This is a genomic window from Caldicellulosiruptor morganii, from assembly GCF_026810225.1.
Lineage (GTDB): Bacteria > Bacillota > Thermoanaerobacteria > Caldicellulosiruptorales > Caldicellulosiruptoraceae > Caldicellulosiruptor > Caldicellulosiruptor morganii.
On record NZ_CP113865.1, the window covers coordinates 1,180,686 to 2,103,431 of the forward strand.

Consider the following 922,746-nt stretch of genomic DNA (forward strand, 5'->3'; position numbering starts at 1 on the left):
AGTCTTGGACTATTAAAAATCACAGATAATGGCACAATTTTAACAAACGAAGGAGAAGAACTCCTTGAAAAACTTTCTAACATGGTATATGATATAAAAGGATTGGAGTCTTTGAGGCAAACAGTAAAAGATATATTGGGTGCCAGAGATGTCTTCATTGTTCCAGGAGATGCTGACACAAACCCGTATGTTCTTAAAGAATTGGGAAATGTGGCGAGCAAGGTTATACTTCCACTACTGCAGAATGTCAGGATAATTGCTGTAACAGGAGGACAAACAGTTAAAGAAGTTGTCGATAATTTTCCAGTATGTTCTTTTAAGGATATTTTGGTTGTACCTGCAAGGGGCGGTATTGGGCAAGAGGTTGAAAAGCAGGCAAATACTCTTGCAGCAAATTTGGCAAAAAAACTGGGTGGAAGGTACAAACTTCTTCATCTCCCGGATACTATGGATGAGGAAATATATAATCTGATTGCTAAAAAAGAAGAGGTACAGGATGTTTTAAATGACATTAACAATGCTGACATGCTAATATTCGGAATAGGAAATGCAATTGAAATGGCTAAGAGGAGAAAATTCAGTCAGGAGATGATAAACAAACTCTGTCAGGTTGGTGCGATTGGTGAAATCTTTGGTTACTATTTTGACAGAGAGGGCAATATTGTCTACAGTACAACCACAGTGGGTATAAAACTTGAAAAAATTAAAAACATTAAATATATGATAGGAGTTGCGGGTGGTGCACATAAGGCTGAAGCGGTACTTTCATTAAATGGGATAAAGCACAGTTCGATATTTGTGATTGATGAGGGAATCGCACGAAGAATTGTGGATATTAAAAGGTAAAGACACTGTGGCAACTTTTAGCTGTTGCTACAGTGTTTAAAATAAAAAAAGGAAAGGATGGTAGAGGAAATGGCAGTTAAGATTGGTATTAATGGTTTTGGAAGAATTGGTAGAAATGCTTTTAAGGCAATTTTGGCAAAATATCCAAACGAGTTTGAGGTAGTTGCTGTAAATGATTTGACTGACCCCAAAACTCTGGCACATCTTTTAAAGTATGACTCATGTTATGGTATATTCAATGGAACTGTTGATTATACAGACAACTCAATCATTGTAAACGGCAAAGAAATAAAAGTTTTGGCTGAAAAAGACCCGGCAAACCTGCCATGGAAGGATTTGGGTGTTGAAGTTGTAATTGAATCAACAGGTAGATTTACAAAGAAGCAGGATGCAGAAAAACACATCCAGGCTGGTGCAAAGAAGGTTATAATAACAGCTCCAGCAACAGATGAGGATATCACAATTGTTATGGGTGTTAATGAACAGATGTATGATCCGAGCAAACATCATGTTATTTCCAATGCATCATGTACAACAAACTGCTTGGCACCAGTTACAAAGGTTATTGACAATCATTTCAAGGTAAAAAGAGGTCTTATGACAACTGTTCACTCCTACACAAATGACCAGCAAATTCTTGATCTTCCACACAAAGATTTGAGAAGAGCAAGAGCAGCAGCTCTATCTATTATTCCAACAACAACAGGTGCTGCAAAGGCAGTAGCACTCGTTCTTCCACATTTGAAAGGTAAGCTCAATGGTTTTGCACTCAGAGTTCCAACACCTACTGTTTCTGTTACCGATGTTGTATTTGAAGTTGAAAAACCAACAACAAAAGAGGAAGTAAACAGCGTATTGAAAGCTGCTGCAGAAGGCGAATTGAAAGGTATTCTGGGATATAGTGAGGAGCCACTTGTTTCTGTTGACTATAAAGGAGATCCAAGATCTTCAATCGTTGATGCTCTCTCAACAATGGTTATTGAAGACACACTTGTTAAGGTTGTTGCATGGTATGACAATGAATGGGGATATTCCAACAGAGTTGCTGACCTTCTGAACTACCTTGTAAATAAAGGCTTATAATAGCAAAAAGTGACTGGTCCGGAAAATGAGTTGAGCAGGTGTTTTGTCCGGACCAGTCTTGATTTGAAAAAGTAAATTTTAAATTTTAGAGGTGAGAGGTTTCATGCCAAGATTGAACAAAAAGACAATTCGCGATATAGATGTAAGTGGCAAAAGGGTGCTGGTAAGAGTTGATTTTAACGTTCCGCAAGATGAAAACGGTAATATAACAGATGACAGGAGAATCAGAGAAGCTCTTCCAACCATTAAATATCTTATCGACCATAATGCAAAAGTCATACTTGTTTCACACTTGGGAAGACCAAAAGGAAAATTTGATCCAAAATATTCAATGGCACCTGTTGCAAAAAGACTTTCTGAACTTCTTGGCAAGGAAGTTGTTCTTGCAAAAGATGTTATAGGTGATGATGCAAAAAAGTGTGTTGAGCAGATGAAAGAAGGAGATGTGGTTCTTCTTGAAAATGTGAGATTCCATAAAGAGGAAGAAGAAAATGATAGAGAATTTGCAAAGGCACTGGCATCTCTTGCTGATATATATGTGAACGACGCATTCGGAACAGCTCACAGAGCCCATGCTTCAACTGCAGGCGTTGCGGAGTTCTTACCGGCGGTTGCGGGATTTTTAATGGAAAAAGAGATAGAGATGCTTGGCAATGCACTCGCAAATCCACAAAGACCGTTTGTTGCAATCCTGGGTGGCGCAAAGGTATCTGATAAGATAGGTGTAATTATGAACCTGCTGGAAAAAGTAGATAGCCTTTTAATTGGCGGTGCAATGGCATATACTTTCTTGAAGGCAAAGGGATATAAGATTGGAAAATCAAAGTGCGAAGATGACAAGCTTGATGTTGCAAGAGAAATAATGAAAAAAGCAGAAGAAAAAGGTGTAAATCTGCTTTTGCCTGTCGGAAGTATTGTTGCAAAAGAGTTCAAAAATGATACAGAGTATATGTATGTGCCATCCGACGCAATGCCAGATGACATGATGGGTATGGATATTGGAAATACTACGATTGAGCTGTTCTCAAAAGAAATTAAAAAGGCAAAAACCATTGTTTGGAACGGTCCGATGGGCGTGTTTGAATTTCCAAACTTTGCAAAAGGGACAGAAGCCATTGCAAGAGCTGTTGCTGAAGCTGTTGAAGAAAATGGTGCAATTGCTATCATTGGCGGTGGAGACTCAGCTGCAGCTGTTGAAAAGCTTGGCTTTGCAGATAAGATGACACATATCTCAACAGGCGGTGGAGCATCATTAGAGTTCCTGGAAGGAAAGATATTACCCGGTATTGCATGCTTGCTTGACAAAAATCCAAGAAAAAAAATAATAGCTGCTAACTGGAAGATGAATAAGACCCCGCAGGAGGCAAAGGAGTTTGTTGAAGAGCTAAAAAAACACTTAGATGATGTGCAGGCAGAAGTTGTAATCTGTGCACCTTCGATCCTTGTACCATATGTCAAAGAGGCAATAGAGGGGACCAGTATCAAACTTGGAACACAAAACATGTTCTATGAAGAAAAAGGCGCATATACAGGTGAGATCTCAGGTCCAATGTTAAAGGAAGTTGGAGTTGAGTATGTGGTAATTGGTCACTCTGAAAGAAGGCAGTACTTTGGTGAAACTGATGAGATTGTGAACAAGAAAGTGTTAGCAGCGCTCAAGTTCGGTCTGAAGCCTATTGTATGTGTTGGTGAGACTTTAAAACAAAGAGAATATGGTATTACTGATGAGCTTGTAAGACTTCAGGTCAAGATTGCACTAAATGGTGTTTCAAAAGAAGATGTTGAAAAGGTTGTCATTGCATATGAGCCTATCTGGGCAATAGGTACAGGCAAGAATGCAACGCCTGAAGAGGCAAACAGAGTAATTGGGGTTATCAGAAAAGTTATTGCTGAAATGTATGATGAAGACACAGCACAGAAAGTTAGAATTCAATATGGTGGTAGCGTAAACTCTGCAAATTCAGCAGACATTTTCAATATGCCAGAGATTGATGGTGGCTTGGTTGGTGGAGCAAGTTTGAATGCTGAGGAATTTGCAAAGATATTGCACTTTTAATCATAGCAAGTAAAGGGGAAAAGAGTAATGAAAAAACCTGTTGTGCTTATTATTATGGATGGTTGGGGTTATAACCCAAAGCAAGAAGGAAACTCTGTTGCTTTGGGTAAGACCCCCAACCTTGACTATTACGAAAAGAATTATCCATATACGTTGATTGGTAGCAGCGGAATGGACGTTGGCCTTCCTGAAGGTCAGATGGGAAATTCTGAGGTAGGTCATCTTAATTTGGGTGCTGGAAGAATTGTGTATCAGGAGTTTACAAGGATAACAAAGTCAATTAAAGACGGTGACTTTTTTGAAAAAGAAGAGTTTTTGATGGCAATAGAAAATTGCAAAAAATATAACTCTTCTCTTCATCTGATGGGGCTTTTATCAGATGGTGGTGTGCATAGTCACAACACTCACCTTTATGCTCTTTTGGAGCTTGCAAAGAAGCACAATCTTGAAAAAGTATATGTTCATTGCTTTTTAGATGGGCGAGATGTTCCACCTTCGAGTGCAAAAATCTACATTGAAGAGCTTGAACAGAAGATGAAAGAAATTGGTTGTGGCAAGATTGCAACAGTGATGGGCAGATACTATGCAATGGACAGAGATAAAAGATGGGAAAGAGTTGAAAAGGCATATAATGCAATGGTCTTTGGTGAAGGTGAGTATGCAAGCTCAGGATTAGAGGCTGTTGAAAAGTCGTATGAAAAAGGTAACACTGATGAGTTTGTAATTCCGACTGTTGTGCTTGAAAATGGAAAACCTGTCGCAACAATAAATGAACATGACAGTATTATTTTCTTCAACTTCAGACCAGATAGAGCAAGGCAAATCACAAGAGCATTCTGTGATGTCGAGTTTGACGGTTTTGAAAGAAAAAAAGGCTATTTTGAAGTATTCTTTGTATGCATGACCCAGTATGATGTGACAATAAAAAATTGCCATGTTGCATTCAAACCAGAGAACCTGACAAACACTTTGGGAGAGTATCTTAGCAAGTTAGGGTTAAAACAACTTCGAATTGCTGAGACAGAAAAGTACGCTCATGTCACCTTTTTCTTCAATGGCGGTGTGGAAGTACCAAATGTCGGAGAAGACAGGGTTTTGGTGCCATCCCCAAAAGTTGCAACGTATGACTTAAAACCAGAGATGAGTGCTTATGAGGTAACCGAAGCTCTTTTTGAGAGAATTGAAAGTAATCAATATGATGTTATAATTTGCAACTATGCAAATGGTGACATGGTTGGGCACACAGGAGTGCTTGAGGCTGCAATAAAAGCAGTTGAGGCTGTGGATGAATGTATTGGAAAGGTTGTCGACAAAGTTTTAGAAAAGGGCGGAGTGGCTATTATTACTGCTGACCATGGCAACTGTGAACAGATGATTGACTATGAAACAGGCGAACCTCATACAGCTCATACAACAAATAAGGTGCCTTTATATCTTGTTGGATATGGCAATGTGAAATTGAGAGATGATGGAATCCTGGCAGATATTGCTCCAACCATCCTAGACATCTTAGGATTGGAAAAGCCTTCAGAGATGAAAGGAAGTTCGCTTATTATTAAATAAATTCACATAAAAGATACTCTCAAAATTATTTAGAAGGAGGAATATGTAAATGAAGGTTGACCTTTCGATTACAGCTGTAAGAGCAAGAGAGATACTTGATTCAAGAGGAAATCCGACTGTTGAAGTAGAAGTTGTTGTAAATGATGAATTTATTGGTAGAGCTGCTGTACCATCCGGTGCATCAACTGGTATATTTGAAGCTGTTGAGCTCAGAGATGGTGACAAGAAAAGGTATATGGGCAAAGGTGTTCTAAAAGCAGTTGAAAATGTCAATGAGGTGATTGCTCCAGAGATTATCGGTATGAACGCACTGAACCAGGTTGAGATTGATAAACTCATGATAGAGCTTGACGGAACAGAAAACAAGAGCAAGCTTGGTGCAAACGCAATTCTGGGTGTATCCCTGGCAGTTGCCAAAGCTGCCGCAAATGCATTGGGACTTCCACTTTACCAGTATATAGGCGGTGTCAATGCTAAATATTTACCAGTTCCTATGATGAATATCCTAAACGGCGGTAAACATGCTGACAATTCAGTTGACCTGCAGGAATTCATGATAATGCCGGTTGGTGCAAAGTCTTTCAGCGAAGCACTTAGAATGTGTGCCGAGACATTCCATCACTTGAGAAATGTGCTCAAAGCAAGAGGTTATAATACAACAGTTGGTGATGAGGGAGGTTTTGCACCCAACCTGAAATCTAACGAAGAACCATTGGAAGTAATTGTGGAAGCAATTGAAAAAGCTGGTTATACTCCTGGCAAAGATATTGCAATTGCGCTTGATCCTGCAACATCTGAGCTCTACAATGAAGAAGATGGAAAGTATCATTTTGAAAGAGAAGGTAAAGTTAGAACAAAAGAAGAGATGGTAGAGTTCTGGGTAAAACTTGTTGAAAAGTACCCGATTGTATCAATTGAAGATGGCGTTGCGGAAGAGGACTGGGAAGGCTGGAAGATGCTCACTGAAGCTCTTGGCAACAAGATTCAGCTTGTTGGTGATGATTTATTTGTTACAAACACAAAGAGGCTTGCAAAGGGAATTGAGCTTGGCGTTGCAAACTCAATATTAATTAAACTTAACCAGATAGGAACACTCACAGAAACTTTGGAAGCAATTGAGATGGCAAACAGAGCAGGTTACACCGCTGTTGTATCCCACAGATCAGGCGAGACAGAAGATACAACGATTGCTGACCTTGTTGTTGCAGTAAATGCAGGGCAGATTAAGACAGGTGCACCGTCAAGAACAGATAGAGTAGCAAAATACAATCAGCTCCTGAGAATAGAAGAAGAGCTTGGCAGCATTGCAGTATATCCAGGCATGAATGCATTCTTTAACTTGAAGAAAAAATAACTCCACAAAAGTCCAAAGGAAAGTTTTTGAATTTGCAATAGAATAAAGAAAGAGGGAAAGTGTTGAACTTTCCCTCTTTTCATTTTATAATATATTCAAACAGGATATGTTAAGAATTTTGTTGAATCTTTTGGAAATTATGTTGAAACAAGTTTCAAGGAGGTTTGGAAAGATGAAAAGATTTATTGATGAGGATTTCCTCTTGAGTAACCAGACCGCCAAAGTGCTGTACGAAAAATATGCAAAGGATATGCCAATCATTGATTTTCACTGTCATTTAAATCCAAAGGAAATTTATGAAAACAAGAGGTTTAAAAACATAACAGAGCTTTGGCTTGGAGGGGACCATTACAAGTGGAGGCTTATGAGAGCAAATGGCATTGAAGAAAAGTATATAACAGGTAGCGCAGATGACTATGAAAAGTTCTTGGCATGGGCAAAGACCATTCCAATGGCAATAGGAAACCCAATTTATCATTGGACACATTTAGAACTCAAAAGATACTTTGGAATAGATGATATATTAAATGAAAAATCTGCACCTATCATTTGGGAAAAGGCAAACAAAGTTCTCAAAGAGCTTGGTGCAAGAGATATAATTTTGAAGTCCAATGTGGAAGTGATCTGCACAACAGACGACCCTGTTGATACACTTGAGTATCATTTAAAACTGAAAAATGAAAAAGATTTCAATGTAAAAGTTTATCCTACTTTCAGACCTGACAAGGGTGTAAATATAGAAAGAGAAACCTTCATCCCGTGGGTAGAAAAGCTTGGAGAAGTTTATGGTAAGAAGATAGAAAGCTATGATGAGTTTTTAGATGCCTTAAAGTCAAGAGCAGAGTTTTTCCATTCTGTGGGATGTCGTGCTTCTGACCATGCTATGGATGATATGGTTTTTGCCGATGCGTCTTTTGATGAAGCAGCTGATATTTTCAAAAAAGCTTTAAAAGGTGAGAAACTTACAGAAATTGAAGTTGCAAAATATAAAACGTATACATTGAGATTCTTAGGGAAAGTTTATTCAAGTCTTGGCTGGGCAATGCAGCTTCATATAAATGCCCTGAGAAACAACAATACAAGAATGTTCAATATTCTGGGACCTGACACAGGGTATGATTCAATAAACGACGGTCATATAGCCTTTGCACTTGTCAAATTCTTAGATTCATTGGAGAAAGAAGATTCCCTGCCCAAGACAATTCTGTATTCTTTAAATCCAAAAGACAACTATGTTCTTGCAACAATTATGGGATCTTTCCAGGATGGTAGCATTCCTGGCAAAATGCAGCTTGGTGCAGCTTGGTGGTTCAATGATAGCAAAGATGGCAACCTTCAGCAGATGAAAGACCTTGCAAATCTTGGGCTCTTGAGTCGATTTGTCGGAATGGTAACAGACTCTCGAAGCTTTTTGTCATATGCAAGACACGAATATTTTAGAAGACTTCTTTGCAATTTGATTGGCGAGTGGGTAGAAAACGGTGAATATCCATATGATTTGGAGACACTTGGTAGAATAGTTCAAAGCGTGTGTTATTATAATGCAAAAGAATATTTTGGGTTTTAAAAGATAGATGAGGAAGACAAAAGGGTGGAAATTGTATATTCCACCCTATTTTTATACTTCCCTATTACATAAGTTGATTAGTGAATAATACATCACCAATTAGATTTCTTAAATAATACTATCTCCTGTTTCCAATATCGTTAAACTTAATGTTGAATCTCACGTAAACATGTGATACACTATTTTACGTGGAGGTGAATAGTATGTGTAAATATCAGAATATTACTTTGTCTCTTCCTAAGGAACTTATTCAAAAGGTAAAACATATTGCTGTTGAAAGAAACACATCCATTTCTGCGCTGCTTACAAGCTTGTTAGAGGAACTTGTAGATAGAGAAGAATCATATCAAAAAGTCTATTTACAACATCTTAAACTTTTAGAAGAAGGATTTGACCTTGGAACAGGTGGAACAATCACGTGGAGGAGAGAAGATTTATATGAAAGAAAGTAACTATCAATTTGTTGACACAAATATTTTGGTGTATGCTTATGATAAATCTGCAGGGGACAAACACCCAGTAGCTAAACAAATTGTGGAGAAACTTTGGAAAGAAAGAAATGGTGCGCTGAGCACTCAAGTTCTTCAAGAATTTCTTGTTGTTGTTACAAAAAAGGTTAAAAATCCTTTAAGTTTTGATAGCGCTTTTCAAATCATATCAGACTTAAGTTTATGGAAGGTAGTTACAATTGAAGTAAAAGATATTTTAGAAGCTATCAAGCTTTCACAAAGATATAAGATATCTTTTTGGGATGCTTTGATACTTTGCAGCGCTATAAATTTGAGATGTTCGGTAGTATGGAGTGAAGATTTAAATTCTGGTCAGTATTTTGGGAAAATAAAAGTAGTAAATCCTTTTTTGTCTTTAAACACATGGTGAGAAGACATATTTACAATCTATGAATTTTTCAACTGGTGTCTTTTCATTCATTCCTTCCTTTACCATTATGAGGTCTAAAAAATTCCATTTATCTTACCATCTATGAGGGGTGTAAGGATAATTTTGTACATTTAAGATAAACTGTTCTTCCTGATATACCCTTTTTAACTCTATAAACTAAACGAGTTATTCTCTGAAACAGATTATATTTCCTTAGTCGTTCCATTCTTTATTTTTTATCTTCCCTTATATTTTGTCGTAGGTTTTCTCTAAATTAAAATTATAACACAATGGGGCTTTTTTCTTTTGTTGCTATATTTACTCTATATGGTTATTTCTTTTATTAAACAAACTATATATTTTAACTATTTGCAGATTTAGCCTTGTTATAAACTCAAGAAAATTGAAGAAATTTTAAGCTATTTAAAGAAAAGAGTATTCTGAGCTCAAAATTTAGCTGAAAATGGACAAAAAAAAAAAAAAAAAAACGGGATTGACAGTGTGAAAATGTATAAGATAAAATTTGCATAGAAATTCCAAGAAGAAGTTTACAGAAAAAATAGTTTGAGAATAAAATGCTCTAAATAAGAGAATAAAGAAACTAAGAGACTAAAGAATCAAGTGGGATGAAGAAATGAGAAGGAGATACTATTGTGTAAAGCAGCATGATATAACAGATTGTGCGGCAGCGACTTTAGCAACAATTTGCCTGCAGTATGGAAAAGAAGTATCAATAGCCAGAATAAGAGAGATGGCAGGGACAGACAGGTTTGGCACCACAGCATATGGAGTTGTAAAAGCAGCAGAAAAGCTTGGATTTGAAGCAAAAGCAGTCAGAGCAGAAACTAAGGAGGCAATATTTGAGAAAATACCACTTCCGTGTATAGCACATGTACTGATAGATGGCAAGCTATTTCATTATGTTGTAATACATGAGCATTCTTGTAATGAACGAAAATGAGTGAAAATGAAGTAAAATGAGATTTGCAAGAAGGAGGTACCTCCTGGTAAAATACGGCAGGTAAGTTGTACAACTTACAACAAAACACAACAAAAAAGGTATCCTCAGAGAACTTTCAGAGGAACCGTTGACGACTAAAGACATAAGTAGGTCGGTGTGTGAACTATCAACTCTTTTATAATAACGGTCAGGTAGGATGGAAGGTCAAAAGTTACTAGAGCGTGTACGAAGGATAGAGATTTCCAGACTGCCAATAGGTGTTGCAAGTTTTCTGTCGTAAAAACCATTACATTTGTCGTTTTCGTTTTTAGCAAGGTAAACAGCCTTTTCTGAGAGCATAAAGCAATCAAGCAAGTTTTCTGAGAGTTGTTTTAGAGCTGGATGGTTAGGATCATCTTTAGAGCAATATATATTTAGTACTTGCTCTACAGGAAAAGGTAATATACCAATCTAAAATAATCCAAGAAAAATTTAACAGAAGTTTAACGTTTATTTAATTCTAATTTAACACTGAAGAGGTATACTATTACTACAGGTGATAAAAATGAAAATAATTTCAGATATAAAACCAAAAAGAGGTTCATTGGTTGACTGTAGAATTCAAAGCTTTTGTGATATGGTAGGATACTACAAAAAGAGTTTTATATTACCATATTATTGTTTTGGAATTGGGGAAGGTTTGGCATTTTGCTACTGGCAGGAAAGAAGAACAAAGATACCTTTAATTGTTATGATAGGGAGAAAAATTGATGTAGAAAGGATTTTCACAAGAAAAATCGGATTAAAGTTAAGCGTATTTTACCCTAATAAATATAATGCAGCCGATAACAATCAAGATTTGATTAATCTGATTGACAACGATATTCCAGTAATAGCAGATGTTGATAGATTTTATTTGGATTATATCAATGAACTATATGGAAAAAAACATTTTGGATTACATTCAGTATTGGTAGTGGGATATCGCATAAAAGATGAGGTAGAGTTTGCGTTGTATGATTTTGTTTCTGAAAATTTAATTTGGTATCCGTCGAACAAACTGTATTTGGCACGAATATCTAATTGGCAACCATTTGCACCAAAGGGGAGAATTTATACCATGAGTATTAGTAATGAAGTTACACGCTTATATGATGAAAAGCTCATTAGAGATGCTATAGTTTCAAACTGTAAAAGTTTGTTAACTCCAAATGCCACTTCGGGTGTCTTGGCAATGAAACTTTTAGGTGAAGAGATAAAAAAGCTAAGAACATATGCAAACATACAAAAAAATAATCATTTAATCAATTTACAACTAAGGATGATAAACTTATATTTAAGGGAGTATGAACCTACGCAAACTTTTTACAGAATGATATATGCCTACTTTTTGAAAGAAGCAAGCCAAGTTGGAAACTTAAGTATTCTTGAAGAATTTGCTTGCGAGTTTGAAGAAATTGCAAGTAAATGGAAAAAACTTTCTGAAAATTTAGAAATCAAGACAAGATTAGAAGAAAAATTATATATTTGCGGCGAAGAGTTAATAAAGTTATCTGTCTTAGAAGAAAGTGTTTTAAAAAGATTGCAAAATGCATTAATAAATTAAAAGTTGTTTGCAAGCAGGGAGATCATATCCCTAGAGATTCAAAAGAAGAAAGGAGGAGCCCAAAATGATAGAGAAGAACTTTTTAGAGGAATTGAAAGAAGTATTAGAAACTCAGGATTTGGATTTAAGCGAGATAGAGACACTAGAAGAAATTGTGACCCCTGCTTCAGGTTGTGGCTGTGGCGGACTTTGTAGATAATTAACACAGGCTAAAAAAGGGATATGGTCCCCCCTGCTTTAAATATTTAATAAAGTATTTATAACTTCAGAAAGAGGCATATAAAATCTTTTTGAAGTGCAATTTTGATAAAAGGAGGACAAAATTTTTATGCAAAAAAGTATAATTTTATTATCAAACATTTCTAAAAGCTATAAAGATGGTGATAAACAAAATATAATACTTTCAAAAACAAGTTTTGCTATTTCCAAAGGTGAATTTGTTGCCATGGTAGGGAGGTCTGGATTAGGAAAGTCAACATTTTTGAGAATAATAGGAACTATAGAGAAGCCAGATGAAGGACAGGTTATAATAGATGGAACTGATATATCGAATTTAAATGATAAGGAACTTACAACAATAAGAAGAAAAAAAATAGGTTTTGTATTTCAACAATTTTATCTGATTAACAGATTTTCGGTTAAAGAAAATTTAGAACTCCCATTGTTTTTTTCTGGAGTATCTAAAAAGGAAAGATTAGCAAGAGTGAAAAGAATATTAGAAATAGTTGGGTTAGCTTATAAAGAATTAGACTCAAAAGTATTTTTCTTAAGTGGTGGTGAAAAGCAACGTCTAGCAATTGGTAGGGCTTTGATAAATGAGCCATTGATTTTGCTTGCTGATGAACCGACAGGAAATTTAGATGAAGCTAATGAAGAGCAGATATTATCTATCTTTGAGAATATCAATAAAGAACTTCAAACCACAATAGTTGTGGTTACACATAATGAAAAGGTGGCAAAGAGAGCACAGAAAGTAATTACTATATCAAACAAAAAAATAGTTCAGGTGAGATAAGGAGGAAAGCAACAATCTATGAGTTCAATAGTTGAGTACATAAAGTTTTCTCTGTCGAGCATAAAGAACAACAAAATAAGATTTGTACTGAGCATGTTTAACATAACCTTGGGAGTATTTTTGGTCACGGTTATAATTATTATGGCAGGAAGTTTCAAGGATAAAATGTATACAGAAATGAAGGTTTCTGATGAAAAAGTCATAAGCATAGTGCAAGGCAGGCCTGAAAGCCGAGCAAGTTATTATTATAGTTATCCTATTTTTGATGATTCTCATATAGACATGATAAAAAAAATCTCAAGTTTGAAAAATGTTGTCGGGGTAAAAGTGTGGTCGCCTGATAGCATTACGGCTGTAAATAGTAAAGGTCAGAGAAAAAGCGTCTTTACTCGTATTATAGGAACGAAAAAACTCTTTTTAGACAATTTAGGTGCAATTATAGAGCATGGACGAATTTTTAAAAAAGGCAACGAAGTGGTTATAGGTGCAAAGATAGCAGAAATAGGGAGTATTCAAGTTGGCGATAAGATTGAAATTGAAGACAGCAACAGAAAGTATATATTTACAGTATGTGGTATTCTCAAACTGCAAAAGCCACAGATGTTTTCAGATACCCCTGATTTGATCAATTTTATGATAGCAGCACCTGTTGATATAGATGCATTTAGCAATAAAAAGTATGGGATGATAAGTGCAAAAGTCAATAGTATCAATTTTCTAGAAAGTACATGTAAAGAAATAGAAAGAATACTGAATAGCGACAATTTAATAAAGAGTGAGTTAAAAGGATGGGGTTTGAGTGTTATTGCAGTGTCAAGAATGGACGTTCTCAAAGCAATTAATAACTGGTTTAGGTATATATATTTCTTTATACTAGTTGTAATTATAATGGTATCTTTAATTTCTGTAGCTAACATTACAAACACAATGATTACAACAGTATATGAAAGGTATCAAGAAATAGGAATTATGAAAGTTGTCGGTGCATCAAATTTACAAATAGCTGCATTTTATATTTTTGAATGTGCCATTATTGGAATTTTAGGAACATTTATAGGGTTAATTCCAGGAATCTTGCTGTCAAGATTACTAGTTTATATAATTAAGTGGAATTATATTACTGACAATACGCTGCTATTTATAACCTGTACTGTGATGGGACTAATTTCCCCACTGTTAGCAGGCTATTTAGCTTCGCGAAAAGCAGTGAAATTGCAGCTAATAAATGCTTTGTACAAAGAATAAGCACAGGGAGGACAGAAGTTTATGAGTGTTCATATTTATAACCTAGACGATAAGTATATTTTGTTTAATCATGAACAGTTAAAATACTTTTTGCTTCCACCAAAGCTTGGAGAGCAGTTGTTAAAGCTTGACGAGAATGAGAAAGAGAGATTGATAAGCAGTTTAAAAGAAAATTTTTACTTCAATGGGAGTAATGAAATTACTCAGGAAGAAAAAGAAGATGATGTTTGTTCTAGGTTAATATTAGTGATATCGCAAGCATGTAATCTTAGTTGTTCTTATTGTTACGCTCACGGAGGTTCATACGGCAAACAGAGTGGAAACTTTTTTATGGATTTTGAAACAGCAAAAAATTCAGTTGTTTTCTTTACAAAAACTTTTGCCAAGGGTATAAAGTCAATTCAGTTTTTTGGTGGAGAGCCACTACTTAATTTAGATTTAATTGAAAGATTGTGTTATTGGGTCAACGAATACTATTCATCTATTGGATTAAATACACCAAAATTTTCTATTTCGACAAATGGAACATTAATAAATGAAAAAGCAATAGAACTTTTTAACAGTTATAATATAGGGGTAACAGTAAGTCTTGATGGAGATAAAGGTATCAATGATGAGCATAGAAAATACAAAAATGTTAAAAGAAGTGTTCATGAAGACGTTGTAAAAATAATTAACCTTATGAACAAGATAAGAAATTTTAAATTAGGCATAGAAATGACAGTTACAAATAAGCATATAGAAAACTTTAAAGATAATCCAGATTTTGCATTGGGGTTGGTAAAACATTTTCACAATTTAAAAATGATTCTAGTGTAAAAACTCAATTTTAGAATCTGCCTTTCTGTACTTTGAAAATTTATTCAGGTAAATTGTGGTAATTTATGCCTGTGATAACAAAAATCCAGTCTAAAATCTGCCGAGAAAAACTTATGTATTACCTTTATAATACGTTATTACCATTTATTGCACCAATACGGGCGCACTTCCCCCCTGCCTCTCTCCAATAGCTTTTTTAGCTCGTTCCAACATGTATCTTGCAAAACGCTTAAAATTCTGGGCCAATACCTTTAAACCTACGTTTACTCTACATTTTACAAGTCCCCTTACTCGAAGTTTCGAAAGACCATGACCCCTCTTCAAGGCTGAATTAGTACCTTCTATTGCTGCTCTTTTGCTCTTGTTTCCCTCACACCTGCATTCTATCTTTTCCCGTTGTTTGGCTGCTTCTATCGATTTTAGATTTACCCTCACCACATAATCTTTTTTTTGCTCTTTGCAATAACATTGATTTTTTAATTCACACTTTGCACAGGCTTCTTTTGGAAAATGGGCTACCGTCTGCCCTTTCTTAACACTTGCATGAATGGGTATTATTCCCCTTGGGCATTTTTTTATCACTTTCGTCTCTTCATCTATTTCATATTCGCTCACTGACATCCTAACAGGCTTCCTACCGTTTAAATCAGTAAAATGAACTTCTACACAGTTCTCTTTTGCAATTTGTACTACTTCTTTGGAGTAATAACCACCGTCTACATAGACTTCTTGACATTTTGTATTCTGTTTTATAATAGGTAGTCTCTCTTTTAAAAGCTCTACATCACTCTTTATATTCTTTTCTACCGTATAGTCTGTTATGAGCTGAAAAGAATTTTCTTTTGCACAGGTTTCGCTAAGGTTTAAAACATATCCGCTTTCAGCTTTGTTCCCCTTCTTGCGATAAGTAGCATCCTCATCATATGCTGACTGAAGAGAATCGCTGGGTATACTTTTGCTATCTTTGGCCTTGAGCTTCTTGGTTTGTTCGTCGTAGTACGCCTGTTCCGACAAAAATCTTTCAAGGATCCTATACGCATCGGAGTTTTTTAGTTCAGAAATGTTTTCAATTGTTTCTTTTGTTTCTTGGCAAAGATTCAAGAGCATTTCCAGCCTGCTTTCGCCTTCTGAAGGCTTGGTTTTGTGTATCACTTCTGTCCTAAATTCAGGGTTGAGAACTTTTTTAGGTTCTCTGAAAGTCTGTCTTCAGGAATGGATTTTACTGCCCTGTAAAGTACATCAAAGGCAAGGGCAACTCTTCCTGCTTTTTTGATGTTTGACATGAACATGGTGGAGTCTATCCGCTGTTCTTTCATGCATATACCTGCTTCTTTGGCAAAAATCATGGTAAGATTTAAAAACTGCCCGAATATTAAGTCCTCTTGTTCAGGATGTTTTATGAGGTATTTGTATATCCTTGTTCTAAAGTCATACAAGGTTTTCTCTGAAAGGTTCATACCTCCTAATGTTCTTATTCCTACAGCATAATTTATCAGGTAATTGAAGTTGAAATTTTCGATAAGTTCATCATCAGAGTAGTTTTTAAGGTGTTTTATGTATTCCAAAGAAAGAAGTATGTTAACCGGGAAGTTAGCCCTTCCTGTATCACTGTATAAAACTGAAAAGGGTTTTTCATCGATGTTGCAGAACACGTATTTATAAAATATGGGAGCCCATGATTTTTCAAGTTTAGCCTTTATCCTTGAATCCATGAAGTTAACACTTTCAAATAATGATTGTTGGAGATGGTTGTTATTTTCTCTAAACAAGTACAACACCCCATTTGTCGTAATTTTTGCTCCTTTGATTCTAACATAATTCTATAAAAATTTGTACTACATATATTTTTATGTTTATTTATTCAATTCTAATTTTATATTTATACTTCTTCATAAAGAAAAAAGGCTTTTTACACCAGAATCAAAATTTATATGATATTAATTGCAAACACATACTAGCTGTCCTTTAGTAAAAATAAAAAAGTGTTTCAGTTTTATCGAAAGGATTTCTAAAAATTAACTCTTTGTATAACATGTGAATGCCATCTAAGGAATAAATAAGTTGTTTGTCAGGGAAACTATAGCATTTATAAGCTAAATGAAGATTGTCGGTATTTGTGTATATATCTTTTTCATCAAAACACATTTTGCAAGTAATCATATAGTTTTCAAAAATATTTATTTTAATAACGTTTTCTTTTTCTTTAAATTCAAAATAATAATCTTTTTTGTCAATGCATTTTCCAATATATAAGATTGAAATTTTAGAACAATATGGACTTATTCTGCTAACTATTACAACATAAAATAAATTTTCATCAATTAATTTTCCATAATCTAATATTCTTTCTTTTACAAAAATTGAGTCACTTATAATTCTTTCATTAAGTCTGCAGATAATTTCTTTTTTTTCGACACCCTTGTTTGAAACCTTTACTTTTATAAGTTCTGACTTATTTTCTGTAGTAAAAGTTTTTATATAAAAATACTCATCATTTTCAAACCACCGACAGTCGGTTAGAATAACAGCTTGAAAATCAGTTTTTTCAAAACAATATTTTTCAAAACTTAAATTACAGTTTGAAATATCTTCTAAAAATTTTTCAAGAGGATAGATTATCATAGTTTGTTTAACAGAAAAATCTGTATGGTCAAAATTTTTGCCTTTCTCTTGTATAGCTTCAAAGATAATATCAAATTTTTCAGAATCACCAATTCTGCCAGTTTCAAATAAAATATATTTTCCACGTAGCAGTGTAGTTTTACTCAAATTAAGCTTTCTTATAATCTTTTCAGAAATATATGAAAGATCATAAATTTTTTCTAATAAAAAATCAAAGAAAAAAAGAAATGATTTTGACTTTCTATAATTAATTGATTTTGTTTGTACTTCTAATGTAAAAATAGAATATCTATCATCTAAAATTTTTGTTTGACAAAAAAATTCATTTTGCCCTGAAAACTTATCAAGTTCAACTAATGAGTTATAAGGTAATTTTATTTCATACAAATTTTCCTCAATGTGATTTAGAACATCTATCTTTAATATAGAAAAAGTGGATAAACTATAATTTATAGATAATCCATAAACAACTTTCTTTAACCTATCAATTCCAATAATATCATCTAATGATGTTTTTAATTTATAATCACTTAACAAATGAAGATATTTATCTTTCTCAAGGGAATATAAAAGTAAGTTTGTAATTTTTGAGTTAGAATTTTCCTCTCTTGTTGCTATAAACAAAGTTTCTTTGTGATATAAGAGCCTTAAGTTGTAATGTTTTTTTAGTGGATTTTCTGATAGTACAATTTGGGGCTCAAACAAGTGTCCCATAAAAGTTATTTTATGCACTTATTGACACCTCACAAAAATAGGTAATATTTTTAATAAAACATTTGATACTCGTGATATTTCGTAATATAGAAAAGGTTAAAATAAGGGGTTACCTACTTTCATTTTAAGATAACCCCTTAGTTTTTATCAAGTTATTTCATTAATTTTATAAGTTTGCAATAAACTAGTTAATTTGGATAAAACATATGCGCAGGGGCATGTTTTGTAGCAGTAAGCATGCCATGATAATGAGGAAAATAAAAAGGACTATTTTGATGTGGAGGATCTTTTTGATATTTACCATGTGTCGATATAGCTAATGTTCGAGCGAGATCCTCTGTTCTGCAAAAAACATTATAATCATATTTTGCTTTTTCTTCATCTCCTTGAAGTTGCAAGACTAGGTCTGCCATTCTCACTCGAATTATTGCTTCTTCTTTACTAATGGCAGGTCCTACAAAGACTTTTCCGAATCTTATAACAGACATATAATAATCATATGTTTGTTTTGTTTTTATTTTGTCTAAAACTTTATTAACTACAACGTAAGTATAACCACCAATCACAATTGCAGATAGTGAAGCTAACAAAATTGCAATTAGAACTTCACTTAATTCTAAAGCAATAGGCAAGGCAATTACAAACTGTGCCGAAACAGTATCAGAATCACCAATATTATACTCCTCTTTTGTTTTTTCATCAATTAGCTTTGCCTTTAAATTTTCACCATCAAAGTATTCTACTTTTACAGAAAAGTTTCTTTCTTCATTTAGACTTGAATTGTCCAAACTTTTATCAAACTTTTTAGTGTTAAGTGGCTTGACTTTTAATTTTATCTCATTTGTATCTTTGTCAAACGTAGCAATATACTTATATCCTTCGTACTCTGCTTCTGCTCTCTTGATTTTTTTATCGGCATCGTAGATTTTTATTTTATCTTTCCAAACATCATATTTTGGTTTTGCAAAGCTGACAGAATTGATAGGCAAAAAGGTTAATATAAAGCTAATACAAACAATGATAGCTAATATTCTCTTCATTTTGTTTTTCATTTTTAACACCCCTCGTATAATATGATTATCAAATCAATCAAAGATTCATATCTCAATTGGTACATTAAATTATTAGTACCAATTGATTACTGGAAATTCATTAAATTAAATTCTCTTCCCTAAACACTCACTTCTTAAAAATTGAATATTAAAATTGACTGCTACAGCTTAAATTTGCCCTTTATCTTTGGTAAACTAAAATCAGAAAAAAGTTAAGCCTGATTTTAGTTTGTTGGATATTTTTGGCTCACCCCTGCTGGACGTGCTTTGATAACTGCACGCCACAGCTTGTGAGAGACTGAACCCCAAAGGATTACATGAGTAATGTTTACTCGTTTGCTGTGCACGGTCAGTTTACCACATCTGATTTGAGCATATCAGATGTGTGCACCCTGTAAACTGCTCCGTAGCTCTAATATCGGCGAGGCTGCTATTGTCATGTAATCCCCAGGGATAAAGGGCTTAACTCTTTTTCTTACCACTACTTGCAAAAAGGAGGTCTTTCAATTGCCAAACACTTTAATTGTGGGCATTGATATAAGTAGTCAGTCAAATTCCATCTTCTTCGTCGATGATGCCGGAAACCACTTAATCAAAAAACCTTTTTCTTTGCCAAACGATCAACAAGGGGCTAACGAATTAATCCAAAGAGTTATCAATTGCCTCAATCAGTACAATCTATCCTTTGTCAAGTTTGGCATGGAAGCTACTTCACATTACACATGGCACCTTCACCTTCATCTTGCTTCTTCTTCTGAACTACTACCTTACAAACCAACCTTCTACGTACTTAACCCAAGCATCGTCAAAGGATTTAAGAAAATCTACACTTTCTTGCCTAAAACAGATAATATCGATGCCATCATTATTGCTGAATGTGTCAGGTTCAGTAAACTAAATCCAACACCTTTACCTGACTTCAAATATGCTGCGCTGCAACGTCTTACCAGAATGCGCTACCACCTTGTTCATAATCTAACTCGCGAAAAAAACAGAGCTCTCAATCTCATATACCTTAAATTCTCTACTTACTCTCAAGACTGTCCATTTTCAGATATCTTTGGTAAAGCATCTGTTGCTATCATCGAAAACTTTACCCCAGATGACATTGCCTCCATGCCATTAGAAGACTTAATCAAATTTGTATCTCACAACGGCAATAACAGATTGTCAGATGTCAATAAAATCGCTGAAATACTTAAAACCGCTGCAAATCGTGCTTTCCGTTTACATCCCTTGTTGGCTGAAGCTAACGACTTAGCTCTTTCTATGACACTTGAAAACATTAGATTTATGCAAGAACAACTTAAAAAGCTCGACAAAGAAATCTCTAAACTTCTTAAAGCTTTCTCCCAAACCTTGACCACTATCCCTGGCATAGGAGATGTCCTTGCAGCCGGCATCATCGCTGAAATCGGTGATATCAAGCGCTTCAAAAATGAAGCTGCTTTAGCTAAATACTCTGGCCTGGTTTGGACCCAATATCAGTCAGGCAATTTCAATGCCCAAGATGTCTCATTAGTTAAGTGTGGTAACCAATACCTGAGATACTATCTTGTTGAAGCTGCTAACTGTGTAAGGGTGCACACAGTACGCTACAAAGCTTTCTACAACAAGAAGTTCTCAGAGGTTACCAAGCATCAGCATAAACGTGCCCTCGTCCTCACTGCAAGACGTTTGATTCCTTTGATCTTTGCCATGCTCAGCAAAGGTCAAATATATGAAGAAAGAGGTGATGTTTACAATACTTAGTTAATCTCAAATTTTTAGTTTAATAATCTTCTCTAAACAAGCTGCCAGTTAAATTTTTCCATGCTGAGCGGCTCGGTATTTTATTGTCTTTTTTCGCCTAATAATCTAAAAAATTTTTCTTAAAAACCCTCTTGACATTTTACCGTTTGTCTCCGAATTCTTTTTCATTTGAATCTCAAAAGACCATAACCAAATATATTATCTTTACCTTTTTCACCCAGATCCTTGGATAATTTTATTAGCACGTTATAAATTTTGTCTTTATTAATGCCATATTTAGGATTTAATCCCCACTTTTCTGGTTTGCTTAAAATAAGAGCAATCATTCCTGTTAAGTGGGCAGCAGCAACTGAGTTTCCACTTGAGAGTTTGTAAGTTTTATTTACGCTGGTTGACAAAATATTTTCGCCGTAAGAGCAAAAATCAATTTTTCCCTGGGCAGAAAACTGCGATATTTGATTTTTATAGTTGACAGAAGCAACAGAGATAACTTCGGGATAAGAAGCAGGGAAGCCTGCTTTTCTGCCAAATGAATTTCTCGCCGAAGCAACAATGATTATTCCGTGTTTTGTTGCTTGTTTAGTAATTTTTCGTAGTCTTGAGTTATCAGATGATGTAGAAAAACTCATGTTTACAATGTTAATTTTGTTTTTTATACACCAGTCAAGAGCACGTATTACCGAATCAACTTTTCCTTCAAGTTTTTTATTTAAGATTTTTAAGATGTAGATTTCAGCTTCAGGTGCGATGCCGACAATACCAAAGTTATTATTTTGAGCTGCGATTATACCAGTGATAAAAGTTCCGTGTCCTGTTTCATCCAAGGCAGGTTTATTTGGTTCTATAAAGTTAATAGTTTTGATAATATTTGCATGTTTTAAATCAGGATGATTAAGGTCGATGCCGGAATCCAAAATAGCAATTTTTACGTGTTTGCCTTTGGTAAATTTCCATGTTTTTGTGATACCAAGTTTTTTATAGCTCCAGGGAACAATTTGCTTTTTGGAAGCTTGCAGATGGTTTTGGGAGAAGATTTTCTTATGGATGTAGTTGTTAGCAACAAGTGTTGATATTAATATTACAAAGATAACACCTATTAGTACTAAAAGTTTTTTATGTTTGTGCGACAACTTAGAACCTCCCAGCAAAATAAATAGGATTAAAGTATTTAAGAGGTGTTAAGTATAGCGATAGTCATCAACCCCTTTCAATGGATAAAATAACTATAAATACTTATAACAAAAAAAAAAAAAACGCAATAGGCAAATTAAATAAATTTTTACATCTTCATATAGAAAGTTTAAACAATATAATTGTATTTTTATACTTGGCGTAAAGTTTTTATAGAATTTGAGATGAGAAAAAACTATTCCTCTTAGCAAAGAAGATAGAATAGTATAAAATAATCAAGAAGACAAATGGTAAAATGTAAAGGAGTGGAAATATGAAAATAAAAATATTTTTAATGATTTTGTTTTTTATTCTTTTTGGAGTAATACTTTTCTTTGGTAATGGAGAACCAAAATACTTTATAGTTTTTCTTCTTGCTTTTTTTCCAATTGGTACTTTTTTAATTTTGGCAGGTGCGTATAAATTTCTTATCTTGTTTTTTCAAAAGAAAGGCGATACTCAAAATATTAGTAGAATTAAAAAGTGGGTTGATAAAAATCTAAATTTTATATTAATAATGATTATTTATCATTTTGTTTGTATTTTGATATTCATAATTTATACCTCAGCCGCATGGGATGGTTTATTAAATTCATCTTCCATTGATTCTTTTGTTATATACACACCAATACTAATTTATGAAATTAGAAACAATAGTTTTGTTTTAGTCCTTATATTGTTTTACATTTTTGCTCTTCCGTTTTGGACATCAATCGATATTTACATTTACAGTGTAGGATTTTTGATAACTTTTATTCAATACAAAATAAACATACTTAAGTTTAATACCAAAATGGTAGGGCCATCATCTCCATGGGAATATTGTATAGCAAGTTTTTTGCAATTCGAGTCACCATTAACCATTATAAACACTATTTTGCTCTATCTTTTTACACTAATTTTAACGATGACTATTATTAAATTATCTTTAGCTTGTTGAATAAAACAGATTAACAGAAAAGACAATAAATAGATATATATAAAAAGCCATCCTCCTTAAGGTAAAATTATAGCAAGAGAAGACTAAAAACACGTAACTAAGGAGGATGGCAATGACTAATTTTATTAAAATGTAAATGTCAATATCAAAATGAACAAAAAATCGAAAATAAAAATGTACAAAAAATAAACTTAGTTTTGCTGGTTTGTGTTGCTAAAATATACTGTTTTTGACTGCAATCTGTATGAAGGACCTTTTATGAAAATCACGTAAGAATGATGGAGTAGCCTATCCAAAATTGCATTTGCTATCGTCGCTCCACCAAATATCTCTCCCCATTCAGAGAATACAACATTAGTTGTTATTATTGTACTGCTCTTCTCATATCTGCTCGATATCAGCTGGAAAAATAAATTTGCTCCATCATTGTCTATTGGCAAATAACCTATCTCATCTATTATTAAAACTTTATATTTTGAAAAATGTTTAAGCCTGTATTCTAATCTGTTCTCTAACAGTGCTTTTTTTAGCTGAGCTATTAACTCTTGAAAATGTATAAAATATGTTGAATACCTTCGTTTTGCACACTCTATACCTATTGCTGTGGCTAGATGCGTTTTCCCTACCCCTGGTGTTCCGACAAATAGTATATTTTCATTACCCTCTAAAAATCTTAAACCTATTGAGTCCATTATCTGTTGCTTGTTTATACTTGGCTGAAATGAAAAATCAAAATCTTCTATACCTTTTATAAATGGGAAATTTGCCACCCTCACACATCCTAATATCGCCCTTTCTTCTTTGGCTTTTATCTCTAAATTACTAAGTTCATATAATGCATCTGTCATACTCTTTTCTCCGCTTGCCACTAAATCTAAGTATTTGTCAAGGTTATTTTTTATGTTGTGAAGACCTAACTCTTCTAAGTTGTTAAGTAGTTTCACATAGTTGCTCATTTTTAGATTTTCTCCTTTCTTTAGGTTTTCAACAGATTATCAAATTTCTTTAGGTTCTCCTCACATATCTTGTTAAGCTCTTCTTTTTGACCAACTCTCATTAGCATGAGCTGTTTGTAATCTTCATCGTGATAATTGATACTTTTTTCATCAATAACATGTATCCTTAACAGGTTTGTGTTATAATAAATATAAATTTTGTTTTCCACCTCCTTTACTTGGACTGTCTTTCCTATATATTCGGGTGGAACAGAGTATTTACTTCCCTTGTAGTAAATCAGAGAGTCCTTTTGGACTTTAACTGACTTGTAGGAATTTAGGTAACTCTCTATTAGCCTTTTGTCTGGCAAGGGTTGTAAATACTCTTTTTCTTTTTGAAACAGAAGAGCAGGTGGGACTTGAGTTGTTTGATTTGGCTGCATATTGACCTTTGCGTTTATCTCTTTTATTATCCTTACTAAGTCCTCTTCTGTTTCAAATTCACCCTGATATGGCAGTATCCAATCTATAAACTTGTTTGCTGCTTCAACTTTTCCTTTTGTGTACGAATGTCTTGGTTTGCACAGTTTCACTTCAAACCCAAAGTCTTTTGCAAAACTTTTAAATCTTGAATTTACTTTAATTTTCTCACCTGTTATATCAACAACTGCTGCTGCATTGTCAAATAAAATCTCTTTCGGTACTCCGCCTATATCTTTGAATATTCTTATTAGACTTTCTATTAATTCTTCTTGAGTTTTTGTCCTGTTTATCTCAAAGCAGCAATATCTTGAATAACCTAATTTAAAATCAAGAACATTAATGACAAACTCCTCTCCATTTCTTGAGACAAGCTTCATATTCTCTTTCCAATCAACTTGCGCTTGCTCACCTGGATCTGTCTCAAATCTTGGGTGACCTTTTATTTTCTTCTCTGGCTTTAATCCTTTTTTCTTAACATACTTATTGAAATTTGAGTATGTTCCTATTGTCTCATCTTTTGATTTTAAATACTCATAAACACCCTTGACTGTAACTCCTTTGATAGCAAGCTTTGATTTTATCTCATCATAGTATTTGTCCAATTTACTTGGTTTATTTCTATTCTTAGGTTTTCCTTCATAACCCTCATAATACTTTTTTACTGTTCTTCTGTCTATCCCATATATTCTTGCAAGTTCTGAAAAGTTAGGTTTCATTTTCATCGCCCTTATCATGTTTAAATGTGCTGTTAAGTTCTGCATTTGATATCCCTCCTCACTATGAGAAAGGATATCATATCAATGTATAATTTTGTACATCCTTATATTCCACTTTCAGTACATTTTTATTTTATCATTAACATTATATCAAAACTTCCTTTGAGATATAATACGATGATAGAAGAGAATGGAGCAAATTTGTCAGGTGGGCAGAAGCAGCTTATAGCGATAACCAGGGCACTTTTAAAAAATCCTGAGATAATAATAATGGATGAAGCGACCAGTAACCTTGACACTGTAACCGAGCAGGCGATAGGAAAGGTAATAGAGAAGGTATGTGAGGGGATAACCACTATAATAATAGCGCACAGGCTATCCACTATTTTGAAATGCGACAGGGTTGTGGTAATGCATGAAGGCAGGATAGTAGAAGTGGGGACGCATGAGGAACTCATGGCAAAGAAAGGATATTATTATAACCTGTGGAGAGAGCAACTGATGGGACTTGAGCAAAAAGGACTTTTGGGTTTGGTTGGGAGTGCAGCTGGAGGATGAGAGAGGTAATATATGATTTTGGAGAGCTCAAGGAAAGCAAGCTTTTGTATGAATCAGAGATTCCAAGGTATGGACTTTTTATTACATATATTTTGCTTGCCTTAGTGATAGGACTTGTTTTGTGGAGTGTGGTAGGAAAAATTGATATAAATCTGAAGATTCAAGGGATAATAAGACCTTGGGAAGATGAAGCAAAGGTGATAAGTTATGTTGGAGGGAAGGTAAAAGAGGTTTTTGTAAAAGAAGGTGAATATGTAAAGAAAGGTGAGATTTTATTCAAAATTGATGATTGGGAGTATGTAAAAAAGAAGAATTTTTTGAAACAGCAACTTGGCGAATATGAAAAAAAGATTAATGATTTAAAAGAATTGAGAAATTGTATAGAAAAAGGAGAAAGTCTCAGAAACAAAGATAATGCATACTATTTGAGATATCTGAGCTATATTTATGAGGTAAACAAATTAAGAAAAGCAGCAGATGAAGCAAAAGTGCAAAGAGAGTACAGTTTAAAAGAGTTTAAAAGTCAAATAGAAAGTTTAGATGAAAAAATTAAAAGTATTAATAATTTCGAAAGTGCGTTGAGGAAGATAAAGGGAGTTATCAGCAAAGGGAAGCAAGTTGAGATAGAAAAATACAACATAGAGTATTTAGGATTTATATTGAGTGAGATAGAAGCTTACAATCAACAGGTGAAGACAAAATCGGATGGTAGAAATATACAGAGTAAGATTTTAATATCGAAAATAGATTCAAAGCTTGATGAGCTGAGGCAGTCAAAAAGTGAGTTGATTTTGCAAAAACAGAAAATAGAAGGGCAGCTTGGTGTGCTAAATATTTCAGGTGATGATATAAAAGGAGATATTGAGAAATATAAGCTTGATATGCTGATGCAGATTGATAATGAAATTAGTAATTTAAATAGTGAGATAAAGAACCTGAAGATCAACCTTAATGGGACTGAAAAGTTGATAGAAAACTGTATAGTAAGAGCAGAAAAAGATGGTTATGTGGAATTTAGTAACGAATTGGTCAGAGGATCGGTGGTAAACAGCGGAGAAGAGATTAGCAGAATAGTTGGCAGTCAAGCAAGAGGATTTAAGGTTATTGGGTACATACCAAATACAAAAGGTAGTAGTGTAGAAATAGGCAAGAAGGCAAAAATAAAGATAGCAGGAGCAGATGGGTTAAAAGTATTGGAAGGAAAGGTTAGGAGGGTATCGCAAGATATAAAAATAGCAAGCCAGAGTGGGCAGGGGTTTTATGAGGTTGAGGTAGAGATAAAGGATGTTCCAAAGGACATTAGGCTAAGTGCAGGGCAGGCGTGTGAAATAAGCATAGTGATTGAGCAAAAACAGTTGATTAAGTGGATATTAGAGAAGTTGGGATTGAGGTTATGAGGTGAGGCAACAACCCTTCTATCAGCCGGCTGTGGGGGTTGGGGTATACCAAAAAACTAATATAAAAAGAAAGAGGAGGTTTGAGGTAATATGTATGAGATAGTTAATGAGTTGGAATTTATTGATGCAGGCGGTTTTTGGGGGAATGTACTTATTGGTGCTTGCACAGTTGTAGGAGGTGTTGCAGGGTTCTTTGCTGGAGGTATTGCAGGTGCGGCTGTAGGCACTATAACACTTCCGATAGTTGGAACTGTTTCTGGGGCAAGTGTAGGTGCATGGGTAGGTGCAGGCGCAGGGGCTTTAGCAGGAGCAAGTGCAGGGGCATCGTTAGCGGCATATTGGGGTATTTAATTAATAAATGAAATTTCATACACCGCTAATGCTAAGTCTTGACTGGTACAGGTAGTATGTTATGATTGGAGGTTTAAGATAATTAAATGAATAATAAAGAAGGATTTTTTGTAAAAGTATTTAATATTCAAAACAAAAAACTCCCAAAGATTTCTTTGTATTTTATTATTGCTGTAATTTTTGAATTTGGAGTAGCTCTACCTGTGTATTCATATTTGTCGAAAAAAATAGGAACAATATTACTTATTTTAGTATTGTTAGTATTTGTAGCAATATCAATTTATGGTATTATAAAAATTTTAAAATACCTCTTAAGCAAGAAAAAGTAATTGAGTAGTCATGAAAAAAGCACACATATTTATTGGCTCTTTATCAAGAAAAGGTTTGAGGTATTATGAATGAGGTTATACCATATACAGCCTAAACAATATATAGAAATTATGAACTATGATGTAGATCGGGAAGCTGTAGTAGTTGGTGCAGCTCCTGTTCTTACTACAGGTAGGTTGGACTGGACAGCAGGTTTAGCTTCAATTCCTGTTATGTATATTTTAGGAGCAGGGAGGGCAAGCGAAATTTTAACTGCTGGATTATGTTGTGTAGGGGCAGCAATAGGTGGTGCTGCTATGGGCTCTGGTTTTACTAAGAAATAACTTTAAAGGAATCAGGGGCAGTAGCAAGATTTGGGATGCTGCTGCCCATACAATCAGTATATTTTTTAGGGGTGTGGAAGGGAAATGTATTTCAAAAATATTATAAAAAAGATAAGGATGGCGACGTTTTTGATTTCTTTCATTACAATTTCAGTTTCTATTATGTTTGCAGGAAATTTGCTGTTAACAAAAAAAGGTCTATAATATATCTTTTATTATAAGATTAGCTATTATTTTGTTCCGTTAGTACTAAGAACTATAAGTATTCACTTTCAAAGCAACCTGATGAGGTCAAAGAAAGAATAGTAAAAGGCTTTGTTTGGACACAATCGATTCTGCTTTTATTAGCAATATTGTTAACAAAAATGGGTTTTTTGAAATAATAGTAATACCTATTGCAATTAGAAATGACTATAGAAGGAAAATGTATTGTCCATATATTGATTATTTCAATATTAGCTATATGGTAAATACAACTTTATTTTAACTCTGTTATCTTATGGCGTACGTAGTTTAAAAAACAGTTTATCATATATAATGAATATTTGTTGTGTTAATGGCTTATGGCAACAACCTCTGTTCGCGGCCGCAGGGGGTTGGCATAAAAACAAGTAATAAGAATATAGGAGGGTGGATAATAATGGTTGAAACTTACAAGAAGAATTTGTATGGTATTACCTTTGAAGAATTGGAAGAAGGAGAAATGCAAGAGTTGGTAGGTGGTGGACCGGAAATAACTACAGTGATAGAATCAATTAAAGCAGCAACAGCATTTTCTACGTTAACTTGTGTTGGGTCTGCAGCTGCTAGTTTAATAATTGCTACGGTTATAACTTATATTGTAACAAAATAATAACCACTGAGGAGGAGGATTTTATATGAATTCAACTATAGAAAGTAGAATTGGTATTTGTTTTGAACAGTTAAATGAGGAAGAAATGCTTGAAGCAATGGGTGGGAATCCATGGCTTGGTACTCCTACTACAGCAGCACTTTCAACAACTGTTGCGTGCGGAGTGGTAACTGGTCTTGTCTCGGCTGCTGTGAGTGTAACGGTTGTAATTACTAAAAAATTATAATATAGTTATGTATGGGATGTGCTATACTTTTTGTTGGGAGAGTTATCTTTCGTAAACGGATAACTCTCCCGATTATTTTGGTAATAGAACCAAAAAAGAGAAAAATTAAATGAAGTAAAAGATATTATATACTAAGAGGAGGAGCAAAATTGAAAGAAATAAAAAAATGTTTAGAGTCTTCATATATTGATGAAATGCTCAAAAAATTGATACCTGAAATACTTTTCATAGATGAAAGGATAAGGCTATACAAAGAATTAGGGTTTTGCAATTATAATATTGAACAATTAGAAGAGTGGGTAAACACTAGAGGGCTTTTCTATAGGGAACACTTTTATGAATACCTTGATTTAAAAGGTCTTACAGTAGAAGATATGGCTTTAGCATTTAAAAAGTTAACAGAAGAAGAAAAGAATAAACTTTTGGAAAAAGCAAAACAGTTAGATTGCATAAATTTAATTACGGAGTTGATAATTAATTATTTAGAGGAATTTGAAAGTATTGATGTTGATTTATTAAGGAAAGATTTTGGAGTATCATTGGATCTACTTATGTTGCCGTTTATATATTATTTATCAAAAAAATTAAGAGATATTAGAGAAAACATAATAAACTTTCAAATAGACAGTCGAGCGATAGAAAGTATAGTAAGACAGTTATCCGAGTATTTGATACAAATATCAATCAAAGCTATTATATGTGAACTGCACGATTATAAAGAGAAAGGGCTACTTAAAGGGGAGACTGGTGAAGAAAGATTCCAATTTTTCATAGAAGATAGATTTAAAGAACCAAAAAAATTAATTGATTTTTATCTGAAATATCCGGTTTTATTAAGAAGATTGGCTAAAAAGACAAAAGATTTTACTGAATTTATAGAGAAAATGCTGACTGATATTGATAAAAGTTTTGTAAAGATATGTGCCAAAATAGATATAAAAAATGACGTATCGTATCGAATAACCAATATTGAGTGTGGAAAAGGAGATGTTCATGAAAGATGCAGGTTTACTGCAATAATAGAGATAGAAGGTGAAAAGAAATTAGTTTATAAACCGCGCTGTTTAAAAGTAAAAGAAAAATTTGAGGAATTTATAGGTTGGATCAACGGAAATGCAAATGCAGTTGTTCCTGATTTTCTTAATTTAATAGTAAATAAAGGGGTATACGAAGAAGATTTTACAATTGAAGAATTTGTTACATATGATTCTTGTGAAACAGAAGAAGAAGTAAAAAGATATTATATCAGGTTAGGTGAAATTGGGGCATTAATTTATTTACTTGGAGGAAATGATATTCATTATGAGAATGTAATAGCACACAGAGAATATCCTGTTGTTGTAGATTTGGAATCGTTATTTCAGGGAGATACAGCTGTGTTTACAGGTGAAAGTGATGCCTATATTATTGCATTTAATAAAATAATTAAATCAATAGCAAGAACAGGTGTATTGCCATTTGCCTTTGGGGGTAACAATTTAGATTTAAGCGCAGTGGGTGGCGATAAGCAAAAAGTACCATATAAAGTTTTGAAATTAGTCGAAGCAGGGACAGATAACATGCATCTTGAATACGATGAAGCGGAGTTAGGACCTGCTCAGAATATACCTTTATTAAATGGGGAAAAGGTCGACTACAAGGATTATGGTAATGACATAATATATGGAATAAAGATGATATTTGATTTTGTTACGAAAAAGAAAGAAGAGTTTTTAAGCAAATTAGAGATATTTCGAGGAGAAAAAGTTAGGAAAATAATAAGATCTACACAATATTATGCAAGAATGATGGATTTTTCTACACATCCTGCTTATTTATCTGATGCTGTTAAATTTGAAAGACTATATTTGAATATGTGGGCTTCTCCATATAAAAACAAAAGAATAGTTTTATCTGAAATTAATGATATGTTAAATGATGACATTCCTATCTTTTATGGATTGACTGATTCTAAAATATTGATAGATTCATTTGGAAAGCAAATAGAAGATTGCTATGACAAAAGCAGTATAGAGGAAGTAAAGGAACTTATAGGTAATATTGATAATAATTTTATAGAAGAACAAGTAACCCATGCAACAGTAGCCTTAGGTCTTTTTGAGAAGTTGGTTAATAAGAAATTTGAGTGTATTGAAAAATTAAATTTTGAAGAAAATGATATAACATTAGAGAAACAGCAAGAATTACTTTTAAATGGCATAAAATTCTTATATAATGAAATAGTAAAGGAAGTTATATGGGATAATAATAAGAAGACATGTTCATGGATTAGTCCAATATACGATAATAAAAATAATTTATGGAAACTGAGTCCACTAAGTATTGATTTTTTCAGGGGAGTTGGAGGAATATATTTATTTTTGAATTATTATTCAGAACTTTTGTTAGATAAAAATGAGGAGTTAAAAGAACTTTTGAACGCATTACAGTATACTTTATATAAAGGGATTAAAGATGGTGTCATTGAAGCTGGCAAGAGGAAAAATAATGAGTTTATTATGAATTCAATAAATTCAATTATTCAAGCTATTTATGTATTGCTTGTAAGTCAGCCAAAAAACAAAGATCGAACGTTATTTGAAGTAATAGAGCTTTTATTAGAATTATTAGAAAACAAGGCTAATTTAATTTTAGATGATAAGGTTATGTTTGAGATTGACTTTAATATTATTATTAAAATACTTATTGAGTTATATAAATACACAGGATTAGATAAATGCTTAAAACTAGTGGAAATTTTTTTAAATCAATTTTATAAATCAACATGTACAATTAAGAGGGCAGATAATATATATAGTGGATACGGCATGTTAAGTGTTAATTTATGTGAATTGAGCCACCTAATAAACGATGTATCCTTTTTGGAGCAAGCGAAGGAGTTATTAGACAGAAATTTTAAAGATTATATTAATACACAAGATTGTTCTTTTTATTCGGGCTTAGGAGGCTTTTTAATGTGCCTATCTCAAGTTTATAATAAAGCAAACGAAATTTCAAATTTTCTTCCAGTTATAAAAAAACACATAGTAAAAATGGGGAATAAAATAAATATAGATGATTCTGTTTTTTATGGAGCAGCAGGGGAAATCGAAGCAATTTACAGTATTTACAATCTTACAAAAGATGATGAAATAAAGAGTATATTAAACAAAAGAGTTCAATATATGCTATCGAGATATAATAAATTAGGGAGTTTTAACATTAAATCATTAGAAAAATTCAAAACAGTCTACTTTTCACAAGGATTGAGCGGCATAGGATATACCTTATTAAGAATTTATAATTTATCAAAACTACCTAATGTGTTGATTTTTGACACCTAAAAAGGAGTGAAAACAAAATGAATAAAAAAATATTTTGTTATGTGGGTAGTCCTAGAGGCGAAAAATCAATAACAATCAATTTAGCCAGAAAACTATTAACATATTTAAGTCATCGTAGTGAATGTATTTATAAAATATATTCACCGTCTGAGCTGAAATTAGAAAAATGCCTGGGTTGTGAATGTTGTTTCAAAAATGGTAATTGTGAATTAGATAAGGTTGATAATTTTGATAAAATAAAAAATGAGATGATTTCCTCGGATGTAATAATACTTGGGACACCTGTTTACGCTGGAACAATTTCTTCTTATTTAAAAGAATTTATTGAAAGGCTATCTTTGTGGTTGCATATATTTAAACTTGCCGGCAAATGTGGCGTAATTATTGCAACTTCTACTGGAAATTCTTTGAATGAGACTGCTTATTACCTGAGAAGAATAATGCATGGATGGGGAATTAGTGATATATATACCATGTTAATTCCTGTTCAAACAAATGATGATTTAGAAAAGGCAGAAATAAATGAAGAAATAAATAGGTGCGTAGAGTATCTCTGTAGTTTTCTTTCTGGTTTAAAGAAACCAGCAAGTAATAATTATTTGGAACAATACTTCCAGACATTAAAAAAGTTATATTTACCTGTTAGAAACTTCGAACATTATGAAGCTAAATATTGGAATGAGAATGGTTTCTTTGAATTAAACAGTTATAAGGAATTATTAGAAATTCTATATAAAGGAAAGTGATTCGAAAGATTATCAAAACTATAGGGGTGAATTTTTTGCTGAGCGTAATATTAGCAATATTAAATGGTATTTTAGCAGGACTCTTTGTATATTGGACAACAATTATTATTCATGAATTAGGGCATGCTTTTGCAGGATGGTTGGTCAGAGCAGAAATAAAAGCAGTGGCATTTGCCCCTTTTTTATACAAAGAAGGTAAGTTTTTGGTTATGAATATAAAGAAGCTCAAATCGATGTTATTTAGTTTTAGGGCACCTTTTGGTTGGGTGGATTTTCAATTTCCTTTGCCTGATAAAGATAACAAAAGAGAAATTTTTTTAGCTAAGATCAAAACGATATTTATTATAATGAATGGTCCAATATGGCAAATAATTTATTTGCTTGTGATTTCAAAATTGTGCTTGAACTGTTTTGATTCTAATGGAATATATTCACAAATAGAAATTTTTGCAACAGCGATATTAGGCTTTGTTGTTTCTAACTTCGTGATGTCTTTTATTTACAATGGCTACAAAGAACTTATTATTTTTCCTATTCTTTTTTTGAAAGAAAAAGATCCCGATATTATTATAAATATCTTGGAAATAATATTGTATGATGAAAGGTTAACTGCTAAGTTTTATCCTGAAAAGAGTAATGAAAACAAAATAGTTAATTATTAGAAAAAGAAAGGAGAAACAAAACATGCCTGAATATAATAAAAAAGATGGTGTTGGAAAGTCATTTGAAGAACTTGATGAGGAAGAAATGAAAGAAATAATTGGGAGTGAAGAAAAAAACAAGAAGTCAATTTTAGTTTGTATGTTAATAAGTGGAGGAGTTTCAGCAGTTGTTTCTTTAATTACATTTGAAGTAACAAAAAAGCTTATTTAGAATGTATTGAGACTTTATTTTATTTTGTTTATTGCAACAGCGAATAAGAAATTAACTTGCAATAATTACCACAACAAATTTATATAAGGACGGTTCAAAAAATAGTTGAGTCTACATAATTGTGTAAAAAGGGATTGAGTCACCCCTCACACTCTATCCCGAAAATAAAAAACTGCCGAAAGAGACAAAAAACAATAACTATATAAACCTATAGCATTCCACTTTAAAAAAATTACTCTATAGGTCTTACAAGGCATTGTATTAAATTGTGTACACAAACCTTATACTGCATTCTCCACAGTGACTTTTAATCCTAATGATTCTAACTTCTTGATGGACTGTTTCACAATTACTTCTTTCTTGCGTTCTTCATAATAGTTTACTCCTAAGTCATTATTTGTATCTTTTCACTTTAATAAATAATACACTTTTAGGCATTTGCAAAATGGGTGGTGATTGTAGGTGGTAAATAGTCTGCTCCACGGTAACACGTTTGTGGTAGAGGTCTAAAAACTCTTGAGAATTTCTGTTTATACCTGGGAAAGACCGAAAATCGTCAGGGTAAGTGTAGAATGTTCTACCTGATTTAGAGGTAGTACATGGGTGAGGGCAAGAACAGGTACGTTTGCCATCTTTGTAAGAAGACATAGGGCAAGTCCATTTAAAACGCACAGAACGATTTTTACCCTGACATTTGCCTTCAGGTTTAAAAGGTTGATTGAACTTTTTGCAGATAGGGACACCATCTTCAGATATAACGATATTAGGGCTTGATGTAGGTGTAGTATTTTTAGAGGTTTTTGTAGGCAGAATAATAACGATTTTGGAGAAGTTGAAGGTGTTTTTTAAAGTGGAGTAGATGTTATGTGAATCCAAGGCGCTGTCAGCAATGAAAGTGGAGAAATTTTTGGGGATATAAGAGAATAAAGTTTTTAGCGAAGGAATTAAAGCTTTAGAGTCGCAGATACTTTTATGCTCTATAGGGTCAGAAGAAGTAGAATCAGAGTTAAACAGAGGTACTAAAGCTAAAGGGATACCGAGAGCGTTGGTTATGACAGCAAATTTTAAAGCCCAGCAGAAATGGCCATTTACAAACATAAGGCGGATATTAGAATTAGCATTAGCAGTTTTAGGCAAAGAGGAACATTGCCATTTAGGTTACAGAAAGAACGAAGTTCATAGGAGTTAAGAAGAACAGCCCGAAGCTGAGTAAGGGTATTGAGTTTGAGTAATTTTTGGACAAAGAAGCAGAGAAGCATAGATTCTAAGGAGAAACATCTATGCTTGCCAAAGTGTTTATAGTAAGCATTGTAGAAAGAAGAAGGTATGTAGTTTGATAAGTCGATGAATTTATTAAATAAGCCCAAAAGGCTTTCAGGCTTGTAGAGAGCCGAAGCCTTTTTTACTACAACTATGAGGAGGGTGACCAGACTTTTTGAATCTTTATAAAGCTTGATAACGCTCATATTGAGCGTTTCTGCAAAAGGCTAAATATTTAAATTTAGAGTTGGGGGATATTCTTATGCTGATAGTTTTTTTTATATTATATTCTATTTTAGCCTTTTTATTTGTATTAGGAATGGTTAAGAGTAAAAAGAAATGGAGTAAAATTGCAATTATAATACCAATTTATTTGGAGTGTGTATCTTTATTTGCGGTTTACAAACAAAGTGTTGGCTTATATGGCTTAGGAGGTTTAGTAATATTTATAGTATTTTTGTTAAAAATACTAAGGATAATTTAAGATATTACAATTATACGTCAAACAGAATAATTCAAGGCTGCCAGTTGAGAAAGATCATTTCATATGTTCTGGAGCGAACTGGCAGCCTTGAAATTTTGTTATAATTGGAATTTTAAATATTTGACTTAAAGTAACTACTTTTCTAATATTAGAAAAGAAAGATTTATTAATATTTATTAGATTAAAGAAGAGATTAGAGTAAATAGATGGAGCAGAATTTATATTGGATAATTTTTATTTAGCAAGTGATATAACGAAAATAGCAGTGTGTGCAGAAATCCTTTTCTGATTTATACCTGCCATTTTCACATACTTTTCAACAATGTATTGAACAGCTCTTCTGCTAAATTTTTTATCTTCCCTTATGCTTTGTTGCAGCTTTTCTCTAAAGATCAAAATTATAATACGATGGGGCTTTTTTCTTTTGTTACTACATTTACTCTATATGGTTATTTCTTTTATTCAACAAACTATATAATTTTAACTATTTGCAAATTTGGCCTTGATATAAACTCAAGAAAATCGAAGAAATTTTAAGCTATTTAAAGAAAAGTGTATTCTGAGCTCAAAATTTAGTTGAAAATTGGCTAAAAAAAAAAAAAAACGGGATTGACAGAGTGAAAATGTATAAGATAAAATTTGCATAGAAATTCCAAGAAGATGTTTACAGAAAAAATAGTTCAAGTACAAAACAGCCTAAATAAGAAAATAAAGAAGCAAATATATCAAAAATCAAGTGGGATGAAGAGATGAGGAAAAGATACTATTGTGTAAAGCAGCATGATATAACCGATTGTGCAGCAGCGTGTTTGGCAACAATTTGCTTGCAATATGGAAAAGAAGTATCGATAGCCAGAATAAGGCAGATAGCAGGGACAGACAGGTTTGGCACAACAGCATATGGAGTTGTAAAAGCTGCTGAAAAGCTTGGATTTGAAGCAAAAGCAGTCAGGGCAGAAACTAAGGAGGCAATATTTGAGAAAATACCACTTCCGTGTATAGCACATGTACTGATAGATGGCAAGCTATTTCATTATGTTGTAATACATGAGATAAGAAAAGAAAGGATAGTGATAGCAGACCCGGCCAAAGGAATAGTTAAGCTAAAGCCAGAAGAGTTTTTTAAAATATGGACAGGCATTTTGATACTTCTTGTACCAAATGAGAGGTTCAAGAAAGGAAAACAAGAGACAAACGGTAAAATGTCAAGAGGGTTTTTAAGAAAAATTTTTTAGATTATTAGGCGAAAAAAGGCAATAAAATACCTGGCCGCACAGCATGGTAAAATTTAACTGGCAGCTTGTTCAGAGAAAATTATTAAACTAAAAATTTGAGATTAACTAAGTATTGTAAACATCACCTCTTTCTTGATATATTTGACCTTTGCTGAGCATTGCAAAGATCAGAGGAATTAAGCGTCTTGCGGTGAGGACGAGGGCACGTTTATGCTGGTGTTTGGTAACCTCTGAGAACTTCTTGTTGTAGAAAGCTTTGTAGCGTACTGTGTGCACCCTTACACAGTTAGCAGCTTCAACAAGATAGTATCTCAGGTATTGGTTACCACACTTAGCTAATGAGACATCTTGGGCATTGAAATTGCCTGACTGATATTGAGTCCAAACCAGGCCAGAGTATTTAGCTAAAGCAGCTTCATTTTTGAAGCGCTTGATATCACCGATTTCAGCGATGATGCCGGCTGCGAGAACGTCACCTATGCCAGGAACGGTTGTTAATGTTTGAGAGAAAGCTTTAAGAAGTTTTGAGATTTCTTTGTCAAGTTTTTTGAGTTGTTCTTGCATAAATCTAATGTTTTCAAGTGTCATAGACAAAGCTAAATCATTTGCCTCAGCCAACAGAGGATGTAATCTAAAGGAGCGATTAGCAGCAGTTTTAAGTATTTCAGCAATTTTATTAACATCTGAGAGTCTATTGTTGCCGTTATCGGATACGAATTTAATTAAGTCTTCTAAAGGCATAGAAGCGATATCATCAGGTGTAAAGTTTTCGATGATAGCGCAAGATGCCTTACCGAAGATATCTGAAAATGGGCACTCTTGAGAATAAGTAGAGAATTTAAGGTATATGAGATTGAGAGCTCTGTTTTTTTCGCGAGTTAGATTATGAACAAGGTGGTAGCGCATTCTGGTAAGGCGTTGCAGTGCAGCAAATTTAAAATCTGGCAAAGGTGTTGGATTTAGTTTACTGAACCTGACACATTCAGCAATAACGATAGCGTCAATATTATCTGTCTTAGGCAAGAAAGTGTAGATTTTTTTAAATCCTTTGACGATGCTTGGGTTAAGTACGTAGAAGGTTGGTTTGTAAGGTAGTAGTTCAGAAGAAGAAGCAAGATGAAGGTGAAGATGCCATGTGTAATGTGAAGTTGCTTCCATGCCAAACTTAATACAGGATAGATTATACTGGCTGAGACAATCAATAACTCTTTTGATTAATTCGTTAGCGCCTTCTTGATTGTTAGGCAAGGAAAAAGGTTTTTTAATCAAGTGATTACCGGCATCATCGATGAAGAAGATAGAATTTGACTGACTACTGATATCAATGCCCACGATTAATGTATTAGGCAATTTAAAAGCCTCCTTTCTAAAGTGTGGTGTTAGGAAAAGAGTTAAGCCCTTTATCCCTGGGGATTACATGTAATGCAGCCTCGCCGATATTAGAGCTACGGAGCAGTTTACAGGGTGCACACATCTGATATGCTCAAATCAGATGTGGTAAACTGACCATGCACAGCAAACGAGTAAACATTACTCATGTAATCCTTTGGGGTTCAGTCTCTCACAAGCTGTGGCGTGCAGTTATCAAAGCACGTCCAGCAGGGGGTGACAAAAAATATCCAACAAACTAAAATCAGGCTTAACTTTTTTCTGATTTTAGTTTACCAAAGATAAAGGGCAAATTTAAGCTGTAGCAGTCAATTTTAATATTCAATTTTTAAGAAGTGAGTGTTTTAAGAATGGGAATTTATTTTAATGAATTTCCAGTAATCAATTGGTACTAATAATTTAATGTACCAATTGAGATATGAATTTTTTATTGATTTGATAATCATATTATACGAGGGGGTTTTGAAAAAGTTTTTTAAGTTATTGAGACCACAGAAGAATTTGATATTGAATATTTTTGCAGTGTCAGTTGTATATACCTTGCTTGGTATAGTGGCAGCGTTTTATTACAAGTTTTTGATGGATGATGTAATACCAAATCTTTTGAAGAATACACTTCACGTTATAGCAGCAGGTGCGATACTGATTACAATATTCAAGGTGATATTAGGAGCATTCAGGGTAAGGCTTTTGATACATTTAAGTCAGAGATTGGATATTAAACTGATGCTGGGTTATTATGAACATGTATTAGAGCTTCCGATGAGTTTTTTTGGTAGCAGGAAAATAGGAGAGATAATTTCGAGGTTTATGGACGCGTCAAAGATAAGGGATGCAGTATCAGGTGCGACGCTGACGCTAATGATAGACAGCATAATGGCAGTGGTAGGCGCAATTATTTTATACCTGCAAAATCCCACGTTGTTTTTTATAGCCATTGTGATGGTTTTACTGTATGCAGCAGTTGTGTTTGGATTTAACAGGGTATTGAGGGAAGCGAACAGGCAGGAGATGGAAGACAATGCAATTTTGACATCATATTTGGTAGAGTCACTAAATGGAATAGAGGTAGTAAAGGCATTTAATATAGAAGAAGATGTGAATTTTAAGACAGAGAGTAAGTTTGTGAAGCTATTAAAAGATGTTTTCAAGGTGGCGAATTTAAACAATTTGCAAAGTAATATAAGCAGCGCAATAGCAGCGGTAGGAGTTATGGTAATACTATGGGTAGGAGCAGACAAGGTAATAAATGGGCAGATGAGCATAGGAGAGTTGTTTACGTTCAATGCACTGCTTGCATACTTTGTAGACCCGATAAAAAACCTGATAGGATTGCAGCCGATGTTGCAGACGGCGATAGTTGCAGCCGAAAGGCTTAGTGAGATTTTGGAACTCGAGAGTGAGTTTCAAGAAGACGAAGATAGGAAATTATCACCCAGTTTGAAGGGTGATATAGAGATAGAGGGTTTGAACTTCAGATACGGTACAAGACAGCTTGTGCTAAAAGATATAAATCTTAAGATAAAGAATGGTGAGAAGATAGCGATAGTAGGTGAGAGTGGTTCAGGTAAGACCACGTTAGCAAAATTGCTTTTAGGATTTTATGATTATGAAAGCGGAGAGATAAGAATAAATGGCTATAACTTAAAAGATATAAACAAGAAGCATTTGAGGGAGAAAATAGCGTATATATCACAAGACATCTTTTTGTTCAGTAGCACAATATTTGAGAATCTGGTACTTGGAAACAGAGATTTAAAAATGGAAGAAGTAATTGAAGTGAGCAGATTAACAACTCTGGACGAGTTTGTATCAAAACTTCCTTTGAGATACAATACCATGATAGAAGAAAATGGGACAAATTTGTCTGGCGGGCAGAAGCAGCTAATAGCAATAACCAGGGCACTTTTAAAAAGGCCCGAGATAATAATAATGGATGAGGCGACCAGTAACCTTGACTCTGTAACCGAGCAGGCGATAGGAAAGGTTATAGATAAGGTGTGTGATGGGATAACCACTATAATAATAGCGCACAGACTGTCCACTATTTTGAAATGTGACAGGGTTGTTGTAATGCATGAAGGCAGGATAGTAGAGGTAGGAACGCATGATGAGCTGATGAGAAAGAAAGGATATTATTATAACCTGTGGAGAGAGCAGCTGATGGGACTTGAGCAAAAAGGGCTATGGGATTTGGTTGGGAGTGCAGCAAAGTCATGAGAGAGGTAATATATGATTTTGGTGAACTTAAGGAAAGTAAGCTCTTGTATGAATCAGAGATTCCAAAGTATGGACTTTATATTACATACATTTTGCTTGCCTTAATAATAGGGCTTGTTTTGTGGAGTATTGCAGGAGAAATTGATATAAATGTAAAGGTACAGGGGATAATAAGACCCTGGGAAGATGAAGCAAGGATCATAAGTTATGTTGGTGGGAAGATAAAAGAGGTTTTTGTAAAAGAAGGTGAGTATGTAAAGAAAGGTGAGATTTTATTCAAAATTGATGATTGGGAGTATGTAAAAAAGAAGAATTTTTTGAAACAGCAACTTAACGAATATGAGAAAAAGATTAAAGATTTAAAAGAATTGAGAAATTGTATAGAAAAAGGAGAGAGTCTCAGAAACAAAGATAACGCATACCATTTGAGATATCTGAGTTATAGTTATGAGATAAACAAATTGAGAAAAGCAGCAGAAGAAGCAAGAGTACAAAGAGAATACAGTATAATGGATTTTAAAAAGCAGATTGAGAGTTTGGATGAGAAAATCAAAAATATTGATAAATTTGAAAGCACGTTGAAAGAAATAAAAGAGATTGTCGACAAAGGTGAACAAATTAAGCTTGCCAAATATGATATAGGGTATATGGGATTTATATTGAGTGAAATAGAAGTTTACAATCAGCAGGTGAAGGCAAAATTGGATGGTAGTGATATACAGAAGAAGATTTTAGTATCGAAGATAGATTTGAAACTTGATGAGCTGAAGCAGTCAAAAAGTGAGTTGGTTTTACAAAAACAAAAAATAGAAAGGCAGCTGAAGCTGCTAAACATTTCAGGTGATGATACAAAAGGAGATATTGAGAAGTATCAGCTGGACATGCTGCAGCAGATTGATAATGAGATTAGTAATTTGAGTAATGAAATAAAGAACCTGAAAATCAACTTGGATGAAACTGAGAAGTTGATAGAAAGCTGTAGTGTAAGAGCGGAAAAAGATGGTTATGTGGAATACAGTAGCGAAATGGTCAGTGGTGTGGTAGTAAGGAGCGGAACTGAGATTGGCAGAATAGTTAACAGTCAGGCAAAAGGTTTTAAGATAATTGGATACATACCAAACACAAAAAGCAGTGGTATAGAAAAAGAGCAAAGAGTAAAGGTGAAATTGACAGGAGCAGGTGGCTTGAATGTAGTAGAAGGAAAGGTTACCAGGGTATCACGGGATATAAAGGTAGCAAGTCAAAGTGGGCAAGGATTTTATGAAGTTGAAGTAGAAGTGAAGAATGTTTCAAAAGGTATTAATTTGAGGGCAGGGCAAGCCTGTGAGATGAGCATAGTGGTTGAGCAAAAGCGAGTGATTGAATGGGTTTTAGAAAAGATGGGATTGAGGTTATGAGGTGAGGCAACAACCCTTTCATCAGCCGGCTGTGAGGGTTGGGATATAGTAAATAATACTCAAACGAAGGAGGGTTAGAAAAATGGGCGGAGTGGTATTACAAAATAACTTTTGTTATGAATTAACAAATGAAGAACTTGTGTATATTGATGGTGGCGAATGGTCATGGAAGGAATTTGGTAAATCAGTTGGTGCAGGAGCAGTTGGAGGAGGAATCTCTGGTGCAGTAGCTGGGAATATGGTTCTACCAGTTGTTGGCACAGTGCCGGGATGGTTAGGTGGAGCAATTGTAGGTGCAGTTGGTGGAGCTGTAACGTACGCATTATTTGGATGGTGGTAAAATTAGGACAAGACATAGGGGGCATAAACCTCCTATGTCTTGTGTTTTTGTAAATAATTGAATGGAGGTGATATTCGAGTGACTTTGTATATTCTGATTTTTTGTTTTGTAGTAGCAGTTAATATTTTATCATCTGTTTTGATTAATAAGAGTATACTTAGGTCATTGTATAATGGGTTAAAAACTCGTGAAGATGTTCTTTATAAATTTAATTTGTTACATAATTATCTCCAAGGATTGATTATAATAGTTTCAATTTTTATATCAGGATATGCCATGGCTAATATTCTAAAATATATGAGAATAACTAGAAATAAATTATTAGCGATAATTATTGCTGTAGTGTTAATATTTTTTTTCACTTTGTTAGATCAAATTTTATCGTATGAAACATATAAGAAACTGAGAAATGTTGATTTAAATTTATCAGATATATTGAAAATAACATTGAGACAATTATTAATAATTGTTTTTCCAACATTGCTTGTTTTAACAGGAAGAAATATAATACGAGAAATAATAAGAACAAATGAAGTTATGGACTATATTATATGGGTTTTGTTAACTCTAATATCAATTTTAATATATCCATACACATTAAAACTTTTATTAAGAGCAAAACCATGCAAATCTCATGATTTAATTATTGAATTATCCAGCTTTTTAAAAAATCATAATATACAAAAGGCAAATATTTACATTTGGCCTTCTAAAAACGAGAAAATAGCAAATGCTTATATATGTGGTCTAATAGCAAAATATATTTTTATTTCAGATTATTTGGTTTATAATCTTGACATGGATGAAATCAAAGCAGTACTTGCTCACGAAATAGGACATTGGAAAAAACATCATATAGAAATAAGAATACTTTTGATGTTATTCACATATCCTTTATTTCTAATTGTAAGTTCTTTCTTAGATTATTTAGCAACATTTAAAAATATAAATATACCTATTCCAATAGGTATATTTATTACATTTTTAGTTTTCTTCATATATATAAGCATGATTTTAGGTATTTTTCGAAAACAAGAATATGCTGCAGATAAATATGCAATTATGACTGGAGTAAAGTATGAGGTTTACCGTTCTGCATTATCAAAGCTTGCGTTGTTGAATGATTTATCTAAGCATACAAACATAATTTGTGAAAAGTTACAAACACACCCCCACATTGAAAGACGAATTTATTACATTACAAATATTTACAAACAACTAAAAAGAGAGATTTGAAAATAATTTAATAAAATATAATCATGATAAAATGTAAATGAAAGGTGGTATTGTTGCATGATAAAGATTATTTTGTCATTTATAGGTGGCGCTATAGCTGCTGGTATATATATCATTCTAAGTAAACTGAAAAAGAAAAAATAGGCTTGTGCAAATGATTATAATGAATTTTTGTTGTTAAAAAAACGTAGCTGTTTTTAAATTCAGCAATATATGTAAAAATGATAACACAATATTGTGTGTAATGAAGATACAAAAGAGAAAGTAAAGCTATAATCAAATAATTAATTGAAAGAAATTTTGCATTGCCTTTTTACAACAGGCCCAAAAGATGAAAAATTAGCTAAGTTGTTGAAATCAATACTTAATCAAATTTTAGCGTATCTTGCTCCTGAACAAATTAGGGCTTAAGCCTACCGAGAGAACAAAGGAAAGACAAGATTATCGCAATGAATATTATTCCAGGAATTTAATTACCAGAGTAGGGACTTTAACTTTGAAAGTACCAAGACTTCGTAATGGTAAATTCACTACAGATCTTTTTGAACGTTATCAGCGAAGTGAACAAGCACTTTTATTGGCTATTTAGTGAGATGGTGGTAAATGGAGTATCCACACGAAATATTGAAGAAATTACTTATGAGTTATGTTGGACTGAGTTTTCAAAGGCTACTGTTTCAGAGCTTTGCAAAAATCTTGACCCCTGTAATTAGCCAGTGGAATTCGAGGTCTTTAGGAGAAAAGAAGTTTCCTTTTGTGTAACCTATGCAATGGTTGTAAAGATAAGAAAAGAAAGTGGTGTTCGACAGAGAAGTTTATTGATTGGTGTAGGTGTAAACGAAGAAGGTTATAGAGAAGTACTTGGAGTTATGATAGGTAGAAAGCAGAATCAGTAGAAAGCTGGGGAGAATTTTTCTCATGGTTGAAGGAAAGAGGGCTCAATAGAGTTGATTTAGGTGTTTCAGATCATCACAAAGGGCTTGTACAGGCGATTTATCGACATTTCCAGGGAGCTACATGGCAGAGGTGTCAAACTCATTTTGTGAGAGCTATATTTGAAGCTCCGGATGCAAAGACAGCAAAGGTACTTTTGAATCAAGTGTTGGAAGAGTCCAAAGATAAAGCCCCAGAAGCAATGGAAGTTTTAGAAAAAGGATTTGAAGATGCGATAGGAGTTTTAGAGCCTCCAGAGCAATATCGAAGGAGGCTTTGCACAGGCTAATATGTTGGAGCGACTGAATGGAGAAATTCTGCGCCGAGAAAGGGTTATAAGATATTTGTTAGCCGAGAGTCGAGTATTCGCTTAATATAGGTGCTTTTATTGATGGAACAGGTTGGAAAATAGCCATCTACGAGGAAGTAAGAAGAAGATGAAAGAATTATTGAAAGAATATTTTGAGTGGCAAGAGAAGATAAAGGAAGGGGTTAGGAAAGAAGTTGTTTTGGTGAAATGAGCAATGTTGAGGCCGTTAGTTTGGAAGTGAGCGTAGAAAATGTTTTTAAGGCTTTAATGTAGTAACTGGTAAATTATAACTTCTTATATTATAACCAGAGGGGAATTTTACACAAAAATTTGGGCTTGACCCTACTTGTACCATCGCCTTTGTACCTTTCCATTATGGTGGATATATCAATGATTTTATCAATTACTCTGACCAGATGATTTTGAGGAAAAGCTTCTGGGTCGATAGGCGTCAAATTATGAGCTGTAATTTTTAAAGACAACTTTATCATGTTTAAGAGCCATGGATTATCATCTCATGTTATCATTTTTGATATATTATATCGTAATGTCAAAATATCAAAATTAAAAAGGACTGCCCAATTATCAATTTGGACAGCCCCTTATTTTTTTAAATCTGGTTCATATAGAGTTAAGTTTGGACTTAAATCCTACGATAGTAGCAACTTTGTTTTATTCTAAACTCAAGAAAATCAAAGCAATTTCAAGCTATTTTAAGAAAAACGTAATTTTAGCTCAAAAATTGGCGAAATATCGTCAAAAAAAAGAAAAAACGTAATTGGCAGTGTGAAAAAGTATAAGATAAAATTTGCATAGAAATTCCAAGAAGAAGTTTACAGAAAATATAGTTTGCGCATAAGACACCCTAAATAAGATAATAAAGAAACGATCACACTAAAAAATTAAGTGGGATGAAGAGCTGAGAAGCAGCTACTATTGTGTAAAGCAGGATGATATAACGGACTGTGCGGCAGCAAGTCTTGCGACAATTTGTTTGCAATATGGAAAGGAAGTATCAATAGCCAGAATAAGAGAGATAGCAGGGACAGACAGGTTTGGCACAACGGCATATGGTGTTGTAAAGGCGGCAAAGGAGCTTGGTTTTGAAGCAAAAGCAGTAAGAAGCACAACCAAGGAGGCAATATTTGAGAAAATACCACTTCCGTGCATAGCGCATGTGCTGGTAGATGGCAAGCTATTTCATTATGTTGTAATACATGAGATTAGTAAAGAAAAGATTGTGATAGCAGACCCGGGGAAAGGGATTGTGGAGCAAAAGCCTGAAGAATTTTTTAAAATATGGACAGGCATTTTGATACTGCTTGTGCCAAATGAGAGGTTCAAGAAGGGAAAACAAGAGGGAGTTTTGAAAAAGTTTTTTAAGCTCTTAAGTCCGCAGAAGAGCTTGATATTAAATATTTTTGCAGTATCCATTGTTTATACCTTGCTAGGGATAGTGGCAGCGTTTTATTACAAGTTTTTGATGGATGATGTAATACCAAATCTTTTGAAGAATACACTACATGTTATAGCAGCAGGTACAATACTGATTACGGTATTTAAGGTGATATTAGGAGCCTTCAGGGTAAGGCTTTTGATACATTTGAGTCAGAGATTGGACATTAAACTGATGCTGGGGTATTATGAACATGTGATTGAGCTTCCGATGAGTTTTTTTGGTAGCAGGAAGATAGGAGAGATAATTTCGAGGTTTATGGACGCGTCAAAGATAAGGGATGCAGTATCAGGTGCAACTTTGACGCTAATGATAGACAGCATAATGGCAGTGGCAGGCGCAAGTGTTTTATATTTGCAAAATTCAACGCTGTTTTTTATAGCACTTGTGATGGTTTTGCTGTATGCAGCGGTGGTGTTTGGATTTAACAGGGCATTGAGGGAAGCGAACAGACAGGAGATGGAAGACAATGCAATTTTGACATCATATTTGGTAGAGTCACTAAGTGGAATAGAAGTAGTAAAAGCATTCAATATAGAAGAAGATGTAAATTTTAAGACAGAAAGTAAGTTTGTAAAGCTTTTAAAAGATGTGTTCAAGGTAGCGAATCTAAACAATTTGCAGAGTAATATAAGTACTGGTATAGCAGCGGTAGGAGTTATGGTAATACTATGGGTAGGAGCAGACAAGGTAATAAATGGGCAGATGAGCATAGGAGAGTTGTTTACGTTCAATGCACTGCTTGCATACTTTGTAGACCCGATAAAAAATCTGATAGGATTGCAGCCGATGTTGCAGACAGCAATAGTTGCAGCCGAGAGGCTTAGTGAGATTTTGGAACTCGAGAGTGAGTTTCAAGAGGACGAAGACAAGAAATTATCACCCAGTTTGAAGGGTGATATAGAGATAGAGGGTTTGAACTTCAGATACGGTACAAGACAGCTTGTGCTGAGGGATGTAAATCTTAAGATAAGAAGAGGAGAAAAGATAGCGATAGTAGGAGAGAGTGGTTCAGGGAAGACCACGCTAGCAAAACTGCTTTTAGGATTTTACGATTATGAGAGTGGAGAGATAAGGATAAATGGCTATAACTTAAAAGATATAAGCAAGAAGTATTTGAGGGAAAAGATAGCATATATATCTCAAGAGATCTTTTTGTTCAGTGGTACGATATTTAAGAATTTGGTATTGGGTAACAGGAATATAAAAATGGAAGAAGTGATTGAAATAAGCAGATTAACCACACTGGATGAGTTTATATCAAAACTTCCTTTGAGATATAATACGATGATAGAAGAGAATGGAGCAAATTTGTCAGGTGGGCAGAAGCAGCTTATAGCGATAACCAGGGCACTTTTAAAGAAGCCTGAGATAATAATAATGGATGAAGCGACCAGCAACCTTGATTCTGTAACCGAGCAGGCGATAGGAAAGGTTATAGAGAAAATATGTGAGGGGATAACAACCATAATAATAGCGCACAGGCTATCGACCATATTAAAGTGCGATAAGGTTGTGGTAATGCATGAAGGTAGGATAGTAGAGGTAGGAACGCATGAGGAGCTGATGAGAAAGAAAGGGTATTATTATAACCTGTGGAGAGAGCAGCTGATGGGACTTGAGCAAAAAGGGCTATGGGATTTGGTTGGGAGTGCAGCAAAGTCATGAGAGAGGTAATATATGATTTTAGCGAACTTAGGGAAAGCAAGCTTTTGTATGAATCAGAGATTCCAAGGTATGGACTTTTTATTACATATATTCTGCTTGCCTTAATAATAGGACTTGTTTTGTGGAGTATGGTAGGAAAGATTGATATAAATGTAAAGGTTCAAGGGATAATAAGACCTTGGGAAGATGAAGCAAAGGTGATAAGTTATGTTGGAGGGAAGGTAAAAGAGGTTTTTGTAAAAGAAGGTGAATATGTAAAGAAAGGTGAGGTTCTGTTTAAGATTGATGATGAGGAGTATATAAAGAAGAGGGATTTGTTAAAGCAGCAATTGAGCGAATATGAGAAAAAGATTGATGATTTAAAAGAATTGAGAAATAGCATAGAAAAAGGAGAAAGTCTCAAGAATAAAAATAATGCGTACTATTTGAGGTACTTGAGTTATAGTTATGAGATAAACAAATTGAGAAAAGCAGCAGAAGAAGCAAGAGTACAAAGAGAATACAGTATAATGGATTTTAAAAAGCAGATTGAGAGTTTGGATGAGAAAATCAAAAATATTGATAAATTTGAAAGCACGTTGAAAGAAATAAAAGAGATTGTCGACAAAGGTGAACAAATTAAGCTTGCCAAATATGATATAGGGTATTTGGGATTTATGTTAAATGAAATAGAAGTTTACAATCAGCAGGTGAAGGCAAAATTGGATGGTAGTGATATACAGAAGAAGATTTTAGTATCGAAAATAGATTCAAAGCTTGATGAGCTAAAGCAGACAAAAAATGAGTTGATTTTACAAAAACAGAAAGTAGAAGGGCAGCTGAAGCTGCTAAACATTTCAGGTGATGATACAAAAGGAGATATTGAGAAGTATAAGCTGGATGTGCTACAGCAGATTGATAATGAGATTAATAATCTAAGTAATGAAATAAAGAATTTAAAAATCAGTTTAGATGAAACAGAGAAGTTGATAGAAAGCTGTAATATAAGAGCGGAAAAAGATGGTTATGTTGAATACAGTGCTGAATTGGTCAGTGGAGCGGTGATAAATGGTGGAGCTGAGATTGGCAGAATAGTTGGTAGCCAAGCGAAAGGATTTAAGGTTATAGGATACATACCAAATACAAGAAGCAGTGGTATAGAAATAGGGCAGAGTGCGAAGGTGAAGATAGCAGTGGCAGATGGGTTGAAGGTAGTAGAAGGGAAGGTTGCAAGGGTGTCACAGGATATAAAGGTAGCAGAACAGAGCGGGCAAGGGTTTTATGAGGTTGAAGTAGAAGTGAAGAATGTTCCAACGGGTATTAATTTGAAAGCAGGGCAAGCCTGTGAAATGAGCATAGAGCTTGAGCAAAAGCGAGTGATTGAATGGATTTTAGAGAAGATGGGATTGAGGTTATGAGGTGAGGCAGCAACCCTTCTATCAGCCGGCTGTGAGGGGTTGGGGTATATCAAAAAACTGAGATAACAGGAAGAGGAGGTTTGAGGTAATATGCATGAGATAGTTAATGAGTTGGAATTTATCGATGCAGGTGGTTTTTGGGGGAATGTACTTATTGGTGCTTGCACAGTTGTAGGTGGTGTTACAGGGTTCTTTGCTGGAGGTATTGCAGGTGCAGCTGTAGGCACTGTAACGCTTCCGATAGTTGGAACTGTTTCTGGGGCAACTGTAGGTGCATGGGCAGGTGCAGGCGCAGGGGCTTTAGCAGGAGCAAGTGCAGGGGCATCGTTAGCGGCATATTGGGGTATTTAATTAATAAATGAAATTTCATACACCGCTAATGCTAAGTCTTGACTGGTACAGGTAGTATGTTATGATTGGAGGTTTAAGATAATTAAATGAATAATAAAGAAGGATTTTTTGTAAAAGTATTTAATATTCAAAACAAAAAACTCCCGAAGATTTCTTTGTATTTTATTATTGCTGTAATTTTTGAATTTGGAGTAGCTCTACCTGTGTATTCATATTTGTCGAAAAAAATAGGAACAATATTACTTATTTTAGTATTGTTAGTATTTGTAGCAATATCAATTTATGGTATTATAAAAACTTTAAAATACCTCTTAAACAAGAAAAAGTAATTGAGTAGTCATGAAAAAAGCACACATATTTGTTGGCTCTTTATCAAGAAAAGCTTTGAGGTATTATGAATGAGGTTATACCATATACAGCCTAAACAATATATAGAAATTATGAACTATGATGTAGATCGGGAAGCTGTAGTAGTTGGTGCAGCTCCTGTTCTTACTACAGGTAGGTTGGACTGGACAGCAGGTTTAGCTTCAATTCCTGTTATGTATATTTTAGGAGCAGGGAGGGCAAGCGAAATTTTAACTGCTGGATTATGTTGTGTAGGGGCAGCAATAGGTGGTGCTGCTATGGGCTCTGGTTTTACTAAGAAATAACTTTAAAGGAATCAGGGGCAGTAGCAAGATTTGGGATGCTGCTGCCCATACAATCAGTATATTTTTTAGGGGTGCGGAAGGGAAATGTATTTCAAAAATATTATAAAAAAGATAAGGATGGCGACGTTTTTGATTTCTTTCATTACAATTTCAGTTTCTATTATGTTTGCAGGAAATTTGCTGTTAACAAAAAAAGGTCTATAATATATCTTTTATTATAAGATTAGCTATTATTTTGTTCCGTTAGTACTAAGAACTATAAGTATTCACTTTCAAAGCAACCTGATGAGGTCAAAGAAAGAATAATAAAAGGCTTTGTTTGGACACAATCGATTCTGCTTTTATTAGCAATATTGTTAACAAAAATGGGTTTTTTGAAATAATAGTAATACCTATTGCAATTAGAAATGACTATAGAATGAAAATGTATTGTCCATATATTGATTATTTCAATATTAGCTATATGGTAAATACAACTTTATTTTAACTCTGTTATCTTATGGCGTACGTAGTTTAAAAAACAGTTTATCATATATAATGAATATTTGTTGTGTTAATGGCTAATGGCAACAACCTCTGTTTGCGGCCGCAGGGGGTTGGATAAATAAAAAACAAAAAGAGAGGGGGGATATTAAAAATGGTAAATGAAAGTCTTCTTAAAAAAGGGTACTTTGTTGAATTAAATAGTTACGAAATGGAATTTGTTAATGGTGGTTTAGATAAAGCCGTTAGGGGTTTTACATTGGTAAAAGAATTATATGAGTTTGCCAAAGAGCTTTATGATTTTGGAAGAGGATTTATTAAAGGTTGGCAGGATGCAACTCGTTAAAGTTGGTTTTAATCTTAAAATGAAGGAGGGATGAAGTTATGAATAAATTTATGCAAATAGATAAGAATGAATTGATAAAAATTAATGGTGGAGGAAAAGATGATTATGATTATGGTTATTCGGTAGGATATAATTTGGGCAAAGTTTATCGATGCATAACCAACATTATAAATAATATTTTCTATACACCCAATGGAATTCCTTGCCCAGATGTATACCGCGGATAGAGCTTAAAAAATATTTAGGTTAGTACAGGCTAATATAAGTTTAAATAAAAGAGTATGTGCTAAAGAAATTGTATCCAGTCTTTTAAAAAAAAGAAAAGGATACAATTGCTTTAGCATTTATAATGTATTTAAAAAAATGGGGGTTTATTAATGGAACAAGCTAATGAAAAGAAGAGGAATGCTTTAAAGTATATAAGTCTTTTATTTGTATCAAGTGTTGTATTACCATTAATATTTGAAGCAGTAATTTATAACATAAAAGTAATATATAATATATTATTGTTTGATATGTTCACATATACATGCACCTTTTTGTTTTTTGCTATTTTTTGTAGAAATGAAATAATAGATTTGATTAAATGCTCGTATATGATAATCAAAAATAAAATAAAAATTAGGAATATACTGTTATTATTTTTATTTGGTTCATTATCGTCAATTATAATACAAATCATTATATATTTACTTAATGTGCATTTGCTACATATCCGCGATGTAGATAGCATAAGTAATTATGAAAAAGAAATAAAAAATATAATTGGATTAAATAATATGCATAGTATAATAATCCTATTGACAATAGTATTTTTTTCAGGGATAGTCGCTCCTGTTATAGAGGAAATTATATTTAGAGGATTAATATTTCAAAGTTTAAGACAAAAGATGGATCTCAAAATGGCTATCATACTTGGAGCATTAATTTTCGGTTTATGGCATATAAATTTATATACTGCTTTATGTGCATTTTTATTTGGAATTATCTTATCAATTTTTTATATACGTTTTAATTCGATATTTGTGCCTATAGTTGTTCATATAGGTGCTAATATTATTGGTCTAATTAACATGATAATATCGTTAATTATTAGATGATTTAATTGTGAGTTAAATTAGTAAAGTGTAATATATAATTAAAATGGGCTTATAGAAGTTTTTTAAAATTAAATTTCATGATCAGAGATTAGGTAAATTTTAGGGTTGCTTTTTTAACTTTAGATTCGAAAACGTAAATATTGAAGAATAGTAGGAAAGTAACTTCAAATTTGTTTTTATAATAAAGTTTGTAAGAATAACCAGTTAATTAACAAAATCACTTATTTTTATCTGTACAAAAAATTAACCAACACTGTAGCAAAGGAGGCAGAACAATTGTTATTGTATACAGAAATCCAAAAAATTCTCAAAAGCAAAAAATTTTTTATTGCCTTAATAATCACAATTGGTCTCAATCTTTTTTATTGCTGGTTTGTGTATAATGAAGAGAATAAAAGTATTGAGTCTACAAAGCAATATATTGCATATACAGAAAAACAGATAAAGGAATTGCAGCAGAAATTAAAAAAAGAAAAAGACGACATGAAGAAAAGATTGTATCTGGAACAAATTAATGAATTGAATAGAATTATTCAAAAGGAAAAATTAAAAATGCAGTATGCTTCTAATCCTAAGAAGGAAATAGAAGAAAGAGCCCGATATTACAAGATGAGGTATGAAATTTCTCAGAAAGCTGGTGACTATAAAGAGCTTGAAATTAATAAGGTAAATTATCAGATTTTAAATGAAAATATAAAGAGGAAAAAGTATTACAGTGTTGGTAGACAATTTGATGGATGGACTTATTTACTTAGTCAATCGTACGGAATAGCATTTTTTATAATTATTGTTTTAGCTTTACTTATTGGAAGTGGTATAGTTTCAGATGAATATAGGGAAGGGACAGCGAAGATTTTAAAAACTATGCCTGTAAAAAGAAGTAATATTATTTTAAGCAAATTTATTGCAACTGTTTTGACTGTGTCCGCATTGGTCATTGGTATACAAATTGTATTTTTCATAGTTTTAAATCTTATAACAGATTCTTTTAAATACTACGATGTGTATTGTAACTGGATTTCTAAATATAAGGTGATAGGTTTTAAGATATTTCCTGTTTCAGATGGTGTAAAATTGTTGAACTTACTTGAATGTAGTTTATTACAATTATTAACCGAAATTATTCTTATATTGGCTATATCGGGAGCTATCATGTTTTTCTCCACGATATTTGAAAACGGTGCATTTGCAAGTATTAGCTTTTTTGCAATAATAATAGCTATAAGTATTTTTCGTCAAAAGATACTTATTCTTAAAAGACCTATATTAAAGTTGTTGTCGTTAATATTCCCTTGGGAACTATCGATGGTATATACAAATTCATTACCAGGAGAAATAGAATGGATTTATGCTTCATTCTATATTGTAATAGGGTTAAATTTATTGATGACAGTTATTTTTGTATTAGCTTCAATGAAAATATTTGAACATAGGGAAAAGGTATTATAAAGCTTGAGAGAGACTAAAGGGGGTAAAATAGCTTGGCTGAAAATCAAGTGGAAATGATAATAAAAGTAACTGATGTAGACAAGAAAATTCGAAACTTCCAAATTCTAAAAGAAATAAATTTTTCAATAGAAAAAGGAGAAATTGTTGGTCTTGTAGGACCAAATGGTGCTGGCAAAAGCACATTAATGAAAATACTGGCAGGTTTGTGGGCACCAAAACCAAAAGGGGAATGTTATATTTTGGGATGTGATGTAACTAAGGAAAAGGAAAGAATTGAGGTATTAAGAAGAGCATCATTTTTTATTGAAACACCAGCACTGTACAGTAAACTCAGCGGTTATGATAATATAGAATTATACTCTAAACTAAAATATGGGAGTACCTTTAACGTTAAAGATGAGATTAACAGGTTAGCACCATTTTTTGAATTGGAAAATAATATGTTAAAAAGAAAGGCAAAAGCTTATTCGCTGGGAACAAAACAAAAGGTTGGTTTGCTTCAAATGTTCATTGGCAACCCTGAAGTGTTGATATTGGACGAACCTTTTAATGGATTGGATCCAACTGTTACAATTAAAGTTAAAGAGCTTTTGAAAACGCGATGGAGAGAAAATAACATAACTGTTTTAATCTCATCACATATATTGAGTGATATAGAAGAATTGTGTTCAAGAATTATTTTTATAAAAAATGGTTCTATAATATTGGATAAAAATAAGGAAGAACTGTTAAAAAGCAATACAGTGGTAATTTTTCATTTTACCGAAAAGGAGCATGTTGATTTAGCGTGTAGGTTAATAAAGGAAAAATTACCGCATGTATCTGTGGAAACTCAGTTTAATAACTCGATAAAAATTCATAATATCAGTTCTTATGAAGATATTTTTAATTTATTACAGAATGAGGGTATAAAAGTTAGAGATATAGAAGAACAAAGGATGAGTTTAGTAGATTTTTACAAACAACTTTATTTACAATAATCAAAGATTATAACTATTTATTGCAAGTAAAAAATGATAAAATAAAAATAAGTAGCGTGTTATAATGGGTGGTTTAAAATTATTTGATGAACAATAAAGAGGGATTTTTTGTAAAAGTATTTAATATTCAAAACAAAAGATTTCCAAAGATTTCTCTGTATTTTATTATTGCTGTAATTTTTGAATTTGTAGTAGCTTTGCCTGTGTATTTATTTTTGTCAAAAAGAATAGGAGTAACATTATTTATTTTAGTTCTGTTAGTATTTGTAGCAATATTAATTTATTGTATTATAATGATTTTAAAATATTTCTTAAGCAAGAAAAAGTAATATTGTAGTAGAAATTAATAAAGTAAAAATTGAATACTATGTTGATGTAGCAAATGCAAAGACCACGAGATAAAAAAAATAATAGAAAAAATAAAGGGTTGGTTGGCATTTTGCCCCAGCCCTCTATTTGTTTAATCCTCCTATGTTATAGTTAAAGTTGCAGTCAACAAAAATCAAGATTTTGGTAGCAGGAAGAAGATTGGATACAAATGTTTTTGCACATACCTGAAATAAACCTGCAGTAAAAACATATAGTTGCAAAACAAATTATATTTATCACTTGACATATAAACATTTGTTTGATATTCTATATACAGAACATTTTATCGGAGAGAATGAATATTTTATGAGAACAAGAGTTGTTATAAAAAATAAATTTCGCTTTGGTATTGCGTTGATTCTTTTTATGTAAATGAAGGTTGACCTTTCGATTACAGCTGTAAGAGCAAGAGAGATACTTGATTCAAGAGGAAATCCAACCGTTGAAGTAGAAGTTGTTGTAAATGATGAATTTGTAGGTAGAGCTGCTGTTCCATCAGGTGCGTCCACAGGTATGTTTGAGGCTGTTGAGCTCAGAGATGGTGATAAAAAAAGATATATGGGTAAAGGGGTTCTCAAGGCAGTTGAAAATGTAAATGAGGTTATTGCACCAGAGATTATTGGAATGAATGCACTGAACCAGGTTGAGATTGATAAACTCATGATAGAGCTTGATGGAACAGAGAATAAGAGCAAGCTTGGTGCAAACGCAATTCTGGGTGTATCCCTGGCAGTTGCCAAAGCTGCCGCAAATGCATTGGGACTTCCACTTTACCAGTATATAGGCGGTGTCAATGCAAAATATTTACCAGTTCCTATGATGAATATCCTAAACGGCGGTAAACATGCTGACAATTCAGTTGACCTGCAGGAATTCATGATAATGCCGGTTGGTGCAAAGTCTTTCAGCGAAGCACTTAGAATGTGTGCCGAAACATTCCATCACTTGAGAAATGTGCTCAAAGCAAGAGGTTATAATACAACAGTTGGTGATGAGGGAGGTTTTGCACCCAACCTGAAATCTAACGAAGAACCATTGGAAGTAATTGTGGAAGCAATTGAAAAAGCTGGTTATACTCCTGGCAAAGATATTGCAATTGCGCTTGATCCTGCAACATCTGAGCTCTACAATGAAGAAGATGGAAAGTATCATTTTGAAAGAGAAGGTAAAGTTAGAACAAAAGAAGAGATGGTAGAGTTCTGGGTAAAACTTGTTGAAAAGTACCCGATTGTATCAATTGAAGATGGCGTTGCGGAAGAGGACTGGGAAGGCTGGAAGATGCTCACTGAAGCTCTTGGCAACAAGATTCAGCTTGTTGGTGATGATTTATTTGTTACAAACACAAAGAGGCTTGCAAAGGGAATTGAGCTTGGCGTTGCAAACTCAATATTAATTAAACTTAACCAGATAGGAACACTCACAGAAACTTTGGAAGCAATTGAGATGGCAAACAGAGCAGGTTACACCGCTGTTGTATCCCACAGATCAGGCGAGACAGAAGATACAACGATTGCTGACCTTGTTGTTGCAGTAAATGCAGGGCAGATTAAGACAGGTGCACCGTCAAGAACAGATAGAGTAGCAAAATACAATCAGCTCCTGAGAATAGAAGAAGAGCTTGGCAGCATTGCAGTATATCCAGGCATGAATGCATTCTTTAACTTGAAGAAAAAATAATTCCACAAAAGTCCAAAGGAAAGTTTTTGAATTTGCAATAGAATAAAGAAAGAGGGAAAGTGTTGAACTTTCCCTCTTTTCATTTTATAATATATTCAAACAGGATATGTTAAGAATTTTGTTGAATCTTTTGGAAATTATGTTGAAACAAGTTTCAAGGAGGTTTGGAAAGATGAAAAGATTTATTGATGAGGATTTCCTCTTGAGTAACCAGACCGCCAAAGTGCTGTACGAAAAATATGCAAAGGATATGCCAATCATTGATTTTCACTGTCATTTAAATCCAAAGGAAATTTATGAAAACAAGAGGTTTAAAAACATAACAGAGCTTTGGCTTGGAGGGGACCATTACAAGTGGAGGCTTATGAGAGCAAATGGCATTGAAGAAAAGTATATAACAGGTAGCGCAGATGACTATGAAAAGTTCTTGGCATGGGCAAAGACCATTCCAATGGCAATAGGAAACCCAATTTATCATTGGACACATTTAGAACTCAAAAGATACTTTGGAATAGATGATATATTAAATGAAAAATCTGCACCTATCATTTGGGAAAAGGCAAACAAAGTTCTCAAAGAGCTTGGTGCAAGAGATATAATTTTGAAGTCCAATGTGGAAGTGATCTGCACAACAGACGACCCTGTTGATACACTTGAGTATCATTTAAAACTGAAAAATGAAAAAGATTTCAATGTAAAAGTTTATCCTACTTTCAGACCTGACAAGGGTGTAAATATAGAAAGAGAAACCTTCATCCCGTGGGTAGAAAAGCTTGGAGAAGTTTATGGTAAGAAGATAGAAAGCTATGATGAGTTTTTAGATGCCTTAAAGTCAAGAGCAGAGTTTTTCCATTCTGTGGGATGTCGTGCTTCTGACCATGCTATGGATGATATGGTTTTTGCCGATGCGTCTTTTGATGAAGCAGCTGATATTTTCAAAAAAGCTTTAAAAGGTGAGAAACTTACAGAAATTGAAGTTGCAAAATATAAAACGTATACATTGAGATTCTTAGGGAAAGTTTATTCAAGTCTTGGCTGGGCAATGCAGCTTCATATAAATGCCCTGAGAAACAACAATACAAGAATGTTCAATATTCTGGGACCTGACACAGGGTATGATTCAATAAACGACGGTCATATAGCCTTTGCACTTGTCAAATTCTTAGATTCATTGGAGAAAGAAGATTCCCTGCCCAAGACAATTCTGTATTCTTTAAATCCAAAAGACAACTATGTTCTTGCAACAATTATGGGATCTTTCCAGGATGGTAGCATTCCTGGCAAAATGCAGCTTGGTGCAGCTTGGTGGTTCAATGATAGCAAAGATGGCAACCTTCAGCAGATGAAAGACCTTGCAAATCTTGGGCTCTTGAGTCGATTTGTCGGAATGGTAACAGACTCTCGAAGCTTTTTGTCATATGCAAGACACGAATATTTTAGAAGACTTCTTTGCAATTTGATTGGCGAGTGGGTAGAAAACGGTGAATATCCATATGATTTGGAGACACTTGGTAGAATAGTTCAGGGCATTTGTTATTATAATGCAAAAGAGTATTTTGGGTTTTAAAAGATAGAGGAGAAAGACAATGGGGTGGAATTGTATATTCCGCCCTATTTTTATACTTTCATTTTCTATTAACATATTTGGTTGGTGATGAATAATTACATCAAATTAATATTGAATATTACGTAAATATGTAATACACTGTTTCATGTGGAAGGTGAATAATATGCGTGAATATCAGAACATTACTTTATCTCTTTCCAAGGAACTTATTCAAAAGGTAAAGCATATTGCTGTTGAAAGGAATACATCCATTTCTGCGCTGCTTACAAGCTTATTGGAAGAGCTTGTAAATAGGGAAGAGTCATATCAAAAGGTTTATCTGCAGAATCTTAATCTTTTAGAAGAAGGATTTAACCTTGGAACAGGTGGAGCAATCACTTGGAGGAGAGAAGATTTATATGAAAGAAAATAACTATCAATTCCCTGGTCATTTCATTATTTATTTTTTATCTTTCTTTTCACTATTTGCAGATTTTGCTTTACTATGAGTTCAAATATATCTAATAAATTGAAGAAATTTTGAGCTATTTAAAGGAAAGTTATATTTGAGCTTTAAATTTATTTGAAAACGGGCTAAAAAAAAAGAAAAAACGGAATTGACAGAATGAAAATGTGTAAGATAGAATTTACATAAAAATTCCATGAAGAAATTTAACAGAAAAAGTAGATTAAATAAAACAAAAAAGGCAGTAAAACAAAACCATTCTTTACGCGCAAAGAGGTTGCATTTTATAAAATCTAAATAATTTCCATAAAAGAATAAGAAACTATCAAATATAAGCCTGAATATCCAAAAGCCCAGTTTAGACATATTCACATCACATATTAAGTTTAATAAAGATTAGGAATGGTGAATACAATGAAAAAAACACTTTTAATTTTGATTATAATATTGTTTATTTTTGCAGGAGTTGGGGCTTGCTACTATGTAACAAAATATGTTTTATATGATCCAGTGAAAACTTTGAAAATAATCGACCCTACAATAAAGATTTACTTTTCATCTGACGAGACAAAACCACTTGGTGATAATAGCTACAATGGCAAAAAGCCTGATTACAAAAAACATAGAATAATTGAGTATCGTGTTGTTGCAGCAAATACAGGACCGCGATATAAAAATTGTGTTTTGTTGATTCCATTAGTCCCTGAAGAATTTGAAAAGAAGTATGTTTTAAAGGGCGGCAGAGATTTAATAATTAATTTACATCCACCAATAAAAGAGAAAATATTTAAGGAACACGTATATTATTTTTATACGACTGAAGGAGATCCACAAAAAGTAAAAGAGATAATTTCAAAATATAATAAAGCAAAGATAATATGGGAAGAAGGCGGAAAGAAGTATGAAAAGATTATTGATATGAAGGTTAAGATTTTGGACTGATATAAATGATTATTGTTAAGAGGGTTGGCTGGCAATTTTGCCCCAGCCCTCTATTATTACCTTATTTATTCACTTTATTTTCCTTTGCATTTTGTGAAGAGTTTTTCAAAATTAAAACTGCAATACAAAAAGGCTTTTTCCGTTACTGTATTTATTACTGTATATGTTTATTTCTCTTATTAGACAGACTATATTTTAACTATTTGCAAATTTGACCTTGTTATAAGCTCAAGAAAATTGAAGAAATTTTAAGATATTTAAAGAAAAGTATATTCTCAGCTTAAAATTTAGCTGAAAATTAACTAAAAAAAAAAAAAAAACGGGATTGACAGAGTGAAAATGTATAAGATAAAATTTGCATAGAAATTCCAAGAAGATGTTTACAGAAAAAATAGTTCAAGTACAAAACAGCCTAAATAAGAAAATAAAGAAGCAAATATATCAAAATAAGTTGTTGAATAAATAATTCTACTATTAATGTAACTATATGGGACTATAAATTATTCCATGCATATTTAAAAGAAAATTTACAGTTTTCAATTTTTTGAATATAAAGCTCTATCAAATAAGTAACCATTATCCAGTCAACATGTCTCTTATATGTTCTAAAACCTCTTAGCCGTACTTGTTCTAAATTATATTCTCCTTTCAGCTTCCCAAATAATCTTTCAATTTTTATCCTTTGCTTATATACTCTTTGTCCTTCTTTACTTCTTAAAAATTCTATGTTTTGTGCTCTCAGAATATTTTTGACATTGTTAAAATCCTTAGTATTTCTCTTATTTATACCCGCTACAAACTTTATTCCAAGTCTATCAGCCACATCAAACCACTTTGTACAATCATAACCTGCATCTGCTAATATTACATCAGGTCCAAATATCTTAGCTTCATACAAAAGTTCTACCGCTTTACTATCATGAATATTTGCACATGTCAACCACCATACTATCGGTATGACCTCATCTTCAACTGTTGCTAGCACATGTAATTTATACCCATTGTAAAAACCTAAACTAACACATCTTCCTACTCCTGCTTCTCTATCACCCCTCGAGCTTCTCAAAGGTGTAGAATCTATAGCACAAACTCTTGTCTTGGGATCTATTTCTCTTACTAAAATTCTTGCTATTGCTTCTATATATTCTTCTTCAATCATTTTAGCCCATTTTGAAAAATATGAATGATCGGGGCTCTTTTCTATTCCTATGACCTTTCTAAATTCTTCATCTTCATTTATCTTGTACTCTAATTCCCTAAAGCTGTTTATCCTATTTTTGACTTTATAAACAAAACAAGCTATTATATGGCTCAGCTTAAATTTCTTCGGTCTTCCTCTTTTGTTGTTTTTTATCTTCAATCCTAAATCTTTTATTACTTTTTCAATTGTCATAAATATCTTTAAAAATTTTTGTTTTTGTGCTTTAATAAAATTAGTCATTGCCATCCTCCTTGCTTGGGTTTTTTAGTATTCTCTTCTTAAAATTTTATCTCAAGGAGGATGGTTTTTTCCATTTATAAATTTATTACTTTTATGTCAATATGTTTTATTCAACAAGCTAATATCAAAAATCAAGTGGGATGAAGAGATGAGGAAAAGATACTATTGTGTAAAGCAGCATGATATAACAGATTGTGCAGCAGCGAGCTTAGCAACAATTTGCTTGCAATATGGAAAAGAAGTATCGATAGCCAGAATAAGGCAGATAGCAGGGACAGACAGGTTTGGCACCACAGCATATGGAGTTGTAAAGGCGGCAAAGGAGCTTGGATTTGAAGCAAAAGCAGTCAGAGCAGAAACAAAAGAGGCAATATTTGAGAAAATACCACTTCCGTGTATAGCACATGTACTGATAGATGGCAAGCTATTTCATTATGTTGTAATACATGAGATAAGAAAAGAAAGGATAGTGATAGCAGACCCGGCCAAAGGAATAGTTAAGCTAAAGCCAGAAGAGTTTTTTAAAATATGGACAGGCATTTTGATATTTCTTGTACCAAATGTGAGGTTTAAGAAAGAGAAACAAGAGGGAGTTTTGAAAAAGTTTTTTAAGTTATTAAGTCCACAGAAGGGCTTGATATTGAATATTTTTTCAGTGTCAGTTGTATATACCTTGCTTGGGATAGCGGCAGCATTTTATTACAAGTTTTTGATGGATGATGTAATACCGAATCTCTTGAAGAATACACTTCATGTTATAGCAGCAGGTGCAATACTGATTACGATATTTAAGGTGATATTAGGAGCATTCAGGGTAAGACTTTTGATACATTTGAGTCAGAGATTGGATATTAAATTGATGCTGGGGTATTATGAACATGTGATTAAGCTTCCGATGAGTTTTTTGGTAGCAGAAAGATAGGAGAGATAATTTCAAGGTTTATGGATGCGTCAAAGATGAGGGATGCGGTATCAGGCGCAACGCTCTAACACTTATGATAGACAGCATAATGGCTGTGGCAGGCGGAGTAATTTTGTACTAACAAGATATTAAAACTTACCATAAGCAAAAATTGTTTTTAAAGGGGCTTGCAATTTGTAATATGATGTCACAGATGACTTGTACAAGAACGAAAGGAGGGAATGAAGTATGATGGAGGAGAAGGAAAAAATAACAAAAGAAAAAGATATGTATGAAACTCTTACAGAAGTAACATTTGATGAACTTGAGACAATAGAAGAGATCATTACAGGTGCAGCATCAGGTTTAGTAGGTTGTTGTATTGCTAATTGATTATTATTGAGAGGTTGTACTATCTTTTTAATCATATTGCAAGCCCCCTTTTCTTCACTTTAATTATTAGTCTTTGATACACTTAGGATTATCATCCTAAATAGAAAGGTGTACCATTAGAGCCTACAGAAAAATGTTGAAGATAGTTTAAAATACCAATATATATTAATCAAAGTATCTATTTATACCGTTATAGCGCAAATAGAAATGAAAGTCTTCTAGTGCACGTTCTGAGCGGTTTCGAATGATTTTGACAAAAATCATACGAAAACTGGTCAGAAGTAATAATTAACCAGAAATAGAAATGAATATACAAAATGAAGGTAAAACGACGAATAATTGGTATTTTTAGTAATAATTTAAGTTTTTACAAAATACCCTAAATATCCATAAATATAGCCGTTTGCAAAATGGTTGGTGATTGAAGGTAACAGATGCCAATACTAACATGAAATACTATCAAGATACAAAAAGAAAAGCAAAATGACAACCAAATATTATCAATGCAAACAAAAATAATCAGCAACAAACATATGACAAAAATTAACAATATCAAAAAAGACAATAGTATCCTAAGCCTTCTAGCTTCTTGGCTTTAGAAGGTTAAGTAAAAAACAAAGTCACAAATTTTTGGTAGATTAATGATTTAAGAAAAATTGTAGTTTTAAGCGATAAGTTTTTTGAGTTTGTTAAGCTTTTTGATAGTTAATTTAGAACAATAGAGTTTGATATTGTGAGCAAGGATAAACAAAAGTGAGTAAGTAATTGCAGAGAGTAAAAAATCAGAGAAGATAGAAATATGGTCATAAGTACAGATGACATCGGAGCCCATATAGGATTTTAGGTGATAAATAGTCTGCTCTACAGCGACACGTTTATTGTAGAGGTCTAAAAACTCTTGAGAATTTCTGTTGATACCTGGGGAAGAGCGAAAATCGTCAGGGTAAGTGTAGAACATTCTGCCAGATTTAGAGTTAGTACAAGGTTGAGGGCAAGAGCAAATGCGTTTGCCGTCTTTATAACAAGACATGGGGCAGACCCATTTAAGACGCACAGAACGATTTTTACCCTGACATTTGCCTTCAGGTTTAAAAGGTTGATTGAACTTTTTGCAGATAGGGACACCATCTTCAGATATAACGATATTAGGGTCTGAAGTAGGTGTAGTATTTTTAGAGGCTCTTGGATTTAGAGGGATAATGATTTTGGAGAAGTTGAAAGTGTTTTTTAAAGTTGAGTAGATGTTATGTGCATCCAAGGCACTGTCAGCGATGAAAGTGGAGAAATTTTTGGGAATGTAAGAGAATAGAGTTTCGAGCGAAGGAAATAAAGCTTTAGAGTCAGAGATAGCCTTTGCTTCTTGAGGGTCAGAAGAAGGAGAGTCAGAGTTAAACAGAGGTACTAAAGCCAAAGGAATACCGAGAGCATTGGTAATGACAGCGAATTTTAAAGCCCAGCAGAAATGGCCATTTACGAACATAAGACGGATATTAGAATTAGCATTAGCAGTTTTAGGCAAGGAAGAATAAACAAGAGAGTAGATTTTATCAGAGGACAGCTCAGGGTTAGCTTTTGAGGTATTTTTCAAGAGAGATTGAATGAATTTAGGGTTATTTTCACGGACCTTTGGGACAATACCGGTTGTATCGAAGATTAAGATTGAAGCAAGTTCAGGGGATTGCCTAAGAGAAATATTGTGTGCATGGATAGAGATATTTTGAAAAAGTTTATGGATTTCGTTGTTGAAGATTTTTCTGAAGCGAGAGAAGGTTGAAATAGAGGGAACATTACCATTTAAGTTACAGAATGAACGAAGTTCATAGGAGTTAAGAAGCACAGCGCGGAGCTGAGTAAGAGTATTGAGTTTGAGTAATTTTTGGACAAAAAAGCAAAGGAGCATAGATTCTAAGGAGAAGCATCTATGCTTACCAAAGTATTTGTAGTAGGCATTGTAGAAAGAAGAAGGTATGTAGTCTGATAAGTTGATGAATTTATTGAACAAGCCCAAGAGGCTTTCAGGCTTGTAGAGAGCCGAAGCCTTTAGGTGGGAGAATAGATCGAGGAAAGAAAGTTGTTTAGGTTTGTTGTTGAACATTTTGGACCCCCTCCTCATAGTAGAAAATTTGTTTTATATAATCATATTTTACTACAACTATGAGGAGGGTGACCAGACTTTTTCGAATCTTTATAAAGCTTGATAACGCTCATATTGAGCGTTTCTGCAAAAGGCTAATCCATAAATAATATAGGAGGGGCTTAAATGAAAAGTTTAATTATTGATAATTGTTTACTACTATTAGATAATAAAGATGCCGTGATATTTGATATAATTACAGGGAAAATATATAAATGTCGTGATAGTTTAGATAGAATTAAACAAAAGATAAAAAGTAAGAGTTACTTGAATATAGAACATCGCTATATCAGATCTCAAAAAATAGAATGGGATGATGGTTTTTTATTATCGGTAACGATGTGTTCAGCAGAAACTTGTAATTTAAAATGTAAATATTGCTACGCAAATTTAGGAACATACAATAATATCGACAGAACTAGTAAAGCTATAATGACATTTGAAGATTACAAGTTATTTTTTGAAAAAATACTAAAAATTTTTCCGCGGGGGGTTGTTAATTATACATTTTTTGGTGGCGAACCTATGCTTGGATTTGAGGAAATTGTTAAGTTTGTTGAATATATAACAGATGTATGTGAAAAGAATAATTTAATTAAACCGCACTTTGCAATAGTAACAAACGGTACTCTTATCGATGAATATGCATGGGAGATATTTGAGAAATATCATTTTGCTGTTACTATCAGTTTAGATGGTCCTAAAGAGGTTAATGATAGAATGCGAATTTTTCGTGATGAACATCAAAGTGTTTTTGATACTGTTAAGCATAATCTTGAGAAATGCTCAGGTAGAACTCATGTGTTAGTCGCGGAAGCAACATTAGGTGAGTTTTTTTTCAGAAATTATAGAAAGAATTATGCAAGAGAGTATTTTGATACATTTATAAATCTGGGATTTGATTCGGTTTCACCATATTTTGCAGAAATGAGTAATACCAATTATATGGTAACAAATGACGCTAATTTGAGAGATGGAATAAAACAGTTTTATTATGATCTTGTTGATTATTCATTTGAACTTCTACTAGATGATAATAAATGTATGTCAATTCCAAATTTTATAGCCTCAACAATCATTAATATTGTGACACGCAAGGAAAAAAATGTGTGTGCTGCAGGAAAGAAAAGTATATTCTACACTGCTTCAGGTGATGTTTATCCTTGTCAAATGTATTACTTGTCAAAATATAAAAAATTGGGGAATATAGCTGATGAGAATGAACTGAAGAAAAATATCAAATCTTATAAGCTAATTTCCAGAAATGAAATAAGCGAGTGTAAAAGCTGCTTTGCTGTTTCTTTTTGTAATTTTTGGTGTCCTGGAGCCTCCTATCAATTTGCTAATAATGAGTATGCTGTAAATAAAGTTCGTTGTATAATTCAAAAATCTATTGGTGAAAGAGTCATTTACAATCTTGCGTTAATGTTTGAAAATGAAGAAAAGAAGGCTATTTTTATACGCAATCTAAGAAAATTGTCACATTTGTATTCATGGAAAAAATTCGGAGGTAATCTATAATATGGAATTATGTAAGAGAGGACGTTATAAAATTGTAGATGATATTTCTCTTACAAGGCAAGAAAGCTTATTTAATGAGTTTTTTTATTTACTTGGGAGCAAAAGCAAAAATTCCTATATAAAGATTCCAATAAACTTGGTAAAATATTGTGAAGACATAATTGACAAACTCGATGGTAATCATTCGATCGAAGAGATAGAAGATATATTGTCCAGAAAGTATGGTGAAAATATTGATGTTTTTATGTTTGTCAAAAAAATATCTCAAGCTGGGTTGATAGAAGGATTTGAGAAGGAAATTGACGATGAAATGAGTATATTCGGATTGACGTTGATAAAAAAAGATATTAATTTAATCAACAACGTTTTTTATGTTATATCAAATTATGTTTATTCTGTTTTTAGGCACTACAAAATAGTATTATGTATAATATTTTTCGAGATCATATATGCTTTTATTTACATGATATTGAATAAATATACTTTAATAGAAATTTTAACTAATACTGATGTTATCACTTTAAGTGTTGGAGTTACCTGGTTATTAACAGGATTGTGTTTTTTGTTACATGAGATAGGTCATGCGATAGCTGCAATAGCTAATGGTATTAAAATTAAAACATTTTCATTTGGTTTGTATCTAGGCTTAATACCAATGTTTTATTTTACATACGATGATTTAAAACCTGCGTCACCTAAAATTAAATTTAGAGTAACGGTTGCCGGTATATATACTAACCTTATATGTGCAGGGTTGTGTTTATTATTATTAGAACTTCCTTTTGTGTCGGAAAATGCTTATAAAGTTCTCAGTTTATTTCTGATATTGAATGTATATATGATAGTAGGCAATTTGCTTCCATTTAAGTTATGTGACGGCTACTATATTTTGTCAATATTGCTCAATAAATATGACTTGAGAATAACTTTAATAAAACTTTTAATATCTTTTAAGGGTATTAATGATGTAAGCAGAAGAGCGAGAAAATTAGTAATATCCTATGCGATTTTCTCTTTTGTAACATTTGCATTATCTATTTATTCTTTTTACATTCATATATATAACTGCTTTTATTTAGGCAATTACATGTATGGACTGTTTATATTGACAATATTTGCTATTACTATTATTGTAACAGTTGTAAATATTGTGTTGAAATCTAAAGGAGGGAAAATCCGTTGATTTTTATACTTGTAGCTGGCAGAATTAAAAATAAACTTGAGCGGAATAGAAATATACCTATCACTATTGCGGTTATGCTTGTATGTATTATAATATTGTCGACGGGAGTGGTATATAGCAATGCGCGCCGTACTATGCTCGAACAATATTGGGCGAAAAATGGCAGTGCCGACCTTATAGTTTTAGGGAAAAAAGACAAATTATCGTCAGTAAATATGATGGATTGCAACTATACAGCCATCGGAATAAATACTTCAGGTACGCTAATTGAGCACAATAAAATAGGCCGATATGGTATTATTGCCTATGCAGATATAAACAAAGTAAATGAGCATTATTCATTAAAACTTACAAATGCAGTTTTTTCAAATGAAGCTATTATTACATCACATTTAGCAAAAGAATTGAACGTTCAAAAAAATGCAATTATTTCAATCAATAATACTAAATATAAGATAGTCCAGATACTTGAATCAACAGATATATTCAACATCAATAATGACATAGTTCTTATTAATGGTGATCCAGACAATTATGATGTTGATACCGTTTGTTTACTTATTGATTGTGCACACAATGTAGAAAAAATAAATAACTTAATAGATTACTTTAAAGCGCAGGATATAAGTTATATCAACAGGTATGAAAATATCAAGCCCCTAACAGATGAATTTGATAATTTATTAAGTAATATTTATATTCTGTTTGCTGCAATTGCTATTATTGGCGGTGTTCTGATCTATAATACATACTCAATCAACGTTAGAAAGAGATTAGAATATTGGGGGACATTAAGGACACTAGGTTTAAAGAAAAGCAAAGTAATTGTAACAATGCTTATGGAGATATGCTTCTATTCCATTTTAGGAATAATGTTTGGTGTAGTATTCGGCATAGGTATGGGGATCCTTATATGCATTTTGACTGATACAAATATTTATTCATATATTCCGGAAAATTACTTTACAATTATAGCAATTGCAATCAGTTTAATTGTACCTATTATGTCAGTACTGTTATCGACTAGAAAGCTGCTGAAAAAGTCGCCTATTGAAATGCTTTTTGGGACAAGATCAACTGCTGATAAAAACAGACCTAGGAGTGCAATAACAATTGAAATAGGTATAGGCATATTACTTATTGTACTGTCGGTCGTAGATATATTAATGTTTGGAAAATTTGACGATAAGACACTTGTATTGGTATATTCATTGCAAATCATCTTATGTCTAATAGGTGTAATATTCATTTTAAAGCCGTTCATAGAAGTGAGTGCGAAGTTTTTGATGAATATAAAAAATCCCTTTTTGAGGCTTGCCTGCTTCAATATAAAAACTAACCTTGTAAGTCTTAAAGGTATTGTTATGTCGGTGGTATTAACGGTCATAATACTTTATACAATAATTGGTTTTTCAACGAACTTCAAGGATTGGGCAGTTAATATGGCTGACAGACAGCTTAACTTTGATTTTCAAATCGTATATGCTAATAACCACTTAAACACAAGCAATGCTAACGCCTTTATTGATGATGAAAAGATAGAAGTGGTGGGGCGAAACTATGTCGACGTTGCAACCATTAAAGGAATAAATGTATATATTTGTGCAACAACTGCTGATGATTTTAATGCAATGTATAACGTTAAGATCAATGAAAAAAGTATTTCGGGTAACAATGTAGTTTTGTCATCAAAAGTAATGAAAGATCTAAACATCAAACCTGGTGATAAAGTAAATCTATCATTAAATGGCATTGAAAAAATCGTTACAGTCAGCGATAAAACTGACTTACTAGATAATTCAGCATTTGCCGTATATGTTTCAAAAGATTTGTTCGACATTTCAAATTATAAAAAGGCTAGAATTTGTGGAAAGATTTCTAAGCAAAATTCAATTACCGAATTAAAGTCCAAGGCTTCTCAACGCAACTTGGATTTTTATTCTATGACAGATATTAAAACTCAGTGGAAAGAAAACATTGTTAGAGGAATAGAACCCCTTGAATACATTATTGCGGCTATTATTATCGCATTAATGCTACTGCTTGGAAATACAATACTGACAAATGCAGAAGAAAAGAAACATAACTTTCTAATTTTAAGAAGTATTGGCCTTAAAAGGAAAAATGTAAAGACAATCTTGATGTTTGAATACTTAATTACCGAAATGGTAACAATACTCGTATCAATTGGAATGGGAATAGTAGTAAGTAAGAAATTCTTTGCGATTAACTGTATTATGAGCGGATTCTCTGTTGATTATAAAGCACCCATTATTCAATTTGCTTTAATAGGAATTGCAATATTGATATTATCATGTGTTTATTCCTTAAAAATTTTTACAAAAATTTCAGTTGATGATATTATTAGCGAGATTAGATATTATTAGGAGGTGTTATGTTACATGATTAAACTAGTTAATGTAGTTAAAAGTTATGATGGTTACATAGCTGTAAATAATGTAAGTCTTCAAATAGAAGCAGGAAGTTTTACTGGCATAATTGGGGAATCAGGCGCGGGAAAAAGCACATTGCTCTATATGATAGGTGGTTTGCTTAGGCCGAGTAGTGGTGATATCTTTATCGAGAATGTAAATATCGTTGGATTAAATGATAATGAATTAAGTGAGTTTAGATGTAATAAAATTGGATTTATTTTTCAATTTTATAATTTAGTTCCAGGAATGACTGTTAGGGAAAATGTAGAATTACCAATTATTATTAGTAATAGAAATCGTAAAGAAATGAAAAAGGCAGTGGAAGAGTTAGTTGATGCTGTTGGATTGTCCGAATATATTGACAGAGATGTAACAACATTGTCTGGTGGACAACAGCAAAGAGTGGCAATTGCACGCGCACTAATAAACGATCCTGTGGTTATTCTTGCCGATGAACCGACAGGTAATCTTGATTCCAAGAACTCCAATAAAATACTTGAATTGCTTCATGAGATAAATGTAACTAAAAAAAAGACAATTATTATGGTTACACATAGTGAAAAAATGCTTAAATATTGTGATAATGTTATTACTTTATCTGACGGGAGAGTTGTAAAATGATTTTAAAGAGTGCAGATAAACTACAACGAAGTTTTAAACATGCAAATTGCCGTATTCAATCTTTGTGTGATTTATTAAGTTTACATAATATTTTTATTAATCCTAATTTACTGTACATTCATTGCTTCAATATCTTAGCTGCTTTGTGTTATATACCATATAAGAATTTGGAGTATTTATTCCTGGTAGGGTTCAATGAGTATTTTGAAGAAACATTTTTTGATGAAAACAATATAAAATACCATGTAACAGATAAAATTAATTCAATAAATGACATAGTTACTTTTATAAAAGAGGGTGTTCCAATATATACATTATGCGATGCTAATACAATTTCAACTCTAAATATACCAAAAAACGATGTTCAAATTGGCGTTTGTAGTGGTGTGGTGGTTGTGGGCGTAGATTTTCCCACGAAGGTGATTTGCAATCAGATATTGCCTCAGGGAAAGTGTGAGCTTTTACCAATTGATTACTCAATTTTTTCTCGTGCGCGAACGCTGAGAGTATATCCTTCTTCACCTCAGAACAGATGTATTTATCTTGAGTTGGATGAGAATCAGACTACTGCTATATCGAAACGAATTAATGACGTTGATATAATGATGGGAAAATTGTCAAAATGTTTTCGGAATATACTCAATGATAGTAATTTGCTAATAATCTCAAATGTTGGAGTTAAAGGAATTTGCAATTTCGGTGCTTTTTATGCTCTAAAAAGTGAATTAAAGGTATTAAGTGAGATTGACAACATTGCTAGGGTATCGTCAGAAATAATTGATAAGGTTTTCACTTTAAAAATACTTCTTTTAAGGAAATCTATAGTTTCTGGATCTTCAAGTTTTAATAGGCATGAATTGGCAGATGCTTTATTTGCGCTATATGAAATAACAAGAGATTCAAGATTAAAAAAAGCAAGCGTATTGTTTCGTGAGAGCGGAAATAAACTGAGACAAATATCGAGGTTTTTATACTCAGTGGGTAATTATACCCGCTGTAAAAAAGAATTTATTGGGAAAATAATTGATATGTTTGATGAAGTGTTGAATATTGAAAGGCGAGCATCAGAAATACTTGCCAATTTAACTTATTATAACACTTAGAAGACAGTTGTAATAAACAAGTGTATGGTTTTTTGGCTTAATTGATATACTTTTATGCGAGGTCTGAGATTAGTGAAAATGGATGAAGCAACCAGCAACCTTGACTCTGTAACCGAGCAAGCGATAGGGAAGGTTATAGAGAAGGTATGTGAGGGGATAACAACCATAATAATAGCGCACAGGCTATCGACCATATTAAAGTGCGATAAGGTTGTGGTAATGCATGAAGGTAGGATAGTAGAGGTAGGAACGCATGAGGAGCTGATGAGAAAGAAAGGGTATTATTATAACCTGTGGAGAGAGCAGCTGATAGGGCTTGAGCAAAAAGGGCTATGGGATTTGGTTGGGAGTGCAGCTGGAGGATGAGAGAGGTAATATATGATTTTGGAGAGCTCAAGGAAAGCAAGCTTTTGTATGAATCAGAGATTCCAAGGTATGGACTTTTTATTACATATATTTTGCTTGCCTTAGTGATAGGACTTGTTTTGTGGAGTGTGGTAGGAAAAATTGATATAAATGTGAAGGTTCAAGGGATAATAAGACCCTGGGAAGATGAAGCAAAGGTGATAAGTTATGTTGGAGGGAAGGTAAAAGAGGTTTTTGTAAAAGAAGGAGAATATATAAAGAAAGGTGAGGTTCTATTTAAGATTGATGATGAAGAATATGTAAATAAGAGAGATTTTTTGAAACAGCAACTTAGCGAATATGAGAAAAGGATTGATAATTTGAAAGAATTGAGAAATAGCATAGAAAAAGGAGAAAGTCTCAGGAATAAAAATAATGCGTACTATTTGAGATACTTGAGCTATAGTTATGAGATAAACAAATTGAGAAAAGCAGCAGAAGAAGCAAGAGTACAAAGAGAATACAGTATAATGGATTTTAAAAAGCAGATTGAGAGTTTGGATGAGAAGATTAAAAGTATTGATAAGTTTGAGAACATGTTAAGAGAAATAAAGGGAGTTGTAAACAAGGGTGAGCATATTAAGATAGAAAAATACGACATAGGGTATTTGGAATTTATATTGAGTGAAATAGAGGCTTACAATCAGCAGGTGAAGACAAAATCGGATGGTAGTAATATACAGAAGAAGATTTTAATATCGAAAATAGATTCAAAACTTGATGAGCTGAGGCAGTCAAAAAGTGAGATGATTTTGCAGAAACAGAAAATAGAAGGGCAGCTTGATTTGCTAAACATTTCAGGTGATGATATAAAAGGAGATATTGAGAAATATAAGCTGGACATGCTGATGCAGATTGATAATGAAATTAGTAATTTAAGTAATGAAATGAAGAACCTGAAAATCAACTTGGATGAAACTGAGAAATTGATAGAAAGCTGTAGAGTAAGAGCAGAAAAAGATGGTTATTTGGAATACAGCGCTGAACTAGTCAGTGGTGCGGTAGTAAGTAGCGGAGCTGAGATTGGCAGAATAGTTGGCAGTGGGTCAAGAGGATTTAGGGTTGTTGGATACATACCAAACACAAAAGGTGGTAGCATAGAAATAGGGCAAAGAGCAAAGGTAAAGATAGCAGGAGCAGATGGATTAAAAGTATTGGAAGGAAAGGTTGTAAGGGTATTGCAGGATATAAAGATAGCAAGCCAGAGTGGGCAAGGGTTTTATGAGGTTGAGGTAGAAGTAAAGAAAGTTCCAAAAGGTATTAATTTGAGGGCAGGGCAGGCATGTGAGATGAGCATAGTGGTTGAGCAGGAGCGGTTGATTGAATGGGTATTAGAAAAGTTGGGATTGAGGTTATGAGGTGAGGCAACAACCCTTTCATCAGCCGGCTGTGAGGGTTGGGATATATAATTAAATCAAAAAAAATGAGGAGGTGTGAAAAGAATGAAAGAAAATTTGTCTTCATTAGTTGGACCAACTTTTGAAGAAATTGAGCAAATTGAGAAGTATTCTATAGCAGGAGGCTTTATATTTCTTGATGTAAATATAAATATAGATTTGAGCCAAATCATCAGCGCTATAAAAAGCAATTTACCAAAAATTACTGCAGCTTCTGCAGGAGCATCGGCAGCTGGTGCTATCAGTTATTATTATAGTTTCAAAAAAGGATGGGAACTGTAAAATGAATAGGAATAATTTAATACTTCATTATTAAATATGGAATGAAGGGGTGGCTTAAATGAGTTTTCAAATTTGTGAAGAAAGAGCAAAAGTATTGCTGGGAGAAAATTTTGAGAGTATGACTAAACAAGAGCAGGAAAATGTATGTGGTGGTATTGCATTTTTGCCAATTGTAACATGGTTTCTTGCAAGTGCGGCGGTAAGCGGTGGTTTTAGTGCTTTTATAGGATTGAGAGATGCTGTTCATTTGAAACATGGGAAAGAAGATTAACAAAAATTAATCTATCCTTCTTTCTAAATGGCATATTAAATTGAATTGAATTGTAATAAAGGAAGAGGTTGTCTTTATAAAATTATTGAATTTTTACATGAAAAAATTAGAATAAAGACAGCCTCTTCCGTGATTTTTAAAAAGGAGATATAGAGAATATGTTAACTATTATAAAAGCATTTGTTCTATTTATAGTTTTAAATATTACAACAATAGTATTTCATGAAATAGGTCATTATATAGGAGCAAAAATTTTGTGGGGAAACAAAGTTTTTGTAAACGAAATGGGAATACTTAATTTTGTAATTAAATTTAGAAATTCAAATTTGAACTCAACAAAAATAAGTATTGAAAAGAAAAAAGGTTTTTATGTGGGAGGATATTGTCAGTGTTCTTTTGCAAATATCGAAAAAGAAGAAGTTACAGATTTTTATAAAATACAAATTAAATTTATTTTACTTTTGTTAAATGGTATTATTGTCTCAATTGTTGTGGACTTTTTACTTTTGTATTTTATTTTGGGATATAGTGTTTTTAAGTCTTTATTAATAGCATTAGTTTATCCCATAGCATTAATGATAGTGGAAGTAATTGTATATATTGATAGAGGCTATAATTTTTATAATACATATCCGGATATAGTAGCTGTTTTTTATATATTAAAGAAAAATGAATTATTTCTTGAATGGGAACTTTATAGAGAAATTTTAATTACAGAGCATGAAAGGAAGTATGAAGAGGATAAAAAAGAGATAAAAAAGTATTTAATAGAAAGGATAATGTGTAAATTAAGAGAAAAACAAAAAGTTGAAAATATTAATTCACTGATTATGACAAAGATTATTGAAGAAATTTTACTTCTTTACGGGTTAGGATTATTAGAAGACTTTGTTTATAATATAAGTTTAGAAATAATTACGAATTTTATAAAGTTATCTAATAAAATGCTTACACAAAAAAAGAATCTAAAATCTTATATACAGATTTGTAATTTAATTGGAGCTTATTTGACAAGTTTAACATTACAAGGTAAGCACGATGATAATTTTGATAAATTTTTAAAAAGATATATTCTGTTAAGAAAGTATTTAAAGGAACAAAGAATTGAGACTAATATTTTATATGATAAAGTAGTTTATATGATATGTAAAGATGAAGAAATAAAAATCCAAAACAATGTAAGTCACAAATATATAGCTAATAAAATTGTTAAAATGGTCGAGGAAAAGCTAAAACTACAAGCAATGTAATGGGAAGGTGAAAATATGAAAGATAAAAATCAATTTGAAGATATTTTAGGGAAAACCTTTGAAGAATTAGAAGAAAAAGAAATGTATAAAGTAGTTGAAAACAGCAAGAAAGGTTATATTTTTGAATGTGCAAAGTGGTTTTTAATTAGTGGAACTATTAGCGGCGTGGCAAGCGTAGTAATAGGATTGTTAGCCAAAAAATAAGTTAAGGTTATTTATCAAGAGACAAACGGTATAATGTCAAGGGGGTTTTTTAAAAAAATTTTTTAGATAATTAGGGCAAAAAAGGCAATAGAATACCGAGCCGCTCAGCCTGGAAAAATTTAACTGGCAGCTTGTTTTGAGAAGATTATTAAATTAAGAAATGGGATTAACTAAGTATTGTAAACATCACCTCTTTCTTGATATATTTGACCTTTGCTGAGCATTGCAAAGATCAGAGGAATTAATCGTCTTGCGGTGAGGACGAGGGCACGTTTATGCTGATGTTTGGTAACCTCTGAGAACTTCTTGTTGTAGAAGGCTTTATAACGGACTGTGTGCACCCTAACACAGTTAGCAGCCTCAACAAGATAGTATCTCAGGTATTGGTTACCACACTTAGCCAATGAGGTTTCCTGGGCATTGAAATTGCCTGATTGGTATTGAGTCCAAACAAGGCCGGAGTATTTAGCTAAAGCAGCTTCATTTTTGAAGCGCTTGATATCACCGATTTCAGCGATGATGCCGGCTGCAAGAACATCTCCTATGCCAGGGATGGTGGTCAAGGTTTGGGAGAAAGCTTTAAGAAGTTTTGAGATTTCTTTGTCGAGTTTTTTAAGTTGTTCTTGCATAAATCTAATGTTTTCAAGAGTCATAGACAAAGCTAAGTCATTTGCCTCAGCCAACAGAGGATGTAATCTGTATGAACGATTAGCAGCGGTTTTAAGTATTTCAGCGATTTTATTGACATCTGATAATCTGTTGTTGCCGTTGTCAGATACAAATTTAATTAAATCTTCTAAAGGCATGGAAGCAATATCATCTGGGGTGAAGTTTTCGATGATAGCGCAAGATGCCTTACCGAAGATATCAGAAAATGGGCAGTCTTGAGAATAAGTGGAGAATTTAAGGTATATGAGATTGAGAGCTCTGTTTTTTTCGCGAGTTAGATTATGAACAAGGTGATAGCGCATTCTGGTAAGGCGTTGTAGTGCAGCATATTTGAAGTCAGGCAAAGGTGTTGGATTTAGCTTACTGAACCTGACGCATTCAGCAATAACGACAGCGTCGATGTTATCTGTTTTAGGCAAGAAAGTGTAGATCTTTTTAAATCCTTTGACGATGCTTGGGTTGAGCACGTAAAAGGTTGGTTTGTAAGGTAGTAATTCAGAAGAGGAAGCAAGATACAAATGCAGATGCCAACCGTAATGTGAAGTTGCTTCCATGCCGAATTTAACGTAGGACAGATTATACTGGCTGAGGCAGTCAATGACTCTTTTGATTAATTCATTAGCACCTTCTTGATCGTTAGGCAAGGAAAAGGGTTTTTTAATCAAGTGATTTCCGGCATCATCGATGAAGAAGATAGAATTTGACTGACTACTGATATCAATGCCCACGATTAAAGTATTTGGCAATTTAAAGGCCTCCTTTCTAAAGTGTGTGGTGTTAGAAAAAAGTTTTGCCCTTTATCCCTGGGGATTACATGTAATGCAGCCTCGCCGATATTAGAGCTACGGAGCAGTTTACAGGGTGCACACATCTGACATGCTCAAATCAGATGTGGTAAACTGACCGTGCACAGCAAACGAGTAAACATTACTCATGTAATCCTTTGGGGTTCAGTCTTTCTCAAGCTGTGGCGTGCAGATATCAAAGCACGTCCAGCAGGAGGTGGTCAAAAAATATCCAAATAAACTAAATCAGGCTTAAACTTTTTCTGATATTAGTTTACCAGAGATAAAGGGCAAATTTAAACTGTAGCAGTCAATTTTAATATTCAATTTTTTAAGAAGTGAATGTGTTAAGAAAAGCTTTGTTATCAAGGTCAGTTTCCAGTAATCAATTGGTACTAATAATTTAATGTACCAATTGAGATATGAAGTTTTAAGTGATTTGATAATCATATTATACGAAAGGGTGTAGAAAATGCAGGATTTCTATTTTACAGATGATTTTTTTGTAAAATCATTAAACATTTTAGAGAGAGTAAAATTATTTAAAGAAATTGGAGTTAAAAATTTTGAAATAGGAAATTTTGAAAATTGGCTTTTTAAAAGAGGGACCTTAACAATAGAAGATTTTTTTCATATGATTGATGTATATGGAATCAGTTTAGAAGATTTTAATTTAGCATTTGCTGTTCTTTCTGAAAAGCAAAAGAAAGTTGTTAGAGAAAAGGTGGAAAAAGCAAAATGGTTTTTGTGTTTGAAAGAAGTATTGGATAGTCTTAATAGTTTAAAAAATACGGATTATGGTTATCTAACAATTTCAAAACTCTTTTCAAGATGGTTTTGCGAAAAATTTTTAAGTGTAAACATTAATCTTGAAAATATTATCATAAATGAAGAGGTTATGAACAAAGTTGCTTATAGTTTAGATAATTTCTTGCTGAATATATATATATAAAGACATTAATTTATGAGTATTACTTATGGCGTGAGAATAATAGTGAAAATATAAAAAATAAAAAAAATGTATTTCAGTTATTCATTCATTATTTACTCAATAATAAAGGAATATACAAGTTTATGAACGATTACCCTGTAATAGGTCGAACTATGGCACAAAAAACACTTAACTGGTTGGTATATTTCAGCAAAGTTATACATGATTTAGATAAACATTTTACAGAAATTAGTAAACGATTTGAAATAAAAAGCAATAGAATAACTAGTATAGAGATATTGGGAGATTTTCATCAAGAAAGCAGTGCGGTTTTGATAGTTATATTCGAAAAATCCAAACCGATATTATACAAGCCTCGAAATTCGTCTCTACAAAAAACAGTAGTTGAGTTTATTAAGTGGTGTGAAACGAAAGAAAAAAAATTGTTGGATTTAATATTTCCTTCCCTATATGATGGCGAAACTTTCACAATAGAAGAATACATACCTTATGTTGAATGTAACAATGAAGAAGAGTTAGAGAGATATTATCGAAGATTTGGACAATTATGTGGATTTGTTTATTTACTTAAAGGTAGTGATATACATTTTGAAAATTTAATAGCCCATGCTGAGTATCCTGTAATAGTTGATATGGAAACAATTGTGGCTCAGGAAAATAGTCAAAAAGAGTTATTTAGAGATGCGCGGTACTTTGCATTAAAAGAAATAAATGAATCAATCTTATCTTCGGGTTTAATTCCGTGTATGAGTTTTGTTGATTTCAAAACAGGAAAAGGAGTGGACGTTAGTGCATTTAGTGGAGGAGGCCAAAAATTACCATATAAAACATTAGTACTTAATGAAAAAGACATTGATAACATCAAATTTGATTATTCAGAAATAGAAATTTCAGAAGCACAGAATATTCCAAAACTGAGAGGTGAAAAAGTAGATTTTAGGAAATATGTACCGGAAGTTTTAAAAGGATTTATGACAGTATTAGAATTTGCAAGAATACACAAAGGTGAAATTATATATAAAATAGAAGAGAGTTTCAAAGGCAATATAAGGAGTAGAACATTATTGAAAAATACAGATAATTATTATAAGATGTTAAGTTTCTATTCGCATCCTAGTTATACTCAAGATTTTTTAGATTTAGAAAGATTGTTTGCTAATTTATGGGTTGCAAATTACAAAAACAAAATTGTAATTAGAAGTGAGATAGAAGATTTGATGAATTTTGATATTCCTGTTTTTTATCGAAAATTAAATGATAATGTATTAGAAGACAGTCATAATAGAAAGGTAGAGGGATTTTTTATTAATTCAGGATTTAACTTAATAAAGGAAAGGATAAAAAGTATAGACGATGAGACAGTAAGCAAACAAATATCAATTTTGCAAGCGTCATTGAATTATTTTGATGAAAAAATTGAGAAAATTAAGGGGAATAACCTATGTGAAAATGCGGGTGTTATTATAGAAGAGAACATAACTTTACAGAAAGAAATTCTCACAGAAGAAATAATGGAAATAGGAAACATTTTAGTAGAAAATGCCATTTGGGGAGCAAAAGAAAAATCAGTCATATGGAATGGTTTAATTTTTGACAGAATCAACAACACTAATGTTATATTACCTTTAGAAAGCAGTTTATTTTATGGGTTAAGTGGTATTATGCTGTTTCTTAGTTATGCTTTTTTACTTGTTCCAGATGAGAATTATATGAAGATTACAAAGACATTGTTTTATCAACTCTTTAAAGATGTAAAAAAAAGAATATATATAGTAAATCAGGAAGAAGAAATTAAGAGCATAGAAAATGTAGCTTCAATTTTATTATCTTTATTAGAGGTTTCAAATATTTATAAAGGCATATTTAGCAATATTAAAGAAGAATTACTACACTTAGTAGAATTGTTTTTTAAGAAGTTGTTAAAAAATGAAAAAACAATCCAAAGCAGTTTTATACTGAATTTTTTAAAATACTGTATAAATAAGTATAATATTGAACCTTTAATGAAATGTAAAGATATATACAGCACATTTGTATACGACAAATCCACATTGTCTACAATGGTCAAACAAGAGAAATACTCTAATAAGAAATACATACATTATGTTAACTTCTTATTAGACGCTGCAAATATATGCCAAAATAAATTTGCTTTTAATTATATTGTGAATAACTTTATAGAGTTTTTGGAACAGGTAGATAAACTTGTTATTTCTCAAAACTTTTTCGAATTATTATTAGTAATTTTGAAGATTTGCTCGAACGAGTTCAATAAGGAATATTTTAAGGTGTATGTGAAAAGATTAATATATGAGTACATTAAACCCTTCAAAGAAACAGATGAGCTTTTGAAAGGAAATAGTGGAGATATTGAACTTTTATTAAAATATTCTGAGATTTTTGATGTAGATTCAATTATGGAAATTATCAAAGAAAAAGTTAAATATATAGTTTTTAGAAAAAAACGAAAGGGGAAATTTAGTCTAAGATCAACTCCACAATATTTGCCATTAGGTTTGTTAGATGGAATTAGTGGAATTGGTTACACATTTATTCGACTTTGTTATAAAGATGCTCTTCCAATTATGGAGTTTGTATTTCCCATATCTTTTACTGAGGAGGAAGAAGTATGAAAGTGTTTATTTTTAATGGTAGTCCAAACGGAAATGATTCATTTTCTCTTTATGTTGCTGAGAAACTACTCACAAATATGGAAGCAATTTTAAACATGAAGTTTGAAATTAATGTGTTTGATACTAACAGATTTAGAATTAATCTATGTAAAGGATGTCTTACTTGTTTTAAACAAGGGAAATGCATATTAGATGAGAAAGACGACATGTTATTAATTAAAAATGCAATGGAAATATCTGATATTATTGTTATAGCAACTCCTGTGTATGCCGCAAATGTATCTGCTCAAACAAAAGTTTTTATTGATCGTATATCATATTGGTTACATTTATTCAAGTTATTAGGCAAGATAGGTATTCCAGTAGTAACAGCAAGTAGTAATTCGTTAATTGAGGTTACATTTTATTTGAAAAGAATAATGCTTGCACTAGGTTTAAATGTTTTTGAAACAATAGCTTATACAAAAGACTACCCCAATGTTGTCGATGATGAAACAAATTTTGAAGAAGAGCTTTTTCAAAAAGCCCAAAAATTGTGTGAATATTTAGAAAATCCCATGAAGATAAAGGTTCATCCCTTCCAGGAAGACTATTTCAAAACATTGAAAGATAATTTGATGTTGAGAGAAGATGAAGATGCTGAAGTAAACTACTGGCAAGAGAATGGCTATTTTGAATTTGACAATTATGAAAGTTTACTTTTGCACTTTTTAAAAAATAAAAACTCTTTAGTAATAAAAAAAGAGAATCTAAATAATTTTGTATAAAGTATTGACTTCTTTTTTGGTAAAAATTAAAATGAAAAATTAGGTAAATTTTTTGTGTTTTTTTAACTTCAGATTCTAAGACGTAAATATTGAAGAATAGTAGGAAACCAGCTTCAAATTTGTTTTTATAATATAGTATGTAAAAATCACCAGTAAATTGGCAAAAACACTTATTTTTTATCGAAACAGATAATAAATAAAACTGTATAAAAGGGGGCTACACAATTGTTATTGTATACTGAAATCCAAAAAATTCTCAAAAGCAAAAAATTTTTTATTGCCTTAATAATCACAATTGGTCTCAATCTTTTTTATTGCTGGTTTGTGTATAATGAAGAGAATAAAAGTATTGAGTCTACAAAGCAATATATTGCATATACAGAAAAACAGATAAAGGAATTGCAGCAGAAATTAAAAAAAGAAAAAGACGACATGAAGAAAAGATTGTATCTGGAACAAATTAATGAATTGAATAGAATTATTCAAAAGGAAAAATTAAAAATGCAGTATGCTTCTAATCCTAAGAAGGAAATAGAAGAAAGAGCCCGATATTACAAGATGAGGTATGAAATTTCTCAGAAAGCTGGTGACTATAAAGAGCTTGAAATTAATAAGGTAAATTATCAGATTTTAAATGAAAATATAAAGAGGAAAAAGTATTACAGTGTTGGTAGACAATTTGATGGATGGACTTATTTACTTAGTCAATCGTACGGAATAGCATTTTTTATAATTATTGTTTTAGCTTTACTTATTGGAAGTGGTATAGTTTCAGATGAATATAGGGAAGGGACAGCGAAGATTTTAAAAACTATGCCTGTGAAAAGAAGTAATATTATTTTAAGCAAATTTATTGCAACTGTTTTGACTGTGTCCGCATTGGTCATTGGTATACAAATTGTATTTTTCATAGTTTTAAATCTTATAACAGATTCTTTTAAATACTACGATGTGTATTGTAACTGGATTTCTAAATATAAGGTGATAGGTTTTAAGATATATCCTGTTTCAGATGGTGTAAAATTGTTGAACTTACTTGAATGTAGTTTATTACAATTATTAACCGAAATTATTCTTATATTGGCTATATCGGGAGCTATCATGTTTTTCTCCACGATATTTGAAAACGGTGCATTTGCAAGTATTAGCTTTTTTGCAATAATAATAGCTATAAGTATTTTTCGTCAAAAGATACTTATTCTTAAAAGACCTATATTAAAGTTGTTGTCGTTAATATTCCCTTGGGAACTATCGATGGTATATACAAATTCATTACCAGGAGAAATAGAATGGATTTATGCTTCATTCTATATTGTAATAGGGTTAAATTTATTGATGACAGTTATTTTTGTAATAGCTTCAATGAAAATATTTGAACATAGGGAAAAGGTATTATAAAGCTTGAGAGAGACTAAAGGGGGTAAAATAGCTTGGCTGAAAATCAAGTGGAAATGATAATAAAAGTAACTGATGTGTACAAGAAAATTGGAAACTCTCAAATTCTAAAAGAAATAAACTTTTCAATAGGAAAAGGAGAAATTGTTGGTCTTGTAGGACCAAATGGTGCTGGCAAAAGCACATTAATGAAAATACTGGCAGGTTTGTGGGCACCAAAACCAAAAGGGGAATGTTATATTTTGGGATGTGATGTAACTAAGGAAAAGGAAAGAATTGAGGTATTAAGAAGAGCATCATTTTTTATTGAAACACCAGCACTGTACAGTAAACTCAGCGGTTATGATAATATAGAATTATACTCTAAACTAAAATATGGGAGTACCTTTAACGTTAAAGATGAGATTAACAGGTTAGCACCATTTTTTGAATTGGAAAATAATATGTTAAAAAGAAAGGCAAAAGCTTATTCGCTGGGAACAAAACAAAAGGTTGGTTTGCTTCAAATGTTCATTGGCAACCCTGAAGTGTTGATATTGGACGAACCTTTTAATGGATTGGATCCAACTGTTACAATTAAAGTTAAAGAGCTTTTGAAAACGCGATGGAGAGAAAATAACATAACTGTTTTAATCTCATCACATATATTGAGTGATATAGAAGAATTGTGTTCAAGAATTATTTTTATAAAAAATGGTTCTATAATATTGGATAAAAATAAGGAAGAACTGTTAAAAAGCAATACAGTGGTAATTTTTCATTTTACCGAAAAGGAGCATGTTGATTTAGCGTGTAGGTTAATAAAGGAAAAATTACCGCATGTATCTGTGGAAACTCAGTTTAATAACTCGATAAAAATTCATAATATCAGTTCTTATGAAGATATTTTTAATTTATTACAGAATGAGGGTATAAAAGTTAGAGATATAGAAGAACAAAGGATGAGTTTAGTAGATTTTTACAAACAACTTTATTTACAATAATCAAAGATTATAACTATTTATTGCAAGTAAAAAATGATAAAATAAAAATAAGTAGCGTGTTATAATGGGTGGTTTAAAATTATTTGATGAACAATAAAGAGGGATTTTTTGTAAAAGTATTTAATATTCAAAACAAAAGATTTCCAAAGATTTCTCTGTATTTTATTATTGCTGTAATTTTTGAATTTGTAGTAGCTTTGCCTGTGTATTTATTTTTGTCAAAAAGAATAGGAGTAACATTATTTATTTTAGTTCTGTTAGTATTTGTAGCAATATTAATTTATTGTATTATAATGATTTTAAAATATTTCTTAAGCAAGAAAAAGTAATATTGTAGTAGAAATTAATAAAGTAAAAATTGAATACTATGTTGATGTAGCAAATGCAAAGACCACGAGATAAAAAAAATAATAGAAAAAATAAAGGGTTGGTTGGCATTTTGCCCCAGCCCTCTATTTGTTTAATCCTCCTATGTTATAGTTAAAGTTGCAGTCAACAAAAATCAAGATTTTGGTAGCAGGAAGAAGATTGGATACAAATGTTTTTGCACATACCTGAAATAAACCTGCAGTAAAAACATATAGTTGCAAAACAAATTATATTTATCACTTGACATATAAACATTTGTTTGATATTCTATATACAGAACATTTTATCGGAGAGAATGAATATTTTATGAGAACAAGAGTTGTTATAAAAAATAAATTTCGCTTTGGTATTGCGTTGATTCTTTTTATGTAAATGAAGGTTGACCTTTCGATTACAGCTGTAAGAGCAAGAGAGATACTTGATTCAAGAGGAAATCCAACCGTTGAAGTAGAAGTTGTTGTAAATGATGAATTTGTAGGTAGAGCTGCTGTTCCATCAGGTGCGTCCACAGGTATGTTTGAGGCTGTTGAGCTCAGAGATGGTGATAAAAAAAGATATATGGGTAAAGGGGTTCTCAAGGCAGTTGAAAATGTAAATGAGGTTATTGCACCAGAGATTATTGGAATGAATGCTCTAAACCAGGTTGAGATTGACAGGCTTATGATTGAGCTTGATGGAACAGAGAATAAGAGCAAGCTTGGTGCAAACGCAATTCTGGGTGTATCCCTGGCAGTTGCCAAAGCTGCCGCAAATGCATTGGGACTTCCACTTTACCAGTATATAGGCGGTGTCAATGCAAAATATTTACCAGTTCCTATGATGAATATCCTAAACGGCGGTAAACATGCTGACAATTCAGTTGACCTGCAGGAATTCATGATAATGCCGGTTGGTGCAAAGTCTTTCAGCGAAGCACTTAGAATGTGTGCCGAAACATTCCATCACTTGAGAAATGTGCTCAAAGCAAGAGGTTATAATACAACAGTTGGTGATGAGGGAGGTTTTGCACCCAACCTGAAATCTAACGAAGAACCATTGGAAGTAATTGTGGAAGCAATTGAAAAAGCTGGTTATACTCCTGGCAAAGATATTGCAATTGCGCTTGATCCTGCAACATCTGAGCTCTACAATGAAGAAGATGGAAAGTATCATTTTGAAAGAGAAGGTAAAGTTAGAACAAAAGAAGAGATGGTAGAGTTCTGGGTAAAACTTGTTGAAAAGTACCCGATTGTATCAATTGAAGATGGCGTTGCGGAAGAGGACTGGGAAGGCTGGAAGATGCTCACTGAAGCTCTTGGCAACAAGATTCAGCTTGTTGGTGATGATTTATTTGTTACAAACACAAAGAGGCTTGCAAAGGGAATTGAGCTTGGCGTTGCAAACTCAATATTAATTAAACTTAACCAGATAGGAACACTCACAGAAACTTTGGAAGCAATTGAGATGGCAAACAGAGCAGGTTACACCGCTGTTGTATCCCACAGATCAGGCGAGACAGAAGATACAACGATTGCTGACCTTGTTGTTGCAGTAAATGCAGGGCAGATTAAGACAGGTGCACCGTCAAGAACAGATAGAGTAGCAAAATACAATCAGCTCCTGAGAATAGAAGAAGAGCTTGGCAGCATTGCAGTATATCCAGGCATGAATGCATTCTTTAACTTGAAGAAAAAATAATTCCACAAAAGTCCAAAGGAAAGTTTTTTAATTTGCAATGGAATAAAGAAAGAGGGAAAGTGTTGAACTTTCCCTCTTTTCATTTTATAATATATTCAAACAGGATATGTTAAGAATTTTGTTGAATCTTTTGGAAATTATGTTGAAACAAGTTTCAAGGAGGTTTGGAAAGATGAAAAAATTTATGGATGAGGATTTTCTATTGAATAACCAAACTGCTAAATTCCTTTACGAAAAGTATGCAAAGGATATGCCTATTATTGACTTTCATTGTCATTTAAGTCCCAAAGAAATTTATGAAAACAAGAGATTTAAAAACATAACTGAGGTCTGGCTTGGAGGAGACCATTACAAATGGAGGCTTATGAGGGCAAATGGCATTAATGAGAGGTATATAACAGGAGATGCAGATGATTATGAAAAATTCCTTGCGTGGGCAAAGACCATCCCAATGGCAATAGGAAACCCAATTTATCATTGGACACATTTAGAACTTAGAAGATATTTTGGAACAGATGAGATATTGAATGAAAAATCTGCACCTATCATTTGGGAAAAGACAAACAAAGTTCTAAAAGAGCTCGGTGCAAGGGATATAATTTTGAGGTCAAATGTAGAAATAATCTGCACAACAGATGACCCTGTTGATACACTTGAGTATCATTTAAAACTGAAAGAAGATAAAGATTTTAATGTAAAGGTTTATCCTACTTTCAGACCTGACAAAGGCTTGAACATCGAAAGAGAAACCTTTATCCCGTGGGTAGAAAAGCTTGGAGAAACTTGCGGGAATAAGATAGAAACCTATGATGAGTTTTTAAATGCCTTAAAATCAAGAGCAGAGTTTTTCCACTCTGTGGGGTGTCGTGCTTCTGATCATGCTATTGATGATATGGTTTTTGCCGATGCGTCTTTTGATGAAGCAGCTGATATTTTCAAAAAAGCTTTAAAAGGTGAGAAACTTACAGAAATTGAAGTTGCAAAATATAAAACGTATACATTGAGATTCTTAGGGAAAATTTATTCAAGTCTTGGCTGGGCAATGCAGCTTCATATAAATGCCCTGAGAAACAACAATACAAGAATGTTCAATATTCTGGGACCTGACACAGGGTATGATTCAATAAACGACGGTCATATAGCCTTTGCACTTGTCAAATTCTTAGATTCATTGGAGAAAGAAGATTCCCTGCCCAAGACAATTCTGTATTCTTTAAATCCAAAAGACAACTATGTTCTTGCAACAATTATGGGATCTTTCCAGGATGGTAGCATTCCTGGCAAAATGCAGCTTGGTGCAGCTTGGTGGTTCAATGATAGCAAAGATGGCAACCTTCAGCAGATGAAAGACCTTGCAAATCTTGGGCTCTTGAGTCGATTTGTCGGAATGGTAACAGACTCTCGAAGCTTTTTGTCATATGCAAGACACGAATATTTTAGAAGACTTCTTTGCAATTTGATTGGCGAGTGGGTAGAAAACGGTGAATATCCATATGATTTGGAGACACTTGGTAGAATAGTTCAGGGCATTTGTTATTATAATGCAAAAGAGTATTTTGGGTTTTAAAAGATAGAGGAGAAAGACAATGGGGTGGAATTGTATATTCCGCCCTATTTTTATACTTTCATTTTCTATTAACATATTTGGTTGGTGATGAATAATTACATCAAATTAATATTGAATATTACGTAAATATGTAATACACTGTTTCATGTGGAAGGTGAATAATATGCGTGAATATCAGAACATTACTTTATCTCTTTCCAAGGAACTTATTCAAAAGGTAAAGCATATTGCTGTTGAAAGGAATACATCCATTTCTGCGCTGCTTACAAGCTTATTGGAAGAGCTTGTAAATAGGGAAGAGTCATATCAAAAGGTTTATCTGCAGAATCTTAATCTTTTAGAAGAAGGATTTAACCTTGGAACAGGTGGAGCAATCACTTGGAGGAGAGAAGATTTATATGAAAGAAAATAACTATCAATTCCCTGGTCATTTCATTATTTATTTTTTATCTTTCTTTTCACTATTTGCAGATTTTGCTTTACTATGAGTTCAAATATATCTAATAAATTGAAGAAATTTTGAGCTATTTAAAGGAAAGTTATATTTGAGCTTTAAATTTATTTGAAAACGGGCTAAAAAAAAAGAAAAAACGGAATTGACAGAATGAAAATGTGTAAGATAGAATTTACATAAAAATTCCATGAAGAAATTTAACAGAAAAAGTAGATTAAATAAAACAAAAAAGGCAGTAAAACAAAACCATTCTTTACGCGCAAAGAGGTTGCATTTTATAAAATCTAAATAATTTCCATAAAAGAATAAGAAACTATCAAATATAAGCCTGAATATCCAAAAGCCCAGTTTAGACATATTCACATCACATATTAAGTTTAATAAAGATTAGGAATGGTGAATACAATGAAAAAAACACTTTTAATTTTGATTATAATATTGTTTATTTTTGCAGGAGTTGGGGCTTGCTACTATGTAACAAAATATGTTTTATATGATCCAGTGAAAACTTTGAAAATAATCGACCCTACAATAAAGATTTACTTTTCATCTGACGAGACAAAACCACTTGGTGATAATAGCTACAATGGCAAAAAGCCTGATTACAAAAAACATAGAATAATTGAGTATCGTGTTGTTGCAGCAAATACAGGACCGCGATATAAAAATTGTGTTTTGTTGATTCCATTAGTCCCTGAAGAATTTGAAAAGAAGTATGTTTTAAAGGGCGGCAGAGATTTAATAATTAATTTACATCCACCAATAAAAGAGAAAATATTTAAGGAACACGTATATTATTTTTATACGACTGAAGGAGATCCACAAAAAGTAAAAGAGATAATTTCAAAATATAATAAAGCAAAGATAATATGGGAAGAAGGCGGAAAGAAGTATGAAAAGATTATTGATATGAAGGTTAAGATTTTGGACTGATATAAATGATTATTGTTAAGAGGGTTGGCTGGCAATTTTGCCCCAGCCCTCTATTATTACCTTATTTATTCACTTTATTTTCCTTTGCATTTTGTGAAGAGTTTTTCAAAATTAAAACTGCAATACAAAAAGGCTTTTTCCGTTACTGTATTTATTACTGTATATGTTTATTTCTCTTATTAGACAGACTATATTTTAACTATTTGCAAATTTGACCTTGTTATAAGCTCAAGAAAATTGAAGAAATTTTAAGATATTTAAAGAAAAGTATATTCTCAGCTTAAAATTTAGCTGAAAATTAACTAAAAAAAAAAAAAAAACGGGATTGACAGAGTGAAAATGTATAAGATAAAATTTGCATAGAAATTCCAAGAAGATGTTTACAGAAAAAATAGTTCAAGTACAAAACAGCCTAAATAAGAAAATAAAGAAGCAAATATATCAAAAATCAAGTGGGATGAAGAGATGAGGAAAAGATACTATTGTGTAAAGCAGCATGATATAACAGATTGTGCAGCAGCGAGCTTAGCAACAATTTGCTTGCAATATGGAAAAGAAGTATCGATAGCCAGAATAAGGCAGATAGCAGGGACAGACAGGTTTGGCACCACAGCATATGGAGTTGTAAAGGCGGCAAAGGAGCTTGGATTTGAAGCAAAAGCAGTCAGAGCAGAAACAAAAGAGGCAATATTTGAGAAAATACCACTTCCGTGTATAGCACATGTACTGATAGATGGCAAGCTATTTCATTATGTTGTAATACATGAGATAAGAAAAGAAAGGATAGTGATAGCAGACCCGGCCAAAGGAATAGTTAAGCTAAAGCCAGAAGAGTTTTTTAAAATATGGACAGGCATTTTGATATTTCTTGTACCAAATGTGAGGTTTAAGAAAGAGAAACAAGAGGGAGTTTTGAAAAAGTTTTTTAAGTTATTAAGTCCACAGAAGGGCTTGATATTGAATATTTTTTCAGTGTCAGTTGTATATACCTTGCTTGGGATAGCGGCAGCATTTTATTACAAGTTTTTGATGGATGATGTAATACCGAATCTATTGAAAAATACACTTCACGTTATAGCAGCAGGTGCGATACTGATTACAATATTCAAGGTGATATTAGGAGCATTCAGGGTAAGGCTTTTAATACATTTAAGTCAAAGATTGGATATTAAGCTGATGCTGGGGTACTATGAACATGTGATTAAGCTTCCGATGAGTTTTTTTGGTAGCAGGAAGATAGGGGAGATAATTTCGAGGTTTATGGATGCGTCAAAGATAAGGGATGCAGTATCAGGTGCAACGCTGACGCTAATGATAGACAGCATAATGGCAGTGGTAGGCGCAATTATTTTATACCTGCAAAATTCCACGCTGTTTTTTATAGCCCTTGTGATGGTCTTGCTATATGCAGCAGTAGTGTTTGGATTTAACAGGGCATTGAGGGAAGCGAACAGGCAGGAGATGGAAGACAATGCAATTTTGACGTCATATTTGGTAGAGTCACTAAATGGGATAGAGGTAGTAAAGGCATTTAATATAGAAGAGGATGTAAATTTTAAGACAGAGAGCAAGTTTGTAAAGCTTTTGAAAGATGTTTTCAAGGTAGCGAATTTAAACAATTTGCAAAGTAATATAAGCAGCGCAATAGCAGCGGTAGGAGTTATGGTAATACTATGGGTAGGAGCAGACAAGGTAATAAATGGGCAGATGAGCATAGGAGAGTTGTTTACGTTCAATGCACTGCTTGCATACTTTGTAGACCCGATAAAAAATCTGATAGGATTGCAGCCGATGTTGCAGACGGCGATAGTTGCAGCCGAAAGGCTTAGTGAGATTTTGGAACTCGAGAGTGAGTTTCAAGAGGACGAAGACAAGAAATTATCACCCAGTTTGAAGGGTGATATAGAGATAGAGGGTTTGAACTTCAGATACGGTACAAGACAGCTTGTGCTGAGGGATATAAATCTTAAGATAAGAAGAGGAGAGAAGGTAGCGATAGTAGGTGAGAGTGGTTCAGGTAAGACCACGTTAGCAAAATTGCTTTTAGGATTTTATGATTATGAAAGCGGAGAGATAAGAATAAATGGCTATAACTTAAAGGATATAAACAAGAAGTATTTGAGGGAGAAGATAGCATATATATCACAAGACATCTTTTTGTTCAGTGGGACGATATTTGAGAATCTGGTGCTTGGCAACAGGGATTTAAAAATGGAAGAAGTAATTGAAGTGAGCAAATTAACAACGCTGGACGAGTTTGTAGCAAAACTTCCTTTGAGATACAATACCATGATAGAAGAGAATGGAGCTAATTTGTCAGGCGGGCAGAAACAGCTGATAGCGATAACCAGGGCACTTTTAAAAAATCCTGAGATAATAATAATGGATGAAGCGACCAGTAACCTTGACTCTGTAACCGAGCAGGCGATAGGAAAGGTTATAGAGAAGGTATGTGAGGGGTTAACCACTATAATAATAGCGCACAGGCTATCCACTATTTTGAAATGCGACAGGGTTGTGGTAATGCATGAAGGCAGGATAGTAGAGGTAGGAACGCATGATGAGCTGATGAGAAAGAAAGGATATTATTATAACCTGTGGAGAGAGCAGCTGATGGGACTTGAGCAAAAAGGGCTATGGGATTTGGTTGGGAGTGCAGCAAAGTCATGAGAGAGGTAATATATGATTTTGGTGAACTTAAGGAAAGTAAGCTCTTGTATGAATCAGAGATTCCAAAGTATGGACTTTATATTACATACATTTTGCTTGCCTTAATAATAGGGCTTGTTTTGTGGAGTATTGCAGGAGAAATTGATATAAATGTAAAGGTACAGGGGATAATAAGACCCTGGGAAGATGAAGCAAGGATCATAAGTTATGTTGGTGGGAAGATAAAAGAGGTTTTTGTAAAAGAAGGTGAGTATGTAAAGAAAGGTGAGATTTTATTCAAAATTGATGATTGGGAGTATGTAAAAAAGAAGAATTTTTTGAAACAGCAACTTAACGAATATGAGAAAAAGATTAAAGATTTAAAAGAATTGAGAAATTGTATAGAAAAAGGAGAGAGTCTCAGAAACAAAGATAACGCATACCATTTGAGATATCTGAGTTATATTTATGAGGTAAACAAATTAAGAAAAGCAGCAGAAGAAGAAAAAGTGCAAAGAGAATACAGTTTAAAAGAGTTTAAAAGCCAAATAGAAAGTTTAGATGAAAAAATTAAAAGTATTAATAATTTCGAAAGTGCGTTGAAAAAGATAAAGGGAGTTATCAGCAAAGGGGAGCAAGTTGAGATAGAAAAATACAACATAGAGTATTTAGGATTTATATTGAGTGAGATAGAAGCTTACAATCAACAGGTGAAGACAAAATCGGATGGCGGTAATATACAGAGTAAGATTTTAATATCGAAAATAGATTCAAAGCTTGATGAGCTGAGGCAGTCAAAAAGTGAGTTGATTTTGCAAAAACAGAAAATAGAAGGGCAGCTTGATGTGCTAAATATTTCAGGTGATGATATAAAAGTAGAAATTGATAAATATAAGCTTGATATGCTGATGCAAATTGATAATGAAATTAGTAATTTAAGTAATGAAATGAAAAACCTAAAAATCAACCTGGATGAAACTGAAAAGTTGATGGAAAACTGTTTAGTAAAAGCAGAAAAAGATGGTTATGTGGAATTTAGCAACCAATTGGGCAGAGGATCGGTGGTAAACAGTGGAGAAGAGATTGGCAGAATAATTGGCAGTCAAGCAAAAGGATTTAAGGTTATCGGGTACATAGCAAACACAAAAGGTAGCAGTGTAGAAATAGGTGAAAAGGCAAAAGTAAAGATAGCAGGAAAAGATGGCTTAAAAGTATTGGAAGGAAAGGTTGCGAGGGTATCGAGAGATATAAAAATAGCAAACCAGAGTGGGCAGGGGTTTTATGAGGTTGAGGTAGAAATAAAGGATGTTTCCAAGGACATTAGGCTAAGTGCAGGACAGGCGTGCGAAATAAGCATAGTGATTGAACAGAAACAGTTGATTAAGTGGGTATTAGAGAAGATGGGATTGAGGTTATGATGTGAGGCAACAACCCTTCTATCAGCCGGCTGTGGGGGTTGGGATAAATAAAAAAACAAAAAAGGGGGAAACTCAGAAATGGTAAATGAATGTCTTCTTAAAAAAGGGTACTTTGTTGAATTAGATAATAACGAAATGGAATGTGTCAATGGTGGTTGGCTTAACGTAGCTGTTAGAGTCGTCACTAAAGTCACTACAGTTATTACATTAATCGAAGGAATTTATGAAAATGCAAAAAAACTTTATGATTTTGGAAGAGGGTTTGTAGATGGTTTTCGAGATGCAATGCGTTAATTTGATTTTTATCTTGAAATGAGGGAGGGATAAAGTTATGAATAAATTTATACAAATAAACGAGAATGAATTGTTGAAAATCAATGGTGGAGCCAAAGAGGATTATGACTTTGGGTATGGTGTAGGATATGGTTTGGGCAAAGCTTTCAAAACAATAATCAAAATAATAGAAAGCATTAGACTTCCAACTGGAATTCCAGTCACAGATTTACACTATCGTGCATAAAGCAATTAGGCTGATATTAATTTTAAAAAGAGTATTTGCTAAAGCAATTGTATCCAATTTCTTGGATAGAAAGGGTACAATTGCTTTAGCGTTTATAACACATTTTAAGAAATGAGGGTTTATAAATGGAACAAGCTATAGGAAAGAAGATGAGTACTTTAAAGTATGTTAGTCTTTTATTTATTTCAAGTTTCATATTTACAGTGGTATTTCACGCAGTAACCTGTAAAATGAAATTAGAATTAGTATATCACGTTTTATTGTTTCAAATATCCATTTATACATTTACCTTTTTGCTTTTTGCTATTTTTTGTCATGATGAAATAACAAATTTAGTTAAAAACTCATATATGTTAATCAAGAATAAATTAAGCATAAGGAATATGATATTATTTCTTTTATTTGGTTCATTCTCAGCAATTATACTTCAAAGCATTGTCTATTTATTTAATATGTATTTGCTTCATATACGCAATGTGAATAATGATGTGAATAATATAGATAGTTTTGATAAAGTAATAAAAAATTTAATCGAATCAAATAATGTGCACAGCATAGTAATCCTATTAACAATGGTATTTTTTTCAGGTATAATTACACCTATTATAGAAGAAATTATATTTAGAGGCTTAATACTTCAAAGTTTAATACAAAAGATGGATATTAGAATTGCTATTTTAATTGGAGCACTAATTTTCGGTTTATGGCATATAGATTTATATACCGCTTTAAATGCATTTTTGTTTGGAATTATCTTATCAATTTTTTATGTTCGTTATAATTCAATATTTGTGCCTATAGCAATGCATATGGGGGCTAATATTTTTGTTCAAATTAATATAATCTTGTCATTTATTATAAAAGGAAGGTTATATTGAATGAAGTTTAGAATAGGTAAACCGCCTATAAATGAGAATGTTAATGTAACAGAGTGGATACCTGTAAAAGAGCCAAAAAATATATGGGTGACACAAATTCTTTCTATGCCAATAGGATTAATTACTGCGGGATTGATATTTTTTATCTCGTATTATTTTAAAGGTATAAAATTACCTAAACCTATCTTAATATACCCTTTTGCAATTTTTTTAGTAATACTTCTTCATGAGTTGATACATGCTATGTGTTTTCCAGGTTCAATATTTTCAGAGAACACAGTAATTGGTTATTGGCCTGAAGCAGGTGTTTATTACGTACATAGTAATGAAGCATTAAAAAGAAATAGATATTTATTAGTTTATGTAGCTCCGTTTTTCATTCTTTCAGTTATTCCCACTATAATTATGTTGTTTTTAAACTTTATTAGAAATGATTTGATATTACTAATTGCGCTTTTGAATGCTATAGGTTCATGTGTGGATATATTTTTTACTATTTTAGTATTATTACAAGTGCCTAAAGAGGCGATTTTAGTTAACAGTGAAGAAAAAACTTATTGGAAGCCAATAAATTGTTAAAGTATTTAGATAATTAGGTGAAAAAAATTTTATTTAAGTTTATTCCCGTAATATAACAGTAATTGTAGAAATATGAAAAATATAGATGCCAATTTATAGAAGCTTTTATTTTTATATATAAGAATAAAGAAAATATGCACAAAGGAGGCTACTGAATTGTTACTCTATGCAGAAATTCAAAAAATTTTAAAAAGTAAAAAATTTTTGACTGCTTTAGTTATAACTATTGTGCTAAATCTTCTTTTTTGCTTGTTGCTGTATAATATGACTAATCAGAATATTGGATCTACAAAAGAATATATTGCAGATACAGAAAAGCGGATAAAAGAATTGCAGCAGAAATTAAGCAAAGAAAAAGACGAAAAAAATAAAAAATTGTATCAGGAACAAATTAATGACCTAAGTAGAATTGTTCAAGAAGAAAAGTTAAAAATACAATATATTTCAAACCCAAAAAAAGAAGTAGAAGAGAGAGCTCAATATTACAGAATAATGTATGAAAATTCTAAGAAAACAGGTGACCTTAGAGAACTTGAATTTAACAAGGTGAATTATCAAATTTTAAGTAAAAATATAAGTAAAGGTAAATATTACATTTACGGTCGTAAGTTTGACGGATGGTATTATTTACTTAGTCAATCATATGCAATTGCATTTTTAATGATAATTATTTTAGCTTTACTTATTGGAAGTAATATTGTTTCAGATGAATATAAAGAAGGGACAGTTAAGATTTTAAAAACTTTGCCTGTGAAAAGAAGCAAAATTATTTTAAACAAATATATAGCCACTGTATTGACTGTATTTGCATTGTTTATTGGTATGCAATTAGTATTTTTCACAGTTTTAAACCTTAAAGCAGGTACTTTTAAATACTTTGACGTATATTATGATTGGATTTCCAAATACAAGATGATAGGTTTTGAAATATATCCTGTACTGGATGATGTAAAATTATTAAATTTGCTTGAATGTAGTTTTCTACAGTTACTAACCGAAATTATTCTTATAATAGCTGTAGTGGGAGCTGTTATATTTTTCTCGACCATATTTGAAAATGGAATGTTTGCAAGCATTAGCTTTTTTGCCATAATAGTAGCTATTAGTATTTTCCGTCAGAGGTTACTTGTTATAAAAAAACCTTTACTGAAGTTGTTAACCTTAATATTTCCTTGGAATTTAGCAGAAGTATATACCAACTCACTACAACAGCGCATACAGTGGCTTTGGGCTTCATTTTATGTTGTAATAGGCTTAAATTTACTGTTGACAGTCATTTTTGTACTGGCTGCAATAAAAATATTTGAAAATAGAGAAAAATTGTCATAAAAAATGAATAAAAAAATAAAACCTGGGACTTGACTGAAGGAGGTAAATTGGTTTGAATAAAAATCAAGAAGAAAAAGCAATAGAACTAATTGAGGTGGACAAGAAAATTAGAAACTTTCAAATTTTGAATAATATAAATATTTCAATAAAAAAAGGAGAAATTGTTGGTCTTGTTGGACCAAACGGCGCTGGCAAAAGCACATTAATGAAAATACTGGCAGGTTTGTGGGCACCAAAACCAAAAGGGGAATGTTATATTTTGGGATGTGATGTAACTAAGGAAAAGGAAAGAATTGAGGTATTAAGAAGAGCATCATTTTTTATTGAAACACCAGCACTGTACAGTAAACTCAGCGGTTATGATAATATAGAATTATACTCTAAACTAAAATATGGGAGTACCTTTAACGTTAAAGATGAGATTAACAGGTTAGCACCATTTTTTGAATTGGAAAATAATATGTTAAAAAGAAAGGCAAAAGCTTATTCGCTGGGAACAAAACAAAAGGTTGGTTTGCTTCAAATGTTCATTGGCAACCCTGAAGTGTTGATATTGGACGAACCTTTTAATGGATTGGATCCAACTGTTACAATTAAAGTTAAAGAGCTTTTGAAAACGCGATGGAGAGAAAATAACATAACTGTTTTAATCTCATCACATATATTGAGTGATATAGAAGAATTGTGTTCAAGAATTATTTTTATAAAAAATGGTTCTATAATATTGGATAAAAATAAGGAAGAACTGTTAAAAAGCAATACAGTGGTAATTTTTCATTTTACCGAAAAGGAGCATGTTGATTTAGCGTGTAGGTTAATAAAGGAAAAATTACCGCATGTATCTGTGGAAACTCAGTTTAATAACTCGATAAAAATTCATAATATCAGTTCTTATGAAGATATTTTTAATTTATTACAGAATGAGGGTATAAAAGTTAGAGATATAGAAGAACAAAGGATGAGTTTAGTAGATTTTTACAAACAACTTTATTTACAATAATCAAAGATTATAACTATTTATTGCAAGTAAAAAATGATAAAATAAAAATAAGTAGCGTGTTATAATGGGAGGTTTAAAATTATTTGATGAACAATAAAGAGGGATTTTTTGTAAAAGTATTTAATATTCAAAACAAAAGATTTCCAATATTTAAACTTGCTGGTAAATGTGGTGTAATTGTGGTAACATCAAGTGGCAATTCGTTATGCGAGACCGTACATTACTTGAAGAGGATAATGCAAGGGTGGGGAATAGTCTGTATACATACTTTAGCGATTCCGGTGACTAACTACGTGGATATAGAGAATACTGAAACAAATGCAGAGATAATGAAGTGTGCAGAGTATATCAGAAATTTCCTTTACGGATCCGAGAAACCAAAAAGTAATTATTATTTGGAGCAGTACTACCAAACATTAAAAAAGATGTATTTGCCGATCAGGGGTTCGGAGCATTATGAAGTAAAGTATTGGAATGATAATGGTTTTTTTGAATTCAATAGTTTCCAGGAATTGTTGGAAAGTCGATACATGGAAAAATGATATAAAGGAATACTCGAAAATAAGGAGGGATTTTATGTTGACTGATATAGTATGGATATTATGTGGTACTTTAATAGGATTTTTTATAGCATGGACAATATATATTGTTCATGAATTAGGACATGCTTTAGCAGGATGGATAGTTAGAGCGAAGATAAGAGCAGTAGCAGCCATACCTTTTTTGTATAAAGATAATAAACTATCAATTGTAAATATAAAACCATTCAAAAAAACATTATTAGGTAATTTAGGTCTTATGGGTTGGGTAGATCTTAGATTTCCTATACCTGATAATGATAACAAAAAAGAAATATTTTTGGCCAAGCTTAAAATAATCTTTATTATTATATGCGGCCCTTTATTTCAGATAATTTATTCGCTAATAATTGTGAAGTTATGTTTGGGTTATTTTGTTCAAGATGGAATGTATACAGGGTCAGAGAAGGTTATATTAATTATATTGATTATGGTTATTGGTGAAAATATTTTAATATTTATTGCAAATGGTTATATAGAACTTTTTTTAGCTCCGTTCATGTTTTTGAAAGAAAAAAGACATGACATTATTATAAAAGCTATGGAACAAATTTTTTCAAGATTAGAGAAATATACCAATGTAGCTATTTCTAAGCATAGGAAATGAAAGGTTAAAAATTACTGTTAAAGAAATATTTAAAGAAAGATAAGGGAGGAATCAAATGTGTCAAATATCGAGGAAAAAAGCTATGTTGGAAAGTCGTTTGAAGAGCTTGACAAAGAAGAAATGGAAGATGTAATAGTTAATGAGCTGAAAATTAAAGAGTCAAAATTGGTCTGCGCGTTGATAAGTGGAGGAATCTCTGCGCTTGTTTCTATAGTTGTCACAAATATAACAAAAAAACTTATGTAATGCCAATCTAATTTTATAGGCAGAGTTTAAACAAAAAGATACAAGTTATTATCCAGATTTTAGGGTGTGCAGATTGTTTTGTATATTTTATGAAACTATCTTTTACTTGGCAAGAAGATTAAACCAAAATTCTTTTCTTTTTTATTAAATTTAATGGAGTGAAGATTTAAATTCTGGCCAGTATTTTGGGAATATAAAAGTAGTAAATCCTTTTTTGTCTTCACCTCTTGACATCTAAACATTTGTTTGATATCCTTTATATAGAACATTTTATCGGAGAGAATGAATATTTTATGAGAACAAAAGTTGTTATAAGAAATAAGTTTCGTTTTGGCATTGCATTGCTTCTTTTAATGATATTTATTGTAACGGCTTTGATGATTTCGATTGGAGAAGGGAAGGGCATTGATAAAGGAAAGGATATAAACTGGATATTTGTAAAGGTGAAAGAAGGAGATTCGTTGTGGACAATTTCAAAAAATTTTGTTGATGAAAGCGTAGACATTCGCGATTACATCTCTTTCATACGCAAAGTAAATAGATTGGAAAATGCAGTATTATATCCCGGGCAGGTATTGAAATTTGTGGATGTGAAGACATACAAACTTTTGTGCAGTAAATAAAAAAACCCCCTTGTCAGGAGCTTTTAGCATCCTGATTTTCTCCTGAGAGGGGGTTTTTTTCAAAGGCTTTTTTGATGTCTTCATCATTTACATGGGTATAAATCTCTGTTGTGGAGATACTTTGATGACCCAAAATAGTCTGAAGAGACCTTATATCAACTTTGCCATGCCTGTACATAAGTGTTGCTGCCGTGTGACGAAGCTTGTGGGCAGAGATCTTTTTCTGATTTATACCTGCCATCTTCACATACTTTTCAACAATGTATTGAACAGTTCTTCTGCTAATTCTTTTCTTTCTCTCACTCAAGAAAAGAGCGTCTTTGTCCTTTACACCTTCTGTGGGGCGAACTTTTAAATAATTTTCGATGGCTTCTTTACATGCTTTATTTAAATATATTATTCTTTCTTTATTTCCTTTACCAACAATTCTCAGCATATCATCTTTTATATCTGAAAGATTTATATTTACAAGCTCTGAGAGTCTGAGTCCGCAGTTCAGGAAAAGAGTAATTATTGCAAAGTCCCTTTCTTTATTTTCGCCATCAATTGCAGAAAGTAGCTTTTTGCTTTCCTCAAGTGTAAGATACCTTGGATTTCTTTTTCCAAGTTTTGGTGACTCCAAATCTTTTGCAGGATTATCGGGGATTAATTTAGCTTTGCCATAGAGGTATTTGAAAAAGCTTCGTATTGAAGCAACTTTTCGGGCTCTTGCATAGGGACCGTTGTTAAAGCGTGTTGCAAGGAAAGAAAAATATTCATAAAGATTGCTGAGAGTTAATGTTTTGAGTTTTTCAATTTCAAAGCTGCTCACATCGATATTATCAAGATCCTCAATCTTTTCAATCTGGCTTAAAATATTCAAATCCTTTGCTTTTAAATATCTTAAAAAAGTTCTAAGGTCATAGTAATATTCTTTAATTGTATTTGGCGATTTATTCTTGATTGTAATCATGTAATTCAAAAAATCGACCACAAAAGGTGGAACATCAGAAAAATTCATTTTCTCATTCCCTTCATTGCACAAAATTTTTATTTTGTGCAATTATATTTTCTAAAAATTATTATACTCTTCCTTACTTTATCTTGTCAATCTATTTCTCTTTTAATGACTGAAGACACTAAGTTACTCCTTAAAATTCATAGGGTTTGCAAATTATCTCTTTAATCTTTGTCTCAAATATAGAAGCTGCATGTGAAGGTCTTATAATAACTGCAGTGTCTGCACCTTCAGATGTTCCACCAATTGCAATGACATCTTCACCATATGGTATAAGCCCTGCATCCAAAGCCATTACTGATATCTCAACAGCCACCTTTACCCCTTGCCCAAGCATTCTCAGTGAATGCGCTATTATCTCAACTGGATATACTCCTCCAAACTTTCGTGATATTCCTCTTTCAGCACCAGATAAAACATGCGTCCCTGTATAAACCTTAAATCCTTTCGCTTTCAGTTCTTCAATTGTCTTTTCATCTATCTCCATCTTTCCAGGTTCTGCAAAACCATTGACATGAGTTACCACAATCACATTCTTTCCACAATTTTCTAAGAGTTTTGCAGTTTTCCCCGAACAGGATGCAACAACAATATGGTTTATTCCTCTCTCATGCGCAGTTTTTACAGCAAGCTCAATTGTTTTCTGAGTATTTTGTGGTCCGGCAGATGAAAAGTAGATCGACAAGGCTACAATTCCCTCCCTTTTTAAGCTTTTATATTTCTTAGCATTTAATAATTTTATCATAAAACCATTAGTCAGTAACTATTTTTCTTAAAACCCTGCAAAACGTACAATAAAAATACAATGTGAATACTTGTATTCAACAGAAAAATGTTTTATGCTATAATTTATAAAAACAAAATTTACACAAAGGAGTGTGGAATTTTTATGGTAAAAAGGTTAATTGCAGTGCTAACTTTCTCTGTATTTATACTGTCCATCTTCACAATGTCTTTTGCTGCGTCAAGTTCAAAGACAATTAAGATAGGTGTAGATTTAGAACTTTCTCAGGCAGTTGCCCAGTATGGTCAAAAAGAGCTTGAAGGTTTAAAGCTTGCAATTGATGAGATAAATCAAAAAGGTGGAATTGGTGGCAAAAAGATTGATCTTGTTATTGTTGACAACAAGTCAGACAAGACAGAAGCACTAAACGTTGCAACAAAGCTTGCTGTAAGAGAAAAGGTTCTTGCAATTTTGGGACCTGCTACATCAGGTGCAACAAAGTCAGCAGCATCTGCAGCAATGAAGTATAAAGTTCCCATTATCTCCCCTTCTGCAACAGATGATGCTGTTACAGTTGATGAAAGGACTGGAAAGACAAAAGCCTATGTTTTTAGAACCTGCTTTAACGATTCATTTCAGGGTAATGTGATGGCAAACTTTGCCCTAAAAACATTGAAAGCTAAAAATGCTGCTGTTGTATATGAGGCTTCATCTGACTATAGCAAAGGACTTTATAAGAACTTTAAGTCTACATTTACAAAAGGTGGCGGTAAAATAATAGCAGAAGAAGCATTTAGCAAAGGTGAACAGGATTTTAGCAGTATCCTTACAAAGATAAGAGACAAGAAACCTGATGTAATATTTGCACCTGTTTACTATGATGAAGCTGGACTTATCATAAAACAAGCCCGTGAGCTTGGTATGAACATGCCAATACTGGGTGGAGATGGTTTTGATGATCCAAAGGTTGTTGAAAAGGCTGGTAAAAAATTTGCTAACAATGTATTCTTCTCTGCCCACTACTCATCCCAGGATACAGATGTGAAAGTTCAGGAATTTATAAAGAAATTCAAAGCAAAATACAAAACAGAACCAAATGCTTTTGCTGCACTTGGGTATGATCTGGGATACTTTATCGCAGATGCACTCAAGAGAGCTAATTTGAAGTTTGACAGCATTGAAAAAGATAGAGATAGATTGAGATCAGCTTTGGAAAATACCAGGAACTTTGTTGGTGTAACGGGAATTGTAAACATCAACAAATATCACAATGCAGAAAAATCTGCTGTAATAATTGAATTGAAAGATGGTATCCAGAAATTCAAACAAAAGTTAAACCCATAATATTGAGAACAATAATCTTTAGACTACCTGCTTTTTAGAAATATGGAAGGGGCAAATTTTCGCCCCTTCCGTCATGTTTATTATTTATTTTATTGTCAATCCAATAAAGAGGTGATATAAAGTTGACAACTCTCCTTCAGCAATTAATAAATGGTATTACACTTGGGAGTGTCTACGCACTGATCGCTCTTGGATATACAATGGTATATGGAATAATTAAACTTATAAACTTTGCTCATGGCGATGTTTTTATGGTAGGGGCTTACATTGCTTTTTTATGTGTTACATATTTAAAATTAGGACTTTTACCATCTCTTATAATCTCGATGATTTTCTGTGCCTTTTTGGGAGTGCTAATTGAAAAATTTGCTTATAAGCCTTTACGAAACTCTCCAAGGATCTCTGCACTGATTACTGCAATTGGCGTATCGCTCTTTTTGGAAAATCTGATGCAACTTTTAATGGGAGCTGATTCAAGAGTTTTCCAAGACTTGTTAATGAGAAAAATTATCATATTATTCATGATAAAATAGTTATTAATAGCAAACAAATATATCTTCTGGTTATTACCATACTGCTTATGTTTTTACTTAATTTTATTGTTAAAAATACAAAGATAGGTAAAGCAATGAGGGCTGTATCACAGGATATGGATGCTGCAAAGCTGATGGGTATAAACGTCGATACAACAATTTCATATACCTTTGCAATAGGTTCTGCTCTGGCTGCGGCCGGTGGCGTGCTGGTTGGTCTTTATTATAACACCATAAATCCTCTTATGGGGGTTCTGCCCGGTCTTAAAGCTTTCATTGCGGCAGTTTTTGGTGGGATAGGTATAATTCCGGGAGCTATGCTTGGTGGCTTTTCACTTGGTGTTATTGAAACGCTTGTAAGTGGATATGGTAGCTCTATGTACAAGGATGCTGTTGCCTTTGCTCTTTTGATTTTAATTTTGATTTTAAAACCATCCGGACTTCTTGGTAAAAATATAAAAGAGAAGGTGTAGAAAAGGATGAGAAAGAGGCTTTTTATGTACAGTGTGTTTGTTTTAGCTATTTATACAATTATAACAGTATTAATAAAAACTGGCTTGATTGATGATTATATAAAACTTAACTTGTTTTTGATAATGCTCAATATAATTCTTGCTGTAAGCTTAAATTTGATAAATGGTATAACCGGTCAGTTTTCACTTGGTCATGCAGGTTTTATGGCAATTGGTGCATACACAACAGCAGTATTGACAACACTTGAAAGACCTCTTCCCTTTTATCTAACAGTTTTGATTGGCGGACTTTTGGCAATGCTTTTTGGTCTTTTAATTGGTCTTCCTGTTTTAAGACTGAAAGGTGACTATCTGGCAATAGCAACCCTGGGCTTTGGTGAAATCATAAGAGTTATTATCCAGAATATTGACTATTTAGGTGGGGCAAGTGGTATCAGCGATATACCACAGGGAATTGATTGGACAGGATATTTTGTCATAACAGTAATTACTGTTGTTGTAATTTTAAATATAATAAACTCTTCATTTGGAAGAGCTATGATTGCTATAAGAGAGGATGAGATTGCAGCAGAAGCTATGGGAATAAACACAACCCTTTACAAGGTTTTGGCTTTCATGATAGGTGCATTTTTTGCAGGCGTTGCTGGCTCTGTTTATTCTGGCTCATTTGGTTTTATTCAGCCGGATATGTTCAACTTTTTCAAATCTATAGATATATTAGTTATTGTTGTGCTTGGTGGTCTTGGCAGTATTTCAGGTTCAATAATATCTGCTATTGTGCTTACTGTAATTTCAGCGCTGTTGCAGAATTATCCTGAGGTCAGAATGATTTTATATTCGCTTATTCTAATTGTTATTATGCTATTTAGACCTCAGGGATTAATGGGCAAGAAGGAAATAAAACTTTCCAAACTTATTCCAATGTTTGGTGGTGAGAAGTAAATATGCTTAAGATACAAAATGTAACAGTCAATTTTGGTGGAATTGTAGCACTTAACAATGTCAATATTGATGTAGAAAAAGGTTCAATAATTGGACTTATTGGCCCAAATGGTGCTGGTAAAACAACTGTGTTCAATGTAATCTCCGGTATTTATAATCCAAACACAGGTAAGGTTGAGTTCTCTAACTACGATATAACCTATAAGAAAACCTATCAGGTATCTGCTTTGGGTATTTCAAGAACTTTTCAGAATATAAGGCTTTTTAAGGAGCTCAGTGTTCTTGACAATGTGAAAATCTCTTTCCACAAAAATATAGGTTATAATCTTTTTGATGCAATTTTCAGGACCAAAAGATTTTTAAAGGAAGAGGAGCAGAATCAGAAAAAAGCCGAAGAACTTTTGAAGATATTCAATTTATATGAGAAAAGATATGAATTTGCCAAAAATTTACCCTATGGTGAGCAGCGAAAACTTGAAATTGTTCGTGCACTTGCAACATCGCCAAAGCTTCTTTTACTGGATGAGCCAGCAGCAGGTATGAATCCTCAGGAAACAGAAGAGCTGAAAAAGCTGATCAGGTTCATAAAAGACAAATTTGACCTAACAATTTTATTGATAGAACATGATATGTCTGTTGTAATGGATATATGTGAAAAGATATACGTGCTTGACTATGGTGAAGTGATTGCTGTTGGCGCACCTGAAGATGTCAAAAACAACCCTCGCGTAATTGAAGCATACCTTGGAGAGGGGGACTTAGAGTTTGCTTAAGATAAATGGAATAGATGTGTATTATGGGTCTATACAGGCATTGTTTTCAGTATCACTGGAAGTTCAAAAAGGTGAGATTGTCACATTAATTGGTGCAAACGGTGCAGGAAAATCCACCTTGCTTAAGACAATTTCCGGTCTTATAAGACCGCGTACCGGTTCAATCTATTTTGAGGATATAGATATAACGAAAAAATCATCAATGGATATTGTTAAACTTGGAATCTCACATGTCCCTGAAGGAAGACGCGTCTTTCCGGAGATGACTGTCCTTGAGAATTTGGAGCTTGGTGCATATTTGAGAAGGGACAGGCAAGGGATAAAAGAGGATTTGAAAAGGGTGTTTGAGAGATTCCCAAGGTTATATGAGAGAAAAAACCAGCTTGCTGGTACTCTTTCTGGTGGAGAGCAGCAGATGCTTGCAATTGGAAGAGCACTGATGTCAAGGCCAAAGTTACTTTTGCTTGATGAGCCTTCAATGGGCTTGGCTCCTATACTTGTGACAGAGATTTTTAAGATAATAAAAGAAATAAACTCACAGGGTACAACCATACTTTTGATTGAACAAAATGCCCACATGGCACTTTCAATCGCGGACAGAGCATATGTAATTGAGACAGGCAAAATTGTATTATCTGGAGAAGCTAAGGAGATTGCAGCAAATCCTGAGGTCAAAAAAGCGTATCTTGGAGGGTAATTTTTTTTAATTTCTAAAACGAAAGATAAAGAAAGAAACAGGGTTTTTACAGAAAACAGAACCTGAGCCCTGTTTCTTTCTTGCAATAAATATTTTTATTTCAACTTCTTACTTCCCGGCTTTACAATAGGAATTCCTTCTCTGCAAAGAGGACATTCTTCCGGCTCATAAGTTTCAATGTTAAGAGTCAAAAGTGTCTTTAAAGGATATCCCAAATCCACCTTACCGCCACTTCTGTCAACAATTCCTGCAACTGCTACAATTTCTCCTCCGCTTGCCTCAACAATGTCTATTATCTCTTTCACAGAGCCACCTGTTGTGATGACATCTTCTACAACCAATACCTTTTCACCTTCTTCTATCTTAAAACCACGGCGAAGCTTCATAATTCCGTCTTCTCTTTCTGCAAAGATGGATCGGCATTTGAGCTGTCTTGCAAGCTCATATGAAAGTGTTACTGCACCCAGCGCAGGTCCTATAACAACATCAATCTGCTGATCTTTAAAATACTGTGCAAGGTCTTTGCAAATCATTTCTGCCAGGTTTGGATACTGAAGTACTTTTGCACATTGTAAGTACTTTGGACTGTGTTTCCCGGAGGACAAAAGAAAATGTCCTTCCAAAAGTGCCTCTGTGTCTTTGAACATTTGAATGTAAGCTTCTTTATTCATAATTTTCTCTCCTTTCGATTATATTAATGTTTTGTTCTCTAATTCCTCTTTCCTTCAGAAACTGCTGCCACCAATCCTGATATGCAATTGTAGAAAGCTCTTCACCTAAATGTGACCAGTCACCTTCTACAAGCAGCTTGTATCTGCTGTCTTTGTATTCAATTATGTTTATTGCAGTGTTATCCTGCCATAAGATTTCATTCAGTCTTTCAAACTCATATCCCTTTATGTATGTCAAAAGTGCTCTAATCAATGTTCCATGGGTTACTATACAAACACATTTTCCGGTATTTGTCTTTACAATATCCTCAAAAGCAGAAACAGCACGAAGATAAAGTTCATACATGCTTTCACCGTTTGGCATGCAGTGCTCGTGTGGTCTTTTTTCCCAGAGTTCATACTCTTTTGGATACAGGATGGGAAGTTCATCCCAGCACCTGTCTTCCCAATCTCCTCCGTTTATCTCAACCAAATCCGATCTTATTAATATCTCGATGTTTCTATCATTTGCTATCTGCTGGGCAGTATAAAGTGCCCTTTTTAAAGGGCTTGAATATATAACATCAAAATGGACATTTTTCAGACGCTCAGCAAGCCTTTGAGCCTGAAGCTTTCCCTTTTCAGTCACATCTGAATCTGTTATGCCATGAAACCTTCTAATGAAATTCCCTTCAGCCTCTGCATGACGGATAAGGTAAATAATAGTCCTTGACATTTTTATGTCACCTCAGATTATAATATTGCCAATAAGGTCCTTGACCGATTCAAAACCATGATTTTTCAAATAATTTTCAATTCCCTTTTGTATTTCAGAAACAGCATTGGGGTTTACAAAATTTACTGTGCCAATCTGAATGGCAGTAGCACCAGCCAAAAAGAACTCTATTGCATCCTTATAGCTCATAATTCCGCCCATTCCAATGATGGGTATTTTTACTTTTTGGAAACACTCATACACCATCCGTATAGCAATTGGTTTTATTGCAGGACCGGAAAGCCCGCCTGTCACCATCTTAATAAGAGGTCTTCTTGTTTCAATATCAATTGCCATAGCAGATATGGTATTAATAAGCGAAATTGCATCTGCTCCTGCTTTTTCTGCTGCTTTAGCAAGCTCTGTGATATCTGTAACATTTGGCGTAAGTTTTACTATTACAGGACATGCAGATACTTTCTTTACTTCTTTTGTTATTTCATAAACTTTATCTGGGTCCTTACCAAATACCATACCACCTTCTTTTACGTTGGGGCAGGACAGGTTTACTTCCAACATGTCTACAAGTGGACTTACTATCTTTGCAAGTTCTACAAATTCTTCTTTGCTAAAGCCATTAATATTAGCAATTATCTTCGTATCAAATCTTCTTAAAAAAGGAAGCTCTTCATTTAAAAATGCCTCAACCCCGGGATTTTCAAGCCCAACTGAATTTATTATCCCACCATACACCTCACACAGCCTTGGCTGAGGATTTCCGGTACGCTTTTTGAGAGTTATCCCTTTTGTTGAGATTCCACCAAATAGATTTAAGTCAATCAGTTTTGAGAACTCTCGACCAAACCCAAATGTTCCTGAGGCAGCAATTATAGGGTTTTTAAACTTTACACCACTTATTTCGACTTCTAACATTTATATATCTACCTCCATTATATCAAAAACAGGACCATCTGAACACACGTGCAGCATGTTGTCCTCTTTCCCTTTAATACTACAGCAAAGACACGCGCCAATTCCGCAAGCCATTTTCTCTTCAAGCGACACATAACATTTAAAAGGCAAGTTTAGAGATTTAATGGCAGATAGCATTGGTTTTGGACCACATGAAAATGCTACTCTGTAGTTTTCTTCTCCAACCTTTGTTTTAAAAAACTCAACCGTGTTTCCTTTAAAACCTATACTGCCGTCATCTGTTGATATAAAAAGATTATCTGCAACTTTTTCAAACTCATCAACAAAAAACAAATCACTTTTGCTTCTAAATCCAAGAAAGACATCAACTTCATTCCCAACCTTTTTTAGCTCATGGCACAGGGAAAGAAGAGGGAAAATTCCCACTCCTCCCCCCACCACTGCTACTTTGCCATCAAACCTTTCAACCAAAAAGGAATTTCCAAGAGGCCCCAGGACATTTAAAGTATCACCCTTTTTCTTCTGGGAAAGAATCTGTGTTCCAATTCCAACTACCTTGTATCCAATAAACACTTTATTTTCTTTTACAAATGAAATGCTAAAAGGGCGTCTTAAAAGCGGATATATTGAATTTTTTTCAATAAGAATGTTTACAAAATTCCCCGGTTTAAAAGCCTTTGCTAAATATTCTGACTCAAAAGAAAGAAGATATATACCATTTGCAATCATTTTATTTTCAACTATCTCAACGTCCAATAGCTTCATTATCAATCTCTCCTATATTGAAAATGTCAAGTTCTTTCTTTTGTTTTATAAACTCAATTATTTCAACAACAGCCTTTGCCGTATCAATAGATGTGAAAATTGGAACCTTATTTTCAACAGCAGATCTTCTTATTAAAAATCCATCTCTTTGAGGCTGTCTTCCTTTTGTTGGGGTATTTATAACAATGTTTATTCTACCGCTTCTTATCAAATCTATTATATTGGGGCTTCCCTCAGACACCTTCCGAACATGATTTGCAGCAACCTGATAATAGTTTAGATGCTTTGCTGTTTTGGATGTTGCATATATTTTAAAACCAAGCTTTTCAAATTTCTCAGCAATAGGAATTATTTCATTCTTGTCAGGGTCAGCAACTGTGAAAAGAACCCCGCCTGTAAGAGGAAGTCTTATCCCAGCTGCAATTAGTCCCTTGTACAGGGCTATGTGATAGTCTTTTGATATCCCCATAACCTCACCGGTTGACTTCATCTCCGGTCCCAACGATACCTCAACATCAGGCAGTTTTTCAAACGAAAACACAGGCACCTTGAAGGCGTAGAAGTCTTTTTTTGGTAAAAGTCCCACTGTCTTTACTAAATCTTTCAATTTATAACCCAGACTTACCTTTGTTGCAAGCTCGACCATTGGCACACCTGTAACTTTGCTCAAAAATGGCACAGTTCTGCTTCCCCGTGGATTTACCTCTATTACATAAAGTTCCTCATTCTGGACAATGAACTGGACATTTATAAGGCCTTTGCAGTTTAGCTCTCTTGCTATATCCTGAGTATACTTAACAATCATGTTTTCTATACGCTTTGAGATATTTCTTGCAGGATACAGGGATATACTGTCACCTGAATGAACACCTGCTCTTTCAATGTGCTCCATTATTCCCGGAATTAAAATGTCCTCGCCATCAGATATTGCATCAACCTCTATCTCTTTTCCAACAATATATTTGTCAATTAGAATAGGATGCTGGTTGAGATTTTTTGCATAGCTCAGCATCTCAATTATGTCTTCATCATCAAATGCAATTTTCATACCCTGCCCGCCAAGGACATATGAGGGTCGAACTAAAACAGGATATTTTAGCTTATTTGCTATCTCAAGTGCCTCGTCCACGTTGTAGCATGTAAAACCGGGCGGACGCTTTATATTTAACTTATTTAAAATTTTATCAAACCTTTCTCTGTCTTCTGCAATATCTATCCCTTCTGCACTTGTTCCAAATATTCTAACTCCCTCTTTTGAAAGATCCTGTGAGAGCTTTATTGCAGTTTGACCACCAAATTGGACTATTACACCATCAGCAGATAGCTCCTCAACTACATTCAAAACATCCTCTTTTGTCAAAGGTTCAAAAAACAACATATCAGATGTGTCAAAGTCGGTACTTACAGTCTCTGGATTGTTGTTTATTATCACAGATTTTATCCCAAGTTTTGAAAGAGTATATACACTGTGGACAGAGGTATAATCAAATTCAATTCCCTGACCAATTCTAATTGGCCCTGAACCCAGCACAACTATCTTTTTAGAAGATTCAAGATTCTGGTCGTGAATAACATCATTTTCTCTTTCGTAAGTTGAGTAATAGTAAGGAGTTTTTGCTTCAAATTCAGCAGCACAGGTATCTACCATCTTGTAAACAGGCTTTATGTTAAGTTGCTTTCTGAGATTTCTTACCTCATTCTCTGTGCTGCCTCTCAATCTTGCAATTGTTTTGTCACTAAAACCCATCTTTTTTGCAAAGAACAAAAGTTCACTATCAAGATTTTCTTCATTTTTAATCCTGTTTTCCATATCAATTATGTTTTTAATCTTACATAAAAAGAACTTATCAACTTTGCAAAGATCATAAATCTCATCAACAGTAAACCCTCTTCTCAAAGCCTCAGCCAGGGCAAAGATTCTCCTGTCATCTGCCTCTTTTATTAACTCTTTCAGCTCGTCATTGCTGAAATTCTTTAGCTCAGGCAAATCCAGGCTATCAACACCAATATCAAGCGACCTTATACCTTTGAGAAGACTTTCTTCAAAAGTCCTTCCAATTGACATTACTTCGCCTGTTGCTTTCATCTGTGTTCCAAGTTTGCGGTTTGCATATGTGAATTTGTCAAAAGGCCAGCGAGGAATCTTTAAAACAACATAGTCAAGGGCTGGTTCAAAGCTTGCATATGTCATCTTTGTAATAGCATTTTCTATCTCATCAAGCGTAAAACCAAGCGCAATCTTTGCTGCAATTCTTGCAATGGGGTACCCTGTTGCTTTGGAAGCAAGAGCAGAGGACCTGCTCACCCTCGGATTTACTTCAATCACTGCATATTCAAAACTGTCAGGATTGAGGGCAAACTGGACGTTACACCCGCCTTCAATCTTGAGTGCATCAATAATCTTCAGGGCAGATGACCTTAGCATTTGATACTCTTTATCAGAAAGTGTTTGAGATGGCGCGACAACAATGCTGTCACCTGTGTGAATACCAACAGGGTCAATATTTTCCATGTTGCACACAGTTATTAAACAGCCATTTGAGTCACGCATAACTTCATACTCTATTTCTTTCCAGCCCTTAATACTCTTTTCAACCAGTATTTGTGATACTGGACTGTAGGTAAGACCTCTTCTTGCAATCTCAACAAACTCTTCTTTGTTGTTTGCAATGCCACCACCTGTCCCACCAAGTGTATATGCAGGTCTTATAATAACCGGAAAACCTATCTTTTCAACAAATTTGAGCCCATCTTCCACAGAATTGACAACTTCACTTGGAACAACAGGTTCACCAATCTTTATCATAAGTTCTTTAAAAAGCTGCCTATCTTCGGCAAATTCTATTGCCTCAATGTTTGTACCAATCACTTTCACATTGTACTTATCCAGAATTCCGCTTTTGTAAAGCTCAACCGCAATGTTAAGACCTGTCTGCCCTCCCAAGGTTGGCAGAATAGAGTCAACCCTTTCTTTTTGAATTATCTTTTCGATTATTTCGCAGTTAATTGGTTCGATATAGATACTGTCTGCCATAGTTTTATCAGTCATAATTGTTGCCGGGTTTGAATTAATCAGCACAACCTCTATGCCTTCCTCTTTTAAAGCCTTGCACGCCTGGCTTCCTGAATAGTCAAACTCTGCAGCCTGACCAATGACTATCGGACCTGACCCAATTACAAGTACTTTTTTAATATCCTTTCTGAGCGGCACCTTGAATTCTCACCTCTTCAATTAAAATTTTCTTTTAGGCAATTGCGTTATTTATACTTTCTTTAAGATTTTTTGAGGCAATAAAACTGCTTTTTTCAAAGTCTGAATGAATATGATTCTTATATGCATATATTATGTCACGTGAAGAGTTCACTATAATTCCCAGTTTGTTTTTATCAAGAAAATATTTCAGATCTTCAACTTTACCACCCTGCACACCAACTCCTGGTATGAGCAAGAAAGAATCCGGAAGAATAGACCTTACCAGCTTTGCCGCGTCAGGCTGGGTTGCCCCAACAACTGCACCAATGTCTGAGTAGCCGTACTTGCCTTTGCAGCCTGCTCCCCACTCATGTACCTTTTCAGCCACTTTCTCAAAGAGATATTTGCTATCAATAGATAAATCCTGAAAGTCCTTTGATGAAGGATTCGAAGTTTTGACAAGCACAAAGAGACCTTTTTTGTACCTTTCACAATCTTCCACAAATGGTTTTATACCATCTTCACCAATATAGGGATTTACTGTAATTGCGTCACAGTCAAAAAACTTTATCTTCTTATCAAACACCACTGTTTCGCCAATGTATGCATTGGAATAGCCTTTTGCAGAACTTGAAATATCATTTCTCTTGCCATCAAAGATTACAATTAATTTCTTGTTCTTTGCATACAGGATGAGTTTATGAAGAACCTCTACGCCGTGATAGGAATATTGTTCAAAAAATGCTGCTTGAAATTTAACACCAACTATATTTTCTTCAATGGCATCTATTATTCTTCTGTTGTATTCAAAGAGTATATATTTTAGATTTTCTGTTTCATTTTTATCTTTGTCATAGTATTTTTTTATAAAATAATCTGGAATATTTTCTATTGAAGTGTCAATTCCAGCAACAAGAACACTGTTTTTCTTTTTTATTGTATCAAATAATCTGTCCGAAAAGTTTAGCACTCCATTTCACCATCCTTTTTTAATATCTTTCCTTCGTATATAACTGTTTCTACAAAGGAAAAGAGTTTTTTACCCAGAAATATACTATTTTTTGACTTTGAAACAATATCTTCTTCTTTGACCTCCCATTCTCTATTCGGGTCAACTATAACAAGGTTTGCTTTTTGATTTTCCTCTATCATATTTGGTTTTAAGTTTAATATCCTTCTTGGGTTTATGTTAAGCAGTTCAACCAATTTTGAAACATCAAGTCCTTTCTTTTTAACAAGGAAAGTGTACAGCACTGCAAATGCTGTTTCAAAGCCGACAGTTCCGCTTGGTGCAAGGTTAAACTCTACATTCTTTTCGTCCTTGTGATGTGGTGCATGATCGGTTGCAATACAATCAATAACACCATCTTTTATTGCCTCAATCAATGCCTCAACGTCTTCTTCTGTTCTAAGAGGCGGATTTACCTTGGCATTTGTATTAAAACCCATAACCTCTTCTTCGGTAAGACTAATATAATGAGGGCATGTATCACAGGTTACGTTTACACCCCATTCCTTTGCCATTCTTATAAGCTCTATCGACTCTTTGGTGGAAACATGAGTTATATGCAAATGTGCTTTTGTCTCCTTTGCAAGAAGGATGTCTCTTGCAACAATAACAGATTCAGCTTCTCGTGGAATTCCTCTAAGCCCAAGTACAGTTGAAACAAGTCCAAGATTTATCTGCCCACCTTCAGACAGGTTTGTATCCTCGCAATGTGAGATCACAGGAATTGAAAAATCTTTTGCGTACAAAAGAGCATTTCTCATAAGATTTGCGTTCATAACACACTTTCCATCATCTGAGATTGCAACTATCCCTTCCTGTTTCATAAAGCCAATTTCAGAAAGTTCTTCTCCATTTAACCCTTTTGTGATTGCGCCAACTGGTAAAACCTCAATGGGTGATACTTCCTTTGCACGATATTTAACATACGCGACTATTGCTCTGTTGTCAATTGGTGGATTTGTATTCGGCATACAGCAGATTGTGGTAAAACCACCGGCTGCAGCACTTAAACTTCCACTTTTAATATCTTCCTTATATTCAAAACCTGGTTCTCTCAGGTGACAGTGAATATCAGTAAAGCTTGGAAAAACATATTTGCCAGTTGCATCAATAATTTTAAGACCCGGATTTTCAATTTCAATATCAGGTGCAATTTTTTCAATTTTATCATCAACAATCAGGATATCAGCTTTTTGGGTATCTTTTGTAGATCCATTTATTATATTTGCATTTTTGATTAATATCACTTTCTAATTTACCTCCTTTCGAGTGCAAAGATATAAAACTGCCATCCTAACAGCAATTCCGTTTGTTACTTGCTCCTCAATTGTGCAGTTTGGAAGATTCATAATTTCAGAAGATATTTCAACTCCCCTGTTTACAGGACCGGGGTGCATAATAAGAGTATCTTTAGAAATAAATTTTGAAATATCCTCATTAAGACCAAAGAACTCGTAGTATTCATATTTTGAAGAAATCAATCCTCTTTTTTGCCTCTCAAGTTGAATTCTAAGGTCAATTACAACATCCTTGTTACAAACTGCTTCTTCTAAGGAAGAAGCTACATTTACGAATTTGTCTATAAATGGTGGCAAAAGTGTCCGCGGACCATATACTGTTACTTCATTTTCAAATTTTTTAAGTCCCCAGATGTTGCTCCTCGCAACCCGGCTGTGGAGAATATCTCCAATTATAGCGATTTTAAGTTTTTCAAGCTTGCCAAGCCTTTCTCTTATTGTAAACATATCAAGTAGAGCCTGAGTTGGATGTTCATTCATTCCATCCCCTGCATTTATAACTGAAAATGAGCAGTTTTTTGCTATAAAATGAGCAGCACCCGACACAGAGTGGCGCACAATTAAAACATCAGTCTTTAGAGCTTCCAGGGTTCTGACTGTATCCAAAAGTGACTCGCCCTTTTGCACACTGCTTGTTGCAACAGAAATGGATGTTGTATTCGCGCTCATAAACTTTGCCGCAAGTTCAAAAGATGTTCTTGTACGTGTACTGTTTTCATAAAAAAGCGTTACAACAGAATATCCCTGTAAGTGAGGAGTCTTTTTTGTCTCACTTTTTAAAATCAGTTTCATATCCTTAGCAAGATTTAAAATCTTAAGTATTTCCTCTTTTGAAAGATCTCTCAATCCAAGTAGATGTTTCAAATTATTCACCTCCAGATGTTTATAAAAAAGGTAGGGATAAATACCCTACCTTGTATTATATCTCCGCATTATTTTTAGCACCCGATTCTGAAATAATATCATCTTTTGACACTGCCTTTGCTTCCGGCAGCAGAAGATTCAATATAATTCCCACAAATGTAGCCAAAGCCATTCCTTCAAATTCTATATTGAAAAAGCTGAGTCTTGTACCACCCACACCTATTATAAGAATTACCGATACTATGACCAGGTTCCTTGTTTGTGACAGGTCAACTTTATTCTCAATCATCATTCTCAAGCCAGATGAAGCAATAACCCCAAAAAGAAGAATGCTAATTCCGCCAATTACCGGTGCAGGGATTACCTGAATTAAAGCACCAAGCTTTTGTACAAACGAAAGAAGAATAGCAATTATGGCTGCCCATAGAATTACCCATGTGCTGTAAACCTTTGTTATTGCCATAACACCAATATTCTCTCCATAAGTTGTGTTGGGCGGACCACCGAAAAACCCCGCTGCTATTGTTGCAAGCCCATCGCCTGCCAAAGACCTGTGAAGACCTGGATATTTTGTAAAATCCCTTCCCACAACATTGTTTGTAACAAGAAGATGACCTATGTGTTCTGTTATTGTAACAATTGCGATTGGCGCTATTGCTAAGATAGCAGGTAGTGAAAATTTTGGGAAAGTGAACTGAGGAATACCTATCCATTTTGCATTTCTGAACACTTCATAATTCAAAAATGGTATATATTTGCCATTTGGGTAGAAAGAATCCAGAAGACCTGTATTCATACCTATCAAATCAAGTATATATGCAAAAAGATACCCACTTACAAGTCCGATCAATACAGGGATAACTTTAAAAAAACCTCTGAAATAAACCGAACCAAAAACTGCAACAAGCAATGTAAAAATCGAAACCCAGCAAACAGGGCTTTTAATGACGTTTACAGCAACCTCTAAAATCTGCCCATCCTTGATGATTTCTTTGAAAAGCCCTGCGGATTTGACTGCTGCAGCCCTTGCCAGCGAAAGACCTATTATCATAACTACCGGACCCACAACAACAGGCGGCAAAATTTTGTCAATCCATTTTGTACCAAATAGATATATCAGAAAAGCTACAATTAAGTATATAACACCTGAAGCAATACAACCGGCAAGTGCATATTCCTTTCCGCCAAGTGAAGCTGAAACTGTTATAATTGGATTTATATATGCAAAAGATGAACCAAGATAAGCAGGAACCTTGTTTTTAGTCACAAGTATATAGATGATTGTGCCAACACCACTTGTAAACAGCGCAACTGATGGGCTCAAACCAACCAATATTGGTACAAGTATTGTTGCACCAACCATTGCAAAAAGATGCTGAAGACTAAGCGGTAGTGTTTTTGAAAATGGGAGTTTCTCCTCCACCTGAACAATTCTGTGCATTTTTATTTCTCCTCTCTGTTAAAAAGTTTTCATATTTCTTTATCCAACTGTTCAATTATCACTCTGTTATCGTTGTCAAATTCATCAACTAAAACATGGACTATTTCACGCCTTGATGTAGGCACGTTTTTCCCTACGTAGTCAGCTCTGATTGGAAGTTCTCTGTGCCCCCTGTCAATCAAAACTGCAAGCTGGATCATTTTGGGTCTTCCCATGTCCATTAACGCCTCTATTGCCGCTCTTACAGTTCTGCCAGTAAATAGCACATCATCAACCAGCACAATCTTTTTGTTATTGATATCAAAGTCAATCTGAGTAGAGTTAACAGTTGGATGATCATTTAAAAGACTCAAATCATCTCTGTAAAAAGTTATGTCAAGGACACCTAACGGTAACCTGATACCTTCTATTTTCTCGATGTTTTCTCTTATCCTCTTTGCAAGGGTTACACCTCTTCTTTGAATACCAACTAAGCACAAATTTTCGACACCTTTATTTTTCTCAAGAATCTCATGAGAAATTCTTACCAGAGCTCTATTCATCTGAGCAGAGTCCATAATTTCTTTAAATTTATCCATATATTTCACCTCCTTATTTACAAAAAAAGCTTCCTGCCTGTGAATTGGCAAGAAGCTTTTTTTATACACACGTATCCCTTTTTCGTTTACAACCTTGCCGCCTCACAGGGCCAGCTTAAAGGTCTTATTTATTTTAAGTTCGTTATTCAATTTTTACTTCATTTTTCATCTCATTATAACACCCGGATGTACTGTTTGTCCATGTTTTAATGTTGTATTTTATCCTGTTTCTGGCTTCGCTTTCTCAATGCTTCAAGAATCTCTTTAAAATAGTCGGGCAGTTCAACTTTAAAACTCATTGGTTTATTTTCAACTGGATGAACGAATTCTATTTCGCCTGCATGAAGAAGCTGACCTTCTACTCCAAATTCATTTTTTGGTCTACCATAAAGAACATCACCAAGCAGAGGATGGCCAATGTAGGACATATGAACTCTTATTTGATGTGTCCTTCCGGTTTTTAAACGAAGCTTTACAAAAGTGTATTTGTCAAATCTCTCAAGTACTTCAAAATATGTTGTCGCTTCCTTTCCATTCGGCACAACTGCCATCTTGAGCCTGTTTACTGGATGTCTTCCAATCGGTGCGTTTATTATCCCGCTGTCTTCTTCCAATACACCTTCACAGATTGCAAAGTAAACCCTTTTAATCCGGTGATTTTTAAGTGCTTCAGAAAGCTTTATATGTGCCTCGTTTGTCTTTGCAACAATCAAAAGGCCTGAGGTATCCTTGTCAAGCCTGTGAACAATACCCGGTCTTATAACACCATTTATACTGCTCAGTTTTCCTTCAAACCTGTACAAAAGCGCATTGACAAGTGTGCTATCATAGTTTCCAGCTCCAGGGTGAACAACCATCCCTCGAGGCTTGTTTATAACTGCTAAGTGTTCATCCTCGTATACTATTTCAATATCAATATCCTGAGGAGTCAAATTTAAGGAAACTGGTTCTGGTATTACAACCCTTATTAAGTCACCACTTTTGACCTTATGAGAAGTCTTTACAATCTGTTTTTGATTCACCCATACATTACCGTTTTCTATTAACTTTTGCACAAAACTTCTTGTTCTGTCAAGTGCTTTTGTTAAAAATATATCCACTCTTCCTTCAAACTCATCAACAGTTACATATCTTTCTTCTGCAATAATTCTCCTCTCCTTTCATTTGTTAGTAATTCAAAAGCTAAGATACAAACACCTATTGTTATACATGTGTCAGCTATATTGAACACAGGTATTATCCTTATATCTATAAAATCAACAACATAACCTCTGAAAATTCTATCAAAAAGATTGCCCAGAGCACCCCCCAGGATAAATGCTATTGCAAATCTGCTTTTATTTGACAATTTCCTGGATTTTAACAGCAAAATCAAAAAAGAAATCAAAACCACAGAAACAAAAATGAATATAAATTGCTTTCCCTCGAGTATTGAAAAAGCACCGCCAGTATTTTGAACATGGGTCAGGTATATCAGATGGTTTAATATTTCTCGTGAGTATCCCAGTGGGAAAATTTTTTCAACAAAAGATTTTGAAATCTGGTCTATCAGTAAAGTTAACATAATAATAATCCAGTAAACCAAGGAAAAATCTCTCCTGCAATATTGAAATTAAATCAACATCTTTCTTTAGTATAACAAAATGTGAACTTTAAAAGAAGACAAAATTTGGTTTACTTTTATAGCATCTTTTTACCATCTTTATTTGAAAGTCTGTTAATATCTTCTAATGGATTTATCAATTACAGGAAAATTTTATTTTGTTGATTTTACGCTGTTTTATTTATATAATTTTTTTGAAATGCAAATCACAGGTGGAGGGAAGAAAATGGAATACAAAGCTGATATAGGTGTATTTGGCGGATCAGGTTTTTACTCGCTTGAAGATGGTGTACAGGAGATAGAACTTGAAACCCCTTATGGAAAGCCGAGTGATAAGATTTCACTGATAGAAGTTGCAGGTAAAAAGGTAGCTTTTTTGCCACGGCATGGCAAAAATCATCAGTATCCTCCTCATCTGATTCCCTACAGAGCAAACTTATATGCAATGAAAATGCTTGGGGTTAAAAAAATAATTGGTCCCACAGCCTCTGGAAGCTTGAAACCTGAGATAAAGCCCGGTGATTTTGTTGTGTGTGACCAGTTTGTGGACAGGACATGGGGACGAAAAGACACCTTTTTTGAAGGACCTGAAGTAAAACATATATCTGCCGCAAAGCCTTACTGTGAGTATTTGAGAAAGATTGCCATTGAGTCTGCAAAAGAACTTGGAATTACTGTTCATGAAAAGGGAACAGTTGTTGTAATACAGGGTCCGAGATTTTCGACAACTGCTGAGAGCAGATGGTTTTCGAGCATGGGCTGGGATGTCATCAACATGACACAGTACCCTGAAGTAATTCTTGCAAAAGAGCTTGGAATCTGCTATGTTAACATTTCTTTAATTACAGATTATGATGCAGGACTTGAAGGAAGAGATGATATAAAGCCTGTAACAGAGGAAGAAGTTTATAGAGTCTTCAGAGAAAATAACGACAAGGTCAAAAAGCTTATATACAGGATGATTGAAAAGATTGATGTAAACTATGTCTGTGAGGAGTAAGAAGGAAGATGAAGCACTTTGAATTTGAAAATGATAAACTAATTGTTCTTGACCAGAGAAAGCTGCCTTTTGAAAAAGAATATTTTGTTTGCAGTACGTATCAGGATGTATATATAGCAATAAAAGATATGATTATAAGAGGAGCACCGCTTATTGGAATTGTTGCTGCATACGGAGTTGTGCTGGGCTTTAAAGAGATAATTGAAAAAAACAATGACCTGTCTAAAATTTATGAGATTATAAACTATCTTGCAAGCTCAAGACCCACTGCTGTAAATCTTTTCTGGGCTCTTGAGAGGATGAAAAAGGTTTTTGAAGAAGTAAGAAATCTTTCTAAAAGCCAGATTTACAGTTTGCTGCTGCAAGAGGCAAAGAAAATAGAGGATGAAGACAAAAATATAAATAAAAAGATTGGTGAACATGGAAATAATCTTATAAAAGAAGGTGCAAATATTCTTACTCACTGCAATGCAGGAGCTTTGGCAACAGGTGGGTATGGAACAGCACTTGGCATTATTCGTGAAGCTCATTTTTCTGGCAAAAACATTCATGTTTACGTGGATGAAACAAGACCCTATCTTCAGGGGGCAAGGCTCACAGCCTTTGAGCTTTCTGAAGATGGTATTCCCAACACAGTTATCTGTGATAACATGGCAGGCTATCTTATGAAACTTGGAAAGATTGATTGTGTTATTGTGGGTGCAGACAGAATTGCTTTAAATGGAGATACGGCAAACAAGATTGGAACTTATTCTCTTTCTGTTCTGGCAAAGCATCATGGCATTCCTTTTTACATTGCAGCCCCAGTATCAACCATTGATTTTAACATAAAATCAGGCTCAGAAATTCCTATTGAAGAGAGAAGTGAAGATGAAATAAGATTTTTCAATGGGAAAAAGATTGTCCCGGATGAATCAAAGGTTTTCAACCCGGCATTTGATATAACACCAGCTGAGAACATTACTGCTATAATTACAGAAAGAGGAGTTATTTTTCCACCATTTGAGGAAGGTATTTTAAAACTCAATGAAAAATAGTCTTTAAAAAACGGGGTATTGCAAATTTGCGTACCCCGTTTATATTTTGCTTTTCATGATTTATAGTGAACATTTATATTTTTTGTAAAGAAAATAATTTTACCTTCTGAAAAAATAAACAGGTGGATTACATAGTCCTGTATTTTTTGCAAACTCTGTTACATTCCCTGTTAACACATCAGCAACTGAAACCCAAATATATGCCGGATCAGAGGAGTTGAAGTACTGATAGCAACATATCTACTATCCCTGCTCCATGCAACAGAGTAAATAATTCTGTATTATAATCTGTATTATAATTGGTTGTAAAAGAAGGTTATTTAGCTAATGTTATAATTGTTTTCACCCAAGTTAGAAACCTTTTAATTCTTTCATAAACTCATCAGCAGGCTGCCAAGTAGCCACTTTAAGAACATAGACATTTTTCTGAGATGGAACCAAAACATAAACATCATTACCTTCTATTAGAAAGCCTTTTTCAGGAATAACACTGTAAACATTTAAGGGTATTTTAACAACTCTATCTATCTCCCCAGTTTTTTTATCATACCCTGCAATAGTATAGCTCTTGCCATCTTCTAATTTCCAGTATATCGTCTTGTCAATACATCCTATATAACCATTTGTCCCCAATTGATACTGCAAAGGAAAAGCAACTTTTACAATATCTCCATCTGGTGTTATGACCTGACCACTTAACCGTTTCATATTTTGAATATTGAGTTTCCATGTAGCTTTATCACGTGCTAAACAGCCTTTTTTCTCCTCAATAACTGTAGCACTATCTGGTTTATCTGCATCAGGACTACCTGTCCTCCCTGTGGTATTTCCAAATCTTAGTGTCCTTATTTCTTTCAAATCTGCATATACAACATATGGTCCATTTTCATCAGAACCAAAACCTGAGATTGTTATACAATTACCTTTTTGCTGCCTATCTGGCAAGCTATTAATTCTGATTTTGTTATTTGTTATTGTTACAAGACAGTCTCCATGATAATTTCCACCCAATAAATATAAGTTTCCTTTTCCATCGGCAGATATATCCGACACCCATACTATATTTTCAGGAAATTTAACTTCTTCAATAAGTTGGCCAGAAGTTTTGTTATAGACTAAAATTCTGTGATGTGCATTATCGACAATATACACTTTATCACCTTTAATATCGAAAGCCTCTGGTCCTCCTGTTCCGGTCATGTCCGAAACATATTCAATCCCTTTTTCAGATACAGGAATAGTTACAACTTCTTCAAAATGCAAAAGCCAAACTTTCTCTTCATCTGGTATAGTTGATTTGATTGCTTCTGTCTCACTTCTATCAAAACCCAAAATATCCTTTGCCCAAATTTGAACAAATGCACTCAAAAATATTGTTGTTGATACCAACACCACAAGAAATACCTTGGTAATTTTGCTCATCTTCTTTACTTCCAAATTCATAATAAACCTGAATCTATCAACAATGCTTTCTTTTCTACCTACCAGACCAAATGCCGCACCTGCTCCACTGCTTATACTTACCAAAAGTGTATTATAAAGTGCCTCAGCATACCTTCTTTTGCCATTCTCCTTGAGCTTTCTTATCACCTCTTCGTCACATGAATATTCACATTCCCTACTTAGCTTTAAAACCGCAAAGTATACCAGGGGGTTAAACCAATGAAGTGCATTTATCAGTTTGCTAAACCACTTAATTAATACATCTTTTCTCCTGAAGTGAACAAGCTCATGTCTTATGATCAGTCTTAAGTCTTCCCTTGCTATGTCCTTTGCAGGCATTAACAAGATGGGCTTAACTGTTCCTATAAGCATTGGAGTTTGTATAATGTCACTTTCTAATACCTTTATCTTCCCTGAAATTCTTTTTAACCTGCAATATCTCCCAATTATCCTTCTGCAGTATTTATCAGAACATTCTCTTGAATTTCTTGTTACTATAACCTTAAACCAAATATACCTTATCAAAAACCTTACAAAAAACACAACAGCACCTATGAGCCAGACATAAGCTATAACTTCATGTAAAACTCCAGGATTAAAATAGCCAACATTTCCAGAAGGCAGGGCTTCTAAAGCCCCACCTTGCAATGAATTCTTTACTGATTGCAAGTTCAATACACTGCTTTGACTGAAGCTTGAAACTGTATAACCTCTACCGTCTAATATAACACTCTGATTTAGTACTTTAAGTGATGATTTTCTGTTAAATAGAACATTCCATGGAATCATGAAACAAAAAAGCACTATCAGCCAAATATAATATCTTGCCCTTGCACTCAAGTGCTCTTTGAAGATTTTACTTAAAACAGCAAATACCAAAACAGCTGCGCTACCACTTATTGTCATTGCCAAAATCCATTTGAATAAAACTTCTATATTCATCTCATCTCTACTCCTCTTTCGTATAATATGATTATCAAATCACTTAAAACTTCATATCTCAATTGGTACATTAAATTATTAGTACCAATTGATTACTGGAAACTGACCTTGATAACAAAGCTTTTCTTAACACATTCACTTCTTAAAAAATTGAATATTAAAATTGACTGCTACAGTTTAAATTTGCCCTTTATCTCTGGTAAACTAATATCAGAAAAAGTTTAAGCCTGATTTAGTTTATTTGGATATTTTTTGACCACCTCCTGCTGGACGTGCTTTGATATCTGCACGCCACAGCTTGAGAAAGACTGAACCCCAAAGGATTACATGAGTAATGTTTACTCGTTTGCTGTGCACGGTCAGTTTACCACATCTGATTTGAGCATGTCAGATGTGTGCACCCTGTAAACTGCTCCGTAGCTCTAATATCGGCGAGGCTGCATTACATGTAATCCCCAGGGATAAAGGGCAAAACTTTTTTCTAACACCACACACTTTAGAAAGGAGGCCTTTAAATTGCCAAATACTTTAATCGTGGGCATTGATATCAGTAGTCAGTCAAATTCTATCTTCTTCATCGATGATGCCGGAAATCACTTGATTAAAAAACCCTTTTCCTTGCCTAACGATCAAGAAGGTGCTAATGAATTAATCAAAAGAGTCATTGACTGCCTCAGCCAGTATAATCTGTCCTACGTTAAATTCGGCATGGAAGCAACTTCACATTACGGTTGGCATCTGCATTTGTATCTTGCTTCCTCTTCTGAATTACTACCTTACAAACCAACCTTTTACGTGCTCAACCCAAGCATCGTCAAAGGATTTAAAAAGATCTACACTTTCTTGCCTAAAACAGATAACATCGACGCTGTCGTTATTGCTGAATGCGTCAGGTTCAGTAAGCTAAATCCAACACCTTTGCCTGACTTCAAATATGCTGCACTACAACGCCTTACCAGAATGCGCTATCACCTTGTTCATAATCTAACTCGCGAAAAAAACAGAGCTCTCAATCTCATATACCTTAAATTCTCCACTTATTCTCAAGACTGCCCATTTTCTGATATCTTCGGTAAGGCATCTTGCGCTATCATCGAAAACTTCACCCCAGATGATATTGCTTCCATGCCTTTAGAAGATTTAATTAAATTTGTATCTGACAACGGCAACAACAGATTATCAGATGTCAATAAAATCGCTGAAATACTTAAAACCGCTGCTAATCGTTCATACAGATTACATCCTCTGTTGGCTGAGGCAAATGACTTAGCTTTGTCTATGACTCTTGAAAACATTAGATTTATGCAAGAACAACTTAAAAAACTCGACAAAGAAATCTCAAAACTTCTTAAAGCTTTCTCCCAAACCTTGACCACCATCCCTGGCATAGGAGATGTTCTTGCAGCCGGCATCATCGCTGAAATCGGTGATATCAAGCGCTTCAAAAATGAAGCTGCTTTAGCTAAATACTCCGGCCTTGTTTGGACTCAATACCAATCAGGCAATTTCAATGCCCAGGAAACCTCATTGGCTAAGTGTGGTAACCAATACCTGAGATACTATCTTGTTGAGGCTGCTAACTGTGTTAGGGTGCACACAGTCCGTTATAAAGCCTTCTACAACAAGAAGTTCTCAGAGGTTACCAAACATCAGCATAAACGTGCCCTCGTCCTCACCGCAAGACGATTAATTCCTCTGATCTTTGCAATGCTCAGCAAAGGTCAAATATATCAAGAAAGAGGTGATGTTTACAATACTTAGTTAATCCCATTTCTTAATTTAATAATCTTCTCAAAACAAGCTGCCAGTTAAATTTTTCCAGGCTGAGCGGCTCGGTATTCTATTGCCTTTTTTGCCCTAATTATCTAAAAAATTTTTTTAAAAAACCCCCTTGACATTATACCGTTTGTCTTTCTAATAGCTTTTTAATCTCCTCAAGCTCTTCTCCTTTTATGTTCCCACATTCAATTAAAGCTGCTATTAAGCTTTTTACAGAGCCATTGAATAGCTTATTCAATATCCTTGCTGTTTCTATCTTTGCATATTCTTCTTTGCTAATTGATGGGCTGTAGTAGTAAAGCTTATCTTTTCTCTCCTGCTTTATTGCCTTTTTCTTTGCAAGTCTATCAATCAAGGTGTATATGGTTGATTTTTCCCATTTGATGTTTCTCTCTTTTAATCTCTGTACTATCTCGGGTGCACTCAGGGGATTTCCTTCTTCCCACAAAACCTTCATAACCTCCAACTCTGCTTCTGATGGCTTCAATAAATCCTTGTTCATTTTTATACCACTCTCCTTTTACAATTGTAATTATATATATTTTACAACAGTAAAAAATACTTTGTAAAGAGGATTTTGAAATACTTTTTCAAATTCGCTTTTACCTTATCTGTTCAAAATATTGGGGCAAAATAAGCCAAAACACGATAAAATCAATTTCTCAGAAGAAATGCTGTTACCTGTAAAAAAACAAGTGAAAAAAAAAGAATGACTTATTAGCCATCTCTAATATATTTTGAGGATATCATAGCTTACCAAGCTCCCCTTAACTTTGAGTAACAGAATCACTTTTTTATTTTTTATCTTGTAGATTGAACATCCTTCCTCACCCGAAAAGTACCCACTTTTATCAGTAAAATATATTCCATCTGAGCTAATTACAGGCCAGTAGACATTTATATCTTCTGGATTCTGGTTTATATATTCTAAACCTTTACTTTTGATATTTAATAGCACCAATTTTGTTCTAAAAGGGTCCTTAATATTTGAATAGTCACCAAATTGCTTGTATTCCGGATTCCCCTGTGAGAAAATAAATTTATCTTCTGAAAAAGAGCAAACAGGCGGATTACATAGCCCTGTATTTTTCGTAAACTCTGTTACATTCCCTGTTAACACATCAGCAACTGAAACCCAAATATATGCTGGATCAGCAGGAGTTGAAGTACTGATAGCAACATATCTGCTATCCCTGCTCCATGCAACAGAGTAAATAATTCTGTAAACATTGTCAACTGGCATATCCCCAAATCTTTCAGAAAGTAGCTTCTTTTTACTGTTTTTGTTTAGGTCAATCACAACTAGAGATGTGGCAGCATCATTTTCTTTGTTATCCATCTCACCACAGGCAATATACTTTCCGTTCGGTGAAAGAACTGGCCAGCAAAATAAGCCTCTTGCAATTTGTTTCAGTGAAAAAGTATGTATTTTGTTTTTTGAAATATACTCTGATTTTAAAAGATATAATTTTTTTTCAGTGGCAATAACAAATTCATTTGTCTTTTTATTAGCACTGATATATCTTATCATCTCTGGCATTCGTTTTCTATAAACTTCTCTTTTTGTTTTATAATCAACTAAAATTAACTCTTTTAAGTCATTGCCACAGTAAGCTACCTGATTTTTTCCCCATGCAAATAAGCGTACTGAAAAATAATCTAAACCCTTTATTCTATTACGGCTTATTTTGACCTTGAAAAGCAAATCTTCTTTGCCACTGTTATGCCATAATTTCCCATAAAATAACGCAAAATAATCTCCATTTTCAGTCTTATCAAACCTTTCGATATAACCTATCTGTTCTGAAGTATTTTTTATTAGAGTATTTATAACAAAACAAATTATACCTATAATTATTAAGCATATAGAAACATATATAAAAGCATTTAACTTTCCTCTTTTTTTAACCCACATACTTAATTTTAACTTCATATATATTCCTCCAACGATAGTCTTATCAACTCGATTATAAATTAATAGGGCGAATACGGTTGATAACCATTATTAACTAACTCATTAAATTGATATACCATAGATAAGATATTTATCAATCTTATTTTACATTTGTAATCACATCTATATTATACATATGTAAAATTTGTTTGTCAATAAGTTTTAAAAGAGTTTCAGATTATGTTTGTTAATTTTGTTTGTTAATTTTATAATTGTATTGCTCATATTTTATAAAAAAACAAAAAAACTGAAGCTGTTTCTTTTTACAGCTTCAGTTATCTCAATCAAATAACACTGTTGATTTACAATTGCTGGTTATTTACTTCAAAATTAAATACTCACTATATTTTTCATTAGTATTGTTTTTAAAATAACTTCTTATGAATAAATTGGTAGAAGGATTTTCAGAGTAAAGCATGATATAATTAGAATATCCTTTTTGCGGTTTTAAATAAGGAATCCTGTAATATTTTAAATCATTTAATGAAAATATATAAATACCATCTTTCAAGTAGTTACCATACCAAGACAAATATCCTCCTGAAATATATGGATCTGCAAATGTAATCATATTTGAATTTTTCACCGAATACAACTCAGGGTAAACTATTATTTTCCATCTAATTGGTGTTTTTGATATATCACATAAAACTATTTGATCTTGAGAACTTATGCCATTTATATGGCGAAGAGCAATAATATAATTTTTATAAATTCTTGGCATTACAAGTTCGTTATTAGGAGAGATTTTTGTTTTTATCTTCTTCTTGATATTATATAAATATATTTCTCCACTTTCTGTCCTCATTGTATGAGTTTCGGTAATATTGGATATACACCAAACTATATTATCGCCATAAATAGATGGAGGATATATTAACCAATTTTCTTTTTCAGGTATTTTTTCAATTATAGAATATTTTTTTGTTTTCAAATCAAATAACTTTACAACTAAATAGATAATTCCTTTCTTATCCTTTTCATAGTTTAAGTAAACAACTTTGCCATTGTGGGCAAATATATCTCTCCACATAACATTTGCCTTGGCTTTCATATCGTCATTGGCCGAAATACTTGTTTCGCTACATTTATCAATAAAGTAGATAGTATTTGTACTAATATCATATGCATATAACCTCCAGTTACAACTTTGATATAAATACCCTTTTCTTCTTTCTCCTTCTATCCAATAAAAATATCTTCCATCAAAATTTTCAGCAATGCTCAGAAAGTTTTTTTCAGTAATTTTGTATATCAACTTTTTATAGTTTCTCTTGAAGTCTTTAATAAAATATGCATCTTCGTTGTTAGAAAGTCCAATAAATCTATCTGGGTCAATAGTAAAAATCAAATTTTCATCTGTATTCTTTTTAAATGTTTTCAAAAGAATATTATTAAAGTTTCCTTCGTTTTTAGGTAAATATTCAAAAAAGTCTTTAGCATAAACTATTTGCAAAAGCAGCTGACAAAGTAAAAAAGATATGACAAAAACAAAAGTAATGAGGTGTGTCTTTTCTGCCGATTTCGGTAATTTTAGTAAATCATGCATTTTCCCTTTTACTTTAATTTTATTTCTGTTGGCTTTAACAAATCTTTTTTTCATTTTCAAATGACTCTCCTTCTACAAATGTAATTACATAATATATTTTACAATAGTAATAATTGGCTTGTAAAGATTGTTTTAAGAATTTTTTTGAGAATCTCTATATAAAAAGATTCAAGTTTAAACATGTTTCTTTTATTCACCTATGCAGCAAATTAGCAGAAATTAGTTAATATCAATACATAAAAAGCTCCCTTTCTTGGCATTTATTTTTCAAAATTTTTTAAGCTATATAGCCAAGACAAGGGAGCTTCTTCTTGACTTTGTCAGACTGAGACAATTTTAAGAAAAAACAATTTTTTCAAACCTTCCAAGTGCTTCATATAAAATGTCTTCATTAACTTCACAACCCAAAATATAATCGCACACATCTTTTAATAAAACCATCCTTATAGAAGCATTTATGTTCTTCTTATCATGTTTCATAATAGAGATAATCTGGTTCTTATCAAACTTTTGAGGAAGTTTTATGTTATTTTTTTTCAAAATTGTTACTAAAAAATCTGCGTTTGACAAATCAAAATCAAATATCATATTTGAAAGTATCATCTCAGCAATCATTCCCAAAATAACAAATATCCCATGAGAAAAATGGTAATTGTAATAGGTCTCCAATGCATGACCCACTGTGTGTCCAAAATTCAAAACCTCTCGCAAGAGTGATTCTTTTTCATCCTTTTCAACAATTTTAACTTTACAGTTAATGGATTTTTTTATCAATTGCATGGCAAGCACTCTATCTTGAAATATCTCAAAAGCATCTTTTTCAAATCTTTCTTTCATATCCAATATGCTTCTGTCCAGAATAAATCCATATTTTATTATCTCGCCTAAACCAGATAAAATCTCGCTTTTCGGTAATGTTTTTAAAAATTCAGGACAAATTATTATCATTTCAGGCTGGTAAAACGTCCCGATTTGGTTCTTATAGGATTTATAATTAATCCCTGTTTTTCCGCCAATGCTGCTGTCAACCATTGAAAGAAGAGTTGTTGGAATGTGTATTAGCCTTACACCCCTCTTGTATGTAGAGGCAACAAATCCAACTACATCACCAACAACACCACCACCAATTGCAACAAACAATGCTCTTCTATCTATATTTTTTTCTAAAAGATCATCAACGGCTTTTAGATAGGATTCTGCCGATTTTGATTCCTCACCTTCGTCAAAAAGGTAAATATGATCGTGTTTTATGTTTGCAATAAAATCTTTATAAAGTGAATAGACAACCTTATCCGAAAATATTACAAGATTTGTATAGCTAAAAGAGGCAATAAACTCTGCAATTTCTTCTGCCTTTTCAGCAAATATAATCGGAATATTCTTTTCTTCCCTTTTTAAATTTAAATAAATCCTATCTTCCATCCTACCCATCCTTTTTGGCTGATTTTTAAAATAAAAGACAAGCCGGCATTTTGAATTACCGGCTCATCTTTTTTAACTTTATTTACCTTTTACAACTTCGTAACACCTTGGACATACATTTAAACCTCCTGCATTCTTTCCAACCATTGTATCAAATTTCCAACATCTTTCACATTTTGCACCTTCGGCCTTGTACACTTCTACTTTAATCTCTTCGCTATCACTTTCTGCTATTTCCATCTGAGATATAATTAAAACCTCTTCTAAAATATTTTTGTTTTCCTCCAAGAACTTTTTCTGTTCGCCTTGCGCAAGAATTTTCACTTTTGCATCCAGCGAACTTCCAATGAGCTTTTCATTCCTTGCAATTTCCAACTGCTTTGCAACAATATCTTTGATATCAATAATCTTTTCCCATTTTTCTTTAAGTTTTTCATCATTAAGAACTTGCTCATCTACCTTCGGCCAGTCTGTTAAGAAAACTGACTCGGCATTGTTTTCTTTATACTTCATAAACTGCCATATCTCTTCTGCTGTAAAGGACAAAATTGGTGCAATTAATTTTGTCAAAGCAACAAGAATTTCATACATAACAGTCTGAGCAGCTCTTCTGTCAGCTGAAGCACTGTTTGATGCATAAAGCCTATCCTTATTTATGTCAAGATATAGATTGCTCATATCAACAACACAGAAATTATGAATCAAATGATATACCTGATTGTAGTCATATTCCTCGTATGCTTTGGTGACCTTTTCAATTAAGATATTGAGTCTTTGCAATGCCCATCTGTCAATCTCTTTTAAATTATCATACGAAACTCTATCAGTAGCCGGATTGAAATCATACAAGTTCCCCAGTAAAAACCTTGCCGTATTTCTAATTTTTCTATAGATTTCTGTCAGCTGCTTTATAATCTCCCTTGAAATTCTCATATCCGTGGTATAGTCAGCAGATACACACCACAGTCTTAATATGTCCGCTCCAAATTCATTTATTATATCAAGCGGTGAAATTACATTTCCTTCAGACTTTGACATTTTCCTGCCTTCGCCATCAACTACAAAACCATGCGTCAAGACAATCTTATATGGAGCTCTTCCTTTAGTCGCAACAGCTGTTAAAAGTGAAGATTGGAACCATCCTCTGTACTGATCATTCCCTTCCAGGTACATGTCACATGGCCACTCTAAATCTTCCCTGCTCTCAAGAACATATGCATGTGAAGATCCAGAGTCAAACCAAACGTCCATAATGTCAGTCTCTTTTTCAAATTCCTCACAGCCACAGCCTGGACACCTAATACCTGCTGGCAGAAGTTCCTTTACATCTTTTGAAAACCATGCATCAGAACCTTCTCTTTCAAATATCTTTGCAATATGGTCAATCGTCTCGTCTGTGATAAGCTCTTTTCTGCAATTTTTGCAGTAAAATATTGGAATTGGCACGCCCCAGATTCTCTGCCTTGAAATACACCAATCCTGCCTGTCTGCAATCATGTTATATATTCTGTCTCGTCCCCACTCGGGCACCCACTTAACATCATCTACAGCCTTCAGTGCTTCTTCTCTAAATCCTTTTACAGACGCAAACCATTGTTCGGTTGCTCTGAATATAATAGGATTTTTACATCTCCAGCAGTGAGGATATTGGTGGGTTATCTTCTCAACACCCAGGAGATGTCCCGAAGCTTCCAGTTCTCTGGCAATTTCTTTATTTGAATCTTCATAAAAAAGTCCCGCAAATTTTCCGGCTTCTTGAGTCAAATATCCTTTATTATCAACTGGTACAATCACAGGAATATTATACCTCTGACACACTTCAAAGTCCTCTTCACCATGTCCCGGTGCTGTGTGAACACAACCAGTTCCTGCTTCAAGTGTAACATGCTCGCCCAGAATTACCAGTGAGGTTCTATTCAAAAACGGATGTTTGCATTTCATATATTCTAACTCTTTACCTTTAAACCTTGCAATCTCATTATAATGCTCAATTTTATTTGTTTTCATTACTCTTTCTACAAGCTCGGAAGCCATAATTAATATCTCATTACCAGTATCAACCAAGCTGTAATCAAAATCAGCATTTAAAGCAATTGCAAGATTACCCGGGAGTGTCCAGGTGGTAGTTGTCCAGATTACAATATAAACCTTTTTGCCTTTTAAATCTAACTTCGCAAACAATCCCCTGTCATCTATTACCTCAAATTTAACATAGATTGAATATGTCCTGTCTTCCTGATACTCTATCTCTGCTTCTGCAAGCGCAGTTTCACACGATGGACACCAGTAAACAGGTTTTAATCCCTTATAAATATAACCTTTTTTTGCCATTTTACCAAAAACACGAATTTGTCTTGCCTCAAACTTGGGGTCCAGTGTCATGTAAGGATTTTCCCATTCACCAAAAACACCCAATCGCTTGAACTGCTGTCTTTGAATATCAATATAGTTAAGAGCAAACTCTTTACATTTTCTTCTAAATTCTATGGCATCTATTTCATGTCTGTTGACACCAAGCTGCTTTATAACCTGCTGCTCAATTGGAAGCCCGTGAGTGTCCCATCCGGGAATATAAGGTGTATAGTAACCTTGCAGAGCTTTGTACTTATTCACAATATCCTTTAAAACCTTGTTAAGAGCATGTCCCAAATGAATATCTCCATTTGCATAAGGTGGTCCATCATGCAATATAAATTTCTTAGCATCTTTATTTTTCTTTAGCATTTTCTTAAAAATTTGCTTCTCTTCCCAAAACTTTAAAAACTCCGGTTCGCGCTGTGCAAGATTTGCTCTCATTGGAAAATCAGTTTTTGGTAAGTTTAATGTTTGACTCCAATCCATCTTTTGTTTCATCCCCCTGCAAAATAATTAGTCATTCTGTAGTTCTTTATCTACCATTTCAAGTGCACTGAGTTCAGTTTGTAGCAAGTTCCTAAATTTATTTAAAAAAAGCTGATACCTTTTTTTGAGTTCGCCATACTCATATGTGATTTGCAACACCTTACTGTTTGCCTCTTCAATCATTTTTGAAGCCTTCATTTCAGCTTCTTTTATTAAAGCTTCTGCCTTTTGGTAAGCCACTTTCTTTATCTCCTCAGCTGTCGACTGAGCGACAATTAAGGTGTTCTGCAATGTTTCCTCAATTGTCTTGTAATTCTGAATATTTTCATTAAGCAGTGCTATTTTGTCTTTAAGCTCCAAATTTTCTTTGTACAGAGCTTCATAATCCTTCAATACCTGTTCGAGAAACTCTTCTACCTCTTCAACACTGTAACCGCCAATATATACCCTTTTAAAGGTCTTAGACTCAATATCTTGGGGAGTTAGCATAAAAGTTTTACCTCCAGAATACAGAATTATGAAAATCTCAAAACTTCAATAGAAATTCTTCCCTTTTTTGTAGTTGTCAATACCTTTTCTATTTTTAATCTACCATGATGTCTTACAGAAATTAAATCACCTTCTTTAACTTCATATGAAGGCTTATCAATATACATCCAGTTTACAGCAACTTTAAACTGCCTAACAAGAGCATTTGCCTCTTCTCTTGAAATACCAAAAGCATGGCTGACAATAGCGTCAACTCTCATGGAAGGAACACTGCATACAATTTTTTTGCCACTATTCTGTATAAATTGTGAGATATCCAATTCATCCTTGTTGACAGTTTCTATTTTTACTCTATCTTTCCCTATCCTGTTTATGTGTGTAGCAATAAAAAAACTTACTTCCTCTTTAACAAAAACTAAAGCCCTGTGTTCTTTTACCAGTATATCACCAATCTTGTCACGTTTGAGTCCCTGACCTATAAATGTTCCCAAAATTTGTCTGTGAGAAAGCATTGTATCTGATTCAACTAAAATTATTTCGATCGGAAAATGAGAAGAATCTACTTTATCTGAGTAAATTGCGTCAAAAATTGCCAAAACTTTTCTCTCAGCCTCTTCATACCCGCCCCATGCCTGATAGAATACATGCTGGCTTTCATCCTTTAAAATCACATCAGTGATGTATCTTTGCGCAAAAGGAGAAAGAAAATCTGAGTATTCAATATTCCCGTAACATCTTTCCAATAGATTCTTAACTTTCAGGATTTCAAACTTGTTCTCCTCAGGAATGTAGTACATCTTCTTTATACAACTCCATTTAAATGCTATGTTATATCAGTATTGCATAAACTACCCATAACAGTTTTCTTGCAATCTCAAGTAAAATTATTGCAATCAGGGGTGAAAAATCAATAAACCCTGTTCTGATGTATCTAAACAAAATCGATCTTATAGGTTCAAGTATAGGATTTACAATCATACCAAGTACTCTTCTGTATTTGTTGTAGGGGTCATGAATTACCCATGATAAAATTGCATCCACAAAAATACAGAATTCAACAAACGCAAAAGCTTTATCAGCAAGACCAAATATTAATCTTAACATTCATATCCTCCAACAAGCAGGTAATTTATTTCTATTTCAGCCAGGCAAATACTCCCTTTGCCCTAAATTCTTCTTTTAACTGCTCATCCACCTCTAAATCAATGCTCCTTGGAACAACCACAAATATCTTCTTGCTCACTTTATGAATCTTTGCATCAAGAACATAAACAGCCCCGCTAACAAAGTCAATGATTCTTTGAATATGTTCCTCAGCCACCTGCTCTAAATTGAATACCACTATCTTGTTCTCTCTCAGTGCATCACAAACCTTTACAACCTCATCAAAAAGTTTAAGGTTATAAACTGTAACTTCTGTCTGGCTCGCCTTCCCTATTGTTACAACCTTGGGTGTTTCATGTTTTGGCTTTACATTTTCTTCTTTTGGTTTTGTACCTTCTTGCGGTCTGTCCTCATCCTCAATTTCAATTCCAATCAGATTTAAAATCTTTCTTTGAAGGTTATCAAACATAACCAAAACCTCCTTAAATTTTTGGTCTTTCACCAAATAGTTTTGTTCCTATCCTAACCAAAGTGGCACCTTCCTCGATTGCCACTTCAAAGTCATTGCTCATGCCCATTGATAATTCTTCAATTTTAACATTATTATAATTTAATTTTTTATAATTTTCAAAGATTTCTTTCATCTTTCGAAAATACTGCCTTAGCTTTTTTTCATCTTCCTCAATGGGCGGAATGGTCATAAAACCTTTTAGAATAACATGCTTACATTCACAAATCCTCTCTATCAGTACTTCTATATTATCCGGTAAAACTCCTCCTTTAGAAATTTCACCACCTATGTTTACTTCTATCAAAACATCTATCTTCCTGTCTTCTTTTGAACATCTTTTTTCCAATTCCTGAATTTGCTCTACTTTTTCTATTGAATGAATTAGCAACACCTTGTCGTAGATATACTTAATTTTGTTTGTCTGAAGTCTTCCAATAAAATGCCATTCCAGATGCGGAAGTTCATTATACTTTGGTAAAAATTCCTGAACGCGGTTTTCGCCAAAAATCTTTACACCAAATTCATTCGCAAGTTTGATTGTCCTGACATCTACACCTTTTGTTGCACCAAGTAACTTTACTTCGCTTGTTTTCCTTCCACTTCTCAAACAAGCTTTTTCAATTCGTTCTTGAATTTCCTCAATATTTTTCTTTAATTTTTCAGCATCTATCATAAACTCTCACCCATTTTCATTCAAATCTAATTTTTCCAAAATAACCACCCGCACCAAATTCTATACTGTATTGTCCTCTGAGGTACTTGTCCAATTTTCTCCAAATTCCCTCACCAACAAGAGATTTGAGATTTTCATAATCCTGACCTTTATTTAAAGCTTTTACAAAGTTCACTTCTGTTTTAAAAGACTCTATTATCTTTTCTCGTGTCCTTTTCCCAAATCCTTCAACCAGCTCAAAAGGAAATGTATAAAAATATGGCGGTTTTTTGCTTCTAATATCTGTCTTTTTAAGCATGTGGATTCTATCTTCAACTCCCGGCACTACAGTGGTCTTTCCACAAAGAGGACAAACAAACCGCTCCTGTTCAAGATTAAATGAATGATTACAACTTTTACAGTATGATTTGTGATATTTACCAAGTTTAGGATTCACACCATAATTTGCAACCAGCCCGTTTTCTTTTATACTCTCCAATACTTTATCCGTAGTTAGATGCGGAATTTCAATTTCATTAAATTCTCTTGCAATATTTCTCAGAGAATGTGCATCAGAGTTTGACAATAGAGTTCTTGTTTGTACATCAAAAACGTCTTGAACCATATAAGAATCAGCCGAGAGTCCAAGCTCAATTGTATAAATTTCAAGTGTTTTAAAGACCTCGTCGATTCCAGAAGCTGCAGAATAAAAACCTTTATAGGGCGTAAACGAATGGGCTGGTACCACAAAAAGATCAAAGTCCTTTGCAATTTTTTCAAAATCTTCAATATTCCCTTTAAAAACAGGACAACTAAAATTAAGCTGATTGAAATACTTTTTATTTTGTATTTTGAATTCTTTCAGCTTATCAATGCTTTCAAAATAAATAAGACAGTGAAAATCTTTTTGATTATATCTCAGTTCAATTTCAGCAGCAGGAATAATTAAAAGATCTTCGAAATATAAGTTGTTATCCTTGAATAATATTTTACCACAGTCAATAAGAGATTCTATTTCAAAAAGTACATCATCACACAAAAAATCGACAATTCCAACTACATGCAAACCCTTTTCATTTTTTGACACCCTTAAAATATTTTCTATTGTAAGATCCTTAGAAGAGGGTATTTTTATGTACCTTTGGTTTGAAAAGCCTATATGCACATGAAGGTCAGCATAAACTCTCATTTTTTATATCCATTCTCCTCTAAGATACATCTTTGCAAGAAGTAGCCCAATGATTGTCTTTGCATCTTTAATCTCACCATTTTTAACCATTTTAATGGCATCATCCAGGCCAACTTTAAAAACTTCAACAAATTCATCAATGTCTGTGTGTGAACTGCCCTGTTCAAGTCCTCTTGCTAAATACACATGTATAACCTCATTTGAAAATCCGGGAGTTGTATATATTTCTGTAAGTTTTACAAACTCTTTAGCACTATAACCTGTTTCTTCTTCAAGTTCTCTTTTTGCACACTCAAGTGGTTCTTCATCTTTGTCCAGCTTGCCTGCCGGAAGTTCTACTATAACCTTCTCAATTGGTTTTCTAAACTGCCTTATCAAAATTACATTCTCTTCATCATCGACCGGAACAACAACCGCTGCGCCTGAATGAACAACAATCGCTCTGTGCGAAGTTTTGCCATCTGGAAGTAAGACCTTATCTACTTTTAAACTAATAAAAGAACCATCATAAATAATTTGAGACTCCAAAGTTTTTTCATAAAGCTCCATCTTTTTATTTCATCTCCCTGTGTAACTTTTTTAAAATGTACTCTGCTGTTGCAAAAAGCTGCAAAAAGTATTCACTGTCTTCTTCAAATCCTCTTTCCATTGTTTTTAGCAAGAGTTTGTATTTTTCGATTATATTATCGTCTATTCTTTCTATAGGCGTTAATATATGCTTTGTTCTATAGTTATTCAAAATCTTAAAAACCTGAGTGTAAAAAATCCTGTCTTCAAACTGATAAATTGGAATCTCCACAGACGAATTCACATAACTTAGTATTGTAAGAGAATGATGACTCACCATTTTGTGTCTTTCTCTTTTTTCACTTTTAGAAACTCTTACAGGAAAAATAATTCTTCCTCCAAACCTTGATATGTCTTCTATAACACTGACAGCTTTATATGCACTAAATCCAAATTTGGTTCCTGTCCCGACAACTCCAGGAAGTGGAGATATTATTGCTACCTGAGTATCTAAACTTTTGGAAAATATAAGAGAGTTTATCTCGTTTATACACTCAAAATCACCGTTAAATGCTTCTTGACATGTTATTACATAGTCAATAAAATGGTTTTCTTTTAAAAAGAATAAATTATGTGAAAGTTTCGCGTTCAGCATCCCCCAGTCATTTATTATTACAGAAACTTTTATGTCTCTGTCACGCTCTTTAAGATACAAACAGATTGGCATCAACATACTGTGAAGTTCACATACCACAATAATCAAATCGTTAAAATCAGGTATCCTGTTGAAAAGCTCCGGGTTTTTTTCCTCCTCTGTTAGTACCGAAAATTGCAAAGGAGTGTATCTGAGTTTCATAATATGCCCCTTTGTGTGATTGGAAAATGGGGTAGTCGGAAGTATATAATCATAACCACCTGTTCCAAGTTTTAATTTTCTTGCTGTTACATTGACCAGCACATCCTGTCCAACAACCACCTTTTTGTTTATATCCAAAAGATTAATTGCCTTAGATACATCTTTATCATCAAATTCAACTTCAACAACCTGGTAGTCTTTTGTAACCTCGCATTCTCTTTTTACAATTCCCCTTTTTAACTCAAACACCCTTTGTATCTTCCCCTTTTTTTTATAAAATCATTTCCTCTCCTTAATCATGTCTCTTGCAATCTTATCACAAAGGTTATTTAACTCGTCAAAACTGTGTCCCTTTACCTTTTCAAATTTCACTTTGTGTATTTTGATAAGATCAATCAATTCCTTCCACAAATCAATATTTTTTACCTCTTCTTTTTCTGATGTTTTCCAGTTGTTCTTCTGCCACTTTTCAATCCGATTTTGATTGATAGCATTTACAACATATGCAGAGTCAGTATAAACTGTTACTTTACAGGGTTCCTTCAGAGCTTTTAACCCTTCAATTATGGCTTTAAGTTCCATCCTGTTATTTGTAGTATTTTCCTCAAAACCTTTTAACACCTTCTTGATACCTTTGTAAATTAATATAGCACACCATCCACCCGGGCCCGGGTTTTTACTGCAAGCCCCGTCTGTATATATAGAAACCTCTTTCATGTTTCTTTACCACACCTATAAAATACTTTTAGACCTTTCATATGCTTTAACAATTCCATCAATAATAGCACCCTTCAAAGCTCTCCTCTCAAATTCCACAAGTCCTTCAATTGTAGTACCACCCGGTGATGTAACCATATCCTTTATTTGGTGCGTAGTTAACATATTATTTTTCATGTTAACTATCGTGCCATAAAAAAGTTTTAAAACAAGGTCATAGCTTTCCTGTTTAGAAAAACCAAGTTTTACTGCTGCATCTATATAGCTTTCTATAAAATGCGCAACAAAAGCCGGACCACTTCCAAAAAGGGCTGTTATTGCATCTATGGATTTTTCTTCTACTACTATAACCTTGCCCATACTCTCAAAGAGTTCTTTTATTTTTTCTTTTTCTGAATCCACAATGCTTTCTGAAAAACACATTCCTAAAATACCCTCTTCAACGCTTATATTTACATTTGGCATGACCCTCACAATCTTTTTTTCTCCAATCATATCCTTTATTCTGTCAATGGAAATACCTGCTGCAATGGATACAATAATCTTATTATCCACAAGACCTTTTATCTTTTTCAATACGTTGAATATATCCTTGGGTTTTACTGCAATTATTATTATATCACAGCTTAAAACAACTTCACTTTCACTCATCAATATGGTTGCTCCATAAAGATTATTAAACTTCTCTGCCTTCAGGATATCCACATCGTAACAGAAGATCTGATGTTTTTGTCTTTTTGTTATCGAATATACAATTGAATTTGCCATATTGCCACAGCCAATTACTCCTATATTCATTATTCAAATCACCTCATAATAAGTTGTTTTATATTAGAAAGTTTGATCACACCAAAGATAAAAAGAAAGATTGTGTAAACTACAATACAGCAAATTATAAGAAGACTTCCCTGCAATACAAAAGAGCATTTAATGAAAATCCTGAGTATTACTTTTCCTACAGTAACCATTATAACACTTGAAGCTCCAATGTAAAACAATTTATTGATATTTAAAACATTTATATTCTGGTTTTTTAGCTCCAAGAAATTAATAATAAAGGCTATTGTATAGCTAAAGAAAAACCTGTCATGCTAAATGTCAGAATAGTAGTGTAAATGGGATAGGGTAGCTGATATAACCCTATCCCATAATCTCCAACGAGATTTATTAGCGGTACTTTTAAGAAAACACCTACAAACTTTGCAAAAATTGAGCCTATTGCCAGGATAGCAGCAGAATATACTAATCCTTTCTTCATGCAATTCCCAAAAAATTTGAGATTCTATTAATAAGTTTATGTATAATCTTTACCTTTAAAAACCTTCTTTAGTTTGGCTGAGAAAGTTTTTTAAGTTTGAGTCGCAGTTTATCACTTATCATAGCAATAAACTCGGCATTGGTGGGTTTTCCTCTGTCCTGCGAGGTTGAATAACCAAAGTATTTGTAAAGAGTATCTACCTTTCCTCTTGTAGACGAAATCTCAATAGCATGCCTTATAGCTCTTTCAACCCTTGTTGGGGTTGTATTATATTTTTCAGCAATTAGTGGATACAGTGCTTTTGTAATAGCATTTATCAAATCAGCATCCAAGGTTGCCGCAATAATCGCATCTCTTAAAAACTGATAGCCTCTTACATGTGCAGGAATACCAACCTCTTTTAAAATTTCTGACACCTCGGTCTCTAAATCAATCTCATTGATACTCTTTTTTGCAGGAACCTTGGTGACAGCACTGTCTTGCAAATCCTTTTTAGTAGGAAGATTCAATACAAGCTGTCTTACCCTTTCTATCATTACATTCAAGTCAAAAGGCTTAACAAAGTAATACAACGCACCCAGGTTAACAGCCTTTTGAGATATATTTTCCTGCCCAACTGCAGAAATTACAATTATATTTGGCTTAATCTCCTTTACTGATAAATTCTCAATCACCCCAATCCCGTCTAAGTATGGCATAATAATATCAAGCATTAAAAGGTCAGGTTTTAACTCCTCAACTACTTTTAAAGTTTCAATACCATCATAAGAGTTTCCCACAACCATAAAGTCTGGTTGAGAATTGAAAACCTCTGTAAGAAGCATATTGAATTGTCTGTTATCATCGGCAATAACAACTCTGAGTTTATCCATATTTCTCCCTCATTATTTTTTTTGATTATATTACTAATTTTATTTTGATTATATTACTAAAAATTCAACAGCTGAGTAAAACATCCTTCTGGCAATATTCAACAAATTTATTTTATCATATTTGTCATATTTATCATGTTTTCGATAAAAACTCCATAACCTTTCTCCGGTTCTTTTAAAAATACATGCGTAACTGCACCAACCAGTTTGTTGTCTTGAATAATAGGAGACCCACTCATACCTTGCACAATACCGCCCGTGACTTCCAAAAGTCTTTTTTATCAGTAATTTTAATTACAAATGCCTTTGTAGAATTCTTGTAGAGCGGCAGTATTTTCTCTATTTTCACTTTAAATCTTTTCTGGTTATCTAAAACATCTGTTATAATATAGGCATCACCCACATGCACATCCTGTATTCTTGCAATTTTACAGTCAATTGCGAACTTTAGCAGATCTTTATTTTCCAGTTTTCCATATACACCGAACTGGCTATTGATTACTATATTACCAATTACTGAATTTTCATCAATCTTTCCTATAACTTCACTAATTTCATGGCATTCATTCTTTTTTATATCGATTATATGCGCCCTATAAATCTGACCTTCTTTCAAATCAAGAAGTATGTTTGTATCAATGTCTGAAATTCCATGACCAAGAGCTGTGAATATCTTTTTTGTTTTGTCGACAAATGTAATGTACCTATGCCACTTGTTCCATCTCTAACCCATAACCCTATTTTATATACCCCTTCACTACTTAATAAAGGTTTTACCTTAACTTTCTTTTTGCACTCCTTTCTTTTTACCAAAAGCTCAACAGGTTTGCCATGAGATGAATTTATGATTTCAGATAGTTGTTCGCAGCTCCTCAATTCCTGCCCATTTGCACAGATTATCTCATCGCCAACTTGAATTCCAGCCTCCCTTGCTGGAATTTTGGGTTTTGAATTTTCTAAATAAACCTGTGAGTAACCTATCACCAGTATTCCATTAGTCATCAGTTTAATACCAATAAACTTACCAACAACACTTAAATTTCCCGGTTCTATTATGGATATCTTTACTGTTTTGAGGGGAATACCTCCTATTTTTAGCTGGAATGAAAAGGAATTTGATTTGTTTTTTAGATATATGGTGTTTGTCTTGAATAATAAATGATTTTTTGTCTTCTTTGATATATCACCATTTTTAAAAGTAATATCTACAAATACAGGAGTTTTTAATGTTATACACCTGTCTGATTTGTAATATGTTAAATAATCAGGAGTAACAATCAAATAAAAGAAAATAAGGATGTAATAAGCAAATAACAAAGAAATGCAAACCCAGCTATTCTTTTCACTTCAAGTCACCGCTTAAAATCAAAATCCTATTAAAATATCCTCTCCATTCTTCTTTGATATATTCTGAATATTTTTATACAAACTGATCTTTCAACTGTTTTGCATGAAGAATTGAGCTTTCTGTAATGTTCTCACCAGAAAACATTCGGGCAATTTCTTTGAAAGATTCATTTTCATCCAATTTTTTTACATTTGAAACTGTCATGTTATCTTTGACCTCTTTGAAAACATAAAAATGGTTATTCGCCGCTGCTGCAACCTGAGGCAAGTGTGTTATACAAATAACCTGATGTTTTTTAGAAAGATCCTTTAAAAGTCTTGCAAGCTTGCTTGCCGCAACTCCGCTAAGTCCGCTGTCTATCTCGTCAAAAATCATCAGCAAAATGTCATCCTTTTCAGCCATAATAGACTTTATGGCAAGCATTATCCTTGAAAGTTCTCCACCTGAAGCGATATTACTCAAACTTTTTAAATCTTGCCCGATATTTGTTGAAATTAAAAACTCTATCTCATCAATCCCGTCTTCATATAAATCCCTTTGTATAAATGCAACTCTGAAATTCACGTTTTTCATTTCAAGCTGTTCTAACACTTTTAATACCTTTTTTTCAAACTCTACTGCAGCGTTTTTTCTCAGGTTTGAAACTTCAGTTGCCAAAATTAAAAGTCTTTCTTCTATCTTTGATAGATTAATTTTTAATTCTTCTATCAATTCACTATTTCTTTCAATTTCTAACTTTTGCCTTAGCAACTCTTCTTTAAACTTTAATATCTGTTCAATACTGCCTCCATATTTTTTTTTCAACCTGTTTATTTTGTCAAGTCTGTCAATTATCCTGGTTACTTTATATTCATCTACCACATAAGAATCAAGCTTTTTTGAGGTTACAAAAGATATGTCTTCAATTTCATAATAAATATTATTTAATCTCTCGGCAAGTTGATTAAAATCTTTATCAAATCTTGCATTTTCATTTACATGTTTTATGCATACTTCCAGATATTCCATAATACTTTTGCTGAGATGCACTATCTTTTCAGCGTTGTATTTTAATTTAGAAAAGTTTTGAATAATTTCTCTTTCCTTCTCAAGTTCAATGTCTTCTCCAATGTGTGGAGAAATGCTTTCAATTTCGTTTATCTGATAGTTTAAAATATCCAATTTTCTTTCTTTCTCTTCCTCATTTTTGATAAGATCACTAAGTATCTTTTTTTTCTCCTGATACTCCTTAAAAAGCTCTCTGTACTCATTTTTGAGATCCTCAATACCTCTTCCACAAAACCTATCTATGTACATGAGCTGAACCTTTTTATCATTCAACAGATGTGTTTCATTCTGTCCATGGATTTCAAAAATATGTGTGGTTATCTCTCTCAAAGTAGACAGGGTCACAAAGTGCCCATTTATTTTGCACAAACTTTTCCCATTCGAATATATTTCTCGTGATACAATTAACTGCCCTTCTTCAAGTTCAATACCTTTTGAATTTATAAAATTTATAACATTCTCCTTCTCAATATCAAAAACTGCCGAAACTAATGCTTTTGTGCAATTTGATCTTATAATATCTTTTTTGGCTTTCGTTCCCAATAACAGAGAAAGAGAATCTATTATTATTGATTTACCAGCGCCAGTTTCACCTGTCAGTATGCTTAAACCTCTTTCAAATTCTATTTCCAGTCTATCAATTATAGCAATATTCTCAATGTATAGTCTTTTTAACATGATAATCAATCACCTTGATTCAAAATAGCTTTAATCCTCTCAACAATCTTTTCAGCAGCACTGCTTCCCTTCGTAGCAATGAATATGGTATCATCACCAGCTATAGTCCCTACTACCTCCGGCCAGTTCAATAAATCAATTGCAGCGGCAGCACCCTGGGCAGCACCAGTTATTGTCTTTATTATAACAAGATTGTCAGCCGTGTCGTACTTTACAATGGATTCAGAAAAAACTTTGATTAACTTTTCGGTGATGTTCGCCTCAGGTCCGGACAAAACTGCATATTTATATTTGCCTGTTTCTGTTAATACTTTTGTAAGCCTTAATTCCTTTATATCTCTTGAAACCGTCGCCTGTGTAACGTCATAACCCAATTCTCTCAGCCTTTCCACAAGTTCTTCCTGAGTTTCTATATCTTCATTTTGAATTATTTCCAAAATTTTTTGTTGCCTTTCAGACTTCATTTTTCAAATCAGCACCTCACTTTTTTAATTACTCTTTAATCTTCTCTCTTAGTACCTCATAGAAATTCTTCTTCTTGAGCCTTACAAGCTTAAGCTTTTTTGAAGAAATCCTGCACTCGATACATTCATCTTTGTTTAATGTAGCCACAGTCCTTCCGTCATTTACAATTAAAATCTCATCAGATTGACTTTTCACCCTGACAACTCTTGTATCACCTAACACCAAACTTCTGGAACTCAATGAATGAGGACAAATAGGGGTGACAACCATCACCCCTAACTGTGGTTCCACTATTGGTCCACCTGCAGAAAGAGAATATGCGGTGGAGCCAGTTGCAGTTGAGATAATAATCCCATCACTTCTGTACTCCTGTGCAAATACATCGTCTATAAAAAGACTTAAATCTACAATGTTGAATGTACTTCTTACCAGGCACACATCATTTAAGGCATAGAAAACTTGCCCTTTGAAATGGGCTTCAATAAGATGTCTCTCTTCAATAAAATAGTCACTGTCAATTATCTTTTTAATGGCAATATTAAAATTGGTAGCCAGCTCTTCGGTTAAATATCCAACCCGACCACAATTTATTCCAAGTACAGGAAGATTTTCTTTAGCTGCCTTCTCAACAACATTAAGAAGAGTGCCATCCCCACCAATTGTTACCAGGAAATTGACTTTTATGCTGTTTTTATTTTCTTCATTCACAAGTACCCATTCAATCTTTTCAATTTCAAGTATATTTATAATCTGGTCCAAAATCTGCCTGGTATGTTCTTTTTGAAAATTTGCAAATATTCCTAAGACCATTGTTTATATTTTTACTCCTTATTTATAAAAGATTTAGAAATTAACCAGCTGGCCAGGAGAATTTACGACCACCAAGTAAATGGAAATGCAGATGGTTTACTGTCTGGCCACCATCCTGCCCGCAGTTGACAACTATTCTGAATCCTTTTTCTTTTATTTCAAATTTGTCAGCCAGCAATTTGGCAACTATAAATACATGACCTATAAGCTGTTTGTGGTTATCTTCAATCTCATTTAAGCTTTCAATATGCTGCTTTGGTACAACAAGAATATGAACAGGAGCAGTTGGATTGATATCCTTGAAAGCACAGACCAATTCATCCTCATACACAAGCTCAGAAGGAATTTGTTTCTCAACAATCTTGCAAAAAATACAGTTATTCATTTCACGCTCCTCCTTCAACAGCACTTTTTACAAATTCAATTGCTTTTTGAACTGCCAATTCTAAATTTTCTGCGTTGTTTGAACCACCCTGTGCAAAATCAGGTCTACCACCACCTTTGCCACCAAGCACACCGCAAACCTGCCCCACTATCTTACCGCAGTCAATCCCTTTTTTTACTGCCTCCTTAGAACATGCCATCAGTACTATAACCTTATTTTTATCCTGTTTTATAATATTCAAAATTATTGCTTTTGAATCTCTTTCTCTAATTCTATCTGTCAAAAGTTTTACATAATTTGTATCCTGAGTATCCTTCTTATTTATAATAAATTTAAATTCTCCAAGTTGCAAGGCACTGCTGTAAAGATTTTTTAATTCATTATCAATCAGCAACAGTTTGTATCTTTCTAATTCATTTTCAAGACTGTCTATTCTATCCTCTAACTGGTCAAGTTTGGTAATAATCTCGGATTCATTGACAACCCTGAGCTTATTTTTTATTTCTTTCAGTATCTTTTGATTGTTTATCATAAATTCATATACTTTGTTACCTGTTATAGCTTCAATTCTTCTAACGCCTGCCGCAACACTTGATTCTGAGATTATCTTAAACATTCCTATCTGCCCGGTGTTGTCAACGTGCGTACCTCCACAAAGTTCCATGCTAAAGTCACCTATTTTTATAACCCTGACTATATTGGAATACTTTTCATCAAACAGAGCTGTTGCACCCATCTTTATTGCCGAATCCAAATCAGTTTCAATCTTTTCTACAGGGATAGCTTGTTGAATTACACTGTTTACCATTTTCTCTATCTGGACTATTTGTTCTTCACTGAGTGCTTCATAATGAGCAAAGTCAAATCTTAGCCTTTCTGGCTCAACAAGTGAACCACTTTGCGTTGCGTGCTCACCGAGTATCTTACGAAGGCTGCTGTGCAGAAGATGGGTTGCCGTATGGTTTTTCATTGTGGCAAGTCTTAAATCCTTGTCCACCCGGGCAGTAACAATTTCATCTACCGCTATCTCTCCCTTTGTTATCCTTACCTTGTGAAGAATTGTACCCTTTGGTCCTTTTCTGACATCCAAAACTTCAGCAACAGCTCTTTCAGTTTCCAATGAACCTTTGTCTGCTACCTGACCCCCACTTTCTGCGTAAAATGGAGTCTTATCTAAAATAATGTAACAGACATCTCCCTCTTTTGCATACGAAATTTCCTCATCTTCAGAAAACATTTTCAATATCCTGCTCTGTGTTTCAAAAGCTTCATATCCCACAAATACAGTCTCAATTTCATCTTCAATTGTTATGTTGATATCTTTCCAACCAATATTTTCAAGTTCTTTTTGCGCCATACGCGCCCTCTCTTTTTGTTGCTGCATCAGTCTGTCAAAGCCTTCCTGGTCAACCACTACTCCCTTTTCGGCAGCTATCTCTTTTGTTAAATCAAGTGGAAAGCCATACGTATCGTACAGTTTAAAAGCAACTTCACCTTTTAAAACATTTTCTTTGTTCTTTTTAATGCCATCAATCTCGTTTTCAAGAATTTCAAGTCCAACATCAATTGTTTGATTGAATCTGCTTTCTTCATTATATAGTACCTTTTTGATATACTCTCCTTTTTGGATAAGTTCAGGATATGGATTCTTATAGGAGTCTACAACTGTATCAACTATCAAGTGCAAAAAAGCTTCCCTTTTACCAAGCATCCTTCCATGTCGTGCTGCTCTTCTTATAATCCTTCTTAAAACATAACCCCTTCCTTCATTTGAAGGTAAAATACCATCACCTATCATAAAGACAGCACTGCGAATGTGGTCAGTTATAACTCTAATCGAAACATCTTTTTCATTGTCCTTACCATACTCATAACCGGTTATTTCACATATCTTTTCACGGATAGGCTTTACTATATCAATATCAAACAGAGAATCTACACCTTGCATAATTGCAGCAATTCTCTCAAGACCCATTCCTGTATCAATATTTGGATTTTTCAGTTTGTGATATACTCCATTTTCGTCCTTATCAAACTGAGTAAACACAAGATTCCAAAATTCAACATATCTGTCACAACTGCACCCAACGCCACATGTGGGCTTTCCACAGCCTTTGTCCTCGCCCCTGTCAAAATATATCTCCGAACAAGGACCACATGGCCCTGTCCCTATCTCCCAGAAATTATCTTCCTTGCCCATTCTTTTGATTCTGTACTCTTCAAGACCAACTTCTTTGTTCCATATTTCAAATGCCTCATCGTCCTCTTCGTATATTGTCACCCAAAGTCTTTCTCTTGGAAGTTTTAGTACCTCTGTTACAAATTCCCACGCCCATGTAATTGCCTCTTTCTTAAAATAATCTCCAAAAGAAAAGTTGCCAAGCATCTCAAAAAAAGTGGCATGCCTTGCTGTCTTGCCTACTCTATTAATATCAGGAGTTCTTATGCATTTTTGACATGTAGTTATTCTTCTTCTCGGTGGTTCTTCGATACCAAGAAAATAGGGTTTCAGTGGTGCCATCCCGGCGTTTATCAAAAGAAGACTTTTGTCATTTTTAGGAATCAAAGAAAAACTCGGTAATCTCAAATGTCCTTTGGACTCAAAAAATTGAAGGAATTTCTCTCTTATCTCATCTGTGCTCATGTACATCTTCAATCAGCCTTTCCACTTAGAATTTTAAAATTGTCTTTGATCTTTATAATTTTTCAATACAATCAAAATTTTATTAAAGCCAGAGAGCAAAGTCAACAAAATTTATTTCCTATCTTCCGGATATATCCTCTTGAGAATATTTATAAAAATTATCTTTATCACAGCAATTAAAGGTATTGCAAAAAACAGGGAAATAAAACCGAATAGTTTATTTGATACTATTAACACAACTATAATTGTCAGGGGATGAAGTCCCAATCTTGAACCAATTATTCTCGGTGAGATGAGAAAGCTATCTATTTGCTGAAGCAAAACTAAAAATACTACTACAAGTATAGCTTTTATGTAAGAGTCAGATAGTGCTATTACAACAGCTGGGATGCTCGCAAATATTGGACCAAAATAAGGTATAAGATTTCCCACTCCTGTGATTATACCTAAAAGTGCAGCATATTTAACCGAAAAGATTGAAAATCCCAAAAAACTCAGAATTCCAATTATAATAGCATCCAAAAGCTGGGCTCTTATATATTGATGAAGAACTTTGTTAATATCATTGAAGATAGAAATACCATCTTTTCTGTATTTCTCAGGTAATATCCATTTAATCCATTTTGCAATTTTTGTCCAGTCCTTTAGAATGTAAAACGAAATAATTGGTATTAAAAGATAATAAAGAATATTGGAATAGATGCTTTTGAGAATATTTAAAAAAGCAGTAAGCATTTGTTTTGATATTGCCTGAACATCTATTGAATTTGATTTTAAAATCTCCTGTAAGTCAATGTTTAACTTGCTGGAAAGCTTTGCATCCATCTCTTTGAACCATTTGTTAAATATATTAACGTATTCTGGAATATTTTGCGTAAGCTGCTTCATTTCTGTAATGAATAGTGGAATAAAATATACAAAAATTAAAATAGCAATGCTAAAGGCAAATATAAACGAAAGCAAAATTGAAATATCACGTGACTTGATTTTTGTCTCTAAAAAGTCAACCATCGGTTTTAAAAGGTAAGATAAAAAAAGAGCTATTATGAATGGAAGTAAAATAGTCCAAAATGTTTTGATATTAACAAAAAAATAAATGACAAGTCCAATAAAAGCAAGAAATACAATATCTAAAAAGTATTTTTTTAGAAATTTTCCTATTATCAATTGCAACACCTCAAATCAAAAAAATTCCAATATTTTATAAAAAGGAGGGTTTTCCCCTCCTTTTTATAAAAGCCTGTTAATCATTGATACAATCTTTTTTGCAATTACCTTTTTTAAGAACCTATTTTTCATGTTTTTTGAAGAAGACCTACTCAGTAACACACCAATCAACGCACCAATTATACTACCTGTAACCACATGTTTTGCAGAAACTACTTTCAATTATAACACCTCAGCTTAATATTTTGTTCTCTCTTAATATTATTTCCTCCGGGTTTAATATTATTTTTTTATTTTTAATATAGCTCCATATACTCGGTGATATCTCATAACCGAGAATTTCAAAATTTACAGAATCAAACAATATATCATTTACTATTCCCATAAGAAAACCATCTTCTGTAATAACCTCTTTGAAAAGAATTTCTTGTGCTTTTACAAAAGAAGCCATGTTAATATGAGAAACTATCTTTGTAGCAATTAAAAGTTCCTGGTTTATAGACTCAATATCCTTCGCAAAGACAAAAATATTAGTACAAATCCCAAATACTACGTTCTTCTGTATCTGAAACCCTTCAACTTTCAAATCTGAAAAAAACATATCACAAATAGTGCCCAGATTTTTACCATTAACTAAAATGGCAACCCTGTCTTTTATATTCCTAAATGAGATTTGCATGTTCTTTTAATTTTTCTTTTTATAAAAATTTCAATCTTCTAATTTAATATTTTTCGCTATATCAGCAATTGTTATAACAAAATCTTCTGTATATTGAGGTACCTGCTCTTCCTCTTCATAGAGATCTTTTAGGGAAAGACCAATCCTATGCCTTTGCTCATCAATTTCAATTATCTTCGCCTTTATTTTGTCGCCAACTTTGTATAAATTATGCAGCCGCTGGTTATAACCAAGCGGAATATTCGATATATGAATAAAACCATCAACATCATATTCTAAAATCCATACAACAAGACCAAAGGGAAGTATTTTTGTTACTTCTGCATCAACAAGCATACCTAAATACAAACCCTTTGCTTTTTTTATCCATTCATCTTCTTGAGACCTTTTTATACTCAAATAAATCTGCTTTTTTTGCTTGTCTACATCAATTACTCTAACCTTTACCTGCTCTCCTATCCTAAATAACCTTTTGATATCTTCTATTTTTTTCGAATAACTTATCTCACTTGCCGGCACAAAACCACGTAAACCTTCAAAATTAATGATAATTCCTTTTTCCTTTATTTCGGCAACTGTTCCTTCATAGTCTTTGGCAAAATCAAGGTTCTCCATAGCCTCCAAAAGTCTTTGTTCTTGAATCTGGCGCAGCAGTGCCTTTCTGCTGCCAAAAGCTATCTTTTTCTCGCTATCAACATCTACAATCTCAACTTCAAAAATCTTACCAATGATAGAAGAAGAAACCTCTTCTGCCCACTGCGAAATTGGAACAAATACATTAATTCCTCTAAATTCACCCACAATACTCTTTTCTCTGATCTGCTTTATTAAAATTTTAACGGGCATTTTACTCTTAAATTTTGACAGCAGCTCTTCAAAACCGTGGATATTATCAGCTTTTAGCTTGGATAAAACAACATTCCCTTCTTCGTCAGACTCTCTTACAACTACTGCTTCAATTATATCATTTTCTTTGAATATCTCTCTTAAGTTTACATTTGCATTCCTGAAAACCTCATTTTTGTACACTATACCTTCTGCTTTGTATCCAATATCCACAAGAATATAATCATCTTCAACCTTTACTATTTTACCTTTTACTACCTCACCTTTTTTAATATCTTTTAAACTTCTATTAAGTAGCTTTTCAAAATCAGAAGGATCTACCTCATTAAACTCTCTCTCAAGCATCTGTATTACTTCATTTATCTGCTCCTGTGAGGTAGAAGCACCAGCTGTTATTCCAATTACTTTTGCTCTGCTAAAGTCAATCTTCTTCAGATCTTCAAGAGTTTCTATAAAGTAGGTGGGCTTTATCCCTTTTACAGCTTCATAGAGTTTATTGGTATTAGAACTTTTTCTGTCCCCTATTACAAGCATAATGTCTACTTCCTGAGCAAGAATTTTTGCTTCCTGTTGTCTGTTTATGGTAGCTTTGCAGATTGTATCAAATACTTTGTAATCTGTATTATTTTCAATGTATTCTTTTATCTGTTGCCACTTTGCATTATCAAAAGTTGTCTGGCATACAACAATTGTTTTTGACCCCAGCTGAGCTATAGCATCCCTTGCTTTTTCTATGCTATCTATAACAATGCATTTTCTACCTTTATCAACATGCCCGATTATACCTTTCACTTCTGGATGGTTAATGTCTCCAACAACTACTATGTCGTTCCCATTTGCTGAGGCTTCTCTCACAATCTCATGAATTTTTTTTACATATGGACAAGTAAAATCATAAACTCTGGCTGCTCTCTTTTCAATTTCTAAAAATTCATCCATCGAAACTCCATGTGAACGAATAAACACAACATCATCTTTTTCTATTTGGTTTACATCTTCAATTACTTTAATATTCAACTCTTTCAGTCTTTCTATAACATAACTATTGTGTATAAGCATTCCATAAACTTTTACGCTCCTGTCTTTGTTCGCTTTGGCCCATGCAATAACCCCATCAACAGCTCTTTCTACACCAAAACAAAACCCTGAATTTTTGGCAACCTTGATAATCATTTCTGTCCTTCTTCCCCTTTTTATTTGTTTGTATTCATTATAAGATTTTTAACATTTTGCATTATTACATCAACCATCTCCTGATTATCATCATCCTTATCTGTAAATTCAATTATCCTGCCAATTCTCACTGTTATCTTAGAAAAAGGTCTAATTTTGCCACAAATTGCAACAGGCAAAACCTTTGCACCTGTTGCTTTTATAACTGTAGCAACTCCCTTTTCACCTTTTAGAACTATCTCATTTGTTCTATTTCTCTTCCCCTCAGGAAATATCCCTAAGATACCATTATTTCTTATAATTTCTATTGCCTTTTTGATTGCGCCAATATCGCTCTTGCCTCTTTTTACAGGAAAAGCACCAAATGCCCTTATGATTGGAGAAAGCCACCATATTTTAAAAAGTTCACTTTTCGCCATGAAATAAACAGGTTCATCAAATATCAAAATAATTAATACCGGGTCAAGATAACTTCTGTGATTTGCACAGATGATGTACGGTGCTTCTGGAATATTCTCTTTACCTTCCACTCTTATAGAGAAAATACATTTTAAGACAAAATATGCTAATCTTCGTACAACATTAGCAAAGAAATTATATTGCATTTCTTACCACCTTGTTAAAAAGCTCTAACACTTTCTCTAAAACTTCTTCTATTGTAAGATTGGTGGAATCTATCACAACCGCATCTTCAGCAACTCTCAAAGGCGCAAACTCTCTGGTCATATCATTGAGGTCTCTTTGCTTTATCTCATCAAGAAGTTCATAATAGTCAACATCATATCCCTTTTCTTTAAGTTCCAAAAATCTTCTCTTTGCTCTTTCTTCCGGGGTTGCTGTTAAAAATATTTTTAGTTCGGCATCAGGCAAAACATGAGTACCAATGTCTCTGCCGTCCATAATCACACCTTTTTGTTTTGCCAGCTCCTGCTGGATTTTAACAAGCCGCTGCCTCACTTCTTTTATTTTTGAGACATCTGATGCATACATAGATACATTCGGTTGTCTAATTTTTTCTGTAACGTCTTCCCCATCTAAAAATACAAGCTGATTACCATCAACAAGTTTGACTTCAATTTCTATGTGGTTTAAAATCTCAAGTATCCTGTCAACATCGTCGGATTTTATATCCTGGCTCAAAACCTTAAGCCCAATTGCCCTGTACATTGCACCTGTGTCGATATGGATATAACCCAGCCTTTTGGCCAAAAGCTTTGAAATTGTGCTTTTTCCTGCTCCAGCAGGTCCATCAATTGCAATATTTATTTTTCTCATCTATTTCCCCCTCGTATAATATGATTATCAAATCAATAAAAAATTCATATCTCAATTGGTACATTAAATTATTAGTACCAATTGATTACTGGAAATTCATTAAAATAAATTCCCATTCTTAAAACACTCACTTCTTAAAAATTGAATATTAAAATTGACTGCTACAGCTTAAATTTGCCCTTTATCTTTGGTAAACTAAAATCAGAAAAAAGTTAAGCCTGATTTTAGTTTGTTGGATATTTTTTGTCACCCCCTGCTGGACGTGCTTTGATAACTGCACGCCACAGCTTGTGAGAGACTGAACCCCAAAGGATTACATGAGTAATGTTTACTCGTTTGCTGTGCATGGTCAGTTTACCACATCTGATTTGAGCATATCAGATGTGTGCACCCTGTAAACTGCTCCGTAGCTCTAATATCGGCGAGGCTGCATTACATGTAATCCCCAGGGATAAAGGGCTTAACTCTTTTCCTAACACCACACTTTAGAAAGGAGGCTTTTAAATTGCCTAATACATTAATCGTGGGCATTGATATCAGTAGTCAGTCAAATTCTATCTTCTTCATCGATGATGCCGGTAATCACTTGATTAAAAAACCTTTTTCCTTGCCTAACAATCAAGAAGGCGCTAACGAATTAATCAAAAGAGTTATTGATTGTCTCAGCCAGTATAATCTATCCTGTATTAAGTTTGGCATGGAAGCAACTTCACATTACACATGGCATCTTCACCTTCATCTTGCTTCTTCTTCTGAACTACTACCTTACAAACCAACCTTCTACGTACTTAACCCAAGCATCGTCAAAGGATTTAAAAAAATCTACACTTTCTTGCCTAAGACAGATAATATTGACGCTATCGTTATTGCTGAATGTGTCAGGTTCAGTAAACTAAATCCAACACCTTTGCCAGATTTTAAATTTGCTGCACTGCAACGCCTTACCAGAATGCGCTACCACCTTGTTCATAATCTAACTCGCGAAAAAAACAGAGCTCTCAATCTCATATACCTTAAATTCTCTACTTATTCTCAAGAGTGCCCATTTTCAGATATCTTCGGTAAGGCATCTTGCGCTATCATCGAAAACTTTACACCTGATGATATCGCTTCTATGCCTTTAGAAGACTTAATTAAATTCGTATCCGATAACGGCAACAATAGACTCTCAGATGTTAATAAAATTGCTGAAATACTTAAAACTGCTGCTAATCGCTCCTTTAGATTACATCCTCTGTTGGCTGAGGCAAATGATTTAGCTTTGTCTATGACACTTGAAAACATTAGATTTATGCAAGAACAACTCAAAAAACTTGACAAAGAAATCTCAAAACTTCTTAAAGCTTTCTCTCAAACATTAACAACCGTTCCTGGCATAGGTGACGTTCTCGCAGCCGGCATCATCGCTGAAATCGGTGATATCAAGCGCTTCAAAAATGAAGCTGCTTTAGCTAAATACTCTGGCCTGGTTTGGACTCAATATCAGTCAGGCAATTTCAATGCCCAAGATGTCTCATTAGCTAAGTGTGGTAACCAATACCTGAGATACTATCTTGTTGAAGCTGCTAACTGTGTAAGGGTGCACACAGTACGCTACAAAGCTTTCTACAACAAGAAGTTCTCAGAGGTTACCAAACACCAGCATAAACGTGCCCTCGTCCTCACCGCAAGACGCTTAATTCCTCTGATCTTTGCAATGCTCAGCAAAGGTCAAATATATCAAGAAAGAGGTGATGTTTACAATACTTAGTTAATCTCAAATTTTTAGTTTAATAATTTTCTCTGAACAAGCTGCCAGTTAAATTTTACCATGCTGTGCGGCCAGGTATTTTATTGCCTTTTTTCGCCTAATAATCTAAAAAATTTTTCTTAAAAACCCTCTTGACATTTTACCGTTTGTCTCTGTTAGGTTAAGTCTTCTCTTAAAAACCTGGCATCTTTTAAATAAACATGCCGCGGAACAAAACCCGACTCCTTTTGAACAAGTACAAGTACTCTTATACATCTCTCAAGTGCACCTTCAATGTCAAGTTCCTGGGCACATATCAAAGGCACATCTGTAAAACCCATTAGTCTTGCTGCGTATGCCGGAAATGCTGACTTCAAATCTTTTGTCATCGTAAACAAAATAAATACAATTTCCTCTTTTTTAAGCTGGTTTTTTGTCAAAATTTCACTTAAGAGCTCCTGCGTAGATGTGATTATTTCATCTTTTGTATCAATTCCAACTGTAGTTGCACCTCTTACAGCATAAACCAAATTACTTTCCCCCTACTAAAAACCTTTTATATGACCCTGTGACCAAGTCCAATTGCTACCTCATTGAGATGTAAAAGACCTATTCCAAAAAAGATGGCAACCGCAACATGTTCATTATACCTCGCAATACCAATTTTGCCACCTACATTCAATCCTATTGCTTTTTGCATAATCTGGGAAATTGCTTCTCTTGTGGCGCCAGCCACCGCTCCTTCTTCCTGATGTACCTCATTTATTACTCCTTCCCTCTTTGCTGCAACAACTGCTCTTTCAATTATCTTCATCACCGATGTGATGAACTCTCCTCCAAAATCAACAGCTGCACAGCTTATCCCAATCTTGCTAAAATCATCTTGAATCCTTTTCTCTTCCTGTCTGCTCTGACTCAATGCCATTAAGATTGCAGCTCTTGAAACATCTTTGCTACCAAATTCTTTTTTGTCCATATTTTTTACCTCGCTTATAAAATAAAAATTTATTAGCCTTTTGCATAAACGCTCAAGATGAGCGTTATCAAGCTTTTCAAAACTTTTAAAAAAGTCTTCCTTCCTCCTCATAGATAGTAAAAAATCTATCTATATAAAACATACTTTCTATGAGGAGGAAGATAAAATGTTCAAAAACCAAAACAAACAACTATCTTTTTTAGATCTCTATGAGCACGTTAAAAACGTTGCTTCTTAGTAACCCACACACTTTGCTCGGCTTTTTCAGCAATTTCATTGATTTAAACCAGTTCATACCTACATCCTTCTTCAAAACTTACTACAAACACTTCGGAAGACAAAGAGATTTCTCTTTGCAATCTATGCTCTGTGCTTTCTTTGTACAAAAAATACTCAAACTCCCTACATTAACTCAGCTGCGCGCTATCCTACTCAACTCTTATGAACTCAGAATCTTTTGCAACTTCAATAAAATTCCTTCTATCTCTACCTTCTCAAGATTCAGAAAAATCTTCTGCCATGAGATTGAAAAACTCTTCTACAATATCGCAAACTATGCCCATAATATCGCCCTTAAAATAAACCCTGACCTTGCTTCTACTATCATCTTCGATACTACCGCTTTAGAACCCAGGGTCAGAGAAAATAACCCTAAATTCATTCAATCACAACTTAAAAAAACTAAGTCACAAAACCCTGACCTACAATCTCATCTTGTCTATTCCCTCACATATTCTAACCTCCCTCAAACTGCTTCTGCTTCACCATATATCACTCGTATGTTCGCTAACGGTCATTTCTGCTATGCTTACAAATTCTCTATACTAACTAATGGCTTTGGTATCCCTCTTGTAATCTCACCTGCTTTTACTTTCCCTCAAGCTGATACATCTGATCCATCCTTTGCTAAAGCTATCTCCGATTCAAAAGCTCTTATCCCTGCTCTGATTACTTTGAATAAAAACTTTCAATACTCTTTCTCAACCTTCATTGCTGATAGTGCTCTTGACTCATATGCAATTTACTCTACTTTAATCAATAACTTTAAATTCTCTAAAGCTATTATCCCTATAAACCCAAGGGGCTCAAAATCAAATTCAACCTCACCCACTTCCGACCCAAATATCTCTATTTCTCCAGAAGGTGTGCCCTTTTGTAATAAGCTTAACAAACCTTTTATCCGTGAAGGCTTTTGTAATGGCAAAAATCGCTCACCACGTATCAAGTGGCGTTGTCCTTGCTCTCAAATTAAAGATGGTAAACGCTTTTGCAACTGCCCTCATCCCTGTACTTCTTCTAAGTCTGGTAGAATGTTTTATACCTACCCGGACTCTGACCTGCGCAACTTCCCTGGCATAGACAGAAATTCTAATAAATTTGAAAAACTCTACAAATCACGAGTTACTATAGAACAAACTATCTTCCAGTTAAAGTCTTTCCTCGGTCATGATACATTATTTTCCCATGACCATACTTCACTTTTTTCTGACCTCTTGCTCTCCGCCATCTGTATGCTTTTGATTTTTATTCTCTCTTACTTTATCTTAGAATCTCATAAAAACATTACTTACAAAAAACTTCAAAAACTTAAAAAACTTATAGCATAAGCCTATCTTCAGCTTCTAACACAAATTCCTTTTTGCTTATTCTGCATAAACTTTCCTCTTCATCTAAAAGCCCTTTAGCAATCACTTTCAAAAGGGTTTAGGATTACTTTGTCTTCTTTTAGTTTGGTATCACTTACCATTTGTCTGGTATATGCTTTTATTGTTTGCAATGCTATATATTGGCATCTGTAAATACTCTTATCTATCATCTGCCTTGTTACTTATTACTTCATTTCCATTTTATTGCTCACATTTTCATCTATTTTGCAAACGCCTAAATAAAAATTTATATTATTGGACGCTTTTGAATTGATTGCAAATGTGACATATCATTCAAAAGGCTGAGCATTCGTCTATTTTCTTTTATATCTACAATACTGAGACTCGCATTACCAATCCAGCATTTTTTATAAAAGTCAAACGGTAGTTCTAAAAGATATATAATGGAAAGTTTGATTATACCGCCATGTGTAACAACCACAATGTTGCTATATGATTCATTCAAAACCTCTTCAAAAAAACTCTTCACCCTTTCCATTACATTGTATAAGCTACCTTCACCTGGAAAAGTAGCTCTGTCAGGATTTTCCTTCCATAATCTATAAGTTTCTGAATACTTTTTCTCAAGTTCATCGAAACTCAAGCCTTCCCATTCGCCAAAATTCATCTCATTAAGCCTTTCTGTTAATCTCAAGGGTATTTCTGGATGAAAAGCTTTAATTTCATTTGCTGTTAAATAAGCTCTCTTTAATGTACTTGAAAATACAATATCAATCTTTTCGTTCTTTAACCGCTCAGCAAGTTTTTTTGCTTGCTGAATACCCGTCTCATTTAAATCTGTGTCAATAGAACCCTGGACTTTATTGTATCTATTCCAATCAGTTTCGCCATGTCTTATTAGATAAATTCTCTTCAAGCTACATCACCTATTCTCTTTTTCATAAACCTGAAACTCATCCCAAATCTCTTCCAATTTTTCAAGTGTTCTTGCAACATCATCCTTTTTACGAAGTCCTGTTGCCACAATCAACGCATTGATCACACTGAGTGGCGCAACCAATGAATCAGCAAAAGAGACCATGTCACTTCTGCATATCAAAACATAGTCACTGTATTTACAAAGCGGAGAGATTTTACTGTCGGTAAGTGATACAATTTTTGCATTCTGCTTTTTGGCATACTGCAATACCTTCAAAGTGCGTTTGGAATACCTCGGGAAGCTAATTCCTACTATCAAATCTTCAGATGTAATCCTGAAAACCTGTTCAAATATATCACTTATCCCACTTGTGGTTATCACCTTAACATTGTCCAAAATCATATTCAAATAAAAACCCAAAAAATCCGCAAGAGCAGCTGAACTTCTAATTCCAATGATGTATATTCTCTTTGCACTAACTATCTCATCAACCACCTTATTGAAGGTTTGCTCATCAATCTGCTCGAGTGTCTGTTTAATCTTGTCCATATCAGAAAGAAGCACACTTTTTAAAACCTCATTCTCATTAATCCTGCTTGCAGAAAGTTCTATCCTCTGAACCGATGTGAGTTTACTTTTCATAAGTTCCTGTAAAGCCTTCTGGAATTCAGGGTATCCATCAAAACCAAGTCTCTCGGCAAATCTAACAACAGTAGACTCACTAACACCAACCGAGTTGCCAAGAGCAAGTGCTGTCATGTACGCAGCCTTTTCACCATGTTCCAAAATAAACTGGGCGATCTTTTTTTGCCCTTTGCTGAGCTCTGGCATAAGCTCGATAATCCTTGCTTCTAAGTCATTACTCATCTTTTCATTTCTCCTTATGTTTGGTAAATACTAATTACAATTTTATTGTGATTTTTTGAAAGACCCACAATAATGTTTTTGTCTTTAAGACTCTTGTTCATAAAATCTACTATTTTATAAAGCGGAGCATCTTCTTCAAATTCCATTGATGATATCAATTCGAGTTTTTCATTCTCCATCTTATATTTTAGCCCTTCTTTCTTAAATTTGTTTTTATTCTATGTTATTAATTATATCACAACAATACGTTTGATTAATAAGAAATTTTATCAAAAAAGAAGAGGAAAGCACACCATAAGATGTATCTTTCCTCTACACTGGATATACTTTGTTTTCTTTTACAAGACCAACGTCAATTTTATACTTTTTTGCTGCTCTTAACTTAAAATAGTTTTCAGCAAGCTGCGGAAACAGGCAATATGTCACAACATCTGTGTCGGTTTCAATAAATTCTTTTATTTTCTCTTTGCTGCTTTCAAGCTCAGGTGAAAGTAAATCGGCCGGCCTTGTTTCAATTTCTCTCTCATCACCGAGAATCTTTAATTTTACCTGCTGATTTACTTTTGCAGGAGGTCGCCCATATTCACCTTTAAAATACGCTTTTGTCTCCTTTGTAACAAGCTTATATCTTTCGCCAGCTATGACATTTAAAACTGCCTGGGTTCCAACAATCTGGCTTGTGGGTGTAACAAGTGGAGGAAAACCAAAATCTTCTCTTACACGCGGAACTTCTCTCAAAACCTCATCAAGCTTATCTTTCTGCCCCTGTTCTTTTAGTTGAGATATGAGATTGGAAAGCATTCCACCCGGAATCTGATAATGTAAAGCATTTATATCCACAATCAGTACTTTTGGGTCAAGAAGTCCTTTTTTCAAATACTCTTCACGAAGTACTTTAAAATATTCACTTGCCTCATTTATCTTTTCCAGGTCAAGCCCAGGATCATAAATTGTTCCAGAAAGAGCATATACAATTGATTCAGTTGGTGGCTGAGATGTTCCAAGTGCAAGGGGTGAAAGTGCTGTGTCAATACCATCAACACCTGCTTCAATTGCTTTTAAGTAAGTCATAGAGCCAAATCCGGTTGTGTAATGAGTGTGAAGATGCACAGGGATAGAGATCTTCTCTTTTAGGGCTTTAACAAGATCATAAGCTTCAAATGGTGAAAGAAGACCAGCCATATCTTTAATACAAAGTGAATCTGCGCCCAGATCTTCTATCTCTCTTGCAAGCTTTACGTAATTTTCTATTGTATGATAGGGAGATATTGTGTATGAGATTGCAACCTGAGCATGAGCACCTTCAGTTTTTGTGGTTTTCAAAGCTACTTCTATATTTCTGAGGTCGTTAAGAGCATCAAAAATTCTAATGATATCAATCCCGTAGTAAATGGCTTTTTTAACAAATTCAATTACAACATCATCCGGATAGTGTCTGTAGCCTACAAGATTCTGACCACGCAAAAGCATCTGCAACTTTGTCTTTTTAAAAACCTGTTTTAATTTTTTCAATCTTTCCCATGGATCTTCATTGAAAAATCTCAGGCATGCATCAAATGTAGCTCCACCCCAACACTCAATTGAATAATATCCAACTTCATCAAGTACAGGGGCAATTTCTAACATTTGCTCTGTTGTCATCCTGGTTGCAATTAGCGACTGATGAGCATCCCTTAAAATTGTTTCTGTTATCTTTATTCCCATGATATTGCAAGCCCTCCAAAAATTTTATTCAACTTCAAATAGCAAATCACCTTTTGAAACCTTCTGCCCTTCTCTGACGTATATCTTCTTTATTTTTCCCTCCATTTGAGGAAAAACCTCATTCTCCATTTTCATGGCTTCAAGCACTAAAACAGGATCTTTGAGCGACACCATTTCACCTTCATTTTTAAGAATTTTCACTATTGTACCGGGAAGCTGAGCACATACAACATTTTTGTCAGACAGAGAAACAGATTCCTGTAAAGGTTCTCTTTTTGGCTGTGTAACAGGTCTTTCTATTTCAAATTTTGTTTTTGGAGGAGTAAATGTATTTTTTGTAGATGTTCCGATTTCTTCTACTTCAACTAAAAACTCCTGGTCATTTATTTTAACCTTGAATTTTCTCATTTGCAATTTTACCTGGTCAACCAAACTGTGCAAAATTGCACAGTATTGGCAGCTGGGGTATTTGTTATCCGCCATTTCAAGACTTTCCCAGCCCCAGCAGGCGGTATTTGGGAAAGCCATAGCCCCTACCCCAAGAAGCAGGAACTTGCGCCGATTTTCGGTCCCCCCACTTGCCCTGAAACCAATACCCATTTCAGGACAGACATGTCTCGCAACACCCTGTCAGGGGAGAGTGGTGTTACCACCGCTACCCTGAGAACTCGCCAGAGATTGTAGCCTTCACTACAGCTAATCGCACTTGTTCCATCCAGAGGTGCAAATAGCCTCCCTGGCTCACTCCCAGGGCTTTGTATCTTACGCATTACATATTCAATCTCTTTTATCTGTTTCCTTCTCAAGTGTATATTCTTAACTTCTTTGCTTACATACCCTTTTAGCTCTTCTAAACTACTTACATCAAGACTATTTAAAAGCTTCATGTAGTTTGCAGGTATCCTCTCTTCTTTCCCAAGTCCTCTTCTTGCTATCACATATGCGCTTGCAACATCTTTGCTTACCATAAACTGCGGTGCGAACTTCAGCATCCCTATCACTGATGTATATGCAGGATTTACTTCTATAACCTCTATCCCTTCTCGTTTTGCTAAAATCTTGATTTTGTCAAGAAGCGACCTGTAGCTGAAAAAGTGCCTTATCCGTCTTGATTTTCTGAAAGAAAAATCTCCTCTTTGCCCTTTGTCTTTTATATCAAGCCTCTCTATCACAATAGCTTTTCTTTTCTCTTTTGCAATCTTCACAATCTCATGCGCATACTGCCATCTGTAATACTCTCTTTTGTCAGAGTTTCCACTGTCAAGCTCCGGCATTGGAATCTTGCCATGGCTTATAAACTGTCCGCTTCTGTCCACCTCTACCCATGCCATGTGATTTGGATATGCATTTGTATCTATCCCTATACCACCATTTTCCTTGGTGATTTCTGTCGCTGGAAAGAGTTCTTCTACTGAAAAGTAAGCATACACATTCCCTTTCTTGAGTTTTAGCTCTACTGAATAAGGCACTTCAAGAATAGCAATCTCCTGTAAAATTTCTTCTTTGTTTTTGTCTTTTTTAAAACCGGCTGACAATCTGGCAAATACATACTTTCTATCTCCTATATTTATCCTCAAAAATGTGCCTCTTTCATTTGCCACAATCCTTGTGTTTAAGTTCCCTTTCTTACTCCTGTCTCCTCTTGAATATAAATTCCCTTTCCTCTTTTCCTGCCACTCAGTCTTGAGCTTTTTATAAGGCTTGCCGTTTATATGTCGCTTTTTGAGCTTTTCAAAAAGCTGTCTGCCACCAAAGATAGCTTTCCTTGGGTCTTCCCCTCTTTGCTTGCAGGATTCTAAAACAGCCTTTGCTTTCATTATTGCATCATCTACATACCTTGAGTTCAAATTGAAAATCCCCTGCAAATCTTTTTTGAGGCTATTTCTATCATAGCCTTCTAAAAGTCTTTTGTATGCAAATCTCATGCAGGATGACCATCTTCTCATAAGCTCCAATGTCTTTTGCCTGTCTTCATAACTTTCAAAAATCAGCTTAGCCTGAACTGTTATCAAGTTTTTTACACCTCTTATTAAAGCTCTTCTGCTGGTAGCACATATATTACCAACCTTTTGCACACAGAATAACTTTTAATGCTACCCAGTCAAAATTATACCTTTTTTGCATTGTAATTCTCAACTGTTGCTCACCTCCACCTAAAAAATAATTGTCTTTGTTCAATTGCCATCTGTCTTGCAGCTTTTTTCCATTTGTTTTGCTGTTTTGTCACATGTGTAATTTTGAAATTGCTTTCCTCCAATATTATAGCAAGGCATGCACATATACTTGCGAGTTCTTCTTTTGTAATGGTTGTTGTACTATTTGTAGAAATGTACATTTTAAGCAACCCTCCTTTTTTAACAGGATATCAAAGCGGTATATTTCCATGTTTTTTAGGTGGCCTTGACTCTCTCTTTGTGGATGATACATTCAAAGCTTCAATAATCTTATCTCTTGTAAACCTGGGTTCGATTACATCATCCACATATCCTCTTGCAGCAGCAATATAAGGATTTGCAAATTTCTGGGTATATTCTAAAATTCGCTTTCGTCTCTCCTCCTCAGGGTTAGGAGAAGCTTGAATCTCTTTTCTGAAGATAATATTTGCAGCACCATCCGGACCCATAACCGCTATCTCTGCAGTTGGCCATGCAAATACAAAATCTGCACCGATATGTTTACTACTCATTGCTATATAAGCTCCACCATAAGCCTTTCGCAAAATAACATTAATTTTAGGAACAGTTGCTTCTGAGTAAGCGTATAAAATCTTTGCTCCATGGCGAATTATTCCATTATGTTCCTGGTTAACACCCGGCAAAAAACCTGGCACATCTGTAAATGTAACAATCGGAATGTTGAACGCATCACAGAATCTAACAAACCTTGCTATTTTGTCTGATGAGTCATAGTCTAAAACACCAGCATTCACCTTGGGCTGGTTTGCAACAATCCCAACACTAAAACCGCCTATTCGCCCAAATCCCACCACTGCATTTTGAGCAAAATAAGGCTGAACTTCTAAAAATTCTTCATTATCTACAACTCTGTATATAATATCCTTTACGTCATATGCCTTGTTTGGCTCGTCAGGAATAATTTTTTCAAGTTCTGGCACAGCTCTTTTCCCTGAATCCGAAGATACAACATAGGGTGGATCATCCATATTATTTGAGGGCAAGAATGACAACAGATACTTTATCATATCAAGCAAGGTGTGTTCATCTTCTGCTATAAAATGTGCAACACCACTTTTGGTATTGTGAGTCAAAGCACCACCAAGTTCTTCTAAGGATATTTCTTCACCCGTCACCGCCTTTATTACCTGAGGTCCTGTGACAAACATCTGACTTGTCTTATCAACCATAAAAATAAAGTCCATTATTGCCGGAGAATATACAGCACCACCTGCACAGGGTCCCATTATAGCTACTATTTGAGGAATTACACCAGATGCCATGGTGTTTCTAAAAAATATTTCACCATAACCAGCCAGGGCATCCACTCCTTCCTGAATTCTTGCACCACCGGAGTCATTGATGCCAATTACAGGACAACCGTACTTCATAGCTAAATCCAACACTTTGCATATCTTTTTGGCATGCATCTCACCAAGCGATCCACCTATGGATGTAAAGTCCTGAGCATATATAAAGACCTTTCGACCGTTTATTGTACCATATCCTGTTACAACTCCATCTGACGGTATATATGTGTCTTTCATATCAAACTCCTGGCATCTATGTTCAACAAACATGTCAATCTCATTAAAACTGCCTTCGTCAAGCAGATATTCAATTCGCTCCCTGCATGTAAGTTTTCTGCTCTCATGTTGTTTTTTTACTCTATCTTCTCCTCCAAGCTTCAATATCCTCTCGCGTCTTTGTCTGAGATCTTTCAACTTGTCAATCATTAAAAATCCTCCTCGAAAATAGTTTATTATGTAGTATTAATAGCTGGTATTAATATATTATGCTAATTTCTATTTTATAACACAAAAAGGTTTTTAGCAAGAAATTTCTATACAAAAAAAGGTGCGGTTAAGCCTGTGTTTGTTTTTGAAATAGAGTGCTTAACCACACCTTTTTTATTATCTCTTTCAGTCAACCAAAAGTACAAGTTCCCTTATAATCTTTGCAGCAAGAAGAGTTGTCCTGTCTGAAATATCATAATAGGGAGAAACCTCTACAATATCAGCACCTATAATATTGAGCTTTTCCATTTTTAAGATTATATCTATCAATTGCATAGATGTAAGTCCCCCTGGTTCAGGTGTTCCGGTGCCAGGGGCAAATGCTGGATCGACAACATCAATGTCAATTGATAAATATACACTTTTATTTTGAAGCTCCGAAAGTACTTCAAAAAACCTCTCTATTTCGTAAATAAAAAATACATGACCGTTCTCTTTTGCAAAAGAGATCTCCTCTTCTGAGCCAGACCTTATACCAAATTGATACAAGTTTTTAAAACCTATTTCTTCGCCAACCCTTCTCATAACTGTTGCATGCGAAAGTTTCTCACCCATATAGTCATCTCTCATGTCTGCATGTGCGTCAAAATGTAAAACAACAAGGTCATCATAAGTTTCTTTTGCCGCCTTTATAAGAGGAAAACTTATAAGATGTTCTCCTCCCAAGAAAATAGGAATCTTATCATCTTTAAATACCTTTTTTCCAAACTCGAATATCATGTTAATACATCTATCTACATTTCCAAATGGGAGTTCTAAATCCCCCATATCATAAAAAACTTTATTGAATAGATTTTTGTTCTGATATACTGAATATTCTTCAAGTCCAACTGATACTTCTCTTATTTTGCTTGGCCCAAAACGCGAACCGGGTTTGAAACTTACCGTAAAATCCATAGGCACTCCAGCAAGTACAACTTTGCTGTTTATATAATCCTCAGTTGCACACAGGAAAGAACTTTTATATAGCTTAAAGTTCATTCATTTCCCCTCTATTCAATGATTTTTTTAACAAAAGTGGGTAAAGCAAAAAGCGCTTTATGAAGCTCTGGATTGTAATATCTTGTGTCAATTCTTTTAATCTTTGAAATATCAACCTCAAGCGGATCATATTTTTTAGAACCCATTGTAAAGCTCCAGAGTCCGCTCGGATATGTTGGAATAAAACCAAGGTAAAGTCTTGTTATTGGGAAGATAGACTTTATTGAATGAAATACATTTCTTATTAATTCCTGGTCATAAAAAGGTGACTCTGTTTGGGCAACAAATAGTCCATCTTCCTTGAGACACTCATACACTGCCTGATAAAAGTTAGTTTCAAATAATCCAACCGCTGGTCCAACAGGATCGGTTGAGTCAACTATTATAACATCGAACATATTTTTGTTTTCTGATACAAACTTTATCCCATCTGTGATTATAACTTCTGCTCTTTTATCATCAAGTGCACAGCTTATTTCAGGAAGATACTTTTTACTTGCTTCTATTACCTCTTGGTCAATTTCTATTAAATATGCTTTTTCTACCTCTTCATGCTTTAGAATCTCTCTAATGACCCCACCATCTCCACCGCCAATAACTGCAACCTTTTTGGGATTAGGATGAGTAAATAAAGGCACATGTGCTATAAGTTCATGATAACAGAATTCGTCGGCAATTGTTGTCTGCACAGCTCCGTCCAAAACAAGCATCCTACCAAACTGTTTTGTTTCAAGTATTGCCAAATCTTGATACTTTGTCTTAGCTGTATAAATAGTCTTTGTTATCTTGCATGTAAACCCTAAATCTGGAGTTTGTTGCTCGGTAAACCATAATTCCATCTCAGCCAATTTTTTTAACCTCCTCACTTTAAACTTTAAACAACAGTGAATATATTACAATATCCCTCCGGAGAATTCAAGTTATTATTTTTTTCTTCCAAGTTCATCAATAAATTTTAATACTTTACTTCCTTCAATAACCTGGGAAAATGATATATACTCAGAAGCTAAGTTCAAAAGTAGCGCACTAAATAATGTAATCCATAGCAACATATTGTCAGTACGGATAGTGTAAATCTGGCTTATGATTAAAAAGAATACATAACCTATCAGATTTGAGCCCGCATCACCCAACATATATATTTCCTTAATGTCACCAATGAAAATGGGCATTAACAAAATCAGAAGCGAAATGTAAAAGGGAATCCAATTTATAAAAGATCCAATCAGAACTATAAAAATAAATAGAATTTTTATGCACCTGCCAGGTCGCAAATCAAAAAGGTTAAACAAATTAATACAGAGTGCACCCAAAATGGTGTATATGAAAGATTTATAGATATCCTGGGTTATATGGGCACTTCCAAGAAAAAGTACAATAGGAATTAATATCATCTTTACAAGTCCGGTTGAAATCTCCTTATCCTTCCATAGCCTTTTAATATGTCCTTTAAATCCCTTGCTTTTATCATCACCGAATACATCGTCGATTAAACCTATCACTGAGATTGCTAAAAAACTAAAACAAGTGATTAAAAAATTGGTTTTTCGAACATTTAAGTACTCCAGAAAGGCATAAAGGGCTAAAACAAGCCCCAATATTATTCCCATACAACAAGGAATTTTTTTACCTTTATAATTTTGCTTGAGTAGCCTGTTTTTATTAAACAAATATCCTGTCAAAACAAATAGCAACAAAATCTCGATTAAAATTGACAAAAAAAGATTAAATATATAAATCTTTCTACAACCTCCATCTCTTGTATATGTAGACTTCAAATATATCCTTTAGCTGACGCAATTTATGTAAAAGATCCTTTGCACTCTTTCCTTTTTCATCATGTGTGAAATCAAAAGGAACTTCTATAATTTCATAACCCTCTTTCAGAAAATCAATCAAAGTTGAAACTTCTACCCCATATCCTTTGGGAATAGTTTTAATCTTCTCAATTGCAAAAAACGGTATTATTCTCTGGCCGCTCAGAGGATGTTCTACTGTTTTGCCGGTATAAGATTTTACAACATGCCTGGCAAAAGCCTTAACAATACCAAAACCTCTTTTTCTAACGTTTACGGGATACCCTATAATAACAGCATTATAGCTCAAAAATATATTATCCAGGAATTTCTCAATGTTCCTCTTTTCAACCTTTAAATCACTGTCCAATAGCACTACTCTGTCATACCTTTTGCTTTTCAAATATTCAAATGCAGTTTCCAGAGCTGCACCCTTTCCTTTGTTCTCAGAATGTCTTAACAGTATACATTTATTATTCGAAAGTTTTATTTTACTGTCGGAACCATCATCAACTATTACTATCTCTTCTACAAAAGAAAAACCGGATAAAACTTCTATTAATTTATAAAAAGATTCAGGAGGATTATAAGCAGGAATTACAACAACTACTTTCAAAACTTCATCCTCTCTTTTCTCTTAAACTCCAAAATAAATACTATGGTACTGCTAAAGAAGCATTTTGATATTTCTCAAATTCAACAAGTAAGCTTGTCCTTCTATTTTCTAAAGCTTTTTTAGCATCCTCAATGCCAACAAAATTAGATGGAATTATAGAAGTTGCTTCTTTTTTGGTGCCGTAGTTTCCATTGTTACCTCTGATTAACTCAATCAAGGATATTCTGCCGCTTGTTTCATCAACATTGTCAACCGTATTTAAACCCATGTTTTTATAATATTCACAGTAATTCACTTCACTGTACGATTGCTGAACTCCTATTACATTCAAATTGTTTATGTCAACAAAAAATTCGACCATTTTTCTATCAATTTTATTAAAGTTATTGTTCTGAAGAGTATTGCCACCAGCTAAAACAACAGTATCCGATATCCCCGACGAAAGTTTATTTACTTCTATATATCTTTTTTCGATAAGCATTTTTATCAACTCGCTTTTTATGTCAAAGACAGAGTACACAGTAATGTCTTTTATAGCATCATCAGGGAGTTTATAACTGCCAAATTCATTAGAATTTTCGTTGACTATGTTTAGAAAAGAACTTTTTATTTTTATAATTCTATTAATCTTGATCCCAATTTTTCTTAAAAAATCTATCAAATCATTGTATGAATAATCTGTAGAGGTAATTACAATAGTCACAGCTGAATCAATTTTCCCCAATTTAAGATAAGCATTTACAAGTGAATTATTTATCTTGCCCTGCTGAGCAACTTGATTTTTATACTCATCAATTTCCTTTAAAAGTCTGTCATTTTCCTTCTTTAAGTTTATCAAATTTTTGTCAATCACATTCAATTGCTGTTGAAACTGTTTCTGAACAAACTTCTCGCTATTTAGCGAAAATCCTATTATGATTCCCACACCCAAGGCTATAAAGATAGAGGCAATGGTTATTATAAAATATTTTATCCCTATTCCATTCATCTCATTCTACCTCAAGATTACCCTTAATTTTAACTGGATCAAATAGAAAAAGTACTGAAAAGGAGGAGTAATCATCAAGACTGCCAGTATAGGAATTAAAGCAGAAATTATCAAAATACCTATATATTTAAGACTTACCCTTTCTGTGTAAAGCTTTGATACACCCCTTGCATCAACAAGTTTTGGACCAATTTTTAACCTGACCAAAAATGTGCTGGACATACCTTTGCGACCCTTTTCCAGAAAGTCAAGCATACTGCTATGTGAACCCACTGAGACTATAAGCTCAGCACCTTTTTCATAGGCCAGAAGTAAAGCTACATCTTCACTTGTTCCCGGACATGCAATAACTTTAGCATCAAGTCCCAAAGTTTTAATGCGTTCCAAACCTGGTGCATATCCGTTCGGATACGAATGTACAATAATCTCATCGCATTTAAACAGGCTTTCCTCTGAGACACTGTCCATATCGCCAATTATTATATGAGGTTTAATCTTCTCCTCAATAAGTGCGTCAGCAGCTCCATCAACTGCTATTATCACAGGTTTTACTTCCGTAATATAGCTTTTTATAGCTTTTATGTCTTTTTTAAAACTACTACCTCTTGTTACAACAAGAACATGCTTCCCAGCTATCTTTGTTTGTATTTCAGGCATTTCAAATTGCCCCAGTATAAAACCTTTTTCTTTTTTAGCATATTCCAGGGTATTTTCTATAAAATTCTCCAATAGCTTTTCCATTTCTTTAAAGCTTTTTTGGTAAAAATACTCAAATTCCTCTTTTGTTAAATATTTTGCTTCACACAAATATTTACCATTGAGATATATCTCATTTTCTTTAACTTCTAAAAAATCTCCTTCCTTGATCTGGTTGAAAATATCTTCACCCAAATCATCAATAATTGTAATATTATGAGAAAGAAGGATCTTTACCCCCTGGGCAGGAAATCGCCCTGTAAAAGATTTAGCACAATTTATAATAACTTTTACTTTTTTTTCTAACAGTGAATAAGCAGCAACTTCATCAATATCCTCATGCAATATCACCGGTATATCATCAGATTTAAGGCGTTTGACCAAATTTTTTGTTTTCCTATCAATTTTGACCTTTCCTTTTATCATTATTTATCACTCTTGTTTTTCTGGAGTTTTGGATTAACAATCTCACGCCATGACAAATCTCCTCTATCCAGCGCCTTTATTAAAAGCTCTGCTGTAGCTATATTTGTTGCAAGTGGGATATTATGGACATCGCAAAGCCTCAAAAGAGCATTCACATCCGGCTCATGTGGTTGTGCTGTCAGAGGGTCTCTTAGAAATATAACCATGTCTATTTGGTTATAAGCAATCAAAGATCCAATTTGCTGGTCACCACCGAGCGGTCCTGGTAAAAATCTGTGAACTTCAAGCCCAGTTGCTTCCTGGATTAGTCTTCCTGTTGTACCTGTCGCATATAGGGTGTGTTTGGATAATATAAACTTGTACGCTATTGCAAACTGAACCATAAGTTCTTTCTTTTTGTCGTGCGCAATAAGTGCTATATTCATCTTCTTCACCTCAAAACATAGTTTTTATATTTTCTCTATAGATGTTCTGAACTATTCCAAGTGATGCCATGGAGGTCAGCATTGAGCTTCCACCATAGCTAATAAAAGGCAATGGAATTCCTGTTACAGGCATAATAGCAAGAGTTATCGCAATATTTACAAACATCTGGAAACCAAACATACCCGCAATTCCTGCCACAATATATGAAGCTATTTTGTCTTTGCAATCAGAGGCTATCTTGATCAGATTTACAATTAGTAAGGTATAAAGTATTATTATTATCACACAGCCAACAAAGCCTATCTCTTCGCCTGCCACACCAAATATAAAGTCTGATTCTTTAACTGGTAGATAATCTAATCTATTTATCGTACCCATAAAAAGTCCTTTCCCAAGCAGTCTACCCGACCCTATTGCAATCTTTGAATACATAACTTGCCAGCCCTTACCCAGTGGGTCCAGTTCAGGGTTAAACAGAATTCTTATTCTATCCTTCTGATAATCAAGGAGTATAAATTCCCATGCAATAGGGATGAATGTAGCAAAAGCTCCAATTGCAATATAGAAATACTTGAGATTTAAACCTGCCACAAACAGGATTGTGACAATTATTGCAATAAAAACCGAAGCTGTTCCCAGGTCAGGTTGCTTAATAACAAATATTATCGGTATTAGGGCAAAAGATAATACCTTTATAAGATTTTTGAATACACTTATATTTTCCTGCATTGAAACAGCTTTTGCAAAAAAAATAACCATTAGAAGCTTGGAGATTTCAGACGGCTGAAACGAAAAAGGTCCAATTTTAATCCATCTTTGTCCACCCAATATACTTATTCCTTTTATATCAACATAAAGAAGAAGCCCCACCATTACCAAATAAATAATAACATAAAAGTTTGTCAAAATTCTATAGTCAATCCTTGAGAATATGAAAAATAGAATAAGTCCTAAACAGAACCAAATAAACTGGGATACCACCAGTTTATACTCACCTGTATCAAGTACATGGGTTGCACTTGCAATCAAAACAAAACCTATTGTGCAGAGAAGAATCATCAATACAATGAGAAAAATATTGTACCCTTTCTTTATTGGTTCTTCATTATTAATAATCATCTATTCTTCAGCCTCGTTATTGGTTATTTCTGACTTTTTAATTGATTTAATGGGAATATTGGCGATTAAAGCAGGTACAAACTCGCCTTTCTGTTCAGAAGGAGTTCTTGTTATCTGAATTTCAAGTAACTTATCATCAATTACTATATATTTTTGTATTGCTTTCAAGATTTCGTTTTTGATAAGCTCTAACAGTTCTGGTGAAACATTTGCTCTGTCATGAATCAAAACAAGCTTTAGTCTCTCTTTTGCAATATCCTTTGAAGACTGCTTGTTAAAAAATCTATTAAAAAACTCAAACATTCACAATTCCTCCTAAGAGTTATTTAAGCCAAAAAATCTTTTTAACCTTTCAAGCCATCCTAAATTCTCTTCATTGCTAACAATAGGAATATTTTCACCAAGTATCCTTCGTGCTATATTCCTATACTCTTGCCCTGCCCTTGATTTTTCATCTGTTACAATTGGCTCGCCTTTGTTGGTAGAAATGATAATTTTTTCATCATCCGGAATAATTCCTAAAAGATCAATTGACAGTATCTCCAGTATATCGTCTATGTCCATCATGTCGCCGCGTTTTACCATGTCAAACCTGATACGGTTAATTATAAGCTTTGGATTATGTAACTCATAAGCCTCCAACAGCCCAATTATTCTATCAGCATCCCTGACAGCTGAAACCTCGGGTGTTGTCACAACAATTGCTTTATCAGCACCGGCAATGGCATTTTTAAAACCCTGTTCAATCCCGGCTGGACAATCTATTAGAATAAAATCAAAATCTTTTTTTAGCTCATCACAAAGACTTTTCATCTGCTCGGGTTTTACAGCAGTCTTGTCCTTGGATTGAGCAGCTGGTAAAAGATAGAGTCCTTCAAACCTCTTGTCTTTCACCAATGCTTGCTTAGGTTTACATCTTCCTTCAACAACATCGACTATGTCAAATACTATTCGATTTTCCAATCCCATCACAACATCAAGATTCCTAAGACCAATGTCTGCATCAATCAAAAGGACTTTTTTTCCCAGGATACTCAAATATGTACCCACATTGGCAGTAGTTGTTGTCTTGCCCACTCCACCTTTACCAGATGTTATGACGTATACCTCTCCCATTCCCCAAAACTCTCCTTTTCGAATAATTATTATTAAAACTCACTTACAGGCTTTATTACGATCACATCATTCTCAATGTATGCAACCTCAGGTACCTTCTCCTGATCCTGATTTTCTTCGTCAGGTGCCCGGGCTATTATGCTGGCAATTCTGATCTGGACAGGATTCATTTCAAGCGCAAACACAACTGCATTCTTGTTGCCTGACGCTCCCGCATGTGCTATCCCTCTTAAAGCTCCCAATATTATAATATTGTTTGCTGAGACAACCTCTGCACCCGGATTGACATCTCCAATTACAATCAAATCTGTGTCAGATTTTACGACCTGCCCTGAACGCAAAGTTCCCTTAAATATTTTAGCATCTTTGGGTGCTTCTGTTATTGTTATTTTATTTTCATCCTGTTCATTTGCCGAAGGTAAAAGATGATTAAAACTGATTTGGTCCCATGGAAATATTATATCATGTACACCTCCAAATGTCTTCATGATATCTATCAATTTTTGCAATTCATAACTGTTTAACTTTCTTCCTATAAATTGGATGGGAATCTCATACCCCGAAAAAAAATTTTTCCCATTGATAACCTTTTGCTTAAAATGATCACAAATAATTTCAAAATCACAGCTACTGTCTAAAATTACAGCTATTCCTTTCCCAAATCCTTTTAATACAACAGGCTCACTCAAAGCTACTTCCTCCTTTTTTAATTGGAGCTACCATTTTGCGTATTTTGCAAGTTAAAATAACTATCTATTATATCTCTTGCAACGTACGCAGGGTACAAGCCATGCCCACCATTTTCCAACACAATAGCAAACGCAATCTGCGGGTCATCATAAGGAGCAAAGCCAACAAACCAGCTATGTGCATCTGAAGAGTAGGAGTATTGCGAAGTACCTGTCTTTCCTGCTACAATAAAAGGCAAACCTTTAAATGCCTGTGTTGCTGTACCTCCTTCTTCACTCGTAACACTCTTCATCCCTTCAAATACTGCTTGCTTTGTAGCGGGCAACATATTGACCCTGCTTAAAACTTTTGGCTTTGATTTATAAACAACCTTGCCATTTGCATCAACAATTCTATCTATTAGGTTTACCTGATACCTTGTCCCGCCGTTTGCAACAGTTGCAATAAAGCTGGCCATTTGAACAGGAGTAAAAGCGTTAATTGATTGTCCAATTGCTGCTAAAACTGTATCACCAGGGTACCATGGCTGATTGAATATCTTCTTCTTATTCTCCTCATTTGCAAGAATGCCATTTGATTCCCCGTCAAGTTGAATATTTGTTTTACTACCAAGTCCAAACAAATTAGCATATTTATCGATTCTATCAATACCGAGCCTTCTACCTGTTTCATAGAAGAAAACGTTGCATGATACTTTTAAAGCATTCACCACATCTACCCATCCATGCGTTCTGTGATACCTGTTCCATATCCAACATGCCGGCATAAATCCAGACTTTGCATAGTACATATATCGACCTGTATCAAGTATCTTCTCAGTTGGTTTTATAACACCTTCTTGCAGACCAGCTATTGCAGTTAAAATCTTAAAAGTTGAACCCGGTGGATATACCCCTGCAATAGCCCTGTTAAACATTGGTCTGTTGGGATCGTTTATCAGTTTATTCCACTCACTCATTGTGATTCCTTTTATAAATACATTCGGATCATAAGAAGGATAACTTGTGAGTGCAAGAACATTTCCTGTTTTTACATCAATTACAACAGCCGCCCCTGCTGTTGCTTTCGGAAATCTTTCACCAAATTCTCCATTTCTTATTTTTTCCAGTACTTTTTTAAGGGAATTATAAGCAACCTGCTGCAGTTTACTATCAATAGTAAGATATACATTTGACCCTTTTACAGGTTCTTTTTCAATTCTTATATCATTAATCCTTCCAAACTTATCAACCTCTATAAGCTGTATACCATCCCTGCCACGTAGATATTCTTCGTATTTTTTTTCTATTCCTTCAACTCCTATTATACTATCCACTGAATACCCTTTATCTTTTAATTCTTCATACTGTTGCTGTGTTATTTTACCAACCCTTCCTACAACAAATGCATTGTATATGGCATCCTTGTAGTTCCTGACTGCTTTAGCTTCTATGTTTACAAAAGAAAATTCCTTCCTTCTTTCTTCTATTTGGGCAATTGTTTTCATTGAAATATCTACAGCTATCGTAACAGGTTGATACATCTGGTAGTAATTATAAAAAAGCATATCCTCAACTGCCATTACCTGAAGAGTTAAATTTAAATCAAGGTTGTCAGGAATATAGAATCTTTTTTTAAGTAAATTAAATGCTTGTTCAGCAGAATAATTTAATGGAATATTTCTGTCCTTTTTCCATTGTTGTTCGACTTTTTTAGAAAGTTTTTCGTCTTTTATACCAAAGTCAAATCTTATAGGATTTATATCTATCTTGAACTGGTTTAATATCTTATCGTTGTTTTTATTTAAAATCCTGACAATTTCAATTATCTTCTTTGTAAATTCTTTTTTATCTTCCTCTGTCCTGAGTTGCTGGGTTTTTAATATCTGTAAGACATAAGCAGGTCTGTTGTCAGCAAGAGGTCTTCCTTCTTTATCAAAGATTATTCCTCGTGGAGCCTCTAAATTTGCTTTTTGCATAATTCTTTTTTCTGAAATTTCATAGTAATAGTCACCTTTTAGTATTTGAAGATATGCAAGGCGAATTATAAGAATACTACTCAAAGCTATAAAAAATATGTATAAAAAAGTCCATCTATTAAATACATTTTTCTCTCTCAACTTCTGAATAAATAATATCTTCATTCTTCTTTCAAACTTCTCCCCTTTTTAAGTCTCAGAAGATATTTACTTTCTCTTTCAATAATAAAGTAAATAAATATTCCAAATATGGAATCTAAAATAAACTGAATCACCGCGGTAGTCAAAATCAACGACATATTAAGCAAAGTATTATTTAAATAGCTCTCTATCAGATAGTACAAGAAATTTAAAGATATTAAAAAACCAAAAAGATATGATAAAAATACCTCTATTCTTTCCACATAAATTTTTTCTTTAAGTCTTCTGTTTATAAATAAGAGCAAAATCATCAAAAATATATTTATAAAAAAGCCATTTGTAAATAGTGTACAAAACACAAAAATTAGAATCAAATTGGCAAACAGGGCATCCACAAATTCAAAGAAAATTACATTGCAAATAAGAAGAGGAATGTAGAGCAACACAGAGTTTCCTTTTATATATACAAAATCTTGTGATAACATCTGGAAAAAAACTGCCCCGATTATATTTGCACAGTGTAACATAAACTTATTTTTAAACAACTCATCTAACACCTACCGAAAAATTAATACCTTTTACTTTTTTTAAAACCATAACATATTCTATATTCTCTATATCTACTGCAGGTTTTATCAGTATATTTTTTGTAAGTTCAAATTTATCATTTTTTATCTGGATAATCTTCCCAATAACAATACCCTTGGGAAATATTTCCCCCATTCCGGAGGTAATAACAACATCATTTTGTCTCACCTTTGAATCCTTTGAAATATATCTGAGTTCACAAAGTCTCTTGCCCATAAGGTTAAGATTGCCTCTCACAACTCCAATATCCCTTGTTCTTACAACCATTGCCGATGCCGAAAAATCTGGATCCAGCAATGTTTCTACTTTCGCCCAATTTGCACCACAATCAACAACATTGCCCACAAGCCCTTGATTGTTCACAACTACCATATTTTTTCTTATACCATCTTTCAAGCCCTTATCTATGATAAAGTAACTGAGCCATGCTTCAGATGATCTTAAAACAACTCGAGCAACTTCATAATCAGAAAACTCCCCAATCTGATTCTTAAGCCCCAGAAGTTCTTTTAGTTTTTGATTCTCGCTTTTTATCTCTTCAATTGTAACTCTATCTGTTTTTAGCTTTTCCAGTTGCTCTTTTAACCTTTTATTCTCATTGATGATTTGATTTAAATGGACTATTCCATTCACATATTCTTTTGCATTCCTGATTATTTTTGTAAACTTAGAACTAACAGGAATATAGCCATCCTTCATCTTTTTTGAAATTATATTGGAGTCATAATTCTGGAGAGATATTATGGTCGCAATAATACTGAATAAAAAAGAGACTACAATAATTGTTATAACAAGAATATTCTTCTTCAAAACATTTCATCCTCCACTACCTTGAGCTCCTATTGATCATAACCTTTTGCAATGTTTCTAACTCCTCCAGCGCTTTTCCTGCTCCAAGTGCCACACAGTCAAGAGGTCTTTCTGCTATATGAACAGGCAAGCCTGTCTCCTGTTTAATCAGTTTATCCAGTCCTTTCAAAAGCGCTCCCCCGCCAGTCAACATTATTCCTCTTTCCATAATATCTGCTGCAAGCTCAGGTGGGGTTCTTTCAAGCGTTTGTTTTATAGCATCAACAATTGCCATTACAGGCTCTTTTAAAGCATCCCTTATTTCAGATGATGAGACCTTGATGGTTTTGGGAAGTCCGGTTATCAAATCTCTTCCCTTTATCTCATACCATTCTTCCTTTTCCAGTGGATACGCTGAGCCAATGTTTATTTTTATCTCTTCTGCCGTTCTGTCACCTATCATAAGATTGTATTCTTTCTTGATATAATTTGATATAGCTTCATCAAATTCATCCCCGGCTATCCTCAAAGATTTGCTGGTTACAATACCACCAAGTGAAATAACTGCAACTTCAGATGTCCCACCACCTATGTCAACCACCATGCTGCCTGCTGGCTCATCAATAGGAAGCCCAGCACCAATTGCAGCTGCCATCGGCTCTTCCATTATATAAACCTCTTTCGCACCTGCTTTGTATGCTGACTCCTCCACTGCTCTTCTTTCAACCTCAGTAACACCCGATGGAACACAAATAACCACTCTGGGTTTAAGACCAAACAAGGATTTTTTGTATGCTTTTTCCATAAAGTATTTTAGCATAACCTGGGTTGTATAAAAATCTGCAATTACTCCATCTTTTAGTGGCCTTATAGCTACAATATTCCCGGGCGTTCTTCCAATCATTTCTTTTGCCTCGTTACCAACCGCTAAAATCTTGCCTGTATCCTTTTGAACAGCAACAACAGAAGGCTCGTTTACAACGATACCTTTCCCACGTAGATGCACCAATGTATTTGCTGTACCCAGATCAATTCCTAAATCTCTATAAAATGACTTTATTAGCCCCATCATAATTCTCCTTTCATTAAGTCATATCCTAATTTTTGTAGCATAGTGTTTAGTTTGTATAAAGGAAGACCAACAACATTATAAAAACATCCTTCTATTTTTTCAACTATTAAACTTCCAAATCCCTGGATTGCATAAGCTCCTGCCTTATCAAAAGGCTCTCCTGTTTGTATATACCTTAGTATTTCTTCATCGGTCATATTTTTTATATAAACATAGCTCTTTTCAAAATCAGACAAAATATGATTTTTAGAAGTATCGATTACACAAACACCTGTATAAACTATATGGGATTTACCACTTATTTTCTTTAACATGTAAAAAGCCTGCTTTTCATCCGATGGCTTACCAAGAATATCGCCTTCTACAAAAACAATTGTATCTGCTGAGATTATCAAAGAGTCTTTTGCATCTTCACCCAGCCTATTTAAAACCTCTTCACCTTTTTTCTTAGCTAGAATAGTCACATTTTCTTCAGGTGGCAAGTCATTGGAAATTACTTCATCTATGTTTGAGGGAAGTACTTCAAATTTTATTCCAAACTGCTTTAAAAGCTCAATTCGGCGTGGTGAAGAAGAAGCAAGTATTATTCTCTTCACTGTATTCTGAATAACCCCTTTCCAGTATGTTATTTTAATGTTCAAAATTATTTAAAACAAAAGCCTCTGATATTTTATTATATCATTTAAACATAGCAAAAAAAATAACTTTTGATAAAAAAAGAAGCTGGCAAATTAGTATACCAGCCCCTTGTAAATAAAATCTAATATTTTTTTGAATGTATTTCAATACAACGGTCTTCTCCTGTAGTGAGTATGAAGCAGATGGTGTGCTTTTTCACTATTTGGATGTCCCAAGAATTCATCATAAAGTCTCTTTATGGTTGGATTCTCATGAGACTTTCTTATGGGCAGTGATCTATCTTCGTCATAAATAGCACTTGCTCTGAGCTTTGCAACATCCACCTTTTCTTTTACCTTAGCTGGAACAATTGGCTGACCTCCACCCATTATACAACCACCAGGGCATGCCATTATCTCTATAAAGTGATATTCTTTTTCACCGTTTTTGACCATTTCAAGCAGTTTCTTTGCATTGGCAAGCCCGTGTGCAACTGCAGCCTTTATTTTCATTGTGCCAATGTCAATTTCTGCCTCTCTTATTCCTTCTAAACCACGAACCTGTGTAATTTCTATGTTTTCAAGTGGCTTTCCTGTCAAAATTTCACACACCGTTCTGAGTGCTGCTTCCATAACACCACCTGTTGTTCCAAAGATTACACCGGCACCTGTTGCATCACCCATTGGGTCGTCAAAATGGCTATCCGGCAGGTTAACAAAATCTATTCCTGCTTCCTTTATCATTCGTGCTAGTTCTCTTGTTGTGAGTACCGCATCAACATCCGGATAACCACTTGCTGCAAGTTCTTCTCTTTGTGCTTCAAACTTCTTTGCTGTACATGGCATTATAGAAACTACAAACATGTTGGCAGGATCAATTCCCATTTTTTGTGCATAATATGTTTTTAAGATTGCTCCAAACATCTCATGTGGTGATTTACAAGTTGATAGATTGTCTAAAAATTCTGGAAAGTAGTGTTCACAGAATTTAATCCATCCGGGTGAGCACGATGTAATAAGTGGAAGCTTTCCGCCATTTTTAATCCTATTGATAAGCTCTGTACCTTCTTCCATAATTGTAAGGTCTGCAGCTGTGTCAGTGTCAAATACCTTGTCAAACCCAAGCATTTTTAGAGCAGTTACCATCTTGCCAGTCACACGTGTTCCAATAGGAAGACCGAACTCCTCACCAAGTGCAACTCTCACAGCAGGTGCAGTTTGAACAACAACGTACTTGTTCTTATCAGCCAAAGCTTTCCATACAATATCAGTAGAATCCTTTTCACGAAGTGCCCCAACAGGGCAAGCCTGGATACACTGGCCACACATTGTACATGCAACCTCGTTCAAACTTCTGTCAAAGGCAGTAGAAACAACTGTTCGAAATCCCCTGTAGTTTGCATTTATGACACCAACTTCTTGAACATTTCTACATACATTGATACATCTTTTGCAGAGTATGCATTTGTTTGGATCTCTAACAACCGAAGGTGAAAAGTCGTCAAGAGGTCGTCTTATATTTTCACCTTCATATCTTATTTGCTTTACATTCAAATCCTCAGCAAGTTTTTGAAGTTCACAGTTACCACTTCTTACACATGTCAAACAGCTTCTGTCATGGTTGGACAAAATCAGCTCAAGATTGACTTTTCTTGCTCTTCTTACCCTTTCACTGTTAGTGATAACTTCCATACCTTCTGATACAGGATAAACACAGGCTGCCTGCAAGCTCCTCGCACCTTTTACTTCCACTACACACATTCTGCAAGCACCAATTTCGTTTATACCTTTCAAATAACAAAGAGTCGGGATTTCAACTCCTGCTTCACGAGCTGCCTGCAGAACAGTATAATCTTTTGGTACTTGAAATTTCTTGCCATCTATTATTATATTTACTTTCTCCATCTATTGTACCCTCCTTTTTAAGCCTTCTTGGAGATTGCCTTGAATGGACATTTTTCTATACATACTCCGCACTTAATACACTTTTCTTGGTCAATCTCAAACGGCTTTTTGATCTGTCCGGTTATAGCATTTGCAGGGCAGTTCTTAGCACAGATACCACAGCCTTTGCAAAGATCCCTGTCTATTACAATTCTCAAAAGTGCCTTGCATGCACCGGCAGGGCATCTCTTTTCTTTGACATGTGCTTCATATTCATCTCTGAAGTATCTTAATGTACTCAAAACTGGATTTGGTGCAGTTTGACCAAGTCCACAAAGTGCACTATCTTTAATAGAATATGCAAGCTCCTCTAACTTTTCAATATCTTCCATAGTGCCATTGCCACTTGTAATCTTTTGTAAAATCTCAAGCATTCTTCTTGTTCCTATTCTACATGGCGGACATTTCCCACATGACTCATCAACCGTAAATTCTAAGAAAAATTTTGCTATATCAACCATACAGGTATCTTCATCCATTACAATCATTCCACCCGAGCCCATCATTGTCCCAAGAGCTGTTAGTGAGTCAAAGTCAATGGGTGTATCCATCAAAGATGCAGGAATGCATCCACCAGATGGTCCACCTGTCTGAACAGCTTTAAACTTTTTGCCACCAGGTATTCCACCACCAATGTCTTCAACTATTTCCCTTACAGTTGTTCCCATCGGAACCTCAATAAGCCCTGTATTGTTTACCTTTCCAACAAGTGCAAACACCTTCGTACCTTTGCTCTTTTCTGTTCCGATTGAAGCAAACCACTCTGGTCCTTTGAGAATTATAACCGGAATGTTTGCATATGTCTCAACATTGTTCAAAAGTGTTGGCTTTCCCCAGAGTCCCTTTACTGCAGGGAATGGTGGTCTTGGTCTTGGCTCTCCACGATGACCTTCAATTGATGTCATCAAAGCTGTCTCCTCACCGCAAACAAACGCACCGGCACCAAGTCTTATTTCAATATCAAATTCAAAATCTGTCCCCAGGATATTCTTGCCCAAAAGCCCATATTCTCTTGCCTGGTTTATTGCAATCTCAAGTCTCTTGACAGCCAATGGGTACTCAGCTCTGACATAAACATAACCCTGTTTTGAACCAATTGCATAACCAGCAATTGCCATAGCTTCAATAACAGAATGTGGATCTCCCTCCAAGATACTTCTGTCCATATACGCACCGGGGTCACCCTCGTCAGCGTTGCAGACAACATACTTTACATTACCTGGCGCTTTTGCTGCAAACTCCCACTTGAGACCTGTTGGGAATCCGCCACCACCTCTTCCTCTCAAACCAGATCTTTTTACCCAGTCAATCACCTGCTCCGGAGTCATCTCTGTCAGAACCTTTGCTAAAGCTTTGTATCCGTCGTATGCTATATACTCTTCAATGTTTTCTGGATTTATAACACCACAGTTTCTAAGGGCAATTCGCATCTGTTTTTTGTAAAACTTGACTTCATTTAAAGACTTTATCTGACCCTCTTCAAGTGACTCTTTATATAAAAGCCTCTTTACAATCCTTCCTTTAAGAAGATGCTCTTCTACAATCTCTTTTACATCAGAATCTGCAACCCTGCTGTAAAATGCTCCTTCTGGATAAACAATAACAATTGGACCTTCTGCACAAAGCCCAAAGCATCCTGTACATATTACCTGAACTTCATCTTTCAAGTTGAAACTTTCTATTTCTTTCAAAAATGCATCATAAATCTTATCTGACCCGCCTGAGGTACAACCTGTCCCACCACATACAAGAACATGTGATCTGTATAATGGCATAATATACATACCTCCTTTTTATTTGTTTGCCTCTTTAGCTTCTTCATATCCAATTGTATATTCATATACTGGTTTTCCGTTCACAATATGTTCAGCAACAACTCTTGAAACCTTTTCAGGAGTCATTTTCACATATGTTACCTTCTCTTTGTTTGGTTCATAAACCTCTACAATTGGTTCATATTTGCAAAGACCTATGCATCCTGTTTGAACAACCGTTACATTTTGAAGGTTCCTCTTTTGAATTTCCTCTACAAACTTTAACATCACAGGTCTTGCACCTGCTGCTATTCCACATGTTGCCATACCAACAACTACTCTTATCCCTTCTCCTTGTTGTTTTCTGAACTCAAGCTCTTCTAAAGCCTTTTTTCTTATCTGTTCAAGTTCCTGAATAGATTTAATCATTTATATTTGCACCTCCAAATAAATTTGATAACCCATCCGAAAGCTCCCTTTTAATAAACTCCAAAACACTTGGCAAATTGAGAGGTACATCTTCCCCAAGAATATCTTTTAATTTTTTTGTATCAAAAGCAAACACTCCTTTGTCAGTTTTGTGTATATAAACAAAATCTACCTGGGGCGCAGTTGCTATCAGAGTCAAGAGGGTATCAATAATATTCCCAAGTGGTGGTCTGTCAATATGAGAATTTTGCAGCTCAATTTTTACCTCTGTCCCTTTTCCTGATGAGTCAACAGAAAACTTTCCATTGCAATCTTTTGCAAGCTGTGAGGCAAGTGCTAAACCAAGTCCCACTTTTCTTGTCTTCCTTGTGGTATAAAAAGGATCAGTTACCTTAGTTATTACATCCTTTGGTATACCTTTGCCATTGTCCTTAACTGAAATTGAAAATTTATCATTGACCAAATCTTCAATAATCTCAATCTTTACAATTGTCGCTCCTGCCTCGATTGAATTTTGCACAAGGTCAAGTATATAAAGTGAAAGTTCATTCAACAAAAACCACCCTGCCTGTAATTACCAAAACCACAGTTTGTTAAGTTAATATCTTGACAAGATATTTTCAATATCTTCGGGCGCCAATTTCCCATAAACAGTATTGTCAATTACGACAACCGGTGCAAGCCCACATGCCCCCAAACACCTTGTTGCTTCTATTGAAAATTTACCATCTTCAGTTGTGCCACCAACGTCTATCTTTAGAAGTTCTTTTAGCTTATCTAAAATTTTGTCTGCACCTTTAACATAGCATGCAGTTCCCATGCATACACTAATCTTGTGGTCACCGGTTGGTTTTAATGTAAATCTGGTATAAAATGTTGCAACACCATAAACCTCTGCCATTGGAATGTTCAAACCTTCTGCAATTCTCTTTTGCACTTCATATGGTAAATATCCAAACAGCTCCTGTGCTTCGTGTAAAACTGGAATCAAAGCACCTTTTCTTGATTTGTTTCTTTCAATAATCTCATCAAGTTTTTTAAAATTTTCCTCAGTAAGGTTTTTGCCCTGGCAACAAGACATTAATTTGCATCCCCCTTCTATTGTTAGAAGTTTAACATATTCAATTATACTTTACTTTCAATATTGTAACACACAGTGGAGGATAATTGAAGTAGAAATTTCGAAAAAATTATTTGAAGAATATTGTATACAGTATATCACTTTCAATAAAAAACTCTCTTTCGTTAATTTCCCACAAATGATGTGCATCTGAAGAATGCAAAAAGATGCAGTTATTACATTTGGGTAAAAACTTCAAAAATTCGAATTCGTTGATTTTGGAAACTTCAAAAACAAAAACATCTTTCAGTTCTTCCGGCAATAGCCCCAGTCTCCCAATTATTCCGTAGGACTGTCTGTTGATATGGGCCGGCACAAAAACGGTGTTGTAAAACTGTGAAATCTCATAAACTTGAGATATGCTCAAATTTAAGGGCTGAAGCAACAGTTTTTTGTAATTTCCAACAACATTATCCTCACTGTCAACCAGCAATTGATTTCCATATATATCCTCTCTGAGAGCCATATCTGACAGGTTTTCTTCTATAATCTTCTGAAACTCTTCTACTACTGAGAAGTCTTTGAAATACAAAAGAACATGAATCTCTTCACATGTTTCTATCTCAACACCTGGAATAAATAAAATATCAAGACGTTTTGCAACCTTCAAGAACTCCTTCAAATTTAATGTAGAATTGTGATCTGTTACAGAAATCACATCCAGTTTCTTTATCTTTGCCATATTTATTATATTGTTCGGTGTCATGTCGTTGTCAGCACACGGCGAAAGAGCAGAGTGAATGTGCAGGTCATAGTAGAGTTTCATTTCGACCTTCCTTTTCTTGAAGAATGAGTAGTTTTGCTGTCTCAAAATGAGACAGCTCGGTTGTAAAAACAGGAATGCTTTCCTGTTTGGATTTATTAAGCATACTGGTATCCGGCTTTACACCTTCTGTCAATATAATAGCCTTCACGTCCCTCAAAGTGGCAATTGCAATTACATTTACATTGTTTTGAATGGTAATCCAGATACTATTGTCCTTGATATGCGAGATTGCAAAACTCAAAATATCTCCAATGTATACATTTTCATATATATCATCCTTGACAACATCATTGACAAGATTGAAATATTTTTTAAGGTGTGAAACTCTTGGCATTTAACCTTCATCCCTTTCAAGTGATGGTGGCAGTTTATTAGAAAGCTCTACCATTTTATTTGCAAGCTCTTTGATATTTTCACGCAAAATAAATATACAATCTGTATCGTTTGCCAGACCTCTGACTATGTCCTCCGCCAGGGTTTTACATGTTGGAGAACCACATGCACCACAGTCCAGTCCAGGTAAAATCTTTAGTATTTCATTTACCCTCTCATACTTTTTCATGGCCTCTTCAATATCAGAGTCAAGCTCCAATACTGGATTTGCTTCCAGCTCTCTTGTGAATAGCAGGTCTTCAATAGTTACATCAAGGCTATTTATAAGTTGATGAGTACTCTCTTCAAATGTTCCTGCACTGTCGGCAAGTTTGGAAGACCACTTTTTAATTCTATTCTTGGCAACATACGGATTTTCTACGGTAAGCGGACCACCCACACAACCGCCGCTGCATGCAAGCCCTTCAAAATAAACAATATTGCTCAGCCTTCCATTTTCAATCTCTTCTAAAACCTTTATCACATTATGAATTCCATCTACATTTACATATTCATCTATTCCAAGGGCTAAGCTCTCTCCTCCAGAGGCTGCCCAGCCAATACCTTTTCCAGATGCAATAGAAAGAGGCTTTACATCTTTTATACTTTTCAATTTACTTCTAACAAGCCCGTAAATGTCTTTGATAGCTATTACTCCATCCACGTATGACCTCTCAAACCCAAGAGGCAGTTTCACGTAAGTCATCTTTGCCGCACACGGTGAAATAAAAAATGCACCTATTTTATTTATATCAATGCCTTTTTGCTTATTTATCTTCTTTTTTGCAAGATATGCAGCCATTTCCATTGGAGAAGCAAGAGGAAGTATATTGTCAATCAAATCAGGAAACTTTGTCTGAATAAGCCTCACTACTGCAGGGCATGCAGAGGAAATTACAGGTTTTTTATCTTTATGGTGTAGAATAAAATGCTTTGTAAACTCTGTGACAATCTCGGCTGCTTTTGCAACCTCAAATATATCGTCAAATCCTATTTCTAATAAAGCTTGTAAAAGTTTATTAATGTCGTCTGTCTCAAACTGGGCATAAAACGAAGGAGCTGGCAATGCAACTTTGTATTCATATTTTTTTATATCATCCAGACTATTTGTAACAGCATATTTTGCATGATACGGACATGTCCGTATACACTCACCACAGTCAATACATCTCCTGTCAATAATTCTTGCCTTTGAATTTCTTACCCTTATCGCTTCTGTGGGACATTTTTTAATACAATTTGTGCACCCTCTGCACTTTTCTCTGTCAAGCATTATTGAATGAAGATTAAAAGGCATCTCTTTTTTCACTTCCTCAAAATAAATGAATACTTATTTGTTATACACCACCATATAAACCCGTGTACCGCTTCCCTTTTGTGATTCTATTTCAAAATGGTCAGAATACTTTTTCATGTTAGGAAGTCCCATTCCTGCACCAAATCCCAAGTTTCTTATTTCTTCAGGTGCAGTAGAATATCCTTCCATCATCGCAAGTTCAATATCTTCAATTCCTGGTCCTCTGTCTTCGGCGATTATTTCAATTTTGTCCTTTGAGATTATCGCTTTTAAAACTCCACCAACAGAATGTATTACAATATTCATTTCTGCCTCGTATGAAACAATAGCAACCTTCTTCAAAATCTCAGGTTTTACACCAAGTTTTTTTAAAGTCTCCTTAATCTTACTTGAAGTTTCACCTGCTAATACAAAATCTCCGGCTTTGATGTCAAATTCCATAGTAAGCAGCATACCTTAGCACCCTTCTTTACCAAGTCCATTTTCATACAATATTCCGCATGCTTGAAACATCGGATAATCAGTCGAATAGAGGGCAATACATTTCTCTTTTGCCAGCCTCAACATTTCATCCGATGGCTGTTTCCCGCGAACAATTATGATTGCCTTTATATCCATCATTTCTGCTGTACGAATAACCTGAGGATTGACAAGACCAGTAAGGAGTATCACCTTTTCCTTTACAAATGCCAGGACATCGCTCATCAGGTCCGAGCCACAGGCATTCAAAAACTCCTCTTCTGAAAGCCCCTGAGGTTCAAAAAAAATTTTGCATTTGAGCAGTTCTTTTATTGTAGATAATTTCATATACCAAAAACCTCCATCTCGGTTTATATGTCTTCAGTTTGCTAACTCTTCAAACGCTCTGTTGACAATCTCCTGAATATCATTATTTTTCAAAACGTTCTGGGGTAATTCTTCATATCCAATGTAAAGTAAATACTCAATGTTACCTTCTGGTCCTTTTATAGGAGAGTGCGTCAAACCTTTTATACCAAGACCCAAAGAAAAATAACAATTAACCACTTTTCTAATTACATTTACATGGGTCTGTTTTGATCTCACAACCCCTTTTTTACCAACCTCCTCTCTTCCAGCTTCAAACTGGGGCTTTATCAATAAAATTCCTTCGGTACCTTCTGTCATGAATTCTTTTATTTTATTCGCTATAAGCGTCAGTGAAATAAATGAAACATCACACACAACAATGTCAATTTCATCCGGTATTTTCTCCCTCTCAAAATACCTGAAGTTTGTCCTTTCAAAATTTATAACTCTGGGGTCTTCTCTTAATTTCCATGCAAGTTGACCATAACCAACATCAACACAGTATACTTTTTTTGCACCATGCTGCAAAAGACAATCTGTAAATCCACCGGTCGAGGCACCTATATCTAATGCAATCTTATTAGTAACGTCTATCTTAAAAAAATTTATTGCTTTCTCAAGTTTTAAACCCCCCCTGCTCACATACCTCAGAGGTTCTTTCACCTCAATTTGAGCATCACAATCAATCAACTCTCCTGCCTTCTCAACTTTTTGGTTATTTACATACACATTCCCACTCAAGATAAGTGCTTTTGCTTTTTCACGAGACTGTGCAAGCCCTTTTTCGACAAGCAAAATATCCACCCTTTTTTTCAATTTTTTATCAACTCCATAATTACATTTTTCAAACTTTTTCTATCCAATCCTAATAAAGAATAGAGCTCTCCAACAGTCCCATGCTGAACAAACCTATCAGGAAGACCAATATGTTTTATCAGATTTGAACTATTTTTTTCAGCAACAATACTTTTTATCTTTTCTCCAAGACCACCAACAATAGTATTGTCCTCAACAATCAGAATTTTTTTGTGCGTTTTTACTATTGCTTCTATAAGTTCAATATCCAGAGGTTTTAAGAATCTTACATTTATCAATGTTATATCTAAATTGTTTTCACGAATAATATCATATAATATTGAAACATGTCTTCCAACAGCAAAAACAGCCAAATCTTTGCCCTGTGTTAAAATTTCAGCTTTTCCAAACATAATTGGATTATAAATACCAACAACCTTTGCTGTCCCTCTTGGATATCTTATTGCAACAGGTCCTCTGTCATACACTGCTGCAAATTCCAGCATCATCTCAAACTCTTTTATATCTTTTGGAGCAATCACAGTTAGATTGGGTATCAGTGTAAGATAAGATATATCAAAGCTGCCATGATGAGTTTCCCCATCTTCACCAACAAGCCCTGCCCTGTCTACACAGAATACCACGTTCAAATTTTGTATACACACATCATGAATTATCTGATCAAATGCACGTTGCAGAAAGGTAGAATATATTGCAACAAACGGCTTTAAACCCTCTTTGGCAAGTGCTGCAGCAAATGTCACGGCATGCTCTTCTGCAATCCCAACATCAAAAAACCTTTCAGGATATATCTGCGCAAATCGACTCAAACCAGTTCCATCAGGCATGGCAGCTGTTATTGCAACAATTTTTCTGTTATTCTTTGCAAGTTTGCAAAGCTTATCTCCTAACACCTCGGAAAAACTTTTTGAATTTATGTCTATTAAATGATTACCGGTCTCTATGTCAAATGGCGGAACACCATGATACTTTTCAGGAAATTTTTCTGCATGTTCATAACCTCTACCTTTTTGAGTCACAACATGCACCAATACAGGCTTTGTTATATTTTTAACATTCTCAAATACCTCACACATTTTCTTTATATCATGTCCATCAATAGGTCCATAGTATTCAAAGCCAAGTGCTTCGAAAAGTGTACCAGGAAAAAGTATATATTTAAGACCACCCTTTAGCTTTCTTATTAAATCATAAAGCCTTTCTCCTATCAATGGTATATTGGTAACAAATCTATCAGCCATCTTTTTCAATTTAAAATATTTGGGGCGGGTTCTAACCTGCGACAAATACTTAGCAATTGCACCAACATTCTTTGAAATCGACATCTCATTGTCATTCAATATTACAAGAAGTTTTCCATTATATCTTCCCGCATTGTTCAGCCCCTCATAGGCAAGTCCACCTGTTAAAGCACCGTCTCCTATTACAGCAATTACATTGTAATCTTTATTATTCAAATCACGTGCAATGGCAAACCCAAGCGCCACCGAAATAGAAGTAGAACTGTGTCCTGTGTCAAACGAGTCATAGTCACTTTCTTTCGACTTTGGAAAGCCGCTCAAACCGCCAAACTTTCGCAAAGTAGAAAACTTTTCTTTTCTTCCAGTTAGAATCTTATACACATAACACTGGTGACCCACATCCCACACAATCTTGTCGTGCGGGGGATTGAACGTATAAAGCAGTGCCAATGTCAACTCTACAACTCCTAAATTTGCTGCCAAGTGTCCACCGGTGTTAGCTATATTATACAATAAAAACTCTCTGATTTCTTCAGATAAAACGTATAACTCTGAGAGACTGAGCTTTTTTATGTCTTCAGGGTAGTTTACCTTCTCTAATATACCCAAACCCTCTCACTTCCCTATATCTTCATAAATAAACTGAGAATTTTTCCGGTTACTTTAACTATATCATGGCTTTTTTTAATTGCAAAATATTTTCCTATTGCTTTACCTGAAATGGTCATCGCAGCAACAGTTGCTGTTAAAAATAAAGATAAAAATACAATATCCACATGAATATTTCTCTTTGATATATAGAAAACTATACTCGCTGAGAGTGAACCACTCAGTATTCCACATATGTCCCCTATTACATCGTTACAGATTGAAGAAACTCTACTTGCATTTTTAATAAGCCATATACTGCTTTTTGCCCCTCTTACCTTTTTAGCTGCCATCGCATGAAAAGGAACCTCATCTGCTGCAGCAGTTGCTATTCCTATTATATCAAATAAAATTCCTATTAGCATTATCAGCAGCAAAAGTATAAATGATATTGTAAGTGGTAGTTTTGCCGACACAATACTCGAAATGTAATTTAAAGAGGCTGATAACAAATAAGATAATATAAACAAAAAAACAACCCATTTGAAATAGTTTGATTTCCTGTTTTGTGATTTTTTATTCCCCATTTTCCCTCTCCAGGTATCTTACAATAATTTTCATTTCATCTCTTTCAAACCATACAAATTTATGGGATAGGGTGATTTTACGAAGGGTAAATTTTGCGGCTTAAGGTCTGGTAGGATTTCCCCCAAACTTACCTCCCGTCGCCAGGAGGCGGTTTCCCTTTAAAAGTTTGGGTGTGCGGTTGCCCAGCACACAACCAGATCGCCACTTAGTCCGCACTTTAATCCCCTTCGTAAAGCCGAAGAATCGGCACAGCCTAGGAGCTTTCCTCGACAGAGGGCCTGCTTTCTAGCCTCTTTTGCGAAATAGATTTCAGGCCTCAAGACTCTTCTAAAAACGGGCCCTATTTTTAGAAGAGCCAGAAATTCAGCCATCCGTCTATTTCGCTCAAGGCAGGCTACACTACCCCAAGCACATCTGCTCATCATAGATGTACCTGGCGGTAGGTTTTACTAACGCACAAAAAGCAATTAAAAAAGCTTCCTGTGCGTTAGCCTCCGCGGGAAAAGGGTTCCATCCTGCATGCCATTGCAGGACTCCCTTATCCCTTACTCCCAGCTTCAACCCCTGACTGGGCGTCAGAAGCCGAAACCAGGAACTTCATCGGTGTGCCCTTTGGCGGATTTTTAGGCCCGCCTTCGAAAGCAGCCACTCTGACTAGGATACTGCATCACCCTATCCCATTTTACTTCTTTATTCAATTTACAAATTAATATTATATCATAGCTTATTTTCAGTTTCAAACCAGCAATGTGGCAAGTACAATCCCAAGGAGTGCTCCAACAAATACCTCCGTTGGTTTGTGCCCTATCAATTCTTTCAATTTATACTGTGGCTTGTAGTGTGGAAAAAAATATATCTCAATCAACTCATTCAACGTCTGTGCCTGTTTACCCGCCTCTCTTCTCACACCTGCCGCATCGTACATAACAATTAATGTAAATGTCAGTGAAATGGCAAAATTTGTTGAGTTAAACCCATCAATGAGCCCTACAGCTGTTGAAAGTCCGCATGCAAATGCTGAATGTGAGCTTGGCATTCCACCCGAGCTAATAAATTTTTTAAAATCAAGCTTTTTTGTTATGCCAAAAGTTATTATTATTTTTAAAAACTGAGCTACAAACCAACTAATTACACTCACTTGCAAAGCCTTGTTTGTGATTATCTCATATATAACCTGTTTCATCTTCCCTCAACCAATCTTTCTGAGATTTGCATATGACAAAAGCAATCTCTTTTGACCATAATTTTCAAACTCTATTAATACCTCATTTAAGTCCTCTGACAAAGATAATACCTTCCCAATACCAAATCTGTTGTGCTGAATTATATCGCCAACAGCCAAAGAATCTTTTGTAACACTTTGCTGATTTTCATTAAAACTCATATCAGAAAAATTTATTTTCCTCAGCGGTGTATAAACCTGCTGAATATAATTTGCAGGAATTTCATCAAGAAAACACGACCTCTGTCTTGATGAAAATCTACCAAAAACTCTTCTGTTGTTTGCATAAGTCAACACCAAAAACTTCTTTGCCCTTGTTATTGCAACATAACAAAGTCTTCTTTCTTCTTCAAGTTCTTCCTTCATCCCATTTATGTCCTCTGCTCTCAAAAGAGGAAACAGTCCTTCTTCAAGTCCGGTTAAGAATACAACATCAAACTCAAGCCCCTTTGCTGCATGAATGGTCATCAACAAAACCCTGTCTTCTTTTTGAGCTTCATCTTCTTCAAAGCTCAGAGTAATAGAATTTAAAAAGTTCTGCAGGCTTTTGTCTTCATTTTCTTCTTCGAATACAGCGGCCGCACTGATTAGCTGTTCCAGATTCTTTACCCTCTGGAAATCCTCTTCGTTCTTGCTTGAAAGTAGAGTTTCCATATATTTTGTTTTATCCAGAACAAGCTTTATTACCTCAACCACAGATTTTGAATCAGCTTCAGCCCTGATATCTTCTAAAAGAAAAATAAATTCATTTAACTTGAGATATGTTCGTCTGTCAAACTCCATAGCTCCTCTTTCTTTTAATAAGCTGTAAGCAGATATTCCATACTCATCACTTAAAACCTTTATTTTCTCAACTGTGCCTGGACCTATTCCTCTTTTGGGAACATTTATTATTCTGAACAAACTCAAATTGTCATGCGGATTGGTCACAAGCCTCAAATATGCAATTATATCCTTTATCTCTTTCCTTTCAAAAAACCTTAAACTTCCCACAACCTTATAAGGTATAGCGTGAGACGAAAGAGCATTCTCAAAGTTTAACGATTGAGCGTTTGTTCTATAAAGAATCCCTATTTCAGATGGTTTAACTCCACTTTGAATAAGATTTTTTATCGACATTGATACAAAATTTGCCTCATCAATTTCATCAAATGCTGTATAAAGATAAATTTTTTCACCTTCGTTATTTTCTGTCCAGAGTTTTTTTTCTTTTCGGGAAGTATTATTTTTAATAACTTCATTGGCGACAGACAAGATTGTCTTGGTAGAACGGTAATTTCTTTCAAGCTTTATCACTTTTGCATCACTGAACACATTTTCAAACTCTAAAATATTTCTTACATTTGCTCCTCTGAAGCTATAAATACTCTGATCATCATCTCCCACAACACAGATATTTCTATGTTTTTGTGCAAGCAAATAAATTAACTTAAATTGTGCATCATTTGTATCTTGATATTCATCAACCAAGATATATTTAAACTTTTGCTGGTATCTTTCCAAGATATCCGGGTTTGTTCTAAAAAGAGTTATTGTATGGTAAATAAGATCGTCAAAGTCAAGCGCGTTATATTCTTTTAAAAGTTTGTTATAGAGCCTGTAAATTTCAACAATCCGTGGATCTACATCTCCCATCTTATGGGTATCTGATGGAGATATTAGCATGTTCTTGAAATTACTGATCTGTCTTGACACATACCTGAGTTCAAGTCTGTCCTGGTCTATATTTAGCTTTTCAAAACACTCTTTTAATAACTGATGTCTATCCTGCATATCAAATATTACAAAATTGTTTGAAAATCCTATGCTATGTGCTTCCATTCTAAGTATCCTTGCGCACGCAGAGTGAAAAGTGGATATCCACATCTCTGAGAAAGACTCTATGCCTACAAGTTTTTTTATACGTTCTTTCATTTCATCTGCTGCTTTGTTAGTAAATGTTATAGCCAGTATATTACCTGGTTTTGCCAATCCCATATTCAATATATATGCAATTCTGTATGTTATTACTCTTGTCTTCCCTGAACCTGCTCCTGCCAATACTAAAAGCGGTCCTTCTGTAGAAAGAACCGCCTCTAACTGTTGCTGGTTTAATTCCTTCAGCCATTCCATTTTATCTACTGCTCCCTCAGAACAATATTGTATTTTTTCAAATCATCCAGGATTCTCTCTTGAATGATCAGAATATCATCATCCGACAAAGTCTTTTCCTTTGACCTGAACACTGCTTTGTATGCATAGCTTTTAAACCCTTCTTTGATTTGTTGACCTTTATACACATCAAACAGATAAAACTCTTCCAAAATTTCTGATGCATACTTTTTGAATATTTCTTCAATTACCCTGCTCTCAATTTCATCGGGTACCAAAAATGCATAGTCTCTTTCAACCGCAGGATACTTGGGAAGAGGCGTATATTTCTTATCCTTCTTTTCAACTTCTAAAAGCGCGTCAATATACACCTCAGCAAATATTGCTCTTGTTTGAATATCAAACTTTTCCAGAATATCAGGATGTACCTCACCAATATATCCTATTAATATATCTTTTGATACAATTTTAGCTGATCTTGTTGGATGCAAATTCAAATTCGCATGATCAGAGGAAAATTCTATATCTTTAATCCTTAGCATATCAAAAAGGTTCTCCAGGATTCCTTTTACAAAATAAAAATCCTGCCCTGCGTTGCCCAAAGCTAATACAAGTTTCTCTTCTGGAAGTTTGTCAGCAGATTTTTTGAAAACAGGTGCAATTTCAAATATCTTAATATCCTTTATATTCCGTGAAAGATTTAAATAAAGAGTTTTAAGAATAGAACTCAAAAGCTGCATTCTCATGATGGAAAAATCCTCGCCAAGAGGATTTAAAATTTTAACTGCATCATCCAATTTGTATCCTTTCAAGATTTCATATATTTTGGGTGATTCAAATGAATAAGAATAAACCTCATAATAACCACTGTTTGCAAGAAAACTTCTGATATCACTTACCATCTTCTGCTTTTGAGTAAGACCTGAAGAAATTGCATTTCCCATATAAACCCTTGAAGGAATTTTATCATAACCATAGATTCTTATTACCTCTTCAGATATATCAGCCATATCTGCTATATCAACTCTAAAGGGCGGAACCACAAAAACTCCCTTTTCCTTATCGTAAGAAATTTCCAGTCTATTTAGAATATCTATAATTTCATCCTGTGGAATACTCACTCCAAGCAACCTTTCTGTATAGGAAAAGTCAGCTTTTACTGTTACTTGCTGCTGAATATCCAAATAAGTGTCTATAGCTCCTTTTACAACCTCGCCTGCACCTATTTGTTCAATTAGAGCACATGCTCGTTGGATTGCAACCTCTGCAAAATAAGGACTCAGGCCTTTTTCAAACCTATTTGAAGCTTCTGTTCTGAGCCCCAAATATCTCGAGGTTCTTCGTACCATTGCAGGATTGAATGTGGCAGCTTCAAGGAGTACTGTAGTGGTATTTTGGTCAACCTCTGTGTCCAAGCCACCCATTACACCAGCTACTGCAATTGCCCTGTCTTCATCTGCAATAACTATATCCACTGTCCTCAGTGTCCTTTTTACACCGTCAAGAGTGGTAATCTCTTCACCATCTTTTGCAAGCCTTACAAATACACTTCTTCCATGAATTTTACTTAGATCAAATGCATGAAGAGGCTGCCCTATCTCAAGCATAACATAGTTTGTAACATCGACAATATTATTTATTGGTCGAATACCACAGGCAACAAGCCTCTTTCTAAGCCACTGTGGAGATGGTCCAATTTTGACATTCTTTATAACTTTACCTATATATCTTTTGCAGATATTTCTGTTTTGAATTTCAATTTTATCAAGATAATTCTCAATTTTATCTTCAGTCTCATTATAGGTTATGCTTGGAAATTTCAAATCTGTCTTCAAAACTGCTGCAATCTCCCTTGCCAAACCCACAATGCTCAAGCAATCAGGTCTATTGGAGGTTATTTCAAAGTCTATGATAATATCATCTATCCCCAAGGCTTTTTTGATGTCAGTACCAAGTTTTTCATCATCCATACCCTCAAGAATAAAAATACCACTTTCATCTGCATAAGGAAACTCAGCACTTGTTAGCCCCAGTTCATATAAGGAGCAAAGCATACCTTCTGAAACAACACCCTTGAATTCCATTTTGTTAATCTCTTTGCCATTTGCAATGGTTGCGCCAATTTTTGCAACAGGAACAAAAGCACCCCTGTAAACATTTTTAGCCGCCGTGATAATTGTCAAAACTTCATCTTTTATATCAACCCTGCAAACAGACAGGTTAGGGTTTTCTGGGTGCGAAGATATTTCTATTATTTTCCCTACAACTACATTCCTAACAGAATCAAGTCTTTTCTCATAACCTTCAACTTTTGTTCCGGTCATTGTGAGATTTTCAACAAGTTTATCTACTTCGCAGTTTATATCCACAAGACTTTTCAGCCACTCAAGAGATACCTTCAAAACTCTTCACTCCTTTTGTAAACTTTTTATGCTTTTATCTAAATTGTCTCAAAAACCTAAGGTCATTCTCATAAAAGAGTCTAATATCTTCAATTTCATATTTCAAAAGAGCTATTCTTTCAACACCCATACCAAATGCAAACCCGGTGTATTCATCCGGGTCAATCCCACAGTTTGCTAAAACCTTCCTGTGCACCATCCCTGCCCCCAATATCTCAATCCATCCTTCTCCTTTGCATGTCCTGCAACCCTTTCCACCACAGAAGATACATGATATATCAACCTCAGCAGAAGGCTCTGTAAATGGAAAATGATGTGGTCTAAATCTTATTCGTGTTTGTTCACCAAAAAATCTCTTTGCAAAGACTTCAAGTGTCCCTTTCAAGTCAGCCATTGTAACCCCTTTATCAACAAAAAGCCCCTCTATTTGATGAAATATAGGTGAGTGTGTTGCATCAACCTCATCGGACCTGTAAACCCTTCCAGGAGAAATTATTTTGATCGGAGGCTTCTTGCTTTTCATAACTCGAATTTGAACAGGTGAGGTATGTGTCCTTAGCAAAACATCATCTGAAATATAAAAAGTATCCTGAGTATCACGGGCTGGATGGTCAGCAGGGATATTCAAAGCTTCAAAATTGTAATAATCAAGCTCTACTTCAGGTCCTTCGGCAATCTCATATCCCATATTCAAAAATATTTCACTTATATCTTTCTGCACCTGAGATAGTATGTGAATTGATCCTATTTCCACTCTTTTCCCGGGAATTGTAACATCAATTCTCTCTCTCTGTATTCTCCTTTGTTTTTCTTCTTCTTCGAATTTTACTCTCAAATGTTCTATTTGTTCTTCAATAAAGTCTTTCAATTCATTCAATTCTTTTCCAGCCTGTGCTCTCTTGTCGGGTGGAAGGCTGGAAAGCTCCTTTAACATATTCTTGACAATACCTTTTTTCCCTAAATATCTAACCTGAAATTCTTCAAGCTCTTTTAAATTCTTAACGTTTTCCATCTCATTCATACACTGAGCCTTTAAATTGGAAAGATCAAAGTTCAAATCAAACACCACCTTTTTCAAATTATTATCTTACCTATAACATACTCATCAAAAACCTGCGTTACCTTAACTTTGTAGATTTCATTTAGCTTAATCGAGTCCTTTTTAGGAACAAGCGTGCGAATATAGTTGCCTGAGTATCCTTCAATATACCCTTCAATGCTTGAACTTTCTTCTACTAATACATCCAGTATTTTCCCCTCAAACCTTTTGTGAAAATTCAACGAAAGTTGCTTGGCTATGCTTTTTAAAATCTCACTTCTCTTATCTTTTTCTTGACTGCTCACTTGATCTGGCATATCATATGCCTTTGTACCTTTCTTCGGAGAAAATCTAAAAACATGAATTCTTGAAAATCCTATCTCCTGCACAAATTTTACTGTAATGTCAAAATCCTCATCACTCTCTCCTGGAAAGCCAACAATAATATCTGTTGTAAAACCAACATCTTCCCAATAATTTCTCACTGTATTTACAATTTTTCTGTACTCCTCAGTTGTATAATGCCTGTTCATCAGTCTCAAAATTTTATCGCTCCCGCTCTGAAGAGACAGATGCAGATGATGGCATAGCTTCTCTATATTTACCAGTCTTCTTATAAAATCCTCTTTCATAACAATTGGCTCAAGTGAGCTCAGTCGAATTCTTTTTACTTTTTCGATCTTACTAATTTCTTCCACTACGTCAAGAAGTGTAATCTTATAATCCAAATCCTTACCGTATGCAGATATATTGATACCTGTGATTACAAATTCTTTATAGCCATTTGATGCAAGCCTTTCTACTTCTTCTAAAATGGAATCCAGACTCCTGCTGACAACAGAACCTCTTGCATATGGAATTATACAGTAAGAACAAAACTGTTCGCAACCCTCTTCTATTTTTATAAACGCTCTTGTTCTTTCACTAAATCCAGATACTTTTAACTCTTCAAAAATATCTCTTTTGTATTCATTGTTCACATCCACAATCTTCTTCTTTTTCCTTAAATATTCAGTTACATATTCTAAAATTTTTTCCCTGTTTCTTGTACCAACAACTATATCAACTCCATCAATCTTTTGAACTTCCTGCGGATAGACCTGCGGATAACAACCCATAACCACTACTATACTGTCTGGGGAGATTTTTTTGGCTCGTTTTATTGCCTGCCTGGATTTTCTATCACTAATATTTGTGACTGTGCACGTGTTTATAACGTAGATATCTGCCTGTTTATCAAAGTCTACTATCTCATAGCCAGCTTTTTTAAACCCTTCAGCAATTGCCTGTGTTTCGTATTGGTTTACCTTGCACCCAAGTGTATAAAAAGCTACTTTCAATGTATAGCTTTCACCTCCATATTTAACTTATATTATAATATTTAACTCACAACAAATAAAGAGTCTCTGTTATCTTTCAGTATTTTTCACGAAAGTCGAAATAGATTGTTAGTTTTTAATGAAAAATGGGTATAGAAAATGTGTAAGAGGATTATTGATTTGCGCTTCAAAAATATGTATGATAATAAATGTGAGTCTTATTTTAGCTTTGAAGGGAGGAATTTAAAATGAAAACAGTAACAGTAAGACTAAACACAATCGATGCTGTTAAGAATTTTGTGAACATTGTAAGCAAATATCCATTTGACATTGACTTAACATCCGGCAGGTATGTGGTTGATGCAAAGTCAATTATGGGTATTTTCAGCCTTGACCTCAGCAAACCCATTAAGGTAGAAATCCATTCGGACAATTGCGAGGACCTTCTGAAAGAACTTGAACCGTTTATGGAAAAGTAAAAATAAATTTAGCGTGGACTTGTTGCCACGCTAAATTTATTTCTTTATTATTTTCTTTTTTTAAAGAATTTTTTGAGTATATCAAAGAATGTATTTTTATGAAATTCTTGCAGAATGGCAATGGGAGAATATTAAAATTAATAAATATTAAAATTAATATCTGTCTTAATAACTTCAGCCTCTTAAATATAAGCTAAGCACCTTATTTTGTTCTTCAAAATTTTGCTATATTATTAGGTAGACCAACTTATTTATTTTTATTTTTTGTAATAAATAGCTTGACCAACCTGAACATTTATAAAATTACTCCCCCCAACAATTCTACTCTGAATCTTAAGTAGATATGAGTAAGCTTTCATTGTTTTCATTCTTTATACAATCTTTTGTAATTATCTACCATAACATCCAACGAATCGCCTGACAGGCGCTCAATCAAACTGTTTGCCAATACATAGGCAACAGCTGCTCTCATCACAACACTTCCGGCCGGCACAGCACAGGTATCAGACCTTTCAACTGCTGCTTCTTTTTCTTTTAAATCTTGTAAATCCACACTTCTAAGGGGCTTATACAATGTTGGAATTGGTTTGAAGGCTGCTCTTATTACAATATCCATACCATTCGAAATTCCACCTTCAATACCACCTGCATTGTTTGTCTTCCTATAAAAGCCTTTTTGTTCATCGAAAAAGATTTCATCATGTACTTCACTGCCAAATCTTCTTGCTGCTTCAAAACCCATTCCAATCTCAACACCCTTTACAGACTGGATGCTCATGACAGCCTGAGCAATAAGTCCATCAAGTTTCCTATCCCAGTGTACATGACTTCCAAGCCCAAAAGGTACATTTTTGCAAATTACTTCAGCAACACCTCCAACACTGTCCCCCGCTTTCTTTGCTGTTTCTATTACTTTTTTCATATCATTTTCAACCTCTCTGTCAATACAAAAAAGTTCTGAATCCTGTGCTTTTTCAAATAAACCTATATCATCAAAACTGTACTCTTTTCTTATTCTAACCCCACCTATCTCAATAACATGATTGTAAAGCTTTATTTCAAACACTCTTAAAAGCTCTTCACATAAAGCTCCTATCGCAACTCTCATAGCAGTCTCACGTGCACTTGCCCTCTCTAAAACCGGCCTTGCATCATCAAACCCGTATTTAAGACACCCCGGCAAGTCAGCATGACCAGGTCGAGGTATTGTGACTTTTTTGACCTCTGTGTCACACGAAATTGGATCCATGTATTGTTGCCAATTTACATAGTCTTTGTTTTCTATCATTATTGTAATAGGTGCACCTGTTGTGTACGAGTTTCTCACACCTGACAGAATTATGGCCCTGTCTTTTTCAATCTCCATCCTTTTACCTCTACCATACCCTCGCTGGCGAAGTTCTAACAGCCTATTAATATTCTCAATATTTATTTTCACATTTGCAGGGAATCCTTCGAGAATTCCTATTAGACACTTTCCGTGTGTTTCGCCTGCATCCAAAAATCTCATTTTTTTCACCTCGAGAAAAAATAATTTTACTTTTCTGCAAAAAAAGAATTTGCAATAAATATAATATTAAATGAACACAGTTTTTCAGAAAAAGCAATCTTTACAATGAGAAGAAAATTATTAAGCTCAATTTTTGTTATATCAGTTATTTACATTATTCTCACTATCTTTGTTATGAAAAGCTCAAATCAGCATATATATGTCTATCATGAACCTTCACTGTTGAAAACAAATTTTGGACAATCCAAATATTTTTCAATCGTCGGACATCTCAAGGTAAGCCTTGAAAAGGTAACAAAAGAAAAATACTTTATAACCTATTCCCAGGTTGCAGGAAATCAAAGCTATTTTGGTTTAACACTTATCATTGAAGACTTAGCAAAAAAATATTGATAAATCGGAATTTGAATATATCTACATTCAAGATGCAAACACACTAAAAAAGTTTTACCCTATTCCGTACTATGAAATTGAAAATTCCCTTGTTGATAGTTCTATTGGATACAAAGCAAAATTCTATGCCAAATTTCTACCTCTAACCTACCAAACATCATCTATCAACATTTATTTTAAATTTTCTGGCAAACTCTTTTTATTAAACAATGTGAATATAAGATGAAAACTTAATAATCATTCAGTGCTAAATTAATAAGATATCTCAGTTCTTCAAGATTGTTGTTCAGAAGATTTAGTCTCTCCGGTGATATAGAGGCACTTTTTATATGTTCTTTTAGCCTGTACAATTCATCTTCAATGTCTTCAATCTGAGCCAAAATGGAAAGATTGATAAACGAAGGTGATGGAGAAAATAGTCTATCCTTTGTCACAATCTGATCTGGACCTATTTGGTAAAATTCGCCTCGTGCTGGAATATGAACATCAACACCAAAGAGTCTTTCAAGTTCCCTGGCAAACTCAATCTGTGATTCTTTTTCACCATGCACAACAAAGATTTGTTTTGGTTTTTCTTTCATCTTATCAATCCAGGTAATAAGTCCGTTTTTATCTGCATGTCCGGAATATGCTTCAATATACTCTATTTTTGCCCTGACCTCAATTTCTTCGCCAAATATCTTCACTCTTTTTTGACCATCCAAAAGTCTTCTCCCAAGAGTGTTTGGCGCCTGATAACCAACAAATAGTATTGTGTTATTTTCTTTCCAGAGATTATGTTTTAGATGATGCTTTATCCGTCCCGCCTCGCACATTCCACTTGACGAGATTATTATACAGCTTTTTTCATAGTCATTTAGCATCTTAGATTCATCAGATGTGCAAACAAATTTCAGATTTTCAGGTTCAAGCGGATAAATTCCTTTTTTTATAAACTCTACAGCCTCTTCATCAAAGTAATCTATATGTCTTTTGTACACACTACTTGCAGAAGTAGCTAATGGACTGTCAACAAAGATTTCAACATTTTGAATCATTCTTGCTTTATCAGAACCACTACTTATCTCTTTTGCTATCTCATATAAAATCTCCTGAGTCCTTCCAACAGTAAATGAAGGAATTATAACCTTACCGCCTTTTGAAATAGTATCACAAATTATACTTATCAGCCTTTTTGATTTGGTTTCCACATTTTCATGGAGTCTGTTGCCATAGGTACTTTAAATAAAAAGATAGTCACATCCATCTATTGTCGATGGATCTTTTAAGATAGGGACATTTCTGTTTCCCAAATCGCCAGAAAATACTAACTTATATTCTTTTCCATCTTCATTTAAATAAAGTTCAACTATTGCCGAACCCAGCATATGACCTGCATCTTTTAATACAAAGCGAAGATTATTATTTATTTCAACTACCTGATCATATTTTACACCTTTGAATAGTTCTAAGCATGAATAGGCATCTTCAATGGTATAAAGGGGTTTTAATTCCTCTTTCCCTTCTCTTTTCCTTTTTTTATTCTTCCACTCTATTTCACTTTCTTGAATATGAGCACTATCCGGAAGCATAATACCGCACAAATCCGCAGTTGCATCAGTTGCATAGATTGTCCCTCTAAAACCATCTTTATAGAGCTTGGGAATTCTTCCACTGTGGTCAATATGAGCGTGAGATAGAATCATAAAGTCAATATCCGAAGGATTAAAAGGAAATGTCTCAAAGTTAAGTTCATCTTCAGTACGTCCACCCTGAAACATACCACAATCAATCAAAAAATTCTTCCCTTCAAACTCAAAATAGTAACATGAGCCTGTCACACTCTGAGCAGCACCTAAAAAGGTTACTTTCAAAGTATTCTCTCCTCCTCATTTAATTTCAATTTTACCATATTGAGGTACTATTTCAAACCATGTATTACCTTTCAAAAGTTTAACTTCTTTGTTATCACTATCTTTTATTGTAAATGAGTTTTTCAGATCGAATGTATAAATAACTGGAATAGTTTTCCCTTCCTGAAGCAAGTATCCCTTTCCTTTTGAGAAGTCCACTTCCTGTCTTCCTTTATCATCATTTTTTATTGTGGCGTATTTGGCAACTAATATTATTAAATTTTTTGCAAAAAGCTGCAAGCCTTTTTCTTTGTCAGTATGAGGTTTGTCTTTTACAAATCTCATATATACTTTTTTAACAGGGTCATACTCATACCTGACATAATACCAGCCTGAAAATTGTATTTTAACTTCTGAATTTTCTGAGGTATATTTATTTGTTACCTCTTCAGCCAAAGAATAGTACTTATAACTTTGCTGCTTTTTGTAACCTTTCTTTTCAAAATATTTAACAAGATTTTCCATAGTTGAGTACAGATTATGTGGAGCTTTCCTGTCAGATGTCCTGTAAAAAATTCCTCCACCTGTATAAATAGCATCAATGTGTGGAATATAATTTTGTTTAAAAAGTCTATAAGCCTGAGGGCTCCCCCCGCAGTGAACATAATATGCATTAAGTGACTTTGCTATCTGCATAAAATAAGGTCTGGCACTTCTGATTGGTCCCACTTTTTTTGGATATGTATGATGGTAGATTGCCATTATACGTGTTGCTCCACCTTCTATTAGCGCTTCATATAAATACTCAGCCTGGCTTAACGACGATTGAGGAATTGCACCAGGCTCATTGTTTATCATTACTGCAATAATCTGATGTTCATCTCCTTGATATACCGCCTCTCCAGTGAGTTTGCATGTGTGAGTATTAAGCTCGCTGACACTTGAAATCCCCTGTTCTTGTTTTTTAGGTTGTGTAGCCTGTGATATATCAGGGCTTGTAGAAATAGAAGCTTTTTTCTTGCCACAGCCTGTTAACAAAACTAAAAGCAAAATTACCATGATTACAGTTGTAAAGACTTTATACAAAAAAACTTTTGAGCAACTACATTTCATGCTTTCCCTCTTTTCTTTTTATTTTATCTTAAATATCAAAAGTGTAACCAGAATACCAATAATCGCTCCTACAACTGTCTCCCAAATGCTATGAATCTTTGCCTCAACCCTGCTTTCCAGAACTAAAAATGCTATAAAAAGAGCCAGGGTCACTACAATTAAATTGTTTGTAAGCATAATTATGGCAGTCGCTGCCGCAAAAGCTAAGGCTGTATGTCCACTGGGCATGCCACCCTGCATAAATTGTGTTCTATTGTTAATAGCTTTTACAACAATTATTACCATTGCTACTATAATAAGTGATAAAAATACTATGTGAAAAGAAATTCCTCTTATATGTTTTAATGTTATTTCCAAAGGCAACCTCATCTTGTCATAAAACAGAAAATACCCAACAGTCAAAGCCAAAAGGGCGGTTACCAGAACAGCTCCAGCTGCTACATCCTTTGCAATCTTTGCCTTTGGCTCAAAGTCTTTTGCTATAAGGTCAATGGTGGCTTCTATGGCAGTGTTTATAAGCTCTGCTGTAATAACAAGTCCAATACAAAATAGAACTATTATTGTCTCAATTTTGTTTAATTTGAATACAATAGTAAACAGCAGAATTAAAAAAGCTATAAGAAAATGTATTTTCATATTTCTCTGTGTCTTGAATGCAATAATTATTCCATTTATTGCATTATCGAAACTCTCAAGAAGTGTTCTTTTTGTCCTCATCTTGTCAATCCCATACCTTCTAAAACCATCTCTTCATATTTTCTCATAAGTTTTCTATCATTTTCTTCTAAATGATCAAAACCTAACAAGTGTAAAACCGAATGAACAGTCAAATATGCTATTTCTCTTTCCACCGAATGTCCAAATTCCTCTGCCTGCTCATAGGCTTTTTCAATCGAAATAACAATATCTCCAAGTGGAATTTCTTCCTCTACAATTGTTATGTCTTCTTGTAGAATACCATTTTTAAACTCAAAAATAGGAAAAGACAGAACATCGGTTTCTCTGTCTATATTTCTGTAGTTTTTGTTTAACTCTTTTATGAATTGATTGTCCACAATCATTACGCTAATTTCATAATTGTCATCATCCATAAAAATTTTTAACGTGTTTAGGATTGAATCTTCTATTATCTTTGAAATACTTTCATCTATTAGATACTTATCCTGCTGATTTTGAATGTAAATTTTCACTTCTCTCTATCACCTCTTCTTTATTTATACCATCATCAATTAAATTGTAATTCACTCTTTTATGGAAAACACCTGTAAGAACTTTAATAAAACTCTCACAAATAGTCTCCAACTCCTTAAAGGTCAAATTGCTATTGTTGAGTTGCCCATCCATAAGTTTTTCGTAAATTATGTTCCTTATTGTACTTTCTATAAGCTGTGGAGTTGGCGACGAAAGTGCCCTTACCGCAGCCTCGACAGAATCTGCAAGCATTACTATCGCTGCCTCTTTGCTTTGAGGAATTGGACCTTCATACCTGAACTTTTGTTCGTTTACCTGCTGATTTTGTGACAAAGCCTTGCCATAAAAGAAAGCCACTTTTGTTGTACCATGATGCTGCTTTATAATGTCAAGCACTTGTTTAGGAAGCCTGTATTCTTTGCCTATCTCCACACCATCTTTGGTATGCGAGGTTATAATCAGTGCAGAAAGTGTTGGAGTGATTTTATTGTGTGGGTCTTCTTCTATAATCTGATTTTCTTTAAAATAAAACGGTCTTTTCAATTTACCAATATCGTGATAATAAGCCCCTACTCGCGCCAGCAGGTAATTTCCGCCAACAGCTTCACAGGCTACTTCAGCTAAATTGCCCACAATCAGACTGTGATGGTAGGTGCCAGGTGCCTCCATCAGCAGTCTTTTCAGGAGTGGATGGTTAGGGTTCGAAAGTTCCATTAATCTTATTGGTGTTGCATAATCAAAGATATACTCCCAGATTGGGAGTGTACCATATGCAAGTACAAACGAAAGTGCTGTTCCAGCAAAGGAGTTTACTGCACTGTACAAAACCATGTCACCCTGAGTCTGGTAAACAAGTTCTATTGATAGAACAAATAGGGATGAAATCATACTTGCTAAAAAGCCATGGCTTATAAATTGCATCCTGTGTTGAATTTTGTGTGAAACAATTGAACTTAAACTTCCACCCATAAAAAGATATAAGACAAAATTAAGATTTTCCTCACCCACCAGTAACAATATAATAATTGACATAAAAATGTTAAAAATAATTGCAATTCTTACATCAATTAAAAGTGAAATCAATACAATTCCCATAAAAACAGGTAATGCAAACACAGGTATGGGAAGAAGAAATTTTATTAAAAGTAAATTCAAAATTAAAATCGAAGTTACAGTAGCCATACTCTGGCAGCTGTTTATGAATTCTCTTTCAACAAGATAGAAATATATGCTCATAAACAGAAGCAATATTAGCAGGAGCAACAGTATTCCTATAAAATCTCGAGAAGTTTGCATACTGGCATAATAATTTGCATTGATGTTTAAAAGTGCCAGAATCTTTCTAATAAAAAGATTGCGCTGTTTCCCGTTTGAGCTCAATATTAAACCAATTGAGATAACAAAAAAAGCAAAGAGTGACACTGTGCGACAAAAATACATCTTTTTCTTATCATGCCATTTTTGATAGTTTTGTAACATTTTAGATTTTTTGTTTCTCCTTTCGTCTTTCTTCATATCTATTGTATGCATCTATAATTTTTTGGACAAGTTGATGCCTTACAATATCTTGATATGTCAAAAACACAAACTCAATTCCTTCAATGTCTCTGAGTATCTTTGTCACCTGAACAAGTCCTGATTCAACACCACTTGGAAGGTCAATCTGAGTTATATCCCCTGTTACTACTGCCTTTGAACCAAATCCCAGTCGAGTCAAAAACATTTTCATCTGCTCAGATGTTGTATTTTGAGCCTCATCCAAGATAATAAAAGCATCATCCAGGGTTCTTCCACGCATATAAGCAAGCGGAGCAACTTCTATAATTCCTCTCTCCATATATCTCTGATAGGCTTCTGTGCCAATCAAATCATGCAATGCATCATAAATTGGTCTTAAATAGGGGTCCACCTTTGTCTGAAGGTCACCCGGTAAAAATCCTAATTTTTCCCCTGCTTCCACAGCTGGTCTTGTCAGTATAATCTTGCTTATCTCTTTCTTTTTGAGATAATAGATAGCCATTGCCATCGCTAAATATGTCTTTCCTGTGCCCGCCGGACCAATCCCGAACACAATTGTGTTGTTCATTATAGCTTCAATATACCTCTTCTGCCCAAGTGTCTTGGGTTTTACCTGTTTACCCCTGTGAGTTATAAATATAACTTCATCCTCTAACTTTCTCACCTCTTCGTCCTCCAGTGTCTCAATAACATACCTTATTGTGTGCTCATCAATGTCCAATTTTTTCTTCTCCATATCATGTAATATTTTTATTGTTTTTTCTGCCCTTCTGATGCTGTCTAAGCTACTTCCAATAATTTTAATTGCATTATCCCGGAAAACTATATTCACATTCAATAATTCTTCGAGCGTTTTTACCTTAGAATCAAATTCCCCAAAGATGTTCCAGAATTCTCTTGTATCTTCAATACTCACTGTTGATATTAATCTTTCTTCCAACAAATATACCCTCCTGAGTTGTATTTTATTTTTTCAGGGTTATGTCTTCTAAACATTCATAATCTCTCATACATACTATACTTTTTATTTCGCTTTTCACTTTTTTAATCCTAAAATGCGTCCTTACTTTCGAAATAGCAAGGATTTTCTTATCTTTTGTTTTTCTTTTAAAATCTTCATCACAACTTCTTACTAATTCTTTCTTTACCTTTTCTAAATCAAGTATATATCTTTTAAATTCAGACTTTTTTATCTCACATATACCTATCCTGAATAAAAAAAGTTTATATTCTTTTATTTTAATTTTATCACAATTCTCATCATTAGTAACCATAATTTTAGGTATAAACTCTCTTTGTCCAATTACAACAAACGGTACCTTTTTTTGGAGATGTAGACCTTCTGATATGCTGGCAAAGAAAAGCTTTTAGAAACTGAATAAAATGTATTCGCAATTACCTCTGCTATGGCATCTTCATAATACTCATTTCCATCTTTTGTAACAACCCTGTTATCAACAAGCAGCTGTCCTTCAACAACAGTATCCCCTTCTTTTACAAGTGCATTTCCTGATTTTAGAGTAAGTTTTTGTATAACTCCACTGCTTTTTGCAAAAATTTTTTCCTGTTTGTTTTGCAGATTGTCTTTTTCTCTTTTTACATACTCTACTACTAAAAGCCCTCCTTCCTGCTTTACTTTCACCCACATCAAATCTTCCAACTCAGAAAGAAGCAGCTTTGATACTTTTTCCCGGTCAATATTACTCTTTAACGTAAATGGTTTTATTTTGTAGTTTCTCAACTTCTCTTCTATCATCCGTGGATACTTAATGTATTAATTTTAACTATATTTTCTTCATACATAATGAGTCCTTTATGATTCTCTACTACTGCCTCATCTTCTTCAATCACTGTAATTTTTGGTTCATTTGTGATTGCTTCTACTGGAAGCTGTGAAACCTGTATCATCTCTTTTAAAACCTTGTGCTTTTTCATTTATTAAGAATTCACACCATAAAACAAACACTTCCACCTTTATTCTATTTATACTTGCATAATTTTATAACAAAAAAGTGGTCCCCCTTTTTGGAGAACCACATGTGCATTCTTTATTTACAATCTTGAAAGGTGCTTTTTCACAAATTCACTCACAACCTTACCTTCTGCCCTGCCACTTACCCTTTGCATTACCTCCTGCATAACCTTGCCCATATCTTTCATACCAGAAGGCTTTATTTTTTCTATTACCTCAAGAACTATCTTCTCTATTTCTTCATCTGTCAGCATAGGCGGAAGGTATGATTGCAATATCTCAATTTCTCTATTTAATTCTTCAATCAACTCCTGCCTTCCACTTTTTATATACTCTGGCAGGCTGTCTTTCCTCTTTTTTATTTCCTTTGCAATTACATTTAAAACTCCACTGTCATCAAGTACAGTCCTGTTGTCCTTTTCAAACTGCAATATTGCAGCCCTTACCATACCAACAACATTTTTTCTCACAACATCCTTTTCTTTCATAGCAGATTTGTAATCTTCCAATAACTTTTCTTTAAGATTCAAATTCTCACGCCCCTACAGCCTATCTTCTCTTTCTCCTGCGTGCTGCTTCAGATTTCTTTTTCCTTCTCACGCTTGGGCTTTCATAGTGCTCTCTTTTTCTAAGCTCTGCTAAAACTCCTGCCTCTGCCAATTTCTTTTTAAATCTCCTGAGGGCACTATCAAGTGACTCGTTCTCGCCCACTCTTACTTCCGACATCAAATTCCCTCCCCTCAAACCAGGCTCAAAAACACCCGCACGGAGTTTATGGTATTATTATAACTCACCTATTTCAAAGATGTCAAACTATTTTGAGTATTACTAATATCTTCTTCAAATAGCTTCTGAAATAAAACAAAAAGCTCTTTGTTTTTTTTCTCTAAATTTACTGGCTTGAAGTTCTTATCAACAAATGCATGTTCGGTATATCCGGTTGCACACACAATATCATTCTTTAAGACTTCATAATAAAATCTTATTCTACTTGGCTTCAAACTATGAATCTTTGTCCTAATTTTTAATCTATCTTCATAAAAACAGGGCTTTTTGAAATCACAACCACAGCTTATCAAAGGCAGGTACACACCCTCACTTTTTTCTATCTCAGAATACGAAATTCCCGTTTTTCTAATAAGTTCGGTCCTTCCAGCTTCAAACCATATAAAATAGTTTGAGTGGTGAACAATTCCCATTTTATCTGTCTCTGCATACCTTACAACAATTTCTGTTTCTACCATTTTTTGATTACCCCAATAAATATTCTTATCCTTTAAGCTTTCCACTGAAGACAAGTCCTTTTTGTGCATCCATTGTGACAACAATACCATTTTTGAGTATCTCCACAGCATTTTTAGCATCGGTGATAACAGGAATATCCAATGCAGCACCGACAATTACTGCGTGTGAGTTTTGACCACCTTCTTCTGTTATAATACCCGATGCTCGTTTAATATATGGAATAAAATCATTGTTTGTCTGGACTGTTACAATAATATCTCCATCTTCAAAATTTTGCTTTATTTCATTTAGATTTTTCCCAACACATACCCTGGCTGTAACCTTTCCAGTACCCCAGCCTCTTCCTTCAACCAGCACATGACCAACAACATGAACTTTTAGAATATTTGTTGTCCCGCTTATACCAACCGGCACACCAGCAGTGATCACCACTAAATCGCCATCTTTAACAATTTTTGACTTTACAGCAATCTCCACCGAGTGGTCAAATATATCATCAGTAGAATCTTTATACTCAGCCAAAAATGGATAAACACCCCATGAAAGATTGAGCTGCCTTCTTACTTTCTCACATGGTGTTGTTGCAATAATTGGGCAAGCAGGTCTAAATTTTGACACCATTCTTGCTGTGTTTCCGGATTTTGTGACAGTGATAATTGCCTTTGCTCCAAGGTCATGCGCAGTGGTACATGTAGCGTGAGATATAGCATTTGTAACATTAACCGGCATATCAAATACCTGAGATTGGAACCTTTTAATATAATCTATCTGGCTTTCTACCCTTTCAGCAATCTTTGCCATTGTGGCAACACTTTCAACCGGATACTTTCCCATAGCTGTCTCGCCTGATAACATTATAGCAGATGTTCCGTCAAAAATGGCATTTGCTACATCGCTTACTTCCGCTCTTGTTGGTCGTGGATTTCTTATCATTGATTCTAACATCTGCGTTGCTGTAATTACTGGCTTACCAGCTTTATAACATTTCTCAATGAGCATCTTTTGCACAAGTGGTACTTCTTCAAATGGAAGCTCAACACCCAGGTCCCCCCTGGCAACCATAATTCCATCAGCAACTCTTATAATTTCATCACAGTTTGCAACGCCTTCTTGTGTTTCTATTTTTGCTATTATTAGAATATCTCTGCCACCGTGTTTATTTAAAAATTCTCTAATCTCCAGAACATCGCTTGCCTTTCTTATAAAAGAAGCTGCTATAAAGTCAACATCGTTTTCAATTCCAAAGAGAATATCTTCCTTGTCTTTCTGGGTCAATGCTGGAAGTTTTATTGGTATGCCTGGAACATTTACCCCTTTTTGATTTGTCAAAACTCCTCCATTTTTTACCTTGCAAATTATATTCTTGTCGGTCTTTTCTTCGACAATTAGCTCAATCAGACCATCATCAATTAATATCTTATCACCAGGTTTGACATCATTAACAAGTTCTTTATAGGTTATACTTACGATTTCTTCGTTTCCCAGTATCTCCTCTGTTGTGAGTATAAATCTCTGTCCTTCTTTTAATTCGATCCTCCCATCCTTGAAAAAACCAATCCTTATTTCTGGTCCTTTTGTATCAAGCAAAATAGGAATGGGCCTGTCAAGCTCTTCACGAATATTCTTTATCATATCAATTTTTCTTTTATGCTCTTCATGTGTCCCATGGGAAAAATTAAGTCTTGCAACATCCATCCCATTTTCAATGAGTTTTTTTATAATCTCTTCGGAGTCAGTCGCTGGCCCCAGTGTACAGACTATCTTTGTTTTTCTCAATTTTAAAACCTCCAAAACTTCTTATAAAGACAGGATTGTAGCCAGGTTATACATATACTCATCAATGCTCTTTTGCATAGACAAAGCCTCATCAATGTCATAGTCAACAATCTTACCATCTTTTAGAGCAATTATTCTATTCTTCTTTCCTTCTCTGATTACTTCAACTGCTTTTGCCCCCATAAGACTTGCCATTACTCTATCATATGCGGTTGGTGATCCACCTCTCTGGATATATCCCAGAATGGTTGCTCTGGTTTCAATACCTGTTGCCTCTTCTATCTCTTTAGCAAGCTCTGTTGCTCCACCGATTCCTTCTGCCAAGATGATTAAATTGTGAAGTTTCCCCTTGTTTTTGCCATCTATAATTCTCCTTATTATCTCATCCTTATCAAGACCCTTTTCAGGTATTACAATTGACTCAGCCCCACCAGCTATACCACTGTAAAGGGCTATATAACCTGCATGTCTTCCCATTACCTCTAAAATGCTAACTCTTTCATGGGAGGTTGCTGTATCTCTAATTTTATTGATTGCATCCTGGACAGTGTTTAAAGCAGTGTCAAATCCAATTGTATAATCTGTGCATGCAATGTCATTGTCAATTGTACCAGGAATACCTACTACATTTATTCCAAATTTGCTCAAATCTCTGGCCCCTCTAAAAGACCCATCTCCTCCAATTACAACAATGGCATCAATTTTGAATATCTTACACATTGACGCTGCTTTTTTGAGTCCATTTTCTGTCATAAATTCAGGAGAACGGGCAGTAAGGAGAATTGTTCCTCCGCGCTGAATTATATCAGACACCGACCTTAAATTCATCTCAAATATATCGCCTTCTATCAAGCCGTTATATCCTCGTCTTATACCCATTACTCTAAAACCATAATAAATTCCTGTTCTTACAACAGCTCTTATCGCTGCATTCATTCCCGGTGCATCTCCGCCGCTTGTGAGAACTCCTATAGTCTTCACTTCTGGCATATACAATACCCCTTTCCGTAAATTTTAGAATCCTTTTTCAATAATTATATTGTGTGCTTCATTGACATCAGTTTCTGGCACAATAATTTCAAAATAGCCTTCCTGTCCTTCTTGAGAAATTGCCTTTACTTTTGCGAGAATTCCTACTTTTTCTAACTCTTCTTTTATTTTGTTGGCTATCTCACTATTAGATGTAATATACACAACTTCCCACATAAAAACACCTTCTAAATTCATTTATTTTGGGATTCCGAAATTATAACCCCAAACTTTGTATAAATCTCTGCCTTGCCTCTTACCTTTATTGCAGACGTCACCTCGGTAAACTGGGCAAGCAACACCTCACCGCTGTCTAATTTCTCGGTGTGATGAAGCTTTGTATCCTTACCTCTTGTAAGCCCTATTACATTTACTCCATTTTCCAAAGCCTTTACTACTACATAGTCACCATTTTTGTACTCGTATGCATTTTCACTCATTATCTTTCCTCACCTCTTTTCAAATATTATAACAAAAATGCCTAAAAATCAAGAATCTAAATCTTCAAGCCATACATTTTCCTCGCCAAACCACTCTTTTAATTGCTCAAGTACAGTGTCATTTATATTTATGCACATATTTGATTTAGAAACAAGCCTTTTTTGCCTGTAATAAAGAATAATTTTGGAATTACCTGTAAAGAATTTGATAAAAGATACAAACTTTTTGGATTTTAAAATAGAATGGTCATCTGTTTTTATTGCTATTGCTTTATTGGACTGTTTTGTAGAAGATAATCCAGCTTCTTTTTCACCAAGTCTATCTATTTTCTGTGCAATAATCTTTACTCCCTCATCTTCTCTGTATGTAGCTTTTGCCTCTATCAATAAAATTGAATCTTCTTTTATCAAGTGCGAATACCTTTCATAAACACTTGGAAAGAAAAGAACCTCCAAAGAATCAGTTAAATCCTCCAGTTTTGCAAATGCCATTGTTTGGTTGTTCTTGGTCAGTTTTATTTTTACCTCTTTAAGCACTCCACATACAATTATCTGCTGGTACTTGTACTCTTCCTCCTCTGTCATATTAGAAAGTTCAGCCAGATTCACAATGTTGTACTTAGAAATCAAATCTGCATATTTTTCCAGTGGATGACCACTTATATAAATCCCTATTGCATCTTTTTCCATCTGCAAAAGTTCCTCGGGACTGGGCTGGGGAAGGTTTTTGTATGAAAAAAGCTCTATTTCATTGTTAGCTATTTCAAAAAACGTAACTTGATTTGCATTTTTCTTTTGTGATTGTTTGATTGTGAGAATATCTTCCACAGAAGCTAAAAGTGAATTCCTGTTTATTTTTGTAAAATCAAAAGCTCCACTTTTTATCAAGTTCTCAATAATTCTTTTGTTCACTGTATTAGTATCCACTCTCATTATAAAGTCATACAAATCTTTAAACTCTCCATTTTGTTCACGCTCTTTTAAAATATGAGAAATCACATTTTCACCCAGGCTCTTTATTGCTCTTAAACCAAACCTGATACTATTCCCCTCGATTGTGAAGTCATAGCTACTTCTGTTTATATCGGGTGGAAGAACCGAAATTCCAAATCTTCTACACTCTTCTATGTACATTCCAACTTTCTCATTCGAATTCATTACGCTTGTAATTAAGCTGGTCATAAACTCAATGGTAAAATACCTCTTCAAATAAGCTGTTTGATACGCCAAAATAGCATAGGCTGCTGCATGAGACTTGTTAAACGCATAGCTTCCAAAGTCCTCAATTATTGCAAATATCTTTTCTGCTATGTGTCTGTCAACCCCACCTGCTACAGCTCCTTCAATGAATCTATCTCTCTCTTCCATCAAAATATCTGCCTTTTTCTTTGCCATTGCGCGCCTGACAAGGTCTGCTCTGCCAAGTGAATAACCTGCAAGCTCTCTAAAGATCTGCATAACCTGTTCCTGGTAAACTATACATCCATACGTAACATTCAAAATTGGTTCAAGCTTTGGATGCAGATACTCTATCCTTTCCTTATTATTTTTGTTCTGGATATACACCGGAATCTGATCCATTGGACCTGGTCTGAAAAGAGAAATTCCGGCTATCACATCCTCCAAATTCTCTGGTTTTAATTCTCTCATGAACTGTTTCATGCCACTGCTTTCAAGCTGGAATACTCCATTTGTGTTTCCTTCAGAAATAAATTGATAAACATTTTTATCATTGTAGTCAATTCTGTCAAGATCAATCTCTATGTTCCGATGTTTTTTTATAAGCTCTAAAGTGTTTTGAATAACTGTAAGAGTCCTCAAACCCAGAAAATCCATTTTCAAAAGTCCCAGCTCTTCCAATGTAGTCATCGGAAACTGAGTAACTATAGCATCCTCTGTTCTTGCCAGAGGAACCAGTTCGGTAATTGGACAGTTTGATATAACAACTCCTGCTGCATGAACCGAAGTGTGCCGTGGCATTCCTTCAAGATTTCTTGCAGTGTCAATTATTTTTCTGACAGTATCATTTTGATCATATAATTTCTTAAGGTCATAATTTATCTCAAGTGCTTTGTCAATTGTCATACCAGGTGAAAATGGTATCATCTTTGCAATTTCATCAACCTGGGCATATGGTATGCCAAGAGCCCTTCCCACATCTCTTATAGAGGCCCTTGCTGCCATTGTACCAAATGTTATTATTTGGCTAACCCTGTCTTTACCATATTTGTTGGTAACATAATCAATTACTTCCTGCCTTCGCTGATAGCAAAAATCAATGTCAATATCAGGCATGGAAATCCTTTCAGGATTTAAAAACCTTTCAAAAAGAAGATTATATTTAATTGGATCAACATTTGTAATTCCAAGACAATACGCAACTATGCTTCCTGCCGCAGAACCTCTACCGGGTCCTACCATTATATTATTTTTCTTTGCAAAGTTTATAAAATCCTGAACAATCAAAAAGTATTCTGTAAAGCCCATATCCTTTATTACACCAAGTTCCATTAAAAGCCTGTCATATGCCATTTTGTTATCTTTTGAATATCTTTTTTCAAAACCGGACAGTGCCAACTCTTTGAGATATTCAAACGCATCAGATTCTCCTTCTGGTAGTTGAAATTTGGGAAGGTTAATTTTCCCAAATTCAAATTCAACATTACACCTTTCAGCAATCTCCAGAGTGTTTTTGAGTGCCTCCGGAACATAACCAAATATTCTTTCCATCTCCTCGGGAGATTTGAGATAAAACTCGTCTGTAGGAAACTCCATTTTATTGCTATCATGTATTGTTTTTCCTGTCTGAATACAAAGCAGAATGTCATGAAGTTCCCTATGTTCCTTTTTCAGATAATGCACATCATTTGTTGCTACAAGAGGAATTTGGTATTTTTTAGAAAGTCTGATAAGTTCACTATTTACAAACCTTTGTTCATCAATTCCATGGTATTGAAGTTCAAAATAAAAGTTGCTCCCGAAAGTATCTTTGTAAAAACTGATCGCATCAATCAATTTTTCTTTTTGGTCTCTCAAAATCAATTTGGGTATCTCTCCAGCAAGACAGCTTGTCAGTGCAATTAAACCTTTTGAATATTTTGAAAGGATTTCCCTGTCCACCCTTGGTTTATAATAGAATCCTTCAATAAACCCCAGTGAAACAATCTTTGAAAGGTTTTTATATCCCTCATTATCCATTGCAAGAAGTATTAAATGATGAATATCATTATCAATATTTGGTTCTTTATCAAAACGCGAACGAGGAGAAATATATACTTCACATCCGATTATTGGCTTTATCCCATGTTCTTTTGCTACCTTGTAAAATTCAACAACCCCATACATCGCTCCATGGTCAGTTATTGCAATACTTTGCATATTGAGCTGTTTTACCCTCTCAAATAAACTCTCTATCCGAACAGCTCCGTCAAGCAAGCTATACTCTGTGTGTACATGAAGATGTACAAAACTCATCTTTTTATAACACCTTTCTTGTTTTTCAGAGTTCTATGTCTTCCAAAACATCAACTATATAATAATGAAAATTCAATGCCAGATCTATATCCCTTTTGTATGGAAGTTTCCTGCCTTCGCTATCATAAAGAATTCTTACAATAGGTCGAGATGGAAATCTCGGATTATTATGTACAACAATTCCCTTTTCTCTTGTATTCAACAGCACCGGTGTCCCTACCTGAAACAGCGAGATAAATGTAACAAATTTGGATACTATATAACTGTCAAAATGAGTGGAACACGAATTTAAAAGGTATTCTATTGCCATATGTGGTTTTAAACGCTTTCTAAATTCCCTGTCACTTACAAGCGCATCAAATACATCTGCCACTGCAACTATCTTAGCTGTCTGCGGTATTTCATCTCTCGTTTTACCAAATGGATATCCGCTCCCATCCAGCCTTTCATGATGATAAAGAGCAATTTCAGCAACCTGCTGTTCAAATCTGTATTCAGAGTTTAAAATATCATATCCAATAATTGTATGCATTTTTATCATTTCATATTCTTTTTCCTGCAACGGGCCCTTTTTGGTCAAAATAGTTTTAGGAACCTTTACCTTGCCTACATCATGAAGCAATGTACCCATTCCAAGATCCAGCAGTTTGTCATAGTCGTAATTTAGCTTTATTCCAACCAGAAGTGCAAAAATAGTAGTATTAAGTGAGTGAAATAGAGTATAGTTCCCAACCGTTCTAATATCGCAAAGGTTCAGAATAATCTCTTTTTGTTCAAGAAGCTGGGAGATAGTTTTGCTAACAAGAGTTTTTATCTCGGGAGTAATCTCCTGTGAATTGATATAATCTACATTGAATGCAGTGTTTACAACTTTGAATGCTTCCTCCTTGAGTTCCCTGGTGATAACATCTTCTATTTCAACTATGTCTGTGTTATCGTCTATGATATAGATGTCATAGACACCAAAATCCTTTAGTCTTTTAATTATATTCCCTGTGAGTTTTTGCCCAGAAGCGATTAAAATTTTACCATCTTCGCTATAAATGTCCTTGGCAAGAATCATATTTTCTTTAGCATTTTTAAGTAAAATCCTTCTCATTGTATTCTCCCCTATACTTTTTTCTTCTATTTAAGATGATTTTATCAGTCACAATAATATCAAGCTCAACATCATGCATCTCGGCAAAAATTTTTGGTACTCTCTGGAAGTAATATGCAATACCTGCTTTCAAACAAGAAGGACTTACCTCTTTTAAAAACCTGTCATAATATCCCTTGCCAAAACCTATTCTATTTAAACTTCTATCAAAAGCCAATAGTGGAACTATACAAATGTCTATATCAGATGGCTCTACCTCTAATGTTTCCTCAGGCTCGACTATCCCAAACCTGTTTCTTTTTAATTTACTGTCTTTTCTGTATTCTGCAGCAATCATTTTTTCTCTGTCAACAACCTTGGGAACACAAATCCTCTTACCCTTTGCTATGAGGTAGTTTATGATTCTACTTGTATCAACCTCATCCGGTAAACTCATATATATAAATACAGTAGAAAAATCTAATTCTGATAGTAAATTTTTCAATTTGTTATACACCATTATATCAAGTTTCAATTTCCGCTTACTTTTTACAAGTTTTCGTTTTACACCAATTATTTTCCTTATCTTTTTCTTTTGCAACTGAAATTTCACCCTTTTCAATTTAATTTATCACATTTTTGAGAAGAATTAAAATACTTTTAATAAGTAAAAATAGCCCTGAAATTTTTATCAGGGCTATTTTTCTTATATTAGTCTTCATTTACTACTTTTCTATTTTTATAGTATCCGCAGTTTGGACATACTCTGTGTAAAAGCTTCATCTCATGGCATTGAGGACATTCAACAAGGTTTGGAGCTTCAATTTTCCAATTTGCTCTGTGTTTATGAGTTCTCTGCTTTGACCATCTTCTTTTTGGTTGAGCCAACTTTCACACCTCCTTTTCTTCATCTGTACCAAGCATATTTTTTAGCGTTTTTAAAATACTGAGCCTTGGATCAATCTCATCTCTTTCACACGAACACGAACCAAAATTGAGATTAGTACCGCAAATAGGACATAGACCTTTACAATCTTCTCTGCACAAATATTTCATCGGAAGATACAATACAATAGTTGCAATAACATTTTCATCAAACTCTATTATATCGTCCTCAAATTGAATTACTTCATCATCTTTAATCTCAGCATTGTTTGAATACTCTTCATAAAATGGAACATCAACATCAACAAAAGCATCCTCTGTACATCTGTAACAACTTGTCTTGAGCTTTGTTCTGATATTGCCACTTACTTCAATAACGTTGCCTTTCTTTGTAGCAACACCGTAAAAACTAACAGGTTCAACAAAAAATAAATTATCACCTCTAAATTCTATACTTTCCCAATTTTCACAAAACTCAAATTCTTCTGAATCGCCATTTGATTTTAGTTTGGATACATCTAATCTCATCTTTTTGTCACCTCATATCATAACGGTTGTATTATAAACCTTTATTTGAGTTTTGTCAATTCATTATTGAACTGTGATAGAATCCTTAATAGCTTCAAATATCTTATCTCCTATACCATTTACATTTTTTATCTCTTCTATACTTTTAAAAGGGCCATGTTTTTGCCTGTACTCTATTATCCTTTCTGCAAGTTTGTCACCTATTCTATCAAGAGTTTTTAGCTCTTCCTTGGATGCAGTATTAATATTTATCTTACCACTTTTGACAGATAGATTGCCAGAAATTTGTTCAGTCTGAGATGCCAGCATTGTTTGATTTTGCATCTCACCAATTTTAGGAATATAAATTTTCTGACCATCCTGCAGCTTCTCGGCAAGATTTATAACATTCAGGTCGCTGTTTGGTAAAACACCTCCTGCTTTCTCTATTGCATCGTTTACCCGACTGTTGCTCGGAAGCTCATAAACTCCCGGATTTTTTACATTGCCACAAACGTATACCACGTAGTTTTGTGGCCCGGCAATTTGATCTTGTTGCGTATTTTCATTTTCCTGAAGTTGCACCTGTTCATTCTGCGTCTCAAGTATTAACTGGTGACCATCATCTTTACTACCTGAGTTTTTAAAGTACTGCAAAATATTCAGGACAACAAGCAGGGCAATTATGACAATCATTATTTTTTCTCTTTTTGAAAACGAAAACATAATTTTTTCACCCTTTCTTTCTAAAAACTGAGACACCGGCAGGATTTATAATTGACTTAATTTAACTGTATAATATATACTTATTTTATCATAGACATCAAAAGTTTTTGAAGGAGGCAAAATATTTTAATGACAAAAAAGTTAAAACAACTCTTTTTCGGTTATTTAAAAATCATATTGCTGCTAACTTTTTTAATTCTAAACACTCCAGTACCAATTTATGCAACACAGGAAAATAATAATCTATTACCCGATATAAGTGCTAAGTCAGCAATTCTTATTGATGCATATACAGGACAAATCCTTTATCAGAAAAATCCGGATTTGAAATGTTTTCCTGCAAGTACAACAAAGCTCCTGACAGCTCTTGTTGCAATTTCTAAAGAAAAGGATCTTAACAAAATTTTTAAAGTCTCTAAAACTGCCATAATGATAGAACCTGGTGGCAGCAGTTACTACCTTAACGAAGGTGAAACAATATCTTTCCAGGATGCTCTTTATGCAATGCTTTTAATCTCAGCAAACGATGCCGCCAATGTAATCGCTGAAAATGTCTCTGGCAGTATACAAGAGTTTGTTAAAGAGATGAATTCATTTGCTCAAAGCATAGGTGCAAAAGATTCTCATTTTGTAAATCCAAATGGTCTTCACAATCCCCAGCATTACACAACAGCTCATGACCTGGGTTTAGTTGCTCGGGAAGCTTATAAAAATGAAATACTGCGAAAGATTATGTCAACTACTGAATATAAAATTACAACAGCTTCAATGCATAAAAAACCTGATTGGCAAATTATATACAATATTAACAAACTTTTGAGAAAAAATTCAAAGTATTATTACCCTTATGCAAATGGTATGAAGACAGGCTATACTGCTCAGGCAAAAAGATGCTTGATTGCTTCTGCTAAAAAGGATGATATAGACCTAATTGCAGTGATCTTGGCATCTGATGATGCTTTTGCCGATGCAATTAAACTTTTCAATTATGGTTTTAATAATTTTAAAAAAGAAGAATTGTTTAAACAAAATCAGATTGTCGGAAAGATGATGGTAGACAAAACTAACAATAAATGGATTGAAGGATACATTAAATCTTCGTTTTTTATTCTAAAAAGTCAAAGCTCTAACTCGCAGAAACAGGATATTACTTATCAAGTGGACTTTCTCAAAGATATAAAACCACCAGTACACAAAGATACTGTAATTGGAAATGTATACATTTATAGTAGTGGGAATTTGCTAACTTCCATTCCTGTGCTCTCATATGAAAGCTATATTCCTCAACCAGAGGTTTCAACACTTATAAATAGTGCAAAAAAAGGATTTGTCAAAGGATTCAAATTCTTGCTTTATTTTCTTATCATTGTTGTGATGATGACGGTTATTTTTATAATAGCAACTATAATAAGGCTGAAGAGAAGAAAAGTAAAACTCAGACTGAGATCAACCAAGACAATAGACTTTTCATCATTTATAAGCAAAAAACTAAAGTAAAAAAAGAGGGTCGGTTGACCCTCTTTTTTTACAGTTACTTCACCACTATATTAACAAGTCTATTTTTAACATATATAAACTTCACAATCTCTTTTCCACCTAAAAGATCTTTTATCTTGTCATCATTCAAAATCTTTTCTTTTAGCTCATCTTCAGAAATATCAGTAGGAATCTCAAATCTTGCTCTTATCTTGCCATTTATCTGAACAGCTATTTCTACACTTTTTCTGACAAGTGCATTTTCGTCATACTCTGGCCATGAAACATCTTCAATATCTCCCTCAAACCCCATAATCTCCCATAACTCACATGCAATATGCGGAGTAAATGGGTATATCAAAATTAGAAGATTCCTGAGTGTTTTTAAAACCAATTCTTCATTTAAAACTCCTTTTTCTTTGTAATCGTACAAGAAATTTAAAAGCTCCATAATACTACTAATTGCGGTGTTGAAGCTAAACCTTTCTCCAATATCCTCTGTAACCTTTTTGATTGTGTAATTTAGCCTGTAATTCAGTTCATCATCAAGTTCGGACTGACCTGTTAAATCTTTATTAGAAAGTTTATCTTTCAGCTCAATATAAAGTCTCCAAAGCCTGTTTAAAAATCTAAAGCAGCCTTCTACACCTTGATCTGACCATTCTAAATCTCTTTCAGGCGGTGCCGCAAAAAGAATAAATAACCTTGCTGTATCAGCACCATACTTTTCCACTATATCTTCAGGACTTACAATATTCCCCAGAGATTTTGACATTTTCGCTCCATCTTTTAACACCATACCCTGCGTCAGAAGATTCTTAAACGGCTCTTCAAATGGCACATATCCCAGGTCATAAAGTACCTTGGTAAAGAAGCGTGAATATAAAAGATGCAGTATTGCATGCTCCACTCCACCAATATACTGGTCAACAGGAAGCCAGTAATCCACAAGTGACTTTTCAAAAGGTTTTTCAGTATTCTTAGGGTCTGCATACCTGAAATAGTACCACGATGAACATATAAAGGTGTCCATTGTATCAGTTTCTCTTTTGGCTGGTTTTCCACATTTTGGACAGGTTGTATTTACAAACTCCTCACAGTAAGCAAGCGGTGATTGCCCAGTGGGTTTGAACTCAACATTGTATGGTAAAAGTACTGGTAATTGTTCCTCTGGCACAGGTACAATCCCACATTCATCACAGTACACAATAGGAATTGGCGCTCCCCAGTAACGCTGACGAGAGATTAACCAGTCTCTTAGTTTATAAGTAACACAAGCTCTGCCACAACCCTTTTCTTCAAGATATTCAGTAATCTTTTTCATAGCCTCTTTGTTGTTCAGCCCATCAAATTTACCCGAATTAATTAATACACCTTCTCCTTCATAAGCACTTTGAAGATTTTCTGTATCAACTTGATCTCCTTTTATTACAACCTTTATGGGCAAGTTATATTTTTTGGCAAAGTCATAGTCTCTCTGGTCATGAGCTGGAACGCCCATTACTGCACCTGTTCCATAGTCTACAAGTACATAGTTTGCAATCCAAATAGGCACCTTTTCTCCTGTCAGCGGATGGATAGCATAACCACCTGTGAATCTACCTTCTTTTTCTGTTTCCGTCGAAGTCCTTTCTATTTCGTTTAAATATTGCATCTTTTCAATAAACTCAAGACATTCCTTTTCCTGTGGTTTTCCTGCAATTATCTCTCTGGTAAGTGGATGTTCAGGAGCTAAAACCAAATATGTCACACCAAAAAGAGTATCAGGTCTTGTGGTGAACACTTTGACCTTTTTATTCAGTCCTTCTACTTCAAATTCTATTTCTGCACCTTCGCTTTTTCCAATCCAGTTTCTCTGCATAACCTTGACTTTTTCTGGCCACCCTTCAAGCTTTTCTATATCACGAAGGAGTCTTTCTGCATAATTGGTTATTCTGAAAAACCACTGCTCCAAATCTTTTTTGCCTACAAGAGATTTGCATCTTTCACATCTTCCATTTACAACCTGCTCATTTGCCAAAACTGTTTCACAGGATGGGCACCAATTGACATAAGATCTTTTTCTGTATGCAAGTCCGGCTTTGTAAAATTGCAAAAACATCCATTGTGTCCATTTATAGTAGTCCGGGTGACATGTGGCAATTTCCCTGTCCCAATCGTAACTAATACCAAGTTCTTTTAGCTGTCTTTTCATATTTTCAATGTTTGACCATGTCCAATCAGAAGGATGAATTCCGTGTTTGATAGCAGCATTTTCTGCGGGAAGTCCAAAGGCATCCCAGCCCATTGGATGAAGCACATTATATCCTTTGAGTCTCATAAAACGTGCAAACACATCACCAATTGAATAGTTTCTCACATGTCCCATGTGAAGTTTTCCAGAAGGATATGGAAACATTTCCAGCACATAATACTTGGGTTTTGGACTATCTTCTGTAACCTTGTACTTATTTTGCGAAAACCATTTTTGCTGCCACTTCTTTTCGATTTCTCTAAAATTGTATTCCATAAACCATACCCCCATCAAATTTATCTTTTGAGTACCCCAAAATATTACATTGCTATCTCAACCTTTTGTGCATCTATCCATAACCTTTCTAAATTGTAAAATTCTCTTTCTTTTTCATGAAATATATGCACAATTATATCACCATAGTCAACAACAACCCATCTATAGCTCTCTTTCCCTTCAATTCTGAGTATCTGAGCAGGAGATTTCTCTTCAATTTCATCAACAAGTGCTTTTACATGCTGAATATTCGAAGCGCTGCATATTATAAAATAATCAGCTATTATCGTAAGTTTTGATATATCCAGTACCACAATATCCTGCGCTTTTTTCTCACTGAGAAGTCTAACGATCTGAAGTATCTTTTCCAATTTAATTATGTCACCCCTTTTTACTTTACTTTAATATAAACATCAAACCTATCATTATAATCAGGTGAATACACAATCTCGTAAGTAGAAAGATCAAGGTCATTTTTTAGCAGCTGTAAATACTTTCTATTCACTCTCTTAAGTTCAACCTGATTATTTTCAATCTTATTTGTCCTCCCAAGCTCAACACTCACATACCCTTTATTCTTAAGGTCATTTTTAAACTGGATTATCCTTTCGTCAGTTGAAGTTGATAAGATTTTAATCTTCAGCTCATCTTTTGATACATCGGGTTCATTTAGATGGTCCACCAAAGCTTTACATTTTTCTTCATCCAGAATATAATAGGAAATTTTGTCTATATACTTGGGATAACCAGGTAGAATTGTCATCATGATACTTTGCATATTGAATTTACCTATGTTTTGGATAAACCACATAATTTCATTTTTTGTAAAATTATGATCTGTATATTTAGAAACTGTTTGTACTATTACCGGGAGTCTTACTATATTTTGTGGCTTTAATACTTTTTCAATTAAAGCATACACAAACTTTCTTTGCATTTCAATACGACCTAAATCTCCACCTTTTCCATATTCTTTACCATTGGAATTATGCCTCCATCGCAAAAATTCAACAGCTTTCTCACCGTTCAGGTGCTGAAGACCTGCGGGAATGTCGATATAAAGCTCTTTTCCGGGCGTGGTGTCAACATAGTAAAGATGAAACGGTACTTCAACATCAACTCCACCCACCAAATCCACTATTCTCTTAACAGCTTCATAATTTACAGCAACGTATTTGTCTATCTTTATACCAAGAACATCTTCCACTGTTTTTACAGCAAGCTTTGATTTGCCATAGGCATACGCAGCATTTATTTTTGAGTACCCTTTTATGCCCTCAATTTTAACTCTTGTATCTCTTGGTATTGAAACTACTACTATCTGAAAGTCTTTTTGTATACGAACAAGCATTATGGTATCTGATCTTCCACCCTGTTTTTCATCACTTCCCAGCACAAGAATATTTATAGGAAGCTTGTTTTCCATATTGGCACTTTCAGTATTTGTAACCTTTTCAATAATTTCACCCAAAAAAGGTGGTATGGTTTTTGTTTGTTTTATATACAACCCAGTTGCCAAAATTCCAACAAGAATAACAGCTATTGTAACTAAAAAAGAAATCAAAAATACTTTTGCTTCTTTTCGAAGTTGGATTTTTTTCAATTGCCCTCCCCGCTTTCTTTGAGAATTAATTGATTCCTTGCAAAAATAGTAGAAGGATGAATAAGACCACCTTTTTCAATTACATATTTTATTGTATTGTCCATTGCCATAACCACTGCCCTATCAAGATTTTCAAAAGACTTTTCGCGCAAAATTTCCACTGATTTGAATTTTCTTGATGGCTCAATTAAATCAGCAACATAAATAATCTTTTCCAGCTTTGTCATGTTCTCTCTTCCAGTTGTGTGATAAGCTATGGCATTCAATATTTCAACATCGTAAATCTTGAAAAGCTGTTTAGCAAGATAGCTTCCTGCCGGACCATGTAAAAGCTCTGGCTGATTTATCATTATGTTATCTATAACTATACCAGATTTGAAAGCACAATTCAACAACTCTTCTCTATCAAGACACTTTGCACAGTCATGAACAAGCCCTGCAACCATAGCTTTTTGGATATCCTCTCCAAACCTTTGAGCAAGTAAAATTGCATATTCCATCGTTCCCAGTGAATGGAGAAACCTTTGCTCATCCAAAAGGTCTTTTAGTTTTGCTTTGATTGCATCAATATTCACTCTTTATAAAGCCCCTTTCTTATTATATATTCTTCCACCTTTGGATGCACCATATATCTTATACTCCTGTTCTCTTTTATCAATCTTCTGATCTCGGTTGAAGAAATATCGATAATTGGCATATCTATCAGAATTATTTCTGCATTGTATATACAAAAAAATTTTTCTATTTGTTTTCTTATCAAATCCCTTTCCCTTTCTCTTGGCAGAACAATGATGGGGAATTTTTTAAGTATCTGCTCTGCTTTGTACCACTTTTTTATCTCAAAAAGGTTATCACTTCCTATAATAAAGTATACCTTTTCATAAAGGATTGAAAAATATTCCAGTGTGTTTATAGTAAAACTCGGTCCTTCTTTTTTAATCTCAAAATCACTCACTTCAAAGTCCGGGTTATCTTCAATTGAAAGTCTTACCATTTCAAATCTGTGCTGTGGCAATGCAATCTCAGAGTTTTTATGGGGTGGTGTACCATTGGGTACAAATATAATCCTGTCAACATCCGTAAAATTTTTAACATACTGTGCCATAATCAAATGTCCTATATGAATTGGATTAAATGTTCCACCAAATATAGCTACTTTCATCAAACAACTCCTTGAATTTATCACCATATCTAAGATATTATAATAAAATAAATCCTCTTAAATCTCAAGAAAATTTAAAGAATCACCATTGCATATTTATTCATTTGGGTGTATAATTTTATAAAAAACTATAAAGTGAGGGGAAATGCAAATGCAATTTGATAAGGTAGTACTTGCGTATTCTGGGGGCTTAGATACCTCGGTAATAATACCCTGGCTAAAGGAAAATTTTGGATGTGAAGTGATTGCAGTAGTAGTAGATGTTGGTCAGGAAGATGATTTTGAGGCTATAAAAGAAAGAGCCTACAAAACCGGTGCAGCAAAAGTTTATATAGAAGATGCTAAAGAAGAATTTGTAAAAGAGTATATATTCCCCACTTTGAAAGCAGGCGCAGTGTATGAAGGAAAGTATCTTCTTGGCACATCAATGGCAAGACCGCTTATTGCAAAAAAGCTGGTTGAAATTGCTAAAAAAGAAAATGCTGATGCTATTGCTCACGGTGCAACGGGTAAAGGAAATGATCAGGTAAGATTTGAAGTAACAATAAAAGCTCTTTTGCCAGATATAAAAATAATTGCACCGTGGCGAATTTGGAATTTAAAATCACGCGAGGACGAATTGAATTACCTTGCCCAAAAGGGTATAGACATTCCTTTTAAAAAGGAAGAAAGCTATAGCATGGATGAGAACATATGGCATCTTTCACATGAAGGTCTTGACTTAGAAGATCCATGGAACATGCCAAACTTTGATAAGGTGTTAAAGATTACAAAGAATCCTATTTCATTGGATGACCAGCCAGAGATTATTGAAATAGAGTTTGAAAAAGGTATTCCGGTAAAGGTAAACGGCCAAAAAATGAACTGCGTTGAGCTTTTGAAGTATCTGAATAAAGCCGGTGCTGAACATGGTATAGGAATTGCTGATATAGTAGAGAACAGACTTGTGGGAATGAAATCACGCGGTGTGTATGAAACACCTGGTGGCACAATTCTTTACTATGCTCATAGAGAATTAGAATACCTCTGCCTTGACAGAAACACATTACATTTCAAAGAATTTGTTGCAATAAGATTTGCCGAACTTGTGTATGATGGACTCTGGTTTTCACCTTTAAGAGAAGCACTTTCTGCATTTGTTGACAAAACTCAAGAAGTTGTTAATGGTACCGTGAAACTTTTACTGTACAGGGGAAATATTTATTCTGCTGGTTCAAAGTCTCCAAATTCTCTCTATATTAAAGACCTTGCAACATTTGAGGAAGATCAGATGTACAATCAAAAAGATGCAGAAGGGTTTATAAACTTATTCGGTCTTCCATTGAAGGTATTTGGAATGGTAAACAAGAGAGAAGGTGATTTAGATTAAGCTCTGGGAAGGCAGGTTTTCAAAAGATACAGCAAGGATATTTGATGAATTCAATGCCTCTATTAAGGTTGATATCAATCTTTTTGAATATGATATTATGGGCTCTGTTGCACATGCGAAGATGCTTTCAAAATGTGGTATTATATCCGAAGAGGAAGGTAAACTAATTATAACTGCACTTAACGATATTCTGAATGATTACAGAGATGGTAAAATTGAGTTTGATGTTTCTGATGAAGATGTCCATATGCTAATCGAAAAAGAGCTTATAAAAAGAATTGGACAGGTAGGAAAAAAGGTCCATACGGCACGAAGTAGAAATGACCAGGTTGTACTTGACGAAAGACTTTTTTGCCGTGAGAAAAATATTTATTTGCAAGAGTTGATAAAAAATCTGATAAACACCATTATAAAATTGGCAGAGGAAAACACAGACGCAATTATGCCAGGGTTTACTCACCTTCAAAAAGCTCAACCGGTTTTGTTTTCACATTATATATTAGCATATGCTCAAATGTTAAAAAGGGACCTTATCAGATTTAAGCAAAATTTTAATTCAATTAATATAAATCCTCTTGGCAGTGCTGCACTTGCTGGAACCTCCTTTGACATAGATAGATTCTTTGTTGCAAACCAACTTGGATTTGAAGGAGTTACAGAAAACAGCATTGATACAGTTTCTGATAGAGATTTTATTCTGGAAATGCTATTTAATATTGCAATACTTCAAATACACCTTTCACGCCTTGCAGAAGATTTTATTATATTTAACACTGACGAGTTCAAATTTATTGAACTTGATGATGCATATTGTTCGGGTAGCAGTATAATGCCACAAAAGAAAAATCCTGATGCACTTGAGCTGATACGGGGCAAGACAGGGAGAACAATCGGCAACCTTGTTGGACTATTGACAGTTTTAAAAGCCCTTCCACTTTCTTATAATAAAGACTTACAGGAGGACAAAGAATTTTTGTTTGATTCTATTGACACTGCTGAAAAGAGCTTAATTATTATAAACGAAATATTAAAAACTTTGAGAGTGAACAAAGAAAATATGCTCATGTCCTGTAAATCTGGATTTATCAATGCAACAGACCTTGCCGATTATTTAGTTTCAAAAGGAATTGCGTTTAGAGATGCACATTTTATTGTAGGGAATATTGTTAAGTTCTGTATAGAAAGCAAAAAAACATTGGAAGATGTTTCTTTGAAGGAGTACAGACAATTCTGTGATAAAATTGAAGAAGATGTTTATGATTTTATAGATATTAGAAACTGTGTACAAAGGCGCAAAAGCTATGGTGGTACTTCCCAAAAAGCTTTAATGGCTCAAATTGATAATTTAAAAGAATTTTTAAAAAGTTTTGAATAGAAGATTGATATTCAAACAAAAGGGGGCTGCACAGTATTATGTGCAGCCCCCGACTTTTTAGCCATTTGATGAAGAGCCTTCTTCTTTCTTCTCTTCTTCTGGCTCTTCTTCAATCTCACTTACATCAATTACAGCAACAACCTCATCCAGATCCTCTGTAATTTTAATACCAGCAGGAAGTTTTATATCCTTCAATTTAATAGCTGCTGGTTTTTCGTATTCCATAAGATCAATTACCAAATGCTCAGGAATATCTTTCGGCAAGCCTTCTACCTCTACAGTATCCATTTGCCTTTGCAATACAAGTCCTCTTGACTTTAATATCTCTGCATTTTCGAATATAATTGGCACCTCAACATATATAGGCTTGTTTTCAGAAAGTATCTGAAAATCCACATGAATAATGTTCCCTTTTACATAATGAGTTTGTACCTCTTTTATAAGCGCAGTCCTCTCTTTCCCATCAATGAAGATTTTTATTTTTCCAGCTAATCCTTTTTGTTGATATAATTTTTCAAATTCTTTCTTAGAAACATAACCTGGAAGGCTCTTTATGTCATCACCATATGCAACAGCGGGAATATATCCTTCACTTCTGAGCCTATTTAAAGTGCTCTTTTTAAATGTATCCCGTCTGTTATAAACAAGTACCGGTTCCATAAAGATATACCTCCCTTCTTTGAATTATGCGTGACATATTTAATTATAACTGATCATCCCCGGTTATGTCACCATCTTTACCTTCTGCTTGATCTTCTTGCTTCTGAGGATTCAAATATTGTGCAAATACATAATTTGTATAAAAGTTCTGCATAAGCCCCAAAATGCTTACCCAGATAATAGGATAAAGCAACAACACAAGAAGAAAGCCGGTTGTAAGCAACAGTAAAAATGGAATTAACCAAACACTGAGCATTAACAGGAACATTCCTATGGTGTGTGGAAGTTTTATAACTGTAAAAATAAAAGCATTTTTATATATATGTCTTACCTTTAAGTTATAGGTTACCATCATGGGATAGATATAAATATGCATCATAACATATACAATAAAGGTAAATATCAAAAAATATTTTATAATACCCACACTCGGGTATTTAATACTCTGGTATGAATAAAATCTTATAGCAATAGAAAAGACAAATATGATTAACAAGTCTGCAATAAATGCTATAAAGCCCTCTTTTATATTCTTCTTCAGATGTTCAAAAAAATCACTTGTCACCCACGCGTGCTCTTCTCTTGCAAAGTTTCTGACAACATAAGTGAAACCTGCAGTGGTCGGCCCTATCCCAAAAACCATAAAACCACTTAAAAGAAGCAAACTTATTGCATTGATTAAAAATGATTGTACTGTCTGTATATCTTTTAAGTTTTGTACTCCCTTTGTTGCAGACTCCATTACTGGAATCAAGTAACTCCCAATTAAAAGATACAACACAACCAGCACAGGCAATGATACAAGAAAATAGAGAATATTCAACCAGCAGAGTTTCCAAAACTTTCTTGCCAGTACCTCAAAGAAAACTATAAATTTTGACTTTGGCGGGAGATCTTCAGGTACACCTGGTCCTGGTTTTGTATAGTCGAAAAATCCAAAAAAGCCAGCCACAAACAATAGCCCCCTTATTCTGCTATTTCAAGTTCAAAAAGAATACTATCAACCATCTTTTCTACCTCTTCTATGTCAAGACCTTTTGCAAGTCCAAGTTCGCTTACCAAAATTTGTTTTGCATTGTTGAACATTATCTTCTCGTTGGTTGACAATCCCTTTATCTTCTCTCTTGCTGCAAGCATCTTTAAAACCTCAACAACGCAGTAAATATTGCCACTCTTCAGTTTTTGCTGATTTTCCCTGATTCGTTTATTGTAATTCCCACAGTTATTTATGTCAATTTTGAAATTATTATCTTTTAAAAGTTCAAACACTTTGTTTGCTTCTTCTTCAGAAATGACATTGCGAATGCCAATCTCCTCGGCACTATTAATGGGCACCAAGACTTTCATACCGTTGTACAGAATTTTTACCACATAATATTTCTGAGTACAGTCAAATACCTTTTCCTCTACTATCTCAACTATCTCTCCTGCTCCATGCAAAGGGTGTATTATGGTATCTCCCACCTTATACATCTTTGCCACCCCATGACATCTCAATAACTTTACATAATAAAGTATATCTAATTGAAAAGTTTTTGTCAAAAATATCTTTTTCTATTCTCCCTGTTTGTAAACATCTGAATTCACATCCGGTAAAGCAAATGGTATATTTTCTTGACTCTGTGCATTGGTATCCATTTGCTGTTGCTGTAAAGGATTTTGAAGAGTTTGACCAGAATTTGTGGGTGGCAATGTCCTATCATTAATACTTTCTGAATTCTGCTGATAACTTGTCTGAGTCTTATAATTTTCATTTAATGTGCCCGGTAAAGCTTGAGAGATTTCATTGCCATTATTTTGACTTTTATAAGTAATACTTTGATTTACCTCGGGGTTTGTATTATTATTCTCTTTTTTGGCTCTTACAACAATTTTTCGTGCATATTTATACTTTTCCGGCAGTTTCAGGTCAATTTCTACATCATACCCGAGCAAATCCTTGATAAGCTTTTTTATCCCTTCATAATCAGGTTTCCAGTAACTTATACCCATGTAATTAAAATAATCACCTGGCAGGCTCTCAAATATCATATCTTCCTTTCTCATATGCTGAGCAAAATAAGCCAACGACGTTATCTGCTGAAGAGTGAGGTTTGTATAAAAATGTCTTCTTATCTTCCAATATATCTCCGGCAAAACAATTATTTTGTTGCTTGCTTTTAACTGTTCAAAAACAGAAAGTATGAGCTCTTTATCCCTCTTAATGCGGTCAATGTCTCCACCCGGTGTTTTTCTCCAAAGAGCATAGTACAGCGTTTCAATGCCGTTTAATTTTTGATATCCTGGCTTTAAATCTATGTCAACCCATTTTGTTTTTACCCTGACAGGTGTCTCAACATTAACATATACTCCACCTAAAATATTCACAACCTTTCTTACTGCATCAAGGTCAAACCCCACATAGTACTCAATTGGTATTCCACCTAATAGTCTACTCACGGTTTCCATAGTATAAAAAAAACCCTCCTGTTGCTCTCCTCCACCATAGCCAAAAGCACTATTTATTTTGTCCAATTTTCCAATTTTATATATTTCAGTTAATGTATCCCGGGGAATAGATATGCCCTTTACTTTCCTGTCCTTAAAATTAATATTTAAAAACAAAATAGTATCTGTCCTGTGAAGATCGTAAGAAGTACGATTGCTTGCTTTATCAAGTCCAATAACCAGTATATTTACACTATTTTCATCAAATGGATATTTAACCTGTTCCAGCTTGCCATGTGATGATTTCTTTTTTTCAAAGACTTTCTCTATATACTTTGTGTCAATTAAAAATATTTTATACAAATACCCCAGAACACCTGCAAGGACTATAATTATAGTCAAGACAATAACTAAAACTTTGCTTTTGATTATCTTTCCCATATTTTTAGTCTATCTCCTTCCCCGCCATTTTAAGAAATTTTGCTACTGTCCCATAATATCTCTGTAGAAATCAAAAAGTTTTTTCTCCTCTTTTGACCAGTTATAGATTTCAGAAAATGCTTTATAACCATTTTGTCCTTTCTTTATAATTTCATCTCGATTCTCGTAAAAATATAAAATTGCTTCTTTAATTTGCATAACATCAGTTGGGTCAATGGTAATTCCACAGTCACTACCTTCAATTATCTCTTTCCAGAGCTCAAAATTTGAAGCAATCACAGGCATCCCTGCTGCCATATATTCAAATAGTTTCAGAGGAAGTGATGTCTTATACCTTCTCAGTGGCAACAGAGTAACAAAACCCACATGCGCATTTTTCAGAATCTCCGGTATGTAGCCTTTGGGAACTCTTCCCCATATCTTTATTTTTTCATTCTCAAACTTTTTTATCTCTTCAAAATACTCAGCACTTTCGGCAGGTCCTATAATATCCAACTTTATGTTAAGCTGTAGCAGCTGATTTACTGCCAAAATTAAATGTGTAATCCCCCTGTGATAAGACACATTTCCAATATACACAAGATTTATTGTATCATCAACATTGTAAATCTCTCTTGCCTGCCACTGCTCAATGGTGGGAAAATTCCTTAATATTACCCTGTTTTTGCAGTTAAATTTTTTAAAAATATCTTCGGTTACAACAGTCACGCCATCCAACAGCTTACTTACGCCCTTTTCAAAAAAATTAAATGCAAAAGAAAAAGGAATTTTCACAATTTTGGGCCAATACTCCCTGTCCCGGAATGCCAAAAAATAATCCTCATGCACATCATATATCACTTTTTTTCTGAGTATAAGCTTAAAATACAAAGCCAGAGGCAGTAGGTCAGGGTCATGAAAATGAATCAAATCAGGTTTTTCTTTCTTTACTATTTTTATAATCTTTATATAGTTCTTATACCTCTTTGTTCTTGATAATTTTTTTAGACCATAAATTTTAATATTATCTACAATCCGAAAATCATCATCTGCAACAGCACACAAAACTGTCTCATATCTTTTGCTAAGACTTTTTGTAATTTTGTTAAATACCCTTTCATCATCCCATGGATGCGCAGATGACAATACCAATACCTTTTTCAACTTTTTTGCTCTCCCTTGCTTTTTTGAATATTTGATATTATAAACACTGCAAGTGCGAACAGAAACCACATAATTCTCATTTCTATCATCTTTGATGAACTAATGCTCGAAAAACCAAATGCAGCAATTGAAGAAATTATTGAAATAGCGGGTAATCTAAACTTATTTTCTGTACACTTTATTTGTAATAGCTTGTATACTATATACAAAATCCAAACTATGTAAAAAACAAAGACAATAATACCATAACAAACAAGCACATCCAAAAACCAATTATGAAGCTCTACATTTATAGTATATTGTTTTACCTTTTCCATCAAGGCTCTACTATTGCCCGAACCAACCCCAAAGAAAAGGTAATCATATAAAAATGAAAGTCCATACACAATCAAAAGTTCTCTTCTTACATTTGATGAAAGAGTACTGTCTGAAAAATCAAAAAGTGACAATAGCTGCGTAGAAATTATTTGTCCTGCTTTGCTAAAAAGTCCAAAGTCCAATCTAAATCCTATGAGAATTATTAAGAATAAGAAAACAGCAAATGAATATTTTAAATATTCTCGTTTTTCAGATTTTTCAATCAATAAAAAGTATACTGTCAAAACTAACACAAAACCTATATAGTTTGCCCTGCTTGTAGTAAGTATTAAAAGAGGTACTGATAATATAATATCAATCAAAGCTGTAACCTTTTTTGCTAATATTCCCTTGTTTATAACAAAATTTAAGATAAATGGTAAATATAACACCAAAAAAGTGGCAAAATCGTTCGGGTTTGAAAAGAAAGTTGATGGTGTCCTGTGCAAATTATATAGAGAAACTTTGGATGTCCAAAGATGCTTATCAGTTATAACCTCCCAGTAACCCACCAAGACGTTTATGGTATAAGAAAACAAAATAATGTTCTCCAGTATATTCCATTTGATATAGTTTGAATAGTACATAAAAATCAAAATAACCAGAATATTCCCGGTCAAAAACACCTGGTCGCGAAGAGCACTTTTTATATCCTGAGCCCATAAAAAACTGAGCAGCGAATATGCAATCCAGCCAGCTAAAAAATACGATGAAAAATTTAAAAATTTTTTAATTTCAACGCCATTTAAAATCATATCTATAAAAATTAGCATAAACAACAAACCCAAAAATATCCTGTATAAAAAAAGATAACTCAAACGAGGATATGCAAGTGTACTGCCAAAAAAACCAGTTAAAAATGCAAGGTATATGATAAATGGAAGATATCTTTCTTTTATTTTAAGATTAAATGGCTTTTCCATTCTTTTGTCTCCACCTTTTAAATTTTCGTAAAACCAAAGCCATATAATAAACATAAATTAAATTTACAACCACCATTCTTACATTTGTTATCTCTGCCATATCGAACATTTGAAATACTGTGATACAAATCAATCCAACAAACACTGCCCAATCAGAATCCTTTTTTGAGATAAGCATATTAAACGTAGCAAAAAAGACAAGAAAATATACCAAAAACACAATCATCCCATATCCTATTATACCATACTCTATAAGAACATTTAAAAACAAATTATGTGCTGAGTGAAGAGCTACAATACCCGGAGCTTTTAAGCTTTTGAAAAAACTTTCAAACTGAGCAGGACCAATGCCATCAAATAAGCTCCTGTGTTTAAAATAGTTTAAAACAAACTCTATAGCAAAGATTCTCTGCCCCACGGCATTTTTTACACTGTATATATCAGAAAATTTCGGTATTCTATAGGCAATTTTGGGGAAAAATAGCGCAGATATAACACTCAAACCTATCAGAATCTTAACTATGTTCTGTCTAACAAACCTTATATTAATCAGCAATGACTCAATGAGATATATCAAAAATCCTGTCCTTGAACCAGTTAGCAAAATCTCTAAAAATATTATAAGTGTGGCTGACATCTTTTGCCTTTCGTTTTTCAAAAGGTCCAACACGAAAGGATAAACCATTACTAAAAAAAATGCAAATGTATTTGGATTAAAAAATATTGATATTGTTCTTTCTTTGTATGATCTGAACAGTAAATAGTATGAATACTCAACAGTACAAACCAAAAGCGCAATAACAAATACAAAAACCCATATTTTTTTCAACTTACAAAATAACCTGCTGTCATACAGGACAAATACAATATAGAACAAAGCCGGGATGAGAAAAGCATTCACCATCCCTAAAATAGCTTTATTTTTGTCTATGACATTTTTAAAAAAAAGCATACTTAAAGTAATCATTACAATGTAATAAAAAAGTGGTACTAAATCAACTGGTTCAAGCTTCAATTCTGGTTTGTAATAATAAAATATCAAAATCAAAGCACCAAACAAAAAAAGATAAAAAGGTACACTGGAAAACCTGACAAACTGAAATAAAACTACTCCAACTATACTTAAAACTATTTCAAATTTATTGATTTTCAAGAAGCTGTTCAACCGGTACATCTTTAAGCTCCTTTGCTGGATTCCCCACCACTATCTTGCGAGCCGCAACATCCTTTGTTACCACACTACCAGCTCCTACAAACCCTTCTTCACCAATTACTTTTCCAGGCAAAATGGTAGCATTTGCACCAATCCTGCCACCACGTTTTATGGTTACACCCTTAAAATACTTTGCCCTGTCCTTTCCCCTTCCCGCAAAGTTGTCATTTGAGGTAACAACACCCGGTGCAATAAAAGCCCAGTCTTCAATTTCTGAAATTGCCGTAATGTATGCGTTTGTCTCTATCTTGCAATTACTTCCAATATTGGTCTTATTCTCAATGCTGACTCCTCTTCCAATAATTGTGTTGCTTCCTATTTTAACATTTTCCCTAACTGTTACCAGGTCAGCGATAAATACGTTCTTGCAAATATGCGCGCCTCTGTAAATAATAGAATTTGCACCAATTTTTACACCATCTTCTATCAAAGCAGGCGGCAAATTAGTCTCCTCTGTTGTCTTGCTCATAAAAGCTTTTTGAGGAAACTTACCTATAATTGTCCCATCTGATATCTCCACATTATTGCCTATCACACTTCCTCTTTTTATAACAACATTATGTCCAATCCTGCAGTTATCTCCAATAATAACATCATCCTCTATCACCACAAAATAGCCAAATTCAACATTATTCCCTATCCTGGCACTTTCACTTATATACCTCATTTTTCATCCATCTGCCTTTTATATTTTATTTTCATATCAAGTGTTGAAAAATTTTTAAGTGGAAGTTTAACAGGCTTTTCTTCCACTGAAGATTTATATATTCCCAGGATTATCTCAAGTGATTTTCTTCCTTCTTCGCCCGTTACAAGCGGGTCACCATCATTTTTTATTGCTTCAATTACATTCCTAAAAAGAGGTATATGCCCAAATCCATAAACATCATCAGGATTTTCCACAAATTTTTCTATTACCTCTTTTTCATCTTCTTCTGGCACACGCCAAACTACAATCTTATTAACTGACTTACCACCAAGCACAGCTGTACCTGTTTCACCAAAAATGCTGAGAGTCTCCTCCAAATTAGACGGCCAAACACATGTTGTGCCTTCTATAATGCCCCGTGCTCCATTTCTGAATCTCAACAATGCAAAGCCCGTGTCTTCTGCTTCAATTGGTCGTAAAAATGTTTCAATATCTCCATAAATCTCGTCAACATCTGAATTTATAACCCATTGCAAAAGATCTATATTATGTGAACACTGGTTCATAAGCGCACCGCCATCCTGTTCCCATGTTCCTCGCCATGCGTCCTGTCTGTAGTAATCGTCATTTCTGTTCCATCTTATGTTTGCAACACCATAAAGGATTTTCCCAAACTTACCGCTTTCTATTGTTGCCTTTAATTTCTGGACACTTTTGTTGAACCTATTTTGCAAACAAACTGCCAAAACCTTTCTTTTTTCTCTCGCCTTTTGAATCATCCTGTCCGCATCCTCAATAGAGAGCGCCATGGGCTTTTCAACAATCACATGCCTGTCAAAATCCAGGGCTACAAGCACCTGTTCAGCATGAGATCCACTGAATGTAGCAATATCAACTATATCAGTGTTTTGCTCTTTTAGCATCTTGATATAGTCAGTGTATATTGGAATTTCTCTCTTTACCTCAATTCCTTTGGCCTTTAAAAGATCATAGTATTTTTGCCGGGTCCTCAATGCTCTTTCTTCAATAAGGTCACAAAAACCCACAACCTCCAGGCTATCAAAGTTGTTTGCATAAGCCTCTGCATGTTTGAACGATATTCGTCCACATCCAACCAAGCAAACCTTTAGCTTGTCCATATTCTGCCCTCCAAAAATCACAATTTATACACCTTTTCAGATTTTATTCCTTTTGTTGCATTCCTTGTATCAAATATGAGTTTTGCATGCTCCACTATAAACTGATAGTCATATTTGGAATGATCGGTTGTTATTACAACTATGTCGTATTGTCTCAAACTCTCGGCTGAAAGGTCAACAGAAACATATTGTTTTCCCCTATAGATGAAACTTGGCACATACGGGTCATTGTATTCTACAATAGCATTCTCTTTCTCAAAATTTTCAATCACTTTTAAGGCAGGTGATTCTCTGATATCATCTATGTCTTTTTTATATGCAACGCCTAACAGCAGGACCTTTGAACCATTTAGTGGTTTTTTGAATTTGTTCAGTATCTTCATAACCCTTTCAACAACATACTCTGGCATATAGTTATTTATCTCACCGGCAATCTCAATAAGCCTGGTATGATAGTCATATTCTCGTGCCTTCCAGGTAAGATAAAATGGATCAATGGGTATACAATGTCCACCAAGACCAGGTCCTGGATAAAACGCCATAAAGCCATAAGGCTTTGTCTTTGCTGCCTCAATCACTTCCCAGATATCAATATTCATTCTTTCACACAAAATAGCCATCTCATTTACAAGCGCAATATTTATGTTCCTGAATGTATTCTCTAAAATCTTTTCCATCTCTGCAACCTTTGGCGAACTTACTTTAAAAACCTCACTCTCTAAAACATTTTCATACAATCTTGCAGCAATCTGAGTACAAACTGGCGTAACTCCCCCCACAACCTTGGGTGTATTTTTTGTCTTGTACATCTTATTTCCCGGGTCAACACGCTCGGGTGAAAATGCAAGGAAAAAATCCTGCCCGCATATAAGCCCGCTTTGCTCAAGGATCGGTTTTACAACCTCTTCTGTTGTCCCTGGATATGTTGTACTTTCCAGAACCACAAGCATACCTTTGTGAAGGTACTTTGCAATCTCCTTTGTTGAATTGACAACATATGAGATATCTGGCTGTTTATATTTGTCAAGGGGAGTTGGAACACAGATAGCCACAGCATCAACCTCTGCAATCTTGCTGTAATCGGTTGTGGCAAAGATTCTACCTTTTCTGACAAGTTGTTCAAGTTCCCCGTCAACAACATCTCCAATGTAATTCTGCCCCTTATTTACCATATCAACTCTTTTTTGCTGTATATCAAAGCCAATTACCTTATAGCCCGCCTTGGCCTTCTCAACCGCCAGGGGCAGTCCAACATATCCAAGCCCAACTACACCAATTATTGCTGTCTTATCCTCAATCTTTTTTAATAACTCTTTCGCAACATCATTCATTATAGCTTACCTCCCAGTTCATTTATCGACGATATTATATACTCAATCTCTTGATCTGTAAGCTCTGGAAACATAGGAATAGCAAAAGCCTTTTTAGAAACTTCTTCTGATACTTTAAAATCACCTTCTTTATATCCCAAAAACTGCAATGCTTTTGTCAAATGTAACGGCACCGGATAATATATACCTGTTGAAATTCCTTTTTGGGATAAATATGAAATTATCAAGTCACGTTTTTCATGCTGTAAAACGTATAAATGGTATATATGTCCTCTTTCATAATCATTTGCTTTGGCGGGCAGAGTTATTCCCTCAAGTTTCAAACCTTGATTATACTTTTGAGCAATCTCAGTTCTTTTTTTGTTCCAATGGTCTATGTATTTGAGTTTTACAAGCAACATTGCCGCCTGAATTTCATCAAGCCTACTGTTAAAACCAATAATTTCATTGTAGTATTTTTTCTTTGAACCGTGCTGGCGAAGCATTCTTGCTCTTTCAGCAACCTCATCATTGTTTGTTACAATCAAACCCCCATCTCCAAAACCACTCAGGTTTTTTGTTGGAAAGAAGGAAAAACATCCCACATCACCAATTGTCCCTGCTTTTTTACCCTCGTATTCTGCTCCAAATGCCTGACATGCATCTTCTATTATATATAAATTGTAATTTTTAGCTATCTCAACTATTCTACCCATGTCACATACCTGACCAAATATATGCACAGGAATAATAGCTTTTGTTTTGGAAGTAATTTTCTTCTCTATCTCCTCAGCATTTATATTATAAGAAAGCGGATCTATATCAACAAAAACAGGTTTAGCACCAACTCTCACAATAGCTTCTGCTGTTGCAAAAAAGGTAAACGGCGTTGTTATTACTTCATCACCATTTCCTATTCCCAGACTCTCAAGTGCTATCACAAGGGCATCCGTTCCGTTACCAACACCTATACAGTGCTTGACATTTAAGTATTCACTGCATTCTTTTTCAAACTCCAAAACTTTCGGACCAAGTATATACTGCCCACTTTGTAACACCTCATCCAAAGCATGCATAATTTCATGTGAAAGCATTGTGTACTGGCGTTTTAAATCAATTAGAGGTATCATCTTTTTTTCATCTCCATTCTTTTATTGTATTTTTTTATCAAAGCTTGGAAAGTATATATCTTCTTTCTCTCAGGATTACATACAAAATTGCTACTATAACTCCTGCAAAGGTTCCGGCAACAACTCTTACAGCCTTTTCAAATTTGCTGCCTGCTGACTCGTATATCTTGATTTTGCCATATTCAGCTATAGCACTTTTTAGATCAATTACCTTGTTATAATTTTCATTAAACCACTTGATAAGATTTATGGCTGAAAGAATCTGACTGTACTGTTCCTGTTCGGCTGCTGTCAATTTTTGCATATCATACTTCTGCTTCTCCTTTAAAAGCTCATCAAGAAGCTTCTGAGCAGCTTCAGATCTATTTTTCAGATCCAGCAAAACCCTGCTATTTAAATCTTTCATATACTCGTCAAGCATCTTCTGTGCCTCATCAGAAGAGTTTGCAACAGCTTTTACAACCACATAGTTAACGCCACCTTTAGAAGCCCTGGACTCAATAAATGCACCAAACCTCTCATCTTCTCCATACCTACTTGTGACATAGTCCAAAAAAGGAGGGTTCAGTGCAACCATTTCCAAATATTCTTTGTTCAGATCAATAGAGGACATATTTGAATAAAGCCCCTGGATAATATTTGAAACAGAATAAGAAGTCATATTAAAACTCAGAGGGTTTAAAAGATTGTTGTCAAGCCTCAGGTTTATCTCCGCTGTCCAAAGAGTCTTTGTAAAAAACTGAACAACAGCAACTGATAGTATTACAAAGACAAATATGATTAACAGCATTTCTTTTATTCTTTTTTTCAAAATCTCAACCATTTGGTCTATTTCTCCTTTCTACTTTTCTGTTAAGACTTTTACATTTCCATCAGGTGAGATTATAACTGCAATATTACCATTGTCCATGGTTGTCAAAACCTTTATGTGATGGTCATACAACCTATTTAGTGTAGATTTATGTGGATGTCCGTATGGATTGTCTTTGCCAACACTTATTATGGCAAGCTGGGGATGCACTTTCTCAAGAAACTCATTACTTGTTGCAGCATAGCTCCCATGATGAGAAACTTTCAGTATATCAGCGCTAACATCCTCATTTGCACTTAGCATATCATATTCTACATTCTTCGAAATATCAGCTGTCAGAAGTACTTTTTTGTTTGCAAACTCTAATTTTAAAACCGCACTCGAATCATTCAAATTTTCATACTCTTTCAGTGGAGACAGAAAAGTAAACAATACATTATTTATTGAAATTCTGTCATAAGCTCTTACAATACTTATCTTTAAATTTTTTTTATCCAAAGCTTTGAGCATATTTTCAAATGCCTGAGTATTTGCTGTCTTTTCTACAGTATAAAACTTTTTAACATTAAATTCTGAGATAATTTTGTCCATGTTGCCAATATGGTCTTCATGAGGGTGTGTGGCAACTACAAGGTCAAAAGTTTTTATATCCAAGATATTAAATACTTTCAATATCGTACTTTCAGCAGTGTTTGGTCCTGAATCTACCAATACAAATCTATTTTCGGGAGTTTTTATTAATATGCAATCCCCCTGACCAACGTCTAAAAATAACAATGTACATACATCTCTTGCTAAAAACTCTTTTAAATGATCCTGCCAGAATTTATCTTGCGTATCCAAAAAAGAACAAGAAGTTAAAAACAACAAAACAAAAACTAACAATAAAGAAAGCAATACTTTTTTCTTCATCGGCTGCCTCCACTATACAACCTTAACAGTTTTCTAACCTTTGTTTAAATATCCTTATAAAAGATTTTATGGTCTGAGTGGCATCTGCTACAATCCCATAGTTTGCAATTTTAAATATCTCCGCATCTTTATTCTTATTGACTGCAATCAAAAGCTTTGGCTTACCAATTCCACATACGTGATGAGCCGCACCTGATATACCAAATGCAAAATAAATATCTGGGGAAATAATCTTGCCACTCTGTCCAATCTGAAAATCTTTAGAAGCCCATCCCAAATCAACAAGAGGACGTGTAACACCCACAGCACCACCTAAAATGCTTGCCAGCTCATATGCATATTTGAGATTCTCTTTATCTTTTATTCCCCGTCCAACACCAATAACTATTTTAGCACTTTCAAGTCTGTTATCAATATCTTCTTGTATAGTTTTTTCTATAAAATTCACATGACTGCTTTTTTCCTGAATTTTTATTGTCTTTTTCGAAATTTCAAACTCTTTTTTGATTTGATACAGACATTCAATACCAGCTTTCGGCTTGACTGTAACAAATGTAATTGGAGAGTCCTTTACAGAAATTTTTGCATTTATATTTGCACCGTATGCTGGTTTTATAAAAATAAGCTTTCCAGAGGACTCATCAAATTTTATATCAGTGCAATCAACAACAAAACCCGAAGAAAATTTAGCCGCTACACTTGCCAAGATCGACTTTGTAAATTCATTTGAAAAAGCTAAAACTATCTGGGGTTGTATCTCTTCTACACTTTTTGTAACTGCTTCAATATATGGTCCCTCATAAAAAGAAAAACTGTCATCTGTATAAACCACAACTTCACAGCCACCAAAAAGCTTTAACTTGCCAAAAAAACTTTCATCAGGAAATTTCTTTGAGTATATCCCTATCACTACCTTCTTGGGTTCTGCAATTTGGCTTTCAATAAGGGCCAAAAGTGGGTTAATATTTTGATATTCATCTTCCACAGGAATGACAGGTACAAATATTGTATATCCCATTTATTTCTTATAACCTCCCCTGATAAACTAAACTTTAGAATATATTATATTAATTTCAAAATTATATCTGCTAAACATTCAATCTCGCTTGCACTTGCCTGCTCATAAATCTTGCAGCTGGTGCTTTCCATCATTTCCTCTTCAAAGCCATCCACAGCCGTTTTTGAGCCTTCAAGCCCTACTTTTTTGACATCTATGTCTTTCAAGTCATCCAGAGTCAAAACCTTGGGCTCATACGAATGTGCCCTTATCATGAAACTCAGTTTTGGAAATCTCACTAAGTTACTATCTTTTTTAACCGATAGCAATACTGGTAGTTTGACTTCAAATTTTGCCATTACATTTTCAATCTTCTTTACAACCTCAAGAGTACCTTCATCCTTGGGATTTATATCAACCACCGAAGCGATGTGACAAATTCCCAAATACTGAGCAATCTGTGGGGGAACAATAGATGTCTCTCCATCAAGCGAATGCTCACCGCAAAGGATTAAATCAAACCTCCCCAGAGTTTTAATGGCAAAAGAAAGTGCATATGCTGTAGATGAGGCATCAGACCCTGCAAGTCTTTTATCGCTCAATAAAATTGCATCATCCACGCCCAGTTCAACAAGCTCTTTTATTTTTTCCCTGCACTCCAAAGAACCCATGCTAAGTGTATATATTTGGGAGTCAGGGTATATATCTTTTAACTTCAAGGCAAACTCAAGCGCATTCAAATCGGCAGGGTTGTTCATCAAATGCTGCAAACTTCTCTTTATTGTTTTTGTAGTTGAGTCATATTCAATTTTATCTGGATTTACTATCTGTTTTACACAAACCAGAATATTCATACCACTTGCCACCTCTTTTTTACAAATCTTTTACAATCTCAGATGCAATAATATTTCTCTGGATCTGATTGGCACCTTCAAAAATCTGGGTTACTTTTGCATCTCTCATCATCTTCTCAACCGGATAATCTTTTACATATCCATTTCCACCCATAATCTGAACGGCATCAACAGTCACTTTCATAGCAACATCTGATGCAAATACCTTGCAAGCTGAAGACTCTTTTGTATAGTTTTTTGCACCATTGTCAATCATCCTGCATGTGGAATACAAAAGGGATCTTGCAGCCTCGATATTTATGTACATATCAGCAAGCATATGCTGAATAGCCTGAAAAGATGTAAGAGGCTGACCAAACTGTATTCTTTCTCTTGCATACTTAAGAGCGTGCTCATAAGCACCCTGAGCAATCCCAACCGCCATTGCTGCAACACCCGGTCTTGTCCTGTCAAATGTCTTCATTGCAACAATAAATCCTGTGCCTTCTCTGCCCAGTAGATTCTCCTTTGGGACTTTGCAATTTTCAAATATGAGCTCTGTAGTGGAAGATGCTCTGATTCCCATCTTATCTTCTTTTTTACCAAAGTAAAAACCTTCATAGCCTTTTTCAACAATGAAAGCAGAAATACCTCGCGGACCCTTTGATTTATCTGTAACTGCAAATACAACATATATATCCGCTTCCGCACCATTTGTTATCCAGTGTTTGTTCCCATTTAAGATATAAAAATCTCCCTGCTTCTCGGCTACTGTCTTTATATTGCTTACATCACTTCCTGCATCAGCCTCTGTTAACGCAAATGCAGCAATTGCTTCACCTTTAGCAATTCTTGTTAGATACTTTTTTTTCTGATTTTCTGTTCCATACAGCATTATTGGATATGCACCCAGGGCAGTAGCTGCATATGACACAGCTATCCCCGCACAGTTCCTTGAAAGTTCTTCAACAACGAGACACATCTCCAACACACCGCCGCCAAAGCCGCCATATTCCTTGGGAATATAAACACCGGTAAGTTCAGTATATGCCAATAAATCCAGTATATCTTTTGGAAAAATCCCTTCCCAGTCATATTTGCTGGCAACTTTTGATATGACCTCATCTGAAATCTTTTTTGCCAATCTTTTTATGATTTTCTGGTTATCTGTCAAAAAGTAATCCACCTAAAATTTCGCCCCCTGTTTTTCAAAATAGCTTTTTTTGATAGTTTATCAGATGAAAATCTTTATTGTCAAACCAGAGCCTTTTTATAAAACTAAAATGCATACATCAAAATTATACTCTTAAAAGCTTTCTTGTTTGAAAAAATTTTTTCTGGTATCATTTTCTTAAGAATTTCTTCTCAAAATAAAAAAAAGGAGTGCTGAAATTAAAATTGAAGGTTGCCGGAATAATTGTTGAATACAACCCGTTTCACAATGGACACCTGTATCATTTACAAAAAACAAAAGAAATAACAGGTGCAGACATTATTGTTGCTGTAATGAGTGGCAATTTCATCCAGAGAGGAGAGCCTGCAATTGTAAACAAATGGGCACGGACCAAAATGGCACTCTTAAATGGCGTGGATGTTGTGTTTGAGCTTCCATTCGCATATGCATGCAACAGTGCTGAAATCTTTGCATATGGTAGCATTTGCATTCTGGACACACTGGGTGTGAATTGGCTGGTATTTGGTTCTGAAGCTGGAGATATAAATCTTTTGAAAAAGATAGCTATGCATCTGGCTTTTGAAGAAGAGAGTTTCAGGAAATATCTTAAAGAATATTTAAAGAAAGGAATTTCATTTCCAAAAGCGCGTGAGCTTGCATTAAAAAAGATGAACAATGATAATGTGAAATTTTTGCCAAACAATATACTCGGGATAGAATATATAAAGTGGATTTTGAGGATGAATTCAAAAATACAACCAATCACAATAAAGAGGATAGGAAGTTCTTATAATGACCCAGCCTTAGAAAGTAATTTCTGTTCGGCAACCGCAATCAGAAAAAATATAAATAATATGGAAGCTATAAAAGAAAAAATGCCTGAAGCTTCTTTTAAAGTTCTGGTTGAAGAAATTGAAAGTGGAAGAGGACCTGTCACCATTGAAGATTTTTATAAAATATTTGTTTACAGGTGGGTGATAGATAAAGATTTCCTGACCGATCAGCTTGATGTAAAAGAAGGAATTGAAAATAGGTTTTATAAATTCCTCCCTGCTTCAAAAGGTGCTCAGGACCTTCTTTCAAAAGTTAAAACAAAAAGATACACTCTAACACGACTTCAACGAATATTTATCCATTCTGTTGTGGACAGTAAAATAAATCAAAAAGAGCTTCTTTCTGAAAAACCATATATAAGAGTACTTGGTTTTAATAATAAAGGGAAAACTTTTCTCAACACCATCAAAGAAAAAATTGAGTATATTACAAAGCTTGACAGTTATGTTGTAAAAAATACTTTACACAGTCATTTGCTTGAATTAGAAATCAGAGCTTCGCAAATTCATGCACTAATGTACAAAGATTATTACAATTATTTACAGCTCGAGTATAAACAAAAGCCAATCTATATTTCCTCTTAATTAATCAATCTCTTTATTCTGGGCACTTCCTCTTTTGCTTTCTCTTTTCCTCGTTGATATGCTATTTCTATATCAGCAAGCGTATAAGGATTTATATCTTCAAGGTCAATCTTTATAAGATAATCAATATAGTTTTGTTTCAACCTGAAAATCTCCTCTCCCATGATATCTATTGTAGTCAATATCATCTCTAATATATTTTTTGGCTCTTTGGTTGTACTTTTTCCAGAAACGTCAACACCTATTATAAACTCGTACCCGTTTTCCTTTAAAACCTTTGCAGGGACCTTATCAACAACCGCCCCATCCACCAAAATTGTATTATCCAATTTTACAGGCGGGAGAATACCTGGAATGGATATACTTGCTCTGACTGCTTCATATAAATTTCCTTCACTGAAAAAAACTTGCTCGCCTTTTAAAAGGTCTGTTGCTACAACATAAAAAGGATACTTTAAATCACTAAATTTTTTATCTCTCAAAAATAGCTTTAATATCTCCTCTATATTCTTGCCAGATATAAGAGCATTCTTTTTTATCTTGAAGTCTATTAATACGTCATTCCTCATTTCCCTGGCTATTTTATAAATCAACTTCAAGTCATATCCTAAGCAATAGAAAGCACCTATGACAGCCCCCATACTACAACCTGAAAAAGCCTCAAATTCAAATTCTTTCTCCAAAACTTCTAATACCCCTATATGTGCAAAGCCTCTCATTGCTCCAGAACCAAGAGCAACCGATACTTTTTTCATAACTACCTCCGGAAACTAACAAAATTTTAAATAGCAGTATTTAGGTTTTAAAGAAATAATTTTTTAATAACGATATATAATTTTACCATAATAATTTTATGTCTACTTAACTTTATATGTGTATTGTAATTTCTCGCTCAATCATAAAAACAACCAAAATGGTAAATCATTGATGGGCATAAAAAGTTGATACATCGCTTTTAGTCGTTCTCTAAAATTATAAATTCATTTCATCTTAAAATTAGAAAATTTAAGTGCTGTCAGGCCTATAGGTTATGTATTCTTCTGCCTTATTTGATCAATATTATCATTCAGCTCTTTTACTATATTCTCAATTGTCTTTTTAGTTTGCTCCAAAAGGTCTATTGTATATGTCTGTGCCATAATTCTGTACTCCTTTGCGTGCTCTTTTGCCTTCTGGATAATCTCCTCAGCTCTTTTCTCTGCCATTTTGACAATCTCTGTCTCATCAATCAATCCTTTAACCTTGCTCTCAGCATCACTTATAATAGCCTCTGCCTCTTTTTGTGCTCTTTCCAGAATTTTCTTCCTCTCCTCTTTTGCCCATTTTACCTGAGAAAGCTCCTGTGGAAGAAGAAGCCTTATCTCTTTAATAATATCAAGAAGCTCATCTTTTTCAACCATAACCTTTGATGTAAATGGAATCGACTTGCTATTTTCTATTATTTCTTCCATCCTCTCCAAAAGTTCTAAAATGCTGAGCTCACCCATTATTTATTTTCCTCCGTTTCAGCATATTTCATATTCAATTTCCTCATAACTTTCCTGGCAATTTTTTCAGGTACCAGATCTTCTATACATCCACCAAACCTTGCAACTTCCTTGACCATACTTGAGCTTAAATATGAGTATTTACTGTTGGTCATCATAAAGATTGTCTCAATTGAGGGCTCTAATTTTTTGTTCAAAAGAGCCATTTGAAACTCATATTCAAAATCAGAAACCGCTCTGAGCCCCTTGACTATTACCCTTGCATTCTCCTGTTTCATAAAATCAATTAAAAGCCCTTTAAAAGCTTTGACTTCAACATTGGGCAAATGCTCGGTGGTCTCTTTTAAAAGCTCAACACGTTCATCTATGTCAAAAACTGGTGTCTTGTTGGGATTAACAAGTACCGCAACAATCAATTTATCAAAAATTTTAGAAGCTCTTTCAATTATATCAAGATGACCGTTTGTGACCGGGTCAAAACTCCCCGGGTATACCCCTATCTTCAATCTGACTACCCCCAAAAGTGAAAATTGTAATCTTTGTGTCTCCATATTTTCTTTCTCTAAAAACAGAAAGCCTTACATCTTCAAAGTGAAAGTTTACATTTGACTCAACTATTATAAGTCCACTTTGCAATATTTTATTGTATTTCAATATCTGCTCTATACATTCTGTTGCATAACCAGATTTATAAGGTGGATCTAAAAAAATAATATCAAAAACGGGACAATATTTTGAACTTAAAAACCTCAAAACATCCATTTTGTATACCTTGGCTCTTTTCAGCAAATCTAAATTCTTCAAATTATCTTTTATAAGCTGTACACATCTTTCGTCCCTGTCAACAAATATAACCTCTTTAACCCCGCGGGACAAAAACTCAATTCCCACATTTCCGGTACCTGCAAAAAGGTCAGCAACCTTTGCTTCTTCATTCAAAAAAGGAGATATCATATTGAAAAGAGCCTCTTTTACCCTATCAGAAGTTGGCCTCAGACCTTGAATGTTTAAACTTTTTAACTTTCTACCTTTGCTCTGTCCACTGATAACTCTCATCTTTCAAATTCCACAATTTATTTATATATTGATTATTATATAAAAATCACTCTAAAAAAACAACAACGAAGAGACTCAAAAAGTCTCTTCGTTGTTGTATATCTTTGTAAACGTATCTGGTCCTTATTGCTTTCCTGCAGCTCTGTTTTCATAATCCTGAATCATTCTCTTTACCATATACCCACCAATCGACCCAGCCTGTCTTGCTGTAAGGTCTCCATTATAACCAGGTTTGAGCTGAACACCAATTGAGCTTGCAACCTCTGTTTTTAACTGATCCAACGCCTTTGTTGCCTCTGGAACTAATTTTCTGTTTCTTGCCATGGTCTTTAACCTCTTTTTTTTTCAACAGATTGATTTTCTCTTTGCACTATTTAATATGCACAGTTTTAAAACTAATATAACAAGAAATTTTTGTGAAGGGCTAAAGACCTATGTTTTCTATATTATTGTAAAAATGTTTGTTAATTTTTTCAAGCAAAGATTTATCAATAAGATTAAGTCTTATGGTTTCTTCAGCAGCTCTTCGCGCTTCTTTTAAAATTTCCATATCATTCACTATATCCGCAATTTTAAAATTCATAAGCCCATGTTGCCTTGTCCCGAACAAATCACCGGGTCCTCTCAGTTTTAAATCCATCTCTGCTATCTCGAAACCATTCTGGCTTCTGGTTATTGCAAGCATTCTTTTTTTTGCTATCTCAGAATCACTCTGACTAAACAATATACAGTATGACTGATGCTCTCCTCTGCCAACTCTACCACGAAGCTGATGAAGCTGCGCAAGACCAAACCTTTCTGCATTTTCTATCACCATAACAGTTGCGTTTGGAACATTTATCCCAACCTCAACCACTGTTGTTGACACCAATATATGGATCAAGCCCTCTTTAAATTCTTTAAGGACTCTATCTCTCTCTTTTGAAGAAAGTTTGCCATGCAGGCAGCCTATGTTATAATCTTTAAAAAATCCCTCTTTCAATAGTTTTGCAAATTCAACAGCAGATTTTGCATTCAAAGTTTCTGATTCCTCAATCAAAGGACAAATCCAGTAAACCTGTCTTCCTTCGTCAAGCTGCTTTTTGATAAATCTGTAAACACGCTCCCGAAAACTCTCATCAACCGCATATGTCAAAATCTTTTTTCTACCAGGTGGCATCTCATCTATTATTGATATATCAAGGTCGCCATACAGCACAAGACTCAATGTCCTCGGAATTGGAGTTGCCGTCATAACAAGTATGTTAGGAGAATCACCCTTTTTGGTAAGTTCCACCCTTTGTATTACCCCAAACCTGTGCTGCTCGTCAGTAATTGCCAGGCCTAAATTTTTGAATTTAACCTCTTCCTGAATCAGTGCATGAGTTCCAATCACCATGGGGCAAAGCCCATATTCCATTTCTTTTAAAATTATCTCTTTTTCCTTTTTTGGTGTAGAACCAATAAGAAGTCGCACATTTATTCTCTCTTTGAAATATTTTTTGCACTCATTATAGTGCTGAATGGCTAAAACTTCAGTCGGCGCCATGAGTGCAACCTGATACCCACCTTTAATTGTAGCATATGCAGCGGCTAAAGCCACAACCGTTTTTCCACAGCCCACATCCCCCTGTATGAGTCTATTCATTTGTTTTGAACTTTCCAAATCATCCGCTATATCATTCAAAACCCTTTTTTGGGCGTTTGTCAGGTCAAATGGCAAAAATCTTTTAAACTCCTCTATGTTTTCTTTTGCTTTTTCTATCTTCACACCCTCATTTTTTTCTATGTTTTTTTTAAGAAGTAAAAGTGAAAGCTGTAAAAGATAAAATTCTTCAAACACAAGTCTTCTTCTTGCAAGGCTAAGGCTTAACATGTTATCTGGAAAATGAATATTCTTCATTGCAAAGTTTATTTCGCTCAAATGATACTTTTGTCTTATGTATGGCGGAATGGCATCTTCAAGCTGTCCTTCAACCTGACATAGCAGGTTATTTACAATATTTCTTATTACCTTTTGAGACAAACCTTCTGTGGAGTTATAAACAGGAACAATCCTTCCTGTGTGAAGAAGATTTTGGTCATACTTTTCAAACTCGGGATTTTTAACTTCAATGTAAAAACCCTTTCTCTCTATTTTGCCCGAAAAACAAAATACCTCTCCTTCTTTTAAAACATTCTTTATATAGTCCTGATTGAACCAGATGGTTGTGACAACACCGGTTCCATCCTCAACAGGTATTTTTATTATCTTGACACTCCTTGTTTCTACTTCTACTGGCTTTCCACAAACAGTTCCTACGAATGACTCTATTTCACCATCTGATAGGTCTTTTATCTTTTTTAGTTTACTGTAATCAAGATATTTTCTCGGAATATGCCAGAGCAAATCTTCAACCTTTTTGATACCAAGCTTTTTAAAAAGCTTTTCTCTATTTTCGCCAACCCCTTTTAGGTATCTTATCTCTTTTTCAAGCAGCTTCATTTCTTCATCACATCTCAGCAACAATTATAAAATGATAAAGTTCATTTCCACTCTCATAGGTTTCTATATCAATTTCCGGGTATTCAGCTCTTAATTTATTTACAAGCTTCTGCAAAACCTCATCGGTTACATTTCTGCCATAGTAGATACTCAAAATTTGAGTACTCTGGTCGACAATCTTTTTGGCACACAGGAAAGCCACTTCCATCAGGTCTTTGCCAGATTGTATTATCTCTTTTTTTGATATTCCTATAAAATCACCTTCTTCTATCTCAAAACCATTTATCTTTGTGCTCCTTACAGCTTGAGTTATTTCAACAACTTTTATAGAATCTATTGCTTCCTGCATAAGCTGCAGATTTTTTTCAACATCCGAGTTTATATCAAAACGTATAAGTGCTGCAATACATTCTGGAATGTTATTAGTCTTTATCACTTTTACGTTTTTCTTTGTATTTATTAGCTGAAGAGCAAGTTCAGCTGACATTATCACATTTTTATTATTGGGAAATACAAATATATTCTTTGCCGGAACACTTTTTATAGCACTTATAAACTCTTCGCTGCTCGGGTTCATTGTCTGTCCGCCTTCTATAATAAAGTCAACTCCCAAACCTTTTAAAATTTCATTAAATCCCTCGCCCTGCGAGACAGCCACAAACCCATATTCTTTTGTAATTATTTCATCCTCAATGTTATTATCTTTCATTTTGTTGACTTCAGCCTTCACAAACTCCTGGTGCTGGTATTTCATATTGTCAATCTTAATATTTATTAGTTCACCATATTTCAAAGCCTTTTCTATTACCCTGCCGGGTGAATTTGTATGAACATGTGTTTTTAAAATTTCTCCATCCTGAATTACTATGATTGAATCACCAATTGACTGAAGGTATTCTTTGAACTCATCCTCTATATTCTTTTTCAAACCTGTTATAAAAAACTCTGTGCAATAAGTAAATTTTATCTCCTGAGCACTAATAGCAGAAGTTTTATCATAAACATCCTCTTGCTGCAAATCTTCAAAAGTCATTCCTTCCTTTAAAAACTTATACATTCCTTCAAATATTACAACAAGTCCCATACCGCCACTGTCCACAACATTTGCTTCTTTAAGGATAGGTAGCATCTCCGGAGTTTTATTGAGCCACTTTTTACCACTCAAAACACAAAGCTCAAGAAGATCTTCTATTTCGCTCACTATATTTTCTGAAACTTCCCTCTCAACATCTTCAGCTATCCCTCTGGCAACAGTCAGCATTGTACCCTCTGTCGGTTTCATTACAGCTCTGTAAGCACTGGCAGCTGCCGATTTAAGACAGGCAACAAATGTTGGAATGTCCAATACATCCTGCCCCTTTAGCTGCTTTGCAAAGCCCCTTAAAAGCTGCGAGAGTATAACCCCGGAGTTCCCTCTTGCACCTTTAAGGCTACCAAAAGCCACTGCGTTCATAAGTTCGTCAACACTCTTAAAAACCTTGCCATTAATCTCTTTAATAGAACTTGCAAGTGTGGCGGACATGTTTGTACCTGTATCTCCATCCGGTACAGGAAAAACATTTAAAGCATTTATCTTCTTTATGTTCAGCTTCAAATAGTTATTGGCTGCTTTTAGCATATCTTTTAATACATCCGCTGTTAAAAATTTCATACTGCATCCTCCTTAAGCTTCCTACAAGCGAATACCATCTACAAAAATATTGATGTTGCCCGGTTTTAACCCGGTGTACTTTTCAATTGCATATGAAACCCTTTCCTTTATATTTTCAGCAACTACAGGTATTCGTGTTCCATACTCAACAACTATATGGATATCAGCATTTACAATGCCATTTTTTGCTGTAACCTTTATTCCCTTATGCAAATTTTCCCTGCCAAGCAGGTTTACAATTCCATCTGTTATATTTTTCGATGCCATTCCAACAACACCATAGCTCTCCATACTGCTAAGCCCTATTATGGTAGCGATACAATCATTTGTTATCTCTATCTTGCCAAACTCATTTTCAAAATACACACCCATATCTCTCCATCTCCTATCTTTTTACAATCTTTGAAAGCCTTTTATAAAGGGCAAATGTAACAATAGAAATTACTGCTCCCTTTACAAGATTAAATGGAATAATTGAAAATAATATCAAGGTAAATTTATCAGTAATAAGTCTGTTGAACTTTGCTGCAAGTTTTACTACTTCTGTTACAGGGAATTTCAGCACCTTTTCGTATAAAGGAAGAAAAACAAAATAGTTTAAAATACCTGCCCATATAGAAAAAGCAATAGTAGAAACTATTAAAGATAAAATTGCTCCTTTTCTGGTTTTATTATAACTGTATATGTACCCTGCTATAAATACAAAACAACCGCCCACCATAAAGTTAGCAAATTCACCTATTCCAGCTGTTTTTGTAACAAAAAGGTGAAGCAGATTTTTTAAAAGTTCAACTGCAACCCCAGATAAAGGTCCCAGAGCAAACGAGATAATTAGAGCTATTGAATCACTGAAATCAAGTTTCAAAAAGTCTGGAAATATCCCAAGCGGAAATTCAATCAGCATTATAACAAAAGCAAGTGCACCAAATATAGAAATCTTAATAAGGTTTTTTGTTCCTGTTTGGCTCATTTCTTTTTAATCTCCTCCTTTTTAATGAATACCTGTCACTCAAACACTAAAAAAGCCTCAAGCTCATCTAACACTTTGTATTTGCCGGGCTTTAAATTTTCATCCAATCTTAGCTTACCTATTCTAATACGTTTTAAATACACAACTTTATTTCCAATTGACTCAAACATTCTTTTTATTTGATGATATTTCCCTTCATGAATAGTGAGACTAACTGTAAAATCATCTATTATAGTATATTTTGCCGGCAAGGTTTTATAACCATCATCCAGAACAATACCATCTTCAAACACCTTTATCTTTTCTTCGCAAAGCTCTCTTTCAAGCCTGACAATGTATTCCTTTTCTATGTGCTTTCTCGGTGATATAACCCTGTGTGTATATTCACCATTGTTTGTAATTATCAAAAGCCCTTCAGCATCCTTATCAAGTCTACCAACTGTGTGTAAATTTCTATATTTCAGAGTCTCAGGAATAAGTGAAAAAACAGTAGGTGAAAACGGGTCATTATTTGAACAAACATACCCTCGCGGCTTATTCATCATGATGTAAACCCATTTCTGAAGTCTTACTATTTCCTCGCCCACCTGTACAATATCCCTGCTCTCATCAATTTTCAGATTCGGACTTTTAGCTTCTTCCCCATTTACCTTTACAAAACCTTCTTTTATCAACCTTTTTACCTCGCTTCTTGTTCCAAAACCGCTGTGTGCCAAAAACCTGTCAAGCCTCATATTACTCCAATCTCCATCCTCTTGGAAAGTAGTTTTTTATTATATTCCCTTCTGCTTTTCCCCAGCCAAGTGTAAAACCATCCACACACATAGCAACAAATCCTTTTAAATTCTCTATATTTTCAATAGTTTCACCCTTCAGATACCTGATTAACCTCTCATCATCCACTGAAAAGTTGATTACTTTTTTTAAATTCACAAACTCAAGACTTGAGACAAGGTGGGCTGATGGATAAAATCTTCCTTTGTAAATCTCTCCAAGCAAAAGCCCGTTTCTTATTGGCGTAATCCTGTCAAATGGTCCTTCATATCCCAAATAAAGTTTGTCAGCCTTTTTATAAAATACCCTGTTTTCAAATTTCTTTAAATCCATGTCAAAATGATTCTGGGAAAATCTCTCAAAAATCTCCAAATCACTTCTGTCAACCTGGCATTTTTGCGGTTTAAAAACCCACTTATTGCCACTTTCTTTAACTTTCCTTAGCTTACATACAAAATGTCCTTCACCTTTAACTTTGTGAGGATAAATTCTAACAGCTTTTTTAAGTTCCACATTACCATTTATTGTGATACCTTCAGAAAATCCCGGATATTTCTTTATCTCAACTACTTCATAATTTTTATGCTTCCTCAAAAACCAGTCAATTATCCCTTCATTTTCTTCTATTTCAAATGTACAGGTAGAGTAGACTATCTCCCCTCCTACTTTTAAAAGCTCATCTACTTCTGTCATAATACTCCTTTGCAAGTTGACATATTTCTGCGGATGATTGGAGGTCCATTTCCTGGCAGAAGCAGGGTCTTTTCTAAACATCCCTTCACCAGAACAAGGCGCATCAACCAGGATTTTGTCAAAGTATGCACCATAGCTTTCAGCTATTTCTTTTGGCTTATTATTCAAAATCACAACATTTGTAAGTCCAAGATTCTCTACATTTTTAACAAGCGCCTTTATTCTTGCAGGTTTTATATCATTCGAAACAAGCATACCTTTTGGTCCAATCTTTGCTGCAATCTGGATTGTCTTGCCGCCAGGCGCTGCGCATAAATCCAGAACCTTTTCGCCTTCCTTCACATCCAAAGCCTCAACAGGAAACATTGCCGACGGTTCCTGGATATAGATAAGTCCTGCAAAATAGTAAGGATGTTTGCTCAGTCTTATTTCATCCTTTATATAAAACCCATCCTCACACCATGGAACTTTCTCAAATTCTATACCAATACGTTTTATGAATTCATCAACCGAAATCTTTGCAGTATTTACCCTGAACCCTTTGTAACTATCAGAATCATACACTTTTATAAAATCCTCAAATTCATCTTTCAGAATCTCTTTCATTTTTGACAAAAATTCTTCTGGCAAGTTCAATTTATGCATACGCCTCCTCTTGATGCTCTATAAAACCTGGAATATAAAGCACTTTAGATATAACGATTCCTCATAATTTATGAGATACGGATGGTCCTTTGCCTGCGTTCTGTATTCAATCATTCTCAGAGTCTTTCTGGCATCCTTTGCTGCATCCTTTATAACCTCAAAGAACAAATCCGGCTTCATATAATGTGAGCATGAACATGTGATGAGAATTCCACCTTTTTTGAGTATCTTCATTGCTCTCAAGTTTATCTCCTTATATCCCCTCTTTGCATTTTCAATTGTATGAATACTCTTTGCAAAAGCCGGCGGGTCCAATATCACAACATCATACTTTTCCTTTTTGTCATCAAGATCATTCAAATAGTCAAATACATTTGCAACCACAAACTCACATTTATCTTCAACACCGTTTAATTTTGCATTTTTCATTGCCTGTTCAATTGCTGTCTCTGAAATGTCAACTCCAATCACTTCTTTAGCCCCAAATTTGGCAGCATTCATTGTAAAACCGCCTGTATGACAAAAACAATCAAGAACAGTCTTGTCCTTTACAAAATTTCTGATTGCAACTCTGTTTTCTTTCTGGTCCAAAAAATACCCTGTTTTTTGCCCATTCTCTATATCAACAATCATTCTTATACCATTTTCTTCTATTTCTACCTCTGTTGAAGACTTCCCATACAAGAAACCTTTCTTGAGCTCAAGTCCTTCAATTTCCCGTACTTTTGCGTCATTTCTCTCATATATTGCTTTTGGATTTATCACATCAACCAATATATCTACCAGCTTATCCTTGTACCTGTCAACTCCTTTTGAAAGTGTTTGCATAACCAGAACATCGCCAAATTTGTCCACAATAAGTCCAGGCAAAAAATCAGCCTCTGCAAATATGAGTCTGCAATTATTAATATACCCTATATTTTTTCTATATTCCCACGCATCCTGGACTTTTTTTCTAAAAAAATCTATATTAATTTCCTCATTTTTTCTTGTGAGAATTCTGACCAGAATCTGTGACTTAGAGTTTATAAAACCTTTCCCAATAAACTTATTTTTGAAATTATATACATCCACAATATCACCATCTTCAAACTCTCCGTCTATTCTTTCCACTTCATGCCTGAATACCCATGGATGTCCATTTTCAACTCTCAAACCCTTTCCTTTTGCTAAGAATACCTTTGCCATCTTGATAAAAACACCTCTTTATTTTATTCTCTTTTGTGTCAGGTATTCGTATACAAGATAAGTAGAAGGGTACCGTAAATTCCCCCAATCCTTCCAAAAACCGCTCTGCTGCTTGATAATATCACAATAGTATTTTATTTCTGGTATCTCAACAGCCAGAACTTCAGAAATCTCTCCATCAGTGTCCACACAGTCATTTTTTCTATAATCATCTATCAAAAAGACAAAAGAAAAAAATTTATATGATTTTAGCTTATAAGATAAATTGTACTCAATGATACCTATCATAGAAAATTTCTCAACATCAATTGCAAGTTCCTCTTTTACTTCTCTTTTTAAAGCATTAACAACCCTTTCACCAATTCCAATTCCACCCGATGGTATTCTATATAAACCGTGCGGGTACTCACTCTGTCTTACAAGCAATACTGAATCACCTGTTTTAACAGCAAATACAACTTCACCAATTCTGTCAATATTTATCTTGGAACTTACATATTCAAAAAATTCCTGAGTTTCAATCTCTATATCAACCTTTTTTTCTATCAAATTTTCGGATACATCTATCCCATTTAAATCAAATATGTCTGGTAATGATGTTTTTAAATATTTCATTGGTCTCCTCCAGATCTTGCACAGTATTTATATTTTTAAAACTTATCAACATGTTGTCAAATTGCAATATTTCATCTAAAGATATCTTTTTTATGTTTGAGTTTTTCAAAGCAAAGCTAAGAGATAATATTCCTCTGTTAAGACACTCAATCGCATTTTTTAAAAATGTTTTGCTGTATACACAGCACAAAGGTTCAAAATAGCCATTGTAAAAGGGCACAACAGCATCATACCCTTCAAACGAGAGCATATATTCTACCAGATCTCTACTTATAAACGGCATGTCACACGCACAAATAAAATTTTTACTACTTTGTGAATGCATTAAACCTGTGATAACACCTGCTAAAGGCGCATCAACTGAAATTACATCTTTTATTACCTCATAATCCTTTAACTTCAAGTCTTTCTCTTCTTTCACTACAATAAATTTTTGATCAAACAAATCCCCTATGTTGTTGTCTAATATTCTTAAAATGTTCTTCCCGCAAATGGTTATGTTGAGCTTATCAAAACCCAGCCTGCTTGACTTTCCACCTGCAAGTATAAACAAATTTTTCATGTTGCCACCTTTCTGACAAATACAAAATTCGAATTAAAAGCAGCCTGTGAGCCTTTTTCAGCTGTAAAAGCAAAAAGACAAGAATTTATTGTTTCAATATTTTCATTTTGAAATCCCTCTTCAACAACTATAAATCCTCTACCCACATTATCACTTATACAAGCCTCTAAAATAAACCCTCCACATCCATTGTATATCAAAATCTTATCCCTGTTTGAGATATTCAATCTCTTTGCATCAAGAGGATTAATATAAGCAAGCTTTTCCCTTTTGAAAAACTCCTGAGAGTGCAGGGTCTTGTCAGAATGAATTGTAACAACTCTCAGCTGATCTTTCAAAGGCTTTTGATCATGGTCCAAAGCCGGTACAGCTACTCCCAATTCCTCACTTTTAAACTCAAATTTCCTGCTCTTTGTTGAAAACACCCTGTCTTCCCATGGTACATCAATCGCACAGCCCCTTGCAAAATGCCCATCAAGCCTTATATTCAGGTTTTTTTCAAGGTGCTGTTTTACAATATCTATCCACTCGCTCTCAGATTTTACAGGAAAATCAAGACCTAACCTTTTGGCAAGTTCATTTATTATCTCAACCTCTGACTTAGCTTCACCTATCTTTTCAATAGCCTTTTCTGAAATACCTATATAATCATGCCACATATTCGGGATGAATACATCTTCCTTCTCCAAAAAACTCGCTGCTGGTAAAATTAAGGTAGAAGCATAAGATATTGCTGTTAAAAACATATCCACATTGACTACAAACCTTTTCTGCAGTTCTCTAAATATCAGGTCAGAATCAGGACATTGTGAAACAGGATTTCCTGCCGAGATATAAACAAATTCAATTGGCGGTTCTGATAAACTCTTGAGATGCTCTCCAAGTTTTGCTCTGTTATAAAAACGTTTATTCACAGCTCTGCTATCATCTTTAAACAAAGGTTCAAGATTTTGTGTAAACCTGTGAGCAAAATTTGCACCGCCACCTTTTATTCCTACATTCCCAGAGATTGCAACCAAATAGTCAATTGCCCTGATTGTATTAACACCATTTGTATATCTCTGCGGTCCATAGCCAATAAATGTTGAGACAGGTCTTTGCAAAAAAATTTCTGCAACCTGTTCAATTACCTCTTTCGATACTCCGCAGTTTTCTGCAATCTCATCATAAGAAAGACCTCTGGCAATTTTCTCTACCTCTTCAAAGCCAACAGAATAATTATCAATAAAACTCCTATCCTCTTTACCGCTTTCTATTATATACTTAATCGCTCCATAAGCAAGATAAGAATCAGAAGATGGTCTTATTAAAATTCCTGCATCAGCTATCCTGAAAGTGGGCGATTTATAAACATCAATTACCATTACTTTTTTGCCCTTATTTTTAGCCTTCAAAACAAGATAATAAAGGTGCAGGTTTGTCCAGAGTGCATTTCGCCCCCATAGCACTATCCAGTTGGAATTGAATAAATCAAAAGGTGAATGGCAGAGCGAATTTCCAAAATCTGCTTTCTGAGCAAGAAGACCTGCACCCCAGCACAGGCTACCTTCAGAGTATGTGGCCCCGCCCAGATAGTCAAAAAATAGCCTTTCTATATTCTTTAAATATCCTTCATAGCCATCGCCACTGTAATACAAAATAGCACTTGAGCTGTATCTTTTCAAAACCTCATCAAGTTTTTCTGCTATCAGATCAAGTGCAGTATTCCAGTCTATCTCATGAAAATGGTTTTTAACTCTCAAAAGAGGTTTTTTTATTCTATTTTCAGAATAGACCTTATCAAGCAGCCTATATCCTTTTTTGCACAAAAAGCCCTGAGTAACAGGATGGTCTCTGCTACCAGAAAGTTTTAAAACTTTACCATCGCGTACTTCTGCCAAAATTGCGCAGCTGTCAAAACAGTCAAGCGGGCAAAAAACTTTTTTAATCATTGTATAGCCCCCAAATATTTTTCACATTTGTGTAAAATCAAGACTAATATCAAGACTTTTTACAGAATGTGTAATGCTACCAACCGAGATAATGTCAACCCCTGTTTTTGCGATCTCCACAATATTTTCAGGTGTTATATTCCCAGAAGCCTCAAGCAAAACCTTACCTGAAGCTCTTTCTACAGCCTTTTTCATATCATCTATTCCAAAATGGTCAAGCATGATAATATCAGCACCTGCTTCAAGTGCTTCTTCAAATTCACTCATTGTTCTCACTTCAACCTCTATCTTCATTGTATGAGGTATGCTTTCTCTTGCCCTTTTTATCGCTTCTCTTATACTCCCCACAGCTTTTATATGATTGTCCTTTATCAAAACTGCATCAGATAAAGAATACCTGTGATTTTTACCACCACCAACAAAAACCGCATACTTATCAAGCATTCGCAAAAGAGGGACTGTCTTTCTTGTGTCTGTTACAACTGCCCTGTAACCTTTCACAAGCTGTGAAAGTCTGTTTGTTGCAGTTGCAATTCCACTCATTCGCTGAAGGAGGTTCAATGCCAATCTTTCACCTTTTAAAATAGCACGTGTATTCCCTTTAATCTCTGCTAAAATATCGCCTTTCTTTATAATCTGTCCATCCGATTTTGTCTTTCTAAATTCTGTCCTCTCATCCAGTATCTCAAAAACCCTTCTGGCAACATCAATACCGCATAAGATTCCATCTTCCTTTGCAAGAATAATCGCTGATGATACACTGTCTTGAGGTATCAACAGATCTGTTGTTATATCTCCATATGGCATGTCTTCTATCAATGCTTCCTTAATAAGCTTATCAAGCGCCAAGAAATTGAGCATTTACTCCATTACCTGGTCAACCAAACTGTGCAAAATTGCACAGTTTGGCGGCTGGGGTATTTGTAATCCGCCATCTCAAGACTTTCCCAGCCCCAGCAGGCGGTATTTGGGAAAGCCATAGCCCCTACCCCAAGAAGTAGGAACTTGCGCCGATTTCCGGTCTCCCCACTTGCCCTGAAACCAATACCGATTTCAGGACAGACATGTCTCGCAACACCCTGTCAGGGGAGAGTGGCGTCACCACCGCTACCCTGAGAACTCGCCAGAGATTGTAGCCTGCGCTACAGCTAATCGCACTTGTTCCATCCAGAGGTGCAAATAGCCTCCCTGACTCACTCCCAGAGCTTTGTATCTTACGCATTACATATTCAATTTCTTTTATCTGTTTCCTTCTCAAGTGTATATTCTTAACTTCTTTGCTTACATACTCTTTTAGCTCTTCTAAACTACTTACATCAAGACTATTTAAAAGCTTCATGTAGTTTGCAGGTATCCTCTCTTTTTTCCCAAGTCCTCTTCTTGCTATCACATATGCGCTTGCAACATCTTTGCTTACCATAAACTGCGGTGCGAACTTCAGCATCCCTATCACTGATGTATATGCAGGATTTACTTCTATAACCTCTATCCCTTCTCGTTTTGCTAAAATCTTGATTTTGTCAAGAAGCGACCTGTAGCTGAAAAAGTGCCTTATCCGTCTTGATTTTCTGAAAGAAAAATCTCCTCTTTGCCCTTTGTCTTTTATATCAAGCCTCTCTATCACAATAGCTTTTCTTTTCTCTTTTGCAATCTTCACAATCTCATGCGCATACTGCCATCTGTAATACTCTCTTTTGTCAGAGTTTCCACTGTCAAGCTCCGGCATTGGAATCTTGCCATGGCTTATAAACTGTCCGCTTCTGTCCACCTCTACCCATGCCATGTGATTTGGATATGCGTTTGTATCTATCCCTATAGCACCGTTTTCTCTGGTGATTTCTGTCGCCGGAAAGAGTTTTTCTGCTGAAAAGTAAGCATACACATTCCCATTTTTGAGTTTTAGCTCTACAGAATAAGGCACTCCAAGAATAGCAATCTCCTGTAAAATTTCTTCTTTGTTTTTGTCTTTTTTAAAACCGGCTGACAATCTGGCAAATACATACTTTCTATCTCCTATATTTATCCTCAAAAATGTGCCTCTTTCATTTGTCACAATCCTTGTGTTTAAGTTCCCTTTCTTGCTCCTGTCTCCTCTTGAATATAAATTCCCTCTCCTCTTTTCCTGCCACTCAATCTTGAGCTTTTTATAAGGCTTTCCATTCATATGCCGCTTTTTGAGCTTTTCAAAAAGCTGCCTGCCACCAAAGATAGCTTTCCTTGGGTCTTCCCCTCTTTGCTTGCAGGACTCTAAAACACCCTTTGCTTTCATTATTGCATCATCTACATATCTTGAGTTCAAATTGAAAATCCCCTGCAAATCTTTTTTGAGATTATTTCTATCAAAGCCTTCTAAAAGCCTTTTATATGCAAATCTCATGCACGAAGACCATCTTCTCATAAGCTCCAGTACCTTTTGCCTGTCTTCATAACTTTCAAAAATAAGCTTGGCCTGAACTGTTACCACGTTTTTTTACACCTCTTATTAAGGCTCTTCTGCTGGTAGCATACATATTACCAACCTTTTGCACACAGAATAACTTTCAATGCTACCCAGTCAAAATTATACATTTTTGCATTGTAATTCTCAACTGTTGCACTCCTCCCATCCATTCAAAGAAAACACAAGATGCTTTTTCCAATTAACATCGTCCTGATAGGGAAAATCTTCTCTGTAATGAGAGCCTCTGCTTTCTTTTCTCATCAGTGCACCAGATGCAATTACGTATCCAATCATAAGCATGTTGTAGTATTCTATTTGCTTTGCTGTTTGAAGTTTTACTTCATTCAGAACAGATAATTTATTTAAAATATATTTAATTAAGCTTTCAAGTCCTTCTTCATTCCTAACAATTCCAGCAAACTCGCTCATCTTTGACCTTAAAATTTCCACCTCAGAAATTACATCTTCTTTAAACTCTTTAAAATTTTTGCCGAAGTAACTGAAATCATTTTCTTTTAACTCTCCAATATTGCTGTTATTGATATAGTTTGCTATCCTCCTTCCAAAAACCAGGCCTTCTAAAAGTGAGTTTGAAGCAAGCCTGTTTGCACCATGTACGCGCGTTCCTGCAGCTTCACCACATACAAACAAGTTCTCAATTGTAGTCCTTCCAAATTCATCTGATAAAACCCCACCCATACTGTAATGCTGAGCAGGTGCAACAGGAATCCTCTCTTTTGTTATATCCAAACCAAGACTCAGGCATGTTTTATATATGTTTGGAAATCTCTCTTTAATAAACTGACTGTCAAGATGGGTTATGTCCAGAAAAACATTCTGCGAGTTTGTTTTTTTCATCTCAAAATATATGGACCTTGAAACAATATCGCGCGGTGCAAGCTCTGCCTGTGGATGATATCTGGGCATAAATCTTTCGTTATTGATATTATAAAGAATCCCGCCCTCGCCTCTCACAGCCTCTGAAATCAAAAAACTTTTGTTCTTTTCATGGTATAACACTGTTGGATGAAATTGCACAAATTCCATATCAATCAGCTTTGCACCGCACCTCAAAGCTGCTGCACAACCATCCCCAGTTGTCACTTCAGGGTTGGTAGTGTATTTATATAAATATCCATAACCGCCAGATGCAAGCACAATGTATTTCGCAAGTATTATGAGATTTTTCCCATTCTTCTTAAGCAAAACTCCAAGTGCTTTTCGTTCGCCAGTTGTCAGAATGTCAACAAGAAAGGCATTTTCAAAAACGGTTACATTATCATATGACCTCAGTTTTAATCCAAGGTGTTCAGAAATTATTCTCCCGGTTGCATCACCGCTTGCATGGACAATTCTTCTTCTGCTGTGTGCACCCTCCTGACCCAGCACAATTTCTCCTTCATCATCTAAATCAAATGGTATGTTCATGTTGAGTAAAATATTTATGTTTTCAATCGCCTCATCAACCAGGATTCTTACCATGTAACCATCGCAAAGCCCTGCTCCTGCCTTTATAGTGTCCATATAATGAATGTCAGGGCTGTCATCCTGACTGAGTGGCGCTGCAATTCCGCCCTGAGCCAGGGTTGTGTTACTTATCTGAATACTTTCCTTTGTCACAAGAGCTATATTTAAAGACCTGTCAAGGTTAATAGCCGTATAAAGTCCTGCAACCCCCGTCCCTACAATAACAACATCAAATTTTAGAACTTCATCACTTTTTGTATCAAAATCAACACAATATCTTTTAAATTCAATCAAACCAACCATCCCCAATTTTTTGACTTAGCTGAGCTCAAGCATTTTCAAAAGCGCTTTTCTTGCTCCTTCCATAATATCTTTCTCCACATCAATCACATATTTCTCTTCTAAAAGTGCATTCCTTACAGATTCCAGAGTATTCTTCTTCATATTAGGACATATCATCCCTGGATGAAGAATATAGAACTTCTTATCAGGATTTTTCTTTTTTAAAGTGTATAATACTCCCATTTCAGTTCCGATTATAAATTCTTTTTTCTCTGAAGATGTTGCAAAATCAATAATCTGCTTGGTACTCCCGACAAAATCAGCAAGTTCAACAACTTCAGGTCTGCACTCAGGATGAACCAAAAGCAATGCCTCTGGATGAGCATTTTTTGCCTTTAATACATCTTCTTTTTTTATCCTGTAATGTGTAATACAAAAGCCTTCCCAGAGGACTATATCTTTTTCAGGTACCTGTTTTTTCACAAAGCTGCCCAAATTTTTGTCCGGCAAAAATATAATTTTATCATTCGGAAAGTTTTTTACAATCTTCACCGCATTTGACGAAGTACAGACCACATCAGACTTTGCCTTGACAGCTGCCGGAGAATTTATATAGCACACAATTGAATAGTCAGGGTACTTTTCTCTCAGGCTATCAACGTCCTCTTCGGTTATCATATCAGCAAGGGGGCATCCAGCATCTATTTCCGGCAAAAGAACATTTTTTTGTGGTGATAGAATTTTTGCACTCTCTGCCATAAAATGCACTCCACAAAATACTATCACATCCTCCGGTCGATCTGCGCACACCTTGCTCAGATAAAATGAATCGCCTACAAAATCGGCAATTTCCTGAATTTCGTCAATCTGATAGTTATGAGCAACAATTACTGCGTTTTTTTGCTTTTTCAAATCTTCTATCTCTTTTTTAATTTTCTCAATATCCAAGAAAATCACTCGCTTTTCCACTTAGATTTATTACTAATATAGCATTTAAAACTTAGAAAATCAACTTCTCAAGGGTATTCTAGGAATTCATAAAGTCAAGATATCCTTGCAAGATGTACACAGCAGAGAGTTTGTCAATCACATTCTTTTTCTTTTTCCATGATCTATTTTCTTCTGCTAATACTCTTTCAACAGCTTTTGTGGAAAACCTCTCATCCCATTTAATAACTTCTACCTTATATCTTTTTTCAAGCTCATTACATATTCCATCAATCTTTTTGAGATTCTCGGTTTTCTCATCCGGGTGAAATTTACTCAGAGGATACCCCACAACTATTTTAGCTATTTGATATTTTTCAAACAGCTTATCCAGGGCTGAATATAAATCTTCACTTTTAAGGTCAACAGTACAAAGAGGCTGAGCGGTTATCATAAGAGGATCAGAAATAGCAATCCCAACCCTTCTTGTTCCTACGTCAAGACACAAAATCCTCAAACTCAAATCACCTGCACAATTTTTCTAAATTATCTTGAGCGCAAACACGTTGCAGTACCTGCTACAGTATCCACAGCATAAGCATTTTGTATAATCAACAGTAACTTTGCCATCCTTCAGTTTCAGTGCTTTTTGATGGCAATACTTTACACATCTGCCGCACCCTTCACACCAGCTTTCTACATGAAGCCTTTTTGTTTTTATATTTTCAAGCAGCTTTTCATCTAAATACACTTTCCTTTCTTCAAAACATTTTATGTTGTAATCAATTTCAAATCTGCTTTGCATCCCAACAGCAACAGAGTGAAGATATGGAAAGTCAAATACAAACTCAAGAGCATTTTTGAAATCCGAAAGAAGATTTCCACCACCAAATATTTTCATTGCAAAAATTCCTTTACCTAACCTATATGCTTCTTTTACAGCCTCAATCATCTGGTAAATTGTGCCATCCACAATCCCAATTCCTTTGAAATTGAATATTGGATGTATTACTTCAATCTCAGAATACTTGAGTGAATCTTTTACTGCTTTGATATAATGTGTGGATATACCAAAATGCCTAACATATCCTTTTTCTTTTGCCTTCAAAAAGTATTCTATCGCCTCATAGTGCCCTTTAAAGGTGTGATCACCTTCCTGTTCATGCAACATAAATAAATCGATGTAATCAACATTCAACTCTGATAGTGCTTTTTTCAAAGATGCTTCTGCAGACTTTTTATCATAAGCATATGACTTTGTTGATATCACCGGTCTTTTCCCACCTATCTCAATAGACCTTCTTATATATTTGTATGTATCATAGAGTTCAGCCGTATCAACAAAGTTAATCCCTCTTTGATAAGCATATGCTAATAGCTCTGCTCCTTCGTCAACAGGAAGATTTTTCTGAAGAGGTCCTATGGTCAGTGTCCCAAAACAGAGCTTACTTACAACAAGAGATGTGTTTCCCAATTTAACGTACTCCATACCCATCCACCATCTTTGTATAATATATACCAAGAACAAAAAAACCCATAAGCAAGGCTATAATTATTGTGCCAGAATCGTTGACCAAAAACGAAAACAGTCCGATTATAAAAAATAACACAAATTTGTCTTTATGCGCTTTTACCGATGGCAGTATATCAAATCTATTTTGAATAACAATCCACAATAAAATCACAAAACTCAAAAGCACCGGTATTGTTAAAGGATAGCGGAAAAGATATGATAAATTCATTAACATCTTTCTTTTTAAAATAGAAACAAAAGTGCTATAATTTGCAAACGCATTGTATATGTAGCTATTTTTAAGAATCAAAACCATTGCAAGTGGAATAAAGGCAAATATAACTGCCAGTGTTTTAATTTTATGTTTTTCTTTGATAAATGCAAATACTGCAATGCCAGCTACAACAGAAAAAAATGCTCCAAAATTTACACCATAGTATGGAATTACTAAAACAAGAGCAACCAGGAATAAAGTTGCAAAAAGATTTCTAAAAGACATATTGCTGACAACTGATAATACAAATACAAACCCCATCAAATAGGCAAAAAATTCATTTCCAATCCCATAGAACCTGTTAGCAAGTGAAGGATGATATCCGGCTGTTGACAAAAGCTGGAGAATATTATCCATTAAAAATGCTTGCCCTAAGATTGAAAATATACCAAAAAGAGCACAAACAAGCTGTGAAATTTTCAAATCGAAACAAGAAGTGATGATTACTGTTAAAAAGAATATCAATAAAAATAAAAAAATATTGTTTACTTTCAGGATGAGCAAAGGAGAATAAATCACAAATATATACCCCAAAATTATGCTGGCTGGTATAAACCTCAAAAAGAACCTATTATATTTTCTATCAGGTTTCGAAAGAAAAACTACAGCACCTATCGCTGAAAAGATAACTATAATAACATACATTAATATTAAAAAACGATTTAAATACATAAGCTGATAATTTAAAATCCAAAAAAAATCCCATAACTTTACAATAAAATCTTTTGAAATAGCAAGGTTACCAATTTTCTCATGGTTTTTTATCAATTTTAAAAACTCTTTATCCAGTAAAAGTCCTTTTCTTTTTGTTTCAACTGATTTTTCTGTCCAAAAGCCATCTTTTAAATTGCTGCCAAAAACAAATGCAAGTTTGTTATCACCGCTGTACAAAAAAAATAAGCCTTCTTGTTCAGTATTAATAGCCACCCTGTTTTTTTCTAAATCCATACCATTTTTCTCAAGATAATGTTTAACACTCAAAGAATCCTTTGAATCTTTAAGCACAACAATTGTTGCAAATCCATTTTTCTTGTTCTTCAGTGCCCCTTTTACATATTCATAAAACTTGGAATTGCTGAAAACCCTGTTTTCAAATTTATAAAAATTCATCGAAAGACAATTAGCAAAAAAAACACTACTCAATATTATTGTCAATATAAAACTTAACAATCTCCTCCAGTATTTCATCTTTTTCAATTCTCCTTATAATTGAACGAGCGTTTTTATGGTTGGTAATATAGGTGGGGTCACCGGATATCAAATACCCAACAAGCTGAGCTATTGGATTGTAGCCCTTTTCTTTTAAAGCACTGTAAACCTCACTTAAAATCTCTTTGACTTTTCTTTCCATGCCATCGTCAAATGAAAAGTATTGTGTCTTATCATTCATTTCAAAATCCCACCTTAAATTAATTTTTAAGCCCTCATCCACCTAAAAAATCCGGATGAAGGCTTTAAAGATTTATTTTTTTCTGAGCTCATACAGCACAATTGCAGCTGCTATTGCAGCATTTAAAGATTCTGCTTTGCCAATCATAGGAATTTTAACCTTCCTGGTTGCATTTTCTAAAAAAAGTTTATCAGCACCTTTCGATTCGTTGCCAATCACCACTGCAAACCTGTCATCAACACAAAACTCAGAAATATCCAAATCTGCATACGGTGTTGTAACATACAAATAAAAACCTTTCTTTTTAAAAGCATCCAGAAGCTCTTCTTTTTTTACTTCTCTTATTATATCTAAATGAAACATAGACCCCATGGCTGAGCGAACTACCTTGGGATTGTACACATCTGCTGTGCCATCTACGGTAACAATACAATCAAATCCAAATGCATCGGCACACCTTATGATTGTTCCCAAATTGCCAGGGTCCTGTACAGCATCAACCACAACCACTCTTTTATACCCATCCAGGCTATCCAATTGTCTGTCAAAAAATGAACACTCTGCCAGAACCCCCTGCGGTGTTGTGGTGGTGCTTATGTGTTCAAAAACCCTCTCCGGCACCTGGACAATTCTTGGTATTTTCCCCGAATTAAAAAGATTCACACACCTGTTAAAAAATTCATTGTACTTTTTAACTGCTTCTTGCGAAAATACCAGAAGATTAATTTTCTCAAGGTTATATTCTATAGCTTCACTAACTACTTTTACACCCTCAACCAGAAAAGCTTTAAGCTCTTCTCTGTGTTTCTTTTCATGAAGTTTTCTCAATCTTTTTACATTCTCATTCTCTTTACTTGTTATAACCTCAATCCTTCTATTTTCGGACATCTTTAAATTCTTACCCTTTTGCACAGGTTATCATCATCAGCCGTTTATTTGCTTTTTAGCTATTTCAACAAGCTCTGCAAAAGCCTTTTGATCGTTTACTGCCATGTCAGCTAATACTTTTCTGTTAAGGCTAATTCCTGCTTTTTTGAGACCATTTATAAATTTGCTATATGAAAGACCATTCTGTCTTGCAGCTGCATTGATTCTTGTTATCCAGAGTCTTCTGAAATCTCTCTTTTTAAGTCTTCTGCCAACATATGCATATCTCAGTGATCTCATAACAGCAATATGAGCCTGTTTGAATATCTTACTCTTTGCACCCCAGTAACCCTTTGCAAGCTTCAACCACTTTTTATGTCTTTTACGTGCCCAAACACCGTTTTTGATTCTCATATGTCAGTTACCTCCCATTTGATATTTTATTTGGTTTTTCTTATAGATAAGGTAAAAGCTTCTTCACTGCTCTTACATTTGTAGAGTCAACAACAACCGTCTTTTTTAAGTTTCTCTTTCTTTTTCTCGATTTACCACTCAAAAGATGGCTTTTGCCAGCTTTCTTTCTAAGATATTTCCTGCTTCCACTAACTTTAATCCTTTTTGCAAGGCCTCTGTGTGTTTTTAGTTTTGGCATTCTGTTTACTCCTCCTCATCTAAAATTTTTATTGCTGTTTTGGAGCTATAACAGCTGTAATATTTTTGCCATCAAGTTTTGGCTTTTTTTCAACAATTCCATAATCTTTGACCATTTCAATAAACCTGTTTATTATCTCCTCACCAATTTCAGGATGTAAAACCTCTCTACCTCTGAAACGAATGGAAACCTTTACCTTGTCGCCATCCTGCAAAAACCTGATAGCATTCTTAACCTTTACATTAAAGTCATGGTCCTCTATTGTGGTTGTAAGTCTTACTTCTTTTACATTGATAACCTTCTGATTTTTCTTCGCCTCTTTTTCTTTCTTGGCAAGTTCAAATTTGTACTTTCCATAGTCCATTATTTTGCACACAGGCGGGTTTGCATGAGGAGCAATCTTAACAAGGTCAAGTTTTTTCTCCTCAGCAATCCTCAGTGCTTCCCTGATGCTCATAATACCAAGCTGAACTCCGTTCTCATCAATCACCCTTACTTCTTTGTCTCTTATCTGCTCATTAATTGGCAAATTTTTATTATTTATATCAAAACACCTCCTGAAAAATAAATAACATATACTAATTTAAACAAAAAGTGGATAGAAGCATAGTCTATCCACTCAATAGGCGTACTTTGAGCCCACCTCTGGCTCAAACTCCTATTGACCTTCCGACATCACAAGCGTCGGATAGGTGAGAAGCGATAGACTTCTACTTCTTTTTTACCTCTATAAGAATATCACAAGTAGCAGGATAATGTCAATACATTCACTTTTACTAAATGTTCTCTACTTAAAGCAGGAAAGATATGTATACAAAACTGCTATCCCTTCCCGTAAATAACCACGAATCTCCTCATGAAGATACTGACCCACATAAACTCCGGACAGGCTTGCCTGTATTCCAACCCTTCTTGCAATAATACTTGCCCTTTTCAAGTGAAACTTATTTGACACAATCACTGCACTTTTCAAAGCGTATCTATCCATAAGCTTTTTGGAAAATAACAAATTTTCATAAGTTGAAAAAGATTTATTTTCGATAAGAATAACCTCAGATGGCACCCCTCTTGTCACAAGGTATTCTTTGCCAGCCTCTGCTTCAGAAATATATTCCCCCTCTCCTTTTCCGCCTGAGACTATTATATATCTGCCAAAACCTTTATTATAAAGCTTCAGTGCTTCATCAAGACGGCTTTTAAAAAACGGACTTGGAAAGTTTCCATACACAGCACACCCCAGTACAATGATAGCATCAGATTTTTTTGGTTTGCTAATCATACCAAAGTAAATTATCATAAGCTCCACCAAAACAAATATTAGAATTATACTGCTAACTGAAATTCCCAAAAATTTTACAACCCGTTTCATTATCTGCCTCCCCATACTGTATTACTACCAATATATAAAATTTTTCCATTAAATATTTTCTCTGCTCTCAAAGTTAAAATCAAGCGCTTGTAGTTATTCAATTCTATTTGCAAATTTTAAAAATCTGTGCTATAATAAGTACTGCTAAAAGTAAATAATAACCGGTGGGGATATAGCTCAGTTGGTTAGAGCGCTTGCTTGACATGCAAGAGGTCATAGGTTCGAGTCCTATTATCCCCACCATTTTATTTTCCCAAATAAGAACTACATGCGTTCAGTAAATGACATCTACAAGATAAAGCCCCCATGGTGGAAGAGTTTTACCGGCTCTTGTTCTATCTTTGCTCTCTATTATAAGTGGAATGTCAGTGGGTTTTATCCTGCCAGCACCCACATCCAAAATTGTCCCAGCAATTATTCTTGCCATATTGTAAAGAAACCCATTTGCTGTAATGTATATGGCAATACATTCATTCTCAAATGTCAGATAACAATCAAAAATTTTACGCACCTTTGAGCTTGTTTCACTGCCACTTGAGCAGAAGCTACTGAAGTCATACTCACCTATAAAATACTCACAGGACCTTTGCATTGAGACTATATCAAGATCATATGGAAAGTAATAAGCATAATTTCGTAAAATGGCAGGTCTTGTTCTGTGATTATAAATGAGATACTTGTAAGTCTTTTGCTTTGCACTGTAGCGTGCTGAAAACTCAAGCGAAACCTCAATTGCATCCTTGATTGAAATATCATTTGGAAGAACTGAATTGAGCGCAAAAGGAAATTTCTCTACTGGGATTTTGCTTGCTGTTTTAAAATTTGCCTTTTGAGCAAGAGCATGTACTCCTGCATCTGTACGACCTGACCCCACAAGGTTTACCTTTTCTCCAGTTATATTTTTTATCGCCTCTTCAATAACACCCTGTATTGTTTTCTTATTGGGCTGTCTCTGCCATCCAAAATAGTTTGTTCCATCATATTCAATTGTTAGAAGAATATTTCTCAAAAAGTTCTCACCTCACTATTATGGCTAAAGCTATTAAAATTGCTGATATCAAAAACGAAATATAGTCGTCCTTAGAATACTGGAGCTTTTTGAGTTTTGTTCTGCCCTCTGAACCCCTGTAGCATCTTGCCTCCATAGCAATTGCCAGCTCATCTGCTCTTTTAAATGCCGATATAAAAAGCGGAATCAAAAGCGGCAAAAGAGACTTTGCTCTTTTTACAAGTCCTCCACTTTCAAAATCAGCACCTCTTGACATTTGAGCCTTCATAATCTTGTCTGTCTCTTCATAGATTGTAGGAATAAATCTAAAGGCAATTGACATCATCATTGAAATCTCATGAACAGGAAATCTGAGCTTCTTTAAAGGTCTCAGTAACTCTTCCAAAGCATCTGTTATCTCTATTGGAGAGGTTGAAAGTGTAAGCAGGCTTGTAGAAAACACAAGCAGTAATAGCCTTATTATTAAAAAAAGTGAAAGAATTATTCCTTTATCGGTAATGGTCAAAGCCCAAAATTTTACTACAGGTTTCCCTTGAGTCAAAAAAAGATTAAAAATAACAGTTATCAAAATTAAAACAAACACTGGTTTGGTACCGCGCAAAAGTAACATTGGGTTTGTCTTGGAAAAGATGGTCCATAATACTATCAAAGCAAACAAAAATACATATCCATAAAAATCACTAACTGCAAATATCGAAATACAGAAAAAAATCAAAATTATTATCTTTGTACGCGGATCAAGCCTGTGCACAAAAGAATCCCTTTTGATATACTGACCAATTACAAAGTCCACCATTATCTCCTGTCACCTTCTTTTGTAATGTTTCCCGCCAAATTTTTTACGATTATGTCTGCAACCTTTTCCACCTTGTACTCAAATCTTTCTATCTTAAAGCCTCTCATCTTCAGTCTGTGCTGAAGATACAATACATCCGGAGCAATTAAACCACTTTTCTCTAAAAGCTTGATGTTTTCAAACACCTCATGTTTTGGTCCATCAAAACTGATCTTTCCATTATTTAATACAATCACTCTCTCGCACAAATTAGCAACATCTTCTAAATTGTGTGAAATAAGGATTACAGTTTTACCCTTTTCTCGATGAAGTCTTTCTATAATATTGAATATCCTCTTTCTTCCCTTCATATCAAGCCCAGCAGTGGGTTCATCCAGAATTAAAACTTCGGGGTCCATTGCCAAAATTCCGGCAATTGCAACTCTGCGCTTCTGCCCACCAGAAAGCTCAAACGGTGATTTTTCCAGGATAGACTCGGGTATCTCTAAAAGCTCACAAACCTCTTTGACTTTTCTTTCGATTTCCTTATCAGAAAACCCCAAATTTCGGGGTCCAAATGCAATGTCTCTATACACTGTCTCTTCAAAGAGTTGATATTCAGGGTATTGAAAAACAAGTCCCACCCTTTTTCTAATCTCTTTTATCCTCTTTTTATCCTTGGTATTTATTCCATCAACAATTACATCCCCCTGCTGAGGCAAAAGAAGCCCGTTCATAAGCTGAACAAGAGTTGATTTCCCCGAACCAGTTTTTCCTATTATACCGATAAACTCACCTTTAGAAATTGTGAGGTTTACCCCAGATAATGCTTTTTTTTCAAATGGTGTTTTATCTCCATATATAAATTCAACATTTCTCATCTCAATGAACATAAAAATCTCTCCATTTCATCAACTGTCCAGATTTCTTTTTCTATATTGATTCCCCTGTTTTTAAGCTCATAAGAAAGCTTCAGGATCTGAGGCATGTCAAATCCCATTTCATAAAACCAGTCAAACTTCAAAATCTCTTCTGGAGTCCCCACATATTTTATTCTTCCATTCTCCAAAACAACCACCCTGTTACCATATACCATCTCATCAATATTATGAGTAACCATGACTATAGTCTTTTTCTCTTCTCTGTTAAGTCTTAAAATAGTCGAAATGACCTCTTTTCTACCTTTCGGGTCAAGCATAGAAGTTGGCTCATCCAAAATTATGCATTCCGGTTTCATTGCCAGAACTCCGGCAATTGCAACCCTTTGTTTTTGTCCACCGGAAAGCTTGTAAGTTGCATGGTTTCTGTACTCTGTCATTTCAACAGCTTCAAGTGCTTCACTTACATTTCTTATTATCTCTTCACGTGCAAGCCCCAGATTCTCTGGACCAAAGGCAACATCTTCTTCAACTATTGAAGCAACCAACTGGTTGTCCGGATTTTGAAATATATAACCGCACTTTCTTCGTATATCCCAAATTCTATTTATATCCTTAGTACTAATACCGTCCACCAGAACGTCACCTTTTTCAGGTATCAAAAGCCCGTTTATAAGTTTTGCAAAAGTCGACTTCCCTGAACCGTTGAGTCCCAATATTACAACAAACTCTCCCTTTTCAATTTCAAGGTTTATATCTGTCAATGCAGGGCTTTTATTACCATCCGAACCTGTATATGAAAAATAAACATTCTTAAATTCTATGAAGCTTCCCATATTTTTTATCTCCTCAAAATTTTTAGAATATTAGCATTAAAAATTTTTCCACAGGCCAAGCTACTCTTTATTATAGCAAAGATTTTGAAGTTTAAATATACCTGTATTTTTAAAGTATTCGTGCATACATCGAACATATTGATAAGAAAAGGGGTATAATATATAGTAGAAGGGGGGATGAAAAATGTTTGCTCCCAGATGCGATATATTTTTTGATACAAACCTGGTAAATTTAAAAGAGTTTTCTCTTCCAATCGAAACAAAAAATGCGCTGTTAGAAGAGTTCTCGAAAATTGAAGATGTTTCAAAAGCAAAAAGTCACCTAATAGATGAATTAAAAGAACTTGATGAAAAGATAAAGGAAATTCAGTAAAGCATAGAGTAACAAGCAAATAGAATATTAGAAATAAGGGGATGCAGGCTGCGCATCCCCTAAAATACTTTATACTATTTTGGTACGCTACTTCTTTTTTTGTATGTGTCCTTGAATATTTCATAGTTTCCGAATGATGCCATGCAAATTAAAACTGAATTAATCAAAAGCAGCAGTATATCTTTTACTGTATTTTTATGAGGTATAAATACAAAAGACAGTATAAACGCCACGAAAAATGTGTAAATTCTGATTACATAGTCTTTACATCGTTTTTTGAATATATCTTTTGTAAACTGAACAATAACATTTGTAGCAACTGTAATTCCCGCAAATGTGCCAAGCTCCTGAGCTGAGAAGTAGCTATCCAAAGTTTTCTCACCCTATAAAATTTTATGTCCACTTTCATGTTATTCATATGGACCCAAATTTGTGAAAAACCTTACTTCAGCTTTTCAGGGTTTAAATCTTCAAGTTCAGGTATTACAAACCTTCCATCTTTTCTTATAAGTTTTCCATCAAAATAAATCTCCCCACCACCATATTCAGGAGTTTGAATAAGTACTATATCCCAGTGCACGGCTGACCTGTTTCCATTGTCAGCATCTTCATAAGCACTGCCCGGTGTAAAATGTATGCTCCCGGCTATTTTTTCATCAAACAGCGTATCTTCCATGGGCTTTGTAATGTATGGATTAAGACCAATTGAAAACTCTCCAATATACCTCGCACCTTCGTCCGTGTCCAATATCTTATTTAGCTTTTCTGTATCATTTGCAGTAGCTTTTACAATTCTCCCATCTTTAAACTCAAATCTGATATTTTCAAACCTAAAACCTGCATAGTTTGAAGGTGTATTATAGGTTATATAGCCATTGACAGAGTTCTTAACCGGCGCAGTGTATACTTCACCGTCAGGTATATTCATATGCCCATCACACTTGATAGCCTTCATACCTTTTATGGAAAATCTGAGGTCGGTATCCTTTCCTACTATTCTTACTTCATCTGTTTTTTCCATAAGCTCAACAAGCCTGTCCATCGCCTTTGACATTTTTCTATAGTCAAGATTGCAAACATTGAAATAAAAATCCTCAAATGCCTCCTTGCTCATCCTCGCTTGCTGTGCCATGGAATAATTGGGGTATCTTAAAATACACCATTTTGTCTTTGGCACTCTTACCTCTCCATGCACTCTGTGAAGCCAGATTTTTTGGTACAAAGCCATCTTCTCATCCGGCACATCACTGAGTTCAAACGGATTCTGACTTGATCTAATACCTATATATGCATCCATCTGTTCCATAAGTTGTTTCTCGTTTTCAGCAATAACCTCTATTTGTTTTTCATTTGCGTTCAAAAGAAGCTTTCTCAGAAGACTTTGATTTTTAATCCACAAAAACGGAGTTGCACCTTTTTGATACGAAACCTTTATAAGTTCCTTAGCCAAATCAATTTCCTCACCGATTAGCTCTATTAAAATCTTCTCGCCAATTTTCAAATCAACAGAATACTCAATGAGATTTTTAGCAAGGGTTTTTACTCTTTCATCAACCAATCTCACCGTCTCCTTTCCAAAATCTTCACTTTTCAAACACCTTGTTTGCCATATTTTCATCCAAAAAAACAAATTCTCCTTCTTTTAGCCTACCAAGCTTAAGCTTACCTATTGCAACTCTTTTAAGGCTCAACACCCTGTGCCCAATTGCATCGCACATCTTCCTTACCTGCCTGTTTCTACCTTCATGAATTTTTATCTCAACAAGTGAGCTCTGTTTGAAAACCTTCAAAACTTTAAGCTTTGCTGGTGACGTCAGCTTTCCATCAATCACAAGACCCTTTTCAAACCGCTCAATTTCATCTCTGGTTGGCACACCAGAAATTAAAGCAATATACGTCTTTTCAATATCATGCTTTGGATGTGTAACCTTATATGCAAACTCCCCATCATTTGTGAGAAGTATAAGCCCTGTTGTATCAAAATCAAGTCTTCCAACCGGAAACACTCTAACATCCACTTTGTCTTTTACAAGGTCTATAACTGTTTTTCTGCCTTTCTCATCCTTTGCAGAAGATATAACACCAAATGGTTTGTTTAGCATTATATATATCTTTTTCTGTACCGGGACAAGTTTTTTACCATCGACAAAGACCTCATCCTTTTGAGGGTCAACTTTAAATCCAAGCTCTGTAACCGTTCTTCCGTTTACCTTTACTCTTCCCTGGAGAATAATCTCTTCACATTTTCTACGTGATGCAACGCCACAATCAGCCATAAACTTCTGAAGACGAATCAAATCACCTATCTTCTATCACCATCCATTCAGTATTTGAGATGGCATTTTCTATTAACAGTTGAATATCCAATTTTTCCTCTTCTTTTATAACTTCCTCAAGCCTTGGTTTTGTCTTCGGATGTTTTGGAACAAATACTGTGCAGCAATCTTCATATGGCAGGATTGAAATATCATATGTGCCAATATTTTTTGCAATCCTTATTATTTCCTTTTTGTCCATACCAACAAGAGGTCTTAAAACCGGCACTGATACAGCGGCATTTGTGCATATAATGCTTTCCATTGTCTGGCTCGCAACCTGTCCAATGCTCTCACCGGTAACAAGTGCCATACCACCGTTTAATTTGGCAATCCTTTCTGCAATCCTCATCATAAACCTTCTCATAATAATTGTGAGGTATTTTTCATCACATTTCTCATAAATAGTGGTTTGTATTTCAATAAAGGGCACAATATAAAGTTTTAGTTTATCTGTGAACTGTGCCAAAACTTTGCAAAGGTCAATCACCTTTTCTTTTGCCTTTTCACCTGTATATGGAAAGCTGTAAAAATGCACCGCCTCTATTTCAACACCTCTTTTTGCTATCATAAACCCTGCAACAGGGCTGTCTATCCCGCCAGAGAGCAAAAGATGCGCCTTTCCACCTGTGCCAAGCGGCATACCACCAATACCCTTCTCTTCCGATGAGTATACATATGCCTTATCTCTTATCTCTATCTTTACTTCAAAATCCGGATTATGAACATCTACCACAAGCCCATACATGTCAGCAAGATTTTTAAGAAGATGTGCTCCGACAAGCCTTGAAATCTCAAGTGATGTAAGCTTGAATGTCTTGTCAGCCCGCTTTGTTTCAACCTTGAAGGTCCTCTTACCTTTTTTAATCTCATTAAGAGCTGCATTTAAATCTGCAGATTTTATAGCCTCTATCTCCTTTTCTGCAACCTCACAGATGGTAAAACCCACAAGACCGAAAACCTTCTTTAACCTTTCAATTGCAAAATTGAAATGGTCTTCAGAAAGATTTTCAATAAATATTCTTCCCTGTTCTTTTTTAATTGAGATATTTTCAATATTTTTCAGTTTTTTTCTTATGTTTTTTATAAGCCTTTTCTCAAAAAAAGGACGATTTAATCCTTTCAGAGCAAGCTCTCCATATCTTATTAAAATAGCCTTCATTGCGTTCATCCTTTGCGTTTTATTTCTTGCAAAAACTTGAGTGATTTTTTCAATACTTCAAGGACATAGTCAACCTCTTCAGGAGTATTTAAATAAGAAAAACTAAAGCGTATGCTGCTCTGTGCAATTTCCATTGATTTTTTCATGCTGTAAAGAACCCTGTTGTATGTTCTACCTCTCGATGAACAGGCAGAACCAGAGGATGCAAAAACACCATAGCCTTCAAGAGTATGAAGCAAAACCTCGGATTTAATTCCCAAAAACGATACATTCAAGATTGCATCCGATGTCACATCAAGTGGGGAGTTTATAAAAACATCATCAAAATCCTGCAGTCCATCAATAAATCTTTGTTTTATCATCCTCAGTTTATCTGGCTGCTCATTTTGCAGTTTTTCATACACTTCCATTGCCTTGTAAATTGAAAAAATACCCGGCATATTTTCTGTCCCAGGTCTTATTTTATTCTGCTGCTCCCCACCAAAGATTATAGGCTGAATATTAACTCCTTTTTTGATATACAGCGCTCCAATTCCCTTCAGTGCGTGAATTTTATGTCCGCTCAGCGACATCAAATCAACATTCAAATCTCTTACATCTATCTTTTCCTTCATAAATGCCTGAACTGCATCTGTGTGAACAAGCACATTGGGATTTTTTCTTTTTACAACTTGAGCTATCTTTTTTACATCAAAAATATGCCCTGTTTCATTATTTACAAGCATCACACTTACCAGAATGGTCCCTGTGTCCACTTCATTCTCAAGTTCTTCAAAATCAATATTCCCATTCTGGTCAACCTTCAAAAAGCCAATCTCAAACCCACAACTTTTCAGGTAATCAAGCGTACTTGACACCGATGGATGTTCAACAGGGCTTGAGATAATCTTATTGCCTCTTTTCTTATTGGCAAAGGCAACACCAATCAGCGCCAGGTTATTTGCCTCTGTGCCACCCGATGTAAAATAAATCTCATCAGGAGTAGCACCTACTTTCTGGGCTATTCTGTGTCTTGCTTCCTTCAATACTTTTTCTGCACTTACACCAAGCCTGTGCAAAGATGAGGGATTCCCGTAATTCTGAAGCAAAAACTCCTTTAAACTTTCCACAACCTCATCAAATGGTCGCGTTGTCGCCGCATTGTCAAAATACACAACCACCTTCTATCCTTCCTTTCATATCTCACCAAGAAGATGCATAACAATAGAAATCGTAGAAATAGCAGCAGTTTCACTTCTTAAAATGCGCTTTCCAAGCGAGACAATCTTTACCTTTTGCAGTTTTTTAAAAATCTCTATTTCCTCCTCTTCAAAACCACCCTCCGGACCAATCAATATACCCACTTTGCTTGTATCAGAATTAACAGCCAAAAAGTTTTTTCTTTCCTTTTCATATGGAATTATAAGAAGGTCAAGATCATCAAGAAAGTCTTTGACTCTATCAATTTCAACAGGTTTTTGTATCAGTGGAGGGTATGGTCTTAGACACTGCTTTTGCGCTTCTTTCGCGATTTTCTGCCAGCGTTCTAACTTTTTCTCTTCCTTTTCACCGATATCAATGACAACTCTTTTTGATATAACAGGGATTATGCTCTTTACCCCAAGTTCTGTTGCTTTTTGAATTATAATATCCATTTTTTGATTCTTTATAATACACTGAAATAAAAAAATGTCTTTTTTCGGCTCGCGCTGATTTTGCACTTTTTCTTCAATTGCTACTTTAATACCATCCTTTGAAATTTCTAATATCCTGGTTCTGTAATCATATACACCATCGCAAAGATTTAAAACCTCTCCTTCTCTCTTTCGCAAAACCTTCACTATGTGGTTTATATCTTCTTTATCTCTTATATATGCAACGTCATTGACAATGTCCCTGCTATCAATAAAAAAAATAGGCAATGTCTATCACCCTGTTTTTTATTTTCTCTTCGCCACAACAAGGCACCAGCTGTTAAGTTTTTTGATCTCAATTACATCTAAAAAACTTTCTTTTAAGCTTTTCAACACATCATCAAGTCTATCTTCAATAATACCAGAGGAAATGAAAAGTCCACCTTCCTTTAAAACATTTTTAACCTCTCCTGCCAATTTCATTATTATATCAGCTATAATGTTTGCAATTGCTATATCAAACTTTTCTTCAATTCCAAAAACCAGATCATTTTGTTTAACTTCAATATCAACATTGTTCATGGCAGCATTTTCTCTTGCAACCTTTACAGCAACATCATCTATATCCACTGCCACAACCCTATTTGCACCAAGTTTTTTGGCTGCAATTGCTAAAATCCCTGAACCTGTGCCAATATCAATTACATCAACTCCAGGTTTTATATACCTTTGAACTGCTTCCAAACAGAGTGCTGTGGACTCATGCGTACCCGTACCAAATGCCATGCCAGGGTCAAGCTTTACAACAATCTTTTCACCGGTAGCCTGGTAACTTTCCCAAGATGGTACAATTATAATGCTCCCTATTTCAACCGGCCTGTAATACTTTTTCCACTCCTCCGCCCAGTCTTTTTCATCAACCTCAGAAATTTCAATCCTTCCTTCGCCAATATCAAGGTACTGTGAAACATCTTTTAACCTTTCTTCAATGTTGAAAATAAGCTCAGAGATATTTACACTTTCAGGAAAATATGCACGGACAATTGCAAAGTTTTGTTTGACAAATTGATTTTCGTCTATATAGTCCCACGAGTTTGGATATTTTACAATCTCATCATCTTCTATCACAACACCATTTGCTCCAAGATCATATAAAACATTTGAAATGGCATCTTCTGCCTCTTGAACCGTCTTAATTGAAATCTCAAACCATTTCATATTCCTGCATTTCTCCTTTTTGCAAGTTTACGAAAAAGCCTCTCTTATCCTATCCCAAAAATGTTTTTTCCTTTCATATCCTTCTTCAGATGAAAGCTCTTCAAACTTCCTCAAAAGCTCCTTTTGCTTTTCAGACAGCTTCTTTGGCACTTCAACAATGAATTTCACAACCAAATCGCCTCTGCCTCTGCCCCTAAGATACGGCACACCTTTGCCCTTAATTCTTACTTCATCACCATTTTGTGTCCCCGGTTCAATTTTAACTTTTGTTCTGCCATCCAGTGTAGGTATTTCTATCTCACCACCCAGTGCTGCATTGACAAATGTAATTGGTACTTCCACATAAAGGTCCTGCCCGACCCGTTTAAAAACAGGATGAGGTGCTATTTTGATTCTAATGTGCAAATCACCATTTGGTCCACCTTTGATGCCACTTTCTCCTTCGCCCCTTAAAGTTATTACCTGTCTATCGTCAATTCCAGCAGGGATGTTTATCTTAACCCTTCTCTGGCGTCTGACATTCCCTGTACCACCACATTCCCTGCATGGATCGGCAATTATTGTTCCAGTACCACCGCAGGCATCGCATGTTTTTATTGTAGTAAACTCACCAAAGAATGTTGACTGCCTTGATCTTATCTGCCCGGTACCCCCACATTTTTGACATCTAACAGGTGCTGATCCTGGTTTTACACCACTTCCACCACAGACAGAACATTTCTCTGTTCTGTAAATAGGAATCTCTTTTTCACAACCAAATACTGACTCTTTTAATGTCAGTTCTAAATCAACATATATATCAGCACCTTTCCTCGGTGTTTCTTTCCTTCTTCTTGATGACCCAAAGATATCAAACCCTTCAAAAAGGTCTTCGAATATGTCTCCAAAACTTCCAAAGTCAAAGTCGGCAAAACCACCAGAAAAACCACCAGAAAATCCTCCACCCTGAGCACCATATGTTGGGTCGAATGCTGCATGACCAAACTGGTCATACTTTCTTCTCTTTTCAGGGTCGCTTAAAACTTCATATGCCTCATTTATCTCTTTAAATTTTTCTTCAGCTTCTTTGTTGCCCGGGTTTGCATCAGGGTGATATTGCTTTGCAAGTCTTCTATATGCTCTTTTTATTTCCTCCTGTGTTGCATTTTTAGAAACACCCAATATTTCATAGTAATCCCTTTTCTGTGTCATTTTTAATCACCCACTTCGCTTACTGAATATTATTATATACACTTTTAACAAACTATTAAAAAGGACCAAAGCCACCTTTCAAATGAATGACTTTGGTCCCTCTTTTCAAAGAGAGTAAACTTATTAATATACCTTATAATCTGTATTATCATTGCCATCAGTTCCAGCCTGCCCTCCAGGGTTTGCATTGCCCTGAGGTCCAGCCTGTGTATAGCCCTGCTGATACAGCCTTGTTGAAACATCATAGAATAATTTGGTTAATTCGTCAATTGCCCTTTCAATTCGATCTTTGTCCTCACCATTCATAACATCTTTGAGTTCTTTGAGTTTTGTTTCAATTTGCTCTTTTTCGGTTGCTGTCATCTTATCGCCAAGGTCACGCAATAGCTTTTCTGTCTGGTATATGATGGAATCTGCTTTGTTCCTTGCTTCGATGAGCTCTTTTCTCTTTCTATCCTGTTCTGCATACATCTCTGCCTCTTTGATTGCTCTTTGAATCTCCTCCTCGCTAAGGTGTGTCTGGGAGGTTATTGTTATCTTCTGTTCCCTACCTGTGCCAAGATCCTTTGCAGAAACGTGTACTATTCCGTTTGCGTCAATGTCAAATGTGACCTCGATCTGCGGAACACCGCGTGGAGCAGGTGGAATTCCGTCTAAGATGAACCTGCCAAGTGTCTTGTTGTCCTTTGCAAGCGGTCTTTCACCCTGCAAAACGTGAATCTCTACCTGAGTCTGTCCGTCTGCTGCGGTTGTAAATATCTGGCTCTTTCTTGTCGGGATTGTTGTATTTCTCTCAATTATCTTTGTGAATACACCACCCAGGGTTTCAATACCAAGTGAAAGTGGTGTCACGTCCAGCAGCAATATATCTTTTACCTGCCCTGCCAGCACACCTGCCTGGATTGCTGCACCAATGGCAACACATTCATCAGGGTTTATACCCTTGAATGGTTCTTTGCCGGTGAGTTTCTTTACAAATTCCTGAACATAAGGTATTCTTGTTGAACCACCAACCAGAATTACCTTGTCAATCTGTTCGGGTGTGAGCTTTGCATCGGAAAGTGCTGTCTCAACAGGTTCTCTTGTCTTTTCAACAAGGTCTTTTATAAGCTCCTCAAATTTAGCTCTTGTCAATACCATGTCAATGTGCTTTGGACCGTTTGCATCAGCGGCAATGAATGGAAGATTTATTGTTGTCTGAAGCGCAGACGAGAGTTCAATTTTTGCTCTTTCTGCTGCATCTTTTAGCCTCTGGAGTGCAACCTTGTCTTTTCTCAGGTCAATTCCGTGCTCTTTCATAAACTCGTCTGCTATATAGTCAATAATCCTCTGATCAAAGTCATCGCCACCAAGCCTGTTGTTACCAGATGTTGCCAGCACCTCAATGACACCATCGCCAATTTCCAGGATTGAAACGTCAAACGTTCCACCACCAAGGTCATATACCATTATCTTCTGATGTCCCTCTTTATCAAGCCCATATGCCAGAGCAGCCGCTGTTGGCTCGTTGATAATCCTCAAAACCTCAAGTCCCGCAATTCTACCTGCGTTTTTTGTTGCCTGTCTCTGGGAGTCAGTAAAGTATGCAGGAACAGTAATAACAGCCTGTGTGATCTTTTCACCAAGGTATGCCTCAGCATCAGCTTTCAGTTTCATCAAAATCATAGCAGAGATCTCTTCCGGTGAATATTCTTTGTCATCTATCCTGATTCTTCTATTTGTACCCATATCTCTTTTGATTGAGATAATTGTCCTCTCAGGATTTGTAATTGCCTGCCTTTTTGCTGCATGACCAACAAGTCTCTCACCAGTCTTTGTAAAAGCAACAACAGACGGTGTTGTTCTGAAACCTTCTGCGTTTGGAATAACAACAGGCTGACCGCCTTCAATTACCGCCATACAAGAGTTTGTTGTACCAAGGTCTATACCTAAAATATGAGCCATTGTTATCAACCTCCTTTTTTATTTTTAGTTTGCATTTGCGACCTTAACAAGGCTGTATCTTATAACCCTGTCTTTTATCTTATAACCCTTCTGGAATTCTTCAATTACAATATTTTTACCGTACCTTTCATCCTCCACATGCATAATAGCATTGTGAAGGTACGGGTCAAACTCCTTATTTAAAGCCTCAATGGGCTCAACCCCGAGCTTTGAGAAGATATCATCAATTTGCTTTTTTATCATCTCAAGCCCTTTTATGAACTCTTCGTTTGTATTTTCTGATTCCCTGGCAGAGCTAATGGCTCTTTCAAAATTGTCAACAATGGGAAGAAGTTTTCCCACAACGTCGGCAACAACCTCATAGTACATATTTTCCCTGTCCTTTGCAATTCGTTTTTTGTAGTTGTCAAAGTCAGCGGCAATTCGCTGACACAAGCTTTTGTATTCTTCAACTTCCTTTTCCTTCTCTTCAAGCTGCTTCTTTAACACTTCAACCGGGTCTTCCTGGTCCTGAGTGCTGGTATCCTGCCCGGCATTTTCAGCCTGATCATTTTCACTCTGTCTACTTACATCCTGCTTCTGTAAAGCTTCCTTTTCTGTGTTTTCAGCATTCGGAGGACTTTCAGAAATGTTTGTCTCTTCATTTTTCAACTCTTTGTTTTCCATTTCACACATCCCAAAAAATCACCTCTTTATTTATTCTGTGAAAAGTCTTGTCAAAATATCAGATAGCTCATCGCAGATATAATCAATCAAAGAAACTGTTTGTGAATACTTCAGCCTCTTTGGTCCGATAATACCAATCGAACCTGCAATATTCTCTCCTATTCGATAAGTGGAAAGAACAATACTGCATTCTTTCAGGTCTTCAATTGGATTTTCTGTGCCTATGCGTATGGTTATATGTTCGTGCATTGAAGAGTTTATAATTTTTCTCAGCATGTCCTTTTGCTCGAATATGTGTAAAAATATCTTGGCTTTTAAAACATCACTGAACTCCGGAAAGTCAAACATGTTTTTTATGCCACTTAGCACAACCTCTGTACTGTCTGCTGCACTGATTGTCCTAAGAACACTGTCAATAATTGGAGAGAGTATTGCCTTGTTCTTCCCCAAACTATTTTCAATGTCCAAAACAATGTTTTCATCAATATCTTCAAGCTTAAGTCCGCTTAGCTTCTCGTTGAGGACATTAGAGATATATACAAACTCCCTGGTTTCAATGTTCTCCGGTTTGTCCAAAAGTATATCCTTCACAAGCCCGGTATTTGTCACTAAAATCAGTATATACTTCTTGCTATCCACCGGCAGAAGCTGCAGATGTTTAATATAGCTTTTCTTCACATTCGGCGTTGAAATCACAGCTGTGTAGTTTGTAAGATTCGAAATAATCTTGGCTATATTTTCCATGTACTCATTTATCTCGTTAAATTTTATATCCAGCTGGGACCTTATAAACGCAATCTCCTGAGGCGAAAGCCTTGTTACTCTCATAAGTTCATCAACATAATATCTATAGCCTTTATCAGATGGAATTCTCCCAGCCGAGGTATGTGGCTGTTCCAGATACCCCATCTCTTCCAGGTCAGACATCTCATTTCTGATTGTGGCAGAAGAAATACCAAAGATGTACTTTTTGGCAATTGTACGTGAGCCAACCGGCTCACCCGTGTTTATATAATCATCTATAACTGCCTGAAGTATCTTTTTCTTTCTTTCATCCAGCATTTTCCTCACCTTACTGTTAGCACTCTCATTTGATGAGTGCTAATTCTAAGATATAGGATATCACCTCAGTAGAAAATTGTCAAGTAGATTTTTTGACTTTCTTTGACCTTTTTAGATAAACTCCTGCCATACTATATTTGCAAGATCTATACCTTTTTTTGTAAGTTTAAAATGCGAGTTTATTTCTACAAGCCCATATCTTTTTAGCTTTTCTATTTGAGTTTTATATTTCTCAGTGAAAACTACATTGAACCTTCTTTCAAACTCTGAAAGTTCAAAACCTTCAATCTTCCTTAGACCCAGAATGATATATTCTTTTTCCTTCTCAAAGTCATCTATAAGTTGCCTATCCTCCCATGCAAACTCTCCATTTTTTATTCTACTTATATAATCTTCAAGGGAAGCTGTATTGAAATATCTGTATCCATCAAAAAAAGAATGAGCAGCACAACCAATCCCAATGTACTCTTCATAGTCCCAGTATTTAAGATTGTGCTTGCATTTAAAATTCTCCTTTGCAAAGTTTGATATTTCGTAGTGATGTATACCGCTGCTGTAAAGTGTCTGAACTGCAAACCAGTACATGTTTCTTTCTTCTTCCTCAGAAGGTAAATGACTTTTTATAGATTCATATCTATTATAAAAATGTGTGCCCTCTTCAATCTTCAGAGAATATACAGAGACATGAGGAGGATTAACTTTCAGTACCTTTCCCAGAGTATCCGAAAAACTTTCTATACTCTGGTGCACAATCCCAATCATTAAATCAACACTGAAGTTTTCAAAGTATTTTGTAACAAGCTCTAACATTTCCAGTGCTCGCTTTGATGTGTGGATTCTCCCAAGTGCTTTTAACTCAACATCATTTAAGGATTGAATACCAACACTCAGCCTGTTTATACCTGAAGAGCAGTAAAATTTGATCTTCTCCTCATCAAGGCTCTCCGGATTTGCTTCAATTGTAGTTTCGCAATAGTTTTCAACCTTGAAATTACAATATACAAATTCAAGCAAACTTCCTATATGCGAGATAGCTACTACAGACGGAGTACCACCCCCAATGTAAATTGTATCTATCTTAATATCATAGTTTTCTTTGTAAAAAATAAGTTCTCTTTTCAGAGAACTAAAATATTCAGCAATAATATCATCTTCAACATCACTAAAAGAAACAAAATCACAATAAAAACACTTTTTCATGCAAAAAGGAATGTGAATATAAAGCCCTACATTTCTGCTCAACTTTTACACTTCCTTTTATTCTTCCAGTTTCAACACAGCCATAAACGCCTCCTGTGGAATCTCCACCTCTCCTATCTGCTTCATCCTCTTTTTGCCCTCTTTCTGTTTTTCCAAAAGTTTCTTCTTCCTTGTCACATCACCACCGTAGCACTTAGCAAGGACATCCTTTCTTAGCGCTTTGACAGTTTCCCTTGCAATCACTTTGCTTCCTATACATGCCTGAATAGGTATTTCAAATAAATGTCTCGGAATCTCCTCTTTGAGTTTTTCAACAATCTTTCTTGCTCTCTGATAAGCCTTGTCTCTGTGTACAATGAATGAGAGGGCATCAACCACTTCACCTTTAATCATTATATCAAGCTTTACCAGCTTGGACTCTGCATACCCGATGAATTCATAGTCAAATGATGCATAACCTTTTGATCGTGATTTCAGAGCATCAAAAAAGTCATAGACAATCTCCATAAGTGGCATTTCATAGGTGAGAATAACACGTGTTGTCTCTATATATGACATATCTTTAAATATTCCTCTTCTTTCCTGACAGAGTTCCATTACTGCCCCAACATGCTCGTTTGGCACCATTATGGTTGCTTTTACCATTGGTTCTTCTATCTTGTCTATTTCATTTGGCGGCGGAAGTTTTGTCGGATTGTCTATATATAAAACCTCTCCATCTGTTTTTGTAACTCTAAAAACAACAGACGGTGCTGTGGTGATGATATTTAAATTATACTCCCTTTCAAGCCTTTCCTGGACAATTTCCATGTGCAAAAGACCCAGAAAACCACATCTAAATCCAAAGCCCAGGGCAGCAGAACTTTCCGGCTCAAAAAAGAGTGCTGCGTCATTCAGCTGAAGCTTTTCAAGCGCTTCTTTGAGTTCTTCATATTTTGTATCTCCGGTTGGATAAATGCCACAGAAAACCATTGGATTTAGCTTTCTAAAACCAGGCAAAGGCTGATCAGCAGGATTGTTTGCATCAGTGATAGTATCACCAACTCTTGTGTCTCTAACAGTTTTTATTGATGCTGCAATGTATCCAACATCGCCCGCTCTTAACTCTTCACAGGGTATGAGCATCCCTGGCTTGAAATATCCAACTTCTGTAACTGTAAACTGAGCACCTGTTGACATCATCTTTATGGTCATGTTAGGCTTTACTACCCCATCAAACACCCTGACATATGCCAGAACACCCTTGTAGTTGTCATAAAGAGAGTCAAATATCAGGGCTTTGAGCGGTTTTGTATCATCGCCTTTGGGAGGCGGGATGTCCCTTACAATTCTTTCTAAAACTTCTTCAATGTTGATTCCCTGCTTTGCAGAAATTAAAGGTGCATCGGATGCGTCAAGTCCAATTACATCTTCTATTTCCTTTTTAACCTCTTCGGGTCTTGCGCTTGGAAGATCAATCTTATTTATTACTGGTATTATTTCCAGGTTATGTTCAAGGGCAAGATAGACATTTGCAAGAGTTTGAGCTTCAATCCCCTGGGTTGCATCCACCACAAGGATTGCTCCCTCACAAGCTGCAAGGCTTCTTGAAACCTCATAAGTAAAGTCTACATGCCCCGGTGTATCAATCAGGTGAAAGATATAGTCTTTACCATCTTTTGCCCTGTAATTTAGCCTTACTGCCTGTGCTTTTATTGTAATGCCCCTTTCTCTTTCTATCTCCATTGTATCAAGAACCTGGTCCTGCATTTCACGCTCACTTAAAGCACCTGTCAGTTCTATTATCCTATCAGCAAGAGTTGATTTTCCATGGTCAATATGTGCTATTATGCAAAAGTTTCTGATTCTGTCCTGTCTTCTCTCCACCTCACGTAATCCCCCTACAAAATCAAATTATTGCAATTTCTGAAGCTGATCTTTTACATTTTCCAATAGCTTTCCTGCATATTGGATATAAGACTTTTTTACATCAGTTCTATTTAAAATATCTTTTGCTTTCAGAAGAATAAAATCATAGTAATTCCCATTTGTTCTTGTCTTCCTGAAAATATATATGGGTTCTACCAAAATTCTTTTTGTAAGCCTGTTATCTTTTTTGGTAAGCTCAAGTCTTACTGTCAAACCAAATCTATTGTATGGGAAAATAACTGTCTGATCACAAAGGAAATTCCCCAGGGAATAAAACACTACTCCCTCTCTTTTACCATAGTTTTCATCATCAATCTGTATCTTTTCAAAAGGCTGAATTGTATGCGTATGTGTTCCAATTACAATATCAGCACCGTATCTTACCAGCTCTTTCGCAAATTCTCTTTGTTCTGATGTTGTGCTTGTTGAATTCTCATATCCCCAGTTTGTATATGCTATTATAATGTCACAGCTTTTACCTTTCAAATACTCAAGCTCATTTTTTATAGTATCCCTGTCTAAAGTACTTACATACTCTTTGTATGATGAGCCGTCTTCAAGATAGATTCCTGAAAGTTCTTTTGTAAACGCAGCAATGCCAATCCTAATATTGTTTATATCAAATACATTTGATGCATGTTCAGCTGAAGATAGCTTAACACCCACTGGACTTATCCCCGCATCCTTTAAATTTCTGATTGTATCTTCCAACCCCTGCTTTTTTGCATCAAAAATATGCGAAGAAGAAAGTACTGCCACATTTAAACCGGCTGATTTGAGCAAATTTAAAACCTCTCCGGGTGCATTGTATTTACCAGATGTTGAAACCGGTGTATTCTCAGACAAACTACTATCAAATTTGAAAACACTCAAATCTGCATATGTTATATCCCTAACATTTTCCATAATATTACCAAAAGAATATGACTGTGTTTGCCTGTCGTAATATGACTTCAAAAGGTATCCGCTAAAGAATACATCGCCAACAAGCGCAATTGTTGCTCTGTACTCTTCTGACCTGTTTTGTAACTGAACAGGAGATTTTTTCTGTGGCTGGGGTTTTTCTTTTGAAGATACAGCCGTTTTCTGACTTTTTGGAGTATTATAAACCTCTTCGGACACCGGGATGTAGTTTTTGATATACATGTTCTCATAATAAAATATTGCATTTATTCCAATCAAAAGTATTATAATGAATGACCCCAGTACATACAAAACCTTTTTCATAGCTCAAGCCCTCTTTCTTTATAAACATTTATTGTTCCAAAGTTTTCAATTTGAACAGGAAATTCAACAATATCTTTGACAATTTTCTTACCATCCAAATATCGCAAAATACCTTTTTTACCTATATCAAACCTGAGATAATACGCGCAAAGACACTGGATATTCGCATTGTATTTCCTGTTCAGTTCCCAGTCACCGTATTTGTTATCACCCAATATGCAAAGCCCAACATGAGCAAGCTGCGCCCTTATCTGATGCGTTTTGCCCGTTTCCAATTCCACATCAACAAGCAGCAACTGGTCTGTGCCCCGTATTATCCTGTATCTGGTCACAATCTCTGAATACCCATCACCGGGTGAATCTGAAATGTAAACCTTACTCTTCCTTGAATCCTTTTTGAGATAGTGAACAAGCACTCCACTTTTCGGCAAATTCACCCTCTTTGTTATGCACAAGTACTTCTTTTTGATTGCTCTTCTACTCATATATTTTAACATCTCATTTAAAACTTGTCTATTTTTTGCAATAACCATAAGTCCGGAAGTATTTCTGTCAAGCCTGTGGCAGAGTGCTGGCAGTTCATTACCAGAATAATTGTCTTCAATCCAGTTCACAACCGAGTATTCATTGTTTGAATCAGGATGAGAAGGAATACCATAGGGTTTGTCAATGATAATTATATTGTCATCTTCATACACTTTTGTTATTTCAACCTTTTCTTGCTCCAAGAATTTTTCTTCTACATCAAAGCTAATCAAATCTCCAAATTGAAGAACCTGCCCTTTTTGCGCAGGCTCCGAGTTAACTTTTATCATTCCTTTTCTCAGAAGTTTAAATATAACGCTCATCGGAATTGTAGAATATTTCTTTTTTATAGCTTTTTCAATTTTCGTACCAGCAAAATCTTTCTCAACAAGCATTTCTATTATCATCTCTACATACCCCGCTTTTTAACATGTTGAATAACATAATCATATAGTGAACTACCATCCACCTAAAGAGGTGAAGGCTTCATGAGAAGTTTGGTAGCATTTTATGCTACCCTTATTCTCACAGGGTGGTTCACACACCTGCTACTGGCTATCTGCTCTTTCACAGACTCACCAGCTACCTTTAAAAGTATGTTTATCGCCCCATTTATATCCGCATTCAATACATTCCCACATTTTTTGCATACATACAAGCCCCTGTGCTTTCTGTTACTTTTGTCAACCACTCCACATCTGCTGCACCTCTGTGAGGTGTAGCTTTTTTCTATCTCCACATACTCTATTCCATATAATCTGCACTTTGCTTCTAATTTTCTCTTAAACTTCTTGTACGGTATCCCAACAAAGTTCTGATTGTTCACCTTCCCCAGATCTATACCCTTCTTTATCTCTTTCATCCTGCCCACAACAACTACTCCTATTTTATTTTACAGACAGTGTTTAACTACAACGTTTACAGCCTGATTTAAAAAGTTATCAACTATATGCTGTCTTTTAAGAGAAATTTGAGCAAGTTTTGAACCATATTTGATTCCCTGTTTGGAGTATACACTTTGCAGTCTTGCTTTTTCCTTGTTGTACCATCGGTTGACTGATTTTAAAAACCTGCCCTCTATCAAAAAGGCAGTCCCAATGGTATCCGTAAGCGCTGCAAAGTTGTTTAATCCCAAGTCTATTGCCAAAATCTTGCTTCTGTCAAGCTTACAATCCTGCTCCTTTTCCTCATACACATACTCAATCTCAAACCACTTCCCATGGTATCTTGGTATTATCCTGACTTCCTTTATCTTTTTTCCTGCAATGTTTTTTGGCAAATCAAAATATAAGTATCTTACCCCAAACTCCTTTGAAAAACTTCTGCCAAGACTAAGTCTCACTTTTCTGTCTTCTATCTTGAACTGGTCTTTTGGGAAAACTATCTGATACATCCCATCCTTGGGTAAGTATCTTGGCATTAAAACTTTCTCTTTTACCTTTCCTTCCTTTTTGGCTTTCAAAAGGTTCAGAAAAGATTTAAAAGATTCATCCACCGAAATAAGTGTCTGCTGTGCAACCTGTGATGGCAAAAGCATATAGTTTTCGTTGTCTTTTGCAATGTGATACACACTTTCATATCGCAGGTGTCCATAGGTTTGAAAGTAGTGCTGTCTTACGTGATACAGAGCAAAGTTATACAGGTTTTTTGAAAAGTGACAGAGCTTTCGCAAAAGTTTGTATGTTTTCTTATCACATCTTATATGATTTTTTTGTGTTTTGTACACTTGACATCACCCAGAAATATTTTATCACATTTTTAGCAATTCATCTCCATCTTACAGAAGATGGAGTCTTCTTGCTATGCTTCTGATAAACAAAACGAATACCTTATAATATGGCCCGACAAGTCTGAAATAGAATTTGTCTCAGCAGAAAATATTAACATAAATCTTCTCCCTCAACAACTGGACAAATTCTGGGAGGAAATAATGATAAAGGAGATAATAATTCAAAATGACATTGATATTTACCATGTGCCCCAAAACGGTATAGGTATTCCTCTCTCAAAGAAGTGCAGCTATATTATAACTCTTCATGATATAATTCCATTTAGATTGCCTGAAACAGTAGGTCCAGGATATTTGAAAATATTTACCAAATATGTTCCAAAAATATTAAAAATTGTTGACAGTGTAATAACTGTTTCTGAGTTTTCTAAAAAAGATATATGTGAGTTTTTTGACTACAACCCATCAAAGGTATTTGTAACACATTCAGCACCAGAAGACATTTACAAACCACTTGATAAACAGGAAGTCGAAAGTACACTTAAACAAAGATTCGGTATTGACTTTCCTTACATCTTATATGTAGGAGGCTTTTCTCCTCGGAAAAATCTTACAAGACTGATCAAAGCTTATAATATGATAAAAGACAAAATTGACAGTATTCATCTTGTTATACCAGGAAAACTTAGCAGAAGTTTTGATGAAGTGAGGAACTTAGTAATTGAACTTGGTCTATCCGAGTATGTTCACTTTTTATCATACGTTGAGGTGGAATTTATGCCATATCTATACAATGGCGCTACCTTATTTGTATATCCATCCTTATATAAGGGATTTGGGCTTCCACCACTTGAAGCCATGGCATGTAAAGTTCCTACAATCGCCAGCAACACAACTTCTATGCCAGAAGTGTTAAAAGATGCAGCATTGTTGGTGGATCCTTATTCTACTCTGGATATTGCAGAAAAGATTTTATTTGTACTTCAAAATGATAATTTTAGAAAGGATCTTTCAGAAAAAGGCTATAAACTGGCAAAGAACTATAGCTGGGAAAAGACTATAAGCTTAACTTTAACTATTTATCAGCAAATTTTTGCCTTGAAATCTTAAAGAAGATAGAATATAATGTATGTGTAACAGATAAAATAACACAGAAGAGGTCGGGGCGTAGCTCAGTTTGGTTAGAGCGCTAGCTTGGGGTGCTAGAGGTTCGCTGGTTCAAGTCCAGTCGCCCCGACCATTTTATTTTTGCAGATTTTAAAGTTTTAATTTCAAGCACATATTAAAAATATCGAATATATTTTTTGCTAATGGAAAGAATTAACTAATATAAAATGAAAATTCATCAATATATGGTGGTAATACCACTGCTGACAAATGGGTTTTTGTATTTGGCATTTAAAGATAGCTTTAAAAACACAGATGATAACAATGGCAGTTTCTATAAGGTGTTTATAAAATCAAAGGAATGAGAGAAAGCTTTCTCATTCCTTTTTGCATTCTTTACAAATCCCATAGAATTTTACCATATGATTTATCACTTTGAACCCTTTTTTATTTTCTATCTGTTCCTCCAAAGCTTCTAAAAGGTCGTCTTCTGCCTCTTCAACTTTACCACATTTGATGCAAATCAGATGATGATGGTTGTGTGACTCTTCACTATTTGAAAGTTCAAACCTTGAACACCCATCGTCAAGGTCAATCTTATTGAGCACCTTCAAATCACTCAAAAGCATTATTGTTCTGTAAACTGTCGCAAGTCCTATTTCTGGCATCTTTTCTTTTACTATTTTATAAATATCTTCTATGCTAAGATGTTTGTCCTGATTATCCAAAATAGAATCAAGGATTATTCTTCTCTGTGTAGTCAATTTATATCCTTTTTGTTTCAACTGCTCTTTTATCTCCTCTAATTGATTTTTGCTCATAGATTTTCTCCAACTCCGTTCAAAGTTGTGGATTTGTCTATTTTATGATATACATTTTATTCTTAAAGCAACCATCATGTCAATATTTTATATGGCAGCTTTTTTTACAGGTTTTACAATTACCCGTGCACTTTAAAAAATCCACAACAGGGGTGTTGCAGCGAGGACATTTTTTATTGGAAGCAACATCAACTTCATAACCACATACAGGACACTTTACTTTCATTTTAAAACTACCCTTCCTTCAGGAAATTTTTTAGACAATTATAATATGAGCCAAAATCCCACCTACAAGTAAAGCTATTGCCGCCGAAGAAATCCAGACAAAAAGTGAATATTTCAGCCCGTTTTCTTTTGTTATCAGAGCGAAAGAAGTTACACAGGGAACAAACAAAGTAGTAGTTACAAGTGTTACAAACATCTGGTTTTTTGTTGTGGGAATTGTCACAAGCCCTGCTGCACCATAATCCCGTCTTATAATACTCAGAATAAATACCTCTGTCATCTGTTTTGGAAGTTTTAAAAAACCTGTTACAACAGGCTGTGTAAAATCTTCTATAATTTTGAGCAAACTTGTTGCATCCAAAAACCCAAGCAATAGTGTAGCAACTATAAAAATGGGGAAAGCTTCAACCAAAAATCCCTTAGATTTGTAATATGTCTTTTTCAAAATGTTAGAAAGCTGTGGAATTCTCAAAGCAGGAAGATCTATGAAAAGTGAGGTTGATTCGCCTTTTAAAATTTTGCTCAGCACCTTGCCCACTGTACCAAATATAAATCCAATTATCAAAACATAAGCAACAAGATACCAGAATCCAAGCTTGGAAATCAATCCACTAATTATACCAAGTTGGGCAGAACATGGTATTGTAAGCCCCAACAAAAATATTGTAATAAGCCTCTCTCTTTTTGAGTTAAGTATTCTTGTTGTCATTGTTGCCATTGTAACACAACCAAAACCCAAAATTATGGGAATGATAGACCTGCCATTCAAACCTATTTTATTCAAACTTCTGTCCACAAGTGTTGCAATTCTCGGAAGATATCCACTATCTTCTAAAATGCTCATGAAAAAGTGAAAAGCAACGACAAGAGGTAAGAGCAATCCAAAAAATATTATTGGAAACATTGACAGTATTCCATAACTACCCACCAGTAATTTTTGCAAAAACACAGAAGATACAGCACCTTTTATGACTTTTTCCACAAACCCGAAGTAGTACTCACCCATAACTTTATTCATAGTAAAGTCAACAAGCTTCTGGGCAACAAGCACTCCCAAGAAATAATACATAATATAAAGCATGGCAGCCAAAAAAGGAACTCCCGTCAGGGGATTTATAAGGATCTGACTCAATTTATTCTGAAAAGCAAGATGTTTAGAGTCATATTTTTCAACCTTGCTATATATCTCATCAATATATTTTCGTCTCAGAGCATAAATTTTTTCCTGCAGATCTGAAATGGATGTATCAAAAATGTTTTCTGCCTCTGCAAGATCTTCACAACAAGTCTTTTTACCCTCAGACTCCAAAAGTTTGTCAAGATTCGGAGTTGAGTTACCTTTTTTGAACAGATTCTTATCTATTGCCTCTTTTAATTTATCCATACCAATTCCTCTGCTTGCCGAAGTAGTTATTATTTCAACCCCAAGGTATTGTTTTAGTTTTTCAACATCAATTTTAATGCTATTTTTCTCAACTTCGTCAACCATATTTAGCACCACAATAATTTCTTTTTGATAGTCTATAAGCTGTTGAGTCAAAAACAAATCTCTGTCCAAATGTACACTATCAACAACATTTATAATCCTGTCAGTGCTCATAACTATGTCACGTGTTACAATTTCATCTTCACTGAAAGAAGATATTCCATAAACTCCGGGAGTATCAACAATGATGTAATCTTTATAATAACCATAGTTAACATCTACTGTTGTACCAGGGAAATTTGAAACATCTACATATTTCCCAGTAAGTTTATTGAAGATAACAGACTTTCCCACGTTAGGATTCCCAACAAGAGCTATTATTTCTTTGTCTTCCTGAATTTTTAATAGTTGATGTACAGTATCACAGTTCAACCACCTCAGCTCCTTTCCATTTTCTATTTGTGAATCTCTACTTCAATTTCCTTGGCAAAACCCTGACCTATGGCTATTTCCTGATGATTTTTTCGCAGAATAACCGGACCATTTTTTATTTTACCTATGCATTTAACTTTGCTTCCCTCACTTATTCCAAATCTTAAAGCATATATTTTTGCATTTTTATTTTTTATACTCTTTATTACCACTTCCTGCCCCTTTGGTACCATGTCAAGTGTCATATATACTCACCCCACCTTTTATAATCACAAAAACCTTGAAAATATTTTTGAAAATAAGCTGCAATTGAGATTTTATTTTAGTTGATAATAATTTTCAATTACATGATAACAGATCTTCTCTGCCAAGTCAAGTATAGTTTTTAAAATTTCTAAATCCAAAAGCAAAATCACAGCCGGATAAGAAAAGATATTATTTTTTCAAATTTTTCAGATATTTTAGACTAAAATTAATAAATTTTGACCTTTTTTGACCTTGACAGAATTTATATTTGTAATTATTTTTATAATTGGAAGAGTGTATAATCCTCCTTTAACAGGGGAGGTGAAAAAATGAACAGGGCAAACAGCGAAGTTCAGGTAACCCTGGATGCTGTTAAACTCAAAGACCTTTCAAAATCTGCACCAGAGCTTTTTGGAGTCAAAACGGGAGTTGACGGCGTAGATAAGCTTTTTTACAAAGTTGAGTTTTCCAGAGAACTTGGAAAACCCATCATAAAGCCACTCGGTGGAATTCCAGCATACTCTGTCATGAACCTTAGCGGCGTTGCTGATACAGGTAAAAGCCTGTTTGCCGAACAGTTTGCTGTAGCTCAAGCAAATGAAGGAAATAGTGTTTTGTATATAACTGTTGAAACACCCGCAGAGTTTCTGTACCCTTCACTTCTTTCACGTGCTGCTGCTATGAGTATTGATAAGTCAAAGGTTGAAGAAAATGTATATATGCTCGATATTACCAGAGACTTTAATATACGTGGTAATATAAACAACTTTATTAAAACAATCGAAAATGCCATAACAAGATTTGACATCAAAAATGTTGTTATTGACTCTGTGACCGGATTATTTGAATCAAAAGAAATCTATGCAAGAGAAATTGTGAGGACTATTTATAACTTTTTAAAATCGAAAAGGCTCACAACTTTGATGATTTCACAAAAGCGAAGTGGTCAGGAACACCTTTCGGCCGAAGCTGCAGGCGGATATGCAGTAAGTCATATTGTTGATGGAACAATTGTTTTTTCGAAACAGGTCATAATGAACAGGTTTGACAGTAGCACATTCAAAAGACCTATTGGCGATGTAATTAGACTTTTGAGGGTAGATGGTTGCAGAATGTGTGGCCATGACTCCAAGACATATGTATTTGAAATTGATCAAAACGGACTTATAAAGGTTCTGTACCCGCTTGGCTATATTGCAGGGCAGCAAAAAGAAGACAAACAAGAGTAACAAAAAAACTAAAAAAATAAGGGGGTCAGGACCATGAAAAAAATTGAATTGATTCAGCAAAATGTTGATGAGGTTATAAAACAAATTTTCTCAATTGCAATTGACATATTAGGTGGTCCAAGAAAACTTGTTGAGTACAGAAGACTTACGTGGCTTGCATCATTAATGGAAGCTATTTTTGTCATTTACCTTCACAATGAAGAAAATAAATCAGCAGATGAGATTGCAGAATTTCTGGGAATCAGCACTCAAACAGCCAAAGCAATCCTGCAGAGCAAGCCCGAGTATGCAAAGATCAAACTTGAAAGTGGTGAAAGTTGCGAAAAAACGCATATTGCAGGCGGTATTGCAAAGCTTGCATACAAAACGTGGAAGGAAACACAAAATGGTAAATAAAGATGGGCTCTATGCACACAATCTGCATAGAGCCGCAATTTTATTTTATATATTAACGTTAAATAAATCTGTTGATAAGTATCTCTCTCCTGTATCAGGAAGAAGAACAATAATCATCTTCTTTTTATTCTCACTTTTTTTGGCAACCTCGACTGCTGCATACAGTGCTGCACCTGATGAGATTCCAACCAGAATACCTTCTTCTCTTGCTAAGTACCTTGACATTTCAAATGCATCCTCAGATTTTACCTTTATTATCTGGTCGTAAATCTTTGTGTTCAAAACCTTTGGTACAAACCCAGCACCAATACCCTGTATTTTGTGGGGTCTTGGCATCTCACCTGACAGCACTGCAGAGTCAAAAGGTTCAACTGCAACAATCTTCACATCGGGCTTTTTTTCTTTCAACACTTCTCCAACACCTGTAATTGTCCCACCCGTACCAACCCCTGCAACAAATATGTCAACCTGACCATTTGTGTCGTTCCAGATCTCAAGTGCTGTTGTTCTTCTGTGAATTTCCGGATTTGCCAGGTTTTCAAACTGCTGAGGCATAAAAGCGTTGGGAGTCGAATTGTAAATCTCAAACGCTTTTTCAATTGCTCCTTTCATTCCTTTTTCGCCAGGTGTCAGAACAATCTCTGCACCGTATGCCCTGAGAAGCTTTCTTCTTTCGATACTCATTGTCTCAGGCATGGTTAAAATTAACTTATAACCTTTTACAGCGCACACCATTGCAAGTGCAATACCCGTATTGCCACTTGTTGGCTCCACTATTACTGTGTCTTTGTTTATCAGTCCCTTTTTCTCAGCATCTTCAATCATTGCAAGACCAATCCTGTCTTTTACACTTCCACCAGGATTGAAATATTCTATTTTTGCAACAATTTCGCAATTAAGATCTTTTGAAAGTTTGTTCAGTCTCACAAGTGGCGTCTTTCCTATAAGTTCGGTAATACTATTGTAAATCATCTATATACCCCCAATTTCAATCGAAATAGTAGACTTTTATTTTATTATACAACTTCTTTATTGTTATGTCAAAAAAAATTAAAAAGGTGGTTTTAATTCCCCTGAGATTTTGAAATCTCTTCTCTTACAATTTCTCTTATTCTTTCTTCTGTTAAAATTTCCGATTTTGTAGCAAGGTTCATCTTGCTTAGAATACTCTCAACCTGCTTTGATATATATTCGTTTAGCTCTTTTTTCTGCTCTTCCCCTTTTTCCATTATCTTTTGAATTACTTCGTGCACTTCATTCTTGCTAATCTCACCTTTCTCAGCAAGATCGTTTACAATCTTTTCTACCTTTTCTTTGGAAAGAGCAAATACACCAAGACCAATGTTGATAAGCTTTTCCAAAAGATCTCTCATCTTTTTACACACCTCCAGAATTTTATTTTTCCTTTCTTATAATCATAAGAAGCATCACAATGATAAGAACAATCAATATTAATATACCCAATCTCAAAGCCCACAAATACCAGGCTGATAAAATTGTTTTATACAAAGCTGGTGACAATAGCCCACCGATGGTCATTCCTGCAATTATAATACTCACAGAAAGAAGTATTATCGAAAGTGAAAATTTATTTGCAAGTCTTTCCATTCTCTGCAGAAGTTTGTCTAAGCTTTTAAGTTCTATATTTATTGTGAGCTCCTCATCTTCTACTTTATCCAGGATTGTTTCTACTCTTTTGGGTAGAAGTTCGAATAGATTAAAATATGAAAATAGTATATTCAGGATGTTTGCAGCTTTCAGTTTTGACAATCTGTTTTTTAAAATTAGCCTGTTCACATAAGGTAGGATAGCTTCCAAGACATTCAAGTCAACCTTCAAAATTGCTATGTCGTTTTCAAGAAGACTCAAAGTCCTTCCCAGCAAAACAAGCTGCTCTGGAATCTTCAGCTTATATTTAAATGTGAGTTTGAATACATCATTGAATATATCCGCAATTTTAATCGAGGCAACTGGCTGGTTGATATAGTGATTAAATATATTCTCAACTTCCCTGTAAAAATTGTCGGTATCAATACCCCTTCCAATTATTCCGAGCTCTTTAAATGCCCTTATCGCCATCTTTTTGTCGTTTAGAACTATCCCAAGCAATAAATTTGAAAGGTTTTCTTTTTCTTTGCTGGTAAGTTTTCCTATCATGCCGAAATCTACAAAAGCTATTTCATGGTCATTTGTAATTAGAATATTCCCGGGGTGAGGGTCGGCGTGGAATATCCCAATTTCAAATATCTGAGACAGATAAAGATTTATAAGCTTTTTGCCAAGTCTTAATCTGTCACTTTGCAAAATAGAGTCAACATCAAGAGTATTCAAAGTTTTTGCTTCAATAAAGGTTGTAACCAGAACTCTGTCTGACGAGAATTCTTCATAGACATCCGGTATAATAACTTCTTTATTTACCAGAGCCTTTTTGAGTTTTTTTATATTGTTCTGCTCGAACCTAAAATCAATCTCATGCAGAAGGACATTTGCAAGCTCATTTACAATGTCTGAAAAACTTACAATACCTTTAACCGGTGAATACCTGTCCAGGATGGAGGCAAGTTTTTTCAATATCTCTATATCAGTTTTGACTTCACTATCGATATTCGGTCTTCTAATCTTTATAGCAACTTTCCTGCCATTTACATATCCCGCATGTACCTGCCCAATGGATGCTGTTGCAACCGGTCTTGATTCAATATGTTCAAACTTATTCAGCAAATTTTCCTCTTCCAATATCTTTTTAACCTCTTCAAAGGAAAACGGTCTTACATTCTCCTGAAGTTTCTTAAGCTCCACAACAATATCCTCGGGCACCAGATCAGGTCTGTTTGCAAGAAGCTGACCCATCTTTATAAATGTTGTACCGAGTTCCTCCAAAGCATTTCTTAACCTTACTCCTCTGTTTATCCTGTTTTCAGAAAACCTTTTAAACCGCACAAGCGGAGTGCTGCTAAACACATAACCAAATCCATGTTTGATAAAAACATTGGTTATGAACTTAAGCCTGTTGATTCTTCTTTTTCTCGCATCTGCCAAAAAAGCTCACTCCATTATAATCTTTTCAACCTCTTCGCGTGATTTTGCAGAAATCAACTTTTCAAAATCCTGCTCATACAATATCTTCACGCCCAGCTCCTGCGCTTTTGTAAACTTGCTACCGGGGTCTTCACCAACAATCACTGCGGTAGTTTTTTTAGAGACGCTTTCACTTACCCTTGCACCTAAGGACTCCAAAATCTCCTTTGCCTGGGTTCTTGAATACTTTGAAAGAGCACCTGTCAGCACAAACGTATACCCTTTCAACAGGTCTGACTTTGCCTTTTTCTCAGAAACTGTATTAACCCCTGCTTTTTTGAGTCTTTCAATCAGATGCTTTGTCTTCTCCTGACGGAAAAATGTCACAACACTTTTTGCCATTTTTTCACCAAAGTCAGGAAGTTTTAGGAGTTCCTCCTCAGTAATTGTAAACAGGTCGTCAATTGAAGATATGTGCTCTGCCAGTGTCTTTGCAGCTTTTTGCCCTATATGTCTTATGCCCAGGGCATATATAAGCCTATCAAGAGGTCGTTTTTTGGATGCTTCTATTGCCTTCAATAAATTGTTTGTAGACTTGACACCAAATCTTTCAAGGTTTACTAAATCATCAAATTTAAGATAATAAATATCAGCAGGTGTCTTGATCAAACCTCTTTCAAATAGATTTTTTACTATCATCTCACCCATGCCTGCAATGTCCATTGCATCACGCGATACAAAGTGCAAAATTAACCTGTAGCTCTTTGCAGGGCACTCAACACCCGTGCATCTGTACGCAACCTCATCTTCAAACTTTATAACATCCGCCCCGCACACAGGACATTTCTTGGGCATCTCGAAAATCCTTTCATTTCCCGTGCGCTTTGAAAATACAACTTCAACAACCTCCGGTATTATCTCCGCAGCTTTCTGTACCACCACTGTGTCACCAATTCTAATATCTTTTTGCCTTATATAGTCCATATTGTGAAGAGTCGCGCGTGACACAACCGAACCTGAAATCCTTACAGGTTCAAGTATGGCTGTCGGAGTCAAAATACCTGTTCTTCCAACATTAACTTCAATGTCCAATAGCTTTGTTTCCTTTTTCTCTGGTGGAAATTTATAGGCAACCGCCCATCTCGGTGACTTTGCAGTTGAACCCGCCACCTCACGCAAAGCCAATTGGTTCAATTTCACAACAGCACCGTCTATCTCAAAAGAAAGCTCTCCTCTTTTTTCTTCTATATTTTTGATTGCCTCATAGACCTCTTTTATATTATTGCAAACAACATAGTCAGGTGAAACTTTAAATCCCAGATACTTCAGAAATTGCAGTGCTTCATCGTGAGTTTTGAGTTCTTTCTCGCACCACTGTACATTAAAAACAAATATATCAAGTTTTCTTTGTGCTGTTATCCTGGGGTCAAGCTGGCGAAGCGATCCTGCTGCGGCATTTCGCGGATTTGCAAAAGGAGGCTCTTCATTTTCTTCTCTTTCCTGATTAAGCTTTATAAACTCGTCTTTGGGCATGAACACCTCTCCACGAACAACTATATTTATATCCTCCTTGAGCCTCAATGGAATTGACCTTATTGTTTTCAAGTTTTCAGTAACATCCTCACCCACATTGCCATCGCCGCGTGTTGCACCCCTTACAAAAAGTCCCCTCTCATACTCAAGCGCAACAGAAAGCCCGTCAATCTTGTACTCAACAACATAATTAAAATCATCTGTACCAAGAAGTTCTCTCAGTCTCCTGTCAAAGTCATAAAGTTCACCTTCACTGAACACATTTGAAAGTGATAAAAGTGGCGTTTTGTGAACAACCTCTTTAAACCCCTCTTTTACTTTACCACCAACCCTCTGTGTGGGTGAATCAGGGAAGATGTATTCTGGATACTGTTTTTCAAGCTCCACAAGTTCTCTGTAGAGCATATCATATTCATAGTCACTTATCTCCGGATTGTCTTCAACATAGTACTTATAATCATGGTAATTGATCAGGTCAACAAGTTCTCGAATCCTTTTTTTAATAAACTCACTCATACTGTTTCTCACCCTCTTTTCCGATTTAATTCTGCTTCAGTAAACCCTGGTATAACCTGTGTCCACCTGCGATTTGTAAATTTTCAGCCTATCTTTTTTATCAAACTTATTCAGAAGCTCATACACAACATCAACAAAAACCTTTTCACTTTCATAATGACCGATCTCAACAGTACTGACTCCAAGCGATCTTGCAAAAACAACTCCATGATGCCCTATCTCTCCAGAGATGAGACAGTCTGCGCCTTTAAAATAGGCATCTTTTATGAAATCCTTGCCAGAGCCGCTTACAATTGCAACCTTCTTAAACCATTCTTTCGTAAGATTTGCTTTCACATGTGAGAGATTGAGTTTCTCTTTCAGTTCCTTTATAAGCATTTCAGCTTCAATATTTTTCTGCCCTATAACACCTATATACTCATATGAAATCTCATTTTCAAGCCTGTATATATCATATGCAACCTCTTCATACGGATGAGCCTTTAACATAGCTTTTACAACATTTTTGAGCCTGTCTTCCGGAACAATGCTCTCAAGTCTTACCTCACTCACCCTTTCAAGCTCGCCAACTCTTCCTATAAATGGATTTGCTCCCTCGTGTGGCTTAAAATGACCCTGCCCTTCAATTGCAAAAAAGCAGTGGCTGTATTTGCCAACAAAACCAGCTCCTTCTTGTGCCATTGCTTCCAGTACCGCATCTTTGTACTCTGATGGAACATACACAACAATCTTAAAATACTCATTTTTTTGCTTTACACTCAGACCCTCAATGCTTTCAAGATTTAAAAGCTTTGCAAGGTAATAATTTATCCCACATTTTGAAACATCCGCATTTGTGTGAAAGGAAAGAATACTTATATCACTTTTGATAGCTTCTGCGATTAATCTTCCCTCAGGGGTATCGTTTTTGATGGATTTTAATCCCTGAAATATCAAAGGATGATGCGACACAATTAGCCCCGCCCCAAGGTCTTTTGCTTCGTTCAAAATATCTTCTGTAACATCAACACAGATTAAAACCGAGTCCACCTTTGCCGAAAAACTTCCTACCTGAAGCCCTGCATTGTCCCAATCATATGAGAGTTTCCTGGGAAAATAGTTTTCAAGATATGCTGCAATTTCCTGCACGCTTACCATTTGCCCAAAACCTCCTCAATCATCTTTAGCATCCTTTTCTCTTCCGAATAATCCTTCTCATTTGCTTTTTTCATCTCTGCTATCTTTCTGAGTTTCTCCTTTTTTCTCAAAATATATTCCAGCGACTCTCTGCTTTTTGTGTGAATGTGTCTTCCTATATATATGTCCATGTCTGAATACTCAAGCTTACCGGACATTTGTGTTTTGATCACTATATAGAACCTTCCTTTATCGTTTACAACAAACTCCTCATTTATATCAAATTTATTTTCAAAAAGCCACCTTCGCAAAATTTCTGTATCCTTCATTGGCTGCAAAACAAGCTTTGTATCTTTAAGCCTGTCCTTTGCAGAAGACAGGATGCTCAAGATTGTATCCCCACCCATTCCTGCAATAACAGCCTGACAGACAGGTTCTTCAATCGGCTCAAATCCATTGCCCACGAAAAATTCTATTTTTTCAAAAACCCCTTCTTTTTTTGATAGATCAATTGCCTTTTGAAGAGAATTGGGATGTAAATCCACTGCAATTGCCTTTTTAGCAACCTCTCTTTTTATCGCCTCAACAGCCACATAACCGTGGTCACAGCCAATATCTGCAAGCGTGTTGCACTTTTCAAGAGTTTTTAATATTGCTTCAATTCGTTTTGAGTACACTTTTGATCTTTCCTTTTTCAGGTCCTGAATCTTTTCTAATAACAATTATAATTTTTGTAAATAATAATATCAAACTTTTGTTGAAAAAGAATAGAGCATGAAAAATGAAAAGAAACAGGGATTTTGAAAATGATAAAGAGACATTTCAAAATTTTCTACACATCAATAACATAAGTTTACAGGATGAGGTTACAACCACAATTGAAAACCAGAACCTTCCAATCTTCAAAAAATCGGAAGAAAAAAAGAGGTTGTGATCTTTACACAACCTCTTTGCTCTTCTCTTCAGATTTTATCAAATCCTCAATGCAAAGTCTTGCCAGAAGATAGCAAATTGTAGATTCTGCACCCTGGTTTTGATTTATTCCATCTTCTTCAATTCCGTCTCTGCAACCACCGGTATTTTGGTCATATAAAGGCTGTTTATGGATATTTTCTCCCAAAAACCATTTAAATGCTTTTAATGCTTTCTCTTTGTACTCTTTTTCTTCAGTAATCCTGTATGCCTCTGTATATGCAAGCACACAATCGCATGCATCTATTGGCTGTTCATCAAAATATGGACGATCTTTGCCTTTTTCATACCAGCCTTTGTTTCCAATCACGCGCAAAATCCCATTTTCAAATAAAATAGGCGTGAGAAAATCAAGCGACTCTTTTGCAACCTTCAAATATTTCTCTTTTTCAGTTACTGCAAATGCTCTGAAAAGCGCATATGGGATAATTGCGTTTGCATATGTGAGCCTGTCAGAAAACCATTTCCAATTTTCATCAGAATATTTTCTGTAAAGGTTTAGCAGCTTCTCAGACAGAGCTTCCAAATACATCTTTGCCTCGTTTGTAAACTCTTTGATATCGTGCAATACAGACAGAGCTACAATCGCATACGCCATACTGATAGGATATTTTAGCTCAAGTACATTCCTGAGCAATCGCTTTAACATTACATACGCAAGTTCTTTTATGCTACTGTCAAGCACCTCAGAAGAATAAACATAAGATAGGGCTATCAACGACCTTGCAAAACAGTCCTCTGTTCCTTTTTCATCAATGAAAACCCTTGAGTAGCTCATAAAGTTTTTAAAGTACCCATCTTCAGTATAGCTATTATACAAAAACGCCATGTACCTGTAAACCAAATCAAGGTATGATCTGTCTCCTGTCTTTTCATAGAGCCTGAGTGCAACAATTAAAGCTCTCGCATTGTCATCTGTTGTATAACCTTCCTTGTAGTTTGGCACAGAAAATTTAGCATGCTGCAAAATACCAGTGGAGTCTGTCATTCTAAACAGATGCCTTGTGTTTAAAGAAGGCAGGGCAAGTCGTTTTGTCCCTTTTTTCATGCTATCACCCCAACCTTCTTATTTAGTTCTACCACATCGTAAAATATATCAATCATCCTCTTTGCAACATTGTGCCAGTACATCTCTTTACCAACTTCTGCTGTCCTTCTCTCAATCTCTTTTCTGAGATTTTCATCCTTCAACAGAGTAATAATAGCATCTGCTATAGAATAAGCATCTTCAAACTCAACAAGCATTCCTCTTCCATCAGACAGCATCTCCTGAGCATAAGTGTACGGTGTTGAGACTATAGCTTTACCACTGCCAATTGCATATGCCAGTGTTCCTGATACCGCCTGCTCCCTCCCTATGTAAGGAGTGAGGTATATGTCAGACAGGCGCAAATACTCCATTATCTCTCTTTTTGTTAAATATTTGTCCACAAATACAACATTATCTTCTAATTTTAATTCTCTTACCATATTTACAAGCTTGTCTCTGTATTCTTCACCTTTTATTCTCTTTATGTTTGGATGTGTCTGACCCAAAATTAAATACACTGCATCTTCAAATTCTTTCCTTACCCTGTCCATGGCTTGTATAGCATACTCCAGACCTTTTCCAGGGCTGATTAATCCAAATGTGCTTATAACCTTTTTCCCATCAAGATTATATTTTTTCTTTAAGATTTCTTTGTCCTCCAATTCCATATATGGTACTCCATGATGGACCACTTCTATCTTTTCTTCCTCAACATCATACACATCCATCAGTATCTCTTTTGTTGTCTTTGCCATAGTAATTACCTTGTAGCTTGCATCAGCAAGCTTTTTGAGTATCTCAAACTGTTTTGCTGTTGGGTTTTTCAAGACCGTGTGGAATGTGGTAATAATTGGCTTTCTGATGAGCTTCACAAAAGGGACTATATAGTCTCCATCTTCTCCGCCAAATATACCATATTCATGCTCAATTACAACAACATCTATATCTGACATATTAATCAAGTTTACAGCTTTAACGTAATTTGAAAATTTATCCTGATTAATGTCATATAAAACTCTATTGTCATAAATATGTTTGTCTTTGCTAAGAGCAATGACATAACAATATTTAACATCATTATATTTTTCAATTGCATTTACCAAATCCTGTGTAAATGTAGCAATGCCACATTCTCGAGGGGGATAAGTGCTCACAAAAACTGGTTTAATAGACACTTTAATCCCTCCCTTTTAAATAAATTTTTATTAAAGGGACATAATTATCTTTCCCTATTTATTTGAGTATATACCTTTTATGTTCTACTCCCTGGAAACCCAAAAACGACATGAAACTTTGAGCCTATACCCCGACTTGTCTTACTTTGACCTTCCTTGATTTTCATTATAAACATCTGCGAATTTTTGTCAAACAAATAAATTGGTTATTTCAGGCTATTTTTAAGCTTTATTTCTTATTTTTGTGGTATATTCGCAATATTTTTAATTATATCTTTGATTTTCTTCAAAAATCTTATTCATGTATATTCATTCTATTAGTTCTATTAATTTCATAAAAATTTTTGTTGACAAAAAGATGAAAGTGGGTATAATAAATAAGTGATAGGGGTATACGGTATATGGAGGGTTGAAAAATGGATGAGCTTCAAAAAGAAAAAGAAAATCTGCTTTTAAGACTTCGCAAAATTGAGGGACAGATAAAGGGTATCCAGAAGATGATTGAAAATGACAAGTCGTGCAATGATGTTTTGACCCAGATAGCAGCGGTAAAGGCTGCACTAAACAAGGTAGGAGCAATTATTCTTGAAAAGTATTCAAAGTCCTGCATTGCTGAGTACAAAAACACTGAAAATGAAAAGAGCATTGACGATCTGATAGAAACCCTATTGAGGTTTATCAAATAAATAAAAATGGGTATATATAAAAATTGAAAGGAGTTGTGATAAAAATGGCAAACAATATTGTAACTTTAACAAGCGAAAACTTTGAAAGAGAAGTTTTGCAGTCTGAAATTCCGGTTGTTGTTGACTTCTGGGCTGCATGGTGCGGTCCATGCAGAATGGTTGCACCTGTAATTGAAGAACTTGCACAGGAATATGCCGGTAAAGTCAAGTTCGCAAAATTGAACGTTGACGACTATGGTGACATCGCGTATGCATTCAGAATTATGAGCATACCAACAATTATGCTCTTTAAAAACGGTAAGGCTGTTGACAAGATAATCGGTGCAAGACCAAAGAGCGATTTTGTAAACTTCATAAACAGAAATCTGTAAACTCAAAATTGAAAGAAGGCGGCAAACTCATTTGCCGCCTTCTTCATTATTTAGTATATCAAAGTTACCTCTGCTTTTATCTCAATTGTTCCGGGTTGTATCTGCGTTGAAGATGAAGAAACCGACGCTAATTCTTTGTAGACAATGGGCGGTGTGTTTATATAGGTATTTTCGGTAACAGATTTTGGCTTTCCCAGACTGATACCAAGACCTTTAGCAAGTGTAGCAGCCTTTTGTTTTGCATTTTCAAGTGCTTTTGAAAGCGCCTGATTGTAAAAAGTAGCTGAGTTTGATACATCAAAAGTCAGGCTACTGAAAGTATTTATCCCATTTTTAAATGCTGTGTCAACAACTTTGCCAAGTTTAGAAAAATCTCTTACCGTTATATTCAGATCAGTTGATGCGTAGAACCCTGTTATTTTTGAAGTTCCATCATCTTTGTTATATGAATACTTAGGATATACATTCATTCTGAGCGTTTTTATATCCTTTGAATTAATACCAAGCTTCTTTAGCTCTGAAATAACCCTGTTAATCTTTGAAGAAGTCTGGAAATACGCCGTCTCTGCCCTATTACCTTCACTAATTACACCGAAAGTTAAAACAGCAATATCCGGTTCAGCATATATAGTTGCCTGTCCTCTAACAGTAACCTCTGTTTTTGACTGGGCAGAACCTGAAGAAGCATTAACCTTAATTCCAAAGATGGTTAGAAAAGCTGCTAACAGTAAGAGGCTTGCCAGACCAACAGCCAGTATTTTTCTGCTCTTCATTTTCAAGTTTAAATTCCCCTCCCCAAAATTTTTGTTGCTTCTACTTTAATATAACGTTTAAACTTTCCTAATGTTGCTCTTCAAATTAAGATTTTCTATCCGAATAGTTTTTTGAATTGCATTGGAGTAATCCCTTCCAATTTTTTAAACATATAACAAAAGTAGCTTGGGTTTTTAAAACCAACTTCATAACAAACCTCTTTTACCTGTATTACCGGATTTTTTATTAGCAACTCTTTTGCCTTTTGAATTCTGATTCGTATTAAATACTCATATGGAGTTGTCTGAAAAGTCTTTTTGAAGATTGAACAAAGATGCTGGGGAGAAAGCCCCACCAGTCTTGAAAGTTCTTCCAGTGTTATATTTTTAAAATAGTTTTCTTCAATGTATCTCATTATGGGCAAAAGCTTTGTGTAATTGTTTTCAAAATTCCTTTCTATTTTGTTTTGCAAATTTAATGCCATATGAAGTATAAAATTATATATCAGCTGTGAACACTCTATAGAGACAATATAGTTGTAAAATGAAGCCTTATTTGAAATAGCCTCCAAAATACCTTCTAAATATTGTTTGCTTGAGAGCTTAAAAACTTCAAACGGTTTTATACCCATGGTTTTAAGTATCATATCACAGGCAGGACCATTAAAAGTGAGCCAGATGGTGGACCATTTGGGTGTTGCTGCAAAATACTCATGTGCAACCCCCGGATACAGGAAAAAAGCAGTACTCTCATCGACCAGATACTTTTGTGTGCCAACAATTAAATATCCTTTCCCCTCCAATGTATGCAGATAATGATAATCCGGATGTCCACTTTTTCGCACTATGTGTTCCTGGTACTGGTTGCAGCCCACGCTTTTAAGATATATTGGAAGTCCTTTTTCAAGTGACGTATTTACAATAAAACATGTTTTCATAGCAAAGACCTATCACCTTTCCCCGAAAATCTCTATTCTAAAATTATTTTAACCCAGAGCAATAAAAATTGAGCCAGCAACCACAAGCAAAACCCCCAGACCGGTATAAAATGAAATCCTCTCTCCAAGAAAAATTGCAGCAAGTACTATCGCAAAAACAACAGAGAGTCTATCAATTGGTGCAACCTGCTGAACCTTTCCATTTTTGAGAGCCAAAAAATAAAATAGCCATGAAAGTGCCCCTGCCACACCACTTAAAACAATAAACAAAATGGCCTTTTTGTTTGCCAGTATCTCTCCTACCCTGTTTAGTCTTCCCTGAAATATGATTACCAGGACCAAAAACAGGGCCATAATTACAGCTCTTATCGCCGTTGCCACATTTGTGTCAAGACCTTTCAAGCCAATCTTCCCAAAGATTGCAACCAGAGCAGCAAATAGAGCTGATAAAAGTCCAAATAAGAGCCACAAATAGTTCATCTTTTTCTCCTCCGTATCAAAGATGTATAATTAATTACATTTTAGACAATAATCAAAATGATATCAATTACAACTTTAAAGAAAGGGATGATAAAAGTTGAAGCAAACCGTTGATGTTCTCTCTCAAATAGCCCAGTTAAAAGAGGTGGATTATAAAAATACTCTTATGATTACCTCTTTGATAGAAGTACTGGTGGACAAAGGTATAATAGTAAGAAAAAAAATCTTCGAAAAGTCAATCTTCCTTGACAAACTTGTTGAAAGTGAAGCAAAAAGGCGCTTTGATAAGGGCACGTGAAAAGATGTGCTCTTTTTTTATTTTCCGGAGTTTCAATTTTTCTTTATTATTGATGACAAAAAACTATATTTTTGTGGTATTATTTAAATATACTCACCCAATTCTTAGAAAGGAGAAGTGGAGCATTGAAAGGAACGGTTGTTTTGACATGGTTAGAGACAATCGGCAATATATGGGGAAATGATGTAAAAGAACATGCTAAAAAAGGGCTGGGCTTAGATGAATCAACCATCATCTCGCCAACCGATGATATTGATGATAATCTGGTTCATAAAATGATTGAAAATGCCTGCCAAAAAGCAAACATACTACCCCAGCAGATGTGGAGAGAGATTGGTAAAAACAATATAAAAACTTTCAGCAGGTGGTTCCCTTCGTACTTTCAAAGACTTTCTCTAAAAAGCTTTTTAGAATATATGGATGATGTACACTCTCAGCTGACTCGCATGATAAAGGGAGCAAAACCCCCGCGTATTGTCTTTGAAGAAATTTCGCTGAACCAAGCATACATAACATACATCTCAAAACGCGGTTTTTACGATTACTTTTTAGGACTTTTAGAAGGAAGTGCCGAGTTTTTCAATGAGAAACTGGACTTTGAAGAAATTGAGCGATTCAAAGATGAAGAAGGTTTTTATCATTTAAAAATAAAAATCAGATTTGAAAAGACCAATCGAAAAGCTAAAAAAGCTTTCTTTAATATAATTGCAGGGTTGGGATTTATAAGATCACTGGAATTCAAAATTTCCATCTTCTCTACAATAGCTGTAATTGTACTGGGTTTTATTCTTGATCCAAACAAAGAAGAATATGTAAACCATCTTCTTACGGCTGGGCTCACATTTATCACAACTTTTATTGCTGCATTTTTCATATTAAGACCACTGAGGTCAATAATAGACGAGCTTAATTCTCTTAAAAATCTTGATTTTAGTGGATCGCTTTTTATAAAAACAAATGACAAGCTTGAAGACTTTGCAAAGATTGTTGCAACAACAAAAAGCTCAATTAAAAAGGATTTGCTTTTGCTGAAAGGTGGAAGCGATGAAATTTACAACTTCTCAAAGAATATCAAAGAAATTGCCGATAAGATGAAAAGTCTCTCAGACTCTGTTTCGGGAATTGTAAACGATGTGGCTCAGGGCGCTGTACACCAGGCAGAAGAAATCGAAAAAGCTGTTACAATTTTGAATGAGAATATAGAAAGCCTAAAGTCAATTGTATCCCAGCAGACACAAACAAGAGATGTTCTTGCTGACGTGAACCAGAACCTAAACAGCTCCGGCAAAGATATTTTAAGCGCTGCAAAAGATATTAACCTTCTCTCTGCAGAATTTTCTGAGATAGTTCAAAAAGGTTCAAAGCTATCTGAAGAAGCAAACGAGGTTATGAAGATTACATCAACTGTTGCTGAAATTTCAAACCAGATAAATATGCTTGCACTGAATGCTTCCATTGAGGCAGCAAGAGCAGGAAATGTTGGTGTTGGTTTTGCAGTTGTAGCTGACGAAATCAGAAAACTTGCGGACAGTACAATGTCTTTTGCCAAGACAATAAATAAGAGTTTAAAATCGTTTGTTGAAGAGGTTGAAATGCTATCTTTAACTTTAACCCAGCAGTTTGAAAAGCTTGTAAAAAGTGAATCTACGTTGACCGATGTTGTGAATAAGAACAGTCAGAATATCGAAAGAATATCCAATGTGGTTGAAACTTTAATTTCTCAGATAGAAACCCTGTCTTCTGAGGCAGAAAGGATTTCGTCGGTATTTGAAACAATTACTTCACTTTCAGCAATATCACAGGAAAACTCTGCATCAGCTCAGGAGATGGCAGCTTCCATCTCTATGTATGCAGAGTCAATAAAAGAGCTGCTGACAAAAGTGTCTGACCTTGAAAATCTTTCAAACGTCTTTAAAGAAGAGCTTTCAAAATACCGATTATAAACTTAAAGGGAGGGATTTTGGAAAATGTGTCAGACTTTTATTGCTGCTATTCTGGTCGATAACAGACTCCATGATGCTCCAAAATTGCAAGAAATTTTGACAAAACATGGATGTTTAATAAAAACAAGACTTGGCATACACGAAGCTGGCAGTGATAGCTGCTCAAATCAGGGACTTATTATACTTCATATGCAGGCAAAAGAAGAAGAGATAAAGGCTTTTGAAAATGACATTAAAACCTTAGAACACGTAAAGCTTCAGCTTATGAAATTGGACTGTTAAATAAAAATATATGGTTTGGGTGAAATCCAAAATGAACATTTTTGATGTGAATGAGATAATAGTCCAGAAGTTTGAAAATATCGCTGCAAGAATTGCCGGCAAAACAAACCTGCCTCAAAGCTTTAAAGCAGTTTTTCAAAATAGTTTCACAGCTTCTGTCAGCAGGGATTTGTCACAGGATGCTGTGAAGCAAATGCCGGCATCTGATACTAAAAAAATGACTCAAAATGACAATATCCTAAGCAGCCCATATAATCTTGAAAAATCAAGCTATATACCTTCATACAGTAGTATAATCCTGAGCAAAAGCGAAATTGCCCGGATTGCAACAAAAAAGGCAAAAGAGTATAATCTGCCGCCAAGCTTAGTTTTGAGTGTGATTGAAGCCGAATCAGGTTTTCGGCAGGACGCAGTATCAAAAGCTGGAGCGATTGGGCTTATGCAGCTTATGCCAGACACTGCAAAAGCGCTTGGTGTCAACCCTTACGACCCGGTTGAAAATTTAGATGGCGGAATAAGATATTTAAAAGAAAAGCTTGAGCAGTTTGGAGGCAATATAGAGCTTGCGCTTGCAGCGTACAATGCAGGTCCTGCAAATGTGATAAAGTACGGCGGTATCCCACCGTTTGAGGAAACTATTAAGTATGTTCAAAAAGTGCTTTTGCTCTCTCAAAAATACAGAAGTTTTGATGTATAAACCCCCTCCTGTTTTGAGCACAATAAGTGGTAAGAGGGGTGTGATAAGAAAACATGAGACAAAGAAAGCTTTATAACAGACACAAAGATATGTACAATGTTTACTTGAGGCATAAGAAAAGTGTTTTAAAAATGCTTGGAATGTATTTAACCGGGCTTTGCAAGGGTATGATGCTGGGAATACTAATTGGCAAGAGACTAAAAAAAGATTAAATGAACTTTTCAAAAAAGCAGGCTGTTTTGCTTCTAATATTGTAGAGCAAAGCAGCCTATTTTGTTATTTTTGTATATCTTTTTAGAATACAGATTGATTTTAATCTCAATTTATTCTATACTCTTTATTTGTAAAAACACTTTGTACAAAAGTTCTTTCAGGAGGCAAAAAACAAGATGCGGCTTGGAATTGTTGGACTTCCGAATGTGGGAAAAAGCACCCTTTTCAATGCAATAACAAAAGCCGGAGCAGAGGCTGCAAACTATCCATTTTGTACAATTGAGCCAAATGTTGGGGTTGTGGCTGTACCCGATGAGAGGCTTGATATTCTGGCAAAGATATATAACCCAGAAAAGGTAACACCTGCTTTTATCGAGTTTGTGGACATTGCAGGGCTTGTTAAAGGTGCAAGCAAAGGCGAAGGGCTTGGCAATAAGTTTCTATCTCATATAAGAGAGGTTGATGCCATAGTTCACGTGGTAAGATGCTTTGACCATTCTGATATAGTACATGTTGAAGGAAGTGTTGACCCAAAGAGGGATATTGAAACAATCAATTTAGAACTCATATTTGCTGACATGGAAATTTTAGAAAGACGCATTGAGAAAACCCGGAAGCTTGCAAAAAACAGCAAAGAAGCAGCCCATGAGCTCGAAATCTTAGAGAAGATATACTCCACCCTTGAAAGCGGAAAAATGGCACGTACTTTAAAGTTTGATGATGAGGAAGATTTAAAGTTTGTAAATTCTTTAAACCTTCTTACATTCAAGCCCACAATCTATGCAGCAAACATCTCAGAAAATGACATCGGAAAGGAAAATGATTATGTAAAGGTTGTAAAAGAAATTGCAGCACAGGAGGGCTCAGAAGTAATTGTCATCTGTGCAAAGATAGAAGAAGAGATTGCTGCTTTGCCGGATGAAGAAAAGAAGGAATTTTTAAAAGAGCTTGGAATTGAAAAGTCAGGACTTGACAATTTAATCCAGGCAGGGTATAGGCTTTTGGGGCTCATATCTTTCTTAACAGCCGGTGAAAAGGAAGTAAGAGCCTGGACCATCAAAAAAGGCACAAAAGCACCGCAGGCAGCCGGAAAGATTCACAGCGACTTTGAAAAAGGGTTTATCAGAGCCGAAGTTGTACCTTTTGATGTTCTGGTTGAGTGCGGCGGATTTGCCCAGGCAAAAGAAAAAGGTCTTGTGCGATCAGAAGGCAAAGACTATGTTATGCAAGATGGTGATGTTGTAATCTTTAGATTCAATGTTTGACCTACTCCCCGCCCTTGAAGGGGCGAGGATTCTCTTGGTAGCTCGGTTTAGGCTACCTTCCCAGTAGAATGGCTTTTATTCCACGGATGAATATTCCATTCTACTGGGCAACGCAGGTGCGCTTTGTACCTCACACCCACGGGGCAGGCCAATCGCCCTACTACCAGGCTACTGCCTGTATACTTGCTGTAGATGTTTATCGCTCCTATTCCATCTCTGTGGTACCTAAACCCACAACTTTTGCATTCATAGTTCCTGTCTTGTGGTTTATTCTTACTGCCACATACAGGACAGGTTTGCGACGTCATGTTCTCCTTCACATATACAACCTTTATGTCTGCAAATTCTGCTTTCTGTTCTATCATCCTGCTTATCTTCCTGAACAACCATTGATGCACTTTCTGGTTTACTACCTTGCCTTTCTTTTCCTTGCTGTTCCTTATGCCTTTTACATCGCCACAAACTATTGTCGTGATACCATTTTCTACACAGTACCCTATCAGGTGAGATGTGTATTTTCCCAACACATCTCTTATCTGGTTTGAAAGCCTTCTTAATAGTTTTATCTTCGCTCTTTGTAGTTTTACCCACCTTTTTGAACCCTTCTGACATCCTGAAATCTTGCTCTGTAGCTCAGATAGTTTCTTGTTCCTGTATCGCAAAATAGAGTTTAAAACTCCTCCATTGTACACGGCTACCTTCTTACCATCAAAACATACCATCGGGTGTATTACTCCAGGGTCTATTGCCAGCACATTACCTTTTTGTCCCCTATCCTTTTGCCTTCCTGCAATTTCAACAACTACATGAACATAGTATCTGCCTTTATCTGCATGATAAAGCAACTCTGCATACTTGGGTTTTATACCAAGTCTTACACTACCTATAACTATCCTCTCTGCACCTTTCATGTTTGAAAGTATCAAGCTATTCCCTTCCAGCCCTATTGCCGAGTCTTTAAAGCAAACCTTGTAGTATTTCTTGTTCCTGTACGGTAGTCTAATCTTTGAAGTGTTTTTATTCTTCTTTTTTGCCTTTTTGATTTTTCGCAATGTAGCAGTGTAGTTTGTCCATGCCTGCTGGTATGCTGCCTGCTTGCTCTGACTGTGCAATATAAATCCCTTCTGGTGTATCCACCACTCCATGTATCTGTAGAATGTCTTTTGCTTTATCCTTAGTCCTTTTCTGTTTATCTTCTTAAAAAAACTTACAGCTTTGGAGTAGATTTTTCCTGATTGCATTGAAAGCTCTCTTGCTAAAACCTGATACTCATTTGGAACTGGCAGAATATATGTTTTATCCATCTTCTTCTACCTTCTCCCATTGTGCTTCTATATACTTTTTTATTGTTTCAGAAGACACATTGCCTGCTGTTGCAACAAAGTATGCCCTTGTCCAGACTGAACCTTTCTGCTTGTACTGAGGGAACCTCTGACCTATCTTTCTGCCAGTAGCACCTTTTATCACATTGATAAGTTGGCTTGGTGAATACCTTGGAAGTGATGAGATAAACAAATGGATATGGTCAGGCATTATCTCAAGCGCTAAAATGTCAAACTTATATGCTTTAGACAGTTCTTTTATTGTGTCTTCGACAATCTTTTTTACTTCAGGGTCTTTTAAAAAGTCCTTACAATATTTTGGTATCCAAATAAAGTGGTAGTTGATTAAAAATTTGGCATGTCGTGTTGACTTGTAGGTATTCATTATGACTCATACTTTTAGTTTCAAAAGTTTAAATTAATTATATCATATTTTCTATTCACTATCAAGTTTGCATTCATCCCCGCCCTCAAAGGACGAGGCTTTCTGCAAAATTCTTTGTAAACCGGACATTTAATGTTAAAGGGCTGGGGAATAAACCTGCTATTATCTTTGATGGCAACCCCCAGCCCATTTTATTTTACTCGGTCAATTTTTTAATGTCTTCAAACTCCAATTTCAGCCTTTTTATGTCTTTATAAGAACTGATCTTCAGCCTCAGTGGCAGTTCTTTTATATCTTCCTGCCTTCTTTCCATTTCAATACGCTCAAGCTCAACATACCTGACACCTATTGTAGATGTCCATCTAAAGACCGCATCCACTACATTTTCAAAATCATCATATCTAACAATCACCCCGAGCTTGTATGCAGGTCTTCCTTTTTTCATATAAATGGGAGTAAAATACACATCCAGTGCACCGGATTGCATTATTCTATCCAGAGCAAATGAAAGCTCTTCCCCAGTCATATCATCAATGTTAGCAAATATCTCAAAATATTCTTTGCTTTTATTCAGTTTTTTTTTCCTATAATAGCTCTCACTATATTTGGAATAGGAAGGTCTTTTGTCCCACTGCCATATCCAATTTTTTCTATTTGCATTCTTGGCATATTCACAAATCCATTTGAAACTGCTGCCGCAATCCCTATACCGGTTGGAGTTACAAGCTCAGAGTCAATATCAAGAGTTGCAAGAGGAATACCATTTTGTCTTGCTATCTCCAAAACAGCCGGTGCCGGCACAGGAATTATTCCGTGCATTGACTTTGTAAACCCTCTTCCATCACAAAGTGGTGAGAACAAAACCTCCTGAGGCTTTAAATACTCCATACAGAGCGAAAAAGCGACAATATCCACAATTGAATCATCAGCGCCCACTTCATGAAACGCAACCTCTTCAATGTCCATACCATGGACAGCTGCCTCGGCTTTTGCAATCTTTTCAAAAATCTTAAGTGATAGGTCTTTTACGGTTTCTTGCAGCTTACTTTCCTGCAAAAGCTTTTTGATATCTTTAAAGGTTCTGTGGTGATGGTGACCCTGATCATTGTTATGATGGTGATGCAGCACATCCACAACAAAGCTTTTGGCTTTAATACCATTTACCGTTTTCTCTTTTATACCAATTTCAACATCAAGCCCAAGCAAATCTATATTCGACTTTAAATACTCAAAGTCAACCCCGGCATCAATCAAAGAGCTGACAAGCATATCTCCCGATATTCCAGATGGCGCATTAAAATAGATAATCATAGCCTTTCAAATCCCCTCTTTCAAAACTTTACAAATTACCGTTTGCCAGAGAATTTATCATATGCGCAACAACCGCCGCACCAAACCCGTTGTCAATGTTGACAACCGCAACACCGTTTGCACATGAATTCAGCATGGTAAGAAGAGCCGAAAGCCCTTTAAAGTTCGCACCATACCCTACAGATGTTGGCACAGCAATCACAGGTTTTGACACAAGCCCAGCCACAACAGATGCAAGCGCACCTTCCATCCCCGCAACTGCCACCACAACATTTGCCGACTGAATTTCATCAAGATGAGAAAACAGCCTGTGAATTCCCGCAACACCAACATCATATATCCTTTTCACATTATTCCCCAGAATCTCCAAAACAACTGCTGCCTCTTCAGAAACTTTAAGATCGGCTGTCCCGGCTGACACGACTGCCACATGACCTTTTGGGTTTTTTTTAACCTCAACTCTTTTGGCACAGACAATCCTTGCGGTTTCATAATAGACTATATCTTCTTTCAGGTTTTCTTTCAAATACTCATAAAGACTTCTACTTGCCCTTGTGCCGATAATATTTACCTCGCCCTTTTCTATCATCCTCTCAAAAATCTTCAAAACCTGCTGCTCAGTTTTACCTTCACAGAAAATAACCTCGGACATACCCTGGCGAATCTTTCTGTGATGGTCTATCTTTGCAAAGTCTATGTCTTCAAACGGAAGTGAGGAAAGCTTTTTTAAAGCTTCCTCAACAGAGAGTTTATCCGCCTTCACATCTTCCAGAATTTTTTTTATATCCATACCCTTCTCTCCATATTTAGATTTTATTGCTGGTTCATACTCCCCATCCTGTAGCCACAAAGATCAAGTGTGACAAATTTAAATCCAAGACTTTTAATTCTATTTGAAATATCCTTTATCAAATCCAGATCGAAAAAACCTGGAAGCTCATCAAAATCAACTTCAATTCTGGCAATATCGCCATGGTGCCTGACTCTTACCTGTCTAAAACCATTCTTTGCCAAAATCTCCTCTGCTTTTTCAACCATCTCAAGCTTTTGCAGTGTCAACTGGCTACCATAGGGAATGCGGGTAACTAAACATGCCATTGATGGCTTATCAAATGTAGGAAGACCAAATTCTTTTGACAAAAATCTTATTTCATCCTTGGTAAATCCAACTTCAAATAAAGGGCTTTTAATACCCTCTTCTTCCAAAGCTTTTCTGCCAGGTCGAAAATCTTTCAAGTCATCTATATTTGAACCCTCAACTATCTGATTCAGCCCCAGGCTCTCTTTTAGCTGCTTTAGTCTTTTTATCAAATCCTTCTTGCAATAATAGCATCTGAACATGTCATTTTTTAAAAAATCTTCATTTTCAAATATATCTCTCTCGAGCACTATCAGTTTTGCACCAATAAAATCAGCAAGCTTTTCTGCTTCCTGTTTTTCTTTCTTTGGACTTAAGACAGAGCTTGAAAAAACAGCAATGCAATTCTCTCCCAAAACATCATGGCACACCTTTAACAAAAAGGTAGAATCAACCCCTCCCGAGAATGCAACAAGTACACTCTTGTACGATAACAAAATCTCTTTTAGCCTTTCAAGCTTCTCATAAGCAAGCTTTTTATCAGCCATCATTAAAACCTTCCTTTTTTACTTTTCATTCAAAACAATAGCAAATGAAGCCTTAAAGGTATCATCTGGTTTTAAATAATAGTATTTGTTCTGAAGATATCCCTCATGTTCTCCCATCCATGGCTCTATACAGACAAAATTGTAGTCTTTTAAAGCCCATACAACAATGTTTTTAAAAATTCTGTCTTTTACAAGCAAAAGCTTTTTGTCCCTGTCAAGAGTAAACTCAATACTATCGCTTCCAACATCAAAAAAATCAAGGTTTATCTCGGGCCTGGAAAAATCCAGCTCTTTGAAATTTTCAAGGTCTACAAACCTCTTTTCAACATCATCAAAACACTTCTCACAGTCAAGCTTCAATGTAAACTCATCCTTGTTACACAGAAAATAAGGATGAAACCCTGCATAAAATGGTAAAGCTTCACTATCATTGTTTTTAACAAGCATTTCTACCCCGAAAATTTCATCGTTTATTGTATATTTGATAAAAAGTTCAAAGTCATATGGATAAAATGTCTTTGTGAAGCTATTGCTTGAAAGCCTCAATACTACCCCATTTTGAAAAAGCTCATCTATATATCCCACAACTTCCCAGGCAGCATCACGCGCAAAGCCGTGATTCTTCATAGGATATTCCTGGCCTTTGAATGTAATCCTGCCATCCAGAACTCTTCCACAGACAGGAAAGAGAATGGGAATCCCGCCACGGACGTTCTTTGTCCTGTCAAAAAGAGTATCTCTGTTAAGATACAGTATGTCTTTACCACTTAAATTGAGTAAAACAACAATTGCACCTCTCTCGGGTGCAACTGTAAAGTATGAGTTCTTTGTCTTTGAGTACACTTTAATAAACTCAAAGCCATTTTCTGCAAAGCTTTCCACAAAGTCCAAACTTTTTCACTCCCTTTTTCTACTCAACATGCAGCGAGTAGTTTGGCGCCTCTTTTGTAATGTAAATATCGTGCGGATGGCTTTCTCTCACACCTGCCTGTGTTACTCTCACAAACTTTGCCTTTTCCTGCAGTTCTTTTATGGTTCTCGCACCACAATACCCCATTCCAGATTTAAGCCCACCAACCAGCTGGAACACTGTATCCTCCAGCGGTCCTTTGTATGGCACTCTTCCCTCAACACCTTCTGGCACAAGCTTTGAAGCATCTTCCTGAAAGTACCTGTCCTTGCTCCCAGCTTTCATTGCCGAAAGTGAGCCCATTCCGCGGTAAACCTTAAACCTTCGACCCTGATAAATTTCACTCTCGCCAGGGCTTTCCTCACAGCCAGCAAACAGGCTTCCTATCATAACAACATCTGCACCGGCCGCCAGAGCCTTTGTAATATCACCTGAATACCTTATACCGCCATCTGCAATGACAGGAATACCGTACTCCTTTGCAACCTCTGCACAGTCCATGATAGCTGTTATCTGTGGAACACCAACACCTGCTACCACCCTTGTTGTGCAGATCGACCCGGGACCAATCCCCACCTTTATACAATCAGCTCCTGCTTTGATAAGATCATATGCGGCTTCTGCCGTCGCAATATTCCCGGCAACAACCTGAAGATTTGGATACTTTGCTTTAATTTTCTTGACAGTTTCAATAACACCCTTTGAATGACCATGCGCTGTGTCAATAACTATAACATCAACCTGAGCCTTTACAAGCGCATCAACTCTCTGTTCTGTATCCTTTGACACACCAACCGCCGCAGCACACAAAAGCCTGCCTTTGCTGTCTTTTGCAGCGTTTGGATACTTTACAGCCTTTTCAATGTCCTTTATTGTAATAAGTCCTTTCAGGTTACCTTCATCATCTACTATGGGCAATTTTTCGATTTTGTGCTTTTTCATAATCTCCTTTGCTTCTTCTAAGGTGATTCCTTCTTTTGCAGTGATAAGATTGCTTGATGTCATAACCTCTTTTATTGGCTTTGAATAGTCAGTTTCAAATCTGATATCCCTGTTTGTAATAATTCCAACAAGCTTGCCATTGATTGTAATTGGAACACCCGAGATGCGGTACTTTGACATCAGCTCCATAGCCTCATAGATTCTATTTTCAGGAGACAGGTAAAACGGGTCGACTATAACCCCATGCTCGGACCTTTTGACCTTGTCAACCTCGCCTGCCTGGTCCTCAACCGTCATATTTTTGTGTATAACACCAATACCGCCTTCTCGTGCAATTGCAATTGCCATACGCGACTCTGTAACAGTGTCCATCCCCGCTGACATGAGAGGAATATTGAGCCTTATGGTTTTTGTAAGATTGGTAGAAACATCCACATCTTTGGGTAGAATTTCACTGTACTGCGGCACAAGTAAAACATCATCAAATGTCAGTGCCTCTTTTATCACTTTATCTTTAAATCCCATTTTTTCTCAATCTCCTTTTAAAAAAGTTTTTTGATTATCTGTAAATCTGATATGGCTTTTTCTGCAAAAATTTCCTGATAGCTTCAACAATTTCATCATTGGGCTCAAACAATATGCGTGTCTTTTTGCCATCCAGGTTTGTAATTATGGCATAAACATTTTCTTCACCTTTGTTAGATGTGCAGTCAAATGACTGGACAATGCTTTTATCATTCTTTTGAGCATTGAACATGCCGCTGTCTTTTGAAGATATGAAATAGTCTATCTTTCGAATATCCAGAGATACAACCCTGCTTCGTTTCCTCTGGGCAACAATCTTGTCTATATCAAGATAATAATTTGTGACAGCATACTCATATTCAACATTGTAGTTTCTTGAAAGATAAATCGCACCCCAGATTGCCAAAATTAGCAAAACCGGTCCCAATGTGTTTAGAACGGGAATAAAGAAGGTGGCAAGTCCCAAAAGCACTCCACCCACTATCATCAAAACCTGTTTTGCCTTCTCACCCGAGGTTTTCTTTCTTACTATAAGCTGTTCATGAAATACGTCATTCATACTTAAAAATCAACCCTCCGCCTCAATTTATCTTTAAAAAAACTATTTCACAACCCCTATCCTTGAAAGAGGCCATATCCTGAATTCAACCTTGCCAATAATATCATCACGCGGAACATATTTGTGCTCCCAGAACCTGCTGTCGTGCGAGTCGTTTCTGTTATCACCCATCATGAAATAATGCCCGGGCGGAACTTTGTAAGGTCCAAAACTCCCAATCATTGGCTCTTTCAGGTAGTTTTCTTTGTATACTTTTCCGTTGATGTACAGAACACCATCTTTTATCTCTATTGTATCACCCGGAAGTCCTATTACCCTTTTGACATACAGTGTCTTTCTGTCATCAGGATATTTGAAAACAACAATATCGCCACGTTTGACATCCTGTATATGCATTGCGTATCCAAGCTTGTACACAAAAAGTCTATCGTTGAGTTGAATTGTGTTCAGCATCGACCCTGTGGGAACAATCACAAGAGAAAACACATACGTTCTTAAAATGAGTGCAACCAGAACCGCTCCGCCTATCCATAAAATCCATTCAATAACTTCCTTTAATAAATTGTTCTGCGTTTTTAATGTGTGTTCTTCCATTTCTGTGCTCGTCTCCTTCTTTGTAAAGAATAGAATTAAAAGCTTAAATATAAGTTTAAATGAATTTATTTATCAAGTCAATAATTACAAACTACTCTTTCAGTTCTACAATCGTAACACCCTGTTCGCCTTCACCATATGTTCCGTCTCTGAAAGACTTCACAAGCGGATGGTGTTTCAAAAAGTTCCTGATTGCCTGGCGCAAAACCCCTGTGCCCTTGCCATGAATTATTGTAACCTGCCTCAAGCCGCCTGTGTACGCATCATCCAAATACTTGTCCACATCCAAAATTGCATCATCGCTTGTTTTACCCCTGACATCAATGAACAGATCAACCCTTTTGTCTTTAAGTTTTACATTCTTTGAGGCTATATATGCCTTTTCTTCTTCATCCTCTACCTCCTCAATATCCGAGATATTGACATTTAGCTTCATGATTCCTATCTGAACTGTCAAATTCCCTTTTGAGTCAGGCAGGCTTTCGACAAAACCCACAGCATCAAAGCTTCTCACATACACCTTTTGCCCCTGGCGAATATCTTTAGGTGGTTTTTTAGTTTTTGAATCCGAGTTTTGACTTTGTTGCTGCGAAATACTCTGAATCAGTCTTTCATACTCTTTTTTCTTCTCTTCTAACTCCTTTAAAATTTCTTTTTCTTTTAAGTTTTCTGCAAGTTTTCGCAGGTCTTTGAAAAGATTTTCTATCTCATACTGTGCTCGTTCTACAATTTCTTTTGCTTCATTTATTGCCTTTTTGCGAATCCTCTCTTTTTCCTGCTCAAACCTTTTCTTCTCCTCTTCATAAGCCGCCTTTAAAGACTGTGCTTCAAGCTTTAATTTCTGAGCAAGCTCAAAACTTTCCTCTGCCTCTTTTCTCTTCTGGTCCATTTGGTTTATTATCATGTCAAGCTCAATTGTCTTTTGAGACAAATACCCGCGTGCCATCTCAACAATGCTTCTATCAAGCCCAAGGTTTGATGAGATTACAAGTGCATTGCTCCTTCCAGGAATTCCTATCAAAAGTCTGTACGTGGGTCTGAGCGTTTTTACATCAAACTCACAAGAAGCATTTTCAAACCGCTGTTCTTGCTGGGCAAATATCTTTAGCTCGCCATAGTGTGTTGTGGCTATAACCCTGCAACCTTTTTTGTGAAGATATTTCAAGATTGCCTTTGCCAGGGCTGCACCTTCTTCAGGGTCTGTCCCCGCTCCAATCTCATCCAATAGCACAAGAGTTTTATCATCTGCATTTTTTGTTATTTCAATTATATTTTTCATATGTGCTGAAAAGGTTGAAAGGCTCTGGACTATACTTTGATCATCTCCTATGTCAGCATAAATCTTTTGAAATACGCAAAGCTGGGAGCCCTCATCTGCCGGGATGAATATTCCGCTCTGGCAAAGAAGGCAAAAAAGCCCAACCGTCTTCAGTGTCACAGTCTTACCACCTGTGTTTGGACCTGTTATTATAAGAACATCAAAATCTTTGCCCAAATGAATATCAATTGGGACAACCCTGTCTTTATCTATCAGTGGATGTCGAGCTTTTTTAAGATTTATAATGCCATCTGTGTTAATGACAGGTCTTACTGCATTCATTTCTTTTGCCCAGATAGCTTTTGTAAATACTATGTCAAGCTCAACAAGCGCATAAAAAGAGCTTTCAATCTCATTATAGTAGCTTGCTATTAAAGAAGATATCACCTGTAAAATCCTTTCTATTTCCTCTTTTTCCTGGTTTTTTAGAATCCTGATTTGATTCGATATCTCAACACACACAAAAGGCTCAATAAATAAAGTTGCACCTGTTGCAGACTGGTCATGGACAATTCCTTTTATTTCGTTTCTATACTCTGCCTTTACAGGAAGCAGTAGTTTTTCACCTCTGATTGTAATAATCGGCTCCTGTAAAAACCTCTGGATTTTTGGGTGGCGAATCATGCTGTTAAGTTCGTCTCTTATTCTACTTTCAAGCTTTCTGATTTTCTCTCTTATTTCTTTGAGAACTGGTGATGCAGTATCCAAGATTTCATCTTCACTTAAAAATGTCCGGTCAATTCTGGATATTATCTCTTTAAAATTCCCAAGCCTGCCTTTTATACTTTCAAGATAGTCAAAGTCCTGTGTATGCGAAAGATAAGATCGAATTTCATGAGAAAGTCTTAAAACTTTTGCAATTTGCAAAATCTCCCGAGGATTTAAAGTTGCCCCCAGCTTTGATTTTTTAAGACCCGGCAGTATATTTTCAAACTCCAAAACTGGTGGATTTCCATACTTCAGAACGTACCTGTAGCCCTCATCCACCTTGTTTAGTTCATTTTCAATGTTGGTAATATCTGCTGATGGTACAAGGTTTTCGAAGTATTCCTTTGCAGGAGCTGACATTGCCATGTTCTTTAAAATTTCTATTATCCTGTCATACTCTAAAGCTTTTAGCGTCTTTTGGTTCAACTTCCAAAACCCCTTCTTAATATGAAATTTGAACTCTCAAGTTTTAATTATACCACAAAACAAAAGCGGGCTGTCTTCATATTTTCGTGAAAACAGCCCTTGATACATTTTCTTTTATTTTTCTTTAAAATGCTCATAGATAAACCTTTCAACTTCTTTAATAAAAAACTCAGCATTCTTCAGTTGATTTTCTGCTTGGTCTCTTGATACCACATAAAAATCATCATAATCACATCTTTCTCTTAATTTAAATGCCGAAGCTACTATTTTATAGAGTTCCCCGTTAAATTTATCAGTATGAATAAAATGTTGATTAAAATATGAAATTACCCCTGAATGTCTTTTCGAATCAAATTTGTTTATTGCATTAACGGCTCGAATAGCATGAAATATTGCATAATAAGACCTATTAACAGAAGCTTTGTAAAGTCCATTCTCATAATTTACTTTAGCAGATTTTAAATCCTCTTTGGCTTTTTCCAGACGGTAAAATGAAAGAGCTTTAGTATACTCATCCATATAATACAATCCCTTCGTTCTCTATGTTTTTATAGTAAGGTAAGATTTCTTTAAATTGCATATATCTCTGATAACTGATATCTACTATAGAAATTAATTTCAAGCTTTTGTATCCAATTTCACTTATTATTTCAACCAATTTATTTTCATAGTCTTTTAACACTTGCTCGTCCTCATCAACCAATACTGCTATATCAATATCAGATTCTTCATTTTGAGTTCCTTTAGCATATGAACCATAGAGGACTATCTTTTTTAGTTTATCACCATATAACCCTTTTAACTCTTCAACCACCTCATTGATAATATCCTGGTACTTCTCCAGTTTGATATCACTCATAACAAATCAGCCCCAATTTACCCTATTTCCTTATCTGCCCGCTTCCATAGATAATGTATTTTATAGTGGTAAGCTCTTTTAACCCCATAGGTCCTCTTGCATGAAGCTTTTGGGTGGAAATTCCAATCTCCGCACCAAAGCCAAATTCAAATCCGTCTGTAAACCTTGTTGAGGCATTTACATACACTGCCGCTGCATCTACACAGTCCAGAAACTTTTGAGCATTGAAATAATCTCTTGTTACAATTGCCTCTGAGTGCTTTGACCCATATTTGTTTATATGCTCTATTGCTTCTTCTACGCTATCAACAACCTTCACACCCATTATTAAATCCAAATATTCTGTGTACCAGTCATCTTCAGTCGCCTGTTTTATTTCAATACCATTTTTACTGCAGATTTCAACCGTCCTGCTGCAACCTCTTATTTCAACACCTTTTGACATCAGTTCTTTTACAATCATTGGCAAAAAGCTCTCTGCTATATTTTTGTGGACAATGAGCTTTTCGGCTGCATTGCAAACGCCGGGTCGCTGTGTCTTTGCATTAATTACAATGTCTTTTGCCATCTCAAAATCTGCGCTGCTATCTACAAACACATGGCAGTTACCAACACCTGTTTCTATCACAGGCACAGTTGCATTCTGGACAACTGTCTTTATCAAATTTGCTCCCCCGCGAGGAATTAAAAGGTCTAAATACTCGTTGAGTTTCATCATTGCAACTGCTGTCTCTCTTGATGTGTCTTCTACAATCTCTATGCTACCTTCCTCAATCCCTGCTTCAATCAGCCCCTCTTTCATTGTCCTGACAAGCGCAATATTGGAATTGATAGCTTCCGAGCCGCCTCGCAAAAGAACACTGTTCCCTGCCTTCAAGCACAAGACAGCTGCATCGACTGTGACATTTGGTCTTGCCTCATAGATTATCCCAATTGCACCAATCGGCACTCTCTTTTGACCAATCACAAGCCCATTCGGGCGCTTCCACATAGAAATAACTTCGCCAACCGGGTCAGGAAGCTTTATTACATCCTCAATACCCCTGCAAATTTGCTTTATTCTGTCTTCTGTTAACTTTAACCTGTCAAGAAGTGCTCCTTTGATGCCTTTTGATACAGCATTTTCCATATCTTTCTGGTTTTCTTGCAAAATAAAATCCATCTTTTCTAATATCTTTTGAGCTATACATGAAAGTGCCCTGTTTTTTTCATTTTCAGAAAGGTTCATGAGTTTTTTCGAAGCCTCTTTTACTTTCTGAGCCTTTTGAAGCAAATCGCTCATATTTCTTTTCACTCCTTCTTTGATAAAAGTTCTTTGCATATAAAAAGTGTACCAACATCTTTCCCTGCCAGAATGTCTCTCAAAATAGAAGGATTTTCGCCATTTGCAATTACCATGGGAATCCCATTTTGCATTGCAATCCTGGCAGCTTCAATCTTGGTCTGCATACCACCTGTTGAGTTAAGACTACCAGCCCCTCCTGCAATGCTCTCTATGTATGAGTCAATTTCATAAACCTCTTTTATAAGCTCTGCATCACTGCTAAGTCTGGGGTCGCAAGAGTAAAGCCCATCAATGTCAGAAAGGATAATTAAAAGGTCAGCACCAATTATTGTTGCAACATAGGCAGACAAAGTATCATTGTCACCGAATTCAAGCTCTTCAATTGCAACAACGTCATTTTCATTCACAATCGGAATTGCCCCAAACTTAAAAAGCTGCTCAAACGTGTTTTTGACATTGAGCATCTTTTTTTCCTCATCAACAACGTCCTTTGTCAATAGCACCTGTGCAACAACCACTCCATACTCGCCAAAAAGCTTTTCGTAAATCTGCATCAAAATGCCCTGTCCAATTGCCGCAAGAGCCTGCTTTTCCTGTGTTGTCTTGTGGTTTTTGGTAAGTCCAAGCCGCCCCAAACCAGATGCAACTGCACCGGATGTGACAAGCACAACGTCCCTTCCTTCATTCTTTATATCAGCAAGGACTCTTGCAAGTTTTTCCAGTCGTGAAAGATTTAGCTTGCAGGTTGGATATGTCACGGTACTTGTTCCAACCTTAACCACAATTTTTCTGGCATCTTCAAAGTTTCTCATCCTGCAGCCCCCAAAGAGTTATTCTTTTTCTATTCTAAAATCATCAAAGGATTTGTTAAAATATACTTTATACTTACCATCACCTTCGACAATGTAAACTTCAGTTTGCGTTGCCAGGTCAATATTGATTCGTGTGAGAAGTTCTTCCTGGATAATTTTAGCGATGTTTGGAATATAGTTTTTGGGATCATTTTCATCAAGACCTTTTATATAAATTGGAAGTTTCCCCTTTTGAGGTTTGTATATCTCCACACTGATAATCCCCGGTGACACAGGTTTGTCAGTAGGATACAGAAGTTTTACATTATAAAGTGCTTCCATTGTCCCTTTCCCCCTGATAAAATTTAAATAGGTTTTTCTTTATTTTAATTCTACCAAATTGTATGCTGGTATTCAAAGATTTTTCTAAAATTTCTTTTGCAAGAAAGGAGAATAAACCAGTATGCGAACATTTATTGGAATTGATTTTCCAAAAAGTCTCAAAGAGCAAATAATCCAGGCACAAAGCTATTTAAAATCAATCAGCAAAAAGGGAAGGTGGAAGTATATTGATAATTTTCATCTTACTTTGAAATTCTTAGGGGAGGTAGAGTATGACCATGTAGAAAAGATTAGAGAGGTTCTGGCAAAAAATCTTGAAGGTTTTTCTTCTTTTTCGCTCAGGATCTTCTCATGTGGGTACTTCAAAGGAAGTAAAGATGTTTTGCGTGTTGTGTATCTAAAGCCGGAGGGCGATTTAGACAAGTTAAACACACTTTATCAAATAGTTGAAGATTCTCTTTATTCAATTGGATTTGATAAAGAAAAAAGAGAGTACACCCCGCACATCACAATTGCCCAGGATGTTATTCTGGATGAGTCTTTTGAAAAATTCAAACAGTATGTTGAAAACTATAAATTTGACCCAATTCCTGTTGAAAGTGTAATTTTGTTCTTGAGCGAAGAGATTGACAGAAAAAGAGTCTACACACCACTTTTTGAGATAAAGTTAAAATAAGCAAGAAAAAATTTCAAATGAAAGGACTAAGGATTTAAATATGCAAAAGACAATATATTTGATATCAAACCAGCTAATCTTATTGCTGTTCTTTACTGTCTTCCAAAATGATATTATTCCTTGCCAAACAATATATTATGCTTGCACTTAATACCATTAATTCCAAATAACTTTTAGCTATCTTACTTCCATTCTCCTGCCCGCCTAAAACTAAATACACTTCAGCAGTATCCTTAATATTTTTGTAGCTTTCATTACACTTTTCTAAAAGTGTATCTAAAGGTTCACCTATAACAGATGTCGTAAAAGTAACCTTCTCTTTATAACCATTTTTTGTATACCTTCTACTACCAAAACTACGTGTCCATACAAATATTAACAATACAGCCCTCACTATACCTACAACTGCCCCAACTAATATATTCAATACTGTTCATGGTCATCTAATACTGTACAAGACTGCCCAAGCTTAGATGGCTGGGATATTTATAGTCCGCTCTTTACAAAGAGTGCCGTTCCCACAATCTATTTATACAAAGTTACAACAAAATTTTAATTATAATTTTAAATTCTTTGTTTAAATTGCCTTCTCCCAAACTTCAAAAATAATCTCAAAAATTTTTAATTTTTTGTATAGTTTTTTTGACTTTTTTTTTTCTTCTTTTTCGTGTATAATATGTGTAAGAACTTTAATATCTTTGTATATACATACAGAAAAAAGTAAGGAGGGGTAAAAATATGTCAGAATGTCCCAATTTAAAAACATGTCCTTTCTTTAATGACAAAATGAGTAACATGCCTGCGATAGCTAACATTTACAAGAGACGCTACTGTTTAGGAGAAGGAGTAGGTAATGAAGGCTGTGCAAGATGGATAGTCTATTCAAAGTTAGGCAAAGAATATATACCAGCCGATCTTTTCCCTAATCAAATAGAAAGAGCTGAACAAATTTTAAAATCATCAGGTGGAGAGATAAATAGGACAAGTTAAGTTTGTACAGTTAAGCTTTATATTACTGTGTAAAATTTATAGTATAATTTTCTTAATGAAATAAATTGGCTGGATATACTGAGGTTAAATATAGAAATGCCGGAAATATCCCTCTTTTATGATATAAGAATTACAATGTATTATGATGATTATAACCCCCCTCATTTTCACGCAACATATGCTGGATTTGAAGCAGAAATCGATATTTTAAATGCAAGGGTTATAAGAGGATTTCTGCCAAAAAGACAGCTAAAACTTGTACTGGCCTGGGCAGAAATTCACAAAGATGAGCTTATGCAAAACTGGGAACTTGCAGAAGACCACAAGCCACTGATGAGAATTAATCCATTGATGTAAGGCAACAGCTTACGAGGTGATTGGAGCATGATGGAATATTACCCTGAGGTTGTTCAGGTTATACCGACAGAAGATTATAAAGTTTACGTTTACTTTGATGATGGCAGCATAAAACTTTTTGATGCATCAAGCCTTCTTGAAAAGGGCGAATTTCAAAGACTTAAAGACAAAAAGTTTTTCATGGAAAGATGCACAGTGTTAAATGGCACACTTGCATGGGATGTGAGCGGCAACTATGATGAAACAACCTGTCTTGATTTAGACCCTCTTGTTTTGTATCAGACCTGCCCTGAGGTGGAAGAACCAACATGGCTTTTTGAAAAGATTGAAAACGAATTTAACCAAAAGAATAACAAAGAAGGGGCTTTTTAGAAAGCCCCTATTCTTTCCTGTCAAAGCCGGATGGAAACTGGCTCTGTTTGTACTGTGAGTAGTCCTTCAGAGCCTCTTTTTTGTACCTCATGCTCTTTATTGTCTTTTTCAGCTCATCAAATTTTGATCGAATCAGAACATTATTTTTCTCATCAATGTCCTTTATAACCTGAAGTTTTTGCAAAATAGATGAGGTGAGGCTTTTTAGTAAAACACCTGTCTCTTTGTCTATGTCAGTTATCTCATCAAAGCTTTTGATATTCTTTGCCTTTTTTATCCCTTCAAATTCCTTTATAAACTCATCATCAATGGAATTTATCCTTTCAATTAGCTTTGCTTTTTTATCAACAACTTCACCCAGTTCATCAAAATTGTCATTTAAAATATACTCCTGCTGAAGATTGGTAAGCTGCAAAAATTGGTCCACAAGCTTTTCCTTTTCCTCAAGAAGATTTATCAATTTTTCATACATAAACCCCAACCCTTTTATTTGTTTTTCTGCTGTCTGGCAATCTTGATTGCCTCAGCCCAGGTGTTTCGCATCTCCTCAACAATTTCAAGTGCTTCCTGCAGATATTTTTTGTCTTTTTTAAGATTTGCCTGAATAAGCCACCTGTATACAAAGTCATACAGGCTCATGAGATTTTTAGAAATCTCATAGCTCATATCAAGTGTTGACATAAGCTCTGTAATTATATTCTCTGCCTTGATTATGTTCTCATTTGCCCTGTCAAGCTTTTTCTCATCAATTGCCTGCATGGCAAGCTTTATAAACCTTATACACCCATCATAAAGCATAAGCGTCAGTTCCTCGGGCGGCTTTGTCATTATAATCTGTTCCTGATATCTTGCTGCTGCATCCATTGTACTTTCCTCCCTGCTCAGTAATTTTCTGATTTTATTTTACTTCTTATTATCTTCCACTGAACTGCTGAGAAAGCCATGAACTTTGAGTGTTCATCTGGGCAATCAATCTCTCAAGCTGTGTAAACTGCCTGTAGTATCTATCTTCAATTCTCTTTAGTCTATCCTGCTCAGCATTCATCTGGTCTATAATTGTCCTCAGCTGTTTTCCTATTGAACTATTTGGATCATATGAACCTGTAAAATATGGCTTTCCTGCTTTGTTGTATATCTTCTTAAGAGTATCATTTGCAATATTGTAAAGGCGCTGCAAAATCCCATCATCTTCATTGGAATTAGAATCAGAACCGGTTAAGGTAAAGAGTTTCACAAATGCATCAAAATTGTTTGCTATTGCATCTTTCAGCTTGCTCTCATCTTTTATATAAATCTTCCCTTCTTTGCTTTCAAAATAGCTAAAAGTCTCTATTCCCGCCTCTGAAATTGTATCAAGATTTGCTGGAAGCCCGGGAACCTGCTTGTAAAGGTAATATCTGACGTTGTCTAAAAAGCCAGATAAGATTGAATCACCATATAGAAGCCCTTTTTTTGCAGCATCTTCCCACTTTTGAATATCAGTGTCTTTCATCTGAGCTTTTTGCTCATCTGTCAGAGGCAAATAATCTCTGTTTCGTTTTTCTGTTATTTTACTGTAAATCTTGCTGACAAGGTCGTTGTATTTGTTTATAAATTCTTTGATATTGTTAACAACAGCATCCACATCTTTTGAGATGGAAAATGACTTATACTCATCTGCTGTAATTTTGTTCAGTGTAATGCTCATCCCATATACGTTTATTGTATTTGTTGCCGACCGAATAGGTGATTCGTTATTAAAGCTATCTTTAATAAACACTTTTGCATCTGTTCCGACTCCACTTGCAACCTCATTATCATCGCTTTTGTTCAAATCTCTCATAGTAAAGCTAATATTGCTACCCGTCTTCTGTGAAGCTATTATAAGCTTGTGCAGTGTTGAATCATAATAGGCTCTCAAACTCCCATCGCTGCTGAAAGCTGAATTTATTGCTTTTGCCAAATTTGCCCCAAATGTATCTACACTATCTGAAGGATTCCAGGTAAGTGTTATAGTCTTTGTTACAGTTGAACTGCCAACTGTCAAATCAATCTGCAAAGAAACATTATTATTTGAATCTCTAACAATACCATTAAGTGTAGTATCACTAACAACTGCATTTGCAGGAGTAGCAAGCTGTTCAACTTTTATTTGATAATTCCCCTCTAAGACATTTGCCGAGCCCACAACACCAATATACCCACTGTCAACAGCTTCACCGCTTGTTTTGTATTTTACAAAATTGCTCGAAAGTTTTAGATTAAATACATAATCTTTAAAGCTGGAAATTGCACTTGCCATGTCCATATAATCCTGACGCTGCCACTCAAGTAGCTGCTTTTGCTGATAGAGCTTATTGTACTTTGTCTTTTCAATGCTCATCAAACCCTGTATGATAGAGTCGGTATCAAGTCCGCTTGCAAGCCCGCCAATTCTGGTGTAATACTTATATGTCGAATAAGGATTTGTCGAAGCTGTAGAACCTGTTGAATTGACATTCATACCCTTTCACCACCTTTACTTTCGCTCATCAACAAATATGCCCGCAAGCTCCCACAACTTTGCAATTATGTCCAAAATCTTCTCTGGTGGAATTTCACGAATAAGCTCATTTGTCTCTTTGTCATATACCTTCACAACTATTTCATGTGTCTCTTTGTGTATTGAAAACTCAAGCCTTGTATACTTTGCCTCAAAAGCTTTATTTGCCTGATTTATCATCTTTATGAGAGTGTCTTCATCTATTTCTTTTTTGCTGTTTTTATTCTCTAATTTATCATAAACCTCATCTTTATTTATACTCTTTTCTTCCTGAAGGTTAGCCTCAATGTTCTCAGGCTTAACTTTACTTTCTTGAATTCTTGGCACTGCATTTGATATATCAATGGTCTTGACTCCAATTCCATCAACAACCATTTTCAAGTTCCCTCTCTTTAGAGTATTTCTCTATATATTATCGGTGGGAAAAAGAAAAAAGTTTAATAAGTAAACTGGGACAAAACACAATTTTAATTGTTTACAATCTCAAAAACAAGAATTGTCACGAATTTTTAATAAATTTTCTCGACCATAAAATTCCAATAAATTTAAACCTTCTACTCGATCAAACTTTTTAATTTGGTTTTTTAATCTCTCAATACTTGCCATTGTAACGCAACCAACAACAGCTTTGAGATTTGCCTCCTGAAGTTTCATTGCTAAAAAAGCTAAAAACTTGATAACTTCTTCATCAAATAAATCAGGTCCAACTTTTGTTTCATAGAATTCACCACATATACCATTCCACGCTGCAATATCAACCGTCTTTCTCTCCTCAGTTGATATTAGTTCTCCTTTTATCTTAACACCACATCCTTGTGAAACTATTTAACCCGGGATGTTATATTTTTTCTTTTTTCTCTTTTGTAGCTTCAAATCTTAGTGCAACATACATATTGCCATTTTTATTATCAGCAACTTCACTCCAACTTTTTACTTCGATCAAAAATGGAATATCTTTAATTTTACTTGCTTCTATTTCTTTTAATTTTTCTGCCTTTAACCTTATTAACTCAGTCTTAACAAGCTGAATTGGATGAAAAATAATATTCTCCCAATTTATCATTTACTTCACTCCCATAAATTGTTTTATAATATAAATAAAAACCTGCATTTGAACTGCAGGTTTTTACAATACTATCTTTGTTGATTTTTTCAAATTCAAATACATCAGGCAAATCAAATACCAGTTCAGATTTTAAATTAAAATCAAATTTCTCCGAAAGTCTATCAATTACACTTTTTGATATTCCATAAAGCCAGTCAATTACTTCAACAAAATCACCACTTTTATATGCATCTTCCAAATAGAAAATATAATAATCAATTACCGCTTCAAAATTATCTATAAACTCTCCATATGCCTCAACCAAATCTATTAAATTTAAAATATAGTCCTTACCTTTTTCCTCAAACCATTCCCTTAATAATTTCTTCTCTTCCTCCGCTACTTCAGAACAACTTTGAATAAATTTAAACATTTCAAAATAAATCTTCAAGAACTCAATAAGTTTGAAAAAATTTGGGTTTTTGTCCTGTGAAAAATTCTTTAATCGATAAATTATTTCATTAAAAGCATTAAAATTTGCTCTCATAATTTTCACCTTCTAAATCAAATATATAATTAATTATGACACAACGCTCTTTTAATTATATGCATAAAAATATAAAAAGGTCAACCAAAATTTTATTAATGCCACATACCAAGTTTATATTAAATTATAACTTCTTTTTTAATTGTATACAAAAAAGATTTTCCTTAAACCTATTATTTACCTTATGAAAAAGCTTAAAAAACCATTCATCATTTAAGCTTAATTTTTCACTAAACAAATATTTCTGGATTTAAGCCCCATAAAATTTTAACTATGTAAAAAACAAAACTATATCCTTAATTAGTCTTTTTATTGCTTCACACAAAAGGTTTCTCATCTTCTCAAAATTATCTTTATATTCTTTCATCAAATTATCTAATTCTTCACAATAACTCATAATCATTCACCTTACCCACAACAAAAGCTTTTTTGGCTATTGAGTTGCTTGCTAAGAAGATTCCCAAACCAAATGTATCGTCTCATCTTCTTTTGTTTTTGTCCCTTCTCTTTTCCAAAACATAGTTTTCTAAAACAAAAAAGCCATTCAGTCTAAAATACCAGTAAGCAAGTTTTTCAGCGTAGTTTCTCATCTTTTTTCTCTCCTTATAAACTTATAAAAGAAAGCTTAAACTCTAATGGCAACATTTACATTTCCTCTTCACTTTCAACCGGCGGAAGTAAATTGATAAACCTTGCCAGACATAGTAATGTCATGAATAAACCGGTTATGTTTTCAAAAAATATTAAGTTTACAATAGTAGAATTTCTCCCGCCTGCAATTTGTTCTATTTCATCTGCATTGAATATTGCAACATTTAATATATTTGCGCGAATAAAATCCCAGATAGAACTATTATCAGGAAAGTTTCCGCCTATCTTCAAAAGACAAATCATCATTGCTGAATACCACAGCATGATCTCAACAAAATTATGAAGAAGCAATATAACTGTTCTCGTTACAGATTTTATCGAATATTTTTGATTATTTTTTTTGGCTCTTATTCTATCGAAAAACAAAACATTTACCTGATACACTATTATTTCAAAAACCCTCAAAACTCCATAAGTTAAAATTATCCAAAAGATAATTTTAAAACAGGAATTTATATAATATGTTGCAACTACAGCCAAAAAAGAAAAAAGTAGATTCCCCAATACCCATGCATCAACTAAAAAATAGCCCATATTTTTTGCAATCTTTCTAATCCAGTAAAATATTGAAATTTTGCTTAAGTAATAAAAAATTCTTTCCCAAAAAGTGACTATAAAGCTGTCACTAAAGTTTTTGCTCATGTGTGACACCTCAACTGTTTAACTTATAAAATCTCATCAGAGCAAATTTTATTGTTTATTTGAATTATTATTTCCATATAATAACTTATATAGACCATCTTTGAAATTAACATATATTTGATCCATATCTTTAGTTTCTTTATTTTCTCCATCCTGCGATACTTGTCCACTATTCCTCTCTTTATTTCCTACTCGCAATTGATGTAACTCGGTATAATATTTATCAATTTCTCTTATCTTTTCACTATCATCTTCATCCAACATCCAGTAAACCCTAAAACAATCCTTTAAGCGCTCAGATTCATTAATTTTTTTAACAATAAGTCCATCTTTATTCCTAAAATTACTATTCTTACAATTATTAAAAAGATTAATACCGCTTCCACTTATATTGCAAATAAATTCTCCACCTACAGCATACTTTTCACAAAGCTCAAAAGCTTTTAAATAACCTTCTCCGTAAATAAAGTTTTTATCAATACGTTCATGCTCCAATCTATTTTGATATACAAAGTTACCGTAATAAACTCCAACAGATAATAATTCTCTCTTTTCTAAAAAACTTCTGCACATATTTTTTAAACATAAAAGTAAATCTGCTAAGGCAGCTTTTAAAACATTTTTCTTTTTTGCTGGTTCATCAATATATCTATATCCTTTGCAAAAACTTACATATATAATGCCACAGTCAGATACAAAAATCCCATTTAGAGAATAACATTTTGAATAATTTGTAGGATTAAAGTTTTTCAGCTCCCGGTAGCCTATAGAATAAAAAGAACCTAAAATTTCTTTCGCTTTCTCTTCATCCTTACACAAAATCTTTTTAAAACCACTTATATCAACAAAAGCTACAAAAGTTTCTCCGTTAAAATCTTTTAACAAAATAATCCACCTCAACTTTTTATTATAACTTAAGTTGTTTAAGAAATTACTTCACCATTATTGTAACTACATAAAATTACAAAATATTACATGCGTATTTAGAAAATTGCAGTTTCTTAAGTGGAATACATTAACTCTATAAAATAATTAACCATTATCCAGTCAACGTGTCTTTTATATGTTCTAAAACCTCTTAGCCGTACTTGTTCTAAATTATATTCTCCTTTCAGCTTCCCAAATAATCTTTCAATCTTTATCCTTTGTTTATATAACCTTTGTCCTTCTTTACTTCTTAAAAATTCTATGTTTTTTGCTCTCAGAATATTTTTCACATTGTTGAAATCCTTACTATTTCTCTTATTTATTCCCGCTACAAACTTTATTCCAAGTCTATCAGCCACATCAAATCACTTTGCACAATCATAACCTGTATCTGCTAATATTACATCAGGTCCAAATATCTTAGCTTCATACAAAAGTTCTACCGCTTTACTATCATGAATATTTGCACATGTCAACCACTATACTATCGGTATGACCTTATCTTCAACTGTTGCTAGCACATGTAATTTATACCCATTGTAAAAACCTAAACTAATACATTTTCCTACTCCTGCTTCTCTATCACCCCTCGAGCTTCTCAAAGGCGTAGAATCTATAGCACAAACTTCTGTCTGGTGGTCTATTTCTCTTAAAAAAAACTTTTAACTATAAATACTTATGTAGATATACTACAAAAGTCATTCCATAATAAGTTCTTCTCCATTCGTAAACCATTTTATTAAAGGTTTTTCATTAAATTTTTCACAAACATAAAATCCAATAAACACACCATATTTATAATTCAGGCTTCCATTGCCTCTAGATGTATATTGCTTTAGCTTATATATATCCCATTCAATATCTGAAGTATTTGAGGAGTTTATTTTCTTTACTTCAACAATAAGCAAATTAAATTTATTCACCTTTCTCCTGTGAACAATTATATCTGGATATACACTAACTTCATTATGATTAGTATTAAAATTGGTTCTTTCGTTGTATTTATTATAAATATTTTCAATTACTTTCCGCCCACTTTCATGTTCTTCATTCCCATTATATTCACAATCTACGTCAAACCATTGTCCAAATAACCACTCTATGTATACAGCAAGTCGATGTGTAATTGCTCTCTCATGTAATCCCTTTTTTAATAAACACGATTCCTTTTTAAGAAATATATCAATTGCTTTATCCAAATATATTTTTAACAGTTCGGGACAATCCTCAAAAAGATTAAAAATGTCTGTCAGTGTTTTGCTGTTATTATTCATACTTAACTATTCCTCTCCTTTGTAACTTTCTATAAATTTAAATTTCTATAAATTCAATAAATTTTAAAACCACATAATTATCTCTTAGTATTCCTTTAACTTGCCACTTTTACAATCGTTAATTTTATATCTATTGTATAAAGCTGGTAATTTACAAGATAATATCTTTAGAACGAAAATAAACTAATTTTATTTTTATTAATTGTGTGTACCGTAAATATAGATAATCAATATATTTTATTCAAAAAGTTATTCCCAATAAATATTTTATTCCAATTCTTTATTAGTAAAAACTACAATGGTTCTATTGTCCCCTTGTGTTGTTTTCCATTTACCCAATATCTCATAAGGTACACCAAAATGATCAAGTAGTTCCTTTTCAGTTTTAAAATATTTTTTAACTTCCTTAATCCAACTCTGTCTGTATATTCCTGATTCTTCTGCATGTCCTGTATCAAAAATAAGATATTTACTTTTTCTTAAGAGTTTATAAAAAACTTCATCCGCCTTTTCCTTTCCATAATTGTAAAATATATGATGATAAACGCTTAAAAATAAAATTACATCAGCAGGAAATGGTAAATCATCCTTTACAATATCAAGCTGAATAAAATTATAATCATTAGGTAACATTAACTCTTCTCTAGAAGAAATATCAATTCCCAAAACATTGATTCCGTACTTAATAAAACCATAAGATAATTCACCTCGATTACACCCCACATCGATAAGTAGTTTTGGCTTAACTTTTAAAACAAATTTTTCCACTATAGATTTTTTATTTTCATCAATATAACTTTGATATTTCCCATCAAAAGCTCCTATATAATTTTGTGCAATTTGCTCCTTATAAAATTCCAAATTTTTCTCCATATATGGAGCCCAATAAGCTGGTAATAATGATATAATCTGTCCTCTTTCTTTATCCAAAAACGAGTTTTTTAATACATAAACTGGAATATTATCAAAACCCAAATACTTTGCAATAGCAACTCTATGCCGTCCACTAATAACCCAAAGTTTTATATGATCTGGAATTCTAACACTAACTGTTTTACCATTAGAAAAAGTTAAACCTTTTAAATGTCCGTCGTTTATGAAAGTAACAATTGGTTTTTTTATTAATCCATCCCGTTTAATTACATTAAACAATTGAATAAACCTGTCTATAATTATTTCAGGTTTATTTAAATAATAACCTTTCTTGTAAACATCAAGTAAAAAAGCATAATATAATGTTTTCTGATAAGGAACACCTTTATCAATAAATTCATATAAAAAATCTAACATATATCTAATATTATCGTGCAAAAGCATATCAGGTGACAGATAATTTGTTAAATAATTGTATTTTCCCAACTTATATTCCAAGTCTTCTTCATATCTTTGAACATCTACTGACATGTTTACTGAAATTGGATCAATGACAATAATATTGGTTTTACTTATAGTGATACTTTCTTTGGAATAATACATTTCTATATCTTTATTCTGCTTGTTTGATATTAATTCTTGTAACAAACCTTTAATTTTAATATTCTGTTGCTTAAGAGAGTAATTTGCCTCAATAAATGCTCTATATTTAGCAGAATCATAATCTTCAGATAATATCATTTCTACAGCCTCATCAATTGTATCCCATATTAGATACGAAGGATATATCTCTCTTGCTGCCACAAAATTATGTATCACTGGTTTTATTCCTTTTGCCATTGCTTCCATAATACTCATATTTTGAGACTCCGAAATGCTACAACATAAAACATAATTTTTATCTTCTAACCATGAATTTATATCTTTTTGCCATCCATCGAATATTACATGCTCCTCTAAACCCATTTCTTTAAGCATATATTTAAAATACATCATGTTTTCTTCATCTTGAAATTCCCCTGCAATGAATAAACGATATCTTTTATCAATTCTTCTTAATTTACTAATTATCTGCAATAACAAATTGGGAGACTTTCTATAATTTAAATAACCAACATAAGCTAAATTGAAACCTTTCTCTCTTTTCCTAAAATTGTAATCTTCCATACGAATACCATTTGGTATAACACTACTTTTATTTTTAATATTACCTTTCAATTTTGAATTTACAATATCAAAAATATGAGATGCCACAAATATTACTTTATCTATATTTTCCCATTCAACTTTAAATATATAATTTGTGAATGCTTCATACCTATGAATTCGGCATATTAACTTTTTCTCTCTCGCAAGCTCATGCCTGCTCCCATATATCACAAGCTCATCACACCACTCAAACCAACAAATATCAGCCCATTGCATACCTTCGTCAATTTGTTTAAAGTCAGTTACAATAATTTTTCGGACAAAGTATTCATCCATTAAGCCTAATATAACGTCCTCTATAAAACTATCCAAACCAGCTTTAACAAAGAAAGATATCTTAGTATCGCTAACAGACGAAGCAATATTTTCATGAACTTTTAATTTCTCTAAAACATCTTTCTTTTCTTCCTCAATCTTTGAAAACTCCAATGCTCTTTTGAAGTATCTTATTGCTGTTTGTATATCTCCTTCGGATTCAAAAACACACCCCAAATTAAAGTACAAATCAGAATATGTGGAATCTATCAATAAACCTTTCTTGAAAATTTCTTTTGCTTTATCCAACTCATTTTTCGCATAATAAATAACACCTTTAAAAGAAAGCATTTCCACATCATTTAGTACTACTTTTTCGTATTGACGGATAATCTCTAAAGCATAATCTAAATCGCCTTTTTCTATAAGGTCTTTTAACATGCTTTTTATCCTTGTTATTCTATTTAAAATCTCTTTACTCACTTTTTAATCCCACTCCTCAAGTACAAATTGAAACAATAATTAATTTAGATTCCGATACAATTTACGTTGTAAATACACTATTTTGTCTTCTATTTCTTTATCTTTTACAAAATTAAGCAACTTTCTATATTGTTCTAAAGCTTTCAAGTCATCACCCATAAGTTCATAAACATAACCCAGATTATAATTTAAATTATCATCTTCAGGATACAACTTTAAACCATTTTTTAGCAGGGAAACCGCAGATGCAAAATCTCTCTTATTTATCTTAATCATTGCTCTCAAACTATAAATATCTGGATCACTTTTTACTAATTTCTCGTATTCGTCTACCAATCTTTCCGCTTCTTCTAAAAAACCCTGGTCAACTAACCCCTTTATCTTATTTTTTACAACATTTTTATACATTTCAAATTCGGCATTAAAGAATTTAGAATCAGCCACTTTGTTAGCAGACTTTTCAATTAGTTTTTTTATACCATCTGCCATATAAGGGTATATTTCTACTGCTTTTCTAACATATTCTTTTCTCTTCTCTAAATCATGTTCTCTTATTATTAATCGCACAAATGCAAAAAATCTATCGTTATCAAAGCGAATAATTTCCGGATTTTTTTCTAAAATCTCTTCTCTGTATATTTTCTCAATATACTGAATTCCAGTATCAATATAACTATTAAAAACTCTTTCAAAAGGTATATCAATTTTCTTTTCATAGTAAACATTTAAGACCTGATGATATAACAACAATTTCTTTAAAAAAATATTAATATTTTCACCGAATTTTTCTATCTGGCTTTCAAGAGCAGTTATCCATTCTTCAATACTTTCGAAATATTTTTTTGCTAAATACTCCACAAAAACAATCCATTTGTCGTTGCTTATTTCCTCAATTATACTTAAAACCTCCAACTTCATTACTAATGAATAATATATAATATCTGCATAGTAAAAAGGTAACATATCAAAATTTTCCTTTTCAAAAAACATTTGAAGTATCTTTTTTGCATTTTCAAGCTTTCCTTCTATAAAATCGAATCTTACATTGTTCAAAGCACCATACAAACTATCATCTTTCATAAAAACTTCACTATAGCTTAAAAATAATTTTTCATTGTTTCTTTCCAAAAGATTAAATTCAATATTAGCAATAATTTTGTCAAGCCATTCGTTGCTTTCTTTTTTTAATTGTTGGTAATAAGCAAATAAATCTTCTATTTTTACATTTTCAAAGCAAATTCTAATTATAAGCTTTAAAGCTTCATCTATCACACTTTTACTTCTTACTTTACAAGCAAAAGAAAGAGCTTTATCATATTCTTCTTTCTCTTTATAAAGCTTGGCTAAAATCATATAAACCTCATCTTTTAATCCAACCGTAAACAATTCTACACTTGGATTTTTTGTAATTTTCAAATCAGAAAACTTTTCAAGCAATTTTAGATAACTAATAAAATCTTTAATTGCATAATTTTCTCTCTTTTTCATTAAATTAATTTTAGCCCGATAATAATACAAATCAATAAATTCAGGTTCTAACTTAATACCTTCATCACAAACTTCAAAAGCCTTATCTATTTCATTATTTGCTATATAACACTTTACAATATGTTGATATAAAAACAAAAAATGAACTCTAAACTCAAAAGGTATTCTTTTCTGCATAAGCTCGTAAGCTTTTTCAGCAACTTCTAAAGCTTCTTTATAATCTTTATGCATTAAGTAAGAAGCTGAAAGCTGATAAAGATAGTAAATATTTTCTGGTTCTTCTTCTAATTTCTTTTTTAAAAGAGCAGAAGTTCTTTTGAATTTTTTTTCTACCAATTCATTATCAGTAGATATATAACCATAATGAATTAACATAACATCAAGGTGTTTCACTGGACCTTTCGATTTAGGTAAGTTGTGTATAAAACCTTCATAACAAAATGTTCCATCATTTCTAAAAAGTCTTTCTGAAGCAACAATTGAGAAATTGTCATTCTCAATATCAAGTAAATTCTTTACTAAAATTGTAATTGTATTATAATCCTTACTTTCTTTACTACACAGAAAATTATATAAAATTTTTCCGTCTTCTGCTCTCAATTCTTCATCAGCATCAATTATAAATATCCACTCACCTTGAGCCTTTGATATACTAAAATTCCTTGCTGCAGAAAAATCATTTTTCCATTCATAAAAATAAACCTTTTCTGTATACCTCTTCGCAATTTCAACTGTTTTATCAGCTGAACCAGTGTCCACAATAATCAATTCAACATCTTTATTTTCTGTCAATTCTTTTAAAGAGTCTAAACATCTCGGTAAATTTTTTTCTTCATCTTTTACTATCATGCATATACTTAATAACATTCCTACCCACCTATTTCTGTATCAATTTTAAAATAAAACAAAAGGGGAGAAAACTCCCCTTTTGCTGTAACTATTTTACACGCTTTACCTTAACAACTGAAGTACTGCCTGCGGCAGCTGATTTGCTTGTGCAAGCATTGCTGTTGCAGCCTGCATTAAGATATTATTTTTTGTATAATTCATCATCTCTTTTGCCATATCAACATCTCTGATTCTTGACTCAGAAGCAGTCAAGTTTTCAGAAGCTGTTCCCAAGTTGTTGATTGTATGCTCAAGTCTATTCTGGTATGCACCAAGTCTTGAACGCTGTTCTGATACCTTTGATATAGCATTGTCCAAAACAGCTATAGCTGCGCTTGCTGCATATTTTGTGTTAACTTTTATAGTATTACCATTATTATCGATTACACCTAAGTCTATTCCTTTCATACTGTCAATTCCTATTTGCATTGTTTGCCCTGTATTCGCACCAATCTGTGTTGTAATAGCCTTTGAAGTATCTGTTTGAGCATCTTGATATGCTGTTAATGTCAATGTAATACTTTCACCTACTTTCATATTATCAATATTCTGAAGTTTTAATGTAACCGCACTTGTTGCTAAAACAGTGTCCTCAAATTCTACTATTAATGTAATACCACTTACACTCAAGTTTACTCCTACAGTTGAACCTGTACCATTTGCAATTTTATTACCGAAAGAATCGCGAATCTCAAAATTGCCATATGTGGTTCCAGTACCAATTCTTACAATTGTAATAGCACCATTTACTTTAGAGCCATTCTGAATTGCAGCTTCGGATACAACCTGTATATCATCCGATGTTAGAGAACTATTGTTATTGATACCATACGTACCATTAACAGCTGGTTTTATTCCTATCACTGTTCCGTCAAGTAGCTTTTTTGTATTAAACTCAGTTGTGTTAGCAATTCTATCAATTTCACTAACTAATTGATCTACCTCATTTTGAATAGCATTTCTGTCAGCATCGGTGTTTGTATCATTTGCTGCTTGAACTGCAAGCTCTCTCATTCTCTGTAAGATTGAGTGTACTTCATTTAGCGCACCTTCTGCCGTCTGGATAAGAGAAATTGCATCCTGCGCATTTCTCTGAGCTTGGTTCAAACCTCTTATCTGGCTTCTCATTTTTTCTGAAATTGCCAAGCCAGCTGCATCATCGCCAGCTCTGTTAATTCTCATACCAGATGAAAGTTTTTCAAGTGACTTTGCTAAAGCGTCATTGTTGATTGTTAGCCTGTTATAAGTATTTAGCGCCTGAATGTTGTTATTAATACGCATCTTACAACACCCTCCCTGAAATTAATTTTTTTGCTTCACGTCCCTGTGAAGCTTTATTTTGTTTTCAATAAAATTATCGGTAGGATGGTTTTGTGAGTTTATAGGGTAAAGAAAAATTTTTTTACCTTCTCCCAAACAAATACATAAACACAAAAGCCGGAATCTTTATAATTGGAACTTTCGTATCAATATCAACCTTGCCAAAGTCTTCTGCTCTCTTTGTGACAAGCACAGCTGAGATTATATCTTTTTCTTTCTGGCACATCTCTACAATTGCATTACCTGTGCTAAGAGTGCTATCTTCTCTGAACTTTACCTCAATCAGGCTCTTACCATTTGGAAACTCAACTACCACATCAATCTCTTTTTGATTATCACTCGACTTTCTAAAATATCCTATTTTTGCATTTGTTTCACTGTAGAAATTATATATATGTTTAAAAATTGCTGTTTCTACTGTAATTCCAAGTTCCTTGCTATCTGTAAATAAATTATCTATCATCAAAACTGCATTTCTGATAGCCGGGTCAGAAATATATATCTTGGGTTTTGCCTTAAAAATTTTTTTGCCACCTAATTCAACTGGGAAACTTCTGTAAATTAAATTTGCATTTTCAAGTAAGTGAATATAATTTTCTATTGTGGTCACTGATACATTTTCAATCTGCTTGCTGATAGTTGCAATGTTTATCACACTTGCAGAGTTAAAACACAAATATAAGAAAACTTTTTCTAACACTGTCAAGTTTCTAACATTAAACAGTGAAGGAATATCTCTTTTGATGACCTTATCCACCACATCTTCTCTTAAAATTCTCTGAATTAAAAACCAATCTTCTGAAAATACAAATTCAGGAAAGCCCCCGACCATTAAATATCTGCCAAAATACTTTTGCAGAGGCATAAGCAAAAAAACAAGTTCAGAAATTTGATGGGCATTTAAATTTGAAAGATCTTTTAAATCTAAATCTGGTAAGTTCTTTGGTCTTTCCTGGGCATCAAGTATTTCACAAAATTCATAAAACGAAAGAGTTGGAACAGAAACGACTGTCCAGCGACCAACACCACTTTCTTTCACTCCTTCAATAAGTTTTGGTGAAGCAAAGCCTGTAGCAACAATTTCCCATTTTGGTTTTGTATCGTAATATACTTTTAACCACCTGTCCCAATCGCCTGCGTATTGAATTTCATCTAAAAATATATAAGCTTCTTCTGACTGGTTAATGTTCAGTTCATAAAGGGTCAAAATTTGATCAAATGAACAAAGCTTTAATAAAGGATGATCAAACGAAACATACAGCATTTTTTTAGGATTAACTTTATCCTTTAAAAGCGACTCTATTATCTGGTATAATATAGTAGTTTTGCCTACACGACGTGCACCTGAAAGTATAATATATCTTCTGATAGTTGGATGATTTAGCAGGCTAAAAACTCTATGGTATGCCATTCTCTTTACAGATTTAGATAAATCTTGTGGAAAGTAGCCGTCTCTCCACCAGGGATTATAAGAGTATAAAATTCTCAAAATGTTTTCTGAGCTTGTTATTGACAATTTCATCACCCCTATTTTATATTATAACACATACTTTAAATTTTTATCCCAAAAATATAAAGTATACTTTATATTTTTAAGCTAATTTTTTAAAGTATACTTTGTATTTTTGAAAGCATATTTATTAGATTGTCCTGCCAATAAAAACAAAAAGGCAGGTTTTTCTGCCTGCCTTAAAGTAATTAATCAAATTCCACAGTATTCTATAAACTTACTTAAAATTAATTCTATATCAGCTAATTTATTTTTAAATATATTGTATACAACATGCAAATCTATTTTGGCATATTCATGGGCAATTATATTTCTAAACTGAATCATAGACCTGAAAATCTGCATCTCATTTTCATTTAATATCTTTGCACGTTTTAAAATAACAGGTATATCGCTATAAGCTGAAGGTTCTCCTAAACCGTTATCTGAAATAATGTGATTCCCTATGTCAATAAGATTTTGGACAATCAAAAACAGATTGAAAACCACAACATCTTGAGCTATTTCATCTTCTAAAAATTGTTCTAATGTAAAATTTGAAAACAGTCTAATTTTTTTTAAACTTGCCTTTATACTCTCAATCTTTTGAGTTAAAATCTCTCTCTTTACCATGCAAAAAATACTCCCTTTGATAAAGTGCACAAATTTCAAGGTATCTCTTTTTGTCCATGTATTCATAAAAGTTTTTTACTCTAACATCAACATATAAATCATGATCTTTGTCAATTACCAATATACCATCACTAAAAACCTCATGCTTCAAAAGAGGATCAGCATCATTCAAAATAACAAAGTCCACTTTTTTATTCAGAATCTTTTCAAGATGCTCTTTTGTATCAAGTTGATATAACAGATCTTCGGTTGCGTCTTTGCTTTTTTTGATGTATGCAGCAACATCAATGTCGCTTGATTTGTTGGCATTTCCCCTTGCATATGAACCAAAAAGATATGCAAATATAACCTTATCATCCTTCTCAAAATATTCTCTCAAAATCTTTACAATCTCATCTTTCACCATCTTTTAATAGTCCTTTCAAATCTTTGATTCTAATTAGTCTTTCTTTGCCCTGCAGTGCTTCAAGATTTTCGTTTTTGAGCTCTTGAAGCAGTTCATATCGCAAAACCTTGACGTTTTTGGGTGCATCTATTCCAAGCTTTACGCTATCTTTTTCTATGCTTATAACCATTACTATTATATCCTCTCCAATTAGAATCTGCTCACCTTCTTTTCGCGAAAGAACAAGCATCTTCTGTATACCTCATTTCTGTGAATTTGGATCCAAGTTTTCAAAAAGGTAGTATCTTATAGGATATCTTTCATCATCCAAAAGATACTGCATACCCTTTCTTCTGTTTACATTAATAATAACCGGGGCTTTTAGATTCACTCTTGTTTGCTTTACATCCTCTGAAATTACAACAATGCAAAAGACTGCAACATCTTGTGAAGACTCTATTTCCAGTTTCTTTACAATATCATCCGGTATGTCAAATTCATAATCTGGCTTTATTTCAAAAGGATTTATCAGCACAAATGCAATGTCTTTGTCTTCAACAGACTGAAGCCAGTAAAATGGGCTTTCATCTTCTTTGACAATTACAAACTTTTTCAGGTTCTCAAACGCAGGAATGCCATCTTCAAAAAATATAATACTGTCTTCACTGACTTCAAGCTCGCCAAAAACTCTTGATTTTACAACTGATTTTTGCACAACCATTTTAAATCTCCTCTTTATTGATATATTGTTTATAGATTTGCATACTTTATAATCTCATCAATAATTCTATTTATATCATCAATACCATTAATTAGAATATCATAAACTTTTGCCAGATCAATTTTAGAATATTCATGAACAATTATATTGCGAAAAGAAATCATTTTCTTAAAAATTAAAGCTAAACTTTCTGAAATAACCTTTTCTTTTGATAGAATCTGCGGAATCTCACCATAATAACCCGGTGTTTCAAAAACATCATCGGCTATTATATGATTTCCTATGTCTATTAGATTCTGTATTGCCAAAAAAAGATTGTGAACGACTATGTCCTGAGCATCCTGATCCTTTTTGAATTCTTCAAAACTCATATTCTGAAATCTTTTTATTCTATTTAGGCAAAACACTATCCTATCTATTTTCTCACTGACAAGTGCCTTTTTTACCATTATCTGCTATCCTCTCTTTTATATACATCATCTTAATCTTCATAATATGCAGCCAGTCCTGATAGTAATAGAAACTCATCTTTTTAAAATTTACTAACCTATCATGGTCTTTTTCAATAATCAAAATGCCTTCTGAAATTACTTCGTGTCTCAAAAGCGGTGAAGCCTGATTCAAAATTACAAGGTCAACTTCTTTTCTTAGAATGTCTGAAATACCTATCATATGTTTGATCTGAAATTCCAATAACCTTTTAGAATCATTTGCCAGTTCCTCATCTACATATACAGCAATGTCAACATCGCTATTTTCATTTGCTTTCCCTTTTGCATACGACCCAAACAGATATGCAAATACAATGGTATTTTCTTTTTCAAAACATTCCTTTAAAACTTCCAAAATCCTGCTCTTTTCAATCATACTCTCACATCAACCTTGCCCATCTCAAAATCTATATAAACTTTGCCACCTTCAAAGTAAATTTGCGGGCGGCTTTTGGGAATGACATCCACGTTGTAGTCATACTCAGGAAATGCTTCTTCAATGCAGATGTCAATTATAGGCTGACCGCCATCTTCTATCCTTGCAAGCCTGTTTCCATTTTCTGCTGTCTTCTGTATATACCTTAAAACCTGTTCATATCCCTGCTGGGCGCTTTTACGAACCAGGTAATCTGTTGAGCCCAGATTTACCTCTTCCCAGCACCTGTCCTGGTTTATTTTTACCTTTAAATGTTCCTGATGAAGATTGACTTTTACAAAAGTCTGGTGAATTTGAATCTGTACAATTTTCATATTTTATGCACACCTTTTTTTTGGGCTTTTACTTACGACTTAGAATCTCAGAAAATCCAATAGTGTTGGTGGCAGAATCTGTGCACCTGTTTGAAGTGCTGCTCTGTAGACATTCTCTGCTGTTTTGAGCTTCATTATTATCTCTGCCATGTCAACATCCTCGTTGTTAGAAAGCAAAGCAGTAAAGTTCACATTGTCGTCACTCAGCCTGTTTTTAATAAGCTCAAGCCTGTTCTGAAGTGCTCCAACATCGCCACGCTGAGCAACAACATTGTCTATATGCCTGTCCAAATCACTCAGAAGAGAATTAACTGTATTAACATCACCGCTATTTAAAGCATTGATTAAATTGTCCAGAACTTTGAACAAGTTCCCTTTGTTTTCGTCTGCCTCACCCTGAATGTAGAAAACCTGATTTGCCGTTTTGTTTATTTCAATGAAGTTTGCCTTCATAACCTCATACTTTATGATATTCTTGCCTGTTGCAGGGTCAACCGGATAGCCACCAGATGACGAAAAATCACCTGTGTCTGAAAAAGACCCATCATCTTTCAGCGGCGCTGTATCTGTTTTAAAACCAGAGAAGATATACCTTCCTGCATAGTTGGTATTCCCAACCTGAATAATGTGTTCTTTAATCTGCGAAACCTCTTTGGCAATCTGAGCCATGTCTTCTTTTGTGTTTGTACCATTTGCACCCCTTACAGCAAGCTCTCTTATCCTTTGCAGTGACTCTGTTATATCCGCAAGTGCACTTTCTGTTGTATCAACCCAGGATGTAGCATCATCCACATTTTTCTGAAGCTGCTCTATCTCAGAAACGTCAGTTCTAAGCCTCAGTGACCTTGCAGTTATCACAGGGTCATCAGATGGATACCTGATCTTTTTGCCTGTTGCCATTTTAAACTGCAAATCATCAAGCCTTGCAAGGTTTTTGTTGAGGTTTATAAGAAAATTATTCACCATCATATTGTTTGTTATTCTCATACCAAACTCACCTCAAATGCTTTTTAAAATTATCTTCCCACAAGCCCGAGCCTGTTTATTAAAACATCCAGCATCTCATCAAATGCATTTATCATCCTTGCTGATGCCTGAAACCCGTGCTGGTATTTTATCAAATTTGTCATCTCTTCATCTATTGAAACACCGGATAGAGCCTGGCGACGATTGTCAAGCTGGGTGACCATTACCTTTTGGTTTTCTGCAAAGTTCTTTGCACCCTGTGCATCAACACCAAGGTTTGAGATTAAAGACTTTAAAAAGTCTTCAAACTTGCCTTCTCTAAAGATTGAAGTGTCATTTCTAAGCTTTAGAAGCTTAACAACAAGGTCATTGCCACCCGGAAGATTCTCTTTGTCAGTTGTTGTTGCTATGTTGTTCAAATCATTCATAATATCATCTGAAACTTTAATATACCTTGCATAGAAAAATGTCTGACCAACAGGCGGCTCGAAAAAGTTTATACCTGTTTTTTGACCGTTTAAAGACCATCCCAGTGTATGAAGTTTATTGAACTTTTCAATAAGCTTTCTTGCAAACTCATTGAGCCTGTTTAAATAATGTGGAATGCCGGTAAATTTGTTTGAATTTGGTATATTAGCAATAAAATTGCCATTCTCATCTTTACTTTCGTCAAGTCCACCAGCACCATCTCTCATATCTAAAAGTCCTTTTAGCTCGCCAGACTTTATATTCAAAACCTGCCCGGTATCCTTCCACATAACAACAAAAAGCCCAGGAACATCATACAGGTTCTGCTGCGAAAGTGGGTCGTCAGGGTTAAATCCTGCTGGCAGACCGTTTGAATCAAAACTGCTTTTTCTCATGATTTTCGATTTATCTGTCTCAAGCTCGTAAACTGTGAAGTGATTCACAAGAGTCTCCCCACCGGCTATCTGGACAATGAATCTACCATCTTTATCTTCATATGCTGTTGTGTCAACAATTTTTGAGAGCTTATCTACCAGAAGATTTCTCTGGTCGCGAAGGTCGTTTGCCTTCTCGCCACGAAGCTCCAGTACAAAAATCTGCTGATTCAGGTCTGCTATCTGATGAGCAATACTGTTTATATCAAGGATTCTATCATAAATCTGGTCATTTAGCTCACTTTGCAAGTCTTCAAGCTGTTTGTACATCTTGTGAATTGTGTCTGTCAGTGCAGATGCCCTCTGGCGTACCAGTGCTCTGACAGTCAAACTCTCCGGATTTTTAGAAAGCTCCTGCAAGCTTGAGAAAAACTGGTCTATGACGCTTGAAAGTCCAGTGTCACTTGGTTCGTTGAAGATTGATTCTATAAAATTTAGGTTGTCAGCTTTTATTTCATACTCGCCCTGGCGGGAGTATTCGTTTCTGTACTGCATATCCAAAAACATGTCTCTAATCTGCACAAGGTTCTGAACATCTGCACCCATGCCAACCTGAAATTTTGGATCATAAAAACCCACCCTGCTTGCTGGTGCAACAGATTTTACATTCAGAACCTGTCTTGTATATCCCGGTGTTGAAGCATTTGCAACGTTGTGTGATGTAACCTCAAGCCCTTTTCTGTTGACAAATATACCTGTTCTTGCTATTTCAAGCCCGTAAAAAGACATATCTTTTTCAACTCCTTTTGAAAATTTTTAAAGCTTTATGTCAAACATATTCTTTTTTGTGAGCTTGCTTTGCCCGTCTTTCTGGTAAGTTGTGTCGTCGGTGAAATAGGATGAGACTAAATTTGTCATAAAATCTATGTATTCAAGCGAACTTTGAATAAGGCTCAAATTCAAATGATTTACCCTTTTTATCTCCTCAACAAGCTTACCTATTGAACTTTTTAACTCAATCAGCCTCTTTTGCTGAACACCGTCACAAAGCTCTATAAGGTCATCAAGTGATGAAACCTCTTTATTTTTTCCTTTCAAAAGTTCGGCAATCAACCTCTGTCGCGCTTCTTCCAACCTTTTTATCTCATCTGCCTTCTGTTTTTCGAAAGTAGATTGTTCTATAAGGGCTGAGATGTTGTTCTCAACTATGAATTTTGTTTTGGAGCAAAATAACTCAAGTATCTCTTTTAAAATGCTTTGCTCTTTTTCCAGAATTTCAATTACACCATTTACATTCTGGATCATAAAAAATCAACTCTTTCCTGTAATAAATTTTCTTTATAATAAATATAAAGGCTGCCAAAATTTTTAAAGCAGCCATTTAAAAATTCTTTGCTTTAGAACTGTTTGGTTTGTTGTTTATATTCTCTTATCAGCTTTTCCACAACGTCCTTTGCACTTACACTGTAGGTGCCTGACTCAATTTTGCTCTTTATCTCATTTACTTTTTCCTCTCGAATATCAGGTGTTGATTTTATGGCATTCAGAATTGTCTGAAAATCCCTTGCCTCGCTTGAGATTTCAAGCTTATCTGCATTTTTTACATCCTGTTTTTTTTCTACCCTGTTCACTTTTGTGCCACTGCTGTATATCTGGAATATCCTCATTCTGTCTTCTATTCTCATGGAATATCCCGCCCTTTGCTTCTTTTAACATCTTCACTTAATATATCGTTAGAAGTTGCAAAAAAGTTTAACAAAAAATTATCTTTTTTCGTCATCCTTAAACTCTTTAGAAAGGTATCTATAGCCGCCTTCTTTTTTCTTAGCAAACTCCTCATTTTTCTTCATGCTCTCTTTTAGCTTGTTATCATCAAGATAGCTCAAAAACTTTGTTCCAACCTCTCTCTTGCACTCCTCACAAAGTCTGCCCGTTTTTATAGCCTTCCCACATCTTTCACACTCCAAAATGATATTGCTCTCACCCACAATCTCAAGCCTTTCTTCTTTTAAAAATCTCAGGATCTTCTCAGGTGACACACCCGTTGCACTGGATACCTCCGGCAGCGTCGCACCCGGATGATCATACAAATAATCCTTTACCTTTTTAAAATCCTCTTCCTCTTCTTTCCTGCACTGAGGGCAGATAGGACTTCCATCATACAGGTAAAGCTTACCGCACCTTCTGCAATTTCTCACATTCATTTAACACAACCCCCTATTTTAATCTTCCTGATGGTTTTGTTATCGCCAAAACGGATACGTACACCCTGCTTGCACCGCTTTTTAACAAAACCTTTGAACACTCATTTGCAGTTGCACCCGTTGTGAAAATATCATCAACAAGCAAAATGGTCTTTTCTTTTATATATTTTTCATACCCGTTTTTAACCACAATTTTATCTTTTATCTCTCTTTTTCTCTCCTGTCTTGAGAGGTTGTAAAAAGGCTCTGTAAAATAGGTTCTCTTCAGAGCATCAAGTAAAGGTATCTTCAGTATCTTTGAAATATTCTTCGCCAGTAAATATGAATGGTTATACCCTCTTTTCAAATACCTCTCATAACTAATTGGTACAGGAATTACAATATCAAACTTTATATTTCCACTTTTTACTTTATCCACCATTAAGTTTGAAAAGGTTATGGCATTCTGGCAAAAGCCTCTGTATTTGAAAAGATGAATACCTCTTCTAACAACACCGTCGTAATAGAAAACAGGAAAGACCTTTTCAAATGAAAAGTTTTCTCTCTGGCAGCTCGGGCAAAGGTTTAAAATAAAATCGCCAACTGGCACTCCACATTTTTCGCAGGTTTTGCCCTGGATAAATTTGATGAACTTCCTGCACTCATTGCACGGATCAACCCCTACCCTGCCGCAAAATGAACAGCGAGCAGGAAAGAAAAACTGAATTAGTTTTTCCATCTTTTTAGATTTCAAGCTTTACAGTAGTTTTATCTATATTAAACCACAAAGAAATAGAAAATTCCAGACTTTAAAAAATAAAAGACACGCTTTTTAGAATTTTTGATTGCGTTTTAGAAAGGAATTTTGAGTTCCATATAGTTTAAAACTTTCATCGTATTTCCTTCACATCCTTTCACTTTACAAAAATTTTAGCTCAAAGCCTCTTCAATAGTTGTATATTTTTTTATCAGCTTTTCTATTCCACAAGTTGAAAGAAGCCTGTTAATATAGCTTGAGCTGCAAACCAGAACAAGCTCTTTTGCAAACGCTCTTGCAGTCTTGAACCTCCCAACCAGAAAACCAACACCTGATGAGTCCATAAAGGTAAGCTCAGAGATGTCAATCACCACTTTTTGCACCTCAGGGCTTACTATTTTCATGTCAAACCTTACCCTGAATTTGTCAGCATTGTGCTGGTCAAGTTCACCTTTTATTTTTAAAATAAGTGTTCCCTCTATCATTATTGATTCAAAATCCATTATTTCGCACCCCGTTTTAAATGTTATATTACTTCTAATTCTATATTACCCCAAAAAATCCTTCAGTATTTTATGTAATATTTTGTCAAATTAGAATTTATTGCTTGCAATGTGCAAAATAAAAACCCCTCAGCAGCTTTTTGCCACCGAGAGGTTAGCTTTTTTTATTTGGAGCGGGTGATGGGAATCGAACCCACGCTGCCAGCTTGGAAGGCTGGTGTTCTACCATTGAACTACACCCGCTTTTTTTAACCGTCCATCAGACAATAAACATTATAATATCTAAAATAATGATTGTCAATAGTTATAAGAAGAATATATTCTGTTTTTCTCTCGTAAAAACAAAAGCCACAAGTACAGGTTAAGTAATTTTCCTCAACCTGCCTGTGGCAATGTCATCGACTCTAAATTAACATAGGGTAAGTATAAAACCCTGCTTTTAACTTTTTCTTAATTGTTTTAGTCCATAAAAGGCAATTATTATACCGATTATTGATAGTATAGAGGTAATATAAAAATTAAACATATAACTTCCGGATATATCCCTCACAGACCCTGAAATCAAATTTCCTAAAATAGCTCCTACACCATAACCTGTGAAAAGAAGTCCATAATTTTTACTATAGTGAAGCAAGCCGAAAAACTTCGCAGTCGCAGTCGGTGCTATTGAAAGCCAGCCACCTAAGCTCAGCCATAGCATGCAAAAGGCCATTATAAAAAGAAGCTTGCTCCCTTCTTTTACAAATAACATCCCCAAGGAAGAGAAAAATATGACTGCAAAATTAATCAAAGCGGCATATCGTGGTGATATCTTATCTGTTAAAAATCCAAACAGTGGTCGACCAAGCCCATTAAATATTGCAAAGATTGAAACTGACAAGGCTGCCATTTCAGGTGTCAGTTTTACAATCTCCTGGGCAACAGGACTTGAAATTCCAATTGCCATTAAGCCACTGAACGTACCTATCACAAAGCACAACCATAAGTACCAAAAGGTAGAACTTTTTAGCATTTCAGAAGGTGTAAAATTTTGTATAGAACCATTTATCTCTTCACTTATTTTTTCATTAGGCTCTTTCTCTTTTCGATTCGGAAACCTGAAAAATAATGCCAACAATATTATTACGATAAAAAATATTACCCCTAACACCCTGAATGTTACGAAAGGTCCGAAATGGGTAATTAATCTTCTTGCAATAGGTGCTGTTACAATCGGAGACATTCCAAAACCAAGGACGGTAAGTCCAACAGCTAACCCCTTTTTATCTTCAAACCACCTTGTTGAAACTGCAATTGGCACACCATAGGCAATCCCAACTCCACTTCCAGCTATTACTCCATAGCCTATTGTTATCATCGGCAAATTGTCCGAAAAACCAGCAAAAAGCCATCCAATTCCTACTAATGTTCCTCCTACCATTGCAACAACTCTGGGACCATATCTATCAATATATCTTCCAGTAATAGGCATAAGCAATGCATAAAATACCAAAAAGAACATATAAGGTAAACCACTTTGAGTTGCGCTCAAATCCAAAGCCTCTTCTAAAGGTTTTCTGAACACACTCCAAGAGTAAACCGAACCAAGACATATGTTCATAAGAACTCCAAGCAAAATATAAACATTTCTATCCATTTTGTTTCCTTTTGAGATACTCTTCATACCCTGCATCCTCCAGATCCTTTGCCTTTTGCTCAACCTCATTTCTCATCTTTTCTTTATACTCAGCTATTTTCTTTCTTATCTCAGGATACTTTATCCCAAGAATCTCAGCAGCCAGAATCCCGGCATTTTTAGCATTGTTGATTGCAACTGTTGCAACAGGAACACCCGCCGGCATCTGGACAATCGATAAAAGAGAATCAAGCCCATTCAAAGAAGAAGTCTTTACTGGAACTCCAATAACTGGTAAGTTCGAAATTGAAGCAACCATTCCAGGAAGATGTGCAGCACCGCCAGCACCAGCCACAATCACCTCAATTCCCCTTGCCTCTGCCTCCTTTGCATATTTGAACATCCTCTCAGGTGTTCTGTGAGCAGAGACAATTGTCATCTCATACTCAACTCCAAAATCCTCTAAAACCTTTGCTGCCTCTTTCATAACAGGCAAATCTGAGTCGCTTCCCATAATTATTCCAACAAGTGGCTTTTTCATCCAATTTTCACCTCCGATTTTATTTTCAATATTTCCTTTACCTTCCTTGCCTTTTCTATAGCTCTTTCCTGGTCATTGTCAACTACTGTCACATGCCCCATTTTTCTGAAAGGTGCAGTTAATTTTTTGCCATAAAAGTGAAATGATACCCCTTCTATTGAAAGTGCCTCTTCCAAGCCTTCTATTAGAGGTGTTCCTCTATATCCTTCCTCACCCAAAAGATTTATCATCACAGCAGGAGATAAAAGCTTTGTAGAGCCAAGCGGCAAACCACAGATTGCTCGAAGGTGCTGTTCAAACTGACTTGTTATACATGCTTCTATGGTATAGTGGCCTGAGTTATGAGGTCTTGGAGCAATCTCGTTTATTAAAATTTTTCTGTCCTTTGTCAAAAAAAGCTCAACTCCAAACACGCCAACACTCTGGAGTGTTTCAACCGCCTTGATTGCTATCTTCTTTGCTTCATCCTCTATATCCTTTTCAACTCTTGCCGGTACAATGAGCATATCAAGAATGTTTGCAGCCTCATCAAAAACCATTTCTACAACCGGATATGAAACTACATCTCCTTTCTGGTTTCTTGCAACAATTACTGCAAGCTCCTTTTCTACATCTACAAACTTCTCTACATAGGATTCTGTTTTGAGAATTTTGTCCATGCTGCGGCTGTCTTTTATAACCACAACTCCCCTGCCATCATACCCACCTTTTGTGGCTTTTTGAACAAGCGGGAAACCAAAGCTTTCAAAAAAAGATATATCAAAGCTCTCTACTTTCTCAAACTTTGGAACAGGAAGACCAGCTTCTTTCAATACCTGTTTTTGCCTCAATTTGTCCTGGATTATTTCTAAGCAATATGGAGATGGCAGAATATTGTATCCTTTGTTGTAAAGCTCTTTCAAAGCTGCTGTGTTAATATGCTCAATTTCATAAGTTGTAACATCGCTTTTTTTAACAAGCTCTTTTAATTTTTCTGGATTGTAAAAATCACTTACAATGATTTCGTCAGAAACTGACGCTGCAGGGCACTCGGCGCTCGGGTCCAAAGAGATAACATAAAATCCCATTTGTTTTGCTTTTTGAGAGAGCATTTTTCCAAGCTGTCCACCGCCAATTATACCTATTTTTTTAAGAGGATATCCAAAAACTTTTTTGTCCATACTTTTCCCCCATCTCTCCTTTTTGAAGTGTATCTAAAACATCAAAAAAAAGCCTCCCCATAGAATTAAGAATATTTTATCTTCAATTCCATGAGGAGGTCAACAGGCTTTGAAGTATTTTCTACTTTATCAACGAAACATAATCTTCTAAGCTTCCATCATCCAAACAACACTCTATAATTTGTCTGCCAAGAGGATGCAAATCCAGCGTTTTGAATTTGACAATTTCTTTCTTGAAGAAATCTGTCAAAATCTTTGCACCTTCCATATATCCTTCTTCACCCACTTCCGGCTGAAGATCAACCTGAAGTAAAAACTTTGGAATATATGTCCCTTCAACCTTCATGTACTCAAGGGCATAACCTAAAATCGGTAGTTTTGCTGGTTTTAACTGGTCAGGTCTCAGTCTCACATTTCCTCTTTTTGCTAAATACTCTCTTGTAATCCATTGAGGCATAAAACCAACTTTATATGCACCAATGTATTGATTTGGAATGAGAATATACTGAGTTCTTGTAAACTGCAGTATCTGCTCTAAAAGAAGGTTTGCCTGCTTTACCATAAGTCCTGTTGCAAATGGCCAGTAAGAACCAACACCTTCAGAGCTCAAAGCTTCAGCCTGTGTTATGCTTGGGTTGGCATGGCCACGGGGGCTGACAAGCCTCCATAGCCATGCCAGTGCAGGTGGTAGAAGGTGAAATATGCCCACTATTCCATATGTGGGTTTTGACTTTGTGCAAGGTGGTGTTCTTATGCCAAAACTTCGTATGTCAACCTCAACAGGTTCATCTACAATGTTAGGTATGAACCTGCGAGGAAGAATCACCCTTGGATTGGGGCAGGGTTTGCCCGGTTCATCCATAGTATGCTCCCAAATGAGGCAGGTTGAACCCGGTACACCCTCTAAGTTCAAGAAAATAAGAGGTTCTGGCGGATGAATGCAAAGTCTTTCTAATTGTGGATCTGTACCATAATGCGGAATATTGTCAAGTCGTACAAACCAGCCCTGTTCTGCATCTTTTACAACCATTTTTGAACCTTTTTGAAGGCTTGGATGTACAAGGGCTATGTCATCTGTAACAGGATGAATTTCACACGACTCTTTTATCTCAAGGTATATTCTCTCTTTTGTAATAATGTTTTCGCCCAAAAGAACCCTGTTGTCTTTTTCTCTGTGCATCTGCTGGCACATCTCGCTTTTGCCGCCACCACTTGCTCCCTCGTGCATGATTGTTATGACATTGTCATATGGTGTTACAATTCTGACAGTTGAGGCGTGCGCAGCCACCCAGCCTTCCATCTCGCCAATGTTAAGAAGTACACCATATACACCCTTTTTAGCACTTGGTCCCGGATATAGATTATACGAAAATATCTCATGAACACCGTTTACCCTATTGTGAACCACTACTTGTTTGCCGTTAAAATGTGTATGTCTGAATGGTGGAGCAACATAAATTACAGCTTTTGGTTCAAAAACCTCTATTTTCTCAAACTCACTTCTGGGAATAAAGCCCTGAATATCGGCAAGTGCAAAACCAAAAAATGCAGCATTAACAGGTGCTATTACAATCGCAGGATAACCGTGCTCTTTTCCACCAGCATAAAAACCATATACAATTAGTTCCTGTTTCTTTAACCATTCAAATGTTTCTTTCCTGAGCTCTTCAAAGTTATCTCCGTAGATATCCTTATACCTTGGCTTATCAGTCTCGCCTTCATCACCAATAATTAAACTATCAGGGTCTCTTCGTCTCATGTATACGTCCGGATAATTAACAACAATACCATTTTTGCACCTTGTAACAACTGCCTCAACTACTTCACCCTTGCCTTCAACCTCGTATTTGACCTCAAAAGTCATATTGTCTTTTCCACCAAGTGACAGGTCAACAAAATCAAATCTCTTTTCAGGCATGGTTATCCTCTTGCAATTATTTAAAATATCAAAAACTTCATCTTTTACCTTTAAGTTTAATAACCTATTCATTTAAAAAATACCTCCTATTTAAAATTTTAGTTATTCTCGATAAACTCTATTTTCTCAATAACAAGTTTCAGGATATATCTGTAATCGTCAATGTTTTCTTTTGCCTGCCTGATGTCTTCAGCATTATCTTTAAAAAACTCCACAATATAACCTTCAAGACACTGGAGAACAATCTTCAAATCTTTGAGAAAGTTTTTGTCTTTGTTTGTATAGAAGGTAAGGGTTTTTGTGTTGAGACGAAATACATCCAGAAGAACAATTGGCAAAGCCCATACATCAACATAACTTCCATCCCAGAAATACTTGTAAAAAAAGCTTGCTAAAAAAGGATTAGTTTCACAGTATTCTTTAAAAAACTTTTCTATAAGTATAAAAAACCTCTTTCTTGTCAAAAGCTTAGATAGCAAATCCTTTGTTTTGTGGAGGTTTACTTCATAAATTTCTGCAAACAAATCATATACCTCCTTATTTAACATTTATAACCTCACCGGAGCAACAAAAAAGGCCAATATTTGCAAAGCCGGTTTGCTCTGCAAATATTGGCCTACCTTGCAACTGGCTATTTCAATAGCCCTTTGCTCGGTCTGCCAGCCTCTATTTCAAGCGCTTTTCCAAGTTTTCATTCAAAGTTACAACTATTACCTTTTCTCCGTTTGTAGTATTCACATCAGAGTATATTCCCGCAATATCCACATCTATAACTTCTTTTATAAGTTTTCCCAACTCATCTTTTGCACTTTCAAATAAAGTTGATCTTACCTTCTTGATAAGCTCAACTCCCTCTTTCGTCTGGGCAAGCTTCTTTTCAGTAGGACTTAAAAAACCAACAAGCCTTATAACTATTATATCTTCTGTAATTATTGTCTTTATCTGTTTAGGACCTCTGCCCACATACTCCATCTCAAACTTGCTGACAACTTCACTGATTTTTGCCTCTATCTGCCCTTTTGTCATAACCATTCGTCTGTTACTGTACGTTTATCTGGTTATTAGTATAGCAAAATGAAATTTGAATGTCAAGATTATTCAAAAAATTTTTTGTGTAAAGCTTTAACAGGTTGATACTAAAGCTATTTTTGAAAATCAAGCTTTAAATTTTGCAAGTTTGAAAGTTTATTTTTTCATAGTCAAATAAACAAAAAAGTGCTGCTTACAACAAGTGTGGACAGCACTTAGAAAGCATACTGAATATTATTTTTTGTTTAAAATTTCATTCAGATCATTTTCAGGATTAGATATTGGCTTTATGTTGAACTTTTCAACTAAAACCTGCAGAATGTTTGGTGATACAAAGGCTGGAAGTGACGGTCCTAATTGACCTACTCCCCGCCTCACAGAGGCGAGGATTCTCTTGGTAGCTCAGTTTAGGCTACCTTCCCAGTAGAACAGTTTTTATCCCATGGATGGGTGTTTCATTCTACCGGGCAACGCAGGTGTGAGGTGTATCTCACACCCACGGGGCAGGCCAACAGCCCTACTACCAGAGATTTTATCCCTGTATACTTTCTGTAGATGTTTATCGCTCCTACTCCATCCCTGTGATACCTAAACCCACAACTCTTGCATTCATAGTTTCTATCCAATGGCTTGTTCTTACTACCACACACAGGACAGGTTTGCGATGTCATGTTCTCTTTCACATATACAACCTCTATACCTGCAAATTCAGCTTTCTGTTCTATCATCATGCTTATTTTTCTGAACAACCATTGGTGTACTTTCTGACTTGCCACTTTATTGCTATTTTTCTTGCTATCCCTTATGCCTTTTACCTCACCCATAACTATTGTTGTGATACCATTTTTTACACAGTACCCAATAAGATGAGATGTATATTTTCCCAACACATCTCTTATTTGGTTTGAAAGTCTTCCCAATAGTTTTTTCTTTGCTCTTTGGAGTTTTACCCACCTCTTTGAACCTTTCTTACATCTTGATAACTTACTCTGCAACTCTGCAAGTTTCTTGTTCCTGTATCGCAAAATGGAGTTTAAAACCCCTCCATTGTACAAGGCTACCTTCTTACCATCAAAACATACCATCGGGTGTATTACTCCAGGGTCTATTGCCAGCACATTACCTTTTTGTCCTCTATCCTTTTTCCTTCCTGCAATTTCAACAACTACATGAACATAGTATTTGCCTTTATCTGCATGATAAAGTAGCTCTGCATACTTGGGTTTTATACCAAGTCTTACACCATCTATAACTATCCTCTCTGCACCTTTCATGTTTACCAGAATTAAATTGTCCCCTTCCAGATTAATTGCTGAGTTTTTAAAACACACCTTGTTGTATTTCTTGTTCCTGTACGGTAGTCTAATCTTTGAAGCATTTTTATTTTTCTTTTTTGCCTTTTTGATTTTTCGCAATGTAGCAGTGTAGTTTGTCCATGCCTGCTGGTATGCCGCCTGCTTGCTCTGACTGTGCAATATAAAACTCTTCTGGTGTATCCACCACTCCATGTACTTATAGAACGTCTTTTGCTTTATCCTTAGTCCTTTCCTGTTCATCTTCTTAAGAAAACTTACAGCTTTGGAGTAGATTTTCCCTGACTGCATTGAAAGCTCTTTTGCTAAATTCTGATATTCATTTGGAACTGGCAGAATATATGTCTTATCCATCTTCTTTTACCTTCTTCCATTGTGCTTCTATATATTTTTTTATTGTCTCAGAAGACACATTGCCTGCTGTTGCAACAAAATATGCCCTTGTCCAGACTGAACCTTTCTGCTTATACTGAGGAAATTTTTGACCTATTCTGCGCCCAGTAGTACCTTATTATAACATTGACAAGTTGGCTTGGTGAATACCTTGGAAGTGCTGAGATAAATAAATGGATATGGTCAGGCATTATCTCAAGCGCTAAAATGTCAAACTTATATGCTTTGGACAGTTCTTGTATTGTTTCTATAATTTATCCTGCCATTCTCAAAAATTTGATTCAATTATATCATATTCGGTTCTCATTTTCAATAATTGCATTCATCCCCGCCCTGAAAGGACGAGGCTTTCTGCAAAAATTTTTGTAAATCCTGCAGGTTGGCAACTCTGCTGTCTTTCCCACAAACACCAATCTTTGTGCAGCCCTTCCCACCTGCTGTCTGTTCACACTGAAAACAAAACATCTCTGTTTGAATCATTTAAAAACACACCTCCAGAAATTTTTTAATAATCTTTTTACCCAAAATTTAATCTTTTATACCACCATCGGTGGTAATTGTAACCTCTGAATAAGGCACAATCTTTTGTGCCTGAATCATAGCCTTTTTAACTATATTTGCAATACCGGTGCAGCATGGCACTTCCATTTTGACAACTGTTATGCTCTTAATATCATGGTTCAGAATTATCTCCAAAATCTTTTCATAGTAGTAATCAATATCATCAAGCTTTGGACACCCTATGATTGTGATTTTCCCTTTCATAAAATCTTTGTGAAAAGAAGCATATGCATATGCAACACAATCAGCTGCAATGAGAAGATGGCTACCTTCGAAAAACTTAGCATATGGATTAACAAGAGCAAGCTGCACTGGCCAGTTAATAAGCTCAGATAAGTCTTGCACATCCTGCACCGAAGGTTTTACAACTTGAGAAGATGCAGCAGTTTCTTTTTTCTCAATTATCCTCTCCTGAGAACCCGGACACATACATGAAATTTCTTTCTTGTGTTTAGTTTGTTGAATTCTCTCTTCTACAGCCTTTTCATTAAAAGGTTTTACATCTGCCTCAATTATCTCGATTGCCCCTGTTGGACAGACTGGAAGACAGTTTCCAAGTCCGTCACAGTACTCTTCACTCACAAGTCTTGCCTTGCCATTTACAAGCTCAATTGCACCCTCATGGCAGGCGTTTACACACAGCCCGCAACCATTGCACTTTTCTTCATCAATCTTGATTATCTTTCTTACCATACCCAATCATCCCTCTCTGTTTAGTTGCAATTATATTTTATATGGTTTAGAATATATTTGCGGTAACATGTGTTACAATTTTGAATTTTGAGGTGAGAAATTTTTATGAACTATTCAAAGCTATCCGAAACAAAATTATTCAGGGGAATTGAAAAAAGTAGTATTGAGAGGCTTTTGAGCGATTGCAATGTAGTTCAAAAGAGTTTTGAAAAAGATGAGATAATCGTATTTGAAGGAGATGAGTGCACGTCAATAGGAATAATACTTGAAGGATTGGTGGACATCAAAAAAGTTTTATCTTCCGGCAAGGAATATACAATAACAACTCTGTATCCTGGAGACACATTTGGTGAAGCTGTAATATTTTCCTCTTCAAATACCTTTCCGGCAATGGTCATTGCAAAGTGCAGAACTGTTATTTTATTTCTGTCAAAAGAATCGATTATCAACTTAAGCAAAAAAAGTGAAAGGTTTTTGTATAATTTCCTGAACATACTGTCAGATAGAATTCTGCTTCTTAACTCAAAGCTAAAAGAATCAACATTTATAACCCTGCGTCAAAAGATATGCAATTTTTTGCTTGAAGAGTACAAAAAGCAAAAAAGCTTTAAGATAAAGCTTCCACTTTCAAAGTATGAACTTGCAGAAAAGTTTAACGTGCAAAGACCTTCTTTGTCAAGAGAGCTGATAAAAATGAGAGAAGAGGGACTTATAGATTTTTGGGGAAAGGAAATCTGGATTAAAAATTTAGAGAAGATTGAAGATTACCTGTTTGAAAGTAGTTAAATCAAAGGAATTAGACAAAGAAAGCGGCTGCCACTTTAATGCATTTGTGACAGCTTCTTTCTTTTATTCAAAAAGCGCATCAATAAACTCCTTTGGTTCAAACATCTGAAGGTCATCTATCTTTTCACCAACTCCAATAAACTTCACAGGAATCTTTAGTTCATCGCAAATAGAAACCACTATCCCACCTTTTGCTGTACCATCAAGTTTAGTTAGTACAATCCCTGAAATATTAACTGCCTGGTTAAATTCCTTTGCTTGAACAAGACCATTTTGACCGGTTGTGGCATCAATCACAAGTAGCGTTTCCTTTTCAGCCTCTGGCATCTGCTGATTTATCACACGGTCAATCTTTTTAAGCTCCTCAATTAAGTTTTTCTTTGTATGAAGCCGCCCTGCCGTGTCAACTATCAAAACATCCGCTTTCCTTGCTCTCATTGCCTGAATGCCATCAAATACAACTGCTGCAGGGTCAGCACCCTCGGTATGCTTTATAATATCACAGCCCACTTTTCTTGCCCAGATCTCAAGCTGGTCAATTGCAGCCGCCCTGAATGTGTCCGCAGCAGCAATTATTACTTTTCTGTCATTTGACTTCAGCAAATTTGCTATCTTGCCAATTGAGGTTGTTTTCCCCACTCCATTTACTCCCACCATGAGAATTATCAGCGGATACTTTTCTTTGAGCCTGTTTGGCAGATTTATAATGCTGAACATCTCATCCTTCAAAAGTTCTTTAACAGCCTGACTATCTGAAATTTTTTCTCTTTTTACCCTTTCCTTCAGGTTTTCTATGATTTTTTGAGATGTCTTCACACCCACATCAGACAGCACCAAAATCTCTTCAAGCTCATCAAATAACTCGTCATCCACCTGTTTGAAGCTTTTTAAAAGACTTTCAACCTTTTCAGTAAAGTTCTTCTTTGTCTTTGAAAGCCCTTCTTTCAATCTATCAAAAAAGCCCATCATCCTCATCCTTTCTAAACATTTTCTAATTTCAGTGAAAGCACCTTTGACACACCCTGCTCTTCCATTGTAACACCATAGAGAATATCCGCAATCTCCATGGTGGGTTTCCTGTGAGTAACAATTATAATCTGGCTTTGATTATTCAGATTCTTAATAAACTGTGCAAATCTCTGAACATTTGCTTCATCCAAACTTGAGTCAATCTCATCCAAAATGCATAAAAGAGAACCTTTAAAGATTAAAAATGCAAACAGGAGCGCTATTGCAGTTAAAGCTTTTTCACCACCCGAAAGAAGGCTGATATTCTGAAGTTTCTTGCCGGGCGGTTTTACATCAATATCTATCCCATACTCTTCGCTGCTTTGAATAAGCTTTAAATCACAGCTACCACCATTGAACAGTTCTTTGAAAGTCTGTGAAAATATAATCTTTATTTTTTCAAAATTTTCTAAAAATATGTTTTTCATATTTCTGTCAAGATCATCAATGAGATTTTTAAGCTCCCTGCTGGTCTTTTCCAGATCTTCAATCTGCCTTTGCAAAAACTCTACTCTCTCATTCAGTCTCTTTTCCTGCTCTATTGAATAGAGATTGACATCTCCAAGCTGACCAATTGCCAAAGAAAGACTCTCAATCTCCTCTTCTTTTTCCTCTGACCATACAATTTTTTCATCCGGTAAGTATATCTTTTCACTGAAAAGATTAAAATACTTTTCGGACACAGTCTCAATTTGATTTTCCAGATTATTTTTCTCAATCAAAAGGTTACTTAGACTTTGCTGCCCTGTTTGAATATCTTCTGAAATTTTGCTGAGCACTTGAGCATTCTGTGTATGAATATCAGATACTTCCAAAAACTCTTTTTCCAATCTTTCAATCTCATCTTTTTGCCTATCTATTAGCTGTTTTTTTTCTTCTATTTCAGAAGAAACCTCATCAATTTGCCTTTGTAAGTCCTTTATCTCCTCTTCACATTTTATCTTTTGCTGATCTTTTTTTGCTTTTTGATCACTCAAATTTTTTAAGGTCTGCTGAGCAGTTTCAATTTTGTGTCTTAAGATAGAAATTTCGGCTTCTATCTGATTTTTTTCCTCTAAAACCTTTCTGTACTCACCATCAAGCATATTGTGCTTCTCTTTCAGCAATTTTATATTTGATTTTAATTCTGATATAACCTTCTCCAATTCTGATTTTGAATCTTCTAATTTCTGCAAATTTATTCTGGTATGCTCTACATCAGTGTGTAAGCTTTCTATTTGATCATTTATAACCCTTCTTTCATTTTCAAGGGAAATCTTCTTTTGATTGAGCTGCTGCTTTTTGTATTCACACATGTCAATGTCTTTGTTAATACTGTCAATTTTGGAAATTATCTCTTTTATTATACTTTCCTTCTTTTCTTTTTCTTGAATTAATATTTGCTGAGCCTGACTTTTTTCCGAAATCTCTTTTTCAAACCTGTCAAGCTCATGAGCTAAATTTAAAACCTCCGATTCCAGCTCATTTATCTCAGCTTTTCTTTCAAGCAAAGAAAAATCTGTCTTTCTCTCACCGCCGACAAAAATCCCACCGGGGTTTATAAGCTCACCAGAAAGAGTTACACATCTTGCTCTGTACAAAGCCAATCTTTGATACTCAATAGCACTGTCAATAGTATCAAAGACAAGAGTTCGTCCTGACAACAGTTCTATAACCTTTCTAAACTCCTCTTTTGTCTCTATAAACTCATCTGCAAATCCAAGAAAACCTTCTGCTTTTATCTCTTCTTTTGAAGACAAAATTGCTACCGTCTCGACCGGAACAATTGTAACTTTGCCAAGCTTTTCGTCCTTTGCAATCTTAATTATGGTTTTTGCATCATCTTCATTCTTAACAACAAGATGCTGAATTGCACTGCCGAGGGCTGCTTCAACTGCCCTTACATATTGCCTTTTCACATTTATCAGGCTTCCAACAGTTCCATACAGGTTAACAGGCAGGTTTTTTACCCTTCTGAATACCTCTTTTATGGTTTTACTGTACCCTTCCAAATTCTCCTCCATTGCTTTTAAGACATTCAGTTTTTCCTGTTTGTTGATAATCTCCCGCAAAATAATACTCTGCCTGTCTTTTAGATCCAAAAGCTCTTTTTCTTTTTTCTCTATACTTGCTTTAATCCTATCGAGCTCTCTTGAGAGCTTTTCTTTTTCAGCTTCTACTTTGGCTTTCTGAGCTTTTTTTTCTGCATCTGATTTATCCAAAGTATTTTGCTCTGCTATTATTTCCTTCTCTTCGTCATCTATTCTATTTTTTCTTTCAAGCAATGCACCTTCGAGATGTAAAATACCATTTAGCTTCTGGGTGTTTTTTTCAATTTGAGATATTTTCTCAATTAGCTCTGCTTCTTTGCTTTGAATCTCATTCTCAATTTTAAAAATGCTATTCTCTACATCTTCCAATTCCCGTAAAATCTCTTCCTGCTTTTTTGTAACCCCACTGTAAACTGTATCCTTTTGCGAAAGTCTTTCTTTTAAATCCAGCAAAATCTCTTCTGTGCTCTTGCTTTCTTCATCAATCTCTGCAAGCTCACCCAGGATACTTTCAACAATCTGATACTTACTTTCAAGCTGTTTTTTTAAAAATTTCAGCTTTGAGACATCTTCGGCAAGTTCACTTTTAAGACTGCCAAAAATCCCCTTAGCACTTTCAAGCCGCTCGGACAACAAGTCAAGCCGGGATTTATACTCGTTTAATTTCCCTTCAACTTCATGTTTATCATTTTCGAGTTTTTTTAGTTCTGTTTGCAGCTTTTCAAGCTCTTTTTTTACAGAAGTATAGTTTTCATTTGCCAGCTTATAGTTGTAAAGATATTTTTCTCTTTTTAAATCCAATAGTTTTTTGTTCAGGTTTATATATTCTTTTGCTTTTTCAACCTCCGGGGATATCTCTTCAAGCTGAGATTTCAGCTCAAAAATAACATCCTGAAGCCTAAGTATGTTCTCATGCGTGTTTTTCAGCTTTCTTTCTGCTTCTTCTTTTCTGTATTTGTACTTTGTAATGCCACATGCCTCTTCAAATATCTTATATCTTTCAAATGGTCTTGCATTTATTATCTCATCAACCCTGCCCTGCGAGATAACTGAATATCCATCCCTGCCAAGACCTGAATCAAGAAAAAGCTCATAGATGTCCTTTAACCTGCATGCAGTTTTGTTTATAAAAAACTCACTTTCACCGCTTCTGAAAAGTCTTCTTGTAATTACAACCTCTTCAAAATCAATAGGCAGCAAACCATCCGAGTTATCAAAGCACACAGAAACTTCTGCAAACCCCTGCGATCTTCTTTTTTCTGTGCCGGCAAAAATCAAATCTTCAATCTTTCCGGCGCGCAAAACTTTAAGGCTCTGCTCGCCCAAAGCCCATCTAATTGCATCTGTGATATTGCTCTTGCCACAGCCGTTTGGTCCAACTATTGCAGTAATTCCTTTTTCAAACTCTATCCTTGTCTTTTCACAAAAAGATTTAAAACCATATATTTCAAGCCATTTTATGTACATGGTTCAGATCTTCCCCCATAGTATTTAAAAAAACAATAATTATTTTAGCAAAAATACAGCGAATTTGCTACATTCTTATGACACAATAAAAAAGCAGGTAGTTTTTTCTACCTGCCCTTAAATTAAATACCCTTGATATTATCACCTTGCCTGTACTATGAACTTGATTGCAGTTCTCTCTTCCCCATCGATGTCAATCTCCGAAAATGCAGGGATTACAATCAAATCAATACCATTTGGTGCAACTTTACCCCTTGCAATTGCAATAGCCTTAACAGCCTGATTTACAGCACCTGCCCCAACCGCCTGAAGCTCGGCACATCTCTTTTCTTTTATCACAGCTGTCAGGGCACCTGCCACCTTCTGTGGTTTTGATGTAGCAGCAACTTTTAGAACTTCCATCCTTTCATATACCTCCTGAATACGTTGTTGTGATAATTTGCTTAATTACTTAGTTATATAATTCTACATTATTTATAAAATTCCTTCTTGAAAAGTAGAAAATTTTTTAAATATCAGTGCCCCAAAATTTTGCTGTATCTTCTAATTATCGCATTGGCACAGGTGTTTATAATAAGTACAAGAACAATTAAAAGGGTTGCTGTAGCATAGGAGTTAACTTTTGAAATACCCTCGGAAGAGAGAATATACAGGTGTATGGCCATTGTCCTTGCAGGACTAAATATGCTGGTCGGGAGATTCAAAGAACTTCCTGCAGTCAAAAGCACTGCAGCTGTCTCACCGATCGCCCTTCCAACACCCAGAATTACACCTGTCAAAATACCTGGCATTGCAGGTGGTACAACCACTTTTGCAACTGTCTGCCATTTTGTGGCACCAAGGGCAAGGCTGCCTTCTCTGAAGGACATAGGGACTGTCTTTATCGCTTCCTCAGATGTTCTTATAATGGTGGGCAAAATCATTATGGATAAAGTCAGTGCGCCGGATAAGATTGACCACCTGAACCCAAGGGCAATGACAAAAAAAGCAAAACCGAAAAGTCCATAGATAATTGACGGAATGCCAGCCAGGGTTTCTGTGCCAAATCGAATGAGAAAAAGAATTTTTCCTTTTTTAGCATACTCTGTAAGATAAATTGCTGCCAGCACACCAACCGGTGCAGCAATAGCTACTGCAAGGATTGTAATGTAAATTGTACCTACTATAACAGGGAAAATTCCTCCACTTTTTCCCATATCCTCGGGGAACTGGGTAATAAACGACCATTTAATACCCTGTATTCCGTTTACTATAATGTGAAACAATATCGCAAAAAGAATGGCTACTGTTATTAATGTAAATGTTCCTATAATAGCAAAGACAAAACTTTCTACTATCCTATTTTTCTTTATCATCTTCCTTCACCAACTTTTTTAGCAATTGCATTGGCAAGCGTATTTAAAATCATGATAATTACAAAAAGCACTATACCGGTTGCAAACAGTGCCTGAGCATGTTTGCCGGATGCATAACCCATCTCAATTGCAATATTGCCTGTAAGTGTTCTCACCTGATCAAATATGCTCCCTGGAATCTTAGGACTGTTACCTGCAACCATAATCACTGCCATTGTCTCGCCAATTGCCCTTCCCATACCCAATATAATCGATGCTATTATACCCGACTTTGCAGCGGGCAAAATAACTCCTTTTATTGTCTGCCAGTGGTTTGCACCAAGCGCCAGAGACCCTTCCTTATACTCCTTTGGGACAGACCTTATCGAAACTTCGGATATGTTAATGATAGTTGGAAGAATCATAATACCCAGGATAATTGATGAAGCCAGAACCGAAAAGCCTGACCCACCAAACATTTTTCTTATAAGCGGCACAATTACAACAAGCCCGTAAAATCCATACACAACAGAGGGAATGCCTGCAAGAAGCTCAACAAACGGTCGGATTAGCCTTGTAATCTTTTCACTTACAAGCTCACCCAAAAATATGGCGGTTGCAATACCAATCGGAACACCTATTACAATTGCACCCAGAGTTACATATATAGATCCAATTATCATTGGGAGTATACCAAACCTGCCACTGAGCGGTGCCCATTTTGTACCAAGGATAAAATTAAAAAATCCATATTCTTTGATTATCGAAAACCCCTCTTTGAATATAAACACTGTTATCAAAAGTACAGAGATAACAGAAACGGCAGCGGCTAAAAACAAAATTAACTCAATTGCTCTGCTTTTCTTCGGCATACTATCCTTCTCCCAAGTCGAAATTATTTCAAAATCTTACTTCACTTTTATATAGTGGTGCTTTTCTACAATAGCCTGCCCTTCACCGCTGAGTGCAAAGTCAATAAAGTCTTTTACAAGTCCTGCTGGCTTGTCTTTTGTAAGGAATAAAAACGGTCTTTGTATTTTATACTTTCCGTTTTTAACATTCTCCTCGGTAGCGTCAACACCTTCAATGCTCACAGCCTTAACAGTTGAGTCAACTATCCCAAGAGATATATAGCCAATTGCATTTGGGTCCTGAGAAACTGATTGCTTTACAGCACCATTTGATGACTGCACAACTGCAGAATCTGTTATGCTTTGCCCTTCCATGACAAGCTCCTCAAATGCGCCCCGTGTACCCGACCCTTCTTCACGTGTTACAACAACAATTTGAGCGTTTTTTCCGCCAACATCCTTCCAGTTTTTAATTTTGCCTGAATAGATATCTCTTATCTGCTGCAGGGTAAGGTTTTTGATCGGATTTTGAGGATTTACAACAACCGCTATTCCGTCAATTGCAATTTTAAACTCGTTCAGTCCTTTCTCCTCAGGTTTCAGATCTCTCGAAGATGTTCCAATGTCCGCAATACCTTCTCTTGCAGATTTTATGCCGACCGCAGACCCACCACCCTGAACCTCAATCTTCACATCAGGGTGTTTTTGCATATATGCCTTTGCCAGATCGTCTGCCAGAGGCTGAACAGAAGTAGAACCGGCAACAACAATAGACTTTTTAGAAAAGGGAGATTGCACATTGCTTTTGCAGCCAAACAATATTACACTCAACATGATCATTACTAAAAGCAGAATGCCAATCTTTCTGGTCATTTTTTCACTCCTTATTAAAATTTGAAGTTTTACTTTAATATATTTTTACCCTTTGAAGCTATTCCTATATATCCAATTTTACAATGCCAATGTTAAATCAACTTAAAATGAATGTTAAATCTATGTTAAAAAACTTATAGCCCTCTTATATCAACAACCATCTCCCTATCACCGGTCAAAATCCTTATTGTATTTTCGTCCTCATGGTCAGTAAAAATTTCTATGTCCTGAAAACCATACTCTTTTCTCAGGCGTTCAATATTTCTCTTCTTATTGCCAATGAGCTTTGAGAAGTTTTTTGGATGTACAAAAATACTGAGCTTTTTTAAGCTTCTGCTCATAAATAAAGCTGTTATCCTTCTAAATATTATTTCAGAGTCGACAAGCTCACCCAAAGAGGGGTGAAATGGTCCTGCAATTACCCTGGCGTTATAATTTATCTCTTCTGTGGGCTGAAGACCGGTTCTTATCACTTTCACACCATTTGCCATAAAGATTTCTTTCATATAACTGCTAATTAAAATAGCATCTTCCAAAGATAAAGGCTGATACTCGCCTCTTCTGTACATCTCTGCAAGGTATGTGTCCTCTATAACAAGTGTAGGGTAGATTCTTGCAATATCAGGTTCAAAGCTGCACACAATCTCGGCACTCTTTATATCCTTTTCTTCTGTTGAGTTCGGAAGCCCAACCATAAGCTGAACACCCAGTGTAAAACCAAACCACTTTATAAGCTTTGATGCTTTTGCTGAATCCTCAGCAGTGTGTCCTCTTTTTGAAGCTTTAAGAACATCATCAAACATACTCTGAATGCCAAGCTCTATAGTCTTTACTCTGTAATCTTTCAAAAACCTTAGAATTTCTTCATTTATAAAATCCGGTCTTGTGGAAATTCTGATACTTTTTACCCTTTCAAATCTTCTGGCAAGTTCAAGAAGTCTTTTTTGCATATTAAAACCAATTGCTGTAAAGTTTCCTCCATAAAATGCAAGTTCTACATCTTCACCTTCATTTTTCTTAAGCCCTTCTTCTATCTGGCGTTTTATCCTTTCAAGGGTCACTTCTTCTTTCTCACCTGAAATTATCTTCTGGTTGCAAAAGATACACTTAAAAGGGCAGCCGTACTGAGGAATAAAAATAGGAAGAATTCTGTACTTCAATCCTCTATCACTCCCATTTTTTTCAGTGCCTTGAATGCTGCATCCTGCTGCGCCTCCTTTTTACTGCTGCCAAACCCTTCTGATATTTTGTCCTGACCAATGTAGAGTTCTGATTTGAATTTCAGCAGGTTACTTTCGTGGTTTTCATAATCTATATATCTAATTTTCTCATTTTTCCCCTTCTGGATTATCTCCTGAAGCTTTGTTTTGTAATCATAAAAGAGTTTCCCCTCAGCAGCTTTTTTTATAAACGGCTCCAAAAGTTTTATAACTATCTTCTCAATTGTCTCAAAGCCTGATTCCAAAAAAATACCGCCAAATATAGCTTCAAGCACATCTGACCAAATTGATCTGTTGTTTTCAAAGCCTTCCTCTTTCTCATGCCTTCCAAAGATAATATACTTTTTAAGATTTAGTTTTTCGGCAACCTTTGAAAGCGTCTCGCTGCATACAATTGCCGCACGCAGATTTGTAAGCTCGCCTTCGGAAAGATGCGGAAAATGCTCAAAAAGATATTTGCTCACCACAAGCTCTAACACAGCATCTCCTAAAAATTCAAGCCTTTCGTAAGAATTTTCACTGCTATGAGTTGCTGATTTATGAGTCAGTGTAAGCTTTAAAATTTCCTGATTTTTAAATTTATAGCCCATCTTTTTCTCTATCTCTGTCATCACCTTGCACCTCATTGCACTTTTTTCAATAAAAAACATCCAAAAACATAAATGCCCCAATCACAAGCATATCCAATTGGGGCATTTAAAATTATTCTTCATATCTTTTCAAAACAATCACTGCATTGTGTCCACCAAAACCAAATGAATTTGTCATTGCATACTTTATATTTTTCTCTTTCCCCTGATTTACTGTATAGTCCAGATCACATTCCTCATCTTTTGTAGCATAGTTTATGGTCGGTGGAACAAACCTGTCATACACAGCCAGAGCCGTAATCAAAGTCTCAACAGCTCCTGCTGCACCAAGCCAGTGCCCTGTCATTGATTTTGTGGAGCTAATTGAAAGCCTGTATGCATGATCTCCAAAAACCTTTTTTATAGCAAGTGTTTCAAACTTGTCATTTAAAGGTGTGGATGTTCCATGTGCGTTTATATAATCAATCTCCTGAGGTTCAATTCCTGCGTCCTTTATGGCTTTTTGCATAGCAAGCATGGGGCCTTCGCCCTCCGGGTCAGGTGCTGTTATATGATATGCATCATCTGATGCTCCATAGCCAGCAACCTCGGCATATATCTTCGCACCGCGCTTTTTTGCATGCTCAAGCTCTTCCAAAATCAGTATTGCTGAACCTTCGCCCATTACAAATCCATCTCTGTCTTTGTCAAAAGGTCTGCATGCTGTTTGCGGATCAGGGTTTGTCGACATTGCTTTCATAGCACAGAATCCTGCAAACGAAAGCGGAGTGATTGCTGCCTCTGCCCCGCCTGTAATTATAACATCAGCATCTTCTCGTTGAATCATCTTAAAAGCCTCACCAATGGCATGGGCAGATGACGCACATGCTGTTACTATTGTCTCGTTAACTCCTTTAAAACCATATGTTATGGCAATATGTCCTGCTGCAATGTTTGCTATCATCATCGGAACAAAAAACGGGCTTACCCTTGATGGACCTTTTTCCCTCAGAATGTTTGCCTGTTCTTCCAGTGTTTCAATCCCGCCAATACCACTTCCAATGACAACACCAACCTTTGTCTTATCGACATTCTGCAGGTCCAAGTTGCTATCCTCTATGGCAAGCTTTGCCGCTGCCAGTGCAAAGTGAGTAAATCTGTCCATTCTTCTTGCTTCTTTTTTGTCTATGTAATTTGTCGGGTCAAAGTCAACAATCTCTGCTGCAACCTTTGTTGGATAGTTTGAAATGTCAAATTTTTCTACAACCTTGATACCATTTTTTCCAGACTTTATTGCGCCCCAGAATGTATCTATATCAAACCCAAGTGAGGATATAACACCAAGCCCGGTTATTACAACTCTTCTTTTCAATGCACCTCACGCCTCCTAAATCTCAAAGTTTGAATACTTTACCCCTGCTTTTTTCTTTATCAAAAGCAGGGGCAAGTACCTTTTTATTGATGCTCTTCAATGTATTTTACTGCATCAGCAACTGTTCTGATTTTCTCTGCGTCTTCATCTGGAATTTCAATGTTGAACTCCTCTTCAAGTTCCATAATAAGTTCAACAATGTCAAGTGAGTCTGCTCCGAGGTCATCCAAAAATGATGACTCAGGTGTAATTTTGTCCTCTTCAATGTCAAGCTTGTCTGCTATAATCTTTTTTACCTTTTCAAAAATTTCGCCACTCACAAAAAACACCTCCAAAAATTTAGAATTTTAAAATTTTTAGATCTTTGAAAATGACCACCATAAAGAATATTATTACATAATCATCCCACCGTCAACAACAATAACCTGCCCGGTTACATACGATGATAAACTTGATGCCAGAAACAGTGCAACACCGGCAACTTCATCAGCTTCGCCAAATCGACCAAGTGGGATGGAAGAAAGCATTGCCTCTTTCACCTTTTCACTTAAAACATCTGTCATGTCAGTTTTTATAAAACCAGGCGCAATTGCATTTACTCTAATATTGCGAGAGGCAAGCTCTTTTGCAAGCGATTTTGTAAGCCCTATAATGCCAGCTTTTGAAGCAGCATAATTTGCCTGTCCTGCATTTCCTGTAATCCCTACAACCGACGAGATATTTATGATGTTACCCTCTCTTTGCTTTACCATAAGCTTTGCTGCTGCTTTTGCACATAGAAAAGCACCTTTCAAGTTAATGGCAATCACCCGGTCAAACTGCTCTTCATCCATTCTAAGAATCAAGCCATCCTTAGTAATCCCGGCATTGTTTACGAGTATGTCAAGCTTTCCAAATTCACTTTCTATTTGTGAAAACATAGCATTTACTTCTTCTGAACTGGAAACATCGCACTTAATTGCAAGTGCTTTTACTCCCAGCTTTTCTATCTCTTCTTTCAGGCTCTGTGCCTGAGACTCACTCGAGGAATAGTTTATAACCACATCTGCCCCATTCTGCGCAAACTTTAAAGCTATCGCCCTTCCAATTCCTCTTGATGCACCTGTTATCAGGGCTACTTTACCTTTTAAAAGCTGCATGACAATAATTTCCTCCTGTTTTAAAGTTAATTGTTTTTTTTACAAATTTTTTATATCCTCTACTTTATTTATATTTACTATCTTCAAATCCCTCTTTATCTTCCTGACAAGTCCGCTCAAAACATTTCCCGGTCCTATTTCAATAAATGTATCAAACCCGTCTTCCAATAACTTGTTTACACATCCAAGGAAATTGACTGTGGTATACACCTGCTTTTCCAGAAGATCCACAATATTGTCCTTTGTTACATACTGGGCAGTAACATTTGACAGAACCGGTATTTGAGGTTCTTTTATATCAATCTCCAAAAGATGTTTTCTCAACTTTTCTCCAGCACCTTTTATTAGACTGCAGTGAAACGGTGCTGAAACATTCAGCTCTATACATCTTTTTGCGCCCTTTTGTTTTGCTATCTCCATTGCAAAATAGACAGCATCTTTGTGCCCGGAGATGACAGTCTGGTCAGGTGAATTTATATTTGAAATCTCAACGGTGCCTCTGGTACTCGCTTCTCTGCAAACTTCTTCTACGGCATCAACTGTAAGACCAATCACAGCAGCCATTGCACCAATTCCTTCTGGTACTTCATTTTGCATATACTCGCCTCTTTTTGAAACAAGCCATACCGCCGTCTTAAACTCAATAGCCTCTGCCACAGTCAATGCCGAGTACTCACCTAAGCTCTGACCAAAAGCAGCATCCGGCTTTATCCTGTCCCTGATTGCTTCATATATCGCAACTGAAGTTGTTAAAATTACCGGCTGGGTTATTTTTGTAAGTTTCAGCTCTTCTTCAGGACCGTTGAATATAATATCTTTCAAATCAAAGCCAAGCGCTTCATTTGCCAGATCAAAAACCTTTTTGGACTCTTCAAAGTTTTGATAAAAGTCAAGTCCCATTCCAACAAATTGCGCACCCTGACCGGGAAACATAACTGCAACTTTTCCCATTAGCCTTTCACACCTTCCTTCCCTATATCCATTTAATAACAGTAGATGCCCATGTCAAGCCTCCACCAAATCCAACCAGAACTACTTTATCCCCTTTTTTAATCCTTCCTTCTTCAACTGCTTCGTCAAGAGCGATAGGAATTGAAGCAGCAGATGTATTACCATACTTGTGAAGGTTGACAAAAACCTTTTCCATAGGTATTTTTAATCGCTTTGCTGCACTCTCTATTATTCTTATATTCGCCTGATGTGGAATAAATACGTCTATGTCAGATGAAGAAAGTCCAACCTTTTCCAGCACCTTCTCAACCGCATACGGCATAATCTTTACAGCAAATTTATAGACTTCATTGCCGTCCATATAGATTTTTCTAAAGTTTGGACTTTCTTTTGCCTGAGAAAAGCTCGTATCGCTAAGTCCTACAGCGTGACAGTAAAGCAAAGACCCGTTTTCGCCGTCCGAGCCAAGCTCAAAACCCAAAACACCCTCCTCATCGCTTCTGCCAAGAATCACAGCGCCAGCACCATCACCAAACAGCACGCATGTTGACCTGTCAGACCAGTTAGTTATTTTAGAGAGTGCTTCTGCCCCTATTACAAGTGCATTTTTGCAAAATCCATTCTGGATAAACTGGGTGGCAATGGCCATAGAATAAATAAAACCTGAACATGCAGCCGAAACATCGAAAGCAAATGCATTTTTGAGCTTCAGTTCTTTTTGAACAAGACAGGCTGTTGAAGGAAAGAACATCTCAGGTGTTACTGTCGCAACAATCACAAGGTCAATGTCATCGGGTGAGATGGAAGCTTTTTGTATTGCATTCTGGGCAGCCCTCACTGCCAGATCAGTTGTAGAAGTCTGCCCATCAACAATTCTTCGCTCTTTTATGCCCGTCCTTTGGGTTATCCACTCATCCGAAGTATCAACCATCTTTTCCAGGTCATAATTGGTAAGGATTCTATCCGGGACATATCTGCCGGTTGAGATAATCCTAACATTTTGAGCCATTTTCAGACCTCACTTTCTGCGGTGATCTCTTCTTTAAGCAGTTCCAAAACATTATTTTCATAAAATGCTTTTGCCTGGTTTATACCATTGAAAATTGCCTGCCCATCAGATGAGCCATGGCACTTAATTATAATGCCATCTATGCCCAAAAGAGGAGCTCCTCCTACTTCCTTGTAATCATACCTGCCTTTGAGTTTTTTAAAATATGGTTTTAACAAAAGTGCTCCTATTTTGGCTTTAAAGCTTGATTTTGCAATATCTTTTAACAAATCAAAAAAGAGAAGTCCAAAGCCTTCTGTGAGCTTCAAAACAATATTGCCCACAAATCCATCACAAACAACTATATCTGGTGGTGAAAATGGCAAAACTCGTGCTTCTACATTTCCCACAAAGTTTATGTTCTTTGCATTTTTAAGAATCTCATACGACTGTTTGGAAAGCTCATTACCCTTGTTTTCCTCTGTGCCTATGTTCAAAAGTCCTACTGCAGGGTTGTTCTTCCCAATAATTTTGCTGACATACACAGTTGCCATCTGGGCAAACTGTAAAATGTTTATTGGTCTGCAATCTGTATTGGAACCAACATCAATCAAAAGGTACTGACCATCTTTATATGGAAGTTTTGTTGTAAGTGCCGGCCTGTCTATACCCTGAATCCTTCCAACTATCAAAAGCCCGCCTGCCATCAGCGCACCTGTACTTCCAGCCGAAACAAATGCGTCTATTTGCTTTTCTTTTAAATATTTCAGACCAACAACAATTGATGAATCTTTTTTCTGTCTTATCGCCCTGACAGGTTCATCATCAAACTCTATCTTTTCTCTGCAGTCAACTATCTCAACCCTTGAAAGGTCTTTTATTTTCTCTACACACACCTTTTCAATCACATTTTTATTTCCAAAAAGAACAACACTGTCCTGACTATTTTTGTCAAGATACATTGCAACTCCTTCAATAACCGAAGATGGCGCATTATCTCCGCCCATTGCATCAATTCCTATCTTCATAAGTCCTGCACTCCTGTCCGGTGTTCTCCTTATTTTCATCATCGGTTGCAACAAGTATAAACTTACCCCTGAAAACCTCTTCGCTGTTTCTTTTGATAAACACCCACACTATATACTTGTTGTTCCTCTTCTTTTTAAGTTCTGCCCTGGCAACAAGCCTGTCGTTTGCAAATACAGGCGTTTTGTATTTTATATTAGCAACACCTATCAAGGCTGCCTTTGCATCAATAACAGACATTGCCACAGACTCTGCAAACGCATAGATATGCTGCCCCTTTACCATTTGAGAATTAGAAAATGTCATCCATAGCTGTGGCTCAAATGTAGCAATAGCATAGTTTTCAAGCTCTATGTCAATTATCTCACCAACAACATCCCGTGGAGAAATTGTTTTAAGCTTCCCAAGGCTTTCTTTTGCCATTTCTTTTATTCTTTCTCTTACCTCTTTGATGTCCAGAATAGCCCTGTCAAGCCTGATTGTTTGAACAGAACAACCAAACTCCTCGGCAAGTTCTTCATCTGTTATAAATGGATTCTCCTTTATCCTCTGCAGAAGCAGTCTGTGTCTTTCCTTTCTGGATAGTTTTGCCATATTTTTATCACCATGATTTAATATTTGATATTAATATCAGGTATTAAATTCTTATGCCAATATTATATAAAAATATGAGTTAATTTTCAACAGCAAAAAAGCCACTTTTTGAAAGTGGCCAAAATGCTTCTAAACTTGATCCAATTCCTTTAACTTTTCTTTATAATTCTTGGCATTGACCAGAGTAGCAAGATAATTGTAAAAATCTTTTCCAATGTCCTCTCTTGAAAGTGCAATTTCAACCGTTGCCTGCAAAAATCCAAGCTTATTCCCAACATCATATCTTTTGCCTTCAAACTCATATGCATACATTGCTTCTTTTTTGGACAGTTCTCTCAAAGCATCAGTGAGCTGAATCTCACCGCCAACTCCTTCTTTGGTATGCTCCAAGATGTTTAAAATTTCAGGCGTAATTATGTATCTTCCCAAAACGGCAATGTTAGAAGGCGCATCCTCTTTTTTGGGCTTTTCAACAAGGTCTTTCACTTTGTAAACCCTGTCTTCAATCTGTTTCCCTGAAACAATACCATACTTGCTAACATCATCATAAGGAACCTTTTGAACACCCAGAATTGTGGTTCTGTACTCCCCATACACCTCAATCAGCTGCTTTAAACAGGGTTTTTCAGAGATTATTATGTCGTCACCCAAAAGAACTGCAAATGGTTCGTTATCAATAAAAAGCCTTGCACAGTAAACCGCATCGCCAAGTCCTCTTGGCTCTTTCTGGCGGATATAATGAACATTGTAATCGGCAATCTTTCTTATCATTTGTAAATTGTCATAATCTTTTTTGTTCTCAAGCGCAACCTCGAGCTCAAACGACTTGTCAAAGTGATCTTCAATAGCTCTTTTCCCTCTACCAGTTACTATTAAAATGCTCTCTATACCTGACTCCAGAGCTTCTTCAACTATGTACTGAATTGTTGGCTTATCAACAATCGGCAGCATCTCTTTTGGCTGAGCTTTGGTGGCAGGTAAAAATCTTGTGCCAAGCCCTGCTGCGGGAATAATTGCTTTTTTGATAAGTCTTTTCATCCTTTTTCACCCTCTTCAAAATTTTATATAATGAATATAACCTTAACTTTACAGTATTCATTATACCATATCTCATAGCAAAAAAATAAAGCACAACCATCTTTGGAAAACGGCTGTGCTTTATTTTTCTCTTGCTTACTCTTCGTCCTCTTCATCGTACATATCGAAGTCTTCATCATCAAAGCGGGACTGGAAGATTTCAAATACATTCTCAAGCTCTTCCTCATCTTCTACGCCAACATAGACTTCTTCACCGTCTCTGTCTTCAATCCTGAGAATTACAACTTCTGCTTCCTCGTCTTCCTTTTCTATCTCTTCCAAAGGAAGAAGCACTATATAGTCATTCCCATTGTAATTGACCTTATCAAGCATCTCAAATGAAATTTCTCTTCCTTCCTCATCCACCAGTGTTACAACATTATCTGCAAACATATCCATCTTTTTTTCACCTCTTTTCTAAATATAGATTATTGTAATACAAAAATTGGCACATGTCAACATCAAATTTACCTGCAATATATTATTATCCCCACCAGATCTCATCATAACCATCGTCATTATCTTTTGGTGCCTCATAAAAATCCACAAAACATGTTTTGCCGGATACTGTATCAATCAGTTTTAGCCTGAACATAAAATCAGGGTGTTCAATTCTGTCAACAGCGTCATAGTCACGACTGTTCTCATTTGCCATTACAAAACCGTAAGTGTTCAAATCAGATATAACCTCTTCAATTTCTCTTTCAAAATCAATATCAATCTCCGGAATATTACCTTCTCTTAAAAGTTTCGAAACCTCTTCAATCTCACCTGTCTGATATCTAAATCCTCTTTTTATCATTTTCAAACTACCCCTTTTTTCAATGTAAGTTTTATTCTTTTAACAATATAATGATACCCGAAAAAAGCTCCTATTAAACCGACCTGTCTTTAAAATATTCTATTGTTATCTGCAGCCCTTCTTTTAGCTGGTATTTGGGTGAAAATGAAAAAGCACTTTTTAACAGACTATTGTCAAGACAGCTATGATCAATATCACCCTCTCTTTTTGGAGCATATATTGCATTTTTTTTATACCCCGTCAGGCTTGATATCATTTCAAACAAATCATTTACAGACGTCCTTGTATTGGTGCTCAAATTAAATATCCCTGAAACAGAATTTTCAAGCACAAGGCAGTTTGCCTCGGCAACATCTTCCACATATATAAAATCCCGTGTCTGGTTGCCATCGCCAAAAATAGTCACATCCTTAGCATTTTGCATTCTCTCGCAAAATATTGCCACAACTCCGCCTTCTCCAAAAGGGTCCTGCCTTGGTCCATAGACATTTGAATATCTGAAAATAACATATTCAAAACCACAGCTTTCTGCAAATCTTTCTATATACTTCTCTGCTGAAAGTTTTGATATACCATAAAAAGACAATGGATCTTCGGGATGCTTTTCATCTACTGGAAGATACTTTGGCTCACCGTAAACCGCAGCTGATGACGCATAGACAAATTTTTTAACACTGTACTTTCTGCAATAATTAAGAAGGTTCACGGTACCCAGAATGTTTACACTGCAATCCAAAAGTGGATCTTCCATTGATTTTGACACGCTCACCTGCGCCGCCTGATGAATACAGAATTCAATTCTGTTTTCCTTGAATATATCTTCTAAATCATCTCTGATGTCACGTTTGTAAAATTTGGCTTTAGGATTAATATTCCTGGCATTACCAGAAATCAGGTTATCTACAACAACAACGTCATAGCCCCTTTCAATCAACCTGTCCACGATATGCGAACCAATGAAACCCGCTCCACCTGTCACAAGGACAGCCAAAAAAATCCGCTCCTTTTTAAAAAATTCATAAAAAAAGTATATCTCTATTTCCGCTTGAATGCAAACTCTGATATAATTAACTTGAAAAAGTTTTAGAAGGAGGCAACAAAATTTATTATGAACACCAAAAAGGTATTTTTGTACGGATTACATATCCTGAAAAATCACTTTCTTACAACAGTTATATTCATTGCTTTTATGTATCTGTATTTTACACTTTTCAGGGGGACAACTTCACAGCTAATAAGTGGAATTGTCATTTGTCTTCTGTATTTTTACGGAAATTTTTCGAGTGCAAGATATCATGCAAAGAAAAAAGATGCGCTTTCTTTGCCGGCTGCTATAATATCAATTTTAATTGCCTCTCTTCCTACCCTGACCTTAGCTTATCTTGCTTCTGCAAATGTCTCTTTAAATGAAAAAGGACTTTTACAAACTCATTACCTCAACGTTGCTTACAGGCTCTGGAATTCACCATTTATTGGTATTTTTTCGTTTGCTGACGAGATGGCAAAAAAAGCACACACAACCACACCAATTGTAATATCCTACTGGATAGCCGCAGCTTTCATGCCGGTGGCATCATTTAAAGGCTACCTGCTGGGTATTTTAGAAGCAAAAGGAATACTTAAGCTTCCAGAATTGACTTTACTTCCAAAAAAGAAAAGCCAGAACAAAAAGCAAGGCAAAACCGGGAAATCCTATTAATGTACCAATGGCAAGATTGACAACGTTAAAGCCTATATGAAGGTTGTATTGATCAAACAGCAGATTGAAAAACAAAATGAAAAGACATGTAAATAGAAATCTAACAAGCAAACTCACTGTTAATTTCATCCTGCAGATTAAAAACCCCCATAAATTTTCCCAAACCTATTTTATGTAAAATCATAAACAAAAAGAACCCTCTTTTTTATTGAGGGTTCTTTTTTAGCAATTTGTAAAGGTAGTTGAGCCACTTTTCAGCAAGTATCTGTTGATAGATAGCAATTTCAATCAAATCCTGGTCAGAAGAATAATTGAAAAGAGTATTGGCACTCTCCAGAAGTCCTTTTACATATCCAATTAAGTATTCATAATCTTTTTCTATCTGTCCTTGAATCTTTTCACAAAGTTCTTCTTTTGACAGCTGACTCAACACCACATTCAAAACTTCCATATTCATTCTATATTATACAGCCTGAAATATTTCTGTTATATATTATGCTCCAACATTTGCTTTGATAAACTTATATTTCTTTTCTTCCTTCTATTGCTTTGAGAATTGTTACCTCATCTGCATACTCAATATCACCACCAACAGGAATTCCGCGGGCAATCCTTGTTACTTTTATGCCCATTGGTTTTATAAGTCTTGCCAGATATGAAGCTGTCGCCTCACCATCTACGTCAGGATTTGTGGCCAGAATTACTTCCCTGACAGTTGTATCAGCAAGCCTTTTGAGAAGTACATCAATTGTCAACTGTTCTGGATATTTACCTTTGAGCGGCGATATTGCACCGTGCAACACATGGTAAAGCCCTTTGTACTCCTTCACTTTTTCAAGTGCCACAACATCCTGCGGCTCCTCAACAACACAGATTATGCTCCTGTCTCTTTTCTCATCACTGCATATATGACAAATATCACCTTCTGTAAAGTTGCAACATATCTTGCAAAGTTTTGTGCTGCTTTTAGCACTCAAGATTGCATCCGCAAGTGCCCTGACATCTTCATTTTTCATATTGATGATATAAAAGGCAAGCCTCTGTGCAGTTTTTTGACCAATACCGGGTAGTTTTTCAAGCTGCTGGATAAGTTTTGATATAGCATTTTCTTTTTGCATACTCCATCAACCTCATCTTAAAAAAGACCTGGAAGTCCGAAACCCGCTACCTTTTGCATCTCATCTTCTATCATCTTTTCAACTTTTCTAATCGCCTCATTCACACACGCAACAATCAAATCCTGAAGAGTTTCAATATCATCAGGGTCGACAACCTCTGGCGAAATTTCAATACTTTTGATTTCTTTTTTACCATTTATAACAACTTTTACAGCACCGCCACCGGCAGTAACCTCAAGCTCTCGCTGAGCAATCTCCTCCTGGAGCTTTTCAATCTCTTCCTGCATTTTTTTTGCCTGTTTTTGAAGTTGATTTATATTAAAACCTCCACCAAGTCCAGGAAACCTGTTTTTTGCCATGTTTTTTACCTGGTCATCTAAACTGTGCAAAACTGCACAAGCTTAGACGGCTGGGCTATTTATAGTCCGCCCTGATCTGCGGAGTGCTCATTCCCAGCAGGCGGTATTTAAGCACTCCTATAGCCCCTGCCTTTAAGTGGCAGGAACTCACGCCGATTTTCGGTCCCCCCACTTGCCCTGAAACCAATATCCGCTTCAGGACAGACATATCTCGCAATACCCTGTCAGGGGAGAGTGGCGTCACCACCGCTACCCTGAGAACTCGCCAGAGATTGTAGCCTGCACTACAGCTAATCGCACTTGTTCCATCCAGTGGTGCAGATAGCCTCCCTGGCTCACTCCCAGAGCTTTGTATCTTACGCATTACATATTCAATCTCTTTGATTTGCCTTTTTCTCAAGTTGGCATTTTTAACTTCTTTTCTTACATACTCTTTCAGCTCTTCTAAACTGCTTACATCAAGACTATTTAAAAGCTTCATGTAGTTTGCAGGTATCCTCTCTTTTTTCCCAAGTCCTCTTCTTGCTATCACATATGCGCTTGCAACATCTTTGCTTATCATAAACTGCGGTGCGAACTTGAGCATCCCTATCACCGATGTGTATGCAGGATTTGCTTCTATAACCTCTATCCCTTCTCGTTTTGCTAAAATCCTGATTTTGTCAAGAAGCGACCTGTAACTGAAAAAGTGTCTTATCCGTCTTGATTTTCTGCCCGAAAAGTCACCTCTTGTTCCTTTGTCTTTTATATTCAGCCTCTCTATCACAATAGCCTTTCTTTTCTCTCTTGCTATCTTTACAATCTCATGTGCATACTGCCATCTGTAATACTCTCTTTTGTCATGATTTCCACTTTCAAGCTCCGGCATTGGAATCTTGCCATAGCTTATAAACTGTCCGCTCCTGTCCACCTCTACCCATGCCATGTGATTGGGATATGCATTTGTATCTATACCTATAGCACCATTTTCTCTGGTGATTTCTGTCGCCGGAAAGAGTTCTTCTGCTGAAAAGTAAGCATACACATTCCCATTCTTGAGTTTTAGCTCTACCGAATAAGGCACTCCAAGGGCAGCAATCTCCTGTAAAATTTCTCCTCTGTCTTTGCCTTTCTTGTAACCAGCTGATAATCTTGCAAATATATACTTTCTATCTCCTACATTTATCCTCAAAAATGTGCCACTTTTATTTACCACAATCCTCGTGTTCAAGTTTCCTTTCTTGCTTCTGTCTCCTCTTGAATATAAATTTCCTTTCCTTTTTTCCTGCCACTCAATTTTGAGTTTTTTATAAGGCTTGCCGTTTATATGTCGTTTTTTGAGCTTTTCAAAAAGCTGCCTGCCACCAAAGATAGCTTTCCTCGGGTCTTCTCCTCTTTGCTTGCAGGACTCTAAAACAGCTTTTGCTTTCATTATTGCATCATCTACATATCTTGAGTTCAAATCAAAAATCCCTTGCAAATCTTTTTTAAGGCTATTTCTATCATAGCCTTCTAAAAGTCTTTTGTATGCAAATCTCATGCATGAAGACCATCTTCTCATAAGCTCAAATACCTTTTGCTTGTCTTCATAACTTCCAAAAATTAGCTTAGCCTGAACTGTTACCACGTCTTTTTGCACCTCTTTGCCCATATATCCTCGCTGCAAAGGACGTGACTATTGCTGTTAAATCTTCTGCCAATTCTTTATTTACGTCTTCTTCATTTTCCTTTCCGTTCAAAACTATAAGCTCTATTCCAAAGCTTTCCATGAAAAATTTAAGATACTCAAACCCAAATCTCGCAAGCCTGTCAGGATACTCCACTACCACTTTCTCAACTTCTCCTCTCCTAATCTTGTTCAAAAGTTTTAACAGTCCCCTTCTGTTTTCGTTTATCACTTGCTATCTCAGATATTGTCTCATGCTGCCACCCATGAAGCTTAGCATACTCTTCAAGTCTTCTAATTTGGTTTTTAAGGTACTCTTCTTGCTTTTTTGTTGATACCCTTGCATACAAAATGGCGTTTGGCTTTGGTTTCTCCTCTACCATACCCAGTAGTTTTTCTATGTCTTCTTTTTTATACCTTCTTCTTCCCTTTGGTGTCCCAAGTAGAGTTATTAGCCCTTCTTTTTCCCAGTTTATTAGCGTTCTCCTGTTGTTACCATATATTTCCTTAACCTTTTGCACACTTAGTAACATTTAACATCACCCAGTCAAAATTATACCTTTTTGCATTGTTATTTTCAACTGTTGCACACCTCCCCATCTTTGCTACAAAATACTCATATATTATACAATAAAAATTTTGGACCCTTCCATATCTTTTTTTACAACTATTCTCTGGTCAAATGCATCCATCAAATCTTCGATATGAGTTATCACAAGTATTGTATCAAACTGGTCCTTGATCTGGTTCAAGCACTCTATTATATGGTCTTTCCCTTCTTCATCCTGTGAACCAAAGCCCTCGTCTAAGATTAGCATCCTGATTGAAGCACCGGCTCTTTTCAGAAGCACTTTGGCAAGCGCTATCCTGATTGCAAAGTTGATCCTGAAAAGTTCGCCACCCGAAAAAAGCTCATAGTTCCTTGTACCGTTTATATCCGAAATCTCTATTTGAAGGGTCTCTATTGTTTTCCCGGAAGCTGTCTCTTTCTGTGTTTTAAAGTCAATTGAAAAAGCACCATCTGTCAGGAGCTTTAAAAGCCTGTTTGCTTCATCTCTGATAAGCGGCAGAGTGTTGGCAATTATCTCATTCTTTATCCCATCAGGACCGGTTACATCAATGATGATATCGTAAATCTCTATCTCCTTTTTCAGCTCTTCAATCTCTTTCTCAAGCGAAGTTACTTTTTGTTCTGCCTGTTTTGCCTGTTCAAGTCTTTGCTCAAAAATACCCATTTCTTTCATTGTGGAAGACAATTTAGCTTCAAGCTCTTTTACCTTTGCCTCATAGCCATTTATACTGGTCTGTATTTCTTTCAGCTTCTCTTCCGGAGAATTAGAAGACATCTGCAAAATGTCTTTTTCTATCTCTTCAAGCTTCTTTTGAAGCTGCAAAGCTTCATTTTGATATTCATTGAGATTCTTTTTAAGATTTTCTGCTTTAACCTTCTTTATCTCTATCTCCTTTAAAAGTTTCAAATACACCTCAAGCTCTTTTGCTTTTTGAAAAACGCGTTTGTAATTTGCTTCATCAAAGTTCAGTTGATAGAGCTTATTGTTCAAATCCTGAAGTTTTTTTGTAAGTTCAATTACCTCAGCATCAAAAGTATATATCTTTTCCTGACTCTGCTTTATGGAGTTTTGCAAACTCTCTATATTTTTATATTTCTGATCTATCTTTGCCTTTAAGTTTTCAAAAAGCCCATGAAGTCTCTTCTCCTTTGAACGCAAAATATCCTCCTGCTTTACCTTCTGTTCAAGCTGTTCTATATCTTTTTTGAGCTTTGACAGCTCTTCACCCAGCTTTTCTTTCTTTTCTTTGTATTCTTTTCCCTGAGTTGCTATTTCCCTTTTTATGTGCTCTTTTTCCTCTTCACCCTTTATTTCACGCAAACATACAGGACATTTACCTTTATTTGACTCAATTAATCTGTAGCTTGTTGCAAGTTCTTTAAGTTTGCTCTCCACAACCTCCAGAGCTTTTTCGTATTTAGCAGCCTCTTCTTTTTTTGAGTCCAACTGGGATTTGAAATTTTTTATTTCTTCAAGATCCTTTTCAATACCTGATATTTCCCCTTTTAAACTCTCCAGCTCCTGCTGGTATTTTGAAAGTTCAGCTGTCTCACCTGAGATTTTTAATCTATATTCTTCCACAGATTTTTCAAATATCTTCTTCTGTTCCTCTTTGCTATTTTTTTCTTTTTCAATAAGCGCTATATCATTTTTGAGTGATATATACCTTTCATAATCCTTTTGCAAAACATCTAAAATAGATTTCAGCTGTTCATACTCGCAGGCTTTCGCAGTTATTTCATGCTGGTTTTTAAGATCATTTTCTATTCTCAAAAGCTCATTTTTAGCACTTTCAATCTTTTTCCTGATCTCATTAAGTTTCTTTTCATATTCATCCTTTTCTCCCTTTTTTCTTCTTATATCTTTGATAACCTGCTCTGTCTGGTACTTCTGATTCATAAGGTTGTTGAGATCATTTTTAACAATATCTAACTTAGCTGTGATTTCTTTTGATCTTTGCTCAAGATCTGAAATAACATTCTTGATGCTGTCCTGTTCAGAAGCAATCTTAATATTTTCTTCATATTCTCCTGCTTTTATTTCAAGCAATACCTTCTTTTCTTTTCTCCTCTCCCTTGCAAGATCGTTTATCCGGTCATATATGCTGAGGTTCAAGATTTTTGCCAGAATCTCCCGTCTGTTCTCCGGAGAGGACAGCAAAAAGTCCTCTGTTCGTTTCTGAGAAAGGTATGCAGAGTGCAAAAAGACGTTAAAATCAATACCCAGTATCTTTTCAAGCCTGTTTTGTGTCTGAGTGTAATTTGCTTCAGTTATGGGAATGAGCACATCATTTTTCTTAATAAAAAGTGAAAGATATTTCTTGCCTCTTCTGTCAAGCCTTCTAACAACCCTGTATATTATACCATCCATCTCAAACTCAAACTCAACCTGCATGTAGTCTTTATTCGTATTTATATACTCTGTCTCAGAGATTTTTCCACGCTTGCCAGTCTGAAGTCTTTCAAACTCGCCAAAAAGTGCCCATGCAATGGCTTCTGCAACCGAAGATTTACCGTTGCCGTTTCTACCAACAATACATGCAACTTTTATATTGCTAAAATCTATCTCATTTTGACTTTCTCCGTAAGATTTAAAGTTCTCAATCTTCAAAAAAAGCGGCTTCACATTCTTCAGCCCCCAACAACTTTTTAACTTTCCTTCACTTCATCAAGCAAAGTCTTAAAAACTGTCACAACCTCATTTTTGTTCTTTATATCTTTATACTTTTGACTTGCGGATAAGTATCTTTCAAATGCGAAAACAGGATCTGACTTTTCATCCACATCGGCAATCCTAAAATCCTTTCTGGTATCCAAAATCTGCACTTCAACCGGAGCCAGAATAAAACAATTTTCTTTTAAGTGCTCTTCTATACTCTTTAAATTTATCTTTTCCTTTAACAAACTCTGTGTTTTTATTGTAAGTTTCAAAACCGACGTTTTTACATTGCCATGGCTTTCTTCCAGCGTTTTTATTTTCCTTTCCAACTCTGATAAGATTATTCTGTTGACATCTCCATCCGGCTCAAACAGGTCAATCTCAAGCTGATAAAATGGTCTTGTTACAACAGGCTGAAAGCCAAACCAAAAATTGTCTTTATCTATTTCAAACACCACAAATCCTTTCTGGTCCTGAGCTTCTGAAAAGTCTATCCTGTCAGGTGATCCGCAGTACAAAACTGCCGGGTTTTCAGAGTGCAAAACCTGCGTCCTGTGGATGTGCCCAAGTGCAACAAATTTGAGCCTTGGATTTAGAAGCACAGAAAGTGGCACTTTTACCTCTTTCCCTACCATAATCATTCTTTCGCTGCCAATCTCTGCTTCGCTGACCGCAAAATGTCCTGCCAGGATTGTGGGTATATCATCATCACATGAATCCAGAACCTCTGTCAATTTTTTCTCAAAGAAATTGGCGATGTTCTGTTCAAGCTGATCAATCTTTTCAATTGTCCTGTCAATAAATCTTTCAAGGTAAAGGTAAGGTACGGCTATAATCCTTATTTTCTCCTGGTTTATCTTAAATACCTTTGTTTCGAAAAATTTATCCATCACAACAATATTTTCCTGATTGAATATCTCAAAAACCTTTACTGTATGATGTCTTGTTTCAAACGGATGCATATCATGATTCCCCGGCACTATTACAACCAGTACTCCTTCTCTGGCAATCTCAACAATCCTTTTGTAAAACATATTCCTCAAAGTGGAATTCGGTTCCCTGTCTTTGAAAATGTCACCCGTAATTAACAAAAGATTTATATTCTCTTTTCTTATATAATCCAGAATCCTGTCAAACGTTCTGAAAAAATCATGAACACGTGAACCAAGCCCGTCGGGAGTTTCCCTGCTGTATGTTGTCACACCGAAATGAAGATCTGCTGTGTGAACACCTTTTACAGGCATTTTCAATCCACCCTTTATAAAGTTTTAATATTCCATCTCTTTCAAAAACTCATCTGCTGCATCAAGTACCTTTTTGTAATTTTCTTCAATGTCATTCTTTGGAACGTAAAGAGAAATAAAATCATAAAAGCTCCTATCATACTCTCTTGTTTTAATAGCAATCGGCATTGGGACAGCATGCCCAATCACAAGCGCCTGCTGTTTTGAATCAAGAGACTCAATGATACCTCGAAGCTGCTTGCTATTTTTCATACCGGCAAGAGCACTCGCAATGTCTGCCTCATCAGAAAGTGCCAGAATAATTCTTGTACCTATCTGAGATGCTATTTCACTGTGTATTTGAGATGGACGCTGGTCTATGCACATAAGACTTACCTTTGCCTTTCTCATCTCTCTTGCTATTGTTCCAAAGATAGTCTGCTTTGCAACATCTGGCGACAAAAATCTATGTGCTTCTTCTATGGCAATCACAAGCGGTCTTGGTGCTGGATATTTCTTTCTATTTGAAATATGCTTCTCATACATATCCATGTATTTTTTGTATATTCGCCTTGAAAGCACATTTGTGACAAAAAGATAATGAAGTAGCTTATCACTATTGCCAAAGGTAATGTCAACGCTAATGCCTCTTTGAAGATAGTCAAGTATTATATCAATTGAATTTGTACCGGGTCTTCTGCCATAGCGAAGATAGGGTAGCTCTTTTAGCATAGAAATCTTTCGTATTAAAGCTAAAAGTGAACTTCTGTTGACCACAGCCTCACTGTCTTTAAACTCTTCAGCAAGTTCTTCACCATTTGTCAGGATTTCTTCAAGCCAGTGTCTTCCCTGTGCATCCAACCTGTTTTTTAGTGCAATCATTACCTGCTCTGCTGTTTCATTCAAGTTCAGATCCTCCGAGATTGATAGAATATCATCAACTTCAACATCCCTCACATCAATCTCTATGGGAAGAACTCCCGCTCTGTTTGCACTGCTTTGATCAATTGTCATTATCTGGACTTTATTGCCAAAAAGGCTCTTCAGTCCCTTTATCATATGATTTTCTTCATCAACACTATCCGGTCCGTGGTCTGAATGTGCATCAAATATCAGCAAAGATGCTTTGTCAGAAAGAATAATTCCCGCCATTATAATCCTTGCAATAAAAGACTTACCTGTCCCTGTTCGACCGTAAATGCCGCTGCTTCTTTCAATAAATCTATCTATGTCAATACACACCTGAGTGCTTTCATCCATGTCAAGAACACTTCCGATTGGGAAAAAGCGCTTTGGGTCTTTTTCAAAACTTCCGAACACATCCTGAATATCGTCATATGTTGCTTTTCTCACATCCGATGCATGAACAGGAATATTCCTTATTGGCTGATTTCTACCCTCTTTCAGGTCAAACGCAAGCACAGGCTGTGCTTTGAATACTGTGTAAATTGAAGTCCCTCTTGTGATTTTATTTAACAGCGAAAAACTGCTCCCCCTTGGAAGCTCAGATAACGACTGCCTGTTCATACCTTCAATTACCATATCAGTAAGCATACAATAGTACTTTTTCTTTTCTGTCTGGCTGACAAGGATACTGCCTATCCTTGTATCCTCAATTATAGACTGGTCTTCAACCTTTATTGCAAGCCCCTCTAAAAAAGAACCACCTATAACCTTGCCAATCTTCTCCTGTTTATAAAAATTCTCCTGCATTTTTTGTTCACCTCTAAACTACATATTTGCAATTAAATTTTCCAGCCTTTCAATTACAGGTGTAAGAAGGTTCAGGTCATACCTTAAATACATGTTCAGCTCTTTTCCCATATGTTCAATGTATTCATAATCTTTTTCTCTTGCAATATATGCAAAATATAGCATCCAAGGAATTACCTCAATAATGTCAACATCCTTTGCCTTTATAATAGAGTTTAAAAATAAACTGTTTTGAGTCGCAAGAAGTATATCCTTCTTTTCTGCCAGCTCAACCATTGTATGAAGTCTTATACTTCTGTCGGGAAGACAGCTTATAAATTTACCGTTTGATATAAAGCCAAGGATTACGCATTTAAAATAACCTTTTAGAATATGCTGAAGCTGTGGATAGAATTTTTCAAGATCATCGGGACTTTTCCATAACGCCCGGGGATATCCTTCCTGTGAGATATTCCCTATATCATATCTTGTGGTGCAACCCAGAACAATGTAATCATCAAGTGCAAATCTTATAAACTGCCCGGGTGTTGGAATATTTTCAAGGTCCTTTGCCTCACATGTAATCTGCGTAAAGGAAATATCTATTATTTCTCCCACCACTTTTCCACTTGTTATCATTTTCAAACACAACTCCCTCAAGTTTTAAATTATTCTTTTCACTTTGTTGTTTTTCTTTGCAGAATAAGGTAAAACACTGTCCCCCATCTCAAAAAGCATACTTTCTATGGCTGTTTTGTCCTGATGTGAAATGGCAGAAAACTCATGAGCATGTGTAAGCGAAATAGGATAACCAAAACCAATCTGACACTGGTGATATATAGCACCAACACATTTTTCAAGCCAATCTCTGTCTTTTGCAACATAAACAGGAACTTCTATTCGGGCAACCTCATAGCCAGTTGCAAGGTAAACATAAGTAATGTCTGTGTCTTCAAACTCATCAAAAGCTCTTCCCAGTGTATAAAACACATTTGAGTGCTGTCCATTTTTCAGATGTGAGAACAAAAACACATCTCTTATTCTCTCTATCTTCTCACAATCTCTCTTTTCTTCTTTGCTGCACTCCCTGCAATCAATCCTTGTCTTTTCACATTTATAAATTCTATAAAGATTTGAAATAATAGAGTTTTTTGGCATTGATATAAAACCACAAACTGCAATGCTTTTCTTTTCCGCAAGCTCAAAAATCCTTTCAAGCTCAGGATTTGCCCTCCTGCCAAAGCGCAAACCCTGCCTGTCCTGTGTCCAGTCGATAAGATTCCCGTCATAAAGAACAAGTCTCAGTTCACTCCTGGGTAAAGAGTTTTCAACATAATCCAAAATAGCCATGTACTCTTTTGCCTGTCTTTCTCTTGATATTTCTGAGGGACTTTTGATTGCCTGAGCTTCTTTTCTTGAGTAAAGTTCTTCATCAAGGTAGATGTATGGATATGTCTGGTAATTAAAATGGCTATTTTTACTATCATAAACAATATCCACACAGGCAATGTTCAAAAGATAGTAGGGTTGTGAGATATGCCTGTCAATCTCTGTATTGCTGCCATCTACCGCAAATACCTCATAACTTGTCTGAATTTCACATAAAAAACTCATCATGAATTCATCAAAATTACTGTAATATGGAAGACAAAATAAGATTTCATTTTTTTCAGCTTTCCCTGGAATTTTTGAAAGTACACTTTCTACTTTTTGATTATCTAAAAAGCTCAAAAATTGAAGAACTTCATGAATATTTTCTTTTACCTCTTTTTCCTTTTCCTGTATCACATTTTTCTTCTGGTTTATCTGTTGAACTAAACTGTGAAAATCTAACATTTTCTCACATCCAGTATTTTTAAATTAATCGAAGAAGTTTACTTTTTTAATTATATCATTTAAAACAAAATTTATCAAACATTTATTCGTGCAATAGAACAACTGCATATGCTGAAATTCCTTCTTCTCTTCCTTCAAAGCCCAAACCTTCTGTGGTTTTTCCCTTAATATTAACCTGAGTTTTTTCAATATTTAAGGCTTTTGCAATGTTTGTCTTCATCTCATCGGTGTATGGAGAAATCTTTGGCTTTTGTGCAACAACTGTTGTGTCTATGTTGACTATACTCATTCCTTTGCTTACCAAAAGTTTTGAAACCTCTTTTAAAAGGGTGATGCTTGAAATGTCCTTATATTTCATATCAGTGTCAGGAAATAGCTTTCCAATATCATTCTCGCCCATAGCTCCAAGTATTGCGTCAATTATCGCGTGAATCAAGACATCTGCATCAGAATGCCCCAGAAGCCCTTTTTCAAATGGAATTTCAACACCGCCCAAAATTAGTTTTCTTTTCTCTTCAAATCTGTGAACATCATATCCAATCCCCACCCTAAACATCTGTTTAAACTCCCCTTTCAAATATTACAATTCCTTCTTTCAAGATTCTATTTTTGAAGGTCTCATTTTCCAATCCCTCAAGTTCAACTATGTCAATTTTATAAAGCCCTGCAGCCTCGTCAAGATCCAATTTGAATTCAGGTGACATTTTGCCATCCACAATTATTGCAATATCAATGTCTGAATATTTAGTAAAATCACCCCTTGCTCTTGAACCAAACAATATAGCTTTCTTGATAGACTTTTCATTTCTGATAAGATTTATAATCCTGTCAAATATGACTTCTTCAATCCCAAATTTCATTTAATCAGCTCCTCAACTCTTTTTTCAATCGTCTCAAATAAAGGCAGATAATCGCTTTTGATTCTCTCAAAAATAGCTTTGGCAACACGTTCATCGTAAGTGTGAACAGTCAAATTTCTATCTTCTATCATCTTGAGCCACTTCTCCTAATCCTCAATCAAACACACAGAAAATGCCTCCTTGAAAACTGCTCTGGGTGAAGAAATGCCAACAATACCCTGATATTCCAAATACACCTTCAATAGTTTCCATGCAAGCTCATAGGTAAATTCAAATCTTTGAATAGCACCGTCATACAAAAGAGGATTATCGGTGTTTTGTGCTACAGCTTCTTTCAATTTCAAAAGTGCTTTTTGAAACCTGGCAAATTTATCTCTGACCTTTTCCAAATCCTTCATCCCCCATTTTATTTTTTCCAAGCGTCTGTTATTAAAATTATATCACACCAAACTAAATTTTTAGTTTTTCAAAAAGATTTGACATGCAAAGTTTTTTGATGATATTATTAAATAAACACCAAAAGTAAATAGCTCATAATATATTAATAGATAGAGGCGCGTCTTTTAAGAGTAGGCAGGTGGATGTGAAAGAAGACACAGATGAATCCTGCTGAAAGGAAAAGACGCCGAAGGGAGTTTCATTCTTCTTGGAAACTTCCCTGGGTGCATGGAGAATATCCATGCAACTGTCACCAATTGAAAAATTGGTGGAGCGCTATCTGTTAATATATTGTATAGTCCTTTTATACAATATATTAACAGAAGCTGGCCAAAAACCAGCTTTTTTTAGTTTTATTTGATTTTCTTCTGGTGTAAATTAAAATATTTTTTAGAGGAGGTAAATAGAAAGTGGCACGAAAGATCAAAATGGCAATAGTAGGCGCAACCGGTATGGTTGGGAGAACTTTTTTGAAGGTACTGGAGGAAAGAAATCTTCCGGTTGAAGAGTATTACCTTTTTGCATCAAGCCGGTCAGCCGGCAGCAGGGTTGAATTTATGGGAAAGGAATATGTTGTTGAAGAGCTAAAAGAAGACTCATTTGACAGGGGAATAGACATTGCTCTGTTCTCAGCCGGTGCATCAACATCACTTCATTTTGCACCAATTGCAGCTTCCAGAGGCTGTATTGTAATTGACAACTCCAGCGCATGGCGTATGGAAAAAGATGTTCCTCTGGTTGTTCCAGAGGTGAATCCAGAAGATATAAAGTGGCACAAAGGAATTATTGCAAATCCAAACTGCTCAACAATTCAAGCAGTTGTTGTTCTAAAACCTTTACATGACAAATATAAAATAAAGAGAATTGTATATTCAACATATCAGGCAGTCTCAGGTGCCGGATATCAAGGATATCTGGATCTGGAAGAAGGGTTAAAAGGTGCACCGCCAAAGAAATTTCCGTATCCAATCGCAGGGAATGTGATTCCTCATATTGACGTATTCCTGGAAAATGGATATACAAAAGAAGAGATGAAGATGATAAACGAAACAAGAAAGATCTTGCACGATGACTCTATCAAAATCACAGCAACCACTGTGAGAGTACCCGTGTTCAATGGTCACAGCGAGTCAATTAACGTTGAATTTGAAAAACAGTTCGATTTAGAAGAGCTAAAAGAAATTTTAAGATGTGCACCCGGTGTGGTTGTTCAGGACGACCCTGCAAATCTTCTGTATCCAATGCCAATCTATGTCTCCGGCAAGGACGAAGTTTATGTTGGAAGAATCAGAAGAGATGAATCTGTTGAAAGTGGCGTAAACTTATGGGTTGTTGCTGACAATATCAGAAAAGGCGCAGCCACAAATGCTGTCCAGATAGCCGAGAAGGTAATTGAGTATTTCTTTAATTGAAATAATAACATACGATTGTAATTTAAAGTTTTGGATAAATGGGAGGTTTTTGTTATGTCAATTTTTAAGGGCTCAGGTGTTGCGTTAATCACTCCTTTCAAAGACGAAGACAGCGTGGATTTTGAAGCACTTGGCAGGCTGGTTGACTTTCATTTAGAGCACAAGACAGACGCTATCATTGTTTGCGGGACAACAGGAGAGCCTTCAACAATGCCAGACGATGAGCATTTAGAAGTGATCAGGTTTGTAATCGACAGGGTGGCCGGCAAAAAGCCTGTCATTGCAGGTGTTGGCAGTAACCACACAAAACATGCTGTTTATCTTTCCAAAAAAGCACAGGAGCTTGGTGCAGATGGTCTTTTGCATGTAACACCTTATTACAACAAAACCACACAAAAAGGCTTGATTGAACACTTTAAGGAAATAAATGATGCTGTGTCAATTCCTATAATTGTCTACAATGTACCATCAAGAACAGGACTGAATCTACTTCCCGAGACCATGAAGGAACTTTCAAAGCTTTCTAACATCAAAGCCATCAAAGAGGCAAGCGGAAACATAACACAGGTTGCAGAGATTGCCATGCTCTGCCCTGAAATTGATATCTACTCAGGAAATGACGATCAGATAGTACCGGTGCTTTCTGTTGGTGGAATTGGTGTAATCTCAGTTTTGGCAAACATTCTGCCTGATGAAACACATGACATTGTTGAGTATTTCTTAAACGGGCAGATACAAAAGGCAAAAGAGCTGCAGCTAAAGCTTCTTCCGATTATCAAAGCATTGTTTATTGAGGTAAATCCAATACCTGTAAAAGAAGCTATGAATATGATGGGCTTTAATGTCGGAAAGCCAAGACTTCCTCTTACCACAATGACTGAGAAAAATAGAGAGATACTTAAAAAAGCCCTTATTGACTATGGAATCAAAATAAGAGAATAAAAAAGCACATTTCAATTTCTTTAAAACACCCAATAAAATAAACATGAATGGATGTGATGTACAAATGCTAAGAGTTTTACTCAATGGCTGCAATGGCAAGATGGGTCAGGTTGTGAGCAGAGTTGCAAAAACATATGATGATATAAAAGTTGTTGCAGGTGTTGACCTGAACACCACACAGAACTTTGACTATCCTGTTTACAGCAATCCATTTCAAATAAAGGAAGAATTTGATGTAATAATTGACTTTTCATTGCCAGAGGCAACACTAACCATTTTGGAGTTTGCAAAAGCAACGAAAAAACCTGTTGTAATTGCCACAACAGGTTTTACAAGCGAGCAGAAAGAAAAGATTATAAAAGCTGCAACAGAGATACCAGTTTTCTGGTCTGCCAACATGTCACTTGGTGTTAACCTTGTGGCAGAGCTTATACAAAAGGCATACAGAACGCTGGGAAGCAGATTTGACATTGAGATTATTGAAAAACATCACAATCAAAAGATTGATGCACCGTCCGGCACGGCACTTATGCTGGCTGATGCCATCAATGAGGTTGCAAACAACAGCTATGAATACATCTATGACAGACACACAAGAAGAAAGAAAAGATCTCAAAATGAAATAGGTATCTTTTCTGTGCGTGGAGGTACAATTGTTGGTGAGCACAGTGTAATATTTGCTGGTCCCGATGAAATCATAGAGATAAAACATACTGCACTTTCAAAGGAAATCTTTGCAAATGGTGCAATCAAAGCTGCAATGTTTATAGCGGGTAAAAGTGCGGGTATATATAATATGAAAGATTTGATTAACTCGATGTGAGGTGTTTTGAATTTGAAGCCTGTTACAAATTTAAATGTTACCCAAAATGTTGCCATGATAACCCTTGATAATGTGCCGAACAAAATAGATTTGATTGCGTCAATCTTTAGTGAATTGGCAAGTCATGGAATAAACATTGATATGATAAGTCAGACAGCACCCTATAAAGGAAACATAAATCTGTCCTTTAGCCTTGATGAAGAAAATGTACCAAAGGCAATCTCAGCCCTGAGCAAATTCAAAAAGGAAATACCACATCTTAGAATCGATATAATCTCTAACCTGACAAAACTGAGTATATACGGTGAGGCTATGAGAGATTTGCCGGGTGTTGCAGCATCTCTTTTTACAACCCTGGCAGAAGCAGGGGTTGAGCTCAAGATGGTAACAACAAGCGAGATAGATATTTCATATTTGATTGACCAGAAGGATGAAGAAAAGGCTGTTGAGATTATAAAACAGAGATTTGACTTAAAATAAACAAACATTAATAACCAGAAGTTTTAAAAAGCTGCCCTGTGTTAAAACTATAAACTGCGGGCAGCTTTTTTAATATTGAATTTAAACAAAATCCTTAGTATATTTGAAAATTGGGAAAAACCAAAATTTAATTTAACCAAAACGAAACAAAGGGGAGTTGTGTTTGTCAACCGGCGCTAAATATTACCATTCATGTATAAACTGCGGTGGTATTAATTCAGATACAAGAAACCAGAAAGGTTTACCATGTGAAAAATGTCTGCCCTCGGAAGAAGAAAACATCCTGGAATACTTGACTCAGACTCATAATTTAAAAGACTATGCCAACTTTTTAGCATTTCAAAACGAATACAGGGAATTTGAAAAATTTTTTGTCTCAACAGTTGGCAAGCCAATGACCGGGTATCAAAGACTCTGGGCAAGAAGACTTTTGCTCTCAAAAAGCTTTACACTGATTGCACCAACCGGACTTGGTAAAACCACATTCGGGCTTGTTGCCACTCTATGGCTTGCAAAAAAACGAAAGAAGGTTGCTTTGATATTCCCCACTGTGTCACTTGTTCAGCAGGCTCAGCAAAGACTTTTGGAATTTGCAAATAGAGAAAGATTGGATGTTAAAATTCTGGCATATAAATCATCAATGAAAAAAATAGAAAAGGAAGAATTTGAAAAAAGTTTTGAAACTGATCAGTTTGATATTTTGCTTGTCTCATCGCAGTTTATATCAAAGCGAAAGGATGACATTGCAAAAAAGGTATTTTCTCTTGTATTCGTAGATGATGTTGATGCTGTATTAAAATCTTCAAAAAATATTGACACCCTTCTGCAAATGATTGGAATTGACCAAAACACAATTGAAAAGACCCTTGAAAATCTCAAAAAGGGCAACAAAGCTTTTGAATCAAATTTAAATTCAGTAAACTCTTCTTTGTCTTCAGGCACTTTGATAGTGTCTTCTGCAACTGCCAGACCACAGGGATTAAAACCTCTGCTGTTCAGAGAACTGCTCGGGTTTGAGATAGGCAGGTTCACCTTCAGTGTACGAAACATTACAAATATAAGAATTGCAGAAAAATCAAAAGAAAAGCTTCTCAAAACAATTAGAGTTCTCAGCGATGGAATTTTGTTATTTGTAGAGAATGAAGATGAGGGCAAAGAAATAACCAACTTTTTAGAAAATGAGGGTATCAATGTCGGCAAGACGTGGGAAGACTTTGAAAAGAGTTTTGAACTCTTTAAAGAAGGAAAATTAAAAATTCTATGCGGTATATACTCATACTATGGTAAGCTTGTAAGAGGAATAGACCTGCCGCTGAGGATAAAGTATACAATATTCTGGGGAACTCCTTCTTTCAGGTTTTCATCAGATATTGAAAAAGCACCACGTTTTGTGCTGGAGAGAGTGTTTCTTGACTATCTTGATGAACATCCCAAACTCAAAAGCTATTTTAAAAATGTTGAAAAATTGCAGGCTGAAAGATTGAGAGACATTGCTAAAAAATACATTCCTCTTGACAGGTGGGCTGACTTTGTCAGGAAATCTTTTGCTCACCTGAAAATATCAGAAAATGGTCAGATTTGCTTTCCGGATGTTTTCACATACATCCAGGGCTCCGGTAGAACATCACGAATGCTTGGAAGCACTCTGACAAAAGGAGTCTCAATTTTATTTGAAGAAGACAATCTTCTTTTTGAAAGTCTCAGGTCAAGGCTTATGTTCTTGCTTGATGAAGAGTGGAAAACCGAAGATGAGGTAAAGCTTGAAGATTTGATCAAGGAAGTAGAGATTAGCAGAATTGAGGCTCTAACAAACCAGAAATCCTCCGATTTGAAATCAAGGCTTATGATTGTTGAATCGCCTACAAAAGCCGAGACAATCTCCAAATTTCTGGAGAAAGCTTCAACAAGAAAATACGGCAGGCTTTCTGTATATGAGTCTGTCCTGCCAGATGGAATTCTGTTAATTACTGCTTCAAAAGGGCATGTGTACGACCTTGACACCAAAACAGGGCTTTATGGTGTAGAGATATCAAATGGCAATTTTATCCCATATTATAACTCCATCAAACGCTGTACAAGCTGCTTTGCACAGTTCACAGATGAATACTCTGCGTGTCCCAGGTGCAACTCTGAAAAAATTGATGATAAAAAGGAGATATTGAAAGTACTCCGTGAGATAGCGCTTGAGGTGGATGAGGTTCTGGTTGCAACAGACCCGGATGTTGAAGGAGAGAAAATTTCGTGGGATATATCCCAGTACCTGAAGCCTGTAAACCAGAACCTCAGACGAATAGAGATGCATGAGATAACAAAATTCGGTTTTGAAAATGCTATAAAAAATCAGCGTGACTTTAATACAAATCTTGTAAAATCCCAGATTGTGCGCAGAATTGAAGACAGATGGGTGGGGTTTGAGCTGAGCTCAAAACTCCAGAAAAATTTTCAAAGCTTCAATCTATCAGCAGGAAGAGTTCAGTCTACAATCCTTGGCTGGATTATTGAAAGAGAAAAAGAATATGCAAAAAGCCAGAAAGAGTTCACATTTTTGCGCCTTGAGAACGGCTTTGGGTTTGAAACAGAAGGCAAAGTTGATCCTGATAAAGTCTTTGTGCAGATAAAGGATGAGCTTGACAAAGAGCTGGATACTTTGCTGCCGTTTAACACCCCTTCACTTTTATCAGTGGCATCACAAAGATTGAACCTTGGTGTGCAACAAATCATGGAAATTCTACAGTTTCTGTTTGAGCATGGATTTATAACCTATCATAGAACCGATTCAAACAGAATATCACTTACAGGACAAAATGTTGCAAAGCTGTATTTAGAAAAGATAGGTAAAAAAGAACTGTTTGCTGGCAGAAGTTTCGGTACTGAGGGTGCACATGAGGCAATCAGACCTGTTAAACCAATTTCACCTGCAGAGTTAAAAGAGCTTTCAAGTGAAAGGCTTGCAAATAACCTGACAGCCAACCACATTAAGGTGTACGAACTTATTTTCAATAGATTTCTGGCAAGCCAGCTAAAAAACCCGGTTGTAAAGTTTCAAAAGCTGACTTTCAGGCTTGATAATCAGGAAATAGAAAAAGAGATGCCTGTGGAGGTTGTGGAAGAAGGCTGGCTTTTATTCAATCCAGTTCAGATTTTCTCAAGATTGGAAACAGGGGTGTATGATTTTGCTGAAAAAAGAAGCTACAAAAAGCATACAGTTTCTCTATTTACCCAGGCAACATTAATTGAGGAAATGAAACAAAAAAATATAGGAAGGCCTTCTACCTATGCCAAGATGGTTGAGACGCTTTTTAAAAGAGGATATGTATTTGAGGACAAGTTCAGGCGAATTCGCTCAACCGCCCTGGGAAGAAAGGTGTATTCCTATCTTGCACAGAACTATCAGGACTATGTAAATGAAGAAACCACAAGAGAGCTTGAAAAACTCATGGAAGTTGTAGAAACAGGCGAAAAGGACTATCAGCAGGTACTGAGAAGCCTTTATAAAGAATTCACAGAAATAATAAGTAAATGATACAAAAATAGGCTGGTAATTTCCCCAGCCTATTTGTTTTATTTTTACAAATTCACTTCTGATTCAAAATCAAGCTCATTCCTGTACTTTTCCAGTATGGGCCTTACATATTCTTCATAATACTCGGTAACCTGAGATGGTGCTCTTCCAATGAATTTTCTGGGATCTAAAATGTTTTCAATCTCCTCTTTTGAAAGTCCAAAACTCGGGTCGTTAGATATAAGTTCAATCAGGTTGTTTTCTTTGCCAAATTCTTTTACATTCTGAGCAGCCTGCATGGAATATGTTCTAATCTTTTCATGCAAATCCTGTCTGTCACCGCCGCGCTTCACAGCTTCCATGAGTATATTCTCTGTTGCCATGAATGGAAGCTCCTCGGCAATATGTTTTTTTATCATATTTTCATATACAACAAGACCGCTTGCAACGTTGTGATAAAGATTCAAAATAGCATCGGTTGCCAAAAATGCCTCTGGAATAGAAATTCTTCTGTTTGCAGAGTCATCCAGAGTACGCTCAAGCCATTGCACAGATGCTGTAAATAGAGGATTCTGGATATTCACCATAACATATCTTGCAAGAGCACAGATGCGTTCACATCTCATAGGGTTTCGCTTATATGCCATGGCAGATGACCCGACCTGTGTCTTCTCAAATGGCTCTTCTATCTCCTTTAAGTGCTGCAAAAGTCTTATATCATTCGCAAATTTATAAGCACTTTGTGCAATTGAAGCAAGCCCTGATAAAACCAGATAATCAAACTTCCTCGGGTATGTCTGGGATGTGAGCGGAAAACTCTTTTTAAACCCCATCTTTTCACATACAAGCTTATCCAATTTCTTTACCTTTTCTTCATCACCATCAAAAAGTGCCATAAAACTTGCCTGTGTTCCTGTTGTCCCTTTTGCGCCTCTCAAGTACGTATGGTCCATTACATATTCAAGAAAATCAAGGTCCATGACCAAATCCTGTACCCACAGCATTGCTCTTTTTCCAACCGTGGTCAGTTGAGCAGGCTGAAAATGAGTAAATCCCAGAGCCGGCATGTCTTTGTACTTAAGTGCAAATTCAGATAGAACCTTTATACAGTTGACAAGCTTTTTTCTGATTATTTTCATTGCCTCATACATTATAATAATGTCTGCATTATCTGTTACAAAACAGCTTGTCGCACCAAGGTGAATAATCGGTCTTGCCTTTTGGGCTTGCCTACCAAACGCATGAATATGCGCCATCACATCATGCCTGAGCTCTTTTTCCTTTTGCTTAGCAACATCGTAATTTATATCTTCGGCGAATTTTTTCATCTCTTCTATCTGCTCATCAGAGATGTCAAGCCCAAGCTCTTTCTGCGCCTCTGCCAGAGCAATCCATAGCTTTCGCCAAATTTTAAATCTTGTGTCATCAGAAAAAAGTCTTTTCATCTCATCGCTTGCATAACGTGAATTCAGCGGTGTTTCATAAACATGGTGCAACTTTTCTCACTTCCCCTGTTTTAACTTGTTTTCACTAATATCCATTATACCTTTATTTGAGCTTTTCAACAAACCTCTTTATTCTTGCCAGACCTTCTTTGATATTATTTTCAGATGTGGCGTATGATAGCCTTATATGATTTTCCATTCCAAATCCTTCGCTCGGAACAACCGCAACCTTTTCGCTTTCCAGAAGAAGCTTTGCAAACGTATTTGCACTGTCTATAATCTTCCCCTCAAAGCTCTTGCCAATAATGCCCGACAAATCAACCCAGATGTAAAACGCACCCTGTGGCTTTATACTGCTAAGTCCCTCAATATCATTTACAAGTTCATATATCAAATCCCTTCTTTTTGCAAACTCTTCTACCATTTTCTTGAGACTCTCCTGGCTTCCACTGAGAGCCTCATATGCAGCATACTGGGCTATTGAGTTTGGATTTGAGGTTGTGTGACTCTGAAGATTTGTCATAATCTTTGCCAGATCTCTGTTAGAAAGAGTATACCCTATTCTCCAGCCGGTCATTGCATAGGATTTCGAAACACCATTTACAATTATGGTAAGTTCTTTTGCTTTTTCGCCAAAAGAGGCAGCAGAAATATGCTTTTGATCATCGTATATGAGTTTGTCATAAATCTCATCTGAAATAATGAATATATCATTCTGTATACAAAATTCCACAATATCTTTTAGCTCTTCATATGTATATACCATACCCGTTGGATTTGACGGAGAATTTAATACAAGCGCTTTTGTTTTAGATGTGAGATATTTTTGCAATACCTTGCTACTTATCTTATAATTTGCTTCTTTTGTTGTTGGCACAGCCACCACTTTGCCACCTGCAAGTTTAATAAGCTCCGGATATGTAACCCAGTAAGGAGTTGGAAGCAGTACCTCATCGCCTTCATTCAAAAGAGAAAAAAATACATTCATAAGAGAATGCTTTGCCCCATTCGAAATAACAACTTCATCAGGAGAATACTCCAAATTGTAATTCTGTTTGTAATATTTAACAACAGCTTCTTTTAAACATAAAATTCCGGCAACCGGTGTATATTTTGTATACCCCCTGACAATAGCACAAATAGCTGCGTATTTTATGTTTTCCGGGGTATCAAAATCCGGTTCACCTGCCCCAAACCCAATTACGTTTTCACCGGATTCTCTCAATTTCTTTGCCAGAGCGTCTATTGCCAGGGTTGGTGATGCTGAAATATCCAGTGCTTTCTGTGAATACTTCATTTTTGCTCCCTTCGCCCTTTCAACTTGTTTTTGCAATACTATATCATATTTATATGCATTTTTCAATATCAATGTTACGAAAATATGGGGAGTTTATATATAAAAACGCAAGTTTAAAATAAAAAAGTTTCATTTTAAAAATTTTCGTGTAAAGTTCAAAAGGTTATTGTAGAGAATATCACTTATCTGATCATCTGAAAATCCAAACCTACCAAGCACTTCTTTAATTTTGGGCAAATCCTCAATGCCATTTATCCCCTTTGCAAACCTATCAGCACCGTTTGTCTGATATCCTGCCATATCGCCATATACTGAAGTTTTAAACCCACACTTTTTGCCCTTTTTAAATCAAAGCAAAGAGAATTCTCTTCCAAATCCTGCCCTTTGAAAAAACACTCTGTTAATGTATCACTGTGAGCATCGCCATACATGATATATAAAAATCTCCTTTATAACAAGCAATCATTAAAATTCTATTATCCTTTTTTGTGTTGCCAAAACTGTATTTTCAAAAACTTCTTTTGCGCTCTCCAAATGTCTTTTCTCGTCACATTCCGGTTTTAAATGTGTCAGCACCAGAAGCTTTGCACCTGCTTTTTTTGCAATAGCTGCCGCCTGTCTGGGACTCATATGGTACCTTTTTGACTCTTCAATCTTTTCAACCTCTTCGTCTGTGTATGCACTGTTTAACAAAAGCAAATCTGCACCTGTGCAAAAGTTTATAAAATCCTCTTTGTATCCAGTATCGCCAGAAAAAACAAAGATCTTCCCATCCTCTTCTATCCTAATAGCAAAACTTTTATAAGGATGCTGACCTTCAAAAAATGAAAGTTTTACACTTCCCATCTCTATCTGCATATTTTCTTCAATATTTTTCACTCTGTAAACACCTTTTCTAATCAAATTGTACTCTTCCTGTGGCTCAGATGGAATAAAAAGGTCTATCTCTTTGCCACGGGATGCGAAATAGTACCTCAAAACCCCAAGATCACTTGTGTGGTCAGCATGAAGATGTGAGCAGATAATAAAAGAAATATCATCAAAAGTTGTATACTCCAAAAGCTTTGCCAGAACACCACTTCCACAGTCAATCAGAATATTACCACTTTTTGTCTCAAGCAGATACCCGGAAGTTGCCTCACCTTTGGCAGGATATGGTCCCCTTGCTCCAAGCACTCTCAAAATCATTTTATCATCTCCTTGTTATAAAGTAATTCCAAAAACTCAACAATTATATCCCTGTACTTGTCTTCTTCAACCAAAAAAGAGTCATGACCATAATCTGACTCAATCTCTCTGTAAACCAAATCAACACCTGCTTTTTGAAGCTTGTCTCTCATATGCCTCATCTGGCTCAGCGGAAATAGAATATCAGAGGTTATTGCTATTAAAAGAAACTTGGCTTTTATCCTTTTGAGCGCTTCTTCTTCACTACCATATGTTCTTTCCAAGTCATAAAGATCCATTGCACGTGTGAGATAAAGATAGGTGTTTGCATCAAACCTCTGAACAAGTTTCATACCCTGATAGTGAAGATAGCTCTCCACCTCAAACTCGGTATTGAAGGATTCAAAAAAGCTCTCAACAGGGTCTTTCATTCTCCGATTGAACTTTCTATCCATTAATTTGTCTGACTGATAAGTTATCATGCCAAGCATTCTTGCTATAGAAAGACCTTGAGCAGGACCTGTTTTGTCATAGTAATCTCCACCGTTCCAGTTAGGGTCTGCCATAATAGCTCTTCTCATAACCTCATTAAAGGCAATAGACTGGGCATTGAGTTTCAGCGGCGATGCAATATTTATCACTCCATCCATAAAATCCGGGTAGCTCACAGCCCACTCTAAAGCTTGCATACCCCCCATTGACCCACCAACAACACAGAGGATATGATCTATCCCAAGCGCCTCCATAAGTTTTTTCTGAACATTTACCATGTCTTTTATGGTTATAATAGGAAACCTTGCCCCATAAGGCTTCCCGGTTTCAGGGTCAATTGAAGATGGTCCTGTTGTCCCCTGACAGCCACCAAGAACATTTGAGCAGACAATAAAGTATTTGTTTGTGTCAAACATTTTGCCCGGTCCCACAAACTTGTCCCACCAGCCCGGTTTTGGGTCATCTTCTGAATGTCTTGCAACATGAGAGTCACCTGTCAGGGCATGAGTAATCAAAATTATGTTATTTTTTTCTTTGTTAATCTCACCATATGTCTCATATGCAACTGTTATTGGTCCAAATCTCTTGCCACTTTCCAGCACAAAGTCTTTGTTGTGCGCAAATTTTACAAACTTTTTGTAGCCCTCTTCCCAAAACTCAAATTTTTCCAACTTTTTTACCCCCACCAAAAAATTATAAAATGAAAGATTGCCCCATACATAATCAGTAAAACCTTTATTTAAGGAGCAATCTTTCATCGCTACTCTATAAGTTCAACTTAAAAATTATTTTACACTTTCTTTAGTGCACTCTCAATATCATATATTAAATCCTCAATATCTTCAATACCGACAGAAAGTCTTATCATCTCGGGCAAAACGCCTGCCTGCCTCTGTTCTTCTTCTGTAAGCTGCTGATGTGTGGTTGACGCAGGATGAATAATAAGCGACTTTGCGTCTCCAACATTTGCTAAGTGTGAAAACAGCCTGACATTATTAATTATTTTTTTTGCTGCATCATAACCACCTCTGGGTCCAAATGTAAATATAGCACCCGGACCTTTGGGCATGTATTTCCTGTAAAGGTCATAGTATTTGTTACCCTCTAAGGCCGGGTAGTTCACCCACTCTACTTTTGGATGTTCACTTAAATACTTTGCCAGTTTCATTGCATTGTCAACATGCTTTTGCATTCTGAGTGAAAGTGTTTCAATTCCAAGTAAAATTAAAAATGAATTAAACGGTGATATGCATGCACCTATATCTCTGAGCAGTGTAAGTCTCAGCTTTGTTATATATGCTGCATTGCCGAACTCTTTTGTATAGACAAGCCCGTGATAACTCGGGTCCGGTTCTGTCAGGTCAGGGAATTTTTCGTTCCATTCAAACTTTCCGGAGTCGACAACCGCACCTGCAATTGATGTACCGTGCCCGCCCAGAAACTTTGTCATAGAATATACAACAATGTCAGCTCCATGTTCAATTGGTTTGAACAGATAAGGAGTTGCAAATGTGTTATCCACAATAAAAGGAATTCGGTTTTTGTGTGCAATCTCTGCAATGGCTTCAAAATCAGGAATATTTATGTTGGGATTGCCAAGGGTCTCAACAAAAATGGCTTTTGTCCTTTCTGTTATAGCCTTTTCAAATTCCTCCGGATAATCTGGATTTACAAATACTACTTTAATCCCGAGCTTTCTCAAAGTGTGAGCAAACAAAGTATATGTCCCACCATATAAGGTTGAAGCAGCCACAATTTCGTCACCGCTTCTTGCGATGTTCAAAATCGCATAGGTAATTGCAGCCTGTCCTGAAGATGTTGCAACAGCTCCAACACCACCATCAAGGGCAGCTATTCTCTTTTCCAGAACTTCGGTTGTCGGATTTCCTATTCGTGTGTAGATGTTTCCAGCTTTTTTGAGAGCAAACAGGTCAGCTGCTTCTTCGGGCGTATCAAAGACATATGAGGTTGTCTGGTAAATTGGAACAGCTCTTGATTTTGTCTGGCTGTCAATAAACTGTCCTGCATGAAGCTGTAAAGTGTCAAAACCAAACTTTCTTTCATCCATTTCCTTCTTTCTCCTTCCATAAAATTTTTAATGTACTTTAAGCAAAAAGATAAAAAAATAGTCTTCCTGCAGATAAGCTACAAGAAGACTTTTTCAAAATCTTCTTACTTCTTATCTGCCAGGTATTCTAAAAAATACCTGCTGGAATTGGCACCAAGAAAAAGGATTAAACTTTCCTTTTTCCGGTTGCCGGGCTTCATTGGGCCAGTCCCTCCGCCACTCTTGATAAGAAGTAATTTTGAGATATTTAATTTTTTGACTTGATTATACCATTTAAAAATATAAGCGTCAATACCCTACTTTTTAAATCTGAATTCTTGGATTTTCTTCTGCCCTTCTGTAAATCACAATCTTTCTGCCGATTACCTGTACAGGCTCAGCATTCAGACTCCTGCAAACCATTTCTATTGCCTCTTTGGGCTGTATTTCGCAATTCTTCTCAATAGAAATTTTAACAAGTTCTCTTTTGGACAATGCCTCATCTATTTGTCTCAGCACATTTTCGGTAATGCCTTCCTTGCCGATGTGAACAATTGCATCAAGGGTATTTGCCATTGCTCTTAGCTTTGCTCTTTGTCTGGATGTAAGCACCTTTCTCCCTCCCCACAAAACTAAAACGGCAGAAAGGCAAGCTCCTTTCTGCCGACGCTTTTAACCTTATACTTCCACTTCTTTTCGAGACTTTCGCCGCTGCTTTTCGTACTCCGGATCCCCCTTTTTCCAGCCGCTTCTCACCTTCTCAACCACCTTTTGCTTTGACATATCTACCACAAACCCATTTTCCTTAAAGCAAAAATACGTTGTACTTCCTACCTTGCAGTTCCCACAATTGATGCACTCCATATCAGAAAAGATGACCTCCAAACCTTTATAAGATTTTTTTTGTTTGTGATTTATTTTACCTCATTTTTCCCTCTCTGTCTATATCCATTTTTATGATTAATCTAAAACTTATTCATAATACTCAAACTCAACATCAAGTATCCTCACAATATCTCCATCCTGAATCCCCATCTCTCTTAACCTGTCAAAAACTCCAAGCCTGTTCAAGAAATTTTGAAAATACCTGAATGAGTCATGGTCATTTAAAACTATGTTCCTTGCAACCTTCTCTACAACTGTACCTTCCACAACATAAACTCCATTTTCTTTTCTGACAGTCAGGGGTTTTACATCCTTTTTCTTGTAATACACAAACGTTCGTGGTCTTTCATCATCTTCTTCTTCTCTTTCAGTTGCTTTCTGCTGCTTCAAAATTTCATAGGCCCTTTTCAAAACCTCTTTTACACCCATACCTGTTGCGGCAGAGATGGGATACACTTCATACCCCATCTTTTCAATCTCTTCTTTGAAAAGTTCAAAATACGCCTGGGCATCCGGCAGGTCCATCTTATTTGCAGCAACAATTTGAGGCTTTCTGGCAAGCTCAGGACTGTATTTTTTCAGCTCCTCATTGATTTTCATAAAATCTTCCACAGGCTCTCTTCCCTCACTTCCCGACACATCAACAATATGAATCAAAACCTTTGTCCTTTCAACATGTCGCAAAAATTGATGCCCAAGACCTGCTCCTTCACTTGCCCCTTCAATAAGCCCTGGAATGTCGGCAAGAACAAAGCTTTCACCCTCGCTAATATATACAATCCCAAGGTTGGGATACTTTGTTGTAAATGGATAGTTTGCTATCTCAGGTCTTGCGTTTGTTGCAACAGACAAGAATGTTGACTTACCAACGTTTGGATAGCCAATCAGTCCAACATCTGCTAAGACTTTTAGCTCCAAAATTACCCAAAGCTCGTCCCCTTTCTCCCCAACCTCAGCAAACCTTGGAACTTGCCTTGTGGCTGTTGCAAAATGGGCATTTCCTCTGCCACCTCTACCACCGTGGGCAACAATTGCTCTGTCGCCTTCTCTCGACAGGTCAGCAATTATCTCACCAGTTTCAGCATCTTTTATTACAGTTCCAACAGGAACCTTTATTATCAAATCTTCGCCGTCTTTGCCATGCATATTGTTAGGTCCGCCACGCTCACCATTTTGTGCCTTGTAATGTCTTTTGTATTTAAAATCAAGCAGGGTGTTCAGCTCCCTATCAGCAACAAATATAACATCTCCGCCTTTCCCGCCATCTCCTCCTGCAGGACCACCCGCTGGAATGTACTTTTCACGTCTGAAGGCTACTATACCATCTCCGCCGTCCCCTGCTTTGACATAAATCTTTGCAATGTCCACAAACATGAATATCTCACCTCTTTTAAGAACAACTAAAAGATACAAAAAAAGAGACAAACCTCTTTTGTCAGTTTGCCTCTTTTTGAAAAGCGTTAAACCATAATAGATTTTTATTGAGCAGCAACCATCTCTTCAGCTGGAATAACAGACACAACTTTTCTTCCTCTCTTGTTTTCAAACTTTACATACCCTGTAACTAAAGCAAAAAGTGTGTCATCTCCACCACGACCGACATTCTTGCCTGGGTGGAATTTAGTTCCCCTCTGTCTTACCAAGATGTTTCCTGCCAAAACAAACTGACCGTCTGACCTTTTAACACCAAGTCTTTTTGACTCGCTGTCTCTTCCGTTTCTTGTTGAACCACCAGCTTTCTTGTGTGCAAACAGCTGAATGTCAAATATTAACTTCATCCTCTTTCACCTCCACTTTAACATATTTTGGATACTGAGATTCTAACTCTTTTAACGCTAAATATGCTGTTTGAAGAAGAAGCGAACAGCCCTTTGTTACTTCTTCATTGTTATTTAGCACTTCAAATTCTAAATAGCCTTCTTTTTGTTCTAACGAATGCTCAGCTTTCAATATCTCAATACAGCCATTTACATTTGCAAGTACTATTGAAGAGACTGCACTGCAAACAATATCTTTACCTTTCGGAGCAAAATGGCTGTGCCCTTTGACAACTATTTTATAATACCCTTTCTTTTGTGATTTTAAAAAAGTAGCTTCAATCATGGTTGACAATTTAACCTACTTACTTTGCTATTTTTGTTATCTGAATCTTTGTATACCACTGGCGATGTCCAAGTTTTCTGTGGTAACCTGTTTTTGATTTGTAAGTAAATACTATGATTTTCTTATCCTTTGCATGTTCTAAAACCTTTGCTTCAACATATGCGCCATCTACATATGGCTTTCCAACAACAAACCCATCGTCAGACGAAATTGCCAACACCTTATCAATCTTTACCACAGAGTCAACATCAGCTTTTAATTTTTCAACCTTTAAAACGTCGCCTTCCTGCACCTTATATTGCTTTCCACCTGTTTCAATTATTGCATACATCCTCTTTTCCATACCTCCTGCTTTTAAGAAATTTTTCAAATTCTGCCTGCACGCCGCTACGGGAGCAATTTGCCCTTTGCGAGCGCTATAAAACAACATTCAATATTATAGCATTGAACAGCATTCATTACAATAGCAAATTTTCCTCAAAACCCTTTGTGTCTTTATTATTTTGTTTCCTTGTAAAACCTCTCTTTTTCACTGTAAATGCAGCCGCAATACTTTTGCATATAAAGTCCCATCTCTCTTGCTTTTTGCCTTCCTTCTCTAAATCCTTCCCTGAAATCTCTATAATAAAACTCAATCTCGTACTTTTTTGAAATGGCTTCTCCAAGTTCTTTTATAAGCTCATGCTTTTGATAAGGACTTACCAAAAGAGAGGTTGTAAAGGCATCAAACCTACTTTTTTTGGCAACAAAGGCAGTTCTTTCTAACCTCACAGAATAACAATAAATACACCTTGCATTTTCTCTAAAAGCACAGTTTCGTAAAAACTCTTCCAAAGGGTACTCATCTATCACAATAAGTTTTTTACCGCGCAGGTCATAAAAAATCTTTGCTGAATCTAATCTGTTTTTAAACTCTGTATAAGGATGAATGTTTGGATTGAAAAAAAGCCCAAAAACTTCATGCCCTTCTTCACTTAGCTTTTCCAAAGGGTACACACTACAAGGACCACAGCATGTGTGCATAAGTAACCTCATCTTTTATCACCACTTTCTTTGACATTAAACTTTATCTTTGCAATGTGATTTATAGCTTTTTGAGTGGCAACTCTTCCTCGCGCAGTCTTTACTAAAAAACCTTCCTGAATCAAATAAGGTTCATAGATATCTTCAATTGTCCCTTCATCTTCTCCAATGGCAGCTGCAATTGTAGAAAGTCCAACAGGTCCTCCACCAAACTTGTAAACTATTGCTTCTAAAATGTTCCTGTCAACAAGGTCAAGTCCATATTCGTCCACCTCAAACATCTCAAGACCACTTTTTGCAACTTCATATGTTATACTTCCTGTGTGCTTTACCATAGCATAATCTCTAAGTCTTCTAAGTAGCCTGTTTGCAACTCTTGGAGTTCCTCTTGAGCGCTTTGCAATCTCTATGCATGCTTCTTTTTCTATATCGCACTTTAAAATACTGGCAGACCTCATAACAATCTGACTCAGCTCTTCAACTGTGTAGTAGTCAAGCCTTTCTATTATTCCAAACCTGTCTCTCAGCGGTGATGATAAAAGACCTGCCCTTGTTGTTGCTCCAATGAGTGTAAAAGGTGGCAAAGTCAATCTTATGGTCTTCGCAGACGGACCTTTACCAATCACAATATCAACCTTTTTGTCTTCCATTGCAGGATACAAAACCTCTTCGATTGTCCTGTTTAATCTGTGAATTTCATCAATGAACAGAATATTATTTTCACCAATGTTCGTAAGAATAGCAACAAGATCGCCTGCTCTCTCTATTGCAGGGCCAGATGTTACTTTTATATCAACTCCCATTTCATTTGCAATGATGTTTGCCAATGTTGTTTTTCCAAGACCAGGTGGACCATATAAGAGTACATGGTCAAGAGGTTCTTTTCTTTTTTTGGCAGCTTCAATAAAGATTTTTATTTTTTCTTTCACTTTTTGCTGGCCTATATAATCTTCAAGTGTCTTTGGTCGCAGTGATTCCTCATGAACATCCTCAATAGAAAATTTATTATCCAGTAATCTCTCCATTTTATTTCATTCCTCTTTGAATTGGTTTTTTCTCAAATCTTTGATAACTTTTTCAAAGCAAGTTTTATTCCATCTTCCAAAGAAAGTTCAGAAAAATCTTCGGATGAAAGAACCTGGTTGATTTCATCTATCTCATATCCCAAGGATAAAAGTGCTAAAGATATTTCTTCAAGCTTTTCATAAGTTTTTTCTTCTGTACCTGAAGTAGAAGCTACTTTGAACTCTTTCTTGAGTGTCTCTTTAAGTTCAAGAATTATTCTGCTTGCAGTTTTTTTCCCAATTCCTTTTACCTTCTCAAGTCTTGCCACATTTCCCTTTGCAATTTCCACAATAAGCTGTTGATAATCTATTGATGAAAGAATCTGAAGAGCTAATTTGCTGCCAACACCGGTTACCTTCTGTAGCTTCAAAAAAAGTTCTCTTTCTTCCCTTGTCAAAAAACCGTAACATTCAAGCTCTGATAAATTTTCGTTAAACTTTAGGCTAACATACACTCTCTTTTCTTTGCCTAAAAATTCAGAGAATTTTGTGCTATTACAAAATATTTTTATGTATATGTTATTGTAATTGAGGATAACATAATTATTAAATACCTCTTGGATGGTTCCCACAATAGAATCTATCATACTTCATCCTCCTGATAAAGTACCGAAGAGCTTGACAGTATATGACACATCGCAACAGCCAAAGCATCTGCAACATCATCTGGCTTAGGAATTTCAGAAAGACCAAGTAGACTTTTTACCATTTTTTGTATTTGAGTTTTATCTGCTCTACCATATCCAGTTATGGATTGTTTAACTTGCAAGGGGGTATATTCGTAAATGCTCAGGTTATTCTGAATACATGTGAGAATAATCACACCTCTTGCCTCACCAATTGTGATAGCAGTTTTGGAGTTTTTACTGAAAAAAAGTTCTTCAATTGCAACAACGTCAGGCTGATACAGCGAAATTATGCTACAAAGCTCAGTATAAAGATGTAAAAGTCTCATCGACTTTTTGAGACTGCTCGAAGTTTCTATTCTGCCATAGTCGATTACTTTAAACTCTGAGCCATTTTTAGACTCTATAATTCCATAACCAGTCAGCGCAATCCCGGGGTCAATACCAAGCACTCGCAACTTTTCTCAAATCCTTTCTCTATATTTCGAATTTTTAAACTCCTCAAACATTGATTCTTTATTCATTTTAGCACAATTTAATTTTTTTATCTACAAAATATATGCTTGCATTTTTATTCTTTTTAACTTATAATTATGCATTGAAGGAGGAAAGAATAATGGAATTTGTGGTTCGAAGAGCAACTTATGACGATGTAAAGGCTATAAAAGAGATAACAAAAGAGGCGTTTACAAAGTATTGTGAGCTTGCAGGTATTGACCCTGCCAAAAATGCGGCTGTGAATGAGACTGAAGAGGATATAAAAAGGGATATTGATACCAAAGAGGTTTATGTTGCTTTTATGGACGGAATAATTGTGGGCACAATCAGGGTTGAAATCTTTCCTGACAAAACAGCATATATAAGCAGGTTTGGAGTAAGACTCAACTATCAAAATAACGGTGTTGGAAAAGCTCTCATGAAGGTGGTTGATGAGAGATTAAAAGAGCTTGGAGTTAAAAAGGTTTATCTTCATACAGCATCCAAGGTAAGGGACTTGGTTCGATTTTATTATGCAAGAGGTTTTTATATTGTGTCAACATCAAATGAAAATGGGTATATTAGAGCACTTTTGTGTAAAGAGTATGATGAAGAAAATTAAAGGGCTTTGTATAAACGTTTCTATACCTGTAAATAAATAACAGTAAATAATAATTATGAAAAATAAGCTTTAAAAAGATAAAGTATCTTCCCGTAAAATAAAAAAATAAGTGGTCCAACTCAGTGAGAAAACATAACAAAAAGAGCTATTTTTATAGTGCAAATTACTAATAGGTTAACAGTTTCAAATCGTGTAGGCATTTTTCTTGATTTTTATATTGCAATCATATACAGTTTAAACCTTTGGATTTAGTATTTTCTAAATCAGCATAAGCTTGATTCTTATTATAATTGTAATAAAGAATTGTATACATTCCATTTTTACGTAATAACTCTTCGTGTGTTCCTTGTTCAACAATTCTTCCTTCATCTAATACAACAATAATATCTGCATCAGTAATAGATGAAAGCCTATGAGTAATAATAATTCTGGTACATCCCATATTTTTAAAATAATCTAATATTTTCTTCTCATTAATGGGATCTAATGAGCTAGTAGCTTCGTCCAAAATAATTATTTTAGGTTTATTTAAAAGTGCTCTTGCAAGAGCTATTCTTTGTCGCTGTCCAGCTGATAAGTTTACTCCCATTTCGGTAATAATAGTATAATAACCCATGGGCATCTTTTGAATATCATCATCAATTTGTGCGATTTGACAAACTTTTTTTACTTCCTCAAGAGTAACATCTTTTCTATTCATAACAATATTTTCATAAATTGTTCTATTAAAAAGCATAATATCCTGAGGAACTATTCCTATTTGTTTTTTTATATATTTCTTATCTAACCTTCTGAGGTCTATACCATCATATAAAATTTCACCTTCAGACGGACTATATAAACCTGCTAATAATTTTGCTAATGTACTCTTCCCTGCCCCTGACTTACCAACAATTGCTATCATCTTGCCTTGTTCAATTTTGAGCGAAATATTATTTATTACTTTAGCCGAATGTTTTGTATACGAAAAAGACACATTTCTTAATTCAATATTACCCTTCACATTAATTTTAACAGACTCTTCAGACTCACTTTCCTTTTCATATCTGACTATATCACTTAGTCTCTCTAAGTATAGGCTACTATTTACAAAACTAAGCCATGTGTCAACTACCGACTGGGATAGTGAAAAAAAAGTATTGCTTAAAGAATAAAATGCTATCACCTGTCCTACACTCAGCAGGGATTTTATAGTAAAGATCACTCCTATAGATAACACAGCTATAGGCGATATCATTTGAATGAAAGACTGAATACTAAATATAAGATTATTTCTTTTTTGCCAATTAATATATCTACTCATGTAGTCTTTATATTTATTTTCCCATATTGCATAAATTTCATTTTCAATTGCATGCATTTTTATACCTAAAATAGAAAATATAGCTTCTGAAATTACACTTTGAGCTTTGCTTTGTTCGTTAAGTAAATATTTACCATTTTCAAATATAACAGGTTGAGAAAATTTAACTACTAATAAATTGAGCAAAAATAAAATAATTACTACAAATGTTAAATGTACAGATTGTGAAAACATATAGCAAATAATAAAAAGCGCTGCTCCACAGTCAATAATTCCGTTTATCATTTGATTTATAAACAATTCTCGTATGATATAACAACTATTTACACTAAACAAAATATCTGCTTTGTTTCGAAGATCAAAAAATTTGTAAGGAAGTTTCAAAACATCTTCTACAACCTTTTTGTTTAAATTCTCGTCAACAAAAGCCTTAAGTTTAACCAGACGTAACCCTTTTATAAAATTAGACAAAAAATAAATCAGCAATAGTAATAATAAATACATAATTGATTCTCTAATGTAAGCAATATCTTTCTTATTCAAACCATTGTCAATTAATTTTTGGATAAAGATTGGAATACAAAAAGTTGTTAAAAAATAGGTTATAATAGAATAAATTATAATTTGAAAATAATAGCTTCTTTTACCTTTAAATATTATTGGTAAGAAATATAACCATATATTTTCGCTTTTTCTTTTAGGAACAAATTTTTCATTTGGATAGGCATATATAGCATAATTAGAATACAAACTCGATAATTCAGATACTGTCAATTTTCTTCTACCACACGCAGGATCAACAATATAAGCATATTTCTCATCAATCCTTTCTAATATAACAAAGTGCCTCTGCTCCCAAAAAAGTATCGCAGGCAATTCTATGTAGTACAAACCTTCAGTCGAGCACTCATATAGTTTAGTTTTTAAGTTTAGTTTATTCATTAAATTTACTAACTGTCGTATTGTGGTTCCATCTCTACCAATATCTAAATATTCCCTCAAATCATTTAATGTAAAATAACTTCCATAGTACCTCAAAATCATTGCTACGCAGCATAATCCACACTCAGCTTGCTGTAGTTGTTCTACATAAGGAACTTTTTTCTTTCTTTTGTGCTTCTTTTTAGCTTTCACTTTAACATCACCTGCTTCTAATTATCGTAAGTCCTTTTTGTTAATTACTACAATTGTTATTAACAATGAGATTATTGAGTACAATATTAAACTTAAAAATTCTAATTCAGAAAATTTTTGTGTATAGAATATTTTTATGGCTAACCCAAATGGATTATATTTCATAATATTTCTGATAAGATCTATCTTGCATTTGGATGCTAGTAAAGAGATTAAATTTGAAATAAAGTCGTTAAAACAAATGTAAGATAATAAAAGGGTTATAGCAAAATTTAAAGAAATTGTACCTACTAAAATAGAAAAAGAACCAACTGATATAAAATAGATCAAAAAACTACTTAGAGATGATAAGATTTCTTTTAAGCTTATCTTTATAGTAATTGACTCTGAATCAATTACACTTGAAATTGTGTAAATGAAAAAATATATGAAATTGAATATTAAAGCTAAAAAAAATATACTTAACATTTTATAAAGTATTATTTGAGACCTACTTAACTTTCCAGTAAACAAAAATTTGTGCGTTTTGTATTCGTAATCTGCACACGCAATGTATGCTAACCAATACAATATTGTAATAGACATTAATGCAAGTAACAAATTCTTAGTAATTCTGAAAACATTATTTACTTGTATTACCAATGTACTTACTATTAACAACAAAAACACAATAAAACTTCGCATACGAAGAATTTTTACTATCTCTGCAATTGACATTCTAATAACCATTTTCATCTTCAACTTCCTCCAGCAGTTACCTAATATCTCTCTTGTTTAATATCACTATTGAAAAAACAAGGAAAATTAATCCGTATAGTAACATTAAAAACAGCTCATTTTTTTCAAATTTCCACGTGCCTGACCATATACCAATGATATAGTTTGGAAAATAGGTAAAAATTCTTTCTGCAGTGCTTAAATTATTACCACTTAATATTTTTGAATGTATTTTAAATGTAGGATATAATGATATATATTGAATAAATCCAAATAGTGTTAATACTGAAAATATTGTTGTTATATGATTAAAGGATATTACAGAAATAAATAGAGCAAATACACATATTAAAAAAGCAACACAAAGATATATCACCAATGCATTTAAATCTTTTATTTTCCATATTTCGGATAATTTCAATGTACTATTAATTCTCAAACTGATCAGAGGATTTAATAATCGGCTTATTAACCAAAGTAAAAAACTTAATTGCAGCATCACTAACATTTTTTCTAGTATTATTTCAGTACGTGTAAAAACGCCGGTAAATAATACTGTTGATGTTCTATACTTAAATTCCTTCCCTAATAACATACTTGAGAGATAAATAAATATAAATTGAATAAACCTAAAAAGCTCGTATTGATAATCCTCTAAAACAAAGAATTTTGGTTTATAAATCAACCATAACGAGATGTAAAACATCGCCAAAAACACACTAATTAAAAATCCTTTTGATTTTATTGTATAAAAAAAATCTCTTGTAGCAAGTGCCACAATTTTATTCAATTATCTTCCCCTCCATTTTCTTGATAAATCTTTCCTCAAGTGAAATTTTCTGTTTATATATTCCTTTAACAATAATTCCTTTCTGAACAATTTGAGGTAGCAAATTCTCAAACATTTCAGAGGTTATGACAACTTTTATTTTTCCCTCCCCCTCTATTATAGCTTTAATACCTCTTGCCTCAAAAAATTTTACTAAATCTTCTACACTGTTTGTTTCGAAAATATATGAAACACTTGTTTTATTTTCCTGATTTAAATTTACTTCCTCTATAACTTCACCATTTCTTATAAATAACACTCTATCACATATGGCTTCTATTTCACTCAAAACATGACTTGAAATAAGAATACCTATACTTTTTTTTCTCACTATATCTTTTAAAAAATTCCTCACTACTGGCGTAATATTGGGATCAAGTCCATTTGTTGGCTCGTCTAAAACCAAAAGTCTTGGATCACCAAGAACAGCCTGAGCAATACCCAATCTTTGTTTTGTACCCATTGAATATTTTACTGTTTTTTGGTAAATCACTTTTTCCAAACCCAGTAATTTTACAACTTCATTGATTTCTGAATCATTCACATTTCCAAAAATTTTACTAAAGAACTTGAGATTTTCATAACCTGTTAAGTTAGGATAAAATCCCGGCGACTCAATCACACAACCAACTTGTTTCTTCTCAACGCTACCTTCTTTTATATTCCGCCCATCGATATATATATTTCCTTCATAATTTCTGATAAGTCCAGCTATAATTGCCATAAGAGTGGTCTTACCTGCTCCATTTGGTCCAACTAAACCTACAATTTCCCCACTATAGATAACAAACGAAACATTTCTTAAAACTTCTTTCTTGCCATATTTTTTACTAACGTTTCTCACTTCAAGTATTTTATTTTGCATTTTTAGCCCTCCTAATTCATACTTGAAACTGCTTATAAATTACATCTAAAACGATATAATGAATTGTTCTAAAACTCAACTATGTTAAAATCTTTGAGCATTGATTTTTTTTGAAGTAATTCATTAAATGTTTTGCATTCTAAAAGCCCATTGTTTTTCCAGAAAAGATACTCATAGTTAGGCATTTTTTCGTAGCCAATAATAGCTTTTTTTAAATTAGAAAATATAACTTCCATTGTCTTATCAGCTTCCACTTTTTTGTTGCCCATCAAATATTCGTAAATAGAACGCGAACAATTATCAATCTCTTGTTTTAAAAGGTTATCTTCTTCCAATTGTGATAAATCAAAAATTGCTGCATTCAATTGTTTAATAACTTTTAGTCCTAAAAAACTCATAGCTATATACAAATACTCAGATACAAAACTAATACCATTTCCTGTTGATGTTGTCACTGCTATCGCCGGCTTCCCACAAAGCCTTAGCAGATGCATCCAGTATGATATTCTATCAAAAAAAACTTTCATATCTCCGCTAACATTTGCTGCATAAATTGGTGTTCCAAATATTATGAAATCCGCTTTTAGCATTTCTGATTTTAATTTTCCCATATCGTCAGTAGAATCTAGTGGACACTTTCCATAAAAAAAGCAACTAATACACCCTCTACATCTTTCTATATAGCTGTTCTGAGGATGAAATACACTAATATTAAGACTTTTATCTTCAACTAAACAATAAACCTTCTTTAAAATTTCATTAATTATTTTTAACGTCTTTGACGCTTCACCATTTCTACTTCCCACATATACAAAAATATTTCTCATACACACCACCCTAATTGCTATAGTTAAAAAATATTTTTTAGGTTTTTAATTATTCCAAACATAATATTTCTGGCATTTGAACATATTCACAAAATTGAAGAAAAGCATACCCAACACCGGAAAGACCGGTCATTAATCCATAATTTTCAATTTTATTAAATTCTCCATTACACCACCTACCCATAAAATACCTATCTAAAAACTCATTCAACGTAGCCAAGCAACTAATTTTTAATTCTTCATCTTTCAAAACTTTAGCAGCATAATATAAAATTCTTAAATTGCCAATATCTCCATGACATAAACAATAATCTTTACCAAATGCATATTTCTTTGTAATTTCAATAGCTTTTTTAATTTCCTCAAAGCAATAATCATCATGATAACCTTTTTCAATTAAATTAATTCTGGACAATAGTATACCTGGTGCACCATGACACCAGCCAAATGAAAATCCATCTTCTAAAAGACTCCTTCGCCAATTGTTATTTCTTTTATCAAACATATTTCTCTCATAAGTTAAGGATAATCTTATTAAATCTATAATATTACTATTATGGTTAATATAGAACAGCCTGATTAGCTGAGATGTAACACCTGCATTACCATGAGAATAACCTACATAACCCTCTTCGCCCCATGTTATGCCTTCTTTACATTTATTAGATTTTTCATTGATTGCATAAAGAATTTTAGTGCATATTGAGAGTAATTCCTCTCTTATTTTTTCTTCTGCAGTCTTATCGTATATAGAGAGCAAAACTCCAAGTGTTCCTGAAAGTCCTGAAATTATATCATGATTTTCAGTTATTAATTCTGCTTTGCTTAAAATCCCAATTTTGCCATAAACAATATCCAAAAATTCTTTTATATCCAAACATTTACCTATATGAAATAACGCGTAAAAATAGCCACAAACTCCCGAAAAAGCTCCTATTCTATTAATTTTGCTATTTGAAACTTTTCCTAAATTTTCTATATATGATATTACTGGTACCATAGCTTCAATAGCAGCCAATTTATATTTTTTGCTTCCTGTAATTGCTCCCAAAAATGCCAGAAATAATGCTATTCCACTGTTTCCACTGTATAAATCGTAACCCACATCAGTTATAAAATAAAATTTGTCATCTATCCCAATTGAACCTATCCAACTTCGTTCATTTTTCCCATTTCTTTTTCCCATTATACTTTTTTCAAGTATTAAATCACCTATTTTTTTCGCGATATCCAAAAACTTCTGTTTGTCAAATTTTTTGATGTTATTACATGTTTTGAACCTTATATTTGTATGATATCCCATATCATACGTTACTTTATTTAGATAACTCATATTAATAAGTGCTACTTGTCTTTCTAAATCTTTTTCGTTCATACTCTCAATTTTTTTAATCACATAATCTAAAGGAGTTTGTTTATAACATGGTTCTATTTTTTCACCTTTGCTATTGATTATTGAATTGCAATTTAAAAATGTTGTAAAATAAGGCACATCTCCGTTTAACATATCTTCTATTTCAGATAAAACAATACGTTTTTCCTCTTCATAAGGAACAAGTCCAATTCTATGCAAGAATACTTTCCTATCAATCGAGTTACGTAATAAATCAGGATGGTAACTTGTAGCTAACAATTGTGCATAAATACTCGTTGGTTTAAAAATTACCCTGCATTTACAGTTTTGGAATATTTCTCTTACTTTTTTAATATATTTATTCTTGTTTTTAAGTATCCATTTGTAGGTGTTAACAAAACCATTTATAATTTCGTTTACATATTCTGAAGATTTTATTCTTTTCCCTTTCATTATCGGATTGTTACTTTTAGGCTTTATAATGGCATAATCATATTCTATCTTAATTTCATCAGTGTTATAGTTATTAACAAAAAGACTATGAAATGGGGCTTCTTGTTCATCTTCTGCACATAACCCACCAATTTCAAATACCTTTCCACTTTTAAAATTTACTATTTGTGTTGGTAACAAACCAATACCCCTAACTGAGTTGTTGAGAATCCTTAAAACCTCTGTCGAGGCAAATGTTTCAGTTCTATTAATATCAAAAAGATCAGGATGAAACAGTGTTTCTAAGTCAATTAATACTGGATTTTCACCTTCTGCAATTATATTTTCGAAATGCATATCTCTTGCATTAAGAGTATAAAGAATACACAATATCTCGCCTGCTCTGTAATAAAATCGCTTTATTTCATCTATTTCACAACATTCCTTATATTCTATAAATTCTACCCAACCTGCCGATTCTATTGTATAAGTTCTGCATGTTTTTAAACTATAAAAATTAGGTATACATTGATTATTCAACCACTCAATAAATTCACCAAATTTGACTTCCAAATCTAAAGCTCTTGGCTTATAAATTAGCTTGACGCCAGAATCAAAATATAAAACAGCAACACTCCTCCCCCCGTTGTGCATATCTCCTGCTCCAAATTCAATGCTCTTTAATTTACCTAAGTGTTTCCCATCTAAGAGTTTTTTGGACAACTGTTTCTCTTCTCTCTCTGTGTTTTCAATTATTTCTCTTAAATAATTACAAAAATTTCTCATGCATAGATCCATTAAACGTGTCAATTCATTGTATTCCATATAGAGCTTTTCTATATAGTCATCATTTCTAAGTAAAATATCTGAAAAATAATTTGCTCTCTGCTCTGGTGTTTCTCCTACTAATTTCGACTCTATTCTTGCAATATTAAGTTCTAAGATAAGTACACGATATGCTATTTTATAAAGATTCTCTATTGCTAATTTTAATATCTGTATCATAAACTCATTTTTGTCATGTATAAATTCACTTCTTTGTATAAGTTCATATATGTATTCAAAATAGGTTCTTATAATAGGCTTAAAAAAATATACCCATTTGTATTCATTGTGTATTATTGCTAATAATCTTTCTAACTCTAATACTAATTCAATATTATTACAATATTTTCCTAAAAATTTTTCACCATGTTTTTCGGTACTGTAATAATATTCCCTAATTTTTTCAAAATTCGTATTTGAAATTTCCTGCAATAACTTCTCTAGTTCTTCTTTTTTCTTTATTTCAGGAAACAACGTCAACCAGTAATTAATAACATCATCAAACGTAAACTCTTTATCTGTACTCAAATTATAAATAAGCCAATTATTATCCTGTTTCATGTTATCTTCTTTCCCCTTTTCATATTATTGAATCTTTTTACAGCTTCCTGTAGAGATAATTCTCCAAAAATGTTGTTTTAATAAATTAACTAAAAAAAAGTATTTTTATCTGCCTTCTAAATTATTAGCACTATGCCGCTCAGAAGAGCGGCATAGTGTTCATTCTTTAAATTCTAATTACCTCATTCTGCAGCTTCTACCATCGCTTCTGCACTCGGCTGAATAAGTATAAACAAGACTACAAGCATAGTACTTTGTAATTGCTTGATCAATTGAAAACGCTAAGTTTGTTACTGCTGTTACTGCACTAATCACACCAACAACTACAGTTGGAGTACCACCACCAGCTTGTTCTGGCAAATTCTGCTCTTGAATTTCTTTAACAATGTCTCCAGCAGGATTATAAATCTTTGCATTTACTTTGTTTCTCAAAACAGGATTTTTAATGATAGTAGACTCTTTCATTATTATCCCTCCTAAATTTTTAGTGTGTTATATCATAACCCTTTGTGCGCACAAAAAGGTCATGACCCCCGTCTAAAATAGATCATAGATCTTGTTTATACTTAAAAAGACAGTAAAAATAAACTAACAAAGTGTCAAAAGAAATAATTGAGGCCACATAATCGTGTAAATAGGAATTGAGCAACTCTCTCTTCACTTTTTAATTTTTAATTTGCTTAACTTTTTAATATGATTATTTCTTTATTTTCACTTTTAAGAGGTTTTATACTTTAACCTCTTTTTATGTAAACTTGCCCCTGGAAATTTCTATACAAATTTTATCCCACATTTTTTTATCCTGTCAATCTCTTTTTTTTTTTTTTTTTAGCAATATTTCGTCAATTTTTGGGTATAAACTATATTTTTCTTTAAATTACTCTAAATTTCTTCAATTTTTTCGAGTTTATAATAAAATAGCTTTTAGCTCAATTAGAAGTTACATTAGAAAATCTTAGTGTAAAATATTCATAGGCTTTGAGATGGAAAAGCGGCTCCCTCTTCTTGGCAATAAAGAGAGAATGAGATAAAATAGTGATAATCTGATAAACAGAAAAAGGAAAAAATAAACCAAATGAGAGAGCAAAATAATTAATAATATTATATCAAATAGCTTGCTGAATAAAATAAATTTACAAAAGAGGCAATAGGAAGATACGGCTAAAAAAGCCATCCTACTTAAGTAAATACTGAATGAAATTATTAAGAAGGAGGTCAAAAAAGTAAGAAAGCTGTTTGGAGAGACAAGGAATAATATATCAATTCTGAAAAATGGGAAAGTTAATTTGTTATATAAAGCTTTAAAAGCTTTAAGTTATTGTGATTTCTTAAATGTAGCTGCATTTTAATTAAAAAATTTCCCCGCAAACTCTTGACACTATCTTTACATAATATATGCTTGCATTTTTATTCTTTTTAATTTATAATTATGCACTGAAGACAAACGGTATAATGTCAAGGGGGTTTTTAAAAAAATTTTTTTAGATAATTAGGGTGAAAAAGGCAATAGAATACCGAGCCGCTCAGCATGGAAAAATTTAACTGGCAGCTTGTTTGGAAAGGAACATTAAATTAAGAAATTGGGATTAGCTAAGTATTGTAAACGTCACCTCTTTCTTCATAGATTTGACCTTTGCTGAGCATTGCAAAGATCAAAGGAATCAAACGTCTTGCGGTGAGGACGAGGGCACGTTTATGCTGATGACAGGTCCACCTCTGAGAACTTCTTGTTGTAGAAAGCTTTATAACGGAATGTGTGCTACATCACACAGTTAGCAGCTTCAACAAGATAGTATTCTGAGAATATTGGTTACCACACTTAGCTAATGAAACATCTTGGGCATTGAAGTTGCCTGATTGGTACTGAGTCCAAGCCAGGCCAGAATACTTTGCCAAAGCAGCTTCATTTTTGAAGCGTTTAATATCACCGATTTCAGCGTAGATAGCAGCTGCAAGAACGTCACCTATGCCAGGGAGGGTTGTTAATGTTTGAGAGGAAGCTTTAAGTAGTTTAGAGATTTCTTTGTCGAGTTTTTTGAGTTGTTCTTGCATAAATCTGATGTTTTCAAGAGTCATAGACAAAGCTAAGTCATTTGCCTCAGCCAACAGAGGATGTAATCTAAAGGAACGCTTAGCAGCAGTTTTAAGTATTTCAGCGATTTTATTAACATCTGAGAGTCTGTTGTTGCCGTTATCGGATACGAATTTAATTAAGTCTCCTAAAGGCATAGAAGCGATATCGTCAGGTGTAAAGTTTTCGATGATAGCGCAAGATGCCTTACCGAAGATATCTGAAAATGGGCACTCTTGAGAATAAGTAGAGAATTTAAGGTATATGAGATTGAGAGCTCTGTTTTTTTCGCGAGTTAGATTATGAACAAGGTGGTAGCGCATTCTGGTAAGACGTTGTAATGCAGCATATTTAAAGTCTGGTAAAGGAGTAGGATTGAGTTTACTGAACCTGACACATTCAGCGATGACAATAGCGTCAATAATATCTGTTTTAGGTAAGAAAGTATATATTTTTTTGAAGCCTTTGACTATGCTTGGGTTGAGAACATAAAAAGTTGGTTTATATGGCAGCAGTTCAGATGAAGAAGCAAGATACAAGTGCAGATGCCAAGCGTAATGTGAAGTTGCTTCCATGCCAAACTTAATACAGGATAGATTATACTGGCTGAGGCAATCAATGACTCTTTTGATTAATTCATTAGCGCCTTCTTGATGGTTAGGCAAGGAAAAAGGTTTTTTAATCAAGTGATTACCGGCATCATCGACGAAGAAGATAGAATTTGACTGACTACTGATATCAATGCCCACAATTAAAGTATTTGGCAATTTAAAGACCTCCTTTTTGTAAGTGTAGTGGGTAAGAAAAAGTGTTAAGCCCTTTATCCCTGGGGATTACATGACAATAGCAGCCTCGCCGATATTAGAGATACTTGAGCAGTTTACAGGGTGCACACATCTGACATGCTCAAATCAGATGTGGTAAACTGTCAGTGCACAGCAAACGAGTAAACATTACTCATGTAATCCTTTGGGGTTCAGTCTTTCTCAAGCTGTGGCGTGCAGATGTCAAAGCACGTCCAGCAGGAGGTGATCAAAAATATCCAAATAAACTAAATCAGGCTTAAACTTTTTCTGATTTTAGTTTACCAAAGATAAAGGGCAAATTTAAACTGTAGCAGTCAATTTTAATATTCAATTTTTGAGAAGTGAGTGTTTTAAGAAAGGTGCATTATCAAAATGAATTTCCAGTAATCAATTGGTACTGATAATTAAATGTACCAATTGAGATATGAAGTTTTAATTGATTTGATAATTATATGATACGAGGAGGAAAAGATAATGGAATTTGTGGTTCGAAGAGCAACTTATGACGATGTAAAGGCTATAAAAGAGATAACAAAAGAGGCGTTTACAAAGTATTGTGAGCTTGCAGGTATTGACCCTGCCAAAAATGCGGCTGTGAATGAGACTGAAGAGGATATAAAAAGGGATATTGATACCAAAGAGGTTTATGTTGCTTTTATGGACGGAATAATTGTGGGCACAATCAGGGTTGAAATCTTTCCTGACAAAACAGCATATATAAGCAGGTTTGGAGTAAGACTCAACTATCAAAATAACGGTGTTGGAAAAGCTCTCATGAAGGTTGTGGATGAGAGGCTCAAAGAGCTTGGTGTCAAAAAGGTTTATCTTCACACAGCATCCAAGGTGAGAGATTTGGTTCGATTCTACTATGCAAGGGGATTTTATATTGTATCTACGTCAAATGAACAGGGTTATATTCGTGCACTTTTGTGCAAGGAGTATGAGTGAAAGAAAAGATAAAAGGGCTTTGCAAAAATCATTGCAGTACAAAATAGCTTTGCATTTCTATCCTGTGCAAAGCCCTTTTTGATTTTTGATTTCATTTCAATCAAAATTTCTTGTAAAAACTCTCTGACAGCCATTCTTTTTCTGCTTCAAACATCTCATCTACCATATTGCGTATTTGGTCCAGATCTAAAACAGCGCTTGTGAGAGGGTCCATCATAATTGCATGATAAACTGCTTCCCTGTCACCTGTCAAAGCAGCAATCACAGCAAGCTCCTGCACGTTTATATTGGTCCTGTTCAAAGCTGCAAGCTGCAGTGGAAGCTCTCCTACATGAGTTGGCTGAATACCATTTTTGTCAACCAAACATGGCACTTCAACACAGCACCCTTCAGGCAGGTTTGTAATCAAACCTTTATTTTCAACATTACCATTTATCACACTTGGAGTGTTTGTCTCTATGGAATGGATGATAGTTGCACAGTATTCGTTACTTCTTTTTGGGTCGATGTAGTCTGCCTCTGCCATTTTTTTCAGGTCATCAAGCAATGTTTTTGCAGCATCTAAGCAGCAGTGCAGATACATTCCATTGTAATGTTCTTTGTGCCATGAGTGGGTCTTGTGTATCCTATTTATCCAATCGTCGCTCTTTCTAAAATAGGGAACATATTCAGACATGTGAAAACTTGACTCTGTAACATAATATCCAAAAATGTTTTAGTATCTTAAATTTTGTAACATCCTGGGTATAAATTTCGGGGTCGTTTGCTTTTTCTCTTATAAGAGGATATGCATCTTTTCCATTCCACTCAAATTTTAAAAACCACGCCATATGGTTTATACCTGCGCATAGGTATGAAACCTCTTCAATTTTTGCCCCAATAATCTTTGCCAAAAATTCGGCAGTTCCTTGAACACTGTGACAAAGACCTACATTTTTTATACTGGTAGCCCTGTTTAGAGCCCAGCAATTCATTGCCATTGGATTTACATATCATTGTAGTGTCATACCATTATTTTATCTATCAATGTAACACCTTGGTTTCTAAAATCTTCAAAATTTCAGTTAAATTTTATAAAAGAAGCAAGACAGCTCCCTTATTTTACCATGAAGCTGTCCTGCTTAAAGTTTCGTTAGCATCTCTCTTTTTTTAGCCTTATTACATTCCACGAAAATTTCGGAAGTATTGAAGTAAGAGTATTCCCTTCTACTTTTGAATTTCCACCTTTATGAGGTACAACATTGTCAGGATTATCTTGAGTGTTGCCTTTGTAAATATCATCACTCTCATAAACAATATGCTCAATAACTTTATAGCCTTCAAATCCGTCAAGTTTAAATTCAATTTCAAAGCTATCTTCCAGATCCCTGTTAACTGCAAAGACTGTTATTTCTTCTTTTTCCTCGTTGTATGTTGCAACAGTTTCAATGTATGGAACATCTGTAAACTCTTTTGAGTCGTATTTTGGTGAGTTTACCTTTGGCAAAAGTGCAACTCCATGTCCAAAGTTTGCTGCATGCATGTACGGATAGTAGATTACCTGTCTGTATGCAATTCCACCTTTCACAGTTGTAATTGGTGCAATGACATTAACAAGCTGTGCCATGCACGCCATTTTTACTCTATCACAATGCTTTAAAAGTGCAATCAGCATACAACCAACCAGTATTGCATCTTCAAATACATAGTCTTCTTCAGCAATAGGTCTTGCAAAGCTCCAGGGCTGTGCCTTTTCGTCTTTCCCCTCAAGATGTGCATGATACCATACATTCCATTCGTCAAACGAGATATTGACAACCTTTTTACTTCTCTTTTTAGCCTTTACATAATCAATCGTGGAAATTACTGTCTTTATAAACTCTTCCATTTCAAGCGATTTTGCAACAAAATTCATTGTGTCCCTTTCAGGATTTCCATAGTACACATGCAGAGAAACATAATCTACAAGGTCATACGTATGGTCTAAAACCGTTGCCTCCCACTCAGGAAATGTTGGCATTCTGGGACCCGAGCTTCCCGCTGCAACAAGCTCAATAGTTGGGTCTACCCACTTCATAACCTTTGATGCTTCTCTTGCAAGTCTTCCATATTCATATGCAGTTTTGTGACCTATCTGCCAGTCCCCGTCCATCTCATTGCCAAGGCACCACACCTTTATATTGTGCGGCTGTTCATATCCGTGCTGACGTCTCAAATCACTGTAATATGTGCCACCAGGGAAGTTGCAATACTCAACCAAGTTTCTTGCCGCATCAATTCCACGTGTGCCAAGGTTTACTGTCATCATGACAGATGTGTTTGCTCTTTTTGCCCACTCAACAAACTCATTTACTCCAACCTCATTTGTTTCTATTGCTCTCCATGCAAGTTCAAGTCTTCTCGGTCTTTTTTCTTTTGGACCAACTCCGTCTTCCCAATTATAGCCCGACACAAAATTCCCACCAGGATATCTTACAATGGGCACATTCAAATCACGAACAAGTTTTAAAACATCCTTTCTAAAACCCATCTCATCAGCCTGTGGATGGTCTGGCTCATAGATTCCTGTGTATATTGCTCTTCCCATGTGCTCCAAAAATGAACCGTAGATTCTCTTGTCTACTTTCCCAATCACAAACTCCTTATCGTAGATGACCTTTGCTTTTTTCATAATTTCCCACCCTCTCCTGGTTTCTGTACTATTCTTTCAAAAACCTCAACTATGTAATTTTTATTCAGTCTAACTTAGAATATTTTTACTAAATTATACAAACACAATTTAAAATAATCAAGTTCGCTTCCTGTGCTTTTTATAAAAACTTGTATATATACAAGTCAATTTTATCTCTTGATTTTAGATCGCATTTCAATCCAGTATATATTTGTAAATTATAGCTGTTCAGGCTTTTTTTTGTTTTGTTTTTTCTTTATACATTGATTCATCTGCTTTGGTTATTAGTTCTTCTAAAGTAGAACCGTTATCCGGATACATACTAATCCCTATACTTGCACTAATTTCTATTGTTTTATCATGAATATTAAATGGTTTATTAATCTCTTGATTGATTTTTTGTACAACCAATTCTACATCCTTGAGAGAATTGATTCCTCTAAGAAGCACCAAGAATTCATCACCGCCGTATCTAATCACCAGGTCATCCTTTCTCAGAATTCTTTTTAAGATTTCAGCCACCTTTTTAAGAACAAAATCGCCTGTATCATGACCATAGGTATCGTTGATCATTTTAAAATCATTGATATCAATAAACAAAATAGCCATTTTATCGCTTTGCCTTTTATAAATGATGTTTTTAAAATACTCTGCAAAAAAACTTCTGTTTGGAAGAGCAGTAAGTGGATCATAAGAGGCTGTTTTCTCAGTCTGGTTAAGCAAATTTCTAAAAGCCATCAAAAACATTATGAATAATAAAATAGTTATTGTTATCTCCACAGCAAAAATACGCTTTTCTCTTGCTAACTTCGAGTACAAAAAACTGTTATCGTATGTTAGCTCCACTACATAAGAATTCCACCAATCCAATCGATTATCTCTGGTGTAATTTAAATAAGGTATATATTTATACGTATACTTCCCATTTGATGAATAATCATTAATTTCAACAGGTCTTTTTGTCAAAATTATTTTTTTAACAGTTTCTTTTATATTTTTTTGAATTTTTGTATCTACATAACTTATCCCTCTTTGAGTAATTATTCTTACTTCACTTCCTGTCTCGTTGAACTTATAAAATGTAATTTGTTTTAATAAATCATAATTCCTGGTTAAGTAATTGGCTCGTGAAAAAACATTCATATCTTTCATTACAGGATTAGACTCTATTATATCAATGCTCAGTTCTAAAAGATACTTATGATCAGGAGTGGGCATATAACTGTATTTTTTCAGCCTGAAACTATTCATGGATATATCAATCCTATCAGCATAGAATGTATTTCCTGACATGCGCTTTCTGAGTAATTTTGCAAAATTAGGAAACTTGCTAAAATCAAGACCAAGATCTTTTTCAAAAGTAGCACGAACAATCTTCAAGTTCTGGTCTATTATATAAATATCATAATTTTTAAATTGTCTTTTAAATTTTCCCAAATCCCAGCTATAAATGTCTGGATTCTTTTTGTATTGTTCAACCAGGATTTGTGAATAACTTTTCATCTCTTGATTTAAATATTCTTCAAGTATTTTATAAGAAACATCAGCATAACTTAGCGATTCCAAGATGTTTTGTTCAATCATTTTTTTTCTTAATGGCGTTATTTTCCTGTAAAATACGTTTTTTAACTTCATAATCATAAAACAAAAGGAGCAACATTAAAAAAAATAAAAAGGATGTTATGATAATTAGATATCTAAATTTAAGCAAATTAGCTTTTATTATCGTTATAACCATTTTAAACATTATAAATTATCCTTCACATTACTTTAATTCAAGTTATTTTGCCACTTAAATTCAGATGATATTATTAATATACTATACTTTATTTTTACCCACTCTCTTAAATACATGAACATAGAAAACTATTGGTAACAATAAAACAAAAGAGGGGAATTGCTCCCCCTCTTTTTAGCTCCTGAGATTTCCATTCAATTTTTATGTAAACTATGAAGCTCTTACAACCTTCTTTAAAAATCTGATATCAATTTCATGCTCAACTGTCACATCACGCAAATATTCAAACCCTTCTTTTAATCTTCCTGTCTGCTGCTCTAAACTGTCAAATCTTTTATATACCTCATCTCTGAACATAATCATCTCTGTTCTAAACTCGGTCAAGAATGCAACCTGGTCGTATACAGCATTCATTCTTCTTGTGAGCTCTTTGTCATTTTCTTTTAATATTTCAATGTCCTGTTTGATAACCTGAATATCCTCTTCTAATCTTGCAACCCTTTCTTCAAGCCTGTCAAGCCTCTGCTCAACCTTATCAAGCCTCATCTCAACAATATCAAGCCTTTGTTCAACCATGTCAAGTCTTTGCTCAACCTTATCAAGCCTTTGTTCAACCATGTCAAGCCTTTGCTCAACCATGTCAAGCCTTTGTTCAACCATGTCAAGCCTTTGCTCAAGCCTGTCAAGCCTTTGCTCAAGCCTGTCAAGCCTTTGCTCAAGCTTATCAAATCTCTTTTCCATATTATCTAATCTTTTCTCAATAGTATCAAATCGTTCATTAATCTTTTCAAAATTTGCAACTATAACTTGTAAAATATCATTTTCTGGCATTTTTGCCTCCTGAATTTTAAATTTTTATGGCAATATTATATCACAATCTTCTGTCAAGTTTCATTATATTTTATTCCAAATCTTTAATAGCCTGAATTTGTTCTCTCGCAAGCTCAAGTATATGAGGATTACTCCTTGCTTCTTTGCTGGTTATAAGTCTTGAAAACCATTTTTTGGCTTCCTGCAGGTCTCCTGTACGTCTTGAAAGTTCGCCAATTAAATACATTACAGTTGCCAGGTCAATCTCATCCTGAGTACCTTCGTCATTTTCAAATGCATCTTTATACGCCTGAAGCGACATTTTCTGAAATTCAAGCTCTTTTTCTCTATCTTGATTAAGCCGATAGAGCCAGGATATTCTCAATAAAATTCCTGCAACTTCATATTTATTCACTTTTTTCTTTGACGTTGCAGTAATCAGCGCAAGCTTATACAAAACTATTGCATCATCAACAGTTCTTTCAAAAGGAATTTCCCTTTTTACCCACTTCTTCTGCACCTTTTCTCTCAATGACTCTATATCCCATTTAGTGAACTTCCCAAAATTTTTGTTTAAAGCTGCATATCCACATTCCCCGCAGACAATCACATCATACAACAGTGGATTTACACCTTTGTAGTAAACGCAAAGGTCTGTGTCCCTCTTTTCCACGTAAATTGCCGAGCTTTTAACAAATGGTGCTCTAACTGTAGCCCCGCAAACAGGACACGTCAACTGCTTTTCATAGATATCCATAAAAAAGTCCCCCTTTTAGTTGTAGACAGAAGAAGTTACAGTGGTATTTTCTTTTGTACCTACCAGTATTATAGCATTTACTGGTTTGTAATAATCAATGGACAGCAGTTTTTTTTCTTTCAACCTGCCATTTTCATAAACCAGCATATAAGTTTTCACCTTCAAACCATCCTGTGGCTTGTTTGAAAGCTTTTGTACACCTTTTGGTAAATTAGGATCGTTTTTGTATATTTTTTTGTAAGGTACTCTTTCTAAAATCTCTGATTCAAATTTAACCACTTCATTCTTATGAGAATTTTCTCCATAGAGATTGACAGTGACAGTATTTTGAGAAGCATAGCTTTCAATATAGACAGGCGCAGAGGTTGTATTTTTAAATTTGAAATCAATCGAACCTGAAGCAATTGTTGCATCACGCCCTGGTGGTACGTAGGAAATCAATGCTGAATGTGGAACTCTTTCAACCACCTTAAGCTGAGCTAATAGTACTGCATTATATAGTGTTGTTGCTATCTGGCAGAGTCCACCACCAACACCATCGACAAATTCATTGTTTACAATCACTTTCGCAATCTTAAAACCATTTTCAACCGTAACAGGCCCAATCGCCTTAGATAAAGAAAATACTTCACCTGGCATTACTAAATTCCCATTTATCTTTTTAGCCGCAACCCTGATATTCTCACTTCTTGGCCTGTTAGAAGCATCAAATCTTGTTGTAAACGAACCAATTATCTCTTTAATTTTCGAGAGCATACTCTTTGTTATCCTCGGTGTAATCTGAATAAACTTTGCTTCAATTTCTCCCTCTTGTTGATTCTTAACCATCTCTTTTAGTTTGTTCAAAAGACCACTGTAATCAAGTTTCCTTCCTATCTTTTCGGGTGTGATAACAAACCTATCTCCTGCTTTTTTAATAGTTGCATTCACCGGAGACTGATAATACCTGTCAAATAGATCATCAACAAACTCTTTCAGCTTTCCTTCATCATATTCAAATCTGAGCCTTATTACAACCGGGTGCTCATAAGTTCTTTTGATCTCTCTAAATCTGGCAAAAATATCCCCTTTTCTTCCTATGGAATAAGCTTGCTCAATCGCCTGGACTATATTCATTTGAATGTTAAGAGAAGAATAATTCAGCTGGTAACTCTTATCGCCCACTTTAACCTCAATCTTCTTGTTTTTAAGAGGCTCAAGAAAAGTACTTTCTAAAAGTTCATAGGCTTCTTTCTTTGTCAGCCCACCCACATGAACATTTTCGATATAAACACCTTTGTAAATTCTATCTGTTTCAAGAACTTTTTTTACATTGTTGTATAGCATATACCCTAAAACTGCTGACAAAATTAAAAGCACTGCTACAATCCCTGTTAAAATATATCTTTTCACCTCATAATTACCCCCGTCTCAAAGTGCATTCAAACCCTTCTTCCAATGCTTTACAATTTAAACTATAAATCTCTTCGGTTTTCGAAAATTCTCTCAATATATCTTTTACCTCAGAAAAAGAAAATGTACTTTTCAGTCTCAAATATGCCCCAAGCATTACAATATTTGCAACCTTCACACTTCCTATTCTTGAAGCAATATCAGTTGCAGGTATGTAGTAAATGTTTAAATCTTCTCTTTTTGCCTCGATATCAACAAGAGAACTATTTATAAGCATCATTCCATCTTTTTTAACCGAAGCTTCAAACTTTTCAAGTGAGGGTTTGTTTAAAACAAACAATGTGTCTGGATTGAACACAACAGGTGAACCTATCATATCACTTGAAATTATCACACTGCAATTTGCAGTGCCACCTCTCATCTCGGGTCCATAAGATGGAAGCCATGACACATTAAAACCTTTTTTCATACCCATGTGTGCAAAGATTTGTCCCAAAAACAGCACACCCTGTCCACCAAAACCAGCAATCAAAATCTCCTCTGTCATCTTCAAATTCCCCTACCTTTGTCCTTAAAAATTCCCAAATTATAATACTTCAAAACCTCATTTTCTATTCTTTTCATACTCTGAGCAGGTGTCATTCCCCAGTTGGTTGGACAGTTTGAAAGTACCTCTATAATCGAAAATCCTTCCCTGTTCATCTGTACCTCAAACGCCCTTTTTATTGCCTTCTTGGTAAATTCAATGTTTTTAATATTATGAACAGAAGTCCTTGCAACAAATGCAACCCCATCCAAGGGTATAAGCATCTCACATAGCTTAATGTGATAGCCCTGTACTTTCGGGTCACGACCATACGGAGATGATACAGTTATCTGACCGGGAATTGTGGTTGGAGCCATCTGCCCGCCTGTCATTGCATATACACCATTGTTGACAAATATGGCTGTGAAATTCTCACCCCGTGCTGCTGCGTGTACAACCTCTGATGTACCAATCGCCGCTATGTCTCCATCCCCCTGATACGAAAAAACAAGCGCATCAGGAATACATCTTTTTACACCCGTTGCAGCCGCGGTTGCTCTTCCATGAGCTGCCGCAACAAAGTCAAAGTTAAAATAGTCATAAATAAAAACAGCACACCCAACCGGTGCCACACCAATTATTTTATGCTCTTTATATTCCTCATCAATAACCTCTGCAATCAGTCTGTGAATAATTCCATGCCCGCAACCGGGACAATAATGCATGCTCTCTTTTGTCAAACACTCTGGCCTTTTATATTTCATGCCCCATCTTCCTCTCAATCCAAATCTCTACACTTTTTGCTTCTTGCATGAGAAGTAAAACTCCATTATTTCATCTACTGTTGGAACCATACCACCTGTTCTACCATAAAAATAAACTTCTTTGTTGCCGGCAACTGATAGTTTTACATCCTCAAGCATCTGTCCTAAATTCATCTCTACGTCTATAAAGAATTTGACAGCAGGAGAATCTGCATATTTTCCTAAAACTTCTTTCGGGAAAGGATACAATGTGATTGGTCTTATAAGTCCCACCTTTTCACCAGACTGCCTCAGCTTATTTACACTACTTTTTACTATTCTTGCACACATGCCAAATGAAACAAACAAAACTTCAGCATCTTCTGTCATGTATTCCTCAACCATAACCTCATTTTCTTCAATCTTTTTATACTTCTCCTTTAGCTTAAAGTTATGCTTCTCAAGCTCTTCCGGAACTATATAAAGAGAATTTGTAACCCTTTTTGGTCTATTTCTCTCGCCTGTAACCGCCCATGGTTTTTCAACGCAGGGCTTTTCATAGTTTTCATCAAACTCAACAACCTCCATCATCTGTCCAAGCATCCCATCACCTAAAATCATAACAGGGTTTCTGTACCTGTCTGCAAGGTCAAATGCTTTCATAGTAAGGTCAACAGCCTCCTGGACAGAAGATGGTGCAAGCACAATCACCTTGTAATCTCCATGTCCTCCACCTTTTGTTGCCTGAAAATAATCCGACTGGGCAGCATTGATATTGCCAAGCCCGGGTCCACCTCTCATTATATTTACAATAACACAGGGAAGCTCAGCCCCTGCCAGATATGATATGCCTTCCTGTTTAAGACTGATACCCGGACCCGAAGATGAGGTCATAACTCTTTTGCCACAGCTTGATGCTCCATATGCCATGTTAATTGCCCCAACTTCGCTCTCTGCCTGAATGAAAACTCCACCGCTTTTTAGAAGCTTTTTTGCCATATACTGCAAAAGCTCTGTCTGGGGAGTGATGGGGTATCCAAAAAAGCACTCACAGCCAGCTCTCAGCGCTGCCTCAGCAATGGCTTCATTCCCCTTCATCAAGACTTTCAAAACTCATTCACCTACCTCAAATACAATATCCGGGCAAACTTTGTAACAGCTTCCACAACCAATGCATGCCTCTGCGTCTTTTACTTCAACAGGGTTATAACCTTTTTTATTAATTCTTGACCTATCAATATACAGGATCTTCTTGGGACAAACCTCCACACAAAGTCCACAGCTTTTGCACTTATCATACTCGATCTTAAGTTTCACCATTCAGACCCCCAAAAAAGCATTTCTTATCTTATTATATACCTTTTTATGGCATAAACAAGAGAATATTTTTTTATCTCTTCCAGAAGATCCTGCTCAAATAGCTTTTCTTCTACAACAGTGAGGACGTACGGAATATCTTTTGCACTTGCTACATCCTGCACAATTTTAAGACTCTTTAAAATATCCTCCGGCTTTGTTTCAGAAAGCAGATGGGAATTATTTATAATTGCAGTAATGTTCATGCCCAGAATGTTCTCAATCTCACTCATATTTTCTAAAATCTCTTCCTTGGTTGAATTAAAAGGTCTATATATGTTAGCAACGTAAAACAGATTGTAGCCTTTTTTAAAAAACAGTTCTCTGAACTGCCCTATAACTGCACTGCCTATTTCATCTCCCCCAACATCCACTATATTTACTGCATTTTGCCCGTTTAAAGCTTCATATACCTTACCGGACAAAATTGGTAAATCAATGCTCTTGCCCTCAAAGTGGGTTGAGATAAAGTTTATATTTTTTTTCTCTATAAACTCCTTCACACTTCGCAGGTTATAATACAAATTTATGACATCAGCATCAATTAAATTCACATTAAAAAATTCACCAAGCTCCAAAGAAACATTCAATGCAATCTCGCTCTTTCCACTTCCCGCTGTCCCAACAAATATATTTGTCTTTCTGTTTACAAAGCTCAAAGGCACTGTCATACACATAATTTCCACCCTCATCCCTGTCACAGATTTTGCCTCAAAACTTTAGCAAATCCTTGGCAGCATCTCATAGTAAAGCATATCCAAAATCCTTGTTCCACCAAAACTTGTGTTGAGATACACCCTTTTTTCTTCTGTATTTTCAATCCATCCAATCTCACATGCCTCTTTATTATACTTTTTCAAAATCTCCAAAGCCTTATTCTTATCCTTCTCATCTACAATTGCAATAAACCTTCCCTCACAGGCAAGATAGTACCAGTCAAGCCCCAATATGCTACATAGCGCTTTTACCTGGTCTGACACCGGCACCCTGTCTTCCTCAACGTATATAGATACATTTGCCTTTTGTGCTATCTCGTTTAGAGCTGTTGCAAGCCCGCCGCGCGTCAAATCCTTCATGTAACTTACTTCAATATTTTCTAAAAGCTCATTTATCACTTTATTTAATGGTGCGCAATCTGATTCTATCTTTTCCTCAAAGCCAAGCTCGGTGCTGTGTGAATATATACATGCACCATGCCTTCCGATATCGCCACTTACCAGAACCACCTGCTTACCTTTTATTTTCTCTATTGAAGGAAGTTTTTCCTCTCTTTCGCATACTCCAAACCCTGTTGTATTAATAAAAATACCATCACAGGAACCTTTTTCTACAACCTTTGTGTCTCCAGCTATAATCTGAACGCCGGCAATGTCAGCATATTCTTTCATTGACCTAACAATTTTCTGCAAGTCCTCTATTGGAAACCCTTCTTCTATTATAAAGGATGCAGTAATATATTTTGGAACAAGACCGGAGACAGCCAGATCATTTACAGTCCCACAAATTGATAGCTTGCCTATATCTCCTCCCCTGAAAAAGTAAGGCTTTACTACAAATGAGTCTGTGGTCACACCAATCTTATTTGAAGCTAAATCAAATATAGACGAATCATCACCTCTTTTTAAAATCTCAGAGTCAAATATGGGCTTGAAAAGTTCATTTATAAGCTCGTATGTTTGTTTTCCTCCATTTCCATGCTCTTTTTGTATGAACTTCATTTTTTTCACTTCCCATATCTAAAATATGCATTGCAAGAACCTTCCTGAGATACCATACATGCACCTTTTGGAGAAATGGGCGTGCAGGCTCTCCCAAAAAGAGGACACTCAAAGGGTTTTATTTTCCCTGTTAAAACATCCGCACACCTGCACAAAGTATCTTTTTGTTCTGTATGGTCATATGATAGGCTTATTGAATATTCACCAAACTCATCTTTTATTTTTAGCCCACCGCCAGGTATCAACCCCAAACCTCTAAAGAAGGCTGAAGACCTTTCAAAGTATTTCTCCATATAACTTTTTGCAAGCAGATTACCTTCTTTTTTGACCACCCTTTTGTACTCATTCTTTACTGTAAAATCTTCATTCAATATGTCCCGGGTAATACTCAAAAGAGAAAGAAGAATATCGTAACCTTCAAACCCCGAAATTACAGATGCAACTTTAAACTCTTCAACAAACTTAAAACCATCAACTCCAATAACCGTTGCAACATGTCCGGGTAAAATTATACCATCAACCTGTATATGGTTCTGAAATAATTTTTTGAGAGGCTCATCAATTGTCTTAAGCTCACTTGCAAACTTGACATTTTTGAGTCCCTTTTCAATAACTTTCTCAAGGCTTAAGGCAAACGCAGGTGCTGTTGTCTCAAATCCAACCGCTGCAAAAATAACCTTCTCACCAGTTTCAATGGATTCCACTGCATCCACAGGTGAGTACATAATCTTTATTTTTCCGCCATTTGCTCTTGCCTGTGAAAGCGATTTTACACTTCCCGGAACTTTAAGCAAATCACCAAATGTGTAGATTGTCCATTCTGAAGAAAGTTCTACAAGTCTATCAATGTAGCCTTCATGCGTAACACAAACAGGACAGCCTGGCCCTGAAATAAAGTCGATGTAACCTTCAAACAGATCAGGAAATCCATTTTTGTAGATTGATACCGTATGTGTACCGCAAACTTCAATCACTCGCAACGTTCTGCCAATTTTTTCTATGTTGTCTTTTATCATGGAAATAATATTAGCTGTTTGCATCTTTTACCTCACCAAAGAGTTTTTCTATTTCCTCTGCCTCTTTTTGGTCTATTTTTTCTATTGCAACGCCGGAGTGTATCAGGATATAGTCACCTATTTCCACATTTTTCAAAAGCGCAACATTAACAGTCTTTTTAACACCCAAATACTCAACCAGAGCCTTTTTGCCTTCAAAAATCTCAATCACTTTTGCCGGATATCCCAAACACATAATTTTAAAACTCCTTTAACAGTTTTTTAACAATTGAAGAGTATAATATACCTGTCCAGCTGAAATTCCACCATCGTTAATTGGAAAAACAGTATTGAAGAAAACTTTAAACCCTTCTTCCTCTAAAAACGAGACCGTTTTGGAAAGCAAATACTTGTTCTGGAACACTCCTCCAGAAAGTACTACAATGTCTTTATTATAATTTTCTCTCAACACCTTTGCTACTTCAACAACTATTTTTGCAACTGTGTTGTGAAATCTGGCAGAAATTATTCCTCTGTCCTCATTCATTTTTATATCATGTATAATCTGTTGTAATATATACACAATATCTATCTCTATTTCATGGTTAAAATTCATAACAAAACTATAAACACCATTTTCACTTTTATCAGCTATGCTTTCCAAGATCATAGGGATTTGAGCTTCAAAGCTATTTATCTTCCCACAGCCAAGAAGTACTCCTACAATGTCAAAAAGTCTTCCCATGCTTGAGGTAAGAGGAAAGTTGAAAGTCTTTGCTATTTTTGAAACTTGCTGCAAAACTTTGTTTTCACCAAAAAAGGTATGAGCAAACTCCGGATCAATAAGGTTTGAAAAATAATATGCCACTCGAGAAGGCTCCCTAATTGCATTCTTACCGCCAACAAGAGGGTAGTATTTTAAGTGAAATACCCTTTTTGCATCAGCTCCATCAATAACAAATCCTTCGGAGCCCCAGATTTTTCCATCAAGTCCCAAGCCTGTACCATCAAATGCAAAACCTATACACTCATCTATTTCATTTTCAAGCATACATGAATAAATATGAGCAAGATGATGCTGAACAAAGACAATCTCTTTATTTTGATCTTTTGCTATCTTTTTAGCAAGAGAGGTAGTAAAGTAATCCCTGTGATAGTCACATGCTATATAGTCAAAGTCAAAATGGTAAAGGTCTATCAGGTCTTTGAGGCTACTTTCGTAAAAATCAATGTATTCTTTTGTGTCAAGGTCACCAAGATACTGGCTCAAAATCACCTCATATTCCTTTTTGAGTGCAATTGTGGTCTTTTCGTGACTGCCCAGAGCAAGGATATTTTTATCTGCAGTTTTTCCCCTCAGCTTGAATGTAACTGGTGCAAAGCCTCGACCCGAACGAACCAGTACAAACTTGTTATTTAAAACAAAACCCACAGAATCATCACAGCGTCTTACTATTTTTCTGTTGTGATACAGGACAATGTCGGCAATGCCGCAGAGCCTTTCAATCGCCTCAACCTCATCAACAATCATTGGAATGCCTGACAGGTTTGCCGAGGTTGCAACCAGCATCTCTTTGTCTGTCTTTGCCAGAATGTAATCCAGAATCGGTGTATACGCTCTCATAACACCAAGTGTATGAAGACCACCATTTACATGCAGAAAATCTCCTGTCTTTTTCTCAAAGAGGATTATAGGACATCTGGGTGAATTAAAAATTTCTTCTTCATATTTACTGACATTGCAGTACTTTTTAACCGTTTCAATATCCCTGCACACAAGTGCCATGGGCTTGCCTTCTCTTTTCTTATTCTGAAAAAGCCTTTCTACAGCTTCTTTGTTATAAGGGTCAACTACTAAATGAAATCCACCAATTCCTTTTATAGCAACAATCTTCCCCTTTTTTATCTCCTCACATACTTTATCCAAAAGCTCCATGTTACTGCCATCTATATGCTTTTTCTTCTTAAAAGAATACAGAAAAAGGCGTGGACCACATACAGGGCATGTTGTTGACTGTGCATTAAATCTCCTGTTATCCGGCATATAATATTCTCTTTTGCAATCATCACAGAATTCAAACTCTTTCATTGAGGTTTTATCCCTGTCATAAGGCAAGGATTCTATCATTGTATATCTTGGTCCGCAATTTATACAGCTTATAAACAGATTCATAAAATGCCTGTGATTTTTATCATAAAACTCCCTTTTACATTCTTCACAGAGCCCCAAATCAAAAGGGACTACTGTCGAGATTTTACCTTTGCTGCTTTCAAGGATATAAAAATCATTTTCGTTAAAATCTGGTTTTATCTCGAACTTTTCAATCATCTCAATTTTAGCGTTTTTGGGAAGCCTTCTTGCGATGTATTCATCAATAATTTCGGTATTTTCAAGCTCACCCTGAAATTCTGCCAAAACTCCCTCGCCTATGTTTTTGACAAAACCAGCAAGCCCCAGATCTTTTGCAAGATTATAAATAAAGGGTCGGAAACCGACCCCCTGTACAAGCCCTCTGAAGATGTATCTGTATCTTTTCATTTTTATACTTGACCCCTATTTATGATTAAAGTATGAGCTGAATAGCTTTGAAAAATAGTCCTCAAGTTCATTCAAACCTTCTGATGTTTTGAACGAAACCTTAAAAAGATTCAAATTATCTCCTTTAATAGCTTTCAGTCCTTTTATATACCTTTCCATGTCAAAACCAATTACCTCTGCAACATCAATTTTTGACAGCACAACAACATCGCTACTTTCAAACATTATAGGGTATTTATAAGGCTTGTCATCACCTTCAGCAGCAGATGATATAACAACTCTCATGTTCTCGCCCAAGTCAAATGAGGATGGACATATCAGATTTCCAATATTTTCTATAAAAATGATTGTATTCTTCCCGGGATTCAAATTTAAAATAGCCTCATTTATACTATCTGCAACCAGATGACAGGCACCACCTGTGTTTATCTGCAGCACCTTTACACCAAGTTTTGAAATCTCCTCAGCATCAATTGTAGAAGCAACATCCCCTTCAATCACAGCTATGTTGAACTTATCTTTAAATGCATTTATCATTGTTCTGATAAATGAAGTTTTGCCAGCACCCGGCGACCCCATTACATTTATCAAAAACCATCTATTTTCTTTTGCAAGCTCTCTGATACTGTCAGCCGAAAATTCATTTTTTTGTAAAATATCTTTGATAACCTTAATTTTCATCTCCATCATCTACCTCTATAGATTCAATATAAAATTCTTTGCCATACTGTGTAAGCTTCCCTAAGGCTTTGCATTTCGGACAGAGAAAATCTTTTGTCCTCTCAAAATATTCATGGCATGCATTGCAAAAAAGCAAAGCCTTTTTTTGTTCAATCTCAAGTTTGCTCCCTTCCAGGATTGTACCCTTTGTTAGAACATCAAAGTAAAACTTCAAAGACTCATCGATAATTCCACTGAGCTCACCCACAATGACTTTTATGGATAAAACTCTTTTGGGCTTTATCTCTTTTAGCTCATCTTCTGCAATCTTTATCAGCTGCTGTGTGACAAAATACTCATGCATCCTCATATTACCCTTTCTTTATGAACTGCTAACACCTGCAACCTTTATCTCCTTTTCTTGAGCAGCTTCCTGTGCTTCCTGCTTTTGAATATAAAGCTCTTTGTAAGTTGTAGGATTATTGAACTGTTCTTTTGAAATTAAACACTTTTTTGGGCAGGACTCAACACATACATTGCAAAGTACACACTTGTACTGGTTTAGCTGCCATGTCTTTGAACTTCTGTCAACTGTAATGGCATTTGCCGGACACTTTCTCTGACAAATGCCACAAAAAATACACTTTTCTATTTCAATTTCAAGACTCCCTCTTGTCCCTTTAAAAAAAGGTCTTTTCTCCTTGGGATAGAGCCGTGTTGCAGGTTTTGAAAATAGATTGTTCAGCACATTTTTGACCATCCCAAACATCTTCGCATTCATCCCTCTTTCCTGGCTTTTTACCTTTCTGTACATGAAATACACGGATCAATTGTCAAAACAAGCATTGGAACTTCTGCAAAATCAACACCCTGTAGCATTTTTACAAGCGCAGGAATGTTGGCAAAAGTTGGTGTTCTTATTCTGAGCCTTTCCAAGTTTTTGGTCCCATTTGCTTTAATATAGTAAACATCCTCGCCTCTTGGCTGTTCAACTCTTGATATTACTTCACCATTGGGAAACCCCTTTACAGGTGTTGATATCTCACCTTCTGGCATCTTGGAGATTGCCTGTCTTATAAGGTCAATTGACTGATAGCATTCCCTGAGCCTTACTTTTAATCTTGCATAGCAATCTCCGTCGGACTCTACCACAGGTTCAAAGTCAAGTTCGCCATATGCAGCATAACCTGTTGTCCGCAAATCCATATTGATTCCACTTGCCCTTGCCATCGGTCCAACACAACCAAGTTCATACGCTTCTTCTTTCGAAAGCACACCTACTCCTACAAGCCTTTTTTTGACAGTGTAGTCGTTCAAAAACGCACCTTCGATCTTCTTTAGCTCCTCTTCAAGCTTTGCAAGGTTGTCCAGAATAAACTTCTGTTTATCCTGGTCTATATCTCGCCTCACACCGCCAATGATGTTTGTTGATATTATAACCCTTGAACCTGCTGTTGCCTCCATCAGATCCATTACAAGTTCTCTGTTTCGCCAGCACTGCATAAACAGGCTTTCAAAACCAAATGCATCTGCTAAAAGCCCGAGCCACAGATGGTGGCTGTGAAGCCTGTGAAGCTCTGACCAGATGACACGCAGGTATTTTGCTCTTTCCGGGACTTCAACACCCATCAACTCTTCAATACCCTGGCAGTAAGCGAGTGCCTGCTGGAAAGAACAAATCCCGCAAACCCTTTCAACTACATATATGTTCTGGTTAATGTCCTTCTCTTCGGCAAGCTTTTCAAGCCCTCTGTGAACATACCCAATTGCAGGGATTGCCTCTACAACCTTTTCATCTTCCAGCACAAGCCTCAGTTGAAGCGGCTCCGGCAGCACAGGATGCTGCGGTCCAAATGGAACTACTGTCCTTTTTCCCAAAGCTTTCTTACTCCCCTTTCTTGACCTTCACAACTGGCTTTTTGCGCATAGGACTTTCAAGCTCATCTGTTATCATGAACTTTCCTTCATAGTCAATCAGAAGATTTTCAAACTCTATACCAAACAAATCCTTGATTTCATTTTCAACAAACACAGCTGCAAAGTATACATCTGAAATTGATGGTATTTTCTCGCCATTTTCTACAGTCACCCTCAGGTTTTTAAGCTCATAATCCTTATCAAAGTGATATATTATATCAAATCTGCCATCTCCCAGATCAACACAGGTTGCTGTGACAAACCTGTGCCCGCTTGATTTGAGTTCAAATACCTCTTTTTTCAAATCCTCTTTCTGTATCTCTTTAAGATTTTGCAGCATTCAAAATCTCACCCTTTTTCATATTCTTTTTCTTTTCTTCCAGGATATCCGCAGCTTTTAAAATGCCCTCCATAATAGCTTCAGGTCGCGGTGCACACCCGGGAACATACACATCAACAGGGATGACAGTGTCTGCTCCGCCCAGAGTGTTGTAGCACTCTTTAAAAATTCCACCTGAACACGCACAAGCCCCTATTGCCACAACCGCTTTTGGGTGTGGCATCTGATCGTATATATTTTTTAAAACCCTTGCATTTCTGTGGTTCACTGAACCTGAGACAACAAGTATATCAGCATGCTTCGGATTTCCTACATTTATAATTCCAAACCTCTCAACATCATATACAGGAGTAAGTGTTGATAAAATCTCTATATCACAGCCATTACAGCTGTTACAATCATAGTGAATAATCCATGGTGATTTTTTCAGAGCCTTTTTAAAAATCACTCACTATCCCACCTTTGTCTTCTTATAATACTCTGTATTTTATATATACCCAGATGAGATTTACCAAAGCAAGACCCAGAGCAATTGACCATGTAAATTTTAGCATTATTCTCCATGTGAGTCTTGCTGATATGTTATCAATCAAAATCTCCAAAAAGTAGCATAAAACCATTGCAAAAATTGCAACTGCTATATTCTTTGCAAAAAATAAACCTATTAAAAGAAGCAAAAGAACAAGCTCATACCAGTGCCCAAGCTCAATCAGCCCCAGAACAGGACCTGCAAACTCTGTTGTAATACCTTTTACAATCTCCTGATGCGCATGGTGCGATGTTGACAAATCAAACGGAGATTTTCTGAGCTTTATTGTAAGTACATAGGTTAATGCTATAAATATAAATGGAAGATCCAGTATCAAAAACCCTGGATACTTTATTGCATCGTATACCTTAAAGCTGCCAGTGACCAAATAAATTCCAATTATCACAGCTATTAAAACCGGTTCATAAGCAAGCACAGAAATCAGCTCTCTGTGAGCACCAATCCTTGAGTAAGGTGAGTTTGTAGATATCGCACCCAGAATTAATGCTGTCACAGCAAAAGCAAGCACAAATAAAATCAAAAGCAAATCCATCTTCAAAACAAACATAACAAGTGCAACCACATTGAATACTAAAAAGAGAAATGCATAAAGAATCTGGGTATTTGATACAACAATTGTCTCTTTTGAAAACAGCTTGAACAAATCATAAAATGGTTGCAATATGGGTGGACCAAATCTATTTTGCATACGTGCAGTGATTTTTCTATCAATACCACTCAATAACCCACCAATGATTGGTGCTATTACTACTGTAAGCAAAATTAGATAGACTTCCTTCACTTCAATATCACCCCAAACATTATAGCAATTAGTGCAATTGAAATAATATTTGAAATCAAAGTGATGTTGTTTTCTCTAACCAGGGTATCAAAATAGTAGTTTTTAAACTCAAACTCAACAGGCTTATCTTTTTCTGCTCTGAAGCTGAAGTTATCGTCGTTTTCGCATGACATATAAACCCTGACATATCTTTTTGGTCTTAAAAGCCTGTACAAAATCACACCTGTTACTATCCCCACCACAAGTATTCCAAAAAATACAAACGGATTAAATCCGAAAAAGTCTTTAATATATAGTTCTTTCAGCCCTCTGCTACTTACCCCGGAAAACCTTGCGAAGGCTGATTTAAAAAATGGAACAACAAATACGTTTGTAAATTGCACCATAAATGCACTCACAATTATTACAAATATCGATATAGCCATCAATGGCAGGTGTCGCAAAGCCTCAAAATATTCAATTCTTTTTGTATCTTTTCCATCAGAGAGAATTTTTCCGATAAACTTTGTCCAGAACACGACAGTAAATGCACTGCCAAATATTATTTCAAGCATGGCAACAATATTCTGGGTTGAAACTTCTATTGCAATCCATTTTGTAATCAAAACACCAAACGGCAAAAGCAGCATAGAGATACTTCCCAAAAGAGTAAGATATGCTGCTAATGGCATTTTGTATTTAATCCCGTCCATATCTTCTATATTTCGTGAACCAATGCCCTGCTCAATTGAACCCACACACAAAAACAAAAGCGCTTTTGAAACACCGTGTAGAATAATCAAAAGTGCTGCTGCATAAATTGAATACACATTTGCAATAGATGATAGTGCAATTATAAGCCCCAGATTTGAAATTGTTGAGTATGCCAGAATCCTTTTTGCATTTGTCTGAAATATTGCCAGAAGCGCTGCTGCAACAAATGTAAATGCCCCCAGAACAGCAATTATATTTGATAACCACGTATCAATATAAACAGGCGATAGCCTCAAAATCAGATAAACCCCTGCCTTTACCATTGTGCTTGAATGCAAAAGCGCTGACACAGGTGTTGGTGCTACCATTGCACCCAAAAGCCAGCTTTGAAACGGAAACTGTGCTGATTTTGTAAATCCCGCCAGTGCCAAAAAAGCAACTGGTATCATTAATATAGCGCTATCCTGCGACTTTATAATCTCACTCAAAGAAATAGCACCGGATTTATAGTACATAAATATTATACCCAGCACAAAAGAAAGCCCGCCGACAGAGTTTAGCAAAAGGGCTCTTGTTGCATTTTTAATACTTTCTTCATTCTGGTCATGTGAAATTAACAGGAATGAGCAAAGGGTTGTAATCTCCCAGAAAAAGTACACCCACAGGATATTGTTTGACAAAACAAGCCCGTTCATAGCACCCAAAAAGAGCATTATTACCCCAAAGAATACATTCTGCCTGCTTTTTTCAAGATGCAGGTGTTTTTCATGCTCATCCATATATGAAAGAGCAAAAATACTGATAAGTACCCCTATTACATTTATCAGCATAAGCATTATAAAAGTCAGATGGTCAACATAAAAGACACTTTCAACTTCCAATTTTCCTGCCCTAAATTCAAACACAAACATAAAAACAAATTGCAAAGCTGCAAGAAGGCTTATGAGGTTATTTCTGAGTTTTATACCTATCAAGAATATTACAGCGAGCAGGAAATAATCAGCAAATGTTATAAGATACTCAAGAGCAACACTTAAACTGTGAGAAAGCTTTACTTCTCTGTCACCCTGCAAAATAGCAAATACCATCAGTACAACCAGCACAGCAGACATCAAAAAAACAATAGCTTTTCTGAACGTGTTATTGTTAAACAGATAAACAAAAGCTGCAGCTATAATTGGTACAAATATAAGCGCTAAATAGATATACTCCATATGCCCAATATTGCCCCTTTCTCTTTGTGATGATAAACTATTGCTATTAAGATTATAGCATATTCTCGTTGTCTTGTATACAGTATGCAAAAGTTAATTTGTTAACAAAGTCCAAAATATATGAGAACCTTCCTTCTTTTTTTGTTTAATATTTCTGGTAAGAAGGTGATGAGCTTGATAAAACTTGCTGCAATCGACATAGACGGAACGCTATTGGATGACAGTGGTAACATTCCCGAAAAGAACCTAAAAGCCTTGCAAAAAGCATCAACAGAATACGGTATAAGTATAGCTCTGTGTACTGGAAGGGGTGCCTCTGCTTTTGAGATTGCTAAAAAGCTCCAGGTTGCCTGCCATCTAATATTAGCAAATGGAGTTTACATTTTCGATAATATTCTATCCAGGCCCATTGTGAAAAACTATTTAAAAGAGAGTGCAAAAATAGAGATTTTGAGCTTTTTAGAACAAAGTCATTTTGATGTTGATTACTATATCGTCCTGGGTTTTGAAGAGGATTTCCATATGATATACAAATGGAGAGATAACCATGATACATACTTTTTGAACTTTGTAAAAGGAAGGCAGCTTCACAAACCAACATATCCTCAAAAAAATCTTCTTGATTTTGCAAAATCTCCAATCAGTCATATTGGAATTGTTGGAAGGTATGATAAGTTAAAATATCTGGCAGATATTTTTAAAAACCTAAGCTGCAACATAAACGTTATTTTATATTATGCATCTGATAACAAAGACTATGGATTTCTGGAAATTCTTGATATTGAGTCTTCTAAAGAAAAAGCTCTTTTAAAACTTTTAAAAATCAAGTCAATAAATCCAGAAAATGTTCTTGCAATTGGTGATAACTTCAATGACACTGGCATGTTTGAAATTGCAAATGTAAGTGTTGCAGTTGCAAATGCGCCTGATGAAGTAAAAAGACTTGCAAAGTTTGTAACATGTGCTACAAATAATCAGGGGGCAATTGCAGAAGCTTTCGAAAGATTTGTGTTTTGCAAAAAGCAGATCTGAAAAAAACAAAAGGGCTGGTCTTTCGAACTACCTGCCAGCCCATACCTTATTTATCTTCGGTAATTTGTCCTTATAAGCTCCACAGCATCGGCAATAGCCTTTGCAACTGCGTCTTTGAAAGAATCACTTAAAAGAAGGTTCAAATCATCCTGATTTGTCCCAAATGCAACCTCCACCAAAACAGCCGGCATGTTTGATGTTTTTAAAACAACCAGATTGGGTCTTTCAACAATACCTTTGTTTTGCGTACCTACATTTTTAACTATATAGTCCAGTACAACCTGCGCAAATTGCTTATCCGAAATAAAACCATTTAAATTCTTTTCCTTGTACAAAACCATTGTGCCACGGGTTTGAGGATTGTTTATTGCATTGTTGTGGATAGATATAAACAGGTCAGCATTAAGGCTATTTGCCATCTTTGTCCTGTCATAAAGGTCAACAAACTTGTCTGTCTCTCTTGACATGTAAACATCATACCCGAGACTTTTGAGCTTGTCTCTGAGCCTCAATGATATATCAAGGTTAAAATCCTTTTCGTTGTATGTTATTTTTTTGCCATTGACAATCTTTGTATAGATGGCACCGGGGTCAGACCCGCCATGCCCGGGGTCAATAAAGATTTTAAGCTTTTTCTGTTGTTTTGGCTTTTGTGAAAAACCGATTATGATGTTTTTTTCGCTTTTGTTAATTGAAGCTACATAATCAGGATTAACCGCAATAGTTACTGTGCAACCATCATCCTGATATACCGAATAAACACTGCTGATAATTGTACCTTTGAGATTGTAGACATCATCTGAGATTGCAACCGGATTTTTGCTAACTATTCTTATTATGTTGTTTGCAGTATCATATGTGTAGTTAATGTCATATACAAATGGAGAGCTTATAACAAGACCATTTGTATTATAAAGCTTTATGTTTGCATATTGATTCGCAAACACAACTTCCAACTTGCTATCAAACCTGTTCATCACAAATACATTTGCCTTTGTTGAAAAAACAACCTGAGCATTGTTTGAATCAATATTTGAAAGAACATAGTAATCTATTATTCCATCATTCACCTGAAAAAGACTTCCATTGTCAAGGTTAAATTGAGCGCCTTTTAAATTTAAAACAACAAATGACTCATCTGCCCTGTAAATATCACTTACAACCGTCGGCACAATATCCATCTGTACTACAGAAAAGCTATCTGCGCTTGTGATGTTAATCTTTTGCACCATGTAGACACTGCTTTTGGCTTCATAATTATTCTGCTGACTTTCCTGATTATTACCAGAAAGATTTATATTGCTGCTATCTATATTTGTTTTATTTTCAATAACCTCAGGCAAATCAATTTCAACTTTTATTTGGTTGTCAGCTTTGCTGATTTTATAGTTTTTAACCAAAGTAGCATCATAATCAATAACAACTCTTGCAAATGGCTCTCCAGTTGATGTTTTGTTCAAAGCATGTCTTATTCTTAAAATCCCACTTTTGCCAATTTGAATAGTATTGTTTTGTAAATTATCAATTGTATTTAAAATATCTACTACTATCCTGTCAGGATTTGATAAGACATAATCTTTGTATGTAGCAGATGCAGAAGTAATTATCAGCAAAGTGAATTTGTTATTTTCAATTGAATATTTCAAATCAGAAAGATAAATGCTCTGCGATACTGCTCTTTGTAAATCCCCCCGTGATGTCAAAATTTTAGAAGATGAATTCTTTTTATTTGAAGAACTTTTCTGACTGGAAGATACTACAGCCTTTTTGGCTGTCAATTTAACTATCTTCCTGGCTCTGTCTTCCTGATAATAATATCCAAAAATTGATGATATATCCTTTGCCAGTATGTATGATTTCCCGTTTTTGAGCAAGACCTTTCCAGAAAGAGTTTTCCTGGTTTTATTGTAATAGTAATAGGTCCTCTCAATATAAAATTCATAAGTATCTTTGGATTTTCTTGCCGAAACCTTTTTAGATTTTGAGTCATATGAAACCGCATATCCCTTATACCTGAAAAAGTCGGAGAGAGCAAAATAAATGCTTTTATTATATTCCAGAATCCTGACCGAATCAACCTGCTTGCTATCTACAAAGAGTTTGTAAGAGGTGGCCGCAAAAGCTGAGACAAGTAGCAACATGGAGATCAAAAAAACTACAAACGATATTTTTGTCTTTTTCACCACAACCTACCCCGCAAAAAATGTCATTTATAGTTATATAATACCCCACACTGTCGAATAAATCAATTTAAATATTTGGCAAAATGCTATTGTATTATTATACACATTGATGTATAATTATTTGCATAGTAAACAGTCTATGAATTTAAGGAGATGAAAAAGAGTTGATTAAAGCATCCATAATCGGTGCATCAGGATACACCGGAATTGAGCTTATAAGGCTTTTGTTAAAGCATCCTGATGTCGAAATTTCATCAATTATTTCGTCCAGTAACAGGGATATTCCTATAGAAAAAACAAATCCTCAGTTTAAAAAAATTCTAAATCTGACTTTTAAAGAATTTGACGCCGATCTGATAAAGGAAGCAGATGTTGTTTTCTGTGCTCTTCCACATGGAGTATCACAGGAATATGTCAAATTAGCCTATGACCTTGGCAAAGTTGTAATTGACTTAAGTAGCGATTTCAGATACAAAGACCTTGCTAGATATTCAAAAGACTATGGTGAACATAAGTATACAAATCTTATAAGTGAAAGCAGCTATGGTCTTTGTGAAATATACAGAGAAGAAATCAAATCTTCAAAGATAATAGGAAATCCCGGCTGTTATCCAACAAGTGCTATCCTGGGCTTAGCACCACTTTTGAAGAAAAAGCTTGTACAAAAAGATAGTATCATAATTGACTCAAAATCGGGCGTATCCGGCGCCGGTAAAAAGTCAGACTTTGCTTATAGCTTTTGTGAGGTTGATGAAAATTTTAAAGCATATGGAGTTGCAAAACACAGGCATACAAGCGAAATAGAAGAAAAGTGCAGCTTTCTTTATGGTGAAACCTTGAATATTTCATTCACACCACATCTTCTACCTGTAAAAAGAGGAATTCTGTCAACAATATATGCAACACTTACGAAAAATTTGGATAAAAATGATCTTATTGAAATTTACAAACAGTTTTACAAAGATGAATTTTTTATAAGAATATATGAAGATGGTTTGCCAGAGTTAAAATATGTTACAGGAACAAATTTTGTTGATATAGGGCTTGAAGTTGATAGAAAGACAAACAGAGTAATTGTAATTTCATGTATTGACAACCTAATTAAAGGAGCTGCCGGACAGGCTATACAGAATATGAACATTAAGTTCTCTTTGAATGAAAAAACAGGTCTTGTAATGGCCGGAGAGTATTTTTGAAAAAAGTAAAATTCATGGAGGAATGACAAAAAAATGTATGAAGAGATGGATAAATTGATTGAAAAGGCAAGTATTTTAATAGAAGCCCTTCCCTACATTCAAAAGCTTTATGGCAAGACAGTTGTAATAAAATATGGTGGAAATGCAATGATAAATGACAAACTAAAAAACTGGGTTATGGAAGACATCACACTGTTAAAATACATTGGTGTTAATCCAATTGTTGTACACGGTGGGGGACCGGATATCAATTCTGTTTTGAAAAAATTAAAGGTTGAAAGCCAGTTTGTAAACGGTCTTAGAGTGACAGATACTCAAACAATGGAAGTTGCGCAGATGGTCCTTGTTGGAAAAACAAACAAAGAGCTTGTATCAATGTTAAATCAAAAAGGTGGAAAAGCAATAGGCATATGTGGAATTGATGGAAATCTGATTCAGGCAAGAAAACATTATGAAATTGTAAACGGAGAGAAAGTTGACTTAGGTTTTGTGGGTGAGGTTGTGTCAATCAACGCAAAGGTTCTGGAGATGCTTGCAAAAGATGAATACATACCGGTTGTTGCTCCAATCGGCGTTGGAGAGGATGGTACAAGCTATAATATCAATGCCGACACTGTTGCTGCTGAGATTGCAAAGGCAATAAAAGCTGAAAAGCTCATGTTTATGACAGATGTTGAGGGATTAAAGTTCGACAAAAACAGCCCTGAGATTATATCGGCAATCAGCGCCGATGAGGTTTTAAAGATGATTGATGAGGGAAAAATTGATGGTGGAATGATTCCAAAGGTTTTGGGCTGTATTGACGCTCTGAAGCATGGAGTTGGTCGTACTCATATTCTGGATGGTCGAATTCCGCATTGTATCCTGCTTGAAATATTCACCGACAAAGGAATTGGTACCATGATACATTTATAACAATAAAAACAAAATGTTCAGGCTGCTCGTATACATAAAGAGCAGCCTGTTTTATTTATGATATTTAATCCCTTTAATAATTGTAAATCCCCTGTAAACCTGTTCATAAACAAGCACTCTAAAAAGCTGATGGGGAAAAGTAAATCTTGAAAATGATATCAGCAAATTTGCTCTTCTTTTTACAGCATCTGATAGTCCATTTGAACCACCTATTACAAATACTACATCCTCACTCTTTGAGATTTTTTCATGAAGCAGCTGTGCAAACTGCTCAGAACTCAGCTGAGTCCCTTTTACATCAAAAACTATTACATAGTGATTATCTTTTATATGTTTCAAAATCTTTTCAGCCTCTTTTGCCAAAAGCAACTCAATATTTGGATACCTGTTTTCATCCTCTTCTTTTATTTCAACTTCCTCAATTTTTATCCACTTAGAAAGTCGTTTTCTATACTCATCTATAGCTTCTTTGAAATATTTTTCTTTTACTGTCCCAACACAAATTACTTTTATCATATGTCATCCACTTTCGTCAGGAGTCTGTCAATCAGGCTATTTAACTCATCTCTGCACTTTCTGTACTCGTCAATATCACCACCGTATGGGTCAACCACATCAAGGTCATCCCTTCTATCTGATACATACTCTTTTAGAGTAAAGACCTTATCCATCGCTCCAGGATACATATTGATTATTGCCTCTTTATGATATTTTTCCATTGTCAAAATCAAACTGCTCTCCTTTATCATATCTTCACTAATCAACCTTGACACATGAGAAGAAATATCAATTCCGAGCTCGTTCATAACCAATACGGCATTCTTTGAAGCCTTTTGCGGAAAAAAAGCAGACAGACCAGCCGATTCAACCTCAATATTGTCTATATTCATCTTCCTCAGCTTATCCTTTAAAAGATATTCAGCCATAGGACTTCTGCACGTATTCCCTGTGCACACAAAAAGTATCTTTTTCCTCTTCATCACAACACCTCAATTACATTGTTCGCTGAGGCTTTGAAAAGCCTGTTTTCAAGTGCAAGATATTCTATTCCAAACTCTCCCCATTCACAGAGAATATAATCAACACCAAGCTGATTAAACTTTCTCAGGACAGAAAACAGATTTCTGCTACACTCTTCACAGTCAAACATGCTACCCAGTATCAGTTTATACTGAGATTCAAAATTTAAAGCTGTCTCATAAAAGCAAAGTATACCAACCCTGTATCCTTTCGCCTCCAAATTTTTCTTTATTTCGTTTATCTTATCTATCCTTTTATGAGCTTTACCTTTAACCACTATCAATTTTGCATCCGGCGCATAGTGCCTGTACTTCATACCCGGTGCTTTTGGTGATGATGAAATATTCCCATTCAAAGCCGAGGGGTCATATTCAATCTCATCTATAATCTCTTTTAAAACAGAAAAAGGCACTGCACCCGGGCGCAGTATACAGGGCTTTGAGGTGCTCAGGTCAACAACTGTTGATTCAAGCCCAAAAGAGCACCTGCCACCGTCAATTATCACATCAACTTTGCCAAAAAGGTCATCTATCACATGCTGAGCTTCGGTTGGGCTTGGCCTGCCAGATACATTTGCAGACGGTGCTGCAATGGGTACACCTGATAGTCTTATTAATTCAAGCGCAATTTTATTATTCGGCATTCTAATGCCAACTGTTGAAAGTCCTGCTGTGACATTATCAGGAATACACTTTTTCTTAGGCAATACAATTGTAAGAGGTCCTGGCCACAATCTTTTAATGAGGTCATATACTCTTTTGTCGGTAACTTCAGCACACATCTCAAGCATATCTATTGAAGAAATATGAACAATCAATGGATTGTCCTGAGGTCTTCCTTTTGCCACAAAAATCCTGTCAACCGCCTCTTTCAAAAGTGCATTTGCTCCAAGTCCATAAACAGTCTCGGTGGGAAATGCAACCAGACCACCTTCTCTTAAAATTTGAGCCGCCTTTGAAAGTTCATCATAATCTATTCTCTCTTTAGCATCAATTATCATGGTCATAACTCCAACCACTCCAGCAAAAGTAGTGCAAAAAATTTATCACAAATCAGAAATTGTCTCAATTGTAAGTAGTCTTTTTGCAATTATATTCCGTAATCATCTTATTCTAAACATCATATCATTACACCAGCATATGCTATAGGACAGGTTTACATAAACCCATAAAAAAACTTAATAAACAAACCATTAATTAATCAATATCTACTATAATTGGTATAAAATATTAATAAGCATTGTTGTAAAATACTGAACCTTATAAACAAAAATACAAGCATCTATCTTGCAGGCTCTGCTTTGCTGTAAACTGTTCTCAAAATCACAATAGTGACTCTTCTGTTAAGAGCTCTCCCTTCAGGTGTTTTGTTTGACGCAATTGGCCTGTATTCGCCATATCCCACAACAGAAAACCTTTCCGGTCTTACTTTTGAAACTTTTAGAATTTCCTGTAAAACAGTGGTCGCTCTTGCAGTTGAAAGCTCCCAGTTTGAATAAAAGTACCTGTTATGAATGGGAACATTGTCTGTATGTCCTTCAATTCTGATATTATTGTTCGGAACCTTTTCCAGTATCTTTGCAATCTCATGCACAGCCTCTTTTGCCTGGGGCGTTAGCTGTGCAGAGCCACTGTTAAACAGAACATCTTTAAGTAAGATCGACAGCCCTCTTTCTTCCTGTATCACAAGCACTTTCCCTTCAATACCGTGCTCTTTAATAAGACTCAAAACCTGTTTCTGAACATCATTTATAATCTCCTCTTCAGTCATCTGCTTGTTTTTGGACGTTCCACCAACCTCGGTATTGGTCCCTTTTACATTCTTACCCGACAGACCTTCAAGAATCGAAGGACCGGAATTTTCGAATATATAAGCAGTACCTTTTAAAACAGATGTCAGTGATTCTGTGAAATTTTTGAATTTGTCAATGTCAAGTCTACTCATTGAATACATGACAATAAAGTAGATAAGCAAAAGTGTTATAAGGTCGGCATAAGTAATAAGCCACCTTTCATGGTTTTCCTTTTCGGGTTCTTCAACTCTTTTAACTGCCATTTATATCAACCCCCAACAGCTGCGCTCGCAGCTTCTGTTGCCTGTTTTTCTTTCTGACCACCTTCGTTTAGCATTCCACCTATTTTCTCTCTGAGTATTCTCGGGTTTTCACCGGCTTGAATGGACAAAAGTCCTTCAACGATAATTTCGTTGAGCATCCTCTCCTGTTTTGCCTTGGTCTTTATCTTTTTGCCAAAGTTAAGCCAAATAAGGTTTGCCGAAGACACACCATACAAAGTTGCAACAAACGCAACCGCGATAGCCGGTCCCAACTCATCCGGATTGGTAAGATTACTCAGAACCGAAATCAGTCCCATAACAGTACCAATAATACCCATTGTGGGCGCATAACCTCCTGCTGCCTCAAAAACCTCGGCCGCAGCCTTTAGTTCATTTTCTGCAAGATAAACCTCTCTATCCAAGATATCTTTTATGACCTCACCTTCGATTCCATCAACAACCAATCCCAAGCCTTTTTTTAAAAGCGGGTTTTGGATGTTAGGAAGCTCCTGCTCCAAAGCCAAAAGTCCTTCCTTGCGTGCCCTGTCAGAAAGCTGAACAAGCTGCTCGACAATCCCCGCAAAGTCAATCTTCTTGTCCATAAAAACCATTTTAAGATGCTTTACTGCAAGCTTTATTTCAGACATCGGAAATGAAACCAGAACAGCTGCTATTGTCCCACCGAAAACAATCATTGCAGCGGAAATCTGCAAAAGCTTTGCAGGATTACCTTTTTCAATTATAAACGCAGTCAAAAGCGAACCAAATCCTAAAATCAGTCCACCAATTGACAGTATATCCATCTTTCTGCATCATCCCTTTTTTTGTAATTTCGCACACTCTGTCAAATCAATTATCGGCAAATCAGCTAACCTCTTTTAATCTTTCTGTTTGAAAGTAAGTAATAAGTGCATCAATTATCTCGTCAAGGTCACCGTCCAGAATCTGTTCAAGTTTGTAAAGCGTCAAGCCAATTCGATGATCGGTAACTCTTCCCTGTGGGAAGTTGTATGTGCGGATTCTCTCGCTCCTGTCACCTGTCCCAACTTGACTTCGCCTTTGCGACTCTATCTCTTTCTGTTGCAAAGACTGATAATAATCATATAGTCTTGCTCTGAGTATTTTCATGGCTTTGTCTCTGTTTGCGTGCTGCGACCTCTCATCCTGGCAGGAGACAACAATCCCTGTAGGTTTATGGATGATTCTCACAGCAGACTCAGTTTTATTTACATGCTGACCCCCCGCACCGCTTGCCCTGAATGTATCAATCTCAAGGTCCTCTTCTTTTATCTCAACTTCAACTTCCTCAACTTCGGGAAGTACTGCAACAGTTGCAGTGGAAGTATGAATTCTACCTCCTGATTCTGTAACAGGAACTCTCTGGACTCTGTGAACACCACTTTCATACTTTAGCCTGCTATAAGCACCTTTACCGCTTATCATAAATATGACTTCTTTAAACCCATCAAGGTCACTTTCGCTTGTTGACATTACTTCAACCTTCCAGTTCTTCCTCTCAGCATATCTTGAATACATCCTGAATAGCTCTGCAGCAAAAAGTGCTGCTTCCTCACCGCCTGCCCCCGCTCTTATTTCCATTATAACATTTTTTTCATCGTTTGGGTCCCTGGGTAAAAGTAAAATTTTTAGTTCCCTTTCAATAACCTCTTTTTGTTCTTTTGCCTGATTTAGCTCCTCTTTTACAAGCTCTTCGAAATCCTGGTCAATGTTAGAATCCAGAAGTTCCTCAGCTTCCTCAATTGTTTTTATTATCCTTTTGTATTCTCTAAATTTCTCTACAATCGGTTGTAAACTGCTGTGCTCTTTTAGAAGTCTTTGCCACTCCTGAGGGTTACTTATTATCTCAGGATCTGCTATTTTCTTTTCAAGTTCCAAATATTTTTCTTCTATAACCTGAAGCTTTTCTATCATCCAATCACCCCTGACTGATGTTGCTTAACTCCCATCTTGCGTACACACATCTTTCTATATTACTGAGGTCATTTTTCGAATCTATATTTTTATAACCCAAACTCTGCAAAATACTCTTTACACTCTTTGCCTGATTGTACCCAACCTCAAGTATTATATACCCACCATTTTTTAGATACAATCCTGCATTTTTTGCAATTTGCTTAAAATGCCAGAGTCCATCCTCGCCCGAAAACAAAGCTATTCTGGGCTCTTTTAAAACTCTTCTGTCAAGATCTGATATTTGTTTTTCAGATACATAAGGTGGATTGCTAATGATTGCATCAAATCTATATGAAGATGGAATGTTTTCAAACAAATCACTTTTTATAAACTCAATTTTGTTTTCCACATTATTCAACTTTGCGTTTTTTCTGGCAATTTTAATAGCATCTTCTGAGATATCAACTGCCACAACCCTGCAGGGTAAAAACTTGCAAAGTGCAACTGCAATACAGCCACTTCCTGTGCCCATATCAAGAAAAAGAAGATTTTCCTTACCCTCAAAAATCTCAATTGCAACCTCTATCAAAGTCTCTGTATCAAAACGGGGGATTAAAACATTCTCATCCACATAAAACTCAAGTCCCATAAAGTAGGCTCTGTTTGTACAGTATTGAAGTGGATAGCCCGCTGCATATTTCAAAGCTGCATAAATTATTCTCTGATAGTCTTCTTCTTCAATTGTCAAATCCTTTTCTACCACCACTTTTGTTTTGTCCATCCCCAGCATCTGGGAAACAAGCAAAATAGAAATCTTGCTGCAATCTTCACCATCTTCGGTGCATGAAGCTTTCAAAGTCCTCTTTACCTCACCCAAAATATCACCGAGCCTTTTACTTCCACTACCACTCATCCAGGCTTTTGTCCTCCGGAATGACCTCTTTTAACGCCTCAATTGCAACCTCTATCTGTTTTTCATCAGGTTCTCTTGTTGTTATGTTCTGAAACCACAGACCAGGATATGATACTATCCTGGCAAAAAGACTTTCACTTCTGCCCGCCCATCTTATTATCTCATATGAAACACCAACAATTACAGGCAAAAGCAAAAGTCTTATAATCATCCTCAACCAAACAGACTGCCAGCCTGAAAATGTAAATACAATGATACTGACTATTATTACAATAAATAAAAAACTGGTGCCACATCGTGGATGGTGGGTAGAAAACTTTTTAACATTCTCAACCTTCAGCTCACAGCCATGTTCATATGCAAATATTGTTTTGTGCTCAGCACCATGATACTCAAATACCCTCTTTATCTCCTTCATCTGAGATGCAAGCATGAGATATAAAATAAAAATTATTACTCTGACAATTCCTTCAATCATGTTTTTCCCAAAATTGCTCATTTCAATTTTTCTAAATATCTCAACAGACCACGTTGGAATATAAAAGAACAAAAGCACACCAAGCACCATCGACAGAATAACAGAAAAGTATATTGCAATATCAGTTATTCCTATTTTTTCAAAGAATTTCTTTTCAAAAAGTTTGTCAAAAAAGTCTTTTTGCTTCTCTTTTTCTTCCTGTGGCAAATCTTCCATAGCGATGTCTGCTGATTTCATCAGAGCTTTTGTACCCAGAACCATCTGTTCAAACAAAATGAAAATTCCCCTTATAAAAGGAATTCTCTTGAATGTGCTTGTATCATCTATTGTCAAATCTTTAACCTCTTTATAAAGCTCACCATTTGGTTTTCTTACAACAACCGAAATCTTTTTTGGTCCTTTCATCATAATACCCTCAATCAGTGCCATTCCACCAATCGTAGTTTTCTTCATCTTCATCTTCATCTTCCCATCTTTATAAAAATTGTAAAATAAAAAGGATTAGCACAGGCTAATCCCCTTTTTGTGCGCACCTGATGTTTTATTTTTGATCAAGACCATACTTTTTCATAAATCTTTCAACTCTTCCTGTTGTGTCAACAAACTTCTGCTTACCTGTAAAGAATGGGTGACACTTTGAACAAATTTCTACATGGATTTCTTTCTTTGTTGAACCGGTCACAAATGTCTCACCACATGCGCATCTGACAACTGCATCATGATAGTATGCTGGATGGATTCCCTCTTTCATTCTTCTCACCTCCTGCCAAAATTTATGTTAAATTGTGTTATTCCTCATTCTAATAGTTTTCTTTTTTATACCCATAAAGGCGCAAGATTATTTTACAACAGTTATGTATATTTTACAAGTGCTTTTTAGAAAGAGTGAAATTAAAAATACAGCCTTGAAATCTCCTGACTTCTTTTTATCAATCTTAAACAGTAGGTAAAAAGCAAAAGCTCATATACCCCAACAATTAAAAGAGCACCATAGATATTTAGCATCAGCACAAAATCGTAAAACCCGTGCAAAATCATTGGTAGGATCAATGCCACTTTGAAGTACCAGTAGCTTTTATCAGGCGGTGCAAACTTTGCAAAACCCAAATAGTATCCCATCACCACTCCAAACATTGCATGAGCCGGAACTGCCATAATACCTCTCAGTACTATCACATAAATTGTATCCTGGGGTGATGCCTGAAAGGTTTGAAGAACATATCCTACATTTTCAATTGCTGCAAACCCGACAGCTGAAAAAACACAGTAAACTATCCCATCAAAAGGCTGATTAAAATATGGTGTATCATAAGCAACTCTCAAAACAACAAACCTTTTAAAATATTCCTCTGTAAGACCTGCTACAACAAACGCTTCAAACACAATAAAAGAAATCCTGCTTGAAGCAGAAATTCTGCCATATGCCATTAAAAAATATTCAACCGGTACAACTACAGCGCTTATAAGCACTCCCCATAAAAAGGTCTTTAAAAGAAGATGCAGTGGCTCTTTTTCAAACCTGTCTCTCACATATATATAAAGTGCAATAAACAGAGAAGGTGCTACACTGAGGATTATCAGCTTATAAGGAATCATGGTGTGCATCCTCCATAATCTCGTGTTTTCAATTTTTGTAGTTATTCCTTATATAGTGAAACAGAAAAAGCTGGGCATAACCTGCTAAATCTCCAAATGATTCTATAAAGTTTTTTATTTGTTCTTTTGTTTCAAGTCGGTAAAACTCCTTTAGTACCCGCCTCACCCACCTGTCTATCGGGAATATATTGTATTTTTGCAGTGAATATAATAAAATACAATCTGCAACTTTATCTCCAATCCCTTTTATACTCTTCAAAACTTGCCTTGCCTCCTGGACATCCAGATCAACCAACTCATTTAAATTGACAGTCCCGTTTTTTATTTTTTCAACAGCATCTTTTATATACTCTGCTCTATAGCCCAGTCCAAGCTGTTTAAAGTCATCAATTGATGCATTAAAAAGACTATCTTCTGCTGGAAATGACCAGGCAACATACCCTTTGTAGGTTATCTTTTTACCAAAAGTCTGGCAAAGTCTCTCTATTAGAAGCTGAATTCTTTTTATGTTGTTATTCTGAGAAATAATAAAGGAAATCATACATTCAAATGGCTCCTGGTTTAAAAGCCTCATACCTCTGTACTTTTCAACTGCTTCTCTTAAAATGATGTCGTGTTTGGACAGCCTATCTAAAATCTGGTCATAGTCCTTGTCTAAATCAAAATACCAGTAAAGAGATTTTTTAAATTCATCAGGTGAACAATTGTAAATATCAAATGTATACTCATCCTGTGGCTTTATAAATATAATCTTTTCATCCACAATTCCTATGTAAAAATCATCCATTTTTCTCCACCTAAAACACTGACCACTGAAAAAGGTGGCGTCAAAATCAATTTGAGCTCCGCTTATTCGAATAAAATCTGTATATTCTTTTATATTCAACAAATTCATTCCTTTCAGTATTAAAATTTCAAAAACAAAAAAAGCCAGGTATATTTCTGGCTCTATTTTTTAATTATTAGAATACAGCATTTTTTATGCTTTATCAATATTTTTTTGATAGTTTGCTACTCCGTTTGCAATTGCCATAGCAAGCTGGGTCTGGAAAGTATCGCTTTTGAGCATTGCCTCTTCTTCCGGGTTACTTATAAACCCGCATTCAATTAAAATTGCAGGCATCTTGGTCCACTTTAAAACATAAAAGTTAGCAAATTTTACCCCTCGATTTAAAAGCTCTGTATTTTTAACAATACTTTTTTGAACCTCCACAGCCAATAAAAATCCTTTTTTGCTATCTTTGTAATAATATGTCTCAACACCTCCTGCAGTATCTCTCTGGCTGCTGTTACAGTGAATACTGATAAAAATGTCTGCACCGCTGCTATTGGCAATATTACACCTTGCTTTGAGGTCTTCCTGAATGTTTCTCTGCTCCCATGAAGGTTTATCAGACTCTCTTGTAAGCACAGTTTCAATTTTGAGTCCATCCTCCAGAATGTATTTCAGTTTTAGAGAAATTGCAAGAGTTATGTCCTTTTCTTTTGTTCCATTTTTTCCTATTGCACCGGGGTCTTTCCCACCATGGCCAGGGTCAATACACACCTTCACTTTTATCACCTCCCAAAAATCAGTTTATTCCAAAAAAGCAGCAGATGTTAAATTCAAAAAAACTTTTAGAATAAAAAAAGTAGCTGCTTTTTGTATATAAAAAGCAGCTACTTTGCTCTAAATCTCACTCCGATTGTTACAAATCTCAAAAAAATTTAAATTTATAACAGGTTCTTCAATATTGTCTTTACAAATTCTTCATTTGACTTTGTCTTTGCTAAGCTATTGATAATTCTCTCTGTTGTCTCAGCAGTCCCAAGATTAGACAAAGCCCTCCTGATAGCATCAACTGCAGCTTTTTCCTCTTCAGAAAGCAAAAGCTCTTCTCTTCGTGTTCCGGACTTGTTGATATCAATCGCCGGGAATATCCTCTTTTCAGAAAGTTTTCTGTCAAGGTGAAGTTCCATGTTGCCTGTACCTTTGAACTCTTCGTATATAACATCGTCCATCCTTGAGCCTGTCTCAATAAGAGCTGTTGCAAGAATGGTCAAACTTCCACCTTCTTTCAGGTTTCGTGCCGCACCAAAGAACTTCTTGGGCTTGTGAAGAGCATTGGGGTCAAGACCACCGGAAAGTGTTCTCCCAGATGGTGGTTCCACCAGATTATAAGCCCGGGCAAGCCTGGTAAGACTATCTAAAAGTATAACCACATCCTTTTTGCACTCAACAAGTCGCATAGCTCTTTCCAGCACCATCTCAGCAACCTTGATATGGTGTTCTGGCGTTTCATCAAATGTAGAATAATGAATCTCTGCTTTTATGGAATCTTGCATGTCTGTGACCTCTTCAGGTCTTTCGTCAATCAAAAGGACAATCAAATGTAAATCATTGTAGTTTGTCAGAATACTGTTGGCTATTTTCTTTAAAAGAGTAGTCTTACCAGCTTTTGGTGGAGCGACAATAAGACCTCTCTGCCCCCGTCCAATTGGAGCTATCAGATCAATCAGTCTCACTGCTAAATCATTGGGCTCTTTTTTGTTTTCCAGTATAATTCTTTTATTTGGAAAAATGGGAGTTAAATCTTCAAATGGTATACGTTTTGCAACCTCTTCAGGTTTCATATCATTGACACTCTGGACATACAAAAGCCCTGCAAATTTTTCATTTTCCTTGGGTAATCTAATCGGACCTCTTATCTTGTCACCGGTTTTGAGATTGAACTTTCTGATTTGAGATGGTGAGACATAGATATCATTTGGTCCAGGCATGAAAGAGTCGTCTCTTAAAAAACCATAACCACCGCCACCGCCAGGTTCATATATAATCTCTAAAACTCCCTCTCCTATGCCTCCTATCTCAACCTTACCCTCCAGCTCTTTTAACTCCGGCGGAATCTCAAAAAGCATTTTTTCATCCTTTTTCTCTTTTAATTCCACAATCTTCTTTTCCTCTTCCTTTTTATCTTCCGGTTCCACTTTTTCTTGAAGCTTTTGATTCTCCTTTTTGTCGATCTCTTCTACTGCTTTTTCATCAATACGGGATGTTTCAAACTCCTGTTCTACAGCAGTTTCGTTTATGTCAAATTTTTCTTTATTTTCTATTTCTTTGGTTTCCCCGGCTTGAACTTCAATGGCTGCGGCTGCTTGTTCCTGAATTAGCTCGCTTTTTTTCTTTCTCCCTCTTTTTTTCTTCTCTTTTTTCTCCATACCCTCAATTATTTGTGTGTTCTGCTTATCTGCACCAATAAAATCTTTAATTGCTTCAATCAGCTGATTCTTTTTGAGCAAAGAATATTTTTGAATACCAAGACTTTTGGCAATTTCTCTAAGTTCAATTATCGACTTCCCACTTAAAAATTCTTCTACAGACCCAGGCACTCTTTTCCCTCCTCCTGTTCTAAAAATCTTTTATACTCTATTAACTTCTGTGCGGGGAAGTTAATTGCAAGAGATGAAGACCAATCTGACATAATTTATTTTAAGAGTAGAAAATTATATTGTCAATAGCACAATTTTAAAATCTGAATCAAAATTTGTACAAAAAATAAAAACCCGAATGTGTCTACACAGCATTCGGGCACACAGAAAAATTTTTAATCCTGCTTTCCACTGTAACCTTCCGGATGTAAAGAATGCCAGCGCCATGCAGTAGAAATTATAACATCCAGACTATTATACTGCTGCTGCCAGCCAAGCACTTTCTGCGCTTTTTTTGATGATGCAACCAGCACCGAAGGGTCACCTGCCCGTCTTGGTCCAATTTCATACGGGATTTTTTTACCCACAATTTCACTTGCTTTTTCAATTACTTCCATAACAGAAAAACCCATTCCATTTCCAAGGTTAAATATGTCACTCACATTATATTTTTCTAAATACTCAAGCGCTTTTAGATGAGCATCGCATAGGTCAAGAACATGAATATAATCCCTTATGCATGTACCATCCTTTGTGCTGTAGTCATTACCATACACAATGACCTTATCCCGTATACCAAGCGCTGCCTGAAGAACAATGGGAATCAGGTGTGTCTCGGGGTTGTGGTCCTCTCCGATAATTCCATCCGGATGAGCACCTGCCACGTTGAAATATCTGAGTGAAACAAATTTTAAGCCATACGCATTGTCCATCCATTTCAGCATCTTCTCAATTGCAAGCTTTGTTTCACCATATGGATTTGTGGGCTGAGTTTTATCTGTTTCAAGAATAGGAATATTTTCTGGTTCGCCATACACTGCAGCTGTGGACGAAAATACAATTTTTTTAACATTGTGCTTTATCATTGCATCTACAAGATTAAGTGTACCATAGACATTGTTGTAATAATATTTTAAAGGATTTTGCACACTTTCACCAACCAGAGAAGATGCTGCAAAATGAATTACTGCAGAAATTTCATTCTCGGAGAAAACCCTGTCTAAAAACTCTCTGTCTTTCAAATCTCCATTGTAAAACTTTCCGCCGAGTACCGCTTTTTTATGACCTTTTTCAAGGTTGTCAATTACAACAACTTCATACCCTTTTTCAAGCAAAAGCCAGACCATATGACTTCCTATATATCCCGCTCCACCAGTTACAAGTATCATTACTACCAATCCCTTCTATAATTTTTAAATTTTGATTTCTCTTGTACCATCGTCAATGTCAAATACATAAAATTCAGGTTTCAAAGAGGTTTTTTTATGATAATTTTCACCAACCATTTTTGTAAACTCATCAATGGCATCTTTGTGAACAATTGATACTGTGCAGCCACCAAAGCCAGCACCCGTCATACGGCTACCAATAACCCCATCAATTTTCAAAGCCTCTTCAAAAAGTGTATCAAGCTCAAACCCCGTTACTTCATAGTCGTCACGCAAAGATATATGTGATTCTATCATAAGCTTTCCAAAGCTTGCAAGATCGCCTTTTTCCAAAACTTCTATCGACTTTAATACTCTGTCATCTTCATAAACAACATGTCTTACTCTTTTTAATACAGTCTCATCCTCAATCAAATACTTATACTTTTCAAACTCTTCCCTGCTCAGCTCGCCAAGGCAGGATATGCTTAGCTTCTCTTGCAATATCTTTAGCCCTTTTTCGCACTCTGCTCTTCTTTCATTGTACTTGGAGTCTGCCAGGCTTCTTTTTTTATTTGTATTGCTTACCACAATCTTATAATCGCCCAGCTTCAATGGTACATACTTATACTCCATAGTCCTTGTGTTCAAAAAGATTGCATGGTCTTTTTTGCCAAGGCTTGATGCAAACTGGTCCATAATTCCGCAATTCACACCAACAAATCTATTTTCAGCTCTCTGACAGATAAGGCTCAGCTCTACCCTGTCAATCGGTTTTTCATTAAAAATTGAATACACTGCAATGCAGGTTGCGCATTCAATTGCAGCAGAAGAAGAAAGTCCTGCACCGTGAGGAACTGTGTCATAAAAGAGCATGTCAGCACCGCCAACATTGTATCCTGCCTGCAATAGTTCTTTTATAACACCAAGCTGATAATTTCCCCATCTGATTTGCCTGTATTTATCTATATTTTCAATATCAGCCTCAACAAGTTCTTTTAAATCTGTTGCATAAAGTCTTATTGTGCGGTTCTTTCTTTTTCTAATCAAAACGGTTGTGCCAACATTGACTGCAGCAGGAAAGACATACCCTCCATTGTAGTCTGTATGCTCGCCAATCAAGTTTACTCTTCCGCTTGAATAAAAACATCTTACTTCTTCATCTGCCCTACCATATATATCTTCAAACAGTCTCAAAAGATCTCTTATTTCCATTTCTTTATTTACCCCCTTGCATTTTTTCCAGAAACCTCTTGTACGCCTGCCTGAGCTCTTCTGCCTTCTCTTCGGGTGAGGTGGTATTGCACAGTGCCCATGCACCTGTCTCACTTGATGCATTGAATTTTTGCTTGTCTTTTGAGCGCATTGGAGGGTAAAATTCAACATGAAAATGATAGAATTTTGAATAGTCCCTGTCGACATTTACAGGCAGCTGATGAAAACACATCATGTAGGGAAATTTATAGTTAAACAAACTGTCAAGCATGCCTGTTGTTTCCTTTAAAATCATGGCAAAACTATTTTTCTCTTCATCTGTCAGATCTGATATTGTTCCAACATGTCGTTTTGGTGAGATAAATACACCATATGGATACTCGGTAAAGAAAGGAAGGTATGTCACAAAGTGCTCATTTTCAATTATTACCCTATTTTTAAACTCCATCTCTTCTCTGTCAATCCTGCAAATTAAACACTCACCGTAAGAATTGTAGTGCAACTCAGCACTTTCAAGTTCGCGTAAAATCTTTAGCGGAATCCACGAATACCCATAAATCTGACCGTGTGGATGTGGCATTGTAACACCCACAACCTCACCCCTGTTTTCAAAGATGAAGACAAACTTTATATTCGGGTCTTTTCTCAGCGTCTCAAACCTTTCCACCCATAAATCAACAAGCTTTCGAATATGCTGGACGCTAAGCTCGGGAAGTGTTACAGTATGATTTGGTGAATATAAAATAACCTCGCATTTGCCGTAAGCAGGCGCAACTCTGTAAAAACTTGTTGCAACATCGTCGGGCTGTGGTGGATTTTGCATAAGTGCCGGAAAGTCATTGTCATATTCCAAAACCTCATAATCATCTGGCACCCTGCCAGAGCCGGGGCAAAATGGACACCAGTCTTTTGGCATCTGAGGTCTTTCCTGCCTGTGCGATGCAATCATAACCCAGTCACGCAGCAGTGGATTCCATCTGAGCTCTGCCATCTTTCTATCCCCTCACATCTGTATAATTGTTTTTTATTGGGTTTGTTTTTCCTAATTTCATTCTAAAAAAAAAGAAGTGCAATTTGAATGCACTTCTTTTTTATGTATTAGCACTTTTTTTAGATATATCGTAAATATATTTATCCTTTTTGTAATTCAAAGGTGAAACTCCAAACTTTCTTTTAAAAAGTCTGCTAAAATAATTCTGGTCTTCTATACCAACCATCTTTGATATCTCTCCAATTGATAGGTCTGTGGTCTCAATGAGCTCTTTTGATTTTTTCAGTCTTATGTTAATAAGATATTCTTTAAATGTTATTCCAAGCTGTTTTTTGAAAAGATAGCTCAAATACGTTGGTGACAGGTACACCATCTTTGCAAGATCTTCCAGGGTTATATCTTCCATATAGTGGTTCTTGATGTATTCTATTATCTTTTCAATGGATGAAAGAGAAGATATCCTTATCATCTCTGAGTCTATGATGTACTTTGCAACAATGTGCATCATGTCAAGCACACTCTTGAGTTTTTCCTGGTCAATATACGTAAGGTTAAAAAAGCTCTTTTTAACCTTTTGCTGGTCAAGTGGCTGGTCTTTAATCTTTTCCAGAACCTGCTGCCACATCTGTTCAGAAGGAGGCTCAAGCAAAATCTGACCTATAAAGAGTGCACCTATGTAGCTATTGTTGAAAAAAAGAGGTATCACAGCTTCAATAAGTCCCATATGACACCTGTAAACATGAATACCCTTTTTCTTCTGGGCTGTTTGTGCACCGTTTAAATCTGAATTTTTGCATGCTTCTCCATTTTTATAGTATTGTTTCATCAACATGCAAAATTCACATGTACCTTTTTTCTTATTCTCAACCCATTGATTGTCAGCTGTTAAGAAATTTGCTGAGATTCCTGTAATGTAGGAGAAATTGTCCAGAACCGAAATCAAATCATCGTATTTAATAATTTCTTTAAAATCCATGTCAGTTTAACACCCTTTTTAATTTTTAATCAATACAGACAACCCTGATGCCGTTTTCAAGCAGCATCTTTGCAGTAACCCCTGCACCGTCCACAAGAGTATTTGAAAAACTTCCATCATAGATTTTACCAAAACCACAGGAAGGACTTCTGGATTTAAAAAATGCAATCTCAGCCCCAAAGAATCTTGCCAGTTTCAATGTCTCAAAAGCTCCTTTATAAAAATTATCGGTAAAATCTCTACCTTCTATATCAACCACTTTGCCATCTTTAATCTCACAGGGACTTCTGGGTGTTGCAAGCCCACCAAGCTGCTCCGGACAAACTGGAATTAAAATATATTCTTTTTTGAGTCTTTCCACCACTTCACTTCTCAAATTGTTTGTCCCATCATACTTTGTATCAAGTCCTATAAGGCAGCTACTTATAAGCGCAAACTTCATCCTTTCCCCTTCTCCTTTAAAATTGCCTCTTCCATAAATTTTACAATACTGTACTGAATCTGTTTGGCACCCATTCCTGTTTTAGCAGAGAACTGGTAGAAAAGTTCCTTATCAATTCCAAGCTCTTTTGAAATAAGATTGGTGTTCTTTGTAAGCTCGTTATTGGAAAGCTTGTCGCACTTTGTCAGAACAATCATTATTGGAATCTCTTTTCTATCAAAAAAACCAAGCATTATCTTATCATCTTCTGTTGGAAGATGCCTTGAGTCAAGAAGCAAAACCGCAAGTTTTAGCTCTTCTCTTTCCAAAAGGTACTCTTCTATCATATTCTTCCATCTTTTCTTTTCCTCTTTTGAAACCTCCGCATAACCATAACCGGGCAGGTCAACCACTCTGAATTTGTTATCAATGTTGAAAAAGTTAATTGTTCGTGTCTTGCCAGGTGTTGATCCAACTTTTGCTAATTTATCCTTAAAAATTGTATTTATAAAAGAAGACTTTCCAACATTTGACCTGCCACATATACACATTTCAGGCATCTTTATGGGTGGATAGTCATCCTTTTTGACAGCAATCTTTTCAAGTTTCGCATTCGAAAGGTCTATCTTCAAACTCTCTTTTGACCCCCTTTACCCCTTTATTGCAATTTTAAATACCTCATCAATTGTTCTGACAAAAATAAAATTCATATCTTTCTTTACATAGTCATCCAGTTCATCTACATCTTTCTTGTTTTCAAATGGCAGAATTACATTCCTGATTCCAACCCTTTTCGCAGCCAAAATTTTCTCCTTCACACCGCCGATTGGCAAAACTCTTCCACTCAGGGTAATCTCGCCTGTCATTGCAATGTCATGCCTGACAGGCTTTTTGGAAAGAGCTGATACCATAGCGGTTGCCATAGTAATTCCGGCAGACGGTCCATCTTTGGGTATAGCACCCTCGGGTACATGAATATGAATATCATATTCTTTGTAGAAATTCTCATCTATTCCAAGATCTTTTGCGCGTGCACGTATGATGCTAACCGCTGCTTTTGCTGACTCTTTCATAACATCACCAAGCTGGCCGGTGAGTTCAAGCCTGCCGCTTCCTGGCATGACAAGCGCTTCAACAGAGAGTGTTTCACCGCCAAAGGGCGTCCACGCAAGACCTGTTACAATCCCTATCCTGTCTTCTTCAATCAGCTCATCTCTTCTATATTTTCTTACACCCAGATACTTCTCCAGATTCTTTGTTGTAATTCTCACCGTTTTTTGTTTTCTTCCAGAATTTCTTTTGCAACACGTCTGCAAAGTCTTGCTATTTCTCTTTCTAAGTTTCTAACCCCCGATTCTCTTGTGTAAAAAGCAATTATATCACGTATTGTGGCATCATCATATCTGATCTGGGATTTCTTGAGCCCATTTTGCGCTATTTGTTTAGGAAACAGATACTTTTTTGCAATTTCTATCTTCTCTTCTTCAGTATACCCTGTAATTTCAATAACTTCAAGTCTATCAAGAAGAGGTCTTGGTATTGTTTCAAGTGTATTTGCTGTTGCAATGAACATCACTTCGGACAGATCAAAAGGAATTTCAATATAATGATCACGGAATGCATAGTTTTGCTCACTGTCAAGCACTTCCAAAAGTGCCGACGCAGGGTCACCCCTGAAATCATGTGACATCTTGTCAATCTCATCTAAAAGTATCAGCGGATTTTTTGTCTTTGCCTGACGAAGAGCGTAAATAATTCTTCCAGGCATAGCACCAACATATGTTTTTCTGTGTCCACGAATCTCTGCCTCATCCCTGAGCCCACCAAGTGAAATTCTCACATAGTTTCTATTCAAAGCCCTTGCTATGGACTTTGCAATGGATGTTTTACCCACACCGGGCGGTCCAACCAGACACAAAATAGGACCTTTTAGATCATTCTTTAATTTCCTAACTGCGATATATTCAAGAATTCTCTCTTTCACTTTTGTAAGACCATAATGATCCTCATCCAGAATCTTCCTGACAAGGTTTATATCAATCTTTTCTTCACTTTTTACATTCCACGGAAGTTCAACAATCCATTCCAAATATGTTCGAATAACTCCAACCTCAGGTGAGTTTGGAGGAAGTTTTTCAAGCCTGTCTATTTCCTTTAAAACTTTTTGCAAGCTATCATTAGCAAGTCCCAGCTTTTTTACCTGTTCTCTGTATTCCTGTGCCTCTGAAAAAAGGCTGTCTTTTTCGCCAAGCTCGCTCTGTATTGCTTTTAGCTGCTCTCTCAGGTAATACTCCTTCTGCATCCTGTCAATCTGTTTTTTTACCTTCAGAGTAATCTTTCTTTCTATTTCGATTATCTCTTTTTCCCTGAGGATTAGCTCATAAAGCTTTGTAAGTCTTTGCTTCAAGTCTGCTTGCTCCAAAAGTAGCTGCTTGTCCTCAAGCTTGACAATTACATTTGCTGCAATGACATCAGCAAGCTGACCCGGATTTTGAATTGTTGTAACAGACAGAATAGCATCAGGCGGTATTCTGTTTGTCAGCTTTGCAAACTCTTCAAACGCAGAGATTACGTTTCTTATAATCGCTTCCAATTCCGGGTCATCCAGATTACTGCTTTCTTCTCTGTATTCCTCAATTTCCACCAAAAAGTATGGTGAAGTCTGAAGATACTCTGTGACCTTTGCTCTGTGAAGACCTTCTACCAAAATTCTTGACGCTTCATTTGGAAGCCTCAGCATCTGTTTGATTTTTGCAACCGTTCCAAACTGATATAAATCCTCGGGTCCTGGCTCTTCCTGTTTCGGGTCTTTCTGGGCCAAAAGTAAAACTTGCTGGTCACTGTTCATAGCTTCTTCCAATGCTTTTAATGAAATCTGTCTGCCAACATCAAAATGAAGCATCATATATGGGAATACCACAAGTCCACGCAATGGTATAACCGGTAAAGTTTTTTTATTTGCTGTTTCCATCAAACTCTATCTGCCTGGTCATCTAAACTGTGCAAAACTGCACAAGCTTAGACGGCTGGGGTATTTGTAGTCCGCCATTTCAAGACTTTCCCTGCCCCAGCAGGCGGTTTTTGGGAAAGCCATAGCCCCTACCCCAAGAAGTAGGAACTTGCGCCGATTTTCGGTCTCCCCACTTGCCCTGAAACCAATATCCATTTCAGGACAGACATGTCACGCAATACCCTGTCAGGGGAGAGTGGCGTCACCACCGCTACCCTGAGAACTCGCCAGAGATTGTAGCCTGCACTACAGCTAATCGCACTTGTTCCATCCAGAGGTGCAAATAGCCTCCCAGGCTCACTCCCAGAGCTTTGTATCTTACGCATTACATATTCAATCTCTTTTATCTGTTTCCTTCTCAAGTGTATATTCTTCACTGCTTTGCTTACATACTCTTTTAGCTCTTCTAAACTGCTGGCATCAAGACTATTTAAAAGCTTCATGTAGTTTGCAGGTATCCTCTCTTTTTTCCCAAGTCCTCTTCTTGCTATAACATATGCGCTTGCAATGTCTTTGCTTATCATAAACTGCGGTGCGAACTTGAGCATCCCTATCACCGATGTGTATGCAGGATTTGCTTCTATAACCTCTATCCCTTCTCGTTTTGCTAAAATCCTGATTTTGTCAAGAAGCGACCTGTAACTGAAAAAGTGTCTTATCCGTCTTGATTTTCTGCCCGAAAAGTCACCTCTTGTTCCTTTGTCTTTTATATTCAGCCTCTCTATCACAATAGCCTTTCTTTTCTCTCTTGCTATCTTTACAATCTCATGTGCATACTGCCATCTGTAATACTCTCTTTTGTCATGATTTCCACTTTCAAGCTCCGGCATTGGAATCTTGCCATAGCTTATAAACTGTCCGCTCCTGTCCACCTCTACCCATGCCATGTGATTGGGATATGCATTTGTATCTATACCTATAGCACCATTTTCTCTGGTGATTTCTGTCGCCGGAAAGAGTTCTTCTGCTGAAAAGTAAGCATACACATTCCCATTTTTAAGTTTTAGCTCTACAGAATAAGGCACTCCAAGGGCAGCAATCTCCTGTAAAATTTGTCTTCTGTCTTTGTCTTTCTTATAACCGGCTGATAATCTAGCAAATACATATTTTCTATCTCCTATATTTATCCTCAAAAATGTGCCTCTTTCATTTACCCCAATCCTTGTGTTCAAGTTCCCTTTTTTACTCCTGTCTCCTCTTGAATATAAATTCCCTTTCCTTTTTTCCTGCCACTCAATTTCGAGTTTTTTGTAGGGCTTGCCGTTTATATGTCGTTTTTTGAGCTTTTCAAAAAGCTGCCTGCCGCCAAAGATAGCTTTCCTCGGGTCTTCTCCTCTTTGCTTGCAGGACTCTAAAACAGCTTTTGCTTTCATTATTGCATCATCTACATACCTTGAGTTCAAATCAAAAATCCCCTGCAAATCCTTTTTTAGGCTATTTCTATCAAAGCCTTCTAAAAGTCTTTTGTATGCAAATCTCATACAGGAAGACCATCTTCTCATAAGCTCCAGAACTTTTTGCTTGTCTTCATAACTTTCAAAAATGAGTTTAGCCTGAACTGTTATCACATCTTTTTGCACCTCTTATTAAGGTTCTTTTGCTTATATCATAATCTTACCAACCTTTTGCACACAAAGTAACTTTTAATGCTATCCAGTCAAAATTATACCTTTTTGCATCGTAATTCTCAACTGTTGCACACCTCCGTTTTTAAATTTTTGACCACAGGTGTATAATTATATTAAACATCCAAAAAGGAGCCAAGCTGCAATGAAAAATCTATTAGATGAACTTATTCAAAATCCTATTATACCAGCTGTAAGAGATAAAGCAATACTTGAATGTGCTTTAAATTCCGACTGTAGAATTATTTTTCTTCTTCACTCTACTATTTTAACCATAAGGGACGAAATTAATATAATAAAGCGAAAAAATAAAATTGATTCTGGTGTAAAAAGCCTTTTTTCTTTATGAAGAAGTATAAATATAAAATTAGAATTGAATAAATAAACATAAAAATATATGTAGTACAAATTTTTATAGAATTATGTTAGAATCAAAGGAGCAAAAATTACGACAAATGGGGTGTTGTACTTGTTTAGAGAAAATAACAACCATCTCCAACAATCATTATTTGAAAGTGTTAACTTCATGGATTCAAGGATAAAGGCTAAACTTGAAAAATCATGGGCTCCCATATTTTATAAATACGTGTTCTGCAACATCGATGAAAAACCCTTTTCAGTTTTATACAGTGATACAGGAAGGGCTAACTTCCCGGTTAACATACTTCTTTCTTTGGAATACATAAAACACCTTAAAAACTACTCTGATGATGAACTTATCGAAAATTTCAACTTCAATTACCTGATAAATTATGCTGTAGGAATAAGAACATTAGGAGGTATGAACCTTTCAGAGAAAACCTTGTATGACTTTAGAACAAGGATATACAAATACCTCATAAAACATCCTGAACAAGAGGACTTAATATTCGGGCAGTTTTTAAATCTTACCATGATTTTTGCCAAAGAAGCAGGTATATGCATGAAAGAACAGCGGATAGACTCCACCATGTTCATGTCAAACATCAAAAAAGCAGGAAGAGTTGCCCTTGCCTTTGATGTACTTTACAGGGCAGTAAAATCCATTCCTGAAGACAGACTTTCAGAGAACCTAAAAAAGTTCTCAACCCTGAATTTAGGACAGAAGTGATACACAAAACCAAGCCTTCAGAAGGCGAAAGCAGGCTGGAAATGCTCTTGAATCTTTGCCAAGAAACAAAAGAAACAATTGAAAACATTTCTGAACTAAAAAACTCCGATGCGTATAGGATCCTTGAAAGATTTTTGTCGGAACAGGCGTACTACGACGAACAAACCAAGAAGCTCAAGGCCAAAGATAGCAAAAGTATACCCAGCGATTCTCTTCAGTCAGCATATGATGAGGATGCTACTTATCGCAAGAAGGGGAACAAAGCTGAAAGCGGATATGTTTTAAACCTTAGCGAAACCTGTGCAAAAGAAAATTCTTTTCAGCTCATAACAGACTATACGGTAGAAAAGAATATAAAGAGTGATGTAGAGCTTTTAAAAGAGAGACTACCTATTATAAAACAGAATACAAAATGTCAAGAAGTCTATGTAGACGGTGGTTATTACTCCAAAGAAGTAGTACAAATTGCAAAAGAGAACTGTGTAGAAGTTCATTTTACTGATTTAAACGGTAGGAAGCCTGTTAGGATGTCAGTGAGCGAATATGAAATAGATGAAGAGACGAAAGTGATAAAAAAATGCCCAAGGGGAATAATACCCATTCATGCAAGTGTTAAGAAAGGGCAGACGGTAGCCCATTTTCCAAAAGAAGCCTGTGCAAAGTGTGAATTAAAAAATCAATGTTATTGCAAAGAGCAAAAAAAAGATTATGTGGTGAGGGTAAATCTAAAATCGATAGAAGCAGCCAAACAACGGGAAAAGATAGAATGCAGGTGTGAGGGAAACAAGAGCAAAAGAGCAGCAATAGAAGGTACTAATTCAGCCTTGAAGAGGGGTCATGGTCTTTCGAAACTTCGAGTAAGGGGACTTGTAAAATGTAGAGTAAACGTAGGTTTAAAGGTATTGGCCCAGAATTTTAAGCGTTTTGCAAGATACATGTTGGAACGAGCTAAAAAAGCTATTGGAGAGAGGCAGGGGGGAAGTGCGCCCGTATTGGTGCAATAAATGGTAATAACGTATTATAAAGGTAATACATAAGTTTTTCTCGGCAGATTTTAGACTGGATTTTTGTTATCACAGGCATAAATTACCACAATTTACCTGAATAAATTTTCAAAGTACAGAAAGGCAGATTCTAAAATTGAGTTTTTACACTAGAATCAAAATTGTATTTGTTCATATTGACCTTATAGAAGGAGTGGGAAAAGACGAAAAAGGAATAGAATTTCTCAAAAACGTTGGTGCTGATGGTATTATATCAATATATTCCGGTCTTAAAATGGTGGACAATCCCGGAGCTTGCTTTTGATGCGCCCTCCGCCACATCTTCCATTGCCTCAACTTCTTTAATCTTCAAATAATTAGCTTTTTTATACATCTCTACTTTTCATTATGTGCTATAATTTATGTGAAAAATGAGCTTCTCAAAAGGAGGGGGCAAAAACTAAGATGAGCAAATTTTTCATGCCAACAAAAGTAATATTTGAAAAGGATGGTGTTTTGAAAAATAAAGAATTATTAATACTTGGTAAAAGAGCATTTATTGTTACATCTCCATCTTCTTTGAAAAACGGAGCTGTAGATGATGTTATCAAAGTTTTAAATGAACTTTCAATTGAATATTCCATGTATGATAGAATTGCCCAAAATCCAAGCGTTGAGCAGATAGATGAGGTGAGCAAAATTGCAAGAGATTTTGAGCCTGATTTTATAATTGGGATTGGTGGCGGCTCGCCTCTTGACTCATCAAAGGCAGTGGCAGTGCTCTGCGCAGAAAAAAACCTGAGTGCCACAGACCTTTTTGACAGCAGCTTTTCGAAAGCTTTGCCTGTGGTTGCAATTCCTACAACCTGCGGTACAGGAAGCGAGGTCACTCCATATTCAATCCTGACACTCAAAAGCATTGAAAACAAGAAAAGCTTTGCATCAGAGCTTATTTTCCCAAAAGTTGTGATTGTAGATTATAAATACCTTTTTACTCTTCCATGGGAGGTTGTGGTAAACACATCATTTGATGCGTTGTCCCATGTGATAGAAGGATACCTTTCAAACAGGACTGACATGATAGTTGAAACCTTTGCTCAAAAAGCCCTAAGGCTATACTCTGTGGTTAAAAACGCCCTGAAAGAAAATAAATTATCCGAAAAAGACTTTGAGAGTTTAGCCTGGATATCTTTGATTGGTGGGATAATAATTGCCCAGACAGGAACACTCATAGTTCATCCCTTGGGTTATAACTTTACCTACTATCATGACATTCCGCACGGAAGAGCAAATGCAATTTTGCTATCAGCATTTTTGAAACTTGAAAGTAAATACCTGAAAGATGATGTAGACTTTGTTATCAAAAACATGGGATTTTCCACAATAGACGAATTTGATGAGTTTGTAAGGTTTTTTGTCAAATCCTCTATACCTGCTCTAAATGATGAACAAATTGAATACTATGCAAAAAGAGCAATAGAATCTAAAAATGTAAACTATTTGAGGCACAGTATATCACTTGATGAAATGAAAGAGATATTGAAAAGATCTTCTGAAAAGTAAAAAAACAATTCTTCACTCACAGATTTGAGTAAAAAAAGGCTGAAAAGATAAAAAAGGTTTTGAACAGTATTTCATACTTCAATAAAAACAGGGGGCTGTTAGCAACAAAGAATATTATAGCAGCCCCTGAACTTTATTTTCCACCTTCATTATAAACGGTTGTTTGAAAGTGGAATAAATTAGGTTACTACAAATCTTCACTTCGAAATTACATCATAACTTACAATACCGCCCTCTACATTAAATAGTAATTCCAGCTTTTTGTTTTTCAGACTGTAAATGCTAGTATTAAAAATCCTGTTCGGAACAGAAGAATAACAATCTCTGTCTATAAAATAAATTGTTTTACTACTACTGCAAATTGGCCAATAAATATTTATATTTTTTGGTATACCATTTACAATCTCCAGTTTTCCTGTATTAAGGTCAACAACTACTGGTTTGGATCTAAATGGTTCTATAATTTTTGAATAATCGCCAAACCCTTTATATTCCGGTTCACCCTGTGTAAACATATATTTATCACTTGAAACAAAGCATCCCGGAGAGTTGCAAAGCCCTGTATTTTCCCAGAATTCTTTTACCAATCCGCTTTTTAAGTTTACAGCAGCCAGATACCTGTAAGGTGGAGTTGCTGATGAAGAAGTGCTAATTACAACCCACTTATTATCGTTGCTTATTGCAGTATAATATATTTCTCTATAATCCTCTGTCAAAGGTAAATTACCAATTTTCTCAGAAATAAGCTTTTTCTTGGTATTATTCAACAAATCAAACACAACAAGCGATGTAGCCAGAACATTACTACTTTCTATTTCGCCACACACTATATACCTTGAATCTCTTGAAATTGCGGGAAACCAAAATTTACCTTCCGCTACACGTTCCAATATGAACGGGGACTTTTTATCAGTTTCTTGTTTCTTCTGATATTTCAGTATATACAGTGCTTTTTCAGTGGCTATTACAAATTCTTCTTTAGTCTTGTTTGCATTGATAAACTCAACTCTCTCGTTCAGTCTTTGTCTATACACTTCTTTCCCGGTTTTATAATCAACAAGAATTACTTCTTCAAGATTCTGCGTACAAGCAATATAATCTTTCCCCCACGAAAAAAATCTGCGCGGGAAAAAGGTTAATTCCTGGTCAATCTCTGTACTGGATGTCTTAAATTTAAACAATAATTTATCATTCCCTTTGCTGTCAGCAATTCTTCCCTCAAAGGTGGTTCCGTATAACATATTTCGATTTTTGTTATTCAATACTTTTACATATCCTATTTTTTCAATACCTAATTGAAGAAAATATGCATACAAAAATCCTGTCAATATTATCACAAATACTGTAATTCCAGCAAAAAGAAATTTTTTTATCGCAAACTTATTGGTTGATTTCATTTATCCACATCCTTTTTTTATTATTACTGCTCTGAGTTTTCTTAACAAGCTGTATAACAATTTTTGTTAATTATTTTTACTATCTTCCATTCTCTCTGATTGTATATATTTTGCATACTGCTCACCTGTTATCCATGAATCGACTTTTAATACGTATACATCCTTTTCACATGGTAGCAATACAAAAACATCGTTTCCTTCAAGTATAACATCACGCACCGGAAAAGAATATTTACAATCCGGAATCTTAACAAGCCCTTCAATATTTCTTGTTTTTGAATTTAATTTAACTATCCACTCACCATAGTCGTTAGTTATCTTCCAGAATTGAATAAAGCCCCTCTTACCAATATAATCATACGCACTGTATTTATCCACAAACCATCCCGGAAATTCAAAAGTTTCACTTCCACCAACACTCGCTTTACAAGCAGAAGCCTTTACTTCACTTACACTTCCATCAGCAGAAAATACTCCATCTCTTTTTTCTACAACAAACAACTTATTTGTATTTGCATTCTTTGCCAAAAAACATGTGGTCATTTTTTCTTCTCCAGACAGCACAACAAATGGACCTTTATCATTCAAATCGAACTTGTAAAATGGTTCTAATCTCAGTTCTTGATTTTTCGCTATGTCAACCACTCTATTATTTATTGTAATCAAAGTATTTGTACCAGCATTGTATAAATATATTTTTCCATTTTTATCAACTGCCATACCATGAATCCATTGCTCCTCCGGTATGCTAATCTTTTCAATCAAATTACCTTTGATCTTAGTGTATACAAGTACTCTATGATGAACATTATCAAGAATATAAATTTTATCTCCTTTTACATCAAAAGCATTTGGTCCCTCGTGAGAACCATAACCTACCATTCCTGTATATTCAATACCTTCTTCAGATACAGGAATCTTCAATACAGTCTTAAAATTTGGAAAGTCACTGCTTTTGCTGTCCGAAATGATGGAAGCTGTGGTTTTTTGAGACAAAACAGAAAAGGCACTCACAACCACTAAAATAAATATCATTAAAAGTGCTAAAGTCCTTTTGATGTTTTTCATACTCTATTCCCCCTTGTATAATTATTTTCGTAAGACACATCAAAAAAATTCTAATAAAATAACAACCAAAGTTTCGGTTAACATAAGATTTTGAGTCTCATCCTTAAAATAACATCTCAAATACTACCTCTTTGAGAGGAAAGCAGCGCAAAGTCTCTTCCTGCTGCTTGTGGCTTCTAATCTTTAGCCACTTTAACGCTGGCCTCTTGCCAGCCATTCTAACTTTGATATAATTCTTTCTATCTGGGCATGGAATTTACCTGTACGCGCCCCCTGGGAACGGAACTTCTTTCCGTATACCCGTGAAAAAGATTATTATTCCATTCCAGGTAAGTCTAAACTATTTGGCTGGTTGAGGCCAGCTTAGATCCTAATCAAAGCTGGTTCCTCGCATCACGTGCAAGGTTGTATACTTACCTTTGCTCGGAATGGAAAACTCATGCCCTAATTCAATTTCAAAATCACTTGCAGGGAGGTTTAATTGCTATGAATCTAAAACCTATTGCCGGGATTGATGTAGCCAAGTATTTCAGCGAAATGGTGATTATATCTCCTACAAATGAAATAATTGCCCGCTTGACTATCCGTCACAATAATCCCTCTGATTTTGATAGGGCTATTGAAATCCTTAAAAAAGTTGAAGAGGATTTCGCAGCACGCCCTATCATCGTCATGGAAGCCACAGGGCATTACCACAAAATCCTCTCCCGCTTCTTTACTTCTAATGGCTGGGATGTTTCAATTATCAATCCCATCCAATCTAATTCTATCAAAAATGCGGGAGTTAGAAAAGTAAAAAATGATAAAACCGATGCCCTGTGGATTGCATTAACTTTTAGACTTACTGACTCTACTGTAGTACAACCTTCATCTGAAATCCTCGACTGCTTGAAAAACCTATGCCGCCAGTATTACAACCTCAGTGATGAACTAACCTCTTACAAATACAGACTTACTTCTGTCGTCGATCAAATTATGCTCAATTTCAAAGAGGTCTTCCCTGACATTTGTTCTAAAACATCCTTGGCTATACTTGAAAACTACCCAACTCCAACCGATATCTTAGGCGCTGACAGCGAAAAACTTATTTCCATCATTCAGCTAACCTCTAAAAAAAGCTATCAATGGGCCAAAGAAAAATATGAATTACTTGTCGCAAAAGCTAAACAGTTTCAACCTTTTTCTATATCAGACTTAGCAACTGTTACTATGCTTAAAGTCTATATTAACATGGTCCTGAATTTACAGCAGAATATCGACAAAATTTTTGAAGCCATAAATCAACTTGTTCAGCAATCTTCGCAATCTCAGCCTTCACTCATGGAAAATATTAACCTCCTTCAATCTATCCCCGGCATAGGTTTTCTATCCGCTGCAACTATCCTTGCTGAAATAGGTGATTTCGAAAAATTTTCAAAACCCAACAAGCTTGTTGCTTTCTTTGGTGTAGATCCTTCCGTAAATCAATCGGGGCAATTTGTTGGCACAAAAAATAAAATGTCTAAACGTGGTTCTAAAATCTTGCGAAGAATCTTATTTACAATTGCTCTTGCCAATATCAGAACAAAAAGAAATTCTAAACCTTGTAATCCTGTATTATTCGAATACTATCAGAAAAAGTGCCAACAAAAGCCCAAAAAAGTTGCATTAGGTGCTGTTATGAGAAAAATTATTTGTATTATCTTTGCTGTTATGCGCGATAAAAAACCTTTTGAACTTAGAACTCCAGAAGAACATATTCAAAAATACTTTAATAAAACTGCAGTTTGTAGTGCATAAACAATTGTTCTGTTTACGAAACATTAGTTAACAATAACACTACTCAGCCTCCATATGTTATGTCAACTTCTAATGGATGGCTTACCTTTTTGCGCCCTCTTTAAAGAATCTTATACCATAAAATGGTGTCAAAATTTTTTAAAAAAACTCTTGACTTTAATTAGCTGGTCTTAATTTTGTTTTATATCTTTTCATGGGCGCCCATAAAAGGTTAATGCCAACCCATGTTAAAATTTTTTGAAATTAAATTAAATATTTTCTTTTTTATATTCTCAGGTATATTACCCTATTTACAAGCAATCTATCTTATTTGAGAAGGGTAACAAGAAAGCTTATATATTTACTAATATTCTCCTTGTAATTTCTACCTCAATTCTACTTTATTAACTTTTACTTTGTCAAACCCGTTTTTTTAACTTAATTTTTTGCAATTTTTAGCCATTGGCTCTTTCTTACTTTAAATATCTCTAAATTTCTTAAATTTTCTTATATTTCTACAAACAAAAAGCTGCCCCCCATTTTCCTAGGGCAGCTATCTAAACTGCTTTTTAAAATGATTTTTATACTATATCCCTTTTTATCCTCATCAAACTATTGAACAAAAGTGGCAGCAAGAAAAATGCGAGCAAAACAATACCTAATCGGAAATTAATTTTAAAAATACTTATTATTTTCTTCATTTAGATGTAAATTTTTCACTTTTGATAAATGCAAATTGAACACAAAACATAAAAATTAAATAACCCAAAAGTATAAAGAAAGATACTAATAACGAATTATACGCTCTGTTTTCAGGAATTATTATTATGCTCCCATATTTTAAATTGCTAAAGAAATTATTTAAAAAACTATATGTATTAAACACTATTAAAGTTTTTATTAAAAAAATTCCACTCGAAAATCTATGAATTGCTGGTTCAAAAAATATTAAAAATATGGGAATGCTCAATGAATAAACAAAGTTCCGTGTTAGCAGATGTAGTGTAAATGATAAATTTCCCACTAAAAATAAACAAAAGACAATACTGATTAATTGCACAATTAGCTTGTACCATGGTAAAGCATTAGCATTTATAATCGCGTCAAAAATCACTCCTAACAGCAGAGATGTTAAACCTAAAAGCAATGAAAAACAAAATATTGTTAATTGTTTAAATAGAAGAAAGTAGTCTCTTTTCAGATTCGTGGAATAAATAAAGAGTAAATTTGCCTGATACTCTTTGTTGCAAATAACAGCAGAGAAAACTGCTATCGCTATACTACCCAGTAAATTGCAATACAACAATAAACCTGAAGCATAAGGTGAAAAAACTGTACCTAAATTACCATTTTTGCTCGTGTTCCTGTATATTAAAATCATTAGTATTACATAAAAAAAATATGTTGCAAGTATTAAATTAGATTTAAGCACTTTCTTTATTTCAGGTTCTGTTGTTTTTAAACTAATCACTATATCACCTGCCACTCAGCAAAGGATTAATTTATTCTATCTTTATATAACCTTCTCCTACACCTTTTTTGAAAAAAAGAATTAGCTTATATTCACCATTTTTCAAATTACCTACTTCCAATTTTTCATCTCCTTTCTCTCCAATATCTTTTTCGTAAATTATCCTATCTCTCTTATCTTTTATTTTAATTGTAATCTTGTTAGTGCACTTCATATGCTGACAATTAAGAATCAATGAATCTTTGTCTACATAAATTACAAAAGTTTCTTCCTTCCCATATTCAACAACATAGTTAAATTTTATATTTGTGACGTATTCTTTTGTACCAATTCTTTTAATAGAAGTATTATAGCTTACCTTATCACTCTTGAACTGATTAAAATTCCCTGAATTGATAATTAACAAAATACCAAAAAATAAAAAACAAATTAAAACAACCTTCAATAAAAATTTTATCTTCACTTGATTTAACACCACCCGTTATATTCAATTTTCTGATACAAAAGAACCTATCCATAATATAATTATCAAAAATATCACAAGGTAACTTGTGGAAATTAATAATGATACATTAAAATCAGCCAGATTGCTTATGTTGGCAGTTTTTATTGTTACATAACCCTCCGAAGAAGCCAAATCGGAGAAAACTTTAATTATCAATGTAGAATTAATTGTATTAAACCAATATTTGCCTAAATCTTGAAATATCTGGGATACACTACATACAATATTTATTAAATATGGAAGAAATATTGCAAGAGAAATTGCAACATACATTCTCTTTATAACAATCGCCAATATGTATGAAAAAAGACTCAATTCAATTGAAATCAATAGAGTAACCAAAAACTGTCTGATAATTCTTTTAAAACTCAAGCTAAATTCAATATCAGAAATTCGGAACAAACAAAATATATATGTAATTGTAAATGTAATTAACAAAATTCCTATTAACAAAATAAATAATGTAAATATTTTTAAAATGTGCTGTCTTATTCTACCTTGAAATATATGTGAAAAACTAAAAGTGTTATTATGAAATTCATATCCTCCCTCGATACCTCCAAGCACAGCACCCAAATACAGAGTATTCATAATATAAAAGTAAAACAATGAAAGGGAAATTAACTTTTCCAATTCAATATTGTACAAATAAACCCCTGAATTTTTATTAAAAAACCTGCTAATTAAAGCTACCACAAAAATAAAGACGTAAACAAGCATTGAAATTAAAAATAATTTGGATTTTAAAACTTTCTTCAATTCGCCTGCAAAAACATTAAGAATCATTTCTCACATCTACTCCTTTGTCATTACCTCAAATACACTTTTTATTGTCTGTCTGTATGTCTCAAATTTCTGTAATTCTATGTCGTTTTTTATTATTTGTTCAAGAAAGTTTATCTCTTCATTTTCCTCAACTATAAATTCAACATCAGAAAGTCCGGTATAATTTAACTTTAATAAATTTGCTAATCTAACAAATTTTTCAGCATCTTCTTTTTTAATTTTTACAAACTTTTTGTTCCTTACTTCCAAATCACTAATATTGCTTTTTACCTTTATTTCTCCTTTGTGAATTATTATAAACTCATCTATTATACTTTCAAGTTCCTCAAAAGCATGTGTTGAAATGATTATAGTTTTATCTTTTTGCCCTTTCATTTCTTTAATCCTCTCTTTGAGCCAAAATACACCCTCAATATCAAGTCCATTAGTTGGTTCGTCTAAAATTAACAACTTTTTATCACCTATGCAAATTGCAAAAGCAAGTTGAAGTCTCCTCTTCATACCAAGCGAAAAATCTTTTACTTTTTTCGATGCCACTTCTTTTAAGTTAACAGCCTCAAGAATCTCAAAAATTTCTTCCCTTCGCAACTCAATCCCCTGCATTCTGGCTATTATGTCAATATTATCATATGCGCTCAGCTCAAAATATCCTGCCAAATTTTCAGGAAGATAACCAACCTCCTTTAACCCACCATTCCGTGGATTTTTACCAAAAACAGAAACACTCCCCTTCGTAGGAAATAGAAGCCTCAATATAATTTTTAGCAATGTAGTCTTTCCTGCTCCATTTTTCCCAAACAAACCATAAACTTTGTTTTCTTCAAAAACAAGATTTATCCCTTTTAAGACTTCTTTTTTACCAAAACTCTTAAAAAGATTGTCAACAGATACCATCGTCAATTTAATTGCACTCCTTTAAATATCCTGTTTTCATAAACTTCAACAACCGGGGCAACTTCTCAGCAAAATTGCCCCGGCTGCTTTGAACCCCTTAAGGCAATGCTGTAGCCTGAACAAATAAATATTTTGTATTCAATCTTATTTACAAAAGAAAATATTCAAATTGCTATATTTATTAAAATTTTACCTGACATTATTACCTTAATTTTACTTTGTTAATTTTTATCCTGTCAAGCTTTTTTTTTTTTTTTTTTTTAGTTAATTTTATGCAATTTTTAGCTATCAGCTTTCTCTTTCTTTAAATATCTCTAAATTTCTTAAATTTTCTTATGTTTTTCTTCAAACAAAAAGCTGCCCCCTTTTCTTGGAGGCAGCTATCTAAATTGCTTTTTAAGAGCATTTTTATATTATATCCCTTTTTATTCTCATCAAACTATTGAACAAAAGTGGCAGCAGGAAAAATGCAAGCAAAACAAGTCCTATCACAACACACACTGAAACCTGCATGAGCGTTAAAATCCCGGATGGCAGCATTGCCGCAAACGTGCCTGCCAAAATTATTACAGCCAATGTATCATTATGAGTCTCAAAGTCCTGAAATCTTTAAAATAGATGCTTCTCAAATCGTGATTGCTTGACGATATTCCGCCAACACCAAATTCAGTGAATTTTGCATCAACAAACTTCAAAGAGTTTTTCAATACCTTTTCAACACTGTCAACAATATCTATTGCTTTGTTTGTATAAGGATTGGTGTCAAGGATAAGGATAATCTTTGTTATTTTTCTGCTCTTATCCATGTATGAATCCAGTGCTTTTTCAAAATTACTGCTTTTAAGAGCCCCGGGGGGCACATAGAATATATTTGTGTTTTTGTATCCTTCAAAATAATCTTTGAACTTTTGCATGGAATCTGTCATTTTTTCAAGTGCATCAGAAATTTGCAAAAGCATTGCCTTAAAACTATTCTGCCCATATTGCTTCAGAAAAAACTCATCTACAGTTTGACCTGGATTTACTTTATCAAACAATCTCATAACTGCTACAGCTGAAACATTTGTGTGTTTTGCTATCTCTTTCATACTTGTTAAACTTCCAAGTTGACTTATAATATATGCTGCAAGTCTATTTGTCATCCTTTGAGATTTGCCTATAAAAGTTATGTGTTCAAAAAACTTCTTCCCACATGCTTTGCAGACATATCTTCTCTTTCTTATAATCAAATATATTTTCTTGCCCATTATAGGTATGTCTTTTACCTTCTGTGTGTGATAATCATGTACCTTACTTGTAACTTATGTGAAATTCTATTTCACTTTCATTCTCATCCATTTTAAGAAGAATGATATCTTTCGATTTTAAAAGTCCAGTGATATAATTAGATTTAATTTTTCCCTTTCTCCCCACAATAATATTTATTGTAGAGCCACTTTTTTAAAAAGATAGAGGCTACCAAATCAACTTTGAGTAGCCTCCATCACATTTGCAAAAGAAGTGTTCATCCATTTATTAATTCTTTGGAACAGGCGGTTTTTCTCCGTTCTGGTAATAAATGGTTATATTTATATTCTTCCCATTTGTACCCAGTGGTCTCTTGTGATCAAGCCCAACAAATCTTCCTTTACTATCCTGCCATAAAGCTGGTTTTAAGAAATTATACTTCTGTTCATCCCATGTCGTAAAATCATATCCCACCAATCCTCCAGTATCACCAGAATTTGCATTGTAACACCAGAATGTATGATGAATATGGTTTTCTATAATATAATCTCTCAAATAAGTCATCCACTTTTCATTATCGCCACCATCTAAGTAACCACCCCATTCACCAATGAGCAACGGAGCTATCCCATTATCCATAATATAAGCCCAATTATCCCTCCAGCAATCATTGTAAAGCGTTTCTTTGGTAAATCCAGGATAAAACCAGGGTTGCTGGTAAACCAATGGTCCATAATCATGTGGTGAATAAACCACTTTGTTCTGATACTGTCCAAGGTTTATTGGATACTTTTTAACACCCCGTAAGTTTCCTCCCCACCAGGTAGAATAATAGTCACTTGATGATTTTGAAGTCCACGTAACATCATCTTTTGGATAAGCTTCTATTCCTTCAATTACTATTAACATGTTTGGATTTTTTGCAAGTATTCTCTTCGCACAGGTCTCAGCTGCATATTTCCAGTTGTTAATATCTGTTGAATTGTCCCATTTTGCAAAAACACTATCTTGCCATGGTTTACCATGTGGCTCATTCTTCAAATCAAATGCTACAATTGTATCATCATTTTTATATCTCTCTGTGATCCATTCACATGCTTTATAATAATCTTCTGGCGTTATAGTATCTGTATACCATACCGGATATATATGCCCCATCGCATCAGTTTTTGCACTATGAATATCCAACATAATTTTCAGTCCAACTTCTTTGCATGTTTTTACTACAAAATCAAATACCTCTAAACTTGTCAATCCTTCTAACTCTGGGTTAACATAGTAATTTATATTTGGTTTCGGATAAATTCCTTTCGACCAATTCAAAATCAGCTCTGCTGAAATCGGTACTCTTAGCAAATTAAATCCTCTGTTTGCAATCTCAGCTAATGCATTTTTAAGATTACAACTCCATACACCATCAAACACATTTGTTCCCGTATTAAATCCAAACCAATTAACCCCTGTTAACCATACAGGTTTGCCATCCTTGTCGACTATTTTGTTACCCTGCGCAAATAACCAATCATCATTTGTATCATCTGTGACAGAAGGAGTCGGAGTGGGTGTTGCAGTTGGCGCTGGTGTTATCGTGATAGAAGGTGTAGGTGTTGGCGTTGCTGTTGGTGTAGGAGTGGATGATGAAACCGGTGTGGGAGTAGAAGTTGGTGTCACCGTCACAGTAGGTGTTGGTGTGGGCGTAGGTGTGGTTGTCGGAGTCGGGGTCGGAGTTGCCGTCGGCGTCGGTGCCGGTGTCGGTGTCACTCCACCCGCCGGCTTTGTACCCCTGCTCGGCTCTTTGCCCCTTACTATCGCATCATCTATATACCCTGTTACCTTCTCGTTCTCTATATAGCTCGTCACACTTCTTACCGAATAGTCATTCGACTGATTGTAGCTGCCGCTGCTCTTCTGTATGCTTAGCCTTATCTCCTTCGTGCTCTGACCCGCTGCCAAAACACCTGCTCCACTCTTAAAACCTACCTCTACATAATAGTCCGCTCCGCCGGCATTTGCCCCAAGCTTCACAAACTTCACATCTATATACGCAGGATTTATGCTGCTTGCTACACTTACACTCTGTGTCGCCTCTCCATCTATCGTGTACCAGTATCTTACCTTAACCCTGCTAAGATCTACCGCCGTCGTCCCTACATTCTCTATCTTTATCTTCGGATTCAATACATTCGTCGTGCTGCTCAAATTACCATTCGCATACCATACCTTGATCTGGGCGTTCCTGCTCGGCTCTTTGCCCCATACAAGTACATCATCTATATACCCTGTTACCTTCTCGTTCTCTATATAGCTCGTCACACTTCTTACCGAATAGTCATTCGACTGATTGTAGCTGCCGCTGCTCTTCTGTATGCTTAGCCTTATCTCCTTCGTGCTCTGACCCGCTGCCAAAACACCTGCTCCACTCTTAAAACCTACCTCTACATAATAGTCCGCTCCGCCTGCATTCGCCCTAAGCTTCACAAACTTCACATCTATATACGCAGGATTTATGCTGCTTGCTACACTTACACTCTGTGTCGCCTCTCCATCTATCGTGTACCAGTATCTTACCTTAACCCTGCTAAGATCTACCGCCGTCGTCCCTACATTCTCTATCTTTATCTTCGGATTCAATACATTCGTCGTGCTGCTCAAATTACCATTCGCATACCATACCTTCAGCGCACCGTAACTTTCACTCGGTGTCCAGTAACTCCCACCTGCCGGTGATGCCGTCGGTGCCGGTGTTGGCATTACACTCACTGTCGGTGTCGGGGTCGCTGTCGGTGTAGGTGTAGGTGTTGGGGTTGGTGTTGATGTTACTGTCGGCGTTGGCGTTGGTGTTGCTGTGCTTGTCGGTGCAGGTGTCGCTCCTCCCGGCTCCTGCCCCCATACCAGAACTCCATCTACATACAGCGTTACCTTCGTATTTTCTCCATAATTCGTCATGCTCTGCATCCATGACCAGTCGTCTGCCTGGTTGTAATTGCTCCAGTCATTCTTGTTAAACCTTACCTGTATATCCCCTGTGTCCTTCCCAGGCTGCAGCTGCCCAGCTCCACTGCTAAACCCTACCTCCAAGTAATAATCCGCTCCACTCACAGCGCTGCTCAGCTTCACAAAGTTGAATGTCACATTGCTTGCTCCTATCTGTGCCCAGTCACATACCGCACTCTGCGGCTTGTCACCATCCACCGTGTACCAGTATCTTATCTTAACCCTGCTAAGATCAACACTGCTGCTGCCTCCATTCACTATCTTAAACCATGGCCTTATTGATGCCGCACTCGCACTCGTCTCATTGTTCTTGTACAGTACCTTAAATCCACTTCCCGTACCAGGTGCACCCGTCGGTGTCGGGGTTGGCGTTGGAGTTACACTTACTGTTGGTGTCGGGGTCGCGGTTGGCGTTGGTGTGGATGTTGGTGTAGGTACTTGAATAGCTGGCGGCGCTGGCAATGTTGAGTTGACCGGCACCACAGTTGGCTCAATCAGGCTCCAAAAGGCATATTTTGATTTATAGTTTTCATCAAATAACAACGGGTAATCACTTTTTCCAAAGTTTTGACTCAGCCATGAGTAATCATCCTTTAGTCCCCAGAATGTTACATTAGTTATTACATTGTACTTTTTAAATAAATCGAATAACTCCTTATATCTCATTGCCTGTTTTATCAGGAGATCTCTTGGTGGCGTTGAATAACTGGTACTCGAACCCCACTGATAAAAACTCATATCAAGCTCTGTAATGTGTATCTCCAATCCAGGTATAGAGCTGAACAATTTTATGGTGTTCTCTATCTCGCTAATCGAGGGCCAATCAAGATTTATATGACACTGCAATCCTATTCCATGAATTGGAACACCTTTTTCCTTGAGACTCTTAATCATGTTGTAAATAAACTGTCTCTTCTGACTGTTTTCTGTGTTGTAATCGTTGTAAAACAATTTTGCGTCTGGATCGGCTTCATGTGCCCATATAAAAGCCTTTTCAATATATTCGGGACCACAAATGTTGTACCAGTTAGATCTCCTGAATCCATTACCTTGACTTTCATCTATTGCTTCATTTACCACATCCCATGCATAAACCTTCCCTTTATATCTTCCCACTACCGTATAAATATACTGCTTTAATCTGCTTAGCAATGCATCCTTGCTCAAGGTATTTCCATTTGCATCCTTGAAAAACCAGTCGGGTGTTTGCTCATGCCAAACCAGTGTATGACCTCTGATGGCAATGTTGTTACTTGTTGCAAAATTTACAAATTCATCTGCTTTACTAAAGTTATAATTATTTTCACTGATAAGTAACTCTGATGGTTTCATTTCATTCCCTGCAGTAATACTATTGAAATGCTTCAAAACCATCTTCTTCTCTGTATCAGAAGCAATGCTTTTGTAAGATAAAGCTACCCCTACTTTGAAATAATCTTTATACTTTTCTATCAAAGATGGTATCTCCCATTCAGGTTCAGCCAGCTTGGATAAATCATAAATCTTTAAATCATCAACCCAGAAAGCCAAATTTGCATTTTGTGCCTCAACATAAAGTAATAACTCGCTAACTGTAACACCAGCAGGAATTGAGTAGCTTCCACTCAGCTCAACCCACGTATTACTCGGTACATCCCTGTTATATATCAGATTTTCATAGCTTGTTGAAGGATCTGTAGCAAATCTCCTTTGCATAGTTAATGACATTTTTTGAGTTGAACCACTGTTCTGATAAACCCAAACACTTATTTTATATACTTTACCCTGTTCCAAAATTGTATCCACCGGAATCTGTGCACCATGCCAATTTGACGTTCTCCCACTGACGTACAAACTATACTTGCCATTATATGCCACAACGCTATCTGGTTTTACTGTAACACCGCTTCCCCTTGCCTGCCATCCTTCGGTGGTACCACTTTCAAATCCACTTGAAAATGTCACCGCATTTGATAGGTAACTATTATCATCCATTATTTGGATATAGTCAACATTATAATCTACTCCACTTTCTACAATTGTGTGTACTACAATTAACAAATTCCTGACATTGCTAATATTTGGAGTCCATTTACCAACAATTTTCTTCCAATAATTTGGAATAGCCACAACCTCACCTATAAGAGTACTCTTAACCCCACTTCCATCGTCATAAACCGCTGAGATACCAAATGCAACCGGCTTCTGGTAGCTATGTTTTACATACGCTGAAACTACCCATGTGGTTCCATTGTTCATAATGTTTTTAACATCAACTGCAACTCCATCCCATATTGAACTTCTATTTGACACCCTGATACTGCTTTTACCATTATATGCATTGCTCATGTCAACTGCAATGTTTGATTTTCCATATGCAAAGAAAGATAGAGTATCAGTGCCTTCAAAATCCACAGTATATGCTGCTGCTTTTGCTTCTTGATGAAATATCAAAGTACCTACAAGCGTGTTTATTAAGAAAAACAATAAAGAAAGAATTGAAATTACCCTCTTCTTCATCTTACTCACTCCCCTTTTTGACTACTATTTCTAAATATTAACCTTTTACTCTATACTCATTCTTCGATTTATTATTTGGAAATTATTTGTGGTACCCGTGGTTATATTTGCTGTGGGCACAGGAGTTGGTGTTGGAACAATGGGCAAATTCAAATCATTGGTAATTTCATTTATGGTTTGCTCGCTCGGTCTGTCCCATATGATTTTTAGATTACCAGTGCTATTGACATTGAATCCTGTATCTTCAGCAAGTGAAATAAAAACACCATTTCTAATTATATTTCCAGAAGGACTCATATCAATACCCTGTGTTGTCATAAGTACGAGACTGTCACCACTTTGCAACGGAGGTATGCGACTTGAGTCGTAAAAATCGTTGTCATTGATTTGAGCAGTTGCATACCACTTGTATTCAGCAGGTGGCCCAGCAACAACCTGCTCTGCATGAAATTTACTCCAATCTCCACCAACTATGTTTCTAATCTCATCTTTTTTGCTTAATATCGAATCCTGCCAGAATGTAAGTATTGAGCGAACATCATCAACAATTGCCGGAGCCGATAGAGATGTGTATGAGTAAGACAAACCCGAATCATTCTGAAATTTGCTGCGAATGGAAGATGGAAAACTGCTCAGAGCTGGTAAAATACTTCTGTATTTGATTCTATCACTGGTGGGCACATCAAGTGTGTTCAGTAAACCGCTGTTAAAATTCATTGACAAAGATTGGCCGGTAAATACTCCCAGTGTTACATAATTGTTACCTGTCATGTTAAGGTTTTCAGAATAAAACTCACCACTTGCCACTGTGGTATTTCCACTTCTATAGCCTCCGAAGAAAGATCTATTCGCAGCACTGCTACCACTGCCACCCCAGGTTATATTTTTAGCATACAGCTTTGCGCCATTTTCTATATACAGATTTACATTCTGATTTTGCGCCGTTAGATTCTGGCAATATAGCTCTGCTCCAGGGCCCAAAATTACAGTCGCACCGTCTGAAATTGTCAGGTTATCAATACACCCTTTAGAATCAATTCTGATTTGAGTACCAGCTCCACTTACCTGAACTTTTTTGGCATATATCTCCTTTACAGTCATTTTTGAACCAGCATCCCATATAATGCCTTCGTTTTGGTCATCAACAGCAAGAATATTGGCATCAAGTGTTATGCCACCGCTGTTTGCTCTAAAGTTACCTTTGGTATAAAATATACCCGAAGCTTTGACGGTGGATGGCGATGACTGGTTTGTATTGAAAATAGTGTTGCCAAGCACAATTATGTTTGTTACATCAAGATAACAGGCTTCTCCAACAGTCAAGTCCTTTGCCGTGCCAATATTGCCACCCACAACAGTTAAATGTTTGTTCGCATTTATATTCCCATAGGAGAACATTGCATAGTCAAAAATATCAAATGGATTTGGAGTGGATACCGGAGTTGTTGTATTGACTGTTGCAAGATTTACAAAGTTGGTTGGATCTATTTCGGGAATTTTGAATTCTACTCTTTCCACTCTTTTTGTATTTTTGCCTTTTTCCCTTGCTATTGTGCGTAAAATAAACATGTTACTGGATGAATCATAGTCTATTTTTATGTCTTCAAGTGAAAAATCTGATAAACGACTCTCAAAATCCGCTTTGAGGTAATCTTTGAGCTGAGAAAAGCTGCTTACAATGATTCCGCTGTTATCAACATTAAAACTGACACCCGTCCCATTTGAAAATCCAAGAAATTCTAACAACTTCTTTGTCACATACTTTGTCATACCCTGCTTTATTCTTTCCTTTGCCTGATCATATGTGATGGAAGGCGGCGAACCATACAAAGCAGTTCTGATTGTCTTTGGTTCATACATTACATCGGATGGTGATAGCTCGCCAATATTAGCTGAAATTACCATATTATCATCGAAATAGTACTTTAAAACCGATCTTTTAATCTCTTCCAGCAATTGATTTAGATAAAACAATGTCTTTTCGGTTCCACTTTGAGAGGCATAAGCAGTTGTTGTTTTTTGAAATATCGAAACACTTCTGTTAAGCGAAGCCACAACTGCTGACATGCTTCCCAGCACCATGACAAACAAAATGCTTATAAGAATTATTACTATAATAAGAGCTGAACCTCGATTAACAAAAAGCTTATTATTTCTTCTTTTCATTTTGTTCACCTCCTCACCATAAATTTATACCTCTTCAAAACAACACCTCTCTTTGAGTCTTTAATCTCCAGTGACACCTCTACAAGCTGATTGAAATAGGATGATGTGCTTGTGTCGAAAAACTCCACCCTGTCACTAATTGTAACAGGTTTTAAATAATGAAAATTATTGAACTCCCCCCAGTTTATTAATAATAGAGGATATCGACTTGTGCTGTTTTGTCTAAAAATACCATCCACGTTAACATCGAAACTGTTTGCAAGTTTGTTTTCAAGCCACAGGATATTAAAGCTCGGAAAATCAATTGAGCAAACCTGAAAGACACCCGCAAAGCTAAACTTATATTCAGCTCTGTTTGAACCTTCATCGTAGTACACATCTAAATTTACAGGAGATGATACCACTGTTATGCCTGCGGGCTGATAAACAATATTTCCACCGCTGTACACCTTTTTGTATACAGTAAGTGAGTTCTGACTGTCACCTTCAACAATAATGTCATAATTCGATTTTGTTATATTGCATGAATAATTAACCTCATATACATTGTTATCAAAATCATAGCCAATTGAGCCATTTGATGGATAAGCACTGGTTCTTACCTGTTCGTAAATTTTCTCCACCGCATCATTCAAAATTTGATTTACATCCATTTCAACTTTTGCCTTTGATGTAACTTTTACAGACTGATTGATAGAAAATCCGATTGGAATAATAAACAGGGCAAACAAAGCAACAGCAACAATTATCTCAACCAGAGAAAAACCTTTGAGTCTCATCACATCTATCACCTTACAATCTTATCTCTTTTTCAAACCCCAAAGACACTGATAAGCCTAATTAAACAAATTGCTTTTGCCGCTTTTAATCCCTTTGCTAAACGGAAACCAGCTTCGTGGCAAACTCTGAGGGTCGGTAAAACCATAGAATTTTATGCGGACATTGGCTGTAAGTTTACCTGAAGTCTTGTTAATAGAAAATGCCTCCACTGTAAACAAAGGTTTGAACTTCTGCTGTTCATCCAAAAGCTGTTTTATCTTATCATATGTTACCTCTTCCCAGGTCTGCCTTGTTAGATAAAAATATGGATAATATTCTTCACCCAGCTCTTCTTTTTTTGCACTCTCCAAATCGATTTTCTGTCTTGGATCAAAGATATATGACTTTGTGTCTACTTTTATCCTTTGAAGAAGGTACTGAAGATCCATCACACAAAATTTCTCATCCTGGTTGGGTGGTATGACATCCTTCAACTTGTTATACTCAACCCTGGCTTTTTCAATCTCCTTCTTTTTTGAATTGTACTGTGCTATTACCATATTCAAACGATCCAATTCATTGCTGAGTAGTTCATATTCCTGTTTTTTTGCAGCAATTTTCTCTGAAAAGTTTGTATAAATAAAATAGTAAAATACAAACCCCAGTAGAAGAACTGCCAGAAGGGATAGCAACCATTTCTCTCTATTTGAAAGTCTCATAATACACCACCTTTTCCTCATTTATTATTGCTGATAATCCATTCACTTGATTTTATTTTGCAATTTCAGCCATTACGACAGCATTCAAAGTCCCTTCATTTTCGCTTGCACCGTTAAATGTTATATTCGTAAAGTGTGAATCATTTTGAACATTGTAAACAAACTGAACAACACTTTCCAACTTTTTGGCTGCAAGATTGCATGTCATTTTTCCATCCTCAATCTGCAGAGATTCCATGGAAACATCCACAGGCAGAAGTTTTTCAACAGTCAACAAGACATCTTTTAGCTTCCTGTTTTCTGCAAATTTTTCGTCTATAAATGCCTTTTTAATCTCAAAAAGTTTTACAATAAACATCTCCCTTTTGATTTTATCAACTGTGATTCTTTTGGTTTGAACTTCGGTTTTGAGTGTATCCACTTTTATGCTATACGTAATTGACTGTGTGATCAGTATCGCACTGAAAATCAAAAAAAACGCAAAAGCACCAATTAGAAATAATAAATGCCCTATTCCTCCGCTGTCATCTTTCTGAAATTGTTTGTAATATGCTTCCAGTAAATTTATATCCTTTACCGGTGGCATTGCATCATTCACCTCCTCTTTCACTCACAAAATTATTACACAATTCCACTGATCCCGGCAATATATGTAAGTATTTCTCCACGCTGAATTTTAGAGGATTTTACACATTTTAGCTCTCCCAGCAATTCCACCTCAATGTTCAGCCTTTTTTGGATAATATAACTTACATCTATGTGCTGACAAACTTCACCCGTCAGGTATAACTTGTTTACCTCTCTAATAGACTCCTCGCGTGTTCGCAGAAAGTCATAGAATTTCAATATACTTTCAGCAATCGTATCTTCTATTACACTGAACTCATACTCATTTCCTTCCTTTTCTGAAAACATTTCTTCAAGCTGAATTATGGGGAACAGCTTTGTTATCAAAAGCTTCCCTTCTGATGCAACAGATATACTAACCCCATTTCTGCTTATATTTGCCACCAGAAACGGCGCTGTTTGATCATCACCGCGAATATTTTTCTCCAGTTTCAAGAGATTAACAACCGAGTTTGGCTCAATATCTATTTTGCCAATTTTAATTCCAGCATTTCTGAAAGCATTTATCAACCCCTCAATAATCTGTCGCTGAACGCCCACCATGAGAACTTTTTGTTTTTTTGTATTCCCTTCAGATACAACTTTAAGCTGTTTATAGTCCAAAACATAGTTATTTAAATTTATTGGGAAGTATTGCTTTGCCTCGTTTCTGATAAGGCTGTACATTTGGTTTTCCTTTACAATTGGAACTTCTATTTCTCGAATTAAAATATTGGAAATACCACATAGCACAACTCTGACATTGTTTTTTGGAAATTCTTTACCCTTGAAAATTTCTCTCAGCTGGATTTGCAAGAAAACATCGTCAACTTTTGTGTCTTCTTTTATAACAGGGTCATTAAAATTTTTTTCATGCCACTTAACTGGATAAATGTAATCTCCCTTTATACTCCCAACAACCACTCTCACGTAGTTTTTTCCAACTTCAACAACAACTTTATCGCTCATTTCATTCACCTCAATAAACAAACTTTGAAAATAAAAGCTGTTTTATTCAGTTCTTAAAACATGCGATACTTTATATTTGCGCTTAATATCCATCGAAGCACGTCTTGTTACAAAAACTTCATATTCTACTTCAACCTTTTTTATAGTTCCAAAAGCAATCATTCTACTATCAAAAAACGTAACCCTGCCGGTTAAAATCTGGTAGGGGCTGCTACCGGTTTTTTCTATTACGACTGACTTGCTTGCACTTACCCATGTAACTTTTACATGATACGTTCCAGCAACAGCTCCGGATGCAGCAGGTTGAGCTTCATATACATCCATTTCAACAATTTTATCCCCTGCTGATGAAACAGAAACATTTATACTTCTTTGATCTGCCATCTCAAACCATTGCCTCAGAGAGTCGCTGAGTCGCTTTGCCTCACCTTCAATCCTGGCTGTGTTGTAGGTTTCAACTGAGATTTTATAGTTCTGGATAAAAAAAGAATACAGAGCAGCTAAAATTATACCCAGTATTGCAACACCTATTATCATTTCAACCAGAGTAAGACCTCTTAATCTTGCTTTTATCATTTAACTTCTACGCTCCCCGGTGGTGAGGTCTTTATTAAAACCGTCTTTCTATACCGCCCACCACCAAAATTTTTTATATTAACCACCAGTTCCTTTGCAGATGTAAAGTACACACTCTGCCCGGCAGGTGAACCAGTAAATCTCCACAAATTGCCATCATTGCCATAGCATATATATGTCCAAACAGGACCTGAACCGGTGACAATCAGATCATTTGGTGTAACAATCTCCACTCTGCTGCTTTTTAGTTCGTCCAAAACTACTTCTGAACCGCCCTGCCGTTTTACAAGCTGAATCTGAAAATAATAATTTCCACTTGAATCAGGAACAATATAGTTGTTAATCTTTATGTAGTAGGTTGTATAGTTCATCTCTTTGTCTTCTAAATCATACAACTTCTGAAACATATCGGCAATTTGATTTGCCGCACTCTGCACCTCAGCCCTGTTTTTCCCGGATAAATAATTCGGTATTGCAATGCTCAGAATTATTGCCAGAATAGCAAGAACAATTACCATCTCAACAAGGGAAAAACCCTTCCTTTTCATGTTATACATACCCTCTTTAATCATTTATCTCTGAACTCTTTATCATGCTTCTGATTGTTCTTTACTATAAACATAGCAGCCGCCAAAGCTGCTATAACGTCAACTCTAAACTGAGATTCCATACTCTTTAACATTGAGTAAATCTTACCTTCCTCTGTAACATAATACCTTGGGGGAAGCCTGTTGAGTGCCAGTGCTATTACATCGGCTCTGCACTTTTCACATGTACAAACCGCATCTTTAAAGTCCTCAATAACAACATCATAGTACTTTTCAACTATTTCCTCCATTGCATTCTTAACCTTATACTTCATCATGTATTACCTACCCTATCATGTATGTTTTATATAGCTCTAAAATCCTTTCACCAAAAACCATGGTTAAATAAATTCCAAGTGAAATGAAAGGTCCAAAGGGAATTGCTTTTTTTACCGAATCCTTACCTTCCAATTTGTGAGTCGCCGCTATATAAATTATCCCGTATATCGCAGCGCTTATAAAAGACAGCATATTGCATAAAATTGCTTTGCCAAAACTAAAACCAAAACCGCCTGCCAGCAGCAGTAGCACATCACCCAGCCCCATTGCTCTTTCACGTGTTATAAAATATATCATAAAAACAAGCAACGCAGAATAAACCGAGCCCATAAATAAACCCATTATCTGCAATGCACCGGGCTGTTTGAGCCTCAATACTTCAAACACAGCTTTCAAAACAAGAAGAAAAATTATGCTCAATGTGGATATTTCAAAGGTATTAAAATCAACAGCACCGATGTATATCAAAAGGCAACCTATGATAAAAAACAAAACAGCAAGCAATATGCTTTGAAAAAAATAAAAGTTAAACGCCATAATAGCATTTAAGCCTGTCAAAAGTTCCACCAGAGGATACTGTATACTGATTTTCTCCCTGCAGCCACGACATCTGCCTTTTTGGATCAAATAGCTCAAAACAGGAATAAGCTCAAACCAACCCAGTCTTTTTCCGCACCTCGGACATCTGCTTCCTGGTGCTATTATGGATTCCCCTCTGGGAAGTCTGTAAATACAAACATTCAAAAAACTGCCAATCACAAGCCCCATGACAAATGCAAAAATCCCAAACATTCCAAAACCTCTCAAAATCCATTTCCCCTGACTTTTTCTTTTTTCAAAATATTTTTATAAAATCAAGGGGCACCTTTTACACCAACCCTCATCACGCAATCATTTCATAAAAACCTCACCATGCTACCCACTGTTGCATTATTTGTATCTAGCATAATCCGGTGTTGGATAGAGCATAACTTCTGTGTTTCCATCACTGGTCTTTGTATAAATCTCTATCTTCTCATCAGAAGGGGTAAATTTCAAATAATAATCTTGGTTGGAAAGTCTTGTTTTGAAAGAGAAATTATCACCAAGATATTTTTTTACAACATCTTGGGCACTCTCAGCACTACCACCACCTGGTGGTGTAAGGTTCACACTTGCCAAAGCAGTTGCATTGGAAGTTGACGGAATAACATAGCCATCGGCTATTGCCTGCAACAGAGCAGTTGCAATCTGCTTTGCACTTGATGCATCTGATGTTGCTCTTGCCCTGTTAATCTGCTTCATGACCTGCGGAACAATTATTGCAATCAATATTGCAATAATAGCCATAACAATAACCATTTCAATCAATGTAAAACCTCTGTTTTTTCCTGTTAATCTGCTTAACAAGATAAGCCATCATATTAAATCACCCTCCCTTTATTTATAGCTTTTATCAAAGTTGGGATAAAGCTCCCAAAAGTTTGTGCCATCTCCGGCATAAACCTTTAAAACACTGTCAAACCGGTAATAAAAACTGTAATTCCTGTTTAGGGTTGGCTTTGGGGTACCCCCTGAAATATAGTCACTCAGTTTTATAAAGTGATTTGCATCCAGATTTATCACATCCCCAGTTATTTCATGAAAATTGTTATCTAAAATTATATCTGAAAGCAAAGTGTTTTGTTCAATCTCCCACAGATAGAACGACTGTGCTATTTCTTTTGCCGCCTTGACATCTGCCACAACCTTAGCCCGGTTTAAACTTTTCATAACCTGCGGAAACACAATTGCTCCAAGCACAGCCACAATAACCATAACAACCACAAGCTCAATAAGCGTAAAACCTTTTTCAGGCTTCATAATACTCTTTGCTCACTTCCTTGAATCCAAAATTTTCCTGCACTTTATCCCCATTACTGCACACCTATGCTTCCGTACATCTTGAACATCGGCAGGTAAATTGATACCATCAAGAATCCTATCATTACAGCTAACAGTACAATCATCAATGGCTCAAAAATTGTGGTAAGCCTTGTTACCTGATTCTCCACCTCATTTTCAAAGTAATCAGCAGCTTTTGTTAGCATTAGCTCAACATTGCCACTTTCCTCACCTGTTCTTATCATAATCTCAAGCAGTCGGGGAAATACAGGAACCTGACTGATGGGGTCACTCAGCCCCTGCCCGCTTTCTACCATTTCAATTATCTTCTCAAATTCCTTTTCAATGTATTTATTCGTCAAAACATTCCTTGTAGTCTCCAGAGCTATTACAAGGCTCACACCGGCAGAAAGCATGGTCCCCAGAGTTCTTGCAAATCTGACAACTATCTGCCCCAGAATCACATTCCCTACCAGTGGAATTTTTAATTTGAACCTGTCAATATAATATCCTCCCTTTTCGCTGGCTTTTGCAAAATAGTAGGCAAAAATCAGAGCTAAAACTACCAGAACTATTATTATCAAGTTTGAAGTTAAAAATTCACTGACTCCTATCAACAGTCTGGTTGGTGCTGGAAGGTCAACATTCAGCTCCTTAAATATCTTAACAAATGTAGGTATAACAATCAGCAACATCAAAACTGCAACCGCTAAACCTATCAATATGACAAGCACGGGGTAAATCAATGCATTGACTATTTTCTGCCTGAGCTTCATTTCCTTTTCAAAGTGGGTTGCCATTCTGTCAAACGCTTCATCAAGAGAACCCGACATCTCACCGGCTGCAATGGTGTTAATAAGAATTGCCGGAAATCTTCCTTTTTTTTCTTCCAGTGCTGCCGATAAAACAGTCCCACCTTTAACCTTCTGACTTATATCTTCGATATCTTTCCCGAGATTTTTTCCTTTGAATTGCTCGGCAACAACCTCCAGAGCTGTCACAAGCGGAATACCCGACATCAGCATTGTGGCCATTTGTCTGCAAAAAATGGATAAATCTTTTAAAGCTATCTTTTTTCTAAATGATGGTGCTATTTCCTTTTGCAAAACTCCTTTTTCTCTTAAATCAACTACATAAAGATTTCTCCTTTTCAGACTTTCAGAAGCGCTTTCAGGAGTATCAGCAATCAATGACCCTTTTATCTCTTTACCCGTCTCATCAAGAGCAGTAAATATGTATTCGGGCATCTTAAACCTTCTCCCCTTTTAAATTTTACTTTGAATGTTTAATCTTACCTCAAGCAGACAATAACTTTTCCATATAGTCGAAATCAGTTGCATGAGCATATGCATCATCTCTTGTAATAAGCCCTCGTTTGTAAAGTTCTATCAAAGACTGTTCCATAGTTATCATACCAACCCGCTGATGTGTTTGAATTATGGACGGTATTTGATAAGTCTTGTTCTCTCTAATAAGATTTCTTATAGCAGGATTACAAATCATTACCTCTGTTGCAACAACTCGACCTTTTCCATCGCGTCTTGTCAAAAGTTGCTGTGAAACAACACCCTGAAGAACAGTAGATAGCTGAACTCTAATCTGCTGCTGTTGATGTGGAGGAAACACGTCAATTATACGATCTATGGTCTTTGCAGCACCAACCGTATGCAGAGTTGAAAACACAACGTGACCGGTCTCAGCAGCTGTTAGCGCAATAGAGATGGTTTCCAGATCTCTCATCTCACCAACCAGGATAACATCTGGATCTTCACGCAGTGCTGCTCTCAGAGCATTAGCAAAGCTTTTTGTATCATTTCCTATTTCCCTCTGATTGATTATACTTTTTTTATGTTTATGCAAATACTCAATAGGATCTTCCAGTGTTATAATATGTAAATCTCTTTCACTATTCATTATATCAATTAACGAAGCCAGAGTTGTTGATTTACCCGAGCCCGTGGGACCTGTTACCAGTACAAGCCCTTTATTTAATTTTGTAAATTCTTTTAAAACAGCAGGAAGACCCAGACTTTCAAAAGCTGGTATATTGGCGGTAATCACTCTGAAAGCTATTGAATATGAACCACGTTGCTTGTAAGCATTTACTCTGAATCTGCTTACCCCTCTTATACTGTAAGAAAAGTCCAGCTCACCCACCTCTTCAAGTTTGCTGAATTGCTCGGGAGTCAGAATCTGTCGCACATATTCCTCAACCATCTCGGCGGTGAGATTATCTTCGTCTTCCATTTTCACAAGTTTGCCGTGTATTCGAAAAACAGGTGGCACCCCCGGTGTAATATGAATGTCAGACGCGTTTTTTAGAAATGCTTCTGTCAGAATCTCATTTATATGCATAACTTGTATAACCTCCTTTTACCTCATAACTCCCTCTTATGATTCTATCGCATAGGTAACTTTTAAAAACTCCTCCACTGAAGTAATCCCCGATAAAACCCTTTCTCTACATGCTTCTTTCAGTGTCTTCATCCCTTCTTTTATGGCCAATTCTTTTATTTCTTCACTGCTCACGTCCTTTTTGTTTATCAGCTTTCTCAATTCCCTCGTTACCAACAATATCTCATATATACCTGTTCGTCCAAAATAACCTTTACCCTCACAAATATGACAGCCATCCTTCTTATATAATTTTACCACATTTTCAGATTCAATATCAAGAAGCATTTTTTCTTCCTCATTTGCTTCATATTCTACCTTGCAGTACGGGCAAAGTTTTCGAACAAGACGCTGAGAAATTACCCCGACCAGTGAAGAGCTGATGAGAAAGTTATCAATCCCCATATCAACCAGGCGTGTAACAGCACTTGCTGCATCATTTGTATGAATGGTGGATAGCACCAAATGCCCTGTAATAGCAGCTCTTATTGCCATATCAGCCGTCTCTTTATCTCGAATCTCACCGATCATAATTATATCCGGGTCCTGCCTCAAAATTGAACGAAGAGCGGCTGCAAACGTAAGACCTGCCTTTACGTTCACTTCAACCTGATTGATGCCTTCAATTGTACTCTCAACAGGGTCCTCAACAGTTATAATGTTTCTTAATCCTGTATTAAGTTCATTCAAAATGGTGTACAAAGTTGTTGACTTACCACTTCCAGTAGGTCCACATACAAGTATAATTCCATGCGGTGCTGCTATTAATTTTTCATACTTTTCCAAATCATCCTTTGTCAAACCCAGTTCAGTTTTGGATTTCACAAAAGCACTTTTATCTATAACTCTCACAACTATCTTTTCCCCAAAAACTGTTGGCAACGAAGAAATTCTCATATCATAAATCCTGTCATAAAGGATATAGGTGGTTCTTCCATCCTGAGGTACCCTTTTCTCAGCAATATCCATGTTTCCAACAACTTTTATTCTCGCAGTTAAAGAAGGTAAAATTGAAATGTCAAGCTTTAAAACATCATATAAAACTCCATCAATTCTATAGCGAACTTTCACATGGTTTTCAAAAGGCTCAATATGAATATCACTTGCTCTTGAAGTTATTGCCTGCTCAAAAATGGAATTTACAAGCCGCACAACAGGCCCCTCTGTGCCGTCCTCTAACCCAAGCTGAAACCTGGGAGTAATTTGAACTCTCCGTCCAGCCGTCTCTCTCTCAGAAGTTTCTTTCTGCAGTTCTTCCACCGCTTTCAATGTTTCCTGCTTTCCATAGTATCTTTCAATAGCTCTTATTATATCCGATGCTCTTGCAATTCTTGGCACTACCCTTCTCCCTGAATAAATTTCAACATCTTCAATAGCGAAAATATTCAAAGGATCTGCCATAGCTACAATTAAATTGTCCTCTTCGTCAAAACCCACCGGAATAAGTGTATGTCTTCTGGCTAACTGCTCTGACACAAAATCTATTGCTTTGGGATCTATTGGATAAATATCCAATTTAATGTGAGGTATCCCCAGTTGAAATTCAAGCAGTTCTACCAGTTCGTCTTCACTTATTATTCCTTTTTCAACCAGAATCTCACCAAGCTTCTTATTGGTCTCTTTTTGCAACTGTAATATTTCTTCCAACTGCTGAGGAGTTATTATTTTTGATTCAACCAGAATATCTCCAATACGTTTTCTTTCCCGTGGCATCAAATACTCTCTCCTTTAACGAAAATATAAATCTCATCTTTTTCTTTCAGTATATCATTTAAGGAAATACCTCTTTTCAAAGCCAAATATAGTTTCCATACTTCTCCAGACAAGTCATTGTCCAGGGCAAAATAATTCAAAATATTGCCATTCAACACAATGGAATCACTTGTTATCATAGCTTCTGTTTTGGGAATATAGAATATTATCAGATTATTCTCTGCAATAATATTTTCCTCTACCTTTTCTACATTCAAATTCCTTAAAACAATTTCCTCTTCATTTATTATAATCTCACATTTTTCAACATCAAATCTAACAATCAGATTGCTTCCTTCCTGAATGATATTTATCTTCGAATACACTTTCTCAATCTCCAAAACAACATCTTCACCAATCATTTCAATTTCTATCTTCCTGACAATGCCTCTTTCAAAGTTATCAGGTAATTTTACTCCATCCCCCAAAACAACTTCACCCAAGTTCAAAACCAAATGACTATCTTTTGTAAAACTTTCCTTCAAGCCAACATTATTAACATTAAAGTTCAAAATTAACTCAAACCTCAATGCTCCCTGGAAAATTTTTATTTCCTGAAGCACAGGACACTTCTCGATGGTAAATTCAACAGAAGAACTGTCTTTTCTGTTCAGGCGAACAATCGTGTTGGCTGTAAATGCAACTCTGTATCCATCTTCTTTAATAATTTGATATTTTCTAATGACATAATTTTTCTCTAAATATGTTATACCCGGTCTTAAATATATGTCTTTCCTTTTTATTTGTAAGTTAACAGTTTGTTCCTCAATGTCATTATTAAGTTCAACTTCCTGCCACTTTAAAGCAGGAACTTTAACACTGACTTTATCTTCATCCTCCTCAATCACTATTTCAACCGGCAACAATCTGAATTCAATTTCAAGACCAGCATCTATCCTTTCAATTTCAAAATCTTCAACTGACGTCTTAACTTTAACATAAGCATTATAATTATCTTCATCAAACAGAATCCATTCGATACAATGATCTGTAAAATCTATGTGTCTACTTTCAATTTTACCCAAAGAAGCTTCTTTAAAAGTTATATTTAATATGCTTTCACTTTTTTCATAATTCCACTCAAAATTTAACTCTCCTTCTCCTTTGATCTTTAAATATGCCTTACCCTCTTTTTCTTCATACTCAAATGAATTAACCTTATTGAGTTTCCTTACAGGAACTATATAAATGTCTGTAGAAGTTTTATCCCTGGATAATTCAACTCTGTATTTACACTTTCCTTTTAAACCAATCTTGCCTTCATAACCTTCTGATATTTTGTTCACTTCTATGTAACTAACTGTTTCACCTTCGATGGTATCTATCATTGGATCTTTTATTAAATTTACAAACCTATTTTTTACTTTAAAATATAACTCGTTTGTTTCTGCTAAAAATTCAACCATCAGCTCATCGGGTTTAATATTTTGAAAAACAACACTTTCCTGGAATATATTAAACAAAATAAACGCTCTGTTTGGTTTCAAGGAAATTAGATTCTTGCCCTTCTGTTTGATAAAGTTAACTTTTTTAATAGGAGTGTAAATAATAATACATGCCTGATTTTTTTCACTATCATAAACAACTTTCAAACTTTCGATTGGTTCTTCATTAAATGTAAATTCTTTGCTCAACAATTCCTCTGAAACCATAAAACCATTCAGAAACACATAAACAATATTTTTGTCCTGTTCCTGTTCAATATCTGCCGAAACATTGGAGGAGTTAGTAATTAATTCAAGCAACGTTTCTTCAGGCGTGTAAAATACATCAATGTCTTTTAGAATTTTAATTTCATTAAATCTTATACCCAGCGAAGTTCTGCCTTCAATTAGCTCATAACTTGCTTCGGTTTTGAGTAAAATATTAACTATGTAGTCATTACCTTTTCTGGAGACTACATACCTGTCTATAATGGGATCTTCTACAATCTCCTCACCTTCCTGAAAGGTTGCTCCACTTGATACTATTTCAACAACATAATTTTTTTCATTAATCTTATTGATTTTTACACTATTGGGCGATACATTGTCAATCATAAGGAATCTCTGAGTCTTGTTGTAGACAACAAGACCCTTGCTTTTTCTGAATATGATAATAAGTCCATCATCCAACTCACGAATGTCAAATTTTCTAACATTAGTCTCTATTGAAATGTATAAATTGCCTTCAACTTCATTTATTTTTACTCTCTCAATGACTCCACTGTTTAATTCATATGTTTCTCTAATTGAAGCCATCTTGTGACAATCTTCTATGGTAACCATAATGCCGTTTCTAATCTTCATTCTTCCTATACTATAATTAACCTCTTTTTTGTTAAAATACAGGTTAACTCTCTCTTCATCATTTATCTGTTCAAACTTAATATCGGTCAAAATGCTGTATTTTGGCGAAGATTCAATCTCAACAGGTGATGTTGAAACATCTTTGTGTTCCGTCTCTTCTATCTCTTCATGTTTTATTTCTTCTTGCGTACCAAATACATCTCTTGGAATATTTAGAATAACACTGCTGCTTTCTTGTTCATTTACCGGTACTGTTTCAATCTTCTGTTCAAGCCCAAAACCATCAAATTGTTGAGAAAGCTGTTGTTGTAAATCTACTTCTTCTTTTTCCTCCGGTATTGTCCCTTTCTTTTTTCTTTCCAAACTTTTCAGCACTTCCTCCACTTTTTCGCGTGAAAATGGCTTAGTAATATAGCCAGCTGCTCCTTCTCTCAACGCCTCCTTAACAATGTCGTGAGTGTTTATAGCTGATATCATAATAACATCTGCAGAAGGATTGATACTCTTGATTTTCCTCAATAATTCAATACCACTCATATCCGGTAGCGTAATGTCCAATGTCACAACGTCCGGTGAAAACTCTTTAAGAATCTTTAATGCTTCACTCCCATTTGATGCTTCCCTAACAAGTTCAATACCCAACTCCTGCAATATTCCCTTCAGCACTTTTCTTATAAACACAGCATCGTCCACCATTAAAATTTTCATAACATTGCCACCCCTCTACCCTATAATTCACTAACTTTTTCTTTAAATACTTTAATTTTAGATGATTCTTTCAAATTTTTTAAAAATAAGTTAAATACTTCATTTTTCTTGTTTTTCAATACAATTGACCTTATTTCATCCTTAACTTCTTCCAGGGGAATTGTCTTAACATCAATTACCTTGACAATATGATATCCCAAATTGGTCTTTATAATGTTGCTAAGCTCACCTTTTGAAAGTTTAAAAACTTCCTCCTCAAAAACACTGCCATAACTCTGCTCCTTCTCACCTCTTCTAAAGTAATCTATTATACCTCCATTTTTCTTTGTGATGGCATCATCAGAATACTTTTTCGCAAGCTCAGAAATATCCGCACCATTTTTAATCTCTTTTATAAGTTTTTCAGCCAGTTTTCTCTTCTCAGCTTCTTCGGACCCGTTTTTTACTTCCAAAAAGATATCATAAATTTTTACTTTTTTGTATGCATTGATATTCTTCATATAATAATCTTTAATCTCACTATCACCTACAGTAACTTTTTGAGTAACAGCACTATAAAGCTTATTAATCAATCTGGTCTTTTCTAAATCTTTTCGAAAACGATTTTCATCTGATCCTATCTTCTTTAAATATTCATTAAAATACTTCAACATCTCAGAATTTGACTTAATATCTGATATGTATTTATCTACTTCTTTCTTTTCCTCACTGCTCAAAGTAATATTTCGTCTCTTTATTTCCTGCAAACATAATGTTTCTTCAATCAAAACATCAAACAATTCATCCTTCAACAGGTCACGATATTTTTTGCCGTTAATAACCTGATCAAGTATATCCTGCCGAGAAGAGAATTGTATCGCATTTTCCTTCAAAGTATTGTATCTTATTTTATACTCATTTTTTCTAATTTGAGTATCATTCACCACCAAAACCACTCTATTATTGTCAATAAAATTCTTAATGTTCTCTCTGAACAAAACCAAAAGTCCACAAATCAAAATCAGAGCCAAAAATACAAATTTAAATATTCTCCCTTTTCTCACAATCTTCTCTCCTTTACATTTTTTAGTTATAAAACAAAACACCTTCTCACCATATTATATCTTACTTAAAAAAATCTTTAAACTTTTCAGCTTTGATATACTTTTTGCCCAAAAAAACACCCACTCCAACCGCCAGCAACAAAATTACAGTTTTAAGAATTCCTATTTCAAAAATCAAAAGAACTATAATCAGCGCTATAACTCCACCAATAATTTTGCCAAAATTTGAATAAAGAAAATCATCAAATTTGTTCATTATTTTACTCCCCCTTCTTGCTCTTGAACAATTGCTACATTAATTCTTCTTGTTTTCATTTTTAACTTTTTACATTATGACCAAGTGCGATTATATTAAATTATAGTGCAATAATATAAAAATTTCAACATTAAATATTAGATCTGCCTCTCTCAATATATCTTGTTTGTTGTAAAATTAAATGCAACAGGGGTCATAAATTATCATTTCTTAAATTAATTCAGCTCAAAATCGAAAAAATTTTTCATATGATAACATTGAAGAATATTTGCAAAGAAGAAAAGATTACAATTTTCCTGACCCACCAGACAGATGTTCTTATCCTGACTGCAGGGGCAGAGTAAAACTAAAAAAGCACGATTTTTACTATCTCACTGAACTTTTAAAATCTAAAGATATCATTCTTCATCAAATGAATGAGAAGAAAGTGAAATAGAACTTTGCATAAGTCAGGGACAAAATCCCATAAATGTAATAAATATAGTAATATTACAACTAAGCTACATGATTATCACAAACAGAAGGTAAAAGACATACCTATAATGGGCAAGAAAACATATTTGATTATAAGAAAGAGAATATATGTCTGCTATGTTTACTGGACTTTAGAAAATTTGAGAAAAATAGTACAAAAGGAATTAGGAAGTAATTTGAGAAAGTATTTTAAGAGGAGCAGGAAATTATTATTGAAGAGTTATGAAGAACTTGAACCTGAGCAAAGAGAATAATTAGAAGTAATGTTTTTCTGCAACCAAGATTTGAAAAAAAGCCCATCAGCTCAAAGAAGAATTTAAGAGAGTGTTAAAGAGCAGTAATTCTGAAGAAGCAAGACTCATATTAAAAAAGTGGATAGAAGAAAAGAAGAAGCGAAGTGGACTTTTATAAATTTATGAGATGTGTAAAGGTTTTTAGAAGCTGGTTTTCGGAAACAGTAAAATGCATTTGATGTTTCATATACAAATAGTACGACAGAGGGTTTTAACAACAAAATAAAGGTACTTAAGAGGAATGGATTTGGATACAGGAACTTTGAAAGATTTAGGAAGAGGATTTTTTACAGTTTTGGTAGATAAGTTGAAAGGTTTGAATATTTAAAAAGCTACTGTATGAGTGGGCGGGTGTGGTATTGGTTTTTTGGATTGGTTTACCTATAATAGGTATGTATAACATTTAATGTATATTTGAAAAAACTAAAAAGGTGGGCATTCAGGATACCCACCTCACTACTTGACAATGAGCCGATCATTTTTATACTATATCCTTTTTTATCCTCATCAAACTATTGAACAAAAGTGGCAGCAGGAAAAATGCAAGCAAAACAAGTCCTATCACAACACACACTGAAACCTGCATGAGCGTTAAAATCCCGGATGGCAGCATTGCCGCAAACGTGCCTGCCAAAATTATTACAGCCGATGTTACAACATGACCGATGTTTGCCGAGGTAAACCTTAGCGCCTCTGAAAGCTCCAAATTCCTGTATTCATAAAATCTTATCAGCAAAAATACGCTGTAGTCTATACCCAGAGCCAAAAACACAACAAAGGTGAAAAATGGCACCGCCCAGTTGAGCGCTTCATATTTAAATATTCCTTTAAAAATCATCTCTGTTATAGAAAGTGCAAGATAGTAATCAATAAAAACTATTGCCACAACCGCTGCCGCATTGAATATTGACTTTGAAATAATGAACATCAAAAGCAAAATGCTAATTATCATTATGAGTCTCAAAGTCCTGAAATCTTTAAAATAGATGCTTTTCAAATCGTGATTGCTTGACGATATTCCGCCAACACCAAATTCAGTGAATTTTGTATCAACAAACTCCAAAGAGTTTTTCAAAACCTTTTCAACACTGTCAACAATATCTATTGCTTTGTTTGTATAAGGATTGGTGTCAAGGATAAGGATAATCTTTGTTATTTTTCTGCTCTTATCCATGTATGAATCCAGTGCTTTTTCAAAATTACTGCTTTCAAGAGCCCCGGGTGGCACATAGAATATATTTGTGTTTTTGTATCCTTCAAAATAATCTTTGAACTTTTGCATGGAATCTGTCATTTTTTCAAGGGCATCAGAAATTTGCAAAAGCCCGGACTTCAAACTTGAAATCCCCGTTTCAAGCTGGTTTACTTTCATTAGTATCTGTTCTTTTTGAGTATCAAACTCTTTCAGTTTTGAATACATCAGCTCAGTGCCTGAAATAACCTCTTTCTGTCCATTATAAATCCTGGTATACCCATCAACAATCTGTCTTTGCGCTGTGGCAAGCTGTTTGGAAGCAGCTGATATAGCATCTATTGAAGAAGAAATAAGCTTTAGCGCTCTGTCGGCTTCGGAAATCTTATTAGAAATATTTTGATATTCAGAAGAAAACTCTTTTACCTTAGATACCAGAACATTGCTCTGGTCTTCTATCCTGCTGATTATTTCCAAAGCCATCAGGTAATTGATATCCTTTGCCAGCTCCGGATACTTACCTGATAGTGCTTTCAAATTTTGACCTGCAGATTTTATGCTTGACACAAGAAGCTCAATTTGACTGATATCAAATCCAGCCATTTTATCCTTCAAAGAATTTATAGATGCAGTGTATTGATTATAGAATTCTTTAAAACCAGAAGACAGCCTGCTACTGCCTTTAGATAGCTCCTCAAGACCTGCATACACTTTTTGCGAGCCATCCAACCCCTTTGCAAAACCATCATTTATCTTTTCAAGTGATACTTTTACAGTATAGATACCATTTTCAAGCTGTGAGATTCCTGAAATTAGCTTTTGCACATCAAATTCCTTTGCGGACATATTCAAATTTCTATTTATCTCTTCAATTGCAGAATTGACTTTTACAAGTCCATCCTTGACACTGTCAATACCTCTAATAACTGTGTCTGCCTGTTTTGATAAAGTGAACTCTTCTATAACCTTACCCTGCGGTCTTGTTACAGAATAAACCTCTTTTATCCCCTCTTGTTTGCTCAAAATTTCAGATATTTTTTCAATGCTTGCCAGAGCATCGGATGTTGCCAGGCTGCGATCTGATTTTAAATAAATTGTCACAGGAAATGTTTTGCCTATGCTGAAGTTTTTAGAAATAATGTTAAATCCTCTTACTGATTTGTACTTTTCTGAAAGCTCATTTAAAGTGTTAAATGACAGATCACCACGCACAGATAACAAAAATGGTATGCAAAGTATTACAACAGTAGTAAGAACCACATAAGGATACTTTGTTGACAGTCTTGCAAAACTTTCCCATAGTTTGCTGTGAGTGTGTTTTATCTCCTTGCTAAAAGGCCACAGAAGATTTTTACCAAAAATTTTTAACACAGCCGGGACCAGAGTCAAAAGCACAAGCAAAAGCACAAGCACACTTATTGCAATTGCTACCATTGCCCTGAAAAAGTTAAAAGATGCCGCTGCAAATGCCGAAAATCCAGCAAATACAGTAAGACAGCTGAATATAACAGTTCTTCCCGCTGTTTTGTAAGTAGTCAATATAGCTTCATCTATGTTTTTGCCGTTTGCAAGTTCCTCTTTGAATCTTGAAATAATCAGGAGATTATAATCAGTTCCTATACCAAAGAGCGAAACAACTATAAAAGTCCTTGTAAAGGTATTGATTGGAAAATTGAACCTATCCGTTAAATGTCCCACCAGGCTCAGAGAAACCAAAAATGAAACGCCTACTGTCAAAAGTGAAACAATCGGAGTCACAGGTGAGCGGAAAACAAGAACCAGAACAATAATTATAAAAACAATTGTGATTATATCAGTCTTTTTGACACCATCCTCAGAAGCCTTTACAAAGTCCTGGGTTATTAAATCTCCACCTGTCAGATATATTTCCAGGTTTTTTGGTTTTTCAACAGAGTCAATATATCTGTAAATATCATCTCTTATTTCAATAATTTCTCTCTTTGTCTTGTTTACCTGAATGCTTACAAGTATAACCTTATTGTTGGGTGATACATAGTAACTTTTAAGTTCTGAATTTTTAAAATGAGTCGAAACATTTCCCACGCTGTATTTCTCTTTTTTAGTATCAAGTTCATCAATTATCTGCCTTGCAACCGAATAATCTTTTGCTGATAAACCATTTCTGTCATAAAATACTATCGCTATTGTTGAAAGCTTTTTATCTTTTGGAACACCCTGATATTCTTTTTCCAGAGCTGCTGCAACTTGAGACGGATAAGTGCTGCCAATCCTGGGCTCACCTTTTAAACGCACCAATTTGTTTATATCGGGCATAGTGATTACAAAGAACAAAGCTATAAAAGCCCAAAGAACAATAGTCACCCAGGGTCTTTTTAAAATTGTCCTCACACACCTCACCTCTTATTCAATATTTACACAGCTTATTTTAACACATCAAATGAACAACAGTCAATGACTATCAGTCAATTTAATTTGCAAAACAAAAAAGCTTTTGCGAAGGTTTTTGCCTTCACAAAAGCTCTAATTAAGCAGTGCTCTCAGTATTCTATACCAATCTTTTTAGCAAACTCTCTCAACATATTCTCTGTCTCTTTCCTCGACTTTTCCAGAATCTCTTCATAATCTTTCTTCCATATCTCAACATCCGCTCTGTCTATACCATTCCTCTTCGCATGTACCTTTCCCTCGTCTGTCTCAAAAAACCACTTCTCCTTTATCCTCCAGTCATATCTCACATTAAAATACTTTGGTCTGTTGTCAAGTTCAAACTCTTTATACTTTTCCCAAACTTCTCGCCAGTTCTGTGGATTTTCTCTAAGCTCCCTCAGCAATTCCCTATACACCTTTATCGCTTCCATTGCAAGCTCTTCTCTTGCCTTGAAGTCAAGTATATACCATTTGCTATAATTCTCAGGATGCTCTGCTATGTCTTTGCTCTTCTCTTTGTAATACCCGGATTCATAATAATCAGCTAAAGCAGAGCATCCATTTCCAATAATGCCATATAATTTCCTTATTCTCTTGTCAGTAAGTTTATCTATCGAATTACCAAATAAAGGAATAATATCATCTTCACTTTCAATCTGACTCTTCTGTGTCAAGCTCTGACTTTCATCTTTTTCGTAAACCACCTCATCCACTCTCTCTCCATTCTCGGATGCCAGTGCTATCTTCTGCACACCTTCAGATACTCCTCTTCCTGCTCCTGCACTCCCTCTGTTTAGCAAAATTCCTGCTCCTGTTAAACTTAATAAAAATATTCCTACCAGCACCATTATAACCACTCTTCTTTTCATCTTCTCTCACACCTCTCTTCTCATTATTTTGAACTTACCCTGTATAATATTACCCAGTTTGCAATTCTGCAACTATTTCACTTTCAACTTTTTCCAATAAATTATTCCCCTGCCATTACATAAAGCTTCATCTGACAAACTTACATCTTACAAAATCTGCTTTATTTTATTATAACAGCTTCTCTGTAACATATCAATAAAAACTAATTTCTCTTCAATCAATATTTTGATTTTTGTATATCTTAAATCAATCCAACAAAATCAAATACAAAAAAGCTTTTGTGAAGGTTTTTGCCCTCACAAAAGCTCTCCTAAATATTACACTCAGTATTCTATACCAATCTTTTTAGCAAACTCTCTCAACATATTCTCTGTCTCTCTCCTCGACTTTTCCAGAATCTTTTCATAATCCCTCTTCCATATCTCAACATCCGCTCTGTCTAACTTTATTCCATTAGCCTCCATCTGCCTCTTCCCTTCCTCACTATTCAAAAACCACTCCTCCTTTATCCTCCAATCATAATCTACATTAAAATACTTCGGTCTAATGTCAAGTGTAAACTCTTTATACTTTTCCCAAACTTCTCGCCAGCTCTGTGGATTTTCTCTAAGCTCCCTCAGCAATTCCCTATACACCCTTATTGCTTCCATTGCAAGCTGCTCTTTTGCCTTGAATTCAAGTATATACAATTTGCTGTAATTCTCAGGATGTTCTGCTATATCTTTGCTCTTCTCTTTGTAATACCCGGATTCATAATAATCAGCTATGGGTCCTAAAGAAACTGAAATTATATCATAAATCTTCTTTACCCGCTCATCAGTAAACCTCTCTGTGGGGTCACCATATATAGCATCTTCCACACTTTCCCCCTGACTCTCCTGTGTCAAATTCTGACTTTCATCTTTTTCGTAAACCACCTCATCCACTCTCTCTCCATTCTCTGATGCCAGTGCTACTCTCTGCACACCTTCAGATACTCCTCTTCCTGCTCCTGCACTCACTCTCTTTACTAAAATTCCTGCACCCGTTAAACTTAATAAAAATATTCCTACCAGCACCATTATAACTGCTCTTCTTTTCATCTTCTCTCACACCTCTCTTCTCATTATTTTGAACTTACCCTGTATAAAATAATCCTTTTTGCAATTCTGCAGCTGCTTCACTTTTAACTTTTCCCAATAAATTATTCCCCTATCACTACATAAAGCTTCATCTGACAAACTTACATCTTACAAAACCTGCTTTATTTTATTATAACAGTTTTCTCTGTAACATATCAATAAAAACTAATTTCTCTTCAATCAATATTTTGATTTTTGTATATCTTAAATCAATCCAACAAAATCAAAAGCTTTTGCGAAGGTTTTTCCCCTCACAAAAGCTCTAATTAAGCAGTGCTCTTAGTATTCTATACCAATCTTTTTAGCAAACTTTCTCAACATATTCTCTGTCTCTTTCCTCGACTTTTCCAGAATCTTTTCATAATCCTTCTTCCACTTCTCAACATCTGCTCTGTCTATACCATTCCTCTTCGCATGTACCTTCCCCTCTTCTGTCTCAAAAAACCACTTCTCCTTTATCCTCCAGTCATAATCTACATTAAAATACTTTGGTCTGTTGTCAAGTTCAAACTCTTTATACTTTTCCCAAACTTCTCGCCAGTTCTGTGGATTTTCTCTAAGCTCTCTCATCAATTCCCTATACACCCTTATTGCTTCCATTGCAAGCTGCTCTTCTGCCCTGAATTCAAGTATATACAATTTGCTGTAATTCTCAGGATGTTCTGCTATGTCTTTGCTCTTCTCTTTGTAATACCCGGATTCATAATAATCAGCTAAAGCAGAGCATCCATTTCCAATAATGCCATATAATTTCCTTATTCTCTTGTCAGTAAGTTTATCTATCGAATTACCAAACAAAGGAATAATATCATCTTCACTTTCAATCTGACTCTTCTGTGTCAAGCTCTGACTTTCATCTTTTTCGTAAACCACCTCATCCACTCTCTCTCCATTCTCTGATGCCAGTGCTACTCTCTGCACACCTTCAGATACTCCTCTTCCTGCTCCTGCACTCACTCTCTTTACTAAAATTCCTGCACCCGTTAAACTTAATAAAAATATTCCTACCAGCACCATTATAACTGCTCTTCTTTTCATCTTCTCTCACACCTCTCTTCTCATTATTTTGAACTTACCCTGTATAATATTACCCAGTTTTTTGGAGTCGTCCTTTGCTGCAAATATTCAATAAAACTTCTACCATATACAAAATCGTCCGATGAAACAGAATGCTGTGCATATAAAAGGTCTGTTGATGTCTTGCTGACTATTACCTGTGAATGATAAGCTATGTTATCAGAATAACCTACATGCTGAACAATATCTCCCTCTTTTAAAAAGCCAAGCACTACACTGCTGAATCTCTCAATTGCATACCACACAGGATATATTCTAATTTGATATGCTCTGTTATACCCTGAACCATCAAAGTTACCCCAGTGCTGCCTGAAATAATTTGCACCCGTCCATGTTGTACTTCGGTTTGTTGATGTACGGTAAAACCAGTAGTTTGTATTACTTTCTATCCCAGAAGACGAAGAATATATCATATTCATGTACCCTGCAAACAATACCTGTGAGGCAAAATTTGTACAATCTCCTCCATAGTTTGCAAAATTAGCAAATGTAATGCCCCTGCATGTGTAAGTATTTTGGTATGAATAGTTGCTTTTCGCATAATTTACAGCCGCCGCTCTATCATAACCTGAATTTGCATTAGCTGTATTAATTGATGATCTCATCAACTGAAGATAATAATTATGTGAACCCGAATGCCCGTATGCACTTGATACCAAAACGTAATAATAACCATTGCTCGGAACTGTATACTGAATAAATTCGTTCTTACCGGTTGAATTGGTGGATGATGCTACCAAACTCTGTGAGGAATTATACAAATATAGGTTGTAATTTACAGCCTCGTGCGCATTGATAAGGCTTATCGAAACAATATCACCTGATTTCAAATATACCCTGAAATAATCTTTATCCTGCGAAGGGTTTGTTGTTTGATAAATCAAACCCTTTACAAAATCTCCACAATTGATTGCATTTGCTGTTGAAAAACTGTTATTACTCTCCTGCTCTACTATCTCTCTTGCTTTTACAATCTCATTATAGCAAATTATCAATGTAAATGCTACAAATAAAATCAAAAATTTTGGAAAATACCGCATAATCCTACTCATCAACACACCCCTCTCACTCTTTGGTATTTTCAGTTTATAAAGTTATCTTTAAAAACTTTTTCTTTTGCACAAATATACTTTTACAAATTAAACTCACCTCTTTAGTAAATAATTTACTTTTATTATAGCACAACAACAACAACAACAACAACAATATGTAAATTAACTAAAATTACTTTTTTAATTTGTAAAGCTTTAACAAAAACATAATGCAATTCTGTGAAAAAACAAAAAAGCTTTTGCGAAGGTTTTTGCCCTCACAAAAGCTCTAATTAAGCAGTGCTCTCAGTATTCTATACCAATCTTTTTAGCAAATTCTCTCAACATATTCTCTGTCTCTTTCCTCGATTTTTCCAGAATCTCTTCATAATCCTTCTTCCACTTCTCAACATCTGCTCTGTCTAACTTTATTCCATTAGCCTCCATCTGCCTCTTCCCTTCCTCACTATTCAAAAACCACTCCTCCTTTATCCTCCAGTCATATCTCACATTAAAATACTTTGGTCTGTTGTCAAGTTCAAACTCTTTATACTTTTCCCAAACTTCTCTCCAGCTCTGTGGATTTTCTCTAAGCTCCCTCATCAATTCCCTGTATACCTTTATCGCTTCCATTGCAAGCTGCTCTCTGCTCTTCCACTCAAGAATATACAATTCATCATATTTTTCTGGATGTTCTGCTATGTCTTTAGAGGTTCTCTTCCAAGAATCAGAATAATAAAAGTCTGCTAATGCAGAACTTGAAACTAATATGATATCATAAATCTTCTTTACTCGCTCATCAGTAAACTTCTCTGTAGGGTCACCATATATAGCATCTTCCACACTTTCACCCTGACTCTTCTGTGTCAAGCTCTGACTTTCATCTTTTTCGTAAACCACCTCATCCACTCTCTCTCCATTCTCGGATGCCAGTGCTATCTTCTGCACACCTTCAGATACTCCTCTTCCTGCTCCTGCACTCCCTCTCTTTACTAAAATTCCTGCACCCGTTAAACTTAATAAAAATATTCCTACCAGCACCATTATAACTGCTCTTCTTTTCATCTTCTCTCACACCTCTCTTCTCATTATTTTGAACTCACCCTGTATAATATTACCCAGTTTGCAATTCTGCAACTATTTCACTTCCAACTTTTTCCAATAAATTATTCCCCTGTCATTACATAAAGCTCCATCTGACAAACTTACATCTTACAAAATCTGCTTTATTTTATTATAACAGTTTTCTCTGTAACATATCAATAAAAACTAATTTCTCTTCAATCAATATTTTGATTTTTGTATATCTTAAATCAATCCAACAACATCAAATACAAAAAAGCTTTTGCGAAGGTTTTTGCCCTCACAAAAGCTCTAATTAAGCAGTGCTCTCAGTATTCTATACCAATCTTTTTAGCAAATTCTCTCAACATATTCTCGGTCTCTTTCCTCGACTTTTCTAGAATCTTTTCATAATCCTTCTTCCATATCTCAACATCTGCTCTGTCTATACCATTCCTCTTCGCATGTACCTTCCCCTCTTCTGTCTCAAAAAACCACTTCTCTTTTATCCTCCAGTCATAATCTACATTCAATATCTTAGGTCTGAATTCAAGTTTAAAATTTTTATACTTTTCCCAAACTTCTCGCCAGCTCTGCGGATTTTCTCTAAGCTCCCTCAGCAATTCCCTATACACCCTTATTGCTTCCATTGCAAGCTCTTCTCTTGCCTTGAAGTCAAGTATATACCATTTGCTGTAATTCTCAGGATGTTCTGCTATGTCTTTGCTTTCTCTCTTATATAACTCAGATTCATAATAATCAGCTATGGGTCCTAAAGAAACTGAAATTATATCATAAATCTTCTTTACTCGCTCATCAGTAAACCTCTCTGTAGGGTCACAGTATATAGCATCTTCTACACTTTCACCCTGACTCTCCTGTGTCAAGCTCTGACTTTCATCTTTTTCGTAAACCACCTCATCCACTCTCTCTCCATTCTCTGATGCCAGTGCTATCTTCTGCACACCTTCAGATACTCCTCTTCCTGCTCCTGCACTCCCTCTGCTTACCAAAATTCCTGCTCCTGTTAAACTTAATAAAAATATTCCTACCAGCACTATTATAACTGCTCTTCTTTTCATCTTCTCTCACCCGCCTTTTCTCATTATTTTGAACTCACCCTGTATAATATTACCCAGTTTGCAATTCTGCAACTATTTCACTTCCAACTTTTTCCAATAAATTATTCCCCTGTCATTACATAAAGCTCCATCTGACAAACTTACATCTTACAAAATCTGCTTTATTTTATTATAACAGTTTTCTCTGTAACATATCAATAAAAACTAATTTCTCTTCAATCAATATTTTGATTTTTGTATATCTTAAATCAATCCAACAAAATCAAATACAAAAAAGCTTTTGTGAAGGTTTTTGCCTTCACAAAAGCTCTCCTAAATATTACACTCAGTATTCTATACCAATCTTTTTAGCATACTTTCTCAACATATTCTCTGTCTCTTTCCTCGACTTTTCCAGAATCTTTTCATAATCCCTCTTCCATATCTCAACATCTGCTCTGTCTAACTTTATTCCATTAGCCTCCATCTGCCTCTTCCCTTCCTCACTATTCAAAAACCACTTCTCTTTTATCCTCCAGTCATAATCTACATTCAATATCTTAGGTCTAAATTCAAGTTCAAAATTTTTATACTTTTCCCAAACTTCTCGCCAGTTCTGTGGATTTTCTCTAAGCTCTCTCATCAATTCTTCATACACCTTTATCGCTTCCATTGCAAGCTGCTCTCTGCTCTTCCACTCAAGAATATACAATTCATCATATTTTTCTGGATGTTCTGCTATGTCTTTAGAGGTTCTCTTCCAAGAATCAGAATAATAAAAGTCTGCTAATGCAGAACTTGAAACTAATATAATATCATAAATCTTCTTTACTCGCTCATCAGTAAACCTCTCTGTGGGGTCACCATATATAGCATCTTCCACACTTTCCCCCTGACTCTCCTGTGTCAAATTCTGACTTTCACCTTTCCCATAAATCACTTCATCCACTCTCTCTCCATTCTCTGATGCCAGTGCTACTCTCTGCACACCTTCAGATACTCCTCTTCCTGCTCCTGCACTCACTCTCTTTACTAAAATTCCTGCACCCGTTAAACTTAATAAAAATATTCCTACCAGCACCATTATAACTGCTCTTCTTTTCATCTTCTCTCACACCTCTCTTCTCATTATTTTGAACTTACCCTGTATAATATTACCCAGTTTTTTGGAGTCGTCTTCTTCTGCAAATATTCAATAAAACTTCTACCATATTCAAAATATTCCGGTAATACAGAATGCTGTGCATATAAAAGGTCTGTTGATGTCTTGCTGACTATTACCTGTGAATGATAAGCTTCGCAGTTATCATACCGTACATGCTGAACAATATCCCCCTCTTTTAAAAACCCCAGCACTACACTGCTGAATCTCTCAATTGCATACCACACAGGATATATTCTCACCTGATATGCTCTGTTATACCCTGAACCATCAAAGTTACCCCAGTGCTGCCTGAAATAATTTGCACCCGTCCATGTTGTACTTCGGTTTGTTGGTGTCCGGTAAAACCAGTAGTTTGTATTACTTTCTATCCCAGAAGCCGAAGAATATATCATATTCATGTACCCTGCAAACAATACCTGTGAGGCAAAATTTGTACAATCCCCTCCATCGTTTGCAAAATTAGCAAATGTGATGCCCCTGCATGTGTACTTATCTTTGTATGAATAGTTGCTTTTCGCATAATTTACAGCCGCCGCTCTATCATAACCTGAATTTGCATTAGCTGTATTAATTGATGATCTCATCAACTGAAGATAATAATAATGTGAACCCGAATGCCCGTATGCACTTGATACCAAAACGTAATAATAACCATTGCTCGGAACTGTGTATTGAATAAATTCGTTCTTACCGGTTGAATTGGTGGATGATGCTACCAAACTCTGTGAGGAATTATACAAATATAGGTTGTAATTTACAGCCTCGTGCGCATTTATAAGGCTTATTGAAACAATATCGCCTGATTTCAAATATACCTTGAAATAATCTTTATCCTGCGAAGGGTTTGTTGTTTGATAAATCAAACCCTTTACAAAATCTCCACAATTGATTGCATTTGCTGTTGAAAAACTGTTATTACTCTCCTGCTCTACTATCTCTCTTGCTTTTACAATCTCATTATAGCAAATTATCAATGTAAATGCTACAAATAAAACCAAAAGTTTTGGAAAATACCGCATAATCCTACTCATCAACACACCCCTCTCACTCTTTGGTATTTTCAGTTCATAAAGTTATCTTTAAAAACTTTTTCTTTTGCACAAATATACTTTTACAAATTAAACTCACCTCTTTAGTAAATAATTTACTTTTATTATAGCACAACAACAACAACAACAACAACAATATGTAAATTAACTAAAATTACTTTTTTAATTTGTAAAGCTTTAACAAAAACATAATGCAATTCTGTGAAAAAACAAAAAAGCTTTTGTGAAGGTTTTTGCCCTCACAAAAGCTTTATTTTTACAAACTTGAGTTTACCCACCTGCAAAACATCGCCATTTTGAAACTCAATGTCAAGCTGATTTACTTTTTCACCGTTTAGCTTCACAGCACCGCTTTTGATAAGTCTCATGCCCTCACTTGTCGATGAGCAAAGCTTTCTTTCAACCATAAACCTTGGCAGATACACCTTTGAATCTTTTAGCTCAACTTCCGGTATATCATCGGGTATGTCTTTTTTCTGGAACACCTTTATAAACTCCTCTTCGGCTCTTGCTGCTGCCTCATCTCCATGGTAAAGCTTTACAATCTCCCTTGCAAGTCTCATCTTTGCATCTCTTGGATGCAAAGTCCCCTCTTCAAGCTTTCTTTTTATCTCCTCAATCTCTTCGGGCTCAACGTCAGTTGCAAGCTCATAGTATGAAATCATAACCTCATCGGGAATTGACATGACTTTCCCATACATCACATTTGGCGGCTCGTTTATACCAATGTAATTGCCAAGGCTTTTGCTCATTTTATTGACACCATCTGTGCCAACCAAAATTGGCATCAAAAGAGCAACCTGAATGGTCCTGCAACCATATTCTCTCTGCAGAGTTCTTCCCATCAAAATATTGAATTTCTGCTCTGTTGCGCCAAGCTCAACATCAGCTTCAATCACAACAGAATCATACCCCTGCATAAGCGGGTAGAAAAACTCATGTATTGAAAGTGGCAGGTTCTTTTCCATTCGCTGGCGAAATGTCTCCCGCTCAAGCATTCTTGCAACAGTGTATTTTGATGCCAGGTTTATAACATCAAGAAAGTTCATAGGCTCAAGCCATTCGCTGTTGTAGCGAACAGTAGTCTTCTGAGGGTCAAGGATTTTCAAAACCTGCTGCTTGAACGGCTCAGCGTTTTTTTGAACCTCTTGTTTTGTAAGCTGCTTTCTTGTCTCAGACTTACCCGTCGGGTCACCTATCATAGCGGTAAAATCACCGATAATAAGGATTATGTTGTGCCCCAAATCCTGAAGCTGTTTGAGCTTTCTCAGAACAACTGCATGTCCAAGATGAACATCCGGCACGTTCGGGTCAAGCCCAAGTTTTATATTCAAAGGTCTGTCCTGCTTCAGTTTTTCAACAAGCTCCTCTTCAGTGATTATCTCAGCAGCACCCTTTTTGAAAACCTTCAGTTGATGTTCGATGTCCATTTTAAAGCTCATTCCCCTTTCTGTTGTTTTTATATTCCAAATTTTTCTCGCACCATTTTGACAATAAACCCTACCTCTTCTACTCTCAAAAGGTATATAAGCCCTGCATATATCCCCATTCCAAGCAGAACACCTGAGAGGGTGTAGATGGCAAAGTGTTTGAATGGCATTGTTAGATATATAAATTTCTGTTTGAATACATACACAACCACGCCCATTACCAGGCTTGCAACAAGCGCTTTTAAAAACACGCCTGCAATCCTTTTCCAGCCGATTGAACCAAGTTTTTTCCTGAGAGAAATAAAAAGCAACACAGCCGCAATGTAGTTTGCCGATGCAAATGCCATTGCAGCGCCGGTGTGTTTGAACTTATGAATAAATATTATATCAAGTATAATATTGCAAACAATAGCAATAACGCCATTTTTCACAGCTGTTTTTGAATCTTTCAAAACATAAAGCGTTCTGTTCAGTATATCTCTAACCCCAAGCCCTACAAAGCCCAAACAGTAAAACATAAGTGGAGATGCAGTAAGCATGGTGGACTCAATTGTGAAATTTCCACGCTGGTAAATTAGCCTTGTTATCTCTTTTGATAAAATTACACCACCTATCGCAAATGGCATCATCATCAGAATAATTGAATTCACAGCAGAGACAAAGAACTTTCTGAAATTCTCCTTATCCCCTTTTGCCTGCAAATTAGAAAGGGTTGAAAATGCCAAAACCGAAATTGACGATGAAAAAACTCCAACCACAACATCGTTCAGCTTCCCCGCATATGCAACAGCCGCAACAGCACCGGTTGATGTCCCTGTCAGAAGATATCTGTCAATGAATGTATAAAGCTGTGCCATGCTGCTGCTCAGAAACACCGGGAAAGAAAACTTTATCATCCTCTTTATGTTCTCATCTTTCAGCCCCAGCACAGGATAAAATTTAAAGCCATATTTTTTTGAATTGTTAAGCTGATAAATAAGGCTCCAGAAATATCCAACAACAAATCCTACCGCCACTATATATATATCAAATTTCCTGAACGGCTCAAAGTATGACAGAAATATGGCAACAAAAATAGACAGATTAAACGGGATACTTGATAGCACCGGCTTTGTAAAGTTGCCGTTTGCCTGCAAAAAACCCTGAAGTATATTTGCCGAGCTTGTAAATATTATCATAAAGATTGTGATCTTCAGAACTCTTGATGCGTACATTATCTGAAGCTCTTTGCTGTGGTGTACCTGAAGTTGAATAAGCTGTCTTGAAAAAATAAAACCCAGCATTGCAACAACGCTTGAGGCAAGAAGCAGGGTATTTATCACACTGTTTGTAAATTTAACTCCCTCATCCTCACCTTTTTTTTCACGTATATCTGTGTAAAAAGGTATAAATGAGGTTGAAAAAGCAGCAAAAATAGAAGCAAAAAGTATGTTTGGAAGCTGAAGTGCAAGCGGGAAAGCGTCTGCTTTGACGCTTGTGCCAAACCTTGCACCAAACGCTACCTCTCTTATGAATCCTATCAGTTTTGTAAAAACTGTTACTACAAATAGCTGCAATGCTATTTTTGTTGCCTTTTTATACTGCAATTTCTGTCCTTCCTTTCATGGCTTGAAAAGATTTTTTAAATACCTTCCTTCAAATACTTTTCTATGCTCTTTATCTCTTTTACAAGAGCCTCTTCATCCACAGTAAAAAGCTTCCCATCCATGTAAAGAATCTGCCCGTCCACTATTGTAGCATACACATTGGAAGGATTGCTGCTGTAAACAACATTGGAAACCGGATTGTAACATGGCAGCATGTTTATATCATCGGCTTTTAGAAGCACTATATCAGCACAAAAACCTTCCTGAATAACACCGGTGTTATTTATACCTGCTGCCATGGCTGCGTTTGCTGTTGCCATCTTCAGAATCTGCCGGGCGTTTAAAATATCCGGCAGCCTGTAAACTCCCTTTTCAAGCAAAGATGCTATGTGCATCTCTTCAAGCATATTCAGGTTGTTGTTACTTGCTGCCGAATCTGTGCCTATTGCAACATTTACACCAGAGCTTATCATACTGTAAACAGGTGCAAAGCCATTGCCAAGCTTAAGATTGCTGGTCGGATTGTAAACACATGATACATCTTTTTCTGCCATGATTTCAATATCTTCATCATCCACATACACGCAATGTGCTGCTATGCAAACTGTATCAAAAAGCCCTGCCTGATTGCACAGCTTCACAGGCGACATGTCATACCTTTCGTAACATGTATTCACTTCGTTTTCTGACTCGCTGAGATGTATCATCACACCCGTTTTAAACTCCTGTGCAAGCCGTGCAACCTTTTCCAAAAGCTCATATGAGCATGTGTAGATGGAGTGCGGTCCAAAAAATACTTTGATTCTATCACTTGAATAATTATAAATCAGCTCTCTGGTTTCATCAAGCCTGAGACTTTCTTTTTCATCTGTCTGAAGTCCTCGAGAGAGCACTGCTTTTATTCCGGTTGCCTGCACAGCCTTTGCTGTCATATCTTCATGAAAATACATATCATAAAACATTGTTGTGCCGCTTTTGAGCATTTCTGCAATACCAAGAAGGGAAGAGAAATAAACTATCTCTTTTGTGAGCTTTTCTTCTGCCGGGAATATCTTTTCAAACAGCCACTCGTAAAGGGGCATATCATCCGCAAAAGATCGCAAAACTGTCTGACCGCAATGCGTATGTGCGTTTATAAGCCCGGGCAAGGCTATCAAATTTTTGCCCTCAATGATTTTAACACTGGATGCTTCATAAACAGGCAGATCTATATTTTCTGCTATCCTGGCAATCTTTCCACTCCTTATAAGAATATCACCTTTTAAAACCTCATTCTGAGCATTGCAGGTAATAATGGTTGCATTTTTGATCAATATATCCATCCTATCTACACTTCCCAACTTTCAAGGTATTTTTCCTGATCAAATGTAAGCCTATCTATCTCAATCCCCAGCGATTTTAATTTAACCCCGGCAACAAACCTGTCAATCTCCCCGGGTACATTATATACTTTCCTCTCCAATTTTTCGTGGTTTTGCGCAACGTATATGCTTGACAGTGCCTGAATTGCAAATGACATATCCATAATCTCAATCGGATGTCCGTCCGCAGCTGCAAGGTTAACAAGCCTTCCCTCTGCTATTACAAAAACCTCTCTGCCATTTTCAAGCACATATCCCTGAATATTCTTTCTTGCCTCGTACTTTTTCAGCGCCTTTTCCTCAAGTGTTGCAATGTCAATCTCAACGTTAAAATGCCCGCTATTTGCCAGAATCACACCATCTTTCATTTGCAAAATGTGCTCATATCTTATCACATCCCTGCAGCCTGTTGCAGTGATAAATATATCGCCTATCTTTGCTGCATCCTCCATCTTCATTACATCAAACCCGTCCATATACGCCTCCAAAGCTTTAACAGGATCAACCTCTGTTACTATTACCCTGGCACCAAGTCCCTGAGCTCTTTTTGCAATGCCCTTGCCACAAAAACCATACCCTGCAACAACAACGTGCTTTCCTGCAACCGTTATGTTGGTTGTTCTCATAATCCCATCCCATGTGGACTGTCCTGTACCGTACCTGTTATCAAAAAGGTGCTTGCAATACGCATCATTGACCGCAATCATAGGAAATTTTAACTTTCCTTCTTTTTCTAATGCTTTTAGCCTGATTATCCCTGTTGTTGTCTCCTCACACCCACCCATTATCCTGTCAGAAAGATTTTCAAGCTCTGTGTGAAGAAGATATGTCAAATCGCCACCATCGTCTATTATCAGCTCAATATCATTTTCAAGCGTCTTTTCAAGATGGTAAAAATATTCTTCTTCGGTTGCACCTCTTTTTGCAAAGACTTCAACCCCTTCATGAACAAGCGCTGCTGCAACATCATCCTGTGTTGACAGAGGGTTTGAGCCTGTCACATAAACATTTGCTCCAAGGTCTTTCAAAAGCAGTGCCAGATTTGCTGTTTTTGCCTCAAGGTGAACCGAGATTGCAACATTTACACCACTCAGAGGTTTTTTGTCAATATAGTCCTTTCTTATCTGATCAAGCACTGGCATAAATCTCTTTGCCCACAAAATCTTTCTGAGCCCTTCTTCCCACAATGAGTAATCTTTTATGATTGACAAAGCACATCACATCCCTTTTTCAGGCTATTTTTTATATTCTATTTTTCTCCAGATCCATAAACTTTGTATGCTTATCCAGGAACAAAAGTTCAATTGTACCTGTTGGACCGTTTCGGTGTTTTGCAACTATAAGCTCTGCTATGTGTTTTTTGTCTGTATCCGGATTGTAATACTCATCTCTGTACAAAAATGCAACAATGTCAGCATCCTGCTCAATCGCACCGCTTTCACGAAGGTCAGAAAGTATTGGTCTGTGGTCAGCTCTTGTCTCAGGCGCACGGGACAGCTGTGAAAGAGCAAGCACAGGAACATTCAATTCCCTTGCAAGAGCTTTTAAAGACCTTGAAATCTCAGCAATCTCCTGCTGCTTGCTCTCAAACCTGCCACGTGCAGTCATAAGCTGCAGGTAGTCCACCATGACAAGTCCAAGCCCCTTTTCTTTGAGCTTCAGCCTTCTGCACTTTGCTCTCATCTCAGAAACTGTTATTGCAGGTGTGTCGTCAATATATATCGGTGCATTAGAAAGAAGTGCCAGCGCCTTTGCAAACTTCTTCCACTCCTCATCCTCCAAGTTACCAGTTCGAAGTTTGTGGCTGTCTATCATTGCTTCTGAACAAATCATTCTTGTCACAAGCTGTTCTTTTGACATCTCAAGTGAAAATATTGCAACGGGGACACCTGCTCTCAGTGCCGCATACTGGACAATGTTCAGCGCAAAGCTTGTCTTTCCCATTGCAGGTCTTGCAGCAATTAAAATCAGGTCTGATGGCTGAAGCCCTGCTGTCATTCTATCAAACTCCGAAAAACCTGTGGGAATACCTATTATGTGAGATCTTTTAAGATATAGTTCTTCTATTTTGTTATAAGTCTCAATCAGAATCTCTTTTAAGTGCGAAAAATCCTTTGAATTTTTGTTCTGGATAACATTGAATATTGTCTTTTCTGCAAAATCGACTATATCTTCAACTCTCTCTGTCTGGCTTTTGCACTTTTCTATTATCTTCATAGAAGAGTTTATGAGCTTTCTCAGCAGTGACTTTTCTTCAACAATTTTTGCATAATATGTAGCATTGGCAGTTGTGGGAATATTCACAACAATGTTTGTCAAATATTCAGTCCCACCCACAGCCTCAAAGCTGCCTCTTTCTCTCAGCCTCTCTGAAACTGTTATAATATCTGCTGGCTTGCCCTCTTCAAAAAGGTCCATAATAGCAGCAAAAATCTCTTTTAACTGCGGTGTTGCAAAATCCTCTTCTGTCAATATCTCCGCAACCTCGGAGATTACCTCTCTGTCAAGAAGCATTGCCCCAACAACAGCCTCTTCTGCCTCACGGCTTTCGGGCATCTCACCACTGCTTTGCAGAATATCAGCTTCCATGGTCAAATCACTTCCTCTTTAGCCTGAGGTCACCTGGACCTTAAGCTTTGCCAGAATACCCTGATAAAGCCTGATTGACACATCATAACTTCCAATCTGTTTTATTGGCTCTTCAAGCTCAATCTTTTTTCTGTCAATTTCAAGCCCGAGCTGTTTTTTAATCTCATCTGCTATCTCCTTGTTTGTGATAGAACCAAAAAGCTTCCCATTCTCACCAGCTCTTGCAACTATGGTAAGCTTGCTTTTTTCAAGCTTTTGAGCAAGTTCTTTTGCCTGCATAAGTTCTTTTTCTTTTTTCTTCTGCTCGGCTTCTTTTTTCTCTTTAATATGCTTTTCCAGCCCCTCTGTTAAAGGTGCTGCAAGCTTTCTCGGAATCAAATAATTTCTTGCATATCCATCATTCACTTCAACAATTGAGTCTTTTTTACCAAGTCCTTTTACATCCTGCAAAAGTACAACCTTCATGCCAGAATCGACTCTCCTTCTTTATTTTTAATTTTTTTGATTTTCAGCAATGTACTCATCTATTGCTTTAAACAGTATATTCTTTGCCTCATCCAGAGCCATATTTTCAAGCCTGCACCCTGCTGTCTCCAAATGTCCTCCGCCTCCAATCTTTTCTAAAATCAGCTGGACATTTATTCTGCCGTTTGACCGTGCACTGATTACCACCGTGTTTTCTATTTTGCAGACAACAAAGGATGCATCAATCCCTTTTATATTTAAAAGTTCATCGGCCACCTTTGCTATTATAACATTATTTCTGCAAGCTTGTGAATAATCAATGACAACAGCAATATTGCCATAAAGTATCTGCGTATTTGATATGAGCTGATGCTTTAAAATGTAGCTATCCAGGTCTTCTTTCAGGTATTCCTTTATATTCTCAGGCATTGCATCATTTTCTCTCAGATATGTTGCAACCTCAAATGTTCTGACTCCCACATTTTTGGTAAATCCACGTGTGTCAATCATAATCCCGGCAAGCAGGATCTCTGCTTCAAGCTTTTTGAGTTTTATCCCTTCATAGCTCAAAAGCTCAGCAACAAGTTCTGATACAGAAGATGCATAAGTCTCTGAATAGCAAATAAGAGCCTGCTCAATCCAGTCAGCCGCTCTTCTGTGATGGTCAATCACTATTATCTTCTCAAAATCCAAAATCATATCCGGTATATCAACATAGCTTATCCTCTGCGTATCAACAACAAACAAAAGTGAGTTTTTGGTTTTCATTTTGAGCACCTTTTGTTCATCAACTATAATGCCTGCGTACTGTGAATCTGATTTTAACATATCAACAAAATCTTTTATTGTTGGATTAAATGTGTTTATCACTATGTATGCTTCTTTGTTCAAACCTGTGCAAAGCTTCGCAAGCCCAACAGAAGCACCCAGACAGTCCAGGTCAAAATACTGATGACCCATGATAAAAACCCTGTCAGAATGCTTTACAATCTCTTTTATTGTCTGTGCCATAACACGTGACCGCACTTTAGAACGTTTCTCATGCTCTTTTGTCTTTCCACCAAAAAATTCAAATTTACCACTGTGGAAAATAACAACCTGGTCGCCGCCCCTTGATAGTGCCATGTCAAGTGCTGTCTTTGCATCCTTTTGAGCCTGAAATATAGAGTCCTCTCTTATTCCAATGCCACAGCTGATTGTTGGAATTATTTTATTGTACAGGTTTACCTCTTTTATCTGGTCAAGTATGCTAAACTTTCTTTCCTGCATTCTGTAAAATGTTTCTCTGTTACAGATGAAAATGTACTTGTCCCTTTCATATTTCATCAAAAACACATCAAGTCTTATCTGATTGTAAAACCAGTCAATTACCCTTCTTTCAATCTCAGATGCAATGTTTGATTTTGAAACTTCGGGAGCAGAGTTCAAAACATCATCATAGTTGTCAATCATAAGATACCCAATAACCACATTCTGAAGTTCAAACATCTTTTTAAGTTCAATATGCTCTGTTATGTCTATAAAATAGAAAAGATTCAAATATCTTTTTTCGCTTTTACTGCCCTCTACTTCTACAAGGGTAATAAAGACGTTATAAAAATGGCTCTGATACTCAAAATTTTCAAGCACTTTTTTGTTATCTAAAATTGCCTGGTAAAGTTCGGGAAGTTCATCTTTCAGGTTCTTGCCTATCAGCTTTCTGTTTTTAGCTATTTCTAAAAACTTCTGGTTATACCATATAATATCCCCACTGTATTCTGTAATCAGTATAGGCAAAGGAAATTTTATGAGAGTGTCTTTTGAGGCTGTGTCAATGTTCAGAGTAAGCGTTTCTATAAATTCTAAAAGTTGCTTATTTTTCTTTCTGTTTATTCTTATGTTATAGACTGCAAGCAAAATTATAAGAGAAAAGCATATTATGCCTATTCGAAGGTTGTAATATAAGATTACCAGATTAAAAATAAAAGAAAGTACAAATCCTGCCTGATAAACAGAAAAGTCAAATTTAAAGTGTACCTTTTTATCTTTCACAATTTCACCCTCTTTGGATTTCTCTTCTTAAAATCAAATACCAAATCCAGAAAACCAACAAGAATCATAACTACAAAGAACTGAATACCAAAAATTATAACAATAAACATTATCAAGTTTCTGAAAAATGAAGAAGAAACTCTGTCAACAGCCGCTGCATATATTAAAGAAAGTGACTGTATAAAAAGAAGCCATGAAAGAATTATCATCATATTGCTTGCAACAACATATAAAAGATTAACCTGTGTGAGAAAAAAGGAAAGTATGAAAAAGACAACAACTCCAACTGTCACTTCTCTTGGCATAAACAGCTTTTCAAAATTGAGAAAATCCTTTTCAATCCTCAGCCTCTTTGAGCTCCATTTTACAAGAAAATATGCAACAATACCAAGTGTAATCGCTTCTATAATAACAAAACCGGGCACCATGAGTTTTATAAATTCAGCAAATTTATCAATTAAAACAGGTTCATTCAAATCTTTAAAATACTCTCCCAGCATATTCTTCAGAAAAGAAATCAAACCATTTACAATATCAACCCTGTAAAGATGTTTTACTGCCTTTATTGATAAAACCTGGTAAATCAGAAACCCGCCTGTAAGTATTGAAAAATCCAAAACATACCCTTTTTTGTATTTCAAAAGGATATGAATTGCAAGTGGTACAATATACACAATTAACATATATGCAAATGCTGTTTGAGGTTTTCCTACAAGTCCGAGCACTGCAGCTGCTACAATGTAAGATATGACAAACCTCAATGCAAAATTTTCTTTAGCAAAGAAAGTATACAAGGGAACAAACATTAGTGTTATCAAAGGATTGAACTGTAAAGCAAATAATATATACTGAAGTAAAGCAAAAATTATAAAAATCAAAGGTTCTTTAATTGCTTTTTTCATATCAACCTCATCCATCCTCAATTCTGTTTATTCTTTTATCACCGAATAAGAGCCAAGAAGCTTATAGAAAGAAGACTTGCGTTTTATAACCTTCAAAGCATCACTGACATCATCCTCTTCAACAAATCCATCAATATCCACAAAAAATACATACTCTCCAAGTCCTGTCTTTGCCGGTCTTGACTCTATTTTGGTCAAATTTAAGTCATACAGATTAAAAATGGCCAGAATCTTGTACAGACTACCCGGTCTGTCATAGGTTGAAAATATTATTGAGGTCTTGTTTCTCTCTCCTCTTTCAAAAGATGGATTTTTGCTCAGCACAAAAAACCTTGTATAGTTGTTATCGTGATTTATTGGCCCGTCTATAATCTTCAGGCTATTCTGCTGCGCTGCAAAAAGCGAACAAATAGCAGCATCAACTTTATCCTCTTTGCACATCTTTGCTGCATACGATGTGCTATTTACCTGAATCAGCTGAACATTTTTGTAATGCTTTCTCAAATAGTCGTGGCATTGTGAAAGTGCCTGCGGATGTGAAGCAATTGAATTTATTTTTTTACTTGGTTCTTTGCAGCAGAGATAGTGTTCAACCTTTAAAACTATTTCTTTTATTATATAGACATCCTCTTTCAAAAGATTGTCAAGTGTGGTTGACACACTTCCCTCAATGGAATTTTCAACAGGAACAACACCATAGATTTTTTCATCTTCCAATACAATTTCAAACACATCATCTATTGTATCGCAGGGTACAAGTTCAGCATTTTCATCCTTTACAAACTTCTTTGCTGCTTCATAGGAATATGAACCAACCGGTCCCAAGTAAGCAACTTTCACACTTTCACCTCAAATCTCATTATTGCATACGGGTTCAAAGCTATGTGGTTTATGATAATCATAGCACAAAGAAATGAAAATTTAAACACTTAAGATAAAAACAAAAAGGCTCTCCGCACAAATTGAGATAATCAACCCGGCAGAGAGCCTTTTTACCAGAGATATTTTTCCTGTGTTTATTTTTACTTCTCACCACAGAGCTCAAGCAGTCTTTCCCATCTTCTATCAACTTCCTGCTGTATCTGCTCAATAAGATGTTCATTCCCTTTTTTGAAAAGATGTCTGAATCTTCCCTGTGTCTTCAAAAATTCAACAACCGGAAGCTTTTCTTTTGGTTTGTATGTGAGTCTGTACTGACCATTTACAACCTCGTAAAGCGGCCAGAAACATGTGTCAACTGCAAGCTTTGAAATCTCAATTAACTTTGAGGTTTCATATCTCCAGCCTCTTGGACATGGAGCCAGAACATTCAAAAATGCAGGACCATTTGTATATAAAGCTTTCTCATCCTTTTCAATCAAATCTTTCAAGTTTGGTGTGATGAAAGCTGTCTGGGCAACATATGGTATACCATGGGCAACCATAACTTCTGTCAGATCTTTTCTCCACTGCATCTTACCCGGTAAAACTTTACCCTGCGGTGATGTTGTTGTATCAGCATAAAGTGGTGTTGCAGACGACCTCTGGATACCTGTGTTCATATACGCACCGTTGTCATAGCAGACATATACCATGTTGTGCCCTCTTTCCATTGCACCCGAAAGAGATTGCAAGCCAATATCGTATGTCCCACCGTCTCCACCGAATGCAATGAACTTAAACTCGCCCTTAACCTTACCTTTTTTCTTTAAAACTCTGTATGCTGCCTCAGCACCTGAAACTGTTGCAGCAGCGTTTTCAAATGCACTGTGGATGAATGAATCCTTCCATGCTGTGTATGGATAAATGCAGCTGGATACTTCCAAACAGCCTGTTGCAACACCAACAACTGCCCTATCCTCCGGTTTTAATGTCCTTAGAATTGCTCTTACAGCAACAGGTGCACCACAACCTGCACACATTCTATGACCGCCAGTAAATCTTTCAGGTCTTGTAGCAAGCTCCTTGATATTGTATGCCATTTTAAAAGCACACCTCCTTATTCTCTCACGCCAATGTAGTTGTAAACTTCACCAACATTGCCTGTCCTGACAATGTCAAGAAGTCTGTCATAGACCTTTGCAATGTCATCAGTTTTCACATCTCTTCCGCCAAGACCATAAATATAGTTGATAACCTTAATTCCATCTGCTCTTCCATAAAGAGCACTTGTGATTTCAGTAAACAGTGGACCACCAGCAGCGTTAAAGCTATCTGTCTTGTCCATCACAGCAATCGCTTTGAGATGCTTTAAAGCATCTACAATCTCCTCAACCGGGAATGGTCTGAAAAGTCTTGGCTTTAAAAGCCCCACCTTGTATCCTTTGCTTCTGTATTCATCAACAACAGCCTTTGCAGTTCCTGCTGTTGAGTTCATAACAACAATTGCAACCTCTGCATCATCAAGCTTATATGTTTCAAAAAGTCCATACTTTCTCCCGCTTATTTTTGCAAACTCATCAGCTATTTCCAAAACAACCTTCTTTGCATTCTTCATAGCTTCTGCCTGCTGTCTTTTATGCTCAAAATAATATGGTGGCAGATCCAGCGGACCCATTGAAATTGGATTCTGTTCATTTAAAAGATAATATTCTGGATTGTACTCACCAACAAAGTTTCGCACAACTTCGTCCTCTAAAAGCTCTATATTCTCAACAGCATGGCTTGTGATAAATCCGTCATAACATACCATAACAGGAAGTCTTACATCTTTGTGTTCAGCAATTCTTATTGCCTGAATCAAAGAGTCATATGCTTCCTGGTTGTTTTCACAGTATATCTGAATCCAGCCACTGTCTCTTGCACCCATTGAGTCTGAATGGTCATTGTGAATATTAATCGGACCAGAAAGAGCTCTGTTTATAACCGCCATTACTATTGGAAGTCTCATTGAGGCTGCAATGTAGAGCATCTCCCACATCAGAGCCAAACCCTGAGATGATGTTGCTGTCATGGTCCTTGCACCTGCAGCTGATGCGCCAATACAAGCACTCATTGCGCTGTGCTCAGATTCAACCGCAACAAACTCTGTATCAACCTCTCCATTTGCGACAAATTGAGAAAAATACTGTGGTACTTCGGTTGAAGGTGTAATTGGAAACGCAGCAACAACATCCGGATTTATTTGTCTCATAGCATAAGCTATTGCCTCGTTTCCAGAAAGTCTATCACGAATTGCCATTCTTTTATTCCCTCCTCTGTAAAATTCTTATTTCTTCTCTTCTACAAAATCAAATGCCTTAAATGGGCAAACCTCTGTGCAAACGCCACAGCCCTTGCAGTGGTCATAGTCAACTCCAACCATTTTGCCATTTTCTACTTTTATTGATGAATCCGGACATACATAGAAGCAAAACAGGCACTGTTTGCACTTGTCTTCGTGCCAGACAGGTCTCATAGTTCTCCAATCGCCTGTCTTGAAGTCCTCTGCATTACCCGGGTCAATTATTACACCCGCCGGTGTTATTTCCTTCCATGTAACCTCTTCTGTTATTTTCATCTTTCTCATTATCCCTGCACCTCCTGCATTCCTCTAACAAACGCCTTCATGTTCCCCTCTATAACATCTGGCTTTGTTGCAAACTTGTGCTTGAGTGACTCTTCCATGTCTTTAATAGCCCTATCTTCAGGAATGATACCTGTTACCTTAATAACAGCACCAAGCACCGGTATATTGGGGAAGTATTTTCCAAGGCACTCTAAAGAGATCTTTCTTGCGTCGATTGTATACACTTTGCCGTCAAAATCACCCAAAAGCTTTTTAACCTCATCGGGTGTCTTTGAAGTGTTTACAATGATTGCACCATCTTTCTTGAGCCCTTTTGTAACATCAACACTGCCAATGAGTGTTTCATCGACAACCACAACATAGTCTGGCTCATAGATGTTGCTGTGAATTGTAATTCTTTCATCGCTTATTCTGTTGTAAGCTGTGATTGGAGCACCCATTCTCTCAGGACCATATTCAGGGAATCCCTGAACGAACTTTCCTGTGTTAAAAGCTGCTTCTGCCAAAAGAAGTGACGCTGTCTTGGCACCCTGTCCACCTCTTCCGTGCCATCTTATCTCAATCATTCTGCCCATTTTCGTACCTCCCTCGTATAATATGATTATCAAATCACTTAAAACTTCATATCTCAATTGGTACATTAAATTATTAGTACCAATTGATTACTGGAAACTGACCTTGATAACAAAGCTTTTCTTAACACATTCACTTCTTAAAAAATTGAATATTAAAATTGACTGCTACAGTTTAAATTTGCCCTTTATCTCTGGTAAACTAATATCAGAAAAAGTTTAAGCCTGATTTAGTTTATTTGGATATTTTTTGCCACCTCCTGCTGGACGTGCTTTGATATCTGCACGCCACAGCTTGAGAAAGACTGAACCCCAAAGGATTACATGAGTAATGTTTACTCGTTTGCTGTGCACGGTCAGTTTACCACATCTGATTTGAGCATGTCAGATGTGTGCACCCTGTAAACTGCTCCGTAGCTCTAATATCGGCGAGGCTGCATTACATGTAATCCCCAGGGATAAAGGGCAAAACTTTTTTCTAACACCACACACTTTAGAAAGGAGGCCTTTAAATTGCCAAATACTTTAATCGTGGGCATTGATATCAGTAGTCAGTCAAATTCTATCTTCTTCATCGATGATGCCGGAAATCACTTGATTAAAAAACCCTTTTCCTTGCCTAACGATCAAGAAGGTGCTAATGAATTAATCAAAAGAGTCATTGACTGCCTCAGCCAGTATAATCTGTCCTACGTTAAATTCGGCATGGAAGCAACTTCACATTACGGTTGGCATCTGCATTTGTATCTTGCTTCCTCTTCTGAATTACTACCTTACAAACCAACCTTTTACGTGCTCAACCCAAGCATCGTCAAAGGATTTAAAAAGATCTACACTTTCTTGCCTAAAACAGATAACATCGACGCTGTCGTTATTGCTGAATGCGTCAGGTTCAGTAAGCTAAATCCAACACCTTTGCCTGACTTCAAATATGCTGCACTACAACGCCTTACCAGAATGCGCTATCACCTTGTTCATAATCTAACTCGCGAAAAAAACAGAGCTCTCAATCTCATATACCTTAAATTCTCCACTTATTCTCAAGACTGCCCATTTTCTGATATCTTCGGTAAGGCATCTTGCGCTATCATCGAAAACTTCACCCCAGATGATATTGCTTCCATGCCTTTAGAAGATTTAATTAAATTTGTATCTGACAACGGCAACAACAGATTATCAGATGTCAATAAAATCGCTGAAATACTTAAAACCGCTGCTAATCGTTCATACAGATTACATCCTCTGTTGGCTGAGGCAAATGACTTAGCTTTGTCTATGACTCTTGAAAACATTAGATTTATGCAAGAACAACTTAAAAAACTCGACAAAGAAATCTCAAAACTTCTTAAAGCTTTCTCCCAAACCTTGACCACCATCCCTGGCATAGGAGATGTTCTTGCAGCCGGCATCATCGCTGAAATCGGTGATATCAAGCGCTTCAAAAATGAAGCTGCTTTAGCTAAATACTCCGGCCTTGTTTGGACTCAATACCAATCAGGCAATTTCAATGCCCAGGAAACCTCATTGGCTAAGTGTGGTAACCAATACCTGAGATACTATCTTGTTGAGGCTGCTAACTGTGTTAGGGTGCACACAGTCCGTTATAAAGCCTTCTACAACAAGAAGTTCTCAGAGGTTACCAAACATCAGCATAAACGTGCCCTCGTCCTCACCGCAAGACGATTAATTCCTCTGATCTTTGCAATGCTCAGCAAAGGTCAAATATATCAAGAAAGAGGTGATGTTTACAATACTTAGTTAATCCCATTTCTTAATTTAATAATCTTCTCAAAACAAGCTGCCAGTTAAATTTTTCCAGGCTGAGCGGCTCGGTATTCTATTGCCTTTTTTGCCCTAATTATCTAAAAAATTTTTTTAAAAAACCCCCTTGACATTATACCGTTTGTCTTTATAAAGCATTACAGTGTTTTATTTGAACTGTATTAAGGGTATTAATATTTAACACTACCTTTTTATTATATATTTTGAATGTTAAAAAATCAACATATTTTTGAATACACCATTATTGTAAATAATTGTAATTAGGGTTGATTGGAAACTTATTTTAGGATATATTAATTTGTGAAAGGTAAATTTTAATAAAAGCTTTTGGAGGCAAAAATGAAGGGTAAAAATATCAAAGTGGTGCTGAATATCATTGCAATACTCATTTTTTTAATTGTAATTGCTCTTGTTGCAAGCCATTATTCAAAACAGATAATAGACCTTACCTCAAGCCCGGCAAAGTTTAGAAACTGGGTGCTTTCTTTTGGCAGCCTGGGAGTGGTTGTTTTTATTCTATTTCAGGTTCTACAGGTTGTGGTGTCAGTTATTCCGGGAGAAGCCATTCAGGTCTCCGGCGGATACATATACGGGACGCTTGCAGGCAGCTTTTACTCACTTGCAGGTATTATGCTGGGCTCAGTAATAGTCTTTTATATTTCCAGAATCCTGGGATACAATCTAATCAAAAAGTTAGTTCCAGAAAAAAGTTTGGAAAAATTCTATTTTGTAATAAACTCGCCCAAAATCGAAACCATTATATTTCTCCTGTTTTTGATTCCCGGAATACCAAAAGATGTACTTGTGTACATTGCCGGACTTTCTCCAGTAAAACCCATTAATTTTTTCATAATAACCGCAATTGCAAGATTCCCCGGCATTTTCTTTTCATCTTACATTGGAAGCAATATTGAGAAAAAAAATTATGAAGCTGCAATAGCGGTTGCAGTGATTTCAATCATCCTTTTTGTAATTGGGCTTATTTACCATGAAAAAATTTTAAAAAAGATTTCTTCTCTTGTCCACAAAAAAAGGTAGCTCGTTTAATATGAGCTACCTTTTAAAGTTTTTCATTTAATAATGTCTGTCCCCATGTACTTTCGCAAAACCTCCGGAATAACCACGCTTCCATCTTTTTGCTGGAAGTTTTCGAGTATTGCTGCCACAGTTCTACCAACAGCAAGCCCCGAACCATTCAGTGTGTGGACATAGTCAAGCTTACCATCTTTTCTTCTGAACCTGATATTTGCTCTTCTTGCCTGAAAACTTTCAAAATTAGAACATGACGAAATTTCAACATATCTTCCATAGCTTGGCATCCAGACTTCAATATCATATGTCTTTGCCGATGAAAAACCCAGATCTCCTGAGCAAAGAAGAACAACTCTGTAAGGAAGTCCTAAGTGCTTTAGAACATCCTCTGCATCGGCTGTGAGTTTCTCCAATTCGTCATAAGAATCCTCTGGCTTTGCAAACTTTACAAGCTCAACCTTGTTAAATTGATGCTGGCGAATAAGCCCTCTTGTGTCCTTGCCAGCAGCTCCTGCCTCTGCTCTGAAACATGCAGAATATGCAACATATTTTATTGGAAGGTCTTCCTCCTTTAATATCTCCTCTCTGTGATAGTTTGTAACAGGCACCTCTGCAGTTGGAATCAGAAAATAATCATCTGTTGTTTTAAAAGCGTCTTCTTCAAACTTTGGAAGCTGTCCTGTGCCAATCATAGATTTTCTGGCAACCAGAAAAGGCGGGAAAAGCTCCAAATACCCATGTTTTTCTATGTGAAGGTCAAGCATAAAGTTAATTAAAGCCCTCTCAAGCCTTGCTCCAAGCCCTCTGTAAAAGGTAAATCGGCTGCCTGAAACCTTTGAGGCTCTTTCAAAATCCAGAATACCCAGCTTTTCTCCTATTTCCCAGTGAGGTTTTATCTCAAAGTCAAAAGCTCCTGGCTCTCCCCACCTGCGTACCTCAACATTTGCTGAATCGTCTTTCCCAACCGGCACTGACTCATGAGGAATATTGGGAATAGTCAGTAAAATTTTTTCTATCTCGTCTTCAACCTCTTTTACCTCATCATCCAGTGCTTTTATTCTGTCAGACAGTTCCTTCAGTTCATTCATAAGATCTGTTATATCTTTTCCTTCTTTTTTGAGCTTTGGAATCTCTTTTGACTTCTGGTTTTGGGTTGCTTTCATCTTTTCAACTTCGGATAGAAGCTTTCTTCTTTTCTCGTCAAGCTTTAAAACAGGCTCAATCGTAATATCCTTGTATCTCTTGTTAAGTCCTTCCTGTACTCTGTCTGGACTACTTCTTATAAACTTCAAATCAAGCATCCTTATATTCTCTCCTTTTGCAATCATTAGTTTTTTGTAACTTATCAGGAATGTTTATAGTTTAAATGTTATCAGCATTTTCAGAGCTTGTAAATATTTTATCACAAAAAGCTGCCACTTTACAAATCCCAAGAAATATTGTATTATATTATTTGCAAAATTAAAAAATGCGCCCGTAGCTCAGCAGGATAGAGCAATGGTTTCCTAAACCATGTGCCGGAGGTTCGAGTCCTCTCGGGCGCACCATTTTTGGTTTAGGCTAAAAGTCCATTGTGCGGGCAATGGACTTTTTTATAATTTCTATAGTAATATTCTGATAAGGTTGCCCATCCTTCCCATATCCATCATACTCAAATATAACCCTGGTTGCTCCAGAAGTATTAGGTGGAACAAGTGTTGCAACGTTTGGTTCATACTCCTTTATCCACCAGTAGCCAACCGAAGATGGTTTCCACGGATTGCCAGGAACACTGCCAGGTAAACCATATACTGCTCTTCTATAATCTATTGCATACTCAGTATTCAAATAGAATGTACCTTTACCTGGAACGTTTATAGATGCATCTGTATTATCTGGTAATATATCTCTTAGAACATCATCCCTTGTTATACCTTTGTAACTGTCAAACCCACCCTCATAAAAATTATTTGCTACTGCACTATAATCAATAGCATGCGCCATAGTTATACCATGATTTTTGAAAAAGCTACACAGAATTTTGAAGCTCTTACAAACACAAAAAGCCACGACTGGATAGGCAGCTTATTCAAAGCTGCTTTAAAAACCAATCGTGGCTTTACTCCCCTTCTTTTTGTTACTTTTTCTGCGTTTTACTCTCTGCCACTTTTTACTCTTGTAGAAAATTTGACATTCTGTATAAACACCTAAAAAGAAGAACTCAAAGAAGTTCTAAAAACTCTTCCAAACTTATTCCTGCTTGTTCCAAAATACTTTTCAGTGTTCCCCTTGCAACCTCTTCGTGCATTGGAATAATCACAATCCTTGTTGGATTCTCTTTCTTTAGCTTGAGATGACTACCTTTTTGCGCTACTTCTCTGAATCCAGCTTTCTTGAGCGCTCTTATTACTTCCTGTGGCTTTAATAAGGGATATTTGGAGGACATTTCATACTGCCACCTCTATAGTAGTTATCAGTGGTGGCATTTGTGGTTTTTGTATTTCTTCTCCCTCATAGTAAAGTTCAAGAGCTTCTTTCAGGTTTGCTATTGCTTCTTCAATAGTTTTTCCCTGCGAGGCTACACTGTTTTCCACACATTTAGCTACATACCAGTTGTCCTCTTTGTTTACTACCACTGTAAACACCATCACAAAATCACCTTTTAAAAGTTTTTGCTTACATCTCTTATTATACCACACAAAAGACAAAAACCACAGCTCAAAAGCTGCAGTGGATTAATAGTTAACTCTATTCGTAGTGTGTCCACATCCTATAAATTTTAACAATCTTTTCTTCTTCTAAAACTTCGTATATTATCCTATGCTGTATGTTTATTCTTCTTGAAAACTTGCCACTTAGCTCTCCTTTTAATTTCTCATAAGGTGGCGGATTTTGATATAGATTTTCTTTTAATATTCTTAAAATTTCCTTTGCTTTTTTATCCAATCCGCATTCTTCTAGTTTCTTTGCATCTTTTAAAGCATATTTTGAAAACTTTAATTTATATCCCATCCTAAATCTTCCTCATCTTCCCATTCATCTAAAGGAACTTTATCAGCATCTGAAATACTTTCTTTTAGGTTGGGTATTGATAGCAAATACAATGTTTCCTGAATTGCATTCCAGTCTTCCTCAGAGATCAAAATTGCATTACCTTTTTTTGAAGTTATTTGTATTGGCTCACTGGTTTCCCTCACCTGTTCAATTATTTTGTATATGTTCTGCCTTACTTTTGTTACAGGCATTGTTTTCATCTAAATCACCTCTAAAAACAATTATAACGTACATAATAACGTACGTCAACAAAAGAACAAGTTTTTCTGCAAAAGTTTTCTGTAATCGTTTATAATGCCTTTCCCCATGTGAATATTAACTTTCCTGCTTTGAATGTAGACCCAAAAGTCTTTCTTTTGTATTTAAATCGCTTATAAGTATTTCCTAAAAATCTCAAATTCCTCATCTATCACATTTGCTTCCACCAAAAGCTCTCTTTCTTTCAAGATTTCATCTGTTTTTCCAATCCTTAAAATCCTGTGGTCAGAAGATATAACAATTGTAAAATCAGCAAGAAGCAAAAGCACATCAAAACGATGGGTTGAGATAATAATTGTTTTTCCTGTATTTTTCAGCTCACCCAGGACTTTTGCAATGAATCTTATGCTCTTTGGGTCAAGGTCGTTTGTTGGCTCATCCAGAATAAGAACATCGGGATTGTTTACAAGGATTGATGCAAGTGCTACCTTTTTCTTTTCTCCGCCACTTAAGGTAAGTATGTCATTTTGCAGCAAATTCTCTAAACCAAAAAGCTTTGAAACCTCCAGAACCCTTTTTTCTATTTCTTTTTCATCAGCAATGTATTGCCTCGGTCCAAATGCAATCTCGTCAAACACATTCAGGTTAAAAAGCTGAAGGTCGGTATCCTGAAACATATACCCCACTTTTTTGTAAAAACCTTCTTCAAACAACTTCCCAAAAGTAGATTTGTCCAATCTCCTGCCGAAAAAATAAAGCTCACCTTCAAAGTTAAGTTCCACACCTGCAAGAATCTTCATAAGCGTGGTCTTGCCACTGCCGTTGCAGCCAATGAGCGCATATGACTTCCCTTTTTCTATTTCAAAATTCAGGTTATCAAGAATGATTTTGTTGTTAACCTTAAAAGTCAGGTTTTTTGCCATGTAAACGTTCATATCAGTATCCTCTCCAAAATTGTCAGGATTAATAGTAGCAGCAGCGTGATAATTTCGCCTGCTCCAATTCTGAACTTGTATATTGAAAAAGCACTTTTATTCTTCGGGCTGTATCCCCGTGTTCTCATTGCAACAACTGTATTTTCTGATACATACATACTTTTTGCCATTACAACTCTTAGCATCTGTCCAACAAAAACCGATTTGTTGAAAGTCTTTCCTGCCGTTCTTGTCTTTTTGGCAAATAGAATCTGCGTTATTGTTGTAATGAGAATAAGGATATTTCTCAGGGTAAGTTCAACAAGCCAGGTAAACTCTCTCAAGCCCCCAAAAAAAGAAAAAGGCTTAAAAAGCCTGTCAATTCTTGAATTATAAATTACAACCTCACCTATCATTATTATAATCCCTGTCTTAAAGCTCTGTAAAATGGTAGGAATAAAATTTTTACTCGATATTGCATAAGGAATACCTATTATAAATGTAAAAAGCGGTACAAAAGCCCATGAAGAAACCAGCAAAGCCTTTGTATCTGCCCTGGAAATAATGGCAATTACAATTATCACTGAAAATGCAAGCGCCATAAAATATAAACTTTGTAATGTTGCAACCAGAAAACTAAACCAGAACAAAAATACAAGCTTTGCCCATTCATCAATCTTCGTAAAAGCGCTTTTGTTTGTTTTAAAAAACCACTGTGAAAGCTTTAAATACTCCGAAATAGATTTTTCTATATAACTTTCTTTTTCAACATCCAGTGTAAAATTATCTTCATGTTTTAAAAATTCCGGTAGCACTTTTTAAGCTACTTCCTTTCTGACATTGCAAATTTTAGAATGTAAAACAATACAAATATAACAGCAATCCCAATTATTGCCGACAAAATATAGCCTATATAGTCATTATGAATAAACTTCACCGTATAACCATCAAACAGATCAAATTTGTAAATATCAGCATACTTTTTTATTCCTTCCGGCACAAACCCGAGCATCTTTTTTATTTCCTCTTCAGTCCACTCACCAAAAGCAGGGTTCTGAGTCAGAAGCCCAAGAGGGGTCAAAAAAGCAAGCGCAAAAAGAGCTATGATAACTTTCTTGATGCTGTCCTTATAATTCTTTTCTTTCATCACTCATTCACCTCTTTTTCTTCAGCTTTAATTGTAACAAAATTTTTTAAAGGTGAATAGAGCAAAACTGTCATTGCCGCTTCAACCAAGCCCACAATCAAAAGATGAGGTATCATCATTGCCGGAATTGTTGTTTTTAAACCATACATGAAATAAAGCGGCTTCCCTGCTTTTGTGAACAAAACTGGTTGAAGCCCGAGCTCAATGGCTGTCAACAGTGCTGCGATGTTTACCGACAAATAAGAGCAAATAAATATCCGAATCTTTTCATTTTTAATACCCATTTTTTCCAAAAGTTTGTTTGCAAGAACCACAGTCATGGTTATTGCAATTGCCATGTTAAACACATTTGCTCCAAGTGCCAGAAGTCCACCATCTCTGAAAAGGAGCGCCTGAATAATCAAAACAATACTCGAGGCAACCATTGAAGCCATTGGACCAAACAAGAAGGTAATAAGCGGTATACCAGTAATGTGCGCTTAACTTCCACCAACAACAGGAAAGTTAAACATCATAACAATAAATGTAAAAGCTGATGCAACAGATAGCTGAATGTAGGTCTTTTCATCTGCCTGTTTTCTAAATTTGTTAAAAGCATAGCCTACAGTGGCTGCCGATGCTGCATAAAATACCGCACACGTCTGTGGACTCAAATACCCATCAGGAATATGCAAATCAATCAACCTCCTTAAAGCTTTAATTTAGTTTAGCAAAATACTCTCCAGAATAAAAACAAATAAAAGCCCTCGTCAGGTCACTTCAACCCTTCGTGGGCTAATTTTTAACTCTGGTATTTTAATCTTTCAGTTTATTTACTGTCCACTTCCCTGCTTTCGTAGCAGAGAAATCTTCAGCTTTAATTTTATCAGGATACTTTAAAAAAGTAAAGGCAAAAAAGCATAAAAATCTTTGTTTGATTCCAAAATTACTTACAGGCACTTTATAACAACTTCTGCACTCTTAAGCCCTTCTGCTAAAACTCTGACTCTAATCTCTCCTTCCTCCCCAATGCTCTTTACGATTGCAAGTGCACGTCCTTTATAAAGCTTTCTTTGAGGTCTAACAAAAAGCTCGGTTGACAGTGGGTCAGATGTTCCCAATGCCACAAATCTACCCGCACCTTCAACCTCTACAGTTACTCTGTTATCTGCATATGGTACTTCTCTTTCCTTTTTATCCACTGCAATGATTTTTATATAGCACAAATCATCACGTGAAGAAATTACATTTCTGTCAGGCAGCAGCTTTAAAGCAACTGGTCTGTCAGCTGTCTCTATCTTATCTGTGCCAATTTCTTTGCCATTTTTATACGCCACTGCTTCAATAATGCCCGGTTCATAAAGCAATTCAAATACCGCTTTAAACCGGGTATCAAAATTACACGGTTTTCGCCCAAGACTTTTCCCATTTACAAACACTTCCACCTCATCCGCATCTGCATAAACATGAACTGCCAAAGGCATCCCTTCACAGCCCGGAAATGTATAGCTGCGCTCAACAGGTTCCCACGCCCAGGGTCTGAAATACAGTTTTTTCCCAAAAAGCTGTGGTGGAAGGACTACTATATAGGGTTCTTTTCTCAATCCCCAAACTATATCACGATAATAGGACTGAGGACGTTTATCTCCACAAATATCTATATCCCCACAGTTTGCATAAAACCATGGAAACTCGCCACCAAACATCTTAGCTTCATTCTCGTCTGTACAGACTCTACCTATTCCTGCTTCACCCAGATAGTCAATAGCAGTCCATACAAAATCACCAATAACATTTGGATTTTTTACAGTTTCGGTCCAGTTTTTGAACAAAGTATATGGATACGTCTCTGTGCCACATATGATACGGTCAGGATACTTTTCTAAATCATATGAATATCTGTCCACTTTGTAGTTATAACCTGCAACATCTAAAAACTTAAAAAATTTTTCTGTAACTTTCCCCCACCTGTCGTTGTTTACAACCGGTCCCTGTTTTAACATTCTAATTACATTATTCCCGTCTTCAATTGTTGCAAGAAGGCTTTCATAATCGGCGGGAATTGCACAAAACGCTGCAGTGACCAATCTTGTTGAATCCAGTTCTTTTACTTTTTGTGCCAGGCGACTGCACCATGTGTATATGCTTGAATATCCATCTTCATCATCTACATCAATTCCAACACCCCAGGTAATTTCATTCCCAATAGACCACATTATAATGGAAGGGTGATTATAATCTCTCACAATGGTGGCTTCCAAATCTTCTTCCCAATACTTGTCAAAGAAAAGATGGTAGTCGAAACTCAGTTTGCCTGCCGTCCAGACATCAAAAAATTCCTCAATTACAAGCAAACCCAATCTATCGCATGCCTCCAAAAATGCCGGTGCAAACGGATTATGGGCAAGTCTTACTGCATTGAACCCGGAAGCTTTTAAAAGCTCAACCTTTCTCTCCTCTGCTCTATCATAGCTGGCACTACCAAGAGGTCCGTTGTCATGATGGATACATCCACCCTTTAATTTTATAATCTTACCATTCAGCTTTAACCCTTCTTCCGGACTTACCGATATTGTACGTATTCCAAAAAACGTAGAACTGCTGTCTTCAATATTCTCATCTATTTTAATTGCTGCACGAATTTTATAAAGACAGGGATTTTCTATATCCCAATATTTAAATGGTGATAATGTTATGATTTTACCAATTGTTTTTTCCTCATTGTTGCTGAGAACAAATTGCTCCTGAGTGTCTGCTATCAGCTTATCATCATCCGAAAAGATACTGAACTCCACAACTCCCTGAACACTCTCATTTGTGCTATTTGCCAGAGTTGCTCTGATTTCTAACACTGCCTTTTCATTTTCAATAGCTCTGGTTTCAACATGCAAGCGCCACGGTTTTATGTAAACTTTGCCACCCAAATGAAGCCACACATGCCTGTATATGCCACAGCCCGCATACCATCTTGAACCTGGTTTATGAGTATTTTCCACATGTACAACAATAATATTTTTGTTACCAAACTTAACATGTTTTGTTATATCGACAAGAAAACTTGTGTATCCATTGAAATGTTTGGCAACAAGCCTTCCATTTACAAAGACCTCTGAGATACCCATTATCCCTTCAAACTCAAGTATTAAGTTCTTGCCTTCCCAATCCTTTTCTAACACCAGCTCTTTTTTGTAATACAAACTCAAGCCCGGTGTATATCCTTCTGAGGCACCAGAGGGATTATTTGCACTTCTTTCTTTCTCAATAACAGCATCATGCGGTAAATCTACTTTCTTCCATTCCAAATTTAAACTCTCTAAATTTAAAACGTTAACCAGGCTGCTTTCAGCATACTCCCAGGACCTGTTCAAGTTTATTTTCTCCATGGTTGATAACCAAAAAGCGTCCAAAATGGCCATCACTTTCTGATGCCGCTTTGGACGGCCGGGGTATTTTATTTTCCGCCCTTTAAAAGAGGTTGTTCCAGCCCCGGCAGGCGGTTTTTGGAACAACCTCTAAAAATTTGAGTCTTTAATCTTTACCGTTTTGACATCTTCTCTATAGCTTCCCAGAGACCATTTAGATATGCAACTCCAAGTGCCCTGTCATAAAGCCCATAGCCAGGTCTTCCCTTTTCTCCCCAAATCATTCTTCCATGGTCAGGTCGCAAATACCCTTCAAATCCTATATCATATATCGCCTTCATTATCTCAAACATGTCAAACGAGCCATCTGCTGACAGGTGTGATGTCTCATAAAAAGACCTCTCACCTGTAAATTTAATATTTCTCACATGCATAAAGTGAATCCTGCCCATTTTGCCAAAATATCTTATAAGCTCTGGAATATTGTTCTCCCTGTTTGCACCGAGTGAACCTGTACAGAGCGTAAGACCATTGTACGGACTGTCAACAGCCTTTAGAAATCTTTCTATGTTCTCTTTATTTGTTACAATTCTTGGAAGTCCAAATAGTGACCATGGCGGGTCATCAGGATGAATTGCCATCCTAACATCGCACTCTTCACAAACAGGAATTATGTTTTCCAAAAAGTAGATTAAATTTTGAAGAAGCTTCTCTTCATCAACTTCTTTGTACAGCTCAAAAAGATTTTGCAGCTGTCTTAGCCTGTAGCTTTCCCAGCCCGGAAGTGAAAATCCCCTTGAGCCACTCTCCATGCTCTTTACAAGTTCATCCGGTGTGAGATTCTTTAGCATCTCATGATTGTATTCCATAACCTCTGAACCATCAGAAAGCTTTTTAGCAAGGTCTGTTCTCAGCCAGTCAAACACAGGCATGAAGTTGTAACATATAACCTTTATACCTGCTTTTGCTAAGTTTCTTATGGTCTGTTTGTAGTTTTCTATATACCTGTCTCTTGTTGGAAGTCCAAGCTTTATATCCTCATGAACGTTTACACTTTCTATCACTTCAAACTTGAGCCCTGCGTCCTCCACCATCTTTTTAAGTTCCAATATTTTCTCCTCCGGCCAAACCTCACCCACCGGAATGTCAAAAAGAGCAGTTACAACACCATATATTCCTGGAATCTGACGAATATACTCAAGTGGAATGCTATCGTCATTTGGTCCAAACCACCTGAATGTCATTTTAAAACCCATTTTCCCATTCGACTCCTTTCCTTTTTGTTTAATTGCATCCAACATTTCTCAAGTGTCTTCCTTACAGCACCAGCACCTTCTATCATCTCTTTAAAATAACCAATAACCTTTTCTGCCAGACCAACCTCAAAAAGATTTACTCTAAAGAGCGTCTGGTTTGATAATATGGGTTTTAGCTTCTGATCTAAATTTTCTACCTCCCTGCCAAGCTCAATCCCGCTGATATATTTTCTAAGCTCATCCAAAAGGGGGTCGGGACTTGGCTCAAAAGGCTTGCCACTGTCATCTACACACAAAAGGTATCTCAGCCACCCTGCTATCACAAGCGGTATGAACTTTAAACTTCTTACATCCAAATTTGGACTTTCGCTGTACGCCTTTATTGTCTCACCAAATCTCACCGGCATCTTCTGAGATGTGTCTGTTGCTATTCTCTGCGGTGTATCCGGTATATACGGGTTGGGAAACCTCTCCTCAATTACCTCTTTAAGATATTCTTTCGGGTCAATTATCCCGGGGTCAACCACAACAGGCAATCCCTCTTCGTATCCTATTTTCTCGATAAGTTTCTTTAGACACCGGTCTTTTACCTCTTCATAGATTGTCCTGTAACCAAGAAGACACCCAAATATCGCCAAAGCAGTGTGTAGCGGATTGAGACAGGTCTGCACCTTCATTCGCTCTGAGTTTTCAACCGTCTGCCTGTCTGCAAAATAAACTCCTGCCTTCTCAAGAGGCGGTCTGCCATTTGGAAAGCTGTCTTCAATCACAAGATACTGAGACTTTTCTGTATTGACAAAAGGCGCTATATACGTGTTTTTGGATGTACAGATTATATCCATTTTCTCCAATCGGTCTTTTTCAAGCAGTTCTTTTATGCTCTCAGAAGGTCTTGGAACAATCTTGTCTATCATGCTCCATGGAAAACTAACTGAAGAAGGATTGCTGAGATATTCAACAAATCCTTCTTCTACTAATTTGTTTTTTGCCCACTCTTTTGCTATTTGAATGATTGAACTATAAAGCCTCTCACCATTTCTTGAGCAGTTGTCAAGGCTAACAACTGCAATCGGGTGCTTACCATTTCTGTACCTTACATACAAAAGTGAGGCAACCTTCCCCATACTACTTTTAGGCTTTTCTGGTCCGTTTTCTATGTCCTCTCTTACCTGTGGCAGATATTTACCTTCCAGATCAAAAATATTGTATCCCTTTTCTGTAATAGTAAATGTCACCATTTGCAAAGTTGCACTTTTGAAAATTTCACAAAGCCTTGTCCAATCATCTTTAAAATCAGGGTCGCACTTTAGTGCTTCAGTAATACTTGCAATTACTCTTTTTTGCAGATTTCCTTTTGCATCTGCTGTGACAACCAAACAAAGATTATCATATGGTTTGTAGATTCTATCTATAATTTCATAGTCAAATAGCTCTGCTGCAATAATCCCTGTCTGAACCTCGCCTTTTTCTAACAAATCCTGCCAAAGTGCTGCAATGTACCCTCTGAAGATATTCCCTGCCCCAAAGTGAAGACATGTGGGATTTTTAAGTGTGTTTTTTATAACATCTTCCATATCAAACTTTGGTGTCTCAATTTGAATCTTTTGCCACAAATCTTTATGTGCAAGACTTTCTTTATTTAACTTTAGCATTTTGGGCACCTCATCTTTCTATAAAAGTTTGAGTTTCTATTTTATGGATATATAACTCTTCCTTTCTCATCAGGAATACCTGTTTTTCTGTAAAAGTAAGTATTGATAACATCTCGCCACTCAATTGCATGTTCTTTTTGCATCTTTAGCCGCTCAGAGACTCTATTGAAGATATTCTCATCTATCTTACCTTTTAGCTCTTCCCACTTTTGGATAAGCACGTCCACCTCATCAGCACCTTCAAAGTGCGAATCATACATGAACTGAATGAGCGTTTTGCCTGATTTCAATCTGTGAGTATATGGCACTCTGTGGAAAAATAGCAAAAGTTCTTCAGGACATTTTTCCATATCGTCAAAGATTTCCTGCCAGTGCGAATGGTATTGCAGGGTATATCCTGTACCTTTTGATGTTCTGTCAACACCAATTGCCTTTGTATCTGCTCTGTGGTATGTGCCCCACTTCGAATACTCGTATCCTTCTGGATTTGGACCATAGTGGTGACCGGGATTTACCATCCACCCCAGCCCAAGCGGTGTTGTGTACTTTTCATAGATTCTATGAGAATTTAAAAGCATCCAGAGAATATTTTCTAAAACCTTTTTGTCATCCCCAAATGTTAGCAAAATCCACTCTTTTGCAATATCCTCAACCGATCTATCTGGATCCCAGGCAAGTCTCCCAAACGTCCACAGGTTTGCCTGGGCAAGATCATGACCTGTCCAGTTTATACTGTTACCTATGTTCGACACACCCGCAAACCCACAATACTTCCTTCCAAATAGACTTCCATCCACTATTCTCTTGACATATGAACCTTCACCCTTGCAGTAAGTATCAAACTCCAAAATCTCCTTCCATAAAGTACCCAAATAGCAAAGATGAATTTGCTGACCTGTATACTCCTGTGTTATTTGAAACTCTATCATCTGATTTGTCTTTTCCATACCGCCAAAAAGTGGAGATACGGGCTCCCTTACCTGAAAGTCCATGGGACCATACTTTATCTGAAGCACCACATTGTCAAGAAATTTACCGTCAAGAGGCTTAAAATTGTCGTAAGCAGCCTTTGCCCTGTCAGTCTTTGTGTCCCGCCAGTCCTGAAGGCAGTTGTAAACAAAAGCACGCCAGATAACAATCCCACCATATGGCAAAAGTGCTTTTGCCAGCATGTTAGCACCATCTGCATGACTTCTTCCATATACATACGGACCAGGATTGAATTCAGAATCAGCCTTTACCAAAAAGCCACCAAAGTCAGGTATATATGTATAAATCATCTTCACAGTATCCTGCCACCATCTAATTACACCGGGGTCAAGAGGGTCTGCAGTTGAAAGTCCTCCAATATAAATTGGGCTTGCAAAGTTTATGCTAAGATACAGCTTTATACCATACAATCTAAAAATCTCTGCAATTTCTGAAAGCTGAGGCAAAAACTTGGGTGTTATCAGCCACACAGCTTTTCCCCGTACATTAACATTGTTTATTACAATCCCGTTAATGCCAGTTGATGCAAGAAGTCTTGCATAGTCTTTTATGCGCTTTAATGACTTTTTTATCCTACCATTTGAAAAAAAGATGGAGTCTCCCGCATACCCTCTTTCAATACTCCCATCCATATTATCCCAGTGGTTTATTATTCTCAAAGCTGCTTTTGGATTTTCTATGATATTTAAGCTACTCAAATCACTTTTCAATCTCAGTCTATTAATAAGCTCAAATACCCCATAAATTATTCCACTCTCAGATTTTGCAGCAAGAACGATAATACTTTTACTATCATTTGTTACAGACTTTATCAAAAAACCTTCATCTGCTACTTTATCTCTTTCAGTTTTTGAAATAAATCTTTCCATTACATCATTTCCCAGCTTTCCTATAACCGTACCTTGTTTAAAATCCGGATAGGAATTTGTCTGAATGATAGGGTCAATTCCAAAAACACTTCTGAGTCCTTCTTTTAATTCCAGGGCTGCGTTGCGAATATAATAATTGTTTTCCACTATGTAGATGTTAGAAATAAATGGTAGGACTTTGTTTATGTAATTTTCATCCTCGCACCTTTTGTAATCAAGCCAGCACATAGTGTACTGTGTATTTTTGTCTTTCCTTTGATTCAACTTCATATATTCTTTTCCTCCCTGTTCAATTCTCAGATTAAGCTTTCAAATTAAAAATTTTTTGAAAACGATTTCTATTTAGGATAAGACAAACCTTTTTCTATCTTATCTTCTATTTAAAAGCTCAAAAATTGACCTCCTCTGTGAGTGAATTTCTATATTTAGATGGGCTTTTGCCCACAAATTCCTCAAACTTTAACGCAAAATAATCAGTATCATTGTAACCTACTTCTTTTGCAATTTCATAAATCTTCTTGTCGGTTTTCAGAAGAAGCTTTTTAGCCTGCTCAATCCTCAGCATGTGCAAATATTTGTTAAATGGCATGTTAAAGTATTTTTTAAACATCCGGCCCAAGTATATTGGATTGATATAGAACTGCTGTGCAATGCTTTTTATAGTAATATCTTTATTGTAGTTTTCTCTTATAAAAAGTTCAACCTTTTTCATAAAGCTTGAACTATTAAACTTTGTTGATTGTGTGATATACTCTTCAACCTGAAGCAATATCTCCATTACCTTCTCAATAAATTTACTCTTTTGTAAGTTGCTTCTCAGAATAATCTTCAAGCCATCTTCCTCTAATAGCTGATAAATCTCAAAGTAATCGATAATTTCAAGCAACGTAAGTATGATAAAGCCTCTGATAATCTCAGGAGAAATCTTCTTTTTCTGACATTCATCAAAAAACTGCAGCAGTTTATTTTTAATCTGGTCTATCTTTCTCTCTTCAATCAGTTTTATAATCTCACTGCCAAATTTCTTGTCTTCAATATAAACCTCAAAATCTCCTATTTGATTTGCTTCAATTATCCCACTTTTTTCGTAAAATTGGGCAAAACTGAGCTTTTTAAGAAGGTATCTGTAAAATCCATTCAAGTCATTACTGTTTTTGAATTCATCATAAACCATGGATTGCAAATTCAATTTGTTTAATATAAATTCAAATGCTTGAACAATTTGATTTTTCCTATTTCTGAACTCTGTTTCGGCAATTACAATTACATTAAAAAAACTATCCCAAAAACATTTAAACCCAACACCTTTACTGGCAAATCTTGTATTTACTTCTCTTTCAATATCAAGAAGGTTTTCGCAAACGGTTAAATCATCTTCGTAATACTGTAAGTCTTCTTTTTTGCCTATTCCAACCCATCTGAATGTTTTATCATCTGATATATCAATTATATTCTGATTTTCATTGAACTCAATTATTCTCAAAAATTTTGAATTTCTTTTTAAATACTCATACAGACTTTTTCGCCTGTCAAACTCTCTTTCATTTAATATTCTTGTCTTTATACGCTCAAGTGTCTGGATAAGTTCCACCTCATCAATAGGTTTTAGTAAATAATCATTTACGCCATATCTTATAGCAGCTTTGGCAAATTCAAATTCATTGTATCCACTTATTATTACTACAGAAGGCTTATTTTCTATTTCCTCCGAAATTCTCTTAATTAATTCAATGCCATCCATAACAGGCATCTTTATGTCTGTTATAACCACATCTACCTTTTCTTTTTTTAGTATCTCCAGAGCTTCCTGACCATTGCTCGCCTCAACTATCATATCAAACCCATGTTTTTTCCAGTCTATTAATTTGATAATCCCTTTTCGCATATAAACCTCATCTTCAACCAGTAAAACTTTTAACATTTTTAACACCCTCAACTCTTTAAATTTTGTACACAAACGCAGGAAGTTCCAATGGAATTCTTATAACAACCCTTGTCCCTGCCTGAAAATTGCTATGTATTTCAAAATCAACCGCATTATTGTAGTACAGCATAAGCCTTCTGTATACATTCTTAAGCCCGATACTTGTCTCATATGACTGGCTGTTCATGTTTTCGTAAAGCTCTTTGAGTTTTCTCTCATCCATGCCAATTCCATTGTCCTCCACCCTGATAACAAGAAAAGCATTTTCTTTTTTTACTTCAATTAGAATCTCACCATCACCTTCTATTTCTTCAATTCCATGAACACATGCATTTTCCACAAGAGGTTGAATTGTCATTTTGGGAATCAGGCAATTTCTAGCTGCTTCATCAACATATATCTTATATCTCAGCTTTTCCCCAAACCTGTATTTCTGTATCTTCAAAAAATCCTCAACAAAACCTATCTCTTCTTCAACAGTGGTTATATCATTTCCCCAATAAATAAGTCTTCTGAGAGTTCGTGTTAAGTATTTGATTATTTCCGCAGTTTCATATTCATTTTTCAAAACAGATCTCATTCTAATTGAATCCAGGGTGTTAAAAAGAAAATGCGGATTTATCTGACTTTGCAATGCATTTATCTCTGCCTGTTTCTTTTCAATTTCCAGTGTTTTTCTCTGAATCTCTGATAGCATCTCCTTCTCTATCAATTCTTTCAGCTTCAAAGTCATATTGTTAAACTCTTTGATAACGTTTCCAATTTCATCATTACCTTCTCTGCAGTTTAGCACCTCAAAGTTTTGTCTCCTTATCTTCTTAATATGTCTTGTCAAAAGCTCCAACCTTGTAGATAATGACGAAGTTATCATTCGAATAAGCATTGTTGCAAAAAGCAAACTCAAAATAGAAATAAATAGAATATACTCAATTGCCTTGTAAATCTCACCAAGCATGTATGCTTTTGAAAATACACCGACCAATTTCCAGCCAGACAATAAATCATACTCTATTCTTTCCTCAAATACATAGGCATCCTTTGGCACAAACTTATCCTTTTCAAACTTAATAAATGGTTTTGCAAATATGCTGTTATTACTGGTATGAGCAGCAATTATTCTCCCGGATGCATCAAGAAGATAAAGTTCACCGCCAAAAATTTCAAAGTTTATCGAGTTAAAAAAACTCGACAGATACATATCAATCTTTGCTATCTTCAAATACCTGCTATTATTACCTCTCGATGTGCTTCTTTGTTCAAACTGATTTAAGTTCCTGAAAAGCGATATATATCCTTCTTCTCCATTTACACCTGGTTCGACTGTTGGCATTACAACAATACCCCGGGTGTTTTTCAAAACTGTCTCTACCCATTTTTTATCATCCCGGCTTATTTTCTTGTATCCATCGCTATTAATTACAGTTGGATTATTGGTATATATGGTTACTTTTGCTATATTTGAATACACATTTCTTCCCTGGTATATTCTATTTCTCAAATACTCTTCATAGCTCTGATAAAAATCTTCCAATCCTTTATAATCCACATCAAGCATGTCGTTTAATAAGTCATCAGTATACAGCGTATTTGAATAAATTATTGCCTCTTCCACAACCTTTTTGATACCCGCATTTAAAATATTAAATACACTTTTTATCTGACTTTCCTTTTGTTGCTGTAAATTTTTTACAATAAATAATGTAAAAATAAAGTGTGTGACCAATGTGGGAATGAGAACACACAGAACATAGACAAGCAGTAACTTTTTTCTAACTGACAGGGCATCTATTTTATTGTAAAATGCATTTTTAAAATCATCCCAATATTTTCGGAAATTCACAATTTTCACCGTTCAATAATTTTTGATTTATTTCTAAAAAAATTATATCACATTGCAAAAGATTATTGAATGAAAAAGTGGGCATAACCACCCACTTTTTCTATTTAGCCAAAAACTTTTATTAAATTTTTTATTCACCCTTGACACTACCAAGAGTTAGCCCTTTTACAAAGTACCTTTGCAAAAATGGGTATACCATTATAATAGGTGCAGTTGCAACAATTGTCATACTTGCTCTAACCGATGTTGGTGTTACCTGCTGTGTCTCAGCCATAGCCCCCATCTGATAATCAGGGTTTCTTCCAACCTGCATGCTTACAGATGCTAAAATCTTTTGTAGCTCATACTGCAGAGTGCTGAGGTCAGGTCTTTGTGAGTTAAAGATGTATACATCAAACCACGAATTCCAGTGTCCAACACCTATAAAAAGTGCAATTGTTGCTACTGCTGGCAGAGTAAGAGGAAAGATTATCTGCCATAGTATCCTAAACTCACTCGCACCGTCGATTTTAGCAGATTCTATAAGGCTTGACGGTAATGATTCAATATAACTTCTGACAACAACCACATTGAACATTCCCAGAAGCGCCGGAATTATATATACCGAGAATGTATTCAAAAGATGTAAACTTCTGTAGAGAAGATAGGTTGGTATCAATCCTGCTCCAAAGTACATTGTTAAAACCATTATCGCAGAAAAAGGTCTTCTTAAGACAAAATCTTTTCTTGATAGAGGATATGCAACAAACATTGTACAAATAATACCCAGAACAGTACCCAACACAGTTCTTGCAATTGACACAAATGTAGCATTATAAATCTGCGGGTTGGTAAGAATAATCTCATAATTTTTCAATGTCCACTTTCTTGGCCAGATATAAATACCACCTCTTACCGTATCAAGAGCATCATTGAAAGACACTGCAAGCACGTTTACAAAAGGATATAAAGTTACAATACCAACAAAAACCAAACTTACATAAACTATTAAATCAACTATTATATCTTCGGCTGTTTTTTTTCTAAGCATTTACCATATACCCCCTATTAATTACCTCTTTGGCAGATACTTTATACAACAGTGGATGCATTTAGTTTTTGAGCCACCTTGTTGGCAAAAAGCACAAGCAGAATACTTACTATACTCTTGAACATACCTGCAGCTGTTGCATATGAATATCTGTACATCGTAATACCATAGTCAAGAACATATGTGTCAAGAATTTGAGCATAGTCTTGAACAAGAGGATTTCTCAGCAAAAGTACCTGTTCAAATCCTGCGTTCAAAAGCCAGCCAACATTTAATATCAAAAGCATACTAATGGTAGGTGCTATCCCGGGCAGGGTTACATATCTTATCTTTTGAAGCCTTCCACAGCCATCAACACTCGCAGCATCATAAAGTTCCGGATCAATACTTGTCATCGCAGCCAAATAAACAATAGCATTCCATCCCGTTTCTTTCCAGACATTTGATATTGCCAATATCCACCAGAAATAATGCCCTTCACCCATCCATACAACCGGCTGTTTGATTATCTTCAGCGCCATTAAAACCTGGTTTACAACACCAGACTCTGGAGCAAGAGCTCCTATTACTATGCTGGCTGCAACAACCCAGGATACAAAGTGAGGAAGGTAGGAAATTGTCTGAATGGTTCGCTTAAATAGCATATTTTTTACTTCATTCAACATCAGAGCAAGTGTTATAGCAGCCGCAAAAGATGTCACCAGCTTTAAAAAGCTTATAACAATAGTGTTTCTCATGGCAAGCCAAAAACCGGAATCAGAAAATAAATCTCTAAATTGTTGTAAACCAACCCACTGTGAACCCCAAACACCGTCATATGGTCTGTATTCTTTAAATGCAATTACCCACCACCAGAGTGGTATATAGTGGAATAAGATCACATACAAAACAAAAGGAAATATCATAAACACCAATTCTTTTTGTTCTTTCACTTTTTGCCAGAAAGTCTTTTTAGATGTGTAATAGATTGCTGATTCCAATGTTATTTACCTCCTTTTTAAACCTTCAACAGTCAAATATTATTGAAATTTCTTGAAAGATTTTTAAAGAAGGGGAGAGAATTTTTGCCTCTCCCCTTCTTTTAATCGACCATTATTTATACTTTATTTAATCTTAATTCCGTACCAATCTTCCATACGTTTTCTCAGCTCTTCTGTATAGAAGTCAGCTATAACCTTTGCATTTATCTTTTGTCTTACTTCTGCTTTGTATTTATTCCATACTTCATCATATTTACCCTTTGGTGCCATGATTAAAAGTGGAATGTATTTTCTTGCCAGGTCATTTGCAATGTTAAGTGGAACTTGAATATCCTTTTGCTTTTCTGGTGGAACATTGATCTCCCATGCAAATCCCCATTTTGGCATTTCAGGCTCATCAGCAAATGGTGGCTCCACAAATGTCTTTGCTTTGTAAGCATCAAGTACCTGTTTTTGTGCAGGTGCCCACTGCATGTATGCAATATCCGGATCAAGCTCAGGTTTTACATAGTTGCCATCCGGAAGTTTTAATTGCCATCTTGGATAAATATTCCAGTATCCAAGTCCTTCTTGCTTTTGATATACCGGGTCTCTTGCCTTGTCAATCATAGCCTGTGTTCTGTACATCTTGCCTTTATTGTCAACAAGATAGTCTTTTCCTTTTATACCCCAGAACATGAGTTTTTGAATATCTGGATTAAGGAGAGAATCCAGGAACTTGAAAGCAGTAACAGGGTCTTTGCATTTCTTGGTTATACTTACACCATCACGTGTACCAATTGATGAAAGCATTATATATCTGGATTTCTTAACTCCCTTGAAAACTATTCCAAACGGAACAAGGATTCTATCATCTTCACCATTTTTTCTCAGTGTATTGAATGCATTGTTGTAGTGCCATGATCTACCCCACGATGTAACAACTCTACCCTGGGCTACCTTTGCCTGCCACTGGTCATATGTTTGTACAAATGCTTCTTTATCAAACAGACCTTCATTCCACAGCTGATTGAGTGCCCTGTATGCCTTGTACATTCCAATACCCGCAGGATCATAGGATGCTGTATATGTCTTTGGATCAAATTGAACGGTGTCTGCAATAAGTCCATTTAATCCTGTTGCCGGGTCCTGGATAACATAGAATCTTGCACCTTCTGTAATTGCTGACATACCAATAACCGGCATACCTTTGTACTTTGGATACTTCTTAACATAATCTCTCAGCATCGGAACCAGGTCTTCCCAGTATTTGAGCCTTGGCCAGTTATTTTTCTTGAGCATATCGATCATTATCCACAAACCTTCACCACTTGCACTTGGAGATACTTCTCCTCTTGAGTAGCTCAGGAAATAAATGTGACCGTCTGCCTGGCGAAGTTTTTTGAGATCTGCTTCGGAATATGCCTTTTTTGTCCATGTACCATATTTTTGAATGTACCCTTCAAGAGGAACCAAAACCTTGTTTTGAATAAATTGCTTGTGCTCACCGCTTCCATATACAAGGTCTGGCAGGTCACCTGATGCAAGCATCAATGATACTTTTGTTGCCTGGTCCATTCCCACAAAGTGCTCAATCTTGAGTCTCACACCAGTTTTTTTGGCAATTTCCTGACCTATCGCAGTGCTGAAAATGTCAGGATGGTACTGAACAGTAGCGTCAGCACTGAACATTGTGAAGGTTACAACCTTTTTGGATGCAGCTTCAGCTTTGTTTGACTTCACAGGTGCAAAGCTGCCCAGCAGGATTGCAATCACAAACACCACTAAAACCGCCAAAGATATCCTTTTGTATAATCTCACTTTTAAAAGCCTCCCTCCAATTGATTTTTTGAGGATATTTTTATATCATTCTCTATTGTTCATTTTACATAGTATTTGCTTAAAAACAACCCTCAAAATCTAACATATTTACCCCATAAAATTGATATATATAAGTTTACAATTTACCATATTCTTGCACAGCCCACATGTAAATTCTAATATTTTTTAGCGGAGTGCCAGAAGCAACCGAACCAGCAGGAGTTTCAACAAAGTTACCATCAGCTTTTAATATATCCATATCCCTTTTTACAATTTCAATTATCTTTTCTTTTGTACCATTTCGCAATACAAAAGGTGGCATCTGTTTATAGATTCGTGCATCCGGCATAAGTTTTCTTATTGTAGCAGGATGAATTTCCGGTCCAAAGTTAACTGCATTTACACCAAGTTCGTTCAGTATAGGAATTAAATGCTGCATATTGCTATCCAAATGCTGGTATCTTGTGTCTGTTTTTTCCGGTGCAAATTTTTTAAACAAATTTTCCATTACAGGTGCACAGTATCTCTCATAAAGCTCAGGTGAAAACAAAAAGCAGTTATCATCATTAATTGCTATCCCGTTGTATTCAACATCACAACAGCTTCTCAAAAGTTTTATGTACTCAACAAGTTTTGCCCCCAGGATTTTGAAAAACTCTTTCATAAGGTCCGGTTGGTCCATCAGTAAAATACAAAGGTTTGTTGTACCCAACAAACTTGTTGCAATTGTTGCTGGTCATCTTGTCATAGAACCCCATCTTAGTTTTTTACCAGTTTGAAGTTCATAGCTATTTTTAGCCTCTATAAGCTCAGAAGTTACCACATTTTTTATTTCAATTTTTTCAAGTTTTTTAATAAAGTCTCCAACCTCATCCAAAGAATCGATTGCAGCCTCAAGCCAGGGTGTTCCCTCCTCTGAAATAACCACTTTAGAACCCATAACAACCTCAAATCTTGCTGGTTCAGGTGGCTCTAATTCTTCTTCTGAATAAAACCTTTTCCCCAGCTCTTTTTCCAGTATGTCATTTGCCTTTTTGTGAATTGCAAGCCTAAAAGTCCTGTCAGTGTAGTACTTTACAGTAGAAAATGGTCCAATCAGCTCAAACAAAAAATGATCATCAAGCCAGAAATGAATTGGGATGCGGGTTTTTTTGTCAAAGTTTTTGATGCAGTACTCATTTTCCTGCCAAAATGCTTCTAAATCAAGTTTTATATTACTTATCAGCTTCAACACTCCCTTTCTCAAAAATTGGTCCTCTTTATCTATTAAAAATTATAGGGAAGACCCAAAAGGCCTTCCCTTTTAATATATCACTTTTTAAAATCCTTAGTTCCAATTCTTTACTCTCCATTGAATCATCTCTGTCTTAAATTTCTCATATACCTTGTAGTTTGTCTTTTCAAATGCCTGAACATATTCTTTCCAAATTCTCTCAAAATCACTATCACTCTTTGCCATTACAAGTTGCGGCAGGTATTTTCTCTGTACCTCGTTCATCTTTTGTGTTGCTATGGTTACATCTTTTCTATCTGCAGGGATGTTGATCTCCCATGCAAAACCGTATGGTGTTTCAAGTGGTGGATCTGTAAATGGTGGCTGCATAAAGTATTTTGCTTTATAAGCATCGAGAACCTTCTTCTCAGCCGGTGAGAAATTCTTATATACATACTCTGGGTCAAATCCTGGTTCTCTATAGTTTCCATCCTGCAACTTCAAGTATGCATGCGGGAATACCCACCAGTAACCGAGACCCTGTTTTTTACGATATACCGAGTCTTCTCTTTGTTTTTTCTGTTTGTCTGTTAAATACATCTTTCCATTTTTGTCAACACTGTAGTCAACACCTTTGATTCCCCAGTACATGAGCTTTTGTGCTTCTAACGAGCAAAGACTATCTAAAAACTTGAATGCAGTAACAGGATCTTTACACTTCTTGGTAATACTGATACCATCTCGAGCCCCTATTGGCTGAATCATCAGATATCTTGCTCTCTGAACACCCTTGTAAACAACAGGGAACGAAACGTGCATTCTATTATATTTTTTGGCATTTTTGAGCGATGCTTCTGCATCATATCCAAACTGCCACCACTGGTCATAAAATCCTACTACTCTGCCCTGAGCAATCTTTGAAAGGTATGTGTCATAGTTTTGAACAAATACTTCTTTGTCAATCAATCCTTCCTTCCATAATTTGTTCAAATCTTTGTAATATCGCTTGGAGCCATCCAGAGTAGCATATACCTTTGCCTGATATGTCTTCTGGTCAACTATAACATCACCATCGTTTTGATAACCCATCAGGTATGACGGCGGGTTTGTCAGAGTAAAGAATCTCCAGCTTTCTGTTATAAATGTGAATCCTATTGTTGGCTTTCCTTCAATGGTTGGATTTTGCTTTACATAGTTTCTAATAAGTTGCAAATAATCCTCCCAATATCGAACTTTTGGCCACTTTGCTTTTTCAAGCAGGTCTATCGGCAGCCAGAACCCATCCGGTTTCAAATCCGGTGTGATTTCATTTCTGTATGGAGACAGGAAATAGATGTGCCCATCTTTTTGTTTTAGTCTCTTAAAATCCTTCGCACTATAAATCTGCTTGCAATACTTGCCATACTTTTGAATGTAATTATCCAGCGGAACCAGTACACCTGCTTCAATTAACTTGCCATGTTCCTGATGCCCGTGAATTAAATCTGGCAGGTCTCCTGATGCAAGCATAAGACCTATTTTGGTTGCTTCATCCTGTCCTGCCAAGTATTCAATCTTGAGTCTTACACCCGTAAGCTTTGTTAATTCCTTGCCTACCGGCGTGCTGAACAAATCCGGGTGAGGATCTGCGTTTGAGTCACCGTAGAAAAACGTAAGTACTTTAACTTTCTGGCTGCTTGAAGCCGCTTTCACAGATGTTGATGACCAGGGATACACAAAAACACCTGACAGGATAAACAAAATACAAATGATTGTGGCAAAAACCCTAAGCTTTTTGGACATAACCTCTCCTCCCTCTTTGTGTAATTTTGATAAGAAATGTTTTAACAGGAGATAAAAATTTGAATGCTATGGTTAAATTATAACAATGAATTATAATTTTTTTACCCCCAAAAAATTTATAATTTTACCCTATAAATTTGACTTTTTGCAGATTGTCAATCTACCTATTTTTATATGACTTCAATAAAATTAATTTAAACAATCAACAATCTTGCACTTTTAAGGTATTTCTCTTGACAACACCTGCGCTGAATAATAAAATTAATGAAAATAAATCTACAAAAAGGGATGTGGTATACTTGTTCAGGGAGGTTATAAATACTATTTCACCATATATTCCCGGCAAACCTATTTCAGAGGTCAAAAGAGAACTTGGACTTGAAAAAGTAATAAAGCTTGCATCAAACGAAAATCCACTGGGACCATCCGAAAACGTAAAAAAAGCTATAAAGGAAAGCTTAAGTGACCTCGGCTTTTACCCTGACGGAAACTGCACAGAGCTGAAGTTAAAACTTGCAAAAAAACTGAATGTAAAACCTACACAGATAATATTCGGTGCTGGTTCTGATGAAATTACTCAGTTCATAGCCAGTATATTCCTAAACCCTGGCGACAATTCAATAATGGCAAGACCTTCTTTCCCCAGATATGAAACTGTTACTAAGGTCATGGGAGGTCTTCCTGTTGAAATTCCTCTAAAAAACCATACTCATGACCTTGATGAATTTGCAAAGCATATAAATGAAAGAACAAAAATAATATGGATTTGCAATCCAAACAACCCAACAGGCACAATTGTGAAAAAGGATGAGCTTTACAGCTTTATTAAATCTGTGCCATCCGAAATTGCAGTTGTTGTTGACCAGGCATACAGAGAGTACATTGATGACCCGGAATATCCAGATGCTACCCAGTGGCTCTATGAGTTTAAAAACCTGATTGTACTTCAGACTTTTTCCAAGATTTATGGTCTTGCATCACTCAGAATAGGTTATGCCATAGCCTCTGAGGAAATAATCGAGAAACTCAACAGAGTAAGACCTCCTTTTAATGTAAACCATATGGCACAGGTTACTGCAATTGCTGCGCTTGAAGATACGGAACATATACAAAAAGCGAAAGAACTCAACAAAAAATCCCTGGAATTTTTCTACAAAAGCTTTGAGGAAATGAATCTTCAGTATATTGAGTCCTATGGTAATTTTGTGATGGTAGATTTAAAGAAGGATGCGGTTGAGATTTTTAAAAAGCTTTTGTTAAAAGGAATTATTGTAAGACCTGGAGATATTTTTGATATGCCAACATATATAAGAGTAACAACCGGACTGGAGAGTGATAACATGGAATTTATAAAGGCATTGAAAGAGGTTCTGTAAAAAATATAGGCTCGCAGAACGGTAGAATGGAAATAAAAGAGAATAAATTAATTAGTAGGACGGAGGTATGTAATATGATTATTGTAATGAAAAAAGATTGTAGCAAATCTGAGATTGATGAGGTTGTAAAATTAATCACCTCGCTCGGGCTTCGCCCGCACATTTCACAGGGTATTGAGCGAACAGTAATTGGTGTTATTGGCGATGAGAGGATACTTTCTGATGTGCCTGTTAAACTTCTTCCCGGGGTTGACAGGATAATACCAATCCTTGAAAGTTACAAGCTTGCAAGCAGGACATTCAAGAGCGAGCCAACAGTTATAAAAATTAAAGATGTGGAAATTGGTGGAAACCAACTTACGCTTATCGGTGGTCCCTGTGCTATTGAAAGTTATGAACAGATGTTTGAAGTGGCTGAAAAGATTAAAAAAAGCGGTGCAAAGATATTAAGAGGTGGAGCATACAAACCAAGAACTTGTCCGTACTCATTTCAGGGACTTGAAGAAGAGGGATTAAAAATATTAAGAGAAGCTGCAACAAGATATGATCTTCTGGTCATCACAGAAGTAATAAGTGAAGCTGCTGTTGACAAGACATATGAATATGTAGATATTTTCCAGATCGGTGCAAGAAATATGCAAAATTTCAACCTGTTAAAATATGTGGGAAGGCAGAACAAACCAGTGTTATTGAAGCGTGGGCTTGCTGCAACAATTGAAGAGTGGTTAAATGCTGCTGAATACATTTTAAGCGAAGGAAATCCCAATGTAATACTCTGTGAAAGAGGTATTAGAACTTTTGAAACATCCACAAGAAATACACTTGATATCTCTGCAATACCTGTTGTAAAAGAAAAAAGCCATCTGCCAATCATTGTAGACCCCAGCCATGCAGCAGGAAAAGCAAAGTATGTCCCGGCACTTTCAAAAGCAGCAATTGCAGCAGGGGCTGATGGACTTATGATTGAAGTGCATCCAAATCCAAAGCAGGCTTTATCTGATGGACCGCAATCCATCACGCCCGAGGAATTTGATAGGCTTGTAAAGGAAATATCACAGATTGCTAAATCAATTGGAAAGAGTGTATGAGAAGATGAAAAGAAGAATTCTGGTTGTTGGACTTGGTTTGATTGGTGGTTCGCTTGCCAGAGCATTTAACAGGCTTGGATTTGAAATCCATGCGTTTGATGTAAATCAAAAGTCAGTTGAAATGGCCATAAAAGATGGAACAGTAAAAGAAAAAATAGAAGACTTAGAAGACGTAGAAGATGAGTATGCCTTTAGTTTTATATGCGTACCTGTATTGGAAAGCATAGGAATTTTAGAAAAGTTATCGTCAAAGATAAAAAAAGGAATTATCACTGATGTCGGCAGCACAAAGGCTCAGATATGCCAGTTTGCAATTCAAAAGGGAATTTCCAACTTCATTGGTGGTCATCCAATGGCTGGCACAGAAAAAATAGGATATGAACATTCTTCTGATACTCTTTTTAAAGGAGCATATTATTTTGTAACACCAACTGATATAAATTCCAGAAATGACGTTGAAAAACTGAAAGAACTCATAACTTCAATTGGATGCAGGGTTGAGGAAATTGATTATAGTCTTCATGATGCTATAACCGGCGTAATTTCACATCTTCCCCATGTGGTATCTGCCGGGCTTGTAAATATGTTAAGTGAAAGCAGTATCTTCTGCAAGTTTGCTGGAGGGGGTTTTAAGGATATTACTCGCATTTCCTCCTCCAGCCCCAGGATGTGGGCAGACATATCATTCTCAAATAAAGAGGTTTTAATTGATCTTGTGGACAAATATATTGATCTTCTGACAAATTTTAAGCTAAATCTTGAAGAAAATCGCTACAGCGAGGTCTATTCATATTTTGAAAGAGCAAAGCTAATAAGAGACAGGATTGTGAGTGATGAACAAAAATGAATGTGAAGATTGAAGGAAGAAGAAAGATAAAAGCAAAGGTTAATATCCCACCTGACAAGTCAATTTCACACAGAAGCATAATGATAGGCGCTTTAGCAAAAGGAATAACTGAAGTAGAAAACTTTTTGTTTGCCGATGATTGCATAAGCACAATTGAGTGTTTTAAAAAACTTGGAGTTGAGATAGAAATAAAAAGTGGCAGGGTTATTATAATTGGGAAAAATTATAATTTATCAGCTCCTGATAAGAGGCTTTACTGTGGAAATTCCGGTACAACTGCAAGGCTTTTGCTTGGAATTTTATCCACACAGCAGTTTGAAGCGGTTTTGGATGGAGACAGCTCTTTGCGAAAAAGACCCATGAAAAGAGTAACAGAGCCTTTAACCACAATGGGATCAAGTTTTGAATTTCTGGAAAATGACGGCTTTTTGCCAGTAAGGGTAAAAGGAAAAAGTCCCTTGACCCCTATTTATTATACCCTGCCGGTTTCAAGTGCACAGGTAAAATCCGCACTTATTTTTGCAGCCCTGAAAGCAGAAAACAAAAGCGTAATAAAAGAAAGTCCTATGTCCAGAAATCATACAGAGCTTATGTTAAAGTCTGCCGGCGCAAACATCAAAACCTCATTTGAAAATGAAGTTTACAAAGTTGAGGTATTCCCCGGCAATTTGGAATCACTTAAAATCAGAGTTCCCTCGGATATTTCTTCAGCCGCATTCTTCATTGTGCTTGCTCTGATTTGTGAGGACAGCGAAGTTATAGTTGAAAATTGTATTCTAAACCCTACCCGGACAGGTATAATTGATATTCTAAAACAAATGGGTGCCGATATCACAATTGAAGATGTTCAGATTCAAAATGGTGAACCTGTTGGAAGGATAATTGCTAAAAGCAGCAACCTCACGGGAGTTTCGGTTGACAAAAAGGATATTCCACGCATCATAGATGAGATACCCATTCTGGCTGTTGCAGCAGCCTTTGCCGATGGAAAAACCATCATTGACAATGCTTCAGAGCTCAGGGTGAAGGAAAGTGATAGGATAAAAACAACCATCGAGATGTTAAAAAGCTTTGGTGTGGAGTGCTATGAGCTTGAAAACGGGCTTTTGATTGTGGGATCAAAAAACAAATTAAAACCCGGTATTGTCAATTCCTACAGCGACCATCGAATTGCAATGGCAGGAGCAGTTATGGCATGTGCAACAGAAGGCGAAAGCACTATCTTAAATGCAGAATGCGCATCCATATCTTTCCCGGGCTTTTATGAAACTCTTATTGGGCACAGCAAAAAGGTGTGAAGTGAGTATTTGCCTTTTTGCTGTGCACTTTTTTAGATTCATCTAATAAGGTTTCTCATTCTGCTAATAAATTCTAAAAACACAACTCCTGGCTCTTCAAGTTCGGAAAACCACCTTTTTACCCACTCAAGCGAAATGTACCCCTTATAACCATCACTGATTAGCAAATCAATAGCTTTTTTAATGGGAACATCTCCCTCACCTATCATCTTAAACACAACTCTGTCGCCTTCCATCCTTGAATCTTTTACGTGAACATGTTTTATATACTTTTTCAAGTTGTTATATGTGTACTCTACATCCTCTTTAAAAAATCTGAACGGATGATGAATATCCCAAACAACCCCAACGTTCTGATAAGGTATATTTTCAAGTAGAGTTGCAAGTTTCTCAGAATCAGCCCATACACCATTTGTTTCAATTAGAACATCAACATTATAATTTTTTGCAATATCACATAAGAGTTCTAACATCTTCCCTACAAACTCTTCATCTATGTCTTCTCCGGGTGTTATCCACTCATCCCCCAAAACCCTTATATATTTGCAGCCAAGCTCTCTTGCCAATTCCATATGCTTTTCTGCTGACATAATTGTAGCATTTTTAGATTCTCTATCAAAAAGATGACAGGATGTAGCAATACATGAAATATCCAGACCAAGCTGGCTGAGTCTTTCCTTTGTATGCTTAAGATTGTCACCGATAAATGGTGATGCTTTATATACCTCAAGCTCATCACTTATTCCTCTGATTTCAATTCCATCGTATCCAAAGTCCTTTGCAGTTGTGATTATTTCATCCCACGTAAAATTTGGGCATCCCACAGTTGAAAAACTTATCTTCATTTAAAATTGCTCCCCCTTTAAAAGTCCTGTTTTTAATATTTTACACTATTGTTTTTGATATGAAAAGCAATGCTTAATTTCTTATTGACATTTGAATTTGAAGAAATTTATAATTAAACTAAAGTTGTTTTTTTAGGAGTGAAATATGTTGAAGGATATCTTCATAGACGATTTTCAATATGTAGTTGACGAGTTATTAATAAGAAACAAAAGCATACTTGACAGCCTTACCAAATTTTCCGAATCAGCAGCAAGAGTTAATCGGAGCATAATAAAGTCTGTTACAAATTGCGGATGTATAAGAATAAATGCCAAAAAACAAGAGATTCCAATAGATGTAAGTCTTAAAGAAGCCAGAAAGTATTTAAAAACACATGTGGAGGGAAAACTGTGTGAAAATTGCAGGGATCTGATTGAAAAAGAGATTGGAAGCACACTATTCTATTTAGCGTCAATCTGCAATACCTTAGATTTGAATCTCTATGATATTGTATTGAAAGAAATTGAAAGAATGAAAACACTTGGTGAATTTAACCTAAGATAAGCAAAAACGCAAAGTAAAGCCCAAGAACAAAAAACATAAAAGCCGCCATATTTTGTTCAGAATATGGCGGCTTTAAAAGTAAAAGGAGTGAAAACTGAAATGTCGAATGAATATAATGAAATACATACCCTTGCCAAGAACAAGCTTATAATATTATACTTCTTAAACAAGATTAGTATTCCCATTTCAACTCAACAGCTGGATGAATTTATTCTCTCAACAATGTATATGAACTTTTTTGAATATCAGCAATATCTAAAAGAACTCGAAGCTCAAAAGCTCATACATAGATATGACGATGAACTTCGAACATACATCGAAATTTCTCAAAGCGGCAAAGATGTACTTAATACACTTATTAATCTTCTCCCACAAATTGTACTTTATGACATTGAAGATTACATAAAGAAAAACTACAGAAAGATAAAGATCAACACTGAAGTTTACTCAGACTACAAAATCGTCAGTCCCAACGAATACATAGTTGTGTGTTCTTTGCGAGAAGGAAATAGTTTACTATTTGAAGTAAAAGTAAACGTGCCTCACGTAGAAATTGCAAAAAGAATCTGTCGTAACTGGAACAAAAACGCCGAAGTTGTTTACAGACTTCTATTTGAAAATCTGGCTAAAAACCATGAAGAGTCTTCCCAGGAGTAGAAAAAAATAAAAGCAAGTCTTTAAAAGGACTTGCTTTTTGTTTTTGGAAATTGGTGGGCCCTTAGGGACTCGAACCCCAGACCGACCGGTTATGAGCCGGCTGCTCTACCAGCTGAGCTAAAGGCCCTTGAAAAAATTGGCTCCCCGGGTAGGATTCGAACCTACGACCCTCCGGTTAACAGCCGGATGCTCCACCGCTGAGCTACCGAGGAACCTCTTATTCTTTTATTTACCTTGTTGTCTGCGTGTTTTCCTCACGCCGTCGACATTATTTATTATACTTATAAAAGATTTTTTGTCAATATCCTTTTTTGAAAAATTTTATTGGAAATATATGGTGGTTCTGCTTTCCAAAAATCTCTGTTCACCTTTCTAAAAACTCATGGAAGGAGTATAATTAAAGTACTATACAGAAAAAATTAAAATATAAATAGCAAAAAAGCCTGTAAATAAAGGTGAGGTAAATGATAAGATGTGCAAAATTTTCCGACCTGCCTCAGGTTGCTGAGATTTTCAGAGAAGCCTTCAGTGATAGCATAAATTTCTATTTTAACAACAAGATTAAAAATTCTGCTATTGAAGATATATTCAAAGTAGTTCTTCTTGCCGAACCGCATGGTTTTCTGGTATATGAAGATAGAGAAAATAAGAAAATTGCCGGATACATTTGTGTGGTAAAGGATATTAAAAAGGTATGGTTAGCAGCTATTTTGTCTCTATCGGTTTTTAAATGGGCAATCAAATGGATGTTAGGGCTTTATGGATTTGGCGTAAAACCCATCTGGAAGATTCTTTCTAACAAGCTTGATTTTTTTAAGTTCCAGACAAAATACGCAGGTGGTATCAGTGCTCAAATTCTTTCAATAGGCACACGCAAATCATACAGAGGTAAAAACATTGGAACACAGCTTGTTGAGGCAGGGCTGAACTTTTTGAAATCAAGAGGTGTAAAACAGGTTAAATTGGAAGTAAGACCGGATAATCTGCCAGCAATAAAGCTTTACAAAAAATTTGGCTTCTACCAGATAGGAATGTCACAGGACCCTCAGGGTAAGTGGATTGTCATGAAGAAAGATTTTTAGAAAAATTAAAAGGGGCTGTCCAAAAAGATAATTGAACAGTCCCCTTTTTACAAGATAAAGTCTTTAACTTACTCAATTTTTTCTATATGTTGCGTAGTAAAATTTAAAATTTTGTTTTTAGACAGCATCCTAAAATAATATTTCACAACAGATTTGCATTGAAATCATCTAAACATTGTTATCACTTTTCCGGCCTTTTTTGTCATTTCAAATAGAATGCCAAACTTTTTAAAAACAAAAAGCCAAATTTATAAGTTCGCTGCTCAAACCCGCTATTTACATATTCTTTGAAAACTTTTTTAACACATACACTCCGACGCATTTTCTTTGTCCGATAGTTTTACAATCTTATTGTTTTCATCTACAAATACCACTTTAGGTCTATGGTTTTTATACTCCTCCATTGTAATCAAACAATAAGCCATAATGATTACTTTATCTCCGACCTGCACCAAACGAGCAGCTGCACCATTTAAACAAATTGTTCCACTACCAGCTTCTCCTTTTATCACATATGTTTCAAATCTCTCTCCGTTGTTTATATTCACAACCTGAACCTTTTCATTTTCCAGTATTCCAGCTGCCTGCATAAGTTTTTCATCAATTGTAATACTCCCAACGTAGTTCAGATTGGCTTCTGTAACGGTTGCCCTGTGTATCTTGGATTTCAAAACTTCTATAAGCATTTTTGATCAAACCTGGTCATCTAAACTGTGCAAAACTGCACAAGCTTAGACGGCTGGGGTATTTGTAGTCCGCCCTTCAGACTTTCCCAGCCCCAGCAGGCGGTTTTTGGGAAAGTCATAGCCCCTGCCTTTAAGTGGCAGGAACTCACGCCGATTTTCGGTCTCCCCACTTGCCCTGAAACCAATATCCGTTTCAGGACAGACATGTCTCGCAACACCCTGCCAGGGGAGAGCGGTGTTACCACCGCTACCCTGAGAACTCGCCAGAGATTGTAGCCTGTGCTACAACTACCTGCACTTGTTCCATCCAGAGGTGCAAATAGCCTCCCTGACTCACTCCCAGAGCTTTGTATCTTACGCATTACATATTCAATCTCTTTGATTTGCCTTTTTCTCAAGTTGGCATTTTTAACTTCTTTGCTTACATACTCTTTCAGCTCTTCTAAACTGCTTACATCAAGACTATTTAAAAGCTCCATATAGTTTGCAGGTACCCTCTCTTTTTCCCCAAGTCCTCTTCTTGCTATCACATATGCGCTTGCAATGTCTTTGCTTATTTATCATAAACTGCGGTGCGAACTTTATCATCCCTATTATCGATGTGTACGCAGGACTTACTTCTATAACCTCTATCCCTTCTCGTTTTGCTAAAATCTTAACCTTCTCTAAAAGCGACCTGTAGCTGAAAAAATGTCTTATCCGTCTTGATTTTCTGCCAGAAAAATCTCCTCTTCTTCCTTTGTCTTTTATATCCAGCCTCTCTATCACAATAGCTTTTCTTTTCTCTTTTGCCATCTTTACAATCTCATGTGCATACTGCCACCTGTAATACTCTCTTTTGTCATGATTCCCACTTTCAAGCTCTGGCATTGGAATCTTGCCATGGCTTATAAACTGTCCGCTCCTGTCCACCTCTACCCATGCCATGTGATTTGGATATGCATTTTTATCTATACCTATAGCACCATTTTCTCTGGTGATTTCTGTCGCCGGAAAGAGTTCTTCTGCTGAAAAGTAAGCATATATTTTCCCATTCTTGAGTTTTAGCTCTACTGAATAAGGCACTTCAAGAATAGCAATCTCCTGTAAAATTTCTTCTCTGTTTTTGTCTTTCTTATAGCCAGCTGACAATCTTGCAAATACATATTTTCTATCTCCTACATTTATCCTCAAAAATGTGCCTCTTTCATTTGCCACAATCCTTGTGTTCAAGTTCCCTTTCTTGCTCCTGTCTCCTCTTGAATAAAGATTCCCTTTCCTTTTTTCCTGCCACTCAATCTTAAGTTTTCTGTAAGGCTTGCCATTTATATGTCGCTTTTTGAGCTTTTCAAAAAGCTCTCTACCACCAAAGATAGCTTTCCTCGGGTCTTCTCCTCTTTGCTTGCAGGACTCTAAAACAGCTTTTGCTTTCATTATTGCATCATCTACATACCTTGAGTTCAAATCAAAAATCCCTTGCAGTTCTCTTTTGAGGCTATTTCTATCATAGCCTTCTAAAAGTCTTTTGTATGCAAATCTCATGCAAGATGACCATCTTCTCATAAGCTCCAGTACCTTTTGCCTGTCTTCAAAACTTTCAAAAATCAGCTTAGCCTGAACTGTTACCACGTTTTTTGCACCTCTGATTAATGTTCTTGTGCTTTTACCATACTCTTACTAACCTTTTTTACATACTCAGTAATATTTAATACCACCCAGTCAAAATTATACCTTTTTGCATTGTAATTCTCAACTGTTGCAAACCTCCACAATTATATTGTCGATAAGCCTGGTTGTGCCAACAAACACTGCCAATGCTATCAGCACTTTTCCTTCAATCTTTGTAATTATCTCAAATGTTTCATAATCCACAAACTCAATATAGTCAATTTTTGTGTGTTTTTCATTTAAAATCAAATCTTCCATTACTTTCTTCAGTTTTAAAGTATTCCTTTCTCCCCTCTCAATTAAATCCTTTGCCAGAGTCAGAGCCCTGTATAAAACTGTTGCTGATTTCCTCTCTTGCTCAGAAAGATATACGTTTCGCGAGCTCATTGCAAGTCCATCTGCCTCGCGCACAATTGGACATGGAACAATCTCAATATCCAGATTAAGGTCTTTTACCATCTGCTTAATTACAGCAAGCTGCTGTGCATCCTTTTGCCCAAAATATGCTCTGTCAGGATTCACAATATTAAAAAGTTTAAGAACAACAGTTGCAACGCCATCAAAGTGTCCCGGTCTTGACCTTCCACACATAATCTCTGTTATTTTCTTTACAGAAACAACCGTTTTAAAGCCATCCGGATACATCTCCTGCACAGATGGATAAAATATATAGTCCACTCCTTCCTTCTCAGCCAAACTCCTATCTCTCTCAAAATCACGAGGGTATCTATCATAATCTTCATTCGGTCCAAATTGAATTGGATTTACAAAAATACTCATAATTGTTATGTCATTTTCACTCTTTGATCTCCTGACCAGGCTCAAATGTCCTTCATGCAGATATCCCATTGTTGGAACAAATCCTATTGTTTTGCCCTGGTTTTTAAGGTTTTTTACAACATTTTTCATTTCCTGAATTGTTCTGATAACATCCATCAGTAACTATGCTCCTTTCCTGGAAATTCTCCTTTTTTCACCTCATCGATATACCTGGAAACGGCATCTTTAATTGCACTGCCAATCTCAGCATATCTTTTTACAAACCTGGGCTTGAAGTCCTCATACATACCAAGCATATCATAACACACAAGTACCTGCCCATCACAATAGGGTCCAGCCCCAATACCAATTACAGGTATTTTTACGCTTTCCTGTACCTGCTTTGCAACCATTGCCGGGACTTTTTCGAGTACAATTGCAAAAACACCTGCTTTTTCAAGTTTTTTTGCATCCTCTATCAACTTCTTTGCTTCTTCTTCCTCTTTTGCACGAAGGTCATAGCCACCAAATACATTCACAGATTGAGGAGTGAGGCCCAAATGCCCCATAACAGGAATCTGGGCTTTTAGTACAGCTTCTATTTTGTCCAAAACATCATCACAGCCTTCCATTTTCACTGCGTATGCACCAGCCCTAATGAGCCTCCCAGCATTTTTAACAGCTTCTTCAGGCGTTGTATGATAGGACAAAAATGGCATGTCTGCAACAACCATTGCATATTTTGTGCCCCTTGCAACAGCCTTTACATGGTGTTCCATATCATCCATTGTAACCGGAATAGTTGAATCATATCCAAGAATAACCATGCCAAGTGAATCACCAACAAGCAAAATGTCCACCATACAGCTATCAAATAGCTTTGCAAATGTGTAGTCGTATGCTGTGAGCATGGTAATCTTCTCGCCTCTCTGTTTTTTCTCCATCAGCACTTTTGTTGTAACCCTGTTCATAACTCAAATCTCCCACCTTTCGATTCAATAAAATCTTTTAATTTTTCAAAAACATCAAATTGTCCTCTTTCTTTTATAAGTTCCAGTGTCAGTTTCAACAGCTCCAGTAGCGTATCTTTCTGATGCTCAGAAAGTACCATATAATGCTTCTCCAGGGTGGATATATCTCCTCTTGCTGCAGGACCAGTAAGGGAGTTAAGCCTATCATTCAAGAAATTTTCAAGCGATGCTTTTGCAAGCGGACCTATCATTGAAAATATAACATCATCAGGAAGCTTTAAATCTCTGTAAATGTTATATGAAAAGTTCAAAAGTGAAACTAAATAGTTTGAAGCAACTGTGGCAGCAAGGTGATATTTTATTTTATCTTCTTTTTTAAGCTCTATATATTTATTCCCCAATTTTTGAAGTATTATCTTACCAGCCTCAAATCCTGTTTCATCGCCTTCTAACGAGAACACAGCCTGGCTTAGTCTCTGAATATCTTCTACTTTTCCTCTCAATGTCTGCACTGGATGAAGAGAAAATCTTCCTTTGCAGGGCACCATTATTGCACTTGATGGCAATGCCCCCGAAAGATGAGCAAAAATCTTTTCTTTTGAAATCTCCTGCTCAAGGTTTTTTGAAACCTCTTCAATAGCAGAGTCAGATACGCTCAGAAAAACTATATCGCAGGCTTTAACAAGTTCCTTTGCATTCTGAAAAGCCCTTGTGCATGTCAAATTTGCTGCTTCTTTGGCTTTTTCATACGTTCGGTTGTAAAATCCTGCAACTTCAATTCCCTTGCTTACAAAGTACAAGCCAAGAGAAATTCCTGCTCTTGATGCGCCATAAAAACCAACTCTCATAAAAAACTACCTCCAAAAAAATTAAAAAGGCAGAACAGAGTCTGCCTTTTCTTTTCAAAATGTGAACAAAATTATGAACCAGTAGCTTCTCTTTAGCAGTCCCTGTTCTTTTAAAAATCAGGGCAGCTTTTTATTCAATTTTCAAATAAAGCCAAATAGCCCACATGAGTTTGGTATGGCTCGACAACCCTGTCGATACCATCCTAATAAAATAATTATACCACAATTTAAAAAAAGATGTTGTTAACTTTTCTATTTTTGAGGGTAAAAATAAATACGAAAAAAATATTTTTTGAGAGGTGGAAATGAATAATGAAGAGTGAGAAAATAATTGATATGCTCAATGAACAACTCAACAGAGAACTTTTTTCTGCTTATTTTTACACAGCAATGGAAGCTTATTTTGCTTCACAAAACTTAGATGGTTTTGCACACTTTTTCAATGTCCAGACAAAAGAAGAATTAGACCATGCAAGGCTGATTTTTGACTACATCAACAAAATTGGTGGAAGGGTTATTCTCAAAGAATTAAAGCAACCAAAAATAGACTACTCATCCCCTACAGAAGTGTTCGAGTTAGCGCTTGCTCATGAGCAGTTTATAACATCCTCCATACATGAAATAGCTAAAGCTGCTTTTGAGGAAAAAGACCTCACAACGCACAACTTCCTGCAGTGGTTTATAAGCGAGCAGGCAGAGGAAGAGGAAACAATGGATAAAATTTTGAGAAAGCTCAAATTTATCAAAGAAGACCCGAGCGGACTTTTGTTTTTGGACAAAGAATTATCAACAAGAGTATACACTCCGCCTTCAATAATGCAGGCAGAGTAAATTTAAAATAGGGTTGAATTTGCTTAATTTTCTGGTATACTATTTGAAATAGAGAAAAATAATGAAGGTGGCAGGATAAAATGTACTACACGTTTATCTGCAATAAATGTGAAGAGGTTTTCGAAATAAATGCTTCTATTTCAGAGATTTCAAATGGTTTAAAAGTAATTTGTCCCAAGTGTTCTTCAGATGATGTAAGAAGAGATTATTCCAGAATAAATTTCGGAATATCTGCGGCAAATAGCTCAAATACCCAGAGTTGCAGCAGCTGCTCAGGAAACAGAGGCTGCTGTGGAAGTTAAAATTCAAAAAAGTTATTGACAAAGTTGAAAGAGCTTTTTATAATATATATTGCGACAGCTACAAAAGGTGCCGAGATGGTGGAATTGGCAGACACGCTACTTTGAGGGGGTAGTGGGCGTTATGCCCGTGCGAGTTCGAGTCTCGCTCTCGGCACCAACTAAAAAGAAAATAGAGCCCTACTAACAGGGCTTTATTTTTTATTTGTGGAACAGAAAAAAAACAAAAGTTGCGCGCCCATAGCTCAATTGGATAGAGCATCAGACTACGGATCTGAGGGTTGGGGGTTCGAATCCTCCTGGGCGCGCCAGTTATTTTCAAGGGTTTGAGGTTTGGAATAATATTACAAATGCATTTTCTACAGCTACCCTACAGCTACCCGAGAAACTGTAAAAAATTAGGGTAATTACTCCACCTGTTTAGGAGTGATTACCCTTTGTTTTTATTATATCCTCAAATAAATTGTTCAACTTCATTGCAGCAGCCTTCTTTATTTCCGGCATAACATGGGAATAGATATTGAGAGTTGTTGAGATGTCCTTATGTCCTAAAAGCTCTTGTACAACCTTAGGATGTTCATTGGCTTCTAAAAGCCTTGTTGCATATGTGTGCCTTAATGCATGAAAGTTTATGTCAAGGTTTGCCCTTTTAATTATTCGGTAAAATGTCCTTAAAAAATTCCTTGGTTCAATTGGAGTGCCGAGTTCTGTTGCAAATACTAAATTGTTATCTTCATATAGATTTCCGGCTTTCAACTTCTCTTCAAGCTGCCTCTTTCGGTGTTCTTTTAGCTCTTCCACAATAGCAGGTGGTATAGGGATTGTTCTTATACCAGAAGCAGTTTTAGGTTCTTGAAACGCTAACATGGTTTTTGTCGGCAGGTGTTTATCATATGTTTTTATTCTTTTGAGAGACCTTTTTACTGTTATTGTGCCTTCTTTGAGATTTACGCAATCCCACTTCAAAGCAAGAAGCTCACCAAGCCTGACTCCACTTGCAAGAGCCAATAAAAAAGCCGGTCTTAGTCTTTCACCTTCCAAAGCAGCTATAAACCTCTTTTGTTCTTCCAGACTCATGACTCTTATTTCTTTCTTATTCTTTGCTTTTGGCAATGTTGTTGCTTCACTTACATTTCTTATAACCAGTCCATTCTTTAGCGCTTGGTCTAATGCTGAGTGTAATATAACATGAATGTGCTTTATAGTAGAATATGAGAGCCCACTCTCACATTTAGAATTATACAATGCTTGCAAGTGTTCAGGTCTTAAATCTTTAAGTTTATAATTTCCTATAGATGGAATAATGTGATTATTGATAATGCCTTCATAATCTTGGAAGGTTGAGGGTCGCAATGTCTGTTTTTTATATTCCCAAAGCCACGTGTTAAGCCAATATTTCAATGTTATCTTTGCAGGGTCAACATAAACACCTGTTGCTATGTCGTTGAGTGCCTTTGCTATCTTTTCAGCAACCTCTTGCCTTGTCTTACCATAAAAATACTGCCTCTTTTGTCTTCCGTTTTCGTCTCTTCCTATTGTGATTTGCCCACACCAGAGCCCGTCTTTTCGTTTGTAAATACTGCCTTCATTATTACCTCTCTTTTTTGTCTTTGTAGGCATATTACAGCACCTCTTTTATCTGGGCAAAGTCTATTATAAGGTCTTCAAAAAGAGAGACCTTCACTTTGTCGTTGAAAGTGTAAACTTTGGGATATGAATATCCTGTCTCTGGATGATATACATACACAAAAATGTTCTGTTCATATGGGTTGACAATCCAGTATTCTTTAACCCCAAATTGAGTGTAAAGGTTAAGTTTTCTGATATAATCATGTGCAGGATTATTTTGTGACACCACCTCAATTATCATCTCAGGAGCTCCAATGCAGCCTTTGTCAGTAAGTTTTTTCTTATCGCAAATAATCGAAATATCAGGCTGCACAACATTGACTGCCTGTTTTTCATCCTGCCCTTCTTCTATCAGGACAACATCAAAAGGAGCTGTGTAAATTTCGCAGGTTTTTTTATTTTGCCGAAGATAGCTACCAATTGTTATTGTTAGCTCTGAAACTATCTTTTGGTGCATTCTTGAAGGTGCAGGGCTCATATCATAGATGACACCTTCAATCAGCTCTACTCTTGCGTCTTCTGGCAGCTGAAGATAGTCTGCATAGGTGTAAATCTTAGGAATCCTGGCTTCCATCAGTATCACCTTCTTTGTTTATATTTTTTATATTGCTGATTTCTGAAATATCTACTATACCTTGAACTGCTCCTATGAGTTTTAATATTCTTACTAAATTTTCTTCAAAATTATTAAGATAGAATGCTTCTATATTTCTCATAGAAGTTAAAACTTCACCTTGTGGTTTTAATAAACTTATAAGGAATAATGAAGTCTCTTGAAGTTCAGAAATTATTTTGGTTATTGTTTCATCATCCATCTTTTTTTCAAACATAAAAGAATTTCTTTTGTAATTTGACACTACATTATTAAAGCCATAGCGTTCAAAAAGTAACTTTAGTGCATAGCTCGGGTCGTAATCACTTTTTAAAGCTAAAAAATATGCTGGTTTTTTCGTATATTCAAGCAAACTACCAAAGTATAGGTTTAAACTATCCAATAATTTCTTAAATAAAGTAAAAAAATCTTTTTTCTCATCCCCAAAAGTATGTTGATATAAAATACCAGATATATTCCTTATAAGTGGTTCAACATTATTTACTAGAATGTTGCCCAAAATTGCTTTGCTTTCTGAATCCAATGAAACTTCAATTACTTCATCAAGCTTATATTTCTCATAGAAATTCTTCCCCTTGAACTCTTCTTCTCTTGTTCTGAAATCACTGTGACCAATTAAGTAGTCCACAGTTACACCAAAAAAATCAGCAATCTTAAGCAATGTGTCAAAATTAGGCTCTCTATGTCCATTCTCATAATTTGCTATGGTTTGCGTCGAAACGCCTAAAATTTCTGCCAAATCATTTCTTGAAATATTCTTTTCTTCTCTAAGCTCTTTAAGTCTAAATCTGAATAAATTCACTCAACCACCACCAAAAACTATTCGTTTAATTCTCATTATAGAACAAACTTAGAGAATTAACAATAAGAAACTAAATGAATTTAATAATAAAAAATTAAAACTAACTGTTGACAAATACATTTAGTTTGATATAATAAAATTAGAAAACTAATTGAATAGTTTTAGATAACTTTTTTTAAAACATTAATAATAAGAGGTGTTCTCAATGGAAATTTATAATCCTCAACCTCAAAGAGAGAAAATAGAGAAACTGACAATTAGCATTAAAGAAGCTGCTCAAATGCTTGGTATAAGCTACAACGTAATGCTCACCTTGGTGCACAGAAAAGACTTCCCAAAAATTTTAGCTGGGCAGCGAAGAATCTTAATTCCCAAGGAAGCTTTCATAAAATGGGTCAATGAACAGGCTTGCCAGAATAAATAGCAGATACTTACCATGTTGGCTATCCCCTTTCTTCATTGCTACCTTGTTTGGGAATCGGCAAGGTGGCTTGGCTGGTGTTTTGAAAAAGGGAGGAATAGAAAGTGTCAAAGCAATACAAAAATGCAGAATTGGACAAACATATTGATTATGAGAGATTTTACAGTCGGTATCTCACAAATATGAGAAGGACAGGCACTGATAAAATAAGTGCAAGGTGTCCTTTTCATGATGACCAGCACAATTCGTTCTGGTTTAGGATAGCAAATGGTTGCTGGAAGTGTGAAGCAGGCTGTGGCCAAGGCAATGCAGTAACATTTTTAGAAAGAATGGAAAAAATAAATAGGAAAGAAGCTTATAAAATGTTGCTCAAAGAAGCAGGGTTATTGGATAAAAGCGAGGAGAAAAAGGGAAAAATGAGATACACATTGGAAGACTATAGCCAAGAAAAGAAATTGCCTTTAGATTTTTTAAAAAGATTAGGTCTTAAGACATGTAAAACAGGCGTTGAAATTCCATATTATGATGAGGAAGGAAAGTTTTTGAGAGCAAGAATAAGACATCACCCAAAAAGTGAAAATCGTTTTACTTGGGGAAAGGGAAAAGGCACTTATCCATATGGGCTTTGGAAAATAAACGAAGCATACAAGAAGGGCTACATAGTAGTTGTAGAAGGCGAATCAGACACGCATACATTATGGCTTAATGACTATCCAGCTCTTGGGATACCAGGGGCAACAGCCTTCAAAGCAGAATGGGCAAAATACTTTGAAGGGTTAAAAGTTTACATCAGCCGTGAACCAGCAGGCGAAAAAACTGATGCAGGTCAGACTTTTGTTAATAAGATTTGTACTTCAATAAAAGAACTTGGTGTAAATTGTAAAGTTTTTAAGTTTACAATTGACGAATACAAAGATCCAAGTGGGCTTTATCTTAAAGACACTACTTCTTTCAAAGAAAATTTTGACAAAATTTTGCAGTCAGCTGAAGAAATTGACCTCACAGAATATATAGAAGCAACAAAAGAAGAAAATCCTTTCGGCATAAAATATAATACTCCACAGGGGTATTATATCACAGCCGAAGGGATATTTAAAGAAACGACAAAGAAAAAAGGACTTGAAACTATTGAGATTACTAAGACACCAGTTATTATCAGCAAAAAGTTGGTAGACATTGAAACCTCAAGACAGAAAGTAGAGCTGGCTTATATAAATAACAATCGAAGAAACTTCATAGTAATTGACAAGGAGCAAATAGCTAATAATCGATGTATCATAGACCTTTCTAATTATGGCATCTTAGTAAATTCTATTAACGCAAAGAATATGGTGCAATATTTTTACGATTTTGAATCTGCAAACATGGATAAAATTCCACTAAAATTTATGACCAATAAATTAGGTTGGTTTGGTAACAAATTCTTTCCTTATGAAGAAGATATTCTTGTTCTATTCAATGGCAACGTTTTTGAAGGTTTGACCACAGCTGGGACATTTCAAGAATGGCTGCAAGGAATAAAGCAATTCAGGTATAACGAAGCTTTTCGCTTCATGTTAGCTGCTTCTTTTGCAGCACCGCTACTAAAACTTCTCCAGCAGAGAATTTTTCTTGTCCACCTTTGGGGCGACTCCAGAAGTGGCAAAACAGCAGCTTTGAAAGCTGCTTTGTCGGTCTGGGGTAACCCAGAGGACCTTATTGTGACATTCAATGCCACTAAGGTTGGTCTTGAAAAAAATGCAAGCTTTTATAATGACCTACCTATTGGTATTGACGAACGACAGGTCGCAAACAATCAAGAATTTACTGAAAATATTGTATATATGCTCTCGCTTGGAAAAGGGAAGCTTAGAGGTTCAAAGACTGGAGGCTTGCAGCCTCTTACAAGTTGGCACACAATAATTCTATCAACAGGTGAAGAACCTCTGAGCAGCACAACTTCAAATGAGGGTGTATTCACAAGAACGATAGAGATTAATTTAAAGCCTTTTAATAATGAAGATGAAGCGAGAGAGTGTTACAAAGTTATTAATAACAACTTTGGCTGGGCTGGCAGAGAGTGGATAAAAGCTATCAAACAAAACAAGGGACTGTTGCAACAAATCAAAGATACATCACAAAGTTTATTAGAGCAAATTTTAATCTTCTATCCTGAGATTTTACAAAGCCATGCTCAGGCACTATCCTTTGTCGGGGCCGTTGACATTGCTACCTCAAAGATAATTTTCGGTGAAGAGAAGTCAGAAGAAATTACAATTGTTGTTATATCAGCTATAGCTGAACAACTTCAAAGTACAGAAGAGGTAGACATAGGGCAACGTGCCTATGATTACATTGTGGACATGGTCAATTCTCATATCAGCAATTTTAAGGATGAAGCAAAGGAAAGATGGGGTTTTTTGAATGACGACTTTGTTGATTTCATCCCTGCAATATTGGGAAAGTTGTTGGAAGAGCAGGGTTTTAATCCCAAAAAGGTTTATACAAGCTGGGCAGAAAAAGGATTGCTCAAAGCTGTTTTTGAAAGAGACAAAAGGAAATTCCAATATCCTAAAAGAATAGGCAAACAAGTATGCAGAGTAATAAGAATAAAACTTCCTCAAGCCGAATCATCTTCTATACCCTTAAGGGGTATAAAAGAGTTGTAACACCTAACAAACTGAGAACTATCAAGCCTTTAAAACAATTAGGTGTTACAGGTGTTACAAAAGGTGTTACAAAAAGAATTAAGATTTATCAAAGTATATAAGGTATCTATATACCCTATGTAACACCTGTAACACCTAAAATAATAAGTATATAAAAAAAACAGAATTTTAATCTCCATTATATACCAATTACCATTGGAAAAAATTTACCCTCAAAATATAAAAAAAGTATATATATATTTTAAAATTAGGTGTTACACATTTCTACAAAAGTAAAACCTCTGATTTTTCAAGGGTTTTTGAGGCTTAATTTTGTAACACCTCAAAGGTGTTACACGAAAAAAAAACGTTCTGAAAATCCATTTTGAGGGTAAGTTTTTTACACAATTTCCAAATCAGCTGGTAATAAAATAAGAACCCGATAAAGTATTTGGTTTTACAAATCTTACTATCATGCCCTTGGAAAGGAGTGTTTTCAATGTTCAATAGCCTTAAACAAAAATACTATCGCTTTGGGGACGAAAAGGCACTTGAACAAATGAAAAGGATAATTGAAAGCAACCCTGATTTAAAAGCACAATACATTGAGCTTTGTAAAACAGCTGAAGATGAGATAAAAGGCTATAAAGATTATGCAACTCAGCAACAGCTAAAAGAGATTGAAGCTGCTCTTATCTTTTTGGACAAGGAAAGACTGAAAGAAGCTATTCAAGCTTTAAAGCAAAACGTAGCTATAAATTTTTTTGGCCTATCAGAAAACACTACAAGGCAAGAACAGGAACAGAAATCTGACAAAAAAGTTTTGCAATTCAGCTTTTCTGAGCAAAGAGTCTCTGCCAGTGGGAAGCACTTTGTTATAAAAAGCAAAAAACCACTTGATATTAGCAAAACCAAAGAAGCTTTTACTGATTTCAGATGTGAGATGTGCAAAGGCAATGAACTTGTCTATGTAGACGCTATAGGAGCTTTTGTATGCCCTAACTGTTTTCCTCAAACTGATGTTGCCATCAGGGTTAAAAGTTACATGCAGCCAATGTCAAATGAGTATATCTATGAACTTTACCCTATATACAGATACCCAAAAGAGGACAATTTCAAAGACAATGACACTAAAACAGTGGCAGCTATTTAAAAATTTAAATAAGCTCAAATCTTTAATTGGAAAGGAGATGTTTTTAAATGACCAAAAAAGTTGTAGTGGAGCTTGAAGAACTGGAGAGGTTTTTGGACTATCTGAATGACAAAGTTGATGACGTTTATAAAAAAGAGACAACAAGGGCTGTAGAGGACTTTATTAAAAACCTTCAAAAGAGTAGCTTAACCAAAAGCAACACAATTAAAAACTAAAAAAAGGAGAGTAAATTTGAAATGCCAAAGGTTACAGTGAATCTACCAAAGCCTGTATATGATAAGCTTTGCAAACTCACAGAAGGCAGCAGAACTCTTGATGAGATTATAACCTATGCAAGCTCAATTCTGATTGATAGTTTAAGAAGAGCTATAAGAGGAGAATTAGAAACAGCACACTGGTTTACAATTGCCTCTTCAATTGATTTGGTCTACAGAAAGCTTTTGACTTCTTTTTTAGACCAGGGCTCTGAACTGTTCAAATCACATTTTGAAAAGAACCTTCAACTTGGTGACTTGCGGGAATGTGCTCAAACTTTAAGAGTGCTTATCCTGATTGAATACTTAAAAGAGTGTTTGAACAATGAAGGAATTGAGTATTTGGTTGAGATAAGGTATCAGCCGTTGGATGATGAACTAAGATTTTGGCAGAGCAAAGGTTTTACAATTCCTGAGGAGATTCTTTTAAAAACCAAATCAGAAAGTGAGGAGATTTGGCAATGTTGACACTTGAAAAGATTCAACCAGAAAATGATTTATTTGAGAGGATGTTTTCTCAATTTACAGTAGAACTTGCAAGCTGCAGGTCCAATGAAATATTGAAGGACCAAGAATATTTGAAGACTACAGGAACAATCAGTATTTTGTAAACCAAGCTCAAAGAACTGCTAAATGATGAAGCATTGAAAATTTACACAGAGATTGAAGAACTCCAAAGTTACTTGTGTGCAATTTATGAACTCCATGGGTACAGACAGGGCTTTAAAGATGGTGCAAGGCTTGTGACAAAACTTTTGATAGAATGAAATGGCTGAATTAGAGTCGGCAGGTTTGCAGCCTGTCGGTTCAAAAAAATAAATAAAAGGAGGTTTTAAAGATGGTATTATTTAGGTGCGAAAATGGTAATTTAGTAAATTTAGAAAAGGCTTTATATTTCAAAACCACGAGTGGAACAGTAGAATATGACGGTGGAATACCTATAAAAGGAGTAATTGTTTTAGCTATATTTGGCTATGACGATGGAGATTTTGGAACTCCATTAGCAACGTTTAAAAGCAAAAAAGAGGCACAGGATTTCATTGACTCACTGGGTAAAATAATGGCAACAGAAAACAACAAGGTTTTAACTGTAGATGACGTTTGCAAGAAAAAATAAGTAGATGATAAAAAGATAAGATTATATTTTGAAAGCACCTTGTATAAGGTGCTTTTTTTTTTTAAACTGGTAGCACATGTAATACCACTGTTGCATTCTGCTATCAACCTTATGACAAAATTCGACAATGCAGCTAAAAGGATGGTATAATTAAAATAGAACGCAAGTTTGGAGGTGTTAAAAATGATAAGCTATGACTGGGAAGGGTTAAAGAGTGAGTTTGTACTTGGCAGCTATAGGTCTTTAAAAGAGTTTGCAGAGGCAAAGAATATCAGCTATGGACTTTTGCGAAACAAGGCAAAAGGATGGCTGCGGGAAAAACGACAGGTTGAGAGAACCAAAAACAACCTCATAGTAGAAAAGACGATTCAAAAACACGCAGAGCTTGCTTGTGATTATAACAGTTTGCATATTGAATATTGGAACAGGCTGCTTGAATTAGTCAGGCAGGCTCTTTATGATGATAAAACAATAAGGACCAAAGAAGGCAAGATAAATGTTTATGCACTTGAAAAGCTTGCAGATGTGATAGAGAAGGTCCAAAAAGGACAGAGGCTTGCACTTGGAATTGATGAAAAGAAGGACAACAATAATGAGGAACTGCTCCAGAGGATAAGAGAAATCATACAGGCACTTAATGAACCAAATGAGGATACTGCCTTGAACTGAGCTTCAAAGGAGTGGTTGTAACAATGCAAAAAACAGCTTTGCCACAGCTTACAGAAGCTCAAAGACAGCTTTTAATTACTGACAATCTAAAACTTGTCTATCACATTGCCAATAAGTTTATGCCATGCCCAAGTGGTTACTGCTATGAAGTAGATGACCTTGTGAGCGAGGGATACTTTGGACTTGTCATAGCAGCAAAAAACTTCAACCCAGAGAAGGGAAGCTTCTCAACCTATGCTTGCAAGGTGATTGAAAACAGAATCAAAAGAAGTTTGCCAAAGTACAAATTGACAGCAGCTATTTCTTTGGACAGTCCAGTATCAAAAGAACCAGATGAGGACACAGCAGTTTTGGCAGAAGTAATATCAGATGGCTATTCTGTTGAAAGTGAAGTTATAAGAAAAGACATTTCAGAAAAGCTGCAAAGATACTTTGACATATTGACAGATGAAGAGAAAGAAAGAGTTTTGTATTATATAAGCACAGGGAAAACTCCACCTGCAAGTGATAAGGTGTTTAAAGCAGCAAGAAAGAAGTTGTTAGCAAAAATAAGACAGGAGAAGATAGAGGCAGACCTTGACGACTTGACAGTATTCATTTCATGCCCAGCTGTTCATGTGTCAAGTGGTAGTTTATATAAATCCTCATCAGTTGAGGCAGCAGTGATTGCCAGAGAGGAGAAAAGAAAACAGCTTGAGGTTCTGTCATCAATACCGCAATTGGACAAGCTAAGGGTTTTAAAGCAGCAAGGAGAACAGGACAGGATGAAGCTTCTTGCTGCCAAGTGGGAGGTTGAAGAGTTTATAGAGAAGAACTGGGACAATCTCACAATTAACAATCTAAGGCTTTTAAAAGACTACTTTGTTTTGTGTCTTTCACATCTTTCAATGGTCCAAAAGTATGGCAGCAGTTACAGAGAGCAAATAAAAAGAGTGGTTAAAAAGATAACAGGATAAAAATTTTGCTTGCTAAAAAAGCTAAAAAAAGTTCATATACCTTTGTAGGCTTTTGGCACAATTTTTGTTATGCTTTCATGCGTTCTTTAATACCTAACTTCTCTTTGAGAGCCTGCTGCAAAACCTGTGAAAAGTTAATATGTGCCTCTTCAGCTGCTTTGCTCAGCCATCTTGGCAGTGTTACAGTTTTATTTACGCTTTTGTTAGCCATCTCTTCCCTAACCGGTGGCATATACGCAATAATTGGCACTACAAAAGCACCTTTTGGAATATCTAACTTCTCTGGTGGAGTTGGTTCAGGGATTTCCTCTCCATCTTCTTCTAAACCAAAGAGATGCAGCTCAAGAGCTTCTTTTGCCATGTATAAAGCCTCTTCAAGGTTTTTTCCTTCTGTTATACATCCGGGTAAATCTGGGAATGTGACAATATAACCTTCTTTCTCTGCTGGCTCAAATATAGCCGGGTAAATATACTTATCTTTCATTGTTCTTTCCCCCTGTTCAATTTATTTTAATCCTGCTTGTTTGAGAATACTGCTCAGCGTCTTTGGGTCAAGGTCCTTGTTGTGATATGGAACTGTTACTAATCCTTTTTTAAAAGGATGTCTAAATTGTTTATGAGAACCTCTTTGCCTTACTTCATACCAGCCATCTTCTTTTAGTATTTTTATCAATTCTTTAGGCTTCAATTCTTTTGCACCTCACAATATTATATTAACACGTGTTATTTGCACGTGTCAATAATGCAATGGGTTTATATCTTTTTTAAAAGCTATAGCTTGAAACCAAGTCGACGAAATTCATCGGCTTGGATAGGTAGTAAACAACAATGACTTAAAATGTTTTGACCAATGCGGTCAAAGATAGTAATTTCAAGAAAGCAGGTATAGGGAGGACATCCCCCCACCTTAAAATTAAAGAACCAAAGCCAGAGACCGGCGGGCCCAGCTCCAAAGACCTGCGACAGGTCCATACATGAGGGGGGTTATAGGCAAAAACATCTAAAAACAGCTAAAAAGTTCTATTTTTCGATAAAAAGAAGAAAAATTTTTTTATTTCCCTTTAAAAGTTTGAAAAAGGTGCTATTTTTTTGGTTCTTAAAAGCGTTCTAAAGGCTCAAGGAATGCTAAGAAAAGCTAAGGTGGTATTTTTATATATCCTAAGCTTTTTGCTGCTCTATGAAGGCTTTTAAATGAGTTTTGATGTGAAAGCGTTATAAGGCTGCAAGAACGCAAAATAGTATTTTTCGAGTAATTTTCTTGCATTAGCAGCTTTAAGGACCATTTGAAAAGTAATAAGGCATACAATAGATTGCAGATTTTATAGCCTCAAGGGTTAATTAGCTTTATCCAGAGATTTTGGAGTCCTTTAAAAAGGAAACTTTCATTTGTTTTTCTGTAGTTTTTAGGTTATAATATTTAAAAACACTTCTAAAAATCTTTACCTAATAGGTTAATAAAAATTGACTTTCAGGAGGACATATTGTATAATGGAAGTGAGGTACAAAACTAAAAAGCTGCAAAAGATATGTGAAAATTATAAGCTGGCGCAAAAAGAGTTTGGGCAGGATATAGCTAAAAAACTTTTTCAAAGATTAAATGAGCTTAAGGCTGCCAAATCTTTATATGACATATCTTGTTTGCCAGCTACTGGTTTTCACAAGTTAGAAGGTTCTCGGAAAGGACAATATGCTGTGTACTTAGTTCATCCATTTAGGCTGGTTTTTACATCAATTATTTCACCTTCCGAAAATCAAACACAAAATGACATAGATTTATCAAAAATCGTAATAATTCAAATTGAAGAGGTGATAGATTACCATGGCAAGGAAAAAAGATAAAATAGATGAAGCGTTGATTGCTATTCCACCCGGTGAAACCATAAAGGAAAATCTTAAGTATTTAGGAATGACACAGGCTGAATTTGCCCAAAGGATGGGGCTTTCAGAGAAAACTGTGAGTGAAATAATAAATGGTATTGCTCCAATAACTTATGAAACAGCACTTAAATTAGAAAATGTCATAGGTGCTTCTGCTGAATTTTGGATGAACTTAGAAGCTAATTATCAACTTGCTAAAGCAAGAATAGCTGAAAAACTAAAATTGAAGGATGAAGAAAAAATACTAAACCAAATTCCGTATAACGAAATGTCAAAACTTGGTTGGGTGTCAAAAACCAAAAGCAAAGAAGAAAAAATAAAGAATCTTAGAAATTTTTTTGGAGTATCCTCTTTAAATTATATACCTCAAACATTAGAAGTCTGTTTTCGAAAAACTAACAATCCAAGAACTTCTTGCTATGCCTTAGCGGCGTGGATTAGGAAAGCTGAAATAGAAGCTCATAAAATAGAAACAAAGCCTTTTGATAAAGAAAAAATTTATCAGCTTATACCAGCTATAAGAGAGCTTTCAAAACATCCTTGGGAAGAAATTTACCCAAATTTAAAAAATCTCTGTTCAGAGTGTGGGATAGCATTGGTAACACTTCCCCATTTAAAAGGCACATATGTAAACGGTGCAACAAAGTGGCTTAAAAAAGACAAGGTTTTATTAGCTTTGAGTTATCGATATAAGTTTGCCGACGTATACTGGTTTTCGTTTTTTCACGAGTTAGGACATATATTAAAACATAATAGAAAAGAGGTTTTTATTGAAGGTGATGAAGAAACTGCAAAATGCGAATTGGAACAGGAAGCTGATAATTTTGCTGCTAACACATTAATACCTTATAGAGAGTATAAAAAGTTTATATCTGAAAATAAATCATTTACAAAAGACAAAATAATTGCCTTTGCTGACTCTCTTAATGTTCATCCTTGCATTGTAGTAGGAAGATTAATGCATGACAAAAAAATTAGTCCTTGGGATTTTCCTGAATTGCGACCGAAAATTATTTAGCTAAAACATTAATTTTGATATTAAAATTTTTCTACAGCTACTACAGCTACACTACAGCTACCGAAATAAAAAAATGTATTTTTTATTGAGCTGGAATAAATTTTCAAAGTCTTGAAGTCAAGATATATCAAGCGTTCTGTGGTTTGTTAAAGTTTGTAAAATGATATTTCGTCAATCTACGGATCTGAGGGTTGGGGGTTCGAATCCTCCTGGGCGCGCCAGTTATTTTCTACAGCTACTGTACAGCCACCCAAACGGATTACAAAAAATAAGGGTAACTTCTCTCACATAAGAGCAGTTACCCTTATTTCACAGCTACATCCTATATTCTAATCATTGAATAACTCATATGCCCTATCTTGACTCAAACGCTCAACTGCAGGGTCATTTAAAAAAGCTCTCTTCGCAAAATTCAAATCCTTTTCTAAGGCTGCCCTAACAATTAGCTTCTGGTTGCTAATATGCCTTGTCATTATACTCGCTAAATCAGATGGCAAAGCACCTGCATAAACAGGGCGTACATCATCACGAGTAAAAACTGCGTTTGTCTCAACAATAGCACCAGCCGGTAAATTGGGTATTTGACCTTTGTTGGGTAAATTAACATTGGTGACTAGGGTATCTAATCCCAGAATAGCTTTTATTTGCATAACACCTTCTTCTCCAGAGGGATTCAAAGGTACTTCTTTTTTGCCAGATACATACTCTCTACTAAGTTCAATCAGTTCTTCTCTATGCTTTACTCTCCAATCAACAGGTGTCAAATTGAATTTCCATTTTTTTGCTGTTTCTCTGTCAGTTAAACAAATATATGGTACAAATTCAGCCAAGTGTCTGTCACCTGCTGCAATGAGTCCAAATCGTCTGAATAAATCAAACTTAACCCTATTTGCAGATGCAAAGTAATCCTTTTCCCCAAGCCCCTTTACTTTCTCAAATCTTTCTTCTTAATACTTATCTACAAATTCTTTGTATAGAGGAAATAAATAATAACTTTTATATAAAGCTTTGTCAAACCATGTAAAATGGTTTATGCCAAGAACGTTTACCTTGATTTCTCTTCTTGAGATATCTCTATCCTCTTCCAAAAATTCCTTTACAACTTCTGCCAAAAGTTTCTGTGTACCAAAAACTTTATGACAGCAGCCAAAAGCTTTTATATTTGGGAATACTTCATAAAGAGTTTTCAAACAAATAGCTATTGGATTTGTATAATTGATAACCCAGGCATCCGGACAATTCTTTCTTATAGCTTCTGCAAACTCAACATACATAGGAACAGTTCTAAATCATCTGATAAGACCACCAGGACCAGTTATATCACCAACCGATTGGTAAATACCATATTTTTCAGGAGCATGAACATCAGAATGCATCTCTTCAAAAGTTCCAGGCAAAAATAAAATGATAACAAAGTCTGCACCATATAAAGCTTCATCCAGGCTTTTTACCGCTACATATTTCCACTTCCCCACAACCTCAGTCTTGTTTGAGAGTTTGTTCCCAATTATTTCATTGTTTTTTGCAGCTTCAAAGTCAATATCATAGAGTTTAACAGTACCACTTAAATCTTTTTCAAAAGCCAAATCAGTTATCAATCTCCATGCCCAGCCTCGTGAACCACCACCAATATATGTAATGTTTATTTGTTTTTGTTGCTCTGATGTGGTATTTAAATTGAATTCTTTCTATATTATTTTGCAATTTCAAATAAATTATATTACAAAATATGATAAAATCCAAACCATAATAAATAAAAATTTGATAATGTTGGGTTTCTGAAAATTTAGGGGTTGACAAATTAAGCAGCTATAGCTTATAATAAAGTCAGATATAGGGGCGTAGCTCAATTGGTAGAGTAGCGGTCTCCAAAACCGTTGGCTGGGGGTTCGAGTCCCTCCGCCCCTGCCATATGTTTCTAAAGGTTTGGAGAGACAAGTCCATTGTGCGGGCAATGGACTTGTGATATAATCTCTATATGGTCGGGAGTTACACCCCCTTATGAGAGTTGTTCAGCTGGATGGTTTGTGGGAGGGAGAAAGGTTTTTCCTTTCTCCCTCCCACAAACCAAACACATTTTCGCTGTGCCCTTTACATCCTTTTAGATACCCCCTTCAAAAAAATTTGACATTTTGTATAAACATCTAAAAAGTATAGTTTTGCCAACTATTTGATTATATTTTATCATAACCAAACAAGTGTATCAACTGGGTATTAACTAAAATTCTGAATCATCTTCACCCATAAAAACTGCCAATATTTTGAGCAGTATTAGAGGAACATACCATATGAGAAACACAACAACCAGTGGATGTTTAAGCATTGTTCAAACTCTCCTTCTTACAGAAAAAGGCAGGTTATTACCTGCCTTTTGTTTTACTTTTGTAGAAAATTTGACATTCTTTATAAACACCTAATTAATACACTTCTGGCAATCATTTTCTTGAGTATATTATACCATTGTGGCTTTAAAATTTCAACAACAAAAAATTTGACATTCTGTATAAACACCTAAAAAGTGTATTTCTGGTAAAGAATTTAAATATATTGTATCGTATTTTTTGTTTTGTTTCAAGAGCAACTTTTAAAAAACTTTCAATATATCTCTCTCGGTTCAGTCCATATTTCTTTGCCGTTGTACAATACAAGGGGTATTACTGGTGGAATTTTGTCTGTTCCTTCCTTTATCTTTTTCTCCCAGAAAAGCAGCATGTTGTTTAATATTATGTTTCTCATACCGCATTCTGGAATCTTACTTATAAAAAAGATGAAAATATATACTGTGCTGTTTTCTATTGTTACCTTAGCTATTACATCAGGCTTATATTTAAGAACATTTCCGTTATCGTAGTCTACTGGGATAACTTTAATGGAATCCTTTTGTATTCTATCTGCCCAGCTAAATTTTGCCACGTTTTTCAGCAAGAAAAGTATCTCTTTGGGGTCCGAAAAGATAAGTCTGAAAATTGCATTTTCATCTTGAGAAAAATTGTTGTTCATTTGTCTCTGCCCCTTCTCGAAGAGTTTTGATAAGGCAATTTTAACCTACGCTTTTTTCAATTGCAACAAAAAAGTAAGAGGAGAGTGGTTTTTAGGCACACTCTCCTCTTATTTTGGAAGCGATAAGATAATCATCATATCCCTTGTAGTCGAGATTAAACGCCAGCCTTGTTGCAGTTATACCTTCGTTTTTAAACTTTCTTTTTAGTCTTTCATATGCTTTTTGAACTTCTTTTTTTTCAATTATGTCGTTATCAAAGACTATGAAAACTTCATTTTTCAATCCAAGTTTTTTTACGATTTGTACAGCTTCGTCGTGTGAACTGTTTACACCCGGCAGAGCAATGAAAAGTTCTCCATCCATCAAATAGGAACATATATCAGCTTTGAGAGCACCTTCAATTACAAATACTCTTTTGTATTTCTCTTCGTTAAATGTACCTACAACATGGACAAAGTTTTTAGCGCTTGTCCCAGTAGAAATATTGCCTGATGAGAACCACCTGTATTTGCCATTATTTGCATCTCCTACAATTCTAACCTGCAATCCCTGTATCATGCCTTCTAAATCAATGACAGGTATACAGAATCCGTTGTATGGAACAAAGTCCCACTCACCGTTAGAGTGCTTGAAGAACCCGGGAACTCCTTCAAGTGTTAAACCCTTTTCAAGTAAAGTCCCACAGATTTCTTTCCTCTTCCTCTCATCTTTCACGTTTAAACTCTTGTAACCCTTAAACTTTATAAATACTTCTGTTAAACCGCGCTCAAGTAGATGTTCTTTGTGTTTTTTATCAATGTCTAATAATTTTAGGAACTCCCTGTAGACTTTATTCCTTTGCTCTACTGGTGCAAGATTTTCGGTACGATTAGCATTAACGTTATATGTTGCAGTAGGCTCTGCAACAGCTTTTCGGGTCCTGTTTGTGCCTTTTGTAAGTATCTGTACCAGTTCTCTGTAAGCTTCTTTTGTATCCATGTTGTTCAACCATGCGTAGAGCTGAAGTGCATTTCCACCAGTACCACATCGGTGGCAGAAAAACGTGTTTTTGTGGACGTTGATATACAGGTGTCCTTCTCCCTTCATCTTGTGTACATCACACTTAGGGCAATAAAGGTTCAACTCATTACCGTTTCGTTTTACAACGTTAAGTCTCAACAAGTTCAACACATCGTCCATCCTGATGTCAATAAGTTCTTTTTTCATCATGGCACTCCCTCTCCCTTCTTATTTTTTTACTCAGTTTTTTGTTTACTCGCGTTATGAGTAAAACTCCGACAAGAGGGAGAGGGAGTACCTCTCCTATAATATTCCTGCCTCTGCAAAGGAATAATAATTATTTTCTGTTATGATAATGTGGTCGTTTAGCTTTATGTCCAGCAGTTGCGCAGCTTCTTTTATTTTCTTTGTTGTGTTGATATCATCCATTGATGGTCTTTCAGAACCGCCAGGATGGTTATGTGCAATGATTATGCTGTTGCAATTTGTCAGTAGAACTCTTTTGAAAATTTCATGTGTACTCACAAGTGCAGTATTAGTTGTGCCTCTTGCTACTTCAAATACCGCTGTTACGTTCAACTGCAGGTCAAGACATATAACAATGAAAACTTCTTCAGGTTCGCAGTGCAACAAAAGATGTTTTTTTAGAAATTCTACTGCAGAGTTAACGTTTTTTAGTTGACTGTTGTACGAGTATGATTGTTCTTTTACAAGTAGCAACTTATATTTTTGTGCAACACACCTTGGTTCAGACTTCCTTTCATCGAAAAAACTAAGCTGGTTTTTCACGTTCTACTCCCCCTTTCGGTTTTACTCCGAAAGGAGAGGGAAGAGAAGGGATAACCTTCTCAACCCTTTTTTACTTTTTGGTCTTTCTGAGTTGATAAGTTACATTTCTCTCACCAAGTTGTTCTAAGATATCTTCAGAAATCTTAAGTTTTTTAAGTGAGGTTAAAGTGAAGTTTGCAAATTCAATTGGGTCCTTTCCAAGACTTTTAATATATTCCCAAACTTTACGAGTATCAAAGCTAAAACTATTTACTGGAGTCAAGCGCCATACTCCTGAATCTGTTACAAGTTCTTCTCCTGTTTGTTCTAAATAGGTTTTCAAAGCTTCCCGAGCTGCGTTTAGTTTTGCTTCCAGTTCATCAATATACATAGCTATTTCAATTGCTTTCTCTCTGTTTGCAATGTCTTCGCCTAAACATAACTTTGCATAGGGACAGCCTCTGCATGATGAGTAGTTCCTCTCAAATTCCTCTTCGTCTTCAGAAACAGAGTACAAAAACAACTTCTCATTCATAGAATCTTCAATTCTGTCCATCCAGTCAATTGTCTCATTAAGCTTGTCACTGCTCAGTGTAAACTCATCTTCTTTGTCAAACCTCAAATAGAAAAATGACAATTTTTCAGGTTTTTCTCCATTTTTCTTGAGAGCGTATGCGTAGATGTAAAGCTGTCTGACGTCTGCTTCTTTCTGCCAGCCTGTTTTCCAGTCTAACACTTTAGCTGTATTATTTTCAAAAAGGTCAATCACAGCGGTGTATTCTGTTCCAGATGGTGAATTAAATTTGAGTTGAAGCTCAACATATTCAGGATTAACACCAGCATAACGTCTGACTTTTTGGGTAAGAAATTGTTTAACATTTTCGCCTTCCACACCAGTAGTTAAAAATTTTGCCAACTCTTCATGAATAATTTTGCCAAACTCCATTGCAGGTGTGGTATACTCCATGTTTTTGACATACTTGAAATAAAAAGCTCTTTCACACCTTTCGAAAAGCTGAAGTTTAGAATAACTACCTTTCATTACATCAAACTCAACCATGGTTCAACTCCCCTTTCTTATGTTTGTAATACTTCAGAGGCAGGGAGAAATTCCCGCCGCAAAACTTTTATACTGGGCTGAACAATACTATTGTGAACGTTGTTTATTGAGATAGTTGCCTGAAAATTGGTTGTAGAAATATCTTGAGAGTGGTATAATAATTTTGGGGGATGTTGGGAATTTATTTAAAAGCGCAGGCGTTGAACAGGAAGTGGTAAAGTAAAACTTTACCACTTCTTTTTTTATTTGAACCCTGAAGGGTTTTATACTTACGCTAATTCTGTAATTCGCTTTAGTCAGACAGATTGCAAGTACACTTACCGCAATCACTACACTGGCCAAAACAATTTTTATTACTTCGATACTCAACGATGTCACCCCTTTTGTTTTGCATGTTTGTTTCTCCCCAACATCCCCATATCTAAAAAAGGGGTGACTTGCCTGCGCTGTTTACTCAATTTGTGGTCTTACTCCCAAGGCAGGGGGCAAGTCCCTGCCATAAAGCTACGCTGGTACATTTTCTTTTTTCTTTTCTCTTAACACCGCTCTTAACACATCTGTCACCATGACAAAAGTGCCTTCATCAACAAATTCCCGTACTTGTTTCAGTGCATTTTTTACCAGCTCATCGTCGACTACTCTAATCACAGCTCCGTTTTTCTTTACACTGAGTCTAATCTTGCCGTTGACAAAGGTTATAAGTACAACTTCCCCATTGTTAACAACTCTTATCATGGTTTAACTCTCCTTTCTTATTGGTATAACTCCGAGGCATTTGCCAGAAAGTTTGTTGTTGAAATACTCTGAAAGTGGTATAATAATTTCAGGAGATGTTGGGAAAGGTAAAATGTTTATAGAAACGCAGGGCTTTAAAGCAAGGATGGTTAGGTTTCTTTACCTAACCATTTTCTTTTTTATCTTGAGTCTAAATGGAAGTAGTTGCAGGGATACATAGATGTTTGCTTTAGTCAAACCAAAAACCACTACACCAGCAATAGTTATAATGGTTATAGCAGCTGTTTTAAGGAGTTCCTTGCCCAAAGCTGTCACCCCCTTACTTTGAAAATTCCTTTCCCCAACATCCCCATATCTAAGGGGTGACTTGCCTGCGCTGTTGACTCACTAATTGGTGTAACTCAGAGGGAGAGGGAAAACCTCCCCCATTTTATACACTTGCAGTTTCTACTTTGCTGAAATCAACAAGCATGTTGTAATTATTCTCTTTTGAAACTTTAGCTTTAATAACTGCATTTTTTTCAAGCTGGGTAGTTTTTTCGTTCGCTTCGGCATACAAGATTTTCTTTTCTGCATCGTCTGTGTAAGCAATAATTTTGAGATAATCTTTGCCGCTTTTGGATTTGATGATATTCACTTCTCTGATATACAGTGTTTGATACTCATCGCTTTGATTATCCTGAGAGATTGATACTTGAATGGTTTGTCTTGACTCTTCTGAGGGTTTAACTTCTTCTTGAGAGATTTGAACTTCTTCTGCCTGTTCAATTTCTTCTGGCTGGACAACTACAGCAGGTTTGTTTTCAACTTCTTTGAGTTCAGGTACTACTGCTGGCTGTACCTCTGGAGTTTCATCAAGTTCTGCTCCCATCTCCTCTGCGCCGTACAGCCCTTGCAGTTCTTCCATGAACGCTTCCCTCAAAGCTTGTTCCAAAGCTACTTTTCTAATCATTGTAGCCGGCATCTGCTGCCAGCTTCTTATTATTTGCCCGTCTTTTCTTCTTCTGATATATTCCGAGAGATTTACCGTAACTTTTAAAGGTATCTGCCAGTCCTTACGAAAAACTTCTGCCCAGCCGCCTACAAGTTTTTCATCTGGTAAAACAAGTGTGCCTTGTCTTTCTTCAACAGTTCCATCATTATGCTGTATAATGACGCCTGCTCTCCAGCCGTTGCAAAGTCCACTCTTTTGAGCTCTACGAATGAAAACGTCCTTGCTGACAACTAAACTTGCCGGTTCGTCACCAAATTTGATTAAATAAACATCTCTTCTAAATGGGTTTAACTTCTGGGCTTCACAAAGCTTCATGAATAGAACAACTTCTTCGTCACTTACTTTTGTAGCATCACCGCTGACGAGATATTGTTTGACTGTGTCAAACGTGAGTCTAATTTCTTTCCCGTCTTCTGAAGTGTAAACTACGCTTTCAATAATGCTGTCTGTTTCCTTTCTTGCAACAACACTCTTCATCGTTAGACTCCCCCTTTTTTATATTGGTTTTACTCACAGGCAGGGGAAAGAGAGAAAACCCTGCCAAAAAGCTACTACTGGGCTGGAGAGTGTTGTTCCTGAGTGTTGTCTATGTCCTCATCCTTTGTTGTGGTGATTTCAATCGAAAAGCTTTTAAACTGCCATTTGATGTTACGCTTAAACACTGCACAGAAAACTACAAGCAAGCTGAAGCCCAGTAGCAAAATAGCAAAAAGGTTGTTTAGGATAAATAACACGATTGACATTTAAATCACCTTCTTTCAAAATATTTGTTGTATCTAAAACTAATAAAATGTGGTATAATATTAAAGGTAGGGTGTGTTGGGGAGTTTATCGTAACGCAGGTCAATGGGTGAGAGGTGGTATCTATGATACTACCTCTTTTTTTATGTCTACTTGCAATTTTCCAATTTTGATGCTTACAGTGTAGCTTGCTTTGGTTAGTCCTATAATAAGTTCACCAATAATTATTGCAGCAGCTATTACCACAATTTTTAAGTTCTCTGCACCCACTGATATCACCCCCTTTCTTTTCCGTCGTTCTCCCCAACACACCCATGTTTAAAAAGGGGGTGACTTGCCTGCGTTGTTGACTCGCTTCTGAAGAGTATTACTCCAAAAGCAAGGGCAACAGCCCTTGCATCAATATTCCCACACAAATAAGACTGTAGTATATGAGCGGTCAGGTTCGGTAATGATGTATATGTCACCTGCCTCTGTGCGATATTTGGAGATGACTCTTTCTCCTCTTTCTACTGCCCAGTCGTTGATTTTCTTATCTTCCTCTGGCATATCTCCCCAATCGCCCTCTTGATGTCTGCCAAGGAACCAGAGAATTTCATGCTCAGGAACTTTGTTTGCAACCTCTCTTGTCAAAAATACCTGACCGAGTCTAAGTTTGATTGTTGAACTTCTCATGTTTGACTCCCTCCTGTTTGGTATAACTCCAGAAGGTGGAGAGGAGAACCCCACCGTTATTTTCCGCCGAGAGCTTTCCATACCTCGATAGAGGTCGGCAGTCGTTGCCCAAGTCTGAAATACTGGCTTGTACTGAGCAACAGACTACGGTTTGACTCATCTTTGACTCTGAAAATGTACTTGACAACTATACAGTTTGTATCAGCAAACTCAATAATTTTGTGGGACTCCATTAATTGGTAGTTTCTAAGCAACAAACTCCCGATTAACCTTTTCAAGTTAAACTCACTCCTTTTTTGGTGGGACTCCGAGAAAGGGCTGTTGAGAAGCTTTCGAAAAATAAGAAAGCCACAGAGATAATTTGCAAGCTAAACTGCAAACTCTCTGTGGCTTTACTCTCTGATAGGGTAGGACTCTGAAATATGTTCTTGATTATATTATACCCAATTTTTTGACTTCTGCAAACACTTTTTCTATGAAAATATTATACAACTTCTTCACCATTTTTCAAGTAGAACTTTACGATTTTCGATTTAAGCTTTATCTTGTCTTTTTGCTGTTTGTCCTGTAGAACACAGATTACACTTTCTGGCGGGTTCATGTTAATTAGCTCTGACACAAGTTCCTCTTCGCCAGGGAATATCACTGTAACATATGCAAGTTTGCCTTTTGTTGTCTTAACAAGAGAAACAAAAGGAAAGTCTGCCGGGTAATAAAGTGTTACCCTGTCTTGTAGAAAATCCACCATAAAGTCAAGAAAAGTAAGTCTTCTTCTTTCGACATCAGGTTTTAGTCTTCTGAATGGAACATAGTATACACCATCCCTTTCCTCAACTCTTAAGCCCTTTATTAACCTTTTAAGCTTTTGTTCTGGATATGGATGTACAAGCTCTGAAAGATGTCTCAATGTAGCAGCTCCCCAATCATACACAAATTTTTCAACCTCTCTGTCAGCTTTGTGTTTATAAACAGGCATTGTATCAGCTCCTTTCACAGTATAAATTAGATTTTAATAATCCTTAAAGTTTGATATAATTTTACCAAAAAATAAAAAGTGAAGGAGGTAAAAGTAACAATGGATAATGAATTTTATAATAAACAAACAGATTTGTCGAAAATAAAAATTAAACTTGTTACTGACTATTTTTTAGCATGGCTGAATATTATTTCTTACCACTGGAATGGTAAAATTTTTTACATTGATTTGTTCTGTGGACCAGGTTGTTATGAAGATGGTAATATTTCTACACCTCTTATCATTTTAGAAAAGACCTTAAGGAATCAAAATTTGTTGGATAAGGTAAAAAACAAATTAGTTTTTTGGTTCAACGATAAAAACAAAGATTTTGTAGAGAAGCTTTACAAAAACATTGAAGAAAAGTATGAAAATATCCAAAAAGAATTTAAAAACTTTAATAGTCCATTTCAAATTTATATTACAAACTATGAAATGCCCAACAAAGAAATTGAAGATATTATAAAACAAATAGATGGACCTATCTTTGCCTTTCTGGATCCTTGGGGCTACAGTGGAATTTCGAAAAATCTTGTGGATATAATTGTTGATAAAAAGATGTCAGAATGTATTTTCTTCTTTAATTACAACCGTATTCAAGCTGCTATCTTTAATAATAAGGTAGTTGAAACTGTTTCAGAAATATTTGGAGAAGAAAATTTGGACAATTTAAGAAAAAGGCTGCAAAATTCAAATATATATAGTCATGATAAAGAAATGATAATTTTAGATGAGTTTGTAAAGTATTTTTCAAATAATTATACCCGTTATGTAGTCCCATTTTGTTTTAAAAAAGAAAATAATCAGACAAGTCATTATATTGTTTTTGTAACAAAACATCCGCTGGGACAAAAGATTATGAAAAGCATTATGGCTCAAGAAAGTAATAATAATACAACTGGAGGATATTTTACCTATATACCATCAAGTCCCCAGCTTTCATTTTTAACCTACGATACATTTGACAGCGAAAAAGATAATATCAAAGAGAGATTATATAAAAAATACAAAGGAATGGAGTTAAAATTTGAGGAGTTGTATGCTCAAGAAGGTTACTTTACGCCGTATACGGTCAAGCAATACTTTCAAATTATCAATGAACTAACAAAGGAAGGAAAAGTTAGAGTTACTTATCCCCCGACTAAGACAGGTAAAGAGAGAAAACATTCATATGAAAACCTCTATAGATACGGAATAGTAAGATTTGAGGAGTAGGGAAAGTATGACCCTTCTCCTCTTACATTTGTAATTATAACAAAACTTCTCTTTTTATTATTACTTTTATGTTCTTTTTCAATCCAAAGTTCATAACCTCATCAGCAATTCTTCTGTAATACTCTTTCGAATCAAAGTTGAAATTTACAAAACTGTTGTAATTCCATCTTCCAAATACAATTTTTTCAACAAAGCTTATCTTTGATAAAAGCTCTCTTATGTCCTGTTGAATAATATTAGGAGTAGGGTAAGGTTCTATGCTAACCCACGTCTTAAAACCCTGTCTATGTAAAAATTCCAACGACTTTAATCTTTTTTCTACTGGAGCAGCGCCTGGCTCAAACCGTTCTCTGAATTTTTCAGAATATGAAACCAGAGAGATTCCAAAGTAGTTGTCGTCGTTTTTCGATATTCCAACCAGTTCAACTGGATAAACTCCCTTAGTTAACACCTCAACGGGAATACCATTGCTATTGAGAATATCTATAATCTGCAGAGAAAGTTTTGATACTTCTTCCTGTCTGTACATAAAAGGGTCAGTTGAAAAACACATGTTAACGTGTTTAATTTTGTATCTTAACTTTGGAATTTCTTTTTCGAGAAGATCTACAGCATTTGAAACAATCTTAGGTGTTATCCAATCTTTGTAATCTTTCACCTTACCGAATCTTTTATTCATCAGGAAGGCATAGCATGGGTACATACAACCATGAGAACAGCCAAGTACATGGTTAATAGTATAGTCACCATATTCAACACCTGTTTTGTACAGCAAGGTTTTGCGCTCTATTTTTAACATCTTCCATCATCGCCTTTCTATTCTAATAGGTTTTCCACCATTTCCTCCTGAAGCTGAACATTGGGCTTTTTGTATCTCAAAGTTGTTTCTATCCTCTGATGTCCCAGTAGTTGTTGCACGTCGTATAAATTCAGCCCTTTGTCAATTAACGTCTGTGCAAAGAAATGTCTGAGCATGTGTGGATGCAAATCAACTGAAGCAAGCTTGGCATACTTGAGTATAATTTTGTATGCTGCATTTCGTGTCAATGGTTTGCCTGTTGAAGTAACAAAAAAATAGTTTGTTTCTGAATAAGGTCGCTTTTTCAGGTATTCCGACAGGTATTTTCTTGCATCCGAGTTTAAAGGCACTTCTCTGTAACTTCTACCTTTGCCCCAGATTTTCACTTTGCCTTTCCTCTCTGATAGCTCAACATCTTCAAGTTTAAGGTTTATAGCTTCTGATATTCTCATTCCTGTATTGAGTAGAAGCTCTACCAGAGCAACATCCCTTGCCTTCCCAAATTGATGTACGGTGCGACGAAACTTGTATATATCTTTTTTGTCCAAAACTACTGGGGAGAGATTCCTTGTTGTGTCTTTTACCTGCTTTAGTCTTGTTGATATGTCTTTTTTGAGTAACCCTCTGTCCAGTAGAAAATGCACAAATTTTCTTAGAGATATAATACTTCGATTTACTGTACTTGGCTTGAGGTTTTGCCGCAAAAGGTATGATTTGTATTCCACAAGGTCAAACTCTGTTAAATTCTCAGGTAAAAACTCCTGACCAGTAGTATCAATATACCAGCGCATAAAAAGTTCAACGTCTTTTGTGTAGCTTTTTATTGTGTTTTCGGTAAAATCCTGAGTTTTCAGGTATTCTTCAAACTCTTTCAGCATTTTATCATCAAGCCTCACTTTTGAGCCAGATAATCTTTGTACATGGTATATGCTTTAAAAATTTCGTAGTACTTCTCATCGACCTTTTTTACAAATTCGTAGTCGCCGGTTCTGTAAAAGTAAGCAAAAGCTTCGTTATAGAGTTTTCTCAGTCTGTGGAGCTCTTTTTTAAGCTGAAGCAGCATTTCCTCAGGTTTTGCTGGATTTTTTACTTTCCTGAACATTGTGAATCCCCCCTTTTATTTTGCTCTAAAAACATTATGTTGAAAAAATTTTGCTTCTTATTTGATGGTTTTTCTGATATTATTGTACCATAAAACACTGAATATTGCAACATAATGTATAGTTATGAGTATAAATTATTTGTAATTGCACTATGATGAAAACAAAAAAAGGCAGGTGTGAACCTGCCCTTTACCTTTATTTTAAAACTATCGCTGTGACAATTCCTGCAAACCCTGTCAAAAGTGCTACGATGATGCCAATCGTATTCCATCTGAATGTGTTTTTTATGTCTGCAATTTCATTCCTAATATTTGCAACTTCATTTCTAATATTTGCAAACTCTTTCGCTGTCTCCTCTTTGAATTGTACAAACTCATTCCTAAGGTCGGTTATCTCTTTTCTCACATTGGCGAACTCTTTGGTTGTCTCTTCTTTGAATTGTATAAACTCACTCCTAAGGTCGTTTATCTCTTTCCTGATGCTGGCAAACTCCTTGGCTGTCTCCTGCTTGAAATCTGCAATTTCATTTTTTAAATCAGCTATTTCTTTTCTGACACTTGAGAACTCTTTTGTGCTCTCCTGTTTGACATTGCTCAGCTCTGTTGTTGTATCGCTTCTCAAGTCTGTGATTTGATAGACAGTTTCTTTTTGCAGGCTTGCAACCTGATTTGACAGTTCACCAATCTTCTGGTTAAACTCATTTTTGAGGTTAACCTCCAGAGTCTTCAGTTTGGTATCAACCTCTGTTCTGACTTCTGAAATTTCACGTCTTACATCCTGAAGATGAGAATTAAATTCAATCCTCAAAAGGTCGATACTCATAGGACTTAAGTAAATTCTAACTCTGTCCTTTCTTCTTTCCCTTTCATTTTCCATATTACTCATCTCCATTTTTTATACTCCCCCTTCTTATTGGTTTTACTCAAAAGAAGGGGCAGATGTTTACATTTTTATTATAGATTTTTGTTGCTGTTTTTACAATCCCAGCAGAATCTTTATTTTCTCTTCCAGTTCTCTTAATTTTTCATTTGGAAGTTGACCTATCTTTTTGACAAGTCTTTCTTTTGAGATTGAGCGTATATCTTCAGGTTTTGCAAATGATACTTTTGCAAGTCCGCTGTTTTCGGGCTGTATTTCTACATGCAGCGGTATATTTTTGTTCTTGCTTGTGATTAGTACAACAACCACCAGCTCAGCAGCACATGAATTGAATTCATCCACTGAGATTATTACTGCTGGACGAACACCGCTCTGTTCATGTCCTCTTGTTGGTTTTAAATCTACAAGCCATATTTCTCCTCTTTTGGCGTTCATTGCTCAATCCCATCCTGCAATGTGTTTTCCCAAAGCTCCCTTTCCTCAATCTCCTCCTGCCAGAGCTTCTTGTTTTCTTTAAGAGCAGCAAAGGCTTCAGCAGTTTTAGAAAGCATGACTTTCCTTTTGTACTCTTTAAGAGCTTCCTGAATTATCTTTTGCATTGGTTGATTGAGCTCCGAAGCCAGTTTCTTTAAGCCTTCATACGTTTCAACATCTACTCTTACCGTTGTTGTTTTGTTTAGCATATTATCGTCCCCACAGTAGATTGTTTTATCTACTTAATAGTATACCATCTTAGATTGGGTTTCTGCAAACAAAATTTTTGTTTTTAGCTTTTTGCGGCCTGTTGCCATATCTCCAGTTTTCCAGCCAACTCTTTTGAAATGATATACTTGCCCAGCTTTAGTTTTCTTGCCTTTTGCATATACTCTAAAAAATGCTCCTCAACTGCCAGATTGCAGTTTTCTATCTCCACTATTATATTGCCCTGTTCTTCTGTTTTTGTCACACTGATGTATGGAAATAGATTTTTAGAAAGCTTTTTGCTGTTCCCACCTTTTAGCTTTAGTTTCTTTATGCTGAGCTCTAAGCTCCATGTGTAGTTTTTTAGAAGCTGCAAGAGTACATAGATTCCTGTTCTGATTTCCCTGTCACTCGGTGTTGCTTCACCAAGGACGTATTTGACAAAAGCAATATCATCAGAGATTATTCTTAGCTTTTTCTCCACTGGAATTAAAGGCAAAATTGCTATTAATGAAAGTGCATGAGAATATCTTGTCGCTTTTGTGCCAAAGTCGTATATCTTCTCTTCCTTTCTGTCTCTATCTATTTTGAATACTCTTACAACTCCGCTTGAAAGTGAGTTAAGAAAAATACAAATTGTATCATTTTCTTTTCCTCTCTCATCACCCATGTTCCACTTATTTCCTTTGCCTGAACGGAACTCAAAAGCCACCCTGCCGTTTTCATACACAAGTCTTGCTCTGAACCTTTTGTTCTTTGCCTGCGAGAAAAACTCAATTTCATCAGTGATGCCCTCCAGTACAAGCTTGTCTACATCGTCCTGTTTTAGCTCATAGCCGTGAAAAACTACTGGCAGGGAAATCTGGCAGGCAATACATTTGTATTTTCCATCTTCTACAACAAACTCACCTTTGCATTTCGGACAAATCATCTAAAGCTCTCCTTTCTTAATTAATCACTATTGTTCGGTACTTGCCTTTTTCCCTTGTTATAAACCCACTCTTTTCAAGACTGATTAGCTCATTGCGCACAGTGGTTGGACTGTAGCCTGTACCATCCGCAATCTCTCTTATCGTGGGCCCATATCTTTTGTCTTCATGAAAGCTTTTTATGAAAAGAAGTATATGTCTCTGCCTTTCACTCAACATTTTGCACCACTCCTTTTGTCAGTTTTTAATGGTCTGAAGTTTTTCAGCACCTCTTTTTTATAACGCTCATAGTCAATTCCGAGAAAATCACAGATAAGCTGGCAGTATCTACTCCTGACAAAGCTCAGAGCTTCCATCTTAATTCGCCATGGCTCATTTCTGCCATCATAACAGCCCCGTGGAACCGGATTTTGCAGGTCTTCTTTTGTAAGTATCAAAACCTCTGCAAATAGATTTTTCAAAAATGCTATTTCAGGGTCTTCTGAGAGCCTTTGTATCAAGCTCATCCCAAAAACCCCCTTCCCTATTTGACAAGTTGCTGCAAAATCTCAAACGGGTCAACGGGCTGTCCTGCAACTCTTATTTCAAAATGAAGATGTGGACCGGTAGACCATCCTGTTGAACCCACACCACCAATTACACCTCCCTGCGTAACAGCCTGCCCCTGCTGGACAACAACTGAACTGAGATGTCCATACAGCACTTCTATCTCCTGTCCTGAAAGAGTACCTTTTACAATAACAGTATTGCCATAGCCTTCCATAGTACCCGCAAACTCAACTGTACCGTTTATTATGCTTTTCACATCAGCATTCATTGGAGCTCCAATGTCAACACCCGTGTGCAGTTTTTCTCTACCCGTGATTGGGTGAATTCTCAAGCCATACAGGCTTGTTATTATCATGTATTTGTCATCTACTGGCATGTACTCTGGATGCTGTTTTTCAAAAATTCTAAACTTAAAAAGTCTTGCCTGGGCAATTAGCTTTTGCGCATACTGTGTACGTGTTTTTTTATAGTCAGGTGCATCCGATTTGCAGCCATTGGGACCGAGCCAGTAGCTTGCCAGTGCAGGTATTACACCTTCCTGCCAGCCGCTTCCTACCCAGTCAATCTGCGCACTGCCAAGATAGCTTTTAAAAACAAATGACCCTATTAAAATCTGGTCACGTGGATTGTTAATATCGCCTGTAATGTCGATGTTGGGGTAGCGTGCTTTGAAGTCTTTCACATGCCCATCCCAGTAGATTTGCTGCACCTGCATAAGTCCGATGGCATAGCCATCCTTGTTTTTTGCTTTTGCTTTTGGATTGAAGGAGCTTTCTCTTGCTGCTATTGCTGCTAAGAACCATTTGGGTATGCCAAGGATTTTCTCTGCCTCCTCAAAGTATTGCTCATACTGTGCAGGCACATATTGAATAAGTGAACTTGCCGATACAACTTTGGGCGTTCCAAAGATGTTTTCTTTCACGTCTTCAAAAAGCCACCCAAAGTCCATGTCGCCTCTTTCATATGTCATTGCTGTGTATATGATAATTTTTTTTGCAAATTCGATATCAGCATTTTTATCGTCCTCAAGTATCAATTCTTCAAGCCTTTTATACTCTGCATCGAAGTTATATGTGCTGTCAATCACAGGCATGGTCTGGACTTTTTGCAGTGTTTCTTCATTTAATACTGTTTCCTGTGAATCAGTGTATGAAACATTTTTGGCTTTTTTCGGAAGTGAAACAGAAGGGTTTTGGTTGCCCGGGTCAAGCACATCTGTTTTTGCAGTCTTTTCAATTTTTTCTGCATTGTCAAGATTGCTGACAATTTCATATTTTGTCTTGATATTTAAATCCTTTGCCCTTTTTGCTTCTTTTTGTTCAATTATTTTCTTGGGGTCAAAATCAAGTTCAAGTTTGCCGCTATCCTCAACCTTTGCTGACTTTGGCAGGTTGTTCTGGTACGTGGTTGTGGTTTTCTGAAGTTTGTACGAAACAGTAAACCGATTTTTGATTGTATCAGCACAAATCAAAAGGTAGATGGGCTGTGTTTCTGTCAACTTTACCTTCTCTGTCCATGTTATTCTAACAGTCTGGGTTTTAACAGAACTTACCTTTTCGGTTTGGCCAGTTTGAGGGTTGTATACTTCATTTTCGACCGTATACGTATATGTTCTTGTTTTTTCCTTTGTGACCTCTTTTGTGGTTTCTGTTGTAATATTGTGTTTGATATAAAAAAATCGTGGCTGCATTCTTTTTGCTATACTCAAAAGCTCGTTTTTGCATTTGCGATAATACACTTCTGGCAAAAGCTTCTTTATTACATCCTCTGTAACATTTTTAATTCCTCTCTTTGCAGCTTCTTTCGTAACCTCTTCCAAATCTTTTTTCTCCAGCAGTCCCATGTTACTTGAAAGAACAAGGTATTTGTAATATGCAATTACCCATGGATAGGTAAGGATTAAGTCTTCATCAATTCCGTTATAATCATAAAGGTTTCCGTTTAGTTTTCGTATCTCTTCGGTAACTTCGCGAAGCAACCTTTCGTTTTGCTCTTTGGTAAGTTTTTCAGAAATACTTTTCTCTTTAGCAAATGAGTATATAACAGCAAGGAAGGTGATTATTATGAGAAAAAAGCCAATAAGGGCTATAGCAAATGGATTTTTGAGTAAGTCTTTGAATCTGCTTTTTCTTTTCACATTCAACCCTCCTTTTAGGATGTGGCAAGCATAGCTTTTGAGAGCAGTCAAGCAGGCTATAACAAAAAAGCAGGGTTTTAAACCCTGCTTTAAAACGGCAACTCACTTTCTGATGTGATAACGCCATTTTCTACTGGTGGCTCAAAACTCTGGTCTTCTTCAAAAATTTCCTCAAGTTCCTTTTCAAGTTCGTCATCGGAAGCTTCAGATTCTGCTGGCGCTGGAATTTCTGCAGCCTGTTCATGCTGCTGTTCCTTTTTTGCACCCGCAAACCAGAACCGCTCCACCACAAACCTGAACGTTGGGTACTGTGCACCTTCTTTTGTCTTCCCAGTAGCATTTTCAACTCTTGCTTCTACCAGTATCTCTCTGCCCTTTTGATAGTATTGCTCCAAAAGCTCTGCATTTTTGTTGAAAGCTATGCACGGAATGAATTGTGCCCTTTTTTCATCCTTGACCTTTCTGTCCATGGCAATCGTGATGCGCACCAGTTTGTTGCCGTTTTGAGTCGTAAATACCTCGGGGTCTTTTGTGAGTCTGCCAAAAAACAAGCATTTGTTCATGATTTTCTCTCCTTTCTACTGAATTAACACATAATAGACACCTAATTTTTCTTTTTCCTTTATCCTCTTTGCTGTACTATTATCCGTTGCTATCTCAACCATACTCACAAGGTTAGATGAATATTCGTTAGTTGTCTTTCCAGCTTCTCTTCCAGCCTGGTCATACAGTCTTACAAGCTTTAAGTGTTCAAAGACATTTGTATGTGTTTGATTATTTGCTGTTTCAACATTCAAAAGACCTATATATTCAGCGTTTTTGAAAGCCTCAAGCGGTACAGGGTCTACTTTGACAACTATGTGTGTGGTATATACATCTTCATACACTGTATTTGCAACAAGTTCTGGCGTAATGATACAGCCTTTTGGAATAGTTGTTTTTGCAAAGAGATTTGAAACATCCCCGGGAGATACTACTGGTGCACTGATGTCAATTGTAGTTTGTATTGCTTTTTCCCCTATCTTTTCACCACTCCTGATTGTGTCCATTGCTATAAACACTGTCTTTGATTTTATCTTTGTGGCTCTGTCCATCTGTGTATATACTACAACCATCAGAAAAACTGCTATAACAGCAGAGAAAAAGGCTATCATGATTTTTTTTAGTTTCAAGTCCTTATCACCACCTTTGCTCTTCATTGGTTAATACCGACAGCCATCTGGCTTTTCAAGTATTCATCCAGCACCTGTAAAAGTTTCTCAACAGTTTTTGATACATTGATTATTGACGGTGCAATCTGGAATATTACAAACACAAGCAAAATTGCTACTTCAAGTATTTCTGTCGCACCATTCTGGCTTTTCAGAAGCTTCTTGAGAAAATTATTCATAGGTTCCTCTCTCTCCTTTGAAAAGTGAGAAGGAGCAGAAAACCCCTTCTCACTTGATAAATAGTGTCAGTGCAGCACACAAAATAGCAAGGGTTATTTCCATAACAAAAAGCATTGTCACATTGCTTGAAATGCTTGAAAATTTCTTTCTAAGTTCTTTGAATGGATACAAAGCATTACCTGTTAGCACCATTACTGTTAAAAGTGTCCCTGCACTCGCACCTGCAAAAAGCATAAATGCAAACCACAATCTGACACCCATAATTAAATACCCCCTTGTCCTAAATTGTTTTTGTTAGAAGTCTTACTATAAAAACAGTCAAAACTCCCACCGGCAAAAACATACCAAGCGGGAGTTTCAGTCTTAAAAACCCTGTGTCAAGTTTGCCACTGTTTTTGAGGTATGTTGCAACACCTGTAGCAATAAACACAATGCAGGTTATGAGAATAGCAGGATATATGTCATTCCCCAGAAGCAACGCAAGAGCACTTAAAAACTTTACATCACCACCCATTGACGTATCCTTGAATAAAAATGCTACAAAGACCATAAACAGAAACAGTGTAATAGCCGGTGCAAGGTTGGAAAGCAACTTGAGTCTGTGAATAACTGTTGCTGCCGCAATTGTCAGAATAACAAGCCAGTTGTAAATTTTGTGGTATTTAAAGTCTGTAAAAGCTGCTATCAGGCAAACAACTATGGCTGCAAAATAAGTAAGAGCCAATTTCAGTAACCTCCTTTTTCAAATACATCTATGTCCTTGTGAATAATCAAATCAGTGTATTGCTGTTCTGTTTTAAAAAACAGCCTTTTCACTTTTGCATGAACAACAACATGCATTCCCGGTACCAGAATTTCACTCCCCTGTGTACATACAGCAGGAAGTTCATCTGCCCCGTATACACTCACCTCAACTATTTCAAGCGGACCTTCCAAAAGGTTGTCTTTGGATGTAAGGTCGTCATTTAAATTCAGGTTTTTCTTCAGTTGCTGCAAAAAGGTGTCAATACAATCTTCCTTCTGGGCATCTGTCAGGGACGAGTTTGGATTAACCCTGTAAAGCGCTGCAAAGCCTGATACCACAACTGCACTTTCTACTTTTTGCTTCACTATCATTTCCCTTGAAAATTCAAGCAAGAAAGTTGCTGCTGGCAGGAAGATGAATATAAGAACAAGCACAATAAACAAAACCATTGACTCACCGTCTTCACTGAACAATAGGGTTTTGTTTTGAAATACTTTCATACGGGCCCACACAAACCTGTTTTGTTTCATTTTTAAGTCCCCCAAAAAAGCTGATTCGCCTGAACTTCATATCTGCCACAATTTTAAGTCTTACAGTATCACCAAAGTCTACAGGATATGGAGTGTACGATACCTGAATGTTTGAACACCCAAGTTCTGCTACCTTTTGAATAAGGTCTGCATAGTCAGTTGTTGTGAGTCCGCCCTCAACTTCCATCTTGATAATATATTTTCTTGCAATACTGTCGAGCTGTGTGTACTTGAGAGTGTCAAACAACATATAAAGTGGATTGATGGTAAGAACAAGAGCCAGTGGCAGGACAAGCAAAAATCCTGCCACTGACGAACTACCGCCTTCAAGCTTCAGGAGTTTTTTAAAAAATCGCATCTGAATCACCCTGGATTGTTACTGGGTTATCTGGGATAGCTGATTGCTGATGGTTTGATTAATTTTGTCGAAAGAATCGCTCAATGTCTGTCCAAGATTTTTTGTTGGATTGACCAACTTTAGTGCAACAAAAACTATTAAAACACCAACAACAATTATCTCCAAAAGCCCATCTTCGCTCTTTAAGAGTTTCTTTGTAAATTCAAAAAACTTTTTCATTCTAAAACACACCTCCGAAAGTTTTTATTTTTGAATAATGCTTTCCTGCCAGCAGCACCTAAAAAAATAAAGCCCGGACTCTTTTGGCAAGAGAAATCCGGGCTTTAGAAAAGGTTCGGTAGTGTATTGAGAAGATTTGAAAACAGTGGGTCAAATATCGCAAGTATGGCACCAAACAATATTAAAATACTGCTGCCAAGCACAATATAATCAACAGTCTTCTCTTTTATCGTAAGGTCGTAAATTTTATTCTGGTGCTGCAAGTTTGAGAATGTTTCAATTGCCACGATTCCCTGCTGTCCGAATCGTTCAAACTCTGCTAAGGCTACCTTTAAGAGTTCTATTTCAGTAATTTTCAGCACTAAAAGTGGTTTAAAAGCCTCATCAAGGCTTTTTGTTTGTTTATATATTGCCGCAACGTTTTGAATTAGCTTTTTTTGTTTTGGTATATCAATGCCTTCTGCTATGAGAAGCAGAGTTTTGTCAAGCGGCAGGTTGTGTTTTGCTGCTATTTCAAACAAGTATGACATGAACAGCAAATTTCTTTTCAAGGCTTTCAGTTGCATTTGTTCTATTAATATTGGTACAGGTGCAAATATAAGGCACATTCCAATACCGAGTAGCAAAGTTGAAAGTACAGATGCTTTAATCGCATACCCGTAAAGTATGCCACATATAGCTGCTGCCGTTCCAAATAAAACCACGTAGGTTTTTGTGTTCGTGTGCCGTAAAGTTTCTTTTCTGGGTTTTGAAGTGGCAAACAGAATTAAACTGCCAAGTGCATATAAGCACACAGCCACAGCAATCGCAGAAAATAAAAATAGAATCTTCATACAGAATCACTCCAGCTGACCAGTAGTTTTGGTGTGGCAAGCCCTATAAGAATTGCAATAAGGTTAAACATCAGGTCCTGTCTGTTTGTTGTAAAAAGCCATGTTGCTATTTCTTCGTTCTGTATCACTGCATTAAAGATGAGCAAATTTATTGCTATCATAAAAGCAATTACTCCAAAGCCTACAATTGTTGACGCTTTTATTTGTCTGACAAGCTTTAGAGTATCTGTGTTGTTATTTAATACCTTTCGGCAAATATCCACGATATCAGCACCTGTTTCATCCGCTACCTTCACAAGCATAAAAAATTGTTTGTAAATTCTCACATTTATTCTACCTGCAAGCTCTGAAAAAAAGCTGCCTGTATCAATCACCCCTGCGTCGTATTCACTCACCACGCTGTCAAGTATATTTTTAAGCGGTGGTCTTGTGTATTCCCTGCAGTACTTGACTGCCTGAATTGCAGATTTTGTAACAGACATAGCAGTTGCAAAGGATGATACAAACGATAGGTACTGGTTTACAAACATCTGCAACACAAGCATGTATGCAAGCTCAAATAAAAAGTCAAACACACCAAAGATGATTGCTGAATACATTATTGCAAGAATAATATTCTTTCTGGTAGAAAAATAAACAAAGGACAGAAGTGCTGCTGCTACCGCCACAAAAAAGTAAACCTTCAATGAAAACACCGGCAGCTGATGCTTTATCACTTTCTCTTTTCGTCTGTATCCTAACATACAATCTCAACCTTCTTTCCTACCTGAAAGATACAATCCACTCTGTAATCTTTCATGTAGACAATGTAATCAATTGAACTTTCAAGAATCTCTCTTAAAAAAGTTTCGCTCAAGTCTGTCTGTGCCCTTTTCATAAGGAAAATAAGTCTGTTAATTGTTTCCTGAGCAGAAGGTGAATGCACTGTTGCAAGTGCCTGGTGTCCTGTATGAACAGCATTCAAAACGTCAAATGTTTCCCTGTCTTTTAGCTCACCAACTACAATCGTTTCAATGGACCTGAGTAGCATGTTCTTTGTAAGTTCAAACAGAGAATACTCTTTTAACGTAGCGCTACCGCTTCTTGTCAGTTCCAAAATTGTGTTTTTCCGCTCTGTCCTGATTTCGTACACTTCTTGTATTATGCCGACTCTGATATGCTCTGGAATTTCCTCAACAAGTGAGGAGAGCAAAGTGGTTTTCCCGCTTCCGCCCCTTCCTGCTATGATGATTGTCTTTCTTTCTCTGAGCGCCTGTTTTAATATTTCAGCCTGCTGGGTTGTTAGCATACCCGACTCTTTAACCAGAGTTTCAAGCTTCTGTCCTACAAGCGGTCTTCGTATGTGCAAAAATGGTTTTATCGCTACTGGTGGGATGGCTGCAGTGATTCTCAGTCCCCTCTTTACATCAGTAAAAGTTGTGTCTGCTTCGTTCATATTGATGTTTGCACCGTTCATGATTGCAACACGTTTGATGTATTCTATAAATGCCTGACGGTTTTTAAACTGCAGGTTTGTTTCAATAATCTTGCCCCATTTTTTGTAACTTATTTCTTTTTCGTTGTTGATGAAAATATCTGTAACAAGCGTATCTTCAAGAAGGTGCTCTATTATGCCATATCCAAACATGTTATCGAGTATAATTTTGGCTGGGATTTTATACCCTTTTTCCACCAGCAGTTGATTGACTTCATTTACTACTTGATACGGGTCGGTGGCGTTTACATAAAGCTCAGGGTATCGGCGTATAAATTCCTGAATTATCTCGGTTATTTTTTCTTCTGAAAAAGCGTAAGTGTTTTGAACTGCTCCTATACCTGCAATGGGGTTTATAATCATCTTTCAACAACCTCCAGCAGTTTATCAATATTCTTCTGCCACTTCTTCTGTATCCCGAGAGAATAAACTCTTTCAATACCATTTGTTTTAGCAATCTCAAGTGCAAATTCACTGTCTACTTCTGAGCACAGGTCTTCATTAACAAGTACTATTGAAAACTTCTCTTTATCCACATTCCAGTTATCACACACAAAATTAATACATTCCAGTGTATAAAACAGATTCAGTTTTGATTTGCAATCGACAAGTGTAAATATTACGTCGCCCTGTAGCAGCGCACAGGCAACACCGCTTGTTGATATCCCAGCCCCTGCGTTTATTACTATCCAGCCTGTATTGTCCCTGCAGAGCTGAACAATACTGTTTAAATGTTCTAACCTGACTATGAAAAAGTTTCTGGTGGTTATTCCTGAAAAAATTAGCATGTTGTCTTTGCTGGCGGTTAATTCTTCAAGCTTTCTGTAGTTCAGCTCAAGATTGTTTAGCTGCCTTACAATCCCTTCAATTTGAGATTTTCTGGTCTTTGTGAGCTCAAACACTTTCGGAGTAATCTCCTCAAAATCAAGCAGCGCTATTTTGCTGTTGATTTTATTTTTGAGAATCCTGGCAAATTCATAACTTAACATTGCTGTGTCAAACGGGCTTTCAATACTCCAGAAAGCAATGGTTTTGGGCTTTACAAACACAGGCTTTTCAACAATTTTCTCTACTTCGACAATCTTTTCAACTGGTTTTTCAATTATCTTTTCAACAGGCTTTTCAACTATTTTCTCAACCACTTTCTCAATTGTCTTTGTTTCGTACGCTTGTTCTGTTTGTTGGTTAACCTGTATCTGCGCATCACCGACTTTAAGGGTTTTCAAATACAATCGAGAAACATCTTTAAATGTGTTTGGCTTTTCAACAGCAGCTTTAACCATCTCAATAGTTACTGCCCCAATTAAAATATCATAGATTCCAAGAGCAAGCATGAACTTTAAGATTTCTGGTCTGTCATCTTCGTCCGGCCAGATAACTATAACCCTTGTGTTGTTTTCACGCAGTCGCAAGAGCAGCTCTTCAAAGCTGATTGAACCAACCAGATTTTCTGATATTATCACCGTATCAAATTTTTGTTCTCTAAGCAGGTACTCTCTGTAATGAACAACCTCAGCATTTTGAAATTCTTTCACAAGCGAAGCATCAAACTCCTGAATCCCTGTAGCTATTGCAATCATGTTTGCCATCACCGCCTTTGCTAAATTTTATCCACAAAAAAAGCACAGGGGATTAGTTTATCTCCCCTGTGCCTATCTCAATTGAACCCACAATATTTACTGGCAGGTCAATTTCTTTTGTTGTGTAGCTGCCATCTGCGTTTTTCCTGTATGCTCTGAGCTTGATGCGCAGAACATCGCCTTTTATCAGGTATGGTGGACGTCCATAAATTTCCATGGCTTTTGCATAGCTGAACCTGTTGCCAAGCGGCCAGTCACTCCATTTGTACAGTCCGTCCCATAAATCTCTGTATCTATCAGGCCATTTCTCCTTAACATACGAGTTGTTGTTTGAAATAATAAACTTTGGCTGAAGTTTTGGGTCGAAGATATCACTGCTCCAGCTCATTGAATATGGTACTGTAGAAAATACAGGTGCTGGTAGCGGTTTTTTGCCTTTCACAGCCTCATACGAAATTTCACGATTCTTTATGGTCTCTTCCGGGTACAGAATCGTGTGCAGGTCAGTCAATGTCATGGTTCCATTTTTAAGTGAGCACTCCCAGTAACCCTCAATAATTTTAGTTGTTTTACCTTCCCTGGGTGTTCTTGTATCAACTCTGTCAAACCATACTTCAATCTTCTCAACGTACCCGAAAGTTTTTGCTTTTACGATAATACCTTCGCCAAGCTTAAAGTCGCTTGTTTTGATTGTATTTTTCACAATAGATGGAACTTCGGTCATGTTCCTTGCACGTTTCGCAAATTTCTCTGTCCATGCCTGGATTGTGATGTCTGTGCTGATATAGTACGTCTGTACATACCAGTTGCTCCAGAGCGGTTTGAGTGATGGTGACCTGCCAGTAGGATTGTCCTGTACCCTGTATCCTACTTCATATGTGCCGTCATAGGTGTAGCCAGCTTCTTCTAATGTGTTCGGTAATTTGTTATAATACTTTGTTTGCCCGTTGAATTTGATATACCACTGCTCAGCATTCTTGGGGTCACTATCAGGGTCAGAGTAAGTGGTTGACGGTTTTAGCCTTGTCCTGTGGTCGGTGATTGTCATTGTGAACGTGCCTGTAGGTGGATTGTTTGTAAGTTCAGGTGTTGTGTCTTTGCTGGGTGAGTATATCCTGAACTGTTTTGTTGTAACTGCTGAATAGTTTCCTGCAGAGTCTTTAACCTGCAATGATAGTTTGTAACTACCCTCTGACATTGTTGCAATGTAATTTTTGACAGTAGTTATATTGTTACTTGTGGTTTCTCCAAAGTCTTTGTTGGTTCTACCATCTGAGTTGTAAATCCACCAGTGCCATGCTGTGATTGTGTCTCCATCAGGGTCGTAGCTCTTATCAGTTAGATTGCTTGGTTGGTTGCCTTTGAGTATCTCGCTATCAACTATGAAATTTGCCACTGGTGGGCGGTTAGCAACACTCAAATCTATCATTGCAATCTTTGGTTTTGACCATACACCGACACCATTTGGTCCATCACAGTCCTGAACTTCAAGCTTGATGAGGTATACCTTGCCACTTTGCAGTGTCATGTTCTGTAAATTAGTAAGTGTTGTATCTGTCCAGTTTGCATCATCTGTTGTCTTGTATTGCCACTTCCAAGCAATTATACCCTTGTCGCTTCTATTATACTGATGGTCAGGGTCGTAGCTTTTATCAGTGATTGTTACCTTCCCAGTAGATTTATTATACACTGCCGTGAAGTCTGCTACTGGTCTTCTGTGAACGTACAGTATCATTTGTCGCTCCAGTTTGCTCCAGAGCTTGTACTCATCAAAATCACTTGTGCGGGGTGGTGGATTGTCCTGTACCTGGAATGTTACATAGTACTTGCCCGGTTTTGTGAATACCTCAATCGGAGCATTTAGCCAGGTACCATCAAATTCTGCTTTGCCAAGGTTGTTATCAAATACCGTCTCATCATGCTCATAGTGCCATCTCTGATCGATAATAACGTCGTTCTCATAGTCTTCCCAGTATGGGTAGTAAATAAGTTGTTCCTCATTAGTAAGGATATATACCGGGTCAGGTGTGAGCTGAGGGTTGGTGTATTTTTCTTTGATATCGTTTAATGCTTGGTCTAATTGTGCTATTGCATTGCCTGCTGAGTCGTAAAGTTTACCATCTGTTGCATTAGCAAGTTGACGTAATGTGTATTTTTGAATAGTATTATAGCAATTTGCAACATTCTTTACATTTAAATCAAAAACAGCAGATGGAGCTATAATGTATGTTTTTACGTTGTAATCAATTAATAACTTCAAATAATCATTATCTAAACTGGCGAATGGATAAACCTTATCAAATGACTGCGAATAATCTGTGGAGGTAGAATCAGTAATAAAGATACTTACGTTGTCATCCCCACCACTTGTAGGTGTTAATATACTGTTATTAACAGCAATAATATCAGTATTTACTGTTTGTGGTAGCGTAATATCCTGAGTTGTTCCAGAATAATACATATAAGGTGCGGTCGACGAAGATGAACTATTAAACCCTGAAGTCCTCCATCCTGAAAACCATCCACTAATGGTACTTGTAAATTCTTGCCCGTTTTCTTTATAATGTACACGATATGTGTATGAAGTACCATCACCATTACTTGGTGAATATTGTTCTGTAATTACATCTACCCCCACAAATGATACAGAAATCCCTCTAGCATAATCAAGAAAGCTGCTATATACTTTATCTCCCTGATAACTATCATACTTACTACTATCCTTAAAAGAAAGATACTCTATTTTATGAGTCCACGTTTTCCCGTTACTGTCTTGAGAACTAAAATTAATACTATAACTAATACCCCCTTGATACAAATACTTAGTTACTGTGCCACCTGGAATAGTATATTGATACTTCCCAGCAGTTCTGGTAGCAATATCTATGCCGTATCTTAAATTTATACCATAGCTATATAAGTCTGCCTTTAAGTTATTTAGTTTTGCTACTATCTGGGCATATTGTGTACTGTTCCGTGGATAGTTAGTTTTGACTGTTATATTCAATGTTTTCTTGGTAACCTTACTAGAACTTAGTGTTGCAAAAGGTGCAACATTGAGAACTTCTATAGTCTTCATGTCGTCTTCAATGTTGTTTATCGAATTATCTCTTTTTCTGTCATAGGCAGTTACAAACTGGTCTATTGTTTCCTGCCCAAATTCTTCTCTGACTGCAAGTTCAATCTTGTATTTACCTACATTGTTTGTCTTAAATGTGATGGTTGAATTGTTACCACTATCAAATGTCTCTATGTCAAAACTCTTTACCGCATTATAATCACCTATTGCCTGCCATGTACCATCTGCTTTCCTGACATACCATGTTTCGTTGTCGAAGTTTCCATCGTTATTGGAATCCCATGCATAGAACCATACATGTTTGACTATTGTATCATTGTCTGGGCTGTAACTGTTGCTTGTAATCTGTATAGACGCTTGGGAACTATCCAATGGGTCACGCAGTATCTTCGTTGGTGTTGTGAAACTGACAACAGGTTTCTCATCAGGTTTTATATCCAAATACCATGTTCCGGTTGCACTGTTGCCATAGTTGTTTGTAATGGTCAAATCAACTCTATATCTACCTGCTGTCTTGAACAAGCAGTTCAGTTTCTGTGAACCTGTTAAACTCTCCACCACTTTGATTGAGTTTGCTGGAATATTGCTATCAACAGGAGTTATCTTCCATCGTGCTGTGCTCCAGTTAATTGTTGCACGCTTTGAACCTGCATATGAACCTGAAGCATCCAGTACAACTTTTCTATTTTCCTTTAGTGCTCCTGAAATATAGCAAACAGGTCGTGGTATGGCTGGAATAACTGTTATACTTGTCTGTGCTGTTCCAGTAGCGCCTTTAGTATCTGTTGCAACCGCTGTAGCAGTATATGCTCCTGTTTCGTCGCTCCAGAATATTGCACTAGCCTGGTTCTTACTCTGGGCAAAACCTTCAACATTACCTCCACTGGCTGTAATAGCTGTAATCGTTGCGCTATCATCTTTGTCTGTATCAGAAGCGGTTGCAACAAGGAATGCATCGTCTCCCTGTGCAATAACACCTGGTATTGCCTGCAGTGTCGCTGTTGGTGGGTTATTTGGAGGTTCTTCAACAGGCATAATTGGTTGGTCTTCAGGTACAGTTTGGTTGTCAGGTACTTGATTAGTATCATCTGTCACAACAACCCTGACTTTTACTGTTTTTTGTCCACTATCCAGTGAATTAGTACCTACAGTTGCTTTGGAACGAGCAACGAATATTAGATCTTTCCCGTTCATATCTTTCTTGAGCACATACGTAAATGTTCGTTTAGCAGTTAGTGTTTGTTGTGTACCGCTTGCAGTTGGTGAAGGCGATTGTTCATAGTCTGCCCTTATCCATACCCTGTGGTCTGTTATAGAGCCTGTTGCTGTAATAGTTGAATTTGCTGTAATTGTAACACTTTTAACATCTCCAGGTTTTCCAGACAGTAGTGTCTTATCAGCAGTAAGTGTAAGGTCAATACCTGCACCGTTACTTTCTACTGGGACTGAAACAGTCACTGTGTTTGTTTTCTTTTGCGACCCATCTGTAAAGTATAACGTTCCTGATACATCAAAATCCTCTGATGTCCTACTGGAGCTTGTTGCTATATTAACCTGCAATGTTGTGCTGGCACTTCTACTGGTTGTCGTAACAGTTTGTGTAGCTTTTTCATTCTGATTCTGTTTATGGATAGCAACAAAAACCCACCTTTGTATTGTTTTTGAACCTACCTCATCTATTTGTGCAGATACATTGATTTTAACTGTGTAAGTTTTGGGATTGCCAGCTGAATCAAGGCGTATCTTATCACTACTTGCTGCGGCAAGAACTGGTGAGCCATCCTTGGGTATTACTTTTACGGTAGCACTTGTTGATGCTGTCCCTGACCAGTCTGAATTGTGCAAATTACCACTTGGGCCTTTAACAACGTATCTGACCTTGCCATAGTATGCTGGTGTTCCTGTCTGATTTGGCTGAATATACGTTGTATTGTAATTAAACGTCTTACTCTGAGTAAAACTTGTGATGGTTGTAGCGGTTGTATTGTAGGATTCGCTGTAGTCAGGTGTTGTAGCACTCTGGACTCTGTTCACATCCTTATCAATTATAAAATCAAGTCTGACAAGTTTCCAGCCTGCTGGGACAGTAATGTTGCTAACTTTTGCTGGTTGTACTTTGTGCTGAATTGTAGATGGTACATACTGACCATTTGAAATTGAAACAGTGCTCTGTGAAGGCGTTACTGAAAGTTGCAGAGTTGGCGCTGATAACTTAGGTTGCACTATTATCTTTATCGTCTGTGATGCAGAGTTATACGCATCCATATGATAACCCGCCGTAAAAAACACTCTAACCTTAGCACTAACAGTTATCGTATTTTCACCTGGTTGTAAAAGATTCGCGGGAATTTGAATATTGTAATCAGTAGATTTACTAGTAAATACTACCTTATCATTGTTACTTTCATTACCTCTCATCTCACCCTTTCTGTACCTATTCTCACCGGTTATACCTCTATATACAAGCTGGTCTGTGTAATCCACACCATTGATTTTAAAATAGTTTATAACTGTATAGTACTGTGCTTCATCACGTGTAAAAAAGAATGACTTATAAATATCCCTGTATGATTGTGGAACACCTTCTAAATCGTGAAATACACCTTTCACAGTTAAATTTATATTTGCTGTTGAATTCTTGGCAGGGTCAAACAAAAATGCTGAACCATCTGATGTTTTAGGTAAGTTTGGACTCCCGTAAGAAATACTGTATGCTTCCAAGTTACTATTTGGTATCATAAACTTGTTGATTGCTCCTGTAAATTTTACTGGTGCTACAACACCATTCTTTCTAAAAAACAATATCACCTGTAAGTACCCTTCTCCTGGTGAACCTATTACCACTCCTTTACTGAATAGCATATCTTTCGTGAGCCATGATAAGTCATTTATATAATGCCCATTTAAATCCTTATTTGAACTGATTATACTGAGAACCCTATTCCCTCTTATATAATCGTTGTACATCTTATCTTTAATTGTCGTGGTTAAATTCTCACTTTTGTCCTGTGCTACTAAACTTGCATATTGCGATTTAACATCATTATCGTTTCTTGATGCAAGGTTAGAACTTGTCAAATCAGACCATTTCAGGTTATCGTCACCATTGATAGTCCAGTAAGGATTTTGATAGGGTTTCTTATCCATACCATATCCATCATATTGAAATATAACCCTTGTTGCTCCAGAAGTATTAGGTGGAACAAGTGTTGCGACATTAGGTGTATATTCCTTTATCCACCAATAGCCAACCGAAGATGGTTTCCAAGGATTTGCACTATAACTTACCTTGGTTGCACCATATGGATTGCCAGGAACATTGCCAGGCAAACCGTATACTGCTCTTCTGTAGTCTATTGCATATTCGGTATTCAAATAGAATGTGCCATTTTGATTATTTATATAAACATTTGCTTTATTATTGAAAATGTCTCTTATAACATCATCTCTTGTTATACCATTATAACTGTCAAAGCCGCCTTCATAATAATTATTTGCTACTGCGCTGTAATCAATAGCATAAGCTCTTATTAAAGGCACAAACTGAACTACTATCTCCAGCATAAAAACTGCTATCAAAAACAAAGCAAGGGATTTGTTTCTACCCTTGCTTTTAAACATAAGCATTTAGAACACCTCCATTATAATATTACCATAAAGTCCCATCATATAAAGATACCGAACCTGCTGTTGTCCCAAGTCCACCGTAGCCCCCGTCAAATACTATGCCAATTGGTTGTGTACCAATAGAAGGCATTAAGACTCCCTCTGTTTTAATTTTGTGCTTACAGTATAACAACTGCCAGATTTCATCTATACGGTATGTGATAGTTTTGCCTGTATGATAATACAACACATCACATGCCCAGTCTGGAATATCTCCTGTTCTTTTTTGGAATCCATAGTTATATCCATAATCATCAATTGTATCAGTTTTAAAAGTCATCTCATCAAATACCACTCTCTTACTCTCATCAAACACCTTCGTTATAATATCCACCGCTTCTGCTCTTGTCAAAAGCTTACCTGCATTGAATTTTATATCAGGCACATCTTTCAGTATTGGTCTGTTCATCTGCCATGTTATGGTGTTATAAATCGTTATAAACTTCTTTCTGTCCTTGAAAATACTCGGAGATACATTAGCCTCTGGCTGTATTATGCCAAGGTCTGCAAGTCTCAATAACGGCTCTTGATACAGTTTCGGAATTTTGTCAAAGTCAATACAAATGTATTTGAACCTTGTATAATCCAGTGGGAATTTTCTTGGCAGTTTCATAAGCCACCTATTGAGTGCCTCATTTGTAACTGGATTTAATTCTACTGTCCATTGCCAATCATATATATTTTCACTCTTGTACAAGCCAAATTTAAAATGTAGCAAAAATATCTGCCAGTATAATGGTTTACCATCCGGATAATTCATTTTATCTATTTGAGGGGACATATGAAACTTTAAAGTAAAAAATGAATAACCTTCTCCAAAACTACGTGGAAAATCTTTAGGAATATAAAACAAACTATACAGTTTCCTATTTACATTTCCTGGTACAGCAAAAACATTATTTGTTATATTTTCTCTTGCAAGATAATTCTTATGTCCTAATACCCAAACCTGCGCTTTCAACCTTTCTGAAGGCAAATCAAACTTAACTTTATCAGGATTCTCTTTCATGAATCTCTGTAAAACTTTCCACCAATCAAGTGGCAGGAAATAATCTTTGAGCCTATTCCATACATGCACTGTCTTAACTGTACCATCTTTGTAATACTTATCAATCACAACAAGGTCATATGTTATAACCGCATACCTTGAATTAAATCTCGTATAATCCATACCATACCCAGGGTCTCCTGGTCCCCATGCAACATATGCACCTCTGAAATTATGTGTAGGATCTCCACCACTCCAGAATGTGTAATCTACTGGTGAGAGCACAACTGTCTTTACTGGTATATTCTTATCCCTCAGCTCTGGCACAGCGTTAATTAACTTCCACACAATATAGCTTGCCTGAGCTCTTGTCAGTCCCCTGTCCTTTTTAACCTCTGCTGGTATCAAACCCATCTGTACTGCCTTTGTCCAGTAGTCAGCAATGCCATTTGGTTTGACTTTTGCAGCCATCAAAAGCGATGTGACAAACTCATTCGCTGTGATGTATTGGACTTTGTTTGATACTGTCTGCACTGTTTTGGAAATTGTCCCTGCATGTGCTACTGGGAAGGCAAAGCTCAAAAGCAAGCTTATGATAGCTAAAAAGCTCAAAAGCTTTCTCATGACTAAATCAACTCCTTTTTGCTAAAGTTTTTTCTCAATATAGTTATACCATGATTTTTGAAAAAGCTACACAAAATTTAAAGCTCTTACAAATACAAAAAGCCACGACTTGACAGGCAGCTTTGAATAAGCTACCTTTAAAACCAAATCGTGGCTTTACTCCTCTTCTTTTCGCTACTTTTTTGCGTTTTACTCTCTGCCGCTTTTTACTCTTGTAAAAAATTTGACATTCTTTATAAACACCTAATTAATACACTTCTGGCAATCATTTTCTTGAGTATATTATACCACTGTGGTTTTAAAACTGCAACAACTTTTTTGTTCCCTTCTTATATTATGAAAATTTTCATGAATATCTTATTGAAATTGTTATTGAAAAATTATATAATTGAGATAAAAGACGTATACAAGGTGGGATGCTTTAAATGTCCAATGCAAATCTGCAAAGAAGTAGACAACTCAGCAGTTTAAAAGAGCTGGTTTCCCAAATGATTTCTGTGAGTGAACTTTCACGTGGGAAAGCTTCTAAAATTATCGATGAGGTGGCAAAAAAGAAAAAGAATTTTTTGGTCATTAAGAACAATAAACCTCAAGCAATTATAGTGCCAATTGATGTCTATGATGAACTTATTCAAGTTCAGGAAGATTATAAATTGCTTAAACTGGCACTTAAGAGAACTGAAAATTTGAAGCAAGAAAACTGTTCAACATTCGAAGAAGTTGTTAAGGAAGCTGGGTTTTCGATGGAAGAAATTGATAAATTGGCAGAGTCGGTGGAGATAGAATAGGATGTGGCAAATAACTTTTCTGCCAGAAGCAAAAAAGGAACTTTTTAAACTTGATAAACAAATTCAAAAGATAGTTTTAGCTGGTATACGGAAGGTTAGCAAAAATCCACTTCCACAAAGTGAAGGTGGATACGGCAAACCACTTGGCAGCAAACAATCTACCAATTTAACAGGCTTTTTCAAAATTAAATTCAAAGATGTTGGCATAAGAGTTATTTATGCCCTTGTTCCCTCTCAGAAGATAATGAATATTGTTGCGGTGTTGCCAAGAGAGGATGACTACTGTTACAAAGTTGCTGAAAAGCGAAAGAAAAAGTATGGCAAAGATGTATTTAAAAAAAGTTTCGAAAACTTATAAGACCAGGACTCTGGGAATGATTAGACCAGAGTCCTGTTATATTTTATTGTTAACTCTTCTGGCTGGGTCTTTTGTATAATCGTTTACAGCGTCTTTCCCCTGCCAAACTGAATTTTCCTATCTTGAATGGTAGCTCGAAAGCTTTTCTCGGGTTTGACTGCTGTCTTGCTACCCCAGTAGCTGTCTGTCTTTTAGCTACATGCCAAAGCCCGCCGTGAGCTTTCAAGCTACCCTGCCACTGGCCATGGTTTTGAAAAAGTTTGAATTGGCTTGATTCTGTTATAAATAGCGAACATTTGTTGGTATTAAACCTGATTCTCTTTTACTTTTGTAAAAAGTTTGACATTCTTTATAAACACCTAAAAGCAACATTTATGGCAAATATTTTAATTATATTGTAGCAGGTTTTTGTTTGTTTTGCAAGAGCTAAAATAAACAATTATCTTTCTTTTAAAAAGTTTGGAAGAAAAAAATACTCTTCATGAGGACTTAGGAACCTTTCACCGTCTAATTCATAGCTGTTGCCATATTTGCACTCCATCCCCTTAACAACTCCAAAAAGCCTACAAATTAAAGGTCTAACAGGATATATTGCGCACTTTTTCAGTTGGATATCTCTTTGACCTCTTTTGTTTGTCATTTTTCTAAAACTTTTTGCAAAAACTTAATTATCTTCTCTACTGGCTGACGATAAGGTTTTATAAGCGGGTTTGTGTAGTCAATCTCCAACAGTCCCTCCACCTTGACAGGTTCGAATGGTATGCCCCTTATATAGCACACGTACAACAGTGTCGAATTGACTCCCACAACAAGGTCGCAGTAGTTTATGAAGTCATATACATAACTGTTCTTTGCTTCTGAGAACACCTTAACAGGATACTTTGAAACCCATGATGCATCCTCTCTTGGATGTGGTTTGACAATTATGTTTGTGTTGCTGTCTGCTCTGCTTAAAATGTACTTTGCAAATATCTCTTCCTGTGTTATTCCATAGCCGTCCTCTTTGAAGCATTGCGACACAAAAAGAATATTCTTCTTGCCTTTTTCAATATACTTCTCAAACTCTGTTCTGAATACGGGGGTGTACGTCAGCATTTCCTCAAAGAACGGATTACCAAATGGCAGGAGTTTTTCTTCTTGGAAACCTTCTTGTAGCATTTCCTGACGGATATATTCATTCGGGACTATGATGTAGTCAGGTTCCACTGCAAATCGCTTTCTGTACCCGCCAAAGAAGTCCAGCATCCCTACTGTTATTAATCCCAACTGTTTTGCTGTTTCTGTTACCCTGTGGCAGGTAGCATTAACAGCTCCGTCCACCATCACAACATGAGGTTTGCTATCCCTGATAAACTCTACAAGTTGCTCTTCTGTATCGAACCTCTGAGCCTCTATGCCATCTTCCAAAAACAATCTCTCAATAACTGCAGATGTTGTCCCAGTAGTTATGCTTGCTGGTATTTTGTCCTTTTCCTTGTATATCCCTCTGAAAAACTCTACACCAGCAGGATGGTTTGAAAACACAAATAGTAATTTCATTTTTAAACCCTCCCCTCGTATAATATGATTATCAAATCACTTAAAACTTCATATCTCAATTGGTACATTAAATTATTAGTACCAATTGATTACTGGAAACTGACCTTGATAACAAAGCTTTTCTTAACACATTCACTTCTTAAAAAATTGAATATTAAAATTGACTGCTACAGTTTAAATTTGCCCTTTATCTCTGGTAAACTAATATCAGAAAAAGTTTAAGCCTGATTTAGTTTATTTGGATATTTTTTGCCACCTCCTGCTGGACGTGCTTTGATATCTGCACGCCACAGCTTGAGAAAGACTGAACCCCAAAGGATTACATGAGTAATGTTTACTCGTTTGCTGTGCACGGTCAGTTTACCACATCTGATTTGAGCATGTCAGATGTGTGCACCCTGTAAACTGCTCCGTAGCTCTAATATCGGCGAGGCTGCATTACATGTAATCCCCAGGGATAAAGGGCAAAACTTTTTTCTAACACCACACACTTTAGAAAGGAGGCCTTTAAATTGCCAAATACTTTAATCGTGGGCATTGATATCAGTAGTCAGTCAAATTCTATCTTCTTCATCGATGATGCCGGAAATCACTTGATTAAAAAACCCTTTTCCTTGCCTAACGATCAAGAAGGTGCTAATGAATTAATCAAAAGAGTCATTGACTGCCTCAGCCAGTATAATCTGTCCTACGTTAAATTCGGCATGGAAGCAACTTCACATTACGGTTGGCATCTGCATTTGTATCTTGCTTCCTCTTCTGAATTACTACCTTACAAACCAACCTTTTACGTGCTCAACCCAAGCATCGTCAAAGGATTTAAAAAGATCTACACTTTCTTGCCTAAAACAGATAACATCGACGCTGTCGTTATTGCTGAATGCGTCAGGTTCAGTAAGCTAAATCCAACACCTTTGCCTGACTTCAAATATGCTGCACTACAACGCCTTACCAGAATGCGCTATCACCTTGTTCATAATCTAACTCGCGAAAAAAACAGAGCTCTCAATCTCATATACCTTAAATTCTCCACTTATTCTCAAGACTGCCCATTTTCTGATATCTTCGGTAAGGCATCTTGCGCTATCATCGAAAACTTCACCCCAGATGATATTGCTTCCATGCCTTTAGAAGATTTAATTAAATTTGTATCTGACAACGGCAACAACAGATTATCAGATGTCAATAAAATCGCTGAAATACTTAAAACCGCTGCTAATCGTTCATACAGATTACATCCTCTGTTGGCTGAGGCAAATGACTTAGCTTTGTCTATGACTCTTGAAAACATTAGATTTATGCAAGAACAACTTAAAAAACTCGACAAAGAAATCTCAAAACTTCTTAAAGCTTTCTCCCAAACCTTGACCACCATCCCTGGCATAGGAGATGTTCTTGCAGCCGGCATCATCGCTGAAATCGGTGATATCAAGCGCTTCAAAAATGAAGCTGCTTTAGCTAAATACTCCGGCCTTGTTTGGACTCAATACCAATCAGGCAATTTCAATGCCCAGGAAACCTCATTGGCTAAGTGTGGTAACCAATACCTGAGATACTATCTTGTTGAGGCTGCTAACTGTGTTAGGGTGCACACAGTCCGTTATAAAGCCTTCTACAACAAGAAGTTCTCAGAGGTTACCAAACATCAGCATAAACGTGCCCTCGTCCTCACCGCAAGACGATTAATTCCTCTGATCTTTGCAATGCTCAGCAAAGGTCAAATATATCAAGAAAGAGGTGATGTTTACAATACTTAGTTAATCCCATTTCTTAATTTAATAATCTTCTCAAAACAAGCTGCCAGTTAAATTTTTCCAGGCTGAGCGGCTCGGTATTCTATTGCCTTTTTTGCCCTAATTATCTAAAAAATTTTTTTAAAAAACCCCCTTGACATTATACCGTTTGTCTTTTTGCTTTTCTTGTTTTGTTTTTGAATCTACTGGCAGAAGGAATTTAGCAATGTGGTTTCCGGGCTTTTGAGCTATCCTCACACCAGTCCAAGGCAGAAAACTGCAAACTGCCCTTTGGGTTGATTTCAAACCAATAGCGAACAAATGTTCGTTATTGGTTGGGTGTGTCCCTTCAAAAATAGCTTTTCCCATCTTGCTGTGGTCAGGGACAAACCAAAAGCCCGGACGTGGCTCTGTGTAGAGCCCCAAACTGGCTCTGTGTCTGGTTCTTTGCCTCTTCTCCAAAAGCCTGATTCTGTTTTGCTGTTTTGCTATATCCCCCCTTCTGAAATAATCATGAAATCGGTTGCTTTTGCCCTGTATTGAACGATTTTTGTTCAAGGCATATCTTAAAAAAATGTCTTTAAATTTTGAGTGTCGATTTTGAGACTTTTCTTTTGACTGCTTCAATCTCGCTTTTTGTTGCCAAGACTGACCCACAGCAGGCACCACAGTTTAAACATGTATGCTGTGGAATATTGAAAAGAATACTACTGGGCATAGAAAACACCTCTGAAAGCTTTACTTTTCTCAATGAAAAAAGCAGGGACTTAGAAATTCTTTGAAGCTTTGATATCTAACATGTTTGAATCCCCAAAGAACCCAAAACTTCGCCAATACTCTCTATACCACCAGCTTTTCGCAAAGCCTCTTTATAGAGCTTCTCCATACTGACATACACCTTCTTGTCCCTTTCCTCATGATGAACTTTTTCTGTTTTCTTTGCTACTGGCAGGGAAAGTGGATTTAGATTTTTGAGCTTGTTGACAATCTTTGCAAACACAAGCTCTTTTGTCTTCCTCAAAAGCGTGATAAGATACGCAGTCTTGTTCAGTACCTTGATCTTAAAATATGGCAGCATTAACAGCTCAATTGCAGCTTTTATCTGGTACGTTCTTATAGCAATGTTAATCAGTGCGTTCTTCAAAAAGGCAGGGATATTGTATGAATCGCAGAGCTCAGAAAGCTTCTCCACAGCTGCGATGTTTTTTGTGGATAAGTTCTTGTAATGCTTTTTGTAGTCGCTAAAGTCCAGAATTCTTACAGCCTTTTTGCCGGCTTTTTTAGTTTCAACATCTACTGGGGTGAAGTTTGTCCTGTATGTAAAAAGCACATTCAGGGCATAGTTCTCCTTGCTGCGTACATTTTCTTTGAAATATTTGCTGCCAAGAAGTTCTATTATTCTGTCAGCTTCCTCTTCGTTTTTCCTTGCCTTTTTCAGTATTTTGTTTGTTGCAGAGGACGAAAAGGCATACTTGTGGCACAAGTTTTCTATGTCTTCAAGCTTTACTGCATGGGCCAGCGAAAGTGTTTCTGGACTTTTTAACTTAGAGTAATCGTACTCTTCTGGATGGCTCACAAGAGCAAGCAAAATACCATCCTTTGAGCGCACCTTCTCCTGCCAGTAGAAAGAACCAGTAAGCTTTTTAACCTGCTCCAGCAGCTTTGAATCCTCAGAGCAGGCTTTCTTTACTTTCCAGAGTGTATAGCTTGATACATCTGACTCTTCAAGTTTTCTAATAATTGATGTTATTTCTTTTTTATGGTAATTAGAACCTGAAAGGTTCTCTCTATATTTTTTAATATCTTTAATATCTTTATCTTTATTATCACGATTTTGGGCAAATGCTTGGGACATCTGGGTTTGACGGTTTTTCCAGCTTCGGTTTTGGGGAAATACAGTAGCTGTGCGGGATTTCGCCTTCTTGATGTTTCCAGTTGTTTTTGAGCACACTACCCCTATACAACACTTTGCATTTTGTGGTATAATGTAAATGCAGAGTGTTTTTTTGTTATTGTAGTGTTTGCACCGTTTTTCTATCACCCCCATTTTCTGAAGGAATGATAGAATGCGGTCTATTTTCTTGAGAGGTAGCTTCACGAGCTCTCCCAGTGTGGTTCTTGGCGCAACCATGAAAACCTTGCCGTCAATGACCGTTTGTGGGAGAGCTCTTGTTCTATAGAGCCTCTCAAGAACGCCAAGAACCATCTTGACAGCAAGGTTCTTGTTTGTTAACTTCATATTAGAAACCTCCTTTGTAAGTTTTTCTTGTAAAATAAAAAAAGCCCCGAAGGTCTTAATTCCTTCGGGGCTTCTTCTTTTATTTGCTTTATATCCTCGGCTCGCTTATTACCCTCACAATGTCTCCCCACATCTTTTTCTGCTGCTTGTCGATGTCTTTTATAAGCACAACCACTGTTGAACCAATCACAGGTGTTTTTAAGCCCATTGGTGGACAGAGAACCTGCCGCCCATCCTCTATAAGGTCGATAAATATTCCAAGGTTTGCAACTGCTACAACTTTACCGACGTATTGTTCTCCCACTTTGTATCTGTCAGGGTCTTTGTCCCATGGTGTTACAGTAGCTTCTTTTATGCTTATCTGAGGTGGGTTTTTAGATATAACCTTTGCTTTCACGCTGTCGCCAACTTTGAATCTTTCTCTCATGTCGTGTATCCATTTGTAGTCAACATCCTTTGCAGTGAGTCCAAATTCGTACCCGAAAGCATCCACGTACACATTTTTGGGCGACACGCCTATTACTCTGCCATTGATAATCTGTCCTTCTTTTACGTTGTTTTCAAATTCGATTCTTCTCAGCTGTTTTGCAATTTTGCGGGAAATGAACACATTGTCTTTTTGGATGTCTGTTACAACAAACTCAATTGTTGCACCAAGCAGCGCTCCAATCGGGTCATTGATTGACTCTGTTGACAGGTCAACCTCTTCTGGTGGCAAAAGACATCTTGTGCCCTGATACAGTACAACTCCGTATGTTTTGTCGCCCACTTTCTTTTTGCCCGTTACAGTTCCTGTTAAGATAGTTTTGTAGTTGTAGGACTTTTGAAGAAGACGTCTCACTTCGTCTTTTTTTGTCTGCTTCATAAAAAATCACTCCCTTTCTTCTGTTTTTTTATTTCAAAAGCCCTACCAGAGCTCACTGTCTTCTGCTTGAACTTCTTGAACTTCTGGCAGGGCTTTTGTTTCTTTAGCTGCTACAGCTTGTTCTTTTTCTTCCTGCTCTTTTGCTTGAGCTTCAAAAGAAAACTCCTGTTGCAGCTCTTGCTGCTGGCAATGGCTTTGCTTATGTATTTGTGAGCTTGAAAGCTGTTGCTGTTTGTAATTTGCAAGGCTTATAAACTCAAGCTCTTTTGCCTGTTTCATCCTGTCAAAGAACACCTTTTCGGTGATAAGCGGGTTTTTGCCTCTTAAAAGAACTATGTTCTTGTCTGCGTCAAACTTTTTAACCTCGTCCGGGTTTAGCAGCAGTCTTTTACCTACTGATTGGGTTATTCTCTCTGTTTCAAAGATTGCGTTGAAATCACCCGGGTGTGATGTGCTTCTTGTCTGTATACTTTTGATTCCAAGCAAGGTAGATACATACTCTGCGGTGTCAGGGTCGTTCACGCCGAGGCACAAAAATGTGTCACAGTTGCCTATTATCTCCTTCCACTGCCCGCCGGGGTATCTGTCTTCAAGCTGTGGAATGCTTTGAATGACTATCTGGCAGTGCAGGTTGCGTTTTCGTATTGTTGAGATTTTTTTTGTGAAGTCGGGTATTTCACCAATGTTACAGAACTCGTCCAAGAGAAAGTATACGTGTCTGTTTCGTATATCCTTATTATCTGTTGTGTCATGCAGCTTGACAAGCTTTATAAAAAGGAAACTGAAAAAAAGTGAGCTCATAAAGTTGTATGCCGAGTGCTGGTCTGGTATGATACAGAAATACGCTGTTTTCTGAAGCTTTGGAGCAAGCAAATCTATTTCGCTGTGCTGTGTCATGTCTCTTACAAGCCTGTTTTGAAACAGCTGAAGTCTTGTCCCAAGTCCCATCACAACTCCTGATTTGACTTTTTCATTGACCTGGGAGTACAGGTTGTATGCCATTTTTGCAGCTTTGTCGTCGGGTAGATTTTCAAACAGCTTTGCAATCATAGCAGGGTCTTTTGATGCAAGCAGGTCGTACACCTTTGCCATGTTCTGTTTTTCTACTGGGACGTAACAATCTTTATCCTTGACATAGAGAACCAGAGCTTTGAGGAGGTTTAACTCTGCCCTGTCCCAGAACGGGTCTCCTGTTTTTCTCCCTGTCTCTGTGTTTTTTATTACGATATCTGCGAAAACCTGTGCATCTTCTTCGTTTTCAATCCCGTCAAGCGGGTTCCATGGGTCAGAAAGAGTGAAGTCAACAAGGTTGAGAGCTTTTACAAAGTAGCCTTTCTTGAGAAGGTATTTGTATGTGTGTTCAAGTATTTCGCCTGACGGGTCTGTGATTACCATACTGTGTCCTGCTTCAGCCAGAGCTATTACATTTGGTATTATGAACGTTCTTGATTTGCCTGCACCTGTTGCACCAAGTACCATTACATGCTTGTTGTATCTTGAGTCAAACGGCAATGTTACAAGCTCGTTTGAGATTTTGCCAAGGATAAGCCCTGGCTTGTTAAAGCCCAAAACCTTTCTTGCCTCTTTTTCTGTCATCCAGTCGGATGTTCCGTATGTCCCCCTTGGGTCTTTTGGTGCCTGATTGCCGAACAGTAGTTTCATTCTTTCTTTGTATGGAAGTAACATAAGAATGCCTGCAATTAGGATAAAGGTTGTGAACCCGAGCCATGCTTTTTTGATGTCAGGGTTTGCAAAGACGTTTTGCAGAGCCTTTACAGGGTCTGTTTGTATTTTGATTTGCGGTGCTTTTTCGGGTGAGAAGAAAAAGCTTTCCTGGTTCATTTTTAAAAGGTCTGTTAGCATTCCTATGATGTAGCCTGTGAGAAGGTAAAACAGAGCTACTGCTGTTACAAAAGCAGGGAGCTTCTTTTTCATCTTGCTTCACCTTCCTTTGAATTTGTGTATCCTACTGCTTTAAAAAACTCAGAAAGCTCAACTGTTGTTATTTTAGCTTCAACTCCTTTGTATCTGTCTTCAAGTCCTCTGAGTGTGATTACCTCTATCGCCTTGTCTGTTACTGCCTTTAGGGCTTTGAGTCTTCTTTTTGCTGCTATATCACCTGCGCCTATGTGAATTATTCTATCTTCTGTTTCAAAATCACCATGTGCATTTTTTACTGTAATCTGTGTTTTTGCTGCTGGCAGGGAACTTAAAAGCTTTTCTTTGTAGTCGGGTATGCCGATTATACAGTCGAGGATCTTAAGCCCTGCCTGTGTGTATGAAAGAACTGATATTTCTTTTGCAGGTATGTTTTGCAATCTCTCTTCTGTAGCTAAAAACTCCTGAAGCCTTTCTTTTGAATCGCACAGAACTACAAACTTTTCTACTCCAAATGTTGTGGCTTCTTTGATGTCGGTGAAATACTCTGAAAGCGTCTTTTGTGATGTTTCCTTTGAGATTCTGTATATGCCATAGCCTCTTGCAACACCGAGTATCTTGTTCTTGTCGCTCATCTCTGTGCTGTCGCTTCTGGTTTCTCTTTTAAAATCCCAGCAGCTTAAAAAGTGTGGCAGGATGTATTCTCTGGAGCCAATCTCAAACACTCTTTGCCAGCGCCACAGAACTTCTTCTGCCGTCATCTTTGCAAGCGGTTCAAATACTACTCCTCTTTCCTCTTCTAAGTATGCTATACCTGCCTCACCAAGGGTGAGGATGTAATGGTTCACCTTTTGAATGTAATTTCTACTTGTAAGTTTCCTTATTCTGTTATACGTCGTCCATGTGCTGCCGTATATTAATTTGGCTACATCATAAGGGACCATTTTGAATTTTACAATCATGTCAAAGAGCCTGTTGTCTTTTTCGCTTATCTGCAGCATTCGTTTTAACCCCCCCCTTCCTGTTGCTTTTACAGACTGCTTTGATAAAATACGTTCCCATTTCTCTTTGCGTACTTGATTTTGCCATTTTCGAACACAAGTTCAGTTTCTACTGCTTTTGCTATCTTGCTGATGATTTGTTGTATTTCTGCATCATCCACAGGTGAATTTATCAAAGCTATTGTGAAAAAAGCAAGAAGTGAGTTTATCTCTTCTTCTTCAAAGATTATTGTTATCTTTTTTGAGTTCATCAAAAAGCCTCCTTTTTTGGTTTGCTACTGCTAAACAAAAAGCAGTAGCTTTTTATTGCTACTGCTTGCAAAAAAGCAGCAGCTAAAAATGCTGCTGCAATAAAGCTTTTGCCCAAGCTGACTTTATCAGCTTGGGCTTGCTACTGGTTTTATCATTGGCTTGTGGTTTGACAACAAAAGGCAGCAGCTAAAATGCTGCTGCTTATAAAAACATTGTTTCTGTAGCAGCTAAATTGCTGCTACAATGAAGCCTGAAAAAGCGCTACTTTCGCCGAAGCTGATAATGTCAGCTTCGGCTTGCTGCTGGAAATTTAATTGCTACTGGTTAACTTTGGTTCTGCCAGTTTGCAGTGGTCTACCAAGACTTGTTTGGTGCTGCTAACTCATCCTGAGGTGGTGAGTTGCTACTTTCGCACGCAAACAGAATGTGTTTGCGTGCCTGCCATAATTTTTGTTTTGTATACCATTGAAGCTTAGATTTTCTCTGCTTTCCGAGCCTTGAGGGTATACTAAACCCTATACAAATTACAAATTTTTACAGGCTTTGTTTTGTATATGGTTTTGCATGCAATTTAGTATACCAATTTAGTATACAAAACAGCAGTGTTTTGCTTACAAATTTTTTTATTGCTTATACTTTTTTGCTGGAAGCAAAATTTTATTTTGTTCTTTTTCTGTTACTTTTTTCTTGGTAATTTGGGGGTGTTCTTGAGGCAATATCAGGGTCGGTTTGTGGTGTATACGATGTCACCTTGATTACTGTTTTTGGAAACACATTTGTTGATGTGTGCCCTTCCAGTGTGATTTTCACACGTGACATAGTATCGTTTGGTATTACTCCGCAGGTGACAAGCTGATCGATTATTGTCTTGACCATTCTGTTGTCTGTATCAGCTTTCAAAAAAGGACCTACTGGAACGTAGAATTCAAAATGAATATGAGCCTTTTCAAACCTTGGCTTTTCGGAAAGTGAATTTATGGCGTTTGTAATCAGGTCTTTCCACTTGAATGTATCCTCCTGTGTATTGACCTTATACACAGGCGGAACGTCAAAGATAAGAATTTTTAAAACTCCATCTTTGTACTCAGCTTCAAACTGGTCAATAATTAAGCTGCTATCAACATCAATCCCGTACTGTCTTATATAATCGTTATCAAACATCTTCAAGAAATTTTGCCAGTGAAAGAGGTTTTGCCTGAGCTTGAAAACCCAGTACTCTGTCTCTCTCAAATACTTTTCAGCTTCATCCAAAAGATACCTGATTTCGCCGGCCAGAGGATTGTTCATCTAAAGCACACCTCCTGAAAAAATGAAGGCAGGGAATCTGAATATCCCCTGCCATTTGCTACAGTTTTGAAAAAGCGTCAAGAAATGATTTGACTGACTTTTTATCAAGTCCGAGTCCTGCCTGCTGCTGAGGAGGGCTGATTTCCTCCATGCTTTCAAGTTTGACTGCCCCTGACAGAACTGCTTTTGTTGCATAATATAGCTCAAGGGCGTCAAGTATAACTTGCTTTTTATCTTTTTCATCCCAGAAAGGGTGTCCTTCTGGAATCCTCACAGCGTATACGTTGTTTTTATTCTTTTTCATAACAAAACACACCCTGTAAACAGGTTTTTCCCTTATTTTATCTTACTTTCACGGCAACAACAAGCTCATTTTGTAAACACAAGTGTAAACGGGTTTAGCCCTTGATTTTTCTGATTTTGCTTTGCAAATAATAGCTATTTTGTTTACAACTGACCTCAAAAATCCCCTAAAAAAGCATAGTTTTGTTTACATTTTAGGGGGTTAATGTTTTTCAAATTCAGATTTTAAGCGCATTTGAGGCGTTTACACCTGTGTTTACATTTTTGGTGTCCTGACAACTTCAAACTCAGCTGTATCAAGCTCTCAGGCTGTTTACAAACCAAGTGAAAGCAAAGCTAAATATCCTTTTGCGTTTGCAAACTGAGAGTTTTCTATTATCTGAACATTGCTAAACTCCTTTTGCAAAACAGAGGCAACAGTAAAAGCTCCTCCGCCAGAGGCAAGCACTGCGTCAAATGTATCAAAGCCACGTTGAAGTCTTCTTGAGATGGACTGAACTATGTCGTCTGCTATAGCCCTGAAAACTTCCTTTTTGTGCGGCTCAATATCTATCTTTCTGCCACGAACAGATATATGTGAGCGCTCATGAATGTCAAAAAGCAGGCTTGTGTCGTAGCTCACACCGTATTTTCTTTCAATCATCAAACCAAGTCGTTCAACAGCCAGCGACATGCCTTTGTCCACAGTAAAACACATGTCAAGAAGCGGGTTTATGTTTTTGCTTTTGATTTCAACTACAATTACGTCTGTTGTTCTAAATCCGACATCCAGAATACAGTATATTCCATCTTCTACTGGTGAGGTGATTGAAAAGAGTGCACCAACACCCTGAGGGAACACTTCACACCTTGCAATATGATAGCTGTGCGCAATGCCATTTTTGTCAATGATTATCTCCTCTAAAAACTCAAAGTAGTCTTTCACCTTCTCTTTAAGTTTTGGGTAAAGCATCAGTGGAAGACCAAGTCCGAGCTCCACTTCCCTGTCGCTTTCGAGTGCCATAAGTGCTGTTAAAACAAGCAATTTTGAAAATTCGCTGAAGAATCTTTCTTCAGAAAAGCTTGTTTCTGTTATTAAGCACTGTGTTGCCGCTTCCCCGACTGCATATGTCTGGTTCAAGTAGGTTACAAAGTAGTCACTTGTGGGTTTGAGCCCAATGTCTGTCATGAAAGTTTTGGAGACAGCAGATGGGAAAACAACCTCTTTGCCCTTTTCATTCACTGCCTTTGTGAAACCAAAACCAACGTCAATACCGCACCTCATTTAAAATCACACTCCCTTTCTTTGATTTTTGTTTTACTCTACATAAAAAAATAAAAGCCTGCTGGGATACCAGCAGGCTTGTTAAGTTAACTTTTCAGCCGTCAAGCGTGGCCAGACACAGCTTCTTTTAAAACTTTCCCTGCTTTGAAAACTGGAACTATTGTTGCAGGTATAAGAATTTCTTCGCCTGTTTGAGGATTTCTTCCTTTTCTTTCAGCTCTTTCTTTTGCTTCGAATGTGCCAAAGCCAACAAGCTGAACTTTGTCGCCTTTTGAAAGAGCTTCCTGGATACATTCAAGCAAAACGTTCAAAGCCTTTTCGGAATCTTTCTTAGTAAGACCACTTTTCTCTGCCATTGACTTTATTAGTTCTTCCTTTGTCATTCAAAATCCCTCCTTAAATTTAGTTTATTTGAAGTTTGTATTTCATCCTCGCAATTTCAAACAAAATAGCTATTCTGAAATCAGGAACATCGAATACTTTCTTTCCTGTGCCGCACTCATACCAGCTTTGACCGTCTGTGTAGATTTTCTCAAACAGAGGTGTTATGTCTACCTGTTTTGCTTTTATTGAACCTTTTTTATAACCACAGCCAGCTGCTATTGAATGGTGACCGTTTGTTATAAAACAAATATCCAGTGGGACATAATATTCAGCAAAGTGATTGGTTTTATCGTATTTAAAATCCTCTCTGGCCAGAATTTTAATCATCTTTTCGTATCTTCTACTATTCCAGGGATAAGCAATCACACATGCTGTTGAGAGGTCTACTTCAATAATTTGTGCACTGGAACTATCATAATTAAGATACTGTTGTGGAAACCATGAGTTTCTGTTTAACATATTGTCTGGATTGTATATTATCTTTGTGAGCATATCACTTCTGAGGTCTTCCTTCAAAAGCTTTTCAACAAATGATAGAATTTCTATCTTGCCTTCCCTGTCCTCGTCTTCAATCGCTTTTTTGATAAAGCCAAGTGCGAAGTGAAACTCTCTTTTTGGAGCAACGTCTGAAACATCCGTATTCTTTTTTCTTAAGAGCTTTTCAAACACATACGTCCAACTCCTTTCTCCTATTTGTTTAACTCTTCAGCAAGCAGGTTTATAAGATTGTTTAAAATTCTTGGCTGCACAAGTGGCTCCTTGTTCAGTAAAGTGATAATCTCATTGCAGGCACGTGTATATTTCTTCTGGGCAAGAGCTTTTTTCACCGCAACAAGATGCAGTATATAACTTGTGTGAAGCTGTGTTATTGAAGATTTAGCATATTCTGAAGATGGCTTTAAACCTTTAATTTGCCAGAGAAACTCTTTCAAAGCGTCTTTTGCAGCCAGGTTTTCTTCCTCTGAAGTATTATTTACCCAATCATCAAAAGGCTCTAACCTGCTTATGAGCTTCTTTATCATTTTAGCACCTCCTCAGATTTTTCATAGTTTTGATTTTCTGTCTCTAACAACAAAAAGCCTGCTTTTAAAAGCAGGCTTTTGAACTTTCAAATAGTAATTCTTTTTATTCTGTTTTCGTGCTTTTTACGCCAGCAGCCAGTTCTATACAGTGTTTTAACCTCAAGGTCACATAATGGAACAAAAAAGATATTTGAGACCTTTTTTGTAGGTTTCACAGAAAATAGCCATATCCTTGTTTTCTTGTGATTTGGTTCAATCACAACCTCAGCCTCTATTTCTTTTATAACCTTGCCTTTGCCAAACAATCTTTTTTCTTCTCTGACGTGGGTTTCTACCTTTGCTTTAACACCATCTATTAACTCAGTCCATTTGCCTTCTGTGTCAAATCCCCAGTGTAGAGGCAACGGCAAAAATGGGTCAATATACATGTATTTTTCTTTTATCTTCCCAAGCCACAAAAGGGCTATTTCACCTTCAAAGCTGTATCTTGAAAAGTCCGTTTCCAATTTGAAGCTGAATTTGTAGCTGCCCGGCTCTCCTGAGCCCGGCAAACGACTGTATATGTCCTCTTTCAGCTGATACACCTGGGCTCTAATTTTCTCTATCCCCAATCTTTTGGCAAGACAGACTCTGTGCTTTCCCTCTACAACCCAGAACTTGCCTTTGTACTCGGCTAATTTAATTCTGTCCTGTTCGTAAAATGGTGTTTTACCTTCTATAAACTGTTCAAAAAAGCCTCTGCACCTGCTATATTGAAGACAAATCTCCAAATAGTTTGGGTCTGCTGCTGTGGTTTCTAAAGCCTCAAGTATTTCTTCTTCGGTATTGTAGTATGCATTCAAACCAAGTTTTGATAAAAGCAAGCACCTTGAACCAAGCTCTGTCGGAAATTCCTGAATGTCGCTTACATTTATTATCTTTTCGGTATACTCACTTTTCATTTTGTCCAACTCCTCGCTCTCCTTTTTATTAGATTTCACAAATACACCTTTCTTCTAAAACCATTTCGTGTTGTTTGCGCCACAAACCTGTTCTGAAAAGAGTTGTAAAAACAGGCTTCTGGGAACAAAACTGTGTCGTGCAAAAGTGTACAGAAAGGAGCCAGATCCTTGTTTTTTTATGATTCTCTTCAATTGCTACCTCTGATTCTATTTCAATAGTCTTTGAAGGTTTAGAGAACAGCCTTTTTGTTTTCTTTATGTTAACACTTACTTTGACTTTTACCCCTTCAACAAGCTCAACAAATTTCCCATCTGTGTCGTGTTTGCTATTCAGCAAAAAAGGCTGGGCAGTATCAATAGCCCAGAAATAGTTGGTGACTGTTTTGAGCCACTGTGCACCAAGTTCACCTCTGTGCTCTCGTCTCCCCGCCTCATCAATTTTGCATTTGTAACTAAATCTGAAAACTCCGGGATTGCCAATGTCCGGTATGCGACTTAACGTGTCTTCTCTTAATTGATATACAACTGCTTTTATCTTTTCAAAACCCGCTCTTTTGGCAAGACAGACTCTGTGCTTCCCTTCTATGACCCAGAACTTGCCATTGTATTCTCTGACTACAATCGGGTCCTGGTCAAAGAAAGGCGTCTCGTTTTTAAGAAACTTTTCGTAAAAGCCTTTGCACCTGCTCAACTTGAGGCAAATATCCAGATATTTAGGGTCTTTCGCAGTCATCTCCAAGACCTCTAAAAGTTCTTCATCAGTGTTCCTGTACGGGTCAAGACCAAACTGTGATAATAGAAGACACTTTGAACCAAGCCATGTTGGAAATTCTTGAATGTCTGAGACATTTATTATCTTTTCAGTCTTTTCATAACTCATAACTGGTTCAACTCCCTTTTTTGTGTACTTTTGAATTAATTATATCATTCTCTCTTTTGGAATAACATGTTGAAAATATTCAAACCAATCTCTGTAGTTCCTCTCAAGTAGTTTCATTTTGCAGCCAGGGTATTTTCTGTCCATCTCCTCAATTGCAGGTATAATACCGCTTCCCCATTCGCCACCTATTGGCCTTAAAATAACCTTGCCATCCTCAGTTTCGACTATAAGTAAGGCAAAAACACTTTTGTCTGCAAGTGCTTTTAAAAGTTTTTCAAATTCCTGCTGGTACATGAAAATCACTCCCCTGTTTTTGTTTTTTATTATTCTTCTTAAAAAAAACAAAAGGCAGACGCTTTGTTTGCGCCTGCCTCCTGCCCTCAACCAGTATTCTCTATTTGCCAAGTTTGCTGCGAAGCTCCCTTATCCTTTCCATGTCAAGTCCTGTGACTCTGGCAATAAAGCTATCCTCTGCTCCTTCCTCTATCATCTTCTGGGCTACCTCCAGCAGTGCTTGTTCTTTGCCCTGTTGAATACCTTGTTGAATACCTTGTTGAATGCCCTGTTTTCTTTCTTTTTCTAACTCCTTCTCCAAGCCCTTTCTTATCTTCTCAGCTGTGTTGAGAAACATCTCATTCACCCCCAATCTCAGAAAGTCAGACCTGAACAAAAACTCGTCCACTTCTTCGTCTGAAAATCCGTATCCTTTTAATACCACGTGGTATAACCACTCGCAAAACTCTTCCTTTTGCTCCTCTGAAAATCTTACATGCTTACTCAAATATTCAAGCCGCTCTGCCACCTTCTCTGGATTGCTTGATACCTTATCCACATACAAAGCTGCTGCTATCAGATTTGCACCCTTCAAAAGTTTCTCATCGTCTATCATACGCTCATCCACAAACACCAGGCTGAACTTTGGAACATACTGTTTAAAATCCTCTCCATAAATCACGTTCTGTTCAAAGCTTGTTGCTGGTGTCCATTCCTGGTCACCTGTATACAGCACTACAGGTATCACTACTGGCAGAAGGTTTTTTGCCATGTACTTCTTCTGGATTAGCAGCATGTATTCTAATATCCTCAGGTGTATGAGCTCATCTTTCGTGCTTTGAAACTCTAACAGCAAACATATATATGCGTCCTTGTATTTTATTCTGTACACCATGTCTGACCTGCGTGCTCTCCACTGCCTGTTGATAGACTCTGTGGCTATGACTTCTATGTCCTCAACTCCAATTTGAAATGGTACAACCTCAAAAATTTCTGTCAAAAGCCACTTGATGTTTGCACTGTTTGTCAGCACTCTTTTGAAACCTTCATCAACAAGCCGCCTTTTTCTACTCATCTTTCGTTTTACTCCCCCTTTTGTATTGGACTCAGATGAGGGCGGGGGTTACCCTCAGAAAACTTTCTTAATTTGCCTCTCCTTAATTATATGATACCCCCAAATGATAAGAATTTTCAACATATTTTTTGGGTTTTATTAATCAAGTAATCCTTTTTCTATTATCCTTCTTACAATCTCGTCCCATTCTTCTTTGGTTATGAAGTCGTTACCCAGGTCACATGTGTATGTCACTATACGATCGTCGATTAAAGCAGAAAAAGCTATTTCAGGACATCTTATGAACCTCTCAGCAAACTCAATATTGAAGTTTATGAGCTTCATCTTGTAGTCTCTGATAATCTCCTTTATCTCTGACAAATCCTCTAAGTTATACACTTCAATGTCTAAGTCTTTGCCATTGAAGTTTACCATAAGCAAATCAGAAGGAAGTATATGGCACAGCACCCCATTGAAGGCATCTATAAAAATGTCTTTAAGCATACCCTGCTGAACCTGCATAAAGTGATTTTTGCAAAGATTGTATTTCCCAATGCTGTAGCTTACCGGCTTGCCACAAACATAGCAGCTTCCTGTGTAAGCTCTTTTGGGCTCTAAAGCTTTAAACTCATCATCATCCCAAAAACCTTCGTATATGTTTTTATAGTTCAAAACCACTTTTGGCTTTTCTACAATGTCATAATCGCCGCTTTTTATCTTTTCTCTGACAATAAAAAGTTCGCTGCTGGTTGGGAAGTACAAATCGTTTGGCGGCAGGCAGCTAATATAATAAAGTCTGCCATCAATCACATCTGCATAGGTTACATTTTCATGGGTTGCTACAGAGCTTTCAATAACTGCTTTGTCAACTTTGTTTTCTTCTATCCCTTTTTCGCTTAGCTTTTCTTCAAGGTCATCGCAATCAATGTCAGTCTGGTTTACATAAAGGTTGTAATCACCAAGCTGTAAAACAAGCGTGGTGCTGGGTTTTTCAAGGAAATAATCAGCAGTGATTTTAGCTTTTACTACAGTTTTTAACTCTTTAGCATGCACAGAGCAAACATAAGTCTCTTCGTTCTGGTTGATTATTTTGTAGTGTGCATTGTCAATGCAGTCATGAATACAGCAAAGCCTGTCAGAAGCTTCAGCAGGTAATATTTTTGCACCTTCCTGAATGAGTTTTTCTTCAAGGTCCACAACTGTAATTTTCTCTTTTGTGACTTTTTTCTTTTTCATAGCTATACCCCTTTCTTTTTGTATATTTTTTGATTCATAAAAATCATATCACATAGGATTGAAGCTTTGAACTTTTATGTTCTGAATTCTGAAAAGTCTGGTTTTACAAAATACCGCTTCTGATTTCGTGTTTTCATTTCACGAAGACCGAGCTGACCAAGCAGCAAATCTTTTTCTATTTTGTATACGTGATGCAAAGCATTGAGTGCATGTTTTGTATTGTCGCTGATATTGTACTCTTTTTCAAGTCTTGTTGTATCACCTGTTTTAACTGCCTCAACAAACACTTTTGCCTTGTTTACGCTTGAAAGCATTTTAAAAAGCCCCCCTGTTTGTTCAAAGTATGGCTGATACTCAGGATTTTGCTGTATCCTCTCAAACACAGCTGAATCAATCCTGTCATCGATTTTGTATGAAAAGAAAGGTTCTTTGAACATGTTAAAACCTGAAGATGAAAAGTTTGCTGATGCAAAAGAGCCAGAATATGCACCCTGGGCTGAAAAAGCACCCGAGCCTGCTGCCATTCCACTTGAGCCTGCCGCTGTTGCAGCAGCAGGTGCTGCAACACCACCGGTGAGCCCTACCACAGCTGCGGCTGCTGCCATCTTTCTTGTGTTTGCTGTAGCTGCACCACTACCACCACCATATGGTGGTCTTGGTCCTAAAAAGCTTCCTGCTGGAGTTGGGCCAAAGTAAGGTGGTGGAGTAGTAGATGTACCGGTTGCAAAAAAGCTATTATCGTCATCATAGTTTCTGCCGTCTTTCATAACAACTGCTCTGTTTTGCGCAGGAGAAAGCGCTGTGGTTGGCTCTTCAATGTTTGCCGAGCTTGCAACTCTTGCTGGTCTAATCATGCCAAGTGCATTGAAAGCATTTCTAAAACCAAGAAGCATATTTGAAAGCGAACCGAGTGCAGGTCGTGCAAGGTTCAGCTCGTCCACCCCTGCCCAGCGCTCAAACAGGTTTTGCAAAAGGTTTCTTAGCGTGTCCGCAATTTTGGGGATTGAGTACATTGCAATGAACCCAAATGCCCAACCTGTCCATCCTGCTGCTGTGAATATGTGTATTGTGGTCATGTAAGTGAACGCATAGAAAAATGCCATGGATGCATTTGTCAAAATTTCACCAAACCAGACATTTAGCAGCATTGAATCCCTTTTGATTCCCCACATCAGTACTGCAAATGGTGTGAACAAGAAAAAGACACCAAGGATATATTTTCTTACCATGAACACAAGGTTTATTTTTGCCCAGAGCGGTATATACAATGCTTTCATGATGATTGTGTTGGCAGGATTGGAACCACAAACTTGATAGAAGAATGTGTCTATGATTGTATTGTCCTGGGCTATTTCCTCTGCTGTTTTTGATTCGTCATAATGCAGTCCAAAAACGTCGATAATTGTCGAAAAAGTTTCATTTGATTTTGTTGTGTACGAAAAACTGCTGTTTATAACGCTCTGAAGCCATTTTGTAAGAAGCGAAAAGAACTCAAACAGAAGAAATAATATCCAGGGGGCAGTTGCTATGATAAGCAGTGCCATAAACCATGTTGTAATTTCTTTTGTGAGTGATATCCTCTCTGATGCTGTTACGCCGCTGAACATAAGCTTTATAGCTGTCTTGCCAGCAAGCAGGATAATAAACACCGAAGCAACTGAAGTAACCACCCAGTAGTATTTTAAGAGAAAATCCATCTCCTTGTCGCTAAACGGATTTCCTTCAAAAAACAACTGATTCATTGGCTTAAAGCCTGCAAGTTTTCCAAGCCACTCAATGGGTGTAACAATGAACGCTGTTAACACATTTATTATTGCGTTTACAAATATATCCAGTTTATCACCTATATCAAACAGTATTTTTTTAACTGTAGATTCTTTTTCAGGGTTTGTGAAAGTTATCTTTGCAATGTCTATAAGCTGCTGCTGGTAGTGAAGCATAATACCTACAACTGTAGATAGAGCAAAGATAATTATGCTGCCTGCCAGGATGTACTTTGACCACTGCATTATTTTTGTTCTCTCAACGCTGTTTTTGTGGGCCATCAAGCGGATGAAGAACAAAGTAATTGATACAAATAAAGAGGCAGAGCCAAGTATACTTACTATACTGAATGCAAGTTTGATAGTTTTTGTTGCTGTGCTGTCGGCAGCAAAAGCGTATAGAGGAACAAAAGCTAAAAGCAAAATTACTGCTGGCAGGGAAATTTTTAATCTTTTCATTATCAAATTCATTTTTCTTAAACACCTCACACGTTTATGTTGTTACATATTCCCATTCAAAATCAAATGGCGTTACCTGAATGAAAATCTTTTCGCGAGGGTTGATAATAATCCCCTGTCCCTGGGCAGCAGATGTTATAATTTCAACTGTGCGTTCTGATAGCCTGAAAAACTCTGCAATCTGCGCAGCCATGTCGCTCTCCTGTCGCATTAATATTTTGCTTGCGCACATGTTTATAATCGCTCTTCCTGTGTCGTTCTGCAAGAATTCAAGCAATGTCTGGGATGCTATCATCAAAGATATCTTATACTTTCGTCCCTTTCTTGATATAAACTCCAAATACTCTGCCGATGCCTGGTATCGTGTGAACATCCATGCCTCATCGAATATTACAACTTTCTTCTGACCCTTCAGTTTAGCATTCGAGAACTTGTTCCATATCCAGCTGAGTATATTTACAGAAGCAAAAAACTTCAAAAAGTTATCTCTTTCAAATTCCTTTAAGTCAAATGCAATTATTTTATCATCAGCATCAATTGTGGTCTGGCAGTCAAAAAGTGACAGAGACCCTTCACCAACGAAAACCTCCATTGCTTTTGCCAAAGCCTGTGTTTCGCTCTCTTTAAAAAGCTCTTCTCTTAGCTCAGAAAGTGTTGGAAGCTCTTTTTTGATTTTCCCAACAATAAGTCTTCCTTTTTCATCCGTCCTTGCTGAAGTGTAAAGGCTTTCTGGGTCAGAAGTTATACCTTTGTCATAGTAAAGCTTTCTCACAATGCGCTCAATTATTGCCATCTGAACACCATCAAGCCTTTTTCCAACGTAGTATTCGGATATGATGTTTAAAATAAACCTGATATCTGCAACTTTCGAGTTGAGGTCGATGAATCTTTTGCCCTCTTCCTCTTCGATTTCAACATCAAAGGGGTTAATACCAAGCTTTTCACCCGGTCTTATCCTGATGTACTTGCCGCCCAGCTTGTTTATTATCTTCTCATATTCACGTTCTGGGTCAAGTACGCATATGTTGTAGCCGTACGCTGCCATCCTGCCAAGCATCGTCTTCATTGTTGTTGATTTTCCCGCACCGGTGGTTCCGAAGATGGCCATGTGCGGATTGGGAAGGCTTCTGTCGAATTGGTTGTAGAATACCGGACTGTTTGTTATTGCATTGTAGCCAATGTAAAAACCCTCTTCATATGTTATATCTGTGTTGCCCACTGGGAAAAGGCAGGCAGTTGCTGATGTAGTCATGGGTCTAAACTTCTCGATGTATTTTAGGTTCCTTGCGCCAAGCGGAAGGCAGGAGATATATCCTTTTGCCTGTTCAAAACTTAAAGCTCTCATGTTAAGTCCGAGTGACTCAGCAAACTTTGTTATTCTAATACAGTCTTCACGCAGCTGTTCAAGGCTCTTGCTGTATACCACTATGAACACCTGAGCCATAAGGATTTTCTCAATGCCTCTTTGAAGTGAGGCACGCAGAGCGTCGTACCATTCTATTTGTGCCAAAAGCTTATAATCAGGTTCTCCTCTTTGCAGCATTGCGTTTGACTTCATTTCATTTATCCGTCTTGTGATATCCCGTATTGCCTGACCGGTGTCCCTTGGCTCTATAAACACAGATATTGCTATCTCGCCTTTGTCAAGAAGACCGTCAAAAAGCCAACATACATCTCGGACGGATAATCTATATCAAGTACATAAACCCTGCAATAATTCTCTGCGCCAAGGTAGATGTAATCCGCCTCTTCATGAAAAGTGTCAGGCAGGATAAGTTCATAAATATCTGGCGCAAGCTCAAACATGTCACTCTCCTGCTGCTCTTGAACCGTATTCAACTTTGTTTGTTGCTCCCTGGCTGTCCTCTTTATTATCTTCATGAACCACTATCCCCTTTCCAGTAAGTATAGTGGAAAGCGCACCGCTTTCAATTGCTTTTTTTACAAGCAGTGTGCTGTCTCTCCTTAGGATGTCTCTAAAAAGCTGCAGAACGCTGTTTCTATCAAGCTGAAACACTTTTATTGACGCACGCTTAAATAATTGAAACAGCTTTTTAGCTTCCAGTTCAAGTTTGTCAATTGCTATATCTTGTCTTTGTTCTGCTACAGATAAGATAATGTAGTTTTTCCTGACAAAAAACTCACTGCCTGTTCTGAGCCTTTCAAGACTGTCCTTTAAAGCTTTCGTGTACATTTTAATTTGCTCTGTTGTGTCTGTGTTATTAATAACATTGTCAAGTATCTCGATGTATGCTGCTGTGTCCACTCTCTGGACTGTTGTGAAAAGCTGGACTGGAATGTCTATTGTTCGTGCAATTGTGATTAAATCATTTTCAAAAAGCTGCTGTTCTGAGTCAGAAAGCAAAACAAAATCGGGTGTGGAAAAATAGAATATTCTTGAGTATATGTTGCCTTCAATACAAACAGTTCCGTCTTCAAGTATATTTGTAATGTTAAATAAGCTCTTTAAACTTGTCTTTTTGTTGCTCTTTCCTTTGTGATTTTTAGTAGATGTTGTCTTGCTTGATGAATGCTCTTCAGTGTCTTTTTTAGTTTGAATGTAGATTACAAATATAGCACCAATACCTGCAATGAGAATGAAAAGCATTACGAATACCAGCCACATTATTTTGCCCTCCTGTACAGAAAAGTCCGCTGTCTTGTATAGAAAGCTATTATTCGCCTGAAGTATTTTGTGAGAGTGTCACCTCTGATTTTTATAAATGCAAGTGCAAGTCCTAAAAGTGATGTTATTGGGACAAGGGTTATAAACAAAATAAGCGACCTTGAAAAAAGAGCAAGAACTACTGGGAAGGCAACAAAACAGCCAATGATTAGAAATTGCCGCAAAGTCAAAACTCCAAAGAAAATTCTGTCCTCAAACTCCCTCTCAAAAGGAACCTGGAATGTTCGCACAAAACTTTCCCCCTTTTTTGTAAAGCTTAAAAAGAGAAAGCGAAAAGGGCTGTTCTAAAATGAACAGCCCGCGTCAGGTTATATTCTTATTAGTTTTACTTAACATTACCTATTTTCCCCACGAGCCAGTATAAAAAGCCGCCTACTGTCAGTATCAAGCAAAGACCGATTGCTCCAATGAGTTTCCATGAGAAGTTTGACATAACTTCTGACCTTTCACGTGCATCCTTTGCTGTCATGATTTTTGCAAAAAACCATACAGCAATTACAGTAAGCCCGACAAGACCGGCTATTGCAGCAATCGGTGCAACAACCTCTTTTATAAACTTTCCTGCTACCGCAGCAGGGTCCTTCTGTGAAACTCCTGCATTTTTGAAGAAAGAAGTTGTTGAATCAGTTGCCAAAGCTGGCACTGCGTAAAGCATAGCCGTTAATGTGTACATTATGCTTATCAATTTCTTCTTCACCATTTTTCACCTCCTTTCAATCCTATTTTTTGAAGCTGTAGAAAAGTGAAATGAAAGAAGGACCAAAAACTCTTATTAACCATGCTACAAAAATTCCTGTAAATATTCTTTTTGCTGTTTTAATGAGTGCGTCAGAATGCGTGGGAATTCCAATCAAAATGCAAATGGCAGCAATTATTAGAAAAATTGCAGACAGCGGTTTTAGCCAGTTGTCAAAGTAGACAAAAAAAGTGTAAAAAAACTTACCTGCTTTGTCTGCAAACTGCTCAGGGCTCACAAGCTGAAAAAGCTTCTGCAATTCTTCCATATCAATCACCCACCTTTTTTGTTGTTTTATTTTAAAATGCATATAGCAATTTACAATCTATTTTGCCTTTTCCACCAGCACCTTTCATATTCGTTTTTTATAACTGATACAACGATGACTCCGCCTTCATATTCGTATGTTATTGCTATGGCGTCATTGTATCTAATCGCTTTTTCTGTGTATGCTCCTCTTTTCCTTTTCGCTATCACCTTACCGAGGTACACTGTTTTCAATATCATATTCATTGCCTCATCATCCGAGCACCTTTCTATCCTTTCCTGATACCTTTCTATTGCATGTCTTGTTATTCTTATGTTCATGCTGAGCACTTCCTTGGTTGTAATTATTGTTATTTATAACATAATTTGTTATTTCAAAAGGGCGTAATACTCCCATCAGTCCCTTGCAAAAGGGTTTAGTAAAACTTGGAATATTTTTAAGCCATTGCTTGCTGTGCTGCTGTTATATCTGTTCTACCCTTTCTTGTTCTGCCTGCAAAATTGGGAGATTTAATTACTTTTGGCAAGCAGGTTGGAACAAGCGCGCCGCCTACGCTATCGAGACGCACATATTTGCCACCGCCTACGTATTTGTAACAGTTAGCAATAGATTCCCAGAATCTTGTCCAGGGAGTCATTCTTCTTTCTTCGTATGAAAGGTACAGTGAATCCTTATATTGCTGCATTACTACAATTGAATCAAGGTAAGCGTAACTTTCTTCTAACCAGTTCCATATATCTGCCTCTGAAATTATGCCTTTCTCAATTAATTCTGCCAATTCTTTTTTCAGCTTTTCAGCTTTCTTTTGTAGTCTTTTATTCCTTATGTAGTTTTTGATATATTCAATTTTCCTTCTTCTTGACTCTTCTTTTCTTCTAAGTCTTTCTTTTTCGTATTCTTCAATATCTATCAGACCGTACTTGTTTAAATAATTATAGATTGTTTGCCTTGAAATTCCTATTTTCTTTGCCACATCTTTTACTGTCATTTCTTTTTCGAAAAAGTAGTATTTGATTTTTTCTGCAGTCTCCATTTTTTTAAGTTCTCTTTTACCTATTTTCATAGCTTTTGCCTCCTTCTAAGTTTTGGTTTATAATTAACCCCGAAGGGGGTATAGCCATGAGTGTTGAACAACTTAATATTGAAGAATTGATAACAACTCTTGAAAATGTTTTAAAAATCCTCAAACAATATTCAAAAGTCCCAAGTTCATCTATTACTTTTAAAGAGTTTGTTGATTATTGGTTTGAGGCTTATGCAAACACAGCAGTTAAACCTTCAACACAAAAAAGATACAGACAACTTCTAAAGCCAGCCCTTAAGGCAATTGGAAGTAAACCTTTAAATGAGGTAAAGCCAATTGATATTCAAAATATCTATATTGCTCTTGCAGGAACACAATCAAACTGCACAATTCTGAAACTGCACAGGCTTTTACATGAAATTTTTAAACATGCTCAAATGTGGGAATATATTAGCGACAATCCTGTGAAAAAGGTTGTACCGCCAACGCCTGAGAAAAAAGTATTTGATGTCTGGGATATTGAAACTGCAAAAAGGTTTTTGGAGATTATCAAAGATGAACCTATCTATTATCCTGTTCTCATCGCTCTGCACACAGGGATGCGAGCAGGCGAAATACTTTCTCTTAAATGGTGCGATGTTAACTTTGAAACACGGGTAATCAGTATTGTTAAGTCAGAACGCAAAAACAGGGGTTTAAAAACGGTCAATCTGAAAACTAAAACTTCAAAACGTGCAGTGTATATGAACGATATTCTCTACAAGGAACTAAAAAATCTATATGAAATCACCAAGCCAAAGCCTGATGATTTTGTATGCCCAAGACTTCCTACTGGAAACCTGACTGCTAACTATTTATCCAGAAAGTTTAAAAAGATTATTAAAAAACATAATTTTCCTCTCATAAGGTTCCACGATTTAAGGCATACCTTTGCGACACTTATGCTTTCTCTGGGGGTCAACACTAAAATTGTTGCTGAGATTTTAGGACACAGCGACATCAAACTCACAGCTGATACATACTCTCATGTTCTGCCTACTATGCAGGAAGAAGCGATGAGGGAATTTGTTAAGCTCTGGAAATAAAGATTAAAGATTTGAGGCTTGAGGTGTAACTCCCGAAAAGCTCTCCAAAACCGTTGGCTGGGGGTTCGAGTCCCTCCGCCCCTGCCATTTGTTTTAAGACAACTGGCTTTGAAGTGAAGTGTAGAAAAAATAGGAGTAAAAAATAGCAAATGGTCTCTCCTGAATAGCAAAAAAGAGGGGAGACTTTTTTGATGCCAAGAAAAAGGGAAAGTAATAATTAGGATTTTGGTTGAAATAAGAAAGGGGATGACCTTTCCAAAAAATTTATACCGGTTCATCCCCTTCTTGTTTCATATCCTGAGTTAAAAATAGCCTTACTTTGTCCATAAATCTATATTTTGCTTAATCCTCTTTGTATAATATTCTTCTACCTTGCTATTTCCGAGTTTTTCAAAGCCGTCAAGAAAATCGCTCCATACCCTATCAAAATCCTTTTCCTTTGCCATGACAACTTTTGGAATTGTTGATAATGTATAATTCCAGATTTTATCATTAATAGTCTTTATACTTGGATCATCAATTGATATCATCCACAAATATCCCCATGTCTTTTCAGGATATTCATTGGATTTTGGGAACAAATCCTTCCAGATTTCTGCTTTATATGCTGACAGTACTTTTTTCTCAACATCACTATAGTTCTTTCTTATATCTTCTTTCCTCGTGTCAGGTGCAATTGGATTACCTGTAGAATCAACATACGTATTGGGCAGTCTCGGGAATGGATACAAATATACACCTATACCCGTCTTTTTGGGGAATGTTGGGTCGGTTTTCCTCATCTGATCATATTTTGATGTAAATACTCTCTTACCATTTACATAGGTATGATGAACGCCTTCAATTCCCCACTGTCTTAATATATTGGCATCTTCTGTGCACATCCAATCCAAGAATTTAATTGCTCTCACTTTGTCTTTACATTTTACTGTTATAGCAACACCCCAGCCACCAGTATACCCCACCTTTACGTCAGGCGGACATTGCTTTATCTTTTCATTGACCGTGACAGGATAATATCCATATGTGTATTCATACTTACCTGCTTTTTTCAAAGCAGTAATTGGTTCACCTACTGCCCAGCCAGCATCAATTAAGGCAAGAACTCTTCCCGAAGCAATTTTTGCTTTATACTGATCGTCCTTCTGTACAAATGTTTCCCGATCAAGAATTCCTGCATTCCACAGGTGGTTTAACCATTTGAAATATTCTTTTTCAACTGGACGTTTATAATGTCTGATAACTTTAAGAGTTTTAGGATCAACATAAAATTCTCCATCATCTGGCGCGCCTGTTGCCTGAAAAGCAGGATTTGTAACCGAAATAACAGTTCGCCAGTCATCTGCTGAAAGTGTCAGTGGAATTGTTGGCAGTCCCTCTGTGGTTGGATGTTTCTTCCAGTATTTTACTATTGCATTTTCAAAGTCTTTTATTGTCCTTATCCTTGGATAATTCTGTTCAATTACAACTCTGTGCTGAATCATAAAACCGCCATTAACATCTAAGGTTGCGTCATTGTCTGTTGTAATGCCCAAACAGTAAATGTGTGGATCCTGAGGGCTCCATCTTAGTCTCTTGAGGTTTTTACCATATGCTTTTTTAATATTTGGTCCATATTTATCAATTAAGCTGTCTAACTGAAGTATTCCACCAGCATTTTTAAGAAGTTGCAAATCCCCCTTTGCATATACCAGGTCCGGATAATCACCACTTGCAGCCATCAGCTGAAGTTTTTGCGTTCCTGCACCCTGAGCTACTGCATATTCAATTTTTAAAGTGACACCTGTAAGTTCTTTTATCTTCTGTGCAACCGGTGACTTAAATCCATCGTCATTTGGGTTTGTCTCTGCACTGTACATAGTGAGTGTAATTGGCTTTTTTGCCTCAGGTGTTGGCTTGAGAGGCTTTACAAGTTTTGAACTTCCGGCATTACCAACCAGACAAATACTTAATACAAAGCTAATAATAACAACTACCGAAATAACTGTAAAAAATCTTTCTGAAATTCTCATAGTTTCTTAAAACCTCCCTTTTTTTATTTTTTCAATTTATTTTAAGCTGGACAAACCAGCTTAAAACCTACATTTGAATATTTTTTTGAGGTACTTAGCTCTTTATTGCACCTATTGTCATACCCTGTATAAAATATCGCTGGACAAATGGATACACAAACAAAATTGGAAGTGTTACAATTATTGTCATTGCCATTCTCAAAGAATGTGGAGTGACTTTCATTGTTCTATTGGGATCAAGATTGCTATAGTAATCTACCTGAGAGGATGCAGCTGCATTTGATAAAATCTTTTGAAGCTCAAATTGCAAAGTAGTAAGTTTGGGTTCACCCGAGCAGTATAGATATGTATCAAACCAGGAATTCCAATGCCCAACTGCAATAAACAAACTAATTGTTGCAATAACAGGGGCACAAAGTGGCAAAATTATTTTCCAGAATATTAAAAAGTCATTTGCACCATCTATCATTGCTGACTCTTCTAAATCTGAAGGAAGGCCTTCCATGTATGATCTTATAACAATAACGTTAAAAGGACTTATAAGACCTGGCAGAATATATACCAAAAAATTATTCATAAGCCCAAGCCCTCTTATCAGCATATAGTCAGGAATCAAGCCTCCACCCACATACATAGTGATAATAAACATTATAGCAACCGGTTTTCTTGCAATAAAATCCTTCCTGTTTATAACATAAGCAACCATAGCAGTTGACAAAACCCCAACTGCAGTCCCAATAACTGTTCTTAACACAGTTATCAAAACAGCCCATGGAATTTGTGGATAGTTGAGCATTTCTATAAAATTTACCATGGTAAACTTTCTTGGAAATATTGTAATTCCGCCTCTCACTGTATCATAAGGGTCATTGAGAGACACAGCTAAAACATGCAAAAAAGGATAGAGAGTGACCACAGCCAAAATTATCATCAGTGTGTAATTAAAAATTTCAAAAACCAATTCACCGGCAGCTTTCTTTTTCACCCTAAAAATCCTCCTTGATTCAAAGTTTGCGCTTCCACCCTACATCATGCGATAGCCAGTTGTCTTTTTGGAAAACCAGTTAGCAAAAACAAGGAGAACCAAACTCACAACAGACTTAAAAACACCCGCAGCTGTTCCAAATGAGTATCTTCCTGTACCAATACCATATGTGAGTATATAAAGATCTATCACATCAGCAACATCTCTTGTTGCCGCAGTTCTCAAAAGAAATTGCTTTTCAAAACCTATGTTTATTATGTTTCCTATACTTAAAATCAATAAAACTGTAACTGTGGGCATTATCCCCGGTAAAGTTATACTTATCATCTTCCTAAACCTTCCTGCTCCATCAACTGTTGCAGCCTCATACAGTTCAGGATTTATTGAAGTGATTGCCGCCAAGTATATAATGGTGTTCCATCCAAGCTCTTTCCAAATATCAGAAAATGTAACTATCCACCAGAAATAACGAGGTTCTGCCATAAACATAATCGGGTAATTTGTGAGATGAAGCTTTTGTAAAATCTGATTTATCACACCACTTGGTGACAGAATTTCGCTTACCAAACTTGCCACAACAACCCATGAAACAAAGTGTGGAAGATATGAAATTGTCTGGACAGTTCTTTTAAATGCTATATTCTTTATCTCATTTAAAAGCAAGGCTAAGACTATTGGTAATGGAAAGCCGAATATTAAACCCATAAAACTCATCACCAGGGTATTTCTCATAGCCTTATAAAAGTCAGGGTCCTGAAACATCTCAACAAACCACCTAAATCCAACCCATTCTTGATTCCAAATAGGTCTACCAGGTTTATAATCCTGGAATGCCATAATCCAGCCCCATAGTGGAATATATCTGAAAATGATAAGCCATATTATAAAAGGAAAAATCATTAGAATTAGATATTTCTGTCGCCACAGTTTATTGGAAAGTTTTTTACTGTGCATTTTGAAACCTCCAATTTTGCATGTCAGCTTTCCTGCTCATGTCCACATAATTGATTTTAAAAAGAAAAATAAAATTACCATACCCCACATTTTTGACATTTTATACCCCAAAGTTTGGACATCAAAAAAAGCCTTTCCTGTAGCTTTTTATGAATACATCAATTTTTCTGTTTTTCTTTAAACTCCCTTGGCGAAATGCCTACATATTTTTTGAATTTTTTACAAAAATAATCGACATCATCAAATCCAACTTTTTTACACGTCTCAGATACCTTATAGCCCTCTTTTAAAAAGGCTTTTGCCTTCTCCACTCTTATTCTGTCCAGATATATTGTAAAATTTTCTCCAAATACCTTTTTGAATAGTTTACTAAAATAAGAACTATTGTATCCAAACGCATCCGAAATTGTTTCCAATCTTATATCTGCAAAATAGTTTTTTTCTATAAATTCTGAAATTTTCTGTTTAAGGTTATCGGGATTCATTTTATCAATTTCATCTGCAAGAGATAGAAAATAGAACTTTATCAAAGCCTTTAACTCTGTCAGGGTAGATTGAATATAAAAACTCTTTAAAATATCCTTATTAAGGTATTTTTCAATAATAGGTTTGTAAAGTTCATTATGAGATAACCTGTATAACGTCTCAATATAAAAATTTGAAAAACCTATTTTTATATCATCCTCAGACAAATTGGCGTGTAGAAAATGCTCACTCTTTTCTTCTACTATTTTATTAATGCTATCAAACCCATTTAGTACAATTGCCATTGCCAGTTTTTCAGCATATTCTTTATCATCAAATTCAACTTTATCACATCTCTTGTCTTCCAAACACTCACCTATATAAACAATCCCTCTGTATCCAAATAAAAATCGTTTTTCAAGCAATCTAATTGCTTCATTAAAAGACTCTTTTATAAGAGTGTAGTCATCTACTTCACTACCAATTGAAATTACCACCTGGTTGCCAACCATTCTTACCAGGCTTTCCTTTAACATGTTAATACTTTTGCTATTGAATGGATACCAGAAATCTTTGAAAAGAATACAGATATCGTGATTAATAATGGTTAAATACCCGCAGCAATTTCTTTTTAAAAACAAATCTACTTCTTTTTTTAACTGAAATATCTTTTCTTCTATAATCTTTTGGCTATCCTTTTCGCAAAATTTTACTATTGCAACCTGATATTTCTTCCACGGAAGTAAAAGTCCATAAAAACTATTGACATAATCTATTTCACGGTTATCAAGTGTCCCCAATAAAAGCTTTTCAATTACTTTTTCCAAACCAATTTCCTGAGTTGTTTTTATAATCTTTTGCAGTTCAATTTCCTTACCAATCTTCTGTTTTACTTTTTCCAGCTTTTGTTCAAGCAAATGAGGATCCACAGGTTTTAGCAAATAACTTTCAACGCCAAGCTCAATTGCTTCTTTTGCATATTCAAACTCAGAATACCCTGAAAGGATTATAACTCTGGTATTCACTCCTTCCTCTTTTAATTTGTTTATTAACGTAAGCCCATCTATTCCAGGTATTCTAATATCAACCAGAGCAACTTCAGGTTTAAATTTTTTTATATTTTCTAATCCTTCCATACCATCCTGAGCAGTGGCAACTATCTCAAATCCCAATGCATTCCAATCAATAATTTTTTGAAGACCCTGTAATATTATAGGCTCATCGTCAATTAAAATTACTTTGAGCAAGTCATCTTCACCTCTTTGGAATCTGAATTTCAATACTTGTGCCTCTGCCAGGTTCACTGTTTATAATTATTTTTGCTTCATCACCATAAAATAGCTTTAGCCTATGATAAACATTTTTCAGCCCAACATGACTTCTGTCTTTGCTGTCTAATGTCTGTAAGATAGTTTTAAGCTTCTCTTCTGACATCCCAATTCCATTGTCTGCTACAATTATATTTATCATTCCATCTTTCTCAAATAACTTAATAGCAATAATTCCTCTTCCTATCATTGGTTCAATACCATGCCTTATCGAATTCTCTACAAGCGGCTGGATGGTAAACGGAAGTATTTTTGAAGAAAGAAGATCACTCTGAACTTCAATTTTGTAATCTATTTTATCTCCAAATCGAAATTTCTGTATTTCCAAAAAATCTTTCACAATCTCAATCTCTCTTTCCAAATCTATTAATTCTGTTGACATCTCCAAGCTTTTTCTGATTAAACTGCTAAGAAGATAAACAACCTGAGCAATTTCATACTGACCGGTACAAAAAGCTTTCATCCTGATAGCCTCAAGAGTATTGAATAAAAAATGTGGATTCATTTGACTGCAAAGCATTTCTATTTGAATCTCTCTCTGTTTTGCAATCATCTGCTGCTTTTGAACTTCTGCCAGATACACCTGATTAATCAAGTTTTTAATATTCTTTGCCATTGACTGAATATTTTTTGCCAGTTGTCCAATTTCATCGTTTCCTAAAATATTTATCTGTGTATCCAGATTACCATGTGAAATTTCATTTACTTTCCTGTTCAATATTGCAATTCTACCTGTTATCAGTTTAGAAAATAAAAGCATAAGTAGAAGTGATACTACCGAGTTGATAAGTATAAGTAAAAAGGTGACAAAAGTTATTTTGTTGACCCTTTTAAATACATCTTTCTCAGAGAAAAAAGAAACAATTCTGAGAAAGCTATTTCCACTCTCACTTGCATTAATTGTTCCTAAAATTGCCATTGCTTTCTTGCCATCAATATTTACATTCTCAATAAGTTTACCATCCTGAAAAGAAAAATTGAAATTCAGTTTCTTACCAACAAAATTTCTGTCTTTTGCAGCAACAATTATTCCTTTGTCTGTAACAACCAATGTGTTCAAGTGCAGTGACAGTACCTCTTCAAGCCTTTCTTTTCCTATGTAAATTACCATCACACCTATCTTCTCACCATAGGAATTTTTAAAAAGTCTTGTCAAGCTAAAATAGTACTGTGGTCTAAATGGATTGCTGTCAAACACAAGTCCCCATAAAATTTTTCCATCACCTTTTACAGCCTCTTTAAACCATTCTTGACTTTTTGTATAATCGTCAACCTTTACGATTTCGCCTGTATCAAGCAGCGTAGGATTAAAGGCATAAATTTTTATTGCATGAATATTTTTGCTGTAAATAGACATGAGATTAGAAAGCTCTGTATATGAAGTATAATCATCGTATATTTTGGATATATCTTTGTACTCTGTTGAAAGTATATTCAGAAGTTTTTTATCAAGATACAATTTATTGGAAATATCAACAGCATTCTGTACAATATCCATAAGCTTAATTTTCACATCCTCAACATTTTTTCTTGTGTCTTTGATGGCATTTTCCAGGGCAATTGCTCTTAAGTTTAAAAAAAGAATAATCCCCAGAATAGTTTGGGGAATTAAAGCAGAAATCACAAAAGCTAATATAAATTTCTTTTTTATTTGTAAATTCGCAAATAAAAATTTCATTTATTCTCACCTATCCGTTTTTTGAGTTTTTTCTTAACTAAATTATAACATTCTAACAAAGAAAAGCTCACTTTTCAATACTCAAAAGCGCCTCTTCAGCTGCTGCCCCTAATATTACTTCACTCCCATTTTCTTTTTTAGTCACAAAAGCATTAAACTGAGACTTTAACTCAAGACCATGAAAGAAAAGCCTCCAAAGCTTTTGAGTGTCCTTTAATACATTTATCGAAATTTTACTTTTTTCTCTTCTTACTTCCAATTTAAGCTCTGTTTCGCCATTTGTATTTTTCACAACCACAGAAGCTACCTTTCCCTCTTCTAAATTGTATACATTCAAAGTTACATTTTTAGCATAATCATAATCAGGTCTTGTATCACAGTATCCCATTGGAATTATAGAATGGGGTCTTGCCAGAAGCGGCAGGCTAAAGTAGCTATGTTTTTCCTTTCTCCATCTTCCACCAACAATCTTCTCACCTGTCAGGATATTTGTCCATATACCTTCAGGTACATAATACTGAACCTCACCATCCGGTGAGAAAATTGGAGCAACCAGGAGACTATCTCCAAGCATGTATTGTCTGTCAAGATACTCACATGCAGGGTCATCCGGAAATTCTAATACCATGGGTCTTAGCACAGGGATTCCTTTTTCTGCTGCCTCTGTAGCCGCTGAGAAGATGTATGGCATAAGTTTGCATTTTAATTTTGTAAAGAATCCAAGTACTTCAACCGCTTCCTCATCGTAAAGCCAGGGAACTTTATAGGCAGAATTTCCGTGAAGTCTGCTGTGAGAAGACAAAAGCCCAAATGCCACCCATCTTTTATAAAGATCTGGCGTTGCTGTGCTCTCAAACCCGCCTATGTCATGACTCCAGAAACCAAAACCACAAAGCGAAAGTGAAAGTCCACCTCTTAAAGTCTCTGCCATAGACTCATATGAAGCCAGACAGTCTCCGCCCCAGTGCACAGGAAATTTCTGGCTTCCTGCTGTTGCTGACCTTGCAAAAACAAGTGCATTTGCGTTGCCAGATGCTTCTTGAAGTGTTTCATATACTGTCCTGTTGTAAAGATAGGTGTAGTAATTGTGCATCTTTTCGGGATCCGAGCCATCAAAGTACACAACATCTGTTGGAATTCTTTCACCAAAATCTGTTTTAAAACAGTCAACTCCCATTTTGATAAGCTCTTTGAGCTTTTCTGAATACCACCTGCAGGCATCTGGGTTTGTAAAATCAACAATTGCCATACCGGGCTGCCAATCATCTGTCTGCCAGATATCTCCATTTGGCTTTTTTATAAAATATCCTTTTTCTTTCCCCTCATCAAAAAGTTTTGAAAGCTGAGACACATAAGGATTTATCCAGACACATATCTTCACTCCCTTTTCTTTCAGACGCTTTAGCATCTGCGAAGGCTCCGGAAAAACTCTTCTGTCCCACTCAAAATCAACCCAGTGCATATCTTTCATCCAGAAACAGTCAAAATGAAATACATGAAGCGGAATGCCTCTTTGCAGCATTCCATCTATAAAGCCTGTAACTGTCTTTTCATCATAACTTGTTGTAAATGAGGTTGTAAGCCAGAGTCCAAAAGACCATGCAGGTGGAAGCTGCGGCCGACCTGTAAGCTTTGTGTAATTTTCCAAAACATTTTTCATGCTATTGCCACCAATTATGAAATACTCTAAATATTCCCCTTTCACAGAAAACTGAACCCTTTCAACATTCTCAGATGCAACTTCAAAGGATACACGCCCTGGATCATTTACAAAAACACCATACCCGCGGTTTGTGATGTAAAAAGGAATGTTTTTGTAGGCAAAATCAGAGATTGTACCACCATCTTCATTCCATATATCAACTGTTTGTCCGTTTTTAACAAAAGAAGTAAATCTCTCGCCCAGCCCGTAAACACATTCACCAACACTCAAAGAAAGCTGTTCTCTCATGTAAGCAGTGTTTTCAGGCATAACTGCGCAGCCAAAATATTTATAACCATTTTTTGTCAGGCATTTATCCTCATAGTAGTATTTCACTTCCCATTCACTTTTTTTATTTACAACAGCTTTCAGCTTTCCACTTGTTATTATTATTCTATCCGAAAAATCTTCTATCACAGGACAGTATCCTTCTTCTTTATAAAATTCAAAATATGGCTTTTTCTCTTTTTGACCCTTGTAGTGCCAGATTTGCACTCTTATAACATCTTCAAAAGGTGAAGAAAAACGCACGGTAAAGACAGGACCCTGCAGCGTTTGTCCCCTGTTTGCAATAAAATGAGCTGGTGCAAAAATTATAGCTGAATCCTCTGCAATTTCATAATCATACACATGAGCTGGATGATATAACTTTATACCCTCTTTGACACGCCAGAAGCCATCGGTAAATTTCATCCTGTTCTCCCTCCAGAAAAATATCAGGTATCTACTATAAAAAATAAACTTAAAACAAAATTATTTCTTTAACCATATTGCAAAAAAATATAAATACATTGCTAAATTGTATCCTTCTTTTTGTACTGTAGAGGAGTTATTCCTACATATTCTTTGAATATTTTTATAAAATAACTCACATTGTTAAATCCAACTTCAAATGCTATTTCTGAGATGCTAAGATTGGTGTTCTTGAGAAGTTCAATAGCCTTTTCAATTCTGAGCTTGTTTATGTAATCAATGGGTGTAAGACTGGTAATCTCTTTAAACAACCTGCAAAAATAGTACTTGCTTAAGCTTGTAATCTTGCTGAGTTTCTCTATACTGAGTGAATCAGAGTAGTTAGAGTTGATATAGTCCAAAGCTGCCTTTATCTTCTCAAGCTTGGAATTAAATTCTCTGTTAATGCTGCTTTCCACAACATATCCTTTGTTAAAAAGATGGTAAAAAATTAAAAAAAGATTTGATTTTATATAAAGCTCATAACCATAGTTCTTTTCTTTCCATGTCTTTATTAAATCAAATATCAACATCTCCAGAAAGGTATCCTCAATTAAATTGGGCACCAGTACTTTTCTTTCCTCAACCGGCTTAATATATTTAGTTTTGCAAATATCTGGTTCTTGCGAGCAAAGCATATTCAGATTGAATACAATCGCATACGCTTCTGGACAGTCAATAGCTTTTCCTGAGTGAATTGAACCACAGCTGATAAATAAAAACTGGCGAGGTGACAAAATATATTCCTGTCCATCTATAGAAAAACTTGCTGAACCTTTTTCAAGATATACTATTTCAAACTCATCATGCCAGTGTGGTAAAAGATAGCTACTTTGATACCAGAATAAATTTTCATATACATTTATCGGAAACATTAATGTGCCATGTTGCACCTTTTCTTTGAGCTTTATTCTTTCATCCATATTTTCAGAAATCCCCATTCATAAAAAAAGTCAAGGTTTAATTATAATTTTACCACGAATGCATAAAAACAAAAAAGCCGCCTTTTTACCAGGTTTTACCCTGTAAAAAAGACGGCTATTACTTTTAAATTTTCTTTACTTTTTCAGTTTCATAACTTCCTTTGCCTTGTTTACTATCTCCTCAGCAGTGAGTTTATAATATTTCAAAACATCCTCAGGCTTTCCTGACCTGCCAAACTCATCATTTACACCAACCATCCTAACAGGTACAGGATAATTTTGAACCAGAACCTCAGAAACAGCACTCCCAAAACCACCCAAAACATTGTGCTCCTCTGCTGTGACAATGCAGCCAGCTGTCTTTGCAACTTCCAATACAAGTTCAGCATCAATTGGCTTGATACATGGCATGTCAACAAGATAAACCGATATCCCTTTCTCCTGAAGCATCTTTGCTGCTTTTATGGCTTCATGAACCATAAGCCCGGTTGCCAGAATTCCAACATCTGTACCTTTTTGAAGAACAATGCCTTTCCCAAGCTCAAGTTTTAGCTCACCTTTTCTGTAAATCTCCTCAACACCAAGTCTTCCCAAGCGAATATAAACAGGTCCTTCATGTTCAATTGCAAGCCTTACACATTCATATGTGGATGCTGCATCAGAAGGTGACAGTACAACCATGCCCGGAATTACTCTCATCAGTGCAATGTCTTCAAGCATCTGATGGGATGCCCCATCCTCACCAATTGACACACCTGCATGTGATGCTCCAATCTTAACATTAAGATGCGGATAGCCAATCGAGTTTCTGACCTGGTCATAAGCTCTTCCTGCCGCAAAGATAGCAAACGTGCTTGCAAAAGGTATCTTTCCGCATGTTGCAAGCCCTGCTGCTGTTGCCATAAGGTCCTGCTCTGCTATTCCTATGTTGAAAAATCTATCAGGGAACTTCTTTTTGAAAATCTCTGTCCTGGTTGACTTTGAAAGATCTGCATCAAGTACAACTATGTTTTTGTAAAGCTCTCCAAACTCAGCCAGAGCCTGACTATAAGCTTCTCTTGTAGCAATTTTAGCCATTTTATCCCTGCACCTCCAAGCTTTCTAACTGCTTTTGCAGCTCCTCTAAAGCTTTTTGAGCCTGCTCTTTATTGGGAGCTGTGCCGTGCCAGCCTGCTTCATTTTCCATAAATGATACACCCTTGCCTTTTACTGTTTCAGCAATTATAATTGTCGGCTTGCCTTTCACTGTCTTTGCCTCGCTAACTGCCTTTTCTATCTGATTAAAATCATGCCCGTCAATTGTTATAACATGCCAGCCAAATGCTCTGAATTTCTCATCAACAGGCTCGGGTGACATGACCTCTGTGATTTTACCGTCTATCTGAAGCCCATTGTGGTCCAAAAACGCTGTCAGGTTGTCAAGCTTGTAATGTGCAGCTGTCATTGCAGCTTCCCAAATTTGTCCTTCCTGAATCTCACCATCGCCAAGCAAAACATACACTCTGTAGTTCTTCCCATCCAGTTTCCCTGCAAGCGCCATGCCGTTTGCAACAGACAGACCCTGCCCCAGCGAACCTGTTGACATCTCAACACCCGGCACCTTTTTCATATCAGGATGCCCCTGGAGATTTGAATAAATCTGTCTGAAGCCTTTCAGCTCCTCCTTGCTTATGAAACCCTTTTCAGCTAAAACCGCATATAAAAGGGGAGAGGCATGTCCTTTGGATAAAACAAATCTGTCTCTATCCGGGTCTTTGGGATTTCTGGGGTCAATATTCATCTCAACAAAATAAAGATATGTCAAAATCTCAACACCAGAAAGTGAGCCGCCAGGATGACCAGAGCCAGCTTCAGCCGTTTGAATAATTATGCTTTTTCTTATCTCGGTCGCTATTTTTTTGAGCTCAAGCTCTTTTGCCCTGTCCATTTTATACATTTGACCTCCTTTATGAAATTTGAATTGTCTTTTGCCTGCTGACAGGTAGCTTATTTCTTTTTTCTTTATATTATACCATTAAATTATTTTTAATCAAACAGAAAAACCTTCACCCAAAACCTCTCGAACGTCTGTCAAAATGACAAATGCCTTCTCGTCAACACTTCTGACAAGGTTTTTCACACGGCTTACCTCATGTCTTTTTACAACACAAAGCAGCACGTTTTTTTCTGTCTTTGTCCACATGCCAATACCGTGAAGACCTGTAACTCCTCTGTCAAGATCTCTTAAAATCTTTTCAGTAATTATATCAGATTTATCTGAGATTATTATGAGCGCCTTTGCAAAGTTTACACCTTCTAAAATGGCATCAATCAACTTTGAACATGCAAAAAGTGTCAGAACTGCCCAAAGTCCAAGTTCATAGTTCTTAAATACCATTGATGCCATTGCAATTACAGCGACATCAAGTCCCAAAAGAATTTGCCCAACTGATATAAAGGAGAGAAATTTGTGAATAATCCTTGCAAGCATTTCGGTACCACCGGTTGTTGCTCCATACAAAAGCACAATAGCAAGCCCCAACCCCATGAGTGCTCCGCCAAAAACTGAAGCCAGGAGCTTATCATATGTAACACATGGCAAAAATGCTGTCAGGTCTGTTAAGACCGAAAGAGCAATGGTCCCATAAACACTTTTTACTCCGAAATCCACCCCAATTGTCTTTATGCCGAGTAAAAAAGCAGGAATGTTCAAAGCAAGCATTGTCATACCAACAGGAAGTTTGTAGTGAGAAACATAATACAAAACTGTGGCAATACCCGAAAAGCCCCCCGCTGCTATCTTGTTTGGCACAAGAAAAAGGTTTAAAGACAGTGCAACCAGAAGTGAGCCAAATGTTATAGCAGCATATTCGTATATCACTCTGAAAATTTTTTTCAGCATTTATCTTCCCCCAAACATCTTAGTTTTCAAAACAACAAGTACAAACTTAGGAAGTGCCAGCATTCTTCTGAATCTCCATGGCTGTGTAATCAGTCTATAGAACCATTCAAGTCCAAGCTTCTGGAAAATTATAGGTGCTCTTTTTACCTCACCCGAGAGCACATCAAGACTTCCACCAACGCCCATAATAAGTTTACAATTTAATTTTTTTCTATTTTTATAAATCCACTCTTCCTGCTTTTTCATGCCCATTGCAACAAAAAGAACATCTGTTTTTGATGAGTTTATAATGTCTATCACTTTCTCATTCTCTTCTTGCGAAAAATAGCCATGGTGTGTACCACAGATAATTAAGTTTTTGAAAGTCTTTAAAAGATTTTCTCCAGCCCTTTCAGCAACCGAAGGTTTTGCCCCGAGTAAGAACACTCTTTTTTTATGCTTTTCAAGCTCTGGCATAAGCGACATCATCAGATCAAACCCGGTAACCCTCTCAAAGAGCCTTTCTCCAAAATATTTTGATGCCCAAACAACTCCAATGCCATCCGGAACATTTAAATCACCTGAGTTAAGAATCTTTTTAAATTTCTCATCCTTTTGTGCAAGCATAATCATTTCTACATTTGGAGTAAAAACAATATGAGGTGATGAGGAATTTAAAAATTCAAGACACTTTTCTTTTGCCTTCCTGAAGTTTACACAGTCAATCCTCACACCCAAGATATTTATGCTATCTTTCTTTTTAATATTACTCAGAGCATCTTCCAGTATATCAAAAGCCTTTTCAGCTTTCTGGGTCATACTTTTTGAAATCTCTTCAATCTTTTTTGTTACCTTTCCTTCAGATAGCATATACTGGATGTCGATTAATACGTTGTTTACATCAAAGCTATCCACATACCCTGCAGGTTTAAACCCATATATTTTTAAGAAACTATCAATTTTGGGATCATATGATATGCCAATAAACTTAACACCCATTTTGGCTGCAAATACAAGAGCATGAAGCCTCATTCCAACTACTAAATCCAACTTCTTGAAAATTCCTAAAAGTTCATAAGGTGATAATTTATCGCTCAGCACATATGGTTTGTTTTTCATCTTTGAGACAATCTCATCTATCTTGATTATGTCCCACTTGCCCTGAAAAGGGATAAAAACAACATTGTACCCTTCATTTTCTATAAGGACATCGGCAATCTTTGCAATTTTATCAGTCATGTCTTTCTCTTTTTTCCATTTTCTTACTATAATACCTATGGTCTTTTTACCAAAATCTATTTTATACTCATCAAGGAGCTTTTTTACCTTAGCATCACAGCATGGATTCAATAAAAACGCAGGGTCTGCTGAAAGTTCAACCTTTTTGCCTATCTTTAGCTTATGCAAAAAGTCAAACGAATCATAATCTCTTACTGTAATATAATCTGCAAGTTTTATCACATGCTTAAAAAGCAAAAGATTATACCACCTTTTTATTGGTCCAATACCCTGAGAAAAAATAAAAACCTTTTTGCCAAAAAGCTTTGCAAGAAATATTTGAAAAAGGTAATAATAAAGGCTTCTGTTGCTTGTCTCATTCTGAAAAAGACTTCCACCGCCAGAAATAAAAATATCACATCTTTTAATTGCTTTTATGACAGAAGGAATCTTTTTTCTGTTGACAGCTTCCACATTATAAAGCTTTGCTGTCAGCTCGGGTCGTGAAGACAGCACAACTATATTTAAACTGCTATTGCTCTTTCTTTCATACTCCTTCAGTTTATCAACCAGAACCCTTAAGATTGCCTCATCACCGGTATTTAATTGTCCGTAATATCCTGATATAACAATATTTTTCATTTGCTTTTCTCACCCAAAATTAAAATATTGGTCTTGAATAAAGTTCAAACTATTTGCAAAGAATAATTCTTGGAAAACTCAAAAAAATCATATCAATAGTGGAGGTATTCAGTATGCCGGATAGAATAACATGCAATGTTTCTGACTGCATGTACTGGGACAACAAAAGATGTACAGCTCCATCAATTGAAGTATCGGTTGATGGTGGCGACTCTATAGCCCAGGGCACAAAAGAAAAGACAAACTGCCACACCTACACTTTAAAAAGATAAAAACCTATCTTTTGACTTCACTTCCATAAGGACAGACCCTCATGCATATACCACAGACCTGGCCACGTCCTATATACTTAAACTTTTCTTTCATGTAAGTGCTACATGCATGGGGGTCTATCATCTCATTTCTATCAATGCCAAAGTGCCATGTACTTCCACGAAGTGCCTGTGCTGGACAGCTTATTACACATAAATTACATTCACCACACTGGGGCTGTATTATATGATTTTCAATCTTTTCTTCAGGTTCATATGTTGTAAGTATTGTCCCAAGCCTTACCCTTGGACCAAACCTGCTGTGAACAAAAAGGTTGTTTTTCCCTATAAACCCCATGCCAGACAAAACTGCTCCTATTTTGTGAGACAAAACTCCTGAAAAACCACTGTCCTTGCCATGGACACTCTGTGATGCTGCAATGCTCATTGCAAAATAGCCTTTTGACTCTAAAAATAATACTCCTTTCAATGTCAAAAGGTCAATGAGGTTGTTTACCGCTTTATAATGATGGTAATAAGTAAATGTGGGGGAATCTGCAATTTCATTCACAATGGCATCAGAGAGTTTAACCACAACTGTTATACAGGTTTTAAACATTTTAAGTTCAGGCGGAAGATACTCTTGTATATTTGAAATCCCAGCATCACTTGCGCCCTCTTTAATTAGCAGTTTTTTTAATTCTTCTAATATCATATTTTAATCATCTCTCTTTTTTAAAATATAAAATCAAGTACCTCTTCTATATTTGACATTGCATATATCTTCATGCCAAAATCCGATGACAGGTTCTCCGAGTTTCTCTTTGGAATTATCGCCCTTTCAAAGCCCAGTTTTTTAGCCTCATTTAACCTCTTTTCGATATTGCTTACTGCCCTAATCTCACCTGTCAGCCCCACTTCACCTATTAATACATTATCTCCAACCGGCACACCCTTATAACTTGAGGCAATTGCACATACAATCGCAAGGTCTGCAGCCGGCTCTGTAACCTTAAACCCGCCTGCAACATTTACATATATATCATGAACATTTAAAGGAAGCCCAACCTTCTTTTCAAGCACTGCACAGAGCATTATACATCTATTGTAATCAATGCCGGTCACAGTCCTTCTTGGTGTTCCAAAAGGGGTTGGTGATGTCAGTGCCTGAATCTCCAGCAATATAGCGCGTGTCCCTTCAATTGCAGAGTAAATGGCAACACCTTCTACATTGTAGCTGCTTTCCAAAAAGAGGCTTGAAGGATTCTTCACCTCAATAAGTCCTCTGTCAGTCATCTCAAATATTCCAAGCTGGTTTGTTGGTCCAAATCGGTTTTTATAAGCTCTTATAATTCTGAATGTATTAAATCTCTCACCTTCAAAGTATAAAACACAGTCAACCATATGTTCCAGAACACGCGGTCCTGCAATAAGTCCATCCTTTGTAACATGCCCAACAATTACAATTGTAATCTTTAAGCTTTTAGCAAGTTTCAAAAGTTTCATTGTCACATCTCTTACCTGTGTAACACTTCCCGGAGCTGATTGATTCTCCGAAATATACATTGTCTGGATAGAATCTACAATAATAAACTCAGGCTTGCAGTCCAAAATCAACCTCTCAACAATATCAAAGTTTGTCTCACACACAATGTCAATATCGCCGTCTATCTTTAACCTCTGGGCTCTCAATTTTAACTGGTTTGCTCCTTCTTCACCCGACACATACAATACCTTCATCCTTTTGCTCAGGATATTTGCTACCTGCAAAAGCAAAGTTGACTTCCCTATTCCCGGCTCACCGCCAAGTAAAATAAGCTCACCTCTGACAAAACCTCCGCCAAGGACACTGTCAAGCTCTTCAATTCCGCACAAAAACCTCTCTTCTTCTGTTGCCACATCTGAAAGCTTTAAAAGTGATAAGCTATTTTTTTGAATTTTGGCAGTTTCTTTTTTCTTATCTTCTATGTACTCTCCCACAAATGTATCCCAGCTTGAGCAGTTTGGACATCTTCCAAGCCACTTTGAGGTCCTGTAGCCACATTCCTGACACACATATACCATCTTCAATTCAAATCACCTTTTTTATCGAATCCATACGATATATTTTTATCATATTTTCACCTATAAATAAAGAGTTGTGATATAATCTAATTGAATGGGGATGGCAAAAAATGAGGAGGTTTGTGTTTTAAAATGAAAGTCTTGCATCTAATAAGCGGTGGGGATACCGGGGGCGCAAAAACACATATTATAAATCTCTGTTCAAAACTAAAAAATCTGGTTGATTTAAAAATTATCTGCTTTATGTACGGACCATTTTATGAAGAGGTGAAGAATGCCTCAATTGACATAGACGTTATTCCACAGCGTTCACGATTTGATTTAAGTGTTGTTGACAGGCTTTATAATCTGATAGAAGAGCAGGGTTATGATATAATCCACTGTCACGGGGCAAGGGCAAACTTTATTGGTATGTTTCTCAAAAGGAAACTCAAAGACAAACCTTTTATAACAACAATACATAGTGATTTTGACCTGGACTTTCAGGACGTTTTTTATAAAAGGATTATTTTTTCATACCTGAATAAGATCTCACTGAAAAGATTTGATTATTTTATATCTGTGGGTTCTGGACTAATTAGCAAGATTAAAAGCTTGGGAGTGAATGAAAAAAGAATTTTTCTTTTGTACAACGGATTTGACTTTGACAAACAGATAAGTTTTGAAGAAAAAGATTCATTTTTGTCAAAGTATATGGACAAATCTGTATATCAATCCAAGACAATTGTTGGGAATTTGAGTCGATTATATAAAGTAAAAGGATTGGATGTATTTATTAAAGCTGCAAACCTTGTGGTAAAAGACAATCCCGATGTAATTTTTCTAATTGGTGGCAGTGGCCCTCAGAAGGAATTTCTTCAAAATATGATAAATGAGTTTAAATTGAATGATAGAGTCTTTTTGCTTGGCAACATAAAAAACCCTTATGATTTTTTCAATGCAATTGATATAAATGTGATTAGTTCATACTCAGAGACTTTCCCCTACTCAATCTTAGAAGCAACAGCTCTTGAAAAATGTTGTGTCTCAAGCAAGGTTGGTTCTGTTCCAGACCTTATTGAAGACGGTGAAAATGGCTTTTTGTTTGAGGTAGGAGATTATAAAGAACTTGCCAGAAAAATAGAAACTCTTTTGAATAGCAGAGAACTTATTACAGCTTTCGGTAAAAGACTTTCTCAAAAGGCAAAAGAAAAATTCTCAGCTGACACCATGGCCAAAATGCAGTTTGATATATATAAAAAGATTATGAAAAAAAGATAAAGGGCTACCTGTTCAAAAGATTTTTGTAAAAAGAAGGTAGCCCTTTTGATTTTCGATGCTTTTTAATACTTTTAAATTTTTACATTTCTCTCTTTGCTGCTAATTCTAATAACCTCACTTACCTCTGAGACAAATATTTTCCCATCGCCCGGGTTGCCAGTTGAACAGCAATCAAGAATAATATCTATAACCTTTTCAAATCGCTCATCGCTTACAACAATCATTACCAAAACCTTTGGCAAAAGGTCTACTGTGTAAGACCCTGCCCTCCACTGCAGAGTAATTCCTCGCTGGATTCCTCTTCCTTTTACTCTCATAACTGTCATGCCATAGATTCCTTCTTTTTCCAAGCACTCCTTGAGGTCATTTAGCTTTTCTTCCCTGATAATAGCTTCTATCTTTTTCATTTCAAAACACCCCCGAAATTAGATTCCGCCATAAGCCTCTTCGCCATGCTGGGATATGTCAAGACCAACTGTCTCCTCTTCGTATGTGACAGAAAGTCCAACTGTCTTGTCAAGAATTTTCGCTATTATAAAAGTAACAACAAATGAGAAAGCCCATACAACAGCTACAGAAAGAATCTGTACCAAAAATAATCTAAAATTTCCAAATATCAAACCGTCACCTCCAGCAGAATTTACAGCCTTGCTGGCAAATATTCCTGTTGCTATTGCCCCCCAGGTCCCACCCATGCCATGGCATGCCCATACATCCAGAGTCTCATCAAGCTTCAGTCTTTCGCGAAGCCTTATAAAGTAGAATGAGATTATAGATGCAACTGCACCTATTACAATTGCTGAAAGAGCATTTACATAACCCGATGCAGGTGTTATTGCAACAAGCCCAACAACCGCACCTGTTGCAATTCCAATTGCACTTGGCTTTTTATAAAGCCAGCTTATAATCATCCACGAAACAGCGGCAGCTGCAGCAGCTACATTTGTTACAACAAATGCATTCACTCCTATCTCGTTTGCAGCCAAGCTGCTTCCACCATTGAACCCGAACCATCCAAACCAGAGCAAAAACGCACCAAATAATGTAAGTGGAATATTGTTTGGTTCCATCTGAACCTTGCCAAAATCTTTCCTCGGTCTTAGCACAAGTGACAGCGATAAAGCAGAGACACCAGCGGTTATATGAACAACTGTCCCGCCTGCAAAGTCCAAAGCACCCAAATTTTTAAGCCATCCACCTTTTGCCCACACCCAGTGCGCAACAGGGTTGTATACAAATATAGCCCACAGCAGCGTAAAGAGTATATAACTGCTAAATTTGATTCTTTCTACATAGGCTCCTACAATCAAAGCCGGGGTAATTACAGCAAACATCATCTGAAATGCCATGAACAAAAGGTGTGGAATTGTGGCTGCATAGTCAGGGTTAGGTTTATACCCCACATCTCTTAAACCTGCCCAATCTAAGGTTCCAATCAAACCAAATTTATTAGGACCAAACGCCATGCTGTAACCAACCAGTACCCATTCAATGCTGATTATTCCCAAAGTCAATGCTGACATGGTAATTGTTGAAAGTAGATTTTTTCTTCTTACCATTCCGCCGTAAAAAAGACCTACCGCTGGTGTCATCAGCATAACCAGAGCAGTTGAAATAAGCACCCATACAATATCTGCATAGTTCATCCAAAACACCCCCAAATCTTATTTTGAAAGTCTATATCCGCCCAAAATGCAAAATGGGGACATACCATTTCGGTATGCCCCCATTGGCAATTACAAATTTATTATATTTCTCTTTTTAAATAATGTCAATAGGTGAAATTTAAAATCGGTAAAATTGCAAAAATAAAAGCTCCTTTTGAAAAAGGAGCTGATAGAACCTCTTTATCTTTTTGAGAACTGGGGTGCTCTTCTTGCTTTTTTGAGACCGTACTTCTTTCTCTCCACCATACGTGGGTCTCTTGTGAGAAATCCTGCTTTCTTTAAAACTGGTCTTAACGTTGGGTCTGCAAGCACCAGAGCTCTGGCAATACCATGCCTTACAGCACCTGCCTGACCAGAAAGTCCACCGCCCTGGACTTTTGCAATAACATCATATTTGTTCAATGTCTCTGTAAGAGTAAGTGGCTGTTTTACAATTATTCTCAATGTCTCAAGCGGGAAATACTCTTCCATCTTTTTATCATTAACCATTATATTCCCTTTTCCTGGCATTAGCCAGACCTTAGCAACAGAAGTCTTTCTTCTACCAGTTGCATAATATCTAATCTGTGCCACTTTCATATCCTCCCCTTAAAACTAAATTTCCAGAACTTCTGGCTTTTGTGCAGCATGTGGATGATTTGGTCCTCTGTATACTTTGAGCTTTCTCATGAACCTGTCTCTCAGCCTGTTTTTAGGAAGCATTCCACGAACAGCAATTTCAATTGCCTTTTCTGGATGCTTTTCTAAAAGTCTGCGATATGGAATAAATTTCAAGCCACCCGGATACTTTGTATGATACCTGTAGCCGTCCTTGTCAAGCTTTTTACCTGTTAAAACTACCTTTTCAGCGTTTATAACAATCACATAGTCACCTGTATCAACATTTGGCGTAAACTGGGGTTTGTGCTTACCTCTTAAAATCACAGCAATTTTAGCAGCAAGCCTTCCAAGCGGTTTTCCTGTTGCATCTATCACATACCACTTCTTTGGAACTTCATTTGGCTTTGCAAGGTATGTTTTCATCTTTCTTCCCTACACTCCTTTTCAAATTTTTGTAATCATAAAATCAAATCTATACAATCAACTCATACTCGGGGCCTTATTTTAAAACATTAAATATTCTAATATATTATCATGTCAATGTCAATTGCTGAATAACCATTTTCCCTTAATATATTGGCAATAATTCTTCTCAAAAATTTATCGTATGCGGGAAAAATTTTGTTAGAATATATTTATGGACTGATTTATGGACCGGAAAGGAGGAAATTTAATTGAAATATCTGGTTGCGCCGGATAAATACAAAGGATCATTTGACGCACTGAGTGCATCTGAAATTATAAAAGAGGCTATTTGTGAAGTTGACAGGAATGCAGAAGTTTTTCAGCTTCCACTTGCAGACGGTGGAGAAGGCACCCTGACAGCTCTCTCTAAAATCTTCGGCGCCAGAATAGAAGAAGTTGAAGTAAACGACCCTCTTTTCAGGAAAATAAAAAGCAGGATAGGATTTTTTGAAGACAAAGCAATCATTGAAATGGCAGAATGTTCAGGACTTCTTCTTTTAAAAGATGAAGAGAGAAATCCCCTTTATACAACAACATATGGTGTTGGTGAGCTCATCAAATACGCAATTTCAAAAGAAGTTAAAGAAATCATCATTGGTATTGGTGGGTCTGCAACAAATGACGCAGGTGTGGGTATGCTAAATAGCCTTGGTATGAAATTTCTGGACGAAAATGGGAATAAGCTAAAACCGGTTGGAGAAAACCTGGTAAAAATAAAAAAGATTGATGATTCAGAATTTTTGAAAGATGTGTGCAAAGCAAAATTTACAGTCCTGTGTGATGTAACAAACCCGCTCTATGGAGAAAACGGTGCAGCGTATGTATTTGCACCTCAAAAAGGTGCAGATGAAAATGCTGTAAAACTCCTTGACATGGGGCTCAGGAATTTTGCAAATGTTGCCAGAGAGTATCTTGGAAAAGACATGTCGCTTTCAAGTGGAGCTGGTGCTGCTGGGGGCCTGGGTTTTGCACTTTTAGCTTTTCTGAATGCCCGGTATGTATCTGGAATAGATTATATACTCAGCGCTTCAAATGCAGAAGAACATGTTAGGTGGGCAGATATTATCATCACCGGTGAAGGAAGATTTGACAGGCAAAGCCTATCTGGAAAATCTACAATTGGAATTGCAAGGCTTGGTGCAAAGTTTGGCAAAATGGTAATTGTTATTTCAGGTTCGATTGATTGTCCTTTTGAAGAATATTCAAAAGAAGGCATAACCTCAATTTTCTCTATCGTTGATATGGCATCATTGCTTGACAGATGCTTAAAAGAAGCGCCACGGCTTTTGAAAGAAACTACAATGAGCATTGTGAATTTGATTTTGAGATCAAAAAATCTTTAAAAAGCAGATAAAATCATCAGGGCTATTCCCTCTTCTTTTCGAAATAGCCCTGAAAAATAAAAGTTTTTACTTTATGCAAAAACAATGTGGATATCCTGTGCTGCAGTACTTCTCTGGCAATTTGATTATCAGAGTGCTGTCAAGCTGTTCAAATTCAAGCTCATCTTCAAAGCCCAAAAGTCTTACCTCTTTGACAGAGATGCCGCTTGATAGTCCCAAACTTTTGATAATTGCCCTGTGATCCTCTGGATACTTCATTTGAAAAGCAAAAATTTTCCCATCTTTTTGGGTAAATCTAAAATCCTCTTTTGTCCACTCAAGCCTTTTTTCCTGAAAAGCTCTGCCTTGACCCTTTGTCGGACCTTCTCCATATTTTATCCATGGACGCGTGGAATATATACCTTCCCCGTTTGTTTTCATTCACTTTGCAATTTCATCAAGGATATACAAGAGGAGTAGGAAGTTGTTATTGAAGAATTATGAAGAACTTGAGCCTGAGCAAAGAGAAGAATTAGAAGTAATGTTTTGGTATAGTCAAGATTTGATGAAAGCCCATCAGCTCAAAGAAGAATTTAAGAGAGTGTTAAAGAGCAGTAATTCTGAAGAAGCAAGACTTGCGTTAAAAAAGTGGGTAGAGAAAGCAGAGCAAAGTGGACTTTCTGAATTTATGAGATGTGTAAAGGTTTTTAGGAGCTGGTTTTCTGAGATAGTAAATGCATTTTATGTTCCATATACGAATAGTACGACAGAGGGTTTTAATAACAAGATAAAAGTATTAAAGAGGAATGGATTTGGATACAGGAATTTTGAGAGATTTAGGAAGAGGATTTTGTACAGTTGTGGTAGGTAAGTTGAAAAAGTTGAATATTTAAAAACCCACTATATGAGTGGGCGGGTGTGGTATTGTTTTTTTGCAGTAGCTTACCTATAATAGGTATGTATAACATTTAATGTATGCTTGAAAAAGCTAAAAAGGTGGGCATTCAGAATACCCCCCCCCCACTACTACTTGACAAAGAGCCTAAATGATTAGGTTCTGAAGGATATTATACACATCCGTATTCAGCGTATGAGAGGAGGACAAATGAGCGCATGAATGGATTGATAAGACGTTTTTTACCTAAGGGTATAAAGAGATAAGAGAGACATCGAAAGAAGTAATAAAGAGGATACAAGATTGGTACAACAGGCTTCTTAAGGAGAATATTCAACTAAAAGAGCAGTATGGAAAAGTTTTTAGTGGAGATGAAGGAAATATGCAAAACATAGATAATAGAGAAGTTTTTAGTAGAGGCATAGGAGGTGGCGTATATAGATAGAGGGAAATATAGTATAAAATGGCATCCGCCAGCTTTCCTGTAGGAAAGCTGGCATATATTGGCAACTAATATCATACACAGTTGTTGCTTTAATCAACTTATAATTTCCAGTTCCATCTAAAAAAGTGTTGCATTTAATATTGCAATTTAGATATTTATTTTATCATTTTTCTTTTTTTCTTTTCAATTGACATTAAACTTATACTTAAAGCCGTCTTCGGTTTTAATTGATAATTTCTAAGCTACTATCAAACACAAAAGCACTCTTACTTTCTTCAAAATCCACCTGTGTCAATTTGTCTTTGTATTTTATCACAACTTTTTTAGTAAAGCCCGGAGTTATTGCAAGTTTTTTAAGTTCACCGTTTTCCCATTCGATATCTATTGTATGACCTCCTCGCGCCTTTAGTCCTTTTATATAACCATTTTTCCACTCTGGTGGCAGTGCAGGAAGAATCTCTATGATACCATTGTGCGATTGCAGAAGCATTTCGGCAATGCCTGCAGTTGCACCAAAGTTTCCATCAATTTGGAAAGGTGGATGATTGTCAAGCAAGTTAGGTAAAGTAGACTTTCTCAGGAGTTCTAAAATATTTTTATACGCCATTTCACCGTCTTTAAGTCTTGCAAAAAAACATATTATCCATGCTCTGCTCCAGCCTGTATGTCCTGAACCAGAAGAGAGTCTTCTTGCAAGTGTTTTTTTAGCCGCTTCAAAAAGTTCAGGTGTTTTTTCTTTTGTTATTTGACTTTCAGGATAAAGTCCAAACAGGTGAGATATGTGTCTGTGTCCGGGCTCTGCTTCTTCATAATCTTCAATCCATTCTTGAATTTGTCCATATTTTCCAATTTTAATGGGTGGAAGCTTTGCTAATGCTTCTTTTAATTTCTTTGCAAAGTCAAAATCAAGATTCAAAATCTCGCTTGCTTTAATAACCTTATTAAATAAAGCTGTAATAATTTGAATGTCCATTGTCGGTCCATAAGTTAAAGAGCACCTATCACCATTTGGAAGAATATATGTATTTTCTGGTGAGAGCGAAGGACATGTAACAAGATAGCCATTTTTGTCCTCAACCATGTAATCAAGAAGAAACAAAGCCGCTTCTTTCATTGTTTCATAATGAGATTTTAAAAACTCTATGTCACCTGTGTACTCATAATGTTCCCAGATATGAAGGCACAGCCAAGCTGCACCCATAGGCCAGTGAGTTGCAGGTAAATAAACGTCCTGTGGTTCAGTATCACCCCAAATATCTGTATTGTGGTGTGCACAAAAACCACGACATCCATACATTTCTTTTGCAGTTTTACTGCCTCTTTGCCTCATCTTTTCAATGAGGTCAAACAGTGGCAAGTGGCACTCTGAGAGATTGCAAACTTCTGCCGGCCAGTAACTCATCTCAGTGTTAATATTTATAGTGTACTTGCTATCCCACGGTGGCAACATATCTTTGTTCCATATACCTTGCAAATTTGCAGGAAGACTGCCCGGGCGACTACTTGAAATAAGCAAATATCTGCCAAACTGAAAATATAGAGGTATTAATCCTAAATCAATCTCTCCCTCTTGTAAGCGTTTAAGCCTCTCAGGCGTTGGCAAATCATGCTTGTTTTTGTCATCAGACTCAAGATGAAAATCTACTCTGTTAAATAGCAATGTGTAATCTGCAAGATGATCTTTATAAAGTTTATCATATCCTTTTTGAGCAGCTTTCATGAGAGTATCAATAGTATGTTCAAAGTAGTCAGAATGCCTGTATGTTGTTGCAGAAGAAATCAGTAATACTGCTTCAGTTGCATCTTCCACAAATAACGTTTCGCCAATTGAATAAACTTTTCCATCCCTTGAGAAAGCCTTTACCATTCCACAAAACGAAAGCCCCTGTGCCCCACCATTAAATACCTCAATAAATATCGTGTCATCTCCTATATGTCCGCATCTATCAACATATTTCTCTTTTTCCCTTCTCAAAACTGCAGAAAAAGAAATACCTTTTTCTTTGCTACATTTAAGTCTTGCTACAATTACATTGTCCGGATATGAGGCAAAATACTCCCTTTCATATTTTACACCATCAATTTCAAAGCTAACTTTTGCAACCGCTCTTTCAAGGTCAAGTTCTCGTTTGTATTTTTCGACCTTATCATCTTTAACGCTGAAATCAAGATATAAATACCCTAAGGGTTCATAATGTCCCTGGCTTGGTGGTGTTGCTGTCAAAGCATATAAAGCTAACTTTTCAGCTTCTTTTACCTCACCCTTTAATATAAGCTCTCTTATCCGCGGCAAATACTTTTTAGCATCAGGGTTGATTCTTTCCATTGGTCCCCCTGACCAAATGCTGTCTTCATTGAGCTGAAGAATTCCCCTTCTTATCGTACCGTAGACCATAGCTCCTAATTTTCCATTTCCTATAGGCAAAGCTTCATCCCAGCTATTTGCTGGTTGATTAAAAATAATCTTTAGATTTTTGTTCATTTTTATCCTGCATCTCCTTCGATTTGTTTTAAGAAAATTTTACTCACTTTGTTTTTTATATGTCAATATTATAAGCTCAAGAATATAATTTCTTAAAATTTTAATACTTTGGGGAAAATAAAAACCCCTCCTACGGCTCATCTTTTTATTAGCCTCATAGAAGGGGTATTAAATTTATTCCACTGTAAACGGCAAAAGTGCCAGTATCCTTGCTCTTTTGATTGCTCGAGTCAACTGTCTTTGATGTCTTGCACAGTTTCCTGTTGTTCTTCTTGGCATTATTTTGCCTCTTTCTGTGAGGAACTTTTTCAATCTATTTACATCCTTGTAATCTATATCATATATTCTCTCAACACAAAAAGAGCAAACTCTTTTCTTTTTTTTCTGCCTTGAGCTTACTCTCTCTACAGTCTGAGCAACCTGGTTCTGGTTTTGATTTTGATTTGTCACCCATTTTCCCTCCTTTTTCCAGTTTTATACTTCTATCTAAAACGGCAGGTCATCTTCAGGGGGCTTATCATCGTCAAGCTTTGACAAAGATGAATCTTCATCTTCTTCAAAAAAGTTTTCAAGCTCGCTGTCAAACATTTCATCATCCATATTATCCAAAATGCTATCGTTCTTCATATCCACCTCTGCTTCTGCTGGAGCATCCTTTGGTTTTGGCTCCGCAAAGTATATCTCTTCCGCAACTACCTCTGTAATATAATGCCGGCGATTTGACTCATCATCCCATGTTCTAAGCTGAAGTCTACCTATTACAACAACCTGTCTGCCCTTTTTCAAATAATTTTTTGAAAACTCGGCAAGCCTGCTCCAGGCAACAATAGGAATAAAATCTGCATCCTGGTCATTTTCTCTTTTAAACCTTCTGTTTACTGCTAACGTAAAATTAGCAACGGGGGTATTGTTAGCAGTTAGTCTAAACTCGGGGTCACGTGTTAAGCGCCCCATCAAAATAACTTTATTCAAAAATGCCGCCCCCTCTTTACTTTTCAAGCTTAACAATCAAAAATCTGATAACCCCATCTGTGATTCTATAAACCCTCTCAAGCTCGCGTGGAAACTCAGGCTTGCTTGTAAACTGCATCAATACATAATAGCCTTCTGCGTGCTTGTCAATCTTGTATGCAAGCCTTCTTTTTCCCCACTCTTCAACTGTAAGAAGCTGTCCATTGCTTGAGATAAGGTTTTTGAATTTCTCTATGAGGCTTGTTCTTGCCTCATCATCCAGTGTGGGGCTGATGATAAATACTGTTTCGTACTTTCTTTCTACCACTTATTTCACCTCCCTTTTAGACTTAAAGGCCCCCAAAGTTTTTTGGGAGCAAGGGAAGAGTAATTTTTTCTTCCCACAACATGCAGTATTTTATCACAAAATGCACTTTAAAGTAAATAACCTTTTTTATTTTGAAAAATAAGCTGCAACCTCTTTTAAAAGCTGCCTGATTGGCAGATTCTGTGGACATTTGGTCTCACAAACACCACATTCAACACAATTCTCTGCTCTTTCTTTTTCCTTCTTTAAATAGTCATTCTTCATCTCTTCAAACATATTGTACATGCTTGCCTGATTGTAAATGCTAAAGTTCCATGGAATGTCAATCCCCTGCGGACATGGCATACAGTATTTGCACTCTGTACAGTTAACTCTCCTAAGTTCATTGTACTTTTGTGCAACCCTTTCAACAAGATCAAGCTCTTCAGCAGTTAAAGAACCAACCTCATACTTTTCTGCATATTTTATATTTTCCTTTACCTGCTCCAGCGTGCTCATACCACTTAAAACAACAGATACCTCTTTCTGATTCCAGAGCCATGCTAAAGCCCACTCAACCGGTGTTCTTTTGACAGCAGCCTTATCCCAGAGCTCTTTTATTTCCCGAGGTGGCTCTTTTGCAAGTCTTCCACCCAAAAGCGGCTCCATGATGACAACCGCCAAGCCTTTTGATGCCGCGTACTTCAATCCCTCTTCTCCTGCCTGATAGTTTCTGTTCAAAATGTTATACTGTATCTGGCAAAATGTCCATTTGTAGCTATCCACAATCTCCTTGAAAGTGTCAAGATCATCGTGGAAAGAAAAGCCTATATATTTAATCCTGCCATCCGAAATTGCCTTTTCTACCCACTTGAAGATATCTATCTGCTTTAGCTTTTTCCAGTGGTTTTTGTTAAGAGCATGTAAAAGATAAAAATCAATATAGCCTGTGTCCAGTCTTTTTAGCTGCTCATCTAAAATTCTATCAGCGTCATCAAGGTTATTTACATCCCAGACAGGAAGTTTTGTAGCAATTTTGACCTTTTCTCTGTATCCCCCCTTCAAAGCTTTGCCCACAACAACCTCACTGTTTCCACCATGGTACACATACGCTGTATCAATGTAATTGATTCCACTATCCATTGCAAAACGAAGCATCTCAATAGCTCTGTCCTCATCAATCTTGGAGTAATCCCCATCCAGAACAGGCAGCCTCATTGCACCAAAGCCAAGTGCCGAGACCATAAAATCGGTTTTTCCAAAGGGTCTGTATTTCATTTCAAAACCCCTCCAGTGTATGGTTTATTTAAAAATGTAGGTTACGAATAGTGTTTAAAACACTAAAAACTATTCAAAATTTTATTAAACACTATTCTTTGTTAGGCTAAATTCAGCCTAACCGGGTGTAACCCCACACCCTCTATCCCCTCCGCAAACGCTTCGGGGAATACTTTCCTTACAATGTTATATGCACTGTTAACATCTGCGTTTATTAAAATATCTCTATTGCTCCTAAATAGCCCTCTCTTTACTCTCCTTCTTATATTGTAATTCTCTTCGCATGGCATCTCATCATCTAAAAAACTGCAACCACTTGTATAACTCTCTTCTGTGATTATAAAGTTAATCCCTTCTTCCTCACATTTATACTGCAGCATTTTGACAAAAGTATAATAAGGTATCCCAACAAAGTGCTGGTTATTTACCTTCCCCAATTCAACTTCCTGCTTCCATTCTGAATTGTAGCCAACAACTATTGTGTCTATGCTATGCTGTTTGCACCAGTTAATTATAAAGCGACTTGCTTTGTGCATAAAATTTTTGATTTTGTTATTTCGTTTAAGTGTTAGCTTTTGTATTCTCTTACTTATCCCTCTGCTGCCTACATAACTCATTAATTCAGCTTTCCTTTTGTTATAGTACTGATTGATTGACTTAATAACTTTGCCATTAATAACAATAGGCTTTTTGCCTATGTTATTTACCAAAGTTACAAAGTTATTAAGTCCTAAGTCTATTCCTGCTATTCTGTTTGGCTCTTTTGTTGTATTGTCAATCTCCTTCTGATAAACTATCTCTACAACATAGACTGCTCCTTTAGGAATTATTCTAACCTCTCTCAGGTTGCCTTCTATCCTTGTTTTTAGCTTTAAATCTGTTTTCGGAAATGTTAAAAATCCATCTCTGATTTTGCACTGCTGATTTGTAAATATTGCTATACTTCTTCCATCTTTTTTCTTATACTTTGGCAGCTTTGGTCTGCCTGAGTATTTATCTTGGTTTTTACTCCAATCTTTAATGGCATTTAAAAATGACTTCCAGTTTCTATCCAACAATCTAAGTGTCTGCTGTGCTGTCTGGGCTGGTAAACTTTTATAAGTTTCATGGCTTTTTAATAGCTTGTCTAACTTGCCATACCTAATCCATTTGCCATTGTTAATAAATTCTTGTCGAACAATATAATTAGCATAGTTGTATAAATTCTTTGATTTAAAACACATTTCATCACAGTATTTCCATAAATAATGATTCTTGTTGATTTGAATTTGTTCTGTTCTATCGACTGCGATTATTATTCACCTCTCTTTCAAAAATATATTTTATTAAAAAATTTAACATTATTGAATGATTCTTGTTTTATTTATTTACTATACGTTTATATTTTACCTTATTTTTAAAAGACTATAAACACAAAAAAGCTGCAGAAAATTCTCTGCAGCTTTTAGATATTTTCACAAATAATCTTTCCCATTTGCTTTGTTCCTACAAGCTTGCAATTTTCTGTGTAGATATCTCTTGTTCTATACCCTTCTTTCAAAGCAATCTTCACAGCATTTTCCACTGCAATTGCTGCATCTTCCATGTCAAAGCTGTATCGCAGCATCATCGCCGCAGACAAAATGGTTGCAATAGGGTTTGCCAAATCCTGTCCTGCAATGTCCGGAGCAGTCCCGTGAATGGGTTCGTAAAGACCCACCCTGCCCTCTCCAAGCGATGCTGAAGCAAGCATTCCGATTGAACCCACAATCATCGAAGCTTCATCCGACAGAATATCACCAAACATGTTGGAAGTAAGTATTACATCAAACTGTGACGGGTCTTTTACAAGCTGCATTGAAGCATTGTCAACATACATATGAGAAAGCTCCACATCCGGATACTCCTTTGCAAGTCTTTCTACAACCTCACGCCACAGCCTTGAAGATTCCAGTATGTTTGCCTTGTCAACAGATGTGACCTTCTTTTTGCGCTTTCTTGCAGCCTCAAATGCAACCCTTGCTATTCTTTCTATTTCGCTCGTAGAATAAATTTCAGTATCATACGCAACCTCTTCACCGTTTCTTTTCTCTCTCCCCTTCGGACCAAAATACATGCCACCAATTAGCTCTCTTACAACCAGAATATCAATACCCCTGTTTACAATCTCTTTTTTAAGAGGTGATGAGTCCTTTAGCTCATCATAAAGTACTGCCGGACGCAAATTAGCATAAACTTTAAGCCCTCCCCTGAGCTTCAAAAGTGCCTGCTCAGGTCGCAAATTTCCAGGAAGAGTATCCCACTTCGGTCCTCCAACAGCACCCAGAAGTGTTGCCGAACATTTTTTTACCAAATCCAGGTCTTCCTCTCTAATTGGAACGCCAAACTTATCTATTGCACACCCACCGGCGTCAATAAAGACATACTCAAACTTAACACCAAACTTTGAAGAAACTTTGTCAAGGACAAGAAGTGCCTGTTCAATCACCTCAGGTCCAATCCCATCACCGGGAATTACTGCTATTCTATGCATCCCTCTTCAGCTCTCCTTTTACAAATTCTATGAGCCCGCCTGCTTTCATTATGTTTTGCATAAACTCCGGAAATGGCTTTGCTTTAAATTCTTTCCCTTTTGTTATATTCTTAATCACACCATTTACAAGATCAACTTCAACCTCATCACCATTTTCTATTCCATCAACAGCCTCCGGGCACTCCACAATCGGCAGGCCAATGTTTATTGCATTTCTGTAGAAAATCCTTGCAAATGACTTTGCTACAACGCATGAAACCCCGCACGCTTTTATTGCGATCGGCGCATGCTCCCTTGATGACCCACACCCAAAGTTTCTACCCGCAACCAGAATATCACCCTTTTGAACTTTGTTTACAAACTCTTTGTCTAAGTCTTCCAAGCAGTGCTTTGCAAGCTCATTCGGGTCAGATGTGTTTAAATACCTTGCTGGAATTATAACATCTGTGTCAATATTATCATAATACTTGTGAGCCCTTCCTCTAAAGTTCATCTATTCTTCATCTCCCTTCATACCAAGCTCTTCAGGCGATCCGATATAACCCAGTACTGCTGAAGCTGCAGCAATCGCAGGCGATGACAGATAAACCTCACTATTTGGGTGACCCATTCTGCCAACAAAGTTTCTATTTGTTGTGGCAAGGGCTTTCTCACCTTCTGCCAGAATTCCCATGTGCCCGCCAAGGCAGGGACCACATGTTGGAGTTGAAACAACACATCCAGCATCAATGAAGATTTCAATAAGCCCTTCTTTTAAAGCCTGCTTATAAATATTCTGTGTTGCAGGGAATATGATGCAGCGAAGACCTTTTTTGACTTTTCTTCCTTTCAGAATCTTTGCTGCAATCCTCAAATCTTCAATTCTGCCGTTTGTGCAAGAACCAATTACCACCTGGTCAATATAAATCTTTTCTGTTATCTCATCAATTGTTCTGGTATTTTCCGGAAGGTGCGGGAATGCAACTGTTGGTTTTATCTTTGATATATCAATCTTATAAACCTCTGAATACTCTGCATCCTCATCTGCCCTAAAAATTTTGTAGGGCTTTGTTGAGTGCTGCTTCACATACTCAATTGTTTTCTCATCAACCTCAAATATACCATTTTTTGCTCCTGCCTCAATTGCCATGTTGGCAATTGTGAACCTGTCATCCATAGACAGAGACTTTAACCCCTCACCTGTATACTCCATGGATTTATAAAGCGCACCATCAACGCCAATCATACCAATAATGTGAAGGATAATATCCTTGCCAGATACCCAGCCGGTTTTCCTGCCATACAGCACAAACTTGATAGCCTCTGGAACTTTGAACCAGCACTTTCCTGTTGCCATTGCACATGCCATGTCAGTTGAACCAATCCCTGTTGAAAAGCTCCCGAGAGCACCGTATGTGCATGTGTGAGAGTCAGCACCAATCACAAGATCACCCGGGACAACCAGGCCTTTTTCAGGCAAAAGTGCATGTTCAATACCCATCTCGCCAACTTCAAAGTAGTTTGTAATGTCATATTTTTTAGCAAACTCTCGAACCATCTTGCACTGCTGGGCAGATTTTATATCCTTGTTCGGTGTAAAGTGGTCAGGAACTATTGCAATTTTGTCCTTGTCAAAAACTTTATCAACACCTATCTTTTCAAACTCCTTTATTGCAACCGGAGTTGTGACGTCATTTCCCAGAACCAGATCAACATTTGCAAAGATTAAATCGCCAGGCTCGACATATTCTTTCCCTGCATGATATGCTAAAATCTTCTGGGACATTGTCATTGGCTTTGACATAGCAAATAATCACCTCTAAACCTTGTTTTTTTATAATTATAAACATCGCTAAAATCATTTTCATCATAAAAATTTGTTTTCTTAAAATTTAATGTAATGTTTTTTGCATAAAGTTAGAAAAACCCTGTGCAGGGTAAAAAATATAAAAAATTGGGGAGCAAAATGTTACTCCCCATTTCACTTTTGTATATTATCTGCCTTCAACAATATACTTCTCAATCTCTTCTTCCTCATCCATTGTAAGCACACTCTTCAGGTCAAGTATAATGATCATGTCATCGCCAACCCTTGCGATTGAGTCAATAAACCTGCGCTTTATACCTTTGATGCTCTCGTTTGCCTTTTCAATCCTGTCATCTTCAATCTTGAGAATTTCTGATACGTCGTCAACAAGAAAACCAAGCTGGAATTTTGAAAGCTCAACAATAATAATCTTCTGTGTCTCTGCGTTTGAGTCAATCCCAAGGCGTTTTGCAAGGTTATAGACAGGAACAGCTGTACCTCTTACATCAATGATGCCTTCTACATACTGCGGCGCATCTGGAAGTTTTACAATCTTTGTAGGCTTTATAATCTCAACAATCTCAAGGATGTCAACACCAAAGCTGTAGCTACCCACATTGAAAATAACATACTGCTTCATGCCACTTCCTCCTCATTTCTAAACTTTTTCAGGTAAGCATTGATAAAGACATCTATCTCACCGTCCATTACTGCCTCAACATTGCCAACCTCTGCATCTGTTCTGTGGTCCTTGACAAGTGTGTAGGGGCAAAATACATATGACCTGATCTGGTTACCCCAGCCAATCTCTGTTTGCTCCCCTTTAAGCTTTTGAATCTTCTCCCTTCGCTCCTTCTCTTTGAGCTCCAGAAGTTTTGCTTTTAAAATCCTGAGTGCAATCTCCCTGTTTTTGTGCTGTGAGCGCTCATTCTGGCAGGTGACCACAATCCCCGTTGGAATGTGTTTTATTCTCACAGCCGACTCTGTTTTATTTACATGCTGGCCACCTGCACCAGATGCTCTGAACGTGTCAATCTCCAAATCCTCTTCTTTTATCTCAATCTCTGCATCGTCTTCTACCTCAGGCAGAACCTCAACCGCTGCAAATGAAGTGTGACGCCTGCCTGCTGCATCAAAAGGCGAAATTCTCACAAGCCTGTGAACTCCTTTTTCAGCTTTCAGATACCCATAGGCATTCTCACCAACTATGCGAACTGTGACATTTTTAATCCCCGCTTCCTCACCGGGTAGAATATCAAGGGTTTCAACCTTGTAGCCTTTTTTTGCTGCCCAGCGCGTGTACATCCTAAGTAGCATCTCTGCCCAGTCCTGAGCTTCTGTGCCACCTGCACCCGCATGAATTGAGAGTATTGCATTGTTTTTGTCATAGGGACCGTTTAAAAGGACCTCTATCTTGAAATCCTCTATCTTCCTCTCAAGGTCCAAAAGCTCTTTTTCAAGCTCTTCTGCCATCTCATGGTTTCCTTCATCCAAGCTCAGCTCTGTCAGCACTTTTAAATCTTCCCACTGCGAATATAGTTTTTGGAACCTCTCTATTTTGTCCTTTAGCCTTTTTATTTTCTGCAAAACTTTTTGAGAGTTCTCTAAATCCTGCCAGAAATCAGGACTTGAAGTCTCACTCTCCAACGATTTTAGTTCACTTTCCAGCCTGTCGATGTCAAAGAGAAACCCTCATTTCCTTGAGGTCTTCTTCTGCCTTCTCAAGCCTTTGCAAAATTTCTTCAAGCATAAGCATATTTTAAGACCACTCCTTTCACTAATGATTCTTAAAAAATCACACTGCACCGCAGCATTTTTTGTATTTTTTGCCGCTCCCGCAAGGACATGGGTCGTTTCTTCCAACCTTCTGTGTTTTCACAACAGGTTTTCTCACAGGTGTGTCTGATGGCGCATTTTCATACATCTCTTTAACAACTCTTTCTCTTTGAGGCATATTTTCAACATTTGCATGAAGTATAATTTTTATTGTATCCTCCTGGATTCTCTTTATCATTTCATCAAACATCTCAAACGCTTCGAACCTGAACTCAACTATTGGGTCTTTTTGGCCAATTGCGCGAAGAGATATGCCTTCTCTCAGCTGTTCTACTGCATCTATGTGTTCCATCCAGTGCATGTCAACAACTCGCAAAAGCACAACCCTTTCAAGCTCGCGCATAAGCTCGCCAACTTCTTGTTCTTTCTTCTCATATTTTTCTTTTGCAATTGAGATGAGCTTTTCTTTTAGCTCCTGTTTTGTCATATTTTTTGCATCCTGCTCAGAAAGCTCACTATCCAAGAATATAAACTTCAAATCCTGCAAAAGACCTTTTATATCCCAGTCTTCAGGATGAGGACTTTCGCCTGTGTACACCTTTATCTTGTAATCCACAAGCTCATCTATCATGCCAAGGATAGAATCCCTTAAGTTCTCGCCTTCTAAAACCTTGCGCCTTTGTGAGTATATTATCTCTCTTTGCTTGTTCAAAACATCGTCAAATTGCAAAAGATGTTTTCGTATCTCAAAGTTTCGTGCTTCAACCCTCTTTTGCGCCTTTTCAATGGCATCAGACAAGAGCTTGTGTTCAATCGGCTGGTCATCAGGCAAGCCCAGCGACTCAACAAGGTTTTTGATCCTCTCAGACCCGAAAAGTCTCATCAAATCGTCCTCAAGCGATACATAAAACCTTGACTCGCCTGGGTCACCCTGACGGCCGGCTCTTCCTCGGAGCTGGTTGTCTATTCGCCTGCTCTCATGCCTCTCTGTACCAATTACTTTCAGCCCGCCAAGCTCAGCAACACCTTCGCCTAAAACAATGTCTGTTCCACGGCCTGCCATGTTGGTTGCAATTGTCACAGCACCTTTTTGACCAGCCTTTGCAATTATCATAGCCTCTTTTTCGTGGTGTTTTGCGTTTAAAACCTCATGTTTTATACCATGTTTTTTGAGCATCTCGCTCAGCATCTCAGACTTCTCAATTGACACTGTGCCAACCAAAACAGGCTGACCTTTTTTGTGAGTCTCAACAATCTCCTGAACAATCGCCTCAAACTTTGCCTTTTCTGTCTTGTAAACCTTGTCAGGATGGTCAATTCTTATCATTGGTTTGTGCGTAGGAATTTCTATGACATCAAGCTTATAGATTTCTCTAAACTCCTGCTCTTCTGTCTTTGCAGTACCTGTCATACCAGCAAGTTTTTTGTACAGCCTGAAATAGTTCTGGAAGGTAATTGTTGCCAAAGTTTTGCTTTCTCTTTCTATCCTCACGCCTTCTTTTGCTTCAATGGCCTGGTGAAGCCCTTCCGAAAACCTTCGGCCGTACATCAATCTTCCTGTGAACTCATCAACGATGATTACTTGGCCATCTTTTACAACATAGTCCCTGTCTCTTTTCATGAGCGCGTGAGCTTTTAGTGCCTGGATAATGTGGTGGTGAAGGGTTGCATTTTCCGGGTCAGCCAAGTTTGTGACACCAAAATATTTCTCGGCTTTCTTGATACCCTCTTCTGTGAGCGAAACTGTGTGTCTTTTCTCGTTTACTATATAGTCATAGCCAGTGGTATCTGGCATTTGCTTGTCATCATCACTGTTATAATAAAGAGGTTTTAGTCTTCTTACGAAATTGTCTGCTCTTTTGTAAAGGTCTGTTGACTTTTCAGCAGGACCTGAGATGATAAGAGGCGTTCTTGCCTCGTCAATCAAGATCGAGTCAACCTCGTCGATTATTGCATAGTTTAGCTCTCTTTGCACAAGCTCTTCTTTGTAAATTGCCATGTTGTCACGCAAGTAATCAAACCCAAACTCGTTGTTTGTACCATAGGTAATATCACAGCTATAAGCTTTTTTCCTCTCTTCATGTGTCAGGCCATGGACTATAACACCAACAGAAAGTCCCAAGAAATTGTAAATAGGCCCCATCCACTCAGCGTCTCTTTTTGCCAAGTAGTCATTAACAGTTACTATATGAACACCCTTGCCCTCTAAAGCGTTCAAGTACGCAGGTAGAGTTGCCACAAGGGTTTTACCTTCACCAGTTTTCATCTCTGCAATCCTGCCCTGGTGAAGAACTATTCCACCAATTAACTGAACTCTGAAATGGCGCATCTTTAAAGTCCGCCAAGCAGCCTCTCGCACAGCTGCAAACGCTTCTGGCAGGATATCGTCCAAAGTTTCGCCGTTTTTTAACCTCTGTTTGAATATGTCTGTCTTTTGCCTCAGCTCTGCATCTGTTAACCTCTCATATTCCGGGGCAAGTGATTCTATCTTATCAACTATTGGCAAGATTTTTTTAATCTCTCTTTCGCTGTAGCTTCCTATCAGCTTTTCAATTATTTTTAACATGTTTCCACCCTCGATTTTTTCAAAAATTTTTGGACAGTTCAAATAATTATTTTATCACTTCTTGAAGATATATTCAAACAAAAATCCGCTCAAGACAAATTCTTGTCTTGAGCGGGGGCAGTGATGCTCTTAATTTTTTCTTATGTTTAAAAAAACTTTTAATATTCAGGTTCAATTAAACCATACGCACCGTCGTTTCTTTTATACACCACATTCACCTTATCTGTGTCCTGATTCAAAAATACAAAGAAGTTATGACCAAGCAAATTCATCTGCAAAATAGCCTCTTCCACGCTCATTGGCTTTATTGGAAACCTCTTTGTCTTGGCAATTCTAAACTCACCATTTTCTTCTTGACCTTCCTTTTCAGGCTCCTCTAATTCGAATGTCATGTATCGCAAAGACTCTGCATCTTTTGCCCTTTTTGCTATCTTTGTTTTGAACTTTCGAATTTGCCTTTCCAAGGTGTCAACAACCAAATCTATGGCACTGTACATATCGTTGCTTCTCTCTTCAGCTCTCAAAATCATTCCATGGAATGGTATTGTCACTTCAATTATGTGTGAAATCTTCTCAACACTCAAAGTTACATGAACATCAGTGTTAAGTTTGATATACCTCTCAAGCTTTGAAAGTTTCTTTTCAATCCTTTCTTTTAGTGCATCTGTTACTTCAATGTTCTTGCCACTGATAATAAAGTTCATCATATTGACCATCCTTTCTATGTAGAAGGTTTTGTTTTGATATTATATATATACCACCAAATTCGACTTATTTACACAAAAATTTTTTCCACAAAACTATCCACAATTCACAATAGCCAAATATCCATTCTGTTAAAACTTAAGCTGTGGATAATGTGGATAACTCTGTGGATATGTTATTTCCCAAGCTTCTTTGGGTGTTGAAAAGTTACTTTCTATTTTTTAAGCAAACAAAAAAGGCACACACATCTTCTTTTACATGCATGTGCCCTGAGCATGAATATTTTCTATAAATTTTGTTTTAAAAACTCAACAATCTCGTTTGACTTTGGAGGACATCCAAGTTTGCACACATTAAAAGCTTTTGTGCAGCTTCCAATTCCTATTCCATCCATAGCTTTTCCTTTATAGCCCTGGCCAATATACAGTTTTTTTGAAAGTTTTTTCAAAAGCCCTTGCTCATCAAGTCTCATAAGGCTACTTATTAAATTTGCATAGCAGACTGAACATGCATCTTTTTCTTCAATATACTTCGCGTATCTTGAAACAATAGAGGACCTTTTTGAAAATCCAATTGTTTTTTTCTCAGGATTTATTTCTATGATATTATACTCACCGGCTTTTCCAACTCCCAATTTTTCTGCCAAGCTTATGTATTCAATGTCATATGGGTTGTATCCCAGATGCTCGGCGGCAAAGCTGTCAATCAGAACCGGGTCAAAGCCAAGGGCTATAAAATCCTTCTCAACAGGATTTCCTCCCTCTTCAAAGTCAGGGTCTGGCATAATACTGTCTACCACTACAAGATGGGTCTTTATTGCTTTGTTCAAATATGCAATTGGTTTGTGAAGACCAAGTGTATGAAACCTTCTCTTTTCACTGTCAGGAATGAGCCCTTTAAGATTTTTCAAAGCACAGGTAAGTTGTGTCTGGCAGTGCCCTTTCAAAAGCGGAACATTTATTAAAAAGTCATATTCATAAACCTTGCTACAAATGTTAAGTTCAAACCCATCAACATTTACCTTCAAAGGCCTATCGTCTTTTGTGTCAATGAGCTTTACACCATACTTTTTTGCAATCTCAGTATACCCACAAACTTCAAACGCCCTTTTTGTGGAAGCGCCAAGCCATGCACCCTCTAAAATTGCAATGTTTTCAAACCCATTTTCCCTCAAGTACTCTATGATTCCTTCAACAATGTATGGGTTTGTTGTCGCACCTGAGGTGTACGGCTTTGCAACAACCAAGTTGGGTTTTATAGCAATTTTGCTCTTTATAGGAATATATCTTTTCACATCGGCATACTCAAGAAGCTGTTTTGTCATAGATTTAGCATCTTTACCGTAGATAATGTAAATGTTGTTGTTCATATCGCTTCTTCCTTTCACTCTTTTATAGTAATCTCTGTGTCAGGAAAGATGTCCTTGAGCTTGTTTATTATATCCTGGTCAGATACAGCATCTTCCTTCAAAGGCTTTTCCTTTTCAACCTCAACAGAGACTTCTCCTTCATATCCTACAATTCTTTTCAAAACCGATTTAAAATACTCTATGTTCCTGCTCAAAACATCTGCAAACACACTATCTTCCTGCTTGAAACATACCTTCACACCATTTTCAAACTTCAGGCTGGCACTTTGAAGAACATGTGAAAGTCCCGGCTTTTCCTCCTTGACAGCCTCTTTTATTTCCTCCCATCTGCTCAAAATCTCAGACCATGAAAAAGATGCATTGGTATCTACACCTTCCGCGCTTTTGTCAGCTATATGCGGGGTCTTTTGCTCTTGTTTTGTGGATTGAGCCTTGTCAAGTTTCATGGCATCAAAAGCTTTGGGATTTTCGGCAAGCTGTGATAGCTTTGTCTCAAGTTTTCGCACTCTCTCAAGGAGTGCTTCAAATGAGGTGTCAAACTGGCTATCGCAAAGCTTTATTGTGTTTATTTCAAGCAAGACCTTTGGAAACCTTGTCCAGCGTATCTGGTTGGCAGTGTCAATAAGCATCTTTATGCTCGACACAAGCCTGTTTGAGTCAACAAGGTTTGAGATGTTTATGACAAAAGCTTTATCATTCTCAACCATGTCAACCAAAACATCTTTTGCACCAAGTCGTAAAATCAGTGCACTTCTCAAAAGTTTCACAGCCTCTTCTAAAAAGGTATTAACATCCATTCCTTCATCCCAAAGCCTATTTACAACTTTGAGTCCTTTGTTTGAATTGTTTTCTACAATAGCAGCAATAAACTCTTTCACAATCTCAGTTGATGTAACACCTAAAAGGTTTGCAACAAACTTGTAGGTTATATGTTTATCAGATGTATTTATGCATCTTTCTAATATGGTCAAAGCATCCCTCAGAGCTCCTTCTGCCTTTTGCGAAATCAAATAGAGGGCATTATCGTCAATTGAAATATTTTCCATCTGAACAATCTTTTTGAGTCTTTCATATATGTCCTTTACAGAAATCCTTTTAAAATCAAACCTCTGACACCTGGATAAAATGGTTGCAGGCACTTTCTGGATATCTGTGGTTGCAAGAATAAAAAGTGCATGGGAGGGGGGCTCTTCAAGGGTTTTTAAAAGCGCGTTGAAAGCCCCTGTTGAGAGCATGTGAACCTCGTCTATTATATACACTTTCTTTTTGCACATAGAAGGTGGGTACCTAACTTCGTCCCTGATTTGCCTCACGTCATTGACACTGGTGTTTGATGCAGCGTCAATCTCCAAAACGTCAAGTGTCTTTTCGTCTAAGATGCTCCTGCAAACCTCACATTCGTTGCATGGATTTCCATCCTTGGGATTCAAACAGTTCACAGCTCTTGACATTATCTTTGCGGTTGTTGTCTTGCCAGTTCCTCTTGGTCCACAAAAGATGTATGCGTGTGCTACTTTGTCCTGTTTTATCTGGTTTTTTAACGTTTTGGTTATATGATCCTGAGCAACAACATCTTCAAACACTTTGGGCCTGTATTTCCTGTAAAGTGCTATGTGCATGCGCACCACCCTTCATCACATTTTAAGTTTTTCTACCACAGCAAACTCTATTTGTCTGAGTGGCACATTGGCGTCAATGAGCATTACTTTGACCCTGTCACCAATTTTGTATACCTTTTTTGACCTTTCACCTATCAGCTGATATGTCTTTTCATTGAAGACATAATAATCATCTTCTAAAGAGCTGACTCTTACTAAGCCTTCGATTGTGTTTTCAAGCTCAACAAAAAATCCAAAAGGCGTAACATTAGAAATAATTCCTTCAAAGACCTGACCAATCTTGTCCTGCATAAATTCAACTTTCTTTAGGTCAACCGTTTCACGTTCTGCCTCTTCTGCAACTCTTTCTCTCTGTGATGTCCATTTTGCAATCTCTGGCATTTTAAGTTTCAGTCTCTGAGCTTTCTTCTCTGTCATTTTGCCTTTCAAAACATCTTTCATAATCCTGTGGATTACAAGGTCAGGATACCTTCTTATTGGAGAGGTAAAGTGACAATAGTATTCTGTCGAAAGACCAAAGTGACCAAGGTTTTCTTCACAGTACCTTGCTTTCTTAAGAGACCTCAAACACAGCGTATGAATAACCCTTTCTTCTGGCGTGCCACGGCTTTGCTCTAAAACCGCCTGCAAAGCTTTGGGATGTACCTTGTTCGAAATACCTTTTAGAACATACCCCATGTTGTATATAAACTCTGCAAACTGGTAAATCTTTTCAATATCAGGCTCTTCATGAACCCTGTACAAAAACGGAACATTTAGCCAGTAGAAATGATTTGCAACTGTCTCGTTGCAAATTAGCATAAACTCTTCAATTATTTTATTAGAAATTGTAAGCTCATATCGGATAACGTCTATGGGTTTGCCGTTTTTGTCAAGTATGACTTTTGTCTCATCAAAATCAAAATCCAAAGCCCCTCTTTTCATTCTCTTTTCTCGCAAAATTAAAGCAAGCTCGCGCATTAGCTCTAAGTCTTCTCTTATATGTTCATACCTTTTCAAAAGCTCTTTGTCCTCTTCTTTGAGAATCTTTGTCACATTTGTATACGTCATTCTCTCTTTGCTTCTGATCACACTTTCAAAGATGTCATGCTTCACAACATTTCCCTGCTTGTCAATCTCCATAAGAACTGAAAATGTCAACCTGTCAACGTTGGGGTTGAGTGAACAGATGCCATTTGAAAGCTTAAACGGAAGCATTGGGATGACTCTGTCAACAAGATACACAGACGTTCCGCGCCTGTAAGCTTCCTTGTCAAGATGGGTGTTTGGCTTTACATAGTGGCTAACATCTGCAATATGAACACCTAAAAGATAGTTCCCGTTTGGAAGTTTTTTGATAGACACTGCATCGTCAAAGTCTTTTGCATCCTCACCATCGATTGTAAAGATTGTCCAGTTGCGCAGGTCAACTCTTCCTTCTAAATCCTCTTCTGTCACTTCATCTGGAATATTCTCAACTTCTTTTAATACCTCTTTTGGGAACTCCTCGTCAAGTTCATATTTTTTAATTATTGAAAGAATGTCAACACCTTTGGCATTTTCATACCCCAAAATCTCAATAATTTTCCCCTCAGGGTTTCTTCTTTTTTCAGGATACCTGGTAATCTCAACAACAACCTTCTGACCCGTTTTAGCCTTGTTCTTCCCGCTTTTTGGAATATAGATGTCATATGTTATCCTCTGGTCATCTGGAATGACAAAACCAAAGTTTTTGCTATCCTCATACCTTCCAACAACTTTTGTGATACCTCTTTGCAAAATCCTCTCAATAAACCCCTCTACCTTTTTGCCCTCAACAGGCGGAAGAGAAAGTACCTTTACAAGCACCCTGTCGCCATGCATAGCACCGTTCATGTTCTCTGGTGAGATATAAATGTCGGGTACATTGGGGTTGTCAGGAATCAAAAAACCATAGCCGCGCGGGTTTACCTCAAGCATTCCTGCAAACAGGTTCATCTCCTCAGCAAGACCGAACCTGCCACGCTTTGTCCTTACAATCTTGCCCTCTTGTTCTAATTCATCTAATATCTTTTTGAGAAGCTTTTCATCCTTTTCCTGCCAGCTTAAAATCTCAAGGATTTCTGAAAATGTCATGGGATGATAGCTTTCTTCCTGAAAAAGATTTAAAACCTCCTGTTTCTTTTCCTCATACTTTATCTTTTTCACAGGATTATCACATCCTTTTATTTTTTAAGTTTACAAACCAAGCTCATTAGATATTTTTTGCATAGCTCTGATTGCTATACCTAAAAACTCTTCAAGTTCAAGCCCAAGGTCAGAACATGCTCTCATCTGATCTCTGTTTGCACCCTTTGCAAAGCTTTTTTCATTGAACCTGTTTAGCAGAAACGGTACCGTCACATCCGAAAGTTTTTTTGATGGTAGAATCAGCGCACCTGCAACAATGAAACCAGATGTCGGGTCAACACAGTAAAGTGCCTTGTCCAAAAGAGAAAGTCTTGGAAGACCGTGTGCGTCGTTGTGAACTTTTACAGCATATACAATGTCCTTATCAAACCCCAAATCCTCCAAAATTTTTGCGCCAACCAAGCTGTGCGCGCTCGGGTCGTTTTTTGTATCCTCATAATCTATGTCATGAACAAGTCCACAAATACCCCACTTATCCATATCTTGTTCAAAATAACATGCAAGCTCGCGCATGATAGCCTCGCAAGCCAAACAGTGTTTGAAAAGATTCTGTGTCTTTATTCTCTTTTTAAGCTCCTCCAGTGCAACTTCACGTGTGACGCTCATTTTAAAATCTTCCTCCTTTTGTATTAAGCGTTTTGTAAGATATTGTGAACATTCATGGTTAAAATAAAAACCCAAGGTTGACATTCAACCTCAGGTTTTACTTTATTACAAAGAATAAAACTATTGATACAACAAAGAAAGCTGCTGCTATAATCCACGTATATCTTCCAAGCATAGCATCAAGAGTTCTTCCTTTATACTTTCCAAAAAATGTCTCAGCACCACCTGCAATTGAACCTGAAAGTCCTGCACTCTTGCCAGACTGCAAAAGCACAATAATTATAAGGGCTATTGCTAAAAGAAGCTCTAATACAGTTAGAATTATCTTTGCCATTGTGATTAAAAACCTCCTAAAAAATTTGTATTGACTTGTCAAAAATTCCAGTTCAAATCATAAGTCCACTTCTCTGCACTTTGTTTCAACAAGCTTGATAGCACCTTCTTTGTCCTCACCCAAAAGCAAATCGCACATCTCTTTTGCCTTGGCATTTGTGAGGAAAACATCTTCTACCTTTTTTCCATCTTTATACTCAATATTAACGTAGAAAATTTTCAATTAACTCACCTTCCCTGCAAAAAGCCATAAAACCACATTACAATTATATCACATGCTGAAAAAAATTCAATCAAAATGATTAATTCAGATATTTTATTCTTCCTCAAGCAAAAACCAACCGTACATATTGTGTGTTGATTTTTAAAAACATACTGCAAACTGCTACCTTCTATTGATTTAAAAAAAATAAAAATGGAATATTCCCTCCTTAAAGTAAATAGAGGTTGAATATCATCAATTTTCTGACTGGAAACTCCTCTACCTCAATGTTTACAAAAGAAACCTTTAAATTTGGTTGAAAACTAAATTACAACATATTGCTTTTTTTGTAGATTTCCTTCGTTAGTTTATAAATTTCTTGAACGGCATTTTCAAGTCTAAAGTAGTATATTGTATAGAAAAAGGTCATAACTATCAATATTGCAATTAGTATATACCCACACAGAGATTGTACATTGCTGTATACAAATATAAACGCTAATATTGTAATTAGTCCAAAGAAGAGTGTAACCAATAAGTGTACTAATCTTTCATGTTGAAAATTTTTTATCATTTGGTCATTATAAATGAAAAATTTTTCGTTTAACTGAATTTCATTATTTAATGCTTCTTCTAACAACTTTTTGTGTTCCAATATCAAGTTCAACATTTTTCAACCCTTATTTTTTACACATTTTAATTGAATTTTTGTAATTAACTGGACAATAAAAACTTTGCATAATTCTTCTTTTAGCTAATTTTTATTATATCTCAATGTTGCTAAATTCAAAATATCTTCTAATATCAAATAATCAAAGTTTCTATAAACATGTTTTTAAAACTTAAAGGCAAAGCTAATTGATGATAAAACAAAAGAAGAGTATAATATTGGTGATTTGGACACTGTCTCTGCACAGTTTGCTATAGCTTTGCCTATTGCATTAGGATAAGGAGGTCAACTAATTGAGGAAAATTTCTTTATTTGATAGTTTAAGAGAATATTTATCGAATTATAATACCAGAGAATTTTCAAACTTTTGTCTTTACAAAAATAATAAAATTTTTTGTTGGACTTATAAACATCCATTTAAATTATATCAGATGGGAGTATTTTATATTGATACTAAAAAATATAAATCTAAATACTTTAAACTTTCCAATGATGTTAAAATTTTATATAATGATATGTGCGAAGATATATTTACAATTCATGGCTCTTTTACTTCTTGTCTCAAACTCCATATAAAAAAACTGAACTCTGAGTTAGAAGAAGAGGATATAATAGACATTCCCCTCCCTTTAGAACTGGAAGACTTTGATAACAGCCTTTTTTGTAAAACTAAATATTCAATACATGCAAAATTATTAGATAAAAGATATATCTTTGTGAAATTAATGCTATACTTTGATAAGAATAACAAATTAGAGATGTTTGAACCATTATTTATTTTTATTGATATTATAGCAAAAAAATATTATCTATTGTCTTCTCGACTATCAAAAAAAATAAAACATATCAACGTGGTCCAAGTACATCTGTTTGATTCTAAATACTTATTTTTTGAAATTAACAACCTTGGAAGTTCCGAAAAACATGATCTCCTTGTCAATAATAAAGAAGGAAGTGATATTGTTTCAACCGATCATTTTACTCAAAAGCACATAATTTATCCTATTGAACAATTAAAAGTTGATATTTTAAAAGATACAGTAGATTTCGAAAAATACACTTTTACATGTACTCAATTCGATGCTGTTTTACCCTTTTATTTCATTGAGAATGATAACTATTATTATCTTAAAACATATGTTAATGAAAATAAATCTGAATTTTACAAAATTAATCTTCTTGAGAAGAATAATTCTTCACATCTTATTTGTACCATCAGGGAAAAAATATTAGAAAATTCTAGTTATACCAATTACAAAATTATTAAAGTAAAGAAGATTGATAAAAAAGATGTTCTTTACATTGCAAGAGAAATAGTTGAAAATCAAGAAATAAGTATTATAGAAGCTCTCTATTTAGGAAAAAAAATAGTTACTAAGAATTACAACACATTTAAGTTTAACAAAAAAGAAAGATGTATAGATATTTGTGAAAGTGATGGCTACCTTGTAACAATGGAATATTTGGAGCCTAATAACACCATTTTTAAGTTTTTTTCACTTTATGATAAAAGATTACTACTACAAACCGAACCTTGTTCAAATATTTTGTATTTTAATAATCCTCTAGATAATGAGGAAATCTTGGTTGTACCATATTGATATAAAGTTTCTAATCATTGGTATTCTTTGAATTACAGTCGTTTTCTAGTTGTCAAAAGTGGTTTGGACAACAATTAGAATAATGTATGCAAAATAAGCTTGTGACGCCAAAAAGTCAAAAATAGAAATATCAATTGAGGTGTAAATAAGTGGGTAATGTAACTTTTGTAGGACATTTGTTTATTCCACAAAAAAGCATATTGTCTGAAAATCCATTAAAAATTTGTTCTAAGACGAGACTTTTGTACCACGAAGATACTTTATTTATTGCAACAAGAGAGGAAAATTCTTCTAATCTAAAAATTACAAATTTGCTAATATACACTCTTGAAGCAGATAAACGTCTTCACCTTTTGACTGAATACAGTTTAAAAATACCAATAGATAATATTATTGGTATTGATAAGACAAAAATGATTGTCTATGGTTTGTCTATAGAGCAAAACTCTTCGGCTTTTTGCATATTAAAAATAGATATATTAAACCATGCCGAAGTAAACTTATATGAAATAAAACTGCTACAGTTTCGGAAAACTGAATCTAAAATTTCCTTAAATCAGATAGAATGTTTCTGTCAAACTAAGATTCTTGATGGTAAATATTCTATTTTTACAATAGATTGTTTGATAGAAACAATGAATAAAAAGAAAAAAGATAAATCTTATCTTTTCTTCTTTGACTCAACAGTTGAGAAAATTTATTACCTTTCATACATTTCTGAAAAGTTTATAAAAGAAATTGAAATAGTTCAGACAACCTTGTTGGGAGGAAAATATATTCTTTTTCAAACTGGTAGAATTGGTGATTCTGAAAAATTTGATATTATCTTTGAGGCAATACAAGAAAAAAAAGAAAATTTTGAGCTTTCTAATTTCCGTGTTAATCAAAAGATGATAATTTATCCTCTCAGGAAATTTTTTGAAGACATTTCTATTCGTAATGTTGATCTCGAAAGATATTGTTTTGAGAGAATGGATTTCAATGTTGTTGTGCCAACTTGTTGCAGATGGTTCGAAAATGATGAGTTTTTCTATATAAAGACTTTTATAACTCAAAACAAGTCAGAACTAATAAGAGTCAAAGTTTCTAGGTGTAAAAACAAAAGAAACCGTCTGTAGCCTTGATGAGAGAATTTTAAGTGATTCAATGTTCGTAAAAGAACGTATATTGGACAGCAATAAAATTCCAAAAAAAGAATTTATTTTATATTTTATATTGTGAAAGCCAATAAAATAAATTCGTATTGTTTTAAAGTTACTATTTTGTTTTTTGGAAAAAGGATAATTAAGAGGGACTTTTATTTTGAATTTGAGGGAAATGAAAATATCATTAAATTAAATTTAAAAAAAGATTACATAATTACATGTAAAATGCATTTTAATGAAGAAGATATATTGCAAAATCCCGACCATCTTTATTTAACTTACAAGTCTTATAGTTGCTCTAATAAACAGTTTATTGATTCTCAAGATCAAGTTCACATGCTATATAAAGATATGGTTTTAGATAATCCTTATAATCAAATGGAGACACTGATATATTTTTACTGATTTATTCTTGATAGCTAATGAAATTTATAAAGTGCTTTTGAAATTATCTAAAGACATAGGAAAAGAAGGAAAAGACAATATCTTTGGTTATGGTTTAGTAAAATTTTGTAATACAAAAATTACAAAGAGGTAGCTAAACAAACTTTTCAAAGCTACTTCTTGTCTTTTAACAAAGCAGTCAAATACTTTTATTTAGGAGGATAAAAATAATGAACATTGATGTTGTTTATATCCAAGATTTATCATCCGAAATGCATAATGTTTTAAAAAATAATCAATTGGGTAGTTTACCAATAGAGTGCAAAAATTTCTTATTAAGAAGTGTATTAAACCGAAGCACATATAAATCTGTTGGTATATGTTTTATTGATATCTCAAATCTTCAACTTAAAACTTACCTGTTTAAAAAAGAATTAGATAAAATCATTTATTTTGATGAAATAAATAATACACTATATGGGTATTACTGGAATATTGCAGATGACTATGTTAAAATTACTGTCAGGAGTATTAACCTGCTAAATAGAGACGAAAAAGACATTTTTGAAATTCCTATTGTTGAATTAAAGCTATGGGAAAATCACTTAAAACAGGAAGGTATAAGTAATTTCATTGTGCCTCCCCTTCTTTTTTTTGAAATGGTAAATTTTCGCTATATAATAACTATACACGACAAGTTCTATGCTTCCAACTCTAATAATAAATGGCAAATTTATGTAATAGACCTTTTTGAAAATAAATTCTATAGTTACATTTACGATAATGATCCTAAAAAGCCGTTTCCTATATCCTATATAAGGTATTTTCCTGTTAGCAACGCTGATGGTTTTATATTTATTAAATTTGGACAAATTGACGCTGAGGAAAAGGAAATGTATTGGCTACCAGAAAATTCAAAAATGACTCGACACTTTTGGGAGGCTTTTGCATTTTATCCACTGAATAAATTTATTGAAGACATTAAAAATCAAAAATTATTTTTAGACGCTTATATTGTTGAACGTGTCTCAGAAAATTTTTCTTTTCGCTTTTTAGATGATATTGAATCGATAAAAGATTTGTGCTTCTACTATATTAAGAAATCTATAAAAACTAATTTATCCAGACTTATAAAATTAGAACTTAAAAATTATACAAAAGAGATAATGCAAACTTCAATCAATCTTGATAATAAATTCCTGCACTATAATAATGGTTTACTAACGACTATTTCTTTATCAATTGAAGAAATAAATGATAAACAAAATCTGTTAAGAATAAGTAAAGAATTTTTAAATGGTAACAATACAAAAAGTGTAAATATTCTCCTGAGCAAAGAAGAGCAATTTATGCCAGATATCATGTACAAGTACATCTTAAAACATGGTCTTTTTTTAACTTTCTCCCCTCGTTTTGACTATAGAGATATTCCAAAGCATTATAAAATAAAGGTATATTCATTAGATTCTTCTTCAGCTTTTCTTGAATTTACCACAAAATATCCCCTTTCAAGTCCTTTTACAATTACACTTGTTGAAAAAAGTAGAACTAAAGATAAATTTTTATTAATTATATAATACCAAATTTTAATTGTTAAATAAAAAAGCTCTCATTCTTGGCATCTATTTCTATTTATAAGCTTTATAACCAAGATAAGAGAGCTTTTTTCTGTAATTTCTAAAAATAATCTTTAATCCAAATACTCTCCAACAAAAACCTCCTCGGCAGGTCCTGTCATGAATACTGTGCCATCATCTTGCCACTCTATTTCAAGCATGCCAAAATAAAGGTGGACGTTTACCTTCTTTTCTGTAAAACCGTTCAAGTTTGATGCTATCACAGAGGCACAAGAGCCTGTTCCACATGCAAATGTAGCTCCGGCTCCTCTTTCCCACGTTCTCACCTTAATATTATTCTTGTCAATCACCTGAACAAAATTGACATTTGTTTTCCTTGGAAATACCTCATGCCTTTCTATTTTAGGACCTAAAGTATAAATGTCAACCTTTTCTACATCATCAACAAACAACACTGTGTGAGGAACACCCATCAACAGAGATGTAATCTTATACTCTTTACCATCAACCTCTATTGATGTATTTATAGCATCGCTTTCTGGGTCGCCTTGCATAGGAATATCCTTTCTTTTAAAGCTTGGTTTTCCCATGTTGACCTTTACCTTCTCCACAAGCCCATATTCATTTAAAATAAGCTCTGGTTCTATTATTCCTGCCAATGTCTCAACCTTGAATTTGTCTTTTTTTACTATTCCTCTTTCAAACACATATTTAGAAAAGCACCGAATTCCATTTCCACACATCTCAGCCTCAGACCCGTCTGAGTTTATAATTCTCATCCTGATATCAGCAAGCTTCGAATCTAAAACAAGCAGCAGTCCGTCTGCTCCAACACCAATGTGTCTGTGGCACATCCTCTTTGCAAGAGAGTTGTAATCAATATCCTCTTTGCCTCTTGCATCTATTACAATAAAGTCATTGCCAAGTCCGTGCATCTTGGAAAAAAGCATTTTTTGTACCTCCTTTTCAAAATTTTTAGTTTCTAAGCGAAATTATAGGTGGTGGAACTCTTCCTCCACGTTCAATCAACCTTTTTGGTGAGCTTCTATTTATTTTCATCACTTTTGAACCTCCCAAAAGCCCACCAAAGTTAACCTCATCGCCTTCTTTTTTACCATACGCAGGAATGACTCTCACAGCAGTTGTTTTGTTATTATATACACCAATTGCTATCTCATCTGCTATCATCCCTGAAATCAATTCAGGTTCAACATCTCCCGGCACAACAATCATATCAAGCCCAACAGAACAAACACTTGTCATAGCTTCAAGTTTTTCCAACGTAAGCGAACCACTTTCAACCCCTTTTACCATTCCACTGTCTTCTGAGACAGGAATAAACGCACCAGATAAACCCCCTGTAAATGTTGCAGCCATTGCACCGCCTTTTTTAACTGCATCATTTAAAATTGCTAAAGCAAATGTTGTTCCATACCCTCCAACCTTATCTATCCCAATTTCTTCAAGTATCTCCGCAATACTGTCACCTACCTTCGGAGTTGGCGCAAGAGACAAATCTACAATCCCTGCAGGAATACCAAGTTTCTTGCAAGCATACTGCAAAACAAGCTGACCGGCCCTTGTTATTTTAAATGCCATCTTTTTTATTGTCTCATAAATCTCATCAATTGAAGCGTCTTTCTTCTCTTCCAATGCTCTTTTCACAACACCAGGGCCTGAGATTCCAACATTGATGCTGCAATCTCCCTCGCCTGTCCCATGAAACGCACCTGCCATAAATGGATTGTCATCTGGTGCGTTTGCAAACACAACAAACCTTGCACATCCGAAACTGTCTTTGTCTTTAGTTTTTTGTGCAATCTCTTTTATTATAAACCCAAGATGGGCAATCACATCAAGGTTAATACCCGACCTTGTTGTCCCAACATCAACCGAAGAACATAGTCTATCTGTTGATGCCAACGCATCTGGGATAGAAGATATAAATTTCCTTGTATTTTCATCATAGTTTTTGTGAACAGCAGCAGAGTAACCACCTATCAGGTCAACCTCAAGTTCTTTGGCAATATCATCAATGGCAGTTGCAACCTTTATGAGGTCTTCATATGAATAAGAAAAGGTCAAAAGAGAAATAGGTGTTAGCGCAACCCTTCTGTTGACAATTGGAAGTCCAAACATATCCTCAATCTCATTTGCCACATTTTTGAGATTCCCCGCATATTTTATAATCTTTTTTCTCATGTTATCAATAAACCTTTGGGGAATGTCAGAGCTACAATCAAAAAGGCTTATCCCCACTGTGATTGTTCGAATATCTAAATTGCTTTGCTTCACCATATTGATGGTTTCAATTATCTCCTGCGATGTAAACATTCTGCTTTCATCTCCTCAAAAAAGTAAAATTACTATATCCTGTTTATGCTATTGAAAAGGTCTTCGTGCTGCATATTTACATCAACGCCTATTTCCTGCCCTTTTTTTATGAGAAGATCTTTCAGTTCAGAAAACTTCAATTTGCAATCTTGAAGGTCAACAAGCATTATCATTGTAAAAAATCCCTGCATAATTGTCTGGCTTATATCAAGAATATTTACATTGTTCTGGGCAAGTAAGCTCGAGATTGCCGCAATTATGCCAACTTTATCTTTACCCACAACCGTTATTATTGCTCTCATAATTCTTTCCCCCAAAAAATTTTTTAATAAAGGGCTTTTTGAACTTCAAAGCCTTTCTAAAACTTGAGTGTACTCAGGAATTGCAGGAATAGCACCTTTTTTGGTTGCACAGAGAGCCCCTGCTATGTTTGCCTTTCTTACAATTTTAATAATTTCATCTTCTGAAAGATTTTCAACTGGCAAAAACTTTGAAATTTCGTACAAAACCATGCCGACAAAGCAGTCTCCACATCCTGTTGTGTCAACCACATCAACTTTTATTGTATCAACAAAATATGACTTCTCCTTAAAGAAAACCATACTACCTTTTTCGCCAAATGTCACAAGAAAAATCTTTACCTTATCTTTTATTCTATTATAAAAGTTATTTACGTCCTTTTCATATAGCAAAACCTCTTCCTCAGACATCTTCAGAATATCAACAAACCCACTCTCAACAGGTTCAATCATGGTATCCAAAGCCTTTTTTTGGCTTTCCCAAAGGCTACTTCTGTAATTTGGGTCATATGAGATGACGCTGCCACTTTGTCTTGCAATCTTTAAAAGCTCTAAGGTGGTTCTTTTGTTTTGTTCATATGTCATTGAAAGTGAGCCAAAGTGAAATATATCAGCTGACTTTACGATATTCATATCAATATCTTCCACTCTCAGGTAAACATCTGCACCATATTTTCTTGAGAACGAAAAAGACCTTTCACCCCTGCTATCAAGCTTTACAAACGCAAGTGTCGTAAAATATTCATCTGTTATTTTAACATTTGAAATGTCAACACCACAGGCAGAAAGGCTATCTATAATCATTTTTCCAAACATGTCATTCCCAACTTGTGAAATTAAATAGGACGTTCCTCCAAACTTTGAGATAGCCGCTGCAACATTTGCCGGTGCACCACCCGGGTTTGCTTCAAAAAGGTTTTCTTTTACATTCAAAAAATCTATCAAAACCTCTCCGTAGCAGACAACTTTCAAAAACTAGTAGCCCCCTTTTCTTTGAGTATAACATTATTATAGAACATTTAGTGTTCATAAGTGAATAAGATATAGAGGGATAAATAAACCTTGTGAGAAACCTTTTAATATACTCTTAAGCATACTTTTTAAAAGTTCTTTACAGAAGAAGTGTCAAAATTTTTTATAGCATATTAAAAAATAAGGGGCTCTTCTGCCCCTCTCAAAAGATCTCAATATCATGCACACTATCAATGCTTATATTCTTTACCTTCTCCTTCTCAAACACATCCTTTACCCTCTTTGTAACTATTAAAGATACACCACCAAGCAGGTTAAAATCACTGCCGTCCCAGTCCTCAGGCTCAAAATACCATCCAAACTTCCTTATCTTCTTAGTCCCATTTAGCCTCTCCTCTACTACCTCTCGATATAAATCCCTCCTTCTTCTCAATATATTGCTCACAACACTTATTCCCCAGTAACCTTCGCTTATTACGCCCTTCTTCTTATCCTTTATCACTACCTTAAATTTCCTCCACCCCGTAAACCCATACCTCTCCAAAATCCCTATCACCCTGCCCGTCACTACCAGTATACCACTTCCTGTGGTAAGAACATCTGATAACCTTTTATTCCTTATCCTCCAAAACTCTATCGCACCTTCTTTTTCCACAATCTCATGCCCTCGTCTTAATATCTCTAAATATTTACCACTTAAATAGTCTTCCTGTCGCATTTCTACTTGCATTGAACGCCAACTAGGTATAAGATGATAAAAATTGTCATAAAAGCTAAAATCTAACCCTTGTAAACCCATATCTGCTCGCTATCTCCCTTCCTTTTTCTATCACTTCAATTATATCAATATCTTCTATCCTGTTTCCGTGTTTTTCCTTCAAATCGTCCATTTCTTTAAACCATACTTCATTATAATCATACTTTTTCTTCAAATGGTCCTTTGCATCCCACAGCCCCAAAAACCTCACATCGTGGACATTCAATCTCGCTCTTTTAAATATCGATTCATAAAGACCACCTTCCCCAAATAAACTCTGTGGAAATATGTGGTGAACTTGATATGCCTTGTTTGCCAAATCCTTTATGTTATCTATACCCAGATATTTATACAAACAATCTCGATAGTTGGATTCTTTGAAAGCACTCACACCCAGCGACTTTGCCAGCTCATCGCCGCTATTTATAAAATATACTAAATCTTCTTTATTTTTTATCTCTCTTGTATTTTTAAAAATCACAGCCAGTCTTCTTTCGGCATTCTCCAACCCCTCGTGAATACTCAAATAAACTGCCTCTCTGCCATACTCTTCTGATAATTCCATCAGTTTTTTGTAATGTGAGTCTATATAGATATTTAATCCTTGGGTAAAAAATTCGCCTATCTTATTATACAGTCTTCCTGCCGCTGATATTTCAGAATTCGACAATTTCCTGCAAATTTTTTCGGCAAACTCAGGTGAATATTTCGCAACAGAGTCCCTGAATTCTTTACTTGAATTTTTCTCTATTTCATCCAAATATTTAAGCCACTTTTCAATATCATCTGCTCTTCTTATATCATTAGCATTTAAAGTTAAAAACAGTAACCTTTCAACTTTCTCGATACCTGGAATCTCTTCGCCAGTTATGATGTCTTCGCCTGCTAATATTTCTATGATATCTTTAATACCACAAGGATCTAATAATCCTAAAATAGCTGAAAATAGAGTTTCGCTTGTTGATGCTCCCTCAAATTTTACGATAGGCTCTATGTTTCTAAAAACCGTGTATGTCTATCTACAATAACCTTAGGATTTACTTGGCGTAAAATTGAGCAATATTTGTGCCCTTCAAATACACAATCATTTATAAATACTATTGTTTTGTGATAATAAGCATGTATTCCAATGCTATTGTTTCTAAATGCACAGGATAAAAATAGAATGTTTTTTGAGCCTCTTTGCAGTGTTCTAAATGCCGGTTCATCTTTGCTGTTATTGCAGTTTTCGAATATACATTCATCAAACCTCAAATTTGCATCCTTGCTGTCAACTATAACAGGGGCACTATAAAATATGCTCTTATTTATCCTGACAGGTTTGATATTTGCGCAAAGCCACAGCCCGGCTGTTGAGCAGCTATGGAATGTGGTATTTGAAATCAAAAGCTGGGAACCCTGCGGAGAACAAACCGGGCTTACATATACACCCGTCTTCACATTCTTAAGTGTGCAACCATCTATCTTAACATATCCCTTGTGTCCTATGCTTAAAAAACCCGCAAATGAAGAAAGCTCTATATTCGTAATTTCGCATCTGGGTTGGTTACCACACTCCATTGGGGCTACTACCGCAAAAATGGTCATTCTTGAAGTATATTCTCTAATTGCTTTGAGTGTATTGGACTTTGATGAATTATTTGGATTTCCTATTTTCACATAAGTTTTTTTGTTAGGTCCACCTATTTTTAAAGAGCCGTAAACTTTAAACAATTCAGGGTATTTGCTGTTAACATAAATAGTTGAGCCCTCACAAATTATTAACTCTTCATCCGGTTCAATCAGAAGTTTTTCATCATTTCTTGAGCAAAAAACTATGTTTTTATTCAACATTGTAACTTTGCTTCTTTTTCTGGAATTATTTAAAGTTTGCTGCTTTTTGTAAAGAGAGTATGTTGTTGTTAAGATTACATCCTCAACTGTGTTTCTTTTCACATAAAGCGGAAGCTCTTCTCTTAAATAGAGGAGTGCTTCTTCATAGTCACATCCCCACAAAGTTGTTTCAGTGTTAGGATCAAAAGCTTCATCACCAGGAAATAGATAAAACTCAACACTATCACTCAAACCATCTTCATCGCTATCAACAACAACCGGATTTGTCCCTGCTTCTATTTCCTCAAGATCGCTCAAAAGGTCGCAGTCGGTATCATAATCGATAGGAGATGTTTTGTATTTAAGTACCTCATCGTAATCTGAAAGTCCATCCTCATCACTATCAACTTTGGTAGGATAGCTTACAAAATCCCAAATTTCTAAATTTTCCAGCAATCCACCCCATGGAAGTTCCAGTGTTATTTTCTGGGAGTTCTTTAGCTCCTCAGAGTCAGTAAGTCCATCTCCATCAGTGTCGGTAACACTGTCGTTTAAATCTGGAGCTTTTTTAAGTTTGATTATATCCAGATTGGACAAAACAATCCAGCTGCCATCATTGACATATTGGTTTGCTAAATCAATTAACTTTTCAAGTGTTGAAGAAAAGTCAGAATAGATGTCTGCAAAAATACCTTTTGTTTGGCTGGAAAAAGCAAAATACAATTCTTCAAACGACGTAGGACTTACAACTGAAACAATAATATTATCACTTTTGAGTCTTTCTATTATCTCATCTGCTGACTTTATTCCAAACCTGTTCTCAAGCTTATAGTTGGCATCTGTTAAAACAACTATGAATTTTGTGCTGTTTTCTCTAAAGCCAAGCAACCTTGCAGTTTCAAGAGCATCAATCAGTGTCTCAGGTGTATCGCCACCACCATCAACTTTTATACTGCCGAGTGCATTTTTGAAGTCATCTGCTGATGAGAAAAATCCATGACCTACTGTTGAATTTGGACCATCACATGTTATATCTTTGTATGTTACAAGCCCCAAATTTACACTAATATCTTTTGTTTTTAGCTTATCTACAAAATTGTTAATGTTTTGCTTGACAGCATCTATTTCGTCTGACATTGAACCTGTTGTGTCTATAACAAACACAATATCAGCCTGCCCGGAAGGTGAAACAGTCCCACTTTTTAAACCAGTGATGTCTAAATATTTCTTAAGATTTATAAGATAGTATACACTGAAATGATTTGTTTCAACAGTAATAGTTTTTGAACTCTCATTATATGTTGCCTTTGGTAAGCTAAACTTGCCGCCTTTGGTATCATAGCACACAACCGCAAAATGGCTCAGCTGATCTCCCTCTAAAACAGTGTCATTTAACCTAAATTGAAGCTGGGCTACTTCAAACGGTTCAAAACATTCAATTTTAACAGGTTCTCCTACTATAAAGCCATTTGCAAAAAATGTGGATGAATTATAAACTTTTTGGACAACAACACTGTTGACTATTTCACCCTTTGCTTTTATCTTGAGTCCAAAGACAACCTGTTCATTTTGATTAACACTTCTTAGCCTTTCGCCTGACACAACTTGGTAGATACTTTCTTCTCCATCAATCACGCCATTGCCGTCACTGTCTTTGCTAAGTGGATTTAAACCACTATCTACTTCTGTTTTATCAAACAAACCATCTTCGTCAGTATCTACTTTTATTGGATTTGTTTTTGAGATAAATATTTCATCATAATCACTAATTCCATCAAAATCTGTGTCTGCAAAAATTGGAGATGTAAAAGTCTTTTCTTCAGACAAATTATCAAGCTTATCATTGTCAAAATCTTCTTTGGAATCAATAATGCCATCACTGTCAGAATCAGAAATGAGTGGGTCTGTTTTCGAAATTTCAAGTTCAAAATAATCACTCAGTCCGTCATTATCAGAATCCTTAGAAAGTGGATTTGTGCCAAGCTCTGCTTCATAACTATCTTCAAGCCCATCTCGGTCACTATCCTGCACTTTGGAGTTCAAACCCTGCATGCTCTCTTTCTTGTCATTTATGCCATCAAAATCGCTGTCGAGGTTGCGAACATCTACTATTTCTTCGTTTGAATGACTCTCTCCAAAGCTGTTGTAAGCATACACCACGTAATAATATCTGCCATCTTCATAACATGTTGTATCTACAAAACTTGTATTTTTTGTCTTTGCTATTTCTTTGTAATTCTCTTCAGTTTCTGCTTTTCTCTTTACAACATAATATTCAGCATTGCAAACTTCATCCCATTCAAGATAAACATCTCCATAGACACTGTCTGCCATAAGAACAAATGGATAAGGATACTTGTCGTGGACAACAATCCTGCAAACATCAAAACTTCCTGTCTCAGGCAGATTTGCCTTAACCCTTGTCTCTCCTACTGAAACTCCTTTTACATTGCCCTGTGAGTCCACCTCAGCAATATCAGGATTTAAGCTAATCCACTCAATCTTGCCTTTATACCCTACAGGTTCAATTATATATTCTATCTTTCTGCTTTTGCCAATCTCTACATCCAAACGAGTCTTTGCAAAAGAAATCTGATATGGCACACCAGACTCTACAACAGTGACTTTACATACAGCCTTATATCCTCCATCCTTAGTTTGTGCAATTATATTTGTGGTTCCGGCTGCAACTCCTGTTACCATACCTTTTTGGTCTACTTCGGCAATTGAAGGGTTTTCGCTGCTAAAAATTACTTCTTGATTATCCGCCCACTCTGGAATAACTTTAGCAAATAAATATAAACTCTCACCTATTTCAATTTCCATTTCCTTCGGCTCTAAGCTGATGCTACAAACTTTTTTTGAGAATATCTGTATGTAATTTAAAACTGTTTTTGAATTACCGTGAAAAGATGTGCTGAGTGTAAGGTATTCATCATTTAAAATTACTTTCTTTTTTATCTGCTGAAATTCACCTCTTTTGAGTTTCAAATTTAAACAGAACTCCTGCCCTTCCACAATAACTGTGTTACATGTGTCCTTATTTGCACTCCCCACACTTATTACAACATCATAAGCTCCATTGGGAAGTTTTATCTGCCATTTATTGTTATGTTCTAATATCACGCCGGTACAAACAAGAGGGTCTTTGCAAGCATTATCCCTGAAGGTTTTCGCCTTCTTTTCAAATCCAAAATCAAGCCCGAATTGATTTGAAAAAACTTCACCACTGTCTGGTATAAAACCTTCTGTTAAAATATTATTTTGTCCTTTTATATACGGCTGAAAATTAATAGATATAAGAGAAGAGTTAAAATCTAAATTTGCAGCCTCTTTGTAAGCTATAGCCCTTTTTTCTTTTCCCGAAATGTTTTTTATCTCCCAAATCACCCTGTCACCAGTAAATAATGTTGAAAAAGCAGTTGCATGTTTCCCCGGTTCAAATCTGTAAATACAGTCACCTCTTTTGATATCGCCAAATAGTTTAGAGTGCCCTTTCGGAAGCATTATTGTACTCTTATTCGGATTTTCATATCCCCATGTTGCTTTATACTGGTTATTGTCAAGCCTCTCAACTTTTGTCACAAATATTGAAATGTCTTTTAGAACTTTATCTGAATACGAAAAAGCTTGATAGGAAAGAAAAATTGAAATTAAAAAAGACAAAAGCATAACAAAAGATATTACTCTTTTTGGCATCCTCTATACCCCACCATTTTTTTAATTTTATAATATCATATCCAGTTTATTTTTGTAAATATAGCTTGAAACAAATTAAAACTTAAGGTATGATAAAAATATGTAAATATTCGAAAGAGGTGAAAATAAATAATACATGCTTTTTGATGTTTTCTTCCAAAAATATGTTGAGGTTTTATCTGGAAAAAAATATAATAACGGTTTGTTCTATGTTGAGTTTCTTGAAAAAGAAATAGAAAATACTCAGCTGGAAATTTACCAAAAAGTATATTATGGTTCTGTAAATAAAGTTTTAGGATATTACATTCCTGACAAGCAGATAGGTTTTTTAAGAATTAAAATTGAAGCAGTTTTGCAGTTAATGCTTGAAATTTTAAAACTTGTTTACCAAAATGGTTTCACAATAAGTTCAGAAAAAGAACTTGCCCAAGTTGTTTATATTATTTTAAAAACCATTTATTCTCGCTTCGAATTTTACCACTTCTGTGATGTTTTTGCCAGAATAAATAACTGTAGTCGAATATGGCAGAAAGAAGAAGCTTTTGCTATTGCTTATTCTTATAATTTGATTATGGAAGAGAAAAAGAGTATTAAATTTCTGAAAAGAATGAACAAAAATCTTTTTGAATTTTTAATTGACAAGCTGTTCAATTACAGACCTGTAGAAAGCAATTACGACTGGTATGGATATACTAACAAAAATACTTTTGACAGTGCTTTCAGAAATTATATATATAGTAACAATCCGCATGCAAAAACAGTTGCAGTTAATTTATTTTTCCCTGATTCCTTTTATGGTTTATGTGCTGGTATGAGAAGAAAACGAATAGAAATATGGAGCCCTAATGAAGTCTTTTTACTTGCTTGTAAAGAAATTAACAAAGCTTTGAAAGAATCCCCAGTGACCTTTGAAATTTCTTATTTGAATATGTTACTTAAAGAGTTTGCTCGTTCTTATCTGGGTGAAAACATGTTTAAATGGCAAGATGAAGGATTTATTATTGATAAAAAGAACGGTTATTTAATTATCGACCCTGCTTCGACTGCTCTTTATTTTCAACTTCCAATTGAGATATTTAACAAGGTTAAATATGATAGTTTCTGTTATGCGAGAGCAAGAGTAGACTTAAATAGTGAAGAAGTGAAAGACAGTAAATATCTTTATTTTGTATTTATGTTAATACGAAAAGCTTCCACTCTGCACTATATCAAAGTATTGTCACACAGTCTTTATGAAGCTGAAAAAAGGAAACATAAAAATAGAGAATAAGAAAATTATTTGCTTTTTGAAGTATTAATATTCTAATGTCCTGAATTTAACTTTATTGGTATAATTTAATATTGTTAAATGCCATTTTGTTTTGGCAATTAGAGGAAATTGACAGGTGTTAATAGTTAAACGAAATTAAAAACTTTGGACAATACCTCTGTTTCTTGAAAAGTAGTTTGCTGTTGATGTCATGTTTTTTTCATTTTCGACACTTTAAGTTTTCAGAATTCAAAGTTGATTCTGGTGTAAAAAGCCTTTTTTCTTTATGAAGAAGTATAAATATAAAATTAGAATTGAATAAATAAACATAAAAATATATGTAGTACAAATTTTTATAGAATTATGTTAGAATCAAAGGAGCAAAAATTACGACAAATGGGGTGTTGTACTTGTTTAGAGAAAATAACAACCATCTCCAACAATCATTATTTGAAAGTGTTAACTTCATGGATTCAAGGATAAAGGCTAAACTTGAAAAATCATGGGCTCCCATATTTTATAAATACGTGTTCTGCAACATCGATGAAAAACCCTTTTCAGTTTTATACAGTGATACAGGAAGGGCTAACTTCCCGGTTAACATACTTCTTTCTTTGGAATACATAAAACACCTTAAAAACTACTCTGATGATGAACTTATCGAAAATTTCAACTTCAATTACCTGATAAATTATGCTGTAGGAATAAGAACATTAGGAGGTATGAACCTTTCAGAGAAAACCTTGTATGACTTTAGAACAAGGATATACAAATACCTCATAAAACATCCTGAACAAGAGGACTTAATATTCGGGCAGTTTTTAAATCTTACCATGATTTTTGCCAAAGAAGCAGGTATATGCATGAAAGAACAGCGGATAGACTCCACCATGTTCATGTCAAACATCAAAAAAGCAGGAAGAGTTGCCCTTGCCTTTGATGTACTTTACAGGGCAGTAAAATCCATTCCTGAAGACAGACTTTCAGAGAACCTAAAAAAGTTCTCAACCCTGAATTTAGGACAGAAGTGATACACAAAACCAAGCCTTCAGAAGGCGAAAGCAGGCTGGAAATGCTCTTGAATCTTTGCCAAGAAACAAAAGAAACAATTGAAAACATTTCTGAACTAAAAAACTCCGATGCGTATAGGATCCTTGAAAGATTTTTGTCGGAACAGGCGTACTACGACGAACAAACCAAGAAGCTCAAGGCCAAAGATAGCAAAAGTATACCCAGCGATTCTCTTCAGTCAGCATATGATGAGGATGCTACTTATCGCAAGAAGGGGAACAAAGCTGAAAGCGGATATGTTTTAAACCTTAGCGAAACCTGTGCAAAAGAAAATTCTTTTCAGCTCATAACAGACTATACGGTAGAAAAGAACATAAAGAGTGATGTAGAGCTTTTAAAAGAGAGACTACCTATTGTAAAACAGAATACAAAATGTCAAGAAGTCTATGTAGACGGTGGTTATTACTCCAAAGAAGTAGTACAAATTGCAAAAGAGAACTGTGTAGAAGTTCATTTTACTGATTTAAACGGTAGGAAGCCTGTTAGGATGTCAGTGTGTTAATGATAAAATAAAATCATCAGAAATGACATCAAAAATTCCCCACCTGCTACTTAAAAAGAAGCCTTCTGTAGTGTAGAATGGAAAGTATGGAAAAACTACAGAAGGAGAAGATAATAAGAAAATGTTGGGGGTTGCAATGCACACAACAATCTACACTCTTTTCAAACAGGGATACAACAAAAGTCAAATAGCAAGGTTGTTAAACGTGGATAGAAAAACTGTTAGAAAAGTAATCCAAGACATTGAACAGAAAGGAGAAGTTGAGAGAAAATCAAAAAATTCAGTATTGGATAATTACAGGCAATTCATTGAGGCAAAAGTTAACAAAGGACTTTCAGCAAAGAAAATATATCAAGATCTACAAGCGGAATTTGGTTTTGAAGGAAGCTACTCGAATGTAAGAAGATATGTCCAAAAGGTAAAACAAAAGATAGCAAATTCAAAGGTGTACATGGTTTTAACAACGCTACCTGCAGAAGAAGCTCAAGTTGATTTTGGATATATAGGTAAGATAAAAGTTGATGGGAAATTCAAAAAAGCATGGGTATTTACAATGGTTTTAAGTTATTCAAGATATATGTATGCAGAGATAGTATTTGACCAGACAGTTGAAACATTTATACAGTGTCATAAGAACGCATTTAAGTATTTTGGTGGAGTAGTAGAAGTTGTGAAGATAGACAATTTAAAAGCAGGTGTATTGAATGTTGATTTTTATGAAGCGCAAATACAAAAGGATTATGCAAGTTTTGCAAGCCACTATGGATTTTTACCTCAGCCATGCAGGGTATACACACCGACTGATAAAGGCAAGGTAGAATCGGCAGTTAAGTATGTTAAGCAAAACTGTTTTTCTGGGGAAGAATTTAAGGATATTGATGAGGCGAGGGAGCATTTAAAAAACTGGCTTGATGATGTAGCAAATGTGAGAGTACATGGCACAACCAAGAAAGTTCCCAAAGAAGTTTTCCTCTCAGAAGAGAAAGAAAAGTTAATAGCTCTTCCTATTGAGGAATACCACATATCAAGGAGCTCAATTCATAAAGTAACTACTAACTGTCATCTCATATACAAAGGGAACTATTATTCAGTGCCATATGAGTATGCAGGATATGAAGTAGAGGTAGTTGAGATGGGCAGTTTTTTGAGGGTGTTCTTTGAAGGTAAAGAAATAGCCCTTCATCAAATTGTCAAAAACAATGAGAAGGGCAAATACGTAACCAACAAAGAACACTATCCCTCGTCTAAGAATATAACAATTGAGGATATATAGTCAAGACAGAGGGATAAAATGGCAGAAATTGGTAATTGGGCGTTGGAGTTTTTTGAGGAATTTATTAAGCAAGAAGGATTTAAAAAGTATGATTACAGAAGCATAAGCGGGATAATAGCCTTGAAAGAAAGATATGGAGCGGAGGCAGTGGACAATGCGTGTAAAAGAGCTTTAAGTTTTACAGGATTGAGTTATAAGGTTGTCAAGAACATATGCGAAAAAGGGATAAGCGATTTGCCTGTATATGAAGATGAGAGTTACATTAATGAGGGTACAACAGAGCTTTACAGGGATATCAAGGAATATAACAAATTGCTTGAGATGGGAGAATTGCAAAGATGAATGATCTTTTGTTGGGAAAACTAAAAGATTTGAAATTATCTGGGATAATAAAGAGTTTTGATTTAAGAGTAGAGGAAGCTATTAAGAATAACTTTTCTTATCAAGAGTTTTTTGAGATATTGATAAATGATGAAGTGAGTAACAGGAGAATAAACAGTAATCAAAAGAGGATAAGCAAAGCGAGGTTTCCATGGCACAAGACATTAGAAGAATACAATTTTAGTTATCAGCCTTCAATTAATAAGAGGTTTATATACAATTTGGCGACCTGTGAATTTGTCCGCAAGAAAGAGAATGTGGCCTTCATAGGACCGCCAGGGACAGGAAAAACACACCTTGCAATAGCAATAGGACTAAAAGCTGTAGCACTTGGATATAGAGTTTTGTTTACCACAGCAAATGAGATGTTAGAAGAGTTGTATATTTCAAGAGCGGATAATTCGTATCAACAAAAGCTAAAAAACTATGTTAATGTGGATTTGTTGATAATAGATGAGCTGGGCTTAAGGAAATTTAATCAAAGCAGTGTAGATGATTTTTATGAGATAATATCGAAGAGGTATGAGAGAGGATCGATAATAATAACCACAAACAAGGTATTTGAAGAGTGGCCGAGGATATTTTATGACCCAGTTTTAGCGACAGCGATTTTAGATAGATTTGTACATCACTGTCATTTTGTAGTTATCAAAGGTGAAAGTTATAGGATGAAGCAAAGGGAGGGTGCTATAAAAGCTTTAACAGATGATTCCAAGAATGAGTCAAATCAGTTAGATAATGATAATTAAATTTTTTTGAAAACAGGTGGGGAAAAAATATTATCAAAAGTGGGGAAAAGGTATTGACAATAACAGTCAGTGAGCGAATATGAAATAGATGAAGAGACGAAAGTGATAAAAAAATGCCCAAGGGGAATAATACCCATTCATGCAAGTGTTAAGAAAGGGCAGACGGTAGCCCATTTTCCAAAAGAAGCCTGTGCAAAGTGTGAATTAAAAAATCAATGTTATTGCAAAGAGCAGAAAAAAGATTATGTGGTGAGGGTAAATCTAAAATCGATAGAAGCAACCAAACAACGGGAAAAGATAGAATGCAGGTGTGAGGAAAACAAGAGCAAAAGAGCAGCAATAGAAGGTACTAATTCAGCCTTGAAGAGGGGTCATGGTCTTTCGAAACTTCGAGTAAGGGGACTTGTAAAATGTAGAGTAAACGTAGGTTTAAAGGTATTGGCCCAGAATTTTAAGCGTTTTGCAAGATACATGTTGGAGCGAGCTAAAAAAGCTATTGGAGAGAGCCAGGGGGGAAGTGCGCCCGTATTGGTACAATAAATGGTAATAACGTATTATAGAGGTAATACATAAGTTTTTCTCGGCAGATTTTAGACTGGATTTTTGTTATCATGGGCATAAATTACCACAATTTACCTGAATAAATTTTCAAAATACAGAAAAGCAGATTCTAAAATTGAGTTTTTACACTAGAATCAAAGTTTAGTAAATCCAAAAAAATTGGTGCACAGAAAGTCTTCTCTGTGCACCAAAATATTTTATTAAGTAAAGGGGGTCTTTCTGTTAAATATTTTTCCCTTTTTGTATTCTTTCATACATCAAAAACCTCAAAATGTAATACAATTTAAAAAGGCATATCCTCCTTATAGAGTTCCCAGTTCCACATCCCTTCAAAACTTTAACACAACCTTCTATACCATCAACAAAAAGGAGGTATTATTACAGGTTTGCTACCTTGACAGGTTGCTCAAACAAACCTCTTTTCATCTCTGTAGTTGTCATATGGCTTGCTTTGAGCATCTCTGTGATGTAATTGCAAGCCTGCCATGGGTCAACCCTATCACCACATGTGAAAACATCCACAGCCGCATATCCAAGCTCTGGCCATGTATGGATTGTCAAATGTGACTCCGAAATTACCACAACACCACTAACACCCTGTGGTGAAAATTTGTGAAACGCTACCTCTCTTACCTCTGCTCCTGCTTTGAGCGCTGACTCTACCATTATCTTTTCAATCAGCTCGCGGTTGTTGAGAATGTCCCTATCACAACCGTATAGCTCTGCAATAATGTGTCTGCCCAATGCGTGCATCTTCTCTACCTCCTTCTTGGAATTTACTTTCTTCAAGTGACAGAATCTATTTTAGCAAATTTGTCTTAAAAGTCAATATATTTTTTTAAAAAATATCATTTTCCTTCAAATTTTAAAATTAGCCCTCGTTTTCTCACTAACTTATAAGATTTTCTTTTCTTTATGCTATTATATGCAGGAAATTTTTAAAACTCAACATTGAATACTCTTTCAATAGCATGTGCAAAGCCGCCATCATCACAGCTCAAAGTTACAAAGTCGGCCACCTGTTTTAGCTTTTCTGTAGCATTCTCAACCGCAACCCCAACACCTGCATACTCAATCATTGAAATGTCATTGTCACCATCGCCAATGGCCATAACCTCTTCTCTTTTAATGTTATAATAGCCGGCTAAAAACCTCAAAGCATTGCCCTTGGAAGCATTCACATCAGTAAACTCCAGGAAAAAAGGTTTGGAAAACATAATGTTGAACTTCTTTAAAAATTCTGAAGGAAGATTGTCTTTGATTCTTTTCAACCTCTGGTGTTCATCAAAGAACAAAACCTTTGTGACACTTTTGTTTACAAAATCATGTAAATCATCCACCTTTACAGGCTCAAGTCCTGTTAAGTTTCTGTAATATTCTACCTTTTCATTGAAAACCTCAACATACCACACATTGTCAATGTATATGTGAACATGAATATTCTCCTGCTTTGCAAGTTTTATGAGCTTCTTTGCATCATCGGGTTGTATCTCAAATCCATATAGCTTCCTGTCAGTTCCGGGGTCATATATCAAAGCACCCTGGTAAGTAATCATGGGGTTAAGATTGCCAAGATCATATGCAATCTTCTTCACAGAAGGATAGGGTCTGCCCGATGCTAATATTAAAATCACTCCTTTTTGTTTTAAAAATTCAATAGCTCTGAGATTTTTCTCGGCAATTTTTAAGTCCTTTGAAAGAAGAGTATCATCAAGGTCTGTTGCAACCAGCTTAACCATCCTGCAAATATTACCCCTTTCTCTTTAAATTGTAGGTTAGTAAAAAGTTAATAAAAAACGGTTTGGATATTCATGCTTCAAAAAGCATCAATACCCAAACCTGACATTTAGATTTTATTTAAAAACACTGTGATTCATAATTTATCTAACTTTGATGTACAAATATCACATTGCCGGTCATAAGCTTTGGATAGAAGTATGTGGACTTTTGAGGCATCTTTTCGCCACTCAATGACACTTCTTTTAACTCTTCAACAAGTGTAGGATTTAATATAAATCCATATTTTCCGCCACCATCCACCATATTAATCAATTCTCTATCTGACTTTGTGTATTTAAGATTTCTCTGATGCAATATATCTTCGTCAGAAATATTCAATATTTCATTTAACACAAGCTTTTGCAAAACAACAACATCAAGGTTCTTATATGCTTTGCTCCCCTCAATATTTTGCAGAGCCTTTTCAGGGTCTTTCAGTTTTATTAAATAGAAGTTTTTGTTGTAAGTATAAACCACAAACGCATACTTTTTGTATGCTGCAAGCTTTTCCTTTAAAGCCTCATAATCACCTTTTTCTATATCAAAATTTTCTTTTAACCTTTTAACAAAAATATTCTCTTCAACATCTGCTGAAAGAACAACTCTGTGTGTTGGAAGGATGACTATTCCTTCATCTTCAAGTGCCGTCAATGTTATCATTATATAATTATAATCTGCATCTTTATTGTAGTTTTCTTTCTGCATCATTTCTTTTTTATACTCCAGAGCTGTCTCATACCTGTGGTGACCATCTGCTATAAAGATCTTCCTGTCTGCAAAGATTTTCCTGAGAGCTTCTATTATACCATCATCTGATACAATCCACATTCTTTCAAATGTACCAATCCCATTGTAACTTATGTCTTCCTTTTTCGCTTTGATACCGTCAAGCATTCGCTTTACCTCGAAGTCTTTGTCCTCATAAAGTCCAAAAATGCTGCTTATGTTTGCACGTGTGTGTCTGAGAAGATTGAGTCTTTCCTGCTTTGGTTTGGAAAGTGTAAACTCGTGAGGAATAACAATTCCTTCTTCAAAGCCAACAAGTTCAAGCAAAGCTATCAAACCCGTTCTCTTGTACTGCCTTCCTTCTACTTCAAATTCCTGCTCAATTACATACACACTCTCTTTTTCATCAAACCTCAAAATCCCTTTTTCAATCCACTCATCCAGATACTTTCTGGCACGTGTGAACTTGTTGTTCTGAACATTGTCACCCTCAAATTCTTTCCCATATTCTACCCTTATAATGTTGTACTCGCTCTTTTCATAAAGCTGATCTCTCTCGCTATCCGAGATTATATCATAAGGCGGACAGATACAGTCATCTAACCTGACCCTGTCTGAATATCTCAAACCCCTAAATGACCTGATATTTGCCATCTCTTACAAAACCCTTTCTTTTCAAGTTTTCACTGTAGCAGCAATTTTATAACTTTGCCATTGTGACTCTCAAAATGCCATCTATAGCTTTGAGCTTTTCTAAAGCCTCATCTGGCAAAGCACCATCAATCTCACATACCATAACAGCCTTCTCGCCTTTTTTATTGCGTGAAACCTGCATTGTGGCAATGTTAATTCCGTACTCTCCAACAATTGTACCAATTCTGCCTATCATACCCGGCTTGTCAATGTTTTGAATAAGCAGCATGTATTTTTCTGGCTTGAAGTCAACTTTGTATCCAAAGAAATCTATAATCCTTCCCTCATTGTTGTAAACAGTCCCTGCAAGTTCTAAAACTTTTTCATCTGTTGTAAACCTTGCAGTTATCATATTCTTGAACTTTCCACTTTCCTGCGTCCTGCTCTCAATTACCTCAATGCCCTGTTCCTGGGCTAAAACCTGGGAATTCACATAATTTACCGTGTCTTGAACAGAAAACTCAAGATAACCTTTTAAAAGTGCACGTGTAAGCCATGTTGTCATCTTTTCATCTATCTGCCCGCTATATACAATCTCTATTTTCTTTGCAAATGCTCTTTCTGCCTGAATAAAGATCTTGCCCATCGCCTCAGCAAGCTCCAAGTAAGGTAAAATCTCATCAAGCTTCTCTTTTTCAAAAGCAGGAAGGTTAACAGCATTTTTGGCAATACCGCCTTTCAAAACTGCTGCAACCTCTTTTGCAACAGACACAGCAACATTTACCTGCGCCTCCTGAGTTGATGCTCCTAAGTGAGGTGTAATTACAACATTGTCAAGTTCCAAAAGAGGATTGTGGTAGTCTTGCTTTTCAAGTTCAAAGTTAGGCTCCTTTTCCAGAACATCAAGTGCTGCTGCTGCAACAATACCCTCTTTTATGGCATTGTAAAGGTCTTTCTCATTAATAACTCCACCGCGTGCACAGTTTACTATTCTAACCCCTTTTTTCATCTTCCTGAATTCTTTTTCTGAAATTAGATTGTAGGTTTCGGCTGTTTTGGGTGTGTGAATGGTGATGAGATCAGACTCTTTCAAGAGAGTTTCAAAGTCAACTTTTTCCACACCATATTTTCTGAACTTCTCATCAGAGACGTAGGGGTCGTATGCAATAACTCTCATTCCGCAGGCTTTTAGCCTTTCAGCAACAAGCGCTCCAATCTTGCCAAAACCAATTATGCCCGCTGTCTTTTCGTAAAGCTCTACACCCTTGAACTTGTTCCTTCTGAAATCTCCCTGTTTGCAGGACATATACGCCTGTGGAATGTACCTGAATATACTGAATATCAGACCAATTGTGAGTTCTGCGGCTGCCATAATATTACCATCAGGTGCATTGACCACAATTATACCCTGTTTTGTTGCAGCCTCAACATCCACATTGTCAATCCCAACACCTGCTCTTGCAATCACTTTCAGGTTCCTGCCACATTTTATCATTTCTTCATTTACTTTTGTAGCGCTTCTGACAATCAATGCATCATAATCACCTATAATATTGCAAATCTCCTGGTGTGAAAGCCCCACTTTTTCATCAACTTCAATCCCTTCATCTTTTAAAATCTCTATACCCTCTTTTGCAATCCTTTCTGTTACAAGCACTTTCATAATGACTATTCTACCTCCTTGGCAATTTCCTGAAGCACCGCTTTTGTCGCCTCTCCAACTTCAAAATTCTTATATCCGCACTCCAAAAGTGCAAGCTCAAAACACTCTATTGTTTTAAGAAGGTCAAACTCGTCAACATATCCCATATGACCAATTCTTATAATCTTGCCTTTAAGCGATGCCTGCCCTCCTGTTACCATTATATCATATTTTTGATTCATTATCTTTCTTACCTTTTCTATGTCAACACCCTCTGGAGACCTGATTGCAGTGATGACAGCAGAGGAGTACTCTTTCTTGGGTAGAAGTTCTAAATTTAGCTTTTCAGCGGCAAGCTGTGTAAGATGTGCAAGCTTTTTATGTCTTTTGAAGTTGTTTTCAAGCCCGTAGTCAAGTATGAGCTTAAGTCCGGCATCAACAGCTCTTATTAATGTCACTGCAGGAGTAAATGGGGTATCCTGGCTCTCTTTTAAAAGATTGTCCTGGTACTTTTTGAAGTCCCAGTAGAATTTTCTCAACTTTGAAGTTTTGTAAAACTCCCATGCCCTGTCAGATACAGAAACAAAAGCAAGACCGGGCGGTGACATTAAAGTTTTTTGAGAGCCTGTGACAACAACGTCAACTCCCCATTCATCAGTTTTTAAATCAATTGCACCAAGTGAACTTACAGCATCAACAATTAAAATCTTGTCTGTATTTCTGAGATACCTTGCAAGTTTTTCTATGGGATTTGTGACACCCGTTGATGTTTCGTTGTGAGTTATGAAAACGCCCTTTATGTCCTTATTGCTTTCAATTATTCCAATTACTTCATCTATGTCTGCAACATCGCCGTAGTTATATTTTTTCTCAATGACATTCAAACCAAATGTTTTGCATATATTTATAAACCTGTCACCAAAAACCCCCACTGACACAACCAAAACAGTATCGCCTTCAGAAAAGAAGTTGACAGCACTTGCTTCCATTGCACCGGTACCCGATGCTGCAAAAGTAAGTACATTGTTTTTGGTTTGAAACACCTTTTTCAGGTTTTCATTCACCCTTGAGAAAATCTCGCCAAATTCTTTTGTTCGATGATGAATAATCTGCTGTGACATGGCAGATATTACTTCCGGTGGAAGTGGAGTTGGACCAGGCGTCATTAAAAGCTTTGGTTTTCTCATATTTACCATTCTACCCCTTTCAACAAAACTGAATAATTATTTAAGTTTGATTATATCCAATCTACCCGGCAATGTCAATAATTTGACAATCTTATTATTATACATTTTAAACACTATCAGGCCAGAACTTTTTGTCAATAAACAACAATTATCCTGCTGAACAACAAAAACAAATAAACAAAAAGCCGGCAGATTTATTTCACCGGCTTTCTTCAAATTTTAAATCTTACTATTTCTCCTGTCTGCCATCTTTATCTTCTTCTTCATCCCAGTCTTCATCTTCATAATCCTGGTCATCGTCTTCTTCTTCATCATAGTCTTCTTCAAGAAGCTCATCAATATAGATTACTTCATTGCAATTTGGACATTCAATCTCGTCCTCATTTAAGTACTCATCTTCTTCTAAGTAGAATGTTACCTTGCAATTCGGACAGGTAACTTCAACAAAATCTTCATCCTCATCCTCGTCGTCATAGTAGTCATCATAATCCTCATCATCATAATCATAAACCTCATCTTCTAACCTTTCCAAGTCTTCGTCGATATTCTCAACCATATCTTCAAGGTCAGCATACTTTACATCCAGTTCATTTATAGCATCCGCAAACTCGTCCAGCACATCAATGATACTCCTTATAAGTTTCCCTTCTTTCGACTCCTCACTCACTTCAAGCCCATCCGCCAAACCTCTTAAATATGCTACTTTCTCATACAAATTTTCCATAAAATTAGCCTCCTAAAAATTAAAATAACCTTTTTCTATACTTAATATTTACCCATTAAAAGTGGTTTATACACACTCAAAATGCAGTTCTTTAAATATCTAAACTCTTGACAGGTACTCCTCTGTTGAAGTGTCAATCTTTATCTTATCCCCAACATTGATGAAAAGCGGCACCTGGATAATAGCACCTGTCTCCACCTTCGCCGGCTTTGTGGCACCCGTCTGTGTATCACCTTTAAAGCCTGGCTCTGTGTCAATTACCTCAAGTTCAACAAATCTTGGAGGTTCAACACCAAAAACGCTACCATTGTGTGAAAGAATTGTAACTGTCATGTTTTCTTTTACAAACTTCAAAGCATCACCAACCATTTCCTGGTTAAGTGCTATCTGCTCATAGGTCTGGGTGTCCATAAAGTAATAAAGTTCACCATCGTTGTAAAGATATTGCATTTCCCTTCTTTCAATATGTGCAAGCGGCATTCTCTCATCAGGTCTGAATGTCTTTTCAATTACTGCACCAGTCTTTATATTTTTTAACTTTGTTCTAACAAAGGCAGCACCTTTACCGGGTTTCACATGCAAAAACTCAACCACCTGGAATATCTGACCGTCGTATTCTATTGTCAAGCCTTTTCGAAAATCGCCCGCTTCAACCATTGGCTTCCCTCCATCATAAAATTTTGCTCTTCTATTTTACCAAAAAATTTATACTTTTTTCAACCAAACTATAACTCTTCTGCAGTCTCTTTGGTCTCATCAAATATCTCCAATATCTTCCCTTTTGACTGCGTACCATATACCTTTTCGATTTTTGCATAGACGTATTTACCTATAAGATCAGAAGCGTTGTCAAACTCTATTCTGTTCTGGTTAACATACCCAATGGCATTCTGGCAGTTGAAGCTATCTTCCTCTTCAACCAGTGCCAGAACCTCATCACCTTCAGAAAGTGCACCGCACAGCGCCATGTAATGGTCAGCATCTTTTACAGGACATATTGTGAATTTATTCATATGGATACTGGAAGAAGCTTTCAGATATATCTTCTTTTTGTACTTCTCCTGAAGTTCCTTTATTCTATCAACCTCACCCTTTCTCAAAACATCACACACCTTTGTATTCAATTCAACAAAAAACCTTTCCTCAACCCTGTTTTTAAAGTACCACTCAATCTCTTTCAGTATCTTTGAGGCAACCGTCTCCGGAGAGAGAATTTTACCCGTCCCCTCACAGTACGGACAGCAGGTTTGCAAAGTACAGCTGAGCCTCTGTCTTACTTTCTTTCTTGTCATCTCCACAAGCCCAAGCGGAGTTATTCCCACAACAACAGTTTTTGTTTTGTCTTTCTTTAAAGCATCTTTCAAAGTCTCAAGTACAAGCTTTTGATGTTCTGTGTTTTTCATATCTATAAAGTCAATGACTATAATTCCTCCTATATCACGAAGCCTGAGCTGCCTTGCAATCTCCACCGCCGCTTCAAGATTGGTCTTGAGTATTGTCTCTGACACGTCATTTTTACCAACAAATTTGCCAGTGTTTACATCTATTGCTGTCAGCGCCTCTGTCTCGTCTATCACTATATACCCACCGCTTTTCAGCCACACCCGCCTTGACAGAGCTTTTTGCAGTTTCTGTTCAATCTGAAAATACTCAAATATGTTGGTGGCAAGGTTAAAATATTCCACTTTGCTTTTAAGACTCGGAGCATATGCGGATAAAAATTCCATTATTTTGTTGTACTTTTTTCTGTCGTTTATAACAAATCTATCAACCTGATTTGTAAACATGTCTCTTACAGCTTTAAAGACAAGGTCATAGTCCTTATACAGAAGTACAGGTGCACTTTCCTTGCTCTTTTGCTTTATCCTCTGCCAGAGGTTTTTTAAAAACTCAAGTTCATTTTTCAATACCTCTTCACTTTTACCTTCTGCTGCCGTCCTGACAATAATGCCCATGCCTTCTGGCTTAAGCCTGCAAGCAATCTCTTTCAGTCTTGTCCTTTCCTCTTCAAGCTCTATCCTTTTTGAGATTCCTGTATAGTCAGTGTTCGGCAACAGCACCAAATACCTTCCCGGAAGTGTGATATTGGTTGTAACTCTTGGACCTTTCTGGTCATGCGCCTCTTTTATTACCTGCACAACTATTTCCTGACCGCATCGCAAGGCAAGTGGATTTGTCTTTATCTCATACCACTCATCTGTATCGCCAAACTCAAGCCTGTTTATATCACCTAAGTACAGAAAGGCATTTTTGTCCTGACCGATATTTATAAAAGCAGCGTCCATGCCGGGTAAAATATTTTCAACAACGCCCTTGTATATATTCCCAACTATGCTCTGTTGATCTTGCCTTTCAACGTAAATTTCAACAAGCTCTTTGTCTTCCAACACTGCAACGCGCGTCTCGCCAAAGCTGACATCAACTATAATTTCACATTGCATTATATCACCCTTTGATAATTTACTTTTTCCCTTTCCACCTTTATAATCTCATATTCAATATTATATTCCTCTGCAAATGTCCTGAGTATATCCTCGGGTTTGATATAACTTCCATTCACAAGCTTAATATGAAATTTAAGCTCTGTAAAATCTTCCTCTTTGCGGCATTTACAATCCAGAAGATAATCTAAGACGTTTCTGTATGTTATTTTTCCTTCCTTTTCACGCTTTATTTTTGGATTCTTTTTTATAAACTCTTCAAAGCATTTACAAAAATCTTCCTCAGTTTCTACCAAACATTTATAATGCATATCACTTACTTGTATTTTATCAATTGCTTCTTCAAGTTTCAACACTTTAAGTCCTTTTGGCAAAATCAGATTTAAGTTCTCTACTATTTTCTGATCAAGATTTTCTTCAACATCAACTTCAAATATCTCCTCTGGTGAACAAAGCCCAACCGCCATCGGTAAAATGAATGTAATCTTTGGATGGGGGTTAAAGCCTTCAGTAAATTTAAGTCTAACATTCAGCCTTCTGAAACTTCTTTCAAAAAGCCGCACCATATCTAGGTGCGAGATAAAACATGAAGGCAGATCGCGTGAAAAATAAAATCTATACCTTTTTATCAACACAGATTCCTCCTTTATAAGTAGCCACCCCACATCCAGTACATCTTTCAAAACATGAAGGTGTTGGTTTTGCCTCATATGCACGATTGCACTCTTTTATCAAAAACTCTTTTGATACACCGGTATCTATAATATCCCATGGTAAAATCTCATCAAAGCTCCTTTTCCTGTCTGAATAAAAACTGTAATCAAGATTGGCTTTTTTGAAAGCCTCCTGCCACTTTGAAAAATCAAAAAGCTCGCTCCAGTCATCAAACTGGCAGCCAAGATCCACTGCCTCTTTCAAAACTCTTGATACTCGCCTGTCGCCTCTTGACAACACAGCCTCTAACTTGCTCAGATAAAAGTCATGCCACTTGTACTCAACATCCTTTATTTTGCTGAGTTTTCCTCTAAGCATCTTCATCTTTCTTTCCATCTCATCAATGCTATCCTGTGCTTCCCACTGAAATGGAGTGTGTGGTTTTGGTACAAAAAATGAGGTAGAAATGGTGATTCTGATTCTTTTTTTAAAACCCAGATCGGAATAAATTTGTCTGATATTTTTTGCAATTTCGTATATCCCTGAAATATCTTCATCGGTTTCAGTGGGAAGCCCCAGCATAAAATAAAGCTTAATATTTTGAAATCCTCTTTCAAACGCAAGCTTTACAGTGGAATATATCTCCTCTTCTTTAATATTTTTATTTATAACATCCCTGAGTCTCTGTGTACCTGCTTCGGGTGCAAATGTCAACGTGGGTTTTCTAACCTTTTCTATCTGCTTAAGAAGCTCTAAAGATGTAGAGTCAAGCCTGAGAGAAGGAAGAGAAATATTCACCTTTTTGCTTTCTGCAAATTGCAAAATATTCTTTGCCAGATTTTCTATGTTTGGATAATCACTTGTACTGAGCGAAATAAGTGAAAGCTCGTTGCACCCTGTATTTTCAATCAGATCTTTTGAATACTCTATAATCTTTTCCTCACTTCTAAACCTCACCGGTCTGTAAATCACACCTGCCTGGCAAAATCTGCATCCACGTCCACATCCCCTGAAAACCTCCACAACCGCTCTGTCATGGACAACTTCAATTAAAGGTGTAATTATGCTCTCCGGAAAGTATACACTGTCCATGTCTCTTACAATTCTCTTTTTCACCTTAGAAGGTGCATAGTCTGTCTTTGGTAGAATACCTTTTATTGTCCCATCTTCATTGTATTTGACCTCATAAAGCGATGGAACATAGCAACCCTCAATATTGCTGCATTCAAGCAAAAATTCTTCTTTTGACATATCAGAAAATTTATATTTTTTGAAAAGATCAATAAACTCTAAAATAACTTCTTCTCCTTCACCAATTATAAACACATCTATAAATTCCCACAGTGGCTCGGGATTATAAGTACATGGTCCTCCCGCAATGACAACTGGCATACCTTTTGGTCTATCCTTGCTCTCAAGAGGAATTCTGGAAAGTCTTAGCATCCTGAGCACATTTGTGTAACTCATTTCATATGAAAGTGAAAAACCTATTATATCAAATTCATCCAGGGTTGTGAATGTTTCGAGAGAAAAAAGTTTTATACCCTCTTTTTGCATCCTATTTTGCATATCAATCCATGGCATAAAAGCACGTTCACAATATACATCCTCTCTCTGGTTCAAAAGATGATACAAAATTTTTAGCCCGAGGTGTGACATACCAATTTCATATACGTCAGGAAAACAAAACGCAAATCTTATATCAACCTTATTCGGGTCTTTTTCTACCATGTTTATCTCATTTCCGATATATCTTCCTGGCTTTTCAATGCTGTATAGCAGCTTGAATACTTTATCTTTAACAACCACTCTCTTCCCACATCCTTTCACAAAAATATAATAAATAATAAGCTACAGGTAAGCCTGTAGCTTTTTATCAAAGAGTTTTTCATTTTACTCCTCAAAGAATATAAACGCAACCGTGCCTGGTCCAACATATGTGCCAATAACACTTCCGATTTGTGTAACAATAAGCTCACCCGGCATCAGCTCACTTTTTATCAAATCCACATACTCCTGTGCCTCATCCAGGCTACCTGCATACGAAAGCCCACAAAGTTGTTTTGTCAGATCAAGCCTTTTACTTTTTACCTCTTCAATTATCCTTGGAAGAGCTCTTTTCATACCCCTTACCTTATCAAACGGTTCAACAACGCCATCAACAAGATGAAGGATTGGCTTTATATTCAGAATATTCCCCAATGTCGCCTTGGCAGGAGAAATTCGCCCGCCCTTTTTGAGGTATTCCAGGGTTTCAACAGCAAAAAGATGTCTTATAGTCTTTGTCTTTTGCTCAATAATCTCTGCAATCTCACGCGCACTTTTCCCTTCATCTGCCAATCTTTTTGCAATTACCGCTAAAATCCCTGTACCAATTGACGCAGTTTTCCCATCTATCACAAAGATCTTACTGCTATCTAACATGTCCCGTGCAATACAAGCCGAGTTATATGTGCCAGAAAGTTTTGCTGAAAGATGAATTGAAACAACTTCATTACCCTTCTCAAGCTCAGCTTTAAAAACCTCCAAAAACTGCTGGGGACCGGGCTGTGAAGTACGCGGAAGTTCACTCACACTCTTTAATTTCTGGTAAAAACCCACCGGGTCTATTTCCAGCCAGTCTTTGTAAGCTTCTTCTCCAAAGTAGACTGTAAGTGGCACCATTTTGATCCCAAATTCCTCATACATACGGGGACTTAAATCAGCTGTCGAATCTGTCACAATTGTAACACCCATTAAAATCCCCCTTAATAATATTTTTTATTCGCATTTTGCTTTTGCTCACACAAGGTTGGGAAAGTTAAGCTGCCTCAGTGCTTCGTAAAGAACAATCGCAACTGCATTTGAAAGATTCAATGACCTTACATCGCTTATCATTGGTATTCTGAAAGTTTTGTGTATATTTTGTTCAATCAGCCACTGAGGCAAACCTGCCGTCTCCTTACCAAACATCAAATAGCAATTGTCTGTGTATATCGCCTGGGTATAGTACTGCTTGCCTTTTGTGGAAAAGTAAAAAACATTTGCATCTCGATTCTTTTCAAAAAAGTCATTCAAATCTCTGTATATCTTTACATCTAAATACTGCCAGTAGTCAAGCCCTGCTCTTTTCAAATACTTATCTTCTAAAGAAAAACCAAGTGGTTCTATAAGATGAAGCTTAGCGCCAGTACATGCACAGGTTCTTGCAATATTGCCAGTATTGTATGGAATCTCCGGTTCATGAAGTACAATATTTATTGGCATACCCCTAAATCACAAAGCCCCCTTTCATCAGGTCAGGTTTCAACAATTGCCACGTCCATATCAATTTTATCACCATTGCTAAGAAGAAGCGGAACACATATATTTATCATCTTTGATGTACTCAAAGTCATGTTTTCCCCTATAAGTATTGAGGGGGGTGTGATTTCAACCTTGAGTCCTTTCTGTGAGAAAAGTGTTGATGTGTTTCCCATTATCATATTAGCCATCTCACCAATTGCGCTTTTTGCAAGATCATCAAACTCAGCAACAGGATACCCGCCCATCATCATAGACGCAATGTTTTTAGCAGTATCAAGCGACATACAAAAATTAACCTGCCCTTTTATACTCCCTGTCATTCCAATTATAACAACCACCTGGTCCACCTTGTATGTGGGGTCTTTGAGATATATTTTCCCCAGTGTAAAATCAATGTTTGCAACCTGCTTTAAAACCTGCTGACTTGCTTGAATAAACGGATTGATGTATTCTACACTAACTTTACCACTCATGTTTTTCCTTGCTGCTGTCAGTTTAATTTTTTTGACAGCAGGCAAGATACCCTCCCTTCTTTTATTTTAGTATTTTTTCAAATAAAAATGATCGCCTTATGGTAATGGCTTTTGCAGGACAAAGCTCATGACAGCAATAGCACCTGATACACTTTTCCAAATCAACATACGCTTTTCTACTTCGCATCTCAATTGCCTGAGCAGGGCAGGCATTAAAACACTCTGCGCACCCTATGCAAACATCTCTGTTGAAAACTGGTCTTGGGGTAAGAAGGTCGTTTATAAACCTTGATACAAAATTGGGAGCTCTTCCTCGAACAAATGAAATCTCAGGTCTGAGCGGTACATCAAAATTGCCAACCGCAACCTCCTCCAGCTTCTCACCCACAATCTCGATATCATCCGGATCTAAAAGTCCTTTGGTCTTTGCAACATTCAAAAGAGGAACATCTTTGGTTTGAAGTCCAATAATTTTGCATGCAACAAAGTCCAGTGCAACTGCATCCTGAGAAATCAAAATAAGTCCAAGACTCCGTGGTTTGCCCGCAGACGGTCCCTCCCCTTCCATACCAACAATTGCATCCATTATGTTTAAAACAGGGTTTGCAGTGTAATAAATATCAAGTAGCATCTCCATAAACTTTTCAACTTCCTGAAGTCTGAAATGCAGCTCTGCTTTCTGTCCGCCGGGAACAAGACCAAACAGATTTTTAACAGCTCCTGTGTACACAGCCATCCTGTGAGTTTTCAGCTTTGGAAGGTTAATCAATCCATCTGCTTCAAAATAGGGTGATATAAATGATATCTTTTTAAGAATACTCTTTTTAAGCTGAACCTCCTTGAAGGATGTATCATAGTTTAGAATAACCTTTTTGTAACTTTCAAGATCTTTCAGCCCTGCTGCCTGATATATAGCTTCAAGCCTTCTTTTTGTATAGGGTCCACCCGGGCTGTCTGCTATTATGATCTCATTTGCTTTTTCCTGAATAATTCTTATAACCGCCTCCACCACAGAAGGATGGGTTGTAACAGCTTCCTCCAGACTTTTTTTCATAAGTAGATTGGGTTTTAGCAATACCCTGTTAAAAGCGGGAAATTCAAATCCTAATAGATTTATACCTTTTTCAAGTGCACATTTAACATCTTCCACATTGTATGTATCACATCTCACAATAGCCACTTTTTTAGGCATTTACAAATTCCCCCAGAATAAACTTTTCAATTGCCTTTGCAACACCGTCATTTTCATAGGAATCTGTTATGTAGTCAGCAATCTTTTTGAGCTCACCAATAGCATTTTCCATTGCAATACCAAGCCCTGCAAACTCAATCATCTGAAGGTCATTTTCGTTGTCACCTATCGCCACCACCTCTTTTTTATCTATGTTAAGATAAGAGCAGACAAATTCAAGCGCATTTCTTTTGTTAACCCCTTTTTTCATCACTTCCAAAATATTGATATCCGATTTTGTGGTCTCAATACTCTCTACCTTTTCTTCTATCTGTCTTCGAACATAATCAACCTTTTCGGTATCATTATCAATAATCACAAATTTGGTTATAAGATTCCCACAGTCTTTTATTCTATCCAGGGAGCTGTCAACCACAATCTCTATTCTCTCATCCTCGGGAAGTTCTTTGTTTTTTTCATAATAAAATCTTGATGAATAATCAAGCTTCTTGGCTATCATAGTATCCTTGCAGTAATAGTGATAATAGATGTTATTTTCCCTGCATATCTCGGCAATCTTTATGCTACTGTCATTGTCAAGCCCTATATAATAAATGTCTCTGCTGGATTTCTGGTCTCTTACTATTGCGCCATTGCAGGCTATGACAATTTCATCTGATAGTCCCAGTACCTTTGCAAAATGCAAAACACCTTTTAGAATCCTGCCCGAGCAGAGTACAATGTGCACTCCTCTTTGTTTTGCAAGTGTAATTGCAGTTTTATTCCTTTGAGAGATTTTTTTATTGCCATCCAAAAGTGTCATATCAAGGTCAATTGCAAGCAGTCTGTACATCTTCCTACTTCACCTTTTAAAAAGATTTTTGCATGATTGTTACAAATATTATACCAAAAAAAAATAAAGGCTGCTATCAGTAGCAGCCTTTATTTCAAACTTTCAATTTATTAGTACATATCAGGTGCTGGAGCCGGAGGAGTTTTCTCCTTTTCTGGCTTTTCAGCAACAACAGCTTCTGTTGTCAGGAGCATTGCAGCAGCTGATGCAGCGTTCTGGATAGCTGTTCTTGTAACCTTTGTCGGGTCTACAATACCTGCCTCGAACATATCAACAAATCTCTCATTGAGTGCATCAAACCCAACACCGGCCGGGCTCTCTTTCACTTTGTTTACAATTACTGAACCATCCAAACCAGCATTCTCTGCAATCTGTCTCAGTGGCTCTTCCAGTGCCTTTTTAACAATCAATGCACCTGTTTTCTCATCCCCGGAAAGTGTCTCAATTAATTTGTCAAGCGCAGGAATTGCATTGATCAGTGCTGTACCGCCACCAGGAACAATACCTTCTTCAACTGCAGCCTTTGTTGCAGCCAGAGCATCTTCTATTCTGAGTTTCTTTTCCTTAAGCTCTGTCTCAGTTGCAGCACCAACGTGGATTACTGCAACACCGCCGGCAAGTTTTGCAAGTCTCTCCTGCAATTTTTCTCTGTCAAAATCGGATGTTGTCTCTTCAATCTGTCTTTTGATTGACTGGATTCTTGCTTTGATCTCGCTTGGATCACCAGCACCGCCAACAATTATTGTATTTTCTTTCTGAACCTTAACCTGTCTTGCACGACCAAGCTGGCTTATTTTAACCTCTCTCAAATCAAGCCCAAGCTCTTCTGAAATTACCTGACCACCTGTGAGTATTGCAATGTCCTGAAGCATAGCCTTTCTTCTGTCACCAAAGCCAGGTGCTTTTACAGCAACGCACTGCAGTGTTCCTCTGAGCTTGTTTACAACAAGTGTTGCCAGTGCTTCGCCTTCAACATCCTCTGCAATTATTAACAGCTTTTTGCCCTGCTGAACAATCTGTTCAAGAAGTGGCAGGATGTCCTGAATTGTTGAAATCTTCTTGTCTGTAATCAAGATGTATGGGTCATCAAGCACTGCTTCCATCTTTTCTGTATCTGTTACCATGTATGCAGAGATATAACCTCTGTCAAACTGCATACCTTCAACTATCTCAAGTGTTGTCTCTGTTGTTTTTGACTCCTCAACTGTGATAACACCATCATTTGTTACTTTCTCCATTGCATCTGCAACAAGTTTTCCAATCTCTTCATCACCGGCAGAGATTGAAGCAACATACGCAATGTCTTCTTTACCTCTTACATTTTTGCTCATCTTTCTGATTTCTTCAACTACAACATCAACTGCTTTCTGAATACCCTTTCTCAAAATCATTGGGTTTGCACCAGCTGCGACGTTTTTGAGCCCTTCTCTGATCATTGCCTGAGCAAGCACTGTTGCAGTTGTTGTACCATCACCGGCAATGTCGTTTGTCTTTGATGCAACCTCTCTTACAATCTGTGCACCCATGTTCTCAAACGGGTCTTCAAGCTCAATCTCTTTTGCAATTGTAACACCATCATTTACTATTTGAGGTGACCCGAATTTCTTCTCAAGAACAACATTTCTTCCTTTTGGTCCCAAAGTAACTTTAACAGTGTCTGCTAATTTATTCACACCACGTTCGAGCGCCCTTCTTGCTTCCTCATCAAACAATATCATTTTAGCTGCCATGTTCTATCTACCTCCTTTTTTGTTTTGTTTAGTCTTCAATGATTGCCAGGACATCATCCTGTCTGATTATTGTATACTCTTCACCATCAATTTTGATTTCTGTTCCTGCATACTTGCTTACAATTACTTTATCTCCTTTTTTAACTACCATTTCTACCTTTTCACCATCCACAATTCCACCAGGACCAACTTCAATAACCTCTGCAATCTGAGGTTTCTCTTTAACAGTATCTGGCAGAACTATACCGCTCTTTGTTACCTCTTCTCTTTCCTTGAACTTGATTAAAATCCTGTCGCCAATTGGCTTTATTCTCATTCTCTTTCCGACCTCCTTCTCCATTTTTGTTAGCACTCATTAGCAGTGAGTGCTAATCACATTAATTACTATAGTATATTCTTCCTTCTCCAATCAAGTTTGATTTTGCTCAAAATAGGCTCATGATATTCAATTTTTGATGAAAATCCTGAAAAAAGAAAGGTTTTTCTTCAAAAAACTCTTTATTGCTCAAGATTACCCATACTTTTATTTTGCAAAAAGTTGGAGTTCTGCAAAGAAAGTTTTCTAAAGTGAGTTGGAGAAAAACCCGTATACTTTTTAAAAATATCATTGAATCTCTGCAAAGACGAAAAGCCACACATAATAGCAATCTCACTTACTTTTAAATTAGACATGGAAAGGTATTCCTTTGCCTTTTCTATCCTTTTTGAAAGTAAATACTCCTTGGGTAAAACCCCGAAATGATTTTTAAAAAGACGGGAGATGCTGCTTTCTGACAAAAAAAGTTTTTTGGCAATATCTCCAATTTTAATGTCTTCCATGTAATTCTGGTCTATATATTCTTTTATGAATTTGGCAATCTTTGAATAATCAAAATTCTTTTTTATTTCCAGATTGTCTATCTCACGCGTAATATATGCAAAAAGTTCCAGTGATTTTATATAAAGTAAAAGATTTTCTTTATTTTCTTTTGCCTCTTGCAGTATGGATTCCAAACAAAAAAAGATACTGCTTCTTTTTCTGACGCGCAGATAATAAAAGCGAGAAGAAACCATTTCTATGTGTTTTAAAAAACCGTAGATCTCTTTCAATTGCTCTATTTTAGCTTTACTCTGAGGCTTTAAATAAAATGCCATAACAATAAACTCTGCTTTGAAACTCCCGACAACCTCAAACTTGTGCCGTGTATGTGGTTTTATTATAAGCAGGTCACCCGCTTTCAATTCTATTTTTTCTCCCTCAACCCAGAAATCAACATTGCCTTTTTTTACAAATATCAGTTCATAACTGTCATGCATGCTGTAATCCATCTTCCATGAACTATCATGTACACGCTCCAACGTCTTTACAATCACCGGCATTATGGCATTAAGCGCTTCTATCATTTTTCAACCCCACAGTTTTTTAAATTTAGCTTCAAAGCCCTTTATTCTTTTACTCTTTCTTATAAACAATATCAAAAATTTCTTCATAACTCATAGCCTTCTTAAAAGAAACCTTCCTTCCCGTTATAAAATGCTGTTTGTTAACTTTCTTAGACTTCAAAAACTCTTCAAACGATTTTTTATCCTGTATCACACCATTTTGATAAAGTAACTCTCCCAAGTTTTCCACATTATTTATATAAATATCAACTCTATCATCAAAATTCAAATGGTTTTGATTGTAGCTTGAACCAAATAAAAAATACATTGTCAAAACTCCCAAAATCCAGCCAATGCCAATACCAAGGAGTACAAATTTAAACCATCTCAGATCTTCTCCCTCCCAACAATCCTTATTGCAAGCTTTGCCTCACCTTTACCTATGCCAAGCTTTGAAGCAATCTCCTCTAAGCTCAACCCCTGTCTATAAAGCTCAACAGCCCTGTGATATATTTCCTCTTTTGACTTTTTTGCAGTATTTTCAGCAGAAGTAAAATTCTGTCTGCCATCCACAGGCTGTTTCTCAGCTTCTTTTGAATTTTTATTTTCATTTATTTCTTCAGCAAAAGCTTTATCTTCCATTCTATCCATTTGCTCTTTTACCCATTTTACTTTGTTTTCTATCCTTTCAATTATATACTCTCCAAAACTATCCAGTTCCTCAATGGTTTCAACTGCCTCATTCAAAAGCTGTGAAAGTTTCAAAACAGCTTTCTCAGAATCAATCAGGATTTTTTCACTCTTTTCTACATCTTTTTTTATTGACCTGAGTGAAGCAAAAACCATGATTAACCCCAGTAGCACAAATAAAGCGACATATGCATCCATTATATTCCACCCTCATGCTAAACTCTTATATCAAAACCCTTGTTGTTTTTCTTCTGTTTTTTCGCCTGCTGCCTTTCTTTCTCCTGTTTTTGTGCAAGTCTTATTTCTGAAACATCATCCTTGCTTTTTACCTGCTTTAAACCTTCCTCTACCTTTACCTGATTCTTCTGCGCATTTATGTGTTTTAGCATATTCTCTTTTTGCTGCTCACCAAGTACAATCTGGGATACCTCCGTAGACTTGGGATACAGTATCCTGACATCAACAGGGCGGATATTCATACAAAACATCCCCTTTTTGCTTTTCTTTAATCACTGTAGGGAGCTATCTTTATGTCGGCATCCTGTCTATAAATTTTGCAATATTTCACAGGTTCTTTTATAATCTTGCAAACATTCCCTATTGTAATTTTAACACCCGGATAAATGACATCCTGCACCTTTACAACTCCTTCACTTCTCTCCTCAAGTCTTTTCTCTATCTCCTCCTGCTCCTGCTGAAGAGATTTTAACCTCTCCTGAGCTACAATCTTGGATCGAGTAAACTTTTGGAGCATCTCTCTTTTGTCATCAGTAATTTTGCCTGCTGCCTCAATTTTTTTAAGTACCTCGACTGCCTGATCACACTTTTTTACATTCTCTTTTAATTCATTGATTTCTCCCTTGATTTCTCTATATCTTTCTATCATAAGAGGGTCCACACCAACTTCAATCTCGGTTGATGTCGAAAGATATGATCCTATGGTTTTTGCGTCAACCTCTCTGCCCACCTTGCAGCTTCCACCAACAATTGATGCTTTTGGCCCTACCAGAATTAGCCTGCCACCGCACTTGATATCGCTGTGTATAATTGCTTCTGCCTGAACATCCTCGGCTGCTAATACAGTTGCATTTTCAATAAACTTTGCAATCACACTCTTTTGAGATACAATTTTGCCCTTGCCCATGCCTGTTATGCCCTTGTGCAAAATTACAGACCCCTTTGCCTCAATCTCGGCTGCTTCAACAATCCCGTCAACTTCCACATTACCCTCGGCAACAACCTTAAACCCGGATAAAACACTCCCCTTTATATGAACATTTCCCACAAAGTTTATATTTCCTGTGGAATTGTCAACATCCGAGGATATTTCCAGAGTGTTTAGAACAACAACCTTGCCCTCAATTATACAAACCTGTCCATCGCAGGCGGCCTTCAGTGTATGTCCATCTGCGTCAATATAGGTATTCTTTCCGCGCGGAAGATTTACTTTTTTGCCCTTCTGTCCTCTTATCACCCCTCCAAAAACATCCACACCATTTTCACCATCAACAGGATCAATCATTGTAACAAGTATATCATCTTTTCTGACATTTTGCACAATCCCCAGGTCCTTGTAGTCAACCCTTCCATCAGGAAGCTCTTTGGGTTTTATCTCACGCTTTACATCAAAATGATATATGAGCTTGCCATCAACCGGCCTGCCGGGAGGCTTTCCCTGCGCAACCACAACAGGTGAACCAAATACAGGATTTTCAACAAGTCTTTTGATTGCCTCTTCATCTATGCCATACGTCACCCTGTTTGCTTTAAGCGCATTGATTACATTCTCTGAAGTCAACTCCACTCCATTCTGGTTCTGGATCAAAACAATACTTGCCTTTAGTTTATCTGAAGTTACCAGAACCTTAATATCTACCTTTTTAAGATTTTCTTCAGACATAAAAATACTCTCCTTTCCCCGCTGAAAAAATTAAATTCCAATAATTTTACTTTATATACTTTTCCAATCGCGACCTCAATTTTAAAAGCGATCTTGTGTGAAGCTGACTCACCCTTGACTCAGAAACACCCAAAATTTTGGCTATCTCTTTTATTGAAAGCTCTTCAAAATAATAAAGGATTATCACCATCCTTTCATTTTCTGAAAGATTGTCTATCTCCTGCCTGAGCACTTCTTTCAGCTCCTTATTTTCCACAAACACCTCGGGGCGAGAGACAAAGTCTTCAAGCCCGCCTATTTTTCTTTCATAATTCTGATCAAGAAACCCTTCCAGCGAAACAATCATGCCGCTGCTTATCTTTTCCTGCAATTTTTGAAGTTCTATCAATGAAAGTCCCACTCTTTTTGCAACCTCTTCATCTGTAGGAATCTTCCCTTCCCTTTCTATCTCAATATATGCCCTTTCAATTTCTTTTGCTTTCTGCCTTATACTTCGTGGCACCCAGTCCTGGCTCCTTACACAGTCAATAATAGCACCTCTTATGCGTGAATATGCATATGTTTCAAACTTGACCCCTTTTTGACTGTCATACTTTTCAATTGCATCCAGAAGCCCAATTGAACCAAAGCTCACCAAATCCTCATATTCAACATTTCCACCGAAATACATTGCCATTCTGCCCGCTATCAGCTTCACAAGTGGCATGTATTTTAAGATAAGCTGTTCTTTTATCTTTTGATCTTTTGTTCTGGAATATCTCTCCCACAAAACTGCCTCGTCCATTTTACAAAATCCCCTCAAATACTAAATTAACCATCTTTATCAATAAAATCTTTTATAAATTGTCCAAAAACATATCCTATCAATGATATAACAAAAGTAGAAAAAAAAGTATACTCGCCGGACTTTTTCATAACAATGCAGGCTAAAAACACAATACCTCCTTCTATCAATGCCAAAATCTCAGGCAAAATATGTTTCCATTTCAAAGCCCAGTCTTCTCCTTTAGATAATTTTGGTTCCCTTCCCGATTGTTTTTATTTCAACTCTACCATCTTCTGAGTAGAATATAATTGTTCTACCATAATTACCACCCGTATCTTCAGCAACAATTGGAATATTCAAATCAGCCAGAACTTTCTTTGCTGCCTCCACATTGCGCTTTCCAATGTTCATAAATTCACTTCTTGTTACTTCAAACATCTGTGCACCGCCTGCAAGCTTCGCAACCATATTTTTTTTGTTTGAACCAATACTCTCCATTTTTGAAATCAAAAGAGGAATGCCTGTATCAGCAAACTTTGCAGGATTACTGTTGTTTTTTACACCCCAGCTGTAGGGAAGCATTATATGTATCATGCCAATTATTTTATTCTTACCATCATAAATACAAACTCCAACACATGAGCCAAGACCAAGTGTGGTAAGTGCATTTGGATATTTTGCCACATTTAAATCTGCCATTCCCACTTTAATTGTTTCGATCATCTTCTATACTACTCCCAGTGCCCTTAGCATTTTTTTGTATGACTCTTCAGTTGGTATTAAAAAGAAATCAGCAATAATTCTGCTGCTTTGTTCAAAAATCTCTGTTTCTATATAAAGAGCAGTGTCTCCAGTCTCACCAAATTGAATTGCAGGAAAACTCAGTATCGCTCCTGCCATGTCTTCTGCAAGCTGCGGGACAGATTGAATCATTTTAAATCCTGTGAGTGTAGAAAGCGCTGTTAAATACGCCCCTGCCAAAATATTCCCTATTTCCATCAAAGCAGATTTTTCTATGTCAGTAAATTCACTATACTCATTTAAAGAGGTACCAAGGAGCATGTTTACCAGAACATGCGCTGATGCTTGCGACATCACAAGCATAATAAATCCGTCTATATCACCCTCAACATTCAAAAGTATACCTACAATTGGTATTTCTGCACCACCCAGAATCTCAGGCACCTGGCGCAAATCCACAATCTTAACAATAGGTACTTTCATATCAATGCGCTTTCCAATCATCATAGCAAGTGCAGAAATTGCATTGCCTGTCCCGATATTCCCAAGCTCTTTGAGAACATCCAGATACATCTCATTTATCTCGCTATTTGAAAAGTTCATAAAAATTAAACCTCCTCAGTCTTTTCAAACAACACATCTTCCAAGTTTATTATATTTATCAGCATATCGCCTTTTCTTGCGATTGAAAAAGTAAACTCATTCCTGTCTCTTGTAGCAGCATCAAAATCCTCCTTGGCAAGATAAACCACATCCAAAACCTCATCAATAATCAATCCTACCTTGAACTCATTTTTCCAGTTTATAATCAATATTCTGGTTTCATCACTAAATTCTTCTTTTGTTACCCCTATCTTCTCCCGCAGGTCAATCACAGGCACAATCTCCCCGCGCAGATTCACAACACCTTTTATATACTCTTTGGTATTTGGCACCCGCGTAATTGGCATCATCTTCTCAATGTTCTCTATAAAGCTCACCACAAGAGCGTAATATTCATCAGCCAACCTGAAAACAAGATATTGTTCCATATCTTATCCCACCTCTACTTCCTGTTTATACAACCAGTACATTGGGGTCAAGTATCATTGCAACAGACCCATCACCAAGTATTGTTGCGCCGGACACAAGCCTGACTCCCTCCAAGTATTTCCCGAGCGACTTGATAACTATATCCTGCTGACCTAAAAGCTTATCCACCACAATTCCAGTAAGCTTCTCCCCACGCTTTACTATCACAACTGTGTACTTCTTCCTGTCAGGATTCTCTTCAAGTCCCACAATTTTATGTAGATATTTTATTGGAATAACCTGATTTCGAAGCAGAATTATCTCCTTGCCCTTCTGCACAACTTTTATATCCTCTTTTGCAACATCAACTATCTCTTTTATCGAAGCAATAGGAATTGCATAAATCTCATCAGCCACAGTTACAAGCAGGGCTTGAATTATTGCCAGAGTCAAAGGAAGTCTTATTATAAACTTCGTACCCCTGCCTTTTTCACTCTTTACCTCAACCATCCCGCCAAGTTGCTCAATTTTGGTTTTAACAACATCAAGCCCCACACCTCTTCCCGAGAGGTTTGTAACCTTGTCCTTTGTGGAAAAGCTCGGTAAAAACAGTAAATCTATGATTTCCTGATCAGACAAGTCCAACTGGTCCTCTTTCAAAAGCCCTTTTTCAATGGCTTTTTTCCTTACCTTTTCTATATCAATTCCCTTGCCATCATCTTCAACCTCTATCACAACATTGTTGCCATCATGGTAAGCAGAGAGTTTTATAAGTCCGCTTCTTGGCTTGCCATTTTTCACCCTTTCCTCCGGATCCTCTATGCCATGGTCGGCCGCATTTCTCAAAAGATGAATTAGAGGGTCACCAAGCTCATCAACAATAGTCCTGTCAACTTCTGTATCCTCACCCGACATAACAAGCTCAAACTCTTTACCAAGCTCTCTTGCCAAATCTCTCATCATCCTTGGAAATCTTGAAAACACCCTCTCAACAGGCACCATTCTCACTTTCATCACAGCATCATGCAAACTTGTTGTAATTCTCTCTAAGTATTCTATTGATTCTTCGAACTGTCTGTCGCTATATTTTTTGGTTAGTCCTTCTATCCTGCTCTTTATGATTATAAGCTCACTAACCAGATTCATCAAAACATCCAATCTTTCTATATCAACCCTTACTGTCTGAGCTGTCTTTTTAGCAGCTTCCTGTTTCTGATCACGTACAACCTTAACAGTCTCTGTTATCGCACCAGTCTCCTGCTCTGTCACTTCCTGCTTTGCTTGCACTGCTATTTGCGATGTCTCTTTAATCTCTATCCCTTTTACTTCTCTTATCTCTGAAATGGACAGTATTCTATCTCTTATCTTTTCAAGCGATTCTTTGCTGACAATTGTAATACTAAATTCAAAATCAAATTTTTCATCCTCAATATCCTGCACAGATGGTTTTGAATGAATTATCTCGCCCAGCTCTTCAACAGCTTTGAAAACAAGATAAGCCCTGGCAGACTTTAAAAGACAATTCGGATCAAGTTCAACATCCAGCCTGTAAACATTAAATCCCTGCGAATTAGCTCTTTCAATAGCTCTAATGACAAATTCATCATACTCAAACTGAGCACCCTGGGTTTTATCTTTCAAAGCCACTTCTTCCTGTGGTCTGCCCAGAATACCATTTAAACTGTTCACAAGCGAAATATTCTGCTCAGACCCTTCTGTGCCTGTTGCCACAATTACATCCAGATATTCTTCCAGTGCATCAATGGTTTTGAAAAGCACATCCATTATATTACTATTTATTCTTAGTTTGCCATCGCGTGCTGCAGCCAGAACATTCTCCATGGCATGTGTGAGCTTTTGCATATTTACAAATCCCATTGTGCCCGCCATACCTTTTAAAGTATGAGCAGACCTAAAAATTTCATTGATGAGCTGCAAATCACCCGGATTTTCTTCTAACTTCAGCATGTTGTCGTTTAAACTCTGAATATGGTCCTTTGCCTCCTCTATAAACATACCTAAGTACTGAGATATATCCATAGCAATCATCACACTCCTTCTTAAACTGCAATAAAACTTTTTATTACAGTCCTTTGCGTTTTATCTTCTGCTGTTCTTTGAATATAAATCTTACAATCCTGTCTATCTCATTCTGCCTTGCCTCTATGAATTTGCATCCATACATAAATTTGTATGCATGATGATCTATCCTTTCCTTTCTCAGGATTTCGGCTTTCAACACAAGTTCTTCACTCTCAAGAGGAACTTTTGTCAGGATAATATCTTTTGGATTGAACTCCTCTGCTGCCAGAAAGCAAATGCCTCCACCGCTTATATCTCTGGTAATCGCCTTTACTATCTTACCTTCTGAAAAGTCGTTCTGGAAAGTTTCGTCAGTATTTTTTTCCTGCGGATTCAACAGCTTTACATATATGTCTAAATTTATTAGGAGTCTGAAAAACATGCGCCTCTGAATCTTCCGGATATCAGATATCTGTTTTATCTTTATCATATATTCTGGCTCTTTGAACCTGTCTTCAACTGTAGCGTCAAACAGCCACACGCCATCCGGCATCACTTTGTATACTCTAACAATTTCGTCAATATAAAAGGTTACATATATGCCTTCCTTAATAGGTGTAAACACATAAAAATACTCATCTTTTATATCGGCAATCTTGGAAACATATTGTACACCATTCTCCTCCCACGTGCGCCTGTCTATCCGTACAATCTCAATTTTATCCCCTACCTTAAAAATTCTTTGCATAAAAAACCCCCTTTTATTTATCGCTCTCTGAACATTTTAACCACACTTTCTACAAACCTTGCAAAGCCTCTTTGCCTGTCTTTGCTTACCATATCCTCATCATGGACAAGTTTTCTGGCAACCTGTTCTACCTGCTTTGAAATACTGCTCCTTTCATATGATATCATAAAGGGCACCTGTTTGATAACCGATTTTGATACAACAGCATCTTCCTCTATATAACCTATATATTCTACTTCGCGCTGCAAAAACCTTTTTATAACCCCGTTTAGCCTGAAAAAAATCTCCTCGGCTTCTTTTGAATTTTGCACTCTGTTTACCAAAATGTTTATTCTGCGTTCAAAATCCCTCCTGATAATAGCTTTTATTACAGCATATGCATCTGTAATGGATGTGGGCTCTGGTGTGGTCACAACAATTACCTCATCAGCCATCATAACAAACTCCATTACATTCTTTGAAATGCCTGCACCGGTATCAATCAATACAATGTCAAAGTATCTGTTAATAGCCTCTGCACATTCAACCAGCCTCAAAAGTCTCTCCTCATCTAAGTTGGCCAGGTCAACTATGCCAGAGCCACCCGAGATAAATTTAACCCCGTGCGGGCCTTCTTCAATCACCGACATTATCTCTTTTTTACCTTCCAGCACATCTTTTACGGTGAATTTTGGTGATGTCCCAAGAAGTACTTCCACATTTGAAAGACCCAGATCTGCATCTATTACAAGTACATTAATACCCATTTTCCCTAAAGCAATAGCTAAATTTACAGTCAGGTTTGTTTTGCCAACTCCACCTTTCCCACTTGTAATTGTAATTACTTTTGAGCCATTTTCCACATCCTGTACAGGCTTTTCAAAGGTATTCACTTTCATAACGAGATTTCTTAAACCTTGTGCCTGGTCTCTCATAAAACCTTACTCCCTATTATGAGTTTTGCAAAATACTCTGGATTAAACTGCTGTATGTCATCAGGAACATTTTGACCTGTTGTTACATATGCAATGGGTTTCTGGGTATAATGTCTTATATTCAATATATTCCCATAGCTTGATACCTCATCAACCTTTGTTATTATGACCTTATAATCCTCTATAAAAGAATATGAGTTTACTATCTCCCTAAAAATACCCGGCTGGGTGGTAGCACTCAAAAGCAAAAACACCTCATCGGGAGTTGCCTTTTTGAAAAACGCTTTTAGCTCATCCATATGTTCCTGATTTTTATGGCTTCTGCCTGCCGTGTCAACAAGTATTATATCAGAGTCCTCAAAACTTTTTATTATCTGGTCATATTCGTCCACCTCGTACCATACCCGAGTTTTAATGTTCATGATCTCGGCATAAGTTTTCAGCTGCTCAACAGCAGCAATTCTGTACGTGTCAGCTGTAATGAATCCCACCCTTTTGCCTTCTTCAAACATGAGCTTTGCAGCAATCTTGGCAATTGTTGTTGTCTTCCCCACACCGGTTGGTCCCACAAAAAACACAACCTGTGGCTTATTTGAATCAAGATTAAAATTCCAGGGCATCCCCAGCATGTTTTTTATCTCTCTGTACATACTGTTCACTATATTGTTTATTGAACCATCACCACTGACTTTGCTCAAAAGCTGGTCAAGAATATCATCTTCAACACCATTTCTTTTCAAATTCTCCCGCATCACATCCAAAAAGTTCCTCCTGGATGCTTCCTTTGTCTCAGGTTCCACATTTGTTTCTTTTATAACTTCTTTTATTGTCCTTTCCAAAGACTCTATCTTCTTCTCAAGCTCCTTTATTTGAGTCATCTGAAAGCTCAGAGCCAAATTTTCTGACTTTTTAATCTCCTCTTCCTTTTTTATCAGTTTTTCATCCTCACAGGCTGCAGTCACTTCTATAAGAGGCTTTTTGAAAAAACCCAGCAGTCCTTTTTGTCTCACCTTCTTTGTGGAAAGAATTACTGCATCTTTTCCAAGGTCTGCCTTTATTCTGATGAGAGCTTCCTGCATATCATGAGCCAAATACCTTTTTACCTTCATTTTCAGACTTCCACCATCCCAACAGATTTTATTTGCACACTGGGTAAAATCTCATTGTATGAAAGAACAACAACATCTGGAAAGACGTTCTCAATAAGCCTCCTGAAATAAATCCTAACAATCGGCGAACAGACCACGATAGGCTGCGAGGCACTGCTCAGAAGCTTTTCCAGAATATTGCTGAGATTATTGATAAGTCTCTGGATGTAGTCTGGAGGAAGATTTACAAAACTGCCCTGATCAGTTTTTTGAATAGAGTTCATGATAGCCTCTTCTACCTCAGGTGAAAGTGTTACAGCCTCCAAGGTATTACCCGGGACATACTTCTTTGTAATATACCTTGCCATTGCCTGTCTTACATACTCTGTGAGAATGTCCACATCCTTTGTAGTGGAAGCCCAGTCAGCAAGGGTCTCTAAGATTGTCACCATGTCTCTTATACTAATCCGTTCTTTGAGCAGATTTGCCAGAACCTTCTGTATCTCACCAATTGTCATCAACTTGGGAACAAGTTCGTCCACCAGCACAGGATTGGTTTCCTTCACATTGTCAATTAGCTTTTGCACATCCTGCCTTGTCAAAAGCTCATGTGCATGTCGCCTTATTATCTCTGTAAGATGTGTGGATATAATAGATGGAAGATCCACAACTGTATAACCTGCCATCTCGGCTTTCTCTTTCATTGAAGAAGGTATCCAGATTGCATCAAGGCCAAACGCCGGTTCTTTTGTAGCTATTCCCTGTATCTGTTCTGTTACAAACCCGGGATTTATAGCAAGAAGACTATCGCTTATAAGCTCTGCCCTTGCAACCTCTACACCTTTTATATTTATTCTGTATTCATAAGGACTCAGTGAAATATTATCTCTGAGCCTGATAGTTGGAACAATTATTCCAAGCTCGAGCGCAAGCTGTCTTCTTATCATTACAACACGTTCTAAAAGGTCACCACCCTGATCCCTGTCGGCTAAGGGAATTATACCATATCCAAATTCAACCTCAATCGGGTCAACATATAGAAGGTTCATCACATTTTCAGGCTTTCTCAGCTCTTCAATTTCCTTTTCCTCTGTTTTCTCAACCTCCATTGTCTCAATCCTCTTCAAGCTTGAATTCATCCTAAAACCCATTGACACCATGGTACCAGAGAGAATGAGAAGTGATAGCTTTGGCATCGTAGGAATAAGTGACAGTATCGCCAGAATCCCGCCAACAGTATATAGCACCTTTGGGTGATATTCAAAAAGCTGCCGGATTAAATTCTCTGAAAGCTTGCTCTCATCGGCTGCTTTTGTCACAACAATACCAGTTGCAGTTGATATCAAAAGAGCCGGAATTTGTGCTGCAATCCCATCACCAACAGAAAGCAAAAGATACTTCTGTATAGCCTCAGAAACATCTTCACCTCTCATTGCCACACCAATAATAAGACCACCAATTGCGTTTATAAACGTAATCAAAATGGCTGCAATGGCATCACCTTTTACAAACTTGCTCGCACCGTCCATTGCTCCATAAAAATCAGCTTCTTTTTGAATCTTGCTTCTTCGAACCCTCGCCTCTTCTTCGGTTATAATCCCGGCATTAAGATCTGCATCAACTGCCATTTGCTTCCCCGGCATAGCATCAAGTGTAAACCTTGCCGCAACCTCCGAAACTCGCTCTGCACCCCTTGTTATCACAATGAACTGTATAATGATAATTATAAAAAATATTATAACACCAACTACTATATTACTACCAATAACAAAGTTGCCAAATGTATAGACAATCCTAACATTCTCACCTTGCCCGGTTAATATCTGCCTTGTTGTTGAAATATTCAGAGAAAGCCTGAGCAGCGTTGTGAACAAAAGAAGCGACGGAAAAACAGAAAAATCCAGAGCTTCTTTTATATTTATGCTATTGAGAAAAATAACAAGTGCAAGTGCAAGGTTGACTGCTATCAAAACGTCAAGCAGGCTGGGCGGAACAGGAAGTATCATGGCAAGGACTATCACTATTGCAAATATCGAAATTGTGGCACCTTTAAAATTCATCTTACATTCACCTTCTGATAGTTCTTTAGACTGTATACATACGCCAGCACTTCTGCCACTGTTTGATAAAGCTCAGGGGGAATAAAATCACCAACCTCGCACATATTATAAAGGCTTCTTGCCAGGTCTTTGTTCTCCACAATCTCAATCCCATATTTTCTGGCTTCCTCTTTGATCTTCTGAGCTATATAATCCTTCCCTTTTGCAATAACACGTGGCGCATCAAACTTCTCGGGCTCATACAGAAGTGCAACAGCATAGTGCGTCGGGTTTGTTATAACAACATCTGCTTTTGGAAGCTGCTGAAACATCCTCTGAAGCGAAACCTTCCTTTGCCTTTCTCTTATCCTTGACTTTATCTGCGGGTTTCCCTCTGTCTGCTTGAACTCTTCTTTGACCTCTTCTTTGCTCATCATGAGTTTCCTTTCATATTGCAGCTTCTGGAAAATATAATCACCCACTGCCAGTCCAAAAAACATTACCGACATCCATAAAATGAGGTTTATCGCCGAGTTAAATGAAAACTTGATAACAGAGGTCAGGCTCATATCATACATCTCAAGCAGTTTATCTGCAAATGTTCTGGTATACAGATAACCTGTATATCCTATTATCACTATTTTCAGAATTGATTTTATAAGTTCAACAATAGAGTTAATAGAAAATATCCTTTTAAAGCCCTCAACAGGATTTATCTTTTGAAAGCTCATTTTCAAAGATTCAGTTGTAATCAAAAAACCGCTCTGCATCCATTCAACTAAAATCCCTATGGTCATTGCAGCAAGACAAAAAGGTAAAATCAGCTTTAATGTAATGGTTATTATACTTGAAAAAAGTTTGTTTGCATCGGCTATATCTTCAATACTATAGCTCAGGTTGCTGAAAAAATACCTGCTATAGCCTTTCATAGGATTTACAAAAAGAAAATAACCAAACTTCAAAAAAAGAACACCTGCAAGTAAAACAAAAGCAGAGGTAACCTCTCTGCTCTTTGCTACCATTCCGCGTTTTCTTGCCTCTTGTCTTTTACGAGGGGTTGCTTTTTCTGTTTTTGTAGCAGTGTCTGCAAATAGCTGAATATCAAAAACCAATCTCACTTAAAGCCCCCTCTCAAAGCTTCAAATGTATAGGTGCTGAGCCTATCAAGTAAAACAAAAATCATCTTGTTCATAATTGGAAGAACTGTCACAAGCACCAGAAAACCCAGAGCAATCTTGACCGGCAGCCCCACCATAAATACATTCATCTGTGGCACTGACCTTGACAATATCCCAAGTATAATATCAACTATAAGCATACTCATCAAAATAGGCAAACTAATCTCTATTCCAATCACAAACAGTTCTATAAAGAATGTCACAAATTTCTGTGAAATCCGAGGTAGAATACTATGATAATCCAATGGCACCAATTTATAACTGTACACAACTGCCCTTATCAAAATATGGTGATTATCAGTGGCAAAGAATATAACAAGCATGTACAGGTACAAAAAGTTTCCAAGCAGTGGCACCTGAACCTCATTCAGGGGGTCAATCACGTTTGCCATCCCAAAACCAATTGCATTATCAACAATCTGACCCGCAAGAAGAATTGTAGCAAATATCATGTATGATATAAACCCTATTACAAGCCCCACAACAAACTCCCTGGCAACTGTCAGGACAAACTGTATTAGATTCTGGGGCAAAACATAGTTAAAATTATACGACAGCATTACAATAATACTTAAAAAAAACGCAAAACCTATCTTGAAATATGCAGGAATATTTCTTCTTCCAAATATAGGAGATGCAATAAAAATCCCACTTATACGCGATAGAACAAGAAAGAGTATATATGAACTATCTAAAAGATAGTTAAAAATCTCCTCCATTTTTTATTTCCTTTACTTCACAAACTGGTTTATATTTGTTAAAAGGTATTTTGTAAATTCCACAGCCTTTGTAAGCATCCAGCTGCCAAATATTAAAAGCGAAATTGCAATTGCAATAAGCTTGGGTACAAATGTAAGAGTCTGCTCATTAATCTGTGTTGTTGCCTGCAAAACCGAAACAATTATCCCCACAACCATGGATACAATCAAAATGGGTCCCGCAATATAAAATGCAGTCAGTATTGCCTGTCTTGCAATCTCCAAAACAACCGATACATCCATTTAAAGCTTCCCCACACCTTTTTCTATTTAAAACTTCTAATAAGAGACTCAACAACAAGTCCCCAGCCGTCAACAAGTATAAAAAGCAAAATCTTAAATGGCAGAGAAATCATTACAGGTGGAATCATAAGCATTCCCATCGACATCAAAATACTTGCAACAACCATGTCAATTATTAAAAACGGCACATATATTATAAACCCCATCTCAAAAGCACTCTTGAGTTCACTTATAATAAAGGCAGGAATGACAACCCTCAAAGGCAAATTTTTAATATCTGTGTCTGGATTTATATTGCCAAGTTTTACAAAGAGGTCTAAATCCTTTTTCCGGGTATTTTTAAGCATAAACTCCTTCAAGGGCTTTTCGGCTCTTTTGAGTGCCTCCTGTGATGTAATCTCACCTTTTATGTACGGCTGATAACTCTGTGTATAAATCTTATCACCCACAGGCGCCATTATAAAAAAGGTTAAAAATAAAGCAAGCCCAATTAATATCTGGTTTGGTGGCATTTGCTGTGTACCCAGGGCATTTCTAACAAACCCCAGCACAATTAAAATCCTGGTAAAAGAAGTCATCATAATTAGAATTGACGGGGCTAAAGTAAGCAGAGTAAGAAATATTATAAGTTGTATGGCAGCAGATACATCTTTGGGATTGTTCATGCTACCTAAGTTTATGCTAAAACTTGCTGCAAATGCCCGTTCAATTTTGCAAAAGGATATTATTAAAATTATTAAACCTGTCGATATAATATAGTGAAACTTCTTTTTCATCTTTCAGCTTCATCGTCCTTGTCTTTTATGAGAGTATACAGGTTTAAAACTTTATCTTTGAGCCCAAACGAAGAGCTTAAATTTTTGTCAAAAACATCTTTAAAACTTATTTCTTCCTCAGCATCTTCTGCCGTTGAAAAATCTGACATCTCAAATTCTTTTAAAAAAGTTATACTCTTTTGAGTTTTGCCAAGCAATATGTATCTCTGCCTAACCTTTACCAATACAAGCATACTGTCAGAAGAAAGGGGAAGAACATCCACTATCTTTATAAATTCCCCTTTCCTGAAAACCACCTTTTTGCTGTATGCCTTTAATACAAAGTAGGTAAGATATATCAATACACCTACTAATACCAGAGAAAATATTACTTTTAAAACAAGTTCCATCATTTAATTTCTCCTTGACATCAAGGTAAAAGCATAAAGATAGCATTTAGCCAAGTACCTTTTTGATAGCCTCCACAATTCTATCTGCCTGGAACGGTTTTACAATAAAATCACGTGCACCCGCCTGAATTGATTCTATAACCATTGCTTGCTGACCCATTGCAGAACACATTATAATCTTTGCCTGTGGATCAATCTTTTTTATTTCTCTTACCGCCTGTATTCCATCCATCTCCGGCATAGTAATGTCCATCATAACAAGATCGGGTTTCAGTTCCTTGTACATCTCCACTGCCTTAAGTCCGTTTTCAGCCTCACCCGCTACTTCATACCCATTTTTTGTTATAATGTCTTTGAGCATCATTCTCATAAACGCTGCATCATCCACTATTAAAATTCTTTTTGACATGAATCCCTCTCCTTTTCTCAAGTTCTTTAATGTAAAATTTGTCTTTCAAAAAAATGCTTATTTATATTTTATAATCTATTTGTTGGGTTGACAATATCAGTTATGCGAACACCAAAATTTTCATCAATAACCACAACTTCACCTTTTGCAATCACCTTACCATTTACAAGAATATCAACAGGCTCGCCCGCAAGCTTGTCAAGTTCTATAATAGAACCTGTTGAAAACTCTAAAATCTCCCTCACAAGCTTTTGTGTTCTTCCAAGTTCAACAGTAATCTCAAGCGGCACATCCAGAATTAGTTCAATATTCTCAGGATACCTTCTCTCTTCCTCTTCATCAAAGCTCTCAAACTGCACCGGTGAGACATTGTACACTCTTTCGCTTTTCTCCTCTCTTCTGGGCTGATAACTTTGTGATGAAGTAACCATTTTCTTTTTCGCACTCTCATCTTTTTGTGGCCTTTCAGAAGTCCCGGATGGCTGGTGGGAAGATAACGGCTCTTTTTTTTCCTCAGCAGCTGCACCCAGTGTATTGTTTAACATGGCATTGACAAGCTGTTTTGCAAAGTCCACTGGAATAAGCTGCATTATCTGGCTGTCTATCAAATCCCCTATTGTCATTCTGAATGCAACCTTTACTATTTTATCAGCCTTCTTTAATTCCGGAATCATCTCTTCGGCATTCCGTGCAAAATCTATCACAAACGCCTCGGGGGGGCTGATATCGATCTTTAAATTCAGCATTGAAGAAAGAGAAGTAGAAGCAGAACCCACCATCTGATTCATTGCTTCCTGTATAGCAGAAAGCTGAAGATCTGAAAGCTCCTCTGTAAACTCTATCTTCCCTGTCCCACCCATCATAAGGTCAGCTATTATTTCAACATCTTCCTTCTTTAAAATAAGAAGATTGACTCCATCAAGTCCTTCTTTGTACACAACTTTTATCGCAACATAGGGCACAGGAAACTCTCTGGGCAGCTCATCCCATCTGAGTACGCTTACAACCGGAGTTGTAATATTTACTTTCTGATTCAAAAGAATACTTAAAGTGGTTGCCGCTGTGCCCATTGAGATATTGCCTATCTCACCCAGTACGTCTTTGTCCTGATCTGTAACTGTAAGATCCTGTGAAGAAGAAGATTCGCTCATACCCCGCAAAAGAGCATCTATTTCATCCTGCGAAAGCAGATCGCTCATCTAAATTCCTCCTCCTCTTCCACCCTTGTTATTTTTATTGCTATTCTCTTCTCTTTTCTTCCAGGAACACCATAAAATTTCAATCTGTTTCCAACAAACACCTCAATTTCTTGATTCTTCTTTCTATCAAGTTTGATTACATCACCTACTTGAAGATCCAGAAATTCTCTTACTGTGATTTCAGCCTTGCCAAGGATTGCTCTAACAGGCACCTTTGTCTTCTCAATTTTTTTCTGCAAATATCCCCTTGTCTCCTCTGATGTTTCCTTTGCAGAGGTCGAAAACCAGTACTTTGTGCTAAGCCTTGGCATAATAGGTTCTACAACCATGTAAGGCAAACAAATATTTGTCATACCTTCTGCTTCGCCCACCTTCATATCAATTGTCACAAGTGCCACAGTCTCGTTTGGCGATACTATCTGTGTAAACTGCGGATTTGTTTCTATTTTTTCAACTCTCGGTCTTAAATCTATGATGTTTTCCCATGCTTCTCTGAAAAAACTGATAAGTTGCTGCAGTAGTCTTTCAATCAGGACAAGTTCAATCTCAGTAAATGTTCTTATCTTGTCAATGCCTTTCCCAAAGCCCCCCAGCACTCTGTCTATCATTGCAAAGGCTATTTCGGGTGCCATCTCAAATACAATACTGCCTTTTAAAGGTGCAAAGTTAACAATTCCCATTACCACCGGGTTTGAAAGTGAATTGCTGAACTCGTAATACGTCAGCTGTTCAACAGAAATCACATCCATTTGCACAACCGTTCTTAAATATCCAGATAAAAAAGTGGTGACCATACGAGAATAATTTTCAAAAATTATCTGGAGTGTTCGAAGGTGGTCCTTTGCAAACTTGCTTGGCCTTTTGAAGTCGTAAACTCTAACATTTCTCTCCTGCTTGGGTTTTTGGACCTCCTCAAGCGAAAGCTCACCTGATGTCAGCGCACGCAAAAGTTCATCTATTTCACTCTGCGAAAGTATATCACCCATTTTAAGTTGTTTCACCGCCTTTTTTACTGAATAATAAACTCACCAAAATTGACATTGTACACTTTATTGTCAAATATCTCATTTAACCTGTCTTTTATTTCTTTTCTAACCTTCTCTTTCCCTTCCGGCTTCAAAAGTTCATCGGCAGTTTTGCTTCTGAGCACACTATCGATTATGTCAGCAATCACTATATTCTTTTCTTTCATAGTTTCAGGCAATTTCTTATCCGTCACTTCCAATTGCACTGTCACCCTGATAATTCTGCCTGCATTTGTTTGAGTATCCTGAAGATTGCTCATCAGTGCTTTCCCATCATTGACATCATATGTATACAGCTTCTCTGGTTTTTTTACTTCAGGAGCAGACTTGGCAGCTGGGGTAGTTGGTGATAGGTTTTTCATCACTGTCAGAAAACCAATTCCCATACCAGCCATCATCAAAAGCAACAAAACAAGCAATATGAGAATTATTGAATTTAGCTTTTCTCCTTTCATTGTTCATACTCCTTTTTCACAGATTGTATGTTGAATATAACTCCTTCAAAAATTCTCTTTTTATACTCAATAACCTTCTCAATTACTTCATCCACCGACTCTTTCACAACAAGCTTAACACCATTTGTAAGCGTGATAACAGTATCAGGTGTTGCCTCAACAAACTCAATAAAATCAGCATTTACAACAAATTCTTTATTGTTTATTTTCCTTAATTTTATCATACAAAACCATCCTTTTGAAATATCTGTGGCGCACCTTATTATCATTTTCAGATTCTTTTCGGGAGGAGCAAACCCATTGCCCCTCCCTTTTCATATCCTCTTTATATATTTATTACCCATTATTTTTATCTTTTAATATTTACCAAATCCTGCAAAAGTTCATCAGATGCAGTTATAACCCTTGCATTTGCCTGATAACCCCTCTGGGTTACAATCATATCTGTAAACTCCCTTGCTAAGTCAACATTGGACATTTCCAGCATTCCTTGAGCTATTGTACCTCGAGAACCAGAACCTGGTGTTCCAATCTCAGGATTACCTGAGTTGGCAGTGTTTATATAAAGATTATCCCCAATCCTTTGAAGCCCTGCAGGGTTTGCAAATGTTGCAAGAGCAATCTGAGCTATCTTTTGTCTATGACCGTTGGAGTATATACCATTGATAAAACCAGCTGGATCAATCTCAAAACCCATAAGATCTCCTGCAGTATATCCATCTACCGATAAAATTTTAAGTTCATTGTTCCCATTATACTGGGTGATTTTGCTCAAGTCAAAAAGCTTATCAGGATCAAATAAATCAAAAACTATATTTTTGACATCTCTTTCAGTTCCATCTCCCAATTTAATAGTAAATTTTTTTTCAGGATTAGCTGTATAATTATCCTCATAATTACCCAGAACCTTCAAACTATCACTTTTAATACTCCCATCATTGTTAAACTCAAGTAGTCCATATGCTATAAACTTATTAGATTTCTCAGGATCAGTATTTTGGTATAATCTTTCATCAATATATTTACCATCTGATCCTCTCATCCCATCAACAATCCATTCCCATTGGTTAACCCCGAGTTTTACAAACATAAGTTGAAGAGTATGTTCGCTTCCCTGGCTATCAAAAATTTTAAATGATGTGGAATAAATGTCATTTGGAGAAACCTGTTTTAAGACATTGTAATCACTTATTGTAAAAGGCAAGCTTTTTTGTAAATATATTGTATCTACTGGCATTTCAGGATTCTGTGAAGGTTTTGTAAGAGTTAATTGAGTATTGTTGTTACCTGGTATAATATACTGATTACTAGGATTCCAATCTATTGTTGTGTAGTTTTTACCCCCATCTGTACTGTATTTGTAGTTTTTACCATCAAAATATATTTTTAGAGTATCATACCCCTCCAATGAACCATTCAAAATGATTCCTGTGTCTTTTAGAGTTTCATTATTAAATGTTTTTGCTTCAGTCAAAACTAAATTATCTTCAGCATCACTATTAGGATCAACAGCTTTTTTTTCAAGTGTTAAACCATTACTTAGTACAGCTTTGTTCCCATCCCACTGGGTTATCTCTATCCAGTTGGAGTCTCTATCAGTCTTATACATGTACTTCTTATTGGCACTATCATATTTTACAGACAACTGTGTAGCTCCATCACTTCCATAGTAATTCCCTGTCACCGTTATACCTGTATTTGTTAATGACACTGGATTTGAATTAAAATTTTTATACTGCTTTAACTCTACTGTGTCCTCGGGCACACGAGTAACAACAGTTGGCTTCTCAAGGGTTAATCCATTTAAATTGAATTTGCCATCAGGATCCCAATTTATTTTAATAAAACTCCTACCACCATCAATACTATATTCATAAATGCTACCATCATATCTCACTGTTAAATTTATATCACTTTCACCATTATAGGTTCCATATATTTTTATACCCGTTTTAGATAATAATATTTTCCCTATATCAAATTCATTATTCAAATTACCACCAAACACTATTTTGGAAGTCGGCTCAGCACCCATTGGATTATAGTTTGTGATATTTATCTTGTCCAGTTTTTTGCTTATTTGGTCTGTCTTAGGATCATATGCATACCCCAGAACATACAATCCATTTGCCGTAATAAGATATCCTTCCTTATTTAAACTAAAATTCCCTGCCCTTGTAAATCGTGGTGCTTTCCCATCACCACCAACCACAAAAAATCCATCACCCTCAATTGCCAAATCAGTTAAATTGTCTGTTCTCTGTAAACTACCTCTTGCCATATTCAAATCAGTTGATGCAACATTTACGCCTAAACCAATTTGCATAGGGTTAAAACCGCCCCTGCCAGAGGTTGTATCGGGTGCAGAGGCTGCTTTTATAACAGACGCAAACACAGATGCAAAAGTCACTCTGCTTGATTTAAAACCAACTGTATTCACATTGGCAATATTATCACCTATTACATCCATCCTGGTCTGGTGTGCACGAAGCGCTGAAATTGACGAAAACATTGACCTCATCATTTTTCCAAAAATCCCCCTTTTAAATTGCTTAAAATATCTACATCTCAAACCTTCCCTCTGTCAGTCAGGAAGGCCTTTTTCTTCACGGGGGACCTCCCACCTGTCGGGTCCATCCCCCTCTTTTTTATAGCATCAAAACTCCATCTATGTTGGTGAATATGTTATCCCTCAGGCTGTTTACATTTTTTGCTGTCACAAGCACTCTGTTTTTTACATTAACAATGTATACAACATCTCCGTTTAGAACCAATACATCATTCTTAAGACCTTTCTGCTCAGCTTTTTCAATGGCCTGCTCAAGCTTTGCCAAAATATTTTTGTCAATATTGATATTCTGGGTATTTATCCTGCTGTTTGCATGCTTTGAAATCTTGAGGTTTTGAGAAAGCAAATTTGCAAAACTTTGATGGTTATCTTTCTTTTCAGTCTTTGTATAGTTTGGTTTTTCAGAATTTATATTGCCAATTCTGTTTATGGTCATTTTGAACTCTCACCCTTTTGCAAAGAGTTCAAAATCTCAAGCAGGTCATCTTTTGTTGGAATTTTACCCATTATATCGGCCAAAACTTCTTCTGCATATGTGTGGTAAATCTGCTTGACATTCTCTGTACTAACTTCAACCCCGTTTATATTTAAATACACTTTGCTACCATCTTTTCTTATGCTGTCAACTCTTCCTTCCAATGTTTTTGATGTATCAGAAGGGTTTGTGGCAACCACATACCTTCCAATTAGCCCCTGGGCTTTTACAAGCTCAAAAGATTCATTTAAATTCTGCATCTGTTCAAGCGCAGAAAACTGTGCAAGCTGTGCAACAAACTCTTTATCTTCCATAGGTTTTAGCGGGTCCTGGTATCTTAGCTGTGTCACCAAAAGATTCAAAAACTCCTGCTTGCCAAGGGTATTTTTTGTAGCAGCCTGAGAAAAAGAGGTATTTGAGCTCTGCCTAAAAACTCCTGTCAGATTGTTAATACCTGTCTCCGCCATTTTTTTCACCTCAAGCTCTCAAGTTTAATACATTCTCGCTCATCTCATATATCAGATCTTCTATCAAGTAAGCGTCAGTCTCATGCACATCAAAAATAGAGTTTTGCTTCTGGAAAAATCGCTGCTGGTTTTGAAACTTCTGACCACTGCTATTATTTCCAAGGCTCACATTCAACTGTGATATATTTATACCCTGGTCTTTTAAAATTGTAAGAAGATTGGAAAGCGAACTTTCAATAACCTCTTTTACCTGTGGATTTGTTACCACAATATTCCCTGTAATATTACCGCTAAGGTCCTTATTTAGCTCAATCACAACACTGCCAAGCCATTCAGGTTTTATAGAAACAGTTAGAGTTGTCAGGTTCTGTTTGTGGCTCAGCAGAATCTTCTCTGCTATTTGATCAATCACTGTCACTCTTAAAGGCTTAATGGCATTTTCATCTGGTTTTATTTCCACTTTAAAAAGCGAATTTATATCAAACTTTGAAAAAACTTTACCTGAAATATCATTTACATCATCACTTGAGTCTTTTACATCATTTGAGTCTTTTGAACCAGCTTTCTCCATATTTTGAACCAAACTTTTCATATCAGTTTTCGCAGATTCTTTTAAGTCCTGCAGCAATGTTTGAAGATGATCGCTGCTGCTTGTGCTCTTATCTTCAGCGTAAGCTACACTTTCATAAAGACCATTTAATACATCAGTATGAAGATTTGCTGAATTGCCAAAATGCTCGGATAAAATCTCTGATAGCTTTTCTAAAATGGCTGTCTTACTGTCAGTTAACTTCTCATCACCTGTTGCAAGAATATTATCTCTTTTAGCATCTAAAAAAATATTTTTTAGCAGTTCAAAAAAGCTGCTTTTGAGATTGGCTGTAGCATCAACATTTTCAAATACAAGTTTTGCAAAAGGCAAAGCCTTGTTTCCAAACTCAGCCGGTGCACTCTGAACCTGCTCTGTACTTCTTAAAAATTCAGCTAAGGCTTTGGTTACTGCAGATGCAAGAATGTTACCGTTTTTAGCATCTAAAAAAATATTTTTTAGATGCTCAAAAAAGCTGCTTTTGAGATTGGCTGTAGTATCAACACTATAAAGCCTTTCATCACCGAGCCCCAGAGCATCAGCATTTTCAAATACAAGTTTTGCAAAGAGCAAAGCACTTTTTTCAAACTCAGCCGGTGCACTCTGAACCTGCTTTGTACTTCTTAAAAATTCAGCTAAGGCTCTGGTTACTGCAGATGCATCAAAAGCAGTTTCAAGATTTAATAATGCTTCTATCCTTTCAGAAGGCAAAGATGCACCTGTTTTTTTATCGTTCAAAGCCTGCTTTTCAAACTCAACTGTATTGCCTACTCTATTTTGCAGCAGGCTCAGTATCAGCTGCAGCATCAGATTAGAAACTTCTTCTTTTTCTGAAGCAGCCTTGGAAGATTCTTGCAGCATTTCAATATCAGGATTTGAACTTTCATCTGTCTCTTTGCAACTCTGTGCTATCATTTTTCTTACTTCGGGGTTTAAAACAGGTGCAAAATTTTTTCCTCCTTTCTCCCTATTTCCAGTTTCAGCCGGAGCACTGCTTTCCGTGTCCTTTTTTGATGCACTGTCAAAAACTTTTCTAAATGATACTCTGTCAGTTCCTCGAACATTTTGAAAGCTTTCCTCTGCTTTGCCTGATGCTGCTGCTGGGAAAAAAGCGCTTGCTATTCTTATCAAACCTGCATCCAAATCTTAATTTCCCCCCTTTCGTTTTAAAGTAATACTGAAAACTTGATTTTTTAATTTATTTCAATGCTGAAAGGTCAGAAGTGACCTTTGCAGCATTTTCAGGCTTCATGCTGGCAATTATCTGTGAAGATGTTTTTGTATCAAGGTTTTTTAAGATATTTAGCACAAGGTTATATTTTTCTTTATCACCCATCATGTTTTCAAATATAGAAGCTGCTATCCTTGAGTCAATGTTTTTATAAATATCAACAAGGATTGAGATATTCTGAGCCTGCAAAGCCCCCGACTGACCCGAAACTCCTAATAATTTTATCGTCTTATTCGAAGAAATATTTGATAGTATCTCGGATGCAGTTTCACCCGAAATGTTTTTCAAAACAGCTGACGCCATCTGTGAATCTGTATCTATCAGACTTTCCAGTATCTTTGCAGCTTTTTTTGAATCCATATTTTGAAGATAACCTGAAAAATCTTTCACCTTGTTTGAAATATCTGTCTGTTTTGCCACAATATCATTTAGCCTTGCTGTGACATCCTGCAGGTGTTTTTGCAAATTCGAATTTTCTGTCTGAAGCTGCTTTAGCTTGCTCTGTAAATCCCTGTTTTGCCTCTCAAGCTCAGCTATCTGCTGCCTGTAAACTTTTTCTAAGTCCACTTTCTGTGTTGACTGTGCAGTTTTTTTACCGGGCAAAGCCTTTTGAAGTAAACTGTCAAAAGCAGTCTTTGCACCAAAAAGATTAAAATACACCGCCGCAAAAGAAGCCCCACCCACAAAGAGTAAAATTAGCAGAAAGATCAGTCCCTTTTTGCCCTTTTTCTTTTTCTTACCTTCTTGATTTCTTTCAAGCTTTGCTGAATCAACATTTCTACTTTCTGACACCATCATCACCCAGGTTCTTGTAGATTTTGTAAGAAATTATTCTATCAAGTTCTTTATTTTCCATATGTTTTAGTTCATTTGCCAAACCTATCATAAACTTTTCTTTCAACCTCTCATATTTTTTCTTTTCAATCATGCTGTCTACAAGTTCTTTTCTTTTCTCCTCTACCTTCATCTGCTGATAATATATGAGTTGATTCTGAATATCTATCTTTTTTCTCAGACTTCCCATAAACCGAGAATAATACCTTGCTTCATCGGGTGAAAACACGCCATTATAAATAAATTTTAGCTGATTTTTGGTTTCACTGAGCTTGCTTTCAAATTCAAGTTTTTTTTCTATATATCCATTTAAAATTTGGTTCTGCTTTGCAAGTTCGCTTTTTCTAATTTCTTCCAGCTGCTTTTTAATCCTCAGAATCTGTTCGAACCTGAAGCTTTTCATTCTTTATTCAACCCTTTTTAAGATATAATACTCTTCAACATCTCAAGTTCCTGAGCAAACTCAAATTTCTCATCAATATCTTGCCTCAAAAACTCATTAATCCGTGGCATAAGCTCAATTGCCCTGTCAATATCGCTATTTGTCCCTTTTGTATATGCACCAATTGTAATCAAATCCTCAGCTTCTTTATAGGTGGCCAAAATCCGCTTTGTCTCATTTGCCAGTGCCCTGTGCTCAGGACTTACAATATCATTCATTACCCTGCTGATGCTTGCAAGCACATCTATAGCAGGATAGTGATTCTTGTTGGCAATCGACCTTGACAAAACTATATGCCCGTCCAGAATACCCCTTGCTGTGTCGGTAATTGGCTCATTAAAATCATCACCATCCACAAGCACTGTATAAAGAGCAGTAATAGAACCTTTTTGGTTCTTGCCGGCACGCTCCAGAAGTTTTGGCATTATGCTAAAAACAGAGGGTGTATATCCTCTTGAAACAGGTGGCTCTCCAATTGCAAGCCCAATCTCTCTCTGTGCCATTGCAAACCGGGTAAGCGAATCCATCATGAAAAGAACATCCATACCCCGGTCACGAAAATACTCTGCAATTGCCATTGCAACATAAGCAGCTTTCACTCTTTTTAGTGCTGACTCATCAGAAGTTGCAACAACCACAACAGACCTTCGCAAACCCTCTTCTTTTAAATCCTTTTCTAAAAACTCCTTGAGCTCTCTCCCTCTTTCACCAATCAGTGCCAAAACATTCACATCAGCCTTGGCATTCCTTGCTATCATACCAAGCAGTGTACTTTTTCCAACACCACTTCCTGCAAATATCCCCACTCTTTGTCCCTTTCCAATTGTGAGCAGAGCATCAATTGCTTTTATACCCAGCGGCATTATTGAATCTATCCTCGGCCTTTCAAGAGGGTTTGGCGCCCTGTTCTCTACAGGGTACTTTATTCTGGATTTTATCTCTCCTCTGCCGTCAATGGGTTGCCCGAGACCATCCAAAATCCTGCCCAGGAGCTCTTCGCCAACTCTGACCTCAAAAATGTTATCCTGCGCAATAACCTTGCAACCAGGAAAAATGCCTATAAGGTCTGAGTATGGCATCAAAAGCACCTTGTTTTCCTTAAACCCTACAACCTCTGCTAAGGTCTCTGACTTTGCTGTTTTGATTTTGCATACTGTGCCGATGCTCACAGCAGGTCCTATCGACTCTATTGTCAGTCCTATAACTTGATTTACAAAACCTGTAAAATGATAAAAATTGGCACTTTCTATCTTTGTTATCAAGCCCTCAAACATTTCAATCACCAATTATTGAAAAGACTATCTGTTGAAGTTTTTCAAGCCGTGTTTTTATACCTGTTTCCACAAACCCATAGGGTGTTTCAATCACAATATCACCGGACGCCAGCGCCTTGTCAATCCTGATTTCAACTCTGTCAATACCTTCAATTCCCCGCAAAATTTCATCCAGGTTTTGTTTTACATAATCAAAATCCTCTTTACTTGTTCTTATAATAAGACTGCTCTTTATTGAAAGCTGAGAAATGGCATTTTTTATGAAGCTTTTGATAAACTCCTTATCGCTTACTTCTTTTTCCACAACCTTTTCCACAATCATGGGCACAAGCAGCAACAATTCATTCTGAGCATCTTTTAATATTCTTTCGCGCTCAGTTAAAACCTGCAATTTAAGGTTTTCTATCTCCTGAAGTGCTTTTTCATATTCTGCTCTGGCATTCATCTCTCCCCTGGCAAAACCCTCATTAAATCCTTTTTCAAAAGCCTCTTTTTTGATTTTATCTGCCTGAATTTCTGCCTCTTTTACAATCCTTTCTGCTTCCTCTTTTGCTTTATTTAAAATCTCTTCTGCTTCCTTTCTAAATGCTTCATTCTGCTCCTGCTGACGTTTAAATTCCTCTTCCTGTTCCTTTAGCTTTCTTTCATAGTGTTCAATCTCGGCTTTTGCTTTTATTAGCTTTTCCAAAATCACCTTGTAGTTTGTCTCCACAGGGTTTTGAATCAGCACCTGATTGTGCCTTATCAAATTAGACAATTATCTCATCTCCCCCACCGCGAGCTATTACAATCTCACCAGCATCCTCAAGTTTGCGTATTATATTGACAATCTTTTGCTGCGCTTCCTCAACATCGCGTATTCTGACAGGTCCCATATACTCCATGTCTTCCTGTATCATTTCTGCCATACGCTTTGACATATTGCTAAAAATAACTTTTCTGACCTCTTCTGTTGTGCCTTTGAGCGCAATTGCAAGCGTATTGTTCTCAACCTCACGCAGAACTCTTTGAATAGACCTGTTATCAAGCTTGATAATGTCTTCAAATACAAACATTCTCTTTCTAATCTCTTCAACAAGCTCCACATCTTCTATCTCCAGAGCCTCCAGTATTCTCTTTTCTGTGCCCCTGTCAACAGCATTCAATATATCAACTATTGCCTGAATACCACCAACAACTGTGTAATCCTGCATTACAACCGACGACAGCTTCTTTTCAAGCACCTTTTCAACCTCACGGATGACATCCGGCGAGGTCCTGTCCATAAGAGCAATTCGTCTTGCAACCTCAGCCTGCTTTTCCTGTGGCAGTGATGCAAGAACCTGTGCTGCCTGCTGGGGCTTCAGATAAGCAAGAACAAGTGCAATAGTCTGTGGATGTTCATTTTGTATAAAGTTGATTATCTGTGACGCATCAGCTTTGCGAATAAAGTCAAAAGGTCTAACCTGCAGCGACACCGTCAGTCTTTCAATAATTTCTTTTGCTTTTTCAGGACCAAGTGCCTTTTCCAGTACCTCTTTTGCATAGTCGATACCGCCTTCTGCAATATACTCCTGTGCAAGACACAGATTGTAAAACTCTTCTAATATGGCTCGTTTCTGTTCAGGCGAAACAGTCCTGATATTGGCTATCTCAAGGGTTAGCTCTTCTATTTCTTCCTCTTTTAAATATTTGAATACTCTGGAAGATCTCTCTGGACCCAGCGCTATCAAAAGCATAGCGGCTTTTTGCTTGCCAGAAATTTCACCTGCTTTTGGCATTTTTTATATCACTCCCAATCCTCATTGAGCCAGTTTCTTAGAAGCTGTGCAACAACCTCCGGCTTTTCGCGAAGAAGCTTATCTATCTGTTTTTCATACTGATTCACACCAAATTCCTCTAAATTTATTTCTTCCACTTGAGCCTCTTCTTTTTCTCTCTTCTCCCTGGCCTGCTGCAAACCCTCCTGTGCAAGTTCTTCTCCAGAAGAAATGCTTACTTCCCCAATTCCTGCAAGCTCAAGCTGTTTTGCCGGTTTGACCCTGACAGATTTTATCAGTAAACTGAGCGCAAATATCATCAAAAGTAAAAATGCTAATGCAACATAAATATAATCAAGAGGAATCTGCTTCTCTGGTTTGTCAACAAATGTGGGAATTTCGTACCCCTCCACAGTTACATTTTGAATTCCAGTAGCGTTTTTTATAATATTTACAATATTCTCAATCTCTTTCTGATCTGTTAAAAAAGTTCTTTTATTGTTCTGATTCTGAAGTTTAAACTCATCCCAGCCAATTGTTTTTGCCTGGTTGGACTTTTCATAGTCTTCCTGCCTGTATGTAACATACCTGTAGAGCACAACCGCAATTGATGACTTATCATAGTTTATTGTTCCAGGTGCTTTGATTGTCTCAATCTTTTTTTCATTGTTCTGGTAATTTACAGTTTCATCAGTCTTTGAATAGGAAGACTGCCCGCCCTGAGTGGCAAGCGGGTACTGTGGAGCATTTTGAGTGGGGTTTGTATCGGTCCCTGGAACACCGCTTGTAGATGAATTGTTGCTCTGTGCCTCTTCCTTTGTGGTCTTTCTGGAAACAACTATACCACTGTCCTCTAAGACAGGCGAATACCTTGTTTCACTGACTTTTTGCATATCAAAGTTCATATCCAGATTCACAGAAACTTTAACATCCTCAGGAGAACTAACGTAATTCCCAAGAAGCTCTTTGACCTTCCTTTCTATCTCATTCTTTGTTGCAATCTTTAGCTGAAGCTGCTTGCTTGAAAGACCTTCAGCAACATCAGTTGAATTTATAGACAAATAATTTCCTTTATTGTCTATTATTACCACATTTTCTGGCAAAAGTCCCTCCACCGATGCAGCCACGAATCTCTGGATGCCCTCTATCTGGTCAGCCGACAGACTTTTTCTGAGAGTAAGTTTTACACTTGCCGTTGGCTTTGTAGATTCATCCTTTAGAGCAAATGTATAATCTTCGGGCACACTGAGATTCACAACCGCATCTTCTATGTAATCGGTCATCTCTTTCAGGGCTTTTTGAATCTCACTTTCTTTTAGCTTTATAAATGTTCTTCTCTTATCAGCTTCTGTTGCTGTCATTGAACTTGAAAGTTTTAGAGCATCTTCAAATGTGATCTCACTGCTTTTGGGATAACCGGAAAGTGCTGCTGCCATTTTAGCCCTGTCAATATCGGTATCCTTTACTAAAATGGTTGTTCCACTGTTTGTTATCTTTGAATCAATCTTCTGTTCATCTAAGGTTTTCTGGATTTCTGCTACATCCCTGGGATCAAGCCCCGAGAAAAGAACAACATAGTGTGGCCTTGTAGTAATATAAATAGCGACAATTACCGATAATAAAATTATAGAAGAAGAAATCAGCAGCATTGCTTTCTGAGACTTTGAAAGCTTGTCCCATTTTTCTTTTATATTCTTCAAAGAATCACTTAAAAATTGAGGCAACTATTATACCTCCCCGCAAAAAATATAAAAAGGCTATACCTGCATCCTCATAATCTCATTGTAAGCATCTAAAATCTTGTTTCTGATCTGAAGTGTAAGTTGCAAAGCCAAGGAAGCCTTTTCGGATGCTACAATCGCATCCTGGGGATTTGACGTAAGCCCGAGAGTAAAAAGCTGGTTCTGGTAGTCAGCCTCTTTTTGAAGATTATCAACGCCCTCTAAAGTTCTGTAGAGAAAATCCACAAACGAGGTGGAAGAGTTTCTATTTACATCTTTTCCTGTATCTGAAACTAATTTTTCGAAAGTTTTTGAAATACTGTCAAAATTAATACTTCCAACCATCAATGATCCTCCCTTTTAAAAAACATCCTCTTTACTTTCCTATCTCAAATGTTCTTGTAATCATACTCTTTGTAATGTTCATAGCAGTGATATTTGCCTCATACGCGCGGGATGCCTCAATCATATTCACCATCTCGGTTACAATATCAACATTCGGATAGTTTACATAACCATTCTGATCGCTATCCGGATGAGATGGGTCATAAACTCTTTTAAACGGACTTGGGTCTTCAATTATAGCTTTTACTCTCACACCACCGTATGTATTGGTGTTTGCAGCATTCAATTTTTCATTTAAAATATCGCTAAAACTTTGCTTTCTTTCCTCGAAAACAACAATCTTTCTTCTGTAAGGTGTACCGTCTTCTGTGCGGGTTGTATTGGCATTTGCAATGTTTTGGGCAATTACATCCATCCTCACCCGCTGTGCATGCAAAGCCGAACTTGAAATATTTATAGCATCAAACATACCCATTTTCTAATCTCACCTGCCCTCTTTTATAACCATCTTCCACTTGTTTATCTCTCTGGACAGCTGAAGGCTTACACCGTCAAAGTACAAAGAGTTCTGTAAAAGTTTTCCCATTTCCTGTTCAATATCCACTGTATTGCTATCAAGTCGCATCTGAAAGCTACTGTCCAAAACCTCAAGTGAAGTATCAGCACTGCTATCATCCGCCTTGTCTGACTTTATATGCCTTCTGTCGGTTGTTATGAGATTCAATTCATCCTTATTTGCCAGGTATTCCTGCAAAAATGCTTTGAAATTCAAATCTTTTGCTTTATAGCCGGGTGTGTCGGCATTCGCAATGTTGTTCGATATAAGCTCATTTCTTTTCCATGCATAATCCAGAGCTTTTTTGTAAAAGTCTATTCTGTCAAACATATTAATCATTTTTCTCTTACTCCCTCTGTATTTCGACAATCTTTTATTTTATTTTACAAAATTTTTGATAAAAATACCATACAAAATTTTTTTAGAAATAAAGATAGAGAGGACAGCAGGTACTATCCTTTACTGTCCTCTCTTAAACCCTCTTTTTTATATATTATTTTCTTTAAACTGTAAAATTCTACTTTACTTTCAGCTTATGCTTATAATTTTCTATCTCATTTCTCACAAGATCATTTAATACCTTTATATACGTCCCTTTTAATCCTAAGGACCTTGTTTCAATAAGCCCTGCACTTTCAAACTTTCTCAATGCATTTACAATTACAGACCTTGTTATTCCCACCTTATCTGCAATTTTACTTGCAACCAGCAACCCCTCATTTGTTTTAAGCTCTTCGAATATGTGAATCAGAGCTTCAAGCTCTGAAACCGAAAGTGTATCTATTGCCGACTTTATCATCTCTCTCTTTTTCTTTTCCTCTTCATCCTCTTCCTTGGTAAGGTTTAAAAGTTCAAGCCCTACAACTGTGGCAACATATTCTAAAAGAATTACATCCTCTTCTGTAAAATCGGTATGGCTCTTCAAAGAAACAACTGTTCCAAATCGCCTTGTGCCACCCACAATAGGTATTATTGTACAGAATATATCTTTTATATCAACCCTTTTGCTCTCTACCTCCACAATCTTTGCTATGTCAGAAAGCTTCAAATTTATCCTTGTATCAATAAAAGACCAGAAGAATTTCTGAACATCCTCTTTCAAAGTCCCATCCTGATTGGCTTTAATCTCTGCACTGACAAACGGCATTATATACTTAGAAAATATTTTACCGTTTGCATCAACAAAGAAAACGGTTGAGTCTGTAACATCACCCACAATGCAGCACAGCTTGTTAAAGTCCAGAATTTCCTTTTCTTTGCTCTGAACAATCCTGTTTATTTTCCTGACCTTTTCGAGAAGACTTTGCTGCATGTATCTTTGCTCCTTTCGCAAAGTTGCTAAAACTAAATAATAAACCTGTTGAGGTCCTTATCTTTTATCATGTCTGAAACTTTGGAATACACATAGTCCTTGTCAATTACAATGTCAACCGGCTTCTCAACGCTTGCATATTCAAAAGAAATGTCCTCCATTATCTTCTCAACAACAGTATGAAGCCTTCGCGCACCAATGTTTTCACTTTGCTCATTTATCTTCACCGCAACCTTTGCAATAGCCTCAATGGCATCATCTGTAAATGTTATATTAACCCCCTCTGTCTTCATAAGCTCAATATACTGCTTTGTAATAGCATTCTTTGGCTGTGTCAAAATCTTTTTAAAGTCCTCTTCTGTCAATGGCTGCAGCTCTACAACAACAGGGAACCTTCCCTGAAGCTCAGGAATCAAATCCGAAACTTTTGCAACATGGAAAGCACCGGCAGCAATAAATAAAATGTGGTCTGTCTTTACAGGTCCGTACTTTGTCATGACAGTAGAGCCCTCCACAATGGGCAAAATATCCCTTTGCACACCCTCTCTTGACACATCCGGACCTGCCCCAGAGCCCCTGCCGGCTATTTTGTCTATCTCATCAATAAATATTATTCCATGCTGCTCAGCACGGTTTATTGCTTCTTTTATAACCTCATCCATATCAATGAGTTTATTGTACTCTTCCTGCTCCAGGACCTCGCGCGCTTCCCTTATGGTCATCTTTTTTCTTTTCTTCTTTTTGGGAAACAGCGAACCAAATACATCCTGGAAGGATATCCCCATCTCATCAGAAATTGTGCCCATTATCATCTCAAACGGTGGTTTTACTGTATCCTCCACCTCAACCTCAATTACTCTGTCTTCAAGCTCACCAGATCTTAACTTTTCTCTTAAAATCTCTCTCTGTGTTCTGATATAGTCGTCTGTTGTTTGATAACTTTGCTGCACTTCCTGCTCAGCCCCGCCAAAAAGAGCTTCAAAAGGATTCTTAAATCCAGCCCTCTTTGACTGAGGCTCAGGGATTAATATCTCCAGGATCCTATCCTCAACAAGCGCCTTTGCCCTTTCTTTCATCTTTTCCATGTATTCGCTTTTCACAAGCGAAATTGCATTTTCAACAAGGTCCCGAACCATTGAGTCAACATCTCGTCCAACATATCCAACCTCAGTAAATTTGGTGGCTTCAACCTTCACAAAAGGCGCATTTACAAGCTTTGCAAGTCGTCTTGCAATTTCTGTCTTGCCAACACCTGTTGGCCCCACCATCAGGATATTCTTCGGTGTTATCTCATCCTGAAGCTCTTTCGGAAGCTTTGCACGTCTGTACCTGTTTCTCAGTGCAATGGCAACACATCTTTTTGCCCTATCCTGCCCAACTATATATTTGTCAAGCTCTTTTACTATTTCCTGAGGTGTCAATTCATTCATTTTACTATCACCTACAATTCCAAAACTGTAATATTGTTATTTGTGTACACACAAATAGATGCCGCAATCTCCAGTGCTTTTTTAGCAATCTCGGCAGGCTCAAGGTCGGTATTATGAACAAGCGCTCTGGCTGCTGCCAGCGCATACGGTCCGCCAGAGCCAATTGCTGCTATGCTGTCATCGGGTTCAACAACCTCGCCACTTCCAGAAACTATAAACAAATGTTCGAAATTTGCAACAATCATTAGAGCCTCAAGCCGCCTTAACACCTTGTCCTGCCTCCACTCTTTTGCAAGCTCAACAACGCTTTTTTGCAGATTACCGCTATTTTGTTCAAGCTTTTCTTCAAACTTTTCGCACAATGTTATGGCATCAGCCACAGACCCGGCAAAACCCACCAGAACCTTACCATTGTATACCTTTCGCACCTTTTTAGCAGTCTGTTTCATTATCATATTCTGTGAAAAAGTAACCTGCCCATCACCGGCAATGGCAACCTTTTCACCCTTTTTCACAGCCACAATTGTTGTTGCATCAAACATATTTAACCTCCATAAATTTTAAATTATTCAAAAATCTGATTGGCAATTTGACTGCACAAACTCAGTGACCTTTCAGCAATCAAAAGTTTCTTTTTTTCCTTATCTTTTATCCTTGCAATTTCATCATCAATTGATATTATACCATAGTTTGCATTCATTGGCTGAAAATCTTTTTTTGGTGTTGTGATATACTCAATCAAAGCACCAATGCAGGTTGCTGGAGGAAGAGTAATTTGAGGTTTGCCAAGTACATACCTTGCAGCGTTTATACCTGCCACAATTCCAGTTGCAGCAGACTCCAGATACCCTTCAGCACCTGTTATTTGGCCTGCAAAGAAGATATTTGGGTATTTTTTGAGTGAAAGAAACTTTGTCAAAACCTCTGGTGAGTTTATATAAGAGTTTTTGTGCATAACGCCAAATCTTACAAACTCTGCATTCTCAAGTCCCGGAATCAGTCTGAAAACCCTCTTTTGCTCACCCCATTTGAGCCTTGTTTGAAATCCCACCATATTATAAAGCCTTCCATCCTGAGTATCTTTTCTTAGCTGAACCACTGCATATGGCATCCTGCCAGTTTTGGGGTCAACTATGCCAACAGGTTTTAGCGGTCCAAACCTCATAGTATCAATTCCTCTTCTTGCCATTTCCTCAATTGGCATACATCCCTCAAATAACAGGTCCCTTTCGAAATCCTTGACCTCAATAACCTCAGCATTTACAAGTTCATGGTAAAACCTTTCATATTCTTCCTTTGTCATAGGACAGTTTATATAATCATCCGAGCCCCTGTTATAGCGCGATGCAAAAAAAGCCTTTGAAAAGTCAATGGAGTCTTTTAACACAATGGGCGCTGCTGCATCGAAAAAATAAAGATTTTTACTATTGCAAAGCTTTGATATATCCTCAAGAAGACTTTCTGATGTCAAAGGACCTGTGCTGACAACTACAACCTCATCTCTTGGAATTTCTGTCACTTCCTCGTGGATAATCTCAATCAGAGGATTTTGTTTAATCTTTTCTGTTATATACTCAGAAAACAGAAACCTGTCAACTGCCAAAGCCTGTCCTGCCTCAACCTGTGTGCGGTAAGCTGCTTCCATAACAATTGAACCAAAGAGTTTCATCTCTTCTTTCAAAAGTCCAGAGGCATTTGTCAGAAGCTTTGACTTTAAAGAGTTGCTGCACACAAGCTCAGCAAACCCCTCTTGCTTGTGCGCAGGTGAAAACTTTCTGGGTTTCATCTCGTACAGTCTTACTTTAATACCATACCTGGTAATAGCATTTGCAGCTTCAACACCTGCAAGTCCAGCTCCAATTACTGTTATTTCCATTTTAGTCTTCACTCACCTTTTTCATTTAGCTTTACTTCATACCCGCAGGACTCATTTGAACATACAAGTTTTTTGCTACCTTTTTTGCCCTTTTCAAACATAAGCTGATTGCATTTAGGGCAGTTACCGGCCGGCTTTTCCCATACAATCAAGTCACATTCAGGGTAATTTTCGCATGTATAGTATTTTTTGCCCTTCTTTGATTTCTTTTCAACAAGCTTTTTGCCACACCTGGGGCATAAAACATCCAGATAGTCAAAATAAGGTTTTGTGTTTTTACATTCAGGATATCCCGGGCAGGCCAGGAATTTGCCATATCGACCTTTTTTAATAACCATATTTCTCCCACAATTTTCACAGACAATGTCTGTTTGCTCATCCTCAACTTTAATCTGCTGCATGGTATTTCGTGCAATTTCAAGCTCCTTTTCGAGCGGCTGGTAGAACTTTTTTACAATCTCCACCCAGTCAGCTTTACCTTCCTCTATTTTGTCAAGGTTTTCCTCAAGTTCGGCAGTAAACTCAATATCGATTATGTCCTTGAAGTATTCTTTTAAAATATTGGTAACAACTCTTCCAAGCTCTGTTGGTTTTAAAAATCTATCTTCTTTTACAACATACCCCCGCTCCAGAATGGTCTGGATGGTTGGAGCATATGTGCTTGGCCTTCCTATTCCTTTTTCTTCTAACGCTCTTATAAGTGTTGCTTCTGTATAGCGCGAAGGTGGCTGTGTAAAGTGCTGCTTTTTTTCAAGCCCAACCGGCTTTAACATCTCACCTTCGACAATCTCCGGAAGCTGGTTTTCTTCCTCCTCCTCAGTATCTGAATCCTTCCCCTCAACATATACCACCATAAAACCTGGAAATTTCAGCTTTGAACCTGTGAGCTTGAAAATATAGTCCTGGACTTCAAGCTCAGCAGTCAGAGAGTCATATACACTGCTTTCCATCTGTGATGCTAAAAATCTATCATAGATGAGCTTGTAAAGCCTGTACTGGTCAGGTGTTAGAGAATCTTTTATGCTCTCAGGGTCCTTCTCAATATATGTTGGACGGATGGCTTCATGCGCATCCTGAGCATCCTTTTTTGTTTTGTATACTCTTGGATTTTCAGGCACATATTCCTTGCCAAACTTTTGCAATATTACTCTTCTTGCAGCCTCCTGCGCTTCCTGAGAAACCCTTGTTGAATCTGTCCTCATGTAGGTAATTAAACCTACGCTTCCCTCACCCTTTATCTCAACACCCTCATAGAGCATCTGGGCAATCATCATGGTCTTGGCTGGTGTAAACCTTAACTTTCTTGAAGCTTCCTGCTGCAGAGTGCTTGTTATAAAAGGTGGGGGCGGATTTTTCTTCTTTTCAGAGATTTTAAGCTTTGCAACCCTGAATTCCTTATCTTTGAGTTGATTTACAATCTCATCCACCTGCTGTTGATTTTTAAACTCAATTTTGTCTTTTTTGGTGCCATAAAATTTTGCCTTAAACTCCTGATTGTCTTTTTTGAATATTGCCTCTAAGGTCCAGTATTCTTCTGGCTTGAAGTTTTCTATTTCCTCTTCACGCTCAACCACAAGTCGTGTGGCAACAGACTGCACACGCCCTGCAGAAAGCCCACCTTTCACCTTTTCCCACAAAAATGGACTTAGCTTGTATCCCACAAGCCTGTCAAGCACTCTTCGTGCCTGCTGTGCGTTTACAAGATTCTGGTCAATAGGTCTTGCATTCTTTAAAGACTCCTGGACAGCCTTTTTTGTGATTTCATTAAAGGTAATTCTAACACTGCTATTTATATCCAGCCCCAAAATATTTGCCAGATGCCATGAAATTGCCTCGCCCTCCCTGTCAGGGTCGGTGGCAAGGTAAACCTTTTCAGCCTCCATAGCAGATTTTTTGAGTCTGTTTATAACATTTGCCTTTCCGCGAATGTTTATATACTTTGGTGTAAAGTTATTTTCTATATCAACACCTAAGTCGCTCTTTGGAAGGTCTCTTACATGGCCCATTGAGGCTTCTACCTTAAACTCTTTCCCAAGATACTTTGCAATTGTTTTGGCTTTGGCCGGTGATTCAACTATGACAAGCTTTTTCAACGAGCATTTACCTCCTGTATTGGGAAATTTTATATTTTAACAATTATATTGCCTCTCTCCCGAACAACCCTGCCCTTTATCTCAAGCGAGGTTATAACGCTTGCAATTTTTGATGGTGACCAGTTTGTCAGCAAAATCAATTTCTCAATATGAGCTTCACCAATATTGTCCAAAAGCTTTAAGATGGTATTTTCTTCTTCAGAAAGTTCCTCTTCAAAACCAAACAAACTCATTTGTCTTGGAACAAGATTATAAATCTCTTTCAAATCATCCAGAAAATCCTGATATGAGCATACTATCCTTGCCCCTTCTTTTATTAACCTGTTTGTGCCGCTGCTCTTTTGCGAAAAAATATTGCCAGGTACAGCAAAAACCTCTTTTCCCATCTCAAGGGCAAAGTCAACTGTTGAAAATGTCCCGCTTTTCTCTGCTGCCTCTATCACAACAAGGCATGGTGAAAGCATTGCAACAATCCTGTTTCTCTGCGGAAAGTTCATTCTGTCCGGCAAAGTTTTTGGTAAAAACTCAGAAATCACACATCCTTTTTCTGTAATCTGGTTATAAAGCCTGTAATTTTCTTTTGGATATACAACATCCACCCCACACCCTAAAACAGCAATTGTTGTTCCTTTTTCCAGAGCTCCAATATGACAGCATGTATCAATTCCGCGTGCCATACCACTTACCACAACCATCCCCTGCTCAGCAACAATGCTTGCAAGCTCTTTTGCAACTTTCCTGCCATAATATGTGGGTTCTCTTGTGCCAACCATTGAAATTCTATTCTTATCTTTTAGAACATTTAAATTACCCTTTGCAAAAAGTATTACAGGTGAGTGATCAAAATTTTTAAACTCGGGCGGGTAAAACTCATCATCTTCAAGAATTATATTTATACTATTTTTTATACAAAATTCAAGAAGTTTTTCTGCCTCATACAAATCTGATTTTCTAATTAGCTGTGTAATGGATTGAGAAAAGCCATCTAAATTAAATTCTTTTCTGCTAAAGTAGGCATTTTCTAAGCTTTTAAACTCCTGTTTTATCTGTCTGAATTTTTTAGGTCCTATACCTTTTATTGTATAAAGCCAGAGCCAGTAAAGCTTTTTCTCTTCACTCATCTTCCAAACTCTCATCCTTTTTATTTAATCTTTCCCTTTGATAACACCAAGCGGTGTCATTTTTGCAACAGGCACAGCAAGTCTTGAGGTAATAACCGAGTTTATAACAGTATCAATGTCTTTGTAGCTTTGCGGACTTTCGTCCAAAAAGTCTTTAAGATTTCTGGTATTTATTAGTATCTCATTTTCCTGACCCTGTCTCAATGCTTTTGAAAACTCTTCAACCGAAATTGTTTTTTTAGCCTTATTTCGAGAAAGAACCCTTCCCGCTCCATGGTTGACTGTGTGATAGCTAATTATATTATCCTCAATCCCTCTCATAAGATATGAGCTTGAACCCATGCTTCCCGGCAAAATCACAGGATGTCCTGTTTTTAAAAACCTCGGATTTGGAATTAAATAGTGATCCGGCGGCAAAGCCCTGGTTGCACCTTTTCTTATCACAAGCTTTTCTCTGTTTGCAAATCTTTCCATATACGCTATATTGTGTGCGACATCATAAAGTACCCAGACATCAATACCATGCTTATCCAGAACCGAGATTATGAAATTGCTCATATAATGGCGATTTACCTTTGCATAAATTGCTGCTGACTGCATAGCTTTAATATAGTCCTTTGCAACTTTGTTGTCAATTGGTAAAAAGGTAAGCTGCGGGTCAGGAGTTGCAATGCCTCTTGATTTCATTACATCTTTAAATTTTTTTTGATAGTAATCACCGATAACCGCCCCAAACCTTCTTGAGCCTGAGTGAATCATCACAACAAGCTGACCTTCAAAAAGCCCCCACTCTTTTGCAACCTCATCATCTATTACATGAAGTTTTTGAAACTCAATAAAATGATTACCGCCACCGAGGGTTGCAAACTGCTCCTTGCCAATTTCATACGCCTCATCTGGAATTGTGTCAAGGTCAAACTCATGAATCAAAACCATCTTATCCGATATGTCTTTGTCAATCTCTGTGTTTTGCAGGTACTCTTCATACTTTGAGCGTGAAAGAGAAATCTTCTTGTTCTTCTTCCCCACACCTGTCGGAATCAGCTCTTCTATCTCGTTCATCATCTTCTTTAGAAGATTTTTATCTATATCATCTGCATATGATTTTGTAAGTATAAGTCTCATGCCACAGCCTATATCAACACCCACAATTGTAGGTGAAATCCAAGCCTTTGACATGTCCCAGACAATTATAGTCCCGATCGATGTGCCTTTACCAATATGTGCATCTGGTGTGTAGCCCAAAAACTCAACGTTTGGAATCTGAGATGCATTCTTTGCCTGCTGCAAAACTCCCTCGTCAAGGTCTTTTAAAATCTCCTCTGTCATGAAGAATATCGCATAGTCGTTTGTATAAACACCATCTCTTATCTTTTTCATAGACCCAATCACCACTTTCAAGAGATTTTTCTTTTATGGTTTGAAGTACCTCATAAGATGATGTAAAATTTGTTTAAACATCTTTTCAAGCAGGATTTACAAAAAACGACTATGGTATTTGCTCTTATTTCATTTTTGATCGGAAGCATTCCCTTTTCGTATATTATCACAAAGAAGTTTTTCAATAAAGACATAACAGATTCACCTGACAGAAATCCCGGCGCAACCAACGCATTTAGAATAGCCGGAGTAAAAGCAGGTGTGCCTTCGCTTATTCTGGATATTTCAAAAGGATATTTTGTGGCTTATATAGCCAAATACGTGCTTTTTTTGAAAGGACCGAACCTTTATCTTGTTGTTTTTATGGTCATATTAGGTCATGCATACTCTGTTTTTCTTCACTTCCAAGGTGGAAAGTCGATTGCTGCAACCACAGGAGTATTATTTGCCTTCTGGGGCATATTTCCTGTTGTGTTTTTTTGCACTTTTTACATTTTTAGGCCTTTTGATGTACAAGAAAGACAATCTTGGAACAGTGGTTGGAATTTGGTCACTCATGATTTGGGCAAGATGCGTGTACTTGCCAGTTGATGGTTTGATATTTTTGCTTGTGCTGTGCACATTTTTGACATACAGGCAGCTGAGAACCAAAACTATTGAGATGGATTTAATAAAAGTAGCAAAAAATATCTTTAAAGCATAATTCAAAAAGGGCAAGCTTCAAAATATACCAAAGCTTGCCCTTCCTTTCTATATCTTTGGCTCTGTATTTTTTAGCTCTTTACTTCTTCTAACACCGACAGGTCAACCTTGTTCTGAGGAATCCCTTGTTTTCTTTGCTCCCAGAGCTTGTCTGCAACCTTGCCCCACGCCTCTGAATATTCAAGTAGCTTGTTTGCAAGCTCTTCAGCTGTCTCTGTCTCACCACCAATTTGGGTGGGATGTGCACCAGATTCTTCAACAATCTTTTTGAGCTTGAGCGGATTGTCAATCATCGGACACGGTCTTAAATGGTTTTCACTGAAAGGAATATTCCTTCTGTATGCCATAAACAGCGGTGATTTTAGCGCATCAAGCAGTGAACATTCTTTTATATTGACATTTGAGAAATGTATAAATGCGCAGGGCTCAACATCGCCGTTTGCGTTTATATGAAGGTATCTCCTTCCACCTGCAATGCACCCACCGGCAGGCTCACCATCGTTCCAGAAGTCAAGAACAAATATTGGCTTTGACCATCTAATCTCTTCAATCCTCTTGTACATGTAAGCTCTTTGCTCCGGTGTTGCCATGAAAGATACATCAGCGTCCTTGCCGACAGGCACATATGTGAAGTACCAGCCAAATTTTGCACCCTTTTCTATCAAGAAATCTATATACTCATTAGATGATACCTCTTCTACATTGTACCTGTGATATGTTGTTGAAAATCCAAATACAACACCTGCTTCTTTGAGTTTTTCCATTGCTGTTACAACCTTCTTGAACACACCCTGACCACGTCGCTCATCAGTCGACTTTTCAAAACCATCAATACTGATTGCAAAAGCCAGGTTACCCACTTTGGCAACCTTTTCAATGAACTCATCATCCATTAATGTGGCATTTGTGAACGACAGGAACACTGTGTCCTCGTACTTTTCGCAAAGCTTTAATATGTCGTCTTTTCTCAGAAGAGGTTCTCCACCTGAAAAGATTATAAAGTACACTCCAAGATCCTGAGCTTCTTTTACAACTCTATCAAGCACTTCACAGTCAAGTTTTGCTGCTTTATGGTATTCTCCTGCCCAGCATCCTTTGCAGTGGAGGTTGCAAGCAGCTGTCGGGTCAATCAAAATAGCATATGGAATGTTTATATCGTATTTCTTGATGAGCTCCAACTGCTTTGGAACACCGATAAAACCTGCATTCAGGAAAAAGTTGATAAGAATTCTCTCTCTTACCTTTGGATTTGTCTCCTTTATTATCCTCATGGCATAGTGATGCCAGGAACTGTTTGGATCAAGCAAATACTTTTTGGCATTTTGAATATACCACTTGTCCCTATCACGTCTTACTATCTTTTCTGTAAGGTCCAAAATCTTACCCATATTCTCCTCGGGGTTATTTGCAAGGTATCTTATAACCTGTTTTAACACTGCCTCGCCTATTACTCTCTTTGGAAGTTCCATTTCCTCCCACTCCCTCTTTTTTATTCGCTCTTATTATAACTCCAGCAAACTGATGTGTCAATATTTATATATGCATATGCGTATATAACTATGTTTATTTTTTTTTGAAAACGTGCTATAATGTTAATTGTCATCATCTTTATAGCACAAAGGGGAGAGAAAATGACAAGGCTAAATGAAATACTCTATGCACTTTCAGACACAACAAGGCTTAGAATACTGAACATACTGGCTCATCGCGAGCAAAATGTAAGCAATCTGGTAAAGCTTATTCAAGAAAGTCAGCCCAAAGTTTCGCGCCATCTTGCTTACCTTAAAAATGTGGGACTTGTTGAAGCAAAAAGCCATGCTCAGTGGAAGATTTATTTAATAAGAAATGATGTTTTTGATAAATATCCTTTTCTAAAGGCATTGATACAAGACCTCTCTAAATTAGAGCTTTTTGCTAACGACTTAAAATTGCTATCTTCTCTTACTTAAAGGTTTGAAATTTACTGTTATTTAAAAAACCGTGCATCCAAAAAGACCTCCTTTATGAAGGAGGTCTTTTTTACTTTGTGACTATGTTGACTTTTTTATACTGCCGCTTTATAATATCATCATAAGTTGTTGCAAATTATTTGCAAGTAGGTGAAAATAGAATGCAAACATCCAATATAAAAGAGCTATTAAATTCTAACGGTATAAAAGCAACATGGCAAAGAGTAGAGATACTCAAAGTTTTGCAGTCTTCAAACGAATGTCTGAGCGCCAGCCAGATTCATCAAAAGCTCTCAGCCAAAAATATAAATATTGATCTTGCAACAGTCTACAGAGTACTCGAACTTTTCGACAAAAAAGGAATTACTCAAAAGTCTGTCATAAACAGAAAAAGCTTTTTTGAACTTAAAAAATATGAACACTGTCATTATTTTGTCTGTATAAAATGTCAACAAAAAACCAATATTGTTGACTGTAAGATAGACCTGATAAAAGAAGAATTAAGAAAAAGAAACTTTAAGGTTCTGTCACACAATTTAGAGGTATATGGAATTTGCAACAAATGCTGTGGAGGTGATTAGAAGATGAAAAAATGGATACACTTTCTGGTTTTAATAACAATTATGTTTTCCTTTTTGCTCGGTGGTTGCAGCCTGCAAAGCAAATCCACAAATACTGTATACACTACCATCTACCCTGTGTATTCACTCACAAAACTCATAGCAAAGGATAAAATCAAAGTTGAGAAAATAGTGAAAGATGGTGCGGAAATTCACTCATTTGAACCATCTTCACGTGATATTGCCAAGCTCACATCATCAAAAGCAGTTATCTATCTGGGGCTTGTTGATGAATGGGTAAAAAAGCCCCTTGAGGGCACCAAAACAAAAATTTTCAAAGCATCTGATGGTATAGTATTCCAAAACAGTGACCCACATATATGGACATCGCCAGAGCTTTTAAAAAAGATGGCAAAAAACATTAAAGATGCATTGACAAGGATAGACCCAAAAAACAGACAGTACTATGAAACCAACTATAATTTTGTTATTTCAAAATTGGATGAGCTTGATAAAAAATTTCAAGATGTTGTCAGCAGGGCAAAGAGAAAAGAGTTTTTGATATCCCACCCGGCATTCGGATACTTGGCAAAGCAATATGGACTTTTGCAATACTCAATCACAGGAGTGAACGAGGAAGAAGAGCCTTCCGCTGCAAAGATGAAAGAAATAATTAAACTAATCAGGAAGAAAAATATAAAATACATTCTTGTTGACCCAAACGAAAATTTGCCTGCTGTCAAATCGCTGGCAAAAGATACAGGCGTAAAGATAACATACGTATATGGCATGGGAATTGTGAGCAAAGAACAATCAGAAAGAGAGACCATTTTAAGTCTTATGGAGAAGAATCTAAAAGCATTTGAAATTGTTCTGAACAATTAAAAATCTTTCAGGAGAGCGATTTTTAAGATGATTGAGTTAATTGATATCAACTATTTTACAGACCAAAAGCAGATATTAAAAGATATCAATCTTAAAATTCAAAGAGGCGAATTTGCAGCAATTGTAGGTCCCAATGGGTCCGGCAAAACTACGCTTTTAAATATAATAGCAGGGATACTTAAACCGACAGGGGGCAAACTTTTGATATTTGACAAAAGTGATATTTCAGCAAAGGATAGAATGAGAATCTCATATGTTCCCCAAAAGGTTACAAGCTTTAACCAGAGCTTTCCCATCAGCGTTATAGAAACAGTGCTCCTTGGACTTTGTCCAAAAAAAAGACTTTTAGAAGGCTACTTGCGTGAGGATTTAAAAAAAGCTGAGGAGATGTTAAAACTTCTTGAAATAGAAAACCTGAGAGACAGGCTAATAGGTCATCTTTCAGGCGGGCAGCAACAGAGAGTGTTTTTAGCACGTGCTCTAATCTCAAATCCGGAAATCCTGATTTTAGATGAACCCACCGTTGGAATAGACAGCAGATCCGAAGAGCTTCTGTTTGAAATTTTGGCTCAAAAAAAGAAAGAAGACACAACCATTTTGATGGTAACACATGATGTCTATGCTGTCACACACCATGCAGACAAGATAATCTGCATGGGCGATGGCATGATTTATACAGCCTGCAGTGCTAAGGACTTTTCTCCCTCAAAGTTTGAAAGTGTGTATAAATACAGGATAAAGAAGATTGAACACAGACATTTTTACTCTGAAAAAAAAGATTAAAGTCTACATTATTTAAAGGCTGGGATGTGAAAAAATGCTTCAGTATGAATTTATGCAAAGAGCTTTAATTGCTGGAATCTTGGTGTCTGTTATGACATCTTTAATCGGCAACTTTCTGGTATTAAAAAGATTCTCGCAGATAGGAGATTCTCTTTCTCACACAGCCATTGTGGGTGTTGCAGCAGCGCTTCTTTTAAATTTCAGTCCAACAGCCGGTGCTGTTCTGGCAACAATTGTATTTTCATTACTGTTAGAATACTTCAAAATAAGGTTTAAAAGGTTCGAAGAAATCTCTCTTTCTCTTGTTTCAATCACCGCACTTGGCATTGCTGCTGTTTTGTTCGGGGTTTTGAAAAGCAGTGCAAATCTCATGAGTTACCTTTTTGGAAGTATTGTAACAATTGGAAATGAAGACATCTGGATAATAGCTGCAATAGCAATTGCAACGGTGTTTTTTTTAACCGGGTTCAAAAATCAGCTTCTTTACACAACATTTGATGAGATAAGTGCAAAAGTCTCGGGAGTCAATACAGGACTTCTGGATTTTATCCTGAGCGTACTTGCTGCTACAATAATAGCTGTGTCACTCAAGATTGTAGGCGGACTTTTGATATCCAGCATGATTGTTTTCCCTACAGCAATAGCCATGAGATTTTCAAAAAACTTTAAAATGCTTCAGATAGCATCTTTGATTGTATCTTTGATCTCTATAATATCAGGCTTGAGCCTCTCTTACTATGTAGATGTTCCACCCGGTGGTGCAACAGTTCTGGTCTTTGTTGTAATTTTCTTACTATACGAGGCTTTTTCCAAGGTATTGAAGAAAATTAAAATAAATTGGCTCTTTGTCAAGTAGTGGGGTGGGTATTCTGAATGCCCACCTTTTTAGTTTTTCAAGCATACATTAAATGTTATACATACCTATTATAGGTAAGCTACTGCAAAAAACCAATACTACACCCGCCCACTCATATAGTGGGTTTTTAAATATTCAGCTTTTTCAACTTATCTACTAAAGCTTTACAAAATCCTCTTCCTGAATCTCTCAAAATTCCTGCATCCAAATCCATTCCTCTTAAGTAACCTTTTATCTTGTTGTTAAAACCCTCTGTCGTACTATTCGTATACGGAACATCAAATGCATTTTACTATCTCAGAAAACCAGCTTCTAAAAACCTTTACACATCTCATAAATTCAGAAAGTCCACTTCGCTCTGCTCTCTCTATCCACCTTTTTAACACAAGTCTTGCTTCTTCAGAATTACTGCTCTTTAACACTTTCTTAAATTCTTCTTTGAGTTGATGGGCTTTCCTCAAATCTTGACTATACCAAAACATTACTTCTAATTCTTCTCTTTGCTCAGGCTCAAGTTCTTCATAATTCTTCAATAACAACTTCCTACTCCTCTTAAAATATCTCCTCAAATTACTTCCTAATTCCTTTTGTACCCTTTTCCTCACATTTTCTAAAGCCCAATAAACGTATCGGGTAAAATGAAATTTGTCTATCACTATTTTAGCGTTTTTAAAATATGTTTTTGCTACCTCTACAAATGGTCTCCACATATCACAGATAAAATATTTTACTTTATCTCTACCTTTCAGCCTCTTAAAATACTCAATTAAAATATTTTGCTTTCTATCTTTCAAAATCTCGATTATTTGCCCTTTTACAGGATCTACAATTATACATTGATATTTTGCTCCACCTGCATTGCCTTTAAACTCGTCTACACATATTGCTTCAGAAGAAAACTCATCTACAGTTTGACCTGGATTTACTTTATCAAACAATCTCATAACTGTTGTCACTGAAACATTTGTGTGTTTTGCTATCTCTTTCATACTTGTTAAACTTCCAAGTTGACTTATAATATATGCTGCAAGTCTATTTGTCATCCTTTGAGATTTGCCTAAAAAACTTATGTGTTCAAAAAACTTCTTCCCACATGCTTTGCAGACATATCTTCTCTTTCTTATAATCAAATATGTTTTCTTGCCCATTATAGGTACGTCTTTTACCTTCTGTGTGTGATAATCATGTACCTTACTTGTAATATTACCACATTTAGGACATTTGTGAGGCTTTTGTACCTGACTTATGTGAAGTTCTATTTCATTTTCATTCTCATTCATTTGGTGAAGAATAATATCTTTCGATTTTAAAAGTTCAGTGATATAATTAGATTTAAGCACTTATTCTGGATGCCTCCTTTCTTTTTGAGTGTTTTTTTTTTGTCATAAAACAGTTTCTATTATAGCAGGCATTCAGAATAAGTGCTATATTTTCCCCTTTTCCCCCCACCCCAATATTTATTATAGAGCCGAAAATCAAAGATATATTGAGAGAGGTAAATGTAAAATGAGATACCTCTTATTAAACACCATACTTACGAAATCTTACAGTTTTTTAATTTATGCTATGAATTGGATACTCAAAATTCTTGACAAGTCTCCATAAGTAATTTCTTCAATCTTATGAGTGAAAACCTTATTTACTTCCTTCTCCATCAATACCAATAAAAGTGCTTGTTCACTTCGCTGATAACGTTCAAAAAGACCCTTAGTCAATTTACCATTATGACGTTTTACTACTTTTAAAGTCTAAGTTTCTACTTTAGTAATCAAACTCTTGGAATAATAAATGTTACAATAATTTTGTTTTTTCTCTGTCCTCCAGATAGGTTTACGCCTTAACTTGTTCAGGAGCAAAGATCGGCTAAAATTTGATTAAATATCGATTCTTATAACTTAGTTAATTTTCTTGTCTTTTGTGCCTGTTGTAAAAAGGTAATGCAAAATTTTTGAATCTAATAGTTACATTATCGTATTGAGCCATTTCCTATTCCCTCAGTTAGATTTTTGGTTTGTTTCTATTTCTATTCTAACCAGAGAGTGGGAAATGGCTCAAACCTTTTTACACAATCATATAGACTTAACTTTTATCCCTTTATTAATTGTGCTTTTAAAATAGATTTTAAATAAAATAGTGCATCTTCTAAATATTGTAAATATCGTGGTCTCAGTTCAAGCATAAGTACACCGTTATAATTATTAACAACAGGTAATATTTGGTCAAATGGTATTAATCCCCAACCAAGTGGCATATGACAGTCCCCTTTACCAACTGCAAGTAGTTCTGTCTGATCTTTTTCATAAGAAGCACTTAATCTGCCAAAATTGTCATGTAAATGTATATGCTTAATTAAAAGAGAAATGTTTCTGATGCTTTCTATTAAATTAAAATTGTATCTTTTCGAAGCTAGATAGGCATGACCCAAATCAAGTGTAACTCTAATATTTTTGTGATTAATAGCTCTTACTTGTTCTGCTAATAGGTTCAACTTCTCTCCGTAACAATAAAAATCACTATCAAGATATGGTCTTGCATTTTCAAGGCATATTACAACCCCATACTTTTCAGCGTAGTGTGCCATTTCAATAAGTAACTCTCTTTCTCTTTTCATCATAATCTTTTGTTTGTCAGTTGAAATATAACTATTTCCTAAATTTATTAAAAATTTTTCTTCTGGTATAAATCTGCCACAATGATATACTAATATTTCAGATTCTATTGCATTTGCAAATTCAATGCATGATTTAAACAATGTTATGTGTAAACTTTCTTCTTCAAAATTCATCAAGTTAAGATAAGTTGGAGCATGAACAGTGTATTTGAAAGGAAATTGTTTAATTAATTTTAAAACGTTTTTTAAATTATTTAATTGAAGTTTTCCATTAAAAATAATATCTAATCCATGAATTGGTAATTCAATATATTCTAATCCAATTCGTTCAAAATAACTCAAATCGTTTTTCAAAATTTCATGATTCCCATCAATTCTTTTAGCACTTACATTTATTCCAATGCCTTTAATGTTCATCTTGTTTGATCTCCTTTCTATATTGGATTGAATATACAAGACACCCATCAACAAATGTTTTAACTATAAGTGGAATGTTTTTAAAACAATCTACTATTACAAGATCCGCTTTCTTGCCTATCTCTATAGAACCAAAATATCTATCTATCCCTACTGCCTTTGCAGGATTAAGAGATACCATGTTAACAGCATCTGTTAGAGAAATACCTTCTTTTACCAGTTTAAATATTGCATGTAGTATAGCGTTTGGGTAATAATCTGAACAAATTATTTGTACATAATTTTTCTTAATTGCTTCAATTGCTGATAAGTTATTGGTTAAGGAACCTCCTCTCAAAATATTAGGAGCACCTACACACACATTCATGCCCTCTTCATATGCCGTTTTTGCTGTCTCAATATTTACTGGAAATTCGCATATTTTTACTCCTAATTTTTTCATTTCTTTGACTTTCTGCGGTGAATCGTCATCATGGGATACTAATATAATATTATTTTCCAAAGCTTGGTTTGCTAAATAAGATAAATCATTGTAGATATCTGACCAAGATGTCCTTTTCTTAGTTATAATTCCCTTTACCTTCTCGCTGGAAAAACCAAATTTAAAAGCCATGTATCTTTCATATTCTTCTATGTATTTGAACTGACCTTGCCCTGGAGTGTGGTCCATAAATGATAAGATATCTACCATTTTTTTTGTTACGAATTGCATTATTGTATCAATTGCCTTAGTGTTAGTTACTTCAAATCTAAGATGAATCCTATTTCTAATCAAAGAAAATTCTTGTGACTGAGTATATATTTTTTCAATTATATTTTTTGCTACTTCCGATTTTCTTAAATCTACTTCCCTGTCTGAGAAAGATATTGAATGAAAAATAGTGGTTATCCCATTACCCGCAATTTTCTTTTCTAACTCTCTAAACGCCAAATCAATTGAGAAATTTGCCTTTGGTCTTGGTTCTATCTCTGCTTCTATGGCATCACTATGAAGATCAATAAATCCTGGTAAAACAAAATTTTCGTTAACATTTAAGATGTTATTACCACTAGTATTATTTACTATTTTTTTACTTATATCATAAATCCAGCCATTCTTTATAAATATACTACCTTTATTAATAATTCTATCAGGCATGACAATTTTAGCATTAGTTATAACAAAGCTATTATTCATATGTTCAACACCTCAGCTCCTTCACATATATGTTCTGGTATCTTATAAACTTTATCAACAAGTCTTTTCATAGAATCAGTATCATGGAAGACACCAACAATACTTGTTCCCTCATCTTTCAGTTCCAAAAGCAAATCAATAACTTTATTCTTACTGTATCTATCTAATGACGCAGTCGGTTCATCAATTAATAAAAGTCGCGGTTTTACAATAATTGCCTTTATAATATTAAGACGTTGTTGTTGACCACCACTGAAAGTAGCAGGATAAGCATCCCATAAATCTTTTGGTATATCAAGTCTTTCAAGATATTGACTCGCAATATAATATGCTTCTTCTTTCTTTTTCCCTCTTTTCAGAAGCTCGCTACTTACTATTTCAATAGCTGATACTCGTGGAATTACTTTGAAAAATTGTGATACATAACTAATCTCTTTATTACGGAGTACCAGAATTTTATCTTCAGATGCAGAAGCCAAATCAATGGGTCCAAATATCTTAGAATTAAATATTACACTACCAGATGTCGGTATATAGGTTCTATAAATGCATTTTAACAGGGACGACTTTCCAGAACCGCTTTTGCCAATGATTCCAATAGCTTCTTTCTCCTTTAAAGAAAATGAGATATTTTCAAAGCCTTTTATTTTTTTCTTTTGCAGCATATGAAGAACAAAATGTTTGCTTAAATTTTTCACTTCTAATATTGATTCCATCTTGGTTTGACCTCCTTCTAATCTTCTAACAGGCATAAAATCAATTACATGTTTAAATGAGTTCAGGAAAAGCTTATAATATTGAACTTATCAATAATTGAGTATAAGGATGCTGAGGATCTTCAAGAATCTGATCTGTTAGCCCCATTTCTACAATCTTGCCATTTTTCATTACGATTGTCCTATCTGCCAACATGCGAATAACACTCATATCGTGTGAAACTATTAACATTGAAATTTTGAGCTCTTGTTGTATGGATTTAATTAAATCTAAAACTTTTGCCTGAACAGAAACATCTAAACCAGATGTTATTTCATCTAAAAACAAGATCGGGGGATTATTTGAAAGTGCCTTTGCAATTTGGACTCTTTGTTGCATGCCTCCACTAAAATTTTTGGGAAAGTCATCTATTCTCAGTAATGGAATTTCTGTTTTATTAAGAAGTTCACTGGCTCTTTTTCTTATCTTAGATATGCTTATGTAACCACTATTAATTAATTTTTCAGCAATATTTCCTCCGCATGAAATATACATATCTAGTCCTAAATGAGGATATTGGTAAACCATACCAAGCAGGTTGTTTTTAATATATCTTTTTTCTTGAGAATCGAGTTGAAAGATATTTACCTTTCCTTCTTTATAGTAATTTAGATAGTACTCACCATCAGTAGGTTGCTGCTCTAAATATAGACACTTTAAAAGTGTACTTTTACCTGACCCACTTTCGCCAACTATCCCTAAAATTTCACTTTTGAACAGTTTAAACGAAATATTTGAACATGCAACTATTGATTTGCAATAAGGACATATATTTGTATTGTAATCAGGACCAGTACCTTCTACACATGAAGGACAACCTTTTCCGAATATTTTTGTCAATCCTTTGACTTCAATAACTGTTTCTATAAAATTATTCATATTCATCACCACTTAATTTATGTTTTAATCGCATAGTACAATAAGAAGTATCAGAACATACCCAAGTTTTCTCACCAGTTTCTCTATTATAATACTCTACAAGGAAACTATTACTACTCCCACAACGACTACATTTTTTGCCATTAAAATTTTCAACATGAAATTTATAATCTTCAAATTCAAGTGGTTTCACTTTTGTATAAGGTGGAACTGCATATATTCTCTTTTCTCGACCTGCACCAAACAAAAATAATGCTTTAGCCATATTTAGCTTGGGTATATCCCATCTTGGAATAGGTGAAGGATCCATAATATATCGATTATTTACTAATACAGGATATCTGTAACCAATTGTTATATCTCCCCACTTAATAATATCTTCATAAAGGTAAACCCACATTTTGCCGTAATCCATTTCCGCATGCATTCTCCGAGTTTCAATTTCACTAGGTTCTATAATTCTTAAAGGTTCAGGAATTGGTACTTGAAAAACTAGAATTTGATTTTCATTAAGCTCAATTTCAGGTATTCTGTGTCGTGTCTGAATTATTGTTGCCTGGTAAGTATCAGTAGTTACCTTTACTCCTGTTGTTTTTACAATTAATCTCTTTAAATTAACAGCATTTACACTCTCATCACAACCTTGATCAATAATCTTTACAATATCGTCACGTCCGACCAGAGAAAATGTTATTTGAAGTCCACCTGTTCCCCAGCCTTTTGCAATTGGAAGTTCCTGAGAGGCAAAAGGAACTTGATATCCGGGAATAGCAACTGCTTTTAATATTTTTCTTCTAATTTCTTTTTTAATTTCTTCATTTAAAAATCCAAAATTATACCTTGATGTATTTAAATAAACATTAACTTTGTTCTCCATTTTTGAACCCTCCTTCTTGTTGTAAAGCTCTTAGTCTATCAAGCTCTGCCTGGAAAGTTACATAGTGTGGAAGTTTATAGTGAAGAGCAAATCCTGATAATTCAATTCCATCTATGTGATATAAAACAAATTCCTGGTTTTCGGCAGGATTTTTGGGATTCTCTGACATCATAGACCTGTCTAAAACTGCCATACATATTGCTTTAAGTTCGTTGTGTCCAAAACAAAGTCCATACCCCAGTGTAAATTTTGGGACACTTTCATCATCTTTTTTAACACTAGCAATAATTTCTGCCTCGGTCACCATTATCTCTCCTAAATATAAAGTACCCTTCCCCCCAGGATGAGGTATAATCAATGGAACGTAACCTACTCTCAGCTCACCAATTGTAGGGTGAATATCCCCAAACCCTCGCATACTACTATATGCTAAAGCCAAAAGTCCCCCTGTTTCGCCTCGTGCCAAAATTTGTAATCTTCCTGACCTTGGACATGGAAACTTAAGCGCCTCTTTTGTTATGTCAAATATTTGCGAGTCTGATTTTTTAGAACCAATTAAAAGACCTTCTCGTTTTAGATACTCAACAATCTTAGGAAATGAAGGAATGGCACTGTCTTGAAAATCGTTTTTTATTTTTATTTGATTTAAAAGCTCCTCAATATATTTGCTAGCTGAACCAGTATCTTCATTCATAAGATCAAACTCCAAAAGTCGTGTTGTATAATCACGAGTCGGACCAAGAATCTGCCCTCCTGGTATATCTCTGAAAGCTGCAGATATACGTCTAATTATTCTCATTTTAGAAGTATCAATAGGCAATGAATAATATTTTCTTGATAAAGTAGAACGATATGACCTTAGTAAAAATGAAGCTTCAATAAGATCTCCTTCTGTCTGTTTAATTGCAAGCGCAGCATATTCAGGACAATATAAAGCGCCTTCTCCCATAACTTTGTCAACTGCAAAACGAAGTTGGTCAACTATTTGTTGTATTTGCAACAGTGGAGAACCACCCTTTAATCGGTAAAAATGAACAAGCTTTTCGGCATTTTCAATTGCTTCAATACCACCTTTTACAGCCACATATCCCATTGACTCTCACCACCCACTATTTTAACTTTAACACTTCTTGGTATTCCTACTAATCGACCTTCTAAGTCCACAATGAAAGTGTCAACCCCTTTGGGATATTCTTTGTTACAGTTTAACAACCATTCAATATTAAAACTATGTATTCCCTCAATATATATACTTGTAGCAGAAAAAATTCCCGGACCACTAAGTTCTAGTTTTACACCCCTAAAATTCTCACTTTTATTTGCTAATATTTTTCCAACTAACATAATGACGGTCGCACTTTGTTCAGGAAAAAAAAGACTTCCTTGTTTTGCTAAATATAAATTTTTATTTTCTTTTCTTCCATCACAGAAAATATAATCGGCTTTGTCTATAGGTGCTGTTGATGAACCCGTATCTTGCTTAATTTGGTACTCTAAAAAATTGTTTTGAGGAAGAAAGCAAAAGGTAACCTCTATATCCAAAAGAGTTTTTGCTATTAAATAAAGAAAGTTCTCATCTTTGCGCAATAAATAAATTGAGGGAAGTACATTAATTTTACCAGGTCTAGCCATACTATCAAGCATAATCCTGAATATTTTTTGAGTATCGTGGACATCATCAAAACTATATATGGGATGAATACTCATAAAAATTATCCCTCCATTTCCTCAAATTCGACCATTGATGTTTTCACTAAGCAAAATTCCTCCAGCTTCTTTTTACTTATTTCTCTATATTGTTGTGCAAATAAAGGGATAATTTTTTCTACAATTGGAAGTTTAGCATTAATTGCAGCATCAATAATAGCTATTGACAAGGCAAGTTGAGGCTTATCACCAATTATATAACCCCAACCTCTCTGTGAATTTATTTCGACAACGCATTCTGTAATCAGAATATCACCTACATTAAATGTTAATTCTTCGACAGATTCCTTTGCTCGCATCATCACAAGAACAACAGCCGGCGGTTTTATTACATTTACTTCATACTTTTTTTGTATATCTTCTGCTAAATTGTTCCATATGGTTGGATCACCTTCTACTAATATTTGATACTTATAATCCAGAATCATTTGATGCAACCTCCTACATCTCTGAAATCTATCTCTACTCTGCATAAATCACTTCGATATTTTGACTTTGTAAATTCAATCTTCCTGTTTTTTTCGTCTCTAACAATACTAGTTATCTGTAAAAGTGGGATAGAGCCTGATATTTTAAGATGATAGGATTCTTTATCGGTGGGGTAGACAACCTGTATAATTGAGTTCATTCTAAAAGGCTTTATATTATAAACGTTTTCTATAATTTCGTAAAGAGAGAAAAATGAATTTATATGATATAATAGATTATGAAATTTCTCAGTTGGGAGCCAGGTATAACTATATGCTAAGGGTAAATTATTAGCAAATCTTAAAATTTCAAGTTGATAAACAAGTTCCTCTGAAGATAATTCGAGCTTTTCTTTAACCTCATTGGGAGGATTTGTTTCACCTGCCTTTATGAGTTTTGCATGAGGTATATAACCCATATCCTTCATCATTTTTGAAAATCTGCTTACTGGTGAGAGCCAATATCTTACATAAAGTGGCTTTTTTACCACAAAATATCCTTTTCCGTGTTTTGGATATATAAGTCCCATTTGAACTAAGCGTGAGAGAGCTTTTCTTATAACATACCTGGTAGCACCAAACCTATCACATAGCTCCAACTCCGATGGTATCCTTTCTCCTTCCTCATATTTCTCTTCAATCTCTTTTCTTAATTCCTCTGCAATCTTCAAGTCAAACAAAATTTCTTGCATAATACCATCTCTCCTTGTTAGTAAAGTTAACTCAAAATATCAATTTTAAAACTTATTCCATGTATGGCAAATCCTAAGTTTTCGTAAAATTTGTGCGCCTCAGTTCTTTTTTCATTACTTGAAAGCATAAGCTTGTAACAACCATTTTCTTTTGCAATCTCAATAGCCTTTAAAATCATGTATCTCCCAATACCCTGCTTTCTGTATTCTGGACGAACTACAACATTTTCAAGTATTGCTAATGAGGCTCCCCCATGACCGATATTTTCTAGGATATAAAGAGTAAAAGTCCCTACAATTACAGGTTTCTCATCTGACAAAATAACAACATATACTTTGCTAAACGAACTTTCTTGTAAACGTACAAGTTTTTTTTTAAGCTGATCCTCTGAAATCAGATGTTCCGAATCTAATTCTCTAAGTAATTCCATGATTTCTTTAACGTCATTTTCATCTGCCAATCTTATTTGATACATTATCTACCCACCCCTCCCTTTGCAAAATTGTTAATTATTTACAATACTTTTCTATAAAAAGATTAATATCGTTAAAATCAGACAATCTCTCTTTAATTAAATTCCACTCCCAATCCCACCACGAACTTTTAATAATTTTTTCTGCTATCTCTTTTGGAAACCTTTCTTTAATTTTTTTCCCAGGAACACCAACAACCACTGAATACGGCTCAACATCTTTTGTAACAACTGCTCCTGCTCCTATCACAGCTCCAATCCCAACCTTCACTCCTGGTAATATAATTGCTCCATGACCTATCCACACATCATGTTCTATTATAACTTTGTTTTTCATACGCCAGTTGAAAAAATCTTCGTCATCATTTTCAGCAACTCCGTACATTTCTTTTCGATATGTGATATGATGTTGAGTAACTCTCCAAGTCGGATGATTCACAGGATTTATCCTTACATGAGACGCAATGGAACAAAATTTGCCAATCTCTGCATAAATTATTTCTACATCTGACGCAGTGTAACTAAAATCGCCTATACTCGATTTTATAACTTTTGTTCTCGGTCCTAAATATACCCATGAACCTATTTCACTCTCTTCAATTTCGCACGTCTCATGAATAAATGGAGTAGGTGTCAACCTGGGAAGGTTATTATAATTTTTGTTCTTTATATACATTTAAAGCACCTCTCTCGAGTCATATTAATGAAGTCTCAGCACTTTGCTTTTTATATATACGTTTAATCTCTCTATTAAAAATAGCATCGAAAATATAACAATAACAATAAACAATGCTTTTTTAAATTGATACATCCTCATTGCTCTTGTTAATAACCATCCAATTCCACCTGCACCAACTATCCCCATAACAGAAGAATAACGAAGATCAATATCCAATCTCAGCAAAAACCACCCCAATAAAGAAGGCCAAATAGCAGGTAAAACACCCCTTGAAATCATTTGAAACCAATTTGCTCCAGATGCTTTTAATGCTTCAAGTATTCCTGAATCAATCTCTTCAATCGAATCAGAAAAAACTCTTATTTGCATCCCTGTTCCATGAATTCCTATTGCCAGTATTCCTGGCAAAGGACCTAACCCAAGAGCAGCAACAAAGATGAGAGCCCATACAAGTGCTGGTATCGCCCTCATAATTGCTGCAAAACCTCGAACAATCATGACTAAAAGTGGCATTGGTGATACATTAGCAGCACCCAAAAAACAAAGTAAAAATGCTATTATACTCGCAATAATTGTCCCCAACCATGCTATTTGGAATGTTTCTAATAACCCTTCGAAAACGTCCCGCCATTCAGTCAAATCTGGAGGAATCATTAACTTAAAGATTTTAAACATTTCGAACGTTCCTTCAACTAACCGTTGGTAATCAAATTGTAGATAATCAGTTCCCCACAAAACAGAGACAATAATTAACATAAATACTAATATTGGTAAAAATCCTTTTTTGTGTATATTTGAATCATTAGAGGCTATATTATCTAACTTTTTTCCTAAGTCCTCATTTAATTGTTGCTTTTTGCCGCCATTGAATTCTGGCATAGATTTTTTTTTCACTTAAGAACTCTCCTCCTAATAAAATTGGATACATAATCTAAAAACATAAACAATAATGCCATCAGTATTATCGTCATTGTTACTATTTCAAAGCGATATAACTTTAACCCAAATTGTAAAAGGAAGCCCAAACCTCCTCCACCAACCATTCCAATAATAAATGAACTTCTTACATTTGTATCAAAACCAAAAAATGACCAGCTTATTAAGCCAGGGAAAAATTGTGGCATAACTCCACGGCCAATTATTTGTAACCAACTTGCTCCACATGCCCTTATTGCATTTAATTTTTCCAAATCAATAGATTCAAGTACTTCGGAAAAAGATTTAACTAGAAAACCTGTAGAAGTCAGAAACAACGCTATTGTTCCGGTCATTGATCCAATTCCATATGCCGGAACAAGAATTATTACCCAAACCACATCTGGAACTGTTCTTAAGATAGCCGCAATAGCTCGTGAAATAGTCATGAAAAAAGGAAAAGGAGAGGTAGTAGATGCTGATAATAAAGCAAATATAAAGGAGATTAGAATTGAGAACATTGTCGCCACATAACTTATAATAATGGTTTCCACTGTATACTTAGTAATATTTAAGATAACGGAAAAATTAACTACTAACATTTCTTTGAATAAAAATCTATATACTTCATTCAAATTCGAAATAACATTTATAATATAGAATTTTGTATTAATAGCAGACCATATTGTTAAAGATAGAAAAATAATAAAAATCAACAATCTTTTTAATAATTTCCTTCTCGAATACGTTTTAAAATCATCAGTAAGTAATTTCACTTGTAAACACCTTCATATCCATTTGTGTTGTATTACTAATACTAATTTTGCTCTTTTCTTCATTTTCATAAATGTTGTTAATTATATCTTCAGAAAGGAAATACTGAACATTATCAAATATTTTTATTCCTTTTTTAATACCTATAATGCGATCTGCGTATTTTTTAGCAAATTCTACTTGATGTAGATTTACAACAAACGCAATATTGTCTTTTTTACAAATATCAAACATATATTCCATGATGTTATCAGCTGTGACTGGATCTAAACTCGCAACCGGCTCATCAGCGAGTATTAATTTTGGAGTCTGAGCGAGGGCACGGGCAATTGCCACTCGCTGTTGCTGCCCTCCACTCAACTCCTCAACCTTTTTTAAGGCTTTGTCAGAAAGTCCAACTCGCTCAAGAAGCTCAAACGCAAACTCCTTATCTTTTTTTGAAAAAAGACCACAGCAACTTCGTAATGTTCCCACATATCCTAATCGACCATTCAAAACATTGTCAATAACAGTTGTTCTTGGTATTAAATTGAAATTTTGAAATATCATTCCTATCTCTCTTCTAATATTTCTCAACTCTTTTTTAGATGCTTTTAAAATATTATAACCGTTGAAGTAAACTTCTCCTTCAGTCGGCTTTACTAGTAAATTTATACATCTCAGTAATGTACTTTTACCAGCTCCACTGGGCCCAATAATTGCCACAAATTCACCTTTTTTCACTGACAAATCAATTCCTTTTAATGCTTCTGTCCCATCTTTATAAACTTTTTTTAGTCTACGCACCTCAAGGAGAAAATCCATACCTTTTCGCTCCCTTTATTTCTTTTTTAATATACTTTCTGGAGTAATGTTTAATGTTTTTATAACATTTCGTATAACATTATATGAACTATCATCCATTGGATAGTAGCCGCTTACTCCTAACTCATCAAAAAACTTCTTATCTTTAAATGTAATGAAAAACTCTTTTATTTTGTCTTTCAAATCACGAGGTAAGTCTTTACGGTAGCAAACAGGATCTTTTGGAATTGGATCAGATTTTTTAATAATCCTTATATCTGCTTCTTTTATCATTCCCGCTTTTATCATTTTCTCTAAAGTGTCACTTGCAACCCCTGCAGCATCTGCATCGCCTCTGGCAATTGCAAGAATTGATGCATCATGACCTCCTGAAAATGCCACATTAGAAAATATCTTATCCACTTGATCAGAAGATGATAACCCAAAATGTTTAGCTAACATATATCTAGGAAACAAATTTCCAGATGTTGATGCAGGGTCCACAAATAAAAACCTCTTGCCCTTCAAATCGTCTAAACTTTTTATATCAGACTTTGAATTCACTATTATTAAACTATAGTAATAAGCTTTTTGAGGACTTTTAGCAGGAGTTGCAAAAGCTTCTGCCCCACTTCTATCATGAGCAATTACATATGAAAAGGGGCCAAATTCTGCCACATCAATTTTCTTAGTTCTCATTGCTTCAATCACTGCCGTATAGTCTGTTGCCATATACATTTCTACTTTTATCCCTAAATAGCTACTCAAAGCATCTACTAATGGTTTATATGTTTTTGCAATTTTTTCCTGACTTTCATATGGAATTACTCCATATCTTATAATGTTCGGCCAATCTTTCAACTGGAACGAAAATTCTATTAGTTTATTTGTTATGTTTTTCTTGTTTTGTAGGGCACCGGCTGGGATAACTACTTTGTAAGTAATCTTCTTTTGTAATTTATCATTGATAGTAATAAGTAATTTCGTACCTGACAGAGTTTTTGTTATTTTCAGCTTTTTATTATTCATAAAAACAGAGATATTATTGAAATCTTTGCCTTTTGTAAGTTGGTCACTGAATTCAATCAGTATTTTGTTTTGATTAGATGTTAGAGGAACTGTTTTTGACCTTATCTGAAAAGCCTCCGAAGCTAAGACGGATAAATTTACAACAGCTAGCATTATACTCATCAAGATTCCTATTGTTGTCACAAATTTTAGCATACTCAAACCGGTTTTTCTCATCTCAAATCAACCTCCCCGAAATAGTTTTTTAAATTTCATTTTCATTCTAACTTGTCGACGTCAAAATCAAATTAAATAAATGTTAAATTTATGTTAAATTTTTAAATTTAAGATTTTGACTATTTGTTTCTTCCACCTTACAAAATAAAGAATATATCGAGGTTGTTGTGTTAATGATAAAATAAAGTCATTAGAAATGACATCAAAAATTCCCCACGTGTTATTTAAAATGAAGCCTTCTGTAGTGTAAAATCAAAAGTATGTAAAAACTAAAGAAGCAGAAGATATCAGGAAATGTTGGGGGGTGCTATTCATATTACAATATATGCACTTTTTAAACAAGGACATAACAAAAACTAAATAGCAAGAATGTTAAACGTGAATAGAAAAACTATTAGAAAAGTAATACAAGAGATTGAAGAAAAAGGAGAAGTTGAAAAGAAATAAAAAAATTTATTATTAGATAACTACAAAGAATTCATTGAAGCAAAGGTTAACGAAAACATTTTAGCAAAGAGGATACATCAAGACTTACAGGCGGAATTTGATTTTGAAGGAAGCGAGATTTGTCAAGAATTTTGTGTATCCAATTTATAACGCAAATTGAAAAGCTGTAAGATTTCGTAAGTATGGTGTTTAATAAGAGGTACCCATTTTTCCATTTACCTCGCTTAAAGTTATATCTTTGAAAGCAAATTTCTCAAGAATTTTTGTTGATTGAAAATATCCGCCCGATTTTACTCTTTTTTCAATTATGCTATTTATGCCATCAAACCGCACAAGTAGCGTAAATATGCTTTCTAATTTCCTCAGGATATCTTATATGAGCAAAGTAATATTCAGCTTTACCTAAAAGTCCTTTTAAAAAGTAAGAATATTTTAGGTGTGTATTCATTGCAAAGTTTGTTAAAAGCAGAAACAGCCTCAATCAATATCAAAATAGAATAATCTTCTTCTCTCTAATTCTTTATTGAATTTTGAACTATCTTCTTTTGCCATATGCCGTTTTGTGTTACACTGCAGGTGTGCAAAAGCAAACTCAGGGTCGGCACAAGGATAAGCAATTTTGACAGCAACTATGATATCAGAGAAGTCGTCACTTACAATTTATTTTTGACTTTTTTCAGCCCCTTGAGATTAAATCTTCAAAAATTTTCACTTCTTTCAGCTTTGTTTTCTTTGCCTGAGAAGGTGTAAATGCCAAAGATATCTTTTTGCTTATCAAAAATCGATGGAAAGAAACAACATAGCAGGTAACCTGTTTGACTTTTAAGCTCACCCTGACTTCACAGTGATAGCCATCAATTGAAATTAAAATCAAAGGCTTCTCGTAATACAATTGCATCTCTGGTCTAAAATTCTATATTCTACAAGTATCTATTTTCACCTTTAAATTATTTTTCATAATTTTTATGTGAATTTTACTTAAAAAATTTTTTCTATACCACAATTCAAATTATTTTTTGATTACTTTAAATTTACATTATTATATAATAAGCCTTCTTTCTAAAAGCCTGTATGAGATAGCCTCGTGAAGATGATCTGCTTTGATCTGGTCACTTTCTTCCAAATCGGCAATTGTTCGTGCCACCTTTAATATTTTAGAATAACCTCGCAAAGACAGATTCAAGCTGTTATAAGCCCTCTCAAGCAGGGCTTTTTCTTTCTGTGAAAGTTTACAGAATCTGTTTATAAGACTTCCTTTCATCTGTGAATTATAGTAAATCCCCAGCCCTTTAAACCTTTCAAGCTGAATCTGCCGTGCTCTTTCTATTGCCTCTCTCATACTTTTTGAGTCCCTGCAAGAAGAAGAATCTAAATTCTCAAGCTTTACAGCCTTTACCTCAACCTGGACGTCAATCCTGTCCAAAATAGGTCCTGAAATTCTTCCAAGATACTGTCTTATCTGTGCTGGGGTACATGTGCACTGACGATCCTCAGAAAGATAATAACCACATTTGCATGGATTCATACTACATACAAGCATAAATTTGGCAGGATATTCAATAGATGCATTTACCCTTGAGATTGTTATGTAACCATCTTCAAGTGGCTGTCGCAGAACTTCAATTGTTTTTTTATCAAACTCAGGAAACTCGTCCAAAAACAACACCCCATTGTGTGCAAGTGAAACCTCACCCGGCTTTGGAATTTTACCTCCACCAATTATGGCAATTGAAGAAGCTGTGTGATGCGGACTTCTAAAAGGCCTTTTCTGTATTAAAGCTTCACCTTCTTTTAAAAGCCCCGCGCAGCTGTAAATCTTTGTAACCTCCAAACTTTCCTCAAACGTCATTGGTGGTAAAACTGTTGGTATTCTCTGTGCAATCATTGTCTTTCCGGCACCCGGTGGACCAATTAAAAGTAAATTGTGCATACCAGCAACAGCCACTTCAACAGCTCTTTTTACATACTCCTGCCCTTTTACCTCACTAAAATCAATGTCGTATATGTAATTACTTGAATTAAGATTATCCAAATCAATTCTATATGGCACAATCTCTTTAATTCCCTCCAATACTTCAATGGCCTCTTTCAATGTGCTGACAGGATAAACATCTATTCCTTTTACAACCGCGCACTCAGCCCTGTTTTCATACGGCACAATTATCTTTTTTACATTATTTTCAAGTGCGGCAATTGTCATCAAAAGCGCCCCATTTACCCTCTTGATACTGCCATCTAAAGAAAGCTCACCAATAATTGCAATTTCGTCAGGATTCAGCTTTGGAATAATCTGTTCAGATGATTTTAGAATTGAAATGGCAATTGGAAGGTCAAATGATGAACCTTCTTTTTTGGTGCTGGCAGGAGCAAGATTAACAATTATCCTCCTGTTGGGAAACTCAAAACCACTGTTTTTTATGGCAACCTTTATTCTCTCTTTGGACTCTTTTATAGTAACATCGGGTAATCCCACAATATCAAAATTGGGAAGTCCGTTTGTCATATCAGTCTCAACAGTAACAACAAAACCTTTTATCCCCATATATGAAGATGTCAAAACCTTTGCAAGCACCTTTTTCTTTCCCTTTCGCTTTTTAATAAAATTTATCATACATAATCCTTCTTTTCAATATATAACAAAAAAAGCCCTTTTAAAAGGGCTTTTATGTTTTAACTGGTGAGCCATCCGCGACTCGAACGCGGGACACCCAGCTTAAAAGGCTGGTGCTCTGCCTACTGAGCTAATGGCCCATATTTAAGATGCATTGTTATTATAGCTGATGTCGACCATCTCTACAATACCAAACTTTTGTTCGAAATATTTGGACAATTAGCTTAGATGATTATATTGTAAATACCTATGAGACGCACCCTTTAAGATTTCATTCTCCATATATTCCTTGAAATCAAATCTTTCCTGTAGTGATTCAAAGCATTTTTATTTTATCAAAGATTCCCAAGTTGCACAATAAAAGAGGATGTCTTTTGCAAGCACATTCTCTTTTTATTATATTTATTCCTGTTAGTATCAAATTTTACTTTTGTCTTCTGTAGAATAATCCCCAAATGCACACCATGTCAAGTTTTGGGATCAAAAAAGCTGTGTGACATATTTTTAAATATTGAAGTAATAATTGAAGCCAATTCATAAGGGGTTTCTTTCATACCTGAACTCAGCCATTCATTAATAATGCTTGTATGTCCCCCTATAACAAATGCAATAGCATATTTTTCAGGTATTTTAAGCTTATCCATCAAATTTTTGCTCAGCATGACACTTTTGATGGTTTCATGGAGCTTGCGATAAAATGCAGGGTCCCCATTTTTACCTATAATCAAAGAGAAGAAATACCGATTCTTCTGGATATATTCCAAAGCCTGTAAAATGACAGCAAACATCTTATCGTCCGCAGAACCTTCTGTTATTTGTACTTCAATAGGCAAATCCATCGCTAAACTTTTTAATCCATCCAGAATTTCATTTTCAAGCTGCTCTAACAAGTCAAATTTATCTTTATAGTGAAGATAGAATGTATTGCGACTTATAGATGCCTTCTTAGTAAGATTTTTTACAGTGATTTTGGAAAATCCAATGGTATCCATCAACTCTAAAAAAGCATCTTTGATCATTTGACGGGTACGAACTACTCTTAAATCGTTTTGCTTTTGCATTTCTTACATCCTTCCTTATCACAGTATATTTCGCACAGTATGACATATAAACAGATGATGAACTATTGCCAACTCTATAGTTCAGGTTATTCCCTAACAAATCAGTATAATGGGCACTTTTAATAAAATTGACCATTGAGAGATATATTACACGTGTATTATAATTAACTTGAGTTTAAAAGTCAATGTTTTGCAAGGTTACTTATACAGAAATAAATATTAATAAACGAAAGGGTGATATTAAAATGAGCCAATCATTATTTTCTATTCCTGAGCCCGAGCCTTTGCAGAACTTGCTGTCATTGCAGGGTAAATGTGCCGTGGTCACCGGGGGCACAAGAGGGATTGGCAAGGCAATCGTAAGACGCTTTGTGGAAGCAGGGGCCACAGTGGTATTTACCGGCAGAAATCCTGATGCACTGAAGCGTGCCGAAGAAAAGTTTACAGCCGCAGGCGGGAAAGTACTGGGTGTTCAGGCAGATTCAGGCCGTATTGAGGATGCCAAAAGAGTAATCAATCTTACAGTGGAAAAGTTTGGACATATTGATATTCTGGTAAATAATACTGCAGTATTCCCGGCAAGCACAGCAATGGATATGACCGAAGAAATTTGGGATGAAACGTTTGACGTCGATACCAAAGGTGCATTTTTCTTTGCCAAGTTCGCTGCAGAAGCAATGATAGCTTCCGGTCGCGGTGGTCGTATCATTAACATATTATCCACAGCTGCATTTCAAATTGCTTCGCCTTTGATTGCCTATGGTGCAGCAAAAGCCAGTTTATGGTATATTACTCAGGCGATGGCACAAGAACTTGCCAAATATCATATCTTGGTAAATGCAGTAACACCCGGAGCAACTCTGACAGCCGAGCGCATAGCTGCGCTAATTAATGGAAATCTGGTTGAATCTACTCTGGGCTCCAATGTTTCTGAAACAATGAAGAAGATGGAAAGCACTCTGAAGAACAAAGGTATTGCCAGAATGCTATCTAAACTAACACCTCTTGGTCGTCCCGGTTATCCAGATGATATTGCCAAGGCGGTACTGTTTCTTGCTTCTGATATGGCTTCCTATATCACCGGTGTCAATATCATTGTTGATGGTGGTCAAACTTTGAAAAACGAAAGATTTGATGTAGATGATGACGATGAAAGTACCACAAACACAATAACACATGAGCAAAGTACAGGGGGTTCGGACAAATTGTTAGAAGGTACCTACAAAGCCATAATAAAAACTCCAATGGGCGCTCAAGAAGTAATCTTTACTTTCCATGTTGAAGACAACATACTTACCGGGACTGTTTCCGCTCTTGGAAACTCGTTTGAAATTGAAAATGGAAAAGTGACAGCCGACGGATTTTCTTTCCAGTACACAATAAAAGCACCGATAGGAAAGGTAAAGGTCCATGTTAATGGCAAATTAGACGGTGACAAAATTCTATGCAATCTGAAAACATTCATGGGCAGTATACCTTTTGAGGGAACAAGGGTATAAATTTTTTCTCAAGAAATTACCATCACTTCAAATGAAATTTTTGCCTGAGACATACCAGTTTGAGAAAAAAAGTCTACTGCCTCCAAAATAAACCATTCTTGGAGGCATTTTTGTTGCTTTATAATAAGTATCGAAGTGAAAAAATGAAGCAATTATCCCAAATATCTGCTATATTAGAAACTTTTAATGACTAAAAACACTAAAAAACGTCAATTCGCTTCTACCTTCAGCACGTTTGTAAAACAAGAATTGCTGCGGGGCATCTTGCCATCTTGTCTTAAAGGTCTTTTTGGACATAATAAAACCACCTCACGCAAAATTTTAATTGCGTTTGGTGGTGGCAGCTTGTGATTAAAAATCCTGCAGCCTTCTTAAAATCCTGCACCCTGTTTTGCTTAAAAATTGGCTGCTGGACTTGATGTTTTTGTCTGCCATTTACATTTTTTAGCATCTCCCTGTAACCCTTGAAAATACCCCATAAAACAAAAATGGCTGGGGTGGGTGGATTCGAACCACCGGAATGCAGGAGTCAAAGTCCTGTGCCTTACCGCTTGGCGACACCCCAAATTATTTGTATTAAATATGGGGTGGATAATGGGACTCGAACCCATGACCTCCAGGGCCACAACCTGGCGCTCTAACCAGCTGAGCTATATCCACCACCTCTTTTGAACAGGCAGATTATATTATAAAGACATTAAGCCTGTCAGTCAATAGCGATTATATGTTTGTTATGTATAATGTCAGGCTTTTAAAAAACATTGTTGCAAATGAACCGGCAGGAAGATGGAATTTCAATTTTAGTTTAAAATATCCACTGTAAAAGTCATCCTCTTCAAAGTCTGAAAACTCAAGGTTTTCCGGAAAGACTATTGCGGGTCTTAAAAAGGACTTATAAAAAGATTTTTTTATCTTTTTCAGTTCAAAGTCAGAGGGCTTGAGACCTCTTTCATTCAATATCTCCAGGATGGTGTTGTTTACAAGACTATTTACAAAAGGTATCCTTGAAGATACAGTCGGAATCTGAAGTCCTTTTAATTCACTCAAAGCCCTGTCTGAAAGGGTTGTGTAGATAAGATAGTCCATAATCTTTCCCTTAACAGGTTTTAGCAAATCCGCATAATACGGTAAAATCAGACTCAGGGTTTTGTTCCAGATATAGCTCTGGTAGGCTGAGAAAAACATCGACATCTCTTCTTTTGGAATAAGATTTACAGCCTCGATTAAATAATGCCTGCTCTTGCCCTTCATTAAAGTCTTTATTATTTCTTTCTCAACCTTTGTTTTGCAAAGAGGAAGTATTTTTTCAAACTCTCCCCAGAGTTCAAATATAGCTTTTTTTCTTTCCTTCTCTTCTTTCTTATCTTCGGGGTGAATTACTGTGAAATAGAGTTTCAGAGCCCCATTGTAGTGCTTTTTTGCTATCTTTTCACCAATAAATTCTTCTTCCCTCTCAACACTCCCAAACCGCTGGTCATCAAAATAATTTGGAAAGCCAAACTTCTCTATTTCGCCAATTCTGTTGAAAATTCTCTCATCCCTGCTCTTTATTTTCCTTATTACCATTTCAAAATAATTGCCTTTCAGAAGCAGAGGGGAAACAAAGTCATCTGAATATCCAACAAATTCAACTTTTACATTCTCTCTATTAAAATTTATGTCATATTCCCTTGGTACCGAAATATACTGAAAAGTAAGAGCATGTCTGTCTTTTCTTCCTGCACAGCCTATTTTCTCAAATGGTATTTTGTTTTCCTTTGATATAAACCTTAAAGCGTCAATTGTATTCCAGTGTTTCTTTTTCAAAAGATAAATTTTGTACCTTCCGCTTGGCTTTATCTCAATGTCAATTTTTTCTCTGACTATAAAATCCTCCGGCAAAACCTTAATCTTCAAAGCTTTTTCACCCTTTTAAATTACAATTTGTAGTGTTGTTATTGACACCTTTTTTTATTATGATATCATTATATATTGTTGTCAACAAACTATTAAAAAACTGCACCAAATCTTTCAAGGAGGTGGTAGAAGTGGATAGCTTAAAGAGCGCAGTTGAATTTGTAAAGTCCAGAACAAAAGTCAATGTAAACGAAAGAGATATTGAAAAGGTAATAGCAGCATTGAACTCGACAAATCACTTCTGGGAAGTAATATTTCTTTCACAAAAGCCATTTGCCGTTGTGAGGGAAACAATTAACTATCTTATTTCAATAGATTTTGTAAAATCAGATGAAAACGGCAATCTGCAGCTTACACAAAAAGGAAAAGAATTTGTAAAGCAGAATAACATTCCTGCTGTAAAAAACTATACATGCCAGTACTGTGAAGGCCGTGGGATTGTATTTACCGAAATAAAAGATGCTTATGAAAAGTTCAAACAGATAGTAAAAACAAGACCTGAGGCAATAGTGGAATATGACCAGGGGTACGTTACTGAAGAAACAGCCTTTTCAAGAATTGCTATGATGATTAAAAAAGGTGACCTTGTCAAAAAGAGACTTATTGTTTTTGGCGATGACGATTTGGTATCAATTGCAGCAGCTTTGACAGAACTTCCAGCAGAAGTAGTAGTATTGGAAATTGACAAAAGGCTTGTGGATTTCATAAACCAGGCTGCAAAAGAATACAACCTGAATCTAAAGGCAATTGAATATGATTTTAGAAATAAGCTCCCCGATGAGTTTGTAAAGAGCTTTGATACATTTACAATTGACCCGCCAGAAACAATTGAAGCCCTGGATGTGTGTTTTACAAGAACAATGTCAAGCTTAAAAGGTGCAGGCGGTGCAGGATATTTTGGACTTACAAACATAGAAGCATCACTTTCAAAATGGCACGAATTCCAGAAACTTCTTTTAAATAAATTCAACGCAGTTATCACAGATATCATTGAAAACTTCAATCATTATGTCAATTGGAATTATTTGCTTCCTTCTTTGGAAAGCAATCTTGATTTTGTAAATGTTCAGCCAAGACTCAACTGGTATACCTCCAGTATGTACAGAATAGAACTTGTAAAAGACATAGAAATTCCAAACGAATATATTAATTGTGAGCTCTATATAGACAATGAAGCAATTTTGTATAAAGAATAAAGTAACTTGCCTTTTTTCTTTTTTTTATGTTAAAATAGGTTGTGTCTTTGTACTTGCTTTTATCACTTTTTAAGGAGGGAAACAAAAATGGCTATGTGCGAAATCTGCAACAAGAAAGTATCATTTGGAAACAAAGTTAGCCACTCAAATAAAAAGTCAAGAAGAACATGGAAACCGAATGTAAAAAAGATTAGGGTAATTATAAATGGAACAAGAAAGAGAATTTATGTATGCACAAGCTGCATTAAAGCGGGTAAGGTTGTCCGCGTATAAAATAAAAAAGTTCAAGATAAAGTGTTTATCTTGAACTTTTTCTTTTTTCATTCTTCATTGATTTTAAATAGTTTCTTAATTAACCTGCTTAAAAACCTCGGCATCCTGAATACCATTATTTTCATTTTATTTCATCTCCCATCTTTAAAAAAGATATAGATTCCACAGCCAATTAAACCAAGTGCGACTACAAATGCCAGAAGCCATGGTGGTATTATGATTGAAATCAAAATACCGGTGCCAAGTAACAGAAGAACAAGACCTATTTGTTTTTTGTTTTTATTCTGTAACAAATGCTTGCTCATAACCTAATATATTCTCTTTAGAAGTAGTTTTATTCTATTATATTCGTTTAAAAAACTCAGTGTGAAAAAAGGCCGGGGAAATGCTTTTTTAAAATACCAGAAAACTACATCCCCAGCCTTTTTTTATTCCTTTAAAAACTCAACCGTTTTGTCCAGCACAATTCTTTCCCACTCATATTTGTTAAAGGTGTGGTCTGCACCTTCTATCTCAACAAGTATTGCCTTGTTACCCAAAATCTCTTTGTACTTTCGCCCAACTTCAATCGGAACTGCTGTATCGTTTGTACCATGCAAAATTAATACTTTATTTGGATACTTCTTTATTGACTCAAAAAAGTCGTACTTTTGCAAATCATAATAAAAATCCTCGGATAAAAGAAGCCCTCCTAAATCAATATATCCTTTTTCCTTTATTTGAGGGTTATTTTCTACCACATTTTTTGCAATATCTCTCATATTCCCGGCAGGAGCCCAAAGCACAACCTTATTAAGCTTTTCTCTAAATTCACCGGCAATATACGAAGCAATTGCTCCCCCAAGAGATAAACCCACAATCGAAATCTTTTGCCTGTCAACAAAGTCAAGTGAAAACAGATACTCAAGTATGCATCTTGCATCGTCAATCTCACGGGTTACCGTCATATCATAAAATTCCCCGTCTGATTCACCGGAGCCTGCAAAGTCAAACCTGACACTTGCAATACCCTGGCTCTCAAGTAATCGAGATAGTTTTACAAATATAAAATGCGGCTCCATTTTATTCCCTGTAAAACCATGGAAAATAGCAACTGCAGGCACTTTTGAATCATATTCATCCGGTACATGCAGATATCCTCGCAGAATCTGACCAATTTTATTCTTTATTTCGACATGCTTTTGCATAGGAAAACCCCTCCTGTATTTGTTTATGCATAACATTTCAAATAGCCCTGCATGTCTCCCCTTCTATAATTGAGTGCTGTACTATAAGTCTTTTATAAGTTTTATATGGCTCTTCCAACTCTTTCATAAGCATCTCAGCCGCATAATAACCAAGATAATACACATTGGTGTCAACTGTGGTAAGCCTTGGTGAAGAAAGCTTGGAAAAGATTGACTCATTAAACCCTATTATGGACACATCATAGCCCACTTTCAGTTCAAGCTCTTTGCAGACTTTTATTGCTGCGTATGCAACAACCTCGTCAATGCAAACAACGGCGGTTGGTCTGTTTTTTAAAGTCAACAGCTGCTTTGCCTTCTCATATGAACTTTGCTCATCAAACTGTGTAAACAGAATATACTGGTTTTCAACTGGAATCTTATATTTGCTCAAAGCCATTTTGTAGCCAGACAGTCTATCCTGTGTCAAGACAAGATTTTCCATACCGCCCAGAAAGCCTATTTGAGTGTGCCCGAGCTTGATTAAATACTCTGTTGCGTCAAACCCGGCTTTTTTGTTGTCATTGTCAACCCAGTTAACATACTCTTTGTCTTTATCAGGTGAACCTATCAAAACGAAAGGAAACTTGATAGAGCGAAGATATTTGATAGCATAGTCATTTATACGGGAGGTAAGAAGAACAAACCCATCCACCTTTTTGCTCTTTATAAGCCTTTCCAAGCTTTCTTTTTCCTTTTCGGGCGGCACAATGGTCAGTACAATCTCATATTCTGTATTGTTAATATAGCTGCAAATTCCCGATACAACCTGGTCAAAAAAGGTGCTGGTAAGTGTCTGTTCAAGTCTTCGCGGCATAAAAATCCCAATAGAATATGCCTTTTTCATAACAAGGCTTTTGGCACTTGCATTGGGAATGTATCCAAGCCGCTTGATGGCATCCATCACTCTCTTTGTTGTCTCAGGTGAAATCTTTGCCTTGCCTGAAAGTACCCTTGAAACTGTTGAAGGTGATACCCCTGCTTCTTTGGCTATATCCTTTATGGTTACCATTTCACATTCATCCTATTCCTTCTTACTTTGTTTTTGAGCTTATTATCAATAATACTAAATTTTTTAAAATTATTCAAACATAATAACAACCTGAGCCAGTCATACTGAACCTATTTTGTCGAAGTCTCAATTATTGGAATGGAAATCTCAATTACAAAGTGGTTGTCCCCTGACAAATAATTGACAGCATATGTACCCTCAGGATAGTAAAGTGAAAGATTCTGCTTTAAACTGTTCAGCACATTCTCAATCTCATTTAAGTTCTCAATGGTATTGTTGTAATAGAGACGTAAACTTAAATGTCCGGATAAGTTCATTGCCGAAATCTGAAGAATATTCTTAATAGGAACCTGTCTTTCTGCACAATCGCCAAAAAGCTTTGCAAGTGATGTCAAAATGCCTCTGAGAATAAGAGATTGTTTTAAATCTTCATCTTGAACATTTACTATTATTTCAAAGCCGCTGCCTTCCGGGTATGCATATCCTGCCAAAAACATTTGAAAACACATAATCTCATACCACAGAGGAACAAATATGCGTCCAGAATATATACTTGCCTCAACAATGTTCAAAAGTGACTTTGCAAAACCTTCAATCTCTTTTTCATTTTTGCTCTTGGCTATATCATAGATAAGTTTTACATTCCGGATTATCATCTCTTTGTACTGGTCAAAAATTTCACCTTCTCTTTGTTTTTCGCTTTTTAAAAGTTCCAATCGATTTTTTACAGCTTTCAGACAGTTCTCAAACTCCACCTCATTTTCTGCGCAAGTTTCAAAACCTTCATCAATTTCTCTCAATATCTCCTGCATCTTTTCAATACGGCTACATACCTGCCTCATGTAGGGCATGATTCCAAAAATATAACCCGCTACTGTTATCAAAGCCAAGCTCAAACAAATCAAAACCCAGGCTACAAAATCGTATGTACCAGTCTGAAACTGTATATACATAACAAGCACACAAAATAATAAAAATTCTGTAAATAATACTATACCAAGTATCCTACCAAATTTCTCTTTCATTTATTTCACCAACACCCTGTTTACTTTTGTTTTTATTGCATATTTTGTAAATATATACAACCTCTTTACTCGGCAATGCAAAGTCTTCTTTTCAACGTTAATTCAATTTTAATATTTCTGCAATGATGTTATCAATACCTTATTTTCTGTACAAAAATCACAAAAATTTAAACACAACTTTTATGCTCTTTTCTATCCCCTTTGAAGAAGCAACCTCTATCGCCTTTTGATAATCTTCTATTCTAAAATAGTGAGTAATTAGCTTCTCATATGGAATGCCAGATTGCTGAATAAGATTTAATGCAAGCTGATATGTTGAGATTCTGTACTCGTTCAAGTATTCTGTGCTGTAGCAATAAGCCCCTCTGATGTTCAGCTCTTTGAACCAAACAGGTGTCAGGTCCAAATCCTTTACAACCGATGCAAGCCCCACCATAATATAGCTTCCACGCTGTTTGGTAAGCCACATACCATCTCTAATTGTCCTGCTTGAACCAACACAGTCAAAGACCTTATCAAACCCACCGAGCAGGACTTTTTCTCCAATCATTGGTTTGAACACTTTAGCCCCGCTCACTTTTGCAAGTTTGTCCAGATAATCATCAGATGGATTTACAACTCTATTTGCACCAAACTCAACTGCTAAATCTGCCTGAAATTTGTATTTTGCAACAACTGTAATGTCTGCCATGCAGCCAAGCTTCCTCAGGCTCCAGACTACCAGAAGCCCTATTATCCCCGCCCCGTATACCAGGACCTTATCAGAATCCTTCGGAAAGTTTCTCATAACAGGGTGAAGTGCTGATGCCAAAGGGTCTACCAAAATAGCTTCTTCATCTTTGACAGAATCAGGCACCTTTATGACCTGTGATTTGTGAGCAACAAAATACTCACCCCACGAACCGCCTGTTGAACTGCAGGCACCCATGATAGTACCGGGTTTGAGCTTCCCTTCGGTGATATTTAAACAGGTTGAAAATTCTTCTTCTTTGCACGAATCACATCTTGGAAGCTCTCTCGCATCACAGTCTAAAACCGGGTCCACAATCACCCTGTCACCTATTTCAAACTCTGTTACATTCCTGCCCTTCTCAACTATTACACCAAGGTTTTCATGCCCAATTACAAACGGAAACGAAGCAAACGGTGAGGTTGAGGGTGAGTCATGCAAAAAGATAAGGTTTAAGTCAGAGCCACAAATCCCTGCATATGTTGTCTTTACCTTTACATAGTTTTCAGATGGAAGCTCGGGTTCGGGTATATTTGTAAGCCTTACACATGATAGCTTATTATAGAAAAATCTCTTTGAAATCCTGCCCAGGATCAAAGTCCTTACGTATTTTCCCACACTTGCATCAAAGACAACTGCTTTCATATTACCTTTCTCTCCTTTCCAATACCCGGTTAAAATAAAATTTTAAGAGGCTGCAAGATTAAATTTTGCAGCCTCATACACTAAAGCCTTTCTCTTTATATTATACCGTATTTTTTGCCCAAGTGTTCAAGAACATCAAGTGTCCTGTCAAGATGCTCTTTTGTGTGTCCTGCTGTCAGTGAAATTCTAATACGCGACAGCCTTCTTGGAACAGCCGGGTAGAATACAGGGTTAACATAGATGCCCGCCTCATGAAGCTCCCTGCACATCTCTTTTACTTTATAATCGTCCCCAATTATGATGGGGAATATTGCCGTCTGCTGATTGCCAATATTAAATCCAAGCTTGAGTAAGTTTTCTCTAAAGTATCTTATATTATCCCAGAGTTTTTGCCTCAGCTGTGGCTCTTCTTCAATAACGTTCAAAGCCTCAATCAGTGAAGCGGTTGCCTGTGGAGTTGGTGCTGTTGAAAACATATATGCTCTTGAGTAAAAGTGCAGATAGTTCACAAGCTCTTTGTTTGTTGCAATAAATCCTCCAACTGCTCCCAGTGCCTTTGAAAGCGTGCCTGCAACAATATCAACCTTTCCTTCAACATTGCAGTGCTCAGGTGTACCACGTCCGTTTTTGCCAATCACACCTGTTGCATGCGCCTCATCAACCATTACAAACGCGCCGTAGGCATGAGCTATCTCAACAATCTGGTCAAGCGGTGCAATGTCACCATCCATTGAATAAACACCATCAACTATTACAAGTTTTGTATTGTATTTATCCTTTACCTTTTTGAGCACCTTTTCAAGAGAATCCATATTGTTGTGTCTGAAAAACTCAACATTTGTATTTCTGCACCCGTCAATTATACTTGCGTGAACATACATGTCCAAAATAGCAACATCATTTTCATGCAAAATTGCAGAAATTGTACCCAGATTTGAACCATATCCGCTTGTGTAAATCAGCGCATCCTCACAACCTTTGAACTTTGCAAGCTTTTTCTCAAGCTCAACGTGTATATCAAGTGTCCCACCCAAAAGAGGTACAGAACCAGCACCTGTACCATACTTTTTAACAGCTTCTATTCCTGCTTTAATTGTCCTCGGATGCTTTGTAAGATTCAAATAGTCATTTGAGGCAAGGTTTATCATCTCTTTAATTTCACCTGTGTAATGGTCAATTATCTTCATAGTCGGACCAGAACCAGTAATAGAAACACGTCTGTACTGATAATGTCTTCTTCTAACATAATCCTCTTTGTATTCCCAGAACTCTTTTGCAAGTTCCATTATGTTTTTGTCTGCACTCTTCACAAAATCGGCGAGCGAAAACTTTGTTGTGTCAATCATCCAAAATACTACCTCCTTTGATCACAATTTTGTGCACATATTTTGTAAAAAAATTTCACACTCACACCCACAGCACATTTCCATCTTTATCTATATCGAGGTGAAGAGCAGCATAGTCTTTTGAAAGCCCCGGCATTGTCATAATATTGCCACAGATTGCTACAATAAAGCCAGCTCCACTGTTAATTCTTATTTCATTAACATTCAAAATAAAATCTTTTGGTCTCCCAAGAAGCTCTGGATGGTCTGACAGTGAATACTGGGTTTTTGCCATACAAACAGGAAAATGTTCAATATTGAGCTTTCTTATGAGTTCCAAAGTTGAAAGTGCTGACTTTGAAAACTGTACATCCAAAGCCCCGTAAATGGTCTTTGCAACCTTTTTTATCTTCTCCTCGACCGGGTCCTGATCTTGATATACAAAATTGATTTTTCTCCTTTTGTCTGCTATTTCAATTACCTTTTCTGCAAGCTCCAAAGCCCCTTCTGAACCCAGATCATAGGCTCTTGAGACAGCAAATTCAACTCCCTGCTTTCTACAAAAAGACTCTATCATAGAAATTTCTGAAGGAGTGTCATCCGGAAACATATTCAGCGCAACAACCATCTCAAGCCCCATCATCTTCAAATTTTCTATATGCTTCGATAAGTTTTCAAAACCTTTCAAAAGCGCATCCATACCTTCATCTGTGATGTTTGTCTTCGCAACCGAAGAGCCATGGTATTTGAGTGCTCTTGTTGTAACAACCACAACAGCCGCCGATGGATATATACCCGTCTTTCTTGAAACTATATTGACAAACTTTTCTGCGCCCAGGTCTGACCCAAAGCCTGCCTCAACAACAACATAGTCTGAAAGCTTTTGTGCCATCTTCGTAGCAATAATACTGTTTGTACCATGTGCAATGTTTGCAAACGGACCCCCGTGAATTATTGCAGCAGTTGCTTCTGATGTTTGAACAAGATTAGGTTTTATAGCATCTTTTAGCAAAAGCGCCATCGCACCATGGACATTTAAGTCTTTCGCATATACAGGCTTTTTGTCATAAGAGAATGCAACCAGTATATTTCCAAGCCTTTCTTTTAGCTCTTCCAGGTCATTTGACAGGCAAAGTATTGCCATTACTTCTGAGGCAACCGAAATAACAAATCCGTCTTCACGCACAGCACCTTTCTGCCCATCCCCCAGCCCAATGACAATATTTCGCAAAGCCCGGTCATTCATATCCATTGCTCTTTTTATCATTATCGCCTTTGGATTGATGTTAAGTGTGTTACCATGATAGATGTGATTATCAACTGCAGCGCAAAGCAAATTGTTGGCAGCCGTCACCGCATGAATATCACCTGTAAAGTGAAGGTTTATATCAGTGCCCGGCAGGACCTGAGAAGCTCCACCTCCTGTTGCACCACCTTTAATTCCTAAGTAAGGTCCCAGGGAAGGTTCTCGAAGCGTCACAATTGATTTAAAGCCGAGCCTGTTTATTGCCATAGAAAGACCTATTGCTGTTGTTGTCTTACCCTCGCCGTATGGTGTTGGATTTATGGATGTGACCAGGATTACTTTGCCTTCTGATTGCCGGGTTTTTTTCTCAAGCACATCCAGGTTTATTTTTGCTTTGTACTTTCCATAAAGTTCTAAATCGTCTTCATCAAGACCTATGCTTTGTGCTATCTCAACAATATGCTTTAGTTTTACTTCCTGGGGTTTTGATGTGGTTTTCAAAAGTATCACCTTGCCTTCTGATATGTCTTTTGCAAAAACCTCTCTGCATTCACTACAAACCTCTCGTGAATACCCTCTCCTATTTTTTCAAACCGGTCATAAGCTTCGACTCTAAAAATGAGTTTTCTGTCCTGAATATCAATTAGTTCAGCAACAGCCCGCACTTCCATTCCTTTTGGACTTGGTGCTATGTGAGAAATTTCAACTTTGCTTCCCACTGTTGTATACCCGTCTTCTAAATGCTCCTGAGCACACAAAAGTGCTGCTTTTTCCATCAGCGTTATCATTGCAGGCGTTGCAAACACATCCAGAAAACCATTTTGAAAATGCGAAGCAAGCATGTCATCTGTTACAGTTGTTGTTATTTCTTTTTTCAGCCCGGCTATAAGCCCTGCATTTTCCAACTTTTGCGCCTCCCCAAATAGTTGTCGGGCAGTAAAACCCTTCTATCTATTAGTATTCGCTGTGGTGCACAATTTTGTTCACAATATTCACCTTAATAAATATATTACTTCTATTTTGTGGAATTGTCAATTTAAAATTAAAATCTTTATCTTGAAAAAGAGCAGAATATAGATTATAATCGATAGTGCAAAATAAAAAAAAGGCGGAGAGATGGCCGAGTGGTCGAAGGCACGCGACTCGAAATCGCGCGTACCGCCACAAGCGGTACCGTGGGTTCGAATCCCACTCTCTCCGCCATTTTTGTTTGCGTTTAAAAAACTACAGGTAAGTAAAATATATCTTAAATTTGTATAAATGGTTGAACTAAAAGCATCAAAGTTAAAAATATTATAAATACAACAGTAACCCATGCAATTATATTAAATGTTTTTGAATTTACATATTCTCCCATAATTTCTCTGTCATTTGTGAGTTTAAGCATATAAATCAGAATTATTGGCAGCAATATCCCATTTATCTCCTGAGCAATTATCATAAGTTTTATTAGTGGAATATTTGGAAGCAATATAACTCCGGCACCTATTACAATAAATAAAAGTATCAAACCATAAAAAACAGGCGCTTCTTTTAACTTTTTGTTAAGTCCATTTTCAAACCCAAATGCCTCAGTTATCGCATAAGCAGTTGAAAGCGGTAAAATGTGTGCTCCCAAAAGTGATGCCCCAAAAAGCCCGATTGCAAAAAGTGCTGATGCATATTTTCCCGCAAAAGGCTCCAAAGCTTTTGCAGCATCCTCTGCTGTCTCAATGACAATCCCATGTTTATACAAAGTTGCGGCTGTCGCAACCACAATAAAAAATGCAATAAAATCTGTCCAGAACGCCCCCAAAAATACATCCCATCTCTGATATCTGAGTTTTTTTACATCAACACCCTTGTCAACAACAGAAGATTGTAAGTAAAACTGCATCCATGGAGTGATTGTGGTCCCTATCATCGCAATAAAAATCAAAACAAAGCTGGTCTTAAAACTGAATGAAGGCACAAATGTGTTTTTTAATACATCCTTCCAATCAGGTTTTGCTAAAAATCCCGAAATAATGTAACTAATATATATTATCATTAATCCAAGGAAAAACTTTTCTGTTTTTTTGTAAGAACCTTTATTGATTATATACCACACAAATATAGCAGTGAGCGGAACAGAAATATACTTTGAAACTCCAAAAATTTCAAGGCTTGCCGCAATACCTGCAAATTCACCAATTGTTGTTGTAAGATTGGCAATTAATAAGGTAACCATTGCAAAAAAAGTCATCTTAACACCAAAATTTTCTCTTATAAGGTCAGAAAGACCTTTTCCTGTTACAACACCCATCCGTGCAGCCATCTCCTGTATGACTGCCAAACTTATTGTTATCAGGAAAAGTCCCCACAGCATCTTATATCCAAACATAGAACCTACCATTGCGTATGTTGCGATCCCTGATGCGTCATTGTCAGCTGTAGCGGTAACAAGCCCCGGACCAATTACACTTAAAATGAGAAGAATATTCCTTAGCCTCTGTTTTTTTGACGTCTGTGGCATAATCTTTTCACCCCTTTTTTTTGCATATAAAAACAATAAATTATGCTAATTTTTTTCGCACCTTTAAAAGCTCATAAACTATATCGTTAATTATTACAACCCCTATAAGTTTCTTTTGGTCATCAACAACTGGAACAGCTAATAAACTGTATTTTGAGATAATTTCAACAAGAGAGTTTACATTGTCCATATCTTTCACATATACAACATCCCTGCTCATAATCTCATAAAGAGGTGTTTGCGGTTCTGAAATTACAAGATCGCGCAAAGACACAACTCCACAGAGTCTTTCTTCATTGTCCACAACATAAAGATAGTAAATCTCATCCGGCTCGGGCTTCAGTCTCCTTAGCTCCTGTATTGTCTGCTCAACGGTAAAATGAGTTTTGAACGAGATAAAATCTGTCGTCATAATACTTCCGACAGTATTTTCGGGATATTCCATAAGCTCTTTTACTTCTTCGGATGCTTCTTTTTCCATCTCATTCAGGAGTTCTTCTGCTCTTTCTTCTTTTATCTCATCCAGGATATCTGCAACCTCATCTGCCGGCATTTTTTCAAGCACATCTGCAACCTTTTCAACTGGAAGGTTTTCGAGGACGTTTCGCTGTGCCTCAACATCAAGCTCTTCCAGAACATCCGCTGCTTTTTCTTCATCCAGAGCTGAAAATACATATGCCTGGGTTTTTTTGTCAAGCTCCTCAATAATATCTGCCAGATCAGAAGGATGCAAAGTTGAAAGCTTGGAGTATGTTGTTGAAAGTTTCAGGTCAAGCCGGGGTGAGGCAAGCGGCTCAACATCGTCCCAGAGAATAAGTTTAGAAGGAATACTTTTCCCAAGAGGTTTTAAGATTTTCTTAACAGGCTTTGCAAGTCCAAGCCTTCTGAGCAAGCCCTCAAGCCCGATATCAACAGCAATTACATAAACTCCTGTTGACAAAACGGCAAGTCGAATATCATTTACTCTTACAACCTTTCTCCCGTTTATGTCAACTATTTGCTTGTCTAAAATATGTTTGACAAGCATTATTGTGTCTTCTTTTTGAACTTCTATTGGTTTTAAACTTCTGGTTTCAATCACATACTGCCCTTTTTCCTTATAAATTGCAAAAAACGAAAAATCTACTATCTGAATGCCTTTTCCACTTTTGATTTTAGCAGCAATTACCTTAGGTCTTATATTCTTTGCATCGACAATTAAATCAAGCAGCCTGCCCAGAACCTTTCTGTCTTCAGAATATACTCTGTTACCTATCACCCTGGAAAGGTAAAAACTTGTTACATTTGCCATATTAGCACCCCTCCTTTATAAAATTATTTTCTCCCTGCGGAGGGGTGCTAAATGGTTTTACAAAAGCAATTTATATAAAAGGACAAAATCCTCCTGTTTTTGGCTAAAAATATAAAAAAGTTAGCACCCCTCCACACATTTGAAAAACAGCTCTTTAGTTTTTCTCTTACCCAATCCTGCTGCCCTCACAGGACCAGAATCCATCTTTTTTCTCAACTCCTTTGAACACAGGTTTTTTTGAAAAGTTTTTATCTGAGAAACAAAAAGTGCTTTCACCCAAAGCTTAAAACGAGGTGAAAGCACCTATTTACCCTTTAAAAACTTACCTCGTACAAGCTTTGGCACTACACGGCATAAAAAGCTGCATTAGGTTATGCCTTGGATTCGGCAAAACCTGTTCACCAGCTCAGATTGTCTCCAATCTTTCGCGGCAGCAGCCTATATCCCTGTAGGAGCCTCGCCTACCGAGATATCCACGAAATATTTACTTTTTTCAACTTCTATTTTAGCACAAATTTTTCGTTTTTCAACCCTTTTTAGTCTAATTTTTTATAATTTTATGCATCTTTTTTAAATTATCTTTAACTATCTTTTATTTTCTCTAATATAAATTCAAACATTTTGTCCTTCTCAATCACATCAGGGTGCAAAACCGGTTTTGACAGAATATCTCTTATACCTTTTGGCACCTCAACACCGGTAGTCTTGAGCAGCATTTCAATTGCTTCAAACGGGTCAATATCATTATATTCATCATCAGTCAGCGCGTTTAGCACATCTTTTGCAAACTTGTAAGGGTTTGCGGTCTGCAAAAGGACCGTCTTTGTCATGTCAGATGTTTTTTCTTTGTATTTTCTGTATACATCAAATCCAACCGCTGAGTGCGTATCAATAAGATAAGAATACTCTCTGTAAACCCACTTTATAGCCTGTCTGGTTTCAAAATCTGTTGAAAAATCTCCCCAGAAATTCGACTGTATTGATTTTAAAACATCATCTTCAACCTTAAAATACCCATTTTCTTTCAAATCAGACATGTATTTTTTTACCCTTTCAAAACTCTCTGTCACCAGATACAGAAGCCTTTCCAAATTGCTTGCAACCAGAATATCCATAGAAGGCGAGATTGTTTTGTAAAACTCTCTTCTTCTATCATAAATACCTGTGTTAATAAAATCCGAAACAACCGAGTTTATATTTGAAGCAACAATTAGCCTGTTTACAGGCACTCCCATAACCTTTGCAAAATACCCCGCCAGGATATTCCCGAAATTGCCGGTTGGTACAACAAAATTTATCCTTTCTCCTTCTTTCAAAAACCCTTTTCTCAAAAGCTCAAGATAGCTCCATATATAGTAAACAATTTGAGGTAAAAGTCTTCCAAAGTTAATGGAGTTTGCAGAGGTAAAAAAGTAGCCCTTTTCATTGATTATCTTTACATATTCGGTATTTGTGAAAATCTCCTTTACTCCACTTTGCGCATCGTCAAAGTTACCAATTATACCTGCAACATGGGTGTTTTTGCCTTCCTGAGTGGTCATCTGTCTTTTTTGCACATCAGAGACACCTTCAGATGGATAGAAAACAACAATCCTGGTCCTCTCAACATCCCTGAAGCCTTCTAAAGCAGCCTTTCCCGTATCACCTGAGGTTGCAACAAGTATAAGTGCCCTTTTATAGCTATCCGGCATTGATCTTATTAAAAGATGTGGGAGCAGTTGCAGTGCAATGTCTTTAAAGGCATATGTTGGACCATGCCAGAGCTCAAGTGCAAACAGATTGCTGTCAAGTTTTTTTAAACCAACCACATTCTCTGTATCAAACCTGTCAGTTGCATAAGCCTTATTTACACAATCTGTAATCTCTTCTTCAGAAAAGTCAGTAAGATAAAGTGAAAAAATATACTTTGCAAGGTCTTTATAGGAATTTAGACCTTCTAAATACTCAAAATCCATCTTTGGTATTTTAACCGGTGTAAAAAGCCCACCATCATTTGCTATTCCCAGATAGATGGCTTCTTTTGAATGAACATTCTGTCCTCCTCGCGTACTTGTGTACTGCATTTCACTTTTCACCTCAACAAGATTATTTTTGATCCGCATTCTCCTTCTCAATCAACTTCTCATTGAGTCTGTACGAAAGTACCATAAGACTGTCAATCAAATGAACATTCTCCACAACAACATCATCTTTTACATCAATCTCTTTGGCAGTGAAATTCCAGATACCTTTTATTCCGCCTTCCATCATAAGATTTGCAACCTCCTGAGCAACATCGGCCGGGACACACAGAACTCCTATATCTACATCATTTTTCTTTATAAATTCCCTCATTTTATTAATATGCTTAATTTCTACATTTCTGATACTTCTTCCAACCTTTTGAGGGTCAACATCAAATAACCCTACCAACCTGAAACCCTTTTTATAGAAATTGGTGTAGTTTGCCAGAGCCTGTCCAAGATTACCAACACCGGCAATGATCATCTTAAAGTGCCTGTCAAGTCCCAGTATCTTTACAAGATTCTCATATAGAACCTGAGTATTGTATCCATATCCCTGTTGCCCAAATCCACCAAAGTTGTTAAAGTCTTGTCTTACCTGTGAGGCTGTATATCCCATCCTCTGGCTAAGCTCCGACGAGGAAATTCTCATAACGTCATGATTTAGTAAATCCTCCACATATCGTAGATACCGTGGTAATCTCCTTATTACTGCAAGAGAGATGTTCTTCTTTTTAAACAATCTTTATCCTCCCCATCTTATTTGATATTTTTTTGACATACTCACTCAAATTAAAAGCCTGTTTTTATTTTAAAACAGGCTATGTCACTTTGATCTGCCTTCAATAAAACTGTTTTATTTATTTGACAAAAAGAAGCCTCCTATTCTTTTTTCTTTTTATTTCTATCAATAAATACAATCTCATTTTTCCCAACAAGCCCAAGCTTTTCACGTGCAACCTGCTGAATATACTCTTTTGTGTCAATATATTGGGCAAGTCTTTTCAGATGTTCATTTTCTTTCTTTATTTTTTCAATTTGCTGGACTACCTCTTTTTGCTGGGCTTTTACCTGGTTTAAAATCATCTGCTGCTTTACAATTGTCGTTATGGCATATATTGAAAAGAATACTACAAATGCCAATACAAAAAGCCTTTTTACAACTTTAAAAAATTTTTTCACGGCCTGTCTTCCTCTTGGGTACCCCCAGAAAATGTAGTTATATTTTATCATAAATCATCTTTTGTTAAAAGATAAAATTTTGTTCACCTTTTTTAAAATTCTTATGTACAAAAAGGAAATTGAACTTTTGTAAAACCAGAAGCCACTGCAAATTGCTAAAAATGTATACCATCGGATTGTATAGTAATTGATATGATACAGTCCCAAAATTATTATCACGGTTGACAACGTAGAAGATATAAAAAATATCAGATCTCTTGTCCGCCTTTTTAATATCTTTTTGAAAAAGAAGGTGTCATATATTAATCCAACAACCATCCCAATAATTGAACAATAGAAAAAATCTGAAAGTTGCTTAAAAACATCCTGCATCTTTTTTCCTCTTTTATTTGAATAGTTTCCCGAATAGTCCCTTTTTAGGCGGCTCACCATACTCAAGTGAATAAATCTGCCCTTCTATAAATACCTCTCCTGTTTCAGTATTGATTTTGTTTACCTTCAAATTAAACCCTTTTATGATGAGAAGTTCCTCGTCAATAACCAGGATAACATTGTTCTCATCAAAACTTTCAACATCGTCAACGCCATTTATTGAAATTCTTTCTCTGTTTTCTATAAGAATATTGTGAACCTTTGTTTTTGTATTCTTTCTATCTTCTGCTATCATCTTCCCAAGACCCTTTAAAAATTTACAAGTTACATAATAAACTATATTCTCTTTACCGCTGAAATATGAAAAATCCTCTTACTCTATTATCTCATACATATTGCTTGCAAGATTTTTCTGTACCTTCTCATCAACACTTGTAACTCTGCATTTAAAAACCCTATCACCAAAATGCACTTCAATAATATCTCCAACTTTTACCTCTGTTGAGGGTTTTGCCATTTTCCCATTTACAAAAACTCTCCCGCTGTCACATGCTTCCTGGGCAAGCGTTCGTCTTTTGATTATCCTCGACACCTTCAGATACTTATCTATGCGCATCTTTAAAACCCTCTCTTCAGTTTTTAAAACAAAAATTTAGGGCTGCAGCTTTAAAAACTTTCAGTGCTGCAGCCTATCAATCCACCAAGAAAATTATTTCCCTTCTTAATTTATATCCTTCTATTTTTCCACAATTATTACTTTGCAACAGCATCTTTTAACATCTTGCCTGCCTTGAATACAGGAACTTTTGTTGCTGGAATCTTAATCTCTTCTTGAGTCTGTGGATTTCTTCCAACCCTCTCTGCTCTTTCTCTTACCTCAAATGAACCAAAACCAACAAGTTGAACCTTTTCCCCCTTGGAGAGTGCTTCTGTAACAGCGTCTACAAACGCATTGAGTGCCTTTTCTGCGTCCTTTTTGGTAAGCCCGCTCTTTTCTGCCATTGCTGAAATCAAATCTGTCTTGTTCATTATTCCTTACCTCCTCGCGTATTTTGTGATGTTCTAAATATTTCTATTCTATATTTATATCAAAAATCCTTCTTTTTTCAAGCCTTTTTTAAATTTTTTTTGCTTCTTCCCAAAATTTGTCCATATCTTTTAGTGTCATTTCATTCAATTTTTTACCCTGTTTCTCAGCTTGCTGCTCTATATAGGAAAATCTGGTTATAAATTTTTTAACTGTCTTGGAAAGTGCTTCTTCAGGGTCAATGTTAAAAAACCTTGCAACATTAACAACTGCAAAAAGGATATCCCCCAGCTCCTCCTGAAGTTTTTCCTGACCACTATTTTTCGACAGATTCTCTTCAAACTCGCCAAGTTCTTCATACACCTTTTTCAACGCATCTTTGTAATTGTCCCAGTCAAAACCCACCCTTGCTGCCTTCTCCTGAACCTTATAGCTTCGCATAAGTGCAGGAAGATGTTTTGGGATACTTTGCATTGCCTCTGCCACCGTTTTTATTTCTTTTTCTTTGCTCTTTACCCTGTCCCAATTTTGCAGAACTTTCTCAGCCGTCTCAAAGCTGTCTTCTCCAAATACATGAGTGTGTCTTTGCTTCATCTTCTGGCATATATCATGAATTACTTCATAAATATCAAAAACGCCTCTTTCCTGAGCTATTCTGTCATGAAATACCACCTGCAAAAGCAGATCACCAAGCTCTTCCTTGAGTTTTGCATCATTCTTTTCATCTATAGCCTCAATAACCTCATATGTCTCTTCAATCAGGTACTTTTTAAGACTTTCATGTGTCTGCTGCCTGTCCCATGGACATTTGCTGCGCAGGATTTCCATTATCCTGACAAGTTCTTCAAAGCTTTCCTTCATACGTTTCCTCTCCTTTTTTATAAAAGGTGATTCCCTCATCCTTACAGGCTATATTATACCACTGTTTTGCAAAGAAGCCTTCTCTTTTTTTGCAAAATATTTTCTCCTTGTTGCCTCCCCACCTCGAATATGCCTTTTCTGCTTATTTTTATCCAGTATAGCCCTCACCTGTTTGTATAGTCCTTTGTTTATTTTGTAAAGTCGCCAGGTTAAGTCATTGTGGACTGTTGACTTTGAAACCCCCAGAATCTTAGCCACTTTTCTTACAGTTGCATTATACCTGATTAAAAGCTTTGCTGCAAGCAGAGCTCTTTTTTCTATATCCTCCTTCAAAGTGCTGTCCTCCAAAATACCTTTCTACTTAGGATTATATGCGCAAGATTTTCTTTGTTTTACCCGAAGTTGCTGTATTGTCAGACTTTTGTCAAACTTTATGTTTGAATTTTCAAAGCTTTTTTGGTACTATATATAAAAACTTAATTTTGTTTGTTAAAAGGTGATTTATATGAACGAAATTGTGATTAAGAAAAACCTGGCACCAGATGTGTGGCTGATGGGAATATTTTCTCCACAGGTTGCCAAAAAAGCAAAGCCAGGACAGTTTGTAATCCTCAGGGTTGTAGAAAAAGGCGAGAGGATTCCACTTACAATAGCCGATTTTGACAGAGAAAAGGGGATTGTATATATAATATTCCAGGTTGTGGGAAAAACAACAGCCATTCTGGCAACCCTAAACGAAAAAGACTCTATAGAAGACTTTGTTGGTCCTCTGGGTATGCCATATGAACACAACCCGGATGACAAATCCTATCTTTTTATTGCAGGCGGGCTTGGAATACCTGCTATATTTTCAAAGGTTAAAATGCTCTACAGCGAAGGTAAAAAAATAGACATAATCATCGGCGGAAGGTCAAAAGAGAACATATTCTTTGAAGATGAGCTCAAAAAATACTGTGACAATCTGTACATCTCAACAAATGATGGGTCATATGGCAAAAAAGGATTTGTAACAGATGTTTTAAAAGATCTTTTGGAAAGTGGAAAAAGGTATGATGAGGTATTTGCAGTGGGTCCCATTTTGATGATGAAAGCAGTGGTTGACATCACCAGGCAGTACAACATCAAAACACTTGTAAGCCTCAATCCTATCATGGTAGATGGCACCGGGATGTGCGGTGGTTGCAGAGTGCTTGTTGGGAATGAAGTGAAGTTTGCATGTGTTGATGGTCCTATTTTCAATGGATTTGATGTTGACTTTGAAAGTCTTATCAAAAGAAATTCTTACTATCAGGACATTGAAAAAGAGGCTTTTGAAAAACACAAATGCAAAATTGGATTGGGGGATTAGAAAATTGGACGCATTCAAAAGAGTGCCTGTACAGGAGCAATCACCAGATGAGAGAATAAAAAACTTTGATGAGGTATGCCTTGGTTATTCTGAAGATGAGGCAATCCTGGAAGCTCAAAGGTGTCTTCAGTGTAAAAACGCACCGTGTGTAAAAGGTTGCCCTGTTGAGGTCAAAATTCCAGAATTTATTTCTCTTATCAGAGAAAGGAAATTTAAGGAAGGATATTTCAAAATACTGGAAACAAACCTTCTTCCTGCAATCTGCGGTCGTGTTTGTCCGCAGGAGACACAGTGCGAGCAAAACTGTGTAAGGGGGATAAAAGGCGAGCCAATTGCAATCGGGAAGCTCGAAAGGTTTGTTGCCGACTGGTTCAGGCAGAACTGTGAATTTGAGTTTGAACTGCCCGAACCCAATAACAGAAAAGTGGCAATCATAGGGTCGGGACCTGCCGGACTTTCATGTGCTTCGGGTCTTGCAAAGCTGGGGTATAAAGTTACTGTTTTTGAGGCATTTCATAAACTTGGCGGTGTTTTGTATTATGGAATCCCCGAGTTCAGACTTCCAAAGGAGGTTGTTGAGTGGGAGATAGAAAATTTAAAGAAAATGGGTGTGGAATTCAGAATAAACATGGTTTTTGGCAAGACATTTGATTTAAATGACTTAAAAGATGAGGATTTTGAAGCAGTGTTTATAAGCTCAGGAGCAGGTCTTCCCAGTTTTTTGAACATTGAAGGAGAGCTTCTGAATGGAATATACTCGGCAAATGAGTTTTTGACAAGGATAAATCTGATGAAGGCATACAAATTTCCGGAGTACGATACACCCATTAAACTTGGCAAAAAAGTGGGTGTAATTGGCGGCGGGAATGTAGCAATGGACGCAGCCAGAGTTGCAAGAAGGCTTGGTGCCGAGGTTTATATACTTTACAGAAGAACAGAAGCCGAGATGCCAGCACGAAAAGAAGAAATTATGCACGCAAAAGAAGAGGGGATTGAAATAATTGAGCTTGTAAGCCCGGTTAGATTCATTGGTGATGAAAATGGGCACGTTAAAGCTTTGGAGCTTGTAAAAATGCAGCTGACAGAGCCTGATAAATCAGGCAGGTGTGGAGTAAAACCAATTGAAGGGTCAAATTTTGTGTTTGAAGCGGATAATTTTATTGTGGCAATTGGTCAGAGTCCAAACCCGCTTGTCAAAAAGGCAATACCAGAGCTTGAGCTAAATCCAAATGGTTCTATTAAAGTAGACCAGAATCTCATGACAAATATTGAAGGGGTATTTGCAGGCGGAGATATAGTGACAGGTGCTGCAACAGTAATTCTTGCAATGGCAATGGGCAAAAAAGCAGCACAAAGTATTGATAACTACCTGAAAATGAAAAACAAAGAGAGAAAATAAAAAACGGGTGGTGTTTTTTTACTTCCCACCCGTTTTTGTCTGTAAAAATTAGTATTTTGTGAGGTATGCATCAATCTCCCACTGATGTACCTTTGTCCTGTAGTCGTCCCATTCAAGCTTCTTTGCCTCAAGGTACTTTTCAAATATGTGGTCGCCGAGTGCTTCTCTCATGAGCTGGCTGTTTTCAAACTCTTTGATAGCCTCTTCCAAGCTTCCTGGCAGGCTATCAATACCGCGCTTTACTCTCTCCTCTTCATTCATTTCAAAAATATTATCTTCGACCGGTTCTGGCGGCTCAATCTTGTTCTTTATTCCGTCAAGCCCTGCTGCCAGAACTGCTGCAAATGCAAGGTATGGATTTGCTGCCGGGTCGGGGTTTCTCAGCTCAACTCTTGTTGCCTGACCTCTTTTAGCCGGAACTCTTATAAGCGGGCTTCTGTTTCTCGGTGACCATGCAATATAAACAGGTGCCTCATAGCCCGGAACAAGCCTCTTGTAAGAGTTAACAAGCGGATTTGTAACAAGTGCAAACTCTCTTGCATGTTTCATAAGCCCACCGATAAAATAGTATGCCTCTTTTGAAAGCTGAAGCCTGTCATCTGGGTCCAAAAATGCATTTTTACCATCCAATACCCTTGCTAAAGACATATTTGTATGCATACCCGAACCGTTAATACCAAATACTGGCTTTGGCATGAAGGTTGCATGAAGTCCGTGTCTCTGTGCAATTGTCTTTACAACAAGTTTAAATGTCACAACATTGTCAGCTGTGTAAAGCGCATCATCATATTTGAAGTCGATCTCATGCTGACCGGGTGCAACCTCGTGATGGGATGCTTCTATCTCAAATCCCATCTCCTCCAGTGTCAACACCATATCCCTTCTTGCATCCTCACCCAAATCGACAGGACCTAAGTCAAAATACCCTGCATTGTCGTGTGTTTGAAGAGTGGGATTCCCATTTTCATCTGTTAGGAACAGGAAAAATTCAAGCTCGGGTCCCACATAGAATTTATAGCCCATTTCCTCTGCTTTTTTGAGCATCCTCTTCAAAACACCACGCGGGCAGCCAGGGAACGGTGTGCCATCCGGTAGATATACATCACAAATAAGCCTTGCAACCCTGTTTGGTGATGGTCTCCATGGAAAAATTGTAAAGGTGTTCAAATCCGGTCTTAAGTACATGTCAGATTCCTGAATTCTGACAAATCCTTCAATTGATGAACCATCAAACATCATCTCGTTGTTAAGTACTGTCTCAAGCTGCTCAACAGGTACAGCAACGTTTTTCAATGTGCCAAAAATGTCCACAAACTGGAGTCTGATAAACTTAACGTCTTGCTCTTTGCAGATACGAATAATGTCTTCCTTAGTGTAATTTTTCATCAAATCTTCCCCTCCGTTTTAAGATTTTTGGTTTATAAACAAAAAAGGACAAAGACGCCCTTATAACTTTCAGGACGCCTTTGTCCTTATGTTTCAATTATACTTCATCAAATATAAAATTTCAATACCCAATTTTAAAATTTGCTTCTACATGCTTCAAAATCGGCTAAAAAGCACATAACATTTATGCAAGCTGTGGCTGTGCATCCTCAAATACAAGCTTTCTGAACTCTTCGCCTGTAAGTTTCTCCTTTTCTAAAAGTGCATTTGCCACCCTGTGCAGTTTGTCAATGTTCTGCTTTAAAATCTCCTCAGCTTTTTTATAAGCCTCTTCAATTATACTCTTGATTTCCCTGTCTATCTCAGCAGCAACCTCTTCAGAGTAGTTCCTTGCAAGTGCCAAGTCTCTTCCCAAAAATACTTCTTCCTGTTCTGTCCCAAACGTCATAGGTCCAAGTTTATCTGACATACCATATTTTGTTACCATATCCCTTGCAATTTTTGTGGCACGTTTAATATCCGAAGCTGCCCCGGTTGATACATCTTCCAGAACAAGCTTTTCTGCAACCCTTCCACCAAGAAGAGTTACAATCTCTCTCATCATGTCAGACTTTGAAGCGTAGAATTTATCCTCTTTGGGTAAATACATGGTATACCCGCCGGCATACCCCCGCGGTATGATTGATACTTCATGAACAGGCTCAGCATCAGGCATCATGGTCCTGACAATTGCGTGACCTGCTTCATGATATGCTGTGAGCTTTTTCTCCTTTTCGGTATACACTCTGCTTCTCTTCTCCGGTCCCATCAAAACCTTTGCAACAGCTTCCTGTATCTCTTCCATATTGATTTGCTTTTTGCCCTTTCGTGCAGCCAGAAGTGCCGCCTCATTGAGCAAATTTTCAAGGTCAGCACCCGTAAAACCAGATGTTATCTTTGCAATTTGAGCAAGGTCAACATCCTGCCCAATCGGCTTGTTCCTCGCGTGAACCTTCAAAATCTCCTCTCTTGCCTTCGCATCAGGTACATTTACAACAATCTGTCTATCAAACCTGCCAGGTCGCAAAAGCGCCGGGTCCAGGATGTCCGGTCTGTTTGTGGCTGCCATGACAATTATACCTTCATTTGTACCAAACCCGTCCATCTCAACAAGAAGCTGGTTTAAGGTTTGCTCTCTTTCGTCATGACCACCGCCAAGTCCTGCACCTCTGTGTCGACCAACCGCGTCTATCTCATCTATAAATACAACACAGGGTGCATTTCTCTTTGCCTGGTCAAAAAGGTCTCTAACCCTTGCAGCACCAACACCAACAAACATCTCAACAAAGTCAGAACCAGAGATGCTGAAAAATGGAACACCAGCTTCGCCCGCAACAGCCTTTGCTAAAAGTGTCTTACCTGTCCCGGGCGGTCCTACCAGCAAGATGCCCTTTGGAATTCTTGCACCAAGCTCTATATACTTTCTCGGGTTTTTGAGAAAATCTATAACCTCTTTTAACTCTTCTTTCTCTTCATCAGCACCTGCAACATCGGCAAATGTCACCTTCTTTTTTAAGTCCTGAATGGTCTTTGCTCTTGACTTTGTAAAAGACATTATCTTGCTTCCGCCACCCTGTGTTTGCTGGAGCATGAATATCCACACAAAAATCATAAGCCCGGCAAAAATCAGCATTGGCAGAAATGTTGATAGCCACCATGGAACCTGAGGAGGCTCTTTTGTCACAATCTCAATCTTTTTCGATTCAATCGCCGATTGTATCTGATCCAGAAATTTGTCAGGTGATGGCACAAACACGTTATCAAACTTTGTCCCATCCTTATACTGCCCGGAGACATTGTTGTAAGTCAGCACTATCCTTGAAACCTTGCCCTCATTGATGTCATTTATCAGCTCCGAGTAAATGACATTCCTTTTTTCACTCATATTCAAAAACTGGTTGTAGGTAAGCCCACCAGTTAAAATATCAACCAGCAATAAAATCACAAGAGCAATTAAAATATAAATGGTTGCTGTTTTGAATAAGTTTCTCAATTGTAGATAGGCACTCCTTTCAATTTATAAATAAACTTTAAATTTTTTACTCCAGAACACCAATATACGGTAAATTTCTGTAAAGCCCTGCATAGTCCAGACCATATCCAACAACAAACCTGTCAGGTATCTCAAACCCTCTGTAATGTATCTCCACATCAACCTTCCTTCTGCTCGGTTTGTCAAGCATTGTACAGATTCTGAGGCTCTTCGGTCTTCTTCCTCTCAAGTATTCGGTGATATATTTCAAAGTAAGCCCTGTGTCAACAATATCCTCAACCAGAAGAACATCCTTGCCCTCAATACTTGTGTCAAGGTCCTTGAGTATTCTAACAATCCCCGAAGATGAGGTTGAATTACCATAGCTGGAAACTGCCATGAATTCTATCTTAACAGGAATTGTTATCTGCCTGAGCAAATCTGCCATAAATACAACGCCGCCTTTTAATATGCACACCATCAAAAACTCATCGCTGTCTTTGTAATCTTCTGATATTCTCTGACCAAGCTCTTTTACTTTTTGACGAATCTGGTCTTCTGTTATCAAAATCTCTTTTACTTTCATTGTTATATCCTTCACAAATATCAATCTCCTTCCATTTGTGTAATCCTTATCTCCAAAAATTGTTTGGTCTGTGAAGTAGCTTTATAATCTTGATTTACAGTTATCCTGTTATTGAATATATCAAATATGACTATTACTTCGGAAGCCTTTGCAATAAGCGGTATACTATCCCTGTGGCGCTTAGGAATCTTTTTATCAATAAACCATTCTTTCAGTTTCTTTTTCCCGGCTTTGAGAGTTATAAAATCACCATCCCTGCGTGTTCTGAAAAATATTCTATCTTCATGCAATTTAGCGGTATCTATATAGATGCAATTGCTGCTTTCCATGCTCTGTGTTATTCTAAATGTGAATTCAAAATTCCTATATTTTATATCATACTCCTCTTTTAATGGAATTTCAAAGCAAAAGTCGTTTTTATCCACCTTTTTGTAAAACACAATGGCGTCATTCTGTCGCTCCACAATCAAATCATCAAAAATCTTCTTTTTACCAGAAGGAAGCAAAAGAAGATTTAAGACATCTTCCACCCTGTCAAGTAAAAGTTGAATTTCAAATTTACTTAGCATCCTTTTTATAAGTCTTCGCTGTAAAAAGCGGGGCATAGAATTCATCTTGCCTATGTCAACCACATAATAAATATCTTCCTGTCTGACACATTTTTCGAAAATCTCATCAACAAGTTCATTTATCTGCATATTTTCATCTCTTATAAGATTTATTGACCTGAAAATGCTGTCAATTACCCCATCACCAAATCTATCCTTGATAACCGGCAAAATCTCATTTCTCACAACATTTCTCCTGTATTTTGAATCAAAGTTTGTTTTGTCCACCACATACCCAATACCATTCTCATCTGCATACCTCTCAATTTCCTGCCTTGACATGTATATAAGCGGTCTTGCAACAATATCACGCACGGGCGGAATAGATGCAAGCCCATCAAGCCCGCTTCCTCTGAACAGGTTCAAAAAAAAGGTCTCTACAACGTCATCCCTGTTATGCCCAAGTAAAATTCTGTCAAGTCCCAAATCATTCACAAGCTCATAAAAAAAATTATACCTTGCCACTCTTCCCGCTTCTTCTTCAGAAAGCCTTTGTTCCTCTTTGAGTTTCCTGACATCCACCGATCTTGTTATACATTTTATATTATACCTCTTACAAGCATCAACTACAAACAGTTCATCTTCATTCGCTTCCTGTCTTAACATGTGATTGAGGTGCGCAACAGTGATATCAAGTTCATATTCATCCTTCAATCTGTAAATACAGTCCAGAAGGACCATTGAATCAATCCCGCCCGAGCAGCCAATTAAAACTTTATCCCCTTTTTTTAACATACCATGTTTTTCAATTGTCCACTTTACCTTCTCCAAAAAGTCCACTTTTAAAGCACCTCAAACAAAATCCTCAAAAAAGACTATTATATAGAAATGCTCTTTAAAACATTTTCAAACTTTTTTATCTTCGCTTCTTTTTGCCACTTTTCAAGCAAGCTCTGATAATATTTCTCCTTTTTATCACTTTCCAATTTGGATTTTATCTCATCCCTGACATCATTCAAAGTCAGCTGTTTTCTGTCTGTGACTTTTATAATATGAAATCCATATGTTGTTTTGATAACCGGGCTTATCTCACCAATGCCGAGAGAAAACGCAGCATCTTCGAATTCTTTTACCATCTCGCCCTTTTTAAAATATCCAAGGTCTCCACCTTTTTGCTTTGTAGCATCATCTTCTGAATATTTCTGTGCAAGCTTTTCAAAACTCTGCCCGCTTTTAATCATCTGCAAGACTTCCTCTGCCTTTTTCTTCTTTGCAGCCTCTTCTTTGGGGTCAGATACCTTAAAAAGAATATGGCTTGCTTTTACCTGTTCATAATCAGATTTATGTGAATTGTAATAATCTTCTATTTCAGAATCTGACGCAGTCTGGCTTTTTGTCACCTCATCATAGAGTTTTGAAACTATCTGTGACTTTATAACCTGGTCTTTGTATTCCTCCTCTGTTGCACCAATTGTTTGAAGATACTGCTTGAAACTGAGACCATTTTCCGAGTCATTTTTATACTGATTAATTCTTTCCTCTATTGCCTTCCTCTCCTGACCTGTAAGTGTGATATTCCTTTTTTTAGCCTGCTGAAGTTCTATCTGCCTTATAATAAGTCCTTCAAGTATATTTTCCTTTATCTGTTCTTCATAGGTCTTACCGTCAACTTTCTGTGACAAAAATGCTTTGTCAAGTCCATAATAGTCAATTTGAGACTTGTAGTTGATAGTAAACTCCTTTTTGGTAATCTTCTCCCCGTTTACAATAGCAACAGCTCTGTTCTCATCAATAGACTTTACTATCTCGGGAATTGCAGCAATGAGAATTATCAGCAGGACAATAACTGCAGATGTAATAATTGCAATTTTTGTGTTTTTCCCCATATATCTCTTCTCCTTTGTTAAAAGTATTTTTTGATAATAATAATATTATAAAACAATGAAAGATTATTTTAAAGCACCTGTGGGTAAAGCAACCTTTTCAGTGATATCTTCCAGAGTTTTAACCAAAAAGTCCAGTATATCCTTTGATGCAGGAAAAGTTATTGAACAATCCCTGCCCTCTGCATATAAAATTTTTATTTCAGAAAGAAACTTTTTGAAAAGCTGGGCTGCTTCCTGCGATACAAACTGCAGTTTAACCTTTTGTTCATCAACCTGCAAAATACCCACAATCCCCAGCTTTTTGCACAGACACTTAATATAAGCAATCTTTATGAGATTATCAACCTCTTTTGGAACATCTCCAAATCTGTCAATAAGCTCCTCATAGATTTCTTCGGCATCCTCTTTTTTCTCAATTGATGAAATCTTCTTGTACATGTTAATTCTTTCCCTGTCATCGTCAATGTATTCACTGCTAATATAGGCACTAATTTTTATATCTATCTGTGGCTCAATCTCGGGCTGGACATTCTCACCTTTGAGCCTTCTTATCTCTTCTGATAAAAGCCTTATATACATATCATATCCAACAGCATTTATGTGTCCATGTTGAAGCTTTCCAACAATTGAACCTGCACCTCTTATCTCAAGGTCTCTCATCGCAATCCTAAAACCCGAACCAAGTTCTGTAAATTCTTTTATAGCAGCAAGCCGCTTTGCAGCCTCTTCGGATAAAACCTTGTCTTTTCGGAATGTGAAATATGCATATGCAAGCTTGTTCGAACGCCCAACCCTTCCACGAAGCTGGTAAAGCTGGGCAAGCCCCAGCCTGTCTGCATCTTCCACAATCAATGTGTTCACATTTGGCATATCAACGCCTGATTCAATTATTGTGGTTGTGACAAGCACATCATATTTACCATTTATAAAGTCAATCAGCACCTCTTCCAACTGTCTTTCATCCATTCTGCCGTGTGCAAAGGCTATTTTTATACCTTCCCCCAGAAGCTTTTCAAGCCTGTTTACAACCTCTTCTATATCTTTTACCCTGTTGTAGAGATAAAATACCTGCCCACCCCGCAAAATCTCCTTTAAGATTGCTTCCTTTATTACCTTTTCGTTATATTCCATGACAAAGGTTTGCACAGGAAACCTGTCCTCTGGCGGATCTTCAATTATGCTGAGATCTCTTATGCCCAGAAGAGCCATGTTCAGTGTCCTTGGAATAGGTGTTGCAGTAAGAGTTAAAACATCCACATTTTCCTTTAACTTTTTTATCTTCTCCTTGTGTTCAACTCCAAATTTGTGCTCCTCATCAATAATCAAAAGTCCCAGGTCCTTGAATTTCACATCATTTGATAAAAGTCTATGTGTTCCAATGATAATATCAATTGTCCCCTCTTTCAATCCTTTTAAAATTTTCTTCTGTTGCCTTTCTGTTTTTAAACGAGAAAGAACTTCAATTGTTATTGGAAAATCTTTCATACGCTGGACAAATGTCATATAGTGCTGATGAGCCAGTATTGTAGTTGGAACAAGCAGTGCAACCTGCTTTGAGTCCATCACAGCTTTAAATGCTGCACGCATAGCCACTTCTGTCTTGCCATAACCAACATCCCCGCACAGAATCCTGTCCATTGGCTTTTCGCTTTCCATATCCTTTTTAATCTCTTCAATTGCCTGAAGTTGACCTTCTGTTTCGGCGTATGGAAATTTTTCTTCAAACTCCTTTTGCCAAACGGTGTCAGGCGAAAACTTAAAACCCTTTTTTAGCTGCCTTTTTGCATACAGCTCAACTATATCTTTTGCCACAACCTCAAGTGATTTTCTAACCTTTTGCTTCTGTTTTTGCCACTCCAGGCTCCCAAGTTTTGATAGTTTTGGCTCTAAATCTCCAGTGCCAATATATTTTTCAATTACATCAAGGTTTGTGGTTGGTACGTACAGGTAAGAATTATTTGCATATTCAAGTTTTAAGTACTCCTTTGTCACACCTTCCACAGTTATTTTTTCAAATCCCAAAAATCTGCCAATACCATACATTCTGTGCACAACATAGCTTCCGGTTTTTAGGTCTTCTATGGTGTAAAAAGCTTCTTTCTTTGATTTTGGTCTTTTTTTGATATCCTTGATCTTTTTGTTCTCAAAATTGAAAAAGCTAAGGCAGACCCATTTTAACTCCTCAATCTCCACTCCCTTTTCAATCGACCCTGCAAGAAGAAAAACCCCTTTTTCACTTTCTGAAACTTTATCTGTCAACCTGAATTCTATTTCATTTTTTTCAAGGTCATATCTTAAATCTTCAAGTGATGTTGCGCTACCGGCAAAAATGTTTATGGTATAGCCCTTAGAAAGGTAATATTTAATATCATCTATCAAAAGGCTTTTGCTGGCGTTGTAGGATGGAATTTCCCTGAGATTATTAAAAGAAAAAATGCTTTTTACCTGCAGTTCTCTTATACTTTGAGTAAATGTTTGAAGAATAATTGAATTAGAAAAAAAAGCTAAAATTTCATTGACTTTAAAATAACACTCTGCCATCCCTGGCAGTATATATCCTTTTTCCAAAAGGTCCTTGTAAACTTCCTCTGTATGCTCCTCAAAAGATTTCAAACTGCTATAAACCTGATTATACTCATCTATTACAATGAGGCAATCATCAAATATATCAAATATGGTTTTGAAGTTCTGATAATAATAGGGATACAGTCTGTCAATCTTTAAATCAAGCCCATCAATTGTATCCTTAAAACTTTCTTCCAGATTCTTCTTTGCATCGCCTTTGAGCTTGCTTTGAAGTTTTTTAAAATCAGCTTCTACCTTTTTTAAACCATCTGAAAAGTCAATATTTAAATCCCATTCACAGGCTTTATAAATCTTTACAAGAGAAATTCTTTCAAATGACTTTTGTGTCTCAACATCAAAATACCTTATGGTGTCAATAGTATCACCAAAAAATTCCACTCTAATAGGGTAGTGGCTTGCCACGGGGTATATATCTATTATTCCACCTTTTTGAGAAAACTGCCCTTTTCTTTCAACAACTTTAACTCTTTCATATCCATACCTTGATATGGTATTTAAAAATCCAGTAAAGTCCATCTCTTTATTCTCTTCAAGTGTGATATACTCAAACTTGAAATCTGCGTATTTTTCAAGCAAATTCTGCGGGCTCAAAACAAGCACATCAAACCCTTCTTCAAAAATCCTGACAAATTCTTCTGCCCTTTGAATATCTGAATCTTTACTTTTTGCAAACGAATTTATAAGCGGATTTTCTCTTTCCTGTAAAACAACCACTCTGTCAAAAAGATTTTTAAATCTTCTTTCCCACTCAAGCTTATTTTTTTGATGTGTGATAAAAAGAACTTTTTTGTTAAATTTTTGACATAACGCCTGGACCAAGAGTGCCTTCCCCATCTCGCCAAGGTTTACAGCAAGGATGGGGAGATTTTTTTGTGAAACTGACCTTGCAATGTTTAAAAACTCATCAAGTTTTTCAAAAACTCTCAGCAACCCTACACCACCACATCCCCGTTTATAAAGTTCATTGCCCTGTCAATATTGCTCTCAAGCAGTATTTTAATACCCTGCGCTGCCTTTTCAATGGCTCTAAAGACTTTCTGCTTTTCGTTATCTTCAAATTCCGACAGTACATATTTTACCATATCGTCCTTGGGAATACCAATGCCAATTCTAATCCTCACAAACTCTTCTGTGCCAAGTCGCTGGATAATGGACTTTACACCGTTGTGCCCGCCGTCTGACCCCTTTTTTCTCATCTTAACAACTCCAACATCAAATGCAATGTCGTCGTAGATTACAATTAACTTTTCAGGTTTTATCTTGTAGAAATTTACCGCTTCAATAATACTGTCACCACTTGAGTTCATGTATGTCATGGGTTTCAAAAGAAGCACTTTTTTGCCGGCATACTCAAAACTTCCAGCAAGCCCTTTGAACTTTATTTTATCAACTCTTGTATTGAAAGCCTGCGCAAGATAATCAATTGCCAGAAAACCAGCATTGTGACGTGTAAAGGTATATTTCTCTCCGGGATTTCCAAGCCCGGCAATGATGTAATCCAAGTTAAATGTCACCCCTTTTTACAAAAATAGGCTGCCTTTTTAGCTTTTCCATCAAAAAGACAGCCTTTATGCACACGTTTTCTAACAGCTTCCAAACAAATTTTACCTGTTCCCCTTTGTGCTGATGTACTCATCAAACATAGGAGAAATTGCAACATCCCCGTATATTCTGTTAATTGCCTCGGCAAAGAGGTCCGCAACAGATAATACCTTAATCTTTTCTATTCTCTTTTCAGGCGGTAGAGGAATAGTATTTAAAACTATCAGCTCCTTGATTGGTGAGTTTTGAATTCTCTCAACAGCCGGTCCGGACAGTACCGGATGTGTACAGCAGGCATAGACCTCTTTTGCTCCATAGTCAACAAGAGCCTGAGCTGCTGCAACAATTGTCCCTGCTGTGTCTATCATATCATCAACCATCAGACAGGTCTTGTCCTTCACATCACCTATAATATTCATTATCTCAGCAACATTTGCCTTGGGGCGCCTTTTGTCCACAATAGCAAGTGGCAAATCAAGCTTTGTCGCAAAGTTGCGTGCTCTTGTAACACTGCCAAGGTCAGGCGATACCACAACAGCATTATCAAGATTGATATTTTCAAGAAAGTACTTTGCCAGAATTGGCACACCAATCAAATGGTCAAGCGGTATGTCAAAAAAGCCCTGAATCTGTGGCGCATGAAGGTCCATGGTAAGCACCCTGTCAGCCCCAGCCGAGGTAATCAGGTTTGCAACAAGCTTTGCAGTGATCGGGTCACGTGCTCTTGCTTTTCTGTCCTGCCTTGCATACCCATAATAAGGAATTACAGCTGTTATTCGCCCGGCCGATGCTCTTTTGAATGCGTCAATCATAATTAAAAGCTCCATAAGATTCTCATTTACAGGGTGGCATGTTGACTGGACAACAAACACATCCGCACCGCGCACAGTTTCATTGATTTTAACCGAAATCTCACCGTCTGAAAATCTGCCTATCTCAGCATCGCCAAGCTTTTTGTCAAGCTTTTTTGCTATCTCTTCTGCCAGGTCTCTGTTTGAATTGCCGGCAAATATCTTTATCTCTTTGCCATGTGTTATCACTTTTTTTACCCCCAGCACAAAAGTTAATTTTAAGTATCTTCTTTTCGCAATCTATATTATAACACAAATTAAATGATCTCTCTTTAAAAAATCACCTGTTTTCATACATCTGTTTTCTTTTCAAAACCCAGCCTTCTTTGTTGGTTTGCCTCTGTCTTGCAATTGCAAGTGCATTTGCAGGAACATCCTCTGTTATTGTAGAACCTGCTGCAATATAGGCATTCTCCCCAATTTTAACCGGCGCAACAAGATTGGAATTGCAGCCTATAAAGGCATTGTTCTCTACAACTGTTCTGTGTTTTTTATACCCATCATAGTTTACAAAAATCGTCCCGCATCCCAAGTTTACATTCTCGCCGATGTCAGCATCCCCAATATATGTAAGATGAGCTGACTTTGTATTTTTGCCAAGCTTGGAGTTTTTTATCTCAACAAAGTTTCCAATTTTTACTCCCTCTTCTAAATGACTGTTGGGTCTTAAGTGTGCATACGGTCCTATTTTGACATTATCTTTTATCTTAGAGCTCTCTATCACAGAAAACTGAATATGACAGCTGTTGCCTACTTTTGAGTCAACAATGTAGGTCTGAGGACCGATAACACAGTCCTCACCAATTGAAGTTTTGCCAAGGATAAATGTGCCCGGATAAATCACTGTATCCCTGCCAATCTGAACATCCGGATGAATATAAGTATTGTATATGTCTATTATCTGTACACCATTTGAAAGATGATCTTTATTTATCCTGAGTTTTAACTCCTGCTCGGCAACAAAAAGCTCATATCTTGAATTGATGCCCATAACCTCAAAATTGTCTTCTGCAGTCACTTTCACAATCTTTTTGCCATCTCTGTTTAGTATTTCAATGGCATCTGTAAGATAATACTCATTCTGGCTATTGTTATTGTTAATCCTGCCAAGAACATTTACAAGTTCCTGTTTTTCAAAGCAATAAAAGCCTGGATTTATCTCTTTTATTTTCTTCTCCTGGTAAGTTGCATCCCTCTCCTCAACAATTTTTAGCACATTCCCATTCTCATCTGCAATTATCCTGCCATAACCGTATGGATTATCAAAAATGGCTGTAAGAAGGCAAAGTGCTGCATTCTCCTTTATTCTTTTCTGAGAAAGCCTCTTTAAAGTATCAGCCTTTATAAATGGCGCATCACCATATAGAACAAAAACATCCTCTGTGCTATCTGGTACCTGGTCAAGGGCACACATTACAGCATGTGCTGTGCCAAGCTGTTTTTCCTGATACGCAAATTTCACATTCCTTCCTTCCAAAACCTTGTATACGTCCTCTTTTTTATTCCCAACAACAACCACAACTGCAGCATTTTCAAAGTTTTTTTCAATCTCATCTATTATATAAAGTATCATGGGCTTTCCCATAACTTTCTGAACAACTTTGGAATATTTTGATTTCATCCTCTTACCTTCGCCAGCTGCCAGGATTATAAATGTACTTCTGACATTCATCTGTCCTCACCTTTTCTATTTTCTTCAAATTTGACAACTTCTATACCGGCCTCTTCAAATATTGACCTGCTCATCTCGTCAGGATATGAGCCTTTGTAGATTACCTTTTTGATACCTGCATTCACTATCATTTTGGCACAAATCACACAGGGATACGTTGTTGTGTAAATAACGCTGCCGTCGATATTCACTCCCATTTTAGCAGCCTGTATTATTGCATTTTGCTCAGCATGAAGCCCTCTGCAAAGTTCATGTCTCTGCCCTGACGGTACATTCAGCTTTTCTCTCAAACACCCCACCTCTTCACAGTGAGGCAGGTTACTCGGTGCACCATTATAGCCGGTTGCCAGAATCCTCTTGTCCTTTACAATCAGGGCTCCCACTTTTCGCCTCAAACATGTTGACCTTTCCTTTACAATATCAACAATCTGCATAAAATACTCATCCCAGGTAGGTCTCATTTGTCTTCCTCCAGTTTATATCATCTTTATTTTGTACCAAATAGCCTGTCCCCTGCATCACCAAGCCCAGGTACAATATATCCATGGTCGTTCAGCTTCTCATCAACCGCTGCACAGTACACTTCAACATCCGGATGTGCAGATGTCAACCTTTCAATTCCTTCAGGTGCCGCAATCAGGCACATAAGTTTTAAACTCAGCGGATTGTACCTTTTGATGTAGTCAAACGCAGCAACAGCAGACCCGCCTGTTGCAAGCATTGGATCAAGTACAATTATATCCCTTTCATGTACATCCTGAGGAAGCTTGCAATAATACTCAACAGGCTTTAAAGTCTGCGGGTCTCTGTAAAGACCAATATGCCCGACCTTTGCTGCAGGGATAAGTTTCAAAAGCCCATCAACCATACCAAGCCCGGCTCTTAAAATTGGAACAACTGCAAGTTTTCTACCGGAGATTACTCTGCATTTTGCAACTCCAACAGGCGTTTCGATCTCAACCTCTTTCAGCGGCAGATTCCTTGTAACTTCATATGCCATGAGCATTGCTATTTCTTCAACAAGCTCTCTGAACTCCTTGCTGCCTGTATTTTTGTCTCTAATCAATGTGAGCTTGTGCTGAATAAGCGGATGGTCAAAAACATACACATTCTTCTTGTACTCAATCATCAAGCTCTTCTCCTTTCTGTAAATTATATAAACTGGTATTTAATCCTGCATATTTTCAATCTCATGTATCTTGTCAACTCTTCTCTGGTGTCTCCCACCTTCAAACTGGGCTGATAGAAAACTATCCACAATTTCACATGCAAGCCCTTCACCAATAACCCTTGCACCCATAGCGAGGATGTTTGCATTGTTATGTGCACGTGCTGCTTTTGCTGAGAATGTGTCATGGCAGAGCGCAGCTCTGATACCCTTTACTTTATTTGCAGCAATTGAAATACCAATCCCTGTGCCACATATTAAAATTCCAAAGTCAAACTCGCCATTTTTTACTGCGATTGCCACATCCCTCGCAATGTCCGGATAGTCACAGGACTCTTCCGAATATGTTCCAAAGTCTTTGTACTCGATTCCTCTTCTGTTAAGATGCTTCTTTACAGCCTCTTTTAGTCTAAACCCTGCATGGTCAGACCCAATCGCCAATTTCAATTCCATCTCTCCCCTCTCAAAAATTTTATAAATGTATTTTTATAGCAAAGAGCAAAAAGAAGGCTCATATCTCTGTGCTACATCCAGACTAAAATCAAAGCTTTCAAATACACCTTTTTCTTCCAGGATGCACTTTACAGTCATCAGCGCAACATCAGGGTGATTGTTCTCCTCACTCATATGTCCCAGATAAATTCTCTTTGTTCTGCTGAGGTCAAGCTGTAAAATCATCTGTGCTGCCTGTTCATTTGACAGATGTCCTGTGTCACTTTTTATTCTCTGTTTCAAATAATAAGGATAAGGACCGGTTAAAAGCATCTCAACATCGTGGTTTGATTCAATCAGGATGATATCAGAAAAATCTATCTTTCGGACAATACCCTCCTGCACATGACCCAAATCAGTTGAGATTGAAATTTTTTTATTTCCAGCATAAAAACAAAAACCCATGGGGTCTGCCGCATCGTGCGGAACTGAAAAAGTCTCAATACCAATGCTGCCAACCGAAAAGCTTGTCCCTGTTTCAATCAGTTTTACATATCTTTCGTCAACCCTGCCAATTGATTTTTTTATAGCCTCCCATGTTTTGTAGTTTGTTATAACCGGCACATTGAGTTTTCTAAAGTACACACCTGCACACTTCACATGGTCAGAGTGGTCATGGGATAATAAAATAGCATCTATCTTTCTGCTAAAGCCAATTCTATCCAAGGCGAAGGTGAGCTTTTTGAAGCTCACACCCGCATCCACAAGGATTGTCGTATCCCTGTATGAAAATAAGATTACATTTCCACTGCTACCACTGTAAAGCGGACAGAAAAGTAGCTCATAAGACATTATTCCCTTTCTCCTTCTTATCTTAAACTCTTGAGACTTTTGCACCCAAAAGTTTGAGCTTATAATCTATATTTTCATAGCCTCTGTCAACATTTTTGGTGTTGTATATAACCGTCTTTCCCTTTGCAGCAAGTCCTGCAACAATCAAAGCAGCACCGGCTCTAAGGTCAAGCGCTATAACCTCTGCACCCTGCAAACTCTCAACACCCTCCACAATGGCAACTCTTCCTTCCACCTTGATATTTGCTCCCATTCTTTTAAGTTCATCCACATACTGATACCTGTTTTCCCACACACCTTCTGTGACAACGCTTGTTCCACTGCAAAGGCTCAAAAGCACTGTCATCTGGGGCTGAAGGTCGGTCGGAAACCCGGGGTATGGCATTGTTTTTATACTTGAGGCTTTAAGCCTTTCTTTGCATTTTACCTCAATGCTGTCCTCATAAACATTTACCTCAGCACCCATCTCAAGTAGCTTTGCAGTCAAAGATTCCAAATGTTTGGGTATTATGTTTTTTACAATAATGTGCCCTTTTGTTGCACAGGCAGCTATCATGTATGTACCAGCTTCTATCTGGTCAGGAATGATTGCATACCTTGCAGGCAAAAGTTTGCTTACACCCTCAATTCTTATTACATCCGTCCCCGCACCTTTAATCCTTGCGCCCATGGCGTTTAGAAAATTGGCAACATCAACAACATGCGGCTCTTTGGCTGCATTTTCTATTATTGTTGTGCCTTTTGCTTTCACAGCTGCAAGCATGAGATTGATTGTAGCTCCAACAGACACAACATCTAAATAGATTTTTGTCCCAACAAGCTCTCTTGCATATGCCTTTATCATGCCATTTTCAATCCTAACATCAGCGCCAAGCGCTCTAAACCCTTTTATATGCTGGTCAATCGGGCGGGCACCAAAGTTGCACCCGCCCGGCATCGCAACCTCTGCCCTGCCAAAACGCGTAAGAAGTGCTCCAATCAGGTAGTATGAAGCTCTTATTTTTCGAACACTTTCGTATGGTGCTACAAAGCTATTTAAATTGCTTGCATCTATCCTGAGTGAATGATTGTCATATTCAATCTTTGCTCCAAGCCTGAGCAGAATATCATCCATTGCAAATACATCTTCAATCAGAGGAAGATTTTCAATTACACTCTCCCCCTCTGCCATCAGGGCAGCGGGAATGACAGCAACTGCAGCATTTTTAGCACCATTTATTGTAACCTCACCAAAAAGGGGATATCCACCTTCTATGATTATCTTTTCATGATTTGGTTTCAAATCCTTGCACCCTCTCTCCAAAAAGGCTTTTCACTATTCCCATTCTTTTATATTATATCTATTGTAGCGAAATATGAAAAGAAGAATATTCTTTTTGAGCAACCAGGTAGCCTTTTAAAATGGTCAATAGATGCTTCTGTTGAAAAAATGATATAATAAAGTCAAAATAGAAATTGGTGGATGGTCTTTAGAAAAATATCAAGGAGATGGTAAAAATTAAAATTGGAGTTGTTCAAATGAATATTTGTAATCTGGTGGAAAGAAACTTTTCTAAGATACTTTATTTTCTGGGCAAAGCAAAAGACGAGCAAGTGGATCTGGTATGTTTTCCTGAGATGGCATTGAGTGGCTATAACATTGAACTTTTACAATCTCAAGATTTGAATCAAATAATCTCGGATTTTTTGAAGCAAATATCAAAAAAGTGCAACAAGTATTCTATCTGTACAGTAATAGGTCATCCTTTTAGACAGGAAGATAAGCTATTCAATAGAGCAACAGTAATCTTCCCAGCAGGTGAAAGCTTGAAATATGATAAGATTCATCCAACCGAGCTTGAAAAGAGGATATTTTCTCAGGGCGAAGAAACTCTTGTATTTGAATTCAAGCAGAGAAGATTCGGCATTGCAATCTGCAGAGACCAAAACTTTTATGAGATATTCAAAAAATACAAAGAAGCTGGCTGCAGTGGTGTGTTCATTTTAGCTGCACATTTTTACAGTCCAAAAGAGGCAAGGTGGAAGATTGACAAAAATAGAGCTATTCCTATAACAAGAGCTGTAGAAAATGGTTACTTTGTGTTTTTAGCAAATGCAGTAGGACCTCATCTTAATATGATAAGCCTTGGACACAGCTTAATTGTAGACGGCGATGGCTGTGTGGTGTGCGAAGCAGATGAAGCCGGTGAGTACCTGCTGACAGCAGAGATTTAAAATAAACAGAAGCCTATTTTTCATAGAAATAACAGGGCTGTACTGTATCAAAAGTTACAGCCCTGTTTTTAGATCTCAACCAGAATCACATCTTCACCAATCTTTTTTACTTTATCCCATGGAATTACATAGTCTTTTTCTTTTGAAAAGATACTTCCAACTGAAAAAGGTGCCGGTACCACAATAGCATCAACCCTGCCTGTTTTAACATCAACTTCCAAATCACAAACCTTCCCAAGCTTTTTACCATCCGATATATTTATCACATCTTTCTCTCTCAAATCAGATGATTTAAACATCCAGAATCACTTTCTTATACTACTATCTTTCTTTTATCATTATATGCAAAAACAAATTTTATAGTTAAACCTCGGTTATTATAGGAATTATCATGGGGTTTCTGCGCGTCTTTTCAAACAGGAAGTTTTTCAAGTTATCTTTCAGTATAATCTTTATAGCATTTGGCTCAGTTATATCATTTTTGTTGCAGAAATACAGAACATCCTTTATCACTTTTTTTGCCTCTTCAATCAGCGGCTCAGCTTCTTTTATATAGATAAACCCTCTTGAAATTATCTCCGGTCCTGCAATTACATCTCTTGTTGACGAATCAATTGTGAGAACTACAATGAAAAGTCCATCCTGAGCAAGATGACGCCTGTCACGCAGCACAACATTCCCCACATCGCCAACACCAAGCCCATCAACAAGCACATTGCCTGCCTGAACACTGCCGACAACCTTTGCAGAGTCCTTTGTTATCTCAAGCACTTTTCCATTTTCCAGAACAAACACGTTTCTTTCTCCAAGCTCCATTGCAAGTTTTGCATGATGAATCAAATGCTTGAACTCTCCATGCACAGGCACAGTATATTTTGGACGCGTGAGATTGTGTATAAGTTTTATCTCCTCCTGGCATGCATGACCCGACACGTGAATATCATCAATATCTTCATAAATAACCTGTGCACCCTGCCTGAAAAGGTCGTTTATAACCCTGTTGACAAACTTTTCATTGCCCGGAATGGGTGCAGCTGAGATTATGACAACATCACCAGGTATAATTCCCACTTTCTTGTGCTCGGCAGAAGCCATGCGCGAAAGAGCTGACATAGGCTCACCCTGACTTCCTGTTGTAATCAGCACTATCTTGTTTGGCGGGTAGTTATCAAGCTCATCAACATCAATCAGCATGCTATCTGGCATCTTCAAATATCCAAGCTCAAGTGCTTTATTTACAACATTTACCATGCTTCTTCCCAGAACGCAAATCTTTCTGCCCTGCTTTTCCGCGGAATTTATCACCTGCTGCACCCTGTGAATATGTGAAGAGAAGGTTGCAACAATAACTCGCCCTTGAGCCTGAGAAAATATCCTGTCAAAGGTTGCACCAACAGTTTTTTCAGACAAAGTAAAACCCGGGCGTTCAGCGTTTGTGGAGTCGCACAGAAGTGCCAAAACACCCTGTTTGCCAAGCTCTGCAAATCTTATAAGGTCAATCGGCTCACCCTCAATGGGTGTAAAGTCCACCTTAAAATCTCCTGTGTGTACGATGCTCCCAAGTGGAGTGTGTATAGCTATTGCCACAGAGTCAGCAATCGAATGGGTTGTGCGAATAAACTCAACTCTCATATTGTTAAAGCTTATTACATCCTGGGGCTTTACTGTAAACATCCTGACAGAATTCAGGTCTATCCCAAATTCCATAAGCTTAATCTCAACAAGACCAAGTGTCAGCTTTGTGCCATAAATAGGAATGTTCAAATCCCTCAAAATATACGGAATTGCTCCTATATGGTCCTCATGCCCGTGTGTGAGAATCAACGCCCTGACCTTTTCCTTATTCTTTATTAGGTATGATACATCGGGTATGACAAGGTCAACACCCAGCATCTCATCTTCTGGAAAGGCAAGTCCACAGTCAATTACAACAATCTCATCGTCCACTTCAATCACTGTCATGTTCTTGCCAATCTCGTTCAAGCCACCAAGCGGAATAATTCTTATTCTGTGCTCCGGTCTTTTTCTCATAAAGATTCCTCCAAAAATAAAAATAAAAGGCATTTTAAAAAAGCCCTCACGAAAGAGACTTTCGCAAGAGCTTTTTTAAAACAGCAAAAAGTAAATTCTTAAGTCACAATTTTTCAAGCTCTCTTTGGTTTTGCCTGAAGTTTCTTTCTTGCACTGCTTTCCCAGTCAAACCAAAGGGCAGTTGCTATAAATATCGATGAGTAGGTTCCCGATATAACACCTACCAGAAGCGGAAAAGCAAACTCCTTTATTGACTGAACACCCATCAGGTACAGCACAAACAAAACAATTATAACAGTTGCAGCGGTTGAAAGTGATCTTCCTATTGTCTGGTTCATGCTCAAGTTTACAAGATTTTTGAGATCCATTTTACCCTGAATCCTTCTATTTTCTCTTATTCTGTCAAACACAACAATTGTGTCGTTTATTGAATAACCAAGAACTGTCAGCATTGCTGCAATGAATGTGGAGTTCAGAGGTATTCTAAAGAGTGTATAGACAGTGAGCATTATCAAAAGGTCATGCAAGAGCGCTACAACCGCAGTTGTGCCAAATTTAAACTCAAACCTTATTGCAATGTAGATTAGCATAAGGATGGATGCTATCACAACAGCCCAGATAGCCTGGGATTTCAATTCAGATGATACCACAGCCCCAACATTCTGATATGAAACTAAGTCTTCCTTTTTAAGATTATACTTCTTTGCAATGGCATTGAAAAGCTTATCGCGCACTTCCTTTGAAAGCTCTGTTCTCTTTTTACCATGTACCTCATGGGCATTTATCATTATCTTTTTGCCATCTTCAATCTTTCTGACAATGGGTGTCTGCGTCCCTGTAATCTGTTTTGTCAGCTTCTCTAAGTCAGCAATCTCAGCAGCGCTTGGAACTTTGTGAAGATCTATTTCAAGCACAGTCCCGCCTGTAAAATCTATGTCATAGTTGAACCCCTGCATTATATATGAAACAAGACCTATTACCATCACCAGTATTGACAGCACATAGAAAATCTTCCTCTTGCCCATAAAGTCAATGTTTGTCATTATGCCTGCACCTCCCTGGTTTTTTTGCCACCATACCATCTTGTATCTTTGAAAAGCCCTGTGTTAATGACAGATACAAGCAAGAATCTTGTTACAGTAATTGCTGTAAAGAATGAAACAACAATACCTATTGTAAGCGTCCATGCAAAGCCCTTGATTGGACCTGTTCCGAGGAACAAAAGCACAAGCCCGGCAATAATTGTTGTCACATTCGCATCAACAACAGCATTAAGTGCACGTCTGAAGCCCGCATCCATTGCAGCCTTCAAAGTCTTGCCAGCTCTGAGTTCCTCTTTCATTCTGGCAAATATCAATATGTTGGCATCCACTGCCATGCCAGCCGAAAGGATTATACCTGCAATACCAGGGAGGGTAAGTGTTATCTTTGCATACCCCACTATTGCAACAAGTATGACAACATAGGCAATCAGAGCAATATCCGCAACAAACCCTGGCAGCCTGTAAAAGATTATCATAAACAGGAATACCAGAAGAAGTCCCACAATGCCAGCTTTCAAGGTTGTTTTCAAGGCTTCACTGCCAAGACTCGGTCCTATGGCCCTGCTTTCTATAACGTTCAGAGCAAATGGCAGTGCACCTGCTTTGATTTGCTGAGCCAATGTCTTTGCTTCATTTAAATCCTTCATGCCTTCAATTACCGCTTCGCCATTGTCAATTTCAGCCTGAACAACCGGGTTTGAAATAAGCTTACCATCAAGATAAATTCCTATATTTTGCCCTAAGTATTTCTTTGTACCCTCTGCAAATTTCTTTGCACCTTCTTTGTCAAATTTAAGTGCAACAACATACCCGGATGTTGTCTGCTGCGCATATGCATCAACCACATTTCTGCCCGAAACTATCAAATCACCTGAAGGTCCTTTGAATTCAATCAAGGCTGTCCTTCCTATATACTGGATAGCCTCATCGGGGTCTTTTACACCCGGAATTTCAACCCTGATCCTCTTTGAACCCTGAATTGTTGCGGTTGCATCATAAAAGTTTCTCATGTCAAGTCTTGTTCTGATCAGCTGCAAAGCTGACTCCATCTCTCTTTTTGTGGGGTTTTCTTTTGCAGCCTCATATACAATGTAAACTCCACCCTTCAGGTCAAGACCGTACCTGACAGCATCCTTTACAGAAGGAATGCTTGCAGTACCAATCTTTAGTCCGAAAAAGACTATGTAAAATGCAAAAGCTATAACCAGACACCCTATCAGAAACTTTGCCAAGCTTTTGTTTTGCATAAAACCCTTCTCCTTTCTTTTTTAGCTTGTTGAAAAAGAACTGTAATTGTTTTTTCACTACTCTTTAGTATTATAATCCTTAAATTAGTCCAAAGTCAACAAATTGAATATCTCACCTGCAAATATTTTTATAGCTATTGGCAAGGTCAATGTACTCTTTTGCAGAAACTCTTATTTGCTCTATCTCTTCCTGACTTAGCTCTCTTATAACCTTTGCAGGTCTTCCAAACACAAGCGAATTCGGAGGAATGACTGTGTTCTGTGTAATAAGGCTTCCTGCGCCAATTATACAGTTGTCACCTACTCTGCTGCCATTCATTATTATACTGCCCATCCCAACAAGCACATTGTTCCCTATCTCGCAGCCATGCAACACCACATTGTGCCCAACCGTCACACCATCACCTATTATAACATTGCAGCAGTGGTCAGTGTGAATTGTTGTCAAATCCTGAATGTTGGTGTCTTTACCAATTACAACTCTGTTCTCCTCACATCTTATAACACAGCCAAACCACACACTTGAATTTTCCCCAATCTCGACATCACCTATTATGGCAGCACTGGGAGCTATGTAGCAACTGTCTGCAATCTTTGGTATTTTACCATTGTAAGTAATTATCATTTTACTTTTCAATCCCCTTCTCCATAAGATAAAGTTTTGCAGCTATTGCAAGCTCCACCCTCTTTCTTTCAAGCTCACAGGAAACATTATATGACTTTTTCACATCGCCGCACATATTGTAATTTGCAGCAGCACACCCACCACTGCAGTAAAACCTTGCCCAGCAGCTTGAGCACTCATCTTTTTCATATACATTGTTTTTCTTAAACTCTTCAACAAGTTCAAAATTGGTTATGCCATCAAAAACTGTCCCAAGCTTAAACCGGGGCTTGTCAACAAACTGATGGCATGGAAAGATATTGCCGTCAGGGTCAACTGCAACATATTCAAACCCGGCACCACAGCCACTTAAACGCTTTGATACACACGGTCCACCTGTTATATCTATATTGAAATGGAAGAAGTTAAAACCTTCTCCTTTCAGTTTCTCATTTACATACTCCTGTGCCAGAGCATCATATTCCTCTTTTATTCTATCAACATGCTGCGGCAAAATAGCCCATGGACTGGTCTCATCCACAACAACGGGTTCAACAGATATCTCCTTTATACCAAGATTATAAAGGTGCAAAACATCTTTTGAAAAATCAAGGTTTCTGGAAGTAAAAGTTCCTCTTACATAATAAGTTTTCCCATTTCGCTTTTTTATAAACTTCAAAATATTCTGTGTAATAAGGTCATATGTGCCTCTGCCTTCTCTGTCAATGCGCATAAAATCATTTATCTCGGGTCTTCCGTCATGACTTAAAACCACATTGTCCATATTTTCATTCAGGTATTCAATTACCTCATCGCTGAGGGCAGTTGCATTGGTTGTCAGTGTAAAAGATATGTGCTTGTTGTACTTTTTCTCTTCTTCTCTTGCATATTCAACAATCTTTTTAACCACATCAAAGTTCAAAAGAGGCTCGCCACCAAAAAAGTCAACCTCAAGATTTTTCCTTGAGCCAGAGTTTTCAAGCAAAAAATCAATTGCCTTTTTGCCAACTTCAAGACTCATAAGCTTTCTTTCCTGCTTAAAACTTCCTGCAGAGGCAAAACAGTATCTGCATCTCAAATCGCAGTCGTGCGAAACATGAAGGCAGAGAGATTTTATGACAGGATTTCTCCTTTCAATCAGATTCAGATCTTTGTATTCGTCCTCTGTAAATAAAACTCCCTCTTCAATTAATTTTTTCACTTCATTTACCGCTTCCTCAATTTCAGCCTTTTCAAAATTTAAACTTTCATAAACCCCATCAAATGTCCTGTTTCTGTCAAAGTAATTTATAACATCAAACGCAACATCATCAACAGTAAAAATAGAACCAGAAGCAACATCCAGAACAATGTTCAAACCAAACTTCTTAAAAGCATGAACCATTTTTAAAATATTTTTCCTCCCACAAGATTAATAGAAGTATTCATAGACGGGCTGTCTAAACATAAGCCATGACAGCCCATCACATCCAAAAATTATTTTTTGTTTCTGCAAACCTGATTACCAACTGTGCAGGATGTTTTGCAAGCTGACTGGCAGGATGCCTGGCACTCACCGCATCCACCATTTACAACTGTTCTTGAAAGAGCATTTTTTGCAATGACTTTAATGTGTTTCATTTTCTTCTATACCCTCCTTTGCAATAAGTAATTCACTCAGCAAAAACTCCATTCAAATACAACACATAGTATTTTATCACAAAGTATTTAACAATACAATTTTACACAAAAAGAAAAAGAGGCTCTTTTATCGCCTCTTTTACTATTTATAAAACACATTTTTAACCTGCCAGAAAGCATTCTATCCTCTGTTCTTTCTGATTTCTTCCAATATTTCAGGAGCCTTACCGCTGCATCCAAGAACATTTCTCAGTTTGTGCTTTACCATCTCTTTGATTGCCTCTCTGCCATCCTTGAGATACTGTCTTGGGTCAAAATGGTCCGGATGCTCAAAAAGATGCTTTCTTATCGCTGCTGTCATTGCAAGTCTCAAGTCTGTGTCGATATTGATCTTTCTTACCCCAAGCTCAGCAGCTTTTCTCAGCATATCTTCAGGTACACCCTTCGCACCCGGGATATTTCCGCCGTATTTGTTGCACATTTCAACAAACTCCGGCAGGACTGTTGATGCACCATGAAGAACTATCGGAAAATCCTTTGGAAGCTTTTCAACAATCTTCTGGAGTCTTTCAAAGTCAAGCCTTGGTTCTCCTTTGAACTTGTAAGCACCGTGGCTTGTTCCAATTGCAACTGCCAGTGAATCAACACCCGTTCTTTCAACAAACTCTGCTGCCTGGTCAGGGTCTGTAAACGCCGCTTCATGCTCTGCAACCTTTACATTGTCTTCAATACCGGCAAGCTTACCAAGCTCTGCTTCAACCACAACTCCTCTTTCATGAGCATATTCAACAACCTTTCTGGTAAGAGCAATGTTCTCTTCAAAAGGCAATCTTGAACCATCAATCATGACAGAGGTGAAGCCCCCGTCAATACACGCCTTGCAAATCTCAAAGTCCTCGCCATGGTCAAGGTGAAGTGCGATTGGTAAATCCCCCGAATCTTCCAGAGCAGCTTCAACAAGCTTTACAAGATAAACATGCTTTGCATACTTTCTCGCACCTGCTGAAACCTGTAGGATAAGTGGTGCCTGCTCCTCCTTTGCCGCCTCAACAATCCCCTGGATGATCTCCATGTTGTTGACATTAAACGCTCCGATTGCATACCTTCCTTCTGCAGCCTTTTTGAACATCTCTTTTGTGGTAACAAGTGGCATTTTAAATTTACCTCCTCTTTTAACTTTTAAAATTTACTCAAACATCTCTACCATGAAGCCTCAAGAACTCCAGAAAGCTCTCAAGGCTTTTGTTGACAATTAGATCCTGAGGAAAATCATACTCCTCAATCAGCTTGCGGGTAACATCACATCGTCCAATATCGGTCTTAAAATGCGCATCTGAACCCATGGCAATATAAACACCATATTTTTTGCAGAGCTTTAAAATCTCTATACAGTTTTCTTTGCTCTTTTGCCTCACGTAAAATGATGCATTGTTTATCTCAATGGCTTTGTTGTACTCCTTTGCAGCCCTGACAACCGCTTCTCTGTCAATCTCAAACAAGGGATTACCCGGGTGACCAATACAGTGAACATAAGGATTTTTTATGGCACCAATTAATGCCCTGGTATGGTCCGAAACTGTCCCGCTCGGGATACAAACATCATGCAGACTTGCGATGACAAAATCAAGTCTTTTCAGGGCACTTTCCGGAATGTCAATCGTCCCTTCATAGTCAATTATATTGGCTTCACACCCTCTAAATATCATTATACCACTAATCTCTCTTGGCACAACAACCAGGTTGTAAAAATATAAACTGCTGCACGACCCTGGCATCTCAGGGCCGTGATCAGTAATACAGATTCCTTTCAAACCTCTGTTTTTAGCCTCAAGCACCATTTCCTCCAATGTGTTGTAAGCATGCCCGCTCGCAATGGTATGACAGTGTGTTTCTACTTCCAAAAACATTATCTGGCTCATCTCTCATTCAAAATTTTTAGTCCTTTATCTCTGCAAGCTTGTTCTTCAATATATCAATCTTTTTAACAGGAGTTGGGTCGTTTTGATAAAGTGTAGCAAGATAGAGCGATACATAATCACCAAGATAGATGAGTGAAAACATCCTTGCAAGCCTTGAATTCCCTATTGAATATATATCACTTACACCCGATACAACACCTTTGACAAGGTCCTTTGTGATGTCCATTCTTATTGCATTTCTTTTGTGGTCCTCAGTGTCATGAAGCATTACAATCTCAAACAGCCCCAAAACATGCTTTGGCGACTCTGTCCCAACAATCTCGTTGTGGTTCAATTCAGAAAACACATTGAAATATGCAGGAGACTTTGAATTTTCGCATATTTGCCCTTTCCATCTCTCTGCAATAACCTCTGTTGTACCACTGATTCCGTAAATGATGGGGAGTTTGTTCCATAACTTCAGCGTCAGTCTCTTAGCTAAATTCTTCTCCTCGGGAACCTCCGGCTTGTACCTTTCCCTCAGGTCACTTAAAACCTTTATTGTCTCCTCAACCTGGTCATCAACAGGAGAAATAAGCCCAATCCTGACAAACAGCATGAGCAGAGGAATAAACGAATAACCAAGTGCCGCCCTTGGTGAAAGCCCGCCGGGGATTGTAATTACATAATATCCATCCTTTTCTGCCATCTCTTTTAGCTTTCCGCCTGTTGTGATAGCAATTATCTTTGCGCCCTTTGTCTTTGCATCCTGATATGCAGAAAGCGTCTCTTCTGTATTGCCTGAATAGCTTGAAGCAATAACAAGTGTTTTAGAATCGACATATGCAGGAAGTACATAGTCTCTGTTGACAATCACAGGTATCCTGCACTGGTCCAAAACAAAAACTCTCAGAAGGTTTCCGCCTATGGCAGAACCGCCAAGCCCTGTGATCACTACCTTATCTATATCTTCTGCTTTGATATCAACACTGATATTCCTGCCTATCTCGTAAGCCTTTTGAATCTGCTCAGGAAGATTGTAAACTGCCTGAAACATACCGCTCGGGTCGTTTTGTGCAATCATCTCAAGATTGTCAAGCATCTTCTCCCCATTTCTCCTTTCTTAAAAATTTCCTATTTCATAATATAATAATTTTTCATTTTTTTCAACTTTCAAAGCCATGCCATAGCCACAAAACACTCAGTCCATTTTACTCTGTTTCATTTCTGTTCATCTGGCTCTGAAGTCTTTCTGTCAAAGCCTTTGCAGCATTGTATCCCATCTTCCTTTGCCTGTTGTTCATCGCAGCAACTTCAACAATTATTGCTAAATTCCTCCCCGGGCGGACGGGTATTACAAGCGTGGGTACTTTTATCCCCAGTATTTCTATGTACTGGTCATGAAGCCCCAGTCTTTCATACTCTTTGTCGGTTTTCCACGTCTCAAGCTGAATTACAAGATCAATTCTTTCAGAATCCTTTACACAACCAACCCCAAAGAGGTTTTTCACATCCAGAATTCCAATACCTCTTATCTCTATCAGATGCCTGATAATCTCTGGAGCCTCACCCACAAGCGTCTTCTCAGAAACCTTTCTTATCTCAACAGCATCATCAGCAACCAGAATATGCCCTCTTTTTACAAGCTCCAGAGCAGTCTCGCTTTTCCCAACCCCGCTTTCTCCAAGCATCAAAACACCCTCACCATAAACGTTAACAAGCGTGCCATGACGGGTAATTCTTGGCGCAAGCTCATGTGTCAAAAATGTGCTGAGGTTTGTCATAAACCTTGTTGTAACCTCCGGTGTTCTCAAAAGCGGAATACCATACTTTTTGGAAAACTCCAGAAACTCTTCATACGGCTCTTGATTTGACGTAATTATCACACATGGAATCTGTCTTTGAAATAGCTTTTCAATTGCATTCCTTCTCTGTGCTTTTGTCATTGTTTTCAAATATGCCATTTCAGAGATACCTATAATCTGAATGCGCTCCTGATCAAAATATTCAAAAAAACCCATAAGCTGCAACGCCGGGCGGTTCAGGTTCATGTCCTTTATCTTCCTTGTCTCCATTCCCGGCACTTCTGACAAAGGCTCCAGATTAAGCTCTTTTATTATCCTGCCAACTGTTGTATGGAACAACTCTTCATCTCATCCTTTCCTTTAATCCATTCTTTTTGCTTTAAAATAATCTAAATCCCTATTTTTTCTTTTATTTTCATTGCAACATCATAAGGTATATCAGCAGCCTTCACAATCTCTTCTATACTTGCTTTCCTTAGATTGTCTATAGAACCAAACACTCTGAACAGTTTTAGCTTTCTCTTTTCGCCAATTCCCTCTATCTCATCAAGTATGGACTCATAAAGGTGCTTTTTCCTGAGCTCTCTGTGATATTTCACTGCAAACCTGTGGGTCTCTTCCTGGATTGCTGAAATCAGTTTGAAAACAAGAGCATCTTTCTGTATGCCCATCTCCTGCCCGTTGTAAATCAAATCCCTTGTTCTGTGCCTGTCATCCTTGACCATGCCTGCAACCGGAATACTCAAGCCCAGAGACTTCAAAACCTCAACTGCAGCGTTTACCTGATTTTGTCCACCATCTATCAAAATGAGATCGGGCAGGCGTCCATGCTTTTCAGGGCTTGCAAAGCGGCGCATCAGCACCTCTTTTACACTTCTTATATCATCCTGCCCTTCAAAGCTTTTGATTTTGAACTTTCTGTAAAAATCTTTATTAAATCTACCATCTTCAAATACAACAAGTGTTCCGACATTGTCTGACCCTGCAAGGTTGGATATATCATAGCTTTCTATCTTTTCTATCTCGTGGCTTATATTCAGCATATTTTTGAGGTGTAAAAGGGCTTCTGTGTAGTAATTTTCTACTTTCTGTTTATTGACAAGCAAAATTTCAGCGTTTTTCTTGGCCATTTCAAGAAGCTGCTTTTTATCGCCCTGCTTCGGAACAACAATTTTTGTTCTAAAACCGTACAGTTTTTCTATCATCTCTTCTACACTGCCGCAATTTTCAACCAGGTGGGGAATTACAATCTCTTTCGGTACAGAGACAACATCCGAATAGTACTGTTCTAAAAATCTCTCAAATATCTGCTCATCGTTTTTCAAAACAAACTCTTCTTTGTTAATAAGTTTGCCATTTCTGATTATAAAAACAACTATACAGATGTTGGAAGAATCGCTTGCATAGTTTATCACATCCTCGCTTCTATCATCAGCATAAATAACCTTCTGTTTTGTAATAATCTGCTCCAAACTTGTAATTTTATTTTTTATCTCCTGGGCTTTTTCAAACATTAGCTTATCTGCATACTCAAACATCTTCTTTTTAAGATCTTCAACAATCTCTTCGCCCCTGCCATTTAAAACCTTTATGGCTTTTTCAACAAGCCCCTGGTACTCTTCTTCAGAAACATCGCCCTTGCAAACACCAAGACATCTTTCTATATAAAAATTCAGGCAAGGTCTTCCCCTGCCAAGCTGCTCAGGAAACTTCTTCTTGCATGTCCTCAGCATGAAAAGACTTTTTAAAAGCTCTATTGTCTGCCTGACAGAATACCCTTTTACATATGGTCCAAAATACTTTGCTCCGTCCTTTTCAACCTTCCTTGTTGTAACAAGCCTTGGAAACATCTCGTTTGTTATTTTGATATACTGATAGTTCTTGTCATCCCGCAAAAGTACGTTGTATTTGGGTCTGTATTCTTTTATAAGGTTGCACTCTAAAATCAAAGCCTCAACCTCTGTGTCTGTGACAATATAGTCAAAATCTTTAATCTTGCTTACCATAAGCCTTGTTTTTGGCGTCATATCTGAGTTTTGAAAATACTGTCTTACCCTGTTTCGCAAATTGACTGCCTTGCCCACGTATATTACCCTGCCGTTCTCATCTTTCATTATATAGACACCTGGAGTTGTCGGAAGGTTTGCAAGCTTTTCCTGGATTGTCAGCATTTTTTGCCCTCTCCTTCTCTGTCTTTAAAAGCTCCCTATTGAATTATCTAAGACAAAACAACCTACTGGTTTTGGCTTTTCTCTGTTATTGTCACTTTTATGTAAGAGGGTGATACCTCTACATTTTCAATATTGTCTGGCTTTTCCAACATGACTGGCAGGCTATAATCTCCCTGTGTTAAATTTGAAACATCAACATATGCTCTAAAACGGGAAAAATCTATTGAACTTTGATTGCTCTGGTAATACTTTATAGTAAGTGTAACCCTGTCAGGGCTCAGGCTTGCCAGATACTTGCTCTCAAGATCTTTTACCTCAACCGGTATGGTAATTGACTTCTGGACAATTGAATCAGTATAGATAGTTATCACAACCTGTTTGACATTGTCCAGAGCCTTTATGTTCTTGGGAAGGTTAAAATCAAACTGGAATGTTGAAACATTTTCCAGCATTCGCGCATCAACTGTCCCTACAACAATTTCATTCAGGGAATTTATATCCTCTTCCTTCCCGGCAACATTGATTGTTGAAGGCTTCAATACAATCCTTGAAATAATTTTACCCGGAGGAAGCTGACCTTTGAACTTTACGGTAAGCGGCACCTGTTTTGTTTTCAATATATCAACATAAACATCTATGCTTTTTTGAGACAAATCAAAAAGCGATGTTATATCCTTGCCTTTCATATCCAGAACTTTGACAGGAACAGAAGCTTTAAAAGATCTATCATTCAGGCTAAGATTTAACTGAGCAACGCACTTTGAAATCTCTTTTATATCACTCTCTGCACCCTTTATACTGATAACATTCGGCTCCTCCTGGTAGCTATTTATTATGTAGCCCTTTTTGGGATTTCCGTTTATCTCTACTGTGACATCCTTCTGAATTGTCACAAGATTGTCAATGTTCACCACCACATTTTTGGGATACACACTTTCTATATTGATTCTATGGTAGGGGTTGTTTATATTGACTGGAAGCTTTATCTCTCCTGTCTGTCTTACATCAGAAAAATCTACCACTGCCTGAATGTTCTTTTCATCCACCTTGCCCAGCTCATCCTGAGTACCACTGACAACTATTCTAACCTCTTTTGCATCCGACTGTGTCATAACAAGCCCCTTCGACAGGGTGGAGATATTGTAGCGTATTGGCACTATTAGCTCTCTTTTCTTTATAGGATTTATGATGCTATTTACATAAAACCACAGAATGATAGCAATAAATACTGACAGGACCCTCAGCCAGAACGTATCATCTTTTGGTTTTTTGAGCTCAATCTTTTTCAAATCCTAACGCCTCCACTTGAATATGTTAAAACCGTTTTTCTCCTTTTCAGTTTTAAGTGGTCTTAAAAGTATCTTCCTCAATGCCTCCGGACCCAAGTTTCGCGTAAGCCCTCCATTGTAAGCAACAGATATAATCCCTGTTTCTTCTGATACAACTATGGCTGTAGCATCCGAGTTTTCTGAAATACCAAGCGCTGCCCTGTGCCGTGTACCAAGCTCTTTGCTTATGTACCTGTTCTCCGAAAGGGGTAAAAAGCACGCAGCCGCTTTTATCTTCCCATCTCTTATAATTACAGCACCATCGTGCAGTGGAGTATTTGGAATAAAAATATTAATAAGAAGCTGGGATGATATCTCAGAGTCAATTATAATCCCTGTGTTGATTATATCGCCTATCTTTGTCTGCCCTTCAACAACTATCAGCGCACCAATTTTATTCTTTGAAAGATACATCACAGCTTTTATAATCTCCTCAACACTATTCTGCCACTTCAAAATTGCCTCTTCATCAGAACCAACCCAGAAGAACTTTCCCCAGATTTTGCTTCTTCCAATCTCCTCCAATGCACGCCTCAGCTCTGGCTGGAAGACTATCAAAAGAGCCAGGACACCATATGAAAGGGTGTTTGTCAGAAGCCAGTTTATAACATTCAGGTTCAGCCATTTACTGACCTGAGTTATAACTATCAAAATCACAATTCCTTTTATGAGCTGATACGCCCTTGTGTCCTTTATCCACACAATTATTTTGTATATCACAAATGACACAATTGCAATGTCAATAATATCAAACGGCGTTATTCTTATTAAGGAGATATTCCTGAAAAACTCCTGAATATAAAAAGAAAGGTCCTTTACCAAATCAAATTCCCCCACACTGCTTTTTTAAATATTCCCCAGATATACATACATCAAATACTTCTTTGCAATCTCTCTGAGTCTGTATAGCGTCTCTTTTGGTGTTGGTGGCAAAGTCATTTTGTATCTCGGAAAATACCTGGTCAAATGCAAAGGGATTCTATCATCAATTGACGAAAGCCACTTTGCAAGGTTTTCCATCTCTTCTTCGGAATCGTTTAAGGTTGGAATTATAAGTGTTGTTATTTCAACGTGAATCTTTTTGCTACAGATTTCAATAAACTTCTTGACACTTTCCAAATCACCACTGCATACCTTCTTGTAAAACTCGTCATTGAATGCCTTTAAATCGATATTTGCAGCATCTATTACATCAAGAAGTTCTAAAAGTGGCTCTTCATTTAAATACCCGTTTGTCACAAGCACTGTTTTAAACCCCTCTTCTTTGAACCTCTTTGCAACATCCACTACGTACTCAAACCAGATTGTCGGTTCATTGTAGGTAAATGCAATCCCAATACAGTCTTTGTCCTTCTTCGCAAGCTCAATCAAACGTTCTGTATCAACTTCAAACACACTGGGAGTTAGCTGAGAGATCTCATAGTTCTGGCAATGCAGGCATCTGAACGAACATCCAAATGTCCCTATTGAAAGTATGGTCGATCCCGGATAAAAGTGGTAAAGCGGCTTTTTCTCTATCGGGTCAAACGCAATTGAGGATATATACCCGTAGTTCAATGAGTAGAGCTTTCCATCAATGTTTTTTCTTGCCCTGCAAAAACCAGTATTGCCGGGCAAAATAACACACTCATGCGGGCATAGCCTGCACTTTACCTTTTTATTTTCCAATTTTTCATAGTACCTTGCCTCAACCATCTTTACCTACTTCCCCTACTTGTGCCTTTCAACTGTAAACCTTTCTATCTCAAAATCCTCTCTGTCATAGTCAATCCCCGCTTTTCTGCAGGCAATCCTCAGCTGCTCTTCGACTGTGTCAACACCCTCTAAATCAGGAAGCAAAAGCCCCTGTCTTGCACCTTTTCTGACAATCACACCGTACTTTTTGGGGTCAAGTTCTGAGATTGAATTTACCTTTTCAGGCGTGCTCAAGATATCTACATCATAAACCAGAGAATCAAGCTCATCTTCTGTGACCTCTTCAAACCTCGGGTCGTGAAAACCTGCCGCAACAGCGTTTTTGATTATCTCCTTTGCAATGTTTTCTTGCGTTGGATAAATTGTGCCTATACATCCTCTAAGGTTTCCATCCTTTTTGATTGATACAAAAACACCTGCCCTCTCTTTTAGCATCCGCTCTGTAACATACTCTGGTATATAGTCCATATACCTTCTGTGCCTTACATAGTACTCCAAGCTCTCTCTTGCAAGTCTTATATATTCATCTTCATTTTCTCTGAGTTTCTTGAGCCTTTGTTCTTTTTTAATAGCTATCTCATCAAGAAGGGATGCAGCAGTACCTTTTTGATAAAATCCAGCAACACAGTACCCTACCCCAAACGGTCCTTCATAAGAGTAAACCTTTGATTCTATCTCATAGCCATCAAATGCCCCAATTAGCACCTTTATTGACCTAAAACCGCATTCTGCAGCTTTTTCTGAAAATTCAGGTTCAATATCATAAAGTCCTTTAATATCACTCTTTTGCAAAAGGTCAACCAAAAGCCTGTCAAACTCAACACCTTCTCTGGCAAAACCATAGGGTCCATCTTCTTTTAGCTTGTGTGAAAGGTCACCGGAAGCAACAATCAAGCCTTTTTTTCCATGCTTTTCAAGAGCTTTTCTTATTATCATTCCATATTTATACAGCTTCATATCATCAACCATACAGTAAGCAGTGTGAATAAGTTCAAAATCTCTATATTTTTTGGTTATAAAATACAGTGGAACCATTGCACCATGGTCAAGCTCTCGCGAAACTCCATATCTTCTTTCAATCCTGTCTGTCACAAATCCAACGCTCAAACCCTCTTCTTTGCTCATTTTTGCTATATCTTCAACTATCTCAAGATTATTGCCAAACCTAAACTCAACCCCCCGCACACCCCATCTTGCAAGGCTACCTTCAATGATTGGTCTGTCATTCAAAAAGAAGACATCTGAAAAGATAGGCGCATGCGGTGATATAATAACAATTACATCAGGCTTGTACTCTGAAATCTCATCCGTCACTTTTTCCAGTGCATCCAAGGTTGCCTGACATTTTTTCTCTTCGCCATTTCCAATTCTGTCAATCAGAATTGGGGGATGTGGCAACAAATACCCTACCATTTTTGCCTTCTCCTTACTTTGATCTTTTTAAGTTTTTCATATATAATATTTTACCCTTTTTTTATCCTGCCTTCTACTACTGAAATGTTAAAAAGTTGTTACAAATTGCAAAACAAAAAGGCCAGCTTTTAAAGCACATCAAAAAGCCAGCCTTTTGAAATAAAAACTTGGAAGTATTTAAATTTTATCAAGAATGCTTTTCAGATACTCAAACCCCAGTTTCAATCCCTCTTTGACCTTTTCTACACTTCCCTCATATTCGGGATCCTCGTGCTCAATGCTGACAACATAATCATAACCATTGCCTTTCAGCTCCTTCAAAAATGCCTCCCAGTCAATCTCGCCGCGTCCCGGCATTCTGTATGTCCACCATCCCATATCCCAGGCATTTCTCCTCTGAATTTGACTGCCAAAGATTGAGAATTTGTTTAGCCTATCTTTGAAAACCTGAGTGTCTTTCGCATGGACATGGAATATTCTGTCTTTGAACTCTTTTATAACAGAAACAGGGTCAATCCCAAGCCAGTAAAGGTGTGATGGATCAAGGTTCAAGCCAAAGTTGTCGTAAGGCAGTCTTGAGAACATCTCTTCCCAGAGCTCAGGTGAATATGATATTGTCCCCATCCAGCCACCGTCCGGATTCCAGCCCGGCATTGGGCAGTTCTCAATTATAATAGATACATTTTTTGACTTTGCATACTCTAAAATCTCTCTGAACACAATTTCAAACTCATCAAAGTTCTCTTTAACTGTCTTGTTATAGTTTCTCCCAACAAATGTGCCAACATATTTAACACCAAGAAGCTCCGCTGCGTCAATTACCTTTTTTAGATGGTCATGGTATGATTTTCTTATAACAAGGTCAGGGTGAAGGTTGTTATCATAGTATGCCAGAGAGGAAATCTGCATGTTGTTGTCTTTGAAAAGCTTCTTTATCCTTTCTGCTTCATCTTTTGTAAGGTTTGCAACATCTAAGGTTGTGCTCGAATAATCTCTTGTGTTTTTCAAAGGCCAGCATGCAATCTCCAGCATTTCAAATCCAACATTCTTTGCCCACACAACCAGATCATCTAAGCTCACATTTGGAAGGCAGGCTGTTAAAAATCCAAGTTTCATCCTTTCAAACCTCTCCTTTCGCATTCCAAAGAATTTATAAGTCCTCAATAATCTATCCTGACTACCCTGCCAGTTTGAGCTGACTCAAAGCAGGCAAAAACAACCTTCATGGTCTTAAGTCCCTCTTCACCGGAGATTTCAGGCGGAGTGTTTGTCAGAATACAGTTTATAAACTCATCCATAACACCTGACTTTGTCTGATTCTGGTTTGTCTGCATTGTATCAAGTTCAAAGTAGGCTTTCTGCCCATTTGCATACCTAATTATCATTGAAAATCTGGGGTCGCCATAAAGAGTGATTGAACCTCTTTCACAGTATATAACAGTTGAATTGTCTTCACTTCCGGGGTATGTCCAGGAAGCTGTTAAAGTTCCAATTGCACCGCTGTGGGTTTTTAGAATACAAACAGCATTGTCATCAACGTCTATCAGCCCTCCGCCGGGGTACCTCTTTGCAAGGGTCGTGACAAAAGCAGCTGCCTCAACAAACTCTTCACCAAGTAAAAACCTCATCAGATCTATCTTGTGAACACCCAGATCGCCCATGCTGCCAAATGCAGCTTTTTCTTTATGGAAAAACCATGTATCAGGTCTGTCAGAGCTCCAACCTTCGGGTCCACCATGCCCGAAAGTAGTCTTAAAGCTCAAAACTCTGCCAAGTTCACCGCTCTGGATGATCTGCCTTGCCTTTATATGAGCTGCGTTAAACCTCTGGTTGTGAGCTATCATCAAAAACTTTCCTGTTTCTTTTGCTGTATCCACCATCCTGTTGCAATCTTCAAAAGTTGTTGCCATTGGTTTTTCGCACAGGACATGTGCACCCGCCTCAAGAGCCTTTATGGTAGCATCTGCATGAAGATAGTTGGGTGCTGCAACAACCACAGCATCAGGTTTTTCTTCCTTTAACATTGTCTCATAATCAGCATATACCTTGGGCACATCAAACATCTTTGCTACGCTTTCTGCATTCTTTAAGTTACCGCTACAAACAGCAACAACTTCAACATTTTCATTAGCCTTTGCCTCGGGTAGATGTCTGTGTTTTGTAATTGAACCGCAGCCAATTATAGCAAGCTTTAGTTTGGACACGAGAATTTGCCCCCTTTGATTGTGTAAATGATTACACAATAATTATACTGCAAAATGTAATCAATTACAATACGGTCAAAAACAAAAAAAATTCTTATGCTGACTCTCTTGTTTTTATCTCATGCGGAAGAATAATCTTTTGTTTTGAAAAACCATCTGGATTTTCCAGGCTATCTATAAGAATCTCTGCTGCCTTTTCACCAATCTCATACATTGGCTGAGCAACTGTTGTTATACTCGGCTCATAAATCCTTGAAATCATGATGTTATCAAACCCTGTTACAGCAAACTCATCGGGTATTTTGAGCAAAGATTCCTTTGCAGCTTTTATTGCTCCCACTGCCATGAGGTCAGATGAACATGCAATTGCGTCATATTTACCCGAGCAGATAAGAACTTTTAGCCTTTCGTAAATGTCTGCCCAGCCATATCTGCATCTTATGACATTCTCCTCACTGAACTCAAGACCATTTTCTTCAAGTGCCTGCCGGTAACCTTCCTTTCTCTCTTCTTCAGAAGGAATCCCTTCATTGCCAATTGCGCAGAGGATATTCTTTTTTCCCTTTTTTATAAGATAGTCTACAATCTCAAAAAAAGCCTTTTTGTGATCTATAAGCACACATGAGGTATCTAAAAAAGGATAAAACTCGCAAGCCTGGACTATTTTCTTCTGGTCCAGATCAAAAATAGTTTCACTGTCAATCCTGGCAGAAGCAATTATAGCCCCATCAACCTGCTTTCTTTCTATAAGCTTTAAATACTCACAAGCAATCTCAGGGCTGTTCCCTGTTGTGCACAGAAGTATGCCGTAGCCACGCTTTCTGGCTGCATCCTCAATACCCTTCACAACGCGCGCAAAATATACATTGGCAACAGTAGGCAATATTACTAATATCAGATTTGACTTGTCCTTTCGAAAGTTTCTTGCAAGAAGGTTGGGTTTGAAGCCAAGCTCTTCAATGGCTTTTAAGACTTTCTGGCGTGTTTTATCTGAAACCCTGTTTGAATTATTCAAAACTCTTGAGACTGTTGCAACAGAAACCCCTGCCCTTCTTGCAACATCCTTTACTGTTGGCATTTTACACCCCCGAAAAATTATACTTTTTATCTATTTTATACTCTTCTGACCTTATGTTCAACAAATATTGCTTTTTCAAAAAATCACTTTTCTTGTCGAATTTTTACCTTCAGATACATCAAAATGGTGCACACCATGGTAAAGAAAGTCGCAAGTCCAAACGGAAGCAGTTTTGAAAAGGTATAACACTGCCCTGCGATTGCACCAATAGGCATTGAAAAAAGAGACATCAAAAACATAGAAATCGAGAAAACATGCGCTCTTTTCTGATCGTCAACAGAGTTTGCAAGAATGGCATCTGCAAACGAATAATGAATTGTGACACCGATTGAAGCAAGCACAGTGGAAATAAGCATAAGCAAAAATCCAATTATTCCCGGTCTTGCAATCAAAATTAATGTATTCGAAAGAGTAACAAGAAGCATTCCTATAAACAACATTCTATCATGATTTTTGTCTTTGAGCTTTGGCATGAAAAATATTATGAAAATAAGTGTAACAATGCTCCACAGGGTTGGAAATACAGAAATAATATCATCAGGGTATTTCAGCCCTTCGCTGAGATATATATTTTTATAGGTATCTCTGAATATAAGGGCAACATTTCCAAAGATAACAACAAGCACAATCAAAAAAAGGTTCCTATTTTTCAATATATACTTTGCACTGTCAAGCCATTCAGAAAACCTGTGGTTGTCACCATTGCTATTCTCCTTAACAAGTCTCTGCCCCACCGAACTTTCTTCGGTTACAAGATGCCTTGCAACTATCAGCACATTTACAAGAATTCCAAACACAAGCACAACAGCTTTTGTGGCCACAACAAGCCCAAATTTTGCAACAAGCAAACCCATCAATGGAGCAAAAAGACTGCCTATATTCCATACAAAAACAGTTACAGAGTATATTGCAACCCTTTCATTTTCTGTTGCATCCTCCATAAGTAAAAGTCGCCATGCAAGCTCAGGAATTCTCATAAGACCATTGAAGAGTGTTGCTATCAAAAACCATTCAAAACTTTTTGCCACAAAAAATATATAAGCATAAAGACACCACGAAATAAAATCACCTATGAGCAAAACCCTCTTGCGTCCAAATCTGTTAACAAGCAGTCCAGCAAACGGTGATGTTATAAGCATAACCAGATTCAATATTGTGGACAGCAAGCCTATCTGATAATCCTTTACACCCATACGTGTCATGTATATTGAGGAGTAGATAATAAACATTGAATAGGGTATGGCAAAAAGAGGTTCAAACAGCAAAATCTTACGGGCATTTGGATTTATCTCTCTAAAAGCTGCAAACACCTTCTCTATCTGTGCTTTAATTTTTGTCATAGCAGATCACCTCAAAAAATACAAAAGCAATGTATATTCGCAGTTGCAATGATTTTACATTCCTCCGCCAATTTTAATGTTTTCAATTCCCTCACTTCTTGCACGATTGTAAATCTGTTGCAAATACTCCATTTCCAGATCCTCAGTGCCACAAATCTGGCTGTCCAAAACATCAGGCGTGTATTTGTAGGGCTTTATAATATACAGCTTTGCATTTTTTACCCACCTTGCAATCTCCAGAATATCCTCAACTGTATGAAGGTTTTTGTTCACAGTAGTTCTGAATTCATAATCTATCCGTGAGCCCATCAAAATCTGAACAGACTCCTCAATCTTCTGAATATCTTTAAATCCTGTAAGTTCAGGGTATTTCTCAAGTGGCGCTTTCAGGTCCATAGCAACATAATCCAGAAGGTCATCTTCTAAAAGCCTTCGGAGAACTTCAGGTCTTGAGCCATTTGTGTCAAGCTTTACAAGAAGATTTCTTTGCTTTATTTTCTTTATAAACTCTGTTAAATATTCTTCATTCAGGGTTGGCTCGCCACCTGTGATGCACACCGCATCAACAATTCCCTTTCTTTTATCCAGATACTCAAAAAATATGCTATCATCCATAAAATCCCCTTTGAAGTTTACAAGCCGGGAGTTGTAACAAAACGGGCACGAAAAATTGCAGCCACCAAAAAAACAAGTAGCTGCAATCTTTTTTGGATAATCAACTGCTGATATTTTCATAAAATCAACAAGCATAGCAACAAACTCCTTTTGTATATTTCTAAGCTCTGCACTAAAATGCGTATATTTTATTTTAACCTCTAAACTCAACAAATTGCAAACCTCTTAACTGGTTAAAAAAGAAAAAAAGAAAACTTATTCAAGTTTTTTTCTGACCAAAGTCAGGTTTTGCTCATCTTTGCAGTAAAATTCAAAGTCACAGCCTGCGCACTCTTTTTTTCCTGTTGAGCATTCAATTAAATTCAAAACATCCCTTTTCGTCCTGATACTTCTTATTTCTTCAACTGTCCTCATAATATCTTTCAGATGCCTATCTTCCATTTTGTACTCAAACATCCTGCCTTCTCTTAACCAGCATATTGATGAGCTGACGTATTTTTGTGGTTCTCTTTCCAACATTGCCTTTGTGTAAAGAAATAGCTGTGGAATGTACATTGCAAATTTATTTTGGTCAAAATGTAAATTTGTTTTAAAGTCAATAAGATACACCCTGTCAGGAAGATGATAAATTTTGTCTATTATACCGTATATAATCTGGTCACTTAGTTTTAAATAAAATGGCATCTCACTTTCCTCTTTTATTACCCTATCTTTAATTGATTTTATAAATGAACCTTCAAAAAAATTGTAAACAAGAGTTTTTACAAGGTTCTCATCTTCAAAATCATTTTCTGCCATTGCCAGAGCAATGTTCTGATTGAGGCTGCCCAGATTGTCAAGTGCTGTCAGCTCAAGCACCCTGTGCACGGTTGTGCCAAGCAGTTTTGCATTTTGAGAAAGCCCAGGTTCTGTATTTTCATTATCGAAAACGGGTAATCCCATGATGTATTTGAAAGCAAAAAGCGCTTTGCAATTCATAAAATCCATTATGTGAGTTGGGGACAGGTACCTGAACCTGTTTTCAAATCTATCATGCAAAACTACATCTGGAAAGCTCAAATTTTGCTTTATCACAGTATTACCAATATCTCCATATACATCTTTTAAATTTTCATCCCTGACAAACTCAACCTTTTCATATTCAATTCCAATCTCCTCTGCCTTTTTTACCATCTCAGAAAATGCCACTTCATCCGCAAAAGTTCGGCTACCCCCACCTTTTCTCTTCTTGATGGTTTCTGCTGAGCTTTTTATCACAAAAAGCCCTGCCATTGCCCTTGTTATTGCAACATAGAAAAGCCTTTTTAGTTCCTGTTTGTCCTGATCCTTTGCATACGCTTTTACCTTTTCATAATTCTGCTCATCCCAGCGCGGTGCTATAACATAAGCCCTGCTGAAATTATCATAACCACCTCTTAACTTTGGCGACCTTTCAAGAAAAACCTGAGTGCTCTCACCAAGCCCGGCAAGAAACACAACCGGAAAGCTCAAACCTTTTGCAGAATGAATGCTCATCAAAATGCAGGCATCACTTAAACTTTTGCCAAACTGAAGCTTCTCATTCTGTGAAATCATAAAGCTCTCAAACTCATCCTGTGAAAAGCTGCCACTTTCTTCTAAAAGATCATAAAAAAGCATTACGTTTTCATATGCCTCTTTGCCAAAGATGTTAAAAATCCTGCTGCTGTAGTCAAACAAATCATCAAAATCCTTCACAATTTCCGAAAGTTTTCTTATATACAGGTGATTTCTTGCCCTATCGATAAAGTTTTTTAGATCTTTTGGCATAAAAGAACATATTTCATCTACGTTACTGAAAAGCAGCTCAAACCTGTCTTTTTTGAACACTGGATTTGCCAGAAGCTTTATATACCCCGACTTTTTGTCTGGACTTTCAAGCACACTCAAAAAGCCCATAAGGGGCAAAATCTCACTTTCCTGCAAAAGCTCTCTTTTAAAATTTATCTCAATGGGTATTTGATGCTCTTTGAACACCTTTTTGTAGATACCGGCAATATTGTTTATCCTGCGTGATAAAATTGCAAAATCAGAATATCTGACCTTTCTCTTTGGTTTTCCTGCCACGCTTATCTCATAGCCACTCTGCACCATATCCTTGATAGTTTTTGCAACAAAATATGCCTCGTTCAAAAGTCTGTCATCTTTTGCCTGTGATACAATCTCAATCAACTTCAAAAATCCATCCTGCCGGTGGTAATAATCAATGGGTTTATAAGCATCTCCAAATAAAATCTGGCTTATAGCATCAATCTTTCTGCCAAGCTCAGAATTGGTTCTGTAATTGACGTTGAGCTCCACTACACTATTGCAGCTTTCAAGTGCATGATCAAACACATCGGGCTCTGCACCCTGAAAACGGTAAATGGACTGCTTTTTGTCACCCACATATATTATATTTTCACACAGGTTCTCAAATATTGATTTTTGCAAAAAGTTTGAGTCCTGAAATTCATCCACTATTAGATATTCAAATTTCGAATTGACATCCTTTTTAACTTCAGGGATATTCAAAAGCTGATAAGTCTTTTCCAGAACAAGGTCATAGGTAATTTCTTTTAAAAATTCCTTCTGTGTCATATCCTCAATATGCTGAAAAATCTCATATATTTGCTTATCTACAAACTCTGATCTATCTGTATATTTTTTGTAATTTGAATACTCATTAATAAGCCCTTCAATAAGATGAAAATACTCTTCAATAAAAAACCTTTCTGCTTCTATTCTGTCAAGCACATCCGGAAGAAGAGAGAAGTAATCATCTAAAAATTTATAATAGAAGCTATAAAGTTCTGGAACTATTTTAAAATTTGCATCAACCCCGGCTTTCATCCAGTAAAATCGCAAAAGGTAAATGCAAAAAGAATGTATTGTTTGTATATGCGAACTTTGAATTTTTGAAATGGTCATAATATCAATATTATTTTGCTTTGCTTTTGAAATTATCCTGCTTCTTAGCTCCCTTGCAGCTTTTTCTGTATAAGTTATTGCAACTATTCTCTGGGGCAAAACCTTCTTTTCTGAAATAAGTTCTGTATATAAGTCTGCAATCTTCTCTGTTTTCCCGCACCCAGCAGAGGCTGTATACACAGTGATGTTTGGCATCTTTTCCCCTCCTCAATCTTGCCTTAAAAAAATTCAGTGGTAAACCCTGCATACGTGGCTATATTCACATCTATAACAAACAGAGGAGATTGTTTTTCTGTAAAAGTCAACATTTTTAAGCTTTTTCAAACTCTCTTTTAACTGCTCCACTTCCTGCACTGTCTGCCCGGAAATAATATTAGAATTAAAATCATATATAACAAATTTTGGATATTCCTGAAGATATATTGCCGCAACATTCGGTATTTTAAATATGTTCTGGGCAATCCAGATCTTATCAATGGTTCTGTCATTCTTCGCCCTAACAAATCCAATAATCTCGCTCTGGTCTTTTTTCACAATGAAATTCGGGAAAAGCAAAATCTCAAATCCTTCAAAGTTTTCTTTTAAAACATACGGATTCTGAGCTGTGTTGACAGGCACAAACTCTTTTATATTGTATTTTGCCATCTCATTTGCAATCTCACCAGCAAGTACCAAAATATTTTCTGCTGCTTTTAACTTTACAGCTTCATTCAAAGTGTATCTCAAGCTTTGCAAAAGCATTTTTACTGTATATTCTCCATCCTTGCCGGAGAGCATATTTCCTATACACATATAAAGTAGCCTCAGGTTTGCTGAAAAGAAGTTTTCTTCCTGAGCCTGCTTTTCAATATTGAACTTCATAAATCCAAACTTCAGGGGACATTCAAAAATAGCTTTTATCTCTCTGTCTTTTATCTTCAAAACAGGAGGAACTGGAGGAATTTCAGTTGCTTCAAAGGACTTTCTACTTTCTGAATGTCTTGCCAATCTATATTCTTTATAAGTCATCACCCTGCCACCTGGCAGATAGCTATCTTCAACATCCTCTACAAAAATACCCTCAAGCTCCAAAAACGGGCTTTTATTCAGCTCAGCTCTGTAAAACCTTGGGTATGAAATGTAGAGATTGTATGAGTTCAAAATTGTCTTGAATGCCACCAGTTCCTTCTGAAATGCATAATCAAAGTCTTTCAGATCGCTCAATAAAAGTAGATTTTTCAAATATGGATTAAACAGAAATTTTTCAACTACAGGTTTTGGAAAAATGTCATCCGAAGCCCCTATTAGATATACCTTATGGTAATCTGAACCTATACAGTCGTGTATTTGAAGTATATCTATACCGTTTAAAATCTTTATTGAAACATCCACCTTTTTTTCTGAAAAAATAGCCTTTAGCATATCCAAAAATTCATCAAAGGAATATGTGCCTTCAACTTCCTGATCCCTTATAGCCATATCAAAAATTTCATTTAATGCATAAAAAGCCTTCAAAAATTCTACATCATCAACAAACTCAGCCGATTTAGTAAGCCCGAGTCTTTCAAATACACTTTTTGTCTGCAAAATCCACTCTCTATATGACTTTTTTTGTGTATCAAAATCACTTTTTAGCCTGTACAGTCTATTGAAAACTGCCAGAACTTTTTTGAAATTCTCTATTTCCTCTTCAAGATTATATAAATTCAATAAAAATTCAATTTCATCAAGTACACTTTTTACATGATCCAGATTTAATATGTACATATCCTTAATTCTGCCCAATAAAATCTCAAAATCTGCCCCTTCTCTGTTTAAAAACCTGTGTGCTACAATCTTTTCAAACCTTTTTCTGTCAAACTCGGAGCCCAGAAATTCCAGAAGATCAACAACAAACCTTATAAACCCGAACTCCAGAAGGCTTTTTTGATGATCAAGGTTAACCGGCAAAAGCTCCTGCTGGAAAACATCAATTAAAATGTCTTTGTATCTTTCAATATTGGGAACTGCTACAGCTATTTTGCTAAAATCAATCCCATTATTGATATGATCCTCCTTTATGCTCTTTACAAGCGCATTTGTTTCAAGCATTATATTTCCATACGAAAAAGCCTTGATGTCATCTTTTACTTCAGATTCCTCATTGAGAGATGTCAAAATCTCAAACCCCATTGATTGTAAAAATTCTATGCTGTGTTTGCAAAGATCAATATCATCAAAGTATGGAATATAAATCTCTATATTAGAAAGTGTTTTTGACAGAATGGATAGCAGTCTTTTTTGATCCTCCCTGAAATCAATAAAAAAGGCAATCTTTGCTGCCCTGTAACTTTTAAAGCTCATCTTACCTTCCTGGTACATCTTTATTGCCAGGTCCTGAAGATATGAAAAATTGACAAGATTATTCTCGTCAAGATACCTTTTGTATTCTTCAAAAAGACGTATCAGCCAGCCATAGTTCTCATCAAAAGCCAGAAAGCTTTTTTGAGAGTAATCCTTTGACTCAAAAAACATAAGGTCTAAAAGATGTAGAACCTGACTTATAAATTCATAACTCAAGCAGTTTTGAAAATCGGTCTTGTTTTTAAAAATCTTTTTCAAAAGTTCAAAGACAATCATAACTTCCTTCTGTCTTGAAATAAACCTTCTTCCTTTCAATATCTGATTCTTTGCAGGAACTATCAGATCATCAAATGTGAATATGTCAACATCAAACAAAACACCATTTTTCTCAACAAGCCTTTCTCTTAGCTTTTTTATGCTGAATCTACGCGGGAGGATTACAAGCTGTCCATCGCCTGCATTATCCAGCAGGCTTAAATTCAGTTTTTTCAGAAAATAGGCCTTTTTCATGTAGCGGTTCTCCTTTCACTTAAATTATTAAGCCTTAAAAAGCTGAACTCTTGCTTACCTGTTAAAGGTATAAATATAAAATTTTAAGATGAGACAATGTCCTCAACATTCTATATGTTTGTTTGTATCCTATATGATTTCTCTGTGTTTTGTATATTTGATACCACCTTAAATATTTTACTATATTTTGGAAATTATTAGACATCTTGTTCAAATAAAATCCTTATACTTGATTTTTGATAAATCAAGCCAAAATTTATGTTTGGTAATGCTATATCTAAATTGTAAAATAAATATATACTAATAGCAATATATTTGCTTTGCGCAACAATTTTTTTTGTATAAATTACTTGTGAAAAGGAAAGAATTAATATATAATTTGAATATGAAAAATTTTATTACGTGAGGTGAAATTTGAATTGGAAATATTAAAAATAACAGTTTCTGGATTTAAAAATATTCAGAATACCAGTATTGAATTTAATCATCCAATAACTGCTGTTGTAGGACCAAATGGATACGGAAAATCAAATTTGCTTCAAGCCATAGAATTCGGTAATGATTTTATTAAAGCCAATGAAAAAGCAAAATCATCAATGATGCGTTATTTGCCAGGTACACCTATTAATAAAAACATGTCAATTTCCGAGTTTTATTATGAAATTGAAGCCAAAACTATCTTTGACGAAATGGAAGTAATAGTAAACTACGGCTATAAATTTATGTGGTCATCTGGAAATACCAAGCTTTCAATTACAGAAGAGTGGTTAAAAATAAAACCAAACAAAAAAGGAAAAAGGTATTCTGAATACATTCGGCGAACTTTAGACAAAGCTTTCATAAAGTCGTCACCCAAGGACAGATGTGATAAAGAAACTAAGATTGAAAATAACAATTTAGTCATTAATAAATTAAAAAGCAATGACGAACTTTTTTATCACAAAATAGTTGATGAGATAAACAAATTAAACATTGAGATGATTTCCAAGATTTTACCAGAGTTTTCTTTTCATTTAATACCTTCAAAAACAAATTTGCCTAAATCCTCTATAGAAGAAAATATCTTGTTTGAAATACTACCGACTGTGTATGAACTAAAAACTAATCATTCAGAAAAATTTGAATACCTACTGAACGGATTTAAAAGCTTATTCCCTTCCATAGAAGAATTGGATGTTGCTGAAATTAAACCAACGGATATTTTTAAAAGACTACCGAAAAATGAGGAATTTGCCGAGAAAATGTATATATCAGTGGTAAAAGAAAGAAACTTGGCAAAGGCACTTGACATTACTTCTTTGTCACGTGGAACTCTACGCATATTTGCTTTTCTAACCTCCCTAATATTAGCCGATTTAAAAGCTTATTCATTAGTTGGATTTGAAGAATTAGAAGACTCAATACACCCAAAATTGTTACAAAAATTGCTTATTACCTTGTCAAATATGAGTGATAATTGTAAAATAATAATAACAAGTCATTCCCCATATTTGATACAATTTTTAGATATTGATAACATTTACTTGGCAGTTCCCAATGATAAAGGAATTGCTGAGTTTAGAAAATTACCTGCTAATAAACGGAACAAAATCTATAACAAAATCAGAGATATGGGAATGAACCTGGGGGATTATATATTTGACATGTATATAAATCCAGATGATGAATTTTTAAAAATGCTGGGAGCAATAGAGTATGAGCAAAGAATACAAACAGATGATAGTCCTATTTTGTGAAGGGGATTCTGAAGAACCATTGTTTAAAGAAATTTTAGATTATTTGTGGTCAATAAGATCCAAGGATGTTCACATAGAAGTACCAATAAATGTTAAAGGTGCTGGAAAATGTAGAGATAAGCCCATAAAAATCATGGAAAAAAGATATTTGAATAATAGAAAATTTAATGATTTTTCATTTATCGTTTTTATTTCATTTGATACAGACGTTTCAGAATACAGCCCAAAACCTCCTCGTATAATATGATTATCAAATCACTTAAAACTTCATATCTCAATTGGTACATTAAATTATTAGTACCAATTGATTACTGGAAACTGACCTTGATAACAAAGCTTTTCTTAACACATTCACTTCTTAAAAAATTGAATATTAAAATTGACTGCTACAGTTTAAATTTGCCCTTTATCTCTGGTAAACTAATATCAGAAAAAGTTTAAGCCTGATTTAGTTTATTTGGATATTTTTTGACCACCTCCTGCTGGACGTGCTTTGATATCTGCACGCCACAGCTTGAGAAAGACTGAACCCCAAAGGATTACATGAGTAATGTTTACTCGTTTGCTGTGCACGGTCAGTTTACCACATCTGATTTGAGCATGTCAGATGTGTGCACCCTGTAAACTGCTCCGTAGCTCTAATATCGGCGAGGCTGCATTACATGTAATCCCCAGGGATAAAGGGCAAAACTTTTTTCTAACACCACACACTTTAGAAAGGAGGCCTTTAAATTGCCAAATACTTTAATCGTGGGCATTGATATCAGTAGTCAGTCAAATTCTATCTTCTTCATCGATGATGCCGGAAATCACTTGATTAAAAAACCCTTTTCCTTGCCTAACGATCAAGAAGGTGCTAATGAATTAATCAAAAGAGTCATTGACTGCCTCAGCCAGTATAATCTGTCCTACGTTAAATTCGGCATGGAAGCAACTTCACATTACGGTTGGCATCTGCATTTGTATCTTGCTTCCTCTTCTGAATTACTACCTTACAAACCAACCTTTTACGTGCTCAACCCAAGCATCGTCAAAGGATTTAAAAAGATCTACACTTTCTTGCCTAAAACAGATAACATCGACGCTGTCGTTATTGCTGAATGCGTCAGGTTCAGTAAGCTAAATCCAACACCTTTGCCTGACTTCAAATATGCTGCACTACAACGCCTTACCAGAATGCGCTATCACCTTGTTCATAATCTAACTCGCGAAAAAAACAGAGCTCTCAATCTCATATACCTTAAATTCTCCACTTATTCTCAAGACTGCCCATTTTCTGATATCTTCGGTAAGGCATCTTGCGCTATCATCGAAAACTTCACCCCAGATGATATTGCTTCCATGCCTTTAGAAGATTTAATTAAATTTGTATCTGACAACGGCAACAACAGATTATCAGATGTCAATAAAATCGCTGAAATACTTAAAACCGCTGCTAATCGTTCATACAGATTACATCCTCTGTTGGCTGAGGCAAATGACTTAGCTTTGTCTATGACTCTTGAAAACATTAGATTTATGCAAGAACAACTTAAAAAACTCGACAAAGAAATCTCAAAACTTCTTAAAGCTTTCTCCCAAACCTTGACCACCATCCCTGGCATAGGAGATGTTCTTGCAGCCGGCATCATCGCTGAAATCGGTGATATCAAGCGCTTCAAAAATGAAGCTGCTTTAGCTAAATACTCCGGCCTTGTTTGGACTCAATACCAATCAGGCAATTTCAATGCCCAGGAAACCTCATTGGCTAAGTGTGGTAACCAATACCTGAGATACTATCTTGTTGAGGCTGCTAACTGTGTTAGGGTGCACACAGTCCGTTATAAAGCCTTCTACAACAAGAAGTTCTCAGAGGTTACCAAACATCAGCATAAACGTGCCCTCGTCCTCACCGCAAGACGATTAATTCCTCTGATCTTTGCAATGCTCAGCAAAGGTCAAATATATCAAGAAAGAGGTGATGTTTACAATACTTAGTTAATCCCATTTCTTAATTTAATAATCTTCTCAAAACAAGCTGCCAGTTAAATTTTTCTAGGCTGAGCGGCTCGGTATTCTATTGCCTTTTTTGCCCTAATTATCTAAAAAATTTTTTTAAAAAACCCCCTTGACATTATACCGTTTGTCTTTTGACGAGAAAGAATTTGAAAAGGTAAAAAACGAGCTCATTAAGCACAAAAGAATTGTTGATGTTATTCCTATAAAAGTTGAAAAAATGATAGAAGACTGGTTTTTAGACGACATTCAAGGGATTTACAAATATCTAAACAAAAATTTTAAAGGTCCTTTTAAAGTTCCAGAAGGCAAAAATGGATTTGATAAAATAAGCAAATTGTTTAAGAACTTTAAAAGAGTATACACAAAAGGAGAAGATACTTGTAAAAATTTGGCAAAGCATTTAGATGTTCATAAAATAATTGAAAAAAGACTAGAATCCCTACAAAAATTGATACAAATATTAGGATGTGAAAATAAATTTAAAAACTAAAAAAGAATTTATATTTTTATTGCAAATCCCAATAAAAATTCAAAGGCTGCTTTCTTTGCCTTATAAGCAAAATTGGCAAGAAGCAGCCTTTTCATTGATTTGTATAATCATTCACACAACCATTCCAATCTTCTGTTACAAATCCTCAATATCCATATTATGCTCATCATAGAACCATTTTATGGTTCTGATAGTTTCAAATAAATCTTTAGCCTTTATATCTCCCATACCTTTAAGTACCCTCTTCAATTTCTCTCTTTCTGATATTGTATGAATCTTCATCAATTATCAACTTTTATTTTACAAAACACTAATCAAATTATCTAAAAACAATTTCAAATCTACCTGAGCCTTTTTATCATTGTATCATTTTATCTCTAAACCTCTTTATTATCTCTGCTGCCATTTCATATTTTTCAAAAGGTGGCATAATATAGATGCCGGAGACCATGTTTTTTATTTTATCCACAATCTCGCAGGCAATCTCTATTCCCTCTTTTACAGGGTCTTTTGAGTTTTTCATTCTCTCGCGGATTTTATCAGGTATTGTTATGCCGGGCACTTCATTGTGCAAAAACTCTGCATGCCTTGACGACCTCAAAGGAAGTATTCCACCCAGAATAGGTGGCAGTCTAAAATCTACCTTTTCAAAAAACCTCTCCAGCACCTCAATCTCATATATTGGCTGGGTTTCTATAAAATGTGCCCCGTTTTCTATTTTGCGCCTAAGTCTTTCTATCTCCCTGTCAAGATCATCTGCGTTCAGGTTCAGTGCCACACCAATTGTAAAATTTGTCGCCTTGCCAATAGAATTGCCCATGTAGTCTGTGCCATTGTTGAGCCTGTTTAAAATCAAAACAAGCCCTTCCGAATTTACATCAAAAACAGGTTTTGCCTGCGGATGGTCGCCAATTGACGGTGGGTCACCTGTCAGTGCCAGAACATTTTTAACACCGAGCGCTGCCGCACCCAAAAGTTCTGATTGCAAAGATATCAGGTTGCGGTCTCTGCATGTAAAGTGCAAAATTGACTCCATCCCAAGATCTTCTTTCAGTATATGCGCAAGTGCAATGGGAGAAATTCTCACCCTCGCCATTGGTGAGTCGGCAATATTTACTGTATCTGCTCCCGCCTCTTTTAAAAGTCTCACACCTTCTTTTGTCTTTTCAAGCTCTATACCCTTAGGAGGACTTATCTCAACTGTGAAGACAAACTTTTTGCCAAGCTTTTGTGAAAGCTCAGAAGGTGTATCTTTCAAAATGCTCTTTTGCTCTTCTTTCGTTTCAATAACTTCAATCTCCACACTCTTACCAGTTGCCTTTACTTTCTCTTTTATAGCTCTTATGTGATCAGGTGTTGTACCGCAGCACCCACCTATTATCTTTGCACCGTATTTCACATATTCATCAACAAACGAAGCAAAATAATCTGCGGATGTTGAATACACAAGCCTTCCCTGGACAAGCTGGGGATAGCCTGCATTTGGCTGAACAGAAAACGGTCCTTTTAAATGCTGTGAATAAATCTTCAAAGCCTTAAGTGTCTGGTGCGGACCATTGCCACAGTTAAGCCCCACAGCGTCCGCATCAATTCCTTTCAAAAATTCTACAACCCTGTAGATATCTTCACCATAGACTGTTGTAAGATCCTTTGTAAAAGAAAACTGAACAATATACGGGATTTTGCTATCAAGATCTTTTAGAGCTTCAATTGCAATCAAAACCTCATGTGTGGATGCAGCCGTCTCAAATAGAATAGCATCAACACCTTCATCCAAAAGAAAATAAAGCTGCTTTTTATAAACCTCTTTGGCTTTCCTGTCGTCTATCTCAAATCCACTGCCAACAGGCTTACCAAGCGGTCCAACACTTCCAATAACATAAACTTCCTGCCCTGCTACCTCTCTTGCAAGCCTTACAGCAGATCTGTTTATTTTTTCGACCTTATCTTCAAATCCATAGAGTTTCAGCTTGCATTCATTGCCACCAAATGTATTTGTCTCTATGCACTGACTGCCTGCCAGAATATAGTCTCTGTGAATGTTTTTCACAAGATCTGGATCTGTAATATTTGCCCACTCAAGCGGGAAATCTCTGCTGTATCCTCTTAAAATAAGCTGTGTACCCATTGCACCGTCAAAAAGCACAACAGGCTGCTTTTCTAAAAACTCTCTAAAACTCTTCACACATTTTCCCCCTCATCTATTCCTTTAAATTTTTACCTTAACTCCGCCAATTCCACAAAGGTTTGACACTGCAGCATATACCCCAAAGTAGTATCTGTCAATTACGTCAACCTGATTCTCTGCTGTAATATTGAATATATAGGGCTTTTTTGTAAAGTCCTGTGATTCAAGCAAAAAGCTTTTTAAAACCTCTGGATCTATATTTTCATCAATATCAATTAAAATAGCATCTTCATCAATACCCACAAGCTCAAAAGTATCTTCCTGAGAAAAATCATTTGTGAGTTTGAATTCATATATGCTAAAATTCGAAGATACATCCAAAATTGAATATATTGATGTTATAAACCTCTTTTCAGCTCTGCTTTCAAATAAAACTTCTTTCCCTTTAAACGCATCTGCAATCGCCCTTATATATTCAGGGTTTGTTCCACAGCAGCCACCATAAAGCCTGACCCCGCTGCTGACAAATTCCTCTGCCAAAGATTTAAAATCAGCAACACAATCCTCATACACCACCCTGCCATCCACAATCTTCGGAAGCCCTGCATTTGGCTTTGTTGAGAGCGGCACAAATGAAAACTCACCCATAGTTTTTACAACATCCAGAAGCTGTTTTGCCCCACCCGAGCAGTTTGCACCAACAAGGTCAGCCCCGATAAAACCAAAAAAGTAGGCAGCAGCTTCTGGGGGTGTACCCATTAAAAGTCTTTTGTTCTCTTCAAATGTTAAAGAAACAAGACAGGCAACATCTTTGTTTGTATCTTCTTTTGCTTTTTTGTATGCAAAATACGCAGCCTTTGCCTCTTTTATGTCAGACATTGTCTCAATGGAAACAAAATCAGCTCCAGCTTCAATTCCTGCCAAAATCTGCTCATAGAAGATTTCCTCTGCCTCATCAAAGTACAAATCTCCAGATGGAGCCATCAATCTTCCTGTTGGTCCAACAGAAAGCCCGGCATAACCACCATATCCTGCTGCTACCTCTTTTGCAATCTGCACAGCAGCTTTATTTATTTTGCTTACCTCTTTTTCAAGCCCATATTTTTTGAGCTTTTCCCTGTTTGCTCCAAATGTGTTTGTCTCAACACAGTCAGAGCCTGCTTCAAAGTAGCTTCTATGTATCTTTGCTATGACATCTGGCTTTGTGACCGACCACAAATCAGGACACTCATCCTCTTTCAGTCCATTTTGAATAAGCTGGGTTCCCATAGCACCGTCAAAAATTAAAACCCTCCTGTAAACCTCACTTTTGAACAAAACAGCATCCATCCTCTCTCTTTTCAGATTTTAAAAAAAGCTGCTTAAAATTGCTTTTTAAGCAGCTTTTGAAAATCCTTATTTTTCCTGTGTAATCTCTTTGGCAACCTCTTCACTGAAATCAGAGTTAATGAGCTTCACAACCGCTTCCAGCGCCTCTTTCTCATCTTCACCTTCTGTAATAATTGTTATCTCATCACCGTAGTTTACTATGAGCGACATCAAACCCATGATACTCTTTGCATTTGCTCTTTTCTCTTCCTTCTCTATCAAAATTACTGACCTGAACTTGCTTGCAACCTGAACCAAAAGTGCTGCACCTCTGGATGAGATGCCCTGAGAATTTTCAACTCTCATTTGAAGGCTTTGCATACAATACTCCTCCTTTTCTAAGTTCCTCGGCAATTTTGTCTATCTTTCTCAGCCTGTGATTAACACCAGACTTGCCAAGGGGTGTCTTTAACATATTCCCAAGCTCTTTTAATGAAGCGTCTTTATATTTTATCCTGAGTTTTGCTATTTCGCGCAAATTTTCGGGAAGACTGTCAAGACCGATTGTCTTTTCGATGAACTCAATATTTTCAATATGCCTCATTGAGGCATTTATGGTCTTTTCCAAATTGGCAGTTTCACAATTTACAAGGCGATTGACATTGTTCCTCAGCTCTTTTACAATTCTGATATTCTCAAGCTCCAGCAAAGCCGCATGTGCTCCGATTATATTCAAAAAGTCTACTATCTGTTCACCTTCTTTTAAGTATACTACATAATGGGACTTTCTTTCAACAATTTTTGCCTCAAACTCAAAATATCTCAAAACCTTTTGCAAAAGTTCTGCATCTTCTTTGCTCTTGAGGTCAAATTCCAGATGATACATCTTTTCAGGGTTGGTAATCGACCCGCATGACAGGAAAGTGGCCTGCAAAAAAGCTTTTTTGCAGCATTTCTTCTTTACCAAATCCTCTTTCAGGGAAAAATCCAGAATGTATTTCTTTGAAGACCTTTTCACAAAGTGAAGCTCTTTTAAAATTTGAAGGTTATCACTACACGGTGGTAATATTATTGTGTACACATAGTTTTTGTTGAGTTTGCTATTTTTCTTTACTGTAACTTCACAGTGTTTGGAAAACTCATTCTTTACAAGAAGAAAAAATGCTCTTGCTGTCTGGGCATTTTCAAACGAAGCTTTAAAAGAAAATATGTCTTCAGATTGATAAATCATCCCTGAGAACTTTAAAAACGCAGCAATTGCAACTTTTCTGCAACACGTAGCCTGAGATAGTTTTTTTGAAACCTCCGCCTTTGCAGATGACGAAAATGACATTTTTGCTTCGCCTCCAGAAAAGGGCTTTTTTATGTAGCACCTTAGCCTCTAAAGGGAGCCTCTAAAAGGTTTGCTGAAGCTTTTCAGTTTTAAATAACCCAGCTTATAGTCATGCATTACATTCTTGCCATAGAGAATATTGCTAATAACTTTTGCCAGTTTTGTTGAATTGTGCCTTACAAGCCCATTTGAAATACTCAAAAGCTCTTCCTCAATTAATGTATAGCCGCTTTCTTTTGTCTTTCTGTCGGCAAAAATTGGCTTTGCGCCATCCTCCTGGTATCTTTTTAGTATGTCAGGTGGCACTGGCTGCTTGTTTACAATAATAATGTCAAAAATTTTTCCTTTGCAGTGTTTTTCTATTGCACTGACATGTTCATAAAGCGTGTAATCATCTGTCTCACCGGGCTGGGTCATTATGTTGGCAATATAAATCTTTTTCGCTTTGCTTTTCTTTATGCTCTCAACAACCTGCTCAAACACCAGATTGGGCATAATACTTGTATAAAGGCTCCCCGGTCCAATTATTATAACATCTGCTTTCTCAATCTCTTCCAAAACTTCACTGTAGGGCTTTGCATCCTGGGGAACTATAAAAACTCTTTTTATTTTACCTTTCTTTTCCTTCACAACCTCGGGTATTTTGGATTCGCCAACAACTACACTTCCATCATCCAGCTCAGCACAAAGATTTATGTTCTCAAGTGTAACCGGCAAAACCTTCCCTCTTACTGCCAGAACCTCGCTCATGAGTTTTATTGCTTTCTCAAAGCTTCCAGCAATTCCTGTCATTGCAGCTAAAAAAAGATTTCCAAAGCTCTGCCCTTTAAGACTTCCCTCTTTGAACCTGTAGTTAAGAAGATTTTGCATTATCTCTTCAGTGTTTGCAAGCGCTAAGATACAGTTTCTGATATCACCGGGCGGAAGCATACCAAGGTCTTCTCTCAGTTTCCCCGAACCGCCACCATCGTCTGCAACAGTGACAATAGCTGTTACGTTGGCAGTAAGGTTTTTTATTCCTCTTAGCATTGTTGAAAGGCCTGTACCGCCACCAATTGCAACAATCCTCGGACCTTTTTCCAAAAAACCTTTTGAATATATTGCATCAAATATGGTCTTCTGGCTTATTCTAAAAGGAAGACTCTTGTTTAGAAGTTTTATAAACCCTTTCATAAGCCCCAGCACAGAAAAGAAAAACAGTAAAATTCCAGCTATAAACAAAATTATCCTCACAGGAAGTTGAAGCACTACTGTAAAGTTAAATACATCAATGGATTTGCTCAATGACGCAGAAATAAATAAAATGCACACAATCATTAACAAAATCCATCTTTTTATATATATCCCCGGTTTTAGCAAGTCAAATATCATAAATCTTCACCCTTTTACATCCTTCTCTATATCTCTATGAAAAATTGATGTTCTGTATCCCTTACTTTTTACAAGTTCAAAAAGCTCCTCGGCGATTGTAACAGACCTGTGCTTACCACCCGTACAGCCAATCGCTATGACAAGCTGTCCTTTACCTTCTTCAGCATAATTTGGTATTAAGAATAAAATTAAATCGAAAAGCTTGTCCAAAAACCTCTTTGTCACATCCCACTTCAAGACATATTCTTTTACCTCTTTTTCTTTCCCTGTTCTGTGTTTTAGATCATCCACATAAAAAGGGTTGGGAATGAACCTTACATCAAAGACAAGGTCAGCATCAAGCGGCAGTCCGTATTTAAACCCAAATGACATAATAGTTATTAACATTGTTTCCTGAGATTTTTGGGCAGAAAAAATTTCAAAAAGCTTATCCTTCAAATCTTTCGGAGAAAGAGTGGAGGTATCAATTGTAAAATCAGCATATCTTTTTATATCCTCAAGCTTTTCTCTTTCTTTCTGTATCGCCTCCAGGATACTGCCATCACTTTCAGCACTCAAAGGATGTTTTCGCCTTGTCTCTTTGTATCTCTTAATAAGCACACTGTCATGTGCATCCAAAAAAAGAAGCTTAAAATTGTACATTCCTTTTTTGAGCTCTTTCAAAACATCTTTAAAATAGTCAAAAAGCTCTCCACCGCGAATATCAACAACAGCTGCAACCTTTGAAATTTTATCCTTGGTCGCACTTGCCAGCTCAGCTATCTTTGGCAAAAACTGCGGTGGAAGGTTGTCTATACAAAAAAAGCCCATATCCTCAAACGCTCTGATTGCCAGACTCTTCCCCGCACCGGACATACCAGTAATTATCACTATTTCCAATATAATCACCCTTCTGTTTTAAATAATTGTCCTAACACTTTGAATCAGGTTCAAAAAGTGGTGTTTCAAACTCGCCTATGAACTCCACTTCGGGCTCCAAAAGCACCCCGAACTTCTCATACACAGTTTTCTGCGCATGAAAAATAAGCTTTCTTACATCCTCTGCGGATGCTCCGCCAAGATTTACAATAAAACCTGCATGCTTTTCTGAAATACATGCATTGCCAATCCTGTATCCTTTCAAACCAGCATCTTCAATAAGCTTCCCTGCAAAATACCCTGCCGGACGCTTGAAAATAGAGCCTGCACTTGGATACAAAAGTGGCTGTTTTTCCCTTCTCCTTCGGTTGAACTCATTTGCTTTTTCGATGGGCAAAACATCCCCTTTTTGTGCATATTGCAGACGGAAGGTTGCCTTTAGCAAGATCAACTTTTCTTCTTTTAACCTGCTGTGTCTGTACGAAAACCTCATATCTGCTTTCTCAAGTTTAACGACGTTTAGATTTTCATCCAGAACCTCTGCAAATTCAAACACATCCTTTATCTCCCCGTCATATGCGCCTGCGTTCATGTAAACAGCACCGCCAACCGTCCCCGGAATCCCTGCTGCAAACTCCAGTCCTTTTAAATTATTTTCGCACGCCTTTTTGGCCACCTGAGAAATCATACATCCGCATTCTGCCTCAATTACATTCTGATCTATTTTATAAAAGTCCATCCTGACTGTGGTAATTATAACACCATCAAACCCTTTTTCTGATACAAGCACATTTGAAAAGTTTCCTAAAACCTTCCAATCCATTTGATTTTTTCTGGCAAGTTTTATGACCTCACCCAGTTCAGCTGCCGTCTTTGGAAAAACAATATATCTTGCCATCCCGCCAATCTTAAACGTTGTAAAATCTTTCAGAGGTTTGTCTTTCAAAAATTCTATATTCAATTTTTCAATATCTTTCTCAAACTCCACATCAATCACCCGGAATACCTTCCTTTCATCTCTTATTATATTATATCTACAAAAAAAGTTTAATTACCTTTGTGCAAAATCCGTAAATTTATAATTACCAACCCTGTAGACTCAGTGGTATAATAAAAGGAAAGCTCAAGGTAAGGAGAGTAGAAAAAATGATTGAAGTATTGTTGGTATCGGCAATTGCAGGATTTGTCGGATCGCTTTTGGGAATTGGCGGTGGGCTCATTGTAATTCCGTTTCTGTCAATAGTGTTCAAACTGAATATGCACCAGGCGGCGGCAGCAGGGCTTGTATCTGTCATTGCAACATCATCCGGCGCCGCCTCGGCGTATGTAAAAGATGGACTGACACACCTGAGAATAGGAATGTTTTTGCAGCTTGCAACGGTTATTGGTGGTGTGCTTGGTGCAATTTTGAGCGGTTTTTTGCCGGCAAAGATTCTGTCAGTGATATTTGGAATACTTCTTCTCTACAATTCGCTATTAATGATAAAAAATAGAAATTCTGATGAAAAGTATAAAGACTGCTCAGAAGAAAATCTTTCTTATGCAAAGTGGACACAGATTCTCGGGCTTTACGGAAGCTATTATGACAGGATTTCAAACAGAGAAATAACATACAGAGCACAAAATACTTTCTGGGGTTTTTTGATGATGATATTTGCAGGACTTCTGTCAGGACTTTTGGGAATAGGCAGCGGTATATTCAAAGTGCTGGCTCTTGATACAATAATGAAACTACCCTTTAAGGTCTCAACCGCAACAAGCAATTTCATGATGGGTGTAACAGCCTTGGCAAGCATCAGTATATACCTTGCACGAGGAGATATTGTATATGACACATGCGGGGCTGTTGCAGCTGGAGTTTTAGTTGGATCTTTGACTGGTGCTAAAGTTATGCCCTACATAAAGTCAAAATATTTGAAAATAGCCTTTGCTATTGTTTTGATTTATACATCATTTGAAATGATTAAAAAGGGGTTGTTTTGAAATGCAAAACAAAAGAAGTCTTAACATGGAAAATATTATTAGCTGGATTTTAAGGTCTGGAGTTGTACTTTCTATTTCTGTCATCTCTGCTGGTCTTTTTGCTCACATTGTAATTGGTGCAAAAATGGCAACTTTGATAATAAAGGCAGGGCTTTATATTCTATTTTTAACACCCTTTGCAAGGCTGGTTGCCTCATTGCTTATGTTTCTTCTCGAAAAGGATTTTATATACTTTGCAATTACGCTGGCTATAATTGTGATTATTGTGCTGAGCAATATACTGGTTTCACTGAGGTTTTAAAACACAGGCAAAAAACTTATATCTGTCATGCCAATGCAGTTAAAAGATAATAAAGGACACAGCCAGCTGCACTCGCACAGGCCGGCTATGTCCTTTTTAATTTTTTCTGCCTGATTTATGTCCTTATTTTTATTTATAAGCCTTTTTCATAATTTCCACTGTATCTTCAAAAGAAAGCTTATACGGGTCAACCTCAAAAAGCCCGCCCATTGTCTTTATCGCATTGTCAGCAAGTTTTTCTATCTCATCCTCTTTAATTCCATAGTCAGACATCTTCAAATTTCCAACACCACAATCTTCCTGTAGCTTTTTCATTGCCCTGATAAATGCAAATGGTCTTTCATCCTCAGGCAAACTTTCAACATCAACACCCATAGCTTTAGCAAGCTGAATGTACCTTTGAGGCACCTTTGATGCAAAGAACGTATGATAAGCCTCGGATAGCATTATAAGCCCTGCACCATGCGGCAAATCCGGGTGAAAAGCAGAAAGAGCATGCTCCATTGAATGTTCTGATGTGCAGCTGGAAGTTGATTCCACAAAGCCAGATAGAGTGTTTGCCAGAGCGACATACGTCCTTGCCTCAAGATTGCTGCCATCTTTGACGCAAATCGGAAGATACTTTGCAATAAGCTCAACACTCTTGAGCGCAAATGCATCGCTTATTGGTGTTGCAATCTTTGCAATATACCCTTCAACTGCATGGAAGAAGGCATCAAACCCCTGGTATGCGGTAAGATGGGGTGGCACACTCAGCATAAGCTCCGGGTCAACCACAGAAAGTGTTGGGAATGTATACTGATTGCCATAGCCTATTTTCTCATTTGTCTCTTCGTTTGTTATAACAGTCCACGGGTCAGCTTCTGTTCCTGTGCCTGCCGTTGTTGTTATTGCAACAATTGGAAGTGCACCGTTTTCTGGTAACTTCCCTTTGCCTGTCCCGCCCACAATATAGTCCCAGTAATCGCCATCGTGCTTAGCCATCAGAGCAATGCTCTTTGCAGAATCTATACTGCTTCCACCACCAAGCCCAATCACAAAGTCGCATCCCTCTTCCTTTGCTAATTTTGCACCTTCCATAACATGTTTTTTTATAGGATTGGGCAAAATTTTGTCAAACACAACATAGTCAATCCCTTTTTCTTTCAGTATAGAAGTTAGCCTGTCCAAGTATCCATGCTTTTTCATGGATGTACCTGCCGATATGACAATCAAAGCCTTTTTACCCGGCATTTTTTCGTCTTTGAGCCTGTTTAAAGACCCCGGTCCAAAGAGGATTTTTGTGGGTATAAAATAGTTAAACACCAAATTATCCATTGCTTTTATCCCTCCAAAAATAAAAAATTTCAAAAATTTAAAAACTCAAAATAAAAATACCTTTTAAGTTTAGTATAATATTCTCGTCAACGTTTACAAGAGTGCACTTTTTGGATATAAAGTATCATAGATGATACCAAAGGGAGGTGTTTTTTGATATGGCTCAAAAGCAGAAGGTCAAAGAAGCAACATGTGAAATAGAAGTTGCATTTGAGGTAATAGGCGGAAAATGGAAACCACTTATTCTGTGGTATTTAGGTGAGTATGGAACACTGAGGTTTGCCCAGCTGCAACACTTAATCCCTGATATTACCCACAGAATTCTGACAAAGCAGCTTCGGGAACTTGAAGAGCATGGCTTGATTTTGCGCAAAGTATATCCCGAGGTGCCTGTAAAGGTGGAATATAGCCTTACTGAAAAAGGAAAAGAGGTTTTGCCAATCCTTGATATGATGTGCGACTGGGCTGATAAGTATGACTATTTTGGATACAAATTGAAATACTGCCTCTGCAATGAGGATTCCTGCAACATTGCTCAGGATGATTGATTAAACAAAAATGAAAGTTGACCGGAAAATTTTAAATATAAAAAAAGGGAGAAATGATTTAAGGTGTATCTTTTCGTCTATGGTAGTCTTCTTTCCCACAACAGCCACAACTTTTTATTAAATGGCTGTAAACTCATAGGAAAAGCAATTTTGGATGGCTTTGGGCTCTACAAGGTAAGCTGGTACCCTGCAATAGTGCCAAAAGAGAACTCAAAGGTGCTCGGTGAGGTTTACCAGATTGACATAAGCACCTTAAAAAAGATAGATGAATTTGAAGATGAAGGTGAGCTTTACAGGAGAAAAGAGGTTGAGGTTGTGCTTGAAAATGGCAACACTTTGAAAGCCTTCACCTATGTATATTTGCTTGAGGTTAATGAGGATAACTACATTCCTCTTGAGAATCAGCCGTGGAAGGAGTAAAGCTTCAAATTTTTAATTTTTTATTAATAGATGTGATTGGACTTTTTACAAAAGATGATATAATAAAACTGAAGGCTGGTGTTTAATTCTTAAAAAATTTTTTTAAAAGGAGAGAATGTTTTTATGAAGGTAATAGTAACAGGGACAAATAAAGGACTTGGTTTATGTCTTGTAAAAAAGTTTGTGCAAATGGGACACATTGTAATTGCCGGGTTTTATGAAAAAGACGATATTGGCAAACTGCAGGAATTCGTGAATTCCAAAAATTATAATGGTGAAGTCTTCTTGGTATCCATGGACGTTTCAGACGAAAAATCGGTTTCACAGGCTGTTGGTATTATTAAAGAAAAATACGGTCAAATAGATGCTGTTATTCACAATGCTGGTGTACTTTTCCCATCCGACAGGAACTCAGACATCCTTAACACTGATATTGATATTTTAAGAAAAACATTAGAAGTAAATACAATTGGAACAGTAATAGTTATGAAACATACTTACGATATTGTTAGAAAAGATGGCAAAGGAATCATGATTTTCATAACATCTGATGCTGCTTCAATAACCAATACTGGCAGCAATTTCCCTGCCTATTCCATCTCAAAAGCAGCTGCTAACAAAGCTGTTATAATTTTGAAAAGAACTATTGGTGATGCTTGCAGAGTTTACGCTATGCATCCTGGCTGGATGAAAACAGACATGGGTGGCGAAGGTGCGCAAATTGACCCTATGGAATCTGCCCAGGGTATTTATGACATAATAGCAGGCAACGTAAAGATAGACAAAGATGTGTGGTATATAAATTACAAAGGTGAACAGATGATGGTATAGTGAGATTAATAGAAGGTGAACCCCTGTTGCTGATTTATAATGGGAAAATTAATATTGAGAATCTTTCCAAAGCTAAAATTACAAGGGACGAATTACTTGAAGCTATAAGAGAACATGGTGCCCTGTCAATTGAAGAAGTTGAACTTGGGGTTCTTGAAATGGATGGTAATATAAGTATTATTACTAAGCAGTCAAAAGATGAGTATGTAAAAAAGAAAATACCATTGAGGATAAAGCAAAGAGAATGAAAAATTTAACCTGTTCTTAAAATTCTTAACTCTAAGCCATATCTACAATTTTAACATTAAGTCTTGAAAAATGCTTTTTATCAAAAGTGAATATCCTGTTGTTCCCTGACTTTGCCATGTGATTGGAAAGATATGCATCAATGAAATCAACATTGCTTTCCTTATAATTTTTGAGTGCAAAAAGAACAACATCCTCTTCTTCCACTTCAATACCATCTGAGCATATGAATGAACTGAGAATATCAGCTATTTTATCTTTTGGTATCTTATAAAACGACTCAAGAGTCCATACAACCTCTGCGATTGTAATTGGGGCAACAAGCAGTTTTAATTTTCCTTGCTCGGCTTTGAGCATAATCTTCTTAGCTTTCTGAAAAAACTCCTCGTGGTCATGCAAAAGATATCTCAAAATTATATTTGCATCAATCCATATTTTTTCCATTATGCTGTGTCCCCTTTACTCTTTTGCTTACCCAGATTTCCTTTGTAGCCTCAGCTTCATGTTCCAAATCTGTAAATACGACTGATGACTTTAGAGCACCCCCAAGGTCTGATAGTTTTCGCTTTTTTATAACTTCAACTACAACCTTGCCATCGTCCTGCACGGTGAAAAGCACACTGTCCCCTATCTCTCCCCCCATAATCCTTCTTATCTCAGCTGGCAACTGTACTTGTCCCCTCCCAGTAATTTTCGACGTTGCACGTATCATACAAAACACCTCATTAAAAATTATTCTAAGCTTATTATAATTCATGAAATCTAAAATTTCAATGATGCAATTCAATGTTCATTAAATCTCTTTTAAATAACACTATTCTTTACTTAGCTATATTTACCTCTAAACATATTTAATGTATAATATTGGAGTAAGTAATATGGAGTCTATTTTGGAGGTATCATAGAAGTGAAAAAAAGGAAAATTCTTTCTTTAATTTTAGTTATCTTTTCAATAAGTTGTGTAATATTCATTTTTATCGGCACAAAAAGTATTCAAAAATTGAACATTGAGAAAGAAAACATAAAAAAAACAGTCACGGGAGCTCTAAAGATAAATCAATTAATTATCTTTCCTGCTGAATATACAAAATCACCAGATATTAAAATTCCTGATGAAATTGTTGATAAAAAACTTAAAGAAGTTGAACAAGTATGTGAAAAATACCTGAGCAAAAAATCCGGCTGGTTTGCAAACAGGTTGAAGGTGTATCAGGAAGCAGTACTTTCTGAAGCATACCCTTCAGATATAAGAGCTGTTGATCTTAAAATATCCGATATAAAATTTTTGAAAATAAAAGTCAAAGGCAAAAAAGCAGCAGTTGTAGTTGACATATTTGGTGAGTATATGTCTGTAATGAAGGAAAGGTTTATTGCTCACAACTTTACAAAAGTGGGTGAAAGGCATTATTTCAATTTGGAAAAAGAAAATGGTGAGTGGAAGATCACTTCAGAAACTTTTAATTTTCTTCCCGGATATGAGCCATAAAATCAAGCAAGGGGCCTGTCACATACAAAGTGAACAGCCCCTTTTGTTCGTTTATTTTACCCTCTCAACCTTTGTCCCCTGCGGTGTGTCCAAAACTATATAGCCCAAGCTTTTTAGCTCATCTCTTATCCTGTCTGCCTCAAGAAAGTTTTTGGCTTTTCTTGCCTCATTTCGCTTTTCAACAAGTTCTAAAATCTCAGGTGGAATTTCATCCTTTTTCTCTTCATACTGCTCTAAGATTCCCAAAATGCTGCAAAGCTCTTTTAAAATGTCTTTTGCAAAAATAAGCACTTCTTTTGAACATGTATTTGCGTGTGTATTGATTTCCCTTACCATCTCAAAAAGATACCCGGTTGCCTCGGCAGTGTTGAGGTCATCTTCCATTGCCTCTATAAACCTTGCCTTAAGAATTTCCAAGGAAGCTTGAAGTTCTTTGTCGCTGCTGTCTGACATTGTTCCATTTTTGATCAGGTTCTCAAGGTTTTCATAACATGTGTAGATTCTCTTCAAGGCACTTTCTGCCTGCTGAATCAAATCAATAGAAAAGTTCAGAGGCTTTCTGTAATGAGCCTGGAGCATAAAAAGCCTCAGTGCCTCTGGATGGTACTTTTCAATGATTTCTCTTACAGTAAAGAAGTTCCCCAGCGACTTTGACATCTTTTCATTGTTTATGTTCACATACCCGTTGTGAAGCCAGAAACGTGCAAATGGTTTTCCTGTTGCTGCCTCACTTTGGGCAATCTCATTTTCATGATGAGGAAAGATCAAATCCTGCCCGCCTGCGTGAATGTCTATAGTCTCACCAAGGTATTTCATTGCCATAACAGAACACTCTATATGCCAGCCGGGTCTGCCCTCGCCCCAGGGTGAGATCCAAGCCGGCTCACCTTGTTTTTTTGCCTTCCACAGAGCAAAGTCAAGCGGGTCCTCTTTCTTCTCGCCCGGGTCAACACGCGCACCGGCTATCAGCTCTTCAATGTTCTTGTGAGAAAGCTTTCCGTACTCTGCAAATTTTCTTGTTCTAAAATACACATCTCCATCAACAACATATGCATATCCTCTGTCTAAAAGCCTTTGAATAAGGTTTATCATATCTTCAATCTCTTCTGTTGCTCTTGGATTTCTGGTTGCGCGCCTTACATTTAGCCTGTCTGCGTCTTTATAATACTCGTTTATAAACCTTTCAGCAAGCTCAAAAACGGTTATCCCCTCTTTGTTTGCCCTGTTTATCATCTTGTCTTCAATATCAGTAAAGTTCTGGATGTACAAAACCTCATAGCCTTTGTACTCAAAATATCTCCTCAGCGTGTCAAACACGATCAAAGGTCTTGCATTGCCAATGTGAATAAAGTCATACACCGTCGGTCCACACACATACATCTTCACTTTGCCTTGCTCCAAGGGTTCAAATTCCTCTTTTGTCATTGTCAGAGTGTTGTAAAGCTTCATACTCCATTAATCTCCTTTCATACTCGGCAAGTTTTTTCTCTAAGGCTTCTATTTTTGCTTCGAGCCTGCAAATCTGCATTGCAAGCGGGTCGGGAAATCCCACCTGGTCAAGCTGCTCTTCAACAGATGGTTTTTCCTTTTTTTCTTTTCTGACAACCCTTCCCGGCACACCAACAACAGTTGAGTTGTCTTCAACCTCACGAAGAACAACTGCATTTGCACCAATTTTTGTATTGTCCCCCACCTTAAAAGGTCCCAAAACCTTTGCACCAGCACCAATTAAGACATTGTTGCCAATTGTAGGATGGCGTTTGCCCTTTTCCTTACCTGTCCCCCCCAGTGTGACACCCTGATAAATCAGCACATCATCGCCAATCTCAGCTGTCTCACCAATAACAACACCCATGCCATGGTCGATAAATACACGCCTGCCAATTTTTGCACCTGGGTGTATTTCAATTCCTGTTTTGTGCCGTGCCCGCTGAGAAATCCAGCGGGCAATAAAGTACATCCTTCTTTGATAAAACCAGTGAGCAATCCTGTGATAAATTATTGCCCAAAGGCTGGGGTACAAAAGGGTCTCAAGCCTGCTTTTGCAAGCAGGGTCTTTTTCCATAATTACATCCATCTCTTCTTTTATCATCCTGATGAATCTAAACATACTCTTTCTTAACTCCTTCTAAAAAGGCTCAAAATAAATCTAATCTAATTATACCACGTTTTGAAGAATTCCAATCGTTTTAGTATGTTTTCTTTGCCCAGAATTTCTATTATTTCAACAAGCTCAGGGCCGTGGGTTTTACCTGTCAGTGCAACTCTTATCGGCATGAACAAATTTTTGCCTTTATACCCTGTTTCTTTTTGTATCTCTTTGAAAAGAGCTTTGATGGTATCAACCGTCAACTCCCCGGCTTCTTTTATTTTACTTTCAAAGACGTCAATCAAATGCTTTACATGCTCCCACTTCAAGACCTCTTTTGCATCATTATCTTCTATTTTAACTTCATTGTTAAAAAAGATATCAACTTTATCTTTAATCTGCGCAAGATAATCAAGCCCTTCATACACAGATTTTACAATCTTTTTCAGCCACTCAAACTTTTCTTTTGCCTCAGTTTCTTTGATATACCCCGCCTCAACAAGGTAGGGGATACTAAGCATTGTTAGTTCATCCAGGGATTTTTGCTTTATATGCTGAGAGTTTATATAGTTTAGTTTGTCAAGGTCAAATATTGCAGGGTTTTTTGAAACCCTCTCAAGTGAAAAGTTTTCAATAAGATACTGCATGTCAAATATCTCTATATTCTCTTCCGGCGACCAGCCAAGAAGAGCAAGAAAGTTTATAAGTCCTTCTTTCAAATACCCCTTCTCTCTGTACTGCTCAACCCAGGTTGAACCATGGCGCTTGGACATCTTTGTTCTGTCTTTTCCCAAAATCAAAGATACATGTGCAAACTGCGGCAGATCAAACCCGAGTGCGTTGTAAATTAAAATCTGGCGCGGTGTGTTTGAAAGATGCTCTTCACCCCTTATAACATGCGAAATCTTCATCAAATGGTCATCTATAACAACCGCAAAGTTATATGTTGGAATTCCATCAGACTTGACAATCACAAAATCGCCAATGTCATCGCTTAAAAACTCAACATCACCCCTTACCAGATCATGAACAACTATTTTCACACCTTCTAGCACTTTGAAACGAACAGCTGGTTTTCTACCCTCTGCCTCGAGTTTTCTCTTTTCTGCATCTGTAAGATTCCTGCACTTTCCGGTGTATCTTGGCATTTTTCCCTGACTTAGAAGCTGCTGTCGCTGATATTCCAGCTCTTCTTCTGTGCAGTAGCAATGATATGCGTATCCTTTCTCAAATAGAATGTCAACATACTTTTTGTAGATATCTACTCTTTCTGTTGAGCGGTATGGTCCATATGGACCGCCCACTTCAACGCCTTCGTCCCATTCAATCCCAAGCCATCTTAAACTCTCCAAAATAACCTTTTCGGACTCAATAGACGATCTTTCCAAGTCTGTGTCTTCTATCCTTACTATAAACTTTCCGCCGTGTTTTTTTGCAAAAAGGTAATTAAACAGAGCTGTTCTTGCACCGCCAATGTGAAGGTGCCCTGTTGGACTTGGCGCAAATCTTGTTCTTACTTCCACTTTGTTCAGTCCCCTCTTTTGAATTTTATGAGTTATTTTCTATCTTAACAAGTCATTTATTTTACCTTGGAATGTGAATTAAAAACATCTTCTCTTTTTTAAAGTATAAACTTTGAAAAATCTGTAGTCAATCAAAAAATAAAAGAGGTGAATATTAGAAAAGGCTCAGGAGAAGATACTTTAGCCCCATAAATGGTAACGTATAAATTTACAATAAACTTTAATAACTGAATACTGTGAAGAAAGCATGAAAAGCTGCCTCATTTTATTACCTTCTCAGAAAATTTGCGTGTCTGATAGTAAACTACTGCGTACCTGCAACAAACTCAACAATTATGTAACATGCTTTTACCTCATCAGCTGTGTAGTTGATGTAAATGTTTTAATAGTAATTTTTTCTTTTATTCTCTATTATTGTAAATACCTTTCTACACTTTTGATATTACTTTTCCCTACCTGTGCTCAAAAAAAATAATTCTCAGTACTTAACTGATTTTGGGAAGCATCTGGTAAAACTTTTGTAACCCCCCTCATAATTAGTTAGGTCAATTTGTTCAAAAAAATCGCTCTAAAAGCATTTTAGAAGGTTTGGAGCTAAAATTAATAACATAGGTTGCTCGTCTTAAATTGCGATAAGCAAAAACTAATGTAGGGAATGTCCTCACAATAAAATAAAAAAAGGCCATATAAGGCCTAAATTTAAATTAAGCATCTGACATTTATTTTGATAAGCTACTATATCCACACTATTAAAACCCTAATCTTAAAATTATTATTTCACTACAACTTTACAAGTTGCTTTATAGCCACCATCTACTGTCCTAACTGTTATTGTTGCTGTTCCTTTATCTAATGCTGTTAAGTTTCCATTAGAATCAACTTTTACAACCTTTGAATTACTTGATGTCCATGTTACTCCTCTGTTTGTTGCATTACTTGGAATAACTGTTGCAATTAGTTTATCTTTTGCTCCTTCTTTGAGTGTTATATTTGTTTTATTTAGTTTTACTCCATTCACTTTTATTACTTTTATTTGTTTTGATATTTTCACTATTATTGCATCCCTATCACCTTTGTTTAACCCTGCCATGTCTCCATCATTAGAATATGAATACCCTACTGCTATATATCCTCCGTCTGGTGTTATTGCTACTTCATTGAAATAATCACCACTGCTTCCACCAAAACTTTTCTTCCATTCCATTTTTCCTTCTATGTTATATTTTACTATCATTGCATCACTATCACCTTTATTTAACCCTGTCATATCTCCACCATCAGACGTTGAAAACCCTACTGCTGTACATCCTCTATCTGGTGTTACTGCTACTCCACAAAAATAATCCACCTTACTTCCACCAAAACCCTTCTTCCATTTTATATTTCCTTTTGAATCATATCTCACTATTATTGCGTCAAAATCATCTTTATTTAACCCTACCATATCTCCATCGGCAGAATTAGAGCTCCCCACTGCTATACATCCCCCATCTGGTGTTACTGATACTCCAAAAAAATAATCCACCTTACTTCCACCAAAACTTTTCTTCCATTTTATTTTCCCTTCTTTGTTATATTTTACTATTATTGCATCGATATCACCTTTACTTAAACCTGCCATATCTCTATCGTTAGATTCTGAATATCCTACCGCTATACATCCTCCATCTGGTGTTACTGCTACTTCATTAAAAAAATCTCTGTTACTTCCACCAAAACTCTTCTTCCATTCTAATTTTCCTTCTTTGTTATATTTTACTATTATTGCGTCACTATCACCTTTACTTAACCCTAACATATCTTCATCATCAGACGCTGAAAATCCTACTGCTATACATCCTCCATCTGGCGTTATTGCTACTCCAAAGAATTGATCCAAACTATCTCCACCAAAACTCTTCTTCCATTTTATATTTCCCTTCGAATCATATTTCACTACTATTGCGTCAAAATCATCTTTATTTAACCCTGCCATATCTCCATCGGAAGAGCTTGAAGCCCCCACTGCTATACATCCTCCATCTGGTGTTACTGCTACTCCTTCAAATTTATCTAACCCACTTCCACCAAAACCCTTCTTCCATTTTATATTTCCTTTTGAATCATATCTCACTATTATTGCGTCAAAATCACCTTTATTTAACCCTGCCATATCTCTATCGGCAGAATTAGAGCTCCCTACTGCTATACATCCCCCATCTGGTGTTACTGATACTCCAAAAAACTGATCCCACTTTTTCCCACCAAAACTTTTATAAACTACGGCAATTCCATTATTTGTCTGTGCTTTAACCCTCATTATTGGTGTTGCAAATATTAGTTGGAATAAAAATAGTGTTAAAATAAAAAATGAAATTAAGCGTAAATTTTTAGGTTTCATATTAACCCTCCTTTTTGCTTTGTTGTATTATGTTAGAAGATTAAGCTTACTTATACTTCCCATTAACTTCTATATTATAGCTTGTTAATAAAGATGTCAATATTTATCATTTTATCAATACCTTTATTAATATCTCAAAAAACTCTTGATAAGTGTAGTTATTTTTAATAGCTTTCTTCATCCTTAAATTAAAACTTTTTATTATTCCAGATAATTTCAAAGCCTTCAGCTTCTCCTTCTGTAGTTTTTTCATACTTTCCATTCTACACTACAGAAAGTTTCATTTTAAGTAGCTAATGGGGATTTTTCAATTTCATTTCTGATAATTTTATTATTAACACTTAGCAAATGCAGATTTAAATTGAGGTGAAGTGGCAAAAAAGTAGGAAAACGCTCTTGTGTAGGTGTCTTCAAAGCTCTGTTCTTTTTCACAAAAGACGCAGATATTTTGTCCTTGAGCTTTCTTTTTGCGAGGCAATATCTCAATATGGTGGTTGTTTTTAAAACTTCTAAGCAAATCCGAATATATAATGGCATGGGCAAGCACATCTCCAAACGACTCCAACTTTCTTGCATGCCCTGGACAAATTCCACCCTTTCTTATTCTGTCACGTAAGCTGTAGTCGTTTACTGATTCATACAGAAAATCATCAAAAAACTTATCCATTGCCCTGTTTTTAAGATGGCATACAATGCACCTGTCTTCTTTGAAGTTTTCTATCATCTCAAAATACACTATGTCCAAGGTCAATCCCCCCCAGAGTACTCAAAAATAAGAGCTTATTAAAAGCAAAAAACTCCTGCCCGCATCTTTTTAAATACGGACAGGAGTTATCAGCCACAAGCCATTTTCTATTGCCGTGGCATTTTTAGGCGAACTCCATCGCCTCTATATTCACTTTTTTCTTTCAATTTTATTATATGAAGTTTTGATATTTTAGTCAATAATTAGTTTTATTACTCTTTTGGGACAACTGATGGGTCAATCAAGCTCCAGAACGCAAACTTTGGCTGGTAGTCTTTGTCGAACAAAAGTGGCATATCTCCCCGTAGCCATGAGTAATCATCCTTCAGTCCCCAGAATGTAACACTTGTAACTACATTTCTGTACTTTTTCAAAACGTCAAAAATTGCTTTTAATTTTTGTGCCTGCTGAACCAAAAGATAGCGATTGTATGCATCATCATCGGTCATGTTTTTAGCAATACTTATATCAATTTCTGTGAAGTGTATTTCAAGTCCTGGAATCCTGCTAAATAATTTGACAGTCTCCTCAATTTCACTCACATCCGGCCAGTCAAGTGAAATATGGCACTGAAGCCCAACACCATGAACTGGCACACCTTTTGCTTTTAAATTTTTAATTAGTTTGTATATAAATTCTCTCTTGTATGGGTCTTCTGTACTGTAGTCATTGTAGAAAAGCTTTGCTTTCGGGTCTGCTTCATGCGCCCAGATAAATGCCTTTTCAATGTACTCCGGTCCCAAGATATTGTACCAGTCACTTCTTCTATACCCATCCGGCTGATTCTCATCAATCGCCTCATTCACAACGTCCCATGCATATACTTTCCCCTTATACCTGCCAACAACTATCTGGATATGCTTCTTTAGCCTATCCAATAGTATTTTCTTGTCCTTCTCACTGTTAGTAAGTTTTTCGCCTGTTTCAGGATTTGTAAAGAACCAGCTCGGGGTTTGCTGATGCCAAACAAGGGTGTGCCCTCGCAGCGAGATATTGTTCTTTTTGCAAAAATCTACATACTCATCTGCAATGCTAAAGCTAAAACCACCTTCATAGGGCTGAAGGCTCTCTGGTTTCATTTCGTTCTCCGGTGTTATGCTGTTGAAATGCCTTTTTATCACTTCCACATCAACTGGATTTGTCAGAGCCCTGTAGGGCACAGCAACTCCAATCTTGAAATAGTTTTTGTACTTTTCACAAAGTGATGGCAGATTATAATCAGGCACAGGCTGCCCCCAATTTTCATCTGAGATTGAATAAAGGTCCAAATAATAGGAGATTGCAGCAGCTGGCTTTACAAAAAAGCTAACATCTTTTGCAGAAAACCTGGTGTCAAGATCAAGAGTTGCAAAAAGCTGCGTCCACTTTTTGGGTGCAACATTCTGTTTTGCCAAAACAATCTCTTTTGTCGATTTTCCATCGTTTAGCTTTATGCCTGCTGAAAAATTAACAGGCTTTGAACTGTCCTGGTAAACAAGCAGTGAAAAATCATATGTCCCTCCCTTTTGCAGCAGGCCCTTTATTGGAAAGAGAATCTTCCCATTCTTGGTCTTTTGAGATGGCTGAACTTTGAGACTGTAAGCGCTGCTGTAAGCTCTATCCTTTGCAAGTGTTATTTTGCAGTTTTTATCTTCAGGCAAAAAACCGCCAGTATTTTTGTTTTCGAAATTCTCCTGTTTGAGAACATAAGCATTTTCCAAGTCCTTTATTGTAAACAGGTCAATGTAAAATGAGTCGCTTTTGCTTGTTGGCATGTTAACAATCAAATTGATCCTCTTTGCCTTTTTATAATTTGAAGCCTGAACTTTTGCACTCACCTTTGTCCATATGTTTGGCAAAAGCACCTTTTCAGCAGCAATAACCTGATTTTTATCATTTGAATCTAAAATTTCTAAGGTTACAGAAATTCTTTGAAGTTTTTTTGTGGTTTGTAAAACATAAAAAGAAACTTCATACTCTCTTGAGAAGTCTAAAAACTTTGTAATATCAACTATAACTCCGTCATTTGCATTTTTTCTTCCTGCTACCAGAACCGAAAACGTCCCCTCTGCACAAGTAGAATTTGTAACCTTTAATACAACATTGGATGGATATTTTGCAAGTGGAGAGACACTTTTGTTTTCAAAATTGTATTCAATGTATTTACTTTTGGAAGCCAATTGGTTTGCAGATGAATAAGTTATAAATTTCAATGATACTATGGCGTTTATTAAAAACAGCATGGCAAGAATAAAAACCAGCTTCCGACTTTTCAGGCTTCTCATCATCAAATAAACACTCCTTTTAAAACTTTTCTTATACATAATCAGGGAATGCAAGCATATCAGAAATCACCATTGCAACACATCCCAGTACACAGGCTCTGTCTTTTAGCTTTGAAACTTCAACTCTTACATGATGGTACTGGGTTATAAATGCTCTTTTATATACAATTCTTCTCAGCTCTTCTAAAAACAAATCACCCATAAATGATGCTTTATTGCCTATTACAACTATATCAGGATTAAATATATTGACCAAATTGGCAATACCTATACCAAGCTTATTAGCAATATCTGTGATAGCATTCATAGCTACTCTGCTTCTTTGCAAGGCAGACTGGATTATATAACCTGCATCCATCTCTTCAACCGTATCCCTGTTTATATATTCATCTTCTACTCCACTTTCCACAAGTGTCTTTATAAGACTCAAAAGAGCCCTTTCTGATGCAAAGTTCTCTAAGCACCCGACATTACCACAGCTGCATACATCATCGTTAAAATCAATTGTCATATGTCCAACTTCTCCAGCAAACCCCTTTGCACCTCTGTAAACCTCTTCACCAATTACAATCCCGGCACCAATACCTATGCCAACACTTACATATAAAAGGTGGGAAACATCTCCCCATCCACCAAACCATTTTTCGCCCAAAGCACCTGCGTTTGCTTCATTGTCTATATATACTGGAAGCCCAAACCTGCTTTCAACCATCCTTTTCAAAGGTACATCCTGCCATTTCAAATTTGGTGCTAAAAGCACAGTTCCGGAGTTTTTTTCAACAATACCTGGAACTCCTATCCCTATTCCAAGTATTCCCTTTTGTGTTGGTGGAGCAGCTTTTATTGCTTCTTCAATTATCATAAAAAGGCTTTCCAGAATCTTTTCCTGTTTTTCACCAAGTTTGATAGCCATATTTCTTTCCCAGATAATCTCACCAATAAAATTTGTCAAAATCAAATGAATATAGTTAACACCAAGGTCAATCCCTATGATGAGCCCCACATTTTTGTTAACTTCAAGTAAGACCGGCCTTCTTCCACCTTTTGAATGCCCGTATCCTTTTTCTATCACAAATCCCTCTTTTATGAGCTCATCAGTAAGATTTGATACAGTTGCTTTATTTAAATCTACAAGTCTTGAAATTTTAGCTCTCGAAATTGTTCTATGATCCAATATTGTTTTTAAAATCAACAGCTTGTTGATTTGCTTAATTAATGCGTGATTTCCCATCTTCCCTTTATCCTTTATTCTAATTGTTGTTTGAAAAATATTATAATGTAAAATCCTCAAACAATGAAATACCCTCAAACCACTGGTTTAACCCTTAACAGCTCCTGCCATCATACCCTTTATAATCTTGTCCTGACCAAAGATGTATGCAATTAGCATTGGCAAAAGTGATAACGTCAAAAATGCCATTATGGCAGGAATGTCAGAGCCGTATCTTGCCTGAAAGTCCCAAATGCCAAGCGGTAAAGTTCTTCTTGTCGGTGAACTTGTCAAAACAAGTGCAAACACAAATTCATTCCAGAGATATGTTCCATTGTAAATACCAACAGTTATCAAAGCTGGTGCTGATAAGGGTAATAAAATATCAGAATATAACCTGAACATTGAACAACCGTCTATTTTAGCAGCTTCTTCGAGTTCAAGAGGTATTTCACGCATAAACTCGGTTAATATAAAAATTGACATTGGTAAACTGAGTGCAACATATGGACCAATCAAAGCAAATACCGTATCGTAAAGCTTAATCTTGTTTGTTAATACATAAATTGGTATTAAAGTTACATGAATAGGTATTGCCATGCCTGCAATTATAAGCGAATACAGTAGATTGTTAAGAGCAAACTTAAACCTGGAAAAAGCAAAAGCAGCCATTGAAGATATTATTAAAATCAGAACAACCGATATAGAGACCGCTATTACACTGTTTTTTAAATAAGTAAAAAAATTACCCTCCAACACGGTTGAAAAATTCTCTATAGTTGGTTGTCTTGGTATTTGCCATGTGTTGCCAGATAAAAGTTCTGACTGTGTTTTAAATGAAGTAAACAGCATAAACAAAAATGGAACATCTGCAATTAATGTCCATACTGCCAGAAATATAAAATACCATTTTTTTGTCTCCTTTATGAAATTCATTGAATTTCTAACCCCCTTACAGAATGCAAAAGCTATTCTTCCTTGCGTCTTGTTACAAAATAAGCAAATATGCCGGCAGTTGTAATTATAAGAAACATGGCAGATGCTATAGTGCTTCCATATCCCATCTTGAATGACGCGAAAGCATTTTTGTACATATATGTAGCCATTAATTCTGTTGCATTTGAAGGACCGCCTTCTGTCATAACGTAAATCAAATCAAAATATTTTAATGAACCAATTAGAGACAAAATACAGGCCGTTTTTATGGAAGGTGTTAAAAGAGGAAGTTCTATTCTCCAGAAATACTGTTGCTGTGTTGCACCATCTATCTTTGCAGCCTCATAGAGTTCCTGAGGTATATTTGACAGAGCTGCTATGAAAAATATCATATAAAAAGGTATATATTGCCAGCATATAACAGCAACCACTGAATAAAAAGCTACATTGGGATCGCCAAGCCAATCTTGATTCAAAGAATCAAGATGCAAAAAACTGAGTATTCCACTTATAAGTCCAAAATTTGGGTCATAAATATACTTGAACAGCACACCAATAGCAACAGATGACATTAGCATTGGAAGATAAAAAAGAGATTTAAACGCGTCAAATCTTTTGCCACCTCTATCAAGTAAAACAGCAATCAGTATCGCAATTGGCATTTCAATTATAATTGACAAAAATATAAACTTTATGTTATTGCCAAAAGCATGCCAAAATATGCTGTCCACCAAAAGATCCTTCCAGTTCTTCAGCCCCAGATACAACTTCTGAGGTGATACCCCATCCCATTCATACAAACTCAAATCAAAAGACATTATTATCGGCCATATGATGTATATACCAATCAGTATCAAAGCAGGAGCCAAAAACAACGCAAGCCCTAAATTTTGTAGCAGTTTTGCAGATTTATCTCTTTGCAACTCTCTCTTTCCCCCTTCTGATGCAAATTCTCATTATAAAAAGTGAATTGGTATTAGCCACAGCAAACTTTCGGCCAATACCAATCCACATTATTTTTAGCTTGGCTAAGTTAAATTTTTAATTATTTCTTAAAATAATCCTTCGCAGCCTTCTCCATCTTTTCAGCAGCAGCTTTTGGCGTAATTGTTAAACCAAAGAGAGATTGTACAATGTCTTTGTGTGTTTCTGCAAGTTGTGGTGGTAAATACTGATCCCACCAGAGCTGAATAGTTTTTGCTTTGGTTACTATATTGTATACTTTTTGAAGCATAGGATCAGTGAACTTCAAACCTTTTACAGGTGGAATTTGACCGTAATCAATTCTTTCCTTTACAGCCTGATCATCAATCAAGTACTGAATCATGTTGAATGCCTCTTTTGGATATTTGCAAGATGTTGTAACAGCATAGTAGTTAGACGATGCCATACCTACCAGGCTTGTTGGATCACCTTTGCCACCTTTAATATTCGGGAACGGGAAGAAGTCAAGTTTTTTCTCATAGAATTCCTTCTTTTCAGCTTTAACTATTGGTATTTGCCATGTTCCCATAAGCTCCATTGCAGCTTTGCCTGTATACAAAAGCATTCTTGATTGTCCTGTGTCCCAGTCAAGACCATTAAATCCTTTCGGGAATGCTCCCATCTTAACAAGTTCCTGAAGCATCTCTCCTGCTTTTATGAATGGCTGGTCAGCAAAGCTTCCACCTGTTCTTTCAGCTGCCTTTTCAAATGCAGAAGCTCCGCCCAATTTATTTACAAGATTCCAATACCAGAAACAGCCCGGCCATTTTGTTTTGTTTGCAAGTGTGATAGGAATTATTCCTTTGGATTTCAATGTTTTTACAATATTCAGAAATTCATCATATGTTGTTGGAACTTTCAAATTGTATTTCTTGAATATCTCTTTGTTGTACCATACAAGTGAAACACCAGCACCTTCAACCGGCACTGCCCAAATCTTTTTGTTGTAAGTAATTGGGCCGAAGGCAGCCTCAACAAACCTGTTTTTGTAGTTGTTTTCATTCATATAAGCTGTAATATCCTTTACTTTGCCTGCTCTAACATATTCGAAGAAAGGACCGCCACCCCATGTGACAAATACGTCAGGTGCCTGATTGGACCCCATCGCAATTTTTAACTTTGTTTTGAAAGAGTCATTCTGAAGAGGTACAACCTCTACTTTAAAATCCGGATGCGCTTTCAAAAATCTGTTCACCTGATTCTGGATCATCTTCTTTCCAACTTCGTCGGTTGTAATGTGCCAGAATACGATCTTCTTGGTAGCACCCGAAGCACTGTATGCCCTGTCAGAATAAATCACCACAGAAGCTAAACAAAAGCTCAAAACAGAGATCAAACTTAACAACAGCGCAACGCTTCTTTTGAGACCTTTCACAAAAATCACTCCTTCTTAGTTTGTTTATTAAATAAACTAATTATATTAATTCTCTAATTTTTTTATTTTTCCTTCTCGACTTTTTATCAAAATTGCATATTTTGTATATAAAACTACAGTTTTTGATTATAAAAACTGTGCAATATTGTTTATATAACATGCTGATTTTTAAAGAATTTGTTTGTAGTATTTAACAAATATTTTCAAAGTATTTTTTGATTTAATTTGCTGATTTTTCTGAGAAGATGCTTTATAATTTAATTAAGTATATTTCATAGAAGCAGAGGTTTTTGAAGAATGAATAAAACAATTGTCAAATTGTTTACAGTCCTGGCTTTCTTGCTTGTTCCAATGTATATCATCTGGTCAATATTGAATAATTCACAGAAGCCTGAAAATTCAAATTCTTCAAATATTCAAAGGCAGTATTATATTACATCTGCAAAGAAAGAAGACACTCAAAACAGCAGCGCACAATCCAATAGCTCATATTCAGCTGTATACAATATAACTTACCTTGAAAAAGTCACAGATGCTATATATGTTGTAAATGGCAAAAATAACGATGGAAGTTCTTCAACAAAGATTTATTACAAAAACAGGGTATCACCTTCTGAAATGAAATATTATAATCCTGTTATAAAATTTATAAAAAGCCAAATACTTCAGTCAAATATTTTTGAGCCGGGTCTTTATGATATCTATATCCAGAAGATTGATTTGGGTTCAAAATACATAAACGCTGCTGTTATGTTTTATTCTGCCAATCAGATTGCAAAAGCCAAAAACTCTTCTTCCATAGAAGGTGAAATGATAGTCATAACCATTTACGTTGACAGGAGTAAATCTCCAGAAGAGTATTCGTTGCTCTCAATAATAAAAGGTGATCATTCAAACGACTTTTTCAACGTATTTTTAAAATCTGTTTATAAATTCAGCATCATAAAGAAAGGAGAAGAGTAAAACTACACACATGAGTTTCAATAGCGGTTCTTTTTGCTCAAAAGATGAAAATTTCTCTTATAAACTTTATAATATCTTTCAAAAACTATTTGAATTCTGGGGACCTCAAAACTGGTGGCCAGCAGAGACAAAGTTCGAAATGGTGGTGGGTGCAATTTTAGCCCAAAGTACTTCATGGAGTTCGGTTGAAAAAGCCATTTTGAATCTTAAAAAAGCCAATGCTTTGACAATTGAAGGGATTTTGCAAACTCCCGATGAAGTTTTGGCAAATCTTATAAGACCAGCTGGCTATTACAACCAGAAAGCCAGACGATTAAAAGATTTTTGTAATTTTTTGAAAAACGAGTTTGACTCTGATTTGAATAAACTCTTCAGCCTTGACATTTTTGAACTTAGAAAAAAACTTCTTTCACAAAAAGGCATAGGATTTGAAACTGCTGACAGCATAATACTCTACGGAGCACAAAAGCCCATTTTTGTTGTTGATGCGTACACAAAAAGGCTTTTTTACAGACTTGGTTTGATTGAAAGTGAAAAGATTGAGTACAACCAGCTACAATCTATTTTTATGGAAAATTTAGAACCTCGAACATCTTTATTCAATGAATTTCATGCACTTATCGTAAAACACTGTAAAGAGATCTGCAGGAATAAAAAACCCGAATGCAAAAAGTGCTGTTTAAACGAAATGTGTGGGGCTGGAACTTATAAATAAAAGTCCCAGCCTCTTTTATAAAACAGTATATAAAATAGCGGTATTCACTTATCTATCAGCCCAGTTCAAAACAGTATCAGATACAGTCATCTTACCATTGCCTTCATCTTTGACTGTAAGCTTTCTATTTGATATTTCTTCCTTGTTAGCACCTTTTTCAACTGTATCCCAGCTGCCTCTTGTGTATTTGTATTCGAATGTCTCGCCTGCATTGAGTTTTACAGTCACGCTGTATGTGCCATCCTGCATTCTTACAAGCTCTATTGCACCATCTTTGTCACCCGGGTTCCAATCAGCAAGCCCGGCTTTGCCAAAAGAACCTGCCAGGTATATTACATCGTCGTCAGTCCCTGCTGGAACTTTGACTTTAAATGTAACTTCAACATTACCATTGCCATAAACTTTTGGTGCTGCTACAGTAGCAGATGCTGCAATTGATTCAGGATCTTTGCCGGTTACTTTTGTAAAGCCCTGAGGGAATTCTGCGCTCTTGTAAGCAACAAACATTGAAATTGGTGCAACAACAGCCTTGCCCGAAACAAAGTTTGAATAGTTCTTTATGGGCACTGTCCCTACTTCATCACCGTTTGCAACAACAACCCAGTTGCCCTCTGGCAAAGTTATCTCCTGTGCCTTTTTTGTTGAGTTGTAAACAACCACAATATCCTTCCATGTATCTTTTGGGTATGTCAGTCTGTATCCCAGTGTTCCTTTAGGTGTTGGAATAAATGCCAGATAATTCTTTATATCCTGTGCAGTTGTCATTCTGAAAGCCGGGTGAGCTTTCCTCAGCGCAATCAGACCCTGATAGTACTTGAATGTGTTATACCATTTTGCTTTAAGGTTCCAGTTGTACTTATTAACCTTATCACCTGCATTGTATGAATTAGAATTCATATATTTTGTTCTATTGAACTCAACACCACCGTGCAGGAAAGGCACACCCTGTGCTGTTAAAACAATTGCATTAGCAAGTCTGCCCATTTTGTCTTTTATATAATCCGGTTCGTTTGGAACACTCTTTTGAAGTTTGTCCCACAGTGTTAAATTGTGATGCGCTGAAACATAGTTGATACATTCATCAGGGTCGGTAGCAAAATCTCCAAGTCCTCCCTGAATGCCTCGTTTTAAATCCTCAAGCCTGTAAGAGTAGTTGCCCTGCATAAAGCCTTTGGACTCATTGTCCAGATTTCCTCTGATTGCCTCTCTGATTCTATCATTGAAAAATCCTATATGAAGACCTGCCTGGTTAAAAGAACCAATCTCCATTCTGAGCAAGCTTTCAAGTGTTGTTGCACCGGCAAGCCAACCTTCTCCATAGATGACTGCTGATGGGTTTATTTTTCTTATTTCTTCCTGCGCCTTTGCCATTGTAATTCTGTCTATTGCAGCCATCAGGTCAAATCTGTAACCATCTATGTGGTATTCCTTTGTCAAATAGGTCAGAGTATCAATTATAAACTTTCTTACCATTGGTTTTTCGGTTGCAAGCTCATTTCCACAGCCAGAACCGTTAGAATAATTACCATCTTTGTCCTTTCTGTAAAAATACCCGGGCACTATCTTGTCAAAAATCGAAAGCTTTGCATCACCTATCTGGAAGGTGTGGTTAAATACAACATCCTGAATAACGCCAATTCCCGCTTTGTGCAGAGCCATTACCATCTGTTTGTACTCTTTAATCCTTGCAATTGTATTTGGATTTGTTGCATATGAACCTTCAACATTCTGATATAAAACAGGATCATATCCCCAGTTATAGCCAGAATTTGGCTTCGTCTCATCAATTGAACCGAAGTCGTATGTTGGAAGAAGATGCACATGTGTTATACCAAGCTCTTTCAAATGGTCTATTCCTGTCTTTACACCATTTGGTCCCTTTGTCCCTGTTTGAGTAAATCCAAGATACTTACCTCTGTATTCAGGTCTTACACCACTTGACTCATCTATTGTAAAATCTCTCACGTGTGTCTCATAGATTATTGCATCTTCCTGGTTTGCAAGCTTGACAAATGTATCTTTCTCCCATCCAGCAGGATTTGTATCTTTCGGATCAAATATAAGTGTTCTTTCGGAATTTGCAGAAGTTGCCTTTGAGTAAGGATCCGGAACCACATTCTTCCTAATTGTATCGTCTGTCAGAGAATTTGAAGCAAGCCATACCTCATACTGATAATATTTTCCTTTCAAATCGCCCGGTATCTTAAGGTACCATGTTCCATTTGCAGACTGCTCCATATCATACTCTTTATATTTTGTGGTTTTATAATCATCATAAAGTCTCAATACAACTCCAATTGCTGTTGGCGCCCAGAGTCTGAATGTTGAGTATGTCTTTGTATAGGTGCAACCAAGGTCATTACCTTTGTAGTAATATTTTGGATTGTCCAGTATATTTCTTGCCTGAGCAATTGCAGGTTTGAAGCCATCTTTTGATACTACATACGGAACCTGAGGCTCAAGCTCTTCCTCTGTTGTTATTTTAAAAGTATCTACTTTTGTAATCTTTTCATTGCCTGTATAGAGCTCCTCAATCACCTTATCATTGCCCATTCCATCCGGATACCAGGTAGCAGAAGAACCATCCCATGATGTAAATTTGAATTTTGCACCAATTACAACACCATCTTTACCAAGGTCTTTTACAAGTTCATAATAACCTTTCTGTGCATTCCATGTCATTTTCCATGCTGGAAGTGGCTTATATTTACCTTCTGCTGAAGCTGTACCACCCCAGTGGTTCATTGTACCCGAAACATAAACATCAAGCTTTCCAGAGGTATCAGTAAACTTAAAATCACCTGCTCCGGGTTTTAATATAAATCTAACTTTTGTGCCACCATCAATCAGCTCATAACCGACATCTTCTGGTTTGAAATTCTTGTTCACCTTTGGCAAAACAGGCTCAACTTTTTTGATTGCAATTTCATCATGAAATGCTGTAACCTGAAAACCTTGAGTTTTATTATTTGAAAAGATGTCTGCCTTCTTTGCAAGTTTCACAACAATTGTGTTAAGCCCGTCAATAAAAGCCGTCATTTTGGGGGTTTTCTGTGGCTGGGATGTGTAGATTTGCTCCTCTCCTTCAATCAACCAGACTTCCTTTGTACCATCAATGTTGGTGATAAATCTGTCAACCGCAACATCTTTTGCCTCCCAGTTGCCTTTTCGAACAATAATTCCAGCTTTGGTCACTTTGCCTGGAAGTTTAACAACTGCTTTTACACCAAAATCATCTTTGGTTGTAAAATCATATGCTTTACCTTCTGCTCCAACAGGCTCAACAGGCCAAATCCATAGATTCCATCCCTGATAATCCTCGTTATAGCGGTAATAATGAATGATCAGCGTAGTTTTTTCTCCTGCAGCAAAAATTGAAAGTGGCAAAATGATTGAAACTAAAAAGCTCAGGATAATCAATACTGGTAACAAACGTTTGCTTAAATTAACTCTGGACATAAACAAAAACCTCCCTTAAATTAGATTAATAAATGAAGTAAAATTGAAATAAAACAGAGTTTTTAATAAGAATTAAAATAGATAAAAAAACTCTGAGAGACTAAAAATTTATGCAAATGTTTGCTTAGCTTTGTTTTGATTATATAATTTTTGATGAAAATTGTCAATATGCTACAGATTGCATATTTTTATGATTTAAATTTGTGAATAAATCACAAAAAAATAATCCCTGCTTTTTTCACAAGCAGGGATTTATTCATATTCAATATGCAACTGTTTTACTAATTTTGATAACAGTTTATTTAGTAACAGGCTGTTCAAATAACCTTTTGAATATTTCATTTTGCCTGGTAATAGCAGCGCTTTGGCGACTCTATAAAACCTTCGTTTTTAAGTTCTTTTATGGCTTTTTCCACCTCTTTTTTATCAAGCCCGGTTTTTTCCACTATATCCTGAGTCTTTAACGGCTTATCAGAGCTTTTCAGTGTCTGAAGCACTATCTCTTTTGTGTCCATTCTCATCTTCCCCTTTCCAAACTGAGTTTAAATCTTTTTTAATTTTGCTATTTTACATAAGATTATTACCACCATTTCGATATCTTATAACACAAAAGATTTGCAAAAGAAGTGATATAATCATAATTGAAAACTTTATCATTCACACTAAAACCCGGGAAGGAGATGATGAGCAATGAAAAGCTTATTGTCTTCTTCTTATATTTTGATGTTTGACACCTACTATTCCTTTCAACCAAGACTGAAAAGCTCATGCAAAATAATTGACATAAGCAGCATAAGCTCCACAAGATATATGTGCTCAGAAGATACAATGAAAGTGGTGTTTGAGAAGATTAAAAATATAAAAAATTCGCTGTGCTTTCTTGGCTCTGGTGACTTTCACCATTTTACACTTCTTCTTCTCAAAAATATCCCACAAAAGATATCATTAATTGTTTTTGACAAACATGTTGACTATTCAAACTTTTTTAAGGGATTTGTCAGCTGTGGCTCATGGCTAAAAGATGCTTGCAATCTTGGCAATGTAGAAGAAGTATTTGTCATCTCGGAAGAAAAAAAAGCTATAGAAAATCAAAAGCTAAAAATATTTTCACCATCAGAGTACAGAAAAATCCAACCCCATTTTGATGTTTACATAAGCATTGACAAAGATATTCTAAATTGTTCCACTTTAAAAACAACGTGGGACCAGGGAAGCTGCGATGCTGCTACACTTTTTGAGATTCTTTCATACTTTATTTCCAAATACAACATAGCCGGTGCAGACGTTTGTGGAGAACCACCTGTTACTTTTTTTTCACCTGAGCACAAGAAAAGTGAAAATATTAACCTGAGATTGCTAAGCTTATTCACAGCAGGTTCACAGCTTTTAGCCGGATGAAAAACACCTAATCCGTATTTTTCTGTATTTTTTCCTGGTGAAGATAATATTTTGTATTGCAATTGATGTTCATTTAAACTATAATATAATTATAACTTAACTATAATTTAACTGTAATTTGAGGTGATTTTAATGGAGAAAGAGGTTTTGAATTTCGAAGAGGCAGCCAAATTCCTGGAAATATCAAGCAAGACGTTCAATCAGCTTTTAAAAGATGAAGATATCCCCGCACGAAAGATTGGAAGAGAGTGGCGATTCTCAAAAAGGGCTTTGCTTGAGTGGCTTGGCAAAGGTTCTTCAAGAGACTATTTCAAAAGCCAAGCTATTTTGCGTTTTGAAGAAGTAAAAAGTGGAAAAACTGAAAGCCTGGTATCCCATGCAAAAGAAATACTCGACACTATTGCACAGGAAAAGTCAATCACCATTGAAGACAAAAGATTTGAATTTCCTGAAAACGTAGAGATGGAGGTAAAAATCAAAAAAAGAGCTGATGCCATCAAGTTTGAACTTGAATTTGAATGGCAAAATGAAGAAAAGGGAGATGAAGAGGATGAATAGCAAAGATTCAAACATTCGGGAAAAGAAAATATTTGGTATACCGTGGAATGCTTTTATATTTGGTTTTGTAAGTTTTCTGAACGACTTTTCAAGCGAACTTACAATAAGAGCACTGCCACTGTTTTTGAAAAACGTATTGAATACAAAAACATCTATAATTGGACTTATAGAGGGAGTGGCGGACTCAACTGCCACAATTCTTAAAATTTTTTCAGGCTACATTTCTGATAAGTTAAACAGCCGAAAATGGCTTGTTACTTTGGGCTATGGTCTTTCAGCAATTTCAAAACCACTTTTGTACTTTGCAAACAACTGGGTATTTGTGCTTATAATAAGGTTTTTGGACAGAGTCGGAAAGGGCATCAGAACATCTCCAAGAGATGCACTCATTGCAAATACCACAGAAAAAGAGGAGCTTGGGAAAGCCTTTGGTTTTAACAGAGCAATGGACCCGGCAGGTGCAATCCTTGCCCTTCTTACAGGCTCTTTGGTTATCTATTTTTCTTCAAAGAATGCAATCAAACTCACAGACCATTTATTTAAGATTCTGGTGTTAATTTCAATCTTTCCAGTCTTTATTGCTCTTTTTCTCATAATTGCCTTTGCTGTGGATGTCAAAAATGGGAGGAGCAATGCAAATAAAGTGAACCTCTCTTTGAAGGGCTTTGACAGAAGATTTAAGCTGTATCTTCTCACAATTTCAATTTTCACACTTGGCAACTCTTCCGATGCATTTTTGATACTTCAGGCTCAAAACAGAGGTTTGAGTATCCTGGAGATATTTTTAATGTTAGCCGCCTTTAACTTTATAACCACAATCAGTGCCTACCCGGCAGGAATTCTTTCAGATAGAATAAAACGCCAATATTTGATTGTTGCCGGCTGGACTGTATATGCATTGATTTATCTTGGTTTCGGGCTTGCAACAAAAACCTATCAAATAGTTATCCTGTACATTCTTTATGGTCTTTACTACGGTCTCACAGAAGGTGTTGAAAAGGCGCTTGTTGCTGATCTGGTTGAACCCGAAAAAAGAGGAACCGCTTATGGACTTTACAATGGGGCTGTTGGAATATTTGCATTTCCTGCAAGTTTGATTGCTGGATTTTTATGGCAGTATATCTCTCCTTCAGCACCGTTTATATTCGGTGCAGCCCTTGCAATCACTGCTTCTATATCTCTTTTAAAAGTGGTCAGCCTAAAAGAAAATTAAATTTTCTTTTTTAAAATTTTATTTTTCGTAGCAGCTTCAAGCTAAAAGCTACTGCCCCATTTCTTAGCCATTTAATCCTGCATTTCTGAATTTTATTGCTTCTTTGTACTCAGAAGGGCTGTAACCCGTATATCGCTTAAATATTCTTGAAAAATAGTGAGGATCTGGAATGCCAACTTTATCTGCAATTTCATATGTCTTCAAATCGGTTGTTGCAAGAAGTTCTTTTGCTTTTTCAATCCTATATTCATTTATAAAATCAGAAAGATTTTTGCCTGTTTCCTTTTTGAACAGCCTGCTCAGGTAAGAAGGACTCACAAAAAACTTTTCTGAAATCTCAGAAAGTGATATTTCACTGTAAAAGTAGTTTGCTTTGATATATTCAATCACTTTCTTAACCAGGCTGCCCATTTTGCTCTGGTTATGCCTCTGTATCTCCTCAACTGTCCTCTGAATTGATGCTTTGAGCACACCATTTAGATCAGAAATACTCTTGCACTTCAAAATCTCGCTCAAAAACTCAATGCCCTGAAGATCATTTTCATTATTGTCTTGATTTGAATTTGATAGTAATACCTGGGTTTTTATCATGTTTATTTCAATTAACATAAGATAATATAAATTGATTATATACTGCTTGTCAGCCTTTGACCTTTTCAATGTTTCTTCGAGCTCTACCAGAAGAGTATCTATATTGGAAATATTCCCGTACCTCACATTTGAAATAATCTCACTTCTCAAATGCTTCAATTTTTTGTCATCAACATAAACAAAAAGATGCGAAAGGTCTTTGTAGTAGATTATATCTTCATTGTCAAAGTAAAACTTATAATTTATAGCATCAATGCATTCCTTGAATTTACCTGAAAGTTCTATTATACCATAGCCCCAGGTACTGACAACAAGTGTAAGGTCTATGCTAAAACATTCAATAGCTGCCTTTTTTACCTGTTTTAAAAGTTCAAAAAATTCTGTCTCCTCTTTCTTGGAAAGTTCCTGGTTAAAACTCACAATATACACTGCCTGGAAATTATTCAGATATATTGTATATACAGAGCAACCTTCACCAATAAAGTCATTTAGTATGTTAGAAACCCCCAGAAGATACAAATGCCCATTTTGCTTTTCGCTTTCTTCTCTTATCCCACATTCAGCCAGAATCATCACAAAGTTATTTATATCAATTTTATAAATCTGTGCCATCCGAACAATCTCATCTTCATTTGTAATCATTTCAAATATAACATTGAACAAAAAGTTTTCCCTTAAAATTGGTAACTTCTCTTGTAAAAGTTTGTTCGCTTTTTCAAGTTCCTCTATTACCACCCTTTCTTTATTTATCTCAGCAATAGCTTTTTGAACAACGTTTATTATATCTTCCACCTTGGTTGGTTTTAGCAAAAAATCAAACGCACCAAGTTTTATAGCTTTTTGAGCATATTCAAATTCTCTATAAGCTGTAAGAATAATAATCTTGCACTGTGGCAAGATCCTTTTTATTTCTTCAATCATTTCTATGCCATCCATATTAGGCATTTTTATATCAGTAATTACTATATCAGGTGACAGTTCTTTTACAAGCTCCAATGCTTCCTCCGCCGTTGAAGCCTCGCCACAAATCTCGCAGTTCAGGTCTTTCCATCTAATTACATTTCTGATTCCTTTCCTGATCAGCATATCATCGTCCACAATTAGAATCTTGTACATTTTAAAATACCTCTCCTCACAAGTATTATAAGGCATCCTCATATGCTCTTTCTATCGCTTCAACAGAAATTTCTATTTTTATTGTAGTCCCTTTACCCGGCACACTTTCAATCGAAAAGTGAGCATCATTGCCGTATATCAATTTCAATCTTTTTACAACATTCAAAAGTCCAATTCTTGTGTACGACTTTTCCTCCTGTTCAAACTCAAATTCAGCTGCAAGCCCATCACGAATCCTGTTTAGCTTTTCAGGATTTATCCCTATTCCGTCATCTCTGACAATTATGTTGAGCTTTTCATCAAACACATAACATCCAATAAAAATCTTTCCTTTCCCTTTGGGTCTTATCCCATGAAAAACAGAGTTTTCTACAAGCGGTTGAATCAATAGCTTTGGAATCCTGAATTTTAAAGCCTTCCTGTCTGCATCAATCTCCAATTCCAGATTTTCCTCTCCGAAGTTTATTTTCAAAATAGATATGTATGAGGCTATGTATTTTAGCTCTTCCTCAAGAGGCAGAAATTTTTCCTCCTTCAAATTCACCTCCAAAAGTCTTGAAAGAGCTATCACAACATCACTAATTTGACTCACCCCGTTTAGCTGTGCAAGCCAGTTAATTGATTCCAATATATTAAATAAAAAATGGGGATTGAGCTGGCTCTGCAGCGCTTTTATTTCAGCTTCTTTCCTGGTTATTTGCTCTCTGTAAATAGAGTTTATAAGATGGTTTATCTTCTGCACCATACTATTGAAGTTTTCAATTAACAGCCCCAGCTCATCCTTTCTCTCAAGGTCATCTATTGTGGTATACTCCCCACTTCTGACTTTTTTGGTGGCATCAACAATAGCCGATATTGGCTTTAAAAAATCCATAGAGATTAAAAGAGCCATTGCAGATGTTATCATGAAAGATAAAAAACAAAGAATAATAAGCCACATGCGCAGTTTATCTATATCTTTAAAAAGAACTTTTACAGGTATTGATGTTACAATATACCAGTCAATTTCTTTTATTGGCAGTATGTTTACAATATAATCTTTTGAGGTGTATGTGACAACGCCATTTTCATTTTTAATGCTGTTTGCAAGTTTCATGACTTCTTTTTTGTTGATCTGTCCCTTCGTGCAAACAAAGGTGTTTTGTCCAATTAGTGAAATTGCCTGACTTTTTTCTGCAACAAGCTCTGAAAAGGTCTTTGCAAACAACTCTGTGTTTACCATGATTGCTAATATCCCCTGAAATTTCAATGTTCGTGGATTATTTATAGTTCTTGCAATAACAACAGCCGGATTATTATTATCTTCCCCGCCAATGTCTTCAACATACCATACAGGCTTTCCACCGGCGTTTGATGCAATATTATAGAGTTTTTCAAACGTAATGGTCACTGGTACAATATCATCAAGTCCCTTTTTTTGAGATGTGTTGTCAATTATACATATCTTCTTTTCTTTTGTAAAAATACCTATAGACTGAATATCACGATGTCCCAGGATAATCTTTCTGAGTTTATTTGTAAATGAAGCGACATCATCGTAATAGTCCACATTTTGCCCGGCTTTTTCAAGAAGATTATACAGCTCATTTTGATACAGAACATCCTGTGTAATCAAATTTAATTCATTTATTTTATCAACAATTCTCAATCTTGCAGTTTTAATGACATCAGAGGTGTAGCTGACATACTTTTTAAAAATAAGGTCAGAAGAAATCCTGAAGCTTAAAAGACCTATCAGTATTATTGGAATAAATATCTGAATATACGACGCTGCCAGAAACTTTTTGTCTATTGAAATACCTCTGTAATATTTTAAAAATCTATTGAAAATCCCTTTTTGTTTTCCCATTATTTATTCACCCAGTTTTTTTATATTCTCTTCCCATGCCAGAACAGCGTTTTTCCACAGCTGCTCGGGCAAAATTCTCCCATTTAGAACATAAGGAATATTTTTGGTAACAACCTCATCCCAGATAGTCCTATCAATAAAATGGTCTGGTGGTGAAATAAGCACATCTGCATCTTTGATCAGTCCTTCTGCTTTTGCCCTGAGCGGATTTGTAATTTTGGGTGGATTTGTTATTTTTATGTTCGGAATAAGCCCTGTTCTTTCAACAAATATTCTCGCAGTCTTTTCTGATGTGAGATATTTTAAAAGCTTTACTGCCAGACTTCTTTTTTTGGCATCTTTCCAGCATGAAGTACTCATGTAAAATGTTCCGCCGCCAAGTCCATAAATTAGCTGTTTTTTCCCATTCATTTTAACCCGAGGGAAAAAATATATATCCACTGTTCTGGGATCACACTTTGGAATAAACCAGGAACCCTGCACAATCATTGCTGCTTTTTTGCTCAAAAATAGATCATTTCGCTGCTTACTTGTAAGTGTATAATAATTATCCGGAAACGCACCTATCTTGTAAAGCTCCTTTAAATAATCCAGAGCTTTTATGTAAGGTTGTGATATTTTATGATCTTTCAAAGGACTTTCAACTTCCTGCTTTGTCCCAATTGCAACTATTAAGTTCTGATATATGTAGGTACCCTCCGGCTGCGCATTGAATGCAATGGGAACTATTCCATAGCTTCTGAGTTTTTTGCAAACATCTTTGAGCTGTGCAAAATTTTCAGGCATCTTTAAATTATATTTCTCAAATATGTCTTTATTTACAAAAAGACACTCAACTATTGTCTCAAAGGGGAGTCCATAAATTTTTCCATTCCATGTAACATATTTCCACATATTGGGATAAAAGCCTTCATACCACTTTTCATCGCTTTTCAGCAGACCGGTCAGTTCAGCCACCTTACCACTTTTAATCAATATGTCTCTTACAGACCCCGGGAAAAGACCGAAGACATCAGGCGCATTACCCGAAGCAAAATCAGTTTGAAGTTTTATCAAAAATTCATCTCCAAATAGTGACTCATTGACAATTATAATATTTTTATTTTCCTCCTGGAATTTATTCAAAACAAACGAAAGGGTATCCGAATAGGGGTCAACACCACCCCACGAGCTTATAAATCTGAGCTCTGTCTTAGGATTTACTTCGTCATTTGTAATTATTATATTCTCCTGAATATTTTTTTGAGTATTTAAGATCAATATTAGTATTATAACAATAGTAGTTATCAAAGGCATCAAGAATCCACAATATGTTGCCTTTCTCTTTTTAAACATCAGAAATCACACCACTGCATATTGTTTATTTTCTAAACCCTCAAGTAATATTTTACCTTACATTTTTCACACTATCAATATTAATTTACCACCCTGGCAATCGCAAAAATAAAACAGGATACCAGCAGTTATACTACCGGTATCCTGTTTACTTCTTTTTTAAATAGTTTTAATATTATTTTACTCTACCTGTCTTCTTCAAGAACTCATCATATTGTTTCTGAGCCTCTTTTATTATTACATCCACACCAGCCTGTTTGAATTTCTGGATAGCCTGCGGTATATACTTATCCGGATCAACAGAACCTGTCTCGAGCATCGGAATGTACTGTTTCCATACACTCTTGCATGCAGCAACCTGTGTTTTTACCTTTGAGTCATTAAAATTAAATCCAAGGCTCAGGAGTGGTAATGCCTTCTTGTTGTACTCTTCAAAGTTCTTCCACTTGTTCGGATCCTCATTCTCATAGATGTAGTTTATAAACTGGTTACCAAACATCCAGCCAAGACCAGGGCTGTAGTCCTTTGCTTTTGGTCCCGGTGCAATTATTCCTTTTGCTTTATCCTTGAATACATAGTGCTGACCTTCTATACCAAAGTTAACCAGGTTATTAAGATACTTATCTGTATTGAAAAGTTCAAGGAACATAAGAGCTCTTTCAGGATTCTTGGACTTTGCATTTATTGCCTGCATTGAACCAATACATTCTCTTGTTGACATAACAGGTGGTGTGATGTCAATCTGTTTCCATTCATATCCTGTTGAAATTGACATCTCAGCATCCTTGCCAGGCTTTAAGGACTGTGGCATTACAAATACCTTTCCTGCTTTCAGGTCAGTCATCCAGTCTGTTACCTGAGCTGCGTCTTTTCTAATATAACCTGCCAGATAGTACTTTCTTACAGTTTTATAAAGTGCCTTAGTATTTGGCTGCTCAAGTTCATTCACTATCTTTGTGCTCTTGTTGTTTGGATAAAGTGAAACAGGAACATCATCATCTACAACCTTATCCCAGTCAAGTAAAAATCTCGGTGATTCACCCGCATACGCACCCAATGCGTATATACCTGGCTCTTTCTGTTTAATAACTCTCAAATAAGGCTCCAAATCTTCCAACTTCTTAACTTTCTTGAACATATCCTGAAGTTTGTACTTTTTCACAAGATCCATTCTCACAATAAATCCCCAGTTATGAGCCTTTTCTTTGTTTGCAGGGATTGCATACAAAATCCCGTTGATTGAAGCACCTTTGATAAAGTCATCACCCAAAAGCTTCTTTGTCTTGGGTGCATACTTTGAAAGATAGTCTTTCCCCGGTTTGTTGAGCGGTAAGAATGCACCCTTTGCAACATTTGTTCTGTAGTTGTTTGTCCAGATAGCTGTGAAGCAGATGTCAAATGGCTCACCAGCTGCAATCTTTGTCTGCATTCTGTCGTTGTACTCGCCCCAGTCAAACATTGTCATCTTGATCTCAGCATTCAGCTTTGGTTTGATGTACCCGTTTACCTTCTGGTTAATCAAATCCCAGTCCTTCTGTGGTGTTCCAATGACATACCATGTGAGCTTAACATAAGGAAGCTTTGATGAAGAAGCTGCAAAACCACTTACAATGCCAATCACGCTTGTCAATACAAATGCCACTGCAAGCATCACTACAAACAGCTTTTTGAGTTTCACTAAAATCAACCTCCCCAAGTTTTTTGTTTTTATTATAAGCCTCCGGCCGCCCGCATATTGCAGGCATCCGAAAGCCTATAACCGCCCTTTAGAGTCTTACCCTTTAATGGCACCTATGGTAAGACCTTTGACAAAGTATCGCTGGAAAAATGGGTAAGCCAGAATTATTGGACCTATTCCAAAAACTGCCATTGCCATTCTTGCTGACTCTGCCGGTATATCAGGTGGAATAGATGGACTCATTGCCAGTTTAGAAGCAATCTCAGCCAGATACTGGATCTTTTGCTGCACCCTGTACATCAAATATTGCAGATTGTACAGCTCTTCATTTTCAATCAACATAAATGGAAGCCACCAGTCGTTCCAGTACATTATTGCTGCAAACAGCGCTATTGTGGCAAGCCCTGGCTTTACAAGCGGAACGACTATTCTGAAAAATATTGTGAACTCTCCTGCACCATCAATTTTTGCCGATTCAATGATGGAGTCCGGCAGTGACATTGAAAGATATGTTCTGAAAATCAAAACATACCACATGTTCATAACATACGGGAGAATAAGAGCAAAGATTGTGTTTTTCAAATGCAGCACATTTACACAAACTATATACCATGGCACAAGCCCGGCGTTAATAAGCATTGTAAAAAAGCCAAAGAAGGTAAAAAACTTTCTATATTTGAAATCCTTCCTGAACAGCACATATGCATACATTGAAACTACTGCAACACACAGAAGTGTTCCCACAAGTGTTACAAATATGGTGATACCATATGCCCGTGCAACTGCAATCCCCTGACTCAGTACAAACTCATATGATTTTGTGCTGAATTTAACCGGTATTAGTCTGTAACCAACCTGTCGCATTGCCTCATCGTTGCTTAAAGATATCGCAATGACAGCCCAGAGAGGAAGCAAGCACAAAAGTGTTATAATCCAGAACACCACATGCAGTATTATCTCTGCCGGCAGTGATATTTG

908 protein-coding genes, 13 tRNA genes, 35 pseudogenes and 4 riboswitches (2 of these 960 running past the window's edge) are annotated in these 922,746 nt (G+C 36.1%); of the genes and pseudogenes, 222 read left to right on the forward strand and 734 right to left on the reverse strand.

Features of this window, described 5'->3' with window-relative positions:
* The 9 genes and pseudogenes from OTK00_RS05735 to OTK00_RS05775 all read left to right on the forward strand — a co-directional run.
* Positions 1 to 846, forward strand: partial view of a sugar-binding transcriptional regulator gene (locus tag OTK00_RS05735; RefSeq protein ID WP_045169436.1) — the 3' portion only. 177 nt of this gene lie to the left of the window's left edge; the window shows 846 of its 1,023 coding nt (coding positions 178–1,023); its start codon lies off the left edge, out of view; it ends in the stop codon at positions 844 to 846.
* 69 nt (positions 847 to 915) lie between these two features.
* The gene (gene gap, locus OTK00_RS05740) at positions 916 to 1,929 is read left to right on the forward strand and encodes a type I glyceraldehyde-3-phosphate dehydrogenase (RefSeq protein ID WP_045169437.1); all 1,014 of its coding nucleotides are present in this window, start codon (positions 916 to 918) and stop codon (positions 1,927 to 1,929) included.
* 103 nt (positions 1,930 to 2,032) lie between these two features.
* Complete coding sequence (tpiA, locus tag OTK00_RS05745) at positions 2,033 to 3,985, forward strand: triose-phosphate isomerase (protein WP_045169438.1); 1,953 nt, start codon at positions 2,033 to 2,035, stop codon at positions 3,983 to 3,985.
* 27 nt (positions 3,986 to 4,012) lie between these two features.
* Positions 4,013 to 5,548, forward strand: coding sequence for a 2,3-bisphosphoglycerate-independent phosphoglycerate mutase (gpmI, locus tag OTK00_RS05750; RefSeq protein ID WP_045169439.1), 1,536 nt, complete (start codon positions 4,013 to 4,015; stop codon positions 5,546 to 5,548).
* Positions 5,549 to 5,597: 49 nt separating this feature from the next.
* Positions 5,598 to 6,902, forward strand: coding sequence for a phosphopyruvate hydratase (eno, locus tag OTK00_RS05755; protein ID WP_045169440.1), 1,305 nt, complete (start codon positions 5,598 to 5,600; stop codon positions 6,900 to 6,902).
* A 172-nt stretch (positions 6,903 to 7,074) separates the two neighbouring features.
* Positions 7,075 to 8,469: a glucuronate isomerase gene (gene uxaC, locus OTK00_RS05760; protein WP_045169441.1), complete on the forward strand. Its 1,395-nt coding sequence runs from the start codon at positions 7,075 to 7,077 to the stop codon at positions 8,467 to 8,469.
* A 203-nt stretch (positions 8,470 to 8,672) separates the two neighbouring features.
* Positions 8,673 to 8,921: a DUF6364 family protein gene (locus OTK00_RS05765; protein ID WP_045169442.1), complete on the forward strand. Its 249-nt coding sequence runs from the start codon at positions 8,673 to 8,675 to the stop codon at positions 8,919 to 8,921.
* Positions 8,908 to 9,348, forward strand: coding sequence for a PIN domain-containing protein (locus OTK00_RS05770; RefSeq protein ID WP_045169443.1), 441 nt, complete (start codon positions 8,908 to 8,910; stop codon positions 9,346 to 9,348). The genes OTK00_RS05765 and OTK00_RS05770 overlap by 14 nt, the downstream gene beginning before the upstream one ends.
* 634 nt (positions 9,349 to 9,982) lie before the next feature.
* Positions 9,983 to 10,285 (forward strand): annotated as a pseudogene (locus OTK00_RS05775) (cysteine peptidase family C39 domain-containing protein); the annotation flags it as partial.
* A gap of 129 nt (positions 10,286 to 10,414) precedes the next feature.
* Here the strand turns inward: OTK00_RS05775 and OTK00_RS05780 are convergent.
* Positions 10,415 to 10,759 (reverse strand): annotated as a pseudogene (locus OTK00_RS05780) (transposase); the annotation flags it as partial.
* A gap of 94 nt (positions 10,760 to 10,853) precedes the next feature.
* On the opposite strand from OTK00_RS05780, the gene OTK00_RS05785 reads away from it, so the two are divergent.
* From OTK00_RS05785 to OTK00_RS05805, 5 genes are all read left to right on the forward strand, one after another.
* Entirely contained in the window at positions 10,854 to 11,894 is a 1,041-nt protein-coding gene (locus OTK00_RS05785; protein ID WP_045169445.1) for a BtrH N-terminal domain-containing protein, read from the forward strand.
* A 64-nt stretch (positions 11,895 to 11,958) separates the two neighbouring features.
* Positions 11,959 to 12,093 carry a hypothetical protein gene (locus OTK00_RS05790; RefSeq protein WP_268760838.1) on the forward strand — a complete coding sequence of 45 codons (135 nt, stop codon included), beginning with the start codon at positions 11,959 to 11,961 and terminating at the stop codon, positions 12,091 to 12,093.
* 129 nt (positions 12,094 to 12,222) lie between these two features.
* Positions 12,223 to 12,909 (forward strand): ABC transporter ATP-binding protein, encoded by a 687-nt coding sequence (locus tag OTK00_RS05795; protein ID WP_045169446.1) that lies wholly within the window; start codon positions 12,223 to 12,225, stop codon positions 12,907 to 12,909.
* Between the two features lie 18 nt (positions 12,910 to 12,927).
* The gene (locus tag OTK00_RS05800; protein WP_045169447.1) at positions 12,928 to 14,154 is read left to right on the forward strand and encodes an ABC transporter permease; all 1,227 of its coding nucleotides are present in this window, start codon (positions 12,928 to 12,930) and stop codon (positions 14,152 to 14,154) included.
* Between the two features lie 21 nt (positions 14,155 to 14,175).
* Positions 14,176 to 14,973: a radical SAM protein gene (locus OTK00_RS05805; RefSeq protein ID WP_052670885.1), complete on the forward strand. Its 798-nt coding sequence runs from the start codon at positions 14,176 to 14,178 to the stop codon at positions 14,971 to 14,973.
* 144 nt (positions 14,974 to 15,117) lie between these two features.
* On the opposite strand, the gene OTK00_RS05810 is transcribed toward OTK00_RS05805, so the two are convergent.
* The 4 genes from OTK00_RS05810 to OTK00_RS05825 form a co-directional block, all read right to left on the reverse strand.
* Entirely contained in the window at positions 15,118 to 16,125 is a 1,008-nt protein-coding gene (locus OTK00_RS05810; RefSeq protein ID WP_268760763.1) for a transposase, read from the reverse strand.
* Positions 16,122 to 16,685 (reverse strand): transposase, encoded by a 564-nt coding sequence (locus OTK00_RS05815; protein WP_241765460.1) that lies wholly within the window; start codon positions 16,683 to 16,685, stop codon positions 16,122 to 16,124. The genes OTK00_RS05810 and OTK00_RS05815 overlap by 4 nt, the downstream gene beginning before the upstream one ends.
* A 253-nt stretch (positions 16,686 to 16,938) precedes the next feature.
* The gene (locus OTK00_RS05820) at positions 16,939 to 18,327 is read right to left on the reverse strand and encodes a hypothetical protein (protein WP_108720985.1); all 1,389 of its coding nucleotides are present in this window, start codon (positions 18,325 to 18,327) and stop codon (positions 16,939 to 16,941) included.
* Between the two features lie 170 nt (positions 18,328 to 18,497).
* Positions 18,498 to 19,361, reverse strand: coding sequence for a hypothetical protein (locus tag OTK00_RS05825; protein WP_045169449.1), 864 nt, complete (start codon positions 19,359 to 19,361; stop codon positions 18,498 to 18,500).
* A 507-nt stretch (positions 19,362 to 19,868) separates the two neighbouring features.
* On the opposite strand from OTK00_RS05825, the gene OTK00_RS05830 reads away from it, so the two are divergent.
* The gene (locus OTK00_RS05830) at positions 19,869 to 21,113 is read left to right on the forward strand and encodes an IS110 family RNA-guided transposase (RefSeq protein ID WP_045169450.1); all 1,245 of its coding nucleotides are present in this window, start codon (positions 19,869 to 19,871) and stop codon (positions 21,111 to 21,113) included.
* Positions 21,114 to 21,277: 164 nt separating this feature from the next.
* On the opposite strand, the gene OTK00_RS05835 is transcribed toward OTK00_RS05830, so the two are convergent.
* Positions 21,278 to 22,243: a S8 family peptidase gene (locus OTK00_RS05835; protein ID WP_045169451.1), complete on the reverse strand. Its 966-nt coding sequence runs from the start codon at positions 22,241 to 22,243 to the stop codon at positions 21,278 to 21,280.
* A 314-nt stretch (positions 22,244 to 22,557) separates the two neighbouring features.
* Between OTK00_RS05835 and OTK00_RS05840 the strand changes: the two genes are divergently transcribed.
* Positions 22,558 to 23,223 carry a hypothetical protein gene (locus OTK00_RS05840; RefSeq protein ID WP_045169452.1) on the forward strand — a complete coding sequence of 222 codons (666 nt, stop codon included), beginning with the start codon at positions 22,558 to 22,560 and terminating at the stop codon, positions 23,221 to 23,223.
* Positions 23,224 to 23,414: 191 nt separating this feature from the next.
* Here OTK00_RS05840 and istB (OTK00_RS05845) read toward each other — a convergent pair whose 3' ends face one another.
* Together istB (OTK00_RS05845) and istA (OTK00_RS05850) are read right to left on the reverse strand one after the other, a co-directional pair.
* Entirely contained in the window at positions 23,415 to 24,179 is a 765-nt protein-coding gene (istB, locus tag OTK00_RS05845) for an IS21-like element ISCbe3 family helper ATPase IstB (protein ID WP_045169453.1), read from the reverse strand.
* A gap of 20 nt (positions 24,180 to 24,199) precedes the next feature.
* Positions 24,200 to 25,402, reverse strand: coding sequence for an IS21 family transposase (gene istA / locus OTK00_RS05850; RefSeq protein WP_045169454.1), 1,203 nt, complete (start codon positions 25,400 to 25,402; stop codon positions 24,200 to 24,202).
* Between the two features lie 102 nt (positions 25,403 to 25,504).
* Between istA (OTK00_RS05850) and OTK00_RS05855 the strand changes: the two are divergent.
* The 11 genes and pseudogenes from OTK00_RS05855 to OTK00_RS05905 form a co-directional block, all read left to right on the forward strand.
* Positions 25,505 to 25,915 (forward strand): annotated as a pseudogene (locus OTK00_RS05855) (ATP-binding cassette domain-containing protein); the annotation flags it as partial.
* Positions 25,912 to 27,312 carry an HlyD family efflux transporter periplasmic adaptor subunit gene (locus OTK00_RS05860; protein ID WP_045169456.1) on the forward strand — a complete coding sequence of 467 codons (1,401 nt, stop codon included), beginning with the start codon at positions 25,912 to 25,914 and terminating at the stop codon, positions 27,310 to 27,312. The pseudogene OTK00_RS05855 and the gene OTK00_RS05860, both read left to right, overlap by 4 nt.
* A 90-nt stretch (positions 27,313 to 27,402) precedes the next feature.
* Positions 27,403 to 27,663, forward strand: coding sequence for a hypothetical protein (locus OTK00_RS05865; protein ID WP_045169457.1), 261 nt, complete (start codon positions 27,403 to 27,405; stop codon positions 27,661 to 27,663).
* An 86-nt stretch (positions 27,664 to 27,749) separates the two neighbouring features.
* Positions 27,750 to 27,992: a hypothetical protein gene (locus OTK00_RS05870; RefSeq protein ID WP_013431706.1), complete on the forward strand. Its 243-nt coding sequence runs from the start codon at positions 27,750 to 27,752 to the stop codon at positions 27,990 to 27,992.
* A gap of 111 nt (positions 27,993 to 28,103) precedes the next feature.
* Positions 28,104 to 28,316: a hypothetical protein gene (locus OTK00_RS05875; RefSeq protein WP_268760840.1), complete on the forward strand. Its 213-nt coding sequence runs from the start codon at positions 28,104 to 28,106 to the stop codon at positions 28,314 to 28,316.
* Positions 28,317 to 28,956: 640 nt separating this feature from the next.
* The gene (locus OTK00_RS05880) at positions 28,957 to 29,169 is read left to right on the forward strand and encodes a hypothetical protein (RefSeq protein WP_013431708.1); all 213 of its coding nucleotides are present in this window, start codon (positions 28,957 to 28,959) and stop codon (positions 29,167 to 29,169) included.
* Positions 29,170 to 29,194: 25 nt separating this feature from the next.
* Positions 29,195 to 29,395 (forward strand): hypothetical protein, encoded by a 201-nt coding sequence (locus OTK00_RS05885; RefSeq protein WP_013431709.1) that lies wholly within the window; start codon positions 29,195 to 29,197, stop codon positions 29,393 to 29,395.
* 149 nt (positions 29,396 to 29,544) lie between these two features.
* Complete coding sequence (locus OTK00_RS05890) at positions 29,545 to 32,718, forward strand: type 2 lanthipeptide synthetase LanM family protein (RefSeq protein ID WP_045169458.1); 3,174 nt, start codon at positions 29,545 to 29,547, stop codon at positions 32,716 to 32,718.
* A gap of 17 nt (positions 32,719 to 32,735) precedes the next feature.
* Positions 32,736 to 33,464, forward strand: coding sequence for a flavodoxin family protein (locus tag OTK00_RS05895; protein ID WP_013431711.1), 729 nt, complete (start codon positions 32,736 to 32,738; stop codon positions 33,462 to 33,464).
* 26 nt (positions 33,465 to 33,490) lie between these two features.
* The gene (locus OTK00_RS05900) at positions 33,491 to 34,126 is read left to right on the forward strand and encodes a hypothetical protein (protein ID WP_232841611.1); all 636 of its coding nucleotides are present in this window, start codon (positions 33,491 to 33,493) and stop codon (positions 34,124 to 34,126) included.
* A 22-nt stretch (positions 34,127 to 34,148) separates the two neighbouring features.
* Positions 34,149 to 34,337: a bacteriocin gene (locus tag OTK00_RS05905; protein ID WP_013431713.1), complete on the forward strand. Its 189-nt coding sequence runs from the start codon at positions 34,149 to 34,151 to the stop codon at positions 34,335 to 34,337.
* 453 nt (positions 34,338 to 34,790) lie between these two features.
* Here OTK00_RS05905 and OTK00_RS05910 read toward each other — a convergent pair.
* Positions 34,791 to 35,803 (reverse strand): annotated as a pseudogene (locus tag OTK00_RS05910) (ISNCY family transposase); the annotation flags it as partial.
* Positions 35,804 to 35,859: 56 nt separating this feature from the next.
* On the opposite strand from OTK00_RS05910, the gene OTK00_RS05915 reads away from it, so the two are divergent.
* Positions 35,860 to 36,081 carry a hypothetical protein gene (locus OTK00_RS05915; RefSeq protein ID WP_045169459.1) on the forward strand — a complete coding sequence of 74 codons (222 nt, stop codon included), beginning with the start codon at positions 35,860 to 35,862 and terminating at the stop codon, positions 36,079 to 36,081.
* A 234-nt stretch (positions 36,082 to 36,315) separates the two neighbouring features.
* On the opposite strand, the gene OTK00_RS05920 is transcribed toward OTK00_RS05915, so the two are convergent.
* Positions 36,316 to 36,477: a hypothetical protein gene (locus OTK00_RS05920; RefSeq protein ID WP_268760841.1), complete on the reverse strand. Its 162-nt coding sequence runs from the start codon at positions 36,475 to 36,477 to the stop codon at positions 36,316 to 36,318.
* A 353-nt stretch (positions 36,478 to 36,830) separates the two neighbouring features.
* On the opposite strand from OTK00_RS05920, the pseudogene OTK00_RS05925 reads away from it, so the two are divergent.
* Positions 36,831 to 37,313, forward strand: a pseudogene (locus OTK00_RS05925) (cysteine peptidase family C39 domain-containing protein); the annotation flags it as partial.
* Positions 37,314 to 37,421: 108 nt separating this feature from the next.
* On the opposite strand, the gene OTK00_RS05930 reads toward OTK00_RS05925, so the two are convergent.
* Positions 37,422 to 38,666 carry an IS110 family RNA-guided transposase gene (locus OTK00_RS05930; protein WP_045168741.1) on the reverse strand — a complete coding sequence of 415 codons (1,245 nt, stop codon included), beginning with the start codon at positions 38,664 to 38,666 and terminating at the stop codon, positions 37,422 to 37,424.
* Positions 38,667 to 39,158: 492 nt separating this feature from the next.
* Here OTK00_RS05930 and OTK00_RS05935 point away from each other — a divergent pair.
* The 7 genes and pseudogenes from OTK00_RS05935 to OTK00_RS05965 form a co-directional block, all read left to right on the forward strand.
* A pseudogene (locus OTK00_RS05935) lies at positions 39,159 to 40,925 on the forward strand (peptidase domain-containing ABC transporter); the annotation flags it as partial.
* Positions 40,922 to 42,322: an HlyD family efflux transporter periplasmic adaptor subunit gene (locus OTK00_RS05940; RefSeq protein WP_045169460.1), complete on the forward strand. Its 1,401-nt coding sequence runs from the start codon at positions 40,922 to 40,924 to the stop codon at positions 42,320 to 42,322. The pseudogene OTK00_RS05935 and the gene OTK00_RS05940, both read left to right, overlap by 4 nt.
* An 82-nt stretch (positions 42,323 to 42,404) precedes the next feature.
* On the forward strand, positions 42,405 to 42,662 hold the full coding sequence (locus tag OTK00_RS05945; protein WP_045169461.1) for a Blp family class II bacteriocin: 258 nt from the start codon (positions 42,405 to 42,407) through the stop codon (positions 42,660 to 42,662).
* A gap of 237 nt (positions 42,663 to 42,899) precedes the next feature.
* Positions 42,900 to 43,898, forward strand: coding sequence for a M48 family metallopeptidase (locus tag OTK00_RS05950; protein WP_268760842.1), 999 nt, complete (start codon positions 42,900 to 42,902; stop codon positions 43,896 to 43,898).
* 385 nt (positions 43,899 to 44,283) lie between these two features.
* Positions 44,284 to 44,487, forward strand: a complete 204-nt coding sequence (locus OTK00_RS05955; protein ID WP_268760843.1) for a transposase — start codon at positions 44,284 to 44,286, stop codon at positions 44,485 to 44,487.
* A gap of 4 nt (positions 44,488 to 44,491) precedes the next feature.
* Positions 44,492 to 44,794: pseudogene (locus tag OTK00_RS05960) on the forward strand (transposase).
* 26 nt (positions 44,795 to 44,820) lie between these two features.
* The gene (locus OTK00_RS05965) at positions 44,821 to 45,120 is read left to right on the forward strand and encodes a transposase (RefSeq protein WP_268760844.1); all 300 of its coding nucleotides are present in this window, start codon (positions 44,821 to 44,823) and stop codon (positions 45,118 to 45,120) included.
* A 326-nt stretch (positions 45,121 to 45,446) separates the two neighbouring features.
* Here the strand turns inward: OTK00_RS05965 and OTK00_RS12280 are convergent.
* Positions 45,447 to 45,645, reverse strand: a pseudogene (locus OTK00_RS12280) (IS1182 family transposase); the annotation flags it as partial.
* A 415-nt stretch (positions 45,646 to 46,060) separates the two neighbouring features.
* On the opposite strand from OTK00_RS12280, the gene OTK00_RS05975 reads away from it, so the two are divergent.
* The 15 genes from OTK00_RS05975 to OTK00_RS06045 all read left to right on the forward strand — a co-directional run bounded on the left by OTK00_RS05975 (position 46,061) and on the right by OTK00_RS06045 (position 60,024).
* Positions 46,061 to 48,265, forward strand: coding sequence for a peptidase domain-containing ABC transporter (locus tag OTK00_RS05975; protein ID WP_045169464.1), 2,205 nt, complete (start codon positions 46,061 to 46,063; stop codon positions 48,263 to 48,265).
* Positions 48,262 to 49,662, forward strand: coding sequence for an HlyD family efflux transporter periplasmic adaptor subunit (locus OTK00_RS05980; RefSeq protein WP_045169465.1), 1,401 nt, complete (start codon positions 48,262 to 48,264; stop codon positions 49,660 to 49,662). Before OTK00_RS05975 ends, OTK00_RS05980 begins: the two co-directional genes overlap by 4 nt.
* Before the next feature lie 90 nt (positions 49,663 to 49,752).
* On the forward strand, positions 49,753 to 50,013 hold the full coding sequence (locus tag OTK00_RS05985; RefSeq protein ID WP_045169466.1) for a hypothetical protein: 261 nt from the start codon (positions 49,753 to 49,755) through the stop codon (positions 50,011 to 50,013).
* Positions 50,014 to 50,099: 86 nt separating this feature from the next.
* A complete protein-coding gene (locus OTK00_RS05990) occupies positions 50,100 to 50,342 on the forward strand; it encodes a hypothetical protein (RefSeq protein ID WP_045169467.1) in 243 nt (80 codons plus the stop codon).
* 111 nt (positions 50,343 to 50,453) lie between these two features.
* Positions 50,454 to 50,666 (forward strand): hypothetical protein, encoded by a 213-nt coding sequence (locus OTK00_RS05995; RefSeq protein ID WP_268760840.1) that lies wholly within the window; start codon positions 50,454 to 50,456, stop codon positions 50,664 to 50,666.
* Positions 50,667 to 51,303: 637 nt separating this feature from the next.
* Positions 51,304 to 51,495: a hypothetical protein gene (locus tag OTK00_RS06000; RefSeq protein WP_013431700.1), complete on the forward strand. Its 192-nt coding sequence runs from the start codon at positions 51,304 to 51,306 to the stop codon at positions 51,493 to 51,495.
* 38 nt (positions 51,496 to 51,533) lie between these two features.
* Positions 51,534 to 51,722 (forward strand): hypothetical protein, encoded by a 189-nt coding sequence (locus OTK00_RS06005; protein WP_045169468.1) that lies wholly within the window; start codon positions 51,534 to 51,536, stop codon positions 51,720 to 51,722.
* A 150-nt stretch (positions 51,723 to 51,872) separates the two neighbouring features.
* On the forward strand, positions 51,873 to 52,595 hold the full coding sequence (locus OTK00_RS06010) for a CPBP family intramembrane glutamic endopeptidase (RefSeq protein WP_045169469.1): 723 nt from the start codon (positions 51,873 to 51,875) through the stop codon (positions 52,593 to 52,595).
* Between the two features lie 276 nt (positions 52,596 to 52,871).
* A complete protein-coding gene (locus OTK00_RS06015) occupies positions 52,872 to 54,044 on the forward strand; it encodes an ABC transporter permease subunit (RefSeq protein WP_045169470.1) in 1,173 nt (390 codons plus the stop codon).
* A 32-nt stretch (positions 54,045 to 54,076) separates the two neighbouring features.
* A complete protein-coding gene (locus OTK00_RS06020) occupies positions 54,077 to 55,024 on the forward strand; it encodes an ABC transporter ATP-binding protein (RefSeq protein WP_045169471.1) in 948 nt (315 codons plus the stop codon).
* An 86-nt stretch (positions 55,025 to 55,110) separates the two neighbouring features.
* On the forward strand, positions 55,111 to 55,353 hold the full coding sequence (locus OTK00_RS06025; protein ID WP_045169472.1) for a hypothetical protein: 243 nt from the start codon (positions 55,111 to 55,113) through the stop codon (positions 55,351 to 55,353).
* Between the two features lie 412 nt (positions 55,354 to 55,765).
* Positions 55,766 to 57,070, forward strand: coding sequence for a phosphopyruvate hydratase (gene eno, locus OTK00_RS06030; RefSeq protein WP_045169473.1), 1,305 nt, complete (start codon positions 55,766 to 55,768; stop codon positions 57,068 to 57,070).
* Between the two features lie 172 nt (positions 57,071 to 57,242).
* Positions 57,243 to 58,637 carry a glucuronate isomerase gene (gene uxaC / locus OTK00_RS06035; protein WP_045169474.1) on the forward strand — a complete coding sequence of 465 codons (1,395 nt, stop codon included), beginning with the start codon at positions 57,243 to 57,245 and terminating at the stop codon, positions 58,635 to 58,637.
* 163 nt (positions 58,638 to 58,800) lie between these two features.
* On the forward strand, positions 58,801 to 59,049 hold the full coding sequence (locus OTK00_RS06040; RefSeq protein ID WP_045169475.1) for a DUF6364 family protein: 249 nt from the start codon (positions 58,801 to 58,803) through the stop codon (positions 59,047 to 59,049).
* Between the two features lie 447 nt (positions 59,050 to 59,496).
* Positions 59,497 to 60,024, forward strand: coding sequence for a hypothetical protein (locus OTK00_RS06045; protein ID WP_045169476.1), 528 nt, complete (start codon positions 59,497 to 59,499; stop codon positions 60,022 to 60,024).
* Positions 60,025 to 60,517: 493 nt separating this feature from the next.
* Here the strand turns inward: OTK00_RS06045 and OTK00_RS06050 are convergent, their stop codons facing one another.
* Positions 60,518 to 61,465 (reverse strand): ISNCY family transposase, encoded by a 948-nt coding sequence (locus OTK00_RS06050; RefSeq protein WP_045168612.1) that lies wholly within the window; start codon positions 61,463 to 61,465, stop codon positions 60,518 to 60,520.
* Between the two features lie 148 nt (positions 61,466 to 61,613).
* Between OTK00_RS06050 and OTK00_RS06055 the strand changes: the two are divergent.
* A pseudogene (locus OTK00_RS06055) lies at positions 61,614 to 62,505 on the forward strand (cysteine peptidase family C39 domain-containing protein); the annotation flags it as partial.
* 110 nt (positions 62,506 to 62,615) lie between these two features.
* The gene (locus OTK00_RS06060; protein WP_157841343.1) at positions 62,616 to 62,759 is read left to right on the forward strand and encodes a hypothetical protein; all 144 of its coding nucleotides are present in this window, start codon (positions 62,616 to 62,618) and stop codon (positions 62,757 to 62,759) included.
* Between the two features lie 664 nt (positions 62,760 to 63,423).
* On the opposite strand, the gene OTK00_RS06065 is transcribed toward OTK00_RS06060, so the two are convergent.
* Positions 63,424 to 64,854 (reverse strand): ISNCY family transposase, encoded by a 1,431-nt coding sequence (locus tag OTK00_RS06065; RefSeq protein WP_045169044.1) that lies wholly within the window; start codon positions 64,852 to 64,854, stop codon positions 63,424 to 63,426.
* 165 nt (positions 64,855 to 65,019) lie between these two features.
* On the opposite strand from OTK00_RS06065, the gene OTK00_RS06070 reads away from it, so the two are divergent.
* From OTK00_RS06070 to OTK00_RS06120, 11 genes and pseudogenes are all read left to right on the forward strand, one after another.
* The gene (locus OTK00_RS06070) at positions 65,020 to 66,414 is read left to right on the forward strand and encodes a radical SAM/SPASM domain-containing protein (protein ID WP_045169477.1); all 1,395 of its coding nucleotides are present in this window, start codon (positions 65,020 to 65,022) and stop codon (positions 66,412 to 66,414) included.
* Position 66,415: 1 nt separating this feature from the next.
* Positions 66,416 to 67,597, forward strand: a complete 1,182-nt coding sequence (locus OTK00_RS06075) for a site-2 protease family protein (protein ID WP_045169478.1) — start codon at positions 66,416 to 66,418, stop codon at positions 67,595 to 67,597.
* Complete coding sequence (locus OTK00_RS06080) at positions 67,594 to 69,984, forward strand: ABC transporter permease (RefSeq protein WP_045169479.1); 2,391 nt, start codon at positions 67,594 to 67,596, stop codon at positions 69,982 to 69,984. Before OTK00_RS06075 ends, OTK00_RS06080 begins: the two co-directional genes overlap by 4 nt.
* A 15-nt stretch (positions 69,985 to 69,999) precedes the next feature.
* Positions 70,000 to 70,653, forward strand: coding sequence for an ABC transporter ATP-binding protein (locus OTK00_RS06085; protein WP_045164767.1), 654 nt, complete (start codon positions 70,000 to 70,002; stop codon positions 70,651 to 70,653).
* Complete coding sequence (locus OTK00_RS06090) at positions 70,650 to 71,756, forward strand: hypothetical protein (protein WP_045169480.1); 1,107 nt, start codon at positions 70,650 to 70,652, stop codon at positions 71,754 to 71,756. Before OTK00_RS06085 ends, OTK00_RS06090 begins: the two co-directional genes overlap by 4 nt.
* 72 nt (positions 71,757 to 71,828) lie before the next feature.
* Positions 71,829 to 72,122: pseudogene (locus OTK00_RS06095) on the forward strand (peptidase domain-containing ABC transporter); the annotation flags it as partial.
* Entirely contained in the window at positions 72,119 to 73,519 is a 1,401-nt protein-coding gene (locus OTK00_RS06100; protein ID WP_045169482.1) for an HlyD family efflux transporter periplasmic adaptor subunit, read from the forward strand. The pseudogene OTK00_RS06095 and the gene OTK00_RS06100, both read left to right, overlap by 4 nt.
* An 84-nt stretch (positions 73,520 to 73,603) precedes the next feature.
* A complete protein-coding gene (locus tag OTK00_RS06105) occupies positions 73,604 to 73,840 on the forward strand; it encodes a hypothetical protein (RefSeq protein WP_039763898.1) in 237 nt (78 codons plus the stop codon).
* A gap of 58 nt (positions 73,841 to 73,898) precedes the next feature.
* Positions 73,899 to 74,111 (forward strand): hypothetical protein, encoded by a 213-nt coding sequence (locus OTK00_RS06110; protein ID WP_039763895.1) that lies wholly within the window; start codon positions 73,899 to 73,901, stop codon positions 74,109 to 74,111.
* Positions 74,112 to 74,269: 158 nt separating this feature from the next.
* A complete protein-coding gene (locus OTK00_RS06115) occupies positions 74,270 to 75,361 on the forward strand; it encodes a zinc metalloprotease (protein WP_045169483.1) in 1,092 nt (363 codons plus the stop codon).
* A 15-nt stretch (positions 75,362 to 75,376) separates the two neighbouring features.
* Positions 75,377 to 75,565: a hypothetical protein gene (locus OTK00_RS06120; protein ID WP_045169484.1), complete on the forward strand. Its 189-nt coding sequence runs from the start codon at positions 75,377 to 75,379 to the stop codon at positions 75,563 to 75,565.
* 170 nt (positions 75,566 to 75,735) lie between these two features.
* Here OTK00_RS06120 and OTK00_RS06125 read toward each other — a convergent pair whose 3' ends face one another.
* A complete protein-coding gene (locus tag OTK00_RS06125; protein ID WP_045168518.1) occupies positions 75,736 to 76,980 on the reverse strand; it encodes an IS110 family RNA-guided transposase in 1,245 nt (414 codons plus the stop codon).
* A gap of 511 nt (positions 76,981 to 77,491) precedes the next feature.
* On the opposite strand from OTK00_RS06125, the gene OTK00_RS06130 reads away from it, so the two are divergent.
* The 23 genes and pseudogenes from OTK00_RS06130 (at position 77,492) to OTK00_RS06235 (ending at position 99,176) form a co-directional block, all read left to right on the forward strand.
* Positions 77,492 to 77,971, forward strand: a complete 480-nt coding sequence (locus OTK00_RS06130) for a hypothetical protein (RefSeq protein WP_045169485.1) — start codon at positions 77,492 to 77,494, stop codon at positions 77,969 to 77,971.
* Positions 77,972 to 78,021: 50 nt separating this feature from the next.
* Complete coding sequence (locus OTK00_RS06135; RefSeq protein ID WP_241765535.1) at positions 78,022 to 80,604, forward strand: type 2 lanthipeptide synthetase LanM family protein; 2,583 nt, start codon at positions 78,022 to 78,024, stop codon at positions 80,602 to 80,604.
* Positions 80,601 to 81,371, forward strand: coding sequence for a flavodoxin family protein (locus OTK00_RS06140; protein WP_051109327.1), 771 nt, complete (start codon positions 80,601 to 80,603; stop codon positions 81,369 to 81,371). The genes OTK00_RS06135 and OTK00_RS06140 overlap by 4 nt, the downstream gene beginning before the upstream one ends.
* Before the next feature lie 225 nt (positions 81,372 to 81,596).
* The gene (locus OTK00_RS06145; RefSeq protein WP_045169486.1) at positions 81,597 to 82,769 is read left to right on the forward strand and encodes an ABC transporter permease subunit; all 1,173 of its coding nucleotides are present in this window, start codon (positions 81,597 to 81,599) and stop codon (positions 82,767 to 82,769) included.
* A 32-nt stretch (positions 82,770 to 82,801) separates the two neighbouring features.
* On the forward strand, positions 82,802 to 83,749 hold the full coding sequence (locus tag OTK00_RS06150) for an ABC transporter ATP-binding protein (RefSeq protein WP_045169487.1): 948 nt from the start codon (positions 82,802 to 82,804) through the stop codon (positions 83,747 to 83,749).
* An 86-nt stretch (positions 83,750 to 83,835) separates the two neighbouring features.
* Positions 83,836 to 84,078 (forward strand): hypothetical protein, encoded by a 243-nt coding sequence (locus OTK00_RS06155; protein ID WP_045169472.1) that lies wholly within the window; start codon positions 83,836 to 83,838, stop codon positions 84,076 to 84,078.
* 412 nt (positions 84,079 to 84,490) lie between these two features.
* Positions 84,491 to 85,795 carry a phosphopyruvate hydratase gene (gene eno, locus OTK00_RS06160; protein ID WP_045169488.1) on the forward strand — a complete coding sequence of 435 codons (1,305 nt, stop codon included), beginning with the start codon at positions 84,491 to 84,493 and terminating at the stop codon, positions 85,793 to 85,795.
* A 172-nt stretch (positions 85,796 to 85,967) separates the two neighbouring features.
* The gene (gene uxaC, locus OTK00_RS06165; RefSeq protein ID WP_045169489.1) at positions 85,968 to 87,362 is read left to right on the forward strand and encodes a glucuronate isomerase; all 1,395 of its coding nucleotides are present in this window, start codon (positions 85,968 to 85,970) and stop codon (positions 87,360 to 87,362) included.
* 163 nt (positions 87,363 to 87,525) lie between these two features.
* Positions 87,526 to 87,774: a DUF6364 family protein gene (locus OTK00_RS06170; protein ID WP_045169475.1), complete on the forward strand. Its 249-nt coding sequence runs from the start codon at positions 87,526 to 87,528 to the stop codon at positions 87,772 to 87,774.
* Positions 87,775 to 88,221: 447 nt separating this feature from the next.
* Positions 88,222 to 88,749: a hypothetical protein gene (locus OTK00_RS06175; RefSeq protein WP_045169476.1), complete on the forward strand. Its 528-nt coding sequence runs from the start codon at positions 88,222 to 88,224 to the stop codon at positions 88,747 to 88,749.
* A gap of 465 nt (positions 88,750 to 89,214) precedes the next feature.
* A complete protein-coding gene (locus OTK00_RS06180) occupies positions 89,215 to 91,419 on the forward strand; it encodes a peptidase domain-containing ABC transporter (RefSeq protein ID WP_045169490.1) in 2,205 nt (734 codons plus the stop codon).
* The gene (locus OTK00_RS06185) at positions 91,416 to 92,816 is read left to right on the forward strand and encodes an HlyD family efflux transporter periplasmic adaptor subunit (RefSeq protein WP_045169491.1); all 1,401 of its coding nucleotides are present in this window, start codon (positions 91,416 to 91,418) and stop codon (positions 92,814 to 92,816) included. The genes OTK00_RS06180 and OTK00_RS06185 overlap by 4 nt, the downstream gene beginning before the upstream one ends.
* A gap of 78 nt (positions 92,817 to 92,894) precedes the next feature.
* The gene (locus OTK00_RS06190) at positions 92,895 to 93,110 is read left to right on the forward strand and encodes a class IIb bacteriocin, lactobin A/cerein 7B family (protein ID WP_045169492.1); all 216 of its coding nucleotides are present in this window, start codon (positions 92,895 to 92,897) and stop codon (positions 93,108 to 93,110) included.
* A gap of 37 nt (positions 93,111 to 93,147) precedes the next feature.
* Positions 93,148 to 93,336 (forward strand): hypothetical protein, encoded by a 189-nt coding sequence (locus OTK00_RS06195; protein WP_045169493.1) that lies wholly within the window; start codon positions 93,148 to 93,150, stop codon positions 93,334 to 93,336.
* A 125-nt stretch (positions 93,337 to 93,461) separates the two neighbouring features.
* The gene (locus OTK00_RS06200; RefSeq protein WP_045169494.1) at positions 93,462 to 94,214 is read left to right on the forward strand and encodes a CPBP family intramembrane glutamic endopeptidase; all 753 of its coding nucleotides are present in this window, start codon (positions 93,462 to 93,464) and stop codon (positions 94,212 to 94,214) included.
* Positions 94,215 to 94,793, forward strand: coding sequence for a DUF3267 domain-containing protein (locus tag OTK00_RS06205; RefSeq protein ID WP_045169495.1), 579 nt, complete (start codon positions 94,215 to 94,217; stop codon positions 94,791 to 94,793). It abuts the gene before it with no gap.
* A 156-nt stretch (positions 94,794 to 94,949) separates the two neighbouring features.
* Positions 94,950 to 96,122 (forward strand): ABC transporter permease, encoded by a 1,173-nt coding sequence (locus OTK00_RS06210; protein ID WP_045169496.1) that lies wholly within the window; start codon positions 94,950 to 94,952, stop codon positions 96,120 to 96,122.
* Between the two features lie 52 nt (positions 96,123 to 96,174).
* Positions 96,175 to 97,122 (forward strand): ABC transporter ATP-binding protein, encoded by a 948-nt coding sequence (locus OTK00_RS06215; RefSeq protein WP_045169497.1) that lies wholly within the window; start codon positions 96,175 to 96,177, stop codon positions 97,120 to 97,122.
* A gap of 86 nt (positions 97,123 to 97,208) precedes the next feature.
* On the forward strand, positions 97,209 to 97,664 hold the full coding sequence (locus OTK00_RS06220; RefSeq protein WP_157841018.1) for a hypothetical protein: 456 nt from the start codon (positions 97,209 to 97,211) through the stop codon (positions 97,662 to 97,664).
* 37 nt (positions 97,665 to 97,701) lie between these two features.
* Entirely contained in the window at positions 97,702 to 98,307 is a 606-nt protein-coding gene (locus tag OTK00_RS06225) for a hypothetical protein (RefSeq protein WP_157841019.1), read from the forward strand.
* 57 nt (positions 98,308 to 98,364) lie between these two features.
* Entirely contained in the window at positions 98,365 to 98,553 is a 189-nt protein-coding gene (locus tag OTK00_RS06230) for a hypothetical protein (RefSeq protein WP_045169499.1), read from the forward strand.
* A 154-nt stretch (positions 98,554 to 98,707) separates the two neighbouring features.
* Positions 98,708 to 98,791, forward strand: a pseudogene (locus OTK00_RS12100) (PIN domain-containing protein); the annotation flags it as partial.
* Positions 98,792 to 98,846: 55 nt separating this feature from the next.
* The gene (locus OTK00_RS06235; protein WP_045169500.1) at positions 98,847 to 99,176 is read left to right on the forward strand and encodes a LysM peptidoglycan-binding domain-containing protein; all 330 of its coding nucleotides are present in this window, start codon (positions 98,847 to 98,849) and stop codon (positions 99,174 to 99,176) included.
* A 13-nt stretch (positions 99,177 to 99,189) separates the two neighbouring features.
* On the opposite strand, the gene xerA is transcribed toward OTK00_RS06235, so the two are convergent.
* A complete protein-coding gene (gene xerA / locus OTK00_RS06240; protein ID WP_045170173.1) occupies positions 99,190 to 100,176 on the reverse strand; it encodes a site-specific tyrosine recombinase/integron integrase in 987 nt (328 codons plus the stop codon).
* Between the two features lie 130 nt (positions 100,177 to 100,306).
* Complete coding sequence (locus tag OTK00_RS06245; RefSeq protein WP_045170174.1) at positions 100,307 to 100,852, reverse strand: pyruvate kinase alpha/beta domain-containing protein; 546 nt, start codon at positions 100,850 to 100,852, stop codon at positions 100,307 to 100,309.
* A gap of 210 nt (positions 100,853 to 101,062) precedes the next feature.
* Between OTK00_RS06245 and OTK00_RS06250 the strand changes: the two genes are divergently transcribed.
* From OTK00_RS06250 to OTK00_RS06270, 5 genes and pseudogenes are all read left to right on the forward strand, one after another.
* Entirely contained in the window at positions 101,063 to 102,241 is a 1,179-nt protein-coding gene (locus tag OTK00_RS06250) for an ABC transporter substrate-binding protein (protein WP_045169501.1), read from the forward strand.
* Positions 102,242 to 102,363: 122 nt separating this feature from the next.
* A pseudogene (locus OTK00_RS06255) lies at positions 102,364 to 103,247 on the forward strand (branched-chain amino acid ABC transporter permease).
* A gap of 6 nt (positions 103,248 to 103,253) precedes the next feature.
* Complete coding sequence (locus tag OTK00_RS06260; protein ID WP_045169504.1) at positions 103,254 to 104,189, forward strand: branched-chain amino acid ABC transporter permease; 936 nt, start codon at positions 103,254 to 103,256, stop codon at positions 104,187 to 104,189.
* Positions 104,190 to 104,191: 2 nt separating this feature from the next.
* Positions 104,192 to 104,962: an ABC transporter ATP-binding protein gene (locus OTK00_RS06265; protein ID WP_045169505.1), complete on the forward strand. Its 771-nt coding sequence runs from the start codon at positions 104,192 to 104,194 to the stop codon at positions 104,960 to 104,962.
* A complete protein-coding gene (locus OTK00_RS06270) occupies positions 104,955 to 105,659 on the forward strand; it encodes an ABC transporter ATP-binding protein (RefSeq protein ID WP_045169506.1) in 705 nt (234 codons plus the stop codon). The genes OTK00_RS06265 and OTK00_RS06270 overlap by 8 nt, the downstream gene beginning before the upstream one ends.
* 95 nt (positions 105,660 to 105,754) lie before the next feature.
* On the opposite strand, the gene pyrE is transcribed toward OTK00_RS06270, so the two are convergent.
* The 12 genes from pyrE to lspA all read right to left on the reverse strand — a co-directional run bounded on the left by pyrE (position 105,755) and on the right by lspA (position 118,690).
* Positions 105,755 to 106,330, reverse strand: a complete 576-nt coding sequence (gene pyrE, locus OTK00_RS06275) for an orotate phosphoribosyltransferase (RefSeq protein ID WP_045169507.1) — start codon at positions 106,328 to 106,330, stop codon at positions 105,755 to 105,757.
* Positions 106,323 to 107,045 (reverse strand): histidine phosphatase family protein, encoded by a 723-nt coding sequence (locus tag OTK00_RS06280; protein WP_045169508.1) that lies wholly within the window; start codon positions 107,043 to 107,045, stop codon positions 106,323 to 106,325. The genes pyrE and OTK00_RS06280 overlap by 8 nt, the downstream gene beginning before the upstream one ends.
* Before the next feature lie 12 nt (positions 107,046 to 107,057).
* The gene (locus OTK00_RS06285; RefSeq protein WP_045169509.1) at positions 107,058 to 107,957 is read right to left on the reverse strand and encodes a dihydroorotate dehydrogenase; all 900 of its coding nucleotides are present in this window, start codon (positions 107,955 to 107,957) and stop codon (positions 107,058 to 107,060) included.
* Complete coding sequence (locus tag OTK00_RS06290) at positions 107,958 to 108,722, reverse strand: dihydroorotate dehydrogenase electron transfer subunit (RefSeq protein WP_045169511.1); 765 nt, start codon at positions 108,720 to 108,722, stop codon at positions 107,958 to 107,960.
* Entirely contained in the window at positions 108,703 to 111,933 is a 3,231-nt protein-coding gene (gene carB, locus OTK00_RS06295; RefSeq protein ID WP_045169512.1) for a carbamoyl-phosphate synthase large subunit, read from the reverse strand. Before carB ends, OTK00_RS06290 begins: the two co-directional genes overlap by 20 nt.
* 34 nt (positions 111,934 to 111,967) lie before the next feature.
* On the reverse strand, positions 111,968 to 112,885 hold the full coding sequence (gene pyrF, locus OTK00_RS06300) for an orotidine-5'-phosphate decarboxylase (RefSeq protein ID WP_045169513.1): 918 nt from the start codon (positions 112,883 to 112,885) through the stop codon (positions 111,968 to 111,970).
* Positions 112,879 to 114,171, reverse strand: a complete 1,293-nt coding sequence (locus OTK00_RS06305) for a dihydroorotase (RefSeq protein ID WP_045169514.1) — start codon at positions 114,169 to 114,171, stop codon at positions 112,879 to 112,881. Before OTK00_RS06305 ends, pyrF begins: the two co-directional genes overlap by 7 nt.
* A 3-nt stretch (positions 114,172 to 114,174) precedes the next feature.
* Positions 114,175 to 115,086: an aspartate carbamoyltransferase catalytic subunit gene (locus OTK00_RS06310; protein WP_045169515.1), complete on the reverse strand. Its 912-nt coding sequence runs from the start codon at positions 115,084 to 115,086 to the stop codon at positions 114,175 to 114,177.
* Between the two features lie 55 nt (positions 115,087 to 115,141).
* Positions 115,142 to 116,527 (reverse strand): uracil permease, encoded by a 1,386-nt coding sequence (gene uraA, locus OTK00_RS06315; protein WP_045169516.1) that lies wholly within the window; start codon positions 116,525 to 116,527, stop codon positions 115,142 to 115,144.
* A gap of 29 nt (positions 116,528 to 116,556) precedes the next feature.
* Complete coding sequence (gene pyrR, locus OTK00_RS06320) at positions 116,557 to 117,105, reverse strand: bifunctional pyr operon transcriptional regulator/uracil phosphoribosyltransferase PyrR (RefSeq protein ID WP_045170175.1); 549 nt, start codon at positions 117,103 to 117,105, stop codon at positions 116,557 to 116,559.
* Between the two features lie 206 nt (positions 117,106 to 117,311).
* Positions 117,312 to 118,250, reverse strand: coding sequence for an RluA family pseudouridine synthase (locus tag OTK00_RS06325; RefSeq protein WP_045169517.1), 939 nt, complete (start codon positions 118,248 to 118,250; stop codon positions 117,312 to 117,314).
* Entirely contained in the window at positions 118,229 to 118,690 is a 462-nt protein-coding gene (lspA, locus tag OTK00_RS06330; protein ID WP_052670893.1) for a signal peptidase II, read from the reverse strand. The genes OTK00_RS06325 and lspA overlap by 22 nt, the downstream gene beginning before the upstream one ends.
* Before the next feature lie 244 nt (positions 118,691 to 118,934).
* On the opposite strand from lspA, the gene OTK00_RS06335 reads away from it, so the two are divergent.
* A complete protein-coding gene (locus OTK00_RS06335; protein WP_045169518.1) occupies positions 118,935 to 119,708 on the forward strand; it encodes an S-methyl-5'-thioadenosine phosphorylase in 774 nt (257 codons plus the stop codon).
* 8 nt (positions 119,709 to 119,716) lie between these two features.
* Positions 119,717 to 120,745 (forward strand): S-methyl-5-thioribose-1-phosphate isomerase, encoded by a 1,029-nt coding sequence (mtnA, locus tag OTK00_RS06340; RefSeq protein ID WP_045169519.1) that lies wholly within the window; start codon positions 119,717 to 119,719, stop codon positions 120,743 to 120,745.
* Positions 120,746 to 121,096: 351 nt separating this feature from the next.
* Here mtnA and OTK00_RS06345 read toward each other — a convergent pair whose 3' ends face one another.
* Positions 121,097 to 123,130: a M56 family metallopeptidase gene (locus tag OTK00_RS06345; RefSeq protein WP_082054628.1), complete on the reverse strand. Its 2,034-nt coding sequence runs from the start codon at positions 123,128 to 123,130 to the stop codon at positions 121,097 to 121,099.
* Between the two features lie 516 nt (positions 123,131 to 123,646).
* On the opposite strand from OTK00_RS06345, the gene OTK00_RS06350 reads away from it, so the two are divergent.
* Positions 123,647 to 124,891, forward strand: coding sequence for an IS110 family RNA-guided transposase (locus OTK00_RS06350; RefSeq protein ID WP_045168518.1), 1,245 nt, complete (start codon positions 123,647 to 123,649; stop codon positions 124,889 to 124,891).
* A 136-nt stretch (positions 124,892 to 125,027) separates the two neighbouring features.
* On the opposite strand, the gene OTK00_RS06355 is transcribed toward OTK00_RS06350, so the two are convergent.
* The 31 genes from OTK00_RS06355 to cmk form a co-directional block, all read right to left on the reverse strand.
* A complete protein-coding gene (locus OTK00_RS06355; protein WP_045169520.1) occupies positions 125,028 to 125,411 on the reverse strand; it encodes a BlaI/MecI/CopY family transcriptional regulator in 384 nt (127 codons plus the stop codon).
* Between the two features lie 225 nt (positions 125,412 to 125,636).
* Positions 125,637 to 126,842 carry a hypothetical protein gene (locus OTK00_RS06360; RefSeq protein ID WP_045169521.1) on the reverse strand — a complete coding sequence of 402 codons (1,206 nt, stop codon included), beginning with the start codon at positions 126,840 to 126,842 and terminating at the stop codon, positions 125,637 to 125,639.
* 340 nt (positions 126,843 to 127,182) lie between these two features.
* Complete coding sequence (locus OTK00_RS06365) at positions 127,183 to 128,466, reverse strand: hypothetical protein (RefSeq protein WP_241765489.1); 1,284 nt, start codon at positions 128,464 to 128,466, stop codon at positions 127,183 to 127,185.
* A 282-nt stretch (positions 128,467 to 128,748) separates the two neighbouring features.
* A complete protein-coding gene (gene aroB, locus OTK00_RS06370) occupies positions 128,749 to 129,834 on the reverse strand; it encodes a 3-dehydroquinate synthase (protein ID WP_045169522.1) in 1,086 nt (361 codons plus the stop codon).
* 78 nt (positions 129,835 to 129,912) lie between these two features.
* A complete protein-coding gene (ileS, locus tag OTK00_RS06375; RefSeq protein WP_045169523.1) occupies positions 129,913 to 132,675 on the reverse strand; it encodes an isoleucine--tRNA ligase in 2,763 nt (920 codons plus the stop codon).
* A gap of 27 nt (positions 132,676 to 132,702) precedes the next feature.
* Positions 132,703 to 133,164: a DivIVA domain-containing protein gene (locus OTK00_RS06380; RefSeq protein ID WP_045169524.1), complete on the reverse strand. Its 462-nt coding sequence runs from the start codon at positions 133,162 to 133,164 to the stop codon at positions 132,703 to 132,705.
* Positions 133,165 to 133,190: 26 nt separating this feature from the next.
* The gene (locus OTK00_RS06385) at positions 133,191 to 133,961 is read right to left on the reverse strand and encodes a YlmH family RNA-binding protein (protein WP_045169526.1); all 771 of its coding nucleotides are present in this window, start codon (positions 133,959 to 133,961) and stop codon (positions 133,191 to 133,193) included.
* Between the two features lie 31 nt (positions 133,962 to 133,992).
* Positions 133,993 to 134,268 carry a YggT family protein gene (locus OTK00_RS06390; RefSeq protein WP_045169527.1) on the reverse strand — a complete coding sequence of 92 codons (276 nt, stop codon included), beginning with the start codon at positions 134,266 to 134,268 and terminating at the stop codon, positions 133,993 to 133,995.
* A gap of 31 nt (positions 134,269 to 134,299) precedes the next feature.
* A complete protein-coding gene (locus OTK00_RS06395) occupies positions 134,300 to 134,737 on the reverse strand; it encodes a cell division protein SepF (protein ID WP_045169528.1) in 438 nt (145 codons plus the stop codon).
* A gap of 13 nt (positions 134,738 to 134,750) precedes the next feature.
* Entirely contained in the window at positions 134,751 to 135,452 is a 702-nt protein-coding gene (locus tag OTK00_RS06400) for a YggS family pyridoxal phosphate-dependent enzyme (protein WP_045169529.1), read from the reverse strand.
* A 16-nt stretch (positions 135,453 to 135,468) separates the two neighbouring features.
* Positions 135,469 to 136,620 carry an endonuclease Q family protein gene (locus tag OTK00_RS06405; protein ID WP_045169530.1) on the reverse strand — a complete coding sequence of 384 codons (1,152 nt, stop codon included), beginning with the start codon at positions 136,618 to 136,620 and terminating at the stop codon, positions 135,469 to 135,471.
* A gap of 3 nt (positions 136,621 to 136,623) precedes the next feature.
* Entirely contained in the window at positions 136,624 to 137,169 is a 546-nt protein-coding gene (locus OTK00_RS06410) for an NUDIX domain-containing protein (protein ID WP_045169531.1), read from the reverse strand.
* A 4-nt stretch (positions 137,170 to 137,173) separates the two neighbouring features.
* Entirely contained in the window at positions 137,174 to 138,232 is a 1,059-nt protein-coding gene (locus tag OTK00_RS06415; RefSeq protein ID WP_045169532.1) for a DUF3866 family protein, read from the reverse strand.
* A gap of 30 nt (positions 138,233 to 138,262) precedes the next feature.
* Positions 138,263 to 138,700, reverse strand: a complete 438-nt coding sequence (gene rnhA, locus OTK00_RS06420; RefSeq protein ID WP_045169533.1) for a ribonuclease HI — start codon at positions 138,698 to 138,700, stop codon at positions 138,263 to 138,265.
* Between the two features lie 15 nt (positions 138,701 to 138,715).
* A complete protein-coding gene (gene proC / locus OTK00_RS06425; RefSeq protein WP_045169534.1) occupies positions 138,716 to 139,498 on the reverse strand; it encodes a pyrroline-5-carboxylate reductase in 783 nt (260 codons plus the stop codon).
* Positions 139,499 to 139,760: 262 nt separating this feature from the next.
* Positions 139,761 to 139,958 carry a hypothetical protein gene (locus tag OTK00_RS06430; protein ID WP_045169535.1) on the reverse strand — a complete coding sequence of 66 codons (198 nt, stop codon included), beginning with the start codon at positions 139,956 to 139,958 and terminating at the stop codon, positions 139,761 to 139,763.
* Between the two features lie 68 nt (positions 139,959 to 140,026).
* Positions 140,027 to 140,830 carry a sporulation transcription factor Spo0A gene (spo0A, locus tag OTK00_RS06435; RefSeq protein ID WP_045169536.1) on the reverse strand — a complete coding sequence of 268 codons (804 nt, stop codon included), beginning with the start codon at positions 140,828 to 140,830 and terminating at the stop codon, positions 140,027 to 140,029.
* Positions 140,831 to 140,937: 107 nt separating this feature from the next.
* Positions 140,938 to 141,069 carry a SpoIVB peptidase S55 domain-containing protein gene (locus tag OTK00_RS06440; protein WP_241765490.1) on the reverse strand — a complete coding sequence of 44 codons (132 nt, stop codon included), beginning with the start codon at positions 141,067 to 141,069 and terminating at the stop codon, positions 140,938 to 140,940.
* Positions 141,066 to 141,530, reverse strand: coding sequence for a SpoIVB peptidase S55 domain-containing protein (locus tag OTK00_RS06445; RefSeq protein ID WP_307188839.1), 465 nt, complete (start codon positions 141,528 to 141,530; stop codon positions 141,066 to 141,068). The genes OTK00_RS06440 and OTK00_RS06445 overlap by 4 nt, the downstream gene beginning before the upstream one ends.
* Positions 141,443 to 142,147 carry a PDZ domain-containing protein gene (locus OTK00_RS06450; protein WP_241765491.1) on the reverse strand — a complete coding sequence of 235 codons (705 nt, stop codon included), beginning with the start codon at positions 142,145 to 142,147 and terminating at the stop codon, positions 141,443 to 141,445. Before OTK00_RS06450 ends, OTK00_RS06445 begins: the two co-directional genes overlap by 88 nt.
* A 103-nt stretch (positions 142,148 to 142,250) precedes the next feature.
* Positions 142,251 to 143,903 carry a DNA repair protein RecN gene (recN, locus tag OTK00_RS06455; protein WP_045169538.1) on the reverse strand — a complete coding sequence of 551 codons (1,653 nt, stop codon included), beginning with the start codon at positions 143,901 to 143,903 and terminating at the stop codon, positions 142,251 to 142,253.
* A gap of 5 nt (positions 143,904 to 143,908) precedes the next feature.
* Complete coding sequence (locus OTK00_RS06460) at positions 143,909 to 144,367, reverse strand: arginine repressor (RefSeq protein WP_045169540.1); 459 nt, start codon at positions 144,365 to 144,367, stop codon at positions 143,909 to 143,911.
* 28 nt (positions 144,368 to 144,395) lie between these two features.
* Entirely contained in the window at positions 144,396 to 145,178 is a 783-nt protein-coding gene (locus tag OTK00_RS06465; protein WP_045169541.1) for an NAD(+)/NADH kinase, read from the reverse strand.
* Positions 145,179 to 145,218: 40 nt separating this feature from the next.
* Positions 145,219 to 145,563 (reverse strand): histidine triad nucleotide-binding protein, encoded by a 345-nt coding sequence (locus OTK00_RS06470; protein ID WP_045169542.1) that lies wholly within the window; start codon positions 145,561 to 145,563, stop codon positions 145,219 to 145,221.
* 1 nt (position 145,564) lies between these two features.
* Positions 145,565 to 148,213, reverse strand: coding sequence for an alanine--tRNA ligase (alaS, locus tag OTK00_RS06475; protein WP_045170180.1), 2,649 nt, complete (start codon positions 148,211 to 148,213; stop codon positions 145,565 to 145,567).
* Between the two features lie 105 nt (positions 148,214 to 148,318).
* Positions 148,319 to 149,383, reverse strand: a complete 1,065-nt coding sequence (locus tag OTK00_RS06480; protein ID WP_268760738.1) for an AI-2E family transporter — start codon at positions 149,381 to 149,383, stop codon at positions 148,319 to 148,321.
* 54 nt (positions 149,384 to 149,437) lie between these two features.
* Positions 149,438 to 149,596 carry a hypothetical protein gene (locus tag OTK00_RS06485; RefSeq protein WP_198525732.1) on the reverse strand — a complete coding sequence of 53 codons (159 nt, stop codon included), beginning with the start codon at positions 149,594 to 149,596 and terminating at the stop codon, positions 149,438 to 149,440.
* Between the two features lie 10 nt (positions 149,597 to 149,606).
* Entirely contained in the window at positions 149,607 to 150,053 is a 447-nt protein-coding gene (locus OTK00_RS06490; protein WP_045169544.1) for a PRC-barrel domain-containing protein, read from the reverse strand.
* Between the two features lie 30 nt (positions 150,054 to 150,083).
* Positions 150,084 to 152,072 (reverse strand): 4-hydroxy-3-methylbut-2-enyl diphosphate reductase, encoded by a 1,989-nt coding sequence (ispH, locus tag OTK00_RS06495; protein ID WP_045169545.1) that lies wholly within the window; start codon positions 152,070 to 152,072, stop codon positions 150,084 to 150,086.
* A 20-nt stretch (positions 152,073 to 152,092) separates the two neighbouring features.
* A complete protein-coding gene (locus tag OTK00_RS06500; protein WP_045169546.1) occupies positions 152,093 to 152,677 on the reverse strand; it encodes a lysophospholipid acyltransferase family protein in 585 nt (194 codons plus the stop codon).
* Positions 152,667 to 153,347 (reverse strand): (d)CMP kinase, encoded by a 681-nt coding sequence (cmk, locus tag OTK00_RS06505; RefSeq protein ID WP_045169547.1) that lies wholly within the window; start codon positions 153,345 to 153,347, stop codon positions 152,667 to 152,669. Before cmk ends, OTK00_RS06500 begins: the two co-directional genes overlap by 11 nt.
* A gap of 505 nt (positions 153,348 to 153,852) precedes the next feature.
* On the opposite strand from cmk, the gene OTK00_RS06510 reads away from it, so the two are divergent.
* The gene (locus tag OTK00_RS06510) at positions 153,853 to 155,097 is read left to right on the forward strand and encodes an IS110 family RNA-guided transposase (RefSeq protein WP_045168741.1); all 1,245 of its coding nucleotides are present in this window, start codon (positions 153,853 to 153,855) and stop codon (positions 155,095 to 155,097) included.
* Positions 155,098 to 155,252: 155 nt separating this feature from the next.
* Here OTK00_RS06510 and aroH read toward each other — a convergent pair whose 3' ends face one another.
* Positions 155,253 to 155,606 carry a chorismate mutase gene (aroH, locus tag OTK00_RS06515; protein WP_045169548.1) on the reverse strand — a complete coding sequence of 118 codons (354 nt, stop codon included), beginning with the start codon at positions 155,604 to 155,606 and terminating at the stop codon, positions 155,253 to 155,255.
* 26 nt (positions 155,607 to 155,632) lie between these two features.
* The gene (locus OTK00_RS06520) at positions 155,633 to 156,052 is read right to left on the reverse strand and encodes a HutP family protein (protein WP_045170181.1); all 420 of its coding nucleotides are present in this window, start codon (positions 156,050 to 156,052) and stop codon (positions 155,633 to 155,635) included.
* 166 nt (positions 156,053 to 156,218) lie between these two features.
* Between OTK00_RS06520 and OTK00_RS06525 the strand changes: the two are divergent.
* Positions 156,219 to 157,659: pseudogene (locus tag OTK00_RS06525) on the forward strand (transposase).
* Positions 157,660 to 157,945: 286 nt separating this feature from the next.
* Here OTK00_RS06525 and OTK00_RS06530 read toward each other — a convergent pair.
* The 42 genes from OTK00_RS06530 to mtaB form a co-directional block, all read right to left on the reverse strand.
* Entirely contained in the window at positions 157,946 to 158,575 is a 630-nt protein-coding gene (locus OTK00_RS06530) for a histidine phosphatase family protein (RefSeq protein ID WP_045169549.1), read from the reverse strand.
* Between the two features lie 6 nt (positions 158,576 to 158,581).
* Positions 158,582 to 159,445, reverse strand: coding sequence for a MurR/RpiR family transcriptional regulator (locus tag OTK00_RS06535; protein ID WP_045169551.1), 864 nt, complete (start codon positions 159,443 to 159,445; stop codon positions 158,582 to 158,584).
* 14 nt (positions 159,446 to 159,459) lie between these two features.
* The gene (locus OTK00_RS06540) at positions 159,460 to 159,624 is read right to left on the reverse strand and encodes a YpmA family protein (RefSeq protein ID WP_082054629.1); all 165 of its coding nucleotides are present in this window, start codon (positions 159,622 to 159,624) and stop codon (positions 159,460 to 159,462) included.
* Between the two features lie 133 nt (positions 159,625 to 159,757).
* Positions 159,758 to 161,149: an oxaloacetate decarboxylase subunit alpha gene (locus OTK00_RS06545; RefSeq protein ID WP_045169552.1), complete on the reverse strand. Its 1,392-nt coding sequence runs from the start codon at positions 161,147 to 161,149 to the stop codon at positions 159,758 to 159,760.
* Positions 161,150 to 161,173: 24 nt separating this feature from the next.
* The gene (locus OTK00_RS06550; RefSeq protein WP_045170182.1) at positions 161,174 to 161,557 is read right to left on the reverse strand and encodes a biotin/lipoyl-containing protein; all 384 of its coding nucleotides are present in this window, start codon (positions 161,555 to 161,557) and stop codon (positions 161,174 to 161,176) included.
* Positions 161,558 to 161,682: 125 nt separating this feature from the next.
* Entirely contained in the window at positions 161,683 to 163,161 is a 1,479-nt protein-coding gene (locus tag OTK00_RS06555; protein WP_045170183.1) for an IS200/IS605 family accessory protein TnpB-related protein, read from the reverse strand.
* A gap of 131 nt (positions 163,162 to 163,292) precedes the next feature.
* On the reverse strand, positions 163,293 to 163,484 hold the full coding sequence (locus OTK00_RS06560; protein ID WP_045169553.1) for a hypothetical protein: 192 nt from the start codon (positions 163,482 to 163,484) through the stop codon (positions 163,293 to 163,295).
* A 30-nt stretch (positions 163,485 to 163,514) separates the two neighbouring features.
* On the reverse strand, positions 163,515 to 165,059 hold the full coding sequence (locus OTK00_RS06565) for an acyl-CoA carboxylase subunit beta (protein WP_045169554.1): 1,545 nt from the start codon (positions 165,057 to 165,059) through the stop codon (positions 163,515 to 163,517).
* 186 nt (positions 165,060 to 165,245) lie between these two features.
* Positions 165,246 to 166,100, reverse strand: coding sequence for an agmatinase (gene speB / locus OTK00_RS06570; RefSeq protein WP_045169555.1), 855 nt, complete (start codon positions 166,098 to 166,100; stop codon positions 165,246 to 165,248).
* 11 nt (positions 166,101 to 166,111) lie between these two features.
* Complete coding sequence (speE, locus tag OTK00_RS06575) at positions 166,112 to 166,939, reverse strand: polyamine aminopropyltransferase (RefSeq protein WP_045170184.1); 828 nt, start codon at positions 166,937 to 166,939, stop codon at positions 166,112 to 166,114.
* 84 nt (positions 166,940 to 167,023) lie between these two features.
* Positions 167,024 to 167,710, reverse strand: a complete 687-nt coding sequence (locus tag OTK00_RS06580) for a hypothetical protein (RefSeq protein ID WP_241765493.1) — start codon at positions 167,708 to 167,710, stop codon at positions 167,024 to 167,026.
* 133 nt (positions 167,711 to 167,843) lie between these two features.
* Positions 167,844 to 168,512, reverse strand: coding sequence for a glycosyltransferase family 2 protein (locus tag OTK00_RS06585; protein ID WP_045169557.1), 669 nt, complete (start codon positions 168,510 to 168,512; stop codon positions 167,844 to 167,846).
* Between the two features lie 40 nt (positions 168,513 to 168,552).
* Complete coding sequence (locus OTK00_RS06590) at positions 168,553 to 169,500, reverse strand: copper transporter (RefSeq protein WP_045169558.1); 948 nt, start codon at positions 169,498 to 169,500, stop codon at positions 168,553 to 168,555.
* A gap of 6 nt (positions 169,501 to 169,506) precedes the next feature.
* Positions 169,507 to 170,622, reverse strand: coding sequence for a putative cytokinetic ring protein SteA (gene steA / locus OTK00_RS06595; RefSeq protein ID WP_082054631.1), 1,116 nt, complete (start codon positions 170,620 to 170,622; stop codon positions 169,507 to 169,509).
* Positions 170,622 to 171,047, reverse strand: coding sequence for a methylglyoxal synthase (mgsA, locus tag OTK00_RS06600; RefSeq protein ID WP_011917393.1), 426 nt, complete (start codon positions 171,045 to 171,047; stop codon positions 170,622 to 170,624). The genes steA and mgsA overlap by 1 nt, the downstream gene beginning before the upstream one ends.
* 10 nt (positions 171,048 to 171,057) lie before the next feature.
* Positions 171,058 to 172,167, reverse strand: a complete 1,110-nt coding sequence (rodA, locus tag OTK00_RS06605) for a rod shape-determining protein RodA (protein WP_045169560.1) — start codon at positions 172,165 to 172,167, stop codon at positions 171,058 to 171,060.
* A complete protein-coding gene (gene minE / locus OTK00_RS06610) occupies positions 172,168 to 172,470 on the reverse strand; it encodes a cell division topological specificity factor MinE (RefSeq protein ID WP_045169561.1) in 303 nt (100 codons plus the stop codon).
* Between the two features lie 12 nt (positions 172,471 to 172,482).
* Positions 172,483 to 173,283, reverse strand: a complete 801-nt coding sequence (gene minD, locus OTK00_RS06615) for a septum site-determining protein MinD (protein WP_045169562.1) — start codon at positions 173,281 to 173,283, stop codon at positions 172,483 to 172,485.
* Positions 173,284 to 173,315: 32 nt separating this feature from the next.
* Entirely contained in the window at positions 173,316 to 173,972 is a 657-nt protein-coding gene (gene minC, locus OTK00_RS06620; RefSeq protein WP_045169563.1) for a septum site-determining protein MinC, read from the reverse strand.
* Positions 173,973 to 173,989: 17 nt separating this feature from the next.
* The gene (gene mrdA / locus OTK00_RS06625; RefSeq protein WP_045169564.1) at positions 173,990 to 176,095 is read right to left on the reverse strand and encodes a penicillin-binding protein 2; all 2,106 of its coding nucleotides are present in this window, start codon (positions 176,093 to 176,095) and stop codon (positions 173,990 to 173,992) included.
* Positions 176,092 to 176,556, reverse strand: a complete 465-nt coding sequence (locus OTK00_RS06630; RefSeq protein WP_241765494.1) for a hypothetical protein — start codon at positions 176,554 to 176,556, stop codon at positions 176,092 to 176,094. Before OTK00_RS06630 ends, mrdA begins: the two co-directional genes overlap by 4 nt.
* Positions 176,557 to 176,617: 61 nt before the next feature.
* The gene (gene mreC / locus OTK00_RS06635) at positions 176,618 to 177,469 is read right to left on the reverse strand and encodes a rod shape-determining protein MreC (protein ID WP_045169567.1); all 852 of its coding nucleotides are present in this window, start codon (positions 177,467 to 177,469) and stop codon (positions 176,618 to 176,620) included.
* 16 nt (positions 177,470 to 177,485) lie between these two features.
* Positions 177,486 to 178,517, reverse strand: coding sequence for a rod shape-determining protein (locus OTK00_RS06640; protein WP_045169569.1), 1,032 nt, complete (start codon positions 178,515 to 178,517; stop codon positions 177,486 to 177,488).
* Complete coding sequence (locus OTK00_RS06645) at positions 178,517 to 179,116, reverse strand: Maf family protein (protein ID WP_045169570.1); 600 nt, start codon at positions 179,114 to 179,116, stop codon at positions 178,517 to 178,519. Before OTK00_RS06645 ends, OTK00_RS06640 begins: the two co-directional genes overlap by 1 nt.
* A 186-nt stretch (positions 179,117 to 179,302) precedes the next feature.
* On the reverse strand, positions 179,303 to 181,042 hold the full coding sequence (locus OTK00_RS06650) for an NADH-dependent [FeFe] hydrogenase, group A6 (RefSeq protein WP_045169571.1): 1,740 nt from the start codon (positions 181,040 to 181,042) through the stop codon (positions 179,303 to 179,305).
* Positions 181,043 to 181,059: 17 nt separating this feature from the next.
* Positions 181,060 to 182,856 carry an NADH-quinone oxidoreductase subunit NuoF gene (nuoF, locus tag OTK00_RS06655; RefSeq protein ID WP_045169572.1) on the reverse strand — a complete coding sequence of 599 codons (1,797 nt, stop codon included), beginning with the start codon at positions 182,854 to 182,856 and terminating at the stop codon, positions 181,060 to 181,062.
* A gap of 18 nt (positions 182,857 to 182,874) precedes the next feature.
* Entirely contained in the window at positions 182,875 to 183,264 is a 390-nt protein-coding gene (locus tag OTK00_RS06660; protein ID WP_045169573.1) for a (2Fe-2S) ferredoxin domain-containing protein, read from the reverse strand.
* Complete coding sequence (locus OTK00_RS06665; RefSeq protein WP_045169574.1) at positions 183,257 to 183,817, reverse strand: ATP-binding protein; 561 nt, start codon at positions 183,815 to 183,817, stop codon at positions 183,257 to 183,259. The genes OTK00_RS06660 and OTK00_RS06665 overlap by 8 nt, the downstream gene beginning before the upstream one ends.
* Positions 183,818 to 183,862: 45 nt before the next feature.
* Entirely contained in the window at positions 183,863 to 184,345 is a 483-nt protein-coding gene (gene nuoE, locus OTK00_RS06670) for an NADH-quinone oxidoreductase subunit NuoE (protein ID WP_045169575.1), read from the reverse strand.
* A 109-nt stretch (positions 184,346 to 184,454) separates the two neighbouring features.
* Entirely contained in the window at positions 184,455 to 185,150 is a 696-nt protein-coding gene (locus tag OTK00_RS06675) for a PHP domain-containing protein (protein ID WP_045169576.1), read from the reverse strand.
* Positions 185,134 to 185,484, reverse strand: a complete 351-nt coding sequence (locus OTK00_RS06680) for a DRTGG domain-containing protein (protein WP_045169577.1) — start codon at positions 185,482 to 185,484, stop codon at positions 185,134 to 185,136. The genes OTK00_RS06675 and OTK00_RS06680 overlap by 17 nt, the downstream gene beginning before the upstream one ends.
* Positions 185,485 to 186,819, reverse strand: a complete 1,335-nt coding sequence (locus OTK00_RS06685; RefSeq protein WP_045169578.1) for a [Fe-Fe] hydrogenase large subunit C-terminal domain-containing protein — start codon at positions 186,817 to 186,819, stop codon at positions 185,485 to 185,487.
* Positions 186,820 to 186,852: 33 nt separating this feature from the next.
* Positions 186,853 to 187,272, reverse strand: a complete 420-nt coding sequence (locus OTK00_RS06690; RefSeq protein WP_045169579.1) for an ATP-binding protein — start codon at positions 187,270 to 187,272, stop codon at positions 186,853 to 186,855.
* Positions 187,273 to 187,275: 3 nt separating this feature from the next.
* On the reverse strand, positions 187,276 to 187,626 hold the full coding sequence (locus OTK00_RS06695) for a DRTGG domain-containing protein (protein WP_045169580.1): 351 nt from the start codon (positions 187,624 to 187,626) through the stop codon (positions 187,276 to 187,278).
* 33 nt (positions 187,627 to 187,659) lie between these two features.
* Entirely contained in the window at positions 187,660 to 188,463 is an 804-nt protein-coding gene (locus tag OTK00_RS06700) for a TlyA family RNA methyltransferase (RefSeq protein ID WP_045169581.1), read from the reverse strand.
* Entirely contained in the window at positions 188,460 to 190,313 is a 1,854-nt protein-coding gene (gene dxs / locus OTK00_RS06705) for a 1-deoxy-D-xylulose-5-phosphate synthase (RefSeq protein ID WP_082054632.1), read from the reverse strand. Before dxs ends, OTK00_RS06700 begins: the two co-directional genes overlap by 4 nt.
* Before the next feature lie 14 nt (positions 190,314 to 190,327).
* The gene (locus tag OTK00_RS06710; protein WP_268760740.1) at positions 190,328 to 190,822 is read right to left on the reverse strand and encodes a hypothetical protein; all 495 of its coding nucleotides are present in this window, start codon (positions 190,820 to 190,822) and stop codon (positions 190,328 to 190,330) included.
* 794 nt (positions 190,823 to 191,616) lie between these two features.
* Positions 191,617 to 192,063 (reverse strand): divergent PAP2 family protein, encoded by a 447-nt coding sequence (locus tag OTK00_RS06715; RefSeq protein ID WP_045169583.1) that lies wholly within the window; start codon positions 192,061 to 192,063, stop codon positions 191,617 to 191,619.
* Between the two features lie 6 nt (positions 192,064 to 192,069).
* Complete coding sequence (locus tag OTK00_RS06720) at positions 192,070 to 194,214, reverse strand: ATP-dependent helicase (RefSeq protein ID WP_045169584.1); 2,145 nt, start codon at positions 194,212 to 194,214, stop codon at positions 192,070 to 192,072.
* Positions 194,215 to 194,219: 5 nt separating this feature from the next.
* On the reverse strand, positions 194,220 to 196,595 hold the full coding sequence (gene pheT, locus OTK00_RS06725) for a phenylalanine--tRNA ligase subunit beta (protein ID WP_045169586.1): 2,376 nt from the start codon (positions 196,593 to 196,595) through the stop codon (positions 194,220 to 194,222).
* 34 nt (positions 196,596 to 196,629) lie between these two features.
* Complete coding sequence (pheS, locus tag OTK00_RS06730) at positions 196,630 to 197,652, reverse strand: phenylalanine--tRNA ligase subunit alpha (RefSeq protein ID WP_045169587.1); 1,023 nt, start codon at positions 197,650 to 197,652, stop codon at positions 196,630 to 196,632.
* A gap of 17 nt (positions 197,653 to 197,669) precedes the next feature.
* Positions 197,670 to 198,974 carry a tRNA (N(6)-L-threonylcarbamoyladenosine(37)-C(2))-methylthiotransferase MtaB gene (mtaB, locus tag OTK00_RS06735; RefSeq protein WP_045169588.1) on the reverse strand — a complete coding sequence of 435 codons (1,305 nt, stop codon included), beginning with the start codon at positions 198,972 to 198,974 and terminating at the stop codon, positions 197,670 to 197,672.
* A 227-nt stretch (positions 198,975 to 199,201) separates the two neighbouring features.
* Here mtaB and OTK00_RS06740 point away from each other — a divergent pair, with 227 nt between their 5' ends.
* Positions 199,202 to 199,432 (forward strand): HPr family phosphocarrier protein, encoded by a 231-nt coding sequence (locus tag OTK00_RS06740; protein ID WP_045164678.1) that lies wholly within the window; start codon positions 199,202 to 199,204, stop codon positions 199,430 to 199,432.
* A gap of 364 nt (positions 199,433 to 199,796) precedes the next feature.
* On the opposite strand, the gene aroC is transcribed toward OTK00_RS06740, so the two are convergent.
* Entirely contained in the window at positions 199,797 to 200,942 is a 1,146-nt protein-coding gene (gene aroC, locus OTK00_RS06745) for a chorismate synthase (RefSeq protein ID WP_045169589.1), read from the reverse strand.
* 105 nt (positions 200,943 to 201,047) lie between these two features.
* On the opposite strand from aroC, the gene OTK00_RS06750 reads away from it, so the two are divergent.
* Complete coding sequence (locus tag OTK00_RS06750; RefSeq protein ID WP_268760741.1) at positions 201,048 to 201,335, forward strand: hypothetical protein; 288 nt, start codon at positions 201,048 to 201,050, stop codon at positions 201,333 to 201,335.
* A gap of 230 nt (positions 201,336 to 201,565) precedes the next feature.
* On the opposite strand, the gene OTK00_RS12165 is transcribed toward OTK00_RS06750, so the two are convergent.
* From OTK00_RS12165 to OTK00_RS06865, 23 genes are all read right to left on the reverse strand, one after another.
* On the reverse strand, positions 201,566 to 202,525 hold the full coding sequence (locus tag OTK00_RS12165) for an MBL fold metallo-hydrolase (protein WP_241765495.1): 960 nt from the start codon (positions 202,523 to 202,525) through the stop codon (positions 201,566 to 201,568).
* A 30-nt stretch (positions 202,526 to 202,555) separates the two neighbouring features.
* Positions 202,556 to 203,188 carry an MBL fold metallo-hydrolase gene (locus OTK00_RS12170; protein WP_241765496.1) on the reverse strand — a complete coding sequence of 211 codons (633 nt, stop codon included), beginning with the start codon at positions 203,186 to 203,188 and terminating at the stop codon, positions 202,556 to 202,558.
* 15 nt (positions 203,189 to 203,203) lie between these two features.
* Positions 203,204 to 204,226: a DUF3048 domain-containing protein gene (locus tag OTK00_RS06765; RefSeq protein WP_268760742.1), complete on the reverse strand. Its 1,023-nt coding sequence runs from the start codon at positions 204,224 to 204,226 to the stop codon at positions 203,204 to 203,206.
* A gap of 72 nt (positions 204,227 to 204,298) precedes the next feature.
* On the reverse strand, positions 204,299 to 204,997 hold the full coding sequence (locus OTK00_RS06770) for a diacylglycerol kinase (RefSeq protein ID WP_045169591.1): 699 nt from the start codon (positions 204,995 to 204,997) through the stop codon (positions 204,299 to 204,301).
* On the reverse strand, positions 204,994 to 205,470 hold the full coding sequence (gene ybeY, locus OTK00_RS06775; protein ID WP_045169592.1) for an rRNA maturation RNase YbeY: 477 nt from the start codon (positions 205,468 to 205,470) through the stop codon (positions 204,994 to 204,996). The genes OTK00_RS06770 and ybeY overlap by 4 nt, the downstream gene beginning before the upstream one ends.
* Positions 205,439 to 207,001 (reverse strand): HD family phosphohydrolase, encoded by a 1,563-nt coding sequence (locus tag OTK00_RS06780; protein ID WP_268760743.1) that lies wholly within the window; start codon positions 206,999 to 207,001, stop codon positions 205,439 to 205,441. Before OTK00_RS06780 ends, ybeY begins: the two co-directional genes overlap by 32 nt.
* Positions 206,952 to 207,929, reverse strand: a complete 978-nt coding sequence (locus tag OTK00_RS06785) for a PhoH family protein (RefSeq protein ID WP_045169594.1) — start codon at positions 207,927 to 207,929, stop codon at positions 206,952 to 206,954. The genes OTK00_RS06780 and OTK00_RS06785 overlap by 50 nt, the downstream gene beginning before the upstream one ends.
* Positions 207,930 to 207,954: 25 nt before the next feature.
* Complete coding sequence (locus OTK00_RS06790; protein WP_052670895.1) at positions 207,955 to 208,263, reverse strand: hypothetical protein; 309 nt, start codon at positions 208,261 to 208,263, stop codon at positions 207,955 to 207,957.
* 29 nt (positions 208,264 to 208,292) lie between these two features.
* Positions 208,293 to 208,745 (reverse strand): sporulation protein YqfD, encoded by a 453-nt coding sequence (locus OTK00_RS06795; protein WP_082054633.1) that lies wholly within the window; start codon positions 208,743 to 208,745, stop codon positions 208,293 to 208,295.
* On the reverse strand, positions 208,742 to 208,924 hold the full coding sequence (locus OTK00_RS06800; protein ID WP_108720986.1) for a YabP/YqfC family sporulation protein: 183 nt from the start codon (positions 208,922 to 208,924) through the stop codon (positions 208,742 to 208,744). Before OTK00_RS06800 ends, OTK00_RS06795 begins: the two co-directional genes overlap by 4 nt.
* A 117-nt stretch (positions 208,925 to 209,041) precedes the next feature.
* The gene (locus OTK00_RS06805) at positions 209,042 to 209,491 is read right to left on the reverse strand and encodes a GatB/YqeY domain-containing protein (RefSeq protein ID WP_045169595.1); all 450 of its coding nucleotides are present in this window, start codon (positions 209,489 to 209,491) and stop codon (positions 209,042 to 209,044) included.
* 19 nt (positions 209,492 to 209,510) lie between these two features.
* Positions 209,511 to 209,687, reverse strand: a complete 177-nt coding sequence (gene rpsU, locus OTK00_RS06810) for a 30S ribosomal protein S21 (RefSeq protein WP_045169596.1) — start codon at positions 209,685 to 209,687, stop codon at positions 209,511 to 209,513.
* A gap of 68 nt (positions 209,688 to 209,755) precedes the next feature.
* Complete coding sequence (locus OTK00_RS06815) at positions 209,756 to 210,205, reverse strand: acyl-CoA thioesterase (protein ID WP_045170186.1); 450 nt, start codon at positions 210,203 to 210,205, stop codon at positions 209,756 to 209,758.
* Positions 210,206 to 210,230: 25 nt separating this feature from the next.
* The gene (gene pyk / locus OTK00_RS06820) at positions 210,231 to 211,982 is read right to left on the reverse strand and encodes a pyruvate kinase (protein WP_045169597.1); all 1,752 of its coding nucleotides are present in this window, start codon (positions 211,980 to 211,982) and stop codon (positions 210,231 to 210,233) included.
* Positions 211,983 to 212,003: 21 nt separating this feature from the next.
* A complete protein-coding gene (gene pfkA / locus OTK00_RS06825; protein WP_045169598.1) occupies positions 212,004 to 212,972 on the reverse strand; it encodes a 6-phosphofructokinase in 969 nt (322 codons plus the stop codon).
* Between the two features lie 24 nt (positions 212,973 to 212,996).
* A complete protein-coding gene (locus OTK00_RS06830; RefSeq protein ID WP_011917348.1) occupies positions 212,997 to 213,188 on the reverse strand; it encodes a hypothetical protein in 192 nt (63 codons plus the stop codon).
* Between the two features lie 17 nt (positions 213,189 to 213,205).
* Complete coding sequence (gene mtrB, locus OTK00_RS06835) at positions 213,206 to 213,451, reverse strand: trp RNA-binding attenuation protein MtrB (protein WP_198525733.1); 246 nt, start codon at positions 213,449 to 213,451, stop codon at positions 213,206 to 213,208.
* 48 nt (positions 213,452 to 213,499) lie between these two features.
* On the reverse strand, positions 213,500 to 216,925 hold the full coding sequence (locus tag OTK00_RS06840; RefSeq protein WP_045169600.1) for a DNA polymerase III subunit alpha: 3,426 nt from the start codon (positions 216,923 to 216,925) through the stop codon (positions 213,500 to 213,502).
* Positions 216,926 to 216,950: 25 nt separating this feature from the next.
* Positions 216,951 to 218,024: an HD-GYP domain-containing protein gene (locus OTK00_RS06845; protein WP_045169601.1), complete on the reverse strand. Its 1,074-nt coding sequence runs from the start codon at positions 218,022 to 218,024 to the stop codon at positions 216,951 to 216,953.
* The gene (locus tag OTK00_RS06850) at positions 218,005 to 218,604 is read right to left on the reverse strand and encodes a 5-formyltetrahydrofolate cyclo-ligase (protein WP_045169602.1); all 600 of its coding nucleotides are present in this window, start codon (positions 218,602 to 218,604) and stop codon (positions 218,005 to 218,007) included. Before OTK00_RS06850 ends, OTK00_RS06845 begins: the two co-directional genes overlap by 20 nt.
* A gap of 110 nt (positions 218,605 to 218,714) precedes the next feature.
* Entirely contained in the window at positions 218,715 to 218,891 is a 177-nt protein-coding gene (gene rpmF / locus OTK00_RS06855; protein WP_045169603.1) for a 50S ribosomal protein L32, read from the reverse strand.
* A gap of 3 nt (positions 218,892 to 218,894) precedes the next feature.
* Positions 218,895 to 219,416 carry a YceD family protein gene (locus tag OTK00_RS06860; protein ID WP_045169604.1) on the reverse strand — a complete coding sequence of 174 codons (522 nt, stop codon included), beginning with the start codon at positions 219,414 to 219,416 and terminating at the stop codon, positions 218,895 to 218,897.
* Positions 219,417 to 219,479: 63 nt separating this feature from the next.
* Positions 219,480 to 220,121: a helix-hairpin-helix domain-containing protein gene (locus OTK00_RS06865; protein WP_045169605.1), complete on the reverse strand. Its 642-nt coding sequence runs from the start codon at positions 220,119 to 220,121 to the stop codon at positions 219,480 to 219,482.
* 129 nt (positions 220,122 to 220,250) lie between these two features.
* Here OTK00_RS06865 and OTK00_RS06870 point away from each other — a divergent pair, with 129 nt between their 5' ends.
* Entirely contained in the window at positions 220,251 to 221,618 is a 1,368-nt protein-coding gene (locus tag OTK00_RS06870) for a D-alanyl-D-alanine carboxypeptidase family protein (RefSeq protein WP_045169606.1), read from the forward strand.
* Between the two features lie 34 nt (positions 221,619 to 221,652).
* Here the strand turns inward: OTK00_RS06870 and leuS are convergent, their stop codons facing one another.
* From leuS to nadD, 5 genes are read right to left on the reverse strand one after another with little or no spacing between them, the layout of a single operon-like run.
* Positions 221,653 to 224,106 carry a leucine--tRNA ligase gene (gene leuS / locus OTK00_RS06875; protein WP_045169607.1) on the reverse strand — a complete coding sequence of 818 codons (2,454 nt, stop codon included), beginning with the start codon at positions 224,104 to 224,106 and terminating at the stop codon, positions 221,653 to 221,655.
* Between the two features lie 44 nt (positions 224,107 to 224,150).
* Positions 224,151 to 224,477, reverse strand: coding sequence for a ribosome silencing factor (gene rsfS / locus OTK00_RS06880; RefSeq protein WP_082054634.1), 327 nt, complete (start codon positions 224,475 to 224,477; stop codon positions 224,151 to 224,153).
* Positions 224,478 to 224,497: 20 nt separating this feature from the next.
* On the reverse strand, positions 224,498 to 225,709 hold the full coding sequence (locus OTK00_RS06885) for an LCP family protein (protein ID WP_045169609.1): 1,212 nt from the start codon (positions 225,707 to 225,709) through the stop codon (positions 224,498 to 224,500).
* A complete protein-coding gene (yqeK, locus tag OTK00_RS06890; protein ID WP_045169610.1) occupies positions 225,706 to 226,284 on the reverse strand; it encodes a bis(5'-nucleosyl)-tetraphosphatase (symmetrical) YqeK in 579 nt (192 codons plus the stop codon). Before yqeK ends, OTK00_RS06885 begins: the two co-directional genes overlap by 4 nt.
* On the reverse strand, positions 226,281 to 226,871 hold the full coding sequence (gene nadD / locus OTK00_RS06895) for a nicotinate (nicotinamide) nucleotide adenylyltransferase (RefSeq protein WP_045169611.1): 591 nt from the start codon (positions 226,869 to 226,871) through the stop codon (positions 226,281 to 226,283). The genes yqeK and nadD overlap by 4 nt, the downstream gene beginning before the upstream one ends.
* A gap of 151 nt (positions 226,872 to 227,022) precedes the next feature.
* Between nadD and OTK00_RS06900 the strand changes: the two genes are divergently transcribed.
* Positions 227,023 to 228,240, forward strand: coding sequence for an argininosuccinate synthase (locus tag OTK00_RS06900; protein ID WP_045169612.1), 1,218 nt, complete (start codon positions 227,023 to 227,025; stop codon positions 228,238 to 228,240).
* Positions 228,236 to 229,615, forward strand: a complete 1,380-nt coding sequence (gene argH / locus OTK00_RS06905) for an argininosuccinate lyase (protein ID WP_045169613.1) — start codon at positions 228,236 to 228,238, stop codon at positions 229,613 to 229,615. Before OTK00_RS06900 ends, argH begins: the two co-directional genes overlap by 5 nt.
* A 57-nt stretch (positions 229,616 to 229,672) precedes the next feature.
* On the opposite strand, the gene OTK00_RS06910 is transcribed toward argH, so the two are convergent.
* The 16 genes from OTK00_RS06910 to OTK00_RS06985 all read right to left on the reverse strand — a co-directional run bounded on the left by OTK00_RS06910 (position 229,673) and on the right by OTK00_RS06985 (position 245,746).
* Complete coding sequence (locus OTK00_RS06910) at positions 229,673 to 230,275, reverse strand: 50S ribosomal protein L25/general stress protein Ctc (protein ID WP_045169614.1); 603 nt, start codon at positions 230,273 to 230,275, stop codon at positions 229,673 to 229,675.
* A 43-nt stretch (positions 230,276 to 230,318) separates the two neighbouring features.
* Positions 230,319 to 231,227, reverse strand: a complete 909-nt coding sequence (locus OTK00_RS06915) for a YesL family protein (protein WP_045169615.1) — start codon at positions 231,225 to 231,227, stop codon at positions 230,319 to 230,321.
* A gap of 14 nt (positions 231,228 to 231,241) precedes the next feature.
* Positions 231,242 to 231,748, reverse strand: a complete 507-nt coding sequence (locus tag OTK00_RS06920) for a CarD family transcriptional regulator (protein WP_045169616.1) — start codon at positions 231,746 to 231,748, stop codon at positions 231,242 to 231,244.
* Between the two features lie 81 nt (positions 231,749 to 231,829).
* On the reverse strand, positions 231,830 to 233,143 hold the full coding sequence (locus tag OTK00_RS06925; protein ID WP_045169617.1) for an LCP family protein: 1,314 nt from the start codon (positions 233,141 to 233,143) through the stop codon (positions 231,830 to 231,832).
* Positions 233,144 to 233,185: 42 nt separating this feature from the next.
* Positions 233,186 to 234,286: a glycosyltransferase family 4 protein gene (locus OTK00_RS06930; protein ID WP_045169618.1), complete on the reverse strand. Its 1,101-nt coding sequence runs from the start codon at positions 234,284 to 234,286 to the stop codon at positions 233,186 to 233,188.
* Positions 234,283 to 235,566, reverse strand: a complete 1,284-nt coding sequence (locus tag OTK00_RS06935) for an O-antigen ligase family protein (protein WP_045169619.1) — start codon at positions 235,564 to 235,566, stop codon at positions 234,283 to 234,285. The genes OTK00_RS06930 and OTK00_RS06935 overlap by 4 nt, the downstream gene beginning before the upstream one ends.
* Positions 235,550 to 236,740, reverse strand: a complete 1,191-nt coding sequence (locus OTK00_RS06940) for an O-antigen ligase family protein (RefSeq protein WP_045169620.1) — start codon at positions 236,738 to 236,740, stop codon at positions 235,550 to 235,552. Before OTK00_RS06940 ends, OTK00_RS06935 begins: the two co-directional genes overlap by 17 nt.
* A complete protein-coding gene (locus tag OTK00_RS06945) occupies positions 236,706 to 237,446 on the reverse strand; it encodes an acyltransferase (RefSeq protein ID WP_045169621.1) in 741 nt (246 codons plus the stop codon). Before OTK00_RS06945 ends, OTK00_RS06940 begins: the two co-directional genes overlap by 35 nt.
* A complete protein-coding gene (locus tag OTK00_RS06950) occupies positions 237,443 to 238,567 on the reverse strand; it encodes a Gfo/Idh/MocA family protein (RefSeq protein WP_045169622.1) in 1,125 nt (374 codons plus the stop codon). The genes OTK00_RS06945 and OTK00_RS06950 overlap by 4 nt, the downstream gene beginning before the upstream one ends.
* A 17-nt stretch (positions 238,568 to 238,584) precedes the next feature.
* On the reverse strand, positions 238,585 to 239,898 hold the full coding sequence (locus OTK00_RS06955) for a nucleotide sugar dehydrogenase (RefSeq protein WP_045169623.1): 1,314 nt from the start codon (positions 239,896 to 239,898) through the stop codon (positions 238,585 to 238,587).
* The gene (locus OTK00_RS06960) at positions 239,898 to 241,007 is read right to left on the reverse strand and encodes a DegT/DnrJ/EryC1/StrS family aminotransferase (protein WP_045169624.1); all 1,110 of its coding nucleotides are present in this window, start codon (positions 241,005 to 241,007) and stop codon (positions 239,898 to 239,900) included. Before OTK00_RS06960 ends, OTK00_RS06955 begins: the two co-directional genes overlap by 1 nt.
* 37 nt (positions 241,008 to 241,044) lie before the next feature.
* On the reverse strand, positions 241,045 to 241,830 hold the full coding sequence (locus OTK00_RS06965; RefSeq protein ID WP_045169625.1) for an LPS biosynthesis protein: 786 nt from the start codon (positions 241,828 to 241,830) through the stop codon (positions 241,045 to 241,047).
* An 18-nt stretch (positions 241,831 to 241,848) separates the two neighbouring features.
* Positions 241,849 to 242,730: a ComEC/Rec2 family competence protein gene (locus tag OTK00_RS06970; RefSeq protein WP_045169626.1), complete on the reverse strand. Its 882-nt coding sequence runs from the start codon at positions 242,728 to 242,730 to the stop codon at positions 241,849 to 241,851.
* 22 nt (positions 242,731 to 242,752) lie between these two features.
* On the reverse strand, positions 242,753 to 243,748 hold the full coding sequence (locus OTK00_RS06975) for an electron transfer flavoprotein subunit alpha/FixB family protein (RefSeq protein WP_045169628.1): 996 nt from the start codon (positions 243,746 to 243,748) through the stop codon (positions 242,753 to 242,755).
* A gap of 44 nt (positions 243,749 to 243,792) precedes the next feature.
* Complete coding sequence (locus OTK00_RS06980; protein ID WP_045169629.1) at positions 243,793 to 244,581, reverse strand: electron transfer flavoprotein subunit beta/FixA family protein; 789 nt, start codon at positions 244,579 to 244,581, stop codon at positions 243,793 to 243,795.
* 19 nt (positions 244,582 to 244,600) lie between these two features.
* Entirely contained in the window at positions 244,601 to 245,746 is a 1,146-nt protein-coding gene (locus OTK00_RS06985; protein ID WP_045169630.1) for an acyl-CoA dehydrogenase family protein, read from the reverse strand.
* Positions 245,747 to 245,958: 212 nt separating this feature from the next.
* Between OTK00_RS06985 and OTK00_RS06990 the strand changes: the two genes are divergently transcribed.
* Complete coding sequence (locus OTK00_RS06990; protein ID WP_045169631.1) at positions 245,959 to 247,152, forward strand: nucleotidyltransferase; 1,194 nt, start codon at positions 245,959 to 245,961, stop codon at positions 247,150 to 247,152.
* Here the strand turns inward: OTK00_RS06990 and OTK00_RS06995 are convergent.
* The 28 genes from OTK00_RS06995 to OTK00_RS07130 form a co-directional block, all read right to left on the reverse strand.
* On the reverse strand, positions 247,149 to 247,907 hold the full coding sequence (locus tag OTK00_RS06995) for a patatin-like phospholipase family protein (protein WP_045169632.1): 759 nt from the start codon (positions 247,905 to 247,907) through the stop codon (positions 247,149 to 247,151). The genes OTK00_RS06990 and OTK00_RS06995 overlap by 4 nt on opposite strands.
* Before the next feature lie 273 nt (positions 247,908 to 248,180).
* On the reverse strand, positions 248,181 to 248,639 hold the full coding sequence (locus tag OTK00_RS07000) for an ATPase (RefSeq protein ID WP_045169633.1): 459 nt from the start codon (positions 248,637 to 248,639) through the stop codon (positions 248,181 to 248,183).
* A complete protein-coding gene (gene coaD / locus OTK00_RS07005; RefSeq protein ID WP_045169634.1) occupies positions 248,639 to 249,145 on the reverse strand; it encodes a pantetheine-phosphate adenylyltransferase in 507 nt (168 codons plus the stop codon). The genes OTK00_RS07000 and coaD overlap by 1 nt, the downstream gene beginning before the upstream one ends.
* On the reverse strand, positions 249,114 to 249,695 hold the full coding sequence (gene rsmD / locus OTK00_RS07010) for a 16S rRNA (guanine(966)-N(2))-methyltransferase RsmD (RefSeq protein ID WP_045169635.1): 582 nt from the start codon (positions 249,693 to 249,695) through the stop codon (positions 249,114 to 249,116). Before rsmD ends, coaD begins: the two co-directional genes overlap by 32 nt.
* Positions 249,696 to 249,818: 123 nt before the next feature.
* Positions 249,819 to 250,019, reverse strand: a complete 201-nt coding sequence (locus OTK00_RS07015; RefSeq protein WP_045169636.1) for an alpha/beta-type small acid-soluble spore protein — start codon at positions 250,017 to 250,019, stop codon at positions 249,819 to 249,821.
* 100 nt (positions 250,020 to 250,119) lie between these two features.
* Entirely contained in the window at positions 250,120 to 252,159 is a 2,040-nt protein-coding gene (gene recG / locus OTK00_RS07020; protein ID WP_045170187.1) for an ATP-dependent DNA helicase RecG, read from the reverse strand.
* A 7-nt stretch (positions 252,160 to 252,166) separates the two neighbouring features.
* Positions 252,167 to 253,810: a DAK2 domain-containing protein gene (locus OTK00_RS07025; RefSeq protein WP_045169637.1), complete on the reverse strand. Its 1,644-nt coding sequence runs from the start codon at positions 253,808 to 253,810 to the stop codon at positions 252,167 to 252,169.
* Positions 253,811 to 253,831: 21 nt separating this feature from the next.
* Positions 253,832 to 254,182, reverse strand: coding sequence for an Asp23/Gls24 family envelope stress response protein (locus tag OTK00_RS07030; protein WP_045169638.1), 351 nt, complete (start codon positions 254,180 to 254,182; stop codon positions 253,832 to 253,834).
* A 13-nt stretch (positions 254,183 to 254,195) separates the two neighbouring features.
* Positions 254,196 to 254,780 carry an ECF transporter S component gene (locus tag OTK00_RS07035; RefSeq protein ID WP_045169639.1) on the reverse strand — a complete coding sequence of 195 codons (585 nt, stop codon included), beginning with the start codon at positions 254,778 to 254,780 and terminating at the stop codon, positions 254,196 to 254,198.
* Positions 254,781 to 254,815: 35 nt separating this feature from the next.
* Positions 254,816 to 255,514 carry a pseudouridine synthase gene (locus OTK00_RS07040; RefSeq protein ID WP_045169640.1) on the reverse strand — a complete coding sequence of 233 codons (699 nt, stop codon included), beginning with the start codon at positions 255,512 to 255,514 and terminating at the stop codon, positions 254,816 to 254,818.
* 1 nt (position 255,515) lies between these two features.
* Positions 255,516 to 256,892 carry an RsmF rRNA methyltransferase first C-terminal domain-containing protein gene (locus OTK00_RS07045; RefSeq protein ID WP_241765498.1) on the reverse strand — a complete coding sequence of 459 codons (1,377 nt, stop codon included), beginning with the start codon at positions 256,890 to 256,892 and terminating at the stop codon, positions 255,516 to 255,518.
* A gap of 18 nt (positions 256,893 to 256,910) precedes the next feature.
* Positions 256,911 to 258,080 (reverse strand): class I SAM-dependent rRNA methyltransferase, encoded by a 1,170-nt coding sequence (locus tag OTK00_RS07050; protein WP_045169642.1) that lies wholly within the window; start codon positions 258,078 to 258,080, stop codon positions 256,911 to 256,913.
* A gap of 18 nt (positions 258,081 to 258,098) precedes the next feature.
* Complete coding sequence (locus OTK00_RS07055; RefSeq protein ID WP_045169643.1) at positions 258,099 to 258,695, reverse strand: NUDIX hydrolase; 597 nt, start codon at positions 258,693 to 258,695, stop codon at positions 258,099 to 258,101.
* Positions 258,658 to 259,257, reverse strand: a complete 600-nt coding sequence (locus OTK00_RS07060; protein ID WP_045169644.1) for a molybdenum cofactor guanylyltransferase — start codon at positions 259,255 to 259,257, stop codon at positions 258,658 to 258,660. The genes OTK00_RS07055 and OTK00_RS07060 overlap by 38 nt, the downstream gene beginning before the upstream one ends.
* A complete protein-coding gene (locus tag OTK00_RS07065; RefSeq protein WP_045169645.1) occupies positions 259,254 to 261,188 on the reverse strand; it encodes a molybdopterin-dependent oxidoreductase in 1,935 nt (644 codons plus the stop codon). The genes OTK00_RS07060 and OTK00_RS07065 overlap by 4 nt, the downstream gene beginning before the upstream one ends.
* A 21-nt stretch (positions 261,189 to 261,209) precedes the next feature.
* A complete protein-coding gene (gene nadC, locus OTK00_RS07070; RefSeq protein ID WP_045169646.1) occupies positions 261,210 to 262,049 on the reverse strand; it encodes a carboxylating nicotinate-nucleotide diphosphorylase in 840 nt (279 codons plus the stop codon).
* A 124-nt stretch (positions 262,050 to 262,173) separates the two neighbouring features.
* Complete coding sequence (locus OTK00_RS07075; RefSeq protein WP_045169647.1) at positions 262,174 to 263,652, reverse strand: IS200/IS605 family accessory protein TnpB-related protein; 1,479 nt, start codon at positions 263,650 to 263,652, stop codon at positions 262,174 to 262,176.
* A 120-nt stretch (positions 263,653 to 263,772) separates the two neighbouring features.
* Positions 263,773 to 265,389, reverse strand: coding sequence for an L-aspartate oxidase (gene nadB, locus OTK00_RS07080; protein WP_045169648.1), 1,617 nt, complete (start codon positions 265,387 to 265,389; stop codon positions 263,773 to 263,775).
* 24 nt (positions 265,390 to 265,413) lie between these two features.
* Complete coding sequence (nadA, locus tag OTK00_RS07085; RefSeq protein ID WP_045170188.1) at positions 265,414 to 266,325, reverse strand: quinolinate synthase NadA; 912 nt, start codon at positions 266,323 to 266,325, stop codon at positions 265,414 to 265,416.
* Positions 266,326 to 266,404: 79 nt separating this feature from the next.
* The gene (gene ruvX / locus OTK00_RS07090) at positions 266,405 to 266,821 is read right to left on the reverse strand and encodes a Holliday junction resolvase RuvX (RefSeq protein WP_045169649.1); all 417 of its coding nucleotides are present in this window, start codon (positions 266,819 to 266,821) and stop codon (positions 266,405 to 266,407) included.
* A 24-nt stretch (positions 266,822 to 266,845) separates the two neighbouring features.
* Positions 266,846 to 267,793, reverse strand: coding sequence for an aldo/keto reductase (locus OTK00_RS07095; protein WP_045169650.1), 948 nt, complete (start codon positions 267,791 to 267,793; stop codon positions 266,846 to 266,848).
* On the reverse strand, positions 267,780 to 269,234 hold the full coding sequence (locus tag OTK00_RS07100; RefSeq protein ID WP_268760744.1) for a hypothetical protein: 1,455 nt from the start codon (positions 269,232 to 269,234) through the stop codon (positions 267,780 to 267,782). Before OTK00_RS07100 ends, OTK00_RS07095 begins: the two co-directional genes overlap by 14 nt.
* On the reverse strand, positions 269,227 to 269,481 hold the full coding sequence (locus OTK00_RS07105; protein ID WP_045169652.1) for an IreB family regulatory phosphoprotein: 255 nt from the start codon (positions 269,479 to 269,481) through the stop codon (positions 269,227 to 269,229). The genes OTK00_RS07100 and OTK00_RS07105 overlap by 8 nt, the downstream gene beginning before the upstream one ends.
* Before the next feature lie 72 nt (positions 269,482 to 269,553).
* A complete protein-coding gene (locus tag OTK00_RS07110; RefSeq protein ID WP_045169653.1) occupies positions 269,554 to 270,369 on the reverse strand; it encodes a TrmH family RNA methyltransferase in 816 nt (271 codons plus the stop codon).
* A 36-nt stretch (positions 270,370 to 270,405) separates the two neighbouring features.
* Positions 270,406 to 270,762, reverse strand: a complete 357-nt coding sequence (rplT, locus tag OTK00_RS07115) for a 50S ribosomal protein L20 (protein WP_045169654.1) — start codon at positions 270,760 to 270,762, stop codon at positions 270,406 to 270,408.
* A gap of 40 nt (positions 270,763 to 270,802) precedes the next feature.
* Complete coding sequence (gene rpmI / locus OTK00_RS07120) at positions 270,803 to 271,000, reverse strand: 50S ribosomal protein L35 (protein WP_045169655.1); 198 nt, start codon at positions 270,998 to 271,000, stop codon at positions 270,803 to 270,805.
* Positions 271,001 to 271,028: 28 nt separating this feature from the next.
* Positions 271,029 to 271,529, reverse strand: coding sequence for a translation initiation factor IF-3 (gene infC / locus OTK00_RS07125; protein ID WP_045169656.1), 501 nt, complete (start codon positions 271,527 to 271,529; stop codon positions 271,029 to 271,031).
* Between the two features lie 258 nt (positions 271,530 to 271,787).
* Positions 271,788 to 272,369 (reverse strand): YdcF family protein, encoded by a 582-nt coding sequence (locus tag OTK00_RS07130; protein WP_045169657.1) that lies wholly within the window; start codon positions 272,367 to 272,369, stop codon positions 271,788 to 271,790.
* 166 nt (positions 272,370 to 272,535) lie between these two features.
* Between OTK00_RS07130 and OTK00_RS07135 the strand changes: the two genes are divergently transcribed.
* Positions 272,536 to 272,612: transfer RNA gene (locus tag OTK00_RS07135), tRNA-Val, on the forward strand.
* A gap of 31 nt (positions 272,613 to 272,643) precedes the next feature.
* On the opposite strand, the gene truA is transcribed toward OTK00_RS07135, so the two are convergent.
* The 4 genes from truA to OTK00_RS07155 are packed head-to-tail and all read right to left on the reverse strand — an operon-like array spanning position 272,644 to position 275,867.
* Entirely contained in the window at positions 272,644 to 273,378 is a 735-nt protein-coding gene (gene truA, locus OTK00_RS07140) for a tRNA pseudouridine(38-40) synthase TruA (protein ID WP_045169658.1), read from the reverse strand.
* Between the two features lie 7 nt (positions 273,379 to 273,385).
* Positions 273,386 to 274,174 carry an energy-coupling factor transporter transmembrane component T family protein gene (locus OTK00_RS07145; protein ID WP_082054636.1) on the reverse strand — a complete coding sequence of 263 codons (789 nt, stop codon included), beginning with the start codon at positions 274,172 to 274,174 and terminating at the stop codon, positions 273,386 to 273,388.
* Positions 274,174 to 275,046, reverse strand: coding sequence for an energy-coupling factor transporter ATPase (locus OTK00_RS07150; RefSeq protein WP_045169660.1), 873 nt, complete (start codon positions 275,044 to 275,046; stop codon positions 274,174 to 274,176). The genes OTK00_RS07145 and OTK00_RS07150 overlap by 1 nt, the downstream gene beginning before the upstream one ends.
* On the reverse strand, positions 275,031 to 275,867 hold the full coding sequence (locus OTK00_RS07155) for an energy-coupling factor transporter ATPase (protein WP_045169661.1): 837 nt from the start codon (positions 275,865 to 275,867) through the stop codon (positions 275,031 to 275,033). Before OTK00_RS07155 ends, OTK00_RS07150 begins: the two co-directional genes overlap by 16 nt.
* 184 nt (positions 275,868 to 276,051) lie before the next feature.
* Between OTK00_RS07155 and OTK00_RS07160 the strand changes: the two genes are divergently transcribed.
* Positions 276,052 to 276,240: a hypothetical protein gene (locus tag OTK00_RS07160; RefSeq protein ID WP_045169662.1), complete on the forward strand. Its 189-nt coding sequence runs from the start codon at positions 276,052 to 276,054 to the stop codon at positions 276,238 to 276,240.
* A 74-nt stretch (positions 276,241 to 276,314) separates the two neighbouring features.
* On the opposite strand, the gene OTK00_RS07165 is transcribed toward OTK00_RS07160, so the two are convergent.
* The 16 genes and pseudogenes from OTK00_RS07165 to OTK00_RS07240 form a co-directional block, all read right to left on the reverse strand.
* Positions 276,315 to 276,611 carry a hypothetical protein gene (locus tag OTK00_RS07165; protein WP_045169663.1) on the reverse strand — a complete coding sequence of 99 codons (297 nt, stop codon included), beginning with the start codon at positions 276,609 to 276,611 and terminating at the stop codon, positions 276,315 to 276,317.
* A 71-nt stretch (positions 276,612 to 276,682) separates the two neighbouring features.
* Entirely contained in the window at positions 276,683 to 277,798 is a 1,116-nt protein-coding gene (locus OTK00_RS07170) for an aminopeptidase (protein ID WP_045170189.1), read from the reverse strand.
* Between the two features lie 25 nt (positions 277,799 to 277,823).
* A complete protein-coding gene (locus OTK00_RS07175) occupies positions 277,824 to 278,546 on the reverse strand; it encodes a pseudouridine synthase (RefSeq protein WP_307188840.1) in 723 nt (240 codons plus the stop codon).
* Entirely contained in the window at positions 278,539 to 279,717 is a 1,179-nt protein-coding gene (gene thiI / locus OTK00_RS07180; RefSeq protein ID WP_045169664.1) for a tRNA uracil 4-sulfurtransferase ThiI, read from the reverse strand. Before thiI ends, OTK00_RS07175 begins: the two co-directional genes overlap by 8 nt.
* Before the next feature lie 5 nt (positions 279,718 to 279,722).
* Entirely contained in the window at positions 279,723 to 280,877 is a 1,155-nt protein-coding gene (locus tag OTK00_RS07185; RefSeq protein ID WP_045169665.1) for a cysteine desulfurase family protein, read from the reverse strand.
* Positions 280,878 to 280,892: 15 nt separating this feature from the next.
* Positions 280,893 to 281,618 (reverse strand): RsmE family RNA methyltransferase, encoded by a 726-nt coding sequence (locus OTK00_RS07190; protein ID WP_045169666.1) that lies wholly within the window; start codon positions 281,616 to 281,618, stop codon positions 280,893 to 280,895.
* An 18-nt stretch (positions 281,619 to 281,636) separates the two neighbouring features.
* Positions 281,637 to 282,548 (reverse strand): 50S ribosomal protein L11 methyltransferase, encoded by a 912-nt coding sequence (gene prmA, locus OTK00_RS07195; protein WP_045169667.1) that lies wholly within the window; start codon positions 282,546 to 282,548, stop codon positions 281,637 to 281,639.
* Between the two features lie 27 nt (positions 282,549 to 282,575).
* Positions 282,576 to 283,739: a molecular chaperone DnaJ gene (gene dnaJ / locus OTK00_RS07200; protein ID WP_045169668.1), complete on the reverse strand. Its 1,164-nt coding sequence runs from the start codon at positions 283,737 to 283,739 to the stop codon at positions 282,576 to 282,578.
* A gap of 123 nt (positions 283,740 to 283,862) precedes the next feature.
* Complete coding sequence (gene dnaK / locus OTK00_RS07205) at positions 283,863 to 285,683, reverse strand: molecular chaperone DnaK (protein ID WP_045169669.1); 1,821 nt, start codon at positions 285,681 to 285,683, stop codon at positions 283,863 to 283,865.
* Between the two features lie 24 nt (positions 285,684 to 285,707).
* Positions 285,708 to 286,358: a nucleotide exchange factor GrpE gene (gene grpE, locus OTK00_RS07210; protein WP_045169670.1), complete on the reverse strand. Its 651-nt coding sequence runs from the start codon at positions 286,356 to 286,358 to the stop codon at positions 285,708 to 285,710.
* 21 nt (positions 286,359 to 286,379) lie between these two features.
* Complete coding sequence (gene hrcA / locus OTK00_RS07215; protein ID WP_045169671.1) at positions 286,380 to 287,411, reverse strand: heat-inducible transcriptional repressor HrcA; 1,032 nt, start codon at positions 287,409 to 287,411, stop codon at positions 286,380 to 286,382.
* A gap of 111 nt (positions 287,412 to 287,522) precedes the next feature.
* Entirely contained in the window at positions 287,523 to 288,653 is a 1,131-nt protein-coding gene (gene hemW, locus OTK00_RS07220) for a radical SAM family heme chaperone HemW (RefSeq protein WP_082054637.1), read from the reverse strand.
* Positions 288,654 to 288,668: 15 nt separating this feature from the next.
* Positions 288,669 to 290,477, reverse strand: a complete 1,809-nt coding sequence (lepA, locus tag OTK00_RS07225; RefSeq protein ID WP_045169672.1) for a translation elongation factor 4 — start codon at positions 290,475 to 290,477, stop codon at positions 288,669 to 288,671.
* Between the two features lie 27 nt (positions 290,478 to 290,504).
* Positions 290,505 to 291,746, reverse strand: coding sequence for a CapA family protein (locus OTK00_RS07230; protein WP_045169673.1), 1,242 nt, complete (start codon positions 291,744 to 291,746; stop codon positions 290,505 to 290,507).
* A complete protein-coding gene (locus OTK00_RS07235) occupies positions 291,743 to 292,678 on the reverse strand; it encodes an RluA family pseudouridine synthase (RefSeq protein WP_045169674.1) in 936 nt (311 codons plus the stop codon). The genes OTK00_RS07230 and OTK00_RS07235 overlap by 4 nt, the downstream gene beginning before the upstream one ends.
* Positions 292,679 to 292,779: 101 nt before the next feature.
* Positions 292,780 to 293,997: pseudogene (locus tag OTK00_RS07240) on the reverse strand (RNA-guided endonuclease InsQ/TnpB family protein).
* Positions 293,998 to 294,057: 60 nt separating this feature from the next.
* On the opposite strand from OTK00_RS07240, the gene OTK00_RS07245 reads away from it, so the two are divergent.
* From OTK00_RS07245 to OTK00_RS07255, 3 genes are all read left to right on the forward strand, one after another.
* Positions 294,058 to 295,110, forward strand: coding sequence for a glycosyltransferase family 4 protein (locus tag OTK00_RS07245; RefSeq protein WP_108720987.1), 1,053 nt, complete (start codon positions 294,058 to 294,060; stop codon positions 295,108 to 295,110).
* 51 nt (positions 295,111 to 295,161) lie between these two features.
* A tRNA-Pro gene (locus OTK00_RS07250) sits at positions 295,162 to 295,240 on the forward strand.
* A 94-nt stretch (positions 295,241 to 295,334) separates the two neighbouring features.
* Positions 295,335 to 295,472, forward strand: a complete 138-nt coding sequence (locus OTK00_RS07255) for a hypothetical protein (RefSeq protein WP_157841021.1) — start codon at positions 295,335 to 295,337, stop codon at positions 295,470 to 295,472.
* Between the two features lie 12 nt (positions 295,473 to 295,484).
* On the opposite strand, the gene OTK00_RS07260 is transcribed toward OTK00_RS07255, so the two are convergent.
* From OTK00_RS07260 to OTK00_RS07275, 4 genes are all read right to left on the reverse strand, one after another.
* Complete coding sequence (locus tag OTK00_RS07260; protein WP_045169675.1) at positions 295,485 to 295,928, reverse strand: Fur family transcriptional regulator; 444 nt, start codon at positions 295,926 to 295,928, stop codon at positions 295,485 to 295,487.
* Between the two features lie 79 nt (positions 295,929 to 296,007).
* Positions 296,008 to 296,154 carry a hypothetical protein gene (locus OTK00_RS07265; protein WP_157841022.1) on the reverse strand — a complete coding sequence of 49 codons (147 nt, stop codon included), beginning with the start codon at positions 296,152 to 296,154 and terminating at the stop codon, positions 296,008 to 296,010.
* Positions 296,155 to 296,184: 30 nt separating this feature from the next.
* Complete coding sequence (gene feoB / locus OTK00_RS07270) at positions 296,185 to 298,011, reverse strand: ferrous iron transport protein B (RefSeq protein ID WP_045169676.1); 1,827 nt, start codon at positions 298,009 to 298,011, stop codon at positions 296,185 to 296,187.
* A 23-nt stretch (positions 298,012 to 298,034) separates the two neighbouring features.
* Positions 298,035 to 298,256, reverse strand: a complete 222-nt coding sequence (locus tag OTK00_RS07275) for a FeoA family protein (RefSeq protein ID WP_045169677.1) — start codon at positions 298,254 to 298,256, stop codon at positions 298,035 to 298,037.
* A 330-nt stretch (positions 298,257 to 298,586) separates the two neighbouring features.
* On the opposite strand from OTK00_RS07275, the gene OTK00_RS07280 reads away from it, so the two are divergent.
* Entirely contained in the window at positions 298,587 to 299,486 is a 900-nt protein-coding gene (locus tag OTK00_RS07280; RefSeq protein ID WP_045169678.1) for a KaiC domain-containing protein, read from the forward strand.
* Positions 299,487 to 299,519: 33 nt separating this feature from the next.
* A complete protein-coding gene (locus tag OTK00_RS07285; RefSeq protein ID WP_045169679.1) occupies positions 299,520 to 299,882 on the forward strand; it encodes a hypothetical protein in 363 nt (120 codons plus the stop codon).
* Between the two features lie 45 nt (positions 299,883 to 299,927).
* Here OTK00_RS07285 and cysK read toward each other — a convergent pair whose 3' ends face one another.
* From cysK to OTK00_RS07315, 6 genes are all read right to left on the reverse strand, one after another.
* The gene (gene cysK, locus OTK00_RS07290) at positions 299,928 to 300,854 is read right to left on the reverse strand and encodes a cysteine synthase A (RefSeq protein WP_045169680.1); all 927 of its coding nucleotides are present in this window, start codon (positions 300,852 to 300,854) and stop codon (positions 299,928 to 299,930) included.
* A 92-nt stretch (positions 300,855 to 300,946) separates the two neighbouring features.
* Positions 300,947 to 301,255, reverse strand: coding sequence for a phasin family protein (locus OTK00_RS07295; protein WP_045169681.1), 309 nt, complete (start codon positions 301,253 to 301,255; stop codon positions 300,947 to 300,949).
* Positions 301,256 to 301,277: 22 nt separating this feature from the next.
* Positions 301,278 to 302,921 (reverse strand): ABC1 kinase family protein, encoded by a 1,644-nt coding sequence (locus OTK00_RS07300; RefSeq protein WP_045169682.1) that lies wholly within the window; start codon positions 302,919 to 302,921, stop codon positions 301,278 to 301,280.
* A gap of 6 nt (positions 302,922 to 302,927) precedes the next feature.
* Positions 302,928 to 304,949 (reverse strand): NAD-dependent DNA ligase LigA, encoded by a 2,022-nt coding sequence (gene ligA, locus OTK00_RS07305; RefSeq protein ID WP_045169683.1) that lies wholly within the window; start codon positions 304,947 to 304,949, stop codon positions 302,928 to 302,930.
* A 36-nt stretch (positions 304,950 to 304,985) separates the two neighbouring features.
* Positions 304,986 to 306,086, reverse strand: coding sequence for a Nif3-like dinuclear metal center hexameric protein (locus OTK00_RS07310; protein ID WP_045169684.1), 1,101 nt, complete (start codon positions 306,084 to 306,086; stop codon positions 304,986 to 304,988).
* On the reverse strand, positions 306,080 to 306,787 hold the full coding sequence (locus tag OTK00_RS07315) for a tRNA (adenine(22)-N(1))-methyltransferase (RefSeq protein ID WP_268760746.1): 708 nt from the start codon (positions 306,785 to 306,787) through the stop codon (positions 306,080 to 306,082). Before OTK00_RS07315 ends, OTK00_RS07310 begins: the two co-directional genes overlap by 7 nt.
* Positions 306,788 to 306,846: 59 nt before the next feature.
* On the opposite strand from OTK00_RS07315, the gene OTK00_RS07320 reads away from it, so the two are divergent.
* Positions 306,847 to 306,999, forward strand: a complete 153-nt coding sequence (locus OTK00_RS07320) for a hypothetical protein (protein ID WP_198525734.1) — start codon at positions 306,847 to 306,849, stop codon at positions 306,997 to 306,999.
* 3 nt (positions 307,000 to 307,002) lie between these two features.
* On the opposite strand, the gene OTK00_RS07325 is transcribed toward OTK00_RS07320, so the two are convergent.
* Positions 307,003 to 308,085, reverse strand: a complete 1,083-nt coding sequence (locus OTK00_RS07325; protein ID WP_045169686.1) for a glycoside hydrolase family protein — start codon at positions 308,083 to 308,085, stop codon at positions 307,003 to 307,005.
* Positions 308,082 to 309,242, reverse strand: coding sequence for a glycosyltransferase family 4 protein (locus OTK00_RS07330; RefSeq protein WP_045169687.1), 1,161 nt, complete (start codon positions 309,240 to 309,242; stop codon positions 308,082 to 308,084). Before OTK00_RS07330 ends, OTK00_RS07325 begins: the two co-directional genes overlap by 4 nt.
* 416 nt (positions 309,243 to 309,658) lie before the next feature.
* Here OTK00_RS07330 and OTK00_RS07335 point away from each other — a divergent pair, with 416 nt between their 5' ends.
* Both OTK00_RS07335 and trxA read left to right on the forward strand, forming a co-directional pair.
* Positions 309,659 to 309,928: a metal-sensitive transcriptional regulator gene (locus tag OTK00_RS07335; RefSeq protein WP_045169688.1), complete on the forward strand. Its 270-nt coding sequence runs from the start codon at positions 309,659 to 309,661 to the stop codon at positions 309,926 to 309,928.
* Between the two features lie 44 nt (positions 309,929 to 309,972).
* The gene (trxA, locus tag OTK00_RS07340) at positions 309,973 to 310,299 is read left to right on the forward strand and encodes a thioredoxin (RefSeq protein WP_045169689.1); all 327 of its coding nucleotides are present in this window, start codon (positions 309,973 to 309,975) and stop codon (positions 310,297 to 310,299) included.
* Positions 310,300 to 310,349: 50 nt separating this feature from the next.
* Here trxA and OTK00_RS07345 read toward each other — a convergent pair whose 3' ends face one another.
* The 3 genes from OTK00_RS07345 to OTK00_RS07355 all read right to left on the reverse strand — a co-directional run bounded on the left by OTK00_RS07345 (position 310,350) and on the right by OTK00_RS07355 (position 312,469).
* Positions 310,350 to 311,072, reverse strand: coding sequence for an SIMPL domain-containing protein (locus tag OTK00_RS07345; protein ID WP_045170192.1), 723 nt, complete (start codon positions 311,070 to 311,072; stop codon positions 310,350 to 310,352).
* Positions 311,073 to 311,167: 95 nt separating this feature from the next.
* Positions 311,168 to 311,989: an AraC family transcriptional regulator gene (locus OTK00_RS07350; protein WP_045169690.1), complete on the reverse strand. Its 822-nt coding sequence runs from the start codon at positions 311,987 to 311,989 to the stop codon at positions 311,168 to 311,170.
* Between the two features lie 48 nt (positions 311,990 to 312,037).
* Positions 312,038 to 312,469 (reverse strand): EamA family transporter, encoded by a 432-nt coding sequence (locus OTK00_RS07355; RefSeq protein ID WP_045169691.1) that lies wholly within the window; start codon positions 312,467 to 312,469, stop codon positions 312,038 to 312,040.
* 97 nt (positions 312,470 to 312,566) lie between these two features.
* Here OTK00_RS07355 and OTK00_RS07360 point away from each other — a divergent pair, with 97 nt between their 5' ends.
* From OTK00_RS07360 to ychF, 6 genes are all read left to right on the forward strand, one after another.
* Positions 312,567 to 312,767, forward strand: a complete 201-nt coding sequence (locus tag OTK00_RS07360; RefSeq protein ID WP_045169692.1) for a hypothetical protein — start codon at positions 312,567 to 312,569, stop codon at positions 312,765 to 312,767.
* A gap of 125 nt (positions 312,768 to 312,892) precedes the next feature.
* Positions 312,893 to 314,710 carry a heme NO-binding domain-containing protein gene (locus tag OTK00_RS07365; protein WP_045169693.1) on the forward strand — a complete coding sequence of 606 codons (1,818 nt, stop codon included), beginning with the start codon at positions 312,893 to 312,895 and terminating at the stop codon, positions 314,708 to 314,710.
* A gap of 24 nt (positions 314,711 to 314,734) precedes the next feature.
* Positions 314,735 to 314,992 (forward strand): hypothetical protein, encoded by a 258-nt coding sequence (locus OTK00_RS07370; RefSeq protein WP_045169694.1) that lies wholly within the window; start codon positions 314,735 to 314,737, stop codon positions 314,990 to 314,992.
* A 31-nt stretch (positions 314,993 to 315,023) separates the two neighbouring features.
* Entirely contained in the window at positions 315,024 to 315,689 is a 666-nt protein-coding gene (locus OTK00_RS07375; RefSeq protein WP_045169695.1) for a lytic transglycosylase domain-containing protein, read from the forward strand.
* Positions 315,690 to 315,742: 53 nt separating this feature from the next.
* Positions 315,743 to 315,901, forward strand: a complete 159-nt coding sequence (locus OTK00_RS07380; protein ID WP_198525735.1) for a hypothetical protein — start codon at positions 315,743 to 315,745, stop codon at positions 315,899 to 315,901.
* Between the two features lie 177 nt (positions 315,902 to 316,078).
* Positions 316,079 to 317,167 carry a redox-regulated ATPase YchF gene (gene ychF, locus OTK00_RS07385; RefSeq protein ID WP_045169696.1) on the forward strand — a complete coding sequence of 363 codons (1,089 nt, stop codon included), beginning with the start codon at positions 316,079 to 316,081 and terminating at the stop codon, positions 317,165 to 317,167.
* Between the two features lie 47 nt (positions 317,168 to 317,214).
* Here the strand turns inward: ychF and OTK00_RS07390 are convergent, their stop codons facing one another.
* From OTK00_RS07390 to OTK00_RS07465, 15 genes and pseudogenes are all read right to left on the reverse strand, one after another.
* Entirely contained in the window at positions 317,215 to 318,471 is a 1,257-nt protein-coding gene (locus OTK00_RS07390) for an RNA-guided endonuclease InsQ/TnpB family protein (protein ID WP_045169697.1), read from the reverse strand.
* Entirely contained in the window at positions 318,464 to 318,874 is a 411-nt protein-coding gene (gene tnpA, locus OTK00_RS07395; RefSeq protein WP_045169698.1) for an IS200/IS605 family transposase, read from the reverse strand. Before tnpA (OTK00_RS07395) ends, OTK00_RS07390 begins: the two co-directional genes overlap by 8 nt.
* A gap of 196 nt (positions 318,875 to 319,070) precedes the next feature.
* Positions 319,071 to 320,185 (reverse strand): annotated as a pseudogene (larC, locus tag OTK00_RS07405) (nickel pincer cofactor biosynthesis protein LarC).
* Between the two features lie 28 nt (positions 320,186 to 320,213).
* Positions 320,214 to 320,975, reverse strand: coding sequence for a nickel pincer cofactor biosynthesis protein LarB (gene larB, locus OTK00_RS07410; RefSeq protein ID WP_045169699.1), 762 nt, complete (start codon positions 320,973 to 320,975; stop codon positions 320,214 to 320,216).
* Positions 320,976 to 320,998: 23 nt separating this feature from the next.
* The gene (gene larE, locus OTK00_RS07415) at positions 320,999 to 321,811 is read right to left on the reverse strand and encodes an ATP-dependent sacrificial sulfur transferase LarE (protein ID WP_045169700.1); all 813 of its coding nucleotides are present in this window, start codon (positions 321,809 to 321,811) and stop codon (positions 320,999 to 321,001) included.
* Between the two features lie 18 nt (positions 321,812 to 321,829).
* Positions 321,830 to 322,702 carry an aldose epimerase family protein gene (locus OTK00_RS07420; RefSeq protein ID WP_045169701.1) on the reverse strand — a complete coding sequence of 291 codons (873 nt, stop codon included), beginning with the start codon at positions 322,700 to 322,702 and terminating at the stop codon, positions 321,830 to 321,832.
* Between the two features lie 19 nt (positions 322,703 to 322,721).
* A complete protein-coding gene (gene guaB, locus OTK00_RS07425) occupies positions 322,722 to 324,188 on the reverse strand; it encodes an IMP dehydrogenase (protein ID WP_045169702.1) in 1,467 nt (488 codons plus the stop codon).
* Positions 324,189 to 324,222: 34 nt separating this feature from the next.
* Positions 324,223 to 324,747 (reverse strand): DUF6106 family protein, encoded by a 525-nt coding sequence (locus OTK00_RS07430; protein WP_045169703.1) that lies wholly within the window; start codon positions 324,745 to 324,747, stop codon positions 324,223 to 324,225.
* A gap of 42 nt (positions 324,748 to 324,789) precedes the next feature.
* Positions 324,790 to 325,341, reverse strand: coding sequence for a signal peptidase I (gene lepB / locus OTK00_RS07435; protein WP_045169704.1), 552 nt, complete (start codon positions 325,339 to 325,341; stop codon positions 324,790 to 324,792).
* A 91-nt stretch (positions 325,342 to 325,432) separates the two neighbouring features.
* On the reverse strand, positions 325,433 to 327,793 hold the full coding sequence (locus OTK00_RS07440; RefSeq protein WP_045169705.1) for an endonuclease MutS2: 2,361 nt from the start codon (positions 327,791 to 327,793) through the stop codon (positions 325,433 to 325,435).
* Positions 327,794 to 327,907: 114 nt separating this feature from the next.
* Positions 327,908 to 328,312 carry a HEPN domain-containing protein gene (locus OTK00_RS07445; RefSeq protein WP_045169706.1) on the reverse strand — a complete coding sequence of 135 codons (405 nt, stop codon included), beginning with the start codon at positions 328,310 to 328,312 and terminating at the stop codon, positions 327,908 to 327,910.
* Positions 328,305 to 328,652: a nucleotidyltransferase domain-containing protein gene (locus OTK00_RS07450; protein WP_082054638.1), complete on the reverse strand. Its 348-nt coding sequence runs from the start codon at positions 328,650 to 328,652 to the stop codon at positions 328,305 to 328,307. Before OTK00_RS07450 ends, OTK00_RS07445 begins: the two co-directional genes overlap by 8 nt.
* A 22-nt stretch (positions 328,653 to 328,674) precedes the next feature.
* A complete protein-coding gene (locus OTK00_RS07455) occupies positions 328,675 to 329,934 on the reverse strand; it encodes a glutamate-5-semialdehyde dehydrogenase (protein WP_045169707.1) in 1,260 nt (419 codons plus the stop codon).
* A gap of 8 nt (positions 329,935 to 329,942) precedes the next feature.
* Positions 329,943 to 330,749 (reverse strand): glutamate 5-kinase, encoded by an 807-nt coding sequence (proB, locus tag OTK00_RS07460; RefSeq protein WP_045169708.1) that lies wholly within the window; start codon positions 330,747 to 330,749, stop codon positions 329,943 to 329,945.
* 18 nt (positions 330,750 to 330,767) lie between these two features.
* Positions 330,768 to 331,070, reverse strand: a complete 303-nt coding sequence (locus OTK00_RS07465) for a hypothetical protein (protein ID WP_045169709.1) — start codon at positions 331,068 to 331,070, stop codon at positions 330,768 to 330,770.
* 121 nt (positions 331,071 to 331,191) lie between these two features.
* Between OTK00_RS07465 and thpR the strand changes: the two genes are divergently transcribed.
* Positions 331,192 to 331,746 (forward strand): RNA 2',3'-cyclic phosphodiesterase, encoded by a 555-nt coding sequence (gene thpR, locus OTK00_RS07470; RefSeq protein ID WP_045169710.1) that lies wholly within the window; start codon positions 331,192 to 331,194, stop codon positions 331,744 to 331,746.
* Between the two features lie 79 nt (positions 331,747 to 331,825).
* On the opposite strand, the gene OTK00_RS07475 is transcribed toward thpR, so the two are convergent.
* Positions 331,826 to 332,173 carry a hypothetical protein gene (locus OTK00_RS07475; RefSeq protein WP_045169711.1) on the reverse strand — a complete coding sequence of 116 codons (348 nt, stop codon included), beginning with the start codon at positions 332,171 to 332,173 and terminating at the stop codon, positions 331,826 to 331,828.
* 311 nt (positions 332,174 to 332,484) lie between these two features.
* Here OTK00_RS07475 and OTK00_RS07480 point away from each other — a divergent pair, with 311 nt between their 5' ends.
* From OTK00_RS07480 to OTK00_RS07490, 3 genes are all read left to right on the forward strand, one after another.
* Positions 332,485 to 332,736 (forward strand): hypothetical protein, encoded by a 252-nt coding sequence (locus tag OTK00_RS07480; protein ID WP_045169713.1) that lies wholly within the window; start codon positions 332,485 to 332,487, stop codon positions 332,734 to 332,736.
* Positions 332,737 to 332,832: 96 nt separating this feature from the next.
* Positions 332,833 to 333,093, forward strand: a complete 261-nt coding sequence (locus tag OTK00_RS07485) for a DUF4160 domain-containing protein (protein ID WP_045169714.1) — start codon at positions 332,833 to 332,835, stop codon at positions 333,091 to 333,093.
* Positions 333,094 to 333,123: 30 nt separating this feature from the next.
* On the forward strand, positions 333,124 to 333,465 hold the full coding sequence (locus OTK00_RS07490; protein ID WP_045169715.1) for a DUF2442 domain-containing protein: 342 nt from the start codon (positions 333,124 to 333,126) through the stop codon (positions 333,463 to 333,465).
* A 7-nt stretch (positions 333,466 to 333,472) separates the two neighbouring features.
* Here the strand turns inward: OTK00_RS07490 and OTK00_RS07495 are convergent, their stop codons facing one another.
* The 41 genes and pseudogenes from OTK00_RS07495 to OTK00_RS07705 all read right to left on the reverse strand — a co-directional run bounded on the left by OTK00_RS07495 (position 333,473) and on the right by OTK00_RS07705 (position 366,531).
* Entirely contained in the window at positions 333,473 to 333,937 is a 465-nt protein-coding gene (locus tag OTK00_RS07495) for a flagellar protein FlgN (RefSeq protein WP_045169716.1), read from the reverse strand.
* A 14-nt stretch (positions 333,938 to 333,951) separates the two neighbouring features.
* Positions 333,952 to 334,329 (reverse strand): flagellar export chaperone FliS, encoded by a 378-nt coding sequence (fliS, locus tag OTK00_RS07500; protein WP_045169717.1) that lies wholly within the window; start codon positions 334,327 to 334,329, stop codon positions 333,952 to 333,954.
* Between the two features lie 49 nt (positions 334,330 to 334,378).
* Positions 334,379 to 335,947, reverse strand: coding sequence for a flagellar filament capping protein FliD (gene fliD / locus OTK00_RS07505; protein ID WP_045169718.1), 1,569 nt, complete (start codon positions 335,945 to 335,947; stop codon positions 334,379 to 334,381).
* Between the two features lie 15 nt (positions 335,948 to 335,962).
* Positions 335,963 to 336,361 (reverse strand): flagellar protein FlaG, encoded by a 399-nt coding sequence (locus tag OTK00_RS07510; protein ID WP_045169719.1) that lies wholly within the window; start codon positions 336,359 to 336,361, stop codon positions 335,963 to 335,965.
* Between the two features lie 108 nt (positions 336,362 to 336,469).
* Positions 336,470 to 336,640: a hypothetical protein gene (locus OTK00_RS07515; protein ID WP_268760748.1), complete on the reverse strand. Its 171-nt coding sequence runs from the start codon at positions 336,638 to 336,640 to the stop codon at positions 336,470 to 336,472.
* Positions 336,641 to 336,824: 184 nt separating this feature from the next.
* Positions 336,825 to 337,049, reverse strand: coding sequence for a hypothetical protein (locus OTK00_RS07520; protein WP_045169720.1), 225 nt, complete (start codon positions 337,047 to 337,049; stop codon positions 336,825 to 336,827).
* Positions 337,003 to 337,464: a hypothetical protein gene (locus tag OTK00_RS07525; RefSeq protein ID WP_157841023.1), complete on the reverse strand. Its 462-nt coding sequence runs from the start codon at positions 337,462 to 337,464 to the stop codon at positions 337,003 to 337,005. The genes OTK00_RS07520 and OTK00_RS07525 overlap by 47 nt, the downstream gene beginning before the upstream one ends.
* Positions 337,465 to 337,849: 385 nt before the next feature.
* Entirely contained in the window at positions 337,850 to 337,975 is a 126-nt protein-coding gene (locus OTK00_RS07530) for a hypothetical protein (RefSeq protein WP_268760750.1), read from the reverse strand.
* Positions 337,976 to 338,223: 248 nt separating this feature from the next.
* Positions 338,224 to 338,763, reverse strand: a complete 540-nt coding sequence (locus tag OTK00_RS07535) for a hypothetical protein (protein ID WP_157841024.1) — start codon at positions 338,761 to 338,763, stop codon at positions 338,224 to 338,226.
* Between the two features lie 156 nt (positions 338,764 to 338,919).
* Positions 338,920 to 339,756 (reverse strand): hypothetical protein, encoded by an 837-nt coding sequence (locus OTK00_RS07540; RefSeq protein WP_045169721.1) that lies wholly within the window; start codon positions 339,754 to 339,756, stop codon positions 338,920 to 338,922.
* A 116-nt stretch (positions 339,757 to 339,872) separates the two neighbouring features.
* Positions 339,873 to 340,460, reverse strand: a pseudogene (locus OTK00_RS07545) (transposase); the annotation flags it as partial.
* 36 nt (positions 340,461 to 340,496) lie between these two features.
* The gene (locus OTK00_RS07550; protein ID WP_045169722.1) at positions 340,497 to 341,072 is read right to left on the reverse strand and encodes a hypothetical protein; all 576 of its coding nucleotides are present in this window, start codon (positions 341,070 to 341,072) and stop codon (positions 340,497 to 340,499) included.
* A gap of 267 nt (positions 341,073 to 341,339) precedes the next feature.
* Positions 341,340 to 343,892 carry a glycosyltransferase gene (locus OTK00_RS07555; protein ID WP_052670910.1) on the reverse strand — a complete coding sequence of 851 codons (2,553 nt, stop codon included), beginning with the start codon at positions 343,890 to 343,892 and terminating at the stop codon, positions 341,340 to 341,342.
* 39 nt (positions 343,893 to 343,931) lie between these two features.
* On the reverse strand, positions 343,932 to 346,229 hold the full coding sequence (locus OTK00_RS07560) for a TPR domain-containing glycosyltransferase (RefSeq protein ID WP_157841025.1): 2,298 nt from the start codon (positions 346,227 to 346,229) through the stop codon (positions 343,932 to 343,934).
* A gap of 102 nt (positions 346,230 to 346,331) precedes the next feature.
* The gene (gene flgL, locus OTK00_RS07565; protein WP_045169724.1) at positions 346,332 to 347,549 is read right to left on the reverse strand and encodes a flagellar hook-associated protein FlgL; all 1,218 of its coding nucleotides are present in this window, start codon (positions 347,547 to 347,549) and stop codon (positions 346,332 to 346,334) included.
* Between the two features lie 121 nt (positions 347,550 to 347,670).
* On the reverse strand, positions 347,671 to 349,104 hold the full coding sequence (locus tag OTK00_RS07570; protein WP_045169725.1) for an ATP-binding protein: 1,434 nt from the start codon (positions 349,102 to 349,104) through the stop codon (positions 347,671 to 347,673).
* 186 nt (positions 349,105 to 349,290) lie between these two features.
* Positions 349,291 to 349,710 (reverse strand): type VII toxin-antitoxin system HepT family RNase toxin, encoded by a 420-nt coding sequence (gene hepT / locus OTK00_RS07575; protein ID WP_045169726.1) that lies wholly within the window; start codon positions 349,708 to 349,710, stop codon positions 349,291 to 349,293.
* Positions 349,676 to 350,116, reverse strand: coding sequence for a type VII toxin-antitoxin system MntA family adenylyltransferase antitoxin (mntA, locus tag OTK00_RS07580; protein ID WP_045169727.1), 441 nt, complete (start codon positions 350,114 to 350,116; stop codon positions 349,676 to 349,678). Before mntA (OTK00_RS07580) ends, hepT (OTK00_RS07575) begins: the two co-directional genes overlap by 35 nt.
* Entirely contained in the window at positions 350,103 to 350,345 is a 243-nt protein-coding gene (csrA, locus tag OTK00_RS07585) for a carbon storage regulator CsrA (protein ID WP_045169728.1), read from the reverse strand. The genes mntA (OTK00_RS07580) and csrA overlap by 14 nt, the downstream gene beginning before the upstream one ends.
* A gap of 12 nt (positions 350,346 to 350,357) precedes the next feature.
* Positions 350,358 to 350,816, reverse strand: coding sequence for a flagellar assembly protein FliW (fliW, locus tag OTK00_RS07590; protein WP_045169729.1), 459 nt, complete (start codon positions 350,814 to 350,816; stop codon positions 350,358 to 350,360).
* A 29-nt stretch (positions 350,817 to 350,845) separates the two neighbouring features.
* On the reverse strand, positions 350,846 to 351,265 hold the full coding sequence (hepT, locus tag OTK00_RS07595) for a type VII toxin-antitoxin system HepT family RNase toxin (protein WP_045169730.1): 420 nt from the start codon (positions 351,263 to 351,265) through the stop codon (positions 350,846 to 350,848).
* A complete protein-coding gene (gene mntA / locus OTK00_RS07600) occupies positions 351,240 to 351,683 on the reverse strand; it encodes a type VII toxin-antitoxin system MntA family adenylyltransferase antitoxin (protein ID WP_241765501.1) in 444 nt (147 codons plus the stop codon). Before mntA (OTK00_RS07600) ends, hepT (OTK00_RS07595) begins: the two co-directional genes overlap by 26 nt.
* Positions 351,680 to 352,057 carry a DUF6470 family protein gene (locus tag OTK00_RS07605; protein ID WP_045169731.1) on the reverse strand — a complete coding sequence of 126 codons (378 nt, stop codon included), beginning with the start codon at positions 352,055 to 352,057 and terminating at the stop codon, positions 351,680 to 351,682. Before OTK00_RS07605 ends, mntA (OTK00_RS07600) begins: the two co-directional genes overlap by 4 nt.
* A 39-nt stretch (positions 352,058 to 352,096) precedes the next feature.
* A complete protein-coding gene (gene flgL / locus OTK00_RS07610; RefSeq protein WP_045169732.1) occupies positions 352,097 to 353,044 on the reverse strand; it encodes a flagellar hook-associated protein FlgL in 948 nt (315 codons plus the stop codon).
* 29 nt (positions 353,045 to 353,073) lie between these two features.
* Positions 353,074 to 354,654 carry a flagellar hook-associated protein FlgK gene (gene flgK / locus OTK00_RS07615; RefSeq protein ID WP_045169733.1) on the reverse strand — a complete coding sequence of 527 codons (1,581 nt, stop codon included), beginning with the start codon at positions 354,652 to 354,654 and terminating at the stop codon, positions 353,074 to 353,076.
* Positions 354,655 to 354,681: 27 nt separating this feature from the next.
* Entirely contained in the window at positions 354,682 to 355,170 is a 489-nt protein-coding gene (locus OTK00_RS07620) for a flagellar protein FlgN (RefSeq protein WP_045169734.1), read from the reverse strand.
* Between the two features lie 92 nt (positions 355,171 to 355,262).
* A complete protein-coding gene (gene flgM / locus OTK00_RS07625; RefSeq protein WP_045169735.1) occupies positions 355,263 to 355,550 on the reverse strand; it encodes a flagellar biosynthesis anti-sigma factor FlgM in 288 nt (95 codons plus the stop codon).
* A gap of 78 nt (positions 355,551 to 355,628) precedes the next feature.
* Positions 355,629 to 356,069: a TIGR03826 family flagellar region protein gene (locus OTK00_RS07630; RefSeq protein ID WP_045169736.1), complete on the reverse strand. Its 441-nt coding sequence runs from the start codon at positions 356,067 to 356,069 to the stop codon at positions 355,629 to 355,631.
* 13 nt (positions 356,070 to 356,082) lie between these two features.
* Positions 356,083 to 356,787: a ComF family protein gene (locus OTK00_RS07635; protein ID WP_045169737.1), complete on the reverse strand. Its 705-nt coding sequence runs from the start codon at positions 356,785 to 356,787 to the stop codon at positions 356,083 to 356,085.
* A 191-nt stretch (positions 356,788 to 356,978) separates the two neighbouring features.
* Positions 356,979 to 357,308, reverse strand: a complete 330-nt coding sequence (locus OTK00_RS07640) for an STAS domain-containing protein (RefSeq protein ID WP_045169738.1) — start codon at positions 357,306 to 357,308, stop codon at positions 356,979 to 356,981.
* Positions 357,309 to 357,477: 169 nt separating this feature from the next.
* Positions 357,478 to 357,551, reverse strand: a tRNA-Gly gene (locus OTK00_RS07645).
* A gap of 196 nt (positions 357,552 to 357,747) precedes the next feature.
* Positions 357,748 to 358,944, reverse strand: coding sequence for an L-lactate MFS transporter (locus OTK00_RS07650; protein WP_268760751.1), 1,197 nt, complete (start codon positions 358,942 to 358,944; stop codon positions 357,748 to 357,750).
* Positions 358,937 to 359,464, reverse strand: a complete 528-nt coding sequence (purE, locus tag OTK00_RS07655; protein ID WP_045169740.1) for a 5-(carboxyamino)imidazole ribonucleotide mutase — start codon at positions 359,462 to 359,464, stop codon at positions 358,937 to 358,939. The genes OTK00_RS07650 and purE overlap by 8 nt, the downstream gene beginning before the upstream one ends.
* Positions 359,461 to 360,624, reverse strand: coding sequence for a 5-(carboxyamino)imidazole ribonucleotide synthase (locus OTK00_RS07660; RefSeq protein ID WP_045169741.1), 1,164 nt, complete (start codon positions 360,622 to 360,624; stop codon positions 359,461 to 359,463). Before OTK00_RS07660 ends, purE begins: the two co-directional genes overlap by 4 nt.
* Before the next feature lie 121 nt (positions 360,625 to 360,745).
* Positions 360,746 to 362,614: a DUF4914 family protein gene (locus OTK00_RS07665; protein WP_045169742.1), complete on the reverse strand. Its 1,869-nt coding sequence runs from the start codon at positions 362,612 to 362,614 to the stop codon at positions 360,746 to 360,748.
* A 26-nt stretch (positions 362,615 to 362,640) separates the two neighbouring features.
* Positions 362,641 to 363,090: a hypothetical protein gene (locus OTK00_RS07670; protein ID WP_268760752.1), complete on the reverse strand. Its 450-nt coding sequence runs from the start codon at positions 363,088 to 363,090 to the stop codon at positions 362,641 to 362,643.
* 118 nt (positions 363,091 to 363,208) lie between these two features.
* Positions 363,209 to 363,568: a DUF2294 domain-containing protein gene (locus OTK00_RS07675; protein WP_045169744.1), complete on the reverse strand. Its 360-nt coding sequence runs from the start codon at positions 363,566 to 363,568 to the stop codon at positions 363,209 to 363,211.
* 458 nt (positions 363,569 to 364,026) lie between these two features.
* On the reverse strand, positions 364,027 to 365,238 hold the full coding sequence (locus tag OTK00_RS07685) for an RNA-guided endonuclease InsQ/TnpB family protein (protein ID WP_045169746.1): 1,212 nt from the start codon (positions 365,236 to 365,238) through the stop codon (positions 364,027 to 364,029).
* Positions 365,231 to 365,525: pseudogene (tnpA, locus tag OTK00_RS12285) on the reverse strand (IS200/IS605 family transposase); the annotation flags it as partial. The gene OTK00_RS07685 and the pseudogene tnpA (OTK00_RS12285), both read right to left, overlap by 8 nt.
* A gap of 82 nt (positions 365,526 to 365,607) precedes the next feature.
* Positions 365,608 to 365,757: pseudogene (locus OTK00_RS07700) on the reverse strand (carbon monoxide dehydrogenase); the annotation flags it as partial.
* A gap of 48 nt (positions 365,758 to 365,805) precedes the next feature.
* Positions 365,806 to 366,531, reverse strand: a complete 726-nt coding sequence (locus tag OTK00_RS07705; RefSeq protein ID WP_045169747.1) for an ATP-binding protein — start codon at positions 366,529 to 366,531, stop codon at positions 365,806 to 365,808.
* Between the two features lie 105 nt (positions 366,532 to 366,636).
* Here OTK00_RS07705 and OTK00_RS07710 point away from each other — a divergent pair, with 105 nt between their 5' ends.
* Complete coding sequence (locus OTK00_RS07710; RefSeq protein WP_045169748.1) at positions 366,637 to 367,317, forward strand: Crp/Fnr family transcriptional regulator; 681 nt, start codon at positions 366,637 to 366,639, stop codon at positions 367,315 to 367,317.
* A gap of 63 nt (positions 367,318 to 367,380) precedes the next feature.
* Here OTK00_RS07710 and ftsY read toward each other — a convergent pair whose 3' ends face one another.
* From ftsY to OTK00_RS07805, 19 genes are all read right to left on the reverse strand, one after another.
* Positions 367,381 to 368,283, reverse strand: a complete 903-nt coding sequence (gene ftsY, locus OTK00_RS07715; RefSeq protein ID WP_045169749.1) for a signal recognition particle-docking protein FtsY — start codon at positions 368,281 to 368,283, stop codon at positions 367,381 to 367,383.
* A 14-nt stretch (positions 368,284 to 368,297) separates the two neighbouring features.
* Positions 368,298 to 371,822, reverse strand: coding sequence for a chromosome segregation protein SMC (smc, locus tag OTK00_RS07720; RefSeq protein WP_045169750.1), 3,525 nt, complete (start codon positions 371,820 to 371,822; stop codon positions 368,298 to 368,300).
* Positions 371,823 to 371,963: 141 nt separating this feature from the next.
* The gene (locus OTK00_RS07725; protein WP_045169751.1) at positions 371,964 to 372,224 is read right to left on the reverse strand and encodes a stage V sporulation protein S; all 261 of its coding nucleotides are present in this window, start codon (positions 372,222 to 372,224) and stop codon (positions 371,964 to 371,966) included.
* Between the two features lie 113 nt (positions 372,225 to 372,337).
* The gene (gene pstA, locus OTK00_RS07730; protein WP_045169752.1) at positions 372,338 to 373,177 is read right to left on the reverse strand and encodes a phosphate ABC transporter permease PstA; all 840 of its coding nucleotides are present in this window, start codon (positions 373,175 to 373,177) and stop codon (positions 372,338 to 372,340) included.
* A complete protein-coding gene (gene pstC, locus OTK00_RS07735; protein WP_045169753.1) occupies positions 373,174 to 374,028 on the reverse strand; it encodes a phosphate ABC transporter permease subunit PstC in 855 nt (284 codons plus the stop codon). The genes pstA and pstC overlap by 4 nt, the downstream gene beginning before the upstream one ends.
* Positions 374,029 to 374,064: 36 nt before the next feature.
* Positions 374,065 to 374,880: a phosphate ABC transporter substrate-binding protein gene (locus tag OTK00_RS07740; RefSeq protein ID WP_045169754.1), complete on the reverse strand. Its 816-nt coding sequence runs from the start codon at positions 374,878 to 374,880 to the stop codon at positions 374,065 to 374,067.
* 134 nt (positions 374,881 to 375,014) lie between these two features.
* Positions 375,015 to 376,040, reverse strand: a complete 1,026-nt coding sequence (locus OTK00_RS07745) for an elongator complex protein 3 (RefSeq protein WP_045169755.1) — start codon at positions 376,038 to 376,040, stop codon at positions 375,015 to 375,017.
* Positions 376,037 to 376,711, reverse strand: coding sequence for a ribonuclease III (gene rnc / locus OTK00_RS07750; RefSeq protein ID WP_045170199.1), 675 nt, complete (start codon positions 376,709 to 376,711; stop codon positions 376,037 to 376,039). The genes OTK00_RS07745 and rnc overlap by 4 nt, the downstream gene beginning before the upstream one ends.
* A 91-nt stretch (positions 376,712 to 376,802) precedes the next feature.
* Complete coding sequence (fabF, locus tag OTK00_RS07755; protein ID WP_045169756.1) at positions 376,803 to 378,041, reverse strand: beta-ketoacyl-ACP synthase II; 1,239 nt, start codon at positions 378,039 to 378,041, stop codon at positions 376,803 to 376,805.
* 83 nt (positions 378,042 to 378,124) lie between these two features.
* The gene (acpP, locus tag OTK00_RS07760; protein WP_045169757.1) at positions 378,125 to 378,361 is read right to left on the reverse strand and encodes an acyl carrier protein; all 237 of its coding nucleotides are present in this window, start codon (positions 378,359 to 378,361) and stop codon (positions 378,125 to 378,127) included.
* Positions 378,362 to 378,433: 72 nt separating this feature from the next.
* Complete coding sequence (gene fabG / locus OTK00_RS07765; RefSeq protein WP_045169758.1) at positions 378,434 to 379,180, reverse strand: 3-oxoacyl-[acyl-carrier-protein] reductase; 747 nt, start codon at positions 379,178 to 379,180, stop codon at positions 378,434 to 378,436.
* A gap of 39 nt (positions 379,181 to 379,219) precedes the next feature.
* Entirely contained in the window at positions 379,220 to 380,131 is a 912-nt protein-coding gene (gene fabD / locus OTK00_RS07770) for an ACP S-malonyltransferase (protein WP_045169759.1), read from the reverse strand.
* Positions 380,132 to 380,153: 22 nt separating this feature from the next.
* A complete protein-coding gene (locus OTK00_RS07775; protein WP_045169760.1) occupies positions 380,154 to 381,140 on the reverse strand; it encodes a beta-ketoacyl-ACP synthase III in 987 nt (328 codons plus the stop codon).
* Between the two features lie 2 nt (positions 381,141 to 381,142).
* Positions 381,143 to 382,147 carry a phosphate acyltransferase PlsX gene (plsX, locus tag OTK00_RS07780; RefSeq protein WP_045169761.1) on the reverse strand — a complete coding sequence of 335 codons (1,005 nt, stop codon included), beginning with the start codon at positions 382,145 to 382,147 and terminating at the stop codon, positions 381,143 to 381,145.
* Positions 382,131 to 382,739 carry a transcription factor FapR gene (gene fapR, locus OTK00_RS07785; protein WP_045169762.1) on the reverse strand — a complete coding sequence of 203 codons (609 nt, stop codon included), beginning with the start codon at positions 382,737 to 382,739 and terminating at the stop codon, positions 382,131 to 382,133. Before fapR ends, plsX begins: the two co-directional genes overlap by 17 nt.
* A 129-nt stretch (positions 382,740 to 382,868) precedes the next feature.
* Positions 382,869 to 383,777, reverse strand: a complete 909-nt coding sequence (galU, locus tag OTK00_RS07790; protein ID WP_045169763.1) for a UTP--glucose-1-phosphate uridylyltransferase GalU — start codon at positions 383,775 to 383,777, stop codon at positions 382,869 to 382,871.
* A 135-nt stretch (positions 383,778 to 383,912) separates the two neighbouring features.
* The gene (locus tag OTK00_RS07795) at positions 383,913 to 384,215 is read right to left on the reverse strand and encodes a DUF1292 domain-containing protein (protein WP_045169764.1); all 303 of its coding nucleotides are present in this window, start codon (positions 384,213 to 384,215) and stop codon (positions 383,913 to 383,915) included.
* An 85-nt stretch (positions 384,216 to 384,300) separates the two neighbouring features.
* On the reverse strand, positions 384,301 to 384,618 hold the full coding sequence (locus tag OTK00_RS07800; protein ID WP_045169765.1) for a hypothetical protein: 318 nt from the start codon (positions 384,616 to 384,618) through the stop codon (positions 384,301 to 384,303).
* Positions 384,619 to 384,691: 73 nt separating this feature from the next.
* Positions 384,692 to 385,609, reverse strand: a complete 918-nt coding sequence (locus OTK00_RS07805; RefSeq protein ID WP_045169766.1) for an SDR family oxidoreductase — start codon at positions 385,607 to 385,609, stop codon at positions 384,692 to 384,694.
* Between the two features lie 117 nt (positions 385,610 to 385,726).
* On the opposite strand from OTK00_RS07805, the gene OTK00_RS07810 reads away from it, so the two are divergent.
* Positions 385,727 to 386,317: a hypothetical protein gene (locus OTK00_RS07810; protein ID WP_045169767.1), complete on the forward strand. Its 591-nt coding sequence runs from the start codon at positions 385,727 to 385,729 to the stop codon at positions 386,315 to 386,317.
* Here OTK00_RS07810 and OTK00_RS07815 read toward each other — a convergent pair.
* From OTK00_RS07815 to OTK00_RS07880, 14 genes and pseudogenes are all read right to left on the reverse strand, one after another.
* Positions 386,258 to 386,446 carry a pro-sigmaK processing inhibitor BofA family protein gene (locus OTK00_RS07815; RefSeq protein ID WP_082054639.1) on the reverse strand — a complete coding sequence of 63 codons (189 nt, stop codon included), beginning with the start codon at positions 386,444 to 386,446 and terminating at the stop codon, positions 386,258 to 386,260. The two genes, OTK00_RS07810 and OTK00_RS07815, sit on opposite strands and share 60 nt — an antisense overlap.
* 76 nt (positions 386,447 to 386,522) lie before the next feature.
* Positions 386,523 to 386,774 carry a hypothetical protein gene (locus tag OTK00_RS07820; RefSeq protein WP_045169768.1) on the reverse strand — a complete coding sequence of 84 codons (252 nt, stop codon included), beginning with the start codon at positions 386,772 to 386,774 and terminating at the stop codon, positions 386,523 to 386,525.
* A gap of 64 nt (positions 386,775 to 386,838) precedes the next feature.
* Positions 386,839 to 387,435 (reverse strand): recombination mediator RecR, encoded by a 597-nt coding sequence (recR, locus tag OTK00_RS07825; RefSeq protein ID WP_045169769.1) that lies wholly within the window; start codon positions 387,433 to 387,435, stop codon positions 386,839 to 386,841.
* Positions 387,436 to 387,452: 17 nt separating this feature from the next.
* On the reverse strand, positions 387,453 to 387,794 hold the full coding sequence (locus OTK00_RS07830) for a YbaB/EbfC family nucleoid-associated protein (RefSeq protein WP_045170200.1): 342 nt from the start codon (positions 387,792 to 387,794) through the stop codon (positions 387,453 to 387,455).
* A gap of 55 nt (positions 387,795 to 387,849) precedes the next feature.
* Complete coding sequence (locus tag OTK00_RS07835; RefSeq protein ID WP_408612558.1) at positions 387,850 to 389,400, reverse strand: IS200/IS605 family accessory protein TnpB-related protein; 1,551 nt, start codon at positions 389,398 to 389,400, stop codon at positions 387,850 to 387,852.
* A pseudogene (locus OTK00_RS07840) lies at positions 389,381 to 389,972 on the reverse strand (IS607 family transposase). The gene OTK00_RS07835 and the pseudogene OTK00_RS07840 overlap by 20 nt, the downstream one beginning before the upstream one ends.
* A 90-nt stretch (positions 389,973 to 390,062) precedes the next feature.
* On the reverse strand, positions 390,063 to 392,636 hold the full coding sequence (locus tag OTK00_RS07845) for an AAA family ATPase (RefSeq protein ID WP_045169770.1): 2,574 nt from the start codon (positions 392,634 to 392,636) through the stop codon (positions 390,063 to 390,065).
* Between the two features lie 23 nt (positions 392,637 to 392,659).
* Entirely contained in the window at positions 392,660 to 393,913 is a 1,254-nt protein-coding gene (locus OTK00_RS07850) for a metallophosphoesterase family protein (protein WP_045169771.1), read from the reverse strand.
* A 24-nt stretch (positions 393,914 to 393,937) separates the two neighbouring features.
* On the reverse strand, positions 393,938 to 395,605 hold the full coding sequence (locus OTK00_RS07855; protein ID WP_045169772.1) for an ATP-binding protein: 1,668 nt from the start codon (positions 395,603 to 395,605) through the stop codon (positions 393,938 to 393,940).
* An 18-nt stretch (positions 395,606 to 395,623) separates the two neighbouring features.
* Complete coding sequence (locus OTK00_RS07860; protein ID WP_045169773.1) at positions 395,624 to 396,223, reverse strand: hypothetical protein; 600 nt, start codon at positions 396,221 to 396,223, stop codon at positions 395,624 to 395,626.
* A 24-nt stretch (positions 396,224 to 396,247) separates the two neighbouring features.
* Positions 396,248 to 397,420, reverse strand: a complete 1,173-nt coding sequence (locus OTK00_RS07865) for a DNA double-strand break repair nuclease NurA (protein WP_045169774.1) — start codon at positions 397,418 to 397,420, stop codon at positions 396,248 to 396,250.
* Positions 397,421 to 397,502: 82 nt separating this feature from the next.
* Complete coding sequence (ispF, locus tag OTK00_RS07870) at positions 397,503 to 397,976, reverse strand: 2-C-methyl-D-erythritol 2,4-cyclodiphosphate synthase (protein ID WP_045169775.1); 474 nt, start codon at positions 397,974 to 397,976, stop codon at positions 397,503 to 397,505.
* Between the two features lie 4 nt (positions 397,977 to 397,980).
* Positions 397,981 to 398,280 (reverse strand): nucleotidyltransferase family protein, encoded by a 300-nt coding sequence (locus OTK00_RS07875; protein ID WP_045169776.1) that lies wholly within the window; start codon positions 398,278 to 398,280, stop codon positions 397,981 to 397,983.
* Positions 398,277 to 398,678: pseudogene (locus tag OTK00_RS07880) on the reverse strand (nucleotidyltransferase substrate binding protein). Before OTK00_RS07880 ends, OTK00_RS07875 begins: the two are co-directional and overlap by 4 nt.
* Before the next feature lie 143 nt (positions 398,679 to 398,821).
* A riboswitch (Lysine riboswitch) is annotated at positions 398,822 to 399,005 on the forward strand.
* A 141-nt stretch (positions 399,006 to 399,146) separates the two neighbouring features.
* Between OTK00_RS07880 and OTK00_RS07885 the strand changes: the two are divergent.
* The 5 genes from OTK00_RS07885 to rgy all read left to right on the forward strand — a co-directional run bounded on the left by OTK00_RS07885 (position 399,147) and on the right by rgy (position 405,898).
* Positions 399,147 to 400,130, forward strand: coding sequence for an aspartate-semialdehyde dehydrogenase (locus OTK00_RS07885; RefSeq protein WP_045170202.1), 984 nt, complete (start codon positions 399,147 to 399,149; stop codon positions 400,128 to 400,130).
* 54 nt (positions 400,131 to 400,184) lie between these two features.
* Positions 400,185 to 401,072, forward strand: a complete 888-nt coding sequence (gene dapA, locus OTK00_RS07890; RefSeq protein WP_045169777.1) for a 4-hydroxy-tetrahydrodipicolinate synthase — start codon at positions 400,185 to 400,187, stop codon at positions 401,070 to 401,072.
* Positions 401,073 to 401,136: 64 nt separating this feature from the next.
* A complete protein-coding gene (dapB, locus tag OTK00_RS07895) occupies positions 401,137 to 401,895 on the forward strand; it encodes a 4-hydroxy-tetrahydrodipicolinate reductase (protein ID WP_045169778.1) in 759 nt (252 codons plus the stop codon).
* Positions 401,896 to 401,907: 12 nt separating this feature from the next.
* Entirely contained in the window at positions 401,908 to 402,375 is a 468-nt protein-coding gene (locus OTK00_RS07900; RefSeq protein ID WP_045169779.1) for an ACT domain-containing protein, read from the forward strand.
* A 163-nt stretch (positions 402,376 to 402,538) separates the two neighbouring features.
* A complete protein-coding gene (gene rgy, locus OTK00_RS07905; RefSeq protein WP_045169780.1) occupies positions 402,539 to 405,898 on the forward strand; it encodes a reverse gyrase in 3,360 nt (1,119 codons plus the stop codon).
* Between the two features lie 44 nt (positions 405,899 to 405,942).
* On the opposite strand, the gene purB is transcribed toward rgy, so the two are convergent.
* The 16 genes from purB to ruvC all read right to left on the reverse strand — a co-directional run bounded on the left by purB (position 405,943) and on the right by ruvC (position 418,484).
* Positions 405,943 to 407,373: an adenylosuccinate lyase gene (purB, locus tag OTK00_RS07910; protein WP_045169781.1), complete on the reverse strand. Its 1,431-nt coding sequence runs from the start codon at positions 407,371 to 407,373 to the stop codon at positions 405,943 to 405,945.
* 52 nt (positions 407,374 to 407,425) lie between these two features.
* On the reverse strand, positions 407,426 to 408,619 hold the full coding sequence (locus tag OTK00_RS07915; RefSeq protein ID WP_045169782.1) for a pyridoxal phosphate-dependent aminotransferase: 1,194 nt from the start codon (positions 408,617 to 408,619) through the stop codon (positions 407,426 to 407,428).
* 129 nt (positions 408,620 to 408,748) lie between these two features.
* On the reverse strand, positions 408,749 to 408,919 hold the full coding sequence (locus tag OTK00_RS07920) for a membrane dipeptidase (protein WP_157841026.1): 171 nt from the start codon (positions 408,917 to 408,919) through the stop codon (positions 408,749 to 408,751).
* A 165-nt stretch (positions 408,920 to 409,084) separates the two neighbouring features.
* Positions 409,085 to 409,807 (reverse strand): MBL fold metallo-hydrolase, encoded by a 723-nt coding sequence (locus OTK00_RS07925; RefSeq protein WP_045169784.1) that lies wholly within the window; start codon positions 409,805 to 409,807, stop codon positions 409,085 to 409,087.
* On the reverse strand, positions 409,804 to 410,949 hold the full coding sequence (metX, locus tag OTK00_RS07930; RefSeq protein WP_045169785.1) for a homoserine O-acetyltransferase MetX: 1,146 nt from the start codon (positions 410,947 to 410,949) through the stop codon (positions 409,804 to 409,806). Before metX ends, OTK00_RS07925 begins: the two co-directional genes overlap by 4 nt.
* A 119-nt stretch (positions 410,950 to 411,068) precedes the next feature.
* Entirely contained in the window at positions 411,069 to 412,346 is a 1,278-nt protein-coding gene (locus OTK00_RS07935; RefSeq protein WP_045169786.1) for an O-acetylhomoserine aminocarboxypropyltransferase/cysteine synthase family protein, read from the reverse strand.
* 108 nt (positions 412,347 to 412,454) lie between these two features.
* Positions 412,455 to 412,578: riboswitch (SAM riboswitch) on the reverse strand.
* Between the two features lie 71 nt (positions 412,579 to 412,649).
* Positions 412,650 to 412,937, reverse strand: a complete 288-nt coding sequence (gene yhbY / locus OTK00_RS07940) for a ribosome assembly RNA-binding protein YhbY (RefSeq protein ID WP_045169787.1) — start codon at positions 412,935 to 412,937, stop codon at positions 412,650 to 412,652.
* 66 nt (positions 412,938 to 413,003) lie between these two features.
* The gene (locus tag OTK00_RS07945; RefSeq protein WP_045169788.1) at positions 413,004 to 413,189 is read right to left on the reverse strand and encodes a hypothetical protein; all 186 of its coding nucleotides are present in this window, start codon (positions 413,187 to 413,189) and stop codon (positions 413,004 to 413,006) included.
* Positions 413,190 to 413,297: 108 nt separating this feature from the next.
* Positions 413,298 to 414,584, reverse strand: coding sequence for a GTPase ObgE (gene obgE, locus OTK00_RS07950; protein WP_045170203.1), 1,287 nt, complete (start codon positions 414,582 to 414,584; stop codon positions 413,298 to 413,300).
* A 104-nt stretch (positions 414,585 to 414,688) separates the two neighbouring features.
* On the reverse strand, positions 414,689 to 414,988 hold the full coding sequence (rpmA, locus tag OTK00_RS07955; protein WP_011917097.1) for a 50S ribosomal protein L27: 300 nt from the start codon (positions 414,986 to 414,988) through the stop codon (positions 414,689 to 414,691).
* Positions 414,972 to 415,313 (reverse strand): ribosomal-processing cysteine protease Prp, encoded by a 342-nt coding sequence (locus OTK00_RS07960; RefSeq protein WP_011917096.1) that lies wholly within the window; start codon positions 415,311 to 415,313, stop codon positions 414,972 to 414,974. The genes rpmA and OTK00_RS07960 overlap by 17 nt, the downstream gene beginning before the upstream one ends.
* 19 nt (positions 415,314 to 415,332) lie before the next feature.
* Positions 415,333 to 415,644, reverse strand: coding sequence for a 50S ribosomal protein L21 (gene rplU, locus OTK00_RS07965; protein WP_011917095.1), 312 nt, complete (start codon positions 415,642 to 415,644; stop codon positions 415,333 to 415,335).
* Positions 415,645 to 415,811: 167 nt separating this feature from the next.
* Positions 415,812 to 416,348: an epoxyqueuosine reductase QueH gene (locus OTK00_RS07970; protein WP_045169789.1), complete on the reverse strand. Its 537-nt coding sequence runs from the start codon at positions 416,346 to 416,348 to the stop codon at positions 415,812 to 415,814.
* Positions 416,345 to 417,361, reverse strand: a complete 1,017-nt coding sequence (ruvB, locus tag OTK00_RS07975; RefSeq protein WP_011917093.1) for a Holliday junction branch migration DNA helicase RuvB — start codon at positions 417,359 to 417,361, stop codon at positions 416,345 to 416,347. Before ruvB ends, OTK00_RS07970 begins: the two co-directional genes overlap by 4 nt.
* A 32-nt stretch (positions 417,362 to 417,393) precedes the next feature.
* Positions 417,394 to 417,987, reverse strand: coding sequence for a Holliday junction branch migration protein RuvA (gene ruvA, locus OTK00_RS07980; RefSeq protein WP_011917092.1), 594 nt, complete (start codon positions 417,985 to 417,987; stop codon positions 417,394 to 417,396).
* Positions 417,984 to 418,484, reverse strand: coding sequence for a crossover junction endodeoxyribonuclease RuvC (gene ruvC, locus OTK00_RS07985; protein WP_011917091.1), 501 nt, complete (start codon positions 418,482 to 418,484; stop codon positions 417,984 to 417,986). The genes ruvA and ruvC overlap by 4 nt, the downstream gene beginning before the upstream one ends.
* 158 nt (positions 418,485 to 418,642) lie before the next feature.
* On the opposite strand from ruvC, the gene OTK00_RS07990 reads away from it, so the two are divergent.
* Complete coding sequence (locus OTK00_RS07990) at positions 418,643 to 419,125, forward strand: GNAT family N-acetyltransferase (protein ID WP_011917090.1); 483 nt, start codon at positions 418,643 to 418,645, stop codon at positions 419,123 to 419,125.
* A gap of 223 nt (positions 419,126 to 419,348) precedes the next feature.
* On the opposite strand, the gene OTK00_RS07995 is transcribed toward OTK00_RS07990, so the two are convergent.
* The 7 genes and pseudogenes from OTK00_RS07995 to OTK00_RS08025 form a co-directional block, all read right to left on the reverse strand.
* Entirely contained in the window at positions 419,349 to 421,562 is a 2,214-nt protein-coding gene (locus OTK00_RS07995; RefSeq protein WP_045169790.1) for a peptidase domain-containing ABC transporter, read from the reverse strand.
* A 754-nt stretch (positions 421,563 to 422,316) separates the two neighbouring features.
* Positions 422,317 to 423,069 (reverse strand): ABC transporter permease, encoded by a 753-nt coding sequence (locus tag OTK00_RS08000; protein ID WP_045169792.1) that lies wholly within the window; start codon positions 423,067 to 423,069, stop codon positions 422,317 to 422,319.
* Complete coding sequence (locus OTK00_RS08005) at positions 423,062 to 423,973, reverse strand: ABC transporter ATP-binding protein (RefSeq protein ID WP_015907614.1); 912 nt, start codon at positions 423,971 to 423,973, stop codon at positions 423,062 to 423,064. The genes OTK00_RS08000 and OTK00_RS08005 overlap by 8 nt, the downstream gene beginning before the upstream one ends.
* Positions 423,974 to 424,041: 68 nt before the next feature.
* A complete protein-coding gene (locus OTK00_RS08010; protein ID WP_052670912.1) occupies positions 424,042 to 424,800 on the reverse strand; it encodes a flavodoxin family protein in 759 nt (252 codons plus the stop codon).
* A 49-nt stretch (positions 424,801 to 424,849) separates the two neighbouring features.
* Positions 424,850 to 427,972 (reverse strand): type 2 lanthipeptide synthetase LanM family protein, encoded by a 3,123-nt coding sequence (locus OTK00_RS08015; protein ID WP_045169793.1) that lies wholly within the window; start codon positions 427,970 to 427,972, stop codon positions 424,850 to 424,852.
* Between the two features lie 177 nt (positions 427,973 to 428,149).
* Positions 428,150 to 428,437 carry a plantaricin C family lantibiotic gene (locus tag OTK00_RS08020; RefSeq protein WP_015907611.1) on the reverse strand — a complete coding sequence of 96 codons (288 nt, stop codon included), beginning with the start codon at positions 428,435 to 428,437 and terminating at the stop codon, positions 428,150 to 428,152.
* Between the two features lie 1,125 nt (positions 428,438 to 429,562).
* Positions 429,563 to 430,810 (reverse strand): annotated as a pseudogene (locus OTK00_RS08025) (IS110 family RNA-guided transposase).
* Between the two features lie 513 nt (positions 430,811 to 431,323).
* Here OTK00_RS08025 and OTK00_RS08030 point away from each other — a divergent pair.
* Positions 431,324 to 431,797, forward strand: coding sequence for a GNAT family N-acetyltransferase (locus tag OTK00_RS08030; protein WP_045169794.1), 474 nt, complete (start codon positions 431,324 to 431,326; stop codon positions 431,795 to 431,797).
* Positions 431,798 to 431,897: 100 nt separating this feature from the next.
* On the opposite strand, the pseudogene OTK00_RS12115 reads toward OTK00_RS08030, so the two are convergent.
* From OTK00_RS12115 to OTK00_RS08150, 23 genes and pseudogenes are all read right to left on the reverse strand, one after another.
* Positions 431,898 to 432,789 (reverse strand): annotated as a pseudogene (locus tag OTK00_RS12115) (family 4 glycosyl hydrolase); the annotation flags it as partial.
* Positions 432,790 to 432,929: 140 nt separating this feature from the next.
* Positions 432,930 to 434,447 (reverse strand): arabinosylfuranosidase ArfA, encoded by a 1,518-nt coding sequence (gene arfA, locus OTK00_RS08045; protein WP_045169795.1) that lies wholly within the window; start codon positions 434,445 to 434,447, stop codon positions 432,930 to 432,932.
* A gap of 228 nt (positions 434,448 to 434,675) precedes the next feature.
* Positions 434,676 to 436,088, reverse strand: coding sequence for a GGDEF domain-containing protein (locus OTK00_RS08050; protein WP_082054640.1), 1,413 nt, complete (start codon positions 436,086 to 436,088; stop codon positions 434,676 to 434,678).
* A 307-nt stretch (positions 436,089 to 436,395) separates the two neighbouring features.
* On the reverse strand, positions 436,396 to 437,016 hold the full coding sequence (locus OTK00_RS08055; RefSeq protein WP_045169796.1) for a tropomyosin: 621 nt from the start codon (positions 437,014 to 437,016) through the stop codon (positions 436,396 to 436,398).
* Positions 437,017 to 437,086: 70 nt separating this feature from the next.
* Entirely contained in the window at positions 437,087 to 437,752 is a 666-nt protein-coding gene (locus OTK00_RS08060) for a DUF2225 domain-containing protein (protein ID WP_045169797.1), read from the reverse strand.
* 15 nt (positions 437,753 to 437,767) lie between these two features.
* A complete protein-coding gene (locus tag OTK00_RS08065; RefSeq protein ID WP_045169798.1) occupies positions 437,768 to 439,144 on the reverse strand; it encodes a VanW family protein in 1,377 nt (458 codons plus the stop codon).
* 7 nt (positions 439,145 to 439,151) lie between these two features.
* Entirely contained in the window at positions 439,152 to 439,691 is a 540-nt protein-coding gene (locus OTK00_RS08070) for a 2-oxoacid:acceptor oxidoreductase family protein (protein ID WP_045169799.1), read from the reverse strand.
* A gap of 2 nt (positions 439,692 to 439,693) precedes the next feature.
* Positions 439,694 to 440,434 (reverse strand): thiamine pyrophosphate-dependent enzyme, encoded by a 741-nt coding sequence (locus OTK00_RS08075; RefSeq protein ID WP_045169800.1) that lies wholly within the window; start codon positions 440,432 to 440,434, stop codon positions 439,694 to 439,696.
* 27 nt (positions 440,435 to 440,461) lie between these two features.
* A complete protein-coding gene (locus OTK00_RS08080) occupies positions 440,462 to 441,523 on the reverse strand; it encodes a 3-methyl-2-oxobutanoate dehydrogenase subunit VorB (RefSeq protein ID WP_241765505.1) in 1,062 nt (353 codons plus the stop codon).
* 3 nt (positions 441,524 to 441,526) lie between these two features.
* A complete protein-coding gene (locus OTK00_RS08085; RefSeq protein ID WP_045170206.1) occupies positions 441,527 to 441,730 on the reverse strand; it encodes a 4Fe-4S dicluster domain-containing protein in 204 nt (67 codons plus the stop codon).
* 26 nt (positions 441,731 to 441,756) lie between these two features.
* Positions 441,757 to 442,446, reverse strand: coding sequence for a hypothetical protein (locus OTK00_RS08090; RefSeq protein WP_045169801.1), 690 nt, complete (start codon positions 442,444 to 442,446; stop codon positions 441,757 to 441,759).
* Between the two features lie 42 nt (positions 442,447 to 442,488).
* Positions 442,489 to 443,487, reverse strand: coding sequence for a hydrogenase expression/formation protein HypE (gene hypE, locus OTK00_RS08095; protein ID WP_045169802.1), 999 nt, complete (start codon positions 443,485 to 443,487; stop codon positions 442,489 to 442,491).
* A 5-nt stretch (positions 443,488 to 443,492) separates the two neighbouring features.
* The gene (gene hypD / locus OTK00_RS08100) at positions 443,493 to 444,527 is read right to left on the reverse strand and encodes a hydrogenase formation protein HypD (RefSeq protein ID WP_045169803.1); all 1,035 of its coding nucleotides are present in this window, start codon (positions 444,525 to 444,527) and stop codon (positions 443,493 to 443,495) included.
* Entirely contained in the window at positions 444,514 to 444,738 is a 225-nt protein-coding gene (locus OTK00_RS08105) for a HypC/HybG/HupF family hydrogenase formation chaperone (RefSeq protein ID WP_045169804.1), read from the reverse strand. Before OTK00_RS08105 ends, hypD begins: the two co-directional genes overlap by 14 nt.
* Before the next feature lie 15 nt (positions 444,739 to 444,753).
* Positions 444,754 to 447,021 (reverse strand): carbamoyltransferase HypF, encoded by a 2,268-nt coding sequence (gene hypF / locus OTK00_RS08110; protein ID WP_045169805.1) that lies wholly within the window; start codon positions 447,019 to 447,021, stop codon positions 444,754 to 444,756.
* A gap of 15 nt (positions 447,022 to 447,036) precedes the next feature.
* Positions 447,037 to 447,702, reverse strand: a complete 666-nt coding sequence (gene hypB, locus OTK00_RS08115; RefSeq protein ID WP_045170207.1) for a hydrogenase nickel incorporation protein HypB — start codon at positions 447,700 to 447,702, stop codon at positions 447,037 to 447,039.
* Positions 447,692 to 448,045: a hydrogenase maturation nickel metallochaperone HypA gene (gene hypA, locus OTK00_RS08120; RefSeq protein WP_045169806.1), complete on the reverse strand. Its 354-nt coding sequence runs from the start codon at positions 448,043 to 448,045 to the stop codon at positions 447,692 to 447,694. The genes hypB and hypA overlap by 11 nt, the downstream gene beginning before the upstream one ends.
* Before the next feature lie 18 nt (positions 448,046 to 448,063).
* The gene (locus OTK00_RS08125) at positions 448,064 to 448,450 is read right to left on the reverse strand and encodes a 4Fe-4S binding protein (RefSeq protein ID WP_045169807.1); all 387 of its coding nucleotides are present in this window, start codon (positions 448,448 to 448,450) and stop codon (positions 448,064 to 448,066) included.
* A gap of 29 nt (positions 448,451 to 448,479) precedes the next feature.
* Positions 448,480 to 449,559, reverse strand: a complete 1,080-nt coding sequence (locus OTK00_RS08130; protein WP_045169808.1) for a hydrogenase large subunit — start codon at positions 449,557 to 449,559, stop codon at positions 448,480 to 448,482.
* A 7-nt stretch (positions 449,560 to 449,566) separates the two neighbouring features.
* Positions 449,567 to 449,938 carry an NADH-quinone oxidoreductase subunit C gene (locus tag OTK00_RS08135; RefSeq protein ID WP_045169809.1) on the reverse strand — a complete coding sequence of 124 codons (372 nt, stop codon included), beginning with the start codon at positions 449,936 to 449,938 and terminating at the stop codon, positions 449,567 to 449,569.
* Positions 449,922 to 450,386, reverse strand: coding sequence for an NADH-quinone oxidoreductase subunit B family protein (locus tag OTK00_RS08140; RefSeq protein WP_045169810.1), 465 nt, complete (start codon positions 450,384 to 450,386; stop codon positions 449,922 to 449,924). Before OTK00_RS08140 ends, OTK00_RS08135 begins: the two co-directional genes overlap by 17 nt.
* Before the next feature lie 22 nt (positions 450,387 to 450,408).
* Positions 450,409 to 451,269, reverse strand: coding sequence for a respiratory chain complex I subunit 1 family protein (locus OTK00_RS08145; RefSeq protein WP_045169811.1), 861 nt, complete (start codon positions 451,267 to 451,269; stop codon positions 450,409 to 450,411).
* The gene (locus OTK00_RS08150) at positions 451,266 to 453,176 is read right to left on the reverse strand and encodes an NADH-quinone oxidoreductase subunit 5 family protein (RefSeq protein ID WP_045169812.1); all 1,911 of its coding nucleotides are present in this window, start codon (positions 453,174 to 453,176) and stop codon (positions 451,266 to 451,268) included. Before OTK00_RS08150 ends, OTK00_RS08145 begins: the two co-directional genes overlap by 4 nt.
* Before the next feature lie 168 nt (positions 453,177 to 453,344).
* Between OTK00_RS08150 and OTK00_RS08155 the strand changes: the two genes are divergently transcribed.
* Positions 453,345 to 454,208, forward strand: coding sequence for a Cof-type HAD-IIB family hydrolase (locus OTK00_RS08155; RefSeq protein ID WP_268760761.1), 864 nt, complete (start codon positions 453,345 to 453,347; stop codon positions 454,206 to 454,208).
* 50 nt (positions 454,209 to 454,258) lie between these two features.
* Here OTK00_RS08155 and OTK00_RS08160 read toward each other — a convergent pair whose 3' ends face one another.
* Complete coding sequence (locus tag OTK00_RS08160; protein WP_045169814.1) at positions 454,259 to 456,391, reverse strand: N-acetylmuramoyl-L-alanine amidase; 2,133 nt, start codon at positions 456,389 to 456,391, stop codon at positions 454,259 to 454,261.
* Positions 456,392 to 456,555: 164 nt separating this feature from the next.
* Here OTK00_RS08160 and argC point away from each other — a divergent pair, with 164 nt between their 5' ends.
* Positions 456,556 to 457,587: an N-acetyl-gamma-glutamyl-phosphate reductase gene (argC, locus tag OTK00_RS08165; RefSeq protein ID WP_045169815.1), complete on the forward strand. Its 1,032-nt coding sequence runs from the start codon at positions 456,556 to 456,558 to the stop codon at positions 457,585 to 457,587.
* Between the two features lie 33 nt (positions 457,588 to 457,620).
* Complete coding sequence (argB, locus tag OTK00_RS08170; RefSeq protein WP_045169816.1) at positions 457,621 to 458,502, forward strand: acetylglutamate kinase; 882 nt, start codon at positions 457,621 to 457,623, stop codon at positions 458,500 to 458,502.
* A 51-nt stretch (positions 458,503 to 458,553) separates the two neighbouring features.
* On the opposite strand, the gene rlmH is transcribed toward argB, so the two are convergent.
* The 21 genes and pseudogenes from rlmH to OTK00_RS08275 all read right to left on the reverse strand — a co-directional run bounded on the left by rlmH (position 458,554) and on the right by OTK00_RS08275 (position 479,215).
* Positions 458,554 to 459,018 carry a 23S rRNA (pseudouridine(1915)-N(3))-methyltransferase RlmH gene (rlmH, locus tag OTK00_RS08175; RefSeq protein ID WP_045169817.1) on the reverse strand — a complete coding sequence of 155 codons (465 nt, stop codon included), beginning with the start codon at positions 459,016 to 459,018 and terminating at the stop codon, positions 458,554 to 458,556.
* A complete protein-coding gene (locus OTK00_RS08180) occupies positions 459,015 to 459,482 on the reverse strand; it encodes a low molecular weight protein arginine phosphatase (protein ID WP_045169818.1) in 468 nt (155 codons plus the stop codon). The genes rlmH and OTK00_RS08180 overlap by 4 nt, the downstream gene beginning before the upstream one ends.
* Complete coding sequence (locus OTK00_RS08185) at positions 459,482 to 460,528, reverse strand: L-threonylcarbamoyladenylate synthase (RefSeq protein WP_045169819.1); 1,047 nt, start codon at positions 460,526 to 460,528, stop codon at positions 459,482 to 459,484. The genes OTK00_RS08180 and OTK00_RS08185 overlap by 1 nt, the downstream gene beginning before the upstream one ends.
* Before the next feature lie 275 nt (positions 460,529 to 460,803).
* Positions 460,804 to 461,577: an OmpA family protein gene (locus tag OTK00_RS08190; RefSeq protein ID WP_045169820.1), complete on the reverse strand. Its 774-nt coding sequence runs from the start codon at positions 461,575 to 461,577 to the stop codon at positions 460,804 to 460,806.
* Between the two features lie 5 nt (positions 461,578 to 461,582).
* Positions 461,583 to 462,380, reverse strand: coding sequence for a flagellar motor protein (locus OTK00_RS08195; protein WP_045169821.1), 798 nt, complete (start codon positions 462,378 to 462,380; stop codon positions 461,583 to 461,585).
* A gap of 61 nt (positions 462,381 to 462,441) precedes the next feature.
* A complete protein-coding gene (gene prfA, locus OTK00_RS08200) occupies positions 462,442 to 463,509 on the reverse strand; it encodes a peptide chain release factor 1 (protein ID WP_045169822.1) in 1,068 nt (355 codons plus the stop codon).
* Positions 463,510 to 463,513: 4 nt separating this feature from the next.
* On the reverse strand, positions 463,514 to 464,404 hold the full coding sequence (gene prmC, locus OTK00_RS08205; protein ID WP_052670916.1) for a peptide chain release factor N(5)-glutamine methyltransferase: 891 nt from the start codon (positions 464,402 to 464,404) through the stop codon (positions 463,514 to 463,516).
* Positions 464,394 to 465,335: a DUF1385 domain-containing protein gene (locus tag OTK00_RS08210; RefSeq protein ID WP_045170209.1), complete on the reverse strand. Its 942-nt coding sequence runs from the start codon at positions 465,333 to 465,335 to the stop codon at positions 464,394 to 464,396. The genes prmC and OTK00_RS08210 overlap by 11 nt, the downstream gene beginning before the upstream one ends.
* Positions 465,336 to 465,423: 88 nt before the next feature.
* Entirely contained in the window at positions 465,424 to 465,633 is a 210-nt protein-coding gene (gene rpmE, locus OTK00_RS08215; RefSeq protein WP_045169823.1) for a 50S ribosomal protein L31, read from the reverse strand.
* A gap of 140 nt (positions 465,634 to 465,773) precedes the next feature.
* Positions 465,774 to 466,478 (reverse strand): PrsW family intramembrane metalloprotease, encoded by a 705-nt coding sequence (locus tag OTK00_RS08220; protein ID WP_045169824.1) that lies wholly within the window; start codon positions 466,476 to 466,478, stop codon positions 465,774 to 465,776.
* A gap of 28 nt (positions 466,479 to 466,506) precedes the next feature.
* Complete coding sequence (locus tag OTK00_RS08225; protein WP_045169825.1) at positions 466,507 to 467,364, reverse strand: DNA-3-methyladenine glycosylase family protein; 858 nt, start codon at positions 467,362 to 467,364, stop codon at positions 466,507 to 466,509.
* A 93-nt stretch (positions 467,365 to 467,457) separates the two neighbouring features.
* A complete protein-coding gene (locus OTK00_RS08230; RefSeq protein WP_045169826.1) occupies positions 467,458 to 468,030 on the reverse strand; it encodes an N-acetylmuramoyl-L-alanine amidase family protein in 573 nt (190 codons plus the stop codon).
* Positions 468,031 to 468,191: 161 nt separating this feature from the next.
* Complete coding sequence (rho, locus tag OTK00_RS08235) at positions 468,192 to 469,847, reverse strand: transcription termination factor Rho (protein ID WP_045169827.1); 1,656 nt, start codon at positions 469,845 to 469,847, stop codon at positions 468,192 to 468,194.
* A gap of 215 nt (positions 469,848 to 470,062) precedes the next feature.
* A complete protein-coding gene (galE, locus tag OTK00_RS08240) occupies positions 470,063 to 471,055 on the reverse strand; it encodes a UDP-glucose 4-epimerase GalE (RefSeq protein ID WP_045169828.1) in 993 nt (330 codons plus the stop codon).
* 24 nt (positions 471,056 to 471,079) lie between these two features.
* Entirely contained in the window at positions 471,080 to 472,249 is a 1,170-nt protein-coding gene (locus OTK00_RS08245) for a galactokinase (protein ID WP_045169829.1), read from the reverse strand.
* Between the two features lie 4 nt (positions 472,250 to 472,253).
* On the reverse strand, positions 472,254 to 473,240 hold the full coding sequence (galT, locus tag OTK00_RS08250; RefSeq protein ID WP_045169830.1) for a galactose-1-phosphate uridylyltransferase: 987 nt from the start codon (positions 473,238 to 473,240) through the stop codon (positions 472,254 to 472,256).
* Between the two features lie 100 nt (positions 473,241 to 473,340).
* On the reverse strand, positions 473,341 to 474,216 hold the full coding sequence (locus tag OTK00_RS08255) for a PocR ligand-binding domain-containing protein (protein WP_045169831.1): 876 nt from the start codon (positions 474,214 to 474,216) through the stop codon (positions 473,341 to 473,343).
* A 25-nt stretch (positions 474,217 to 474,241) separates the two neighbouring features.
* Positions 474,242 to 474,658 (reverse strand): DUF523 domain-containing protein, encoded by a 417-nt coding sequence (locus OTK00_RS08260; protein ID WP_045169832.1) that lies wholly within the window; start codon positions 474,656 to 474,658, stop codon positions 474,242 to 474,244.
* Positions 474,655 to 475,269, reverse strand: coding sequence for a ribosome biogenesis GTP-binding protein YihA/YsxC (yihA, locus tag OTK00_RS08265; RefSeq protein WP_045169833.1), 615 nt, complete (start codon positions 475,267 to 475,269; stop codon positions 474,655 to 474,657). Before yihA ends, OTK00_RS08260 begins: the two co-directional genes overlap by 4 nt.
* An 18-nt stretch (positions 475,270 to 475,287) precedes the next feature.
* Positions 475,288 to 477,608 (reverse strand): annotated as a pseudogene (gene lon / locus OTK00_RS08270) (endopeptidase La).
* A 128-nt stretch (positions 477,609 to 477,736) separates the two neighbouring features.
* Positions 477,737 to 479,215 (reverse strand): IS200/IS605 family accessory protein TnpB-related protein, encoded by a 1,479-nt coding sequence (locus OTK00_RS08275; protein WP_045169834.1) that lies wholly within the window; start codon positions 479,213 to 479,215, stop codon positions 477,737 to 477,739.
* Positions 479,216 to 479,417: 202 nt separating this feature from the next.
* Between OTK00_RS08275 and OTK00_RS08280 the strand changes: the two genes are divergently transcribed.
* From OTK00_RS08280 to OTK00_RS08300, 5 genes are all read left to right on the forward strand, one after another.
* The gene (locus OTK00_RS08280) at positions 479,418 to 479,621 is read left to right on the forward strand and encodes a glycerol-3-phosphate responsive antiterminator (RefSeq protein ID WP_045169835.1); all 204 of its coding nucleotides are present in this window, start codon (positions 479,418 to 479,420) and stop codon (positions 479,619 to 479,621) included.
* 177 nt (positions 479,622 to 479,798) lie between these two features.
* Positions 479,799 to 480,362, forward strand: a complete 564-nt coding sequence (locus OTK00_RS08285; protein WP_241765460.1) for a transposase — start codon at positions 479,799 to 479,801, stop codon at positions 480,360 to 480,362.
* Positions 480,359 to 481,366: a transposase gene (locus tag OTK00_RS08290; RefSeq protein ID WP_268760763.1), complete on the forward strand. Its 1,008-nt coding sequence runs from the start codon at positions 480,359 to 480,361 to the stop codon at positions 481,364 to 481,366. The genes OTK00_RS08285 and OTK00_RS08290 overlap by 4 nt, the downstream gene beginning before the upstream one ends.
* Positions 481,367 to 481,502: 136 nt before the next feature.
* Positions 481,503 to 481,670: a glycerol-3-phosphate responsive antiterminator gene (locus OTK00_RS08295; protein ID WP_241765509.1), complete on the forward strand. Its 168-nt coding sequence runs from the start codon at positions 481,503 to 481,505 to the stop codon at positions 481,668 to 481,670.
* A 140-nt stretch (positions 481,671 to 481,810) separates the two neighbouring features.
* Complete coding sequence (locus OTK00_RS08300) at positions 481,811 to 482,908, forward strand: iron-containing alcohol dehydrogenase family protein (protein ID WP_045169836.1); 1,098 nt, start codon at positions 481,811 to 481,813, stop codon at positions 482,906 to 482,908.
* Between the two features lie 197 nt (positions 482,909 to 483,105).
* Here OTK00_RS08300 and OTK00_RS08305 read toward each other — a convergent pair whose 3' ends face one another.
* Positions 483,106 to 484,305 carry a hypothetical protein gene (locus tag OTK00_RS08305; RefSeq protein WP_045169837.1) on the reverse strand — a complete coding sequence of 400 codons (1,200 nt, stop codon included), beginning with the start codon at positions 484,303 to 484,305 and terminating at the stop codon, positions 483,106 to 483,108.
* A gap of 66 nt (positions 484,306 to 484,371) precedes the next feature.
* Positions 484,372 to 485,373, reverse strand: coding sequence for a YncE family protein (locus tag OTK00_RS08310; RefSeq protein WP_052670919.1), 1,002 nt, complete (start codon positions 485,371 to 485,373; stop codon positions 484,372 to 484,374).
* Positions 485,374 to 485,859: 486 nt separating this feature from the next.
* On the opposite strand from OTK00_RS08310, the gene OTK00_RS08315 reads away from it, so the two are divergent.
* The gene (locus tag OTK00_RS08315; protein WP_045168742.1) at positions 485,860 to 487,152 is read left to right on the forward strand and encodes an IS110 family RNA-guided transposase; all 1,293 of its coding nucleotides are present in this window, start codon (positions 485,860 to 485,862) and stop codon (positions 487,150 to 487,152) included.
* A gap of 676 nt (positions 487,153 to 487,828) precedes the next feature.
* Here the strand turns inward: OTK00_RS08315 and OTK00_RS08320 are convergent.
* From OTK00_RS08320 to OTK00_RS08435, 24 genes and pseudogenes are all read right to left on the reverse strand, one after another.
* Positions 487,829 to 488,617 carry a hypothetical protein gene (locus tag OTK00_RS08320; RefSeq protein WP_157841028.1) on the reverse strand — a complete coding sequence of 263 codons (789 nt, stop codon included), beginning with the start codon at positions 488,615 to 488,617 and terminating at the stop codon, positions 487,829 to 487,831.
* 16 nt (positions 488,618 to 488,633) lie between these two features.
* Positions 488,634 to 489,008 carry a DUF3244 domain-containing protein gene (locus OTK00_RS08325; protein ID WP_268760764.1) on the reverse strand — a complete coding sequence of 125 codons (375 nt, stop codon included), beginning with the start codon at positions 489,006 to 489,008 and terminating at the stop codon, positions 488,634 to 488,636.
* 81 nt (positions 489,009 to 489,089) lie between these two features.
* On the reverse strand, positions 489,090 to 489,866 hold the full coding sequence (locus OTK00_RS08330; protein WP_268760765.1) for a hypothetical protein: 777 nt from the start codon (positions 489,864 to 489,866) through the stop codon (positions 489,090 to 489,092).
* A 36-nt stretch (positions 489,867 to 489,902) separates the two neighbouring features.
* Positions 489,903 to 490,787: an ABC transporter ATP-binding protein gene (locus tag OTK00_RS08335; protein ID WP_045169840.1), complete on the reverse strand. Its 885-nt coding sequence runs from the start codon at positions 490,785 to 490,787 to the stop codon at positions 489,903 to 489,905.
* A 408-nt stretch (positions 490,788 to 491,195) separates the two neighbouring features.
* On the reverse strand, positions 491,196 to 491,363 hold the full coding sequence (locus tag OTK00_RS12290) for a hypothetical protein (RefSeq protein ID WP_456298810.1): 168 nt from the start codon (positions 491,361 to 491,363) through the stop codon (positions 491,196 to 491,198).
* A 386-nt stretch (positions 491,364 to 491,749) separates the two neighbouring features.
* Positions 491,750 to 492,125 (reverse strand): annotated as a pseudogene (locus OTK00_RS12295) (transposase family protein); the annotation flags it as partial.
* Positions 492,126 to 492,302: 177 nt separating this feature from the next.
* Positions 492,303 to 497,507 (reverse strand): endo-1,4-beta-xylanase, encoded by a 5,205-nt coding sequence (locus OTK00_RS08350; protein WP_045169841.1) that lies wholly within the window; start codon positions 497,505 to 497,507, stop codon positions 492,303 to 492,305.
* 45 nt (positions 497,508 to 497,552) lie between these two features.
* Complete coding sequence (locus OTK00_RS08355; RefSeq protein WP_045169842.1) at positions 497,553 to 499,673, reverse strand: hypothetical protein; 2,121 nt, start codon at positions 499,671 to 499,673, stop codon at positions 497,553 to 497,555.
* A 5-nt stretch (positions 499,674 to 499,678) separates the two neighbouring features.
* Positions 499,679 to 500,464, reverse strand: a complete 786-nt coding sequence (locus OTK00_RS08360) for a type II secretion system protein (RefSeq protein WP_157841029.1) — start codon at positions 500,462 to 500,464, stop codon at positions 499,679 to 499,681.
* A 45-nt stretch (positions 500,465 to 500,509) separates the two neighbouring features.
* On the reverse strand, positions 500,510 to 501,151 hold the full coding sequence (locus tag OTK00_RS08365) for a type II secretion system protein M (protein ID WP_045169844.1): 642 nt from the start codon (positions 501,149 to 501,151) through the stop codon (positions 500,510 to 500,512).
* A gap of 52 nt (positions 501,152 to 501,203) precedes the next feature.
* Positions 501,204 to 501,737 carry a C2 domain-containing protein gene (locus OTK00_RS08370; RefSeq protein ID WP_045169845.1) on the reverse strand — a complete coding sequence of 178 codons (534 nt, stop codon included), beginning with the start codon at positions 501,735 to 501,737 and terminating at the stop codon, positions 501,204 to 501,206.
* 35 nt (positions 501,738 to 501,772) lie between these two features.
* A complete protein-coding gene (gene pilM, locus OTK00_RS08375; RefSeq protein WP_045169846.1) occupies positions 501,773 to 502,726 on the reverse strand; it encodes a pilus assembly protein PilM in 954 nt (317 codons plus the stop codon).
* 42 nt (positions 502,727 to 502,768) lie between these two features.
* A complete protein-coding gene (locus tag OTK00_RS08380; RefSeq protein WP_045169847.1) occupies positions 502,769 to 503,302 on the reverse strand; it encodes a PilW family protein in 534 nt (177 codons plus the stop codon).
* Positions 503,299 to 503,850 carry a prepilin-type N-terminal cleavage/methylation domain-containing protein gene (locus tag OTK00_RS08385; protein ID WP_045170211.1) on the reverse strand — a complete coding sequence of 184 codons (552 nt, stop codon included), beginning with the start codon at positions 503,848 to 503,850 and terminating at the stop codon, positions 503,299 to 503,301. Before OTK00_RS08385 ends, OTK00_RS08380 begins: the two co-directional genes overlap by 4 nt.
* 20 nt (positions 503,851 to 503,870) lie before the next feature.
* Positions 503,871 to 504,164 carry a late competence development ComFB family protein gene (locus OTK00_RS08390; RefSeq protein ID WP_045170212.1) on the reverse strand — a complete coding sequence of 98 codons (294 nt, stop codon included), beginning with the start codon at positions 504,162 to 504,164 and terminating at the stop codon, positions 503,871 to 503,873.
* 10 nt (positions 504,165 to 504,174) lie between these two features.
* Positions 504,175 to 504,960 carry a prepilin peptidase gene (locus tag OTK00_RS08395; protein ID WP_045170213.1) on the reverse strand — a complete coding sequence of 262 codons (786 nt, stop codon included), beginning with the start codon at positions 504,958 to 504,960 and terminating at the stop codon, positions 504,175 to 504,177.
* Between the two features lie 138 nt (positions 504,961 to 505,098).
* On the reverse strand, positions 505,099 to 505,509 hold the full coding sequence (locus OTK00_RS08400; RefSeq protein WP_045170214.1) for a hypothetical protein: 411 nt from the start codon (positions 505,507 to 505,509) through the stop codon (positions 505,099 to 505,101).
* A 78-nt stretch (positions 505,510 to 505,587) separates the two neighbouring features.
* Positions 505,588 to 506,010, reverse strand: coding sequence for a type II secretion system protein (locus OTK00_RS08405; RefSeq protein ID WP_045169848.1), 423 nt, complete (start codon positions 506,008 to 506,010; stop codon positions 505,588 to 505,590).
* A 53-nt stretch (positions 506,011 to 506,063) separates the two neighbouring features.
* Positions 506,064 to 507,278: a type II secretion system F family protein gene (locus tag OTK00_RS08410; protein WP_045169849.1), complete on the reverse strand. Its 1,215-nt coding sequence runs from the start codon at positions 507,276 to 507,278 to the stop codon at positions 506,064 to 506,066.
* A gap of 49 nt (positions 507,279 to 507,327) precedes the next feature.
* The gene (locus OTK00_RS08415) at positions 507,328 to 508,386 is read right to left on the reverse strand and encodes a type IV pilus twitching motility protein PilT (protein WP_045169850.1); all 1,059 of its coding nucleotides are present in this window, start codon (positions 508,384 to 508,386) and stop codon (positions 507,328 to 507,330) included.
* A gap of 36 nt (positions 508,387 to 508,422) precedes the next feature.
* Positions 508,423 to 510,138 carry a GspE/PulE family protein gene (locus OTK00_RS08420; protein WP_045169851.1) on the reverse strand — a complete coding sequence of 572 codons (1,716 nt, stop codon included), beginning with the start codon at positions 510,136 to 510,138 and terminating at the stop codon, positions 508,423 to 508,425.
* Positions 510,138 to 513,173, reverse strand: coding sequence for a response regulator (locus OTK00_RS08425; RefSeq protein WP_082054641.1), 3,036 nt, complete (start codon positions 513,171 to 513,173; stop codon positions 510,138 to 510,140). The genes OTK00_RS08420 and OTK00_RS08425 overlap by 1 nt, the downstream gene beginning before the upstream one ends.
* A gap of 20 nt (positions 513,174 to 513,193) precedes the next feature.
* On the reverse strand, positions 513,194 to 514,216 hold the full coding sequence (locus OTK00_RS08430; protein ID WP_045169852.1) for a peptidylprolyl isomerase: 1,023 nt from the start codon (positions 514,214 to 514,216) through the stop codon (positions 513,194 to 513,196).
* A gap of 61 nt (positions 514,217 to 514,277) precedes the next feature.
* A complete protein-coding gene (locus OTK00_RS08435; protein WP_045169853.1) occupies positions 514,278 to 514,472 on the reverse strand; it encodes a DUF2273 domain-containing protein in 195 nt (64 codons plus the stop codon).
* A 440-nt stretch (positions 514,473 to 514,912) separates the two neighbouring features.
* Here OTK00_RS08435 and OTK00_RS08440 point away from each other — a divergent pair.
* The 3 genes and pseudogenes from OTK00_RS08440 to OTK00_RS12240 form a co-directional block, all read left to right on the forward strand.
* Positions 514,913 to 515,011 (forward strand): annotated as a pseudogene (locus OTK00_RS08440) (hypothetical protein); the annotation flags it as partial.
* Positions 515,012 to 515,014: 3 nt separating this feature from the next.
* Positions 515,015 to 515,200 carry a transposase gene (locus tag OTK00_RS08445; RefSeq protein WP_052670927.1) on the forward strand — a complete coding sequence of 62 codons (186 nt, stop codon included), beginning with the start codon at positions 515,015 to 515,017 and terminating at the stop codon, positions 515,198 to 515,200.
* A 261-nt stretch (positions 515,201 to 515,461) separates the two neighbouring features.
* Entirely contained in the window at positions 515,462 to 515,545 is an 84-nt protein-coding gene (locus OTK00_RS12240; RefSeq protein WP_408612658.1) for a hypothetical protein, read from the forward strand.
* Positions 515,546 to 515,720: 175 nt separating this feature from the next.
* Here OTK00_RS12240 and OTK00_RS08455 read toward each other — a convergent pair whose 3' ends face one another.
* The 22 genes from OTK00_RS08455 to OTK00_RS08560 all read right to left on the reverse strand — a co-directional run bounded on the left by OTK00_RS08455 (position 515,721) and on the right by OTK00_RS08560 (position 541,702).
* Positions 515,721 to 518,801: an MMPL family transporter gene (locus OTK00_RS08455; RefSeq protein ID WP_045169854.1), complete on the reverse strand. Its 3,081-nt coding sequence runs from the start codon at positions 518,799 to 518,801 to the stop codon at positions 515,721 to 515,723.
* Between the two features lie 149 nt (positions 518,802 to 518,950).
* Positions 518,951 to 519,709 (reverse strand): hypothetical protein, encoded by a 759-nt coding sequence (locus OTK00_RS08460; protein ID WP_045169855.1) that lies wholly within the window; start codon positions 519,707 to 519,709, stop codon positions 518,951 to 518,953.
* A 324-nt stretch (positions 519,710 to 520,033) separates the two neighbouring features.
* The gene (locus OTK00_RS08465; RefSeq protein WP_045169856.1) at positions 520,034 to 520,792 is read right to left on the reverse strand and encodes a hypothetical protein; all 759 of its coding nucleotides are present in this window, start codon (positions 520,790 to 520,792) and stop codon (positions 520,034 to 520,036) included.
* A 318-nt stretch (positions 520,793 to 521,110) separates the two neighbouring features.
* Positions 521,111 to 521,869 (reverse strand): hypothetical protein, encoded by a 759-nt coding sequence (locus OTK00_RS08470; RefSeq protein ID WP_045169857.1) that lies wholly within the window; start codon positions 521,867 to 521,869, stop codon positions 521,111 to 521,113.
* Between the two features lie 23 nt (positions 521,870 to 521,892).
* A complete protein-coding gene (locus tag OTK00_RS08475) occupies positions 521,893 to 522,960 on the reverse strand; it encodes an amidase domain-containing protein (protein ID WP_045169858.1) in 1,068 nt (355 codons plus the stop codon).
* 285 nt (positions 522,961 to 523,245) lie between these two features.
* Positions 523,246 to 524,004 (reverse strand): hypothetical protein, encoded by a 759-nt coding sequence (locus tag OTK00_RS08480; RefSeq protein WP_045169859.1) that lies wholly within the window; start codon positions 524,002 to 524,004, stop codon positions 523,246 to 523,248.
* 326 nt (positions 524,005 to 524,330) lie between these two features.
* On the reverse strand, positions 524,331 to 525,083 hold the full coding sequence (locus tag OTK00_RS08485) for a hypothetical protein (protein ID WP_045169860.1): 753 nt from the start codon (positions 525,081 to 525,083) through the stop codon (positions 524,331 to 524,333).
* A gap of 325 nt (positions 525,084 to 525,408) precedes the next feature.
* On the reverse strand, positions 525,409 to 526,167 hold the full coding sequence (locus OTK00_RS08490; RefSeq protein WP_045169861.1) for a hypothetical protein: 759 nt from the start codon (positions 526,165 to 526,167) through the stop codon (positions 525,409 to 525,411).
* Between the two features lie 23 nt (positions 526,168 to 526,190).
* A complete protein-coding gene (locus tag OTK00_RS08495; protein WP_045169862.1) occupies positions 526,191 to 527,258 on the reverse strand; it encodes an amidase domain-containing protein in 1,068 nt (355 codons plus the stop codon).
* Between the two features lie 257 nt (positions 527,259 to 527,515).
* The gene (gene tyrS, locus OTK00_RS08500) at positions 527,516 to 528,706 is read right to left on the reverse strand and encodes a tyrosine--tRNA ligase (protein WP_045169863.1); all 1,191 of its coding nucleotides are present in this window, start codon (positions 528,704 to 528,706) and stop codon (positions 527,516 to 527,518) included.
* A gap of 29 nt (positions 528,707 to 528,735) precedes the next feature.
* Positions 528,736 to 530,292 carry a murein biosynthesis integral membrane protein MurJ gene (gene murJ, locus OTK00_RS08505; protein WP_045169864.1) on the reverse strand — a complete coding sequence of 519 codons (1,557 nt, stop codon included), beginning with the start codon at positions 530,290 to 530,292 and terminating at the stop codon, positions 528,736 to 528,738.
* A 35-nt stretch (positions 530,293 to 530,327) separates the two neighbouring features.
* The gene (locus OTK00_RS08510; RefSeq protein WP_045169865.1) at positions 530,328 to 531,614 is read right to left on the reverse strand and encodes an amidohydrolase; all 1,287 of its coding nucleotides are present in this window, start codon (positions 531,612 to 531,614) and stop codon (positions 530,328 to 530,330) included.
* Positions 531,615 to 531,619: 5 nt separating this feature from the next.
* Positions 531,620 to 532,864 (reverse strand): adenosylhomocysteinase, encoded by a 1,245-nt coding sequence (locus tag OTK00_RS08515; protein ID WP_045169866.1) that lies wholly within the window; start codon positions 532,862 to 532,864, stop codon positions 531,620 to 531,622.
* A 31-nt stretch (positions 532,865 to 532,895) separates the two neighbouring features.
* A complete protein-coding gene (dnaB, locus tag OTK00_RS08520) occupies positions 532,896 to 534,242 on the reverse strand; it encodes a replicative DNA helicase (protein WP_045169867.1) in 1,347 nt (448 codons plus the stop codon).
* An 18-nt stretch (positions 534,243 to 534,260) separates the two neighbouring features.
* Positions 534,261 to 534,707: a 50S ribosomal protein L9 gene (gene rplI / locus OTK00_RS08525; RefSeq protein ID WP_045169868.1), complete on the reverse strand. Its 447-nt coding sequence runs from the start codon at positions 534,705 to 534,707 to the stop codon at positions 534,261 to 534,263.
* A 27-nt stretch (positions 534,708 to 534,734) separates the two neighbouring features.
* The gene (locus OTK00_RS08530) at positions 534,735 to 536,738 is read right to left on the reverse strand and encodes a DHH family phosphoesterase (RefSeq protein ID WP_045169869.1); all 2,004 of its coding nucleotides are present in this window, start codon (positions 536,736 to 536,738) and stop codon (positions 534,735 to 534,737) included.
* Entirely contained in the window at positions 536,735 to 537,640 is a 906-nt protein-coding gene (locus OTK00_RS08535; protein ID WP_045170216.1) for a DUF2232 domain-containing protein, read from the reverse strand. The genes OTK00_RS08530 and OTK00_RS08535 overlap by 4 nt, the downstream gene beginning before the upstream one ends.
* 27 nt (positions 537,641 to 537,667) lie before the next feature.
* The gene (gene pheA, locus OTK00_RS08540; RefSeq protein WP_045169870.1) at positions 537,668 to 538,480 is read right to left on the reverse strand and encodes a prephenate dehydratase; all 813 of its coding nucleotides are present in this window, start codon (positions 538,478 to 538,480) and stop codon (positions 537,668 to 537,670) included.
* Between the two features lie 182 nt (positions 538,481 to 538,662).
* The gene (locus OTK00_RS08545) at positions 538,663 to 539,601 is read right to left on the reverse strand and encodes a thiamine pyrophosphate-dependent enzyme (RefSeq protein ID WP_045169871.1); all 939 of its coding nucleotides are present in this window, start codon (positions 539,599 to 539,601) and stop codon (positions 538,663 to 538,665) included.
* Positions 539,602 to 539,618: 17 nt separating this feature from the next.
* Positions 539,619 to 540,800, reverse strand: coding sequence for a pyruvate ferredoxin oxidoreductase (gene porA / locus OTK00_RS08550; RefSeq protein ID WP_045169872.1), 1,182 nt, complete (start codon positions 540,798 to 540,800; stop codon positions 539,619 to 539,621).
* Positions 540,801 to 540,827: 27 nt separating this feature from the next.
* Positions 540,828 to 541,127 carry a 4Fe-4S binding protein gene (locus OTK00_RS08555; RefSeq protein ID WP_045169873.1) on the reverse strand — a complete coding sequence of 100 codons (300 nt, stop codon included), beginning with the start codon at positions 541,125 to 541,127 and terminating at the stop codon, positions 540,828 to 540,830.
* Positions 541,127 to 541,702 (reverse strand): 2-oxoacid:acceptor oxidoreductase family protein, encoded by a 576-nt coding sequence (locus tag OTK00_RS08560; protein ID WP_045169874.1) that lies wholly within the window; start codon positions 541,700 to 541,702, stop codon positions 541,127 to 541,129. Before OTK00_RS08560 ends, OTK00_RS08555 begins: the two co-directional genes overlap by 1 nt.
* Positions 541,703 to 542,212: 510 nt before the next feature.
* On the opposite strand from OTK00_RS08560, the gene OTK00_RS08565 reads away from it, so the two are divergent.
* Together OTK00_RS08565 and OTK00_RS08570 are read left to right on the forward strand one after the other, a co-directional pair.
* A complete protein-coding gene (locus tag OTK00_RS08565) occupies positions 542,213 to 543,457 on the forward strand; it encodes an IS110 family RNA-guided transposase (protein WP_045168518.1) in 1,245 nt (414 codons plus the stop codon).
* Between the two features lie 363 nt (positions 543,458 to 543,820).
* Positions 543,821 to 544,519, forward strand: coding sequence for a TVP38/TMEM64 family protein (locus OTK00_RS08570; protein WP_045169875.1), 699 nt, complete (start codon positions 543,821 to 543,823; stop codon positions 544,517 to 544,519).
* A 32-nt stretch (positions 544,520 to 544,551) separates the two neighbouring features.
* Here the strand turns inward: OTK00_RS08570 and serS are convergent, their stop codons facing one another.
* A complete protein-coding gene (serS, locus tag OTK00_RS08575; protein ID WP_045169876.1) occupies positions 544,552 to 545,814 on the reverse strand; it encodes a serine--tRNA ligase in 1,263 nt (420 codons plus the stop codon).
* A gap of 169 nt (positions 545,815 to 545,983) precedes the next feature.
* On the opposite strand from serS, the gene OTK00_RS08580 reads away from it, so the two are divergent.
* Positions 545,984 to 546,060 (forward strand) — tRNA-Arg (locus tag OTK00_RS08580).
* Between the two features lie 13 nt (positions 546,061 to 546,073).
* On the opposite strand, the gene OTK00_RS08585 is transcribed toward OTK00_RS08580, so the two are convergent.
* The 21 genes and pseudogenes from OTK00_RS08585 to OTK00_RS08685 all read right to left on the reverse strand — a co-directional run bounded on the left by OTK00_RS08585 (position 546,074) and on the right by OTK00_RS08685 (position 568,482).
* Positions 546,074 to 546,496, reverse strand: coding sequence for an Athe_2463 domain-containing protein (locus tag OTK00_RS08585; protein WP_045169877.1), 423 nt, complete (start codon positions 546,494 to 546,496; stop codon positions 546,074 to 546,076).
* A 217-nt stretch (positions 546,497 to 546,713) separates the two neighbouring features.
* A complete protein-coding gene (locus OTK00_RS08590) occupies positions 546,714 to 546,938 on the reverse strand; it encodes a type II toxin-antitoxin system HicA family toxin (protein ID WP_045169879.1) in 225 nt (74 codons plus the stop codon).
* Position 546,939: 1 nt separating this feature from the next.
* The gene (locus OTK00_RS08595) at positions 546,940 to 547,140 is read right to left on the reverse strand and encodes a type II toxin-antitoxin system HicB family antitoxin (protein ID WP_045169880.1); all 201 of its coding nucleotides are present in this window, start codon (positions 547,138 to 547,140) and stop codon (positions 546,940 to 546,942) included.
* Between the two features lie 100 nt (positions 547,141 to 547,240).
* Positions 547,241 to 547,504 carry a Txe/YoeB family addiction module toxin gene (locus OTK00_RS08600; protein WP_045169881.1) on the reverse strand — a complete coding sequence of 88 codons (264 nt, stop codon included), beginning with the start codon at positions 547,502 to 547,504 and terminating at the stop codon, positions 547,241 to 547,243.
* A complete protein-coding gene (locus OTK00_RS08605; RefSeq protein WP_045169882.1) occupies positions 547,489 to 547,746 on the reverse strand; it encodes a type II toxin-antitoxin system Phd/YefM family antitoxin in 258 nt (85 codons plus the stop codon). Before OTK00_RS08605 ends, OTK00_RS08600 begins: the two co-directional genes overlap by 16 nt.
* Positions 547,747 to 547,917: 171 nt before the next feature.
* The gene (locus OTK00_RS08610) at positions 547,918 to 548,679 is read right to left on the reverse strand and encodes an energy-coupling factor ABC transporter ATP-binding protein (RefSeq protein ID WP_045169883.1); all 762 of its coding nucleotides are present in this window, start codon (positions 548,677 to 548,679) and stop codon (positions 547,918 to 547,920) included.
* Positions 548,676 to 549,473 (reverse strand): energy-coupling factor transporter transmembrane component T, encoded by a 798-nt coding sequence (locus OTK00_RS08615; RefSeq protein WP_045169884.1) that lies wholly within the window; start codon positions 549,471 to 549,473, stop codon positions 548,676 to 548,678. Before OTK00_RS08615 ends, OTK00_RS08610 begins: the two co-directional genes overlap by 4 nt.
* An 8-nt stretch (positions 549,474 to 549,481) precedes the next feature.
* Positions 549,482 to 549,805, reverse strand: coding sequence for a PDGLE domain-containing protein (locus tag OTK00_RS08620; RefSeq protein ID WP_082054642.1), 324 nt, complete (start codon positions 549,803 to 549,805; stop codon positions 549,482 to 549,484).
* Positions 549,805 to 550,488, reverse strand: a pseudogene (locus tag OTK00_RS08625) (energy-coupling factor ABC transporter permease). Before OTK00_RS08625 ends, OTK00_RS08620 begins: the two are co-directional and overlap by 1 nt.
* A gap of 246 nt (positions 550,489 to 550,734) precedes the next feature.
* Positions 550,735 to 553,167: a glycoside hydrolase family 2 TIM barrel-domain containing protein gene (locus OTK00_RS08630; protein WP_045170218.1), complete on the reverse strand. Its 2,433-nt coding sequence runs from the start codon at positions 553,165 to 553,167 to the stop codon at positions 550,735 to 550,737.
* 152 nt (positions 553,168 to 553,319) lie between these two features.
* Positions 553,320 to 554,402 (reverse strand): mannonate dehydratase, encoded by a 1,083-nt coding sequence (gene uxuA, locus OTK00_RS08635; RefSeq protein WP_045169885.1) that lies wholly within the window; start codon positions 554,400 to 554,402, stop codon positions 553,320 to 553,322.
* On the reverse strand, positions 554,387 to 556,054 hold the full coding sequence (locus OTK00_RS08640; protein WP_045169886.1) for a mannitol dehydrogenase family protein: 1,668 nt from the start codon (positions 556,052 to 556,054) through the stop codon (positions 554,387 to 554,389). Before OTK00_RS08640 ends, uxuA begins: the two co-directional genes overlap by 16 nt.
* Positions 556,055 to 556,095: 41 nt before the next feature.
* Positions 556,096 to 558,183, reverse strand: coding sequence for an alpha-glucuronidase family glycosyl hydrolase (locus tag OTK00_RS08645; RefSeq protein ID WP_045169887.1), 2,088 nt, complete (start codon positions 558,181 to 558,183; stop codon positions 556,096 to 556,098).
* Between the two features lie 118 nt (positions 558,184 to 558,301).
* A complete protein-coding gene (locus OTK00_RS08650; protein ID WP_045169888.1) occupies positions 558,302 to 559,834 on the reverse strand; it encodes a response regulator in 1,533 nt (510 codons plus the stop codon).
* A 19-nt stretch (positions 559,835 to 559,853) separates the two neighbouring features.
* A complete protein-coding gene (locus OTK00_RS08655) occupies positions 559,854 to 561,677 on the reverse strand; it encodes a sensor histidine kinase (RefSeq protein WP_241765512.1) in 1,824 nt (607 codons plus the stop codon).
* Between the two features lie 130 nt (positions 561,678 to 561,807).
* A complete protein-coding gene (locus tag OTK00_RS08660; RefSeq protein WP_045169890.1) occupies positions 561,808 to 562,707 on the reverse strand; it encodes a carbohydrate ABC transporter permease in 900 nt (299 codons plus the stop codon).
* A 41-nt stretch (positions 562,708 to 562,748) separates the two neighbouring features.
* On the reverse strand, positions 562,749 to 563,687 hold the full coding sequence (locus OTK00_RS08665; RefSeq protein WP_045169891.1) for an ABC transporter permease: 939 nt from the start codon (positions 563,685 to 563,687) through the stop codon (positions 562,749 to 562,751).
* Between the two features lie 123 nt (positions 563,688 to 563,810).
* Positions 563,811 to 565,487 carry an ABC transporter substrate-binding protein gene (locus OTK00_RS08670; protein ID WP_045169892.1) on the reverse strand — a complete coding sequence of 559 codons (1,677 nt, stop codon included), beginning with the start codon at positions 565,485 to 565,487 and terminating at the stop codon, positions 563,811 to 563,813.
* Between the two features lie 136 nt (positions 565,488 to 565,623).
* Positions 565,624 to 566,214: a uroporphyrinogen decarboxylase family protein gene (locus OTK00_RS08675; protein WP_268760853.1), complete on the reverse strand. Its 591-nt coding sequence runs from the start codon at positions 566,212 to 566,214 to the stop codon at positions 565,624 to 565,626.
* Positions 566,215 to 566,223: 9 nt separating this feature from the next.
* Positions 566,224 to 566,733, reverse strand: a complete 510-nt coding sequence (locus OTK00_RS08680; protein ID WP_241765514.1) for a hypothetical protein — start codon at positions 566,731 to 566,733, stop codon at positions 566,224 to 566,226.
* A gap of 81 nt (positions 566,734 to 566,814) precedes the next feature.
* Entirely contained in the window at positions 566,815 to 568,482 is a 1,668-nt protein-coding gene (locus OTK00_RS08685) for an ABC transporter substrate-binding protein (RefSeq protein ID WP_045169893.1), read from the reverse strand.
* Between the two features lie 299 nt (positions 568,483 to 568,781).
* On the opposite strand from OTK00_RS08685, the gene hisC reads away from it, so the two are divergent.
* From hisC to aroA, 4 genes are all read left to right on the forward strand, one after another.
* Positions 568,782 to 569,858, forward strand: coding sequence for a histidinol-phosphate transaminase (gene hisC / locus OTK00_RS08690; protein ID WP_045169894.1), 1,077 nt, complete (start codon positions 568,782 to 568,784; stop codon positions 569,856 to 569,858).
* 74 nt (positions 569,859 to 569,932) lie between these two features.
* Positions 569,933 to 570,946 carry a 3-deoxy-7-phosphoheptulonate synthase gene (gene aroF / locus OTK00_RS08695; RefSeq protein WP_045169895.1) on the forward strand — a complete coding sequence of 338 codons (1,014 nt, stop codon included), beginning with the start codon at positions 569,933 to 569,935 and terminating at the stop codon, positions 570,944 to 570,946.
* Between the two features lie 4 nt (positions 570,947 to 570,950).
* Positions 570,951 to 571,793: a prephenate dehydrogenase gene (locus OTK00_RS08700; RefSeq protein ID WP_045169897.1), complete on the forward strand. Its 843-nt coding sequence runs from the start codon at positions 570,951 to 570,953 to the stop codon at positions 571,791 to 571,793.
* Complete coding sequence (gene aroA, locus OTK00_RS08705; RefSeq protein WP_045169898.1) at positions 571,790 to 573,091, forward strand: 3-phosphoshikimate 1-carboxyvinyltransferase; 1,302 nt, start codon at positions 571,790 to 571,792, stop codon at positions 573,089 to 573,091. The genes OTK00_RS08700 and aroA overlap by 4 nt, the downstream gene beginning before the upstream one ends.
* Positions 573,092 to 573,129: 38 nt before the next feature.
* Here aroA and OTK00_RS08710 read toward each other — a convergent pair whose 3' ends face one another.
* Entirely contained in the window at positions 573,130 to 573,936 is an 807-nt protein-coding gene (locus OTK00_RS08710; protein ID WP_045169899.1) for a sugar phosphate isomerase/epimerase family protein, read from the reverse strand.
* Between the two features lie 145 nt (positions 573,937 to 574,081).
* Between OTK00_RS08710 and OTK00_RS08715 the strand changes: the two genes are divergently transcribed.
* Both OTK00_RS08715 and OTK00_RS08720 read left to right on the forward strand, forming a co-directional pair.
* Positions 574,082 to 574,480, forward strand: a complete 399-nt coding sequence (locus OTK00_RS08715; RefSeq protein WP_082054643.1) for a nucleoside triphosphate pyrophosphohydrolase family protein — start codon at positions 574,082 to 574,084, stop codon at positions 574,478 to 574,480.
* A gap of 99 nt (positions 574,481 to 574,579) precedes the next feature.
* Positions 574,580 to 575,137, forward strand: a complete 558-nt coding sequence (locus OTK00_RS08720) for a DUF4364 family protein (protein ID WP_045169900.1) — start codon at positions 574,580 to 574,582, stop codon at positions 575,135 to 575,137.
* 51 nt (positions 575,138 to 575,188) lie between these two features.
* On the opposite strand, the gene OTK00_RS08725 is transcribed toward OTK00_RS08720, so the two are convergent.
* Both OTK00_RS08725 and OTK00_RS08730 read right to left on the reverse strand, forming a co-directional pair.
* Positions 575,189 to 575,264, reverse strand: a tRNA-Ile gene (locus OTK00_RS08725).
* Positions 575,265 to 575,274: 10 nt separating this feature from the next.
* Positions 575,275 to 575,349 (reverse strand) — tRNA-Asn (locus OTK00_RS08730).
* A gap of 252 nt (positions 575,350 to 575,601) precedes the next feature.
* Between OTK00_RS08730 and OTK00_RS08735 the strand changes: the two genes are divergently transcribed.
* Entirely contained in the window at positions 575,602 to 576,219 is a 618-nt protein-coding gene (locus tag OTK00_RS08735) for a GNAT family N-acetyltransferase (RefSeq protein ID WP_045169901.1), read from the forward strand.
* A gap of 299 nt (positions 576,220 to 576,518) precedes the next feature.
* Here the strand turns inward: OTK00_RS08735 and panD are convergent, their stop codons facing one another.
* The 5 genes and pseudogenes from panD to OTK00_RS08760 all read right to left on the reverse strand — a co-directional run bounded on the left by panD (position 576,519) and on the right by OTK00_RS08760 (position 581,130).
* Positions 576,519 to 576,905, reverse strand: coding sequence for an aspartate 1-decarboxylase (gene panD, locus OTK00_RS08740; RefSeq protein WP_045169902.1), 387 nt, complete (start codon positions 576,903 to 576,905; stop codon positions 576,519 to 576,521).
* Positions 576,906 to 576,981: 76 nt separating this feature from the next.
* Positions 576,982 to 578,513 (reverse strand): annotated as a pseudogene (locus tag OTK00_RS08745) (IS200/IS605 family accessory protein TnpB-related protein).
* A 120-nt stretch (positions 578,514 to 578,633) separates the two neighbouring features.
* Positions 578,634 to 579,488: a pantoate--beta-alanine ligase gene (gene panC, locus OTK00_RS08750; RefSeq protein WP_045169903.1), complete on the reverse strand. Its 855-nt coding sequence runs from the start codon at positions 579,486 to 579,488 to the stop codon at positions 578,634 to 578,636.
* Positions 579,488 to 580,282, reverse strand: coding sequence for a 3-methyl-2-oxobutanoate hydroxymethyltransferase (panB, locus tag OTK00_RS08755; RefSeq protein WP_045169904.1), 795 nt, complete (start codon positions 580,280 to 580,282; stop codon positions 579,488 to 579,490). The genes panC and panB overlap by 1 nt, the downstream gene beginning before the upstream one ends.
* Positions 580,279 to 581,130 (reverse strand): Rossmann-like and DUF2520 domain-containing protein, encoded by an 852-nt coding sequence (locus OTK00_RS08760; protein WP_045169905.1) that lies wholly within the window; start codon positions 581,128 to 581,130, stop codon positions 580,279 to 580,281. The genes panB and OTK00_RS08760 overlap by 4 nt, the downstream gene beginning before the upstream one ends.
* Before the next feature lie 312 nt (positions 581,131 to 581,442).
* Between OTK00_RS08760 and OTK00_RS08765 the strand changes: the two genes are divergently transcribed.
* From OTK00_RS08765 to OTK00_RS08780, 4 genes are all read left to right on the forward strand, one after another.
* Positions 581,443 to 581,961, forward strand: a complete 519-nt coding sequence (locus OTK00_RS08765) for a ferritin (protein WP_045169906.1) — start codon at positions 581,443 to 581,445, stop codon at positions 581,959 to 581,961.
* An 80-nt stretch (positions 581,962 to 582,041) separates the two neighbouring features.
* Positions 582,042 to 582,263: an FmdB family zinc ribbon protein gene (locus OTK00_RS08770; protein ID WP_045169907.1), complete on the forward strand. Its 222-nt coding sequence runs from the start codon at positions 582,042 to 582,044 to the stop codon at positions 582,261 to 582,263.
* A gap of 69 nt (positions 582,264 to 582,332) precedes the next feature.
* Positions 582,333 to 582,420 (forward strand) — tRNA-Leu (locus tag OTK00_RS08775).
* A 74-nt stretch (positions 582,421 to 582,494) separates the two neighbouring features.
* Positions 582,495 to 582,571: transfer RNA gene (locus OTK00_RS08780), tRNA-Arg, on the forward strand.
* Positions 582,572 to 582,680: 109 nt separating this feature from the next.
* Here the strand turns inward: OTK00_RS08780 and OTK00_RS08785 are convergent.
* From OTK00_RS08785 to OTK00_RS08795, 3 genes are read right to left on the reverse strand one after another with little or no spacing between them, the layout of a single operon-like run.
* Positions 582,681 to 583,880 carry a tyrosine-type recombinase/integrase gene (locus tag OTK00_RS08785; RefSeq protein WP_045169908.1) on the reverse strand — a complete coding sequence of 400 codons (1,200 nt, stop codon included), beginning with the start codon at positions 583,878 to 583,880 and terminating at the stop codon, positions 582,681 to 582,683.
* Position 583,881: 1 nt separating this feature from the next.
* On the reverse strand, positions 583,882 to 584,463 hold the full coding sequence (locus OTK00_RS08790) for a Uma2 family endonuclease (protein WP_045169909.1): 582 nt from the start codon (positions 584,461 to 584,463) through the stop codon (positions 583,882 to 583,884).
* Entirely contained in the window at positions 584,444 to 585,304 is an 861-nt protein-coding gene (locus OTK00_RS08795; RefSeq protein ID WP_045169910.1) for a helix-turn-helix domain-containing protein, read from the reverse strand. The genes OTK00_RS08790 and OTK00_RS08795 overlap by 20 nt, the downstream gene beginning before the upstream one ends.
* A 205-nt stretch (positions 585,305 to 585,509) precedes the next feature.
* On the opposite strand from OTK00_RS08795, the gene OTK00_RS08800 reads away from it, so the two are divergent.
* From OTK00_RS08800 to OTK00_RS08845, 10 genes are all read left to right on the forward strand, one after another.
* Entirely contained in the window at positions 585,510 to 585,728 is a 219-nt protein-coding gene (locus tag OTK00_RS08800) for a helix-turn-helix domain-containing protein (protein WP_045169911.1), read from the forward strand.
* A 101-nt stretch (positions 585,729 to 585,829) separates the two neighbouring features.
* Complete coding sequence (locus OTK00_RS08805; RefSeq protein WP_045169912.1) at positions 585,830 to 588,373, forward strand: DUF927 domain-containing protein; 2,544 nt, start codon at positions 585,830 to 585,832, stop codon at positions 588,371 to 588,373.
* A 478-nt stretch (positions 588,374 to 588,851) separates the two neighbouring features.
* Entirely contained in the window at positions 588,852 to 589,505 is a 654-nt protein-coding gene (locus OTK00_RS08810) for a hypothetical protein (protein WP_045169913.1), read from the forward strand.
* 47 nt (positions 589,506 to 589,552) lie between these two features.
* The gene (locus tag OTK00_RS08815) at positions 589,553 to 589,720 is read left to right on the forward strand and encodes a hypothetical protein (RefSeq protein WP_198525736.1); all 168 of its coding nucleotides are present in this window, start codon (positions 589,553 to 589,555) and stop codon (positions 589,718 to 589,720) included.
* 21 nt (positions 589,721 to 589,741) lie between these two features.
* A complete protein-coding gene (locus OTK00_RS08820; RefSeq protein WP_045169914.1) occupies positions 589,742 to 590,227 on the forward strand; it encodes a hypothetical protein in 486 nt (161 codons plus the stop codon).
* A complete protein-coding gene (locus OTK00_RS08825) occupies positions 590,221 to 590,370 on the forward strand; it encodes a hypothetical protein (RefSeq protein WP_241765515.1) in 150 nt (49 codons plus the stop codon). The genes OTK00_RS08820 and OTK00_RS08825 overlap by 7 nt, the downstream gene beginning before the upstream one ends.
* 33 nt (positions 590,371 to 590,403) lie before the next feature.
* A complete protein-coding gene (locus OTK00_RS08830) occupies positions 590,404 to 590,526 on the forward strand; it encodes a hypothetical protein (RefSeq protein ID WP_268760768.1) in 123 nt (40 codons plus the stop codon).
* 71 nt (positions 590,527 to 590,597) lie between these two features.
* Positions 590,598 to 590,876 (forward strand): hypothetical protein, encoded by a 279-nt coding sequence (locus tag OTK00_RS08835; protein ID WP_045169915.1) that lies wholly within the window; start codon positions 590,598 to 590,600, stop codon positions 590,874 to 590,876.
* Between the two features lie 183 nt (positions 590,877 to 591,059).
* A complete protein-coding gene (locus OTK00_RS08840) occupies positions 591,060 to 591,545 on the forward strand; it encodes a hypothetical protein (protein ID WP_045169916.1) in 486 nt (161 codons plus the stop codon).
* Between the two features lie 23 nt (positions 591,546 to 591,568).
* Positions 591,569 to 592,501, forward strand: coding sequence for a sigma-70 family RNA polymerase sigma factor (locus tag OTK00_RS08845; protein WP_045169917.1), 933 nt, complete (start codon positions 591,569 to 591,571; stop codon positions 592,499 to 592,501).
* Between the two features lie 67 nt (positions 592,502 to 592,568).
* On the opposite strand, the gene OTK00_RS08850 is transcribed toward OTK00_RS08845, so the two are convergent.
* A complete protein-coding gene (locus tag OTK00_RS08850) occupies positions 592,569 to 592,985 on the reverse strand; it encodes a type II toxin-antitoxin system HicB family antitoxin (RefSeq protein WP_045169918.1) in 417 nt (138 codons plus the stop codon).
* Between the two features lie 21 nt (positions 592,986 to 593,006).
* On the reverse strand, positions 593,007 to 593,189 hold the full coding sequence (locus tag OTK00_RS08855; RefSeq protein WP_045169919.1) for a type II toxin-antitoxin system HicA family toxin: 183 nt from the start codon (positions 593,187 to 593,189) through the stop codon (positions 593,007 to 593,009).
* A gap of 800 nt (positions 593,190 to 593,989) precedes the next feature.
* Here OTK00_RS08855 and OTK00_RS08860 point away from each other — a divergent pair.
* A complete protein-coding gene (locus OTK00_RS08860; protein ID WP_045169920.1) occupies positions 593,990 to 594,340 on the forward strand; it encodes a type II toxin-antitoxin system RelE/ParE family toxin in 351 nt (116 codons plus the stop codon).
* A complete protein-coding gene (locus OTK00_RS08865; RefSeq protein WP_045169921.1) occupies positions 594,321 to 595,397 on the forward strand; it encodes a HigA family addiction module antitoxin in 1,077 nt (358 codons plus the stop codon). Before OTK00_RS08860 ends, OTK00_RS08865 begins: the two co-directional genes overlap by 20 nt.
* Before the next feature lie 329 nt (positions 595,398 to 595,726).
* Here OTK00_RS08865 and OTK00_RS12245 read toward each other — a convergent pair.
* Positions 595,727 to 597,043: pseudogene (locus OTK00_RS12245) on the reverse strand (family 4 glycosyl hydrolase).
* A gap of 189 nt (positions 597,044 to 597,232) precedes the next feature.
* Between OTK00_RS12245 and OTK00_RS08875 the strand changes: the two are divergent.
* Positions 597,233 to 597,308, forward strand: a tRNA-Trp gene (locus tag OTK00_RS08875).
* Between the two features lie 684 nt (positions 597,309 to 597,992).
* Here OTK00_RS08875 and OTK00_RS08880 read toward each other — a convergent pair.
* The 11 genes from OTK00_RS08880 to OTK00_RS08930 form a co-directional block, all read right to left on the reverse strand.
* Positions 597,993 to 598,397, reverse strand: a complete 405-nt coding sequence (locus OTK00_RS08880; RefSeq protein WP_045169922.1) for an Rpn family recombination-promoting nuclease/putative transposase — start codon at positions 598,395 to 598,397, stop codon at positions 597,993 to 597,995.
* A gap of 91 nt (positions 598,398 to 598,488) precedes the next feature.
* On the reverse strand, positions 598,489 to 599,604 hold the full coding sequence (locus OTK00_RS08885; protein ID WP_045170220.1) for a DUF3854 domain-containing protein: 1,116 nt from the start codon (positions 599,602 to 599,604) through the stop codon (positions 598,489 to 598,491).
* 96 nt (positions 599,605 to 599,700) lie between these two features.
* The gene (locus OTK00_RS08890; protein WP_045169923.1) at positions 599,701 to 600,186 is read right to left on the reverse strand and encodes a JAB domain-containing protein; all 486 of its coding nucleotides are present in this window, start codon (positions 600,184 to 600,186) and stop codon (positions 599,701 to 599,703) included.
* A 70-nt stretch (positions 600,187 to 600,256) separates the two neighbouring features.
* Entirely contained in the window at positions 600,257 to 601,225 is a 969-nt protein-coding gene (locus OTK00_RS08895) for a RecB family exonuclease (RefSeq protein WP_045169924.1), read from the reverse strand.
* Between the two features lie 504 nt (positions 601,226 to 601,729).
* Positions 601,730 to 601,960, reverse strand: a complete 231-nt coding sequence (locus tag OTK00_RS08900; RefSeq protein WP_045169926.1) for a hypothetical protein — start codon at positions 601,958 to 601,960, stop codon at positions 601,730 to 601,732.
* Positions 601,961 to 602,119: 159 nt separating this feature from the next.
* Positions 602,120 to 602,266 carry a hypothetical protein gene (locus OTK00_RS08905; protein ID WP_157841030.1) on the reverse strand — a complete coding sequence of 49 codons (147 nt, stop codon included), beginning with the start codon at positions 602,264 to 602,266 and terminating at the stop codon, positions 602,120 to 602,122.
* A 124-nt stretch (positions 602,267 to 602,390) separates the two neighbouring features.
* The gene (bet, locus tag OTK00_RS08910; RefSeq protein WP_045169927.1) at positions 602,391 to 603,431 is read right to left on the reverse strand and encodes a phage recombination protein Bet; all 1,041 of its coding nucleotides are present in this window, start codon (positions 603,429 to 603,431) and stop codon (positions 602,391 to 602,393) included.
* Between the two features lie 387 nt (positions 603,432 to 603,818).
* Complete coding sequence (locus OTK00_RS08915) at positions 603,819 to 603,965, reverse strand: hypothetical protein (protein WP_157841031.1); 147 nt, start codon at positions 603,963 to 603,965, stop codon at positions 603,819 to 603,821.
* Positions 603,966 to 604,094: 129 nt separating this feature from the next.
* Positions 604,095 to 604,370, reverse strand: a complete 276-nt coding sequence (locus tag OTK00_RS08920; protein WP_045169929.1) for a hypothetical protein — start codon at positions 604,368 to 604,370, stop codon at positions 604,095 to 604,097.
* A 56-nt stretch (positions 604,371 to 604,426) separates the two neighbouring features.
* Entirely contained in the window at positions 604,427 to 604,603 is a 177-nt protein-coding gene (locus OTK00_RS08925) for a hypothetical protein (RefSeq protein WP_157841032.1), read from the reverse strand.
* A gap of 251 nt (positions 604,604 to 604,854) precedes the next feature.
* Positions 604,855 to 605,346, reverse strand: a complete 492-nt coding sequence (locus OTK00_RS08930) for a DUF5697 family protein (protein ID WP_045169931.1) — start codon at positions 605,344 to 605,346, stop codon at positions 604,855 to 604,857.
* Between the two features lie 99 nt (positions 605,347 to 605,445).
* Here OTK00_RS08930 and tcmP point away from each other — a divergent pair, with 99 nt between their 5' ends.
* Complete coding sequence (gene tcmP / locus OTK00_RS08935; RefSeq protein ID WP_045169932.1) at positions 605,446 to 606,600, forward strand: three-Cys-motif partner protein TcmP; 1,155 nt, start codon at positions 605,446 to 605,448, stop codon at positions 606,598 to 606,600.
* A 34-nt stretch (positions 606,601 to 606,634) separates the two neighbouring features.
* Here tcmP and OTK00_RS08940 read toward each other — a convergent pair whose 3' ends face one another.
* From OTK00_RS08940 to OTK00_RS09055, 24 genes are all read right to left on the reverse strand, one after another.
* A complete protein-coding gene (locus OTK00_RS08940; RefSeq protein WP_045169933.1) occupies positions 606,635 to 607,399 on the reverse strand; it encodes a radical SAM protein in 765 nt (254 codons plus the stop codon).
* A gap of 17 nt (positions 607,400 to 607,416) precedes the next feature.
* A complete protein-coding gene (locus OTK00_RS08945) occupies positions 607,417 to 608,277 on the reverse strand; it encodes a tyrosine-type recombinase/integrase (protein ID WP_045170221.1) in 861 nt (286 codons plus the stop codon).
* A 14-nt stretch (positions 608,278 to 608,291) separates the two neighbouring features.
* A complete protein-coding gene (locus OTK00_RS08950) occupies positions 608,292 to 608,501 on the reverse strand; it encodes a DUF6318 family protein (RefSeq protein ID WP_045169934.1) in 210 nt (69 codons plus the stop codon).
* 196 nt (positions 608,502 to 608,697) lie between these two features.
* The gene (locus OTK00_RS08955; protein WP_045169935.1) at positions 608,698 to 609,393 is read right to left on the reverse strand and encodes a hypothetical protein; all 696 of its coding nucleotides are present in this window, start codon (positions 609,391 to 609,393) and stop codon (positions 608,698 to 608,700) included.
* Between the two features lie 84 nt (positions 609,394 to 609,477).
* Positions 609,478 to 609,816, reverse strand: a complete 339-nt coding sequence (locus tag OTK00_RS08960) for a type II toxin-antitoxin system PemK/MazF family toxin (protein WP_045169936.1) — start codon at positions 609,814 to 609,816, stop codon at positions 609,478 to 609,480.
* Entirely contained in the window at positions 609,813 to 610,064 is a 252-nt protein-coding gene (locus OTK00_RS08965) for a ribbon-helix-helix domain-containing protein (protein ID WP_045169937.1), read from the reverse strand. The genes OTK00_RS08960 and OTK00_RS08965 overlap by 4 nt, the downstream gene beginning before the upstream one ends.
* Positions 610,065 to 610,147: 83 nt before the next feature.
* Positions 610,148 to 610,993, reverse strand: a complete 846-nt coding sequence (locus OTK00_RS08970; protein WP_045169938.1) for a topoisomerase C-terminal repeat-containing protein — start codon at positions 610,991 to 610,993, stop codon at positions 610,148 to 610,150.
* Positions 610,994 to 611,009: 16 nt separating this feature from the next.
* On the reverse strand, positions 611,010 to 611,210 hold the full coding sequence (locus OTK00_RS08975) for a LexA family protein (RefSeq protein ID WP_045169939.1): 201 nt from the start codon (positions 611,208 to 611,210) through the stop codon (positions 611,010 to 611,012).
* Positions 611,204 to 611,497 carry a hypothetical protein gene (locus OTK00_RS08980; protein WP_045169940.1) on the reverse strand — a complete coding sequence of 98 codons (294 nt, stop codon included), beginning with the start codon at positions 611,495 to 611,497 and terminating at the stop codon, positions 611,204 to 611,206. The genes OTK00_RS08975 and OTK00_RS08980 overlap by 7 nt, the downstream gene beginning before the upstream one ends.
* A gap of 17 nt (positions 611,498 to 611,514) precedes the next feature.
* Positions 611,515 to 613,677: a M23 family metallopeptidase gene (locus tag OTK00_RS08985; RefSeq protein WP_241765517.1), complete on the reverse strand. Its 2,163-nt coding sequence runs from the start codon at positions 613,675 to 613,677 to the stop codon at positions 611,515 to 611,517.
* An 89-nt stretch (positions 613,678 to 613,766) separates the two neighbouring features.
* Positions 613,767 to 614,240 (reverse strand): single-stranded DNA-binding protein, encoded by a 474-nt coding sequence (locus tag OTK00_RS08990; protein ID WP_045169942.1) that lies wholly within the window; start codon positions 614,238 to 614,240, stop codon positions 613,767 to 613,769.
* Between the two features lie 15 nt (positions 614,241 to 614,255).
* Positions 614,256 to 614,849, reverse strand: a complete 594-nt coding sequence (locus OTK00_RS08995; RefSeq protein ID WP_157841033.1) for a hypothetical protein — start codon at positions 614,847 to 614,849, stop codon at positions 614,256 to 614,258.
* Positions 614,850 to 614,872: 23 nt separating this feature from the next.
* Positions 614,873 to 615,067: a hypothetical protein gene (locus tag OTK00_RS09000; RefSeq protein WP_045169944.1), complete on the reverse strand. Its 195-nt coding sequence runs from the start codon at positions 615,065 to 615,067 to the stop codon at positions 614,873 to 614,875.
* Positions 615,068 to 615,116: 49 nt separating this feature from the next.
* Complete coding sequence (locus OTK00_RS09005; protein ID WP_045169945.1) at positions 615,117 to 615,329, reverse strand: hypothetical protein; 213 nt, start codon at positions 615,327 to 615,329, stop codon at positions 615,117 to 615,119.
* 19 nt (positions 615,330 to 615,348) lie between these two features.
* Positions 615,349 to 615,792: a prepilin peptidase gene (locus tag OTK00_RS09010; RefSeq protein WP_045169946.1), complete on the reverse strand. Its 444-nt coding sequence runs from the start codon at positions 615,790 to 615,792 to the stop codon at positions 615,349 to 615,351.
* A gap of 2 nt (positions 615,793 to 615,794) precedes the next feature.
* A complete protein-coding gene (locus tag OTK00_RS09015) occupies positions 615,795 to 616,286 on the reverse strand; it encodes a hypothetical protein (RefSeq protein WP_268760769.1) in 492 nt (163 codons plus the stop codon).
* Positions 616,276 to 616,701 (reverse strand): hypothetical protein, encoded by a 426-nt coding sequence (locus tag OTK00_RS09020; protein ID WP_045169948.1) that lies wholly within the window; start codon positions 616,699 to 616,701, stop codon positions 616,276 to 616,278. The genes OTK00_RS09015 and OTK00_RS09020 overlap by 11 nt, the downstream gene beginning before the upstream one ends.
* 18 nt (positions 616,702 to 616,719) lie before the next feature.
* On the reverse strand, positions 616,720 to 616,920 hold the full coding sequence (locus OTK00_RS09025) for a hypothetical protein (protein WP_045169949.1): 201 nt from the start codon (positions 616,918 to 616,920) through the stop codon (positions 616,720 to 616,722).
* Between the two features lie 104 nt (positions 616,921 to 617,024).
* Positions 617,025 to 617,753: a hypothetical protein gene (locus tag OTK00_RS09030; protein WP_045169950.1), complete on the reverse strand. Its 729-nt coding sequence runs from the start codon at positions 617,751 to 617,753 to the stop codon at positions 617,025 to 617,027.
* Positions 617,750 to 618,496 (reverse strand): type II secretion system F family protein, encoded by a 747-nt coding sequence (locus OTK00_RS09035; protein WP_045169951.1) that lies wholly within the window; start codon positions 618,494 to 618,496, stop codon positions 617,750 to 617,752. The genes OTK00_RS09030 and OTK00_RS09035 overlap by 4 nt, the downstream gene beginning before the upstream one ends.
* The gene (locus tag OTK00_RS09040; protein WP_045169952.1) at positions 618,490 to 619,590 is read right to left on the reverse strand and encodes an ATPase, T2SS/T4P/T4SS family; all 1,101 of its coding nucleotides are present in this window, start codon (positions 619,588 to 619,590) and stop codon (positions 618,490 to 618,492) included. The genes OTK00_RS09035 and OTK00_RS09040 overlap by 7 nt, the downstream gene beginning before the upstream one ends.
* Positions 619,587 to 620,807 carry an IMCp domain-containing protein gene (locus OTK00_RS09045; RefSeq protein WP_045169953.1) on the reverse strand — a complete coding sequence of 407 codons (1,221 nt, stop codon included), beginning with the start codon at positions 620,805 to 620,807 and terminating at the stop codon, positions 619,587 to 619,589. Before OTK00_RS09045 ends, OTK00_RS09040 begins: the two co-directional genes overlap by 4 nt.
* 52 nt (positions 620,808 to 620,859) lie before the next feature.
* The gene (locus OTK00_RS09050) at positions 620,860 to 627,507 is read right to left on the reverse strand and encodes a hypothetical protein (RefSeq protein WP_268760770.1); all 6,648 of its coding nucleotides are present in this window, start codon (positions 627,505 to 627,507) and stop codon (positions 620,860 to 620,862) included.
* A gap of 28 nt (positions 627,508 to 627,535) precedes the next feature.
* On the reverse strand, positions 627,536 to 629,164 hold the full coding sequence (locus tag OTK00_RS09055; protein ID WP_045169954.1) for a hypothetical protein: 1,629 nt from the start codon (positions 629,162 to 629,164) through the stop codon (positions 627,536 to 627,538).
* Positions 629,165 to 629,589: 425 nt separating this feature from the next.
* On the opposite strand from OTK00_RS09055, the gene OTK00_RS09060 reads away from it, so the two are divergent.
* Complete coding sequence (locus tag OTK00_RS09060) at positions 629,590 to 629,952, forward strand: type II toxin-antitoxin system Phd/YefM family antitoxin (protein ID WP_045169955.1); 363 nt, start codon at positions 629,590 to 629,592, stop codon at positions 629,950 to 629,952.
* Between the two features lies 1 nt (position 629,953).
* Positions 629,954 to 630,310: a type II toxin-antitoxin system RelE family toxin gene (locus tag OTK00_RS09065; RefSeq protein WP_045169956.1), complete on the forward strand. Its 357-nt coding sequence runs from the start codon at positions 629,954 to 629,956 to the stop codon at positions 630,308 to 630,310.
* A gap of 439 nt (positions 630,311 to 630,749) precedes the next feature.
* Here OTK00_RS09065 and OTK00_RS09070 read toward each other — a convergent pair whose 3' ends face one another.
* Together OTK00_RS09070 and OTK00_RS09075 are read right to left on the reverse strand one after the other, a co-directional pair.
* Positions 630,750 to 630,950 carry a hypothetical protein gene (locus tag OTK00_RS09070; protein WP_045169957.1) on the reverse strand — a complete coding sequence of 67 codons (201 nt, stop codon included), beginning with the start codon at positions 630,948 to 630,950 and terminating at the stop codon, positions 630,750 to 630,752.
* Positions 630,947 to 631,849 (reverse strand): polysialyltransferase family glycosyltransferase, encoded by a 903-nt coding sequence (locus OTK00_RS09075; RefSeq protein ID WP_045169958.1) that lies wholly within the window; start codon positions 631,847 to 631,849, stop codon positions 630,947 to 630,949. Before OTK00_RS09075 ends, OTK00_RS09070 begins: the two co-directional genes overlap by 4 nt.
* A gap of 512 nt (positions 631,850 to 632,361) precedes the next feature.
* On the opposite strand from OTK00_RS09075, the gene OTK00_RS09080 reads away from it, so the two are divergent.
* Entirely contained in the window at positions 632,362 to 633,606 is a 1,245-nt protein-coding gene (locus tag OTK00_RS09080) for an IS110 family RNA-guided transposase (protein ID WP_045168518.1), read from the forward strand.
* Positions 633,607 to 633,723: 117 nt separating this feature from the next.
* Here the strand turns inward: OTK00_RS09080 and OTK00_RS09085 are convergent, their stop codons facing one another.
* The 27 genes from OTK00_RS09085 to OTK00_RS09215 form a co-directional block, all read right to left on the reverse strand.
* On the reverse strand, positions 633,724 to 633,951 hold the full coding sequence (locus OTK00_RS09085; protein WP_268760771.1) for a hypothetical protein: 228 nt from the start codon (positions 633,949 to 633,951) through the stop codon (positions 633,724 to 633,726).
* A gap of 211 nt (positions 633,952 to 634,162) precedes the next feature.
* The gene (locus OTK00_RS09090; RefSeq protein WP_268760772.1) at positions 634,163 to 634,333 is read right to left on the reverse strand and encodes a hypothetical protein; all 171 of its coding nucleotides are present in this window, start codon (positions 634,331 to 634,333) and stop codon (positions 634,163 to 634,165) included.
* Between the two features lie 42 nt (positions 634,334 to 634,375).
* Positions 634,376 to 635,821, reverse strand: coding sequence for a hypothetical protein (locus OTK00_RS09095; protein WP_045169960.1), 1,446 nt, complete (start codon positions 635,819 to 635,821; stop codon positions 634,376 to 634,378).
* 88 nt (positions 635,822 to 635,909) lie between these two features.
* A complete protein-coding gene (locus OTK00_RS09100) occupies positions 635,910 to 636,686 on the reverse strand; it encodes a S1 RNA-binding domain-containing protein (RefSeq protein ID WP_045169961.1) in 777 nt (258 codons plus the stop codon).
* A 42-nt stretch (positions 636,687 to 636,728) separates the two neighbouring features.
* On the reverse strand, positions 636,729 to 638,621 hold the full coding sequence (locus tag OTK00_RS09105) for a VirD4-like conjugal transfer protein, CD1115 family (protein WP_045169962.1): 1,893 nt from the start codon (positions 638,619 to 638,621) through the stop codon (positions 636,729 to 636,731).
* On the reverse strand, positions 638,618 to 639,565 hold the full coding sequence (locus OTK00_RS09110; protein ID WP_045169963.1) for a hypothetical protein: 948 nt from the start codon (positions 639,563 to 639,565) through the stop codon (positions 638,618 to 638,620). Before OTK00_RS09110 ends, OTK00_RS09105 begins: the two co-directional genes overlap by 4 nt.
* 29 nt (positions 639,566 to 639,594) lie before the next feature.
* Complete coding sequence (locus OTK00_RS09115; RefSeq protein ID WP_045169964.1) at positions 639,595 to 639,816, reverse strand: hypothetical protein; 222 nt, start codon at positions 639,814 to 639,816, stop codon at positions 639,595 to 639,597.
* A 658-nt stretch (positions 639,817 to 640,474) separates the two neighbouring features.
* A complete protein-coding gene (locus OTK00_RS09120) occupies positions 640,475 to 641,104 on the reverse strand; it encodes a hypothetical protein (protein ID WP_045169965.1) in 630 nt (209 codons plus the stop codon).
* 58 nt (positions 641,105 to 641,162) lie between these two features.
* A complete protein-coding gene (locus tag OTK00_RS09125; protein ID WP_045169966.1) occupies positions 641,163 to 641,408 on the reverse strand; it encodes a hypothetical protein in 246 nt (81 codons plus the stop codon).
* Positions 641,409 to 641,720: 312 nt separating this feature from the next.
* A complete protein-coding gene (locus OTK00_RS09130) occupies positions 641,721 to 642,671 on the reverse strand; it encodes a ParM/StbA family protein (protein WP_045169967.1) in 951 nt (316 codons plus the stop codon).
* A gap of 101 nt (positions 642,672 to 642,772) precedes the next feature.
* Entirely contained in the window at positions 642,773 to 643,054 is a 282-nt protein-coding gene (locus tag OTK00_RS09135) for an HU family DNA-binding protein (protein ID WP_045169968.1), read from the reverse strand.
* Between the two features lie 19 nt (positions 643,055 to 643,073).
* Positions 643,074 to 643,724, reverse strand: coding sequence for a DUF6710 family protein (locus OTK00_RS09140; protein ID WP_045169969.1), 651 nt, complete (start codon positions 643,722 to 643,724; stop codon positions 643,074 to 643,076).
* Positions 643,725 to 643,744: 20 nt separating this feature from the next.
* Positions 643,745 to 644,077, reverse strand: a complete 333-nt coding sequence (locus OTK00_RS09145) for an OTU domain-containing protein (protein WP_045169970.1) — start codon at positions 644,075 to 644,077, stop codon at positions 643,745 to 643,747.
* 86 nt (positions 644,078 to 644,163) lie between these two features.
* Positions 644,164 to 645,018 carry a hypothetical protein gene (locus tag OTK00_RS09150; protein WP_157841036.1) on the reverse strand — a complete coding sequence of 285 codons (855 nt, stop codon included), beginning with the start codon at positions 645,016 to 645,018 and terminating at the stop codon, positions 644,164 to 644,166.
* Between the two features lie 28 nt (positions 645,019 to 645,046).
* Positions 645,047 to 645,898 (reverse strand): ParB/RepB/Spo0J family partition protein, encoded by an 852-nt coding sequence (locus OTK00_RS09155; protein WP_045169972.1) that lies wholly within the window; start codon positions 645,896 to 645,898, stop codon positions 645,047 to 645,049.
* A 39-nt stretch (positions 645,899 to 645,937) separates the two neighbouring features.
* Entirely contained in the window at positions 645,938 to 646,192 is a 255-nt protein-coding gene (locus tag OTK00_RS09160; RefSeq protein ID WP_157841037.1) for a hypothetical protein, read from the reverse strand.
* A 100-nt stretch (positions 646,193 to 646,292) separates the two neighbouring features.
* Positions 646,293 to 647,246, reverse strand: coding sequence for an Rpn family recombination-promoting nuclease/putative transposase (locus OTK00_RS09165; protein ID WP_045169974.1), 954 nt, complete (start codon positions 647,244 to 647,246; stop codon positions 646,293 to 646,295).
* A gap of 138 nt (positions 647,247 to 647,384) precedes the next feature.
* Positions 647,385 to 648,461, reverse strand: a complete 1,077-nt coding sequence (locus tag OTK00_RS09170; RefSeq protein ID WP_045169975.1) for a hypothetical protein — start codon at positions 648,459 to 648,461, stop codon at positions 647,385 to 647,387.
* Positions 648,462 to 648,535: 74 nt separating this feature from the next.
* A complete protein-coding gene (locus OTK00_RS09175) occupies positions 648,536 to 650,695 on the reverse strand; it encodes a hypothetical protein (protein WP_082054645.1) in 2,160 nt (719 codons plus the stop codon).
* 22 nt (positions 650,696 to 650,717) lie between these two features.
* Positions 650,718 to 652,304, reverse strand: a complete 1,587-nt coding sequence (locus OTK00_RS09180; protein WP_241765518.1) for a VirB4 family type IV secretion system protein — start codon at positions 652,302 to 652,304, stop codon at positions 650,718 to 650,720.
* Positions 652,305 to 652,312: 8 nt separating this feature from the next.
* The gene (locus tag OTK00_RS09185; protein WP_241765519.1) at positions 652,313 to 652,522 is read right to left on the reverse strand and encodes a hypothetical protein; all 210 of its coding nucleotides are present in this window, start codon (positions 652,520 to 652,522) and stop codon (positions 652,313 to 652,315) included.
* Positions 652,491 to 653,309, reverse strand: coding sequence for a hypothetical protein (locus OTK00_RS09190; RefSeq protein ID WP_045169976.1), 819 nt, complete (start codon positions 653,307 to 653,309; stop codon positions 652,491 to 652,493). The genes OTK00_RS09185 and OTK00_RS09190 overlap by 32 nt, the downstream gene beginning before the upstream one ends.
* Positions 653,309 to 653,599 carry a PrgI family mobile element protein gene (locus OTK00_RS09195; protein WP_045169977.1) on the reverse strand — a complete coding sequence of 97 codons (291 nt, stop codon included), beginning with the start codon at positions 653,597 to 653,599 and terminating at the stop codon, positions 653,309 to 653,311. Before OTK00_RS09195 ends, OTK00_RS09190 begins: the two co-directional genes overlap by 1 nt.
* 95 nt (positions 653,600 to 653,694) lie before the next feature.
* Positions 653,695 to 654,069 carry a hypothetical protein gene (locus OTK00_RS09200; protein ID WP_268760774.1) on the reverse strand — a complete coding sequence of 125 codons (375 nt, stop codon included), beginning with the start codon at positions 654,067 to 654,069 and terminating at the stop codon, positions 653,695 to 653,697.
* A 19-nt stretch (positions 654,070 to 654,088) separates the two neighbouring features.
* Positions 654,089 to 654,373 (reverse strand): hypothetical protein, encoded by a 285-nt coding sequence (locus OTK00_RS09205; RefSeq protein ID WP_045169978.1) that lies wholly within the window; start codon positions 654,371 to 654,373, stop codon positions 654,089 to 654,091.
* A gap of 50 nt (positions 654,374 to 654,423) precedes the next feature.
* Complete coding sequence (locus OTK00_RS09210) at positions 654,424 to 654,693, reverse strand: hypothetical protein (protein ID WP_045169979.1); 270 nt, start codon at positions 654,691 to 654,693, stop codon at positions 654,424 to 654,426.
* 116 nt (positions 654,694 to 654,809) lie between these two features.
* Entirely contained in the window at positions 654,810 to 655,436 is a 627-nt protein-coding gene (locus tag OTK00_RS09215; protein ID WP_045169980.1) for a transcriptional regulator, read from the reverse strand.
* Between the two features lie 56 nt (positions 655,437 to 655,492).
* On the opposite strand from OTK00_RS09215, the gene OTK00_RS09220 reads away from it, so the two are divergent.
* Positions 655,493 to 656,482, forward strand: coding sequence for a tyrosine-type recombinase/integrase (locus OTK00_RS09220; protein WP_045169981.1), 990 nt, complete (start codon positions 655,493 to 655,495; stop codon positions 656,480 to 656,482).
* 314 nt (positions 656,483 to 656,796) lie between these two features.
* On the opposite strand, the gene OTK00_RS09225 is transcribed toward OTK00_RS09220, so the two are convergent.
* The 11 genes from OTK00_RS09225 to csaB all read right to left on the reverse strand — a co-directional run bounded on the left by OTK00_RS09225 (position 656,797) and on the right by csaB (position 671,981).
* Positions 656,797 to 658,494 carry an ABC transporter substrate-binding protein gene (locus tag OTK00_RS09225; RefSeq protein ID WP_045169982.1) on the reverse strand — a complete coding sequence of 566 codons (1,698 nt, stop codon included), beginning with the start codon at positions 658,492 to 658,494 and terminating at the stop codon, positions 656,797 to 656,799.
* Positions 658,495 to 658,588: 94 nt separating this feature from the next.
* Positions 658,589 to 659,479, reverse strand: coding sequence for a carbohydrate ABC transporter permease (locus OTK00_RS09230; RefSeq protein WP_108720989.1), 891 nt, complete (start codon positions 659,477 to 659,479; stop codon positions 658,589 to 658,591).
* A 39-nt stretch (positions 659,480 to 659,518) separates the two neighbouring features.
* Entirely contained in the window at positions 659,519 to 660,433 is a 915-nt protein-coding gene (locus tag OTK00_RS09235; RefSeq protein ID WP_045169983.1) for an ABC transporter permease, read from the reverse strand.
* A 158-nt stretch (positions 660,434 to 660,591) separates the two neighbouring features.
* Positions 660,592 to 662,178 carry a response regulator gene (locus tag OTK00_RS09240; RefSeq protein ID WP_268760775.1) on the reverse strand — a complete coding sequence of 529 codons (1,587 nt, stop codon included), beginning with the start codon at positions 662,176 to 662,178 and terminating at the stop codon, positions 660,592 to 660,594.
* Positions 662,153 to 663,904 carry a sensor histidine kinase gene (locus tag OTK00_RS09245; RefSeq protein WP_045169985.1) on the reverse strand — a complete coding sequence of 584 codons (1,752 nt, stop codon included), beginning with the start codon at positions 663,902 to 663,904 and terminating at the stop codon, positions 662,153 to 662,155. The genes OTK00_RS09240 and OTK00_RS09245 overlap by 26 nt, the downstream gene beginning before the upstream one ends.
* Positions 663,905 to 663,971: 67 nt before the next feature.
* Positions 663,972 to 666,299, reverse strand: coding sequence for an alpha-xylosidase (gene yicI, locus OTK00_RS09250; RefSeq protein WP_045169986.1), 2,328 nt, complete (start codon positions 666,297 to 666,299; stop codon positions 663,972 to 663,974).
* Positions 666,300 to 666,400: 101 nt separating this feature from the next.
* A complete protein-coding gene (locus tag OTK00_RS09255; RefSeq protein WP_045169987.1) occupies positions 666,401 to 667,261 on the reverse strand; it encodes an AraC family transcriptional regulator in 861 nt (286 codons plus the stop codon).
* 135 nt (positions 667,262 to 667,396) lie between these two features.
* Entirely contained in the window at positions 667,397 to 668,338 is a 942-nt protein-coding gene (locus OTK00_RS09260; RefSeq protein ID WP_045169988.1) for a transketolase family protein, read from the reverse strand.
* Position 668,339: 1 nt separating this feature from the next.
* Positions 668,340 to 669,188 carry a transketolase gene (locus OTK00_RS09265; protein WP_045169989.1) on the reverse strand — a complete coding sequence of 283 codons (849 nt, stop codon included), beginning with the start codon at positions 669,186 to 669,188 and terminating at the stop codon, positions 668,340 to 668,342.
* A gap of 102 nt (positions 669,189 to 669,290) precedes the next feature.
* Positions 669,291 to 670,142: a YitT family protein gene (locus tag OTK00_RS09270; protein ID WP_045169990.1), complete on the reverse strand. Its 852-nt coding sequence runs from the start codon at positions 670,140 to 670,142 to the stop codon at positions 669,291 to 669,293.
* Entirely contained in the window at positions 670,143 to 671,981 is a 1,839-nt protein-coding gene (csaB, locus tag OTK00_RS09275; RefSeq protein ID WP_045169991.1) for a polysaccharide pyruvyl transferase CsaB, read from the reverse strand.
* Positions 671,982 to 672,094: 113 nt separating this feature from the next.
* Between csaB and OTK00_RS09280 the strand changes: the two genes are divergently transcribed.
* Positions 672,095 to 672,253, forward strand: coding sequence for a DUF1540 domain-containing protein (locus tag OTK00_RS09280; protein ID WP_082054646.1), 159 nt, complete (start codon positions 672,095 to 672,097; stop codon positions 672,251 to 672,253).
* Positions 672,254 to 672,257: 4 nt separating this feature from the next.
* Here OTK00_RS09280 and OTK00_RS09285 read toward each other — a convergent pair whose 3' ends face one another.
* Entirely contained in the window at positions 672,258 to 672,947 is a 690-nt protein-coding gene (locus OTK00_RS09285; RefSeq protein WP_045169992.1) for a 4Fe-4S double cluster binding domain-containing protein, read from the reverse strand.
* Between the two features lie 20 nt (positions 672,948 to 672,967).
* Positions 672,968 to 674,296, reverse strand: coding sequence for a DNA repair protein RadA (gene radA / locus OTK00_RS09290; protein WP_045169993.1), 1,329 nt, complete (start codon positions 674,294 to 674,296; stop codon positions 672,968 to 672,970).
* Between the two features lie 132 nt (positions 674,297 to 674,428).
* On the opposite strand from radA, the gene OTK00_RS09295 reads away from it, so the two are divergent.
* Positions 674,429 to 675,556, forward strand: coding sequence for a glycosyltransferase (locus OTK00_RS09295; protein WP_045169994.1), 1,128 nt, complete (start codon positions 674,429 to 674,431; stop codon positions 675,554 to 675,556).
* A 71-nt stretch (positions 675,557 to 675,627) separates the two neighbouring features.
* On the opposite strand, the gene OTK00_RS09300 is transcribed toward OTK00_RS09295, so the two are convergent.
* The 4 genes from OTK00_RS09300 to rplM form a co-directional block, all read right to left on the reverse strand.
* Positions 675,628 to 675,963, reverse strand: a complete 336-nt coding sequence (locus OTK00_RS09300) for a P-II family nitrogen regulator (protein WP_045169995.1) — start codon at positions 675,961 to 675,963, stop codon at positions 675,628 to 675,630.
* Positions 675,964 to 675,981: 18 nt separating this feature from the next.
* The gene (locus OTK00_RS09305; RefSeq protein ID WP_045169996.1) at positions 675,982 to 677,202 is read right to left on the reverse strand and encodes an ammonium transporter; all 1,221 of its coding nucleotides are present in this window, start codon (positions 677,200 to 677,202) and stop codon (positions 675,982 to 675,984) included.
* A 201-nt stretch (positions 677,203 to 677,403) separates the two neighbouring features.
* Positions 677,404 to 677,796, reverse strand: a complete 393-nt coding sequence (gene rpsI / locus OTK00_RS09310) for a 30S ribosomal protein S9 (RefSeq protein ID WP_045169997.1) — start codon at positions 677,794 to 677,796, stop codon at positions 677,404 to 677,406.
* A 21-nt stretch (positions 677,797 to 677,817) separates the two neighbouring features.
* Positions 677,818 to 678,246 carry a 50S ribosomal protein L13 gene (gene rplM / locus OTK00_RS09315; RefSeq protein ID WP_013291114.1) on the reverse strand — a complete coding sequence of 143 codons (429 nt, stop codon included), beginning with the start codon at positions 678,244 to 678,246 and terminating at the stop codon, positions 677,818 to 677,820.
* Between the two features lie 251 nt (positions 678,247 to 678,497).
* Here rplM and OTK00_RS09320 point away from each other — a divergent pair, with 251 nt between their 5' ends.
* Positions 678,498 to 679,631 carry a glycerate kinase gene (locus OTK00_RS09320; RefSeq protein WP_045169998.1) on the forward strand — a complete coding sequence of 378 codons (1,134 nt, stop codon included), beginning with the start codon at positions 678,498 to 678,500 and terminating at the stop codon, positions 679,629 to 679,631.
* Between the two features lie 66 nt (positions 679,632 to 679,697).
* Here the strand turns inward: OTK00_RS09320 and OTK00_RS09325 are convergent, their stop codons facing one another.
* On the reverse strand, positions 679,698 to 680,051 hold the full coding sequence (locus OTK00_RS09325; RefSeq protein WP_082054647.1) for an alpha-L-fucosidase C-terminal domain-containing protein: 354 nt from the start codon (positions 680,049 to 680,051) through the stop codon (positions 679,698 to 679,700).
* A gap of 19 nt (positions 680,052 to 680,070) precedes the next feature.
* On the opposite strand from OTK00_RS09325, the pseudogene OTK00_RS09330 reads away from it, so the two are divergent.
* Both OTK00_RS09330 and OTK00_RS12250 read left to right on the forward strand, forming a co-directional pair.
* Positions 680,071 to 680,481, forward strand: a pseudogene (locus tag OTK00_RS09330) (ISL3 family transposase); the annotation flags it as partial.
* Positions 680,482 to 680,660: 179 nt separating this feature from the next.
* Positions 680,661 to 680,900, forward strand: a pseudogene (locus OTK00_RS12250) (IS30 family transposase); the annotation flags it as partial.
* A gap of 273 nt (positions 680,901 to 681,173) precedes the next feature.
* On the opposite strand, the gene OTK00_RS09340 reads toward OTK00_RS12250, so the two are convergent.
* From OTK00_RS09340 to OTK00_RS09430, 19 genes are all read right to left on the reverse strand, one after another.
* Positions 681,174 to 683,432: a glycoside hydrolase family 95 protein gene (locus OTK00_RS09340; protein ID WP_045170000.1), complete on the reverse strand. Its 2,259-nt coding sequence runs from the start codon at positions 683,430 to 683,432 to the stop codon at positions 681,174 to 681,176.
* Between the two features lie 174 nt (positions 683,433 to 683,606).
* Complete coding sequence (gene rpsR, locus OTK00_RS09345; RefSeq protein WP_045170001.1) at positions 683,607 to 683,882, reverse strand: 30S ribosomal protein S18; 276 nt, start codon at positions 683,880 to 683,882, stop codon at positions 683,607 to 683,609.
* Between the two features lie 36 nt (positions 683,883 to 683,918).
* A complete protein-coding gene (locus tag OTK00_RS09350) occupies positions 683,919 to 684,404 on the reverse strand; it encodes a single-stranded DNA-binding protein (RefSeq protein WP_045170002.1) in 486 nt (161 codons plus the stop codon).
* A gap of 16 nt (positions 684,405 to 684,420) precedes the next feature.
* The gene (gene rpsF, locus OTK00_RS09355; protein ID WP_045170003.1) at positions 684,421 to 684,711 is read right to left on the reverse strand and encodes a 30S ribosomal protein S6; all 291 of its coding nucleotides are present in this window, start codon (positions 684,709 to 684,711) and stop codon (positions 684,421 to 684,423) included.
* A gap of 126 nt (positions 684,712 to 684,837) precedes the next feature.
* Positions 684,838 to 685,968, reverse strand: coding sequence for an aldo/keto reductase (locus tag OTK00_RS09360; RefSeq protein WP_045170004.1), 1,131 nt, complete (start codon positions 685,966 to 685,968; stop codon positions 684,838 to 684,840).
* 101 nt (positions 685,969 to 686,069) lie between these two features.
* A complete protein-coding gene (locus OTK00_RS09365; RefSeq protein ID WP_045170005.1) occupies positions 686,070 to 687,266 on the reverse strand; it encodes an RNA-guided endonuclease InsQ/TnpB family protein in 1,197 nt (398 codons plus the stop codon).
* Positions 687,267 to 687,412: 146 nt separating this feature from the next.
* Positions 687,413 to 688,480 (reverse strand): 3-isopropylmalate dehydrogenase, encoded by a 1,068-nt coding sequence (gene leuB, locus OTK00_RS09370; protein ID WP_045170006.1) that lies wholly within the window; start codon positions 688,478 to 688,480, stop codon positions 687,413 to 687,415.
* On the reverse strand, positions 688,473 to 688,973 hold the full coding sequence (gene leuD / locus OTK00_RS09375) for a 3-isopropylmalate dehydratase small subunit (protein WP_045170007.1): 501 nt from the start codon (positions 688,971 to 688,973) through the stop codon (positions 688,473 to 688,475). Before leuD ends, leuB begins: the two co-directional genes overlap by 8 nt.
* Positions 688,974 to 690,263 carry a 3-isopropylmalate dehydratase large subunit gene (leuC, locus tag OTK00_RS09380; protein WP_045170008.1) on the reverse strand — a complete coding sequence of 430 codons (1,290 nt, stop codon included), beginning with the start codon at positions 690,261 to 690,263 and terminating at the stop codon, positions 688,974 to 688,976.
* A gap of 190 nt (positions 690,264 to 690,453) precedes the next feature.
* Positions 690,454 to 690,906, reverse strand: coding sequence for a chemotaxis protein CheW (locus OTK00_RS09385; RefSeq protein WP_045170009.1), 453 nt, complete (start codon positions 690,904 to 690,906; stop codon positions 690,454 to 690,456).
* A protein-coding gene (gene prfB, locus OTK00_RS09390; RefSeq protein WP_108720990.1) for a peptide chain release factor 2 occupies positions 690,903 to 692,022 on the reverse strand; the annotation gives its coding sequence in 2 pieces (ribosomal slippage) (positions 690,903 to 691,946 and positions 691,948 to 692,022; 1,119 coding nt in all). Before prfB ends, OTK00_RS09385 begins: the two co-directional genes overlap by 4 nt.
* 39 nt (positions 692,023 to 692,061) lie before the next feature.
* Positions 692,062 to 694,608, reverse strand: coding sequence for a preprotein translocase subunit SecA (secA, locus tag OTK00_RS09395; RefSeq protein ID WP_045170228.1), 2,547 nt, complete (start codon positions 694,606 to 694,608; stop codon positions 692,062 to 692,064).
* A gap of 158 nt (positions 694,609 to 694,766) precedes the next feature.
* Positions 694,767 to 695,312 (reverse strand): ribosome hibernation-promoting factor, HPF/YfiA family, encoded by a 546-nt coding sequence (gene hpf / locus OTK00_RS09400; protein ID WP_013431865.1) that lies wholly within the window; start codon positions 695,310 to 695,312, stop codon positions 694,767 to 694,769.
* A 287-nt stretch (positions 695,313 to 695,599) separates the two neighbouring features.
* Positions 695,600 to 696,682, reverse strand: coding sequence for a DUF362 domain-containing protein (locus tag OTK00_RS09405; RefSeq protein WP_013431864.1), 1,083 nt, complete (start codon positions 696,680 to 696,682; stop codon positions 695,600 to 695,602).
* A 14-nt stretch (positions 696,683 to 696,696) separates the two neighbouring features.
* Positions 696,697 to 698,301, reverse strand: a complete 1,605-nt coding sequence (dnaX, locus tag OTK00_RS09410) for a DNA polymerase III subunit gamma/tau (RefSeq protein ID WP_045170011.1) — start codon at positions 698,299 to 698,301, stop codon at positions 696,697 to 696,699.
* Positions 698,302 to 698,316: 15 nt separating this feature from the next.
* Positions 698,317 to 700,467, reverse strand: a complete 2,151-nt coding sequence (gene rnr, locus OTK00_RS09415) for a ribonuclease R (protein WP_045170012.1) — start codon at positions 700,465 to 700,467, stop codon at positions 698,317 to 698,319.
* Between the two features lie 30 nt (positions 700,468 to 700,497).
* Positions 700,498 to 701,055 (reverse strand): HDIG domain-containing metalloprotein, encoded by a 558-nt coding sequence (locus tag OTK00_RS09420; protein ID WP_045170013.1) that lies wholly within the window; start codon positions 701,053 to 701,055, stop codon positions 700,498 to 700,500.
* A gap of 97 nt (positions 701,056 to 701,152) precedes the next feature.
* Positions 701,153 to 701,389 carry a preprotein translocase subunit SecG gene (secG, locus tag OTK00_RS09425; RefSeq protein ID WP_045170014.1) on the reverse strand — a complete coding sequence of 79 codons (237 nt, stop codon included), beginning with the start codon at positions 701,387 to 701,389 and terminating at the stop codon, positions 701,153 to 701,155.
* A gap of 57 nt (positions 701,390 to 701,446) precedes the next feature.
* Positions 701,447 to 701,611 (reverse strand): hypothetical protein, encoded by a 165-nt coding sequence (locus OTK00_RS09430; protein ID WP_198525737.1) that lies wholly within the window; start codon positions 701,609 to 701,611, stop codon positions 701,447 to 701,449.
* A gap of 942 nt (positions 701,612 to 702,553) precedes the next feature.
* On the opposite strand from OTK00_RS09430, the gene OTK00_RS09435 reads away from it, so the two are divergent.
* The 3 genes from OTK00_RS09435 (at position 702,554) to OTK00_RS09445 (ending at position 706,967) form a co-directional block, all read left to right on the forward strand.
* A complete protein-coding gene (locus OTK00_RS09435) occupies positions 702,554 to 703,861 on the forward strand; it encodes a hypothetical protein (RefSeq protein ID WP_045170015.1) in 1,308 nt (435 codons plus the stop codon).
* A gap of 149 nt (positions 703,862 to 704,010) precedes the next feature.
* Positions 704,011 to 704,979 carry a hypothetical protein gene (locus tag OTK00_RS09440; RefSeq protein ID WP_241765464.1) on the forward strand — a complete coding sequence of 323 codons (969 nt, stop codon included), beginning with the start codon at positions 704,011 to 704,013 and terminating at the stop codon, positions 704,977 to 704,979.
* Between the two features lie 641 nt (positions 704,980 to 705,620).
* Positions 705,621 to 706,967: a hypothetical protein gene (locus tag OTK00_RS09445; RefSeq protein ID WP_241765463.1), complete on the forward strand. Its 1,347-nt coding sequence runs from the start codon at positions 705,621 to 705,623 to the stop codon at positions 706,965 to 706,967.
* 113 nt (positions 706,968 to 707,080) lie between these two features.
* Here OTK00_RS09445 and dapF read toward each other — a convergent pair whose 3' ends face one another.
* The 7 genes from dapF to OTK00_RS09480 form a co-directional block, all read right to left on the reverse strand.
* Positions 707,081 to 707,917, reverse strand: a complete 837-nt coding sequence (gene dapF / locus OTK00_RS09450; RefSeq protein ID WP_045169042.1) for a diaminopimelate epimerase — start codon at positions 707,915 to 707,917, stop codon at positions 707,081 to 707,083.
* Between the two features lie 25 nt (positions 707,918 to 707,942).
* Positions 707,943 to 709,301: a PFL family protein gene (locus OTK00_RS09455; RefSeq protein ID WP_045169041.1), complete on the reverse strand. Its 1,359-nt coding sequence runs from the start codon at positions 709,299 to 709,301 to the stop codon at positions 707,943 to 707,945.
* A 32-nt stretch (positions 709,302 to 709,333) separates the two neighbouring features.
* On the reverse strand, positions 709,334 to 709,603 hold the full coding sequence (locus OTK00_RS09460; RefSeq protein WP_029228822.1) for an ACT domain-containing protein: 270 nt from the start codon (positions 709,601 to 709,603) through the stop codon (positions 709,334 to 709,336).
* Positions 709,604 to 709,648: 45 nt separating this feature from the next.
* A complete protein-coding gene (locus OTK00_RS09465) occupies positions 709,649 to 710,572 on the reverse strand; it encodes a carbohydrate kinase family protein (RefSeq protein ID WP_045169040.1) in 924 nt (307 codons plus the stop codon).
* Between the two features lie 202 nt (positions 710,573 to 710,774).
* On the reverse strand, positions 710,775 to 711,302 hold the full coding sequence (locus OTK00_RS09470) for a hypothetical protein (protein WP_237738151.1): 528 nt from the start codon (positions 711,300 to 711,302) through the stop codon (positions 710,775 to 710,777).
* Between the two features lie 43 nt (positions 711,303 to 711,345).
* Positions 711,346 to 712,089 (reverse strand): hypothetical protein, encoded by a 744-nt coding sequence (locus OTK00_RS09475; protein WP_241765462.1) that lies wholly within the window; start codon positions 712,087 to 712,089, stop codon positions 711,346 to 711,348.
* Between the two features lie 230 nt (positions 712,090 to 712,319).
* Entirely contained in the window at positions 712,320 to 716,840 is a 4,521-nt protein-coding gene (locus tag OTK00_RS09480) for an Ig-like domain-containing protein (protein WP_268760776.1), read from the reverse strand.
* Between the two features lie 136 nt (positions 716,841 to 716,976).
* Here OTK00_RS09480 and OTK00_RS09485 point away from each other — a divergent pair, with 136 nt between their 5' ends.
* The 6 genes and pseudogenes from OTK00_RS09485 (at position 716,977) to OTK00_RS09510 (ending at position 722,605) form a co-directional block, all read left to right on the forward strand.
* Positions 716,977 to 718,110: a hypothetical protein gene (locus tag OTK00_RS09485; protein ID WP_014043029.1), complete on the forward strand. Its 1,134-nt coding sequence runs from the start codon at positions 716,977 to 716,979 to the stop codon at positions 718,108 to 718,110.
* A 446-nt stretch (positions 718,111 to 718,556) separates the two neighbouring features.
* Positions 718,557 to 719,120 carry a transposase gene (locus OTK00_RS09490; RefSeq protein ID WP_241765460.1) on the forward strand — a complete coding sequence of 188 codons (564 nt, stop codon included), beginning with the start codon at positions 718,557 to 718,559 and terminating at the stop codon, positions 719,118 to 719,120.
* A complete protein-coding gene (locus OTK00_RS09495; protein WP_268760777.1) occupies positions 719,117 to 719,662 on the forward strand; it encodes a hypothetical protein in 546 nt (181 codons plus the stop codon). Before OTK00_RS09490 ends, OTK00_RS09495 begins: the two co-directional genes overlap by 4 nt.
* Before the next feature lie 136 nt (positions 719,663 to 719,798).
* Positions 719,799 to 721,277, forward strand: a pseudogene (gene istA / locus OTK00_RS09500) (IS21 family transposase).
* Positions 721,274 to 722,065 (forward strand): IS21-like element ISCsa9 family helper ATPase IstB, encoded by a 792-nt coding sequence (gene istB, locus OTK00_RS09505; RefSeq protein ID WP_014041925.1) that lies wholly within the window; start codon positions 721,274 to 721,276, stop codon positions 722,063 to 722,065. Before istA (OTK00_RS09500) ends, istB (OTK00_RS09505) begins: the two are co-directional and overlap by 4 nt.
* A 69-nt stretch (positions 722,066 to 722,134) precedes the next feature.
* Positions 722,135 to 722,605 (forward strand): transposase, encoded by a 471-nt coding sequence (locus OTK00_RS09510; RefSeq protein WP_045169039.1) that lies wholly within the window; start codon positions 722,135 to 722,137, stop codon positions 722,603 to 722,605.
* Between the two features lie 399 nt (positions 722,606 to 723,004).
* On the opposite strand, the gene speD is transcribed toward OTK00_RS09510, so the two are convergent.
* The 62 genes from speD to OTK00_RS09820 form a co-directional block, all read right to left on the reverse strand.
* Complete coding sequence (gene speD / locus OTK00_RS09515; RefSeq protein ID WP_045169038.1) at positions 723,005 to 723,379, reverse strand: adenosylmethionine decarboxylase; 375 nt, start codon at positions 723,377 to 723,379, stop codon at positions 723,005 to 723,007.
* Positions 723,380 to 723,564: 185 nt separating this feature from the next.
* On the reverse strand, positions 723,565 to 724,365 hold the full coding sequence (locus OTK00_RS09520; protein ID WP_045169037.1) for a Cof-type HAD-IIB family hydrolase: 801 nt from the start codon (positions 724,363 to 724,365) through the stop codon (positions 723,565 to 723,567).
* A gap of 145 nt (positions 724,366 to 724,510) precedes the next feature.
* The gene (locus OTK00_RS09525; RefSeq protein WP_045169036.1) at positions 724,511 to 725,785 is read right to left on the reverse strand and encodes a DUF1015 domain-containing protein; all 1,275 of its coding nucleotides are present in this window, start codon (positions 725,783 to 725,785) and stop codon (positions 724,511 to 724,513) included.
* Between the two features lie 46 nt (positions 725,786 to 725,831).
* Positions 725,832 to 727,427: a phosphoglycerate dehydrogenase gene (serA, locus tag OTK00_RS09530; protein ID WP_045169035.1), complete on the reverse strand. Its 1,596-nt coding sequence runs from the start codon at positions 727,425 to 727,427 to the stop codon at positions 725,832 to 725,834.
* A gap of 5 nt (positions 727,428 to 727,432) precedes the next feature.
* A complete protein-coding gene (locus OTK00_RS09535; RefSeq protein ID WP_045169034.1) occupies positions 727,433 to 728,593 on the reverse strand; it encodes a pyridoxal-phosphate-dependent aminotransferase family protein in 1,161 nt (386 codons plus the stop codon).
* Positions 728,594 to 728,822: 229 nt separating this feature from the next.
* Positions 728,823 to 729,317, reverse strand: a complete 495-nt coding sequence (locus tag OTK00_RS09540; RefSeq protein WP_045169032.1) for a CD1247 N-terminal domain-containing protein — start codon at positions 729,315 to 729,317, stop codon at positions 728,823 to 728,825.
* Between the two features lie 99 nt (positions 729,318 to 729,416).
* Entirely contained in the window at positions 729,417 to 729,974 is a 558-nt protein-coding gene (gene efp / locus OTK00_RS09545; protein WP_045169031.1) for an elongation factor P, read from the reverse strand.
* A 68-nt stretch (positions 729,975 to 730,042) separates the two neighbouring features.
* Positions 730,043 to 731,758 carry an Rne/Rng family ribonuclease gene (locus tag OTK00_RS09550; RefSeq protein ID WP_045169030.1) on the reverse strand — a complete coding sequence of 572 codons (1,716 nt, stop codon included), beginning with the start codon at positions 731,756 to 731,758 and terminating at the stop codon, positions 730,043 to 730,045.
* On the reverse strand, positions 731,758 to 732,393 hold the full coding sequence (locus OTK00_RS09555) for a TIGR03936 family radical SAM-associated protein (RefSeq protein ID WP_045169029.1): 636 nt from the start codon (positions 732,391 to 732,393) through the stop codon (positions 731,758 to 731,760). Before OTK00_RS09555 ends, OTK00_RS09550 begins: the two co-directional genes overlap by 1 nt.
* The gene (locus tag OTK00_RS09560; protein ID WP_045169028.1) at positions 732,374 to 734,221 is read right to left on the reverse strand and encodes a TIGR03960 family B12-binding radical SAM protein; all 1,848 of its coding nucleotides are present in this window, start codon (positions 734,219 to 734,221) and stop codon (positions 732,374 to 732,376) included. Before OTK00_RS09560 ends, OTK00_RS09555 begins: the two co-directional genes overlap by 20 nt.
* Positions 734,222 to 734,305: 84 nt before the next feature.
* Positions 734,306 to 735,148 (reverse strand): DegV family protein, encoded by an 843-nt coding sequence (locus tag OTK00_RS09565; RefSeq protein WP_045169027.1) that lies wholly within the window; start codon positions 735,146 to 735,148, stop codon positions 734,306 to 734,308.
* Positions 735,149 to 735,193: 45 nt separating this feature from the next.
* Positions 735,194 to 735,658, reverse strand: coding sequence for a tRNA (uridine(34)/cytosine(34)/5-carboxymethylaminomethyluridine(34)-2'-O)-methyltransferase TrmL (gene trmL, locus OTK00_RS09570; protein ID WP_045169026.1), 465 nt, complete (start codon positions 735,656 to 735,658; stop codon positions 735,194 to 735,196).
* 32 nt (positions 735,659 to 735,690) lie between these two features.
* Entirely contained in the window at positions 735,691 to 736,170 is a 480-nt protein-coding gene (locus OTK00_RS09575; RefSeq protein WP_045170113.1) for a chemotaxis protein CheX, read from the reverse strand.
* 61 nt (positions 736,171 to 736,231) lie between these two features.
* On the reverse strand, positions 736,232 to 737,362 hold the full coding sequence (locus OTK00_RS09580) for a DUF362 domain-containing protein (RefSeq protein ID WP_045169025.1): 1,131 nt from the start codon (positions 737,360 to 737,362) through the stop codon (positions 736,232 to 736,234).
* A complete protein-coding gene (locus tag OTK00_RS09585; protein WP_045169024.1) occupies positions 737,355 to 738,194 on the reverse strand; it encodes a Cof-type HAD-IIB family hydrolase in 840 nt (279 codons plus the stop codon). The genes OTK00_RS09580 and OTK00_RS09585 overlap by 8 nt, the downstream gene beginning before the upstream one ends.
* Before the next feature lie 110 nt (positions 738,195 to 738,304).
* Entirely contained in the window at positions 738,305 to 739,924 is a 1,620-nt protein-coding gene (groL, locus tag OTK00_RS09590; protein WP_045169022.1) for a chaperonin GroEL, read from the reverse strand.
* Positions 739,925 to 739,952: 28 nt separating this feature from the next.
* Positions 739,953 to 740,240: a co-chaperone GroES gene (locus tag OTK00_RS09595; protein ID WP_045169021.1), complete on the reverse strand. Its 288-nt coding sequence runs from the start codon at positions 740,238 to 740,240 to the stop codon at positions 739,953 to 739,955.
* Between the two features lie 182 nt (positions 740,241 to 740,422).
* Positions 740,423 to 741,307: an AraC family transcriptional regulator gene (locus OTK00_RS09600; RefSeq protein ID WP_045169020.1), complete on the reverse strand. Its 885-nt coding sequence runs from the start codon at positions 741,305 to 741,307 to the stop codon at positions 740,423 to 740,425.
* Positions 741,308 to 741,356: 49 nt separating this feature from the next.
* Positions 741,357 to 741,614: a hypothetical protein gene (locus OTK00_RS09605; RefSeq protein ID WP_045169019.1), complete on the reverse strand. Its 258-nt coding sequence runs from the start codon at positions 741,612 to 741,614 to the stop codon at positions 741,357 to 741,359.
* Between the two features lie 59 nt (positions 741,615 to 741,673).
* Positions 741,674 to 742,174 (reverse strand): DUF2802 domain-containing protein, encoded by a 501-nt coding sequence (locus OTK00_RS09610; protein ID WP_045169018.1) that lies wholly within the window; start codon positions 742,172 to 742,174, stop codon positions 741,674 to 741,676.
* Between the two features lie 17 nt (positions 742,175 to 742,191).
* Complete coding sequence (locus tag OTK00_RS09615) at positions 742,192 to 742,455, reverse strand: hypothetical protein (protein ID WP_045169017.1); 264 nt, start codon at positions 742,453 to 742,455, stop codon at positions 742,192 to 742,194.
* Between the two features lie 26 nt (positions 742,456 to 742,481).
* Positions 742,482 to 743,876 (reverse strand): DUF342 domain-containing protein, encoded by a 1,395-nt coding sequence (locus tag OTK00_RS09620; protein ID WP_045169016.1) that lies wholly within the window; start codon positions 743,874 to 743,876, stop codon positions 742,482 to 742,484.
* 46 nt (positions 743,877 to 743,922) lie between these two features.
* Positions 743,923 to 744,660: a FliA/WhiG family RNA polymerase sigma factor gene (locus OTK00_RS09625; protein ID WP_045169015.1), complete on the reverse strand. Its 738-nt coding sequence runs from the start codon at positions 744,658 to 744,660 to the stop codon at positions 743,923 to 743,925.
* Positions 744,661 to 744,686: 26 nt separating this feature from the next.
* Complete coding sequence (locus OTK00_RS09630; RefSeq protein ID WP_045169014.1) at positions 744,687 to 744,866, reverse strand: hypothetical protein; 180 nt, start codon at positions 744,864 to 744,866, stop codon at positions 744,687 to 744,689.
* A 16-nt stretch (positions 744,867 to 744,882) separates the two neighbouring features.
* Complete coding sequence (locus OTK00_RS09635) at positions 744,883 to 745,365, reverse strand: chemotaxis protein CheD (protein WP_045169012.1); 483 nt, start codon at positions 745,363 to 745,365, stop codon at positions 744,883 to 744,885.
* Positions 745,366 to 745,368: 3 nt separating this feature from the next.
* Positions 745,369 to 745,986: a chemotaxis protein CheC gene (locus OTK00_RS09640; protein ID WP_045169011.1), complete on the reverse strand. Its 618-nt coding sequence runs from the start codon at positions 745,984 to 745,986 to the stop codon at positions 745,369 to 745,371.
* A gap of 5 nt (positions 745,987 to 745,991) precedes the next feature.
* Positions 745,992 to 746,414, reverse strand: a complete 423-nt coding sequence (locus OTK00_RS09645) for a chemotaxis protein CheW (protein ID WP_045169010.1) — start codon at positions 746,412 to 746,414, stop codon at positions 745,992 to 745,994.
* Between the two features lie 25 nt (positions 746,415 to 746,439).
* Complete coding sequence (locus tag OTK00_RS09650; RefSeq protein WP_045169009.1) at positions 746,440 to 748,434, reverse strand: chemotaxis protein CheA; 1,995 nt, start codon at positions 748,432 to 748,434, stop codon at positions 746,440 to 746,442.
* Positions 748,435 to 748,477: 43 nt separating this feature from the next.
* Positions 748,478 to 749,164, reverse strand: a complete 687-nt coding sequence (locus tag OTK00_RS09655; RefSeq protein ID WP_045169008.1) for a flagellar brake protein — start codon at positions 749,162 to 749,164, stop codon at positions 748,478 to 748,480.
* A gap of 17 nt (positions 749,165 to 749,181) precedes the next feature.
* Positions 749,182 to 750,078 carry a MinD/ParA family protein gene (locus OTK00_RS09660; protein ID WP_045169007.1) on the reverse strand — a complete coding sequence of 299 codons (897 nt, stop codon included), beginning with the start codon at positions 750,076 to 750,078 and terminating at the stop codon, positions 749,182 to 749,184.
* Positions 750,075 to 751,187 (reverse strand): flagellar biosynthesis protein FlhF, encoded by a 1,113-nt coding sequence (gene flhF, locus OTK00_RS09665; protein WP_045169006.1) that lies wholly within the window; start codon positions 751,185 to 751,187, stop codon positions 750,075 to 750,077. The genes OTK00_RS09660 and flhF overlap by 4 nt, the downstream gene beginning before the upstream one ends.
* A gap of 2 nt (positions 751,188 to 751,189) precedes the next feature.
* Positions 751,190 to 753,226 carry a flagellar biosynthesis protein FlhA gene (gene flhA / locus OTK00_RS09670; protein ID WP_045169005.1) on the reverse strand — a complete coding sequence of 679 codons (2,037 nt, stop codon included), beginning with the start codon at positions 753,224 to 753,226 and terminating at the stop codon, positions 751,190 to 751,192.
* Positions 753,223 to 754,323: a flagellar biosynthesis protein FlhB gene (gene flhB, locus OTK00_RS09675; protein ID WP_045169004.1), complete on the reverse strand. Its 1,101-nt coding sequence runs from the start codon at positions 754,321 to 754,323 to the stop codon at positions 753,223 to 753,225. Before flhB ends, flhA begins: the two co-directional genes overlap by 4 nt.
* The gene (gene fliR, locus OTK00_RS09680; RefSeq protein ID WP_045169003.1) at positions 754,320 to 755,102 is read right to left on the reverse strand and encodes a flagellar biosynthetic protein FliR; all 783 of its coding nucleotides are present in this window, start codon (positions 755,100 to 755,102) and stop codon (positions 754,320 to 754,322) included. The genes flhB and fliR overlap by 4 nt, the downstream gene beginning before the upstream one ends.
* A gap of 12 nt (positions 755,103 to 755,114) precedes the next feature.
* A complete protein-coding gene (gene fliQ, locus OTK00_RS09685; RefSeq protein ID WP_045169002.1) occupies positions 755,115 to 755,384 on the reverse strand; it encodes a flagellar biosynthesis protein FliQ in 270 nt (89 codons plus the stop codon).
* A gap of 23 nt (positions 755,385 to 755,407) precedes the next feature.
* On the reverse strand, positions 755,408 to 756,160 hold the full coding sequence (gene fliP, locus OTK00_RS09690; RefSeq protein WP_082054612.1) for a flagellar type III secretion system pore protein FliP: 753 nt from the start codon (positions 756,158 to 756,160) through the stop codon (positions 755,408 to 755,410).
* Entirely contained in the window at positions 756,157 to 756,552 is a 396-nt protein-coding gene (locus tag OTK00_RS09695) for a FliO/MopB family protein (RefSeq protein ID WP_268760778.1), read from the reverse strand. The genes fliP and OTK00_RS09695 overlap by 4 nt, the downstream gene beginning before the upstream one ends.
* A 43-nt stretch (positions 756,553 to 756,595) precedes the next feature.
* Entirely contained in the window at positions 756,596 to 756,958 is a 363-nt protein-coding gene (locus OTK00_RS09700; protein ID WP_045169000.1) for a response regulator, read from the reverse strand.
* A gap of 68 nt (positions 756,959 to 757,026) precedes the next feature.
* On the reverse strand, positions 757,027 to 758,157 hold the full coding sequence (gene fliY / locus OTK00_RS09705) for a flagellar motor switch phosphatase FliY (protein WP_045168999.1): 1,131 nt from the start codon (positions 758,155 to 758,157) through the stop codon (positions 757,027 to 757,029).
* On the reverse strand, positions 758,154 to 759,143 hold the full coding sequence (gene fliM / locus OTK00_RS09710) for a flagellar motor switch protein FliM (RefSeq protein ID WP_045168998.1): 990 nt from the start codon (positions 759,141 to 759,143) through the stop codon (positions 758,154 to 758,156). Before fliM ends, fliY begins: the two co-directional genes overlap by 4 nt.
* Before the next feature lie 23 nt (positions 759,144 to 759,166).
* Positions 759,167 to 759,637 (reverse strand): flagellar basal body-associated FliL family protein, encoded by a 471-nt coding sequence (locus OTK00_RS09715; protein WP_045168997.1) that lies wholly within the window; start codon positions 759,635 to 759,637, stop codon positions 759,167 to 759,169.
* Complete coding sequence (locus OTK00_RS09720; RefSeq protein ID WP_045168996.1) at positions 759,634 to 759,861, reverse strand: flagellar FlbD family protein; 228 nt, start codon at positions 759,859 to 759,861, stop codon at positions 759,634 to 759,636. Before OTK00_RS09720 ends, OTK00_RS09715 begins: the two co-directional genes overlap by 4 nt.
* A gap of 125 nt (positions 759,862 to 759,986) precedes the next feature.
* Entirely contained in the window at positions 759,987 to 762,161 is a 2,175-nt protein-coding gene (locus tag OTK00_RS09725; protein ID WP_241765457.1) for a flagellar hook-basal body complex protein, read from the reverse strand.
* Positions 762,162 to 762,285: 124 nt separating this feature from the next.
* Entirely contained in the window at positions 762,286 to 762,642 is a 357-nt protein-coding gene (locus tag OTK00_RS09730; RefSeq protein WP_045168995.1) for a flagellar biosynthesis protein, read from the reverse strand.
* Positions 762,639 to 763,148 (reverse strand): flagellar hook capping FlgD N-terminal domain-containing protein, encoded by a 510-nt coding sequence (locus tag OTK00_RS09735; protein WP_045168994.1) that lies wholly within the window; start codon positions 763,146 to 763,148, stop codon positions 762,639 to 762,641. The genes OTK00_RS09730 and OTK00_RS09735 overlap by 4 nt, the downstream gene beginning before the upstream one ends.
* 10 nt (positions 763,149 to 763,158) lie before the next feature.
* A complete protein-coding gene (locus OTK00_RS09740) occupies positions 763,159 to 764,880 on the reverse strand; it encodes a flagellar hook-length control protein FliK (RefSeq protein WP_052670856.1) in 1,722 nt (573 codons plus the stop codon).
* Between the two features lie 55 nt (positions 764,881 to 764,935).
* A complete protein-coding gene (locus OTK00_RS09745) occupies positions 764,936 to 765,766 on the reverse strand; it encodes a MotE family protein (RefSeq protein WP_268760779.1) in 831 nt (276 codons plus the stop codon).
* A complete protein-coding gene (locus tag OTK00_RS09750; protein ID WP_045168991.1) occupies positions 765,747 to 766,205 on the reverse strand; it encodes a flagellar export protein FliJ in 459 nt (152 codons plus the stop codon). Before OTK00_RS09750 ends, OTK00_RS09745 begins: the two co-directional genes overlap by 20 nt.
* A gap of 17 nt (positions 766,206 to 766,222) precedes the next feature.
* Positions 766,223 to 767,518, reverse strand: coding sequence for a flagellar protein export ATPase FliI (gene fliI, locus OTK00_RS09755; RefSeq protein ID WP_045168990.1), 1,296 nt, complete (start codon positions 767,516 to 767,518; stop codon positions 766,223 to 766,225).
* 1 nt (position 767,519) lies between these two features.
* Positions 767,520 to 768,275, reverse strand: coding sequence for a FliH/SctL family protein (locus OTK00_RS09760; RefSeq protein WP_045168988.1), 756 nt, complete (start codon positions 768,273 to 768,275; stop codon positions 767,520 to 767,522).
* Complete coding sequence (fliG, locus tag OTK00_RS09765; RefSeq protein WP_045168986.1) at positions 768,268 to 769,278, reverse strand: flagellar motor switch protein FliG; 1,011 nt, start codon at positions 769,276 to 769,278, stop codon at positions 768,268 to 768,270. The genes OTK00_RS09760 and fliG overlap by 8 nt, the downstream gene beginning before the upstream one ends.
* An 8-nt stretch (positions 769,279 to 769,286) precedes the next feature.
* Positions 769,287 to 770,981 (reverse strand): flagellar basal-body MS-ring/collar protein FliF, encoded by a 1,695-nt coding sequence (gene fliF, locus OTK00_RS09770; RefSeq protein ID WP_045168985.1) that lies wholly within the window; start codon positions 770,979 to 770,981, stop codon positions 769,287 to 769,289.
* Positions 770,982 to 771,014: 33 nt separating this feature from the next.
* Positions 771,015 to 771,323, reverse strand: a complete 309-nt coding sequence (gene fliE, locus OTK00_RS09775) for a flagellar hook-basal body complex protein FliE (protein ID WP_045168984.1) — start codon at positions 771,321 to 771,323, stop codon at positions 771,015 to 771,017.
* Positions 771,324 to 771,354: 31 nt separating this feature from the next.
* Complete coding sequence (flgC, locus tag OTK00_RS09780) at positions 771,355 to 771,798, reverse strand: flagellar basal body rod protein FlgC (RefSeq protein WP_045168983.1); 444 nt, start codon at positions 771,796 to 771,798, stop codon at positions 771,355 to 771,357.
* A 9-nt stretch (positions 771,799 to 771,807) separates the two neighbouring features.
* A complete protein-coding gene (gene flgB, locus OTK00_RS09785; RefSeq protein ID WP_045168982.1) occupies positions 771,808 to 772,218 on the reverse strand; it encodes a flagellar basal body rod protein FlgB in 411 nt (136 codons plus the stop codon).
* 178 nt (positions 772,219 to 772,396) lie between these two features.
* Positions 772,397 to 773,191: a GTP-sensing pleiotropic transcriptional regulator CodY gene (gene codY, locus OTK00_RS09790; RefSeq protein ID WP_045168981.1), complete on the reverse strand. Its 795-nt coding sequence runs from the start codon at positions 773,189 to 773,191 to the stop codon at positions 772,397 to 772,399.
* A gap of 32 nt (positions 773,192 to 773,223) precedes the next feature.
* The gene (gene hslU / locus OTK00_RS09795; protein ID WP_045168980.1) at positions 773,224 to 774,621 is read right to left on the reverse strand and encodes an ATP-dependent protease ATPase subunit HslU; all 1,398 of its coding nucleotides are present in this window, start codon (positions 774,619 to 774,621) and stop codon (positions 773,224 to 773,226) included.
* Between the two features lie 11 nt (positions 774,622 to 774,632).
* Positions 774,633 to 775,163, reverse strand: a complete 531-nt coding sequence (gene hslV, locus OTK00_RS09800; protein WP_045168979.1) for an ATP-dependent protease subunit HslV — start codon at positions 775,161 to 775,163, stop codon at positions 774,633 to 774,635.
* 23 nt (positions 775,164 to 775,186) lie between these two features.
* Positions 775,187 to 776,497, reverse strand: coding sequence for a methylenetetrahydrofolate--tRNA-(uracil(54)-C(5))-methyltransferase (FADH(2)-oxidizing) TrmFO (gene trmFO / locus OTK00_RS09805; RefSeq protein WP_045168978.1), 1,311 nt, complete (start codon positions 776,495 to 776,497; stop codon positions 775,187 to 775,189).
* An 8-nt stretch (positions 776,498 to 776,505) separates the two neighbouring features.
* The gene (topA, locus tag OTK00_RS09810; RefSeq protein ID WP_045168977.1) at positions 776,506 to 778,590 is read right to left on the reverse strand and encodes a type I DNA topoisomerase; all 2,085 of its coding nucleotides are present in this window, start codon (positions 778,588 to 778,590) and stop codon (positions 776,506 to 776,508) included.
* 29 nt (positions 778,591 to 778,619) lie between these two features.
* Positions 778,620 to 779,711: a DNA-processing protein DprA gene (gene dprA / locus OTK00_RS09815; protein WP_045168976.1), complete on the reverse strand. Its 1,092-nt coding sequence runs from the start codon at positions 779,709 to 779,711 to the stop codon at positions 778,620 to 778,622.
* A gap of 24 nt (positions 779,712 to 779,735) precedes the next feature.
* Entirely contained in the window at positions 779,736 to 781,091 is a 1,356-nt protein-coding gene (locus OTK00_RS09820; RefSeq protein ID WP_045168975.1) for an RtcB family protein, read from the reverse strand.
* Between the two features lie 111 nt (positions 781,092 to 781,202).
* On the opposite strand from OTK00_RS09820, the gene OTK00_RS09825 reads away from it, so the two are divergent.
* Both OTK00_RS09825 and OTK00_RS09830 read left to right on the forward strand, forming a co-directional pair.
* Positions 781,203 to 781,682: a glycerol-3-phosphate acyltransferase gene (locus tag OTK00_RS09825; RefSeq protein ID WP_241765455.1), complete on the forward strand. Its 480-nt coding sequence runs from the start codon at positions 781,203 to 781,205 to the stop codon at positions 781,680 to 781,682.
* Complete coding sequence (locus OTK00_RS09830) at positions 781,672 to 781,794, forward strand: hypothetical protein (protein WP_268760780.1); 123 nt, start codon at positions 781,672 to 781,674, stop codon at positions 781,792 to 781,794. The genes OTK00_RS09825 and OTK00_RS09830 overlap by 11 nt, the downstream gene beginning before the upstream one ends.
* A gap of 70 nt (positions 781,795 to 781,864) precedes the next feature.
* Here the strand turns inward: OTK00_RS09830 and OTK00_RS09835 are convergent, their stop codons facing one another.
* Positions 781,865 to 783,262, reverse strand: coding sequence for a radical SAM protein (locus OTK00_RS09835; protein ID WP_045168974.1), 1,398 nt, complete (start codon positions 783,260 to 783,262; stop codon positions 781,865 to 781,867).
* Between the two features lie 162 nt (positions 783,263 to 783,424).
* Between OTK00_RS09835 and OTK00_RS09840 the strand changes: the two genes are divergently transcribed.
* From OTK00_RS09840 to OTK00_RS09860, 5 genes are all read left to right on the forward strand, one after another.
* Positions 783,425 to 783,742: an ArsR/SmtB family transcription factor gene (locus OTK00_RS09840; protein WP_045168973.1), complete on the forward strand. Its 318-nt coding sequence runs from the start codon at positions 783,425 to 783,427 to the stop codon at positions 783,740 to 783,742.
* Positions 783,743 to 783,903: 161 nt separating this feature from the next.
* Positions 783,904 to 784,323, forward strand: coding sequence for a Fur family transcriptional regulator (locus OTK00_RS09845; RefSeq protein WP_045168972.1), 420 nt, complete (start codon positions 783,904 to 783,906; stop codon positions 784,321 to 784,323).
* A 3-nt stretch (positions 784,324 to 784,326) separates the two neighbouring features.
* A complete protein-coding gene (locus tag OTK00_RS09850) occupies positions 784,327 to 785,187 on the forward strand; it encodes a metal ABC transporter substrate-binding protein (RefSeq protein WP_045168971.1) in 861 nt (286 codons plus the stop codon).
* 27 nt (positions 785,188 to 785,214) lie between these two features.
* The gene (locus OTK00_RS09855) at positions 785,215 to 785,970 is read left to right on the forward strand and encodes a metal ABC transporter ATP-binding protein (protein WP_045168970.1); all 756 of its coding nucleotides are present in this window, start codon (positions 785,215 to 785,217) and stop codon (positions 785,968 to 785,970) included.
* 34 nt (positions 785,971 to 786,004) lie between these two features.
* Positions 786,005 to 786,826, forward strand: coding sequence for a metal ABC transporter permease (locus OTK00_RS09860; RefSeq protein ID WP_045168969.1), 822 nt, complete (start codon positions 786,005 to 786,007; stop codon positions 786,824 to 786,826).
* Positions 786,827 to 786,990: 164 nt separating this feature from the next.
* Here the strand turns inward: OTK00_RS09860 and OTK00_RS09865 are convergent.
* Positions 786,991 to 788,166, reverse strand: a pseudogene (locus OTK00_RS09865) (ISL3 family transposase).
* Between the two features lie 112 nt (positions 788,167 to 788,278).
* Between OTK00_RS09865 and OTK00_RS12300 the strand changes: the two are divergent.
* Positions 788,279 to 788,418 (forward strand): annotated as a pseudogene (locus OTK00_RS12300) (IS256 family transposase); the annotation flags it as partial.
* A 494-nt stretch (positions 788,419 to 788,912) separates the two neighbouring features.
* Here the strand turns inward: OTK00_RS12300 and OTK00_RS09870 are convergent.
* The 15 genes from OTK00_RS09870 to phnD form a co-directional block, all read right to left on the reverse strand.
* A complete protein-coding gene (locus OTK00_RS09870; protein WP_045168968.1) occupies positions 788,913 to 789,854 on the reverse strand; it encodes a sugar phosphate isomerase/epimerase family protein in 942 nt (313 codons plus the stop codon).
* Positions 789,844 to 791,031, reverse strand: a complete 1,188-nt coding sequence (gene phnM / locus OTK00_RS09875) for a phosphonate metabolism protein PhnM (protein ID WP_045168967.1) — start codon at positions 791,029 to 791,031, stop codon at positions 789,844 to 789,846. The genes OTK00_RS09870 and phnM overlap by 11 nt, the downstream gene beginning before the upstream one ends.
* Positions 791,028 to 791,747: a phosphonate C-P lyase system protein PhnL gene (locus OTK00_RS09880; protein WP_045168966.1), complete on the reverse strand. Its 720-nt coding sequence runs from the start codon at positions 791,745 to 791,747 to the stop codon at positions 791,028 to 791,030. The genes phnM and OTK00_RS09880 overlap by 4 nt, the downstream gene beginning before the upstream one ends.
* Positions 791,748 to 791,820: 73 nt before the next feature.
* Positions 791,821 to 792,666, reverse strand: coding sequence for an ATP-binding cassette domain-containing protein (locus tag OTK00_RS09885; RefSeq protein WP_045168965.1), 846 nt, complete (start codon positions 792,664 to 792,666; stop codon positions 791,821 to 791,823).
* Complete coding sequence (locus OTK00_RS09890) at positions 792,659 to 793,543, reverse strand: alpha-D-ribose 1-methylphosphonate 5-phosphate C-P-lyase PhnJ (RefSeq protein WP_045168964.1); 885 nt, start codon at positions 793,541 to 793,543, stop codon at positions 792,659 to 792,661. The genes OTK00_RS09885 and OTK00_RS09890 overlap by 8 nt, the downstream gene beginning before the upstream one ends.
* The gene (locus OTK00_RS09895) at positions 793,527 to 794,636 is read right to left on the reverse strand and encodes a carbon-phosphorus lyase complex subunit PhnI (protein WP_045168963.1); all 1,110 of its coding nucleotides are present in this window, start codon (positions 794,634 to 794,636) and stop codon (positions 793,527 to 793,529) included. Before OTK00_RS09895 ends, OTK00_RS09890 begins: the two co-directional genes overlap by 17 nt.
* Positions 794,618 to 795,250, reverse strand: coding sequence for a phosphonate C-P lyase system protein PhnH (gene phnH / locus OTK00_RS09900; protein WP_045168962.1), 633 nt, complete (start codon positions 795,248 to 795,250; stop codon positions 794,618 to 794,620). Before phnH ends, OTK00_RS09895 begins: the two co-directional genes overlap by 19 nt.
* A gap of 5 nt (positions 795,251 to 795,255) precedes the next feature.
* Positions 795,256 to 795,678 (reverse strand): phosphonate C-P lyase system protein PhnG, encoded by a 423-nt coding sequence (locus tag OTK00_RS09905; RefSeq protein WP_052670854.1) that lies wholly within the window; start codon positions 795,676 to 795,678, stop codon positions 795,256 to 795,258.
* Positions 795,675 to 796,388 (reverse strand): GntR family transcriptional regulator, encoded by a 714-nt coding sequence (locus tag OTK00_RS09910; RefSeq protein ID WP_198525725.1) that lies wholly within the window; start codon positions 796,386 to 796,388, stop codon positions 795,675 to 795,677. The genes OTK00_RS09905 and OTK00_RS09910 overlap by 4 nt, the downstream gene beginning before the upstream one ends.
* A 47-nt stretch (positions 796,389 to 796,435) precedes the next feature.
* Positions 796,436 to 796,885 carry a GNAT family N-acetyltransferase gene (locus OTK00_RS09915; protein ID WP_045168960.1) on the reverse strand — a complete coding sequence of 150 codons (450 nt, stop codon included), beginning with the start codon at positions 796,883 to 796,885 and terminating at the stop codon, positions 796,436 to 796,438.
* A 34-nt stretch (positions 796,886 to 796,919) separates the two neighbouring features.
* Positions 796,920 to 797,558, reverse strand: a complete 639-nt coding sequence (locus OTK00_RS09920; RefSeq protein ID WP_045168959.1) for a DapH/DapD/GlmU-related protein — start codon at positions 797,556 to 797,558, stop codon at positions 796,920 to 796,922.
* 24 nt (positions 797,559 to 797,582) lie between these two features.
* On the reverse strand, positions 797,583 to 798,455 hold the full coding sequence (gene phnE, locus OTK00_RS09925; RefSeq protein WP_052670852.1) for a phosphonate ABC transporter, permease protein PhnE: 873 nt from the start codon (positions 798,453 to 798,455) through the stop codon (positions 797,583 to 797,585).
* Positions 798,452 to 799,252 carry a phosphonate ABC transporter, permease protein PhnE gene (gene phnE / locus OTK00_RS09930; RefSeq protein ID WP_045168958.1) on the reverse strand — a complete coding sequence of 267 codons (801 nt, stop codon included), beginning with the start codon at positions 799,250 to 799,252 and terminating at the stop codon, positions 798,452 to 798,454. The genes phnE (OTK00_RS09925) and phnE (OTK00_RS09930) overlap by 4 nt, the downstream gene beginning before the upstream one ends.
* Positions 799,236 to 800,054 carry a phosphonate ABC transporter ATP-binding protein gene (gene phnC, locus OTK00_RS09935; RefSeq protein ID WP_045168957.1) on the reverse strand — a complete coding sequence of 273 codons (819 nt, stop codon included), beginning with the start codon at positions 800,052 to 800,054 and terminating at the stop codon, positions 799,236 to 799,238. Before phnC ends, phnE (OTK00_RS09930) begins: the two co-directional genes overlap by 17 nt.
* Positions 800,055 to 800,069: 15 nt before the next feature.
* On the reverse strand, positions 800,070 to 801,278 hold the full coding sequence (gene phnD / locus OTK00_RS09940) for a phosphonate ABC transporter substrate-binding protein (RefSeq protein WP_052670849.1): 1,209 nt from the start codon (positions 801,276 to 801,278) through the stop codon (positions 800,070 to 800,072).
* Positions 801,279 to 801,647: 369 nt separating this feature from the next.
* Here phnD and OTK00_RS09945 point away from each other — a divergent pair.
* Positions 801,648 to 801,839, forward strand: a pseudogene (locus tag OTK00_RS09945) (IS21 family transposase); the annotation flags it as partial.
* An 8-nt stretch (positions 801,840 to 801,847) separates the two neighbouring features.
* On the opposite strand, the pseudogene OTK00_RS12305 reads toward OTK00_RS09945, so the two are convergent.
* The 4 genes and pseudogenes from OTK00_RS12305 to OTK00_RS09965 all read right to left on the reverse strand — a co-directional run.
* Positions 801,848 to 802,587 (reverse strand): annotated as a pseudogene (locus OTK00_RS12305) (transposase); the annotation flags it as partial.
* A 177-nt stretch (positions 802,588 to 802,764) separates the two neighbouring features.
* Entirely contained in the window at positions 802,765 to 804,297 is a 1,533-nt protein-coding gene (locus OTK00_RS09955) for a YifB family Mg chelatase-like AAA ATPase (RefSeq protein WP_045170104.1), read from the reverse strand.
* A gap of 103 nt (positions 804,298 to 804,400) precedes the next feature.
* Positions 804,401 to 804,476 (reverse strand) — tRNA-Lys (locus OTK00_RS09960).
* A gap of 327 nt (positions 804,477 to 804,803) precedes the next feature.
* Positions 804,804 to 805,397 carry a TetR/AcrR family transcriptional regulator gene (locus OTK00_RS09965; protein ID WP_045168956.1) on the reverse strand — a complete coding sequence of 198 codons (594 nt, stop codon included), beginning with the start codon at positions 805,395 to 805,397 and terminating at the stop codon, positions 804,804 to 804,806.
* 320 nt (positions 805,398 to 805,717) lie between these two features.
* Between OTK00_RS09965 and OTK00_RS09970 the strand changes: the two genes are divergently transcribed.
* Positions 805,718 to 806,896, forward strand: coding sequence for an SDR family NAD(P)-dependent oxidoreductase (locus OTK00_RS09970; RefSeq protein ID WP_198525724.1), 1,179 nt, complete (start codon positions 805,718 to 805,720; stop codon positions 806,894 to 806,896).
* Positions 806,897 to 807,385: 489 nt separating this feature from the next.
* Here OTK00_RS09970 and OTK00_RS09975 read toward each other — a convergent pair.
* From OTK00_RS09975 to truD, 3 genes are all read right to left on the reverse strand, one after another.
* Positions 807,386 to 807,461 (reverse strand) — tRNA-Gln (locus OTK00_RS09975).
* 18 nt (positions 807,462 to 807,479) lie between these two features.
* Positions 807,480 to 807,556 (reverse strand) — tRNA-His (locus OTK00_RS09980).
* 60 nt (positions 807,557 to 807,616) lie between these two features.
* Entirely contained in the window at positions 807,617 to 808,792 is a 1,176-nt protein-coding gene (truD, locus tag OTK00_RS09985; protein WP_045168955.1) for a tRNA pseudouridine(13) synthase TruD, read from the reverse strand.
* 131 nt (positions 808,793 to 808,923) lie between these two features.
* Between truD and OTK00_RS09990 the strand changes: the two genes are divergently transcribed.
* Together OTK00_RS09990 and rpmB are read left to right on the forward strand one after the other, a co-directional pair.
* Entirely contained in the window at positions 808,924 to 809,988 is a 1,065-nt protein-coding gene (locus OTK00_RS09990; protein ID WP_045168954.1) for a bis-aminopropyl spermidine synthase family protein, read from the forward strand.
* An 87-nt stretch (positions 809,989 to 810,075) separates the two neighbouring features.
* Entirely contained in the window at positions 810,076 to 810,261 is a 186-nt protein-coding gene (rpmB, locus tag OTK00_RS09995) for a 50S ribosomal protein L28 (protein WP_045168953.1), read from the forward strand.
* Positions 810,262 to 810,392: 131 nt separating this feature from the next.
* Here rpmB and OTK00_RS10000 read toward each other — a convergent pair whose 3' ends face one another.
* The 8 genes from OTK00_RS10000 to OTK00_RS10035 form a co-directional block, all read right to left on the reverse strand.
* A complete protein-coding gene (locus OTK00_RS10000; RefSeq protein ID WP_157841008.1) occupies positions 810,393 to 810,566 on the reverse strand; it encodes a hypothetical protein in 174 nt (57 codons plus the stop codon).
* Positions 810,567 to 810,689: 123 nt separating this feature from the next.
* The gene (locus OTK00_RS10005; RefSeq protein ID WP_045168952.1) at positions 810,690 to 811,448 is read right to left on the reverse strand and encodes an alpha/beta hydrolase; all 759 of its coding nucleotides are present in this window, start codon (positions 811,446 to 811,448) and stop codon (positions 810,690 to 810,692) included.
* Between the two features lie 37 nt (positions 811,449 to 811,485).
* Positions 811,486 to 812,499: a LacI family DNA-binding transcriptional regulator gene (locus OTK00_RS10010; protein WP_045168951.1), complete on the reverse strand. Its 1,014-nt coding sequence runs from the start codon at positions 812,497 to 812,499 to the stop codon at positions 811,486 to 811,488.
* A gap of 110 nt (positions 812,500 to 812,609) precedes the next feature.
* Positions 812,610 to 813,524 carry a hypothetical protein gene (locus tag OTK00_RS10015; protein ID WP_045168950.1) on the reverse strand — a complete coding sequence of 305 codons (915 nt, stop codon included), beginning with the start codon at positions 813,522 to 813,524 and terminating at the stop codon, positions 812,610 to 812,612.
* 157 nt (positions 813,525 to 813,681) lie between these two features.
* Positions 813,682 to 814,899 carry a zinc-dependent alcohol dehydrogenase gene (locus OTK00_RS10020; RefSeq protein ID WP_045168949.1) on the reverse strand — a complete coding sequence of 406 codons (1,218 nt, stop codon included), beginning with the start codon at positions 814,897 to 814,899 and terminating at the stop codon, positions 813,682 to 813,684.
* 95 nt (positions 814,900 to 814,994) lie between these two features.
* A complete protein-coding gene (locus tag OTK00_RS10025; RefSeq protein ID WP_045168948.1) occupies positions 814,995 to 816,245 on the reverse strand; it encodes an aminotransferase class I/II-fold pyridoxal phosphate-dependent enzyme in 1,251 nt (416 codons plus the stop codon).
* 61 nt (positions 816,246 to 816,306) lie between these two features.
* A complete protein-coding gene (locus OTK00_RS10030; protein ID WP_045170102.1) occupies positions 816,307 to 817,971 on the reverse strand; it encodes a formate--tetrahydrofolate ligase in 1,665 nt (554 codons plus the stop codon).
* A gap of 5 nt (positions 817,972 to 817,976) precedes the next feature.
* Complete coding sequence (locus OTK00_RS10035; protein ID WP_082054653.1) at positions 817,977 to 818,312, reverse strand: thioesterase family protein; 336 nt, start codon at positions 818,310 to 818,312, stop codon at positions 817,977 to 817,979.
* A 268-nt stretch (positions 818,313 to 818,580) separates the two neighbouring features.
* On the opposite strand from OTK00_RS10035, the gene OTK00_RS10040 reads away from it, so the two are divergent.
* Positions 818,581 to 818,673: transfer RNA gene (locus OTK00_RS10040), tRNA-Ser, on the forward strand.
* Positions 818,674 to 818,716: 43 nt separating this feature from the next.
* On the opposite strand, the gene OTK00_RS10045 is transcribed toward OTK00_RS10040, so the two are convergent.
* The 11 genes from OTK00_RS10045 to OTK00_RS10095 all read right to left on the reverse strand — a co-directional run bounded on the left by OTK00_RS10045 (position 818,717) and on the right by OTK00_RS10095 (position 827,033).
* The gene (locus OTK00_RS10045) at positions 818,717 to 819,964 is read right to left on the reverse strand and encodes an Nramp family divalent metal transporter (protein WP_045168946.1); all 1,248 of its coding nucleotides are present in this window, start codon (positions 819,962 to 819,964) and stop codon (positions 818,717 to 818,719) included.
* 40 nt (positions 819,965 to 820,004) lie between these two features.
* Positions 820,005 to 821,255 (reverse strand): magnesium transporter, encoded by a 1,251-nt coding sequence (locus OTK00_RS10050; RefSeq protein ID WP_045168945.1) that lies wholly within the window; start codon positions 821,253 to 821,255, stop codon positions 820,005 to 820,007.
* Positions 821,256 to 821,574: 319 nt separating this feature from the next.
* Positions 821,575 to 821,731: riboswitch (M-box (ykoK) riboswitch) on the reverse strand.
* 105 nt (positions 821,732 to 821,836) lie between these two features.
* Entirely contained in the window at positions 821,837 to 823,318 is a 1,482-nt protein-coding gene (thrC, locus tag OTK00_RS10055) for a threonine synthase (protein WP_045170101.1), read from the reverse strand.
* A 22-nt stretch (positions 823,319 to 823,340) separates the two neighbouring features.
* A complete protein-coding gene (locus OTK00_RS10060; protein WP_045168943.1) occupies positions 823,341 to 824,000 on the reverse strand; it encodes a redox-sensing transcriptional repressor Rex in 660 nt (219 codons plus the stop codon).
* A gap of 140 nt (positions 824,001 to 824,140) precedes the next feature.
* A complete protein-coding gene (locus tag OTK00_RS10065) occupies positions 824,141 to 824,440 on the reverse strand; it encodes an FtsB family cell division protein (RefSeq protein ID WP_045170100.1) in 300 nt (99 codons plus the stop codon).
* A gap of 54 nt (positions 824,441 to 824,494) precedes the next feature.
* The gene (gene yabQ, locus OTK00_RS10070) at positions 824,495 to 824,812 is read right to left on the reverse strand and encodes a spore cortex biosynthesis protein YabQ (RefSeq protein ID WP_045168942.1); all 318 of its coding nucleotides are present in this window, start codon (positions 824,810 to 824,812) and stop codon (positions 824,495 to 824,497) included.
* Between the two features lie 13 nt (positions 824,813 to 824,825).
* On the reverse strand, positions 824,826 to 825,107 hold the full coding sequence (locus OTK00_RS10075; RefSeq protein WP_045168941.1) for a YabP/YqfC family sporulation protein: 282 nt from the start codon (positions 825,105 to 825,107) through the stop codon (positions 824,826 to 824,828).
* Between the two features lie 78 nt (positions 825,108 to 825,185).
* The gene (locus OTK00_RS10080) at positions 825,186 to 825,428 is read right to left on the reverse strand and encodes an RNA-binding S4 domain-containing protein (RefSeq protein WP_045168940.1); all 243 of its coding nucleotides are present in this window, start codon (positions 825,426 to 825,428) and stop codon (positions 825,186 to 825,188) included.
* Between the two features lie 137 nt (positions 825,429 to 825,565).
* Complete coding sequence (locus OTK00_RS10085; RefSeq protein ID WP_011916753.1) at positions 825,566 to 825,841, reverse strand: HU family DNA-binding protein; 276 nt, start codon at positions 825,839 to 825,841, stop codon at positions 825,566 to 825,568.
* 88 nt (positions 825,842 to 825,929) lie between these two features.
* On the reverse strand, positions 825,930 to 826,700 hold the full coding sequence (mazG, locus tag OTK00_RS10090) for a nucleoside triphosphate pyrophosphohydrolase (protein ID WP_045168939.1): 771 nt from the start codon (positions 826,698 to 826,700) through the stop codon (positions 825,930 to 825,932).
* 48 nt (positions 826,701 to 826,748) lie between these two features.
* The gene (locus OTK00_RS10095) at positions 826,749 to 827,033 is read right to left on the reverse strand and encodes a sporulation transcriptional regulator SpoIIID (RefSeq protein ID WP_045168938.1); all 285 of its coding nucleotides are present in this window, start codon (positions 827,031 to 827,033) and stop codon (positions 826,749 to 826,751) included.
* Positions 827,034 to 827,205: 172 nt separating this feature from the next.
* On the opposite strand from OTK00_RS10095, the gene OTK00_RS10100 reads away from it, so the two are divergent.
* Both OTK00_RS10100 and gltA read left to right on the forward strand, forming a co-directional pair.
* Positions 827,206 to 828,048 (forward strand): sulfide/dihydroorotate dehydrogenase-like FAD/NAD-binding protein, encoded by an 843-nt coding sequence (locus OTK00_RS10100; RefSeq protein ID WP_045168937.1) that lies wholly within the window; start codon positions 827,206 to 827,208, stop codon positions 828,046 to 828,048.
* 4 nt (positions 828,049 to 828,052) lie between these two features.
* Complete coding sequence (gene gltA, locus OTK00_RS10105; RefSeq protein WP_045170099.1) at positions 828,053 to 829,447, forward strand: NADPH-dependent glutamate synthase; 1,395 nt, start codon at positions 828,053 to 828,055, stop codon at positions 829,445 to 829,447.
* A gap of 48 nt (positions 829,448 to 829,495) precedes the next feature.
* Here gltA and glnA read toward each other — a convergent pair whose 3' ends face one another.
* The 14 genes from glnA to OTK00_RS10175 all read right to left on the reverse strand — a co-directional run bounded on the left by glnA (position 829,496) and on the right by OTK00_RS10175 (position 846,249).
* Positions 829,496 to 830,833, reverse strand: a complete 1,338-nt coding sequence (glnA, locus tag OTK00_RS10110; RefSeq protein WP_045168936.1) for a type I glutamate--ammonia ligase — start codon at positions 830,831 to 830,833, stop codon at positions 829,496 to 829,498.
* Positions 830,834 to 831,017: 184 nt separating this feature from the next.
* Positions 831,018 to 832,865 (reverse strand): ATP-dependent zinc metalloprotease FtsH, encoded by a 1,848-nt coding sequence (gene ftsH, locus OTK00_RS10115; RefSeq protein ID WP_045168935.1) that lies wholly within the window; start codon positions 832,863 to 832,865, stop codon positions 831,018 to 831,020.
* Between the two features lie 46 nt (positions 832,866 to 832,911).
* The gene (gene hpt, locus OTK00_RS10120) at positions 832,912 to 833,445 is read right to left on the reverse strand and encodes a hypoxanthine phosphoribosyltransferase (protein ID WP_082054607.1); all 534 of its coding nucleotides are present in this window, start codon (positions 833,443 to 833,445) and stop codon (positions 832,912 to 832,914) included.
* 5 nt (positions 833,446 to 833,450) lie between these two features.
* Positions 833,451 to 834,818, reverse strand: a complete 1,368-nt coding sequence (gene tilS, locus OTK00_RS10125) for a tRNA lysidine(34) synthetase TilS (protein ID WP_045168934.1) — start codon at positions 834,816 to 834,818, stop codon at positions 833,451 to 833,453.
* A gap of 38 nt (positions 834,819 to 834,856) precedes the next feature.
* A complete protein-coding gene (locus tag OTK00_RS10130; protein ID WP_045168933.1) occupies positions 834,857 to 835,864 on the reverse strand; it encodes a peptidylprolyl isomerase in 1,008 nt (335 codons plus the stop codon).
* Between the two features lie 63 nt (positions 835,865 to 835,927).
* A complete protein-coding gene (gene mfd, locus OTK00_RS10135) occupies positions 835,928 to 839,380 on the reverse strand; it encodes a transcription-repair coupling factor (RefSeq protein ID WP_045168932.1) in 3,453 nt (1,150 codons plus the stop codon).
* A gap of 2 nt (positions 839,381 to 839,382) precedes the next feature.
* On the reverse strand, positions 839,383 to 839,952 hold the full coding sequence (gene pth, locus OTK00_RS10140; RefSeq protein WP_045168931.1) for an aminoacyl-tRNA hydrolase: 570 nt from the start codon (positions 839,950 to 839,952) through the stop codon (positions 839,383 to 839,385).
* Positions 839,953 to 840,054: 102 nt separating this feature from the next.
* Positions 840,055 to 841,032 (reverse strand): ribose-phosphate diphosphokinase, encoded by a 978-nt coding sequence (locus OTK00_RS10145; RefSeq protein WP_045168930.1) that lies wholly within the window; start codon positions 841,030 to 841,032, stop codon positions 840,055 to 840,057.
* Positions 841,033 to 841,123: 91 nt separating this feature from the next.
* On the reverse strand, positions 841,124 to 842,515 hold the full coding sequence (glmU, locus tag OTK00_RS10150) for a bifunctional UDP-N-acetylglucosamine diphosphorylase/glucosamine-1-phosphate N-acetyltransferase GlmU (RefSeq protein ID WP_045168929.1): 1,392 nt from the start codon (positions 842,513 to 842,515) through the stop codon (positions 841,124 to 841,126).
* Positions 842,512 to 842,976, reverse strand: a complete 465-nt coding sequence (locus OTK00_RS10155) for a deoxycytidylate deaminase (protein WP_045168928.1) — start codon at positions 842,974 to 842,976, stop codon at positions 842,512 to 842,514. The genes glmU and OTK00_RS10155 overlap by 4 nt, the downstream gene beginning before the upstream one ends.
* A 26-nt stretch (positions 842,977 to 843,002) precedes the next feature.
* Complete coding sequence (gene upp / locus OTK00_RS10160) at positions 843,003 to 843,644, reverse strand: uracil phosphoribosyltransferase (RefSeq protein ID WP_045168927.1); 642 nt, start codon at positions 843,642 to 843,644, stop codon at positions 843,003 to 843,005.
* A 39-nt stretch (positions 843,645 to 843,683) separates the two neighbouring features.
* Positions 843,684 to 844,130: a ribose 5-phosphate isomerase B gene (gene rpiB, locus OTK00_RS10165; RefSeq protein ID WP_045170097.1), complete on the reverse strand. Its 447-nt coding sequence runs from the start codon at positions 844,128 to 844,130 to the stop codon at positions 843,684 to 843,686.
* A gap of 39 nt (positions 844,131 to 844,169) precedes the next feature.
* The gene (locus tag OTK00_RS10170; RefSeq protein ID WP_045168926.1) at positions 844,170 to 844,967 is read right to left on the reverse strand and encodes an MBL fold metallo-hydrolase; all 798 of its coding nucleotides are present in this window, start codon (positions 844,965 to 844,967) and stop codon (positions 844,170 to 844,172) included.
* 22 nt (positions 844,968 to 844,989) lie between these two features.
* Entirely contained in the window at positions 844,990 to 846,249 is a 1,260-nt protein-coding gene (locus OTK00_RS10175) for a UDP-N-acetylglucosamine 1-carboxyvinyltransferase (RefSeq protein WP_045168925.1), read from the reverse strand.
* 215 nt (positions 846,250 to 846,464) lie between these two features.
* Here OTK00_RS10175 and OTK00_RS10180 point away from each other — a divergent pair, with 215 nt between their 5' ends.
* On the forward strand, positions 846,465 to 847,181 hold the full coding sequence (locus OTK00_RS10180; RefSeq protein WP_408612659.1) for a carbon-nitrogen hydrolase family protein: 717 nt from the start codon (positions 846,465 to 846,467) through the stop codon (positions 847,179 to 847,181).
* 68 nt (positions 847,182 to 847,249) lie between these two features.
* Here the strand turns inward: OTK00_RS10180 and OTK00_RS10185 are convergent, their stop codons facing one another.
* The 23 genes from OTK00_RS10185 to OTK00_RS10295 all read right to left on the reverse strand — a co-directional run bounded on the left by OTK00_RS10185 (position 847,250) and on the right by OTK00_RS10295 (position 875,033).
* Positions 847,250 to 847,480 (reverse strand): YlmC/YmxH family sporulation protein, encoded by a 231-nt coding sequence (locus OTK00_RS10185; RefSeq protein ID WP_045168924.1) that lies wholly within the window; start codon positions 847,478 to 847,480, stop codon positions 847,250 to 847,252.
* 64 nt (positions 847,481 to 847,544) lie between these two features.
* Positions 847,545 to 849,212 carry a ribonuclease J gene (locus OTK00_RS10190; protein ID WP_045170095.1) on the reverse strand — a complete coding sequence of 556 codons (1,668 nt, stop codon included), beginning with the start codon at positions 849,210 to 849,212 and terminating at the stop codon, positions 847,545 to 847,547.
* 113 nt (positions 849,213 to 849,325) lie between these two features.
* Entirely contained in the window at positions 849,326 to 850,255 is a 930-nt protein-coding gene (gene secF / locus OTK00_RS10195) for a protein translocase subunit SecF (RefSeq protein ID WP_045168923.1), read from the reverse strand.
* Positions 850,255 to 851,502 (reverse strand): protein translocase subunit SecD, encoded by a 1,248-nt coding sequence (gene secD, locus OTK00_RS10200; protein ID WP_045168922.1) that lies wholly within the window; start codon positions 851,500 to 851,502, stop codon positions 850,255 to 850,257. Before secD ends, secF begins: the two co-directional genes overlap by 1 nt.
* Before the next feature lie 112 nt (positions 851,503 to 851,614).
* The gene (locus OTK00_RS10205) at positions 851,615 to 852,127 is read right to left on the reverse strand and encodes a gamma carbonic anhydrase family protein (RefSeq protein WP_045168921.1); all 513 of its coding nucleotides are present in this window, start codon (positions 852,125 to 852,127) and stop codon (positions 851,615 to 851,617) included.
* A 1-nt stretch (position 852,128) separates the two neighbouring features.
* Positions 852,129 to 853,490 (reverse strand): thioether cross-link-forming SCIFF peptide maturase, encoded by a 1,362-nt coding sequence (gene scfB, locus OTK00_RS10210; protein WP_045168920.1) that lies wholly within the window; start codon positions 853,488 to 853,490, stop codon positions 852,129 to 852,131.
* A gap of 92 nt (positions 853,491 to 853,582) precedes the next feature.
* Positions 853,583 to 853,726, reverse strand: a complete 144-nt coding sequence (scfA, locus tag OTK00_RS10215; protein ID WP_082054605.1) for a six-cysteine ranthipeptide SCIFF — start codon at positions 853,724 to 853,726, stop codon at positions 853,583 to 853,585.
* Positions 853,727 to 853,907: 181 nt separating this feature from the next.
* Positions 853,908 to 854,879 carry a class II fructose-1,6-bisphosphate aldolase gene (gene fba / locus OTK00_RS10220; RefSeq protein WP_045168919.1) on the reverse strand — a complete coding sequence of 324 codons (972 nt, stop codon included), beginning with the start codon at positions 854,877 to 854,879 and terminating at the stop codon, positions 853,908 to 853,910.
* Positions 854,880 to 854,916: 37 nt separating this feature from the next.
* A complete protein-coding gene (locus tag OTK00_RS10225) occupies positions 854,917 to 855,633 on the reverse strand; it encodes a phosphatase (RefSeq protein ID WP_045168918.1) in 717 nt (238 codons plus the stop codon).
* Between the two features lie 28 nt (positions 855,634 to 855,661).
* A complete protein-coding gene (locus tag OTK00_RS10230; RefSeq protein ID WP_045168917.1) occupies positions 855,662 to 856,726 on the reverse strand; it encodes a bifunctional phosphoglucose/phosphomannose isomerase in 1,065 nt (354 codons plus the stop codon).
* A gap of 109 nt (positions 856,727 to 856,835) precedes the next feature.
* Positions 856,836 to 857,768: an HPr(Ser) kinase/phosphatase gene (hprK, locus tag OTK00_RS10235; RefSeq protein ID WP_045168916.1), complete on the reverse strand. Its 933-nt coding sequence runs from the start codon at positions 857,766 to 857,768 to the stop codon at positions 856,836 to 856,838.
* A 50-nt stretch (positions 857,769 to 857,818) separates the two neighbouring features.
* The gene (gene uvrC, locus OTK00_RS10240) at positions 857,819 to 859,600 is read right to left on the reverse strand and encodes an excinuclease ABC subunit UvrC (protein WP_045168915.1); all 1,782 of its coding nucleotides are present in this window, start codon (positions 859,598 to 859,600) and stop codon (positions 857,819 to 857,821) included.
* A gap of 62 nt (positions 859,601 to 859,662) precedes the next feature.
* Complete coding sequence (locus OTK00_RS10245; RefSeq protein ID WP_045168914.1) at positions 859,663 to 860,889, reverse strand: CdaR family protein; 1,227 nt, start codon at positions 860,887 to 860,889, stop codon at positions 859,663 to 859,665.
* 3 nt (positions 860,890 to 860,892) lie between these two features.
* Positions 860,893 to 861,750 carry a diadenylate cyclase CdaA gene (cdaA, locus tag OTK00_RS10250; RefSeq protein WP_045168913.1) on the reverse strand — a complete coding sequence of 286 codons (858 nt, stop codon included), beginning with the start codon at positions 861,748 to 861,750 and terminating at the stop codon, positions 860,893 to 860,895.
* A gap of 24 nt (positions 861,751 to 861,774) precedes the next feature.
* Positions 861,775 to 862,623, reverse strand: coding sequence for an AmmeMemoRadiSam system radical SAM enzyme (amrS, locus tag OTK00_RS10255; RefSeq protein WP_045168912.1), 849 nt, complete (start codon positions 862,621 to 862,623; stop codon positions 861,775 to 861,777).
* 15 nt (positions 862,624 to 862,638) lie between these two features.
* Positions 862,639 to 864,036, reverse strand: a complete 1,398-nt coding sequence (gene amrA / locus OTK00_RS10260) for an AmmeMemoRadiSam system protein A (protein WP_045168911.1) — start codon at positions 864,034 to 864,036, stop codon at positions 862,639 to 862,641.
* A gap of 177 nt (positions 864,037 to 864,213) precedes the next feature.
* Positions 864,214 to 865,152, reverse strand: a complete 939-nt coding sequence (locus tag OTK00_RS10265) for a sugar phosphate isomerase/epimerase family protein (RefSeq protein WP_045168910.1) — start codon at positions 865,150 to 865,152, stop codon at positions 864,214 to 864,216.
* Positions 865,153 to 865,196: 44 nt separating this feature from the next.
* Positions 865,197 to 866,240: a Gfo/Idh/MocA family protein gene (locus OTK00_RS10270; protein ID WP_045168909.1), complete on the reverse strand. Its 1,044-nt coding sequence runs from the start codon at positions 866,238 to 866,240 to the stop codon at positions 865,197 to 865,199.
* Between the two features lie 94 nt (positions 866,241 to 866,334).
* Complete coding sequence (locus OTK00_RS10275; protein WP_045168908.1) at positions 866,335 to 867,318, reverse strand: LacI family DNA-binding transcriptional regulator; 984 nt, start codon at positions 867,316 to 867,318, stop codon at positions 866,335 to 866,337.
* 83 nt (positions 867,319 to 867,401) lie between these two features.
* On the reverse strand, positions 867,402 to 868,658 hold the full coding sequence (locus OTK00_RS10280) for an MFS transporter (RefSeq protein WP_045168907.1): 1,257 nt from the start codon (positions 868,656 to 868,658) through the stop codon (positions 867,402 to 867,404).
* 54 nt (positions 868,659 to 868,712) lie between these two features.
* On the reverse strand, positions 868,713 to 869,408 hold the full coding sequence (locus OTK00_RS10285) for an anaerobic ribonucleoside-triphosphate reductase activating protein (protein ID WP_045170094.1): 696 nt from the start codon (positions 869,406 to 869,408) through the stop codon (positions 868,713 to 868,715).
* A 120-nt stretch (positions 869,409 to 869,528) separates the two neighbouring features.
* The gene (locus OTK00_RS10290) at positions 869,529 to 872,396 is read right to left on the reverse strand and encodes a UvrD-helicase domain-containing protein (RefSeq protein ID WP_045168906.1); all 2,868 of its coding nucleotides are present in this window, start codon (positions 872,394 to 872,396) and stop codon (positions 869,529 to 869,531) included.
* Positions 872,397 to 872,429: 33 nt separating this feature from the next.
* Positions 872,430 to 875,033, reverse strand: coding sequence for a 3'-5' exonuclease (locus tag OTK00_RS10295; protein ID WP_045168905.1), 2,604 nt, complete (start codon positions 875,031 to 875,033; stop codon positions 872,430 to 872,432).
* A 419-nt stretch (positions 875,034 to 875,452) separates the two neighbouring features.
* On the opposite strand from OTK00_RS10295, the gene OTK00_RS10300 reads away from it, so the two are divergent.
* From OTK00_RS10300 to OTK00_RS10315, 4 genes are all read left to right on the forward strand, one after another.
* On the forward strand, positions 875,453 to 876,769 hold the full coding sequence (locus tag OTK00_RS10300; protein ID WP_045168904.1) for an AAA family ATPase: 1,317 nt from the start codon (positions 875,453 to 875,455) through the stop codon (positions 876,767 to 876,769).
* Positions 876,729 to 877,016 carry a hypothetical protein gene (locus tag OTK00_RS10305; RefSeq protein ID WP_045168903.1) on the forward strand — a complete coding sequence of 96 codons (288 nt, stop codon included), beginning with the start codon at positions 876,729 to 876,731 and terminating at the stop codon, positions 877,014 to 877,016. Before OTK00_RS10300 ends, OTK00_RS10305 begins: the two co-directional genes overlap by 41 nt.
* 485 nt (positions 877,017 to 877,501) lie before the next feature.
* Entirely contained in the window at positions 877,502 to 878,746 is a 1,245-nt protein-coding gene (locus OTK00_RS10310) for an IS110 family RNA-guided transposase (RefSeq protein ID WP_045168518.1), read from the forward strand.
* Between the two features lie 145 nt (positions 878,747 to 878,891).
* The gene (locus OTK00_RS10315; RefSeq protein ID WP_045168902.1) at positions 878,892 to 879,257 is read left to right on the forward strand and encodes a hypothetical protein; all 366 of its coding nucleotides are present in this window, start codon (positions 878,892 to 878,894) and stop codon (positions 879,255 to 879,257) included.
* 135 nt (positions 879,258 to 879,392) lie between these two features.
* Here the strand turns inward: OTK00_RS10315 and OTK00_RS10320 are convergent, their stop codons facing one another.
* From OTK00_RS10320 to murB, 8 genes are all read right to left on the reverse strand, one after another.
* On the reverse strand, positions 879,393 to 879,539 hold the full coding sequence (locus OTK00_RS10320) for a hypothetical protein (RefSeq protein WP_157841007.1): 147 nt from the start codon (positions 879,537 to 879,539) through the stop codon (positions 879,393 to 879,395).
* A 76-nt stretch (positions 879,540 to 879,615) separates the two neighbouring features.
* Positions 879,616 to 881,442, reverse strand: a complete 1,827-nt coding sequence (locus OTK00_RS10325) for a bifunctional homocysteine S-methyltransferase/methylenetetrahydrofolate reductase (RefSeq protein ID WP_082054603.1) — start codon at positions 881,440 to 881,442, stop codon at positions 879,616 to 879,618.
* Between the two features lie 24 nt (positions 881,443 to 881,466).
* Positions 881,467 to 882,714, reverse strand: a complete 1,248-nt coding sequence (locus OTK00_RS10330; protein WP_045168900.1) for a homocysteine S-methyltransferase family protein — start codon at positions 882,712 to 882,714, stop codon at positions 881,467 to 881,469.
* A gap of 66 nt (positions 882,715 to 882,780) precedes the next feature.
* Entirely contained in the window at positions 882,781 to 883,074 is a 294-nt protein-coding gene (locus OTK00_RS10335; protein ID WP_045168899.1) for an HPr family phosphocarrier protein, read from the reverse strand.
* Entirely contained in the window at positions 883,049 to 884,026 is a 978-nt protein-coding gene (gene whiA / locus OTK00_RS10340) for a DNA-binding protein WhiA (RefSeq protein ID WP_045168898.1), read from the reverse strand. Before whiA ends, OTK00_RS10335 begins: the two co-directional genes overlap by 26 nt.
* A 48-nt stretch (positions 884,027 to 884,074) precedes the next feature.
* A complete protein-coding gene (locus tag OTK00_RS10345; protein WP_045168897.1) occupies positions 884,075 to 885,397 on the reverse strand; it encodes a gluconeogenesis factor YvcK family protein in 1,323 nt (440 codons plus the stop codon).
* A 6-nt stretch (positions 885,398 to 885,403) separates the two neighbouring features.
* Complete coding sequence (gene rapZ / locus OTK00_RS10350) at positions 885,404 to 886,276, reverse strand: RNase adapter RapZ (protein WP_082054602.1); 873 nt, start codon at positions 886,274 to 886,276, stop codon at positions 885,404 to 885,406.
* A 31-nt stretch (positions 886,277 to 886,307) separates the two neighbouring features.
* Positions 886,308 to 887,243, reverse strand: a complete 936-nt coding sequence (murB, locus tag OTK00_RS10355) for a UDP-N-acetylmuramate dehydrogenase (RefSeq protein ID WP_045170091.1) — start codon at positions 887,241 to 887,243, stop codon at positions 886,308 to 886,310.
* 158 nt (positions 887,244 to 887,401) lie between these two features.
* Here murB and OTK00_RS10360 point away from each other — a divergent pair, with 158 nt between their 5' ends.
* Both OTK00_RS10360 and OTK00_RS10365 read left to right on the forward strand, forming a co-directional pair.
* The gene (locus OTK00_RS10360) at positions 887,402 to 888,238 is read left to right on the forward strand and encodes a sulfite exporter TauE/SafE family protein (protein WP_045168896.1); all 837 of its coding nucleotides are present in this window, start codon (positions 887,402 to 887,404) and stop codon (positions 888,236 to 888,238) included.
* 1 nt (position 888,239) lies between these two features.
* Entirely contained in the window at positions 888,240 to 888,539 is a 300-nt protein-coding gene (locus OTK00_RS10365) for a DUF1634 domain-containing protein (protein WP_045168895.1), read from the forward strand.
* Positions 888,540 to 888,668: 129 nt separating this feature from the next.
* On the opposite strand, the gene OTK00_RS10370 is transcribed toward OTK00_RS10365, so the two are convergent.
* Positions 888,669 to 889,856, reverse strand: a complete 1,188-nt coding sequence (locus OTK00_RS10370) for an iron-containing alcohol dehydrogenase (RefSeq protein WP_045168894.1) — start codon at positions 889,854 to 889,856, stop codon at positions 888,669 to 888,671.
* A 158-nt stretch (positions 889,857 to 890,014) separates the two neighbouring features.
* Here OTK00_RS10370 and OTK00_RS10375 point away from each other — a divergent pair, with 158 nt between their 5' ends.
* The 4 genes from OTK00_RS10375 (at position 890,015) to OTK00_RS10390 (ending at position 891,903) form a co-directional block, all read left to right on the forward strand.
* On the forward strand, positions 890,015 to 890,404 hold the full coding sequence (locus tag OTK00_RS10375; RefSeq protein WP_045168892.1) for a winged helix-turn-helix transcriptional regulator: 390 nt from the start codon (positions 890,015 to 890,017) through the stop codon (positions 890,402 to 890,404).
* Positions 890,405 to 890,467: 63 nt separating this feature from the next.
* On the forward strand, positions 890,468 to 890,824 hold the full coding sequence (locus OTK00_RS10380) for a gamma-glutamylcyclotransferase family protein (protein ID WP_045168891.1): 357 nt from the start codon (positions 890,468 to 890,470) through the stop codon (positions 890,822 to 890,824).
* A 123-nt stretch (positions 890,825 to 890,947) separates the two neighbouring features.
* Entirely contained in the window at positions 890,948 to 891,655 is a 708-nt protein-coding gene (locus OTK00_RS10385) for an SDR family NAD(P)-dependent oxidoreductase (protein WP_045168890.1), read from the forward strand.
* A 26-nt stretch (positions 891,656 to 891,681) separates the two neighbouring features.
* The gene (locus OTK00_RS10390; protein WP_241765451.1) at positions 891,682 to 891,903 is read left to right on the forward strand and encodes a YetF domain-containing protein; all 222 of its coding nucleotides are present in this window, start codon (positions 891,682 to 891,684) and stop codon (positions 891,901 to 891,903) included.
* Positions 891,904 to 891,934: 31 nt separating this feature from the next.
* Here OTK00_RS10390 and OTK00_RS10395 read toward each other — a convergent pair whose 3' ends face one another.
* Both OTK00_RS10395 and OTK00_RS10400 read right to left on the reverse strand, forming a co-directional pair.
* Entirely contained in the window at positions 891,935 to 892,345 is a 411-nt protein-coding gene (locus OTK00_RS10395) for a PIN domain-containing protein (protein WP_045168889.1), read from the reverse strand.
* Entirely contained in the window at positions 892,326 to 892,613 is a 288-nt protein-coding gene (locus OTK00_RS10400) for an AbrB/MazE/SpoVT family DNA-binding domain-containing protein (RefSeq protein ID WP_045168888.1), read from the reverse strand. Before OTK00_RS10400 ends, OTK00_RS10395 begins: the two co-directional genes overlap by 20 nt.
* A gap of 195 nt (positions 892,614 to 892,808) precedes the next feature.
* Between OTK00_RS10400 and OTK00_RS10405 the strand changes: the two genes are divergently transcribed.
* Positions 892,809 to 893,387: a hypothetical protein gene (locus OTK00_RS10405; RefSeq protein ID WP_045168887.1), complete on the forward strand. Its 579-nt coding sequence runs from the start codon at positions 892,809 to 892,811 to the stop codon at positions 893,385 to 893,387.
* A 51-nt stretch (positions 893,388 to 893,438) separates the two neighbouring features.
* On the opposite strand, the gene cysS is transcribed toward OTK00_RS10405, so the two are convergent.
* The 11 genes from cysS to OTK00_RS10460 all read right to left on the reverse strand — a co-directional run bounded on the left by cysS (position 893,439) and on the right by OTK00_RS10460 (position 906,851).
* On the reverse strand, positions 893,439 to 894,836 hold the full coding sequence (gene cysS, locus OTK00_RS10410; protein ID WP_045168886.1) for a cysteine--tRNA ligase: 1,398 nt from the start codon (positions 894,834 to 894,836) through the stop codon (positions 893,439 to 893,441).
* Positions 894,793 to 895,497 (reverse strand): serine O-acetyltransferase EpsC, encoded by a 705-nt coding sequence (epsC, locus tag OTK00_RS10415; protein ID WP_045168885.1) that lies wholly within the window; start codon positions 895,495 to 895,497, stop codon positions 894,793 to 894,795. Before epsC ends, cysS begins: the two co-directional genes overlap by 44 nt.
* Before the next feature lie 44 nt (positions 895,498 to 895,541).
* Positions 895,542 to 896,999: a glutamate--tRNA ligase gene (gene gltX, locus OTK00_RS10420; protein ID WP_045168884.1), complete on the reverse strand. Its 1,458-nt coding sequence runs from the start codon at positions 896,997 to 896,999 to the stop codon at positions 895,542 to 895,544.
* Between the two features lie 772 nt (positions 897,000 to 897,771).
* Positions 897,772 to 899,379 carry an Ig-like domain-containing protein gene (locus tag OTK00_RS10425; protein WP_052670841.1) on the reverse strand — a complete coding sequence of 536 codons (1,608 nt, stop codon included), beginning with the start codon at positions 899,377 to 899,379 and terminating at the stop codon, positions 897,772 to 897,774.
* A 106-nt stretch (positions 899,380 to 899,485) separates the two neighbouring features.
* Complete coding sequence (locus tag OTK00_RS10430) at positions 899,486 to 899,632, reverse strand: hypothetical protein (RefSeq protein WP_272480961.1); 147 nt, start codon at positions 899,630 to 899,632, stop codon at positions 899,486 to 899,488.
* A gap of 81 nt (positions 899,633 to 899,713) precedes the next feature.
* Positions 899,714 to 900,115 carry a DUF6062 family protein gene (locus OTK00_RS10435; RefSeq protein ID WP_241765526.1) on the reverse strand — a complete coding sequence of 134 codons (402 nt, stop codon included), beginning with the start codon at positions 900,113 to 900,115 and terminating at the stop codon, positions 899,714 to 899,716.
* 82 nt (positions 900,116 to 900,197) lie between these two features.
* Positions 900,198 to 900,276, reverse strand: a riboswitch (Fluoride riboswitch).
* A 60-nt stretch (positions 900,277 to 900,336) separates the two neighbouring features.
* Positions 900,337 to 902,391 (reverse strand): endo-1,4-beta-xylanase, encoded by a 2,055-nt coding sequence (locus OTK00_RS10440; protein WP_052670839.1) that lies wholly within the window; start codon positions 902,389 to 902,391, stop codon positions 900,337 to 900,339.
* A 28-nt stretch (positions 902,392 to 902,419) separates the two neighbouring features.
* Entirely contained in the window at positions 902,420 to 903,619 is a 1,200-nt protein-coding gene (locus tag OTK00_RS10445; RefSeq protein ID WP_045168883.1) for an ROK family transcriptional regulator, read from the reverse strand.
* A gap of 87 nt (positions 903,620 to 903,706) precedes the next feature.
* Positions 903,707 to 904,534, reverse strand: coding sequence for a carbohydrate ABC transporter permease (locus OTK00_RS10450; protein WP_045168882.1), 828 nt, complete (start codon positions 904,532 to 904,534; stop codon positions 903,707 to 903,709).
* A gap of 32 nt (positions 904,535 to 904,566) precedes the next feature.
* Complete coding sequence (locus tag OTK00_RS10455) at positions 904,567 to 905,457, reverse strand: carbohydrate ABC transporter permease (RefSeq protein ID WP_045168881.1); 891 nt, start codon at positions 905,455 to 905,457, stop codon at positions 904,567 to 904,569.
* A 122-nt stretch (positions 905,458 to 905,579) separates the two neighbouring features.
* A complete protein-coding gene (locus OTK00_RS10460; protein WP_408612660.1) occupies positions 905,580 to 906,851 on the reverse strand; it encodes an extracellular solute-binding protein in 1,272 nt (423 codons plus the stop codon).
* Between the two features lie 339 nt (positions 906,852 to 907,190).
* Between OTK00_RS10460 and OTK00_RS10465 the strand changes: the two genes are divergently transcribed.
* Together OTK00_RS10465 and OTK00_RS10470 are read left to right on the forward strand one after the other, a co-directional pair.
* Complete coding sequence (locus OTK00_RS10465; RefSeq protein ID WP_045168879.1) at positions 907,191 to 907,856, forward strand: hypothetical protein; 666 nt, start codon at positions 907,191 to 907,193, stop codon at positions 907,854 to 907,856.
* Between the two features lie 10 nt (positions 907,857 to 907,866).
* Positions 907,867 to 908,571, forward strand: a complete 705-nt coding sequence (locus OTK00_RS10470) for an endonuclease III domain-containing protein (RefSeq protein ID WP_045168878.1) — start codon at positions 907,867 to 907,869, stop codon at positions 908,569 to 908,571.
* A gap of 48 nt (positions 908,572 to 908,619) precedes the next feature.
* Here OTK00_RS10470 and pulA read toward each other — a convergent pair whose 3' ends face one another.
* Both pulA and OTK00_RS10480 read right to left on the reverse strand, forming a co-directional pair.
* On the reverse strand, positions 908,620 to 912,030 hold the full coding sequence (pulA, locus tag OTK00_RS10475; RefSeq protein ID WP_045168877.1) for a type I pullulanase: 3,411 nt from the start codon (positions 912,028 to 912,030) through the stop codon (positions 908,620 to 908,622).
* Between the two features lie 338 nt (positions 912,031 to 912,368).
* Positions 912,369 to 912,545, reverse strand: coding sequence for a helix-turn-helix domain-containing protein (locus tag OTK00_RS10480; RefSeq protein ID WP_045168876.1), 177 nt, complete (start codon positions 912,543 to 912,545; stop codon positions 912,369 to 912,371).
* 175 nt (positions 912,546 to 912,720) lie between these two features.
* Here OTK00_RS10480 and OTK00_RS10485 point away from each other — a divergent pair, with 175 nt between their 5' ends.
* The 3 genes from OTK00_RS10485 to OTK00_RS10495 all read left to right on the forward strand — a co-directional run bounded on the left by OTK00_RS10485 (position 912,721) and on the right by OTK00_RS10495 (position 915,199).
* Positions 912,721 to 913,428: an arginase family protein gene (locus OTK00_RS10485; protein WP_045168875.1), complete on the forward strand. Its 708-nt coding sequence runs from the start codon at positions 912,721 to 912,723 to the stop codon at positions 913,426 to 913,428.
* Positions 913,429 to 913,560: 132 nt separating this feature from the next.
* Positions 913,561 to 913,986, forward strand: a complete 426-nt coding sequence (locus tag OTK00_RS10490) for a helix-turn-helix domain-containing protein (protein ID WP_045168874.1) — start codon at positions 913,561 to 913,563, stop codon at positions 913,984 to 913,986.
* A complete protein-coding gene (locus tag OTK00_RS10495) occupies positions 913,979 to 915,199 on the forward strand; it encodes an MFS transporter (protein WP_045168873.1) in 1,221 nt (406 codons plus the stop codon). Before OTK00_RS10490 ends, OTK00_RS10495 begins: the two co-directional genes overlap by 8 nt.
* Positions 915,200 to 915,262: 63 nt before the next feature.
* On the opposite strand, the gene OTK00_RS10500 is transcribed toward OTK00_RS10495, so the two are convergent.
* The 5 genes from OTK00_RS10500 to OTK00_RS10520 form a co-directional block, all read right to left on the reverse strand.
* On the reverse strand, positions 915,263 to 916,906 hold the full coding sequence (locus tag OTK00_RS10500) for a response regulator transcription factor (RefSeq protein WP_045168871.1): 1,644 nt from the start codon (positions 916,904 to 916,906) through the stop codon (positions 915,263 to 915,265).
* Between the two features lie 25 nt (positions 916,907 to 916,931).
* A complete protein-coding gene (locus OTK00_RS10505; RefSeq protein WP_045168870.1) occupies positions 916,932 to 918,755 on the reverse strand; it encodes a sensor histidine kinase in 1,824 nt (607 codons plus the stop codon).
* A 3-nt stretch (positions 918,756 to 918,758) separates the two neighbouring features.
* Positions 918,759 to 920,090, reverse strand: a complete 1,332-nt coding sequence (locus OTK00_RS10510) for an ABC transporter substrate-binding protein (RefSeq protein WP_045168869.1) — start codon at positions 920,088 to 920,090, stop codon at positions 918,759 to 918,761.
* 175 nt (positions 920,091 to 920,265) lie between these two features.
* Positions 920,266 to 921,768, reverse strand: a complete 1,503-nt coding sequence (locus OTK00_RS10515; protein ID WP_045168867.1) for an ABC transporter substrate-binding protein — start codon at positions 921,766 to 921,768, stop codon at positions 920,266 to 920,268.
* Between the two features lie 96 nt (positions 921,769 to 921,864).
* Positions 921,865 to 922,746 carry the 3' portion of a carbohydrate ABC transporter permease gene (locus OTK00_RS10520; RefSeq protein ID WP_045168866.1) on the reverse strand. It continues 24 nt past the right edge of the window, so 882 of the gene's 906 nt are visible here — the last part of the coding sequence; the start codon falls outside the window, past its right edge; it ends in the stop codon at positions 921,865 to 921,867.

Bases quoted from the DNA above. Each gene is read 5' to 3' on its own strand.
- gap (WP_045169437.1), top strand. From the start codon at position 916: ATGGCAGTTAAGATTGGTATTAATGGTTTTGGAAGAATTGGTAGAAAT.
- tpiA (WP_045169438.1), top strand. From the start codon at position 2,033: ATGCCAAGATTGAACAAAAAGACAATTCGCGATATAGATGTAAGTGGC.
- gpmI (WP_045169439.1), top strand. From the start codon at position 4,013: ATGAAAAAACCTGTTGTGCTTATTATTATGGATGGTTGGGGTTATAAC.
- eno (WP_045169440.1), top strand. From the start codon at position 5,598: ATGAAGGTTGACCTTTCGATTACAGCTGTAAGAGCAAGAGAGATACTT.
- uxaC (WP_045169441.1), top strand. From the start codon at position 7,075: ATGAAAAGATTTATTGATGAGGATTTCCTCTTGAGTAACCAGACCGCC.
- OTK00_RS05765 (WP_045169442.1), top strand. From the start codon at position 8,673: ATGTGTAAATATCAGAATATTACTTTGTCTCTTCCTAAGGAACTTATT.
- OTK00_RS05770 (WP_045169443.1), top strand. From the start codon at position 8,908: ATGAAAGAAAGTAACTATCAATTTGTTGACACAAATATTTTGGTGTAT.
- OTK00_RS05785 (WP_045169445.1), top strand. From the start codon at position 10,854: ATGAAAATAATTTCAGATATAAAACCAAAAAGAGGTTCATTGGTTGAC.
- OTK00_RS05790 (WP_268760838.1), top strand. From the start codon at position 11,959: ATGATAGAGAAGAACTTTTTAGAGGAATTGAAAGAAGTATTAGAAACT.
- OTK00_RS05795 (WP_045169446.1), top strand. From the start codon at position 12,223: ATGCAAAAAAGTATAATTTTATTATCAAACATTTCTAAAAGCTATAAA.
- OTK00_RS05800 (WP_045169447.1), top strand. From the start codon at position 12,928: ATGAGTTCAATAGTTGAGTACATAAAGTTTTCTCTGTCGAGCATAAAG.
- OTK00_RS05805 (WP_052670885.1), top strand. From the start codon at position 14,176: ATGAGTGTTCATATTTATAACCTAGACGATAAGTATATTTTGTTTAAT.
- OTK00_RS05815 (WP_241765460.1), bottom strand. From the start codon at position 16,685: ATGGATTCAAGGATAAAGGCTAAACTTGAAAAATCATGGGCTCCCATA.
- OTK00_RS05825 (WP_045169449.1), bottom strand. From the start codon at position 19,361: ATGAAAAACAAAATGAAGAGAATATTAGCTATCATTGTTTGTATTAGC.
- OTK00_RS05840 (WP_045169452.1), top strand. From the start codon at position 22,558: ATGAAAATAAAAATATTTTTAATGATTTTGTTTTTTATTCTTTTTGGA.
- istB (WP_045169453.1), bottom strand. From the start codon at position 24,179: ATGAGCAACTATGTGAAACTACTTAACAACTTAGAAGAGTTAGGTCTT.
- istA (WP_045169454.1), bottom strand. From the start codon at position 25,402: ATGCAGAACTTAACAGCACATTTAAACATGATAAGGGCGATGAAAATG.
- OTK00_RS05860 (WP_045169456.1), top strand. From the start codon at position 25,912: ATGAGAGAGGTAATATATGATTTTGGAGAGCTCAAGGAAAGCAAGCTT.
- OTK00_RS05865 (WP_045169457.1), top strand. From the start codon at position 27,403: ATGTATGAGATAGTTAATGAGTTGGAATTTATTGATGCAGGCGGTTTT.
- OTK00_RS05870 (WP_013431706.1), top strand. From the start codon at position 27,750: ATGAATAATAAAGAAGGATTTTTTGTAAAAGTATTTAATATTCAAAAC.
- OTK00_RS05875 (WP_268760840.1), top strand. From the start codon at position 28,104: ATGAACTATGATGTAGATCGGGAAGCTGTAGTAGTTGGTGCAGCTCCT.
- OTK00_RS05880 (WP_013431708.1), top strand. From the start codon at position 28,957: ATGGTTGAAACTTACAAGAAGAATTTGTATGGTATTACCTTTGAAGAA.
- OTK00_RS05885 (WP_013431709.1), top strand. From the start codon at position 29,195: ATGAATTCAACTATAGAAAGTAGAATTGGTATTTGTTTTGAACAGTTA.
- OTK00_RS05895 (WP_013431711.1), top strand. From the start codon at position 32,736: ATGAATAAAAAAATATTTTGTTATGTGGGTAGTCCTAGAGGCGAAAAA.
- OTK00_RS05905 (WP_013431713.1), top strand. From the start codon at position 34,149: ATGCCTGAATATAATAAAAAAGATGGTGTTGGAAAGTCATTTGAAGAA.
- OTK00_RS05915 (WP_045169459.1), top strand. From the start codon at position 35,860: ATGCTGATAGTTTTTTTTATATTATATTCTATTTTAGCCTTTTTATTT.
- OTK00_RS05940 (WP_045169460.1), top strand. From the start codon at position 40,922: ATGAGAGAGGTAATATATGATTTTGGTGAACTTAAGGAAAGTAAGCTC.
- OTK00_RS05945 (WP_045169461.1), top strand. From the start codon at position 42,405: ATGGGCGGAGTGGTATTACAAAATAACTTTTGTTATGAATTAACAAAT.
- OTK00_RS05980 (WP_045169465.1), top strand. From the start codon at position 48,262: ATGAGAGAGGTAATATATGATTTTAGCGAACTTAGGGAAAGCAAGCTT.
- OTK00_RS05985 (WP_045169466.1), top strand. From the start codon at position 49,753: ATGCATGAGATAGTTAATGAGTTGGAATTTATCGATGCAGGTGGTTTT.
- OTK00_RS05990 (WP_045169467.1), top strand. From the start codon at position 50,100: ATGAATAATAAAGAAGGATTTTTTGTAAAAGTATTTAATATTCAAAAC.
- OTK00_RS05995 (WP_268760840.1), top strand. From the start codon at position 50,454: ATGAACTATGATGTAGATCGGGAAGCTGTAGTAGTTGGTGCAGCTCCT.
- OTK00_RS06000 (WP_013431700.1), top strand. From the start codon at position 51,304: ATGGTAAATGAAAGTCTTCTTAAAAAAGGGTACTTTGTTGAATTAAAT.
- OTK00_RS06005 (WP_045169468.1), top strand. From the start codon at position 51,534: ATGAATAAATTTATGCAAATAGATAAGAATGAATTGATAAAAATTAAT.
- OTK00_RS06010 (WP_045169469.1), top strand. From the start codon at position 51,873: ATGGAACAAGCTAATGAAAAGAAGAGGAATGCTTTAAAGTATATAAGT.
- OTK00_RS06025 (WP_045169472.1), top strand. From the start codon at position 55,111: ATGAACAATAAAGAGGGATTTTTTGTAAAAGTATTTAATATTCAAAAC.
- eno (WP_045169473.1), top strand. From the start codon at position 55,766: ATGAAGGTTGACCTTTCGATTACAGCTGTAAGAGCAAGAGAGATACTT.
- uxaC (WP_045169474.1), top strand. From the start codon at position 57,243: ATGAAAAGATTTATTGATGAGGATTTCCTCTTGAGTAACCAGACCGCC.
- OTK00_RS06040 (WP_045169475.1), top strand. From the start codon at position 58,801: ATGCGTGAATATCAGAACATTACTTTATCTCTTTCCAAGGAACTTATT.
- OTK00_RS06045 (WP_045169476.1), top strand. From the start codon at position 59,497: ATGAAAAAAACACTTTTAATTTTGATTATAATATTGTTTATTTTTGCA.
- OTK00_RS06050 (WP_045168612.1), bottom strand. From the start codon at position 61,465: ATGACTAATTTTATTAAAGCACAAAAACAAAAATTTTTAAAGATATTT.
- OTK00_RS06060 (WP_157841343.1), top strand. From the start codon at position 62,616: ATGATGGAGGAGAAGGAAAAAATAACAAAAGAAAAAGATATGTATGAA.
- OTK00_RS06065 (WP_045169044.1), bottom strand. From the start codon at position 64,854: ATGTTCAACAACAAACCTAAACAACTTTCTTTCCTCGATCTATTCTCC.
- OTK00_RS06070 (WP_045169477.1), top strand. From the start codon at position 65,020: ATGAAAAGTTTAATTATTGATAATTGTTTACTACTATTAGATAATAAA.
- OTK00_RS06075 (WP_045169478.1), top strand. From the start codon at position 66,416: ATGGAATTATGTAAGAGAGGACGTTATAAAATTGTAGATGATATTTCT.
- OTK00_RS06085 (WP_045164767.1), top strand. From the start codon at position 70,000: ATGATTAAACTAGTTAATGTAGTTAAAAGTTATGATGGTTACATAGCT.
- OTK00_RS06090 (WP_045169480.1), top strand. From the start codon at position 70,650: ATGATTTTAAAGAGTGCAGATAAACTACAACGAAGTTTTAAACATGCA.
- OTK00_RS06100 (WP_045169482.1), top strand. From the start codon at position 72,119: ATGAGAGAGGTAATATATGATTTTGGAGAGCTCAAGGAAAGCAAGCTT.
- OTK00_RS06105 (WP_039763898.1), top strand. From the start codon at position 73,604: ATGAAAGAAAATTTGTCTTCATTAGTTGGACCAACTTTTGAAGAAATT.
- OTK00_RS06110 (WP_039763895.1), top strand. From the start codon at position 73,899: ATGAGTTTTCAAATTTGTGAAGAAAGAGCAAAAGTATTGCTGGGAGAA.
- OTK00_RS06115 (WP_045169483.1), top strand. From the start codon at position 74,270: ATGTTAACTATTATAAAAGCATTTGTTCTATTTATAGTTTTAAATATT.
- OTK00_RS06120 (WP_045169484.1), top strand. From the start codon at position 75,377: ATGAAAGATAAAAATCAATTTGAAGATATTTTAGGGAAAACCTTTGAA.
- OTK00_RS06130 (WP_045169485.1), top strand. From the start codon at position 77,492: ATGCAGGATTTCTATTTTACAGATGATTTTTTTGTAAAATCATTAAAC.
- OTK00_RS06140 (WP_051109327.1), top strand. From the start codon at position 80,601: ATGAAAGTGTTTATTTTTAATGGTAGTCCAAACGGAAATGATTCATTT.
- OTK00_RS06155 (WP_045169472.1), top strand. From the start codon at position 83,836: ATGAACAATAAAGAGGGATTTTTTGTAAAAGTATTTAATATTCAAAAC.
- eno (WP_045169488.1), top strand. From the start codon at position 84,491: ATGAAGGTTGACCTTTCGATTACAGCTGTAAGAGCAAGAGAGATACTT.
- uxaC (WP_045169489.1), top strand. From the start codon at position 85,968: ATGAAAAAATTTATGGATGAGGATTTTCTATTGAATAACCAAACTGCT.
- OTK00_RS06170 (WP_045169475.1), top strand. From the start codon at position 87,526: ATGCGTGAATATCAGAACATTACTTTATCTCTTTCCAAGGAACTTATT.
- OTK00_RS06175 (WP_045169476.1), top strand. From the start codon at position 88,222: ATGAAAAAAACACTTTTAATTTTGATTATAATATTGTTTATTTTTGCA.
- OTK00_RS06180 (WP_045169490.1), top strand. From the start codon at position 89,215: ATGAGGAAAAGATACTATTGTGTAAAGCAGCATGATATAACAGATTGT.
- OTK00_RS06185 (WP_045169491.1), top strand. From the start codon at position 91,416: ATGAGAGAGGTAATATATGATTTTGGTGAACTTAAGGAAAGTAAGCTC.
- OTK00_RS06190 (WP_045169492.1), top strand. From the start codon at position 92,895: ATGGTAAATGAATGTCTTCTTAAAAAAGGGTACTTTGTTGAATTAGAT.
- OTK00_RS06195 (WP_045169493.1), top strand. From the start codon at position 93,148: ATGAATAAATTTATACAAATAAACGAGAATGAATTGTTGAAAATCAAT.
- OTK00_RS06200 (WP_045169494.1), top strand. From the start codon at position 93,462: ATGGAACAAGCTATAGGAAAGAAGATGAGTACTTTAAAGTATGTTAGT.
- OTK00_RS06205 (WP_045169495.1), top strand. From the start codon at position 94,215: ATGAAGTTTAGAATAGGTAAACCGCCTATAAATGAGAATGTTAATGTA.
- OTK00_RS06220 (WP_157841018.1), top strand. From the start codon at position 97,209: ATGAACAATAAAGAGGGATTTTTTGTAAAAGTATTTAATATTCAAAAC.
- OTK00_RS06235 (WP_045169500.1), top strand. From the start codon at position 98,847: ATGAGAACAAAAGTTGTTATAAGAAATAAGTTTCGTTTTGGCATTGCA.
- xerA (WP_045170173.1), bottom strand. From the start codon at position 100,176: ATGAATTTTTCTGATGTTCCACCTTTTGTGGTCGATTTTTTGAATTAC.
- OTK00_RS06250 (WP_045169501.1), top strand. From the start codon at position 101,063: ATGGTAAAAAGGTTAATTGCAGTGCTAACTTTCTCTGTATTTATACTG.
- OTK00_RS06260 (WP_045169504.1), top strand. From the start codon at position 103,254: ATGAGAAAGAGGCTTTTTATGTACAGTGTGTTTGTTTTAGCTATTTAT.
- OTK00_RS06265 (WP_045169505.1), top strand. From the start codon at position 104,192: ATGCTTAAGATACAAAATGTAACAGTCAATTTTGGTGGAATTGTAGCA.
- pyrE (WP_045169507.1), bottom strand. From the start codon at position 106,330: ATGAATAAAGAAGCTTACATTCAAATGTTCAAAGACACAGAGGCACTT.
- OTK00_RS06280 (WP_045169508.1), bottom strand. From the start codon at position 107,045: ATGTCAAGGACTATTATTTACCTTATCCGTCATGCAGAGGCTGAAGGG.
- OTK00_RS06285 (WP_045169509.1), bottom strand. From the start codon at position 107,957: ATGTTAGAAGTCGAAATAAGTGGTGTAAAGTTTAAAAACCCTATAATT.
- OTK00_RS06290 (WP_045169511.1), bottom strand. From the start codon at position 108,722: ATGAAGCTATTGGACGTTGAGATAGTTGAAAATAAAATGATTGCAAAT.
- uraA (WP_045169516.1), bottom strand. From the start codon at position 116,527: ATGCACAGAATTGTTCAGGTGGAGGAGAAACTCCCATTTTCAAAAACA.
- pyrR (WP_045170175.1), bottom strand. From the start codon at position 117,105: ATGGATAAATTTAAAGAAATTATGGACTCTGCTCAGATGAATAGAGCT.
- OTK00_RS06335 (WP_045169518.1), top strand. From the start codon at position 118,935: ATGGAATACAAAGCTGATATAGGTGTATTTGGCGGATCAGGTTTTTAC.
- mtnA (WP_045169519.1), top strand. From the start codon at position 119,717: ATGAAGCACTTTGAATTTGAAAATGATAAACTAATTGTTCTTGACCAG.
- OTK00_RS06345 (WP_082054628.1), bottom strand. From the start codon at position 123,130: ATGAATATAGAAGTTTTATTCAAATGGATTTTGGCAATGACAATAAGT.
- OTK00_RS06355 (WP_045169520.1), bottom strand. From the start codon at position 125,411: ATGAACAAGGATTTATTGAAGCCATCAGAAGCAGAGTTGGAGGTTATG.
- OTK00_RS06360 (WP_045169521.1), bottom strand. From the start codon at position 126,842: ATGAAGTTAAAATTAAGTATGTGGGTTAAAAAAAGAGGAAAGTTAAAT.
- OTK00_RS06365 (WP_241765489.1), bottom strand. From the start codon at position 128,466: ATGAAAAAAAGATTTGTTAAAGCCAACAGAAATAAAATTAAAGTAAAA.
- aroB (WP_045169522.1), bottom strand. From the start codon at position 129,834: ATGGAAGATAGGATTTATTTAAATTTAAAAAGGGAAGAAAAGAATATT.
- ileS (WP_045169523.1), bottom strand. From the start codon at position 132,675: ATGGATTGGAGTCAAACATTAAACTTACCAAAAACTGATTTTCCAATG.
- OTK00_RS06380 (WP_045169524.1), bottom strand. From the start codon at position 133,164: ATGCTAACTCCCCAAGATATTGAGTCTAAGACCTTTAAAAGGGTATAT.
- OTK00_RS06385 (WP_045169526.1), bottom strand. From the start codon at position 133,961: ATGTACTACATTCCTGAGGAGAACAAGTTTGAAATCCTGAAAGTTAAG.
- OTK00_RS06390 (WP_045169527.1), bottom strand. From the start codon at position 134,268: ATGTTAAGATTAATATTTGGTCTTGCTGATAAAGCTTTTGCGTTTGTT.
- OTK00_RS06395 (WP_045169528.1), bottom strand. From the start codon at position 134,737: ATGTTTGATAACCTTCAAAGAAAGATTTTAAATCTGATTGGAATTGAA.
- OTK00_RS06400 (WP_045169529.1), bottom strand. From the start codon at position 135,452: ATGATAGATGCTGAAAAATTAAAGAAAAATATTGAGGAAATTCAAGAA.
- OTK00_RS06405 (WP_045169530.1), bottom strand. From the start codon at position 136,620: ATGAGAGTTTATGCTGACCTTCATGTGCATATAGGCTTTTCAAACCAA.
- OTK00_RS06410 (WP_045169531.1), bottom strand. From the start codon at position 137,169: ATGGAGCTTTATGAAAAAACTTTGGAGTCTCAAATTATTTATGATGGT.
- rnhA (WP_045169533.1), bottom strand. From the start codon at position 138,700: ATGAAAGAGGTTTCTATATATACAGACGGGGCTTGCAGTAAAAACCCG.
- proC (WP_045169534.1), bottom strand. From the start codon at position 139,498: ATGAATATAGGAGTAATTGGCTGTGGCAATATGGCAAATTCAATTGTA.
- OTK00_RS06430 (WP_045169535.1), bottom strand. From the start codon at position 139,958: ATGAAGAAAGGATTAGTATATTCTGCTGCTATCCTGGCAATAGGCTCA.
- spo0A (WP_045169536.1), bottom strand. From the start codon at position 140,830: ATGGATAAACTCAGAGTTGTTATTGCCGATGATAACAGACAATTCAAT.
- OTK00_RS06440 (WP_241765490.1), bottom strand. From the start codon at position 141,069: ATGAGTGGGTCTCCTATTATTCAAGACAACAAACTGGTTGGTGCAGTT.
- recN (WP_045169538.1), bottom strand. From the start codon at position 143,903: ATGTTAAAAAGACTATACATTGAGAATATTGCTATAATTGATAGACTG.
- OTK00_RS06460 (WP_045169540.1), bottom strand. From the start codon at position 144,367: ATGAAGTCTGAAAGGCAACAAAAAATTTTGGAAATAATTCAAAATGAA.
- OTK00_RS06465 (WP_045169541.1), bottom strand. From the start codon at position 145,178: ATGGTCTTAGGAATATTTGCAAATTTTCAAAAAGAACATACCAGGCAG.
- OTK00_RS06470 (WP_045169542.1), bottom strand. From the start codon at position 145,563: ATGAATAACTGTATTTTTTGCAAGATTGTTGAGAAACAAATTCCTTCT.
- alaS (WP_045170180.1), bottom strand. From the start codon at position 148,213: ATGTACATGAGCACAGATGAGATAAGAGAGAAATTCCTTCAATTTTTT.
- OTK00_RS06490 (WP_045169544.1), bottom strand. From the start codon at position 150,053: ATGCAAATCTCATTTAGGAATATAAAAGACAGGGTTGCCATTTTAGTT.
- ispH (WP_045169545.1), bottom strand. From the start codon at position 152,072: ATGATTATCAAGGTTGCCAAAAATTCAGGGTTTTGTTTTGGTGTAGAA.
- OTK00_RS06500 (WP_045169546.1), bottom strand. From the start codon at position 152,677: ATGCAATATAATTTCTTTGCTAATGTTGTACGAAGATTAGCATATTTT.
- cmk (WP_045169547.1), bottom strand. From the start codon at position 153,347: ATGAGAAAAATAAATATTGCAATTGATGGACCTGCTGGAGCAGGAAAA.
- OTK00_RS06520 (WP_045170181.1), bottom strand. From the start codon at position 156,052: ATGGACAAAAAAGAATTTGGTAGCAAAGATGTTTCAAGAGCTGCAATC.
- OTK00_RS06535 (WP_045169551.1), bottom strand. From the start codon at position 159,445: ATGAGTAATGACTTAGAAGCAAGGATTATCGAGCTTATGCCAGAGCTC.
- OTK00_RS06540 (WP_082054629.1), bottom strand. From the start codon at position 159,624: ATGGAGAATGAAAAACTCGAATTGATATCATCAATGGAATTTGAAGAA.
- OTK00_RS06545 (WP_045169552.1), bottom strand. From the start codon at position 161,149: ATGGGAATAAAGATAACAGAAACAATTTTAAGGGATGCTCATCAGTCG.
- OTK00_RS06550 (WP_045170182.1), bottom strand. From the start codon at position 161,557: ATGAGAAAATTCAAGGTTAAAATAAATGACCAGGAGTTTTTAGTTGAA.
- OTK00_RS06560 (WP_045169553.1), bottom strand. From the start codon at position 163,484: ATGTACATTTCTACAAATAGTACAACAACCATTACAAAAGAAGAACTC.
- OTK00_RS06565 (WP_045169554.1), bottom strand. From the start codon at position 165,059: ATGATTGACAAGTTGAAAGATCTCAGACAAAGACGCGAGAGGATATTG.
- speB (WP_045169555.1), bottom strand. From the start codon at position 166,100: ATGAACTTTAAGCTATATAAAAGTTCTTTCCTGTGTGCAACTGAGGAT.
- speE (WP_045170184.1), bottom strand. From the start codon at position 166,939: ATGGAATTATGGTTTACCGAGCAACAAACTCCAGATTTAGGGTTTACA.
- OTK00_RS06580 (WP_241765493.1), bottom strand. From the start codon at position 167,710: ATGGGAATAATATTGGGGCTTGTTTTAGCCCTTTATGCCTTTCTGGAG.
- OTK00_RS06590 (WP_045169558.1), bottom strand. From the start codon at position 169,500: ATGAATGGAATAGGGATAAAATATTTTATAATAACCATTGCCTCTATC.
- steA (WP_082054631.1), bottom strand. From the start codon at position 170,622: ATGATAAAAGGAAAGGTCAAAATTGATAGGAAAACAAAAAATTTGGTC.
- mgsA (WP_011917393.1), bottom strand. From the start codon at position 171,047: ATGAATATAGCACTTATTGCGCACGACAAAAAGAAAGAACTTATGGTT.
- rodA (WP_045169560.1), bottom strand. From the start codon at position 172,167: ATGATTATTAATAATGAAGAACCAATAAAGAAAGGGTACAATATTTTT.
- minE (WP_045169561.1), bottom strand. From the start codon at position 172,470: ATGTTTGAGTTTTTTAATAGATTTTTTAACAAGCAGTCTTCAAAGGAT.
- minD (WP_045169562.1), bottom strand. From the start codon at position 173,283: ATGGGAGAGGTATACGTCATAACATCTGGTAAAGGTGGAGTGGGCAAG.
- mrdA (WP_045169564.1), bottom strand. From the start codon at position 176,095: ATGAAGATATTATTTATTCAGAAGTTGAGAGAGAAAAATGTATTTAAT.
- OTK00_RS06630 (WP_241765494.1), bottom strand. From the start codon at position 176,556: ATGTTATCACAAGATTTTGTATATATAAAAGGAAACTCTGTGTTGCTC.
- OTK00_RS06640 (WP_045169569.1), bottom strand. From the start codon at position 178,517: ATGGGGCTAATAAAGTCATTTTATAGAGATTTAGGAATTGATCTGGGT.
- OTK00_RS06650 (WP_045169571.1), bottom strand. From the start codon at position 181,042: ATGGAGAAAGTAAATATAATAATAGATGGCAAGAAATTTCAAGTACCA.
- nuoF (WP_045169572.1), bottom strand. From the start codon at position 182,856: ATGCCATTATACAGATCACATGTTCTTGTATGTGGTGGGACAGGTTGT.
- OTK00_RS06660 (WP_045169573.1), bottom strand. From the start codon at position 183,264: ATGATTAAATCTATTCAGGAACTTGAACAGATAAGAAAAAAGGCTTTA.
- nuoE (WP_045169575.1), bottom strand. From the start codon at position 184,345: ATGTCTTGTTGCCAGGGCAAAAACCTTACTGAGGAAAATTTTAAAAAA.
- OTK00_RS06675 (WP_045169576.1), bottom strand. From the start codon at position 185,150: ATGAAACTCTACTATGACCTGCACATTCACTCTGCTCTTTCGCCGTGT.
- OTK00_RS06680 (WP_045169577.1), bottom strand. From the start codon at position 185,484: ATGCCAAGAGTTTCACACCTTAAAAAATATTTCAATCTTGTCAATGAT.
- OTK00_RS06685 (WP_045169578.1), bottom strand. From the start codon at position 186,819: ATGCCTTTTAATCTTCATTCAATAATGCTTGACAGAGAAAAGTGCAGA.
- OTK00_RS06690 (WP_045169579.1), bottom strand. From the start codon at position 187,272: ATGCTGCTTACTATGGAATTTGACATCAAAGCCGGAGATTTTGTATTA.
- OTK00_RS06695 (WP_045169580.1), bottom strand. From the start codon at position 187,626: ATGAAATTATCTACAATAAAAGAACTGCTCAAATGCAAAATTTTTTTT.
- OTK00_RS06715 (WP_045169583.1), bottom strand. From the start codon at position 192,063: ATGAAACAGGTTATATATGAGATAATCACAAACAAGGCTTTGCAAGTG.
- OTK00_RS06720 (WP_045169584.1), bottom strand. From the start codon at position 194,214: ATGGAATGGCTGAAGGAATTAAACCAGCAACAGTTAGAGGCGGTTCTT.
- OTK00_RS06740 (WP_045164678.1), top strand. From the start codon at position 199,202: ATGAAAACAGTAACAGTAAGACTAAACACAATCGATGCTGTTAAGAAT.
- aroC (WP_045169589.1), bottom strand. From the start codon at position 200,942: ATGAGATTTTTGGATGCAGGCGAAACACACGGAAAGTGTCTAATAGGA.
- OTK00_RS06750 (WP_268760741.1), top strand. From the start codon at position 201,048: ATGAGAAGAAAATTATTAAGCTCAATTTTTGTTATATCAGTTATTTAC.
- OTK00_RS06765 (WP_268760742.1), bottom strand. From the start codon at position 204,226: ATGGTAATTTTGCTTTTAGTTTTGTTAACAGGCTGTGGCAAGAAAAAA.
- OTK00_RS06770 (WP_045169591.1), bottom strand. From the start codon at position 204,997: ATGAGGACAAAAAGAACACTTCTTGAGAGTTTCGATAATGCAATAAAT.
- OTK00_RS06780 (WP_268760743.1), bottom strand. From the start codon at position 207,001: ATGCATACAATAGATATGAAGAAAGACGAAAGGAGAAACAAAAAATCT.
- OTK00_RS06790 (WP_052670895.1), bottom strand. From the start codon at position 208,263: ATGGTTACTAATGATGAGAATTGTGATAAAATTAAAATAAAAGAATAT.
- OTK00_RS06795 (WP_082054633.1), bottom strand. From the start codon at position 208,745: ATGATAGAAGAGAAGTTGAGAAACTACAAAATAAAACCATTTACGTTA.
- OTK00_RS06800 (WP_108720986.1), bottom strand. From the start codon at position 208,924: ATGAAAAAGCACAAGGTTTTAAAAGAGATGATACAGGTTTCACAGCTT.
- rpsU (WP_045169596.1), bottom strand. From the start codon at position 209,687: ATGTCGGAAGTAAGAGTGGGCGAGAACGAGTCACTTGATAGTGCCCTC.
- OTK00_RS06815 (WP_045170186.1), bottom strand. From the start codon at position 210,205: ATGGTAGAAACAGAAATTGTTGTAAGGTATGCAGAGACAGATAAAATG.
- pfkA (WP_045169598.1), bottom strand. From the start codon at position 212,972: ATGCCAGAAGTGAAGACTATAGGAGTTCTCACAAGCGGCGGAGATGCA.
- OTK00_RS06830 (WP_011917348.1), bottom strand. From the start codon at position 213,188: ATGTGGGAAGTTGTGTATATTACATCTAATAGTGAGATAGCCAACAAA.
- mtrB (WP_198525733.1), bottom strand. From the start codon at position 213,451: ATGAGTGAAAATGCATACGAGTACAAAAATGGTGACTATGTAGTAGTA.
- OTK00_RS06840 (WP_045169600.1), bottom strand. From the start codon at position 216,925: ATGAGTTTTGTACATCTTCATGTACACACAGAGTATAGCTTGCTTGAC.
- OTK00_RS06845 (WP_045169601.1), bottom strand. From the start codon at position 218,024: ATGAGAAGGATTTTACTTAAAAATGCTAAAGAAAATATGATTCTTGCC.
- OTK00_RS06860 (WP_045169604.1), bottom strand. From the start codon at position 219,416: ATGAGATTAGATGTATCCAAACTAAAATCAAATGGCGATTCAGAAGAA.
- OTK00_RS06865 (WP_045169605.1), bottom strand. From the start codon at position 220,121: ATGTTTTCGTTTTCAAAAAGAGAAAAAATAATGATTGTCATAATTGCC.
- OTK00_RS06870 (WP_045169606.1), top strand. From the start codon at position 220,251: ATGACAAAAAAGTTAAAACAACTCTTTTTCGGTTATTTAAAAATCATA.
- leuS (WP_045169607.1), bottom strand. From the start codon at position 224,106: ATGGAATACAATTTTAGAGAAATCGAAAAGAAGTGGCAGCAAAAATGG.
- nadD (WP_045169611.1), bottom strand. From the start codon at position 226,871: ATGAAAGTAGCTATATTTGGTGGAACATTTAATCCAATTCATATAGGA.
- OTK00_RS06900 (WP_045169612.1), top strand. From the start codon at position 227,023: ATGCAATTTGATAAGGTAGTACTTGCGTATTCTGGGGGCTTAGATACC.
- OTK00_RS06910 (WP_045169614.1), bottom strand. From the start codon at position 230,275: ATGGAACCGGTACTTGTTTATAACAGACGGGATACATTTAAAAAGAGC.
- OTK00_RS06920 (WP_045169616.1), bottom strand. From the start codon at position 231,748: ATGTATAAGGTGGGAGATACCATAATACACCCTTTGCATGGAGCAGGA.
- OTK00_RS06925 (WP_045169617.1), bottom strand. From the start codon at position 233,143: ATGGGAAAGATAATCAAAAGCAAAGTTTTAGTTATTGTCTTGACTATA.
- OTK00_RS06935 (WP_045169619.1), bottom strand. From the start codon at position 235,566: ATGGAAAAGCCATTTAATCTTAAAATAAAAGAAAGATATCTTCCATTT.
- OTK00_RS06940 (WP_045169620.1), bottom strand. From the start codon at position 236,740: ATGTACCGGTTGAACAGCTTCTTGAAAATCAATAAATTTGAAATAGTT.
- OTK00_RS06945 (WP_045169621.1), bottom strand. From the start codon at position 237,446: ATGAGGTATATAAGTGAAAGTGCCAGGATAGGGAATAATGTTGAATTT.
- OTK00_RS06950 (WP_045169622.1), bottom strand. From the start codon at position 238,567: ATGGACAAGCTAAAGGTTTGCTTGGTTGGATGTGGACGAATATCGTTC.
- OTK00_RS06955 (WP_045169623.1), bottom strand. From the start codon at position 239,898: ATGAATGATGTTGCGAAAGAGTTATTAAAAAAGATTGAGGATAAGACA.
- OTK00_RS06960 (WP_045169624.1), bottom strand. From the start codon at position 241,007: ATGATACCTCTAATTGATTTAAAACGCCAGTACACAATGCTTTCACAT.
- OTK00_RS06965 (WP_045169625.1), bottom strand. From the start codon at position 241,830: ATGGTTGAGATTTTGAAAAAAAGAATAAAAGAAATGCTGTTAATCATA.
- OTK00_RS06970 (WP_045169626.1), bottom strand. From the start codon at position 242,730: ATGAAGAAAAAAGTATTGCTTTCTTTATTGTTAGTTTTTGTTTTGTTG.
- OTK00_RS06975 (WP_045169628.1), bottom strand. From the start codon at position 243,748: ATGGGATATACAATATTTGTACCTGTCATTCCTGTGGAAGATGAATAT.
- OTK00_RS06980 (WP_045169629.1), bottom strand. From the start codon at position 244,581: ATGAATATTCTGGTTTGTGTAAAACAGATAGTAAATCCAGATAAAATT.
- OTK00_RS06995 (WP_045169632.1), bottom strand. From the start codon at position 247,907: ATGAAAAAAGTATCGGTTGCTCTTGGTTCTGGAGCAATGAGAGGCTTT.
- OTK00_RS07000 (WP_045169633.1), bottom strand. From the start codon at position 248,639: ATGGGTGAGCTCAGCATTTTAGAACTTTTGGAGAGGATGGAAGAAATA.
- rsmD (WP_045169635.1), bottom strand. From the start codon at position 249,695: ATGAGAGTTATCAGTGGACAGAGCAAAGGTAGAAAGTTAAAAAGTTTA.
- OTK00_RS07015 (WP_045169636.1), bottom strand. From the start codon at position 250,019: ATGGCAAGAAACAGAAAATTAGTTCCAGAGGCAACAAAGGCGTTGGAT.
- recG (WP_045170187.1), bottom strand. From the start codon at position 252,159: ATGAAGCTGCTTGAAAAAGAGATAAGATACCTAAAAGGGGTTGGCGAA.
- OTK00_RS07025 (WP_045169637.1), bottom strand. From the start codon at position 253,810: ATGAAATTTTTAACAGCGGATGTATTAAAAGATATGCTAAAAGCAGCC.
- OTK00_RS07030 (WP_045169638.1), bottom strand. From the start codon at position 254,182: ATGGGTGTGTATTTTGAAAATGAGTTTGGCAAGATAGAGATAACAAAT.
- OTK00_RS07035 (WP_045169639.1), bottom strand. From the start codon at position 254,780: ATGAGCCAAACAGGAACAAAAAACCTTATTAAGATTTCTATATTTGGT.
- OTK00_RS07040 (WP_045169640.1), bottom strand. From the start codon at position 255,514: ATGAGGCTTGACAGGTTTTTGGCACACAGCGGTTTTGGAACAAGAAGC.
- OTK00_RS07045 (WP_241765498.1), bottom strand. From the start codon at position 256,892: ATGCATAAATTGAACTTGCCAGAAGAATTTTTGTCAAAAATGAAAGAG.
- OTK00_RS07050 (WP_045169642.1), bottom strand. From the start codon at position 258,080: ATGGCAAAGGTATTCTTAGCAAAAGGAAAGGGTTTGAGAGTTGAAAAT.
- OTK00_RS07055 (WP_045169643.1), bottom strand. From the start codon at position 258,695: ATGAAATATTTAAAAACATCATTACCAGACATATTTGATTTAAATGGG.
- OTK00_RS07060 (WP_045169644.1), bottom strand. From the start codon at position 259,257: ATGAAAAATTTGTTTATACTTGCAGGTGGAAAGTCAAGCAGGCTGGGT.
- OTK00_RS07065 (WP_045169645.1), bottom strand. From the start codon at position 261,188: ATGATTAAAAAAGTTTTTTGCCCGCTTGACTGTTTTGACAGCTGCGCA.
- nadC (WP_045169646.1), bottom strand. From the start codon at position 262,049: ATGCTCAATTTCTTGGCGCTTGATAAGCTTATTAAGGAAGCATTGATA.
- OTK00_RS07095 (WP_045169650.1), bottom strand. From the start codon at position 267,793: ATGGAGTACGTTAAATTGGGAAACACATCTCTTGTTGTAAGTAAGCTC.
- OTK00_RS07105 (WP_045169652.1), bottom strand. From the start codon at position 269,481: ATGAATGATAAGACACAATACTTTTCATTTGACGATGGCATGGAAAGA.
- OTK00_RS07110 (WP_045169653.1), bottom strand. From the start codon at position 270,369: ATGTCCGAAAATAGAAGGATTGAGGTTATAACAAGTAAAGAGAATGAG.
- rplT (WP_045169654.1), bottom strand. From the start codon at position 270,762: ATGAGAATCAAAAACGGTGTTTGGGCACGTAAAAGACATAAAAAGTGG.
- rpmI (WP_045169655.1), bottom strand. From the start codon at position 271,000: ATGCCAAAACTAAAAACACACAGAGGCCTTGCAAAAAGGATTAAAGTT.
- OTK00_RS07130 (WP_045169657.1), bottom strand. From the start codon at position 272,369: ATGAAACGGGTTGTAAAATTTTTGGGAATTTCAGTTAGCAGTATAATT.
- OTK00_RS07145 (WP_082054636.1), bottom strand. From the start codon at position 274,174: ATGGTGGACTTTGTAATTGGTCAGTATATCAAAAGGGATTCTTTTGTG.
- OTK00_RS07150 (WP_045169660.1), bottom strand. From the start codon at position 275,046: ATGTTCATTGAGATGAGAAATGTTGAATTTATATATGGAGATAAAACA.
- OTK00_RS07155 (WP_045169661.1), bottom strand. From the start codon at position 275,867: ATGGGAAGCTTCATAGAATTTAAGAATGTTTATTTTTCATATACAGGT.
- OTK00_RS07160 (WP_045169662.1), top strand. From the start codon at position 276,052: ATGTTTGCTCCCAGATGCGATATATTTTTTGATACAAACCTGGTAAAT.
- thiI (WP_045169664.1), bottom strand. From the start codon at position 279,717: ATGAAGGCTATTTTAATAAGATATGGAGAGCTTGCTCTGAAAGGATTA.
- prmA (WP_045169667.1), bottom strand. From the start codon at position 282,548: ATGAAATGGTTTGAGATTTCAATTAAGACGGTTCAAGAGGCAGAAGAT.
- dnaJ (WP_045169668.1), bottom strand. From the start codon at position 283,739: ATGACACAGAAAAGGGATTACTATGAAATATTGGGTGTTTCTAAAAAT.
- dnaK (WP_045169669.1), bottom strand. From the start codon at position 285,683: ATGGCTCATATTTTAGGTATAGACCTTGGTACAACAAACTCTTGTATG.
- grpE (WP_045169670.1), bottom strand. From the start codon at position 286,358: ATGTGTGAAATGGAAAACAAAGAGTTGAAAAATGAAGAGACAAACATT.
- hrcA (WP_045169671.1), bottom strand. From the start codon at position 287,411: ATGCTGGATGAAAGAAAGAAAAAGATACTTCAGGCAGTTATAGATGAT.
- OTK00_RS07230 (WP_045169673.1), bottom strand. From the start codon at position 291,746: ATGAAAAAGGTTTTGTATGTACTGGGGTCATTCATTATAATACTTTTG.
- OTK00_RS07235 (WP_045169674.1), bottom strand. From the start codon at position 292,678: ATGATAATAGAAATGCTTGTTGAGAAAGATTTTGCTGGTACGAAAATT.
- OTK00_RS07245 (WP_108720987.1), top strand. From the start codon at position 294,058: ATGGAGTCTTCTTGCTATGCTTCTGATAAACAAAACGAATACCTTATA.
- OTK00_RS07255 (WP_157841021.1), top strand. From the start codon at position 295,335: ATGAAAATTCATCAATATATGGTGGTAATACCACTGCTGACAAATGGG.
- OTK00_RS07260 (WP_045169675.1), bottom strand. From the start codon at position 295,928: ATGAGCAAAAATCAATTAGAGGAGATAAAAGAGCAGTTGAAACAAAAA.
- OTK00_RS07265 (WP_157841022.1), bottom strand. From the start codon at position 296,154: ATGAAAGTAAAGTGTCCTGTATGTGGTTATGAAGTTGATGTTGCTTCC.
- OTK00_RS07275 (WP_045169677.1), bottom strand. From the start codon at position 298,256: ATGACACTTGACATGGTACCAAAGGGGCAGGAAGTGGTAATAAAGAGT.
- OTK00_RS07280 (WP_045169678.1), top strand. From the start codon at position 298,587: ATGAACAGGGCAAACAGCGAAGTTCAGGTAACCCTGGATGCTGTTAAA.
- OTK00_RS07285 (WP_045169679.1), top strand. From the start codon at position 299,520: ATGAAAAAAATTGAATTGATTCAGCAAAATGTTGATGAGGTTATAAAA.
- cysK (WP_045169680.1), bottom strand. From the start codon at position 300,854: ATGATTTACAATAGTATTACCGAACTTATAGGAAAGACGCCACTTGTG.
- OTK00_RS07295 (WP_045169681.1), bottom strand. From the start codon at position 301,255: ATGAGAGATCTTTTGGAAAAGCTTATCAACATTGGTCTTGGTGTATTT.
- ligA (WP_045169683.1), bottom strand. From the start codon at position 304,949: ATGAGTGAGTTTATTAAAAAAAGGATTCGAGAACTTGTTGACCTGATC.
- OTK00_RS07310 (WP_045169684.1), bottom strand. From the start codon at position 306,086: ATGGTAAGCGTGCAGGAAATTGCAGCATATCTTGAAAACTATTTTCCC.
- OTK00_RS07320 (WP_198525734.1), top strand. From the start codon at position 306,847: ATGAAAAGAAACAGGGATTTTGAAAATGATAAAGAGACATTTCAAAAT.
- OTK00_RS07325 (WP_045169686.1), bottom strand. From the start codon at position 308,085: ATGAAAAAAGGGACAAAACGACTTGCCCTGCCTTCTTTAAACACAAGG.
- OTK00_RS07335 (WP_045169688.1), top strand. From the start codon at position 309,659: ATGGATGAGCTTCAAAAAGAAAAAGAAAATCTGCTTTTAAGACTTCGC.
- trxA (WP_045169689.1), top strand. From the start codon at position 309,973: ATGGCAAACAATATTGTAACTTTAACAAGCGAAAACTTTGAAAGAGAA.
- OTK00_RS07345 (WP_045170192.1), bottom strand. From the start codon at position 311,072: ATGAAGAGCAGAAAAATACTGGCTGTTGGTCTGGCAAGCCTCTTACTG.
- OTK00_RS07350 (WP_045169690.1), bottom strand. From the start codon at position 311,989: ATGAAAACATGTTTTATTGTAAATACGTCACTTGAAAAAGGACTTCCA.
- OTK00_RS07355 (WP_045169691.1), bottom strand. From the start codon at position 312,469: ATGAACTATTTGTGGCTCTTATTTGGACTTTTATCAGCTCTATTTGCT.
- OTK00_RS07370 (WP_045169694.1), top strand. From the start codon at position 314,735: ATGTGTCAGACTTTTATTGCTGCTATTCTGGTCGATAACAGACTCCAT.
- OTK00_RS07375 (WP_045169695.1), top strand. From the start codon at position 315,024: ATGAACATTTTTGATGTGAATGAGATAATAGTCCAGAAGTTTGAAAAT.
- OTK00_RS07380 (WP_198525735.1), top strand. From the start codon at position 315,743: ATGAGACAAAGAAAGCTTTATAACAGACACAAAGATATGTACAATGTT.
- ychF (WP_045169696.1), top strand. From the start codon at position 316,079: ATGCGGCTTGGAATTGTTGGACTTCCGAATGTGGGAAAAAGCACCCTT.
- OTK00_RS07390 (WP_045169697.1), bottom strand. From the start codon at position 318,471: ATGGATAAAACATATATTCTGCCAGTTCCAAATGAGTATCAGGTTTTA.
- tnpA (WP_045169698.1), bottom strand. From the start codon at position 318,874: ATGAATACCTACAAGTCAACACGACATGCCAAATTTTTAATCAACTAC.
- larB (WP_045169699.1), bottom strand. From the start codon at position 320,975: ATGGATATAAAAAAAATTCTGGAAGATGTGAAGGCGGATAAACTCTCT.
- larE (WP_045169700.1), bottom strand. From the start codon at position 321,811: ATGGCTGATAAAAAGCTTGCTTATGAGAAGCTTGAAAGGCTAAAAGAG.
- guaB (WP_045169702.1), bottom strand. From the start codon at position 324,188: ATGGGATTTAAAGATAAAGTGATAAAAGAGGCACTGACATTTGATGAT.
- OTK00_RS07430 (WP_045169703.1), bottom strand. From the start codon at position 324,747: ATGAATGACGTATTTCATGAACAGCTTATAGTAAGAAAGAAAACCTCG.
- lepB (WP_045169704.1), bottom strand. From the start codon at position 325,341: ATGGAAGAACACACATTAAAAACGCAGAACAATTTATTAAAGGAAGTT.
- OTK00_RS07445 (WP_045169706.1), bottom strand. From the start codon at position 328,312: ATGGATGAGTATACTAAAGCTCTTTCATTTTACCGTCTGGAAAAAGCC.
- OTK00_RS07450 (WP_082054638.1), bottom strand. From the start codon at position 328,652: ATGAGTGATATCAAACTGGAGAAGTACCAGGATATTATCAATGAGGTG.
- OTK00_RS07455 (WP_045169707.1), bottom strand. From the start codon at position 329,934: ATGAGCGATTTGCTTCAAAAGGCTCAGAAAGTAAAAGAGGCTTCGAAA.
- proB (WP_045169708.1), bottom strand. From the start codon at position 330,749: ATGAGAAACTTTGAAGATGCCAGAAAAATTGTGGTTAAGGTTGGAACA.
- OTK00_RS07465 (WP_045169709.1), bottom strand. From the start codon at position 331,070: ATGGAAGCACTTTATAATGTAAAACTTCTGTATCCTACTGACAAACCT.
- thpR (WP_045169710.1), top strand. From the start codon at position 331,192: ATGCGAACATTTATTGGAATTGATTTTCCAAAAAGTCTCAAAGAGCAA.
- OTK00_RS07480 (WP_045169713.1), top strand. From the start codon at position 332,485: ATGTCAGAATGTCCCAATTTAAAAACATGTCCTTTCTTTAATGACAAA.
- OTK00_RS07485 (WP_045169714.1), top strand. From the start codon at position 332,833: ATGCCGGAAATATCCCTCTTTTATGATATAAGAATTACAATGTATTAT.
- OTK00_RS07490 (WP_045169715.1), top strand. From the start codon at position 333,124: ATGGAATATTACCCTGAGGTTGTTCAGGTTATACCGACAGAAGATTAT.
- OTK00_RS07495 (WP_045169716.1), bottom strand. From the start codon at position 333,937: ATGTATGAAAAATTGATAAATCTTCTTGAGGAAAAGGAAAAGCTTGTG.
- fliS (WP_045169717.1), bottom strand. From the start codon at position 334,329: ATGGATGCAGCAGCAAGATATCAGGAACAGATTATAATGACAAAGCCG.
- fliD (WP_045169718.1), bottom strand. From the start codon at position 335,947: ATGAATGTCAATTCAACAGGTTCTACAGCTTCGACAAATCCTTATTCG.
- OTK00_RS07510 (WP_045169719.1), bottom strand. From the start codon at position 336,361: ATGGTTGTTGATGGAATTGGAGTCAAGACCATTGATATATCAAATGCA.
- OTK00_RS07515 (WP_268760748.1), bottom strand. From the start codon at position 336,640: ATGAAACTTCAGGAGGCAAATCTCAAAGCTGTTGTTGGTTGCGTTACA.
- OTK00_RS07520 (WP_045169720.1), bottom strand. From the start codon at position 337,049: ATGATAAATTGGGAGAATATTATTTTTCATCCAATTCAGCTTGTTAAG.
- OTK00_RS07525 (WP_157841023.1), bottom strand. From the start codon at position 337,464: ATGTTTAAATTTATTCAAAGTTGTTCTGAAGTAGCGGAGGAAGAGAAG.
- OTK00_RS07530 (WP_268760750.1), bottom strand. From the start codon at position 337,975: ATGAGTTATTGTGAAGAATTAGATAATTTGATGAAAGAATATAAAGAT.
- OTK00_RS07535 (WP_157841024.1), bottom strand. From the start codon at position 338,763: ATGGGCTATTTTTTAGTTGATGCATGGGTATTGGGGAATCTACTTTTT.
- OTK00_RS07550 (WP_045169722.1), bottom strand. From the start codon at position 341,072: ATGAATAATAACAGCAAAACACTGACAGACATTTTTAATCTTTTTGAG.
- OTK00_RS07560 (WP_157841025.1), bottom strand. From the start codon at position 346,229: ATGATAGTAAAAGATGAAGAAAAAAATTTACCGAGATGTTTAGACTCT.
- flgL (WP_045169724.1), bottom strand. From the start codon at position 347,549: ATGCGTATTAATAACAACATTCAGGCGCTAAATACTTATAACAGGCTA.
- hepT (WP_045169726.1), bottom strand. From the start codon at position 349,710: ATGGTAAAGAGAGAGATTTTAACTCAAAAGATTGAGAGTATAAAGGCA.
- mntA (WP_045169727.1), bottom strand. From the start codon at position 350,116: ATGGTGAAAGATGAGATTGTAAAGATTTTGAGAGAATATTTTGAGAAG.
- csrA (WP_045169728.1), bottom strand. From the start codon at position 350,345: ATGCTTGTTCTTTCGCGAAAAGAAGGTGAGCAGATTCTAATTGGAGAG.
- fliW (WP_045169729.1), bottom strand. From the start codon at position 350,816: ATGGTTGTGCAAAAATCAGTTGTAAAATCAAGAGTTTTTGGCGAGCTT.
- hepT (WP_045169730.1), bottom strand. From the start codon at position 351,265: ATGGTAAAAAAGGCACTTGTCAGTGAGAAAATAGATAGGATAGTGTTT.
- mntA (WP_241765501.1), bottom strand. From the start codon at position 351,683: ATGATTGAAAAGAGCAGGATTTTGGAAGTTTTAAAGGAATGTTTTGAA.
- OTK00_RS07605 (WP_045169731.1), bottom strand. From the start codon at position 352,057: ATGAAAATTGTACAGATTCAAATTCACCAGACTTTTGTAAAAGTCAAT.
- flgL (WP_045169732.1), bottom strand. From the start codon at position 353,044: ATGAGAATAACAAACAATATGATGGTGAATAATTTTCTTATAAACCTC.
- flgK (WP_045169733.1), bottom strand. From the start codon at position 354,654: ATGTCTTTTTACGGGCTTGAAATAGCAAGAACAGGTATATTTGTCAAC.
- OTK00_RS07620 (WP_045169734.1), bottom strand. From the start codon at position 355,170: ATGATCCAGAATGTAAATGGTGTAATTGAAATTCTGGAAAAAGAGCAA.
- flgM (WP_045169735.1), bottom strand. From the start codon at position 355,550: ATGAGAATAGAAGACAGAATGAGGATATTCCAGATATACAGCAGTGGC.
- OTK00_RS07630 (WP_045169736.1), bottom strand. From the start codon at position 356,069: ATGAATGTGAGAAATTGCAGAAGGTGCGGTAAGCTTTACCTGTATGAT.
- OTK00_RS07635 (WP_045169737.1), bottom strand. From the start codon at position 356,787: ATGGAAAAACTAATTCAGTTTTTCTTTCCTGCTCGCTGTTCATTTTGC.
- OTK00_RS07640 (WP_045169738.1), bottom strand. From the start codon at position 357,308: ATGGATTTTGAATCAATAATGATAGAGGGAACACTTATTTTAAAAATA.
- OTK00_RS07650 (WP_268760751.1), bottom strand. From the start codon at position 358,944: ATGGATAGAAATGTTTATATTTTGCTTGGAGTTCTTATGAACATATGT.
- purE (WP_045169740.1), bottom strand. From the start codon at position 359,464: ATGAAAAAGCCACTTGTTGGAATAATTATGGGAAGCGACTCAGATTTG.
- OTK00_RS07660 (WP_045169741.1), bottom strand. From the start codon at position 360,624: ATGGACAAAAAAGTTTTTGGATATCCTCTTAAAAAAATAGGTATAATT.
- OTK00_RS07665 (WP_045169742.1), bottom strand. From the start codon at position 362,614: ATGAATAGGTTATTAAACTTAAAGGTAAAAGATGAAGTTTTTGATATT.
- OTK00_RS07670 (WP_268760752.1), bottom strand. From the start codon at position 363,090: ATGTTAAATAAGGAGGTATATGATTTGTTTGCAGAAATTTATGAAGTA.
- OTK00_RS07675 (WP_045169744.1), bottom strand. From the start codon at position 363,568: ATGACAAAAGGGCAGATAGAGGCAAAAATCAGTGAAGTTGTCAGCAAG.
- OTK00_RS07685 (WP_045169746.1), bottom strand. From the start codon at position 365,238: ATGGATAAGACATATATTCTGCCAGTTCCAAATGAATATCAGAATTTA.
- OTK00_RS07705 (WP_045169747.1), bottom strand. From the start codon at position 366,531: ATGGTAAGAAAGATAATCAAGATTGATGAAGAAAAGTGCAATGGTTGC.
- OTK00_RS07710 (WP_045169748.1), top strand. From the start codon at position 366,637: ATGAACTATTCAAAGCTATCCGAAACAAAATTATTCAGGGGAATTGAA.
- ftsY (WP_045169749.1), bottom strand. From the start codon at position 368,283: ATGGGCTTTTTTGATAGATTGAAAGAAGGGCTTTCAAAGACAAAGAAG.
- smc (WP_045169750.1), bottom strand. From the start codon at position 371,822: ATGTACATAAAATGGCTTGAAATATATGGTTTTAAATCTTTTTGTGAA.
- OTK00_RS07725 (WP_045169751.1), bottom strand. From the start codon at position 372,224: ATGGAAGTTCTAAAAGTTGCTGCTACATCAAAACCACAGAAGGTGGCA.
- pstA (WP_045169752.1), bottom strand. From the start codon at position 373,177: ATGATAAAGAAAAATAGGATAGTAGAAAGTTTTGTCTTTGCTATTATA.
- pstC (WP_045169753.1), bottom strand. From the start codon at position 374,028: ATGCCGAAGAAAAGCAGAGCAATTGAGTTAATTTTGTTTTTAGCCGCT.
- OTK00_RS07740 (WP_045169754.1), bottom strand. From the start codon at position 374,880: ATGACCAGAAAGATTGGCATTCTGCTTTTAGTAATGATCATGTTGAGT.
- rnc (WP_045170199.1), bottom strand. From the start codon at position 376,711: ATGACAGAGATAGAGAAAAAGATGGGCTATAAATTTAAAAATCAGGAA.
- fabG (WP_045169758.1), bottom strand. From the start codon at position 379,180: ATGCAGCTTTTAAAAGGTAAAGTAGCCCTGATAACAGGTGCATCAAGA.
- fabD (WP_045169759.1), bottom strand. From the start codon at position 380,131: ATGGGAAAAGTTGCAGTTATGTTTCCCGGTCAGGGTGCGCAATTTGTT.
- OTK00_RS07775 (WP_045169760.1), bottom strand. From the start codon at position 381,140: ATGGCTCAAAATGTTAGGATTATCTCAACCGGCAGATATGTCCCGGAT.
- plsX (WP_045169761.1), bottom strand. From the start codon at position 382,147: ATGAAGATAGGAATTGATGCAATGGGCGGAGATAATGCGCCATCTTCG.
- fapR (WP_045169762.1), bottom strand. From the start codon at position 382,739: ATGGCAAAACTATCCAGAAAGGAAAGACACAGACTGCTTCTGCAGAGG.
- galU (WP_045169763.1), bottom strand. From the start codon at position 383,777: ATGAAAAGACTTATCAAAAAAGCAATTATTCCCGCAGCAGGGCTTGGC.
- OTK00_RS07795 (WP_045169764.1), bottom strand. From the start codon at position 384,215: ATGGATATGTTTGCAGATAATGTTGTAACACTGGTGGATGAGGAAGGA.
- OTK00_RS07800 (WP_045169765.1), bottom strand. From the start codon at position 384,618: ATGATAAAAAGAGGATTTAGATATCAGACAGGTGAGATTGAAGAGGTT.
- OTK00_RS07810 (WP_045169767.1), top strand. From the start codon at position 385,727: ATGAACACCAAAAAGGTATTTTTGTACGGATTACATATCCTGAAAAAT.
- OTK00_RS07815 (WP_082054639.1), bottom strand. From the start codon at position 386,446: ATGAAATTAACAGTGAGTTTGCTTGTTAGATTTCTATTTACATGTCTT.
- OTK00_RS07820 (WP_045169768.1), bottom strand. From the start codon at position 386,774: ATGAATATGGAAGTTTTGAATGTGGTGTTGAGTCAGCTGTCAAAAGAA.
- recR (WP_045169769.1), bottom strand. From the start codon at position 387,435: ATGCAAAAAGAAAATGCTATATCAAAACTTATCCAGCAGCTTGAAAAA.
- OTK00_RS07830 (WP_045170200.1), bottom strand. From the start codon at position 387,794: ATGGCAAAAAACAGGTTTCCTGGACTTGGTGGAGGTTTTAATATAAAT.
- OTK00_RS07850 (WP_045169771.1), bottom strand. From the start codon at position 393,913: ATGCCTGTAAAAGGTGTTCACACAGCAGATCTTCATTTCGGTGTGACA.
- OTK00_RS07855 (WP_045169772.1), bottom strand. From the start codon at position 395,605: ATGCAGGAGAATTTTTATAAACAGGAGAAGATTGGCAAGGTTATAGGT.
- OTK00_RS07860 (WP_045169773.1), bottom strand. From the start codon at position 396,223: ATGATAACAAGTGGAAAAGTGGTGGGAGAAATAATAGATATTTCCTTT.
- OTK00_RS07865 (WP_045169774.1), bottom strand. From the start codon at position 397,420: ATGTTAGATTTTCACAGTTTAGTTCAACAGATAAACCAGAAGAAAAAT.
- ispF (WP_045169775.1), bottom strand. From the start codon at position 397,976: ATGTTTAGGGTGGGGATTGGATATGATGTTCACAGATTTGAAGAGAAA.
- OTK00_RS07875 (WP_045169776.1), bottom strand. From the start codon at position 398,280: ATGAAATTTGGGATTGAAGAAGTCATATTTGACAGGATTATAAATCTT.
- OTK00_RS07885 (WP_045170202.1), top strand. From the start codon at position 399,147: ATGGCAATAGTAGGCGCAACCGGTATGGTTGGGAGAACTTTTTTGAAG.
- dapA (WP_045169777.1), top strand. From the start codon at position 400,185: ATGTCAATTTTTAAGGGCTCAGGTGTTGCGTTAATCACTCCTTTCAAA.
- dapB (WP_045169778.1), top strand. From the start codon at position 401,137: ATGCTAAGAGTTTTACTCAATGGCTGCAATGGCAAGATGGGTCAGGTT.
- OTK00_RS07915 (WP_045169782.1), bottom strand. From the start codon at position 408,619: ATGAAGTATTCACAGAAAGCACTGGATATTTCAGCATCACCAACCCTG.
- OTK00_RS07920 (WP_157841026.1), bottom strand. From the start codon at position 408,919: ATGGCAGGATATCAGACAAACGGTGCTGATAGGTTTGCAAAGGGGATA.
- OTK00_RS07925 (WP_045169784.1), bottom strand. From the start codon at position 409,807: ATGATTTTGAGAGTGCTTGGAGCAAGGGGACCATATCCTGCCAAAGGT.
- OTK00_RS07935 (WP_045169786.1), bottom strand. From the start codon at position 412,346: ATGGATGAAAGAAAGTTTGGTTTTGACACTTTACAGCTTCATGCAGGA.
- OTK00_RS07945 (WP_045169788.1), bottom strand. From the start codon at position 413,189: ATGGAGTGCATCAATTGTGGGAACTGCAAGGTAGGAAGTACAACGTAT.
- obgE (WP_045170203.1), bottom strand. From the start codon at position 414,584: ATGTTTGTGGACATTGCAAAGATTTATGTCAAAGCAGGGGACGGCGGA.
- rpmA (WP_011917097.1), bottom strand. From the start codon at position 414,988: ATGAAGTTAATATTTGACATTCAGCTGTTTGCACACAAGAAAGCTGGT.
- OTK00_RS07960 (WP_011917096.1), bottom strand. From the start codon at position 415,313: ATGATTGAAGCTACTTTTTTAAAATCACAAAAGAAAGGGTATTATAAA.
- rplU (WP_011917095.1), bottom strand. From the start codon at position 415,644: ATGTATGCAATAATTGAAACAGGTGGAAAGCAATATAAGGTGCAGGAA.
- OTK00_RS07970 (WP_045169789.1), bottom strand. From the start codon at position 416,348: ATGAGGTTACTTATGCACACATGCTGTGGTCCTTGTAGTGTGTACCCT.
- ruvB (WP_011917093.1), bottom strand. From the start codon at position 417,361: ATGGAGAGATTACTGGATAATAAATTTTCTATTGAGGATGTTCATGAG.
- ruvA (WP_011917092.1), bottom strand. From the start codon at position 417,987: ATGATAGATTCTATTGTGGGAACCATCCAAGAGGTATTTAATAATTAT.
- OTK00_RS07990 (WP_011917090.1), top strand. From the start codon at position 418,643: ATGGAATTTGTGGTTCGAAGAGCAACTTATGACGATGTAAAGGCTATA.
- OTK00_RS08005 (WP_015907614.1), bottom strand. From the start codon at position 423,973: ATGCAAAATAAAATACTTGAAGTGAGAAACGTTAGTAAAAAATATGGC.
- OTK00_RS08010 (WP_052670912.1), bottom strand. From the start codon at position 424,800: ATGAGAAATATTTTTGTATATGTGGGAAGTAGAAATGGTGAAGCGTCA.
- OTK00_RS08015 (WP_045169793.1), bottom strand. From the start codon at position 427,972: ATGAAACAGGATAATAATTGGCTTATTTATAATTTGAGTACAGATAAA.
- OTK00_RS08020 (WP_015907611.1), bottom strand. From the start codon at position 428,437: ATGAAAGAGTCTACTATCATTAAAAATCCTGTTTTGAGAAACAAAGTA.
- OTK00_RS08030 (WP_045169794.1), top strand. From the start codon at position 431,324: ATGGAATTTGTGGTTCGAAGAGCAACTTATGACGATGTAAAGGCTATA.
- arfA (WP_045169795.1), bottom strand. From the start codon at position 434,447: ATGAAAAAAGCAAAGGTCATCTACGATAAGGAGTTTGTGATTGGGAAA.
- OTK00_RS08050 (WP_082054640.1), bottom strand. From the start codon at position 436,088: ATGATTATGAAGTTAAAAAACGTATTTTACAGGAAAATAACGCCATTA.
- OTK00_RS08055 (WP_045169796.1), bottom strand. From the start codon at position 437,016: ATGCCAGAAAATGATATTTTACAAGTTATAGTTGCAAATTTTGAAAAG.
- OTK00_RS08060 (WP_045169797.1), bottom strand. From the start codon at position 437,752: ATGGATATCTATGAAAAGCAGTTGACGTGTCCTGTTTGCGGGGCTACA.
- OTK00_RS08070 (WP_045169799.1), bottom strand. From the start codon at position 439,691: ATGACAGAGGAGATTTTGATTGCTGGTTTTGGTGGACAGGGTGTGCTG.
- OTK00_RS08075 (WP_045169800.1), bottom strand. From the start codon at position 440,434: ATGAAATATAAAAGGCCAGAGTGTTTGACAAAAGAGAGCATGCATTAT.
- OTK00_RS08090 (WP_045169801.1), bottom strand. From the start codon at position 442,446: ATGTGTATGACAGTGCCTTTGAGCTTTGTAAACAGAAAGACAAATATA.
- hypE (WP_045169802.1), bottom strand. From the start codon at position 443,487: ATGAAGTTCATACAAAAAGAGCATGGAAATGGAGGAAAACAAACATAC.
- hypD (WP_045169803.1), bottom strand. From the start codon at position 444,527: ATGCAAACAGCTAATATTATTTCCATGATAAAAGACAACATAGAAAAA.
- OTK00_RS08105 (WP_045169804.1), bottom strand. From the start codon at position 444,738: ATGTGTTTGGGATATCCGGCAAAAGTGATTGAGATTTTTGAAGGCAAA.
- hypF (WP_045169805.1), bottom strand. From the start codon at position 447,021: ATGAAAAGATACAGATACATCTTCAGAGGGCTTGTACAGGGGGTCGGT.
- hypB (WP_045170207.1), bottom strand. From the start codon at position 447,702: ATGAAAATTAAGGTTATCAAAGATATTTTACAAAAAAATGAATTTTCG.
- hypA (WP_045169806.1), bottom strand. From the start codon at position 448,045: ATGCATGAGTATTTTGTCACACAGCAGCTGATAAAGATTGCAGAAGAT.
- OTK00_RS08125 (WP_045169807.1), bottom strand. From the start codon at position 448,450: ATGTTTGGGATGGTCAAAAATGTGCTGAACAATCTATTTTCAAAACCT.
- OTK00_RS08135 (WP_045169809.1), bottom strand. From the start codon at position 449,938: ATGCTGCAAAATCTTAAAGAGATACAGAAAGAGGATTTGAAAAAAGAG.
- OTK00_RS08150 (WP_045169812.1), bottom strand. From the start codon at position 453,176: ATGGAGTATATCTATTTAGCGCTTATATTTGTACCAATTATAGCTGCA.
- OTK00_RS08155 (WP_268760761.1), top strand. From the start codon at position 453,345: ATGAGCTTGATAAAACTTGCTGCAATCGACATAGACGGAACGCTATTG.
- argB (WP_045169816.1), top strand. From the start codon at position 457,621: ATGTATGAAGAGATGGATAAATTGATTGAAAAGGCAAGTATTTTAATA.
- rlmH (WP_045169817.1), bottom strand. From the start codon at position 459,018: ATGATAAAAGTAATTTGTGTTGGGACAGTAAAAGAAAAATATTTCAAA.
- OTK00_RS08180 (WP_045169818.1), bottom strand. From the start codon at position 459,482: ATGAAGAGGAAAAAGATACTTTTTGTGTGCACAGGGAATACGTGCAGA.
- OTK00_RS08185 (WP_045169819.1), bottom strand. From the start codon at position 460,528: ATGACCATGATAATTGATGCTAAAGAGAGAATAGATTATGATGAACTT.
- OTK00_RS08190 (WP_045169820.1), bottom strand. From the start codon at position 461,577: ATGGCAGTTAAAAGAGTTGAAGAACCCGAAAAGGAAAACCATGAAAGG.
- OTK00_RS08195 (WP_045169821.1), bottom strand. From the start codon at position 462,380: ATGGATATACTGTCAATTGGTGGACTGATTTTAGGATTTGGTTCGCTT.
- prfA (WP_045169822.1), bottom strand. From the start codon at position 463,509: ATGATAGAAAAGCTTCAGGTTATAGAAGAAAAATATTTGGAACTTGAA.
- prmC (WP_052670916.1), bottom strand. From the start codon at position 464,404: ATGAGTGGTAGTGGAAGTAAAAGGCTCGGTGATATTTTGGGTGAGGTA.
- OTK00_RS08210 (WP_045170209.1), bottom strand. From the start codon at position 465,335: ATGAAGAAAACTACGATTGGTGGAATGGCACTGATTGAGGGTATTATG.
- rpmE (WP_045169823.1), bottom strand. From the start codon at position 465,633: ATGAAAGAGGGAATCCATCCAGCATACTATCATGATGCAGTTGTCAGA.
- OTK00_RS08220 (WP_045169824.1), bottom strand. From the start codon at position 466,478: ATGATTCCTTATAAGCTGATAATCCTCAGTGTAGCACCTTCTCTGTTT.
- galE (WP_045169828.1), bottom strand. From the start codon at position 471,055: ATGATACTTGTAACTGGTGGAGCGGGATATATAGGAAGTCATATGGTC.
- OTK00_RS08245 (WP_045169829.1), bottom strand. From the start codon at position 472,249: ATGGAAATAAGAGATCTTTTGAGACTGTTTGAAGATATATATGGTAGG.
- galT (WP_045169830.1), bottom strand. From the start codon at position 473,240: ATGGCAGAGCTCAGATGGAATCCACTGCTGCGTGACTGGGTTATGATT.
- OTK00_RS08255 (WP_045169831.1), bottom strand. From the start codon at position 474,216: ATGGATTTTAAAGAAATTATTAAATACGATGATTTGATTTCGGTTCTG.
- OTK00_RS08260 (WP_045169832.1), bottom strand. From the start codon at position 474,658: ATGAAGTTTGCGCTTATAAGTAGCTGCCTTATAGGACTTGATACAAAG.
- OTK00_RS08280 (WP_045169835.1), top strand. From the start codon at position 479,418: ATGAAAAATCTATTAGATGAACTTATTCAAAATCCTATTATACCAGCT.
- OTK00_RS08285 (WP_241765460.1), top strand. From the start codon at position 479,799: ATGGATTCAAGGATAAAGGCTAAACTTGAAAAATCATGGGCTCCCATA.
- OTK00_RS08300 (WP_045169836.1), top strand. From the start codon at position 481,811: ATGAGCAAATTTTTCATGCCAACAAAAGTAATATTTGAAAAGGATGGT.
- OTK00_RS08305 (WP_045169837.1), bottom strand. From the start codon at position 484,305: ATGAAATCAACCAATAAGTTTGCGATAAAAAAATTTCTTTTTGCTGGA.
- OTK00_RS08310 (WP_052670919.1), bottom strand. From the start codon at position 485,373: ATGAAAAACATCAAAAGGACTTTAGCACTTTTAATGATATTTATTTTA.
- OTK00_RS08315 (WP_045168742.1), top strand. From the start codon at position 485,860: ATGAATCTAAAACCTATTGCCGGGATTGATGTAGCCAAGTATTTCAGC.
- OTK00_RS08335 (WP_045169840.1), bottom strand. From the start codon at position 490,787: ATGGTATCTGTTGACAATCTTTTTAAGAGTTTTGGTAAAAAAGAAGTC.
- OTK00_RS08350 (WP_045169841.1), bottom strand. From the start codon at position 497,507: ATGAAGAAGAGGGTAATTTCAATTCTTTCTTTATTGTTTTTCTTAATA.
- OTK00_RS08355 (WP_045169842.1), bottom strand. From the start codon at position 499,673: ATGAAAAGAAGAAATAATAAGCTTTTTGTTAATCGAGGTTCAGCTCTT.
- OTK00_RS08365 (WP_045169844.1), bottom strand. From the start codon at position 501,151: ATGAGACTTTCAAATAGAGAGAAATGGTTGCTATCCCTTCTGGCAGTT.
- OTK00_RS08370 (WP_045169845.1), bottom strand. From the start codon at position 501,737: ATGCCACCGGTAAAGGATATAAATTTACTGGAAGCATATTACAAACAA.
- pilM (WP_045169846.1), bottom strand. From the start codon at position 502,726: ATGAGCGATAAAGTTGTTGTTGAAGTTGGAAAAAACTACGTGAGAGTG.
- OTK00_RS08380 (WP_045169847.1), bottom strand. From the start codon at position 503,302: ATGATAAAAGCAAGATTAAGAGGTCTTACTCTGGTTGAAATGATAATA.
- OTK00_RS08385 (WP_045170211.1), bottom strand. From the start codon at position 503,850: ATGAAAAGGAAGGGTTTTTCCCTTGTTGAGATGGTAATTGTTCTTGCT.
- OTK00_RS08390 (WP_045170212.1), bottom strand. From the start codon at position 504,164: ATGAAGTATAAGGTTAAGAATGCAATGGAGGAAATAGTTGAAAAGTAC.
- OTK00_RS08395 (WP_045170213.1), bottom strand. From the start codon at position 504,960: ATGTTTGGGATTTTTGCATTTGTCATGGGGCTTGTGATTGGCAGTTTT.
- OTK00_RS08400 (WP_045170214.1), bottom strand. From the start codon at position 505,509: ATGGTTATTGTTATGGCTATTATTGCAATATTGATTGCAATAATTGTT.
- OTK00_RS08405 (WP_045169848.1), bottom strand. From the start codon at position 506,010: ATGAAGCCTGAAAAAGGTTTTACGCTTATTGAGCTTGTGGTTGTTATG.
- OTK00_RS08410 (WP_045169849.1), bottom strand. From the start codon at position 507,278: ATGCCCGAATACATATTTACTGCTCTTGATGAGACGGGTAAAGAGATA.
- OTK00_RS08415 (WP_045169850.1), bottom strand. From the start codon at position 508,386: ATGCATATAAATGAGATTCTGACAGAAGCATTTCTAAAAAACGCGTCT.
- OTK00_RS08420 (WP_045169851.1), bottom strand. From the start codon at position 510,138: ATGCCACGGGAAAGAAAACGTATTGGAGATATTCTGGTTGAATCAAAA.
- OTK00_RS08425 (WP_082054641.1), bottom strand. From the start codon at position 513,173: ATGAAAATTTTAATGGTGGACGATGCTGTGTTTATAAGAAAAGTGCTG.
- OTK00_RS08435 (WP_045169853.1), bottom strand. From the start codon at position 514,472: ATGAACAAATTTGATGATTTTCTTTATTCAAATTTTGGCAAAATTATT.
- OTK00_RS08445 (WP_052670927.1), top strand. From the start codon at position 515,015: ATGGGCAAGAAAACATATTTGATTATAAGAAAGAGAATATATGTCTGC.
- OTK00_RS08460 (WP_045169855.1), bottom strand. From the start codon at position 519,709: ATGAAAAGAAGAGTGGTTATAATGGTGCTGGTAGGAATATTTTTATTA.
- OTK00_RS08465 (WP_045169856.1), bottom strand. From the start codon at position 520,792: ATGAAAAGAAGAGCAGTTATAATGGTGCTGGTAGGAATATTTTTATTA.
- OTK00_RS08470 (WP_045169857.1), bottom strand. From the start codon at position 521,869: ATGAAAAGAAGAGCAGTTATAATGGTGCTGGTAGGAATATTTTTATTA.
- OTK00_RS08475 (WP_045169858.1), bottom strand. From the start codon at position 522,960: ATGAGTAGGATTATGCGGTATTTTCCAAAATTTTTGATTTTATTTGTA.
- OTK00_RS08480 (WP_045169859.1), bottom strand. From the start codon at position 524,004: ATGAAAAGAAGAGCAGTTATAATGGTGCTGGTAGGAATATTTTTATTA.
- OTK00_RS08485 (WP_045169860.1), bottom strand. From the start codon at position 525,083: ATGAAAAGAAGAGCAGTTATAATAGTGCTGGTAGGAATATTTTTATTA.
- OTK00_RS08490 (WP_045169861.1), bottom strand. From the start codon at position 526,167: ATGAAAAGAAGAGCAGTTATAATGGTGCTGGTAGGAATATTTTTATTA.
- OTK00_RS08495 (WP_045169862.1), bottom strand. From the start codon at position 527,258: ATGAGTAGGATTATGCGGTATTTTCCAAAACTTTTGGTTTTATTTGTA.
- tyrS (WP_045169863.1), bottom strand. From the start codon at position 528,706: ATGGACATCGAACATCAACTGAAGGTTTTCAAAAAGGGTGCTGCTGAG.
- OTK00_RS08510 (WP_045169865.1), bottom strand. From the start codon at position 531,614: ATGGATATATTGATCAAAAATGCAACCATTATTACCTGCAATGCTCAG.
- dnaB (WP_045169867.1), bottom strand. From the start codon at position 534,242: ATGGAAGCTGATATTCTGCAAAGCAGTGGTGAGATGCCCGAAAGCCGT.
- rplI (WP_045169868.1), bottom strand. From the start codon at position 534,707: ATGAAGGTTGTACTTTTGCAGGATGTAAAAGGACTTGGTAAAAAAGAC.
- OTK00_RS08535 (WP_045170216.1), bottom strand. From the start codon at position 537,640: ATGAAAAAAGCAATTAAAGAACCTTTGATTTTTATAATTTTTGCTTTA.
- OTK00_RS08545 (WP_045169871.1), bottom strand. From the start codon at position 539,601: ATGGCATACAATATCAAGGAGCTTGCTACAAGACCTGAAAGATTTACT.
- porA (WP_045169872.1), bottom strand. From the start codon at position 540,800: ATGGCAATTCGTGATAGACTTTCTGGAAACGAGGCAATAGCTTATGCT.
- OTK00_RS08555 (WP_045169873.1), bottom strand. From the start codon at position 541,127: ATGAGAAAGATGAAAATAACAGAAGAGGTTACATGGAAGGAAATAACA.
- OTK00_RS08560 (WP_045169874.1), bottom strand. From the start codon at position 541,702: ATGGGCAGAATGATTGAGATAAGATGGCACGGAAGAGGTGGACAGGGT.
- OTK00_RS08570 (WP_045169875.1), top strand. From the start codon at position 543,821: ATGAAGGGTAAAAATATCAAAGTGGTGCTGAATATCATTGCAATACTC.
- serS (WP_045169876.1), bottom strand. From the start codon at position 545,814: ATGCTTGATTTGAAGTTTATAAGAAGTAGTCCAGACAGAGTACAGGAA.
- OTK00_RS08585 (WP_045169877.1), bottom strand. From the start codon at position 546,496: ATGGCGCATGCTATTGATTATAGTGCAGTAGCAAATAATTTTTATGAG.
- OTK00_RS08590 (WP_045169879.1), bottom strand. From the start codon at position 546,938: ATGTCCTCCAAATATCCCTTATTAAAGCCACAGGAAGTAATAAGAGCG.
- OTK00_RS08595 (WP_045169880.1), bottom strand. From the start codon at position 547,140: ATGGTGTTTACAGTGGTAGTAAACAAAGAGGACAACTGGTATGTAGCT.
- OTK00_RS08600 (WP_045169881.1), bottom strand. From the start codon at position 547,504: ATGGGATATAAATTAAAGTTTTCAAAATATGCTTTAAAAGATGCAAAG.
- OTK00_RS08605 (WP_045169882.1), bottom strand. From the start codon at position 547,746: ATGAAAACAATGCCTGTAACAAAAGTAAGGCAGAACATATACAAAATA.
- OTK00_RS08610 (WP_045169883.1), bottom strand. From the start codon at position 548,679: ATGAACGTTTACATGGCAAAAAACCTGACTTTTAAGGTTAACAACAAA.
- OTK00_RS08620 (WP_082054642.1), bottom strand. From the start codon at position 549,805: ATGAAAGAAAAGAATTATAAGGACAGCATCAAGAAAGTTATCATAGCT.
- OTK00_RS08630 (WP_045170218.1), bottom strand. From the start codon at position 553,167: ATGGAGAAAATAAACTTGAACAGGTCCTGGGAGTATGCTGAAAGCAGC.
- uxuA (WP_045169885.1), bottom strand. From the start codon at position 554,402: ATGGGTTTTAAAATGACATTCAGGTGGTTTGGACCAAATGACGATAGC.
- OTK00_RS08640 (WP_045169886.1), bottom strand. From the start codon at position 556,054: ATGCTAAAGTTAAATAAAGAAAGTCTTGCACATAAAGATTTGTGGCAA.
- OTK00_RS08645 (WP_045169887.1), bottom strand. From the start codon at position 558,183: ATGAAGTTGAATCAAAGGAAAGACAAAAATACACAGTACACTATGTGC.
- OTK00_RS08650 (WP_045169888.1), bottom strand. From the start codon at position 559,834: ATGTTAAAAGTTTTACTGGTTGAAGATGAGGTTTATATGCGAAAAGGG.
- OTK00_RS08660 (WP_045169890.1), bottom strand. From the start codon at position 562,707: ATGCTTAGAAAAAAAACAGCCGAAGATATAATAGTTGATTTAATAGTT.
- OTK00_RS08685 (WP_045169893.1), bottom strand. From the start codon at position 568,482: ATGTCCAAAAAGCTTAGGGTTTTTGCCACAATCATTTGTATTTTGTTT.
- aroF (WP_045169895.1), top strand. From the start codon at position 569,933: ATGATTATTGTAATGAAAAAAGATTGTAGCAAATCTGAGATTGATGAG.
- OTK00_RS08700 (WP_045169897.1), top strand. From the start codon at position 570,951: ATGAAAAGAAGAATTCTGGTTGTTGGACTTGGTTTGATTGGTGGTTCG.
- aroA (WP_045169898.1), top strand. From the start codon at position 571,790: ATGAATGTGAAGATTGAAGGAAGAAGAAAGATAAAAGCAAAGGTTAAT.
- OTK00_RS08710 (WP_045169899.1), bottom strand. From the start codon at position 573,936: ATGAAGATAAGTTTTTCAACTGTGGGATGCCCAAATTTTACGTGGGAT.
- OTK00_RS08715 (WP_082054643.1), top strand. From the start codon at position 574,082: ATGTTGAAGGATATCTTCATAGACGATTTTCAATATGTAGTTGACGAG.
- OTK00_RS08720 (WP_045169900.1), top strand. From the start codon at position 574,580: ATGTCGAATGAATATAATGAAATACATACCCTTGCCAAGAACAAGCTT.
- OTK00_RS08735 (WP_045169901.1), top strand. From the start codon at position 575,602: ATGATAAGATGTGCAAAATTTTCCGACCTGCCTCAGGTTGCTGAGATT.
- panD (WP_045169902.1), bottom strand. From the start codon at position 576,905: ATGCTTATAGAAGTTTTGAAATCCAAGATACACAGGGCAACCGTTACA.
- panC (WP_045169903.1), bottom strand. From the start codon at position 579,488: ATGGATGTTATCAGAACAATTCAGGAAATGAAAAATGTTGTAAAAAAC.
- panB (WP_045169904.1), bottom strand. From the start codon at position 580,282: ATGAACAGGGTTACAACAAAAGTGCTGATGGAGAAAAAACAGAGAGGC.
- OTK00_RS08760 (WP_045169905.1), bottom strand. From the start codon at position 581,130: ATGAGAGTTGGTTTTTATGGCGCATCAAGAGCAGGAATTTCTCTTGGC.
- OTK00_RS08765 (WP_045169906.1), top strand. From the start codon at position 581,443: ATGAAGAGTGAGAAAATAATTGATATGCTCAATGAACAACTCAACAGA.
- OTK00_RS08770 (WP_045169907.1), top strand. From the start codon at position 582,042: ATGTACTACACGTTTATCTGCAATAAATGTGAAGAGGTTTTCGAAATA.
- OTK00_RS08785 (WP_045169908.1), bottom strand. From the start codon at position 583,880: ATGCCTACAAAGACAAAAAAGAGAGGTAATAATGAAGGCAGTATTTAC.
- OTK00_RS08790 (WP_045169909.1), bottom strand. From the start codon at position 584,463: ATGGAAGCCAGGATTCCTAAGATTTACACCTATGCAGACTATCTTCAG.
- OTK00_RS08800 (WP_045169911.1), top strand. From the start codon at position 585,510: ATGGAAATTTATAATCCTCAACCTCAAAGAGAGAAAATAGAGAAACTG.
- OTK00_RS08810 (WP_045169913.1), top strand. From the start codon at position 588,852: ATGTTCAATAGCCTTAAACAAAAATACTATCGCTTTGGGGACGAAAAG.
- OTK00_RS08815 (WP_198525736.1), top strand. From the start codon at position 589,553: ATGACCAAAAAAGTTGTAGTGGAGCTTGAAGAACTGGAGAGGTTTTTG.
- OTK00_RS08820 (WP_045169914.1), top strand. From the start codon at position 589,742: ATGCCAAAGGTTACAGTGAATCTACCAAAGCCTGTATATGATAAGCTT.
- OTK00_RS08825 (WP_241765515.1), top strand. From the start codon at position 590,221: ATGTTGACACTTGAAAAGATTCAACCAGAAAATGATTTATTTGAGAGG.
- OTK00_RS08835 (WP_045169915.1), top strand. From the start codon at position 590,598: ATGGTATTATTTAGGTGCGAAAATGGTAATTTAGTAAATTTAGAAAAG.
- OTK00_RS08840 (WP_045169916.1), top strand. From the start codon at position 591,060: ATGATAAGCTATGACTGGGAAGGGTTAAAGAGTGAGTTTGTACTTGGC.
- OTK00_RS08845 (WP_045169917.1), top strand. From the start codon at position 591,569: ATGCAAAAAACAGCTTTGCCACAGCTTACAGAAGCTCAAAGACAGCTT.
- OTK00_RS08850 (WP_045169918.1), bottom strand. From the start codon at position 592,985: ATGAAAGATAAGTATATTTACCCGGCTATATTTGAGCCAGCAGAGAAA.
- OTK00_RS08860 (WP_045169920.1), top strand. From the start codon at position 593,990: ATGGAAGTGAGGTACAAAACTAAAAAGCTGCAAAAGATATGTGAAAAT.
- OTK00_RS08865 (WP_045169921.1), top strand. From the start codon at position 594,321: ATGGCAAGGAAAAAAGATAAAATAGATGAAGCGTTGATTGCTATTCCA.
- OTK00_RS08880 (WP_045169922.1), bottom strand. From the start codon at position 598,397: ATGAACAACAATTTTTCTCAAGATGAAAATGCAATTTTCAGACTTATC.
- OTK00_RS08885 (WP_045170220.1), bottom strand. From the start codon at position 599,604: ATGAAAAAAGAACTTATTGACATCAGGATGGACGATGTGTTGAACTTG.
- OTK00_RS08895 (WP_045169924.1), bottom strand. From the start codon at position 601,225: ATGGTTGAGTTTGATGTAATGAAAGGTAGTTATTCTAAACTTCAGCTT.
- OTK00_RS08900 (WP_045169926.1), bottom strand. From the start codon at position 601,960: ATGATAAGAGTTGTTAACAATGGGGAAGTTGTACTTATAACCTTTGTC.
- bet (WP_045169927.1), bottom strand. From the start codon at position 603,431: ATGAAGAGTGTTGTTGCAAGAAAGGAAACAGACAGCATTATTGAAAGC.
- OTK00_RS08920 (WP_045169929.1), bottom strand. From the start codon at position 604,370: ATGAGAAGTTCAACAATCAAACTTAGACTCGGTCAGGTATTTTTGACA.
- OTK00_RS08925 (WP_157841032.1), bottom strand. From the start codon at position 604,603: ATGGAGTCCCACAAAATTATTGAGTTTGCTGATACAAACTGTATAGTT.
- OTK00_RS08930 (WP_045169931.1), bottom strand. From the start codon at position 605,346: ATGCCTGTTTATAAACACAAAGCTGACAGAGAGGTTGAAAAATTTGTG.
- tcmP (WP_045169932.1), top strand. From the start codon at position 605,446: ATGGATAATGAATTTTATAATAAACAAACAGATTTGTCGAAAATAAAA.
- OTK00_RS08940 (WP_045169933.1), bottom strand. From the start codon at position 607,399: ATGTTAAAAATAGAGCGCAAAACCTTGCTGTACAAAACAGGTGTTGAA.
- OTK00_RS08945 (WP_045170221.1), bottom strand. From the start codon at position 608,277: ATGCTGAAAGAGTTTGAAGAATACCTGAAAACTCAGGATTTTACCGAA.
- OTK00_RS08950 (WP_045169934.1), bottom strand. From the start codon at position 608,501: ATGTTCAGGAAAGTAAAAAATCCAGCAAAACCTGAGGAAATGCTGCTT.
- OTK00_RS08955 (WP_045169935.1), bottom strand. From the start codon at position 609,393: ATGGAGATGAGTAATATGGAAAATGAAAGGGAAAGAAGAAAGGACAGA.
- OTK00_RS08960 (WP_045169936.1), bottom strand. From the start codon at position 609,816: ATGAACGCCAAAAGAGGAGAAATATGGCTTGTAGATTTAAAACCAACA.
- OTK00_RS08965 (WP_045169937.1), bottom strand. From the start codon at position 610,064: ATGCTAAACAAAACAACAACGGTAAGAGTAGATGTTGAAACGTATGAA.
- OTK00_RS08970 (WP_045169938.1), bottom strand. From the start codon at position 610,993: ATGATTTGTCCGAAATGCAAAGGTGAGTTTGTTGTAGAAGATGGAAAA.
- OTK00_RS08975 (WP_045169939.1), bottom strand. From the start codon at position 611,210: ATGTTGAGTGAAAGGCAGAGACATATACTTCTTTTCATAAAAAGCTTT.
- OTK00_RS08980 (WP_045169940.1), bottom strand. From the start codon at position 611,497: ATGAGCTTGATACAAAGGCTCTCAGAAGACCCTGAAATAGCATTTTTG.
- OTK00_RS08990 (WP_045169942.1), bottom strand. From the start codon at position 614,240: ATGAACAAATGCTTGTTTTTTGGCAGACTCACAAAAGACCCCGAGGTA.
- OTK00_RS09000 (WP_045169944.1), bottom strand. From the start codon at position 615,067: ATGAATAATTTTCTCAAGAAGCTTCTGAAAAGCCAGAATGGTGCGACA.
- OTK00_RS09005 (WP_045169945.1), bottom strand. From the start codon at position 615,329: ATGGGTGTCAGATTGTGGTTTGCATTTATGCTTTTTGCAGGTGCGAGT.
- OTK00_RS09020 (WP_045169948.1), bottom strand. From the start codon at position 616,701: ATGCGATTTTTTAAAAAACTCCTGAAGCTTGAAGGCGGTAGTTCGTCA.
- OTK00_RS09025 (WP_045169949.1), bottom strand. From the start codon at position 616,920: ATGAAAAAGTTTTTTGAATTTACAAAGAAACTCTTAAAGAGCGAAGAT.
- OTK00_RS09030 (WP_045169950.1), bottom strand. From the start codon at position 617,753: ATGAAGATTCTATTTTTATTTTCTGCGATTGCTGTGGCTGTGTGCTTA.
- OTK00_RS09035 (WP_045169951.1), bottom strand. From the start codon at position 618,496: ATGTTAGGATACAGACGAAAAGAGAAAGTGATAAAGCATCAGCTGCCG.
- OTK00_RS09040 (WP_045169952.1), bottom strand. From the start codon at position 619,590: ATGATTATAAACCCCATTGCAGGTATAGGAGCAGTTCAAAACACTTAC.
- OTK00_RS09045 (WP_045169953.1), bottom strand. From the start codon at position 620,807: ATGATTGCAATAGCTACAGGGATTCAGGAGTTTGATGCTTCGCTTGTG.
- OTK00_RS09050 (WP_268760770.1), bottom strand. From the start codon at position 627,507: ATGTTTAAAAGCAAGGGTAGAAACAAATCCCTTGCTTTGTTTTTGATA.
- OTK00_RS09055 (WP_045169954.1), bottom strand. From the start codon at position 629,164: ATGAGAAAGCTTTTGAGCTTTTTAGCTATCATAAGCTTGCTTTTGAGC.
- OTK00_RS09060 (WP_045169955.1), top strand. From the start codon at position 629,590: ATGTCCAATGCAAATCTGCAAAGAAGTAGACAACTCAGCAGTTTAAAA.
- OTK00_RS09065 (WP_045169956.1), top strand. From the start codon at position 629,954: ATGTGGCAAATAACTTTTCTGCCAGAAGCAAAAAAGGAACTTTTTAAA.
- OTK00_RS09070 (WP_045169957.1), bottom strand. From the start codon at position 630,950: ATGACAAACAAAAGAGGTCAAAGAGATATCCAACTGAAAAAGTGCGCA.
- OTK00_RS09075 (WP_045169958.1), bottom strand. From the start codon at position 631,849: ATGAAATTACTATTTGTGTTTTCAAACCATCCTGCTGGTGTAGAGTTT.
- OTK00_RS09085 (WP_268760771.1), bottom strand. From the start codon at position 633,951: ATGGGAAAAGCTATTTTTGAAGGGACACACCCAACCAATAACGAACAT.
- OTK00_RS09095 (WP_045169960.1), bottom strand. From the start codon at position 635,821: ATGAAGTTAACAAACAAGAACCTTGCTGTCAAGATGGTTCTTGGCGTT.
- OTK00_RS09100 (WP_045169961.1), bottom strand. From the start codon at position 636,686: ATGAAGCAGACAAAAAAAGACGAAGTGAGACGTCTTCTTCAAAAGTCC.
- OTK00_RS09105 (WP_045169962.1), bottom strand. From the start codon at position 638,621: ATGAAAAAGAAGCTCCCTGCTTTTGTAACAGCAGTAGCTCTGTTTTAC.
- OTK00_RS09110 (WP_045169963.1), bottom strand. From the start codon at position 639,565: ATGCTGCAGATAAGCGAAAAAGACAACAGGCTCTTTGACATGATTGTA.
- OTK00_RS09115 (WP_045169964.1), bottom strand. From the start codon at position 639,816: ATGAACTCAAAAAAGATAACAATAATCTTTGAAGAAGAAGAGATAAAC.
- OTK00_RS09120 (WP_045169965.1), bottom strand. From the start codon at position 641,104: ATGAACAATCCTCTGGCCGGCGAAATCAGGTATCTTTTGGATGAAGCT.
- OTK00_RS09125 (WP_045169966.1), bottom strand. From the start codon at position 641,408: ATGAAAAAGAATAAAAACAACGTATACGCTGTGAGGATTCCAGAAGGA.
- OTK00_RS09130 (WP_045169967.1), bottom strand. From the start codon at position 642,671: ATGAGGTGCGGTATTGACGTTGGTTTTGGTTTCACAAAGGCAGTGAAT.
- OTK00_RS09135 (WP_045169968.1), bottom strand. From the start codon at position 643,054: ATGACAAAGGAAGAACTAATAAAGTCAATGGCAGAGAAAAGTGGTCTT.
- OTK00_RS09145 (WP_045169970.1), bottom strand. From the start codon at position 644,077: ATGATAAAGAAGCTCATAAGCAGGTTAGAGCCTTTTGATGATTGGGTA.
- OTK00_RS09150 (WP_157841036.1), bottom strand. From the start codon at position 645,018: ATGAAAAGTGAGTATACCGAAAAGATAATAAATGTAAGCGACATTCAG.
- OTK00_RS09155 (WP_045169972.1), bottom strand. From the start codon at position 645,898: ATGAGTTATGAAAAGACTGAAAAGATAATAAATGTCTCAGACATTCAA.
- OTK00_RS09160 (WP_157841037.1), bottom strand. From the start codon at position 646,192: ATGTACCAGCAGGAATTTGAAAAACTTTTAAAAGCACTTGCAGACAAA.
- OTK00_RS09165 (WP_045169974.1), bottom strand. From the start codon at position 647,246: ATGAGTAGAAAAAGGCGGCTTGTTGATGAAGGTTTCAAAAGAGTGCTG.
- OTK00_RS09170 (WP_045169975.1), bottom strand. From the start codon at position 648,461: ATGAAAAAGAAAAAAGTCACAAAAGAGAAAATTACAGTTGTGGACCTT.
- OTK00_RS09175 (WP_082054645.1), bottom strand. From the start codon at position 650,695: ATGAATTTGATAATGAAAAGATTAAAAATTTCCCTGCCAGCAGTAATT.
- OTK00_RS09190 (WP_045169976.1), bottom strand. From the start codon at position 653,309: ATGTGGCTGGTATTCGTAATGCTTTTCATTCTCATTGCAGGTATTGGT.
- OTK00_RS09200 (WP_268760774.1), bottom strand. From the start codon at position 654,069: ATGGTGAAGAAGAAATTGATAAGCATAATGTACACATTAACGGCTATG.
- OTK00_RS09205 (WP_045169978.1), bottom strand. From the start codon at position 654,373: ATGGAAGAATTGCAGAAGCTTTTTCAGCTTGTGAGCCCTGAGCAGTTT.
- OTK00_RS09210 (WP_045169979.1), bottom strand. From the start codon at position 654,693: ATGAACATAAGAATAACAAGACATGCAATAGAAAGGTATCAGGAAAGG.
- OTK00_RS09215 (WP_045169980.1), bottom strand. From the start codon at position 655,436: ATGAAAATAGGTAAAAGAGAACTTAAAAAAATGGAGACTGCAGAAAAA.
- OTK00_RS09220 (WP_045169981.1), top strand. From the start codon at position 655,493: ATGAGTGTTGAACAACTTAATATTGAAGAATTGATAACAACTCTTGAA.
- OTK00_RS09225 (WP_045169982.1), bottom strand. From the start codon at position 658,494: ATGAGAATTTCAGAAAGATTTTTTACAGTTATTTCGGTAGTTGTTATT.
- OTK00_RS09235 (WP_045169983.1), bottom strand. From the start codon at position 660,433: ATGCACAGTAAAAAACTTTCCAATAAACTGTGGCGACAGAAATATCTA.
- OTK00_RS09245 (WP_045169985.1), bottom strand. From the start codon at position 663,904: ATGAAATTTTTATTTGCGAATTTACAAATAAAAAAGAAATTTATATTA.
- yicI (WP_045169986.1), bottom strand. From the start codon at position 666,299: ATGAAATTTACCGATGGCTTCTGGCGTGTCAAAGAGGGTATAAAGTTA.
- OTK00_RS09255 (WP_045169987.1), bottom strand. From the start codon at position 667,261: ATGGATGAAAGAATAAAGCTCAAAGAAAAGGTGCAACATGGCACATTA.
- OTK00_RS09260 (WP_045169988.1), bottom strand. From the start codon at position 668,338: ATGGCTAAAATTGCTACAAGAGAAGCTTATAGTCAGGCTCTGGCTGAG.
- OTK00_RS09265 (WP_045169989.1), bottom strand. From the start codon at position 669,188: ATGGACAGGGCAAAAGAGCTTGAGCTCAAAAAAATAGCGACCGAGATA.
- OTK00_RS09270 (WP_045169990.1), bottom strand. From the start codon at position 670,142: ATGCTGAAAAAAATTTTCAGAGTGATATACGAATATGCTGCTATAACA.
- csaB (WP_045169991.1), bottom strand. From the start codon at position 671,981: ATGAAAAATATTGTTATATCAGGATATTACGGACAATTAAATACCGGT.
- OTK00_RS09280 (WP_082054646.1), top strand. From the start codon at position 672,095: ATGCCGGATAGAATAACATGCAATGTTTCTGACTGCATGTACTGGGAC.
- OTK00_RS09285 (WP_045169992.1), bottom strand. From the start codon at position 672,947: ATGATATTAGAAGAATTAAAAAAACTGCTAATTAAAGAGGGCGCAAGT.
- radA (WP_045169993.1), bottom strand. From the start codon at position 674,296: ATGGTATATGTGTGTCAGGAATGTGGCTACAGGACCTCAAAGTGGCTT.
- OTK00_RS09295 (WP_045169994.1), top strand. From the start codon at position 674,429: ATGAAAGTCTTGCATCTAATAAGCGGTGGGGATACCGGGGGCGCAAAA.
- OTK00_RS09300 (WP_045169995.1), bottom strand. From the start codon at position 675,963: ATGAAAAAGATAGAAGCTATTATCAGGGAAGAAAAGCTAAATGACCTC.
- OTK00_RS09305 (WP_045169996.1), bottom strand. From the start codon at position 677,202: ATGAACTATGCAGATATTGTATGGGTGCTTATTTCAACTGCTCTGGTT.
- rplM (WP_013291114.1), bottom strand. From the start codon at position 678,246: ATGAAAACATACCTTGCAAAGCCAAATGAAGTTCCAAAGAAGTGGTAT.
- OTK00_RS09325 (WP_082054647.1), bottom strand. From the start codon at position 680,051: ATGAAAACAAACGGGGAAGGTATATATTCCACGCGTCCATGGATAAAA.
- OTK00_RS09340 (WP_045170000.1), bottom strand. From the start codon at position 683,432: ATGAACAAAAATCTAAAGATTATTTTTAATCAACCAGCAAATAGCTGG.
- OTK00_RS09360 (WP_045170004.1), bottom strand. From the start codon at position 685,968: ATGAAATACAGACCCTTTGGAAAAACCGATTTTATGGTCTCGGCACTT.
- leuB (WP_045170006.1), bottom strand. From the start codon at position 688,480: ATGCATAGAATAGCAGTAATTCCCGGTGATGGGATTGGACCTGAGGTG.
- leuD (WP_045170007.1), bottom strand. From the start codon at position 688,973: ATGAACTTTAGAGGAAGGGCTCACAAGTATTATGATAATATTGACACA.
- leuC (WP_045170008.1), bottom strand. From the start codon at position 690,263: ATGTCAAAGCCAATGACAATGTCCCAGAAGATTTTAGCATATCATGCA.
- OTK00_RS09385 (WP_045170009.1), bottom strand. From the start codon at position 690,906: ATGAAGCAGTATGTTATTTTCAATGTGGGTAGCTACAGCTTTGGTGTT.
- secA (WP_045170228.1), bottom strand. From the start codon at position 694,608: ATGTTAAAAATAATTGAAAAGCTGATAGGAAGCTACAGCGAAAGAGAG.
- hpf (WP_013431865.1), bottom strand. From the start codon at position 695,312: ATGAACTTTATTATCAGTGGCAAGAACATTGAAGTAACAGATGCACTA.
- OTK00_RS09405 (WP_013431864.1), bottom strand. From the start codon at position 696,682: ATGAACAACAACATTTACATTATCTACGGTAAAGATGCTAAATCTATG.
- dnaX (WP_045170011.1), bottom strand. From the start codon at position 698,301: ATGCACATAGCACTTTACAGGAAATACAGGCCCAAAGTGTTTGAAGAT.
- OTK00_RS09420 (WP_045170013.1), bottom strand. From the start codon at position 701,055: ATGAGCGTCACACGTGAAGTTGCACTGGAGGAGCTTAAAAAGAGAATA.
- secG (WP_045170014.1), bottom strand. From the start codon at position 701,389: ATGGCAAAGATAATTCTAACTGTATTAGAGCTTCTTTTAGCAATAGCC.
- OTK00_RS09445 (WP_241765463.1), top strand. From the start codon at position 705,621: ATGAACATTGATGTTGTTTATATCCAAGATTTATCATCCGAAATGCAT.
- dapF (WP_045169042.1), bottom strand. From the start codon at position 707,917: ATGCTTTTTTCCAAGATGCACGGACTTGGCAATGACTTTATTGTAATA.
- OTK00_RS09455 (WP_045169041.1), bottom strand. From the start codon at position 709,301: ATGTTTACATCGCAGGAGATAATTGAAACCATCAATATGGTGAAGCAA.
- OTK00_RS09460 (WP_029228822.1), bottom strand. From the start codon at position 709,603: ATGAGAGCAATAATAACGGTTGTGGGTAAAGATAAAGTTGGCATAATT.
- OTK00_RS09470 (WP_237738151.1), bottom strand. From the start codon at position 711,302: ATGCAAGTAGAAATGCGACAGGAAGACTATTTAAGTGGTAAATATTTA.
- OTK00_RS09480 (WP_268760776.1), bottom strand. From the start codon at position 716,840: ATGCCAAAAAGAGTAATATCTTTTGTTATGCTTTTGTCTTTTTTAATT.
- OTK00_RS09485 (WP_014043029.1), top strand. From the start codon at position 716,977: ATGCTTTTTGATGTTTTCTTCCAAAAATATGTTGAGGTTTTATCTGGA.
- OTK00_RS09490 (WP_241765460.1), top strand. From the start codon at position 718,557: ATGGATTCAAGGATAAAGGCTAAACTTGAAAAATCATGGGCTCCCATA.
- istB (WP_014041925.1), top strand. From the start codon at position 721,274: ATGAATGATCTTTTGTTGGGAAAACTAAAAGATTTGAAATTATCTGGG.
- speD (WP_045169038.1), bottom strand. From the start codon at position 723,379: ATGCACGCATTGGGCAGACACATTATTGCAGAGCTATACGGTTGTGAT.
- OTK00_RS09520 (WP_045169037.1), bottom strand. From the start codon at position 724,365: ATGGTTAAGCTGGTTGCAACAGACCTTGATGATACTCTTCTTTCAAAG.
- OTK00_RS09525 (WP_045169036.1), bottom strand. From the start codon at position 725,785: ATGGCAAATATCAGGTCATTTAGGGGTTTGAGATATTCAGACAGGGTC.
- serA (WP_045169035.1), bottom strand. From the start codon at position 727,427: ATGAAAGTGCTTGTAACAGAAAGGATTGCAAAAGAGGGTATAGAGATT.
- OTK00_RS09535 (WP_045169034.1), bottom strand. From the start codon at position 728,593: ATGAGAAAACCAAAGCTTTTAATGACGCCTGGTCCAACTCCACTTCCA.
- OTK00_RS09540 (WP_045169032.1), bottom strand. From the start codon at position 729,317: ATGGAAAATTTGTATGAGAAAGTAGCATATTTAAGAGGTTTGGCGGAT.
- efp (WP_045169031.1), bottom strand. From the start codon at position 729,974: ATGGTTGAAGCGGGCGATTTTCGAAAAGGCTTGACAATAGAATACGAC.
- OTK00_RS09550 (WP_045169030.1), bottom strand. From the start codon at position 731,758: ATGCAATGTGAAATTATAGTTGATGTCAGCTTTGGCGAGACGCGCGTT.
- OTK00_RS09565 (WP_045169027.1), bottom strand. From the start codon at position 735,148: ATGGGTGTTACAATTGTGACAGATTCGACAGCTGATTTAAGTCCCCGT.
- trmL (WP_045169026.1), bottom strand. From the start codon at position 735,658: ATGCCAATAAATATTGTACTTCATGAACCGGAGATTCCATACAATACT.
- OTK00_RS09575 (WP_045170113.1), bottom strand. From the start codon at position 736,170: ATGAGTGGTAAAGTTAGTGTAGAATACATCAATCCGTTTATTCAAGCA.
- OTK00_RS09580 (WP_045169025.1), bottom strand. From the start codon at position 737,362: ATGCCTAAAAAAGTGGCTATTGTGAGATGTGATACATACAATGTGGAA.
- OTK00_RS09585 (WP_045169024.1), bottom strand. From the start codon at position 738,194: ATGTACAGACTGCTTGCAATTGACCTTGATATGACACTTTTGGATGGC.
- groL (WP_045169022.1), bottom strand. From the start codon at position 739,924: ATGGCAGCTAAAATGATATTGTTTGATGAGGAAGCAAGAAGGGCGCTC.
- OTK00_RS09595 (WP_045169021.1), bottom strand. From the start codon at position 740,240: ATGAGAATAAAGCCAATTGGCGACAGGATTTTAATCAAGTTCAAGGAA.
- OTK00_RS09600 (WP_045169020.1), bottom strand. From the start codon at position 741,307: ATGATAGAAGCGCTTAATGCCATAATGCCGGTGATTGTAAAGACGTTG.
- OTK00_RS09605 (WP_045169019.1), bottom strand. From the start codon at position 741,614: ATGTATTTTTTATTTGGTTCAAGCTACAATCAAAACCATTTGAATTTT.
- OTK00_RS09610 (WP_045169018.1), bottom strand. From the start codon at position 742,174: ATGGATGCATATGTCGCTTTATTTGTGCTACTGGGGTTAATCATGGTT.
- OTK00_RS09615 (WP_045169017.1), bottom strand. From the start codon at position 742,455: ATGAATATCCGCCCTGTTGATGTCAGGATACTGTATCCCAAGTCTACG.
- OTK00_RS09620 (WP_045169016.1), bottom strand. From the start codon at position 743,876: ATGTCTGAAGAAAATCTTAAAAAGGTAGATATTAAGGTTCTGGTAACT.
- OTK00_RS09625 (WP_045169015.1), bottom strand. From the start codon at position 744,660: ATGGACGAGGCAGTTTTGTGGGAGAGATATTCCAGAACAAAAGATCAA.
- OTK00_RS09635 (WP_045169012.1), bottom strand. From the start codon at position 745,365: ATGATCGAAACAATTAAAGTGGGAATGGCAGATTTAAATGTGGCAAAA.
- OTK00_RS09640 (WP_045169011.1), bottom strand. From the start codon at position 745,986: ATGAACTTTTCAAATAGCGAGATAAATGAGATGTATCTGGATGTTCTC.
- OTK00_RS09645 (WP_045169010.1), bottom strand. From the start codon at position 746,414: ATGGAACAATATCTTGTTTTCAGGTTGGCTGATGAATATTACGCTCTT.
- OTK00_RS09650 (WP_045169009.1), bottom strand. From the start codon at position 748,434: ATGGATATATCTCAGTACTTAGGTATGTTTATAGAGGAGGCAAAGGAC.
- OTK00_RS09655 (WP_045169008.1), bottom strand. From the start codon at position 749,164: ATGCAAAGAATTTTTAAGGTAGGGGATAAAATTGAGATTGTACGGATA.
- OTK00_RS09660 (WP_045169007.1), bottom strand. From the start codon at position 750,078: ATGAGAGACCAGGCACAAGGTTTAAGAAATCTCGTTATGAAAGTGAAT.
- flhF (WP_045169006.1), bottom strand. From the start codon at position 751,187: ATGAAGGTAAAAAGGTATTTGGCTCATGATATGCAGGAAGCTCTCATC.
- flhA (WP_045169005.1), bottom strand. From the start codon at position 753,226: ATGAATTTTAAAGGTGCCACAATTTCGATATTTGCAATAGTGATAGTC.
- fliR (WP_045169003.1), bottom strand. From the start codon at position 755,102: ATGGAGGAGATTTTTAACTATCTTTTAGATAGTTCATATATACTCTTT.
- fliQ (WP_045169002.1), bottom strand. From the start codon at position 755,384: ATGGATGTATCGGTTGTTTTGGAGATTGCAAGACAGGCAATACTGACT.
- fliP (WP_082054612.1), bottom strand. From the start codon at position 756,160: ATGAAAAAGAAGTTTCACTATATTATATCGACAGGTTTAATAATTTTA.
- OTK00_RS09695 (WP_268760778.1), bottom strand. From the start codon at position 756,552: ATGATGGAACTTGTTTTAAAAGTAATATTTTCTCTGGTATTAGTAGGT.
- OTK00_RS09700 (WP_045169000.1), bottom strand. From the start codon at position 756,958: ATGTCAAAAAGAATTTTAATAGTGGATGATGCAGCGTTTATGAGAATG.
- fliY (WP_045168999.1), bottom strand. From the start codon at position 758,157: ATGAGCGATCTGCTTTCGCAGGATGAAATAGATGCTCTTTTGCGGGGT.
- fliM (WP_045168998.1), bottom strand. From the start codon at position 759,143: ATGGGTGATATACTTTCGCAGAGTGAAATAGATGAACTTTTGCGTGCG.
- OTK00_RS09715 (WP_045168997.1), bottom strand. From the start codon at position 759,637: ATGAAAGGAGAAAAGCTAAATTCAATAATTCTCATATTGCTTGTTTTG.
- OTK00_RS09720 (WP_045168996.1), bottom strand. From the start codon at position 759,861: ATGATAAAATTAAGGAAAATAAACAATAAAGAATTTGTTGTAAATGCT.
- OTK00_RS09725 (WP_241765457.1), bottom strand. From the start codon at position 762,161: ATGATGAGGTCAATGTTTTCGTCAATTTCAGCGCTTCGTGCACACCAG.
- OTK00_RS09730 (WP_045168995.1), bottom strand. From the start codon at position 762,642: ATGACCATAAACAGAATTGGCAATATAAATTCTGAAAAACCAAACTAT.
- OTK00_RS09735 (WP_045168994.1), bottom strand. From the start codon at position 763,148: ATGGCGGAGACAGGTATTAACAATCTGACAGGAGTTTTTAGGCAGAGC.
- OTK00_RS09745 (WP_268760779.1), bottom strand. From the start codon at position 765,766: ATGATGGTGTCAGAAAGTAGAAATGTTGATTCAGCAAAGCTTGAAAGA.
- OTK00_RS09750 (WP_045168991.1), bottom strand. From the start codon at position 766,205: ATGAAAAGCTTCAGGTTCGAACAGATTCTGAGGATTAAAAAGCAGCTG.
- fliI (WP_045168990.1), bottom strand. From the start codon at position 767,518: ATGTTTGAGGGCTTGATAACAAAGATAGAAAGTGCCAATTTTTATCAT.
- fliG (WP_045168986.1), bottom strand. From the start codon at position 769,278: ATGCCAAAAGCAGGTGAAATTTCTGGCAAGCAAAAAGCCGCTATGCTT.
- fliE (WP_045168984.1), bottom strand. From the start codon at position 771,323: ATGGTTGGAAGTATTAATTTTGACAGTATTTCAAAAACTTTCGAAAAA.
- flgC (WP_045168983.1), bottom strand. From the start codon at position 771,798: ATGGGTATGTTTGATGCTATAAATATTTCAAGTTCGGCTTTGCATGCA.
- flgB (WP_045168982.1), bottom strand. From the start codon at position 772,218: ATGATTAATATGTTTGACAGAATAGACTTTTACAAAAAAGCTCTGGAT.
- codY (WP_045168981.1), bottom strand. From the start codon at position 773,191: ATGCAGCAAAGTCTTCTCGAAAAGGTCAGGAAAATAAACAGGATTGTT.
- hslU (WP_045168980.1), bottom strand. From the start codon at position 774,621: ATGAATGAATTGACACCTCAGGAAATAGTAAAAGAGCTTGACAAATAT.
- hslV (WP_045168979.1), bottom strand. From the start codon at position 775,163: ATGTTTGATGCAACAACAATTGTGGCTGTGAAAAAGGGTGAAAAGGTT.
- trmFO (WP_045168978.1), bottom strand. From the start codon at position 776,497: ATGGAAATAACAGTAATTGGAGCTGGACTTGCAGGTGTTGAAGCTGCA.
- dprA (WP_045168976.1), bottom strand. From the start codon at position 779,711: ATGAGTGAAGAGAAAAAGCTTTACTGGCTCTGGCTTTATACAATAAAA.
- OTK00_RS09820 (WP_045168975.1), bottom strand. From the start codon at position 781,091: ATGAAAAAGATAAGAGATGGTGTTTATACAAACGACTATGCGATATTC.
- OTK00_RS09825 (WP_241765455.1), top strand. From the start codon at position 781,203: ATGGTATTTGCTCTTATTTCATTTTTGATCGGAAGCATTCCCTTTTCG.
- OTK00_RS09835 (WP_045168974.1), bottom strand. From the start codon at position 783,262: ATGGAACTTCCAAAGAGAGTAATAGGCGAGGCAGTGTTAAAACAGGTT.
- OTK00_RS09840 (WP_045168973.1), top strand. From the start codon at position 783,425: ATGACAAGGCTAAATGAAATACTCTATGCACTTTCAGACACAACAAGG.
- OTK00_RS09845 (WP_045168972.1), top strand. From the start codon at position 783,904: ATGCAAACATCCAATATAAAAGAGCTATTAAATTCTAACGGTATAAAA.
- OTK00_RS09850 (WP_045168971.1), top strand. From the start codon at position 784,327: ATGAAAAAATGGATACACTTTCTGGTTTTAATAACAATTATGTTTTCC.
- OTK00_RS09855 (WP_045168970.1), top strand. From the start codon at position 785,215: ATGATTGAGTTAATTGATATCAACTATTTTACAGACCAAAAGCAGATA.
- OTK00_RS09860 (WP_045168969.1), top strand. From the start codon at position 786,005: ATGCTTCAGTATGAATTTATGCAAAGAGCTTTAATTGCTGGAATCTTG.
- OTK00_RS09870 (WP_045168968.1), bottom strand. From the start codon at position 789,854: ATGAACATTAAAGGCATTGGAATAAATGTAAGTGCTAAAAGAATTGAT.
- phnM (WP_045168967.1), bottom strand. From the start codon at position 791,031: ATGAATAATAGCTTTGTTATAACTAATGCTAAAATTGTCATGCCTGAT.
- OTK00_RS09880 (WP_045168966.1), bottom strand. From the start codon at position 791,747: ATGGAATCAATATTAGAAGTGAAAAATTTAAGCAAACATTTTGTTCTT.
- OTK00_RS09885 (WP_045168965.1), bottom strand. From the start codon at position 792,666: ATGAATAATTTTATAGAAACAGTTATTGAAGTCAAAGGATTGACAAAA.
- OTK00_RS09890 (WP_045168964.1), bottom strand. From the start codon at position 793,543: ATGGAGAACAAAGTTAATGTTTATTTAAATACATCAAGGTATAATTTT.
- OTK00_RS09895 (WP_045168963.1), bottom strand. From the start codon at position 794,636: ATGGGATATGTGGCTGTAAAAGGTGGTATTGAAGCAATTGAAAATGCC.
- phnH (WP_045168962.1), bottom strand. From the start codon at position 795,250: ATGAGTATTCATCCCATATATAGTTTTGATGATGTCCACGATACTCAA.
- OTK00_RS09905 (WP_052670854.1), bottom strand. From the start codon at position 795,678: ATGATTCTGGATTATAAGTATCAAATATTAGTAGAAGGTGATCCAACC.
- OTK00_RS09915 (WP_045168960.1), bottom strand. From the start codon at position 796,885: ATGTATCAAATAAGATTGGCAGATGAAAATGACGTTAAAGAAATCATG.
- OTK00_RS09920 (WP_045168959.1), bottom strand. From the start codon at position 797,558: ATGTATATAAAGAACAAAAATTATAATAACCTTCCCAGGTTGACACCT.
- phnC (WP_045168957.1), bottom strand. From the start codon at position 800,054: ATGGATTTTCTCCTTGAGGTGCGTAGACTAAAAAAAGTTTATAAAGAT.
- phnD (WP_052670849.1), bottom strand. From the start codon at position 801,278: ATGAGAAAAACCGGTTTGAGTATGCTAAAATTTGTGACAACAATAGGA.
- OTK00_RS09965 (WP_045168956.1), bottom strand. From the start codon at position 805,397: ATGCAAAAGCAAAACGATTTAAGAGTAGTTCGTACCCGTCAAATGATC.
- rpmB (WP_045168953.1), top strand. From the start codon at position 810,076: ATGGCTATGTGCGAAATCTGCAACAAGAAAGTATCATTTGGAAACAAA.
- OTK00_RS10000 (WP_157841008.1), bottom strand. From the start codon at position 810,566: ATGAGCAAGCATTTGTTACAGAATAAAAACAAAAAACAAATAGGTCTT.
- OTK00_RS10005 (WP_045168952.1), bottom strand. From the start codon at position 811,448: ATGCAAAAGCATGTCGAAATAAAGAATAAAATTGGTCAGATTCTGCGA.
- OTK00_RS10010 (WP_045168951.1), bottom strand. From the start codon at position 812,499: ATGGTAACCATAAAGGATATAGCCAAAGAAGCAGGGGTATCACCTTCA.
- OTK00_RS10015 (WP_045168950.1), bottom strand. From the start codon at position 813,524: ATGAAAGAGAAATTTGGTAGGATACTTGGTATAGTATTATTTACAGAA.
- OTK00_RS10020 (WP_045168949.1), bottom strand. From the start codon at position 814,899: ATGAAAGCAGTTGTCTTTGATGCAAGTGTGGGAAAATACGTAAGGACT.
- OTK00_RS10025 (WP_045168948.1), bottom strand. From the start codon at position 816,245: ATGATTGACACAACAAAGTTTTCGCTCGCCGATTTTGTGAAGAGTGCA.
- OTK00_RS10035 (WP_082054653.1), bottom strand. From the start codon at position 818,312: ATGCTTGCTTCGCATTTTCAAAATGGTTTTCTGGATGTGTTTGCAACG.
- OTK00_RS10045 (WP_045168946.1), bottom strand. From the start codon at position 819,964: ATGCCACAGACGTCAAAAAAACAGAGGCTAAGGAATATTCTTCTCATT.
- OTK00_RS10050 (WP_045168945.1), bottom strand. From the start codon at position 821,255: ATGGCAAATGTAACAAGTTTTTACCTTTCCAGGGTGATAGGTAACAGA.
- thrC (WP_045170101.1), bottom strand. From the start codon at position 823,318: ATGCAGTACACAAGTACGCGAGGAGGACAGAATGTTCATTCAAAAGAA.
- yabQ (WP_045168942.1), bottom strand. From the start codon at position 824,812: ATGCAGGATGTTTTTAAGCAACTTTCAGATTTTTTCTATTGTTCAATT.
- OTK00_RS10075 (WP_045168941.1), bottom strand. From the start codon at position 825,107: ATGATAGCAGAAGATAGAAAGAATACAAAAACAAAGGTTCACAATATT.
- OTK00_RS10080 (WP_045168940.1), bottom strand. From the start codon at position 825,428: ATGCGCATAGATAAGTATCTGAAGGTGTCGAGGATAATCAAAAGACGA.
- OTK00_RS10085 (WP_011916753.1), bottom strand. From the start codon at position 825,841: ATGAACAAGACAGATTTGATTTCAGCAATGGCAGAAAAGAGCGGGCTT.
- mazG (WP_045168939.1), bottom strand. From the start codon at position 826,700: ATGAAGGAAAGCTTTGAAGAACTTGTCAGGATAATGGAAATCCTGCGC.
- OTK00_RS10100 (WP_045168937.1), top strand. From the start codon at position 827,206: ATGAACGAAATTGTGATTAAGAAAAACCTGGCACCAGATGTGTGGCTG.
- glnA (WP_045168936.1), bottom strand. From the start codon at position 830,833: ATGAAAAATTACACTAAGGAAGACATTATTCGTATCTGCAAAGAGCAA.
- OTK00_RS10130 (WP_045168933.1), bottom strand. From the start codon at position 835,864: ATGGGGAAAAACACAAAAATTGCAATTATTACATCTGCAGTTATTGTC.
- glmU (WP_045168929.1), bottom strand. From the start codon at position 842,515: ATGAATGTCAGAAGTACATTTATAATCCTGGCAGCTGGCGAAGGTAAG.
- OTK00_RS10155 (WP_045168928.1), bottom strand. From the start codon at position 842,976: ATGAGACCTACCTGGGATGAGTATTTTATGCAGATTGTTGATATTGTA.
- upp (WP_045168927.1), bottom strand. From the start codon at position 843,644: ATGATTGAGTACAAGAAGAATGTGTATGTTTTTGACCATCCGCTTATT.
- OTK00_RS10170 (WP_045168926.1), bottom strand. From the start codon at position 844,967: ATGTCTTATGAGCTACTTTTCTGTCCGCTTTACAGTGGTAGCAGTGGA.
- OTK00_RS10185 (WP_045168924.1), bottom strand. From the start codon at position 847,480: ATGTTTAAATCATCTGATTTGAGAGAGAAAGATGTGATAAATATATCG.
- OTK00_RS10190 (WP_045170095.1), bottom strand. From the start codon at position 849,212: ATGAGAAAAAGACCGGAGCACAGAATAAGAATTATTCCGCTTGGTGGC.
- secF (WP_045168923.1), bottom strand. From the start codon at position 850,255: ATGACAAACATTGACTTTATGGGCAAGAGGAAGATTTTCTATGTGCTG.
- secD (WP_045168922.1), bottom strand. From the start codon at position 851,502: ATGCAAAACAAAAGCTTGGCAAAGTTTCTGATAGGGTGTCTGGTTATA.
- OTK00_RS10205 (WP_045168921.1), bottom strand. From the start codon at position 852,127: ATGATAATTACTTACAATGGTAAAATACCAAAGATTGCAGACAGTTGC.
- scfB (WP_045168920.1), bottom strand. From the start codon at position 853,490: ATGGTTCATGCTTTTAAGAAGTTTGGTTTGAACATTGTTCTGGATGTT.
- scfA (WP_082054605.1), bottom strand. From the start codon at position 853,726: ATGAAACACATTAAAGTCATTGCAAAAAATGCTCTTTCAAGAACAGTT.
- fba (WP_045168919.1), bottom strand. From the start codon at position 854,879: ATGCCACTTGTTACCACAAAAGAGATGTTCAAAAAGGCTGCAGAAGGA.
- OTK00_RS10225 (WP_045168918.1), bottom strand. From the start codon at position 855,633: ATGTTTTTGGAAGTAGAAACACACTGTCATACCATTGCGAGCGGGCAT.
- OTK00_RS10230 (WP_045168917.1), bottom strand. From the start codon at position 856,726: ATGCTTGACAATCTTGAGATGATTGCACAAAACGACCCGAGCGGTATG.
- uvrC (WP_045168915.1), bottom strand. From the start codon at position 859,600: ATGCTGACAATCCAGGAAAAGCTTGCAAACCTTCCGACAACTCCAGGT.
- amrS (WP_045168912.1), bottom strand. From the start codon at position 862,623: ATGGTTGAGGCAAGGTACTATGAAAAATTGGAAAATAAAAAGGTAAAG.
- amrA (WP_045168911.1), bottom strand. From the start codon at position 864,036: ATGGTAGGGTATTTGTTGCCACATCCCCCAATTCTGATTGACAGAATT.
- OTK00_RS10265 (WP_045168910.1), bottom strand. From the start codon at position 865,152: ATGAAACTTGGATTTTTAACAGCCTGCCTTCCAAATGTGAGCTTAGAT.
- OTK00_RS10275 (WP_045168908.1), bottom strand. From the start codon at position 867,318: ATGCCAACAGTAAAGGATGTTGCAAGAAGGGCAGGGGTTTCTGTTGCA.
- OTK00_RS10280 (WP_045168907.1), bottom strand. From the start codon at position 868,658: ATGACAAAAATTAAAGCACAGATAGAGAAGGTGTTTGCAGCTTTTAGA.
- OTK00_RS10285 (WP_045170094.1), bottom strand. From the start codon at position 869,408: ATGCTTGTTGATTTTATGAAAATATCAGCAGTTGATTATCCAAAAAAG.
- OTK00_RS10290 (WP_045168906.1), bottom strand. From the start codon at position 872,396: ATGCCAAACATCACTGTGTATACAGCCTCTGCTGGGTGCGGGAAAACA.
- OTK00_RS10295 (WP_045168905.1), bottom strand. From the start codon at position 875,033: ATGAAAAAGGCCTATTTTCTGAAAAAACTGAATTTAAGCCTGCTGGAT.
- OTK00_RS10305 (WP_045168903.1), top strand. From the start codon at position 876,729: ATGAGCAAAGAATACAAACAGATGATAGTCCTATTTTGTGAAGGGGAT.
- OTK00_RS10320 (WP_157841007.1), bottom strand. From the start codon at position 879,539: ATGAAGATTCATACAATATCAGAAAGAGAGAAATTGAAGAGGGTACTT.
- OTK00_RS10330 (WP_045168900.1), bottom strand. From the start codon at position 882,714: ATGGATGCTGTTTTGTTCAAAAGTGAGGTTTACAGGAGGGTTTTAATT.
- OTK00_RS10335 (WP_045168899.1), bottom strand. From the start codon at position 883,074: ATGCAAAGCCTTCAAATGAGAGTTGAAAATTCTCAGGGCATCTCATCC.
- whiA (WP_045168898.1), bottom strand. From the start codon at position 884,026: ATGTCATTTTCGTCATCTGCAAAGGCGGAGGTTTCAAAAAAACTATCT.
- OTK00_RS10345 (WP_045168897.1), bottom strand. From the start codon at position 885,397: ATGATATTTGACTTGCTAAAACCGGGGATATATATAAAAAGATGGATT.
- OTK00_RS10360 (WP_045168896.1), top strand. From the start codon at position 887,402: ATGATTGAAGTATTGTTGGTATCGGCAATTGCAGGATTTGTCGGATCG.
- OTK00_RS10365 (WP_045168895.1), top strand. From the start codon at position 888,240: ATGCAAAACAAAAGAAGTCTTAACATGGAAAATATTATTAGCTGGATT.
- OTK00_RS10370 (WP_045168894.1), bottom strand. From the start codon at position 889,856: ATGGATAATTTGGTGTTTAACTATTTTATACCCACAAAAATCCTCTTT.
- OTK00_RS10375 (WP_045168892.1), top strand. From the start codon at position 890,015: ATGGCTCAAAAGCAGAAGGTCAAAGAAGCAACATGTGAAATAGAAGTT.
- OTK00_RS10385 (WP_045168890.1), top strand. From the start codon at position 890,948: ATGAAGGTAATAGTAACAGGGACAAATAAAGGACTTGGTTTATGTCTT.
- OTK00_RS10395 (WP_045168889.1), bottom strand. From the start codon at position 892,345: ATGGAAAAAATATGGATTGATGCAAATATAATTTTGAGATATCTTTTG.
- OTK00_RS10400 (WP_045168888.1), bottom strand. From the start codon at position 892,613: ATGATACGTGCAACGTCGAAAATTACTGGGAGGGGACAAGTACAGTTG.
- cysS (WP_045168886.1), bottom strand. From the start codon at position 894,836: ATGAAGCTTTACAACACTCTGACAATGACAAAAGAGGAATTTGAACCC.
- epsC (WP_045168885.1), bottom strand. From the start codon at position 895,497: ATGTTTAGATTCATCAGGATGATAAAAGAAGAGATGGATGTAATTATG.
- OTK00_RS10425 (WP_052670841.1), bottom strand. From the start codon at position 899,379: ATGAAACCTAAAAATTTACGCTTAATTTCATTTTTTATTTTAACACTA.
- OTK00_RS10430 (WP_272480961.1), bottom strand. From the start codon at position 899,632: ATGAAAAAACTACAGAAGGAGAAGCTGAAGGCTTTGAAATTATCTGGA.
- OTK00_RS10440 (WP_052670839.1), bottom strand. From the start codon at position 902,391: ATGATGAGAAGCCTGAAAAGTCGGAAGCTGGTTTTTATTCTTGCCATG.
- OTK00_RS10445 (WP_045168883.1), bottom strand. From the start codon at position 903,619: ATGGGAAATCACGCATTAATTAAGCAAATCAACAAGCTGTTGATTTTA.
- OTK00_RS10450 (WP_045168882.1), bottom strand. From the start codon at position 904,534: ATGAATTTCATAAAGGAGACAAAAAAATGGTATTTTATATTTCTGGCA.
- OTK00_RS10465 (WP_045168879.1), top strand. From the start codon at position 907,191: ATGAATAAAACAATTGTCAAATTGTTTACAGTCCTGGCTTTCTTGCTT.
- OTK00_RS10470 (WP_045168878.1), top strand. From the start codon at position 907,867: ATGAGTTTCAATAGCGGTTCTTTTTGCTCAAAAGATGAAAATTTCTCT.
- pulA (WP_045168877.1), bottom strand. From the start codon at position 912,030: ATGTCCAGAGTTAATTTAAGCAAACGTTTGTTACCAGTATTGATTATC.
- OTK00_RS10480 (WP_045168876.1), bottom strand. From the start codon at position 912,545: ATGGACACAAAAGAGATAGTGCTTCAGACACTGAAAAGCTCTGATAAG.
- OTK00_RS10485 (WP_045168875.1), top strand. From the start codon at position 912,721: ATGAAAAGCTTATTGTCTTCTTCTTATATTTTGATGTTTGACACCTAC.
- OTK00_RS10490 (WP_045168874.1), top strand. From the start codon at position 913,561: ATGGAGAAAGAGGTTTTGAATTTCGAAGAGGCAGCCAAATTCCTGGAA.
- OTK00_RS10495 (WP_045168873.1), top strand. From the start codon at position 913,979: ATGAATAGCAAAGATTCAAACATTCGGGAAAAGAAAATATTTGGTATA.
- OTK00_RS10500 (WP_045168871.1), bottom strand. From the start codon at position 916,906: ATGTACAAGATTCTAATTGTGGACGATGATATGCTGATCAGGAAAGGA.
- OTK00_RS10505 (WP_045168870.1), bottom strand. From the start codon at position 918,755: ATGGGAAAACAAAAAGGGATTTTCAATAGATTTTTAAAATATTACAGA.
- OTK00_RS10510 (WP_045168869.1), bottom strand. From the start codon at position 920,090: ATGTTTAAAAAGAGAAAGGCAACATATTGTGGATTCTTGATGCCTTTG.